The organism is Gilliamella sp. LMG 34360 (assembly GCF_984568995.1).
Genome location: NZ_OZ474900.1, coordinates 1,153,431 through 2,076,176 on the forward strand (window position 1 = coordinate 1,153,431; position 922,746 = coordinate 2,076,176).

At 33.6% G+C, this 922,746-nt stretch carries 784 protein-coding genes, 12 tRNA genes, 1 other RNA gene, 17 pseudogenes, 2 riboswitches and 1 other annotated feature (2 of these 817 running past the window's edge); of the genes and pseudogenes, 465 read left to right on the forward strand and 349 right to left on the reverse strand.

What is annotated here, in order from left to right; genetic code table 11:
• The 4 genes from AC5LW9_RS05250 to msbA (AC5LW9_RS05265) all read left to right on the forward strand — a co-directional run.
• Positions 1-547, forward strand: partial view of a glycosyltransferase gene (locus AC5LW9_RS05250; protein ID WP_493456441.1) — the 3' portion only. 1,622 nt of this gene lie to the left of the window's left edge; only the last 547 of its 2,169 coding nucleotides appear in the window; its start codon lies off the left edge, out of view; it ends in the stop codon at positions 545-547.
• Positions 548-839: 292 nt separating this feature from the next.
• On the forward strand, positions 840-1,910 hold the full coding sequence (locus AC5LW9_RS05255) for a glycosyltransferase (protein ID WP_493455218.1): 1,071 nt from the start codon (positions 840-842) through the stop codon (positions 1,908-1,910).
• A gap of 115 nt (positions 1,911-2,025) precedes the next feature.
• Positions 2,026-3,771 carry a lipid A export permease/ATP-binding protein MsbA gene (gene msbA / locus AC5LW9_RS05260; RefSeq protein ID WP_232352572.1) on the forward strand — a complete coding sequence of 582 codons (1,746 nt, stop codon included), beginning with the start codon at positions 2,026-2,028 and terminating at the stop codon, positions 3,769-3,771.
• Positions 3,772-3,788: 17 nt separating this feature from the next.
• The gene (msbA, locus tag AC5LW9_RS05265) at positions 3,789-5,561 is read left to right on the forward strand and encodes a lipid A ABC transporter ATP-binding protein/permease MsbA (RefSeq protein ID WP_493456442.1); all 1,773 of its coding nucleotides are present in this window, start codon (positions 3,789-3,791) and stop codon (positions 5,559-5,561) included.
• A 35-nt stretch (positions 5,562-5,596) separates the two neighbouring features.
• Here the strand turns inward: msbA (AC5LW9_RS05265) and AC5LW9_RS05270 are convergent, their stop codons facing one another.
• Both AC5LW9_RS05270 and AC5LW9_RS05275 read right to left on the reverse strand, forming a co-directional pair.
• Positions 5,597-6,664: a glycosyltransferase gene (locus AC5LW9_RS05270; protein WP_198228796.1), complete on the reverse strand. Its 1,068-nt coding sequence runs from the start codon at positions 6,662-6,664 to the stop codon at positions 5,597-5,599.
• Positions 6,665-6,682: 18 nt separating this feature from the next.
• Positions 6,683-7,660 (reverse strand): glycosyltransferase family 8 protein, encoded by a 978-nt coding sequence (locus tag AC5LW9_RS05275; protein ID WP_198228797.1) that lies wholly within the window; start codon positions 7,658-7,660, stop codon positions 6,683-6,685.
• A gap of 141 nt (positions 7,661-7,801) precedes the next feature.
• Between AC5LW9_RS05275 and AC5LW9_RS05280 the strand changes: the two genes are divergently transcribed.
• A complete protein-coding gene (locus AC5LW9_RS05280) occupies positions 7,802-8,770 on the forward strand; it encodes a glycosyltransferase family 8 protein (RefSeq protein WP_198228798.1) in 969 nt (322 codons plus the stop codon).
• On the opposite strand, the gene AC5LW9_RS05285 is transcribed toward AC5LW9_RS05280, so the two are convergent.
• Positions 8,771-9,727: a glycosyltransferase family 8 protein gene (locus AC5LW9_RS05285; protein ID WP_198228799.1), complete on the reverse strand. Its 957-nt coding sequence runs from the start codon at positions 9,725-9,727 to the stop codon at positions 8,771-8,773.
• A gap of 153 nt (positions 9,728-9,880) precedes the next feature.
• Here AC5LW9_RS05285 and AC5LW9_RS05290 point away from each other — a divergent pair, with 153 nt between their 5' ends.
• From AC5LW9_RS05290 to tsaB, 4 genes are all read left to right on the forward strand, one after another.
• Positions 9,881-10,858 carry a glycosyltransferase family 8 protein gene (locus AC5LW9_RS05290; protein WP_198228800.1) on the forward strand — a complete coding sequence of 326 codons (978 nt, stop codon included), beginning with the start codon at positions 9,881-9,883 and terminating at the stop codon, positions 10,856-10,858.
• A gap of 47 nt (positions 10,859-10,905) precedes the next feature.
• The gene (locus AC5LW9_RS05295; protein ID WP_198236167.1) at positions 10,906-11,883 is read left to right on the forward strand and encodes a glycosyltransferase family 8 protein; all 978 of its coding nucleotides are present in this window, start codon (positions 10,906-10,908) and stop codon (positions 11,881-11,883) included.
• Positions 11,884-12,171: 288 nt separating this feature from the next.
• Positions 12,172-14,076 carry a DNA repair helicase YoaA gene (gene yoaA, locus AC5LW9_RS05300; protein ID WP_198236166.1) on the forward strand — a complete coding sequence of 635 codons (1,905 nt, stop codon included), beginning with the start codon at positions 12,172-12,174 and terminating at the stop codon, positions 14,074-14,076.
• 29 nt (positions 14,077-14,105) lie between these two features.
• The gene (tsaB, locus tag AC5LW9_RS05305; protein ID WP_198228803.1) at positions 14,106-14,786 is read left to right on the forward strand and encodes a tRNA (adenosine(37)-N6)-threonylcarbamoyltransferase complex dimerization subunit type 1 TsaB; all 681 of its coding nucleotides are present in this window, start codon (positions 14,106-14,108) and stop codon (positions 14,784-14,786) included.
• 53 nt (positions 14,787-14,839) lie between these two features.
• On the opposite strand, the gene AC5LW9_RS05310 is transcribed toward tsaB, so the two are convergent.
• A complete protein-coding gene (locus AC5LW9_RS05310) occupies positions 14,840-15,106 on the reverse strand; it encodes a GrxA family glutaredoxin (protein ID WP_025314989.1) in 267 nt (88 codons plus the stop codon).
• Positions 15,107-15,817: 711 nt separating this feature from the next.
• On the opposite strand from AC5LW9_RS05310, the gene AC5LW9_RS05315 reads away from it, so the two are divergent.
• From AC5LW9_RS05315 to AC5LW9_RS05330, 4 genes are all read left to right on the forward strand, one after another.
• The gene (locus AC5LW9_RS05315) at positions 15,818-16,507 is read left to right on the forward strand and encodes a DUF2884 family protein (protein WP_198236165.1); all 690 of its coding nucleotides are present in this window, start codon (positions 15,818-15,820) and stop codon (positions 16,505-16,507) included.
• Positions 16,508-16,576: 69 nt separating this feature from the next.
• Positions 16,577-17,428 carry a bifunctional methylenetetrahydrofolate dehydrogenase/methenyltetrahydrofolate cyclohydrolase FolD gene (gene folD, locus AC5LW9_RS05320; protein ID WP_144091677.1) on the forward strand — a complete coding sequence of 284 codons (852 nt, stop codon included), beginning with the start codon at positions 16,577-16,579 and terminating at the stop codon, positions 17,426-17,428.
• Between the two features lie 71 nt (positions 17,429-17,499).
• A complete protein-coding gene (gene ppiB / locus AC5LW9_RS05325; RefSeq protein WP_198228805.1) occupies positions 17,500-17,991 on the forward strand; it encodes a peptidylprolyl isomerase B in 492 nt (163 codons plus the stop codon).
• Positions 17,984-18,736, forward strand: coding sequence for a UDP-2,3-diacylglucosamine diphosphatase (locus tag AC5LW9_RS05330; protein WP_493456443.1), 753 nt, complete (start codon positions 17,984-17,986; stop codon positions 18,734-18,736). Before ppiB ends, AC5LW9_RS05330 begins: the two co-directional genes overlap by 8 nt.
• Here AC5LW9_RS05330 and modC read toward each other — a convergent pair.
• Genes modC through modA form a run of 3 tightly spaced genes read right to left on the reverse strand, consistent with a single transcriptional unit; the run spans position 18,715 to position 20,868 of the window.
• Complete coding sequence (gene modC, locus AC5LW9_RS05335; RefSeq protein WP_493456444.1) at positions 18,715-19,398, reverse strand: molybdenum ABC transporter ATP-binding protein; 684 nt, start codon at positions 19,396-19,398, stop codon at positions 18,715-18,717. The two genes, AC5LW9_RS05330 and modC, sit on opposite strands and share 22 nt — an antisense overlap.
• On the reverse strand, positions 19,399-20,091 hold the full coding sequence (gene modB, locus AC5LW9_RS05340) for a molybdate ABC transporter permease subunit (protein WP_198228808.1): 693 nt from the start codon (positions 20,089-20,091) through the stop codon (positions 19,399-19,401).
• A gap of 12 nt (positions 20,092-20,103) precedes the next feature.
• Entirely contained in the window at positions 20,104-20,868 is a 765-nt protein-coding gene (gene modA / locus AC5LW9_RS05345) for a molybdate ABC transporter substrate-binding protein (protein WP_370528605.1), read from the reverse strand.
• A 370-nt stretch (positions 20,869-21,238) separates the two neighbouring features.
• On the opposite strand from modA, the gene AC5LW9_RS05350 reads away from it, so the two are divergent.
• The 9 genes from AC5LW9_RS05350 (at position 21,239) to amtB (ending at position 31,701) form a co-directional block, all read left to right on the forward strand.
• Positions 21,239-22,018: a TOBE domain-containing protein gene (locus AC5LW9_RS05350; protein ID WP_493456445.1), complete on the forward strand. Its 780-nt coding sequence runs from the start codon at positions 21,239-21,241 to the stop codon at positions 22,016-22,018.
• Positions 22,019-22,033: 15 nt separating this feature from the next.
• Positions 22,034-23,494 carry a molybdate ABC transporter ATP-binding protein ModF gene (modF, locus tag AC5LW9_RS05355; protein WP_144091682.1) on the forward strand — a complete coding sequence of 487 codons (1,461 nt, stop codon included), beginning with the start codon at positions 22,034-22,036 and terminating at the stop codon, positions 23,492-23,494.
• Between the two features lie 395 nt (positions 23,495-23,889).
• A complete protein-coding gene (uvrB, locus tag AC5LW9_RS05360; protein WP_198228811.1) occupies positions 23,890-25,893 on the forward strand; it encodes an excinuclease ABC subunit UvrB in 2,004 nt (667 codons plus the stop codon).
• A 25-nt stretch (positions 25,894-25,918) separates the two neighbouring features.
• Positions 25,919-26,269, forward strand: coding sequence for a RidA family protein (locus AC5LW9_RS05365; RefSeq protein ID WP_493456446.1), 351 nt, complete (start codon positions 25,919-25,921; stop codon positions 26,267-26,269).
• Positions 26,270-26,480: 211 nt separating this feature from the next.
• On the forward strand, positions 26,481-26,981 hold the full coding sequence (gene purE / locus AC5LW9_RS05370; RefSeq protein WP_086326574.1) for a 5-(carboxyamino)imidazole ribonucleotide mutase: 501 nt from the start codon (positions 26,481-26,483) through the stop codon (positions 26,979-26,981).
• A gap of 7 nt (positions 26,982-26,988) precedes the next feature.
• A complete protein-coding gene (purK, locus tag AC5LW9_RS05375) occupies positions 26,989-28,056 on the forward strand; it encodes a 5-(carboxyamino)imidazole ribonucleotide synthase (protein WP_493456596.1) in 1,068 nt (355 codons plus the stop codon).
• Between the two features lie 21 nt (positions 28,057-28,077).
• Positions 28,078-29,568 (forward strand): dGTPase, encoded by a 1,491-nt coding sequence (gene dgt, locus AC5LW9_RS05380; protein WP_493456447.1) that lies wholly within the window; start codon positions 28,078-28,080, stop codon positions 29,566-29,568.
• Between the two features lie 490 nt (positions 29,569-30,058).
• Positions 30,059-30,397: a P-II family nitrogen regulator gene (gene glnK / locus AC5LW9_RS05385; protein WP_025315005.1), complete on the forward strand. Its 339-nt coding sequence runs from the start codon at positions 30,059-30,061 to the stop codon at positions 30,395-30,397.
• Between the two features lie 20 nt (positions 30,398-30,417).
• Complete coding sequence (gene amtB, locus AC5LW9_RS05390; protein WP_198228813.1) at positions 30,418-31,701, forward strand: ammonium transporter AmtB; 1,284 nt, start codon at positions 30,418-30,420, stop codon at positions 31,699-31,701.
• Between the two features lie 293 nt (positions 31,702-31,994).
• Here amtB and AC5LW9_RS05395 read toward each other — a convergent pair whose 3' ends face one another.
• The 3 genes from AC5LW9_RS05395 to dsdX all read right to left on the reverse strand — a co-directional run bounded on the left by AC5LW9_RS05395 (position 31,995) and on the right by dsdX (position 35,385).
• Positions 31,995-32,474, reverse strand: a complete 480-nt coding sequence (locus AC5LW9_RS05395) for a hypothetical protein (RefSeq protein WP_039128532.1) — start codon at positions 32,472-32,474, stop codon at positions 31,995-31,997.
• Between the two features lie 220 nt (positions 32,475-32,694).
• Positions 32,695-34,026: a D-serine ammonia-lyase gene (gene dsdA / locus AC5LW9_RS05400; RefSeq protein WP_493456448.1), complete on the reverse strand. Its 1,332-nt coding sequence runs from the start codon at positions 34,024-34,026 to the stop codon at positions 32,695-32,697.
• A 21-nt stretch (positions 34,027-34,047) separates the two neighbouring features.
• Positions 34,048-35,385: a D-serine transporter DsdX gene (dsdX, locus tag AC5LW9_RS05405; RefSeq protein ID WP_198228815.1), complete on the reverse strand. Its 1,338-nt coding sequence runs from the start codon at positions 35,383-35,385 to the stop codon at positions 34,048-34,050.
• A gap of 233 nt (positions 35,386-35,618) precedes the next feature.
• On the opposite strand from dsdX, the pseudogene AC5LW9_RS05410 reads away from it, so the two are divergent.
• From AC5LW9_RS05410 to dsdC, 3 genes and pseudogenes are all read left to right on the forward strand, one after another.
• Positions 35,619-35,907, forward strand: a pseudogene (locus AC5LW9_RS05410) (LysR family transcriptional regulator); the annotation flags it as partial.
• A gap of 14 nt (positions 35,908-35,921) precedes the next feature.
• Positions 35,922-36,206 (forward strand): annotated as a pseudogene (locus AC5LW9_RS05415) (LysR family transcriptional regulator); the annotation flags it as partial.
• Positions 36,207-36,220: 14 nt separating this feature from the next.
• Positions 36,221-37,156: a DNA-binding transcriptional regulator DsdC gene (gene dsdC, locus AC5LW9_RS05420; protein ID WP_493456449.1), complete on the forward strand. Its 936-nt coding sequence runs from the start codon at positions 36,221-36,223 to the stop codon at positions 37,154-37,156.
• 87 nt (positions 37,157-37,243) lie between these two features.
• Here dsdC and AC5LW9_RS05425 read toward each other — a convergent pair whose 3' ends face one another.
• The 4 genes from AC5LW9_RS05425 to fdhD all read right to left on the reverse strand — a co-directional run bounded on the left by AC5LW9_RS05425 (position 37,244) and on the right by fdhD (position 41,680).
• Positions 37,244-38,143, reverse strand: a complete 900-nt coding sequence (locus tag AC5LW9_RS05425; RefSeq protein ID WP_493456450.1) for an EamA family transporter — start codon at positions 38,141-38,143, stop codon at positions 37,244-37,246.
• A 183-nt stretch (positions 38,144-38,326) separates the two neighbouring features.
• Positions 38,327-39,568 (reverse strand): nucleoside permease, encoded by a 1,242-nt coding sequence (locus AC5LW9_RS05430; RefSeq protein ID WP_493456451.1) that lies wholly within the window; start codon positions 39,566-39,568, stop codon positions 38,327-38,329.
• A 54-nt stretch (positions 39,569-39,622) separates the two neighbouring features.
• Entirely contained in the window at positions 39,623-40,441 is an 819-nt protein-coding gene (locus AC5LW9_RS05435) for a purine-nucleoside phosphorylase (RefSeq protein WP_065737463.1), read from the reverse strand.
• Between the two features lie 429 nt (positions 40,442-40,870).
• Complete coding sequence (fdhD, locus tag AC5LW9_RS05440; RefSeq protein WP_493456452.1) at positions 40,871-41,680, reverse strand: formate dehydrogenase accessory sulfurtransferase FdhD; 810 nt, start codon at positions 41,678-41,680, stop codon at positions 40,871-40,873.
• A 191-nt stretch (positions 41,681-41,871) separates the two neighbouring features.
• Here fdhD and AC5LW9_RS05445 point away from each other — a divergent pair, with 191 nt between their 5' ends.
• The gene (locus AC5LW9_RS05445; RefSeq protein WP_493456453.1) at positions 41,872-42,402 is read left to right on the forward strand and encodes a DedA family protein; all 531 of its coding nucleotides are present in this window, start codon (positions 41,872-41,874) and stop codon (positions 42,400-42,402) included.
• On the opposite strand, the pseudogene mscM reads toward AC5LW9_RS05445, so the two are convergent.
• Both mscM and asd read right to left on the reverse strand, forming a co-directional pair.
• Positions 42,399-44,897: pseudogene (mscM, locus tag AC5LW9_RS05450) on the reverse strand (miniconductance mechanosensitive channel MscM); the annotation flags it as partial. The gene AC5LW9_RS05445 and the pseudogene mscM sit on opposite strands and share 4 nt — an antisense overlap.
• 124 nt (positions 44,898-45,021) lie before the next feature.
• Complete coding sequence (gene asd / locus AC5LW9_RS05455) at positions 45,022-45,870, reverse strand: archaetidylserine decarboxylase (protein WP_086308947.1); 849 nt, start codon at positions 45,868-45,870, stop codon at positions 45,022-45,024.
• A 207-nt stretch (positions 45,871-46,077) separates the two neighbouring features.
• On the opposite strand from asd, the gene rhaB reads away from it, so the two are divergent.
• From rhaB to rhaM, 6 genes are all read left to right on the forward strand, one after another.
• The gene (rhaB, locus tag AC5LW9_RS05460; protein WP_493456454.1) at positions 46,078-47,484 is read left to right on the forward strand and encodes a rhamnulokinase; all 1,407 of its coding nucleotides are present in this window, start codon (positions 46,078-46,080) and stop codon (positions 47,482-47,484) included.
• 38 nt (positions 47,485-47,522) lie between these two features.
• The gene (locus tag AC5LW9_RS05465) at positions 47,523-48,773 is read left to right on the forward strand and encodes an L-rhamnose isomerase (protein WP_086326292.1); all 1,251 of its coding nucleotides are present in this window, start codon (positions 47,523-47,525) and stop codon (positions 48,771-48,773) included.
• A 14-nt stretch (positions 48,774-48,787) separates the two neighbouring features.
• A complete protein-coding gene (gene rhaD, locus AC5LW9_RS05470) occupies positions 48,788-49,612 on the forward strand; it encodes a rhamnulose-1-phosphate aldolase (protein WP_493456455.1) in 825 nt (274 codons plus the stop codon).
• Between the two features lie 54 nt (positions 49,613-49,666).
• Positions 49,667-50,701: an L-rhamnose/proton symporter RhaT gene (gene rhaT, locus AC5LW9_RS05475; protein ID WP_198236157.1), complete on the forward strand. Its 1,035-nt coding sequence runs from the start codon at positions 49,667-49,669 to the stop codon at positions 50,699-50,701.
• Between the two features lie 16 nt (positions 50,702-50,717).
• Complete coding sequence (gene fucO / locus AC5LW9_RS05480) at positions 50,718-51,872, forward strand: lactaldehyde reductase (protein WP_493456456.1); 1,155 nt, start codon at positions 50,718-50,720, stop codon at positions 51,870-51,872.
• Positions 51,873-51,962: 90 nt separating this feature from the next.
• The gene (rhaM, locus tag AC5LW9_RS05485; protein WP_086351446.1) at positions 51,963-52,277 is read left to right on the forward strand and encodes an L-rhamnose mutarotase; all 315 of its coding nucleotides are present in this window, start codon (positions 51,963-51,965) and stop codon (positions 52,275-52,277) included.
• Positions 52,278-52,329: 52 nt separating this feature from the next.
• On the opposite strand, the gene AC5LW9_RS05490 is transcribed toward rhaM, so the two are convergent.
• From AC5LW9_RS05490 to AC5LW9_RS05500, 3 genes are all read right to left on the reverse strand, one after another.
• Positions 52,330-53,199, reverse strand: coding sequence for a helix-turn-helix domain-containing protein (locus AC5LW9_RS05490; RefSeq protein WP_493456457.1), 870 nt, complete (start codon positions 53,197-53,199; stop codon positions 52,330-52,332).
• 29 nt (positions 53,200-53,228) lie between these two features.
• Entirely contained in the window at positions 53,229-54,053 is an 825-nt protein-coding gene (rhaS, locus tag AC5LW9_RS05495) for an HTH-type transcriptional activator RhaS (RefSeq protein ID WP_334321966.1), read from the reverse strand.
• Positions 54,054-54,249: 196 nt separating this feature from the next.
• Positions 54,250-55,074, reverse strand: coding sequence for a helix-turn-helix domain-containing protein (locus AC5LW9_RS05500; RefSeq protein ID WP_493456458.1), 825 nt, complete (start codon positions 55,072-55,074; stop codon positions 54,250-54,252).
• 285 nt (positions 55,075-55,359) lie between these two features.
• Here AC5LW9_RS05500 and AC5LW9_RS05505 point away from each other — a divergent pair, with 285 nt between their 5' ends.
• Positions 55,360-56,928 carry an alpha-L-rhamnosidase-related protein gene (locus AC5LW9_RS05505; RefSeq protein ID WP_493456459.1) on the forward strand — a complete coding sequence of 523 codons (1,569 nt, stop codon included), beginning with the start codon at positions 55,360-55,362 and terminating at the stop codon, positions 56,926-56,928.
• Positions 56,929-56,956: 28 nt separating this feature from the next.
• Positions 56,957-58,306 (forward strand): MFS transporter, encoded by a 1,350-nt coding sequence (locus tag AC5LW9_RS05510; protein ID WP_493456460.1) that lies wholly within the window; start codon positions 56,957-56,959, stop codon positions 58,304-58,306.
• Positions 58,307-58,721: 415 nt separating this feature from the next.
• On the opposite strand, the gene AC5LW9_RS05515 is transcribed toward AC5LW9_RS05510, so the two are convergent.
• Positions 58,722-60,152, reverse strand: a complete 1,431-nt coding sequence (locus AC5LW9_RS05515; protein ID WP_493456461.1) for a sodium:proton antiporter — start codon at positions 60,150-60,152, stop codon at positions 58,722-58,724.
• A gap of 932 nt (positions 60,153-61,084) precedes the next feature.
• Here AC5LW9_RS05515 and AC5LW9_RS05520 point away from each other — a divergent pair.
• The 14 genes from AC5LW9_RS05520 to dld all read left to right on the forward strand — a co-directional run bounded on the left by AC5LW9_RS05520 (position 61,085) and on the right by dld (position 81,779).
• Positions 61,085-61,312, forward strand: a complete 228-nt coding sequence (locus AC5LW9_RS05520; RefSeq protein WP_493456462.1) for a hypothetical protein — start codon at positions 61,085-61,087, stop codon at positions 61,310-61,312.
• Between the two features lie 175 nt (positions 61,313-61,487).
• A complete protein-coding gene (locus AC5LW9_RS05525; protein WP_493456463.1) occupies positions 61,488-64,766 on the forward strand; it encodes a hypothetical protein in 3,279 nt (1,092 codons plus the stop codon).
• A gap of 29 nt (positions 64,767-64,795) precedes the next feature.
• On the forward strand, positions 64,796-65,446 hold the full coding sequence (locus AC5LW9_RS05530) for a hypothetical protein (protein ID WP_198236690.1): 651 nt from the start codon (positions 64,796-64,798) through the stop codon (positions 65,444-65,446).
• Entirely contained in the window at positions 65,433-66,008 is a 576-nt protein-coding gene (locus AC5LW9_RS05535; protein ID WP_493456464.1) for a hypothetical protein, read from the forward strand. The genes AC5LW9_RS05530 and AC5LW9_RS05535 overlap by 14 nt, the downstream gene beginning before the upstream one ends.
• Before the next feature lie 48 nt (positions 66,009-66,056).
• Positions 66,057-67,025: a hypothetical protein gene (locus tag AC5LW9_RS05540; RefSeq protein WP_493456465.1), complete on the forward strand. Its 969-nt coding sequence runs from the start codon at positions 66,057-66,059 to the stop codon at positions 67,023-67,025.
• Positions 67,026-67,029: 4 nt separating this feature from the next.
• The gene (locus AC5LW9_RS05545) at positions 67,030-68,004 is read left to right on the forward strand and encodes a hypothetical protein (RefSeq protein WP_493456466.1); all 975 of its coding nucleotides are present in this window, start codon (positions 67,030-67,032) and stop codon (positions 68,002-68,004) included.
• Positions 68,005-68,239: 235 nt separating this feature from the next.
• The gene (locus AC5LW9_RS05550) at positions 68,240-69,112 is read left to right on the forward strand and encodes a hypothetical protein (RefSeq protein ID WP_493456467.1); all 873 of its coding nucleotides are present in this window, start codon (positions 68,240-68,242) and stop codon (positions 69,110-69,112) included.
• A 117-nt stretch (positions 69,113-69,229) separates the two neighbouring features.
• Positions 69,230-70,189, forward strand: a complete 960-nt coding sequence (locus AC5LW9_RS05555; RefSeq protein WP_493456468.1) for a hypothetical protein — start codon at positions 69,230-69,232, stop codon at positions 70,187-70,189.
• A 244-nt stretch (positions 70,190-70,433) separates the two neighbouring features.
• The gene (locus tag AC5LW9_RS05560) at positions 70,434-71,285 is read left to right on the forward strand and encodes a hypothetical protein (protein ID WP_493456469.1); all 852 of its coding nucleotides are present in this window, start codon (positions 70,434-70,436) and stop codon (positions 71,283-71,285) included.
• 548 nt (positions 71,286-71,833) lie between these two features.
• Entirely contained in the window at positions 71,834-74,575 is a 2,742-nt protein-coding gene (locus tag AC5LW9_RS05565; protein WP_493456470.1) for a type VI secretion system Vgr family protein, read from the forward strand.
• A gap of 19 nt (positions 74,576-74,594) precedes the next feature.
• Positions 74,595-76,853, forward strand: a complete 2,259-nt coding sequence (locus tag AC5LW9_RS05570) for a hypothetical protein (protein WP_493456471.1) — start codon at positions 74,595-74,597, stop codon at positions 76,851-76,853.
• Complete coding sequence (locus tag AC5LW9_RS05575; RefSeq protein ID WP_198226598.1) at positions 76,854-77,846, forward strand: hypothetical protein; 993 nt, start codon at positions 76,854-76,856, stop codon at positions 77,844-77,846.
• 48 nt (positions 77,847-77,894) lie between these two features.
• Complete coding sequence (locus AC5LW9_RS05580) at positions 77,895-78,887, forward strand: hypothetical protein (RefSeq protein ID WP_493456472.1); 993 nt, start codon at positions 77,895-77,897, stop codon at positions 78,885-78,887.
• Positions 78,888-80,063: 1,176 nt separating this feature from the next.
• Entirely contained in the window at positions 80,064-81,779 is a 1,716-nt protein-coding gene (dld, locus tag AC5LW9_RS05585; protein ID WP_065737446.1) for a D-lactate dehydrogenase, read from the forward strand.
• Between the two features lie 128 nt (positions 81,780-81,907).
• Here the strand turns inward: dld and mutS are convergent, their stop codons facing one another.
• Positions 81,908-84,466: a DNA mismatch repair protein MutS gene (gene mutS, locus AC5LW9_RS05590; protein ID WP_493456473.1), complete on the reverse strand. Its 2,559-nt coding sequence runs from the start codon at positions 84,464-84,466 to the stop codon at positions 81,908-81,910.
• A 918-nt stretch (positions 84,467-85,384) separates the two neighbouring features.
• Here mutS and gapA point away from each other — a divergent pair.
• Positions 85,385-86,380: a glyceraldehyde-3-phosphate dehydrogenase gene (gene gapA, locus AC5LW9_RS05595; protein ID WP_025315031.1), complete on the forward strand. Its 996-nt coding sequence runs from the start codon at positions 85,385-85,387 to the stop codon at positions 86,378-86,380.
• 156 nt (positions 86,381-86,536) lie between these two features.
• Here the strand turns inward: gapA and cspE (AC5LW9_RS05600) are convergent, their stop codons facing one another.
• From cspE (AC5LW9_RS05600) to yjgA, 3 genes are all read right to left on the reverse strand, one after another.
• Positions 86,537-86,746, reverse strand: a complete 210-nt coding sequence (cspE, locus tag AC5LW9_RS05600; RefSeq protein ID WP_065619463.1) for a transcription antiterminator/RNA stability regulator CspE — start codon at positions 86,744-86,746, stop codon at positions 86,537-86,539.
• Between the two features lie 406 nt (positions 86,747-87,152).
• On the reverse strand, positions 87,153-87,683 hold the full coding sequence (gene ppa / locus AC5LW9_RS05605; protein WP_025315033.1) for an inorganic diphosphatase: 531 nt from the start codon (positions 87,681-87,683) through the stop codon (positions 87,153-87,155).
• Positions 87,684-87,749: 66 nt separating this feature from the next.
• Positions 87,750-88,286, reverse strand: coding sequence for a ribosome biogenesis factor YjgA (yjgA, locus tag AC5LW9_RS05610; protein ID WP_198226608.1), 537 nt, complete (start codon positions 88,284-88,286; stop codon positions 87,750-87,752).
• 77 nt (positions 88,287-88,363) lie between these two features.
• Between yjgA and pmbA the strand changes: the two genes are divergently transcribed.
• The 13 genes from pmbA (at position 88,364) to uvrD (ending at position 105,802) form a co-directional block, all read left to right on the forward strand.
• Positions 88,364-89,716 (forward strand): metalloprotease PmbA, encoded by a 1,353-nt coding sequence (gene pmbA / locus AC5LW9_RS05615; protein WP_493456474.1) that lies wholly within the window; start codon positions 88,364-88,366, stop codon positions 89,714-89,716.
• A 6-nt stretch (positions 89,717-89,722) separates the two neighbouring features.
• On the forward strand, positions 89,723-91,513 hold the full coding sequence (locus AC5LW9_RS05620) for a SulP family inorganic anion transporter (protein WP_198226612.1): 1,791 nt from the start codon (positions 89,723-89,725) through the stop codon (positions 91,511-91,513).
• Positions 91,514-91,539: 26 nt separating this feature from the next.
• Positions 91,540-92,754 (forward strand): CinA family nicotinamide mononucleotide deamidase-related protein, encoded by a 1,215-nt coding sequence (locus tag AC5LW9_RS05625; RefSeq protein ID WP_493456475.1) that lies wholly within the window; start codon positions 91,540-91,542, stop codon positions 92,752-92,754.
• A 137-nt stretch (positions 92,755-92,891) separates the two neighbouring features.
• Positions 92,892-93,182, forward strand: a complete 291-nt coding sequence (gene rpoZ, locus AC5LW9_RS05630) for a DNA-directed RNA polymerase subunit omega (RefSeq protein ID WP_025315037.1) — start codon at positions 92,892-92,894, stop codon at positions 93,180-93,182.
• 19 nt (positions 93,183-93,201) lie between these two features.
• Positions 93,202-95,310 carry a bifunctional GTP diphosphokinase/guanosine-3',5'-bis pyrophosphate 3'-pyrophosphohydrolase gene (gene spoT / locus AC5LW9_RS05635; protein ID WP_493456476.1) on the forward strand — a complete coding sequence of 703 codons (2,109 nt, stop codon included), beginning with the start codon at positions 93,202-93,204 and terminating at the stop codon, positions 95,308-95,310.
• Positions 95,311-95,315: 5 nt separating this feature from the next.
• Positions 95,316-97,406 carry an ATP-dependent DNA helicase RecG gene (gene recG / locus AC5LW9_RS05640; protein WP_086326709.1) on the forward strand — a complete coding sequence of 697 codons (2,091 nt, stop codon included), beginning with the start codon at positions 95,316-95,318 and terminating at the stop codon, positions 97,404-97,406.
• Between the two features lie 1,099 nt (positions 97,407-98,505).
• A complete protein-coding gene (gene lptM, locus AC5LW9_RS05645; protein WP_198226620.1) occupies positions 98,506-98,646 on the forward strand; it encodes an LPS translocon maturation chaperone LptM in 141 nt (46 codons plus the stop codon).
• Between the two features lie 11 nt (positions 98,647-98,657).
• Positions 98,658-99,908 (forward strand): diaminopimelate decarboxylase, encoded by a 1,251-nt coding sequence (gene lysA / locus AC5LW9_RS05650; RefSeq protein WP_493456477.1) that lies wholly within the window; start codon positions 98,658-98,660, stop codon positions 99,906-99,908.
• Positions 99,909-100,034: 126 nt separating this feature from the next.
• Entirely contained in the window at positions 100,035-100,859 is an 825-nt protein-coding gene (gene dapF / locus AC5LW9_RS05655; protein ID WP_039126192.1) for a diaminopimelate epimerase, read from the forward strand.
• A gap of 192 nt (positions 100,860-101,051) precedes the next feature.
• The gene (locus AC5LW9_RS05660) at positions 101,052-101,726 is read left to right on the forward strand and encodes a DUF484 family protein (protein ID WP_039126236.1); all 675 of its coding nucleotides are present in this window, start codon (positions 101,052-101,054) and stop codon (positions 101,724-101,726) included.
• 8 nt (positions 101,727-101,734) lie between these two features.
• A complete protein-coding gene (gene xerC, locus AC5LW9_RS05665) occupies positions 101,735-102,658 on the forward strand; it encodes a tyrosine recombinase XerC (protein WP_144092308.1) in 924 nt (307 codons plus the stop codon).
• Complete coding sequence (yigB, locus tag AC5LW9_RS05670; protein WP_493456478.1) at positions 102,658-103,371, forward strand: 5-amino-6-(5-phospho-D-ribitylamino)uracil phosphatase YigB; 714 nt, start codon at positions 102,658-102,660, stop codon at positions 103,369-103,371. The genes xerC and yigB overlap by 1 nt, the downstream gene beginning before the upstream one ends.
• A gap of 187 nt (positions 103,372-103,558) precedes the next feature.
• The gene (gene uvrD / locus AC5LW9_RS05675; protein WP_493456479.1) at positions 103,559-105,802 is read left to right on the forward strand and encodes a DNA helicase II; all 2,244 of its coding nucleotides are present in this window, start codon (positions 103,559-103,561) and stop codon (positions 105,800-105,802) included.
• Positions 105,803-105,870: 68 nt separating this feature from the next.
• Here uvrD and cyaY read toward each other — a convergent pair whose 3' ends face one another.
• The 6 genes from cyaY to AC5LW9_RS05705 form a co-directional block, all read right to left on the reverse strand.
• Entirely contained in the window at positions 105,871-106,182 is a 312-nt protein-coding gene (gene cyaY / locus AC5LW9_RS05680) for an iron donor protein CyaY (protein WP_198226634.1), read from the reverse strand.
• 102 nt (positions 106,183-106,284) lie between these two features.
• Positions 106,285-106,809, reverse strand: coding sequence for a surface-adhesin E family protein (locus tag AC5LW9_RS05685; protein ID WP_198226636.1), 525 nt, complete (start codon positions 106,807-106,809; stop codon positions 106,285-106,287).
• Positions 106,810-107,607 carry a hypothetical protein gene (locus tag AC5LW9_RS05690; protein ID WP_198226638.1) on the reverse strand — a complete coding sequence of 266 codons (798 nt, stop codon included), beginning with the start codon at positions 107,605-107,607 and terminating at the stop codon, positions 106,810-106,812.
• A gap of 90 nt (positions 107,608-107,697) precedes the next feature.
• The gene (locus AC5LW9_RS05695) at positions 107,698-108,333 is read right to left on the reverse strand and encodes a thiamine diphosphokinase (protein WP_493456480.1); all 636 of its coding nucleotides are present in this window, start codon (positions 108,331-108,333) and stop codon (positions 107,698-107,700) included.
• Between the two features lie 19 nt (positions 108,334-108,352).
• Complete coding sequence (rimI, locus tag AC5LW9_RS05700) at positions 108,353-108,814, reverse strand: ribosomal protein S18-alanine N-acetyltransferase (protein ID WP_493456481.1); 462 nt, start codon at positions 108,812-108,814, stop codon at positions 108,353-108,355.
• Positions 108,783-109,190: a DNA polymerase III subunit psi gene (locus AC5LW9_RS05705; RefSeq protein WP_065737421.1), complete on the reverse strand. Its 408-nt coding sequence runs from the start codon at positions 109,188-109,190 to the stop codon at positions 108,783-108,785. The genes rimI and AC5LW9_RS05705 overlap by 32 nt, the downstream gene beginning before the upstream one ends.
• A gap of 89 nt (positions 109,191-109,279) precedes the next feature.
• Here AC5LW9_RS05705 and rsmC point away from each other — a divergent pair, with 89 nt between their 5' ends.
• Entirely contained in the window at positions 109,280-110,320 is a 1,041-nt protein-coding gene (rsmC, locus tag AC5LW9_RS05710; protein ID WP_493456482.1) for a 16S rRNA (guanine(1207)-N(2))-methyltransferase RsmC, read from the forward strand.
• Between the two features lie 76 nt (positions 110,321-110,396).
• Here the strand turns inward: rsmC and hemN are convergent, their stop codons facing one another.
• Entirely contained in the window at positions 110,397-111,767 is a 1,371-nt protein-coding gene (gene hemN, locus AC5LW9_RS05715; RefSeq protein WP_493456483.1) for an oxygen-independent coproporphyrinogen III oxidase, read from the reverse strand.
• A 329-nt stretch (positions 111,768-112,096) separates the two neighbouring features.
• Positions 112,097-112,588: a Der GTPase-activating protein YihI gene (gene yihI / locus AC5LW9_RS05720; RefSeq protein WP_198226646.1), complete on the reverse strand. Its 492-nt coding sequence runs from the start codon at positions 112,586-112,588 to the stop codon at positions 112,097-112,099.
• A 166-nt stretch (positions 112,589-112,754) separates the two neighbouring features.
• Between yihI and coaA the strand changes: the two genes are divergently transcribed.
• From coaA to pmrB, 19 genes are all read left to right on the forward strand, one after another.
• Positions 112,755-113,690 (forward strand): type I pantothenate kinase, encoded by a 936-nt coding sequence (gene coaA, locus AC5LW9_RS05725; protein WP_198226648.1) that lies wholly within the window; start codon positions 112,755-112,757, stop codon positions 113,688-113,690.
• 16 nt (positions 113,691-113,706) lie between these two features.
• Positions 113,707-114,162, forward strand: a complete 456-nt coding sequence (locus AC5LW9_RS05730; RefSeq protein ID WP_198226650.1) for a DUF1090 family protein — start codon at positions 113,707-113,709, stop codon at positions 114,160-114,162.
• Between the two features lie 244 nt (positions 114,163-114,406).
• Entirely contained in the window at positions 114,407-115,492 is a 1,086-nt protein-coding gene (locus AC5LW9_RS05735; protein WP_198226652.1) for an AAA family ATPase, read from the forward strand.
• A gap of 1 nt (position 115,493) precedes the next feature.
• The gene (locus tag AC5LW9_RS05740) at positions 115,494-115,919 is read left to right on the forward strand and encodes a bpX5 domain-containing protein (RefSeq protein ID WP_144092285.1); all 426 of its coding nucleotides are present in this window, start codon (positions 115,494-115,496) and stop codon (positions 115,917-115,919) included.
• Entirely contained in the window at positions 115,909-117,675 is a 1,767-nt protein-coding gene (locus AC5LW9_RS05745) for a hypothetical protein (protein ID WP_493456484.1), read from the forward strand. Before AC5LW9_RS05740 ends, AC5LW9_RS05745 begins: the two co-directional genes overlap by 11 nt.
• Before the next feature lie 4 nt (positions 117,676-117,679).
• A complete protein-coding gene (locus AC5LW9_RS05750) occupies positions 117,680-120,577 on the forward strand; it encodes a bpX6 domain-containing protein (protein WP_493456485.1) in 2,898 nt (965 codons plus the stop codon).
• 148 nt (positions 120,578-120,725) lie between these two features.
• Positions 120,726-120,770: riboswitch (PreQ1 riboswitch) on the forward strand.
• Between the two features lie 2 nt (positions 120,771-120,772).
• Positions 120,773-121,246 (forward strand): preQ(1) synthase, encoded by a 474-nt coding sequence (queF, locus tag AC5LW9_RS05755; RefSeq protein ID WP_039126153.1) that lies wholly within the window; start codon positions 120,773-120,775, stop codon positions 121,244-121,246.
• Between the two features lie 27 nt (positions 121,247-121,273).
• Complete coding sequence (gene queC, locus AC5LW9_RS05760; protein WP_039126151.1) at positions 121,274-121,927, forward strand: 7-cyano-7-deazaguanine synthase QueC; 654 nt, start codon at positions 121,274-121,276, stop codon at positions 121,925-121,927.
• A 47-nt stretch (positions 121,928-121,974) separates the two neighbouring features.
• A complete protein-coding gene (locus tag AC5LW9_RS05765; protein WP_198226658.1) occupies positions 121,975-122,646 on the forward strand; it encodes a 7-cyano-7-deazaguanine/7-aminomethyl-7-deazaguanine transporter in 672 nt (223 codons plus the stop codon).
• Positions 122,647-122,900: 254 nt separating this feature from the next.
• The gene (locus AC5LW9_RS05770; RefSeq protein WP_493456486.1) at positions 122,901-127,952 is read left to right on the forward strand and encodes an alpha-2-macroglobulin family protein; all 5,052 of its coding nucleotides are present in this window, start codon (positions 122,901-122,903) and stop codon (positions 127,950-127,952) included.
• A gap of 119 nt (positions 127,953-128,071) precedes the next feature.
• Complete coding sequence (pbpC, locus tag AC5LW9_RS05775; protein ID WP_493456487.1) at positions 128,072-130,369, forward strand: penicillin-binding protein 1C; 2,298 nt, start codon at positions 128,072-128,074, stop codon at positions 130,367-130,369.
• 15 nt (positions 130,370-130,384) lie between these two features.
• Positions 130,385-130,807: a nucleoside-diphosphate kinase gene (gene ndk, locus AC5LW9_RS05780; protein WP_198226664.1), complete on the forward strand. Its 423-nt coding sequence runs from the start codon at positions 130,385-130,387 to the stop codon at positions 130,805-130,807.
• Positions 130,808-130,840: 33 nt separating this feature from the next.
• Entirely contained in the window at positions 130,841-131,905 is a 1,065-nt protein-coding gene (locus AC5LW9_RS05785) for a hypothetical protein (RefSeq protein WP_198236115.1), read from the forward strand.
• 468 nt (positions 131,906-132,373) lie between these two features.
• Positions 132,374-133,201, forward strand: coding sequence for an ABC transporter substrate-binding protein (locus AC5LW9_RS05790; protein WP_198236114.1), 828 nt, complete (start codon positions 132,374-132,376; stop codon positions 133,199-133,201).
• A 3-nt stretch (positions 133,202-133,204) separates the two neighbouring features.
• The gene (locus tag AC5LW9_RS05795) at positions 133,205-133,930 is read left to right on the forward strand and encodes an amino acid ABC transporter permease (RefSeq protein WP_493456488.1); all 726 of its coding nucleotides are present in this window, start codon (positions 133,205-133,207) and stop codon (positions 133,928-133,930) included.
• A 9-nt stretch (positions 133,931-133,939) separates the two neighbouring features.
• Positions 133,940-134,623, forward strand: a complete 684-nt coding sequence (locus tag AC5LW9_RS05800; RefSeq protein ID WP_493456489.1) for an amino acid ABC transporter permease — start codon at positions 133,940-133,942, stop codon at positions 134,621-134,623.
• A 117-nt stretch (positions 134,624-134,740) separates the two neighbouring features.
• A complete protein-coding gene (locus tag AC5LW9_RS05805) occupies positions 134,741-135,280 on the forward strand; it encodes a phosphatase PAP2 family protein (RefSeq protein WP_198226674.1) in 540 nt (179 codons plus the stop codon).
• Between the two features lie 104 nt (positions 135,281-135,384).
• Positions 135,385-136,047 (forward strand): two-component system response regulator PmrA, encoded by a 663-nt coding sequence (pmrA, locus tag AC5LW9_RS05810; protein ID WP_039126139.1) that lies wholly within the window; start codon positions 135,385-135,387, stop codon positions 136,045-136,047.
• 28 nt (positions 136,048-136,075) lie between these two features.
• Complete coding sequence (gene pmrB, locus AC5LW9_RS05815; RefSeq protein WP_198236111.1) at positions 136,076-137,179, forward strand: two-component system sensor histidine kinase PmrB; 1,104 nt, start codon at positions 136,076-136,078, stop codon at positions 137,177-137,179.
• Here the strand turns inward: pmrB and AC5LW9_RS05820 are convergent.
• A complete protein-coding gene (locus AC5LW9_RS05820; protein WP_493456490.1) occupies positions 137,148-137,768 on the reverse strand; it encodes a YrbL family protein in 621 nt (206 codons plus the stop codon). The two genes, pmrB and AC5LW9_RS05820, sit on opposite strands and share 32 nt — an antisense overlap.
• Before the next feature lie 274 nt (positions 137,769-138,042).
• On the opposite strand from AC5LW9_RS05820, the gene rplM reads away from it, so the two are divergent.
• From rplM to glnE, 8 genes are all read left to right on the forward strand, one after another.
• The gene (gene rplM, locus AC5LW9_RS05825; protein WP_034901369.1) at positions 138,043-138,471 is read left to right on the forward strand and encodes a 50S ribosomal protein L13; all 429 of its coding nucleotides are present in this window, start codon (positions 138,043-138,045) and stop codon (positions 138,469-138,471) included.
• Positions 138,472-138,482: 11 nt separating this feature from the next.
• A complete protein-coding gene (gene rpsI / locus AC5LW9_RS05830; RefSeq protein WP_493456491.1) occupies positions 138,483-138,875 on the forward strand; it encodes a 30S ribosomal protein S9 in 393 nt (130 codons plus the stop codon).
• 333 nt (positions 138,876-139,208) lie between these two features.
• Positions 139,209-139,841, forward strand: a complete 633-nt coding sequence (locus AC5LW9_RS05835) for a glutathione S-transferase N-terminal domain-containing protein (protein WP_198226680.1) — start codon at positions 139,209-139,211, stop codon at positions 139,839-139,841.
• Positions 139,842-139,888: 47 nt separating this feature from the next.
• Complete coding sequence (locus AC5LW9_RS05840) at positions 139,889-140,299, forward strand: ClpXP protease specificity-enhancing factor (protein WP_065737400.1); 411 nt, start codon at positions 139,889-139,891, stop codon at positions 140,297-140,299.
• 211 nt (positions 140,300-140,510) lie between these two features.
• Positions 140,511-142,379: an ABC transporter ATP-binding protein gene (locus AC5LW9_RS05845; RefSeq protein WP_493456492.1), complete on the forward strand. Its 1,869-nt coding sequence runs from the start codon at positions 140,511-140,513 to the stop codon at positions 142,377-142,379.
• Positions 142,372-144,105: an ABC transporter ATP-binding protein gene (locus AC5LW9_RS05850; protein WP_493456493.1), complete on the forward strand. Its 1,734-nt coding sequence runs from the start codon at positions 142,372-142,374 to the stop codon at positions 144,103-144,105. The genes AC5LW9_RS05845 and AC5LW9_RS05850 overlap by 8 nt, the downstream gene beginning before the upstream one ends.
• A 64-nt stretch (positions 144,106-144,169) precedes the next feature.
• Positions 144,170-145,111: a CYTH domain-containing protein gene (locus AC5LW9_RS05855; protein ID WP_493456494.1), complete on the forward strand. Its 942-nt coding sequence runs from the start codon at positions 144,170-144,172 to the stop codon at positions 145,109-145,111.
• Between the two features lie 59 nt (positions 145,112-145,170).
• Positions 145,171-147,999: a bifunctional [glutamate--ammonia ligase]-adenylyl-L-tyrosine phosphorylase/[glutamate--ammonia-ligase] adenylyltransferase gene (gene glnE, locus AC5LW9_RS05860; RefSeq protein ID WP_493456495.1), complete on the forward strand. Its 2,829-nt coding sequence runs from the start codon at positions 145,171-145,173 to the stop codon at positions 147,997-147,999.
• 73 nt (positions 148,000-148,072) lie between these two features.
• On the opposite strand, the gene ttcA is transcribed toward glnE, so the two are convergent.
• Positions 148,073-148,969: a tRNA 2-thiocytidine(32) synthetase TtcA gene (gene ttcA / locus AC5LW9_RS05865; RefSeq protein ID WP_198226725.1), complete on the reverse strand. Its 897-nt coding sequence runs from the start codon at positions 148,967-148,969 to the stop codon at positions 148,073-148,075.
• A gap of 14 nt (positions 148,970-148,983) precedes the next feature.
• A complete protein-coding gene (gene yeiP, locus AC5LW9_RS05870) occupies positions 148,984-149,556 on the reverse strand; it encodes an elongation factor P-like protein YeiP (protein ID WP_039126116.1) in 573 nt (190 codons plus the stop codon).
• Between the two features lie 129 nt (positions 149,557-149,685).
• Here yeiP and AC5LW9_RS05875 point away from each other — a divergent pair, with 129 nt between their 5' ends.
• The gene (locus AC5LW9_RS05875) at positions 149,686-149,952 is read left to right on the forward strand and encodes a YkgJ family cysteine cluster protein (protein WP_039126113.1); all 267 of its coding nucleotides are present in this window, start codon (positions 149,686-149,688) and stop codon (positions 149,950-149,952) included.
• Between the two features lie 210 nt (positions 149,953-150,162).
• Positions 150,163-151,605, forward strand: a complete 1,443-nt coding sequence (locus AC5LW9_RS05880) for an amino acid permease (protein WP_144092164.1) — start codon at positions 150,163-150,165, stop codon at positions 151,603-151,605.
• 107 nt (positions 151,606-151,712) lie between these two features.
• Here the strand turns inward: AC5LW9_RS05880 and infA are convergent, their stop codons facing one another.
• The 6 genes and pseudogenes from infA to bamD form a co-directional block, all read right to left on the reverse strand.
• Positions 151,713-151,931 carry a translation initiation factor IF-1 gene (gene infA / locus AC5LW9_RS05885; RefSeq protein WP_025315083.1) on the reverse strand — a complete coding sequence of 73 codons (219 nt, stop codon included), beginning with the start codon at positions 151,929-151,931 and terminating at the stop codon, positions 151,713-151,715.
• Between the two features lie 225 nt (positions 151,932-152,156).
• Complete coding sequence (gene nadD / locus AC5LW9_RS05890) at positions 152,157-152,813, reverse strand: nicotinate-nucleotide adenylyltransferase (RefSeq protein WP_039126106.1); 657 nt, start codon at positions 152,811-152,813, stop codon at positions 152,157-152,159.
• Positions 152,807-153,811 carry a DNA polymerase III subunit delta gene (gene holA, locus AC5LW9_RS05895; RefSeq protein WP_493456496.1) on the reverse strand — a complete coding sequence of 335 codons (1,005 nt, stop codon included), beginning with the start codon at positions 153,809-153,811 and terminating at the stop codon, positions 152,807-152,809. The genes nadD and holA overlap by 7 nt, the downstream gene beginning before the upstream one ends.
• 8 nt (positions 153,812-153,819) lie before the next feature.
• Complete coding sequence (gene lptE / locus AC5LW9_RS05900) at positions 153,820-154,314, reverse strand: LPS assembly lipoprotein LptE (protein WP_198226694.1); 495 nt, start codon at positions 154,312-154,314, stop codon at positions 153,820-153,822.
• 34 nt (positions 154,315-154,348) lie between these two features.
• Entirely contained in the window at positions 154,349-156,931 is a 2,583-nt protein-coding gene (gene leuS, locus AC5LW9_RS05905; protein WP_198226696.1) for a leucine--tRNA ligase, read from the reverse strand.
• Between the two features lie 301 nt (positions 156,932-157,232).
• A pseudogene (gene bamD, locus AC5LW9_RS05910) lies at positions 157,233-157,955 on the reverse strand (outer membrane protein assembly factor BamD); the annotation flags it as partial.
• Positions 157,956-158,047: 92 nt separating this feature from the next.
• Here bamD and rluD point away from each other — a divergent pair.
• Together rluD and pgeF are read left to right on the forward strand one after the other, a co-directional pair.
• Positions 158,048-159,022, forward strand: coding sequence for a 23S rRNA pseudouridine(1911/1915/1917) synthase RluD (rluD, locus tag AC5LW9_RS05915; RefSeq protein WP_198226700.1), 975 nt, complete (start codon positions 158,048-158,050; stop codon positions 159,020-159,022).
• An 8-nt stretch (positions 159,023-159,030) separates the two neighbouring features.
• Positions 159,031-159,798: a peptidoglycan editing factor PgeF gene (pgeF, locus tag AC5LW9_RS05920; protein ID WP_144092330.1), complete on the forward strand. Its 768-nt coding sequence runs from the start codon at positions 159,031-159,033 to the stop codon at positions 159,796-159,798.
• Positions 159,799-160,231: 433 nt separating this feature from the next.
• Here pgeF and proP read toward each other — a convergent pair whose 3' ends face one another.
• Complete coding sequence (gene proP / locus AC5LW9_RS05925) at positions 160,232-161,737, reverse strand: glycine betaine/L-proline transporter ProP (protein ID WP_493456497.1); 1,506 nt, start codon at positions 161,735-161,737, stop codon at positions 160,232-160,234.
• A 490-nt stretch (positions 161,738-162,227) separates the two neighbouring features.
• On the opposite strand from proP, the gene AC5LW9_RS05930 reads away from it, so the two are divergent.
• From AC5LW9_RS05930 to AC5LW9_RS05955, 6 genes are all read left to right on the forward strand, one after another.
• On the forward strand, positions 162,228-165,149 hold the full coding sequence (locus AC5LW9_RS05930) for a type VI secretion system Vgr family protein (protein ID WP_493456498.1): 2,922 nt from the start codon (positions 162,228-162,230) through the stop codon (positions 165,147-165,149).
• Between the two features lie 15 nt (positions 165,150-165,164).
• Positions 165,165-166,157: a hypothetical protein gene (locus tag AC5LW9_RS05935; protein WP_493456499.1), complete on the forward strand. Its 993-nt coding sequence runs from the start codon at positions 165,165-165,167 to the stop codon at positions 166,155-166,157.
• A gap of 143 nt (positions 166,158-166,300) precedes the next feature.
• On the forward strand, positions 166,301-167,308 hold the full coding sequence (locus AC5LW9_RS05940) for a hypothetical protein (protein ID WP_493456500.1): 1,008 nt from the start codon (positions 166,301-166,303) through the stop codon (positions 167,306-167,308).
• Between the two features lie 86 nt (positions 167,309-167,394).
• Complete coding sequence (locus AC5LW9_RS05945) at positions 167,395-168,546, forward strand: hypothetical protein (protein WP_493456501.1); 1,152 nt, start codon at positions 167,395-167,397, stop codon at positions 168,544-168,546.
• An 87-nt stretch (positions 168,547-168,633) separates the two neighbouring features.
• On the forward strand, positions 168,634-169,785 hold the full coding sequence (locus tag AC5LW9_RS05950; protein ID WP_493456502.1) for a hypothetical protein: 1,152 nt from the start codon (positions 168,634-168,636) through the stop codon (positions 169,783-169,785).
• A gap of 413 nt (positions 169,786-170,198) precedes the next feature.
• Positions 170,199-171,731: a tannase/feruloyl esterase family alpha/beta hydrolase gene (locus tag AC5LW9_RS05955; RefSeq protein WP_493456503.1), complete on the forward strand. Its 1,533-nt coding sequence runs from the start codon at positions 170,199-170,201 to the stop codon at positions 171,729-171,731.
• 283 nt (positions 171,732-172,014) lie between these two features.
• Here the strand turns inward: AC5LW9_RS05955 and AC5LW9_RS05960 are convergent, their stop codons facing one another.
• Complete coding sequence (locus AC5LW9_RS05960; RefSeq protein ID WP_086327750.1) at positions 172,015-172,557, reverse strand: DUF4865 family protein; 543 nt, start codon at positions 172,555-172,557, stop codon at positions 172,015-172,017.
• A gap of 109 nt (positions 172,558-172,666) precedes the next feature.
• On the opposite strand from AC5LW9_RS05960, the gene AC5LW9_RS05965 reads away from it, so the two are divergent.
• Positions 172,667-173,404 (forward strand): LysR family transcriptional regulator, encoded by a 738-nt coding sequence (locus AC5LW9_RS05965; RefSeq protein ID WP_198228720.1) that lies wholly within the window; start codon positions 172,667-172,669, stop codon positions 173,402-173,404.
• A gap of 17 nt (positions 173,405-173,421) precedes the next feature.
• Here AC5LW9_RS05965 and AC5LW9_RS05970 read toward each other — a convergent pair whose 3' ends face one another.
• A complete protein-coding gene (locus AC5LW9_RS05970) occupies positions 173,422-174,288 on the reverse strand; it encodes a helix-turn-helix transcriptional regulator (protein WP_198228719.1) in 867 nt (288 codons plus the stop codon).
• Positions 174,289-174,804: 516 nt separating this feature from the next.
• On the opposite strand from AC5LW9_RS05970, the gene fsa reads away from it, so the two are divergent.
• The 3 genes from fsa (at position 174,805) to AC5LW9_RS05985 (ending at position 177,066) form a co-directional block, all read left to right on the forward strand.
• On the forward strand, positions 174,805-175,467 hold the full coding sequence (gene fsa / locus AC5LW9_RS05975) for a fructose-6-phosphate aldolase (protein ID WP_086327077.1): 663 nt from the start codon (positions 174,805-174,807) through the stop codon (positions 175,465-175,467).
• 195 nt (positions 175,468-175,662) lie between these two features.
• On the forward strand, positions 175,663-176,460 hold the full coding sequence (locus tag AC5LW9_RS05980; protein ID WP_493456504.1) for a siderophore-interacting protein: 798 nt from the start codon (positions 175,663-175,665) through the stop codon (positions 176,458-176,460).
• Positions 176,461-176,478: 18 nt separating this feature from the next.
• On the forward strand, positions 176,479-177,066 hold the full coding sequence (locus tag AC5LW9_RS05985; protein WP_198236859.1) for an acyl carrier protein phosphodiesterase: 588 nt from the start codon (positions 176,479-176,481) through the stop codon (positions 177,064-177,066).
• 69 nt (positions 177,067-177,135) lie between these two features.
• Here the strand turns inward: AC5LW9_RS05985 and AC5LW9_RS05990 are convergent, their stop codons facing one another.
• Both AC5LW9_RS05990 and ilvY read right to left on the reverse strand, forming a co-directional pair.
• Positions 177,136-179,223 carry a 3-hydroxybutyrate oligomer hydrolase family protein gene (locus AC5LW9_RS05990; protein ID WP_493456505.1) on the reverse strand — a complete coding sequence of 696 codons (2,088 nt, stop codon included), beginning with the start codon at positions 179,221-179,223 and terminating at the stop codon, positions 177,136-177,138.
• Positions 179,224-179,333: 110 nt separating this feature from the next.
• Complete coding sequence (gene ilvY / locus AC5LW9_RS05995; RefSeq protein WP_493455300.1) at positions 179,334-180,248, reverse strand: HTH-type transcriptional activator IlvY; 915 nt, start codon at positions 180,246-180,248, stop codon at positions 179,334-179,336.
• 206 nt (positions 180,249-180,454) lie between these two features.
• Here ilvY and prfC point away from each other — a divergent pair, with 206 nt between their 5' ends.
• Positions 180,455-182,047 carry a peptide chain release factor 3 gene (gene prfC, locus AC5LW9_RS06000; RefSeq protein ID WP_086308798.1) on the forward strand — a complete coding sequence of 531 codons (1,593 nt, stop codon included), beginning with the start codon at positions 180,455-180,457 and terminating at the stop codon, positions 182,045-182,047.
• A gap of 85 nt (positions 182,048-182,132) precedes the next feature.
• Here prfC and AC5LW9_RS06005 read toward each other — a convergent pair whose 3' ends face one another.
• From AC5LW9_RS06005 to AC5LW9_RS06020, 4 genes are read right to left on the reverse strand one after another with little or no spacing between them, the layout of a single operon-like run.
• Complete coding sequence (locus tag AC5LW9_RS06005; protein ID WP_493456506.1) at positions 182,133-183,434, reverse strand: hypothetical protein; 1,302 nt, start codon at positions 183,432-183,434, stop codon at positions 182,133-182,135.
• Positions 183,424-184,851, reverse strand: coding sequence for a glycosyltransferase family 2 protein (locus tag AC5LW9_RS06010; protein ID WP_493456507.1), 1,428 nt, complete (start codon positions 184,849-184,851; stop codon positions 183,424-183,426). Before AC5LW9_RS06010 ends, AC5LW9_RS06005 begins: the two co-directional genes overlap by 11 nt.
• Positions 184,848-185,789, reverse strand: coding sequence for a hypothetical protein (locus tag AC5LW9_RS06015; protein ID WP_198228712.1), 942 nt, complete (start codon positions 185,787-185,789; stop codon positions 184,848-184,850). Before AC5LW9_RS06015 ends, AC5LW9_RS06010 begins: the two co-directional genes overlap by 4 nt.
• Complete coding sequence (locus AC5LW9_RS06020; RefSeq protein ID WP_198228711.1) at positions 185,777-186,967, reverse strand: YaiO family outer membrane beta-barrel protein; 1,191 nt, start codon at positions 186,965-186,967, stop codon at positions 185,777-185,779. The genes AC5LW9_RS06015 and AC5LW9_RS06020 overlap by 13 nt, the downstream gene beginning before the upstream one ends.
• A 492-nt stretch (positions 186,968-187,459) precedes the next feature.
• Between AC5LW9_RS06020 and ptrA the strand changes: the two genes are divergently transcribed.
• The 11 genes from ptrA to AC5LW9_RS06075 all read left to right on the forward strand — a co-directional run bounded on the left by ptrA (position 187,460) and on the right by AC5LW9_RS06075 (position 200,910).
• The gene (gene ptrA / locus AC5LW9_RS06025; RefSeq protein ID WP_493456508.1) at positions 187,460-190,333 is read left to right on the forward strand and encodes a pitrilysin; all 2,874 of its coding nucleotides are present in this window, start codon (positions 187,460-187,462) and stop codon (positions 190,331-190,333) included.
• A 114-nt stretch (positions 190,334-190,447) separates the two neighbouring features.
• A complete protein-coding gene (locus AC5LW9_RS06030; protein WP_198236851.1) occupies positions 190,448-191,320 on the forward strand; it encodes a helix-turn-helix domain-containing protein in 873 nt (290 codons plus the stop codon).
• 29 nt (positions 191,321-191,349) lie between these two features.
• A complete protein-coding gene (gene aroA / locus AC5LW9_RS06035) occupies positions 191,350-192,630 on the forward strand; it encodes a 3-phosphoshikimate 1-carboxyvinyltransferase (RefSeq protein ID WP_493456509.1) in 1,281 nt (426 codons plus the stop codon).
• Position 192,631: 1 nt separating this feature from the next.
• Positions 192,632-193,312, forward strand: coding sequence for a (d)CMP kinase (gene cmk / locus AC5LW9_RS06040; RefSeq protein WP_493456510.1), 681 nt, complete (start codon positions 192,632-192,634; stop codon positions 193,310-193,312).
• A 112-nt stretch (positions 193,313-193,424) separates the two neighbouring features.
• On the forward strand, positions 193,425-195,107 hold the full coding sequence (rpsA, locus tag AC5LW9_RS06045; RefSeq protein WP_086326142.1) for a 30S ribosomal protein S1: 1,683 nt from the start codon (positions 193,425-193,427) through the stop codon (positions 195,105-195,107).
• A 100-nt stretch (positions 195,108-195,207) separates the two neighbouring features.
• The gene (gene ihfB, locus AC5LW9_RS06050; protein ID WP_025315113.1) at positions 195,208-195,498 is read left to right on the forward strand and encodes an integration host factor subunit beta; all 291 of its coding nucleotides are present in this window, start codon (positions 195,208-195,210) and stop codon (positions 195,496-195,498) included.
• 330 nt (positions 195,499-195,828) lie between these two features.
• On the forward strand, positions 195,829-198,135 hold the full coding sequence (locus AC5LW9_RS06055) for a DNA internalization-related competence protein ComEC/Rec2 (protein WP_493456511.1): 2,307 nt from the start codon (positions 195,829-195,831) through the stop codon (positions 198,133-198,135).
• 96 nt (positions 198,136-198,231) lie between these two features.
• Entirely contained in the window at positions 198,232-199,239 is a 1,008-nt protein-coding gene (lpxK, locus tag AC5LW9_RS06060) for a tetraacyldisaccharide 4'-kinase (RefSeq protein WP_493456512.1), read from the forward strand.
• 3 nt (positions 199,240-199,242) lie between these two features.
• Complete coding sequence (locus AC5LW9_RS06065; RefSeq protein ID WP_065737363.1) at positions 199,243-199,428, forward strand: Trm112 family protein; 186 nt, start codon at positions 199,243-199,245, stop codon at positions 199,426-199,428.
• Between the two features lie 21 nt (positions 199,429-199,449).
• The gene (gene kdsB / locus AC5LW9_RS06070) at positions 199,450-200,214 is read left to right on the forward strand and encodes a 3-deoxy-manno-octulosonate cytidylyltransferase (protein WP_198236845.1); all 765 of its coding nucleotides are present in this window, start codon (positions 199,450-199,452) and stop codon (positions 200,212-200,214) included.
• A gap of 3 nt (positions 200,215-200,217) precedes the next feature.
• Positions 200,218-200,910, forward strand: coding sequence for a DUF2461 domain-containing protein (locus tag AC5LW9_RS06075; RefSeq protein WP_198228704.1), 693 nt, complete (start codon positions 200,218-200,220; stop codon positions 200,908-200,910).
• Between the two features lie 18 nt (positions 200,911-200,928).
• Here AC5LW9_RS06075 and AC5LW9_RS06080 read toward each other — a convergent pair whose 3' ends face one another.
• Together AC5LW9_RS06080 and AC5LW9_RS06085 are read right to left on the reverse strand one after the other, a co-directional pair.
• On the reverse strand, positions 200,929-201,591 hold the full coding sequence (locus tag AC5LW9_RS06080) for a MarC family NAAT transporter (protein ID WP_039127685.1): 663 nt from the start codon (positions 201,589-201,591) through the stop codon (positions 200,929-200,931).
• A gap of 105 nt (positions 201,592-201,696) precedes the next feature.
• Positions 201,697-202,218 (reverse strand): single-stranded DNA-binding protein, encoded by a 522-nt coding sequence (locus AC5LW9_RS06085; protein WP_039127675.1) that lies wholly within the window; start codon positions 202,216-202,218, stop codon positions 201,697-201,699.
• 218 nt (positions 202,219-202,436) lie between these two features.
• Between AC5LW9_RS06085 and corA the strand changes: the two genes are divergently transcribed.
• The 4 genes from corA (at position 202,437) to AC5LW9_RS06105 (ending at position 205,220) form a co-directional block, all read left to right on the forward strand.
• Positions 202,437-203,378, forward strand: coding sequence for a magnesium/cobalt transporter CorA (corA, locus tag AC5LW9_RS06090; RefSeq protein ID WP_039127672.1), 942 nt, complete (start codon positions 202,437-202,439; stop codon positions 203,376-203,378).
• Between the two features lie 195 nt (positions 203,379-203,573).
• Entirely contained in the window at positions 203,574-204,533 is a 960-nt protein-coding gene (locus AC5LW9_RS06095) for a glucokinase (RefSeq protein WP_493456513.1), read from the forward strand.
• A gap of 73 nt (positions 204,534-204,606) precedes the next feature.
• The gene (locus tag AC5LW9_RS06100; protein WP_493456514.1) at positions 204,607-204,801 is read left to right on the forward strand and encodes a YcgL domain-containing protein; all 195 of its coding nucleotides are present in this window, start codon (positions 204,607-204,609) and stop codon (positions 204,799-204,801) included.
• Positions 204,798-205,220 (forward strand): YcgN family cysteine cluster protein, encoded by a 423-nt coding sequence (locus AC5LW9_RS06105; protein WP_065737359.1) that lies wholly within the window; start codon positions 204,798-204,800, stop codon positions 205,218-205,220. Before AC5LW9_RS06100 ends, AC5LW9_RS06105 begins: the two co-directional genes overlap by 4 nt.
• A 38-nt stretch (positions 205,221-205,258) precedes the next feature.
• On the opposite strand, the gene AC5LW9_RS06110 is transcribed toward AC5LW9_RS06105, so the two are convergent.
• Both AC5LW9_RS06110 and AC5LW9_RS06115 read right to left on the reverse strand, forming a co-directional pair.
• The gene (locus AC5LW9_RS06110) at positions 205,259-205,816 is read right to left on the reverse strand and encodes a YggT family protein (protein ID WP_065737358.1); all 558 of its coding nucleotides are present in this window, start codon (positions 205,814-205,816) and stop codon (positions 205,259-205,261) included.
• A gap of 37 nt (positions 205,817-205,853) precedes the next feature.
• Positions 205,854-206,555, reverse strand: a complete 702-nt coding sequence (locus AC5LW9_RS06115) for a YggS family pyridoxal phosphate-dependent enzyme (protein WP_493456515.1) — start codon at positions 206,553-206,555, stop codon at positions 205,854-205,856.
• A gap of 36 nt (positions 206,556-206,591) precedes the next feature.
• Between AC5LW9_RS06115 and AC5LW9_RS06120 the strand changes: the two genes are divergently transcribed.
• The 4 genes from AC5LW9_RS06120 (at position 206,592) to AC5LW9_RS06135 (ending at position 209,411) form a co-directional block, all read left to right on the forward strand.
• The gene (locus AC5LW9_RS06120) at positions 206,592-207,536 is read left to right on the forward strand and encodes a type IV pilus twitching motility protein PilT (protein ID WP_493456516.1); all 945 of its coding nucleotides are present in this window, start codon (positions 206,592-206,594) and stop codon (positions 207,534-207,536) included.
• Positions 207,537-207,662: 126 nt separating this feature from the next.
• Entirely contained in the window at positions 207,663-208,472 is an 810-nt protein-coding gene (gene proC / locus AC5LW9_RS06125; protein ID WP_039127658.1) for a pyrroline-5-carboxylate reductase, read from the forward strand.
• A 307-nt stretch (positions 208,473-208,779) separates the two neighbouring features.
• Positions 208,780-208,989: a transcription antiterminator/RNA stability regulator CspE gene (cspE, locus tag AC5LW9_RS06130; RefSeq protein WP_039127656.1), complete on the forward strand. Its 210-nt coding sequence runs from the start codon at positions 208,780-208,782 to the stop codon at positions 208,987-208,989.
• Positions 208,990-209,147: 158 nt separating this feature from the next.
• The gene (locus tag AC5LW9_RS06135; RefSeq protein WP_144093162.1) at positions 209,148-209,411 is read left to right on the forward strand and encodes a DUF5339 domain-containing protein; all 264 of its coding nucleotides are present in this window, start codon (positions 209,148-209,150) and stop codon (positions 209,409-209,411) included.
• A gap of 17 nt (positions 209,412-209,428) precedes the next feature.
• Here AC5LW9_RS06135 and AC5LW9_RS06140 read toward each other — a convergent pair whose 3' ends face one another.
• The 3 genes from AC5LW9_RS06140 to AC5LW9_RS06150 all read right to left on the reverse strand — a co-directional run bounded on the left by AC5LW9_RS06140 (position 209,429) and on the right by AC5LW9_RS06150 (position 212,446).
• Positions 209,429-209,827, reverse strand: a complete 399-nt coding sequence (locus AC5LW9_RS06140; RefSeq protein WP_198228699.1) for a thermonuclease family protein — start codon at positions 209,825-209,827, stop codon at positions 209,429-209,431.
• A gap of 363 nt (positions 209,828-210,190) precedes the next feature.
• The gene (fabA, locus tag AC5LW9_RS06145; protein WP_039127647.1) at positions 210,191-210,712 is read right to left on the reverse strand and encodes a bifunctional 3-hydroxydecanoyl-ACP dehydratase/trans-2-decenoyl-ACP isomerase; all 522 of its coding nucleotides are present in this window, start codon (positions 210,710-210,712) and stop codon (positions 210,191-210,193) included.
• Between the two features lie 153 nt (positions 210,713-210,865).
• Positions 210,866-212,446 carry an AAA family ATPase gene (locus AC5LW9_RS06150; protein ID WP_370528809.1) on the reverse strand — a complete coding sequence of 527 codons (1,581 nt, stop codon included), beginning with the start codon at positions 212,444-212,446 and terminating at the stop codon, positions 210,866-210,868.
• Positions 212,447-212,773: 327 nt separating this feature from the next.
• On the opposite strand from AC5LW9_RS06150, the gene AC5LW9_RS06155 reads away from it, so the two are divergent.
• From AC5LW9_RS06155 to AC5LW9_RS06220, 14 genes are all read left to right on the forward strand, one after another.
• A complete protein-coding gene (locus AC5LW9_RS06155; RefSeq protein ID WP_493456517.1) occupies positions 212,774-214,600 on the forward strand; it encodes a DUF3413 domain-containing protein in 1,827 nt (608 codons plus the stop codon).
• A gap of 623 nt (positions 214,601-215,223) precedes the next feature.
• Positions 215,224-217,590, forward strand: a complete 2,367-nt coding sequence (locus AC5LW9_RS06160) for a type VI secretion system Vgr family protein (RefSeq protein WP_493456518.1) — start codon at positions 215,224-215,226, stop codon at positions 217,588-217,590.
• On the forward strand, positions 217,590-218,489 hold the full coding sequence (locus tag AC5LW9_RS06165) for a hypothetical protein (RefSeq protein WP_334322059.1): 900 nt from the start codon (positions 217,590-217,592) through the stop codon (positions 218,487-218,489). Before AC5LW9_RS06160 ends, AC5LW9_RS06165 begins: the two co-directional genes overlap by 1 nt.
• A gap of 30 nt (positions 218,490-218,519) precedes the next feature.
• Positions 218,520-222,833: a toxin VasX gene (locus tag AC5LW9_RS06170; protein WP_493456519.1), complete on the forward strand. Its 4,314-nt coding sequence runs from the start codon at positions 218,520-218,522 to the stop codon at positions 222,831-222,833.
• A complete protein-coding gene (locus AC5LW9_RS06175) occupies positions 222,830-223,540 on the forward strand; it encodes a hypothetical protein (RefSeq protein ID WP_493456520.1) in 711 nt (236 codons plus the stop codon). Before AC5LW9_RS06170 ends, AC5LW9_RS06175 begins: the two co-directional genes overlap by 4 nt.
• A gap of 132 nt (positions 223,541-223,672) precedes the next feature.
• A complete protein-coding gene (locus AC5LW9_RS06180; RefSeq protein WP_493456521.1) occupies positions 223,673-224,335 on the forward strand; it encodes a hypothetical protein in 663 nt (220 codons plus the stop codon).
• A gap of 98 nt (positions 224,336-224,433) precedes the next feature.
• Positions 224,434-228,714, forward strand: coding sequence for a toxin VasX (locus tag AC5LW9_RS06185; protein ID WP_493456522.1), 4,281 nt, complete (start codon positions 224,434-224,436; stop codon positions 228,712-228,714).
• An 18-nt stretch (positions 228,715-228,732) separates the two neighbouring features.
• The gene (locus tag AC5LW9_RS06190; RefSeq protein WP_493456523.1) at positions 228,733-229,449 is read left to right on the forward strand and encodes a hypothetical protein; all 717 of its coding nucleotides are present in this window, start codon (positions 228,733-228,735) and stop codon (positions 229,447-229,449) included.
• Positions 229,450-229,531: 82 nt separating this feature from the next.
• Entirely contained in the window at positions 229,532-233,827 is a 4,296-nt protein-coding gene (locus AC5LW9_RS06195) for a toxin VasX (protein WP_493456524.1), read from the forward strand.
• A complete protein-coding gene (locus tag AC5LW9_RS06200; RefSeq protein ID WP_198236973.1) occupies positions 233,824-234,534 on the forward strand; it encodes a hypothetical protein in 711 nt (236 codons plus the stop codon). Before AC5LW9_RS06195 ends, AC5LW9_RS06200 begins: the two co-directional genes overlap by 4 nt.
• A 94-nt stretch (positions 234,535-234,628) precedes the next feature.
• Entirely contained in the window at positions 234,629-235,153 is a 525-nt protein-coding gene (locus AC5LW9_RS06205; protein ID WP_493456525.1) for a hypothetical protein, read from the forward strand.
• Positions 235,154-235,433: 280 nt separating this feature from the next.
• Complete coding sequence (locus AC5LW9_RS06210; RefSeq protein WP_493456526.1) at positions 235,434-236,138, forward strand: hypothetical protein; 705 nt, start codon at positions 235,434-235,436, stop codon at positions 236,136-236,138.
• A gap of 391 nt (positions 236,139-236,529) precedes the next feature.
• The gene (locus AC5LW9_RS06215) at positions 236,530-236,802 is read left to right on the forward strand and encodes a PAAR domain-containing protein (RefSeq protein WP_039128253.1); all 273 of its coding nucleotides are present in this window, start codon (positions 236,530-236,532) and stop codon (positions 236,800-236,802) included.
• Positions 236,802-238,004 (forward strand): hypothetical protein, encoded by a 1,203-nt coding sequence (locus AC5LW9_RS06220; RefSeq protein ID WP_493456527.1) that lies wholly within the window; start codon positions 236,802-236,804, stop codon positions 238,002-238,004. Before AC5LW9_RS06215 ends, AC5LW9_RS06220 begins: the two co-directional genes overlap by 1 nt.
• A gap of 92 nt (positions 238,005-238,096) precedes the next feature.
• Here AC5LW9_RS06220 and lipA read toward each other — a convergent pair whose 3' ends face one another.
• Both lipA and lipB read right to left on the reverse strand, forming a co-directional pair.
• Positions 238,097-239,056, reverse strand: a complete 960-nt coding sequence (gene lipA, locus AC5LW9_RS06225) for a lipoyl synthase (protein ID WP_039128257.1) — start codon at positions 239,054-239,056, stop codon at positions 238,097-238,099.
• A gap of 18 nt (positions 239,057-239,074) precedes the next feature.
• On the reverse strand, positions 239,075-239,692 hold the full coding sequence (gene lipB, locus AC5LW9_RS06230; RefSeq protein ID WP_039128260.1) for a lipoyl(octanoyl) transferase LipB: 618 nt from the start codon (positions 239,690-239,692) through the stop codon (positions 239,075-239,077).
• A 377-nt stretch (positions 239,693-240,069) separates the two neighbouring features.
• On the opposite strand from lipB, the gene aceE reads away from it, so the two are divergent.
• From aceE to AC5LW9_RS06280, 10 genes are all read left to right on the forward strand, one after another.
• Positions 240,070-242,736 carry a pyruvate dehydrogenase (acetyl-transferring), homodimeric type gene (gene aceE, locus AC5LW9_RS06235; protein ID WP_039128263.1) on the forward strand — a complete coding sequence of 889 codons (2,667 nt, stop codon included), beginning with the start codon at positions 240,070-240,072 and terminating at the stop codon, positions 242,734-242,736.
• 12 nt (positions 242,737-242,748) lie between these two features.
• The gene (gene aceF, locus AC5LW9_RS06240; RefSeq protein WP_493456528.1) at positions 242,749-244,365 is read left to right on the forward strand and encodes a pyruvate dehydrogenase complex dihydrolipoyllysine-residue acetyltransferase; all 1,617 of its coding nucleotides are present in this window, start codon (positions 242,749-242,751) and stop codon (positions 244,363-244,365) included.
• A gap of 16 nt (positions 244,366-244,381) precedes the next feature.
• Entirely contained in the window at positions 244,382-245,806 is a 1,425-nt protein-coding gene (lpdA, locus tag AC5LW9_RS06245; protein WP_493456529.1) for a dihydrolipoyl dehydrogenase, read from the forward strand.
• A gap of 1,777 nt (positions 245,807-247,583) precedes the next feature.
• Complete coding sequence (locus AC5LW9_RS06250) at positions 247,584-250,523, forward strand: DUF2345 domain-containing protein (RefSeq protein ID WP_493456530.1); 2,940 nt, start codon at positions 247,584-247,586, stop codon at positions 250,521-250,523.
• 11 nt (positions 250,524-250,534) lie between these two features.
• Positions 250,535-252,112 (forward strand): VRR-NUC domain-containing protein, encoded by a 1,578-nt coding sequence (locus AC5LW9_RS06255; protein WP_493456531.1) that lies wholly within the window; start codon positions 250,535-250,537, stop codon positions 252,110-252,112.
• Between the two features lie 34 nt (positions 252,113-252,146).
• A complete protein-coding gene (locus tag AC5LW9_RS06260; protein ID WP_493456532.1) occupies positions 252,147-253,400 on the forward strand; it encodes a type VI immunity family protein in 1,254 nt (417 codons plus the stop codon).
• A gap of 18 nt (positions 253,401-253,418) precedes the next feature.
• Complete coding sequence (locus AC5LW9_RS06265; protein WP_493456533.1) at positions 253,419-254,672, forward strand: type VI immunity family protein; 1,254 nt, start codon at positions 253,419-253,421, stop codon at positions 254,670-254,672.
• Between the two features lie 18 nt (positions 254,673-254,690).
• Positions 254,691-255,944 (forward strand): type VI immunity family protein, encoded by a 1,254-nt coding sequence (locus AC5LW9_RS06270; protein ID WP_493456534.1) that lies wholly within the window; start codon positions 254,691-254,693, stop codon positions 255,942-255,944.
• 49 nt (positions 255,945-255,993) lie between these two features.
• On the forward strand, positions 255,994-256,872 hold the full coding sequence (locus tag AC5LW9_RS06275; protein WP_334327922.1) for a putative type VI secretion system effector: 879 nt from the start codon (positions 255,994-255,996) through the stop codon (positions 256,870-256,872).
• A 26-nt stretch (positions 256,873-256,898) separates the two neighbouring features.
• Entirely contained in the window at positions 256,899-257,783 is an 885-nt protein-coding gene (locus AC5LW9_RS06280; protein WP_493456535.1) for a putative type VI secretion system effector, read from the forward strand.
• 358 nt (positions 257,784-258,141) lie between these two features.
• Here AC5LW9_RS06280 and AC5LW9_RS06285 read toward each other — a convergent pair whose 3' ends face one another.
• Genes AC5LW9_RS06285 through AC5LW9_RS06300 form a run of 4 tightly spaced genes read right to left on the reverse strand, consistent with a single transcriptional unit; the run spans position 258,142 to position 260,785 of the window.
• On the reverse strand, positions 258,142-258,969 hold the full coding sequence (locus AC5LW9_RS06285) for a PTS system mannose/fructose/sorbose family transporter subunit IID (protein WP_039126833.1): 828 nt from the start codon (positions 258,967-258,969) through the stop codon (positions 258,142-258,144).
• Positions 258,970-258,983: 14 nt separating this feature from the next.
• A complete protein-coding gene (locus AC5LW9_RS06290) occupies positions 258,984-259,817 on the reverse strand; it encodes a PTS mannose/fructose/sorbose/N-acetylgalactosamine transporter subunit IIC (protein WP_186279243.1) in 834 nt (277 codons plus the stop codon).
• A gap of 24 nt (positions 259,818-259,841) precedes the next feature.
• On the reverse strand, positions 259,842-260,333 hold the full coding sequence (locus AC5LW9_RS06295; RefSeq protein WP_025315142.1) for a PTS sugar transporter subunit IIB: 492 nt from the start codon (positions 260,331-260,333) through the stop codon (positions 259,842-259,844).
• Positions 260,334-260,359: 26 nt separating this feature from the next.
• Positions 260,360-260,785, reverse strand: a complete 426-nt coding sequence (locus tag AC5LW9_RS06300) for a PTS sugar transporter subunit IIA (RefSeq protein ID WP_493456536.1) — start codon at positions 260,783-260,785, stop codon at positions 260,360-260,362.
• A gap of 191 nt (positions 260,786-260,976) precedes the next feature.
• On the opposite strand from AC5LW9_RS06300, the gene deoC reads away from it, so the two are divergent.
• The gene (deoC, locus tag AC5LW9_RS06305) at positions 260,977-261,687 is read left to right on the forward strand and encodes a deoxyribose-phosphate aldolase (protein WP_493456537.1); all 711 of its coding nucleotides are present in this window, start codon (positions 260,977-260,979) and stop codon (positions 261,685-261,687) included.
• 100 nt (positions 261,688-261,787) lie between these two features.
• On the opposite strand, the gene AC5LW9_RS06310 is transcribed toward deoC, so the two are convergent.
• The 3 genes from AC5LW9_RS06310 to AC5LW9_RS06320 form a co-directional block, all read right to left on the reverse strand.
• Positions 261,788-262,498: a GntR family transcriptional regulator gene (locus tag AC5LW9_RS06310; RefSeq protein WP_493456538.1), complete on the reverse strand. Its 711-nt coding sequence runs from the start codon at positions 262,496-262,498 to the stop codon at positions 261,788-261,790.
• A 457-nt stretch (positions 262,499-262,955) separates the two neighbouring features.
• The gene (gene manA / locus AC5LW9_RS06315; protein WP_493456539.1) at positions 262,956-264,143 is read right to left on the reverse strand and encodes a mannose-6-phosphate isomerase, class I; all 1,188 of its coding nucleotides are present in this window, start codon (positions 264,141-264,143) and stop codon (positions 262,956-262,958) included.
• A 171-nt stretch (positions 264,144-264,314) separates the two neighbouring features.
• Positions 264,315-265,499 (reverse strand): carbohydrate porin, encoded by a 1,185-nt coding sequence (locus tag AC5LW9_RS06320; RefSeq protein WP_493456540.1) that lies wholly within the window; start codon positions 265,497-265,499, stop codon positions 264,315-264,317.
• 349 nt (positions 265,500-265,848) lie between these two features.
• Here AC5LW9_RS06320 and prfA point away from each other — a divergent pair, with 349 nt between their 5' ends.
• The 5 genes from prfA to AC5LW9_RS06345 all read left to right on the forward strand — a co-directional run bounded on the left by prfA (position 265,849) and on the right by AC5LW9_RS06345 (position 273,197).
• Positions 265,849-266,934 carry a peptide chain release factor 1 gene (prfA, locus tag AC5LW9_RS06325; protein ID WP_039126855.1) on the forward strand — a complete coding sequence of 362 codons (1,086 nt, stop codon included), beginning with the start codon at positions 265,849-265,851 and terminating at the stop codon, positions 266,932-266,934.
• The gene (gene prmC, locus AC5LW9_RS06330; RefSeq protein ID WP_039126859.1) at positions 266,931-267,767 is read left to right on the forward strand and encodes a peptide chain release factor N(5)-glutamine methyltransferase; all 837 of its coding nucleotides are present in this window, start codon (positions 266,931-266,933) and stop codon (positions 267,765-267,767) included. The genes prfA and prmC overlap by 4 nt, the downstream gene beginning before the upstream one ends.
• 16 nt (positions 267,768-267,783) lie before the next feature.
• Complete coding sequence (gene kdsA / locus AC5LW9_RS06335) at positions 267,784-268,638, forward strand: 3-deoxy-8-phosphooctulonate synthase (RefSeq protein WP_086308427.1); 855 nt, start codon at positions 267,784-267,786, stop codon at positions 268,636-268,638.
• Between the two features lie 455 nt (positions 268,639-269,093).
• Positions 269,094-270,509 (forward strand): ChiP family protein, encoded by a 1,416-nt coding sequence (locus AC5LW9_RS06340; RefSeq protein WP_493456541.1) that lies wholly within the window; start codon positions 269,094-269,096, stop codon positions 270,507-270,509.
• Between the two features lie 9 nt (positions 270,510-270,518).
• Positions 270,519-273,197 carry a beta-N-acetylhexosaminidase gene (locus AC5LW9_RS06345; RefSeq protein WP_493456542.1) on the forward strand — a complete coding sequence of 893 codons (2,679 nt, stop codon included), beginning with the start codon at positions 270,519-270,521 and terminating at the stop codon, positions 273,195-273,197.
• An 87-nt stretch (positions 273,198-273,284) separates the two neighbouring features.
• Here AC5LW9_RS06345 and rraB read toward each other — a convergent pair whose 3' ends face one another.
• Positions 273,285-273,680 carry a ribonuclease E inhibitor RraB gene (rraB, locus tag AC5LW9_RS06350; RefSeq protein WP_039126862.1) on the reverse strand — a complete coding sequence of 132 codons (396 nt, stop codon included), beginning with the start codon at positions 273,678-273,680 and terminating at the stop codon, positions 273,285-273,287.
• 71 nt (positions 273,681-273,751) lie between these two features.
• Between rraB and rnm the strand changes: the two genes are divergently transcribed.
• From rnm to rdrB, 7 genes are all read left to right on the forward strand, one after another.
• The gene (gene rnm, locus AC5LW9_RS06355; RefSeq protein WP_493456543.1) at positions 273,752-274,585 is read left to right on the forward strand and encodes an RNase RNM; all 834 of its coding nucleotides are present in this window, start codon (positions 273,752-273,754) and stop codon (positions 274,583-274,585) included.
• Between the two features lie 45 nt (positions 274,586-274,630).
• Positions 274,631-275,251: an L-threonylcarbamoyladenylate synthase gene (locus tag AC5LW9_RS06360; RefSeq protein WP_039126866.1), complete on the forward strand. Its 621-nt coding sequence runs from the start codon at positions 274,631-274,633 to the stop codon at positions 275,249-275,251.
• A 21-nt stretch (positions 275,252-275,272) separates the two neighbouring features.
• On the forward strand, positions 275,273-275,794 hold the full coding sequence (locus AC5LW9_RS06365; RefSeq protein WP_198236213.1) for a DUF3592 domain-containing protein: 522 nt from the start codon (positions 275,273-275,275) through the stop codon (positions 275,792-275,794).
• Positions 275,795-275,969: 175 nt separating this feature from the next.
• Complete coding sequence (gene rluB, locus AC5LW9_RS06370; RefSeq protein ID WP_039126869.1) at positions 275,970-276,860, forward strand: 23S rRNA pseudouridine(2605) synthase RluB; 891 nt, start codon at positions 275,970-275,972, stop codon at positions 276,858-276,860.
• 263 nt (positions 276,861-277,123) lie between these two features.
• Complete coding sequence (locus tag AC5LW9_RS06375; RefSeq protein WP_493456544.1) at positions 277,124-278,515, forward strand: hypothetical protein; 1,392 nt, start codon at positions 277,124-277,126, stop codon at positions 278,513-278,515.
• A gap of 670 nt (positions 278,516-279,185) precedes the next feature.
• Positions 279,186-281,675, forward strand: a complete 2,490-nt coding sequence (rdrA, locus tag AC5LW9_RS06380; protein WP_493456545.1) for an antiviral RADAR system adenosine triphosphatase RdrA — start codon at positions 279,186-279,188, stop codon at positions 281,673-281,675.
• Between the two features lie 3 nt (positions 281,676-281,678).
• Positions 281,679-284,270 carry an antiviral RADAR system adenosine deaminase RdrB gene (gene rdrB, locus AC5LW9_RS06385; RefSeq protein ID WP_493456546.1) on the forward strand — a complete coding sequence of 864 codons (2,592 nt, stop codon included), beginning with the start codon at positions 281,679-281,681 and terminating at the stop codon, positions 284,268-284,270.
• Positions 284,271-284,374: 104 nt separating this feature from the next.
• Here rdrB and AC5LW9_RS06390 read toward each other — a convergent pair whose 3' ends face one another.
• The gene (locus tag AC5LW9_RS06390; protein WP_493456547.1) at positions 284,375-285,289 is read right to left on the reverse strand and encodes a helix-turn-helix transcriptional regulator; all 915 of its coding nucleotides are present in this window, start codon (positions 285,287-285,289) and stop codon (positions 284,375-284,377) included.
• A 164-nt stretch (positions 285,290-285,453) separates the two neighbouring features.
• Between AC5LW9_RS06390 and AC5LW9_RS06395 the strand changes: the two genes are divergently transcribed.
• Positions 285,454-285,834, forward strand: a complete 381-nt coding sequence (locus AC5LW9_RS06395) for a VOC family protein (RefSeq protein ID WP_493456548.1) — start codon at positions 285,454-285,456, stop codon at positions 285,832-285,834.
• 130 nt (positions 285,835-285,964) lie between these two features.
• Here AC5LW9_RS06395 and AC5LW9_RS06400 read toward each other — a convergent pair whose 3' ends face one another.
• The 13 genes from AC5LW9_RS06400 to AC5LW9_RS06460 form a co-directional block, all read right to left on the reverse strand.
• Entirely contained in the window at positions 285,965-287,401 is a 1,437-nt protein-coding gene (locus tag AC5LW9_RS06400) for a hypothetical protein (RefSeq protein ID WP_493456549.1), read from the reverse strand.
• Entirely contained in the window at positions 287,401-287,661 is a 261-nt protein-coding gene (locus AC5LW9_RS06405; RefSeq protein WP_065737304.1) for a PAAR domain-containing protein, read from the reverse strand. Before AC5LW9_RS06405 ends, AC5LW9_RS06400 begins: the two co-directional genes overlap by 1 nt.
• A 26-nt stretch (positions 287,662-287,687) precedes the next feature.
• On the reverse strand, positions 287,688-287,867 hold the full coding sequence (locus AC5LW9_RS06410; RefSeq protein WP_493456550.1) for a hypothetical protein: 180 nt from the start codon (positions 287,865-287,867) through the stop codon (positions 287,688-287,690).
• Complete coding sequence (locus AC5LW9_RS06415; RefSeq protein WP_493456551.1) at positions 287,845-288,012, reverse strand: hypothetical protein; 168 nt, start codon at positions 288,010-288,012, stop codon at positions 287,845-287,847. Before AC5LW9_RS06415 ends, AC5LW9_RS06410 begins: the two co-directional genes overlap by 23 nt.
• On the reverse strand, positions 287,999-288,913 hold the full coding sequence (locus AC5LW9_RS06420) for a T6SS immunity protein Tli3 family protein (protein WP_493456552.1): 915 nt from the start codon (positions 288,911-288,913) through the stop codon (positions 287,999-288,001). Before AC5LW9_RS06420 ends, AC5LW9_RS06415 begins: the two co-directional genes overlap by 14 nt.
• 3 nt (positions 288,914-288,916) lie before the next feature.
• A complete protein-coding gene (locus AC5LW9_RS06425; RefSeq protein WP_493456553.1) occupies positions 288,917-289,696 on the reverse strand; it encodes a T6SS immunity protein Tli3 family protein in 780 nt (259 codons plus the stop codon).
• 124 nt (positions 289,697-289,820) lie between these two features.
• A complete protein-coding gene (locus AC5LW9_RS06430) occupies positions 289,821-290,732 on the reverse strand; it encodes a T6SS immunity protein Tli3 family protein (RefSeq protein ID WP_493456554.1) in 912 nt (303 codons plus the stop codon).
• Positions 290,713-291,516: a T6SS immunity protein Tli3 family protein gene (locus AC5LW9_RS06435; protein ID WP_493456555.1), complete on the reverse strand. Its 804-nt coding sequence runs from the start codon at positions 291,514-291,516 to the stop codon at positions 290,713-290,715. Before AC5LW9_RS06435 ends, AC5LW9_RS06430 begins: the two co-directional genes overlap by 20 nt.
• 127 nt (positions 291,517-291,643) lie before the next feature.
• Positions 291,644-292,555, reverse strand: a complete 912-nt coding sequence (locus tag AC5LW9_RS06440; RefSeq protein WP_493456556.1) for a T6SS immunity protein Tli3 family protein — start codon at positions 292,553-292,555, stop codon at positions 291,644-291,646.
• Positions 292,536-293,336, reverse strand: a complete 801-nt coding sequence (locus tag AC5LW9_RS06445; RefSeq protein ID WP_493456557.1) for a T6SS immunity protein Tli3 family protein — start codon at positions 293,334-293,336, stop codon at positions 292,536-292,538. Before AC5LW9_RS06445 ends, AC5LW9_RS06440 begins: the two co-directional genes overlap by 20 nt.
• Positions 293,326-295,971 (reverse strand): T6SS effector phospholipase Tle3 domain-containing protein, encoded by a 2,646-nt coding sequence (locus AC5LW9_RS06450; protein WP_493456558.1) that lies wholly within the window; start codon positions 295,969-295,971, stop codon positions 293,326-293,328. Before AC5LW9_RS06450 ends, AC5LW9_RS06445 begins: the two co-directional genes overlap by 11 nt.
• Before the next feature lie 3 nt (positions 295,972-295,974).
• Positions 295,975-298,497: a type VI secretion system Vgr family protein gene (locus AC5LW9_RS06455; protein WP_493456559.1), complete on the reverse strand. Its 2,523-nt coding sequence runs from the start codon at positions 298,495-298,497 to the stop codon at positions 295,975-295,977.
• A 571-nt stretch (positions 298,498-299,068) separates the two neighbouring features.
• Positions 299,069-300,088, reverse strand: a complete 1,020-nt coding sequence (locus AC5LW9_RS06460; protein ID WP_198236227.1) for an amidohydrolase family protein — start codon at positions 300,086-300,088, stop codon at positions 299,069-299,071.
• A gap of 580 nt (positions 300,089-300,668) precedes the next feature.
• Between AC5LW9_RS06460 and AC5LW9_RS06465 the strand changes: the two genes are divergently transcribed.
• On the forward strand, positions 300,669-300,962 hold the full coding sequence (locus AC5LW9_RS06465) for a putative quinol monooxygenase (protein WP_086327503.1): 294 nt from the start codon (positions 300,669-300,671) through the stop codon (positions 300,960-300,962).
• 126 nt (positions 300,963-301,088) lie between these two features.
• On the opposite strand, the gene argS is transcribed toward AC5LW9_RS06465, so the two are convergent.
• Positions 301,089-302,822: an arginine--tRNA ligase gene (gene argS, locus AC5LW9_RS06470; RefSeq protein ID WP_493456560.1), complete on the reverse strand. Its 1,734-nt coding sequence runs from the start codon at positions 302,820-302,822 to the stop codon at positions 301,089-301,091.
• Between the two features lie 1,941 nt (positions 302,823-304,763).
• Here argS and AC5LW9_RS06475 point away from each other — a divergent pair.
• The 3 genes from AC5LW9_RS06475 to AC5LW9_RS06485 are packed head-to-tail and all read left to right on the forward strand — an operon-like array spanning position 304,764 to position 306,957.
• The gene (locus tag AC5LW9_RS06475) at positions 304,764-305,549 is read left to right on the forward strand and encodes a lysine/arginine/ornithine ABC transporter substrate-binding protein (RefSeq protein WP_198236230.1); all 786 of its coding nucleotides are present in this window, start codon (positions 304,764-304,766) and stop codon (positions 305,547-305,549) included.
• Positions 305,550-305,552: 3 nt separating this feature from the next.
• On the forward strand, positions 305,553-306,236 hold the full coding sequence (locus AC5LW9_RS06480) for an ABC transporter permease (protein WP_493455365.1): 684 nt from the start codon (positions 305,553-305,555) through the stop codon (positions 306,234-306,236).
• Between the two features lie 16 nt (positions 306,237-306,252).
• Positions 306,253-306,957, forward strand: a complete 705-nt coding sequence (locus AC5LW9_RS06485; protein ID WP_493456561.1) for an ABC transporter permease — start codon at positions 306,253-306,255, stop codon at positions 306,955-306,957.
• Positions 306,958-307,078: 121 nt separating this feature from the next.
• On the opposite strand, the gene AC5LW9_RS06490 is transcribed toward AC5LW9_RS06485, so the two are convergent.
• On the reverse strand, positions 307,079-307,450 hold the full coding sequence (locus AC5LW9_RS06490) for a hypothetical protein (RefSeq protein ID WP_198236232.1): 372 nt from the start codon (positions 307,448-307,450) through the stop codon (positions 307,079-307,081).
• 51 nt (positions 307,451-307,501) lie between these two features.
• Positions 307,502-308,128 (reverse strand): transcriptional repressor LexA, encoded by a 627-nt coding sequence (gene lexA / locus AC5LW9_RS06495; RefSeq protein ID WP_065737288.1) that lies wholly within the window; start codon positions 308,126-308,128, stop codon positions 307,502-307,504.
• Positions 308,129-308,532: 404 nt separating this feature from the next.
• Between lexA and coaE the strand changes: the two genes are divergently transcribed.
• The 4 genes from coaE to tsaD are packed head-to-tail and all read left to right on the forward strand — an operon-like array spanning position 308,533 to position 311,153.
• Complete coding sequence (coaE, locus tag AC5LW9_RS06500) at positions 308,533-309,141, forward strand: dephospho-CoA kinase (RefSeq protein WP_198236233.1); 609 nt, start codon at positions 308,533-308,535, stop codon at positions 309,139-309,141.
• 2 nt (positions 309,142-309,143) lie between these two features.
• Positions 309,144-309,881 (forward strand): cell division protein ZapD, encoded by a 738-nt coding sequence (gene zapD / locus AC5LW9_RS06505; RefSeq protein ID WP_493456562.1) that lies wholly within the window; start codon positions 309,144-309,146, stop codon positions 309,879-309,881.
• A gap of 28 nt (positions 309,882-309,909) precedes the next feature.
• Positions 309,910-310,128 (forward strand): DNA gyrase inhibitor YacG, encoded by a 219-nt coding sequence (yacG, locus tag AC5LW9_RS06510; protein ID WP_198231920.1) that lies wholly within the window; start codon positions 309,910-309,912, stop codon positions 310,126-310,128.
• A complete protein-coding gene (gene tsaD, locus AC5LW9_RS06515; protein WP_198236235.1) occupies positions 310,128-311,153 on the forward strand; it encodes a tRNA (adenosine(37)-N6)-threonylcarbamoyltransferase complex transferase subunit TsaD in 1,026 nt (341 codons plus the stop codon). Before yacG ends, tsaD begins: the two co-directional genes overlap by 1 nt.
• A gap of 106 nt (positions 311,154-311,259) precedes the next feature.
• On the opposite strand, the gene AC5LW9_RS06520 is transcribed toward tsaD, so the two are convergent.
• The gene (locus AC5LW9_RS06520; protein ID WP_198236236.1) at positions 311,260-311,616 is read right to left on the reverse strand and encodes a DUF4282 domain-containing protein; all 357 of its coding nucleotides are present in this window, start codon (positions 311,614-311,616) and stop codon (positions 311,260-311,262) included.
• A 127-nt stretch (positions 311,617-311,743) separates the two neighbouring features.
• Between AC5LW9_RS06520 and ycaO the strand changes: the two genes are divergently transcribed.
• Positions 311,744-313,510, forward strand: coding sequence for a 30S ribosomal protein S12 methylthiotransferase accessory factor YcaO (gene ycaO, locus AC5LW9_RS06525; protein WP_198236237.1), 1,767 nt, complete (start codon positions 311,744-311,746; stop codon positions 313,508-313,510).
• A 76-nt stretch (positions 313,511-313,586) separates the two neighbouring features.
• Here the strand turns inward: ycaO and AC5LW9_RS06530 are convergent, their stop codons facing one another.
• On the reverse strand, positions 313,587-314,417 hold the full coding sequence (locus AC5LW9_RS06530; protein WP_198236238.1) for a shikimate 5-dehydrogenase: 831 nt from the start codon (positions 314,415-314,417) through the stop codon (positions 313,587-313,589).
• 72 nt (positions 314,418-314,489) lie between these two features.
• On the opposite strand from AC5LW9_RS06530, the gene AC5LW9_RS06535 reads away from it, so the two are divergent.
• Complete coding sequence (locus tag AC5LW9_RS06535; protein WP_144091910.1) at positions 314,490-314,819, forward strand: nitrous oxide-stimulated promoter family protein; 330 nt, start codon at positions 314,490-314,492, stop codon at positions 314,817-314,819.
• Positions 314,820-314,901: 82 nt separating this feature from the next.
• Here the strand turns inward: AC5LW9_RS06535 and AC5LW9_RS06540 are convergent, their stop codons facing one another.
• A complete protein-coding gene (locus AC5LW9_RS06540) occupies positions 314,902-317,049 on the reverse strand; it encodes a TonB-dependent receptor plug domain-containing protein (protein ID WP_493456563.1) in 2,148 nt (715 codons plus the stop codon).
• A 207-nt stretch (positions 317,050-317,256) separates the two neighbouring features.
• On the opposite strand from AC5LW9_RS06540, the gene alr reads away from it, so the two are divergent.
• Both alr and mltG read left to right on the forward strand, forming a co-directional pair.
• A complete protein-coding gene (alr, locus tag AC5LW9_RS06545; protein WP_493456564.1) occupies positions 317,257-318,345 on the forward strand; it encodes an alanine racemase in 1,089 nt (362 codons plus the stop codon).
• Positions 318,346-318,351: 6 nt separating this feature from the next.
• On the forward strand, positions 318,352-319,362 hold the full coding sequence (mltG, locus tag AC5LW9_RS06550; protein WP_172398402.1) for an endolytic transglycosylase MltG: 1,011 nt from the start codon (positions 318,352-318,354) through the stop codon (positions 319,360-319,362).
• Between the two features lie 119 nt (positions 319,363-319,481).
• Here mltG and AC5LW9_RS06555 read toward each other — a convergent pair whose 3' ends face one another.
• Complete coding sequence (locus tag AC5LW9_RS06555; RefSeq protein WP_493456597.1) at positions 319,482-319,817, reverse strand: YqcC family protein; 336 nt, start codon at positions 319,815-319,817, stop codon at positions 319,482-319,484.
• Positions 319,797-320,345 (reverse strand): annotated as a pseudogene (ampD, locus tag AC5LW9_RS06560) (1,6-anhydro-N-acetylmuramyl-L-alanine amidase AmpD); the annotation flags it as partial. The pseudogene ampD and the gene AC5LW9_RS06555, both read right to left, overlap by 21 nt.
• 203 nt (positions 320,346-320,548) lie before the next feature.
• Here ampD and ppdD point away from each other — a divergent pair.
• From ppdD to AC5LW9_RS06585, 5 genes are all read left to right on the forward strand, one after another.
• Positions 320,549-320,980 (forward strand): prepilin peptidase-dependent pilin, encoded by a 432-nt coding sequence (gene ppdD / locus AC5LW9_RS06565; RefSeq protein ID WP_086326789.1) that lies wholly within the window; start codon positions 320,549-320,551, stop codon positions 320,978-320,980.
• Between the two features lie 33 nt (positions 320,981-321,013).
• Positions 321,014-322,123, forward strand: coding sequence for an ATPase, T2SS/T4P/T4SS family (locus tag AC5LW9_RS06570; RefSeq protein ID WP_493456565.1), 1,110 nt, complete (start codon positions 321,014-321,016; stop codon positions 322,121-322,123).
• On the forward strand, positions 322,120-323,295 hold the full coding sequence (gene hofC, locus AC5LW9_RS06575; protein WP_493456566.1) for a protein transport protein HofC: 1,176 nt from the start codon (positions 322,120-322,122) through the stop codon (positions 323,293-323,295). Before AC5LW9_RS06570 ends, hofC begins: the two co-directional genes overlap by 4 nt.
• 35 nt (positions 323,296-323,330) lie before the next feature.
• Complete coding sequence (locus AC5LW9_RS06580; RefSeq protein ID WP_493456567.1) at positions 323,331-324,086, forward strand: prepilin peptidase; 756 nt, start codon at positions 323,331-323,333, stop codon at positions 324,084-324,086.
• Positions 324,087-324,230: 144 nt separating this feature from the next.
• Positions 324,231-325,382: a M20 aminoacylase family protein gene (locus AC5LW9_RS06585; protein ID WP_493456568.1), complete on the forward strand. Its 1,152-nt coding sequence runs from the start codon at positions 324,231-324,233 to the stop codon at positions 325,380-325,382.
• A 411-nt stretch (positions 325,383-325,793) separates the two neighbouring features.
• Here the strand turns inward: AC5LW9_RS06585 and ygfZ are convergent, their stop codons facing one another.
• The gene (ygfZ, locus tag AC5LW9_RS06590) at positions 325,794-326,672 is read right to left on the reverse strand and encodes a tRNA-modifying protein YgfZ (RefSeq protein WP_198227827.1); all 879 of its coding nucleotides are present in this window, start codon (positions 326,670-326,672) and stop codon (positions 325,794-325,796) included.
• 284 nt (positions 326,673-326,956) lie between these two features.
• Between ygfZ and ilvI the strand changes: the two genes are divergently transcribed.
• The 14 genes from ilvI to AC5LW9_RS06660 all read left to right on the forward strand — a co-directional run bounded on the left by ilvI (position 326,957) and on the right by AC5LW9_RS06660 (position 342,033).
• Complete coding sequence (gene ilvI / locus AC5LW9_RS06595; protein WP_198227825.1) at positions 326,957-328,675, forward strand: acetolactate synthase 3 large subunit; 1,719 nt, start codon at positions 326,957-326,959, stop codon at positions 328,673-328,675.
• The gene (ilvN, locus tag AC5LW9_RS06600) at positions 328,675-329,169 is read left to right on the forward strand and encodes an acetolactate synthase small subunit (protein ID WP_039128719.1); all 495 of its coding nucleotides are present in this window, start codon (positions 328,675-328,677) and stop codon (positions 329,167-329,169) included. The genes ilvI and ilvN overlap by 1 nt, the downstream gene beginning before the upstream one ends.
• Before the next feature lie 216 nt (positions 329,170-329,385).
• Positions 329,386-329,508: a hypothetical protein gene (locus AC5LW9_RS06605; RefSeq protein ID WP_198227920.1), complete on the forward strand. Its 123-nt coding sequence runs from the start codon at positions 329,386-329,388 to the stop codon at positions 329,506-329,508.
• Between the two features lie 190 nt (positions 329,509-329,698).
• Positions 329,699-330,400: a purine-nucleoside phosphorylase gene (gene deoD / locus AC5LW9_RS06610; protein WP_086327587.1), complete on the forward strand. Its 702-nt coding sequence runs from the start codon at positions 329,699-329,701 to the stop codon at positions 330,398-330,400.
• A gap of 39 nt (positions 330,401-330,439) precedes the next feature.
• Positions 330,440-331,618 carry an MFS transporter TsgA gene (tsgA, locus tag AC5LW9_RS06615; RefSeq protein WP_493456569.1) on the forward strand — a complete coding sequence of 393 codons (1,179 nt, stop codon included), beginning with the start codon at positions 330,440-330,442 and terminating at the stop codon, positions 331,616-331,618.
• Between the two features lie 174 nt (positions 331,619-331,792).
• On the forward strand, positions 331,793-332,485 hold the full coding sequence (locus AC5LW9_RS06620; protein ID WP_493456570.1) for a Crp/Fnr family transcriptional regulator: 693 nt from the start codon (positions 331,793-331,795) through the stop codon (positions 332,483-332,485).
• Between the two features lie 336 nt (positions 332,486-332,821).
• Positions 332,822-334,408 carry an IgaA/UmoB family intracellular growth attenuator gene (locus tag AC5LW9_RS06625; RefSeq protein ID WP_198227819.1) on the forward strand — a complete coding sequence of 529 codons (1,587 nt, stop codon included), beginning with the start codon at positions 332,822-332,824 and terminating at the stop codon, positions 334,406-334,408.
• Positions 334,409-334,625: 217 nt separating this feature from the next.
• The gene (pyrG, locus tag AC5LW9_RS06630; protein ID WP_025315202.1) at positions 334,626-336,263 is read left to right on the forward strand and encodes a glutamine hydrolyzing CTP synthase; all 1,638 of its coding nucleotides are present in this window, start codon (positions 334,626-334,628) and stop codon (positions 336,261-336,263) included.
• Positions 336,264-336,311: 48 nt separating this feature from the next.
• Positions 336,312-337,613, forward strand: a complete 1,302-nt coding sequence (gene eno / locus AC5LW9_RS06635; RefSeq protein WP_025315203.1) for a phosphopyruvate hydratase — start codon at positions 336,312-336,314, stop codon at positions 337,611-337,613.
• A gap of 229 nt (positions 337,614-337,842) precedes the next feature.
• Positions 337,843-338,787, forward strand: a complete 945-nt coding sequence (locus AC5LW9_RS06640; protein WP_198227817.1) for a VirK/YbjX family protein — start codon at positions 337,843-337,845, stop codon at positions 338,785-338,787.
• Between the two features lie 199 nt (positions 338,788-338,986).
• A complete protein-coding gene (locus AC5LW9_RS06645; protein ID WP_198227816.1) occupies positions 338,987-339,898 on the forward strand; it encodes a LysO family transporter in 912 nt (303 codons plus the stop codon).
• Positions 339,899-340,320: 422 nt separating this feature from the next.
• Positions 340,321-340,578: a PTS sugar transporter subunit IIA domain-containing protein gene (locus AC5LW9_RS06650; RefSeq protein WP_232352503.1), complete on the forward strand. Its 258-nt coding sequence runs from the start codon at positions 340,321-340,323 to the stop codon at positions 340,576-340,578.
• 7 nt (positions 340,579-340,585) lie between these two features.
• On the forward strand, positions 340,586-341,035 hold the full coding sequence (locus tag AC5LW9_RS06655) for a triose-phosphate isomerase (protein WP_493456598.1): 450 nt from the start codon (positions 340,586-340,588) through the stop codon (positions 341,033-341,035).
• Between the two features lie 23 nt (positions 341,036-341,058).
• A complete protein-coding gene (locus AC5LW9_RS06660; RefSeq protein WP_493456571.1) occupies positions 341,059-342,033 on the forward strand; it encodes a sugar-binding transcriptional regulator in 975 nt (324 codons plus the stop codon).
• Positions 342,034-342,394: 361 nt separating this feature from the next.
• Here AC5LW9_RS06660 and pssA read toward each other — a convergent pair whose 3' ends face one another.
• Positions 342,395-343,750 (reverse strand): CDP-diacylglycerol--serine O-phosphatidyltransferase, encoded by a 1,356-nt coding sequence (gene pssA, locus AC5LW9_RS06665; RefSeq protein ID WP_198236251.1) that lies wholly within the window; start codon positions 343,748-343,750, stop codon positions 342,395-342,397.
• Between the two features lie 141 nt (positions 343,751-343,891).
• Positions 343,892-344,944, reverse strand: coding sequence for an AI-2E family transporter YdiK (gene ydiK, locus AC5LW9_RS06670; RefSeq protein ID WP_198227813.1), 1,053 nt, complete (start codon positions 344,942-344,944; stop codon positions 343,892-343,894).
• 101 nt (positions 344,945-345,045) lie between these two features.
• Here ydiK and eco point away from each other — a divergent pair, with 101 nt between their 5' ends.
• The 10 genes and pseudogenes from eco to AC5LW9_RS06720 all read left to right on the forward strand — a co-directional run bounded on the left by eco (position 345,046) and on the right by AC5LW9_RS06720 (position 356,056).
• Positions 345,046-345,540, forward strand: coding sequence for a serine protease inhibitor ecotin (gene eco, locus AC5LW9_RS06675; protein WP_198227812.1), 495 nt, complete (start codon positions 345,046-345,048; stop codon positions 345,538-345,540).
• Positions 345,541-345,852: 312 nt separating this feature from the next.
• Positions 345,853-346,962 (forward strand): extracellular solute-binding protein, encoded by a 1,110-nt coding sequence (locus AC5LW9_RS06680; protein ID WP_086318578.1) that lies wholly within the window; start codon positions 345,853-345,855, stop codon positions 346,960-346,962.
• A gap of 144 nt (positions 346,963-347,106) precedes the next feature.
• Entirely contained in the window at positions 347,107-348,201 is a 1,095-nt protein-coding gene (potG, locus tag AC5LW9_RS06685; RefSeq protein ID WP_232352512.1) for a putrescine ABC transporter ATP-binding subunit PotG, read from the forward strand.
• Between the two features lie 327 nt (positions 348,202-348,528).
• Positions 348,529-349,398: pseudogene (gene potH / locus AC5LW9_RS06690) on the forward strand (putrescine ABC transporter permease PotH); the annotation flags it as partial.
• 243 nt (positions 349,399-349,641) lie between these two features.
• Positions 349,642-350,400, forward strand: coding sequence for an ABC transporter permease subunit (locus tag AC5LW9_RS06695; RefSeq protein WP_086318584.1), 759 nt, complete (start codon positions 349,642-349,644; stop codon positions 350,398-350,400).
• 113 nt (positions 350,401-350,513) lie between these two features.
• A riboswitch (FMN riboswitch) is annotated at positions 350,514-350,654 on the forward strand.
• Between the two features lie 223 nt (positions 350,655-350,877).
• Complete coding sequence (gene ribB / locus AC5LW9_RS06700) at positions 350,878-351,522, forward strand: 3,4-dihydroxy-2-butanone-4-phosphate synthase (RefSeq protein ID WP_086318580.1); 645 nt, start codon at positions 350,878-350,880, stop codon at positions 351,520-351,522.
• Between the two features lie 125 nt (positions 351,523-351,647).
• Positions 351,648-352,577, forward strand: a complete 930-nt coding sequence (locus AC5LW9_RS06705) for an alpha/beta hydrolase (protein WP_493456572.1) — start codon at positions 351,648-351,650, stop codon at positions 352,575-352,577.
• A 112-nt stretch (positions 352,578-352,689) separates the two neighbouring features.
• Positions 352,690-354,936: a TonB-dependent siderophore receptor gene (locus AC5LW9_RS06710; RefSeq protein WP_493456573.1), complete on the forward strand. Its 2,247-nt coding sequence runs from the start codon at positions 352,690-352,692 to the stop codon at positions 354,934-354,936.
• Positions 354,937-355,394: 458 nt separating this feature from the next.
• Positions 355,395-355,718 carry a DMT family transporter gene (locus tag AC5LW9_RS06715; protein WP_198227808.1) on the forward strand — a complete coding sequence of 108 codons (324 nt, stop codon included), beginning with the start codon at positions 355,395-355,397 and terminating at the stop codon, positions 355,716-355,718.
• 23 nt (positions 355,719-355,741) lie between these two features.
• Positions 355,742-356,056, forward strand: a complete 315-nt coding sequence (locus AC5LW9_RS06720; RefSeq protein ID WP_039127148.1) for a DMT family transporter — start codon at positions 355,742-355,744, stop codon at positions 356,054-356,056.
• A 157-nt stretch (positions 356,057-356,213) separates the two neighbouring features.
• Here the strand turns inward: AC5LW9_RS06720 and AC5LW9_RS06725 are convergent, their stop codons facing one another.
• Together AC5LW9_RS06725 and srmB are read right to left on the reverse strand one after the other, a co-directional pair.
• Positions 356,214-356,816, reverse strand: coding sequence for a peroxiredoxin C (locus tag AC5LW9_RS06725; RefSeq protein ID WP_039127151.1), 603 nt, complete (start codon positions 356,814-356,816; stop codon positions 356,214-356,216).
• 121 nt (positions 356,817-356,937) lie between these two features.
• The gene (srmB, locus tag AC5LW9_RS06730) at positions 356,938-358,245 is read right to left on the reverse strand and encodes an ATP-dependent RNA helicase SrmB (protein WP_493456574.1); all 1,308 of its coding nucleotides are present in this window, start codon (positions 358,243-358,245) and stop codon (positions 356,938-356,940) included.
• A 406-nt stretch (positions 358,246-358,651) separates the two neighbouring features.
• On the opposite strand from srmB, the gene trmA reads away from it, so the two are divergent.
• The 3 genes from trmA (at position 358,652) to AC5LW9_RS06745 (ending at position 362,199) form a co-directional block, all read left to right on the forward strand.
• On the forward strand, positions 358,652-359,749 hold the full coding sequence (trmA, locus tag AC5LW9_RS06735) for a tRNA (uridine(54)-C5)-methyltransferase TrmA (protein ID WP_493456575.1): 1,098 nt from the start codon (positions 358,652-358,654) through the stop codon (positions 359,747-359,749).
• A 364-nt stretch (positions 359,750-360,113) separates the two neighbouring features.
• Positions 360,114-360,800, forward strand: a complete 687-nt coding sequence (locus tag AC5LW9_RS06740) for a heavy metal response regulator transcription factor (RefSeq protein ID WP_198227802.1) — start codon at positions 360,114-360,116, stop codon at positions 360,798-360,800.
• The gene (locus tag AC5LW9_RS06745) at positions 360,787-362,199 is read left to right on the forward strand and encodes a heavy metal sensor histidine kinase (RefSeq protein WP_198236254.1); all 1,413 of its coding nucleotides are present in this window, start codon (positions 360,787-360,789) and stop codon (positions 362,197-362,199) included. Before AC5LW9_RS06740 ends, AC5LW9_RS06745 begins: the two co-directional genes overlap by 14 nt.
• On the opposite strand, the gene AC5LW9_RS06750 is transcribed toward AC5LW9_RS06745, so the two are convergent.
• From AC5LW9_RS06750 to AC5LW9_RS06775, 6 genes are all read right to left on the reverse strand, one after another.
• A complete protein-coding gene (locus AC5LW9_RS06750) occupies positions 362,177-362,377 on the reverse strand; it encodes a YaeP family protein (protein ID WP_198236255.1) in 201 nt (66 codons plus the stop codon). The genes AC5LW9_RS06745 and AC5LW9_RS06750 overlap by 23 nt on opposite strands.
• Positions 362,378-362,417: 40 nt before the next feature.
• Positions 362,418-363,380, reverse strand: coding sequence for a lipopolysaccharide heptosyltransferase RfaC (rfaC, locus tag AC5LW9_RS06755; RefSeq protein WP_198236256.1), 963 nt, complete (start codon positions 363,378-363,380; stop codon positions 362,418-362,420).
• Positions 363,380-364,429: an ADP-heptose--LPS heptosyltransferase RfaF gene (gene rfaF / locus AC5LW9_RS06760; RefSeq protein WP_493456576.1), complete on the reverse strand. Its 1,050-nt coding sequence runs from the start codon at positions 364,427-364,429 to the stop codon at positions 363,380-363,382. The genes rfaC and rfaF overlap by 1 nt, the downstream gene beginning before the upstream one ends.
• Positions 364,430-364,444: 15 nt before the next feature.
• Complete coding sequence (gene rfaD / locus AC5LW9_RS06765) at positions 364,445-365,371, reverse strand: ADP-glyceromanno-heptose 6-epimerase (protein WP_198227794.1); 927 nt, start codon at positions 365,369-365,371, stop codon at positions 364,445-364,447.
• Positions 365,372-365,694: 323 nt separating this feature from the next.
• A complete protein-coding gene (locus tag AC5LW9_RS06770) occupies positions 365,695-366,465 on the reverse strand; it encodes a methyltransferase domain-containing protein (RefSeq protein WP_198227793.1) in 771 nt (256 codons plus the stop codon).
• Between the two features lie 3 nt (positions 366,466-366,468).
• Positions 366,469-367,200 carry a 1-acylglycerol-3-phosphate O-acyltransferase gene (locus tag AC5LW9_RS06775; protein WP_198227792.1) on the reverse strand — a complete coding sequence of 244 codons (732 nt, stop codon included), beginning with the start codon at positions 367,198-367,200 and terminating at the stop codon, positions 366,469-366,471.
• A gap of 88 nt (positions 367,201-367,288) precedes the next feature.
• On the opposite strand from AC5LW9_RS06775, the gene mnmC2 reads away from it, so the two are divergent.
• Positions 367,289-368,008 carry a tRNA (5-methylaminomethyl-2-thiouridine)(34)-methyltransferase MnmC2 gene (mnmC2, locus tag AC5LW9_RS06780; protein ID WP_493456577.1) on the forward strand — a complete coding sequence of 240 codons (720 nt, stop codon included), beginning with the start codon at positions 367,289-367,291 and terminating at the stop codon, positions 368,006-368,008.
• 352 nt (positions 368,009-368,360) lie between these two features.
• Here mnmC2 and tamB read toward each other — a convergent pair whose 3' ends face one another.
• The 6 genes from tamB to dapB all read right to left on the reverse strand — a co-directional run bounded on the left by tamB (position 368,361) and on the right by dapB (position 376,513).
• On the reverse strand, positions 368,361-372,167 hold the full coding sequence (gene tamB, locus AC5LW9_RS06785; RefSeq protein ID WP_493456578.1) for an autotransporter assembly complex protein TamB: 3,807 nt from the start codon (positions 372,165-372,167) through the stop codon (positions 368,361-368,363).
• A 1-nt stretch (position 372,168) separates the two neighbouring features.
• Positions 372,169-373,851, reverse strand: coding sequence for an autotransporter assembly complex protein TamA (tamA, locus tag AC5LW9_RS06790; protein ID WP_493456599.1), 1,683 nt, complete (start codon positions 373,849-373,851; stop codon positions 372,169-372,171).
• A gap of 168 nt (positions 373,852-374,019) precedes the next feature.
• Positions 374,020-374,472 (reverse strand): WapI family immunity protein, encoded by a 453-nt coding sequence (locus tag AC5LW9_RS06795; RefSeq protein WP_198227788.1) that lies wholly within the window; start codon positions 374,470-374,472, stop codon positions 374,020-374,022.
• A 45-nt stretch (positions 374,473-374,517) separates the two neighbouring features.
• Positions 374,518-375,057, reverse strand: a complete 540-nt coding sequence (gene hpt, locus AC5LW9_RS06800) for a hypoxanthine phosphoribosyltransferase (protein ID WP_065737232.1) — start codon at positions 375,055-375,057, stop codon at positions 374,518-374,520.
• Positions 375,058-375,193: 136 nt separating this feature from the next.
• Complete coding sequence (tadA, locus tag AC5LW9_RS06805; protein ID WP_216355821.1) at positions 375,194-375,664, reverse strand: tRNA adenosine(34) deaminase TadA; 471 nt, start codon at positions 375,662-375,664, stop codon at positions 375,194-375,196.
• Positions 375,665-375,691: 27 nt separating this feature from the next.
• The gene (gene dapB, locus AC5LW9_RS06810; protein ID WP_493456579.1) at positions 375,692-376,513 is read right to left on the reverse strand and encodes a 4-hydroxy-tetrahydrodipicolinate reductase; all 822 of its coding nucleotides are present in this window, start codon (positions 376,511-376,513) and stop codon (positions 375,692-375,694) included.
• A gap of 136 nt (positions 376,514-376,649) precedes the next feature.
• Here dapB and AC5LW9_RS06815 point away from each other — a divergent pair, with 136 nt between their 5' ends.
• Positions 376,650-377,849, forward strand: coding sequence for an MFS transporter (locus tag AC5LW9_RS06815; protein WP_493456580.1), 1,200 nt, complete (start codon positions 376,650-376,652; stop codon positions 377,847-377,849).
• 33 nt (positions 377,850-377,882) lie between these two features.
• Here AC5LW9_RS06815 and bamJ read toward each other — a convergent pair whose 3' ends face one another.
• Positions 377,883-378,494 carry a BamJ family beta-barrel-assembly machinery protein gene (gene bamJ, locus AC5LW9_RS06820; protein WP_144091938.1) on the reverse strand — a complete coding sequence of 204 codons (612 nt, stop codon included), beginning with the start codon at positions 378,492-378,494 and terminating at the stop codon, positions 377,883-377,885.
• 211 nt (positions 378,495-378,705) lie between these two features.
• Between bamJ and bamE the strand changes: the two genes are divergently transcribed.
• Entirely contained in the window at positions 378,706-379,119 is a 414-nt protein-coding gene (gene bamE / locus AC5LW9_RS06825; protein WP_198236265.1) for an outer membrane protein assembly factor BamE, read from the forward strand.
• A 139-nt stretch (positions 379,120-379,258) separates the two neighbouring features.
• Here the strand turns inward: bamE and AC5LW9_RS06830 are convergent, their stop codons facing one another.
• The gene (locus tag AC5LW9_RS06830; protein ID WP_198236266.1) at positions 379,259-379,636 is read right to left on the reverse strand and encodes a DUF5362 family protein; all 378 of its coding nucleotides are present in this window, start codon (positions 379,634-379,636) and stop codon (positions 379,259-379,261) included.
• Positions 379,637-379,760: 124 nt separating this feature from the next.
• Here AC5LW9_RS06830 and dusA point away from each other — a divergent pair, with 124 nt between their 5' ends.
• On the forward strand, positions 379,761-380,687 hold the full coding sequence (dusA, locus tag AC5LW9_RS06835; RefSeq protein WP_493456600.1) for a tRNA dihydrouridine(20/20a) synthase DusA: 927 nt from the start codon (positions 379,761-379,763) through the stop codon (positions 380,685-380,687).
• An 84-nt stretch (positions 380,688-380,771) separates the two neighbouring features.
• Positions 380,772-382,787, forward strand: a complete 2,016-nt coding sequence (gene rep / locus AC5LW9_RS06840) for a DNA helicase Rep (RefSeq protein ID WP_198236267.1) — start codon at positions 380,772-380,774, stop codon at positions 382,785-382,787.
• Positions 382,788-383,216: 429 nt separating this feature from the next.
• Here the strand turns inward: rep and AC5LW9_RS06845 are convergent.
• The 11 genes and pseudogenes from AC5LW9_RS06845 to AC5LW9_RS06895 all read right to left on the reverse strand — a co-directional run.
• A pseudogene (locus AC5LW9_RS06845) lies at positions 383,217-383,531 on the reverse strand (terminase TerL endonuclease subunit); the annotation flags it as partial.
• Positions 383,532-383,725: 194 nt separating this feature from the next.
• Positions 383,726-383,802 (reverse strand) — tRNA-Arg (locus tag AC5LW9_RS06850).
• 159 nt (positions 383,803-383,961) lie between these two features.
• Positions 383,962-384,384 carry a GFA family protein gene (locus tag AC5LW9_RS06855; RefSeq protein ID WP_493455482.1) on the reverse strand — a complete coding sequence of 141 codons (423 nt, stop codon included), beginning with the start codon at positions 384,382-384,384 and terminating at the stop codon, positions 383,962-383,964.
• A 151-nt stretch (positions 384,385-384,535) separates the two neighbouring features.
• The gene (locus AC5LW9_RS06860) at positions 384,536-384,685 is read right to left on the reverse strand and encodes a hypothetical protein (protein WP_172398416.1); all 150 of its coding nucleotides are present in this window, start codon (positions 384,683-384,685) and stop codon (positions 384,536-384,538) included.
• A 421-nt stretch (positions 384,686-385,106) separates the two neighbouring features.
• Positions 385,107-390,050, reverse strand: coding sequence for a DNA repair ATPase (locus tag AC5LW9_RS06865; protein ID WP_493455483.1), 4,944 nt, complete (start codon positions 390,048-390,050; stop codon positions 385,107-385,109).
• Between the two features lie 147 nt (positions 390,051-390,197).
• Positions 390,198-392,306: a flotillin family protein gene (locus tag AC5LW9_RS06870; protein ID WP_493455484.1), complete on the reverse strand. Its 2,109-nt coding sequence runs from the start codon at positions 392,304-392,306 to the stop codon at positions 390,198-390,200.
• 33 nt (positions 392,307-392,339) lie between these two features.
• Positions 392,340-392,999 (reverse strand): ubiquinone biosynthesis protein UbiH, encoded by a 660-nt coding sequence (locus AC5LW9_RS06875; protein WP_493453878.1) that lies wholly within the window; start codon positions 392,997-392,999, stop codon positions 392,340-392,342.
• Between the two features lie 92 nt (positions 393,000-393,091).
• On the reverse strand, positions 393,092-393,793 hold the full coding sequence (locus AC5LW9_RS06880) for a PspA/IM30 family protein (RefSeq protein WP_493455485.1): 702 nt from the start codon (positions 393,791-393,793) through the stop codon (positions 393,092-393,094).
• Positions 393,794-393,825: 32 nt separating this feature from the next.
• Entirely contained in the window at positions 393,826-394,464 is a 639-nt protein-coding gene (locus AC5LW9_RS06885) for a YjfI family protein (protein ID WP_493455486.1), read from the reverse strand.
• A gap of 324 nt (positions 394,465-394,788) precedes the next feature.
• On the reverse strand, positions 394,789-397,089 hold the full coding sequence (locus AC5LW9_RS06890) for a TonB-dependent receptor domain-containing protein (RefSeq protein ID WP_493455487.1): 2,301 nt from the start codon (positions 397,087-397,089) through the stop codon (positions 394,789-394,791).
• Positions 397,090-397,213: 124 nt separating this feature from the next.
• Positions 397,214-398,062 carry a heme/hemin ABC transporter substrate-binding protein gene (locus AC5LW9_RS06895; RefSeq protein ID WP_493455488.1) on the reverse strand — a complete coding sequence of 283 codons (849 nt, stop codon included), beginning with the start codon at positions 398,060-398,062 and terminating at the stop codon, positions 397,214-397,216.
• A 349-nt stretch (positions 398,063-398,411) separates the two neighbouring features.
• Here AC5LW9_RS06895 and hutW point away from each other — a divergent pair.
• From hutW to AC5LW9_RS06940, 9 genes and pseudogenes are all read left to right on the forward strand, one after another.
• Positions 398,412-399,716, forward strand: a pseudogene (gene hutW, locus AC5LW9_RS06900) (heme anaerobic degradation radical SAM methyltransferase ChuW/HutW); the annotation flags it as partial.
• A gap of 126 nt (positions 399,717-399,842) precedes the next feature.
• Positions 399,843-400,343, forward strand: coding sequence for a heme utilization cystosolic carrier protein HutX (gene hutX, locus AC5LW9_RS06905; RefSeq protein WP_334322387.1), 501 nt, complete (start codon positions 399,843-399,845; stop codon positions 400,341-400,343).
• Positions 400,344-400,361: 18 nt separating this feature from the next.
• Positions 400,362-401,000 (forward strand): NAD(P)H-binding protein, encoded by a 639-nt coding sequence (locus AC5LW9_RS06910; RefSeq protein WP_144091391.1) that lies wholly within the window; start codon positions 400,362-400,364, stop codon positions 400,998-401,000.
• A 47-nt stretch (positions 401,001-401,047) separates the two neighbouring features.
• Positions 401,048-402,034: a FecCD family ABC transporter permease gene (locus AC5LW9_RS06915; RefSeq protein ID WP_144091392.1), complete on the forward strand. Its 987-nt coding sequence runs from the start codon at positions 401,048-401,050 to the stop codon at positions 402,032-402,034.
• A 13-nt stretch (positions 402,035-402,047) separates the two neighbouring features.
• Positions 402,048-402,824, forward strand: coding sequence for a heme ABC transporter ATP-binding protein (locus AC5LW9_RS06920; RefSeq protein ID WP_493455489.1), 777 nt, complete (start codon positions 402,048-402,050; stop codon positions 402,822-402,824).
• Positions 402,825-402,910: 86 nt separating this feature from the next.
• A complete protein-coding gene (zntB, locus tag AC5LW9_RS06925; RefSeq protein ID WP_493455490.1) occupies positions 402,911-403,912 on the forward strand; it encodes a zinc transporter ZntB in 1,002 nt (333 codons plus the stop codon).
• 447 nt (positions 403,913-404,359) lie between these two features.
• Positions 404,360-404,506: pseudogene (locus AC5LW9_RS06930) on the forward strand (GNAT family N-acetyltransferase); the annotation flags it as partial.
• A 49-nt stretch (positions 404,507-404,555) separates the two neighbouring features.
• Positions 404,556-404,675 carry a GNAT family N-acetyltransferase gene (locus AC5LW9_RS06935; RefSeq protein WP_493455491.1) on the forward strand — a complete coding sequence of 40 codons (120 nt, stop codon included), beginning with the start codon at positions 404,556-404,558 and terminating at the stop codon, positions 404,673-404,675.
• A 49-nt stretch (positions 404,676-404,724) separates the two neighbouring features.
• Positions 404,725-406,614 (forward strand): DNA topoisomerase III, encoded by a 1,890-nt coding sequence (locus AC5LW9_RS06940; protein ID WP_198227762.1) that lies wholly within the window; start codon positions 404,725-404,727, stop codon positions 406,612-406,614.
• A gap of 111 nt (positions 406,615-406,725) precedes the next feature.
• On the opposite strand, the gene AC5LW9_RS06945 is transcribed toward AC5LW9_RS06940, so the two are convergent.
• Positions 406,726-407,379, reverse strand: a complete 654-nt coding sequence (locus tag AC5LW9_RS06945) for a hypothetical protein (RefSeq protein ID WP_198227760.1) — start codon at positions 407,377-407,379, stop codon at positions 406,726-406,728.
• Between the two features lie 701 nt (positions 407,380-408,080).
• On the opposite strand from AC5LW9_RS06945, the gene mgtA reads away from it, so the two are divergent.
• Positions 408,081-410,789, forward strand: coding sequence for a magnesium-translocating P-type ATPase (mgtA, locus tag AC5LW9_RS06950; RefSeq protein ID WP_493455492.1), 2,709 nt, complete (start codon positions 408,081-408,083; stop codon positions 410,787-410,789).
• Between the two features lie 347 nt (positions 410,790-411,136).
• On the opposite strand, the gene AC5LW9_RS06955 is transcribed toward mgtA, so the two are convergent.
• Complete coding sequence (locus AC5LW9_RS06955) at positions 411,137-411,367, reverse strand: HP1242/YdcH family protein (RefSeq protein WP_039127841.1); 231 nt, start codon at positions 411,365-411,367, stop codon at positions 411,137-411,139.
• Positions 411,368-411,534: 167 nt separating this feature from the next.
• Here AC5LW9_RS06955 and AC5LW9_RS06960 point away from each other — a divergent pair, with 167 nt between their 5' ends.
• Together AC5LW9_RS06960 and AC5LW9_RS06965 are read left to right on the forward strand one after the other, a co-directional pair.
• Complete coding sequence (locus AC5LW9_RS06960; RefSeq protein ID WP_039127838.1) at positions 411,535-413,064, forward strand: helicase HerA-like C-terminal domain-containing protein; 1,530 nt, start codon at positions 411,535-411,537, stop codon at positions 413,062-413,064.
• Positions 413,065-413,116: 52 nt separating this feature from the next.
• Complete coding sequence (locus tag AC5LW9_RS06965) at positions 413,117-414,205, forward strand: AI-2E family transporter (protein ID WP_086327455.1); 1,089 nt, start codon at positions 413,117-413,119, stop codon at positions 414,203-414,205.
• Between the two features lie 31 nt (positions 414,206-414,236).
• On the opposite strand, the gene bcp is transcribed toward AC5LW9_RS06965, so the two are convergent.
• Both bcp and hemL read right to left on the reverse strand, forming a co-directional pair.
• Entirely contained in the window at positions 414,237-414,704 is a 468-nt protein-coding gene (gene bcp, locus AC5LW9_RS06970; RefSeq protein ID WP_039127832.1) for a thioredoxin-dependent thiol peroxidase, read from the reverse strand.
• A 96-nt stretch (positions 414,705-414,800) separates the two neighbouring features.
• Positions 414,801-416,099, reverse strand: coding sequence for a glutamate-1-semialdehyde 2,1-aminomutase (hemL, locus tag AC5LW9_RS06975; protein ID WP_493455493.1), 1,299 nt, complete (start codon positions 416,097-416,099; stop codon positions 414,801-414,803).
• A 154-nt stretch (positions 416,100-416,253) separates the two neighbouring features.
• Between hemL and erpA the strand changes: the two genes are divergently transcribed.
• The 4 genes from erpA (at position 416,254) to AC5LW9_RS06995 (ending at position 417,792) form a co-directional block, all read left to right on the forward strand.
• Positions 416,254-416,592, forward strand: coding sequence for an iron-sulfur cluster insertion protein ErpA (gene erpA / locus AC5LW9_RS06980; RefSeq protein ID WP_025315260.1), 339 nt, complete (start codon positions 416,254-416,256; stop codon positions 416,590-416,592).
• A gap of 384 nt (positions 416,593-416,976) precedes the next feature.
• A tRNA-Leu gene (locus AC5LW9_RS06985) sits at positions 416,977-417,064 on the forward strand.
• Between the two features lie 17 nt (positions 417,065-417,081).
• Positions 417,082-417,157: transfer RNA gene (locus AC5LW9_RS06990), tRNA-Gly, on the forward strand.
• Positions 417,158-417,450: 293 nt separating this feature from the next.
• Positions 417,451-417,792, forward strand: a complete 342-nt coding sequence (locus AC5LW9_RS06995) for an Arm DNA-binding domain-containing protein (protein ID WP_493455494.1) — start codon at positions 417,451-417,453, stop codon at positions 417,790-417,792.
• Positions 417,793-417,935: 143 nt separating this feature from the next.
• Here the strand turns inward: AC5LW9_RS06995 and AC5LW9_RS07000 are convergent.
• Positions 417,936-419,058, reverse strand: a protein-coding gene (locus AC5LW9_RS07000) for an IS3 family transposase (RefSeq protein ID WP_493455495.1) whose coding sequence is annotated in 2 segments (ribosomal slippage) — positions 417,936-418,803 and positions 418,802-419,058 — 1,125 coding nt in all. Because the reading frame shifts where the segments join, the coding sequence is not laid out codon by codon here.
• 83 nt (positions 419,059-419,141) lie between these two features.
• On the opposite strand from AC5LW9_RS07000, the gene AC5LW9_RS07005 reads away from it, so the two are divergent.
• On the forward strand, positions 419,142-419,393 hold the full coding sequence (locus AC5LW9_RS07005; protein WP_198236981.1) for a hypothetical protein: 252 nt from the start codon (positions 419,142-419,144) through the stop codon (positions 419,391-419,393).
• 23 nt (positions 419,394-419,416) lie between these two features.
• On the opposite strand, the pseudogene AC5LW9_RS07010 reads toward AC5LW9_RS07005, so the two are convergent.
• Positions 419,417-419,626 (reverse strand): annotated as a pseudogene (locus AC5LW9_RS07010) (HipA N-terminal domain-containing protein); the annotation flags it as partial.
• 809 nt (positions 419,627-420,435) lie between these two features.
• Here AC5LW9_RS07010 and AC5LW9_RS07015 point away from each other — a divergent pair.
• From AC5LW9_RS07015 to AC5LW9_RS07050, 8 genes are all read left to right on the forward strand, one after another.
• Complete coding sequence (locus AC5LW9_RS07015; RefSeq protein WP_493455496.1) at positions 420,436-421,353, forward strand: hypothetical protein; 918 nt, start codon at positions 420,436-420,438, stop codon at positions 421,351-421,353.
• A 35-nt stretch (positions 421,354-421,388) separates the two neighbouring features.
• Positions 421,389-425,018 carry a toxin VasX gene (locus AC5LW9_RS07020; RefSeq protein ID WP_493455497.1) on the forward strand — a complete coding sequence of 1,210 codons (3,630 nt, stop codon included), beginning with the start codon at positions 421,389-421,391 and terminating at the stop codon, positions 425,016-425,018.
• Positions 425,019-425,031: 13 nt separating this feature from the next.
• Positions 425,032-425,874, forward strand: a complete 843-nt coding sequence (locus tag AC5LW9_RS07025; protein ID WP_493455498.1) for a DUF6708 domain-containing protein — start codon at positions 425,032-425,034, stop codon at positions 425,872-425,874.
• A gap of 33 nt (positions 425,875-425,907) precedes the next feature.
• Positions 425,908-426,750, forward strand: coding sequence for a DUF6708 domain-containing protein (locus tag AC5LW9_RS07030; RefSeq protein ID WP_493455499.1), 843 nt, complete (start codon positions 425,908-425,910; stop codon positions 426,748-426,750).
• A 33-nt stretch (positions 426,751-426,783) separates the two neighbouring features.
• Positions 426,784-427,626: a DUF6708 domain-containing protein gene (locus AC5LW9_RS07035; RefSeq protein WP_493455500.1), complete on the forward strand. Its 843-nt coding sequence runs from the start codon at positions 426,784-426,786 to the stop codon at positions 427,624-427,626.
• Between the two features lie 33 nt (positions 427,627-427,659).
• Positions 427,660-428,091 carry a DUF6708 domain-containing protein gene (locus tag AC5LW9_RS07040; RefSeq protein ID WP_493455501.1) on the forward strand — a complete coding sequence of 144 codons (432 nt, stop codon included), beginning with the start codon at positions 427,660-427,662 and terminating at the stop codon, positions 428,089-428,091.
• A 271-nt stretch (positions 428,092-428,362) separates the two neighbouring features.
• Positions 428,363-428,491, forward strand: a complete 129-nt coding sequence (locus tag AC5LW9_RS07045; protein ID WP_255519203.1) for a hypothetical protein — start codon at positions 428,363-428,365, stop codon at positions 428,489-428,491.
• Positions 428,484-429,389: a DMT family transporter gene (locus AC5LW9_RS07050; protein ID WP_198228462.1), complete on the forward strand. Its 906-nt coding sequence runs from the start codon at positions 428,484-428,486 to the stop codon at positions 429,387-429,389. The genes AC5LW9_RS07045 and AC5LW9_RS07050 overlap by 8 nt, the downstream gene beginning before the upstream one ends.
• A 76-nt stretch (positions 429,390-429,465) precedes the next feature.
• On the opposite strand, the gene AC5LW9_RS07055 is transcribed toward AC5LW9_RS07050, so the two are convergent.
• The 10 genes from AC5LW9_RS07055 to AC5LW9_RS07100 all read right to left on the reverse strand — a co-directional run bounded on the left by AC5LW9_RS07055 (position 429,466) and on the right by AC5LW9_RS07100 (position 437,764).
• A complete protein-coding gene (locus tag AC5LW9_RS07055) occupies positions 429,466-430,470 on the reverse strand; it encodes an aldo/keto reductase (RefSeq protein ID WP_493453901.1) in 1,005 nt (334 codons plus the stop codon).
• A 313-nt stretch (positions 430,471-430,783) separates the two neighbouring features.
• Positions 430,784-431,236 (reverse strand): NHL repeat-containing protein, encoded by a 453-nt coding sequence (locus AC5LW9_RS07060; RefSeq protein ID WP_493455502.1) that lies wholly within the window; start codon positions 431,234-431,236, stop codon positions 430,784-430,786.
• 87 nt (positions 431,237-431,323) lie between these two features.
• Positions 431,324-432,097: an SDR family oxidoreductase gene (locus AC5LW9_RS07065; protein WP_198236598.1), complete on the reverse strand. Its 774-nt coding sequence runs from the start codon at positions 432,095-432,097 to the stop codon at positions 431,324-431,326.
• 12 nt (positions 432,098-432,109) lie between these two features.
• Complete coding sequence (locus AC5LW9_RS07070; RefSeq protein ID WP_198228455.1) at positions 432,110-433,312, reverse strand: MFS transporter; 1,203 nt, start codon at positions 433,310-433,312, stop codon at positions 432,110-432,112.
• Between the two features lie 15 nt (positions 433,313-433,327).
• On the reverse strand, positions 433,328-434,503 hold the full coding sequence (locus tag AC5LW9_RS07075; protein ID WP_198228472.1) for an acetyl-CoA C-acetyltransferase: 1,176 nt from the start codon (positions 434,501-434,503) through the stop codon (positions 433,328-433,330).
• Positions 434,504-434,561: 58 nt separating this feature from the next.
• Positions 434,562-435,239, reverse strand: coding sequence for an HAD family hydrolase (locus AC5LW9_RS07080; protein WP_198228454.1), 678 nt, complete (start codon positions 435,237-435,239; stop codon positions 434,562-434,564).
• On the reverse strand, positions 435,220-435,468 hold the full coding sequence (locus AC5LW9_RS07085) for a tautomerase family protein (protein WP_198228453.1): 249 nt from the start codon (positions 435,466-435,468) through the stop codon (positions 435,220-435,222). The genes AC5LW9_RS07080 and AC5LW9_RS07085 overlap by 20 nt, the downstream gene beginning before the upstream one ends.
• Positions 435,469-436,299 carry a hypothetical protein gene (locus AC5LW9_RS07090; protein WP_198228452.1) on the reverse strand — a complete coding sequence of 277 codons (831 nt, stop codon included), beginning with the start codon at positions 436,297-436,299 and terminating at the stop codon, positions 435,469-435,471.
• Positions 436,300-436,313: 14 nt separating this feature from the next.
• The gene (locus AC5LW9_RS07095) at positions 436,314-437,063 is read right to left on the reverse strand and encodes an AfsA-related hotdog domain-containing protein (protein ID WP_198228451.1); all 750 of its coding nucleotides are present in this window, start codon (positions 437,061-437,063) and stop codon (positions 436,314-436,316) included.
• Between the two features lie 80 nt (positions 437,064-437,143).
• A complete protein-coding gene (locus AC5LW9_RS07100) occupies positions 437,144-437,764 on the reverse strand; it encodes a hypothetical protein (protein ID WP_198228450.1) in 621 nt (206 codons plus the stop codon).
• Between the two features lie 1,105 nt (positions 437,765-438,869).
• On the opposite strand from AC5LW9_RS07100, the gene AC5LW9_RS07105 reads away from it, so the two are divergent.
• Positions 438,870-439,775, forward strand: a complete 906-nt coding sequence (locus tag AC5LW9_RS07105; protein ID WP_198228448.1) for a LysR family transcriptional regulator — start codon at positions 438,870-438,872, stop codon at positions 439,773-439,775.
• 393 nt (positions 439,776-440,168) lie between these two features.
• Here AC5LW9_RS07105 and AC5LW9_RS07110 read toward each other — a convergent pair whose 3' ends face one another.
• Positions 440,169-440,411, reverse strand: coding sequence for a CGNR zinc finger domain-containing protein (locus AC5LW9_RS07110; protein ID WP_198228446.1), 243 nt, complete (start codon positions 440,409-440,411; stop codon positions 440,169-440,171).
• A gap of 686 nt (positions 440,412-441,097) precedes the next feature.
• Here AC5LW9_RS07110 and AC5LW9_RS07115 point away from each other — a divergent pair.
• The 4 genes from AC5LW9_RS07115 (at position 441,098) to AC5LW9_RS07130 (ending at position 445,328) form a co-directional block, all read left to right on the forward strand.
• Complete coding sequence (locus AC5LW9_RS07115; protein WP_086327572.1) at positions 441,098-442,000, forward strand: LysR family transcriptional regulator; 903 nt, start codon at positions 441,098-441,100, stop codon at positions 441,998-442,000.
• 150 nt (positions 442,001-442,150) lie between these two features.
• Complete coding sequence (locus AC5LW9_RS07120) at positions 442,151-442,990, forward strand: aldo/keto reductase (protein ID WP_493455503.1); 840 nt, start codon at positions 442,151-442,153, stop codon at positions 442,988-442,990.
• A gap of 396 nt (positions 442,991-443,386) precedes the next feature.
• A complete protein-coding gene (aroL, locus tag AC5LW9_RS07125) occupies positions 443,387-443,902 on the forward strand; it encodes a shikimate kinase AroL (protein WP_086327678.1) in 516 nt (171 codons plus the stop codon).
• A gap of 226 nt (positions 443,903-444,128) precedes the next feature.
• Complete coding sequence (locus tag AC5LW9_RS07130; RefSeq protein ID WP_198236605.1) at positions 444,129-445,328, forward strand: MFS transporter; 1,200 nt, start codon at positions 444,129-444,131, stop codon at positions 445,326-445,328.
• 581 nt (positions 445,329-445,909) lie between these two features.
• Here AC5LW9_RS07130 and AC5LW9_RS07135 read toward each other — a convergent pair.
• Positions 445,910-447,136, reverse strand: coding sequence for an MFS transporter (locus tag AC5LW9_RS07135; protein WP_086327533.1), 1,227 nt, complete (start codon positions 447,134-447,136; stop codon positions 445,910-445,912).
• Positions 447,137-447,495: 359 nt separating this feature from the next.
• Between AC5LW9_RS07135 and AC5LW9_RS07140 the strand changes: the two genes are divergently transcribed.
• The 5 genes from AC5LW9_RS07140 (at position 447,496) to AC5LW9_RS07160 (ending at position 453,554) form a co-directional block, all read left to right on the forward strand.
• The gene (locus tag AC5LW9_RS07140; protein ID WP_334322685.1) at positions 447,496-448,323 is read left to right on the forward strand and encodes a sugar phosphate isomerase/epimerase family protein; all 828 of its coding nucleotides are present in this window, start codon (positions 447,496-447,498) and stop codon (positions 448,321-448,323) included.
• 15 nt (positions 448,324-448,338) lie between these two features.
• On the forward strand, positions 448,339-449,211 hold the full coding sequence (locus AC5LW9_RS07145; RefSeq protein WP_086327626.1) for a shikimate dehydrogenase: 873 nt from the start codon (positions 448,339-448,341) through the stop codon (positions 449,209-449,211).
• A gap of 104 nt (positions 449,212-449,315) precedes the next feature.
• Positions 449,316-450,080, forward strand: a complete 765-nt coding sequence (gene aroD, locus AC5LW9_RS07150; RefSeq protein ID WP_493455504.1) for a type I 3-dehydroquinate dehydratase — start codon at positions 449,316-449,318, stop codon at positions 450,078-450,080.
• 135 nt (positions 450,081-450,215) lie between these two features.
• The gene (locus AC5LW9_RS07155; protein ID WP_086327737.1) at positions 450,216-451,055 is read left to right on the forward strand and encodes an SDR family NAD(P)-dependent oxidoreductase; all 840 of its coding nucleotides are present in this window, start codon (positions 450,216-450,218) and stop codon (positions 451,053-451,055) included.
• Positions 451,056-451,514: 459 nt separating this feature from the next.
• Complete coding sequence (locus AC5LW9_RS07160) at positions 451,515-453,554, forward strand: oxidoreductase (protein ID WP_493455505.1); 2,040 nt, start codon at positions 451,515-451,517, stop codon at positions 453,552-453,554.
• Between the two features lie 344 nt (positions 453,555-453,898).
• Here AC5LW9_RS07160 and AC5LW9_RS07165 read toward each other — a convergent pair whose 3' ends face one another.
• From AC5LW9_RS07165 to AC5LW9_RS07180, 4 genes are all read right to left on the reverse strand, one after another.
• The gene (locus tag AC5LW9_RS07165; protein ID WP_418886699.1) at positions 453,899-454,162 is read right to left on the reverse strand and encodes a nuclear transport factor 2 family protein; all 264 of its coding nucleotides are present in this window, start codon (positions 454,160-454,162) and stop codon (positions 453,899-453,901) included.
• A 97-nt stretch (positions 454,163-454,259) separates the two neighbouring features.
• Positions 454,260-454,619 carry an MmcQ/YjbR family DNA-binding protein gene (locus tag AC5LW9_RS07170; RefSeq protein ID WP_086289960.1) on the reverse strand — a complete coding sequence of 120 codons (360 nt, stop codon included), beginning with the start codon at positions 454,617-454,619 and terminating at the stop codon, positions 454,260-454,262.
• Positions 454,620-454,761: 142 nt separating this feature from the next.
• On the reverse strand, positions 454,762-455,082 hold the full coding sequence (locus tag AC5LW9_RS07175; RefSeq protein ID WP_493455506.1) for a hypothetical protein: 321 nt from the start codon (positions 455,080-455,082) through the stop codon (positions 454,762-454,764).
• A 235-nt stretch (positions 455,083-455,317) separates the two neighbouring features.
• Positions 455,318-456,157 (reverse strand): AraC family transcriptional regulator, encoded by an 840-nt coding sequence (locus AC5LW9_RS07180; RefSeq protein WP_493455507.1) that lies wholly within the window; start codon positions 456,155-456,157, stop codon positions 455,318-455,320.
• A gap of 218 nt (positions 456,158-456,375) precedes the next feature.
• Between AC5LW9_RS07180 and AC5LW9_RS07185 the strand changes: the two genes are divergently transcribed.
• From AC5LW9_RS07185 to AC5LW9_RS07195, 3 genes are all read left to right on the forward strand, one after another.
• Positions 456,376-456,504, forward strand: a complete 129-nt coding sequence (locus AC5LW9_RS07185) for a tRNA-dependent cyclodipeptide synthase (RefSeq protein ID WP_141675364.1) — start codon at positions 456,376-456,378, stop codon at positions 456,502-456,504.
• Between the two features lie 117 nt (positions 456,505-456,621).
• Positions 456,622-457,986 (forward strand): MFS transporter, encoded by a 1,365-nt coding sequence (locus tag AC5LW9_RS07190; protein WP_493455508.1) that lies wholly within the window; start codon positions 456,622-456,624, stop codon positions 457,984-457,986.
• Between the two features lie 890 nt (positions 457,987-458,876).
• Positions 458,877-459,539, forward strand: coding sequence for a DUF421 domain-containing protein (locus tag AC5LW9_RS07195; RefSeq protein ID WP_493455509.1), 663 nt, complete (start codon positions 458,877-458,879; stop codon positions 459,537-459,539).
• Positions 459,540-459,594: 55 nt separating this feature from the next.
• Here AC5LW9_RS07195 and AC5LW9_RS07200 read toward each other — a convergent pair whose 3' ends face one another.
• Positions 459,595-459,867, reverse strand: a complete 273-nt coding sequence (locus tag AC5LW9_RS07200) for a DksA/TraR family C4-type zinc finger protein (protein WP_198236621.1) — start codon at positions 459,865-459,867, stop codon at positions 459,595-459,597.
• 166 nt (positions 459,868-460,033) lie between these two features.
• Between AC5LW9_RS07200 and msrA the strand changes: the two genes are divergently transcribed.
• From msrA to msrB, 3 genes are read left to right on the forward strand one after another with little or no spacing between them, the layout of a single operon-like run.
• Complete coding sequence (gene msrA, locus AC5LW9_RS07205; protein WP_198228413.1) at positions 460,034-460,567, forward strand: peptide-methionine (S)-S-oxide reductase MsrA; 534 nt, start codon at positions 460,034-460,036, stop codon at positions 460,565-460,567.
• 12 nt (positions 460,568-460,579) lie between these two features.
• Positions 460,580-461,107 (forward strand): cytochrome b, encoded by a 528-nt coding sequence (locus AC5LW9_RS07210; RefSeq protein ID WP_198236622.1) that lies wholly within the window; start codon positions 460,580-460,582, stop codon positions 461,105-461,107.
• Between the two features lie 40 nt (positions 461,108-461,147).
• Positions 461,148-461,591, forward strand: coding sequence for a peptide-methionine (R)-S-oxide reductase MsrB (gene msrB / locus AC5LW9_RS07215; protein ID WP_493455510.1), 444 nt, complete (start codon positions 461,148-461,150; stop codon positions 461,589-461,591).
• Between the two features lie 219 nt (positions 461,592-461,810).
• On the opposite strand, the gene lptG is transcribed toward msrB, so the two are convergent.
• Together lptG and lptF are read right to left on the reverse strand one after the other, a co-directional pair.
• Positions 461,811-462,875, reverse strand: coding sequence for an LPS export ABC transporter permease LptG (lptG, locus tag AC5LW9_RS07220; RefSeq protein ID WP_493455511.1), 1,065 nt, complete (start codon positions 462,873-462,875; stop codon positions 461,811-461,813).
• An 11-nt stretch (positions 462,876-462,886) separates the two neighbouring features.
• Entirely contained in the window at positions 462,887-463,987 is a 1,101-nt protein-coding gene (gene lptF, locus AC5LW9_RS07225; RefSeq protein ID WP_198228409.1) for an LPS export ABC transporter permease LptF, read from the reverse strand.
• Positions 463,988-464,125: 138 nt separating this feature from the next.
• Here lptF and AC5LW9_RS07230 point away from each other — a divergent pair, with 138 nt between their 5' ends.
• The 7 genes from AC5LW9_RS07230 (at position 464,126) to AC5LW9_RS07260 (ending at position 472,077) form a co-directional block, all read left to right on the forward strand.
• The gene (locus AC5LW9_RS07230) at positions 464,126-465,607 is read left to right on the forward strand and encodes a leucyl aminopeptidase (RefSeq protein WP_493455512.1); all 1,482 of its coding nucleotides are present in this window, start codon (positions 464,126-464,128) and stop codon (positions 465,605-465,607) included.
• A gap of 17 nt (positions 465,608-465,624) precedes the next feature.
• Complete coding sequence (locus tag AC5LW9_RS07235) at positions 465,625-466,080, forward strand: DNA polymerase III subunit chi (protein WP_493455513.1); 456 nt, start codon at positions 465,625-465,627, stop codon at positions 466,078-466,080.
• Between the two features lie 320 nt (positions 466,081-466,400).
• The gene (locus AC5LW9_RS07240) at positions 466,401-467,243 is read left to right on the forward strand and encodes a Rossmann-like and DUF2520 domain-containing protein (RefSeq protein WP_493455514.1); all 843 of its coding nucleotides are present in this window, start codon (positions 466,401-466,403) and stop codon (positions 467,241-467,243) included.
• Positions 467,240-468,094 carry a 3-methyl-2-oxobutanoate hydroxymethyltransferase gene (gene panB, locus AC5LW9_RS07245; protein ID WP_493455515.1) on the forward strand — a complete coding sequence of 285 codons (855 nt, stop codon included), beginning with the start codon at positions 467,240-467,242 and terminating at the stop codon, positions 468,092-468,094. Before AC5LW9_RS07240 ends, panB begins: the two co-directional genes overlap by 4 nt.
• A 4-nt stretch (positions 468,095-468,098) precedes the next feature.
• A complete protein-coding gene (gene panC / locus AC5LW9_RS07250) occupies positions 468,099-468,947 on the forward strand; it encodes a pantoate--beta-alanine ligase (RefSeq protein ID WP_493455516.1) in 849 nt (282 codons plus the stop codon).
• A gap of 21 nt (positions 468,948-468,968) precedes the next feature.
• Positions 468,969-469,034 (forward strand): hypothetical protein, encoded by a 66-nt coding sequence (locus AC5LW9_RS07255; RefSeq protein WP_493455441.1) that lies wholly within the window; start codon positions 468,969-468,971, stop codon positions 469,032-469,034.
• 184 nt (positions 469,035-469,218) lie between these two features.
• Positions 469,219-472,077: a valine--tRNA ligase gene (locus AC5LW9_RS07260; RefSeq protein WP_493455517.1), complete on the forward strand. Its 2,859-nt coding sequence runs from the start codon at positions 469,219-469,221 to the stop codon at positions 472,075-472,077.
• A 61-nt stretch (positions 472,078-472,138) separates the two neighbouring features.
• Here the strand turns inward: AC5LW9_RS07260 and AC5LW9_RS07265 are convergent, their stop codons facing one another.
• Positions 472,139-472,810: an OmpW/AlkL family protein gene (locus AC5LW9_RS07265; RefSeq protein WP_039127977.1), complete on the reverse strand. Its 672-nt coding sequence runs from the start codon at positions 472,808-472,810 to the stop codon at positions 472,139-472,141.
• Between the two features lie 269 nt (positions 472,811-473,079).
• Between AC5LW9_RS07265 and AC5LW9_RS07270 the strand changes: the two genes are divergently transcribed.
• Positions 473,080-473,155, forward strand: a tRNA-Lys gene (locus AC5LW9_RS07270).
• Positions 473,156-473,179: 24 nt separating this feature from the next.
• Here AC5LW9_RS07270 and AC5LW9_RS07275 read toward each other — a convergent pair.
• The 10 genes from AC5LW9_RS07275 to AC5LW9_RS07320 all read right to left on the reverse strand — a co-directional run bounded on the left by AC5LW9_RS07275 (position 473,180) and on the right by AC5LW9_RS07320 (position 478,056).
• Entirely contained in the window at positions 473,180-474,226 is a 1,047-nt protein-coding gene (locus AC5LW9_RS07275) for a tyrosine-type recombinase/integrase (protein WP_493455518.1), read from the reverse strand.
• Positions 474,121-474,423 carry a hypothetical protein gene (locus AC5LW9_RS07280; RefSeq protein ID WP_493455519.1) on the reverse strand — a complete coding sequence of 101 codons (303 nt, stop codon included), beginning with the start codon at positions 474,421-474,423 and terminating at the stop codon, positions 474,121-474,123. The genes AC5LW9_RS07275 and AC5LW9_RS07280 overlap by 106 nt, the downstream gene beginning before the upstream one ends.
• Positions 474,424-474,463: 40 nt before the next feature.
• Complete coding sequence (locus AC5LW9_RS07285) at positions 474,464-474,940, reverse strand: DNA N-6-adenine-methyltransferase (RefSeq protein ID WP_493455520.1); 477 nt, start codon at positions 474,938-474,940, stop codon at positions 474,464-474,466.
• On the reverse strand, positions 474,906-475,109 hold the full coding sequence (locus AC5LW9_RS07290; RefSeq protein ID WP_493455521.1) for a hypothetical protein: 204 nt from the start codon (positions 475,107-475,109) through the stop codon (positions 474,906-474,908). The genes AC5LW9_RS07285 and AC5LW9_RS07290 overlap by 35 nt, the downstream gene beginning before the upstream one ends.
• A gap of 141 nt (positions 475,110-475,250) precedes the next feature.
• Positions 475,251-475,478 (reverse strand): hypothetical protein, encoded by a 228-nt coding sequence (locus tag AC5LW9_RS07295; RefSeq protein WP_493455522.1) that lies wholly within the window; start codon positions 475,476-475,478, stop codon positions 475,251-475,253.
• Complete coding sequence (locus tag AC5LW9_RS07300; RefSeq protein ID WP_493455523.1) at positions 475,475-475,729, reverse strand: hypothetical protein; 255 nt, start codon at positions 475,727-475,729, stop codon at positions 475,475-475,477. Before AC5LW9_RS07300 ends, AC5LW9_RS07295 begins: the two co-directional genes overlap by 4 nt.
• A gap of 130 nt (positions 475,730-475,859) precedes the next feature.
• Positions 475,860-476,201, reverse strand: coding sequence for a hypothetical protein (locus AC5LW9_RS07305; protein ID WP_493455524.1), 342 nt, complete (start codon positions 476,199-476,201; stop codon positions 475,860-475,862).
• Positions 476,202-476,207: 6 nt separating this feature from the next.
• A complete protein-coding gene (locus AC5LW9_RS07310) occupies positions 476,208-476,414 on the reverse strand; it encodes a hypothetical protein (RefSeq protein WP_493455525.1) in 207 nt (68 codons plus the stop codon).
• Between the two features lie 225 nt (positions 476,415-476,639).
• Complete coding sequence (locus AC5LW9_RS07315; RefSeq protein WP_493455526.1) at positions 476,640-477,098, reverse strand: hypothetical protein; 459 nt, start codon at positions 477,096-477,098, stop codon at positions 476,640-476,642.
• A gap of 265 nt (positions 477,099-477,363) precedes the next feature.
• Positions 477,364-478,056, reverse strand: a complete 693-nt coding sequence (locus AC5LW9_RS07320) for a LexA family transcriptional regulator (protein WP_493455527.1) — start codon at positions 478,054-478,056, stop codon at positions 477,364-477,366.
• Positions 478,057-478,209: 153 nt separating this feature from the next.
• Here AC5LW9_RS07320 and AC5LW9_RS07325 point away from each other — a divergent pair, with 153 nt between their 5' ends.
• The 37 genes from AC5LW9_RS07325 to AC5LW9_RS07505 all read left to right on the forward strand — a co-directional run bounded on the left by AC5LW9_RS07325 (position 478,210) and on the right by AC5LW9_RS07505 (position 509,854).
• The gene (locus AC5LW9_RS07325; RefSeq protein ID WP_493455528.1) at positions 478,210-478,425 is read left to right on the forward strand and encodes a hypothetical protein; all 216 of its coding nucleotides are present in this window, start codon (positions 478,210-478,212) and stop codon (positions 478,423-478,425) included.
• 802 nt (positions 478,426-479,227) lie between these two features.
• The gene (locus AC5LW9_RS07330; RefSeq protein WP_493455529.1) at positions 479,228-480,853 is read left to right on the forward strand and encodes a DEAD/DEAH box helicase; all 1,626 of its coding nucleotides are present in this window, start codon (positions 479,228-479,230) and stop codon (positions 480,851-480,853) included.
• Entirely contained in the window at positions 480,850-481,809 is a 960-nt protein-coding gene (locus AC5LW9_RS07335; RefSeq protein ID WP_493455530.1) for a primase-helicase zinc-binding domain-containing protein, read from the forward strand. The genes AC5LW9_RS07330 and AC5LW9_RS07335 overlap by 4 nt, the downstream gene beginning before the upstream one ends.
• Positions 481,810-481,953: 144 nt before the next feature.
• Positions 481,954-482,169: a hypothetical protein gene (locus tag AC5LW9_RS07340; RefSeq protein ID WP_493455531.1), complete on the forward strand. Its 216-nt coding sequence runs from the start codon at positions 481,954-481,956 to the stop codon at positions 482,167-482,169.
• Positions 482,170-482,283: 114 nt separating this feature from the next.
• Entirely contained in the window at positions 482,284-483,402 is a 1,119-nt protein-coding gene (locus AC5LW9_RS07345; RefSeq protein ID WP_493455532.1) for a DUF1133 family protein, read from the forward strand.
• 174 nt (positions 483,403-483,576) lie between these two features.
• A tRNA-Ser gene (locus AC5LW9_RS07350) sits at positions 483,577-483,665 on the forward strand.
• Between the two features lie 211 nt (positions 483,666-483,876).
• On the forward strand, positions 483,877-484,050 hold the full coding sequence (locus tag AC5LW9_RS07355) for an HP1 family phage holin (RefSeq protein WP_493455533.1): 174 nt from the start codon (positions 483,877-483,879) through the stop codon (positions 484,048-484,050).
• A complete protein-coding gene (locus tag AC5LW9_RS07360) occupies positions 484,010-484,534 on the forward strand; it encodes a lysozyme (protein ID WP_493455534.1) in 525 nt (174 codons plus the stop codon). Before AC5LW9_RS07355 ends, AC5LW9_RS07360 begins: the two co-directional genes overlap by 41 nt.
• A gap of 2 nt (positions 484,535-484,536) precedes the next feature.
• Entirely contained in the window at positions 484,537-484,896 is a 360-nt protein-coding gene (locus AC5LW9_RS07365) for a DUF2570 family protein (RefSeq protein ID WP_493455535.1), read from the forward strand.
• Positions 484,793-485,035, forward strand: a complete 243-nt coding sequence (lysC, locus tag AC5LW9_RS07370; protein WP_493455536.1) for an Rz1-like lysis system protein LysC — start codon at positions 484,793-484,795, stop codon at positions 485,033-485,035. The genes AC5LW9_RS07365 and lysC (AC5LW9_RS07370) overlap by 104 nt, the downstream gene beginning before the upstream one ends.
• Positions 485,036-485,553: 518 nt before the next feature.
• Positions 485,554-485,760 (forward strand): crAss001_48 related protein, encoded by a 207-nt coding sequence (locus AC5LW9_RS07375; RefSeq protein WP_493455537.1) that lies wholly within the window; start codon positions 485,554-485,556, stop codon positions 485,758-485,760.
• Between the two features lie 46 nt (positions 485,761-485,806).
• Positions 485,807-486,046, forward strand: a complete 240-nt coding sequence (locus AC5LW9_RS07380) for an Acb2/Tad1 domain-containing protein (RefSeq protein ID WP_493455538.1) — start codon at positions 485,807-485,809, stop codon at positions 486,044-486,046.
• A gap of 1,455 nt (positions 486,047-487,501) precedes the next feature.
• Complete coding sequence (locus AC5LW9_RS07385) at positions 487,502-487,738, forward strand: hypothetical protein (protein ID WP_493455539.1); 237 nt, start codon at positions 487,502-487,504, stop codon at positions 487,736-487,738.
• 73 nt (positions 487,739-487,811) lie between these two features.
• The gene (locus AC5LW9_RS07390) at positions 487,812-488,276 is read left to right on the forward strand and encodes a phage terminase small subunit P27 family (RefSeq protein WP_493455540.1); all 465 of its coding nucleotides are present in this window, start codon (positions 487,812-487,814) and stop codon (positions 488,274-488,276) included.
• Positions 488,233-489,972, forward strand: a complete 1,740-nt coding sequence (locus AC5LW9_RS07395) for a terminase large subunit (RefSeq protein ID WP_493455541.1) — start codon at positions 488,233-488,235, stop codon at positions 489,970-489,972. The genes AC5LW9_RS07390 and AC5LW9_RS07395 overlap by 44 nt, the downstream gene beginning before the upstream one ends.
• Positions 489,969-491,165 (forward strand): phage portal protein, encoded by a 1,197-nt coding sequence (locus tag AC5LW9_RS07400; protein WP_493455542.1) that lies wholly within the window; start codon positions 489,969-489,971, stop codon positions 491,163-491,165. The genes AC5LW9_RS07395 and AC5LW9_RS07400 overlap by 4 nt, the downstream gene beginning before the upstream one ends.
• Entirely contained in the window at positions 491,155-491,808 is a 654-nt protein-coding gene (locus AC5LW9_RS07405) for an HK97 family phage prohead protease (RefSeq protein WP_493455543.1), read from the forward strand. The genes AC5LW9_RS07400 and AC5LW9_RS07405 overlap by 11 nt, the downstream gene beginning before the upstream one ends.
• Before the next feature lie 15 nt (positions 491,809-491,823).
• Positions 491,824-493,035 carry a phage major capsid protein gene (locus tag AC5LW9_RS07410; RefSeq protein WP_493455544.1) on the forward strand — a complete coding sequence of 404 codons (1,212 nt, stop codon included), beginning with the start codon at positions 491,824-491,826 and terminating at the stop codon, positions 493,033-493,035.
• A gap of 51 nt (positions 493,036-493,086) precedes the next feature.
• Positions 493,087-493,404: a head-tail connector protein gene (locus AC5LW9_RS07415; RefSeq protein WP_493455545.1), complete on the forward strand. Its 318-nt coding sequence runs from the start codon at positions 493,087-493,089 to the stop codon at positions 493,402-493,404.
• The gene (locus AC5LW9_RS07420) at positions 493,401-493,724 is read left to right on the forward strand and encodes a phage head closure protein (RefSeq protein WP_493455546.1); all 324 of its coding nucleotides are present in this window, start codon (positions 493,401-493,403) and stop codon (positions 493,722-493,724) included. The genes AC5LW9_RS07415 and AC5LW9_RS07420 overlap by 4 nt, the downstream gene beginning before the upstream one ends.
• The gene (locus AC5LW9_RS07425) at positions 493,717-494,142 is read left to right on the forward strand and encodes an HK97-gp10 family putative phage morphogenesis protein (protein WP_493455547.1); all 426 of its coding nucleotides are present in this window, start codon (positions 493,717-493,719) and stop codon (positions 494,140-494,142) included. Before AC5LW9_RS07420 ends, AC5LW9_RS07425 begins: the two co-directional genes overlap by 8 nt.
• The gene (gp17, locus tag AC5LW9_RS07430) at positions 494,139-494,468 is read left to right on the forward strand and encodes a tail completion protein gp17 (protein ID WP_493455548.1); all 330 of its coding nucleotides are present in this window, start codon (positions 494,139-494,141) and stop codon (positions 494,466-494,468) included. The genes AC5LW9_RS07425 and gp17 overlap by 4 nt, the downstream gene beginning before the upstream one ends.
• Positions 494,469-494,534: 66 nt before the next feature.
• The gene (locus AC5LW9_RS07435) at positions 494,535-494,990 is read left to right on the forward strand and encodes a phage tail tube protein (RefSeq protein WP_493455549.1); all 456 of its coding nucleotides are present in this window, start codon (positions 494,535-494,537) and stop codon (positions 494,988-494,990) included.
• 9 nt (positions 494,991-494,999) lie between these two features.
• Positions 495,000-495,389 carry a phage tail assembly chaperone gene (locus tag AC5LW9_RS07440; RefSeq protein ID WP_493455550.1) on the forward strand — a complete coding sequence of 130 codons (390 nt, stop codon included), beginning with the start codon at positions 495,000-495,002 and terminating at the stop codon, positions 495,387-495,389.
• Between the two features lie 71 nt (positions 495,390-495,460).
• The gene (locus tag AC5LW9_RS07445) at positions 495,461-495,685 is read left to right on the forward strand and encodes a phage tail assembly protein T (RefSeq protein WP_493456601.1); all 225 of its coding nucleotides are present in this window, start codon (positions 495,461-495,463) and stop codon (positions 495,683-495,685) included.
• Position 495,686: 1 nt separating this feature from the next.
• On the forward strand, positions 495,687-498,950 hold the full coding sequence (locus tag AC5LW9_RS07450) for a tape measure protein (RefSeq protein WP_493455551.1): 3,264 nt from the start codon (positions 495,687-495,689) through the stop codon (positions 498,948-498,950).
• Between the two features lie 56 nt (positions 498,951-499,006).
• A complete protein-coding gene (locus tag AC5LW9_RS07455) occupies positions 499,007-499,690 on the forward strand; it encodes a hypothetical protein (RefSeq protein WP_493455552.1) in 684 nt (227 codons plus the stop codon).
• A 71-nt stretch (positions 499,691-499,761) separates the two neighbouring features.
• Positions 499,762-500,091, forward strand: coding sequence for a phage tail protein (locus tag AC5LW9_RS07460; protein ID WP_493455553.1), 330 nt, complete (start codon positions 499,762-499,764; stop codon positions 500,089-500,091).
• Between the two features lie 16 nt (positions 500,092-500,107).
• Positions 500,108-500,452, forward strand: coding sequence for a hypothetical protein (locus tag AC5LW9_RS07465; protein WP_493455554.1), 345 nt, complete (start codon positions 500,108-500,110; stop codon positions 500,450-500,452).
• A 219-nt stretch (positions 500,453-500,671) separates the two neighbouring features.
• A complete protein-coding gene (locus tag AC5LW9_RS07470) occupies positions 500,672-500,872 on the forward strand; it encodes a hypothetical protein (RefSeq protein WP_493455555.1) in 201 nt (66 codons plus the stop codon).
• Positions 500,865-501,254: a hypothetical protein gene (locus AC5LW9_RS07475; RefSeq protein ID WP_493455556.1), complete on the forward strand. Its 390-nt coding sequence runs from the start codon at positions 500,865-500,867 to the stop codon at positions 501,252-501,254. The genes AC5LW9_RS07470 and AC5LW9_RS07475 overlap by 8 nt, the downstream gene beginning before the upstream one ends.
• 111 nt (positions 501,255-501,365) lie before the next feature.
• Entirely contained in the window at positions 501,366-502,082 is a 717-nt protein-coding gene (locus AC5LW9_RS07480; protein ID WP_493455557.1) for a phage minor tail protein L, read from the forward strand.
• Between the two features lie 38 nt (positions 502,083-502,120).
• Positions 502,121-502,840 carry a C40 family peptidase gene (locus AC5LW9_RS07485; protein ID WP_493455558.1) on the forward strand — a complete coding sequence of 240 codons (720 nt, stop codon included), beginning with the start codon at positions 502,121-502,123 and terminating at the stop codon, positions 502,838-502,840.
• A complete protein-coding gene (locus AC5LW9_RS07490; RefSeq protein WP_493455559.1) occupies positions 502,783-503,403 on the forward strand; it encodes a tail assembly protein in 621 nt (206 codons plus the stop codon). Before AC5LW9_RS07485 ends, AC5LW9_RS07490 begins: the two co-directional genes overlap by 58 nt.
• Entirely contained in the window at positions 503,396-506,629 is a 3,234-nt protein-coding gene (locus AC5LW9_RS07495; protein WP_493455560.1) for a TipJ family phage tail tip protein, read from the forward strand. Before AC5LW9_RS07490 ends, AC5LW9_RS07495 begins: the two co-directional genes overlap by 8 nt.
• Before the next feature lie 61 nt (positions 506,630-506,690).
• Positions 506,691-508,919 carry a prophage tail fiber N-terminal domain-containing protein gene (locus AC5LW9_RS07500; protein WP_493455561.1) on the forward strand — a complete coding sequence of 743 codons (2,229 nt, stop codon included), beginning with the start codon at positions 506,691-506,693 and terminating at the stop codon, positions 508,917-508,919.
• Positions 508,920-509,521: 602 nt separating this feature from the next.
• Complete coding sequence (locus AC5LW9_RS07505) at positions 509,522-509,854, forward strand: DMT family transporter (protein WP_198228393.1); 333 nt, start codon at positions 509,522-509,524, stop codon at positions 509,852-509,854.
• A gap of 338 nt (positions 509,855-510,192) precedes the next feature.
• Here AC5LW9_RS07505 and AC5LW9_RS07510 read toward each other — a convergent pair whose 3' ends face one another.
• Together AC5LW9_RS07510 and AC5LW9_RS07515 are read right to left on the reverse strand one after the other, a co-directional pair.
• Positions 510,193-510,444, reverse strand: a complete 252-nt coding sequence (locus AC5LW9_RS07510; RefSeq protein ID WP_198236641.1) for a hypothetical protein — start codon at positions 510,442-510,444, stop codon at positions 510,193-510,195.
• Positions 510,445-510,462: 18 nt separating this feature from the next.
• Positions 510,463-511,389 (reverse strand): hypothetical protein, encoded by a 927-nt coding sequence (locus tag AC5LW9_RS07515; RefSeq protein WP_493455562.1) that lies wholly within the window; start codon positions 511,387-511,389, stop codon positions 510,463-510,465.
• 471 nt (positions 511,390-511,860) lie between these two features.
• Between AC5LW9_RS07515 and AC5LW9_RS07520 the strand changes: the two genes are divergently transcribed.
• The 11 genes and pseudogenes from AC5LW9_RS07520 to AC5LW9_RS07570 form a co-directional block, all read left to right on the forward strand.
• A complete protein-coding gene (locus AC5LW9_RS07520; RefSeq protein ID WP_334324764.1) occupies positions 511,861-512,331 on the forward strand; it encodes a NanQ anomerase/TabA/YiaL family protein in 471 nt (156 codons plus the stop codon).
• A gap of 24 nt (positions 512,332-512,355) precedes the next feature.
• On the forward strand, positions 512,356-513,291 hold the full coding sequence (kdgK, locus tag AC5LW9_RS07525; RefSeq protein WP_198236643.1) for a 2-dehydro-3-deoxygluconokinase: 936 nt from the start codon (positions 512,356-512,358) through the stop codon (positions 513,289-513,291).
• Positions 513,292-513,502: 211 nt separating this feature from the next.
• Positions 513,503-516,334: an excinuclease ABC subunit UvrA gene (gene uvrA / locus AC5LW9_RS07530; RefSeq protein WP_198228470.1), complete on the forward strand. Its 2,832-nt coding sequence runs from the start codon at positions 513,503-513,505 to the stop codon at positions 516,332-516,334.
• A 50-nt stretch (positions 516,335-516,384) separates the two neighbouring features.
• Positions 516,385-516,990, forward strand: coding sequence for a glycerol-3-phosphate 1-O-acyltransferase PlsY (gene plsY / locus AC5LW9_RS07535; protein ID WP_216355782.1), 606 nt, complete (start codon positions 516,385-516,387; stop codon positions 516,988-516,990).
• 173 nt (positions 516,991-517,163) lie between these two features.
• Complete coding sequence (recR, locus tag AC5LW9_RS07540; protein ID WP_086326811.1) at positions 517,164-517,769, forward strand: recombination mediator RecR; 606 nt, start codon at positions 517,164-517,166, stop codon at positions 517,767-517,769.
• A 93-nt stretch (positions 517,770-517,862) separates the two neighbouring features.
• Positions 517,863-518,681, forward strand: coding sequence for a pyridoxal phosphatase (locus AC5LW9_RS07545; protein WP_086326812.1), 819 nt, complete (start codon positions 517,863-517,865; stop codon positions 518,679-518,681).
• A 10-nt stretch (positions 518,682-518,691) separates the two neighbouring features.
• Positions 518,692-519,399 carry a tRNA pseudouridine(65) synthase TruC gene (truC, locus tag AC5LW9_RS07550; RefSeq protein ID WP_086308554.1) on the forward strand — a complete coding sequence of 236 codons (708 nt, stop codon included), beginning with the start codon at positions 518,692-518,694 and terminating at the stop codon, positions 519,397-519,399.
• A gap of 137 nt (positions 519,400-519,536) precedes the next feature.
• The gene (locus AC5LW9_RS07555; RefSeq protein ID WP_144091445.1) at positions 519,537-519,965 is read left to right on the forward strand and encodes a DUF4878 domain-containing protein; all 429 of its coding nucleotides are present in this window, start codon (positions 519,537-519,539) and stop codon (positions 519,963-519,965) included.
• An 82-nt stretch (positions 519,966-520,047) separates the two neighbouring features.
• Positions 520,048-520,659: a hypothetical protein gene (locus AC5LW9_RS07560; RefSeq protein WP_493455563.1), complete on the forward strand. Its 612-nt coding sequence runs from the start codon at positions 520,048-520,050 to the stop codon at positions 520,657-520,659.
• A gap of 118 nt (positions 520,660-520,777) precedes the next feature.
• Complete coding sequence (ydiJ, locus tag AC5LW9_RS07565) at positions 520,778-523,840, forward strand: D-2-hydroxyglutarate dehydrogenase YdiJ (protein ID WP_493455564.1); 3,063 nt, start codon at positions 520,778-520,780, stop codon at positions 523,838-523,840.
• An 8-nt stretch (positions 523,841-523,848) separates the two neighbouring features.
• Positions 523,849-523,950 (forward strand): annotated as a pseudogene (locus AC5LW9_RS07570) (IS3 family transposase); the annotation flags it as partial.
• Between the two features lie 68 nt (positions 523,951-524,018).
• Here the strand turns inward: AC5LW9_RS07570 and AC5LW9_RS07575 are convergent.
• The 7 genes from AC5LW9_RS07575 to AC5LW9_RS07605 all read right to left on the reverse strand — a co-directional run bounded on the left by AC5LW9_RS07575 (position 524,019) and on the right by AC5LW9_RS07605 (position 529,162).
• Positions 524,019-525,083, reverse strand: coding sequence for a tyrosine-protein phosphatase (locus AC5LW9_RS07575; RefSeq protein ID WP_493455565.1), 1,065 nt, complete (start codon positions 525,081-525,083; stop codon positions 524,019-524,021).
• A 14-nt stretch (positions 525,084-525,097) separates the two neighbouring features.
• Entirely contained in the window at positions 525,098-525,913 is an 816-nt protein-coding gene (locus AC5LW9_RS07580; protein WP_493455566.1) for a PTS system mannose/fructose/sorbose family transporter subunit IID, read from the reverse strand.
• Entirely contained in the window at positions 525,910-526,713 is an 804-nt protein-coding gene (locus AC5LW9_RS07585) for a PTS mannose/fructose/sorbose/N-acetylgalactosamine transporter subunit IIC (protein ID WP_198228378.1), read from the reverse strand. Before AC5LW9_RS07585 ends, AC5LW9_RS07580 begins: the two co-directional genes overlap by 4 nt.
• Positions 526,714-526,754: 41 nt before the next feature.
• Positions 526,755-527,228, reverse strand: coding sequence for a PTS sugar transporter subunit IIB (locus tag AC5LW9_RS07590; protein WP_198228376.1), 474 nt, complete (start codon positions 527,226-527,228; stop codon positions 526,755-526,757).
• A gap of 10 nt (positions 527,229-527,238) precedes the next feature.
• Positions 527,239-527,670: a PTS sugar transporter subunit IIA gene (locus AC5LW9_RS07595; protein WP_493455567.1), complete on the reverse strand. Its 432-nt coding sequence runs from the start codon at positions 527,668-527,670 to the stop codon at positions 527,239-527,241.
• 304 nt (positions 527,671-527,974) lie between these two features.
• Positions 527,975-528,820, reverse strand: a complete 846-nt coding sequence (locus AC5LW9_RS07600) for a MurR/RpiR family transcriptional regulator (protein ID WP_086327565.1) — start codon at positions 528,818-528,820, stop codon at positions 527,975-527,977.
• Between the two features lie 268 nt (positions 528,821-529,088).
• Positions 529,089-529,162: transfer RNA gene (locus AC5LW9_RS07605), tRNA-Cys, on the reverse strand.
• Positions 529,163-529,638: 476 nt separating this feature from the next.
• Between AC5LW9_RS07605 and AC5LW9_RS07610 the strand changes: the two genes are divergently transcribed.
• On the forward strand, positions 529,639-530,583 hold the full coding sequence (locus AC5LW9_RS07610) for a hypothetical protein (RefSeq protein ID WP_493455568.1): 945 nt from the start codon (positions 529,639-529,641) through the stop codon (positions 530,581-530,583).
• 461 nt (positions 530,584-531,044) lie between these two features.
• Here the strand turns inward: AC5LW9_RS07610 and AC5LW9_RS07615 are convergent, their stop codons facing one another.
• Complete coding sequence (locus AC5LW9_RS07615; protein ID WP_086351344.1) at positions 531,045-531,926, reverse strand: LysR family transcriptional regulator; 882 nt, start codon at positions 531,924-531,926, stop codon at positions 531,045-531,047.
• A 159-nt stretch (positions 531,927-532,085) separates the two neighbouring features.
• On the opposite strand from AC5LW9_RS07615, the gene AC5LW9_RS07620 reads away from it, so the two are divergent.
• The 6 genes from AC5LW9_RS07620 (at position 532,086) to AC5LW9_RS07645 (ending at position 538,436) form a co-directional block, all read left to right on the forward strand.
• Complete coding sequence (locus AC5LW9_RS07620) at positions 532,086-533,048, forward strand: aldo/keto reductase (protein WP_198228368.1); 963 nt, start codon at positions 532,086-532,088, stop codon at positions 533,046-533,048.
• 463 nt (positions 533,049-533,511) lie between these two features.
• Complete coding sequence (locus AC5LW9_RS07625) at positions 533,512-534,342, forward strand: MetQ/NlpA family ABC transporter substrate-binding protein (protein WP_198236650.1); 831 nt, start codon at positions 533,512-533,514, stop codon at positions 534,340-534,342.
• Positions 534,343-534,553: 211 nt separating this feature from the next.
• Positions 534,554-535,489, forward strand: coding sequence for a hypothetical protein (locus AC5LW9_RS07630; protein ID WP_493455569.1), 936 nt, complete (start codon positions 534,554-534,556; stop codon positions 535,487-535,489).
• A gap of 322 nt (positions 535,490-535,811) precedes the next feature.
• On the forward strand, positions 535,812-536,723 hold the full coding sequence (locus AC5LW9_RS07635) for a hypothetical protein (RefSeq protein WP_086327663.1): 912 nt from the start codon (positions 535,812-535,814) through the stop codon (positions 536,721-536,723).
• 333 nt (positions 536,724-537,056) lie between these two features.
• Positions 537,057-537,956, forward strand: coding sequence for an endonuclease/exonuclease/phosphatase family protein (locus tag AC5LW9_RS07640; protein WP_493455570.1), 900 nt, complete (start codon positions 537,057-537,059; stop codon positions 537,954-537,956).
• 201 nt (positions 537,957-538,157) lie between these two features.
• A complete protein-coding gene (locus AC5LW9_RS07645) occupies positions 538,158-538,436 on the forward strand; it encodes a hypothetical protein (RefSeq protein WP_493455571.1) in 279 nt (92 codons plus the stop codon).
• 180 nt (positions 538,437-538,616) lie between these two features.
• Here the strand turns inward: AC5LW9_RS07645 and AC5LW9_RS07650 are convergent, their stop codons facing one another.
• Positions 538,617-539,237: an NADPH-dependent F420 reductase gene (locus AC5LW9_RS07650; RefSeq protein WP_493455572.1), complete on the reverse strand. Its 621-nt coding sequence runs from the start codon at positions 539,235-539,237 to the stop codon at positions 538,617-538,619.
• A 100-nt stretch (positions 539,238-539,337) separates the two neighbouring features.
• Here AC5LW9_RS07650 and AC5LW9_RS07655 point away from each other — a divergent pair, with 100 nt between their 5' ends.
• Positions 539,338-540,234, forward strand: a complete 897-nt coding sequence (locus tag AC5LW9_RS07655) for a LysR family transcriptional regulator (RefSeq protein WP_081298781.1) — start codon at positions 539,338-539,340, stop codon at positions 540,232-540,234.
• A gap of 727 nt (positions 540,235-540,961) precedes the next feature.
• Here the strand turns inward: AC5LW9_RS07655 and AC5LW9_RS07660 are convergent.
• The 5 genes from AC5LW9_RS07660 to AC5LW9_RS07680 all read right to left on the reverse strand — a co-directional run bounded on the left by AC5LW9_RS07660 (position 540,962) and on the right by AC5LW9_RS07680 (position 544,668).
• Positions 540,962-541,414: a LysR substrate-binding domain-containing protein gene (locus AC5LW9_RS07660; RefSeq protein WP_493455573.1), complete on the reverse strand. Its 453-nt coding sequence runs from the start codon at positions 541,412-541,414 to the stop codon at positions 540,962-540,964.
• Positions 541,415-541,482: 68 nt separating this feature from the next.
• Positions 541,483-541,941 (reverse strand): cyclophilin-like fold protein, encoded by a 459-nt coding sequence (locus tag AC5LW9_RS07665; protein WP_493455574.1) that lies wholly within the window; start codon positions 541,939-541,941, stop codon positions 541,483-541,485.
• Positions 541,931-542,317 carry a hypothetical protein gene (locus AC5LW9_RS07670; RefSeq protein ID WP_493455575.1) on the reverse strand — a complete coding sequence of 129 codons (387 nt, stop codon included), beginning with the start codon at positions 542,315-542,317 and terminating at the stop codon, positions 541,931-541,933. Before AC5LW9_RS07670 ends, AC5LW9_RS07665 begins: the two co-directional genes overlap by 11 nt.
• A gap of 30 nt (positions 542,318-542,347) precedes the next feature.
• Positions 542,348-543,556, reverse strand: coding sequence for an MFS transporter (locus AC5LW9_RS07675; RefSeq protein WP_493455576.1), 1,209 nt, complete (start codon positions 543,554-543,556; stop codon positions 542,348-542,350).
• Positions 543,557-543,786: 230 nt separating this feature from the next.
• Entirely contained in the window at positions 543,787-544,668 is an 882-nt protein-coding gene (locus AC5LW9_RS07680; protein ID WP_493455577.1) for a LysR family transcriptional regulator, read from the reverse strand.
• Between the two features lie 454 nt (positions 544,669-545,122).
• Between AC5LW9_RS07680 and AC5LW9_RS07685 the strand changes: the two genes are divergently transcribed.
• Positions 545,123-545,461 carry an endonuclease/exonuclease/phosphatase family protein gene (locus AC5LW9_RS07685; RefSeq protein WP_493456602.1) on the forward strand — a complete coding sequence of 113 codons (339 nt, stop codon included), beginning with the start codon at positions 545,123-545,125 and terminating at the stop codon, positions 545,459-545,461.
• A 451-nt stretch (positions 545,462-545,912) separates the two neighbouring features.
• On the opposite strand, the gene AC5LW9_RS07690 is transcribed toward AC5LW9_RS07685, so the two are convergent.
• Entirely contained in the window at positions 545,913-546,866 is a 954-nt protein-coding gene (locus tag AC5LW9_RS07690) for an arsenic resistance protein (RefSeq protein WP_493455578.1), read from the reverse strand.
• A 585-nt stretch (positions 546,867-547,451) separates the two neighbouring features.
• Between AC5LW9_RS07690 and AC5LW9_RS07695 the strand changes: the two genes are divergently transcribed.
• On the forward strand, positions 547,452-549,353 hold the full coding sequence (locus AC5LW9_RS07695) for an enterotoxin (RefSeq protein ID WP_493455579.1): 1,902 nt from the start codon (positions 547,452-547,454) through the stop codon (positions 549,351-549,353).
• A 303-nt stretch (positions 549,354-549,656) separates the two neighbouring features.
• On the opposite strand, the gene AC5LW9_RS07700 is transcribed toward AC5LW9_RS07695, so the two are convergent.
• Entirely contained in the window at positions 549,657-550,037 is a 381-nt protein-coding gene (locus AC5LW9_RS07700; RefSeq protein WP_198228354.1) for a winged helix-turn-helix transcriptional regulator, read from the reverse strand.
• Between the two features lie 176 nt (positions 550,038-550,213).
• Here AC5LW9_RS07700 and AC5LW9_RS07705 point away from each other — a divergent pair, with 176 nt between their 5' ends.
• The 3 genes from AC5LW9_RS07705 (at position 550,214) to AC5LW9_RS07715 (ending at position 554,299) form a co-directional block, all read left to right on the forward strand.
• Positions 550,214-550,681, forward strand: coding sequence for a nuclear transport factor 2 family protein (locus AC5LW9_RS07705; RefSeq protein WP_493455580.1), 468 nt, complete (start codon positions 550,214-550,216; stop codon positions 550,679-550,681).
• Between the two features lie 407 nt (positions 550,682-551,088).
• A complete protein-coding gene (locus tag AC5LW9_RS07710) occupies positions 551,089-553,449 on the forward strand; it encodes a TonB-dependent hemoglobin/transferrin/lactoferrin family receptor (protein ID WP_493455581.1) in 2,361 nt (786 codons plus the stop codon).
• Between the two features lie 469 nt (positions 553,450-553,918).
• On the forward strand, positions 553,919-554,299 hold the full coding sequence (locus AC5LW9_RS07715) for a carboxymuconolactone decarboxylase family protein (protein ID WP_198228350.1): 381 nt from the start codon (positions 553,919-553,921) through the stop codon (positions 554,297-554,299).
• A 138-nt stretch (positions 554,300-554,437) separates the two neighbouring features.
• On the opposite strand, the gene AC5LW9_RS07720 is transcribed toward AC5LW9_RS07715, so the two are convergent.
• From AC5LW9_RS07720 to nikA, 6 genes are read right to left on the reverse strand one after another with little or no spacing between them, the layout of a single operon-like run.
• Complete coding sequence (locus tag AC5LW9_RS07720) at positions 554,438-555,763, reverse strand: MATE family efflux transporter (protein WP_493455582.1); 1,326 nt, start codon at positions 555,761-555,763, stop codon at positions 554,438-554,440.
• Between the two features lie 2 nt (positions 555,764-555,765).
• Complete coding sequence (locus AC5LW9_RS07725) at positions 555,766-556,545, reverse strand: ABC transporter ATP-binding protein (protein WP_493455583.1); 780 nt, start codon at positions 556,543-556,545, stop codon at positions 555,766-555,768.
• The gene (locus AC5LW9_RS07730; protein WP_493455584.1) at positions 556,545-557,393 is read right to left on the reverse strand and encodes an ABC transporter ATP-binding protein; all 849 of its coding nucleotides are present in this window, start codon (positions 557,391-557,393) and stop codon (positions 556,545-556,547) included. Before AC5LW9_RS07730 ends, AC5LW9_RS07725 begins: the two co-directional genes overlap by 1 nt.
• A complete protein-coding gene (gene opp1C / locus AC5LW9_RS07735; protein WP_493455585.1) occupies positions 557,390-558,220 on the reverse strand; it encodes a nickel/cobalt ABC transporter permease in 831 nt (276 codons plus the stop codon). The genes AC5LW9_RS07730 and opp1C overlap by 4 nt, the downstream gene beginning before the upstream one ends.
• Positions 558,217-559,161, reverse strand: a complete 945-nt coding sequence (opp1B, locus tag AC5LW9_RS07740) for a nickel/cobalt ABC transporter permease (protein ID WP_493455586.1) — start codon at positions 559,159-559,161, stop codon at positions 558,217-558,219. The genes opp1C and opp1B overlap by 4 nt, the downstream gene beginning before the upstream one ends.
• 23 nt (positions 559,162-559,184) lie before the next feature.
• Positions 559,185-560,750 carry a nickel ABC transporter substrate-binding protein gene (gene nikA / locus AC5LW9_RS07745; protein WP_493455587.1) on the reverse strand — a complete coding sequence of 522 codons (1,566 nt, stop codon included), beginning with the start codon at positions 560,748-560,750 and terminating at the stop codon, positions 559,185-559,187.
• Positions 560,751-561,027: 277 nt separating this feature from the next.
• Here nikA and rhlE point away from each other — a divergent pair, with 277 nt between their 5' ends.
• Together rhlE and AC5LW9_RS07755 are read left to right on the forward strand one after the other, a co-directional pair.
• Positions 561,028-562,332, forward strand: a complete 1,305-nt coding sequence (gene rhlE, locus AC5LW9_RS07750; RefSeq protein WP_493455588.1) for an ATP-dependent RNA helicase RhlE — start codon at positions 561,028-561,030, stop codon at positions 562,330-562,332.
• A gap of 26 nt (positions 562,333-562,358) precedes the next feature.
• Positions 562,359-562,700: a YggL family protein gene (locus AC5LW9_RS07755; protein WP_493455589.1), complete on the forward strand. Its 342-nt coding sequence runs from the start codon at positions 562,359-562,361 to the stop codon at positions 562,698-562,700.
• 68 nt (positions 562,701-562,768) lie between these two features.
• Here the strand turns inward: AC5LW9_RS07755 and AC5LW9_RS07760 are convergent, their stop codons facing one another.
• On the reverse strand, positions 562,769-564,388 hold the full coding sequence (locus AC5LW9_RS07760; RefSeq protein ID WP_493455590.1) for an ABC-F family ATPase: 1,620 nt from the start codon (positions 564,386-564,388) through the stop codon (positions 562,769-562,771).
• A 318-nt stretch (positions 564,389-564,706) separates the two neighbouring features.
• Between AC5LW9_RS07760 and AC5LW9_RS07765 the strand changes: the two genes are divergently transcribed.
• Entirely contained in the window at positions 564,707-565,564 is an 858-nt protein-coding gene (locus tag AC5LW9_RS07765) for a carboxylate/amino acid/amine transporter (protein ID WP_493455591.1), read from the forward strand.
• Here the strand turns inward: AC5LW9_RS07765 and AC5LW9_RS07770 are convergent.
• Together AC5LW9_RS07770 and yaaA are read right to left on the reverse strand one after the other, a co-directional pair.
• A complete protein-coding gene (locus tag AC5LW9_RS07770; protein ID WP_493455592.1) occupies positions 565,561-566,508 on the reverse strand; it encodes an AEC family transporter in 948 nt (315 codons plus the stop codon). The two genes, AC5LW9_RS07765 and AC5LW9_RS07770, sit on opposite strands and share 4 nt — an antisense overlap.
• Before the next feature lie 19 nt (positions 566,509-566,527).
• Positions 566,528-567,301, reverse strand: a complete 774-nt coding sequence (gene yaaA, locus AC5LW9_RS07775) for a peroxide stress protein YaaA (protein WP_493455593.1) — start codon at positions 567,299-567,301, stop codon at positions 566,528-566,530.
• Between the two features lie 73 nt (positions 567,302-567,374).
• Between yaaA and AC5LW9_RS07780 the strand changes: the two genes are divergently transcribed.
• From AC5LW9_RS07780 to rnz, 3 genes are all read left to right on the forward strand, one after another.
• Positions 567,375-567,602, forward strand: coding sequence for a YccJ family protein (locus tag AC5LW9_RS07780; RefSeq protein ID WP_025315495.1), 228 nt, complete (start codon positions 567,375-567,377; stop codon positions 567,600-567,602).
• Between the two features lie 60 nt (positions 567,603-567,662).
• Positions 567,663-568,097, forward strand: a complete 435-nt coding sequence (locus tag AC5LW9_RS07785; protein ID WP_493455594.1) for a lysozyme inhibitor LprI family protein — start codon at positions 567,663-567,665, stop codon at positions 568,095-568,097.
• 103 nt (positions 568,098-568,200) lie between these two features.
• Positions 568,201-569,118, forward strand: a complete 918-nt coding sequence (gene rnz, locus AC5LW9_RS07790; protein ID WP_493455595.1) for a ribonuclease Z — start codon at positions 568,201-568,203, stop codon at positions 569,116-569,118.
• 262 nt (positions 569,119-569,380) lie between these two features.
• Here the strand turns inward: rnz and AC5LW9_RS07795 are convergent, their stop codons facing one another.
• Positions 569,381-569,941: an NAD(P)H-dependent oxidoreductase gene (locus AC5LW9_RS07795; RefSeq protein ID WP_493455596.1), complete on the reverse strand. Its 561-nt coding sequence runs from the start codon at positions 569,939-569,941 to the stop codon at positions 569,381-569,383.
• Positions 569,942-570,055: 114 nt separating this feature from the next.
• Here AC5LW9_RS07795 and AC5LW9_RS07800 point away from each other — a divergent pair, with 114 nt between their 5' ends.
• Positions 570,056-570,403, forward strand: coding sequence for a winged helix-turn-helix transcriptional regulator (locus tag AC5LW9_RS07800; protein ID WP_198228325.1), 348 nt, complete (start codon positions 570,056-570,058; stop codon positions 570,401-570,403).
• A gap of 45 nt (positions 570,404-570,448) precedes the next feature.
• On the opposite strand, the gene argE is transcribed toward AC5LW9_RS07800, so the two are convergent.
• On the reverse strand, positions 570,449-571,612 hold the full coding sequence (gene argE, locus AC5LW9_RS07805) for an acetylornithine deacetylase (protein WP_493456603.1): 1,164 nt from the start codon (positions 571,610-571,612) through the stop codon (positions 570,449-570,451).
• 253 nt (positions 571,613-571,865) lie between these two features.
• Here argE and AC5LW9_RS07810 point away from each other — a divergent pair, with 253 nt between their 5' ends.
• Genes AC5LW9_RS07810 through AC5LW9_RS07820 form a run of 3 tightly spaced genes read left to right on the forward strand, consistent with a single transcriptional unit; the run spans position 571,866 to position 576,890 of the window.
• Entirely contained in the window at positions 571,866-572,939 is a 1,074-nt protein-coding gene (locus AC5LW9_RS07810) for an HlyD family secretion protein (protein ID WP_493455597.1), read from the forward strand.
• A gap of 13 nt (positions 572,940-572,952) precedes the next feature.
• Positions 572,953-575,754, forward strand: a complete 2,802-nt coding sequence (gene rbbA, locus AC5LW9_RS07815; RefSeq protein ID WP_493455598.1) for a ribosome-associated ATPase/putative transporter RbbA — start codon at positions 572,953-572,955, stop codon at positions 575,752-575,754.
• Between the two features lie 5 nt (positions 575,755-575,759).
• Complete coding sequence (locus AC5LW9_RS07820; RefSeq protein WP_198228319.1) at positions 575,760-576,890, forward strand: ABC transporter permease; 1,131 nt, start codon at positions 575,760-575,762, stop codon at positions 576,888-576,890.
• 1,215 nt (positions 576,891-578,105) lie between these two features.
• Here the strand turns inward: AC5LW9_RS07820 and AC5LW9_RS07825 are convergent.
• The 3 genes from AC5LW9_RS07825 to AC5LW9_RS07835 all read right to left on the reverse strand — a co-directional run bounded on the left by AC5LW9_RS07825 (position 578,106) and on the right by AC5LW9_RS07835 (position 580,753).
• Entirely contained in the window at positions 578,106-578,927 is an 822-nt protein-coding gene (locus AC5LW9_RS07825) for a helix-turn-helix transcriptional regulator (RefSeq protein ID WP_198228317.1), read from the reverse strand.
• Between the two features lie 117 nt (positions 578,928-579,044).
• The gene (locus AC5LW9_RS07830; RefSeq protein WP_493455599.1) at positions 579,045-580,310 is read right to left on the reverse strand and encodes a Y-family DNA polymerase; all 1,266 of its coding nucleotides are present in this window, start codon (positions 580,308-580,310) and stop codon (positions 579,045-579,047) included.
• Positions 580,307-580,753, reverse strand: coding sequence for a LexA family protein (locus tag AC5LW9_RS07835; protein ID WP_493455600.1), 447 nt, complete (start codon positions 580,751-580,753; stop codon positions 580,307-580,309). Before AC5LW9_RS07835 ends, AC5LW9_RS07830 begins: the two co-directional genes overlap by 4 nt.
• 946 nt (positions 580,754-581,699) lie before the next feature.
• Between AC5LW9_RS07835 and AC5LW9_RS07840 the strand changes: the two genes are divergently transcribed.
• Positions 581,700-582,683: an AEC family transporter gene (locus AC5LW9_RS07840; RefSeq protein ID WP_025315506.1), complete on the forward strand. Its 984-nt coding sequence runs from the start codon at positions 581,700-581,702 to the stop codon at positions 582,681-582,683.
• Between the two features lie 254 nt (positions 582,684-582,937).
• Here AC5LW9_RS07840 and AC5LW9_RS07845 read toward each other — a convergent pair whose 3' ends face one another.
• On the reverse strand, positions 582,938-583,447 hold the full coding sequence (locus AC5LW9_RS07845; RefSeq protein WP_198228311.1) for a DUF2867 domain-containing protein: 510 nt from the start codon (positions 583,445-583,447) through the stop codon (positions 582,938-582,940).
• A 908-nt stretch (positions 583,448-584,355) separates the two neighbouring features.
• On the opposite strand from AC5LW9_RS07845, the gene AC5LW9_RS07850 reads away from it, so the two are divergent.
• The 10 genes from AC5LW9_RS07850 to AC5LW9_RS07895 all read left to right on the forward strand — a co-directional run bounded on the left by AC5LW9_RS07850 (position 584,356) and on the right by AC5LW9_RS07895 (position 599,978).
• Positions 584,356-587,541 carry a type VI secretion system Vgr family protein gene (locus tag AC5LW9_RS07850; RefSeq protein ID WP_493455601.1) on the forward strand — a complete coding sequence of 1,062 codons (3,186 nt, stop codon included), beginning with the start codon at positions 584,356-584,358 and terminating at the stop codon, positions 587,539-587,541.
• Between the two features lie 10 nt (positions 587,542-587,551).
• The gene (locus AC5LW9_RS07855; protein WP_198235956.1) at positions 587,552-590,053 is read left to right on the forward strand and encodes a hypothetical protein; all 2,502 of its coding nucleotides are present in this window, start codon (positions 587,552-587,554) and stop codon (positions 590,051-590,053) included.
• 10 nt (positions 590,054-590,063) lie between these two features.
• Positions 590,064-591,125 (forward strand): T6SS immunity protein Tli4 family protein, encoded by a 1,062-nt coding sequence (locus tag AC5LW9_RS07860; RefSeq protein ID WP_198235957.1) that lies wholly within the window; start codon positions 590,064-590,066, stop codon positions 591,123-591,125.
• A complete protein-coding gene (locus AC5LW9_RS07865) occupies positions 591,122-592,249 on the forward strand; it encodes a T6SS immunity protein Tli4 family protein (RefSeq protein ID WP_198235958.1) in 1,128 nt (375 codons plus the stop codon). The genes AC5LW9_RS07860 and AC5LW9_RS07865 overlap by 4 nt, the downstream gene beginning before the upstream one ends.
• A complete protein-coding gene (locus AC5LW9_RS07870) occupies positions 592,246-593,373 on the forward strand; it encodes a T6SS immunity protein Tli4 family protein (RefSeq protein WP_493455602.1) in 1,128 nt (375 codons plus the stop codon). The genes AC5LW9_RS07865 and AC5LW9_RS07870 overlap by 4 nt, the downstream gene beginning before the upstream one ends.
• Positions 593,370-594,491, forward strand: coding sequence for a T6SS immunity protein Tli4 family protein (locus tag AC5LW9_RS07875; RefSeq protein ID WP_493455603.1), 1,122 nt, complete (start codon positions 593,370-593,372; stop codon positions 594,489-594,491). The genes AC5LW9_RS07870 and AC5LW9_RS07875 overlap by 4 nt, the downstream gene beginning before the upstream one ends.
• Entirely contained in the window at positions 594,488-595,615 is a 1,128-nt protein-coding gene (locus AC5LW9_RS07880; protein ID WP_493455604.1) for a T6SS immunity protein Tli4 family protein, read from the forward strand. Before AC5LW9_RS07875 ends, AC5LW9_RS07880 begins: the two co-directional genes overlap by 4 nt.
• Positions 595,612-596,739, forward strand: coding sequence for a T6SS immunity protein Tli4 family protein (locus AC5LW9_RS07885; protein ID WP_493455605.1), 1,128 nt, complete (start codon positions 595,612-595,614; stop codon positions 596,737-596,739). Before AC5LW9_RS07880 ends, AC5LW9_RS07885 begins: the two co-directional genes overlap by 4 nt.
• Positions 596,736-597,857, forward strand: a complete 1,122-nt coding sequence (locus tag AC5LW9_RS07890; protein WP_493455606.1) for a T6SS immunity protein Tli4 family protein — start codon at positions 596,736-596,738, stop codon at positions 597,855-597,857. The genes AC5LW9_RS07885 and AC5LW9_RS07890 overlap by 4 nt, the downstream gene beginning before the upstream one ends.
• 1,203 nt (positions 597,858-599,060) lie before the next feature.
• Positions 599,061-599,978: a helix-turn-helix transcriptional regulator gene (locus tag AC5LW9_RS07895; RefSeq protein ID WP_493455607.1), complete on the forward strand. Its 918-nt coding sequence runs from the start codon at positions 599,061-599,063 to the stop codon at positions 599,976-599,978.
• Positions 599,979-600,495: 517 nt separating this feature from the next.
• On the opposite strand, the gene AC5LW9_RS07900 is transcribed toward AC5LW9_RS07895, so the two are convergent.
• The 3 genes from AC5LW9_RS07900 to AC5LW9_RS07910 form a co-directional block, all read right to left on the reverse strand.
• A complete protein-coding gene (locus AC5LW9_RS07900) occupies positions 600,496-600,687 on the reverse strand; it encodes a phosphopantetheine-binding protein (protein ID WP_198235962.1) in 192 nt (63 codons plus the stop codon).
• A gap of 29 nt (positions 600,688-600,716) precedes the next feature.
• Positions 600,717-602,072 (reverse strand): salicylate synthase, encoded by a 1,356-nt coding sequence (locus AC5LW9_RS07905; RefSeq protein WP_493455608.1) that lies wholly within the window; start codon positions 602,070-602,072, stop codon positions 600,717-600,719.
• A 69-nt stretch (positions 602,073-602,141) separates the two neighbouring features.
• A complete protein-coding gene (locus AC5LW9_RS07910) occupies positions 602,142-602,369 on the reverse strand; it encodes a hypothetical protein (RefSeq protein WP_493455609.1) in 228 nt (75 codons plus the stop codon).
• Between the two features lie 330 nt (positions 602,370-602,699).
• Here AC5LW9_RS07910 and AC5LW9_RS07915 point away from each other — a divergent pair, with 330 nt between their 5' ends.
• The 5 genes from AC5LW9_RS07915 to AC5LW9_RS07935 all read left to right on the forward strand — a co-directional run bounded on the left by AC5LW9_RS07915 (position 602,700) and on the right by AC5LW9_RS07935 (position 606,537).
• A complete protein-coding gene (locus tag AC5LW9_RS07915) occupies positions 602,700-602,969 on the forward strand; it encodes a hypothetical protein (protein ID WP_493455610.1) in 270 nt (89 codons plus the stop codon).
• Positions 602,970-603,554: 585 nt separating this feature from the next.
• On the forward strand, positions 603,555-604,076 hold the full coding sequence (locus tag AC5LW9_RS07920; RefSeq protein ID WP_198227983.1) for an Imm15 family immunity protein: 522 nt from the start codon (positions 603,555-603,557) through the stop codon (positions 604,074-604,076).
• A gap of 556 nt (positions 604,077-604,632) precedes the next feature.
• A complete protein-coding gene (locus tag AC5LW9_RS07925; protein ID WP_493455611.1) occupies positions 604,633-605,034 on the forward strand; it encodes a hypothetical protein in 402 nt (133 codons plus the stop codon).
• Between the two features lie 216 nt (positions 605,035-605,250).
• On the forward strand, positions 605,251-605,709 hold the full coding sequence (locus AC5LW9_RS07930; protein ID WP_493455612.1) for an SMI1/KNR4 family protein: 459 nt from the start codon (positions 605,251-605,253) through the stop codon (positions 605,707-605,709).
• A gap of 624 nt (positions 605,710-606,333) precedes the next feature.
• Positions 606,334-606,537 (forward strand): hypothetical protein, encoded by a 204-nt coding sequence (locus AC5LW9_RS07935; RefSeq protein ID WP_198227976.1) that lies wholly within the window; start codon positions 606,334-606,336, stop codon positions 606,535-606,537.
• 165 nt (positions 606,538-606,702) lie between these two features.
• Here the strand turns inward: AC5LW9_RS07935 and AC5LW9_RS07940 are convergent, their stop codons facing one another.
• The gene (locus tag AC5LW9_RS07940) at positions 606,703-606,837 is read right to left on the reverse strand and encodes a hypothetical protein (protein ID WP_255519211.1); all 135 of its coding nucleotides are present in this window, start codon (positions 606,835-606,837) and stop codon (positions 606,703-606,705) included.
• Positions 606,838-607,366: 529 nt separating this feature from the next.
• Here AC5LW9_RS07940 and AC5LW9_RS07945 point away from each other — a divergent pair.
• The 4 genes from AC5LW9_RS07945 to AC5LW9_RS07960 all read left to right on the forward strand — a co-directional run bounded on the left by AC5LW9_RS07945 (position 607,367) and on the right by AC5LW9_RS07960 (position 614,843).
• Positions 607,367-610,468 carry a type I restriction endonuclease subunit R gene (locus AC5LW9_RS07945; RefSeq protein ID WP_493455613.1) on the forward strand — a complete coding sequence of 1,034 codons (3,102 nt, stop codon included), beginning with the start codon at positions 607,367-607,369 and terminating at the stop codon, positions 610,466-610,468.
• A complete protein-coding gene (locus AC5LW9_RS07950; RefSeq protein WP_493455614.1) occupies positions 610,468-612,105 on the forward strand; it encodes an HsdM family class I SAM-dependent methyltransferase in 1,638 nt (545 codons plus the stop codon). The genes AC5LW9_RS07945 and AC5LW9_RS07950 overlap by 1 nt, the downstream gene beginning before the upstream one ends.
• Positions 612,098-613,279 carry a restriction endonuclease subunit S gene (locus tag AC5LW9_RS07955; RefSeq protein WP_493455615.1) on the forward strand — a complete coding sequence of 394 codons (1,182 nt, stop codon included), beginning with the start codon at positions 612,098-612,100 and terminating at the stop codon, positions 613,277-613,279. Before AC5LW9_RS07950 ends, AC5LW9_RS07955 begins: the two co-directional genes overlap by 8 nt.
• 440 nt (positions 613,280-613,719) lie before the next feature.
• Positions 613,720-614,843, forward strand: a protein-coding gene (locus AC5LW9_RS07960) for an IS3 family transposase (RefSeq protein WP_493455616.1) whose coding sequence is annotated in 2 segments (ribosomal slippage) — positions 613,720-614,014 and positions 614,014-614,843 — 1,125 coding nt in all. Because the reading frame shifts where the segments join, the coding sequence is not laid out codon by codon here.
• Between the two features lie 919 nt (positions 614,844-615,762).
• Here AC5LW9_RS07960 and AC5LW9_RS07965 read toward each other — a convergent pair.
• The 16 genes and pseudogenes from AC5LW9_RS07965 to AC5LW9_RS08040 form a co-directional block, all read right to left on the reverse strand.
• Positions 615,763-615,951 (reverse strand): Arm DNA-binding domain-containing protein, encoded by a 189-nt coding sequence (locus tag AC5LW9_RS07965; RefSeq protein ID WP_334324934.1) that lies wholly within the window; start codon positions 615,949-615,951, stop codon positions 615,763-615,765.
• Between the two features lie 226 nt (positions 615,952-616,177).
• Positions 616,178-616,253, reverse strand: a tRNA-Gly gene (locus AC5LW9_RS07970).
• Between the two features lie 17 nt (positions 616,254-616,270).
• Positions 616,271-616,358, reverse strand: a tRNA-Leu gene (locus AC5LW9_RS07975).
• A gap of 223 nt (positions 616,359-616,581) precedes the next feature.
• On the reverse strand, positions 616,582-617,136 hold the full coding sequence (gene pgsA / locus AC5LW9_RS07980; RefSeq protein WP_493455617.1) for a CDP-diacylglycerol--glycerol-3-phosphate 3-phosphatidyltransferase: 555 nt from the start codon (positions 617,134-617,136) through the stop codon (positions 616,582-616,584).
• 109 nt (positions 617,137-617,245) lie between these two features.
• Entirely contained in the window at positions 617,246-619,081 is a 1,836-nt protein-coding gene (gene uvrC / locus AC5LW9_RS07985; RefSeq protein ID WP_198227966.1) for an excinuclease ABC subunit UvrC, read from the reverse strand.
• A gap of 1 nt (position 619,082) precedes the next feature.
• Positions 619,083-619,760 carry an arginine ABC transporter permease ArtM gene (gene artM, locus AC5LW9_RS07990; RefSeq protein WP_493455618.1) on the reverse strand — a complete coding sequence of 226 codons (678 nt, stop codon included), beginning with the start codon at positions 619,758-619,760 and terminating at the stop codon, positions 619,083-619,085.
• 9 nt (positions 619,761-619,769) lie between these two features.
• Positions 619,770-620,501, reverse strand: coding sequence for an arginine ABC transporter permease ArtQ (artQ, locus tag AC5LW9_RS07995; RefSeq protein WP_493456604.1), 732 nt, complete (start codon positions 620,499-620,501; stop codon positions 619,770-619,772).
• 133 nt (positions 620,502-620,634) lie between these two features.
• Positions 620,635-621,369: a transporter substrate-binding domain-containing protein gene (locus tag AC5LW9_RS08000; protein ID WP_025315559.1), complete on the reverse strand. Its 735-nt coding sequence runs from the start codon at positions 621,367-621,369 to the stop codon at positions 620,635-620,637.
• A 21-nt stretch (positions 621,370-621,390) separates the two neighbouring features.
• Positions 621,391-622,119 carry an arginine ABC transporter ATP-binding protein ArtP gene (gene artP, locus AC5LW9_RS08005; protein ID WP_065737096.1) on the reverse strand — a complete coding sequence of 243 codons (729 nt, stop codon included), beginning with the start codon at positions 622,117-622,119 and terminating at the stop codon, positions 621,391-621,393.
• 155 nt (positions 622,120-622,274) lie between these two features.
• Positions 622,275-622,904: pseudogene (locus tag AC5LW9_RS08010) on the reverse strand (ElyC/SanA/YdcF family protein); the annotation flags it as partial.
• 1 nt (position 622,905) lies between these two features.
• Entirely contained in the window at positions 622,906-623,595 is a 690-nt protein-coding gene (locus AC5LW9_RS08015) for a CidB/LrgB family autolysis modulator (protein ID WP_039126739.1), read from the reverse strand.
• Entirely contained in the window at positions 623,592-624,047 is a 456-nt protein-coding gene (locus tag AC5LW9_RS08020) for a CidA/LrgA family protein (RefSeq protein WP_493455619.1), read from the reverse strand. The genes AC5LW9_RS08015 and AC5LW9_RS08020 overlap by 4 nt, the downstream gene beginning before the upstream one ends.
• 103 nt (positions 624,048-624,150) lie before the next feature.
• Complete coding sequence (gene sbcB, locus AC5LW9_RS08025) at positions 624,151-625,584, reverse strand: exodeoxyribonuclease I (RefSeq protein ID WP_493455620.1); 1,434 nt, start codon at positions 625,582-625,584, stop codon at positions 624,151-624,153.
• A gap of 828 nt (positions 625,585-626,412) precedes the next feature.
• Positions 626,413-627,486, reverse strand: coding sequence for an alpha/beta fold hydrolase (locus AC5LW9_RS08030; RefSeq protein ID WP_493456605.1), 1,074 nt, complete (start codon positions 627,484-627,486; stop codon positions 626,413-626,415).
• 330 nt (positions 627,487-627,816) lie between these two features.
• Positions 627,817-628,323 (reverse strand): ubiquinone anaerobic biosynthesis accessory factor UbiT, encoded by a 507-nt coding sequence (gene ubiT / locus AC5LW9_RS08035; protein WP_039126747.1) that lies wholly within the window; start codon positions 628,321-628,323, stop codon positions 627,817-627,819.
• A complete protein-coding gene (locus AC5LW9_RS08040; protein ID WP_198227952.1) occupies positions 628,324-629,952 on the reverse strand; it encodes a Na+/H+ antiporter in 1,629 nt (542 codons plus the stop codon).
• A 153-nt stretch (positions 629,953-630,105) separates the two neighbouring features.
• On the opposite strand from AC5LW9_RS08040, the gene recO reads away from it, so the two are divergent.
• The 19 genes from recO (at position 630,106) to AC5LW9_RS08135 (ending at position 653,118) form a co-directional block, all read left to right on the forward strand.
• Positions 630,106-630,798, forward strand: coding sequence for a DNA repair protein RecO (gene recO / locus AC5LW9_RS08045; RefSeq protein ID WP_198235971.1), 693 nt, complete (start codon positions 630,106-630,108; stop codon positions 630,796-630,798).
• Positions 630,799-631,504: 706 nt separating this feature from the next.
• Positions 631,505-631,645 carry a hypothetical protein gene (locus tag AC5LW9_RS08050; RefSeq protein WP_493455621.1) on the forward strand — a complete coding sequence of 47 codons (141 nt, stop codon included), beginning with the start codon at positions 631,505-631,507 and terminating at the stop codon, positions 631,643-631,645.
• A gap of 286 nt (positions 631,646-631,931) precedes the next feature.
• Complete coding sequence (gene thrS / locus AC5LW9_RS08055; protein WP_198235972.1) at positions 631,932-633,857, forward strand: threonine--tRNA ligase; 1,926 nt, start codon at positions 631,932-631,934, stop codon at positions 633,855-633,857.
• A gap of 27 nt (positions 633,858-633,884) precedes the next feature.
• Entirely contained in the window at positions 633,885-634,424 is a 540-nt protein-coding gene (infC, locus tag AC5LW9_RS08060) for a translation initiation factor IF-3 (protein WP_025315574.1), read from the forward strand.
• A gap of 84 nt (positions 634,425-634,508) precedes the next feature.
• Positions 634,509-634,706: a 50S ribosomal protein L35 gene (rpmI, locus tag AC5LW9_RS08065; protein WP_025315575.1), complete on the forward strand. Its 198-nt coding sequence runs from the start codon at positions 634,509-634,511 to the stop codon at positions 634,704-634,706.
• Positions 634,707-634,739: 33 nt separating this feature from the next.
• Positions 634,740-635,093 carry a 50S ribosomal protein L20 gene (gene rplT, locus AC5LW9_RS08070; protein ID WP_024496189.1) on the forward strand — a complete coding sequence of 118 codons (354 nt, stop codon included), beginning with the start codon at positions 634,740-634,742 and terminating at the stop codon, positions 635,091-635,093.
• 210 nt (positions 635,094-635,303) lie between these two features.
• A complete protein-coding gene (gene pheS / locus AC5LW9_RS08075) occupies positions 635,304-636,287 on the forward strand; it encodes a phenylalanine--tRNA ligase subunit alpha (protein WP_198235973.1) in 984 nt (327 codons plus the stop codon).
• Positions 636,288-636,303: 16 nt separating this feature from the next.
• The gene (gene pheT / locus AC5LW9_RS08080; RefSeq protein ID WP_493455622.1) at positions 636,304-638,691 is read left to right on the forward strand and encodes a phenylalanine--tRNA ligase subunit beta; all 2,388 of its coding nucleotides are present in this window, start codon (positions 636,304-636,306) and stop codon (positions 638,689-638,691) included.
• Positions 638,692-638,696: 5 nt separating this feature from the next.
• Positions 638,697-638,990, forward strand: coding sequence for an integration host factor subunit alpha (locus AC5LW9_RS08085; RefSeq protein WP_039126771.1), 294 nt, complete (start codon positions 638,697-638,699; stop codon positions 638,988-638,990).
• Between the two features lie 152 nt (positions 638,991-639,142).
• Positions 639,143-639,238, forward strand: an RNA gene (gene ffs / locus AC5LW9_RS08090) — signal recognition particle sRNA small type.
• Positions 639,239-639,326: 88 nt separating this feature from the next.
• Positions 639,327-640,466: a polysaccharide biosynthesis/export family protein gene (locus AC5LW9_RS08095; RefSeq protein WP_198235974.1), complete on the forward strand. Its 1,140-nt coding sequence runs from the start codon at positions 639,327-639,329 to the stop codon at positions 640,464-640,466.
• Between the two features lie 28 nt (positions 640,467-640,494).
• Positions 640,495-641,394 carry a KpsE/RkpR family capsule polysaccharide export protein gene (locus AC5LW9_RS08100; RefSeq protein ID WP_198227940.1) on the forward strand — a complete coding sequence of 300 codons (900 nt, stop codon included), beginning with the start codon at positions 640,495-640,497 and terminating at the stop codon, positions 641,392-641,394.
• Positions 641,394-642,197: an ABC transporter permease gene (locus AC5LW9_RS08105; RefSeq protein WP_198227938.1), complete on the forward strand. Its 804-nt coding sequence runs from the start codon at positions 641,394-641,396 to the stop codon at positions 642,195-642,197. The genes AC5LW9_RS08100 and AC5LW9_RS08105 overlap by 1 nt, the downstream gene beginning before the upstream one ends.
• The gene (locus tag AC5LW9_RS08110; RefSeq protein ID WP_198227936.1) at positions 642,197-642,844 is read left to right on the forward strand and encodes an ABC transporter ATP-binding protein; all 648 of its coding nucleotides are present in this window, start codon (positions 642,197-642,199) and stop codon (positions 642,842-642,844) included. The genes AC5LW9_RS08105 and AC5LW9_RS08110 overlap by 1 nt, the downstream gene beginning before the upstream one ends.
• Before the next feature lie 29 nt (positions 642,845-642,873).
• Positions 642,874-644,964, forward strand: a complete 2,091-nt coding sequence (locus AC5LW9_RS08115; RefSeq protein ID WP_493455623.1) for a capsule polysaccharide biogenesis protein — start codon at positions 642,874-642,876, stop codon at positions 644,962-644,964.
• A 404-nt stretch (positions 644,965-645,368) separates the two neighbouring features.
• Positions 645,369-646,562 (forward strand): capsule polysaccharide biogenesis protein, encoded by a 1,194-nt coding sequence (locus AC5LW9_RS08120; RefSeq protein WP_493455624.1) that lies wholly within the window; start codon positions 645,369-645,371, stop codon positions 646,560-646,562.
• Positions 646,563-646,594: 32 nt separating this feature from the next.
• A complete protein-coding gene (locus tag AC5LW9_RS08125; RefSeq protein ID WP_493455625.1) occupies positions 646,595-647,809 on the forward strand; it encodes an acyltransferase in 1,215 nt (404 codons plus the stop codon).
• A 34-nt stretch (positions 647,810-647,843) separates the two neighbouring features.
• A complete protein-coding gene (locus AC5LW9_RS08130; RefSeq protein WP_198227928.1) occupies positions 647,844-648,926 on the forward strand; it encodes a stealth family protein in 1,083 nt (360 codons plus the stop codon).
• A gap of 70 nt (positions 648,927-648,996) precedes the next feature.
• A complete protein-coding gene (locus AC5LW9_RS08135) occupies positions 648,997-653,118 on the forward strand; it encodes a CDP-glycerol glycerophosphotransferase family protein (RefSeq protein WP_493455626.1) in 4,122 nt (1,373 codons plus the stop codon).
• A gap of 69 nt (positions 653,119-653,187) precedes the next feature.
• Here AC5LW9_RS08135 and AC5LW9_RS08140 read toward each other — a convergent pair whose 3' ends face one another.
• Positions 653,188-654,174 carry a glycosyltransferase gene (locus AC5LW9_RS08140; protein ID WP_198227924.1) on the reverse strand — a complete coding sequence of 329 codons (987 nt, stop codon included), beginning with the start codon at positions 654,172-654,174 and terminating at the stop codon, positions 653,188-653,190.
• Positions 654,175-654,723: 549 nt separating this feature from the next.
• On the opposite strand from AC5LW9_RS08140, the gene AC5LW9_RS08145 reads away from it, so the two are divergent.
• Positions 654,724-656,667 carry a peptidase U32 family protein gene (locus AC5LW9_RS08145; RefSeq protein ID WP_493455627.1) on the forward strand — a complete coding sequence of 648 codons (1,944 nt, stop codon included), beginning with the start codon at positions 654,724-654,726 and terminating at the stop codon, positions 656,665-656,667.
• A 310-nt stretch (positions 656,668-656,977) separates the two neighbouring features.
• Here AC5LW9_RS08145 and AC5LW9_RS08150 read toward each other — a convergent pair whose 3' ends face one another.
• Positions 656,978-657,073, reverse strand: coding sequence for a phage/plasmid replication domain-containing protein (locus AC5LW9_RS08150; RefSeq protein ID WP_198231961.1), 96 nt, complete (start codon positions 657,071-657,073; stop codon positions 656,978-656,980).
• Positions 657,074-657,280: 207 nt separating this feature from the next.
• On the opposite strand from AC5LW9_RS08150, the gene AC5LW9_RS08155 reads away from it, so the two are divergent.
• The 4 genes and pseudogenes from AC5LW9_RS08155 to AC5LW9_RS08170 form a co-directional block, all read left to right on the forward strand.
• Positions 657,281-657,490, forward strand: coding sequence for a hypothetical protein (locus tag AC5LW9_RS08155; RefSeq protein ID WP_198229219.1), 210 nt, complete (start codon positions 657,281-657,283; stop codon positions 657,488-657,490).
• Positions 657,491-658,323: 833 nt separating this feature from the next.
• Positions 658,324-658,953: a cyclic nucleotide-binding domain-containing protein gene (locus AC5LW9_RS08160; RefSeq protein WP_172398353.1), complete on the forward strand. Its 630-nt coding sequence runs from the start codon at positions 658,324-658,326 to the stop codon at positions 658,951-658,953.
• Positions 658,954-659,162: 209 nt separating this feature from the next.
• Positions 659,163-659,468 (forward strand): annotated as a pseudogene (locus AC5LW9_RS08165) (hypothetical protein); the annotation flags it as partial.
• Between the two features lie 93 nt (positions 659,469-659,561).
• A pseudogene (locus tag AC5LW9_RS08170) lies at positions 659,562-660,050 on the forward strand (YdgH/BhsA/McbA-like domain containing protein); the annotation flags it as partial.
• 101 nt (positions 660,051-660,151) lie between these two features.
• On the opposite strand, the gene hrpA reads toward AC5LW9_RS08170, so the two are convergent.
• A complete protein-coding gene (hrpA, locus tag AC5LW9_RS08175) occupies positions 660,152-664,018 on the reverse strand; it encodes an ATP-dependent RNA helicase HrpA (protein WP_493455628.1) in 3,867 nt (1,288 codons plus the stop codon).
• 75 nt (positions 664,019-664,093) lie between these two features.
• On the opposite strand from hrpA, the gene AC5LW9_RS08180 reads away from it, so the two are divergent.
• The 4 genes from AC5LW9_RS08180 (at position 664,094) to AC5LW9_RS08195 (ending at position 669,950) form a co-directional block, all read left to right on the forward strand.
• Positions 664,094-664,513 (forward strand): META domain-containing protein, encoded by a 420-nt coding sequence (locus AC5LW9_RS08180; RefSeq protein WP_334323640.1) that lies wholly within the window; start codon positions 664,094-664,096, stop codon positions 664,511-664,513.
• 320 nt (positions 664,514-664,833) lie between these two features.
• Positions 664,834-666,246 (forward strand): pyruvate kinase PykF, encoded by a 1,413-nt coding sequence (gene pykF, locus AC5LW9_RS08185; protein WP_493454068.1) that lies wholly within the window; start codon positions 664,834-664,836, stop codon positions 666,244-666,246.
• Between the two features lie 110 nt (positions 666,247-666,356).
• Positions 666,357-668,414 (forward strand): polyphosphate kinase 1, encoded by a 2,058-nt coding sequence (ppk1, locus tag AC5LW9_RS08190; RefSeq protein WP_144092924.1) that lies wholly within the window; start codon positions 666,357-666,359, stop codon positions 668,412-668,414.
• A gap of 12 nt (positions 668,415-668,426) precedes the next feature.
• Positions 668,427-669,950, forward strand: a complete 1,524-nt coding sequence (locus AC5LW9_RS08195; protein ID WP_493455629.1) for a Ppx/GppA phosphatase family protein — start codon at positions 668,427-668,429, stop codon at positions 669,948-669,950.
• Between the two features lie 73 nt (positions 669,951-670,023).
• Here AC5LW9_RS08195 and AC5LW9_RS08200 read toward each other — a convergent pair whose 3' ends face one another.
• Both AC5LW9_RS08200 and AC5LW9_RS08205 read right to left on the reverse strand, forming a co-directional pair.
• Positions 670,024-671,487, reverse strand: a complete 1,464-nt coding sequence (locus AC5LW9_RS08200; protein WP_493455630.1) for a DASS family sodium-coupled anion symporter — start codon at positions 671,485-671,487, stop codon at positions 670,024-670,026.
• A 458-nt stretch (positions 671,488-671,945) separates the two neighbouring features.
• Complete coding sequence (locus AC5LW9_RS08205) at positions 671,946-674,720, reverse strand: flavocytochrome c (RefSeq protein WP_493455631.1); 2,775 nt, start codon at positions 674,718-674,720, stop codon at positions 671,946-671,948.
• Positions 674,721-675,239: 519 nt separating this feature from the next.
• Between AC5LW9_RS08205 and AC5LW9_RS08210 the strand changes: the two genes are divergently transcribed.
• Positions 675,240-676,295: a beta/alpha barrel domain-containing protein gene (locus AC5LW9_RS08210; protein WP_086327681.1), complete on the forward strand. Its 1,056-nt coding sequence runs from the start codon at positions 675,240-675,242 to the stop codon at positions 676,293-676,295.
• 98 nt (positions 676,296-676,393) lie between these two features.
• Here the strand turns inward: AC5LW9_RS08210 and AC5LW9_RS08215 are convergent, their stop codons facing one another.
• The 3 genes from AC5LW9_RS08215 to dnaQ all read right to left on the reverse strand — a co-directional run bounded on the left by AC5LW9_RS08215 (position 676,394) and on the right by dnaQ (position 678,190).
• The gene (locus AC5LW9_RS08215; protein ID WP_493455632.1) at positions 676,394-676,759 is read right to left on the reverse strand and encodes a YbaN family protein; all 366 of its coding nucleotides are present in this window, start codon (positions 676,757-676,759) and stop codon (positions 676,394-676,396) included.
• 505 nt (positions 676,760-677,264) lie between these two features.
• A tRNA-Asp gene (locus tag AC5LW9_RS08220) sits at positions 677,265-677,341 on the reverse strand.
• A 114-nt stretch (positions 677,342-677,455) separates the two neighbouring features.
• Entirely contained in the window at positions 677,456-678,190 is a 735-nt protein-coding gene (gene dnaQ, locus AC5LW9_RS08225; protein WP_493455633.1) for a DNA polymerase III subunit epsilon, read from the reverse strand.
• Between the two features lie 193 nt (positions 678,191-678,383).
• On the opposite strand from dnaQ, the gene rnhA reads away from it, so the two are divergent.
• The 3 genes from rnhA (at position 678,384) to AC5LW9_RS08240 (ending at position 680,996) form a co-directional block, all read left to right on the forward strand.
• The gene (gene rnhA, locus AC5LW9_RS08230; protein ID WP_198228915.1) at positions 678,384-678,893 is read left to right on the forward strand and encodes a ribonuclease HI; all 510 of its coding nucleotides are present in this window, start codon (positions 678,384-678,386) and stop codon (positions 678,891-678,893) included.
• A gap of 69 nt (positions 678,894-678,962) precedes the next feature.
• Entirely contained in the window at positions 678,963-679,691 is a 729-nt protein-coding gene (gloB, locus tag AC5LW9_RS08235; RefSeq protein ID WP_198235987.1) for a hydroxyacylglutathione hydrolase, read from the forward strand.
• A gap of 42 nt (positions 679,692-679,733) precedes the next feature.
• A complete protein-coding gene (locus tag AC5LW9_RS08240) occupies positions 679,734-680,996 on the forward strand; it encodes a transglycosylase SLT domain-containing protein (RefSeq protein WP_198235988.1) in 1,263 nt (420 codons plus the stop codon).
• On the opposite strand, the gene AC5LW9_RS08245 is transcribed toward AC5LW9_RS08240, so the two are convergent.
• From AC5LW9_RS08245 to rlmC, 6 genes are all read right to left on the reverse strand, one after another.
• Positions 680,968-681,756, reverse strand: coding sequence for an endonuclease/exonuclease/phosphatase family protein (locus AC5LW9_RS08245; RefSeq protein ID WP_334321934.1), 789 nt, complete (start codon positions 681,754-681,756; stop codon positions 680,968-680,970). The two genes, AC5LW9_RS08240 and AC5LW9_RS08245, sit on opposite strands and share 29 nt — an antisense overlap.
• A gap of 1 nt (position 681,757) precedes the next feature.
• Complete coding sequence (gene gshA, locus AC5LW9_RS08250) at positions 681,758-683,320, reverse strand: glutamate--cysteine ligase (RefSeq protein WP_493455634.1); 1,563 nt, start codon at positions 683,318-683,320, stop codon at positions 681,758-681,760.
• Between the two features lie 292 nt (positions 683,321-683,612).
• Positions 683,613-684,137 (reverse strand): HugZ family pyridoxamine 5'-phosphate oxidase, encoded by a 525-nt coding sequence (locus AC5LW9_RS08255; RefSeq protein WP_493455635.1) that lies wholly within the window; start codon positions 684,135-684,137, stop codon positions 683,613-683,615.
• A 56-nt stretch (positions 684,138-684,193) separates the two neighbouring features.
• Positions 684,194-685,906: an ABC transporter ATP-binding protein/permease gene (locus AC5LW9_RS08260; RefSeq protein WP_493455636.1), complete on the reverse strand. Its 1,713-nt coding sequence runs from the start codon at positions 685,904-685,906 to the stop codon at positions 684,194-684,196.
• Positions 685,907-685,959: 53 nt separating this feature from the next.
• The gene (locus AC5LW9_RS08265; RefSeq protein WP_493455637.1) at positions 685,960-688,155 is read right to left on the reverse strand and encodes a TonB-dependent hemoglobin/transferrin/lactoferrin family receptor; all 2,196 of its coding nucleotides are present in this window, start codon (positions 688,153-688,155) and stop codon (positions 685,960-685,962) included.
• A 319-nt stretch (positions 688,156-688,474) separates the two neighbouring features.
• The gene (rlmC, locus tag AC5LW9_RS08270) at positions 688,475-689,617 is read right to left on the reverse strand and encodes a 23S rRNA (uracil(747)-C(5))-methyltransferase RlmC (RefSeq protein ID WP_493455638.1); all 1,143 of its coding nucleotides are present in this window, start codon (positions 689,615-689,617) and stop codon (positions 688,475-688,477) included.
• Between the two features lie 216 nt (positions 689,618-689,833).
• Here rlmC and map point away from each other — a divergent pair, with 216 nt between their 5' ends.
• Positions 689,834-690,622, forward strand: coding sequence for a type I methionyl aminopeptidase (gene map / locus AC5LW9_RS08275; RefSeq protein ID WP_493455639.1), 789 nt, complete (start codon positions 689,834-689,836; stop codon positions 690,620-690,622).
• A gap of 253 nt (positions 690,623-690,875) precedes the next feature.
• Here the strand turns inward: map and AC5LW9_RS08280 are convergent, their stop codons facing one another.
• Complete coding sequence (locus AC5LW9_RS08280) at positions 690,876-691,745, reverse strand: co-chaperone YbbN (RefSeq protein WP_493455640.1); 870 nt, start codon at positions 691,743-691,745, stop codon at positions 690,876-690,878.
• Between the two features lie 27 nt (positions 691,746-691,772).
• The gene (locus AC5LW9_RS08285) at positions 691,773-692,543 is read right to left on the reverse strand and encodes an SDR family oxidoreductase (RefSeq protein WP_493455641.1); all 771 of its coding nucleotides are present in this window, start codon (positions 692,541-692,543) and stop codon (positions 691,773-691,775) included.
• 101 nt (positions 692,544-692,644) lie between these two features.
• On the opposite strand from AC5LW9_RS08285, the gene AC5LW9_RS08290 reads away from it, so the two are divergent.
• Complete coding sequence (locus tag AC5LW9_RS08290; protein WP_493455642.1) at positions 692,645-693,337, forward strand: 5'-methylthioadenosine/adenosylhomocysteine nucleosidase; 693 nt, start codon at positions 692,645-692,647, stop codon at positions 693,335-693,337.
• A gap of 27 nt (positions 693,338-693,364) precedes the next feature.
• Here the strand turns inward: AC5LW9_RS08290 and rnd are convergent, their stop codons facing one another.
• Together rnd and AC5LW9_RS08300 are read right to left on the reverse strand one after the other, a co-directional pair.
• On the reverse strand, positions 693,365-694,447 hold the full coding sequence (gene rnd, locus AC5LW9_RS08295) for a ribonuclease D (protein WP_493439678.1): 1,083 nt from the start codon (positions 694,445-694,447) through the stop codon (positions 693,365-693,367).
• Positions 694,448-694,458: 11 nt separating this feature from the next.
• The gene (locus AC5LW9_RS08300) at positions 694,459-695,628 is read right to left on the reverse strand and encodes a metallophosphoesterase (protein ID WP_493439677.1); all 1,170 of its coding nucleotides are present in this window, start codon (positions 695,626-695,628) and stop codon (positions 694,459-694,461) included.
• 71 nt (positions 695,629-695,699) lie between these two features.
• On the opposite strand from AC5LW9_RS08300, the gene cmoA reads away from it, so the two are divergent.
• Together cmoA and cmoB are read left to right on the forward strand one after the other, a co-directional pair.
• On the forward strand, positions 695,700-696,431 hold the full coding sequence (gene cmoA, locus AC5LW9_RS08305; protein WP_493439676.1) for a carboxy-S-adenosyl-L-methionine synthase CmoA: 732 nt from the start codon (positions 695,700-695,702) through the stop codon (positions 696,429-696,431).
• A 34-nt stretch (positions 696,432-696,465) separates the two neighbouring features.
• A complete protein-coding gene (gene cmoB, locus AC5LW9_RS08310) occupies positions 696,466-697,434 on the forward strand; it encodes a tRNA 5-methoxyuridine(34)/uridine 5-oxyacetic acid(34) synthase CmoB (RefSeq protein ID WP_493455643.1) in 969 nt (322 codons plus the stop codon).
• 390 nt (positions 697,435-697,824) lie between these two features.
• Here cmoB and AC5LW9_RS08315 read toward each other — a convergent pair whose 3' ends face one another.
• The 3 genes from AC5LW9_RS08315 to AC5LW9_RS08325 form a co-directional block, all read right to left on the reverse strand.
• Positions 697,825-698,250, reverse strand: coding sequence for a hypothetical protein (locus AC5LW9_RS08315; RefSeq protein WP_198228931.1), 426 nt, complete (start codon positions 698,248-698,250; stop codon positions 697,825-697,827).
• A gap of 513 nt (positions 698,251-698,763) precedes the next feature.
• Complete coding sequence (locus tag AC5LW9_RS08320; protein WP_025315619.1) at positions 698,764-698,970, reverse strand: hypothetical protein; 207 nt, start codon at positions 698,968-698,970, stop codon at positions 698,764-698,766.
• Between the two features lie 294 nt (positions 698,971-699,264).
• On the reverse strand, positions 699,265-699,843 hold the full coding sequence (locus AC5LW9_RS08325; protein ID WP_493455644.1) for an HAD family hydrolase: 579 nt from the start codon (positions 699,841-699,843) through the stop codon (positions 699,265-699,267).
• A gap of 158 nt (positions 699,844-700,001) precedes the next feature.
• Between AC5LW9_RS08325 and AC5LW9_RS08330 the strand changes: the two genes are divergently transcribed.
• Positions 700,002-700,838 (forward strand): LysR family transcriptional regulator, encoded by an 837-nt coding sequence (locus tag AC5LW9_RS08330; protein WP_493455645.1) that lies wholly within the window; start codon positions 700,002-700,004, stop codon positions 700,836-700,838.
• Between the two features lie 59 nt (positions 700,839-700,897).
• Here the strand turns inward: AC5LW9_RS08330 and AC5LW9_RS08335 are convergent, their stop codons facing one another.
• The 5 genes from AC5LW9_RS08335 to AC5LW9_RS08355 all read right to left on the reverse strand — a co-directional run bounded on the left by AC5LW9_RS08335 (position 700,898) and on the right by AC5LW9_RS08355 (position 705,913).
• The gene (locus AC5LW9_RS08335; protein WP_198228935.1) at positions 700,898-701,419 is read right to left on the reverse strand and encodes an SMI1/KNR4 family protein; all 522 of its coding nucleotides are present in this window, start codon (positions 701,417-701,419) and stop codon (positions 700,898-700,900) included.
• Between the two features lie 1,135 nt (positions 701,420-702,554).
• Positions 702,555-702,878, reverse strand: a complete 324-nt coding sequence (locus AC5LW9_RS08340) for a DUF7716 domain-containing protein (protein ID WP_493455646.1) — start codon at positions 702,876-702,878, stop codon at positions 702,555-702,557.
• 28 nt (positions 702,879-702,906) lie between these two features.
• Positions 702,907-703,425 carry a hypothetical protein gene (locus AC5LW9_RS08345; protein ID WP_198228937.1) on the reverse strand — a complete coding sequence of 173 codons (519 nt, stop codon included), beginning with the start codon at positions 703,423-703,425 and terminating at the stop codon, positions 702,907-702,909.
• Between the two features lie 1,105 nt (positions 703,426-704,530).
• Positions 704,531-705,532: a phage integrase gene (locus AC5LW9_RS08350; protein WP_198228938.1), complete on the reverse strand. Its 1,002-nt coding sequence runs from the start codon at positions 705,530-705,532 to the stop codon at positions 704,531-704,533.
• Between the two features lie 24 nt (positions 705,533-705,556).
• Positions 705,557-705,913, reverse strand: coding sequence for a helix-turn-helix domain-containing protein (locus AC5LW9_RS08355; RefSeq protein WP_198228939.1), 357 nt, complete (start codon positions 705,911-705,913; stop codon positions 705,557-705,559).
• Positions 705,914-706,055: 142 nt separating this feature from the next.
• Between AC5LW9_RS08355 and AC5LW9_RS08360 the strand changes: the two genes are divergently transcribed.
• The 30 genes from AC5LW9_RS08360 to AC5LW9_RS08505 all read left to right on the forward strand — a co-directional run bounded on the left by AC5LW9_RS08360 (position 706,056) and on the right by AC5LW9_RS08505 (position 727,415).
• Positions 706,056-706,295, forward strand: coding sequence for a MerR family transcriptional regulator (locus AC5LW9_RS08360; protein ID WP_025315541.1), 240 nt, complete (start codon positions 706,056-706,058; stop codon positions 706,293-706,295).
• Between the two features lies 1 nt (position 706,296).
• Positions 706,297-706,446 carry a hypothetical protein gene (locus tag AC5LW9_RS08365; protein ID WP_198228940.1) on the forward strand — a complete coding sequence of 50 codons (150 nt, stop codon included), beginning with the start codon at positions 706,297-706,299 and terminating at the stop codon, positions 706,444-706,446.
• Positions 706,447-706,533: 87 nt separating this feature from the next.
• A complete protein-coding gene (locus AC5LW9_RS08370; protein ID WP_198228941.1) occupies positions 706,534-706,836 on the forward strand; it encodes a hypothetical protein in 303 nt (100 codons plus the stop codon).
• A 26-nt stretch (positions 706,837-706,862) separates the two neighbouring features.
• Positions 706,863-707,078, forward strand: a complete 216-nt coding sequence (locus AC5LW9_RS08375; RefSeq protein WP_198228942.1) for a DUF2732 family protein — start codon at positions 706,863-706,865, stop codon at positions 707,076-707,078.
• Positions 707,078-707,284: a TraR/DksA family transcriptional regulator gene (locus AC5LW9_RS08380; protein WP_198228943.1), complete on the forward strand. Its 207-nt coding sequence runs from the start codon at positions 707,078-707,080 to the stop codon at positions 707,282-707,284. Before AC5LW9_RS08375 ends, AC5LW9_RS08380 begins: the two co-directional genes overlap by 1 nt.
• A gap of 16 nt (positions 707,285-707,300) precedes the next feature.
• On the forward strand, positions 707,301-709,454 hold the full coding sequence (locus AC5LW9_RS08385; protein WP_493455647.1) for a replication endonuclease: 2,154 nt from the start codon (positions 707,301-707,303) through the stop codon (positions 709,452-709,454).
• Between the two features lie 185 nt (positions 709,455-709,639).
• On the forward strand, positions 709,640-709,819 hold the full coding sequence (locus AC5LW9_RS08390; RefSeq protein WP_198228945.1) for a hypothetical protein: 180 nt from the start codon (positions 709,640-709,642) through the stop codon (positions 709,817-709,819).
• A 714-nt stretch (positions 709,820-710,533) separates the two neighbouring features.
• On the forward strand, positions 710,534-710,974 hold the full coding sequence (locus AC5LW9_RS08395) for a D-Ala-D-Ala carboxypeptidase family metallohydrolase (protein WP_198228946.1): 441 nt from the start codon (positions 710,534-710,536) through the stop codon (positions 710,972-710,974).
• Positions 710,971-711,318, forward strand: coding sequence for a hypothetical protein (locus tag AC5LW9_RS08400; RefSeq protein ID WP_198228947.1), 348 nt, complete (start codon positions 710,971-710,973; stop codon positions 711,316-711,318). The genes AC5LW9_RS08395 and AC5LW9_RS08400 overlap by 4 nt, the downstream gene beginning before the upstream one ends.
• Positions 711,221-711,457, forward strand: a complete 237-nt coding sequence (gene lysC, locus AC5LW9_RS08405; RefSeq protein WP_493456606.1) for an Rz1-like lysis system protein LysC — start codon at positions 711,221-711,223, stop codon at positions 711,455-711,457. The genes AC5LW9_RS08400 and lysC (AC5LW9_RS08405) overlap by 98 nt, the downstream gene beginning before the upstream one ends.
• A 252-nt stretch (positions 711,458-711,709) precedes the next feature.
• Positions 711,710-711,913 carry a tail protein X gene (locus AC5LW9_RS08410; RefSeq protein ID WP_198228948.1) on the forward strand — a complete coding sequence of 68 codons (204 nt, stop codon included), beginning with the start codon at positions 711,710-711,712 and terminating at the stop codon, positions 711,911-711,913.
• Positions 711,914-711,917: 4 nt separating this feature from the next.
• Entirely contained in the window at positions 711,918-712,295 is a 378-nt protein-coding gene (locus AC5LW9_RS08415; RefSeq protein WP_198228949.1) for a putative holin, read from the forward strand.
• Positions 712,292-712,573 (forward strand): phage holin family protein, encoded by a 282-nt coding sequence (locus AC5LW9_RS08420; protein WP_198228950.1) that lies wholly within the window; start codon positions 712,292-712,294, stop codon positions 712,571-712,573. The genes AC5LW9_RS08415 and AC5LW9_RS08420 overlap by 4 nt, the downstream gene beginning before the upstream one ends.
• A 184-nt stretch (positions 712,574-712,757) precedes the next feature.
• On the forward strand, positions 712,758-713,189 hold the full coding sequence (locus tag AC5LW9_RS08425; RefSeq protein WP_198228951.1) for a phage tail protein: 432 nt from the start codon (positions 712,758-712,760) through the stop codon (positions 713,187-713,189).
• A gap of 308 nt (positions 713,190-713,497) precedes the next feature.
• Positions 713,498-714,136 (forward strand): phage baseplate assembly protein V, encoded by a 639-nt coding sequence (locus AC5LW9_RS08430; protein ID WP_198229057.1) that lies wholly within the window; start codon positions 713,498-713,500, stop codon positions 714,134-714,136.
• Positions 714,133-714,486 (forward strand): GPW/gp25 family protein, encoded by a 354-nt coding sequence (locus tag AC5LW9_RS08435; RefSeq protein WP_086359666.1) that lies wholly within the window; start codon positions 714,133-714,135, stop codon positions 714,484-714,486. The genes AC5LW9_RS08430 and AC5LW9_RS08435 overlap by 4 nt, the downstream gene beginning before the upstream one ends.
• Positions 714,474-715,385, forward strand: coding sequence for a baseplate J/gp47 family protein (locus AC5LW9_RS08440; protein WP_198229058.1), 912 nt, complete (start codon positions 714,474-714,476; stop codon positions 715,383-715,385). The genes AC5LW9_RS08435 and AC5LW9_RS08440 overlap by 13 nt, the downstream gene beginning before the upstream one ends.
• Complete coding sequence (locus AC5LW9_RS08445; RefSeq protein ID WP_144092996.1) at positions 715,375-715,980, forward strand: phage tail protein I; 606 nt, start codon at positions 715,375-715,377, stop codon at positions 715,978-715,980. The genes AC5LW9_RS08440 and AC5LW9_RS08445 overlap by 11 nt, the downstream gene beginning before the upstream one ends.
• Positions 715,977-717,596, forward strand: coding sequence for a phage tail-collar fiber domain-containing protein (locus AC5LW9_RS08450; RefSeq protein WP_493455648.1), 1,620 nt, complete (start codon positions 715,977-715,979; stop codon positions 717,594-717,596). Before AC5LW9_RS08445 ends, AC5LW9_RS08450 begins: the two co-directional genes overlap by 4 nt.
• 14 nt (positions 717,597-717,610) lie before the next feature.
• Entirely contained in the window at positions 717,611-718,216 is a 606-nt protein-coding gene (locus AC5LW9_RS08455) for a tail fiber assembly protein (RefSeq protein ID WP_198229061.1), read from the forward strand.
• A gap of 320 nt (positions 718,217-718,536) precedes the next feature.
• Positions 718,537-719,871: a phage tail protein gene (locus tag AC5LW9_RS08460; protein ID WP_198229062.1), complete on the forward strand. Its 1,335-nt coding sequence runs from the start codon at positions 718,537-718,539 to the stop codon at positions 719,869-719,871.
• A 14-nt stretch (positions 719,872-719,885) separates the two neighbouring features.
• Complete coding sequence (locus tag AC5LW9_RS08465) at positions 719,886-720,494, forward strand: tail fiber assembly protein (RefSeq protein WP_198236001.1); 609 nt, start codon at positions 719,886-719,888, stop codon at positions 720,492-720,494.
• A 211-nt stretch (positions 720,495-720,705) separates the two neighbouring features.
• Positions 720,706-721,881 carry a phage tail sheath protein gene (locus AC5LW9_RS08470; protein ID WP_198229064.1) on the forward strand — a complete coding sequence of 392 codons (1,176 nt, stop codon included), beginning with the start codon at positions 720,706-720,708 and terminating at the stop codon, positions 721,879-721,881.
• A 13-nt stretch (positions 721,882-721,894) separates the two neighbouring features.
• Positions 721,895-722,407, forward strand: a complete 513-nt coding sequence (locus AC5LW9_RS08475; protein ID WP_086326490.1) for a phage major tail tube protein — start codon at positions 721,895-721,897, stop codon at positions 722,405-722,407.
• Between the two features lie 65 nt (positions 722,408-722,472).
• Positions 722,473-722,772, forward strand: coding sequence for a phage tail assembly protein (locus AC5LW9_RS08480; protein ID WP_144093005.1), 300 nt, complete (start codon positions 722,473-722,475; stop codon positions 722,770-722,772).
• An 8-nt stretch (positions 722,773-722,780) separates the two neighbouring features.
• A complete protein-coding gene (locus AC5LW9_RS08485) occupies positions 722,781-722,903 on the forward strand; it encodes a GpE family phage tail protein (RefSeq protein ID WP_086326492.1) in 123 nt (40 codons plus the stop codon).
• Between the two features lie 143 nt (positions 722,904-723,046).
• Positions 723,047-725,380: a phage tail tape measure protein gene (locus tag AC5LW9_RS08490; RefSeq protein ID WP_493455649.1), complete on the forward strand. Its 2,334-nt coding sequence runs from the start codon at positions 723,047-723,049 to the stop codon at positions 725,378-725,380.
• A 1-nt stretch (position 725,381) separates the two neighbouring features.
• Positions 725,382-725,810 carry a phage tail protein gene (locus tag AC5LW9_RS08495; protein WP_198236004.1) on the forward strand — a complete coding sequence of 143 codons (429 nt, stop codon included), beginning with the start codon at positions 725,382-725,384 and terminating at the stop codon, positions 725,808-725,810.
• 7 nt (positions 725,811-725,817) lie between these two features.
• Positions 725,818-726,954 (forward strand): contractile injection system protein, VgrG/Pvc8 family, encoded by a 1,137-nt coding sequence (locus AC5LW9_RS08500; RefSeq protein WP_493455650.1) that lies wholly within the window; start codon positions 725,818-725,820, stop codon positions 726,952-726,954.
• A gap of 242 nt (positions 726,955-727,196) precedes the next feature.
• Positions 727,197-727,415 (forward strand): Ogr/Delta-like zinc finger protein, encoded by a 219-nt coding sequence (locus tag AC5LW9_RS08505; RefSeq protein ID WP_080692454.1) that lies wholly within the window; start codon positions 727,197-727,199, stop codon positions 727,413-727,415.
• A 225-nt stretch (positions 727,416-727,640) separates the two neighbouring features.
• Here the strand turns inward: AC5LW9_RS08505 and AC5LW9_RS08510 are convergent.
• Positions 727,641-727,717: transfer RNA gene (locus AC5LW9_RS08510), tRNA-Ile, on the reverse strand.
• Positions 727,718-727,928: 211 nt separating this feature from the next.
• On the opposite strand from AC5LW9_RS08510, the gene AC5LW9_RS08515 reads away from it, so the two are divergent.
• Positions 727,929-728,288, forward strand: a complete 360-nt coding sequence (locus tag AC5LW9_RS08515) for a DUF4156 domain-containing protein (protein WP_493455651.1) — start codon at positions 727,929-727,931, stop codon at positions 728,286-728,288.
• A gap of 65 nt (positions 728,289-728,353) precedes the next feature.
• Here AC5LW9_RS08515 and serC read toward each other — a convergent pair whose 3' ends face one another.
• The 6 genes and pseudogenes from serC to AC5LW9_RS08545 form a co-directional block, all read right to left on the reverse strand.
• Positions 728,354-729,439 (reverse strand): 3-phosphoserine/phosphohydroxythreonine transaminase, encoded by a 1,086-nt coding sequence (serC, locus tag AC5LW9_RS08520; protein ID WP_493455652.1) that lies wholly within the window; start codon positions 729,437-729,439, stop codon positions 728,354-728,356.
• A 166-nt stretch (positions 729,440-729,605) separates the two neighbouring features.
• On the reverse strand, positions 729,606-730,979 hold the full coding sequence (gene argH, locus AC5LW9_RS08525; protein ID WP_493455653.1) for an argininosuccinate lyase: 1,374 nt from the start codon (positions 730,977-730,979) through the stop codon (positions 729,606-729,608).
• Positions 730,980-731,248: 269 nt separating this feature from the next.
• Positions 731,249-732,466 (reverse strand): annotated as a pseudogene (locus AC5LW9_RS08530) (argininosuccinate synthase); the annotation flags it as partial.
• Positions 732,467-732,573: 107 nt separating this feature from the next.
• Positions 732,574-733,353: an acetylglutamate kinase gene (gene argB / locus AC5LW9_RS08535; RefSeq protein ID WP_493455654.1), complete on the reverse strand. Its 780-nt coding sequence runs from the start codon at positions 733,351-733,353 to the stop codon at positions 732,574-732,576.
• Between the two features lie 94 nt (positions 733,354-733,447).
• Positions 733,448-734,458 (reverse strand): N-acetyl-gamma-glutamyl-phosphate reductase, encoded by a 1,011-nt coding sequence (gene argC, locus AC5LW9_RS08540; protein WP_493455655.1) that lies wholly within the window; start codon positions 734,456-734,458, stop codon positions 733,448-733,450.
• 215 nt (positions 734,459-734,673) lie between these two features.
• The gene (locus tag AC5LW9_RS08545; protein WP_334323834.1) at positions 734,674-736,137 is read right to left on the reverse strand and encodes an aminoacyl-histidine dipeptidase; all 1,464 of its coding nucleotides are present in this window, start codon (positions 736,135-736,137) and stop codon (positions 734,674-734,676) included.
• A 252-nt stretch (positions 736,138-736,389) separates the two neighbouring features.
• Between AC5LW9_RS08545 and gpt the strand changes: the two genes are divergently transcribed.
• The 7 genes from gpt to proA all read left to right on the forward strand — a co-directional run bounded on the left by gpt (position 736,390) and on the right by proA (position 742,143).
• Entirely contained in the window at positions 736,390-736,821 is a 432-nt protein-coding gene (gene gpt, locus AC5LW9_RS08550) for a xanthine phosphoribosyltransferase (protein WP_039127501.1), read from the forward strand.
• A 17-nt stretch (positions 736,822-736,838) separates the two neighbouring features.
• Positions 736,839-738,095 (forward strand): esterase FrsA, encoded by a 1,257-nt coding sequence (gene frsA, locus AC5LW9_RS08555; RefSeq protein ID WP_493455656.1) that lies wholly within the window; start codon positions 736,839-736,841, stop codon positions 738,093-738,095.
• Positions 738,096-738,121: 26 nt separating this feature from the next.
• The gene (gene proB / locus AC5LW9_RS08560) at positions 738,122-739,231 is read left to right on the forward strand and encodes a glutamate 5-kinase (RefSeq protein ID WP_334322265.1); all 1,110 of its coding nucleotides are present in this window, start codon (positions 738,122-738,124) and stop codon (positions 739,229-739,231) included.
• 21 nt (positions 739,232-739,252) lie between these two features.
• Positions 739,253-739,543, forward strand: coding sequence for a hypothetical protein (locus AC5LW9_RS08565; RefSeq protein ID WP_493455657.1), 291 nt, complete (start codon positions 739,253-739,255; stop codon positions 739,541-739,543).
• Positions 739,544-739,578: 35 nt separating this feature from the next.
• Positions 739,579-740,001, forward strand: coding sequence for a hypothetical protein (locus tag AC5LW9_RS08570; protein WP_039127450.1), 423 nt, complete (start codon positions 739,579-739,581; stop codon positions 739,999-740,001).
• 219 nt (positions 740,002-740,220) lie between these two features.
• A complete protein-coding gene (locus tag AC5LW9_RS08575; protein ID WP_198236084.1) occupies positions 740,221-740,649 on the forward strand; it encodes a hypothetical protein in 429 nt (142 codons plus the stop codon).
• A gap of 240 nt (positions 740,650-740,889) precedes the next feature.
• Entirely contained in the window at positions 740,890-742,143 is a 1,254-nt protein-coding gene (gene proA / locus AC5LW9_RS08580) for a glutamate-5-semialdehyde dehydrogenase (protein WP_493455658.1), read from the forward strand.
• 54 nt (positions 742,144-742,197) lie between these two features.
• On the opposite strand, the gene trhP is transcribed toward proA, so the two are convergent.
• The 12 genes from trhP to AC5LW9_RS08640 form a co-directional block, all read right to left on the reverse strand.
• Positions 742,198-743,541 (reverse strand): prephenate-dependent tRNA uridine(34) hydroxylase TrhP, encoded by a 1,344-nt coding sequence (gene trhP / locus AC5LW9_RS08585; RefSeq protein WP_086327448.1) that lies wholly within the window; start codon positions 743,539-743,541, stop codon positions 742,198-742,200.
• A 347-nt stretch (positions 743,542-743,888) separates the two neighbouring features.
• Positions 743,889-744,086 carry a hypothetical protein gene (locus AC5LW9_RS08590; RefSeq protein WP_198229078.1) on the reverse strand — a complete coding sequence of 66 codons (198 nt, stop codon included), beginning with the start codon at positions 744,084-744,086 and terminating at the stop codon, positions 743,889-743,891.
• Positions 744,087-745,233: 1,147 nt separating this feature from the next.
• On the reverse strand, positions 745,234-746,145 hold the full coding sequence (locus tag AC5LW9_RS08595) for a putative type VI secretion system effector (RefSeq protein WP_493455659.1): 912 nt from the start codon (positions 746,143-746,145) through the stop codon (positions 745,234-745,236).
• A 72-nt stretch (positions 746,146-746,217) separates the two neighbouring features.
• On the reverse strand, positions 746,218-747,312 hold the full coding sequence (locus tag AC5LW9_RS08600; RefSeq protein ID WP_493455660.1) for a DUF6708 domain-containing protein: 1,095 nt from the start codon (positions 747,310-747,312) through the stop codon (positions 746,218-746,220).
• Positions 747,313-747,332: 20 nt separating this feature from the next.
• A complete protein-coding gene (locus AC5LW9_RS08605; RefSeq protein WP_493455661.1) occupies positions 747,333-748,433 on the reverse strand; it encodes a DUF6708 domain-containing protein in 1,101 nt (366 codons plus the stop codon).
• Between the two features lie 207 nt (positions 748,434-748,640).
• Positions 748,641-749,552 carry a putative type VI secretion system effector gene (locus AC5LW9_RS08610; RefSeq protein ID WP_493455662.1) on the reverse strand — a complete coding sequence of 304 codons (912 nt, stop codon included), beginning with the start codon at positions 749,550-749,552 and terminating at the stop codon, positions 748,641-748,643.
• Positions 749,553-749,580: 28 nt separating this feature from the next.
• Positions 749,581-752,970: a T6SS effector BTH_I2691 family protein gene (locus tag AC5LW9_RS08615; RefSeq protein WP_493455663.1), complete on the reverse strand. Its 3,390-nt coding sequence runs from the start codon at positions 752,968-752,970 to the stop codon at positions 749,581-749,583.
• Positions 752,957-753,919, reverse strand: a complete 963-nt coding sequence (locus AC5LW9_RS08620) for a DUF4123 domain-containing protein (RefSeq protein ID WP_493455664.1) — start codon at positions 753,917-753,919, stop codon at positions 752,957-752,959. Before AC5LW9_RS08620 ends, AC5LW9_RS08615 begins: the two co-directional genes overlap by 14 nt.
• A gap of 3 nt (positions 753,920-753,922) precedes the next feature.
• On the reverse strand, positions 753,923-756,706 hold the full coding sequence (locus AC5LW9_RS08625) for a type VI secretion system Vgr family protein (RefSeq protein ID WP_493455665.1): 2,784 nt from the start codon (positions 756,704-756,706) through the stop codon (positions 753,923-753,925).
• A gap of 1,331 nt (positions 756,707-758,037) precedes the next feature.
• Positions 758,038-759,084, reverse strand: coding sequence for a type VI immunity family protein (locus AC5LW9_RS08630; RefSeq protein WP_198228989.1), 1,047 nt, complete (start codon positions 759,082-759,084; stop codon positions 758,038-758,040).
• Between the two features lie 861 nt (positions 759,085-759,945).
• Positions 759,946-760,737, reverse strand: a complete 792-nt coding sequence (locus tag AC5LW9_RS08635) for an acid phosphatase (RefSeq protein WP_493455666.1) — start codon at positions 760,735-760,737, stop codon at positions 759,946-759,948.
• 182 nt (positions 760,738-760,919) lie between these two features.
• Positions 760,920-761,636, reverse strand: a complete 717-nt coding sequence (locus AC5LW9_RS08640) for a GntR family transcriptional regulator (RefSeq protein WP_493455667.1) — start codon at positions 761,634-761,636, stop codon at positions 760,920-760,922.
• A gap of 179 nt (positions 761,637-761,815) precedes the next feature.
• On the opposite strand from AC5LW9_RS08640, the gene AC5LW9_RS08645 reads away from it, so the two are divergent.
• Positions 761,816-763,144, forward strand: a complete 1,329-nt coding sequence (locus tag AC5LW9_RS08645) for a 6-phospho-alpha-glucosidase (RefSeq protein ID WP_493455668.1) — start codon at positions 761,816-761,818, stop codon at positions 763,142-763,144.
• Between the two features lie 113 nt (positions 763,145-763,257).
• The gene (locus tag AC5LW9_RS08650) at positions 763,258-764,838 is read left to right on the forward strand and encodes an alpha-glucoside-specific PTS transporter subunit IIBC (protein WP_493455669.1); all 1,581 of its coding nucleotides are present in this window, start codon (positions 763,258-763,260) and stop codon (positions 764,836-764,838) included.
• Positions 764,839-765,011: 173 nt separating this feature from the next.
• On the opposite strand, the gene AC5LW9_RS08655 is transcribed toward AC5LW9_RS08650, so the two are convergent.
• The 22 genes and pseudogenes from AC5LW9_RS08655 to AC5LW9_RS08760 all read right to left on the reverse strand — a co-directional run bounded on the left by AC5LW9_RS08655 (position 765,012) and on the right by AC5LW9_RS08760 (position 785,762).
• A complete protein-coding gene (locus tag AC5LW9_RS08655; RefSeq protein WP_198236894.1) occupies positions 765,012-765,854 on the reverse strand; it encodes a hypothetical protein in 843 nt (280 codons plus the stop codon).
• Between the two features lie 351 nt (positions 765,855-766,205).
• Entirely contained in the window at positions 766,206-767,444 is a 1,239-nt protein-coding gene (locus AC5LW9_RS08660; RefSeq protein WP_493455670.1) for a M20 family metallo-hydrolase, read from the reverse strand.
• Positions 767,434-767,919 (reverse strand): L-2-amino-thiazoline-4-carboxylic acid hydrolase, encoded by a 486-nt coding sequence (locus tag AC5LW9_RS08665; RefSeq protein ID WP_065736976.1) that lies wholly within the window; start codon positions 767,917-767,919, stop codon positions 767,434-767,436. The genes AC5LW9_RS08660 and AC5LW9_RS08665 overlap by 11 nt, the downstream gene beginning before the upstream one ends.
• 38 nt (positions 767,920-767,957) lie before the next feature.
• On the reverse strand, positions 767,958-769,463 hold the full coding sequence (locus tag AC5LW9_RS08670; RefSeq protein WP_493456607.1) for an amino acid ABC transporter permease/ATP-binding protein: 1,506 nt from the start codon (positions 769,461-769,463) through the stop codon (positions 767,958-767,960).
• Between the two features lie 150 nt (positions 769,464-769,613).
• Positions 769,614-770,339 (reverse strand): annotated as a pseudogene (locus tag AC5LW9_RS08675) (ABC transporter substrate-binding protein); the annotation flags it as partial.
• Positions 770,340-771,339: 1,000 nt separating this feature from the next.
• Positions 771,340-771,777, reverse strand: coding sequence for a hypothetical protein (locus AC5LW9_RS08680; RefSeq protein WP_493455671.1), 438 nt, complete (start codon positions 771,775-771,777; stop codon positions 771,340-771,342).
• A 995-nt stretch (positions 771,778-772,772) separates the two neighbouring features.
• Positions 772,773-772,973, reverse strand: coding sequence for a hypothetical protein (locus tag AC5LW9_RS08685; RefSeq protein ID WP_086327689.1), 201 nt, complete (start codon positions 772,971-772,973; stop codon positions 772,773-772,775).
• Between the two features lie 1,407 nt (positions 772,974-774,380).
• Positions 774,381-774,647 (reverse strand): YkgJ family cysteine cluster protein, encoded by a 267-nt coding sequence (locus tag AC5LW9_RS08690; protein WP_198228982.1) that lies wholly within the window; start codon positions 774,645-774,647, stop codon positions 774,381-774,383.
• Positions 774,644-776,215: a cobalamin adenosyltransferase gene (locus tag AC5LW9_RS08695; RefSeq protein WP_493455672.1), complete on the reverse strand. Its 1,572-nt coding sequence runs from the start codon at positions 776,213-776,215 to the stop codon at positions 774,644-774,646. Before AC5LW9_RS08695 ends, AC5LW9_RS08690 begins: the two co-directional genes overlap by 4 nt.
• Before the next feature lie 45 nt (positions 776,216-776,260).
• Positions 776,261-777,349: a chemotaxis protein gene (locus AC5LW9_RS08700; RefSeq protein WP_493455673.1), complete on the reverse strand. Its 1,089-nt coding sequence runs from the start codon at positions 777,347-777,349 to the stop codon at positions 776,261-776,263.
• A 130-nt stretch (positions 777,350-777,479) separates the two neighbouring features.
• Positions 777,480-778,355: a WYL domain-containing protein gene (locus tag AC5LW9_RS08705; RefSeq protein ID WP_493455674.1), complete on the reverse strand. Its 876-nt coding sequence runs from the start codon at positions 778,353-778,355 to the stop codon at positions 777,480-777,482.
• A 775-nt stretch (positions 778,356-779,130) separates the two neighbouring features.
• Positions 779,131-779,475, reverse strand: a complete 345-nt coding sequence (locus AC5LW9_RS08710; protein WP_493455675.1) for a hypothetical protein — start codon at positions 779,473-779,475, stop codon at positions 779,131-779,133.
• Positions 779,475-779,681 (reverse strand): DNA/RNA non-specific endonuclease, encoded by a 207-nt coding sequence (locus tag AC5LW9_RS08715; RefSeq protein ID WP_493455676.1) that lies wholly within the window; start codon positions 779,679-779,681, stop codon positions 779,475-779,477. The genes AC5LW9_RS08710 and AC5LW9_RS08715 overlap by 1 nt, the downstream gene beginning before the upstream one ends.
• 274 nt (positions 779,682-779,955) lie before the next feature.
• The gene (locus AC5LW9_RS08720) at positions 779,956-780,303 is read right to left on the reverse strand and encodes a hypothetical protein (protein WP_198236884.1); all 348 of its coding nucleotides are present in this window, start codon (positions 780,301-780,303) and stop codon (positions 779,956-779,958) included.
• Positions 780,303-780,473, reverse strand: coding sequence for a DNA/RNA non-specific endonuclease (locus AC5LW9_RS08725; RefSeq protein WP_442900081.1), 171 nt, complete (start codon positions 780,471-780,473; stop codon positions 780,303-780,305). Before AC5LW9_RS08725 ends, AC5LW9_RS08720 begins: the two co-directional genes overlap by 1 nt.
• A 310-nt stretch (positions 780,474-780,783) precedes the next feature.
• Positions 780,784-781,161, reverse strand: coding sequence for a hypothetical protein (locus AC5LW9_RS08730; RefSeq protein WP_493455677.1), 378 nt, complete (start codon positions 781,159-781,161; stop codon positions 780,784-780,786).
• 1 nt (position 781,162) lies between these two features.
• Positions 781,163-781,381 (reverse strand): DNA/RNA non-specific endonuclease, encoded by a 219-nt coding sequence (locus AC5LW9_RS08735; protein ID WP_493456608.1) that lies wholly within the window; start codon positions 781,379-781,381, stop codon positions 781,163-781,165.
• Between the two features lie 229 nt (positions 781,382-781,610).
• Positions 781,611-781,964, reverse strand: coding sequence for a hypothetical protein (locus AC5LW9_RS08740; RefSeq protein ID WP_493455678.1), 354 nt, complete (start codon positions 781,962-781,964; stop codon positions 781,611-781,613).
• A gap of 468 nt (positions 781,965-782,432) precedes the next feature.
• Positions 782,433-782,804, reverse strand: coding sequence for a hypothetical protein (locus AC5LW9_RS08745; protein WP_493455679.1), 372 nt, complete (start codon positions 782,802-782,804; stop codon positions 782,433-782,435).
• A 1-nt stretch (position 782,805) separates the two neighbouring features.
• Positions 782,806-784,515, reverse strand: a complete 1,710-nt coding sequence (locus AC5LW9_RS08750; RefSeq protein ID WP_493455680.1) for a DNA/RNA non-specific endonuclease — start codon at positions 784,513-784,515, stop codon at positions 782,806-782,808.
• Between the two features lie 729 nt (positions 784,516-785,244).
• Positions 785,245-785,493 (reverse strand): integrase arm-type DNA-binding domain-containing protein, encoded by a 249-nt coding sequence (locus AC5LW9_RS08755; RefSeq protein WP_493455681.1) that lies wholly within the window; start codon positions 785,491-785,493, stop codon positions 785,245-785,247.
• Between the two features lie 182 nt (positions 785,494-785,675).
• Positions 785,676-785,762 (reverse strand) — tRNA-Leu (locus AC5LW9_RS08760).
• Between the two features lie 372 nt (positions 785,763-786,134).
• Between AC5LW9_RS08760 and AC5LW9_RS08765 the strand changes: the two genes are divergently transcribed.
• Entirely contained in the window at positions 786,135-787,070 is a 936-nt protein-coding gene (locus AC5LW9_RS08765) for an alpha/beta hydrolase (protein ID WP_411627942.1), read from the forward strand.
• A 118-nt stretch (positions 787,071-787,188) separates the two neighbouring features.
• On the opposite strand, the gene AC5LW9_RS08770 is transcribed toward AC5LW9_RS08765, so the two are convergent.
• From AC5LW9_RS08770 to hemA, 3 genes are all read right to left on the reverse strand, one after another.
• Positions 787,189-787,431 (reverse strand): zinc ribbon domain-containing protein, encoded by a 243-nt coding sequence (locus AC5LW9_RS08770; RefSeq protein WP_025315648.1) that lies wholly within the window; start codon positions 787,429-787,431, stop codon positions 787,189-787,191.
• Between the two features lie 129 nt (positions 787,432-787,560).
• On the reverse strand, positions 787,561-787,812 hold the full coding sequence (locus AC5LW9_RS08775) for a DUF1289 domain-containing protein (protein ID WP_065736973.1): 252 nt from the start codon (positions 787,810-787,812) through the stop codon (positions 787,561-787,563).
• A 35-nt stretch (positions 787,813-787,847) separates the two neighbouring features.
• The gene (gene hemA, locus AC5LW9_RS08780; RefSeq protein WP_493455682.1) at positions 787,848-789,119 is read right to left on the reverse strand and encodes a glutamyl-tRNA reductase; all 1,272 of its coding nucleotides are present in this window, start codon (positions 789,117-789,119) and stop codon (positions 787,848-787,850) included.
• Between the two features lie 172 nt (positions 789,120-789,291).
• Here hemA and lolB point away from each other — a divergent pair, with 172 nt between their 5' ends.
• Together lolB and ispE are read left to right on the forward strand one after the other, a co-directional pair.
• Positions 789,292-789,909: a lipoprotein insertase outer membrane protein LolB gene (lolB, locus tag AC5LW9_RS08785; protein WP_334323592.1), complete on the forward strand. Its 618-nt coding sequence runs from the start codon at positions 789,292-789,294 to the stop codon at positions 789,907-789,909.
• 12 nt (positions 789,910-789,921) lie between these two features.
• Complete coding sequence (gene ispE, locus AC5LW9_RS08790) at positions 789,922-790,761, forward strand: 4-(cytidine 5'-diphospho)-2-C-methyl-D-erythritol kinase (RefSeq protein WP_493455683.1); 840 nt, start codon at positions 789,922-789,924, stop codon at positions 790,759-790,761.
• 79 nt (positions 790,762-790,840) lie between these two features.
• Here the strand turns inward: ispE and AC5LW9_RS08795 are convergent, their stop codons facing one another.
• Together AC5LW9_RS08795 and AC5LW9_RS08800 are read right to left on the reverse strand one after the other, a co-directional pair.
• Positions 790,841-791,488, reverse strand: coding sequence for a DUF421 domain-containing protein (locus AC5LW9_RS08795; RefSeq protein ID WP_493455684.1), 648 nt, complete (start codon positions 791,486-791,488; stop codon positions 790,841-790,843).
• 157 nt (positions 791,489-791,645) lie between these two features.
• Entirely contained in the window at positions 791,646-792,413 is a 768-nt protein-coding gene (locus tag AC5LW9_RS08800) for a transporter substrate-binding domain-containing protein (protein ID WP_493455685.1), read from the reverse strand.
• Between the two features lie 295 nt (positions 792,414-792,708).
• Here AC5LW9_RS08800 and AC5LW9_RS08805 point away from each other — a divergent pair, with 295 nt between their 5' ends.
• A complete protein-coding gene (locus tag AC5LW9_RS08805) occupies positions 792,709-793,776 on the forward strand; it encodes a bifunctional transcriptional activator/DNA repair enzyme AdaA (RefSeq protein WP_144092772.1) in 1,068 nt (355 codons plus the stop codon).
• Between the two features lie 41 nt (positions 793,777-793,817).
• On the opposite strand, the pseudogene AC5LW9_RS08810 reads toward AC5LW9_RS08805, so the two are convergent.
• Positions 793,818-794,222, reverse strand: a pseudogene (locus AC5LW9_RS08810) (response regulator transcription factor); the annotation flags it as partial.
• A 256-nt stretch (positions 794,223-794,478) separates the two neighbouring features.
• Here AC5LW9_RS08810 and apt point away from each other — a divergent pair.
• The 3 genes from apt (at position 794,479) to AC5LW9_RS08825 (ending at position 797,503) form a co-directional block, all read left to right on the forward strand.
• A complete protein-coding gene (apt, locus tag AC5LW9_RS08815) occupies positions 794,479-795,030 on the forward strand; it encodes an adenine phosphoribosyltransferase (protein WP_493455686.1) in 552 nt (183 codons plus the stop codon).
• Positions 795,031-795,278: 248 nt separating this feature from the next.
• On the forward strand, positions 795,279-796,049 hold the full coding sequence (gene ddaH / locus AC5LW9_RS08820) for a dimethylargininase (protein ID WP_411638306.1): 771 nt from the start codon (positions 795,279-795,281) through the stop codon (positions 796,047-796,049).
• 44 nt (positions 796,050-796,093) lie between these two features.
• Positions 796,094-797,503 (forward strand): basic amino acid/polyamine antiporter, encoded by a 1,410-nt coding sequence (locus AC5LW9_RS08825; protein ID WP_493455687.1) that lies wholly within the window; start codon positions 796,094-796,096, stop codon positions 797,501-797,503.
• A gap of 14 nt (positions 797,504-797,517) precedes the next feature.
• On the opposite strand, the gene AC5LW9_RS08830 is transcribed toward AC5LW9_RS08825, so the two are convergent.
• Both AC5LW9_RS08830 and nfi read right to left on the reverse strand, forming a co-directional pair.
• Positions 797,518-798,267: a tRNA1(Val) (adenine(37)-N6)-methyltransferase gene (locus AC5LW9_RS08830; RefSeq protein ID WP_198228961.1), complete on the reverse strand. Its 750-nt coding sequence runs from the start codon at positions 798,265-798,267 to the stop codon at positions 797,518-797,520.
• Complete coding sequence (gene nfi, locus AC5LW9_RS08835) at positions 798,257-798,922, reverse strand: deoxyribonuclease V (RefSeq protein ID WP_198228991.1); 666 nt, start codon at positions 798,920-798,922, stop codon at positions 798,257-798,259. The genes AC5LW9_RS08830 and nfi overlap by 11 nt, the downstream gene beginning before the upstream one ends.
• Before the next feature lie 60 nt (positions 798,923-798,982).
• On the opposite strand from nfi, the gene AC5LW9_RS08840 reads away from it, so the two are divergent.
• A complete protein-coding gene (locus AC5LW9_RS08840) occupies positions 798,983-799,564 on the forward strand; it encodes an IMPACT family protein (RefSeq protein ID WP_198228960.1) in 582 nt (193 codons plus the stop codon).
• Positions 799,565-800,320: 756 nt separating this feature from the next.
• Here AC5LW9_RS08840 and AC5LW9_RS08845 read toward each other — a convergent pair.
• The 5 genes from AC5LW9_RS08845 to AC5LW9_RS08865 all read right to left on the reverse strand — a co-directional run bounded on the left by AC5LW9_RS08845 (position 800,321) and on the right by AC5LW9_RS08865 (position 804,492).
• On the reverse strand, positions 800,321-800,743 hold the full coding sequence (locus AC5LW9_RS08845) for a hypothetical protein (protein ID WP_493455688.1): 423 nt from the start codon (positions 800,741-800,743) through the stop codon (positions 800,321-800,323).
• A gap of 839 nt (positions 800,744-801,582) precedes the next feature.
• Entirely contained in the window at positions 801,583-801,753 is a 171-nt protein-coding gene (locus tag AC5LW9_RS08850) for a hypothetical protein (RefSeq protein ID WP_493455689.1), read from the reverse strand.
• A gap of 233 nt (positions 801,754-801,986) precedes the next feature.
• Positions 801,987-802,778 carry a Vgb family protein gene (locus tag AC5LW9_RS08855; protein WP_493455690.1) on the reverse strand — a complete coding sequence of 264 codons (792 nt, stop codon included), beginning with the start codon at positions 802,776-802,778 and terminating at the stop codon, positions 801,987-801,989.
• 65 nt (positions 802,779-802,843) lie between these two features.
• Complete coding sequence (locus AC5LW9_RS08860) at positions 802,844-803,635, reverse strand: Vgb family protein (protein ID WP_198228956.1); 792 nt, start codon at positions 803,633-803,635, stop codon at positions 802,844-802,846.
• Positions 803,636-803,700: 65 nt separating this feature from the next.
• Positions 803,701-804,492 carry a Vgb family protein gene (locus AC5LW9_RS08865; RefSeq protein ID WP_198228955.1) on the reverse strand — a complete coding sequence of 264 codons (792 nt, stop codon included), beginning with the start codon at positions 804,490-804,492 and terminating at the stop codon, positions 803,701-803,703.
• 1,043 nt (positions 804,493-805,535) lie between these two features.
• On the opposite strand from AC5LW9_RS08865, the gene AC5LW9_RS08870 reads away from it, so the two are divergent.
• Both AC5LW9_RS08870 and AC5LW9_RS08875 read left to right on the forward strand, forming a co-directional pair.
• On the forward strand, positions 805,536-806,030 hold the full coding sequence (locus AC5LW9_RS08870; protein ID WP_198228954.1) for a GNAT family N-acetyltransferase: 495 nt from the start codon (positions 805,536-805,538) through the stop codon (positions 806,028-806,030).
• A 51-nt stretch (positions 806,031-806,081) separates the two neighbouring features.
• Positions 806,082-806,816, forward strand: a complete 735-nt coding sequence (locus tag AC5LW9_RS08875; protein WP_493455691.1) for a rhomboid family intramembrane serine protease — start codon at positions 806,082-806,084, stop codon at positions 806,814-806,816.
• A 52-nt stretch (positions 806,817-806,868) separates the two neighbouring features.
• Here AC5LW9_RS08875 and AC5LW9_RS08880 read toward each other — a convergent pair whose 3' ends face one another.
• The 5 genes from AC5LW9_RS08880 to lolC form a co-directional block, all read right to left on the reverse strand.
• Positions 806,869-807,813 carry an IS3 family transposase gene (locus AC5LW9_RS08880; RefSeq protein WP_143422572.1) on the reverse strand — a complete coding sequence of 315 codons (945 nt, stop codon included), beginning with the start codon at positions 807,811-807,813 and terminating at the stop codon, positions 806,869-806,871.
• The gene (locus tag AC5LW9_RS08885; RefSeq protein ID WP_493455692.1) at positions 807,711-808,208 is read right to left on the reverse strand and encodes a transposase; all 498 of its coding nucleotides are present in this window, start codon (positions 808,206-808,208) and stop codon (positions 807,711-807,713) included. Before AC5LW9_RS08885 ends, AC5LW9_RS08880 begins: the two co-directional genes overlap by 103 nt.
• Positions 808,209-808,296: 88 nt before the next feature.
• Positions 808,297-809,541: a lipoprotein-releasing ABC transporter permease subunit LolE gene (lolE, locus tag AC5LW9_RS08890; RefSeq protein WP_493456609.1), complete on the reverse strand. Its 1,245-nt coding sequence runs from the start codon at positions 809,539-809,541 to the stop codon at positions 808,297-808,299.
• A 6-nt stretch (positions 809,542-809,547) separates the two neighbouring features.
• Positions 809,548-810,252: a lipoprotein-releasing ABC transporter ATP-binding protein LolD gene (gene lolD, locus AC5LW9_RS08895; protein ID WP_493455693.1), complete on the reverse strand. Its 705-nt coding sequence runs from the start codon at positions 810,250-810,252 to the stop codon at positions 809,548-809,550.
• Positions 810,245-811,447 carry a lipoprotein-releasing ABC transporter permease subunit LolC gene (gene lolC / locus AC5LW9_RS08900; RefSeq protein ID WP_493456610.1) on the reverse strand — a complete coding sequence of 401 codons (1,203 nt, stop codon included), beginning with the start codon at positions 811,445-811,447 and terminating at the stop codon, positions 810,245-810,247. Before lolC ends, lolD begins: the two co-directional genes overlap by 8 nt.
• Positions 811,448-811,606: 159 nt before the next feature.
• Here lolC and mfd point away from each other — a divergent pair, with 159 nt between their 5' ends.
• From mfd to mmuM, 4 genes are all read left to right on the forward strand, one after another.
• Positions 811,607-815,068, forward strand: a complete 3,462-nt coding sequence (gene mfd / locus AC5LW9_RS08905; RefSeq protein ID WP_493455694.1) for a transcription-repair coupling factor — start codon at positions 811,607-811,609, stop codon at positions 815,066-815,068.
• A 27-nt stretch (positions 815,069-815,095) separates the two neighbouring features.
• Complete coding sequence (locus tag AC5LW9_RS08910) at positions 815,096-816,643, forward strand: DUF945 family protein (RefSeq protein ID WP_493455695.1); 1,548 nt, start codon at positions 815,096-815,098, stop codon at positions 816,641-816,643.
• A gap of 86 nt (positions 816,644-816,729) precedes the next feature.
• Entirely contained in the window at positions 816,730-818,130 is a 1,401-nt protein-coding gene (gene mmuP, locus AC5LW9_RS08915) for an S-methylmethionine permease (RefSeq protein ID WP_493454157.1), read from the forward strand.
• Positions 818,120-819,061: a homocysteine S-methyltransferase gene (gene mmuM / locus AC5LW9_RS08920; RefSeq protein ID WP_493455696.1), complete on the forward strand. Its 942-nt coding sequence runs from the start codon at positions 818,120-818,122 to the stop codon at positions 819,059-819,061. Before mmuP ends, mmuM begins: the two co-directional genes overlap by 11 nt.
• Positions 819,062-819,170: 109 nt before the next feature.
• On the opposite strand, the gene AC5LW9_RS08925 is transcribed toward mmuM, so the two are convergent.
• The 16 genes from AC5LW9_RS08925 to AC5LW9_RS09000 all read right to left on the reverse strand — a co-directional run bounded on the left by AC5LW9_RS08925 (position 819,171) and on the right by AC5LW9_RS09000 (position 836,831).
• Entirely contained in the window at positions 819,171-819,719 is a 549-nt protein-coding gene (locus AC5LW9_RS08925) for a YbhB/YbcL family Raf kinase inhibitor-like protein (RefSeq protein ID WP_198231979.1), read from the reverse strand.
• Positions 819,720-820,488: 769 nt separating this feature from the next.
• Complete coding sequence (locus AC5LW9_RS08930; RefSeq protein WP_198229134.1) at positions 820,489-820,932, reverse strand: tetratricopeptide repeat protein; 444 nt, start codon at positions 820,930-820,932, stop codon at positions 820,489-820,491.
• Positions 820,933-820,989: 57 nt separating this feature from the next.
• Positions 820,990-821,403: a hypothetical protein gene (locus AC5LW9_RS08935; RefSeq protein ID WP_198236777.1), complete on the reverse strand. Its 414-nt coding sequence runs from the start codon at positions 821,401-821,403 to the stop codon at positions 820,990-820,992.
• Between the two features lie 107 nt (positions 821,404-821,510).
• Positions 821,511-822,254 (reverse strand): hypothetical protein, encoded by a 744-nt coding sequence (locus AC5LW9_RS08940; RefSeq protein WP_198236776.1) that lies wholly within the window; start codon positions 822,252-822,254, stop codon positions 821,511-821,513.
• Positions 822,255-823,028: 774 nt separating this feature from the next.
• Positions 823,029-823,571, reverse strand: coding sequence for a hypothetical protein (locus AC5LW9_RS08945; protein ID WP_493455697.1), 543 nt, complete (start codon positions 823,569-823,571; stop codon positions 823,029-823,031).
• 202 nt (positions 823,572-823,773) lie between these two features.
• Positions 823,774-824,487 (reverse strand): tetratricopeptide repeat protein, encoded by a 714-nt coding sequence (locus AC5LW9_RS08950; protein ID WP_493455698.1) that lies wholly within the window; start codon positions 824,485-824,487, stop codon positions 823,774-823,776.
• Positions 824,471-824,878 (reverse strand): hypothetical protein, encoded by a 408-nt coding sequence (locus AC5LW9_RS08955; protein ID WP_493455699.1) that lies wholly within the window; start codon positions 824,876-824,878, stop codon positions 824,471-824,473. The genes AC5LW9_RS08950 and AC5LW9_RS08955 overlap by 17 nt, the downstream gene beginning before the upstream one ends.
• A gap of 429 nt (positions 824,879-825,307) precedes the next feature.
• Complete coding sequence (locus AC5LW9_RS08960) at positions 825,308-826,339, reverse strand: hypothetical protein (protein WP_493455700.1); 1,032 nt, start codon at positions 826,337-826,339, stop codon at positions 825,308-825,310.
• 60 nt (positions 826,340-826,399) lie between these two features.
• Positions 826,400-827,428 carry a hypothetical protein gene (locus tag AC5LW9_RS08965; RefSeq protein WP_493455701.1) on the reverse strand — a complete coding sequence of 343 codons (1,029 nt, stop codon included), beginning with the start codon at positions 827,426-827,428 and terminating at the stop codon, positions 826,400-826,402.
• A 149-nt stretch (positions 827,429-827,577) separates the two neighbouring features.
• Positions 827,578-828,609: a hypothetical protein gene (locus AC5LW9_RS08970; RefSeq protein ID WP_493455702.1), complete on the reverse strand. Its 1,032-nt coding sequence runs from the start codon at positions 828,607-828,609 to the stop codon at positions 827,578-827,580.
• 212 nt (positions 828,610-828,821) lie between these two features.
• Positions 828,822-829,826, reverse strand: coding sequence for a hypothetical protein (locus tag AC5LW9_RS08975; RefSeq protein ID WP_493455703.1), 1,005 nt, complete (start codon positions 829,824-829,826; stop codon positions 828,822-828,824).
• A gap of 84 nt (positions 829,827-829,910) precedes the next feature.
• Entirely contained in the window at positions 829,911-830,933 is a 1,023-nt protein-coding gene (locus tag AC5LW9_RS08980; protein WP_493455704.1) for a hypothetical protein, read from the reverse strand.
• 10 nt (positions 830,934-830,943) lie between these two features.
• Positions 830,944-834,282, reverse strand: a complete 3,339-nt coding sequence (locus tag AC5LW9_RS08985) for a M23 family metallopeptidase (protein WP_493455705.1) — start codon at positions 834,280-834,282, stop codon at positions 830,944-830,946.
• 708 nt (positions 834,283-834,990) lie between these two features.
• Positions 834,991-835,599: a riboflavin synthase subunit alpha gene (locus AC5LW9_RS08990; RefSeq protein WP_198228293.1), complete on the reverse strand. Its 609-nt coding sequence runs from the start codon at positions 835,597-835,599 to the stop codon at positions 834,991-834,993.
• A 107-nt stretch (positions 835,600-835,706) separates the two neighbouring features.
• Positions 835,707-835,970 carry a hypothetical protein gene (locus tag AC5LW9_RS08995; RefSeq protein WP_493455706.1) on the reverse strand — a complete coding sequence of 88 codons (264 nt, stop codon included), beginning with the start codon at positions 835,968-835,970 and terminating at the stop codon, positions 835,707-835,709.
• Between the two features lie 30 nt (positions 835,971-836,000).
• Positions 836,001-836,831, reverse strand: a complete 831-nt coding sequence (locus AC5LW9_RS09000; RefSeq protein ID WP_493455707.1) for a hypothetical protein — start codon at positions 836,829-836,831, stop codon at positions 836,001-836,003.
• Between the two features lie 460 nt (positions 836,832-837,291).
• Here AC5LW9_RS09000 and crcB point away from each other — a divergent pair, with 460 nt between their 5' ends.
• Both crcB and AC5LW9_RS09010 read left to right on the forward strand, forming a co-directional pair.
• The gene (gene crcB, locus AC5LW9_RS09005) at positions 837,292-837,669 is read left to right on the forward strand and encodes a fluoride efflux transporter CrcB (RefSeq protein ID WP_493454176.1); all 378 of its coding nucleotides are present in this window, start codon (positions 837,292-837,294) and stop codon (positions 837,667-837,669) included.
• Between the two features lie 106 nt (positions 837,670-837,775).
• Positions 837,776-838,174, forward strand: a complete 399-nt coding sequence (locus AC5LW9_RS09010; protein WP_198228287.1) for a cell division inhibitor SulA — start codon at positions 837,776-837,778, stop codon at positions 838,172-838,174.
• A 569-nt stretch (positions 838,175-838,743) separates the two neighbouring features.
• On the opposite strand, the gene AC5LW9_RS09015 is transcribed toward AC5LW9_RS09010, so the two are convergent.
• Complete coding sequence (locus tag AC5LW9_RS09015) at positions 838,744-839,370, reverse strand: TetR/AcrR family transcriptional regulator (RefSeq protein WP_198228285.1); 627 nt, start codon at positions 839,368-839,370, stop codon at positions 838,744-838,746.
• 152 nt (positions 839,371-839,522) lie between these two features.
• Here AC5LW9_RS09015 and AC5LW9_RS09020 point away from each other — a divergent pair, with 152 nt between their 5' ends.
• Positions 839,523-839,777 (forward strand): hypothetical protein, encoded by a 255-nt coding sequence (locus AC5LW9_RS09020; RefSeq protein WP_493454178.1) that lies wholly within the window; start codon positions 839,523-839,525, stop codon positions 839,775-839,777.
• A 461-nt stretch (positions 839,778-840,238) separates the two neighbouring features.
• The gene (locus tag AC5LW9_RS09025; RefSeq protein ID WP_039126302.1) at positions 840,239-840,649 is read left to right on the forward strand and encodes a DoxX family protein; all 411 of its coding nucleotides are present in this window, start codon (positions 840,239-840,241) and stop codon (positions 840,647-840,649) included.
• A gap of 147 nt (positions 840,650-840,796) precedes the next feature.
• On the opposite strand, the gene AC5LW9_RS09030 is transcribed toward AC5LW9_RS09025, so the two are convergent.
• Together AC5LW9_RS09030 and AC5LW9_RS09035 are read right to left on the reverse strand one after the other, a co-directional pair.
• A complete protein-coding gene (locus tag AC5LW9_RS09030; RefSeq protein WP_493455708.1) occupies positions 840,797-841,741 on the reverse strand; it encodes a zinc-dependent alcohol dehydrogenase family protein in 945 nt (314 codons plus the stop codon).
• 171 nt (positions 841,742-841,912) lie between these two features.
• Entirely contained in the window at positions 841,913-842,461 is a 549-nt protein-coding gene (locus AC5LW9_RS09035; protein ID WP_198228275.1) for a cysteine hydrolase family protein, read from the reverse strand.
• Positions 842,462-842,567: 106 nt separating this feature from the next.
• Here AC5LW9_RS09035 and AC5LW9_RS09040 point away from each other — a divergent pair, with 106 nt between their 5' ends.
• From AC5LW9_RS09040 to hisIE, 9 genes are all read left to right on the forward strand, one after another.
• Positions 842,568-842,960 carry an Lrp/AsnC family transcriptional regulator gene (locus tag AC5LW9_RS09040; RefSeq protein ID WP_144091238.1) on the forward strand — a complete coding sequence of 131 codons (393 nt, stop codon included), beginning with the start codon at positions 842,568-842,570 and terminating at the stop codon, positions 842,958-842,960.
• A 209-nt stretch (positions 842,961-843,169) separates the two neighbouring features.
• Positions 843,170-843,295: a sequence feature (His leader region), on the forward strand.
• A gap of 39 nt (positions 843,296-843,334) precedes the next feature.
• Entirely contained in the window at positions 843,335-844,234 is a 900-nt protein-coding gene (gene hisG, locus AC5LW9_RS09045; protein WP_198228271.1) for an ATP phosphoribosyltransferase, read from the forward strand.
• Positions 844,235-844,238: 4 nt separating this feature from the next.
• Positions 844,239-845,534, forward strand: coding sequence for a histidinol dehydrogenase (gene hisD, locus AC5LW9_RS09050; RefSeq protein ID WP_493455709.1), 1,296 nt, complete (start codon positions 844,239-844,241; stop codon positions 845,532-845,534).
• Positions 845,535-845,543: 9 nt separating this feature from the next.
• The gene (gene hisC / locus AC5LW9_RS09055) at positions 845,544-846,602 is read left to right on the forward strand and encodes a histidinol-phosphate transaminase (protein WP_493455710.1); all 1,059 of its coding nucleotides are present in this window, start codon (positions 845,544-845,546) and stop codon (positions 846,600-846,602) included.
• An 8-nt stretch (positions 846,603-846,610) separates the two neighbouring features.
• Positions 846,611-847,678, forward strand: coding sequence for a bifunctional histidinol-phosphatase/imidazoleglycerol-phosphate dehydratase HisB (hisB, locus tag AC5LW9_RS09060; RefSeq protein WP_198228266.1), 1,068 nt, complete (start codon positions 846,611-846,613; stop codon positions 847,676-847,678).
• The gene (gene hisH, locus AC5LW9_RS09065; protein ID WP_493455711.1) at positions 847,679-848,266 is read left to right on the forward strand and encodes an imidazole glycerol phosphate synthase subunit HisH; all 588 of its coding nucleotides are present in this window, start codon (positions 847,679-847,681) and stop codon (positions 848,264-848,266) included.
• Positions 848,267-848,283: 17 nt separating this feature from the next.
• Positions 848,284-849,021 carry a 1-(5-phosphoribosyl)-5-[(5-phosphoribosylamino)methylideneamino]imidazole-4-carboxamide isomerase gene (hisA, locus tag AC5LW9_RS09070; RefSeq protein WP_493456611.1) on the forward strand — a complete coding sequence of 246 codons (738 nt, stop codon included), beginning with the start codon at positions 848,284-848,286 and terminating at the stop codon, positions 849,019-849,021.
• On the forward strand, positions 849,003-849,779 hold the full coding sequence (hisF, locus tag AC5LW9_RS09075; RefSeq protein WP_198228262.1) for an imidazole glycerol phosphate synthase subunit HisF: 777 nt from the start codon (positions 849,003-849,005) through the stop codon (positions 849,777-849,779). The genes hisA and hisF overlap by 19 nt, the downstream gene beginning before the upstream one ends.
• Positions 849,773-850,414: a bifunctional phosphoribosyl-AMP cyclohydrolase/phosphoribosyl-ATP diphosphatase HisIE gene (hisIE, locus tag AC5LW9_RS09080; protein ID WP_493455712.1), complete on the forward strand. Its 642-nt coding sequence runs from the start codon at positions 849,773-849,775 to the stop codon at positions 850,412-850,414. The genes hisF and hisIE overlap by 7 nt, the downstream gene beginning before the upstream one ends.
• Positions 850,415-850,481: 67 nt before the next feature.
• Here the strand turns inward: hisIE and cysB are convergent, their stop codons facing one another.
• The 3 genes from cysB to matP form a co-directional block, all read right to left on the reverse strand.
• A complete protein-coding gene (gene cysB / locus AC5LW9_RS09085) occupies positions 850,482-851,456 on the reverse strand; it encodes an HTH-type transcriptional regulator CysB (protein ID WP_198236761.1) in 975 nt (324 codons plus the stop codon).
• A 163-nt stretch (positions 851,457-851,619) separates the two neighbouring features.
• Complete coding sequence (topA, locus tag AC5LW9_RS09090; RefSeq protein ID WP_144091230.1) at positions 851,620-854,220, reverse strand: type I DNA topoisomerase; 2,601 nt, start codon at positions 854,218-854,220, stop codon at positions 851,620-851,622.
• Between the two features lie 28 nt (positions 854,221-854,248).
• The gene (gene matP / locus AC5LW9_RS09095; protein ID WP_039126398.1) at positions 854,249-854,713 is read right to left on the reverse strand and encodes a macrodomain Ter protein MatP; all 465 of its coding nucleotides are present in this window, start codon (positions 854,711-854,713) and stop codon (positions 854,249-854,251) included.
• Positions 854,714-854,862: 149 nt separating this feature from the next.
• Between matP and AC5LW9_RS09100 the strand changes: the two genes are divergently transcribed.
• Positions 854,863-856,554, forward strand: a complete 1,692-nt coding sequence (locus AC5LW9_RS09100; RefSeq protein WP_493455713.1) for an amidohydrolase — start codon at positions 854,863-854,865, stop codon at positions 856,552-856,554.
• Between the two features lie 48 nt (positions 856,555-856,602).
• Here AC5LW9_RS09100 and AC5LW9_RS09105 read toward each other — a convergent pair whose 3' ends face one another.
• Together AC5LW9_RS09105 and AC5LW9_RS09110 are read right to left on the reverse strand one after the other, a co-directional pair.
• Positions 856,603-857,994 (reverse strand): PTS fructose transporter subunit IIC, encoded by a 1,392-nt coding sequence (locus AC5LW9_RS09105; RefSeq protein ID WP_144091228.1) that lies wholly within the window; start codon positions 857,992-857,994, stop codon positions 856,603-856,605.
• On the reverse strand, positions 857,987-858,421 hold the full coding sequence (locus AC5LW9_RS09110) for a PTS sugar transporter subunit IIA (RefSeq protein ID WP_493455714.1): 435 nt from the start codon (positions 858,419-858,421) through the stop codon (positions 857,987-857,989). The genes AC5LW9_RS09105 and AC5LW9_RS09110 overlap by 8 nt, the downstream gene beginning before the upstream one ends.
• A gap of 361 nt (positions 858,422-858,782) precedes the next feature.
• On the opposite strand from AC5LW9_RS09110, the gene AC5LW9_RS09115 reads away from it, so the two are divergent.
• Positions 858,783-860,165 (forward strand): APC family permease, encoded by a 1,383-nt coding sequence (locus AC5LW9_RS09115; protein WP_198228254.1) that lies wholly within the window; start codon positions 858,783-858,785, stop codon positions 860,163-860,165.
• A gap of 123 nt (positions 860,166-860,288) precedes the next feature.
• On the opposite strand, the gene AC5LW9_RS09120 is transcribed toward AC5LW9_RS09115, so the two are convergent.
• From AC5LW9_RS09120 to AC5LW9_RS09155, 8 genes are all read right to left on the reverse strand, one after another.
• On the reverse strand, positions 860,289-860,552 hold the full coding sequence (locus AC5LW9_RS09120; RefSeq protein WP_039126254.1) for an HPr family phosphocarrier protein: 264 nt from the start codon (positions 860,550-860,552) through the stop codon (positions 860,289-860,291).
• Between the two features lie 136 nt (positions 860,553-860,688).
• Entirely contained in the window at positions 860,689-861,627 is a 939-nt protein-coding gene (locus tag AC5LW9_RS09125; RefSeq protein ID WP_198228253.1) for a phosphatidate cytidylyltransferase, read from the reverse strand.
• A gap of 58 nt (positions 861,628-861,685) precedes the next feature.
• Positions 861,686-862,162: a hypothetical protein gene (locus tag AC5LW9_RS09130; RefSeq protein ID WP_198228252.1), complete on the reverse strand. Its 477-nt coding sequence runs from the start codon at positions 862,160-862,162 to the stop codon at positions 861,686-861,688.
• Entirely contained in the window at positions 862,146-863,483 is a 1,338-nt protein-coding gene (locus tag AC5LW9_RS09135) for a phosphatase PAP2/dual specificity phosphatase family protein (protein ID WP_081301772.1), read from the reverse strand. Before AC5LW9_RS09135 ends, AC5LW9_RS09130 begins: the two co-directional genes overlap by 17 nt.
• Before the next feature lie 12 nt (positions 863,484-863,495).
• Positions 863,496-865,250, reverse strand: coding sequence for a bifunctional alpha/beta hydrolase/class I SAM-dependent methyltransferase (locus AC5LW9_RS09140; protein ID WP_198228251.1), 1,755 nt, complete (start codon positions 865,248-865,250; stop codon positions 863,496-863,498).
• A 14-nt stretch (positions 865,251-865,264) separates the two neighbouring features.
• On the reverse strand, positions 865,265-865,873 hold the full coding sequence (locus tag AC5LW9_RS09145) for a CDP-alcohol phosphatidyltransferase family protein (RefSeq protein ID WP_493455715.1): 609 nt from the start codon (positions 865,871-865,873) through the stop codon (positions 865,265-865,267).
• Positions 865,874-865,946: 73 nt separating this feature from the next.
• A complete protein-coding gene (locus tag AC5LW9_RS09150) occupies positions 865,947-870,224 on the reverse strand; it encodes an acyl-CoA dehydratase activase-related protein (RefSeq protein WP_493455716.1) in 4,278 nt (1,425 codons plus the stop codon).
• A gap of 194 nt (positions 870,225-870,418) precedes the next feature.
• Complete coding sequence (locus tag AC5LW9_RS09155; protein WP_065739022.1) at positions 870,419-871,138, reverse strand: epoxyqueuosine reductase QueH; 720 nt, start codon at positions 871,136-871,138, stop codon at positions 870,419-870,421.
• Positions 871,139-871,541: 403 nt separating this feature from the next.
• Between AC5LW9_RS09155 and AC5LW9_RS09160 the strand changes: the two genes are divergently transcribed.
• Positions 871,542-872,954, forward strand: coding sequence for an EmmdR/YeeO family multidrug/toxin efflux MATE transporter (locus AC5LW9_RS09160; RefSeq protein ID WP_144091217.1), 1,413 nt, complete (start codon positions 871,542-871,544; stop codon positions 872,952-872,954).
• Positions 872,955-873,521: 567 nt separating this feature from the next.
• On the forward strand, positions 873,522-873,794 hold the full coding sequence (locus AC5LW9_RS09165; protein ID WP_493455717.1) for a beta-xylosidase family glycoside hydrolase: 273 nt from the start codon (positions 873,522-873,524) through the stop codon (positions 873,792-873,794).
• A gap of 179 nt (positions 873,795-873,973) precedes the next feature.
• Here the strand turns inward: AC5LW9_RS09165 and AC5LW9_RS09170 are convergent, their stop codons facing one another.
• The 6 genes from AC5LW9_RS09170 to AC5LW9_RS09195 all read right to left on the reverse strand — a co-directional run bounded on the left by AC5LW9_RS09170 (position 873,974) and on the right by AC5LW9_RS09195 (position 893,986).
• Positions 873,974-874,993 carry an SPFH domain-containing protein gene (locus AC5LW9_RS09170; RefSeq protein WP_086327369.1) on the reverse strand — a complete coding sequence of 340 codons (1,020 nt, stop codon included), beginning with the start codon at positions 874,991-874,993 and terminating at the stop codon, positions 873,974-873,976.
• Positions 874,994-875,010: 17 nt separating this feature from the next.
• Positions 875,011-876,411 (reverse strand): hypothetical protein, encoded by a 1,401-nt coding sequence (locus AC5LW9_RS09175; protein ID WP_493455718.1) that lies wholly within the window; start codon positions 876,409-876,411, stop codon positions 875,011-875,013.
• 86 nt (positions 876,412-876,497) lie between these two features.
• Complete coding sequence (locus AC5LW9_RS09180; protein WP_198236748.1) at positions 876,498-877,163, reverse strand: 4'-phosphopantetheinyl transferase family protein; 666 nt, start codon at positions 877,161-877,163, stop codon at positions 876,498-876,500.
• Between the two features lie 65 nt (positions 877,164-877,228).
• Positions 877,229-892,111 carry a non-ribosomal peptide synthetase gene (locus tag AC5LW9_RS09185; RefSeq protein ID WP_493455719.1) on the reverse strand — a complete coding sequence of 4,961 codons (14,883 nt, stop codon included), beginning with the start codon at positions 892,109-892,111 and terminating at the stop codon, positions 877,229-877,231.
• Positions 892,112-892,785: 674 nt separating this feature from the next.
• A complete protein-coding gene (locus AC5LW9_RS09190; RefSeq protein ID WP_493455720.1) occupies positions 892,786-893,310 on the reverse strand; it encodes a low molecular weight protein arginine phosphatase in 525 nt (174 codons plus the stop codon).
• A 331-nt stretch (positions 893,311-893,641) separates the two neighbouring features.
• Entirely contained in the window at positions 893,642-893,986 is a 345-nt protein-coding gene (locus tag AC5LW9_RS09195) for a MerR family transcriptional regulator (RefSeq protein WP_493455721.1), read from the reverse strand.
• A 72-nt stretch (positions 893,987-894,058) separates the two neighbouring features.
• On the opposite strand from AC5LW9_RS09195, the gene AC5LW9_RS09200 reads away from it, so the two are divergent.
• A complete protein-coding gene (locus AC5LW9_RS09200; protein ID WP_198228235.1) occupies positions 894,059-894,430 on the forward strand; it encodes an EthD domain-containing protein in 372 nt (123 codons plus the stop codon).
• A 126-nt stretch (positions 894,431-894,556) separates the two neighbouring features.
• On the opposite strand, the gene guaA is transcribed toward AC5LW9_RS09200, so the two are convergent.
• The 4 genes from guaA to AC5LW9_RS09220 all read right to left on the reverse strand — a co-directional run bounded on the left by guaA (position 894,557) and on the right by AC5LW9_RS09220 (position 901,258).
• Complete coding sequence (guaA, locus tag AC5LW9_RS09205; RefSeq protein WP_198228233.1) at positions 894,557-896,140, reverse strand: glutamine-hydrolyzing GMP synthase; 1,584 nt, start codon at positions 896,138-896,140, stop codon at positions 894,557-894,559.
• Between the two features lie 847 nt (positions 896,141-896,987).
• Positions 896,988-897,464, reverse strand: a complete 477-nt coding sequence (locus tag AC5LW9_RS09210) for a toxin-activating lysine-acyltransferase (protein ID WP_198236587.1) — start codon at positions 897,462-897,464, stop codon at positions 896,988-896,990.
• Positions 897,465-897,836: 372 nt separating this feature from the next.
• Complete coding sequence (gene pta / locus AC5LW9_RS09215; RefSeq protein ID WP_198228230.1) at positions 897,837-899,987, reverse strand: phosphate acetyltransferase; 2,151 nt, start codon at positions 899,985-899,987, stop codon at positions 897,837-897,839.
• A 65-nt stretch (positions 899,988-900,052) separates the two neighbouring features.
• Positions 900,053-901,258 carry an acetate kinase gene (locus tag AC5LW9_RS09220; RefSeq protein ID WP_493455722.1) on the reverse strand — a complete coding sequence of 402 codons (1,206 nt, stop codon included), beginning with the start codon at positions 901,256-901,258 and terminating at the stop codon, positions 900,053-900,055.
• Between the two features lie 196 nt (positions 901,259-901,454).
• Here AC5LW9_RS09220 and yfbV point away from each other — a divergent pair, with 196 nt between their 5' ends.
• Both yfbV and priC read left to right on the forward strand, forming a co-directional pair.
• A complete protein-coding gene (yfbV, locus tag AC5LW9_RS09225; protein WP_039126954.1) occupies positions 901,455-901,907 on the forward strand; it encodes a terminus macrodomain insulation protein YfbV in 453 nt (150 codons plus the stop codon).
• Between the two features lie 13 nt (positions 901,908-901,920).
• Entirely contained in the window at positions 901,921-902,427 is a 507-nt protein-coding gene (gene priC / locus AC5LW9_RS09230; protein WP_493455723.1) for a primosomal replication protein PriC, read from the forward strand.
• A 274-nt stretch (positions 902,428-902,701) separates the two neighbouring features.
• On the opposite strand, the gene AC5LW9_RS09235 is transcribed toward priC, so the two are convergent.
• From AC5LW9_RS09235 to AC5LW9_RS09245, 3 genes are read right to left on the reverse strand one after another with little or no spacing between them, the layout of a single operon-like run.
• The gene (locus AC5LW9_RS09235; RefSeq protein WP_493455724.1) at positions 902,702-903,160 is read right to left on the reverse strand and encodes a hypothetical protein; all 459 of its coding nucleotides are present in this window, start codon (positions 903,158-903,160) and stop codon (positions 902,702-902,704) included.
• A 33-nt stretch (positions 903,161-903,193) separates the two neighbouring features.
• Complete coding sequence (locus AC5LW9_RS09240) at positions 903,194-903,655, reverse strand: SMI1/KNR4 family protein (RefSeq protein WP_493455725.1); 462 nt, start codon at positions 903,653-903,655, stop codon at positions 903,194-903,196.
• 24 nt (positions 903,656-903,679) lie between these two features.
• Positions 903,680-903,838, reverse strand: coding sequence for a hypothetical protein (locus AC5LW9_RS09245; RefSeq protein ID WP_493455726.1), 159 nt, complete (start codon positions 903,836-903,838; stop codon positions 903,680-903,682).
• Positions 903,839-904,172: 334 nt separating this feature from the next.
• Here AC5LW9_RS09245 and cysK point away from each other — a divergent pair, with 334 nt between their 5' ends.
• A complete protein-coding gene (gene cysK, locus AC5LW9_RS09250) occupies positions 904,173-905,138 on the forward strand; it encodes a cysteine synthase A (RefSeq protein WP_025315738.1) in 966 nt (321 codons plus the stop codon).
• 78 nt (positions 905,139-905,216) lie between these two features.
• Here the strand turns inward: cysK and ruvB are convergent, their stop codons facing one another.
• From ruvB to dnaX, 4 genes are all read right to left on the reverse strand, one after another.
• On the reverse strand, positions 905,217-906,221 hold the full coding sequence (gene ruvB / locus AC5LW9_RS09255) for a Holliday junction branch migration DNA helicase RuvB (protein WP_025315739.1): 1,005 nt from the start codon (positions 906,219-906,221) through the stop codon (positions 905,217-905,219).
• A 13-nt stretch (positions 906,222-906,234) separates the two neighbouring features.
• Positions 906,235-906,843: a Holliday junction branch migration protein RuvA gene (ruvA, locus tag AC5LW9_RS09260; RefSeq protein ID WP_065602511.1), complete on the reverse strand. Its 609-nt coding sequence runs from the start codon at positions 906,841-906,843 to the stop codon at positions 906,235-906,237.
• 260 nt (positions 906,844-907,103) lie between these two features.
• Positions 907,104-907,442, reverse strand: coding sequence for a YbaB/EbfC family nucleoid-associated protein (locus AC5LW9_RS09265; protein WP_025315741.1), 339 nt, complete (start codon positions 907,440-907,442; stop codon positions 907,104-907,106).
• Positions 907,443-907,474: 32 nt separating this feature from the next.
• Positions 907,475-909,529: a DNA polymerase III subunit gamma/tau gene (gene dnaX, locus AC5LW9_RS09270; RefSeq protein ID WP_493455727.1), complete on the reverse strand. Its 2,055-nt coding sequence runs from the start codon at positions 909,527-909,529 to the stop codon at positions 907,475-907,477.
• A 404-nt stretch (positions 909,530-909,933) separates the two neighbouring features.
• Here dnaX and AC5LW9_RS09275 point away from each other — a divergent pair, with 404 nt between their 5' ends.
• Complete coding sequence (locus AC5LW9_RS09275) at positions 909,934-910,872, forward strand: acyltransferase (protein WP_198228225.1); 939 nt, start codon at positions 909,934-909,936, stop codon at positions 910,870-910,872.
• Positions 910,873-911,153: 281 nt separating this feature from the next.
• On the opposite strand, the gene AC5LW9_RS09280 is transcribed toward AC5LW9_RS09275, so the two are convergent.
• From AC5LW9_RS09280 to recQ, 3 genes are all read right to left on the reverse strand, one after another.
• Positions 911,154-912,332: a M20 family metallopeptidase gene (locus AC5LW9_RS09280; RefSeq protein ID WP_039126970.1), complete on the reverse strand. Its 1,179-nt coding sequence runs from the start codon at positions 912,330-912,332 to the stop codon at positions 911,154-911,156.
• 149 nt (positions 912,333-912,481) lie between these two features.
• Positions 912,482-913,714 carry a hypothetical protein gene (locus tag AC5LW9_RS09285; RefSeq protein WP_493456612.1) on the reverse strand — a complete coding sequence of 411 codons (1,233 nt, stop codon included), beginning with the start codon at positions 913,712-913,714 and terminating at the stop codon, positions 912,482-912,484.
• 106 nt (positions 913,715-913,820) lie between these two features.
• Positions 913,821-915,659, reverse strand: coding sequence for a DNA helicase RecQ (gene recQ / locus AC5LW9_RS09290; RefSeq protein ID WP_493455728.1), 1,839 nt, complete (start codon positions 915,657-915,659; stop codon positions 913,821-913,823).
• A gap of 294 nt (positions 915,660-915,953) precedes the next feature.
• Between recQ and AC5LW9_RS09295 the strand changes: the two genes are divergently transcribed.
• Positions 915,954-916,030 (forward strand) — tRNA-Val (locus tag AC5LW9_RS09295).
• Positions 916,031-916,310: 280 nt separating this feature from the next.
• Here AC5LW9_RS09295 and AC5LW9_RS09300 read toward each other — a convergent pair.
• The 4 genes from AC5LW9_RS09300 to AC5LW9_RS09315 form a co-directional block, all read right to left on the reverse strand.
• Positions 916,311-918,539, reverse strand: coding sequence for a prophage tail fiber N-terminal domain-containing protein (locus tag AC5LW9_RS09300; protein WP_493455729.1), 2,229 nt, complete (start codon positions 918,537-918,539; stop codon positions 916,311-916,313).
• Between the two features lie 61 nt (positions 918,540-918,600).
• Entirely contained in the window at positions 918,601-921,834 is a 3,234-nt protein-coding gene (locus tag AC5LW9_RS09305; RefSeq protein WP_493455560.1) for a TipJ family phage tail tip protein, read from the reverse strand.
• A complete protein-coding gene (locus AC5LW9_RS09310; protein ID WP_493455559.1) occupies positions 921,827-922,447 on the reverse strand; it encodes a tail assembly protein in 621 nt (206 codons plus the stop codon). Before AC5LW9_RS09310 ends, AC5LW9_RS09305 begins: the two co-directional genes overlap by 8 nt.
• A protein-coding gene (locus AC5LW9_RS09315) for a C40 family peptidase (RefSeq protein ID WP_493455558.1) crosses the window boundary here: on the reverse strand, positions 922,390-922,746 show its end. It continues 363 nt past the right edge of the window; the window shows 357 of its 720 coding nt (coding positions 364-720); its start codon lies off the right edge, out of view; the stop codon is at positions 922,390-922,392. Before AC5LW9_RS09315 ends, AC5LW9_RS09310 begins: the two co-directional genes overlap by 58 nt.

Here is a 922,746-nt window from a genome sequence, read left to right on the forward strand (position 1 = left end):
TAATTATAGAGAAGATAATAAGAAAAATGTTCTTATTGTTCAATCAGATTGGGAAATTTATAAAAAACACTATGAAATAAATTATAATTTTGAAGATATGTTAATTGAAGCTGTTTGCAATAATCCAAACGGGAACATAGTCATTAAATTTTCCTATAAGTGTTGTGAAAAACAACTTAGACGTTATAAAAGTATTTTGGCAAACTTAGATGGTAATTTATCTATTAAATATGTAGAAGATAATATTAACCCATTTGATTTAATCAACCAGATGGATGAAATATATGTACATAATGATATAATAGGATTAGAAGCATTGATGTGTGGTAAACCTGTTTATGTTTACGGTATACCTTTTTATGCTGGATGGGGACTAACAATTGATAAAATACCATTTTCTCGTAGAAAAAGACAATTATCTTTAGAAGAATTATTTTATATTTCTTATATTGACTATTGTTTTTATGTTAACCCAGAAAATAAGACTATCTGTGAAATTGAAGAAGCTCTAGATTATTTACTTAAAATTAAAAGCCTCTGCAAATAGGTGTCTTAAAATATTATATTTATCGGTATTTTTTTATCTTTTTAAAATATTAGCAACTAAAAAGTAGAACTATTAAATGCAAGTATACTACTTTTTAGTTGTTAATTACACATAATACATTGTTATTATCATGATTATTACTTTAAGATAAATAGTATAATAAATTTGTTTTATAAGTATTTATCAATTCACTTTAAATAATTTACTATTCGTTTTCAATATTGATATAATTTATACTCATGATTCATAAAGTAAAAAATATTTCACATAAAAAATTTCAATAACAATTCACATGAATATTTCACCAATTTTATCAATAATAGTTCCAGTATATAATACAGAAAAATATCTAACAAAGTGTTTAGATAGTTTGATTAATCAAACGATTAAGAATATTGAAATTATTTGTATAAATGATGGTTCAACAGATGATTCTCAAAGTATATTAGAAATGTATCAAAAAATTGATAAACGAATCAGAATTATCAGTAAAATAAATGGTGGTTTATCTTCAGCTCGAAACATAGGAATTGAACATGCCAAAGGTCAATATATTGCATTTGTTGATTCAGATGATTTCATAGAATTAAATACTTATGAAAGATCATTATCACATTTTGACAGCCCTAAAATAGATCTTGTTTATTTTTCAACAGATCTTGTTTATGAGGTAAATGTTGATCGTATTCAAGATGAACAATATTTTGAACATAAATATCATGGTTTGGTAAGTTTATCTAATGATGTTATGACAAAAATGGATGTTTGTACTTGGAATAAAATATATAAACTTTCCATTATAAAAAAATATAAAATCAGATTTCCAGATGGGCTTTGGTATGAAGATAATCCTTTTTTTTGGTCTTATGCTTTAGTAAGTGATTCTGCATTTTTTATGAATGATAAGTTTTATCATTATTTAATAAGATCGAATTCTATAATGAGTCAGTATAAAAAGAAAGGTAAAATTTATCACAGAACTTCACATGAATTAGATCCATTATTATGCTTTGAGTATTTACTTGATTTTGTTTTTAAATGGGATTTGTTGGAAAAATTTAAGCCTGTATTAATTGACTTATTTCAGGAAAAAATGTTTAAATCATTGAAGTATTTACCTAGAAATGAACGAATATTCGCTATAAATAAATCGACAGAAATTGTTCTTAAATTTAATCTAAAATCTTATTTTTCAGATGATAGCTTTATAACCTCACTTTTTAATGAAAAATATCATAATATCAGTAAAGTTAATTTATATTTTTTGAACAAAAAACAACGTTTTTTTGGAATTTGGGATGCTGATAAATATTATATTATATGTTTTCTTGGTATTAAAATAAAAATAAGAAAACCAAAATAAGAATGCTTTGGATATCAGTATTTACTTATCCTAATAAATGCCCAATAAAATTAACGAGCAACTCTTTATTTATTGTATAATAGATCTTAATTTTACCATTAGAATACTTTAAATTATGTCTGAAAAATTAAACTCGATTTCAACGTTAAAGAAACTATGGCCGTTTATAAGACCTTTTAAAAAAGCCTTGATTTTTGCCATAATAGGTCTTTTGCTGAATGCTGCCACAGATGCAACATTAATATCTTTAACAAAACCATTGCTTGATCATGGTTTAATGGACAAAAATTATTCGCTTTTAATTGCAATTGCAATTGCAATTATTGGGTTAATTTTATTAAGGGGTCTATCTAATTATTTATCAACATATTGTCTTTCTTGGTTATCAGGAAAAGTAGTGACTAAATTTAGACAAATGATTTTTAATCATTTAATTCGATGTCCTACAAGTTATCATGATAAGCAATCTGTCGGAGATCTCGTTTCCATTTTAACTTATAATACCCAAATGTTATCAAAAGCGTCTTCTGATGCATTAATTATTATCATTCGAGAAATAACATATGCTGTTGGGTTATGTATAGTTATGTTATACGGAAGCTGGAAATTAGCTTCAGTTCTTATTGTTTTAGTTCCACTCATTATTTTTATAGCTCAATTCATAGCTAAAAAATTTAGACAAACCATTGCATTAATGCAACAAGGTATGGGGCAAATAACTATTGCAAGTGATGAAATGCTAAAAGGGCATAAAGAAGTTCTAATATTTAATGCTAAAAAGTATGAAAAACGCAATTTTGATAATGTCACCGATGCTTTCCGACGAGGAATGTTAAAAATAGAGATAGTTTCTAGATTATCAACACCAATTATTCAATTAATTGCGACTCTTGGTCTAGGTTTTATTCTTTATTTAGTCGCAAGCCAAAATTTAGATATTACACCAGGATCTTTTACTGTAGTTTTTTCTGCAATGGTTGCAGTAATGCGTCCTTTGCGCGAATTAACTAGTTTACATGTCGAATTACAAAAAGGTGCAATTGCATGTGAATCTTTATTCGGTATTATGAACTCACCTTTGGAAAAGGATCATGGTACAATTGTAGCGGATAAAGTCAAAGGCGATATTGAATTTAAAAATGTGACTTATACCTATCCAACAAGAAGTACGCCAGCTCTTAATGATATTTCTTTAAAAATAACAGCAGGTCAAACTATCGCTTTGGTCGGTCGTTCAGGTGCGGGAAAATCAACAATTGCAAGTTTACTTCCTCGTTTCTATGATGTAACTCAAGGTGAAATATTATTAGATTCAATAAATATTCAACAATATACATTAAGTTCCTTAAGGAAACAGATAGGCTATGTTTCTCAAAATGTTCATTTATTTAATGGCACAATTGCTGAGAATATAGCTTATGGAGAGAAAGAACTTCATAGCAAAGAAGATATAATTAATGCAGCCAAGTTTGCTAATGCTTTAGAATTTATTGATAAATTGGAGCAAGGTATCGATACTGAAATTGGAGATAATGGTATTTTATTATCTGGAGGGCAGAGACAACGTATCGCAATAGCTCGTGTTTTATTACGTAATAATCCAATTTTAATTTTTGACGAAGCGACTTCTGCATTAGATAATGAATCTGAAAAACTTGTTCAAAATGCCATTGAGATTTTACAAAAAAATAGAACGTCAATTATAATTGCTCATCGTTTATCTACTATTGAGAAAGCCGATCGGATTTTAGTTATAGATGATGGTAAGGTTTTAGAAGATGGTAATCATCAATCGCTAATCAACTTAAATGGAATTTATGCACAAATGCATAAAATGCAATTTAATTCATCACAAGATTAAAATAGAAACTAAAATATATGACTAAACAAAATAAGTCCAATTTCACAAATGATATCGATAAAGATTCATCAACATGGCGAACTTTTCTTAAATTGTGGCCATTTATTGCAGAACATAAATTTATTTTATTTATTTCTGTTATTTTACTGGTTGCTAGCGCATTTGCAGATACATCTTTAATTGCATTATTACGCCCATTACTAGACCGTGGTTTTTCTATGAATGACCAAGAGTTTTTATTAATGGCCCCTTTCTATATTTTTGGTCTAGTTTTATTGCGAGGATTTGCCAATTATGGTTATTCAGTTCTTCTTTCCTTAATTTCAGGAAAAATCGTGATGAAAATTAGACAAAAATTATTTAGTCATTTTGTTGATTCTCCAGTAAGTTATTATGATCAGAATTCAACAGGTAGATTACTCTCTCGGATAACTTATGATACTGATCAAGTTGCGTCATCTTCATCAGATGCCTTAATTACAATAATTCGTGAATCCGCATTTATTTGTGGCCTATTTTATACGATGTTTTACAATAGTTGGCAGTTATCCTTGTCCTTAATTATTATTACTCCAATAGTTATCGCCTTAATTACCTTTATTTCTGTTAGATTTAGGCGCTTAGCTAAAAACATGCAAAACTCAATGGGTAACCTTACCATGTCAATTGAGCAAATGTTAAAAGGACATCGTGAAATCATAGTATTTGGTGCTCAAGAGGAAGAGTCAAAGAATTTTGAAAAAGTTAGCAATAAATTTCGTCGCGATGGTATGCGATTAGTTTCAGTATCAGCATTATCCACACCAATAGTTCAGGTGGTTATTTCTTTTGCGATAGCATTTGTATTATTAACAGCAAGTAATCCTGAATTGAATATTACTCCTGGTGAGTTTACTGTTGTTTTTTCATCATTAGTTGCTTTGATGCAACCTATAAAAAGTTTAACAAGTGTTAATGCCGGATTTCAAAAAGGTATGGCTGCATGCCAAACATTATTTGCTATATTAGAGCAACCAGTTGAGAATGATAAAGGTTCTATTGAAGTTGATAAAGTAAAAGGTGATATTGTTTTTGAAAATGTATCATTTGGTTATGAAACAAAAAATGATTTAGCCTTACAGGATATTAGTTTCTCTGTTCCTGCTGGTAAAACAGTTGCTTTAGTTGGTCGCTCTGGCTCAGGTAAGACTACTATAGCTAGTTTACTAACTCGTTTTTATGATATTTCTCAAGGAAAAATTCTAATCGATGGAATTAATATACAGGATTTTACCTTATATTGTTTAAGAAACCAAATAGGATTAGTTTCTCAACGTGTTCATCTGTTTAATGACACAATCGCTAATAATATTGCGTACGGTAAAATTGGAGAGTTTTCACAACATCAAATTGAGGAAGCAGCAAAAAAAGCCAATGCTTATGCTTTCATAAAGGAGTTTGATAAAGGTTTTGACACTTTAGTTGGTGAAAATGGTGTTTTGCTATCTGGTGGTCAGCGTCAACGTATTGCAATAGCAAGGGCTTTATTAAGAGATAATCCAATTCTTATATTAGATGAGGCTACTTCTGCTTTAGATACTGAATCCGAACGAGCTATACAAAAAGCTTTAGATGAATTGCAAAAGGGAAAAACATCTTTAATCATTGCCCATCGATTATCGACTATTGAAAATGCAGATGAGATTTTAGTTATGAGTGAAGGAAAAATTATTGAAAAGGGCAATCATTCGGAATTATTAAATATGAATGGGGTTTACACCAAATTGTATAGAAGTAATTTTAATGATTAAATAACATATTATTAATATTAATTTTTTAATGATTGCTAAAATTTATTCAATGAGGAATATTGCTCATAATTACTTTTAATGTTTAAGTTAGGATATTGCTTGGTTATAGCACATCTTAGTAAAACTTTTTTTGTTAATAATGAGCAATTATGAAGTTTGATAAATTTTAAAATATAAAAAATATTTCTTATAACATTTGGTTTGTTGTTGGTATAAATTCGGATTAATAATTTCAGCAGACCTAATTCTTGAATTAAACTATCTTTATCTTTTTTTGATTTTGGTAGATTGGATTTTAATACTGTTTCTAAATACGTTACATTCATTAATAAAACATAATTAAGTTTAGCAGACTCTGATAATTGTAATGTATTAATTTGTTGTATACATTCTTTTAATACATTCTTTAAAGTATGTACATAAATAGAATCTATATTTATATTCGATAATGACGATGAGTGTACTCGATGAAAATAAGCTTCCTTATTATTGAAATAATAAGAAAGTTTAGCTCTAGATATAATAGAGAGTGAAACAAGATGATCTTCATGATTTTTGCCAATAAAGTTTTTTGTAAATAAATCTCGTTTAAATATATATCTCCATACAACACCTGAATAATTTTTTCTTTCAAGCAAATAAGTTAATAGATCTGTACCGGATTCAAATTTTTTTTGCACTAATGGTATCAATTTGCTTGTTTTTTGTGGGGCCTTACTAACTTCAAAGGATGTATAATTAAAATAAAAAAACTCTAAGTTAGGATTGGAAGTCAATGATGATTCAAATTGATAGAGTAAATTTGTATTGATAATATCATCAGAATCAATAAATAAAATAAAATCAGCGGTTGCTATTTCAATTCCTCTATTTCTAGCTGAGCTTACACCTTGGTTATCCTGTTGAATAATTTTTATATAATTATATTTTGATGAGTATTTCTGAAGGATTAATAATGTATCATCGGTAGAACCATCATCAATACAAATTATTTCTTTGGGTAAACACTGTTGTTTAATCAAAGAATCCAGGCAAGTAGCGATATAATCCCTTACATTATAACAAGGAATAATAACAGAAACGTGTGCGTCTTTATTCATCATATAATATTCTTCTGATAATTATTTTTTCTGAAATAGCTTATACTTTAAGTAAACACCATAATAATAAATAGATTTACATTGAGCGCCTTGTTTCATCAGATATTTAGCATAGTTTCTAATTGATGAACTGTTTCCACTCAAAGGTAACGTTTCATTTTTCCATGGAGATAGTTGAAAATAATGGTCAAATATTTTTGATTGATAAACTTTAAACCAAGGTTTATTTTGTGATATGTAATGTAAAATTACTGTATATGGTCTAATATCTTTTTCTTGATGAGCATCAATTGAAATTTTTATTTTAGTATTAAATTTTACGGGCAACAAAAGAGTTCTGTTTTCTAATAAAATGTTTAAAACGTCTTGATCTGCAAATTTATATACATTTCCATCATTAATGAGTTCTAATGCTTTCTTTGTAATATTTTCTTCACACCATTTTTTAGTATTTATTAAAAGAACACCTGCATTAAAATATTTAGTTGAATCGATTTGGTACATTTTACTAATTGTTTGTTGCATATCTTTGGTGTCAGTTATTACACCTGCAATATAATTTTCAATATTGTATTGAGATAATTTTGCTAATGATTGCAAACATATTACATCACTATCAAGATAAATTAATCTATTAGTTTTTGATTCAAGTATTTCAGGCATAATAAAACGAATACAAGTAGATATAGTAGTAATATGTAAAACTAAAGTTTTGGGATTTATTTTAAAGTTATTATTCAAATAATAAAGTGTAATTGAAATATTGTTTCTTCTTAACTCTTTAAATTTTTGAATATTTTCTTCAGAAACCTTATCAATAAATAAATGGAAATTTAAATTATAATTTGGCGTGTTTTCGATAACTGATAACATCGCGACACCAGCTGGCATTGCATAATTATTATCAAAACCTAAAGCAATATCAAGTGTCTGAAATTGAGGATTGTATTCATTAAAAAGAGGTTTTATTTGATCGATAAAGTTATGAGTATTAACCATGTAAAGTAATTAAATTTTAAAAATTTAACTAATTATATATTCAATTTTTATTAAAATATAGCTCAGAAATTTAATAAATTTACACATGGATATATTTTATTTAAAATGAAGAAAAGAAACTATAAAAAATAAATGAATGGAATGGGTATTACAAATAAATATATTAGTGAATTAGAAATTTTCACACAATCAGATAAACAAAATTCAGATATGATGCACATAGCATTAGCATTTGATGATGGCTATGCGCTGCCAGCAGGTGTCACGATTTCCTCTGTTATTTATAATAACCCCAATGCTCATATATGTTTTCATTTATTTGTTGACAAAATATCTTCCGTCAACCTAGAAAAGTTTAAACAATTAGTAAATTCAACCATCACTATAAAAATATATTATTTAAATAATAATTTTCAGATTAATTCAGAGACCTTAGTACAAGGTTATTTATCAGCAATGTCGTGTGCTAGATTTATTATTGCTGATATATTAAAAGATGAAACAGAAAAATTTCTATATATCGATAGTGATATTTTATGTTTAAAACCAATTAATGCTTTATATAATATTGAATTAAATGATTACGTCGCAGGTGTTATACCTGATGATAGTGTAATGAAAAATATTATTAAGGATTTATATAACATCAATTCTGAAAATTATTTTAATTCTGGTGTTTTGCTCATTAATACAACACAATGGTTTGTTAATAATATGACAGAACAATGTATGAAAACGATAAATGATGGTAATGTTTATCGCTTTGGAGATCAGGATGTTCTAAATATTTTATTAGAAAATAAAACTATCCTTTTACCTATTAAATATAATACTAAAATTCATATCACTATCCCTTGCAATGAAGAGAAAGAAATTGCGCCATATACTGTTTTGTTACATTATGTGACAGGATATAAGCCATGGTATCAAACGTTTAATTCCCAATTATTTAAAAAATATTATCAGCTATCACCTTGGAAAAATGTAGAACGCCCATTAGCCTTAAAAAAATCTTGGTTACGGAATTATGCAAAGTACTGCTTTAAACAAAAAAAATTTATTTCGGCTATGCAATTCTATTATTTCTACTTACTAAGAAAAATAAACTAATTACTTCTTAAATAGTTTTAGTTTTAAATAATGGAAATAATATTTAGCACTTTCTATAAATTTTTTATTTTTTAAGTAAGATTTAGAATAAATCCGATAATCATTTACTCGCATTTTCGATTTATAACTTTTTAAACTGCTGTTACTCCAAGGTGTAAAGTGCTTATAAAAGCAATAAAGATTTTGGGCAATACCGGTATGCTCTTGGTACCAAATTTTTCTTGCACCCGTAAAATGCACAAAATAAGGTAATGATTGTTTATTATGGAAAAAAGATTCTTTTTCTTGGTCATTCATCCAAGTAAATAAATAATTCCATTTTACATCAATATAAGTAACTTGATTTTGTAAGACAATGTTCAGAGCATCTTGATCAGGATATGATAAATTATAATTTTGAGGCGATAATAATATTTGATTAGCTTTATTTTCAGTATCAAACTTTTTCCAATTCTCGGTATTTATGTATAAAAAACCAGAATTAAAATATTTTTCAGATGCTAAATTTAAACGTTTTTTATTTTGTAACATATTATCTGCATCTAAAGAATCGGATGTAACAGCACACACTACGGAGCCTATATTAATATTCAAAATTGAAGAAATATCGCCAAAGCATAAAATATCCGCATCTAAATAAATGAATTTATCAACATAATCAGGCAATAATCGTGGTACAGATAAGCGAATATACATCGAACGATTGATATGTTTTATTTTGTTGTTCTGGATGTCCGAGTATTTATTCAACTCATCAATAGGAATTGAATAAAGAGTAATTGAACTGCTGATTTCCTGTAATTTGTTTTTCTCTTTTTCTGATACATCATATAGAAAAACATGAAAATGAATATTATGGTGTTTATTATTAAGTATAATTGAAGTTATAGATACACCTACATGTTCAAAATAATTTGAATCAGTACAATATACAATATTAATAATACTATTATTCATTTCAAATACTCACTAATACAATTTTTTTAATATATCATAGCTATTTATTCATTACAAAATAGTTATATAAATATGAAATTGATAGTTAATTTTTTTATCATAATTGGTTATGCTACAATAAATCAAACTTTAAATTCTCGGTATTACTAGAACATGTTAGCAGAAAATCTTTTTATCAGTAAAACTACAACATTATTTAATAATGCTCTAGCATCTTTAGAAACTTTACACATAGCATTCTGTTTTGATGATAATTATGCAATGCCTGCCGGTATTGCAATGTCATCTGTGATAGTAAATAATCCAGATAAAAATCTAGTTTTCCATTTGTTTGCCAATAATGTATCAAATGAAAAAATCGAGCGATTCAATCAGTTAAATAAAGAAAATACTTCAATAATTTGTTATGAAATTAGTAATGAATTTTCGATAAATCCTGATACTTTAGTTTTACATGTTTCTGCTTCAACGTGTCTAAGATTCGTTGTTCCGCAAATCTTAAATAAAGTGACTTCTCGTGTTTTATATCTTGATTGTGATGTACTATGTACCAATAATCTTGATGAACTTGTTTCCACTGATTTAACAAATAAGTTTTCAGCCGTTGTACCTGATATCGGTAAAACACAAGAAAAGCAATGTGCGGCTTGCGATATTCCTTATGGAGAATATTTTAATGCAGGTATGATTTATATCAATACGGATATGTGGGTTGAACATAACCTAACTGAAAAAGCATTTAACATGATTAACAGCGGTAAAGTCTATAAATTTGCTGATCAAGATGTATTGAATATTTTAATGCAAGGTAAAACGGTATTTTTACCAAAACGTTTTAACACTATTACTTCGCTTACCGTTGGCGGTAATGAAGATAATCTCATTGAAGCCAATACAGCTATCATCCATTATGTAACAGGTAATAAACCTTGGTATCAACTCTATATTACACCACTTTATCAACATTATATAGCTACTTCGCCATGGGCTAATCAAAAATTATCATTGGCTAATGAAAATGCACCTTCAACCACAAGACGTTATGCAAAATTGTTAGCGAGTAAACATCAATATTTTAAAGCTTTTAAATATTACATTTTATATTTAAAACATAAAGCATTTAAAAAATAATTTATTCTAATAAATAGAAAAATGGTTTTAGTTGTATGGAAAATGATATGAACTATAGTGATAAATTTATAAAAAATACATTAGTTTTGAATAAAAAAGCACAGATAAATGAAGGCTATCATATTGCTTATTGTTTCGATGATAATTATGCAATGCCAGCTGGTTTATCTTTAACGTCAGTTATTGAAAATAACCCAAATATTGAGATTAATTTTCATTTATTTACTAATAATCTTTCGAAAAAAAATTTATCTAATTTTGAAACAATAGCCAAACAACTTGATTGCTCCATAACTTGTTACGAAATAGATAATAATTTTTCAGTAAATTCTGACACATTAGTTTTAGGAATATCAATTGCAACATGTTTGAGATTTATTGTTCCTGAAGTTTTACAAAAAATAACAAACAGAGTTTTATATTTAGATTGTGATACCTTATGTGTTGGTAGCTTGGATGAGCTTTTCAATATTGATTTAAATAATAAAATAGCAGCGGTAGTACCTGATGCGGAGTATATGCAAAATGGCCAAGGTAAAAAGTATGGTATTCCTAATGGTGAATATTTTAATGCTGGCGTAATTTATTTTAATACATCATTGTGGAATGAAAATAAATTAACAGAAAAAACTTTTGAACTTATTAATGATGGAAATGTATATACATTTGCTGATCAAGATGTTTTAAACATTGTTATGAAAGAAAATACATTACTACTGCCTTCTGATTTTAATAATCTAACGGCTTTGACTGTAAATGGTAATGAGGATGCAAAAGTTGATAAAACGACTAAAATAATACACTATATAACTAAAAATAAACCTTGGCATCAACCTTATCGAACTGATTTTTTTGATCATTATTTTGCTAATTCACCTTGGAAAGGTATGTTATTACCTTTGTATAATGATAACAAAACCTCTTCAATTCGAGCTTATTCAAAGCTAATGTTTAAGCAGAAAAAATATTTATCAGGAATAAAGCACTATATGATTTATTTAAAAACTAAATTAAAAAAATTATAGTGGTTGAATAATCCTAATTTTTTGAGCTTATTTGGTTTATTGATTTGAAAAATTAATCTATTTCTAACTAAGCTTTTTCTTTACCATGAATATTCTAGTATATATTTTTGCTTTCGTTATTGTTATAGTATAGATAGTTATTATGATAGTTAATTGTTCAATCACATGACAATAATTTCATCTCAAATATATAATTATTTTATTTTTTCAAACATTAACTTATTTCTTAAATAAATTTTCCAGTGTTAAATACAAATTGGGCTTATCTATTAATTTGGTGCATTTTAAGTGATTGATGATTTTGCAGAAAATGGTTTGCTTGCGACGGCTATAGATGGTTTTATTGCAAGAGAGCCACAAAGACGTATGGCAAATAAAGTCACTGAAGCAATCAATGCGCAACATTCTCTGGTGGTGGAAGCGGGAACCGGAACAGGCAAAACATTTGCTTATTTAGTGCCAGCCTTGCGTAGTGATAAAAAAGTAATTCTTTCAACGGGGTCGAAAAATTTACAAGAGCAACTCTTTAGTAAAGATCTACCTATAATAAAAAAAGCCCTTAATTACACAGGTAAAATATCACTCCTTAAGGGGCGAGCTAATTATCTTTGTCTAGAGCGGTTGTATCATCAATATGCAGGCGCAGGCGATCTTGATAAAGATTTACGCATCGATCTTGTTCGAGTTAAAAATTGGTCAATTAAAACTAAAGATGGTGATATTAGTAAATGTACAACTGTAACTGAAGACAATCCTGTTTGGTCAATTTTAACCAGTACTAACGATAATTGTTTAGGGAGTGACTGCGAACATTATAATGATTGCTATGTTGTCAAAGCGCGTAAGCGAGCATTAAACGCAGATGTTGTCGTGGTGAATCATCATCTATTTTTAGCTGATGTAGTAGTAAAAGATACGGGGTTTGGGGAACTTATCCCTAAAGCGGATGTTATGATTTTTGATGAAGCACATCAGCTACCCGATCTAGCTTGTCACTACTTTGGGCAACAGTTAACTAGCCGGCAACTGTTCGATCTGGCTAAGGAAATAAATCTTACATATCGCACTGAAGTGAAAGATATGGCACAGTTACAGCAGTGTGCGGATAAACTTCAAAAATGCACACAAGATCTACGATTAGTCATCAACCAACATTCGCCAAAAGGAAACTTACGCTATTTATTCAATCAAGAAGCAGTAAAAAATGAGTTATCTTATTTGGTTGATGCTTTAAATTTTTGTCATGAAGTTTTATTACTAGCTGTGGGACGGTCGTCAACTTTAGATAATTGTTTTGAAAGAATAAAGCAATATCATGCTCTTTTGAGTCGATTACAGCAGACAAATATAACAGGCTTTAGTTATTGGTATGAATGCACTAATAACTATTTTATTTTTGCTTTGACTCCATTATCGGTGGCAGACAAATTCACTCAATTAATTGCTGAACGTGATGGAAGTTGGATTTTTACTTCTGCAACACTATCGGTTGATAATCGATTGGACTATTTTACTAAACGTTTAGGCTTAGATAATGCAGAGTCGCTCATTCTAGAAAGTCCATTTGATTATGCAAATCAAACTATTATGTGTGTTCCACGCTATATTCCTTCACCAAATGAACAAGGGAATGCACAGAAATTAATCGATATTCTTTTGCCTGTTATTGAAGCTAATCAAGGGCGTTGTTTCTTTTTATGCACTTCCTATGCAATGATGAATGCACTAGCCAAACAATTTCGAGAATTAACCACTTTGCCGGTATTGGTTCAGGGCGAAACCAGTAAAGTTAAATTGTTGGAGCAATTTATCCATAAAGGTAATGCACTACTGATTGCAACCAGTAGCTTTTGGGAGGGTATTGATGTTAGGGGAGACACCCTCTCATGTGTTATCATAGATAAATTACCTTTTACTTCGCCAGATGATCCTCTAATTAAAGCCCGTATGGAAGATTGTCAAATGCAAGGGGGCGATGCATTTAATGAAGTTCAATTACCTGAAGCTGTAATTACATTAAAACAAGGTGTTGGGCGATTAATACGCCACCATAACGATCGAGGTGCAATTATCATTTGTGATAATCGATTAGTGATGCGAGCTTATGGTGCAACATTTATTAATAGCTTGCCACCTTCGCCAAGAACACGTGATATAAATAAGGTGATAAATTTTTTATTAGCTAAAAGTTAATTACAAAAATAAATTATTTTGGGAAAAAAATGAGTACTATTTTAGCCATTGATACCGCTACAGAAGCTTGCTCTGTTGCATTACTCTATTGTAATGAAATCACATTCGATTTTAAAATTTCTGCCCGTGATCACACTAAGCAGATCTTACCTATGATTGACAATCTTTTAAAACAATCGGATTGTTCACTTTCTCAGGTAGATGCTGTAGCCTTTGGGGCAGGTCCTGGTAGTTTTACTGGTGTTAGAATTGGTATAGGTGTAGCGCAAGGATTAGCACTCGGTATTGATAAACCAATGATAGGGGTTTCAACCTTAATGACATTAGCTCAGGGGGTGTATCGTACAAGACAGATAACAAATGTTATTCCTGCGATAGATGCCAGAATGAATGAAGTCTATCTAGGTCAATATCAATACATTGATGACCATTGGCAAGCAATTATTCCAGAGTGTGTCATTGCGCCAGAAAAAGTAATAGATAAAGTTCAACATATTTATAATGATAGTTATAGTGCTGGTACTGGATGGCAAACTTATCCAGATATGCTGGAAAATATTCACACAAGCGATATTTTATTACCACATGCTCAGGATTTAATTGTCATAGCCGATAAGAAGTGGCAAAAAGATGAATGGGTTAGTGTTGAAAATGCTGAACCAACCTATTTGCGTAATGAAGTTACATGGCAAAAACTGCCTGGCCGTTAAAAACAAAAAGCCACCTAATGGTGGCTAAATGAATCTCAAAAAACTATGTTCGCTTACTCGCTAAATAGTCCCAAATGCTCTTTAGCATAAGCTTCAAAATCAGTGCAACCACCAATTGGCTTTTCATCAATAAAAATTTGAGGAACTGTTTCTACTGGTTTGCCAACACTTTTAGAAAGATCTTCTTTAGTAATGCCTTCAGCATTAATATCGATATAACGATAAGAAAAATCATCACGTTCTTTAGACAGTTTTTCAGCTAACTCTTTAGCTCGAACACAATATGGACAACCTTGACGACCAAAAATTACAGTATACATTTTTCACCTCTGATAAATTATTTTTTGAATATATAAATACTATACTTTACTTTTTGAGAAAAAAAAGCAGTTAAATATAGTTGTTTTAATAGATTATATCTATTGATACTATGAGTTCATTATAAAGATCGTCTGTAAAAGAGATAACTTTAATATGTTTCTTTTATTCGTAGTATTTATTGGGTTAATTTATTATAACATTCAGGAACCTGAAATTTTTCATATCCTGTTATTAGACTTTTATAAAAATGAAATAGTACATAACCTATTAGTTAAAAATAATTATTGAAACGGAACAACTAAAATAAAACTAATGAGTGGAGTTGAATCTTCAAAAAAATTTTTAATTGTTGTAAAAAAGTTTCAGGTTAACTATACGTTTCAGTATAAATTAGATATATATGCTTGGCAACTTCATTCATCAACTGTATTGGGTTGGTCTGGTAAGAGAGATTGCAACGCACACGCTATGACGATCTAAAAAATATCTTTAAAAATGGTTAAATAAAAAATGCTTTAGATAAGTAATTTAAGCAACCTTGATAAGAATAGATGAATAATATCTTTTATTAATAAGTTTATTGTTACTTATACTTAAAAAACGCTCTAATAAATTCCAGATAAACTGGAATGACATAATAAAGATTTTTTATTATATTAATTGAGAATCAACCGCTATAATTTATTCTAATAAAAAAACTGGATATATATATGTTAAAGAAATTATTATTGATGGTAATCATTTTTCCTGCCACATTATTTGCCGCTCAAAAAGAGTGTCCAGTTAAACCAAGCTATAACATCGTAATAAACAAAGAAAGTGTTCATATTTTCAATAAAAAAAATGATTTAATGATCAAATCTAACGGAAAAGTTGTATTTAATGAAAAAACTGTTTTACTGCAACCTCCACTCGAAAAACAAACCCAAAAATTCCAGAAAGATTTGCGACAGCAATTACCAAAATTAGAACAAGAAGCATTAAGCCTTTTATCAGAAGTTAAAATAACATTTGAAAATGCGATAAAAAATAAATTAGGTAACGATAATGAACTGCATCGTGAATTAAATAAATTATATAAAAGATTAGTGAAATTACTCCATAAATCTATAACATCAGAAAGTGGTAATACTCAATTTTATTACCAAAATTTTAATAATTTAAAAAAAGATGGTGAGGATATAGGTACGCATATTTTTTATAATGTAGTAGGGGGTAGCATTATAAATTTTGATTTTTTTAAAAATTATGGCGCAATAAAACAGATCTCGAAAAATGAATGGAAAGCTCAGAAGCCTAAACTAAAAGCTTTTGATGCTCATATTTGTTCCGTTATCACTGATATTGATGGTCAATATCAACAAATATTAACTCAACTTAACCAATCAACTTATAAGTGAATAGACATTAATAAAAACTTTTGCGAAAATATCCCACTATTATCAATCCAGTTGAAGATACACAAGTTTATGACAGCCAATATTATTGATGGAAAATTTTTAGCGAAGCAAATCAGAGATGATATTGCTAATAAGGTAAAACAACGAATTGAAAAAGGGTTATCTGTTCCAGGGCTTGCTGTAGTGCAGGTGGGATCAGACCCAGCTTCAAAAATTTATGTTAGAAATAAGCAAAAGGCCTGTGATGATGTCGGATTTGCTTCTTTTTCTTATGATTTTCCCACTTCCACAACAGAAGAGTTATTAACTCTTATTGATAAACTTAATCAACGTGATGATGTCCATGGTATTTTAGTTCAGCTTCCTTTACCAGATAATATTGATAAAACTAAAGTCCTTGAACGTATACATCCTAGTAAAGATGTTGATGGTTTTCATCCCTATAATATTGGTCATTTACTACAACGAGATCCGCTTTTACGTCCATGTACCCCTTATGGTGTGGTTAAAATGTTAGAATCAACGGGTATTAATTTAGCTGGATTAAATGCCACCGTTGTGGGAGCTTCAAGTATTGTTGGTCGCCCTATGGCACTTGAGCTTTTATTACTAGGTTGCACAACTACGATTACTCATAGTCGTACCGTGGATTTAGCTAAACATGTCAGCAATGCAGATATTGTTGTTGCAGGTGTTGGTATTGCCAATTATGTTAAAGGTGAATGGATCAAACCAGGGGCAATTGTGATTGATGTCGGTATCAATCGATTACCCGACGGTAAACTCGCTGGGGATGTTGAATTTGAAACCGCCGTTGAACGTGCGGGTTGGATAACTCCAGTTCCTGGTGGTGTTGGTCCAATGACTGTTGCAATGTTAATGAGTAACACGCTTGAAGCATGTGAAAAATTTGGCAAATAAATAGAGAATCATTCTTTTAGTTTTTGATTTGTAAATGTAAGTTAAAAAATGAAAATAATAAGGAACATTTTATGATTATATTTCACACTTCTTTAGGTGATATAAAAATTGATACTTTTGACGATAAAGCGCCAGAAACAGTTAAAAATTTTGTTGAATATTGCCAAGAAGGTTTCTACAACAATACTATCTTCCACCGAGTCATTAATAATTTTATGATTCAAGGCGGTGGTTTTGAACCTGGTATGAAGCAGAAAAAAACCAAGTCTCCGATCAAAAACGAAGCGGATAATGGCTTGAAAAATAATCGTGGCACTTTAGCTATGGCTCGCACATCCGATCCTCATTCTGCTACTGCGCAATTTTTTATTAATGTCGTTGATAATGATTATTTAAATTATCGTTCATCAGACATTAATGGTTATGGCTATTGTGTTTTTGCGCAAGTGGTTGATGGTATGGACGTGGTTGATAAAATTAAAGGAGTAAAAACAGGGCGCAGTGGTATGCATTCTGATGTGCCTGTTGAAGATGTAATCATTAAGAGTGTAACGGTTGAATAATCCAATTCGTTATTTTATTGCAGATATTCATCTAACGGATAATGAGCCTGCTTCGGGTTATTTTGATATAACCGCAGGCTTTTTATCTTTCTTAGAGAGCCTACCTGATTGCTGTGAACTCTATATTCTTGGTGATTTATTTGACTACTGGATAGGTGATGATGTTGATTCAAAGTTACATCAACAAATTTCACTTGCATTGCGATCACTAACAAAACGGCAAATTAAAACCTATTTTATTCATGGTAATCGTGATTTCCTATTAGGCGAAAGATATGCTAAATCATGTAATATGACGATTTTAGCGGATATTAACTGTTTACCTAATGCATATAGTAATATCCTCTTTTTACATGGTGACTTATTATGCACGGATGATCCACAGTATCAAAAATTTCGTAAGATCATGCATAAAAAATGGTTACAAAAACTTTTCTTGAAACTTCCGCTGTTTATTCGTTTAAAGATTGCAGGCAAATTGCGACAAAAGAGCAGTTTACACAATCAAATTAAATCAGAAAGTATTATGGATGTGAATCAACAAGCTATTGAAAAGATGATGAGTAAATATAATGCCAATATTATGGTACATGGTCATACACATAAGCCAGCGACACATGAATTTTTAATTGATGGTAAACCTGCTAGTCGATTGGTGTTAGGCGCTTGGCATGATGGCGTATCTTACATTAAACAAGACAGTAATTGTGATACATTGCAGCTTTATAACCACTCTTTTAAATAATCACTTTGTAAAATGTTTTGAGTTTTCCCATGAGACAGTAATTTTCCCTGTTCTAAAATAACTACATAGTTCGCTATACGTTTAACTTCATTAATGTTATGAGTGACATAAATGATCGGCACTTTTAACTCGTTAACTAATATATCAATATAGCTTAATAACTCTTTTTTTCTTGGCATATCTAATGCCGATAATGGCTCATCCATTAATAATAATTGGGGATTGGTTAATAACGCCCGACCAATTGCCACTCGTTGTTTTTCACCACCAGACAACATCGTCGGGTAGCGTTTTAATAAGTGGTTAATGTTGAGTACTTCAATAATTTCATCGAATTTTTGTTGATTAATCTTCTTTGCGCCATAAGTAAGATTCTTTAATACTTTCAAGTGAGGGAAAAGTAAAGCATCTTGAAAAACGGTACCAATATTCCTTTGTTCAGGGGGAACAAAAATATTTTGTTGAGTCGAAACCAACGTCACATCATTAAGTAAAATTTTACCCTTATCAGGTTTAATCAAACCATTTATTAAGTTTATTAATGTTGATTTGCCCGCACCTGAAACACCTAAAATAGCTGTCACACCTTGACAGGGAATGGTTTGCTTGAATTCAAAGGAAAAAGTGGTCAATTGTTTAATAACATCTATATTTATCATCATTTATTGTCCCAATAATTTCCTTTTATGCCAGCGGTTTAACATTTCTGATAAAAATAGCGCAACCAACGATAGCGCAATTGAAATAATGCATAGCCTTAAAGCGGCATTTTCTCCATTAGGCATTTGCAATAATGTATACATTGCTAGGGGAAGGGTTCTCGTTTCACCTTGAATATTCGATACAAATGTAATAGTAGCACCAAATTCGCCAAGACAACGTGCGAAACCTAGCACTGTGCCCATTAAAATACCAGGAAAAGCTAAAGGTAGTGTGATTGTCATAAATACTCGTAAACGATTTGCACCTAATGTGCGTGCGACATTTTCTAAACGTGAATCAATTGATTCTATCGCTAAACGAATTGAGCGAACCAATAATGGAAATGCCACCACAGCAGAAGCTAAAGCAGCACCTTGCCAGTTAAAACTAAAGCTAATATCTAAATAGTGATTTAACCAACTGCCGATGATACCGTTGCGTCCCATCGTTAATAGTAATAAATAACCAAGTACTACCGGCGGTAAAACTAAAGGCAAATGTATAATGCTATCAAAAAGCGATTTCCCATAAAATTGACATCTAGCTAAAATCCAAGCGGTCAAAATACCAATAGGCAAACTAAATAGAATTGCTACTCCAGCTATTTTTAGACTAAGTAGCAATGTTTGCCATTCAAATACGGTCAATATCATAATAATTCGTTACTATTTAGTTACAAATCCGTATTTTTCAAAAATCGTTTTAGCTTGTGGTGATTTTAAATATTGGTAAAAATCGTTTGCTTCAGGTTTTAATAAAGTAACGGGATATTCAATAGATGTAAAAGTTTCAGCAGGAAAGATACCAACAATTTTTACTTTATCACTTACTTTTGCATCAGTACTATAAACAATACCCAGTGCTGCTTCATTGCGTTCAACCAACATCAATGCATCACGAACATTACTCGCAGGGGCAAATTGTGGTGCAAGTTTGTCAAATACACCTAAATGAGTTAATGACTCTTTAGCATAAAGCCCTGCTGGAACATGATCGGGATCACCTATTGCTATCCTTTCTCCTTTAGGAAGGATCTCATTCCAATTGGTATTCATGTGAATGTCAACTTTATTTAATTTTGATTGTGCCGGTGCAATCAAAACTAATGCATTTTTAAGTAAATCTTCTTTATCTTTAATTAATTTATTTTCAATAAGGTAGGTCATCCATTTTTGGTCGGCTGACATAAAAATATCGGCAGGAGCACCTTGTTGAATTTGCTTGGCTAAAACCGAAGATGAGGCAAATGAAAAAACGACTTCAACATTTTTATGATCTGATTTATATTCTGAAGCGATATCTTGCATCGCATTCGTTAATGACGCAGCTGCAAATACCGTAACTTTTTCAAGTGCCTGTGCTGTAAAAGTGAATATTAAAGTCGTTAAAGCAAAAATTAATATAGAGATTTTTTTCATTCTATTCCTCACTACCAAAGATAATTGATCGTAATTAGTTAATAATGTACGTTATGATTATTTTACTAATGCTCAATGTTTTTTATTTAGAAAATATGAAAACTGAATCATAGTGCAAAACATAGTAACATTTCGTTATATAAAATAAAACATATCGATGTAATCGAGCGTATTGATAATAAACAAATACATTAGCAAAAATCTAATTTTGTATCACTTAGGTAATAAGGTTGTTAGGATAGAATTTATCTAATTGATTTATCAATTTTCTTTGCCAAAGAAAGAATTATTTCTCACAAATTTTGTAGGAAGCAATAAAAGGGTCTACAATACCTAAATTGTTTTTTAATAGAGCTATTTTAAAGTTTATCAAGGTATACAAATGATCCTCTCGCCCGATATTTTGTTAACACTCAATTTGAACCAACAACTCTTTATTGATCCAAGGCGTATTGCTTTACTCAAAGCCATTGAAAAAACAGGTTCATTAAGCCAAGCTGCCAAACAAATAGGGTTGAGTTATAAAACGGCTTGGGATGCAATAAGTGAAATTAATAGGCTGACAACCAAACCTTTTTTAATTACCACAACTGGTGGTAAAAATGGTGGTGGTACTAAATTAAGTTCCTACGCAGTAAGATTTATTCAACTTTACGATCTTTTAACCCACTTACAACATAATGCTTTTAATATATTAAATGATGATAATGTACCGCTAGATGATATTTTAAAAGCTACCGCAAGATTATCATTACAAACCAGTGCTCGAAATCAATTGTATGGTAGTGTTAAACACATTGAAACAAACCATGTTGCCGGATATGTTACGGTTAAATTAAGCGATAACCAAACAGAATTAAAAGGTTACATCACTCAACAAAGTATTGAAAGATTAAAGCTAAGTGTGGATAAAACGGTACTTCTGCTAATCAAAGCCCCCTTAATTGAGTTAAATGATGCCAATGAAAATAGTTTATCAGTTAAGGTTGAAACCATAAAAAACGATGGTGAATGGACTGAAATTGAATTTACATTGCCATCGGGTATGAAACTTTATGCAAGTAAATTAACCCAAGAAGTCAAGCAGTATGATTTATACAAAGATAAACCGCTAACAATATCAATTCATCCTCAGCATATTATTGTTGCCACATTAGTTTAGTAAAACGAGGTCATTATGTTAACCATTGAAAATGCTCACTACAAGATTAGTGACTATAAAGTTTTCACCATTGAATCACTCACTATCAGTCCAGGACAAAGTATTGCTTTTGTTGGCCGTAATGGCAGTGGAAAGTCTGTACTAGCTAAAGCACTTGCGGGCGAACAAAAATTATTATCGGGTCGAGTGATTAATCAATTTGAATCCGTAGCCTATATTTCGTTTGAACAGTTACAAAAGTTAATTGAAGAGGAATGGCAACGCAATAATACCGATATGCTTAGTGAAGGTGAAAATGATACAGGATTAACCACTCAACAAATTATTCAAGAAAATAATAAAGACGAAAAACTTTGTCTCAAACTTGCAGAACAATTTGGAATAAGTCATCTGTTAAATCGGCGATTTAAATATCTTTCCACAGGTGAAACGCGTAAAACACTCATCTGTCGAATGTTAATGTTAAATCCTCAATTATTAATATTAGACGAACCGTTTGATGGTTTAGATATCTTATCGCGGGAAAATTTAGCAGAAAAACTGGGTCAATTAGCCAAACAAGGCATTTCAATAGTATTGGTTTTGAATAGATTTAATGAAATTCCAACCTTTATTGAAAATATTGGTCTTCTTGTAGATTGTCAGCTATTGAAATTTGGAACTAAAGCAACCATATTAAACGATGAAATAGTTAAGCAACTAGCAGATTTAGAAAACCTGCCCAATATGCCGTTACCCGAAGCAGACGAACCACCAATTCAATTAGCCGATCAATTAGAACGTGTAAGCTTAAATAATGTTTATATTCAATACGATGATAAATTTATCATTAATGGATTAACATGGCAGGTAAAAGCCAATGAGAATTGGCAAATTGTCGGGCCGAATGGTGCAGGAAAATCCACGCTATTGAGCTTAATAACAGGGGATCATCCACAAGGTTATTGTAATGATCTTACTTTATTTGGTCGCAGACGTGGTTCCGGAGAAACCATTTGGGATATTAAACGGCACATTGGTTATGTAAGCAGCAGTTTGCATCTCGATTATCGTGTAAGTTCCAGCGTTAAAGCTGTGTTAATTTCTGGATATTTTGATTCGATTGGGGTCTATCAGGCCGCTAGTGATAGGCAAGCGAAATTAGCTGATGAATGGTTACATTTACTGGGTCTGAAAGATCATGCTGATAAGCCTTTTCAATCATTATCATGGGGACAGCAAAGATTAATATTAATAGCAAGAGCGTTGGTTAAACATCCAACACTACTTATTTTAGATGAACCTTTACAAGGGTTAGATCATCTTAATCGAGAGTTAGTAAAATGTTGGATAGATCGCTTAATAGAGGAAGGGCACACACAACTGTTATTTGTATCTCATCATGTGGAAGATGCTCCAAAATGCATCACTCATCGATTAATATTTGTGCCTAACTTCGATCATAGCTATCAATATAAATTTGAAGTACTGAATTAGTTATTAGTTTTTAACTATTAAAATCGATTTAAAAAATAGGAATAACCTTAAAAAAAAAGGTGTTTTTATTAAGGATTTTTTGCTTGATCTTTGAAAAAAGTTTATAGCAATTATACTTAGAGAGTTATCCCCGTTGCCTGTGGATAACTCTGTGAGTAGTTTATTGAAAACAGCTCAGAAGCCAATAGCTATCAGGTTTTAAGTTGGTTTGGTCACATGTTAGTCATGATTTATATTATTGTTATTTATCAATGCGTTATATTAAATCAAGCTGTTGTTTTCGAACTAATCTGATAAGCGTTTTTGTTAACTGAACAAAAAATATAAGATTTTAAAAGGTCAAGCCTTTTTGGGGATAATTTTTATTAATAGGTAAAATATTAGGTTACGATGTAATGAAAAAATTTAAATTGTGTTCCGAATTCAAACCTGCTGGGGATCAACCAGAAGCAATAAAAAGGATTAATCAAAATCTTGATGATGGAATTGCACATCAAACATTATTAGGTGTAACTGGATCGGGTAAAACGTTCACTATGGCAAACGTTATTGCCCATCATAATCGCCCAACAATTATTCTTGCGCCAAACAAAACATTGGCAGCTCAATTATACGGTGAAATGAAAGCTTTTTTCCCTGAGAACGCTGTTGAGTATTTTGTTTCTTATTATGACTATTATCAGCCAGAGTCTTATGTGCCTTCAACTGATACATTTATTGAAAAAGATGCATCGATTAATGAACACATTGAACAAATGCGTTTGTCAGCAACCAAATCATTACTTGAACGTCGTGATGTCGTGATCGTTGCCTCCGTGTCCGCTATCTATGGATTAGGTGCGCCTGAGACCTATATGTCAATGATATTGCATTTAACTAAAGGTACGATAACCGATCAACGAGCAATCCTAACACGTCTTGCTGAACTACAATATACGCGTAATGAAATTGGTTTTAGCCGAGGTACGTTTCGGGTTCGTGGCGATGTGATCGATATTTTTCCTGCTGACTCAGATGAACTTGCTGTGCGCGTTGAACTGTTTGATGATGAAGTTGATCGGATTGTGATGTTCGACCCTTTAACGGGGAGTGCTGTGAATGAAGTATCACGTATTACCATCTATCCAAAAACTCACTACGTGACACCTAGAAATATTATGGACAATGCGATAGCACAAATTAAGCAGGAACTAAAAGAGCGTCAAAAGGTACTTCTTGATAATAATCGCCTTTTAGAAGAGCAACGATTAACGCAACGTACACTCTTTGATATTGAGATGATGACAGAACTTGGTTATTGTTCGGGGATAGAAAATTATTCGCGTTTTCTATCACAGCGTAATCCAGGTGATCCACCTGCAACGTTATTTGATTATTTACCAGCAGATGGGTTACTGTTTATTGACGAATCGCATGTGGCCATTCCACAGCTTGGAGCCATGTACAATGGTGACCGATCACGTAAACTGAATCTGGTTGAGTATGGATTTCGTTTACCATCGGCGTTAGATAATAGACCTTTAAAGTTTTCTGAATTCGAAAATATTATGCCACAAACGATATACGTATCGGCAACACCCGCGACCTATGAAATTGAAAAATCTGGGGGCGAAATCATTGAACAAGTCGTGAGACCAACAGGTTTATTGGATCCAATTATCGAAGTTAGACCTGTTGCAACACAAGTGGATGATCTCTTATCAGAAATTAAACTCCGAATTAATAATGATGAGCGAGTGTTAGTTACTACATTGACCAAACGAATGTCAGAAAACTTAACGGATTATTTATCAGAGCATAATGTGAATGTTAAATATCTACATTCAGATATCAATACCGTTGAACGAATGGAAATAATTCGTGACTTACGTCTTGGTAAAGTCGATGTATTAGTGGGCATTAACTTATTGCGTGAAGGATTAGATATTCCTGAAGTCTCACTGGTTGCCATTTTAGATGCTGATCGGGAAGGCTTTTTGCGTTCTGAGAGTTCATTGATTCAAACCGTTGGTCGAGCAGCGCGTAATGTGAATGGGAAAGCAATTTTATATGCTGATAAGATTACCCCTGCAATGCAGAAAACGATTGACGAAACGGCTCGACGCCGTAAAAAGCAGCAGGATTTTAATACTAATCACGGTATAACACCAAAATCAGTACGCAAAGAAATTAAAGATATTTTGGACGCAGGATTGAGCACTAAAAAAGCAACAGCTAAAATACAGGCGTTTGAACCAAATAAACCGTATAATTATGTGTCGGTTAAAGATGTACAAGCAAGAGTTAAAGAGCTTGAAGCAATGATGTACGAAGCTGCGCAAAATCTGGAATTTGAAAAAGCGGGTGTATTACGTGACGAGATCAAAAAATTGCGTGCAGATTTTATTAAAGTATCTTAGTTAATCATCGAACAAGGAAATCATGATGACAATTATTCGAATTGACCCACAAGATCGTTGGTCAGAAGCAGTGATTCACAATAATGTTATATATTACACTAGTGTGCCAAGCAATTTAATCCATGACGCTTATGAGCAGACTAAAAGTGCCCTAGCGGAAATCGATAAAATTTTAGTCAGTGCAGGCAGTGACAAAAGTCATATTTTAGATGTGACGATATTTTTAGTAAATAAAAGTGATTTTGAAACGATGAATAAAGCTTGGGATGAGTGGGTTGCTAAAGGATCTGCGCCTGTGCGGTGTACCGTACAGGCTGGCTTAATGAACCCTGATTACTTAGTCGAAATAAAAATCATTGCTGCTATAAAAAAATAAAGTTCTACAATTCCGCCATTAAAGATGGCGGATCCCTTTTAAACGGTCTGTTTACCTACTTAAATCTTCAGAAATAAAATCTTTTTCTATGAGTAAAATGGTCGAATTTTTTAACGTTGATATTTCAAATCTTGGTTATTCTTATCCCCATAAGATAAAATTTGGTGTATACTTCAACAACATAATAATTTATATACACATATAATTTTATATGCATATTCAACCTAAAATTGCCATTGTAATGGGCTCCAAAAGTGATTGGGCAACCATGCAACATGCTGCTGATATTCTTGACGCTTTAGCTATCAATTATCATGTCGAAATTGTTTCCGCTCATCGAACTCCTGATAAATTATTTCAATTTGCACAAGAAGCCAAACAACGAGGTTTTGATGTCATCATTGCCGGAGCAGGCGGTGCGGCGCATTTGCCTGGTATGTTAGCGGCAAAAACCTTAGTACCAGTATTAGGTGTACCTGTTCAAAGTGCAGCCTTAAATGGTGTTGATAGCCTCTATTCTATTGTACAGATGCCAAAAGGTATACCTGTAGGAACACTGGCTATTGGTAAAGCAGGTGCAGCCAACGCGGCACTATTAGCAGCGCAAATTCTTGCTTTACATAACCAAGAGCTCTATCAACGTTTAACCACTTGGCGATTAAGCCAAACAGATGAAGTATTAAATAACCCCGATCCAAGAGTAGATGCTTAAAATGACGATTAAATCAGTTTGTGTTTTAGGGAATGGTCAATTAGGCCGAATGTTAAAACAAGCAGGTGAACCATTAGGCGTTCATGTATTCCCTGTCGGCTTAGATGTTGATCCAACAACTATCCCATACCAACAATCGGTCATTACTGCCGAGATTGAACGCTGGCCAGATACCCCTTTTACTCAAATTTTAGCTAATCATTCTCATTTTATTAATCGAGATATTTTTCCGATTATTGCTGATCGACTAACCCAAAAACAGCTATTTGATGAACTAGGTTTATCTACTGCTAAATGGTCATTATTAGAAGATCCGCAAAATTGGACAAAATTATTTGCAGAGTTTGGTGAATTGTTAATTGTCAAACGTCGAACTGGAGGATACGACGGTCGAGGACAATGGCGTATCACTAATCAAAGCGATATAACCGTACCTGATGATATATACCATAATGCGATTGTAGAACAGGCTATCGCTTTTGAAAAAGAGATCTCCTTAGTCGGAGCACGTAACGGAAAAGGTGAAACTGTTTTTTATCCGCTGACGAATAATTTGCATCAAGACGGTATTTTAAAAATGAGTGTCGCTATCCCTAACCAATATCCAATATTACAAGCTAAAGCAGAAAAAATGCTAAAAGCTATTATGGATAAACTTAATTATATTGGTGTAATGGCAATGGAATGTTTTGTCATGGGCGATAACTTATTGATTAATGAATTAGCGCCAAGGGTACATAACAGTGGACATTGGACACAAAATGGAGCTTCTATTAGTCAATTTGAGTTACATTTGCGGGCGATATTGGCATTACCACTCCCACAACCGAATGTATTTGCGCCATCGGTTATGATCAACTTAGTTGGGACTCAATTAAACCTAAATTGGTTGTCTGTTGATTTAGTTCATCTACATTGGTATGAAAAAGAAGTTAGAGCAGGTCGTAAAGTCGGGCATCTAAATTTAACTCACAATCAACCAGAGAAATTGAAACACTCTTTATCTCTTTTAACACCACTTTTACCGGATGAGTATCAATCATCGATTGAATGGGCAAAAAAACAATTGTTGTAGTTTAAATACAAAGGATTGAATATGGTAGACTTTTCAAAAAAAATCAATTATCAACGTGATGCAAGTAAAGCACGCGAGGTTTTAACTGATCCCTATTCAATCGTTCGCCAGTTTGAGAGTGATCGAGGAAGAATAATCAATTCCGCTGCGATAAGACGTTTGCAACAAAAAACACAAGTCTTTCCTCTAGAAAGAAACTCTGTTGTTAGAACTCGTCTTACTCACTCAATGGAAGTTCAACAAGTCGGTCGATATATTGTTAAAGAAATCATCCATCGACTAAGCAAATCAAAAAAACTTAAAACCTATGGGTTTGATAATATTATTACCTCGATTGAAAGTTTAGTTGAAATGGCTTGCTTAATGCATGATATTGGCAATCCGCCATTTGGCCATTTTGGTGAAAAAGCAATAAATCACTGGTTTGTTAAACAGTTAGGTGTGGATGTTCAACCAAAATATTCCGTACTTCAACCCCAAGAGTCGGATGATGAGACGATTAAAGAACTAAAAATTAAAATTCGTCGTGATTTATCCAACTTTGAAGGTAATGCTCAAGCCATAAGGTTAGTACATAGTATCCAAAGATTAAATCTCACTTATTCACAAGTCGCCTCAATATTAAAATACACTAAACCTGCTTATTTGCCTAAAGAAGATATACCTACAGAGTTTTCTTATTTAATGAAAAAACCTGGTTATTATTTGTCTGAAGAACCATTTATAAAAAAATTATCTAACCAACTGGAAATTCAGCCATTTCATCGTTATCCACTCACTTATATTATGGAAGCTGCGGACGATATCTCTTACTGTATAGCGGATCTTGAAGATGCAGTAGAAAAGAAACTCTTTACGGTTCAACAACTCTATCACTATTTAGAAAAAGCTTGGGGGAATATTAAAGAGGGTGATTTATTTGACAAAGTAGTAAAACGTCCATACGTTAATCTGGAGCAAAAAAAATTTAACTCAATTGCTATTGGGCAATTTTTTATGTATCTACGAGTGAATACCATTAGTAAACTTGTTTACCATGCTGCTGAACGCTTTGTTGAAAATATTGAAGACATCTATCATGGTTCGTTTAATCATGCATTATTGGAAGATCATGGCGCCGAATATCAATTATTAAAAATATTTAAAAGAGTGGGTGTCGAACATGTTTTTAATCATGAATCGGTAGAAAATATAGAATTGCAAGGTTATCGTATTATCAGTGGATTATTAGATATTTACAGTCCGTTGCTAAACATGCCGACTAATGAATTTTTTAAACTTGCTGAAGAAAACAATCATCATCAATACCCAATTGAAACCAGACTTTATCATAAACTCTCTGCTAAACATTGTGATGCTTATCTACAGGCAACGAACTTGATTGGAAAAAAAGATCCCAAATTTGCCTATTGGGAATTTTATTACCGTTGTCGATTGTTGCAAGATTACATTAGCGGTATGACTGATCACTTTGCTTATGATGAATACCGTAAATTGATGGTAACTTTTTAATCCTATTATCATTTTATCGGACAGAGCACCAAATAGAAGCATAAGCACTATCGTTGTGCATAATAAAATAATATATCTATTTCTGTTAATTAGAATTTTAAAAGAGAGTAAATTAACACATTAACATTGGTATATTAATAATAACTCCAGCTCAATTAATATCAATTCGGATAATTTTCAACACAATGCAACTGATAAATTGCTTACTACATTAAATATTTCGTAGGTTAATTAAGTTGTATTTTAATTACCCAGTATTTTACTTAAATAGCATTGAAATTAAAGCGTCCTTTATTGCATAAAACTTCGAATAAAAGAACATTTTTAACTTATTGTAATTCTATTCAATGACAGCAAAAACAAATCGACTTTGCAGTTTTAATAATTTTTATTTGTATTTTATAGGTACGATACATCTGTAGCGTAAGTATAGTTTTGTGGCACAGAGTTTGCATATTTCATCATATACCATATTCGTGAGGAAAAATTAATGAAATTAGTCACAGTAATTATTAAGCCTTTCAAGTTAGAAGAAGTCAGAGAGTCATTATCAAATATAGGGATCACTGGATTAACCGTTACTGAAGTTAAAGGTTTCGGGCGACAAAAAGGGCACGCAGAACTCTACCGCGGAGCAGAATACAACGTTAATTTTTTACCAAAAGTGAAAATAGATTTAGCCATCAATGATGAACAACTTGATGAAGTTATTAGTACTATTTCTAAAGCTGCTTATACTGGCAAAATTGGTGATGGTAAGATTTTTGTAACTTCACTTGAGCATGTCGTTCGTATTCGTACCGGTGAAACGGATGAATCAGCTTTGTAATCATAATTAAGGATATTATTATGTTGAAGAAATGTATTTTACCATTGTGTCTTATTTTTCCTTCGTACGCCTTTGCAGATGTTGTTCTAGAATACGCGGATAATGCGGATAATGGTTTTATGATGATTTGTACTGCATTAGTACTATTTATGTCTATTCCTGGTATTGCATTATTCTATGGTGGTTTATTACGATCTAAAAACGTATTATCTATGTTATCACAAGTATTAGTTACTTTTTCACTGATTTCTGTGTTATGGATCGTTTATGGTTACACGCTTACTTTTGGTGAGGGAAATTGGTTTTTTGGTGATTTCGAACATTTGCTTTTAGTTGGTATTGATATAACGGATGTTAATGGCTCCATTTATGAACTCATTTGGGTTGCGTTTCAAGGATCCTTTGCTTGTATTACATGTTGTTTAATACTTGGTGCTTTTGCTGAAAGAATACGCTTTTCTGCTGTACTCATCTTTATGGTGTTATGGTTTACGTTCTCATACATACCAATGGCCCATATGGTATGGGGTGGTGGTATTTTAGGTGATGAAGGTGCTTTAGATTTTGCGGGTGGCACGGTTGTTCATATTAACGCTGCGGTTGCTGGTTTGATGGGTGCTTATCTACTTAAAAATCGAATCGGTTATAATCGTGAGCCATTAAAACCATTTAATCTTCCTTATGTTTATCTTGGCGCGGCAATTCTTTACATTGGTTGGTTTGGATTTAATGCAGGCTCTTCAACCCATGCTGATGAAATTGCTGGATTAGCGTTTATTAACACTGTTGCAGCAACAGCAGCAGCGGTTTTATCTTGGTCATTTGCCGAATGGGTTTTACGAGGAAAACCGTCATGTTTAGGGGCCGCATCAGGTGTAATAGCTGGATTAGTTGGAATCACACCTGCAGCAGGATTTGTCGGGGTAGGGGGCGCAATGCTAATTGGTCTTATTTGTGGTTTTGCGGGTGTTTGGGGCGTCTCTTCACTAAAAAGAATCTTAAAAATTGATGATACTTGTGACGTATTTGGAGTACATGGGGTCTGTGGTATCGTTGGTTGCTTATTGACGGGTATCTTTGCTTCAAAATCATTAGGTGGAGTAGGCTATGCCGATGGAATAGGCATGACGACTCAAGTTGGAATCCAACTAATGAGTGTGATTACCTGTGTTATTTGGACATCTGTTATCGCTTTTGTGGCTTATAAAATTGCGGATATTTGTGTTGGTTTACGCGTTAGTGAAGAACATGAACGAGAAGGCCTTGATATTAACAGTCATGGTGAAAGTGCTTTCAACAGTTGAGTTAAACTATCGAAATAGTTTATAGAAATAAAATCTCTTTATTAAAAAGTTTACCGACAAAATGCGGTAAACTTTTGATTTATATTTGTTAGAATGCTTGTCTGCTTTATTTGTCTTCTTAGAACTGACCTTTTATCTTCATAAATAATACTTGTTTTGTTTACTTATCCTTAGGGTTAATGTGGATAAAAAAGTTGAACATATAAAATTATTGATTAGATTAACAAAACGATATAAATAAAATCTACAGCATAACCGCTGTAGATTTTTTTATATTATTTAAGATTAACTGATTAATCATCCCAAAGCATAATGGCATTATCATCCGTTAATATGAGTGGCGGAGCAAAAAGGTGTTCTTTGATTTTTGTCGGTATCACATTAATATTATTTAGATCGATCTCAACACAAGGGTAAATTTTTGCCATTTGTTTTAAACGACTACCAAGTAATTGTTTGACTTTATTTGATTCTTTAGCTAATGCTAATTCATCTTTTAAAATACCAATTTGTTTTTTATGATGTTCTGATTCAAAATTTTCACCAAATATAAAACGAAATTCTTTATTGCTATCATTATGGTGTTTACAGTTGAATTCCTTATCTTTATATTCACCATGATGTAATTTAAGCTCTTTAATGCGCAATGCAATAATTTCATTAATACTATCAGGATAATTTAATTTAGAGTCTAGAAAACTTAATGTATTTGTTTCAGGTATTGATTCACTGCTCTGTACTAGGGTAAATAATGGTTTTTTATGTGTCTTCATTCTATAACTTCCTTTTTATTCAGGACAATAATATAACAATGTATAGGACAATTAAAAAAACGATTGTTACTATGTTGTAAAGATGTCAATGTAATGTTTTAGTATAAAAATAAACTAAAACTGCCAAGTTCTAATTCCAATTCCTTATTAACTTTCATGATGTTCTAATTTTGAAAAAATAAATCACCATAAAATTGACCATTTATAATATTAATGCATTTTATATTTTTGATAGGCTAAGATATTTTCCCATTTCCTCCTTTGGAACCATGCCACCACCTGTTGCCCAGACTAAGTGTGTCGCATTTGTTAAAATTTCTGATGAAACATTAATTCTTTCTAAATATGTTGAATTTTTTTCAACATGTAATAAACCAAGCATTCCCGCTAAAGCTGAGGGTTCTAATTGAATTTGTTGTTGTTGATTTAATAAACCGAGTAAATCGTACATCTCTTGATCATTAATGGTGTAATAACCATCAATTAATCTTTCCATTGCTCGTCCTACAAATCCAGAAGGTCTGCCTACGGCTAAACCGTCAGCAGCGGTGATATTATCAAGACCAATATCTTGAACAGAAATATGGTCATGTAATCCAGTGTAAACACCTAAAAACATACAAGGTGAATGAGTTGGTTCTGCGAAAATACAGTGTACATCATCACCAAACGCAAGTTTTAATCCAAAAGCAACGCCTCCCGGTCCACCACCCACTCCGCAAGGAAGGTAAACAAACAATGGATGTTGTTTATCCACTTTTATGTTCATTTCAGTAAACTGTTTTTTAAGGCGTTCGCCGGCCACTGCATAACCTAAAAATAAGGTTTTTGAGTTTTCATCATCGATAAAAAAGCAATTAGGATCAGACTCTGCAGCTTTGCGGCCTTTTTCAACGGCAACACTATAGTCTTGTTGGTATTCGATAACATTTACACCGTGTGAACGTAATTTCTGTTTTTTCCATTCGCGAGCATCACTAGACATGTGAACATTAACTTTAAAACCTAATTTGGCACTCATAATACCAATAGATAGGCCTAAGTTACCTGTTGAACCTACTGCAATACTATATCGACTAAAAAATTGGGTGAATCTGTCAGAAAATATTTTGGTGTAGTCATCCTTTTCGGTTAATAAGCCATTTTCAATAGCTAGCTTTTCTGCGTGGGTCAGTACTTCATACACACCACCGCGAGCTTTTATGGAACCGGAAATTGGTAAATGGCTATCTTTCTTGAGGAACAGACTTCCTGTGAACTTGTGTTGATAACGGTTTTCAAGAACCGCTTTCATATTGGGAATCGCAACAACCTCGGACTCAATTATTCCTTTCGTTACTGCTGTTTCGGGAAATGCTTTACATAAGTAAGGCGCAAATCTTGCTAATCGATTACTTGCATCCTTAACATCTTGCTTAGTCAGTGTTACATAAGATAATCCATCTGTCAAGCTCGTTATATTTGGGTTAAACCAAGCTGTTTCTTTTAGTTGTATTAAATTAGCGACTAAAGGATATTTTTGTATTAACTTTTCAACATCTTTAGGGATCATAATTTATTCCTGTAATATATTTTAAATAATATAAGATAGTAAAAAAGTACCTGCTAATGCGACTAATGATGCAATAAAGGTGGCTGATGTATAGTAGTTAAATATTTCATTTAATGTTGCGCCACAATATTGCTTAACTAACCAAAATAAAGAATCGGTAACAATTGTGCATCCAATAGCTCCCGAACCGATGGCTAATGTGATGATTTCTGGACTTACGTCAGGGTAACGAGGTAACATTGGTGAAACGATAGCTGTTGCACCCATCATTGCGACTGTTGCCGATCCTACCGCTGCATGTAAAATGATTGCCACTAACCATGCCAATAAAATTGGATGCATATCTAAATGGGAAAAAATGCCAGCTAAACCATCACTTAATCCACTATTTTTTAAAATACCGTTAAATGCTCCACCTGCACCAATGATTAATAAAATATTTGCAATGGAGGAAAAGCACTCCTCTGTCTTAAATAACAGAATGGACATAACCATATTGCGTCGAATGCCCAACATATAGTAAGCAACAAACGCTCCAATAAACATTGCTGTAATAGGATTACCGAAAAATTCTAACATTGAGTAACTAAAACTATTTTTATCCATAGCAAAGACGGCTACTGTTTTTATTAGCATCAAAACAATCGGCAGTAATATTGTGAATAATGTGGTACCTAAAGAAGGAAGTTCTTCTTCCGTTCTCACTTTCATATCTGAAAACTCTTCAGGTACGGTCTTAAAAGGGATTTTATTGTTAATGCATTTTAAAAAGATAGGTCCACCAATTAATGATGCTAATAATCCGATACCTAACCCGTAAACGATTACAGTTCCAACATCAGCACCCAACGCATTTGTTACAAACAGTGCAGCAGGATGAGGTGGAACAATACAATGAACGGCCATTAGTGCCGTACAGAGCGGAATAGCTAGCATTAAAAGAGAAGTTTGAGTTTTTTTAGCAATTGAAAAAGCTAATGGAATTAATAAAACAACACCTACTTCGACAAATAGGGTAATACCACAAATCAGACCTACTAGCACCATAATAACTTGTGGTGATAACCATCGACATTTTTGTAATGTCAGCCCTATGCGTTCGGCAGCACCTGAAATTTCCATCATTTTGCCAAGAATAGTGCCTAAACCAATTACCGCAGCTAAAAAACCTAATGTACTACCAATACCGTCTTCGATAGCTGCAATCATTTTTAGTGGTGGCATTTTCATTAACGCACCCACATAAAAGCTGGCAAGTAATAACGCTAAAAAAGGATGAAGTTTAAATTTTATGATCGAGATTACTATAAGGATAATACTGGTGATTAACACACTAATAATCCACAACTGCGAATCCATATTACCCTCCATTCTTTTTCATTAATTGCTAGCTTTATTAGAAGTTTTTGGTGATAATTTGACAAATGATCAATAATGGTTTTAACTTGAATTAAATTCATCTATAAGTGTGATTAAAATCAAAAAATGCTAATATTTCAATAAATTTCGTGTAAATAATTATTTAGAAGCGTAAGCTTTGAAATGTTTGCACATGAAATAGTATAGTAATGAGTTAGTAAAGGAGAATTATTATGTATGATGAAAATAGATTTTTAAATAAAAATCATGTTATTAATTGTTATCAGCTCTCGAAGCTGCACACATTTGAGTCAGTCGCTCGCTTGTCATTTATCATTTGCATTAGCAGCTGAAGAACTTTGCATTAGTCCAAGTGCAGTAAGTCATCAAATTAATAAACTGGAAGATGAACTTTCATTTAAATTATTTCAGCGCTATCATCGACGAATAGCCTTGACTCATGAAGGTATGAACTTATTTAAAGTAGTCAAAAAGTCTCTAAATATTTTAAATCAAGAAATAAAAGGAGAATTATTATGTATGATGAAAATAGATTTTTAAAGAAAAATCATGTTATTAATCGTTATCAACTCTCTAAGCTGCACACGTTTGAGTCAGTCGCTCGTCATTTATCATTTGCATTAGCAGCTGAAGAACTTTGCATTAGTCCGAGTGCAGTAAGTCATCAAATTAATAAACTGGAAGATGAACTTTCATTTAAATTATTTCAGCGCTATCATCGACGAATAGCCTTGACTCATGAAGGTATGAACTTATTTAAAGTAGTCAAAAAGTCTCTAAATATTTTAAATCAAGAAATAAAAGGAGAATTATTATGTATGATGAAAATAGATTTTTAAAGAAAAATCATGTTATTAATCGTTATCAACTCTCTAAGCTGCACACGTTTGAGTCAGTCGCTCGTCATTTATCATTTGCATTAGCAGCTGAAGAACTTTGCATTAGTCCGAGTGCAGTAAGTCATCAAATTAATAAACTGGAAGATGAACTTTCATTTAAATTATTTCAGCGCTATCATCGACGAATAGCCTTGACTCATGAAGGTATGAACTTATTTAAAGTAGTCAAAAAGTCTCTAAATATTTTAAATCAAGAAATATTGGAAATTAAAAATCAAGAAGCTTTTGGCACTTTGACTATCTTTTCAAGACCTTCTTTTGCTCAAAATTGGTTAATTCCAAAATTATCACTATTTGCAAGGCACTATCCTTATATATCGTTAAACATTGTTTCGGGTAACGAAATTATCAATTTCAGTCGCCATCGGGTTGATCTAGCCATTTATTATGATGATCTGACTTATGATGATTTAACCTGTGAACATTTATTAAATGAAACCATTATTCCCGTTTGTAGTCCTTATTATGCACAACAAAATGATTTATGTAACAAAATTGAGAATTTATCGAAATGCTTCATACTGCATGACACTCAAGCATGGGGATATGATTCAAGTTTTGATGAATGGGAAAGTTGGGCAAAACATTTTTCCTTATCTTATGATTTTAACGAAATGCAAAATATATGTTTTGATCGTTCCGATTTGGCTGCAATAGCTGCAATAAATCATGCTGGTATTGCGATAGGAAGAAAGCAAGTCATTAAAAATTACCTCGAATCAGGCTTACTAATTACTCCATTTGAGGGAATGGAAGTAAAGTGCTCTCAACATTATTATATCTGTACACCAAAAGAGCGATATAATCCTAAAGCTGATTTATTTATTAAATGGTTAAAAAGTTATATGTAAGACTTTTTTATCAAAACATTAGATTAATTAATATACTCACCTTTACTAAAGGTGCGGAAGTTAACCGCACTCATTCATAAATTCCTATTATTTTTTTAAATGTTTTAAATTTGATAGCGCAATGGCCAATAGAATAATTATGACGCCCATCCATTGGTTAAAAAACACTAACTCTTTTAGATAAAGATAAGAACAGGTAACCGCCACGGGTAATTCTGCTGCTGATAGTATTGCACTTAATGAAATCCCTATTTTAGGCATGCCCACTGCAAATAAAAATGGTGGCAAAACGGTACCGAACAAAGCTAATAAAAAGCCTAACTGATAAAGTTTATCACTGATATCGAGTTTAAAGAAAAACATAGGCGGAAAAATTAAAAATGTCACAATGCAAGCGCCTGTTATCATCAGTGCACTTTTTTCTAATTTCGGTAAATCATTACCAATATTACTACTAGTTGTGATGAATAATGAGTACATCAATGCAGCTAAAAAACCAAATAGACAACCAGTTAAATTCAATTTAATGTCTTCATTAAAAATACCCGCAGCCAAACAGCTACCAAAAATAATTGCTACTACGGTTAAAATTTGAATGTTAGTTGGTTTATTTTTAAAGATAACAAAATCAATAATGATACTAATCCAAAGATATTGCATTAATAAGATAATAGCAATTGAAGCGGGAACTAATTGTACACATTGATAATAACAAATGCCAACTAACCCTGGAAAAATACCAACGGCACACGCTTTCCATTTTTTAGTTAATTGAGGTTTTGGGGTTAAATCAGTTTTAGATTTATTTAGTGTTTTAACCAGAAAATGAACCAACCACAACATTAGCATACCTAAAAAGCATTGAACACCCGTCACTTCACCAAGTGTGTAGCCATCTTTATAAGCGGTTTTTACAATAGATGAGAGCACTCCAAAGCTACATGCTCCTAAAAAAACTAATAAACCACCCAAAAATTTTTCTTTCATATTTAAATCTCATTACTCTAACAAAATATTTTATTTAACACACACAATTAGAGCTCACAGGGGATATCCCCTGTGACTCTTAAATTATTTAATAATTAGTATAAAGAATACTAAACGAATCAGAACTGAATGAACGTTATTAGGTTTAGCTCATTAGTTTGACCAGTAATTTTGACCAGTAAATTATTGCACAACAGGCTCTGACTTACTGTGGCGGTAGTTAAATGTAAAATAAAAAACTACTCCTAATACCAGTGCATAAGATGCAAAAATGATCCAAATTGTTTGCCAATCTTTAACACCGTCATGCGTGCACATGTCAACAACAAAACCACTCAATATTGACCCTAAATAAGCACCAATGCCATTCACCATGGTCATATATAATCCTTGTGCACTCGCTCGAATATTCGGGCTTACTTCTTTTTCGATAAAAATAGAACCCGAAATATTGAAGAAGTCAAAGGCACAGCCATACACAATCATCGACAGCATTAACAGTACAAAACCAAATGGTGTTGGATCACCAAAAGCAAACAGACCGAATCTGAGTGTCCAAGCAATTAAGCTTATCATAATGACTTTTTTGATGCCAAATTTCTTAAGAAAGAATGGAATGGTCAAAATAAATGCCACTTCTGCCATTTGTGAAACAGATAACAAAATTGCTGGATACTGTACAATTAAGCTATTTTTAAACTCTGGAATTTTACCAAAATCATGTAAAAATGCACCACCAAATGTATTAGTGATTTGCAAGATTGCGCCAAGTAACATCGCAAATAGAAAAAAAACAACCATAGTGGGATTTTTAAATAGCACAAATGCATCTAAGCCTAAACGGGAACTCCAAGACTGTTGCTGTGATTTATTCATGTTAATGTTAGGTAACGTCGCGCTATACACCGCTAGCAAAACTGATGCTGCGCTCGCTACATAAAGCTGAGCGTTGCTCAATTCGTATTTCAGTAAGCTAATCATCCATATTGCAACAATAAAACCAATAGTACCAAATACCCTAATTTTAGGAAAAACAGCAACGGTATCTAATTTTTCCTCATCCAGACAGTGGTAACTGATTGAATTTGATAATGCAATGGTTGGCATAAAAGCAAATGCATTACATAACATCACCCAAAATAGCATTATCGAATTATTGACTGATGCAGCATAAAACAGAGCAATAGCACAAATGCAATGGCAAAGCATATACAAATATTTAGGTTGTAAAAATTTGTCTGCAATAATGCCAATAATACATGGCATTATTAATGCGGCTAAACCTTTTGTACTAAAAATCATTCCTACTTCGGCGCCTGAAAAGTGCAACGTGTTGAACAGATAACCGCCGAAAGTCACTAACCAGCTTCCCCAAATAAAATATTGGAAAAACATCATTATTTTCAATCTATCTTTAATGTTCATTATTTATCCCTAAAATAATGTGAACTTTTTATATAAAATAATAAAAAGTATTGATTAAAAACGCGCTATTGTTTTAGTGATTAACTGTAAAAATGTTGATTTAACACGCTCTGCTGTTTCAATTACTTCTTCGTGACCTAAAGGTTGATCTAATATGCCGCATGCCATGTTAGTTAAACAAGAGATGCCAATGGTTTTAATACCTGAATGATGAGCAATGATTGCTTCAGGTACTGTTGACATACCCACTGCATCCGCCCCTAAAACTCGAATCATTCTCACTTCGGCCGGCGTTTCATAGGTCGGTCCTGTCCACCATGCATAAACACCTTGTTGTAGTGTAATATTTAGTTCGTTTGCTACATCAGACACGATTTTACGTAATTGTTTATTATAAACTTCGCTTACATCTAAAAAGCGAACGCCAAGTTCTGGATTATTTGGTCCAATTAATGGGTTATTAGCTGTTAGATTAATATGATCAGTGATGAGCATCAAATCGCCTGGTTTAAAACTCGTATTCACAGCACCACAAGCATTAGTAATAATCAGTTTTTCAACGCCGAGCATTTTCATTACACGAACAGGAAAAGTAACCTGATCTAATGTAAAACCTTCATAATAGTGAAAACGGCCTTTCATCGCGATTACAGTTTTATCTCCACTTTTACCAATGACTAATTCGTTAGCATGTCCAACTGCGGCAGATTTCGCAAAATGAGGAATTGTGTCATAAGGAATGTGAACCGCATCTTCAAGCGTATCGGCAAAAGGGCCTAAACCTGAACCAAGAATAATCCCAATCGTTGGTTTTTTATCGGTATGTTGTTGAATAAAATTAACTGCTTGCTGTATATCAGATGTTTGATGCATGACTGTACCCTTTCAAATTATCGAAAAAAACGAAAAAAATTGGTGATTAAACATAATCACAAAAAACTTAGATGTCTCAAAACTAACAATTATTGTTAGTTTTGAGAAACAGAGTTATAAATATCATACTATTCAATAATAGAGAATAATCGATATAAATAACCCTATTTTTCATTTACAGAAAAAGATCACCTAAAAATCTACAAGAAAAACAAAGTATTTGTTATTCATAGTTGTATATTATGCTGATCTTCATGGAATAAAGAAAGATGCTTATTAATTTATCTTTCATTTAATTATGGGATAAAAATAGTTTTATTATTTTTTAATGTGCTATTTTGGAATGCATCGCATTGATAATATGTAAAAAAATACTTTTTCAGTATCGTATGGTTATTTGATAACGCTTAGTTCTGATTAAATTTAATCTCATACCAAAATACGCCCGCAATCGGAATAAATAACCCCTTTATCACCTCGAAAAAAACCAATCAACGTTAAGTTATTTTGTTTGGCGTTATCAATGGCCATAGATGTTGCGGCAGAAACAGCCAAAAGAATTTCAATTCCACAGATAGCTGTTTTTTGAACCATTTCATAGCTGGCGCGGCTAGAAACTAGAATAACGCCTTTCTGTTCTCGATTACTCAATTGTTGCTGTTTTGCTCGATAACCGAGTAATTTATCTAATGCAACATGCCTACCGATATCTTCAAAGCCAGCTAAAAATTGCCCATTCAAATCAAGCCAAACAGCAGCATGGGTACAGCCAGTTTGTTTGCCAACCAATTGAACTTGAGTTAAGTATGAAAGAGAGTTTCTAAAATTGGATAATTCTATTGTATCGTTTATTTGAAGCGGTGAAATACTTTGACAAACTTGCTCAATTTGCTCAGTACCACAAATTCCGCATCCTGTTCTGCCAGTTAAATTACGACGTTTTTCTTTTAATTGAGCAAAACGTCTTGATGATAATTCAATATTAACTTCAATTCCTTGCGATCTTTCAACGATATCAATGCCATAAATATCATTAACTGATTCAATTATGTTTTCAGTTAATGAAAAACCAATAGCAAAATAGTCAAGATCTTTAGGTGTTGCCATCATAACAACATGGGAAATTCCGTTATAAACTAAGGCAACGGGTTTTTCGATAGCTACTTTGTCCGCTTGTGGGTTTTGTAATGTACTGTTACTGAATTTGGTTACTTCTAATGAAGTGGTTCCGATCGTCATAATTGAACTCTGGCTATTTTAGTTGTTAACAAATAGGTTTTTTATGATCAGCTTATCAATGTTAATAATGAGTAAATCAATATACTTATTATTTTAAAAGCAGCCAATAATTAATACGCTCAAATCCTATACGTTTAATATTATGGTAAAATAAAAAACTATTATCAATTGCTAATTTATCAAGTCAAACTATGTCATTACAAGAAATTACACACATAATAATGCAATTTATTCAGACACATCAAATGTGGGCATTGCCAATTATATTTTTACTGGCTTTTGGTGAATCAATGGCTGTTATTTCGTTACTTGTGCCAGCAACTGCCATATTATTGGGGGCTGGCGCCTTAGTTGGCGGTGGTGCGATATCGTTTTTTCCTGTGATGATTGCTGCTTCAGCCGGAGCAGTTTTAGGGGATTGGGTATCTTATTGGTTAGGTAAGCACTACCATCAACAAGTGATTGCCTCATGGCCATTAAACAAACACCCAAAACTTATTTTTCGAGCCGAACAATTCTTTCAACGTTATGGTACGTTAGGCGTCTTTATCGGTCGGTTTTTTGGTCCATTACGAGCATTTGTACCGCTCATTGCTGGCACGATGCATATGCCAGCAAGTAAATTTAATTTAGCTAATATCGCTTCAGCACCAATTTGGGCATTTGTGCTTTTGGCTCCTGGTGCATTTGGTGTACATTGGTTAGAAACCCTATTTGGTTAAATCGTACCAACATTATAACTACGACGCCCACTTTTGCGACCAAGCGCTTCCAAATTGGTTTGTAAAGGTGGGAATGGTAATTTTAAATTGTGTTCACGGTAAGCTTCTAATATCAATTTATGAATTGCACTGCGTAGCCGCATACGGTGTCCCATTTCTGCTGCAAATACGCGTATTTCAAACAACTGAATACCTTCTTGAATATCCACTAAAAACACTTGTGGTTCAGGATCTTTAAGTACATATTCACACTCTTCACAAGCCTGCTGTAGCAATTTGATCACCAGATCGCTATCCGCATCAATGGTTGCTGGAATGGTTAATACAATTCTGGTTATTGAATCGGATAATGACCAATTGACTAGTTGCTCGGTAATAAACGCTTTATTGGGCATAACAATTTCTTTACGGTCCCAATCGACAATAGTAATGGCACGCGTATTGATTTTGGTGATATTTCCCGTTAAATCCCGAATGGTAACGGTATCGCCAATCCGCACAGGTTTTTCAAACAAGATGATTAAACCTGAAATAAAGTTTGCAAATATCTCTTGTAAACCAAATCCTAAACCGACACCTAGTGCTGCAATAAGCCACTGAATTTTTGCCCAATCAATACCGATAAACGAAAACGCAATCATACTGCCTATCATCAAAACGATATATTTTGATACGGTTGAGATGGCATACCCCGTGCCTGGGGCTAAATCTAAATGTTGAAGAATACCTAATTCAAGTAGTGCTGGCAGATTTTTTACTATTTGAACGGTAATGGTCATAACTAAAATGGCAATACAAACAGCGCCTAAAGTAATGTACTGTTCAACTTCGGTTCCATTTATTATTACACTCGTGCCCCAGAGTTTAATATTGTTCATAAAGGCAAAAGCTGAGTGCAATTCTGACCAAAGTAATATCATACTGATTAATGCTATCAGCATAATAATCGATCTAACTAACTGTAACGATTGAGCACTAATTGCATCTAAATCTATGACAGGCTCATCCATATTGTCATTAATTGTTAGTTCTTCCTCATGACCTCTAGCGCGTTGCATACGTTCTAGTCGGCGCTGTTTTGCTCGTTCAAATTCGATGCGACGTTTTTGGATCCACATCCAACGACGAATCATAAAATAGATAACTAATAAACCGAACCAAATAAAAACAGAAGCTTCAAGGCGACCTAATAGAACTTGAGCCGTTGATAAATATCCTAAAAAGGCGGCAATAATGGCTAACCACGGAGCACTCAATAAGATAAACCATAAAATATGGCTTAAGAGATTATCACCAGAGCCTTTTTTATCTATATACAATGGAACACCCGCTCGGTGAATTGAGTTGCTCATAAATACTAATGCAAAACACAAAATAATAAAAGCACTGCGACCAATAGTAGCAGCAAATTGGCGGTTACTAAACTGATCAAAACTCATCACAATCATTACAAGGGGGATCACTAACCAAACTGAAAGTTTATAATATTTCATTGCTTCACGGACGTTAGCTTTTGACCAGCCAAAATGGGTAATAAAGAGTCCTGATTCTTCCGCAAAATGAGCCGTGATTATAAAGACCCATAAAATCGGTGCTGCAGCATTAACACCATAGCCTAGAGCTATAGCTACCGGATAATCCCAATTAATTTGTTGTAATGCATAACCAAACACAGCCCATAAAATGGGTACAGGTAACGCCATGATTAACGAGTAGACAACCACTTTTAACGTTAATGAATAACTGTCTTGCGTTACTTTACCCACACGCGCAGCGGATTTGTTTAAAAATGCATAATATTTAGCTCGCATTTTGAAATGTGCGAAAACAAATATCATAGATAATGTTAATAAGAATAGTAATTTAGGTGAAGATAATATTTCACAACTGGCATTATAGAGTTGAGTTAGCGTATCAATGGAAAAAAGAACATACACCACATCTTTAGCTAAATTTACTGGATATTCCAACGAAATTGGATTTACATCGGCAACCCAGAAAAAATAACGATGTGCCGCATCATTAACTTCATCGATGGCATTGGTTAATTGTGTATTGGATATTTTTAATTTTGTTAATTCCAAAATAGTGGTATCTGTACCTGAAATTAACGTTTTAAGCAATTCGCTTTGTTCTCGAATTGATCGGCGATACTGGCTGGCAAGTTTTGAACTATTAAGTGGGTTTGATAATGTAGGATAGTTCTCTAATGCCTTTAAATTAGTACTGTAATTTAATTGTTGAACTTTTGCTTCCGCTATTTCTGCATCAAGTGGTTGTGATTTTGGTTTTTCTGGTAGATTTAACAACTGTTGGCGAAGTGTTTCGCCTAGTGCTGTTGAAAAGCTTAACCATTCCCCTTGTTCAGCAAGGGTTGATAATGTATTTTGTACATGTGATATTTGCGTAGTAATATTATTTTGTTCATTAGTAATGCTGGTTAAATGTGTTTTTTGAAGTTCTAAATTTTGACGGAGTTCATCATTTTTATCACTTAATTGATTGACTGTTTGTGATAGTTCTTCTTCATTATCAATGGTAATGGCTGTTTGTTCAGCTAATGTTATTGATGTAAACAGCAATAAAGCACAACATAAAATACTACGCATCCACATAAAGCTATATCCTTTCAGCTAATTTTTGACCAACACGTGTTGTATTACCAACTTTTAAGTGGCTATCAAATTCAATTGTGTTAGATGCAAACAAGGTAATGACGGTTGAACCGAGTTTAAAACATCCCATATCTTGTCCTTTAACTAGTTTTACTTCACCTGAATAGACCCAACGTTTCATTATGCCTTCACGTGGTGGAGTAATACAGCCTTCCCATTGTACTTCAATACTGCCAACGATGGTTGCACCAACTAAAATCTGTGCCATTGGTCCGAAATCGGTTTCAAATAAACAGATTACCCGTTCATTGCGAGCAAAAATATTTGGTATGCATTCAGTAGTTGCTTGACTAACCGAAAAAAGTGAACCCGGTACATAAATCATTTCACGTAAAACCCCATCACAAGGCATGTGAAAACGGTGATAATTTTTCGGTGAAAGATAGGTGGTTGCATAAGAGCCATTTTTAAAGAATTTAATCATATCGGAATGGCAAGCAAGGAGTGATTCTAAAGAATAATAATGTCCTTTTGCTTGTAATAATAAATTATCTTGAATCGTACCAAATTGGCTAATAGTCCCATCAGCAGGCATAACTATAGAGTTAACCGCGCTATCAATTGGGCGTGCATCTTCTTTTAGTTTACGTGCAAAAAAATCATTGAAAGTTTTATAGTCTTCGGCATTTTCTAATTTTGCTTCACTCAGATCTATTTTATACAGTTTCATAAAGCCCTGAATTATCCAAGTAGTAACTTTACCTAATTGCTTTTTAGCCAGCCAACCAAATAACGAGGTTAATAACTGTTTAGGAAGAAGATACTGAATAATTGCTTTTAACTGATTTGACATGGATTACTCTCAAATTTTGTCTAAAAGAATTATTATACCAATAATTTATTGGAATGTATAAAACCCTTAAAATCGGCAATTTGTGTGATAGATCACACTTAGTTTAAAAATTTTGCCAATATCCATTAAACAATGGCAATCAATTAAAAGTCTCTATATTTACTTCTATCTAAACTATCACCATTAATAAAACTAAGGGCAGTGTTAATGGAAGATAGATATATTGTAGCAATAGATTTAGGGGCATCTAGTGGACGGGTAATGCTGTCATGCTATCAACAGAAAAATCAAAAAATAACCCTTGAAGAGATTCATCGATTTAGCAATGGATTTAAAGAGATAGGTAATAATTTTTGTTGGGATTTAGTTTATCTAGAACAGCAGATACTAATCGGTTTAAATAAAATTATTCAGCAAAATATCAAAATTGATAGTATTGGTATTGATACTTGGGGGGTTGATTATGTATTGCTTGATAAAAATGGACAAGTAGTTGGCCCCACTTACGCTTATCGTGATCACCGAACAGATAATATCATGTCACTTGTGCAATCAGATCTGGGCACAGAAACGATTTATCAAAAAACAGGTATCCAATTTCTTACTTTTAATACTCTTTATCAACTCAAAGCGATGATGATTGAACATCCCACTTGGTTATCACAAGTAACCGATTTAGTGATGATCCCGGATTATCTTATTTATAGGTTAACTGGCCAATTAAATCGCGAATACACTAACGCCTCTACCACTCAATTAGTTAATGTTGCTACTCATGACTGGGATGATGACTTGCTCAACTATTTAGGTGTTCCGCGTAAATGGTTTGGTGAAATTACTCAACCTGGTAATCAAGTTGGAATGTGGCGGACACCAACAGGCGATCAAATTCCAGTCATAGCCATTGCTAGCCATGATACGGCTAGTGCAGTTATTGCCACTCCCATTACCGATAAAAATAGTGCTTATTTATGTTCTGGTACGTGGTCATTAATGGGGATTGAATCAAAACAATCGTTTACTGGGCAACAAGCATTAAACGCCAATATTACCAACGAAGGTGGTGTTGATGGGCATTATCGGGTATTAAAAAACATAATGGGACTTTGGTTATTCCAACGAATCTGCGCTGAATACGAAGTTAAGGATATCACCTCATTAATTCAATTAGCACAACAAGAATCCCCATTTGCCTACATTATCAACCCAAATGATTCTCGTTTTTTAAATCCTCAATCAATGACAGAAACCATTAAACAGGTTTGTTTAGAGAATTACGGTCATGCGCCTGAACGTTTATCGGAGTTAGTACGATGTGTTTTTGACAGTTTGGCTCATTTATATCGTGATGTAATTAAAGAATTGGCAACGATCACAAATGAAGAAATCAATACGTTACATATCGTTGGAGGTGGCTGCCAAAACACTTTTTTAAATCAGTTATGTGCCAATCTTTGTCAAATCAATGTTACGGCTGGGCCAATTGAATCTTCAGCACTCGGGAACGTGGGTTATCAATTGATTTCGTTAGGCGCTATTAAAAATGTCAAAACTTTGCGTCAGATCATCGCTCAAAATTTTGATACCAAATACTACTATCCAAACAATAGTTAATTAATAAAAAAATTATATATTTTATAAAGGAGTATTCCATGAATGTAGTTGAAAATGCATATCAAATTGCCAAATCAAGATTTGCTGAAATAGGTGTAGACACTGATGCCGCCATTGCCGCTATGGCTCGCTTGCCAATTTCAGTACATTGCTGGCAAGGTGATGATGTGGCTGGTTTTGAAAAGCAAGAGGGCGAATTAACCGGAGGTATTCAAGCAACTGGAAATTATCCTGGCAAAGCTCGTAGTGCTGATGAACTCCGCTTAGATTTAGATAAAGCATTTAGTTTAATTCCTGGACCTAAACGTCTGAACTTACATGCCTGTTACCTAGAAGCCGATCACAAGGTTGATCGTGACGAGATCAAACCCGAACATTTTGCTAATTGGGTGAAATGGGCGAAAAAACAACAAATTGGTTTAGACTTCAATCCTACTTACTTTTCGCATCCATTGAGTAATGACGGGACTTTAACTCACACTAACGACCAAATCCGTCAATTTTGGATCGATCATGGCAAAGCGTGTCGTAAAGTATCAGAATACTTTGGTAAAGAGTTAGGTACGCCATCAATTATGAATATCTGGTTACCAGATGGCATGAAAGATATCACCGTTGACAAATTTGGACCAAGACAGCGTCTAGTCGAATCTATTGATGAGATTATTAGTGAAAAAATCGATCCAAAATATCATATTGATGCAGTCGAAAGTAAATTATTTGGTATTGGTTTAGAATCCTATACTGCTGGCTCTAACGAATTTTATTTAGCTTATGCTACCTCTCGTAAAACGGCATTGTGTTTAGATGCTGGTCATTTCCATCCAACAGAAGTTATTTCAGATAAGATTTCAGCTGTTATGCCATTTGTTGAACATCTTTTACTACACGTCAGCCGTCCGGTACGTTGGGACAGCGATCATGTCGTGTTATTTGATGATGAAACTCAAAATATTGCCAGTGAGATCATTCGTAATAAATTGTTCGATCGTGTTCATATCGGCTTAGACTTTTTTGATGCCTCCATCAACCGAATTGCTGCTTGGGTAATTGGTACTCGCAATATGAAAAAATGTCTATTAAAAGCTCTATTAGAACCGACAGATAAACTCAAACAATATGAACATAACCGTGATTTTACTTCCCGTTTAGCATTATTAGAAGAACAAAAATCACTGCCTTGGCAAGCGGTTTGGGACAAATATTGTCAACTTAATGATGTCCCAGTAGGGCAAGCATGGTTAGACGAAGTTCGTCAGTATGAACAACACGTATTAAGTCAACGATAATAAAGGTGATAACTATGCAACAAATACAATCTTCATGGTTTGTACAAGGCATGATTAAAGCGACCTATGACATGTGGTTAAAAGGTTGGGATGAACGTAATGGCGGTAATGTAAGTCTGCGATTATTGGAAAGCGATATCATATCTTTCAAAAACGATTTTTATCAAAACCCACGTCATGTAACGCTTACTCAAGATGTAAGCAAATTGGCCAATCAATACTTTATTGTTACAGGTTCGGGTAAATTCTTTCGTAATGTGATTTTAGATCCCGCTGATACTTTAACGGTTGTAAAAATTGACGAACAAGGCAAAGGCTATTACATCATGTGGGGGTTGATTAATGGTGGATTGCCAACTTCAGAATTGGCAGCACATTTGCAATCACATATTGTCCGAATTGAGAAAAGTCAGGGTAAAGATCGTGTCATTATGCACTGCCATGCGACCAATTTAATTGCGTTAACCTATGTGCTTGAACTTGATACTGCGGTCATTACCCGCTTGTTATGGGAAATGAGTACCGAATGCTTGGTAGTCTTTCCTGACGGTGTTGGAGTGGTGCCTTGGATGGTACCGGGCAAAGATGAAATTGGTTATGCAACCGCGCAAGAAATGGCAAAACACACTTTAGTACTTTGGGCTTTTCATGGCGTTTTTGGCACAGGGCAAACCTTAGATGAAGCCTTTGGCTTAATTGATACGGCTGAAAAATCAGCGGAAGTATTAGTTAAAGTATTATCAATGGGCGGCAAGAGACAAACCATTACGACTGAGCAATTTAGGCTACTTGCTCAACGGTTTGATGTCACTCCTTTAGAGGATGCTTTAAAACAATAAATAAGCTTAGTAAAAATAGCCTAATTAATATTGTTTAGATATAAGGATACAAATATGGGTAGTTCGATTTTTCTAGGCATTTTTTGGCACTTTGTGGGTGCCACTTCTGCTGCTTGTTTTTATGCACCATTAAAAAAAGTGAAAAACTGGTCATGGGAAACGATGTGGTCAATAGCAGGTCTGTTTTCTTGGATTATTTTACCATGGTCTATTAGCTACTTTTTATTACCCGATTTTTGGGCTTATTATGGTTCATTTGGTTCACAAATATTGATACCCGTTTTTCTATTTGGCGCAATGTGGGGAGTGGGTAATGTCGGCTATGGCCTTACCATGCGTTATTTGGGTATGTCGATGGGAATCGGTATCGCAATTGGTATTACCTTAATTGTTGGTACCTTGATGACGCCGATTTTACAAGGAAAATTTGGGGAACTGGTTGCTTCGACTGGCGGTAAAATGACATTACTAGGCGTTGCTGTCGCAGTTTTCGGGGTTGGTATTGTTACTTATGCTGGACTTTTAAAAGAGAAAACCCTTGGAGTACAAGTCGTCGATTTTAACCTTAAGAAAGGGTTATTGCTGGCTATTATGTGTGGTATTTTTTCAGCCGGTATGTCATTTGCCATGAGTGCAGCTGTACCTATGCACACAAAAGCGGCTGAATTAGGTGTTGATAACCTTTATGTTGCACTACCAAGTTATGTTGTCATTATGGGTGGCGGAGCGATTGTTAATCTTGGTTTCTGTATTACACGCCTCTGTATTAAAAAAGATCTGTCATTCAAACAAGATATTTCTGTTGCAAAATCGTTACTCATCAGTAATGTACTTTTTGCCATATTGGGTGGTGCAATGTGGTATTTCCAATTCTTCTTTTATGCATGGGGACATGCCAATATCCCAACCGAATATGGTTTTATGAGTTGGATGTTACATATGAGTTTTTATGTATTATGTGGTGGCATCGTCGGATTAGTATTAAAAGAGTGGCTTGGTACTGGTACAAAACCAGTAAGAGTTCTTTGCATTGGTTGTTTGGTGATTATTGTTGCTGCCAATATTGTTGGTTTAGGCATGGCAAATTAATTTGAAGGAAAAAATTATGTCTTATCGTATGATTCTAAATGAAACGTCATATTTTGGCGCAGGTTCAATTGTTCACATTGTGGATGAAGTAAAAAAACGAGGTTTTAAAAAAGCTTTGGTTGTAACGGACAAAGATCTTATTAAATTCAATGTTGCGACCAAAATTACAAAATTATTGGATGACAATGGTTTGAGTTATCAAATTTTTGATGATGTCATACCTAATCCTACGATTGGTGTAGTACAAAAAGGCGTTGAAATATTCAAACAATCAGGTGCAGATTATTTAATTGCGATTGGTGGCGGTTCACCACAAGATACTGCTAAAGCAATTGGCATCATTATTAATAATCCTGAATATTCCGATGTCCGCAGTTTAGAAGGCGTTGCACCAACTAAAAAACCGGCGGTTCCAACCATCGCCATACCAACTACAGCCGGAACTGCTGCTGAAGTAACGATCAATTACGTTATCACAGATGAAGAGAAAAAACGCAAATTTGTTTGTGTTGATCCGCATGACATTCCGGCAGTTGCCATTATTGATTCCGATATGATGGCGAGCATGCCTGCAAGTTTAAAAGCAGCAACGGGGGTTGATGCGTTAACTCATGCTATCGAAGGGTATATTACTAAAGGTGCATGGGAACTCTCTGACATGTTCCATCTAAAAGCGATTGAAATCATTTCACGTTCACTGCGTGATTCGGTTAAAGGCGTCGAAAAAGGGGGGGAAGAGATGGCACTTGGGCAATATATTGCTGGCATGGGCTTTTCAAACGTTGGTTTAGGCCTTGTCCATGGTATGGCTCATCCTCTAGGCGCATTTTATAGTACACCACATGGTGTGGCAAATGCAGTTTTGCTCCCTCATATCATGGCTTACAATGCTGAATTTACTGCTGATAAATTCCGTGATATTGCTAAGGCAATGGGGGTTGTTGGCACTGAAAGTATGAGCATTGAGAAAGCCAGACAAGCCGCTATTGATGCCGTAAAACAACTTAATCAAGATGTGGGTATTCCAGCTAATTTGAAAGCAATTGGAGTGAAACGTGAAGACATCCCTGCACTTGCAAAAGCTGCTTTTGATGATGTATGCACGGGCGGTAATCCTCGTGATACAAATGTTAGTGAAATTGAACAACTTTATCATGCTATATATGAATAAAACATTCATCCGTTAATAACGTCGAGATAGGTTAGATGATATTTATTTAATCTATCTTGTTATTTATAAATAAGATTAAAAGGAGTGATCATGTTAAGAAAAGCGACAATCATGCAAGTACATCCAGATAAACATGCGGAATATAAAAAAAGACACGATGAAATATTTCCGGAGTTGGTCACAGAACTCAAAGCTCACGGTGCGCACAACTATTCGATCTTTTTGGATACTAAACGCAGTTTACTTTTCGCATATGTAGAAATTGAATCCCAAGAGCGTTGGGATGCAGTTGCTAAAACTCAAGCTTGTCAAAAATGGTGGGCATTTATGCAAGATATTATGCCAAGTAATGCCGATAATAGCCCAATAAGTGAAGAGTTATTACCCGTATTTTACCTCAATTAATGTGTTGCTCTCTTTTACTGATTTAAAAGAGAGTTGACTTTAACAATCTATTTTAATTCAATAAATTTATATTTTTATTAATCTTATCTTTGAATTTTGCTCGATATTGAGATGGCGTTTGTTGCGTCTCTTTTTTAAAAACTACAGAAAAATAGTTACTATCATCATAACCACATTCTGATGAAATCATACTGATCGAGTATTGAGTATTTCGCAGTAATGACATCGCATTACATAAACGACGTTTTTGCAGATACTCATTAATGGTCATGCCAGTTTGGCTTTTAAATAAACGACTAATCGAACGTTTAGCAATATGATTTTGTTTGCAAAACATCTCTAAATTAAATGAACTGCCAATACTGTTATGCAGTGTTGTAAAGAGCAGATCCAACTGATGAGTTGCTGTAGGGGATTGTTCATTAGGAACTTGCTTGATTCTATCTAACAAAATCAATAACTGTAAAAATAACGCTTCGGACAAATGCACTGAAGCTAAATTATTTTTTTTTGATTCTAAGGTTAATTGATCAATTAACGGCGAGAGCTGCTTAATAAATGAAGGATTAATACGCCAAACGCGTTCCGTATGTTTAGCATTATGTTTAGGAAGATATTTTTCAATTATTGTTGATAAAAAAAGCGTTTCTCGCAAATATAATATATTAAACAATTTAAGATTATTTACTGATTCATAACCATGAAGATCTTTAGGATTAATATATAAAATATCGCCACTGGTAATAGGATAAATATAATCATTCCAATGATGCAAACCATTACCCGAACAGACAATGACAATTTCATGGAAATCATGATTATGCAAAGGAAAAGGCTGTTGATCATCTCTTTTTTCGACAGTAACAGTATTTATTTCTGAAATAAAATAGTCCTGTGTATATAAACGTAAATGTTTATTCATAACCTGTTCCTGACGTCCGTGTATAGCCATTAATGATAACGTTTTTCTGGATCATTACGTAATATTTGTGGACCAACTTTAAACTCTTGTTTAAAACATGTTGAAAAGTAGGCGCTATCATTAAATCCACATTCCTGAGCAATTTCGGTAATTGATTTACTAGTATATATTAATTGGCTATAGGCCTCTGCTAAACGTAATTTTATTAAATATTTTTGAGGAGTAATACCTAATTGGTTTTTCATGTGGCGATGAAAAGAGCGCAGTGACAATGAAAATTGTTGAGTGATCTTATCCCAATCAATGGTTTCTTTAAAATGAATTTGTAGCCAGTGTAATAGCTGTTTAACTCGAGTATCTGTCGAGCCTGATCCATGATTCACATACTGATTTTGTTTAAACAACAAAAGTAGCTGTAAAAAAAGGCTTTCCTGAATAGGATTTGACTGTTCATTAACTTGATTGAGTTGATTCAAAATGGTTTGCACATGTTGGTTACATTTTTTGTCCACAAAATAGTGCGATTGGCTAGAATTTTGAGTAGGTATTAATTCGCCAATGCCATTGATGAAATTGAATTTATCGGGCTGTCTATATAAGATATTTGTTAAATGTAGATTATTAACGTTTTCGTATAAATGGCAATCACTTGCATGAATATAAAACATCATGCCTGGATAAAGGTCAAAAAGCTGACCATTTAAAATATGTTTACCCGAACCCTTTGTAACAATAACAATTTCATTAAAATTATGAGTATGTTCAGGATATACGGGTTGTGGTGCTCGAGGTTCAAGGGTGATGTTTTGCTCACTAGAAACAAAAAAATCCTTATCAAGCAGCTTCTGAATCATAGATGACCTCATCGTTTTACTAATCATTATATCTATATTCTAAAAGTAAAATCTTATCTGACCTTTAATATCTGGACATGGAAAATCTTTTTTTGGCTGTAATTTATAGGAAGTTTGGACTTTTTATCAAATTTGTGCGAAGACTCACACTTTTGACAACCTATTAGACTTACAAGCTGAGCTATTAATTATTCGCTTAATCTAATGAATTTTGCTTACCGATTTTCCTTTCTTCACTTGGTGTAATACCAAATGTTTTTTTATATAGCGTTGTAAAATGAGTACTATTGATAAAACCGCAAAGTAAAGATATTTCAGTAATGGTCATATCACTTTCACGAATTTTTGAGCGTGCGGATAATAATCTTAGACGTTTGATGTAGTTTTCTGGTGTTAAACCTGTTGCTTGTTTAATATGCCTGAACATTGTTCTAAGCGTTAAATGAAAATGTTGAGCAATAGTATGCCAATCATATTCATCAAAGCAGTTTTCTTGTAAATGATTAAGCAGAAGGTGAAGCTTATAACGTGTGTTATTTTTTTGTGCTTGCCGTTTTGATTGATCAATAATGGTAATTAATTTAAAAAATAAAAATTCACGATACTCTAATGAGTTTTGCAAATCGAACATTTGATCGATAACAGCATTACACTCTTTTCTGAGGCTAGGTGCTAACCAAACATAAGAATTTAAATCACTTGCGGAAATTCGATTCAATAACATTTCTATCTTATTTAAAAACATAAATTTTCGACGAGGATTAATCAAGATATTTGTCAGTTTTAAAGTGCCTAGATCATCATAGAAATGATAATCATGGCAACGTACTAAAAACACATCACCTTGCTGAATAAATAAAGGTTTACCATTAATAACGTGTAGTCCATGGCCTTGCTCTACAATGACCAGCTCATCAAACTCATGGTTATGCTCAAAACTATTACTTTCTGGATCACTTTTATACAGTGCTAATTTATCTAATTCAGAATTAAAATAAGTAATGATTTTTAAATGGTTCATAATGCTTACCTAACTTCTTTTAATTAATTCTAATTATGCTGAGTGAAAATGCTGAGTTAAAAAAGGTGTAGCTGTAATGATTGTTAAAATTATTTTCACTTTCACTCCTCATACAATAATGTAATTAACTTTCCGTTTAAAAATAATAATTCTAAAAATGTGAACTGACTCTTAATGATCTTTTTACTACTGCCATTTATACCGCTAATCTGGCAGTGTCAAAGTAGCTGCCTTAAGCACCGCATAGCTATACTCCTAAAAATAGATATTTTAAAGGAGAAGACTATGTCACAAGCGATGCAAAAAAATGATGATCTTGTTATGATTCGAGACATAACGTTTATTTCTAAAGCCGAAAATTTATTACCCACAATTCATCAAACAATCATCAAAGCGCAAAATATCATCACATTAGTCAATGATCCTAAAGCGGTTCATGGATGGTCGGCTAAGGTCATTAGCCCTGCGACAGTTTATTTCAATCAAAGCTTTCAAGTTGGCGAAAGTTTTATTATTGATTTTGGACAACATGGTGTTGGGTATTTATCTTTTTTGTGTGATGCGGTAGGCAGTCCTCCCGATGCACCTGCACATATCAAGTTCACCTTTGCGGAAACTTTAGGTGAACTTGCAGAGCCATTTAGTCAATATCAAGGATGGTTAAGTAAAAGTTGGTTACAAGAACACGATGAATACATTGATGTGCTACCTGCACAAATAACCTTATCCAGACGTTACTGTTTTCGCTATTTGAAAATAGAGATTGTTTCACTATCGCCTAAATACAATTTGACGTTTAAAGATCTCGAGTTTAAAACGGTAAGTTCAGCACCTAAATACTGTATTGAGTGTCAAACACAAGATCCTCAACTGGCTAAAATAGATCAAGTATCAGTGCACACATTGCGAAACTGTATGCAAGAGGTGTTTGAAGATGGCCCTAAACGAGATAGACGATTGTGGTTAGGAGACTTACGACTTCAAGCTTTAGTCAACAATGTTACATTTAAACAACATGACCTTGTTCGCCGTTGCTTATATTTGTTTGCAAGCCATAGGCGAGAAGATGGAATGGTTTCGGCCAATATTTTTGTCAAACCACAAATTATTGCTGATGATACATTCTTATTTGATTATTCGCTGTTTTACATTGATGTCTTATATGACTATTTCATGGCAACAAGTGATCATAATACAGTCAAAGAGTTATGGCCTATAGCCTTACAACAGATCGACATCGCGCTAAAACGTTGTGATGAATATGGGCTAGTAGTTGATAGTGATGACTGGTGGTCATTTATTGATTGGCATGAAAAACTCAATAAACAAGGTGCTTCACAAGGTGTTTTAATCTATTGTTTAGACAAAGCGATAAAGCTATCCCAAACCTTTCAACCAGAAATATCCTCAAATTTACAACAAAAATTGGATTTTGTTAAACACGCTGCCGACCAACTATGGGATGACAAATCAGGATTTTACATAAGTGGAGCGCAACGTCAAGTTAGCTATGCAACGCAAATTTGGATGATTCTTGCTGATGTAGGAGATCGTAACCATCAGCAAAAATTGATGAATAAGTTGCTATTAACTCCTCCTGATATTGGTATGAATACACCTTACTTACGTCATCACTATATTTTAGCTTTATTAAAAGTTGGTATGAAAAAACAGGCGATAGACGAAATTAAAGCCTATTGGGGAAAAATGGTTGAATATGGCGCTGACACTTTTTGGGAACTTTTTGATCCCAACGATCTCAATTATTCACCTTACGGAAACAAAATAATTAACAGTTACTGCCATGCATGGAGCTGTACACCTGCTTGGTTTATTCGTCAACACTCTCTTTAACCAATCAATATTATTAAAGGATCTTAAAATGATGCATTCAATATTTAAACTTTGGCAACAACGAATTGGTTATGGGATTGCTGATTTATCCTGTAACTTAGTATGGCAATTAATTTCGTTGTATCTTATGTATTTTTATACCGATGTAATGGAACTTCCTGCTTACTATGTTGGTATTATGTTTTTAGTTACGCGATTGGTTGATGGTGTCGCTGATGTATTAATGGGACTTATCATTGATAATACATCAACCCGTTGGGGACGGTGTCGTCCATGGTTATTAATCGGCGCAATTCCTTTTGGTATACTATGTGTGTTGGTATTTTATGTGCCCGATTTTGGTACCACAGGTAAACTTATCTATGCATTTGTGACCTACTTGTGTCTGTCATTTATCTACACCATTGTTAATATCCCTTTTAGTGCAATGTTACCGTTTTTAACGGCCGATTCTTTAGAACGTACAACCTTATCCTCAGTAAGAATTTTATTAGGATCGTTAGGATCAACCATTGTTGCCGTGGCAACATTACCTTTAGTTGCAACGCTAGGTAATGGTAATCAAAATCATGGTTTTTTATATACTGCAATCATTTTTGGTGGCATTGCAACTTTCTTTTTAATCGTCAGTTTTAAAAATGTTGAAGAAAAAATCTCAATAACCCAAGATAAAATGACGCTAACACGAGCATGGCAAGGTCTAAGAAATAATACCCCTTGGAAAGTATTTGCTTTCAATATCTTTCTCATGTGGGGAGCATTCTTTTTACAAACGGGCACGTTAGTTTATTTTTTCAATTATTATGTCCAAAGCACTGAATTAACCGCCATTATTGCAGGTGTATCAACTTTTGTACCATTACTTGGAACGCTCACCGTTCCTTTCTTAGCTAATCGTCTTAAAAAACGCCATATTTACCTATTTGCTAGCACCATTAATTTAGTCGGAATGGGGATTATGATGCTATCTGGCATTAATCATCTTGGCTTAATAATTGGTGCGGTGATTTTATCGATTGGAGCAGGTCAACGTTTAGCGATCTATTTTTCAATGCAAGCCGATCCTGTTGATTATGGCGTCTGGAAAACAGGCATTAATACTGCCGGTATCTTAACCTCTATAAACGGTTTTTTAGGTAAGGTTGCGATGGCAGGTGCGGGTGCAATTACAGGCTTTTTGCTCTCTTCTGGTGGTTATATCGCTAATGCAGAACAAGTAACAAGTGCACTTTTTGCCATCAAGCTTTGCTATCTCTATCTACCTGCAATTTTAATCATAGCTTCTATGGTCTGGATTGGTAAATTTTACAAACTTGATGACATTTATGCGTCCATCTGCGCAGAACTTGATGCCAAACGATTAAATGAAAGTGAATAAGGAGATAAGTAAGCGTACTAAAGGGTATTTTGATAATTTAAAAGGAGAGCTCTATATAGTTAAAAATTGTCGTTGTAGACTGATGTTTATATTTGCTCCCAACACGTGCATCATTTGAATGGTAGACAGAACAAGGTGTTCTTAGGTTAACGGGTGAGAGTGAATTCAATATTGATACTACAAGTAAAAAACATCAACCATCCATTAAAACGACAGTAAAAACGATTTAGATGTCAAAGATGGCGATCGGTGGAGAGTGAATAGTCAAATCTCAATTAGTTTAGACGGTAAATGTAAGTTAGCCAATCACTCTTATGCCGCTTTGTCAATACAACCACTGGTCGAACTCAGTGGTTAAGTAAATTTAGATAATGCTAGCTTTTATTTGGTTAAAAAGATGATTGGCAAACTTAATTTAGAACAGCACAAAAAAGATTAAATTATCTATTATAAATACAGGAATCAAAATACCAATTGACCATTTCATATAACCAAAAAAGCTAGGCATAATGATTTTGCTTTGGGTTGCAATACTTTTAACCATAAAGTTAGGGGCATTACCGATATAGCTAAGTGCTCCCATAAACACAGACCCCATTGAAATTGCAAGTAAAGTTTTTTCAAGCGTAGTCATTAAGAGTGTAGCATCGCCAGAGGCTAAATTAAAAAAGACTAAATAAGTGGGCGCATTATCTAAAAATCCTGACAACAAACCTGAAAGCCAAAAATACATACTATTAATTGGGGTGTTTTGCGAATCACTTACCAAAGCAACAACGGGCGCCAAAGCACCGTCATGACCCTCTCTTAAAATAGCCAGAACAGGAACGATAGTGATAAAAATTCCTAAAAATAGCTTGGCAACCTCAATAATTGGATCCCAATTAAATTCATTTCCTGCTCTTACTTGCCTCGGGGTTATAAGCATCGATGTAATAGTAATTATCACAAAAATGATGTCGCGCACTAAATTTGGCAATGCAATATGAACCTCTAAAAACTCAAAACTAATCGGTGATTGCCAAATACCCGACATAAGTACACTAGCAATAATTGCTACCAATAAAAATATATTCTTAATCCCATAGATCTTAATTGATTTGCTATGTGAAAAGGTGGATGCCATTACGGGCAATTTACCATATTGCAGACTAAAATATTTGTGATCAATCACATAAAAAATAGCCAATAACAAGCTTGATGTCAGCAAAACAGGCAACAGCATATGATGAACTGTCCAACCAAAATCGACACCTTTTAAAAAACCAATAAACAAAGGAGGATCACCCAGTGGTGTAAGACCGCCTCCAATATTGGCAACTAAAAAGATGAAAAAGATAACAATGTGCACGGCATGTTGACGATCACGATTAGCTCTAATTAAAGGCCGAATCATTAGCATAGCTGCACCTGTTGTGCCCATTACTGATGCAAGCAGAGTTCCTATTGCCAGCAAACCAACATTTAATTTTGGGGTACTTACTACATCACTTTTAATTAAAATCCCCCCCGAAACTGTAAACAGTGCCAGCAGTAATAAAATAAAAGGGATAAATTCAGCAATAATGGCATGTGTTGTTAGATTTAACGTTGTTTGCCAGCCAAACGTTACTAATGCAGACAATAAAAACATCAGCGTCCAGCCTAATGTGACTTTACCATAATGATGATGCCAAAGCCGTGGTAAAAACAGCGGCATTAACGCAATTGAAAGCAAAATCCCGACAAAGGGGACTCCCCAATAAATTGACAGATCATGACCACTAAAATCCGCTGCATAGATATCAAACGGCATTAAGATTAATAAAATAGATGATAGTAATGATAAATTAAAATGGGTTTTCATATGCTATTACAGGCGCTAAAGCAAAGAATTATAGCCGAAATATTCAACGTTTACCAATCAAGCTATTAATAAAACGCTAGGTAACAAGTGATTAAACATTGAAATAAAAAGTTAGAAAGATTTGTATGCTAAATTGGATCTTAGGGTAATAATCCCTTAGTGAATGTTTTATCGACAAAATAATGAAAAATACTCTCTCAGCATTTGTAAAAAATATTCAGGAGTCTATACCGTTTCAATTTTTTATATGAATTTAATATTTAAAAACGGATCAAACTAATACAAGGCTTCTCCTTTTTACCAATACCCTTTGAGCTTATCTCTTATAAACTGTGTTTTTAATAACGAAATGGCATAGACTCCTGAATATTTTTTACAAAATTAATTATAACCTATTAACTTAATTGATTTTTTAAATTAATTTCAATTCAATAATTTAAACACATTAAAATCCTATTCACTACCCTATGACTGTTTAAAAAATTATTCTTATTAATGTGTAGCTAATTATTTTTTCAAAGTTTTCAGAAAATAGGTATGTTTGAGTAAAAATGATTTTGTATATATAACTTTTAATAAAAATTCTTTACAAAATACTCAATAAAAAATCTAAAAAAGCAAAATTTTGTTAATTCTTCTTTGATAATTGTTAGGCAAAAAATTTTAATTATTTTTTATTCATTAATTAATTATATCAGTAAGTTATACGTTTAATTTCAATTTAGATAATTTTAAAAAAAGATTGCAAAATACCCTAAATAGGGTACTTTATACCCTGCATTAGATTGTTTTTAGATCTGTATAACTTTTATACTCAACTACCTATTAGCAACATTTATATTAATTATAAATTGGTTAGGTAAGAATAATGCCAAATAATTATTAATAACAATAAAATAGTTAAGTAAAACATATTTGTATTTGCTATAAACATGAAATATATCGAGGATAACATGCATAAAGGATTAACAAAACTGATGAATCAGTTGAGTGATGGTTTAAATCATGAGTCAGTTAATGGTGTAAATCAAATAGCCCTTCATAAAGATGAAACTCGTTATCATTTTATAGTGTCACCAAAATCAAATCACAATAATAAAGAAGGTGCACGATTATCAAAAAAGCATACCTCATTTAGCTCTACAAATTTTTCAGGATAATCTATAAAGGAATAATAAAATGTCCATGAAAAAAACAACGAAATTCATTTTTCCGATTGGTGATAAAGAATTAAACCAAGATACCTATTATAGGGCATTATCCGAAGCTAATCATGGTTTTTATCCATTTGGATAAAATGGTTTATGGCATGGCGGAATTCATCTCGATAAAAAAGTGTTAAACAAACTTGGTAATGATGAACAATTACGTTGCATGGCTAACGGTGAAGTCATAGCTTATCGTATCAATGAAGTCTACCCTAAAATAACCTATCCAGACGAAAATGTACCTACTGCACTACGAGGCTCTCTAAAAAATGTTGCTTATTTTTCTACTGGTTTTACATTAGTAAGACACCTATTACAAATGCCAAAAACAACGGATGCAAAAGCTGAGCAACCGGCAATAACCTTATACAGTTTGTATATGCATCAGCTTGATTGGTATAGCTATCAGGAAAAAATAAAAGATGAACAAACAAAAGCACAGCATCCTCACTATTGGCAACTTGGTTCAGGAAAAGTTGACGAAAATAAGGCGGATACTGTTTTCGGCAGTGTAATTAGAGAAAATGGCAGCAAAACCAAAGCGGTTGGCTTATTGTTAAAAGGAAGCAAAATTCGTTTAGGTGAAAAACACGCAACTAAAGCCGGTTGGTATAAAATTGTTTCGATATCAGAAGGGACATTGGTCACCTCAACCGAATTTAAACAGCAATTAGATACTATTACCGGTTATGTTTGGCATAGCGATGTATCACCCGAACCAACAGGAAAAAAAGCCGATACCAATCAAGATTATGAAGTTGTAAAAGAAGACAATAACACTGTTGGTAAGTCAAATGTGAAGGTAAAGGGCATAACGGTATATGAAGCTGCAAATGACAAACAAAAATTGACTTATTTACCACCAAAGACAACATTTGAGTTAGATGGAGAAGAAAACGGATACGCTAAAATTCGTAAAATTAATGATTGTGACGTTCCAAACCTATTAGTAAAAGAAAATGGCAGTACAGACGCACCACATAAAGGTTATGTCAAGGTAACCTCACTGACTTCATTAACGTTTAAACCTGAAAAATTCAATGACATTGTGGTATTAAAATCGCCGATTGCGATTTCAAGTGGTGATTTTATTGGTTATATCGGACATAATCAACTCAAAAAAGATCGTTTTAACGAGCCTATACAAGCATCTATATCCACAATAAAACGACCATCAGATAAAAAATTACCGCAACTGTTACATGTTGAATTATTTACCTGTGAGGATTTATCAGCATTTATTACCCAAACCCGTGCTTTAGCCGATAATTTACCCGAAAGTGAAAAAAACTTAATTCTGGTTGAAAAAGGTGCAAGATTGATACAAGCATCAAAAACGGATGGAAAATTAAATTCAGGATTAGGAATAAAGTTTATAAGTGAAAAATATAATTATTACGTTAAAATTAACTTGGAATATACTTTAAATTCAAAGGAATACTATGCTGATAACAATCTGGCTGCACAATCTAAAGTTGATGAAAAAATTGAAGAAAATGATAACGACTTATCGAATAAGACTTTAGAAATCACTTTAACAGCCGACAATAAAGAACAGTTAGAAAATAGATATAATAAAACTTATCCGCAGTTAACCAAGTCTGATATTCCGGATAAGGTTGAACTCGTTGAAGTTGATCACAATAGTTCATCTGTCAAAATACGTTTTTGTGTGAATACTAAACATTATTGGATAGCGTCAAAAGATGTCTCTCACTTATTTGGACAAGATGGGACACTCAATACCGTAATTCCTTATTGGAATAATTTTCCGCTATCATTTGATAATTTACCTCCTGCAACTAAAGATAACACGGTACATTTTCCACGGACAGTATCATTAGATTCATTAAGTAATGAGAATTTAATCACTATAGAAGACGAAAGCACGGATTCAATTTGGGTAAAAGTCACCGCAGGAAATGAAGAGCGTTGGTCAATAACAGGTTGGGTAAACATCAAAAAAGATGCTCAAGAGCACGTTAAACGAATCAGTCCCTGGCATTGGCAAGGATTTGAGACAGTAATCGAAAAAGCTAGTGTGGGAGAATTTTATACTAAAATAAACGATAACCGAGCAGGAACATTGGACATTAAAGAATATACTGATTCAATGAAAGCTATGCATAAAATCTTAATTGAATCACTGTTATATTCTGTTCAGCGAAAAAAAGGACTGCCACCTTTTACTGTTGAATTTCTGAAAGATGGCTTACGCAATAGTTGGATAGCCGAAATGATAGGTCACTTAATAATAAAATATGAAAGTGAATGGTATGCAGACGAAGCGCTAACCAAATGGAACGAAATAGATAGTTTATTTGATAAAGAAACACATAAACAAAAAAAATTAATTGAAAAATGGTTAGATGACAATAACATAACCATGCCTTATAAGCGAAACTCAGCTTTAAACAGTGTTGATGAAGCACACGAGGAAACCAAAATATATTGGCAACTGGAAAAAGAGCAGCGTATTAAACCATCCCTTTGGTGGCGAGAAGTAGCACAATCTCAAGCAACCCAATCATCAAACAACCAAACACCACAAACACCCGCACTAAGCAATCTTTCTGCTGATGGCAAAGCATGGTTTATTCATCCAATCTCAGTGATGGGTAGATTTATAAGCCCAGGTATAGTGACATATCATATTTACCACGATGGAAAAATTGAAAAACACATACCACTGGAAATATCGAAAGGCTATGAGCAAAAATATAAGTATGTTTATCATGATGAAAAGGATAATGAACATGAAATATGTATTTGTGATTGGCATACTACTAAGGAAAAAGCAAATGGTGTAACAGTAAGCGCGCCGAATAGAAAAGATCCAAATATTATTGAATATAAAGAAAATTTAAATGAAGGAAATACCCAAAAAAGAGTAAAATTTAAAAATGGAGATATTGCAGAATATGGTAACCATCCAGAAAAAGGCTTGATTTGGCGACAATATACAGCATTGAATAAAAATGTCGAAATAGTTAGGATGCCAGATGAAATTAATTATGTTAAAGACAATGTGATAATTAAATATACCTTTAGTGATACGAAAAGACGCTATACAGGACCTGGTCCTCTAGCTGGTTTTATTGGTGCTTTAGCTGAAATAAGATTACAGTTAACCACTACTGGTAGTTGTTTTGCAGAGGCTACATGTTTCCCGAGTTCAGAACATGTAAACGGTATAAGTGTAGATACGTTATATAAATGGAAAGTCGAAGAAGATCAAAAAATAATAGATGCTATGGCAAAATTCCATTTCATTAAAAGGTTAGTTGGAATTAAATCATATTTTAATAAATTAACTAATGCTGAACAAAAGGATAAACTTCATAATACTCATTTACACTCAGGCGATTTTGATAATACTAAAGTAAAAGAGATTAAATTATTCTAATGATTAATTATGTGTAAGGATTATAAATTATGAAAGAAAAACTATTTATAATGTTGCTTTGTTTTTTCTTCTTTAATATTCATGCAGAGATAAAAGATACCAGTATAAAATCTAAGTTAATTCTCGATTCTAAGAACTACATAGGTGATGAACTTATAAGTAAAAAAGAGTTTGCTAAAACAATAGATTTATCTTGCAATGTGGCTCATCCATATGGAGGAATTGATAAAGAAATCAATGAAGAGAGAAAAAAATGTATCTTTTCTAAGGTGACTTTTGATTATGAAAATATAGTAGACAATATAAAATTAAATGAAAAAATATATTTAACACCTATAAACGGTGTCAATTTATTTTTAAAAAAAACGAAAGAACCAAATTATCCGAAAAATTTATTAGATGATGAAGTTAAAATATATACAGAAATGAATGATAAAGTAATTGATCAGCTAATCATTTACTCTAATGAGTATGATATGGAAAGTTATTATGCAAAATCACAATACTATTTCATTGATAATTATATCTATGTATTAAGTTCTAATATATTAGAAGAAGGGCAAACGCTAAACTTTTGGGGTAAATATTCAGTAGAAAATAATGGCAAATTTAAATTACAAGAATCCATTAAATGTCATTATCTTTTTAAAGAAAGAAAAGAGATGAATGTGTGTAAATAAGTTTAATTGTCAAAATGTTTACGCAGGAAATGAAGATCGTAGGTCAATAACAGGTTGGGTAAACATCAAAAAAGATGCTCAAGAGCACATTACACGAATCAGCCCATGGCATTGGACGGGATTTGAAACGATACTCGAAAATGCTTCAATTGGCGAATTGTATACTAAAATAAACGATAACCGAGCAGGAACGTTGGATATTAAAGAATATACTGATTCAATGAAAGCTTTGCATAAAATCTTAACTCAATCACTTTTATATTCTGTTCAGCGAAAAAAAGGACTGCCACCTTTTACTGTTGAATTTCTGAAAGACGGCTTACGCAACAGTTGGACAGCCGAAATGATAGGTCACTTAATAATAAAATATGAAAGTGAATGGCACGCAGACGAAGCGCTAACCAAATGGAACGAAATAGATAGTTTATTTGAGAAAGAAACACAGAAACAAAAAAAATTAATTGAAAAATGGTTAGATGACAATAATATAACCATGCCTTATAAGCGAAACTCAGCTTTAAACAGTGTTGATGAAGCGCACGAGGAAACCAAAATACATTAGCAACTGGAAAAAGAGCAACGCATTAAACCATCCCTTTGGTGGCAAGAAGTGGCACAAAACCAACAACAAGCCCAACCAACAAACAACCAAACACCCGCAATAAGCAATCTTTCCGTTGATGGTAAAGCATGGTTTATACACCCAATTACATTGATTAATTTATTTTTGTATCTAGAAAAAAACATTATCACCTTTTATATATATTTAGATGGTCGAATAAAAAAATATATCCCATCATTTATCTCTGAAGAGAATAAAAATAAATATCGTTATATTATTATTGATAATTATGGAATAAAACATAAAGTTTGTGATTTGCAATATTTCAAAATTAAAGAAAAGTACAGTAAAGCATTTAATCCAAATACAGCCAAAAATTTTTATACCGCAGGACGCGGAGATACCGCTTCGAATGTAAGTGATGGCGACACTTATTACCGTATTATTTACGCTAATGGAGAAGTGGCTGAGTGGGGTAAACATGATACATATTTTGATCCCGAAAAAGATAATCCATATAGCTGGCGATTATTTGGCGTAAAAAATAATGAGGTAGAGTTATTAAAAATGCCCGATGCTTTAGATAAACAATTTGATAATTTTAATATCAAATATAGCTTTAAAGGTTCCAAACGTCGTTATACTAATCCTGGGTTATTTGCCGCAATGTTAGGTAGTATTGCGGTTTGTAATAAAAGCATTATTACTACAGGAAGTGCATTTCAATGGGGCTCTTGTTTTCCAAGTATAGATCATATTAATGGTATGAGTATTGATTTTACTTATAGATCTTATATAGCTAAAAATCAGTACCACTCACATACTTCTCAACAATATAAAGATGACCTCGCTTTTTTAAATGCAATGCGATTATTTTTTGAAGAAATTCTAGTCGGTAGTCATGATCACTTTGTTAAATTTAGAGAATTATCAAAAGTAAAAAATGGTAAACGTTTGCATGATTCTCACTTCCATGCGGAATTTTCACTTTCTAAAATTGAAGAGATCAAGGAATAAAATTATGAAATACTCATATTATCTAGCATCATTATGTTTACTATTTAGCACCTACTGTTACAGTCAGCACTATCAAATAGAAGACAAATATCGTGGCGACCCATTTTTTAGAAAAATCAATATAAATAAACTAGAAAAAAATTGTATCTATCCTATAAACTATTGGAAATTAAGCGAATCAGAACGAGAAAAAATAGATAAGCATTGTCCTGTTGATAAAATTAATCTCAAATTTGATTTAGAAGGATTATATAAATTTATTTATAAAGAGCCAGTAATCATCTATAACGGGAAAGATTTTCAACTGACATTAAGTATGTTAGAAGATTATAAAGATATTGATATAGACTCAGGTGTTACTATTTTTGGTGGTGAGATATTCCTATCAATAGTTAAAAGTAATATTGTAAAAGATAAGATTTATTTAGCCAATAATTTTATTGATCTTTCTAATGATGCCGTTGCTTACCAACGTTATTATATATCTCCACAGGGCGATATATATACTTTATATTTAGTAGAAACTGATATTGGAATAAGACCTCAAATATGGAAGCATTATCAAATCGATGTACAAACTATGAAGTTTAAACTAATTCAAATTGATACTGGATATTTTAAAATTAGCTTACCTGATAGTTTTTTTAAACTAAGCCTGCCCAATGATACGAACAACTATAAAGATAAAGAGTTTAAAAAATGTTTAAAAGATGAAACAAGTGAGGGGTGTTTTGGCTCCCAAGTCTATCGTTATTATCTAGATCAATTAAAATCAAAAATGGATTTATTGACTAAAAAACAAAAAGATAAAAAAAATCATTTTTCACTATTCAAACAGAAATTAGATAAAAAATGTTTAGTTAATCCGCTCCCGTTTGATGATGATGAGCTGCATCACTATCTTAATAATCTATACTCATGCGAAATAAAAGGCTTTAAAGAAGAGTTATCACGTGTTGAAAAACAACTCGCTCACTAGCCAGAAAGTTGGATTTGGAAGAATAAAATAATAAAAAAAGTTAGATAATTACAGAGAAAAAGTTGTGATTTTTAAACGCAACTTTTTCAAAAATAAGGAAAGGATCAACGGTTAACAGATGAAATACTCACATTATCTAGTAGCACTTTGTTTACTATTCAGCACCTACTGTTACAGTCAGCAATATCAAATAGAGGATAAATATCGTGGCGATCCATTTTTTAGAAAAATCGATATGAATAAATTAGATAAAGATTGTACTTATCCTGAAAATTATAGACAATTGAGCGAATCAGAACAAGAAAAAATAGATAAACTTTGCCCTATTAGAAAATTTAATCTCAAATTTGATTTAAAAAAGTTATATAAATTGATTTATAAAGAACCGGTAATTATCTATAACGGACAAAATTTTCAACTGACATTAAGTATGTCAGAAAATTATAATATCGAATCTGATGGTACTATTTATGAAGGTGATATATTCCTATCAATAGTTAAAGATAATATTGTAAAAGATAGGATTTATTTGGCTAATAATTATATTAATCTTTCTGATTTTGCAGCTGCTTACCAGCATTATTTTATAACCTCAGAGGGAGAGATAAATACATTATATTTGATAGAGGTAGAAGAAGGTATTTCTCCAATGTTTTGGAAACACTATAAAATTGATAATCAAAAAATGAAATTTGTACTTCAAGATATGTTGGTCAATGTTAAAAATGGTGTACGATATCAAATCGTTTATCCAAATCAATTCAATGTTATTTCGAATAAATCAGTCACAAAAATTGATTCACAAGAACTTAAATCATGTGAAGATGAGTATGACAAAGAAGAATATTATAGTTGCTATATAGATGTTTATAACCATTACAACAATAGATTAAAACAAAAAATTAACTTATTGAATAAAAGTAACAATACAATAAAAGAATCTTATTTAAAATTACAGCAAAAAATGGCTTCAAGTTGTTTAGAATTACCATCTCCAGTTTCTGGTAATAGAGGAGAAACAGATCCTTATTTATCTAAAGTTATGTTTTGTTTAATTCAAAATTATAAACAAGAAATAACCAATATTGAAAAACAACTCGCTCATTAGCGAGGAAGTTGGATTTGGAAGAATAAAATAATAAAAAAGTTAAATGATTACAGAGAAAAAGTTGTGATTTTTAAACGCAACTTTTTCAAAAATAAGGAAAGGATTAACGGTTAACAGATGAAATATTCATATTATCTAGCATCATTATGTTTATTAATTAGCTCCCACTGTTACAGTCAGCACTATCAAATAGAAGACAAATATCGTGGCGACCCATTTTTTAGAAAAATCGATATGAATAAATTAGAAAAAGATTGCACCTATCCTTTAGATTATTGGCAATTGGATAACACAAAGCAAAAAGAAATAGATAAGCTTTGCCCTTTAAATTATCTTAAATTTGATTTTACAAGTTTGCATAAATTTATTTACCAAGGTCCTCGCGTTATCTATAACGGACAAGATTTCCAATTGACATTGAGTATGCCATTAAATGAATATGATATTGCGCCTGAAACTATCCTTGGGCGTGAAATATCTTTATCAATAATTAATGACAATATTGTAAAAGATAAGATTTATTTAGCTAATAATTTCATGAGTATTGGTGAATTATCGGTTGCTTACCAACGTTATTATATATCTCCACAGGGCGATATATATACTTTATATTTAGGAGAATCTGATGCTGGAATTTTACCTATATTATGGAAGCATTATCAAATAGATACACAAACCATGAAGTTTAAACTAATTCAAATTGATTGGGGAAGTGTTAAAATTACCTTGCCCGATAATTTTACTGCACTGCCCAATCCTGAACAGAAAGTTAATTATAAAGATAAAGAGTTTAAAAAATGTTTAAAAGATGAAACAAGTGAAGGTTGTTTCGACTTTAAAGTTTATTTTTATTATTTAGAACAATTAAAATCAAAAATAGAGTTATTGACTAAAAAGCAAAAAGATAAAAAAAATCGTTTTTCACTATTCAAACAGAAATTAGATAAAAAATGTTTAGCTACTCCGCTCCCGTTTGATGATGATGAGCTGCATCACTATCTTAATAATCTATATTCATGCGAAATAAAAGGCTTTAAAGAAGAGTTATCACGTGTTGAAAAACAACTCGCTCACTAGCCAGAAAGTTGGATTTGGTAGAATAAAATAATAAAAATAATTAAAATGTTAGATAATTACAGAGAAAAAGTTGTGATTTTTTAAACTCAACTTTTTCAAAAATAAGGAAAGGGTTAACGGTTAACAGATGAAATACACACACTATCTAGCATCATTATGTTTATTATTTAGCACATATTGTTACAGTCAGTACTATCAAATAGAAGACAAATATCGTGGCGAACCATTTTTTAGAAAAATCAATATGAAAAAATTAGAAAAAGATTGTACCTATCCTCTAGATTATTGGCAATTGGATTATTCAAAACGAGAAGAAATAGATAAGCTTTGTCCTTTAAATTATCTTAAATTTGATTTTGCAGGCCTATATAAATTCATTTATAAAGAGCCAGTAATCATTTATAACGGAAAAGATTTTCAACTGACACTAAGTATGTTAGAAGATTATAAAAATATTGATGTTGAATCAGGTTTTACTATTTTGGGTGGTGAGATATTCCTATCAATAGTTAAAAATAATATCGTAGAAGACAAGATTTATTTGGCTAATAGTTATATTTATCTTGCTGATTATGCCGTTGCTTACCAACGTTATTATATATCTCCGCAGGGCGATATATATACTTTATATTTAGTAGAAGCTGATGATGGAATAGGACCTCAAATATGGAAGCATTATCAAATCGATACACAAACTATGAAGTTTAAACTAATTCAAATTGATACTAGACACGTAAAAATTAACTTACCTGATAGTTTTTTTAAACTAAGCCAACCTAATAATACGGACAACTATAAAGATAAAGAGTTTAAAAAATGTTTAAAAGATGAAACAAGTGAGGGGTGTTTTGGCTCCCAAGTCTATCGTTATTATTTAGATCAATTAAAATCAAAAATGGATTTATTGACTAAAAAACAAAAAGATAAAAAAAATCATTTTTCACTATTCAAACAGAAATTAGATAAAAAATGTTTAGTTAATCCGCTCCCGTTTGATGATGATGAGCTGCATCACTATCTTAATAATCTATACTCATGCGAAATAAAAGGCTTTAAAGAAGAGTTATCACGTATTGAAAAACAACTCGCTCACTAGCCAGAAAGTTGGATTTGGAAGAATAACATAAAAAAGTTAGATGATTACAAAGTAATAGTTGTGATTTATTAAAACGCAATAAAATCCTATTTATTATTCTATTGATATTTTAAAATATTTTTAACCATTGTGGTGTCAGTTATTTTGTCAAAAAGTTTCAGGTTATGGGTATGTTTGAGTCAAATGAAATTTTTTATACAAAATCTTAAAAAATATCCTACAAAGAACTTAATAAAAAATCTGCAAAATCCAAATTCTATTAATCCTTTTTTGATCATGCTTAAGTAACAAATTTTTAATGATATTTTATTAATATAATTAATAATATCAGTAAGTTATGCATGTAATTTGATTTAAAAAAATACTAAAAAAAGATTGCAAAAAACGCAAAAAAAGGTATTTTATAGACTTCTTAGATTATTTTTTATCACAGCTTTATTCAAGCGTTTTATTTCTAACGAATTTTCAAATAATCAAATTGTTAGTGAAAAATAATCCTAAATACTTATTAATAATAAATAATTCAATAAAACACATTTGCAGTGCACATGAAATATATCGAGGATAACATGGATAAAGGACTAACCAATTTGGTGAATCAATTGGGTAATGGTTTAAGTCGGGGTTTAAAGCAAGGTTTAGTTAATGGAGCAGGTCACAATCGCTATACGTTAAATATTGATGGTTTGTCTGCTGAGGTTTCAATCTTACAGGTTGAAGGTAATGAACAACTTAACCAGCCTTGGCACTATACGATTACTTTCACCAGCTCGGATAAACAACTTTCTGTTGAGTCATTTCTTAACCAAAATGCCCGTTTGAGTTTTAATCCTGCTAATTCTAGTAGTTTAAGTGACTTTGCAACTCAAGGACTTAATGCACTTAATTCCTTAACTTCGGCTAATCCATTAGATGCATTAAAACAGTCTGAGCCATTAAAACAGTTAGATAAACTTAAACAATCCAATCCACTCGATTCACTTAACTCTTTAACCCAGTTTAATCCGCTTAATCCGTTAAACTCACTATTATCTCAAGGTGGCTCCCGTACTCTTTATGGTGTGGTTACTCAATTCAGTCAATTATCAGTCAGTAACGATGAAGCTCGTTATCAAGTTGTCTTGTCCTCTCAATTAGCCAAACTATCATTAAGTCATAACTGTGCTATTTTTCAGAATCAAAGCGTTATCAGTGTGGTTGAAGAGGTCTTGCGTGGTCATGGTTATACAGGGATTGATTATCGTTTAGCCCTTAAAGAGCAATACCCTGAACGTGAATTTATCACCCAGTGGCAGGAGAGTGACCTTGAATTTATTCAAAGACTGCTTGCTGATGTGGGGGTCTATTTTCGGTTTGAAACCCATGGTGAACACAACTGTGATGTGATGGTCATCAGTGATTATGAACAAGGTTATCAGCAGGTGGCTGATATTGTGTACAAACAACCGAGTGGCACACTGGATAATGGCGTTGAAAGTGTCTGGGATATGACCTTACACAGTCAGATGGTGGAATCATCGGTACAAGTACAAGATTATAACTACCGCGATGCACAGGCGAATTTATTGGGTGAAGTTAACAGCCAACAGAAAGATAATACCACTTACGGTACTGATTACCGTTATGATGAACACTACAAAGAGTTAAATAGCAATGGTGACGATGATAATGAAAACAGTGGTGATATCGATACCGACGACGGTCAAGGCAGTAACGGCAATAGTAATGACAACGACAATAGTAGCGATAACACTGGCAATAACAACAGCAGTGATATTGACCGTAATCAAGCTAACACGGGTAATAGTGTTGAAAGTGGAGAATGGTATGCCCGCATTCGCCATGAACACGCCATTAGCCGTCAAATTGTTATCCGGGGTAAAAGCAATCAGGCCAATTTAGCCCCGGGTCAACATATCCGCATCAAAGGCAGTGCGATTGCCGGAATAGATGAGGGGGTAATGATATTAACGGTGCAAGGACAGGGAAACCGCAGTGAGGCTTATGAGCTGATTTTTACTGCTATACCTTACCAGCCATTAAAACCTTACCGCCCGAAGCCGATTCCTTTTCCGACTATTGACGGTACTTTACCGGCACGGGTAACCAGTCCGAATAATGACACCTATGGTTATATTGATACACAAGGGCGCTATCGGGTTAAATTTAACTTTGATTTAAAAGAGTGGCGAAACGGTGAAGAGAGCTTATGGTTAAGACTGGCTAAACCGTATGCAGGCAGTACCTATGGTTTTCACTTTCCACTGATTGACGGCACAGAAGTTGCGGTAGCGTTTACTAACGGTAACCCGGACCGACCTTATATCGCACATGCGATGCATGACAGTCAACACCCTGACCATGTGACCGTCATAAACAAACACCGAAATGTAATTCGTACTCCTGCTAACAACAAATTGCGGATGGATGATAAGCGCGGACAAGAGCACATTAAGTTAGCGACCGAATACGGAAAAACCCAGCTTAACATTGGGCATTTAGTTGACCAAAACAAAGAGCAGCGAGGTGAGGGATTTGAACTGCGTACCGATGAGTGGGGGGCGATTGCTGCCAATAAAGGTTTATACCTGACCAGTCAGACCGAGCCTAAAGCACAGGGTAAACAACTTGATATGCAAGCTGCCATTACCCAGCTTGAAAATGCGTTATCAATTGCCAAAGCACTGCAAAATGCAGCAAACTCATCTGAAGCCCATGGTGCGGACACTGACAGTCAGGAGCAACTTAAAGCGACATTAACCCAATTAGCCCAAAGTGGCATTATTGCTTATGCACAAGAGGGCATCGCTTTAACCAGTCCGGAAAACATTCAACTGTCAACGTCAAACAGTGTATCGGTGACCAGTGAAAATCAAACTGACATCAATGCGTTAAAAAACATAACCGTCTCATCCGGTGAATCCATCGGTCTATTTGCCCATAAATCGGGAATGAAAGTCTTTGCTAACCAAGGTGATGTTAACGTGCAGGCACAAAATGCCAACCTGAATATGGCTGCCAAGCAAGATATTAAAATAGACAGTGTGGATGGTGAACTTAGAGTAAGCGCATGTGAAGATTTGACGTTAATGTGTGGAGGTTCATACATCAAACTTAGTAGTGCAGGGATTGAACTGGGCACGGCAGATAATGTTTATATAAAAAGTAATGCATTGCAAAAAATGGGGCCTAACACACTTGAATGCGAGAAACCTAACTTTACAAAAAATGAACTTGAACTGTCTCTAGTGCATGTAAAAAAACATCATTATTTTAGTTTTTCAGTATAATTTATAAAGGAATAGTAGAATGATTATAAGTCCTCCTTTTTTACCAGATGCGAGAGCAAATGAGTCAGATGAAACTTTTGTTAGTCGTGCAATGACACCGGCCTTAACCGGCAAATTTCCTGTAAGTTTTGAGATGCAATGGCATGGAGGAATACATTTACAAGCACCTGATTCGGATAGTCCAGTCAGAGCCATCGCGGATGGAAATATTGTCTATTTAAGACAACCCACCGCTAGGCCAACTAACCCAACCGAGCTGGGAGAGCATCCTCTTTATGACCCTAATAAAGGATGGACAGATAATGGTTGCATCGTTATAAAGCATCAAACGGAAATTGGCGAAAATATTACAGTGACCTATTACTCGATCTATATGCACCTAAATCGTATAGAAAACGATTTAAAACAAGGTAATAATATATATCGTAAAGCAAAGCTTGGTGGTGCCGGTCAAATTTATGGACAAGATAACCTTATTCATTTTGAAATCATCGCTGCTGATGATCAAATAGAAAATATTATTGGTTCAATAACCTTAAATAGAAATGGCGCTAACTACTATACCAACCGACAAGGACATATTACTCATTACATTAACCGACATGGTAGAACAAGCAGCTGTTTCGGAAATATGTATTTTTATTTACCAGCCGATACTCCAACTTACAATGGAGTTCATAATACAAACCATTATACACATACCGCTACAGGTGATACATTAGGACAAGCGCTCTATTTAGAGATGAAATACCATAGTGGTAATTGTACTTTTACCGCTTATGATGAAAATGGTACACAAATAGGCCAACCTGTTACTACAAATGGCGATAGTCCTAGAGGAAGTGTTCATGAGTACAATCTTTTTGACCAATCATCAAAAATTTGTTCCTCTATGCCAACGGCAGGTTATGAACTATTACGTTTTGGCAGAATATTAGGCACAGAAACAGCTCAAGATACCCCAACACATTATCGACAAATACCTACTGCCAGTGGCAATACTTGGGTCAATCTTAATACTGAGGCAATCAAAAAATACAGTGATGCGGATTTTCCTTTCTGGAAAGGTTGGGGTGTTGCAGATGATGATACTAATAACGACAGTCGTTGTGACTCTGAAATTGTCAGAACAATTTTAGATAATGGTACCGCTGGCTCTTTTGCTCGTTTAACAGATGCACAAAAGCAAACACGTTTAACTGAATCCTCTATTCAACAAAAATTACAAAAAATATTCTATAAATTTCCAACCGAATGGCAAAATGCTAATTTCGAAGAACGATTTGGATGGATTAAAAATCCTACAAATCAAGGCGGTAGAAACCAGACAGATGAACAATTCACATGGTTTAAAAACCATGTACAAGCGATGACATTTTGGGAACAAGCCAATATAGGTATAGATGCAAATCATTGGCACTGCCCGCCCATTGAGTTTATTAAGCATTTTAGGAAATGTGGGTGGCTAAGTGAAAGTGAGCTTAAACAGTTAGTTCCTACATATGCCATTAGAGGGAATAATTGGGAAAGAGTTCCTGTGCATAATAAGGCAAGAAAAGATCTTAGATTGAATATTAATAAGATGTTAAGAAAATATTGCATCAATACGCCATTAAGGATGGCTTGTTTTTTTGGTAATGCGCTTCAAGAGAGTGGTTGGTTTGGAGACCTACCAGAAAAGAACGGTAGTTCAAATTGGTATTGTCCTTGGTATGGTAGAGGTTTATTGCAACTCACTCAACCTTACAATTACAAGTATTATTGGCAATTTAGAGGTCGAGAGATTTCGCAAGAATTTGAAACCTTGATAGCTAGGCATCATGAGGTAGAAATCATGGACCGTAGTCAAAGAAAAGCGAATCGAGATAGATTTCAAGATGCAGAGTTTCCAAACTTAAATCAGTATTTTATATGGCGTGAGGAAGTGACTAACCAAGCCAATATTGACCCAACCGATTCGGCAGGTTTTTATTGGATTAAGAACAGTATGGCAAAATATGCCGATGAAACACACACTTTAGAACGAGTAACCATTAATGCAGTAAGAAATCAGGGAACAAAGGTCTATTATCGAAGTTCTGCATTTTGGCATGCCTCTGCTAAGGTTAACTTACCAGCTGTAATTAATAATTTTTATAGCTCTACTTTAAATGGTTTCGATCAACGATGCTCTGCTTATGGAAATTGTTTAGCGGTATTAACAGAGATGAAGTTTCCTGATGCAACAAATAATCTGACTTTAGAGTTTCCAGAAGATTATCCAAGGAGAGAAATGTAAATGATTAAAAAAACTTTTTATTTATTAAGTTTATTGATAACTGTTTTTCCTACTTACGCTCAACAAATTAAGCAAGAGAGAGCCATTCCTCGCATCGATCAACTTGTCCCTCCTTACTTATCAACAATTTTATTACTTAGTCCATGTGCGGATATTAGTTTATTAGGCTTTGATGATAAAGATGATGATACAATTAGGATAGTTGATGAGGCAAAAGCGGCATATCCAGCTAATACGTGCAATAACCCTGCATTAGCAAATAAGTTATTTAAGGCACGCTTTCTTCAATATTCGACGATTACCTTAGTCGATGATCCGTGGAATTTAGATGTAGAAATTGTTGAGCAAAATAAATTGATATCACAGTGTAAGGATACTGCTTGTTTAGATAAAGTATTGGATAGCATTATTAGTGAATTATATCCTCTGTATATCAGTATTCCCATTGATCGCCCACCAACCAGTGGCCAATTATGCAATAGTAAAGTTGATTTGGCTAGTGATAAAAAAATGGACTTAGTTATTAAAAAATTAGTGGCGAGTTTAAGTACTGATGATAACTGTGGTAGTAAAGATTTTTCAGATTATGGAGATAATCCTATCGATGAGGATAAATCTAAACCTTATACTAATGTGCTTTTTGATATATGCAAAGCGAACATTGGTGACCTGTTTATTGCGGAATGTAAAATGTTTGGTAATCAGGTTAATACACAAACATGGTTTTATTTGTTAAAACCTAATATTGAACCCAAACTACTATTTAATTCTTATAATGGTCCTTATTATCCATTAGACTCGACTTGTAATGGTATGCCAGATCTTATGACGAGTGGTAGGTATAGCTCGGCAGAGCATAAAATTGTTTATTACCGTTATAATGGTCAACAATATGAAGCCGCATATAGTTATATGCAAGTAGGCATTAGTAGTGATGATAATGATATGGCCATTGCTGATCTTATTGAAAAAAAAGAAATAATTTGTAAATAAAAAAAAGAGAGTACATTTGGTAGGAAATAATTAAGGAGAAATGTTTAAATGATAAAAAAAACTTTTTATTTATTAAGTTTATTGATAACTATTTTTCCTGCTTACGCTCAACAAATTAAACAAGAGAGAACTATTCCTAGTATTGATCAAATTGCCCCTCCTTACTTATCAACAACTTTGTTAATTAATCCATGTTTGGATATTAGCTTATCAGGCTTTGATGATAGTGATGATGATACAATTAAGATGGTCGATGAGGCAAAAGCGGCATATCCGGCTAATACGTGCAATAACCCTGCATTAGCAAATAAGTTATTTAAGGCGCGCTTTCTTCAATATTCGACGATTACCTTAGTTGATGATCCGTGGAATTTAGATGGAAAAATTGTTGAGCAAAATAAGTTGATATCACAGTGTAAGGATACTGCTTGTTTAGATAAAGCATTGGATGCCATTATTAGTCAATTATATCCTCTGTATATCAGTATTCCCATTGATCGCCCACCAACAAGTGGCCAATTATGCAATGGTAAAGTTGATTTGGCTAGTGATAAAAAAATGGATTTAATTATTAAAAAATTAGTAGCAAGTTTAAGTACTGATGATAACTGTGGTAGTGAAGATCTTTCAGCTTATGGAAGTTATTCTTACGATGAGGATAAATCTAAACCTTATACTAATGTGTTTTATGATATATGCAAAGCGAATGTAGGTGACCTGTTTATTGCGGAATGTAAAGTTTTTGGTAATCAGGCTAATACACAAGCATGGATTTATTTATTAAAACCCGATATTGAACCCAAACTACTATTTAATTCTTATGAAGCTCCTTTTTACCCATTAAACTCTATTTGTAATGGTATGCCAGATTTTTTTACAAGTGGTAGGTATAGTTCGGCAGAACATCAAATTGTTTATTACCGCTATAATGGTCAACAATATGAGGCTGCATATAGTTATATGGAAGTAAGCATTAGTAATGGTGATGATGATATGATGATTGCTGATCTTATTGAAAAGAAAGAAATAATTTGCAAATGAGTAAATAGAAAAGATTATACTGAATTGATCCTTGCCAAAATATTAGACTGTATTCACCTCTATAATATTGTTTAGGTAGTCGGTTTTTCATATTACTGCGACATATCCAGCCATTGGTTGAATGACGACAAATGTAATGATAATAGATTTGTCATTTTGATAAATTTTGATGGTAATAAAATGTTATGTGGTTTAGGCATTGTTCAAGAGTGAAAGTATAAGAGTGATATTAAGAGGGACTATGAGGATATGATAAAAAAATTTATTGAGTCTATTTATAAAATGTAGATTAAACTGTGTAAAACTTGAATGCAGGCACTATAGAAAGAAAGTAATTATTCATAAAAAGTACTTTTTTAATAATGTAATGGTATAGACTCCTGAATATTTTTTACAAAAATAATTTTAACTTATTAATATAATTATTTTTTTATATTAATCTAAATGTAATTATTAGATATTTCCTAAATTCTATTCAATATCTTAGTAATAGTTTTAAAAAGTATTTTTTGCCGTTGTGCTGTCAGTTATTTTGTCAAAAAGTTTCAGGTTATGGGTATGTTTCAGTAAGATGAAATTTTTTGATATAAAGTCTTAAATAATCCTCAATACAAAATCCATAAAATCCAAGATTTATTAATCCTTTTTTGATTATATTTAGACCACAAATTTTAACTATATTTTGTTGGCAAAATTGAATATCGGGAGTTAACTCAAAATCACAAAGTTACGCGATTTATTGCAGTGAAAGTTAGCAAATCTATCTAAAGATAACTTGGTAACAGCTATTTATGAAAAAAGATAATAGGGAATAAGCATGTTTTATAAATAATGGTTTATTTGCTAAGAGAATTGTTTTATAAATTTAGTCATCTTAAAAATTAGGGTAAAATTTTTGATATTTTTTGTTATGTGATTACAACGTATAAGCTTAAATACACTTTTTATTAGGCAAAATTTTTTGAGCTAACCTGATCATCATTACGATTGTCTTGTTTATCGATAACGATAATATTTTTTATCAACATTTTTGGATTTATTTGTTCATTTTGTTTTTTATTTTCTCCTTTTTCTTTAATAGCACAATATGTATCTATTTTATTTATTTTAGCGGTTATAAAATAATCAATTGCAATTTTGGGTGATCTTTTAATTTTTTATATAGGAAAAAAGACTATGAACAGCAACGAAACAACGGCGTTTATTGAAAAACTACAATCCATTGTGGGCAAGAAACATACATTAACCGATCCTGCACGTACCTTATTTTACCGTCAAGGTGCTCGTTTTGGTAAAGGCGATGCGTTGGCGGTGGTTTTGCCCGGTACGCTTGTTGAGCAGTGGCATGTATTAAAAGCGTGTGTGGAAGCTGATGTCATAGTGATCACTCAATCTGCAAATACCGGATTAACAGGGGGATCAACACCAGACGGTAATGATTATGATCGCCCAATTGTAATTGTTAGTACTCGTCGTTTGGATGGCATTAATGTTATCGAAAATGGCGAACAGGTGGTCTGTTTACCTGGTAGTACGTTGTTTCGTTTAGAAAAAGAGTTGAAAAAATATAAGCGTGGTCCGCATTCGGTCATTGGTTCTTCTTGTATTGGGGCGTCGGTGATGGGGGGAGTATGTAATAACTCAGGAGGCGCCCTGATTCAGCACGGTCCTGCTTATACACAAATGGCGGTATTTGCTCAGCTTGATGCACAAGGTAAGTTGCAATTGGTAAATCATTTAGGAATTGAATTAGGTAATGATCCCGATACCATTTTGCAAAATCTTCAAAATCATAATTATTCCGATAAAGATATTCAGCGAGATGCTGGTTTGGGGCATGATCATGATTATTGTGATCATGTGCGTCAAATCGATGCTGATACACCAGCAAGGTATAACGCAGATCCAGCTCGTCACTATGAAGCATCAGGTAGTGCTGGGCGGTTGATGGTATTTGCTGTTCGGTTAGATACGTTTCCTTTAGAAGAAAATACGGCGGTATTTTATATAGGAACGAATAATACCAATGAATTGGATGATATTCGCCGTCATATTTTAGGACAATTTAAAAATTTGCCCGTATCGGGAGAGTATATTCATCGAGATGCCTTTGATATAGCGGCAGTATATGGTAAACATCTGTTTTTGGCGATTCAAAAGCTGGGCACTGATACCATACCAAAGATGTATGCATTAAAGAATTTTGTCGATCGAATAATGAGTAAAATTCCTTGTTTTTCTGGTAGCTTTTCCGATAAATTCGCAGTAACGGTATGTAAATTATGGCCAAATCATTTGCCAAAATCTCTGCGTGATTATCGTGATCGTTATGCGCATCACTTGATTTTAAAAATGTCAGATGAAGGTATTGCCGAAGCTGAAGCATTTTTGAAATCTTACTTTGATAATAGTTCTACAGCTGAAAAACGTGATGGCAGTTATTTCCGTTGTAATAATAAAGAAGCAGAGGCTGCAATGTTGCACCGTTTTGCCGTTGCTGGTGCAGCTACAGTGTATCGTAATGTACATACCAAAACGGTTGAGGATTTAGTGGCGTTGGATATTGCTTTACGACGCAATGATAAAGATTGGTTCGAAACGTTACCTGAAAGTATTAGCCAGCATTTCATCTATAAATTGTATTATGGCCATTTTTTCTGTTCTGTATTTCATCAAGATTATATTGCTAAAAAAGGTACTGATTGTAGTAAAGTGGAAGAAGAGATGTTAGCAATACTCGATCAGCGTGGAGCTCAATATCCAGCAGAGCATAATGTTGGGCATTTGTATCATGCTAATGAGGATTTGAAAAAATTCTATCATGCGCTAGATCCAACTAATAGCTTTAATCCAGGAATAGGTAAAACATCTAAGAAGAAATATTGGCAGTGATAATCGGGCAGATTTTATCTGCCTTAAAATTGTCATTATTGGGAAATGCTATAGTAATAACGAGTCTAATAAAAATGTTACCCAATGTTTAGCATTGGGTATATATCATTTATTGATTCAATATGGTTTTAAAGCATTTTCTTTAATTGATATAACACTTCAAGCGCTTGTTTTGGTGATAAAGCATCAGGATCAATCTGTTTGAGAGCCTCTTCAACTTCTGAAGGTTCGCTTACTGCTTCAAAACTCAGTTGCGATTGGTCAACGTGACTATTTGCTGCTTGTTTTGAAATGATTTCAAGCTCTTTTAGCTTTTGTTTGGCGCGTTTTAATACCTGTTTGGGTACGCCTGCTAATCCTGCCACCGCAATACCAAAACTTTTACTGGCAGCACCTTCAGATACTTCGTGGATAAAGGCCACCGTGTTGTCATGTTCTATGGCATCAAAATGAATGTTATAAACACCTTGCATATGCTCAGGTAATTGCGTTAATTCAAAATAATGGGTAGCAAAGAGCGTCATCGCTTTGATTTGGTTTGCTAAGTTTTCAGCACATGCCCAAGCTAAGGATAGCCCGTCATAAGTTGAAGTACCGCGTCCAATTTCGTCCATTAGTACTAGACTTTGTTCAGTGGCATTATGCATAATATTAGCCGTTTCAGTCATTTCGACCATGAAAGTTGAACGGCCTGATGCTAAATCATCAGACGCACCAATTCGAGTAAATATGCGATCAACCGGTCCAATGATTGCTTGTGATGCAGGTACAAAACTACCAATATAGGTAAGTAAAACAATTAAGGCCGCTTGGCGCATATAAGTACTTTTCCCACCCATATTCGGCCCAGTAATAATTAACAACCGTCTGTCAGGCGATAATTGCAGGGAATTGGCGATGAATGGGGTTTGTAATACTTGTTCAATCACCACGTGTCGACCATCTTTTATATTAATTCCCGCTTTATTTGCAAGCGTTGGTTGCTGATAGTTTAATGTTAATGCCCGTTCAGCAAGGTTAGTGAGTACATCAAGTTCAGCGATAGCATCGGCACTCAGTTGCATATCGGCAAGCTGTGGCATAAGTAAATCAAATAATTCATCATACAACTGTTTTTCAAGTGCTAAAGCACGACCTTTTGAGGTGAGGACTTTATCTTCATACTCTTTAAGCTCTGGAATGATGTAGCGCTCAACATTTTTAAGCGTTTGGCGTCGTGTGTAGTGAATAGGTGCTAAATGGCTTTGTCCTCGACTAATTTGAATATAATAACCATGTACAGCATTAAACCCTACTTTGAGAGTGTCTATACCTAAGGTTTCACGTTCTCTTATTTCTAATTGTTCTAGATAATTCGTGGCGCCATCTGCAAGATTGCGCAGTTCGTCAAGTTCGGCATTGTAACCAGTGGCAATAACACCACCATCACGAATTATTACCGGAGGCGCTTCAACAATTGCTCGCGTTAAAATATCTGCAATGTGATCAAATTGGTTGATTTTAGCTCGCAAGCCAACTAAAGCTGGCGCATTGAGTTGGTTTAGTAATTGCTGCATTTGAGGCAATAAGTTATATGCATCACGCAAACGGGCAAAATCACGTGGGCGAGCGGTACGCAATGCAAGCCTAGCTAAAATTCGTTCAAGATCGCCAATCAGTTTTAATAACGGTTGAATATCATCAATATGGTTTTGTAACTCACTGATTGCCTGCTGACGGTTTTGTAATAAGGTTATGTTACGAATAGGAGCATGTAACCAGCGTTTCAGCATACGGCTACCCATTGGGGTTTGGGTTTTGTCTAAAATTTCAGCAACCGTATTTTGCGTACCTCCAGATAAATTTTCGGTGATTTCAAGGTTGCGCCGCGTTGCCGCATCAAGTACCACAAAGTCGAAAGCTGATTGTTTGATGATTGAACGAATATGCGGTAGGGCAGTGCGCTGTGTATCTTTGACATATTGCAGTAAACAGCCAGCTGCGCTAAGTGCATAACTGCAATCTTCCACCCCAAATCCGACTAAATCATTAGTACCAAATTGTAAATTAAGCTGCTGTTTGGCGGTTTCAAGGTCAAAATCCCAAATTGGGCGACGTCTTAACCCATTACGTTGTTCAATCAAAGCCATTGATTGAAAATCTTCTGGATAAAGTAGTTCGACCGGATTGGTGCGCTGCAATTCAGCCTGCATTGACTCGTAACTTTCCGTTTCAAAAATGAAAAATCGCCCAGAACTAATATCGAGTGTGGCATAACCATAATGGTTTTTTGATTGCCATATTGATGCTAATAAATTATCTTTCCGATCTTCTAATAATAATTCATCACTGACGGTACCCGGTGTGACAATACGGACAATTTTTCGCTCGACGGGGCCTTTAGTTGTCGCAGGATCGCCGATTTGTTCACAAATCGCGACCGATTCACCAAGGGAAATTAATTTAGCTAAATAGCTTTCAACCGCATGATATGGCACGCCAGCCATAGGAATCGGTTCACCATTAGAAGCACCACGTTTAGTTAACGAAATATCTAAAAGCTGTGAGGCACGCTTGGCATCATCATAAAACATCTCATAAAAATCCCCCATACGATAAAACAACAAGATATCGGGATTTTCAGCTTTTAACTTTAGATACTGTCGCATCATTGGAGTGTGGTTGTCAAAATTGTCTTCGTTTATCATGGCGGTATTTCTTTTTTATTTAAAGTTCAGGCGATTACTGTATTACACTATCTAACTTTCTACAAAATCTAAGATTTTGCTATTTTTATGGTCGGTAACGGCAATAACGTTCAATTTGTGATATACCAAAAGGTATAATCAATAAAGTTTATGCAATTTAATTGTGTATTAAATCATAGATAATAAGCGGTTATTATAACCTATTATTTAAATGGTTTGTATAAATTCAAAATAGGTGGTAATAAGTTGATATTCTTGGTTGAAATCTGTGCTTGCAATAGTCAGTTATATTACCAAAAGTTATAATCACTAGGTGATTTTTTATCAGTTTAAAACTTCTGTTTTAGCAATTGTACTCAACAATCTTAATTTGAACTTTTTAAGTTGCATAATCAAATTCACATAAGGGTTTATCTGCTGATATAAAAAGCTAAGCGTCAATGTAGGTCGCTATGTTGTATAAACGTCAATATGAATTGCGTATTGTGAGATCTAAGCTTTGAAAGTATTTTGAAAATCCTTACACATAATCTTACCTTATTTATTTCAAATTTATCTTTACCATTGAAAGTGAAAAATTGAGCATTTAAACATAATTTTAAGCAATAATAAGCATATAGACTAATAAAATACATAATTTATGCAGTATAAAGTGAACGATGGTCATGTAGTTAAGTCTGCCGTTACTATGGTTTTAATTTTAAGTACTATTTTTTACTTATTTATTTTGTTAGGTTGAATGTTTTGAATAAGTAAATGATTTTATTGCTAATCATCTTATTCCAGTAATTTTTAGTTAAAACTATTTAATGAATTCGTGTCTAATTTGATCGAATGATCTTGAATAAACCGTTAAAATTTGATAGCTTACAGCAAAGATTTTTTACATTTAAAAACACAAAAAAGAAGGTAATTGTTATGACAATCAAAGTAGGTATTAATGGTTTCGGCCGTATTGGTCGTATTGTTTTCCGTGCTGCTCAAAAACGTTCAGACATCGAAATCGTTGCTATCAATGATTTATTAGATGTTGAATATATGGCTTATATGCTTAAATATGACTCAACTCACGGTCGTTTCGACGGTACTGTTGAAGTTAAAGATGGCAAATTAGTCGTTAACGGTAAAACTATCCGCGTTACTGCTGAAAGAGATCCTGCAAACTTAAAATGGAATGAAGTCGGTGTTGATGTTGTTGCTGAAGCAACTGGTCTTTTCTTAGATGATGCAACTGCTCGTAAACACATTCAAGCTGGTGCTAAGAAAGTTGTTTTAACTGGTCCTTCTAAAGATAGCACTCCTATGTTTGTAATGGGTGTTAATGATAAAGACTACGCTGGTCAAGATATCGTTTCTAATGCTTCATGTACTACTAACTGTTTAGCGCCTTTAGCTAAAGTTATCAATGATAACTTTGGTATCGTTGAAGGTTTAATGACTACTGTTCACGCTACAACAGCTACTCAAAAAACTGTTGATGGTCCATCTCACAAAGATTGGCGTGGTGGTCGTGGTGCTGCTCAAAACATCATCCCATCTTCAACTGGTGCAGCTAAAGCTGTAGGTAAAGTTATCCCTGAATTAAACGGTAAATTAACTGGTATGGCTTTCCGTGTTCCTACTCCAGACGTTTCTGTAGTGGATTTAACTGCGCGTTTAGCTAAACCAGCTAAATACGAAGATATCTGTAAAGCTATCAAAGCAGCATCTGAAGGCCCAATGAAAGGCGTTCTTGGTTATACTGAAGATGCAGTTGTTTCAACTGACTTCTTAGGTGAAGTTTGTACTTCTGTATTTGATGCGAAAGCAGGTATCCAAATCAGCGATACTTTCGTGAAACTTGTTGCTTGGTATGACAACGAAGTAGGTTATTCTAACAAAGTATTAGATTTAATCGCTGTAGTTTCTAAATAATAGAAGCAATTCATAATTATTTCAATAAGCGGCCTTTGGGTCGCTTTTTTATTACAAGATTGTCATCAATTTATAAATGTACAATTTATAAATGCAATAAAAAGCCCATTTGGTTAAATGGGCTTTTGCATTCAAACTAATAAAGAAATTAGTTGGTTAGATAACAACAACTTCAGCTGCTGCTGGTCCACGAGGGCTATCTTGAATAGCAAATTCGACTTGTTGACCTTCAGCTAAAGTTTTAAATCCGTCGCCGGAAATAGCTGAGAAGTGAACAAATACGTCTTTACTACCATCGGTAGGGGTTATAAAACCGAAACCTTTACTCTCGTTAAACCATTTTACTTGGCCAGTTTTCTTATTCATTTACTAGACATCCTAACAATAATTAATAATTTGCCTTTAAGGCACGAATAGACCTTCACTTAGTATTATTAATTCAACTCAAAACTAAAAATATGATTAACATTACATAAAAAAAGTTAATCGTTTTCATAATAAAATACTGCGTTATAAGTCTGCTACTATTACCGCATAAATTATAATCGAAAGCAAGGTTTTAATGACAATTTTTTAATCTTAGAGTGCCGTTTTATATAAATTTTTGTTTAAAATCAACTTAATTTGATATAAAACAATTTAAACATGACAAAAAATTATATTTATTTCGAAAGTCAAAGTTTACACTAAAAAAAAGAGTCACTAACTATTTTTTAGCGACTCTTTTTTTAACGTTTACTTAATATAAATTTTGTAAATTTTTTGGTTAAGTCTATTTTTTGTTAGCTCTTTCGAAAGATTCGATAATTTCTTTACGAGCCGCATCTGCGTTTTCCCATCCATCAACTTTAACCCATTTACCTTTTTCGAGTGCTTTGTATTGTTCGAAAAAGTGTTTGATTTGAGATTTAAGTAATTCTGGTAAATCTTCAACATCTTTAATATGGTCATATTCTTTTGAAAGTTTAGTATGTGGTACCGCAACTAATTTAGCATCTTCGCCCGCTTCGTCGGTCATTTTTAATACGCCAACTGGGCGACAACGAATAACTGAACCTGGTTGTAATGGGTACGGAGTTGGGACTAATACATCAACAGGATCACCATCAAGAGATAATGTGTTATTGATATAGCCATAGTTACAAGGATAAAACATAGCTGTTGCCATAAAGCGGTCAACAAATACTGCGCCAGTATCTTTATCTACTTCATATTTGATTGGATCTGCATTGGCAGGAATTTCAATCACAACATAAATATCATCGGGTAATTCTTTACCAGCTGGTACATTTAAAAGTCCCATTTTTTGTATCCTCTATCTAGATTAATAATAGTTTAGTTCATCAGTAATGAGCGTACATTATAAAACTTATTCTGTATCGCTCAATTCTTTTAAATATTGAAAAATTTGTCTTGCTGTTTTAGGCGGCTTATTGGATTGTAACTCTTTTTTGGCTAAACGAGCTAAAGTACGCAGTTGTTGCCTGTCAGCATTTGGGTATAAACCAATAATAGTTTCTGCATCACCCGTTTCAATAAGTTCATCGCGCAATTTTTCTAATTTATGAAATATTGCTACTTGTTGATTATGGCGATTTTTAAGTTTGTTTAGAGCAAGGGTTATCGGTTCGATATCACGATTGCGAAGCAACTTGCCAATATATTGAATTTGTCTTCTATAACCTTCTTTTTTGATTTTTTGCGCTAATTCGATAGCGTAAAGTAAATCTTCATCAAGAGGAATTTTAACAATTTCATTTTTGCTTAGATTAACTAGCTCAATTCCGAGTTTTTTAAGTTCTTCTGCATCTCTTTTGATTTCGCTCTTACTGACGTAAATGATCTCATCTTCGATCTCGTCGACAGCTAAGTTTGGTTCTTTGATTGTCTCTTGATTTTGATTCATATGATTTCTTTTGTTAACTAAAATGCAATTCTGGCTTATTATAACGTATCACTAGCAGAATTGTAGAAAATAATAAAATGAGTATAGAACAAATCAAGAAAGACGCTTTAACCCAAAAAGAAAAATTATCCGCTATTGTTGCTCATGCTATTGAGCAAGCTAAACCAAGAGTTGATTCGGTTGAAGTTTCAATTAATCAATCCACGGGTATAAGTATCAGCACTCGTATGGGGGAAACTGAAAACGTAGAATTTAATAGCGATGGTGCATTAGGCATTACGGTTTATCAAAACCAACGTAAGGGGAGTGCATCAACAAATGATTTATCCCCGCAGGCGATTGCCCAAACCATTGATATGGCCATCAACATTATGCAATATACTTCACCCGATCCTTATTCTGGTTTAGGTGATGTAGATTTGATGGCATTTGATGCTCCAGATTTAGATCTGTTCTATCCAAGTGATTTGAATGTCGATAAAGCCATTGAGCAAGCCAAACAAGCAGAAGAAGCTGCTTTAGCTTATCCCGAGATTATTAATAGTGATGGCAGTTATTTTGGAAGCCGTTATGGTATTTATATGTATGGGAATAGCTTAGGTATGTTGAATGGTTACTGTGCAAGTTCTCATTCTCTATCTTGTTCAGTTATCGCAAAACAAGATGAGCAAATGGAGCGCAATTATGCTTTCACTTCATCACGGGACATTGGCGATCTAAAATCACCCCTATGGGTCGGCCAACAAGCTGCCGAAAAAACGATTGCCCATTTAGGGGCGAGACAAATTGAGACCATGCAAGTACCTGTTCTGTTTTGTGCGGATGTAGCGGTCGGATTAATTAGACACTTAGTGAGTGCGATAAGTGGTGGTGCAATTTATCGTAAATCTTCGTTTTTGTTAGATAGTGTGGGTAAAACAATATTCCCATCTTGGTTAACTATTTTGGAAGATCCTTTCATTTTAAAAGGAATTGGTTCTTCACCATTTGATAGTGAAGGAACAAAAACCGTTAAACGTAATATTATTGAGCAGGGTATTTTACAAACTTATTTATTGAGTAATTACTCAGCCAGAAAATTAGGTCTAAAATCAACAGGACATGCTGGCGGTATACATAATTGGTTAGTCTCATCAAGTCAAACAGATACAGACTTTAATGCAATGTTAGCCAAATTAGATAAAGGTGTGGTTGTGACCTCTTTAATGGGGGATGGTGTTAATAATGTCACGGGAGATTATTCACGTGGAGCAACTGGATTTTGGGTGGAAAATGGTCAAATCCAGTATCCAATCAATGAATTTACTGTTGCTGGTAATCTCAAAGATATGTATCAAAATATCGTGGCGATAGGGAATGATCTTGAAACAAGAAGTAATATTCAATGCGGATCAATTTTAATGGAAAACATAAGTATAGCTGGAAGATAATAAAACATGCAAAAAGTGGAAAACAAAGGGATATTACAAAAAATAGCATTGTGGATGCCAGGATTAATCAGTTTATTGCATTATAGACGGGAATATTTTAATTCTGATATAAAAGCAGGCTTATCGGTCGCGGCTGTTTCGTTACCTGTATCAATTGCATACGCTGAATTAACGGGCGTAGGTGCAATAGCTGGATTATATTCAACTATTTTACCCCTTATTGTTTATGCACTTTTTGGCTCTTCTAAACAACTTATTGTTGGCCCAGATACTGCTACCTGTGCGGTAGTTGCAGCCGTTGTTTTTCCTTTAGCTGAGGATGATCCTATTTTACGTTGGCAATTGGTTATATTGTTAACCATTATGATTGGAATATGGTGTATTATTGCCGGTAAGTTGCATTTAGGGGCGCTAGCTGATTTGCTCAGTCAACCGATTTTAATTGGTCTACTTAACGGGATTTCAATCACAATTATCATTGATCAGTTTGCTAGGACGTTAGGTTTTTCTTATGACTTTTCATATTTAATTGAACGAGTCGTATATTTACCTTTCAAAATATCTGAAATCCATATTTTAACCGCATTGGTCTCGTTTTTTACTTTACTCATATTAGTTGCTTTGAAAAGATTAAGACCTCGCTATCCAGCTCCGCTTTTTGCCGTAGTGATAATGACCTTTTTTTCATGGTTATTTAATTTTGAATCGTACAGTATACGTATCATCGGTCAAGTTAGTGGTGAATTTATATCTGCTGAATCATGGATTGGTTTTGATAAAGCAAAAATGCGAGAATTAGTGGTTCCATCATTGAATATAGCGGTTATCTGTTTCGTTAGTATGATGATAACGGTTCGTAGCTTTGCCTCTAAAAATAATTATGAAACAAACGCCGATGTAGAATTTAGAGCCTTAGGTATGGCTAATATTGTAGCAGGATTATCACAAGGATTTGTGGTCAGTGGCACTTCATCGCGTACAGCTGTCAATGATGCCAATGGTGGTAAAACTCAGCTCGTTTCAATTATTGCTGCGATATTAATTGGTTTAGTGGTTCTGCTTTTCCTATCGCCTTTACAATACATTCCCACTTGTGTATTGGGGGTGATTTTAATTTACTCTTCACTTTCTCTTATTAATTTCCAAACTATATTTCGTTTTTTCAAGTTTGATCGTGATGCGTTTTACTTAAGTTTAATCACGTTTATCTCGGTGTTATTGATTGGCATTATTCCGGGTATGGCGCTTGCGGTTTTGCTAGGACTCTTTCTGTTTTTACGCCGTGTTTTCCGACCGAAAGATCAACTTTTAGGGATGGATGATAGTGGTCGTATTCACTCTTTAGGTAAAGAGGTTAAACCACTAAAAAGTACAATTATTTATCGATTTAATTCTCCACTGACTTATTTCAATATTGCATATTTCAAGCGAAAAATTATAAGTTATATTGACGAATCAGAAGAGCCAATAAATTACGTTATTGTCGATGCGATTCCTTGTTTTACTTACAAAGATGTCAGCGTTTTACTCGGTGTTGAAGAATTAGTTAAATCTTTAAAAGTTCGAAATGTTATTTTGATCCTATCTGGTCGGCGAAAAACACTCAAAAATTGGTTTAAACAGATGAATATACAGCTTGATGAAGAGTATATTGAATTTGCTTATGATCTCTATTTTTCAGTCAGGTTAGTGCAAAGTAAAGAGCATATAAACAGTGACGATGACGATGTGAATAGCATAGAACATATAGACAATAATGATGAAGAAGATGTAAATAGCAAAGACATTGATAATTAATCATTGCGTGGTTTATGGGGTATTTTATGAATAAAAAAATAATTAAGATCGAAATGCTCAGTACTGGTGATGAGGTTTTATATGGGCAAATAATTGATACCAACGCGGCGTGGTTGTCTGAATTGCTTTTTCAGGAAGGCATCTTAATGACTTCCAGACACACGGTTGGCGATGATTTAACGCAACTTATTTACACACTTAAACAACATAGTTTAGATAATGATATTATTATTGTAAACGGTGGTTTAGGGCCAACAAGTGATGATTTAAGTGCACAGGCAGCAGCATTAGCCAATCACGAATCCCTTATATTGCATCAAGAGTGGGTGGATAAAATTGAGCAATATTTTTCAAGCCGTGGTAAAACGATGTCGCCAAGTAATATAAAGCAGGCGATGTTACCCCAAAGTGCTACTTTAATTGATAATCCTATGGGAACAGCATGTGGCTTTAAAATGCGGATCAATCAGTGCCTTTTATATTTTACTCCTGGTGTCCCGAGCGAATTTAAAGAAATGGTTAAAACCTCAATTTTGCCTGAAATTAAATTAAGCTTTCCAACATTAGAAAAGAAATTATGTTATCGACTGATGACCATGGGACAAACAGAAAGTGATTTAGCAACGAAAATTGATAATAAACTAAATATACCAACTGATATTGTAGTTGGATATCGAGCAGCAATGCCAATGATTGAACTGAAATTAACGGGGCCAGAACAACAAAGAAATAAGATGGATGAGTTATGGCAACAAATTAAATCAATTGTGGCTAACAACTTCTTGTATGAAGGTGTTTTAACTCAACATGGCGATCTAGGCTTAGCAATGCTTGTTTCCAGAATTTTACTCGAAAAAAATCAAACCATCGCTGTTATTGAACAACAATCAGCAGGCGTTATTGCTCAGCAATTATTTGAGTGTGAAGCGCCGCTGGTTAAGTCGGAAATCGTTCCATTGTTTCTTGAGGATTCTAAAGACTATTTTTTAGACATATTAACTAAAAATAGGGCTGATATCGTACTTGGGCTAGTTAATTTTAGAGAAAGGAATACGGAATTTACCTTGATCATAGCTACGTCACAGCAGTTTTTGAAATTTAATTTGAGATACACAGGTCGACAACAGAATCGTCACATCACTCAAAAAATTCTTTGTGCAATCGCTTTAGATGCTTTACGCCGCTATTTTGAAAACATGCCAATTATTGGTACGAATGTTTGGTTAGATTTGATTGAATAACGATTGATAGTTTTTTGTAAAAAATCCAGCTAGCTTGGGTTTAAAAATAATATTAATATGGACATTTTGCTACAAAATTAAGTACAATAATAGATCTTTCAAATAAAGCAATTTAGTAAAACAAATTAGAGGTAAAAATGGCTCGTGTAACTGTCCAAGATGCAGTAGAAAAAATTGGTAATCGCTTTGATCTCGTTTTAGTTGCAGCAAGACGTGCTCGTCAATTACAAATTGAAAATAAATCGCCATTAATTCCAGAAGAAAACGACAAGGAAACCGTTGTTGCGTTACGTGAAATTGAAGATGGCCTTGTCAACAAACAAATTCTTGATACTGCTGATTTCCAAGCTCGTCAAGATGAAGAAGCGGAAGTTCGTTCTGCACTTCATGAATCGATTCTTCTTGATAATACTCCCTCGTACGAATAAATTCTGATGAGAATTGCTTATGCAATATTTTGATGGTTTAAAAGAGGTTGTCACATCTTATCTTCCAGCTAAACAAGTTGAAATTATTCAAGATGCTTATCTCTTTGCTCAAAAGGCGCATGACGGGCAATTCCGATGTAGCGGTGAACCTTATATCACTCATCCAGTTGCGGTTGCGACAATTTTAGCCGATATGCGACTGGATTATGAAACAATCATCGCTGCACTCTTACATGATACTATTGAAGACACACCTGTCACCTTTCAAGATATAACGGAAAAATTTGGTAAACACGTTGCTATCTTAGTTGAAGGTGTTTCTAAATTAGATAAATTAAAATTTCGCAACAGACAAGAGGCACAAGCTGAAAATTTTCGCAAAATGGTTCTCGCCATGACCGAAGATGTGCGCGTTATTTTAATTAAACTTGCTGACCGTACCCATAATATGCGAACACTGGGCTCATTAAGACCCGATAAACGCCGTCGCATAGCAAAAGAGACATTAGAGATTTATGCTCCTTTAGCACATCGTTTAGGTATTCATCATATTAAAACTGAGCTTGAAATATTGGGCTTTACAGCGATGCATCCTAATCGCGCAAAAGTTTTAGAAAAAGTCGTTGATGTCGCTCGCGGCACCAGAAAGGAACTTATTGAGCAAATTTTGTCAGAAATTAGAGGGCGTTTAACCGATGCTCATATTGATGCAGTCGTAAAAGGTTTAGAAAAAAATATCTATGTGATTTATCAGAAAATGCAAATGCGTGAACAGCATTTTCACTCAATCATGGATATCTATATTTTTCGTGTTGTCGTTAAAGATGTTGATGCCTGCTACCGAGCTTTGGGTTTAGTACATAATCTATATAAACCACGTCTTAATCGATTTAAAGATTATATTGCCATTCCTAAAGCCAATGGTTACCAATCGTTACATTCATCGTTAATTGGTCCTCATGGTACTCCAGTAGAAGTGCAAATACGCACTGAAGATATGGATCAAATGGCTGAAATGGGTGTAGCTGCTCATTGGGTATATAATGAAAAAGATGAGATTACGCATACTACTGCCCAAATTAAGGCTCAACGCTGGATGCAAAGCTTATTAGAGCTGCAACAAAGTGTTGGTAATTCATATGAATTTATTGAAAATGTGAAATCGGATCTGTTTCCTAAAGAGATCTATGTCTTTACGCCTAAAGGCCGCATTGTTCAATTACCTGAAGGGGCAACGGCCGTTGATCTCGCTTACGCAGTCCATACAGATATTGGTCATCAATGTATTGGTGCAATTGTTGATCGCAAACCTTATCCACTATCCCAACCATTAAGTAATGGTCAAACGGTTGAAATTATTACTTCACCTGAGGCTCGACCTAATGCTCGCTGGCTCAGTTTCGTGGTAAGCGCCAAAGCAAGATCGCGTATTCGTCAAGCGTTGAAATCGTTAAAACGTGAAGATGCCATGGAGCTAGGACGTCGATTACTCAATTTGGCACTAGTTAACACAGGTGGAATTGAAGCTCTTACTGATCAACAGATCAAGAAAATTTTACAAATTACCAAATTACAATCCTTTGATGATGTGTTGGCTGAAATTGGCTTAGGTAATATTATGAGTCACTTTATTGCCAAAGGCTTAAAGCATAATGAATTATTGCAAGATCAATCTGATCCAAGTTCAACTTTAGTGATAACGGGAAGTGAAGGTGTTTTAGTTATTTTTTCAAAATGTTGTCATCCAATACCTAATGACCCTATCATTGGTCATGTGAGTGCAGAAAAAGGTTTAACCGTACATCATGAATCTTGTCGTAATATAACAGGTTATCAAAATAATCCTGATAAGTATATTCCTCTTAAATGGGCGACAAATATTGACCAGTTCTTTGTTGCTGAAATTTGGGTAGATATTTTAAATAATCAAGGATCATTAGGTCATGTTCTTTCCATCATAAACGATGAAAAAGCTCATCTACAATGGTTAAATACGGAAGAAAAAGATCGACAAATTTATACTATCATCTTACAAATTGAAGTGAAAAACTCTCAACAACTTAATGAGTTAATGCGTAAACTGTCTTTACAACAAGATGTTGTGAGTGTGACTCGTAATATCAATTAATTATTATGGTAAACCGTTTTTTCAATCACATTCCATTAATTAACTTAAGTGGAATTGGTAGTAGTTTAGAAAAAAAATTCCATACTCTTGGTATTGATACCATTCAAGACTTATTATTCCATTTTCCCTTACGTTATGAAGATCGCTCTTCATCATGTGCCATTGGTGATGTAGCTATTGGCGAACATACCACGATTGAAGGTTGTATTATAAAAACCGAAGTGATTTTAAAACGCAAACAAATGTTAGTTTGTCATATTCAGGATGAATCAGGCATAGCGATATTGAGATTTATGAATTTCAATGCTGGCATTAAAGCAAGTTTGGCTCAAGGAAAATGGGTAAGTGCTTACGGTGAAATAAAAAGTGGAAAAAATTATCCAGAAATTATTCATCCACAATATAAAGTTAAAGCGAGTCGTGAAGATAATGCCTTAGCTGATGCAAGTCAGGAAAGATATACCCCTATATATCCGACAACCTATGGGTTAACTCAAAATGTGATTCGTAAGTTGATTCAATCTGCTTTATTACTGTTAAAACGTAATCCTCCCGCTGAGATTTTACCTCCTCAATTAGCGAGCCATTTTTTACCCGCGTTAGATTCATTAAATATCATTCATAACCCACCAATTGATACCGATATTAATCAATTAGTCACTGGTGAGCATTGTGCGATTAAACGATTTATTTTTGAAGAGTTACTAGCTTATCATTTAAGTATGTTGCTATTGAAAGTCGATAATCAAAAGCAACAAGCTTATGCCATGCATACAAGTCAGAAGTTTATAAAACCTTTTTTAGCATCATTACCTTTTAGTCCTACGAATGCTCAGCAACGTGTCGTTGGGGATATTTATAAAGATATGGCTAAACCTATTCCAATGATGCGTTTAATTCAAGGGGATGTGGGTTCAGGTAAAACTTTAGTTGCTGCATTGGCGGCATTAAATGCCATAGAAAATAATCAACAAGTCGTCTTAATGGCACCGACCGAGATATTAGCGGAGCAGCACTATAACAATTTTAAACAATGGTTTGAACCCCTTGGCATCACTGTGGATTGGTTATCTGGGCGTTTAACGGCAAAAAATAAAAAGCAGCGTTATGAAGGCGTACAAAGTGGCAATATCACTATGTTAATTGGTACGCATGCTGTTTTTGTTGATAAAGTGGAATTTGCAGCTTTAGGCTTGGTGATTATTGATGAACAGCATCGCTTTGGTGTTAATCAGCGATTAACATTGTGGGAAAAAGGTATAAAAGAAAGTATGCATCCTCATCAATTAATTATGACGGCAACACCGATCCCAAGAACGTTGGCAATGACTGTCTATGCTGATTTAGATGTCTCGGTGATTGATGAGTTACCGCCTGGCCGCACGCCTGTTACAACGGTCGTTATTCCTAATTCTCGACGAGATGAGATTATTGAAAAAGTCAATCAAGCTTGTTTAAGTGCACGGCAAGTTTATTGGGTTTGTACCTTAGTTGAAGAGTCAGAAACACTTGATGCCCAAGCTGCCGAAATATTAGTTGAAGAATTGCGTGAGCGATTACCTAATTTATCCATAGCGTTAATACATGGCAAAATGAAATCAGATGAAAAGCAGTTGGTCATGCAAAACTTTAAAGCAGGTAACACTCAACTCTTAGTTGCAACAACGGTAATTGAAGTTGGTGTTGATGTACCCAATGCAAGTTTGATGATTATTGAAAATGCTGAACGACTCGGGTTAGCTCAATTACACCAATTACGTGGGCGAGTTGGCCGGGGTAGTGCCGTTTCTCATTGTGTTTTAATGTACCAAGCTCCACTTAGTAAGGTCGCTCAATCCCGAATGAGAGTCATGCGTGAAAGCAATGATGGTTTTGTTATTGCCCAAAAAGATCTTGAAATTCGTGGCAGTGGTGAAATTTTAGGGACTCGTCAAATGGGTGTGGCAAACTTTAAAATCGTTGATTTAATTCGTGATCAACATCTGATTAGTGAAGTACAAAAAACATCTAACTATCTACAACAAAACTACCCACAAGTCGCTCAGCAATTAATAGCTTGTTGGCTTCCAGATCGTCAAAAATACATTAATGCTTAGTGCTAAACGATTATTTATTTTTTAAGCCTAATCAATCAGATTAAATATAACTCTAATATGGCTGATCTTTTTTATAAATGATTTCTTTTTGGGAATTTCTTTGTAAAAAAGTTACAGGTTACACCTACGTTTCAGTAAAAAATGGCTGGAATAATGGTATGAGTTGTAATGATTTAACGTTAAATATCCGCATTTATCAGTAAAATCAGACATAGTAAAAGATCTTCTTTTTTGACTGAATAAAAGTGACTTTGTAAAAAAGTTTCAGGTAACACCTACGTTTCAGTAAAAAATGGCTGGAATAATGGTATGAGTTGTAATGATTTAACGTTAAATATCCGCATTTATCAGTAAAATCAGACATAGTAAAAGATCTTCTTTATTTGACTGAATAAAAGTGGCTTTGTAAAAAAGTTTCAGGTAACACCTACGTTTCAGTAAAAAATGGCTGGGATAATGGTATGAGTTGTAATGATCTAACGTTAAATGCTCGTATTTATCAGTAAAATCAGACATAGTAAAAGATCTTCTTTTTTGACTGAATAAAAGTAGGTTTGTAAAAAAGTTTCAGGTAATACCTACGTTTCAGTAAAAATGGCGGGGATAATAGTATAAGTTGTTATGATCGAACGTTAAATGCTCGTATTTATCAGTAAAATCAGACATATTAAAAGATCTTTTTTTTTGACTAAACAAAAGTAGGTTTGTAAAAAAGTTTCAGGTAATACCTACGTTTCAGTAAAAAATGGCTAGGATAATAGTATGAGTTGTTATGATCTAATACTATATGTCACATCTATCAGTAAAAAAGACCAGTGTATGGATTGTTAAATAGCGTTCAAAAAAGTGATCAATATAAAATAATTGAATACGCCCATTTTTTAATTGATGTCGTTGTAGATCGGTTCATAAAAACTCATTTGATCCAAAAAAATTAAAAATTAGATTGAATGTTGCAACCTAACTCAACATAAGTAAACAAATGAATATTTTTGATATCAAAGTAATATATAACGATTTGATTATTTATGCTTTGCACGGATATGGCTATCGTGTAATATAGTCGGCATCGTACAAATGAAATAATTGTGAATGTTCTATGAAATCATCTATAAAATTACTTTCTATACTTTTAATTACATTGACATTATTGGGATGTGGACTGAAAGGACCTCTTTATATGCCTGCTGAAAACTCAACAGCATCAATGGATTCGGATTCAATTAACCAAACATCATAATGGAATAGCTTATGGATTTTCTACATTATCAAAACGGTCAATTATTTGCTAATCAAGTTGCTATATCTGATTTAGCTGAGCAGTATGGTACACCATTATATGTCTATTCATCAGATTATATCACTAAACAGTTTTTAGCTTATCAACAAGCTTTAACCGATACGAACCACTTAATCTGTTATGCAGTTAAGGCTAACAGTAATTTATCCGTATTAAAACAATTGGCAAATTTAGGCGCAGGATTTGATATTGTATCTCAGGGTGAGTTGGAACGCGTGCTAAAAGCGGGGGCAGATGCTAACAAAGTTGTCTTTTCTGGTGTGGCAAAATCAATTGTTGAAATTGAACGTGCACTGACAGTGGGTATCAAATGTTTTAATGTTGAGTCCGAACCTGAGCTTTACCGAATCAATGATATTGCTAAAAGATTAAATAAGATTGCAGCAATTTCGTTAAGAATTAACCCCGATGTTGATGCCAAAACTCATCCTTATATTTCAACCGGATTACGTGAAAATAAATTTGGTATTAGCTATCAGTTAGCATTGGATGTGTATCGTAAAGCCCAATCATTATCGAATATCAAAATAGCAGGCATTGACTGTCATATCGGTTCTCAGTTAACTGAATTATCGCCATTTTTAGATGCGGCTGATCGTATTGTGGCATTAGTTGACGAATTAAACGCTAATAACATTAATATTGAACATATTGATTTAGGTGGTGGACTTGGTGTTTGTTATAATGATGAAAAAACCATATCCCCTTTACAACTTGTTACTGAGTTGAAAAAGAAATTTGCCAAATACGCTAATGTTGAGCTTCTCTTTGAGCCGGGTCGTTGTATTGTGGCCAATGCGGGACTATTAATTACAAAAGTAGAATATACTAAGCATCAAGATGGTAATCATTTTGCCATTGTCGATGCGGGTATGAACGATTTAATTAGACCAGCCCTATATGACGCTTGGATGCGAGTTTTACCAGCAAAAGAACCAAAATCATCAGATGAGACCTTGATATATAATGTCGTCGGCCCAATTTGTGAATCAAGTGATGTGTTGGCTTATCAACGTGAGCTTTCGGTTCAACAAGATGATTTGTTAGTGGTTTGTAGTGCTGGTGCTTATGGATTTAGTATGGCATCGAATTATAACAGTCACCCAAGACCTGCAGAGGTGATGCTAATTGGCGAGCAACAACATAAAATTATTCGCCAGCGAGAGTCATTTGACGATTTATGGCGAGGTGAATCTCTATAATAAATAAAATTTCTGATGATTTAGAAATTCAGTGATAGGGTTTCATTCATCAGTCATTGTGATGACCTTATTAGGTTATATAACTCAATAGATAATTATGTTTTTTTCAATAGAAGGTAGAAATAGATGAACTTTTCAAAAATGCATGGACTCGGAAATGATTTTATGGTCATTGATGCGGTAACCCAAAATGTTCATCTTTCGACTGAAATGATTAAACGTCTTGCCGATAGATATACTGGAGTTGGTTTTGATCAACTTTTGATTGTTGAGCCTCCTTATGCTCCAGATACCGATTTTCATTATCGAATTTTTAATGCTGATGGTAGTGAGGTTCAGCAGTGTGGAAATGGAGCTCGTTGTTTTGCGCGTTTTGTTCGCTTAAAAGGTTTGACTAAAAAACGTACTTTAAAAGTTAGCACGATGAAAGGTAATATTGTGTTAACTGTTAACGATGATGAAACGGTAAGAGTCAATATGGGGCAGCCTACTTTTGAGCCGAGCAAAGTACCATTTAAAGCAATCAAAGAAGAAAAAACATACATCATTCGTGCCCAAGAACGCACAATATTATGTGGCGTTGCTTCAATGGGTAATCCGCATTGTGTTCTTCAAGTGGATAATGTCATTACCGCAGAAGTAGAAAAATTAGGTCCATTATTGGAGTCGCACGAACGTTTTCCTGAACGAGCCAATATTGGTTTTATGCATATTATCGATCGTAATAATATCAATCTACGCGTATTTGAACGTGGTGTTGGTGAAACTCAAGCTTGTGGTACTGGAGCATGTGCTGCTGTCGCAGTTGGTATTAATCAAGGATTGCTTAACAGCAAAGTTAAAGTGAACCTGCCTGGGGGTAAGTTAGTCATAGAATGGCAAGGAGCAAATAAACCGCTTTATATGACAGGTCCCGCTACGCATGTTTACGATGGATTTATTGCGATTTAAATTTGGTTTGATAGTAAAGTCGATTAGTAAAATTTCATTCTTGGTTAATAAGTTATTTAAAAAAACTAACTATTATGAGTTTAAGTAATTTTTTAGCCTAGTGTGTCATATCGGTTATAACAGAGATTCAGCATGGTTGCTAAAACAACACAATCTTATAAAACAAAAAATACAAAACCAACAACTCGTAAAATGAAATTGAATGATGAGATGGTTAGTCAATATTTGAATGACAATCCAGATTTTTTTATTAGAAACGCAAGTCTTTTTGAAAATATGCGCATTCCTCACCCAATTAGAGGAGGCGTTTCACTCCCTGAATGGCAAATGGCAAGGCAGCGCAATAAAATTAGTCATCTTGAGGCTGAAATAACCTTGTTAATGGAATATGCGCGTTCTAATGAATTGTTGTTTAATCAATTTATGGATCTGCAAATTCAAATATTTAAAGCTGATGATCTTGATGAATTGGTACAAATATTAAAAAATTGGGCAAAATCGTTGGGTCTTAATGGTGCTTATTTATATCTTTTTGATGATAAATGGTTAATTAACGCCCCTTCAAAATATCAACACTATGCTTTAAATCGTTCAGGTTTTGATTTTATTCGAGTTAGGCATCTACAATACAGCAACCAATATCTAGGTCCATTAAATACTACTGAACTGGATTTTTTATTATCTGAACGTAATTATATCGGTTCTGTTGCTTTATCCTTATTAGGACAATTTGGTGATTTGGGGATCTTAATGTTTACCAGTTCTGATCCGCATCATTATCAAGAAAAACAAGGTACACTATTATTGGAAAAAGTGAGTCAACTATTACCTATATTAATTGAAAAATGGGTTATGCGAAAAAAATAAGGTAAGTTATGATTCAATCCTCTCAAAATAATCTTTGTTTACTAACCGAACCGGTTGAGCGTTTTTTAAATTATCTAAAATCGGAAAAACAGCTTAGCCTAAATACCCAAGTCAATTATCGACGTCAGCTTTATGCGCTTATCGCCATCGCAAAAGAAGTGGGCATCACTAAATGGCAGGATGTAGATTCATCGGCAGTAAGATTATTAATTAGTCATAGCAAACGAACCGGTTTACAGGCAAGAAGTTTATCTTTAAGGTTATCGGCGCTACGCAGTTTTTGTGATTGGATGATAAAAAATGAATCTATTAGTGCCAATCCCGCTCGTGGTGTTTTAAATCCTAAATTAGGGCAACATCTTCCTAAAAATATTGATATTGATGAAATTAATCAATTGCTCGATATTAATTATAATGATCCCCTTTCAGTACGCGATAGAGCAATGCTTGAACTTATGTATGGTTCAGGGCTACGATTGTCAGAATTAGTCAATCTTAATTGCCGTGAATTGAACTTGAATGAGGGCGAAGTCCGAGTGATGGGTAAGGGGAACAAAGAGCGAAAATTACCATTAGGTTATGAGTCTATTAAATGGATTAATAATTGGTTATCAATGCGTAATTTATTGGATCCTAAGGATGATGCCTTATTTATCTCCAAATTAGGTAAACGCATTTCACCTCGTAATGTCGAAAAAAGATTTGCACAATGGGGTGTTAAACGCGGATTATCAGTGCATGTTCATCCGCATAAATTACGGCACTCATTTGCCACTCATATGTTAGAATCGAGTGGTGATTTGCGAGCCGTACAAGAGTTGTTAGGTCATGCAGATTTATCGACCACACAAGTTTATACTCATTTAGATTTTTCACATCTGTCTGAAGTTTATGATTCTACCCATCCAAGAGCGAAAAGAGGAAACAAGTAATGCATATTTATCGTTCCATGAACACAATTAAGGCAATCACTTTCGATCTGGATGATACTTTGTATGATAATAGTGACATTGTTGAAAAATCCGAAGAGGAAATTGTCAAATATTTACAGCGTTATGAGGGTTTACAGCATTTGACCGTATCAGCACTGCATTTAGAGAAAAAATCGGTGCTTGCTGCGAATCCAGAAATTTATCATGATGTTGTAGTTTGGCGAATTGAAACCATCAAATCTCTTTTAAATAAGGCAAAAATTCCATCAGAAAAATGGTCAAACATTATTGACGAAACAATGGATACATTTAATTTTTGGCGTCATAAAATGCATGTTCCACCGTCGACTCACGCCTTATTAACTAAATTAGCATCCAAAGTTCCTTTAGCAGTGATCACTAATGGTAATGTTGAGGTTAATAAAATTGGATTAAGTGATTACTTTCAATTTTCTTTACGTGGAGGTGCTGATGGACGCTCAAAACCTTTTCCTGAAATTTTTAATTTAGCGATTTCCAAATTGGGTGTACCAGCAGGTAACATATTACATGTAGGTGATAACTTGTTAACCGATGTGAATGGTGCCATCAATAATGGTTTATTAGCCTGTTGGATAAATATCTTTAATCAAGATATTTTTCATCTTGCCGATGCTCGATGTTTACCCCATATTGAGATAAGCCAATTGCCTGAATTGGATAATCTGTTATAATTTTGTAAATATCTGTATAAATAGACAGTGAGACTAAGTAGGATTTACATTTAATTAAAAACCTTTCTTTGTATCCTATTTATTTACAGTCAATAAACAATATTTAGATACACAATGAATATATTTGTAATGCTTATGAAATTGAAACCAACTCGTATTTGTTATAACCAAAATAGGTTTAAATATAATGGAAATTAAAAAATCATTATTAGAAGACCTCAATACCGAACAACAAAATGCAGTGACTACCGATAACCAATATACTGTTGTACTTGCAGGTGCTGGAAGTGGTAAAACACGTGTTTTAGTTCACCGAATTGCATGGCTGTGCATGGAAAAACATTACTCTTCCCAATCCATCTTTGCCGTAACTTTTACGAATAAAGCGGCGGTTGAAATGCAAGAGCGTATCCAAGCATTAGTTGGCGAAGGGTATTTTAGTGGGATGTGGATTGGTACTTTTCACGGATTAACTCATCGTTTGTTACGGATGTTTTCACAGCAAGCCAACTTACCTTCCAACTTTCAGCTTATTGACTCGGAAGATCAGATTCGCCTTATTAAACGAATTTTTCGAGAGCTTAAAGTTGATGAAAAACAGTGGTCAGCGAAAGAGTGTGCCGCTTTTATCTCTAATCAAAAAGAGATGGGATTACGAGCTAATGACATCGCACCTGAAGATCCTAAGCAAGCAATGTGGCAAACCATCTATCGAGATTATCAAGCAATTTGTGACAGAGTTGGATATGTTGATTTTTCGGAATTAATTTTACGAGCTTATGAACTGCTTAACCAAAATCATGACGTACTAAATTATTGTCATCAGCGTTTTTCTAATATTTTAATTGATGAGTTCCAAGATACGAACTTAATTCAATATCGATTAGTAAAAAAATTGGCTGGTGATACCGCTAACGTCATGATTGTTGGTGATGATGATCAATCTATCTATAGCTGGCGTGGTGCTAATGCCGATAACTTACAATTGTTTATTAATGATTATCCAGATACCGAAATCATCCGTCTAGAACAAAATTATCGTTCAACCAGTAATATTTTAGATGCGGCTAACATTTTAATCGCCAAAAATCAAAATCGCTTAGGTAAAAACCTATGGACTGATAGTGGCGAAGGTGAAAAGATTTCACTCTATGTCGGTTTTAATGATATTGATGAAGCAAGATTTGTAATTGGTCAAATCAAAAAACGTCATGAAGAAGGTGATAAATATTCAAGCTGTGCCATTTTATACCGTAATAATGTTCAATCGCGTATTTTTGAAGATACTTTATTACAAGCAGGATTACCGTACCAAATTTATGGTTCAATACGCTTTTATGAACGGCAAGAGGTTAAACTAGCACTGGCATATTTGCGTTTACTGCATGATCACAGCAATGATATGGCTTTTGAAGCGACCGTCAATACTCCAACCCGCGGTATTGGTAATGTTACACTTGATAAAGTGAGGCTTACTGCTAAACAACATAATCTTTCATTATGGGATGCTTGTTTAATGTTAATCCAAACCAATGCGTTAACTGAAAGACAGCGTTCAGGTTTGAGTCGTTTTCTTGAATTGATGGCATCAATTCATGAAGAAGTGAGACAGTTGCCATTTTATCAGCAGCTTGATGTAATGATTAAATTATCTGGTGTACAGCAAATGTATGAGCAAGAGCCAGGAATTAAAGGACAATCACGATTAGAAAATCTTGAAGAACTGGTGTCGGCTGCGGAACAATTTTTCCATAACAATGAAAACACGGTTATTCAGGATAATGTAACGGGTAAAACACTCACAGTACTTGAGTCCTTTTTAGCTTTTACCTCACTAGAAAGCCGCGATGTTGTCAAAGCTCAAGATTCAGTGCAGTTAATGACGTTGCATTCGGCTAAAGGATTAGAATTTGATAATGTTTTCATTGTCGGATTAGAAGAAGGCCTCTTTCCTGCACAACGTTCAGTGAAAGATAATGACCGCATGGAAGAAGAGCGACGCTTAGCCTATGTTGGTATCACTCGCGCTCGAAAACATTTGACATTAACTTTATGTGAATTAAGACGACTTTACGGCCGCGAAGAACGTAATTTACCTTCTCGTTTTTTAGCGGAATTACCGGTTGATAGATTAAACGAAGTTAGTTACCGAGGTATGATCACCTCATCTGAGTTTAAATCGAATGATCTAAACAAAAAAGACCTCAGTAAAAATGAGCAGTTTATTCTTGATCGTAAAAAATCCTATCTTGAAAAACAACGCGAAAGTGATGGTTATATTTTAGGTCGAAAAGTTAAACACCATCGCTTTGGAGAAGGCACCATTATCAATCTTGATGGCGAAGGTGATCATAAACGCGTTCAAATTGCCTTTGTTGATGAAGGGGTTAAATGGTTGGTGATTAAATTAGCTAATCTTACTTTACTTTAATATTGAAATCTTGAGTAATAATAAAGGCAAAAATTTAATTTGCCTTACCTATTTTTAGAACTTTGTCGTTATATTGTCGCTTGATCCGTTACTGATTGTGAGAAGATTTTATCAAATGATTGCTTAGTGCGAGTGCATACCCACTCATTTTCCGAATAATCAAAGTGATAGCCTTGTTTTTCTGTCGCTAGCCAAACTTGGAAAAGAGGTTCTTGAGTATTGACGATAATTTTACTGTAATTGGGAAAAGTTATGGTAATCACATTACCATTTATTTCATAATCAATGTCAATGTCTTGTTCTTCGGCAAAGTGATCTAAAAATAATTCGATCTTATTAAATAGTTGATCGGTAATAGCATGAAATTCAGTGATGTTCATAGAAAATTAATCAATATTGATGTAGTGAAATGATATTAGCATAATCGATAACTATCTGCCACAAGAAGTGGCAGTCAGATATCAACAAAAAATCAGTAATATTTAATGAGCAATAGATAATGAACAAGCAACAATTAACAATCGACGTTGTTCATTATTGTCAATTGCATTTGCCCATCGGTTAGGAGTGTCATTGGTACTCACCAAACGACCATCGCCAAAGTAATTTTCGAATAATTGGATAATCCCTTTCGCGATTTCTTTCTTGTCACAGTTTGCGAAATGTTGAATCACAATTGATCGGTATGTGATTTTTTCACCTTCACTATTTTCTTGCGTGAGTGGAGGAATAAAATTCACTACCTCATTAAATACTCGAATTTTTTTATTATAGGGATGAAGAACAATGGAACTTCTATCAATAAATGAATAACCTATCGATTTATCTTCATTAAATTTAGTCATTGGGATAAATTGTTCCCCAATGCGCGAATCTTTTAAATTTTCATTTGTTTCATGAGAGTTACTTGTATTACTTTTATTATTACTGGTTGAAGCTGAAGTGTTAAAATCATTACCTAAAGCTGAAAAAGAAAAGAGAATAAATAACAAATATAATTTTTTCATTTAGATTTTATCCCCATTTTTTGAATTAGTTATAATTAACTTTTGATTAATATCTTTTTCTTGCTGGGATTTCAGTTTTTCTTGATTCTCTTTTTGTTTTAATCGGTTATAATCTTCAATTCGTTTTTTACGCTTTGCTTCATATTCCTTGTCGATGGGTTTCATATCTGGGCGTACTGAATAGAGAATTTTTTTATCAATGTCTCCTTGTATTGAGCAAATTATACGACTTTGATTATCTGTAATCGGTTCTAAATATAAGGACTTTTCAACAGTACCCGGTTTTGGTATCACCATGTCAATTGAATAAGGGTTATCTAACCAAGTTTGATTTTTACTTTTGCGATCATAAATTTTAGGATTAGCAAAATAAATTTTTTCGTTAAAATTTAACCAATTAATATTAGTAAGCGACTGTTTAACGTCTTGTGATTTATTGTCTAAAATAAATCCCCAATAATAAAATTGACCAGATAATGGGGTAGGGATAAAGATATTTTGATAGCCTACAATATTTAACCCTTTGTATTCAATTGTTTTTTTAAATATCACCTTATTTTTGTTATTATATTCAACCGAATCGACAACAATATAAGCAAAGTTATCAATAGTGGCTAAATCCGCATACTGACCGAAAGTGTCTTTACTTATTGCTAATTGCTTGAAAAATTGATTATCACACTGAAAAAAAGAATCAACTACTTTATTTGTTTCATTTAATATAGTTTGGTCTTGTGCATAAACCACAAAAGAAATTAGTGAAGAGCAAATAAGCACAAACAGTTTTTTAATGAACATGGAGGAGGCCCTTTTTAAGTAATTCTTCTGCTAATGTGTATGGTTATGTATAGTTGTGTATATTATTGTAAAGTAACGTAAATGTTATTGTCAATCTTGTGTACATTTATTTTCTATAAAAACAAGTAAATCACCGTTTTTAAAGGATATTTTGACAAAATCCATGATAGCTTTATTTCTTAAGCTTGTTAATCCTCTTAACGTTAATGTTGCATTACTTAATGGATATTTAACGCCTGTAACTGTGACATTTGTGACTTTAGACAATGGGATAAAAGAAATGATATGGTTTTTTACATCATAAATAGTTTGCTGTTTTTTGGAAAAAAAGAACTGACAATAGTTATCATAAAAAGTAAAATCCAATCGATGATAATAATGCATTGCAACCGATAAATTTCCTAAGAAATGGTCACTGGCATGACCAGAAGCACCATAAATATCAAATTTTTTCACCCCTTTATTTGCTAAAAATAAGATTGCTTTCTCAAAATCCGTTTTATTCTGATCAGGGGTATGAATAATTTCAGTTCCTCTTGGTAAAGAACAGCTCTTATCTAAACTATCTAAATCACCAATAATATAATTAGGGATTATTGATGAAGTATAAAGATAGTTATGATAAGCCCCATCTGTTGCGGCAATAAAAGCATATTTATCTATATTGTTGGGATAGCGCTTGGGCGGTTCCCCATTTACAAAAAGTAGGGCTCTATTGCTTTGCATTGTCATATACTTTGCTGTTTTATAAAGTTAAGGTATAAGCCATTATAATGGCATCTTCCTGTTTTCCATCAACAGTTGGATAATAATTTCTTCTGATTGTTATTTGGTTAAATCCAAGTGAATGATATAAGCGAATCGCTGCATCATTGGATTTTCTCACTTCTAACCATAAAGAGGCAATAGATTTATTAGAATTGAGTGACATCAATTCTTCAATTAATTTATTTAAAAGCTCTTTAGCTAATCCTTTCTGTCTAAATTCAGGATGAATAGCTATGTTAAATAAATTGGCTTCATCGGCAACCAGTTGGCAGATGCAAAAACCAATTATCTTATTATCTATGGTCAGCTTTAAATTAAAATAACGATCACCTTGATTTGAAAAAAACGTCGTTTTAGACCATGGGATCGTATGACAAAGCTGCTCTAAAGCAAAAGCCTCGGTTAAATCATTGTGGTTGAGGATGGAAATAGTTTTCATATTGGCATAATTGTCGCCAAAGTTGGCGTTTTTGTTGTGGTGCATTAGCTAAAACATCTAAACTTGCTGTTTGTATGGTTAATTGATTTTGCCAGTTTTCATCAGGCGTAATATCGATAAACCAAACTACCGTTTTTATATCGCTAGCTGGAATAATCAATTGTGATGGTGTAAGTATTAATACTTGATCTTCTTTAAGTCGAATAGCATTAAGAATATCTTTGTATATTTTTTGCATTGGTTTTTGGTCGGCAACAACAATTAAACGAATTTCATCACTAATATGGGTTGCCATTTCACCTTTAAATACTGCTGAATTACGCAAAATGTATTGAGTAATATTGCATTGTTGCAAATACCAATCTTGTTCAGTCATTATGGAATTACTATTTTTTATTAGTGAATAATAAGGGTTAATTGTATAATCAACGACTAAAATTATAAAGGTTTTTTCATTGAGGTACTATGGCAACATCTGTTTTTACTCCAGCAAGTCAGGTAATTGAACGTCATCAAACATTTTTTAATGATAAAAATGTGATTATTGCAGGTGATATACAAGATAGTTATCCTGCAATAATGGTCGCAAATCAAGTTAAAATTCACTGTACTCAATTTCATACTTATTTGCGTCTAAAAAATAGTGTGCGTGGTGCGCAAACTAATTTTTCGTTACTCCCGGATGCTGAATTTTATGCTGGAATGAATACGCTAATTTATTACTGGCCAAAAACGAAAAGTGAAGCACAATTTCAGCTCTCTTATTTACTTAATAATATGCCCAAAGGGAGCGATATCTTCATCGTCGGCGAAAATCGTACCGGTGTAAAAAGTGTTGAAGCGTTATTAAATGATTTTGGTACCATTCAAAAAATTGATAGCGCAAGACGCTGTGGATTGTATCATTTTCAGGCTGAAAATCGTTTAGCGTTTGATTTAAATGAATGGTGGTTGAGTTATCATCTAACCATTGAAAATCAAAATATTGAAATTAAAAGTTTGCCAGGTGTGTTTAGCCAAAAAGGGTTGGATTCTGGAACCGAATTATTACTCAATGCATTAGTTGACCATGCTGAAATCATCAAAGGCAATGTGTTAGATGTTGGCTGTGGTTCGGGCATATTATCTACGGTTGTCGGTAAACTATATCCAGATATTGAGCTCACCCTGTCAGATGTGAGTAGTGCAGCAATTGAGTCAAGTAAAGCTACGCTAAATTGTAACCATGTCAAAGGAAGTGTTGTTGCAAGTGATGTATTTTCTAATTTAAATGATAAATATCATCTTATCATCTCTAACCCGCCTTTTCATGATGGTAAAGAGACAAATTACACAGCCGTCAATACGCTAATTAAAGAAGCCAAAAAACATCTAAAATTAAATGGTTATTTGTGCATTGTGGCAAATTCATTTTTGCCTTATCAATCGATTTTAGACGAAACATTCAAAAGTGTGGAAGTCATTGCACAAACAACTAAATTTAAAGTTTATTTAGCGAGTCATTAAATAGCTAAAAGCATTTGTTTCAATTTATTTAAATAAGTTACGGTGTTAGCCGTAACTTTTTTGGGTTTTACTAAAATTAAATTACTCGCGAAAACTGCTGTTGTCTTGCCATTTTACGCATATAAGTATCAAAACACATGCAGATATTACGGATCAGTAAGTGACCTTTAAGGGGAACTTCAATTTTATCACCATGAATGATGACCAATCCATCTTTCTGCAATGGCTGTAAAAGTGCTAAATCTTCGGCAAAATAATCGTCGAAATTAATATTGTATTGCTGTTCAATCATTTTCTTATCAAGATAAAAATGACAAATTAATTGTTTTATCACATCACGACGGATAAGATCATCACGATCTAATGTGAAGCCTTTCCATAAACCATTACCGATCTGTTCGACTTGCTGTTGATAGGTTTTAAGATCTTTTTGATTTTGCGCATAACTATCGCCTAACATGCTAATTGAAGATACGCCTAATCCGAGCAAATCTGCATCGCCTTGTGTGGTATAACCCTGAAAGTTTCGATGTAATTTATTGTTCTGTTGAGCAAGAGCAAGTTCATCGGTTGGCTTAGCAAAATGATCCATACCAATATATTGATAGCCTGCTTGGGTTAGCTTTTCAATACTGGTTTGTAAAATCAATAATTTTTGCGCCGCATTGGGCAAATCGTTATCTTTGATTTTGCGTTGAGCTGCAAAGCGACTTGGTAAATGTGCATAATTGAACACACTTAAACGATCCGGCGAGATATCAATCACTTTATTGAGTGTTTCGGTAAAGCTGGCAACCGTTTGTTTGGGTAAACCATAAATTAGATCTAGGCTAATTGAATGAAAACGATTTTTGCGAGCTTGATCGATCAATGACCGAATTAAATTTTCGTCTTGTTCGCGATTAATCAGATTTTGGATCTCATGATTAAAATCCTGAATCCCCATACTTAAGCGATTAAACCCAACATTGGCTAAATGATCGATAGTTTGTGGCGTAATTTCACGAGGATCGATTTCAATTGACAGCTCGGCATTATCAGCAAAGCTAAAATGGGATTTTAGAGAGGTAATTAATCGGCTAATTTCTTGATCCGTTAAAAAGGTGGGGGTTCCTCCTCCCCAATGCATTTGTGTTACCACTCTGTTTTCAAAAAGTTTGGCGCGTTTTGCTATTTCAATATCTAAAATATCAAGGTATTTAGTGACTTTGTGTGTTTGACGTGTAATAAGTTTGTTACAACCACAAAAATAACAAAGTTTATGACAAAACGGAATGTGTACGTATAAGGATAATGGTTGAGTGGGGTAACGAGAAGTCGCGTTCAAAAAATCCTGTTCATTATAACTTTCATTAAATTCAAGTGCAGTGGGATACGAAGTATATCTTGGACCAGAATAGTTATATTTTTCAATTAAGGCCTGATCCCATAATTGTGTTTCAGTCATGCTTCTGTTTCCGTTTAAGTCTGTGTTTAGCGTTATTATATCCATGACTTATTAAAGTTGGTTTTCGCTTAGTTATACGTTTTGCTTTGGTTTTTGTTTTCAGTTTAATCTGGTTTGTTTTATGCAAATACAATAATGTGCAAATTAATAATCCAAAATATAAACTTAACATTATCAATATTGGCATTACTATTTGCTCGCTATTTGTTATAAATTATGATTTGAATAAGACATCCATTATTATCAACGTGTTTCAGGGATTTTTTATGACTCAATCCCTGACGTTACTGAAAAATTAATATTAGGCAAGCTAAAATCATTGCCTACTATTAATTACGTTTTAATAAACTCACAATATCTTCTTTCTGATCATCGAGATCTTCAAAATCATCGTCGGTATAACCCAATTCTTGCATCAGTTCATCAATTCGATTTAATTTGCTGTCCAAATAAGTTTGTTGCTCTTTAGTCAACTTGCCATTTTGTTCAACTAAATCGAGTAACATATCTAATTTAGGATCGTTTTCAAGTTGCTCTAATTCTTGTTGTGGTGAAAGAATCGTTTTTTTAGATTTAGGTTGTTTAACTACTTTAGTAGTATTGATATTTGTATCAACAACTAAAGCAATTGGTGTTTTACTGCCTATACGTGGATCTTTTACTGCTTTTTGAGTATTGTTATTTTTGTTATTATCTGTATTATTAAAGCGTGAACCACTAGGCAAACCTTTATGTTTGCGTTTACGTTTGAGTTCACGAGACTCTTCATTAATTTCTTGACGGCTTTTTTTGGGTTTTTGTTTCGATTTAGTTTTTAACATACTATCTCTGTTTTACACTTTGGTTAATCATTTATTCAACGTATTTTATCAGTAAGTCTAAAATATAGCTATGAGGAAGACACATTGTGAATTTGTGATTGTAAAATTACAGTTTTATGTATAATCTGAACCGAATATTCTAGAATCAAGTAATAGAGAAATAAACATGAATAATCCTTTGAGTCCTTATATGCAATTCAGCCGTAAAGAATGGGCAAGCTTGCGTAATTCGGAACCAATGACTTTAACACCAGAAGAACTCATTTCTTTACAGGGAATCAATGAAGATTTATCTATGGATGAAGTGAGTGAAATTTACTTACCTTTATCAAGATTGCTTAATTTCTACATTAGTAACAGTTTTAGTCGGCAGGTAGTATTATCCAAATTTTTAGGTAAAAGCCAAAAAATCCCTTATATAATTGGTATCGCTGGCAGTGTTGCAGTTGGTAAAAGTACTACAGCACGTGTATTACAGGCATTGTTAACTCGCTGGCCTGAACATAGAAAAGTAGCTTTAGTTACAACGGACGGTTTTTTATATCCGAATAAATGCCTTGAAGAGCGAGGCATTATGAATAAAAAAGGTTTTCCACAATCTTACAATCTTAAAAAGCTAATTAACTTTGTTGCCGATATTAAATCAGGACAAGCAGAAGTTAAAGCGCCGGTTTATTCACATTTAGTTTATGATATTGTAGAAAATGAAGAGATCGTGATTGACAGTCCAGACATTTTAATTTTGGAAGGATTAAACGTATTACAAGGTGCGGTCAATTATACTCAAGCACATAATCGAGTCTTTGTTTCGGATTATGTCGATTTTTCAATATACGTTGATGCTGATTTATCTTTATTACATCAGTGGTATGTGAACCGTTTTTTAAAATTTAGAGCTGGGGCTTTTAGTGATCCTAATTCATACTTCAATCACTATTCTAAATTGCCAGAACAAGAGGCTATCAGTATTGCCAATCGCTTATGGCGCGATATAAACGAATTAAATTTAGTTGAAAACATTTTGCCAACTCGAGAAAGAGCCAGTTTAATTTTGACAAAAGGGGAAGATCATAAAGTAGATTATGTTCAATTAAGAAAATAAACTTAGGGGGTTCAATATGAAATCAGCAATAGGGTTATTAAGTAAATTAAGCATTATCACTTTAGTTACAGCGTTTTCAGTAAATAGTTATGCATCAAGTAATGATACACGTGAAGAATTAACTTGCAATGCTAAAAAGCAAGCAATCGAAACAAAAATAGAACAAGCTAAAAAAGCCAATAATACTTTTGAAGTAACAGGGCTTGAAAAAGCACTTCAACAAGTTAATACCAATTGTTCCGATGAAACATTGGAGCAGAAATATAAAAGATTGGTGGATGAAAAAAGCAAAAATGTTTCTGACAAAACCAAAGAATTAGCCGAAAAAACGAAAGAGTATGAAAAAGATGGTGTTGATGCAAATCAAGATAAAATTGATGCATTAAAATCTAAATTACAAGATGCAGAAAAAGAACTTTCTGAAGCAAAAAATAACCTAGCGGATTATTATGAAAAAGCTAAAACTAAATAATTTGAATTTATTAATTTTGTCCTAATTAAAAAGATAGATTCACACGCTAAATAATATTGAAATTTATTTAATCAACATTGACCTCAAGTAGTTATTTAACTATTTGAGGTCATCTTTTTTATGCAATTTAACTAAAATTCTGGCAAATATATTTTCATTTCAGTTAGATTATTTTTGTAAAAATGATTTATAATCCTTAAATATTAATTAATATATTAAGTATAATCATTTAGAAAGAAATATAATGGAACATGTTTCTAAAATTCGTCAATGTATAAAAGTTGCTACTCAAGGTTTTATTGGACGTGAACAACTAGCGGAACTGATCATACTCGCAGCTATTGCCCAAGAACATTTATTAGTCATCGGACCGCCAGGTACAGCAAAAAGTGCTGTAGTAAGGAGAATGGCTAAAATCATGAATGGTAACTATTTTGAATATCTATTAGGCCGTTTTACAGAACCGTCCGAACTGTTTGGAACCGTAAATCTAAAAAAACTTCGTGAAGGGACGGTTGAAACCGATACTCAAGGAATGTTACCTGAAGCAGAAATTGCTTTTTTAGATGAAGTATTTTTAGGATCAACTGCCATTTTAAATACTTTACTTGGCATATTAAATGAACGTAAATTTAGACGTGGACATACTCAAATAAGTTGCCCATTAAAAATCTGCATAGGGGCATCAAATTCACTTCCTCAAGATGAAGATCTGGTTGCTTTTGCTGATCGTTTTTTAATTCACCTTTTTATTGATCCCGTAACGGATAATTTTATTGAAGATATGTTAGTGGGTGGATGGCAAGCTGAATTTACTGATGTTGATTCATTGAGTTCATTAACTGAACTTTCAGCAATAAGTGACAATCTTAAAAATGTTAATTTAGATAACATTATTTCTTTTTACGCAGATGCTATTCGGTTACTTAGACAAAATGGAATCATTTTATCCGACAGGCGAGTAGTAAAAACATTAAAACTTATTGCTGCTGCTGCGTTAATAAATGGTCGATTTGAAGCTCAAAAACAAGATATCTGGCCTTTATATTACGTATTACCTACTTTAGATATGCAACAACGCGGACAAGAAATCTTAAATGATTTTTTTACACTCTCAAATAATTCTCAATTGTTTTATGCAACTGAATTTGCCACACAACAACCGAATGCACGTCTGCAACGCCTAATTGAACAGGCTAATAACTGCCTAAATAATGGTGGTGTTCGAATTGAACATGTGTTACGTGAAATCGATGCTAATTACACCATCGATACTCTACCTGAGCCATTAAAGCAGTTAAGAACACAATTAATTAAATTGATTGTCTAATATGAACAATAAGATTGTTATTAACTGGCATTGGCAACCCAATGATGATGAAGCAATAACCCCTATCGCGGTTGTTGCTTGGCATGAAACGGTTAAACACTTACTTACTCATCTTTCAAAAAATTTAGATAAATTCGATTTAACTAAATTTCAATTTATCAAAGGTAACCATTTTATTATTATCATCGGTCCGTCCTCTCAATTACCTTGGGTTGATGGTGTGCAATATGCTATGGTTGACAACCAGACACCTTTACTTTGGCTACCATGTCATGCCAAACCCTCCGTTCCTTCTTTACTTCTAGCCGATGCTATAGCGAATAAATTTGAGCATAAGCATGTCCTGTTATGGGATCGTCCGCAGGCTATCATTCCATTAAGTTTTAGCTGGCCTTTAACTAAAGAGTTTATTCAATATGCCTTATAAACCACTACCCAAACCATTTCAAGCTTGGCAACATTGGTTATCAAGGTTTGATGAGAACTTACAACCGATTATTGCTGATTTACTTTTGCAATTTAATCTTTTTATAGGTTCAATCAGCGAAAGTCGATGCAGTAAACAACTATCATCAGATTCAAGCGATTTGCAAAAGCGAGGAAAATATGAACATTTGTTAACAACTGAATGGTTAATTGCTCAAGAAGAACCTGATGAATTTATTCGCCGAGCAGCCAATAATGAGCATCTTTTTTTAACGCCAGCATATGAAAAACCAAAAGCGAATGGAGTGATTATCGCTTTGTTTGATTGTGGATTACTACAATTGGGTATGCCTCGTGTGGCACATCTAATTTTGATGATATTATTTGATATCCGTGCTCATAACCTTAATAGCCAATTTTATTGGGGCATCTTACAATCTAACTCAGAATTGATTTTATTTTCAGGTATTGAAGACCTAAAGCTATTATTAAAAAATCGTACTATGAATTGCCTCGATACTAAACATCTTGATTATTGGAAAGATTATTTAAAACAGTCAGAATTACTTTATGATGAGTGCTGGATAATTGGGAATAATTTTTCAAAAGTTAATTTTGCTACGCATAAAATATCGATAAATAGATTAATAGGTAAATTTACAAACTTATCCGTTGATATGACTAATAACAAAATATCAAACCATTTTGAGTTAAAATTACCCAATGAAGTTATTTGCGCAAAGATGTTATCTGGACTATTTGAGTCTGGTAGTAATTACGCTGTTATTAATGAACAATCGTATCTTCCTTTAAATGCCAACTTACATCTTGATATTTCACCTAATAGTAACCACGTTTTAGTATTTAATAGTGAAAATAACAAAATTTGTTTTATTACGATTAATGATATCTTGTCTCAAAGACAGGTATGTCGTGTCAAAAATTATTCTTTAAAATCTCATGTACTGGGTTTAGATATTCAAGGAAAACATATCGTAGCCTTGTATCAAGAAAATCAAAAATATTATTTATGGGGATCAGATATCCCAAAAAGAGATCTATCGGAAGAGATCAACATTAACGCTATCAATCAATTATCTTATTTTCTATATCTATATGGCGATCATAATCCAAAACTGCTATACATAGACGATCATCAATCGCTTTATTCTGTGTATTGGATAAATTATTATGGGGATATCTTTAATTCTCAACATGAAATTGCCAAAAATGTAATAGCATTGTTCAAACTGAGTGAAAAACAGGCCTGTTATATTTACCAAGATGATCAAGAACAGTTTTGCATTACCAGTTATGCATTAAATCATTTGTCCTATTATTTAAGCATTAAAAAAATTAATGAAAATTTGCAATATTTTATTTCATCCGAAAATTTATGGTTGACAGGATTTGGTCATTTAGCTGTTGGTTTTGAGCATCAATGGCAAGTATTTGTTGATGAAAACAGCTATGTTGAAGTAACAACCCCCTTAGAATGGCAGGTTTTTGGTTTTTTCTATGATAATCATGAAGATAAAATTAATTTTTTAATAATTGATAAAGATAAAAAACAAGTAGCATTGTTTGATTATCTCAATCATAAAATTGATGTTTGTTTCAAATCATCATATAAAATTGTTCTCTATCATTATAACTCATTGGCTCAATCGTTTTCAGTTATTATGGATAACGGGGAATTGATTTTATATTCTTTGAAAACACAATCAATAAGATTGAAATTGCATAAAGCTGATTAATGATATGAAAGAAAAGGCTTTTTTTATCCCAGAACCAACCTTAAAAGGCGTTCAAAACGTAGAGGGAATATGGTTTCCAACGCAGTGGTATGATCGCGAGCAGCGTCAACGTCTTTTAATAAAATCATGGTTTTTAGGATGCTCAATTTATCAATTTGAACATGGTGATTTACTTAAGTTTCCATCGGCAAAAACGGTGAATTGTGATACTGTACTTGGTTGGCCATTAATTTTAGATAACGGGATCCTCAGTTCTATGCAACTCCCCAAAAAACTGAGTTGCAAAATAATTAACTATGATTTGGTCATTGTTATGGGTAATGATATTCAATGTTATCGTTGTGAAGATGCCATCAATATCGATCCCGCTAATTGGGTTGATCTTAGTGAATATCAATTGTATGAAACCAATCGTTATTTAATAAATATTGTCCATAATGAACTACCAGAATTCAGTTTAGAGAGTCGATCCTTTGAACAAATATTTGATGGCAAAATACCTGTGCCAAGTCCCCGAAAATTACAATTTATTGATAGTAATGAGATAACTAATCAAGATAAAGAAATTGATGAACAAAATAATCATTTGTCTCAAGAAAAACTCATTAAAAAAAGTCATATTATTTTAGCGGTAGTTATCCCTTCAATATTGCTGATAGCATTGTATGTTATTTATTCTCTAAAAATATCTTCATTTAATACTTCACTTGGTAAAAATCTCTATAAAATATTTATTTTTATAATCGTAAGCTTTTTTCATGTGAGTATTTTGATTATTTTTATTAAAACTATAAAAATGCTAAATCGTATATTCTCGGAAGAAAAAAAAGAAGATTTACTTGATGGCATGTTAAAAAAAACATTTTCTTACAGTATTAATGCTAATGAGTTACCACAAGTTAATCACTCATCTTTGTCATCTCCCTCTCATGATAAAAAAAAATCACGACTTAACAGCCATTCTTTTTTATCATTATTTTCAAAATTAAGTCATTTATTTTCTTTTCGACAGAGTAACTACATTGAAACAATGATTAAAAAGTTTGAGAAAGGTGATTTGTTAAATGCCTTGCGTTACGCTCTTCCGATCAATGATGAGAAAAATTCAATCGAAAAAACCTATGGTACACCCAAACCACGAAATAAACTGTCGATAAGTGATTGCGTTTATGGTGATTCATCCTCAATTTATCTTGATTCTGAAAAACTTAAATACTTGAAAAAACTATATCGACAAAGCTTTGATACGTTAGCCAAACAAAACAAAATAGAAGAAGCGGTTTTTGTTTTAGTAGAACTGCTCAATCATTTAGAAGAAGGAATAGAATTTTTAGAACAACACAACCGATATAAACAAGCCATGGAGTTAGCAATTGCAAGGAATGCTAAAACTCAATTATGTATAAAACTTTGTTGTTTGGCAAATGAATGGGATATAGCGGTTATGTTGGCCAGACGCGATAATGCCTTTGAAGCTGTAATTTTGATGCTTGAAAAACAACACTTTGAGATAGCCAATAAATTAAAACTTTATTGGGCTAAGACTTTAGCAGAAAAAGCAGATTGGTTAGCTGCAATTGATGTCATTTGGTCACTCTCGGAATATCGTTATCTTGCTGAACAGTGGTTTAATAACATGGATATATACGATGCTAAAGCGATCGTAAAGCGTCTTATTTTAATACCTAATTCGATAATAAAACTTGAAAGAACTTTGATCGAGATAAAAACTGAACAAGCTCATTATCGAGTAAGATTAGATCTGGCTAATGAAATTTTAAAAAATCAGCAAAATATTCAAAAATTGCAAGGTTTATTACGAATGATGATCAACGAGATAATTGTTGATGCCATTACTTATCCTAATAAGTTAACTAAAGCTAAAATTGCAAAATTAATTACTCTTACTGAAGATAGAACATTACAGATAGATCTGCCTATCTCCTCGTTAAAACTGGTTAGGCATAAATCTTTATTAATGCAATATCATTTGGATCATTATCAGAGTCCGCAAAAAGGCCATAGAGCGATTTATGACATGATCCCGCTAATCAATAATCAATATTTGCTCGCATTAGGTGAAGCAGGGATTATAAGAGTGGATAATAAAGGCAAGCAACTTGATCATTTTATGATTGTTGCCGATAAGTTTGTCGTATCTTCGAATAGATTGCAAATTTTAGCGTTGGCTAAACAAGATAATTACTACCGCATTCATAAACTAGATTTGAGTACCAAGAAAACAATCGATTTAGGCGTTGTTAACTTCCAATTATGCTGCTTTGAGTTTGATGGTATAAATTGGGCTATCATTAAAAATAATTGCCTTGAACTGATTGATATTAGTCATAAATTATCTGTGGTACGGCGAATCAATCTTTATCCTAATGTAATAAATAAGTTGGTGATTAAAAATCATGAAATAATGGTTTTAACCCACAACGCTGAGAAAAAAGATGAAATTTTGTATTATTGTTTACCTGACTATAGTTTAACAAAGCGATTGGAAATTGATGGGTATTATGACCGGTTAATAATGGGTCATAATCACAAGATCTTAAAAGTTGAATATATTGAATCGTCTAAACGCGTGCAATTTAAATATCACCATTACAATGATTTCGAATTTCAATTACAGATCGAGAAAAAACAATTTGATAATCTAATTATATTATGTACAGGTGAACTTATAGCTTTAGTCATTCAACGAATAGATGAAACAGGTTATGAAATTAATCTTTATCATCCCTATACTAATCGCAAACATATAACGATTGATTGGCAATCATCAACAATTGTGTCGTGTTCTTCTATCGGTAATGAATATTATTTTTTTGATAAACAAGGTAGAGTGATGCACATAAACATTACTGAAAATAAAGTAACTTCTTTTTCTTTATAAAATTTGATTAGACAGTTAATTTTTTAAAGAAATATTGGCTAGTTTTTACAGTTAACTATTACATTAGTTCACAAGTCATATGTTTAATCACAAGGGTTAAGAACGATATTCTAGACTTTTTTTGTAAAAAAGAGTAATGTGTGCGGTTTGTCTCGTGGTTCGTGAACCTCCCACGCTAAAAAACTAAGGAAAATTATGAGTAACGTTACATTATTAGGCGATCAGTCTGTTCGCTATCCAACAACCTATAGTCCAGAAATTCTGGAAACTTTTGATAATAAACATCCCGGTAATGATTATTTTGTTAAATTTAATTGTCCGGAATTTACCAGTCTTTGTCCTATTACTGGGCAACCTGATTTTGCCACAATTTATATTTCTTATGTGCCTAACATCAAAATGGTTGAAAGCAAATCTCTTAAGCTGTACTTGTTTAGCTTTCGTAATCATGGTGATTACCATGAAGATTGCATCAATATCATTATGAAAGATCTGATCAAATTAATGGATCCTAAATACATTGAAGTGTGGGGTAAATTCACACCACGTGGAGGTATTTCAATTGATCCTTATGCCAATTATGGTAAAGCTGATACTCGGTGGGAGCAAATTGCGCTCAATCGTTTAGCGAATCATGATCTTTATCCTGAAAAAGTCGATAATCGCTAATTTGTTCAATCTGACAGGAATTTTTTAATGAAAAATCGTAAAGCACTCGTGATATTTTCTGGCGGGCAAGATTCGACTACGTGTTTATTACAAGCCATTGCCGATTATGGACTTGAAAATGTTGAAACTATCAGCTTCCAATATGGTCAACGTCATAGTATTGAATTAGATAAAGCTAAATGGATTGCTGAAGATTTAGGTGTCAAGCAAACCGTAATTGATACATCGGTTATTAAACAGACGACCAATAACGCTTTGATTGACGATTCACAAGAAATTAAAGCTGCACAAGATGGCGATTATCCAAATACGTTTGTCGATGGTCGTAATATGCTGTTTTTATTGTTAGCCGGTTGTTATGCCAAACAGCAAGATATTCAAGATATTATTATCGGCGTATGTGAAACCGATTTTAGTGGTTATCCAGATTGTCGTGATATTTTTATTAAATCCATGAATGTATCTATGAATTTAGCGATGGATTATGCGTTTAATATTAAAACCCCGTTGATGTATCTTACTAAAGCTCAAACATGGGAAATGGCTGATAAATTGGGTTATCTTGATTATGTTCGTCAAAATACTCATACCTGTTATTACGGTGTAGAAGGGGGATGTGGTAAATGTCCAAGTTGTATGCTGCGTGATAAAGGTCTACAAGAATATCTGGCCAAAACTTAAAAAATATTTATCTGGGTTCTCTCACCCCATTAAAAAAGGAAACAAATATGTATTTGAACGTTCATTCACAATTGATTGAAAAACAATTTACTCGACAGCAAAAGCATAAAGCACTAGGCTGGTTAGCTTTTTTTCATATTATTGTTATTGCTTCCAGTAACTATTTGGTGCAAATTCCATTTGATATTTTTGGATTTCATACTACTTGGGGAGCCTTTACATTTCCATTTATTTTTTTAACCACTGATTTAACTATCCGTATTTTTGGTGCCAGTTTGGCAAGAAAAATTATCTTTGTGGTTATGATTCCCGCTTTACTGTTTTCATATCTGATTTCGGTTCTATTTTTCGAAACCCACTGGGTAGGTTGGTCAGCATTGACCCAATTTAATAGTTTTGTTTTTCGCATAGCATTAGCCAGTTTTGCAGCTTATTTAGTTGGGCAATTAATGGATATTACTGTTTTTAACTATTTAAGAAAAAATCAATTTTGGTGGGTGGCACCCTCAGCTTCAGCAATCTTTGGTAATGGTATTGATACTATTGTCTTTTTTGCTATTGCCTTTTACAAAAGTAGTGATGAATTTATGGCTAATCATTGGGGTGAAATTTCGTTAATGGATTATAGTTTTAAAATTTTAATTTGTGGTTTATTCTTTTTACCATTATATGGAATTATTTTGAATTTTATCTTAAAAAAATTAACTGTAAAAAAGTAATAAATCAGCCAGCTTTTGCTTAATAATTCTGAAATCATCTAACATTTAGAACTTATTGATAACACAATATGTTCTAAATGTCAGTAATACTACTTTCCAATAAACCCAGATCAACGATTCTTTCAAAAATTTGATTGCTTACCTAAAAATTCAATTTGTTTGTAAAGATATTTTGCTAAACGTTTGGTGACAGTGCATAATATTGACCATAATAGTCACAACATTTAGTGAAATAAAAGGAATTGGGTGAAATAATGAGATTAACTAAACACTTAGCTATGTTGGGTTTGTTTTTAACGCTATGTGCACAAGCAAAAAACAACGAGCTAACGACAAATATAACCGCTAATCAAAAAAATAGCACAACTCAAAACTCGAGTGTTAATTCGCAATTGCATAATGTATTTAATCCAACACCAGAATTAATCGAAAAATATAAAGATAAAAAACTTGAAATTCTTGATTGTTCGGAGATGATTATTGATGGATCAAGTACTTTAGTCGTGACTTTTTCTGTTCCACTTCTTCCTAAATTAAATTTTTCAAATTTACTGAGATTAGTTGACAAGGAAACGGGTGTTGTCGATGGTGACTGGGAGTTGTCTGATAATGGTTTGGAATTAAGACATCGTTATCTTGCACCAAATCGTAAATTAGATTTAACCATTGATAAAATGTTAACGGCGATTAATAACAAGAGTTTACAATCAGTTTATGAAAAAGAATTAACCACTCGGGATCGTCAGCCATTAGTAAATTTTGCAAGTACTGGATTATTATTACCGAGTAAGTCCATGAGTGGATTACCTGTGACGACATTGAACATTAATAAGGTCGACATAAACTTTTTTAAAATTAAGCCAGAAAAACTAAGTGATTTCTTTGATAAATTTGGCTTTATTAATATGCTATATGCTTGGCGCTCTGAAGAACTCAATAGTTATGCTGATTTAGTTTACTCGTCACGTTTTGATCTTAATCCTAAACCTAATGCCCAAGAAACTGTTTTAGTCAATCTTTCTAAAATTAGTGAACTTAAACAAGAAGGTGTTTATGTTGCGGTGATGAATGAAGCCGGAACTTACAATGAATCAAATCCAGCAACCCTATTTTCAATAAGTAATATTGGTGTTTCAGTTCATAACTACAACAACCATAGATTTTCGGTTATGGCTCATGGTTTAGATAATGGTAAACCTCTTGCAAATATCGAAATATCTTGTCGTTATGTAACAATAAAAGACGACGATTGTAGTGTTTCGGAAAAAACAGATAAAGATGGTTATGCTGAATTTTCTATGAATACCCATGATGACAATTGGATATTGCTAGCCAATGATGGAAAACAAACTTCATTTATATATGTAGATCGAAATGCCCTTAATTTGACTGAATTCGATTTATCAGGTACACCTTATTCTCATGCACAATTATTTGTTTTTGGTCCACGAGATCTTTATCGTCCAGATGAAACCGTCTATTTTAATGCATTATTGCGTGATGCGGATGGGCAACCATTGACTGATCAACCAATTATTGCCGATGCGATTTCAACTGATGGGCGTGTAGTTAAAAATTTTCAATTAAAAAGCAGTGCTAATACCAATGGTTTATATCAGGCAAATTTTGTCATTCCATCTGATGCGGCAACAGGTAAATGGTCAATTCGTTTTAATTTAGGTGATGATATTTATCGTTATTGGTATTTCAACGTGGAAGAATTTTTGCCAGAACGTATGGCGATGGAAATAACCAGTTCGTCAGACGGTCCAATATTAAACGATGAAGATGTTAACTTTGATATCAAAGGTTGGTATTTGTATGGTGCACCAGCATCAGATAATCGCCTAAACGCTAATGTTTATTTAAAGAAAGTTGACTCCATTACCGGATTAGCCGATTTCAAAATCGGTTCAGTGACAGATGGTAGTCTTTATAGTGAACTTGGTTCTTTTGAAGAAACATTAGATAATGATGGCTTAACCCAGCTTCATATTAAAAGGAGTAATTGGGCAAATTTACGTTCTCCAGTGAAAGTAGTTTTACAAGCGAGTTTACTCGATTCAGGAGGTAGACCGGTTACACGTTATGCAACTCAAACCATTTGGCCTGCTAATCAAGTACCAGCTATCCGAGCATTGATTGGCGATTCACCTTATTATGATTGGAATACTGATAATTATTATGAGCGTCCTACCGTTGATATAGGGACTAATGCGGAATTTGAAATTGCTTATGTTGATCTAGACGGTAACAAACTGGCGACAAACTCCTTAAAAACAAGATTGATTCGTGAACGTCGTGAATATTATTGGACTTGGTCAAGTGAAGATGGCTGGCAACTTAATCATAATTCCAGTGAGATTGTTATTTCGGAAGATCAGCTATCAATTGAAAAGGATAGTACGACTAAAATAAGCTATTTAACCAGTGATTATGGATCTTATCGTGTTGAAGTGATCGATGACGAGTCTAAAGTAGTGACAAGCTTTCGCTTTTGGTCAGGTTATGATTGGGAGGATAATACACGTGGTACGAAATCAGTACGTCCCGATCAAGTTAAGTTAAGTATTGATAAACCATTTTATAATGTCGGTGATGTGGCTAAAGTCAACGTTCAAGCCCCAGTAGCAGGCTCTGGTTATATCTCTCTTGAAACGAATGATGGTATCATTTGGAAAAAAGCAATTACTGTTGGCGAAAAAGGTTTAGATGTCGATATACCAATTAAAGATTGGGGAAGACATGATATTTATATTAATGCCATGATAATCCGTCCATCAACTAATGCGGCCGTACAAACAGTAAAACGAGCAATTGGTTTGCTTTATTTACCTACTGATACAACAAATCGCCATTTAAATATTTCAATAAATGCACCAAAACAAGTGAAACCAGAAAGTACTGTGCCAATTAAAATCAAAATGGATGAAAAATTTATCCAAAAAGATAAAAAAGTCACAGTGTTAGTTTCAGCTGTTGATTCTGGTGTATTAAATATTACTGATTATGTTACGCCAGATCCTTATGCTGGATTTTTAGGGCGTAAACGTTATGATGTCGATATTTTTGATGTTTATGGTAAGTTAATTGAGGCTTCAGGGCGTAATGTTAACATGAGTTTTGGTGGTGATGCGATGGGCGCTGGCGGAAAAAAAACGTCTAATGAAGTTCTTATTGTTGCTCAACAATTGAAAACCATTCAGTTAAATGACCAAGGTGAGGGTGTTATTGATTTACCATTACCTAATTTTAATGGTGAATTGCGCATCATGGCGCAAGCATGGGATGACAATCGTTTTGGTAAAGCAGAAAAAACGATGAAAGTTGCCGCTCCTGTTATTGCCGAATTAACAACTCCGCGCTTTTTATCTGGGGGAGATCAAGCAGTATTAGCATTAGATCTTCATAATTTGACTGATACGACTCAAAATATGCAAGTTGAAGTATCAACGACGGGGTTAATTCATCAAAATGATGTAAAATCTATCCCTGTCAGACTTGATAGCAAACAAAAAAATATTATTCAAATTCCTGTTGTCGCAGATTATGGTTATGGTAAAGGTACTGTAAATATAAATGTGAAAGGGATTGTTATTGATGATAATTCAGATTTTGATATTCACCGTTCATGGGCTATCGGCGTAAGACCAGCCTATGCTGCAACTACAAGATATTTTGAAGTAGTGTTAGATGAAAAGAAAAGTTGGAAATTACCTGACGAAGCGTTAATGGGACTGATTGAAAATACCATTGAAGGGCAATTGGTTATCTCTAATCAACCACCACTGAATATCGCTCAATATATTAAAAGTTTATTTGCCTATCCTTATGGCTGTTTAGAACAGACAACCAGTGGCTTATTCCCATCTTTATATGCTAACAGTGAACAGCTTGCACAGTTAGGTATTAAAACGGATTCTGATGATAAGCGCCGAGAAAAAATTCAAAAAGGCATTTCACGAATTTTATCAATGCAACGTAGTAATGGTAGTTTTGGTTTATGGAGTAATCATAGCGAAGAAGAACATTGGCTTACTGTTTATGCTACGGACTTTTCATTGCAAGCTAAAGAGCGAGGTTATCAGGTAAATGATAAAGCTCTTGATGCAGCAATGTCGCGTCTTGGTCAATATATTTATGATACTTCTGCATTTAATAATCTTTATTATGGGGATGAAAATTCACTTGAGTTTGAAAAACTCTCTATTAAAGCTTATGCGTTGATGATACTGTCTAAACAAAATAAGATTACCTCAGCGATGCGTAATGAGATTAATTATTTATCAGATAAGATCAGCAAAGATAAATCATTTATCTATAGTCCGTTACCTTTGGCTCAATTAGCCGTAAGCGCGAAGTTAAATGGTTTGACATCTGTTTATGATAAATTATTACCATTAATCTTCACTACTCCGTATAACTACACTACATGGCGGGGTAATTATGGTAGCGAGGTTCGTGATCAAGCATTAATTCTATCGTTATTGATAGAAAACGATATGGCCACAAAAAATCAAGCCAGTTATTTAGTTAATTTATCAGAATTATTAAAAAATAAACGTTATTACTCAACTCAGGAGTTAAATTCATTATTTATTGCTGGTTGGTCATTAGAGCAACATAAAAAAGATGATAAATTTAAACTGGCAATAAATGATAGTATTGTTGAGGTTAATTCTGTCTATTCTCATTCCTATAATTATGAAGCCTTAAGTCAAGGGTTATCTATCAATAATTCAGAACATGATAGACCACTTTATGCTAAATTCTCGCTTTCTGGGTATGGAACAACGCCACCGGCACCAACATCGAAAGATGGTTTTTTCAATATTACTCGAACCTATTACGATCTACATGGCAACGAAATAAATCCATCCCAATTAGAAGTGGGTTCCATGATGGTTGTGATTTTAGATGTAACATCAAAAGAACCTGTTCATGATGCATTGATTGTTGATTACTTACCAGCTGGGTTAGAACTTGAAAATCAGAATCTTTCAAATAGTAGCGTGAATTTATCATCAATTCCTGGTGTATCTGATTTATTGAAAGATGATGATGTAAGTCAACTTAAATATCAGGAATTTAGAGATGATAGATATGTTGCTGCTGTTAATATCCAAAATTATAAGGAACGCCAAAAATATCATAAACGTGTTGCTTATTTAGTTAGAGCGGTAACAACTGGTAATTACATGATTCCTTATCCTTATGTTGAATCTATGTACCGTCCTGATCGTTTTGCAATCGGACAATCACCAGATTTGATGACGATATCTGTTCCTAATAAAGAAAGTAATTAATCAAGGGATAGTAAAAATTTCAATACTATCACTAAGATTAACTTCATTGACTATTCCGCCAATAGCGTTGGCGGAATTTTTATTTTTTTAAAATTGTGTTGGATAATCGAATATCAATAATGAAAAAGTTCTTTTATAAATTATTTCTTTTTTTATTATTATTATCAGTTTTGTTAGTCGGCAGTTTTTTTGTCTTGGATTATTTTTTTCCATTATGTATTTCGCGAAATAAAACAACACAAACCGTTGTTGCTCAAGATGAAACTCCTTTATGGCGATTTGCTGATGAAAAGGGTATTTGGCGTTATTCGGTAAGCCTTGATGAAGTTCCTGATTATTATCTTGATGTGTTATTAAATTATGAGGATCGTTATTTTTATAATCATATTGGTATTAACCCGATGTCGTTATTTCGAGCTGCTTGGCAAAACTTATCCAATAATAAAATTATTTCAGGAGGTAGTACCATTTCAATGCAGGTGGCTAGGTTACTCTCTCCTCATGATCGAACAATTATCGGTAAATTAAAACAAATCTTTCGGACTTTTCAACTTGAACTACATTATAGTAAAGAAGAGATTTTAACTTTATATATTAATCATGCGCCTTACGGAGGCACAATTGAGGGTATCGGAGCCGCTAGCTGGTCTTATTTTGGTAAACAACCTAAAGCATTAACTCGAAGTGAAGCAGTATTATTGGCGGTATTGCCTCAAGCACCGAGTCGATTAAGACCCGATCGATTTCCTGAAAGAGCTAAGCAAGCTCGTGACAAAGTATTAGATAGACTTGCTCAATATGATGTTTGGCCAAAAGAGTTGATTGAACAAGTTCGACGTGATGAAGTTTGGGTTTATCCACGAAAAGCACCACAGTTAGCACCATTATTGGCTTATCGTTTAAAACAGCAATATCCTAATGATAATATTATTCATTCCACTATTGATGTTTCTATTCAATATATTTTAGAAGATCTTGCTATTAATCGAAAAAAACAGCTCCCGCCTAAAACATCATTGGCAATTTTAGTGGTAGATCATGACGATATGACGGTTAAAGGATATGTTGGTTCTGCTGACTTTAATGATAAAGAGCGTTTTGGTCAAGTCGATATGATTAGAGCGTTACGCTCTCCTGGTTCTACACTCAAACCTTTCATTTATGCCTTTGCTATTGATGAAGGTATGATTCATTCTGAATCGTTACTACAAGATATTCCGCGTATTACTACCGATTATCGACCAACTAATTTTGATGAGGGTTTTCATGGGCCTGTTAGTGCTTCTGATGCATTGAGTAAATCATTAAATTTACCGGCAGTTCAATTAATTGAGTTATATGGTCCAAAAAGGTTCGCAGGAAAACTCGCGGGTATTGGTTTACCTTTATCCTCTATCGCAAATGATCCGAATATTTCCTATATATTAGGTGGTGCTTCACTTAGAATGGATAACCTTGTTAGTGCATACAGTGCATTTGCAAAGCACGGGGATGTGAGCCCCTTGCGATATACTCAATCTGATCCTTTAATTAATAAACCCTTTATCTCTGATGGTAGTGCATGGATAACACGGCAAATGTTAATTAATAGCAATTTATTAGCATATAAAACAGGAACCAGTTATGGTTATCGCGATGCTTGGGCCGTTGGTATAAATCCTCGATATTTAATAGGCATTTGGGTAGGACGCCCTGATGGTACGCCTGTTGTTGGGCAGTATGGTTCAATGTCTGCAACTCCAATTTTACAACAAGTAAATTCGATTTTGTTAAATAGAGAAAATCGTTTAAATCACCCTCTCCTCACTTATGAGAAACCTGAATCAGTCTCAAGCGCCCAAATTTGTTGGCCATCAGGGCAGCCACTTCCTGAATCTGATCCTAATTGTCATCGTCAAAAAACAGCATGGGTATTAAATAATATGTTGCCACCAACATTAAGCACCTATAGTGAATTAAAAAACAATATTTATCGTTCAGGTTGGATAAATATTTGGGTAAATGATCGCGGTGAGCGTGTAGCCGCTGATTGTATAGGAGCACAAAAAAAACAGATAGCTTTGTGGCCAATTTCATTAGAAAATTGGTTGTTAACTAAAGAAAGACGACAATCTTTACTGCCCCCAATTGATAAAAAATGTCCTGTAATGGGTAAAGATATTTTTGCCTCACTTAATATTGTTGGTTTACGGGATAAACAACTCGTTAGAGCATTACCAGGCAATAATCAAGTCACGATTGATTTAATTCCTGAAGGTGGATTTGGTGAAAAATGGTGGTTTTTAGATGGTACTTTAGTGGCTAACTCAAAGGATAATGAAAAAGTCGCTTTAACTGTGACTAAAAATGGAAAACATCGTTTACTGGTATTAGATGAAAGTGGACAAATTGTCCGAATAAATTTTATGTCAGATTAATAAAGGAACATTAACATGGCGATTGAACAAACTCTCAGCATTATTAAACCTGATGCGGTAAAAAAACAGATTATTGGCGAAATTCAAACAAGAATTCACCAAGCTAAACTTGATATTATTGCTATGAAAATGGTGAGGTTAACAAAAGAACAAGCTGAAGGTTTTTATGCTGAGCATCAAGACAAGTCCTTTTTTGCTAATTTGGTAAAATTTATGATGTCTGGACCAATTGTTGTTCAAGTTTTACAAGGTGAAAATGCCATTGAACGCTACCGACAACTGATGGGACCCACTGATCTATCTAAAGCTGCTGCAGGGACTTTAAGAGCCGATTTTGCGAATAGTGTGAGAGAAAACGCCGTGCATGGTTCCGATTCTTTAGCATCAGCAGAACGTGAAATTGCTTATTTTTTTGTTGATAGTGAGATATTTCGTTAGGTGATTATTATTTAACAAAGAGTTATAAAACTTATGAAAATTACCTATAAACAATTAACGAGTGCAGTGGAACAAAAATTATTGACTCATCAGCAGGCAGAACAATTATGGCTGTTTTTCCAAGAACAGAATAAACATCTGCCTAGCTTTCAATTTACGCATATATTGTATTATCTAGGAGGTTTGATTGCGATAGGTGCGATGTCACTATTTATGACTTTAGGTTGGGAGCATTTAGGCGGTATTGGTTTATTGTGTATTAGTGCGATTTATGCCATCACTGCACTTTGCACTGCACAATTTTTATTAAAACGTTATCATCTGATCATTCCAGCGAATATATTAACAACGTTAGTGATTGTATTAACACCTTTAGGGGTTTATGGACTTGAAAATGCTATAGGCGTTTGGGATAACCATTATGATTACAGAGATTATCATCGATATATTGACTTTCGGTGGTTATTTATGGAGTTAGCGACCGTATTGGTTGCTGTTTGTCTAATTCTTCGATATCGATCTTCTTTTTTATTTATGCCACTAGCATTTACACTCTGGTATATGAGTATGGATCTTACACCTTATTTAGTTCATTTATTGGGTTATGCAAAAAACGATATTAATTATTCGGATTATTTCAATATGCGTCAACAAGTATCGCTATGGTTTGGATTATTGGTTGTTGTGGTGGCCTTTCTTATTGATATAAAGAATAAAAGTGATAAAGATTTGTCATTTTGGCTCTATTTATTTGGCGTTCTCACTTTTTGGGGCGCATTAAGTTCAATGGAATCAGACAGTGAGTTAAATAAATTTTTCTATTTCTGTGTTAATTTACTCATGATACTAATAGGGGTAATAATCGTTAGAAGAGTTTTTGTTATTTTTGGCGGTTTAGGAATAACGGGATATTTAAGTTATTTATCCTATCACGTGTTTGAAGACAGCCTACTGTTTCCTTTTGCCTTAACAATAATAGGTTTATCTATTATTGTGGCGGGTATTTTTTGGCAACGTCACGAAAAAGCAATAAACATTTACTTATTGCAATCTGTGCCGCCAGGATTAAGAAAATATCTTGAATTTAAACATCATTAATGTGTTTGTTCACTGAGCCTAACTCGCTATATTAATCCACATTTTATACTATATTATGGATACATGGTTAGTGTGAAATAATATAGTGTAGTCATGCGTAAATTCGTTCCTTTTGATCGCGTACAACCTTATCAATTTGAATCTCAATCTCTAACCATATTCCAGCAATATTATTGAAATGGGTGGGGATTCGCTCTTACCAATACATCTGTTGATTTCAACAATATATTTTTTTAATCGTTAATTTTTTAAAGACCAGATTTTTTTAATGCAAGGTCTGATTATTATCATTTTTAATGTGTTACTGAAAAGAGTGTATTCTCTAGGCCGTAACAATCTTATAAAGCAAGTTCAATTCTCTTAATATAACTTTTAGTTATAACCATGTGATGATTTGTTATTTATTTATTTCATTTTTTTGTTGATAGACTTTAGCGGTACCTAATATAATTTTTAATGAGGTTTTGAATGAAATTTCTTACTAAATCGCTAATAACGATTGCTTTTCTCGGCACATTATTAAGCACCAATTCTGCTTTTGCCGATCGTTTAGATGATATCGAAAAACGGGGCGAAATTAAAATAGCTGTATTTGATAGCAACCCACCTTTTGGTTTTATTGACGAAGCAACCAATAAAATTGTAGGTCTTGATGTAGATTATGCCAATGCAATTGCCAAAGAATTAAATGTCAGAGTTGAATTAGTACCAACTAATCCTGCGAATCGTATTCCATTATTAACCTCAAAAAAAGCGGATTTAATTGTGGCAAACTTTACGGTTACCGATGAAAGAGCAAAAACAGTCGATTTCAGTTTGCCGTATTTTGCTACCGGTCAAAAATTTATTGCTAAAAAGGGCGTACTTAAAACAGCCGATGATCTGAAAAATTTGCGGATCGGCGCTGATAAAGGCACCGTGATGGAAATTACGCTTCGTGAAAAGTATCCAACTGCAAAAGTGATCTCTTATGATGATACGCCATTTGCGTTTGCTGCATTACGTAATGGTGTGGTGCAAGCGATTACTCAAGATGATGCTAAATTAATTGGCTTACTCGCCAATGTACCAGAAGAACAGCGTGAAAACTTCGAAATTTCACCCTTTAGTATCACACAAGAATATCAAGCGGTTGGTATCCCTAAAGGAGAAACACGCTTAATAGACAAAGTGAACCAAATATTATTAAAACTCGAAACCAATGGTGAAGCATTGACGATTTATAATCGTTGGTTCGGTCCTAACACTAAATCTGCAATGCCCCGCGGTGTTTTTAAAATAGGGTCGGCTCAATAAATTATGTTAGAGCAATTACTTGAAGTCCGCTATTTATGGTGGTTATGGGATGGTTTTTTAGTAACCTTAGCTATCTCACTACTTACTATCATTTTTTCTACGATTTTAGGTTTTTTATTGGTTATTGCTCAGCAAAGTGGGATCAAATTGATTAAAAGTATGGTGGTAGGGTATAACGCAATTTTTCGTTATTCTCCATTATTGCCACAACTGTTTTTTTGGTATTTTGGTATTGGTAACTTATTACCCGATGAATTTAAAATTTGGCTATTTGACGAGCCACAAATTCAATTATGGTTTTTGACACTGAAAATGCCATCATTCGAATTTATCATTGGTTTTATTGGATTGACTTGTTATTCCAGTGCTTTTATTGCCGAAGAATTTAGAGCAGGGATTACTGGTGTGAGTGTAGGGCAACAACAAGCATCATTGGCATTAGGATTAACTTGGTGGCAAAGTATGCGTTTTATTATTTTACCTCAGAGCTTTTGTATTGCCTTTACGCCTCTTATTGGTCAATATATGAATATCGTTAAAAATTCATCGTTAACGATGGCCATAGGTGTGTTAGAGCTATCTTATGTTTCAAGGCAAGTTGAAACCGAATCATTAAAAACTTTTCAAGATTTTGCTGTTGCAACGTTTTTATATATTTTGGCTATTGTAATTATTGGTACGTTAGGCAATATTTATCAAACCAAACGATTCCCTACGGGTAGGATGTAATTACTTATTATGGAATTTAAAGGTCTAGAAGTTATCTATAATAACCTAAGTTATATGATGTGGGGTAACTTTCCGGGTGGGATATTTTTAACATTATTAATGAGTTTAGCAGCAATTGTATTTTCATCTTTTATGGGGATCTTAGCTGGTGTTGGCTTAACGGTTAGTAAAGGGCTTGTTCGTTCCTTATTTATTGGTGTGCTAGGCTTTTTAAGAGCTATTCCAGTGATCATGCTCATATTTTGGACTTACTTTTTATTGCCTGTGTTACTAAATGTAGACGTGCCTGCAATTACAACGGTAGTTTTTGCATTATCTGTTATTGGTGCTGCCTATATTGGGCACTCAGTACATGCAGGGATGATTGCTATATCGAAAGATCAATGGCAAGCTGCATTTTCACTAGGATTATCTAAAACTCAAGTCATTATCTACATTATTTTACCGCAAGCTCTAAAAATGATGATGCCATCGTTTGTTAATCAATGGGTATCGTTGATTAAAGATACCTCCTTGGCTTATGTTGTTGGTGTCGCTGAATTTACCTTTATTGCCACGCAAATTAATAATCGTAGTATGGTTTATCCGACCGAAATATTTTTATTTGTTATCGTTGTTTATTTTATCATTTGTTTATCTCTGGATATTGTTGTATCGTTTTTTGCAAAAAAATGTTGGTTTAGTACAAAATAATCGAGCATCTATGATTTTGTTTGATAAATTTGTTTATTAATTGATTATATTATTAAGGTTCTTTTAAGGTTTAAGCGTTAAATTGTTAATAATTTTAATTAATCTGGTAATTGTTCAATGTGGCATGATTTAAATACTCAAATTTTTCTATTAATTAATGCGTCAGAGCAAGCATCGAAATCATTTATTAGCTTTGCTATTTTTTGTGCAAAATATTTGGTTTATGTCCCAATTATTGTTATGAGTATTTGTTGGTTTATTTATCCTATTTATCGGCAACTCATGTTAAAAATGGTGATAGGTTTATGTATCGCATTATTGATTACTTTTATTATTCGTCATCTATTTTATTCTCCACGGCCATTTACAATAGATGTTGGAACAAATTATTTGTTTCATGATAAAACAAGCTCGTTACCAAGCCAACATGCGGTTTTTGTATGGACTTTATTTTTTACTGCCTTTTTTAATAAAGCACAGAGAACTAAAACAATCTTATACGTATTGTTGATAGTTGCATTATTAGTTAGTTGGAGCCGTATCTATCTGGGAGTTCATTGGCCATTAGATATTTTTATTGGATTTATCGTAAGCATTATATCCTCATTGATAGTTAAAAAATGTTGGATGAGTATAAGTAAATTGATTAATCGATAGTTATCTTATGGATTGTAATTAACTGCGCTGTGTAGCAAAGACAAACATATAATAAGTCATCACCTATCGACTTTATTATAAAATACCGATTAGAGTAAATGATAATGAAAATACTTATTGTTGAAGATGATAGCTTACTACAAAAAGGTCTGTATGATGGTATTACCTCCAATGGTTATGTGTGTGAGCTAGCATCAACAGGTAAGCAGGCCGAACAGTATATCCAATTTGGGCAATTTAGTCTGATTATTCTTGATTTAGGTTTGCCTGATTGTGATGGCTTAGAATTACTGACACGCTGGCGAAAAAAGCAAATTGATGCGCCTGTTCTTATTCTTACCGCACGTGATACCGTTGAGGATAGAGTAGAGGGTTTAGATTTAGGTGCTGATGACTATTTAATAAAACCTTTTGCTTTAACAGAATTGTTAGCCAGAGTGCGGGCATTAATTCGTCGTAATCAAGGTACCGCTGATAATCTGATTAGCTATGGACCTATTACTATTGATATCAAACAGCAAAAAGTAACTGTCAATAATCAAGAAATAGTATTAACGCCAAAAGAGTTTATCGTTTTATCCCGATTGATGTTAAAAGCAGGTGAAAAAGTGCATCGTGATTTACTGCAAAACGATCTCTACGATTGGCAAAGTGATCCAAGCTCAAACGTCCTAGAAGTTTACATTCATGGATTACGCAATAAACTCGGAAAAAATTGTATTCGAACTGTTCGTGGCTATGGCTATCAACTTAACATTGATTGTTAATTAATACTACTAACTATATAAATTTATTATGATCGCAAAATCTCTTAGTGATATTCGTCACAGTATTCGCTGGAATCTTTTTTTTACTTTAGGCGCAATTATGCTCATTTGCCAAACTATTACCGTTTTTTGGTTATGGCATGAAAGTAAAGAACAAATTGATGTATTGGTTAATTTAACACTGAGTCAAAATAAAATTGATGAAGTGGTTGAGCATGAAGAACTTGAAGCTATTTTTGCACTGTTTTGTTCTGCTTTTACCATGATGCTGGTGACATTATTTTTAGCCTATAAAGCCATCAAATGGATTACTAAACCGCTAGAAATTTTGGAAAAAGATCTTAATCAACGTACTGAAGAGAATTTAAAACCTATTGCACCGATTAGTAATATGCGCGAAATTAAATCCATTACTTCAGTATTGAATAATCTGTTTATTCGTCTTAGTACAACTTTGGCACAAGAACGGCTTTTTACTGCCGATGTTGCGCATGAAATGCGAACGCCGCTTGCTGGTATACGTTTACATTTAGAATTATTAGAAACTAAAAACAATATTGATTGTACTGAATTAATTGACAGAATTGATCGTTTAGTTAACACGGTTGAGCAATTATTGATGTTAGCGCGTGCAAGCCAAAAATTTACAGTTGGGCAATATCAAAAGATTAATTTCTATGATGATATTATGATCCCTTTATCTGATGAATTAACGGAATTAACTAAACAAAAATTTCAATCTATTGAATGGAATATACCTGATACAAAACTTTCGTTTAATGGTGATGTCACTTTAATAAGATTACTGTTGCGTAATTTAGTCGAAAATAGTCATCGCTATAGCCCAAAACAGACCAAAATAGTAGTAAGTTGTTATAAGGATAAAAAAGATATCTTTATAAGTGTGGAGGATGAGGGTGCAGGCATTGACGAATCAAAAAGCGAAAAACTCACTCAAGCCTTTTTCCGGATGGATCGCAAACATGACGGCATTGGGCTTGGTTTAAGTATTGTTAATCGTATTGCAAAGTTACATCAGGGTTTATTTATGTTAAAAAATCGATCTGGCGATGCGAAAGGTGCAATTGCACAATTGCAACTTACTGATTCAACACGTCAACTAAACGAGTAAGCAAAGGATTATGACTATTTTCTTTAACAATAGACTTTAAAAAGCGCTGCCAAGTTCGTTCAATTTTAGATTTTGCAAAACAAGGAATGTAATTCGCAATCGGAATAAAAGTTGAATTACCAATGTTGTCGATAATCACTAAACGACTGTTAGTATCGCTTAAATGTTGAAATAAGATATTTTTACTTTTGATAGTCATGGTAATGATACGATCTTTTAATAATGCTGATTTTAACTCTTTGAGCCCCGTGACTAATTGATCAAAATATTTTTCGGTTAACGATTTATTAGCAAGGTATTTTTCCAGTGGAATTGCGGTTTCACCATTATAATCTCGAATCAGTTCAAAGATATGACCATTACCATAATTAGTTGAAACTGATCCATAATATTTAGCTAATGCATCAAATGATACATTACGTTTAATAAGATGTTTATAATAGGCAATCTCGCGGTTGGTTTCTTCTTCTGCCCCATCATTATAGTTGACTTTAATGCATTTATTCGCATCCTCTGGGTGATGATAACATTTGCGGTGTAATCCGCGACTTATATAATCTTTTTCGGAAAGTGTGATGGTAGTATTCATGATATAAATTTTCTATTATGTGGGCTTGACTTTAAGTGTAACAGCAAGACTTTATTATCGCCATGATTTTTTATTTTTAAACTAGCGCTTTTATATTATTTCTGTATAATATCGGCACCCACGTTACAACAACGTTTTTCCCAACGTTGTTTTCGGTTGTCAAAGTTAATGTAACAACTCGAAGGGGTTAGTTAGTTAATAGCAACAATCAAAAAGTGTAAATAAATCAAATGATTTATTAACGTGAGATTAATTAAAAATTGGATAATTACGAATGAGTACTTTTTCAGCTAAACCAGAAACAGTTAAACGCGACTGGTATGTTGTTGATGCAGCAGGTAAAACGTTAGGTCGTTTAGCTACTGAAATCGCAAGCCGTTTGCGTGGTAAACACAAAGCAGAATACACACCACATGTTGATACAGGTGACTATATCATTGTTATCAATGCAGAAAAAGTTGCTGTAACAGGCAAAAAACGCACTGATAAGATTTATTATCGTCATACTGGCTACATCGGTGGACTTAAAGAAGCGACTTTTAAAGAAATGATTGAACGTCATCCTGAACAAGTCATCGAAATTGCTGTAAAAGGCATGTTACCGAAAGGTCCTCTTGGTCGTGCAATGTACCGTAAACTAAAAGTTTATGCTGGTAGTGAGCACAATCATGCGGCACAACAACCGCAAGTATTAGATATTTAAGGGGATAGAAGATGGCTGATAATCAATATTACGGCACAGGTCGCCGCAAAAGTTCTGCTGCTCGCGTGTTTATTAAACCAGGTAGTGGAAATATCGTTATTAATAAACGTTCATTAGAGCAATACTTTGGTCGTGATACTGCTCGTATGGTTGTTATGCAACCTTTAGAGTTAGTTGAAATGACTGACAAACTTGATCTATACATCACTGTTAAAGGTGGCGGTATTTCAGGTCAAGCTGGTGCAATTCGTCACGGTATTACTCGTGCATTAATGGGATATGATGAAACATTACGTTCTGCATTACGTCAAGCAGGCTTTGTTACTCGTGATGCTCGTCAAGTTGAACGTAAAAAAGTGGGTCTACGCAAAGCACGTCGTCGTCCACAATTCAGCAAACGTTAATTGCATACGTTACAAAATTGTTTTCAAAACCCAGCCAAAAGCTGGGTTTTTTTATGTCAAATTATTGTTTATCTAAAATAGTCATTAAGATGATTGACTAAGTGTAACTTAGCTTTTTTGTAATATAACATTCAGATTTTTAATTTAATTATTGCTACTCATAAGAACGATTATTTTTACTAAAACGTATAGCTAACCTTAAACTTCTTGTCAAAAAATTTTTCAATACAAGAAAGATAGTAATAAAATGCATTTTTTTAACAAATTTGTTATCCAATTTGTTAGAATAGTGACTTAACTAACTTATTTTAACTTTGCTTATTGGGAGTGAACATGGTTGTTGCTGTTAATAAACGTTCTGTTATGACACTATTTTGTGATACAACAGATATTTACGGCCATCAGATTCGTTTTGTATTGGCAGAAAAAGGTGTGACTGCTGAAATCGAGTTTGTAACCGCAGATGATTTACCTCAAGAATTATTGGATCTTAATCCATACGCTAATATCCCAACTTTAATTGATCGCGATCTTACTTTATACGAGCCTCATATCGCATTAGAATATCTAGATGAACGATTCCCACATCCTCCTTTAATGCCTGTTTATCCTATTCTTCGAGCAAATGCACGTTTAACGATGTATCGTATCAAAAAAGAGTGGTATGCCGCTTACGAAACAATTATTGCCGATCCTAATAGCAATGCAGCTAAAACAGCCCGAAAAAATTTATTGGATGATCTTGTTTCAATCTCAGTTATTTTTAAAGAAAAAGATTATTTTATGAGTGATGATTTCACTTTATGTGATTGTTATTTTGCTCCATTATTATGGCGTTTACCAATGCTTAATATTGAATTACCAAAAGTTGCTGAGAAAAATTATTTAAATTATATGGCACGCATTTTTGAACGTCCTGCTTTTATTCAGTCTCTTACTGACGATGAAAGAAAGATGAGAGCATAATAAATAATTTTATCTGATTTGCACTATTTTTTATACAAGGTATTTTTATGGAACTTGAGCAAATGACTCCACGTCGGCCTTATTTATTTAGGGCTTTTTATGATTGGATTCTGGATAATGATTTAACGCCCTATATTGTGGTGAATACTTCTGTCTATGGAGTATTGGTTCCACAAGAGTTTGTACAGAATAATCAGATAGTGCTAAATATTGCACCACAATCTGTAGGTCAATATGTATCAAATAATGAGCAAATTGAGTTTAATGCCCGTTTTTCTGGTGTGCCACAACATATTGTTGTTCCTATGGCTGCGGTTGAAGCTATCTATGCTCGTGAAAATGGAGTAGGGATGGGATTTGAGGATGAACCTCAATATCGAGCGTTACAAGAAAAACAAAATAATCAATCCGAAACACCTCCTGCAAAAAAGGCCAATCCATTTAGAGTGGTAAAATAATTTTTAATAACAAAATTATTTTCCAGATTTAAATCTCAATGTCTATTAACGCCCGCTTAACTAACGGGCAATAAGTAACATAATAAATCAATGCAATTTGAAATATTAATAGTTATCATTTATCAAATGAAGAGATAAAACTTATTATCATTTTAATTTCTTATAATTGATAATGATTATTATTAACATCAAAATGCGTGCGTGTTATGTCATGAATTCAACTGATATCAATCCAAGTTCTCGCTTGTGGAAATTAGCATTTACTTATAAAACTTTAATGATTTTTTCCTGTTTATTCTCTATTTTTAGTGTCATCACTTCATTTGTACCATTCATTGCCATCTATTTCATTGTTTGTGAAATTATAGTGAGCATCAGTCATCAAACAGAATTAAATAGCGAATTAATTATTAGTTATGGCTGGCTGGCATTTATGGCTGCTGCATTAGCGATTGTTTTTAATTTCCTAGCGTTATGCTTATCACATATTGTTGCATTTAAAACACTTTATAATCTTAAATACAACTTTATTCGTTATTTATCCTGTTTACCTTTAGGCTTTCATACAAACCATTCTAGTGGCGAGCTTAGAAAAATCGTGGATGACGATATCGAAAAAATTGAACAATTTATTGCTCATCAATTGCCCGATATGATTGGATCCTTTGCTTCTCCTGTGGTTATTTTGGTGATTCTAGCCGTTTTCGATTGGCGATTAGGTTTAGCAACGTTAGTACCAATTATCCTTGCCTATATCGTATTAATTAGTGGCTATCGACGTAAGGATATCAAAACCAATCAACAAGAGTTGCAAAAAAAATTGATTGAAATGAGTCATGCTTCAGTTGAATATATAAGAGGTATTACCGTTATAAAGGCTTTCAATCAGACATTTTTTTCATTTAAACGATTTAATGACGCGATTAAAGCTTATCAATTTTATTGTTTAAAATTTATATATTGTTTTAAATACCACATGGCATTTTTTATATTGTTATTAAATAGTATTTATCTCTTTATTGTTCCAGTTGTTATCTTTTTGATCAGTGATACGGATAATTACGCTAATTTCATTTTGTCAGCCATTTTTTATTTGATTTTTTCTTTAGGATTACCTGCACCATTTTTCAAATTGATATATGTAACTCAAGGATTTCAAAAAACAGTTAAAAGCGTACAAAATATGGATGAGGTATTAAATGTTCCTCCTCTTAGCGAACCCAAAGAGGAGCTGAAAGTTGCAAGCTACGATATTCAATTTGATAATGTGTGTTTTTCTTATCATGATGAACAGGTATCAAATCCAACCGAAAGTAATAACGCGCTTAACCATATTTCATTTACTGCTAAACAAGGTGAAATAACGGCTTTAGTCGGTTTATCAGGCAGTGGCAAAAGTACCATATCCTTACTCATTCCACGATTTTATGACCCAGATGAGGGCCTTATTACAATTGGTCATGTTGATTTAAAACAGATGAATAGTGATTATTTATTATCTTTAGTAAGTTTTGTTTTTCAAGATGTGTTTTTATTCAAGCAAAGTGTAATAAACAACATTCGGATCGGTAAACCTGACGCAACAATTAATGAAGTTATTGCGGTTGCTAAAACTGCTCAATGCCATGAATTCATTGAAAAATTACCAAATGGTTATGATTCAATTATTGGATCTGATGGTATACATCTTTCTGGGGGTGAAATGCAACGACTGGCTATCGCTCGAGCACTATTAAAAAATTCTCCAATTTTAATCCTTGATGAAGCCACTTCATTTGCCGATCCTGAAAATGAGAGCAAAATTCAATTAGCAATGAAAGCATTAATGAAAAATAAAACGGTCATTATGATAGCTCACCGTCTATCAACAATACGAGATGCTAATAAGATCATCGTATTAGACAAAGGAAATATTGCTGAGTCAGGAACACATGAACAACTATTTTCAAATAAGGGAACCTACTACAAGATGTGGCAATATTATCAGCAAACATTAGATTGGCAAATGCATCATTCTGATATGAGTAAGTCAAATAATGATGAGCAAATAAGTTATCAGCAGGGGTCAGAAAATGTTTAAGCGATTATTGATGTTATCCGATACAGGAAGTGAAAATTTAAGACAAGCTATCATTGCATGTACGATCTCAAATCTTACATTGATGTTACCGTTTATTATTCTATTGCAAGTCATTGTCTCGTTAATTACCCCGTTAACAAGTCATTTAGCAGTAAATAAGAGTTATTTATGGTTAATGATAGGGTTAGGCATATTATCTAGTTTACTTTTTTTATTTTGTTATCAAAGAGAATATAAAAAAACTTATGCAAATGCGTTTGGACAGGCAGCAAATACTCGCATAGAAGTGGCAGAGAAAATTAGAAAACTTCCACTTAGTTTTTTTAATCGTAAAGATTTATCTGAACTAACAACTAATATTATGGGTGATTGTGCAACAATTGAGAACATGTTGAGTCATGTCATTCCCCAATTAATTGGTTATTCATGCAGTAGTGTTATTACTTGTGCTTTATTAGCTTTTTACGATTGGAGAATGGCAAGTGCTATCTTTTGTACTTTACCTATTGCATTTTTAATTATGCTTATCGGTAAAGGTTTTGAAAAAAAATTAGGCGAAAAACAAGTACAAAGTAAATTAGCTGTCTCAAATGAGGTTCAAGAATATCTTGATGGAATTAAAATCATCAAAGGCTTTGGTATTAGTGGTGAAAAATTTAAAACACTGGATAGAGCGCTTAAAAATATGATGTGGGCATCGATCAAATTTGAAGGTGTAAGTGGAATTTTTGTCGCGTTATCTACTTTGATTTTGCAGGTAGGTTTGGGCATAGTTGTTTTAGTCGGTGTGAAGTTGATCGTTATTGGTAGTTTAGATCCGATAACATTTTTAGCCTTTATCGTTATTGGTTCACGCATATACAGCCCTTTAATTTCTGTATTAACGCTATTACCTGAGCTTTTTTATATGCTGACATCTATTGAACGGATGAAAAGTTTACAAACAGAACCAATAATGGAAGGTCGAGATGATGTTTTGTTGAAAAATTTTAGTGTTACCATAGATCACATTAATTTTTCATATAAGCAAAAAACTGTTATTAATGATCTGAGTTGTGTTATTCCGTCAAACAAAATGACTGCGTTAGTAGGGCCTTCAGGAAGCGGTAAAAGCACGTTATTACAATTAATTGCTCGTTTTTGGGATGTCAATAAAGGCGTGATTAGTATTGACGGTAATGATATTAAAACCATCGATCCGGAGACGTTGATGCGCAGTGTGTCGTTTGTATTTCAAAATGTTATTTTATTCGATGATACCATTTTAAATAATATTCGTATCGGTCGACATGATGCGAGCGATGAAGAGGTTAAACTTGCAGCCAAAAAAGCTCGATGTGATGAGTTGATTGCTCGTTTACCTCATGGCTGGGATACTTTAGTTGGTGAAAATGGCAGTAAGCTATCGGGTGGCGAAAGACAGCGAATATCAATAGCAAGAGCATTATTAAAGAATGCTCCAATTGTACTGCTGGATGAAGCAACTGCATCACTTGATCCTGAAAATGAAGTTTATATACAACAAGCCATTTCAGAATTAGTTAAAGATCGAACTGTGATTGTAATTGCCCATCGTTTAAAAACAATTATCACGGCCGATCAAATTATTGTATTAGATAAAGGCCGTATTGTTGAACAGGGTAGCTACCAACAATTAATCGATAACAATGGTTTATTTGCCAGACTTTATTCTCTGCAAAAACAAGAGTTTTCTGTCAGTAATTGATTAAGTGTATTTCTTGGGTAAATCGGTATATGATATAAAAAATTAACTGATTTACCTGAACATAATGAAAGAAATCGAATTAAAATTTGAAATTGCAACTAAAGATATTCATGATTTAAAAAATTTTTTAAATCAATGGGTAAGTTGTGATCAAGCTGAATTTGAATCCTCTTCAAAAATTCAAAACAATATTCACGAACTTAAACTTTTTAATACCTATTATGATACTCAAGATTACTATTTACGTTCTAATGGGTGTGGTTTACGGATTAGGGGAACACAAGACAAGCTCAGTAAACAATTTGAGATTACCGTAAAGCATGGTAACAAAGCCGTTGCAGGTTTACATGAACGATCTGAATATAATGCTAGCTTACCAGACAACTATCTTGATTTAACTTTGCTCCCAAGCGATGCTTTTCCTAAAGATTGTAATATCGAAAATTTACAAAAAATGCTGCGTCCACTATTTACAACACATTTTGATCGGCAAACATGGTTAATTTCATTTGCCAATAGCGAAATAGAAGTCGCTTTAGATCAAGGTGAAATCATTGCTAATGGAGAATCAAAATCGATACAAGAAGTTGAGTTAGAAATAAAACAAGGTAATAAACATGATTTAATCAATTTTGCTATTGAATTAAGTAGATTTAACCTACATCTCTTTTCTCAAAGTAAGGCCTCTCGCGGTTATCGATTATTAAAAAACGCGCCTGTTAATCGCGCTCCTTTTAGCCTGCAAATTAAACATGATTTATCAAGCTTATTAAATTTTTGGCAACAAAACGAAGAGTATGCACTCGAAAATAATGATCTAGCGTTTTATCAACAACTCTTAATTCAAATAAACGAAATACTAGCTAATCACGATATTGCACAAGAATCTGAATTTAAACAGTGGCAACAAGCAATCACTAATATTCACTCCGTTTATGATTTTGCTTATAGCCCAATAAATACAGTATTAAAACTACTGCTAGTTGCACGGTTAAATAAAGAGTAATGTTATGATTTTATGATAAATAGGACGAGTCGATAACGTCATCAATGCGAGAGAGGGATATGTCACAATCTGAAATTTTGAATCAACAAAAACAGAAAATAACATCACAGCTATCACAATGTAATTCTGTTTTCGTACAGGATAATCTTAATATTTTGGTACAAAGTGATTTTATAGTAGATGCTTTTTATCGATATCCACAGTGGCTTACAAATATTATTAATCATCCGCCACAAGCTGATGAAAGACGTTATTATCAACAATGGCTTAATGAACACTTAACATCGGTATTGGATGAAACGGCATTAATGAAAGCATTGAGATTATTTAGACGTTATATCTTAGTCAGACTTGAATGGTCACAATTAACTTATACTAGTAGCGATGAACAAATATTAAGTCAATTAAGTGAACTCGCTGAAGTCATTATTGTAACGGCACGTGATTGGTTGTATGAATTAAGTTGTAAAGAGTGGGGGACACCGTGTAGTCATCAAGGTGAACCTCAACCTTTGCTCGTATTGGGTATGGGAAAACTAGGGGGAGGAGAACTGAATTTTTCCTCTGACATTGATTTAATTTTTACTTATCCTGAACATGGGCAAACGCAAGGTGGCAGGCGAGAACTGGATAATGCTGTATTTTTTACCCGTTTAGGACAACGTTTAATAAAAGCGCTTGATAGTATTACCGAAGACGGTTTTGTCTATCGTGTTGATATGCGATTACGTCCACTTGGTGAGGGTGGGCCATTAGTCTTAAGTTTTTCATCTATGGAAGATTATTATCAAGAACAAGGGCGAGATTGGGAACGTTATGCTATGGTAAAAGCCAAAGTGTTAGGTGATCAGCAAGATCCTTACACCAAAGAACTTTACCAAATGCTTAAACCTTTTGTCTATCGTCGTTACATTGATTTTAGTGTTTTGCAATCTTTACGTAATATGAAAAGCATGATTGAACGTGAAGTACGCCGACGTGGTTTAAAAAATAATATTAAATTAGGTGCTGGAGGCATTCGTGAAATCGAGTTCATTGTACAGGTTTTTCAACTGATTCGCGGTGGCCGTGTCATTGGGCTACAGACACGTTCTCTGCTTACCGCCTTACAAGTAATTGAACAAGAATCATTGCTTGATACTAATGAAGTGGCTCAATTGCGTAATAACTACTTATTTTTACGTCGCTGCGAAAATTTACTGCAAGCCATTAATGATGAACAAACCCAAACATTACCAGAAGAAGAGCTCGATCAAATTCGTTTAGCTACCAATATGGGATTTACCAATTGGTCTGAGTTTATTGAACAATTAACTGTGCGTATGCAACAAAATCGCTTGATATTCAATGCTCTTATTGGTAATGATGATTCAGAGTCTGTTCCAAACACAAAACAATACAATGATCTGTTTGATGAATTATGGGTACCTGATTTGCAATTAAGCGATATAAAAACTGTATTGCCAAACTATTCTGATAGTGATGCAGAGCAACTTTATCAGATGCTCATCCAATTTCGTAATGATATTGGCAAACGGACAATAGGTGTGCGTGGGCGTGAAATACTCGATCAACTCATGCCTCGTTTATTAGATGCTATTTGTAATGGACAACAGGCAATTATGGTATTTTCACGCATATTGCCTTTGTTGGTTAATATTGTTAGTCGTACGACCTATTTAGAGCTATTGCTTGAATATCCGAGTGCATTAAAGCAGTTGATCCGTCTATGTAGTGCCTCTCCTATGATTAGTGATCAACTGGCTCACTATCCGATTTTATTAGATGAATTAATTGATATTAATTCACTTTATCAAACGATTGAACCTAATGAGTATAAAAGTCAACTTTATCAATACTTATTACGTATTCACGTTGACGATGAAGAACAGCAATTAGAAGCCTTACGCCAATTTAAGCAGATGCAATTACTGCACATTGCTGCGGCAGATGTGGAACATATATTAACCACTATGAAAGTAAGTGATCACCTTACTTATGTGGCGGAAGCATTACTTGATTTTGTTGTACAAATGGCTTGGAGTCAGATGGTCGAACGTTATGGTAAACCCGCTCACTTAGCTGATAATCATAAAGGATTAGTTGTGGTTGCTTATGGTAAATTGGGGGGCTGGGAGCTGGGTTACGGTTCGGATCTGGATTTAGTTTTTTTGCATGATTGCCCTGCAAATAGTGTTACCAATGGTGACAAACAGATTGATAGTCGTCAATTTTATTTACGCTTAGTGCAACGCATTATCCATTTATTTAATGTGCGCACTAGTTTCGGTATTCTTTATGAAGTAGATGTCAGATTACGTCCACAAGGTGATGCAGGTTTACTTGCGTGTAGTTTAGATTCCTTTGCGGATTATCAAATGAATGAAGCATGGACATGGGAACACCAAGCGCTGGTACGAGCTCGAGCGGTATATGGTGAAAATGATCTCATAAAACGTTTTAACCAAATCCGTCATGATGTGCTTTGCAAACCACGAGATGAAAATCAATTAAAAACCGAAGTTAGGCAAATGCGTGAAAAAATGCGAAATCACTTAGGAACGACGCAAGCTGAACTATTTAACCTGAAAATTGATGAGGGAGGTATTGGTGACATCGAATTTTTATCACAATATTTGGTACTCAATTATGCTAATTCACACCCTAAAATGACAAATTGGAGTGATAATGTACGAATTTTAGAGCTAGCCACTCATTACCAAATTATGGACAGTGATGAAGCAGAACAATTGACTCAAGCTTATATTGATATGCGTAATCAAATTCATCAACTTGCATTGCAACTATTACCAAGTACGGTCAACAGTTCACAATTTTATCGAGAAAAACAGATTGTTAAACAAAGTTGGCAAAAGTGGTTAATGTAATTGTTTAGGTGAACCATTATCGGTTAATAGTGTTTATTTAGCCGATAATGGATGTCAAAAATTCACTAACAGGTTATTTTGCTTCTTTCCACAAAATCATATCTTGCTCTTCAAGTTCTGATGCATCAAAACCTATTGCAGGAGCAATGTCTTCTCGGTCAAAAGCGATATCACCACCATTAATGGCATCATCCCCTTTTTTGATTCCTTTAAAATCAAAAAGGTTTGTGTCACACAGGTGAGACAGAGTGATATTTTGGGTAGCACGGAACATGGTTTCAATGCGCCCTGGGAATTTTTTATCCCACTCATTAAGCATCTCTTTAATGACTTGACGTTGTAAGTTAGGTTGTGAACCACAAAGATTACAAGGAATAATTGGAAATTGCTTAATTTCAGCATATTTGGCAATATCCTTTTCTTTGCAATAAGCAAGTGGACGGATGATAATATGTTCACCAGAATCATTCATCAATTTGGGTGGCATGGCTTTAAGCTTGCCACCATAGAACATATTTAAAAACAGAGTTTCTAAAATATCATCACGATGATGCCCTAATGCTATTTTGGTCGCACCCAGTTCGGTTGCTGTACGGTATAAAATTCCACGTCGTAAGCGTGAGCAAAGCGAACAAGTAGTTTTACCTTCTGGGATCTTTTCTTTCACAATGCCATAAGTATTCTCCTGTACAATCTTATACTCGATACCTAATGATTCTAAATATTGAGGTAGGATATGTTCAGGAAATCCTGGTTGCTTTTGATCTAAATTTACCGCCACTAATTCAAAATTGACTGGCGCGCTTATTTTCAAATTAATAAGGATATCAAGCAAGGTATAACTATCTTTACCACCTGATAAACAAACCATAATACGATCGCCATCTTCGATCATATTAAAATCGGCAATTGCCTCGCCGGTTAGGCGACGCAATCGTTTATGTAGTTTATTTTGATTATATGTATTCATCACAATTTTATAGATTACTCAGCACGGCTCATGTAACGACGTTCAGCGATATGAATTTTAATTTTTTCATTGTTGTCAATATATTCAGGTACTTGAATAACAAGACCTGTTGATAATGTTGCGGGTTTAGTGCGAGCACTTGCTGAAGCACCTTTAATACTTGGTGAAGTTTCGATAATTTCTAAATCTACCGTTTGCGGTAATTCTAAGGCAATCACGTCACCATCAGCCATCAATACCTGAATGCCACTCATACCGCCTTCTGGAATGAATAGTAACTCTTCTTCAATTTGTTCTTTTTTGAAGATAAATGGTGTGTAGTCTTCATTGTCCATAAACACATATTCATCACCATCGATATAAGAAAAACTAACTGGACGACGAGAAAGCTCAATGGTTTCGATAATATCGTCACCTTTGAAGCGTTCTTCCACTTTACCACCATTTTTTACATCGGTAAAACGCATTTTATACAGCGTACTGGCACCACGAGCACTCGGGCTTTGAACATCGATATCTTTTACAAGAAGAAGTTTTCCATTGTACGTGACCGCATCGCCACGTTTTATTTCATTTGCTTTAGCCATAATATTTATTCTTCACAATTAATGATAATAAAGGTTAGATAAGGTAAAAAATTAGCTCGCTATTTTACCGCTAACTTGCTATTGTCACCATCAAAATTTATCGCAGAACTTTAAAATAAAGGAAATACTATGGCAGATTCATATGAATGTCGAAAAAATTGTGGCGCTTGCTGTATTGCTCCCTCAATTTCATCTGCAATTCCCGGTATGCCTAATGGCAAACCTGCGGGCATTGCATGCATTCATTTGGATAATAATTATCAGTGTGGTCTTTTTCAAAAATCATCAAGACCGATAGTTTGTGGTCGATTAAAACCCTGTTTTGAAATGTGTGGCAATAATCGAGAACAAGCTATGCATTATTTAACTCAATTAGAACAGTTGACTAGCAATTGAGTATTGCATAAATTTAATAAACCAGATCGATTATTAGAATTATTTATCTCGCAAAGTTGTTTTTTTGATAAACTTCACCGCACTTCAATATCTAGTAATAAATATCAGTAATTATAGAATTAATTTTCGCTATCTTCAGATTAGGAAATATCTTAATTGATAGCCGTTTTTTCTATTAAATTTAATATCAATAAACAGAAGAACATTGTTATGAAAAATAAATTAAAACGAGATTTAAAAGCTCGTCATTTAACGATGATTGCTATCGGCGGTTCAATCGGAACAGGGCTATTTGTTGCATCGGGTGCAACCGTTGCCCAAGCAGGTCCAGGTGGTGCGCTACTGTCATATGCCATTATTGGTGTGATGGTATACTTTTTAATGACCAGTCTTGGCGAACTTGCCGCCTATTTACCTGTTTCAGGAACATTCGCAACTTATGGCGCACGTTATGTTGATGAAGCTTTTGGTTTCGCAATCGGTTGGAACTACTGGTATAACTGGGCCATTACCGTTGCGGTTGATTTAGTTGCCGCACAGCTCGTTATCTCATATTGGATTGATGCAGGGGCTTACAGTTGGTTATGGAGCTTACTATTTTTAAGCATTATATTTTGTTTAAATTATATTTCTGTTAAAGGTTTTGGTGAAGCTGAGTTTTGGTTTTCATTAATTAAAGTTGTCACTGTTATTGTCTTTATCGTAGTTGGTTTGTTGATGATAATTGGCATTTTACGCGGTGCAGAAAGTGCAGGTTGGCAAAACTGGCAAGTAGGTGATGCACCTTTTGTTGGTGGATTTTCTTCAATGATTGGAGTCGCAATGGTGGTTGGGTTTTCATTCCAAGGTACCGAATTAATCGGTATTGCTGCGGGTGAATCAAAGGATCCTGAAAAAAATATACCAAGAGCTATGCGACAAGTATTTTGGCGTATATTACTATTTTATATCTTTGCAATTTTAGTTATTAGTTTAATTATTCCTTATACCGATCCTAATTTACTACGCAATGATGAAACGGATATAAGTGTTAGTCCGTTTACGTTGGTATTTCAACATGCAGGACTACTGTCTGCGGCAGCACTAATGAATGCCGTTATTTTAACTTCGGTTTTATCAGCTGGTAATTCGGGTCTTTATGCATCAACGCGTATGCTTTATGCACTTGCTCGAGAAGGCAAAGCGCCGAAAATCTTTGCTAAATTATCCTCATCAGGTGTACCACGAGCAGCATTGTTAGCAACCACATTTGTCGCGATGCTCTGTTTTTTAACTTCAATGTATAAAGATCAGGCCGTTTATTTGTGGTTACTTAATATGTCAGGTATGACAGGATTTATTGCTTGGCTTGGTATTGCAATTAGCCATTATCGCTTTAGAAAGGGTTACACCATTCAAGGTAACGATGTCAGTAAATTACCTTATCGTTCAAGTTGTTTCCCATTTGGTCCTATTTTTGCATTTGTATTATGCTTAATTATTACGTTAGGACAAAATTATGAAGCGTTCTTACAAGATACTATAGATTGGAATGGTGTGATTGCAACTTACATTGGTATCCCATTATTCTTTGCAATTTATTTTACCTACAAAATAGTTAAAAAGACTAAATGGGTAAAATACGATGAGATGGATTTTTCTAAAGCTGATTAATATCCCAGATTTTCCAAAACTTCCTAATTTCCGTCGACATCTGTCGACGGCCTTTTTATTAAGAAAGAGATAAATAATCTGTTGTGTTATTTATTTTGATAACGATATTAGCGACTACGGAATATGATACGTGCTTTGGATAGATCGTAAGGCGTCATTTCAACAGTCACTTTATCACCAGTTAAAATACGAATATAATTTTTTCGCATCTTACCAGAAATATGTGCAGTAACAACATGACCATTTTCAAGTTCAACACGAAACATCGTGTTTGGGAGTGTATCAAGTATTGTACCTTGCATTTCAATGTTATCTTCTTTTGCCATTGGGGCCTCTTAAATAATAAATACAAATTAAATATACTTAAAGTGCTAGTCTTATTTCACACTGTTAACGTGTGCATGAAAAAGCTCTAAACTTTTTCGTAACCATATCGGTTGTTTATAATAGGATTTAGCAAATTAACGTATAAACATAAAAAAACTGAATTTAGAATATATAAACTTAGCGGCAAAATAATGCCGAAAAAACTGTCAGATGTAAAGTCCTTTCTACTTTTTCTTTGCGTTATAAAGTGCATTTTGATGAATATAATGCCAAACTTTGGCTGGTAACAAATTTTCATAGTTTTGTTTATTGTTGATATTTTGTCTGATTTCTGTCGCCGAAATATTTTCAAGTGGCGTATGAGCAAAAAAAATGTATCCACATGGATTATCGTGTAAATCTTTAATATTTTTTGTTTGATGTGTGGTTATCCAATTTTGTAACTCGATATTATCGGTTTTTTCTGCATAACCAGGCCTACGACAGATTAACAAATGGCAGTAATCAAGCAGTGTTTGCCATTTATGCCAAGTAGGCAAGCTTAATAATGAATCTTGCCCCATAATAAAGGCTAGTCCTTTTTGATAACCATTTTCCTGACGCCACTTTTCTAACGTTTCGATTGTATAGGAAGGTCTCATCAATTTTTCAGATGATATTTCTCGAGTATCAATCGAAAATAGAGGTAAATCTTCTACTGCCAAATTTAACATTGCCAAACGTTGTTCTGTTGTTGCTTCTGGCTGTGGTTTATGTGGAGGGATTTGGTTAGGCAACAAGCTGATTTGTGTTAAGCCAATTTCTTTGGCTAAGGCGATAGCAGGATGTATATGTCCATAATGTACGGGATCAAATGTACCACCAAACAACGCTGTTAACATCTATTTAACCCCATAAATTGCATGGTTAAAGCAGATAAAGCATCCCAAATTTGTAATTGATTATCATGTTTAAAACTTATTTCAATCTCGGTTAGTCGTTTAAGGGTATTAAATAAATCTTTAATATCAAAGCGATTCAAATAAGAGGTATACATGGATCTTTTATTTTGCCAAATTTTATATTCGTCAAAAATTTGTTTAAAAGATTTGTTTGATAATCCTTTTTTCAAATTGATGAGTAAGATAAGTTCTCGTTGTATAACACGCAATAGAATTAGTGGTTCAAACTCATTCATCTTTAGTTGTTGCATTATGTGTGTTGCGCGCTTAGTTTTGTGCGACACCATTGCATCAATCCAATGATAAGGCGTAAATATAGCTGAATCATTAATATTACTTTCGACTTGATCATATGTGATAGTCTGATTTGGAAAAAGTAATTTTAATTGTTCAACGATTTGGGTTAAAGCGAGTAAATTACCCTCATAATAGTAACAGAGTAACTCAATTGCCTCTGGTTCAATTTGCATCTGTTTTTGTTGCAAATGATTAGAAAGCCACTTAGGTAATTGAACTTCATCGGGAGTATTACAACTCACCACAACTAATTTATCAGATAATGTTTTATACCATTGTGCATTTTCATTGGTTTTAGTGATTTTATTTAAACTGATGATTAAGACAATCTCAGCAGTTAACATTTCACTTAACGTATTGAGTTTTGTGGTTACATTGGCATTTATCGAGTTTTCACCAAAATCCAAAAAAATGAGTGTATTATCAGAGAATAAATTCATTTCTTGGCAACTATCGAAGATAGTTGACCAATCGGTTTGATTATCTATATTAAACGGGAGCTGCTCATTAAAACCTAATTGTTTAAATGAAGTTTTTAATTGAGTTTTCGCATAATGTTGTAAATAAGGATCATTCCCTATTATCAGGTAATAAGGCGATCCTAATTTAGTGGTGATTTGATCGGCACTGATTTTAATCATATCAATTTTTAATTTACGACATCAACAGATTTTAATTTACGAATAATTTGTTTTGCTGCTTCCATATACATTTCATCTTCAATTAAATCTTGTTCAGTCGTTTTGGCAAGCGCGGCTGAAGGATTATCGAAAAATGTCCGGAAAACACGGACATTGATAGGATAGATTTTTTCATTTTTGATAATGACTTGTGTCTCAACAGTTAAAACTAATTGATATTCAGCTGCTTTACCATCTTTATAAATTGATATTGTGCTACGATCCATTGAATCTCTCACAACCTTTAATACAGGATAACTTTGTGAAACCTCATTGTTGGTTAACGTAACATGATTGTCGTGTAATAATTCTTTAATGTCTCGTGAAAGACGTCCATAAGGATCATAACTCATATAAGACATCGTTTTAAATCGCGTTGGTACTTCTGTCTCATGTTGTAAATGAAATCCGCATCCAGACAAGGATATCGTTAATAACATGAGAGAAGCTAAATATTTTTTCATATCTACTACCGCCTATATTTAGTTATAAACAATATTAACCAACAACAAGATTTAATAATTTACCAGGTACATAAATCACTTTTCGAATTGCAACATCGACTAAATATTTTTGAATATTTGGTTCTTGTTTAGCTTGAGCTATGACCGAATCTTGATCAACATTTGCTGGCACGGTAAATTTGCCACGTACTTTACCATTGATTTGTACCACAATAAGTTTTTCATCTTCAACCATTGCTGATTCATCAGCAACTGGCCATAAGCTATCATCAATCGATTCACTATGACCTAATGCCTGCCACATCACAAAACAAGCATGAGGCATCATAGGATAAAGTAAACGAACAATGGCATTTAACGCTTCGTCCATTAATGCTCGGTCTTGTTCAGATTCTTGCGGCGCTTTTTGTAAGCGATTCATTAATTCCATTACAGCCGCAATTGCTGTATTAAACGTTTGACGACGACCAATATCATCAGTTACTTTTGCAATCGTTTTATGTAATTCACGACGTAATGATTTTTGATCGTTGTCTAAAGCTGAAACATCAAGCTCCACTGTTTGACCTTTTTGTGCGTGCTCATACACTAAACGCCATACACGTTTAATAAAGCGATTGGCTCCTTCAACGCCAGATTCTTGCCATTCCAGTGTCATATCAGCCGGTGAGGCAAACATCATAAATAAGCGTACTGTATCTGCACCGTATTTTTCGACCATCTCTTGTGGGTCAATGCCATTATTTTTGGATTTTGACATCTTTGTCATACCAGCATGCACCAGTTCATTGCCTTTACTATCAACCGCTTTGGCAATGCGACCTTTTTCATCACGTTCAATGGTCACCTCAGTTGGTGAAACCCAAATACGTTCGTTAGTTGGGCTGGTGTAATAAAATGCATCAGCTAATACCATGCCTTGACAAAGCAAGCGTTTGGCTGGTTCGTCAGAGGTAACTAAACCAAAATCACGCATTAATTTATGGAAGAATCTGAAATAGAGAAGATGCATAATTGCATGCTCAATACCGCCCACATATTGGTCAACTGGCAACCAATAGTTAGCCGCATTTTCATCTAACATGCCTTTGTCATAATGAGGGCAAGTATAACGTGCGTAATACCAAGAAGATTCCATAAATGTATCGAAAGTGTCGGTTTCGCGTAATGCAGGTTGGCCATTAACCGTAGTTTTAGCCCAGTTAGGATCTGCTTTGATTGGGCTTGTGATACCATTCATTTCGACATCTTCGGGTAAGATCACCGGTAACTGATCTTCTGGTGTTGGAATTGTGGTACCATCTTCAAGCGTAACCATTGGAATTGGTGCACCCCAATAACGCTGGCGTGAAACGCCCCAATCACGTAAGCGATAATTGACTTTACGAGTACCAATACCAAGCGAAGTTAACTTATCAGCAATTGCATTGAATGCTTGTTCAAAATCAAGTCCATCGAATTCGCCCGAATTAAATAATTTGCCATGTTCGGTATAAGCTTGCTCGGAAAGATCGGGTGCATTACCGTCTTGGTTTAAGATAACCGGTTTAATTGGTAAGTTATATTTAGAGGCAAATTCATAATCACGCTCATCGTGACCAGGTACTGCCATAACAGCACCCGTACCATATTCAATTAGCACAAAATTAGCTATCCAAACAGGCACTTTATCGCCAGTCAATGGATGAATGGCATAATAGCCTGTTGGCACGCCTTTCTTTTCCATCGTCGCCATATCAGCTTCAGCCGTTTTAGTGTTTTTGCATTCGGCAATAAATTCGGCAATTTTAGGATCGTTTTGTGCGGCTAATTGGGCAAGAGGGTGTTCGGCTGCAACCGATACAAAACTTACACCCATTAAAGTATCAGGACGAGTTGTATAAACACGTAATTTATCAGCATAGTTTTCAACAGAAAAATCAAACTCAACCCCTTCTGAACGTCCAATCCAGTTACGTTGCATAGTTTTAACTTGTTCAGGCCAGCTTTCTAATGTATCTAAATCATTGAGTAACTCTTCTGCGTATTCCGTAATTTTAATAAACCATTGTGGGATCTCTTTACGTTCAACTGGGGTACTACAACGCCAGCAGCAACCTTCCACTACTTGTTCGTTGGCAAGTACAGTCTGGTCATTTGGACACCAGTTAACGGCAGAAGTTTTTTTATAGACTAAACCTTTTTCATAAAGCTTAGTAAAAAACCATTGTTCCCATTTGTAATATTCAGGACGGCAAGTAGTCACTTCGCGATCCCAATCATAACCAAAACCTAATAATTGTAACTGCTTTTTCATATAAGCAATATTTTCATAGGTCCATTTTGCTGGAGCCGTATTGTTTTTAACCGCAGCACCTTCAGCTGGTAAACCAAATGCATCCCAGCCAATAGGTTGCAACACATTTTTGCCATTTAAACGTTGATAACGAGAAATGGTATCGCCGATTGTGTAGTTACGAACATGACCAAGATGTAAACGCCCAGAAGGGTAAGGTAGCATCGATAAACAGTAATATTTTTCTTTTGATGGATCTTCTGTAACGTGGAAAGTTTTATTTTCTAGCCAATGTTTTTGTACTGTGGCTTCTATTTCATCGGGGCGATATTGTTCTTGCATGACGAATTAATGTCCTATCTATTATTGCTAATAAAAATATTTTGCTAATTGTATTGGTTATTGTAGTGTTTTACAAACGTTATATGCATGGTTAGCCTGAATTGTTAAGCAAAAAGAAAGGGAGGGGGGATTAAAAATATTAACTTATTGAAATAAACAATCCAAAGATAATCGTTAATTCTGGCTATGGCGAAAATAATAAGCGGAGTTGAACTCCGCTCGTTAAGTTTTAACCACCATTAAATATGCTGGTAAATCGCGATAAAAATGATTTTTCCTCTTCTTTAGGAATATTTTCGAGATTCGCTTGAATTAACTCATCAACTTTTTGGGTTTCGTTATCTAAACCTAATTCATTGTAAGCATTACGCATCAATAAAAGTGCTGTTTTTGTTGAATCTGTGTCAGGAAATAACGATATCATTCGGCTTACCCGATTAATCACTGCAATATAAGCTCCACGTTTGGTATAATATTCTGCAATTTTTAATTGGTATCGAGCTAATCTGTTTTTTAGGTAGATCAAACGTTTCTGTGCATCAGCTGCATAAGGACTGTCAGGAAAGCTTGAAACCAGATAGGTAAAGTCTCTGAATGCGGCCATGGCAAAATCAGGATCTCTATCGGAACGATCGACGTTAAACCAACCTTGAATGGTATTATCATCTTGTGCCATGTTAGTAATACCACGCATATAGATAATCCAATCTATATTAGGATGCGTTGGATTCAATTTTAAAAAACGGTCAATTGACGCAATAGTCAATGGATAATCACCTGATTTGTAGTAAGCATAAATCAAATCAAACTGTACTTGTTGTGAATAAGGACCAAATGGATAATTCTTATCGATTGTCTCTAATATGGTAATACTGGATTTTATGTTGCCACTTTCGAGTTCACTTCGAGCTTTGTTATGAAGATCTAATTCTGATACATTTTCAACATCTGGTTTGGAAGAAGTACAGCCAATTAGCATGCCAGCTAAAGTGATTGCTAATAAAGTGTGTAAACGTAGTTTCATTCGTTTTTCAGTCCAAATTTAATTAAACATTAAAGGCAATGATTGGTATATAATACTCTAAAACCTAACAGCTTAAAATAGATAAATTACACATGCACGAGTTAAAATTATCGACCGAAATTGAACAAACCCAGCTAGGAATGCGCTTAGATCAAGCATTATCAGAACTTTTCCCTGATTACTCAAGATCTAGAATTAAAGATTGGATCGTTAATAATAAAGTTACTGTTAACAATATTATTGTCAATAAACCGAAAGAACGTGTTCTTGGCGGTGAAAAAATAAGTATATGCGCTGAAATTGAGGAAGAAACTTATCATCAGCCAGAAGATATTAAACTTAATATTGTCTATGAAGATGATGATATTTTAGTGATTAATAAACCGCGCGATTTAGTTGTACATCCGGGCGCGGGTAATCCTAATGGCACGGTATTAAATGCTTTATTGCACTATTATCCAGAAATATCGCGTGTACCACGTGCGGGTATTGTGCATCGATTAGACAAAGATACTACAGGTTTAATGGTTGTGGCTAAAACAATCGTCGCCCAAACCCATTTAGTTGAATCATTACAATTGCGTGAAATCACCCGTGAATACGAAGCTGTCGCAATGGGAATTATTACCGCGGGGGGCACTATTGATCAACCTATCACACGTCATCCGACTAAACGAACGCATATGGCGGTATTCCCGACAGGTAAACCTGCAGTTACCCATTATCGCGTAATGGAAAAATATCGGTTACATACTCGATTACGCTTACGTTTAGAAACAGGACGAACTCACCAAATCCGTGTGCATATGTCGCATATAGCGCATCCATTGGTTGGTGATCCATTATATGGAGGACGTCCAAGACCACCAAAAGGTGCTAGTGAATCATTTATTCAAACCTTACGAGATTTTGACAGGCAAGCACTGCATGCTACTATGTTACGTCTATTCCATCCTGTTACGGGTGAACAGATGGAGTGGCATGCGCCGATTCCTGATGATATGCAAAAATTAATTCAAGCATTACAGGAAGATACCGAACTTCATAAAGATGAACTGGATTGGTAACAAATATGATTAAATCGATTTACCCTTATTGGACTGCACCTAAAAATATTCATGCGTTTACTACCACCAGAACGGGAGGGGTTAGTTCAACGCCATTTGCCAGTTTAAATTTGGGTAATCGAACTGATGATAATTTAGATCATGTTGCCGAAAATCGTAAACGTATCATTAACGCACAGCAGATACCCAGTGAACCTTATTGGCTCAATCAAACTCATAGCACTATCGCGCTCGATATTTCACAAATTGCTTTACAAGCACCAACAGGAAAGATAAATACTCATCAATCATTTGAAGCCGATGCTTCTTATACTAATCAACCCAAGCAAGTTAGTGTTGTGCTAACAGCAGACTGTCTGCCTGTGTTATTTTGTTCAATGAAAGGCGATGAAGTCGCCGCTGCCCATGCGGGTTGGCGAGGGTTATGTCATGGTATTTTAGAAGAAACAGTTAAAAAATTTGTCTGTCCAACGAGTGAAATCTTAGCTTGGATGGGTCCTGCCATCAGTGCAAAAAAATTTGAGGTAGGTATTGAAGTTAAACATCAATTTGAAAAAGTCGATTCTAACGCTAAATTGGCTTTTACTTTAATTAACCCATCCGAGCAAAAATATCTGGCTGACTTGTATTTAATTGCCAAACAACGTTTGCAAGCTATGGGTGTTGTTCATGTGTTTGGTGGCGACTATTGTACTTATACCGAACAAGATAAATTCTTCTCATATCGTCGTGAAAATAAGACTGGTCGGATGGCATCAATGATTTGGTTTGATTAAACCGCAACGTATTAAGTTGGAATAAAAATAGCTGTGTATTGTTTATTTTTTAACCATTTAATTTTGAATTAAATAAATAAAAATATTTACCTATTTAATACTGAGTATTCTATTTTTGTTATGTCTTGAGTATTTAATTATGTGAATTTTGATTTATTTTCGAGTATAGATAGTTTATCGAAGCTCCATAACGTTTATTCATCAAATTTAACACAATTCGAACGATTTGATTTATAAAGACAAAGCTTGTGTAATAACATAATTCTTGTTTCTAATATGAATTGTGACTAAAAATAAAATGAAACGGTATAGACTCCTGAATATTTTTTACAGATTGTTTGTTTTAGCTTATTAAGGCTTTTGTAATAAAAGCCTTAATTATGAGAAATATCTATATAATAAAAAAAGGATTAAAACAAAATTAAGCTAAAACTCAATCTAATTTCGGATGTTGATCAACTAAATCTTGACGTTGTTCTTGTAGATTTTCTATCTGTTCGTCGATATCTTCCACTTTTTGCTCGATGGAATCAAAGTGATCCGATAAGATCTCCTTTGCTTCTGAACGATCTGATGCAGCAGGTGTTGCACCTCTTAGTGGCTGATTGGCGGTTTCTCTCATTTTTATACCGGTAAATAATCCTACTAATGCAACAATCATCAAGTAGTAAGCTGGCATGTATAAGTTATTAGTTTCCTCTACTAACCAAGCGGCAACGGTTGGTGTTGCACCAGCAATTAACACTGAAATATTAAACGAGATAGCCAATGCGCTGTAACGGATGTGGGTTGGAAAAATAGCCGGTAATATTGATGCCATTACTCCTGTAAAACAGTTTAGCAAAACTGCTAATATCAATAATCCTAGAAAAATAAGACCAATCACATCACTATTAATCATTACAAAGGCAGGATAGGAAAGAATAAATAATCCTAAACTTCCTCCTATTATAAAGGGTCTACGTCCTATTTTATCACTAATCAACCCTATCATAGGTTGCACAAATAACATGCCAATCATGATAGCAATAATAATTAATACACCATGATCAGTATGATAATTTAAATTGTGTGATAAGTAACTCGGCATATAGGTCAGTAGCATGTAATAAGTGACATTAGTGACAATGACCAATCCAACACAAACAAATAAACTTTTCCAATACTTGGTTATAATTTCTTTGAAAGTCATTTTAGGTGGATTTGCGATATTGGCTTGTTCATTTTTATCCATTGAATCAGTATGTTGCATAAATGCAGGGGTCTCTTCTAATGCATGACGTAAATAAAGACCAACAAGTCCTAATGGTAAAGCAAATAAGAATGGAATTCGCCATCCCCACTGTTGGAATTTAGCATCACCAAGGATAGTTGATAATAGCACGACTAAGCCCGCACCTACTAGAAAACCCGCTATGGAGCCAAAGTCTAACCAACTGCCCATGAAACCTCGTTTACGGTCTGGCGAGTATTCGGCCACAAAAATTGCTGCGCCGGAATATTCACCGCCAATTGAAAAGCCTTGCGCTAATTTAGCCAATAATAATAGTACAGGGGCGGTAATGCCAATTGATGCATAGGAAGGAATCATACCAATACAAAATGTACTTAATGACATGATAATTATGGTAACAGAAAGTACTTTTTGCCGACCAAATTTATCGCCTAATATACCAAACACTAATCCACCTAATGGTCGAACTAAAAAAGGCACCGAGAAAGTTGCCAATGCAGCAACTACTTGTACATTGGGTGAAGCATTAGGGAAGAATACTTGCCCTAATACATAAGCTAAAAAGCCATATACGCCAAAATCAAACCATTCCATTGCGTTACCAAGTGCTGCTGCAATAATGGCTTTTTTTAATTTGCTATCATCAATAATTGTTATGTCATTTATATTTAATGGGTGATTTTTCGGTTTTATCGTTTTCTTCATAGAATACCGCCTGTTTTCATGTCATAAATGAAAATAAATAATGCAACAAGGTAAATCGGTTACTTAGTAATGCAAGATGAATACAATTCAAATGACACATTTACAATGTGTTATTCAGTTAATTTTATTGATGAAAATTTAAGCAAAGATAAAAGAGGACAATAAAAAAGCAAAAAATGATGTTTTGTTCATGCATTCTAATATAACTGAATATCGACAAAATCATTCTTTTCATGAAAATTAGGTATTAATTATAGCAAAATTCCCTAATTATGTAAAATTAGGTAAACAAAAAGTCTAGTTTTATCAAATAATCAGTCAGTGAGTCAGTCAGTCTTATTCATAAGTGTTAGGGTTATAATTTGTAACAGTTTGATTGATATCTGATCTAAAAGAAGGTATTTTATACACTTTTTTTATAATAATTATAATTTTTAGTTTATATTAATAATAAATAGTTAAATAAAGCACTGTAGAATTTGCAGTGCACATGAAATATATCGAGGATAACATGGATAAAGGATTAACCGATCTGGTAAATCAATTGGGTAATGGTTTAAATCGTGGCTTAAACCATGGTTTAGTTAATGGAGCAGGACATAACCGTTATACGTTAAATATTGATGGTTTACCTGCTGAGGTTTCAGTTTTACAGGTTGAGGGTAATGAGCAACTTAATCAGCCTTGGCACTATACGATTACTTTCACCAGCTCGGATAAACAACTTTCTGTTGAGTCATTTCTTAACCAAAATGCCCGTTTGAGTTTTAATCCTGCTAATTCTAGCCGTTTAAGCGACTTTGCAACTCAAGGAGTTAATGCACTTAATTCCTTAACTTCGGCTAATCCATTAAATGCATTAAAACAGTCTGAGCCATTAAAACAGTTAGATAAACTTAAACAATCCAATCCACTCGATTCACTTAACTCTTTAACCCAGTTTAATCCACTTAATCCGTTAAACTCACTATTATCTCAAAGTGGCTCACGCACTCTTTATGGTGTGATAACCCAGTTCAGTCAATTATCAGTCAGTAACGATGAAGCCCGTTATCAGGTTGTCTTATCCTCGCAATTAGCCAAACTGGCATTAAGTCATAACTGTGCTATTTTTCAGAATCAAAGCGTTATCAGTGTGGTTGAAGAGGTCTTGCGTGGTCATGGTTATACCGGGATTGATTATCGTTTAGCACTTAAAGAGCAATACCCTGAACGTGAATTTATTACCCAGTGGCAGGAGAGTGACCTTGAGTTTATTCAAAGACTGCTTGCGGATGTGGGGGTCTATTTTCGGTTTGAAACGCATGGTGAACACAACTGTGATGTGATGGTCATCAGTGATTATGAACAAGGTTATCAGCAGGTGGCTGATATTGTCTACAAACAACCAAGTGGTACACTGGATAACGGCGTTGAAAGTGTCTGGGATATGACCTTGCACAGTCAAATGGTGGAATCTTCGGTAACAGTACAAGATTATAACTACCGAGATGCGCAGGCGAATTTACTGGGTGAAGTTAACAGCCAACAAAAAGATAACACCACTTATGGCACCGATTACCGTTATGATGAGCACTATAAAGGCTTAAATAGCAATGGTGACAGCAATAATGGAATTGATAGTGACACCAACAATAATAATGATGACGATAATGATGAAAACAGTGGTGATATCGATACCGATGATAGTCAAGGCAGTAACGGCAATAGTGATGGTAGCGACAATAATAGCGATAACACAAACGGTAGTAATAGCAATAACAATAGCAGTGATATTAGTACTAACTCTGGTAATACGAGTAATGGTGTTGAAAGTGGAGAATGGTATGCCCGCATTCGCCATGAACACGCCATTAGCCGTCAAATTGTTATCCGGGGTAAAAGTAATCAGGCCAATTTAGCTCCGGGTCAACATATCCGCATCAAAGGCAGTACGATTGCCGGAATAGATGAGGGGGTAATGATATTAACGGTGCAAGGACAGGGAAACCGCAGTGAGGCTTATGAACTGAGTTTTACTGCTATACCTTACCAGCCATTAAAACCTTACCGCCCTGAGCCGATTCCTTTTCCGACTATTGACGGCACTTTACCGGCACGGGTAACCAGTCCGAATAATGACACCTATGGTTATATTGATACACAAGGGCGCTATCGGGTTAAATTTAACTTTGATTTAAAAGAGTGGCGAAACGGTGAAGAGAGCTTATGGTTAAGACTGGCTAAACCGTATGCGGGCAGTACCTATGGTTTTCACTTTCCACTGATTGACGGCACAGAAGTTGCGGTAGCGTTTACTAACGGTAATCCTGACCGACCTTATATCGCGCATGCAATGCATGACAGTCAACACCCTGACCATGTGACCGCCATAAACAAACACCGTAATGTAATTCGTACTCCTGCTAACAACAAACTGCGGATGGATGATAAGCGCGGACAAGAGCACATTAAGTTAGCGACCGAATACGGAAAAACCCAGCTTAACATCGGGCATTTAGTAGACCAAAACAAAGAGCAGCGTGGTGAGGGATTTGAACTGCGCACCGATGAGTGGGGAGCGATTGCTGCCAATAAAGGTTTATACCTGACCAGTCAGACCGAGCCTAAGGCACAGGGTAAACAACTTGATATGCAAGGTGCCATTACCCAGCTTGAAAATGCGTTATCAATTGCCAAAGCACTGCAAAATGCAGCAACCTCATCTGAAGCCCATGGTGCGGACACTGACAGTCAAGAGCAACTTAAAGCGACATTAACCCAGTTAGCCCAAAGTGGCATTATTGCTTATGCGCAAGAAGGTATTGCTTTAACCAGTCCGGAAAATATTCAACTGTCAACGTCAAACAGTGTTTCAGTGACCAGTGAAAACCAGACTGACATTAATGCGTTAAAAAACATTACCGTCTCATCCGGTGAATCCATCGGTCTGTTTGCTCATAAATCAGGAATGAAAGTCTTTGCCAATCAGGGTGATGTTGAGGTGCAGGCACAAAATGCCAACCTGAATATGGCTGCCAAGCAAGATATTAAAATAGACAGTGTGGATGGAAAATTAACGGTCACCGCAAGTGAAGAGCTGAAGTTAATGTGTGGTGGTTCATACATCAAACTCAGTAGCGCAGGGATTGAACTGGGCACCGCTGATAATGTTTATATAAAAAGTAATGCATTGCAGAAAATGGGACCGAAAGCGATGCAAGTTGCTACATTAGCATTACCTTATCTTATAGGCGATTATGCAATTAAGTTCATATGTAAAGATGAAACAGGAAAAATTTATGCTAATGGACTTTATATTGCAACATTGCCAGATGGCAGAAAGGTACAAGGTCAAACCGATAAAAATGGATATACAAAAGCATTTTATACACAAAATGAAAATGAAACAGTAACATTAGAGTTTATTTAAAGGTAAGATAAAATTATGCTGGATAAAACTAAAATAAGCACAACCTTTTCAGGACTAACAACTTTAATTGAAAAAGGTCAGGTTGCACTTCAAGAAGCCATAATAAAAATACCGCCCAAACCTTTATTTGTATTATTTGCATATGGTGGTAGTGGAGCTTTAGCATTTAAATTGGCTGCTTATTATAAAAAAAGACGATTACAAAAAAAATATCCAGAAGCCGAAATTCGAGTTATTGAAGGGTTTGAGTATTCACCTCAATTTAAGGCAGAATGGACTAGACTATATAATGAACTTACAAAACCAGAAACAGCTAATAAATATTCACTATGGCAAATTCACTATTTTGGTCATGGAGGACCTGAAAAACTTAATTTTAGGGGAGAGGAAGGAGAAAATAAAATAAATTTCAATGAAAATGATAATATGGAGCGTTTACCTTGGCATCCGCATGAGGGTATTTTTGTCTTGCACTCTTGTCGAGGTGGTGCTTATGAAGATACAGGTAATAAATATAAGATTGATAAACAAATTTGTTTAGCTCGAATTATCTCTAAGCAACAAAAAACCCGCTGCTTAGGGCAAACTATCTATGCCAATAACGCTATTGATGCGATAAAAATCGATAATTATTCACCAGATGCAAATCTTTATTCTTTTGCATTTGAGCCAGAAACAACCGCAGAAGAAGATGCGGAAAGATTTAAATACCGACCCAATCGTTTAATTAATAGTTTTTTTTCTTATTATCCAATTGACCGAGTTTTGTGGGGGTATGCTTTGTTGACAGGTGATACTAAGAAAAAATCTTTGGACATGAAAACTAAATATGAAGAGTTAATGTTAGAAGAAGGTATTAAAAATGCTACTTATCCTATTTATGAAGAAATAAAAAAATTAGGTCCTAAAAATCAGATTCTTCCCTGTCGAGTATTCAATAACGGGGTATTAGAAGAACGCATTGTAGAAGTTGACGTTTTTAATCAAAATGATTTGGAGTATATCTAATGAATAAGTCAACTAAAACAAAAAAGACAATACAAAAAAAATTAATAGTTTTTAGTATTTGTTTGATTATCTGCATTTTGATCTGTTATTTTTATAATTTAATAAATTCAGATAATGATTCAATTCAACAGGACAATATAATTATGGACTACACTATTTACCCTTCAACCATTCCTGAAAACCAATTATTACGTATAGAAGAAGCTGAGAGGCTATATAGTCGTGCATTTGACGATCAAGTATTTTATGCTGTCGTTAATCCAGAAGCATTAGTGAAGTTTATCAGACATGCTTGGCAATGGGATAAAAATGCGATGCCCTATTATTATGATCTTATTGTTTGGCAAAAGTATTATGATGATAACAAAAAAGAAAAAGGTATGATTTCATTTTCTGAGTTTATGAAAAAATATCGCGATCAGTTAGTTGATAATACTGGCAAACCGTTAGTTGAACCGGTGGTATTTAAAGATCGTAAAATGCTTAGTTATTTGTCGAATAAATTTGCTGATTTAAAATATCCAAAATTCGCTTACCAAAAGGGTTGGAAATTTAGTCCTTGTGGATACGATAACAATGGGAAACGTTTGCCATGTTCTGATGAGTATCTTGAAGAAAGTATTAAATATCTTAATTATGCTTTGGAAGGAGGTTATCACTGTTATGAGGATTTAACAGCACGAATGCTGTTTCAACAAGGTGCTCATTATAAAGATAAAGAATTTAAAAAAATTAATAAATTAACTGAATATCGTAAATCATCAAAGCCAGAAAGATTAAAACTGGCAATTGATTATGCCGAAATAATGGCTGAGCACAGCTCAATTATTGGTATATTGAGAGTGACTGAAGCCTATTTATATGGTTTAGGGCGTGAGCAAGATCCAGTAAAAGCCTATGCATGGTCACTATTAAGTGATTATGCAAAACAAAAAATTATTGAAATCGATAATAATTTAGCATGGGATTATTATCAGCTTTCTCCAGTTTGGGAATATAATAAGCAAATTCAAACTCGTTTAGAACAAATTCTTACCCCAGTACAAAAACAAGCCGCTCAAAATGAGTTAGCAGAGTTAAAAACTAAAATTATTGATTGGAATTATAATCGTTGGCAAGAGCAAATTGATGATTTTCATCCTAAACCTTAATTTTTTGAAATATGCTCGTTATAAACTTAAAGCTAGCTAATTATAGCCTATTAAGATATTGCAAATTTAAGTGAATGGAATTGAGAGTGAATAATAAAGTGAAACAATCAAAGTTCAAAATATTATTGGTAATCAGCATTATTATGGCTATTGATGGTTATTTTTTATATTTTCATCATTTATCTAAGCAAGACAGAGATTTTGGTTTTGTTGATACAGAAAATATAACTATGGACTATACTATTTATCCTTCAACCATTCCTGAAAACCAATTATTACGTATAGAAGAGGCTAAAGAGCTATATCGTCGAGCATTCGACAATCAACTATATTATGCTGTCAGAGATCCTGATGAGTTAGTAAAACTTATTAAACATGCTTGGCAGTGGGATAAAAATGCAATGCCCTATTATTATGATCTTCTTAATTGGCAAGACTTATATGATGAAAATGGCAAAAAAGAAGGTAAGATGTCATTTACTGAATTTATGAAAAAATATCGCGATCAATTAGTTGATAATACCGGCAAACCGTTAGTTGAACCGGTGGTATTCAAAAATCCGGATATGGATATTTATTTATGGAATGAGTTTGCTGATTTAAAATACCCAAAATTTGCTTTCCAAAAGGGGTGGGAATTTAGTCCGTGTAAAGGTGGTAATAATGAGGAATATATTTCATGCTCTGATGAACAATTAGAAGAGAGTATTAAATATTTCAATTATGCTTTAGAAGGAGGTTATCACTGTTATGAGCATTTGACTGCACGAATGCTGTTTCAACAAGGCGATCATTATAAAGATAAAGAATTCAAAAAAATTAATAAATTAACCGAATATCGTAAATCATTAACACCAGAAGATTTAAAACTGGCAATTGATTATGCCGAAATAATGGCTGAGCACAGCTCAATTATTGGTATATTAAGGGTGACTGAAGCCTATTTATATGGTTTAGGGCGTGAGCAAGATCCAGTAAAAGCCTATGCATGGTCACTATTAAGTGATTATGCAAAACAAAAAATTATTGAAATCGATAATAATTTAGCATGGGATTATTATCAGCTTTCTCCAGTTTGGGAATATAATAAGCAAATTCAAATTCGTTTAGAACAAATTCTTACCCCAGAACAAAAACAAGCCGCTCAAAATGAGTTAGCTGAGTTAAAAACCAAAATTATTGATTGGAATTATAATCGTTGGAAAAGGCAAATTGATGATTTTCATCCTAAACCTTAATTTTTTGAAATATGCTAGGTAATAAACTTAAAGCTAGCTAATTATAACCTATTAGGATATTGCAAATTTAAGTGAATGGAATTGAACGTGAATAATAAAGTGAAACAATCAAAGTTCAAAAGATTATTGGTAATCAGCATTATTATGGCTATTGGTGGTTATTTTTTATATTTTCATCATTTATCTAAGCAAGACAGAGATTTTGGTTTTGTTGATACAGAAAATATAACTATGGACTATACTATTTACCCTTCAACCATTCCTGAAAACCAATTATTACGCATAGAAGAAGCTGAAAAACTATATCGTGGTGCATTTAACGATCAAGTATTTTATGCTGTTGTAGATCCTGAAGACTTAGTTAAATTTATTAAACATGCTTGGCAGTGGGATAAAAATGCAATGCCTTATTATTATGACCTTCTTTATTGGCATGAATTTTATAATGAATATGCGAAAGAAGAAGGTATGATGTCTTTTAAAGAATTTATGAAAAAATATCGCGATCAGTTGGTTGATAATACCGGAAAACCGTTAATTGAACCGGTGGTATTTAAAAATCCGGATATGGATATTTATTTATGGAATGAGTTTGCTGATTTAAAATATCCAAAATTTGCTTACCGAAAGGGTAGGAATTTTAGTCCTTGTGAAAGTGATAATAATGAGAAATATCTTCCATGCTCTGATGAACAATTAGAAGAGAGTATTAAATATTACAATTATGCTTTGGAAGGTGGTTATCACTGTTATGAGGATTTAACAGCACGAATGCTGTTTCAACAAGGATCTCATTATAAAGATAAAAAATATCTAAAAATTAATAAATTAACCGAATATCGTAAATCATTAATACCAGAAAGATTAGAACTGGCAATTGATTATGCCGAAATAATGGCTGAGCACAGCTCAATTATTGGTATATTAAGGGTGACTGAAGCCTATTTATATGGTTTAGGACGTGAGCAAGATCCAGTAAAAGCCTATGCATGGTCACTATTAAGTGATTATGCAAAACAAAAAATTATTGAAATCGATAATAATTTAGCATGGGATTATTATCAGCTTCCCCCAGTTTGGGAATATAATAAGCAAATTCAAACTCGTTTAGAACAAATTCTTACTCCAGAACAAAAACAAGCCGCACAAAATGAGTTAGCAGAGTTAAAAACCAAAATTATTGATTGGAATTATAATCGTTGGCAAAAGCAAATTGATGATTTTCATCCTAAACCTTAATTTTTTGAAATTTTTTATGGAACATTATAATACGTACTAATGTAAGCCCGATCTGGCTGTCATCTATTTCTTTAAATGATGGTCAGATTAAATAGTTTACTTTTTCTTTCCAAGTCATCTTATCAAATAAATTTTTATTACAATTCTATTAAAGCACATTACAATTTACAACCATCGGAAATATTTATAAATTTTTACAATAATTTAGATATTCAATGTCATGTTTTGATGGTAATTATCGTTTATAGACATTGTCATTTTTTATTTCTTAAGATTTCGAAGCAAAAAATACGATAGTGTGACATTTGCTGGTAGAAATTAATTATTATTTATGTTGTTATTTATGTAAGTAATGCATAATATTAATCTAAATAGTTTTAGAAAAGATATTTTTTGATGATAGGAATAGAGATATGATGAAATATAGTTTATTGTTTTTATCGGTTTTAAGTTGTCTGAGCGCTTCTGCTTATGCAAAACCACCTTCAATGTGGGATTCAGCCGAAAGCTGCAAAAGATTAAGTGATTTGACGTTAGATAATGCAAAAGTAGTAAATACTGAGTTAATTGAAGGAAATTTTACGCCACTTTCCAATTTAGCTGATACTCTACGGGGCGCTAAAGCAAAAGAAATCATTGGTTTACCACAGATTTGTCGAGTTGAATTAACTATTGAACCTGCTATTAATGTTGAAGTATGGTTGCCAAGCCAATGGAATCATCGTTTACAATCAATTGGTGGTGGTGGATATGCAGGGTTTATACCATTTGATAAGTTAGCTGTAGCGGCTAAAAATGGTTATGTCACAGCGGCGACCGATACTGGACATGTAGGGAATCTGGTTGATGGTAAATTTGTCTTTAAAGATGGCAAATTACAAACTGATGCGGTAAGAGATTTTGCACATCGTAGTGTACATGAAATGACGATAAAAACTAAACAAGTTATTGAATCATATTACGGTCAAGCTGCAGATTATTCATATTGGAATGGTTGTTCTACAGGTGGGCGTCAAGGACTAATGGAAGCGCAATGGTACCCAACTGATTATGATGGTTTATATATTGCAGCACCAGCAATCTATTGGGATAAATTTGTACCTGCAGAAATATGGCCACAAGTTGTAATGCAAGAAGAGTTAGGTAGACCTATTGGAAGTGATAAGCTAGATAAAGTTAGAAAAGCGATCATTGAATTTGCGGATGAAAAAGATGGCATTAAAGATGGAATAATTAATGACCCAACAACATTAGAAATCAGTGATGATCTACTCAATCAAGCAGGTCTAAATAAAGATGAGATTCGAACATTAAGAAAAATCTGGCAAGGTCCAACAGATCAAAATGGAAAGTCTTTATGGTTTAGTATTGAACCATCCGCTCCACTTGATGTATTAGCTGGTAATGAAGGACCTTTTCCTATACCAGTTGATTATTTGAAGTATTGGATTAAACAAGATCCTGATTTTGATTGGAAAAGTTTAGGATATAAAGGTTATGAAAAGTATTTCAATCAATCAGTCAAAATGTTTGCTCCAATAATGGGAACTGATGATACAGATTTAAGTCAGTTCAAAAAATTAGGTGGAAAAATGATTATTTGGCATGGGTTGGATGATCGTCTTATAGCTCCAAAAGGATCAATTCAATACTATAACGATGTATTGAAAACTATGGGCGGCAAAGAGTATGTAGATAATTTTGCGAAACTTTATTTAGCACCTGGAGTTGATCATTGTAATGGTGGTGATGGCCCAGATAAAATTAATGGTTTTGAAACATTAGTTAATTGGGTTGAGAAAAAACAAACGCCAACAACTCTAATAGCTAAAAAAATAGAAAATGGTCAGGTCACCATGCAACGACCTTTATGTCAATATCCTCAACAAACAATATATACAGGTAACGGTGATACCAATAACCCTGAAAATTTTGTATGTAAATAATTCAGTCACTAGCTAACCTAAATATTGGGTTAGCTAGCTTTTTTATGCTTAAAGCGCTCAGAATTTTCTTTTTTGTTGAAGTTGGTCTTTTATGTGTGCGCAAGTAAGAACTTTTGTTTTTTCTCTCTTTCATTATAAACCTTGAGTTTATAATGAAATGGTATAGACTCCTGAATATTTTTTACATGATATAACTGTTATATATTTAAAAACGCATATAATCTATAAATTTTTGAAGTACTTTAAGGCAAAATCAATCTATAAAATTAGCTCTAAAAAATTATCAATAAATCGCTGGTACTGTCCCTTTTGCTAGATACAAAATTTGATAAATATTTTTTTGTTCGCTAACTGGTTTTTTCTTGAAAAAAGTATACGAAGTATATTGCCATTTGTCGGGATTATAGATGACGACATTGCCAATCTGATCTTGGTGTTTAGTTGTTTTGAAACTAAAATTTTTCAGTTTAGCTTGTACAGGTATAGCGTGATGTTCTTCTAATACATATTTACTGAGAAAAAAGTTATCTTCTAATTCAATTTTTGTCGTAATGCCAATATTAATATTTTGCCAGCCAAATGAGTCAATTATATTGTCAAAATAGCCATCAAAAATAAATTTAGTCATGCCGTTAGTGTGATGCCAAACATACAGCGGGCAATAACTATTGGTTAGATTGTCATTGCCTTGTTCTGAGATTAAATAAGCTTTAAAAAGTAAATCTTCAAAGCCATCCATTTTATAACCATTTTGGTTGACGCGATTTTTTATGATCTGCATATCATAATCGGCAGGTAAAAGAATTTTATATTGCATAGCTTGCATTGTTTTTCCTCCTTTTAATTTTATCGTTAGTTTAATAACTTAATTGAGGTTTGAATAATTCTAATTTATGATTGAGTTATCAAAAAAAATGATAGGTTACTGAGCAAAAATGGATTTTAAAGGATTACATATTTTTAAAACGATTTATGATCTTAAAAGTCTTAATAAAGCGGCTAAAGCGTTGAGCTATACACAATCAAATATAACAGCTCATTTAAAAAAGATTGAACATGAATTGCGAGCAACGTTATTTATTCGTGGTTTTGATGGCGTTAGACCTACCGAAAAGGGGGAACAATTTTATCAATTTACTTTGCAGACGTTAGCGCAGTTTTCACAACTCAAACAATCTTTTAAAGGTAAACATTCTACATTATTAATTTCGGAACTTTTATTTCAGTTTCTGGTTATTGAAACGAAAAAATATTGCCTTGAATCCACAGAAATTATTATTAAACGAACCAGTGATATATCTAATGCAATTCATCATCATTATTATGATGAAGTAATTACTTTTGAAAAATTTAAACATCCTGATTATCTTTTAACAAAAACCGAAAATTTACCGATTGCTTTTTTACAAAGTCAATCAGTTGTGGTGTCCGATCTTTTGCCAATATTTATCAATAATGATGAACATTGCCCATTAAGAGCCAAAACACTTGCTTTAAATTATCCATCCGAAAATCTTATTACGGTTGATTCTTTAAGCCAAATATTAAATCTTGTCGAGAAAGGACAAGGTATAGCATTGTTGCCAATTTTTTTAATGAAAGATAAATTCAAAACCATTAATAATCATTGCGACTTTGTTAAATATTATGGTTATCAACATAATGGCGTTTAATTTTTACTAAAATCGCATTATTTTTGAGATAACTTACTGTGATATTGTCGGCGGTATTCGCTAGGTGAACGTTCGGTTTTTTTTCTAAAAATTCGACAAAAATAGTTACTGTCTTTAAAGCCTGAAGCATGGGCGATCTCTTTTACATTTAAATCATAGTTTTTAAGTAATGATTTGGCATATTCTAAACGGATTTGATTCAAATATTCATTCAGTCCAATCTTTCCTTCACGTTGGAAAAGATGTGATAAGTAATTAGGAGAGATGTAGAACATTTTCGCTAAAAAGTCGCGGGTCACATCTTCCCGAAAATGCGTATCAATATACTGGCGAATCGCTTCAAATAAACTGGTGGTTTTTGAGGCGGTTTCGATATCGGCGTTGAGCAAATCAAGCGTACTACTCAGCAAGCTATGAATAAGAAAATAAGCGGTTTGATTTTGTTCTGACGGTTGATTATGCCAAGTAAGTTCTGCAATTGCTTGAATAATAAAGGCACCAATACGAGGCCCACGTCTTGCAATATTGAGTTGACCTTTAGGAATTATCTGCGTGCCATCCCAATGTAATAAACTTAGACCAATTTGTTGTTTGCCAAATAAAATACTCAAAATGGTAACAGGTTTATGCCACAAAGGTTTATTCCAACTATTAGAGGTCACATAGAGAATATCATTGGCATACAGAGTATTACTGATTTGTTCACCTCTATCATTTGCCCATAATATTTCTTGTTGACCATTGATAATGATCTCTATACGAGGAAAATTAACTTGGTAAGCAAGAACAGGGGCGAGTAGAGCATTATTGGCAAAATATATTTTATTGATACTGTTAATCTTGCTTGTAAATTGTCTCAGTATTTGTTCAATAGATAAATCCATAAAAACGCTCCAACTAAATTAATTTATACTTGCCAAAATTTTTTATATAACCAGTGATTAAACTGCATAATTTGGATTGAGCACATGATGCGCAATAAAAAGTAAGTGTATAGTAGGGGAAAGTAACAATTTATTAGATTAATAATGGAAAAATTATCCTGATTCAATCGCTGTTTTACCATTAGTTTTATAGATGAAATAAAACCACAATTTATCATGTTTTATTTCTATTTTATAGTGTTAATGTTTTCACTATTTAATCGAAAATATACACAACATTACAATTAATGACATTTAAAAATATAAACTTAGCATTGTTTTGATATCTATAGTAATTAACTCTCTTATTTTCTGATTATGTGATCAGACTCTCATTTTTATTTACAGCATACAAAAATCCAGTAAATGACAGATTCGTCTTCTAGGTTTTTGCTTAAATATTCTTTATTATCAAACTATTATTTATGTACTACTTTTTTTATATAAAAATTAATTATCCAAGTTAGGGGGTTCAATATGGAACTATATTTAGATACAGCCGATATTGCGGCAATTAAGCGTTTAGCGCCCGTGTTGCCAATTAATGGGGTAACAACCAACCCAAGTATTGTGGCAAAGTCAGGTAAAAACATTTTTGAGTTGTTAGATGAACTGCAAAATGTGTTAGGTCCCGATAAGTTGCTCTTTGCACAAGTGCTGGCAAGTGATGCAAAAGGGATGATTAAAGAAGCCGAACAACTTAGAGAGGTCGTACCGTCAATTGTGACTAAAATTCCCGTTAATGCACAAGGTTTAATGGCTATTAAAGAGTTAACTCAACAGGGAATTACAACGTTAGGAACAGCAGTCTATGGCGCTGGGCAGGGATTTTTGGCAGCACTTGCTGGAGCAAAATATATAGCTCCCTATGTGAATCGTATTGATGCACAAGGTGGCAACAGCAAAGAAACGGTTTTAGAATTACAAAAATTGCTTGATTTGCATTGCCCTGAATCAGTGGTGTTAGCAGCAAGTTTTAGAACGCCAAGACAAGCATTAGATTGTATGTTAGCGGGTTGTAAAGCCATTACCTTGCCAGTCGATGTGGCAGAATTATTTATCTCTGACCCCGCAGTCGATGCGGCAGTAGCTAAGTTTGATCAAGATTGGTGTAGCGCATTTGGTTCATTAAAATATTAATTTTATCTTCTAGGCTATTTTTTAGGTTAAGTAATATTTTTATTTACATCGGTGAAATCTGTTCCATTAAATTTAAATGGAACAAGTGAGTTTTATTTTTGGACTAAAAAATAGCGTTTTTTTTTGATGTTTTGCTGTATGATAATCCAACATCCAAAGGCAATAATATCCATAAAAAATTTAAGGAGTTAACTAATGATAGATAAACCCCAAAAATCAAAAAAACTTATTGTTAATGCGCTATTGACAGTATTAAAAGTTGAGAAGATTTCACCGAGCTTTATACGTGTGCAGTTTAGTAGTAATAAACCGTTTAATGTTGATTCTGCGTGGGTTTGTCCTCATGTTAAATTGCTTTTTCCTGAGCCTATTACTGGTGAAATTTTATTTCCTAAACTAGACGAAGATAATAAGATTGTGGTAAGTGATAAAGTTCGTCAATTGGCACGCAGTTATAGTGTACGTGAATTTGATAGTGTGACTAATCAGTTGTTTATTGATTTTGCGATTCATGAAAATGGGTTGGCTACAGTTTGGTCAAGACACGCTAAAGTTGGTGATCAGATTGGTTTAGTCGGTTCTGCCGGTAAACTGTCGTTCACCGATAATTGTTTGGTGTTGATGGGGGATATTTCAGCTGCACCAGCAATCTGTTATACGCTTGAACATTTACCTGAAAAACAAAAAGTTTATGCGTTTATTCTGGTTAATCATCCTAAAGATATTGTGCCACTACCAGATAATGAAAATGTGCAAGTTAGTTGGTTAATTCAAGATAATACAAAACCTAATCAATTGGTCGATGTAGTAATAAATACTGAATTTGCCGAACAAGATAAACTTATGTTTTGGGGCGGAATGGAAAGTTCATTAGCTCAACAATTACGACGAGCACTGAAAGATAAATATACTCAGCTCGCACCAGAAGCGATTCATATTACGAGCTATTGGCGTGAGGGGTTTGCTGAAGGTGAGTTTAAACATCGTGACTAATCAGTTATACTTGATTTTATGAATATTTTAGCGCATCTACATTTAGCTTCGCTAGTTAGTAGTTCATTAATTGGCAATACGGTAGCGGATTTTGTTAAAGGTGATCCTTATTTAACTTATCCTAACGATATTGCTGATGGAATTATGCTACATCGCAAAATCGATAGCATGACCGATAATCTGCCAGAAGTGAAACAAGCGAAATTATTGTTTCGCCAAACACATCGGCGTGTGGCGTCAATTGCATTGGATATCGTGTGGGATCACTTTTTATCAAAACAGTGGTTGACCTTTGGCGTTATGGGAACGGTTAGCGAATTTAATCAATATACCAAACAGCAAATTCAACCTTTTATTACTCAATATCCTATTGATTATCAAAATTTTATGCAAGCTATGTGGCAAGGTGAGTGGCTAGAAAACTATGCCTCAATTGATTTTGTTGAAAAGGTATTAAATGGTATGGCAAAAAGGAGACCCAAACTCTTTTTATTAAAAGAAAACATCATCGATATTCGGCAAAATTATTCTGAGTTAAAAGCATTATTTGCTGTTTTATATCCTAAGATACGCACAGCAGTGCTCTTGTCCAAATTTACTTTATAAAGATTTTAACTACCGGTATTAAGTCAGTTTAGAAACTTAACCCGATAGTTAAAGATGATTTCTTAATGATTAATTAGGAATAATCAGTTCGCCATTTTCTTTCTTGATGATATTGTTACTGTTAGGCGATTGTAATATAGGTACTAAATTTTGGGCAGTAGCATCGGGTGTAAATGCAATTTTTCCTGCACGGGGCTTAGCATCAATGACTTGGCTTTCTGGTAATGTTGCATTATTGGTCAAATTAGCCCATAACCATTCCATCGCATCTTCACCATAATAATCAATTGAGACGAGCGAATTATCAAATGGAGGTTTTCCTTCTAAATAACTACTATTTTTTACCTCAATGTAACGTAATTGTGAATTGTTACCTTCTACTTGACTGTTTAAGGCCACATAAGCGCGGGAAGTATAATCTGGTAGTTGTTTTACATTGTTGCGACCATGGATGATAAATGTCTTAATTCCATTTAAATTGGCTGAAGAGATAACTTGTTTCATACCTAACTCAACTCGAGGATCTTTTAATTTGTTATATAAACAAATTGCTCCTTTGCTGTTATAGTCAATTTGATCTTTATTATCGGAACTTGAATAGAAATCTCTTCTTGGCGAATAGATGTCTTTATCATTTACGAGAGCCAACATGGTTGATTCATCTCCTAGCCATATCGGTAGTTGTCCATTTGCCAATCCCCATAGTTTCTGGAAATCTGTCTCTGATAAAGGTTCAACTTTACCCATATAAAGTACAGGATTTTTTTGAGTGCTCGCGACCGAATAATTACACATTTTTTCCGTAACGTCATAATGGCCATAGGCACTAATATATTGATAAGGTAAACCTATTGTTTCTTTAAAATAAAAATAAGGGAGCTGCCTTTCCATTTCTTGAGTCCAGCCATATTGTCGTAATTTTTCAAGTGCTTCTTTTGGAGTTCCATAAATTAATAATTTTGCCTTTTTTAATGCATTACAACGATTTTGTGCATAAGTATAATTATCAGCAAAAGGTATATTGATATCTTTATTATTTCTAATAATCGCTGGAACGGCGCAAGGTATATATAGTGATGCATAAGTACTATATTCCGCTATTGAAAGATATTCAATTTTTGCTGGTGGTTTTTCACCGACTTTTACAGTTACAGGTATTGTTTCAGAGTAAGGTGCGATTTGTGGGTTAACTGCAACAATCCCTTTTATTATATTATTTTTATCTAACTCTCCAGCTTTTAGAGCGGCTCCTCCACCATCAGTTGCACCATAAACCAATACTAACGTATTATCTTTATCAAATATAACCTCTTTAGTAGGAGAAAATTGAGTGTTGATTTGGTAAAAAGCAAACTCAATGGATTTTAAAACAAATTCGCCCCAACGCTCTTCAGAATTCTGTTTTGAGTGCAGTTGTTTTATTGCATAGCGATTAGGGTAGTTATTTACATAGCGTTTTCTATTTTCTATTTTTGGTTTAAACAGTAAATTGTCTGTTTGTACCTTGCCATTGATCGCATAACCACGTTGATTGGTTATATCATAAATACCATTCCCTAAACCCTTATCATTATAAACGACTGCACAGTTATGACGAAGTCCCCATAGTCCTCGAATTTGTACATCATATGCATTAAATAACCCATCAGAATCAGTTGATGGCACTGCAACAATACATGGTTTATTTTTATCAAAATCCAATGGAATTTGTACTAATAACCCCACACTTTCATCGTTATTTTTAAAGGTTGCTAATATTTCAGTACCTGCTATTTTGCCATCAAACAGCGGTGTAAGATTTTTTCTTTGAAAACCAAAAAGTGATCCTTCTCCTGTCTTGATATCAATAAAACGATTCAATTTTAGTTGTCTAAGTTCTTGTGGGGTTGGTTTGGCAGGGTCAGCAATGGTTGGTTTAATCATGAGTGTTGATAAAGGTGAGAATCCCAAACCTGCTGTTACTAGGTCATCGGTATCACCGTTATAGTAAATCGAACTTTCTATTGTTATTCCGGCTGGATACTGGATGAGATTCATCTCTTCGCGAGATATACTTAATCTTGAATCACTTTTAGCTTGAACGGCAAAAGGAATGATAGCGGTGGTAAAACATATTAACGATACCAATGCTTTTATTTTTATATTTTTAATTCTCATTGTACGTATTTCCTTTCTTAACAACCAAATTATTTTAGATAGAACGATTAAGATATTATTTTGGTTATTTTAAACAAAATAATCTAAATTTTTAACTTGGTGAATAAATATTATATTTTATTTTTTTGATTATTGGGTAGATTAAGAACACAAAGTGTCCAAAATGCCGCAATGATCCTTTCGGACAATCGTCTTTTTTGCACGCAAATGCCTACATCAAAGGGTTCCATTAAATTGGTTGACCATTCGGTTATTCGCTCTCTGATTCTTTCAGGACTGTTTTCCATTACAACTTTAGGTAACAATGCTACGCCACATCCTAATGCGACCATAGATACGATTGCTTCGTGCCCAGCTACAGTGGCATAAATTTTTGGACTGGTTATTTTTTGTTGTTTAAACCAAAGATCAATTCGGTGTCGACTTGGTCCATGTTCAGGTAAAATAAAAGGGATATTATGCCAATCAGGCTGTTTTTGATGAAGTTTATCACTAAATGAACTGTTAAGTTTTGGTATTAATAGTACCATTTCAATTTCACCAAATTTTAAGAATTCAACGCCGGCTGGTAATTGTTTAGGTTTACCGGCAATGGCTAAATCAGCAAGGTTTGATTGTACTTTCTCAACGGCATCGGCCGCATCGCCTGTGGAGAGCTTAATTTCAATCTGAGGATAATTTATACGGAATCTATCAAGTATTTCAGGTAGATGGCTATAAGCAGCGGTAACCGAGCAAAAAAGGGTAAGTTCACCGACTAATTGCTGATCTGATTGATCTAAATCTTGTCTTACTTGTTGATGTAGATTCACAACTTGTTGAGCAAAGCGCTTTACTTTTTCACCTTCCGATGTAATTTGTACTTGGCGATTATCTCGAATAAATAGAGTGTGACCAAAATGCTCTTCCATTCGTTGGATCTGTCTGGATAACGTTGATGGACTTACGTGCATAGCATCGGCTGTCATTCCAAAATGACAAGTTTCACATAAATGTAAATACAACTTTAGATCACGGATATTCATAACAAGTTCCATTTTTATACTGAAACGTTAGTGTAATCTGAAACTTCTTGTCAAAAAGACAAATAACAGCTAACAATATTTAATGTAAACATTATGCATAGATACACAAATAAGGCAAATAGCATCGTTTATAACTTCAATGGCAAAACAGTTAGATACCTGTTAAAATACGCGATTATTTTGTATAGATTAAAACAGTTAATTTTATGACAGAACAAGCTTATTTAGATGAAGTGAATGCACGTCGCACTTTTGCTATCATCTCGCATCCCGATGCTGGTAAAACAACCATTACTGAAAAAGTACTATTATTTGGACAGGCGATTCAAACAGCGGGTACCGTTAAAGGTCGTGGCGCGAATGCCCAACATGCAAAATCTGACTGGATGGAGATGGAAAAACAGCGTGGTATTTCGATCACTACTTCGGTTATGCAGTTTCCTTATAACAATTGTTTAGTTAACTTACTCGATACTCCTGGGCATGAAGACTTCTCAGAAGATACTTACCGTACTTTAACCGCAGTAGATAGTTGCTTGATGGTTATTGACGCGGCAAAAGGGGTCGAAGATCGTACTCGCAAATTGATGGAAGTTACCCGTTTGCGTACCACGCCAATCTTAACTTTTATGAATAAACTTGACCGTGATATTCGTGATCCAATGGAGTTGCTCGATGAAGTTGAAAATGAGCTTAATATCATGTGTGCGCCTATCACATGGCCAATTGGTTGCGGTAAGCTGTTTAAAGGTGTTTATCATTTAGCTAAAGACGAAACGTACTTATACCAATCAGGCAAAGGTCATACCATTCAAGAAGTGCGAATAATTAAAGGTCTAACAAATCCTGATTTAGATGCTGCTGTGGGAGATGATTTAGCACAACAACTGCGTGAAGAATTAGAATTAGTGCAAGGTGCATCAAATGAATTTGATTTGGAAGCGTTCTTATCAGGTGATTTAACCCCAGTGTTTTTTGGTACTGCATTAGGCAATTTTGGTGTCGATCATATGCTGGATGGTTTAACTGCTTGGGCACCGACCCCGCAACCTCGTCAAACTGATAAACGTCAAGTTGAATCATCAGAAGAGAAATTCAGTGGCTTTGTATTTAAAATCCAAGCCAATATGGATCCAAAACATCGTGACCGTGTGGCATTTATGCGCATTGTTTCGGGTAAATACGAAAAAGGGATGAAGTTGCGTCATGTTCGTTTGGCAAAAGATGTAAATATTTCTGATGCATTAACCTTTATGGCTGGCGATCGGGAGCAAGTTGAAGAAGCTTACGCTGGCGATATTATTGGTTTACACAATCATGGCACAATTCAAATTGGTGATACTTTTACCCAAGGTGAAGATTTTAAATTTACAGGTATTCCTAACTTTGCACCAGAACTGTTCCGTCGCATTCGTTTAAAAGATCCTCTTAAGCAAAAACAGCTATTAAAAGGGTTAGTTCAGTTGTCAGAAGAGGGGGCTGTACAAGTATTTCGCCCAATCACCAACAACGATTTAATTGTCGGAGCGGTTGGGGTACTTCAGTTTGATGTGGTGGTGGCTCGATTGAAATCGGAATATAACGTCGAGGCAATTTATGAGCCAGTTAATGTCACTACAGCGCGTTGGGTTGAGTGCAATGATGTGAAAAAACTTGAAGAGTTCAAACGCAAATGCGAGCAAAATTTAGCATTAGATGGCGGTGATAACCTATCTTATATTGCGCCAAGTATGGTGAATTTGAATTTAACCCAAGAGCGATATCCTGACGTTGAATTTAGAAAGACACGTGAACATTAATCATTTTTTATGAGTACGTGTTTTGTGCTGATAATTAAAGAGCTGGTTTGCCAGCTCTTTTGCTTTGTTTGAAAGGGATTTATAGTTATAAAGTAAGACCATGTAGGGCAATACCATCAAAAAAACGCCATTGAGTTAAGTCATTTTCCAGCAAACTTACCGTTTCAAATAACTTTTCTTCATCCCCCATAAAACTAATTTCATTATTTCCTATTCTTGCTGATAAGTGTGAAGAGTTACTGTAAACATCATTATCGCCACGTGGGTTATTTTTATGGTGTAAAATAACATTGTTATCATTGGAGCCGAATTTTTCTACCTCGTCATTAGTCATAATCGGAATGTAAAAACTCTGAACTTCTTCATCAAGTAGACCATTTTCAAGCGCAATAATAATTTTTTTTTCGTTTTGATCACCCCAAGTTAACCAATCCTTGCTAATATTATAAATGTCTTCGTAATTAGTACGGTAAGCCATAATAATATATTTTGAGATATAGAAGGATTCAATGTTTTTTATAATTTGTTCGTCAATATCTTTATTGAGTAACCAAAAAGGGATAACGACATCAATTTTATCGCCCCATGACTGACTAAGCATTTCTATGGCATTATTCCAAAGTTGCCAAAAATGATTAGCATCTTGATTGTATTCTTTTAACACATAAGGTTCGATATCATATTGAATACCAGCAAGACAAGGTTTGTCTTCACGCATAGAACAGAACTGTTTAATTATTTTATTGCGCCTAATGGCATTTTTTAAACCTGAGCCTATGACCATATCGGGTGAACCTTCTACCGCAAAGATCTTTATCTGATTTTCATAGGCTATATCGAGTAGTTGACTTAACTGTTCTTTAAATTTTATTGTTTCATTTTCAATCGCTAATTGTAGATAGACTTGATTTATCCCTTTCGACTTTATTTTAGTTATAAATTGTTCTGGTGAAGTATTCCAAGTGCGAGTTTCCCAGTTCCACATTCCAAAATTAACTAATTTTTTGGTAACTTGTTGATTATTGGTGACAGTAGATGGGGTAGTTATTGTTTGATTATTAGATAGGGTATTATCATTTTGTATCGAATCAACCATTTCATTCGCAGTGGTGGATTTAACTTCATCGTTGTCATCGTAGCTAAATAAAACAATATTGTTATTTTGTTCTTTTTTGATGGAAATTGAGGTAAACATCCCGTTTTTTGTTTCACTTAAAACTGCTTTTTTTTTATATTGATATGAATCTTCATTCGATTGCTCCCCTAACACATTATGAGTAACGTTTGGAGTTTTACATAAAAAAAGATCAACCGCAAAAGAAGGAGTAATAGTAAAAGCTACTATAAACAATAGGATATATCGTATTTTAATCGTATTATTTGTCAAATTTGACCCTCTCCATTTTTCCCCAAGATATTTTACCTTTTTTTAATCGCAGAAACCCCCTGAGTTTCCAAAACAAGCAAATTTGCCGATAACCGAAATTTTCCAATAAAGATATAAAAAAAAGTGATAATAAAAATTTTACTTTATCAAGCCCTTTGAATAATAATCCATCTATGGCAATGGCTACCGAAGTAATAAATATATTGTAACAAATGACTAGCAAGAAGTAGGACAGAATTATATTGCCATTAACAATCTGAAGATACCAAAAGAGAGGTAGTAATACGTAACCTAAAAATTCAGACAATGGCCCTATAATATCGGTTAATATTGAAAAGGGCATGATTAAAAAACCAATTCTTCTGTATTTTATATCAAAAGTTAAATTTTGGAAATGAAAAAATGTTTGCAATGCACCGATATGCCAGCGGATACGTTGATTTTGTAAAACCTTCAATTTTTCAGGAACCTGTGTCCAGCAAATGGCTGTTGGGACATATTTAATTTTATAATCAACTTTTGAATCATAAATATACTTATGTAATTTTACTGTAAAATCATAATCTTCACCTACCGAACCGATAGAAAAGCCACCAATGCGAATAGCGAAATCACGACGAAACAAGCCAAAAGCCCCTGATATAATTGGTAATGCACTAATATGATTCCAAGCAACTTTTGCCATTAAAAAAGATCGCATATACTCAATAATTTGCAATTGAACAATGTATTTTTTGGATAACTTAATTTTTTTCACTATACCATTTTTGATCAAACAACTATTAGCAACGCGTACTGTTCCACCAACTGCAATCGTTTTCGGATCGTCAATGAAAGGAACCATCGCATTTGTAAGGGCATCGGGCGCTAAAATTGAATCTGCATCTAAAAGACAAATAATTGGTGAACGACTTAAATTAATCGCAGCGTTATGTGCATCAGCTTTGCCACCATTTACTTTATCGATAACACGTAACCGGCTATCTTTACGCGAAATATAAACTCCTTTTATTTTAGCGTGTGAAAGATAATTTGGATTATTAGAATTGAGATTGTGTAAAGTTTTTTCTAAATTAAAAAATTGATTAATTAACTCAAAAGTATCGTCGGTTGATCCATCATTAACAACTATCACATCTGCATTCGGATATTCTGTAGCAAGTATAGATTTAATACTTTCAATTATGGTTACACTTTCATTGTAAGCCGGCATAATAATCGTAATTGGATGTAGCATACCGTCATTTTTTTGTATGCTTTGTATTTTTCTTTCTTTATGCGGATTATCAAAAAATACGTATAGTGCTATGATAAGTTGTATAAAATAAATGAAAATTTGTAACAGTCCAATAAACATAATAAAAAAAACAGTTGCTTGCATTGAAGCAATTAAAGAGTTGTATACATAACTATTCATAGTGTTGCCCATACCTGATTTCTATAAAAACCGTTATTGATATCAGCCCAATAAACAAATAATTTAGTATCAAAATTAAAATTCTTTGTTATAAGATCCTGAATGCTACATACTTTTTCTTGATAACAAAGTTCATTAATGAAATTTAAAATATAACAACTATGAATGATTCCTGATGCTTTACATTGCAAGCCAAGTAAAGTTTCAAATAATTTTTGCATGTAATCTCGTTGATCTTCTCTGGCAAACATAACATAAGGGGTTATGTAGTTATTGGAAATTTCTCTTAACATGGCAAGTAATCTACTATCGAAATTACTTGATTCTTCATCCATTATTTGTGATTCAAATTGTAATAAGTTATACGATGGAATAAGACGTAAAAAACAAAATAAACCTTTTTGTGGTATTGAATTAAACAGCTTAGTTATGAGTTCAATTAATGATACATTTGGATCACTGACTACTAAGCTTAGTGCTGCAGCGATAGCGACTTCTTGCCGATGGTCTAAACAAGCTTTTTCTAAAGCATTAAATGATTTTTCACATGGGTAATAAGACAACATATTGGCCGCGTCAACACGTTGTTGAACGGTTCCTTTATGTAAGAGTAAACGTAATTTTTTTTGAAACGTTTCTTCTGCAAAAAAAGGTAGTAATTCTTGCACTTCATAGCGCTGTCTTTTGGCAAAAAAAGAGACAATCAGTACAAGTGAACCCGAAGATAATGTTTTATTAACGGTATTTTTAAAAATAATTTTATTATTTTGTTTAATACTTTTGTTGTAAGCGGTAATTAAGGTTAATTTTAATTTATTGAAGTGTCGCCGTTGATTCCTTCTTTTACAGTAAATGATCGATGTTATGATTATCACAATGAAACCGAACAGCACCAAACTACCATTATAGATATTGATATAACGTATTAGAATGTCCATTTTATTCCGCACCCTATAGTTTTTTTGTTATATAATTTACGGTTATGGGTTGTTTCTTTACGATCTTCGTTTGTATAGTTGATATTTATGGTAACGATTTCAGAAATATCATAAGAAAAGCCAATAAAACGAGCAGACGCTTTAATTAATGAACGAGTTAAATTGCTTGATCGATCCGATGTCTCTTGTGAATTGGAATAGCCTGCAAATAAGTGTAGTTTTTCGGTAGGTGAACCCGCTATTTTAACTAAAAAACCACTCATATGTTTGTTATCTTGATCAAAGGTGTTATTCCATTTTCCCGATAATGAAAGTCGTTCACCAAAAAGATATTGGAGTATACCTAGATCGATACTTTTAATATTTCCATCATTGTAATGATCGAACTTCATATCCAAAGTGACATGAAAGGAGTTAACATCATTATTTATTGAATTAAATAAAGTGTAATCGATTCCATTAATTAGTGTGTATTTGGCAAATAATTTATTTGAGGAAGAGACAAATACTGTTAAGTAACCATACGCCTTGTCGTTGAAAGTATGCCAAAGTGTCCCGCCATATTTTTGATCGTTCATATGAAAACGATGTGACTGTGCAAAATAACCCGTAACCGTATCTGTTTTCGATAATTTATAAGATAGAGCCATTTCTATTTCGTTCCAATCAGCATAAGATTTTGATAAATGGCTATGGGTACCTCCTAAATTAAAATCCCAATTATGAATAGAATTTTTTATGGCTTCGATGGTTTTGCTAATTGTTAATAATTGAACATCATTTGGTGATTGTTCTATATATTGATTTAACAATTTTTCCGCTTTATCGGGGGCATCAGGATTTTGCGCTAAAATAACGCTCACCAAACCATATTGTGCATCAACATAGTTAGGAGAAATGGATAAGGCGTTTTGAAATGAGTGTTTGGCTTGGTCTAATTTGCCTAACGCATAATAATTGAAACCTAACTGAACCAAAACATCAGAATTAGTTGGTGATAAATGATTTGCAATTTGCAGTTTTGATAATGCGAGTTCAAAATTCTGAAACTTTTTAGCCTCTATACTTTCTTTCAGTAGTTGATCGGCTTTAATAGCGTTATCAAAATCGTTGTTGTCGGCTATAGCTGTGGAGCTATAAGTTAAAATACTAATAATTAAGACGATTCTATAGAACATATAAATCCTTAATCCATTATATTTTTGTTTGGTATTTTTTATGTATTTAATTTACCAATCACAAAGCTGCTATTCCGATCATAAAGCTGGCGGAATCAATATAGGGAGTGCTGAAAATAGAGTCGAACGATGTACTCCCTTCCTTTTTGAATCAATGCATTTTCGATTAAAATCCAAACTACTTTAAATCAATTGGAGCTACTACATTATTGTGTTCATTTGTACTGGTATTGATTGTGAAACTGATAAGAAAATATCATTTTTATGACAATTAAATTGTAAACAATTTATAAAACTACTGAACTGACCGTATAATTGTTAAGATTACTTATCCAACGGTAGTGATTGAATTATAGTATGATTTTTCAACAAAAGATATTTATCACTGGTTATTTTTTGTAAAGAAGTTTTAGCATTCAAACAATGTTTGTTTTTCTCCCTAATTTATTAAAAAAAGACTATAATGTTATTTTTTTATTAGGCGAAGATTATATGGATAAGATAAAAATTATTTTTTTTATAGTATCAGTGTTTTTAATTTTTAATTCATCTTTTGCAATTGAAAACAAAATTTCTTTCCCTGTTCTTTTAGAAAAAATACAACAAAGTGATCGCGATAAACGCCAATACGAGGTAATTGAATTAGCAAATCAGATGCGCGTACTGTTGGTTTCCGATCCTAAAGCAGCAAAATCGTTAGGATCTTTAGCATTACCAGTAGGTTCACTGCAAGATCCCAAAGATCAGCAAGGATTAGCTCACTATACAGAACATATGGTACTGATGGGATCGAAAAAGTATCCTGAACCCTCCAGTTTCTCCGAATTTTTAAACCGCCATGCAGGTAGCTATAATGCCAGTACAGCTGCTCATCGGACCGCTTTTTATTTTGAAGTTGAAAACAGCGCGTTAGATAGTGCGATAGATTATTTAGCCGATGCTATAGCGGAGCCTAAATTAGATTCTAATTTTGCAGATAAAGAACGCAATGCGGTTAATGCTGAAATGACTATGGCCAGATCAAATGATGGTTTTAGAATCCGGCAAGTTAATGCGGAAACCATTAATCCTGATCATCCAGCAGCGCAATTTGCAGGTGGTAACTTAGAAACATTAAGTGATAAACCAACTAGTAAACTTCAAGATGCTTTAGTGGCTTTTCATAAAGATTATTATTCATCCAATATTATGGTAGGGGTGATTTATAGTAATCAATCTATCAATAAATTGACTAAATTAGCAGAAACAACCTTTGGCAGAATCCCGAACAAAAATATTATTGCTCCTAAAGTGGATAAACCCGCATTAACTCCAAATGTGCTAAGCAAACAAATATCTATGGTACCGGCTCAACCGAAAAAATTACTGTTTTTACAATTTCCAATGGAAAGTAATTTGGCTAAATTTGCCGATAAAACGGATGAATATATCAATTATTTGATCAGCAATAGCAGTCAAAATACCTTATCAGACCAATTGAAAAAACAAGGTTTAATTGAAGGCATAAGTTCAACTTATGATTCTATTCGTTACGGTAATAGTGGAACGTTTAGTATAAATGTGAGTTTAACTGATGAAGGACTTGCTCAGAAAGACAAAGTGATTGGTGCTATTTTCAATTATTTACAATTAATTCAAGAGCAAGGTGTTTCAGATGCCTATTATGATGAGCTTAGAAAAGTTTTAGCATTACAATTTAAGTATGAAGATGTAGAACGAGATATGTCTTATGTAGAATGGCTATCTGATCAAATGTTGTTATATCCAGTGCAAAACGTTTTAAATTCCGATTATGTTGCCACTAATTTTGATAAAGCGGCAATAATTGCTCGTTTAAAAAGTTTAACGCCGGATAATATTCGAGTTTGGGTGATTTCACCAGATCAAACTACTGATAAAACTGCTTATTTTGTCGAGGCTCCTTACAAAATTGAAAATATCACCAGCGAACAAAAAGCCAGCTGGTCAACATTGGGTAAAAGTTTTACTTTTACTTTACCTGAATTGAATCCTTATATCCCCGATGATTTTTCGATAGCAAAACAAAATTATGATCAAGCTCAACCCACCGAGCTTAGCAAACGTGGTAATCATATCCATTTTGTTAGTCAATATTTTAAAAATGAGCCTAAAGCTGCAATTGTGGTTTCATTGCGTAACAATCAAGCTTTCGACTCAGCTAAAGCAGATGTCGAATTTGAGTTACTTGACTATATTGCAAACCGAAATTTAAGTAATTTGCAATTTCAAGCTGCGGTAGCCGGAATTTCATTATCCACTCAAAGCGATAATGGTCTGATGATCTCAGCAAGTGGTTTTAGCCAACATTTACCAAAAATGGTTACATCCGTTCTTAATAGTTATCGCAATGTAACTATTGATGAACAAACTTTAGCTTTAGCAAAATCTTGGTATCTGCAAAGACTTGATAATGCCGATCATGCTAGAAGTTATTGGCTAGCTGTACAACCGATTAATGCGTTATCGGTGTTACCACGTTATTATGAACGAGATGAACGACGTCAAATTACTGCCAATATTACTATTGCAGATATTGTCGATTATCGTGATAATTTACTCTCTCGCTCTGTGCCATACATGATTAGTTTGGGTAATTTATCTAACGAGAACTCTTTAGATCTTTATAACTCCATCCAAAAAACGTTAGTAAAGGATGTTGAATATACACCGAATGAAAATATTAATATCAAAAATTCACTGGATGCCAAAATTACTCAACAAGCTAAGAGTACTGATAATGCTTTAATAATGGGTTATATTCCAACAGGCTATGATAGGATTAGTAGTGGGATGTTGAGTTATACCTTGACTAAAATCATATCCCCATGGTTTTATGATCAAATACGTACTAATGAACAATTAGGTTATGCGGTATTTGCGGCTCCTATGACAATAGGTGATTCCATAGGAATGAGCTTTATTGTGCAAAGTAACCAGTATGATCCAGCTTATTTATTTAAACGTTATAAAGAATTTTATCCTGTAATATCAAGTAAATTGCATGCATTATCTAAAGATGATATTGATCAATATAAAAAAGCGGTACTTGATGAATTAACTATGCCACCGCAAACTTTAGATGAAGAATTAAACCGGTATTTACCTGATTATCGCAATAACCGTTTAACGTTTGATTCATTAAGAAAAAAAATTGAGCAAGTGAAGAAAATCACCAAGCAAGATCTTATTGATTTTTATCATCGTTCAGTTATGGAACCAAAAGGCTTGGTGTTAGCGTCACAAGTTTTAGGTAAACGCGAAGCTGATGCAACACAACCCGAAGCCATTTCAGAATTTACTGAATATAAAAATGTAACATCTTTACAAAAAGTTCTTTTAAACTAATTTATGTTTTAAAAATAAACATAAAAACGGGTTAAGCCTGAAAGATATTCACAAAAATTGGCATTGTTATCACCATGTGATACACTGCCAAAATCCCAATGTTTTGAGTGTATTATGATTACTGGAACGATTGATTATTGTGCTATAGGTCAGCGATTGCGCGCATATCGAATTGCGGCTTCGCTAAAAGCGGAAGATGTTGCAAAAAATCTTAAAATTTCACGAGCAGCTGTCTATCGATTAGAGAAAGGTGAAATTGTTAAAATAGAAACTTTAGAGCGGTTGGCCTCTTTACTCAATACTTCTTTTGCGAGTTTACTTGGAATCGATACTGAATATTATTCAAGTGGTGAAGGATTTTTTGAAAGAATGCGACAACTTGAAGAGCAATCAACTCATATTTATTCTCATTTCGATCCTTTCTCATTTTTATTAACTTCACCAAACTATCTTAACCATTTAGCTATGATGCTAGCAGAGTCTAGCGAGTCAATCGATCCGCAAAAATATGCAATGATTTTGTCAATTTTAAGACACCGTAAAACACAGTTTCACCAATCAATTCCTAAGGTTATTAATTTAATTAGCTTACGTAATGTTGAGCGTTTTTTACATATCGGTTTAGTAGGCAACTTAACTATTTCGCCAGGTAAAAAGTCTGAAAGAATGCTGCTTGCTCGTAAAGAAGTTTATCATTTGATTGAACTCATTGAGCAACAATCTTATGCGCCAACCATTGCTATCACACAAGAAGCTATTCCATCAATTGCTTTTCAAATTTTTTATCAAAATGGTGAGCCAATTTCACTTGCAATGAGTCCTTTTCGTTTGGGTGAATTGCCAAATGTAACGACGGGTATTGCTTCAATTACTTCTTCGCATGATGCCATTAAACATCATCGTTCCTTATTTGATAAATTATGGCAAAATAGTGCCAAAGATGAGCATGCAATTGATTTGCTAAAAACAACATTAGATAAATTCTAAAGAATAAAAAAATATTTAAGAGAGCCATTATGTTATCCCTAACATTACAACCAATAAAAAAATTTAACGGCACCATTAATTTACCCGGTTCTAAAAGTGTGTCTAATCGTGCATTACTATTATCCGCTCTAAGTAAGGGGAATACACGTTTAACCAACTTACTTGATAGTGACGATGTTCGCTACATGCTTGATGCTTTGGCGGCTTTGGGGGTGAAATATCAGTTATCGCATGATCGAACCATTTGTGATGTTGAAGGTGTAGGCGGTATGTTACATTCGACGCATGCCTTAGAACTTTTTCTTGGAAATGCAGGTACAGCAATGCGACCACTCGCTGCGGCTCTATCTTTAGGCAATAATAATATTGTACTAACGGGTGAGCCACGCATGAAAGAGCGTCCAATTGGTCATTTAGTTGATTCGCTCCGTCAAGGTGGTGCTAAAATTGATTATCTTGAAAATGAAGGTTATCCACCACTTCATATTCAAGGCGGTTTTACTGGTGGTAATATTCAGGTTGATGGTTCGGTTTCTAGCCAATTTTTAACCGCTTTATTAATGGCTTCACCATTGGCGCCAAATGATACTGAAATCACGATAGTCGGGGATTTAGTTTCTAAGCCTTATATTGATATTACCATTAAGATGATGGCAATTTTTGGTGTCACAGTGACCAATCATCATTATCAAAAATTTACAATTAAAGCTAACCAAAGTTATCAATCTCCGGTTAGCTATTTAGTCGAAGGCGATGCTTCGTCAGCCTCTTATTTTTTAGCCGCTGCTGCAATTAAAGGCGGTACGGTGCGTGTTACAGGTATTGGTAAAAAGAGTTTACAAGGCGATACTCAATTTGCCCATGTACTTGAAAAAATGGGCGCTAAAATTACTTGGGCTGATGACTATATTGAATGCACTCGTTGTGAGTTAAATGGCATTGATATGGATATGAATCATATTCCTGATGCAGCAATGACTATTGCAACAACGGCACTGTTTGCGAAAGGACCAACAACAATTCGCAATATTTATAATTGGCGAGTTAAAGAAACCGATCGTTTATATGCGATGGCAACTGAATTAAGAAAAGTTGGTGCTACGGTTGAAGAGGGTAAAGACTATATTACTATCGAACCACCTGCTAAATTAACTCATGCTGAGATAAAAACTTATAACGATCACCGCATTGCAATGTGTTTTTCATTAGTTGCATTATCTGATACGCCAGTAACCATATTAGATCCTAAATGTACAATGAAAACTTTTCCTGATTATTTTGAACAATTTAAACGATTAAGTGTAGAATAAAATGAATAAATCTGTTCCTGTTATTGCAGTTGATGGGCCAAGTGGTGTTGGTAAGGGCACATTATGTCAAGCATTGGCAAATCATTTTAAATGGCATCTTTTGGATTCTGGAGCAATTTATCGTGTGCTTGCACTTTCGGCGCTTAACCAAAATATTGCTCTTGATGACGAACAAAAGCTTGCCCAATTAGCGCTTAATTTACCATTGACATTTGATACGACAGGCATTGAAGTAAAAATTTTGTTAAATAATGTTGATGTGTCAAAAGATATTCGCACAGAACTTACAGGGGGCGCTGCCTCAAAAGTTGCTGCAATAAATAGTGTTCGAACTGCTTTATTACAACGCCAACGAGACTTTAGACAAGCACCGGGACTGATTGCTGACGGTCGAGATATGGGTACTGTAGTGTTTAAAGATGCGCCAGTTAAGATATTTCTGGATGCCAGTGCAGAGTCCCGCGCAGAAAGAAGAATGAAACAGTTGCAAGATAGGCAAAATCATGTTAAATTCGCCGAAATTTTGCAGGAGATAACTGCGCGTGATGAGCGCGATCGAAATCGAACTGTTGCGCCACTTAAGCCTGCGGATGATGCTTTAATAATTGATACCACATCCCTATCTATTCAAGATGTTTTCAATCAATCTATTAAGTATATAAATAAAGAACTTGCGTTGTAAGTTTGCTTACAGCGTGGAACTCGCTCCAATATAAGGATGTATGGAGTATCACCAACAACCCCACAAGACATGATGTAATGTGGACGTTAATTTTAACTTAAAGTATATAAATATGACTGAATCTTTTGCTCAACTCTTTGAAGAGTCTTTAAATCAACTAGACACTCGTTCTGGTAATATGATCCGTGGTACTGTCGTTGCAATCGACAAAGATGTTGTTTTAGTTGATGCTGGTTTAAAATCTGAATCAGCCATTCCAGTAGAGCAGTTTAAAAATGCCCAAGGCGAATTAGAAGTTCAAGTTGGCGACGTAGTTGATGTCGTTCTTGACTCAATTGAAGATGGCTTTGGCGAAACAATTTTATCTCGTGAAAAAGCTAAACGTCACGAAGCGTGGCTAACACTAGAAAAAGCAGTTGAAGATGCTGCAACAGTTTTAGGTGTTATCAATGGTAAAGTTAAAGGTGGCTTTACGGTTGATCTTAATGGCGTTCGCGCGTTCCTACCAGGTTCGCTTGTTGATGTTCGTCCATTACGCGATACTTCTCATATTGAAAACAGAGAAATCGAATTAAAAGTTATCAAATTAGACCAAAAACGTAACAACGTAGTTGTTTCACGTCGTGCTGTTATTGAATCTGAAAACAGTGCAGAAAGAGAACAACTTCTTGAAAATCTACAAGAAGGTTCAGAAGTTAAAGGTATTATCAAAAACCTTACTGACTATGGTGCATTCGTTGATCTTGGCGGTGTTGATGGTTTACTTCATATCACTGATATGGCTTGGAAACGTGTTAAACATCCAAGCGAAGTGGTTGAAGTGGGTCAAGAATTACTTGTTAAAGTACTTAAATTTGACAAAGATCGTTCACGTGTATCTCTAGGTTTAAAACAATTAGGCGAAGATCCATGGGTATCAATTGCTAAACGTTATCCAGAAGGTACTAAAGTAACTGGTAAAGTAACTAACTTAACTGATTACGGTTGTTTTGTTGAAATCGAAACGGGTGTTGAAGGTTTAGTACACGTTTCTGAAATGGATTGGACAAACAAAAACATTCACCCATCTAAAGTTGTTAGCTTAGGTGACGTGGTTGAAGTTGTTGTTCTTGAAATTGATGAAGAACGTCGTCGTATCTCTCTAGGTCTTAAACAATGTAAACCAAATCCATGGTTACAATTTGCTGAGTCACACAATAAAGGTGATAAAGTTAGCGGTAAGATCAAATCAATCACTGATTTCGGTATCTTCATCGGTTTAGATGGTGGTATTGATGGTTTAGTTCATCTTTCAGATATTTCTTGGAATATGCCTGGCGAAGAAGCAGTTAAATCTTACAAGAAAGGTGATGATATCGAAGCGGTTGTGTTACAAGTTGACGCAGAACGTGAACGTATCTCTTTAGGTATTAAACAACTTGAAGACGATCCATTCAGTAGCTTTGCAGCTAACTACAAAAAAGGCACAATCGTTAAAGGTACTGTGACTGCAGTTGATGCTAAAGGTGCAACTATCGAAATCGCAGAAGGTATTGAAGGCTACTTAAAAGCACAAGATATCTCTCGTGAACGTATCGAAGATGCAACGACTGCATTAAAAGCTGGTGATGAAGTTGAAGCTAAGATTGTTAATATCGATCGTAAAACTCGTGCTATTTCTTTATCAATTCGTGCTAAAGATGAAGCTGACGAAAAAGAAGCACTTGCAGCGGTAAATAACACAACTACTCAAGAAGATGCATCATTTACTAACGCAATGGCGGAAGCATTTAAAGCAGCATCAAAAACTGAGTAAAAAATGTTTATGTAAAGAGTAAAGAGGGCTTGCCCTCTTTTTCTTTTGTAGTATAAAATGAATTGATTTTATGCCGCGCAAAAATTAATTAGGAGTGACCATGAACAGATCAGATTTAGCAGAAAAAATAGCCAACTGGCGGGCGCACCTTCCTGTGCAGCTAGTTGATGATGCTGTGAGAGATATTATCGAACAGATCGCGTTGGCTATGGAAAGTAATGATCGTGTTGAAATTCGAGGTTTTGGTAGTTTCAGTTTGAATTACCGAGCCCCACGTAAAGCAAGAAATCCTAGAACTGGTGGTAATGTTGAAGTTAAACACAAATATATTCCACACTTTAAACCAGGTAAAGAGTTACGTGAAAGAGTAAATAATGCTGCTAAAGCATAATATTTAAATATTATCATTCATAAAGCCTTTGATTTCGATCAAAGGCTTTTTATTTCACTGCGATTTAATCTTGGCATCAATAATTTACTTACCTTACTACTAAAAATCTTTTCTTAAGATTGCAATTCGCTGGTTTATCAAGTCAACGTCACTGTTGCTCTGATAAATAACAATATTCCACAATAAACTATCAAATAAACTTATTATCCTAAAATTATTCTCACCTCATTAATAAATTGGAAGCTAACTTCAAAATTTCAAGATAGATTATTCTGATCAATTAATCATATGATAAGTTGACTGCTCTATAAAATGAATCTTGTTAGGTTTATGCGACGATTATCACTTGATTTATTGGCAATCATATTTTCGTTAGGCTGTTTGCCATTGATGTTTTTACCTTCACTGCTCTGTGACGATCAATGGTATATGATAACGTTGATATTGATTATTGTGATTTTAATTGCTCCATCTAAATTTCAAAAATATATTACTGTTATTACAGTATTTTCTATTAGTTTTTTATGGTCCGTAGCGTATTCTAAACAATATTTAATAAAAATTGAGCCATATATTGATAAAACGATTGTGGTAAAAGCAAGAGTTGAAAGTATAAATACTCGTGTTTCCACTTCACCAACCGATCCTTATTATGTAAAAATTGCAATCAATGATGATTCTCAATCTTTTTTATATCCTAAGGTAACAATATCGGTATATTGGGATCAACAAATTAAACCAAAAGCAGGACAAATTTGGCAATTAACCTTAAAAACAAAAGTAGTACATAGTTATTTAAATGAAGGAGGATTTGATAGCCAACGTTATGCAATAGCTAATCGTAGCCTTCTATCAGCAAAATTAATTCAGGCTGAGTTACTTGAAGATAATTTAAGTATTCGGCAGCTAATCGCTGATCATTCGTTACCTTACATTGATCGATTTACTTATCGAGGTATTTTACTCGCATTAGCTTTTGGTGATCGTAGTCAAATGGTTGATGAGCATCGAATTATTATGATGCAAACAGGTGTTGCCCATCTAATGGCTATATCAGGTATGCACATTTTATTGGTTTTTGGACTTTGTTGTACTTTATTAAAAATTTTGATGTTTTTTATTCCTCAGCGTTTTATCTACTTTTTTATCCCAATAATAATAGCATGGCTAGCTGCACTATTTTATGCATGGTTAACAGGACTTAATCCTCCTGCATTACGAGCCATGTTAGCATTATCTATTTGGATATATTTACGTTTTAAAAACAGTCAAATCAGTGCTTGGCAAAAATTAAACCGTATCGTTGCGTTATTATTACTTTTTGATCCGCTAATGATTTTATCAGAAAGTTTTTGGCTATCTTGTTATGCAGTAACGAGCTTAATTTTTTTATCTGACTGGCTACCTCTACCTAAAGTTATAAATAATAAGAAACGCTGGTATTGGATAAGATTGTTACATTTACAATTTGGTTTAATCTTATTAATGTTACCGATTCAATTGATTATCTTTCAAGGTATCAGTTTGGTATCTTTGTTAACAAACTTAATTGCTATTCCTGTTATTACATTATTGACTTTGCCCTTGATTATTTTTGCCCTGTTCTTTAGTGTTAGTCATTGTATTCATCTTGCTTCATGGTGTTGGTTTATCGCTAATAAATCGCTTGAATGGTTATTTGTTTGTTTAGATAAATTAAATCTGGTATGGCTTGATATTTCCGCAGATTTTTATCTTTTAAGTATTTCCGGTTGGCTAGCATTTGTTATTGTACGTACCGAATTATGGCGACGTTTTGGGTTAACCTTATTAATCATTTTAATGATACTTTGCACACCCCTTTTTAAACAGCAGGAGGATTATTGGCGTTTAGATATGCTTGATGTTGGGCATGGGTTAGCAATTGTGATTCATAATGGTAAATCAGCAATTTTGTTTGATACAGGGGCTAAATGGGAAAAAAACTCCGCAGCAGAGCGGATTATTCTCCCTTTTTTACGATGGCATAATTTGAATTTGGAAGGAATTATCATCAGCCACCAGCATAATGACCATATAGGTGGTTTAGATTTACTGCAAAGTCGTTATCCTAATGCTTGGCTAATGAGTTCATCTTTAGCATTAGATAACCATTATCAATGTTTAGCGGGTAACACTATTCTATGGAATAGTTTGTCTGTTAATGTGCTATGGCCAACTCAATTAGTTAAATATGCTCAAAATGCAGATTCGTGTGTGGTTCAGGTGACCGATGGACATTTTTCTGTACTTTTGACAGGTGATTTAGAGCGCAATCAAGAATATCAATTAGTCACTAAATATCGAAATCAGTTAGCATCAACCATATTGCAAATTCCTCATCATGGTAGTAGTACTTCATCTAGTTATGCTTTTTTAAATCATGTTAAACCAGTAAAAGCATTAATTTCAACTTCTCGATATAATCCTTGGAAGTTACCATCACATAAAGTCATAGCACGATATCAAGATTTACACATAGATTACTATATTACCGCGAAAACCGGGCAAATTAGTCTGATTTTTGATAATCAAAAGTGGAGATTAAAAACTATGCGCAGTGAAATTAAACCAAGATGGTATCATGATTGGTTTGGTAGTTTACCGATTTATGAGTAAAATAGCTTATCTTTTGCTGTAAGCAATTAATCTTGTAAATGCTATATCTAACAGGTATAAAAACAAAACTAAACATAATTGAGTGATATTAACGTGATGATTGAAAAACTTTGGTATGGTAAAAATCGGTTATTTTGGTTACTAATACCATTTTCTCTATTATATGGTTTAATTGCGTTTGTTCGTCGTTTTTTATATAAAATTGGTATTTTCAAATCTTGGCAGTCACCGGTACCAATCATTATTATTGGTAATTTATCTGTAGGCGGTAATGGTAAAACACCATTGGCTATTAGTTTGATTAAAGCTTTACAGGCAAAAGGATTGAAAGTTGGTCTTGTCTCACGTGGATATGGAGGTAAGGCTGAAAACTATCCGCTTATTTTAGATGACACAACAACAACCGACCAAGCAGGCGATGAACCCGTACTTATTTACCAACGAACCCATGCCCCTGTAGCAGTCTCGCCTAATCGATGCCAAGCTGTTAAATCATTATTGGAACAAAATCAATTAGATGTAATTTTAACGGATGATGGTTTGCAACATTACGCATTAGCAAGAGATATTGAAGTTGTTGTCGTGGATGGTAAACGATTATTTGGTAATGGTTGGTGGATGCCAGCCGGCCCAATGAGAGAGAGACAAAATCGGTTAAAATCAGTCGATTTAATCATTGTAAATGGTGATAGTATCAATAATTTGACCCAGCAATATCCTGATAAAACTTACACTATGCAATTAGTACCGAAATATGTGATAAATTTACTCACCAAAGAAAAAAAAGAGTTATCTTCGTTATCAAATATTTGTGCCGTTGCGGGTATTAGTAATCCGAAAAGATTTTTTGATATGCTGATTAATATGAAGGCTGATTTAAACAAAACCGTCGCATTTGCTGATCATCAAAAATTTACCTTACCATTATTAAATAATGTTGTTAGTGGTGAGCAGACACTTTTAATGACTGAAAAAGATGCTGTTAAATGTCAGCAGTTTGCTCAACCCAATTGGTGGTATTTGCCTATAGATGCTGTGATACCCAAACCAGCCATTGATCAGATCTGTGTATTATTAGATAAAACCAAATCTCAAAGAGAATAAAAAATGAAACAAATTCTATTAAGTGCGCTTGCTTGCCCTAAATGTCATGGACAATTGCAGTATGATGCAGAACATCAACAATTAATCTGCCAAGCCGATAATCTTGTTTTTGCAATTAAAGATAAGATTCCTGTGTTGCTTGAATCAGAAGCTCAACCAATCAAACAAACACAATCTATTGAAGAATAAAAAAGATATAAGGCTTTAGTTATGAAATTTTCAGTTATTATTCCTGCTAGGTATGCTTCAAGTCGTTTACCCGCTAAGCCGCTGGCAGATATCCATGGTAAACCAATGATTGTGCGCGTAATGGAGCAAGCACAAAAATCCTCAGCCCATCGTGTAATTATTGCGACTGATCATCAGCAAGTATTTGATGCTGTCAAAGCCTATAAGGGTGAAGTGATTCTTACTAGTGATAAACATAATTCTGGCACTGAACGTTTAGCGGAGGTGATTAATCGTTATCAATTCGCAGACGATGAAATAATTGTTAATGTGCAGGGCGATGAACCATTAATTCCACCCGTTATTATCGATCAGGTGGCTAAAAACCTAGTGCAATATAAAACAGGCATGGCAACATTAGCTGTACCTATTGATTCAGCTGAAGAGGCCTTTAATCCTGGAGCAGTAAAAGTTGTGACTGATAAAGATGGTTATGCGTTGTATTTTTCTCGTGCAACGATACCTTGGGAGCGAGATCGATTTGCTAAATCAACCGATTTACTGAAACAATCAAGCATTGGTGATTTTTATCTTCGACATATCGGTATTTATGCTTATCGTGCTGGTTTTATCCGCCAATATATCAACTGGGCGCCATCATCACTTGAGCAGATTGAAATGTTAGAACAATTGCGGGTACTTTGGTATGGTGAAAAAATTCATGTGGCAGTTGCAAAACAATCTCCAGCAATTGGTGTAGATACACAAGAAGATTTAGAAAAAGTAAGAGCATTATTTAAGGAGTAAGCTATGGCAAACTTTACTGGTTTTACGCAAGCAGGGCTTAATTTTCTACAAGATGCTTGGATCAATAATAGCAAACCTTGGTTTGAAGAGCACCGAGCAATTTATGATAACGATTTAGTTAACCCTTTTCGCTTATTGGTCGAACAACTAACGCCAGATATGCTTAAAATTGATGAATGGTTTGAAACGCGCCCAGCGATTGGTAAAACAATATCACGTATTCATCGTGATACGCGGTTTTCCAATGACAAATCGCTTTATCGAAGCCGTTTGTGGCTAACCTTTAAACGCCCCAATCGTGATTGGAAAGAAGCACCTGCTTACTTTTTTGAAATAAGTCCAAGTAGTTATCAATATGGACTTGGTTATTACTGTCCTTCCAAACAGACAATGGATATCTTCCGAGAAGAAATTCTTAATGATACGAATAAATTTCTCGAAATGACATGCTGCGTTAAAAAGCCATTTGAATTGGTTGGTGAAAGCTATAAACGCCCTTTAATTAAAGAGCAAGACGAAAAGATAGCGACATGGTATAACCGAAGAAATTTAGCTGTGATGGTAACAAGCAACCATATTGAAGATGTGCTGAATGGTGAACTACCTAAAAAATTGGCAAAAGGATTTAAACAGCTAGTTCCACTTTATGATTTTCTAATGCGTGTAGAAATGATTAAAAATATCCCAAAACTATAAATTCTAATTGTCGATAAACTATATATTTGGGAAATTTATCACTAATTCTTTAATACCATTAATAATAAATTGTGTACCTACACAAACCAACAAAAATCCCATTATTCTTGAGGTGGCTTCGATGCCACTTTTTCCCATAAATCGCATGATGCTGCCAGCACTACGCATACAAAACCAAAGAATAATGCATAATGATAAAGGAACCAAAATCGACGCGGTATAAACAACCCACGTTGAAATATCATAGCCACCACTTTTAACTGTTGAAGACATACTGATGATCATCGCTATGGTACCTGGACCTGCAGTACTTGGCATAGCCAGTGGCACAAAGGCAATATTATTGGAAACTTCTTTCTTTTTAGCATCTGCTTCAACGGTTTTATGCGATGGTTGTTGAGGAAATAGCATTCTAAAACCTATTACACCAACAATCATTCCTCCGGCAATACGTAATCCGGGAATAGATATTCCAAAAGTGTTCATCACTAGTTGCCCACAATAAAATGAAACAACCATAATCAAAAACACATAAATACAAGTTAACTTTGATTGGTAATTACGTTCTTCATTGGTCATATCGCCAGATAGACCCAATAAAAGAACAACGGTGGTTAATGGGTTCGTTAATGGGAGAAAGAGAATTAAGCCAAAGCCAACAGTCTGTATGAGTTCCAACATAGTTATATCTTGAATCCATTAAAATTATAACTAAGTATAATAGAAATAAACAAAAAAAGATATAAGGGCGCAGATTAACGCCCAAATATAACAGAGGTGATAGTTTTAGAATGGAATGTCGTCATCAAAATCCATTGGTGGTTCTGGTGCTTTAGGTTGTGGTGCAGGCGCATTTTTATTTGGTTGACGAGATGGTGCAGCCGGTGCCGATGAAATATTATTGGCACTTTGCCCCCAATTTTGAGAGCCATCATCATAACTATCATTATTGTTTGCACGTGAGCCTAGAATTTGTAAAGTTCCACCGATAGGATTAATGACTACTTCTGTCGTGTAACGATCTTGCCCTGATTGGTCTTGCCATTTTCGAGTTTGTAGCTGCCCTTCAAGATAAACTTGAGTCCCTTTTTTGATGTATTCACCAGCAATTTCGGCTAATTTACCAAAAACGACAACTCGATGCCATTCAGTGCGATCACGGGTTTCACCAGTTTGTTTATCTTTCCATGATTCTGAGGTTGCTACACTAAAATTAGCTACAGCATTTCCATTTGGCATGTAACGGACTTCAGGATCTTGTCCTAAATTACCAACTAAAATGACTTTATTTATTCCTCGGTTTGCCATTATAAACTCCTAAAAATTGCATAAGTATTTAAGTGGCGTATTGTAGCATGAGACAGTAGTAATATCAGCGAATTTAATTTAATAATGGAATTTTTATCCCATTTTGTAAATGTGTAGAAAGATTAGCTTAGACATAGGAATTTGTAGCTATAACGAGTATAATGCCTACCATTTGTTAACGTATTGTAATAAAACGTTCCCCCACTACAGGAGTCCTTATGATTAATGCGTTTGGATTAAAAAACAAACAATTAGTAAAAATTAATGAAAACGATATAAATAATGCGACATGGATTGATTTAATTGAACCAGAAGAAGCCGATCGCGATTTTGTTTTAACACATTTAGGACAAAACTTAGCAACGAGTATTGAATTGGATGATATCGAAGCGTCAGCCCGTTTTTTTGAAGACAACGAAGGCTTACATGTGCACTCATTCTTCTTTTATGAAGATGCAGAAGATCGTGCAGGTAACTCGACGGTTGCATTTACTGTACATAATGGTCGACTGTTTACCTTACGTGAGCGTGATTTACCTGCATTCCGTTTGTATCGAATGCGCTCACGTTATCAGGGGATGAACGATGGAAACCCGTATGAAGTATTACTTGACCTATTTGAAGTTAAAGTTGAACAATTAGCTGACCAAATCGAGAATATTTATAGTGAACTGGAAGAATTAAGCTTAATTATCATGGATCGTTCATCTCAAGAACATTATGATGAAGCAATTACATCATTAGCCGAACTTGAAGACACTGCATGGAAAGTAAGACTCTGTTTAATGGATAGTCAACGTGCTGTTAATTATGTAGTACGCCGTGCTAAGATGCCAGCCGATCAATTAGAACAAGCTCGAGAGGTTATTCGCGATATTGAGTCACTTGTTCCACATAATGAATCATTATTTCAGAAAGTAAATTTTTTAATGCAAGCAGCAACTAGCTTCATCAATATTGAGCAAAGCCGAATTATTAAAATATTTTCGGTTGTGTCTGTTGTATTTTTACCTCCGACAGTGGTGGCATCAGCTTATGGTATGAACTTTGAAAATATGCCAGAATTGAAATGGGAATATGGTTATCCATTTTCGTTGTTATTGATGTTACTTGCAGGGGTTGCACCTTATATTTATTTTAAACTTAAGAAGTGGCTATAATTGTTATTTACTTACAATATTTAAAATATTTATCTGCTGACTGAGTTAGCACAAGTGTTTATTGGAGTAATAATCAGTTAAGGGAATTAACTTAATGTAACTAGTTAATCACATTGACCGTTTTACTTTCTTTAACAAATAAATGTAATGCTTGCTATTTAAAGAAAAGAATTAATTTTTACAGAAGGGAATAACATGAATCAACATGCACTAGTTACGGATATTGGTGGAACCAATGCCAGATTTGCACTTTATAATTTAGCAACTAACGAACTGTCAGGGGTTACTAAGGTTGTTCTTTCCAAAAATGATATTTTATTAAATTTAATCAAGGATTACTTGCAAACACAAGCAGTCAAAATTAGTATGGCTTGCATCGCAATTGCTTGTCCAATTGATAATGAAGATATCATCAATATGACAAATAATCATTTGTCATTTTCACGTTCAGAACTTATTAAAGAATTAAATCTGACTAAACTTGAAGTAATTAATGATTTTACGGCTGTATCGACTTCAATTCCTAAATTAACGAAACAAGATTTAGTAAAAATTGGTGGTGATGAACCTGATTTAAATTATCCAATTGCGATTTATGGAGCGGGCACTGGACTTGGTGTATCGCATTTAATCAAAGTTAATGAGCGGTGGATTAGTCTGCCAGGAGAGGGGGGGCATACTGAATTACCGATGACCAGCGAAGATGAAGATCGGATTTTAGCCCAATTACGTAAAAAATTTGGTCGTGTTTCAACAGAACGCTTTTTATCCGGTAATGGCATTGTCAATATTTATCAAGCTTTATTACAAATTAATAATCAACCACAACAAGATATTACACCTGATGTTGTTGTTAAAAAAGCATTAGATAATAGTTGCCCAATTTGTTTACAGACGCTTACCTATTTTTGTACTTTTATGGGGCGTTTTGGTGGTAATTTAGCTTTAACGCTTAATACGCAAGGTGGTGTTTATATTGCTGGTGGTATCGTACCGCGATTTATTGAATTTTTTAAAGCATCCCCATTTAGAACGGCTTTTGAACATAAAGGCCGTATGTCATTTTTAGTCAAAAAAGTTCCTGTTTATGTGATAACACATGAAGATCCAGGTCTATTTGGCGCAGGTGTTTATTTACAAAATAGTCTTAAATAATTGAGTAAGGTTCTATTCTATGATGTGGTGTTATATTTACCGAAGTACTAAAAAAGAAAATTGTTATTTGTACATGGAAAATGAAAATGATTTTTCTGTGATTCCGGAAAAAATAATGTCTATTTTTGGTGCTCCAGTGTTTGTAATGAAAGTACTTCTTGATGGTAAACGTCAATTTGTGGTGGGTACTGCACAAGAAATAGAAGAAAGAATTAAAACGGATGGTTTTTTCTTACAAATGTTAAAAGAAGACGATTTCAAAGTATGATTGAGCCATTTTGGGAACACAAAACCTTAGAACAAATGAGTGATGATGAGTGGGAGCAACTTTGTGACGGTTGTGGTCAGTGTTGCTTAAACAAATTACAGGACGAAGATACTGGCGAAATATTATATACCAATGTTGCATGCAATTTGCTTGATTCTAAAACTTGCCAATGCAGGCATTATCATAATCGTTTTGCCTATGAGCCTGATTGCATTAAATTGACGCGAGAAAATCTTTTAACCATTGAATGGTTACCGTTAACCTGTACTTATCGTTATTTTTCAGAAACAGGGCAGTTACCTGAATGGCATCCTCTTATAATGGGAAATAAAAAGCTTATGCACAAGCTAAAAATTTCAGTTAAAAATCGCATTGTGTATGAAAAAGATGTGATTTGTTGGGAAGATCATATTCTTTAAAAAAGGGAGCATTTACTCCCTTTCTTAGTTTTAAAAACTTAAAGTAAAATCCATAGATAGCCCACAATATCAAAAGCGAGCATATTTAAAAACATTAAAATAAACACAAAAATCATGAACGAGATATCAATTATACCAAGAGGCGGTACAATACGACGGATAGGAGCTATAAACGGTTCAGTTAATTGAGCTAGTAATTCATCGGCTCCAGATTGCCCTCTACTTACCCAACTTAAAATCGCGCGAAATAGCAATAACCAAAATAAAAGATTCCCGGCATCATGAACTATTGCGGCGACAGCATATAACAGATATTCAATAGAAAATATTGGAGTGTTAGTTAAGTTAAAGTACAAAACAAAAATAATTTTAATAACTGCAAATAGATATAAAAGGATCCATGTAGCAGTATCAATTCGGCCAATTGACGGAATAACTTTACGTAATGGACCTATGATAGGTTGCGTTATTTTGACGATAAATTGGGTAAAAGGATTATAAAAATTTACCCGCACACGTTGCATCCATAACCTTAAAATCAAAACATACAAACAAAAGGTTAATACAGTTTTCCCTAAAAAGAGAATCGATGTCATTTAAAATTCCTCAAAATAAAGATATTTAACCAATATATCACAAATACTGCCGTGCACCAAAGATAGCCGTACCAATGCGAACCATAGTACTACCTGCACTAATGGCAGCCGACATATCACCACTCATGCCCATAGATAATGTATCCATAAATGGATAATCTTTTTGTAATGAATGCAAGAGTTGTTGCATCTTAGTAAATACATTAAGTTGTTTATCATAATCATTTTCAATTTCAGGGATTGCCATTAATCCTCGTAGATTCAGATTAGGTAAGGCAACAATCTGCTTGACCAAATCCGTAACCTCTTCAGGTTTTACTCCAGATTTACTGGCTTCTTGACTAATATTAACTTGAATCAATACATTCAATTTAGCCATATGGTTTGGACGTTGATCACTTAATCTTTGTGCTATTTTGAATCGATCAATGGTGTGCATCCAATCAAAGTGTTCAGCAACTAATTTACTTTTATTTGATTGTAATGGACCTATGAAATGCCATATTAAGTCATTATTTGGCATGTGCTTTTCGAAATATTGAATCTTTTCAATTCCTTCTTGCACATAATTTTCACCAAAAGCTAATTGACCAGCATTAATTGCTTCCATAATTTGCTCAACAGGTTTGGTTTTACTAACTGCAATAAGTTGTATTGTATTGGGATCTCTTCCGCATTCTTTAGCAATTTTTTTAATTTCATTTTTAATATTAAGTAAATTGTCTTGTACTGTATTCATGTTAATTCCCAAAGGATAATTAATAGGTAGAATTTAATGTTAAACTCATTGTTGACTCTTAGTGTAACGCAAAATGCTTCGGATTTGCACCTTTCAAGTGGTGAAGCGCCTTATGTTCGTATTAATGGGCAATTACAGTTTTTAAATGCTGATAAACTAATACCAAACACCCTTGAAATAGCGTTATTTGGTTTATTGAATGAATCCCAAAAAAAAATTCTACAGCAACATAGGCAAATAGATTTTGCTTATGATTTGGCTAAAATAGGGCGATTTAGAGTTAATATTTTTTATCAACACCGTGGTATTTCAGCCGTGTTTCGAGTGATTAATCATCGTATTCCTACATTGTCTGATATTGGTGCTCCCGCTATTTTTAACGAACTTGTAAAAAATGAATCAGGCATCATCCTTGTGACAGGAGCAACCGGTAGTGGTAAATCCACTACTTTAGCCGCATTGATTCAATACATTAATACGACAATTGCCAAACATATTATTACGCTTGAAGATCCTATAGAATATATTTATAAAAATGATAAATCGTTAATCCAACAACGTGAAATAGCCGATTTTGGTCAAGCTATTGATAGTTTATTAAGGCAAGATCCAGATATAATTTTATTGGGTGAGTTACGCAATAAATCATCAATTCAAGCTGCATTGACTGCCGCAGAAACAGGTCATTTGGTTTTTGCAACTTTGCATACTAACTCTGCTGTGCAAAGTATCAATCGCATTATCGATGTCTTTGAAGATAATTGTCGTGATTTTATTCGTAGTCAACTCTCTAACTGCTTGAAAGCTATCATAAGTCAAAAGCTAATACGTCATAATAATGAACGTAAAGCGCTATTTGAAATATTGATTAATACACCAGCAATCAGTAATTTAATTAATGAAGGTAAGGTCAAACAAATTTTATCGCTTATGCAAACTGGGCAACAATATGGTATGCAAGTAATGCCAAAAAGTTTTTAATAAAGTTTAAAAGTTATATTGTGAAAGATTTTATTTAAGAGTCAGAATTAATAGAAAGATAAATTTTGGGTTTTATTAAAAAAATAATCTATAATCAATTTAACTTACATTCATAGGAGTATACAAATGGAACAGCGTATCGGTTTGATTGGTTTAGGTAATATGGGTAATGCTATATTACAAGGTATTTTAGGGAGTAATATTGTACCAGGCACACAAATTTATGTTTATGATACTCATCCAGAAAAAGGTGAAGATTTAAATAAATCTCACGGAGTGAATAATTTAACATCAGCAAAAGATGTAGCTCGAGAGTCAGATATCGTTTTTGTTGCTGTAAAACCTAATGTTATTGTTGATGTTCTTAGTGATATTCAAAAAGAATTAAAAAAGAATACGATAGTTGTCTCAATCGCTGCAGGAGTGACAATTAAAACAATTGCGAAAAGCATTGGTTATGAGCAAAAAATTATCCGAGTAATGCCAAATACACCAGCATTAGTTAACGCCGCTATGTGCTCTATCACACCCAATACCGAAGTTACCGATGAGGAGTTAACAACAGTACAAGAACTTTTAAATTGTATTGGTGAAACTGAAGTTGTGCCAGAATATTTAATTGATGCGGTTATTGGTGCAAGTGGTTCTTCACCTGCATTTGTTTTTATGTTCATTGAAGCTTTAGCTGATGGCGCAGTTAAAGGCGGATTATCAAGAAAACAAGCTTATAAATTTGCTGCTCAAGCGGTTATGGGATCTGCAAAATTGTTGCTTGAAACAGGTAAACATCCTGGCGAGCTTAAGGACATGGTTTGTTCTCCTGCTGGTACAACTATTGAAGGTGTCCATGCACTAGAAGAAAAAGGTTTTAGAGCGGCAGTTATTGATGCAGTAGAAGCAACAATAAAAAAATCTCAGTCAATGGCTGAAAACTAATTTATCACAATAAATTATATTGTTATGTTATTAATGTAATATTATGATTTAGTTTGTTTTACTATTATTAACAATTATTATAAAAAGATTGCTTGCATTAGTTTACTAATTATGAGTAAATAGTTGCCAGCATATGACATGCGGATTTATTTTGTAACATTTAGATATATGTAGTTGTAGTTTACTTTAACTCAGGTATTGGTTTTCTTCAGTCTCTTCTTATCAGTGTTAATAAGTAGTCTAAGTTTTATGTTTTATGAGTATAGCCTTAAGTGGCTGAGATTAATTTATTTATAGGAAGATTATTATGTCTAAGATTACTGGTCAAGTAAAATGGTTCAACGAAAGTAAAGGTTTTGGTTTTATTTCCCCTGCTGACGGTAGCAAAGATGTGTTTGTACATTTCTCTGCAATCTCTGGTGACGGATTTAAAACACTAGGTGAAGGTCAACAAGTAGAATTCACTATTCAAGATAGCCCACGCGGTCCTGCTGCTGCAGACGTTACTGTGATCTAATCTTCATCTGCTTATCTTATCAGTAAATTATTACTGGTAAGATAGATATCACCCATCAACGTTATATTCCAAATCTTACCTTGTTTTCCGCTAGAAATCATAAAGTATCATTTTCAACAAAAATTTTAATAACTATTAGAAGATCACAAAGGTAAACAATGAAAAAGTTAATATTAACTGTGGTAATGTTGGGTTTCTGTTCTGTTGCAACAGCAGATATACCAGAATCATGTAAAGTATATTTTGATAAAGTAGAAAATATTTATAAAAATATGCCTGAAAATACCTTTAATCAAGAAATACTCGACATAATAAAACAAAACCTTGAACAAGCAAAACAAGAAATTATTGCTTTGCCGGAAGATAAACAAGTTGCTGCTTGTGCTCAAGGTTTAGAGTTACTTAAACAAATCGATAAATAGAATACCGATAGAAAAAGTTAACGTTTATTATTACGTCGAAAATCCCAAGGGGCTATAGGTTTTTTATCTTTCCATAGTCCTTTTTTGCTTTGCTTAGCCTTTGCTTCAATTTTAACCATCAATTTATTATTAGCCACGCCCTTATAACGATAAGCCCAAGCATAGCCACTTTCAACCATTTTGGCATTTATATTTACCTTATTTAAGAAAATAGTGCCTAATGTTCTTTTATAAATATCTTTTTTGCTCGACTTTACAAAAACTTTTTTACCTGCGATAAGTGAGGCTAAATATTGCTTCGACTTATTGCCATAAGCTTGATTGCTTTCTGGTGCATCGATATCAAGTAGACGAACACGAATTTTTTGCTTCTTGATGGTTAATATATCAACTGTATCGCCATCGATAACTTTCACTACTTTGCCACTGAAATCAGCGTAAACGAAACTATTTAAAAAAAAAGATAAAAGAATAAAAATAAAAAAACGTTTTAAGAAAATCATAAATTATACTAAATTAAAAATGTTAATTATTAAGAATAGACGGGTAGAGTGATGAGTTAGCGATATGATTTATTGAAAACTGCAAGGCGTTTTGCATTATTGTGAATCTATCTTTAAATTTTTTTTTATAAAAAAACACTAACATAATAAAAAATATTATTAAATTACATAAGTAAAGCATAACCAGTATGACAATCGCTTATAAAGCTAACTGAATAAATTCGGTATTCTATTCTTATATTTTAAGCAAATATAAGAATAGAAAGTCAAAAAAATTTAAAATTCACTTGTATCTTTAAAAAGACCCACTTTTAAATCAGTTGCTTCGTAAATTAATTTACCATCGACAAAAACTTCACCATCACCAATACCCATAATTAATTTACGGTTAATAACACGTTTGAAATGAATTTTGTAAGTAACTTTTTTATTGATTGGAAGTATTTGACCTTTAAATTTAACTTCGCCTACACCTAAAGCGCGACCTTTACCTTTACCGCCAATCCAGCCTAAATAAAACCCAACTAATTGCCACATAGCGTCAAGTCCAAGACAACCAGGCATTACCGGATCATTTTTGAAATGACATTTAAAAAACCATAAATCGGGATTAATATCAAGTTCTGCCTCAACATAACCTTTACCAAAATTACCACCATCCTCATTCATTTCGATAACGCGATCCATCATCAACATTAAATCAGACGGTAATGGAGGACCATCATGACCAAATAGTTCACTATTGCCTGATTTAATCAGATCTGCTTTATCATACGAAGATTTACGTTCAAATGTCATAGGAAAACCTTTTATCTAATGTAATTACATGCATGGCAAATATAATTAAATTATTAAGAGCCATGCTTTAAAACCCTAAAAGCGAGTAACGCACTTCATTTTAATTTATTAATCAATCAATCAATCAAATGCTAAGATAAAGTTTATTGGGTATTACTGTTTTTTGCAATATTTTTGCCATTTACTAAGCCAGCTATCATGCTTTTTGTCTTGTATTAATACTGATTGCATACGAGCATGTATCAGTTTGTACAAGTTGATGCTACTATTATCTTTATAAGGTACTCCTGTAAGCAGATAAAGTGCATCAGCGATATGCTCGACAGTCCAAATTGAAAACTGCTCTTTTTCAATGGCCTCAATAACTTCATCATTTAAACTTAAATGACGTTGATTGGTCGCAGGGATAATCACACCTTGTTTTCCAGTTAAGCCTTGATGTTTGCAAACAGCAAAAAAACCTTCAATTTTTTCATTTACACCGCCAATAGATTGCACATGGCCAAACTGATCAACTGAACCAGTGACTGCAAGTTGCTGATCGATGGCTTGCTCTGATAATGCGCTTATTATTGCGCAAAGTCCAGCAAGAGATGCACTATCTCCATCAATTTCATTATAAGACTGCTCAAACACTAATGATGTGGAAAAAGGGAGCTGGTGATTAATAGCAAATTCAGACATTATAAAAGCCTGCATAATCATCATGCCTTTAGAATGGATACTGCCCGCTAAATCAGTTTTCCGCTCAATATCAATAAATTCTCCATCCCCAAAATGAATAAGGCAGCTTAAGCGTGTTGGCTCGCCAATTGCTTTTGGGTATCCAGGATATTCAATCACCGATAATCCATTAACTTGACCCACAACTTGATCTTTTGTGTTAATCATAATTTGATTAGTAAAGATTTCATCATGTAGTCTTTCTTGCAAATAAGCTTCATGCCAAGATTTTTGTTTTATTGCTTGGGTAACAGCAAATTCATTTATAGCATTATTTTGTGAAAAATGTGTCGCATTCACCAAAACAGAATTAATCCAATCTACTGAAAGGGGTAAATAATATTGATCGCCTGTATAGCGGGTCGCTTCTTTATAAAGTTTACCAATCGCTGAATTATCAATATTAGGCAACTGTTGCTTATCAGTAATAAATTTTAAGTAATCAACCCATTGTTCAATATCTTCTATTGATTTTACTGGTAATTCATTTTCAAACTCAGTATAGATTGAGGTTGCATAAAACTCTGGTTCAAAATCTTGCAACTCAGCTAAACTTAATCTATCACCAACAAAAATAACACGTAAATCTAGAGGCATTTTAGGAATTGACAAGGGTAACGGGTGTGATTCATCAGACGAAAACCATTCAAATTCTTGTTTAATGACCATCTGTTTTAACTTTATCCAAAGCTCTGGTTGGCTTAGTAATGAGCGTAGCCCTAAAATTAAAATGCCACCATTAATTTGATGAACTAAACCTGCTTGTAGCTTAATCTGACCATTTTCAGGTTGTCTGACGCATCCAAAAAGCTTTTCAGAATCGACAGCGGAAACAGCTAAACAACTATTTTGAGTGGCAAAATTATCTTGTTTACTTTTTGCTTTATTCAGTGTGATTTTATTTTCATTGAAAAAATAGCTGTAGCCTAATTCTGATGATGAGAAATCGGATTTAACCGCTTGCTCAAGTAAAGAGAATAAAAGCTCACTTTCAGGCGCTTTTAGTAGCATAAATCGCGGACTATAATTTGCTCTTGTATGCGGGCATAACAAAGATAAAGCCGAAGCAATGCGTGGTTGCCATTTAAGTAAATGGGCTGATTTATCTGACACCAATCTGGCTGTATCTACTTGAGTATTAAATGCAGAAATTTTTGTTAAATCAGGTTGGATGTGTTGTGATTTGAGTTGTGTAATTGCCAAAGTTATAGTCTTTATTGTTAGCTAAATAGATCCGAGAATTATAACAAGTATCGATTATAACGCCAACAAATTACCTAAATCTTTATGCTAACGAATAAAAAAATTACAGAAAGATTTTTTAAAATCAGGTAAACTATGCCACAAATTAATTTGTACTTACCATCTCATCATTACCAACGATTAAATATGCTCAAACTTAAAAGTAACCACTTCAAAGATGAACAGACCACACAAATTGTCAGTTGGGGTCATTGGTTTACATTGTTTAATGTATTTGTCGTGATTGCTTTGGGAAGTCAATATTTATTTATTGCTGATTGGCCTCGTACTTTTATGGGACGATTTTATGCAATTATTAGCGCAATTGGTCACTTCAGTTTTTTAACATTTATTGTTTATCTGATCTTACTTTTTCCGTTAAGCTTTTTTATTCGTTCGGCTTGTTGGCAACGAATGATTGCCATAATCATTGCAACATTGGGTATTGCACTACTTCTAATTGATATTGAAGTGTTTACGCAATTTAGGATGCATCTTAATTTATCGATTTGGCAACTGTTAACAACGCAAAAAGCCTCATTTTTAAGTACTAACCTGATTATTATTCCATTCATTCTACTTTTAGAAATATTGTTTGCAACATGGAGTTGGAAAAAATTACGCAGTTTAAGTAAGCGAAAATGTTTTGCTAGACCTATAGTCATTCTTTTTATGCTAAGTTTTGTCTCTTCCCACTTAATTCATATTTGGGCTGATGCCAACTTTTATAGGCCAATAACCATGCAACGGTCAAGTTTGCCTCTTTCTTACCCGTTGACGGCTCGGCATTTTCTTGAACGTTACGGTTTTATAGAAGAAAATGACTATCGCAATCGTATTACTCAAGAAGGCAATCCGTTTGCACTTGCAATTGAATATCCATTAGATCGCATTACTTTTGACGATACACAAGTATCGAAAAAAAATGTGCTTATGATAGTTATTGATGGTTGGAACTATAGTTTACTGACGGAAAATATGCCGTGGTTAAATGACTTTGCAAAAAGTAATATTTACTTTGGTAATAATTATGCTTCAAGCAATCAAGCTTATTTAAACGATTTTTCACTATTTTATGGTTTAGATCCAAATTATTACAACAGTATTTTAACCAGTCATAAAACATCTACTTTATTTGAAGTAGTCAACCAGCAGCACTATAACTTAGGCTTATTTTCAACAGAAGGATTTTCGGAACCTCTTTATCGTTATGCATTATTGTCTAATTTTACCTTGCCTGATCCTATAAAAAAGAATAACAAACAGACAACAGATAATTGGATCACATGGTATGCTAAACAAAATGAGTTAAATAACCATGCGCCATTGTTTTCTGTTATCCAATACTCTCTGGGTAACAAAAATAAAAAAATGCCAATAGCTGAATTAGAATCCAATGCGATGAAGCTCGATCAATATTTAAAATCGATAATTGATCATTTAAAACAGTCAAACCTATTTGATAATACTATTATTATTATTGCAGGAACTAACGACATAAAAGTTGATAAAGTTAAAAAAACAGCTTTACGTAATGATGTTAATAACTTTAATCGAGAATATCTAAAAGTACCATTAATTATTTCTTGGCCAGGTAAAGAAAGTCTTAAAGTTAATCATATTACCTCACAAATAGATATATTGCCGACATTGATGCAAGATGCATTTAATGTAACAACATCTCCACAAAAATATAGTCAGGGTAATAATTTATTTAATCAAATCTCGAAACAATGGATTATTGCAGGTAATGAAAATAAAATTGCCGCACTTTATAAAGATAAAACTATTGTCATCGATGAATATGGTCGTTCTAAAGTTTATGATTTAACGGGTAAACAATTGAAAAATGAAAAAATCAGCTTACCTATCTTTTTACAAATTGTTACCGAGAATCGACGTTTTATGGTAGTGGACAATTAACAGTTTAGATTAAAGAGAACGGATTTATTTAAGTAAAAAAATAATTAATCACTTCTTTATTAAAAAAATTGTTCCTCAAATTTCAGATTTAATTTTGTCAAAAACGAGATCACAAATAAAATATTTAATATCCATCCATATAAATCATTAACAAAGAACCGTTTAATTATGGTTCTTTTTCACAAATAAACAATAAGCCAATCAAAAATTCTGAATAAGAATTTCATTCAAAAACCGATAAAATTGACAATTAAAGCCTCAATAATGCGCATTGATAGATAGAAAAATTATTTATTAAAGCAAATTGTTGAATTTTTAATTGATAAAATTAATGAATCAGATATAAGTGGCTGAAATTAGAGCTTTTGATGTTCATGAGAACTTTAACTTTATTAATTTTATAAATTAAAAGCTCAATTCATTTACTCAAATAACGTCATGATCACAAGAATTATTTTTAATATTAGCTATCAACTTATTAACAAAATGTAAAAAAAATTTACAAAATTATTGACCGTCCAATTTGAGGTTGTGTATTATTTATATCATCTGTTTGTTTTTTGATTAAATAATATTTAATTGGACTATATCAACCGTTTTTTGAATTAACCAAGGATCCCAACATGGATATAAAGGAGATAAAAGGAGTAGTTGCCGATAGCTTTTCTTCTTTAGTTAGTAATTTTTCACATAATAACTATTCTCTATCAATTGAAAATATTGAAACTTCTCAAATTTCAATATTATCGATAGAAGGTCATGAACATCTAAATCAACCTTGGCAGTATACCATACATTTTACTAGCCAAAATAAACAAATCGCTATTGCATCTGTGCTTAGTCAATTTGCCTCATTGACTTTTCACCCTGCCAACTTACCTAGTGAATTGATTAACATCGGTTCATCAATAGCAAGTGACAAACCCAAAACCATCTATGGTGTTATCACTGAGTTTAGTTTAATTTCAATTAGCAATGATGAAGCACATTATCAAGTCATACTTGAACCACGAATAGCATTACTGGCTAACAACCATCAAAGCGCAATATTCCAAAATAAAAGTGTGATCGATGTTGTGGAAGAGGTTTTGCGTAATCATAATTTTACAGGTGTTGATTTTCGCTTCGAATTAAACCAAACCTATCCTATTCGAGAATTTATTACTCAGTGGCAAGAAAGTGATTTAGCTTTCATTCAACGACTACTGGCAGACATAGGTGCTTATTTTTATATTAGTACTCATTTAGAACATAATTGCGATACTATCGTCATCAGTGATTATGAACAAGGATACCAAGATGCTGGAAGTACTATTATTAAGCAACCAAATGGTTTAAATGACAGTCAGCGTTATAGTGTATGGGATTTACAATTCAGTAGTAAAACAAAACCTAACCAAGTTAGTGTTAATGATTACAATTATCGTATGGCTGACAGTTCACTTTATGGCAGTGATAACAGTCAACCAAATGATACTACTACCCGTGGTGAAGATTATCGTTACGAAGAGCATCATAAATCGCTCGGTGATGCACAGACAGTTGAAAGTGGTAGTTGGTATGCACACATAAGACATCAACATTACATGAGCGAACAACTCATTATTTCGGGCAAATGTAATGACTATAAACTCATTCCTGGTCAACATATCACTATTGAAGATTGTCCAATTGCAGATATAAAAGACGGTATTATTATTGTTTCGACCAATTGTACGGGTAATCGAACTGATTCTTATCAAACACAATTCACGGCTATACCTTATGATGGCCTTAAACCGTATCGTCCTGCACCATTGCCATGGCCACAAGTAAGTGGCACCTTACCTGCAAGGGTAACAAGTCCTAATGATGATACTTATGGTTATATTGATACCCAAGGCCGCTATCGTATTAAATTCAATTTTGATTTAAAAAATTGGAAAAAAGGTGAGGAAAGTTTATGGGTTAGACTGGCAAAACCTTATGCTGGTGATACATATGGCTTTCATTTTCCCCTTATCGATTCTACTGAAGTCGCTGTAGCGTTCACTAATGGTAATCCAGATCGTCCTTATATTGCTCATGCTATGCATGACAGTAGCCATCCAGACCATGTTACCACTATCAACAAACACCGCAATGTGATACGCACTCCAGCTAACAATAAACTGCGAATGGATGACAAACGCGGACAAGAGCATATAAAGCTGGCAACAGAATTCGGCAAAACTCAACTTAACCTTGGTCATCTGGTTAATGACAAAAAAGAACAGCGAGGTAGTGGGTTAGAGCTACGTACCGATGAATGGGGGGCGATAAGAGCAGGTAAAGGGTTATACATAACCAGTGAAGAACAAGTAAAAGCGGGTAATAAACAGTTACAAATGGATAGTGCCATTAGTGAGCTTGCACAAGCCAGTGAAATGGTGAAAAGGCTCAATGAATTGGCACAAGCGGCTCAAGCCGAACTTTCTGATTTACAAACACAAAAACAGCTATTTGAACAAAGCTTACAAGAATTAAAACAACCAGGAATATTAACTTACTCACCTTCTGGGATAGCTGATGTGACTCCAAGTTCTATCCAGCAAACTGCGGGGGAAAACATTATTCAAACAGCGCAAAGCAGTATTGATGTTAACGCCTTTAAACGTTTTATGGTAACCGCTGGCAATATGATTAGCCTTTTTGCCAATGCTATGGGTATAAAAATATTTGCATCAAAAGGTAATGTAGATATCCAAGCACAAAATGAAGAAATGCTATTAACTTCTAAACAAAATATGAAAATTACAAGTACTGACAGTGAAGTCATTATCTCAGCAAACAAAAAACTTACTCTTGCGTGTGACGGTGTTGGTATTGTATTGGAAAACGGCACTATAAAATTTATGGCTCCTGGTGATATTGAAGCGCATGTTGCTAGCTTTGGTGTGATAAGTCCATTAAGTTACAATGGCAGTTTACCTGAATTACCAGCAGGTAGTACATGTAAGGAGAAAGGGTAATGAAGCAACAATTAATTGCTCTGCTAGATAATGAAAATAACCAAAAATATTATCGTTACTTATTGCTTGATCCACTCACATCGGTAAGTGAACTTGATTTTGTTGGGTTAAATAATATAAAAGATTTATATGGGGAACAAGCCGTTACACCAGTTGTCAGAAAAGATTTAGCTTATGACTTAGACGCTTGCCCGCAATTAGTAACGCTTGGTAAACCAAACCAAGAGCTTGAAAACCGATTACTACATTTTAGTTTGATTGAGGCAAAAGGTGAGATATTGCAAAGCAAACGTTATGTATGTTGCTGGCTAGTGAGTCAATATGAGCCTAAAATTGTGGCTAAAATTTTATCTGAAATTGGTATGCATTTAACCCAGTTTTTAGGATCAATATTTGTCCCTTTTTATGAGCCGTTTCGGATGCAATTGTTGCATCAAGGTAATCTAATCTGCCCGGAATTTTTGGCTGATTTATTGAGCAGTTTTGTGAGTTACAGTTATTTAACCGTTAATAAAACTATCGAAACTATCAAAAATTTAGGTTACAAACCGAATCCATCAACTATCTTTTTGAGTGAAGATGCAAAATTTTATAATCAACATATCAAAAAGATTTTTGATATCTATTTATCACAAGCAAATATTTATATAAAGCTTGATAAAGAAACTACCCAAATTAATTTACTCGATTTGGCCAGAGCTTATCACAGAGCTTGCTCTTACGGTTTAACCAATTTAAATGATCAACGAACTTTCACAATAATGACACTTCGTTATGGTAATCTACTGAGTAATAGCACAATAAAAATGGCTATAGATCAAGCTAAGTTAAATGAAGGAAGCTTATCAGAAAGATTTCAAGCGATAGATAGACAAGAGTTTTTATCGATAAAAAACTAAAATAAATAAGAATGAATAATGGAAGAAACAATGACCGGTAATTTAGAAAATACAGAACAAACAGAAACAATAAGTAAAGAAAAACAAAAAAAAGCAGAAGATTTAGAAGATAGAATAATTTATGGTGAACTGGATAAAGGAAAGGATTCTCATTCACCTTTAGCCAATGGCAACTGTGGTGTATGTGAACGTAAAGGTTTTCCGATTTTTTTAGTCCGAAAAGCACCGGTTAGTGCAACTTTTATATCAAAACATAATATTGGTATCGCTGAGAAAAAACTCTCTGACGACAATCGTGAACCGGAAGTAGATTTAATTACTCATAAATATGTGTATCGAACCTTACGGGTAGGTTATGTTTATATTCTAGTCAAACATAAACAAAAAGGTTGGGAATTTATGGGATATGAAGTCACTCCATCAGGAGTATTTCGTCATAAAACCATTACCGATGTTAAAGAACGCAATGTTAAAGAAATTCCTACAGGCTGTACTGAAGGCAGCAATAATCACCATATACCCGGTTCTTTTATTAATATAGATACCAGTGTGTATGAGGGAGAGGCCTATATAGCCTATACTCGCAGAGCTTGGTCACAAGGGAAAAACAGCACAATTGAAAAATACCTTAAATTGATGAACGAATCTTCAATTACCATCGATTTACCCTCAAAGAAAGAGCAAGATTCATCTGAATCGCAAGATGAAGCAGCTCAAGTGGTTGAACGCAACACAAAAACGATTGAGTTAGATACTGCATTAAAACGCTTTACCAAAATAAATTTGAATGAAGAGTCTTACAAAGATCCTGATAAGCTTACTGAAGGGGGGAAACGCAGTTTTAGATTAAAATCGTTAGAATCTGAAAAATCATTATTAAATTCAAATTCATTATTAGAATTAGCCGTTGATCCAAAAATGATAGTGCATAATGATAATGAAAATAATGATGAGGACAAACAAAAAGAGTTAATCCAAGACGAAAACACCTTTATAACCGCCCATAAATTCAATTCACTACGCGACCGTAAAGGAAAAGGCGCAGAAAAAGGAAACGGCGTAGAATATGAATATGAGGCTGAATCTACTAAATTGAGAGACCAGATTGAAAAATTCCAACAATCAGGCAAATATGTTGTACCGGTAGTTATTGTTGAAGATCCATTTGGTATTGCTGAAGAATTAAGTCTACAGCGTCAGTTAAAAATTGAACCGATAACACAAATTATTATTAAATCGGAAGAGATTTATTCAAAAAAAATAAATGAACACTATAATCAAATAATTAAATCCAATAAGCGATTGGATAAACAAATAAATGCACATATAAATCAACAAGAGCCAAAGCCAGAAAGTTCGTCTTCTAGTCAAGTTGACAAATACCAATATCAGGAAATTTTCAATAGATTGGGCTTGGAAAAAAATAATTATTTTAGTGAAGAAAGACTGCATAAACGTAAAACATTATCTTTAATAAATGAATATCGCAACCAAATCGTATCATCTGAAACAGCAAAAGCAGAAGATAAAATATATTATGATTTTGCTTTGATTAATAACGTTTCTGAATCCCCAGGCGAGATTAGTGATTTTCCTTTAATGAAGAGATATCTAGAAAAAGGTTATGAGGAAGTCGAGATGACTTCAGAAGAAAAACAAAAGAAGTTGAAAGAAATGAATGATCAATTTCGTCCGTTCTGTGACTATATAGATGTCAAAAAGTTTAGAGAAAACAACACTGCTGAGCAGAATGCTAAGAACAATATTGCCAAGGAGTTAGCGAAATATAATGAATTGTTAAATCAAAAAGAAGAATTAGATTTTATACATCAAGAAAAAAACGATTATGATAAATTTCTTAAGACAATAGCTACACATTCGCAAGATTATTTTTATTACCTTAGTTGGTTATTTGGATTCAAAGGCTATTCGAAATATGCACCAACAGCGATCACCAAGTTTAATGATTGTGAATTTTGGTTGTTAGAATGTGATACAAATTGCTCGAACAATCATGTTGGTTATTTAACAGATTTTTTAAAACTGATCGATTTTACTTGTTTAGGTGGGATAAAAACAGAAGTACAATCCGCAGTATGGGATGCATTGCTTACTAATTTAAATAGTCTATTTTTTCATCTAATTGATGGTCAAAAGGGTAGTTTTTGGGAATTACTTTTAAATAAACGTCTTGGAATTTTGCAGCAAGAGTTAGCCACATACCCAAGCTTTCAACCGCAATTGGCTAATAAAAATAAAGAAGAATTAAAAAAATATATTGCAGAGTGTGCAGAAAAAGAAAAAACTGCTAAAGAAAAGCGCCAGCAACAAACAAAACAAATTTTACAAGAATTTGAAGAAAGCCAAGGTGATGGAAAACTTGCTGATGACTTTTTCTGTGAAAAAGGCGAATTAATGTTAACTCTTTATACAATGCTAATATCGCGGGTTATGTCGGGATTAGCCAACAGACCACTTGAATGTCCACAAAATGATCAACTATCGCCAGAACAAGAAAAGTCATTAGTAACTAAACAAGCCGAAGAAATTAAACATCAAATTATGCCGTTACTTTTCCAAAGTGCGATGGTGATGCAAGGTAATTTAATGTTCAATTTTCAGTTACAAAATATACCAGGAGTTGAATTAAGCTCTATACTGAATTATATGGAATCATTAGCAACTACTGGTAAAGAGTTATCTTATGATAAACATCCAATAACAAACTCAAATCAAAACGATACCATTAATTGGAGTTTTTTTTCAGAGGGAGCTGATTATGTAAGCCAGATTATCAAAATTGCCGAAATTGTCAAAAATGAGAACATGGTACTCAGTGGTCAGAATTTATTTCGGGCAATTAGAGCATGTTTAACCATGCCAATGATGCGAAACTGGAGTGACTTTACGATAAGACTAAATTTTGTAAAGAATAATTTGTTGGATGTATTCAATGAAGTAAAAGTACAGTTTTGTGAAAGTCTATCTGGTTCGATAACAAATACTAGATTAAATACTAATACCCATTCTAAAAAAGAAGTTATGTTTAGTGTCGTTAAAATTGTCTTAGCGGGTATACAAGCCGAGGCATCTCGACATCTTTATTACCAAAATATGGAAGCATTACAAGACCTTTCCATCAGTCAAACTTTACGTTTTCAACTTGAACGTGACGCTAAGTTTGGATATTGTAAAATGCTGGCAAATTATTCCTCCTTAATTAATGAAGTTATGGTCTTTCTCAATAACACTCTGGCACCGATATTTAGAGGGATTTTAGATGCCAGTAGAACTCTAAGAATGTTTAGTAATGGCGTACTTAAAACATCAGTAGCCGTTTCAGGCGTTTTTGGCATAGTAACCTCAGTGATCACAGTTATCGAAGGTGGTATGCTAATGATGAAAGGGTGGTCAAAAGGCGGTAAAGTAGGGACAGCATATATGATAGCTGGCGGTTTACAAATGTTTTCCGGTTTTATTACCTTGATGCAATCTGTGGGATTGTTAAGTTTATTAGGTGGACCAATTGCTGGTGTATTATTTGTTTTAGGAGTAGTTGCCACTTTTGTATCAATGATTATCTTAAGCATATTTAAAGATGAATCCGATGATTGGAACAGCATGCAAATCTGGTTTAATTACTGTTTATTTGGATTAAAAAAGCCAACCGATAAAGGTAAGGCCTATTTATCAAGTTTTGATAGTATGGCAATGGCAATTAATGACTACATGGTGGCAAGAAGTGGAGTTTATGCCGTTATACACTTAGGTAATTCAACCTTTTATTCACATAAAACACGAGCAAATAAAGATGTAATGGAGGCCACTTCTGGAATAGTGACGACATTCCCAATTTTTACGGCAGTTGACTCAGCGAGTAAAGAGGTTTATATGTCGCTTGGTTTACCGAATTACAATAAAAAGGAAAGCGATTATGAAGGTATGCTTCGTTTTTATAATGCTGAAAGTAATGAAGTGGCAACGGTTAAAATCAGTAAAGGATTACAATACCCTCAATTAAATTTTGTTGATAATTCGCCAACAGATATTTTGGTTAAACGCCCCGAGCCTTTAAAACCAGTGACCCGAGAAAAAGATTTGAGAAAAAGTAAAGTTGGCAGAGTTGAATTCTATAAAGATGCGACCGATAAAGACGGTAAAAATTTAGGATATTTTAAAATTTATTATAAAACGGGTGAATGTTATTTCCCTGTTGATAGTGAAATCTATATGCAAATCCTATATTGGCCTAAAGGAAAAATGACTAAAAATGACCAAAATAAAAGTGTTGAAACTTATCCAATCGTGATACACGATACTGTAAAAAGCGAGATATTCTCATGAAATTAAATTTAATTAAAATAAACCAATTAATAATTCTGATTTTAACTATTAGTACTTTATTGGGTTGCTATAACAAAGAAGAGTTTAAGCAAAGAATTAAAAATGGTTGGGACGAAGTGCATGCTAGCACTAAACTAAAAGGCGACTTTTGCTACTTTTTAGGTGACGTAAAATTTCCTTATACCGACGAGCCAGTATTAGAAGATGATAGTAAATGGCAAAAATGGAATAAAGAAAAATTAATAAAAACGTTACCATTGTTCGCAGAGATTGGTTTATTAACTCGTGAGCCGGTAGAAGGACACCCCGAGCTTTATCATTATGAGGTGACCGAATTAGGGGAAAAATACCGTTATCAAAATATTGATAGAAGCGGAAGTGACCCGATATATGAAAATTCTTTTTGTTATGGTCAGATAGTGGTAGAAGACGTAACAGATGTCGAAAAAAATGAATATACGCGTGCAAAGGGTTATAGTTACAATCAAACCAATTTTTATGTTACTTATAATTATCATGTAATTAATGTACCGAATTGGGTATTAAATTCGGAAAATAAACTCAATGCTATATATGAACCAATAACAGTAAGTTTACCAGAAGAAACTTACCGAGATGTCGTAACATTTTATGTAGGTAAGGGAGATAAATTATATGAAGATAGTATACATTATAAATTAATTAATCCTGTTACTGATATCAATTAAATTATGGAAAATTAATCTCAATTATCAGCCATTGGTCAAGTATGAATGCAAAAACTATATGGCTGAGTTTTTTTAGGAATGTAACAAGAATCAATGAAATTAAATTTAATTAAAATAAGCCAATTAATAATTATGGTTTTAACTATTAGTACCTTATTAGGTTGCTATAACAAAGAAGAGTTTAAGCAAAGAATTAGAGATGGTTGGGACGAAGTGCATGCTAGCACTAAACTAAAAGGCGACTTTTGCTACTATGTAGGGGACGTAAAATTCCCTTATACCGACGAGCCAGTATTAGAAGATGATATTCAGTGGGATATTTGGAATAAGGGAAGATTAATAAAAACGTTGCCTTTATTTGCTGAGATTGGTTTATTGACTCGTGAGCCGGTAGAAGGACACCCCGAGCTTTATCATTATGAGGTGACCGAATTAGGGGAAAAGTATCGTTATCAAAATATTGATAGAAGCGGAAGAGACCCGATATATGAAAATTCTTTTTGCTATGGTCAGATAGTGGTAGGGGACGTAACAGATGTCGAAAAAAATGAATATACACGTGCAAAGGGTTATAGTTACAATCAAACCAATTTTGATGTTTCTTATAATTATCATGTAATTAATGTACCGGATTGGGTATTAAATTCAGAAAATAAACTCAATGCTCTCTATAAACAAATAAAAGTAAGGCTACCGAAAAAAACTTATGAAGATGTCGTAACATTTTATGTAGGCAAGGGAGATAAATTATATGAAGATAGTATACATTATAAATTGATTAAGTCTGCTCACTAATAGCGATTAAATTATGGAAAATTAATCTCAATTATCAGTCATTGGTCAAGCATGAATGCAAAAACTAAAATAAATAAGAATGAATAATGGAAGAAACAATGACCGGTAATTTAGAAAATACAGAACAAACAGAAACAATAAGTAAAGAAAAACAAAAAAAAGCAGAAGATTTAGAAGATAGAATAATTTATGGTGAACTGGATAAAGGAAAGGATTCTCATTCACCTTTAGCCAATGGCAACTGTGGTGTATGTGAACGTAAAGGTTTTCCGATTTTTTTAGTCCGAAAAGCACCGATTAGTGCAACTTTTATATCAGCTCATAATATTGGTCTCGCTGAGAAAAAACTCTCTGACGACAATCGTGAACCGGAAGTGGATTTAATTACTCATAAATATGTGTATCGAACCTTACGGGTAGGTTATGTTTATATTCTAGTCAAACATAAGCAAAAAGGTTGGGAATTTATGGGATATGAAGTCACTCCATCAGGTGTATTTCGTCATAAAACCATTACCGATGTTAAAGAACGCAATGTTAAAGAAATTCCTACAGATTGTACTAAAGACGGCAATAATCACCATATACCCGGTTCTTTTATTAATATAGATACCAGTGTGTATGAGGGAGAGGCCTATATAGCCTATACTCGCCGAGCTTGGTCACAAGGGAAAAACAGCACAATTGAAAAATACCTTAAATTGATGAACGAATCTTCAATTACCATCGATTTACCCTCTAAGAAAGAGCAAGATTCATCTGAATCGCAAGATGAAGCAGCTCAAGTCGTTGAACGCAACACAAAAACGATTGAGTTAGATACTGCATTAAAACGCTTTACCAAAATAAATTTGAATGAAGAGTCTTACAAAGATCCTGATAAGCTTACTGAAGGGGGTAAACGCAGTTTTAGATTTAGTTCATTAGAATCTGCAAATTCATTATTAGAATTAGCCGTTGATCCAAAAATGATAGTGCATAATGATAATGAAAATAATGATGAGGACAATAAAAAAGAGTTAATCCAAGACGAAAACACCTTTATAACCGCCCATAAATTCAATTCACTACGCGACCGTAAAGGAAAAGGCGCAGAAAAAGGAAACGGCGTAGAATATGAATATGAGGCTGAATCTAGTAAATTGAGAGACCAGATTGAAAAATTTCAACAATCAGGCAAATATGTTGTACCGGTAGTTATTGTTGAAGATCCATTTGGTATTGCTGAAGAATTAAGTCTACAGCGTCAGTTAAAAATTGAACCGATAGCACAATCGGTTGTAAGAGCGGAAGAAATATATAATAAAAAAATAGATGAGCACTTTAGAAAATTATTTGAATCCAATAAACGGTTAGATGAAAAACTCAAGGAAAGTCTTGATGAAAATATAGAAAAATCAGAGGAAAAGACTTCTGACATAGAAGACTATAAGCCAGCTTACCATGCGATAGAGAAAACTTCAGTTGCTAAAAGCAAGTATTTTAGTGAAGAGCGTCTTCACCTACGTAAAACATTATCACTTATTAATGATTATCGAAACCAAATTGAATCGATAGAGATATCCCAAGCCAAAGATATTATTCATTACGAATATCTTACAGAGGTGATTTTTCGTGGCGAACCTGAACGAACAAGTTGGAAAGGAGTCAACGCTTATTTAGCTCAAGGTTATATTGAAATTCCTATGAGTGCGGAAGAAAAGCAAAAGCATCTGGAAGATGTAAAAGCTAAGCGACCACCAGGATCTCAAGTTCGTTATTTAGATGTTCGAAAATTTCGATTAGATAATACAGTTGGACAAGCTACTAAAGAAAAAATTGCGAAAGAACGAGCTAAATATGATAATTTACTTGATTTGGAAAAAGAGAGACAGTTTCTTGAGGAAGATAAAGAGGATTACAATGCTATTTTGGAGTCAATATCAAATTTTTCACAAGATTATTTTTATTATTTAACATGGCTATTTGGGTATGAGGGTTGTTCAGAATATGCACCAAAATCAATCAATAAGTTTAATGATTGTGAATTTTGGCTGATTGAGTGTGATACCAATGCATCCAATAACCATGTTGGGTATCTAACCGATTTTTTAGCCTTAATTGATTTTGCTTATTTAGGCGGCATTAAGACCGAAGAACAAACAGCCGTATGGGATACATTACTAAATAACAAAAATAGTCTGCTTTATCATATTATTGACGGTAAAAAAGGCAGTTTTTGGGAACTTGTTTTACATAAACGTCTTAAAATTATGGAAGATGAACTGTCGACAATTTCTGAATTCCAACCACAATTAATGCATAAAACCAATAATGAAGAAATTAAAAAACATCTGCAACAGCAGGAAGAAAACCAACTGAAAGCAGGGCAGGAGCGACAACAACAAACTAAAATCATTTTACAAGAACTTGAAGCTGAACAGCCCCAAAACCAATTGGATGAGAGTTTTTTCAGTGAAAAAGGTCAATTAATGCTAACGCTTTACTCCATGTTATTAACACGGGTATCTTCAGGAATAACTAATCGCCCTACTGAGAAAGCTGAAACACAAAAAGACAGTTTGATTAAACAAAATGTCAAAAAACTCATGATTGAAAGTGGCCTAATTGTTAATGGGGAATTAATATTATATTTACAGTTACAAAACATCCCGGCTCTTAAATTAAATTCAATACAGACTTATTTTGAGCCGTTATCTCACAGTGCCACTCCATTACCAACGTTTGATTATACGGTATCGGACAGTAGTCAACAAGCCGAAATTGACTGGGATGTTGTTGATAGTACATTGAATTATATAGATATGGCCAATAAAATAGTTGAAGTGGCGAATTCACCAAGAATCCTGGCCAGTGGTAGGACATTTTTCCGTGCAGTGTACCACTATATTTTACGCGATTCATCGGTAATGAGGTTCCCATTTAAAGATTTAAAAAAGATATTTATTCAAAGCTATAATAATATTAAAAAAATGAATGGAGAATCTATTTTAAATTCAGTTAAAAACGCAGGATTAAATCCTACCACCAGAGTGAATGCCATAAGTGTTAGTCTTGCTAGCAGTCAGTTGTTAACAGCTGGATTACAAGCAGGTGTTACTTATATCCAATATCAGGAAAATTTAAAAAAATTAGAGGATAATTCGATTGGCGAAACAATACGCTATGAAATTAAGCGTGATGTACAGTTTGGTTTTTATAAAGTTGTGGCGGGATTCACAAATACCATAAATGAATTGCTTAAATTTGCTGATTTAACGCTGAGTCAAGCTGTCAGAACATTTATTACCAACCGGGCAAGTTTAAGCACGTTAGTTAATGGTGTATTTAAAATCTCAGCTGGTGCTGTAGGTGTTATGGGCATAATTAGCAGTGTGATTTCCATTGCTGAAGGATGCTTCCTTTTTGCAAAAGGGATGCAAAAAAGTGGTGCGGTTGGTACAGCTTTATGTATCGCAGGTGGTTTACAGGTTATATCGGGGATTGCTAGCTTAGCACAATCGATAGGCTTAATGTTATCCATATCTATATTCAGCGGACCTATTGGCGTAGCGATTTTTGTTTTTGCATTGGTGGCACAACTTGCCATAGCGATTATCCAATCAATATATAAAGATGAATCAGACGATTGGAATAAAATGCAAATCTGGTTTAATAACTGCTTGTTTGGCACAAAATCATCAGATAAAGGCATCGCTTATGCTGAGACATTTGATAGTATGGCACTGGAAATTAATGACTTTATGGCTGCTTTAATTAATCTACATGCAGTAATACAATTACAAGAAAAACCGATTTATTACCAAGAACAGATGCGTTTGTACAAGCAAACTAAACTTCATAATGACAAGCAAACTAAATCGGGTCGACCCACAGGACCTACAAGTATTGCACACTTGTGTCGGGAAATTTATATTTCATTTATTTTACCAAATTATGATGAAAAACAAAGTGAATATAAAGGTATGTTAAGGTTTTTTGATAGAAATAATCAAGAAACCGTTGCTTTAAAAATTACAAAAGGTAAGGAATTTCCAATTTTGGAGTTTGCCAACGGTTCACCAGAAGATTTATTGATAAAACGTCAAGAACCTTTGAAACCGGCTGATTTGCCTACAACGTTAGTTCCAAGCAAAGTAGGAAGAATTGAATTATATAAAAAAGCAACTGATTCAGAAAATAATGAATTGAATTATTTTCAAGTTTTTTATAAGGTGGGCGAATTTTGTTATCTAAGTATTGAAGAGATTTATTTACAATTAAATTATTGGCCGAAAGGTCAAACGTCGCAAAATAGTCAAAATAAAATTATTGACAACCCGCCATTGATGATTTATTACACTTATAAAAATCATCACTCCCTTGTGATGGGTTTTTAAAATATAGGAAAATATATAATGAAAAATAATGTCCAATTAACAATCCTAATACTTGTGTCCAGTCTTCTTTTTGGTTGCGATACTTATAATAAAGAGGAGTTCAAAAAATTAACTCAAAACGTTTATGATAGAGTACAAGCCAAAACTAAAATCAAAGGAAATTTCTGTTATTATTTGGGATCTGTGAAATTTCCTTATACAGATATTCCCCCTTTAAAGGAAGATACTCAATGGGATGGTTGGAATAAAGAGGATTTAGCAAATACCTTACCCTTATTTGCAGAAATAGGCTTATTAACTCGGCAGCCCGTTGAAAGTGAGGAAAAACTCTACCATTATGATTTGACCGAGTTGGGGCAAGAATATTTATATTCTTTTTTTAACAAAACACCAAGTGGAGACACAATTTATAATAATGCTTTTTGCTATGGTCCAATAAAAGTGATTAAAGTCAGAGATGTGAGCGAAAAAACGTATGAACATGGTAGGTATAGTAATAATGAAACATTAGTGTCTGTTAATATTGATTATCAAGTAGTTAATACGCCTGAATGGGTAATTAACAATCAAGATAAACTCAAAGCATTATATGGTTCACATTACGTATTCTTGCCAAATGTTACTTACCCTGAAACGCAACTGTATATTAAAGGTAAAGATGGCAAATTATATTTAGAATCATGGTCTTATCTTCTTATGCAACCTTCTGGAAAGTTATTAACAGATAAAGAATAAATGATGAAAAAAATTATCCAATTAATAACCGCAATATTTGTAACGAGTCTTCTATAAATAAGAATGAATAATGGAAGAAACAATGACCGGTAATTTAGAAAATACAGAACAAACAGAAACAATAAGTAAAGAAAAACAAAAAAAAGCAGAAGATTTAGAAGATAGAATAATTTATGGTGAACTGGATAAAGGAAAGGATTCTCATTCACCTTTAGCCAATGGCAACTGTGGTGTATGTGAACGTAAAGGTTTTCCGATTTTTTTAGTCCGAAAAGCACCGATTAGTGCAACTTTTATATCAGCTCATAATATTGGTCTCGCTGAGAAAAAACTCTCTGACGACAATCGTGAACCGGAAGTGGATTTAATTACTCATAAATATGTGTATCGAACCTTACGGGTAGGTTATGTTTATATTCTAGTCAAACATAAGCAAAAAGGTTGGGAATTTATGGGATATGAAGTCACTCCATCAGGTGTATTTCGTCATAAAACCATTACCGATGTTAAAGAACGCAATGTTAAAGAAATTCCTACAGATTGTACTAAAGACGGCAATAATCACCATATACCCGGTTCTTTTATTAATATAGATACCAGTGTGTATGAGGGAGAGGCCTATATAGCCTATACTCGCCGAGCTTGGTCACAAGGGAAAAACAGCACAATTGAAAAATACCTTAAATTGATGAACGAATCTTCAATTACCATCGATTTACCCTCTAAGAAAGAGCAAGATTCATCTGAATCGCAAGATGAAGCAGCTCAAGTCGTTGAACGCAACACAAAAACGATTGAGTTAGATACTGCATTAAAACGCTTTACCAAAATAAATTTGAATGAAGAGTCTTACAAAGATCCTGATAAGCTTACTGAAGGGGGTAAACGCAGTTTTAGATTTAGTTCATTAGAATCTGCAAATTCATTATTAGAATTAGCCGTTGATCCAAAAATGATAGTGCATAATGATAATGAAAATAATGATGAGGACAATAAAAAAGAGTTAATCCAAGACGAAAACACCTTTATAACCGCCCATAAATTCAATTCACTACGCGACCGTAAAGGAAAAGGCGCAGAAAAAGGAAACGGCGTAGAATATGAATATGAGGCTGAATCTAGTAAATTGAGAGACCAGATTGAAAAATTTCAACAATCAGGCAAATATGTTGTACCGGTAGTTATTGTTGAAGATCCATTTGGTATTGCTGAAGAATTAAGTCTACAGCGTCAGTTAAAAATTGAACCGATAACACAAATTATTATTAAATCGGAAGAGATTTATTCAAAAAAAATAAATGAACACTATAATCAAATAATTAAATCCAATAAGCGATTGGATAAACAAATAAATGCACATATAAATCAACAAGAGCCAAAGCCAGAAAGTTTGTCTTCTAGCCAAGTTGACAAATACCAATATCAGGAAATTTTCAATAGATTGGGCTTGGAAAAAAATAATTATTTTAGTGAAGAAAGACTGCATAAACGTAAAACATTATCTTTAATAAATGAATATCGCAACCAAATCGTATCATCTGAAACAGCAAAAGCAGAAGATAAAATATATTATGATTTTGCTTTGATTAATAACGTTTCTGAACCCCCAGGCGAGATTAGTGATTTTCCTTTAACGAAGAGATATCTAGAAAAAGGTTATGAAGAAGTCGAGATGACTTTAGAAGAAAAACAAAAGAAGTTGAAAGAACTGAATGATCAATTTCGTCCGTTATATGAATATATAGATGTCAAAAAGTTTAGAGAAAATAACACTGCTGAGCAGAATGCTAAGAACAATATTGCCAAGGAGTTAGCGAAATATAATGAATTGTTAAATCAAAAAGAAGAATTAGATTTTATACATCAAGAAAAAAACGATTATGATAAATTCCTTAAGACAATAGCTACACATTCGCAAGATTATTTTTATTACCTTAGTTGGTTATTTGGATTCAAAGACTATTCGAAATATGCACCAACAGCGATCACCAAGTTTAATGATTGTGAATTTTGGTTGTTAGAATGTGATACAAATTGCTCGAACAATCATGTTGGTTATTTAACAGATTTTTTAAAACTGATCGATTTTACTTGTTTAGGTGGGATAAAAACAGAAGTACAATCCGCAGTATGGGATGCATTGCTTACTAATTTAAATAGTCTATTTTTTCATCTGATTGATGGTCAAAAGGGTAGTTTTTGGGAATTACTTTTAAATAAACGTCTTGGAATTTTGCAGCAAGAGTTAGCCACATACCCAAGCTTTCAACCGCAATTGGCTAATAAAAATAAAGAGGAATTAAAAAAATATATTGCAGAGTGTGCAGAAAAAGAAAAAACTGCTAAAGAAAAGCGCCAACAACAAACAAAACAAATTTTACAAGAATTTGAAGAAAGCCAAGGTGATGGAAAACTTGCTGATGACTTTTTCTGTGAAAAAGGCGAATTAATGTTAACTCTTTATACAATGCTAATATCGCGGGTTATGTCGGGATTAGCCAACAGACCACTTGAATGTCCACAAAATGAACAACTATCGCCAGAACAAGAAAAGTCATTAGTAACTAAACAAGCCGAAGAAATTAAACATCAAATTATGCCGTTAATGTTCCAAAGTGCGATGGTGATGCAAGGTAATTTAATGTTCAATTTTCAGTTACAAAATATACCAGGCGTTGAATTAAGCTCTATACTGAATTATATGGAATCATTAGCAACTACTGGTAAAGAGTTATCTTATGATAAACATCCAATAACAAACTCAAATCAAAACGATACCATTAATTGGAGTTTTTTTTCAGAGGGAGCTGATTATGTAAGCCAGATTATCAAAATTGCCGAAATTGTCAGTAATGGTGACATGGTACTCAGAGGTCAGAATTTATTTCGGGCAATTAGAGCATGTTTAACCATGCCAATGATGCGAAACTGGAGTGACTTTACGATAAGACTAAATTTTGTAAAGAATAATTTGTTGGATGTATTCAATGAAGTAAAAGTACAGTTTTGTGGAAGTCTATCTGGTTCGATAACAAATACTAGATTAAATACTAATACCCCTTCTAAAAAAGAAGTTATGTTTAGTGTCGGTAAAATTGTCTTAGCGGGTATACAAGCCGAGGCTTCTCGACATCTTTATTACCAAAATATGGAAGCATTACAAGACCTTTCCATCAGTCAAACTTTACGTTTTCAACTTGAACGTGACGCTAAGTTTGGATATTGTAAAATGCTATCAAATTATTCATCCTTAATTAATGAAGTTATGCTCTTTCTCAATAACACTCTAGCACCGATATTTAGAGGGATTTTAGATGCTAGTAGAACTCTAAGAATGTTTAGTAATGGCGTACTTAAAACATCAGTAGCCGTTTCAGGTGTTTTTGGCATAGTAACCTCAGTGATCACAGTTATCGAAGGTGGTATGCTAATGATGAAAGGGTGGTCAAAAGGTGGTAAAGTAGGGACAGCATATATGATAGCTGGCGGTTTACAAATGTTTTCCGGTTTTATTACCTTGATGCAATCTGTGGGATTGTTAAGTTTATTAGGTGGACCAATTGCTGGTGGATTATTTGTTTTAGGGCTAGTTGCCGCTTTTGTATCAATGGTTATCTTAAGCATATTTAAAGATGAATCCGATGATTGGAACAGCATGCAAATCTGGTTTAATTACTGTTTATTCGGATTAAAAAAGCCAACCGATAAAGGTAAGGCCTATTCATCAAGTTTTGATAGTATGGCAATGGCAATTAATGACTACATGGTGGCAAGAAGTGGAGTTTATGCCGTAATACAATTAGAAAATTCAACCTTTTATTCAAATAAAACACGAGCAAGAAAAGATGCAATGGAGGCCACTTCCGGAATTGTGACCACATTCCCAATTTCTACGGCAGTTGACTTATCGAGTAAAGAGGTTTATATGTCGCTTGGTTTACCGAATTATGATTCAGATATAAGTGATTATGAAGGTATGCTTCGTTTTTATGATGCTAAAAGCAACGAAGTCGCTACAGTTAAAATTAGTAATGGTAAAAAATACCCAATACTGGAATTTGTTGATAATTCGCCAACGGATATTTTGGTCAAACGACCCGAGCCTCTAGAACCAGTGATGGCAGAAGAAAATTTGAAAATAAATAAAGTTGGAAAAGTTGAATCCTATCAATTTGCGAAAGATGAGAAAAGTAATAAACTAAATTTTTTCCAAATTTATTATAAAACAGGTGAATGTTATTTCTCTTTTGATAGTGAAATCTATATGCAAGTCCTATATTGGCCTAAAGGAAAAACGATCAAAAATAACCAAAATAAAAGTGTTGAAACTCATCCAATAGTGATACACGATACTGTAAAAAGCGAGATATTCTCATGAAATTAAATTTAATTAAAATAAGCCAATTAATAATTATGGTTTTAACTATTAGTACTTTATTAGGTTGTTATAACAAAGAAGAGTTTAAGCAAAGAATTCAAGATGTTTATGAAAATGTACACGCTAATACTAAACTAAGAGGTGATTTTTGCTACTTTTTAGGTGATGTTAAATTCCCTTATACTGACGAACCCATATTAGAAGATGATAGTAAACAGCGTAAGTGGAATAAAGAAGATCTTGCTAAAACATTACCTTTATTTGCCGAGATTGGTTTATTAACTCGTGAGCCGGTAGAAGGACACCCCGAACTTTATCATTATGAAGTGACCGAATTAGGGGAAAAATACCGATATCAAGATATTGATAGAAGTGGAAGCCGAACGAGATATGAAAATTCTTTTTGTTATGGTCAGATAGTGGTAGAAAGTGTAACAGATGTTAATAAAAACGAATATACACGCGCGCAAGGTTATAGTTACAATGAAACCAATTTTGAGGTTTATTATAATTATCATGTAATTAATATACCGGATTGGGTATTAAATTCAGAAAATAAACTCAATGCTCTCTATAAACAAATAAAAGTAAGATTACCTGAAAAAACTTACCGAGATGTCGTAAAATTCTATGTAGGTAAGGGAGATAAATTATATCAAAATACTTTAGGTTATAAATTGATTAATCCTGTTACTGATAGCGATTAAATTATGGAAAATTAATCTCAATTATCAGCAATTGGTCATGTATGAATGCAAAAACTATATGGCTGAGTTTTTTTTAGGAAGGCAACAAAAATTAATGAAATTAAATTTAATTAAAATAAGCCAATTAATAATTATGGTTTTAACTATTAGTACTTTATTGGGTTGCTATAACAAAGAAGAGTTTAAGCAAAGAATTAAAGATGGTTGGGACGAAGTGCATGCTAGCACTAAACTAAAAGGCGACTTTTGCTACTATGTAGGGGACGTAAAATTCCCTTATACCGACGAGCCAGTATTAGAAGATGATATTCAGTGGGATATTTGGAATAAGGGAAGATTAATAAAAACGTTACCATTATTCGCAGAGACTGGTTTATTAACTCGTGAGCCGGTAGAAGGACTCCCCGAGCTTTATCATTATGAAGTGACCGAATTAGGGGAAAAGTACCGTTATCAAAATATTGATAGAAGCGGAAGTGACCCGATATATGAAAATTCTTTTTGTTATGGTCAGATAGTAGTAGAGAGTGTAACAGATGTCGAAAAAAATGAATATACGCGTGCAAAGGGTTATAGTTACAATAAACCAATTTTTATGTTACTTATAATTATCATGTAATTAATGTACCGGATTGGGTATTAAATTCGGAAAATAAACTCAATGCTATATATGAACCAATAACAGTAAGTTTACCAGAAGAAACTTACCGAGATGTCGTAACATTTTATGTAGGTAAAGGAGATAAATTATATGAAGATAGTATACATTATAAATTGATTAAGTCTGATCACTAATAGCGATTAAATTATGAAAAATTAATCTCAATTATCAGCCACTAGTCATGTATGAATGCAAAAATTATATAAATACCTTTTTCTTGAAGGAGTAATGAGTACTAATGAAAGTTAACTTAATTAATGTTCACCAATTAATAATCCTAACTCTAGTTATTAACACTTTGTCAGGTTGTTACAATAAAAAGGAATTTAAACGCGTTATACAAGATGGTTTTGACAGTGCTCGCAAAAAAGCCAATGTTAAAGGGGATTTTTGCTTTTATTTGGGATCTGTAAAATTCCCTTATACAGACATTTCTCCCTCAAAGGAAGATACTAAATGGATGGGTTGGAATAAAGAAGATTTAGCAAATACTTTACCTTTATTTGCAGAAATAGGCTTATTAACTCGACAACCCGTTAAAACTAAACAAAGCCTTTTTCACTATGATTTAACCGAGTTGGGACAAAAATATCTATATTCTTTTTTTAACAAAACACTAAATGGAGACACAATTTACAATAATGCCTTTTGTTATGGACCGATAAAAGTCATTGAAGTCACAGATGTGAACGAAAAAATGAATAAACTCGGAAAGAATAGTAATAACGAGACACAATTTGAAGTAACAATCAATTATCAAGTAATTAACACTCCGGAATGGGTAATTAACAATCAAGATAAACTTAAAGCGTTATATGGTTCTACTTCCGTACGCTTACCAGATATTATATACACTCAAAAGCTACCTTATATAAAAGGAAAAAATGGTGATATATATCAAGAATCGTCATCTTATCGAGTTTTGCAACCCTCTGGAAAATAATTAACGGATAAACAATAAAAAATTATCCAATTAATAACCGTAATATTTAGCTAAATCTCCTTTTTAGTTGCAATAACTATAACCAAAAAGCACCAAATTAACATTTCTTTATATTGATAAGTTAGTATTAAAATATAATAATTAAAATCAGTGAGTTGATAGAACCAAAATGGTGATAAATAAATAGTAGAAGTTAAATGGATTTTATATACAAATATAAGTAAAATTACCTGAAATATTTATCTAACTTCAATGATGTTCATAAAATTAAATGTAACGAAACATATTATAGTGGTGATTTGTTAGGTTATAATTGAAGATAAATAATACGATGTTAAATAATGTACTATTATAAAATTTTGATGAAAGAAAGTATAAACAAGGATTTGAAATGAGTAAGTATCGAGGCGTCATTCGATTAGGGGATGATACAGATCATGGTGGTAAAGTCATTACTGGATCAACAACGATAAAAGTATGTGGAAAACCAATTGCACGTGTTGGCGATCTTGTCAGTTGTCCAATACATAAACATGGAGTAAACCCAATTGTTGAAGGTGAAGCAACAATGAAAGATCAGGGCAAAAAAATCGCCTTAGATGGACATCATGCTGCCTGTGGTTGTGCCTTAATCTCTTCACTGCCAGAAGTAGGAAAAAGCTGATGGCTATTGATTTTGAATCCTTACCCAAACCATTGCCCAAAAAAGGAAAAATCAAACTATGGCGTTGGCTTGCACTGCTTATAATATTTTTCCTTATCGGGTTTATCGCTACACTCAGTTATGGTTACTTTTTTGGTATATCTGATTTTTGGTTTATCTGTTGCTCAGGTATAACACCATTTTTATTATGGTCTTTTTGTTTTGTATATAAAATATATATACGATTTTATAATAATATTTATATTGAAGAATGGAATTATAATTGTGAAAGGGAGCATCAACACCTGATTGAGTTTGCAAAAAGAGGATTATATGTTATTAGCCATTCTCTTGAAACCAGTCATGGTAAATATGGAAATGGTGTAGGCGTTGCCGAAAGTAAACTCTCCTTAAGTACAAAACCAGTTGGTAATAATGGTCTATTTTTTAAATATGGTTCCTTAACCGTTCCTGAAAATATCTATCCAAGTGATATGCCCAAAAGGATTGAATTGTTATTTAATAACTGGTTACCTGATTACCAACCGATTCTTAATCAATTATCATCACAACTTAAATTACATGTGCGTATATTTATTGATACGCAAATAACAACTGACGAGTTAGAAAGGATATGGCTTAAAACATTTGGTAAATTTGTTAAACCAACCAGTTTTGAAATTAACGATTCGGCAACAAGCACCACATTTATCGAATCATGGTTAGATAATAGCGATTATGATAGTGATTTATTGTTGGTGATAAATGCCCACCTTTTTCAATCACCAACCGAAAATGAAGGTGAATTTGCTTCAGTTATTCTTTTTGCAGGAGAAGAAGCAATAGAAGATCCATTATTATCCGATTTTAAAGCTCGAACCGTAAAAGTTCATCGCAGTGAACAAACTTCAACATTAACTGAAACTCTTGATAAAGCACTATTGTGGGGAGAAGATAATCAAAGTGATTATGATGGTATTTGGACAAGCCAAGTATCAGAAGAACAGAATAAATCGATTATGACGCATCTGACTGATATTCAATTTAAATTAAATAATTTTTTTGATGTCGATTTTTCTATAGGTTCAGTTAGAAACTGTGCCTATTGGTTATCTTTAGCATTAGCGGTTGAATATAGTCAAGAAAACAAAAAAAAGCAGCTTGTTTTAATCGGTAAACCCAATGTGACTGCTTTTGTTGTTGCTTTTCCAAATCAGATATAATTTTAAAGGATAAGTGATGATATTTATGAAATGGTATCAACGCTTATCTTATCATTGTTCATTAGCAACCTTTATAAGGTAACTGTTTTTATTTACTTCACCTCTTTTCCCATCGCTTGTAAATCAGCATGATAAGAGGATCGAACAAATGGTCCGCAGGCCGCATGAGTAAATCCCATACCTAAGGCAATTTGCTTGAGTTCGTCAAATTCTTCGGGTGAAACATAACGTTCGACGGGTAAGTGATACTTACTTGGTTGTAAATATTGACCCAGTGTTAACATGGTTACGCCGTGAGTTCGTAAATCTTTTAGAACCTGTATTAACTCTTCATTGGTTTCACCAAGTCCAACCATTAAACCTGATTTTGTCGGAATATCTGGGTGTTTTTCTTTAAATGCCGATAATAATTTAAGTGAACCTACATAATTGGCTCCAGGGCGTATCTTTTTATATAACCGCGGAATATTCTCTAAATTGTGGTTAAATACATCAGGTGGATTATCACTTAATACTTCGACAGCCTTATCGATACAACCACGAAAATCAGGTGTAAGCGTTTCAACTTTAATATTTGGACTTAATGCGCGAATTTCGCGAGTACAGTCTGCAAAATGGCTAGCTCCACCATCTTTTAAATCATCACGATCGACCGAAGTTATTACCACATAACGTAATTTCATCTCTTGAATGGTTTGAGCGAGTTTAACCGGTTCTTCGCGGTCTGGAGGTAATGGTCGTCCGTGCGCAACATCACAAAATGGACATCGTCGTGTACAGATATCTCCTAAGATCATAAAAGTGGCGGTACCATGATTAAAACATTCGGCTAAGTTAGGGCAAGACGCTTCTTCACATACGGAATGCAATCCATGTTTACGCATCGTACTTTTAATATGCGCAATATTGGTGGAATGAACTGGTATTTTGATTTTCATCCAATCGGGTTTTTTTAAAGGCGCAGCATCTTCTAACGTAACGGTTGGTATGAGTCGTGTTTTATCCGCATCTCGATATTTTGAACTTCTGACTATGGTTTCATTATTTTGCATAATAGATATCTTATTAGATTAGTTTGTTAACAGATTAATAAAATTGTTGGTCAACAATTGTTTTAATTCAGAACGGTTAATTTGTGGGACAAATTCTTTTAATTGAGTCATCTGCAATCCAGCGTAACCACAAGGATTAATGTTTTTAAATGGTGCCAGATCCATATCGATATTTAATGCAAGCCCATGCAGTGTACATCCTCGTTTGATATGTAATCCTAAAGAGCAAATCTTTTTGTGATCAATATACACACCAGGAGCTTCTGCTTTAGCATAAGACATAATATCATAATGTGCCAAAGTTTGAATGACGCATTTTTCTAAACAGCTAACAATATCACGAATACCTATTTTACGACGTTTTAAATCAAATAAGATATACATAATTTGCTGGCCGGGTGCATGATAGGTAATTTGTCCACCACGATCGGTTGCGACAATTGGAATGTCTGTTTGATGTAATAAATGTTCTGGTTTGCCAACTCTGCCTTGCGTAAAAACAGGATAGTGCTCAACTAGCCATATTTCATCAGGCGTTTGTTCATTGCGATTGAGCGTAAAATCATGCATAGCTTGATAGGTTTGCATGTAAGGTTGAGTATGTAACTCTCTAATTATAATATTGTTTGTGATCATATTATTTTTTGCTCTATGCAAATTTAATTTTTAGTAAATTTACTTCTATATATCAGATTTTACTATAGCTTGACAACACATAGGTAAACAAGGTATAACCGATGTTAGTAGTTCTAGCAATTCAATGTATCTTAAATTTGATTTATATCAAATAATTATCTTTTTCTTTACATAACAATTGAAATAGTTGATTAATTTAATAGGAATTAACATTCTTTTCTAACCAGTTGTCTGCTTTACTTTTTTTTGGAAAATGGCAGACTTATATCCATAAAGCTCCATAATGCAGAGTTGAAGCTTACAAAGTTAGTTATAGTTTTAGCTGTAGCTAAGGATGGCAAATACTGCATTTTTATAAACAAAAAAGAGGTTTTTATATGTCGGACATGCAAATGAATGATATCGATCCTGTTGAAACGCAAGATTGGCTCAAAAGTCTTGATTCAATCATTCGTGAAGAAGGAATTGAACGTGCGCAGTATATTATTGAACAATTAGTCAATAAGGCAAAAGAAGGAGGAGTTCCTTTACTTTTTGGTTCTTCAACCAGTAATTATATTAATACCATTCCGGTAGAAGAACAGCCAGCGTATCCAGGTGATTGGGAAATAGAAAGACGGATTCGTTCAATTGTGCGTTGGAATGCAATTATGATGGTGTTAAGAGCATCTAAAAAGGATTTAGAGCTTGGTGGACATATGGCATCATTCCAATCAGCAGCAACTTTTTACGAAGTCTGTTTTAACCACTTTTTCAGAGCTAGAAATGACAAAGACGGTGGTGATTTAGTTTATTTCCAAGGTCATATTTCCCCAGGTATCTATTCAAGAGCATTTATTGAAGGCCGACTCACTGAAGAACAACTCGATAATTTCCGCCAAGAAGTTCACGGTAAAGGACTTCCATCATATCCGCACCCTAAATTACTCCCTGAATTTTGGCAATTCCCAACCGTTTCAATGGGATTGGGACCGGTAAGTGCTATTTATCAAGCTCGATTCTTAAAATATTTAAATCATCGTGGTCTAAAAGACACCACAGAACAAACTGTTTATGCTTTCTTAGGTGATGGTGAAATGGATGAGCCAGAATCTAAAGGTGCAATTACGGTAGCTACTCGTGAAAAACTGGATAACTTAGTATTCGTCATCAATTGTAACTTACAACGTTTAGATGGTCCAGTTACCGGTAATGGTAAAATCATCAATGAACTAGAAGGTGTTTTTGCTGGTGCAGGTTGGAATGTTATCAAAGTTATTTGGGGTGACCGTTGGGATAAACTCCTACAAAAAGATAAATCTGGCAAATTAGTAAGATTAATGAATGAAACGCTTGATGGTGATTATCAAACCTTTAAATCAAAAGATGGTGCTTATGTACGTGAGCATTTCTTTGGTAAATATCCTGAAACAGCAGAATTAGTAAAAGATATGTCTGATGAAGAAATTTTCAGACTTAATCGTGGTGGTCAAGACCCATCTAAAATGTTTGCTGCCTTTATGCGTGCTAAAGAGACCAAAGATCGACCAACGGTTATTTTAGCGCATACTATCAAAGGTTATGGTATGGGTGAAGCAGCGGAAGCGAAAAATATTGCTCACCAAGTGAAAAAAATGAATATGGATGGTGTCCGTCATGTGCGTGACTTCTTCAATATTCCTGTTACAGATGATGCTTTAGAAAAATTACCATATATTAAATTTGAAGAGCACACACCTGAATATAAATACATTCATGAACGCCGTAACGCTTTAAATGGTTATGTACCATCAAGATTAACTCATTTTTCAGGAACGGTCTCAATTCCTCCTTTAAGTGAATTTGCTCCACTACTTGAAGCACAAACTAAAGAAATTTCAACAACTATTGCTTTTGTACGAGCGCTTAATATCATGTTGAAAGACAAAGATCTTGCGCCACGTCTAGTACCAATTCTAGCTGATGAAGCTCGTACTTTTGGTATGGAAGGTCTATTCCGTCAAATCGGTATTTATAATCCGCATGGTCAACAATATACGCCGCAAGATAGAGAACAAGTCGCTTATTATCGTGAAGATGAAAAAGGGCAAATCCTACAAGAGGGGATCAATGAATGTGGTGCAACAGCATCATGGATTGCTGCGGCAACATCGTACAGCACTAATGATTACCCAATGATTCCATTTTACATCTATTACTCAATGTTTGGTTTCCAACGTATTGGTGATTTGATGTGGGCAGCTGGTGATCAACAAGCGCGAGGCTTTATGATTGGTGGTACTTCAGGCCGAACAACCTTAAATGGTGAAGGGTTACAACATCAAGATGGTCACAGTCATATTCAAGCTTTAACGATTCCAAACTGCGTATCTTACGATCCTGCTTATGCTTATGAAGTTGCTGTTATTATGCAAGATGGTTTACGTCGTATGTATGGCGATCAAGAAAACGTCTACTACTATATTACGACACTAAATGAAAACTATGCTCAACCTGCAATGCCTGAAGGTGTGGAAGAGGGGATCCGTCGTGGTATCTATAAACTTGACACTGTTCAAGGTCAAAACGGTAAACCAACCGTTCAGCTATTAGGTTCTGGTTCGATTTTACGTCATGTGCGTGATGCGGCGGATATTTTAGCCAAAGAGTATGGTGTTGGTTCTGATATCTATAGTGTCACTTCATTTACTGAACTTGCTCGTGATGGTCAAGATTGTGAACGTTACAACATGTTACATCCAAGCGAAACACCGAAAGTGCCTTACGTGGCGCAAGTAATGAATAATAATCCAGCTGTTGTTTCAACTGACTATATGAAACTATTTGCCGAACAAATACGTGGCTTTGTACCAGCGGAAAATTATCGTGTATTAGGAACCGATGGTTTCGGACGCAGTGATAGCCGTGAAAATTTACGTCATCACTTTGAAGTCGATGCTTCTTATGTTGTCATTGCAGCATTAGGTGAGCTTGCTAAACGCGGTGACATTGAAGCAAGTGTCGTTGAAGAAGCGATCAAAAAGTTCGAGATCAATGCTGATAAACTCAACCCACGTATTGCATAAGAGGTAAAAAGAATGAGTATTGAAATTAAATTGCCTGATATTGGTAATGATGAAGTTGAAGTTACCGAAATTTTAGTAAAAGTGGGTGATAAGGTTGCTGTTGATGATAACATCATGACGGTAGAAGGTGATAAAGCTTCAATGGAAATTCCTGCTCCACAAGCAGGGATTGTAAAATCAATCATTGTTAAAGTTGGTGATAAAGTTAAAACCGGTGTAGACATTATGGTATTTGATGAAGAGGGCAGCGCTGCTGCTCCAGCGCCACAATCAGCATCACAACCCGCTACACCAAAAGTTGAAGTCACACCGACTACTTCATCTGTGAGTCAAACCGTTGATGTCAATGTTCCTGATATTGGTGGCGACGAGGTTGAAGTTACTGAAATTTCAGTCAAGGTAGGTGATACTGTTGCGATTGATGACAACATTATAACGGTTGAGGGTGATAAAGCCTCAATGGAAATTCCTGCACCAGTTGCCGGTGTAGTTAAAAATATTATCATTAAAGTTGGTGATAAAGTTAAAACCGGTTCCAAAATTATGGAATTTGAAACGACTACAGCAGCGGCACCTACGGCTAATAGTGCTGCGACAGATCCTGCTCCAGCTTCAACACCAACTGCATCCGCACCAGTCTCTGCGGTTGCTGCAACGCCTACTGCATCTGCAACGGTACCAGCCACTTCAGGTAATGATTTTGTTGAAAACGATGCTTATGCACATGCTACACCGTCAGTACGTCGCTTAGCGCGTGAATTTGGTGTTAATTTGGCTAAAGTCACACCAACAGGACCAAAACATCGTATTTTACGTGAAGATATTCAAGCGTATGTTAAAAATGCGGTTAAACAAGTTGAGAGTGGCGCTGCGGGTGGTGCTCTACCTGGCTTATTACCTTGGCCAAAAGTTGATTTTAGTAAGTTTGGTGAAATAGAAAGCTTACCATTAACTAAAATTCAAAAAGTATCAGGCGCTAATTTACATCGTAACTGGGTAATGATCCCTCATGTTACTGAGTTTGATGAATCAGATATTACTGATCTTGAAGCATTCCGCAAACAACAAAATGCCGAAGCTGAGAAGAAAAAACTCGACCTTAAGATCACACCACTGGTCTTTATTATGAAAGCAGTAGCCAGCGCATTAAAAGCTTATCCACGTTTTAACAGCTCACTGTCTGAAGATACGCAAACGCTAATTATCAAAAAATACATTAATATTGGTGTAGCGGTTGATACACCAAACGGACTTGTAGTACCTGTATTTAAAGATGTTGATAAAAAGGGTATTGTTGATCTTTCTCGTGAACTGGCAGAAATCTCTAAAAAAGCACGGGATGGTAAATTAACGGGTAGCGATATGCAAGGTGGTTGCTTCACTATTTCCAGCTTAGGGGGAATTGGTACAACTTCATTCACGCCAATTGTGAACGCTCCGGAAGTGGGTATTTTAGGTGTTTCTCGTTCTAGCATGAAACCTATTTGGAACGGTAAAGAATTTACACCTCGCTTAATGTTGCCATTATCTTTATCTTTCGATCACCGAGTGATCGACGGAGCAGATGGTGCACGCTTCCTAAGTCATATTGTTAACGTTTTATCCGACTTACGTCGTTTAGTGATGTAGTGGGGGAATATAGATTATGAGTCAAGAAGTTAAAACACAACTTGTCGTCTTGGGTGCAGGTCCAGCGGGTTACTCCGCTGCCTTTCGCGCTGCCGATCTTGGGTTAGAGGTTACCTTAGTTGAACGCTATTCAACTTTAGGTGGTGTGTGTCTAAATGTGGGTTGTATTCCATCTAAAGCATTACTACATGTTGCTAAAGTTATGGATGAAGCCAAATCATTGACCGCGCACGGTATACATTTTGGTACACCAAAGCTAGAACTGGATAAAGTGCGAGCTTGGAAAGAAAAGGTCATTAATCAATTGACTAACGGTCTTGCAGGCATGGCTAAAATGCGTAAAGTGAATGTCATTCAAGGTGACGCTCAGTTTACTGGTAGCCATACTATGGATGTGACTTCTGCCAAAGGTATTACTAAAATTACTTTTGATAATGCCATTATTGCCGCAGGCTCACGCCCAATTCAATTACCTTTTATTCCTCATGATGATCCACGAATTTGGGATTCAACGGATGCGTTAGCATTAACCACCATTCCTAAAAAATTATTATTAATGGGCGGTGGAATTATCGGTCTTGAGATGGGAACCGTATACCATGCCTTAGGTTCAGAAGTTGATGTGGTTGAAATGCTCGATCAAGTGATCCCTGCTGCGGATAAAGATGTGATCAAAGTCTTTACTAAGCAGATTCAAAATAAATTCACGTTAAGACTTGAAACTAAAGTGGCGACAGTTGAAGCAAAACACGATGCAATTTATGTCACTATGGAGAAGAAAGACGGCACCACTGAAACTCACACTTATGATGCAGTATTAGTGGCAATTGGTCGCTCTCCTAACGGTAAACTCATCGGCGCTGAAAAAGCTGGCGTAAATGTTACCGATCGGGGTTTCATCGAAGTGGATAAGCAAATGCGTACCAATGTTCCTCATATCTATGCTATAGGTGATATTGTAGGTCAACCAATGTTGGCTCACAAAGGTGTACATGAAGGACATATTGCAGCCGAAGTCATTGCGGGTAAAAAACACTTCTTCGATCCTAAAACGATTCCTTCCATTGCCTATACTGAACCTGAAGTTGCTTGGGTTGGTTTAACCGAAAAAGAGGCAAAACAAAAGGGCATTGATTACGAAGTTGCGATTTTCCCTTGGTCAGCGTCAGGACGAGCTATTGCATCTGATTGTTCAGAAGGTATGACTAAGTTGATTTTTAATAAAGCGGATAATCGTTTACTCGGTGGTGCCGTAGTAGGTGCGAATGGTGGTGAATTACTTGGTGAAATCACCTTAGCCGTTGAAATGGGCTGTGATGCAGAAGATATTGCTTTAACCATCCATGCTCACCCAACACTGCATGAATCAATCGGTTTAGCTTCTGAAATTTATGAAGGTTCTATTACCGATTTACCTAATGCAAAAGCAGTAAAAAAATAAAATTTTAATTTTAAGTTTCCTTCAATAATTTGCCGTCAGTTTACTCTGACGGTTTTTTTTATTTTGTTCGTTATTTTAATTAAATTTCATTCTTATAAAAAAGCCCAAAGTTAATTATTAAGTTACTTTCAAATTAACGACACATTTACTTAATAGAATCTATTTCGTGAAAAGAAAATGAAACGGTATAGACTCCTGAATATTTTTTACAAAATAAATTATAAACTATTAATATAATTAATTATTTTAGATAAATCTCAACCCAATTATTTATTCAAACTAAAATCCTATTCACAATCCTATCGATAGTTTAAAAACTATTTTTTATCGCTGTGCAATCAGTTATTTTGTCAAAAAGTTTCAGGTTATGGCTATATTTGTGTAAAAATCAATTTTTACGCCTAATGATTAAAAAAACACTCTACAAAATACTTATGCAGAATACATAAAATCCAAATTCTATCTACAATTCACAATGATCATTCTTTGCTTAGAATTTAAAATTGGCGTGATTTTATAATGAAATGGTATAGATTCCTGAATAATTTTTACATAACTGATTATAAACAAATGATATAATTAAATTTTTGAATGTCTTTAACTCTATTATTTAACTACTCTAGAATTTTATCCATAATTTTATTGGTATTTTTAAAGAGAAAATTTTTTCGGTAATTGTTGGTTAGTTATTTATGTCAAAAGCTTCAGGTTATGGCTATTTTTGAGTAAAAATCAATTTTTAGGCCTAATGATTTAAAAAACACTCTACAAAATACTTATGCAGAATACATAAAATCCAAATTCTATCTACAATTCACAATGATCATTTTTTCTTTGAATTTAAAATTGGCGTGATTTTATAATGAAATGGTATAGACTCCTGAATAATTTTTACATAACTGATTATAACTAAATGATATAATTAAATTTTTGAATGTCTTTAACTCTATTATTTAACTACTCTAGAATTTTATCCATAATTTTATTGGTATTTTTAAAGAGAAAATTTTTTCGATAATTGTTGATTAGTTATTTATGCCAAAAGCTTCAGGTTATGGCTATATTTGAGTAAAAGTCAATTTTTAGGCCTAATGATTTAAAAACACTCTACAAAATACTTATGCAGAATACATAAAATCCAAATTATACCTACAATTCACAATGATCATTCTTTCTTTGAATTTAAAATTGGCGTGATTTTATAATGAAATGGTATAGACTCCTGAATAATTTTTACATAACTGATTATAACCAAATGATATAATTAAGTTTTTGAATGTCTTTAACTCTATTATTTAACTACTCTAAAATTTTATTCATAATTTTATTGGTATTTTTAAAGAGAAAATTTTTTTGGTAATTGTTGGTTAGTTATTTATGCCAAAAGCTTTCAGGTTATGTTTGAATAGAAGTGATTTTTTAGATATAACTTTTAATAAAAATTCGATGCAAAATACTCAATAAAAAATCTGCAAAATCCAAATTTTGTTAATCCTTGTTTGATCATGTTTAAGTAACAAATTTTTAATGATATTTTATTAATATAATTAATAATATCAGTAAGTTATTCATGCAATTCAATTTAAAAAAATACTAAAAAAAGATTGCAAAAATCGCAAAAAAAGGTATTTTATAGACCTCTTAGATTATTTTTTATCATAGCTTTATTCAAGTGTTTTACTTCTAACGAATTTTCAAATAATCAAATTGTTAGTGAAAAATAATACTAAATACTTATTAATAATAAATAATTCAATAAAACACATTTGCAGTGTACATGAAATATATTGAGGATAGCATGGATAAAGGATCACCCAATCTAGTGGATCAGTTGGGCAATGGTTTAAGTCGGGGTTTAAAGCAAGGTTTAGTTAATGGAGTTGGTCATAATCGTTATACGTTAAATATTGATGGTTTACCTACTGAGGTTTCAATCTTACAGGTTGAGGGTAATGAGCAACTTAACCAGCCTTGGCACTATACGATTACTTTCACCTGCTCGGATAAACAACTATCTGTTGAGTCATTTCTTAATCAAAATGCCCGTTTGAGTTTTAATCCTGCTAATTCTAGCCGTTTAAGCGACTTTGCAACTCAAGGACTTAATGCACTTAATTCCTTAACTTCGGCGAATCCATTAGATGCATTAAAACACTCTGAGCCATTAAAACAGTTAGATAAACTTAAACAATCCAATCCACTTGATTCACTTAATTCTTTAACCCAATTTAATCCACTTAATCCGTTAAACTCACTATTATCTCAAGGCGGCTCACGCACCCTTTATGGTGTGATAACCCAGTTCAGTCAATTATCAGTCAGTAACGATGAAGCCCGTTATCAGGTTGTCTTATCCTCGCAATTAGCCAAACTGGCATTAAGTCATAACTGTGCTATTTTTCAGAATCAAAGCGTTATCAGTGTGGTTGAAGAGGTCTTGCGTGGTCATGGTTATACAGGGATTGATTATCGTTTAGCACTTAAAGAGCAATATCCTGAACGTGAATTTATCACCCAGTGGCAGGAGAGTGACCTTGAGTTTATTCAAAGACTGCTTGCTGATGTGGGGGTCTATTTCCGGTTTGAAACGCATGGTGAACACAATTGTGATGTGATGGTCATCAGTGATTATGAGCAAGGTTATCAGCAGGTGGCTGATATTGTGTACAAACAACCGAGCGGCACACTGGATAACGGCGTTGAAAGTGTCTGGGATATAACCTTACACAGTCAGATGGTGGAATCTTCGGTACAAGTACAAGATTATAACTACCGAGATGCGCAGGCGAATTTACTCGGTGAAGTTAACAGCCAACAGAAAGATAACACCACTTACGGCACCGATTACCGTTATGATGAACACTATAAAGGGTTAAATAGCAATGGTGACAGCAATAATGGAATTGATAGTGACACCAACAATAATAATGATGGCAATGATGATGAAAACAGTGGTGATATTGATACCGACGACAGTAATGGCAATAATAACGATAATAGCAGTGATATTAGCACTCATTCTGGTAATGCGAGTAATGGTGTTGAAAGTGGAGAATGGTATGCCCGCATTCGCCATGAACACGCTATTAGCCGTCAAATTGTTATCCGGGGTAAAAGTAATCAGGCCAATTTAGCCCCGGGTCAACATATCCGCATCAAAGGCAGTACGATTGCCGGAATAGATGAGGGGGTAATGATATTAACGGTGCAAGGACAGGGAAACCGCAGTGAGGCTTATGAACTGAGTTTTACTGCTATACCTTACCAGCCATTAAAACCTTACCGCCCGGAGCCGATTCCTTTTCCGACTATTGACGGTACTTTACCGGCACGGGTAACCAGTCCGAATAATGACACCTATGGTTATATTGATACACAAGGTCGCTATCGGGTTAAATTTAACTTTGATTTAAAAGAGTGGCGAAACGGTGAAGAGAGCTTATGGTTAAGACTGGCTAAACCGTATGCGGGCAGTACCTATGGTTTTCACTTTCCACTGATTGACGGCACAGAAGTTGCGGTAGCGTTTACTAACGGTAATCCGGACCGACCTTATATCGCACATGCGATGCATGACAGTCAACATCCTGACCATGTGACCGCCATAAACAAACACCGTAATGTAATTCGTACTCCTGCTAACAACAAACTGCGGATGGATGATAAGCGCGGACAAGAGCACATTAAGTTAGCGACCGAATACGGAAAAACCCAGCTTAACATCGGGCATTTAGTAGACCAAAACAAAGAGCAGCGTGGTGAGGGATTTGAACTGCGCACCGATGAGTGGGGAGCGATTGCTGCCAATAAAGGTTTATACCTGACCAGTCAGACCGAGCCTAAGGCACAGGGTAAACAACTTGATATGCAAGGTGCCATTACCCAGCTTGAAAATGCGTTATCAATTGCTAAAGCACTGCAAAATGCAGCAACCTCATCTGAAGCACATGGTGCGGATACCGACAGTCAGGAGCAACTTAAAACAACATTAACCCAGTTAGCCCAAAGTGGCATTATTGCTTATGCACAAGAGGGCATCGCTTTAACCAGTCCGGAAAATATTCAACTGTCAACGTCAAACAGTGTATCGGTGACCAGTGAAAATCAAACTGACATCAATGCGTTAAAAAATATTACCGTCTCATCCGGTGAATCAATCGGTCTGTTTGCTCATAAATCAGGAATGAAAGTCTTTGCCAACCAAGGTGATGTTGAGGTGCAAGCACAAAATGCCAACCTGAATATGGCTGCTAAGCAAGATATTAAAATAGACAGTGTCGATGGAAAGCTGACGATTACCGCAAGTAAAGAACTGACGTTAATGTGTGGTGGTTCATACATCAAACTCAGTAGCGCAGGAATTGAACTGGGTACGGCGGATAATGTTTATATAAAAAGTAATGCCATGCAAAAAATGGGACCGGCTTCAATACCGACTCCATATCTTAGCTTACCTTATGTCAATGGATGTAGCGAATTTTTTATTCTAACGGATCATGAAACCGGCAAGCCTTTACCTTTTCATCCTTATCAAATTGAAATTAATGGACAAATTGTTAGTGGTATCACAGATGCAAAAGGACATACCCGACGAATATTTACTGAGAATCCAGAAACAATTGTCGGTAAGGCTCTTGAGAAAAAATCACAAAATACGTTTGAAGCAAGACATATAGCAACAGGTAAACGAGTAAAGCTCAATTTTAATGATAGTTAGGATAAAAAACAATGAATGGAATGAGTGATAAAAAAACCGCAAAACCAACAACTGCAGGGCGTAGTACTGCCACAACTCGTGATGATGCATCCGAATTGGGTACAGTTTTATTAGTAGATAATGCTGTCGATATTTTTTATTTATGTAATAAAATGCAAGCAGCAAAAAATTCCCCCTATATTTGTAAAACAAATAATACACCTCGATATCAACGACAAGTAACCATGTGGATTAGGCAAGATGCTGCAAGTTTTGGGTATCAATTCCCATATTGTGGTGAGGTAGGATACAACATGACCACTAACCCTCCAACGCCATTAATGAGTAAAAATGAACCGTCTCGACCAAGTTATTGGCCCGTATCTAAATATCAAATGATCTATCGTGAATACCGCGAAGCAAATATATATGGTGACCCAACAGGAGGTTATCAATTTGATTTTGGTGGCGTTAACGTGGTTGATTCTATGGTTAATAAAACAACACTTGAAAACGAGTTATCGCTAAAAAGAAGTAGTGATAATGACATTGAAAATGGATATCGAACACTCGATCCTGAGAAAGCAAATGAGCGGTTTCCAAATGGACGAGGTATGATTCGTATTCCTGACGTAATTAGAAAAAAGGATCATACTTTAACCGGTGAAAAAGGTTATCATCCTGATAATATTAATACTGTTATTGAAATAAAATTTCCTGGGGATACATTGTCACCATATCAAAAAAAAGATTATTTTAGAATTGTTGGAAACAATCGTAAGAAATTGCGTTTAATGACTTTAAAACAATGTGAATTTCGTAATCGCAAAGATAAAGAAGAAAAGATGCTTGCCAAGGCTAAAGACGATCCACTTTATCAAACTATTGGCGAAACTGCTATGACTAATCCCAAGTCAACACTTAGCATTGAACAGCGCATGCAGCATGAATATGATGCTATATACAAACATATTATTAAATGGGTTAAACAACAAGAGATTGAGTACAGCCGCCCACAATTAGTGGCAATTGATGATTCCAACCAAAAAAGATATGCCGAAGCTTGGCAACGTTATGAACAAAGGCATGAGATGATTGCTAACTATCCATTAGCTGCAGTCGGCATTGCAAGTATGTCCGCAATGGCTGGTGCTTTCGTTACTGGAACCTCGGTTACCGAAATAGCAACTACAACAACAGTAGTTCGTAGTGGCGTTAAAGTCATAGAATTTACCCCAATAACAAAAGCCACAGTAGCAACTGTCGGAGCTGCATCTTTGCCATTAGCAGCCGAGCAGGGAATGACTAATAATTATGTATTAGAACGCAATGGGCAGCTTACCTATTATCCAGAATTTAATGAGCAAGAAAAACTTAAATATGAAGATGATCGCCTTATTGAAATTGATTATCGTTATCAGCAGAATTTAGACTTTGATAAAATAGACACAACGATAGGATATATTGATGATTCTGCCGAAGCTAAGCAAAATAAGGACAGATTTCGATTGGATAAAAACAATTATAAAATTCATTACTATCCATATCGACAACAGTTTTATTACTATTTTACTCCCGGCGATGAACCGACAGATTTTGAAAGCAATTGATAACCACTAGGCACACTTAATTATAGGATATACCATGCAAGATAAATTACAAAAGTTATTAGATGAATATCAGGAAAACTATAACAGATTTACATATGGTCATTATTTAGATCCCAATAATATTGAAGATGCAATAAAAACAGGCTTGGTAGGGTGTTATTATTTAGATCAAGGTTATCTACCCGAAAAGCGCCAAGCAATCGGTCAGGTTTTGGCACTATATGATAAATATTGGGGCGATAAGCTAAAGTTTGGTTTTTTTGATGGAAACCCCAACCAACTGCATCCTTATCAAAAATTCAGTATAGATAAAAAGCAAGATCTTATTAATAACTATGCTTTTGAAACATTAAATTTTTATTGGAGTAACGTTAATAATTTAGAGTTTGTTCCAGAATATCTAATTAAAACTTTCTCAAAACCAGAATGGTATGTGAAATTACATCAGAACATAACTTATGTTCAACTCTATTTACCCATATCGGAACTTAAAGAGTTTGGCGTAGAGCAATTAATAGCGTTAAATCAACAGATCAGCAAAATATTACAGCCAATGCATGGATTTTTTGGTTTAGGCATCCAGCATAGTCATGAGTATTACGATTATCAATATTTAGAGTATGAACTGGCTCATCAGTTTTTGGGTCTAGATATTTCTAACGATGAAGACGATGAACACCTTAGAGAAGGTTTTAAATGTATCAACTGGTTAACCATACTCAGTGACCGACTTATAACCGATAAATTAGGCAGTCTTGAGACGTTAAAAGAGCATAATAATGATAACGAGATCCGTTTTTATCCTTACGCAGGAGGCGTAGTTGTTCGGGCAGGTGAAGTGCCTGAGCTGGGTGATGTAGCAAGCAACCCCTATCCTAAGCACTATGTTAATGTTAATGCTTTATTAAAACCCGCACGAGCACCAGAAATTGCCTCATTAGGTTTTGGTTCAATAAACGGTGAAATTCGTTTTAATAATCGAACCTCAAAAGAGTGGCAAAGTCGGTTTGATGATGTCGAAGCAACGGATATTGCAGTAAGTCATGAGCCACAATCAGCGGAAGTTATTAATATGGATTCAAAGGTTCGAATTAGCATACAAACCGGTCAATTATGCCCACATACGGGCGTTTATTCTGCCAAAATCAATGGCAAGATTGAGTATCGGGAGTTAATCCAAGGTCATAAAGTTGAGCCATTTATTGATAGTGAAACGCAACAAGTCTATAACGATGTAACTTGGCAACTGTTACGTCGGGAAGATGGTGGAAATGTCTATCATAATTAACCCAATACATAGCAGTGAATGAAAAATAAATTACAAAAATTATTAGATGAATATCAGGAAAACTATAACAGATTTACCTATGGTCATTATTTGGATCCCAATAATATTGAAGATGCAATAAAAACCGGCTTGGTAGGGTGTTATTATTTAGACCAAGGTTATCTGCCTGAAAAGCGCCAAGCAATCGGTCAGGTTTTGGCACTATATGATAAATATTGGGGCGATAAGCTAAAGTTTGGATATATTGACGGTGAACCAAATAATCTGATTTCTTATACACAAACAACATTAAATGAAAAAATTAATCAAATTAATCTAGCAGGAACAGATAATATTTGTTTTTATTGGAGTAATGTTGATAATTTAGAATTTGTTCCAGGATATTTATGCAATGCCTATTCAAGAGCAGAATGGTATGAGAAATTACATCAGGACATAAGTTTTGTTCAATTCTATTTACCCATATCGGAACTTAAAGAGTTTGGCGTAGAGCAGTTAATAGCGTTAAATCAACAAATCAGTAAAATATTACAGCCAATGCATGGATTTTTTGGATTGGGTATCCAGCATAGTCATGAGTATTACGATTATCAATATTTAGAGTATGAACTGGCACATCAGTTTTTGGGTTTAGACATTTCTAACGATGAAGCCGATGAACACTTTAGAGAGGGTTTTAAATGTATCAACTGGTTAACCATACTCAGTGACCAACTTATAACCGATAAATTAGGCAGTCTTGAGGCGCTAAAAGAGCGTAATAGTGATAACGAGATCCGTTTTTATCCTTACTCAGGAGGGGTGGTTGTTCGGGCAGGTGAAGTGCCTGAGTTGGGTGATGTAGCAAGAAATCCCTATCCTAAGCACTATGTCAATGTTAATGCTCTATTAAAACCCGCCCGAGCACCAGAAATTGCCTCATTAGGTTTTGGCTCAATAAACGGTGAAATTCGTTTTAATAATCGAACCTCAAAAGAGTGGCAATGTCGGTTTGATGATGTAGAAGCAACGGATACTACAGTAAGTCATGAACCACAATCAGCGCAGATTATTAATATGGATTCAAAGGTTCGAATTAGCATTCAAACCGGTCAATTATGCCCACATACGGGCGTTTATTCTGCCAAAATCAATGGCAAGATTGAGTATCGGGAGTTAATCCAAGGTCATAAAGTTGAGCCATTTATTGATAGTGAAACGCAACAAGTCTATAACGATGTAACTTGGCAACTGTTACGTCGGGAAGATGGTGGCAATGTCTATCGTGATTAACCCAAGGCTGAGCAGTGAATGAACAATAAATTACAAAAGTTATTAGATGAATATAAGGAAAACTATAACAGATTTACCTATGGTCATTATTTAGATCCCAGTAATATTGAAGATGCGATAAAAACCGGCTTGGTAGGATGTTATTATTTAGACCAAGGTTATCTACCTGAAAAGCGTCAAGCAATCGGTCAGGTTTTGGCGCTATATGACAAATATTGGGGCGATAAGCTAAAGTTTGGATATATTGACGGTGAACCAAATAATCTAATTTCTTATACACAAACAACATTACATGAAAAAATTAATCAAATTAATCTAGCAGGAACAGATAATATTTGTTTTTATTGGAGTAATGTTGATGATTTAGAGTTCGTTCCAGGATATTTATGCAATGCCTATTCAAGAGCAGAATGGTATGAGAAGGTACATCAAGAAATAAGTTATGTTCAATTCTATTTACCCATATCTGAACTTAAAGAGTTTGGTGTCGAGCAATTAATAGCGTTAAATCAACAGATCAGCGAAATATTACAGCCAATGCATGGATTTTTTGGATTAGGCATCCAGCATAGTCATCAGTATTACGATTATCAATATTTAGAGTATGAACTGGCACATCAGTTTTTGGGATTAGATATTTCTAATGTTGAAAGTGATTTGCGTTTTCGTAGTGGTTTTAAATGTATTAACTGGTTAACCATACTCAGTGACCAACTTATAGCCGATAAATTAGGCAGCCTTGAGGCGCTAAAAGAGCGTAATAGTGATAACGAGATCCGTTTTTATCCTTACGCCGGAGGCGTGGTTGTTCGAGCAGGTGAAGTACCTGAATTGGGTGATGTAGCAAGAAATCCCTATCCTAAGCACTATGTTAATGTTAATGCTTTATTAAAACCCGCACGAGCACCAGAAATTCTTTCACTAGGTTTGGGTTCAATAAACGGTGAAGTTCGTTTTAACAAACGAACCTCAAAAGAGTGGCAATGTCGGTTTGATGATGTCGAAGCAACGGATATAACCATAAGTCATGAGCCACAATCAGCGCAGATTATTAATATGGATTCAAAGGTTCGAATTAGCATACAAACCGGTCAATTATGCCCACATACGGGCGTTTATTCTGCCCAGATCAATGGCAAGGTTGAATATCGGGAGTTAACTCAAGGTCATAAAGTTGAGCCATTTATTGATAGTGAAACGCAACAAATCTATAACGATGTAACTTGGCAACTATTACGTCGGGAAGATGGTGGCAATGTCTATCGTGATTAACCCAAAACAGAGCTGTTAAGGAGATACTAAATTAAAAGAGATACAACCCATGAGCATAAAAGACTTTTATAAAATCCAGAAAGAAGTTGAAAATAGATCTTGGCGTCATCAGCCAACGAAACCTGTCTTACCTTGTTTGGGAAATGAATTTATTGCAATTCGAGGCAAGATAGAGCGAATTGATAAAGAAGTAGAAAAAGCAGGATTTGAAATTGAGTCTTATGAGCATGTAAAAAAGAGTATTCAAAAAATGCACGAAGGGGCAAAAATAGGCGCAATTCTTGGTACATTACGTGGTCAATATGGTTTGACGGGCGGTGCATATGTTGAACCAGCTCGTATTAAAGCTAATTTTGTCAATATACAGATTAATAATGAGATTTATCGAGGTTGGGTGGGTGATTGCCCGTTTGAAGCTGGTGATGAAGTTGAAGTAGTAGTTGAATGGCAAAACGACCACTACGAATTGTATGCCATTGCAAAACCAGACGAACGAATAATCAGTGTCTGTCCAAACTGTTTTAGAGGGCGATGGGCCTATTTCTTTTACACTTTTCCTCGTACAATAATTATATGGTTTATATCTCTTCTTGTGATAACCTTTTTCATGTCTAATAGTATTGATGAATTATTATCATTGAACAAATCTTTTCTGAATAGGGTATTGGTTATAGCATATAATATGGGTTTCATTGCTATTTTAGGTTTATATATGGCAATAAAAGACAGTTTAACAACAAAAGTCAAAATTGCTGAACAGATATTTAAAGCACTAAACCTAGAAAAACTAACAAGGATTGATTTAAGGAAAAAAACTAACAGAAAAGTACGAAGATTAAAACGACAAGGAACATATCAATCGAATTCTCTCAAACCTAAAATTATTTTATTAACATGGATGAATGACAATTATCTATTTTATTACTAAAAATAATAATTATTGTGAATGGAATTATGAGCATAAAAACCTTTTATAAAATTCAAAAAGAAATAGAAGATAGATCTTGGCGTCATCAGCCAACGAAACCTGTCTTACCTTGTTTGGGAAATGAATTTATTGCAATTCGAGGCAAGATAGAGCGAATTGATAAAGAAGTAGAAGAGCATGGATTTGAAATTGAGTCTTATGAGCATGTAAAAAAGAGTATACAAAAAATGCGCGAAGGAGCAAAAGTAGGCGCAATTCTTGGTACATTACGTGGTCAATATGGTTTGACGGGCGGTGCATATGTTGAACCAGCCCGTATTAAAGCTAATTTTGTCAATGTACAGATTAATAATGAGATTTATCGAGGTTGGGTAGGTGATTGTCCGTTTCAAGTAGGTGATGAAGTTGAAGTTGTAGTTGAATGGCAAAACGACCACTACGAATTGTATGCCATTGCAAAGCCAGACGAACGAATAATCAGTGTCTGTCCAAACTGTTTTAGAGGGCGCTGGGCCTATTTCTTTTATACTTTTCCCCGAGCTATTATTACTTTATTGATAATATTATTAGTAATGACTGGTTTCTATATACATTATAATGACTTGGATAGCGTATTGACATTAGATGAAGAATATACAGAATATATTTCAGTACTCACATTTTTTTTCGGTAGTCTTACAACTTTAGCTTTATATATGGCAATAAAAGACAGTTTGACAACTAAAGTCAAAATTGCTGAACAGATATTTAAAGCACTGAACCTAGAAAAACTAACAAGGATTGATTTAAGAAAAAAAACTAACAGAAAAGTACGAAGATTAAAACGACAAGGAACATATCAATCGAATTCTCTCAAACCTAAAATTATTTTATTAACATGGACGAATGATAATTATCTATTTTATTACTAAAAATAATAATTATTGTGAATGGAATTATGAGCATAAAGACTTTTATAAAATCCAGAAAGAAATTGAAGATAGATCTTGGTGTCATTAACTAACCCTTGTTGTTTAAAGCGTTAATTTCTTTCCTTAGTATATCCCTAAGGTTGGTAAACAGTTATCTAATAGTTCATTCTTTCTTAAATATTCCTATAATACTTTGAGCGATTCAATTATGAACGCTCAAAATAATTATTTAGGACGTTTTTCACACATTTTTTATATAATCAGAAGTAGCTAAGGGAATCAGTCGTAATTCCCTTAATTTATATGAGATGATTGTAATGAAAGCGATTATTCATCACTCAATTTAGAATTAATTGAACTAAAATATACCAATCACGACACCCACTGAAGTAATGGCCGTTAGGATCAAAATGACTTTGGTCGCGCTCATCTGTTTGGCTGACACGAGCCACCAAGCCAGTAATACCATAGTTAATGGTAGAATTTTAGGGAATATACCATCCAGTACACTTTGTAATGAACGCATGCTTTCACCCATCGGAATTTCAAGCTCTGAATTAAGCACAATATTCCCTGCGGCAAGTCCTCCCACCACCATAATACCAAGAACATTAAAGGCATCTGTAATGCGTTTTACATTATCACCAATAATATTATCAATGGCATTTACACCAAGTTTATAACCGTAATGGAAGCTGATGTAAGAAATCAATGGTCCTAAAATACCATACGATAAAATATAGAAGATTGGACCTATAGCATTTCCTCCTGCTGCCATACCCATTGCGATGGATAACAAAATAGGAACAATGATGCCTTGAATTAATGAATCACCAATTCCCGCTAATGGTCCCATCAATGTTGCTTTGATATTAACCGGTAACTCTTCAGGAACGTTGTGACCTAAAGCTATCTCTTCTTCCATTGAGGCGACAATACCATTGATGATTTGTCCCGTTTGCGGTTCGGTATTGTAAAACATTGAATGCCGGGTTAATAAACGGCGTTTTGCTTCGGGATCATGTTTGTAATATTTTTCGGCAAACGGAATATAAGAAAACGCCCAAGCGTGAGCTTGTAATTTTTCATAGCTCATTGAAGATAGATGTGTAAAACCCCATCGATACCAAATTTGACGTAACTCTTTTTTAGTCAATTTTGATTGGTTACTAATTGCTTTATCCATTGTTAATTCTCCTATCAAAATAGATCATCATCTTCAAATACATCAGAATTTGAGGTCGAATTATTTGATTCTTTGATTGCTAATGTAGCGGGTTTATTGATTGCCATATAGTATAAATAAGCAACTAAAGCGGAAATAAACACTAACGCAACCATACTTAATCCAGCGAACGCTAACAGAACAAAACCTGCAAAGAAAAAGATAAGCTGAATTTTTGATTTAATGACAATATTCATTAGCATTGCAATACCTAATGCAGGTAATACACCGCCTAATACTGAGATGATTTTTGTTATTACTTCTGGTACATGATTTAATAACCAATCCACTAAACCTGAACCGTAAAAGATCGCCAAAAATATTGGCACTGCTCTTAATAAAAATGTAGTAATTTGTGGAAAGAATAGATGATTAAGAACGATACCCCGTGTATCATTGTGTTCAGCAGCTTGCTGTGCTCTATTATTCCAAAACGAATAGACTGCCATTCGCGTATTATAGAAGATTAAACCAAATGTTTGCCCTAAAAATACTGACAAGGTCACAGCTACCGCAGGCTCTTTAGTCGTTGCTAATGCTAGACCAATACCGCCATAAGCCGCATAAGTAATTTCACTGTTGGTTGCGCCACCTGTTGATAAGTTGGCAATAAAAACAGCTTGAACGGCTAAACCACAAGCAACTCCCGCTTGAACGTCGTTAAAGGCTAAACCAACTAAAAGACCTGCGACTAAAGGACGTCCAACAACATAAAATCCTCCTGACATACCAAATAACCAAGGTGATTCAATCGCTCCTAAGTAACAGAATATACCTGTAAGCAAAGCTGGGATAAATAGTGTTTCCATGATGTTTTCCTCAATTATTGAAAACTATAAGGTGTCATATTTTTTCTTCATAACTGACCAGCTTTTTGGTTCATCATCGGGTAGCAACTGAAATTCAATGGTGATACCTTGACTTTCGATATAATCAAAAGCTTGATAGTCTTTATCATCTATGGCAACCGTTCGTCCTAACACTTTGGTATCTGGTCTGGTATTCATACAACCGATATTAAGTACTGGATTGAGTTTTGCTCCAGCTTTAAGGAGTTTTTCAAATGTTTGAGGTGAATCACTTATTAAAAAAAAATTCTTAGCCGATTCCATGCCTTGCTGGATTTTTTCTACTCCTTGAGCAACGGTATAAATGCCTATTTTTAAGTTGCCAGCCGCCGCTTTTAGTACACGTTTTCGTAAGTCATCTGCGGCAATATTATCGCCAACAACTAAGATGCCATCGACAGGTCTTACTTTTGTCCAACGGGTCATTATTTGACCATGAATCACCCTATCATCCACTCTGGTTAATGTGATTGCCATAACTATTTACTCCTATCATTTAACTTTTAAAAATCCAAATCGTTATTGTTCGTTATTGCTGTTGGTGCAAGTGAAATAGCGTCTTGACCTGCTTGCAAAATTGAATCAAGTAATGCGTGAATATCTGATACATCTTCAGATGCGGTACCTGCTTGAATCAACATTGGTAAATTTAATCCTGAGATTAAAAATACTTTTTTATCAGGGTTAGCGAGCAGATAACGAAATGTTTCGTTATAGGGCGTTCCCCCCATAATGTCACTTAACACAATGACAAATTCATTTGATGTTAGTAAACTATCTAGAACGTTATTTAGTCTTACTGAAAAGTCACTAATCCCTTTCTCATCAAGTTTCACTACCGTAAAATGTGATGTATCCCCAGCAATCATTGCATAGCTTATTAAAATGCCTTCACATAAATCTCCATGTGAAGTGATCACTATTTTCATTATTTTTCACCCTCCCTTAAAACCACTTTTATTAAATATATATTTACATATTGATTTTTTTATAACAAATAAATTATGTTTTATTTTTTGAAATGTGAGATATCTATCACATTTTCAAGGCTATTATTATTGACAATACTATTAATGTTTTTAATATATGTTTTTACATATATAAATTAAAAGGTGGAATTATGAATAAATATTCTTTGATACAATTAAGCCAACTTATTGATCACACTAACTTAAAACCTGATGCGACCAAAGTCATGATGGAAAAATTATGTCAGGAAGCAAAAAACTATCATTTTAAAATGGTGGCAATCAATCAGGTTCAGTCACAGCTTTGTGCGCAGCTATTGAAAGGAACGGGGGTTGATATCGGTGCAGCCATCGCTTTTCCTTTAGGACAAACGACTATTGCTTCGAAATGTTTTGAAACTCAAAATGCTATTGAAAATGGTGCAACCGAAATTGATTATGTAATTAATATCTCCGAGTTAAAAGCTGGAAATTTACAATATATTGAAGATGAAATGACGCAAATAGTTAAAATTTGTCGACAACATAATGTGGTATCGAAAGTTATTTTTGAAAACTGTTATTTAACCGATGAAGAAAAGATCGCACTTTGTAAAATTGCGGTTAAAGTTAAACCTGATTTTATAAAAACTTCTACTGGATTTGGCACTTCAGGCGCTACTGTCGAGGATGTTAAATTAATGAAAAATCAGGTAGGTGATGCAGTTAAAGTTAAAGCGGCTGGTGGAATACGCAGTGCCGATACTTTCAAAAAAATGATTGCAGCAGGTGCACAACGAATTGGTACCAGTTCAGGCATAGCTATTATTGATGAGCTAAAACAGGAGTTAGTAGCAAGTAATAAAGAAACGATGGAGCTTTAATCATCAATTTATTTAAATACTATCTGTCTTGATGATGATTATCCTCGCAAATAACTAAATTGCGAGGATAATTTTTTTGCATTAATTTGTTAAATGTGAGTTAACTTGCATGATTTAGTTCAAATACAAAAGAGTTAATATCACCACGGTATTTGGAAATTGAGTACTCAATGGGGATCCGATCGTGAGTGAAAGCAATGGAATGGAAATAAAAAATCGGATCGCCTGCTTCTATATCCAATAGATCACCTGTGGTTTCGTCGGCTTTTAATACTTCAAGTTTACGGCGAATCTGTAAAATAGGAAAGTCCATCTTTTGTAATACTGAATACAGTTTTTCCTGAGTAAAATCATTATTGATGAAATTAGGTAAAAGTTTGGCGGGCAAATAAGTGGTAACTAATACCACAGGTTTACTTTCTGCATAGCGCAGGCGAACGAGCTTGTAGACATCTTCATACTCATTTATCTGCAAATTATTGGCAATATCAGCATTAGCTTTATCCAGCTTAAATGTAAGTACTTTAGTTTTAGGATGAAGTCCTTTCCGATTCATCTCGGAATCATAACTTTCAATAATGTGGGTGAATTCTTGACTGATCTTCTGTTGTTTAACAATCGTGCCTCGGCGTTTTCGACGTTCAAGGTAACCATCATTAACTAACTGCTGAATTGCTTGACGCACTGTTGGTCTACTGACTTGATAGATTTCAGTCAGTTCACATTCTTTCGGTATTAACTGCCCTTGTGGATAGACGCCTGACTGTATTTTTTTTAATAGATCTTGTTGAATAGTCAAATGACGTGGCATTTTATTAATATGATTCATAATGATAGTAGTTTATTTGTTATGTTGCTACATATTAGTCGAAAGATTTTATTATGTAAAATTATTATCATAATTATCTTCGGTTTATTGTTGAAAAAGAGTAATAAAAGATTGTTTGATGATGCTAATGGTTCATTATTCTTGGCTAACACGAAAAGTCCGTGACACGATTTAACGATAATAAATTCGCTAAATCTGTCAAAAAGTTTCAGGTTAACCATACGTTTGAGTATAAAAAAGAGAAGCGATTTATTGATTCGAAACGTTAGTTAACACACTTAAGATTTGATGGCTAATGCATTAAATGTCATAAGCGACAAAATCTGAAACCTTTCGAATCATGATAATTTATGACACGATTTAATGATAATTAAGTCGCCAAATTTGTCAAAAAGTTTCAGGTTAACTATACGTTTGAGTATAAAAAGAGACATATCTTTTAATTTGAAACTTTTGCTAATACGCCTTGACCTTGATAACGATAAATTCTTGTATTATAGGCGACAAAAGCTGATTCACCTTTAATCAGTGTTAGTGTTACCGATTTTGATGTTAAAGTGATATTGCCCTCAATGCAAAATAGTATCTGCGGACTGGTTACCTTTTCATCTCTTGGTTGATTATCACTTTCAATAATTTCAAATTTAAAATCATCAACGGGAACAGGAAAATCAATTTTATTTTGATGAATAACAGGCGGAGTTAATAACTTATCTAAACTAAGACTATTAAACTGAGTATTTTTCAATAATTCATCGACATCTAAATGCTTATTGGTCAAACCTGCCCGTAATACATTATCCGAGCTTGCCATCACTTCAAGTCCAGTACCACTTAAATAAGCATGTGGTGTTTGGGCGGATAAAAACATGGCTTGCGTTGGTTGCAGTTCAATAACATTTAAGATTAATGGCATAAATACCCCAATATCATTTGGATAATCCTTAGCAAGTGTTTTAATGGTCAAATAAGGCTCGTTTGAAAACGGTTCAATATTAGTTAACAATTGGTTAATTGCTTGCTCTTTTCTTTCTGGAGATAGTGTTAGCAATGCCTGAAAAAATAGTTTTAATTGTTGTTCATTTGCATCATTTTGCAATTGTTCAAATTCTTTGCTTAATGCCGTAACATTAATTTCCTTAAACAACTGCAAAATTTCCGCTATAGGGCGAAAAGAGCGCAGGGCTTTAAAAGGTGTTAGAGCATAAATCAGCTCTGGTTTGTGGTTAGGATCTTTATAATTGCGCTTAGGATCATCTAAAGCGATACCTAATTGATTCTCTTTTGCAAAACCTTGTTCGGCATTTAACTTAGTTGGGTGTACTTGTATCGATAATGCTTTATTTGCTGATAGTACTTTAAATAAGTAGGGAAGAGCAGAATATTGTTGATGAGTTTTAGCACCTAACGTTTCTAAAGGATGTTTTTTAATAAGATCATCAAGTCTGATTTTTTTATGATGATTATCGATAGCCAATGAACATCCCATTGGGTGAGCGCCCATCCAGATTTCAGCAATAGGTTTTTTCGTTGGATTTTTGATAGCAAACAATCTTGGAATATCATCAATACTTCCCCAATCGTAATTTTTAACACTATTTTCAAGTTTCCATATGGTTTGGTGCATAAATTTGATCCTCTAGTTTTTCAGTTATATCCATACTATTTAATACTTGTTATAGGCTACTATACTCTTAGTAATCATCAATGCATAACCTAAAAACAAACCAATATATTGCAATAAATTGGTTTGTTTTAGAAGTCATATTACTGTTCGCTTTGTATTACTGGCGATTAATTAATAAAAATATTTAAATCTTATACGAGCACCGTATCGATCATCAGTATTATCACCATGTGATTTATTTCTATCTAATAATGACCAATAAGCACCTAAATAAATATTAAAATTATCCATATCCAATACATTATCAATCAAATAAGAGGCATTAACGGTGTGAATTTTATATTTGCCTTTGCTATTAATATGCCCATCTTTGATTTTATTTTCTGGATTAAATTTTTTAATATTATTGTTGGCATAGTAGTAACCTAGCCCGACTTTTTCCCAGATGATATCGGCACCGATGGTCATGTCATTTTCATCTTTGGCACTCATATAAGCAAAACTGGTATTGATTTTGAGTCCTTTGTTTACCGCACCCCAATCACCTTCACTGTTCCAAGAAAAAGTTGCGCCATAACCAGTACGCTGTGATTGATCGCGGAATTTACCATTTTTGTCGTAATACCCATACGCGTTTTTTACCACATTGGTTTCAGCTGCGATGGCGGTTGAAAAACTATTATTTTTCCATGATAAAACGGGGCGAACATAAACTACATTTTTCTTTTTCTCAATGTCATAACCGTGATAGGTCGATTTATTAAACATTTTTTCGCCATTATTGACTAATGCATTGACTTCAAAATTGAAATTATTCAAAAAAGGCTTATTTAATTGGATGCTACCACCGTTTTTACTGCGTCCGCGACCTTCTTTCATCATATAAATATAGCCAAAACCATCTTCATAGATATCATTAGCCGTATTGCCTGAATATTCAATAAAAGTATCTTGACCAAGAGGAAACATATCATAGGCTTCGTAACGTCCTACTTTGATGCTCCATTCTTGTTTTTGTCCAAAATAAAAAGCCGCATCATCCAAATTCATATCTCCACCCAGATCAGCCAGTGGTTGTACCACAAAACCCGCAAAATTTTGACCATTTATTTCGCGATACCCATCTAAACCTATCAAAATTCGACCATTAATATCCCAGCGATCTTTATCAGCAGGTTTATTTTTTTTCTCGGCGCTTTCTTTTAGTGAACTAAGTTGTTGCTTGCTACTTGCAGCATCAACATTTATTTCAACATCGCCATAGAGTTTAAGTTTGCCTTGTGGGGTATCCCACTCAATTGCAGCATTAGCCATTGAACTCAACCCTATTAAACTGAATATAACTATTTTTTTCATAAAACTAATCCTCAACCGTTTTATATTATTTCATTATTTTGTTGAATGTATGCGATAACATTATATTTTGAAAAATAGTGTCAATTATTTTTTATGTAACTACTTAAAAAATAATAAATGATATCTTTTACATTTAAGATGTTATAGGTTGACGGGTATTTTTTAAACTTCAAAAATCTATTTATGTGACAGGTGTAACATTTTTAATTTTAATTTATCGCAGATTCTTAATGTTGAGGTTAACAAAAATGTTCAAGCAATATGAAGATGAGCCTAAGCTATATTTTACGAGTGATTAAGTATATAATGATAAGCATATCCTATTAATTTAAGTTAAAGTTATATATCTATGAAATCTTCAATTATCAGTAAGTTAGAAACTTTGCAAGAACGCTATGAAGAAGTTCAAGCATTATTATCTGACCCTTCGGTAATCGCCGATCAAAATCGCTTTCGTACACTTTCTAAAGAATATGCACAATTAGGTGGTGTAGTGAAGTGTTTTGCTAGCTGGAAGCAAACTCAAGAAAATATTGAAACCGCTAAAATGATGCTTTCTGATCCAGAAATGAGTGAAATGGCTCAAGAAGAGCTGAATGAAGCATTAGGACAAGTGGAAGAACAAGAAAGACAGTTACAGGTATTATTATTACCAAAAGATCCGAATGATGATTATAACTGTTTTGTCGAAGTTCGCGCAGGAACCGGCGGGGATGAAGCGGCGATTTTTGCGGGTGATTTAGCTAGAATGTATACCCGTTATGCTGAATCACGTCGTTGGCGAGTTGAAATAATGAGCTCGAATGAGGGTGAGCATGGTGGCTATAAAGAAGTGATTATGCTAATTAGTGGCGATGGCGTCTACGGTAACTTAAAATTTGAATCGGGTGGTCATCGCGTTCAACGTGTGCCCGAAACAGAGTCTCAAGGACGTATTCATACTTCTGCGTGTACTGTTGCTGTTTTACCAGAAATCCCTGAAGCGGAAATGCCTGAAATCAATCCAGCCGATTTAAAAATCGATACTTATCGTTCATCGGGTGCGGGTGGTCAACACGTTAATACTACCGATTCAGCTATTCGTATTACCCACTTGCCAACGGGAATTGTTGTTGAGTGTCAAGATGAACGTTCACAACATAAAAATAAAGCCAAAGCCATGTCTGTATTGGCTGCTCGTATTCAGGATGCTGAAATACGTAAACGTCAGCAAGAAGAAGCGTCAACTCGGCGTAATCTTTTAGGTTCTGGCGATCGCTCAGATAGAATTAGAACCTATAACTATCCACAAGGGCGAGTGACCGATCATCGAATCAACCTGACTATCTATCGCTTAGACGAAGTAATGGAAGGTAAACTAGAAATGTTAATCGATCCAATTGTACAAGAATATCAAGCAGACCAACTTGCAGCTTTATCGGAACAGGATGAATGACATATTTAGAATGGCTTAAGGGCGCTTCACAAACATTAATTGATAGTGAAAGTCCTAAGCGTGATGCCGAAATTTTATTAAGTTTTGTCACACATAAAACACGCACATTTTTAATGGCATTTAGCGAAACCAAATTAACCGATGATGAGCTAATTGCCTTAGATAGAAATTTGAAACGTCGCCAAGCCGGTGAGCCTATCGCTTATATTACGGGTGAAAAAGAATTTTGGTCTTTGAAGTTTAATGTGTCAAACGCGACGTTAATTCCAAGACCCGATACTGAAAAATTGGTTGAGCTTAGTTTAGAATATTTACCTAAAGTACCGTGTGAAGTGTTAGATCTTGGTACTGGTACTGGTGCCATAGCTATTGCTATGGCAACTGAACGTCCAGATTGTTTATTTACTGGCGTTGAAAAAAATAATGACGCTTTAAATTTAGCTCAGAAAAATGCCAATCAGATTGGGGTTAATAACGTCTATTTTTTAAAAGGTGATTGGTATAAACCAATAAAAAACCGTAAATTCTCAATGATAACCAGTAATCCGCCTTATATCGAACCCACAGATATTCATTTATCGCAAGGCGATGTTCGATTCGAACCGAAAAGCGCCTTAGTATCTGAAGATGAGGGTTTAGCTGATATTAAATTGATTGTTCAAGGTGCAACGAAACATCTAAATCAATATGGCTGGCTACTCATCGAACATGGCTGGAAACAAGGCGAAGCCGTACAGACCATTTTTAAACAACACGGATTTCAATTAGTTGAAACTTTCACCGACTATAGTGGCAATGATAGGGTTACGCTCGGTCGCTGGTTTAAACCTTAACAAGGATAATTTTATGATGAAACAAAAAAGAGTAAACGTCGGTGATATTACCGTAGCCAATGATCTACCATTTGTGTTATTTGGTGGTATGAACGTACTTGAATCACGTGATTTGGCTATGAAAATTTGTGAACATTATGTCACTGTAACGGATAAATTAAATATCCCTTATATTTTCAAAGCATCTTTTGACAAAGCCAATCGATCATCAATTCACTCGTATCGTGGACCCGGTTTAGAAGAAGGGTTAAAAATCTTCCAAGAACTTAAACAGCAGTTTGGCATAAAAATCATTACTGATGTTCACACTGAAGAGCAATGTCAACCCGTCGCTGATGTGGTTGATGTCATTCAATTACCAGCCTTTTTAGCCAGACAAACGGATCTAGTGGTTGCAATGGCAAAAACAGGTGCAGTGATTAATGTTAAAAAACCACAATTTGTCAGCCCGGGTCAAATGGGGAATATTGTGGAAAAATTCGAAGAAGCGGGTAACAACAAAGTGATTCTTTGTGATCGCGGTAGCTGTTTTGGTTATGACAATTTAGTCGTTGATATGCTTGGTTTTAATATCATGAAAAAAGCCAGCAAAGGCTCACCGGTGATTTTTGATGTTACTCATGCTCTCCAATGTCGTGACCCTATGGGTGCAGCCTCTGGCGGACGACGAGGTCAAGTGACTGAACTTGCCCGTTCAGGTATGGCGGTAGGTATAGCTGGACTATTTTTAGAATCACATCCTGATCCAAATCACGCAAAATGTGATGGCCCGTCAGCATTACCATTAGCGAAACTGGAACCTTTCTTAAAACAGATGAAAGCGATTGATGAACTCGTAAAAAGTTTCGAAGAAATTGATACTGAAAGTTAATCTAATTCTATATTAAATTTCAATTTTAAAGATAAGGGAAATGCTGAGCATTTCTCTTTTTTTTTGCCTTACATTCCAAACCCGCCTTAACAAAAATCATGTTGATAATTTAATCTATCATAATAGTATAAATTATTTATTTAACCTGTTTTATCTCAATACATCATTATTTTTTAAAATAAAAAAAGTGAACTTTTTTTCAACTAAAATCATTCAAAATTAGATCTTTTTAGTGATTAGGATCACGAATTTAAATTATTTAATTTGCTAACTAAAATATGTTTATGCATTATAAAAATAGACATTTAGCTTCTTTTTTGGTTTAGCAAAGCTTTTTAAAAGTGTTAATGAAAACGTATAAAATAAAAATGGATTCAATTTTGAGTTAAATAACGAGATCTTCTAACGAAGAATTGCTATTTAAATTAAACGGAATCGTTTTAAGGAAATAAATTATGAACCACTATAATAAATTAAACATTCCTCGTTCTTTGAGTTGTTTGACTAAACTCATCCTATCTTTGACCGTGTTAACCAGTGTTACACCCGTTTATGCTGCTTATGAAAGTAATTTTGTTGATGATTCATCACTCACTGGCAATGTATTTTTCTGGAACCGTGATCGTGAAAGAAAAAATATCGATGAACATAAATATGAAAAAAACCTTAGGCACTCATCATTTAACACAAATTTAGATTTCAAGTCTGGTTATATTGCTGATCGATTTGCGATTGAATTAGGCGGTTATGGCGCTTGGGAAGTGAGTAACGGTGGTAATGGACATCCTAATGAAATCGGTTTTAGTGGCGCCAATACTCGATGGGGTGAAGATTGGAAAAAAGATGTCAGTGGACTAAGTTTTTATAAAGCATTAGTTAATTTTAAACTCGACGATAAATTTTGGCTCAGAGCAGGGTATATCCAACCATCAGGTCAAACTTTACTTGCTCCACATTGGAGTTTATTACCGGGCACTTATCGAGGCGTAGAGTTTGGTACTTTGCTTGATTTCGATGATGCGGGCGCGTTATCCATGTCTTATATGTGGACAGATAAATATAAAGCACCTTGGTATAAGCGACTTTATGAATTTAAACAATGGGGCAAAGGGAAAAAAATTGATTACCTCCATTCTGCTGGTTTGAAATATGACTTTAAAAACGATTTTGTGATAGAAAGTGCTTTCGGTCAGGCACAAAATTATATGAACCAATTTTTTGGTAAAGCCTCATATAAAACAGATGTATTTAATAACCCACTGACTATGAGCTACCAATTTTATGGCGCTAAAGATCAGTCTCACAAAGGTAAAAATGTTTATGATGGCTTAGCATGGTTGCAGGCCGCTACCTTAGGTTATCAAATGGGGCCTGTTGGTTTACGCCTCGAAGGTGTTGTTGTTAAAGCAGAAGGGGAGCAAGGATTCTTTTTGCAACGTATGACGCCTGATTATGCTTCTTCAAATGGTCGATTAGATATCTGGTGGAATTCTCGCTCTGACTTCAATGCCAATGGTGAAAAAGCGCTATTTGCAGAAATCACTTATGATTTAGGGGATTTATCAAATTACTTAACAGGGTGGAGAACAGGTGCTTCTTATGCTTATGGTTGGGATGCAAAACCAAGCACAAACAAACAATTTAATCAGAAAAAACGTTTAATTGAATCAGCATATAACTTTGATTTAGGTTATACCGTACAAAATGGTTGGATAAAAGATACCTCTTTGCAACTTCATTTTACCAAATATAACAATCACACCAATATCCCAAGTTGGGGAGGTGGATATGGCAATATCTTCCAAGATGAACGCGATATCAAATTTATTGTTACTGTACCTTTCACCGTTTTCAATGCTAAACAAAAATAGGTAATCGTCATGAAAAAGTTTAAATCAGCTATTATTGCTACATCCATAGCAACATTATTAAGTATGGGAGCAACACAATCTGCTAGTGCTTCACAAAAAATTGTAGATACCATGAGTTCACAATTACGCCTAAATTATCAAATCGTGGATAATGATGCTGTAAATCATGGAATAGATTGTGCGGCATTGGGTGCAGATTGGGCATCATGTAACAAAGTGACCTTAACCCTTAAAAATACAGGGTCTGCGATTACTGACAAAGATTGGGCAATCTATTTTCATAATATTCGAATGATCTTAGCGGTAAACAATGATCAATTTAAAATTACCCATGTCACCGGTGACCTACACAAGCTTGAACCAACGGAGAAATTCGAAAATATTCCCGCAAATGCTGTTGTGACTATTCCGATCATTGGTGAATATTGGCAAATCAGTGAAAGTGATGTTATGCCTAGATGGTATGTGACCTCATCAAAAGCTGAACCAAAAGTGATTGCCAATACCGATACCGATTCTGATAATCTCTCTGCATTTGTAAAACCATTAGGCGAACAATGGAAAATCTCGCCAAATGATCATAATGTTTTAATGACGCCTGAAAATCGTTATCAACGCAACAAAGATATACAAGAAATTAACGAAGAGTTGTTAAAAGGGCAAATTTTACCGACTCCATCCAAACTTACTGTTGGTAAAGAGACGATTACCCTAAATGAAAATGGCGTTAATTTAGTGCTTAATCACTTATCAAAAGAGAGTAAATCAGTATTAGAGGAACATTTTAGAAAATTAGAGATTGCTGTTAGCAGTAAAGGTTTTAACATTAATGCTTCAATTGATAAAAATGCATTTAAAAAAGGTGTAAAAGGGAGTTATAAATTAGAGATAACGCCTCAAGGAGCAACCATTTTAGCCTTTGATGAAAGCGGAATTTTTTATGGTGTAGAATCGATATTATCAGTAATACATGCTAAAAACCCTCAAGTTATACCTACACTTTCAGCCGAGGACGCTCCTCGATTTGAATATCGAGGAATGATGTTAGATACTGGTCGAAACTTTAAAAGTAAAGAAGCGGTATTACAGTTACTTGATACGATGTCAAAATATAAAATGAATAAATTTCATTTCCATTTAAGTGATGATGAAGGTTGGCGAATTGAAATTCCGGGTTTACCTGAATTGACCGAATTTGGGAGCAAACGCTGTCATGATCTGAGTGAGACAAAATGCTTATTACCACAACTCGGATCGGGTCCAAATAGCAACAATAGTGGCAGTGGATACTTTACACGAAATGATTATATTGAAATAGTGAAGTATGCAAATGCTCGATTTATTGAAGTCATCCCAGAAATAGATATGCCTGCACATGCTAGAGCGGCGATTATGTCGATGGAAGTGAGATATCAACGCCTAATGAATAAAGGTAAAGAACAACAAGCTAATGAATATCGATTAGTCGATCCAACCGATACATCAAATACGACCACAGTACAATTTTACAATCGACAAAGTTATCTTAATCCGTGTTTAGATTCTTCGAAAAAATTTGTAAATAAAGTCATTAGTGAAATAGCCAAAATGCATGCTGAAGCTAAACAACCAATTTCAACTTGGCATTTTGGTGGTGATGAGGCGAAAAATATTCATTTTGGTAATGGCTACCAAGATATTAATGCCGCTCAAAAAGAGGCGGGTAAAGGTTTAATTGATCAAAGTATTGAAGATCATCCATGGGCAAAATCACAAGCTTGCCAAACCTTTGTTAACAAAGGGGTTGTTAAAAACATTGAACATCTACCAAGTCATTTTGCTGTCGAAGTGAGTAAAATCATTAAAAACAACGGAATTAATCGCATGCAAGTATGGCAAGATGGCGTAAAATTCGCAACCGATGCCAAATCTTTTGCCACCGATGAAGTGATTGTCAATTTCTGGGATAGTTTGTATTGGGGGGGATATGATTCAGTAAATGAATTCGCCAATAAAGGCTATAAAGTTATTGTATCTAACCCTGATTATGTCTATTTAGATATGCCTTACGAAGTTAATCCAAAAGAAAGTGGTTACTATTGGGCTTCTCGTTTCAATGATGAACGCAAAATATTCAGTTTTGCGCCCGATAACTTACCACAGAATGCAGAAACATCGTTTGATCGTAATGGTGATGCATTTGCTGCAAAAGGCACCATGAATTGGCCGGGCGCATACGGATTATCCGCTCAAATTTGGACTGAAAATATTCGCACAGATGATAAAATGGCTTACATGGCTTATCCTCGATTGCTCAGTGTTGCAGAGCGTGCATGGCATAAAGCCGATTGGGAGACAAATTATCAAAAAGATCGCCAATTCCAACAAGGCGAAACCCATTATGTTGATCAGCAAAAGCTTTTCAATGATTGGAATCAATTTGCCAATTTAATCGGTCAACGAGAATTAGCTAAATTAGATGCAGCTTCAATTAATTATCGTCTACCTGTCCCGGGTGCGAAGATTGAAAATGGTAAATTGATCGCGAACATCGTCTTCCCTGGTTTAAGTATTGAATATTCAATTGATAAAGGTAATCAGTGGCAACGCTATCAAGGTCCTACTGCCATTAAGAAAGGTGAAAGTGTCATTATTCGTAGCGTCTCGCCAAATAAACAAAGGACCAGTCGCATTGAAATTGTGAAATAAATTAATATTAATCATTATTCTTATCCGTTATTTAACGGATAAGAATAAATAATCGATAAAACAAATAGATTAAAAATATCACCCCTATTAATGAAGCGTTTCCATATTATCATCAACTTCATTAAAATCATCACTGCCATCTTCAAAATAGGTTCCCCAACCATCATAATTGACACCAAATTGGTTAGTTAATGTGATGATTTCCGCTATTTGGGCATTAATTAATTCTGCATTAAGTGGACTTTCAGCCACAATATCAAACCCGATAACAACATTGCCAGTATCATCTACATCTTCATCAGGGTCGGTAGCTTCATAACCTAATTTATAAGCTTCTACGGCGACTTTTTCAAGTAGATCAAAATTTTGTGATGAGATATGATGTTCAATAATATAAAGCGCATGAGGATCGCTGCCATCTTCTAATAGTTCTTCAATAATAGCGTTAGTATCTTGTTGAGCAAGCATAATTTGATCTTTCATAATTTACCTTTTAGTGGTCATGCAATTTGTGTGGTATATTACACGTTTAAAAATAATTTTCGAGAAAAAAAGTGATCGTTGATTTACATTCGCATACAACTGCGTCAGATGGCATATTGACACCTAGTGAACTGGTCAAAAGAGCAGCTGATAATCAAATCAGTATGTTAGCAATTACCGATCATGATACTATCAAAGGTCTGTTAGAGGCAAAAAACACGATAGAACGTGACAATTTACCCGTTAAATTAATTTATGGCGTTGAAGTGTCAACAATTTGGAAGAATAATGAAATTCATATTGTTGGATTAAATATCGATGTTGAAAATTCACCGTTGCTTGAATTGTTATCAGCCCAAGAACAAGGTCGAATTGATAGAGCAATAAGCATTGATCAAAAATTGGCGAAAGTCAGCATTGATAATGCATATCAACAAGCACAACAATTTTCGAAAGGTGATATTGTATCACGTGCCCATTTTGCCCGTTTTTTAGTGGCCAATGGTCATGTTAAAGATGTTAAACAAGCATTTAAAAAATATTTAGGCAAAAGTGGTTATGCTTATGTGCCTGCAAAATGTTGCTCTATTGGTGATGCGGTTAATGCTATTCATGCAGCAGGTGGGCAAGCAGTACTTGCTCATCCTAGTCGTTATGATTTAACGTTAACTAAATTAAAAACCTTAATTGGTGAATTTAAAGAATATGGTGGTGATGCAATGGAAGTATCACAAAGCCGGCAAACACAAGATGATTTACAACGATTGGCAAAATTAGCTAATGAATTCGGATTATTGGCATCTCAAGGTTCCGATTTTCATGATTTGGTTAATTATCTTGATTTAGGTAAAACCACGCCTTTACCAGCCAGTGTGACACCAATCTGGCATAATTGGAATGACTAAATAAAAAAACGAAACTTAACCATAACACTAATATAGAAGAAAACTATGAGCCAAACTTTTTATATTCATCCTGATAATCCACAAACAAGATTATTAGATCAAGTTGTCAAAATTTTAAATGATGGTGGCGTTATCGCTTTTCCGACAGATTCAGGTTATTCACTAGGCTGCTTGCTCGATAATAAGTATGGTGTTGATCGCATTTGCCAAATTCGCCAGCTTGATAAATATCACAACTTTACTTTAATGTGTCGCGATCTTTCGGAACTATCATCTTACGCTTTTGTTGATAACACGACTTTCCGGCTCTTGAAGAATAATACCCCCGGTAAATATGTCTTTATTTTGCAAGCCAGCAAAGAAGTACCTCGTCGATTAATGAATGAAAAACGTAAAACCATTGGTTTACGTATTCCTGATAATAAAATTGATTTAGCATTACTTGAATTGTTAGGGCAACCATTAATGACAACCACATTAATTTTACCTAATGAAGATGAAGCCCAATCCGATCCTGAAGAGATTGAAGATAAAATTGGTCATCAACTTGATGCTATTGTGCATGGCGGATACATTGGTCCGCAACCTACAACAGTAATCGACTTAACTAATGACTATCCAGATATTATTCGTCAAGGCAGTGGTGATATAAGTCCGTTTATTTAATGTAACTTTCTGTATAGATTAATGAAATATAAAATAATTAAACCTTTTGCTTTGGGAGGTATATTTTTCTATTTGTTAAGTGCTTTGTGGGCTTACCTACAAATTGGTTTTATTAATGAATCAGACTCAACAATAGGTTATGTTACAAATTTTAAATATAAATATAGTCGTTCTATAAACCAAGGTTATTATCATTATCATCGTCATCGTTTAATGTATTATCCTATTGTTACTTTTACTGATAAAAAGGATCAAAAGAGAATCTTCACTTCATCACTTGGGTCTAGTCCCAGTCCTTATGATATAGGTCAACAGGTGAAAGTTCTTTATAATGATAGCACAGCTAAAATATCGGATTTTAGGACACTTTGGTCTGGTATAATTTTTATCGCTTTTATGGGAACGATATTTAGTGCAATTGGATTTTATCTGCCTTATTTTTTGGCAAAACATTCTGAAAATTATAGAATGAATCTCTTAAACAACAAACGACATAAACGCAAACACAAATATAAAATACTTCGAAAGAATAAACGTAAATAAAATAACTATTTAGTAACATTAAAAATTTATACCTATTTTTTGTTGCAAATTGAGTAACTCAATATTCAACAAATAAAATTTACTAACTGTATCAAAATAGTAAAATCGATTTTGATATAAGTTTTCACTTAAAGTTAAACAAATATGATACCTGTGAAGGTAGCGAGAACTGCTTATGAAAAACATAAAAGATAATACTGAAAAATTACAAAAGGTACTAGCCAATTTAGGCAATGGTTCACGGCGTGAGATTGAAGCCATGATAGCGGCAGGGAAGATCAGCGTTAACGGTAAAATTGCCAATTTAGGCGATCGTGTCGATGTCAGTGCTAACCCTAAAATTCGCATCAATGGGCATTTAATTCAACTAAGAAGTAAAGAAAAAGAGATCTGCCGAGTTCTGGCTTATTATAAACCAGAGGGTGAAATTTGTTCACGTAATGATCCTCAAGGTCGAGCGACGGTATTTGAACGATTACCACGTTTAAAAAATGCACGTTGGATCAATATTGGTCGTTTAGACATCAATACGTCAGGACTTTTGTTATTTACTACTGATGGTGAATTGGCTAACCGTTTAATGCATCCAAGACATGAAATCGAACGTGAATATGCTGTGCGAGTGTTTGGTAATATTACCGATCAGCAAATTAATCAATTGCGCAAAGGTGTACAATTGGAAGACGGTCCTGCTTCATTTAATTCAATTAAAGCACAAGGTGGTGATGGCCTTAACCAATGGTTTAATGTCGTTATAACCGAAGGTCGTAATCGCGAAGTGCGTAGAATGTGGGAAGCCATCGATGTACAAGTAAGCCGCTTATTGCGTATTCGTTATGGCAACATCAACTTACCAAAAGGCTTATCACGCGGTACATGGATGGAACTAGGTATTGATTCTGTCAACTATTTACGTGAACTTGTTGGTTTACCAGCAGAAGTTAAAAGTTTTACTAAAACAACTTCATCATCGGACAAAAAAACGGTTAGACCAAAACGTATCAAATTGAATAATCCGTCTAAATCACCTCGCCGTGCTACGGCTAAAAAACCTACTCGAAAATAGAGTTATTCATCACCTCAATACATAATTTGTATTGAGGTGTGCGCCCATCAAAAAATTGATTAATGTTAAAAATATTATTTTTTACGCTTTGTTATCATCGTTGTGGTATAGAAATATAGCATTAAATGAAAAATGCTAAGTATTTTTTTTTCATAAAATCTGCAAAAATAATTAAAGGCTATTTTAATTAACGTGTAACCCATCAAACTTGTTATATTCTAAATAGTTTGATAAAGGATGAATAATTATTGAAAGGAAATATTATGCGAATAGTAATAACCATTTTTGTCATTTTTTTTCTTACCGCTTGCCATACACGTACAAGTGAGGAAGCATATAAAGAGGGAAAATATCTAGAAAGTATCAGTTTATTAACTAACAATATTGAAGAAAAAGGCCTTAAAAAGTATGACAAAGATAAAGCCGAAAAGTTACGCACTTTAGTCACTAATGTTATGGAACATTATGAAACCAATCTAGCCAATACTTCAGACACCGATTACAAAAAACGTATTGATATCTACCAAAACTTACTTAAGATGAAAATGATGCTTAGGGATCGTTTTTATAGTTCAACTGTCGATTTTTTTAATAATAAATACGATTCGGAACAATTGGAGCAAACCATTGCTAAACAATATTACGATTATGCAAATTCAATAACGGGCACAGACAGTATAAGCTATAAGAACAAAGCCAATTTATACCAACGTGGTTTAGAACGATATAATTATAAAGATATTGAAAAACGGTATCAAAACGCCAATACGAAATATATGCAGGTTGCTGCCAAAGAATACTATGATTTAGGTAAAAAATTTGCACAAGAAAAAAACTACAAAGAGGCTGCAACGGCTTTTAGTAATGCTTCACAAGTTTATCAACCACTCGGTAAATATAGAGATAGTGATAAACGAGCAATTGAAAATGACAAAAAATATTGTACGCAACAAGCCGAGGCTGCTTATCAACAAGCCCAACAACTCTCTCAAAATGCCAGAAAGCGTCACGAGTTTCGAGAGGTGGCAGATTACTTTAACAAAGCAGTAAAAGTTTACCAGCCATATGGAAAATATCGCGATGCAAAAGCATTAGCTGACACCTACCAAAAAAAGGGAATTGTTAAAGTTTACTATAATTCATCCCCATCTCAATTTACGAATGAAATTAGAGAATATATAGGCTCATATTATATTGAGTTTACCAATTACTTGAGTGAAGCAGATATTGATATACGAATTGACTACGATATTGATTTTAATGATCTTGGCAAATCAGTTAATTATGAAACAAAAACTGAACAGGTATTTGATAAATATGTCGAAGTGCCAGATAAAAAAGGGAGAATTACCAAACTCAAAAGCTATAAAGATCAGCGCTACACTATAGAAACAGAAACTCATAGCAATCAACTAACATTAACGACAAACATCATGGTTAACGGTATGTATAGCTATATTAAATCATTTAAAGTTAAAGAAACTTCCGCTAAATACAAATATGTTTATAGTGGTGATGTACCATCAAAATATCGTAACTATAGTGAAGGAAGTTTAAAATCTCAAGATGAACTTTATAAACAAGCCCAACAAGAACAACTAACCGAATTAAGGTCTAGATTAAAGGATATTGCTAATGATCTTTCTTACCTTTAATAGAAAGATTTAAAAATAGATGAAAAGTATCTTGAGGTATGTAATAGACAATTTATACCTACTTTTATTAATAAATTATACTACTACACGAAACCTCAAGATATTAACCCAACAAGTAACTATCCTAAAATAAATATGATCCAGCAATGAAAATAAAGATTTAATTTAATTTGTCCATAAGTGAATTGTTATTTGGTTGCAGATGTGATGAGTTGTGAAAATGGATTAGCCAATACTCTTAAAATCGATTATAAAACCATATCAAAATATAGAATAAATGATTAAAGATAAAGCTCGTTTAATTTACTGATTTAACGCTTTTGATTTAATAATATTTATTATAAATAATCTACTGACAGTTTAAAGCAAAAATGCCAAATGAATTTCTGACCAGCAAAGATTATCGTAAATAATTATAAACGACCTCATTAAAAAAATATCCAGATTTTAATGCAAATCATGACGTTATTTGAAATAGAATGGAATTAGGTTATATTTTATCCATATTTTATCTAAAAATGGTTTTTTAGATTCAAAATGTCATTAGTGAAAGCAAAAATATCATATTTTTATAGATTAACTAAATAGTTGATTAAAAAATTACCTAATTAAGGTAAAATAATCTACTTACAGTACGTTAAGTGAAATAAAAATATGGATAGAGCGACTTATGGCAAATAATATAATTTTAAATCTAACAATCAATGAATATCTAGATTCTTTTTCAAACGAAGAACTTTGGCAACAAGCAGCCAAAGAAAAACTGGTAGAAATGTTAAAAAATACCTGTGATGAAGCTGAAGCTTATAAACGAAATCGTAAAGAAAATAAAAATAAAAACGCAATTTATGCTGCACATAATGCAATTTGCATCAGCGGTGAACGAGGGGCAGGTAAAACCGTATTTTTACGTAATATAGAAAATTTTTGGCAAAAAAGTTATGATAAAAGGCAGATAGACGATATTTTCTTTCTAGAAATTATCGATCCCACTTTACTTTGCAATCATGATGAGTTTGCCAATGTTATTGTTGCTCAATTATATAATGCAGTTGAAAAAAGATTACAATCATCTTCTACTAATCAATGTCAACGTAATGATTTTTATTCTTCTCTACAAGAACTTGCCAATGCTCTAGGAAAAACAAAAGAATTTAATGATTACACAGGTATAGATAAAATACTCAAATATAGTTCTGGTGTACAAATTCAACATCGCTTTCATGATTTTGTAGAAAAATGTATTGAAATTTTACATTGTAAAGCGATTGCTATTCCAATTGATGATGTCGATATGGCTTTGGACAAAGCCTTTGAAGTGTTGGATGATGTACGTCGATTACTTAGCTGCCCTTATATTATCACCATTATCAGTGGTTCTCTTCACTTATATTCCCATATGATAAATGTCCATTTTCAAAAACTAGCAGCACCCAAAGAATTTATTGCTAATGATACATCAAAAGATGGACGTGAAACAGCTCAATCATTAGCTGAAGCTTATCTCACCAAAGTATTTCCGAATCACCAACGGTTACCTTTATTACCTATTGATGATCTTTTACCTAAATTAAAAATTATTGAAAAAGAAAAGGATGATGGCATAACATTTTTTAAATACGAGAAAGATCTTCAAAACTATTTCTACTATTTATGTAATGGGGAAGCTAGTAGTACTAAATGGCCCAAGCCGAAAAATGCTCGAGAAGTCACTCAACTTATAAGATCATTACCACCATCCATATTTTGTCAAGAGAAATTAGAAGAGTACTTATGGTCTACTTTTCAATCTTGGGCAGAACAAAAACAAGATGGTGTTGCTTATAGTAATGCTATTAGTTATCAACGGGTAATAAATTATAATAAAGAAGATCTATTTAAAATTGAACAACTATTGGCATTTAGCCCTAAACAACAAATATACATAAAATTTTCTGGCAGTAAAAAGAATTTTTTCGATGAGCAATTAGAAGCGATTAAAGAGCTATCTAGCAAAGGAGAAGACAATAAGAAAGTTTTAACCAGTGTATTTAACAATTATAGTTTAGTTATGCGAAGTATGCCACCTTTAGAGTTTTTGGTTGAAAATCTTTTTTTGAGCAAAAGAACTATAGAAACTGACGAAAATAATATTTTAAAATTAATTTATACGCATTGTGATTATTATGGAAAATTGAGTCAGCAAATTCATAATATCTTTTTTAGTCGTGCTTATGAAATATTGATTTTATCTATATTGGATGCTATTTCTTCCAAAGATAATAACATCGATTGGGAAAAGCAACTGCAATTTACCCTAAATTCTCCACCATTTTATTCAATTCATGCTATGAATCCAACTAAATTTGTTGATGATGAGGATATGTCAGATGGAGAAGACTTTAGAACCAATGATGAGAATAGTAACGACAGTAACGACAGTAACGACAGCATTAAGGATTTCGCAAAGCAAATAGATGACTGGCGTGAAATGCATGAAGAAAGTTTGAAAGGGTTACAAACAAAGAATTTGATTCCCTTATTGCATGCAGTATTTAATAAGGTTTTTACTCAGTTACATATCATGCGTAAAAAAAGCTTTAAATTGAATGAAGATGAACATCTTTCTGATATTGCAAAACGTTTCGAATACTTAGTAATTAACGCTTTCGCTAGTTTTATGAAAGATGGAATAATCATTCATGCTAACCCTGCATTAAACGCTGCAGTAAATACGATTAGAGAGAAATCAAAATTTAAAAGTTCTGATCGAATATTAACAAAAAATATAGAAGGAATAGTTGATTTCGATACTAAAAAACCTGAAGTAAACGGCGGTATTGAATCACTACTATTATCAGCTATATGGAATCATCCCCTTTTTAAGAACAATGATGCTTCTTCTCCAATGTTTAAAATAGGTTCTCGCCACGAATTTTATACATTTAACAGCATTAAATTAAATGTCATGAAAAAATATAAAAATTTTAATGCTGACACTTTAAGTGATTGGGTTAAAGGACAAAAACGTCCAACATTAACAAAAATGCTTGATGGGTTAAGAGAGGATGACCTGTTTTCAAATTATGAAAATGAAGAAGAGTTGTTAAATATGAATAAACGAGAAGAATTTCCTCGACTATTCATTACAATTTATAATCAATTAGCCAGCAGGAAATAAACAATGTTCACATTTGATTTAAAATGGATTGTTCCTGCTGTAATTTTAACGTCGGATCGGTTATTAAATTCAGAAATGAATTTACAGCAAGGTAAAAAATTAAACGAAAAACTGCATACGATATTAAAGCAGGCAATACATGATTATCAACCTTATTATCGTCATCGCTTACGTTCTGATGATATTGACTATGCTATTGAAGAGTGGCTTAACCATGATAAAGATGTCGATCCGATTAGTTGTTTGGATAAATTGGCAGACTATTTTTTAGAGTGGACTGGTGTGAGTTTTGAAGTAAAAAAACCGCTATTGGATTTGTGGTTAGCATTAGTATCATTAATTGATCCTAATTGGATAATTGCTTCAGCTTATAAAAATCGTATCGAAAATAGGATATTGCAACCAAACAATGCCATTGCTAATATTTTAACAGATCAATGTCCGATTGCATTGGTCAAACCACTTGGCAATAAAGTTTATGCAGATAATCATGTCCATTTAAATGGGCATGGATCCTCATCACTTTCAATGCAAAGTTTTGCTCTTTATTTAGAAAAAGAGCCTGAAAATATTGAGTGGCCTAATCGCCCTGAGTTTACTCTATATGAAAGTAATACATTAGATAAACAATATTTACCATTGTTAGTGAGAGCATGCAGTATATTATTGTTACAACAGATATTTTTTGATCCTGAGAGAAAAAATTCCGAGAGTGAAAATGAATTCGTCAATTTTAATATAATAAATTTAAAGACTATTATATTTAAAAAAGTTTCAATGATAAAATTTTACAATAATACGCGTACCTCTGCGCAAAAAATTATAAGGATAGCAAATGATCCAAAACAATGTCAGAAAAATGGCTGGTTATTATTATGTCTGGGCTTTTTAATTCATGCTGATAACAACCAAAATAGTGGTTATAGAAAAAACTTATCAATATTTATTAAAAGTAGTCATATTTTAAGAAATTATATGACTGTATCAGGAATTGGACTTAGTCAGTTTGTAAGTTTTTTTGGATTTTCATTAAGAAAACCTGAAAAAATTTATAAAAATGGACATAAATTTTATGATTTCGTGGCAAATCATGACGCTGCAAGTAATATTAAAAGAGAGTTTAGAATATCGCCTAATGTTTTAATAAAAGAAAGCGATGGTAATCTCAGTTTATCACTTGGAAAATTAAAAAAATTTTCAAATTATTTCTTCCGATGGGGTAAACCTGAAAACCATCATTTTGTGATTCATTTTACTCGAGGTTTTCCTAACAAAAAAAATATTAACGATAGGTTATTAAAAGATTTTCGTGATAAATTGAATTTACAGGTAAATAAACTACATGACCTAATGAATTCAGTTGAATATCAAAAAGCAGAAATTAATATTGGAACTGGATTTCCTCCCAAAAAAGCCAAAGTTGATCTTAGAAAGTTAATACGTGGATATGATATTGCAGGAAATGAAAATCAATTACCAATTGAGATATTCGCGCCAACCCTTCGAGTTCTTCGGTCAGCATGTTATCAAGTAAATAGTCCTTTATATTTACCTTTCAAAAAGCCATTTTTAACGGTTCATGCCGGCGAAGACTTTAGTCATGTTCTTTCGGGTTTAAGAGCTATTGATGAGGCGGTTAATTTTTGTCAGTTTGATGAAGGGGATCGCCTTGGACATGCTTTAGCCTTAGGAATAGATATTGAGCAATGGGCAAAACAACAAAAACGAGCCTATCTGACGGTTGGTGAGCATCTAGACAATTTAGTATGGTGTTACTATCAAGCGCTAAAACTTTGTGGAATCTTACCTGAAATTCAATCTACTTTACCGATTTTAGAATACAAAATTAAGCATTGGTCTAATTACTTATATAGTGATGAACACTATTCAATTAATGATTTATATCAAGCTTGGCTACTTCGGCGAAATTGCCCACGTCGATTAAATAACAATCAAGGCATAAGTGAAGTTAAGCGAAAAGTACGTTTACCTGATTATGAATTTTTAATGAATCATCCTGAAAGTAAAGCAAAAAAATTATGGTTAAATTACCTTTATTCAAACTATCCATCCGATAATAAAAGACGGTTTAAAACTATTTCAGTTGATTTACAAATAGACAGCAATATAATTCCTCAATTTATTAATGAACCACTAATAGATTCAATATCAAAAGAAGAGCTAAAACTCTATACAGCAATTCAAGATTTATTGATTGAACAGTATAGTAAGCAAGGAATTATCCTCGAAGCCTGTCCGACATCCAATCTTTATATTGGTAGAATCAGTCACTATCATGAACATCCTTTATTTCGTTGGCACCCACCAAATGGTAAATGGCTGCAAAATGGTGAAAGGTTTAACCTTTTCGGTATCAGAACGGGCCCTATTTCGGTATGTATCAATACTGATGATTGTGCATTAATGCCTACAACCATTGCTAATGAACACGATGTGATGATGAAAACGGCAATCAAACATTTCGATATAGGTCAATGCCAAGCAGAAGAGTGGATTGAACGAATTCGTCAAAAGGGTGTAGATATTTTTGATTCAAATCATATTGATTGGACTAATATATCTGACCAATATTAAGTAATGTTAATATGGCGAATAACATTAATTTTAATAAAGTTGATATGTCAACACAAAAGGCTCTAAATTAATTGTCAGATCGGTTAAACGAAGTTGGAATTAATTCAAATTTCCTCTTCGTTATATAATTGCCTAAGTTTTTCGGTTCGTTGGATTAGTTTGTGACGGACGTGTTCAGGCTCTAAGCAGAGGCATTGATGCCCAAAACTCATTAATATACCGTAACTATAATCATCTTCGATAAAATCAAAATCGACTAGATATTTATTATCATCGAATGGATTTATATCTTTCTTATCACAATAATCTAATATGCGTTCTAAGATAGAGCTATCAATTAATAATTTTATTTTAAAGACCTTTTTTTTCATGTCTCGTTTAAATAAAGAAACCATGTCGGGATTCGATCTTTTAGTAAAATTTATGTCTGTTTTATGGATGTTAGACATTTTCGATAATTTAAATATGCGAAAATCATTTCTATTTAAACAATAACCTTGTAAGTACCACTCTTTTTCTTTAAATAGCAGTTGATAAGGCTCAATTAATCGAGAAATCGCGTCATTTTTAATTTTGCGATAATCAAATGATAACAGTAACTGCTGACTCAATGCCCCTTTAATAATCGCTATTTTATTATTAATGTTTTGTTTTAAAAACCAAGGGGATAAATCTACAGTAAGTCGGTTTAGGTCATTACTTAAATCATTAAGTTCTTCCTGAGACAAAAAGCTTTTAATTTTTTCGTGAGTATGGAATTTTTCATTGTCACTTAAAATTGGAGAAGATAATAAATTCAGACCTTTTAAAAGAACAGTCACATCGTCTTTAGTAAATAGACCTTTACTGATTTTATAATCTTTTAAAATACTGAACCCGCCCTGACTTCCTGCATATGTGATGATCGGAATTCCAGCACGTTCAATAACTTGTATATCTCGATAAATGGTGCGCAATGATACATCTAATTTTTCCGATAATACTTTAGCGCTTATTCTATCTTTCTGAAGTAGTATCATAATGATAGTAATTATACGGTTAATTTTCATATTTTAAGTGTTGAAATAATTGATCTTAAATTTTTAATATGACATACAGTTGTCAGGGTTACCTCATCATAATATAGATAACATAATTTAAATATATTAATTTTTTTAATATCTATTACAAAAAGGTAACCAAAATGTTTAAACCAAATAGCGTTATTATTTATGTTAAAAACATCGATATCAGTACCGACTTTTACACAAAAATACTTGAACAAAATCCTATTGAAACCTATCCAGGATTTGCAGTTTTTTTATTGAAAGGCGATTTTATTTTAGGATTACAACAAGCCGATCAAATCACACCTAAAGCACCGAATCATTTTGGTGGTTTTGAACTCTCTTTTAGTGATATAACAAAAGATAAGGTAGACGAAATCTATTTAATATGGAAAAAGCTAAACGTAAAAATAGAACTTGAACCTCAAATGCTTGATTTTGGCTATACTTGTGTTGGCAATGATCCAGACGGGCATCGCCTTAGAATTTGCGCCACTGACACCTCAAAGTTTGAATAAAAGTGATGAAATAAAATTATAAAAACAATGATTATCTTTTTTTCATGAAAGATTTACATTTAAACTAATTTAGGTGATAGGAAGAATAGGAGCGGTGGAACGCGCTCCTATATAAATAGGATATTCTAAATTAAATACTATTTGATATTTTATCTTGTTCTTCAAACCACATTTCAATGAAATCATCTTCTTTTGAAGACCTTTGATAAAGGGTACCTACAATAATTGCCCCGATAATAAAAAGTCCCGCAATAAAAGAAAAAACGCCTATTTGCATCAAAAATTCAGAATCTGTTTCTTCAAGTGAAAATATTATTGTTAAACAGATGCAGAACAAGAGTAATAAGCAACTTAAACAAGTTATGGTTGGATAGTAACCTTTTATATTATCTTCTTTTGTCGGTGTATATGCCGTTTTATCGGATAATTGCATAATATTAATTGAATCTTTATTTTGCGTAGCAATGATTTGCCCTTTTTGCTCTTTAACTATACCATCTGCAGCGAGTGACAATGCAAGCCATGCATGACTATAATCTAACTTACCTAAATTTATCTCCAATTGATAAAATTTATTTGGTTCAAGTTTTATTCCGCTGTTTGGATCAAATAATGTAGCTTTAAAACTGTGTAAAGCAGGAGATGGTAAATAGAGTGTCCATGCTTGGTTAATCTTTTCTCTTTGTACTTGTTCTGAATCCAAAAAGTACTCTAGATCTTTATTGAAATTAGTTAAATTTGTATTAAGGGAGCGGAATAAATTTAATTTCAAAGTAGATTGATTTAATACCTCTTCATCATTTGAAAACAATAGTGCACAACAATATTCTGTTACCTGTAATTGAGTTTCGGTATCAAACAATAGATTAATTAATAGTATATTTTGTATTGAATTATCATCAATCCAATCATTAATCTTATCTATGGAGGGTATTATGTTGGAAAAGGTAATATTAGATTGATGAATGTTTAGTTCATTGAGTTGGCTGTAACTCATTAACGCATTGTTTATAACTTCTTGGTCTTGATTAGTGTTTAAAAGAATTATTACACTAGGAAGCATGTTTAATTTAGATTTCATTGGTAATAAAATCTTATCAAACAAATAGAATAATGGAGAACTGTCATTTTCTCTTATAATTGAAATGGGTATTACTTTATCGGGATTTGTTGGAGAATGCCCCTCAATTTTCATTATTTTTAAAGAGACATTATCAATACCTGTAATATAATGGTAATCGATCAGATTTATTGAACTTTGGCACCAACTTTGCCAATTTAAACGCATGTTTTTTAGATAATGATTAAATATTAACGTATCAACTTTTTCATAAAAAAAGAAGCTGTATAAAAATCCCATCACAGACAAACCAAATAATATTGGCGCAATAATAAAAAAAATGAAGATAAGATTAAATTGTGAGAACACCGCATCGTTATCATTCTGAACAATAAAAATAAAAATGATATAAAATAAAAAACTAATCACAAAAATCAATAAATAAACCCATTTTGAAAAATTCTTAGGTATTGTTTTTTCTTCAATATTTGGTAATTGCCATTTCATTAGTTGCATCCCACTTGTGTTAATGTTGATATTAATACACAGCCACATGCGGCATGACATCCTTCAACAGCAACTTGGCGTTCATGCATTAACCAAGTAGGATGTCCTTCAATAATCGGATTTATACCATGTCCTTTTTTCGGGCAAGATACACTGTCTCCCACTAAAGCAACAGGTTTACCATCAAAATCAGCCCCAGAAGCACTAATAACATTTCCACCATGCGAATGTGGATCACCTAACCGTATTACACCTTTCATAAATAAATTCCTTACTTATATTTTATTTACCTTTTTTCAGATCTAACTTCATGACGAATTTTGTCCCAACCTTGATAGGGTTCAAGTTTAATATTACGTGCGCCAGTTAATCGCTCTATTTTTGCCAATACATCAACAATGGTTAACCTGACGCTTTTATCGGCTTGTGTGTCAATATTAGAATTATTTTTCTGCCCCGATTTCACAACGAATTTTGTCCCAACCTTGATAGGGTTCAAGTTTAATATTACGCGCGTCAGTTATCCGCTCCATTCTTGCCAATACATCAACAATGGTTAACCTGACGCTTTTATCGGCTTGTGTGTCAATATTAAAATTATTTTTCTGCACCAATTTCACAACGAATTTTGTCCCAACCTTGATAGGGTTCAAGTTTAATAGTACGTGCGTCGGTTATGCGTTCTATATAAGCGGGTTTATAATAAATTTCCCAATATTGCCCAAATCTTTGGACTTCTATCATGTTTTCACCATTAAGGTATAAATCAATATTTTTTTTAGTGTTTATAACACCACTTAATGAATGAAAAGTCTGTTGAGGGTATTTGAACATTTGCCAAAAGACAGTATCGCCAAACAGTACATCATTTTTTAGAATAAAATACCCCGTATTGCCAGAAACGGTAATGGTATTAATAAAGCCTTCCATTGTCGATTTTTTAACATCATTAAATTGCAGGGTTAATGGGCTATCATCTACACCCATAAAACGCTCCACTTGCTCACTGGGTTTAGCTGCAAAGCTGGTCACCTTGCCAACATAAAAAGTTTTACCGCCATCAATTGAAAATGGCACTGCAGACATATCATCGGTTGGAATGCCGATATAGTCTTTGCCAGGATTGTAATAGTCAAATTTTGGTAACCTATCGTAAGTAAAAAAGACTTTATCAATACGTGTGTGAATATTTTTGGCCTGATCGTGATACCAAATTAATCCTTCACAGTTTTCGCCTTGCAGCTCTAAATAACGATCTGCATCATAACGATAGATAACCTGACGTTTTTCACTTAGATAATAAAACGAAGCTGTATCGTGGCGGTCATTAGTCCGAATCGCATCAGGATAAATAATTTCGTAACCTTCTCTTGGCTCAGGCATTGGAATATCCAGTCCCGTTGTTTCTTCATATCTTTCCGGTAAATTTGAACCAAAGTTAATGATGACCCCCCATAAACCGCCAGGAATGATAATGCAACAGATTAACAGTTTAATCAGTCTCTTTTTCATGCGTTACCTCGTCTGCACGCCTAATAGGTGGCGTAATTGGGTTTGTAATTTAATAAGCGGCGTATAACGGTTATAGACGGTTATCGGTTGTTTTAAGCTAGGATCACACTGCCATCGCTGCCAACCAGGATACTCGGCAGGCATGATTGGCATAGTTTGAGGTTGATCCGTCCAACGGTACCCCTTATATTGTCTGTGACCAGCTAAATATTTCTCGTTAGTAGCCGACAATACCGTAAATGCCGAACCGATAGGCTTGGGAGAACGGTAAATACCTCGATTTTTATCTTTTAAGAAAAATTGATTATTCATAACCACAATGTTTTCTACGGTATGATAAGTAGGTTGATAACTTCCCATACCCTCATACGTTTCAATATCAATGGTACTGAAAGAACGCCCGCCATCCTGGGAGAAATCTATAGCAGAATAATCACTTGAAGGTATAAAAATATAATCTTCTGGCATATGGGCAAAGGGCTCGGTTAAAACTTTTGCAGAGTGCCGAGCTAATTCGTAATAGATCTGCTTTTGATCATCAACATAGTACATTCGCCCTTGGCAACCATAGCCAGTTAATTGGATAAATCGATGTTTATCAAAACGGAACACAACTTGGGTAGGGGCTGTATATTTAACTTTATCTTCACCCGGTAAAGGGATGATCGCCAAAAAACAGACCAAAAAAACGCTGTAACTTAACCAACAAAAAAGATGCCAACGTTTAAAAAAACAAAATAGAAATAATGCTAAACTCAGTAGTAAATAACTTATAATCAACAATCAATATTCCTTCTATAGTAAATGACGTAATATTGTCATTTTGTTGCATTCCAATACGGTTTATCTTGCCAATACATCGACAATAGTCAACTGGACACTTTTATTGGATTTGTTGATATTAGAATTATTTTTCTGCCCCAATTTCACAGCGAATTTTGTCCCAACCTTGATAGGGTTCAAGTTTAATATTACGTGCGCCAGTTATGCGCTCTATATAAGCGGGTTTATAATAAATTTCCCAATATGAACCAAATTGCTGGACTTCTTTCATGTTTTTACCTTTAAGATATAAATTAATATCTGCTTTAGTGTCGATACCATTTAATGAATGATAAAATTGTCTAGGGTTTAACCCCATCCGTTCATAAAATACTGTTTCCCCAAACAGTACATCATTTTTTAGAATAAAATAGCCTGTATTACCAGAAACGGTAATAGTATTAATAAACCCTCTCATATATTCATCAACATCCCTAAATTGCAGGGTTAATGGGCTATCATCTACCCCAATAAAACGCTCGACTTGCTCACTAGGTTTAGCAGCAAAACTGGTCACGTTGCCAACATAAAAAGTTTTACCGCTATCAATTGAAAACGGTATTGCTGACATATCGTCGGTTGGAATGCCAATATAGTCCTTACCCGGGTTGTAATAGTTAAATTTTGGTAACCTATCGCGAGTAAAAAAGACTTTGTCAATACGTGTATGAATATTTTTGGCCTGATCGTGGTACCAAATTAATCCTTCACAGTTTTCACCTTGCAGCTCTAAATAACGATCTGCATCATAACGGTAAATAACCTGACGTTTTTTACTTATATAATAAAATGAAGCTGTATAGTTGGGATTACTTGTTTTAATAACTTCTGGATAAATAATTTCATAACCTTCTCTTGGCTCAGGCATTGGAATATCCAGTCCCGTTGTTTCTTCATATCTTTCCGGTAAATTTGAACCAAAGTTAATGATAAAAGCCCATAAACCGCCAGGAATGACAATGCAACAGATCAACAGTTTAATTAGTTTCTTTTTCATGCGTTACCTCATCTGCAGCGCCTAATAGATGGCGTAATTGGGCTTGTAATTTAATAAGTGGCGCATAACGGTTATAGACGGTTATCGATTGTTTTAAGCTAGGATCACACTGCCATCGCTGCCAACCAGGATAATTGGCAGGCATGATTGGCATAGTTTGAGGTTGATCTGTCCAACGATACCCCTTATATTGTCTGTGACCTTCTAAATATTTCTCGTTAGTCGCCGACAATACCGTAAATGCCGAACCGATAGGTTTGGGTGAACGGTAAATACCTCGATTTTTATCTTTTAAGAAAAATTGATTATTCATAACCACAATGTTTTCTACGGTATGATAAGTAGGTTGATAACTTCCCATACCCTCATACGTTTCAATATGAATGGTTTCGAAAGAGTGTCCACCATCCTGGGAAAAATCTATAGCAGAATAATCACTTAAAGGTACAAAGATATAATCTTCAGGCATATGGGCAAAAGGCTCGGTTAAAACCTTTGCCGAGTGCCGAGCTAATTCGTAATAGATCTGCTTTTGATCATCAACATAGTACATTCGCCCTTGGCAACCATAGCCAGTTAATTGGATAAATCGATGTTCATCAAAGCGGAACACAACTTGGGTAGGGGCTGTATATTTAACTTTATCTTCACCCGGTAAAGGAATAATTGCCAAAAAACAGACCAAAAAAACACTGTAACTTAGCCAACAAAAAAGATGCCAACGTTTAAAAAAACAAAATAGAAATAATGCTAAACTCAGTAGTAAATAACTTATAATCAACAACTAATATTCCTTCTATAGCAAATGACGCAATATTGTCATTTTGTTGCATTTCAATACAGCTAATCTAGCTATTACATCAATAATAGTTAGCTTGACACTTTTATCGGCTTGTGTGTCAATATTAAAATTATTTTTCTGCACCAATTTCACACCGAATTTTGTCCCAACCTCGATAGGGTTCAAGTTTAATATTACGCGCGTCAGTTATCCGCTCTATATAAGCGGGTTTATAATAAATTTCCCAATATCGTCCAAATCTTTGAATCTCTTCTCTGTTTTTACCTTTATGATATAAATTAATATCTGCTTTGGTGTTTATACCATTTAATGAATGAAAAGTTTGTTGAGGGTATTTAAACATTTGCAAAAACACAGTATCCCCAAACAGTACATCATTTTCTAGAATAAAATAGCCTGTATTACCAGAAACGGTAATGGTATTAATAAAGCCTTCCATTGTCGATTTTTTAACATCCTTAAATTGCAGGGTTAATGGGCTATCATCTACCCCAATAAAATGCTCCACTTGCTCACTAGGTTTAGCAGCAAAGCTAGTCACGTTGCCAACATAAAAAGTTTTACCGCCATCAATTGAAAACGGTATTGCTGACATATCATCAGTTGGAATGCCAATATAGTCCTTACCCGGGTTGTAATAGTTAAATTTTGGTAACCTATCGCGAGTAAAAAAGACTTTGTCAATACGTGTATGAATATTTTTGGTCTGATCGTGGTACCAAATTAATCCTTCACAGTTTTCACCTTGCAACTCTAAATAACGATCTGCATCATAACGGTAAATAACCTGACGTTTTTCACTTATATAATAAAACGAAGCTGTATAGTTGGGATTACTTGTTTTAATAACTTCTGGATAAATAATTTCATAACCTTCTCTTGGCTCAGGCATTGGAATATCCAGTCCCGTCGTTTCTTCATATCTTTCCGGTAAATTTGAACCAAAGTTAATGATAAAAGCCCATAAACTGCCAGGAATGACAATGCAACAGATCAACAATTTAATTAGTTTCTTTTTCATGCGTTACCTCCTCTGCGACGCCTAATAGATGGCGTAATTGGGCTTGTAATTTAATAAGTGGCGCATAACGGTTATAGACGGTTATCGATTGTTTTAAGCTAGGATCACACTGCCATCGCTGCCAACCAGGATAATTAGCAGGCATGATTGGCATAGTTTGAGGTTGATCTGTCCAACGATACCCCTTATATTGTCTGTGACCAGCTAAATATTTTTCGTTAGTCGCCGACAATACCGTAAATGCCGAACCGATAGGTTTGGGTGAACGGTAAATACCTCTATTTTTATCTTTTAAGAAAAATTGATTATTCATAACCACAATGTTTTCTACGGTATGATAAGTAGGTTGATAACTTCCCATACCCTCATACGTTTCAATATCAATGGTACCGAAAGAACGCCCACCATCCTGGGAAAAATCTATAGCAGAATAATCACTTAAAGGTACAAAGATATAATCTTCAGGCATATGGGCAAAAGGCTCGGTTAAAACCTTTGCCGAGTGCCGAGCTAATTCGTAATAGATCTGCTTTTGATCATCAACATAGTACATTCGCCCTTGGCAACCATAGCCAGTTAATTGGATAAATCGATGTTCATCAAAGCGGAACACAACTTGGGTAGGGGCTGTATATTTAACTTTATCTTCACCCGGTAAAGGAATAATTGCCAAAAAACAGACCAAAAGAACGCTGTAACTTAACCAACAAAAAAGATGCCAACGTTTAAAAAAACAAAATAGAAATAATGCTAAACTCAGTAGTAAATAACTAATCAACATCAGAAACTCCTTTTAAGTCAGGATCGGGGAACACCCATTGTGGTGGTTCGGTTAATTTTTGGTATTTTGGTTTTTTCAATTCTTCTTTTATTGGTTTAAGTATCCTATTTGGCATGCTGTGGTAAAAATGGTTGACAACTAATTTTTCATCTTCTGGCATATGTCGATTTGGATAGTTCATGGCTTTTTTTAACTCATCAGGCAGTATACCTTTGTGAACATATTGAAAGGTTTCGGGATCGGTATTTTCAGGGTGGCGCCAATCAGCCAGTACCCGCCAATTGTTTAGTAATGTTTGATGTGATTCACTGATATTTTCAACAACCCCAATTGCTAAATCATAAGCCATGATTTTAGCTGGCGCTTCCAAACTGTTGGTTATGCCCGAATGGTGAGAACTGGTATCTTTTTTGTCGTCTACTTCTTTACCTATTTCGGACTCAATATGTTTTTGTGAGTTACGGTAAATCACTAATATTTTATTTTCCTGCTTGACCATATAACTTGCGGACTCTATTCCTCTATCCCATTCAGAATGATCGTCGAGCAATTTTTTTAATTGGAGTTCATCAGTGATAAAAGGCGATGAAATATCTTTTTCATCTATTTTTTTTTCAGGTATATAATCAGGTCGGTCAATGATTTCATAATTTAATTTTTTTTCTAAATCTTCAACAAATTGGTTATTACTATTATAAATATCATTATAGTGGATGGCTCGGCTTAACTTTGTTTTGCCACTTGGTTTGTCTACTGTGTAGATCATGGTTTCTGGAACGGGTTCACCATTAATCAATCGGGTGGTTAATATATAAGGTGCAGTTGTTAAGCCACCTGTTGTTACTGTATTACATTCATACACTGATTTACCATAAAGATCAGATGCTGATAGCTTTGGATTTTCCTTTGAATTTTTATCTGTTTCATAATCTATACAATCTGAATCTAATTGACCAGAACTAGTCTTTTGATAAACAAGTTCCGGATAATCTCGTTTTATTTCTTCGTTAGAAGGTATATAATGCACATGAATTGATTGACCTTCATTTGCATAACAGCCATGACTAAAAAATCCATCATGCCCTTTGAATAAGGGTTCCTGAATTAATTTAGTTAACTGTTCTGGAAGTAACACAACCGGTATGTTTATTCCGTAATAGGTTTTAGCCCCACGACGTTGTTGATAATCCTTCACACTAATATAACTTGGGTAATCTTTTTCTTGTACCTCAATAAGAATAAGAGGAATGTTTACTTCTTTATTTTTAGGATCATTACCAACGATATGACCATGACTAAAAATTCGTTGTTTAAGGTTTTGATGTTTACACTGTTTAAAAATATTATCGGGAATACCTTGCCAACCCATGCCTTGAACATTCCATAACGATACCACATGATCATTGGGACTAAAGTATTGATACACTTTACCAAAGTTATCCCGATAAAACAGTTCTTTATCATTACCAAGTCTATCATACTGTTTTTTAGTTCCATCCGCTTGGGTATAAACTTCATTATCATCAATTGCAGTATTAATTACCCCTGTTTCAATTAAATCGTTAAATTCAAAAAATTTATCTCTCCGATCTCCCTGAAATTTATAAATTTGATCAACAAAATTAATAAATGTCTGCTCTCGTCCGTATTGTGATTGAACCCCCATACATAGATCTTTGGAAACTATTTCAGCTAAAGTTGGCTCAAAAGCATAGGGTGAATGCGCTAAAATCACGCAATCAGCAGGTAGTGGCTCGCTTTTATCATTGGCTAAAATCAGGTTAGCTAACATGGTAATAATGGTGCCTTGACTGTGGGCAACTATATTAATTGGAATATCTTGCTCTTCGGTATCCTTTCTAATCTTTTTGATTAAATTGGCTAAACGATGGGCTGCAAAGGCATAATAGATACGATGTGGGTTTAGATAGCTTCTTGCACCCTTTGGTGTAGCTAGCTCGCCAGCAGATCCTAAAAAGCCAGCCATTCCCGGACCATACATATCGGGTATGCAGGTGGTGGCATTGGCAAAAGGTCCACCATTACGTCGATAAAGGTAATCGATCCAGTTACCAAATTTGTCGCAATTAAGTTTATTGACCTCTATATTTTCGGTTTTGAGATGGTAGTTGCGATCAATCCAATAGCTATCGTAGGGTAATTCAGGATCTTTAACATTGCTATCCTGTAATCTTTTGTAATAGGCGATCTGTTCTTGTTTATAGGTCTCTTCATCTACTGGTCTGTATCCCCAGGTAAAGGGAATAATAGGTGAATAACTTTTATGTTTTACCGTTTTCGGTTTTAACGGTGGTTTTATTTGATCAACATTTTCTTGCCATTCTGGCAACATCTGGATTCGTGGCGAAAAATCATCAGCACTTGTTTGCGCCCATCGCCATTTGTTAGGTTTTAAATCTTTACGACCTAAGCGACGATTTAAACCTTCGCAAATCATTTTATCTTGATTTTCAAACGCTTCTCCAACATCATTTACACCATGAATTAATATTACAACACAGGGTAAAGGGCGTGATGCTTCTATATTACTTGTTAACATGGCTCCCGATTCAGGGGGAAGTCCTGTAGTACTATCCGAGATATTGTTTCCTTTTAAGTTATCAAAATCAGGCATAACCTATTCCTTTTTTAATATTTCTATTTTTATTTGTTCTAATTCTGTCATTGGAATGATTTCTGTTTCTCCATTTTCATCGGTTATACCATCTTGTGTACTTCCGTCATTGAAGTGGATACGGTACGGTTGATTTTTTAGCACCTGTGAGGGTGAATCATTAAAGTGCAATTTGAATTTTCGAGCCAGACTGCCTTTTTCAAATGAAGGTACCGCTTCTTTTATACTTTCAGGACCACTGTAAGATAATACTGCTGTTTTTTGTAATATGCTGGTTGGGGCTATCATTTCGATAGTGCCATTTTTGATACGAATTCCGCCACCACCACTAAGCAGTAGCAGTTCATTTTGGGCATTAATGGTAATTTTACCTGCACAGCTAGTGATAAACATATTTTTTTGGGCAGTTAACTCCATTTCATCGGATTGGGCTTGAATTTGAACTCGTCCTGAAGCAGCAATAAGTTTTATTCCTAACTTATGGGCAAAAATAGATATCATTTCACCTGCTGCCATAGAGAGCTTTTTAAAAATATTGATGCTGGCATTGTTACCTGCAGTAGCAATAATATTTTCATTGGCAGCATGTTGAATGCTTCTGGGCGAAATTTGTGTGATCCCTTGTTCACCATGAATAACAACAGTTGATTCCTGTAATTGATTACTGGCATCGAATAATGCTTGCTGTTCGGTTATTTCGGCTAGTTCAGCGCCACTCACTTTGCCGCAACCGATCAACGCCTGAGATATATCAAGAGATTTTTCAATCTGTTTAATGGTACCTTTCATATCAAGCTGTTCACCAGTCGCTTTTTCTTGGCTTATGGTTGTAAGATAAACACCTTTACTGGCTCTTATTGCTCCAAATTCATCGGTCCTAAGTTCAAACCCTTCGCCACGCTGTTGCTTTTTATTATTTACTAAATGCCCAAGGTTAAGCTGAGTTTTACCGTATTCGGTGGCTAATTTGATATGTTCTTGCTCACGCTTATCATCCATGCGCAGTTTATTATTGGCAGGTGTTCGAATTACATTACGGTGTTTGTTACTGGTCGAAACGTGATCCGGATTGCTACTGTCATGCATTGCATGAGCAATATAAGGCCTATCTGGATTGCCCGAAGTAAAACCGATCGCCACTTCTGTGCCGTCTATAAGCGGGAAGTGGAACCCATAAGTATCACCTGCATAAGGTTTAGCGAGTCTAACCCATAAGCTTTCTTCACCTTTCTTCCATTCGGTTAAATCAAAATCGAATTTAACACGATAACGACCTTGAGTATCAATGTAACCGTAGATATCATTATCTGGGCTGGTGACTCTGGCTGGTAAGGTTCCACTCACCTTTGGCCAAGCAATTGGAGCAGGGCGATAAGGTTTTAATTCTTCGAATGGAATAGCTGTAAAATGGGTTTTGTAAGATGTGCTTCGGTCTGCATAACATTGCGTTGATAGGATTATAATCCCTTTTTGAATATGGTTAATTGGACTTTCATCAACGGTAATTATTTGCCCTGGCATTAATTGATAATCATTACACTCACCACGGATAATGATTTTATCACTGATGTAATATTCATGACGGATTTGCGCATACCAATGGCCACTTTCTACTGTGTTTGGGCTACCTTTTTGCTTATAGTGTTCACCATAGCGGTAATCATTGCCATAAGTAGTGGTGTCCTTAATTTGGGTATTAACGTTAGATTTTAGATTACTCTCGGCGGCGCGATAATTATAATCATTAACCGATACTTGTTGTTGTTTGGTTTTACTTCTAAATTGTAAATTCCAAATACTGTTTTGTTGAACATCATTCATACCGCTAGGCGGTTTAAAAGGCAAGTGTCCTGTATTATCAAATCCTTGTTCGTAATCACTGATAACCATGACATCACAAGGGTGCTGTACATGTGTTTCAAAACGAAACCAAATCCCAATATCGGCTAAAATACGCTGAATAAAAACAAGGTCACTTTCTTGCCATTGAGTAATAAATTCACGAGCAGGATAGGCGTTTTTCAGTTCTAGGCGATATTCAATACCAGTAAATCCATGGGAGCGTAAAACATCTTCTACAACATCAACCGCGCTTTTATTTTGATAGATAGCACATCGATGTTCATTGGCTAGTAGGGCTAAGCGTGAATTTAATATGACTTGATAACGAGCTTCATCTTTACTTACTGATATCAAGCTAAATTCAGTAATAACACCATATATTGTCCTATTTTGTGCTTGAGAGGTTAGCGAACTGAGTTGAACAAGTTGTTTTATAGAATTTGGTGCATGAAAGGTAAGCGAGGCAGGTTGATTAAGTATTGAGTTAATGTCGATTTGTTTATTGGTACTGGTAAATGTTATTTCGTAATGCCAAGGTTCATTCAATGACTCTTGCCCGTTAATGGAGTAAATTGAGAGAATTGTGAGTTCATCAAGTTGATCAATTGACAGGCTATAGTGATTGAGTTGACTATCAGTTGCTAATGAAGCAATTCCATTTATTAAGGAGTTTATCCCATCCATTTTTGCCTTTTATACTTATCTTTACTTTTTTACATCAAACTATGTGAATTTTTGTAAATAAGATACGTTAAAATAGATTGTTGTCAATGAGTTAGTTTAATAGATTTGATTATTTTTTACAATTAATACGATTAATAAGTGATACGACTTAGTTTTTTTATTATCCAAGTTCTAAACCATAACTTTAAAGGAAAAAGCAACAGATCGCTTTAATGAAAAAATTCAAATAGTTTAGTATATCTCTTTATAATTTATTGAAATATTAAACTAATTTTAAATGAGATTAATTATTGTGGTAATGCCCAATATTTAACCAAAACAAAAAATCGGTCAAATTAACATGGATTTTATAAAGTATGCTGAGATTTATACTCATTAATCTATCAAAAAAATGGACATAATCACGTATGTTTTACCAAACGATTAATTGTAAAAAATAAAATCGTTTGATAATAAACATAATATGTTGATGCAAAGTTGAAAAATAAGCTTTCTGAAATAAGATAATATCCAAAAAAAACTCACCATAATTTTATTATTTTTGGTGAGATTTTTATTTATAAAAGACGATTTATTTTTCCAGTCCTAATACCATTCGTCCATTTTTGGTTGCTACATTTACCACATTATCCAAATCGGTATAGCGGCAGCCGGTAACAAGTAGTTTAAGTTCTTCCCACATATTGCCGGTTGAAAATGGCAGCATATAATCACTAATATTATCGGTACCAATAGCAACGGGAATCCCGGCTGAGGCAAGTTCGTCAACGGGGGTGAGTGAGTTACGAGTAGGGCCTTGTTCTTCACGGCGTGGGCTGTCAATCCAAGCAAATGGGCAAGCAATGACCATCATTTTTGCTTCTTTCATTTTTTGATAAAGTTTTTGACGATATTCCAAGCTGTGTGCTGTGATTGAAATACTGTGAATAGCAACGACACGACCATGCATACCATGCTCTAAAGTTTTATCGGTGAGTTGTTCGGTTTCGATTTCGTCTGATGAGTTAAATTGGTCAACATGAACATGAACCATTTTACCCAATGATTTACCCGTTTGCATTAACACATCAAGATGTTTTAATCCCATTCCTTTACCATGATCACGTTCATCTCGGCGAGGTAAGCCACCAATGATATCAACCAAATCAGCACCTTTATCAAACCAGTAGCGAGCTTCTTTATCGATGACACCTTTAAGTGTTTGGTTGACTAATTTAATAATAATATCATTTTTATAGGTCTCACGAGCTCGAAGTGCACCTCTAATAGCGCGTTCTTCAGCAATTGGATCAATATCCACAAATGAACCCATTGCCGTTACCCCTTGTTCAATCATACGCTCAACCGCCATACTAAAATGGCGATAGTAATCATCTTCACTCATTGATGCCTTAACTTTATCTAAAGTATCCCATTTTTCAATTAAGGTCTGTTTTTGGTACACATCAAAACTATCTACCGTTATGGTAAAAGCACGATCGGCATGCATATGTGAGTTAACCCAACCGCCATTTTGCTTTATTTTATTCATCAAATATGCTTTTAAACTTTGATCTCGACTGGTTAATAACATTTTTTTATTATCGGTCATAATACGCCTCTATAAATCAATTACTTTTGGTATTTAATAAAAATGGTGGATAAAAAAAATCCTCCACGAAGGAGGACTAAAGACATCAACAATGTTGGACGAAAATATTGTTGATTAAAATTTAACATATCAAGCTAACCTATATTGGTTTATAAAACTATTGAAATTCTAACTAACTCGGAGTTAATAGCAAGCTTAAAATTTTAGAAAATATCTAAATAAATGAAATGGTTAAAGTATTATTTTTTAGATTTTTTCAAGCCTAAACTCAGGATTTTTATAGAATGGTTTTGGGTCTATGGCAATTTTTAACATATAACTCTATATTTTATATAAAGATTTACTAGTCCAAAAAACGAGATATTTTTATACTGAGTCTATATTTCAACTTTCAGATAAATATAGAAAAATTTATTGAATGTCTGCCATCATTTACTCGTGTATATCCAATCTCTATGTGTAATCAATGATGAGTAGAATAATTAAAAATAGACATCATGTTCGTAATCTCTTTTTATAAATCGGTAATTTTAGCTATACTCTTAACTTGATTATTTAGATTAAACATCAAGAGGTTTATATGAGCCATTTAAGTATTATCGCGACAATTACAGTTAAACCAGAATACTATGAAGCCTTTCAACCTATTTTAAAAAAACTTGTTGAAGAGAGCCAAAAAGAAGCTGGTTGCCTCCATTATGAACTTAATCAGAGTATTAGTAATCCTAATGTTTATGTAGTAATTGAAACATGGGCTTCTCAAGCGGCTATAGACAGTCATAACGCAATGCCACATTTTGTTGAGTTTGCTACGTTTGCCAAAGATCACGTAGACGGGTTAGATATTTGTGTAGCAAAACCTGTTAATTTCTAAAATCTTTTCAGGTTAACAATATATTTAAAGATAAAAAAGCCACCGATACAATTTTATCGGTGGCTTTTAAATGGATTTTTTGCAAGATAATTTTATTTACTTAATTACTACTAACTACCTTTTTAATTACATCTTATCGACGGTTTTAATACCTAACATATCAAGACCAACTTTAAGTGTTTTAGCCGTTAACGAAGCCAATTTTAAGCGGCTTTGTTTTAAGTTTTCATTTTCAGCCGTCAAGATAGGGCAGTTTTCATAGAAACTTGAAAACAGTGTTGCAATTTCATAAAGGTAAGCACAAAGCACATGTGGTGTACCTTCGTTTGCTACAGAAATGATCGTTTCATCAAATTGGATTAAACGAGTTGCTAAGGCGCGCTCTTTATCGCTGTCCAAACTTATATCGCCTGTTAAGCTATCTTCAGAAATATCAGACTTTCTAAACACGGACAGCACTCGAGTATAAGCATACTGTAAATAAGGCGCAGTATTCCCTTCAAACGACAACATATTATCCCAATCAAATACATAATCGGTAGTACGGTTTTTGGAAAGATCCGCATATTTAACGGCACCGATAGCAACGGCATCAACGATTTGGGCAAGTTCAGCTTCTGACAGATCAGGATTTTTGCTACGAATGAGCGAGCTTGCGCGTTCACAAGCTTCATCAAGCAAGTCATTTAATTTTACGGTATCACCCGAACGTGTTTTAAATGGTTTGCCATCTTTACCAAGCATCATACCAAACATATGATGTTCTAATTTCAATGATTCTGGAACATATTTAGCCTTATGTACAATCGCCCATACTTGCTCTAAATGTTGATGTTGACGAGAATCAGTATAATAAAGAATACGATCAGCGTGTAACGTTTCATAACGGTATTTTGCACAAGCAATATCGGTTGTTGCATATAGATAGCCACCATCACGTTTTTGGATAATAACGCCCATTGGTTCGCCTTCTTTATTTTTATACTCATCTAAAAATACAACAATAGCACCTTCACTCTCAACCGCTAATTTTTTCTGTTTAAGATCGGCAACAATACCCGGTAGCATACTGTTATAAATGCTTTCGCCCATGGTATCTTCAACTGTTAATGTCACATTTAATCGTTTATAAGTTGCGATGTTTTGTGTCATGGTAATATCAACAAGCTTACGCCACATATCACGACAATACTCATCACCGCCTTGTAATTTAACCACATAATTACGAGCTTTTTCAGCAAAGGCTTCATCTTCATCATAATGTTTTTTTGCTGCACGATAGAAAGATTCTAAATCCGAAAGTTCCATATCATTAGCATGTTCGTTTTGCATCTTTTCAAGATAAGCAATCAACATACCAAACTGTGTGCCCCAGTCGCCGACATGGTTAGCGCGAATGACATTATGACCTAAGAAAGATAATACCCGCACACTGGCGTCGCCAATGATGGTTGAACGCAAATGGCCAACATGCATCTCTTTGGCGACGTTTGGCGCTGAATAGTCAACCACAATCGTTTGTGGCTTAGCAGGTAAAGTAATATTGAGTTTATCACTGTTTAATGCGATTTCGTTCTGCTCGGCAATCCAACTATTTTTTAGAAAAATATTAATAAAACCCGGACCAGCAATTTCAACTTTATCGGCAATATCATCAATATCTAAATGCTGTAAAACTTTTTCTGCCAATGCTCTTGGTGGCATACCTAGTTTTTTGGCGGTTGCCATAATACCATTAGCTTGATAATCACCAAATTGCACTTTAGCCGACTGCTTAATCAAAGCATCACAGTTGTTATCGGCGCCAGCCAGAATCATTGCTTGCGAAACGCGTTGCGTTAATAATTGTTGAATATTCACACTAAACCTAATCGATTATAATAAAATGTCCAATATGATACCGACAAAGTGATAAATTGTCACTGTAGGATTAGTTTTAGAGGGCTTTTTTTTCGAATAGTGGGATTAATTTAAATGACTTGATGGCTATTTTTATAACAAAACTTATGTATGATTTCAAAAAGTTATTCAAACTACTAATCCATTAATTACGTCATCTGTTTTTTACTAATCAAATAAATTATCACTTCAAATAAAAGAAAACGAAACGGTATAGACTCCTGAATAATTTTTACAAAGTTATAACTGTCGTTTTGATGTGATTCGGTTTTTAATATTTTTATTATATTAGATTGATTATTTATTTTGGATTTAAACCTATAGAAGATTGGTTTAGTGAAGTGAGTTAATCATGTTCTTTAAAACATTTATGTAAACTGTTTTTATGCAATCAAGTTTATTATCCACACATTGGCAGTTTATTGAGGTAAAGATATTCCAGTAAAATTTATTCATATTCGATGATTAGTGCATGTAGGTTAAAAGAATCTGTAGCCAATTATCTCATTACATTTAATAACAATGATAAGTAGTCTTTTAAACAATTATTTCAACCTAAGAAAGCGAAACGGTATAGACTCCTGAATAATTTTTACAAAGTTATAATTGTCGTTTTTAATGTGATTGGGTTTTTAATATTTTTATTATATTAGATTGATTATTTATTTTGGATTTAAACCTATAGAAGATTGGTTTAGTGAAGTGAGTTAATCATGTTCTTTAAAACATTTATGTAAACTGTTTTTATGCAATCAAGTTTATTATCCACACATTGGCAGTTTATTGAGGTAAAGATATTCCAGAAAAATTTATTGGTATTCGATGATTAGTGCATGTAGGTTAAAAGAATCTGTGATCCATTATCTCATTACATTTAATAACGATGTTAGTAAGTAGTCTTTTAAACACTTATTTCAAACTAAGAAAACGAAACGGTATAGACTCCTGAATAATTTTTACAAAGTTATAATTGTCGTTTTTAATGTGATTGGTTTTTTAATATTTTTATTATATTAAATTGATTATTTATTTTGGAGTTAAACCTATAGAAGATCGGTTTAGTGAAGTGAGTTAATCATGTTTTTTAGAACATTTATGTAAACCATTTTTATGTAATCAAGTTTATTATCCACACATTGGCAGTTTATTGAGGTAAAGATATTCCTGAAAATTTATTAGTATTCGATGATTAATGCATGTAGGTTAAAAGAATCTGTAATCCATTATCTCATTATATTTAATAACAATGATAAGTAGTCTTTTAAACACTTATTTCAAATTAAGAAAATGAAACGGTATAGACTCCTGAATAATTTTTACAAAGTTATAATTGTCGTTTTTAATGTGATTCGATTTTTAATATTTTTATTATATTAGATTGATCATTTGTTTTTTGTTTAAACCTAAAGAAGATCGGTTTAGTGAAGTAAGTTAATCATGTTTTTTAGAACGTTTATGTAAACTGTTTTTATGCAATCAAGTTTATTATTCACATATTGGCAGTTTATTGAGGTAAAGATATTCCAGAAAAATTTATTGGTATTCGATGATTAGTGCATGTAAGTTAAAAGAATCTGTAGCCAATTATCTGATTACATTTAATAACAATGATAAGTCGTCTTTTAAACAATTATTTCAAGCTAAGAAGATGAAACGGTATAGACTCCTGAATAATTTTTACAAAGTTATCACTGTCGTTTTTAATGTGATTGGGTTTTTAATATTTTTATTGTATTAGACTTTTTATTTGTTTTTGGTTTAGAACTACAAAAGATAAGCTTATTGAATACTTTTTTATAAGAAAATCCTTATATTTTGCAGTAGGTTAATAATATTTTTTTATTATTAAAAATTTCGATAACCAGTTATATTACTTATTTAATAAATTATATGAGTACTAGGATGAAAAAATTTATAAAAGTATTATCTAGCATTGTCTTTTTAAGCATATCCCTAAACAGTCAGGCGGCATTACCTGAATCAATTAAAATAGGTTCTGATACTTCTTATGCTCCATTTGATTACATTGATGAAAATGGTGAAATTACGGGGTTTAACATTGAAATAACCAAAGCACTTTGTGAAAAAGCAAATGTAAAGTGTGTTTTTCAAACCACTGACTTTGATGCGTTAATTCCATCCCTTTTATCAAGAAAGATTGATATGATTTCATCATCATTGATGATGACTGAAAAACGTAAAAAGCAGATAGCGTTTTCAGATGAAATTTTTGCTACTAAATCACGTCTGATAACAAAAGAGGGCGCCAATATCCTGCCGACAATTGAGTCACTAAAAGGGAAACGAGTCGGCATTGAACAAGGCACTTCACAAGAACATTTTGCTAATGAAGTATGGCGTCCAAATGGTGTGACCATTGTTCCTTATCAAAATCAGTTACAAGTTTTTTCTGATTTAGTAGCAGGGCGTTTAGATGCAGCGCTGCAAGATGAAGTAACAGGAAGCTATGCATTTTTAAAACAACCTCAAGGAAAAGGTTTTATTTTTGCAGGTGAGGCACTTACGGATAAAAAATATTTTGATGTTGGGGTAGGTTTAGGATTCCGTAAAAAAGATAATGAACTTAAGGAAGCTTTTAACAAAGCACTTGTCGAGATTTTAGCCGATGGCACCTATAAAAAAATCAACGATAAATACTTTGATTTTGATGTTTATAATAAGAAATAAGTAATGCAGGGCTATAGTTTACTCATCTTTCAAGGTGCATTAATTACCATAGGACTGGCAATTGCTTCTTTAGTGGTTGCCGTTTTACTGGGCGTGGTTTGTGCACTTGGTAAATTGTCACATTTAAAATCATTGCGATTAATATGTCAGATTTATACTTCGGTCATTCGAGGTGTGCCTGATTTAGTGTTAATGATGTTAATCTTTTTTGGTTTGCAATTTGCAATCAATAATATAACTGATTTTTTTAATGCCGATATTATAGAAATAAATCCCTTTGTTGCGGGTATTTTAACGCTTGGATTTATTTATGGTGCGTACTTTACGGAAACCTTTCGTGGCGCTTATCAAGCCGTATCAAAAAATACCCTAAATGCAGCGGTAGCACTTGGATTTAGTCAGATGCAGGTATTTCGTTATGTGATGTTTCCTTTAATGATGCGTTTTGCCCTTCCTGGTATGGCTAATAATTGGCTCATTATATTGAAAGCAACGGCATTGGTTTCACTATTAGGACTATTTGATTTAGTTAAAGCGACTAAGACAGTAGGGGAAGCAACTTATCAACCGTTATTTTTTGCATTAATCGCAGCGGCTTTTTATCTGCTTTTTACCACTATTTCGATTCTTGTATTAAATTGGCTAGATAGGCGTTATTCAGTCGGCCTAACAAAAGCAAAATCATAAAAAAGAGCATCATAGAATGATAGAAATTCTTCAAGATTATTGGCAAGCTTTGTTATGGACTGATGGCTATAATATTACTGGCCTAGCTATGACGCTTTGGATCTTAATTTTATCTGTTTTGTTTGGCGGTATTTTGTCTATTTTTTTAGCCATTGGGCGTAATTGCTCAAATAAATTTATCAAACTGCCAATTTGGTTATTCACCTATGTTTTTAGAGGCACACCGCTGTATATACAATTACTTGTGATTTATACAGGAATTTATACGTTAAGCATTGTTAAAGATCACCAGTGGCTAGACGATTTTTTTCAAAGCGGTTTGAATTGTACTATTTTGGCTTTCACGCTTAACACTTGTGCTTATACAACTGAGGTTTTTGCGGGGGCTATACGCAATGTGCCAAGCGGTGAAATTGAAGCTGCAACGGCATTAGGCTTTAATCGTTGGCAATTATATCAATACATTATCTTTCCAAGAGCCTTTCATATTGCTTTACCCGCTTACAGTAATGAAGTGATTTTTATGTTACATTCGACGGCACTGGCATTTACGGTAACGGTTCAAGATGTAATGAAAATTGCTCGGGATATTTATGCTGAAACCTATCAACCTTTTCATGCGTTTGGTATCGCGGCAGTTATCTATCTTTGTGTGAGTTTTGTATTAATCTTTGGTTTTAAAAAGTTAGAGAAGTATTGTTTAGCATATCAGCATTATTAGTATCATTATTTTAAACATAAATATACAAAACAGTGTTTTGAATCAGTGGATTAAGATTTTATCGTAATAAAAAAATCAGGTTATCATAGTTGTGATAGCCTGATTTTTAAGATTTAATTATTTAATTAGTTGGATAGAAATCATTTACGTCATCATGATTACCATGGTCACTTGAGCCAGGTAATGCTCGAGTTCGATCGATCGGTACATAACTGCCACTTGGCGTTTCTATCTGACATTCGCCCAAATAGATGGAATATTTTGTTTGGGCATGCATACTTACTCCGCGAAAATAACAATGAGTGGCATTGTAGAGATCATTTCGACAAAGTACGGCTATTACCAACCAAACGCCAACAATTGACAATAATATCCACTTTAAATATTTCCAAGTAAACGACCAAAATCTTTGATTACGAATACGACAGTAAGCAACGATAAGTAAAATAACTGCAACAAATCCTAAAAATTCATATAACCAAAATAGCCACATATTGTTATCTCCTAATTAACAATTATTCGCCATTTTATACTAACTTTGTTCTTACATCCATGATCCATTACGAATTATACCAACAGCAATTCCCTCAATTGCAAAACTTTGCTGTTCAAGATCAACTTCGATAGGTGAGAACTCTTCGTTTTCGGCAATTAATTGTACATGTTTACCTTTACGTGAAAGTCTTTTAACTGTTACTTCATCATCAATGCGAGCAACGACGACTTGCCCATTTTTTACGTCTTGCGTTTTGTGTACGGCAAGCAGATCACCATCAATAATCCCGATGTCTTTCATTGACATACCATGAACTCTAAGTAGAAAATCGGCATGAGGTTTAAAAAGGGATGGATCGACTTGGTAGTGACTTTCAATATGTTCTTGTGCCAAAATTGGCGAGCCTGCTGCAACTTGTCCAATTAAAGGAATTCCCTGAAAATCATTTTGCTCTTCTTGCCTTTCCAGTAATAAACGAATTCCTCGAGATGATCCGGCAATCATTTCAATTGCCCCTTTTTTGGCGAGTGCTTTTAGGTGTTCTTCTGCTGCATTTGCTGAGCGAAATCCTAATTTTTGGGCAATTTCAGCTCGAGTAGGTGGCATACCGGTTGTTTGAATATTATCTTTGATTAAGTCATAAATCTGTCTTTGGCGTTCCGTTAATGGTCTCATTATTAATTCCTGTTTTTTTATACAGATGTATGTAATTATATACAGCTAAAAATATAAAACCAACAATTTTATTAAATTTATTTTCGGTATGATGATAAATCTAAGTAATAGTGGGATTTTTCTGAAAAATAAACACTATTTTTTCGACTATTTGAAAGACTATTCGTTTAAAACAGCTATTTATTTTAATCAATTGCGTAATAAAAAATAACCTAGTTTTATTATTTTTTAAAAATCAATTTGTTGATCAACTCTGATACTTTTTTGAAAAAATGTTGCTTATGATATCTAAACAAAATTCGCTGTTTTCTTTACGTTTTAGATAATTCGGCGTATGTAATGAAAATCACTTGTATGTTATACTATTAGAAGAATTTTATTTGATTGGATTTGGAATCTATTTCATGCCTTATATTGTAGCTCTGAGTGGTGGAATCGCTAGTGGTAAAAGTACCATCGCTAACCTTTTTGCTCAGTTAGGTGTGCCTATTATCGATGCTGATGTCATTGCTCGGCAAGTTGTTGAAATAGGAACCGATGCCTATAAATTGATTGTTAAACATTTTAGCCAAGAAATTTTATTACCCAATAATGAGATAGACCGTAGTCAATTAAGAGACATTATCTTCAATAATGATCATGAAAGACTTTGGCTAAATAATTTGTTACATCCAATCATTCAAGAACAAACACAAATCCAAATTGCCCAGCAAACTGCTGCTTATGTCATTTGGGTTGTCCCCCTGTTAGTTGAGAATAATTTATATAATTTGGCGGATAGAGTCTTAATGGTTGATACGCCAGAACAATTACAATTAGAGCGACTTATCCAAAGGGATAATATCGATGAATCGCTAGCAAAGAAAATGATATCGTCACAAATTTCTTCCCAAAAACGATTAACGTATGCTGATGATATCATTGTTAATAATGGTGATTTGACTTCATTAACCGCACAAGTAAATAAATTGCATCAACAATATCTGAATAACTTTAATATTAAGAATGGTTAAGTATGGATAAAATTATTTTTGAACATCCACTAAATGAAAAGATGCGAACATGGTTACGTATTGAATTTTTATTAAAGCAATTAAATTTGCACTGTCATTTTGATCAAAATAATGCACTTTTATTTTTTCATGCTCTATCTGAACTATTAGAAATCATTGAACGCAATGATGTAAAAAGTGAATTAATCAAGGAAATTGAGACCCAAAAAAATAGACTTTTATCATGGGTAAATATCGACGGTGTCGATCAAGAGTTATTGAATAATTTAATTAATCAATTTGATGCCTACTTGGTTAAATTCAACTCGGTTATGCGATTAGGGCAGGCCTTAAAAGATGACCGTTTGATTACTGCGATTCGTCAACGTTTAATGATCCCAGGAGGATGCTGTAGTTTTGATCTGCCATCCTTTTATTTATGGTTAGAGCAGTTACAAGAAAAACGTGATAGGCAAGTGCAAAACTGGTTACAACATTTGGCAATTCTTGATGAGGCCTTGTCATGTTGTATGCAAATGATTCGGCAAATGGGTGAATTTAAACCATTTGTTTGTAACAATAATTTTTTTCAAGAAACCAATGGCGAGTTTAATTTAATTCGAATACGTGTTTCATTGGATAAAAATGTTTATCCGCAAGTTTCTGGGCATATGTCTCGTTATAGTATTCGATTTATACCACTTGAAGCGAGTGAAAACGCCCATACCGAAGCAATCGAATTTGAATTAGCTTGTTGTTAACATTATTAAATATTTTAAAAGAGTTTAAATGAATAAAGAAACTATCCAATTTGTCAAATGTCCAACTTGTCAAAAGGATGTTGAGTGGTCAGACAAAAGTATATATCGACCGTTTTGCAGTAAACGCTGTCAACTTATCGATCTCGGTGAGTGGGCTAATGAAGAACACCGCATTGCAGATAAAGAGATATCTGAACAAGATCGTTGGAGTGAAGATGACCTTTCCGATTATGTAGGTAAACATTAATGAAAGTACTTGGAATTGAAACTTCATGTGATGAAACCGGTATTGCTATTTACGATGATGAGCAAGGCTTGATCGCAAACCAACTTTATTCACAAATTAAATTACATGCTGATTATGGTGGCGTTGTCCCTGAACTGGCCTCGCGTGATCATATTCGCAAAACAGTCCCTTTAATTCAAGCTGCATTAAAAGAGGCTAACTTAACCTCAGCGGATATTGATGGTGTTGCTTATACAGCTGGGCCTGGTTTAGTGGGAGCTTTAATGGTTGGAGCGTCAATAGGTCGTTCTCTTGCCTATGCTTGGAATGTCCCGGCTGTTGCAGTGCATCATATGGAAGGGCATTTACTTGCGCCAATGTTGGAAGATAATCCTCCGCAGTATCCGTTTGTGGCGTTACTTGTTTCTGGTGGGCATACACAGCTTATTAGTGTGACCGGTATTGGTCAATATCGCTTAATGGGCGAATCTATTGATGATGCCGCTGGTGAAGCATTTGATAAAACAGCTAAATTACTTGGTTTAGACTACCCAGGTGGTGCTAAACTTTCGAAATTAGCTGAGCAAGGTGATTCTTCTCGATTCCATTTTCCAAGACCCATGACGGATCGTCCCGGACTGGATTTTAGTTTTTCGGGATTAAAAACTGCTGCGGCCAATACTATCCATCAGTATAATCAAAGTGTTGATCTTGATGAACAAACGAAAGCCGATATTGCACGGGCGTTTGAAGATGCGTTAGTTGATACATTATTAATAAAATCTCGCCGATCACTTGAGCAAACGGGTTTTAACCGCTTGGTGATTGCTGGTGGGGTAAGTGCCAACAAAACATTACGTAATAAATTAGCTGAGCTGATGGCACAACGTAAAGGTCAGGTTTACTACCCTCGCATAGAATTTTGTACAGATAATGGCGCTATGATTGCCTATGCAGGTATGATCCATCTAAAACAACAACAGTATAGCGATTTAGCAATTAATGTCCGACCAAGATGGCCGTTAAGCGAGCTAAATGTGTCATAATGTTATTTATTAATGGTTGGTCTGTTATTCGATTTAAATTTTTTTAGGGAATGATTTTATTAAAGTGGGAATTTTTCCCACTTTTTATGTGACTAGAAAACTAAAATTAATTTTGGCTAATTGTCGTTTGATCATCTGAACGATTATTAAGATCATCTTTATTTAATGCTAACTTTTCGATGTTTCGGTTAATATTAAATAAAACACATATTAATTCAAAACCAATTCTGGCTGAAATAATTCCAACTACAAGAGTAACAATACCGCTAATAAGCGTAAACATTCCACCAAAAAAGCTGTATTGAAAACTTGCAAAACTAGCAAAAATCACACCCAGTCCGCCCAATGCGATAAAAACTAATGTTATCCAATAAATAACAGTAATGAATACTGGAGTGATCATTTTTTTGAAAAAGAAAAAGTCAGCTAGTGAAAAATTCTCAGAATTTACTATTTTTTTCATTTTATTTCCTTAATTAAAAATTATTGATGATTAATACTTTTAATTTAGATCAATAGCGTATACATTTAAGAATAAATCTACCAATAAAGCAATATTTTTATCATATAAAAAACTTTTGAGAAACTACATGAAAACTTTTATCCCCGGCAAAGACGCTGCCCTTGAAGATTCTATTAACTATTTTCATCAACAATTAGCTAACTATAATTTAGAAGTGAAAGAAGCTTCTTGGCTTAACCCTGTGCCAAATGTTTGGTCTGTTCATATTCAAAACACCGAATGCCCGCTTTGTTTTGCCAATGGTAAAGGAGCAAGTAAAAAAGCTGCGTTAGCGTCAGCGCTTGGCGAGTATTTTGAACGATTATCGACTAACTATTTCTTTTCAGATTTTTATTTGGGTGAAAGTGCAGCCAATGCAGATTTTGTACACTATCCAACAGAAAAATGGTTCCCAATCCCTGAAGATGGGTTTTTACCTGAAGGATTATTATCTGAAAAATTGCTTGAGTTTTACAATCCCAATGACGAATTGACGGCTATGGATTTAATTGATTTGCAATCAAGTCATCCGCAACGAGGCATATGTGCTTTACCTTTTGTTCAACAGTCAGATCAAAAAACAGTTTATGTGCCTGTCAATTTGATTGCTAATTTATACGCTTCTAATGGTATGTCTGCTGGTAACACCCGTAATGAAGCTCGAGTACAGGGGCTATCCGAAATTTTTGAACGTTTTGCCAAAAATAAAATTATTGCTGAGGCGATTAGTTTACCGCTTATACCAACTGATGTGATTAATCGCTATCCTGAGGTGTTAGCAGCAATTGAGGCGCTAGAAAAAGAAGGATTTCCGCTTTACTGCTTTGATGCGTCTCTTGGTGGGGAATTTCCAGTAATTTGTGTCGTGTTATTTAATCCTCAAAATGGTACGAGTTATGCGTCGTTTGGAGCGCATCCTAATTTTGGCGTTGCCCTTGAAAGAACCGTTACTGAACTATTACAAGGTCGTAGCTTGAAAGATCTTGATGTATTTTCGCCACCAAGCTTTGATAACGATGATGTCGCAGATTTGAGTAATTTAGAAACACATTTTATCGATTCAAGTGGTTTAATTTCTTGGGATCTATTTAATCAACAATCTGATTATGAATTTGTGGATTGGGATTTTTCTGGAACCACCGAACAGGAATTTGCAAACTTAATGGCGATTTTTAACCGCTATGAAACCGAAGTATTAATTATGGATTATGAGCATTTAGGCGTCTATGCTTGTCGAATTTTAGCGGTTGGAATGTCAGAAATCTATCCACCAGAAGATTTGTTGTTTGCCAATAATAATATGGCGATTCATCTGCGAGATCTGATTTTATCGTTGCCTTATGAAAAGCTGACTGCTAAACAGTATCTTAATATTATTGAACAATTGGATGAAGAAGGCTTAGATGATTTTGCCCGAGTTCGAGAATTGCTCGGTATTGCAACTGGACCGGATAATGCTTGGCTAACGTTACGTATTGGTGAACTCAAAGCGATGCTGGCATTGGCTGCAAAGGATTTAGAGCAAGCCCAAGCTTGGATTGATTGGACGGTTGAAATGAACGAGTCAATTTTTACCCCTCAACGCAATCATGCTTATCGTTGCTTACAAACATTGGTTAATTTTATTCTTGAGCGAGATAAAAAACAGTTCAACCATTATCAAGATGCATTTTATAAAATGTATGGTAAAGAGTGTGTTGATGAGATGTGGCAATATGCCAATGGCGAAAAAACGTTTTTCGGATTAGCTGATTTAATCTCGGCGGATAAATCATCCAACAACAATTTGCAACAATTTGCAATGCATCAAAAGTTATTGTCCGTGTACCAGAAATTACACCAAGCTATGTTATAAACGCTCTGTTATTAAAGAGTAGATCATCCACTTTTGATACTATTCCACCCATAGAGTGGGTGGAATAGCCTGTTATTTAGCCTTGTCTAGCAAAATCCCCAGCTTGCTTCACTAACTCTTTACTTGGCGTAACGCCTGTGTATAACACAAATTGTTCGAGAGCTTGTATTACAGCGACATCTGCACCCGAAATAATGGTTTTATTAAGTGATTTGGCCAATTTGATCATAGGTGTTTCTACGGGCAGAGCAACTACATCAAATACAATATCGGCATTTTCAATCATTGATTGTGGAAAGGCCAAATCGTTGGCTTCAGCACCGCCCAGCATTCCAATCGGCGTTACATTAATAATGAGTTTTGCCTGTTTGGGTGCGATGTCTTGCTCATTTTTAACCCAAGCATAACCATAACGCTTGGCTAAAGCTTCACCTTTAGTTTGGTTGCGTGCCGCAATTATGCCATTTTTAAAACCTGCATCATAAAAGGCTCCAATCACCGCATTGGCCATTCCGCCACTTCCTTTTAATACAAAAGGAGTATTATTATCAATGTGATTTTCTTCAATCAGTTTAGCAACAGCAATATAATCGGTATTATAAGCCTTTAAATGGTGATCAGTATTAACAATTGTGTTGACCGATTGGATCGATTTTACAGAATCATCCAATTCATCAATAAACTCAATACACGCTTCTTTATAAGGCATTGAAATAGCGCAGCCACGAATGGCTAATGCTTTGATACCATAAATCGCATCTTTTAAGTTATTAGTGGTAAAGGCTTTATAGAGATAATTTAAATTAAGTTGTTCATATAAATAGTTATGAAAACGGGTGCCAAAATTGCTAGGTCTTGCTGAAAGGGACATGCAAACGGTGGTATCTTTGTTAATAATTCTTGCCATTACAACGAATCCTTGTGATCATAATTAAATTCATATTTATTTTAACACTTTATTCATCTGACATGTAAGATTATGGTTGCTAATAATACCGGACCCAAAATACAAGAAGAAAAGAAAACCGTTAGTGCAATGATTTATCTATATTGCAACAAACATCATCACTCTAAAGCTAATCAGTTATGTGAAGAATGTAACGACTTATTGCAATATGCCATGCAACGCTTAACCATGTGCCGTTTTGGAGAGCAGAAAACGACCTGCGAGCGTTGCCCAAAGCATTGTTATCGTAAGGATTATAAACAGAAAATTAAACAAGTTATGCGCTTTTCAGGCCCTCGAATGATTATCCATCATCCTATTATGGCGTTTAAGCATTTGTATAAAAATTTGACCCGAAAATAGCGTGACTAATCTATTTTACTCACTCAAAACGATTCGATGTTGATCATAATCACTCATGAGTGAGCAAGGTTAATCTTTCAATCTAAAATTTCATACTTGCACTAATTATAGCGTGGAATTTAGCCGCAGGAATCGATTCATAAGCAGTCCTATAGTTCTTATTTAATATATTATTGAGATCTATCCCAATATGGTACTGACGATCTAAACCGAACGAGGTGGTTGCCGATAAGTTGAGCGTTGACCAACCACTGTAATGATACACCGATGAATCACTACGTTGTGTGGCTTTAGTCGCAAATCGCATAAACAGATCGGAATCGATATCAAATTTATCAAAGTAAGCAGTATGTTTTATGCCTGCATTCCCTGTAAAGCGTGGGTTGCCAGTATCATAAGTTGTATAGGTTTCTGTTTCAATTTTACGACGTAAATAATTGCCTTTTAGATAAGGGGTAACGGGTAGTTCTAAATATTCAATACTCAATTCAAGACCATGAGTTTTGGCTTTATTGGCATTACCGTAATAAGTGTAATTTCGCCCAGATGTGCCATCACAAATCGCCGAACCATTACAATTCATTTGCGTAATATAATCTTTTGCATCTGAAAAATAAATCGCCCCATCAATTAACCATTGGTTATTATTATAACGTAACCCAATTTCGTAGTTATTGGATTTTTCAGCTTTTAAATTAGCGTTACCATAGATTGTTTGCGAAGCCGCTGAAGTGACTGCATAAAGATGTGAAAGTGTTGGATAAACATATCCTTGGGCAAAAGAGGCTCTTAATTGCGTATGTTCAATTCCAGAATAGGTTAAACCTGACGATACAACAAAGTTATTGTCATGATCTTTCTTTTTGCCATCAATTTTATGATTGGAAGACGTCGCACCTATAACTGGAACTTTATTGATTGTCGTGTGACCTTTTTTTAGTTTTGATTGAACCCAATATTGGCGAGCGCCAATATTCCAAGAAATATCATCGGTAATTGCCCAATCATTTTGGCCAAAGAGTGAGATACTTGATTGTTGCCATTTATTGGTTAGATATTTGTGTTGTGTATAACTTGCTTTTGGTGAAGGCATTTTTGATACGACGACATTATGTGAATCTTGATCGACATTATCTTGTTGATATTGCATACCCGTAATAAGATTCATATCCTTGCGTAGCTCAAAATCTGATTGCAATGTCATACCATACGTTTTTTGTTCATCATCAGTTGCGGTATTAGTTGTAACATTCATAATAGGTGCAGGTGATACCACAACATGATTTCTAAATTGACGATTTAGTTTTTGTGCATAAGCATCATAATGAAGTTTTTTTAAGAAATCACCATTAGCTTCATAATCATAAAACAATCCAACTTTTTCTCGTTGTAATTTGGGTAGTTTTACCCAGAATTCTTTAACCTGTGGAGAGTTGTCATCTTTATCAGTATAGGTTTTCGTATCAAGTTTATAACGATCTAGTGAGATACCCAATTTATGTTTATCCAGATTAAGCCCAAACCATGAACTTAAACTGTTATTACCAAAATCGGTATTGTGTAGTTTGCCTTGATAGGCTTTGCGATCATTATTTTCAGCATAAGTTCCACTAATACGGTAATCAAAAATACCGTCAATTGAACCGTTTACGGTACCCATCTCAGTAAAACCATCTGTCGATTGATTATAAATAAATTTCATATCACCATTGATGGAAGAACCATTTTTGCTACCTTTACGTGTAATAAAATTAACCACACCACCAATAGCTTGTGAACCGTATAATACAGAGTGAGGTCCTTTAATCACCTCAATGCGTTCAACCGATTCCATATCAATTAACACACCGGCACTCGATCCGTGTCCGGAACGATGATAAGTTACTTCTTGCCCATCAATTAACATTAAAATGCGTGAAGGCGCTTCACCACGGAGCATGATCTGTTTGCGTCCAGCAAGAGCATTATCGGTAATTTCAACTCCAGGGATGTCACGTAATGCTTCAACAACAGAATCACCATTTTGCTTATCAATATCATCTCGATTGACTGCATTGACTGATACTGAGCTGTCCCAAACAGTTTTTTCATTACGATCGGCTGTCACAATAATGGTATCTTGTGGATTGTTTTTTCGCTCTTCTGCAAAAGTATCCATACAAAAGCAGATATTCAATATTGCTATATAACAGCTTGGTTTAATGAAATTTTTGGTACTAATTGTTCTCATTATCTATTTTATCCTGTACAGCTTTAAACTATTTATGTAAATTTAATGCAAATGATAATCATTATTATTATATGTGTAAATAATTAAATTAATTAGAATTGTGAAAATTTTAATGGTAAAAATAGTTTTTTTTATGAAAAGAAAAATTTGTCATTATTGATAACAATATTTACAATGATGACTTAAGAAAAATTTAGGTTGATAAAAATGTCTATCGCAGTAATAGAAGTTAATCGTCAAGCAATTGTTCATAATGTCGAGTATATTCGAAAAATTGCACCAAATAGTCAATTGGTGGCAACCATTAAAGCAAACGCGTATTCGCATGGAATTGTAGGTGTGGCTGAACTGTTACAAAACATGGTGGATTGTTTTGGTGTAGCACGGATTTGTGAAGCAATGCTGTTGCGTCAAAAAGGGATCAATACTCCTATCATATGTTTAGAAGGTTTTTTTCCACATGATGATATAGTTGATTTAGTCGATTTTAATATCCAATCAGCTGTTCACAGTCAGTGGCAAATTGATGCATTACAATCATCTCCTCTAGAAAACGAAATTACTGCATGGTTTAAACTTGATACAGGGATGCATCGTTTAGGATTTAATCTTGAGGAAGCAAAGGCAGAATTTTATCGCTTAGCCAGTTGTTCGGTGGTACGTAAACCAATTAATATTATAAGTCATTTCAGTTCTGCAGATGAATTAACCTCAGAACAAACCGCAAAACAGATCAAATTGTTCGATCAATTCATTGCCTCAATCGAAGATAAATCATTAATTGGAAAATGTTCAATAGCAGCATCAAGTGGTACGCTTGCTTGGACGCAATCACAACGTGAAATAGTGCGCCCTGGTATTAGTTTATACGGCATTTCACCCTTTAATGATCCCATTGCTGAATTGAGACCAGCCATGACATTCAAATCGGAACTTATTGCGGTACGCAGCCATAAAAAAGGCGAATCCGTCGGTTATGGTCAGATCTGGTGTAGCCCGCGCGATACAAAACTTGGCGTCGTAGCCATGGGATATGGAGATGGTTATCCAAGAAATATTCCCGAAAATACGCCCGTTTTAGTGAATGGTCGTAGAGTGCCGATTGTTGGTCATGTATCAATGGACATGATTGTAGTCGATTTAGGTATCGATAGTCAGGAAAAACCAGGTGATGAAGTGATCTTTTGGGGACAAGATTTACCCGTTGAAGAGATCGCTAAATACATGGGCATTAGCCCTTATGAATTAGTTACACGCTTAACTGCACGAGCAAAAATCCATTATGTAGATAGATAAGTTATGATTAAGAAAATATTTTTATATACGTTATTTACCTTTGTTGCAATTGTCGTTGGTTCTTTCAGTATCTGTTACTATTCTTTACAGCAATTTTCCAAGCAGCAAATTAATGTGACACCTGATAATCAAATGTTTGTTTTGAAAAAAGGCACATCAATGCATCAATTAATTACTCAACTCAAAGAGACGAAATTGATGGATAGAGCTTTCCTGCTGCCTTATTTATCTAAGTTAGATCCCTCCTTAAGCTCCATCAAAGCTGGAACGTATCAACTACACCCTCATATGACCGTCGAAGAATTTTTGCGCTTATTAGTATCAGGTAAAGAGAGTAATTTCTCTATTCAATTTGTTGAGGGTAAACGTGCTAAAGATTGGCTAAAAGTGATTCAAAACACGCCTTATATACAGCAAACTTTGGCTGGCAAAACAGACGAAGAGATCGCAAAATTATTAGGGATTGAAGGTTCAATTGAAGGTTGGTTAACCCCTGATACCTATCTTTATACGGCAGATACGTTAGATATTAATATATTAAAACGTGCGCATATGACTATGAAAAGCAATTTACAAAAAATATGGGGTAACCGCGATAATGATTTACCTTATCAATCACCTTATGAAATGTTGATTATTGCTTCAATCATTGAGAAAGAAACGGCTCTTAGTTCTGAGCGCGCCAATGTTGCTTCAGTGTTTGTTAATCGCTTAAAAGCCAAAATGAAGTTGCAAACCGATCCTACTATTATTTATGGTTTAGGCGATAATTATACTGGAGTGATTAGGCGTATAGACTTAACAGATACCCAAAATCCATATAATACCTATGTTATTGATGGATTACCGCCAACCCCCATTGCTATGCCAAGCTTAGCCTCATTAGAAGCTGCGGCGCACCCAGCTAAAACAAATTATCTATTCTTCGTAGCCAATGGCACAGGTGGACACACGTTTTCTGATAATTATGGAAATCATCTACAGGCAGTCAATGAGTATCGTAAATTGTCAAAATAGGGTGATTAATTTTAAAGTCACCTAAATGAGATTAGAGGTATTCTCAACTGTTTTGATTGACTCCATATTGATGTTAACTTGAAAATTACCGCAAATTGAATGCGGTAATTTTTTTATCTTTATTTTTGTGAGGAGGATAATTCATCAAGCTGTTTAATCAGATTTAATAAATTATGAAAGTTTGCTTCTTCATCTTTTAGTGCTTCTTCAAAGTACGGATGTAAAGCAAATTGAGGTAAATTGGCATTAGCTTCAATAAGTGCTCGCATGCGTGGAATAAAAATCCATTGTAACCATTCATGGGCTTGCATAGTATCAAGCGCAAAGGGTTGCTCACTTAAAAAGGCATCAGGGTTCGGTGGCGATGTTTGCCACAATGCAATTTTTTGTAGCTCTGCGATAATTAACTCAAGTTGTTTTTCAAATCGTTTGACTTGTGATTTTTGAGTAAGCAATCCTCGATAAAATTGCCAATCAAAACATGGACCAGGATCCGTTTTACGGTCGGGCGCAATATCACTATGACCGATAATATTTTTTATAGCATAAGTTTGTTGTAGTAATAAGGTTACCGCTGCAAGTTGTTGATACTGTATATCTGTAAAATTATCAGTATCACATCCCTCCATTTCAATACCAATTGAAAAGTCATTACAGTTTTCTTGCCCCTCAAAGATTGACTTACCTGCATGCCAAGCTCGTTTATCGAACGGTACAAATTGAATGATTTCTCCGTCTCGACGAATGAACAGATGAGTTGATACTTTTAATTGATAAATTGTTGCAAAGTAGGGATGTTCATTCGGATCAAGTTTACCGGTAAATAACTGTTCTACATAAGGTCCACCGTATTGATTAGGTGGTAAGCTGATATTATGGATCACCAGTAAAGATATGGATTTATCGGTTGGGCGTTCATCATAAAAAGGCGAAATGATCTGTTTGACCCCTTGTAACCAACCATTAACAATTTTTAGTGACATAGTAAACTCCAACTCATTTTAAAAGATCTTTCATTCATCAGCTTATCTTTGCGACATATTTCACAAACAAGGCTTACTAAATTCGGATCGTTGCAAACATAATGCATTCTTTTTTCCAGAATATCGATTTTCGTATTATTTCATTTTTTTGTTTTGCTATAAAGGCAGAACTTAAATCATTTGCTTTGTTTCCCGAGGAATTTATGTCCAATCAATCAGGATTTACTTTATTCGAACTAATGATTGCAATTGTTGTAATCGCTATTTTAACTGCCATTGGTTTGCCTGCTTATCAAGGATATGTAAAAAAAGCGGCTTTAACTGATATGTTGCAAACGATGACGGCTTATAAGACAGCCGTTGAAATTTGTGCAATTGAACAAGGAAATTTAACTCATTGTAAAAGTGGTAGCAATGGCGTGCCACTGACTAAAAGTACGAATTATGTTACATCCGTTACCGTTACAAATGGCGCGATTACATTAGTGGGTGCCAGTGCTTTGACCGGGTTAACGACAACTTTAACACCCACTGAAAATAGTGCTCATGGCGGATTAGATTGGACACGAACTTGCTTAACTTCACCACTAGATGACAGTTTGACAGCTGCATGTGAAGATATTTTCAAATTCTAATCTCGTAAAAATTCAGAATAAGGAAAATTTATAATGCAAGAAGAACAGTTAGTTGCCAGCCTTGATAAATTACTCCTATCGGCGTTGGATAAACGCGCTTCGGATATTCATTTTGAACCTTATCAAAATTACTATCGTATTCGAATGCGTATTGATGGTGTGCTGCAAGATATGCTTACACCACCATTATCATTAGCCAAACAAATAACGGCTAGATTGAAAATTATGGCCAATCTTAATATTGCTGAGCAGCGGTTACCCCAAGATGGACAATTGGTGATTGATCGTTATGCCATGCGAATAGCAACTTTACCCGTCATAAACGGTGAAAAGATTGTATTACGTGTTATGGATAATCATGACTCTGAGTTGACTATTAATGATTTAGGTCTGAGTATTGATGATTTAAACCATTTTCAGCAAATACTTGATTATCCGCAAGGGTTAATTTTAGTAACGGGGCCAACTGGAAGTGGTAAAACCGTGACACTGTATAGTGGACTGAAAAAGTTAAATCGCAGTGATCGAAATATTTGCAGTGTTGAAGATCCGATTGAAGTGCCAATTGAAGGTATCAATCAAACTTCTGTGAATGTTAAAGCCGGTTTGACTTTTTCTATCATACTACGTGCACTATTAAGGCAAGATCCCGATGTGATGATGATCGGTGAAATTCGCGATCAAGAAACCGCAGAAATTGCTATTCAAGCAGCACAAACAGGACATTTGGTTTTATCAACATTACATACTAATTCAAGTATTGAAGCGTTGACACGTTTAAATCAAATGGGCATTGAAAATTATCTGCTCTCATCCAGTTTGAAGTTGATTATTGCACAGCGATTAGTGCGTAAGCTTTGCAATAGCTGTAAAGTTGTGGCCAACCAATTAATTTTTTTAGCTGATGAAACTATCCCGCATTATGTTGCATCGGGATGTTCACATTGTGTTGGCGGTTATAAAGGACGAATTGGATTATACGAATTTCTGGTAATCACTCCAGAAATTCAACATCAAATATTGACTCATCAGCTTCGTGCGCCATCCAATATGATCACCTTAAAAAAAGCAGGTCAGAAAATGGTCAAAGAGGGTATTACCTCCGTTGCCGAATTGTATCGTGTTTTAGGTGATTTTGTATGAAGAGGCTCTATTTTTGGTATGACTTGGATTTTCATCAATATCAAATAATCGCAACTTCACAAAGTGATGCCAAAAAACAGCTATTATTACAAGGTAAATTAGCCATAAAAGTAAAAGCGGGCAATTTTATAACGGCGCGTAGCTTTAACCGATCGGAATTACTGAATATAACGACACAATTGGCAACGATGTTAAAGGCTGGATTATCGATAATTGAAAGTCTAAATTTATTGGCGGAAGAAGAATCTAAACCTCATTGGCAATATTTAATAAATGAAATTGAGGCGCAAATTGTAAAAGGTGAGCCCTTATCCAGTGCATTAGCCAAATATAATTATGTGTTTTCTTCACTGTATTGTGAAATTATTGCCACAGGTGAACTGACGGGTAAACTTGATGAGAGTTTTGAGCAATTAGCATCATTGCTCGAAAAATCCATTAAATTACAAAAAAACCTTAAAAAAGCAATGCGGTACCCTGTGTTTTTATTATCGGTAGCCATAATTGTAAGCTTAGTCATGTTATTATTTGTTTTACCAAAATTTGCTGATATCTATCATGATTTTGATGCAGAGCTTCCTTTTTTTACTCAGTGCATTATTGATATTGCTGACTATCTGCAACAAAGCTGGCAAATAGGGTGTATGATTTTAGTAGGGAGTTTTTTTGTTTTTCAACGTTACGTTAACAAGCAATACCGTAACAAAATTGAAATCGCCTTAATGAAAATCCCTTTTGTTAATAAGATCATTCAAACAAGCTGTTTAACTCAAATTTTCCAAACAATTGCGATCACTCAAAAAGCCGGAATTCCGTTATTGGCGGGTTTAACCGCTGCGGCTAATGCTTCTTACCATTGTATTTATCGTAATAGTATTTTACAAATCATTTCAGGCATTGAGCAAGGGCACTCATTCAGTCATGTTTTACATCTACAACCCTGTTTTCCTAACTTGTGCCGTCAGTTAATTCATGTCGGTGAGCAATCTGGTACTTTAGATCTGATGTTAAGTCGTTTAGCCCTTTATTATGAAGTACAGAATCAAACATTGATAGAAAATCTATCCCAAGCTTTTGAACCTTTATTGATGTTAGTCTTGGCTGTGATCATTGGTGGTTTAATAATTGCTATGTATTTACCGATATTTCAACTCGGAGAAGTAATTCACTAATGATAATGCTTATAGTCATATGTCTAGGTCTTTGTGTGGGTAGTTTTATTAATGTTGCATATTGTCGTTTTGCTCCATCACAAACATTATCAGTTTATCTGAAAGAAATAAGCTTGCAACGTTCAAAATGTCCTTGTTGTCAAACGAGATTAAACGTTTGGCAATTAATTCCAATTGTTTCTTGGCTCATTTTAAAAAGGCGTTGTTATTACTGTCAAAGCATCATTTTATTCAAATATGTTGCTTGGGAATTGCTGGTCGCTACTTTATTTTTAGTGATTTATTTGCATAAAGGCCTCAGTTATCAGAGTTTTATTTTAATGTTTCTAAGTTGTTATTTTTTATTGTTGGCATCCATTGATTTTAAATACTTTTTACTGCCTGATTTTTTTACTCAACCTTTGATGTGGGCAGGATTAATTGCAGCCTATTTCAATGTAACAAACATTAGGTTAGATGACGCATTAATTGGTATTTTATGTGGATATCTTTTACTTAAATTACCTGCTATTTTGTTTTATCTGATTTCTAACAAGCAGGGATTAGGCGGAGGTGATATAAAACTACTTGCAGCTCTAGGTACTTGGATTCCATATCAATTACTTGCGCTATTATTGATAATTGCCTCGCTATTAGGTATGTTCTATTATTTTTTTCAGAAGAATCTTTTGAAAAAACAGTCTTTGACAATTATTCCATTTGGTCCCTTTTTATTAATTTCGGGTTATTGTCTATGTTATTTTAGTCAAGAAGTTTCAGGTCAACTATACGTTTTAGTCAACAATTTGTAGGCTTATAACTGTTTCCGTTTCACGATATAACTAAAACCAATAATCTTAGTAAAAATAGTTATTTTCATAAAAGATGAAATAGCAGTATAGTAATGCACATTTATACTGACTCAGTTAAAAACGAGAATCAATAAGGAATTTATAATGAGTACTATCAATGAATTGAAATCAGACATGATCACTTGGCGTCATCATATCCACGCCCATCCAGAAACCGCTTTTGAAGAGTTAAACACGACAAAATTTATAATCGAAAAACTGAAATCTTTTGGTATTAACGAACTCTATACAGAGTTTGCACCAACGGGTGTAGTTGGTATTATTAAAGGTAATAAAGAGGGTCGATGGATTGCTTTACGAGCTGATATTGATGCATTAGATATTATTGAAGAAAATAAAATTGCTTATTGCTCAACAATACCGGGTAAAATGCATGCTTGTGGTCATGATGGTCATACTGCTACATTATTAGGAACAGCCAAATATTTAAGTGAACATCGAGATTTTGCTGGAACAGTAGTTGTCATTTTCCAACCTGCAGAAGAAAACGAAGGTGGCGCGCGCGTTATGGTGGAAAATGGATTATTTGAACGTTTTCCAATTGAAGCTGTGTATGGTATCCATAATCAACCTAATATGCAACTTAACCATTTCTATATAACCCATGGACCAATGATGGCATCCTATGATGTTTTTGAAATTAAAATTACGGGTGTCGGTGCCCATGCAGCAGCACCTCATTTAAGTAAAGATACTATTTTAACCGCAACTCAAATTGTTAATGGTTTACAGAGTATTGTAAGTCGTAATGCAGATCCACTCAGTTCATTAGTGGTCAGTGTAACTCAAATACACAGTGGCGATACTTGGAATGTAATACCGCAACAAGCCGTTATTCGAGGAACAGTCAGGACATTCGATGCAAAAATTCAAGATATGGCTGAAAGTCGTATTAAACAAATTGCTACAGGTATTGCATCTACATTTGAAGCTAAAGCCGAGGTAGACTATCAAAGACGTTATCCTGCTACTATCAATTATGCAAAGCAAGCAGACATTGCCATTAAAGCAGCTAAAAATGTGGTCGGGGAAGCCAGTGTTATTATTGATCCAAATCCATCAATGGGTGCTGAGGATTTCGCTTTTATGCTAAAAAAAATACCCGGTGCTTATGTGTGGTTAGGTGCGGGGCAAGGAGCGAATTTACATAATCCAGCTTATAACTTCAATGATGAAGTTTTAACAACCGGTGTTGAGTATTTTATTGAAATAGTCAATCAAGAATTGGGCAAATAAAAGTTAATATTAATTAATTAATCTATAATTTGTAAAAATACTTAAATGATTAAACAGTTAATCAATTAACAATATTTTTTGGTTAACTGTTTGACGAATATCAATGAAAGAATGTTTGGCTAATTGAGACAACAAGAATTGGTCAAACAAAAATCGATATTAATTAATCTATAATTTGTAAAAATACTTAAATGATTAAACAGTTAACCAATTAATAATATTTTTTGGTTAAATGTTTGACGAATATCATTGAAAGAATGTTTGGCTAATTGAGACAACAAGAATTGGTCAAACAAAAGTCGATATTAATTAATCTATAATTTGTAAAAATACTTAAATGACTAAACAGTTAACCAATTAATAATATTTTTTGGTTAACTGTTTGACAAATATCTTTAAAATAATATTTAACTAATTGAAACTAAGTACACTATCAATTTCCCCTTTTACTCTAAATGGGGTATTAAAATCAATGCCATTAGCTAGCACAACTTGCACATAAATATTATTATCTTGATTAAGTTTCAAAGCTGCTAAAACTTGACCGCTTTCTCGCCAATTACCATCAATTTGGTATTCTATGGTGCCTCCAATAACTGGTAAAACAGCACTTTTGCCGGCTAATAAATAAAGTCCGCGTTTATTGGCTCCCCGATATTGTGCGCGAGCGACCATTTCTTGCCCACAATAACATCCTTTATCAAAACTGATAGCATCAAGATATTGCAAATTACAGGCTTGAGGTAACAAGCTTTCGGTATTTTCGGCATCAATAATGGCATAACCTGCTTCTAACTCAAGTTGTAACCAACGACTACAAGGCTCTAAATCATCATCGATTGCCTCTGGTGTTATCTTAATTACTCGAACATGAGGAGAGGTTAATTTTATATAGGTAACATTATTTTCAGTAAAACAATTATTATCCGTAAATTTTGCAAGTATTTCGCTCGGTATTGCTTGAGAATCTAATCCAACAATATTTAAGTCGGTAACAGGTTCAATACTGACTTTTGAAAAGACTGCATATTTTTTTAAGGCAGCCATTTGTTTTTCTACTACACTTTTTCGAACAATATAGTAAATATCTTGACCTCGTTGGAATAATAATAAATTGCTCCACATTTTTCCCTGAGAATCACAATGAGCAGCAAATAATGCTGTTTGTTCTGTGAGATTGTCAATATCTATTGTTACTTGTCCTTGCAAGTATTTATGATTATCAGTACCAGAAACTTTGACTAATTGCCAATCGGCAAGTGAGATGGGTTTAATTGAGAGAATGCTCATAATAACGCCTATATTATAGTAATGGAATCTAGAATCAGTATTGCCAGAGATTAACTTATTAAGAGTTTATATAAATACGATAAAAATAACAATAAAATCAATAAATAATATTTTAAAGAAAATTATTAAACATTGTTTTAATTAGTTTTATTTCTCATAATTTAATATATTTTTTAATTAACAAAATTTGTATCACTTATATCATTGAGTTTATTGATTTTATGTATAAGTTAATGCAAAATGAAGTATTAAATGACAAATAAGTTATATTGGAGGCAATAAGCATGGCAAAATTGTCAGGTGCGGAGATGGTCATTCAATCTTTGATTGATCAAGGAGTAAAACAGATATTTGGTTATCCTGGTGGTAGTGTTCTTGATATCTATGATGCAATTCACACACTCGGTGGTATTGAGCACATTTTAGTTCGTCATGAACAAGCCGCTGTCCATATGGCGGATGGTTATGCCAGAGCAACGGGTGATGTCGGCGTGGTTTTGGTCACATCAGGGCCAGGTGCAACCAATACGATAACAGGTATTGCCACTGCCTACATGGACTCAGTGCCACTGGTTATTTTGTCTGGTCAAGTTGCCAGTAATCTTATCGGCAATGATGCTTTCCAAGAATGTGATATGGTTGGTATTTCGCGTCCAATTGTTAAACATAGCTTCCTAATTAAAAATAGTAAAGATATTCCTGAAACGATAAAAAAAGCGTTTTACATCGCCTCAACAGGTAGACCCGGGCCGGTCGTAATTGATTTACCGAAAGATATTGTTAATCCAGCTAATAAATACACTTATCATTATCCAGAAACAGTATTAATGCGCTCTTATAATCCAACTATTCAAGGTCATAAAAAACAGATCAAAAAAGCGTTAACTACTTTATTGTCTGCTAAAAAGCCAGTGTTATTTGTTGGTGGTGGTGTAATTAGTGCTGATGCAAGTAGTGAAGTTAAAACGCTTACGGAAACGTTGAATTTACCTGTTGCTTCAACACTAATGGGTATCAGTGCTTTTCCTGGATCGGACAAACATTCTTTAGGGATGATTGGTATGCACGGTGTTTATGAAGCCAATATGGCGATGCATAATGCCGATGTGATTCTTGCTATCGGTGCACGTTTTGATGATCGAACGACCAATAACGTTGAAAAATATTGTCCAAAAGCCAAAATTATCCATATTGATATCGATCCTACCTCAATATCCAAAACAATTCATGCAACAATTCCTGTTGTTGGTGATGCCAAAGTCGTTCTTGAAATCATGTTATCCATGTTGGATGAGTTAAACATCGAACGTGATTTTGATGCATTAGTTGATTGGTGGAAACAAATTGAACATTGGCGTGCACGACACTGCTTGGCCTATAGTCATGAAGGTCAAAGTATCAAACCTCAAGAAGCCATTGAAGTGTTATACAAATTAACTAAAGGTAATGCATATGTGGCAACGGATGTGGGACAACATCAAATGTTCACAGCACTTTATTACCCATTTGATAAACCGCGTCATTTTATTACATCGGGTGGGTTAGGAACCATGGGATTTGGTTTGCCTGCTTCACTTGGCGTTAAATTAGCGTTTCCTGATAAAACGGTTGTTTGCGTTACAGGTGATGGCAGTATTCAAATGAATATACAAGAACTTTCAACGGCATTGCAATATGGCTTGCCTGTTATTGTCTTAAATCTTAATAACCGCTTTTTAGGAATGGTTAAACAGTGGCAAGATATGATTTATGCTGGTCGTCACTCTTCATCTTATATGGAGTCGTTACCTGATTTTGCAAAAATTGCTGAGGCTTATGGTCATGTGGGTATGATGATTAACAAACGGGAAGATCTTGAACCTATGCTTAAAAAAGCGCTTTCGATAAAAGATCGTTTGGTTTTTATTGATGTTATGACAGACGCCACAGAACATGTTTATCCAATGCAAGTTCGCGGTGGGGCAATGAATGAAATGTGGTTAAGTAAAACGGAGAGAACCTAATGCGTTATATTTTATCAATTTTAACAGAAAACGAGCCGGGCGCATTGTCGCGTATCATTGGTTTGTTTTCACAACGTGGGTTTAATATTGAATCCATTACGACCGCACAAACTGAAGATCCGACAATGAGTCGAATGACGATTCAAACCTCAGGTGATGAACATGTGCTTGAACAAGTCCAAAAACAACTTCATAAACTAGTTAATGTGTATCGTGTTAATGATTTAACCGAAGGCCCACATGTAGAACGTGAAATTATGTTAGTAAAAATAGCCGCTAAAACATCAGATGCGCGTGATGAAGTTAAACGTTGTGCCGATATCTTTAGAGGTTCGATTGTCGATGTGACAGCAACTCACTATATTGTGCAATTATCAGGTACGAGTGACAAACTTGAGTCATTTCTCTCTTCAATTCGTGAGACCTGCAATATAGTTGAAATGGTTCGATCTGGTATTATCGGCTTATCCCGCAGTGAAAAAACGGTTAAATAAGTTATCTTCAAAATAAAACGAAAGGCGCATCATTGAAGCGCCTTTTTTATAACAGGAACAAGTGACAAACTTGAGTTATGTCTCTCTTCAATTCGAGAGACTTGCAATATAGTTGAACTAGTTAGATCTGGTATTCATTGGATTATCCCTCAGTGAAAAAACAGTGAAATAAATTATATTCTAGATCAAATTAAAGACGCTTTAATCGTCTTTTTTATAACAGGAACGAGTGACAAACTTGAGTTATGTCTATCTTCAATTCGTAACACCTGCAATATAGTTGAAATGGTTCGATCTGGTATTATCGGCTTATCCCGCAGCGAAAAAACGGTTAAATAAGTTATCTTCAAAATAAAACGAAAGGCGCATCAAGCGACTTTCTAAAAATCAATGATAATTTAATTATCAAATTACCCAAAAAATTCCAAAAATGTGGCATAGAACAACGATTTCGGACTTATGTCCTAGTTGAATGAAATATATCCTGATTATAATTTGGAAATAAATTACTAATTAATCAGGAAATATTATGACCGCACATATCAATGCTAATCCTAACGATTTTGCACAAACCGTTATCATGCCTGGCGATCCTTTACGAGCCAAATTTATTGCAGAAAATTATTTAACTGACGCAAAACAAGTTTGTAATGTACGTAATATGCTTGGATATACAGGCCTTTATGATGGTGTTGCTGTTTCTGTGATGGGACATGGAATGGGTATCCCATCCATGACACTTTATGCACATGAATTAATTAATGACTATAACGTTAAACGCATTATTCGAGTTGGTAGTATAGGTGCTACCCAACTAGGCATTAAAATGCGAGATGTTATTTTAGCGATGGCTGCTGGAACAGATTCTATGACGAATCAAAAAAGAGCGGATGGTTATAACATTGCAACATCCGCGACGTTTTCATTATTACATCGTGCATATGAAATAGCTAATGAGATGGGTTTACCTGTAAAAGTTGGTAATGTTTTTAGTGGTGATCTTTATTATGACCCAGATGAAAAGTTAATTGGTACGCTCGAAAGATCGGGTGTTTTAGGTATAGATATGGAGGTCGCAGGTCTATATGGTATCGCACAGCAGTTTAATATTGAGTCATTAGCCATTTTAACAGTTTCAGATCATTGTTTAACTGGCGAAGAAACGACTGCAGAGGAGAGGCAATTAACATTCAATAATATGATAAAGCTGGCTTTAAATGTTGCCACATAATCCTAATTAGTTATGTAATGTATATCTTTGGATAATAATATGAGAAATAAATTATCTCTTACTCTTATCAGTTTTTTAGCTAATTTCATTATGGCTGGTTTTGCCAGTCAATTTGGTATGCTAATTGAACCAATTGCACAAAGTTTCAGTGCTGATGTCGATAATGTTGCATTCATTTTTTCTTTATTAAATGGAGGGGCATTATTGGGAACAATTTTAGCATTTTTTTTAATTGATATTATTGGTATTAAACGAATTACCTTACTAAATTATAGTATTATCATAATATGTTCATTTATTTTATACCTCACTAAATCTCTAATAATACTTAAATTTTGTATGATTTTGGTTGGTTTATGTGGCGGAATAGGTTTGTGTATTGCTGGTACAATTGTGGTATCTATTTGGCAAGATAAAATACAAAGTACAATATTAGTTGTACAAGATGCTACTTTCAATATTGCTGGCGTGATCTTTCCACTTATTACAACCCACGCTTTAACTCATGACCTGTCTTGGGCTACTAGCTATTTAACGGTTGGCATTGTCACTGTATTGATGTTAGTTATCATTCTATTTACCAATTTTAATTTAATTAGTAAGCCTCATGCTGATCAAAAACAGCAAAGTCATCAAAAATCTGAATGGAACTTTGGCATTTTATCTGCTGGTTTTGGATTATTTTTGGCAATGCTTGCCTTATACACTTTTTTAACTTGGGCGCCATTATTTGTAAGTCATAAATTTTCTATTTCATTTGAAAATGCAGGCAATATTATTACTCAATATTGGGGTGCAGCCTTGATAGGTGCTCTCGTTTCGACAGCAATTGTTACACGCATTAAAATTGAGTATTTTTTCGTAACTATTATTATATTAGCCTTTATTATGACGTTGTTGATTGTTAATATTCAACATATTGATTATATTGGTTACTTTACCTATGGATATGGTTTTGTTTGTGCTGCATTATATAATGCCTTTGTCGCTTACGGCGTGACATTTGTAAAAAATGCCTCAAGTAAAAATGTGTCATATATTTTAATCAGTGGCAGTGCTGGAGCCATGTTTAGTCCGGCAATTAGTTCTGTATTGAGTAAGTATTTCAGTATTCAAATTATTATGAATGCAATCCCAGTTTTTTATGTAATTATTATTATAATGTTAGCTATTTCAATGATCGAGAAGAAGAGGATAAGTAGTATCGATAAAATTTAACAAAAAATAATGAATTACAAAAAGTTAAAATAAAATAGTATATCGCTATTATTATCACAGTTGATTATAATTATGCCATATTAAAATAAGATAATGATATGGATAATTGAATATCTAGATTTTACAAATATAAAGTAATATTGTGATTAAAAGTTCGTTAGTAGTGATAATTTTATGCAGTTGAGATCATTAAATAAAGGTCGTTTTAGCCAATATTGGCAAGATAATAATCAATTATTTGAAACAATTATAGAGCAGTGTATTGTTGATAAAAAAATTGTTGATGAAAAGACGATTCTTTTCCGGCAGGGATGTAAAGTCGATAAGTTAATTGTTGTTTATAATGGTACGATTTCGATACGTTATCAGGCAAATAATGGGCGCTGTTTTCATCTTGGTACCATAGATTGTGATGCGCATATTTTTGGTGAAATGGAGTTTTTTACCGATTATTTATGTCAGTTTGATATTATCGCCGAAGATGTGTTAACCATTGCTGTAGTTAGTATTGATAAATTATATCTATCATTACTTGAACACCCTAAATTAGCACTGTTTTTTGCCAGTGCTATCGCTTTTGATTATCAAGAAACATTAGATATTTTATTAAAAAGAACGTTATATTCAATTTGTTTTAATATCGCTTTTGATATTTATCAGCATCATCTAAATGTGCATCCCGTCAATAATTTTCAAAAAAGCTATTTAGAAGCTGAACGTTTTGGCACAACAGATCGTGTTTATCGCCGTGCTGTTAATGAATTAATAAATTTAGATATTGTACATAAAGTTGCTGGAAAATTGGTAATTAAAGATATCGATAAGCTTAAAGCTTTTATTGAATGTCAGGAGAAACTCGCTAAATAGTTAAAAGACAGTTAACACATTACAGCAATCAGTTAAATAATTTTTTATTATTTTATAAATGATCCGTATTTAAATAAAAAAATAAATAATTTTTAAAATAAGGAATTTTAATATTAGATGAACAGTCAAAAGAATTTATCAATCATTATGCTATTTTAGCTGGCATGGTTTTTGTCTGACAATCTATATTGTCTGATAGGTGAGTGATAGTTGTTATTACTATAGCCATAGTATTTCTGGTTTCAGAGTTAATTAATCTAATGCAGACGAAATCATTTAATATTATGAAGTTAAGTTAGGCAATATCGTTATTTATTTTTATAAGAAATCAATAGTATGTTATATATTTTAGCGATTATAGTTTTTGTTGTTCTCTCGTCAGCGTTGGTGAGAGGTTTTATTTTGTCTCAACGAATTATGGATAGTTTAGATAAGCCTAAAAAAAAGCGAATCCAAAATGTCACCTTTACCCGCCTAGAATCAATACGACAGTTAACTGAAGAAGAGGATATTTTGCTTCAGCCTTATCTTGATAATAAAGACCTTATTACTTGTCCTTATCAATGGGAAAGTTCATTAATCAGTTCTGATGTCACGACAATTAAAGGTTATATTAAAAGAGAGCATGCAAATAATGCGAAGATTAAAGACGCTTTCTATTACAAGATGGATGATATATCACTATTTTTTCCTTATAGTATGGATCACCATATTGCTGGGTTTGATGGTCTAGTCCGAAAAAATACTCACACAAATATTGAACCTATCAATACTGCTGAAGTAGTTTTTACTAAAAGCTATGCAATTGTTGTTAAAATAAACAATTATGATTTATTGCAAGCTGGTTTAAATCTATCTTGTCGTAAAGAGAATCAAATTAAAGAATATTGGCAGACAGGAAAATTAAAACCTATTCCTTTGAGTAGAGCTGAAAGCGCAAATGAAACCTTTACTCAACTAATAACAGAAGAATCAGAAAAAGTACCTACTTTTGAGATTCTTAACAAAAGAGAAAAAAATCAATTTGAAACCGCAATCGAAGATCGGAGCAACTCTGGCAAATTAATGATTGGATTGTTTGTATTTGGCGTGATGGGATTATTGGCTTTAGAGCATTTTCAATCGCTCGTACTGGTTGCCTTTTCAATCATCTGTTTCATATTATCTATGATAGCATCGTATATAAAGCGAGAAATACCTAGCGAGTATGTTAATCATATTAAAGCACAAATTAGGGATAACTGTCCTGTTAATCATCAATTAAGTATTGAATCAAATTTTAATGTTTTTTATCCCGAACACTGGAAAATGTTTCTTCCTAATAACAGTGATGTATCGATTGATATGCAGGCAGAGCTTGAAACTGCACAATTACTCAGTTACGGTGACTATTTATCAATAAGTGAAGAAGTGAAAAGTTATGGCGCACCAAAATTTATCTACCATAATGTTTTATTAGCTATTACGGGGTTGATACTTGCCGTGTTAATGTTCTTTCTTACCAATGCCGGTGAAAAATTAGATTTTACCTATCAGATATTAAATGATTTGATCAACATTAGAAACATTGATGATAAAAACAGCATAAATAAATCGTCAATCAAACCACAAACTGATTATAATGCAATTTTTTCAGGTAATAGTAGCAACCTTAAAAAAGCAGATATAGTAAAAAGTGTAAATTATCACAATGAGAAGAATTCGAAATTATTAGTAACTACGCAAATAATCTATAATTTTGATAAAAACCAGTTATTCTCTTTTTCATCGCCTATTTTGATCAACAATTGCGTATTTCTATTGGTTATCTTAATCAGCTTAATCAATAGTATTTTGATTATCTGGAAAAAAGGTTCGAATCATTTGAGACTAGAAAAAATAATCAGTAACTATAAGGATAAATTTATTCAAGATACAAATTAATGGGTTGGATTAATGTTTAGACGGATTAGCTGAATAATTGATGTTATTTAATTGAGCAAAGTGAGCAAGTTATTTGCTGTGCTTAATTATTCAATTGTGAGCTAAGGCAGATTCTGTTATACTAATTTCCCGTCTGATTCATCGTATATTGCAGTGATTTTTATAGTTTAAAATCGATGCAATATTATTCAATTAAATAAATAATGGTCTGGTATTAATGGTCACGAATTATATTTTTGTTACAGGCGGTGTCGTTTCTTCTTTAGGTAAAGGCATTGCCGCAGCGTCTCTTGCTGCAATTTTAGAAGCCCGCAATTTAAAAGTCACCATGCTAAAACTTGATCCCTACATTAATGTTGATCCGGGTACAATGAGCCCTATTCAACATGGTGAAGTTTTTGTGACTGAGGACGGTGCTGAAACAGATCTGGACTTAGGTCATTATGAGCGTTTTATACGTACCAAAATGACACGTAAAAATAACTTCACAACTGGACGTATCTACTCTGACGTATTGCGTAAAGAGCGTCGTGGAGACTATTTAGGGGCAACTATTCAAGTTATTCCTCATATTACTAACGAGATTAAATCACGTGTAATTGAAGGTGCAAAAGGTTTTGATGTCGCGATTGTTGAAATTGGCGGCACGGTAGGGGATATTGAATCGTTACCATTTTTAGAAGCGATCCGTCAATTAGCCGTTGATGTTGGTCGTGAGCACACTTTATTTATGCATCTAACATTGGTGCCTTATTTAGCATCATCTGGTGAAGTTAAAACCAAACCAACGCAACATTCAGTGAAAGAACTTCTTTCAATTGGTATTCAACCAGATGTTCTTATTTGTCGTTCAGATCGCATTATTCCTGCAAATGAAAGATCTAAAATTGCACTATTTTGTAATGTGCCTGAGCGTGCAGTTATTTCACTTAAAGATGTCGATTCTATTTATAAAATTCCTGCATTATTAAAATCACAAAATTTAGATACCTTTGTTTGCAATCGTTTCCATCTTGAATGCAAAGAAGCGGATCTTTCTGAGTGGGAACAAGTAATTTATGAAGAAGCCAATCCAGTTGGTGAAGTTACAATTGGTATGGTGGGTAAATATATTGCTTTACCTGATGCTTATAAATCAGTGAATGAAGCATTAAAACATGGTGGATTAAAAAATCGTTTAACGGTGCATATCCGTTATATTGATTCAGAAGATCTTGAATCACGCGGTACGGATCTGTTAAAAGGTTTAGATGCGATTCTCATTCCTGGTGGATTTGGTTATCGTGGTGTTGAAGGTAAAATCATGGCAGCTCGTTATGCCCGTGAAAATAAAATCCCTTATTTAGGTATTTGTCTTGGTTTACAAGTTGCAATGATTGAATATGCACGTAATGTAGCTGGGATTAAAGATGCCAATTCTACTGAGTTCGTTAAAGACTGTGCTAACCCTATTATCGCTTTAATTACTGAGTGGAGCGATGAATCAGGTAATGTAGTACAACGTAATGAAAACAGTGATTTAGGTGGTACTATGCGTTTAGGATCTCAAATTTGCCATTTAGAACCGAATTCATTAGTATATAGCATGTATAAAAATGAGTCGATCACGGAGCGTCATCGTCATCGTTACGAAGTAAATAATAATTTATTACCAAAAGTAGTTGAGGCTGGGTTAAAAGTAACAGGTCTTTCAACAGATAGAAAACTTGTTGAGATCATTGAAATCCCAGATCATCCTTGGTTTGTTGCTTGTCAATTCCACCCGGAATTTACCTCGACACCACGAGATGGACACCCACTATTTGGGAGTTTTGTGAAAGCTGCCAAAACTTATCAAGAGCAGCAACAAAAATAGTTTTTGGATTAACATTAGTAATATATCTGTCATATAGAGGAAAATAACATGGCAAAAATCGTTAAAGTACATGGTCGTGAAGTAATCGACTCTCGTGGTAACCCAACTGTTGAAGCAGAAGTTCATTTGGAAGGTGGATTTGTTGGTTTAGCAATCGTTCCATCAGGAGCATCAACAGGCTCACGTGAGGCATTAGAACTTCGTGATGGTGATAAATCTCGCTTTTTAGGTAAAGGCGTATTAAAAGCTGTTGAAAATGTAAATGGCCCAATCGCTAAAGCTGTTGTTGGTAAGGATGCGCTAGATCAAGCAGCTATCGACCAAATTATGCTTGACTTAGATGGAACTGACTTCAAATCTAACTTAGGTGCTAACTCAATTCTTGCTGTTTCTTTAGCAACTGCTAAAGCTGCTGCGGCAGCTAAAGGTGTTCCACTTTTTCAACACATCGCAGATCTTAACGGCACACCAGGTCAATACTCAATGCCATTACCAATGATGAATATCATCAATGGTGGTGAACACGCTGATAACAACATCGACTTACAAGAATTCATGATTCAACCAGTTGGTGCTAAAACAGTTCGTGAAGCAATCCGTATGGGTTCTGAAGTTTTCCATAACTTAGCAAAAGTTTTACATGCTAAAGGTATGAATACTGCTGTTGGTGATGAAGGTGGTTTTGCGCCTAACTTAGGTTCAAATGCAGAAGCATTAGCATGCATTAAAGAAGCTGTAGAAAAAGCAGGTTATGTACTAGGTAAAGACATTACTTTAGCGATGGACTGTGCCGCTTCTGAATTCTATAACAAAGAAACAGGTAAATATGTATTAAAAGGTGAAGGTAACAAAGAATTCACTGCAGAAGAATTTACTCACTATTTAGAAGGTTTAACTAATGAGTATCCAATCGTATCTATCGAAGACGGTTTAGATGAAAGTGATTGGGAAGGTTGGGCATACCAAACAAAAGCTCTTGGTAACAAAATCCAATTAGTTGGTGATGATCTATTTGTTACTAATACTAAAATCTTCAAACAAGGTATTGAAAAAGGCATCGCAAACTCTATATTAGTTAAAGTTAACCAAATTGGTACATTAACTGAATCTATCGCTGCAGTTAAAATGGCGAAAGATGCTGGTTATACAGCTGTTATTTCTCATCGTTCTGGTGAAACTGAAGATTCAACTATTGCTGATTTAGCTGTTGGTTTAGCTGCTGGTCAAATCAAAACTGGTTCTATGAGCCGTTCTGACCGTGTTGCTAAATATAATCAATTAATTCGTATTGAAGAAGCATTAGGTTCTAAAGCACCTTTCAACGGTTTGAAAGAAGTTAAAGGACAATAATTATTGTTATTAAACTGATTATTTACTTTAATAGAAAAACGGTGACCAGTTCACCGTTTTTTATTTTCATATAATTTAGCCTTTTATTTAGCAACAGTTGCACCAACTAGTTTTGTGTTGTAACCTTATCGTTCAAATTTTATGGCTTTTTATTAATATTTCATTATTATTTATTAATTTAGTCGCTATATAAATATTTAATAGAATAACTAATTTGATTTTTCTGCTTATGAATAATATTACGAATATGTCCCAGCCTAAAAGTAAGTGGCAACTGTTTAACTGGCTTTGTACCGGTAAACTTCCGCTTAATGAACTGTGGATAAAATCGACTTATCGTTTCAAATTTTTTTTTCGAACCTTATTTTTAAGTCCGATCACATTTAAATTATTGGATAAATTGAGACTATATCCATTACTGGGATATTATTTATCATGCCAAACCAATTTACCATGTAAATTACAACGACCTTATTTAGCCTCTTGTTTAAGTCAACAAGAACGTTTTGAGGCACTAGCCTACCATTATGACTTTTTAGCTAAACATCCTGACAGCATGAGTAAAGCTTTTTATAATCCGAATATCGCTTTTGTACTGGCTGATGTTAAAGTAAAAAACGATGCTAATATCAAAATCGCCATTCAAGCACGCAATAAGTTTGCTCGTGAAGGTGAAATTAGTCTATATTTTTATGATAATGATAGCATTGATTTGGCTACGATAACTTTTACAATAATGCAATATCAACAAAAAACAACACTTTTTATTGCTGGATTACAAGGCACAGGTCATCATGATGCTCGCATTCGAGTACAACAAGCAACAAAACAGTGTTATGGACTGTTTCCTAAACGTGTTGCGTTAGAGGCGGCCTTAGTCATTGCGCGCTATTTTAATTTAGAACAAATAGTGGCGGTGGGTAATAAAACGCATATTTACAATAATTGGCGTTACAATAGCCGACAAGAACGTATTTTATCGGATTACGATGATTTCTGGTTAACCATTGATGGCAAACAAGACAGCAATGGTTTATTTATATTACCTAATCAAATCTATCGAAAATCACTGGATGAAATCGCTAGTAAAAAACGATCAGAATATCGTAATCGTTATGCTTTATTGGATCAACTCGAAAATAGTATTACAGAGAATTTGGCTTCATTAAAATAATAAGCTAGCTTTATTGTTAATCACAATATCGCCATATTAAAATAGACAAAATTGTCGCTTGTTTAAGGTGTTTACAAGCGACATGCAAATCGACTTATTCTAAATAATTATGCTAGTCTACTTAACCCGATTGTCGATTTTATCGATAGTTTCATATTAGTAAGATAATAACTAAAATTAAATAGTCAGGAAATAGAAAATGTATTTTGGTCTTCTTATTGCATTTGTACCATTGTGTTTGGGATATTTAATTACCTTTAAAAACCAACAATGGATAACCAAAATTAACAAAATCCTTAGCTGGATGGTTTATTTTATTCTATTTCTAATGGGATCCGAATTAGCGCACCTTGATAATCTCAAAGATAATTTACAAACTATCCTATTTTATGCGGGCGTCTTATTTATATGTACTTTTGGTGGTAATTTTATCTTTTTAATGTTATTTGATATCTTCCTGCCTTGGCAAACCACTCATACTAAACATGATATTGGCTCACGCTTTAAAATGATTTTAGAATCATTACGGGTTTGTATTGCTTTGATTCTAGGTTTTCTTGCTGGCTTAATTCCTCTCTTTATCTGGCAATACAATGAAGATATTACTAAAATTGTTTTGGTTTTTTTACTTTTATTGGTTGGGATTCAGTTACGGAGTAATAATATCTCATTAAAGCAAATCTTACTTAGTAAAGTCGGTATTGCTACAACAATAATTGTAATAATAAGTACTTTTTTAGGCGGTATCATAGCGGCATTGATATTCAATCAACCAATTCGTGTTGGATTAGCCATGTCATCTGGATTTGGTTGGTATTCACTTTCTGGACTCTTAATGACAGAAGCGCATGGTGCAATTATTGGTAGTGCCACATTTTTAAACGACATTTTGCGCGAATTATGCGCCATCATTTTAATTCCGAGTTTAATTAAACGTTATAAACTTACTGCACTGGGTTTATGTGGTGCTACCTCTATGGATTTTACCTTACCGATGCTACAAAAAGGTGCAGGTATAATGATTGTTCCTTCTGCAATTGTGCAAGGATTTTTATTAACCTTAATTATGCCAATATTTATGACATTATTTAATTATGGCTTCTTTTTTTAATAATGAGTAACAACTCATTATTAAAATTTAAATTTTGTTTTAATCTTAAATTTATGATCATGCATTTAAAAATTCATGGTTATGCTCTTAGTATCAATTATTAAGAGATTTAAGTCATTTATCTTATCTTTAATTCAATAATTACTAATCATAGTCATTCATTTAGCTATAAATTCTCATCATTTTAATATTTAGATCTTAGTCACAAATTTTTTAAAAAGTAATTTTCTCTATCGTTTTACTCTATAAAATCGAACAAAAGATTAATTATTAATCATTTATTCGAAGGTTTCATAATTAGTATCGTATTAGTGTCACACAGTAAAAAAATCACTGATGGGCTTAAAGAAATTATAGAAGATATGGTGGATTCTACGGGTGACGTAAAAATTTTTTCAGCGTGAGTAACGGGAGATGGCCGAATGGGAACAGATCCCCTCACAATTTATAACATCATCAAACAATCTTCTGATTATCGTAATATTCTAATCTTAGCTGATATTAGTAGTGCCATTTTAAGTGCTGAAACAGCCATTGGACTTATAGAAGACGAATCATTAAAAAATAAAGTGACTTTAGTTAATGCATCTTTATTCGAAGGTGCTTTTGTTGCTTCTTTAACCACTATACTGTTAGTTATGTGGTACAACTTTAGGAGGTATCACAGCGGTTTACATTGAAAATTATATAACGGTCAATAAAAAAGTGAAAACTGCTTTGAAACATGGATTAACACCTTTAGTTTGTATTGGTAATAGTCATGAGGAGAAGTCTTTAGGTGTATCAGCTGAAACAGTGATCAAACAAATGAAAATAAACTTATTTGAGATTGATAAGCAGCACCCAGCACAAGTGGTTATAGCTTATGGGCCAATATGGGCTATTAATAAAAATGGTATCGCAGCAACTCCAGAAGAGGCACAATATATTCATCATCAGCTGCGATCAGCTTTAGTTGAACTCTATGGTCAACAGATCGCCGATCAAATGATACTTTTATATGGAGGCAGCGTAAATCTTGAAAATTCAACTCCACTAATTGATCAACTAGATATTGATGGTTTATTTATTGGTCGTAGTGCATGGCAAGCGACAGGTTTTTGTAATATATTATCAGCAATTAATCAGCAAAATTAATGTTATGACAAAAGGCTAAAATAATGGATATATTTGAAGATAAGCAAGAAACAGAGCTACTTACTGAAATTGCTGTTGCTTACTATGAGTATGAGCAGACTCAAGAAGAAATTGCTAAGCGATTTGGTATCTCTCGCATTAAAGTCGGTCGCTTACTCAAAAAAGCGAGATTGGAAGGAGTTGTAGAAATTAATGTTAAATATCATCCAATATTTAGTTCAAGAATCGAACAGCAATTTATTAGTAGTTTTGGTATAAAACGAGCGCTAATCGCTTTAGATCATCAAGATGAGGGTGAACAACGCAGACAAGTAGCCGCACTTGTAACTAACTATTTATCAAGTGTTTTAAAAAAAGGTGTGACAGTGGCGGTTGGACAAGGTCGTAATGTTGCCGCGATTGCAAGTCATGTGGGTGTTTTTCCTGAAAAACAGTGTAAATTTATTTGCGGAATTGGTGGTACCCAAAGGGTTGGAGAAATTATTGATGCTGACCATATCAGCCGAAGTTTAGCTAGAAAATTTAATGCTAGCAGCGAAACGCTTTATGCGCCAGCCTATGTTGAAAATCGAGAGCTTAAAGAAGCTTTTATTCAAAATAGAGTCATCAAAGATACATTAGAACGAGCGGCCAAAGCAGATATTGCGTTAGTCGGTATTGGTGATATGAACGAAAATAGTTACATGGTGCAATTGGGGTGGTTTACTCCCCAAGAGATAACTCATGCAACTTTGAAGCAAGGCGTGGTAGGCGATATTGCGGGTTATGGTTTTTTTGATATCAATGGGGATCCCGTTGATACGGCTATGAATGATCGGGTAATTGGTCTTAGTATTGATGAACTCCGTAATATCCCGTGTGTTATTGCTATAGCTTCTGAAAATACTAAAGCAACAGCGATTTTAGGTGCGCTTCGTTCTGGGGTTATAGACATAATTGCAACCAGTGCATCAAATGCTCGAACGGTACTCAATTTACAACAAAATCAGATTAAATAATAGGTTGTAAAAAAATTTGAGGTTAACTATACGTTTTAGTATAAAAAAGCGAAACATCCTAGTCATTCAATAATAAATAGGTTACTAAAACGATTTACGTTTGTTAAATTAACAAAGAAAAATAAGTTAATAAAAATTCATGTAGTCATTAACAACTGGTTATTAGCAAATAAAAATTTTATAAATCTGATGTCTAAGTTAAGAGAGTTTGATTGGTGTATTTATTTTAATGGATGGTTGATTAAAACATTGCTCTAATACACAGATAAAGGTATTAGAGCATTTTATTTTAACATTAATATAATGATTTCAAGTTTAACTTATATAAATCTATTATATCTAATTTACTCATTTTAAAGGGTTATAACAAACGCTTAATTACTTTATCAACGCGGATTCTGCTCAATCTCTTTATTAATTTATGAACACGTTTCGGATAAAATTGACTCGCTTGAATCTGTTGAAAGTGTGTAATTAATGTCGTTTTTTGGCGTATTGTATCAAGCTCATGGGTGATTTGTGTCTGTAATTCTTGTTTAGGATCATGAATCAAAATACCATTTTCAAGGTCTAAACGCCATGCTCTTGGATTAAGATTGTTTCCAGTAACTAGCATCCATTCATTGTCAACCCAAACTCCTTTTAAATGATAGGTTTGGTCATTATCTTTCCATAATCTAATAATTAATTGTTCTTTATCAACATATGACTGCAATCGTTCAATAAAGTTTCTTAAATAAATTTCATACAAATAAGGTAAGCCACCGGAAATATTAAACGGCTTATCTTCAGGAATATAAAAGTCATTCGCTTCTTTATCACCAATAATAATTTCAACTTGTTTGCCTTTTCTAAGCAAACGAATGATGTCACGAACTAAGATATTTGGCAGATTAAAGTAGGGCGTGCATAAAGTCACTTTTTGTTGCGCTGAATTAATTAAATGGTGAATGGTTTTATTTAATGAATTATTTCGACCTAAGCCTGCAATCGGTGATACGGATAACTCATTATTATTTGCATTATTGGTATATTGATAATTGGTTTCAGAAAGATGTTGACGTAAAACTTTAATTTCATTTTTAATTTGCTTGCGTGATTTATGTTCAGCAACATCTAAACGTTGCAAAGCGTCAAAAGGTAAAAAGTTGTTATCGATATAATCAATCATGCTTTGTGCAAGTAATCTATTGGTAATAAGATGATATCTGTCATAACGATAATGATCGAGTTTATGCAGGTATACATTATTCAGGCTAGCACCACTGTATATAACTGTATCATCAATAATAAATCCTTTAAGATGTAAAACCCCAAGCACTTCACGACGATTAATTGGAACACCATATACTGGAACATCAACACCAGGATGCTGTAATTTCATTTGGTGATAAAAACGTGCATTGGTGTGCGTTTTGTCTTCTCCGATTCGACCGCGTTGTGCCCGATGCCAATCTACAAAGATTTTAATATCTAAATTAGGATTGATTTTTTTTGCTTGGTAAAGAGCATTTAGTATTTCTTGCCCAGCTTCGTCTTGTTCTAAATAGAGTGCTACAATATAAATTCGAAATTGGGCATTTTTGATTTTTTCAAGTAAAGCTTGTCTATATGCTTTAGGATCGTACAAAATACTATATTGATCTGCATTTTGCTGGATTTTTGCTAATTCATTAAGATGCTTTTGATGATTATATTTAATAAAAGGTATTCTCATGATTCATATATTATTGTAACTGGTTCAAAATGTAGAATAACACACTTTAAGCCAGAAAATAACACTCCTTATTTCATAGTCCTGAGTCAATGTTGTTTATATAATTTTTGTTATTCAATTTAGTTCGTCAATATTATCTTTTTAAGATTGTTCATCAATCCAGGTTTGAATGATTTTATATGTCAATGCCAATACCACTGGACCAATAAATAATCCCATCAAACCAAAACTGAGTAGGCCACCGATTACCCCAAATAAAATCAGTAAAAATGGTAAATCAGCCCCTTTCTTTATTAAATATGCACGCATTACACTATCAAGCGTTGTTAAAATAATTGCGACAACAATTAATATAATGCCAGAGAGAGTATGACCATTCCAAAATTGCCAAATGATACAACCGAGCATGACAATGACAGGGCCGATTTGTGCAACACAGCAGATAAATAACACCAGTGTTAAAACGCCCGCTAATGGCATTTTCGTGATAATAAAACTGATCCCACCAATTAGAGCTAGAGTGATTGCCGTTACTACCACGCCAAGAGCTACTGCACGAATGGATTGTCCTGCTAGTGTCACGGTAATGGCGCCATATTGTTTAGATAAGCGATTAGCAAATAAATAAACGTATTTGGTAATCATTTCACCTTTAAGAAAAAGTAATAAACTGAAAATGATCATGACACCAGCATGAAAGATGAATATACTGATGTTGGTTACCTGTGATAACAACCAACCTATTAGCGTTCCAATGTAAGGTTGAATACTGGAGACCAGATCAGAACCATCCGTTTTAATGATATTTAGCCAACTTTGATGAAGTTCTGGTCCGAAAGTCGGGATACTCTCCAGCCAATCAAATGTAGGTAATTCATGATGTGATAAAGATTTAGCCCATTCAATGAGATGGTGACCATTTTGTGCGACACTACTGATGATCAAAAGAAATGGAATAATACAGACAAGCGCTAAAATTAATGCCATGATAGTTAACGATAACCAGCGTTTATTAAACATTTTTTTCTGGATTTTTATCATTAATGGCCATGTAGCAATAACTACCATGACAGCCCAAAAAAAACCAAATAAGAAAGCTTCAACAACACGATAAGTAATAATGATTAGTAACCCAATCAGTAATAAGTTTAAAATTAACTTCAATAAATCATAGGTATTTTTTTCTGCTGGCATTTTTGTACCATTTTTATTAATCTAAATAATGTTATTATACGCACTATCATTAAAAAAACATATGTTAGTGTAAATGATAAATCTTTGATGGAGATATTAAAATGAGAAAATTACTGTTATTGCTGTTAGTTAGTATATTGTTACCTGCATGTTCAACAACACCTAAAATTAACAATCCAGTTCAAAATGCGAACAATATAGCACCTTATCCAGATGCTATGGATGGCTACACTCGCTATGCAATCCACCTTCCTTCTTTAGCCAATGAAAATAAAGCGCGAGTTGAAGTTTTAATAGGTAAAGAGATAAATACTGATTGTAATACGCGCAGTTTAGGTGGCATCGTTAAGCAAGAAGAATTGAAAGGTTGGGGTTACAACTACTATGTTGTTGATAAAGCGAATAACGATATTTCAACGCTTATGGCTTGTCCTGAAGGCACTAATAAAAATCAATTTGTTACTATGAATCATAATTTAGGATTATTAGATTATAATAGTCGCTTACCAATTGTGTTTTACGTACCAAATGATTTAACAGTTAAATATCGTATTTGGCAAACAGGCTCTAAAGTCCTCCAAGCGAGTGCTGAATAGAAAAAGAAAATTAACTGTTAATTATCGGTGAAATAAGGGTTGTTTGATTAAAATATAGTCACTCAATCCTGAAACTTAAGATATTTGATTTTTTAAGTAGACATCTCAAAAAAAAAATGTATTTTATCCCTCGTAATGCAAGGTTAGCTCTACATGTTCATTAGCCTTATTAATGACTTGTGATTGCCTGATTATCTCGGTTTCGCCATATCATTCAATAACGAATAATGGCAAAATTTGGGGGTCCGTTGTTTTTCACAATGGGCTTGTGTCTAACATGTAATATCCCTAACTAGAGGAGAAGTGGTGAGCATGTTTACTCAACGTAAAACAATTCTTTCAATCATAGCTGGTGTTTCACTAGCATTATCTCAATCTGCTATAGCTAAAGATCGCGTTGTGCATTTTTATAATTGGGCAGGTCAGATTGGTAATAGTACTATCAGTGATTTTGAAAAATCGACAGGAATCAAACTTGTTTATGATGTGTATGACTCTAACGAGGCTCTTGAAGGTAAGCTAATGGCTGGCCATTCTGGTTTCGATGTCGTTTCACCATCGGACAGTTTTTTAGAAAGACAGATTAAAGCTGATATTTATCTGCCATTAGATAAAAATAAATTGCCAAATTGGAAAAATCTTGATCCAAATTTAATGAAATTAATGGCTAACCATGATCCAGATAACAAGTATGCGATCCCTTATGTATGGATGACTACAGGTATCGGTTATAACATTGATAAAGTTAAAGAACGCCTAGGAGATAATGCTCCTGTTGATAGTTGGGATTTAGTTTTTAACCCTGAAAATATGGAAAAACTTAAAGATTGTGGTGTGGCATTTTTAGATGCTCCAACTGAAATCTTTTCAAGTGCTCTTCAATATTTAGGCAAAAATCCAAACAGTACAGATGCAAAAGATTACACGGGTGCAACTTACGAGTTGTTGTCGAAAGTCAGACCATATATCCGTTATTTCCATTCATCTCAATATATTACTGATTTAGCGAATGGTGATATTTGTGTGATTTTAGGTTGGTCTGGAGACATTTTACAAGCTCGTGATAGAGCTAATGAAGCAAAAAATGGTGTGCACATTGGTTATCAAATTCCGAAAGAAGGCGCGTTAGTTTTCTTTGATACATTTGCTATTCCAAAAGATTCAGCAAATCCTGATGAAGCTCATGAGTTTTTAAACTTCATTTTAAAACCAGAAATCGCTGCACAAGTGACTAATGATGTTAACTTTGCAAGTGCGAATAAAGTTGCTAACGATCAGTTTGTTAAACCAGAAGTGAAGAACGATCCTGCGGTTTATCCAAGACCGGAAGTAATGGAAAAACTATTCACTTTAACAGTGAAAGAACCAAAACTTGAACGTGTGATCACTCGCACATGGACAAAACTTAAAACGGGCAAATAGCCGTTTGAAAATGTCAAATAATTGACTTATTTATTCTAGACGGGGAGATTCAATAATCTTTCCGTCTCGTTTTTTATGGCTTGTTGTTATGAGGAAAAAAGCGTGAACGATAAAACAACAAATCAGGTACAGCCTAAAAAAAAGATGATAACTCCACTATTGGAGATCAAAAATTTAACGAAAGTTTTCAATGATGATTATTATGCTGTCGATGATGTAAATTTAACCATTTATACCGGAGAAATTTTTGCTTTATTAGGTGCTTCGGGTAGTGGTAAATCAACATTATTGCGGATGCTTGCTGGTTTTGAACAACCAACGTCTGGACAAATTATTCTCGATGGTAAGGATTTATCACAAGTCCCTCCTTATAATCGTCCTATTAACATGATGTTTCAATCGTATGCTCTTTTTCCTCACATGACGGTTGAGCAAAATATAGCTTTTGGTCTAAAACAAGACAGATTAGACAAGAGTGAAATTAAGCATCGTGTTGAAGAAATGTTAGCACTTGTGCATATGGAACAATTTGGTAAGCGCAAGCCACACCAATTATCAGGTGGTCAAAGACAACGTGTTGCTTTGGCAAGAAGTTTAGCAAAAAGACCTAAATTACTATTGTTGGACGAACCAATGGGGGCATTAGATAAACAACTGCGTGATCGAATGCAGCTTGAAGTCGTGAGTATTTTAGAGCAAGTTGGCGCTACATGTGTAATGGTTACTCATGATCAAGAAGAAGCCATGACAATGGCAGGGCGTATTGCAATTATGAATAAAGGACAATTTGTTCAAATTGGTGAGCCTGAAGAAATCTATGAACATCCAAATAGTCGTTATAGTGCTGAATTTATTGGCTCAGTCAATGTCTTTGACGGTATTTTGCAAGAAACATTAGAAGATGGCTTAATCATCAGTTGTCCTATGATTAAACATCCTTTAAAAGTGGATTATGATTCACCTGCTGTTGAAGGTGTTCCAATTCAGGTTGCCTTACGACCAGAAAAAATTAAACTTTGTGATGAAATACCAAAAGAAGGCTACAATTTTGCAACCGGTGAAGTGGTTGAAATAGCCTATTTAGGTGATCTCTCTATTTATCACGTTAAATTGGAAAGTGGACAAATTATTATTGCTCAACTACAAAACGAACATCGCTATCGTAAAGGTATGCCAACTTGGGGCGATGTCATTAACCTCAGTTGGGAAATTGATAGTTGCGTTGTACTTACTGAATAAACACAAGAGGATATATTGATGCGATCCATTTATTGTGGTTTGTTTCTAAATGCATTGGTGTTACTCAATGTTTATTTACGTTTTGTAACAACAAATGCATTTGACAATTTGTTTTTAGATGCGTTATTTACCTCTATGGTATTAAGTCTACTATTATCTTGTTTAGGTGCATATTTGGTGCATTATAAACCCTCTAAATTCGCTTACCGTTTAATTATAGCAGGCAGTATTTTATATATACCTGCTGGGTTGGGTTTAGTTGCGATTTATTTTGCATTCAAAAAAATGCGTCAACAACGAGATGATTCTGACTTAATGACATTGTATGGGCGTCTATTAGTGATAGCGATTCCTTATTTATGGATGCTATTGTTATTTTTATTGCCGTTTTTGATTGTTTTTCGTATCAGTTTTTCGGAAGCTGCTATCGCGGTACCTCCTTATACTGATCTGTTGAGTTATGAAGATGGTTTACTTAATATTGTTTTAAATTTTGGTAATTATTTCAATTTATTTGAAGATACTATCTACATCGATTCTTATTTACAATCATTAAAAGTCGCAGCTATCTCAACACTGTTATGCATTTTAATTGGTTATCCGTTAGCTTGGGCTATATCACAGTGTAAACCATCGAGTCGAAATATTTTATTATTGTTGATTATTTTGCCTTCTTGGACTTCATTTTTAATTCGTGTTTATGCTTGGATTGGTATTTTAAATCCTAATGGACTTTTAAATAATTTCTTAATGTGGTTGGGGGTTATTGATCAACCTTTAATAATTATGAAAACCTATTTAGCGGTTTATATTGGTATTGTCTATTCTTATCTACCATTTGTTGTATTGCCAATTTATACCTCGTTAAGCAAAGTCGATAACACGCTTATTGAAGCAGCTTTAGATTTAGGTTGTAAGCCAATTAAAACTTTCTTTAACATTATTGTGCCTTTAACCAAAAACGGGGTTATTGCTGGGGGAATGTTGGTCTTTATTCCTGCGGTAGGGGAATATGTAATACCTGAACTGTTAGGCCCATCAGATAGTTTAATGATTGGTACACAACTGTGGGCTGAATTCTTTAATAATCATGATTGGCCAGCTGCTTCTGCTGTTGCAACCGTGATGTTATTGATATTAATCGTGCCTATTTACTACTTTAATAAATTTCAGAACCGACAAATGGGAGGTAAATAAATGAACAATTTACCATTAATTATGCGATCTGCATTGATTGTTTTTATCTCCTCATTTTTAGGTTCATTAGTGCTGTCGATTTTAATTTCGGCATCAGGCTTTGCTTTATTGGGCAGTATTAACTTATATGTGGGATGTTTGGTATTTAGCCTTATTTTGACTGGTCTTGTAACAATATCGCTATTAGTTCGATGTTTAAAAGGATTAATTATTTTATTGTGTTTATCCTTTTTATATATCCCTATGATTATTTTAATCATTTATTCGTTCAATAGTTCAAGACTTGTTACAGTTTGGGCTGAATTTTCGACCAAATGGTATTTTGAATTGGTTCATAATCAAGCTTTACTTAAAGCGGTAGGATTAAGCTTGAGTATTGCTGCTGGGGCTGCTTCGTTGGCAATCGTACTTGGTACTTTAGCTGCTTTTGCCATTATTCGATTTAAACGATTCCGTGGCTCTAATTTATTCTCTTTTATGACAACCGCACCGCTTGTTATGCCTGATGTGATAACGGGTCTAGCATTATTATTACTGTTTGTTGGAATGGGACAAGTGCTTGGTTGGCCTAAGGAACGAGGAGCAATGACCATTTGGATGGCTCATGCAACGTTTTGTACTGCATATGTGACCGTTGTTATTAGTGCTAGATTACGAGAGTTGGATAAGTCAATTGAAGAAGCCGCATTAGATTTGGGTGCAAATCCATTAAAGGTATTTTTCATTATCACTTTGCCTATGATTGCTCCAGCTCTTGTTTCTGGTTGGTTGTTGGCATTTACCTTATCGCTTGATGATGTGGTTATCGCGAATTTTGTGACTGGACCAGGTGCAATGACGTTACCGAAACTTATATTCTCGAAAGTACGTTTAGGTGTCGATCCACAAGTTAATGCGTTAGCAACGATTATATTGTTAATTGTGGGTATTATTGGTTTCATTTCATGGCTTTGGATGCGACGTGCTGAAAAACGACATTTACGTGAAATTCGTATGAGCTAATTACCTTATTTATATCAAAGATTGCCGCATGATGCGGCAATTTTTTTAACTTTATAAAATATCCGTGTGTTTTTTCCTATTTTATATTATAGTGTTGGCGGTCAGTTCGCTGACAAAATTCTCAGGGCGGGGCGTAATTCCCCACCGGTGGTTATAGCCCACGAGCGCTTAATAAATTTCAATTTTATTGAGGACAAGCAGATTTGGTGAGATTCCAAAGCCGACAGTTAAAGTCTGGATGAAAGAGAGTGGCTTATCTTTTCTATATTTGCTTTATAGCAAAATCACTATGGTCAAGCACTTGCCCTGATTCTGGTATTTAATATATTTATAACTTAACTAATTTAACTTTGCTTTTGGCAATTATTTTATATGTAAACTTATCTCAATTAGTTACATGAAATATTAGTTTGGATTAGGTTTATTTTAATTAAGAATAAATATAATTAACTTAATAAAACAGGATAGGTATCTACCATGAATCAGTTTAATTTAAATGAATTTGGAACACCAATTGAGCGAGTAAAAAAAGCTATTGCTTCAATTAAGGCAGGATCTGGGGTATTAGTTTTAGATGATGAAGATCGCGAAAATGAAGGCGATATCATTTGGGCAGCAGAAACAATTACAACTCAACAAATGGCTCTAACTATTCGATATGGAAGTGGTATCGTTTGTTTATGTATGCCACAATCTTTTTGTGACAAATTAGAATTGCCTATGATGGTCACCAATAACACCAGTAAAAATCATACTGCTTTTACCATTACAATTGAAGCCGCAAAAGGCGTTACTACTGGAGTATCTGCCGCAGACAGAGTGACGACTGTAAAAGCCGCCGTTGCTGATAATGCGAAACCCAGTGATTTAAACCATCCTGGACATGTATTTCCATTAGTGGCTAAAGAGGGAGGTGTTTTGAATCGCCGAGGGCATACTGAAGCATCAGTTGATTTGGTTTCATTAGCAGGTTTTAAACCAGCCGCTGTAATTTGTGAGTTAACTAATGATGATGGATCGATGGCAAGGGCACCACAAGTTGTCGAATTTGCCAAACAACATCATTTACCCGTTGTCACAATTGAAGATATCGTTGCTTATCGTAACACTTTTTCAGTCTAAACATATGGATGTAAACTGTCGAATTAACCATTCGGCAGTGGCATCATTTTATTAAGTTTATTATTGAATAAGTTAGATGTATTCATTAATTTGTTCCAGCAAGCTCTGATTGTTTAGGATAAGCTATGCCACGTTTCACTCTGTTATATATAATAATGCTCTTGATCATAACAGGTTGCCAATCAAAATCCATTTCTACAAACAACGTGGTTATTCCTAATGCTCAGACTGAAAAATTTCATTCAACGGCAAATGGTGATTATAAAGTTACTATTTATACTCCTAATAAACCTACACCGAAAGGTGGTTGGCCAATTATTTATCTTCTTGATGGTGACAGTTATTTTTTAACAGCAAGTGACATTATTAAAAGCCAAGCTTGTGAGCGTTGCATTCTTCAAGAAGGTATAATTGTCGCAATTGACTATCTCAATCAAACACGTCGTGATTTTGATTTTTTACCTAAACCAGATCATTTTGTTTATGAGACCTTACCGAATAATCAAATTAATTTATCTGGTAAATATGGTGGAGCAGATGCGTTTTATGATTTTTTAACAAAAGAACTTAAACCTGAAATGGAAAAACGCTATAAGATTAATTTAAAACAGCAAGCTATTTTTGGACATTCATACGGTGGATTATTTAATTTATATATTTTTTTAACAAAACCAGTGATTTTTAATACCTATGTGGTATCGAGTCCATCTATGTGGTTTAGCGATGGATATATGTTTAAAGTATTATCGAAATACTTATTAGATAATCAGCCACCACTCATCAATCCCGTCAATTTACTTATCTCTGTAGGGGGATCTGAACAATCTTTACTTCCTTTTGATCGCAAGTTACCCAAGGAAAAGCAGAATCTCTTATTAAAGCATCGGCAAAATCGTAAAATGGTGGATAATTCGAAACATCTATTTGATCAATTAAAACAAGCTAAGATTCATAACTTAAATTTAAGTTACAAAGTTTACCCACAACAATCCCATAAAACAGCTGCGATTATAGCTTTACAAGATGGCATTCAAATAAATTTTAACATTCATTAACCAGTATTTGAGCAAATAGTTATTAATCAACTTGAATATATGATAGTTTGATTTATATTACTGCCACTTGATAATGATAATCATTATTGAAGAATAATATTAGGGATAATATATGTGTTCAAAATATAAATCGACTTGTTTTATTGCCACACTTGTTAGTCTTGCATGTCATAATGCTAATGCTGATATCAAAAATTCATTAACTCATAAGGCAAGTGATTCAGATGATGTGATGGTTGTGACAGCAGCAGAGCAAGCTAAACAAGCATTGGGTGTTTCGGTTATCAGCCAAAAAGATCTGAGCAAAATGCCGCCCAAAAACGATATTTCCGAAATTATTCGTACTATGCCAGGTGTCAGTTTGACGGGTAATTCAACAAGTGGTCAACGTGGTAATAATCGACAAATTGATATTCGAGGAATGGGACCTGAAAATACGCTTATTTTAGTTGATGGAAGACCAGTAAAAAGCCGTATGTCTGTTCGATATGGTTGGCGCGGTGAGCGAGACACAAGAGGCGATACGAATTGGATCCCCGTAGATATTATTGAAAGAATTGACGTGCTTCGTGGTCCAGCAGCAGCTCGTTATGGTGATGGTGCAGCAGGAGGCGTAGTAAATATTATAACGAAACAACCCGCTAAAGAGTGGCATGGATCTTTAAATAGTTATATTAATGTACCATCTCACAGTGAGGAAGGTTCAACAAAAAGGACTAACTTTTTATTAACAGGTGGATTAACCGATAATCTAAGTGTGCGTCTATACGGCAATATCAATAAAACCGATGCTGATGAGTGGGATATCAACAAAAAACATCAAATTAATCCGAATTCGGTCAGTGCAGGACAGGAAGGGGTGCGCAATAAAGATCTCAATGGTCTATTGCGGTGGGATATCACTGATAAACAATCAATTGAATTTGAAACGAGCATTAGCCGACAAGGAAATATTTATGCCGGAGATACACAGAATAATAATCCTAATCAATTGGTGAGTCGTTTTTATAATGATGAAACTAACAAAATGATTCGTCAAAATTATTCAATAACTCATCGAGCATATTGGGACAACGGCTTAAATACAATATCTTATATTCAATTTGAAAAAACACATAATACCCGTTTAAATGAAGGTTTAGCTGGTGGAACTGAAGGTCGATTTGATAAGGATAGTTTTTCTACCATTAAATATAATAATGTTACTTTACATAATGAGACCAGCTTCCCATTAACTATGGCGGCACCCCAAACTATGACTGTTGGTGGTGAATATAATCATCAAAAAATGAAAGATCCAACCTCAAATAATCAATCCGTTGAAGAAGGAGGAAGCATATCTTGGATCAAAGATAAAATGCGCAGTGAAAACTCATCAGCTAATCTTTGGGGGGTGTTTATCGAAGATAACATTGAACTGACACAAACTACCATGCTTACACCTACATTACGATATAATCATCAAAGTAAATCAGGTGGTAACTGGAGTCCAAGTTTGAACTTATCCCAAGAATTAGGCGACTATTTCAGTCTAAAACTTGGTATTGCTAGAGCTTATAAAGCACCTAACTTATATCAAACTAACCCAAACTATCTTCTTTATAGTCGTGGGCAAGGTTGTCATAGTGCGGGTGGCAGTTGTTATTTAATTGGTAACAAAAATTTAAAAGCGGAAACAAGCGTCAATAAAGAAATTGGGCTTGAGTTTCATAATAATGAAGGATTAATTGCTGGCATAACTTATTTCCGTAATGATTATCATGATAAAATTGATTCTGGCACAAAAGTGGTGGGTCATGCGCAAGGTGGAAAAAATAAATTTGGCAATTCAAATATTTTTCAATGGCAAAATGTGCCCAAATCTGTTGTAGAGGGATTGGAAGGCAGCTTAACGATTCCCGTTACTTCAACAATCAAGTTTCGAAATAACCTAACTTGGATGTTGCAGTCAAAAAATAAAAAGACTGGCGATTATTTATCAATAATATCAAAATATACGTTGAATTCATCAATAGACTGGCAAACAACCGATAAATTGTCGTTGTTAACTACGGTCACTTGGTTTGGTAAACAAAAGCCGAAAAAATATGATTATCTTGGGAATAAAGCTACGGATAGTGCAACTCACCAACTTAGTCCTTATGCTATTTTAAATTTTAGTGGGCAATATCAATTTAATAAAAACGTTACGTTAACGGCTGGAATAGATAATGTGTTTAATAAGCGCTTATTCCGAGAGGGTAATTCCACAACCTTAAAAAATCCAGTAAATGGTATCGTAACCGTTAAGGGTGCAGGAGCTGCAACGTATAATGAATCAGGGCGGACATTTTTTGTAAGTACTAAACTTTCATTCTAGCTCAATCAATTAAATAAAATCGCCAAACTAACGATTAAATTGATTAAACTTGGCGATTATTTAGCTGCTTTAAGTTATTTATTGTTCTCATTATTCACTATAATTTTATCTGTAAAAGTGTCAAACATTGAATAATAACAGTTTTATTCTTGCTTTTTGTCTTTCTTCATTATAAAATATCTTATACATTTGATAAATAAGGATAAAATTTTTTAAGTTTTTAGAAACGATAGATATTTTAATATCATACTAATTTTAAAAATCTAATTAGCATTCAATTAAGTTGTTTCTTTGTAAATAATATTTAAGTTCTTTTGGTGGCAAATACTTTGTTTGCGAACCATCTATAGTTTTGTCGATGCTTATTGGCAAAATAGCAGAATCAGCATATTTAACATATAGATTGCATTAAAAAAATAGATTGTAACAAAATAGATAGTAATAAAAACGGGGTAACTATGTTTAGCGCGAATAAAGAGTGGGCATTTGTGATACTGACCTGCTTTTTTGAATTGTGTTGGGTATTTGGTTTTACTACTGCCAGTCAGTGGTGGCATTGGGTTATTGTTATACTCATAATTATTGTTGATTTTACGTTTTTAACAAATGCATGCAAGACAATTCCTACAGGTACTGTGTATGCAATATTTTCTGGTGTCGGAGCGATAGGCTCACTTGCTATTGATATGGTCGTGTTTGGTAAAGAAATCAAACTTATTGAAATATTGTTTGTTGCATTAATAATTATTGGCGTTGTGCAACTTAAACGAGCAGATAGTTGATTAACTGAAATTTGGATTACAATATGGGATGGTTATTTATTTTAACGGCTGCAATTTTTGAAGTTATTGGCGCTATTGGCCTTAAGCTCTATTCGCAACAAAAAAGTGTGTTTCGATTAACACTGTATTGGGGTGGTTTTTTTGTTTCGTTTACATTATTTTATTTTTCACTTCAATATCTGGATTTAAGTATAGTCTATCCTGTATGGGTTGGGCTTGGTACGTCAGGTGCGGTATTGGCTAATATGTTTATTTTTAATGAGCCGAAAAATCTTCCTCGCTTATTTGGACTTACTTTTATTATTATTGGTATTGTAGGATTACACGCTACAATGTAGTCAAAGATATACTCAAAAAAATTATTAGATATAGAGTTAAAAAATAGTTATTCGTTTTACTTATTCAATTCTTTAAATAAAAAAAGACCGGAGATGAACTCCGGTTAAGCAAAGTGTAAGCTAAAAGGATGTATGAATAAAAGGGAAAAACAGTTTACTAAATTTCGTTACCATGTTGTTTTAGGTAGCTAGCAACACCATTTGGGTTAGCCTGCATACCTTGTTTACCTTTGGTCCATTGAGCAGGGCAAACTTCACCGTGTTCTTCATGGAATTGGAAAGCATCAACAATACGAATCATCTCGTCAATATTACGACCGATTGGTAAATCATTGATCGTTTCATGACGTACAACACCTGACTTATCAATAAAGAATGATGCGCGAAGAGCAACACCAGCTTCAGGATGTTCAACGCCGTAGGCTTGCATAATAGAGTGTTTTATATCTGCAACAATTGGGAATTTTACTTCACCAATACCGCCTTTATCTTGTGGAGTATTACGCCATGCATTATGTACATATTGTGAATCCATAGAAACCCCAATAATCTCAACGCCACGTTTTTTGAATTCTTCTAAACGATGATCGAAAGCGATGATTTCTGATGGACATACAAATGTAAAATCCATTGGCCAAAAGAATACAACAGCATATTTGCCATTAATGTGTTTAGCTAAATTGAAATCTTCAACGATTTCACCTGAGCCTAACACTGCTGCTGATGTAAAATCTGGGGCTTTACGAGTGACTAAAGTCATTATGGTTCTCCTAACTATTTAATGCTTTTTAATATGTGGGACATTATAACAATTTAAACTTACACTCCAAGTTGTTATAAACAATTGATAACATAAGTTTAAACTATTAACTGATAAATTATCATTCGGTAGTATTTATTAATTTCTTCGGTTTACCTTTATTTTTAGTATCGCGATGGCGTATTTTGACTTTTTTCTTTTTGTTATCTTCTTTTTTGGAAGCATTTTTCAATTTCGCTTTTTGTGAAGGTTTTTTCTTAGTTGCCGGTTTTGGAGCTTTCGTTTTTGGGCGTAACTCATCAATGGTTCGTAACTTTATTGGTTCTTTGATGTAACGCTCAATTTTTTGTAACAATTCGTTGTCATGAGCTTCGACCAACATAATCGCGGTCCCTTTTTTCCCCGCACGCGCAGTACGACCGATACGATGCAAATAGACGTCGGCTGTTTTAGGTGCATCAAAATTAATAACATGGGTAATATCATCAATATCAATGCCACGAGCCGCAACATCGGTTGCAACCAGTACATTAACAGTATGGTTGTTCATTCTTTTAATTGCTTCGTTACGTTTAGCTTGAACCATTTCACCTTCTAAATAACAGCTATGGATTCCGGCCTGATGTAACAAGCTAACCAATTCATGTACCCGTTCACGCTTACGTACAAAAACGATCGTCTTTTTCAATTCTTCTTGCTTTAATAAATGAATGAGTAAGGCTACTTTATGCTCTAAATTGTCGGCACGATAATAGAATTGTAAAATCTTTTTACGTTCTTTTCGTGAAGGATCGGCATTAATTTCAATGGGTTCATTTAATATGCGATTAGCAAAATTATGTAATCCTTCACCCTCTAGCGTTGCAGAAAAGAGTAGTGTTTGTTTGCGCCAGCGAGTTTCTGCTGATATGGTTTCAACATCTTGAGAGAATCCCATATCTAACATACGGTCTGCTTCATCTAAAATAAGCATTTCAACAGCTCGACAGTCAAAATTTTCTTCTTTAATGTATTGCAATAACCGTCCAGTTGTCGCAATCACAATATCTTGATTTTTACTGAATACTTCAGCATGGTTCATATAAGCAACGCCTCCGGTTATTGTGGCTATGCTTAAATGAGTGGATTGCGTTAATCGTTTAGCTTGCTCAGCTATTTGCATCGCTAACTCTCGAGTAGGTGTTAAAACCAAAATACGAGGTGGTCCCGGTTTGCGACGTGGAAAATCCAATAAATGTTGCACAGCAGGAATTAAGAAAGCAAGTGTCTTACCCGTACCCGTTGGCGCCGACCCTAAAATATCTTTGCCATCTAATGCGACAGGTATCGTTTGAGTTTGGATTACTGTTGGAGTGTGGATGTTTTGTGTTTGTAGATTTTGAATTAAAATCTCATCTAATTCTAAATCTGAAAAAGTTTTTGCAGTCATATTGATCATTCTATCTTAAATTTTGAGACACATTATAACGGCAATCGTTATAACTACAATCAATAAAACGTAGTGAGTAACTAACATCAATATTCATTTTGTTCATTTTATAGTATATCAATTACGCTAATTAAATACTTTGTAAAAAAGTTTGAGGTTAAGCATACGTTTAAGTATAAAAATTAAAGAATAATTGATTCATCAACTCTTATCAATGCTTGTAACGGAATCTTTATTTATAATACACTTTGCCTTTGTGTTAAGATATCAAAATAAATTTTATGACATTAGTTAAAATAAGGGATTAAAACTCAATATTTACTTAATAACTTAATATAATCTTGTTGTTATTTTTATAATAGACAATATTTCTTTTAACAATTAACAAAATCACCCATTACAGAATATGACTGAAATTTTTTCGAACGATAAATATGATCTTCAACTTGAAAATAAAATAACCCATTTAAAAACGATTTTTAGTGATTTCTCACTTCCAGAATTGCAAGTTTATAGTTCTCCTATCAGTCATTACCGTATGCGAGCTGAGTTTAGAATATGGCATGATGGTGAAGATATCTACCATATTATGTATGATAAAAAAACGAAAAAGCGCACACGAATTGATGATTTTCCGATTGCAACGAAATTGATTAATCAAGCAATGAAAGCTATTTTACCATTGCTTAAGCATAATCAATTATTACGTCATTTATTGTTTCAGATAGATTATTTTTCCACACTGAGTGGTCAATTACTTATCACCCTTTTGTATCATAAAAAGTTAAGTGATGATTGGATTGCTGAGGCAAATAGACTTAAGCTACAACTTGCCGAGCAGGGGATCGATGCTAATATCGTTGGTCGGGCGAGTAATCAAAAAATTGCTATTGATGTCGATTATGTTGATGAGGCCTTACCAATATTGGATAAAACCTTTATTTATCGTCAAGTTGAAAATAGCTTTACTCAACCCAATGCCTCAGTCAATATCAAAATGCTTGAGTGGGCTATTGAAGTTACCAAAGGTTTGCCAGGTGATCTACTTGAATTTTATTGTGGCAACGGTAATTTTTCTATCGCTTTGGCTCAAAACTTTCGTAAGGTGTTAGCGACAGAAATAGCGAAAGCGTCTGTATATTCAGCGCAATATAATATTGCAGTAAATGAGATTGATAATTTAATTATTGCCCGTCTATCCGCAGCTGAGTTTACCAGTGCTATTAAAAAAGAACGTGAATTTAATCGATTAAAGGATATTAATCTTGATGATTATCAGTGCCAAACTGTACTGGTTGATCCTCCTCGTGCTGGAATAGATAGTGATACAATTAATATTCTTAAAAGTTACAATACTATTATTTATATATCCTGCAATCCTCTTTCTTTATGGGATAATTTACAGCAATTGATAGAAACTCATAATATCAAGCATTTTGCTATGTTTGACCAGTTTCCTTATACCGATCATATTGAAAGTGGTGTTGTGTTGCATAAAAAATAGATATATTCATATCCAAGGATGGTTAATTTTGTTAGAATAATTAGGCTAAATACTAAAATAATTAGTACTTGTTTGGCTAATGACTACTGTCAACATTGCTTTTGATAAAAAAAAACCCTAGGTAAACTAGGGCTGCATTAAATTGCAAGGAATGGATGAAAGGAAATAAAACAATGAAACAATAATGTCTAGCCTCATGAATCATTGTGTGAGTACTATAACAAAGCTAAACAAACGAATTAATGACCAAATTATTACAATATAGTCATTAAAATGTCATGATACCATTTGGTTTTTTCATATATCCTACTACGGCAGTAAACATTTTCGATAATCATATAAAATAACAAAGGAAATACTCAAAATGAAATTGTTAGTTGTTGAAGATGAACATAAAACAGGTGAGTATCTTCGTCAGGGTTTAGTTGAATCAGGTTTTATTGTTGATTTAACCGATAATGGTTTAGATGGCTATCATAGAGCCATGACAGAAGATTATGATTTAATTATTCTGGATGTAATGTTGCCAGATATCGTTGGCTGGAAAATAGTCCAATCTTTGCGTGAAGCAGGAAAAGACACGCAAATTATGTTACTCACTGCGATGGGCAGTGTCGAAGATAAAGTTAAAGGACTGAATTTAGGTGCGGATGATTATTTAGTTAAGCCGTTTTCTTTTGCTGAATTACTGGCAAGAGTCAAATCCTTACTCAGACGCAATGTTCCACAAGTCAATAATTATCAATTAAGTATTGCTGATCTGGTAATGGATTTACCTAAAAGAACAGTAACGCGAGCAGATAAAAGAATTGATTTAACCAATAAAGAATTTCTGTTATTAGAATATTTTTTACGTTATCCAGGTGAAGTTCTACCAAGATCACTGATTGCATCCCAAGTTTGGGATATGAATTTTGATAGTGATACTAATGTTATTGATGTGGCGATTAGACGATTGCGAAATAAAATTGATGCAGGTTTTGAACCTAAATTAATTCATACCGTACGTGGAATGGGATATAAATTGGATGTAATGGATGAAGCGGAATAACATTATTTCTTTTCGTTTACCACTAATTGTTTGCCTACTAACTTGTGGGCTTCTTTATTGTTTTAGTTATCTTATTGAAAGTTCTTTTGAAAAATTTTCCATCCAGCAAAATGTATCCGAATTAAATTCAGTTATCTCATCAATAGAACGTGAACTTATTTATTTTTCACCTAATGACAATCGTGATGAGCTTTTTCAAAATCTATTATTGATATTAACTGGCCATCATCACTTGTTTGTTTATATCATTGATGAATCAGGTAAGGTACTTTATCGGACACGTGGACCTAATCTGGCTGTTGCATTAAAACCCTCAAATTTAGAAAAAATTATAACTGAACACGGTACGACCATATCCAATCTGAATAAATCATCTTATCGAATTGCTGCATCAAGAGTTATAGTTGAAAATAACAAACAATACACCACTATTGTGGCAGTTGGTCGCGATTTACAGCTTGAATTTATCAGTCGATTAAGAAACGGTTTAGGATTGCTGATTGCCATTTCTTGTGTTTTAGCATTGATTGGTTCATTTATTTCAATTTATTATACTCAAAAACCGATTAATCGGCTTATTAAGAAGATAGAAAAAATCAATCTTAAAAGTTTAAATTATCGAATACCAACATCCTCAGTACCAACCAAATATATTAGTTTAGTGAGAGCGTTCAATAAAATGCTTAATCGTATGGAAGATGTTTTTCAGCGGCAACGTAACTTTACGGCTGATATTGCTCATGAAATGAGAACCCCCATTACTAATCTAACAACCCAAACGCAAATTGTTTTGAATAATGCTCGTTCCACCGAAGAGTATCGAGAGATTTTATACTCCAATTTAGAAGAGTATGAAAAAATGTCACAAATGATCTCAGATATGCTTTTTTTAGCTCAAGCCGATAATCATCAATTAGTACCAAATCTTATTGATATTGATTTGGTTAGTATGCTTACCATGATGTGTGACTATTTTGAACCGCTCACCGATGAGAAAAATATCACATTTAATTTAGAGGGTAACTGTTCACACATTCAAGGCGATAAATTGATGTTAGGCCGAGCGATAAGTAATATTTTATCCAATGCCATTCGTTATACTCCTCAAAATGAAGTAATTACCATTACTTTAAGTCAAACTTCAGTAAAAAGAGTCAAAATTATTATTGCCAATCCAGGTGAAAAAATTGATAGCCGGCATTTACCTCACCTTTTTGACCGTTTCTATCGAGTAGATGAATCACGTCATCGTAATGGTACTTCGGGTGCAGGAATAGGGTTGGCAATCGTAAAATCAATTATCCAAACCCATAAAGGAACGATTTTTGTTGAGTCTGATGATAGATCTACCCGTTTTATTATCAATCTACCAACCGCTATTTCACCTCATAATCACTAATCAACAAATTAGCTGCTGCATAGGCAGCTTTATCTTTTAGTTTTTGAGGAACTTGCTCGCAATCGACTACTTCATTTAGAACCAGCATTACGGCTCCTAGGGCATCTTCAATGTAACCTAGTTCATTACTTCCAATTTGGGCATACTTTTCACGAATGAGTTCACAATATTTATTCATTAAACGGCTTCCTGTTATTTTTCGTAATTATGATTTGTTGTTATAAAAATTGAGCCAATTGTTGGTATACTTGCTCGGCTTGAATAGTGCGCATGCTTTTTTCAGGCGAAATTATACTAAATTGATTTTTGCCATAACCACCAATTAATTTTGGGTCGGTTTCACCAAATAGAGTAATATTTGGGCGATCTAATGCAGCGGTTAAATGGCTTAATCCTGTATCAACTGAAACTACTGCTTTTGCTCCAGCAATAATGGTTGCAACATCAGACAGTGATAGTTTAGGTAATACTTCGACATGCTTAAAACCTTGTGCAAGACGAATCGCTCTTTGATGTTCGTGTTCGGCTCCCCAAGGTAATTTTATTTTTAATCCAGTTGCTTGGGTTAATTTAATTAATTTTCTCCATGCTTCTTCCGTCCAGTGTTTTTCATCTCGAGTTGTAGCATGTAAAAAAACAAGATACTGTTGATTATCACTAGGTAGAGACGATAGAAAATGGCGGGCAATAGCATAATCCCCCATTGAATCTGGTAGTGGGTATTGTAAGCTTTGAGCAAACAACATTCTAACTCGTTCAATGGCATGCATTTGCTTGGGAATAGCATGTTTTACATCATAAAACCAACTGGCAATGGGCTCTTTAATACTTTGACGATCCAAACCATGCTTTATACCTCGCGCTTTACGAGTTATAAGAAATGCGCTTTTAATAAGTCCTTGCGCGTCAATAATACAATCATATTCTTGTTGCCTAAGGGTTTGGATAAACGCATGACGTTCTTGGCGAGAATTTTTTGAAAACCAACTTTTGCGCCAACGTCTTATAGCAACAGGTATTACATTATTTACAGAATAGTGCCAACTAGGTATTTGAGCAAAATTTTCTTCAACTACCCAATCAAAAGTAATATCAGATATGTTATTTGCTGCATCGGTTAATGCTGGTAGGGTATGCAGCACATCACCCATTGATGAAGTTTTAACGACTAAGACACGCATTATCCATTACTCTTTTTACTACGCATGATAAGATTCATCAAAGTTTCAAATACATTATCTGGTTTAATATCAATCAAGCTTTGATGATAACCTTGTTCAGCATCCCCTTTACGAACACGATGATAACCAGTGATTAAACGGATAACTTCTGCTTTATCCGATAATGGAGGGGTAAACTCTGGGCTACTTGGACCATATAATGCAACTAATGGTCTATCTAATGCAGCAGCAACATGCATTAATCCTGAATCATTGGTCACAATGGCTTTACAAGCTGCGATTAAGGCAATAGCTTGTTCTAGCTTGGTTTGACCTGCTAAATTGATACATTTATCACTTTGCACCATTTTAGCAATAATCTGATCGCCAACTTCTCGATCTTTGGCTGAACCAAAGATTATAATTCTGGCATTTTGTTTAACCAGCATATCGGCAAGTGTAGCATAATGATAATCTGGCCAACGTTTAGCGGGTCCAAATTCTGCACCAGGACAAAAGCCAATTAATGGTTCATCTTGTGGAATCGCAAAAGTGACTAATGCCTCATCAATTTCTTTCTGCTCAACACTCAGTTTTGGCCACAATAGTGGTTGTGGTAAATCTTTTGCTGAATGAATTTGATCTTTGGGATAAGCCAGCGCAACATAGCGCTCAACCATTAAAGGAAACGCAGCTTTATCAAGTGTGCGAATATCATTTAATAATCCGTAACGCAGTTCTCCTTTCCAGCCTGTTCGTTTAGGAATTTTGGCAAAAAATGGAATGAGTGCAGACTTAAATGAATTCGGTAAAACAATAGCTTGATCGTAATGATTAGCTCGTAATGATTTACCTATTTGACGACGTTTAGCGAAAGCAAACTCACCATGACCGATTGGCATTTCAAGCGCCTGATTGACTTCTGGCATTTTATTTAATAAAGCCCGACTCCAAGCCGGGGCCATAACATCAATTTCATTATGAGGATCAAGCTGCTTTAAAGTACGATATAGGCTTTGTGACATCATCATATCACCAACCCATGAAGGACCAATAATGAGTGTTTTCATCTTATCAATTCCTTTCTATTGTTCGTTAAGCCATTTCATATATTCAGTTGTACCTTCAGTTACAGTTTTAAATTCAATTGGGCATCCAGTTTCTCTAAATTTAGTGAGATCAGCTTGAGTAAAGCTTTGGTATCGTCCTTTAAGGTTATCAGGGAACGGAATATAATCTATTTCCCCTTTTCTATGATAATTGACCACAGCATCAGCTACGGTTTGGAATGATTCTGCTCGACCTGTGCCACAATTGAAAATACCTGAAATTTTATTTTTCCAAAACCATAAATTTACATCAACAACGTCACTTACATAAATAAAATCGCGTTTGAAGTTATCACTACCAGTAAATAGTTTCGGTTTTTCACCTTTGTTAATTTGTTCATTTAAATGAAATGCAACGCTTGCCATACTACCTTTATGTGATTCACGTGGTCCATAGACGTTAAAATAACGGAATCCACAAACCTGTGACTTAGCTTTAGGTAATACTTGTCTTACATATTGGTCAAACAGAAATTTAGAATAACCATAAACATTCAGCGGTTTTTCATAAGCGCGATCTTCGATGAAATTATCACTGCGGCCACCATAAGTAGCAGCCGAAGATGCATATAAAAATGGAATATCAAGATCTAAACAGCAATCTAACAAGTCTTTTGAATATTGATAGTTGTTTTCCATCATAAATTTGCCATCCCATTCGGTGGTCGATGAGCAAGCTCCTTGATGAAAAATAACATCAATATCCATATCTTCACCTGCTACAACTAATGAGATAAATTCGTCTTTATCCATATAGTCAGCGATATCTAAATCAACTAAATTACTAAATTTAGTACCGTCGGTTAAATCATCCACCACTAAAATATTTTTGTGTCCTTGGTCATTTAACCCCTTAACAATATTACTACCAATAAATCCAGCACCGCCAGTTACTACGATCATATCAAATTCCTTAACCAATAAAATGAATCCACTTATAATACCGATTTATGACAAATTTTTCGAGTGATGATTTATTTTCAAGGCTGGTGCGCATTGAAAATTCATAATATCATATCATCATTACTTGCATATCCATTGGGTTGATAGTTGACAAAATACGAATAAGATCAGTTAATTAATTGTTATTTGATCTGACAATGATTCTGTCATGTCAGGTATATTACTTAAATTAACATCGTTAGATAGATACAATATTTAGAATAAACAAGTTATAACCTATGAAATAGATTATAACTCTTTTGATATTGTTAATCGTTTATCAATTAATTCTTTTTCGCTGTGACTAAAATATATCTTGCTAAATTAAGATAAGGTTCAGTACGACAGTATTGTTTTTCAAGCTCTAACAGCTGTTCAAATTGAGTTTCAGCCTTGGATTTATTCGCTAGATAGTCGTGGAAAATACGAATTCCTATTTTTTGTAAAATATTAAAATCTAACTGGGTCAGCCAATAATAGACATCTTTAGGCTCTCTTGGAAAATCAGGGGAGAGTGTCTTTTTTTTACGTTTTGCAAGGCCTGCTTGTGTATAACCAAAATTACCCAAGGTGACTGTTTTAAATAGCAGTCCATGGTAGTTATAAAACATCAAAGATAAATAGCCATTTACCTTTAAATGTTTTTTTAATGATTGAATTAATTCAATCGGCTCTGCAACCCATTCTAAAACGGCATGACAAATAACGATATCAAACTGTTCATCAAGTAAAGTATGAAGTTGCTGTATTGAGCAGCAAAGACAATTGATTTCGATATTTCCCTCGCTCGCTTTTTGTTTTGCTAGTTCAAGCATTTGTTGCGAAATATCACAAATGGTAACATGGTGGCCGAGTTTAGCTAGTCTACAGGCGATTTGACCTTGTCCACCACCAGCATCAAGGATATTTAGGGGTTTATTTGCAGGATAGTTAGCTAAAATATTCTCAAGTTCTTGCCAAACTACCGCTTCACGAATTCGACCTTTAGTTGTACCATAAATATTTTGTGCAAATTTGCCACTGATATCATCAAAATTGCGATCTTGTTTACTCATAAATTACTTTTGATTGTTAAGTTGTTGTACTTCAGCATTGATTTCCGCTATTTTGTTAGACATTTGTGCATAGCACTGTTCCATTAATGCTTTGGCATCTTCTTTGCGAAGGTTTTTAGTTTCAATTGGATCGAGCATTTCAACAATCATATGCCCATTATTGATACGATTTAACTTAATTTTAGTCGTCTCTGATACACAAATTGGTACAATGGGTACACCGGCTGCTATTGCTGCTTTAAATGCACCCATTTTAAAAGGTAACAGTCCTCGACCGCGGCTACGTGTACCTTCAGGAAACATCCAAATAGAAATACCACGATTTTGAATTTCTCTAACCACTTGTTCAATGGTATCGCGTGCTTTTGATTTATTGTTGCGGTCAATGAGTATATTACCTGTAAGGTAATAAAGTTGCCCAAAAAATGGGATCCAAGCCAAACTTTTTTTACCAACGGTGACAGTTTTCGGTTGTACAATATCAGCAGCAACCACCAAATCGAAATTATTCTGGTGATTAGCAATATAAACACAGCTTCCCATATTACTAATTTTAGAATAGGGGCGTGTAGTGACTTTAACGCCAAATACCGGTTGGAACAACAAACTAAATAAATGGGCGAATCTTGCTACATTTTTGGGGTTTCTTGGATTAAATAAACAAAAAATCACGCCAAAAACACAAAGAATAATTCCTGTGATGACGACAAAAATTAAGCGAAAAATAAAAACCATAATTTACCTCATAAGTTAACTTGGCGTATTATATACGTAATCAACGTTAATATACAGTTTGTAAAAATCACGCGTCTATAGGATGTTTATGCTTAAATCAACGATTATTTGGGACGAAAATCAAACCCCAATTTCAACTTATTTTAATGATGTGTATTTTAATACGGAAGGAGCAATTGACGAAACCCGTTACGTGTTTATTGAAGGTAATGATTTATATCAACGTTTTTTACAGCATGAGCAAGAGACATTTATAGTTGGCGAAACCGGTTTTGGTTCAGGTCTCAGTTTTTTAATTTTATGGCAAACATTTTTACATTTTAGAGATCAACATCCAAATCATGTTCTTAAAAAAATTAAATTCTTTAGTGTTGAAAAATTTCCATTATCATCAGATGAATTAAAGCAAATTCATCATAATGTATTAACCAAAGATAAAAATTTACAAAACTTAGCATCGCAACTGCAGACCAATTTCAGTGAAATTCAAAGCATTTACCATTTTGATAATGTCTCGTTGTCCATTTTTTATGATGATGTTAGTTATTTCCCCGATTTTCTAAGAAAACAAAATATATTGATTAATGCTTGGTTTTTTGACGGATTTTCGCCAGCTAAAAACCCTGATATGTGGTCAGAATCATTATTTAAAAAATGTTATACATTAACGGCAAATAAGGGCACTTTTGCGACTTTTACATCTGCAGGATTTGTACGTCGTAACCTACTTAATGCTGGGTTTAATGTATTTAAACATAAAGGCTTTGGTATAAAGCGTGAAATGTTAATCGGCAATAAGACTGAATAATATTGTTTCTTCCACAAAACATAAAATGAAGTGAAAAATCTCAATTAGAAAGTACGATTCTTGAATCGGATCCTTGTAGTCAAGCTAGAGATGCTCTTCGTAATAGGAGAATGGAATATATTTGTTTTAAGAAAAAATTTATGAATAATTATAAAGTTAAATCCCATTCTAAAATGGGGTTTAACTAATTATGAATGTTAAAATTAGCTTTTCAACGCTATTTTAATTAAGATAAAAAACTAATCAATCTAACCTTTGTCTTATTTTTTAACACTTAGATGCATTATTTTCAAACCCACCTATAACCTATATCCATAAATTTTATCATTTACATTAACTTTGATTAGTAAATTTAAAACTCAATTTGATAAATTACATCTAGTGCTTGAGCTAAACCAGAAGTCGCTTCTAAATAGAGACTTGGCATAAGTCTATAGCGTAATGTAAAAGTTGCCAAAGAATCAAAAATACCGACTCCATATTTAAGTTGTAGATGCGGTAAAATATAGCCACTCACGACCACTTTTGAACTATCACCTGCGCCTTGAGTATCTAAAGTAAGATTTTTAATCCCAAACATATTACCGATATCACCAATGTATTTCCCTGTTCTAGATGTACCAATTCCGACTAATAATGCTGTCATCATGTCGTTTTCACTTTGATCAGAGTTATCAAGACCTTGTCCACGGATTAGGTAAGATAATGCTTCTTGTTGCGACATTGCAGGGTCGGAGAAGATGTCAATTTTTGGATCTTCTGATGAGCCCGTTACCCGAATTCCTGCTGTAATATTACTTTTATCTATTGAGTCTGGATTACGTATTGCTTCAACATCAAGTATAGCGCGATCACTTGGTCCTGAAAACGTAATAACCCCTTTGCGAATAATTAAGTCTTGACCATACGCATGAAACCGTCCGCTAGGAATTAATACTTCACCATGTAGATCTAAACCTTTATTAGTCTGTGTGGCAACTAAATGTCCCTTTAGTTTAGCGTTTAAACCAAATGCATCAACAGAAACATCATTCCCAATATTAATTTCAAGATGACTATTGATTTTCATACCAAACTTCTGTGGTTCTATTTGATTTCCATTTCTATCAAGCATCACTTCATCTGGTGAAACATCGATACTTGAGGCTGGCAGTGAATCAACGGTAATCTTACCTTTAGGTATGTTAATTTTTCCTAATAGAGTTAATTCATCTTGAGTTGCGTTAATTTTGATATCAGGAACAATACTCATTACAATCATTGGTGGAACCGATACCTGCATTGCTGCACCATTGACTGTTAAATTAGCCTGCCATTTATCTAAATTTTGCCAGCTTGCATTACCGTTAATATCAACATTACCTGATTGAGTTGTCAGAATTCCCTGTAAGGTTGAAGATTTACCATTCAATTTTATATCAAGCGTTGCTGATTTAATGTCGATAGGTAATTGATTAGATTTTATTTCACTTTGTTTAAGATTGATATTGCCCGTTAGATAAGGATCCATTAATGAACCAGAAAATTTAACCGCTCCATTAATGGCACCTTTAGTGTATTCATTTTTATCTAACAGTGGGTTAAGGATTGCCAAAGCCAAATTATCAATTATTAATTGACCACTTAATTTTTTCTGATTGTTTGGATCAGTAATAAGTAGATCTCCATTAATTTTTCCTAATTCTTTTAGACTAAAATGCCAATCTAATTTAGCCTGTTGTTCATTAAATTCTACATTAATATTAAATAAATCAAATGGAATAGGTAAGGCTTGATTTACTATCATTTGCTGAACAAAAACTTTATTACTGGTTATATTGGCTTTAATAGCAGGCGTTTTGCTGTTATTGCCAAATTTAATTTCTACTTTACTGTTTATGCTACCTGCAAGTTTTGTCTCGCCATCATTTGGTATAGGTAGTCTGGCTAAATCAATATCTTTCAGGGTTATTGTTGATTGAGTATTAGGTATAGGTGATAATGGCTTATCTAAGCAGATGCTTGAAAAGCTATTGTGCCAACAATGGGCTCCAATAGTGGGGATTTGTTGATTTAAATCATAAGTTAAAGTTAAAGGTTGAGTTAATGACCAATGGTTATTATTACCTAAATTTAATAGTGCATTAGATATATTGCCGCTCCATTTAGTATGGTCTTTATCAATTTTCCCCGTTAATGATGTTTTTAATGATGCAGGATTACCATCAAGATCAATACTTAAAGTATGCTTACTTTCATTACCAACAAGATCAATGTCTGCTTTTTTAATTACTTGGTTGGAAATCTCAATATTCTGTCCAATGAGTCTAAGTTGTAAGTTTAATTGGTCTTGATAGTGCACTTTACCGGATAAATTTGCTTTAGATATTGAGATATTTGGTATTTTTAAAGCGTCTACGGTTAAATTTGTATCAATGATAGGATTTGATTTCGTTCCTACCATTTTGATGTTACCAAAAATAGATCCTTGCATTTCATCGACCAATAATGCTAAAGATGCTAGATTAAGTTTTGCATTCAAATTTCCTTTTTCCGTTGAGCCATCTACATTTATTCGGTTTTTATCCCAGATTATTGCTAGATCATTAGCGGATAAATTACGTTTAGAATCAACTTGTAAATTACCGTTAGCCGAAAAATCAGCATGTTTAATTTTACCTATTAAATCTAAATCGGTAACATTGAATTGCCAAGTTTCACCTGCTAATTTACCCGTTGTATTAAATTGACCATTTAATTTTACAGGGTAATCAGGTATCTCTTTTGTTAGATCAACTTGATTAAGTTTCACATTGGTATTCCATTGCAGAGAATTTTGCCAATTCACATTTCCTGATGCAGCAATCTCACCTTGGGTTAACTTGATGATTCCACGCTTAAAGATAGCTCCTTGGTTGGTACCGTTGCCAGCAATGTCAAATATTGTTGCTGGTAAATTTTCACCTGCTACAGACCCTTTGGTTGATAAATTATATTGTTCTACATTGCCATCAATAGAGAGATCAAAATCATCAAGTTGATATTGAGCCACTCCCTCAAGAGGCCATTGAATATGTTTACCATTCAATTTGGCCATAACAGGTAAATATTTCTCGATAAAATTAATATGACCATCGATATTAAGTTGATTTAATCCTTTAAGTGAGGTATGAGTCTCTAATTTACCTAATAATTTTCCAGAAAATTGTCCATCCAAATGATTTTCTTTTGTGTCCACTTTAATAAACGTAACGAGTGGCCAATCATCACCAAGTGTGATCTCACCATTAACCGATGCATGTCCATTTATATAAGGAGTCTGTACATTGGTATCAACTTGTTTTACCATAATATGATTGTTTACCATATCTGTTTCAATGTTCACTTGATTAAATCGAAAGTCTTCCCCTCCGATATGTAATAACCAATTATCTCCGCTTAGATTACTCACATTGATATCTAATGGAATACTTACTTGAGGTAAAGAATTAATCAGTGGTTCATTAAATAATTGATTAATCTGTTCATTAATAGGTAAATTATTTTCTGTTTTTTTTCTTTGAGGTGATGTGTTATCAGGAAAAATTGCACTCAAATCCATAGCAACCGCAGGATATACGTAAATTTTTTCATTAACCCATATCGCTTTACCAGTAAAACTTGACATACCGAATTGCATATCATCAACGTTCACTTTGACCTTGTTAAGCTGTGTAGCATTTAATTCAATCGGTAATGGTGTTTTGATAATAAATCGTTCTTCGTCTACTGTTGTATCTGTTGTATCTTTTTCTGAAGGTTCGAATTGTTTGGTATCAATCTGAACGTTTACTCCATCTGCATCAAAGTTTTTCAGGCAGATCTTGGTCTGTATTAAACATGAACCTGATAATTCAAGAGAAGCATCTTGAACGCTTACATGGACTCCAGTTAAATCTAATGAAAGTCCTTGTATATGTAAATTATGAAACGATCCTTCAACTTGTTGAATTTTCAGTTCTGGCAGATATTTATTTAATGCAAACATGGTAAGTTTTACACCTAAACTTGTGTAAATCACCATAATGATAAATGTAATTAGAAAGATGAAAATAGACAGTATGATAATACTGCGTTTTTTCCATTTTCCTTTGGATTTTGAGTTTTCAGCAACAGCATCATGATTAGCATTTTCAGACATATTATAATTCGCTTCCTAAACCAATATATAGGTGAACAGAGCCTTTATCTTTTCTGTTTAATGGGGTTGCCAGATCCAATTTTATAGGGCCAACAGGTGATGACCATCTAATACCAAATCCGCTACCGGTATAAAATTTAGCTTTATCAACTTTATCTATTGCTTCACCACTATCAATAAATACTGCTCCCCACCATGGACCAGATAAATTATATTGATATTCTGCCGAACCAGTGATGAGTTTAGATGCACCTTTAAGTTTCCCTTTTTTATCCTCTGGCGAAATAGATTGGTAGCTGTAACCACGAATACTTCGATCACCACCAGCAAAAAATCGAAAAGAAGGCGGTACTCTGTTAAAATTACTCGCTTGAATTATCCCAAAATTCCCTCTAACAATAAATCGATGAGATTCTTTTAATGAACGGATCCAAGTTTGTTGTGCTTGGAAACGAACTAAATTGATATCAGAACCTAATGTTTCTGCTGCGGCTTCAACTGAATAACGTTGGGAATCACCCCACATAGGTAATATATTATCGTCACTACGGATGCGTGAAAGACTAAGCGAGGGATAGTATAAGAATGTTTTATAACTTGAATCCCCTTGGGTAAAATCATCCCTTAGCATACTTAGACCTAATGCTGTTTGCCATCCTTCAAAGCGATCCCAATTGCGCAACACTCCAAAAGTATAGGAACGCGAATAAGTATCATTATTGTCAATTTTTTTATAACCACCTTGGATAGTGTAATACTGCTCTAAAGGTGATTGTTTAAGGGGTATTTTATAACTCATGGTTATCATTTGTTCAGGTGATGATAGAGATAAATTACTTTGAAAACTTTGTCCTCGACTATTAATCCAAGGTTTACTCCAGCCAATTCTACCATGTACGCCATTATCCGTAGAGTATCCTAACCCTAAGTCCATACTATTTTTTTTACGCGGCGAAGTTGTCACTTCAATAGGGAGAGTTTTATCCTCACTTAGATGAGGAAAGTCTGGTGTAACAAGAACAGAATTAAACCAATTGGTTGAATTAAGACGTCTATTTAATACAGATAGCTGTTCAGCCGTATATTTTTCACCTTCTTTAAATGGTACTAGATTAGCTAAATAGTCTTTACGGATTTTCACATTTGGAAAACTAACTTTACCAAATTTGTAACGTTGACCCGTATTCAAATCAATATTCCAATAAGCTTGGTGTTCATAATTTGATACAGCTAACTGATGCTTAGACAGATTAGCATCGAAATATCCTTTTTCTAACGATAGATTAAGTAATGATTTTTTAAATGATTCGTAACTACCATGATTCAAAATATCACCTTTTTTAGGCAAGTCATGTTCAAGTAACTCATTAAAATCTTTATCTTGTTTACCTTCACCCGTAATATTTATGTTAAGTTGTTCAATTAGTATTGGTATGCCAGGTGAAATTTTAACAGTTAATACTTTAGGATCTTGTTCAAAATATTCAAAACTAGGGGAGTAATATCCTAACGCTCGAAGGGCTTTTTGTGCTTCGCTTTCAAAATAACGCTTAAAATTAGGTGAATTATTGATTTTATTTGGTTCAATTAATGAAACGCGGGCATCCACATTATCAGCAAGTTCCCCAGATAAACCTTTAATTGATAACTTCATATCAGCATGACAATATGCTGTAGTTATCATTAAAACTAAACATAATGAACGGGAAAATCGTGACACAAACACCTCGATGATTTTTTAGAAATTGTTTTGGAAGCTATTATGGGTTTGTTATTGTCTGTAAATTTAACATATTTGTTGTTTCATCGTCTATGATACGCTTTGTAAAATAAAGTTAATTCTCATGGAATATTATGTTCGATAAGGGAATTTTACAATCCATTGTTTTAGATGTTTTAGTATCGTTGCTAAGTTATCTTTAGATAATTCAAAAACGATTGTCCAATTATCTTGTAACTCATAGTGAGCATCAAGACAAAAATCTGGTTCAAGTTCACAACTAAGTGTAATTGAAATTGTTACTATTTGATTTTTATAAGAAATAAATGCAAGTGAAAAGCAAGGCTCAGTAAACCATAACTTAGCATCACTTGGTAATTTGCTTTTTGATAGATCATTAAACCAATTGTATAGTGTGTGTAGATCAGCGATTTCTAAAGCAGGATCGGTTTTTTCAAACCGATTACCACTTTGTTGGACGATGACTTTTAGCAAACACCAATCATCTTTGCTGTCAGGGAACTCATAACCGATGATATCAAATTGTAAATTTACCGTCTTTGTAATATCTGTTAACTCGATCATTTATTCGTCCTTGCTTGTTTTTTAAATTTTAAAACTAATCCTTAATTAAGAGTCAAGTAATGTTACATGACCAATATAAGGTAAATGACGATAGTGCTGAGCATAGTCAATACCATAACCAACCACAAACTCATCTGGAATAGAAAAGCCGATATATTTTACTGGTACGTTTACTTCTCGACGTGACGGTTTGTCAAGTAAAGTACAAATTTCAATGCTACGTGGGTGACGTAATTTTAAGATTGCCATCACTTTACTTAGTGTATTACCTGTATCAATAATATCTTCAACAATTAATACATCTTTATCGCGGATATCTTCATCCAAATCCTTTAGAATTTTGACATCACGATTACTAACAACCGCATTGCCATAACTTGATGCCGTCATAAAATCGACTTCATGACCAACAGTGATTGCTCGACTTAAATCAGCCATAAATATAAATGAACCTCGTAAAAGTCCAACTAAAACTAGTTCGTTTTGACTATCTTTATAATCTTGACTAATTTGTAGACCTAAATCAATTACGCGTTTTTTGATATCTTCTTCGGATATCATCATTTCTAATGTGTGTTTTTTCATTAATTGTGCTCAAAATAACTTTTTAAATAAATCGAACTAGATTTTAGCAATTTTCCTGACTAAAAAAAATAAGCAGGCAATTTTTTATTAAACTATAAAAAAATACTTGCTTTTTTACTTAAACGTATAGTTAACCTCAAACTTCTTGGCAGCACTTTTTAAGTGCTTTTTTTTGTAAGCGCCTTTTTTTGAAAAATTCACTTAAAATATTACCACATTCATTTGCTAACACGCCTCCAGTTACTTCTGCATAGTGATTGATTCCCTGATGTGCAAGAATATCAATTAACGAACCTGCAGCTCCTGTTTTATAATCACTTGCACCATAGACAACACGTTTAACACGACTGTGAATAATGGCGCCAGCACACATGATGCAAGGCTCCAATGTGACATAAAGGGTAGTATTAATTAATCGATAATTTTTTAAATATTCACCTGCGTTTGCTAATGCTATCATTTCAGCATGAGCAGTGGGGTTATGTGTCAAAATTGATTGATTAAAACCTTCACCAATAATGTTATTATTTTCGTCAACAATAACCGCGCCAACAGGAATTTCCCCAATTTCTTCAGCTTTTTTAGCTAACATGAGTGCATGCTGCATCCAAACTTCATCTAACATCTTAGGAATTTATAAGCTATTTAAATTAAGGACATCGCGCATGTCATACAAACCAATAGGTTGTTTTGCAAGCCACAATGCAGCACGCACTGCACCATTAGCAAAGGTCATCCTGCTAGAAGCTTTATGACTAATTTCAACTCGTTCACCAATATCTGCAAAGATGGCCGTGTGTTCGCCAACAATATCTCCAGCGCGAACGGTAGCAAAGCCGATAGCTCCTTTAGGACGTTCACCAGTATGTCCTTCACGACAATAAACCGCCCGATCTTTCAAATCACAATTCAGTGCATCAGCGATTGCTTCACCCATAGCTAAAGCGGTGCCTGATGGGGCATCGACTTTGTGTCGATGATGTGCTTCGATGATTTCGATATCACTATAATCGCCCATAATTTTAGTCGCTTTTTCAAGCAACTTAAGCACTAAGTTTACACCAACGCTAAAATTAGCCGCAAAAACAATGCTGATTTTTTTTGCAGCATCAGCAATTGCTTGTTTGCCTGCATCATCAAAACCAGTGGTGCCAATTATCATCATTTTTTTATTTTCGACACAAAAAGCTAAGTGATTCAATGTGCCTTCGGGTCGAGTAAAATCAATGAGTATGTCAAATTTATCTTTAGCTTGGTCGAGTTTGTCCGATACTTTAATGCCACAAACACCAATACCAGCAAGTTCGCCTGCATCAGAGCCAATAAGAGAGGAACCTTCACGTTCAAATGCTGCTCCTAATGTTACGCCATCGATTTGCGCAACAGACTGAATAAGTTGTCGTCCCATTTTGCCACCGGCACCAGCGATAGCGATACGAATAATGTTTGTAGACATATAACTTTCCTTACACTTTTGTCTATTGTCGTTAATTGGTGGCATTATAACGGAAATTAAATGACTTATACATATTGTTAAACTAAAATGAGATTACAGTTGGTAAATTATCTATAAAAAATCTTTGGGAATGGGTATGCGTTTTTCATGGTATTTTGGTTGGAATATTGTCGTTGCTGCATCAATTTTAACATTGCTTTCGAGCGGACTTAGAATGAGCATGGGCGTATTTTTCCTTCCTATAGCTAACGATCTTGGTTTTAGCCGCAGTGTTCTTTCTAGTGTTATCGCTATTGGTATGCTATTTTCTGGTATTGCTATGCCAATAGCTGGTTATTTGGTTGGTAAATATGGTACTCGCTTTGTGCTATTGCTTGGTACCCTGATAATTATACTTTCAACGATTTGGTCGGCGATGTCTCGTGATTATTGGAATTTTCTTTTTTCATTTGGCATTGCATTGTCATTTGGTACATCGTTTGTTGGCTCAGTCAGTTTTACACCTATTGTGACAAAGTGGTTTTACAAACATAGAGGATTAGCCTTATTTATCTTATCATCAGGAAGTATGGCTGGAATAGCGGTAATGCTACCAGTGTTTGCTTTTTTCATTCCTATATATGGTTGGCAAACTACTTTAGTTGGTTTTTCTATTCTTTTTATGATTATAGCCGTGCCAGTTGCACTTATGATAATGAAAGATCATCACAAAGATATCATTGAGTTTAATCAAGATACTGCACGAGAACCTCAATCAAGTATAAAACTTAGCGAAGTATTAAAAACTATACCATTTTGGCAACTTAGTTTTGGTCTTTTTACTTGTGGTTTTAGTATGAATTTATTAGGAACACATGGTGTTCCAATGCTCATTGACCATGGATTTAATGAAATGGTGAGTTCTAATGCAATTGGAATGATTGGTTTTGTCGCCATTTTTAGTACATTAGCACTTGGGTATCTTTCTGATATTGTCCAAAGAAAAAATATTTTAGTGATGGTTTATTTAGTTAGAGGCATCGGTTTTATTGCTTTGGTTTTAGCATCAAATGAATGGCAACTATTTACTATTGCAGTGTTAGGAGGATTAGTTTGGGCTGGTGCTTTGTCCACTTCAGGGGCGATTACCGCAGATATTTATGGTGTAAAAATTGTAGGATTACTTTCTGGATTAACTTATTTAGGTCATCAAATCGGAGCTATGATTGGTTCATGGTTAGGCGGTTGGGCTTATGATAACCTACATACCCATCTTGTTGCTTTTGGTATAGCAAGTATTTTATTGTTTATCGCTGCATTTAGCTCTTATTTTTTACCAAAAACAAATCATAATTAAAATGTAAATGGACGCTTTCGCGTCCATTTTTACTTATAAAACTTTCAATAATTCAACATCAAAAATTAATGCACTATAAGGTGGGATTGATGCGCCAGCACCTTGTGCTCCATAAGCCAATTCTTGAGGAATATATAAACGCCATTTAGAACCTTCAGGCATAAGTTGTAAAGCTTCAACCCAACCAGGTATCACACCATTAACAGGAAACTCAGCTGGTTGACCACGTTCAACAGAACTGTCAAATACAGTACCATCAATTAATTGACCGGTATAGTGAACTTGTACGCGATCAGTTGCTTTTGGTAGTGCTCCTTCACCAACAGTAATGATCTCATACTGTAAACCAGATTCGGTCGATTTAATGCCATCTTTTTTAAGATTTTCTGCAAGAAAATCTTTTCCTTCTTGCGCAATTTTTTCGGCCTGTTTAGCCTTTTCTTTGGTTGCTTGTTCATGTACGTGGCGTAATGCATCATGTAATTCTTGCAAAGGGAGTGCAGGTTGATTACCTGATAATACATCTTCCATTGCAAATTTTAATGCATTTAGATCTAAATTATTTAGACCTGAGTCTTTTAGTTGTTGCCCAATTTGTAATCCTATAGCATAACTTGCTTTTTGATCAATTGTATCTAATTTCATTTTTTACCTTTAATGGTTAATGGATAGAATTTATAAAGAAGTTAATTAGTTTGTAGATAAGCAAATAAATGTCAAGCAGTAATTTACATTATCAATGCGTTATTACTGTTTTATTACACAATTGGGAAAGAATTTATTAATTTGGCTAGCACTCAGCTAAAATATCAGCGATAATAGGCGCCATTATATTCTCAAAATAGGTTAAGTGTAGATGCCGTTTCGTAAATTTACCTCGCTTGTAATTTTAACTAGTATTTTATTAACTGGTTGTTCAGTCGTTGATAGTTGGGTGTATCGACCTGACATCAATCAAGGTAATTATGTGACACCAGAAGCAATTGATTTATTAAAAGTTGGTCAAACAAAAGATCAAGTTGTCTTTATCATGGGTGCACCGATGTTAACTTCTATTTTTGGTGATAACGTTTGGTATTATGTTTTTCGTCAACAACCACAACATGAAAGCATTAGTCAAAGAACGTATTCCATTTATTTTGATAAAATGGGTAGAGTGACAGATATTAAAGTTTCAGCATTGGAAAATTCAAAATCTTTAGAAGAAATGAATAAACAAGAAATATCAGATCCTATTAACGTACAATCGGATGATGAGACTAATCAATAATCATCTAACACTTTATTTTAGTCGCAATTTCGTCCATCTTTTCAGTAAAATAAAAAACCTCGTAATGTTGCGAGGTTTTTCTTTTTTATTGAGTTCAGTAAAACATAGAAAGATAAACTATAGTGCAGACAAGCTGAACTTAACGATAGCCTTGAGCGAAAGAAGCTACAAATACAACTATAAGTATTAAATATAGAATAAAAAATATAATTGAACAAATGAAAGTGATTAATTGAAATTTCCAATAACCATGTAAATTGCTTATGGCTTCAACAAAGTCATCCGCTTTTTGCAGATTCGCAGCCAGACTAAATGAATTTCCTGATTTAAACAGTTTTATCCCCCCCAAAATAACGGGAACACCGATAATTGCGGTGATAATACCTAAACAACTAATCGCACCACCTATAATAGCTATGACTCCAAAAATTTGTTGCATAATCGCAATAAATCGCATTTGTTTTCTTAATAATTCCGTAGAGTTAATTGAAATAATGTTTGTTTCATTGATATCCATGTTAATTCCCTTATACTATGAATCTTTGTTTTAAAAAAAAGACGGATAGAATAACACTTTTTCTTATAATGTCGAGGTAAGTTTGCAAAAAAAAATTGATTTAAATCATTTCTCTGTTGCGCCAATGCTGGATCTAACTGATAAACATTGTCGTTATTTCCATCGAATTCTAACCAAAAAAACGCTTTTGTATACCGAAATGGTAACAACTGGTGCAATACTATTTGGCAAAGGTGATTATTTAGCTTTCAACCAAGAAGAACAGCCAATTAGTTTACAATTAGGAGGTAGTGATCCTAAAGCACTTGCACAATGTGCAAAGTTGGCTCAACAACGTGGATATAACGAAATTAATTTAAATGTAGGCTGTCCATCCGATCGTGTACAAAATGGCATGTTTGGTGCTTGTTTAATGGGGAAAGCTGATTTAGTCGCAGATTGCATTGAGCAGATGCAAGATCAGGTTGATATACCTGTCACAGTCAAAACACGAATTGGAATTGATGATTTCGATAGTTATGATTTTTTACGTGGATTTATCGATAAAGTGATGCCTTATACTAATACTTTCATTGTTCATGCGCGCAAAGCTTGGTTATCTGGTTTGAGTCCTAAAGAAAATCGTGAAGTACCTCCACTTAATTATGAGCGTGTTTATCAGCTTAAACAAGATTACCCAGATTTAACTATTGCCATTAATGGTGGCATAAAAACAATAGACGAAATCAAACAACATCTGTGTCATGTAGATGGTGTAATGGTTGGTCGAGAAGCATATCAAAATCCATTATTGCTAACCCATATTGATTCACAGATTTTTGGATCAGATTCACCAATCATCAAACCTAAAGCAGCTATCCGCGCACTCTATCCTTATATTGAACAACAATTAACCCAAGGTGCACAGCTAAACCATATCATGCGCCATACACTGGGAATTTTTAACGGTTGTAAAGGAGCAAGGCAGTGGCGTCGATATCTTAGCGAAAATGCTCATAAAAAAGGTGCAGGCATTGAGGTTGTAGAACAAGCTTTAGCCTTTATTCAATAAAATTTATTTCAAATTTGTTACAATTGCACGTGGCTAGCATATCGTTATATACTAGCCGCCAATTTTCTTAATGGTTTATACTCTGTGCGTTTAAATTCAAGTCAACAACAAGCCGTCGAATATGTCTCAGGTCCATGCCTTGTTTTAGCGGGGGCTGGCTCTGGCAAAACTCGGGTTATTATTAATAAAATTGCCTATTTAATTCGGGTTAAAGAATATTTGCCAAGACATATTGTTGCAGTTACTTTTACCAATAAAGCTGCACGTGAAATGAAAGAACGTATAGCTCATTCAATTACTAAACAAGAGGCTAGGGGACTTAAAATTTCAACGTTCCATACTTTGGGACTTGATATTGTTAGGAAAGAATATAAACATTTGGGGATCAAATCCAATTTTTCATTATTTGATGACCATGATCAAACAGCATTATTGAAAGAATTAACCCAGCAATGGCTGGAAGGGGATAAAGATCTAATTAATCAACTTCGCGCTATGATATCAAACTGGAAAAATGATATTGTTGATTCAACCTTAGCTATGGCGCGCGCGCAAACCAATAAAGAAAAGCTTTTTGCGCATTGCTACCAACTATACGAAAAACAGTTGAAAGCGTGTAGCATTTTAGATTTTGATGATCTTATTTTATTGCCAACATTGTTGTTAAAAAATAATGAAGAAGTCCGCGAAAAATGGCAAAATCGAATCCGTTATTTGTTGGTAGATGAATACCAAGATACTAACACAAGCCAATATGAATTTATTAAATTACTGGTTGGCGATAGAGCTAAATTTACGGTAGTTGGAGATGACGATCAATCTATCTACTCTTGGCGTGGAGCCCGCCCACAAAATTTAGTATTACTTAATCAAGATTTTCCTAATTTAGAAGTCATCAAACTTGAACAAAATTACCGATCATCTGGTCGTATATTAAAAGTAGCTAATATTTTAATCGAAAATAATCCACACATTTTTGAAAAGAAACTCTTTTCAGAACTGGGTTATGGTGAAACATTAAGAATAATATCCGCAGATAACGAAGATTCTGAAGCTGAAAAGGTGGTAAACGACTTAATTGGCCATCGTTTTGCTAACAACAGCCAATATGGTCAATATGCCATATTATATCGAGGTAATCATCAATCACGCTTAATTGAGAAAATGCTCATGCAATACCGCATCCCATATCGAATATCAGGGGGGACTTCATTTTTTGCGCGTATTGAAATTAAAGATCTTATGGCATATTTGCGTTTATTGACTAATCCTGATGACGATAATGCCTTTATCCGTATTATCAATACTCCAAAGCGGGAAATTGGTCCAGTAACCATTCAAAAACTGGGTGAGTGGGCAAATCATCGTGGCGTGAGTTTATATCAAGCAAGCCATGATATGGGCCTAACGGAACTACTTTCAAGCAAACGTATGGAAACGTTGCATACTTTCATTCATTGGTTTGATTCATTAATTGAAAAATCACACACTGAGCCAATGGACGCTATTCATGAACTATTACATGGTATTCATTACGAAAGTTGGATCTATGAAACGTCAGCATCACCAACAGCTGGTCAGATGCGAATGCGTAACGTTGAACAGCTAATTAGTTGGTTAAATGACATGTTACAAGGCGATGATATTGATGAAAGTATGACCTTAGAACAAGCTGTAGCAAGATTTACTCTTCGTGATATGTTAGAGCGTAATGAAAACGAAGAAGATCTCGATCAAGTTCAGCTTATGACATTACATGCTTCAAAAGGGTTGGAATTTCCTTATGTTTATCTGATAGGCATGTCAGAAGGGCTATTACCTCATCAGACCAGTATCGATGAAGATAATATTGAAGAAGAGCGTCGTCTTGCATATGTAGGTATCACAAGAGCACAGCATGAACTTACTTTCTCATTCAGTCGTCAACGTAAACAGTTTGGTGAAACAGTATATGTCGAACCAAGTCGATTTTTATTAGAATTACCTCAAGATGATTTAGATTGGCAAGATGTACCAAACCAACTATCACCAGAAAAGAAAATGCAACAAGGTCAAAGTCGGCTAGCCATGCTAAAGGCTCAAATAGCTAATGCCAAATAATTTATGTTATTGCTAAATATTATATTGGTAGAATTATTGAATCAATAACTAGTTGATTTAATATCTGATATTCTTAAAGTTGATTAAAAAAGGAAAATAATTATGGTAAAAAAACAACGTGAGAGTTTGAAGGATGCTATTATTAAAAGTGAAGGTTCTTGTAAGGTAATACAAAAGATTCTAAATAATGCGATGCCATCTATATTAATTAGTTGTACTTGGATTTTTTTTGCTAAAGATCTGCATAATAGAAATATAATTGGTATTATTTCTTTTATTATTTATTTTACTTTATGGTTATTTGTTACATGGTATATTTGGGCTGTACCTAGTTTCCTATTATTAAAAAGACATAAAGTTCATTTCGTTTATTATTTACTTGTTGTGATGATGGTAATCTTAATGTTTGTTTTCTCACTTCAATCTATCTTACAACTCAATCCCTTTAAACTCGTCTAATACTTGTTTTTGTTCATCTGATAGGTTGATATCTATCTCGCCATATTCAAGTAAGTAGGTACCGAATGACATGAGGAAAGCAACTGCAGGGTCTATCTTGTTGGCTGCTTTCTTTTTATTGGGCTTGATGTTGGCATTTGCATCTGTTTCCATTACTACATTACCTATAGCCCAAGCCAAAACAGGATCGCCATTATGTTTAATCCGTTTACGACTAATAAATACCTCAGCAGTTTTCGACGTTGGGCTATAGCGTGCATAGGACTGTAGGGATGGCTCGACATCAAAGCAGATATTTTTAATTAAGTGGTATTGTAAACATTAAAGTATGATTAATGTGCTTTAAATCTTTCTATAGTGTAGTCCTAAATGTAGTCACAACCTTTTGAATTTATAGGATTTTATAAAATATAAATGCATGTTAATTTAAGTGGAAAGCTTGGAATTAAGGGTTTTTAGAATGTATTTGAACCTAGTAATGGCGTCCCCTACAGGATTCGAACCTGTGACCTACGGCTTAGAAGGCCGTTGCTCTATCCAGCTGAGCTAAGGAGACTTTGATGCGTTTTTTTGAGTAAACGCAGTGTATTATATAAATCTATTTTGATCCGTCAATGATTTTTAACTGTTTTTCGACTGGATTGACAAAATATCATCAATTTAACCAATTAACTTTTTAATTTCACCAAAATGCTAAGTTAAAATTGAACCATACCTAATTGTTATTAGGGATAAAATCAGACGAGTTTATAGCGTCAGGGTATTGAGTATATCCATCACATATATTATCCCAGTTTGCTTTTGAATCGGTATAAACGTGTATACGATCTTCAGTCATAATTGGTTCATTAATAAGTCCGATACGTAAACGGTAAGTATTACTATCATTTTCTCGAACTGAAAAAATATGCGATCCACAATTTGAACAAAAATGGCGATTAACGCCATTACTGGCATAAATTTTTATATTTGATTCACCTCTAATGAATGTTAAATCTGTTTTTTTTATTATTGCAGATGCATTAAATGCTGTTCCAGTTTGCTTACGACATCTTGAGCAATGACAAAACACAATAGTTTTAATATCACTACTTAACTGGTAAACAACTTCTCCACATAAACAATTGCCTGTTATCATGATTGAATTCCTTTTGTTAATTTAAAAATTTAGACTTATTTTTACATGTTAATATATAAAAACAAATAAATAAGTGAATTAGGCAATTAAATTTTGTAAATGATTATTATTGAAAAGCCGCTATAAGCGGCTTTGAATGCAAGGAAGTTAATTATTTTCGTTTAAAATTTTCATCATTTTTAGTGTATTCATATGCATCATTAATTAATCCTGCAATTCTTAAAACATTTTCAGGCTTATCAATGATAATTTGTTCTCCTGCACCTATTTCAAGTCCTGCTCTCTCAATCTCTTCTTTCATTTTTTCTGTTAATTCAATCGGTAATAGAATGGATGGATGTTACTCGTGATGCATTGTTCTAATAACAAATAATCTACTTATTAGATTTTTTTGATAAAGTTTTCTGAAATAGGATTTGATATCTTAGTTTTTTAGCAAATTAGACAATACAAATAAATCATTGGAAATTTATATCAAAGTGTGCCAATTTTTCTATTATAAAATCATAATGTTTAATACGTTTTTTACAAATTTAATATAAGTTAATTTAGAGTTATTAAGTGATGCACTAAAATGCTTGAATAACGATAGTATTTATCTGTTTTATGGAGTGGTTTTTTTATAAAGCGGGAAGAGTGGTCCCGCTTTTATTTTTATTAGTATAGATGTGATTTATGAGCAGACTAAACTTTGTGATTAGCGATAGTTTAGTCTGCATATTTTATAACTTTAACGCTTGTACGCTTTGTACAAGATCAGCGAGTTGAGTGACAATTTGATTTCCGGTATTGGATTCGTCACCACCCAGCGTTTTATTTCGCATAAAGTCATTTTTGATTTGTTGCCATCGCTCTGTTTGTTCTTTTGTTAATACTCCTCGAATTTCGGCTAATTTGAGTAGATTTTCTTCTGCGCCGTTGGTTAGCAATTGTGCTTCACCCAAGTAATGATCTTCAATAACTTGATTAAGTTCTTCATCATTCATTACTGATGAAATTTTTTCGGCGAGTTTATTCATATTTCGATAACTACCTTGTAATTTGAACGGAGGTTCAGTACGGTATTTATCCGATTGTGCTGCACTAATGATATATTGTTGATTAACTTTAAATACTACTTCACGAATTTTTAATAAGTGGCGTAGAACTGCAACAATTTCACTTATTTCAGCTTGGCTATAGTCATAACTCAATTCATTGGTATTAAGTGGTTTGCCTTGGGCATGATCAATTAGATGATACAGATCATTAAGTTCACGTAATGCCAAAGGAGACAAAATTGAATTAGAGGTGAGACAGTTTTCAATATAACTTGATGCAAAAACTTCATCCATTCCACCAAGAACTTCCCCCAAGTTATATATGTCAGCACGGTTAGCTAACATATCGGGTATTTTGAATACTTCACCTGACTCGGTATATGGATTACCGGCCATTATCACACAGAATTTTTTACCTCTTAAATCATAAGTTTTTGTTTTACCTTTCCAAACACCTTCGATACGACGTGAACCATCACATAGTGAGATAAATTTCTGTAAAAATTCAGGATTGGTATGTTGAATATCATCCACATAAAGCATGACATTATTACCCATTTCCAAGGCTAAATTTAACTTTTCAAGTTCTTGGCGTGCTGTTGCATTTGGGGCTTGTTCGGGATCGAAAGATAAAACACTATGTCCTAATGCTGGCCCATTAATTTTCATAAATATCAGGCCTAAACGATTTGCGATATATTCCATTAATGTTGTTTTACCATAACCAGGAGGTGAGATAAGTAATAATAATCCCATTAAATCGGTTCGTCGGCTTTCCCCAACGGTACCCATTTGTTTGGCTAGGTTATCACCAATGATAGGAAGATAAACTTGATTGATAAGTTTATTGCGAACAAATGAACTTAACGGTTTAGCTTTGAATTCATCAATGTGCAAAAAGTATCGCTGTTCATCAAGAACTTCTTGACGTAAAGTCTGATAATGACGAAATTCTGGAATGATGACTCGTGCATGTTTGCGCATACGACTGAAGAAATCATCAAGGTTGATATTTAAAACCCCTTGTTTGATTGTTGGATGTTCGCCTAACAAGTCGCTAACCGTTATATCCAGTTCAAGTTCACTAATTTGCATGCTTATACTATTTTCTTTGTCTAGCATGCATAGCAAAATTGCTTCAGGTATGTAGTCGACTAATTTCTGATATTGAGGAAGTGTGCAAAGTCCCTTATACCAACTTTCAATAAGATTCCAACGATCAGCTAAGCGAGTTTTCAAATTAAGTTGCGATTGATTAAAATCGCCCCACATATGAAGCTCTTCCAACTTGGCTTTTAGTCCTTCATACATGTAAATGCTGTATTTGCTTAAGTTAAACTCTTGCGGTATTTCAGACAGCGCATAACTTAAATATTCAGTCGCTTGTTTGATATGAAAATAATCATGTTTTATTGGATACGTTTGCAAGAATTGATTTAGCTCTGTAGCCATTTCTGTTTGTAGATTAATTAATCCTTCATCATGACCAAATAGAGCTTGAATATCTTTGCAAGTCTTGGCTCGTTCCGGCCATAATTTTGCGACATCATTTTTTTGATTATGTTGCCAAAATAATATAGCTAAACTACGAGCTAATGGATTGTAACGCAATAAGCCGGCTGCTTCACCTAGTGGAATAAGTTTTGATAAGATTTTTACCGCGTCGTGATCGTGAATACCTTTTTCATAACCTTCACGATATCGCATGGCTGCATAATCACGAACGGTTTTAACCAAACTTTCAGGTTGACTTAATTGAGTAACTAATTCTTCATAACTGATATCAAGATCTTTTTTTAATATGGCGTTGATAATAGAGTAGGCTAGATATTCACCACGATAGACTGTTGGTGACTCTGATTCAAGTGATATAGTCCAGAACGGTTTATAACTTTCTAATTTACTATTCTCTATTTTTTCTTGATAATCCGTACCTGTTAATTGCAAACATAAATGAGTTTCTTTCGGAACAATCGTTAAGTCAAGCTCTTGTGTGTTTACGCTGAATTTGTGTTTTGGACCTAATTTTATAACGTTGCCACCAGATTCGAATATTTCTGATTTATCTCGTAATGCGCGTATGGCCTGATCACGTGCACCTTTAAAACGTGATTCAATATCATCGGCTTTGACGTTATCAAACAGATCTCTCAATTTTTCAACAATTTCTCGAATTTTTAATGCTAGAGGATCTGCCACAAAGAAAGCATTAAGTTCATTTTGATCCGAAAATTTAGCCGTACGTCTCGGAATGCTATCTAAAATGCGAACAGCTGCGGTAAGTAGGGCTTCGGTGCGCCTTGTACGATCTTCAAGTAATGCTTGTTTGTGTGTTTCGAAAGATTCTAATATTTCTTCGCGTTTCGTCAGAATGTCATTAAGGAACTCTTCACTTTCGCTAAATTGGTTTTCAAGTTCTTCAAGTTGAACAAGTAGCCTTGAGAGTTCATCGTCACATTTTTCTGGTGTGGTTGCGATGCTTAAAGCACTTGCGATGCTTTGACTAAATAGTTTGAATTGGGCGCCAAATTGCGCAATCATTTCGACACTAGATAGATTTTTTCGTTTTTGATTGATCCTTGCTTTGGTTTGATTTAGTTTGGCATAAACTTCAGCAATTGATTCAATAATTCTAGTTTGTAGTGTAACGTCTTCAAATTTTAATGATGCCATTAATTGCGAAAGCATATCCAAATCATTGGACATTTCGTCAGTGTTTTTTATTGGCTCAATAAGCTTGGCGACAGTGTCAGCTTGCTCAAGATATTTTTCAATATTATCTATTTTTGAAATAAATGGTTCAAGTGCTTTGTCACTACCTAAAAATTCGGCGGTTGCCAATGAAACTAAAGATTGACGTTCTTTCAGCTCATTTTCCATTTTATCAATTTGTTCTAAATTGATATAACGATAGGTTCTTAATGTTACAAGGCGGCCTAATTGCATTTTTATTGCATTAAGCGCATCGACAAATTCTTGAGTTTCCTGCCAGCTATCAGGATATAATTTAGTTAACAAATCTTGTTGATTGGTAATGGCTTCACGCATCGCACTTTCGGATTGACGGCGTATGCTTTCTACTTTTTCATATTCATCAAGTACTAATTCACTGGTTTGGGTAATATTACGAAGTATTGGTGAAAATGATAAGTTTTTTTCATCAGCAAGCCAAAAATAACTATCAAATAATCTTTTAGTATCTTCACTTAGTTTGCCGTATAGTTGCGAAGAGACGGACTGATTATCAATTTCGCGAGAAATAAAATAGAGATCAGAAATACCACGTACTAATTCTGCGTTGCCGATTTTGCCTAAAAAGGTATTGTGGGTTGGCTGTGTTGCCGCAAATTCATCACTATAAAAAGGGGTTTGCCAGATTTGCATAGGATGAACACGAGTTGGTTCATCGTTTTCGCCTTCAAATACAACCATTCGGCCATCTTCAAATACAGCATAACCATGACCTAGAATTGGGTTATCCAATTTTCGCTCTATCATGTTGTAATTGAATAAAGCTAAGCGACCAGAATTTGGATCGTAAAAAATATATAAAACATCTTCCCCATTTGGTGAACGACGAATTCGTCTAAAACGCATTCCCCCCATAGATTGATCGAATGTTTTATATTCCCCATTTTGTAGATAGTAACCACCTGGGAATATCACCCCATGATCTTCTGGAAGTTGAATACAAGCTTGACCAATAAAGTCAATTCGTTGTACTTTTTGAGTAAGTGTGTTATAGATTAGATATCGCCAATTGTCTTCTCGGTAGGGTAGGACTTTTAAAAGAATTAGTGCACCTACTTTTGCATATTCGATTTTTGCGTCGTTTATTGATTGATTTTTATCTAATACTTCTTCACGATAAATACCTAATCCATCGTTAGTATTGTTTTCACATTTTATGGTAAGGTCACCACCAATGGTTTCAACAAAAACGGTATCAAGAATATTTACATGAGAGAATCGACCATTAACGATGTTTTCACGGGTGGTTTCAGTCCATTCAAAATCATAAGCAGGAGGTAAAGCAATATCACGTTCACCTCGATTATCAATATAATCAATCGTTTTTTTATCACTGGATATTGACCAGCGAAATACCCGAATATCACTTACTCTTTCACCAATCTGGAAACTGGCAAGGAGCTTGCCATCTCGTTCAACAAGTTGCAATAGTTGAGCATTTTTGTAGTAAGTATAAAGTTCATTGAAGTCTTGAACAAAACGGTCAATATTTAAAAAGGTATTTGATAGATCAACGGGATCTGCTTCATAATTTTCATCACGTTCAACAAGTTGATAAAGTGAAAATACATCTTCAATTTTGGTTTCTTTTTTTAACCCTAAAAAGACGTTATAACCAAATAATAACCAATCACCAAATCTAACGATATCTCGAGCGATACAATTGTTTTCGGTTCTTATGCGAATGCGACCGATGATCGACATATCGCTTTTACCAAATTCAGAAAGTCGTTGTTGATTTAACGCTTCAGTTTTTTGATTGAGTTCTTGGCCCAATGATGTCAAACGTTTACGAAGAATTTCGTAGGCTCCGCCTTCTGCGACTGCTTTATCGAGTGTATTTTGTTGCTCGTTTTCTTGTTCTATTTCTGCCATTTTTTACTCTTGATTTTGTTACAGAAAATCTATTACCTTCGGTAAAATTTAATATTTCACCGAAGGAAGATAATAGTGATAATGTTAATTTAATAACGATTTAACGATAATTGAATTATTTGATGCTATAAATCATCATTCCTTTCATTATTCGCTTTTTTCATCACTATTTGATGGTAAAAATTGTTTAGCCAGTGCTTTTAAATCAGTGTTTTTTAGTGTTTCGTTTAAATCGATATTTTTATTACCAGATAAACGTGATAGTACTGATTGTAAAGCAGATTGTAATACTGGGCTTTGGCTTACAGTTCCTTCAATTGCTTTACCGACACTGATAGCTTTAGAGAAGCTGTTAAAGAAGTTATCATTACCTCCAACAATTTCAATGTTCGCTTTGCTAAATGCTGCAGCAAGAACATCTGCTTGTTCTCTAGCAATCTCTTTATTAGCAGCAATAGCAGCCATAGCTTGTTCGAAGCCTTTTTCAAGCGCCAAGCGGAACTCTTCATGATTTTTAGATTGTTCATTCATCGTACCCATAGCTTGGAATTTCTCAACTAGACCATTAGCTTCAGCTGTTAAGCGTTCACGAATAACCAGTGCTTCAGCTAAACCTTGTTCTTTAGTTGCCGCAGCTTTAGCAAATCCAATGCGTTCATCACCGCGAGCTTGAGCTGAAAGTTTTTCTTCAAGAACTTTAGCTTCGGTTAGACCTTGTTTTTCTGTTGCTAATGCTTTTGCTTCAATAACTTTTGCTTCTGATAAGCCTTTTTCTTGATTACCTTTTGCTTCAGCAAGTAAAAGTTCAGCAGTAATATTTGCTTTTACTAAACCTTCTTTTTCTTCTGCTTCAGCACGAGCTTTGCGAACTTTGGCTTCTGCTAAACCGATAGCGGCTTCTTCTGCTTCAATACCTTGAGCAAGTTGTTTCTTCGCTTCAGCTTGTTTAGCCGCAACCTCAAGTTCAGCTTGTGCTATTGTACTAATTTCAATTGCACGGTGTTTAGATGATTGTTCGTCTGCTTCAGCTTGCTTAACTTGTTTAACTAACTCTTGTTCAGCTCTAGCTTCTGCTTCAATGATGGTTGTTTGTTTTTCTCGATCAGCTTTAGAAATTTCTCGTACTTCTTTGATATTTTCTTCTTCAACCGCTACCGTTTTTTCAACTGCAACTCGCTCACGAATTACATTGGCAATATGTTTCTTTTCTTCTTCAAGAACTTTATCTTTTTCAATGCGTTGCAATTCTACTTCACGTTCACGAGCAACAATTTCCAATGAACGGGCACGTTCGACGCGTTCTTCTTCGATAGCAATTGCTCTAAGACGATTTTGCTGAGCAACTTCAACTTCACGCAAACGGTTTTCTTCACGCACTTCAATTTCTTGTTGTGCTTGGATTCTTGCTTGTTCCGATTTTAGACGTTCTTCTTCTTGAACTTTTAACGTTTCAGCTTGTTCGCGAGCTCGAATGGTTTCAATTTCGCGTTTTTGACGAGCTTCGGCATCCGCTTGTTGACGTTCAAGTTCTAATTTGGCTTCAATTGTTTCGGTATCTTTTTTCTTTAACGCTAATTCAAGATCTCTTTCGCGTTTATTCGTTTCATCCTTATGAACAGCTGTGATCGAGGTAATTTTGTTAATACCTTCGGCATCAAAAATATTATCAGGATCGAGTGATTTGATTGGGGTTTGTTCTAAATAGTCGATAGCCACATCTTCAAGTGCATAACCATTAAGATCTTTACCAATTACATCAATAATACGTTCACGGAAATTCATACGATCTTCAAATAGTTTAGATAATTCAAATTGCTTACCTACTGTTTTTAACGCTTCTGAAAATTTCGCGCTAAATAATGAGCTTACCGCTTTTTGATCAGACGCTCTATCTACACCAATCGACTTAGCAACCTTTAAAACATCTTCAGTTGTTTCATTAACACGAAGATAAAAAGCGACACATATATCAGCACGTAAGTTATCTTTACAAATTAAACCATCTTTACCACGACGTTCTACATCAAAAGTAATTAATGATATTTTCATGAATTCTTTTTTGTAGATGACAGGGTAAACTAACGCACCTGTAAAATGCACTTTAGGTTTTGACGTCATGTCATTAACGATAAGTGCTGTACCTTGCGGAACTTTGATATAGAACGCTTTAAACAATAAGAAAAATCCAACGATTACTAGAAAGACTATTCCAACAATCACTAGAAAAAACATGATGGTATCAGTATTGATTGACATAATTTATTATTCTCCAAAAAAATATTTACTTTTCTATCCATTAAATTCTTTAACGCTAATAATTTCATAGCTGTTATTGGTTGTGTCATAACGTAGTAGAACAGCTTTATCCCCACGTTTGAATTGATATGAGCTCGTGCATCTAACTTGTAAAATTAAACCAGCGCCACCATCTTCGTAAATAGCTTCTCCTTTTGTTTCATTCACATAGCTTGAACGAATCTCAACAGTTTGCCCTAATAATGATTTATGATTATTGGTGCTTTCTAATTTACTGAACAGTGGTCGAAGAGGTTTTATAATAAATGCGGTAAGATATACTGCAGCAATAAAGGCAGTTACGAAAATAAAAAAACCAGCTATGTAATAAATTAGCAATAATTCACACAGAGGTAACATAAAGAAACGAAAGGCGAAATAAGAGATTGACCAACCTATTAATGAAATCAAAGTGACAATAAGTGTCATTGGGACTTTATTAAAACCTAATTTCATCAATAGGCCTGTAAATCCTGATGGAGTATTTGGAATGTCTAATGGTATATCATCAACATCGACATTTAGTTCTATATCTAAACAATCAATGCTTAAAATACCAAAAGCAGCAACCAACCAATATAATACACAAAGTGTTAACAACCCACTAAATATGATTACTGGAAAAGAAAAAAATATACCCCAGAAAAGCTCCATTATTTTCCCTTATATTAATTTTCCAAATTAACTAGTCTAAATTAATTAAATAATTTATTACGTTAACTATATTAACCTAAAATTTTATTTTATTAAATAGTTTGATTTTCTTGCTTTTCTTTTAATCTGGCTAATATTGCAGCAGCATTTTGGTTGCCTGATTTGATTCCTGCTGCTTCAAGCTTACTATCAAGCGTACTTTGATTTTCAAGCTTAGCTAATTCATTTTTAGCTTCAATGACTGCACTGTTTTTCTCTTGACGTTTTTTTATTCTATCTAAAGAATCTAGAGCTGTTTGTAATTTTGCAGTTGAACCGCCATATCGTTGTGCAACTGCTGATTGTGCTTTTTGAACGCTTTCAGTTGCTTTCACAATATCAACTTGCTGTTTTAAATTTCGAATATTGATTTCTGTTTGTGAAATTGATTGACGTAAGCTTTTTACAGTTTCAGCAAAGTAAGTGGCTTGTTGCTTATTGTTTTCAAGTTCATTTTCAAGAAATCCAATTTTTTCAGACACTTCAAGTGCTAATTCTTCATTGTCACTTTCAAGAGCTTTGATTGCATAACTTTCATATTCATCAATTTTAGATTGTGTTTCTTTAACAACTTTGTCTGCTAGTTTTTGTTGTGCAAGTATATTTGCTAATGATTCTTTAGCTTGTTTTAATTCACTGTCAGCATCGCGGATTTCTTGATCGAGAATTCTTAGAGCTTGAGTGTCAACGATCGCTTCTCCTGCTTCATTGATGCCACCACGAAGAGCTGTAACAAGTTTTTTGAAGATAGCCATGTTTAATCTCCTTATTATTTATATAAATTTAATTAGTTAAGATTGATGTGATGTTCATAAGCTTCTGTAGCTTTAATAACATTGTCCGATAAAGTTTCTAATTCATAGACAATATTACTTAAAAGTGAAGATGAACTTAACGCACCATACATAATGTAGTTGACCGAGCCGTCTCCAGCTTTTTCAATTGCTATTGTCGATAATGGAAATAGTTTACGAGTGCATAAAATTTCTTCATTAAATTGAGTTTTATTTTTAACAATATCAACAGGCCAAAGTAAACATTCAACAACAATTTGTTGATTTGATATACTTAAAAATAAAGGCAAATCACCATATTCATGCATAATGATATGTAAGCAAGCATCCACACCATCAATAATTTCAATACTTGCATGGTTTTGCTTAACTAATTCTGATTGCATTAATTTATTATAAAGAGTTTCTATTGACCAAATTTCATTTCTTTCCATTTCATTAAATTCCTGTTTACGATTAATATTATTGTTTTTAACTAAAGACTGGCGAAATTGTTTTTCGATTTCCAATAATTTAGTTGTATTTTCAGGTAAAATCCAAACTTCTTTTTTGACCAAACCTTGTTCACGCAACCGTTGTCGGTATTGTTGCTGGTAAAAAGCTGAATTTTTGGTCTCTTTGGTTTTTTTCATAACGCCCGTTTGGTGTTTTGTTAAATTTATGTAAACAATATTACCACAAAAATATTACATGTAAATATCACATGTAATATTTTTTTATGAAAATTAATCCGTAATAGCGCATTAGAAGATGATGAGTATATTTTAAAATGTTTTTTAGAAATAGATAGTTAAATCTGAACTAAATGTTTTAATTGGTGTGGTAAACCTATCTGTTAGATAATTTGTTAGATTTATGTAAACCATATTACCACAAAAATATTACATGTAATACTTTTTGGAAAAAAATAACCCGCATTAGCGGGTTAGAAAATGATAAATATATTTTAGATATTTCTAGAAATCAATATTTAAACCTAACTGGAATGTTCTACCTGGTGCGGTAAACATCTCTAGATATTTATGATCTGATGTACTGTATAATTTATTATTACTGAGGTAATCCCAATATTTTTGATCAGTAAGGTTGTAGATTCCTCCGCTTAGTCTAATATTATTGGTAATATTTATATAACCTGTTAAATCAACAATACCGTGACCAGCGATTCTAAAATAATCATCAGATGAGTCTTCGATTGGTTTGCCTTCGTTGCGATATGTTTCGCGGGAGGTGGCATCAGTTTTCTTGCCTTTTTGGAATGTTGTTGTTAAGGAAACACCGTAGAATTTATTCGGATCATCCCATGATAAACCAATAGTACTTTTTAATGGTGCAATAGTATCCATCTCAATGTATTTATCACCTAAATAACTTGATTTTGATTTACCTTTGTTATAGCCAATTGCGAAACGTGCGCTTAAACCATTGAGTGATTCTACCCAAGTACCAATATTAAATTCACTATTTAATTCTGCACCATAGGTATAAGCTTTGTCACGGTTCTCAGATTGATAAACTAAACGATTGCCTATACCAACAAAATTTTTCCTATAACGCGTAAAGGCAATAAAGTTTTTGTACTTGTTATAAAAAGCAGATGACGATAACGTAATGCCTGATATTGGTTGACCTTTTACACCGAGTTCAAAATTGTCGCCCGTTTCAGTTTTTAAATTAGAGTTGCCAACAAGTACATACATAGTGCTGTGCGCTAAATAAGAGCCATATAATTGGTTCTGATTTGGCATTTGAGCGCTACGTTTATATTGTAGATAAGCAGTGAAATTAGGATTAATATCATACATTAATGCCATTGATGGTAAAATTTTGAAATCACTGTTACTACTATATTGTGTACCTAATTGATGTGAATTAACATTTGATACTGACATGTTTTCAAGATTGCGTGGCTTGGTATTTTGATAGATTGCTCTGACACCAGGAACAAAATAAAAGTTATTACTATTGTTAGTATTAAAGCTAATGCGATCTTCAAAAAATCCACCTAACTGATAACTTTTACTGTCGGCTTGTGGTTTGGAATAATCACCGTCCGGGAAAGTATCGACGTATTGTGATTTAGCTGATGTAAAGAATGGCGATTCATCTTCACTCCATTTACCATTTAAACCAGCGCTGATTTTTTGGTTATCAATTTGTTTTATTAAAGTAGTAATAAAATTATATGTTTTAGTATTATAGTTGGTTTGAGTATAAAAATTACCTTTGGATTTGTGCTGCAATTTTGTGTCATCAAAGACATTAGTCCGTTGGTAATTTAACTGTGTCGTTAATGTGTCAATCCAACTAATATTGGTAGGTTGCCATGTATCTTTAATTGCTAAGTTAAAGCGGTTATTTTTACTGCGTTGATGGTCGAGTGATTCAATGTATTTACCTTTTTGGTTCCAAGTATCATAATGGGAATTTTTCGTTTTATTATTGTAATCGACAGTCGTATTGAGTAAATGTTCTTCTGTCATTTGCCAACCAAAGCCAGCTAAAATTGAGTTAGAGTGCCAATTTTCTGGATAACTGCTTATTGAATCACCATGATTTCTTGTTTGTTGTCCATCTCGACGACTTAGTACAATAATGCCATTGAGGTGATCATCACCACCAGCCATAGTAATACCTTGATGATAGCTTCTATCAGAACTGTCATAATTGTTTTCAAATCCAAAATAACTGGTTTTACCTGGATAGAGATAATAGCTAGCCGTTTTAGTTTGGAAAGATACCGAACCGCCTAGAGCATTGTTCGCATTACTTACAGATGTGGCGCCTGATTGAATATCAACTTTATTGTACATGTAAGTATCGATGTAATCACGACCAATACCATAAGAACCAAAACCTGCTCGACCCACTGAATTAACTCGACCCTGTGCTATAGGTAATGGCATACCATCAACATCAATTGATACGCGGTTAGCATCTAGACCACGAATATTATAGCCACTGAAACCTCCTCGATCCCAACTACTTTTACCGGTACCTGAGCCGGAAATATTACCTGAAGCTGAAATGAGTGGTTGATAACGCATGAGCGTACCAAAATTAGTACCACCGTCACGGCGGATATCATGTTCGGATATTTCAGTATTTGTACCTGGTTTTTTAGTCGCTTCGTGAGCGGTCACAGTGATGACGTCATAGTTTTCATCATCGAGTTTGACCGTAGCCATTGCTGGCATGACAACTGTCAAGCCCAAAGCTAACGTGCTGGTTTTTTTTAATGTAGTGAAATTAATCATTTTAATCCTTTCAAATATAATAAACTAAATAAAATTATTCAGATTAATTAACAATTAAGTTGATCATCTTTTTAATTTAATCAATCTGCTAAACAATTTTTTATTTCAGTTTTATCCTCAACAGTTATTGAGGATAAAAGCTGTCACAAAGAATCTTTGCAACTTCATCCACTCGGGGGCCAATACCAAATAGGTATCCGTCATCAATGGTAATAATTCGGTGATTTTTGAACGCTGCTGTTTCTGTGATACCTGGTATAGTGTCGATTTTATCTACTCCACCAAGTTGCTGAATTGAGTGGCTATTTAAAATAATAACATCAGGATTCATTGCAATGATTGATTCGGCTGTGTAGCTTTTATAACTTTTATGTTTAGCTAGATTTTCACCTCCAGCAATAGTAATTAAAGCATCCGCTGTGGTGTTTTTACCTGCTACTGAATTGGTTCCACCCATGCTCATTAAAAATAGAACTTTGGCTTTAGTGGGTTGCATATCTATTTTTTGTTGGATCTGTGAAAGATTATTCTTGATATGCTTTATTAGCTGTTGTCCTTGATCTGGTTTTTGTAGTTTGTTAGCTATTTTTTCAATATTTTCATAAAGTAATTCAACAGTTCCAGGCACACGTTGTAAAGATAAAACATCAACTTTAGCTTGAGTAACTTGACTAATAATATTATCGGGCTCTGCATCACTTAAAGTAATAAATAACGTTGGGTTTAAAGATAAAATTCCTTCTATATTTAATAATTTCCAATAACCAATTTGGGGTAGAGTGGTGACAGATTGTGGATAAGTGCTTGTTTTATCAACGCCGACTACTTTATCTCCTTCACCCAGAGCAAAAACAATTTCGGTTAATGAACCACCCGCAATAACAATTCTATCTTGAGCTGAGCTGATATTTATAAGCGCGTTGAAAGTGAAAATTAACAAAAACATATTTAATTTTGTTATGAAATTTTTCATTATTTACTTCCTGTTTGTAAATTTTAATATCCGCGATAATATAGTGAAAATGAGAACTATTATCAACATAATTGTCCTTTATTCCTCATTTTTTCAAGCAAAAAAAATTTTTGTTTAACGAGATTTTTAACAATTTCAATATAAATAATCAGTTAAAACAAGTTGTAAAGATTTGAGGAATGGATTAAAAAATAGACAAATTATAAAGAAAATGAATTCAAAAACATTTTTTTGTAAAAAAATAATAATAAATATATCAATACATTATAAAAATGGTTAATAAAAGATATTGATAAATGAAAATAATTATTATTTAATTTTGCAGTTTATTTAATTAAGATCGGTTGTTATGAAATCATTAGATGTCAGCGCTTTTTTTGCTCAAAATGCGACTTTACCTTTTAAAGATCGTTGGGCTGTTATGCCTTTGCAGGCGAGTATTCCACTACCACCTCATGAAGTTACCTCTCAATGGGACACAATTCAATCAACTTCTCTAATGAGTAAAAAAAGGTTGATTTATATTCATATTCCTTTTTGTGATATACATTGCCAATTTTGTGGTTTTTATCAAAATCCATTAAGAAAATTTGATACTGAAACTTATATCAATTATTTATTAAAAGAGATATCGCTAGAAATTAATAATACAGCAATCCAATCAGCACCTATTCATGCTGTTTATTTTGGAGGAGGGACGCCTTCCGCTTTGGCGGCAGGTCAAATAGCACGCGTCATTCGCTATCTTAAAGATCATGCACCATTAGCGCCAGATTGCGAAATTACAGTTGAAGGGCGTATTTCTGATTTTGATGATGATCGTGTTGATAGTTATATTGAAGCGGGAGCAAATCGGTTTTCAATCGGTGTCCAAACCTTTAATACTGAAATTCGCCAACGATTAGGTCGTGAATCAAGTGAGCAACAAATTATTAGTAGCTTTGAACGTATTGCCGCTCGTGATAGTGTTGCGTTAGTTTGTGATTTAATGTTCGGTTTACCAAATCAAACCAGAGAAACTTGGCAACGTGATTTAGATATTGTCAATGAATTGCCGTTAGATGGTGTAGATTTGTATTCACTTAATCTTTTACCAACCACACCTTTGGCCAAAGGGGTCGAAAATAAGCGTATTGAAATACCCTCCATTACAGATAAAAGTAATTTTTATCATCAAGGTGCAGAATTTTTAGCTAAACAAGGTTGGGTTCATTTGACCAATGCACACTGGGCCAAAAATAGTCGTGAACGAAATTTATATAATTTTCTGATCAAACAAGGTTCTCATTTTTTTGCATTTGGATCTTGTGCCGGGGGCCGATTAGGTGGTCAGTCATTTATGATTCATCGTGATTTAAATCAATATTATACCCAGCTTGATGAGGGTAAAAAACCAATTATGATGTTGACTGGTAAACCAGTGATAGGAGAATGGCTTTATCGATTACAAGCAGGGATAGAAAAAGGGCGTGTTGATTTAACTAAACTGACTGAACAATATCATCTCTTCGCACCTCTAATTAAACAATGGCATCAAGTTGGGCTTTTAGAAAACGAAGATTATTGTATACGACTAACTTTATCGGGACGTTTTTGGTCAAGCAATATAGTTCAAGCACTCCAGCAGTTATTGTTACAACTTAATAATCCCGAATATATTGAAATACAGAAAAAAATGGCTCAAGCTAGACAAGCTATGAATAGTCATCCTAGAGTGGCTAAATCAAATACAGAAAAATCTAAACATCCACATCAAATTTCATAATTAAAGGATACTATTATGACAGAAAAACCAACACTTTTAGATAATTTAAATGCTTATATGAAAACAGAACCAGAAGAGTTATTAGAAAAAATTGCTCAAGATCATCATGTTACATTAACACAAGTTATTCAAGCTTTACCTGATGCGAAAATTGTTGATGGCAGTAATTTTGATGCGATCTGGGAAGAAGTTACAACATGGGGAGATGTACTATTTTTAGTTCATACCGGTGATGTAATCGCTGAAATTTCTGGCGAATTACCAACAGGATCTCACAGCCAAAGATACTTTAATCTTCGTCATCAAAAAGGGTTAAGTGGACATATTAAAGCTGAACATTGTCAATATATTGCATTTATTGAACGTAAATTTATGAAAATGGCAACTGCTTCAATAATATTCCTAAATCACACAGGACAAGCAATGTTCAAAATTTTTGTAGGTCGTGACGAAAAGCATCAATTAAAAGCCGATCAATTAGAAAAATTCCGTACATTAGCAAAAAAAATTAATTAATTATAAGTTATTAACAAAATGCAGACATTATTAATTTTTGGTGTAAGCCCTAAACAAGGTACAGGTTATCAAATTGCACATCTAGCCAAGCAATATCACCCCCAATGGCGTTGTATTGTATTAGTTCGTGATGCTAATTTTGCTAAACAATTAGTTAATCAAGGTATTGAGGCTCACGTTGGTGATGCAACTGATTGTGAATTAGTTAAAAAACTATGCGAATTAGCCGGTTGTGAAGCAACTATTATATCAACCTTAGGCGGTGAAACAGGTAATTATTCAGCTCAACGCGTGATTATCGACTGTGCTGAACAAACTGGAATTAAACAAATGATTCTGGTGACCTCTTTAGGTTGTGGTGATTCATGGGCTACGTTGTCTGAACGTGCTAAACAGGCGTTTGGTCGTGCTGTTCGTGAAAAATCATTAGCTGAGGTTTGGTTGCAAACAAGCAAATTAAATTTCTTGATTTTAAGACCGGGTGGATTACGTGATGGTGAAATGACACAAAAAGCTGAATGTTATTATCAACAAGAGGTGCATGGTTTTATTTATCGTACTGATTTGGCAAAAATAGTTATTGATAAAATTGTCAATCAACAAATTGACGATCATGCTTACAGTGTCGTCGATCCTAGCTTGAAAATAACCTATTAATTGGCTCAAGTTGAATGAATAAATTAATACAGATAAGAGGATAATGGGTGGGCAAATATAGTCATCGCTCTTTGTTATGGGGATTATTTGCCATTCTATTGGTGCTAATTCTATTTTCTGCAAATTCAGGCGCATTAAAACTAACTTTTGATAAACTAGTGGATATGTCGATGGATGATCCTTTATGGAACATTTGGTTAAATATACGAATACCACGAATAATATTAGCAATTATAGTAGGAATGGCATTAGCCACTTCAGGCGCGGTGATGCAAGGGTTATTTCGTAATCCTTTAGCTGATCCGGGTTTACTTGGTATTAGTAGTGGTGCTGCTTTAATGGTTGGGTTATCTATTTTGTTTCCTGCCATTTTTCCACCTATTATGGTCATGTATGGCAAAATGGTCGCAGCATTTGCAGGAAGCTTTTTTATCTGTTTATTAATTTATCTTTATAGCATAAATTCGCAATGTAATTTGGCCAAAATGGTATTACTAGGTGTTGCTATTAATGCTGTTATTGGGGCGGTTATGGGTTGCTTAAGTTATATTAGTGATGAAGCGCAACTGCGACAACTTTCTTTATGGTCTATGGGACATTTAGGTAAGGGCTCTTGGGATTTAGTTCTGGTTGCGTTATCACTTATTGTCCCTGCTTTAGTGTGTTTATTTAAGCTTTCTCATCAACTTAATATTCTTCAGTTAGGTGATGAAGACGCTCATTATTTAGGTATTAAAGTCAGACGAATTAAGCAGTATTTATTATTACTATCTGCTGTGCTTATTGGTACATCTGTCGCGGTGAGTGGCATGATTGCTTTTGTCGGTCTGGTTGTCCCCCATATGATTCGATTGAGAGTCGGTGCTAACCATAGCTGGTTATTGCCGGGTTCAGCACTAGGTGGTGCTTGTTTATTGCTACTAGCCGATACCTTTGCACGCACTTTAATTGCACCTACTGAAATTCCTGTCGGGCTTTTCACAAGTTTGATTGGTGGTCCTTATTTTATTTGGCTGATTTTAAAACATAAGTAATAGATGGTATTTAATGATGTTAACTGCTGAACATTTAACTTTTGGTTATGCTAATCGCACTTTAATTAACGATGTGTCTTTGAACATACAGGCCAGTGAAATTGTAATTATCATTGGTCCCAATGGTGCAGGTAAATCGACACTTTTACGTTTATTGACAGGTTATCAAAAACCAGCTTCAGGCGAATGTTATTTACTTAATAAACCATTATCACAATGGTCCGAAACGCAATTATCTAAAATTAGAACCGTTATGTTGCAACAAAGTCAATTAACGTTTCCATTCAAAGTGAAAGAAGTGGTGGCAATGGGGCGCGCTCCTTATGGTAAGCCCCATTTTGAGCAAGCGGTGCAAGAAAGTATGCAACAAACTGATTGTTTAAAATTGGCAGACCGCGATTATCGTAGCTTGTCAGGAGGTGAACAGCAACGAGTACAGCTGGCGCGAGTATTAGCGCAATTATGGCAGCCTGAACCTACAGAAAAATTGTTATTTTTAGATGAGCCGACTTCTGCCCTTGATCTATATCATCAACAACATACGTTAAGATTGTTGAAACAATTAGTTACCACACAAAAATTAGCAGTTTGTTGTATTTTGCATGATCTTAATTTGGCTGCTTTGTATGCTGATAAAATTTTATTAATTCATCAAGGCCGAATTGTTGAGCAAGGTGCGCCAGCGGATGTGCTAACGGTTGAAAAAATTCATCGATGGTATGGTGTTGAAGCAGGGATTTTTAATCATCCCAATCATTCGTCAATACCACAAATTTATTTAAACCCTTAACGGGTAAATCTCGATAATCAATCATTCGCTGCATTTTTAATCAAAATCAGTATATAATTAAGCAAACTTAATAAATGGGGCTGATGATGATTAACGAAAATAGTAATAGTTCTATTCTGGTTTCAGATCTACTTGCAGCACAACCTGTTTTTAGTTGCCAATTGGATGGAAAGGGCAAAGCCAATTCTTTGAATGACAAAACAGAAGCTTCAAAGCCCCAACCTTATTGGATACATCTTGATTTTGCTAAAAGTGAAACAATCAATTGGATTAATCAAACAAATTTGATTCCTGATCTTGTCAAAAATGAGTTGATAAAACCTAATCAATTTCCAAAAGAAATACGTTGTGATGCAGGGATTTTAGTCGTACTAAAGGGTGTTAATTTTACCCCAAATGAACTGCCCGATCCTATCGTCACTTTTCGTTTTTATATTACCGATAATTTAATAATCTCAACCAGACATCAAAAAATAGATGCTATTATTAAATTAAAACAAAATTTAGAAAAAGGAATTGGTCCTGTTGATGTTGCTGACTGGTTAATTCAGCTTTCTGAATTAATCTGTGATCAAGTTAATTTATCATTTGATGGTGTCCACAATAAAATTATTAAATTAGAAGATTTACTCTTAAATCAGCGAATTTTTTCGCATAAAGAAATAGGAAGAGTTCGTAAACAACTTTTCATATTACGTCGTCTACTTTCACCACAACGTGATATCTTTGTAAAAATTTCAACAGAACGAATATCTTGGATTGATGATAATGATCGCCAACGATTGCATGATATTTCAAATCAACAAAATCACTATGTTTCTGAAATTGATAGTTGTTTAATAAGAATTGGTTCAGTTATGGAGCAAATTAATAGCATTCTGGCTGAATCGACGAATAAACGTATTTATTTAATGTCACTGTTCACCATTATATTTACGCCAATTACTTTCATAACCAGCTTACTGGGTGTTAATTTGGCAGGTATCCCTTTTAATGAAAATGAATGGTCATTTGTGGGTTTAATTTTAGTGCTTATTGCTATTAGTATTGTTTCAGTAATATGGCTTAAGCTCAAAAAATGGTGGTAGCTGAAGTGATTTTTTAAATCTCTGAAGTTTTAATCAATTTTTATAAATTTTTTAATAACAATGGTGTTAAGTCGTTATTTGAAAGTGCGACTCAAACATTCATTCATGGTTATTGTAAAAAATATATTGGATCTGCTTATACAGATAATCTATTGTAACCAAGTTCAGTTATGATTAATATTATTTGTTTCTTTTTCTAGTAGACCAACTTAATCAGAATTTCCTTTGCAATATTTCAAAAATATAGTAATGATTGTGCCATTCTGTTCTTATTTATAAAGAATGGCAAATTTTAATAGAGAATCCATACTAAAAAATTATGATAAAATAATGCATTATAGTTTCGATTCAAATCCATTATTTGGACATTACAAGCTGACATTAATTGTTTCAAAATTACCCAAAGATTATCAATTACAATCTATTGATTAAAATGGTTATCAGGAAATTTTCAAACTTGAATGGGCTAAAAACTTATGTAACAATTTTAATTCATATTTTGAATTTGTAGAAATAGGTTTAGGATTTATTGTTTTAAAATATAATGTTATTTTTTCTAAAGCATTATCTTATTTAGTATATAATGATAGTATTGAAGTAGATACTTTATACTTTAGCAAAAGAAAGAGAAAAGGGACTTACATTGACTTGTTCTGCAAATTTACTTTTAGCCTGTTTGGAATGTCAAGTATCACCAAATTGGGATAGACATAATCGGGAATCTTTAAAGAAATTCACTAATTTAGGTTATATCTTAAAATAAACTCAATAATGCTTATGTCGTTTGGAATTTATGATTAATACTTATTATTATGCAAACTAATCAGTCTTTTCGTTTATTTATTGCCGAAAAGCCCAGCTTAGCTAGGGCTATCGCGGATGTATTGCCCAAACCTCACCAAAAAGGGAATGGTTTTATCCGAGCCAGTAATGGTGATGTGGTTAGCTGGTGTATTGGGCATTTATTAGAACAAGCGACCCCTGAAGTCTATGATGAACGATTTAAAAAATGGTCTTTAGATGATTTGCCTATCGTGCCTGAAAAGTGGATATTAATCCCTAAAGGAAATACCGAAAAGCAATTAAATATTTTGGTCGATTTGATTAAATCTGCCGATCTGATTGTGCATGCGGGTGACCCCGATAGAGAAGGACAATTATTAGTAGATGAAGTGTTAAATTATTGCCAGCTTACACCCGAAAAACGCAAAACCATCCAACGTTGCTTAATTAGTGATTTAAATGCTAGTGCAGTTCAAAAATCTCTTGAACAGTTGCGAAGTAATCAAGATTATGTCCCTTTATCGACTTCTGCATTAGCTAGAGCTCGGGCTGACTGGCTTTACGGCATGAATATGAGCCGAGTTTGTACATTGGTAGGGCAAAGAAACGGTTATCGTGGCGTGCTGTCTATTGGTCGAGTGCAAACGCCTATTTTAGGATTAGTGGTAAGACGCGATTTAGAGATAGCTCAATTTGTACCTAAACCGTTCTATGAAGTGTTTGCTATTTTGCAAACCAAAAATAATGAAACATTTAAAGCTAAATGGCAACCGAGTGAAGCTTGCGAACCTTATCAAGATGAAGAAGGTCGAGTACTCGTTAAAGCATTAGCTGAAAATGTTTGCCAACGGATTAAAGATAAATCCGGTATAATTGATAAAGTAAGCAATAAAAAGAAAGAGCTTGCTCCACCAATGCCATTTAACCTGTCTTCTTTACAAATTGAAATGGCGAAAAAAAATGGGTTAAGTGCGCAAGAAGTGCTTGATATTTGTCAGTCATTATACGAAAAACATAAGTTAATTACTTACCCCCGTTCAGATTGTCGTTTTCTGCCTGAAGAGCATTTAAAGCAAATTAATGGCATAAAATCAGCCATTGAAAACAATTGTTCAGCTTTGCAAACAGCAATTGATAATGCTGATTTTTCATTGCGTTCCAAAGCATGGAATGATAAAAAGGTGGAAGCGCATCATGCCATTATTCCTACCTTACGTAAAGCCAAAATGGACAGTTTGTCCAATAATGAGCGGGCTGTTTATCAAGTTGTAGCAACCCAATATCTAGCCCAATTTTATCCCGCCTATAAATATTCTGAATTACAAATTGATGTTGAAATTCAAGGAGGGAAATTTATATCAAAAACCAATCAAATGCTTGATGAAGGTTGGAAAGTTTTATTCAGAAATAAAAACACTCAAATCGATAGCGATGCTGATGATAACAACAATGGTTTATTGACTAAGCTCATTAAAAAAGGGGAATCTGTCCAATGCATTGATACTGAATTGCTTAGTAAAGAAACTCAGCCGCCAAGACCATTTACTGACGCTACGTTATTAGCAGCTTTGACGGGGATAGCTCGCTTTGTAAAAGATCCTGAAATTAAAAAAATCCTACGTGAAACAGATGGCTTAGGTACGGAAGCAACGCGTGCAGGTATTATTGAGTTGTTATTTAAAAGGCAATTTTTAATTCGACAAGGAAAATCAATACGCTCTACACAAATCGGACAAAATCTAATTTTATCATTGCCAGATATTATGTCTATGCCAGATATGACAGCACATTGGGAATTACAGTTAGATGAAATTAGTAAGAAATCCTTTTCATACCAACAATTCATGTATCAACTTAATTCATCATTATCAAATTTAATTGATCAAATGAAAAATGCACGGTTGAATATTCATTCTTAACCCTCATATTAAAAAAACAGGATGAATCGCATCATTGAAAATAGCGTTTATCCTGTTTATTTATATCACTTGGTTATCAATCGATTTATTGATCAATTTTTATTTTATCGATTATTCCAACGTACGGCTGTTTGCGTCTCTTTCTTCAATAATTTTAGCCAGTTCATTGTTTGCTCTTTGTAAAAAAGTTTCATTTTTTAAAATGACCAAATAGGTTTTCAATCGTTTGATTGGATCGAGTGCAAAACGATATGTAATAAACAAAATGATAAAAATAGTCAAAATCGAAATGATAATATTGACAATCCAAGGTGAACTAAAGATTCTATTAATATTAAATAGTAATAAGATAAGTGCAAAAATTAATATGATACCGCTAAGTACAACTTCTTTAATTGAGTAAAATGCTAGTGGTATTAAGCGATTTTTTTGAATAGTAAAATATTGGGTTAATAAATTTAATTGTGTCAGATCAATAATATTATTTACGTCGGCATTAACAAGTGACATAGCAATATTCTCTTTTTCAATATCACCTGATTTATAAAAACAGATTTTATCCCAAAGTAATTTTTTTTTGATATTACTTAAGTAGTCACGTTGATACTTTGGTTGAGATGTTTTTTCTAAAATATCGGCATATTTGATGAGGTTGTCGAAGTATTTACTGGATCTTGGCCTTTTGCATATAAAAGCAACACAAGAAAGTGTGAATATAATAACCAAATTGAACCAATTGTCATGGAGTAATTCTGAGATTTCCATTTCAATAATCCGCATTAATTAATCATTGTACAATTATATCTGATATCGGGTAAAACGTGTATTAATTCTATGCTAATTTTAATTTTCAAGCCGTTTTACGTGCTGTTTTTAAGCGAACTCGAAATATTTTTTTGATAACGGGTTGACTTACTTTTGTGAAAAGCGTATAACTTGCCCACCTTGGAGCTTTTCTTTCTTTTTTAACTATCAAAGCGGTTTAAAAATGAGGGTGAAGAAAAGTTGAAATCCAAAGGGTAGAGTTCAATTTACAGGAGAAATATGGACACTCAATCGGGTCACCCCAAACAGTGGGGAGATAAATTCAAACACATCATTGTCGGTTAATGAACCTGTCTAAATAGTTATTTTTTCAGTTCACGAGCCGAAATTGATAAAAACGGTAACGGTGAACGATATGCAGTTTTCTACATGCTATCACTCAAATTCAAAACATCATTGCGCTCTTAAAGTGCTTCTAAGGGTATTATATCTTACAGACAAGCATTTAGAGCCACCAAGTTGTATCTAACTCTTAACTAATTTTAATTCTCTAAAATTTTATTTTATGCCAAGCATTAGCTTGAATGGCTAGTTATTGCTTTGCGTTTAGATTTTAGCCAATAAGAACTGATATATGCCTAGTTATGATTTAACTTAGGAATAGGTTCCTTTTGTCTAAAAAGTATGGATAGGTACAGACTATGACTAAAAAAACATCTAAAGTAAAGACAGAAAATACTTCAAACATAAAAGCCCTTAAAGAGGCTCAAAACAGTCTTGATAACATTTTATCTAATTTCCAATCAAGTCTTTCTGGATTAACTCAAGAAAGCGCAAAATCAAGATTGGAACAATATGGAAAAAATGAAGTCGCTCGTGAAAAAGTACCTTCTGCTTTTGTCCAATTACTATTAGCTTTTAAAAATCCATTTATATTTGTATTGTTGACATTAGCGATAGTTAGTTTTGTTACTGATTACTGGTTACCACTACAAGATGGTGACGAGACCGATTTGACTGGTGTTATCATTATCCTCACTATGGTGACACTGAGTGGGATATTACGTTTTTGGCAGGAATTTAGATCAAACAAGGCTGCCGAAGCCTTAAAATCTATGATCCGAACCACTGCAACGGTATTGCGTCGAGCACATAAAGATATGAGCCCAGAACGCATTGAAATACCATTAAGTGAAATTGTACCAGGCGATATTGTTTATTTGTCAGCAGGCGATATGATCCCGGCCGATATTCGTTTGATTGAATCACGAGACTTATTTGTTAGCCAAGCAGTATTAACAGGGGAATCAATTCCGGTTGAAAAATATGACACATTAGGTGCTGTAACTCAAAAAAACAGTGATAATGTTGATGCTGCCGATATCGATAAAGATAATGTGCTGGATGTGAATAATGTCTGTTTTATGGGTACCAATGTAGTGAGTGGAACTGCAACTGCTATTGTGGTTGCGACAGGTGCAGATACCCATTTTGGTTCGTTAGCAAAATCGATAGTAGGATCAAGAGCCGAAACTTCATTCGATCGTGGCGTAAACAGCGTAAGTTGGTTATTGATTCGCTTTATGTTAGTCATGGTTCCTATTGTTTTATTAATAAATGGATTCACTAAAGGCGATTGGGGAGAAGCAGCATTATTTGCTTTAGCGGTTGCGGTTGGTTTAACACCTGAAATGTTACCAATGATCGTGAGTGCAAATCTTGCCAAAGGTGCTGTAGGAATGGCAAAGCGCAAAGTTGTTGTGAAACGTTTGAACGCTATTCAAAACTTTGGTGCAATGGATATTTTATGTACTGATAAAACGGGTACATTGACTCAAGATAAAATCATTTTAGAACATCATTTAGATATTAATGGGCAAATTGATGCATCTGTATTACAACTAGCATGGCTTAACAGTTACTATCAAAGTGGAATGAAAAACTTGATGGATAAAGCCATCATCCGTTTTGCAGAAGAAAAGACCAGTGTTAAAAAAGTAGGTATTGGTTTTTATAAAAAAATTGATGAATTACCTTTTGATTTTGTTCGTCGTCGCTTATCAGTTGTTGTTCAAGGCAATGATGATAATCATTTAATGATCTGTAAAGGTGCCGTTGAAGAAATGCTATCAATTTCGGATTTTGTCTATGAAAACGGAGAATATTTGCCATTAGACGAAAACCGTAAGAAAGCATTGATTGAATTGGCGCATAACTATAACAAAGATGGTTTTAGAGTATTAGCCGTTGGTATAAAAGACATTCCTGTTGCCCAGACTAAAACTCAATACAATGTTCAAGACGAAAAAGCTTTAGCGATTCGTGGATTTTTAACTTTCTTAGATCCGCCCAAAGAGAGCGCTTATGAGGCTATTTCAGCATTAAACGAACATGGGGTTGGCGTTAAAGTGTTAACAGGTGATAATGAAATAATCACCATTAAAGTCTGCCGTGAAGTAGGTTTAGAACCCGGTATTCCTTTACTTGGAACTGAAATTGAAACAATGGATGATGCAGCGCTAAAAGTACAGATTGAACAACGTACTATTTTTGCTAAATTAACACCATTGCAAAAATCACGAATAATTCGTTTATTGCAAGAAAATGGTCATACCGTTGGTTTTCTAGGTGATGGTATTAATGATGCACCTGCATTACGTGATGCTGATGTGGGGATCTCAGTTGATACCGCGACAGATATTGCTAAAGAATCGGCAGATATTATCCTTTTGGAAAAAAGCCTAATGGTATTAGAAGAAGGTGTTATTTGTGGCCGTGAAACTTTCGGTAATATCATGAAATATCTCAATATGACGGCAAGTTCTAACTTTGGTAATATATTCTCAGTATTAGTTGCTAGTGCTTTTTTACCGTTTTTACCTATGCTAGCAATACATTTACTTATTCAAAACTTGCTGTATGATATTTCACAACTCTCCTTACCGTGGGATAAGATGGATGAAGAGTTTTTACAAAAACCACGTAAATGGGATGCACGAAATATTGGACGTTTTATGATTTGGATCGGGCCAACATCGTCCATTTTTGATATCACAACGTATGCACTAATGTGGTTTATATTTGGTGCTAATAGTATTGAAGCGCAATCACTGTTCCATTCTGGTTGGTTCATTGAAGGATTGTTATCACAAACGCTGGTTGTGCACATGCTTAGAACACAAAAAATTCCATTTGTGCAAAGTACAGCTGCATTCCCAGTTATTGTAATGACCATGCTAATTATGGCAGTGGGTATTTATATTCCGTTTTCACCATTAGGTGGATTAATTGGATTGCAACCATTACCTTGGTCATATTTCCCATGGCTATTAGTAACTCTATTTAGCTATTGCTGTGTTGCTCAATTAATGAAACGCATCTATATCAAACGTTTTGGGCAATGGTTCTAGCTTCATTGATGACTATATAGGTGATGTCAATTTCACTTATATAGTAAAACTGTATCTTGAAATTATATTTATTAAAAATATCTTGTGAATCATACAATTACAACAAAAAGGAAATAACACATGAAGACACCACATAAAAACTTAATTGTACTAATTAAAAGCCGTAAACAAAAAAAGGCTCAACAACAATTAGCTAAAAAATAAAAAGCTTAATCACCAACATTGTAATAAAATCGTTGGTGTAACTATTTAAGTTGATATAAAATAAAAAACCCCATTAATTGGGGTTTTTTATTACACACTAATTTTCACATCTATTTATCAATTTATAATCACTATCTAATTAATTATAATTTTAAATGGTTATCATTGGTTTTTCTTAAAATATCATAAATTTCATCTTTCAGCTTTAATTTTTGCTTTTTCAATGCATCTATCGTTTCGCTAGTATCAACAGTAATTCCAGACTCAATATTTTTAATTTTTTGATCAAGTTCATTGTGTAAATCGAACAGTTTTTGAAAACGTAAATCGTTATTTTTTAATTTAGAGATTAATTCTCGATATTCTGGAAACATAACGGCTCCTTATATTGGCTAGATGGATAATAAAAATAGCGGTTACTGCTAATTCAGAATACAATATTATTTAAAACTTTAACAGTAAAAAGCATTTAATTGACAAAATTGGCCAATTGTTTTTATAACATCAAATATTAAATAACAATTTTACAAGAGGTTAATCCATGAGTGAATCGATCATCATCGCCAAAAGCCATGGCAAAGATTTATCCATCGTTGCAGCATTAGCTAATCGTCATGGTTTAATTACTGGCGCAACAGGTACTGGTAAAACAGTCACATTACAAAAAATGGCTGAAGGATTTTCGCAAATAGGCGTGCCGGTTTTTCTTGCTGATGTTAAAGGCGATCTAACAGGTCTTGGCGAAAAGGCTGTTTTAACAGAAAAATTAAAAACACGTTTAGACAATATAGAAGTTTTTAATTGGCAGCCTGATGCATCACCCATTGAATTATGGGATGTATTTGCTGAAAAAGGGGTCCCTGTTCGTAGTACTGTATCAGATATAGGGCCAATTTTACTTGCTCGGTTACTCAATCTAAATGATATACAGTCTGGTGTATTACAATTAGTTTTTAAAATTGCTGATGATAATGGTTTATTATTACTCGATTTCAAAGATCTGCGATCATTAATTCAATTTGTAGGCGATAACGCCAAACAGTTTACCACTCAATACGGTAATATTTCTTTATCGTCAATAGGGGCGATTCAACGTGGATTGTTAACACTTGAACAACAAGGTGCGGAGTTTTTTCTTGGCGAACCAATGCTTGATATTCAAGATTTAATGCAGGTAAATGCAGAAGGACGTGGAATTATCAATATTTTATCTGCACAGAGATTATACAATTCACCTAAATTATATTCTGTCTTCCTTTTATGGTTGTTATCCGAACTTTTTGAGCATTTACCAGAAATAGGCGATCCAGATAAACCAAAATTGGTGTTCTTTTTTGATGAGGCTCATTTATTGTTTAATGATATTTCGCCAGCATTATTAGAAAAAATTGAACAAGTAGTACGCTTAATTCGTTCCAAAGGCGTGGGTATTTATTTTGCTTCGCAAAATCCGACAGATATACCGGATACTGTTCTCGGGCAATTAGGTAATCGTGTTCAGCATGCCTTGCGAGCTTTTACACCGAAAGATCAAAAAGCGGTTAAAACGGCTGCGCAAACAATGCGTGCTAATCCAAGTTTTGATACTGAAAAAGCGATAATGGAATTAGGTGTTGGTGAAGCTTTAATTTCATTTTTAGATGAAAAAGGCCGACCAAATATGGTCGAACGTGGTTTTGTGATTGCGCCAGAATCGAAAATGGGTGCGATGTCTCCAGAAAATCAATCGGCAATTATTCAACATTCCCAGTATTATAATAAATATCGATCAACCATAGATCGTCAATCTGCTTATGAGATATTAAAAAATGGATTTTCATTAGATAACTTATCTAACTCTCAAACCGATAAAAATAATCAAAACCTCAATAATGACGCTGAAAACCAACAAAATAAAAATAGTGGTGGATTGCTTGATTTTTTCAGTTCAATATTTTTTGGTTCGAAAGGCCCAAAAGGGGGACAGCATGATGGTATTGCCCAACAACTAGCTAAAAGTGCTACCAGACAAGTAGTTAATCAAATTAGTAGAAAAATCACCCGTGGCATATTAGGTGGTTTTAAAAAATAATCAATCAAAGTGTGTATAATTTAAAAAAAACCAGCATGATAGGAGAATTTTGATGTTAAAAATGTTTATGGAATGGTATAAAAAGCGTTTTAGCGATCCGCATGTAGTGTCATTGATGGCGGTTATTTTAGGCTTATTTATTATCATCTATTTTTTCAATAAAATTCTGCTACCTATCTTAATTGCCATCGTACTGTCCTATTTACTCGATAGTCCGGTTAATTTTTTACATAAACGAGGTTTACCAAGAACACTCGCCGTTGTGATTGTTTTATTACTGTTTATTATGGTGGTTTTTGTTGGGTTTATGATTTTACTACCGCTAATTTGGCAACAAAGTATTAGCTTGATAACCAATATCCCTAACATGCTCAATTTTGCTAATAATTTCTTAACTACATTACCTCAACATTATCCTGAATTAATTGATGTTGGGTTATTTGATTCCATAATTCAGGGTATCACCAGTAGAGTTGTGCAAACAGGAAACTCATTATTGCAATTTTCGATTGTTTCTTTATTAGGATTTGTATCTGTGGCAATTAACGCTGTCTTGGTACCAATAATGATGTTCTTTTTATTAAAAGATAAAACTAAGATCTGGGCCTATTGTTCTAAAATATTACCTAAGAATCGTACAATTTTAGATAAAGTTGCCGTTGAAATGGATATGCAAATCTCAAACTATATCGTTGGTAATGTGTTACACATTATCATATTAGCTGTATGCGTATATATTCCGTTCTGGTATTTTGGATTAGATTATGGTTTATTACTTGCTGTTTTGGTGGGCTTATCGGTATTGATTCCATATATTGGTATTATTATTTCAAGCATCCCTGTGGTTTTAATCGCTATCTTTCAGTGGGGAATAAGTCCTGAATTTAGTTATTTAATTTTCTGTTATGTTTTAATCCAAGCTTTGGATGGGAATTTATTAGTACCTTGTTTATTCTCAGAGAAATTGAATCTTCATCCTTTAGTTATTATTGTCGCTGTGATCGTATTTGGTGGATTATGGGGATTTTGGGGAATATTTTTTGCTATACCATTGGCAACATTAGTAAAAGCTATTATTAACGCTTGGCCAACACCTGAAGATATAAATAATAATAGTTTAAAAGAAATTAAAGCAGATTAAGCAATTTAATCTGCTTTAAAAATTATTTAGATTAATTTTTGAGATAGTCTAAAACAACTTCATGATGATCACTTGTTTTAAAATTATCAAAGACTTTTTCAATAATACCGTCTTTGTTAATTAAAAAACTTATTCGATGAATACCTTCATAGGTTTTACCCATGAATTCCTTTTCGCCCCAAGTTCCAAATGCTTGGGCAACTTCATGATTTTCATCAGAAAGCAAAGTAAAATTTAACAGTTCTTTTTCAACAAATCGGGATAACTTTTCAGGCTTATCGGTACTAATACCAAGGATCACCACGTCATATTTTTCAAAATCGTCAGAGCTATCTCGTAAATTACAAGCTTGCACTGTACAACCGGGTGTCATGGCTTTGGGATAAAAATAAATTAAAACACGTTGACCTTTGAAATCTTTTAAGCTGATGTACTCTCCATCTTGGTCAGGTAATGAAAACTCAGGTGCTTTTTCACCTTCTTTTAGTGGATTAACCATATAATATTTACCTATTTTAATAGTTTAATTTTTTATCTCTGTAATGTATTAAAAAATAGTGTCATTTTTTCAGTTATAAAATAAAGAATTTAAAAACTAAAAATTTAAGTTACTAAAAAAACGATTTGCTGCATCAATTGTGTGATTGATCTCCCTGTCGGTGTGTTTAATCGACATGAAACCTGCTTCAAATGCAGATGGTGCAAGATAAACACCTTCAGCGAGCATATGATGATAGAATTTTTTGAATAATTCAATATTACACTGCATAACGTCCTGATAACTGCTTACTTCACCAGCAGTTGTAAAAAATAGTCCAAACATGGCACCAGCATAATTGACTACTAATGGTACATTATGTGTTTTGGCCGCTATTTTTAGACCATCAGCTAGCGCTGCTGTTTTATCTGTTAATTCTTGATAGACTCCGACATCCATCAGCTTATTCAAAGTGGTGTATCCAGCAGCCATCGCAACCGGGTTGCCAGATAATGTACCGGCTTGATAGATTGGTCCAGTTGGGGCCAATTGTTGCATAATGTCAGCACGTCCACCAAAAGCACCTACAGGCATGCCACCACCAATAATTTTTCCTAAGCAGGTTAAATCAGGCACTATGTCATAATAATCTTGAGCTCCGCCCAGCGCGACTCTAAATCCTGTCATTACTTCATCTATAATTAGTAGCGCCTCATATTCATCGCATAATGCTCGTAATCCATGTAAAAACTCTTTTTTCGCTGGTACACAATTCATATTACCCGCTACTGGCTCAATAATGATAGCTGCAATATCGTTAGGATATTGCTCAAATTGTTGTTTGACTGATGCCAAATTATTATAATCACACACTAACGTATGCTTAACAAAATCATTAGGCACTCCCGGTGAAGTGGGATGGCCAAAGGTAAGAGCGCCAGACCCTGCTTTAACCAATAAATAATCTGCATGCCCATGATAACAACCTTCAAACTTAATAATCTTATCGCGTCCGGTAAATCCACGAGCAACTCGAATTGCACTCATGGTTGCTTCAGTACCCGAATTTACCATGCGTAGCATTTCAATTGAAGGCATTAACTGTGTAACAAGATTAGCAACTTTGGTTTCTATCTCTGTTGGAGCACCATAACTTAAGCCATTATGAACCGCATGAATAACTGCATTGGCTACATCTGGATCGTTATGCCCTAAAATCATGGGTCCCCAAGAACCTACATAATCAATATAAGCTTTTCCATCAACATCATAAATATAAGCGCCATTGGCGCGCTCAATAAATAATGGCGTACCACCAACACCATTAAAAGCTCGCACAGGAGAATTAACACCGCCAGGCATTACAGATAATGCTTGATGATACAACTTTTCTGATTTAAATTTATCTAGCTTCATTAAGGTGACCTCTATGAAAAATTTTGTTGTATTTATTCATAAAATCAAAATAAATTCAAGTTAGCTATTAAAAATTTATTTAATAGAAGTTTTCATTTTGTATTTTCAATCTGCAAAGGTATATAATATCTCAATCAAATATTGGGAGAAAAAAATGAGTAATGCTTTTCCGATTAACTTTACAGATGCTGCCGCTAATAAAGTTAAATTATTAGTAACAGAAGAAGAAAATCCAAACCTCAAATTACGAGTTTACATCACTGGCGGTGGTTGTAGTGGTTTTCAATATGGTTTCACTTTTGATGAAAAAGTAAATGAAGATGATCTTGCTATCGAAAAAAATGGCGTTTCACTTGTTGTTGATCCAATGAGTTTGCAATATCTAGTCGGTGGTACTATTGATTATGTTGAAGGCTTACAAGGATCACGTTTTGTGGTAGATAATCCGAATGCGACAACAACATGTGGTTGTGGCTCATCTTTTAGTGTCTAATTAAACTACTGTTCTTCATTTATATCATCCATTTTTCATAGCAAAATTGCCTTATTATTAAATGGCATTTTGCTAATGTAACCATTTAGAGCATAATTTTATATAGCAATCCTAAATAATTTTATGTTCTGATCTCCAAGCATAATCGAATTTGACGTAAATAATCTCATTACAATTTAACTTAAAAAAATATATGCCCATTTAATTTTTACTTTATTTTGGATATAAAAAACGTCATTAAAACCTGAAAAGATTAATAATTTGGCAAAATATGACAAACATTGAGCAATCGAACAATTATTTTTAATTTTTAGTTGACGATATTTTTTAGATGAGTAAAATGCACAGCATCAAAACGCAATTACATTTTGTAATAAGTTTTAAGCCCGGGTGGTGAAATCGGTAGACACAAGGGATTTAAAATCCCTCGGCCTTTTTGGCCGTGCGAGTTCAAGTCTCGCCCCGGGCACCATTTAAAACACTTCTCTTGCGGGAATAGCTCAGTTGGTAGAGCGCAACCTTGCCAAGGTTGAGGTCGCGAGTTCGAACCTCGTTTCCCGCTCCAAATCTTCTTATAAAGACTTCCATTAAAGTTCATAACTTCTTGAAATTGCAGTGTTTACTGTAAACTTATCTTCGTTAAAGATTATTATTGTGCGCTTAAAGTAAGTATATTTAAGTCCACCGCTATATTTATCTTAGATAGCAGTATAACTGGATATTTTACCTTTTTTCCTATTTCGTCGTTGTTTTAGGTCGAGTAAGTATTTGGTGATTACACCGTGCAGTCTCTTTGTTCCTAGACAGTTTTTGACATGAAAAAAAAACTTTGAACAACGAACAAGAGGATATAGCACCATGACACTGCTAACCGATTTATCAATTCGACGAGCCAAGCCTGCCGCTAAAGCCTATAACCTAGAAGACTGCGCAGGTTTGTACCTTAACATTAAGTTTAACGGCACTAAACAATGGGTGTTTCGCTTTTACTGGGAAGGCACACAAAAACGAATCTCTTTTGGGGTGTACCCTGATGTAGATTTTAAGAAAGCGCGTTCTTTACGTCAACAGGTGCAGGATTTAATTGCTTCTAGCATTGACTTGCGTACTGGCAGAAAGAGTGTATTAAAATCTGCCAGCAAAGTCTTGCAAAACAGATTAACCTTTGCTGAGTATGCTCAGATTAAGAAGCGGTTATGATTATGACAGTATTTGATGTTCAAGCTGTGATGGCTGATTTAAAACAGTAGAGGATGTTAGGCGAACGCCTCGACCTTCAAGATTAATACGCTTTAAGACTGAACTATGGTATGTCCACACTTTTTAGTACCAAAAAGATAAGGTCATCGATTTCTTTTGTATTCAATCGGTGACTGATAATTTAATGTTGAATGAAGTCGATTGCAGTTAAACCAATCGACATGATGATTAAATTCCAACCTAAGCTGCTCCAGTGAATCAAAAATAGTATTCGATACAAACTCTGTTTTCACCGCTTTAAATGTTGCTTCCGCAACTGCATTATCATACGGGCAGCCTTTACGGCTTAATGAACGTTTAATGCTAAACTCGGTTAAACACTCATCAATCAGATGATTATCGAACTCTTTTCCTCTATCTGAGTGAAAAAACTCAATAGACTGTAAATTCATTGGAATTTGACTGATTGCTTGCATAACTAACCCTGCTGTTTTATGCCTGCCAGCACTTCGTCCAACTATCTCTCGATTACTGACATCAACAATCACACAAAGGTAGTGCCACCGCTCTTTAACCCTCACATAGGTTAAATCAGTCACCAATATTTTTCGTGGTTGACCTATCTCAAACTCTCGATTAAGTTCATTCCCCACACTCGATTCATTACTTTTTCCAACGTGAATACGATATTTTTTACAAGTGTATTTTGAGACCCAGCCATTTTTTGCCATAATTCGACCAATTCGTCGTCGAGATAAAATCATGCCTTGCTTTCTCAGTTCTGCCTGCAGGCGCCTTGTACCATAAGCGCGGTAATTATCATTAAAGACTCTACCGACTCTTTCACTGAGCACAACATCTTGCGGTTGTTGGGGCAATTGCCGTTGATAATAAAAACGATTTCTTGTTACTTTTAAGCAACGACATAATCCTCGCAAAGTGTATCGGTGCTTATTGTGTAAAATTAGCTCGATTTTCGCCCCATTATCAACGCAGCTTGCTTTAGGATATGTTCTCCATTAACAAGCGTTTGTTCTCTTTGCGTAGTGCGATAAGCTCGTTCTCCTCCGCACTGCGATTATCTTTAGCGGTAAATGACCCCGTGGTTTGATACTGAGTTATCCAATTATCTAATGCTGATTTGGTGAGGTCATACTGAGCGACGATATCAGCACGTTTTTTACCATTTTGATACAGCATTACCATCTGTTTTTTGAACTCGTTAGTAAAGCTGCGTTTTTCTCTTCGGGTTAAATTGATTGTCATTATTGTTACCTTTTTTTATTGTTGGTTTATCATAACAATGACCTTATAAAATTGGTACTAATTAGTGTAGCCTATCCATTAGCATGAAAAAAAATAATAAGATTTTAGTCGCTGTTATTCAAAATTTATCAATAATAAGCTTGAAACATAATTTTATTCCTGATTACCTGTTAAATAGATTATCTGATTTAAAAATTAATACAGAGCTAAACAATAATGAGATATTAGAATATACAAAAGATAAAGAAGAATTAAATGTATTATTAAAAAATAAATATACGTTTGATGAAGACGAAAACTATAGCAAAAGAGTCGATATTTTATTAGGAACATAAGCAAAGCGGGTTTTACTGTTAGATTCCATACCAATACTTGATAGTAGATCAAATGGTTGATTGGTTACAGTTTGAAATTGTTGCTGAATGCTATCTCGGATACTTTGATTATCAGGTAATAAATTATCGAAAAAATTGTAAACGATATCACCTTCATAAGTTTGTTCTCGCAATGGTAGAGATAACGAGATAGCTCGGCTACCAGCCAAAGATAACCACTTGTGAGCGTATTTGGAATAGTCAGTTTTAGGAAAATAATAAGGAAGTATTTGCACATTATGAAATCCTTTTTCAAATATAGGTAAGTGTATTAACTGTTAACTTAAGTTAATCACTATTGTAAAATAGTAATAAAATAAACTTATCAATAAATTCTCCCCTACAAAGCTTATATTAAAACTTTGTAGGGTTATTAACAATTATTCAAGGTTTATAAAGTACTTAACATACTGTATTGATTAAGTATAGATCTTCCAACATAATTTTCAAAAAACTCTTACCAGTATCATAAATATAACCACAAGAACTAAGGCATCACCCTGTTCTAATGCAATATTTAGTGGCACAGAATGTCTGAGTTGATAAATAGTGGTTTTGACTATAACAGTATATGTTATATGATGTTACCTAAAAATCTAAAGCTAACTAAAATTGAAAGATCTTTTCGATTCGGCATCCACACCAATTCCAAAAAATACACCAGCCCAAAGCTGGTTTTTTATGTCCAAAGCAATTATTAGAATTACTTTTCCTATTTTTTATCAACTGGCTTCAACTGAAATCAATCCATATTAGGATAAAAGTGTCTAAGCTATGACGCAATGATTTATAATGTGATTTTGGTTATATATGAGTTTATTATTTATTCATTTACAATGCGTATGTCAGGTGTTTCATGCTTAAATTAGAAAGACAACAACACGTTTTTGAAGACATCTTTATTATCAGAAAAGTTGATAATGTTCTTTGCATTATAATAGTCAAACAGATAAACTAAACCACATAAATAATTGTTATTGATTTGTTTGTTGAGGTTTTAGTTTTGTTAGTACATCAATTATCAAATGCTTTAAACGAAGATCAAGCTAACTGTTACCGTTATTTACTTGTAGATCCATTAAAACCAGTTAAAATTGTTGAGCCACTCGCGCTGGAAAATATTAAAGATGTCTTTTCTAGCGATGAGCTTAAAGTTATCTTACGCCCTGATTTATCCTATGAACCTACTATTTGTCCCCATCTTATATTGCTGGCGAAACCGGGAGAAGTATTAGAGCCTGAATTATTGGATTTAACGATAACTCGAATCGAAAAAGAGCGCTCCCATTACAAACATTACATTTGTGCGTGGATAAGTAGTGAACTTGATATACAGAATTTAGCCGAAAAGATGATTGATTTAGGTCTACAGCTAGGTCGTTTACTCTCGCCTAAACAGCCTACTTTCTTACCTTTCTATGAACATATTCGATTGCAATTATTAAAAGAAAGCCTCTCGGTTGAACGTTTATTATCAGGATTATTCAATTTTATTCATCGCTATACTTATATGAATTATTATGGCCAATTAATTCAAATTAAAGCAGCCGATAATTTACTGACGAAAGACTTTCTCTTATCCAGTCAGATATTTTTACAAAATGCATTACAGTATCAAAATGAACCTAAAGCCACTTTTGGGTTGGTCAAAATGTGGCAAGATAATATTCAAACATTACCACCTAATGCGCTATTTTTATCCGCTAAAAAATTGCTTGATGCAAAAAATATTGGGTTTACTAACCTTGAAGATAGATTAGTTTACGCACTGTATTGCCTGATTTATCAGGTTGATTTAATTACTATCGAAACGATTTCACCGCATATTTTATCAGCGATTTTAGCACCAGGTTCACTAAAGAAACGCTTAGAACAATTGGAAAATGATATTAAAGCAAGTATAAATCAAAATAATAATTAATATTACTCGATAGATAGATTTGGATAGGAAAAACTATGGTTAGTGAAAATACACAAAACGTTGATACTTCTAGCTTATCGGCAATTGTATCATTAACAGACAATGGGCATGCATGTGTAAGGGAAGGATATCCGATTTTACTCTTAAGAAAGTCTGCGGTAAATAAGGTTTGGTCTTCACCATATTCGCAGCTCTTTTCATTCTTCGATTCATCACAATACTCTCTTGATGACCGAGAGCCACAAGAACCGTTACAAGATCATAATGAAGTATTAAGAGTGTTACGAGAAGGCTATGTTTATGTCCTTGCAGGAACCGATAATAAAAAAGACTATATTCGGTATTATGAAGTTTTAGAGGGCGGTATATTAAGGGAAAAAGCCCCAGAAGATCTTGAAATCGATAACAAGGATACCTTTCCAACACGATGTCTAGCTGACAATCATTATGTCCCAGCTTCATTTATCTCGGTTGATATTAGCAATGACGAATTAAGCGACAAACCTTTTTTATGGATTGCCTATAGCCGTTACCCTTGGAATAAACAAACTCGTGATTATTACAAAAATAGCCAAGATTTAGCTCGGTTTACTAAAATTGATTTAACTTCATTTATTCAAGCGCCAGATAACCACCCAAGAGGCATAGATTTAGCAAGCCAACATATTTTTGGTAAAATTTTAGAATTTATACCCTATATAACTGATAAATTGAGTTATTTACCGAATTATCAAGATAAAAGTGAACAACGTGATCCGTTTATTAATTTTATCAATGCCCGAAAGTCTCAATATAAAAAACCAGTTGGGGCGGTTATTTTAGAAGATCCCCTAGGTATGGTTGAGGACTTAAATTTTCAACGCTTAGCCGAAGTCAATTATACAGGGGATGCTAAATTACATAATAAAATTGATAATAAAAGCGATATTCCTTATGAATATCATGAGCTTCACACCCCAGAGGGACAATATAAAAAATTAAATTATGATTTAATTGAGCAATATAAAATTGCTATGAGAAAATATTTTGATGAAAATAGTACTGCTGGTACCGTTTTTGTCTCTAGTTTAGAAAATCTTTTTAGTAGTGATAAATGGCAATATGGTGGCTCGCTGGAAATTGTCGATGAAACAGGTAATCTGCGCTACGACTTATCCCAAGCAGAAAAAGCACATTATGATTTCGACCAATATTGGGCAAAGTTTAATAATCAATTAAAACTTGAAGAGTACAATCGCTTTGCTGATAAAGTAAAACAGTATGAGAAAATTAAAAAGAATAATGGTCGAGATTACGCCCTTTATTGTCGCTGGTTATTTTGTGATAAGTTGTCTGCCTCTGATTTTTTTTCGGGTAGAAAACATCAATTTGAAAATAAGGAAGAGATTACTTTTCCTGAGCAAAAAATATCCAGTTTTAATACTGTTAAATTTTGGGAGCAGGAGTTCAATTATGATAACCAAGATATCCATAATGATATATTAAATGATTCAATTCAGATATTTATATCACAAGGTAACAGTTATTATGATATGGGATTATGGGACGAACTCTTATCCAGTGATGAGACTTATTTTCATAAAGTCATTGCAGGAAAAAATCCTTCTTTTTGGAAAGAGGGTGATATCAAATCACTAGTGGATAAAGGCAACGAGCTCAACAATTTTTTAATTGAACATTGTCTTATTAATCCGATTATGGCTTTAGCACAATCACAGGCAATTCAACCTGAGAGTTCTGGTAAACAATTGGAAAAAATCACTAATGCACAAGGTGTAAAAAAAGCGTTATCAGAAGCAGGGCACACGAATGCTAAAAGTAGAACTATTACATTTAATATCAACACTGGCAAAATAAGTGCTTTGGAGAGTAATAAAAATGTTTCAATTACTTCGCAAACCACCATTGAAGACACCAAAAAAACCACTATCACCTTAACAATATTTTGTGATGATGATGGTTTTAAAAATATTGAAGATTATGTGAAACGGACTAATAGAGGCAATCGTGCTGTCAATGATGTGAATAAGCTGGCAACGGTAATTGATAATAATGTTGTCATAAATAATACTGACTCAAAAACAGTGAATCCTGATTTAATTACCGATGAGTTTCGTCTAACCTTACCGGAAGAGCGATATAAGCAACTTGAGGCTCAGCTCAAAACCAAACATGGTTCCAATTTTAGTGGTTTTGAGATTATTGACAGTAAAGATGGACTGATAACCGCAACATTTAAAGGTCGAGGAACACAAGAGAGTATTAATGAATTGAAAGCCTACCTGCAAAGATATGCCTCAGATACCACAAAAAATCAATTTGCATCCGTAAAAACACTAATAAATAAAATCACCAATAACCATATTGATATTACAATTCATGCTAATACTATGACCGAAGGCGCCCAAGAGATGGGAAATGTGATTAAAGAAAGCGTACCCTCTATTACCGCTAACGAACCTTCACCCCATCTAAGTAATGCACCGGTTAATCATCCTTCCAATCCTAAATTACGAGTGGCCTATGCAGCAAGTAGCACCTCAATTCTATTTGAATTCCTTTTATTAGCATGGCAAGCAAAATTATTGCTAGATAATAATAAAACTCTGCAAAAAACTAATTTAACACAAGAACAGCGGAGTGAAGCAATGGCAGGACTTATATTTGCTAGCGTATCTATCTCGATTAATACTATAACTTTTATTACTAACTCGGTCGATAAGCTTGCAAAGATGGCGGGTAACTTTAAAAGTAAAATAATGATAAGCGTTACTAATAAAGCTGTGGCACTATCCGAAAAAACCGTAATGAAAGTATTAATTAACCATGTCGAAAAACTGGCAAACACGGCAAGAGTTTTGGGAGTATTTGAAGGAGTAAAAGAAATGTGGTTTGGTTACAATAAAACTCAAGCAGGATTTTATTCTTCTGGGGGATGGCAAATTGCATCTGGTGTTCTTTTAGCTATATCAATGGGTTTCGGTAGCTCTGGTATCGGTATCGCATTATCGGTTGTCTGTATTGTATTATCGGTATTTTGTGCATTTATGAGCGAACTGACCTCATTAACGTCTATGGAGCGTTGGTTTGACCGTTGCTACTTTGGTTTAAATGAGCTAACCGGTAATTTATCTCCTTATCCTTTAACCGAAGACGGCGTTAAAAAGCTCATTCATGGCTTTTATGGTGCTTCTCGTGGTTACGAACTTTTTCTAACCAAAAAATCGCAAAAAAAATTAATTATTGATTATGGCGATAAGCATGATATTTATCTGAATGTAATTTTACCTAATTATAAACCGGACTGCATCCGCTATTATGGATCATTGATTGTTGAGAAAAAAGAGAGCAATCAAAATGAGCTAATTGGTCATAACTTGACAGGAACGACTTTTAAATCAACGACCTCTCGTGATAGCTCTGCTGGCTCGCTCTCAACGTTAGAGATGAAAGTTGATTTTACAAACCAAGCAAGTCAATTATCAGCAAAAAATCAGCTGGAAACCTATAAGCTTGATGAACAAGGTTCATTAATCATTTGTCCGGTGGTCTATGTGGCTGATGACAATATTGATACAAAAATAAGTGTGCTAGGTTTTATTGAAGAGCAAAATGGTAGCGAAGAACCATTTACCATTGAATTAGAAGATTATATTGATATTTGAGTAGGAACAGATAATGGCAGAATTTAAATTGGGGTATAAACATTATCCTAAAGACTTAGCAAAATTTAAACCAGTAGATAAAGACGATGACTTAACCAATCTTCGTTTTGGCAATAATACTTTTATTGAAATAGGACGCACTGATGACCAATTTGGTCGTACTTTAGAGATGATTGCAAAACTAACTGGATGTGGGGCATTTCTTTTCGCCCTTTATATTGGAATACAGCTTTTTCTCAATATTAGACCTTATCATATATATAGTGATGGAGCCTTTTCTTTAGGATTAATTATTGTTTCGTTGTTTGCATTATTTTTATTTCTAATGCAATTAGCAAAAGTCATTATTTGGCCTACCGACTACCCGGTACGTTTTAACCGTAAAACCGGCAAAGTCTATGTGTATGAACCAATGTTAAGTAAACGACTTTATTATTTTCCCTTAAGGGAAATAAAAAAGCTTTATAAACCCGTTATAAAAGTCTATGACTGGCAATCAATTGACGGAATGGTTTCACGTCACGGCTTCTTTCAGCAGGAGATTTTTGCGGCAGTGATCGACCGACAAACCGATACCCTGATAGATTACTTTAGTTTATGGTTTAATGCCAATTACGTCCATAAAAGCGAATGGCGCTGGTTATTGTGTTATATGAATGGTATGGAGGGGATGAATTATAAAGGTAAAATCAGGGGGCGCTTTTGGCTGGGTCGATTATTTAACTGCTTTGCACCTGAATTTAACTGGCCAGAGGGTATTGATAAAGCCTCACGGGCAGAATCACTTGAAGAGCTTGCCAAAATAGAGCAGGAGTATGATTTAGTCGGCAAATCTTTCCCTTACGAACAACCCTAGGAAAAATGATATTGATATCAAAGTGGACAGATAATGGCAGAATTTAAATTAGGGTATAAACATTATCCGAAAGACTTAGCAAAATTTAAACCAGTAGATAAAGACGATGACTTAACCAATCTTCGTTTTGGCAATAATACTTTTATTGAAATAGGGCGCACTGATGACCAATTTGGTCGTACTTTAGAGATGATTGTAAAACTAAGTGGATGTGGGGTGTTTATTTTCGCCCTTTATGCTGGAATACAGCTTTTTCTCGATATTAATCCTTATTATATATATAGTGATGGAGCCTTTTCCTTGGGTGTAATTATTGTTTCTTTACTTGCATTATTTTTATGTCTAATGCAATTAGCAAAAGTTATTATTTGGCCAGCCGACTACCCGGTACGTTTTAACCGTAAAACCGGCAAAGTCTATGTGTACGAGCCAATGTTAAGTAAACGACTTTATTATTTTCCTTTAAGGGAAATAAGAAAGCTTTATAAACCTGTTATAAAAGTCTATGACTGGCAATCAATTGACGGAATGGTTTCACGTCACGGCTTCTTTCAGCAGGAGATTTTTGCGGCAGTGATCGACCGACAAACCGATACCCTAATAGATTACTTTAGTTTATGGGATAACGCCAACTATGTCCATAAAAGCGAATGGCGCTGGTTATTGTGTTATATGAATGGTATGGAAGGGATGAATTACAAAGGCAAAATTAGGGGGCGCTTTTGGCTGGGTCGATTATTTAACTGCTTTGCGCCTGAATTTAACTGGCCAGAGGGTATTGATAAAGCCTCACGGGCTGAATCCCTTGAAGAGCTTGCCAAAATAGAGCAGGAGTATGATTTAGTCGGCAAATCTTTCCCTTACGAACAACCCTAGGAAAAATAATATTGATATCAAAGTGGGCAGATAATGGCAGAATTTAAATTGGGGTATAAACATTATCCTAAAGACTTAGCAAAATTTAAACCAGTAGATAAAGACGATGACTTAACCAATCTTCGTTTTGGTAATGATACCCTTATCGAAATAGGACGCACTGATGACCAATTTGGTCGTACTTTAGAGATGATTGTAAAACTAAGTGGATGTGGAGTGTTTATATTTTTCATTTATCTTGGAATACTGTTTTTTCTCGATATTAATCCTTATCATATATATAGTGGATTAGCATTTTCATTAGGATTTATTCTATTTTCTTTGCTTGCATTATTTTTATGTTTAATGCAATTAGCAAAAGTCATTATTTGGCCTACCGACTACCCGGTACGTTTTAACCGTAAAACCGGCAAAGTTTATGTATATGAACCAATGTTAAGTAAACGACTTTATTATTTTCCCTTAAGGGAAATAAAAAAGCTTTATAAACCGGTTATAAAAGTCTATGACTGGCAATCAATTGACGGAATGGTTTCACGTCACGGCTTCTTTCAGCAGGAGATTTTTGCGGCAGTGATCGACCGACAAACCGATACCCTGATAGATTACTTTAGTTTATGGTTTAATGCCAATTACGTTCATAAAAGCGAATGGCGCTGGTTACTGTGTTATATGAATGGTATGGAAAGTATGAATTATAAAGGCAAAATCAGGGGGCGCTTTTGGCTGGGTCGATTATTTAATTGCTTTACGCCTGAGTTTAACTGGCCAGAGGGTATTGATAAAGCCTCACGGGCAGAATCCCTTGAAGAGCTTGCCAAAATAGAGCAGGAGTATGATTTAGTCGGCAAATCTTTCCCTTACGAACAACCCTAGGAAAAATAATATTGATATCAAAGTGGACAGATAATGGCAGAATTTAAATTGGGGTATAAATATTATCCGAAAGACTTAGCAAAATTTAAACCAGTAGATAAAGACGATGACTTAACCAATCTTCGTTTTGGTAATGATACCCTTATCGAAATAGGGCGTACTGATGACCAATTTGGTCGTACCTTAGAGATGATTGTAAAACTAAGTGGATGTGGAGTGTTTATTTTAGCCCTTTATGTTGGAATACAGTTTTTTCTCGATATTAATCCTTATTATATATATAGTGGATTAGCATTTTCATTAGGATTTATTCTATTTTCTTTGCTTGCATTATTTCTATGTTTAATGCAATTGGCAAAAGTCATTATTTGGCCTACCGAATATCCGGTACGTTTTAACCGTAAAACCGGCAAAGTCTATGTATATGTGGACATACCATTTCACGGCGTAAAATACGTTGCATGATGTCATAGACATCATCCGTGTTATGTATGTAGAGTTTATTGTTTTTACTGAGCTTAATGTCCATAGGTCATTGTTAGTTAGAGTTATTGGTCAATCTGAAGCTTTAGTAAGGCTACCTGCCTGAACAACATTTATAAAAAGATTTAGGTCATTTAAAGAAATTGATTTTTTCATTTTTGGAATTCTATATTCAAAATACGTTTATTGTACTATAAATGAGATAATAATATTATTTTACCCCAATCATACTATCAACATAAGGATATTAATTATGAATGTATTTATAGCAGGTACTGAAAGTGAGATTGGTAATAAAATGGCTTTTAGATTATTACAAGAAAGAGATCATCTATTTTCGACAATCCTTAATGCATTTTATGGAGATAGAGTTCATGCCTAACAATAGATATTTAGTGTTACTAGCAGTTACTCTTTCTACTTTTTTTTGGGGATCTAATTTTAATGCTGGCGCATCAGTCGTTGCGGATGCATCTCCTTTTGCTGTTGCAACCGAAAGATTTTTTATTGCAACGATAATTATAATGATTTTCATGTTATTAAAAGATCGAAGCAATCTTATGGCACTACAAAAGAACTGGATTGCATTTATAGCCCTAGGTTTATTAGGTATAACCGGCTTTAATTTAGCGTTTTTTATTGGTTTAAAAACTACGTCAGCTATCAATGGGGCATTGATAATGGCTACATCTCCGATAACAACAGCATTGTTGGCGGCAATGATTGATAAACATAAAATTACTCTAATCCAAACTGTCGGTATGCTGATTAGCTTATTTGGCGTGGTTATTGTCGTAAGTAATGGTTCAATAATGAATTTAATTTCGCTTAATTTCAGTTCAGGCGATCTAATTATTATGTTGGGTAATCTCGCATGGGCGACGTACACTGTTGGTTCAAGAAAATATATATCTAACTCGACACCTTTACAAACTACAACTTATACTATGTTATTTGGTACCATAGGGATCTTATTATTTACAGTTTATAACAACAATTTACTTATATCACTCAGTAATATAACAATAAAAAATCATTTAATATTAGTATATATGGCCGTTTGTGGTACGGTACTGGCGTATTTATTTTGGAATTTTGGCATTAAAGAAATCGGGGCAGCCAATACAGCTGTATTTTTCAACTTAGTACCTGTATTTACTATGATGTTAGCATTATTTACTGAATCAGTGCCTAATCTGTTACAAATCTGTGGAGCATTAATTGTCATTTGTGGTGTAATCCTTGTTACAGGTTCATATAAAACCGTTACGAACCACTGATGTATATTGATTTTTTGGGGGGAGCATTTTAGTAATGGGGCGGTTTTTACGCCCTCATTTTTTAAATAACCGTTGATTAAAATATACCTTTCATGCCTTCAGGTGTATAACGATCTCCATGTATGCTTATATAATTTTTCAAATCATTAAGTAGCGAGATATCTTCTTCTTCAAGTTTAATAAAGCAAGCATTTACATTTTCTATCAAATATTTTTCTTGCTTTGTTCCTGGAATTGGAACAATGCTATCCCATTGAGCCATCAACCAAGCTAAAGCAATCTGTCCACTAGTACAATTATATTTAATAGTCATTGGTTGTATTGCTTCTAATAGTCTTTTGTTTTGTTCAATATTATCACCCACAAATCTTGGATTAGTTTTTCGAAAATCGCCATCTGAAAAATCTTTTTCAGATTGATATTTTCCTGTCAAAAATCCTCGACCAAGTGGAGAGTAAGGTACCAAACCGATATTTAACTCTTTTAATAATGGTAAAATATTATCTTCAATATCTCTCGTCCAAAGTGAATATTCAGTTTGGACAACATCGACTGGAAATGTTGAATGTGCGCGAATTAACTGGTCAGTAGTAACTTCACAAAGTCCTGTATGTTTAATTTTCCCTTCTTTGACCAAGTTTGCCAATGTTTCCATCGTTTCCTCAATTGGATTTTCAGCGCTAATTCTATGAATATAAAATAGATCTATTTGATCAACGTCTAGGCGTTTTAGTGATGCCTCACAGCAAGATTTTATGTATTCAGGTGAGTTATTTATATTTCGTCCATATCCGACTGTATTGCTTCTATCGATACCACATTTAGTCGCAATGACTAACTTTTCTCGTTGGGCAGAAGTTAATTGTTTTAGAAATGAAGCAATGAGTGATTCATTGTGACCACGACCATACATATCAGCGGTATCAATCAAGGTCACGCCATTATCTATAATTGAGTGCAGCAGTTTTAATGACTGTTGATCATTTGTAGGCCCATAAAATTCACTTAACCCCATAGCGCCATACCCCATGGCGCCGACTTTAATATTTGAACCTAATGTTCGTTCAGGTAATTTATTCATTTAGTTAATTCCAATTTATTATGATATATTAAGAAATTAATTGTCATTAAACATATATACAATTCCGTTATTCCATATTCCTATGTAATAACGATTATTATGATATGTTAATGCAATTGCCCCAAGTAAAGATGAAACAAGAGTTCTTACTTCTTTTGTTTTCACATTAATTTTACGCACATACCCCCGAACCGTTATCGATAACGGTAACTATGTCAGGTGAAATAACCGCAACACCAACACCTAATCAATTAAATCTTTCATCTAATTCAATTTTATCTCCATTAGGTTGAATTAATGTAAGGCGACCACTCTATTGTGAAACAATTAAACTATTATCAGGAAGTTGACTAATACCAACTGGTGTAGATAATCCGCGTTCAATTACCGTTTTCTTATCGTTTTTTAAATCAAGAGAAACGATTTCTCCTGTTGAACGATTGGTTATCAGTAGTTGCCCTAAATTGGAAAATGTGATTCCAGTTGGAGTACGATAGCCATCAGATATTTTTTGAGATTTTCCATTGGCAACTATTTTCAGAATATAATTGTCACTGTATGAAGACACATAGATGTTATCCTCCCCAGCTATCATAATCTCTACTGGTGATGAAATACCCGAATAAACAGCCTCTCTATCACCATTCGCTTTTATCATAGTGATAGGATTTCCTGATAAATTATTAATATACATAGTTCCAGTGCTATCAAAAGCAATTCCTGTAGGTGCTTTAAATAATGTTGAAACCGCCGTTGATTCAGCCATACTCATCCTGCATATAACGTTAAAAATATAAACGCAATTGTGCTTAAAAGAATTTTTTTCTTAATAAGTATTTTCCTCATAAATGTATCAAAATCCAATTGATGCTCCTCCATCGAGATTGATCGACGCACCATTAATATAATTAGCTTTTTTATTTAATAAAAAAGAGACTGCGTGACCAATATCGTTAACATCAGTAAATCTTTTTAATGGATTCATTTTTTTGAAATTTTCATTTAAGGATTCTGGTGTTGTATCAAAGAATTTAGCCAAGTTAGTAGCTGTTTTTTGCCAAGATTCAGATTCTGTAATCCATGGATTTAAAACATTTAGGCAAATGCCACGTGTACCCAAATATTTTGAAGCAGCTTTTGCAAAACCAGAAAGTGCGGCGTTTACAGTACTATTGATGATGAAATCTGGATTTGGATCATAACAGAATGTACCGTTTATAATGATGATCTTGCCATTAATCTCATGCTCCATCATTAATTTAGCTACATTTTTTGTCATATTAATTGTGCCCCAAAGTTTGCTTTGAAATGACTCATCCCAATCATTTTTCAAAGATGAAAAATAATCAATAGGCTCACCAAAACCTGCAGCATTAACTAGACCATCAATAGGAGTACTTTCCCAAATTGAAAGTAATTTTGAGGCTACTTGGACTTCATTTCTGATATCTATTGTGTAAGTAATAATGTTTTTATTATTTGTTTCCAACTCTAATTCCTGCTGGGTAGCAAATAATTTATGAGGATTCCTTCCAATTAGAATAACTCTATAATTATCATTTAAAAGAACCTTCGCAATACCTTTTCCTATTGAACCTGAACCACCTGTGATCATAATTGTTTGCATTTTAACTTCCTTTTATTTTTTTATTAATTGAATACCCAACAAAGCGAAAACTGCATTAATTAAGCTTAAAATTATGCAGGTTAAAATTACTCCATTCCAATTAAAGTTTTCATAAAGAATACCTAACATATATGTACCAACACTACCTCCAGCTAGACAAGATAATAAGTACAAAGAAGATATAGCTCCTTTAGAATTAATTGGTACAATCTGATTAAGCATAGAAATTACAATTGGCTGAATACCAAAAACAAAAAGAAACAAACAAAAAATACCGAATGCTATGCAGAATAGTTCTGAACTGTATCCAATCATGACAACTGAAATGGTTACACATAATAAGCATATGATTAACAGTTTTTCTTTACTCATGAATTGAGATAATTTACCAGTAATCATTGCTCCAATCACTGCGCTCATTCCTGCAAAATTTAACCATCCCAAAACAGTAGATGAAAGATTAAATGGTTCACCTTTTAAATAAAATGTTAAAAAAGAGGATAATCCTAGATAAACAAAAAAGAGTAAAAAACCGACTAATAAAAAAATAATAACCGTTTTATTGAGTAGTAATTTAGCTGCAGAGAGATAAGTGTTAATAATATTAATACTAGATGTAATATTGTTTGCTTTTTTTATTCCGGATGGAATAAAAAAGCAAGCACAAATAATTAAACACGCATAAATAATGAAGGCAAATTGCCAAGACTGGTGATCTGTCATCATGGCTACAACGCTTCTACTAAAGATAATACCTATAATAGAAGCAGAAATCATAATTCCCATTGCTTGAGGCAATTTTTCATTAGGTGTGTTTTTAGCCGTATAAGCAAATAATGCTGCGGGGACTGATGCAGCAAAAAAACCAATCAATGACATAATGAACAAATATATATTGAATGATTGGATTATCCCAGATATACACAGACAAAAAACGGTTCCGATACAACCAAAAAGAACTAATAATCTTGTTGAGACTCTATCTGATAATGGACCATAAATAAAAAATGAAATTGCATAGAAAAAACAAGATAGGCTAAAAACATTTCGTGCTTCAAGAATATCTATATTGAAGCTTTTTGAAATTTCCTGAAAAATGAGCTGGCTGATATAAACCGAACCAACTAAAAGAACAATTAGTACAGCAGAAACCATAACACTTGTTTTTGATTTTGTCTGTTTTTGCTCTTTTGTTGGCATTATCGCTGATTCCATAATGTAAATTCCTCTTTACTCTCGAGTAATACTCATCGCAACACCTTCACCACCACCGACACATAGTGCTGCAATACCAGTATTAAGTTTACGAGATATTAATTGATGGATAAGAGAAACCAATATGCGACAACCAGAGGCACCAATTGGATGACCTAATGCAATCGCTCCGCCATTAACATTTACTTTGCCTTCTGGCAAATTTAATATTTTTTGTACAGCTATGGTTTGTGATGCAAATGCTTCATTACATTCGAATAGATCAATTTCATCAATTGACAGAGATGCTTTTTTTAAACAAGCTTGAATCGCACTAATAGGACCTAATCCCATAAAGGCTGGGTTGATACCTGTATTGGCAAATGCAGAAATAGAAACCAATGGAATTAATCCTAAAGATAAAGCTTTTTCTCTACTGCATACAATCACTGCAGCAGCTCCATCGTTTATGGATGATGCGTTTCCAGCAGTAACTACTCCATTTTTTTTAAAAACAGGTTGTAGTGTCGATAACTTATTTAAAGAAGTTTCTCTTGGGCCTTCATCTTTATCAATAATTAATTCGCCTTTCTTGGTGGTTAATTTTATTGGTATTATTTCGTTTAAAAAAGAATTATTTTGTATGGCCTTAAGCGCCTTATTTTGAGAAGATAGTGCATAATTATCTTGCTCTTCACGAGAAATATTATATTCTTCAGCAACATTTTCGGCTGTTATACCCATATGATATTGATTGAAAGCATCAGTTAATCCATCATGTATAAGTGTGTCAACTAATTCTAAATTACCTAAACGTTTACCTTGTCGCCCTCCCTTAAGAATATGTCCAGCCATTGACATGCTTTCTTGCCCGCCAGCAATAATCATGTGGGCATCTCCATTTTTAATCGCTTGCACAGCTAAGTTGATAGCTACAAGTCCTGAACCACAAACCTTATTAACAGTTAATCCAGTTACTTTTTCTGGTAAACCAGCTTTAATAGCAGTCTGTCTAGCTGGATTTTGTCCGCATCCAGCAGTTAAAACCTGTCCCATAATAACTTGATCTACTTCATTGACTGGGATATTTGACTCTTCTAACATATTTTTAATTAACATAGCACCCAATTCGGTAGCTGGTATATTAGCAAATCCACCGAGAAACGCTCCAATAGCAGTTCTTTTTGCTGCAACAATAACAACATCTTTCATATTCATTCTTTCTCCAACATAGTCATAAGTATTTTTATTTATTATTTCATTAAAAAGATTATAAAATTATCCAGTTATGGCGTTTAGCGTGATCCAGCATGATAGGATTATTACCAACATATACAGGATTACCTACACAAGACAACATATCTAGATCTGAAATATCGTCGCCATAACTGTAACTGGTGTTTAAATTAATTTTTTCCTTGGAAGCAAATTCTTTCATTGCCTCAGCCTTTCCAGCTCCAATAGTCTGTATTCCACTAATTTCACCGGTCAAGACACCTTTTTCGTCAACAACAGGATGAACACAAAGAATGTCTTTAATTTTGAAATGTTCAGCAATAGGCTGCAAAAGGGGTAGCATCGAACCTGAGACAAAAATTATTCTTTCTCCTTTTTCTTGATGTTGACATAAACATCTGTTTGTCTTCTCTATAAATACATCTTTTGCAAGAACATTGTTACTAAACCAATTTTTACCGATTGCGACTAGTTCATCCATGTATATACCTGATAAGAATTGGTAATACATCGAATTTAGCTTTTCTCTAGGTACATTACTGGCCCTAGCTTGTTTAAAAGCTTCATCAAATTTAATTTTCAAACTGTTTAACTTTTTCTTTTCACAGAAATATTCAAAAAAATCAAACATACTCTTGATTGTTATTAGTGTGTCATCAACATCAAAAAAGGCTGCGGGTAATTTTATTGAATCACTTTTTATTTGCTTCATGATGATTATCCTTAATTTCCTTCAGTCTACTTTTATTTGCGAAATCAGGATCAGTGCCTACGACACCTGCATCAGACCATCGTGACGGTGAAATTTCCTGAATGCTAATAGAAATTTTATCGAGTGGGCAACCTAATGTGTTATGTACGACACTAGTTATTCCTTCTAATAGTTTTTTGGCTTTTTCATCACTATTTATTGGCCAAGTTAAAATGTGTAAATGTGGCATTTATTTCTCCTGTAGTGGTTTCGTTAGTAAAGAATTTAATAAATCATTTTGACTTAATTTGAGTTGTGCGTGTACATCTCCCCCTAAACCAAAATACCCAATTGCACCACCATATGACTGTTGAGAACTCATGAATAAAACAATAATGTTAATGATTCGATTGCTGTTTTCATCATGTTTCGGAAATGGATTATCTAAAATAGCAAAATAGTTACCATTTCCTTTTTCATCTGTTATAAAAACGTTGGGTATCCCTAATGGACCAGGTCGAGTTAACTCATTTGGATCAAGATCTTTTTCTCTTAAACTCATCACGGTGTAAAGACTATTTGGAACTAAATTTTTAAAACTAAAATCAAATCTGGCCGAGAAACCATCAGTATTAATTTCAACACTGCCTTCTGCTTTAAGCCAATCGCTTAGTACAATCTTTGGTAATTTTCTACGCCCATCACTTTCTCGATAGTCATAAATGTAACCCTTATTTAATGGGAGGCTTGGACGATGTATCTGTGCAGCATTGGCACATTGCTCAGGTGCAAATACCATCGGGTAATTATTTAAAGGAAGTGGTAATGGTAATGTAAATAATTCTATTTCTGACAGTTTTTCTTCACTAATGTCATTCAACTCTTCCTTAACTGAATAAGCGGATATTTCTCCAAATTTAGGGACAGTGCTATTCTTTGAGACAATAGCCATTCCCCATGAAATGGCTTTGTCCTCCCTAATAATGTTTCCAACAACAACAAAGTCACCATTTTTATCCACGATCTCTGATGGTGGATATAAAGGTCCTTGCGTTGTTGGTGTTAATTGAAACTTAGACATTGATATTTCCTTCCCTATGCAACATTGTTGAGAGAATCTGTCAAGTATGAGTTCAGTGCTTCATTTGCTAACACTGCTTCTTTTTTTGAAAGATCATTAACAGGATATACTGCGAAATCAGTATTCATAGTGGCACAAACTTTGTTAGCCTGATTTATAGTTATTTTCGCTTTTACTTTGGTTCGATAATTATTCTTATCAATGTTGATAAGCTCAAAATAAATTTGTGCAGGTAAAGGAAATAAAAAGTTTTCAAACTGAATATTCATTCCGTTAATGACAAAATATTTATCTTGGTTATTGTCATCATTAAGGTAAAATTCTTCTGTTATTGCAATAAAAGTTTGTCTAAAAGCTTCTGTTATAATCATGCCTTGAACGTGTCTACCTGTCTGATGATCCCCCATCAGCATATTTCTTTCGTCAAGAATGAATGGTAATTCAAATAGAGTATCATTTAGTTGTTTAGCTTGACCAATCAAAACATTATGAATATTGATTTGATGAGTATACTTATTTGGTAAAACTTCACATCCATAAAATGAAATGAGTGAAGACATATCTAAATGTTCAGAATTCTCGATATCTTTAACAAAACGACTGACCTCATCTCTTTTACATCCCTGTCCTGGAACTAAATAATTTTTCTTAGTGAATATTTTTGCTGGTATTTGAGTCAACATGGAAAGCTGGGTTTGAGTGATTGTCCCATTTAATTTTGCAAACTCACCGAATTTATCACCAACAACTACTAATTTTTTCACAACATTTCTCCTTATAACATCTTTATAATAATTTATTTTAACTTCTTATAACTTCTTATAATTTATAATTAAAATATATATTACATCCCTAATTTTTTGTAGATTTTAGTGTAAAGACCTTCATTACCTCCAGTGATATAACTATCTCCAGCTTGAGTAACAATGTTTTTATAATTATCATCGGTAAATGGTTTAAGATAAGTTTCAACTGAGCCGTTAAAACATGAAATAAACATTACACCTGGAATCTGGCTAATAAGTGAATGGTAGGCGTCAAATGATTCAATTGTGGTTGAATTATTACGAACTACCTCAAAAATTGTTTCATTTCGCCATTTCAGATAACGCTGATATGCAGTAGGTAAGACTTCAACATGGCGAAGTTGAACATATTTAGTTTGTGGAACTGCCGTACTTGAACTAATAGGGCTTTCGACATAAGTAAGTAGTTCTCGTTTAATATCTCCACAGAGATAATTAGCGTAATCGGTGAAGGCTGAAGCTAAATTGTTTTCATATTTAGCCAGTTCATTTAGTGAACTTAAACTAATGAATTCAATTAACTCGCCTTCATCTTGAGAAATATAGAAACTACTTACTTCAGGAAGAGCCTTTGAATTTTTCTCGGCTAGATCCTGAATCTCCTTCTCTTTTCCTTCCATTACTGGATAATGATTTACTAATAAGTATTGTGATGTCATAACTTTCTCCTTTAATTGTTAGTTATTTATGTAATAGTTGAAAACTGTAAACAAAAAAATAGGAATACAGAAATACTTATTTTGCGATATGAAATTAATATCAAAGGTAAAACAGTTTTTAATAAATTTAATAATTATCAAAAAAATAAATAAATTTTGTTAAGTTTGTTTATAATGTATTTATGGTATGATGATAAAAAAAATGAAATTTCAAAAATGACACAATAAATTGATGACTAAAAAATTTTTATTATCATAATTAAAGACGATAATTTTGTTAAAGCATCCAACAGACTATTAATACGATCCTCAGCAATAAGCAGAAATTTAACTCAATTTAAAAAAATAATTGGTGGATGCTTAAGGGATAGAATTATCAAACAGATCTTCCTAATAATGTTAAGAAAAAATGATAGGTTAACTAATTTAGTTGAAGAGTTTTCTAACTAATTAAGATTTAGAGGATTATCATCATAAATTATCACTAATCATAAAAGTAACTTTATAAATAAGTTAAAATCATCAGAGTGTTGGTAAATATATTTTTTCGTTTATTAAAGAATACCTAGAATAAAAATAGATTTAATGGGAACAAATCGAATAGTTGACTTATCTATTAGAATATTGATATAGCTATTTGTGTTGGAAATCTAATTGAAAGTGATTGGGTAGCAAAAAAATTGCTGGTGTCAAAAAATATATTATGTCCATCTGAAGAATTCTTCAAAAAATCGGATGCAATTCTAACTTTATCGATATTGAATAAAAATTTAATCAATGCAAATGATAATATAAATTGAATATCAACGAATATAAGTACGTTACAACCTAATGAAGTTTATGTAAATCCATATTTGATTATCGATGATACAGATCTTATTATTGAAATTGCTGACAATAGGAGGCGATGTGCTTCGTTCCATCAAAGTTTATTGAAGAAAGCATATCTAGTAATGAATTGAAGCAAGTTTTATCAGACAGGGTAGGTAGTTTCAGCCCCATATTTACAATTTTAAGGTAAAAATTATATACCGAATTGGGTTATAGTATTTAAAGAGTATATTGAAGGTTATATTGAAGCAAATTTTTAGGAGTTTTATATATCGTGAACATTTATAGCAAAGGATTGCCTACAATTAAACAGTTACAGTATTTTGTGGCTGTTTGTGAGGCGAAAAGTTTTAGAGGAGCGGCTGAAAAGTTGGGAGTAAGCCAGCCACCACTTTCAATTCAAATTAGAGATTTAGAAGAAAAATTGGAACAAACATTATTTTTACGAAATTCACATAAAGTTGTTTTAACAAAAGAAGGAGAAGATTTTAAAATAAAAGCTACATTTTTATTAAATGAACTTTGCTCAACCGTTAGATCAATTAAATCAAGCAATATTGAGAAGGTTATTTTCGGTACAACTAAAACCCTTTGTTTTGACTTCATTCCATATTTTGATATGTTTTTCTCTAATTTTTGTGATGAAATAGAAATTTATAAACATAATTATACATCCAAAGAACTTCTATTTGAACTAAAAAAAGAAAACATCGATTTTGCCTTAGTTTCTGATTACCAAACGGGAGAGCAAATTGAAAACAATTTATTAGTATACAAAGAACCGATGATATTAGTTTTACCTAACAGCCATAAATGTAGTGAACAAGAAAAAGTCGATCTTAATGATGTAACTGATTTACCTCTCTTCTGGTTTAAACCATATTTAAATCCTATATTTCATAAGCAATGTGAGCTAGTGTTTAAAACACTAAATTTACCTCTTATTCGTCGTCCGGAGCTTCCGGATAATCTATCAATGCTACTTGAGGTATCGTTAGGTAAAGCTATGATGCTTTTGCCTCAATCAATGACTCAAGCAAAAGTTGATGGCGTGGTATATAAAAAATTAATTAATAGTCAAAGTATGAAATTAAGCATTAATATATATCTTGTTTGGCAGAAGAATTTGAAGAAAAATGCTATAAATCAAGCTATTATTGATTATTTTGAAAATGAGTGATTAAAAGAATTATCTGAAAATTATTCGATATTCTTTTTAAGTACTATTAAAAGCATTTATCTTACAACCATCTTATTATTTACTATTTGGGTGGAGGAATTCGATTTATCTAAATTGTATTTAAAAACTTGATTTTTTTACTTAAAATACTAATAAACAACTTACCAACAAATAGTTTATGTCTCATAAAATAACTGATTGAGGATTATTAAAAAGATTGTCAGAATGCCACTCGTGGCATAGTTGTCTACAAGATTCTTTAAGAACTACTAAAAACTAGTCCAATTGGTTAGCAACGCCATAAATCAAAAATAATTAATATGATACATTCAAATTTTTATAAAATTCAAGTGCGTTTATCACGCCGATAACACTTTCTATAATCTTCTAAAATCAATTTTTCATGCTACACCAACGTCTTTTATGGGCTTTTGTCTTATCGTAGAACCACAGCACACAGTCTTTGTGCTCGCAGTGTTTTACTAAACTAAAATCTTCTTGCGCAATTAGCTTTGCTGTAGCCTCAGCCAAAGGAGCTAAAACCTGTTCTGGATTATGTTTGGCATAATGATGAGTGACGATAAGCGATTGGTTAGCATCATATTCTAAATTTAACCATCGGCTAGCTTTGTGCAAAAATACATTTAATGGTTCAATATCTAAACTATGCCTTTCTTTTTTTTGTTGTATAAGTACTCTCTATCGATATAGTTTTGTCACGTTGTTTAAGGGGGGATACCGAAAGAAAATCAACGAGAGTACATAAATGATTAAAAAGAAAAAATATAATTTAGAGATTAAAGCATTATATGTTTTTTTGTAAAAATTATTCAGGAGTCTATACCGTTTCAATGTTAATTCTAAATCCATTTTATTATTAAAACTGAAATGTTTTATATATGAAGACAGTTTATTTAGATTATAAAGAATTGTTTTTACTTTTAAGAAGATTAATCGAAACAAAGTTCGTTGATGATTCTAATTTTAAGAGATTTTTTATCTAACTTAACTAACTTTTTTACATTTAAATAAAAAGCCGCGTGATAGTTAGGTATCAGTTGGTTTGATTCATTTTTATAAAGTTAAATACTTTCTTAGAATAAAGCGGGTTATCAAAAAAATCTGTTATTATTGAGGGGTTGGATTTTTTCTACGCCTCTTTCTATTATATTACAATGTTTTACTGTTTATAATTTAAATTGTGGGTAAAACTATTAATAATCATAGAGTAAGTAGTTTAATTTTAGAAATCCTATTTTTTCCATTTTAGTAATAAATATTTTATAATACAAATAAATCATTGATTAGAGAGTAATTCACTCATGAATATCAAACAACTTAAATACTTTCAGATACTCGCTAAAAATCAACACTACACTTATACTTCAGAATATTTTTCCATTAGTCAACCAAGTCTTAGTCATGCGATTGCAGAATTAGAGAAAGAGGTTGGTATCAAGTTATTTCAAAAGAAAGGACGTAATGTAGAACTAACTAAAGAAGGCGAACAGTATCTCATCTACGTTAATCAAGCATTACAATCACTAAATGAAGGTGAACAATTTATTAAAGAATTAACTAGCATATCGCATGGGCATATTCGATTAGCTTTTGTTTATTCATTAAGTATGGGATATATACCAAAAATTATAAAAGCATTTACTAGCTTACCTGAATATAAAAATATTTCATTTTCTTTTTATGAAGATTTGAGTGCAAATATTGTTCAAGAACTTAAAAGCAAACGTTATGATATCGGGTTATGTTCCTATTTGCATGATGACCCAGAAATAGAATTCACTCGTTTAGCTAAGCAAGAAATTGTATTTATTATTTCTAATGAGCACCCATTATCTAAGCGAAAAAAACTGGACTTAAAAGATATAGCTAATGAACCGGTAATTTTATATACCGAACGTAGTGGAATGAAAGGTTATTTGGATAATATCATTAGTGAATCAGGTGTCAAATTAACTAATGTTGTTAGTCGGGTTGAAAGTGAAAATGCAATGATTGGTTTAGTATCTATTAATTATGGTATTGGTATGATGATTAATGTATCTGTTCCTGAAGATGCTAATGTTTCATTAATACCGATGAATAAAAATCGCCAAAAACGAGACATCTATGTGGCGACGGTTAAAAATAGACCCCTAATGCCTGTCGCTCAAAAATTTTATCGATTTTTAACCCAATACTGTGGAGATAGTTTTTTTAATAATTAATTTTGTGCTACTATTCATTTAATTATTTAATAAATGTTGTTCTTTACATAGATAATTTAAATATATTTGTTAAATAAAAAACTTAAAACAACATATTTTGTTTTAAAAATTGATTAATTTTTATAGCTAGAATAATTTGATGAGAAAAAAATGACATCTTTAATTAAAAAAATTAGCTTAAGCAATAGTGTATCAATCGAACAGTTAGGTTTCGGTACTTTTAAAATTGTTGAACAACAGGAAGCTAATAACGCTATCATGACAGCCTTAAATAATGGTTATCGTTCATTTGATACTGCCCAGCTTTATAATAACGAAAAAATACTTGGTGAAGCTTTTGTTAATTCAGGTGTTGCAAGGCAAGAATTATTTCTAACGACTAAAGTAAGTAATCTTAATCAAGGTTATGAGCAGACGTTAAAATCTTTCGAACAATCCTTAAAAGATTTACAAACGGATTATTTAGATCTTTTCCTAGTCCATTGGCCATTGAAAAATCATTTCTTTGATACTTGGAAAGCCATTGAACAACTATATGAAACTAAAATGGTTCGCGCAATTGGCGTTTGTAACTTTCATCAATCCCATTTTGAATTGTTGAAAACTCGTGCAAATATTAAACCTATGATTAATCAAATTGAGATTCACCCTTATTTAGTACAAAAAGAATTAATAGAATATTTAAACAAAGAACAAATTGCGATTGAAGCATGGAGTCCTTTGGCTCGTGGTCGTGTTGTTGAAGAACCATTATTGATAAATATCGGTCAAAAATATCAAAAATCATCTTCACAAGTAACGTTACGTTGGCATGTTCAAAAAGATCTTATTGTCATTCCTAAATCGGTTAACCCTCTGCGTATAGCTGAAAATATGCAAATTTTTGATTTTGAATTAACTGACACCGAAATGCAGCAAATTGATAGTTTAAATGAAGACTTTAGAACAGGTCCAAATCCTGATGATGTTTATCAGAAAAATGGTTTTTAAAATTTTAGATGTGTAATCTATAACACATTATTTTTTAGAATAACATTAATAGTGATATTCTATTTAATAATAATAGATTACATATTGTTTTCTCTCTTATTGCTAAAAAATCCTATTCTATAAATCAATTCTCATAACTAAATTACCCCCTTAATTTAATTAATTTCTTTTTTTGGATATTGAAAGCTAAGATTATTTCTTATTTCAAATGTATCGCAAACAATTCTTCATAAAATAATTTTATCTGTAAAAAAATATTTACATATATCTTTTATTTAATGTTTTGATATATTTGCAATTTATAAAATAATTTAACTTTGTGTAAATATTTGTTGCATTTATGTATATTAAGAATAACATATAAGTGTATTATGTTATTGATGTGAGATTATAAAAATGAATAAAACAATCTTTCTCGTTGGAGCTCGAGCGTCAGGAAAAACAACAATGGGGCGCTTACTTGCTGAAAAGTTAAATTACTCATTTGTTGATACAGATGTTTACCTATATGAAAGTACCCAAAGGACCGTTGCTGAAATAGTTGAAAAAGAGGGTTGGGAAGGTTTTAGAAAGCAAGAAAGCCAAGTTTTAAAAGACGTCACACAGCCGTGTCGAGTTATTGCAACAGGTGGTGGAATGATTTTAGCTGACCAAAATCGTCTACATATGCAAAAAATGGGTATTGTATTCTTCTTATCTGCTCCTGCAAAGATTCTTGCGGAAAGATTAATGAAAGATCCTAATATGGCACAACGTCCTTCATTAACAGGATTATCAATTGTTGATGAGATGGAAAAAATACTTGAAGAACGTCATCATCTCTATATGGATTCTGCAAGTCATGTTATAAATGTAGATTGTCAGGAGATGCAAATATTAGGACAGTTTCTAGAAGTACTCAATATTGATTAATGAATTTGTACTTTTTTACATTATGAAGTTTTTATCATCATTCAAAATGATGATCCTCCATTTATTCTAATCTAACATAATTATATAAATAACTTATTCTTTATTAACTACAATTAATTAATAATACTATTTGTTAGGTTATTTTTCTTTTATTCCGGCACGTTTACCGCTAATATTAAATCAGTTAGTTTTGTAGTGTTTTAAATTTATAATGGAATATTAACTGATGAACAATAATATTAACAGCCCTTATTCGATAGCAGGATCTATTTATGCTAATTACATAATTGAAAGTATTGCTTTAATAGTAATTATGCAATTTTCTGAAGAAATATCGGCTCAACTTAACACTGACCTAGTTGGTGTCGGTTTTGTGGCTTCTGGAATAGGATTTGGCAAAATATTGTTGATGTTTGTCGGTGGCATATTATCCGATAAGTTTGGTCGTAAACCATTTATTTTAATGGGAATGTTTTGTTATATTATCTTTTTTAGTGGGATTCTTTTTTGTCACAATATAACCTTTGCCTTTTATTTAGCAATGTTTATTGGTGCAGGAAACTCTTTTTTAGATACTGGCTCAATGCCAGCATTGACCGAATGCTTTCCTAGATCAGCCGGTACAGCAAGCGTTTTAATTAAAGCATTTATCTCAATGGGAACCTTAGTTTTACCATTTATTGTTACTATATTTCATACTTATCATTTGTGGTACGGTTATGCTTTCCTATTCTTTATTGCTTGTATCATTCTTAATTTGATACTACTTGCGCCAAGAAAATTTCCTTCTAAAAATACGGTTATTTGTGGTAATGAAGGTCATAATGACTATTTTATTGGTAAACCTAATATTTTCTTTGAAGGTATTTTATTAATCATTATGGGCTTTACCACTACAGCAACTTTCGTGATCATTTTACAATGGTTACCGGCAATTGCAGAAAAGGGGATAGGGATGGATCAAATGGCAGCCAAACAGTTAATCAGTTATTACAGCACGGCTTCAATAATTTCCGTTTTTACAACAGCCTATATTGTTAAAAAATTCATAAAACCTATTTTTTGTATAATTATATTGCCTTTACTTTCAGTGTTAACTTTATTAATTTTTCTTTTTAATCTGAATCCAACTATGAGTTTAATTGCGGCAATTGGTATGGGATTAACTGCCGCAGGTGGTGTATTACAACTTACCTTAGTTGTTATGCAACAGCTATTTCCTGATCGTAAAGGCTTTGCAGTCGGAACAATGTATACTTTAAGTGGCTTATCATTTATTGTCATCCCATTAATAGTACCGAAATTAGCTATGACAAATGTTAGCTATGCAATTCTAGTCGATCTTGTCGTTGCACTATCAAGTGTAATATTAGGCACAATTGTTTATTCACGTTTCAAGAAAGTCATTGATATGAAGAAAATTTGATAACTATCCACATGGGAATTAAAAAAAGCGTCTTATTGTAATAAGATGCTTTAACATTCATAATCAATTCATTGCGAAATAATTAATATAATCGTTACTCACTTTTTAATTATTATAAATAATGCTTTTTTAGGTAGCTATCTAGTATCGACAATAATGCTAAGGATACTTTCTAATCGTATCCATCCCGATTTCAGGGCTATTGATAGCTCACATGCCAAAATAGGTTCCTATTTTTTATGTCAATCTTATTAGATAATTTATGGAATATTCATACTTTTCTTGAATTAACACTCGATTTAAAAAAAAGCTTATGGCTCTTGGTATAATTTCTTAGAGCAACAATTACATCACAGTTAAAGACATAAAAGATACTTTCTTCTCAATTGTACATCAATACATTGCATTATTATTTTAACATTTGGTTTTGTTATGTTATCGATATGAATCCTCTATTAAATTGTATATTTATATAATGTTATTTAATAGATTATGTTTGGACAGTTCAAAATGATTAGCCACAAAAGAAATTTATCACTCTTGTGGCTTATTATTTGTGAATTATTTTTGATAATAATTACTTAATTTAGTTTATGATTCGGTAGTTCAAAAATCTTATGATATCTAGCAATAATTACCGATGCTAAAACTGTTCCTAATACAGCAATAAATGCATCTAATAAAATGATATTAGCGATACTGGATTTTGAAATAATCCCAGTAATAACCGGTATAGAGAACGTTGCTAAACTAGACGAGGTGAAGAAAATACCAAGAACTTTACCTTTACCTTCCGGATAAAATTCTGACATTGTTGTTAAAGCTAATTGAAGAACGCCACCTGCGGCTGTAAATCCTAAGATAAAACCACCCGCCATACATAACATTGGTGAAGGGAATAAGAATAAAACAAACAGCATAATTGCTGATAAACAAGGATAAACAAACACAATATATACAGGGCGAATCAAGCTTTTAACTAATATTGAAGTTAGAATCACACTTGTTAATGTACCCATTGCATAATAACTTATAGTTTGAGCCGATGCAGAAGGACTCATCATTGCAACTGATTCAGAAAATTTAGGTAACCAAATTGACACTAAATAAAATGTTGCGGTTGATGTATAACCAATAATAATAAAGCAAATACCTTCGATCCAAAAGTTTGCTTTTTGTTTTAATTTTGGTAATGGTTTTGTCTCTTTCTCAATTGATTCATCTGCAATTTCTTCTGCTGCTGGTTGTTTATGATTTGGAAATGGCATTTTTAATACAGCTAAAGCATTAAGGGCTAATATAGCAACACAGAATAAGAATGACCAACCATAATAAGCTTTAAAAGCGATAATCATGGTCATCACAATCGGTAATACAAATTGCCCACCAGCAATGGCTGCTTTAGTTAAAATTGATGCTGTACCTGTTGCCTTAGGAAATGATTCCATCAATGCAGGATAAGTACCCGCATCCAGTGTTGAGTTAGCAATACCACCTAAAATAGCAAATAAAAATGCAACTTCTAGATTAGGACTAATCAGAATGCCAAGCAAAAATCCTATATAAAATAAACCGCCTAAAAAAACGAAAGGTTTACGACCAAATTTATCTGATAATGCGCCCATAACAAACAAAACAATTAATCGTCCAATCCCCAAACCAGAGATCACATAAGCAATTCCCGCACTGTCGGTATTTAATTGATTAGCCAAATAATCCATATTTTGGGCGAGAATGATTGCTCCCATACCATGAACAAAATAGTTTATATATAAGCATATCGAGGTAGGAATATATTTATTTTTCATAATGCATCCTTTGTTAAATAATTTAATTTTGTATTTCATTCCAATTATTAAAATCGGCTAAATTTTTTTGATCATATTTTTTTATTTACAGGTCATTTAATTTATATCAAATCTATTAGCATCAAATTCATATTCATTATTTTTATTTATAAATCATAACAATATGTTCATTTTTGCTATTTAAATTAATAATTATTCTTAAATAATTTTTATGATTATTTGGCTTATTATGAATAAATTTATTAAAAAAATAAATTAAAATAACAAAATCTATAGATAAAATTATTTTATTGTTTTACATTATTAGCAACTTATTTTTTTAATTTCAGATAAATTTTTTAAAATTTCAGGAGGATTGTATGGCAATTGAACGTCCTATTGGGCTTGCTGCCTTGACAGTATTAGATGTATCTCCAGCAAATCAAGTCATTGTGGCAGCTGAAGCTGGATATACCCATGTTGGTTTAAGACTTATTCCAGCCACACCTACTGAGCCTGTTTATGCGACAGTCGGCGATACACCACTAATCAGAGAAGTAGAGAGGCGTTTAAAAGAGACTGGTATCAAAGTGTTAGATATTGAAATTTTCCGACTTAAACCAGATACACGTGTCATCAATTTTTTACCTGTATTAGAAACCGGGGCTCGTTTAGGTGCTAGTCAAGTATTATTAGCAGGTAATGATCCCGATAGAAATCGTTTAGCTGATAATTTTGCACAATTATGTGAAATTGCCGCACCATTAGGTATCGCAATCAATATTGAACCAATGCCTTGGACTGATATTCCAACGGTCAATTCAGGTGTAGAACTACTTAAAGCAGCAAACCAAAATAACCAAGGTATGATTATTGATCCATTACATTTTGATCGAGGCGCTAATACTCTGGATGACTTGAAAAATGTACCTAAGGATTGCTGGCGTTATATGCAATTATGCGATGGAACTAAAGAAAAACCTAAAGATACTGAAGGATTACTTTACCAAGCGAGAAATTATCGCTTATCACCGGGACGTGGTGGAATTGATTTAGTTTCATTATTAAAAGCTTTACCAGAAATGCCAATTTCAATTGAATGTTGTAATGATGAGTTTGCATTGAGTCATTCTCCAATTGAACGTGCAAAAATGTATTTAGAAGATACAAAAAAATTACTTAAACAAGTAGCTGAACTTAATGATTAAAAATTGGAGAGACGTATGAGAGCAAATATTGATGGTCATTTTTTATTAATTGGACTAATGGCATATCCAATTCGACACAGCTTATCACCGAAAATGCAAAATATTATCTATTCTAAACTAGACGTTCCTTACGTCTATTTAGCTTTTGAAGTGACACAAGAAAAATTACCTGATGCTATAAAAGGTTTACGAGCATTAGGTTTACGCGGTAGTGCAGTATCAATGCCGAATAAACAACTTGTATGCCAATATTTAGATAAATTAACTCCAGCAGTTGAGCTTATTGGAGCATGTAATACCATCTCTAATGATGATGGTGTACTAACAGGCTATAACACTGATGGTATGGGATACATGCGCTCATTAAAAGAGGCCAACGTTGATATTATTGGAAAAAAAATGACATTACTTGGAGGTGGTGGCGCTGCAAGTGCTATTGCCGTACAAGCCGCTCTAGATGGTGTTAAAGAGATTTCTATTTTCAATCAACAAGACGAATGCTTTGAGAAAATTGTAGAAATAGCTAAAAGAATCAATGATAAAACAAATTGTAAAGCAACCGTCTATGATCTAGCAGATAAAGCCAAATTGCGTCAAGAAATCGCTGAAAGTGCAGTATTATGTAATGCAACAGGTGTGGGTATGAAGCCTTTAGAAGGGCAAAGTTTAATAACCGATCCTAGTATGCTAAGAAAAGATCTTGTGGTAACCGATTGTATTTATAGTCCGCGTAAAACTAAATTACTAGAAATAGCCGAAGCACAAGGCTGTAAAATATTAAACGGTATCGGAATGATGTTATGGCAAGGTCATGCACAAATTAAAATTTGGACTGGACAAGATGCCCCTATTGATTATGTTAAAGAAAAAATGGGTTTTAATGACTAATATTTATTTAACCTATTGTAATTAATATAAATATTTATATCTGTATCAATTATCCTTTTCACAATTTTGATCGAGAGGATAAAAATAAATTAATTGGTGACCAGATGACAAAAATTACCGTGAAAAATTTAGATATTGGTGTTGGAGCGCCTAAAATTATCGTTCCAATTGTGGGTAAAACAGAACAAGAATTAGTAAATGAAGCTGAATTTTTGACTCAAATCGACTTTGATATGGTCGAATGGCGAGTTGATCATTTTCAACATGTTTATGATATTGAAAAAGTAAAACAAACAGCAAACAAATTAAACTCAATCATTGGTCACAAACCAATTTTATTCACATTTCGTACCGCTAATGAAGGAGGCGTTTATCCTGCTTCAGTGGAATTTTATATTAATTTAAATAAACAAATGATTAAAAGTGGATTGATCAATCTTGTTGATATTGAAGTTTTCACTGGCGACAAATATGTAGAAGAAATTGTCGAGCTAGCTCATCAAAATAAGGTTTTAGTTATTGCCTCAAACCATGATTTTGATAAAACACCACCAAAAGAGGAAATTATAGCAAGATTACGCAAAATGCAGGATCTTGGCGTAGATATTCCAAAAATCGCTGTAATGCCGCGTTCACGTGAAGATGTAATTAACTTACTTGCTGCAACAGCGGTAATGAAAGACAAATATGCGCATACACCACTAATTACTATGTCAATGGCAGGAAAAGGTGCGATTAGTCGTGTTGCAGGCGAAACTTTTGGTTCTGACCTCACATTTGGCGCAGCAAAAAATGCATCTGCACCTGGTCAACTTGATGTAAAAGACCTGAGATACATTTTAAATATATTACATAAAAGTTTAGCTTGAAAATTATAATTTTCTTATAAAAACTCAAATTGAGTACAAGTTAAATTATTGAAAGTCAAAAATATAAACTATTAAGTTGCAAAGATTAATCGTAAATAATTAGCGATTAATATAAAAATAATATTAGGAGTCTGTATGAATAACAATTGGTTAGGTTTAGAAGGTGATGTCTGTGTTATCACAGGTGCTGTTGGTGGCATGGGTGCAGAAATTTGCCGAGAATTTGCCAAACAAAAAGCAAATTTAGTACTCATCGATCTTGATGAAACCAAATGCCAAGATTATGCCACTGAATTAGCCAAAGAGTATGGTATTAAAGCGATAGGTTTGGCTTGTAACACAACTGATGAAAAAAGTGTTGACGATGCCGTTGCTTTAGTCAAAAAACAATTTGGTCGCTGTGATGTTTTAGTCAATACTGCGGCAATTTTAAAATTCTGTCCATTAGAAGATTTACCACTTGATGAATGGCAACTAACCATTAATGTCAACATGACAGGTTATTTCCTAATGTCTCAACGTTTTGGTCGTATGATGATCGAACAGAAATCAGGTCGCATGGTACATATCTCAACGGTTGCTTCGCATACACCTGAAACCTATAGTGGCGCATATAGCCCTACAAAAGCTGCTATTTCAATGCTATCAAAGCAAATTGCCGCTGAATGGGGACAATTTGGTATACGTAGTAATGCTGTTTGCCCTTGTTTTGTTAAAACACCATTATCGAAAAAATTCTATGAAGATAAAGAAGTAGAAGAAGGTCGTACGCGAATGATTGCAAGCCATCGTATTGGTGAAACAATTGATATCGCTAATGCTGTTTTATATTTGGCCAGTAAACGTTCAGATTATTCTAATGGTACTGAATTAGTTGTCGACGGTGGTTATGAGATTATGTTGGGTGACTTAGTACCAAGACCAGGTGGACGCCGTCAGTTTGCAATTAATTCACGCACAGCAAATAAAAGCTAAAATCGATCAAAAAGCATGTTTATAGATTGAAATTAGATCGCCTTTCAACCAAAATACCACTAGCAAGTGGTATTTTTTTATTTAAAAAATGAATTAAAAATATAATAAACATTTATAATTTAAATGAAAGCTAATTAATAATTTAATTAAAAATCAATAAAATATCTAATTTATTAATAATTAATATTTTTTTATTCTAAAATTTAATTATTTATAATTTATTAATAAATAAAGTTAATTTAATAATGTGATTCTATTATTAAATATATTTAATATGTTAATTTATAACATTAAATATTCAATTTGAAACAATAATTATTTATAGAAAAAATTAATAAATAAATGCAAAAATAAAGAATATATTTATTGATAAATTGTGTATAATAGAGTTAATCGAATATCAATTTAAAATTAAAAGTAGCACAACTTCAGAGTTGTGTGATGGTATGAGGGAGTGACATGAGCGATTTCTCTTCAATATTTCAACCTATCACGATTAAACGCACCACAATTAAAAATCGAATTGTAATGCCACCGATTGGCACTAACTTTGCAACCTTAAGTGGTGAATTTGTTGATGACCACATACAGTATTATGAACAACGAGCTAAAGGTGGAACTGGATTAATTATTCTTGAAAACGTCTGTATTGATTACCCATATGGAACTAATGGGACAACACAACTACGGATTGATAATGACCAGTATATACCAGGATTATTTAGATTTACGGAACGTATGCATAAACATGGCGCCACTGTCGCTGTACAAATTAATCATGCAGGTGCCTCTGCCTATTTTGGACGACTGAATGGCTTACAGCCTATTTCTGCATCAAATATTCCATCAAAAACGGGTGGCAATGCTCCAAGACCTATGTCAGTTGATGAAATATATTATGTTGTGAAACAATATGGATTAGCAGCATCAAGAGTACACCGAGCAGGATTTGATGCTGTCGAAATTCATGCTGGGCACTCCTACTTACTTAGTCAATTCTTATCCCCAATATTTAACAAACGTACTGATGAATTTGGTGGGAGCGTTGAAAACCGTGCGCGAATAGTTCGCATGGTCATTGACGAAATTCGCAAACATGTTGGCCCAAATTTTCTAATAATGTTGCGTTTTAGTGCTGATGACTTTATTGAAGGAGGAAATAGTTTAGAAGATACGCTAGAAATTCTAGAATACTTAAACGAAGGCGTTGATATTTTTGATGTATCAGCGGCACAAAATGACACTTTATTTATGCAAATTGATCAAATGAACTTACCCGATGGGTGGCGATCATATATGGCGAAAGCAGTAAAAGACAAATTCAACAAACCAACCATTGCCTCAGGAAATTTCCGTGATCCAAAAATTATTGCTGATACGATAGCAAACGGTGTTTCCGATTTTGTTGTAATGGGTCGAGGATTAATTGCAGAACCTTATTGGGTTGAAAAAGTTAAAAATAACGAAATTGATACATTAAGACGTTGTATATCATGTAATATCGGGTGTGCAGATCATCGAATTGCCAAATCTAAACCAATACGCTGTACAGTAAATCCTGATATCATCAGTTATGAAGATTATAAACGCTATCAAATAACCGAACCACTTAATGTTGTTGTAATAGGGGGAGGGACTGCTGGGCTTGAAGCTGCAGCTACCGCAGCCGAAGTCGGTTGTAACGTAACCCTATATGAAGAAAAACCATTTCTTGGTGGATTATCATCCATTATTTCACGTTTTCCTTATAAACGACGTATAGCGGATCTACCAAAATTTTTGATCAACCGTATCAACAAATTAGACAATGTCACAATCCATTTAAATACAAAAGCAACGCCAGAAATGGTAGCAAGTCATCACCCTGATTTGGTTGTTGCAGCCACAGGAGCTAAGGCTCTATTACCTCCTATTAAAGGATTACATGAACAGTTAGCAAAAGAGAATCGCAACGTCTTCTCAATTTTTGATCTAATGGATAATTTCGAATACTTTACTGATATTCCTGATAAGAAAATTGTTGTAATCGGTGGGGGAGCGGTCGGTTTAGATGTGGTTGAATATTTCTCTGAAAACAAAGCTAAAAGTACCACACTTGTTGAAATGCAGTCAGCATTAGCAAAAGACTTAGATATGATAGGTCGTTTATCAATGATGAAAATGATTGATGATAATCACGTCAATGTAATGTTAGAAACCACATTACAAGAAGTTAAAGAAGATCGCTTTATTGTTTCTCGAAATGGTCAACTTGAAGAACTCGATTTCGACTATGGTTTTGTCTGCTTAGGTTTAACTCCCGTATCAGAATTTACTGAACAATTCCGACTACATGCAGATAAAAACCACTATCAGTTTCAACAAATTGGTGATTGCAAACAAGCAAGAAAATTAATTGATGGAATGCGAGAAGGCCGTGATGTCATTGCTGCTATTCAATCAATTGAAAGAAGCCGAGCTCATAATATTCGTGGTGTAGATGTTAACTATGCTATTTAGTTTTTCAACTTGTTTATTTCACAATAAATAATTAAAAGAGAACTCAAAACGAGTTCTCTTTTATATTTAATCTAAATGTAATCACATCACTCAAAATTTATCTTGTTAGTTACATAAATTTTTAAATGATAGTTTTCAACCTCATCTTTAATGAAATAACTAGAAGAAAATTCAAAATCTATAAAAAATATGCTAAAAATAATTTTTTATAAATTTATATGATTGATGTTAATAACTGTAAATTACTATCTTTATAAAACCTAATTAAAATTACTAAAAAATCCCATTATTATTGAACGATTGTATCTTTTCTACACCTCTTTCAATTACATCCCAATGTTCTACTATTTTATGATTTTAACGCGAAAAATATCACATACTTTATTAATACTACCATTAGCGAGAGTACATTTATGGAATATGTAAACCATATCACCTTCACTGCACAGATTAATAATTTCAAATTTAGGTTTTAATTGAAGAAAATTTTTAAAAAAGTTAATAACAGCTTCACGACCTGTTTCAACTTTAGGGTTGTGTTGGATATAATCTTCGATAACATATTCAGGGATTTTATCAATTTCACCGTTTAATAAATACGTGCTGATAAAATTGTTTAATTAGCTCTTTATTCGTCATAAAAACATACTATTTTATTAATAAAAATTAGTATTATATCTCTATATTAGGTTAATGATGCAGTGGTTAACGAGAAGTTAAATTATAACTTTCAGTAAGAAAATCAAATATTTCTTTATCGGTTAGTGGTCCAGAAAGAACAATACTAATCCAATGTTCTTTATTCATATGATAAGCTGGCAAAATACCTTCTTTTTTTCTTAACGATCCAATATATTCTGGTCTGAGTTTGACATTTAATATATCCACTTCTTTATCATCTTTGAGACCTAATTTTGTACCAGGCACATTCATCACAATAGCAAACCACTTATCACCATCATCGTGATGCCGTAATACAGCATACCTAGGAAAATTGTTCCAAAGATAATTAGGTTCTGCATGAAATTGCTTTTTGGCATAGTTTAATAACGTTTCTCTTTTCATAATGACTCCTTGGAGTATTAAATAGATGATTAGAATAATTACTTTATATGATGGAACTAAGCAGTTTAACTAATGGCTTATATTTTAGCATTAAATATGCATTAACAAACTAAATGTAATAGTGATTATTTATCAATAAAATTCAGTCCTGCTGTGATAATATTTTTAAAACTAAATCAAGATTATTATTAATCAGTTCATTATAAAGTGATTTATTTTCTTTATAAACAACGCTGATATTGATTAATCCCTCTAATATCACCATTAATTGGTTGGTTAAAATTGTCTGTTGTGGGCTTTGAGGCAGCTGGTTATAAATCAGTTTTCGGATAAATTCTTTATGTTCAATCACCATTTGTTGTACGGCCTGATCGTCATGAATTTCTTCTTTTGCTCTTACAAATAAGCAGCCATTAAAATCGACTTGATTAAACCAATCAACGTGCCATTTGAATATTTGCATAATTGACTCATAGTGATCAAGAGCAGCAATTGCTTCAGTGAGTTTAACAGACTGACCAGTTATCAATTTTAGTGATAAATTGTTTCACATAACGTGAACGCTCAGTCCATGGCAATTTAATTTCACCTATAATCATACCTTGTAATTTTTGCTACCCAATTACTATCATCTAAATTTCCGACTCGAATTGTAATATCGATGTTCATATACTGAGGTTATGAGACCTAGAAAAGGTTTACTTTATTAATTTATCATTTTGGATAGCAGTTTTAGTAAAGTTTCGCCATGCGAGACGGTTTATCATGGATTTTTGGTAGTTTCCCGGCGTTACTCCGAAATTTTGTCGAAATATAGAAATAAACCCACTAATATTGTCATAACCTAAATATAAAGATATTTCTGTGATTGGTTTTCCAGCGGCAAGCAATTCTAACGCTTTTAACATGCGTAGTTTCTGACGCCATTGTGTGAAATTAAACCCAGTTTCATTTGTAAATCGACGTGTTAATGAGCGTCGGGAAATGCCCGCCCAAACGCCCCAGTCATTGATTTTTTTATTATCACCAGGATTATCAGATAAAGCTAAAGCGATTTTTAACAAACGTATATCTTTTGGCATTGGAAGTGCTAACTCAACTTTAGGCATTGTTCTAATCTCGTCAAGGATCACGGCAATTAAACGCTTCTGTTCCGGCTCCAATTCTGAATTATGCCATGACATGGTTCGTGTAATTGCTTCGCGCAATAAGTCAGATAATTCTAAAATGTATGGTTTGACAGGTAGTTTAGTACATGCATTTTTTTGTATATAGATGCTCCATCCCTCGAATGGCCCATGCGATCTAAGAAGACTATGTTGTACATTTGGAGGTACCCAGACACAGTGAGTTGCAGGCACTACCCATTGACAACTTTCTGCTTCAATTGAAATTAAACCCTGTAAAGTACCGAGTAATTGTCCTCTCGAATGACCATGACGTTGTGTCACTCTTTGTGAAGAGTGACTGACTGTCGATACGATCATCGGTTCGCTATCAGAAGAAGCTAGTTGTGGAGAAATAAGTGGCGTATTCATTTATATGGCCCCGATGGGATATTTTGTGGCTTAAATTGGCTAGTAAAACGCTATTCTACTGGCTATCCTAAAGTCCTCTGAATTAAATTGAAGATAACAAGTTAGCAATAAATAGATAAGTTGTAAATGAGCAAAATAATAGTTTTTTATACAAATCAATTGGTAATTTTCAAATTTATTAATTGATTAATAATCCGGTTTTGATAAGGAACAGATATATGAAAGGAAAGCATGTTTTATTTGGCATTAGCCCTTTTAATTCTAAATTTGATGAGAATTATATTAAAAATATGTTGGAGTGGGGATTCATGCTTGTATTGGCGCTCAATTTGCAAATATGCAATTAAATATCGCTCTGCAAAAATTAGTATTAATACTTAAAAAATATAAAGAAATTACGCCACCAACATTCGATGGAATATATACACGGGGCGCAACTAAATATAATCTGGAAAGGGTTTAATATGAAACAATCGATTGACCTGACAACCGCCGAAAGGAAGTTAGTGTTTGCTATGACGCTATCTAGTATATTACCATTACTAGATAGCAGTATTGTTAATGTTATTTTATCCTCAATTTCGAATGACATTAATACCTCTTATGCCTATATACAATGGGCTGTTACAGTATATATGCTTGCTTGCGCAGCCGGCATATTACTATCACCTTATATACATGAAAACTTTGGGCTCAAGAAAGCATGGATATGCTCAATTTTTGTTTTTCTTGTTGGTTCTATATTAGTTGGATTTTCCTATAATCTGGTTACTTTAATCTTATTTAGATGTCTACAAGGTTTTGGTGCAGGAATATTAATTCCCATTACTCAATCCACAATAGCGATTTATTTTGGTAAGGAAAGACTAAAGCCGATTATGGCATTGATTGCTATTCCGTCAGTCTTTGCCCCTGCGTTAGGACCAATTTTTGGAGCAGTCATATCAGAACAGTTAAATTGGAGAATAGCTTTTTTTATCAACATGCCTTTGGTGCTTGTGGCTTTTTTCTGTGGTAGGACGACAATACCTGATAATAAAACGTTTAAATACAATATGAATATTTATGTATTTATGACATTTTTAATTGCTTTAATACTCTTTTTTATCTCTATTAAAAATATCACTTCTGGGGGCTTTTTTGATATTTTTAATATTATTATGCTAGTTTTAGGTATTGGTTTAATGTTGGTTTCGCTTATTACTAATAATAAGTCAGACAGTAAATTGATTGATTTAAGTGCGTTTAGTTGTATTCAATATTCGTTTGCAATAATTATGGGATTTCTGACGTCACTTATCTTTTTTGGTTTTATGATTTTTTTCCCTTTAATACAAGCAATAAATGATAATATATCTATTACCTATATTGGTATGCTGCTTGCTCTACAAGGTGTAGGTGCTTGGTTGGCTAGAAAATTTATTTATAAATCTCTAAGTGAGATAAATTCGTTTCTAATTATTGGTGTAGGATTAATAATATCAGCAATAAGTATATTAATAATTCAAGTTGGTGGGATCCCCTCTGAAATCATCGGTTTTATTGTTCGAGGTTCCGGACTAGGCGTCGCCACGATTGCTGTTCTCTCTTCACCATTCGAGTTTTGTGATAAAAATCAAATTAAGGACACGAGTGCAATCACACGAGTTATACAGCAAATTGGTGGTGCATTTGGAGGTATATTATCAGGAATATTAATCCACTTCACTCAAGATCAGATAATATCAGTAAACTGCGCTTATCAGACAATGTTTTTTGTGTCTCTTACTTTTGGTCTTCTAGCGGTTATTGTATATATTTTCTTTGGTCGAGTGAATATAAAGATTTAGTATACAAAAAAACAGAGCATGTGAATGAATTGTCTCTCTAATAGTTAGGCGACCAATTACTAATTGACTTTTTATGTCAAAATATAGTAGAGCTTTAAAAATTATCATTGCTAATGAATTGTTATCTGAATAAACATCAGAAATTCTTGCACAAAAATATTTGATATCTTCCCGTCAAATTCGATATTGTCTCAAATAATTGCAATTCATGGTGATAATGCCTTTCAACCAACACTTTATTTGCATCATATTATTGAAATATTGCAAGTTTTAACATTAATGTTTACAAATAATTGGTCTATTGATCACACGAGTACTATGCTTAAAAGAGGTTAATTTTTGCGATTTGCTATTTTAATAACATTTTGTTTATCTAAGTAAACAGCTTTAGAATGTACAATAATAAGTTTTAATGTGGGATATCAAGATTGTCGTAAACAATCATTATCATCAACCATTTCATCAATAGACGGCAAAATAACTTTGATATTAAAACCATTTGATATTAAATCCAACGTAAAAAAAGGGTTTTGATAAATATTTTCTTGAACCGATAGGGTATCATTTTCAAGTAATAATCATAAGAAATAGATATTATTATATTGATTATTAATATTAAAATTATTAAATATGGTCTTAAAATTTTTCTTTATCGTTTAAGAAATCGATAGCTTTTACTATTCACATTTTTTTCGAATCGGATTTAGAGTAAACTAATACTGCTTTCATTAAAGTTCAAGTCACTATCCAAAAATTAATGATCATTGATTTCATATAGATAAAAATTTAGTTTGCTCCTGATACTTATTTTTTAACTGTCATTTATCTGCTTATACCTTGTTGCAAAACTTTTAATAGATTTTAAACGGATATATTCTTGGAGGTTAGAAATGTATTTAATTGAAATGGCACCAAAATTTTTAGTTGCTCTTATTATTTTACTTATTTACGTCAAATTATCGGGCAAAAGCCAAATAGCACCTATGTCACAATTGGATCAAGTTGGTAGTATGGTTATTGGTGCATTAGTTGGGGGAGCACTTCTTAATTCTAATGTTTCAGCATGGCAATCCGCGGGTTTAGTCGCTATTTGGGCAGGGCTGCTTATATTAGTTCGATTCATTAAATCAAAAAATTCACGATTAAGAGATGCCATTGATGGAGAACCGATTCAACTTGTTAAAAATGGGCACTTAATTAGTGACAATTTTATTAAAGCCAATTTACCCGTCAGGGATTTTGAGACGCTCATCAATATTCAAGGTATTTGTGCTTTTAATGAATTGAAACAGGTTTGGTATGAATTAAATGGTTCATTAACAATTATCAAAAAAGGGGATAAAGATATTGCTGTGCTGGTGATTGAAAATGGTGCCATTAGTGAAGATAATCTTGAACAGTTACATAAAAGTGAGACGTGGCTTAAGCATGAAATCAAAAAACAAGGATATGATGATATCAAGGATATTTTTTGTGCTGAATGGTTTGATAATAAATTACTGGTTTATCCTTATGACGATGTTCAGAAAAAAAGTAAGGCTCACAAATCATAAAAAATTATTTTATAAAAGAGAAAAAGAGGGAACAGACATTTCCCTCTGATTAAGATTATCGAAGTTGACTATCTTTGCTACCACGACGGTTATATAGACTCGTTGATTTGGCTAATTGTTTATCAATTTCTTGTTGGCAAGACAGACAATATTTTACGCCTGGTAGCGCCTCTCGTCTTGCTTGCGCAATAGCATCGCCACACTCAACACAAAAATGAGCACTTATAGTGCCATGTTTTAATTGCCGTCTTGCCATTTCGATGGCATCTGCAATAGTGCCTTCGATTTGTTGATTAACAGCATCATCAGATGCCCATCCACTTGCCATAAAATAGACCTCCTAAAAACTGTAACGCTATAGTGAAAATATGGTGTTTTTTTAATCTATTTCAAGTAATATGATTAATGTATAATTAAAAATGCATGACTAAAACGTGTTGATACAGGGTAAGAGTGAATGAATTTGTCAAAAATCATTTAATCAGGAGATTATTATGCAACAATATGAACAAGCAACATTTGCCGGTGGTTGTTTTTGGTGTATGGTAAAACCCTTTGATCAGTATGAAGGAGTGATAAACGTGGTATCAGGTTATACAGGCGGACATGTTGAAAATCCAACTTATCGAGAAGTTTGTTCGGGCACGACAGGGCATACCGAAGCCGTACAAATAACGTTTGACCCTAAAGTCATCAGCTATAAAAAATTACTCGACATCTTTTGGCAGCAAATCGATCCTACTGATGCCCAAGGTCAGTTTGCTGATAGGGGGGATTCTTATCGACCAGCTATATTTTATCATAACGAATTTCAATATAAGCAAGCTTTAGCATCAAAGCAAGCTTTGCAAGAAAGTAGGCGTTTTAGCAAACCAATAAAAGTGGCAATTGAACCTGCGGTAACATTTTATCCAGCAGAAGATTATCACCAAAATTATTACACAAAACAACCTTTACATTATAATGAGTATTATCAACGATCAGGGCGAAGCCAGTTTATTGCTCAGCATTGGCCCAAAAATAGATAGGATACATAGTTTATGGAAAACTACCCAGAGTATAATAGCAAACAAAAATGGCTCCACTGGTTAATTTTTATACTAGTGTTTTTGGAATTTATCTTGCTGACATTTAAAGTGACTCTGTCACAATACTTGGGCGGGATGTTTATGGTTTATTTATTTCATAAATCATTTGGGGTAGTTATCGTTATGTTAACAATTTTGCGCTTCATTGTTATCACGGAAGAAGGTCTGCCCGATGTTTTACCGAAAGATCGGAGATTCCAGCGCATTTTTTCAAAATCAACACAAGGATTGATCTATATTTTATTGATAATTGTACCTTTATCTGGCTACTTAATGAGTAGCCGTTCACTCTGTGTATTTGGCATCATTTCGCTTCCAGCGATTGATATGTCAAATAAAGTGTATCAATTGTTTCATGTTATACACAAAGTAGGCTCATACTTATTAGCTGTTTTATTTATTTTACATATAGTAGGTGTTTCATATCATTATTTTTGGATTAAAGATAAAGTTCTACAATCGATGTTAAAAGGAAATTAGTTGTTATTGATAACTCTTAATTAAATAGGTTAGGTGATTTATGAATAATACATTAAAAGAAAAAGCGATATCACGATTAACACCCATGCAATACTATGTCACGCAACAAAATGGAACCGAACCACCATATGAAAATGAATTCAATGATAATCATCAAGAAGGGTTGTATGTAGATATTGTATCAGGCGAACCCTTATTTTCTTCATTTGATAAATTTGATTCAGGATGTGGTTGGCCAAGTTTTTCTAAATCGATAAACAACGACAACATAATTGAAAAAGCTGACCATAGTCATGGTATGAATCGTGTCGAAGTACGTTCAGCAAAAGCTGATTCTCATCTTGGTCATGTATTTAATGATGGACCGAAAGCGTTGGGTGGTTTACGTTATTGTATTAACTCAGCAGCTTTACGTTTTATACCTAAAGATGATCTAGAGTCTGCCGGTTATGGACAATATTTGAATCTTTTTAAAAATACTTAATGCGTCCATTCAATACTAAAATTGTTTAGGATGCATTAAGTATCTATTATTTAAATTTTGACTGTTTACATAAACTGATTATAAGCTATTTTTAGTAAATTCTAATGCTATTGTTATCATCAATTAACCATTCTTAATTATTTAATAAGGAATGCCTTTATATGATTTTAACTTTTTAATTTCTGTTTATTTAAAACACATCAGTATGCATAAGTATGCTTAATTTTTTCTTTTAAACAAAATATAGCTGATCAAAAGAAATACTATGCTAGTTAGCATAGAGCCGATTATAGGATATATTCCTATTACAATGCTGGCTTGAGCAAATAGGTTATCAGCGATATAGAAGATAAATCCAAAGCTAATACCAATAATCACTCTCACTCCCATAGATACGCTACGCAGTGGTCCAAAAATAAAGGATAACGCAAGTAGCATCATAACAGCCACCGAAAGCGGTTTGATTAATTTCTTCCAAAAAAGTAAATCATAATTTCTAGTATCTTGACCAGAGCTTTTTAAATATTGTGAATATTTGTATAGTCCTGAAGCTGAAAGAGAGTCGGGATCAAATGCCACAACGCTTAACTTATCAGGAGTAATATTGGTTTTCCACTCCATCGTAAGAATATTGCTAGTCTGAATCTTATCAAATTGAGTTAAATCGCTTTTTTCAATTTGCGATAATGTCCAAACATTATCATTGAATATACCCTTATCAGCATGGGTTATTGACAATAATTTATTGTTATCTACTGAATAGATATCAATGTTAGATATTGAGCTATCACCATTAACATGACCGATATAGATATAATCATTGCCATCTTTCGCCCATAGACTACCTTGTTGTGCCATTAATGAACTGCCGTAGAGCTTTTCTGAGCGCATATTTCGTGCAGTTTGCTCACTAACAGGTGCAACCCATTCGCCAATAGCCATAGTGATAAGCACGAGCGGTAATGCTGTTTTCATTACCGCTAAGGCAATTTTGAAACGGCTGAATCCTGCTGTTTCCATTACTATTAGCTCACTACGAGATGCTAACAAACCTAATCCAATTAAAGCACCAAGCAATGCTGCCATAGGAAAAAATACTTCTAAATCTTTTGGTGCCATTAATAAAGAATAGATACCCACAGCAAAAGCATCGTAGTCAACTTTTATCCTTCTAAGTTGATCAATGAAACGGATTATGCCTGATAAGCTGATTAATAAAAACAGACTAATCCCAATAGTGCTTATAATAGTTTTACCAATATAGCGATCTAAAATCGAAAACATCCCTTTCTCCTTTATGATGCAATATATTTCAAACGAAGTTTACGCATAAATAAGTTATCCCAACAATTTAAAATTATGGCAAGAACAAAATATCCTAGATTGATAATATAAAACCACAAGACTGGATCTAAACGGCCCTTACCTGCATTAGCTTTAATTGAACTCGCTAATAAAAAATAGACCAAATAGAGCAATAATGCTGGAAGAATTTGGGCTAATCGACCTTGTCTAGGATTCGATACGCTGAGAGGAATAACTAAAAATGCCATGAGAGGAACAGAAATAATAAGAGTTAACCGCCAATAAAACTCAGCTTCTGCTTTTTGTGTTTTTGTTTTGTATAAATCCGTTAGGCCGAGTTGTTGAACATCGTTTGTTTCATCACTATTTGAGTCGAGTTCTTTAGGTTTAATAATACCCATATAATTATGAAAGTTTGATATACGAAAGTCTTTCAGTTGCGCAGTCCCTTCGTAGCGATTAGCATCATCAAGTGTGATGATTTGATTACCTTCTGCATCATTTCCAGTCTTTCCCTTATTAGCGATAATGATTGAAGGTCGTTGATTGTTCCTAGGATTAATTTTTGCAATAAATACACTTTCTAAATTATTTTTATCGACATTACCAATATAGATCACTGAGTTTCCATCTGAAGTTTGCTGAAATTGACCCGCTAACAGACCCGCTAAACTCGGATTGATTTTGGCATTTTCAATTAACTGGTCTTGTTTTAGGTTTGACCAAGGTCCAAACCAAAGACAATTGATAGTGGTTAATGCGCAAGTGAGAATACAAAGAAAACAGACTACTTGATAGTTTAGATTCTTTTTTACGCCACAGGCATGCATGGCTACCATCTCACTATCAGAATATAAACGACCAAAAGTCACTAAAACACCCAAAAACAAGCTTAATGGTAAAATTAAATCCGCCATATTTGATACGCCTAACACTAGCAAAGGCATGATTAAATCACGTGGAATATTTCCCTCTATGGCACTAGATAAAATTCTAATTAACTTTTGAGAAAAGAAAATTAGCAATAATATAAATAATATTGCACCTTGTGTTTTTAATGTTTCTTTCACTAAATATCGACGAATTATCACATTTTACCTATCTTCAAGTTTCATGAATTAGACTATTATAATAGGATTTGCTTTGTTTAGTTATCTTTTTGTTGCTATCGCTAAATGAACGGATAGAATGTTACACATCATCATAAATTTCATAAAAAGAGAATATCTATGGAAATTTTAATCAAAAACAGTACTTCAATTACAAAACCAAAATCAGAATGTTTAGTTGTTGTTGTAAATTCAGATAAAAATCAATCAGATACATTAAAAGAAATTGATCGAGCGACGAGTGGGTTAGTCAGTCAACTGATCAAATCTGGTGATATTAGTGGCGAACTTGGTAAAACCACTTTTTTATATTCCTGTTCATCAGAATTAAAGCAAGAACTTTTATTTGTTGGTTGTGGAAAAGTGAAAGAATTTGACATCAACCAATCGAAACAAGTTATTCAAGCAGTAGTCAAAGAATTATTGGCAAAAAAAGTCAAAAGTGTGAATTGGGATTTGTTAACGGTTAAATCATCTGTCAATAGTGAAATTGTTAAGCAACTTCCACAAATTATCAATAATATGACCTATTGTTTTGATCAATTCAAATCCAAAAAGTCTCCAATTCCCGATTTGAATAAAGTTACCTTAATTCTCAATGATAAAAAGCAAAGTGAATCTTTAACAAACGGTTTATTACAAGGTCAAATTATTGCTGATGCAATTAGTACCACAAAGACAATTGCTAATATGCCTTCAAATGTTTGCAACGCGCAATATTTAGCTGATCAGGCTAAGCAATTAGGTAAAAAGCATTCATCTTTAAAAGTTTCATGCTTAGGTGAAAAAGAGTTAGCTAAACTAAATATGAATGCCTATTTAGCGGTGGGTCGTGGTTCTGCAAATGAATCAATAATGACGATTATTGAATATTATGGAGCAAAAGATAAAAAAGCCCAGCCTTATGTGTTTGTGGGTAAAGGATTAACATTCGATTCTGGTGGTATTTCAATTAAACCTTCTGCGGGTATGGATGAAATGAAATATGATATGTGCGGAGCCGCAACCGTTTATGGTGTTATGCAGGCAGTCGCTGAGCTTAAACTACCTATTAATGTCGTTGGGGTAATGGCAGGTTGTGAAAACATGCCTGATGGCAATAGCTATCGACCAGGTGATATCTTAACGACTATGTCGGGAACTACGGTCGAAGTTATTAATACCGATGCGGAAGGGCGCTTAGTATTATGTGATGCTTTAACCTATGTTGAACGTTATAAACCAAAAACTGTTATCGATATTGCAACCTTAACCGGTGCATGCATTGTTGCATTAGGTCACCACTATACAGGGGTGATGGGTAACAACAAAAATTTAGTCAATGAATTAGTGTTAGCATCTAATAAAGCGGGTGATAAAGCATGGGAATTACCGATTGATAATGATTTCCAAGAGCAGATTAAGTCAACTTGTGCAGACATTGTCAATGCTGGCGGTCGTGATGGTGGAACAATTACCGCAGCGTGTTTCTTATCACAGTTTACCGAAAAATATCACTGGGCACATTTAGACATTGCGGGTACAGCTTGGCAATCAGGTGCCAAAAAAGGTGCGACAGGTCGACCTGTTGCGATGTTGATTGAATACTTATTAACACAATAGGTTGATCATTCATTTATATGAAAAAAGTGATTTTTTATCTTTTAGAAAACCAAAAACCGGCGAGTGAATTAGGTGTTTTATACCATGAAAAGCTCGCTTGTGAAAAAATTGCTGAAATCTGGCAAGCGAATAAAAGAATCTTAGTTGCTTGTCAAGATCAACAACAAGCTGAACGTATAGATGAATACCTTTGGCAGCTCGATACCGACCATTTTGTACCACATAATTTAGCTGGTGAAGGTATGAAAGGTGGTTCGCCTGTCGAAATTTGTTGGCCACAAAAACGCAGTAATGGCAATCGGCATATATTAGTTAATCTGCAAGAGCAGTTTCCTGAATTTGCCGCAGTCTATTCTGACATTGTCGATTTTGTGCCAGTAGACGAAAGATTAAAAGAGTTGGCAAGAACAAGGTATAAATTATATAAAGAGGCTGGATTCAATTTAAAAACCATACCCGTGACTTGCGAGTGATTTTATACCATTGCGAAATAATATAAAGGCAATGGTATAAACTTTTTAGATTTGGTGATGGATCGATATTACGCAGGGTTAATGCGGTGATGGCAAGCTAAAAAAATATTTTATTGGTTATAAGCAAAGCAAGTTTATTCGCTATTGGAGTCTATGGAAAAGCTCTAACATTATTTAATAGAGATAAATTTTATTTTTGCTCAACAGAGTAATAATCGCCGATAAATTATAAATATTATTAATTTTATTAGAATAAATCTGATTGAATATCAGGCGAATTAAGCTATAATGCGATCTTTTTTAAAAAAGATATAATTGTAATGATTATCGGTTTTATAGGTGCAGGTAAAGTTGGTTGTACGTTAGCAAAGTACTTTTCATTGTGTGGCTTTAGTATTGCTGGTTTTTTTAGTCGAACTTATGAACATGCACAAGAAGCGAGTGATTTTACGCAAAGCAAAGCTTATTCATCACTTGGGGATTTAGTTAACGATTGTGATTGCATCTTTGTTACTGTATCTGATAGTCAAATATTAGTTGTTTGGCAAGAACTTTGTCAATTACCTATTGCAAACAAATGGATAGGTCACTGTAGTGGTTTATTAACATCCCATATCTTTAGCCAAAATAAGATTGTTCATCCTTTCGCTTTTTCATTACATCCTTTATATGCCATTTATGATCGGTTTGGTTGTTATTCCGCCATGCCTGCTGTCTCTTTTACGCTTGAAGCCAATCCTAATGTTATTTGCCAATTGCAAGCTTTGTTTACACCTTTAAAAAATCCTTTGGCAATTCTTTCTGCCAGTAAAAAGCCTCTTTATCATGCAGCCTGTGTCATGCTCAGTAACCAAGTCATTGCCTTAGTACAAATAGGAATAGAATTGCTGAATCAATGTGATTTAAACAGTGAATTTAGTGAGCAAGCATGGCATCCGTTATTTTTAGGTAATGCCAATAATACCTGTAAACTAGGGGTGATTAATGCTTTAACCGGGCCGATTGAGCGTGGTGATATTGATACTATCAAACAACATATAATGGCTATGCCAGACGAATTAAGACCGATATATAAACAATTATCAACTATTTTACTTAATATTAGTCGACAAAAACATCCGAATAACGATTATCGACAACTGGAATTGGAGCTGTTTTCGTGAAAAAAACTATTTTAAACTTACAACAACGCAAAGAAAATCAACAAAAAATCACTATGCTAACGGCGTATGATTATACAACTGCCAAACTTATGGATGAAAGTGGGGTCGATTGTTTACTTGTTGGTGACTCTTTAGGAATGGTCATGCTGGGCTACGAAAGTACAGTATCGGTCACTATGGAAGATATGATTCATCATTCGAAAGCTGTGGCAAAAGCGGCTAAAACAGCTTTTGTGATTACGGATTTACCCTTTATGTCTTATCATACCTCCGTCTATGATGCTGTCTATAATGCAGGTCGATTAATTCAAGAGGGTCAGGCGCAAGCTGTAAAACTTGAAGGAGGGCAAGCGTTTTGCGAACACATTAAAATGATTGCCCAAGCTTCGATTCCCGTTATTGCTCATATCGGTTTAATGCCACAATCTGTTTTAGCTTTAGGTGGTTATAAAGTTCAAGGTAAAGATTATCAAAACGCTAAAAATATTGTGCTCGACGCTTTAGCCGTTGAACAAGCTGGCGCGGCAGCCATTTTATTAGAATGCGTACCTGCCAAACTGGCTAAATTTATTACTGAGCTTGTCAATATTCCAACTATAGGTATTGGAGCGGGTGCTGGATGTGATGGACAAGTGTTGGTTTATCAAGACATGCTGTCAATGTATGATGGCGTATCTTCAAAATTTGTTAAATCCTTTGCACCAATCGGGGAACAAATGAAAAAGGCGTTTGGTGATTATTGCCAAGAAGTCAAACAACAACAATACCCTGCATCGATTCATGAATTTGCAATGGATGATGAAATTATACAAAATCTGAAAAGTGAATTTTTGAATAGCAAAAAAGGATAAAATAATGAAAGTAATAACAACGATTAAAGAGGTGCGTGAGCATGTTAACGCTTGGCGACAGGCGGGTAATAGTATAGGTTTAGTGCCGACGATGGGGTTTTTACATGAAGGTCATCAAAGCTTGATGCAAGCTGCTAAACAAGATAATCAAAAAGTTATTGTGACTATTTTTGTCAATCCTATTCAATTTGGCCCTTCAGAAGATCTTGCCAGTTATCCACGAGATTTAGAACGAGATAAAATTGCTTGTGAACAGATGGGCGTCGATCTGATTTTCTGCCCAGACGCCAGTGAAATGTATTCCCCTAATTTTAATAGTTATGTTGATGTAAATGGATTGACAGAAGCTTTATGTGGCAAAAGACGCCCAGGCCATTTTAAAGGCGTTTGTACGGTTGTGACCAAATTATTCAATATTGCTCAACCGGATCGAGCCTACTTTGGACAAAAAGATGCCCAACAATTAGCGGTAATTAAACGTATGGTAACGGATCTGAATTTTAATATTGAAATCATCGGTTGTCCTATTGTACGTGAATCAGATGGACTGGCTAAAAGTTCCCGTAATAGTTATTTGTCTGAAAGTGAACGAGCCGCTGCGGTCTGTCTTTACCAAGCAATTGAATGTGCAAAAGCTATGATCAATAAAGGTGAAAAATCAGTTAGTGTGATTACCCAAACCATGCAAGAGTTGATCGGTAAACAACCTTTAGCAAAGGTTGATTATATTGAGTTTGTCGATTTAGCTACATTAAAATCGATTGATTTACTTGCACAAGACAGTTTATGTGCTTTAGCGGTTTATATTGGTAAAACACGGTTAATTGATAATTTTATTTATCAACAGGATTAATATAACTGTAAATTCAAACGGATTAAAGCCAAATTAAAAGGCCTGACTCCAGTTGAATATCGAAATCAGGTCTTACAAGCCGCTTAATAAAAGTGTCCAACTTTATGGGCTCACTTCAAATAAGCGGTTTTTTGTATCAATTATCAATCTGATAAAGTTTTAATCATATATTAAATCAACGAGTTTATTACTCTGCTAATTTATTGTTTGGCTATTTTCCTGTAGAATATAAGGCATTTTTATGCCTTGAATTAGGATTTATTCATCAATTATGAAAAATACGACTTATAATCCACAAGAAATTGAACAACCTATCTATAAACATTGGGAAGAAAGCGGTTATTTCAAACCCAATGGCGACAAATCTCAACCAAGTTACTGCATTGCCATTCCACCTCCGAATGTAACAGGTAGTTTACATATGGGGCATGCATTTCAACAAACCATCATGGATGCATTGATTCGTTATCATCGTATGCAGGGTAACAATACCCTTTGGCAATCAGGTACGGATCATGCTGGTATTGCTACTCAAATGGTTGTTGAACGTAAAATTGCCGCTGAGGAAAACAAAACTCGTCATGATTACGGTCGTGAAGCATTTATTGATAAAATTTGGCAATGGAAAGCAGAGTCAGGCGGTAGTATTACTAAACAAATGCGTCGACTAGGTGATTCTGTTGATTGGGATCGTGAACGATTTACTATGGACGAAGGCCTATCCAATGCCGTAAAGGAAGTGTTTGTAAGATTATATCAAGAAGATTTGATTTATCGTGGTAAACGTCTAGTAAACTGGGATCCTAAACTTCGTACCGCCATATCAGATCTTGAGGTCGAAAACCGAGAAGTCAAAGGCTCAATGTGGTATTTACGCTATCCACTTGCTGATGGAGCTAAAACAGCAGAAGGCAAAGATTATTTAGTTGTTGCCACAACTCGACCAGAAACACTATTAGGCGATACAGGTGTTGCAGTTAATCCAGAGGATCCACGTTATAAAGATTTAGTTGGTAAATATGTCATATTACCATTTGTAAATCGTCGTATTCCGATTGTTGGTGATGAACATGCCGATATGACTAAAGGGACTGGTTGCGTAAAAATCACTCCTGCCCATGATTTTAATGACTACGAAGTAGGGCGTCGTCATCAATTACCGATGATCAATATTTTCACTTTTGATGGTGATATTCGTACACAAGCTGAAGTATTTGATACCAATGGCGAAGCATGCACTCTTTATGCAACAGAAATTCCAGCAGAATTCCAAAATTTAGAACGCTTTGCTGCCCGTAAAGCCATTGTTGCTCAATGTGAAGCATTAGATATACTCGAAAAAATTGAGCCACATGATCTTACTATTCCTTATGGCGATCGTGGCGGAGTGGTTATTGAACCTATGTTGACTGACCAATGGTATGTTCGTGCAAAAGTACTTGCTGAACCCGCTATTGATGCAGTAAAAAATGGTGACATTCAATTTGTACCAAAACAGTACGAAAATATGTATTTTTCTTGGATGAATGATATTCAAGATTGGTGTATTTCTCGTCAATTATGGTGGGGGCATCGAATTCCTGCTTGGTATGACAACCAAGGTAATGTTTATGTAGGTCGTAATGAAGCAGAAGTACGGCGCGAAAATAACCTATCTGACGACATTGAATTATCACAAGATGAAGATGTACTTGATACTTGGTTCTCATCTGCGCTATGGACATTTTCAACCTTAGGATGGCCAGAAAATACCGATGATTTAGCGACCTTTCATCCAACTAATGTATTAGTAACTGGGTTTGATATTATTTTCTTCTGGGTAGCCAGAATGATTATGATGACGATGCACTTCATCAAAGATGAGCATGGTAAACCACAAGTCCCATTTAAAACTGTATATGTTACAGGGTTAATTCGTGATGAAGAAGGGCAAAAAATGTCTAAATCTAAAGGTAACGTAATTGATCCTTTGGATATGATTGATGGTATATCATTAGCTGATTTGTTAAAAAAACGTACTGGCAATATGATGCAACCACAGTTGGCTGAAAAAATTGCTAAACGGACTGAAAAGCAATTTCCTAATGGTATTGAAGCCCACGGTACGGATGCACTACGCTTTACTTTAGCAGCACTGGCTTCAACTGGGCGTGATATTAACTGGGATTTAAAACGCTTAGAAGGTTATCGTAACTTCTGTAACAAATTATGGAATGCAAGCCGTTACGTATTAATGAATACTGAAGAACATGATTGTGGCTTTAAAGGCGGAGATTTAGATTATTCACTATCAGACAAATGGATCTTAGCGGAATTTAACCAAACCGTTAAAGCCTATCGTGAAGCATTTGACACTTATCGCTTCGATTTAGCTGCTAATATTTTATATGAGTTTACTTGGAATCAATTCTGTGACTGGTACTTAGAACTTACTAAGTCAGTATTAGCTAATGGCGAACAATCTGCACAACGTGCTGCTCGTCATACGTTGGTGACCGTTCTGGAAGCGTTATTGCGCCTTGCACACCCAATTATTCCGTTTATCACTGAAGCAATTTGGCAAAATGTGAAAGGGCTAATGCATATTAAAGCTGACACAATTATGCTACAGCCAATGCCAGCATTTGATGAGAAATATATTAATGAAGAAGCGGTTGCTGATATTAATTGGATTAAAGATGCTGTTATTGCTGTACGTAACATCCGTGCAGAAATGAACATTGCACCGAGTAAACCATTACAATTATTGATTCGCCAAGCTTCACCGACAGTTCATCGTGTTGTAAGTGATAATATTACTTTTATTAAAACGTTGGCTAGACTTTCTGAAATTGTCTTGCTTGATGAAGGTGAAAATGGTCCGTTGTCTGTAACTAAATTGGTTGATGGGGCAGAGCTACTTATACCAATGGCGGGATTAATTAATAAAGAAGATGAATTAGCTCGTCTTGAAAAAGAGATTGCTCGCATTGAGGGAGAAATAGCCCGCATTGCAAATAAATTATCAAATGCTAGTTTTGTTGACAAAGCACCTGCTGCGGTGGTTGCTAAAGAAAAAGAAAAACAGCAAGGTTACATTGATGATAAAGCCAAACTGCAAGAGCAGTATGTAGCAATCAAGAATCTATAATCTCGATATATAAAATCTCTCGTTAATATTATTAACGAGAGATTTTTTATGCAGCAAAAGCCTAAAATTTATAACCTACACCAATCATTGCAACCCATGGGTCCAATTTATATTTAGCCGTTACTTTAGTATTTCCTAAATGCGTTGTTGCTTTCGTTTCAATATCAATATAACGTACTTGTGCATTAATGAGCCAATTTTCATTAATAGAATAGTCTGCCCCAATTTGTGCCGCTAAGCCCCAAGAACTATCAAGGTCTAAACCATGGAATCCTGCTTTTTTAGCTTCTCCGCTGAGTTTTTCATCAAAGAAGAAAGTATAGTTTACCCCAACACCCACATACGGTTGAAATTCAAATTGCGAATCAAGAGGGTACCAAACAGCACTTAATGTAGGTGGTAAATGTTTAATTTTACCAAGGTGAGCGCCAGCCAATCCCGTTGAATTACCACCGCCAAGTTTAACTTGATGGCTAAATGGTGTTGCTCCTAACAGTTCAATACCGATATTATCCGTAATCATATATTGAAAATTTAAACCAAGTTGAGTGTCATTATCGGCTTTAGCTTTTAAATCACTTTTTGCCCCACCCACTTTCACATGATCACTTTTATCTTTTGGATGAACATAAACAGGTCCACCACGGACTATGATTTCATTCGCTTGATGTGCATAAGCCATTGAACTTGCTAATCCCATTGAAATGAGCATTGCAACAGATGATATTTTCATTTCTTGTCTCCTAATACTATCTTATAAGCTATAATTTAAGGATTATTGAATTAGGCGTTTAATTAATTTTATTAACTAATTGTCAATTCATACTGTTATTTATGTCATATTAAGTTAATTAAAGAATCGGTTGGATAATAATAAATTCTTTAATTTTATGATAATATCACATTTAATTTGATAAATCTGAGATTTAGCTCAAAATTTATGTAAAATCTATGGCTTGCATTAATCTTAAAGGTTAGATATAATAGAAAGAATAATTTAGTGGGTTGTTAGCTCAGTCGGTAGAGCAGTTGACTCTTAATCAATTGGTCGCGGGTTCGAACCCCTCACAACCCACCATTAACATATTGTTTTAAAATGTTTTTATGAGTTTTGCGCAACCTTGTTTAACGTGTCGAATGTGTTGTGTGCCGTAAATGTGACATTGTTGGCAAACTCCAGCATATGATTGGCATTCAGGTGAGCATATTTTTTTACCATTTCTAACGTTTCCCAGCCGCCCAGCTCTTTTAACGTAAATAATGGTGTGCCTGCCTGTACGTGCCAACTTGCCCACGTGTGCCTTAAATCATGAAACGTAAAATTCTCAATTCCCGATAATTTACATGCATCACTAAAATCACGGCGATCAATATCATAAACTCGTTTTAATGTATTTCGAGTAAAAACATATTCGCAATTATTCCTGAACCGTCGTTTCCTGATTAATTCGATTGCGTCATGATTTAACAATAATGGTCTAGCTCGTTTAGATTTAGCATTATCATTAGTCACAGACGCAATACGATTAACCAAATTTACATTGTGCCATGTGAGTGTAAATATCTCACTCATTCTGGCTCCTGTTGATAGGGCAAATAAACAAACATCCTTCATCCATTCCAATCGCAAATTTGAAATGAGTAATGTGGCCTGTTCCTTTGTGATCCATCTAACCCGAACAACAGGTTCTTTTGCTCTCGGCACAAATGGCACAGAATCGATCCAATCTAATTTATACGCTAATGAAAACATACGTATAATATCAGCACGATATCTGTTTAACGTAGCATTACTAACTGGTTGACCAGTTCGTTTAACATATTCAGGCAATGAATTCAGTATTTCCTCACCTGTAATTGATGCTAACTCACGACCAGAAAATTTGCTTAAAAAATATTTTGCGCGTTCCTGTTTTACTCGGAAATTCTTCTGTTCCTTTCCATCTTTTAAAAATAAAATAACCGCCTCTTCAAATAGACGTTGCGGTTTTTTATTCAATTTTGTTATTTCCCACAATTCAGCTTTTAATTTATCGTGATACTCTAACGCCTTTCTTTTGTCTGTCGTGCCAGTAGAGCGCCTAACTCTTGATCCATCTGGTGCTTGGATATCAATATGCCAGATGTCGCCACGCTTTTTAATCGACATTTTTTACCTCCTTGATCAGAGGTTAGCCGATCGTTATTATTATTTGAATTGAATTTTTCTTCAAATATTTTTTTATCGACCAACCATCGGCCTTTACCGCCTTGACGAGCAAAACCGTATTTACTTTTATTTTCAAACATATATGTATATGATAATTTGGTTATTCTTGCGGCGTCTTTTAATGTGATGATTTCCATATATTTAACCTATAACTGAATATCATTGTTACACGCATAATTACCCTCGCTGATAATTAACTATCACATTCCCACATTTGAACGGAACAATTAGAATTAAACATGTTTCAAAACTGCAACTATTCGGCGAACGTTTGCCGTTAGGTAACAGAAATTGATACCTACCGTCAGGGACATAGATAATGCAGTCCTGATTGAGGACATTTTCATGCCACGCGCGAGTAGCAGGAGTGTAGGGCAGAACCATTAAAATCTCGTGTCCTGATGATTTAGATTGCTCGATAGCTTTTTGGAAAAACTCCCATTTTTTCGAAAATGGCGGGTTGCAAAACATTGGTAAATGTTTACAGTGGCAACGCTCATTTTTAACAAAGTTATGTTCATCCCATTCAACTGATGGGCTCAATGCGTCAATATTTTCATCAATATACGCGGTTGCTATACTTATCGCTGTGTCAGCATCTTTCGCGCAAACGTCAACACTAAACCGCCACGTATTTAATAGCAATATTTTCATCAATATACGCGGTTGCTATACTTATCGCTGTGTCAGCATCTTTCGCGCAAACGTCAACACTAAACCGCCACGTATTTAATAGCAATTGAGCATCTCTAATTAGGTTTCCTGGTGTTCGCCAATAATCCTTTTCTGATTTTGGCGTGTTAGATTGATTTAGATTGACCATTAATATTTACTCCTCAACTGACCCTGATCCAAAATGACAAAAAATCGCTTCAAACCCTTATCGTACAAGGGTTTGTCATAGTGATCGTAAATTATTTTTTTAGAGAGCTAGCATACGCTAGTAAAGTTTTGTTTTTCATAGTTACTCCTTATTCACTAATTGAAATTCAACAGCAGCCCTAAAACCCCGTAAGAACACGTCAAATATTTGCGCTGTGTCGTTTTCTTTATAATCATTTATTGCGGTTTTAAGCTCAGGGTTTCTGACTAATGAAAAATTCAGCTTATTGTCGATAATAAAATCTTCAAATTGCGAGTGAACAAAAGCATTAGCTTCGGTTAATAGATTTTGTTTAAGGTCACTTTTCATTTTTTTACCCCTAATTTATGGTTTTCATCCTGTTGCTCACATAGTTTACTGATAGTTGAATTAACAATACCGTTTAGTAGAAGCAGGGCGGAACCCAGATCATTTATTGTAGATTCGTCAGTAGCAGTTAGGTCACCGCTATACAAAACATCGGCTATTCCACCAATTCCGTGTACAGTTTCGCTTAAAACAGAAAAAACATCTTCCGTTGTTGCATTTTCTTTTATCAAAAGATTGATTGGGTCATACATGATTACACCTCGCTAGTGCTATCAAATCCAGATTTTGATGATGTGCAAAAATGCACATCAGTTTTTATTACTAGACAATTTAGAGTAATTGTGTTACTGTTCATTTAAATGTTTTCCTATGTTGGTTAGTTTAAGCAACCCTTATGATGGCAGTCTTTAGGGCTTGTGATTCGTTTCTAAAACCATCAATTGTAACTTCATTTTTTAAGGCAAATTCCTTTAATTCCATTAGTAATTGAAGCAGTTCTCCTATTGATGCGATCGAGTCTGTAGCTTCATTCGATGCGATTTTATCGTCCCCATTTTCTGAGCCTGATGCTGCCCAAAACATCAATACCCCTAATGTATCCAACGCGTGGTCAATAGAGCTACCGATATCTTCAAATGCACTAGACGCTTTCATCAATTCGGTTGGATCATAACTTTTTGGTGACCTATTTAAATAATCGAATGCTGCTGTGTATCGTTTCATTTTTTGTTACTCCTGTTCCCATGATGCATCTAGTGGAGACTCCAGCTGGTTGAGGATATCTGCGACAACGGACGCAACCATCCAAGTCGCATTATTAATTTGTTTGTTTTCATAATTTGACCCTTGTGCAGTCACATTAATAATTAATCCTAAAACCCCAGTAATTTGTGTTAATGATGCGTTTATTGACTCAATTTGATCGCTTGTTAACATCTGTCCCTCCTAGCGTTTTTTTATCAGTTGGTAAATTTTCTAGATGCTCCAATATGATGTTTAATTCATCCGCTATCATCCAAGAACAGGTGTTAACATTATCATTCCTGTTATCAGAATCAGGACTAGTCACCTCATTGATTAGTAGTGCGCATGCTCTCAATTGAATCAATTTTTCCCAAATTTTTTCTTGTAATTCGCAATCCAAAAGAAAATATTCCATTTTTAGCCTCTGATATTTACATGTGTGTTAGATACAAACTGATTTTTACAAAAAAGGTTAATCACTGAACTCATAATGGATTGTTGATCCTCTAGTTCAGTTGTGAGATCATAAGACTTGGATAGTTTTTGTGTGGATACAATAGGGTTAGGGGTAGTAGTCATAATGACAGCCTCTACTTGAAGTTTATTAAACCTCATCGAGCAGCTACCAAACTGGGCGATGAGACGTAGCGAAGTTGGTAGACTGGTCAAGTAGAATCCAGCGAGCCTTTCGGCTCCATCACTACGCCCCATCATAGAAAGAATAGGCATAATACGGACATAAAAAAACCGCAAAGAACAGCGGTAACTATCCGCTACTTGATTCAGGCTACCACACCCGACACTAGATTTTGCTAGTGCAACATTAATATAGCCTGAATTATTAAATTTACGCAAGCGATTTTTTATAAATAACATCCTAACCCCCCAAAACTAATTGCAAATCAATTAATGTTTAAATTTTGTTTAATTGTGTAACCAATATTAAACTTTTTTAAACAAATTAGTCAATAGCTAATGTTTAATTTCTGTTTATTAAATTGTTTAAAAAAAAGGTGTTTTTGTTTAATATTATGAAAAATATAAATTTAATATTTGTTTGATTGGCTGTTTTTTGAACTGTGTTTTAATGGGGAGTATAAAAAAGCCCTGAATGGGCTTTAGCTGTTTTAATTGTTTAATCTTAATCATCTAGTGATGAGTGCCACCACATACGACCAAGCACTTGAAAATCACCGCTTTCAATTTGTTCCTTACTAATTATTTCATCTGCATATGTTGGATTGTACGATCTTAGCGTTATGGTTCCGTCGGTATTTCGAATTAGAATCTTAACTTTTTGCAGATCATAAACACGTACAGCATATATTTTACCGTCTCTAATTCGAGTATCTGCTGTATTTATAGAAATAATGTCCCTATCAAATAATCTGGGTTCCATGCTATCCCCCGCAACTTTAACCACTTTAGCCATATCTATTGGAATATTTCGTTGTTTAAGAGTAATGCTTCTAAACGGTAGTGTATACATTTCCTGCTCCATTGTGGGACATGCTCCAAAACCTGCTGATAATTCAACATCTAAAACAGGTATTGTTACAAATCTCCCATTATTCTGCTCTTCTTCTGATAATGATTCCCATTCAATAGGACTCAACTTACTATCACTAATATTTTCGCCGCCTCCGTATAGCAGCCACGTGAGATCGTACCCCAATTTTTCAGAAATCAATTTAGCTTTTTTGCGACTAATTGCATTCCTGTTTATCCAATTGGTTACATTTTGTGGTGATGTACATAAAAGGTCAGCTAATTCAGTTTTATTAATTGATTGGTCTCTCATTATTTTATTTATGCGTTGCTCGACTGTACTCATATATGGTCTCCTAATTTGTTATGTTTAATTTTACACATTTTGTGTAAATCATCAATAAACAAAAATAAATTTAAATGTTGCAAAATTAAATATTTTTGTGTATTTTATATTTAGTGTATGTTTATTTTGTGTTTAAAATTAGCTGGAGAGCTTATGAGCAAACAAAAATTAACGCCGCTTGATCGAGCAATACGTGCTGTAGGTGATACGCAGACCACGCTAGCAAGATTAGTTGGTTGTTCTCCTCAAAACATTACTAATATTAAGGCGAGAGGAGGAAAAATACCCAGTAAAAAACAGGAAACGCGGGAAAAATGGCTAAAAGCCACAGGATTAAGCGAAAGGGATTTATTCCCTGATAGGTTCTAAATGAACCCATACGGCTTAACCCTGCCAGATCATCACTGCAGGGATGATGAGAAATGGCTCATTGAGCAGATGTCGAAACTACCAAAGAGGGTGAGATCAAAAATATCTGCGTTGTATTCGGATGTTTATGTCACTGCGTATAACAACGAGCCCATTAATCACAAAAAAGAAAACAGAGCGCGGAGAGAAGCCAATACGCGACTTCGCGAATATGTAAAACGATATACCAGTGTAATGAATCAGGCGGTTTCTGAACCTCCAAAATGTACACTGTAAAAAATCCTCAAGGTTGTGTTTTGAGGTACTCATCAAGGGAAAGAAGCAGCTTTTGATGGGTAAGGGCGGGGTGTGCTTGGTACGTTATATCTATATCTGTATTTATATTATTTACTATTCCAAATAGAGAATTATTTATATAGATCTTAATCATTAATATATATATAGGGCACTGTATGAAATTTGAGCTAATGACATTACTATCAAAACAGTTCGATAAACCTACAACTAGCAATAGGGTTTGTTTTATTCGGTCATTGATAGCTAAATTAAATCTGAATGGCTACACCGTTGAGAACGAGGTCAGGCATCCGCATTTGGCAAGTGCAAAAATTAATCTCCGCGTCACTAAACACGGTCAAACATGTTGGATCGAGTTGGATAACAAAACACCTAGAATTCGATCGCTGGAGAGCATCCAATCAATCAACGAACACGGCGGTAACGGGTTCATTTTGCTACGAAATAGTTTTTTATCTCAGTATAAAACACTAGGAATAGACATAGTATCAGCGAGACGATAATCATGTTAAATATCACGCCAAACCATGCACAAAGTATTGGGCTAGCTGAATTACGTAATAATTGGCTAACAACCAGAACGTTTTTGGTTAGCGCTCCGACAGGAAGCGGTAAAACTGGATTAGCCGCGTTCATTACTGACGGGTTTATCAAACACAACAAGCGCGTTCTGTTCATAGCTCCCTACACCGTACTGATTGAGCAAACTATGGATCGATTTGTGCAATATGGGATTGATGAAAATTTAATATCAATCATTTGGCAGAAACATAGATTATACAACCCTAACAAACCAATTCAAATCGCATCTGCTGACACATTGATCCGCCGTGAACTACCGACAGATGTTGACTTGATTATCGTTGATGAGGCGCATTTAAAACGTAAAAAAATCCTAGTGTACATCAAGGAGACTGAAGCAAAAGTGATCGGATTGTCAGGCACTCCATTCGCAACATTTTTAGGTCATTACTATGAGAAATTGATCAAGCCAACCAGTATGAAAGAATTAATTAGATTGGGAGAACTCAGCCCTTATGAATTCTACGCGCCTACAAAACCAAACCTTGATAAGGTCAAGTCCAGCAACACGATTATGGGACGAGATTATAACGAGGATGAACTTGGCGAGATTATGGGCAATGCAGATCTTGTCGGAAATTTAGTGCAAAACTGGCTTGAAAATGGTCAAAATTTGCCGACCATTTGCTTTTGCGTTAATGTTAAACATGCAAATTTTGTAACACTAGAATTTCAGAAACACGGTATTAACGCGGAGGTTATGACCGCAAATACACCTACTGATGACCGCAAATTGATCATTGGACGATTTGAGCTAGGTATTACTAAAATTATTGTAAATGTAGGTGTTCTGGTTGCAGGTTTCGATAGCGATGTGCGCTGTATTATTTATGCGCGCCCAACTAAATCTGAAATCAGATGGGTTCAGTGCATTGGTAGAGGTTTACGAACGGCTCAGGGTAAGAACAAATGCATTATATTCGATCATAGTGGTACTGTGCATAGACTAGGTTTTCCTGATCAAATCGAATATGACACGCTACCCTCAAAAACAGACGGAATGAATACCGTTCAAATCCACGAGCGCAAACAGGTAGAGAAAAAACCAAAAGAGTGCCCCTCATGTAAATTCATGAAACCAATCGGCGTTTATACATGTCCTAAATGTGGTTATGAACCGTTAGCAAACGAGGATGTCGAAACCGACGAAACGCGGTGCATCCAAAAAATCAGTAAGGGCGGCAAACGTGTTTATTCACAAATGGAAAAACAATCTTGGTGGTCTCAGATTTTGTACTACCAACATCAAGTTGCGCAGACAAAAGGTAAATTCCTAAGTGACGGATGGTGTGCTCATGTGTATAAGAGCAAATTTGGAGTGTGGCCAAGAAACTTAAACCGTTGTCTACAAGAAATCAGTCCAGAAGTTCGAAATTTCATTTTAAGCAAACAGATCGCCTATGCTAAAAGTCAATCTTCCACTACATCGGCACAGCAAAAACTATCATTAGCTACTGATGAATTGCTAGGTCAAAACACCAACAAGATATCCAGTTTAACCGCAAGGATACTTGAAGCTAAACGTGCAGCAGAAAGGGCTACTGCATGAAAACTGTAGACGCAATTAAATATCATATCCCGAAAGTGCTGGAACATTACAAACTCCCACCAATAACAGGAGGGCATCATTATCGTGGTGAGTGTCCATTATGTGGTAAAAAAAATAAATTCAGAATAGATAATAGGGAAAATCGAGGTACATGGATTTGTAGTTGTGGGTCGGGCGATATCTGGAAATTACTACAAGAAACGCAACACAAAGACTTCAAGACATTAGCGCGTGAAATTGATGATTTGATAGGTAATTCATACACAAATAATGATCAACCAAAACCAGTGAACAGTAATGTTGACGAATTACGGGAACGAGTTATTAATAAATTTAACTCTATCGACACATTAACAGGCTCCAATGCTGAAAAATACCTAAACAGTAGGCACATTACGTTACCGCCAAAAATTGAAAATATAAAATATTCGGCGTCCGAAAAAATAGGCGGACATATTTATGGCGCGATTTATTCACTCGCAACAGATTGCAACGGTAACGTGTGTTATCTGCATAGAACATTATTGGATGGAGAAAGAAAAGCCAGCGTATCAGCTCCCAAAAAATTAAATGGTTTGCAAGCTGAAAATTATCTTAATTACGCTAAATCGGTAGCTATCCGTTTATTTCCCGTATCGTCAACGCTCGGTATCGCGGAGGGCATCGAAACCGCGCTATCGTGTTATCAAATATACGGGTGTAATACATGGCCTACTATCAGCGCTGCATTTTTTAAAAAATTTATAGCACCTGCAGGAGTAGATCATCTGATTATATTTGCAGATACAGACAGTAATTTAACTGGTCATGCAGCAGCTTTTGAGTGTGCTAATAAAAATCTATTGTCTATTCACAATGATGTAAAACGGGTAACGATTAGATGGACAGAACGCGGTGATTTCAATGATGCGTTAATACACGGACTAACAGTTTATGAATGGTCAGGAACGAGGTAATTAGAGGTGGATGATATGTATCAATATAGAGCATTAATAAAACAGAAAAAATACGCACAGGAATTCTATATAGTCATTAAATTCTTGCTGTTAGTGACATTAGTAGCGGCGTTGTTAGGTGTTTTTAAGTAAAGGTGGTTAGCAATGAATCCTGTTGATTTTATTTTTTCCAATATTCAAAAAACGTTGATTACAGAGGGTTACACGACAGCTATTGCTAGTTTATCAGCTAGGCATGGAGTTGATGAATATAAACGCCGTTCTCAACCTACAAGACGTGGTCATATCTACGATGATTGTTTACATGAGGCGAGACGAAAAGCGAAAGCCTACAAAAGAAGAGAATCATTATTAGGATAGGTATGCCCAAAATTGGACACACCCCCATTGGGGGAATACAGAGGTATAAAAATGGCAAAATCAGCAGTAATATCAATAGCTGAATGGGTAGAGCAGCACAAATAAGGGCAAGAGATGATTAAAACCGAGCAAACCTATCGTCCATTAAAAACAATAAAGCAATATACACTAAATTCCGCTAATTCATTTCGTCATTTAGGTAGACAGGCGAATAAACGGGTAGGCGCGAATAAACGGCATGAGCAATTAAAAGAAGCGGTGAACTACGATCCAAAAACGGGCATATTTACGTCTGCCTATAAAGACGGCATACGCATCAAAGGCGTACACGATGATCGCGGATATCTATTCATTACTGTAAATAGTCGCAAATATGCTGCAGAACGTTTGGCGTGGTTTCTGGTAACTGGTGAATGGACTAAACGTAAAATACAACACAAAAATGGAAATATTGCCGATAATCGATTTGCCAATTTAGAGGAAATCAGGGCGGTTGAACGCAGCATTCCAAAACCTCAATTATCAGAGGGTGTTCACTATTCGGCATCAGATCGTAAATGGGTAGCTATAGTTTATCGCGACAGACAACATTATCATTTAGGACGTTACACTAGTGAGAAATTAGCATTGAAAGCGGTCGCGCGGTTTACGCGAAAAATGAATGATGAGGTCAAAAACCAAAATAGTTATAGACCATTAGTACAATTGAAAAACAAACGACAATTAGGCATTACAGCTCAGTTAACTAATTACCAGCAATTGGTTGTTGAAAATATTTTGACTGGTTGGGGCGCGTGGTCATATGAAGATATTCGCGAGCGTGACGAAAATGTTATAGCTAAAATGATGTTCACCTCCCATCAAATCAGTGATACAGCATTAGTTGATATTATTGAGAATTTGTACAATCAGGGATATAGAGGAGAAAGCCTCTTTCAACGAGCTAGCGACATTATCGCGTCAATGAAACATCGACAGGCGGAGAATCTGACCGATGATGAGGCCATGCGGGTCGATCGTTTACTCATTGAAACATTTGGGAAAAACAGCCCTATAATTAAAATAGCAGTAAATTATTATGTTTATGGGCATCATTCACGAGAGATCGCTCATTATATTGAAAAATTGACAAATTATAGGTTAACCCATTATCAGGCGTTAAACCGCGTAAAATGGTGTTTAGATTATTTAAAATCACATTTTTACATGGTTTATTCTGCCAATGAAAATTAATTTTTAAAAAAAACTTGATTTACTATATGGCGCATGATATAAATATGATATATTCGACGCGAATATTTAAATTAAGCCTTGTTAGAGATAACAGGGCTTTTTTATTACCAATTTTTCATTTTATTTCCCTGTAAATCAAAGCCGCCCTTGTGGCGGTTTTTTATTGCCTATTTTGGATGGTTGGCAGAGTTGGTTTAATGCACTGGTCTTGAAAACCAGCGAGGGGCGACCCTCCGTGAGTTCGAATCTCACACCATCCGCCACTTTTAAATAACAGTCCTCCTATGCCACTTTCTAACATCTCAAATGAGTATAGATACGTTTGGAGGTTTCACAGTATCGACAGCAATGCTAGACACACACACTACACAGACCCAGAGCTAGTACGCTGTCATTTCTATTAACTAACAATCGTAAATTCATATGGACAAATACACGTCACCAGTATCCTATTTTTGGGGAGTCACCTGCTCTATGTTTGGATTTCTGAGCCTAAACGATATCGCTATTATTATCGGTATTATTATATCAATAGCTACATTTATCATTAATTGGATTTACAAACGCAGAGATTTTAATCATAAAAAAAATTTGAGAGAGCAATACTATGCGAAATATGAAAAAAATCACCGCGACTGCGATTTGTAGTGTTTCGGCTATTATCGGTATTGTTCTAACAAATTACTCAGATGAAATTAGAACCAGTAGAGCAGGACTGGAGCTAATCGGCAATGCTGAATCCTGTATTAGAGAGCCATATAATTGTCCAGCGGGTGTGTTAACTGTTGGTATTGGCTCAACTGGTAATGTAGAGCAAAAACGCTATACAGACGAGGAAATCGCTAGGCGCTGGGTAGATGATATCAAAACAGCAGAGCAATGTGTTAATCGACACGCTAATGGATTTCATTTACCACAGCCAGTGTTTGATGCCGCCGTATCTATTACATTCAATTGTGGTTGCGCCAATATGAGGACGTCAACAATGTTCAAATGTCTAAATAACGGAGATTATCGAGCCGCATGTTATGAATTCCCTCGTTGGAATAAATCCAACGGAGTAGTTTTAAATGGGTTAGTTAAACGTCGAGAGCAGGAAAAATTGCTATGTCTCTCATTTCAGGGTATTTAATTATGCGTAAATCGGAATTTACTATTATCGCGTTAGTCATTGTTAGTTTTATTCTGACAGCCTATTTTGGTTACTATAATTATCATGATAAACAGCGTTTGGAACGCGATAAATTAGAATTAACCAATAAAATCGAACAACTACAGCAAACAATCGCTAGAAATAATCAGATTATCGCAGATAACGAGCAATCAAAACGCGAATTAGAAAATCAATCTATAGAACGGCAGGAGCAAATCAATGAGCAACTCAAAAATAATGATTGCGCTGGTCAGCTCGTGCCTGTTTCTGTGTCTAACAGCCTGTACAACCGAGCGAAAGGTATACGTCAATCAACCAATACCAGCGAATCTATTAAATGATTGCGTGCCTCGTTTACCACCTAAATCAATGACATTCGGTGACAGTCTCAAATACAACGAACACCTATTAAATGTTATTGAAATGTGTAATAGGGACAAACAGGCTCTACGGGAGATTTATAGTGATGTCACAGAGTGAATCTAAAAAAATTAGCAGGTTTATATCATTCAAGTGGCTCCGTGCTTTTATTGTAATCGCATTGATTTCGATATTAACTACATTAGGTGATTATAAAATTTTTATAAATGGTATTGTTCCATCAATTCTATATGTAATATGTTTTGTTTTGTTTTTTAGAGGTCAATTTCTCCTCCAGTCTGTCGATTATAGTAAAATAAAACATCCATTTTATTTGAGAAAATTGACGGAAAACAACTGGTACATGAAAAGATCGTTCTCGAGGCTGTTTGTGTGTACTACTATTTTTTTTGCTACTGACAAAATTTTAGATAATTTAGGATTATCAATCCAGTTCTTTGATTTTAGATTATTTACCGTTCTGACGTTATTAGAGGCAATTTTTTACTATGATTTAAATAGTCGTAATATTATAAAACTAATGGATCAAATTTCAGAATTAACCACAGAATAACATTACATCAGGTAGATTATTAATAATGGAAAAAATACAGCAAACAATAAATGGAGGTTTATATATGCAATTACAACCATATCAACAACAGGTTATTGATGAGCGCGACGAATTGGCGGGTAAATTAGCAAAATTGACTGATTTTATCAATTCAGAACGTTTAACGGAAATAGTACCAGATGAGCTCGAATGCGAAAGATTATTTTTACAAAAATCTATAATGACAGCATATTTAGATGTTTTAAATTACCGTATCGATGCATTTAAATAATTATTCAATTTTAATACATAAACTATAAAAATTCACGGGTGAATAAATGAAACAGTTAACCTATGGTCAAAAATTAGTAAACACAAATTTCAATCCCTCTGAGTTAGAGTCGGTTGGTATTTGTAAAAAATATATTGCTACCGCCATCGACCAGCTGAATGATTTGCGAAAAAAAACAGAATCGCCTGAGACAAAGCGGCTATGCTCTATTGCTATTACAGAATTGCAAGGAGCGCAAATGTGGGCGACTCAGGCATTAACCAGTCAGATGCCAACCAATAGCTAAATATTGATTTACACTATTTAACACAAAAAATCAGACTAACACAGCCATATTGTTTAAACTATAGACATATTCACAATGGATATAAAGACAATTCGTGATGGTAACGATGGACTTAGAGAGTATTACCTCTGTACGACTCCTGATGGTGAACAATATACAATTGATAGCGAAGCAGAATAATGCTACTTATTTTTATTTATTATTTTTTATCTATAGCTACTTTGTGCGCCTGCTATTATTTCCGCCGTTCTCGTTTCACGGAAAAGGATTATAAATATAACAAACCATTAAAATGGACTCGCCGTATTCTGATAATTTGGGCGTATTTGTTTTTAGGAATACAAATTAGTATTTGTTTTAGGGAAAATTATTTTCGTGACGTGGATAATGATTTTATTATTGCGTCTGCTATATTTTTTGTATTGGCGTATCTATTTGCTATACGCTGGGTAGAAAGAGTTTCACATCCTTTCGATAAAAAGAAAAAATAGCAATCGAATTAACAAACAATAACCGCCTAAATGGCGGTTTTTTTGTGCCTAAAATTCATAAACATTCAATTTTAGAAAATCTCAATTAGAAATGAGTTTTAGAGGGTATCAGATGGTTATCATGGTGTTCTCCCGACTGGTTCCCTGTGTGACTAGAACTCATTTCTAAGGGAGAAAACAATGGAAAATGTTTTACCGAGCTAATGAACGATGAATTCGACGGTAATGTTTTATATTTGCTAGACCCTCCGTACATTAACACTAATCAGGGATACCATAGAGATAAAGGCCACTATTTTGGATTATTGTCTCAGTTGACATTATTTGAATTAATGAAACCACCATTTTTCTATTTTACCAGCAATAAAAGTGAAGTCATGGATTTTGCGGAAACCAAAAATAAATATTCCCATTTATTTAATAATTGCGAAACATTCACAACAAAAAATACAGTGAGCGGACGATCAGCCTATTTCGATATTCTAATCACAAAAACTATATAGGTAACACACGTAATACCGTAACTTTAAGTTACGGAAATAGAGGAAATCCAAATTATGCCATTTAGGCAACTTTGACTATAACTTAAAGTTAGGGTCATTTCACTGCCTTTTCAAAAGGCACCGAGCACACATATGAATGTATACAACAACACCCGCTGGCGTAAAGCAAGGTTAACCTACCTACAGCGTAACCCATTCTGTGTTATGTGTAGAGAACAGGGCAGATACGAACCAGCCACAGCAGTAGACCACATAATCCCGCATAAACTCGAACAGGCATTAATAGCTAAAGACCCAGTAAAGATTAAGATAGCACAACAGTTATTCTGGGATTCATCTAATTGGCAGGGATTATGTAACACACATCACTCTAGTACCAAACAGAAGATAGAGAACAAAGGAACAGAGATAGGATGCGATATCAACGGTATGCCATATGGCGGACACTGGAGTAAAGAGAAATGAAAGATGAAAAGAAATTACAAATAGCACGAATTTATAAGAACGGCTCATTTAGAGGACTTGGACTTTTATATAACGGTGAATTATTACCATGTCAAACAGGTGAATTGGACCTAAAGACGCGCTCTAATAGTCATGCTGATATTACTGTCAGATTTAATATTGGAAGTAGCGAAATAGGTATCGCTAAATACGAAATAACAGAAAAGGGGGAGGGGGAGGTAAAAAGTTCATGATAAAACACGTAAAAACCACCCGCCCTCATTTTTACGCAAAACCGCGAAATGAAATATTTTTTTTGGAGAACTTATGGCAGGTCGCAGACCAACACCAACAGCCACTAAATTGGTTGCAGGAAATCCTGGTAAGCGGGCGCTAAATAAAAATGAGCCTAAACCAAAAGAGGGCTATCCCGATGTACCGACGCACTTTAATACACAAGCTAAGAACATCTATCTTTGGCTGTGTAACATGCTCAATGACATGGGGCTATTGACCGTAGTTGATGGAATTGCAATTGAACGTTTAACAAAATGTTACATAGAAATACTGGAATGTGACAAACTCATCGATGAACACGGACAGGTGCAACAGGTCGTCAATACTCAAGGTGAGTTAGTCCTTAAATCCAATCCCGCAGTAACTCAACGTGCTGATGCTGATCGCAGATTACGCGCGTGGATGATTGAGTATGGACTAACCCAAGCATCTAGATCAAAGGTGAACGCACATGGCAAAGAGGGAGAAAACGAAACCGACAGATTCTTTGATTGATAACGCGACTCAATATGCGATTGATGTGACATCGGGGAAAACATTAGCAGGACCTGATATCCGAAACGCGTGTCAGCGCCATTTAGATGATTTGAAAAGAACAAAAGAAAAAGGGTTAATTTGGGATACTGAATCCGCTGATCGTGCTGTGGCGTTCTTCGAGGAAGTGCTTAAGCTGAATGGTGGAGAGCATGAGGGGAAGCCTTTTATATTATTGCCGTGGCAATGTTTTATAGTCGGATCAATATTTGGCTGGAAAACATTAGACGGATATCGTCGCTTTCGTATGGTCTATATTGAATCAGGGAAAGGCTCTGGTAAATCGCCTTTAGCTGCAGGAATAGGTCTGTATTGTCTAATGGCTGATAATGAACCTCGCGCAGAAGTTTATGCGGCAGCTACAAAGAAAGATCAGGCGATGATATTGTTTCGTGATGCCGTTGCTATGGTTGATCAATCTCCTGCATTATCTGAACGAATAAAAAAATCAGGTACAGGTCAAAACGTGTGGAATTTAGCGTACCTAAGAAAAGGCGCGTTCTTCCGACCAATATCATCTGACGATGGACAATCAGGACCTCGCCCTCACTGCGTATTGATTGATGAAATACACGAACACAAATCTAATAACGTCGTTGAAATGATGCGAGCTGGAACAAAAGGGCGAACTCAGGCGATCATCTTCATGATAACCAACTCTGGACACAACAAAACCAGTGTTTGCTATGAGTACCACGAATACGGGCGAAAGGTTGCAGAACAATCATTAATTGATGATACATTTTTTTCTTTTATTTGCTCACTGGATGAGGAAGACGACCCGTTTAATGATGAATCATGTTGGGCTAAGGCTAACCCCTCATTAGGTCACACGTTTACCGATAAATATTTGCGTGAACAAGTAACACAAGCTAAAGGGATGCCATCTAAAGAATCAATCGTTAGGCGTCTTAATTTTTGCCAATGGGTTGAGGCTGATAATCCATGGTTGGCATCTGATATCTGGATGGCTAACGAGCAAAATTTTGATATAGACGAATTGATCGGCGAGGATTGTTATGCTGGGTTGGATCTATCTGGTACGCGCGATCTTACAGCGCTATCCCTTTATTTTCCAAAACATAAAAAGGCATTTACTGAATTTTGGACACCAAAAGAAACACTTTTAGATAGGACCAAGTCAGATCATGTGCCCTACGATGCATGGGTTAAACAAGGGTATTTATTCGCTACGGAGGGTCGGGTTGTTGACTATAATTTTGTCGCTCAACGACTAGGCGAATTAACAGCTAAATTTAATATTATTCGAATGGCATTTGACCCGTATAGAATTAAATATTTTCAGCGTTCATTGGATGATGAATCAGTGAGCATTGAAATGACACCGCACGGGCAGGGTTTTTTTAAATCAAAAGATTCTGGTTTATGGATGCCTCATTCAATCGAGCTATTAGAAAAAGACATAACAGAGAACAATATCATCATCAAATATAACCCTTGCCTACGTTGGAATGCTGCTAGTGCTGTACTCGAATCTGATAACAAAGAAAATAAGGTCTTTGCAAAAAGGAAAAGTACAGGGCGCATTGATGGCGTGGTTTCACTTGCAATGGCACGTGGTTGCGCTGATGAAATGCAAGAACAAATCGGCAACCTATCAGATCATATCTTAAACGTCGGAATACGGACACTATGAATCTATTTAAATTTTTTAAACGTAAACAAAATTCTATCAGTCATCAAGAACCTGCTGATTATACAGGTTTTTCATTTGACACATATACTGGTCGCCGAGTGAGTCCAGCAATGGCTATGAAGTTAACTGCAGTATTTGGTTGTGTTCGTGTATTATCTGAATCGGTAGGAATGTTACCCTGTTTTCTATATCAATCAACTGATAGCGGACGAGTAAAAGCTCCAAAGGAAAAATTATATTCACTTTTATATACTGCACCCAATGACTATATGACACCTCAGGAATTTTGGGAGTATTTAATTGCTAGCCTTTGTTTACGTGGTAATTTTTATGCGTATAAAGTTAAAGCATTAGGTGAAATTGTCGAGTTGTTGCCCCTTTTACCTGATAATGTGCAACCGAAACTTGATGAAAATTGGAATCCAGTTTATCAGGTTACATTCCCTGACGGCTCCTGTGATGTCCTATCTCAGGATGAAATTTGGCACGTTCGCACATTTACAATGGATTCGTTAGTTGGATTAAGTCCAATTAGTTATGCTCGCCAAACAATAGGGCTTGGATTAGCAACAGAGGAGCACGGAGCACGTTTATTTAGCAATGGTGCTGTATCAAGTGGAGTGTTACAAACGGACCAAGCTTTAACGGATGAAGCCTATAAGCGGCTTAAAGAAAATTTTCAAGAGCAACATCAGGGTTTATCAAATGCACATAAGCCGATGATTCTAGAAATGGGATTAAAGTGGAATCAAATCAGCATGTCAGCGGAAGACGCGCAATTTCTCGAAACTCGGAAATTTCAACTTGAAGAGATATGCCGAATATTCCGCGTACCACTCCATATGTTGCAAAACACCGACCGCGCAACGTTCAGCAATATTGAAAATCTGGGTATGGGATTCGTTAATTATTCCCTAGTACCATATTTAACCCGCATTGAGCAGCGAATAAATACAGGGCTGGTAAGCAAGGAGAAACGAGGGCAATTTTATGCCAAATTCAATGTAGGCGCTTTATTACGTGGCGATATGAAATCACGCTACGAATCATATGCAACTGGTATCAACTGGGGAATTTTGTCACCGAACGAATGCCGAGATTTAGAGGAACGTAACCCACGTGAGGGTGGTGACGTTTATCTAACGCCAATGAATATGACTACTAAACCACAGGATAACAATAATGCTAAATAAAAAGAGAATGGATATACCATTCGAAATTAAATCAATCAGTGATTCTGGTGCATTTACAGGCTACGGATCGGTTTTTGGTGTGAAAGATAGTGATTCAGACATAGTGATTAAAGGTGCTTTCACAAATTCACTTAATCAATGGAAAGAAAAAGGACGACTACCGGCACTGCTTTGGCAACACAAAATGGATGAACCTATCGGCTATTACACCAAAATGGTTGAGGATGATAATGGTTTATACCTTGAGGGGCAATTATTAATTGATGATGACCCATTAGCTAAACGAGCACACGCTCATATGAGGGCTAAATCCTTGTCGGGTCTGTCAATAGGGTATGTATTAAATGACTATGATTATGATAAAGAAAAATCAGCGTTCATTTTAAAGGACATTGACCTTTGGGAGGTATCCGTTGTCACATTCCCAGCAAATGACGAGGCTAGGATCGATAATGTAAAAAGTATTTTTGAAAGTGGTGATATACCGCCACCAAGAGAAATTGAGCGAGTACTGCGCGACGTTGGACTCTCTAGAACTCAGGCAAAAGCGTTTATGTCTGAGGGGTATGCTGCGCTAAAACAGCGAGATGTTAGTAATAGCGAAGAAAACGCGATAAAAATTTTACAATCAATTTTTAATTAGGAGATTAAATATATTATGGCAGTAGATCAAAAAGATGTAACACAGGTCGCGGAAGAACTCAAACAACAATTTGAACAATTTAAATCTGCAAACGACAAACGTTTAGAGGGTATCACCCAAGAAAAAGCCGCATTGGCTAGTCAGGTAGACACATTAAACGGTAAATTATCAGAATTAGATAATTTAAAAACATCGTTAGAAAATGAACTAAAAGAAATTAAGCGACCTCCCGGCGGTAATAAAAATACTTCAGAACATAAAACCGCATTTGCTAAATTTATTCGTAAGGGCGATGAAACGGGATTAGCAGAACTGGAACAAAAGGCAATGCAAATTGGTATTGATGCTGACGGTGGTTTTGCATTACCACAGGAATTGAACACTGACATTCTATCATCATTGCGTAATGAGGTTGTGATGCGTCAAGAATGTACCGTTATAACTGTGGGTACACCAGAGTGGAAAACGCTAACCAACAAAGGAGGTACTGCTAGTGGCTGGGTCGGTGAAACCGATGAACGAAAAGAAACAGGTACACCACAATTTGGTATTATTACTCCTGTGTGGGGTGAAATTTACGGCAACCCATACGCAACACAAACCATGTTAGATGATGCATTTTTTAATGTTGAATCATTTATTACCAGGGAATTAACTACCGAATTCGCAGAGCGAGAGGAGGAGGCATTCACTATTGGTGATGGTATTAAGAAGCCAAAAGGATTTTTATCCTACGATACTGATGACAAAAAAGATAAAGACCGCGACTGGGGTAAATTACAGAAAATTGTAGGAAAAGATGCAACTATTTCAGCGGATGATATTCTGACTCTTTCTCACAGCTTGCGTAAACCTTACCGTTCTGGCGCTAAATTCATGCTCAATAATGAATCTTTATTAGCTGTGCGTTTATTGAAAGACGAAAGAGGCAATTACATTTGGCAACCGGGATTGCAATTAGGTCAACCATCGTTATTATCTGGATACGCTGTTTCTGAAAATGAACAAATGCCAAGTATTGGCGATGCATCAGGTAAAGCACCGATTGCATTTGGTAATTTTAAACGTGGTTTCTATATATTTGATCGTATAGGTATTCGTATGTTACGTGACCCGTACACAAAAAAACCTCATATTGGTTTTTATACAACTAAACGTGTAGGATCAATGTTACATGATAGTAATGCTATTAAGTTATTAACCGTAAACACTACGAAAAAAGCTTAATATGTTAATGATGCCCTTTATTAATTAAAGGGCCTTTTATAAGGTGATGGCATGAATTTACCCACAATTGACGAACTAAAGCAGCAGGTAAACGTGGATCATGATGATGACAACAATCTATTACTAACATATTCGTCAGCAGCTAAAACGGCAATTGAAAATTACATTAATCGTAAATTGTTCGAGGATTCAGTACCTGATGATTGCTCAAACGGAATGGTTATTAATGATGCAATAAAAGTTGCAATGTTGTTGCTTGTTGGTCATTGGTACGATAACCGAGAGGCGGTCGCTGTTAATAGTTCAGCGGTTGTTTTGCCGTTAGCATATCAAATGCTGATCAATCCATACAGGATCATTCCATTATGAAAGCAGGACTACTGAGAAACCGCATTACAATTCAGCAGAAAGTTAACGGTAAAGACGCATTAGGTCAAACTGTTGATCAATGGGTCGATGTGTGCACTGTACGGGCTGAAATCCGCGACATGTCAGGTAGAGAATATCAATCATCACAAGCCGAACAATCACAAACAGACTGCAAAATTCTAATTAGACATCGTAACGATATTACACCAGATATGCGGGTGTTGTGCAACGGTATCTATTACGATATTACAGCAGTTCTGGAGGACGTGAAAAAAACTAGGCTTGAACTACCGTGTAAAAAGGGCGTGCGTTATGATTAGACCCACTATCACCCTTGCTGGATTTAAAGAACTTGATGCTGATTTTAAATTACTCTCTAATGCTGAGCAAAGGAAAGTATCGCGTAAGGCTGTACGTGCTGGTGCGGTAGTTTTTCGTGATGCAGTGCGTGCAAATGCGCCTGTTCATTCTGGGTTGTTAAAACGCAGTGTATCCGTTGACACGGTCAGAGGCTCACTGACTGCTGGTGTTAAATTTAAAAAAGTGCCAGCAAAGAAAAAAGGTAAGAAAGGCAAACACAAAACAATGCCTTATTACTGGTATTTTCTGGAGCACGGAACCTCAAAAATGCCCGCTCAACCGTTCGTCAGACCCGCATTTGATGCAAACATCAAACAGGCAGAGGAGGCTGCATTTAATCAGTATCTAAACGACATTGATAGGATATTTTCAAAATGATTGAAGTGCAAATCACTAATGCATTAAAAATGCTGTGTGACGGGCGAATTAGCCCGTTAGTTGCCGATCAGGGGACACAGACACCCTATATTTGCTATACGAAAATATCGGGAGTTTATGGCGATGTTATGTGCGGGCAATCCTACGTTACATATTGTTTTCAAGTAGATGTCTATGCAAAAACATTGTTTGAAGCTGAAACCATCCGAGAACAAGCGTATCTCTGCTTGCAACCATTAAAACCATTTAATGTCAGCGATCGTCACGGTTACGAATCCGACACGGGACTCTACAGGGCAACGTTAGAGTTTTACCTACTAAATTAACCATTAACCAACCTAACCAATTTTAAACCGCCTATCTGGCGGTTTTTTTATGTCTGGAGAAAAAACATGACAGAAACACAGAGCGAATATACTAGAACACGAGGTGCAGGAATTTACGTTGGTAAGGACTCTAGCACCAAATTTATTACCTCGGATACCCCTACATTACCGCTGGAGTGCACAGTAACGGATTATTCGTTTACCGCACCAGAGGGTGAAGAAATTGACGTTTCAACACTGGGTTCACTAACTAAAGAGACTATTAGCGGGCTACCCTCTGAGGCAACCGTTACATTAAATGTTAATTTTGTAACTGGTAATGCTGGGCAAAAAATACTCAGGAAATCATATTACAATGATGAAAATTATCCATTCAAACTCCAGAGAGAGGATGGCAGTTCAATTGATTGGATCGCGCGTGTAACGAGTTATGAATTTAAGGGTACAAAAAATAACATCGAAACAGGCTCATTTTCATTCAAAGTAAAAGGTCGTTTTGAGTTTAATGATGCGATTATTTAGAGGTAAATAATGAATTTAAAAAAAATTATAACTGCAAAAAATGCAGGATTTCGTACTCAATCGTTTGAGGTAACAGAATGGGGCGTTACCGTTACTGTTCGAGAGCCTCTACATGCTGATTTTTACCGTTATCTCAAAACAATTGAGCAACTCAATAAACAGAAAAAATTATCGGAGCACGATAAAGATGTGGGTAGAATTAAAGCCGAAGCCCAGTTTTTCGCTACAATTTTGATAGATGAAAATGGTGATCGCATTTTTAATGCGAGTGATGATACCGATATGGCTGATTTGATAAAAAATTATGGTCCGATTCATACTCGAATCGTTAATAACTCTATTGAGTTGATTGGTTTAAAAAACGACCCGATAAAAGAAGCTGAAAAAAAGTCGAATTAGAGCCTGAACTTTTCTTCAAGCTAAAACTTGCATTACGACTTGGTAAAACATTGGCCGAGCTTGATCAATCAATGTCGGCTAGTGAGTTCTATTACTGGGTCGCATTCGACAAATTAAATCCAATCGGTGATGAGCGCCACGATTGGCACGCCGCGCAAATCGCATCCAGTATTTATCGTTCTCAGGGTGGCGACGCGTCTTTTGACGACTGTCTAATCAAATTTAGAGAGGAGAAAAACGAGCCTAAAAAACCAGTTTCGTTATTCGACGCACTATCAAATTTACTAGGGAAATAACATGGCAACATTGCGAGAATTGGCAATCCGAGTGACTGCCGACTCATCATCATATCAACGTGAAATGAGCCGAGCTACACGGCTCGGTACCGATTATTACAAAACAATAGAGGAGCGATCGCGCCGTTTTGACGCATATATTGCGAGTAATAACAGGTCAATTCAGGCAATGAACGCTCAGTTACATAGTTTAAAATCGTCAGCATTGGGCCTAGCAACGGCATTTGTTGGCGGTTTTGCTATCACTAGTATTATAAATACTGCCGATGATTGGGGGCAAATGGCGGCGCGTGTCAAAATGGCAGTAACTTCAGTCGGGGGATCGGTTGATGATTATCAGGATGTGCAAAATCGGCTATTAGAAATCAGTAACAGGAACGCCAAATCAATTACTGATTCACAGGAGCTATATATTGCCACAGCCTCATCAATGCGAGATTTAGGCTATAGCACTAATGATACTATTGATTTTATCGAGGCGATGTCCAATAGCTATACGATTAATGCAACATCAGCAGAGAAAGTGCAGTCTAGCATTAACGCCATTAACAAAGCCATGATTACAGGGAAAGTTACGTCAAACGACTGGAAAAGCATAATGGCGTCTACTCCCAATGTTGTTGAAGCTCTTTCGAATTCACTCAAAAAAGATGAGGCGATCATTAAGCAATTAGGCATGTCTGGACAAATATCTATGCGTCAATTGGCTGATGCAATGATTAAAGTCAGGGACGAGACGGGTAAAATGGCTGACAACATGGGCAATACCGTTAAAGACGGGTTTACCCAGATATCAAATAGTTTTGGTGCACTAATTGGTGAGCTAAATGACAGCGCAGGAATAACACGCGGTCTAGCAAGCGGTTTAAGAATTATTGCTGATAATATTGGGCTGGTAACTGGTGCAGCGGGTGTATTTGTTTCAATTGGACTAGGTCGTTATTTTGGTAGGCTGTCAGATTCTGTTATCAATGCTACGAAAACAACATTAAATAACCGCACTGCGCAAATATCATTAGCACAGACACAATTAGCAGCAGTAAAAACACTACAAGCAAAAGCGGTTGCAGAAGCTAATGCGGCTAGGTTTGAGGCTCAGCGAGCGGTTGGACTCAAGGCGAATTTGATTGCCCAAAATAATCTAACTGCTGCAATCAATCGTCAAACTCAGGCAAATAACCAGTTAGCATTAGCACAATCACGAGTTGATGCATTAACCAGTAAAATGGGTTTATTATCTCGCGCGAGTAGCGGTTTGCTCGGATTATTGGGTGGTCCAGTTGGATTGGCAGTAACGGCTCTAACCGTCGGCTCTGCATTTTTTTCAATGAGAGACGGAGCGGCAGAGGCTAAAAAACCCATTGAAGAATTGCAATTGCCAGTAGATCAGTTACTGGCAAAATTTAAGGAGCTAAATAAAGGTAGGCAAGATAGCATCGTGGCAGGGCTAACAGTTCAGGTTAAAACTGATTCCGCTTCAGTTGATACTGAAATTGATAATCTAAAAGAAAATTTAGAGAAAAATTTACGAACGGAATGGGTTACTGGTAACTGGTCTGCTAGGTTAGTTGTGTCAAAAAAAGACCAAGCCGCGATTAATGAATACATCGAACAGGTAAAAATCTTAAAATCAGAACTGGATAAATCAGCTATTAGCGAGTTTGAGTTTGGAACTAAACTCAGTCAATTAAATGATAAATTGATTACTGCTGTTGGTGGTGGTCAGGAGTTTAAAACAGCGCTAGGGAACATGACGGGCGCACTATTAACCGCATCAGGTGCACTGGGTGAAACTCAGGTAAAACTGGGAGCTATTCAGGGCGTGGCTGTGGCTGTGGCTAATGGCGTGAAAAAATTGGATTTGGTAGATTTCCCAAATCTCGATAATCAGCTAGGCACACTGAGTCAACAACTGGATGTTAGTAGAGTTAAAGCTAATTATGGCGCTGAAGCCGCGTATGTATTAGCTGGTTTGCAACGAGCTGCAGGTGATGCTGCGCTAGAACATGCAGCGGATTTAATTAAATTAGCAACTACGCAACAACTATCAGGCAACATGTCCGACCAGTTGGGTGAAAAACTAACTGAATTAGCTGATAAACTGCGTCAAAACCATAAATTAGAGGAGAATTTAAAGCAAAGTAGTAAGGGCAAAAGTCCTGCTGAACTCTACAAATCCCAGCTTGATAAATTAAATAATCAAATCAATGCATACACTGATATTACAGAACTGCAAAAATTACGGCGTCAGTTAGCGGAGGGCGAATTAAGTAAACTGTCAGAAATTCAGAAAAAGACACTTGAAACCAAAGCTATTGAGTTGGACCGGCTTAACGCTCAAAAAGAATACAAGTCAATCATGGATTCGTTGCGCACTCCAGCAGAGCAGCAACTTGACACGTATAAGAAACATTTGGAATTTATCGAAAAAGGCAATTTCTCACTGAGGGAACGCGAGGAATTGCTTGCTAAAATGAATAAAAAATCGCTGGAATCAGCGCCGACATTCAGCTATCAAAATTCATATAGTGGACTAGGTAGCGATTTGTTAAATGTTGCTGAGGACGATAAAAAGCTGCATGACTGGCAAGAACAGCAAATCGCGATGCAAACCGAGTTATTAGACCAAAAATTAATTAGTCAACAGGAATATGCAGACGCTGTTGTCAATATCGAGGACACGATGCACAAAAAACAGCAAGACATTCAGGACGCATACACACTTGCAACTCTTGGTACATTCTCATCACTAACTGGCTCAATTGCTGATATGTTTAAACAAACGGCGGGTGAATCGTCGGCTGCATATAAAGTGATGTTCTTGGCTAGTCGCGCGGCAGCTATAGCGCAGGCAACTATAAGCACTCTTGTTGCTGCAAATAAAGCGCGGGAGCTAGGGTACCCAATGGGCGAAATTGCAGCGTCAACCGTGATGGGGTTGGGCATGGCTAACGTTGGTATGATCGCAGCACAAACCATATCGGGCATGGCTCATAGTGGTATTGATAACATACCTCGCGAGGGGACATGGTTGTTAGATCGGGGTGAACGGGTTGTTGATGCACGCACTAATGCTGATTTAAAAGATTTTCTTGGGACATCTAAACGATCATCATCAGGTGGTTTAACGCTAAATATGCCACTAACTGCTGGCGGTGGTGTTACTCATGAAGATTTAGCCGTTTTTGGTGAAACGATTAAGGCGGACGTTCTCAGGGCCTATACAAACGCAATACGACCTGGAGGAGTTTTAAATCGTCGTTGATTTTATTATCAAAATTTCATACTATTTATTAAATTTATTAAATAGGGATGGATGGAATGAAAAAAATAATTTTTTTAAGTTTATGTGGTATGGTTTTAACCGCTTGTAACACCGTTAAATATAATTATGTAGCGGAAACAAAACAAATAAGTTATCCCGATTTGAATGTTGTTACAAAAACATTTATTGGTGATGATATGGTTAGACAGGGTACAGTAGCGTCAAGGGATGTTATTTCTTTTCCTCAAACTACAGTTGTTGGCAGGGTGACGGATTTTACTATTCATGCTGGAGAATACCCTAAAGTAGGTGAAGATCAAAATTATCTGTTTTTTGGGTTAAATGAGTTAAATTCTGGAGTGACAGTGGGAAAATCAACCTTTGCTGATATACCTGCAGGGATTAGAACTAATAAAAAAAATAATGATCTATGTGTTATTAGTATTGTTGGTGGTTCTTTATGTAAAGGTGATGCTTCATTTTCTTATCAAAAGAAAAATGTAACTTATCAAAATGCGTTTCAGCAGATACTAATCTATAACGGTAAAGTAGGGAATAAGATTAACATAGGGTATAAAGAATTTAATAATGATTTTGCTCGCCCTGCATTTTCAAATAATGTTGAATATGATCTATCGGATTCAAAAGTTATAAGATATAAAGGTGCAGAATTAGAAATAATAAAAGCAACTAATCAATTCATTGAGTATAAAGTATATAGTAATTTCAATATGAGATAAAAAAGCATGTTCTAAAATACAAAACTATTACAAACCGCCTCTCTGGCGGTTTTTTTACATCTGGAGAAAATATGGAGACATTTAATTGGGTCGTCGCACCCAGCATGGGAATAAAATCTGAACCGAGGGTCAAGACAATCAAATTTGGTGACGGTTACGAACAGCGAGCGCCTGACGGAATCAATAATAAATTACGTAGTTTCAATGTTACGTTAAACGTAGCCCGTAGCACGTCCCGTAATATCGATGAGTTCCTAGATAGACACGGTGGTGTAAACGCGTTTCAATGGCGCGATCCTCATTCCAATAAAATATTAACCGTCAAATGCCCTAGTTGGTCAATAAACCTACTACATACTACAGCGTCAATTACAGCCACATTCGAAGAAGTCGTGGCATAAATCAGGAGTAAATAAAATGCACGAAACAACAAAAATTAAAGACGAATCTAATACTACTAGTGACAGATTGATAGCTGATACCAGTAATCTAGTAAACACAATTCAGTACAGGGGGGTGACAATAACATTAGGAAATTTTAATAATGACGATCGGGTTAAATTCAATTCATCATATGAATCTGAGATTACGCCAATCATTAAAATTAATATTGCTATTACTGGTGTTATAACGTTGATGCCAGACGCCGAATTTTACCTCCAATATTCCGAAGATTTGAAAGTCAACACTGTAATAGGTGATGTTTACAAAAACGCTCTTGATTACGCCAAATCAATTATTGATGGTGGATATGCGGGATAAACCAAGCTAAGGCAGAATTCTGCCTTAGGTAAAAATTATGTTCCTTGTAGGTTACATAAAATAATGAATGGTAATATTGGAAAATCTAGATATTGTCAAATATATACAATCTATTAATTTTTGTAATTTGTGTAAATTTTCTTTACTATCTACCTTATGGTAATTATAATTACCTCCAAAGATTGATAATCTAAGTTATCAAGTTTAAAGGGGACAGCAATGAAAATAAAATTGATAAGCATGAAGAATGTTTTTTATTCGATAGCAAATAATAACATTTTTAATGAAAAACGCCCTTACATTAAATCAAATAGTTCTAATTTTAAAAGTGACTATAAACGCTTATCAGGCGATTATAGAGTTGTTTCAAACGATTTAAAAAAAACAATAGAAAAGAATAAAAAATATTTGTATGTCTAGATCAACAAGGATTGCAGCTCAAAAAACAAAAGATGGGGATCTCGGTATTGCTATGTCAGAGCACTCTACAGATTCTCCAGTTATTCAAATTGAGGTTCTGGAAAGACTCCATGCGTTTAAACCAGATAAAGTAGATTGGTTTTTTGAGCAAACAGAAAAAGAAGCCGAATACAGAAGAAAGAATGATAGGTGTGTTAACATTTTTATTTTTATCGAAAGGCTTTTAGGTCAAATATTTGGGTTAGTTATTGGTCTATCGGGGATTACTGGTAGTGTATACTTAGGGATTAATGGTCATGAGGTTTTAGCTGGAACTATTGCAACAGCAACCATTGCAACGTTAGCCGTGTCTTTCATAAAAGGGCGCAATTCTAAAAGATAGATAATTCACTTAAAACACCAACCCGATTTGGCGGTTTTTTTTGCCCAAACCTTTTAAATAACATACCATTGCAAAACAAAATAAATCAAACCCTCTAACGAGGGTTTTTTTATGTCTGGAGAAAATATGGCCCCAAAAAAAATGCTGCTAGATATTACAAAAATCGAGCAGGGCGCAATCATTAATTTATATGACCTCGATTTAAGTAAAATCGTTGGCAACAAAACAGTAGTACGCTTTCACAATGGCGTCAATGAACTACGCCGACCTATCACATGGCAGGGTAACGTGTATGAGCCATACCCAATTAAAGCGCAGGGATTTGAGCGCAGCGGGCAGGGCGCGAGTAATCGACCGACACTGACAGCCAGTAATACGGGAGGCATTTTAAACGGACTAATCGCAAATTATGAGGGCATGATTGGCGCGATTGTAACTCGGCATGAGGTGCTCGTTAAATATCTGGATGCGGTAAATTTTGAGAACGGCAACAAATATGCCGACCCGTACTGTGAATTTGTGTCTAATTATGTAATTGAACAGGTTAGTCTGCATTCACCATTGGCAACATTTACTCTCGCGCTACCCTGTGAAACTGACGGCGCACGAATACCAGCACGAATAATTATAGCTGATACCTGCAGTTGGATTTATCGCAGCGCTGATTGTGGTTATACAGGCGGTGCGGTTGCTGATGAGTTCGATCAGCCTACTAACGATATTACGCGCGACAAATGTAGCGGATGTGTCACTGGTTGCAAACTCCGACACGGTGAACACGGAATACTACCATTCGGCGGGTTTCCTACCGCTGCGAGAATTAAATAACACGTCTACATAACTACCCTAAAAAATCAGGTTATACAATGAAAACTAAAATACTCAATCACGCTAAAAAATGCGGTGAGGCTGAATGCTGCGGTTTTGTTATTGATAATAAAATGTACATGCCCTGCAAAAACATATCACCCACACCAACAGAGACATTTGAAATCTCGCCTGATGATTGGATTCAGGCTGAAAAAATCGGTGAAATTACAGCTATTGTGCACTCTCACCCTAACGGAACGCCTATCCTCAGCGAGTCAGACCAAATTCACCAACAACAAACTGCCGTCGATTGGTGGCTCGTCTGTGATAACCAAATTCATAAATTCAGATACATAAAACCGCTATTAGGTCGTGAATTTGAACACGGTAAAACCGATTGTCTATCAATAGTTAGAGATGCCTACATGCTGGCTGGCATTAATTTACCAGACTATGAGCGTGAGGACGACTGGTGGCATAACGGGCAAAACCTCTATCTAGATTTGCTGCCTAAAAACGGGTTTGAGCGAGTGGACGCAGAGGACCTGCAGGAGGGAGACGTTATTCTTGTTTGTCTCGGTTCGGAAACACCCAACCATGCCGCAGTCTATATTGGCCATCAATACATTTTACATCACTGTCCAGAACGACTATCTAAACGCGATACGTATGGTGGTTTTTGGCGAAATTACACACATTCAATTTGGAGGCATAACCAATGGCGAAAATCAGACTATACGGCCATCTCAAACAATTTGGCGATAAATTCGATATGAATGTCGAAACCGCATCAGAGGGATTGAACGGTCTATATTGTCAAATAGCTGGATTACGTCAACGGATTATAGACGGTTGGTTTCACGTTCGTATCAATGGCGTTGATATTACTGATGAAAATTTAGCGGTCGGATTGCATAGTAGATTACCCGAAAATGCTGTTATTCATATTGTCCCTCATGTGGCTGGCGCAAAAAGCGGTGGAATATTCGGATTTATTGCTGGTGCAGCACTCGTTGTTGGCGGGCTGATAGTCGGAGTTTCAACAGGGATAGGGTTTGGACTGGTTGCGGCTGGCGTAGGGTTAATGCTCGGCGGTGTCGCTCAAATGCTCACCCAGCTACCGAAAACCGAAAAAAAATCAACCGATAGCAATAGAAATACCTATTTTTCAAATCTGGACAACACAATGGCTCAGGGTGCGCCTGTTCCGCTGATTTTTGGACGAATGAAAGTGGGTTCAAAAGTTCTCTCGCAGGAATTAGAAACGTTGGATGAGGTGGAGTCGAATGTTGGCGACAAGCCAATTCTCTATCCAGTAAAAGGGAGGTCGCATGGGTAAAGGCTCAAAAAAGGCAAAGGCTCCGTATGAGGCTCCTGACAATCTCAAGTCAAATCAATGTCTTAGAATTGTTGATATGTTGGGTGAGGGACAAATTAAAGGACTTGTTGGAGATTTGCGGGGCGTATTTTTAAATGATACTCCCGTTCAAGCGCCTGATGGTTCGTTTAATTTCAAGGGAGTTTATGCCGAATGGGTCACGGGCACACAAACACAATTACCTCTGGAGGGATTCTCATACACTGGCAACGAAATCCCTGTAAATCTACAGGTAAAAACAACCACGCCCATTACTCGAACAATCACTGACCCAAACGTCGATCGGGTTCGAGTTACAGTTGGTGTGCCAGCATTGAAATATATAGATAGCAAGGGTAACACTAAACGAACTAACGTTTCAATGTCTGTGCAGATCGGCAGGGGTGATGCGTGGCAAACAGTTAAACATATCAATTTAATTGATAAAAAAACCAATTCCCAATATCTGACCTCTGTTATTTTAGATGATTTACCAGAAACTCCGTTTAATATCCGTGTTGTCAGAAATACACCTGATAGTAAATCTCAAACACTACTAAACGACACGTTGTGGAGTTCATACACTGAAATCTATGACGCCAAATTCTCACACCCGAATACCGCATTAATTGGTTTAAAATTCGACTCAGAACAATTCAGTGGTGTACCTAGACGCAACTATTTGATAGATGGTTTTATTATTGATGTGCCTGACAATTACAATCCAGAAACTAGGGAGTACAGCGGTTTTTGGTCGGGTAATTTTAAACAGGCTTGGACCGATAATCCTGCGTGGATATTGTACAACCTGATAACAAACGAACGTTATGGATTGGGTGAGCGACTCGGCAAATTCGGTGTTGATAAATTTACATTGTACGCGGTTGCCCAATACTGCGACCAGCTCGTCGATGATGGATTTGGCGGACGTGAGCCTCGTTTTGTCTGTGGTTGTCATATAACAGAGCAGCGACCAGCACGAGACGTTATCGATGATTTGTGTTCAGTATTTCGAGGCATGGGCATTTGGACTGGTACACAATATTCAGTGGTAATTGATCGACCTAGTGATATGGTTGCGGTTTACTCAAATGCGAATGTTGTTGACGGACAATTTGCGTATACCTCAGCGCCGCTAAAACAGCGCCATACAGCTGCATACGTGCGATATATTGACCCCAATAACAATTGGGAAACGGCGACTGAATATGTTGCGGACGATGATTTAATCAAACGGTTTGGTCTAAATGTCGCAAATATTGACGCATTCGGATGTACATCCAGAGGTCAGGCTCATAGGGTCGGGAAATGGCTAATTCAAACTGAAAAACTCGAAACTCAAACGGTCACATTTTCGGTTGGTCGTGAGGGTATCAGGCATTTGCCCGGCGATATTATTGGTATTGCTGATAATGATTATACGGGCACAACTATTGGTGGTCGAGTGATTTCCGTAGACGGTAGCACAATTACGTTAGATAGAGATATTGAAATAAAAAATATCAAAAACGCGTATTTGAGTATTACCGATACCAATAGCGATTTGCGTAAAATCCAGATACAGGCACAACCTAAACCTAATCAAATCGTATTAACTGAATCTGTTGATGCTGATGAGTATTCGGTTTGGAGTCTGTACGACAACAAAATCAAACCACGACTATTTAAAGCTCTTTCTATTCGGGAGAACGACAACGGAACGTACGCAATAACAGCATTACAACATGACCCGAATAAAGAGGCTATTGTTGACAGAGGCGCTAAATTTGATACAGACAGCCCGACAATATTTAATTGGGCAATTCCTCCCGTTGAGCAATTACAGGTGGAGGTAACGCCAGAATCTGACGTGTATCAGGCGCGGTTATCGTGGTCAACTCCTCGTACAATTCAAAATCTCCAATTCGAGGTTAAAATCTATCGCGATGACAAATTGGTTAGTCGTGATGTTGTTACTGAAACGGAGTTTTACATATCGGACCTACAGCAGGGTAAATTTAACGCAACAGTTCGTGGTATTGGCGAGGACGGACGACTAGGCGATGAGACGACTATCTCATTTTCAATATTGCCGCCAGCCATGCCATCGGGATTGGTACTCACGCCGAGCGCGGTTAATATCTCAATTCGCCCTGTAATGACTGCTGTATCCAGTTTGGGTACTCAATTCGAGTTTTACAAAGGTGCGACGAGGGCTGAGGTCGAGGCGCAAACTAATTATCTAGGTCGCGCCATGTCAATGATTGACGTGGACTGTACGCCAGATACCGAATATTGGTACGGTGTTAATGCGGTTAATGTTGTCGGACGTTCTGAGATGTATATCGCTAATACGAGGACATTAGCTGCAGAAAATGGCGCAGGCTGTATATTTAGAATTCAAACGGCTGACGGTAAATTCCCAGACAATGACACAGCCACACAGATGTTTTATCGTGAATTTGGATTTTTTCCAGCTCGCGATACAACACTGATCATCTATTCGTTAGGTGCTGACGGTAGGGTTTCGCATTCTGAGGCTCGGCTATATAACGGGTCATACTGGATAGAGCCTGCAATGTTTCTGGATGGCGATTTAATCGCAACAGGAACAATGCGAGGCGATAGGCTGATTGCCGGCACTGAGATTTGGTCACCACTAGTACGGGGAGGAACAGTCGAGGCGGGGCATATTATTAGCTCAGGCAACCCGCCAGCATTTGAATTGCAACAGGACGGCACACTATACGCTAGACGAGCTAATATATCGGGTAGTATTTATGCTGATTCTGGACGATTAAATAACGTAATTATCGATGAAAATTGTCATATAAACGGGACGCTGAGCGCCACGCAGATAGAGGGCGACATTGTAAAAATGTACCCGTGCTCAAAAAACGGGTTAATCACAATTCATCCAGCGTCATTCGATAGGGAATTCCACATTCAGCCAGTCACATTATCAGCGGTTGCATATTATGGCATAGGTAATTCCTCGGAGATTATCCGCTGGGATTTGGGATTGTTAGAAATTTTTATTCGAAATGAGCGCGGGAATTTTAGTCGTCGGTATACGATTGAAACGTCTAGACAAAATTTAACCGTCACACAGAGTTATTACGGAGATATTCCAGCAGGAGAGAGATTTTATATCAGTACCAGCACCCCTAGAAACAACCTTACACACGGTATACCAGATTTTATAACAATCATGGTAGTAAAAAAATAACAACCAAAAACTAACAACCGCCCTCGTGGCGGTTTTTTTATGTCTAAATTTGGAGAAAAACATGGCTATTATTTCAGGCGTTTTACAGGACGCTCTAGGCAATCCTATTAACGGTACACTAACACTGCGCGCTAAACGCACTACCGCTAATGTGATCGGAGACACGTATATTAAAATTGGTGTCATAGACGGAAATTATTCACTAGATTTACAACCGTGCGAATACGATGTTGTGTTGACAGTAGAGGGTTATCCTAAAAACCATCTAAACAGTATCACTGTATACAATGATTCGCCCGACGGAACGTTAAACGATTATTTAATTAATCCGTCAGGCAGTGATTCAATGCCTGAATTTTTGAAACAGGTTTTTGAGGCTAGGGATGTTGCGCTGAAATCTGCGGCGGAGGCTCGCGAATCTGCAGCAACAGTGGACACATCTAAACTAGACGAGCTATCTAACACTAACGGCAGTGCGCTCATTGGGCATCACGGGAGTAATTTACGGGTCGAACTGGACAACGACGGCAGGCTAAACGATTTAGTGGCAAAAATGGCAGCTGGGGTTGAAGTTCATATTGTTGGTTACGGTGATTCAACCACAGACGGAAACACGACCTCAAGTTGGCAACGTAACGTTGCAGGCACAAATCATAATCTAAACGCCCCTAACGCATGGCCAGCTCAGGCTCAGCGAATATTGCGTGAAATGTTTAACAATGACAAAATCCATGTTCATAATGCTGGATTTTCTGGTCAGCGGATCGATAACGGCTGGGCGGCCAACAACTATAAAACGTGTGTTATAGATAACAAATTCTACGGCGTTCCAGATATTGTATTGATTGGGTTTGGTATTAATGATTCGACCTATAACAAAAACGATATTTTAGGGGACACGTTGCGGGAAACAAATCGATTAATCGATACAATAATCGAGTTTGGTGCGTTGCCTATTCTGCTATCCTGTAACGTGGTTCGAGCAAACGGCACAGAATCAGGTAGGGACAAACTGCAACTTTTGCATCAAATTAATGGAGTCAAACAATATATTGCAAAAACCCGAAACATACAATATCTGGATTTAAATACAGCGGTTAAACAGTGGGTGGCGCAAAATACAAACGGGTATAATTACACTAAATTACAACCAGATTTGACTCACTGGGGCGATTTAGGGCACGCGTTTCAGGCGTGTTGGATAGCCAGCGTATTCTATAACCGTATAGTGAAAATTAACAAAAATAACCCGTATGAAATGGCATTTTTCCAAGACCCGCGAGCTAACTCCATAGTCACAAATAAAGACGTTTCTGTCAGCAGCAATACTCGACCAGGCATTAATATTTATGTTGCGTCCAAAGATCGGGTTGACTGTCGGAATAAACCTATTCTCGATATTTGGGTTTGGTGTGAGCATCTAGACGCGTCAATTGTCTATCGTAGATTATTGAGTGACGCAGGTAACGCGACTATTAAAATCACGGATATGTTGACTGGTGATAACTATACCAAAACAGCAGGGTTTAAAGGCAAAAAATTCAATGATTACAGTGTGTGCGACGCTCCGTTCTATGTTGGACAATTGCAATACGGTCTAAATCGAATTCAATTAATTGGAGATAGTGATCAATCGTCGGCGTTTTTGTGTGGTCATTTTGATTTTGTAGCAAATTATCAGGGCAAAACTGTTTGTAAAAATTTACTACAAAAAACGGGGACATTCCGAGACCACCAAACGGTGACAGCCTCTGCGAAAGACTCTGCCAAATCGGTATCATTAACGTTCTCGCCAGACGTATATGACCCGTACGGTCAAAATGTAGTGCAGTTATTTAATACGGATAAAACCACAAACATTTGTTTGGAGGGTAAATTTTCTGCGGGCACAGGTATTTTTTTGGTTCAGGGAAACGGACGGAAAAAGGACGAGCTGGCGGGGATCATGTTGTACGGTTTTTCAGGTTCATTATCAATCTACAAACACCGTTATAATACAGTAACAGGTGAGGTTAATTTTGAGCAACAGGGAGAGAGCGCAGCAGTTAAATCCGATGATGATGGCGTTTATCGAGTAACGATCAAATCCTATTTTAACAAAAACGGGTCTCCAGTTATCGATATTTACCACGCTGACAAATTGGCAAAATCAATCTCGTGGGACGGTGTGGACCATATTCCACCTCTAGCAGGTGTGGTAGGTAATATACACCGATTCCAGCCAGCGAATAAATCTGCAGATATGCTAGTGGAAATTAGTAAATTTGAGGTTTTTTATACTGATAACTAAACCTAGTGGTAATAACGTATAGTTAATACACAAATAATTCGCCCGATATTTTCGGGCGTTATTTTGATAATTCGTGATATATTAATGTAATTAAATTAAATTTCAGAAAATGGATTGTAAAAAATTGGTAGGCGGTACTGTTTTAAATTGATGAGTGTTATAATAACTTAATTGGATGTGGAAGCGATGTGTTGAAACTGTTGTGTCGTATTTGTGCCGTAAAATCTGTAAAAATCTGTAAAAAATAGTGAACAAATATACATCAATAGGAGCGGCTAACCTCTTTAATTTGTTGATTTTTAATAAATTAATTTTGTGTGATTTTTGAGTGTGTGTCACTCTTAATCAATTGGTCGCGGGTTCGAACCCCTCACAACCCACCACTAAAAATCATCCTATTCAGTGATATTCAAGAGTTAGTAGCTATCTAGTTTACTTATCATTTAAAAATAATACAGATATAAAAAATATAGATATAAAACTCTAGCAGGTTTTAATAATATACCTTATAAGCTTACCAAATTGAACAATTCAAGCTTTTAAACCTGATTTATTGAAAGTTAGGAATAAGACTATCGTTTTAAACAATTATGGGTATTAGCATGAATTCATATCTTCTTCTTTTTCTAGCTATTATTTGTGAAGTGATTGCAACTTCTTCATTAAAGTTATCCAATGGCTTTACTCATTTGGTTTTTTCAATCATTACTATCATTGGATACAGCGCTTCTTTTTATGTACTTTCATTAGCATTAAAAACTATTCCTGTCGGAATTGCTTATGCGATCTGGTCTGGCATCGGAATTGTGCTTATTAGTTTAATTGCTTGGATTTTTATGAAACAGACTTTAGATCTTGCTGCTTTAATAGGTATGGGATTTATTATGTTTGGTGTGGTCATCATTAATCTCTTTTCGAAAGTAGCAGGACATTAAATTATAAAACCATTCATTAAATGGTGCATTACTCAGTTTGGATCTCTTTATTTCATAAAATTACCGAGCCAATTATTTCATATTGGTAATATGACTGTTTCGACTCATCTATGATAAATAACTATAGAACATTTGCTTTAATCGTTTTTGGAAAAACGGTTTATATCTTGAAAAGTCACTTTAGTTTCATAATAAGCCTATTCTTCAAATCGGACAGCATCATAAACAGAAATTATCAGTATGTTATTTATTATTACATCGATTAAATTTAAACCAGGACTTTTGATGATTATTCAAATTGAATTAATTTTCTAGCTGTCTGAATGCAAAATTGTTACTTATCTATCGTACTTAACGTTTAGCGTTACAGCATTTCTAAAATCTTTTTTTGTTTGTGGCAATTTATTTTTACTAATATCTGTTTTTAATCGTCTTATTTCATTAAGCAACTTAGAAATATCTTGGTGTGCATGTGTAATAAAATCATGCCCGGCATCTGTTGCATCAATCAGTTTGATATCTTTGTTTCGTTGTTGTTCTGTTCCAATCCTAATAAAATTGTTACTACTACAATGGATATAACCCGCCAAATCCGCTTGCCCTGTAGGTTAGGTTACATTGTCACTTCTTTTTTGGATTTGGTTTAATTCATCTTCTGACAAAGTGCTATTTTGTGGTATTAACTGCTCAGCAAACACAGGATAATTTTGAGCAACTTCTGGATCATCAATGTTTTTACATCGATTTATAAACTGTTCGATCAAAAAAGAATTATTTAAATCATACAACAATTCAGTCATTCTACGATAGATAATCTCATCGTAATAATTGAGATCATCAATATAATTAATTAGTATTAAATTGGCGATTTTTTGATTAATAGATTGATTATTTTTGTTTTTCACTAATATTTTATGTGCAATAACACTCGGTTCCTCATTGCCTTCTAAAACAATATTGATAAGGGGGGATAGTAACTGGCTTAATTGATCATCATTCAATCCATCATCATGGATTAATGTTAATGCGCTTGTTTGTTGTGATGAAGAATTGAGAGCAATTTGTAGTTGTACAAAAAAATCAGGACATTGTCGAAAATTCTGTTTCGCAATCAATAAATTTTGTTGAGCCTGATTTAAAGCAAGCCATTCATGGGCATTTGCAAGATATTTTTGCCTCAGTTTCCTTATTTCTGACGTTATCTCAAAGCAATCCTCTAATGGTTCATCGGGTAATGCCCAATAATCAATAAGTTGCCAATGCTTGGCATAATCGTTATAAAGGACATTTAATACTTGGTGAATAATAGGTTGATTTTGATTAGGATCAGCGGTGAATAAATCATTACAAATATCGATACATAAATTCATTAATATGTGTTTTTGAAATGTTGAGTAATTATTATCAAGATATACAGACAAATATTTAGCTAACCATTGCGGTGTTCGATATTCGTTCGCTAATTCATATTCCCAATCTTGTCCATTACCGAGGGGGACTTTTAAATCTTGGCAAAGTTTTTCTAATTCATTCATAATTATGACTCAACCTAAAGGTTTATCTGAATTTTTTCACATAAATGGATACTAAATTTAGGTAAAAATGGATTGTTTTAATATCCGAATTTCATACTGTTAATTCATCTCTTTTATTATAAAAAAACAATTTTAGCTCTATCTACCTAAATCATAAAAAGTTTTTTTATTTTAATTCTTATAACAGGTTCATTATCATCTATCATAGGGTTAATCTTATCGTAGACTAACCACATCGAGCCTAAAATAAGATGTGCATTTTATCGTTTTTCGGTGATTTTTTTATTTTATTGAAAGAGAACTGATAACGTTAGCAGATTATAAACTGTTTTTATGTTTTAAGATCTACAAAAAAGCCCGACTTAAGTATATACTCTTTATCAATTTAATTAGTTTAACATGGCAAGTTTTTGTTATGCGTAATTCAATTAGCCTTATTTGTTTTCATCAATTTGTAAAGGATCATTGAGTATGATTTTAGGTAATATTAATCATTTGGATTTAATCCCATATTTACCCACCAAAATTAAGCAATCAATCGAATATGTTAAAGATAATGTTAACAGCAATACGCCAGTAGGACGTTATGATATTGATGGCGATAATATGTTTTTTATGGTGTCTGATAGCACTTTGCGACATATTCATGAGGCTAATCCTGAGTTTCATAAAAAATACCTTGATGTACAAATTGTATTGGAAGGACAAGAGGGAATGGCAGTAAGCACCTTACCACCCCACACTAAGGTATTAGACGACAAATTAGCAGATAATGATATCGCTTTTATCGAAACACCCCCAGAAGAAACCATGTTAATATTACAGTCGAACGATTTCATCGTATTTTTACCCAACGAAGTTCATAAACCGCTCTGTACTATCAATAATAAGATTACAACGGTTCGTAAAGTTGTGGTTAAAATCGCATTGGATTATTTATAATTAGGTCAAGGATATAGGTACAATATGACTTTAAATATCGCTGTTATTGGCGAATGTATGATTGAATTGTCGATGAAACAAGATTCGACAACACGCAGTTTTGGTGGAGATACACTTAATACTTCTGTCTATTTATCACGTTTATTACAAGGTAAAGACTTTGCAATTCACTATGTAACTGGATTAGGCACCGATCCTTTTAGCCAAGAGATGGTTGATAGTTGGCAAAAAGAGCATATTAAAACTGATTTAGTACAAAGAATGTCAGATAAGATGCCAGGACTTTACTCAATTGTCACAGATGATCAGGGTGAGCGTTCTTTTTATTACTGGCGTAATGATGCAGCAGCTAAGTTTTGGTTAAAAACTGCCGAAACAGACAAGATAGCCGAACAGATTACTCGATGTGATTATGTTTATTTGAGTGGTATCAGTATTGCAATTTTAGATGCGGAAAGTATTCTTAAATTATTAGATCTTTTAAAAAGAGTTAAAGCTAATGGTGGTAAGGTTATTTTTGATAATAATTTCCGACCACGTTTATGGAGCAGCCTTGATTTAGCACGAAGTGTTTACAACGATATTCTGAGTTTTACCGATATTGCATTTTTAACGCTTGATGATGAAGATTTGCTATGGGGTAAATTGCCTTATGAGCAAGTAATTGAGCGCACTAAAAACTTTGGTGTAACTGAAATCATCATCAAACGAGGTAGTGATAGCTGCATTGTTGATTGTGCTGAAGGCCGCTTTGAGGTGCCAGCTAATAAAATCGCTAAAGATAAAGTTATCGATACAACCGCAGCAGGGGATTCATTTAGTGCAGGTTATCTTGGTGCACGCTTAAGTGGGCGAGATCCTTCCCAATCAGCATTACAAGGCCATTTAGTTGCGGGTACGGTCATTCAATATCGTGGTGCGATTATTCCTTTAGATGCAACTCCAAAACTAATTGATTAATATAAATGACTAAAAACGGTCGCTAAAGACCGTTTTTATTTTAGCAAATAATCTTGTCAAAAAGTTTCAGGTTAACTATACGTTTGAGTATATAATAGCCAATAACGTGTTCTATTATATATGTGGTATATTTAATCGATTATTACTGGTATAATATACAGTTTATTTCTAATTCATTTCGTTTAAAACACACAAGAAGAGATCTATGTCAATCAAAGATATCGATATTCGTGGTGCGCGAACGCACAATCTAAAAAATATTAATGTTACTATTCCAAGAGATAAACTGGTTGTAATAACGGGTCTTTCGGGATCAGGTAAATCTTCGTTAGCATTTGATACTCTCTATGCTGAAGGGCAACGACGTTATGTTGAGTCATTATCGGCTTATGCACGTCAATTTTTATCATTGATGGAAAAACCCGATGTTGATCATATTGAAGGTTTATCACCAGCGATTTCGATCGAGCAAAAATCAACTTCGCACAATCCTCGTTCAACAGTGGGAACAATTACCGAAATTTATGATTATTTGCGCCTGCTTTTCGCTCGAATTGGCGAACCACGCTGTCCGAAACATGATTTACCGTTAGCCGCTCAAACGGTATCACAAATGGTTGATAGCATCATGGCATTACCGGCTGAAAACCGTTATATGCTACTAGCCCCCGTTGTGACTGAGCGTAAAGGTGAATTTGTTAAGTTATTTGAACAATTATCAGCGAGTGGTTATATTCGAGTTAGGGTTGATGGTGATGTCTATGATCTGTCTGATCCGCCGACACTTGAACTGCAAAAAAAGCATACTATTGAAGTGGTCGTTGACCGTTTTCGTATTCGTGATGATTTAAAACTGCGCCTAGCGGAATCAATAGAAACCGTACTTTCTATTACTAATGGGATTGTAAAAGTTGCCAATTTGGATGATCCACAAGCTGAAGAACATCTGTTTTCGGCTAATTTTGCTTGTCCAATTTGTGGTTACAGTATTTCAGAACTCGAGCCGCGATTATTCTCATTTAATAATCCAGCGGGAGCTTGCCCAGAATGTGATGGTCTTGGTGTACAACAATATTTTGACGCCAAACGCATCGTTCAAATGCCTGAAGTTTCGTTAGCCGCAGGTGCGATTAAAGGTTGGGATCGTCGTAATTTTTACTATTTTCAGATGTTAAAATCCTTGGCTGAACACTATAAATTCGATATAGATCAACCATACGAAAAATTACCTGAAAAAGTGAAAGATATTCTATTAAATGGATCAGGTAAAACCGAAATTCAATTTACCTATTCAAATGATCGTGGTGATGTTGTTAAACGCGTTCATCCATTTGAAGGCATTATTAATAATTTAGCGCGACGTTATAAAGAAACTGAATCACAAACCATTCGTGAAGAGTTAGCTAAATATATCAGTAATCGTCCTTGTCCTTGTTGTCATGGCTCAAGGTTATGTATAACAGCAAGACATGTATTTATTAATGATACTAATCTGCCAACTATTAGTGATTTAAGTACTCAACAAGCAAAAGACTTTTTTGACAAGTTATCATTAACAGGACAGCGAGCACAAATAGCTGAAAAGATCTTAAAAGAGATCAACGACCGTTTGCAGTTTTTAATCAATGTTGGGCTCAATTATTTAACGCTTTCACGTTCTGCTGAAACATTATCAGGTGGTGAAGCACAACGTATCCGACTAGCTAGCCAAATCGGTGCGGGATTAGTTGGAGTGATGTATGTACTTGATGAACCTTCTATCGGTTTACATCAACGAGATAATACCCGACTTATTGATACATTAACGCATTTACGTGATTTAGGTAATACCGTTATTGTCGTTGAACACGATGAAGAAGCCATTTTAGCGGCAGATTATGTTATTGATATCGGGCCAGGTGCAGGTGTACATGGTGGTGAGGTCGTTGCACAAGGTACCCCTAAACAAATTATGGCCAGTAAAACATCATTAACGGGTCAATATTTGTCAGGGAAACAAAAAATTGAAATCCCTGCAAATCGTACAAAAGTCGATAAGACAAAAATGTTATCGCTCATTGGTGCAACTGGTAACAATCTTAAAGATGTGACATTAAATATTCCTGTTGGACTCTTTACTTGTATTACTGGGGTATCAGGATCAGGTAAATCGACATTAATTAATGACACTTTATACCCATTGGCACAAAATGAACTCAATGGTGCAGAAAAAAGTGACATAGCACCTTATAAAGCTATTGAAGGGTTGGACTATTTTGATAAAGTCATTGCAATTGATCAAAGTCCTATTGGGCGCACACCTCGTTCAAACCCAGCTACTTATACGGGATTTTTTACTTCTATTCGTGAGCTTTATGCTGGTGTACCCGAAGCCCGAGCTCGAGGTTACAATCCTGGAAGATTTAGTTTTAATGTAAAAGGTGGTCGCTGCGAAGCTTGTCAAGGTGATGGTTTAATAAAAGTTGAAATGCACTTTTTACCAGATATTTATGTACCTTGTGATCAGTGTCATGGTGCACGCTATAATCGTGAAACGCTTGAAATTAAATATAAAGGCAAATCAATTAATGAAATTTTAAATATGACGGTTGAAGAAGGTCGTGAATTCTTCGATGCTGTACCAATGATTGCCCGTAAATTGCAGACATTGATTGATGTAGGATTAGCTTATATTACCATTGGTCAATCTGCCACAACATTATCGGGCGGTGAAGCTCAGCGAGTAAAACTTGCCAAAGAGCTATCTAAGCGCGATACTGGTAGCACTTTGTATATCTTAGATGAGCCGACCACAGGTTTACATTTCGCTGATGTTAAACAATTACTTGCACAACTTCATTCACTCCGCGATAAAGGTAATACTATCGTAGTGATTGAACATAATTTAGATGTGGTTAAAACGGCAGACTGGATTGTCGATTTAGGCCCTGAAGGGGGCAATGGTGGTGGTGAAATCATTGCTGAAGGTACGCCAGAAGAGGTCGCAAAATCGAAAAAATCGTATACAGGTCAATATTTAAAACCATTGCTTGATAAGCAATAATGTAAACCAACGTTATTGTTATTACAAAAAAGTGAACCAAGGAGAGCATTTTGATATTACAAACATTATTGATGATCATCATCGCTTATTTCTGTGGTTCACTTTCTGGCGCTTTGATCGTCAGTCGAATGATGCATTTGCGCAATCCATTGGAGTATGGTTCACATAATCCTGGAGCGACCAATATGTTACGAATCAATGGTAAGCTTCCAGCAATGCTTGTACTAGTGTTTGATATGTTAAAAGGTACAATACCTGTTTATATTGCTTATCGGATCGGTATTTCACCTTTTTTCCTTGGTATGGTGGGCATTGCAGCATGCCTTGGGCACATTTTCCCTTGTTTTTTTGGCTTTCATGGTGGTAAAGGGGTCGCAACAGCATTAGGCATGATGATGCCAATAGGTCTCGATTTTACTGGCTGCTTTATTTTGACTTGGTTATTGGCATTATTCGTAACAGGTTATTCATCCGTTGCATCAATTGTTGGATTTCTTTTTGCCCCGTTGTATGTTTGGATTTTTAAAGCAGAATTAACGTTACCCGTTACAATGCTCTCTTGTGTTATTATAATTCGCCACAGTAGTAATATTATGCGACTTTTTAAAGGGGAGGAACCGAAAAGTTGGCTTTTCAAAAGCAAAAATAAACATTGAAATTATTGTTAATCAGCATTGGTAACGGTTTTTTATTTTCGTCATTTTTATCTCAATGGTTTTTCATAACAAAATATAATTAAATTGAAATAATAACGTATTTCTTGTTTTATAGATTTTTGAAACAAGGTATCATTAATACTAAATAAAATAGATGGTAACAAAATAGATTCATGCAAATTAGCCCATTATTAGACTCTCTCATGGAAGCATTTCGCTGTTTACCTGGGGTTGGTCCCAAATCCGCACAAAGAATGGCTTTTCATTTATTACAACGCAATCGACAAGGTGGTATTAAATTAGCTCATGAACTTCATGAAGCGATGATTAATATTGGTCACTGTAATGAGTGTCGAACCTTTACTGAACAAGAAACTTGTACAATTTGTGCCAATGTTCGACGCCAAAGCAGTGGACAACTTTGCGTAGTTGAAACACCCGCTGATATTGTTGCTATTGAGCAAACAGGTCAGTATAGTGGACGTTATTTTGTCTTGTTAGGTCACCTATCACCATTAGATGGCATTGGTCCAAGCGATATCGGTCTGGATTTATTGAAAAAAAAATTAGCATCAGAAGCGATTAATGAAGTGATTTTAGCGACTAATCCAACGGTTGAGGGGGATGCTACTGCTAATTATATCGCGCAAATGTGTGGTGAATTTAACGTTGTGGCAACAAGAATTGCCCACGGCGTACCTGTTGGTGGTGAGCTTGAAATGGTTGATGGTACAACTTTATCGCACTCATTTGTTGGCCGCCAAAAAATTGAATTTTAAATTGGTGATCCATAAGATTACCTTATGGATTACCTAAATAATTATCAATAAAATGTTTAGCTGGTTCGATAGAAAAGATAGAAGAGGAAATATATGAAGTATAAAGCTGTTGCGTTCGATATGGATGGTACCTTATTAACAACTGACCGACTTGTGTTACCTGAAACGGCCGAAATGATCAAAAAAATCAGTTCGAAAGGGGTAAAAGTCATATTAGTATCTGGTCGTCACCATAGTGTTATTTATCCTTATTATTATCAACTTCAATTATCAACACCAGCGATCTGTTGTAACGGCACCTATTTATATGATTTTGAAAAACAACAATCATTAGCAGCCAAACCAATGACCAAAGAGCAGGCTAAAACGCTACTTAACCTAGTTCATCAATATGGTATCCATACTTTAATTTATACCGATAGAGTAATGACATATGAAGTGCTTGATGATCATCTTGAAGGATTTTTTAAATGGGTTCACTCATTACCCGATTACTTACAGCCTGAAATCGACAAAGTAGAGAGCTTTGAAAAGGTTATTGAAGAAGCGAAAGCCGTATACAAATTTGCAACCAGTAGTCACAACATTCCAGTGTTACAAGAGTTTTCAAAGGCAGTTGACGCGCTTGGATGTTTTTCATGTGAATGGTCTTGGTCTAATCGTGCCGATGTTGCCATAAAAGGCAATACAAAAGGTAATGGTTTAAGCCATTGGGCCGCGCTTGAAAACATCGATCTAAGCGAAATTGTTGCTTTTGGTGATAGCTATAACGATATTAGTATGTTATCTCTTGCGGGATTAGGAATTGCGATGGGTAATGCCGATGAAGAAGTCAAAGCCAAAGCCAGCTATGCCATAGGTGATAATAATAGTCCAAGTATAGCAGCAGAACTAGAAAAACTGTTTTTATAATTAATACGCCGTGTTTGAAATTCTATATCAAGATAATGACTTAATTGCGATAAACAAGCCAAGTGGTTGGCTTGTGCATCGCAGTTGGTTAGATAAGCATGAAACAGTAGTGGTTATGCAAACATTGCGTGACCAAATTGGTCAACATGTGTTTCCTGTACATAGGCTTGATAGGCCTACTTCTGGTGTATTACTCTTTGCACTATCAAGTGAAATTGCTCGTTTAATGTCTGAACAATTTGCAACAAAGCAAATTGAAAAAACATATCATGCCATTGTGCGAGGTTATGTTGAAGGTGAAGCTATTATTGATTATCCATTAGTGGAAGAACTCGACAAAATTGCGGATAAATTTGCAGACACCAATAAACCCGCTCAAGAAGCAGTAACGGCTTATCGAGGAATTAGTAAAATTGAAGTTCCAATAAAAGTGGGCAAATTTGATACTGCTCGATACAGTTTTGTTGAATTAAAACCTAAAACGGGCCGTAAACATCAATTACGCCGTCATATGAAACACATTTTCCATCCTATTTTGGGCGACAGTAAACATGGCGATTTACATCAAAACCGTGCTTTTGCCGAATTTTTCTCGATAAAGCGACTGATGTTGCATGCCAGTAAGTTACAAATCACCCATCCAATCAGTCATAAACCCATTGTCATAGAAGCCAATTTAGAACAGCAATGGCAAGATATCCTATTGAAATTTATTTAATAAAATTGAATTTGTATAAAAGTTAGCTTGCAAATATTTTTATACATAGTATTATTCTAACGCTTTCTTTTTGATATCTCTATTGAAGAGAAAGTAAGCTATTACATGAATTTATAACAACACGATTGGAAATAAAAATGAAATTATTTGTGAAATTTTTTAGTGTTTTTTTATTAGCACTTATGATAACAGCATGCTCTTCGCAAGAAGATGGACCGGAAGGCGCTGCCAAAGAATTTATGTCTGCTATGTATAAAGGCGATCTTGATAAAGTTACTAGTTTGCTTTACTTTCCTGAAGAGAAGAATTCTTCTGATATGATGTTAATGGAAGGTATGGTAAAAAGCAAAATGAAAATGGCTGTCGATGAAGCTGCTGAGCTTGGCAAAAAGCATGGTGGGGTTGATAAAATTGAATGTACTCTTGTTAACTATACCAATGAAGAAAAAACAGAAGCAAAAGTTCTAGCTACTACTTATTTCAAAGATGGTACTAAAGATGAAGTACATGGTGCAACAACTGTTATAAAAGTTAATGGTAAATGGCTAGTAGCATTTAAAATTTAAATAGATAGTATATATTGATTGATATAATTGATAATAAAAGGGCAAAATAGTTTTGCCCTTTTATATTTTGGAAATTACTTTAATGAAAGTTTATCGTTTTATTCCTATTATTTTTATTCTATTACTCAATTTAGTTTGGGCTGATGAAAGGGAGCAATTTACGCATCAACATGATAATTTATCTTATAACATCAAAGTCGGAGATTGGATTTTTAGAAAAGGCGTACAAGTAGATAGTCTAATTGCTCATCAATTTAGTGGAGGTAAATTTTCCCATATTGGGATGGTGGTATCAATCAACCCAGATATCAAAATTATTCATGCCACTACTAGTGATGATGAGAATTACCCTAATCAGGTCATTATTTCAAGTTTTGATGAATTTATCACACCAGAACTCGCTGAAAAATATGCGATAGCAAGACCCAATTTTTTATCTGAAATTCAAAACCAGCAAATCGCTAATGAGCTTTTGACTAAACAAGGACAAGCTTTTGTTTTAGCTTCTCGCGAGGAACCTCATTTATATTGTACAACATTGCTGTATGACGCGATTATAAAGTACCAGCCAGACTTTACAGTTCAATGGCAGCATACCCAATTTCCTTTCTTTAGCGGTGATTATCTATTCCCGAGTGCTTTTGCCAATCATCCTGATATCACTTGGATCTATCATTATCCAATCTTAAATTGAGGCATTTTTTAAAAGCGAAATAACATGACAACTCATTGAATATTAATTGAATAAACTTTGACCGCGCTTGATACTTGGATTACACTAAGTATAAGATTTATTATTAACTAGATTCATTATGATCCCTAGACTATCAAACTCGCCTCAACTTGATGAGGTTACAAAAACATATTTAATTGCTCTCAAAGAATCTGGCTTTACCGGTGATATAGCAAGCGATTATGCTTCGTGTTTGACTATGGCAACGGATAACAGTATTTATCAATTAATGCCACAAGCGATATTATTTCCTCGTTCAACTGAGGATGTTCAATTAATAACGCATTTAGCCAATCAAGACCCCTTTCAAACTTTAAAGTTTACACCACGAGGGGGTGGTACCGGAACAAATGGACAATCTTTAAATAGGGGTATCGTAGTTGATCTTTCTCGTTATATGAATCGAATTTTAGAGGTCAATATTGAAGAGGGTTGGGTAAAAGTCCAAGCAGGGGTGATTAAAGATCAACTTAATGAATATTTAAAACAGTACGATTACTTTTTTGCACCCGAATTATCTACCAGTAATCGAGCTACGATTGGTGGAATGATAAATACCGATGCCTCAGGACAAGGCTCGATGGTTTATGGAAAAACATCCAATCATGTTTTAAGCGTTAAAGCCGTATTAATTAATGGTGAGATCCTTGAAACAAACAAAAAAAGTATTACAGAAGTTGAGAATCTGGCTAATGATTCAATGATTTACCGCACGGTATATGAATATTGTAAAAATCATCGCCAACTCATTTTAAATAAATTCCCAAAATTAAATCGCTTTTTAACTGGTTATGATCTGAAAAATGTCTTCAATGATAATTTAACCGAATTTGACTTAACACGCATTCTTACTGGTAGTGAGGGTTCATTAGCCTTTATTACCGAAGCTAAATTAAATATCATCCCCAAACCAAAATATCGTTTTTTAATGAATATTAAATACGACTCTTTTCAATCCGCATTAAGTAATGCCCCCTTTTTAGTAAATGCTGAAGCATTGTCTGTTGAAACAGTGGATTCAAAAGTTTTAGGACTGGCTAAAGAAGATATTATCTGGCAATCAATTAAAGAATTAATTACCGATGTTATCGGGCATGATATGCAAGGTATCAATATTGTTGAGTTTGCAGGTAATGATTATGAGTTGACTAAAGGTAAACTCGATAACTTAAGTAAGCAAATTGACAAACTCATGATAAATCATTCCTTAGGTATCATAGGTTATCAAACATGTGAAAACTTAGATGAAATTGAGAAGATCTATGCAATGCGAAAAAAAGCGGTGGGATTACTTGGTAATGCTAAAGGAATGCGTAAACCAATTCCTTTTGTTGAAGATACATGCGTGCCTCCGCAGCATTTAGCGGAATATATCGCTGAATTTCGTGCTTTGCTTGATAGTCATCATTTGTCTTATGGTATGTTTGGCCATGTTGATTCAGGAGTATTGCATGTTCGCCCAGCTCTGGATATGTGCGTTCCTGAACAAGAAAAACTGATGAAAACTATTTCTGATCAAGTTGTCGCTTTAACTGCTAAATATGGCGGATTACTATGGGGTGAACATGGTAAAGGGTTTCGTAGTGAATACAGTCCTGCTTTTTTTGGTGAAGAGTTATATCAAGGTTTAAGAACAATTAAAACTGCTTTTGATCCCCATAATCGTTTAAATCCAGGAAAAATTTGCCCACCTTTAGGTGTTGATGAGGGCATGTTAACCGTCGATTCTACCACACGGGGCTTTTATGATCGCCAAATTCCATTAAGTGTTAAAGAAGTTTTTCACGGAGCAACAGAATGTAATGGTAATGGTCTCTGTTTCAATTTTGATGTGAATAGTCCCATGTGTCCATCGATGAAGTTATCAGGTAATCGAGTTTATTCGCCAAAAGGCCGAGCAACCTTAGTGCGCGAATGGCTACGTTTAATGGTTAAATTAGGTATGACAGAACAAGAACTTAATTCGTTATTAACAACAAAACACAGTTCGTTAGTTGCATTTGCTAAAAAAATAGCCAACACCGTTAAAGCAAAATTTGGAGAATATGACTTTTCACATGATGTAAAAGATTCAATGAATCATTGTTTGTCATGTAAAGCGTGTTCAATACAATGTCCGATTAAGATCGATGTACCTGATTTCAAAGCGCGTTTTTTACAGTTATATCACACCCGTTATTTAAGACCTGTGCGCGATTACTTGGTGGGAAATATTGAGTCATACCTGCCTTTAATGGCAAAAGCACCACGCTTTTTTAATTTTTTTATGAAGATGCCCGTTACAGAATATGTGACTAATAAAACCGTGGGTATGGCCAGTTTACCTATGTTGTCTGTGCCAACATTAAAAAAACAATTGATTGGTCATAACACTGCAAATATCAAACTTGAACAACTACAGAAATTTTCACAAGAGGAGCGCGCTAAGTATGTACTTGTCGTTCAAGATCCATTTACGAGCTATTATGATGCAAAAGTGGTCTATGATTTTGTCTGCCTGATCGAAACGTTAGGATATAAACCCGTCGTTTTACCATTTGTCCCCAACGGTAAAGCTCAACATATAAAAGGTTTTTTAAAACAATTCGCCAAGACGGCGCAAACAGCTGCACAACTATTATCACAAATTGCTCAATTGGGTATCCCCATGGTTGGTGTAGATCCTGCTTTGGTACTTTGCTATCGAGATGAATATAGACTTATACTTCAAGATAAAGTCAGTGATTTTAAAGTATTGCTTTCACATGAATGGTTAACTAATATTGCTGACCACTTGCCAAACAGCACACAATTAAAAACAACCGATAGAGAAAAATGGTATTTGCTAGGGCATTGTAGCGAAACGACACAATTACCCGCCAGTAATCAACAGTGGCAACAGATTTTTAAACAGTTTGGTACTGATTTACGACCAATCCGAGTAGGGTGTTGTGGTATGGCGGGCACTTATGGACATGAAGTTAATAATCTTACAGCATCAAAACAGTTATATGAATTATCTTGGCAACAAGCATTGACCAGCTATCCTAAAGAACGTTGTTTGACAACAGGGTACTCGTGCCGTAGTCAGGTTAAACGATTTGATAAGTTTATTATGAAGCATCCGATCCAAGCATTACTCACCATGATGCAGATGAATTGATTGAAAAAATAGAAGAATATATAGAATACTACAACACCAAACGGATTAAAGCCAAATTAAAAGGCCTGACTCCGGTTGAATATCGAAATCAGGCCTTACAAGCCGCTTAATAAAAGTGTCCAACTTTATGGGGTCACTTCATTATTTGTGCTTTTAAAAGAATGATGGCAATAACCTATTATTCTAAATAAAGATTTTGCATGGTTTTAAAATCTTGATCTGTAAAACCTAACTCTTGCTTAATGTAATTTGCTGGTGAGCCGGCCACTTTTTTCATTGTATCAAGAATTTCCATCATAAAACTGACGCGGGTATCGATTAAACTCAATAAATAACCGAGTACATCTTCATCATCGGTAATCTTACGATAGGCAGCCATTTTGATTTTATTTCGCTCTAAACGATTATCATGAGTCAGCATATAATCATAAATAATATCGGATTCAGATACGCCTAACATAATTTGAATCAATAATACACCATATCCTGTTCTATCTTTACCTCCACGACAATGTTGAAGACTTGGGCTGTTGTCGGCATCTAAAACGGCTTTTAACATTTGTCGATAGGCATTTTTAGATTTTTCACTTAACACAAAGTTACGATATTGTTCAAGCACTTGTATGCCATCGCCATTAACTAATTCTCGAGGGATATCTCTTAGTACACTTTCAATCAATGCTTGATCTTCATTGCTTGGGTCGGCTGCAAATTGAGCTGCAAGTTCCGCCGTTTGAGCTGATGCATCTAAATGAAATGTCTGTTTTTCCCCAATGGATGAATTAGGACTAGTTTTAATTTCGTTAGCACTGCGATAATCAATAATTGTTTTAATATTTAATGCAGTAATATATTGTTGTGCATCGGGTTTTAAACCATGAAGGTGATTGGAACGGTATAATTGTCCCCATTTTACACGTTTACCGTTAGCAGCAACATAACCACCAAAATCTCGGAAATTATTCAAACCTGTTATTGGTAACGTTCTTTCACCAAATATTAAGGGTGATTTGCCTTCCTTTTCTAAAATGAAATAAATACGTTTTTTAGCTTGTAACGGATCATCAAAAATCACCGGACTTTGTACATTTTTGCCAATCAATGTTTTAGTTTGGGTATGAGCATTAGCCTCTTGAGTCCAATAAAGATCAACGGATTGTTGATCTAATGAATCAAATGATATGACAATCTGTCCTTGATTATTACGCACCGCTGATACAGCTTCTTTATTTTGTTTTTCCATCGTTATTTACCTAATTAATTTAGTATACCCAACATTGAAAGAATTACTCCAATCACCATTACCGCTATAATTAGTGAAACAGTGTATTTTCCTTGGAATTTTTTGACTAAATAAAACACACCTAAAGCAAAAAGAATAGTTAATAAATTCGGCATGACTTTATCAAACATATCTTGTACTTTGATTGACTGTTCACCAACTTCTATTAACAGGGGCGTTGAAACTTTAACGGTCGTGGCTATGAGGGAGCCGAGCACCATAACCCCCACCACATTGGCTAAATTGCTAATTCTCTGAATAATATTTGAATTTTTAGATTGTTCAATAAGATCAACCCCTTTATTGTAGCCATAATGAACAAAGAAATATTTGCTCAGTATATTGACTAAATTATAAACAAAGAACATCAATATCGGTCCAATCACATTACCTTGTAAAGCAAAAGCCGCGCCGATACTGCCACAAATTGGCATCCAAGTGAATTTTAATAAGCTATCGCCCAATCCGGCAAAAGGTCCCATCAACCCCGCTTTTAACGAAATTACCGCATCTTTTTCTTCTTCTGTGGTTTTTTCTTCCATTGCAGCTGTAACACCTAATATCAATGCACCAGCGTTAACTTGGGTATTAAAAAATTCAAAGTGACGTTTCATTGCACGGATGCGCGTCTCTTCATCCGCATCTTTATAAAGTCGATCTAAAATGGGGATCATGCAATGTGCAAAACCGATGGTTTGTAATTTTTCATAATTAAAAGAAAAAGGTATGGTTTGTATACGCCAAAAGACACTATTGAGATCCTTTTTGGTAATTTTCTTTTCGTTATTCATAGATCATACTCCTCTTCAACTACACTATTATTTACTGTAGATTTATTCTCTGTGTTACTACTTGAATTTTCATTCTTTTTACCAGCCATAAACGCCATGTCATATAAAACCGCAAACGCTAGTGCAATGAAAGTAATTGGGATAATTGGCAAATCAAGATAACTGGTTAGTACAAAACCAAGTAGAAAGAAAAACCACATGGTGCCTTTTAAGAGCATGAGTAATAAAATACAGATACCCACAGCAGGAATTAATTTTGACGCAACGCCCATACCTGTAATGATATCTTTCGGAATCGCATCTAAAATGGTTTTGATTAAATCACTACCAAAATAGATTGCTAAGAAACAAGGTACAGCACGAATCAGGAACCAAACCGGTGTAGAAAAGTAATGAACTTTGACCAGTCCCTTATAACTACCATTTTGAATACTTTTTTCTGCCAATGGATTTAGAAAACAAGCAAAAGATCGCCAAACAATTAATAACTGCTGGCAAAGTATTGAAACAGGAAGTGCTAATGCGACACCCGCAGCAATTCCACCTTGAGTAGCAATGCCGAGCGAAACACCAATTATTGAACCTGCAACAATATCAGGTGCGGAATAGGCTCCCACATTACCAATACCCATCCACATAAGTTCAAGAGTGGCACTGATTGCAAGTCCTTGAACCAGATCGCCCATAATAATGCCAGCTATCGTTCCTGTTAATAATGGTCGTCGTAGCATTTGTGGACCAACATCATCTAATGAACAGATTCCCGCCCAAATGGCGACAAGAATAGCCTGTGTTAACATAGGTTAACCTCCAAATATAATTAATAAATAGTTAATTAAGACTAATTAATCAGTGTTTTGAGTAAAACAACGGGATCTTTGGGAACCATTTGAACCTCAACAATCACATTTTTTTCAATCAGATTTTTGAATGCTTGTTCTTCTTCAGGCGTGACAGAAACAGCCCGTGATAATTGATGACGTCCTTCTTGCATGCGCATTCCTCCAACGTTGAGTTTTTCAATCTCTAGTCCTCCTGATACCAGCGCATCGACATCAATACTGTTGGTAAATAACAACATTGTGCGTTTTTTGATAGGTGTTTTTTTGAGGATTTCAATAAATTGTTGAACGCCAAATACTAAGACTTTTAATTCTGGTGGGGCAGACATGGTTAATACTGATTGTTGAACTTTATCGTTGGCAACTTTATCGTTAATTACTAGGACTTGCTCAATATTATAATTTTTTACCCAAGTGGTGATAACTTGTCCATGAATAAGACGATCGTCAATTCTAGCTACATTAATTGGCATATTGTTCTCCTTACAAATCAGTAGATTGTTCACGTTGAGAATTTAGTACTTGTGCAACGTCAACACAGCTTTGCGGAAAAACTTCTTCAATGGCAGCTTTAACGTCGTTAAGTGATCCTTCTCTATTATTTAAAACTTCAAGCAATACAGGAATATTAAACCCACTAAATAGCAATACATCACCATATTGTATTAATAATTCACCGGCAAGATTACACGGTGTACCGCCCATAATATCAACGAGAATAATGACACCGTCACCTTTATTCAGACTCTGATAACTTTCAGACATCTGTTGGCGTAGATTATCGATATTACTATCAACTAAAACGGATATTACTTTGATATCTTGTTGTTGTCCTATAAGCATTTGGGCACACTCAAGCGCACCTTGAGCAAAAGGCCCATGACTGGCTAAAATAATGGGTAATTGTCGTTCCATTTTCAATTTCCTTTATCAAACTAGATTATCACTAAATGTAATAATGTTACTTTAAATTAAAAATTATTTAGTAATAAAATTACATCTAAGTGCAAATTAAGTCATCTTTTTTTTTAAGATTTTTAGGAATTTGTGAACTGGATCATGTTTAATTTAAAAAGTCATTAAATAACATAATATTGTATTCATAATATGAATGGTTTAAACAATTTAGTGACAAGAAAAATACGATAACATTAAAGACTAATGAGTAAAAATCATTAATATATCTTTAATAAAAATTATGAAAATATCCTTTGAGACATTATTTATGATGGGGATATTTACGTTTTTCGCGACTTTGAGTCTGCTCAAGCAAATGTTCATCATATTTTCGGATGAATAAATTGGTCAGTAACATATTCATAACCGATATTTGCGAAATTTTAGAACGAATTGGAATCAGTCGTGAAGCATGCTCCATCGAGGTAGTATGTAACACAATGTTTGCTAATAAAGATATCTGACTTTGCCCCATTTTTGTGATTGCAATAGAGGGCACTTTTAAACTTTCGGCAAGTTTTAATAGCTCCACACATTCTGGTGTTTCACCTGAATGTGAAATAATAATGATCAAATCATTTTTACCGAGCGTACTAACAATACTTCGACTGATATGCGAATCAAAATGGCAGTTAACATCTTTTTTAATTTTAATGAGCTGATACTCCAACTCTTTTCCAACTAAACCGCTACTGCCCACTCCAAAAATAACGATCTTGTTACTCGCTATAATCAAATCAATGGCATTATCCAATGCGTTAAGGTTGACAATTGAATGGGTATCATCGATAGAGGATTTTTCCATAGCCTGAACTTTTCTATTCACATCTTGCAAGGTATCATTAAGATTAATGTCATCTTGTAAGATGTCCGTACTTAATTTTTGTGGTGATGATGAAATAAGATCAACTTTAAAGTCGCTAAATCCACTGTAACCGAGTTTATTGCATAACCTTAAAATAGTACTGGTACTGACACAATTGAGCTTAGCTAATGTTTGAATACTCATATTTTTTACTGCTTGAGAATGGCTTATAATGTACTGCGCAACCTCTAATTCTTTTACCGACAGGTCATTTTTTACTTCCCTGAGTTTCAAATTAATCATAGCTCACCTCGAAATTGAAATACCTGAACGTCAGTATAGTAAATAAGTTCAAAAATTGAAAAATATTTTAAATTGCACACAAAGAAAGCAATCATTAATCTTAATTCAATTATTTAAACAATTATTTAAACTAATGATAGTTAAAATAACAGAATTAATTAAGTACTTATCTAAGATTTATTCGATTTATTATTAATTTTGAATAGGTAAACTAAACGATAACTTAAAGGGAAGTGGATATTAACGATGTGTTATTTTGAAAAGTTTATGGAGGCGCGTCCCGGAGTCGAACCGAGGTAGACGGATTTGCAATCCGCAGCATGGCCACTCTGCCAACGCGCCGTAGTGCTCTGTCTCAACAGGTGGCAAATAGTAGCATTGGCTTTATAAATCGTCAAGGCTTAATAGACTATAATTACAGCAGTCATAATAAATTGATTTAAAATGATGCATTTTTCTTGTAAAAAAGTTTCAGGTCATGCATGTGTTTCAGTAAAAAATCGATTTTAGGTCACAATTAATTGATATAAATTGAGTACAAAATAATTAATAAAAGTCGTAAAATCTAAAATTTGATTTAAGTGATGTAAACCAACAATCAATCCTTAGTACCATTGAGAGGAAAACGATCGCTTATTAAACGTGCTAATTATCAAAAATTTGACTTTAGTCAGATCTAATTTTTAATCCGACTTGTTCTTATAAGTTTTTACTTGAGTAGGAGAGAGTTTGGAAAATAGGACGATAGCTTATTAACTATAACGTTAAACGATAAGAGATGCATCACATTCATCAATAATTTCTTACAGGAAGTAAAAATGCTAAAAATCATTAATAGATCCATTTTTCTATTTTTATGCTGTTTTTTTGCATTGCAAGTCAATGCAAACCAAGTAAAGAATAATGCTAATATCCTACTAAGCCAAGAGACTATAAAATGGCAATTAGTTGCAATTGATCATCTCTCTAATGAATCGATTGAACCTGAAATATTTCATAATCAATTGAAGAAAATAAAAAACATAGTAATTAAAAGTGCAAAAGATAAATTGATTATTGATGAAACTCATAGCGTAAATTTAAATCAAACGTCCGATGACTTATCGCCAGCTAACCAGCAATTATTAAACAACATGTTGGAAAAATTAAATTTAACTTATCAGCTGCAAGATTATCAACATTATACAATTAACACATTACCAACGCTGTATGATCTAAATCAGTCAGTAATTATTATTTCAAATTACCTATTTTTGTTCACTAATAATGAAATTGTTTTGGCATTCAAAATCAAACAAGAAATGCAACATGAATTGGCAAATATTGATAGCAAACTGAATATAACTAATTTACCATTAAATAATCGTTATTGGTCTAGCGAAGATGAACTTGTTGTTTTTACTCCAATAAATAATCAATTTAATTACTTTTTTAAAGGCAATATTGAAGAAAGTGATCTAATGCTTTTAAAGATAAAATCTAACAAAAAAATAAAATTGTTATTACTTTTTTCATATAATGAAAATTCATCGAGTAATCTATCCCTAATAAGCCTGACAAATGATTTTGATCTAATTGACCGATTAGAAATTGGTGAAATCTATGAATTAGAGGATGGGGGAATAGTTACAGACTATTCTATTGATGCCAATTATCTTATTACACTCAATCAAGTCGAACACCGAAATAATCAATCACCCAAATTATTAAGTAAAACTTACTATAAAATTAATGAGGAAGGGCGGTTTATTCAAGTGCAATGATCATCAAGTTTTCTTATATCAGGGTGTTAGCAATAGATTTTATCTAAAACTAAAATCAAGACAAGAAAATGAAACGGTATAGACTCCTGAATAATTTTTACAGGTTTAATGTTAATTATTTAATATAATTGGATTTATCATTTCACATTCGTTTATCTATTTATGAATAATTAAACTTTATTGACTGTCTATCGAAATTTTATAAAAAATGAAATGGTATAGACTCCTGAATAATTTTTACAAGTTTGATGTTAATTATTAAATTTAATTGAGTTTATTATTTAATATTTGTTTATCTATTTATGATTAATTAAACTTTATTGACTGTTTATTGGATTGAATAAAATGAACTATTCGGAATCGATAAAAGGGTATTTGTCAAAAAGTGTCAGTTTTTGCTTAGAGTTCAGAAAAAAATAGAGTTAAGTAAAACAGTATATTCTTTGTTCAACTTGAATGAATTAGTATTTCAACGCTTCTAAAATCAATTTAAATACATTTGAATGACCTTTTCGGCTTGGGTAATAGATATAAAATGGTTCATAGGTCATGGCAAAATCGGCTAATAATTCAACTAATGTTCCTTTTGCTAATTCTTCTTCTACTTCTAACCGACCCACCCAAGTAATACCTAAACCGTCTAATGCTGCCTGTTTACGGAGATGATTATTAAAAATTAATTGTGATGAAGGATGATAAATTAGAGTATTACCATTATCGTTAAATTCCCATGATAATTCTGCACCATGATGAGAAGAGATTCTTAATCCTATTAATTTATGATGATCTAAATCATTAATATGCTTGGGTTTTGTGGTATTTTTTAAATAATCTGGGCTGGCAACCAATGCCATTTTTAACGGCTCTGATATTTTTACTGCAACCATATCTTTAGCGAGATCGTCACCGATACGGCAGCCCATATCAAAACCTTGTTCAACAATATCGACCCAATTATTGTCGGCTTGAATTTCAACTTTTATTTGAGGATATTGAGTTAAAAAATCGCGCAATTTAGGATAAAGAATCATTTCTACTGCAAGACTTGTCGAATTAATTCTGATTGTTCCCGACGGCGTTTCAAGAAAATTTGCTAAGGCATGAACTTCGTCATTAATCGATTTGAATAAGGGGGCAACTTGCTTAAATAACTGTTCGCCTGCTTCGGTTAATGACATACTGCGGGTGGTACGATTAAATAATCGTAAATCAAGACGGCTCTCTAAATTACGCATACTATGGCTCAGTGCCGAGGGTGAAATTTGTAAAGACTTGGCCGCTTTTACAAAACTGCCAGCTTGGGCTATCGTTATAAAGTAATTTAGTTCATTAAAGTTATACATATCGGGTTGGATTAATGAATTTTATTCATCATACTATAAATCAATACCCTGTTTATCTCAATAAAATTACTGTTTAAAATCAGTATATAAAAACACTGTGATCTGTTTTTAAAGCAATCGTTTACCTAAGTCAATTTAGCAGCAAGAAAGGAGGAAGTTATGGATTACATTAAACTTGGCACGTCGAACATTGAAGTGTCGCGATTTTGTTTAGGATGTATGAGTTTTGGCGATCCAGCTAGTCAAATGCATGCGTGGACACTTGATCCTGATCAAAGTGAAGCGATTATTAAACACGCTCTTGATTTAGGCATTAATTTTATTGATACCGCTAACACTTATTCGGCTGGTACCAGTGAAGAATATGTAGGACGAGCAATTAAAAGAAACATTGCCCGCGATAAAGTTGTGATTGCAACCAAAGTTTATTTTAATGAAGGTCATCTTTCCAAAAAAGCGATCGAGACAGAGATCAATGGATCACTTAAACGCCTTGGCACTGATTATGTGGATTTATATATTATTCACCGTTTTGACTATAGCACGCCGATAGACGAAACAATGGAAGCGTTGCATAATCTGGTGAAAGCAGGAAAAGTCCGTGCATTAGGTGCGTCAGCGATGTATGGTTATCAATTTCATAATATGCAATTAGCTGCTCAGCAAAACCACTGGACACAGTTTGTATCGATGCAAAATCATTATAATTTATTGTATCGGGAAGATGAACGTGAGCTCATTCCTGTTTGCAAGCAATTTAATGTTTCATTAACGCCATATAGCCCTTTAGCGGCAGGCAGATTGTCTCGTTTAGAGTGGAAAGCTGACACATTACGCAGTAAAACTGATAAGGTCGCTATCTCTAAATACGACGGTACCCAAAATACCGATGCCAATATTGTAAAAAGAGTTCATGAAATTGCCGAAAAATATAATGTAACTATGACACAAGTGGCTTTAGCATGGCAGTTTGCTAAAGGGGTTGCTTCACCTATCATTGGTGCAACTAAAACGCAATATCTTGACGATGCAGTAGGGGCATTGAAGGTTAAATTAACGCAAGAAGATGTTACTTATCTTGAGGAACTTTACATACCACATCGTATTATGGGCGCTTTATAACTCGAATTGAGTGATTGAAATTATTACCCTTAAAAAGGTTTGATATCATTTTAGGGGTAATTATCAAAAAGCTTGAGAATAGCCTTAAGGTTTAACTCTATCTTACTTTTAATTAAATCAATATCGGTTAAATTTTAACTTGATATCAAGCCATCAAATTCAATTTAGAAAAATTTACCAGCAATTCTATAACAAAATGAAATAACTAATTTTTAATTTTGTTACGAAAATTACTCATCTTATGTCCTACTGAGTTGGAAAAGTGATCATTTATCTCAGTACTATTTCGAGTTTCTTCAAACTTAACTATTTTCTATTAAATTTTGTACGCATATAGCCAATTTGCATAATGATATAATTTTTTTGTATTAAACGATTGCTGCGCTAGTCACTATAATGTTAGTGGTAAGAATAATAAATATTATTTAGATATATTTAATATACTCAAATTTAAGGATTAATGATGCGAAGGATTTTTAATTTAGCCATTTTAATGTTGAGCTGTTTATTTTTGTTTGGTTGTGAACAAAAATCAAATCCAGAACAAGCCAATAAAACTGACAAAAAAGAGATCGTTGTTGGTTTACCGCCGAGTATGCACAATATTTTGATGGAGCGAGTGGTAAAACCAGAATTAGAACAAAAAGGTTATACGGTAAAACTGGTTAATTTTAGTTCTTTAAGAGATTCGAATACTGCGTTAGTTGAAGGTAGTATTGATATGAATGCAGCTCAGCATCAAGCGTATTTAGATGTTTATAATAAAGAAACGAATAACGACTTAGTATCATTAGTCCATATTCCATCCATTTCGGCTGCGCTGTTTTCACAGTCGCATCGGTCTGTTAATGAGATTGCCCCAAATCAAATAATTGCTATTCCAAATGATCCCTCTAATACCGCTAGAGCGCTGTTATTGTTGCAAAAATTAAATTGGATCACACTTAAACCAGACACAAAATCGGGTACAGCAAATATCAATGACATTGCTGAAAATAAGTATGACTTAAAATTTAGATTATTATTATCAGAAATCATACCCAGAACGTTAGGTGAAGTGGATTATGCCATTATGCCAGGAGGTGTAGCATGGTTAAGTAAGATACCCGCTGATAATGTTTTATTTCAAGAACAATTATCCCCTAATTTGGAGTTAATGGTCGTGGTAAAAAAAGAGAATTTAAATACGGCATGGGCTAAAGAGGTTAAAGCGCTTTATCAGTCTGATGTTTTAAAAAGATTTATTAACGAACATCCTGATGCTAAAGGTCGATTCATCTGGCCTCAACAGTAGATTAAATTATTGAAATTTTTTGCAGGGATAACGTTATTATTAATAGCAAAATATTTACTTAATCAGTTATTGTATATATTTATAGCATAATGATTATATCCAGTTAGTTATCTCTGTAACGAATTAGATAAACAGTGATTTGAAGTAGGTCTTTATTAATATTAATGATAAAATTTATCCACATTAATAATAATTTCAAAATTTTAATACGATGAAAAAAATAAAATATACTTTACTTGTTACTTGCAGTTTGAGCTTGGTGGGCTGCTTTGAAAGTAGTTCACTCGATCGTTGGATAGATAATCCGACGGCTAATGAAATTAAATTGACTATTAATGGTAATGAATTAACGATTCCTGCACAATCAGGCATACAATATAAATTTGATTATGGCAAACATACTTTAACGTATAACGATGATTCACTAAACTTCATTGTTAAACCCGCTAAATTTGGAATGGCAAGCTTTATTAATCCTACCCAAAGTAACTATTTTATTTATACTGTCGTATATTCAACTTCAAATATAAGTCAGGAAGAGTATGACAAACTTTCACAAAGAGCGATAAAAAAAATACCTATAATAGTCAATGGAGAAGAAGCAGAAATAGAACTTCCAACTGTCGAGATTAATGATGTATTCATCGATAGAATGGATACTAAGTGGGATTATTCGTTTGATGAACCTTTTCCTGAAGAGTTATCTCAAGAGCTAAATTTACCTAAAGGCTCGTATTATTACGATAACAAAAGAAAACTGTTTCGAGAAGGGGATTTTCTTGATTATTTGAAAAATGATGGGGTGGAAGAAGCGATCAGTTTCTCTTATCAACCCAAAAAGTTCAACGAAATTACCAAACATGTATTTCCAAATATTGATTTAACAGCCATAAAATGTGAAGCCGGTCAAACGTACATGAAAGAATTATTAAATGACTGGCATCATTTATTCACGCTGAAAGGTGGAGATTTTGCAAGTTCTTATAATAAATTGACGTCTAATGACACAAGTAATAAAAATTATGAATCAAGAAAATTGTGTAATCCTGAAACTGATCCAGACGGTACCTATGATAAAGCATTGACTGAAATTACTAATGCTATTCGTGATATTCGTGATGTGCACTTTTTTGTAATTAAATCATAATGCACTGATAATTTAGAAATTGTCTAAACGATATTCTTAATCCACTCGTCATAAATAGGCATAATATTATTTGTAATAGTATTATGCCTGAATATTTTTCTTACCTTTCTTCTTTTATAATATGTAATGATTACTCATTAAATTTTTAAAAATGTGTTATATAAAAAGATGAAAAATTTAAGACAAGTAATCAATCAACAATCAAATAAAAGTGTGATGAATATCTGATCTTTATTTAAAAACCATTAAGAAATATTATAATTTTGCAAGTGATTATGTTATTATTTACACCATCTTTTAACAAAATTAACAAATGAATGTGATGAAAAAAATTAAATCTACTTTAACTCTTATTTGTAGTTTAACTTTAGTTGGCTGTTTCGACTCTACTTTTAGCAATAGTTCTGTTGACCGATGGATTGATAATCCTACTGCAAACGAAATAAAAGTCACTATCGACGACAAAGAACTCACCATTCCTGCAAAATCAGGCATTAAATATGCCTTTGAGTATGGCAAACACACTCTAACATATAATGGTGATTCACTTACTTTCATGGCAAAACCTGCAATATCAAACAATACTGGATTTATTAATCCAACACAAAGTAACTATATTTTGTTAACAACCTACTATACCAACAGTGATGAAGTCTATGATCAATTGATCAAGCCTTACCTTAAACTTATTCCAGTTTCCGTAAACGGCGTACCTGCAGAGATGGAATTACCAGTACAAATTTTTAATGATGTATTTATCGAAAAAAATAGTAATTCTTGGGATTATTCAGTCGATGAAGAACTGCCTGATTCCGTGACGGTTCGAGGTGAAAACCAATATCAAGCACAAAAGCGTAAAATGTACCGCGAAGATGATTTTCTTGATACCATAAATTCAGAAGATATCGATGAAAAAGTGAGTCTTCCTTACACGCCTAAAAAATTTTCTGAAATCAAGAAACATGTATTACCAACCCTTGATTTAGACAAAATTGAATGTAAAGAAGGACGCGAGTTTCTGGAATCACAGCTTAAAGATTGGAATAAATTTTTTACCACTAAGGGCAGTGAATCAGGTAATACTTATAAACAGTTGACTTCACACGAAACGTTCAAGAAAAAACATTCACTATGTTCTGGTCAAGACCCGCAAAATACTTACCAATTCACGACCAGAGAAATTGAAGACGCAATGGATGATTTGAGACAAATAAATTTCTTTGTTACCGAATAGGTGAATCTTTACCTAACAAACCAAAGCGATTATTAAATACCTAATAACGCTTCATAAGAACTTACTAAGTGGGCATAAAATCAGTTTACTTTTATGCCCGTATTTTTTACTCCTATTTAATCTCATACAACGATAAAATTGTTTATTCATTTTTTTACTTCACAAGATATTCTGTAATTTAATGCCTTAAGTGAAGGTCCGGTAAGACAACCAATCATGCGTAATTCAAATAAAATTATTGAGCTATATCACACAAATTATAAAAAAAGATTTATTTATAAATCATTCAAGATAATATCTATCAAATGTGTAAATAAATGAAAGGAATTTTGTATGAGTAAAACTAAATTAAAATTAGCTGCTATTATCGGCGCTATAATTCTTAGTTCTTCGACGGCTTTTGCTTCACTTGAGGAGGCAAAAGATTTAAAAATCATTAGCTATAATGTCTATAATGGCATGAAATTGGATGAGTCAGAAGGAAAACAAAAATTTATTGATTGGGCGAAAATGCAAGATGCTGATATTATTGCGTGGCAGGAAATGAATTTTTTTACTCGTGAAAAACTTGAAAACTTTGCGGCAAGCTATGGACATAATTATGCGGTATTATTAAAAGAGTCACCAGATGATCCTGCTTTTTTCCCTGTTGCGATCACTTCAAAATACCCAATTGTGAATGTAAATAAAGTCGTTGATAATTTATGGCATGGCGCCTTATATGCGGATGTGGGTAAATATCATTTTGTAATAACCCATATGAATCCATTTTGGACGTCAAAAAGAATAGATGAGATCAACTTGATTATTGATTCAATCAAATACAGTTCGGATCCAAAAGGTAAATGGATCATTGCTGGCGATTTAAATTCATTCTCTCCAGCAGACAAAACTGAATATGACAACAGCAATTTATTGGAAGATATCAAAGATAAACAAAAGAAACGACCAATCTTAGATAATCTTGTTAATGGTCAATTAAGTTATACGGTACAACAAAATTTACTGGATGCCGGTTATATTGATGCTTTAAAACTGAAAAACAAACAATTTATTTCAACTGCACCAACTAAAGTATTTTATGATCAGGCATCAACGCCATTGCGATATGATTATATTTATGTTTCTCCAAAACTTAAAAATGATGTCATTGATGTTAAAGTTTTGAAAGATGAATTTACTGATACTTATTCCGATCACTATCCAGTACAAATGACCATTCGTAATAAATAATTACAATACTACTTAACTAATTAACTACTTAACTACTTAATAAGTAAGCCATACTGCAATAGTCTGGCTTTTTTATATCTATCAATTTTAATGCTAAAAGTGATAGGTTGTGATAAAACTCTCAAAAACAAAATGTAATTTAAAGTAATATTACTGTTTAGCATTTTTAACTTGCTAAATCTTTTTAATGGATAAATAACGATGAAAAAAAATTTTTGGGTAGTTAGTTTGATTGGTCTGTTTTCACTCTGTTTTAATGTTTATGCTGATGACGATCTGGTAAAAACACAATATCAAAGTTCGCCTAATAAAGTCTATGCCGAAGGGAGACAACCGCAAATAACGGTGGCTAATTACAATATTGCTGGTGGACTTAGGAAGCATAAAATGGATCTAGATTTAGTCGCTAATGCCATTAAAGCCAAATTAAAAGGCCTGGCTTCGGTTGAATATCGAAATCAGGCCTTACAAACCGCTTAATAAAAGTGTCCAACTTTATGTGGTCACTTCAGATTGGCGGTTTTTTGTTTTTATGTACAGTACGAATGTAGAGTTAAAGTATAGACCGTACATGGCGATTATTTAGCAATATAAATTTTAATTTTAATATCATTTTGTTCATTATAAATTAAATAACAAAATTGACTGTTATTTTCGTATTTATGCTTTGACCCAAATCGGGGCTACAGTTGGTCCTTGCCCAAGGAAAAAGGCAAAATGAATATTCATTGCGCCAATAGGTTCAATAAAACGACTATTACACAAAGGACCAGCGTCAATCGGTTCAAATCCAATTGAATTAGCAATGTTTGATACAACGGTTTTAGCGTTATCATCATCAGAAGCAATAAAAACTTGCAAAGTTTGTCTTGTTCGTGCTGATGTAGGTAATAATTGAGCAAAGATAGTATTAAATGCTTTTACGATTTTCGCCTTTGGTGCCAATGCTTGAATTTCTTCTGCGCCTGATGTGACATGACCAATCAGTAACTCTTTAAAGTCTTCCGTAACTGGGTTAGTTATATCAATTAATATTTTATCGGTTAAATCACCACAAGAGAGTAATACCTCTTTTACGGCTTGATAAGGTAGTGCTAAAATCACCATTTCGGCTGATTTTACCGCAGTTTCAATACAACCGCTTTCAGCGCCTATATTTTTTGCGAGAGCCTGAGCTTTTGCTGAGTTTCTGCTTGCAATTACAATATCATGATTTGTTGTGGCAAGTACATTTGCAAGTCCTGTCCCCATATTTCCTGTTCCAATAATAGCAATTTTCATTTTTATCTCCTGTTTATGAATGAATTGATAAAACTATACAATAGAAATAAAAAGTGATAAATTTCAGTTATATTTCATATTTAAAAACAAATTGTTTCTAATGGATAGATTAACTTCTATGTCTGTTTTTGTGAAAGCCGTTGAATTAGGCTCATTTTCGGCTACAGCAAACGTATTTAATATGTCACCACAATTAGTTGGTAAACATGTCCGCATGCTTGAAGAACACCTAAATGTTCGTTTGTTAAATAGAACAACTCGTCACCAGAGCTTAACCGAAGTAGGACGTGCATTTTATGAACGAGCCAAAAATATTCTTGCCGAAGTTGAAGAGTCAGAAGCGATTGCAGCACAAATTAATGCCATACCTCGAGGGCGAATTAAGATTAGTGCACCAACAACATTTGGCACTCATGCATTAGCACCTCAGTTACCCGAGTTTTTAAGCACTTATCCAGAAATTTCCATTGATTTATCACTTACTAATCGTATTGTTGATTTAATTGATGAAGGATTTGATTTAGTTTTCAGAGTTGGTGAATTACCTGATAGTGGATTAATTGCAAGAAAATTAAAACCTTACCAGTTGATTTTGTGTGCAGCTCCTTTATATCTAAAATCCTCGCCACCGATTAATTCACCAAAAGATCTTAAATATCACGAATGTTTGGGTTTTTCTCACACAACATTACAAACTCATTGGCAATTTGAGGGAGCTGAAGGTCATTTTTCTGTACCTGTATCAGGGCGATTCATGACCGACAGTGGTGATGCACTATTACCAGCAGCCATTGCTGGATTAGGTATTATGTTACAATCAGCCGAAATGGTGACACCAGCAATAGAAAAAGGACTGTTAGTTCATCTTTTACCTGACTATCACGTACCAACCCGACCCATGCATATTCTGTATGCATCTAATCGCCATGTTTTACCTAAACTAAGATGTTTTATTGATTTTTGTATTAAAAAATTTGGTGAATGTGAACAAAGTTAGAAATCATAATAGGCTGTATAAATTGGTTATCTAAAGCAGATGAACCTACTTAATTTTTTGTTTATGAGTATTCTAACCGCCTTGATTGGCGGTTTTTTGTATTATACAAAATAGATACTTAAGGAAATAAACAAATATATAAAAGCTAAGGCTAAAATTACTTTGAAATTAAGTGATAACTTTCGGTAAGTAAATCGAATATTTCTTTATCTGATAAATGTCCAGAAAGAATAATGCTGATCCAATGAAATTATTCCAAATCTAGCATTAAATCGGATACCAAACAGGATACAGAAAAAGACATTAACTAAATTTTTTATTTTTTATTCAACATATTAGTTAAGTTATCCGAGTCCTATAACAGGGCTGGAAAATATATTTCATAACTTTGCCTTAATAACGATTATAATTTTATTTCTTAAAAATTGAACAATCCTCTAAATCTTCGCATTTAAATTTAAACCCTCAACGTATTCACCACAACCCGTAATGCGGATGATATATTGCGATGTGGATAGTGGATGTATAAAGGTGGAAAAGTATAGCTATATTCATTAAAAATGCAGATGAGTTGACCATTAGCCAGTTCCTTTACAATCAGTTCTTAGGGTAAATAAGCAATCCCTAATCCCATTTTTGCGGCAACGAGCGTTGGATAATCATCATTTAAAATCCATTGTCCTTGTGGGGTGATTTTAATAATTTGACCTGAGTACTCAAATTGCCACTAAAAAAAAAGATGTCCGTTGGATAAATGATAACCAATACATTGATGTTGTGTTAACTCTTGTATCGTGCTAGGAAATCCCTTTTTTTGAAAATAATCAGCCGTTGCTACCACCGTCATTTTCATAAGTTGACTAATGCAAACAGCGACCATATCTTCCGCAACATCACTACCAAAACGAATACCCGCATCAAATCCTTTTGCAACAATATCAACAAAACGATTATCACTAATAAACTCAAACTGAATATTAGGATATTTGTCCTTAAAATGGGCTAATTTAGGGAGTAGTGGCGTTTCAATCACTTGTAGTCCACAGTTAATACGCACTAAGCCAGATGGTGAATTTCGATAGTGTTCAATCAGTTGAAGTTCGTTATCTATTTTAGCAAAACTTGTTTCAACAGTGCGAAATAGCTGCTCGCCAACTTGGGTAAGCGATTGCCAGTGCAACGGATAAAAGTAATAATATTACTACCATTTTATCAATCCACTTTTCATATTTTAATGCCTTATTTAATTTACTCCACACGACTTAGTGTTGCCACAAAATCCTGTTTTAAATTTGCTAATACCGTTCGGCCAGACTCAATATGACCCAATGTATACAATTGTGAATTTGTTCCTACACCTTGATAAAACAGAACCAAATTCCCCCAAGGCGCATAATAAGTAAAATCCCCAGAAATATGAGCGGCACTTGCCATACCTTGAGTAATTAAGGGTTGTGTCAGATAAGCGATCTTCTCGGCACCAACATAATCACTAAAAGTCAGTGTTATCGGTAGTTGTGCCAGTAGCTGATGACTAGCAGGAGTATCGAGCAAATTGACAATCACTTGCTGATCGTCAATAGTCAGTTTTATTTTTGCTAATGTTGTACTTTCAGTTTTTTGACTAAACGCCGAGAAACTCATCAAAAGTGTAATAAATGCGGTTATAAACAAGTTTAATTGTCGTAATGGATGTCTATTTATCATGATGATATCGCCTAGAGTGAGAATTATAATGTAATAAGATACGATTTTGATTATTTGGTGCAATCGTTTTAGGTGTGACCATAAAGGCATTAACATTACCAAGCTGCGTAGCTGTAACACTGACTGGCATTCGTTCTTTTAACGTAGGAAGTGTTTTTAATGTTTGGGCAGCAATCGTATCGACCCATTGATGCCATTCGGCATTAATTTTAGGATGATCATTCCAAAAAGTGGTGGCGCCAGAGACTAAAGGTTGTAATGCCTGACTCACTGTTGATGAATTTGGAAAATGTTGCACAGCCACTTCTGCCGTGTTTGCAAGTGTTGTTTGTACAAAAGTTAGCATAAACACTAAAGCCGTAAACTTGACTTTCATTTGTGATCCTTTTTATCTATATAAGATTGATTAAGCAAGGTTGCCTGTTGCTTTTCTATATAAACTAAAACACAAAGCGGTAATGATGGCACCCATAATACAAATAATCGTGGCCGTGAGAAAAATGCCACTAACCCCTAATTGGTCAAAGGTCATTCCACCAACACCAGCCGCTAAACCAATGGAAAATTGAATCGCGGCAACCGATAATCCACCAACCAGTTCAGCTTTATCCGCAAGCGTTCGAGTGATCCACGTTGACCAACCAACAGGGATAAATCCAAACACAAATCCCCAAGCAATCACTAATGTAGTATCCATAGTCACATTATCAGAACTTAAAAACCTATATTTAATAAATAAGAGCATGGCTATGGCGGCTAAGACTAAATGAATGGCGATCATCACAGGTCTAAAAAATCGGCCAAGTAGTAAACCTGCAACAAAGGTTCCGATGCAATTAGCGATACCAAACACCAATAAAATAAGGGTTAATGGACCGGCTTGTAGTGCTAAATTGTGCTCTAAAAACGGTCGAAGATAAGTAAAAAAGAGGTGATAACCTCCATAACTAAAAATTGTACCGATAATGCCAAGAAAACACCAATTTTGCTTAAATAGGGCAAACATATTTTTAAAATTACTGCTTTCACACGGCGGTAAAGATGGTAGGGTAAGCCGTTGCCAAACTAGCGCGATAAAACTTAACGCCGCAGCAATAAAAAACACATTACGCCAACCGACTAAATGACCTAAATAACTGGCAAGAGGCAGTGAAATAATCGTTGCAACCGACACTCCGGCATAGACAATACTTAATGCTCGAGGAATATCTTTACTCGGCGCTAATTGTAATACTACAGCAGATGCCATTGACCAAAATCCGCCAACACAAATCCCTAATAGCGCTCGACCAATCAGCATAATGAAATAATTAGGCGCAACAGCAATGAACAAATTGGATAATACTAATAAAATAGAAAAAGTGAATAATACTACTCGACGATTAATATTTTGGGTCATGGGTGCGAGAACCAAACTGGTGACTACCGCAAAAATCCCCACCATTGTGACGCTTTGGCCTGCTTGACCTTCAGTAATATTTAAATCTTGTGCGATAGGTGTTAATAAGCTAATGGGAATAAATTCCGCGGCAATCAAACTCGTTACCCCAATAAATAGCGAGAATATTGCTCCCCAATATGCCGTACTTGGGGTATTTAATGTGTTATCTGACATGGTTAATCCCATTATTATACTAAAGACGATGAATTGAATGGTTGTGGAATGGGTTATAGTCTAAATAGCAGCTAAAGATATGTAAATTACTTATATTTTATGGTTATTTATGCCTTAAAAGCATGGGTATAAGCTGTATTTAATATCATTAATATCAATAAAAAGAAGCCATAAGAATAAGCTCAGCAAAATAGGAGGATCATTTTGCTCACTTCTATATTCAGAGGGATTTATTGAGAAAAAGCCTGTTTCATTCGCTGTAAACAGATTTCAGCTGCTTTTGAAAAAATTTGATAACGTTTCCAAACTAAGTGAATATCTACCTTTAATTGTGGCTCTAAAGGTTTAAAGCAAAGATGACTATTACCAGTTGTGTTAATCAGCTTATCAATACTTAATGCATAACCCATGTTTTTTTCAACCATCAGTGAGGCATTGTAAAGTAGGTTATATGAGCCAATCACATTGAGTTTATCTAAATCATGTTTTAACCAGCGCGTAATTCGGTTATCGACTTCTTTCTGTTTAGAGATAATAAGTGGCAAGTTCCATAAATCGCTAGGTCTAATCACATCTTGATGCGCAAGTGGACTATCTTTACGCATTAACACTCCCCAAGTATCTTTTTCGGGCAATAGTAACGACTCATATTTGCTGATATTTTCCGCACCAATTAATAATCCAAAATCGAGTAAGCCTTTATCGATACGTTCTGTTACTTCATCAGCATCACCACTATAAATATGCACATGAATTTGCGGATAGTCGTGTTGTAATGCCTTAACAACCTCAGCAATTAATCCCATGGCATGGGTTTCGCCACAGCCAATATAGATATCGCCACTGACTTCCTCAGCTGAGGTTTGAAACTCTAATTCAGTTTTTTGCACTAATTCTAAAATTTCTTCAGCACGTTTGCGTAAATGCATACCTTCATCGGTTAAGGTAATTTTACGACTGCCTCGATTAAATAAGGTTTTACCCAATTCTTGCTCTAATTCAGCCAGTTGACGAGATAAGGTTGGCTGAGTCAGATGTAAATACTCAGCAGCTGCAGTGATACTTTCCTCTCTAGCAAGAGCTAAAAAATAACGTAATACTTTAATATCCAAAATAACCTCATATACAACTATTTTTTATGCTCAAAAAGTATAACAATAATTAAGTTATAGGAAAGAGGTATGTTGTTTTTATGTATAGTTCGAATGTAGAGTTATGTATAGTTAAAATGTAGACCATACATAGCGCAAACCATTATACAATAATGGTTTATAATAAATCATGTATAGTATGTACAGTTTTTTATAAAATTTTATTTTAATGGGGGAATTTCTTTACCACTCAAATTTGGGTACTGCCTAATTGACCAGATTTTTACACCCGCTAAAAATTAACTTTAAATCAAAAATAAGCGAGTACTAAAAACACCCAATTTTAGCGGTCACTTTTCTTTTTAGGTATATGTTTGGTATACGAAAATAGTTTTTAAAATCAAAAAACCTGTATTGATAAGCATTTTCATGGTGCTGTTAACATTCTCAATAGCAAGCTCGATTTATTAATAGTATCGTTTATGATGATCTTGATTTAGCTGATGAGTTTCCTAATTTAGCAACGGGAATTATGATTTTGCTAGGTAACTTTAATTCTGTTGAAAGTGACAGGGTGATTAAAGAACTTGATAAATATTGGAATCGAGTTAAAAAAGATGGCGTTGATACACGTACTTGGCCAGCAGGCAATCCTGGATTAGATCTTGATCACATTTTTACCAGTCGTAACCAAGTCTGGAGTGTAGAGCAATTAACCATACCTAATGATGGTAATGAGTGGAACGGTATTAAATGGCCATTAGTCAGTGATCATATACCTGTTATTGCTAAGCTAAAATTATTAGAACAATAAAAAATGGGCGATATGCCCATTTTTTATAAACAAAAGAATAACGGGTTTAATCACCCAGTGTAGCAAAGAGAAGATTGTCGGATAATTTATCCATAATTTGAAATAAATTCAATTTCAAAACGATTAGAACAATAATGAATGGGCGGTATGCCTATTTTTTATAAATAAAAGAATAATGAATTTAATTGCCCAATTTAGCAAAGAGAGGATTGTCGGATAATTTATCCATAGTTTGAAATAAATTCAGTTTCGAAACGATTAGACCAATAAAAAACGGGCGATATGCCCATTTTTTATAAATAAAAGAATAACGGGTTTAATCACCCAGTTTAGCAAAGAGAGGATAGTGGGATAATTTATCCATAGTTTGAAATAAATTCAGTTTCGAAATGATTAAACCAATAAAAAACGGGCGATATGCCCATTTTTTATAAATAAAAGAATAACGGATTTAATCACCCAATTTAGCAATAAAATGAATGTAAAATAATTCACTCACCAATTCAATAAGCGTTTGGGTCACAATTACCGCTGGTAATAAAGGGATTGCGTTAGGTATAGCAAGAGCTAAAGGAAGTATTACCAGTGCATTTCGTGTGCCTGCACTAAACGCTATAGAGCGACTTGCACAACTGGGCAGATGAAATAGCTTGGCTATCCTCCAACCGAGTAATGGTGCAATGATGGCAAAAATCACATAATAGGGTATCACAATCAAAGCGGTTGCTGCGGCGTTTTCAAGTTGCGGTACAATGGCGATGATCACCACAAATAATGTGAGTGCCGTTGCAGGAACTGGCATTAAATTTAGATATTGGGCAACGGTCGAGCCAATTTGATTACGCTTAGCGTAATATTGAACTATAGTAGCCAAAATAAATGGCACTAGTATTAACTCAATAAAAGTATGAACAAATGGAGCAAGTTGAATTAGGCTTTTAACTTCATCCCCAATAAATAAGCCGAGATAAATTGGTAATAGTAACATTTGCATGACTAAAAGAATTGGCGTTGACATCATCAACGATTTTGCATCGGCTTTCCCAAGATGCGAAAAAGTGACAACGTAATCAATGCATGGTGCAAGCAAAACAAATAATACGCCCAGTTTTATCAAAGGATCATGAGGTAAAAATAAAGCTAATATGCCAACAAACAGCGGAATTATCACAAAATTAGTGATTAATAAGGCTGCAATAAATCGCCCATAGAATAGAAATCTTTTGAATTCAGTAATGGGAACTTGTAGAAAAGTGACAAATAACATAAACGCAAGCACTGGATTTATCACTATGACTAATACACTCGTGCCTTGTATACAAAAAGCTAAAATAATGGCAACGACAATCGTCACAAAGTAAAGGGTAATTTGCTGTTTTTCTAATAATTCTTTGATAATTGGCATATCAATGATAGATTTTTATTTAAAGAAGATTGTTTTATAGCATATCAGAAAAGTAGATGTTTATCTTCGTACTCATTGGCAAAGTATAGTTTGTTTATTTTCAGCTTTGTTGACAGATATTTTTTTACTTTTTTACTTTTTTACTGGTGATTATTTGTTAGTGAAAAAGTTTCAACTCAAAATGATTATTATGAAAATCAATGATGTTAAGCAAATTAACTTAATTAAAATTTTAAACAAAAAGCACTAACTTATTAAAAAAGACTCAATATTGTGAGTCTCATCACATTGTACAATAAAAGTAAGCATATCCCTGAAATTATTAAATGCTTCCGTTTTTAATTACTCTTTCCTTTCCTAACTGTAAGTTAATTAAATTAAATTTACTCAATCAGGGATTTATCGTGCCACATTTACTATTTCATTTTGTTAAAACCAAAAGTATTTATTGAGGAATATGAACAAAGTAGAAACTGCTATCACGATCACAATTTATTTTTTCTGACCCGTTTATACTACTTATTGAATTTGTTAATCTTTTCCATAAGTTTTGTTATCGAAAGTGAGGTAGTAATGAAAAAATGTATGAAAAATTGGATAACAGTGGGGATATTGTCCACTCTGTGTTTACCTATCCATTCTGTTTGGGCTAAGGACTATCAATTGTCTGGGAAGAATACGACTATTAAAATTTCGGATAGTGACAATCAAAAAAGTATTACTTCCTTAGATTTTATTAATGCTAAAAATAGTGATCAAATCAAGGTGAACACCTTGTTTGAAATTACACTGAGCTCGGGCAAAAAATTGACGGATAAAGATTTTCAATTAAAAACATTAAAACAAAATGATAATAATTTAACGTTAACCTATACTGGTCATGATCTTAATGTTGAAACGTTATTAAATTTGAATGATGATAATCATTTTGCGAGTTTTGAACTGCAAATCACCCCTAAAACTAAATCACTTTCAATGACGGCTATTTCTTTGATGCCATTTCATTCACAAGCACCTTTTGTTTATGGCTCTGTGGTGAGTTCACCCATTATTAGTGATACCTTTTTTATTATTCCCGAAAATCCGCTAACAAACACCGTTGCTTATGAAGGGGGCGTTTCGCAAAAAATTCCTCAGGAAATTCCTTTACAAGCAAATCATACTTTAAGTTATAAAACCTATATCGGTACTTTTGAAACAGGTCAGTTAAGGCGTCATGTTAACCAATTTATTAATTATGTGCGTGAACGCCCTTATGCACCTTATTTACACTATAATTCTTGGCTTGATATTGGTTTTTTTAATCCTTATACCGAAAAAGAAGCATTACTACGCATCGATCAGTATGGAAAAGAATTGGTAGAAAAACGTCATGTTAAGCTTGATGGTTATCTATTTGATGATGGTTGGGATAACTTAAAAGGTAACTGGGGATTTGGCAGCAATTTTCCTGACGAATTTAATAAACTAAAAAGTGCTTCAGAAAAATATCATGCTGCATTGGGTATATGGTTGTCACCATGGGGTGGCTATAACAAACCACGAGATACTCGTGTTAAAAATGCATCTGAATTTGGTTATGAAACAATGGATGGCAAATTGGCACTATCAGGGCCTAAATATTATGCTAATTTTCATAAACGTATTATTGAGTTAATTAATCAGCAAAATATCAGTATGTTTAAACTTGATGGCACAGGTAATGCTGATAAGGTTATTGCAGGTAGTGAATTCACCAGTGATTTTGATGCTGCTATACATCTCATTAAAGATATGCGCAGTGCTAATCCTAATTTGTATGTCAATCTAACAACAGGTACACAAGCCACACCATCTTGGTTGTTTTATGCTGATTCCATCTGGCGGGGAGGAGATGATGTTAACTACTATGGCCCAGGTACAAAAGTTCAGCAATGGTTGACTTATCGTGATGCGGAAACTTATCGTTCAATTATTATGAAAGGTCCTTTATTTCCATTAAATTCGTTAATGTTACATGGCATTGTCTATGCTAAACAGGCCAAACATCTACAAAAAGAGAGCGACACTGATTTTGCTGATCAAGTTTGGAGTTATTTTGCAACGGGTACTCAACTGCAAGAAATGTATATAACTCCTGAATTACTTTCAACTACAAATTGGGATACTTTGGCTAAAGCCGCTATCTGGTCGCGTGATAATCAACATGTATTATTTGATACACATTGGATTGGGCAAGATCCTACCAAATTAGCTGTTTATGGTTGGGCAGGTTGGTCAAGTGATAAATCAATTATTACGTTACGTAATCCGTCTGATAAACAGCAAGTTTACTATCTTGATTTACAAAATGATTTAGAACTACCTACCAATGCCGTTCAAAATTTTCAAATCAATATTGATTATATAAGTAAATCTCATGCAGATAAACCAGCCAAAATTGACAAAACTGCAATGATAACATTAGCGCCATTTGAGACAGTGATCATGTCTTTAACGCCTCAGTAATCATAAAACACCTTACCTTACTTTGTTAAGGTAAGGTGTTATCTTTAAGCGAGTAAATAGAGTATTAATTAAGCTTGAAAAATTAGTAATTAAATAATAATAGATACATTAGATTATCAACAATCGTAAATAACAAATTTATATATATCGACAACCTAGAAAAATCCTACAACAATTTGATGACACTCAATAAAGAGTGAACAGCCATTTATATTCTATAAAAAAAGATTGGCTTGAAAATAAAGTGAATAAAATAAAAAACTCACAATTTGCCTATTAAATTGGCAGATTATTCAGTTATCTTTAATCAGACAAGTTAACGTCGGCTTTTCTTCTGGCAAGGTAGATAGCTTTATGATTCTCATTTGCCCACTTGATAAGCGTATTCATTGGTTTTAAAAACGATTGTCCTAAATCTGACAAAGCATATTCAACACGGGGAGGGGCTTCGGCATAAATGGTTCGAATAATATAACCATCTTTTTCGAGTTTTTTTAATGTTCGCGAAAGCATTTGCCGAGAAATATCATTAATTTCTTTATGCAAGACACTAAAACGTATTGTTCGGTTTTCAAGGGTTTTTAAAATTAATAAGCTCCATTGGTCACCGATTCTATCAAGCACATCACGAATCGGACAGGGATGATCAAATTGGATCGACGTATCATCAAATAGTTTGGTCATTTTAACTCTATTTTCTAGTAATAATTAGATAAGTCACACCGATGTGACCTAGTTACATTCAGGTTACTTATTGTTTTAGTTCAATTTTATTGTTAACATTTAATAAGTCTACATTATAGACTAATAAAAATTGATTGCACGGATTTTTGAGTTTAATTGACTATTTAGGAGTGGCTATGAGTATATTAAAAAACAGTATGGTAGCAATATCATTATTATTTATAACAACTGGTGCAATTGCCAATGAAAAACCAACTTCTGATATTGCCCAAGAAGAAAATAATAAAACATTGGTCGTTAATTTTTATAATGATTTCTTTAATAAACATCAAATCAACGAAGCGTTAAACATTCTCACTGAAGATTATAAACAGCATAATCCATATGTACCAGATGGTCGAGCACCATTTATTACCTACTTTTCCGCATTTTTTAAAGAACATCCTCAATCCAGTGCGCAAATTGTTCGTACTGCTGTAGATGGAGATCTTGTTTGGCTTCATGTTCACTCTAAAGAAAATGAAAAAGATCTGGGTAAAGCGGTACTGGATATATTTCGAGTCAAAGACGGTAAAATTGTTGAACACTGGGATATCATTCAAAATGTGCCAACAACTGCTGCATATTCTAATACCATGTTTTAACGAGTATTCGCTTTTAACCAATATTATTTTAAAAGATACGATGTGTTAATTAATACGGCGTCTTAGCAAATGTCCAATTTAAATAAAAGCACTTAATGAGTGCTTTTACTTATTATTCTTTCAATCTTTAATTGTTTCAACTACCTCAATTTTCACTATTTAACATTTTTAGCGTATACAGAAAATAAAATTTATTGGCTGGATTTATAAAAACATTATCCCTTCATATGTATCAGACTGAAACAACAATAGTGAAAGCTTCTATATTTTTCTTTTCATTTTTTACTAAACCCAATATACTTGCCAGCCTATTAATTGATAATAATTATCATTATTAATTGCGTGGTTAATATTCAATAATTATCTATCACTTAACATATTGATTAATATTATGGAAGGAATCAGATATGAAACATAAAAAGGCAGGCCTATTATTACTCTTTATGAGTTGCTCTCTCCACGCTGAATCATTGATAGGTGAGAACCTCACGTCTGATAAGGATGATAAGCAACAAAAAGTCACCGATAAATCTAACTCACCGAATTTAGTGAAAAATAACGCTCAAAATGATGATATTGATGATGTTATAACCGTTATTGCTCGGTCGGATTCTCAAGATGAACTGAAAAAGATTAACAGTGTTATTGCTGGTCGTTCTACATTATCTTCAAGACTAATTGAACAAAAACAAGCCGACAATGTGGCAGAATTACTCAATACATTACCCGGGGTCAGTTTTGCGGGATCAGTAAGACCAGGCGGACAAACTTTAAATATATGGGGATTTGGTAAAGTTGAAGATGTCAAAATTATTGTTGATGGTGCGCAAAAAGGCTTTCAAAAGTATCAACAAGGTTCAGTGTTTGTTGAACCTGAATTACTTAAACAAGTGGAAGTTAATAAGGGTCCACACGATGTAAAGTTTGGTAATGGTGGCTTTGGTGGTGTGGTCAAAATGGAAACGAAAGATGCAATAGATTTGCTTGATCCTGACCAATATGTAGGTGCTTTGGTGAAATACAGTTTCCATTCTAATAATCATCAAAATATGGTGACGAGTGCCGTTTATGGACGAACGCAAGATGATATGTTTGATGGGCTGGTTTATTACACCAATCGCAATAGTGGTAATTTTAAGCGACCAGACGGCTCCAGATTTGTCTTTTCAGAAGATGATATGGATACTTATATGGCTAAGTTAAATTTTAGACCCAATGAAGAACATACGTTTACCGTTTCGGGTATTCGTTCTAAGCGTGATTCATGGCAACCATGGGCAGCTAAATATGTCGAAAAAATGACGCCCCCAACAGCTGCTCAAATTAAAAAATATGGTTATAAAGCTGCGTGGTTAAGAAAGTTAGTCAAACGCGATCAAACCGATGAATCAGCCCAATTTAAATGGAATTATCAACCAACTTATAACCCATTTATTAATTTTACTTTGCATACCACTTATTCTAAAACCAAACAGCATGATACCCGTCCGAGTAAATATAATCCCGTTTCATCTTTGGGTACTATGGGTAATGAAAGTTGGGTTAGCTATACGGATAAAACCGTTGAACTTGAAAATATCAGTATTTTTTCTACCGGACCGATTGATAATGCTTTAAAAATCGGTGCGCAAGTACATTTACACGACCGTGATACCCTGATGTATTATAAGGGTTATGAAAAGAAACCTAACTATAATAATGGTTATTTTCAACCTGCTTATATGCCATCAGGTAAACAACAGAATTATAGTTTTTATATCCAAGATGAGCTTTCTATTGATACTTTTGTTCTAACACCATCACTTCGTTATGATTATGTTCGTAATCATGGTAAGCAAAATTATGCTTCAGCCTACAATGACCCAGATCCTCGTTTTGGTCATGACTATTCACCCGTGAATTATTCTGGTTGGACACCAAGATTTGGAGCCTATTGGCAAACAACACAAAATATCGGATTTTTTAGCGATATTAGTTATGCTTGGCAAGCTCCGACAATTGATGAAACATATGAAGTGCAATTTACCCCTAAAAATGGTGGTTCAGGTAAAATCAGTGCCACAAGTCGTAATTTAAAAAAAGAGCGTAACTTGTCAATTCGGGCAGGTAATATTCTCGATTTCAGTAATATATTATTAGAAAATGATAAATTACAAATCAGAAATACGTTATTCAGACAGCAAGTTAAAAACGAAATTTTTATTACGCGTGGCTTTGATGGTTCAATTTGTGGACCCGGTAACTCATGTCCGCTTGGTCAATCCAATTATCATAATGTTCCGGGTAAACTTGTGATACAAGGTTTTGAATTAGAAGCTTTCTATGATAGCCGATATTGGTTTGCCAGTGCCACTTACTCTATCCAAAAAGGGGAACGTGATTCAACACCGCAGGCAATATGGATGCATAACAAAACTTATGTGGCAACGATTGCTCCGCGCACAGCAACCTTAACCTCTGGTTTTAAAATACCTGAATGGAATGTTCAAGCAGGTTGGAATGCTCAATTTGTGAGAAAACAAGATCGCACAGGTCTTGAAGATAGAAATCATGATGGTATAAAAGATCTGGGCGCTTACGGTTTAGGGCGTTCATCAGGCTATTCAATCCATAATTTATTTGCAACATGGCAACCAACCTTTTTACCGAAAGCGGAAGTTAAGTTAGCTGTTGATAATTTATTTAATAAAGATTATAGACTCTATTTAGGTGAGAATACCTATGGATTAGCGCGTAACTTTAAAGCCAGTTTTTCATATCGATTCTAGTTTGTACATTCAAATTCTGCTAAATAATGAGCAGAATTTGAAAATTGCAATTCATTTTATTGATATCACATTATGCTTTTAAAAATTTTGTTCTCCTTTCAAAAAGGAATGTTTAATTATGGATACGATTTATTTTAATCTTTGAGATAGCCGAAGTTTGACTTTTTTTGCACTTAAAAAAAGCTGGGATCTGATGACTCATTTTTTTAGTTATCTTGATGTGATCAAAGAAGTATCGAATTAAAACGAAGTTAAGCAATAAAATTGGGTAATTTATTTTTTTATGTCACAATGGGATGAATTGATGCAGTTTATCTTCAAAAATCTTTTTTATAAAATGCATGAAATAAGCCATATAAAAGTGTTTATTCATTAACTATTTTATAAAAACAGGATTTTTATATCGTAAAATCGATTTAACTCAAGTCAAATTATCTGCCAACTAAAAAATATCAAGAGGAAAAAGTAAATGACTCAATCAAGACACACAAAAGGTCTGGAAAATATCGAATCATTATATGGTGAAATGGGAGCCAATGGTTTAAAAAATAACGCAAAATTAGCGCCGAAATTCGAAGAATATATTTGTGATTTTGCTTATGGTGATATTTATAGTCGTCAAAGTTTATCCTTGTTACAAAAACAGATCGTCACCATATCTTCGCTTATTACTCAAGGTTGTGTGCCAAAAGAGTTAAAAATGCATATTCATGGTGGCTTAAATGCTGGATTAACGGAAGAACAAATTTTAGATATTTGTGTTCATTGCTTACCTTATGTAGGCTTTCCTCGTGTTACTAGTGCATTAAAAATTGCCCACCAAGCATTTGAAGAAAGAAAACCGAAATAAACCATTCAAAACAGCACACATTAATTTTAATATCACACGTCAATGTGAATGAAATGCCATAAAAATTCCATAAAAATATTTTTTATGGTATCCACAAGGATAATGATTAATAAATAATCTTAATGATTTCCTGATGAGTTAAAGTAAAACATAGCGTTTGGATTGTTTAATCCATATAACCAAAAACAGGGTTCGGCCTAAACTAAATAAAATATAAGAAAACCATAATCCATTATTTCCAAAGACGGGCACAGCAAAGTATTGTGCTATAAACCAAACTAATAACGCCAATAACATTGAGTCGCGTATAGATGAGGTGTAACTGATGCCTGAAAACACGCCATAATAGATTAATCCTCCAGCTGCAACAATAGGGAATACCATTAACCAAGATTGATACTGAAGCGATAGGGTGATAATCTCAGTTTGATTCGTTAATAGTTTTATAATTGCAGTATCAAAGGTTAACCAAATTGCAATCAAAATTATTGGGCAAATAATGCAGGCTTGTAGTGACCATCGTAGAGTTTGATTATAAAGTTGAATATTTTTATTACCTTTAGCTCGACCACTAAAGACGCTTGAAGCATTAGCAAAACCGTCAAATAGATAAGCCATCATGTAATGAATCTGAAATAGAACAGCATTGGCGGCTAATACTTCAGTATTGAATGTTGAACCAATCGAAATAAAGTGGTTAGTTACCGTTAATAAACAGATGGTGCGGATCATTAAATTAGTATTAACTAAAATGACCCCTTTTAACGATTGCCATGACAAAATAGATTTTATATCGATTTTTTGTTTAGTTCTGGGTAAGTACCGGTAGATAAACCAAATACCGACCAAGGTACAACATATTTGAGCAATCAATGTTGCAAAAGCTACTCCTTGAATGTCCCAATGCATCCACCAAACAAAAAGCATCGCCATTATAATATTCAGTAGATTGATAAAGACTTGTAAAAACAGCACGGCTTTTACTTTGGATATCCCCATTAACCAGCCAACTAGGACATAATTAATCAGAACAAAAGGAGCCCCCCAAATTAAAATCGAAAAATAGAGATCCGCATAATGCTGTACATCTTGATTAGGTTGGATGATGTGCATTGAGGCGCAAAAAATCAACTTTTGAAAAATAATAAATATCAAACCTAAAAAAAGAGCAATAAATAAAGGTCTGATAAGAGACGATCTTAATAATAAACAATCATCCAAAGCTTGTGCAGCAAAACCAGTAGTACTGACTCTTAAAAATCCAAATAACCAATAAATGGTATTAAATATTACTGTCCCTATTGCAATACCAGCAATAAAGGCAGGATTAGGCAAATGACCAACTAAAGCCGTATCGACCACACCCAGTAGTGGGGTGGTGATGGTTGACAGAATAAACGGAATAACTAATTTAAGATAATCTTTAAACTGATATTGATGATTCGATGTTGATGAATGGGTCATTTTTAAAAACCTAAAATTGATTCAAGTAACTGTTTAGAATAAGGATTTTTAACTTGACTTAATTGTTCTATTTTATCAATGTATTCAACGATTTCACCTTTATAAAAAAAGGCAATTTTATCACAAAGGTAAGTAATTGTGGTTAGATCATGCGTAATAAAAATACTGGTTAAATTTAGCTGTTTTCGCAAATCGGCAAGTAGTTCTAAAATTTGGGTTTGGACCGAAATATCTAATGAGCTTACTGCTTCATCAAATAAAATAAATTGAGGAGAGCAGGCTATAGCTCTTGCAATGCAGACGCGCTGTAATTGACCACCACTCATTTCATGTGAAAACCGCTCATAAAAAGAGCTGTCTAATCCTACTTGTTCTAACAAAGCATTGATACGCTGCTTTCGATCATTTTTAGCTAACCTTTCATAAATATCAAGCGGTTCAGCAATAATCTGTGCAGCAGTAAAATAGGGGTTAACAGACGCATTATAATCTTGAAATACTGCACTGATATTTTTACGCATGGCGGATTTTTTCCATGCACGAGTACTAATATCTTGCCCATTAAAATAGATTTTGCCACTGTCAGGTTTTTCTAAGCCTAAAATTAGCTTTCCTAATGTACTTTTACCACTACCACTCTCACCAATAATGCCGAGACACTCACCTTGTTTTAAATCGAATGATACTCCTTTAATAACCGCCGTTTTTTTATGGCGAAACAAACCTTGGTTGGGTTGTAGAAAAGACTTTTTAACATTAGTAATTTGTAATAACGGTGGCATTAAACTGTCTCCGAGATGGAATTTAAATGCTTTGCATAAGCAACTGCATTAAATTTATTTAATAATTGCTTGCGAGTATCGATTAGATAACGAGTATATTCATGTTTAGGATGATAAAAAATCTGATCACGACTGCCCGATTCAACAATCTTTCCTTTATTCATCACAATAATCTCATCGGCAATATGATGAATGACACCTAGATCGTGAGAAATAAAGATCATGGTCGTTTTGGTTTTGATCTTTTCAAGCATTTTTAAAATATAAAACTGACTAATTGAATCTAATGCCGTTGTGGGTTCATCGGCAATAATAAGTTCAGGCTCCAGCATTAACGCCATACCGATCATTATGCGCTGTAACATGCCACCACTTAACTGATGCGGGTACTTTTTATAAATCTCTTTGGGTTTTTCGAGCCCTATATTTTCAATCATCGCTATCGTTTTAGCAATAGCATCGTTTTTGTTAATAATGAGATGCGCTTGCAGGGTTTCGACCACTTGCTTACCAATGCAATAAAGTGGATCAAAAGCACTCATTGGGTGTTGTAAAATTATCGAAATGACACTACCACGCATTTGATTCAACGTCTTTTTATTCTGTTTTAATAGATCGAATGCTAAATTAGCATTTTGGGGTTTAAACAGGATTTGCCCAGTCACGCTAAAGTAGGATTCTAATAAGCCGATGATCGCTTTACATGTCAAACTTTTGCCACTGCCACTTTCCCCAACAATGCCTAAGCATTGATGATGATTGACCGTAAACGATATATCATCGAGTAGCTTATCCCCCTTATTAAGGGAAACGGTCAGTTGTTTTACGGATAGCAATGGGCTACTCATACAGTTTTTTCCTTTGGATCTAAAATATCTCGTAAACAATCACCCAACATATTAAATGCTGCCACAACGATTAAAATGGTTATACCCGGAAAGACCATTTGCATCGGGTGCTGTGTCATTACATTTTTTGCTTCACTTAACATTAATCCCCATTCAGCGGTAGGCGCTTGGACGCCTAATCCAATAAAAGACAAAGCCGAGATATTTAAGATTACCCAACCCGTATCTAACGTTGCTAATACAACCAGTTCTGACAGTATATTAGGCAATAAATGACGACAAATGATAAAAGAATGTGGTGCGCCAATGGCTCGTGAAAAAAGAATATAATTTTTTCGACTGTACTTGATCACTGAACTGCGAATCATACGACTGTACCAAGCCCATTTAACGACAATATTAGCAATAATGACGTTTTCAATACCTACGCCTAATACCCCTACAATCGCCAAAATCATCACTTGGCTCGGAAATGAGAGCATAATGTCACAAAGGCGCATTATACATTCGTCAAGTTTTCCTCGCTGATAACCAGAAATAAGACCGATGACACTCCCAACGATTATGGTAATGATCATAGTTAACAGTGATAAGAATAGGGTTGAGCGAATACCGTACAGGAGTCGTGAAAAAATATCTCGACCAAGATGATCACATCCAAGCCAATGGTCACTCGATATTGCAGCATATTTACGGACGATGCGAACTTTATTGGGATCAAACGGTGCAATATAAGGGGCTAATATGCCTAAAATAATCATTGTGGTGATGATGATCAGGCAAATTAACGCCGTTTTATTGTTAATCAGTTTCTTAGTTAGATTCATATGGCACCACCATTATCACGTAATCGAGGATCTAGCCATTGATGAATAACATCTACAATAAAGTTACATACCACAAATAAAATAGCCATAATTAATATATAAGCTTGAATGACCGGATAATCGCGATTCATAATCGCTGCGATACATAAACGACCCAATCCCGGCCAAGAAAATATATATTCAACAACAAAAGAGCCAGCGATTAATTGCGGAATGGTCATGCCTAAGGCGGTGATAGTCGTATGCAGTGAATTAACTAAAACATGTTTAACTATAATCGTTTTTTCTTTCAAACCTCGACAGCGAGCATAAAAGACCGAATAATTATGCATGTTTTCTAACATATTATTACGAATAAAACGGATATATGTTGAGATATAAACAAACGATAAAGTTAAGGTTGGTAGAATCAGATTTTGCCATGTTCCATAACCATTGGTAGGCAGTAAATCTAAATAATTGGCAAACAGCCAAATAAAGAGTAAACCTAACCAATAACTCGGCATTGCCGTGCCAAGAAAAATAATAATACGAACGATATGATCGAAAGCTGAATTAGCAAAAATTGCACATAACACGCCTAAAATTAAACTGATAATCAGGGTAAATGCAAATGACGACATTGCTAAAACTAATGTGGGAATTAAGCTGCGAATTATCTCATCCCAAACGAGCCTGTCTCGATGAATAAACGAACGACCAAAATCAAGATGTAAAACGTCATAGAGCCAAATAAAATATCGTTCCAAAAAAGGCTTATTTAATCCGAGTTCTTGGCGCATACTTTCAATAGCATCAGGGGTTGGCATGATTTCGTTTAAGCGTAATGCAACTTCAGCAGGATCAGAAGGAGCGAGATTGATAAGCAAAAAAGCGATAAAAGAGATACCGAATAATATCGGTATCATCATCGTTAAACGTTTAATAATATAATTTAACATTATTGGTCAATAATATTAGTCTTTTAAAAATACATTTTCTCAAATGGAATATCAAATTGAGAAGGGGCGAACTCAATTCCTTTTAAAGATTTAACCGCAATCGCACGATTACGCTCATAAGTCAGCGGAATATAAACCGCTTCATTATGTAAAGTTTCTAACACATAACGGAATAGATCTTGTCGCTCTTTTTCATCCGTTGAAATTAATGCTTTACTGATACTTGCATCAATTTGTGATTTTTCTTTTAAACCTTGTTGTGCCATGTAATCACCATATACAGGTAGTTTCATCCCTGATAAAAATGATTGTGGATCATATGGCGTACCCCATGAGATATCAAACACCATATCAAAATCACCGGCTTTTTGGCGATCACGATAACCTTGTTCTTCTTCACCATGAATATTAAGCTTTAATCCGACTTGCTCAAATTCATCTTGCATATATTGGGCAATCGTTTTTTGGGAGGCGGTATTACTGTCGTAATATAAGGTAATTTCAAAAGGCTTACCGTCTTTTTGACGATAATCTTGACCTTTAACTTTTACCCAGCCGGCTTTATCAAGTAGGGTTTCGGCTAGTTTAGTGTCATATACATAAGGTTTTAAACCAAGGTTAGCATAAGGAATATTGGTTGCCATTAATGTATCAGCAGGCGCTTCACTGTTATTGAAAATACCCTCTGAGATATCTTTTTTACTGATGATATGTTCAATTGCTTGGCGCACATTCACATCGCTAAGTTGGCTTCGGGTCGTATTCATTAGAACAATTCGGCTTGAAACTGGTTTAGACATTAAGGTTTGAAACTTATCCATGGTAGAAAAACGTTCAAACGAATCAGCATCAACCATATTTTTACCATAAATCAGATCGATTTCGCCTTTTTCCAATGCCATTAGTCGACTTTGATTATCCGCGATAACTTTCATCGTCACTCTTTTTAGGATTGGTTTTGTTCCCCAATAAGTTGGATTTGCGTTAAATACTGCATATTGATCTTTCTTATGATCACCTAAAACATACGGGCCAGTACCAATGTAAGACTTAACCCCATTTTTAGTTTCGCCGTCGATCATAGAGTTAGGTGAAATAAAACGCATTGGACGAGTTACGGCAATCTCAATCATGAAAGGGTAGTAAGGTTCAGAAAGGTTAACTTGTAGCGTATAATCATCTACCGCTTTCACTTCAGTAATTAAGCGCACCATTTCTAACCAAGTGTGACGGACTTTATTTGATAACACGGCATCCCAATTCAGTTTTGCACTGTGCGCATCAAATTTTACGCCGTCACTAAATGTAACATCTTTTCTAAGTTTAAACGTGTAAGTTTTGCCGTCGTTACTGATAGTCCAGCTTTCCGCGAGCCAAGGCGAAAAAGTACCGTCTTCGTTATAGTGAACTAATGATTCATACAACATATTTTGCGCCCACATTTCACCAGAGTATAAATGCGGATTCAAATCACGAATATCACGAAAATTGGCGAAAGTAATATCATCTTTAGCAAAACAGTTAAGACTAAAGCTGCTTAAAATTAGAATGATGAGTATTTTTTTTAAATGAGGGAAATTAAAAGACATACCTATTCCATGAAATAATTATTGTCAGGGGAGGCGGATGATACAACAAATGAGAATGATAATCAATATCATTTAAGTAGGGTGATTTAAAAACAGACAGAATGCGTATATTTATATTCAATTAACAAATAATACCACATTTTATGGGGTTAATCTTACTAAATATTAACATTCATTAAGACTCGCGTTGAAAAGGGAAAATAATAAAACAATTATTATCAAATTACTTTATAATGCCTATGATTATTCATTTTTCGTTTATTTTAGGAATCAATACATGTCATTTGACTCTCTTGGCTTAGATGCCGAGATTTTAAAAGCAATCCACGAACAAAACTACACCCAACCCACACCCATTCAACAACAAGCTATCCCAGTTATTTTATCAGGTAAAGATTTGATGGCCAGTGCTCAAACAGGTACAGGCAAGACAGCTGGCTTTGGCTTACCCATTTTGCAGAAATTAGTTGAACAGCAAGCAAAGGCAAGCAATCAGTCTCAACCTAAAAAAGGTAAACGTCGATTATATGCTTTGATCTTAGCCCCAACACGTGAATTGGCTGCTCAAATTGGCGAAAATATTCGTGACTATAGCCGATATTTACCAATTCGGTCTTTAGTGGTGTTTGGTGGCGTAAGCATTAATCCTCAAATGATGAAACTACGCGGAGGGGTCGATATTTTAATTGCAACTCCCGGTCGTTTACTCGATTTGGTGCATCAAAACGCAGTGGATCTGTCGTCGGTTAAAGTGTTAGTATTGGATGAAGCCGATCGTATGTTAGATATGGGTTTTATTCATGATATTCGGCGTGTGATTGCTAAATTACCAAAAAAACGTCAAAATTTAATGTTTTCGGCGACTTTTTCAGATGAGATAAAAGCGTTAGCACAAACCATTTTAAAATCACCTGAATCTGTTGCTGTGGCAAAAACGAATACTGCATCAGAACAAATTACCCAGTATGTGCATCGGGTAGATAAGCGTCGTAAACGTGAATTGCTCTCTTATTTAATTGGTAAAAATCAATGGCAGCAGGTATTGATTTTTACCAGAACCAAATACGGAGCTAACCATCTTGCTGAACAGCTAACCAAAGATGGCATTAGAGCTTCAGCGATTCATGGCAATAAAAGCCAAGGCGCTAGAACTAAAGCTTTAGCGGATTTTAAAAATGGTCAAATTAGAGCGTTGGTGGCAACCGATATTGCGGCTAGAGGTTTAGATATTGAACTATTGCCTTACGTTGTCAATTATGAACTACCACAAGTGGCAGAAGATTATGTGCATCGTATTGGTAGAACAGGGCGAGCACAAAATCAAGGGCAGGCGATATCTTTAGTTTGTATTGATGAACTTGCTCAATTAAAATCAATTGAAAAATTGATTAAAAAATCGATTCCAGAAATTTTTACTCCGGGATTCGAAGTTGATCCTAGAATTAAAGCGGAGCCTGTAAAAAAAGCGACAGCAAAGCGTGCTCCAGCAAAAAGAAGACGTGTTGATAAAACGCGAACTTCTAAAAATAACCAGAATAGTATGAAGCAATCTAGTCATCATACATATTCTAAAACGAACTAAATTATCTACAGTAGAAGGATATTATTATGGCTAAGGTTAATCGCAGTCGTCGTTTAAGAAAAAAATTACATATTGAAGAATTTAAAGAGTTAGGTTTCACGGTAAGTTGGTCATTTGACGAAGGGATCAGTGAAAAAACCATTGATAATGTCGTTGATCAATTTATTGTTGAAGCAATACAAGCAAATGGTTTGGCCTATGAAGGAAGTGGTTATTTAAGCTGGAAAGGCATCATCTGCACTCAAAAATTGGGCAATTGCAGCGAAGAAAATCGTGATGTTGTCACTAAATGGCTTGAAAGTCACGGCTTAAAAAATGTCAAAACCAGCGAATTAATTGATATTTGGTGGGATGAATTAGATTTCTAATTTCTAAATATTTAATAAAAATAGCCACCAATGTGGCTATTTTTATTGAAAGATAAGATACCTTTGCTTTACTCAATTCCTTGGCTACGCAGGTAATCCTCATAATTACCGGTATAATCAATCACTTTTTCTGGGGTGATTTCGACAATCCGAGTAGCAAGTGAGCTAACAAATTCACGGTCATGTGATACAAAAAATAGCGTTCCTTGATAAAGCTCTAATGCCATATTCAATGATTCAATCGACTCCATATCCAAATGGTTAGTCGGTTCATCCATCACAATAATATTTGGACGTTGCATCATTAATTTACCAAATAGCATACGTCCTTTTTCACCACCAGAGAGGACTTTAACTTGTTTTTTAATGTCATCTTGTGAAAATAATAAGCGACCTAAAATACTGCGTACGGCTTGCTCATCATCGGTTGGCTGTTTCCATTGACTCATCCAATCAAACACAGTTAGATTTTGTTCAAATTCATATTCGTGATCTTGGGCATAATAACCAATATTGGCATTTTCAGACCATTTAATATCACCTTGTTCTGGTGTTAGTTCGCCCATTAAGGTTTTTAATAAAGTTGTTTTACCAATACCATTCGTCCCTAAAATAGCCACTTTTTCGCCGACTTCGACCATTAAATTTAGATTTTTAAATAGTGGTCCGTTATCAAATCCTTTAGTTAAGTTTTCAACAACTAGAGCATTACGGAATAATTTTTTGTCCTGCTCAAAACGAATAAATGGATTTTGTCGGCTTGATGCTTTAACTTCTTCAAGTTTAATTTTTTCAATTTGTCTTGCCCGAGAAGTCGCTTGTTTGGATTTTGATGCATTCGCACTAAAACGACTGACAAAAGATTGCAACTCACTAATTTGAGCTTTTTTCTTGGCATTGTCGGCTAATAAACGTTCTCTAGCTTGCGTAGATGCAGTCATATAGTCATCGTAGTTACCTGGATAGATTCGAAGCTCGCCATAATCCATATCCGCCATATGAGTACAGACCATATTTAAAAAGTGTCTGTCATGCGAAATGATGATCATGGTGCTTTCGCGTTCATTTAAGGTATCTTCCAACCAACGAATGGTATCAATATCCAAGTTATTGGTCGGTTCATCTAATAATAAGATATCCGGATTAGAAAACAGAGCTTGGGCTAAAAGTACTCGTAATTTCCAACCGGGCGCGATTTCACTCATTAATCCATAATGTTGCTCAATTGGAATACCGACTCCTAGCAATAATTCACCCGCACGCGCTTCAGCACTGTAACCATCCATTTCGGCGTATTGAGTTTCTAAATCGGCGACTTTAAACCCATCCTCTTCGCTCATTTCTGGAAGTCCATAAATGCGATCACGTTCTTGCTTGATTTGCCATAATTCAGTATGTCCCATAATTACAGTATCAAGAACAGTATATTCTTCAAAAGCAAATTGGTCTTGGCGTAATTTACCTAATCTCTCATGTGGATCTAATGCAACATTTCCTGATGTTGGTACTAAATCACCACCAAGAATCTTCATAAAAGTTGATTTGCCACTTCCATTGGCGCCAATTAATCCATAACGATTACCATTGCCAAATTTAACAGATATGTTTTCAAATAAAGGTTTACTGCCAAATTGCATCGTGATGTTATTTGTACTTAACACTAAACTTTTCTCTCGCTTTAAATACATTTTGCTTTAAAGATATCTATCTCTTTAAGCAAAATAGTTGAAATGTAATTTGGCGCACATTATGCCATAAAATGCCTTTTTTGAGGATCTTTCATTTTTTAACTGTATCAGTTATCCGTTAGGCGATTATGTTTTAAGGTAGGATTTATTGATATTACAAATTATTAATATCTATATTAAAAAAATAATGAATAAATAGATGGATAGAGTAATTAACCCTTTTAACCATTGTAATCAATTTATATTTCAAAAGGTTTACAACTGATAGATGAATTGTTACGATGCGTGCCTATTTATTACTATTTAACTCATTTTATTATGTTTTATCTTATCTTTGTGACTTTGGTCTGGTCATTCTCGTTTAGTTTTATAGCGGTCTATTTAAGTGGACAGGTTGATACTTGGTTTGCGGTTGTAATGCGTGTTTTACTTGCCTTTATTACTTTTCTGCCTTTTTTACGTTTTAGAAACATTCAACTAAACACGATGTTACTTTTAATGGGCGTTGGGGCTTGTCAATTAGGTATCATGTACTTTTTTTATTATAACTCTTTCCAATATATTTCAGTGCCTGAAGTGTTGCTGTTTACTATTTTTACACCGATTTACGTCACGGTTATTTATGATTTATTGCAACATCATCCGTTACGGTTGAGTTATCTTTTTACTGCCATTATAGCCGTAATCGGAGCGGCTATTATTCGTTATGACCATATTAGTACAAATTTTATCATTGGATTTTTATTAATTCAGGGAGCCAATATCGTTTTTGCTTTAGGGCAGGTTGGTTATAAAAGAATTATGGAAGTTTATCCATTACCACAACATCAAGCTTTTGCATGGGTCTATTTAGGTGCAGTCATTGTTGCAACAATAGGTTGGCTATTATTTGGTGATGCATCCAAATTGCCAACTACTAATGTACAATGGGGCATTATTATTTGGCTTGGCGTAATTGCTTCTGGATTATGTTATTTTTTATGGAATTATGGTGCGACTAAAGTCGATTCAGGAACATTAGCAATTATGAATAATGTGGTCATTCCAACTGGCATTATTGTTAATGTAGTGATTTGGCATCAGTCGCTTGATTGGGGGCGTTTTATATTAGGTAGTGTAGTCATTATTTTAGCATTAATCCTACACTACAAAATTAAAAATCGTTCTTCTAACTAATAAGGTAAATGGGTCATGATGGATAATATCAATGGTGTTGTTACAGATGATAATGCCGTTGATATTAGTAAACTTGATGCAATAGGGCCTTGCAATACCTCAAATTGTCTTGCCATCATATAACAATTGATGGCAATAGATACCGAACTTAATAATACGACAACTTGTAACTCTAAAGTCGGTAATCCTAAAAGTTTGCCAACTATATAGGTTACAATCGGTAAAATCGCTAATTTTAAAATACAGATCGAACCAGTAATTAAAAACTGGTCGCGGATTTTATATTCCGCAAGTCCCATACCTAATACAATAAGAGATAAAGGTGCGGTCATATCACTGACCATTTTTGTTGACTGATTAATAAAATTGGGTATTGGTAAACCGATATAATTGACGGCAATTCCTGTGAAAATACCAATAATAATCGGGTTTTTTGATACATTTTTTAGTGCCTTTATAAAGCTACGCCCCGAGAGTTTACCCATTTGTACAAACTCAATTGATACGGTTGCTAACGTCCACAATATTAATGCATTAAATATAACAATGATGGCAACAATGGGAATAGCTTGATCGCCGAGCAACATTTTTATAATTGGGATACCAACAAAGACAGTATTCGTGTAGATGCCTCCCATTGCAAATAAAGTGCTTTGAGAACCATTTAATTTGAATATTTTCGATGCAATTAAGCAACCAATAGCAAATACGATAAATGAACCACCAAAAAATACCAATAACAGTTTGATATCAATTTCTGACTGCTCAGAAAAGTGACTCATTATCTGAAATAGCATTATTGGAAATGCAATATAAAAGGTAAATTTAGTTAAACTATCCGTTACCGTTTTTTGCCATCGACCTAACTTTACAGCTAAAAATCCAAGCAATATTAAAATAAATAAGGGTAGAGTAGATAAAAACTGTGCCCATAATGTTATCAAAAAATTCATAGAGATTATTTTATTGGTGATTACGAATAAAGTACCAATCTAATTCAGTTGACCGTTTCGAGTCAAATTGATAACCAGAAAGATTAAAATCTTTAATATCATTACTCTTATCAATGCCATTTTTTATAATATAGCGGCTCATAAGCCCACGCGCTTTTTTGGCGTAAAAGCTAATAACTTTATATTCGCCTTTGCTTTGATCTAAAAAAATGGGCTGAATAATTGTCGCTTTCAACTGTTTAGCTTTAATGGCTTTAAAATATTCATTTGACGCTAAATTGATTAAAGTCGGATGAGTGGATTTGCTGAGTTCTTTATTGAGATGATCGGTTAGATGATCGCCCCAAAATTGATAAAGATTACTGTTATTGCCATTTTTTAAACGTATGCCCATTTCTAAACGGTAAGGTTGTATTAGGTCAAGCGGTCTTAATACACCATACAGTCCAGATAGAATTCGTAAATGTGATTGAGCAAATTGAAGATCATTATCATTAAAATCTTCTACATTAAGCCCCTCATAAACATCCCCTTTAAAAGCTAATATCGCTTGTCTTGCATTATTTAAATTAAAATCAGAATGCCAATTTTGGAAACGTTCATGATTTATCTCAGCTAATTTAGGACTGATGGACATCAGTTTAGCCAAATCATCAACCGTTAATTTTTTACAATCTGTGATGAGTTTTTCTGAATACGAAATAAATTGTGGCAAAGTATATTTTTTAGTTATTAATGGGCTTTGATAATCAAGCGTTTTAGAAGGAGAAATAATCGTTAGCATAAGCGATTGCCTATTGTAATTTGCATAGTTTGGGGTTATTTTACACCTAATCAACCAAAAGAGGAGTGATAAAATGAATCCAACCAAAAAAGATATACATGATATTCGTTCTTGGGCCAGTGTTCGTGAAACTTCTATTGAGATTGCCGAAGCTATTTTTGAATTAGCTAATGATGATGAAAAACTAGCAGAACAGATTTGGGAAGAAGGAAGCGATGAAGTATTAAAACTCGCTTTTGCTAAAACCAAAGCAGATAAGCTCTTTTGGGGTGAGCAAACTATCGAACGTAAAAACGTTTGATTTATGACATAAATCACGATTTTAAATAAATTTTTGTTATCTACAGGATGTTTAATTTTTATGAAAATAATAAAATTAATGATTATATTTATTATTATTACACCATTATCTGTTTTTGCTGATTCAAAATACGCTAATTTAAATCAATATGAATTACGGCTTTATTGTAGTAATAATACTCTTTCAGAAGCAGAACTGACTGAATGTTTAGAAGAAATTTTTCATACCAGTCAAGCTGAGTTAGATAAATCGCAGCAGAATTTTTTTAATGCACTTTCAAATTGGGATGAAGACAAAGAGTATATCGTAATTGCAAAAAATAAACTTAAAAAAGCTAATAAAGAATTTATTAAATATCGTGATTTACAGTGTGACTTTGCTTATTCGTTAGGGGGCGGAGCAATTGGTAATGCTCTAAATATGTATAAATTCTCTTGTCTAGCCGAACTAAATTTTCAACGAGCAAAACAACTTGATCTATATCGGTCTAATTGATGGTAACTGTTATAGAATTTTTTTTACTTATTGTATCTAAATAAAGTTAGGTATTGTTATTCTCAGTATGTAATAAGACATCCAACAACAGATTGATATAGTTATGAAATTAACTTTTTTAGGAACAAGCGCAGGTTTACCAACCGCTGAGCGGAATGTAAGTAGTATTATGCTCGATCTCCGACAAGAGAGAGGGCGATTATGGCTTTTTGATTGTGGTGAGGCAACTCAAATGCAAATGCAGAAAGCAAAATTTAGCTTAGCCAAATTAGAGATAATTTTTATAACACATTTACATGGTGATCATCTGTTTGGTTTACCGGGTGTTTTAACTACACGTTCATTAATCCAAAATCAATCAGAACTAACTTTGGTTGGCCCCAAAGGTATCAAACAATTTATTCAAACTGTGATTGATATTAGTTATTCTTGGCTAACTTATCCTTTAAACATTATTGAACTTGAGCAAGATAGTTTAGTATTTGAAGATACTAAATTTCGGGTTGAAGCCAAATTATTAGCGCATCGAGTACCTTGTTTTGGTTATCGTGTTGTGAAAAGGGATTTGCCACCTATCTTAGATATCAACAAATTACAGCAAGATAATATTAATGCGGGTTCACATTATGCCTATTTAAAAGAAGGTAAAACAGTAACACTAGCTGATGGTCGTGTCATTGATGGTCGTAATTATCTTGGTGATTTTAAGCAAGGGAAAAAATTGGCTATTTTAGGTGATACAATACCTTGTGATGCTTCAATTGAATTAGCTAAAGATGTTGATGTACTTGTCCATGAAGCAACGCAAGAAGATGCATTAGAACAAAAAGCAATTGAGCGAGGTCATTCTACTACTGTTCATGCGGCGATGATTGCTAAACAAGCCAATGTTAAAAGATTGATTATGACGCATATAAGCCCTCGATATTCCCTTAATGACAATGCCAAATTAGTTAATGAGGCTAAGAACATTTTTAACCATACTGAAATCGCAACTGATTTTGCCACGTTCCAAATATAAAAAATATGCCGACATTATCGGCTAGTTTGCTGATATTTCAGTCAGCAATAAAATTTTGCAAGAAAAGCTAATTGAGCCTAAAAATTATAGATTTTTGTGAAAAATATTCAGGAGTCTATACCGTTTTATTTTTTATTCAGAATAAAATCATTAAATACCAATTACATTAGAAAAAATTAATAAATATGCCGTATATTTATTAACTTTTTAGCCATAGTAGATTTATTTAGTAATAAGCATGAATGAACTTTAATGATCTATTTTAAATTAGCATTCCTAATTTTTTCATCCAATTCACATAATCATCTGCACTTTTATCGATATCTTTTTGTGTAATTTTATCTGGATAGTCTGGCTCATTATTTGCGCCATAAATTGCAAAAATGGGCTGATAATCAGCCTGAACGTAATTTATTGTTAATTCAAAAGGGCTGAGAATTTGCTCAAGTGTATATTTATAATGTCCGGTTTTAGAATAGTCCGCTTTCTTTATACCTGCCGAAACCGCTAAACCTACTTTTTTACTTCTTAATTTATCGCCCAAGGCACCAAATGCCCATCCATAGGTGAAAACTTCATCCAACCATTGTTTTAATAATGGTGGACAATTAAACCAATATATCGGAAATTGAATTACTAAATTTTGATGATTTTCAATTAAGTTTTGTTCGAAACTAGAGTCTATTTTAAAAGAGGGATAGTAAGAATATAAATCATGTATGGTTACTTGTTCATGATACTGATTTAATCTATTAATCCAACATCGGTTAACACTTGAAGAGGCTAAGTCAGGATGAGCAACAATCACTAAAGTGCGTTTCATTGTAAAATATTCCTTCTATATTATTATCAATAATTAAGTCATACTAATATTAATACGATTAATTTTAAAGTACGGTAATTACCGTTATGTACTATCTTTATGGAAAGTGTCAACATGGAAAATCATCATTGTGCCGAAGAGCATTTTGAGAATAGTGGATTTAATTACACACTCTCAATGATTCGAGGTAAGTATAAGATTGTGATTCTTTATTGGTTAAACGAGAATCAGCCAACAATGCGATTTAATCAACTTAAACGAAGCATTAATAATATTTCTTTTAAAACACTGAGTAATACCCTAAAAGAGATGGAAAAAGATAAATTAATTTTTAGAAAAGAATATCCGCAAATTCCGCCTAAAGTGGAATATGGGTTATTAGAAAGAGGTAAATCTTTAGTTCCTATTTTAGATATGCTTTGCCAATGGGGAAATAATCATAAAGATGACCCATTATCATAATCTGAAAAAACTTTATTCGCCGACATGGTCGGCGTATTTATATGACTAAAGACAGAAATCTTTAATTAAATTTTCAATAGTTAATTTTGCTGGTTTTATAAAATCCATCGAAATAAATTCGTCAGGTTGATGAGCTTGTTCAATCGATCCTGGTCCTAAAACAATGGTTGGAGCAATTTGATTTAAATAGGGGGCTTCAGTACTGTAATTAACGGTTTGTGCTTGATGACCGACTAGTTTTTCTATGTGTTGTAATGCTGGATGATCTTTTTTACACTCATAGCCTGGAATTGGTGAGACTTCATATTCTACTGCTATACGATTAGGGTATTTCTCCATCACAGGTTGCAATGCTTCACATAATGCATTATAGAGCGAATCAACATCATTATCTGGTAATACCCGTATATCAATAATTAATTCACAACAGCCGCATATACGGTTTGCTGCATCGCCTCCATGAATTACACCTAAATTTAGAGTCGGGTAGGGCACACTAAAGCCTTCATTATGATGTTGTTCTTTAAATTTTTGTTTAAGGAGTAATAAACGTTCAATGACTAAATGCATAATTTCGATAGCGTTAATACCTTTGTCTGGATCGCTTGAGTGACCAGATTTACCAATAACTTTAATTGAGTTAGATAAAAATCCTTTGTGAGCACGGATAGGGATTAATGAGGTGGGTTCTCCAATGATGGTACAATCGGGTTGTAATTGTGTTTGTCGGGCAAAAAACGATGCGCCCGCCATTGAAGTTTCTTCATCGGCAGTGGCAAGTACATAGATTGGTTTAGTCAGTTTTTTTAGGTCTATATCTCGTAATGCATCTAAAATAAAAGCAAAAAATCCTTTCATATCAGCAGTACCAAGTCCATATAAATTGTTATTTTCTTCGGTTAATTTGAAAGGATCTTTTGTCCATTGTCCTTCATCAAAAGGGACAGTGTCACTATGGCCACTAAGTAATAATCCACCTTGTGTGCTATTTTCATCATTGGTATACGTTGCTAGCATATTGTATTTATCGCGAGTATTCGGAACGGGTTGTATATCGATAGTAAAACCCAAATCCGAAAACCACGATGCTAATTTTTCGATGAGAATTTTATTGGAGTAATCTAATTTTTCATTAGTAACATTGCTAATTGTTGGGGTTGAGATAAGTTCATTATATAGTGTTAAAAAAGAAGGAAGAGCCATAGAAATCACCTTAAAAAAATAGTCAATATGTCCTTTTACAAGGTGATAAGAATAGCACTTAGATGATTATTTGCATATCAGGGTATTTAAAATAATAATTTAAATTCAAATTTTTAACATTTCTTGCTGTTAACTATTGTGTTTATTTTATTTATAAAGAACTTTTGTTATTATTTAAACCATATGGATAAAGTTTACAAAAATTTATTATTCATTTAGTCTTTATAAAAATTAATTATACTCAAACAAGGCATTATTCATGAAAAATATTAGCAAGAAATGGATCATTATCGCGTTTATCGTTGTTGTGCTTGGTTTTGTTTTGTGGCAACAATTCAAAACCGATGGCTATGGAGCCGATTTCATCAGTGGTAATGGGCGTATAGAAGCAACTGAAATCAACATATCTACCAAACTCGCAGGTAGAATTGAAAAAATTAATGTTGATGAAGGTGAATTTGTCACAGCAGGTCAGCCTCTGGTTATCATGCAAACTGATACTTTGCAAGCTAAATTAAATGAAGCCCAAGCACAACATCGACAAGCAATGAGTAATGAAGCTACATCTAAAGCTCAAGTTGCCTTAAAAATGAGTGATAAAGTAGCTGCGTTAGCAGGTGTTACTCAAAAAGAAAGTGATTTAGATATTGCGAATAAACATTTACAAAGAACGGCTACACTTTATCAAAAAGGTGCCATTTCAGTTCAACAATTTGATGATGATACCGCTAAAGTCAATAGCGCAAAAGCCGCTTTAGATTCCGCTAAATCCCAAGTAGCGGCTGCCGATGCAGCAATTGAAGCTGCGCAAGCGGGAGTTGAAAGTGCTCAATCAGAAATAAACGTTGCTCTAGCAAATATTAGACAAATTCAAGCTGATATCGATGACAGTACTTTGACTGCACCTGTTGATGGACGTATTCAATATCGTATCGCTCAACTTGGTGAAGTCTTACCTTCTGGCGGTAAAGTTTTGAACTTGGTCAATTTATCAGATGTGTATTTAACATTCTTTTTACCTGAAACCATTGTAGGTAAAGTCGCTATTGGTGATGAAGTTCGATTAGTTCTTGATGCTTTACCTGAAAAAGCCATTTCTGCCAAAATTTCATTTGTTTCAAGTGTTGCACAATTTACGCCTAAAACTGTAGAAACAAAAGATGAACGTCAAAAATTGATGTTTAGAGTAAGAGCGCAATTAAGCCCAGAACTTTTAAGATGTTATATTACCTACGTTAAAACAGGTCTTCCCGGTGTTGCTTGGGTAAGACTTGATCCTAATACGGAGTGGCCTTCAGAGTTATCTGATGTTGCAAAATGCCAAACAAAATAATTGGAGATAGCAAATGTCAGAATCGGATAAAAAGGATTTAGCTTTACTTGCTGAAGGTAAAACCCTTGATGATGCTGTAGTAAATGTTAGTAATGTAACCTTAAAATATAAAAAGACTTGTGCACTCAATGATATCAGTATTGCAATCCCACCAAGATGTATGGTGGGATTGATTGGACCTGATGGGGTAGGTAAATCCAGTCTATTATCATTGATTTCAGGGGCACATGTTATTCAAGAAGGATTAGTGTACGTTCTCGATGGTGATATGAAAGATAAATCACATCGAAAAAACGTTTGTACACGCATTGCTTATATGCCACAAGGATTAGGTAAAAATCTCTATCCTACACTTTCAGTTGAAGAAAATTTACAATTTTTTGCTCGCCTATTTGGTAATGACGCAGCGGAAAGACGACGCCGTATTGATGAATTAACTAAAAGCACGGGTTTATATCCCTTTTTATCCAGACCAGCGGGTCGCCTTTCAGGTGGTATGAAACAAAAGGTCAGCTTATGTTCTGCTCTGATTCATGACCCTGATTTACTTATTCTTGATGAACCGACTACGGGAGTTGATCCTCTTTCTCGCGCGCAATTTTGGCAATTAATCAATAAAATTCGTGAACAACGACCGCAAATGAGTGTGATTGTCGCAACGGCTTATATGGATGAAGCGCAAAACTTTGATTGGTTGGTTGCAATGTATGGCGGTAAAATTCTTGAAACAGGCACTCCACAAGCATTATTAGCCAAAACGGGTAAAAATAATTTAGATGATGCCTTTATTCAGTTAATGCCAGAAGATGCTAGGGAAGGTTATGAAGCCGTCGAAATCCCCCCATTAGCCATAAATCAAGATTTACAAGTTGCAATCGAAGCTAAAGACTTAACCAAACAATTTGGCGATTTTATTGCAGTTGATCATGTTAATTTTTCAATTAAACAAGGTGAGATATTTGGCTTTTTAGGATCAAATGGTTGTGGTAAATCAACAACCATGAAGATGTTAACTGGATTATTACCGATATCATCAGGCGAAGCGTGGTTATTTGGTAAACCTGTCGATGCCAGTGATATCAATGTTAGACGCCATTTAGGTTATATGTCTCAGGCATTTTCGCTTTATAGTGAATTAACTGTTGAACAAAATCTCATTTTACATGCACGCCTATTTGGTATTGAAGAAAGCAAAATACCAGCAAGAGTTAATGAATTACTTAAACGTTTTGGTTTAGAAAATGACGTAAAAAGTTTGCCGGAAAGTCTACCTTTAGGTGTTAAGCAAAGGCTTTCTTTATCGGTTGCGGTGGTTCATAATCCTGAAATTCTTATTCTGGATGAACCTACCTCTGGGGTCGATCCTATTGCTCGTGATGACTTTTGGCGTTTGATTATTGAACTATCCCGAAAGGATAAAGTAACCGTATTTATTACCACTCACTTTATGAATGAAGCTGCTCGCTGCGATAGAATTTCATTAATGCATGCAGGTAAAGTATTAGCCAGTGATACACCTGATAATATTATTCATTCTAAAAATGCGAACACTCTGGAAGAAGCGTTTATCCGTTATTTAGTTGATGCAGGGGCAGATGATACAAATATGGATGAAAAGGAGAGTGAAACATCCAAAACTGTAACGAATGAACCCATTAAGGTAACCCAAGATACCCATCATCTACAAGGATTTAGCTTGACTCGTATGATTGGTTGTTTGTGGCGTGAAACATTAGAGTTATCACGTGATCCTTTGCGTGCTTTATTAGCCTTTTTAGGTTCAGCAATCTTAATGTTGGTTATGGGATACGGTATCACCATGGATGTACAGGATTTAAGATTTGCGGTGTTAGATCGTGACCAAAGTATTACCAGTCAAAATTACATTCTTAATCTTTCAGGATCTAAGCGCTATTTTATCGAAAAATCGCCAATTCTTGATTATGATGACATGGATCAAAGGATGAAAAGTAATGAAATCTCTTTAGCTATCGAGATACCGCCTAATTTTGGACGAGATATACAACGTGGAGATCCAGTTAATATCGGAATTTGGATTGATGGTGCTATGCCGTCTAGAGCAGATACGGTTAAAGGATATGTGCAAGGTATGCATCTTGCTTGGTTAAGTGAAAAAATAAAAACAACAACTGGAACAGAATCTAGCGCATTAGCAAACATTGAAACTCGATATCGGTATAATCCTGATGTTAAAAGTTTACAGGCAATGGTTCCGGCTGTAATTCCAATTCTATTATTAATGATTCCATCTATGTTAGCAGCGTTATCCGTTGTTCGTGAAAAAGAGATGGGATCAATCATCAATTTATATGTTACTCCTGTTACAAGAACAGAGTTTTTATTAGGTAAGCAAGTTCCTTATATTGTTATTTCGATGCTTAGCTTCTTATTACTCCTGATTATGGCTATCACCATATTTGATGTGCCGATAAAAGGAAGCTTCCTGACTTTATGTTTAGCTGGATTAGCTTATTGTGTTATTGCAACAGGGTTTGGATTGCTTGCCTCGACAGTGACACGCAGTCAAGTTGCAGTTATATTTTTAACCACGGTTGGTACGATGTTACCCGCAATACAATTCTCAGGATTACTTAATCCAGTAGCATCTTTAGAGGGTATTGGGCGATATATTGGTGAGGTGTATCCAACAAGTCATATGCTTGTTATTGCGCGAGGTGTTTTCAATAAAGCATTAGGACTTTTTGACTTACATAACTCAATATTTGTATTACTTATTACCATTCCGATTATACTTGGTGCAAGTATATTTCTCCTCAAGAAACAAGAAGGATAGATATTATGCAAGGTTTTATTAATATTTATCGCTTAGGTATTAAAGAATTATGGGGATTAATTCGTGATCCAATCATGTTATGTTTAATCGCCTACTGTTTTACAATTGATATTTATTCTGCTGCAACAGCAACTTCTGATTCGCTTCATCATGCTTCGATAGCAGTGGTTGATGAAGATGACTCGCCTTTATCAAGGCAAATTATTGCGGCATTTTATCCACCAATGTTTAATAAACCCGTTAAATTACATTCAATGGATGTTGTCGACCGTGGAATGGATACAGACACTTATACCTTTGCATTAAATATACCGCCTAATTTTCAACGCGATGTCTTAAATAATCAAAGCCCTGAAATTCAACTTAATGTTGATGCGACGCGAATGGGGCAGGCGTTTGTTGGAAATGGCTATATTACTCAAATCGTGAATAACGAAATAACAAAATATTTCAATCAAATAGATAAACCAACCAGTTTACCGGTTAACATTGAAGTTCATACAGCATTTAATCCAAATTTAACCCGCTCTTGGTTTGGTTCGGTTGTTGAAATTATTAACATTGTTACTACTTTGTCGATTATTTTGACAGGTGCTGCTTTAATGAAAGAACGTGAACACGGCACTATCGATCACTTACTTTCAATGCCAGTTACACCATTTCAAATTATGATCTCAAAAGTTTGGTCTATGGGTCTTGTCGTTCTGGTTTCAACATGGGGAGCTCTTTTAGTGGTTGTTCAAGGTTGGCTTAATGTACCAATTGAGGGATCGATTACTCTATTTTTGATTGGTGCCGCTTTACACTTGTTCGTGACAACGTCACTTGGTATCTTTATGGCTACCGTCGCTAAATCAACAGCACAGTTTGCGATGTTATTCATTTTAATTCTTCTGCCGTTACAGATGCTTTCTGGTGGCAGTACGCCACGTGAAAGTATGCCTGAAGTGGTTCAAAATATTATGTTGTTTGCACCTACCACTCACTTTGTTGAATTAGGGCAAGCCATTTTATATCGTGGTGCCGGTTTAAGTGTAGTTTGGACTTCCTATGCTTGGCTTCTAGCCATTGGTTGTGTGTTCTTTCTCATTGCCCTTAAACGTTTCCGTAGTTCAATTGTCAATATGGGATCATAAGATCCCATATCTTCATAATATGACAAAATGATTTATTTTGTCTCTTTTTGACTTGTTATTCTTTTTCATCACTATTATTGCAATAGACACATTTTTTATGCATACAAAAGGTATCTATACAGAATAAGATATTCGGTAATATTAAATCAGTACATCTAATTTATAACCATAATAAGATCTGTCATTGATTTCATAATTAGAAAAAAATTATAATAAATTAATAAGTTATTTCAAAATGACTCAAGTGGTTTACATAACAAAACGTACAATATCTTTAATAAAAAATCTAAATATAATTTTTTAGAACTAGGCAATAGTATTCAATATAAATAGATCATTTGAGTCTATTTCAAAAAACAATGAATCATGATTTTGAATAAAAATGTTACTTATCTGTATAAATTTGAAATAAAAAGGTACAATATTTGTATCCTCTCAAATAGATAGATATGTATATTTTCTTATTAATTATCAATTAGTAAGCATTAAGAAATCGTGCAAATCTCATCATGTCATGCGACTTGTAAATCTCAATCTTAAGGTTATGTAAACAAATTGAAAGATTTTGTTAATAAAATGAATTTAATTGTTATTTTTTTTACAAAATTACTTGTTATAATTTAGCACATATCGCAAATGAGGTTGGGTATTAAATCATACCAACATTGTAGTTTGGGATAGGCTATTTATAGAAATACTGTCATTTTATGGATATTTTGATAGTGTAAAAAAATCAGTATTAATCCTTTTAATTCTAAAAGGAATTAGAACTAAAAGGAATTAGTTATAAAGGGAAATAGTTCTAAGGAAAAAATATCTGATTTAATTGGTATCAAAGTAAAGGTCATTTTGGCTTATTACCCATGGAAGACTGGTATCACTAAAAACCTTTGCAATTTTGCCATGGAAGGCATTATTGCAAACTCCAACCTAGTTTTTTAACGTTTATTAATTCTTTTTGTGCAAATCCGAACTCCACTGATACTATCTAACTTTGATACTAATTGTTTTTAAGATAAATAATTATAATTCTACATAAATAGGGTAATTTGTTGATAACTGATTTGCAGTAATCTATTTGTGTTTAAAAATTTATCTTAAAAAAATACTGATATTTTAAAATGATAAAAACTTTTACTTGGACTAACTTTATCCAACAAATATTGGATATTAAAAAAAATCCCAATTAAATGAGATTTTTATATTAAAAAACGATTAATTTCGTTTGGTATTTTTTAACTCTTTTGGTGATAATCCAAAATAAGCTCTAAATCGTTGAGAAAATCGAGCGGTAGATGAATAACCAACCATTGTGGCAATGTGTTCTGTTGAAAGACTCGATGTTTGTAATAAGTGAAGCGCACGTCCCATTAACACTTTTTCTTTTATTTTTTGGATATTTTCCCCTTCAAACTTTAATTTGCGATATAACGTCGCTTTACTCATGCAAATTTCTTTACTTACGTCATCTATTGTAATTTTTTTATTGTCGTTTCTTTTAAATATTTCGATAACTTTTAGGGTTGTTTCTTTTTGGCTAGGGAGGTAAGCTAAATTTGGATATCCCGAACTAACTAATAAATTGATGATCTCTTTTCTTCGGTTTTCTATTATATCTTCTGTTGCCCAATCTAAACATTCAATAAGCTGAGATATGCATTTGTATAAAGCGTTATTAGCTTTACCAAATGTGTATGTTTCAGATTTATTAGTATTATTATTTATTATATTATTATCAAAATCAGAAAATTCAAATTCAACGAGTACCGCAAAATAATTGGTATTGGCAGGAATATTTCGCATATTCATTGTTTGTACATCAGTAAAAAAAACAAAATTACCTACATTACATGCGACTTTGGTTTCATTACCAACGATTTTACATCCATTTAATACAACAACCAGCAGTGGTTTTAATATAGGTATATTAGAGAGATCTTGTTGTAGCTTTGATTTATAAGTTGAAACACACTTTTTATGATTCAATGTAGTACTTAACGTTTTGAGTCTTTCTATTTCTAATTCTGTATCTTTCATCCTAATCAATCCGTTTTTATGTTATGGTCAATTATTGAGGATATTCAATATCCATCGCTAGAATCAATGTTACTCTTGAGCTTATTATATATAATAATGATTACTATTTTTAGTTATTTATTTCACTAATGGTAATTCATTCCAATGAGTTGTATAACGTTTGCTTAATAATTGACGTTTTATTTGCCAAGGTGCAGACTTTTGTATTCCTCCTAATTGGATCGTATTTTTACCCATTTTTTGATTAATGCTATCAATTGTTTTCATAAGTTTGTCGTTTTTATGCAGCGATGGATTTGTTAAAGGTGTAGTGAAAAAGTCTGGTTGTGAATGGCTGTTTTTAATTTTTAGATCCAATAACATTACCCCTGATTTCATAAATAAAAGATCTTGCTTATATATTTCCAGCAAACCTTTTTGTGCTGCGTGAATAATTAATCGTGAGTCATCTGTTGGAAAAGAGAGTGGTACTACGATTGATGGGTGATATTGATTTGAATTGTCACAAAAGCGATTCGTTTTTAAAAAGACTAGAATAGCGCTAGCGACAGATTGTTGTTGTCTAAGCTTTTCAGTGGCACGGCTTGCATGCAGACGAATCGCTTCTTGTAAATCAAATAGTTTACTCGTTAAACGACCAAAACTGCGTGATATCATGATGTTTTTCTTCGGAGTGCATAGGTCATCTAACTCAATACAGTTAATACCTTGTAATTCTAATACGGTTCGTTCTAGTGTTACCGAAAAGTTCTTTCTAATATATTTTAGATTAGCTTGACGCAGATCCCATGCAGTATGAATATTGATTCTATTTAATTTGTTTGCGATATGTCGACCTACGCCCCAAATGTTATTAATTGAAAATGTTTCTAATATATTTTTTAGTAATTTTTCATCTGTGGGTAAACAATAAACATTTTGATAAATGGCTTGTTTTTTGGCTATATGATTAGCTAACTTTGCCAATGTTCGCGTTGGAGCAATACCGATACTAACAGGAATACCTGTATCTCGTTTTACAACATTTTTTATTTTTAAACAATGTGCTGTTATATCTGTAAATCCATCTAGTTGAATAAAAGCTTCATCAATAGAATAAAGCTCAATACTCGGAGTATGGTTTTGTACAGTATCAAAGACCCGCTGGCTCATATCACCATAAAGTTCATAATTTGAACTTAGCAAAATTATTTGTTTACGAATTTTAGATGGGATCTGATAAGCCGGCATCCCCATAGGTACTAATGGTTTTAATTCATTTGAACGCGCAATAACACAGCCATCATTATTGGACAAGATCCCAATTGGTTTTCCTTCTAATTTAGGATTAAAAACACGTTCACACGAAGCATAGAAATTATTGCAATCAATTAGACCGATCATACATGTGCTCTTTTTCGTAATGAATGGATGGTATGTATAACAATTCCCCAAATATGAACATCTTTCCCCATTAAGGGAATTGGTGGATAAAGAGAATTACCTGACAATAAATGATGTTGGTTATCGAATATTCCAAGACATTTGCATGTTAACTCACCATCAACTGCGGCAACTACAATATCACCGATTTTAGGCTCTAAAGAACGATCAACAACTAACAAATCACCACTAAAAATACCATAATCGATCATAGAATCGCCTACGGCTTTAATATAATAGGTTGCGCTAGGATGCTTTACTAAATGTTCAGTCAAATCAAGTTTCGTTTCCAAATAATCATCTGCAGGGGATGGAAATCCAGCTCTTACTGGCGTATCAATTAAAGTTAAGTAATTTTTATCGGCAGTATTAACCATGCCAAGTACAATACAATTATTACGCAAGTACGTTCTCCTTAAAATTAATATATAAATCTATTTCGTTATGTTATGGACATAAAGTTATAGACATATTAAAAAACGAATATATGTATAAATATACAGTATAAAATAGCTGATACAAAAATTTTTGACTGTAAAAAAATAGAAATTGAGCAAAAAAACGCAATTGATATTAAGCCACAGCTAACATTTTTGGGATTTCCAATTTTTATGGGATTAAAAATAATAGGGCAAAAATAAGCAGTTTTTAACTTAAAAATAGTCCAAATGACATTATTGATTTTGTCATGCCACATAGAAAGCTTACATTGTATTAATTATTCATTAATAGTTTAAAAACATAATTCACTATCTGTTATGTTAATTATTTATCTTGATAATATAAAGATAAGTAATTACATGTTGTTGTCATTCTTTTATATAAACAAATTAAATCAGTTTTTTAACTATAAAATTAGTAGCTTTTTATTGTTAATAAAGTGTTATAAAAAGCAGCAAAACAAAAGAGTTAATGGTCAAATTAACTTTTACCATAATTTAACACGCGTTTTCTATGTGATCTTATTTGTTGATTTTTATGAAATAAAACTTCGCTATTTAGTGGTGTCAAAGCAAAATTGAATGATTTTTTATTCTTTTTAAGATAGGTTGCAGACCTTGCTTAACACAAGTTAAAAAAGAATAAGTATAATACCGCGCAATTTACAGAATTTTCCATTTGATATAACAAAGGTTGACATATTAACAATGTATTCAGTTAAGCTTACATCATGTAAAACAACATTAAGCAATATAGAATTTCAAAAAACAAACATGCACTTTTACATGTAATAAATACATTCAACTTTGTTATCCGCTTTAGCTCGGTCTAAAAAAAATCTAATCAAAAGTTACCGAACAATTACCGAATTTGTATTTCAAGTAATATTATTTTAGGAGTTTTAAAAAAATGAATCTAATCTGGTCTGCAGTTGGACAAGTTGTAAGTTCTTGTCTTCCGGTTTTTTTACTTATTTTTCTTGGTTGGTTGTGTGTACAGCAAGGAATATTTACGAAAGATTCTAAAAAATTATTATCTGGACTTGTATCTAACTTTGTATTCCCAGCATTACTATTTGTGCATACATCACACGCTAAACCATCGCAAATATTCAATGGTATTTGGATGATTGCCTTTTTCTGCACGATGTCATTTTTATGGATCGTTTGTTTCTTAGTGAATAAATACGTTCTACATAAAGATCTCAAATCAACAGCCATGAGTTCAATGTTATGCTGCTTCCCAAATATGGGGGGAATGGGGGTTCCGTTCTTAACGTTAATGTTAGGTGCTTCATCTACCATTTCTGTTGCAGTCGCTAATTTTGTTGTGGCATTGTCATTAATTCCTATGACTATTTTTCTATTAGAATTATGTGACACCAAAATATCAGGTGGTAAAGTAACGGGTGCAATGGTTTTTAGTGCAGTAAAAAGTTCACTGATGAAACCAATGTTCTTAGGTGTTATTCTTGGTTTAGTGGTGAGTGTGACTGATGGTACGACTTGGATGCCACACTTTATATTTAACACTTTCGATATCATGTCTAATGCTTGTAACTTCATTTCGTTAATTGCAGTAGGTGTGGGTATCTATGGTGTTAAATTAAAAATGTCAAAACCACTTATGATCAACGTAGTTTTGAAAAGCTTCTTTACACCAGTTGTTGCGTTAATTGCTGTACATCTATTTGGTATCACAGGAATGGAAGCAGAAGAGTTAGTTTTCTTACTTGCAATGCCAACGGCATCAACAGCGGTTATTTTGGCTTATAACTGGAATGTTGAACAAGAGCATGCATCAAGCATTTTCTTTGCTTCAACCGTTTTATCAATTTTTATTTTACCAACATTATTACTCATCATGGAATATACCATTCCAGGTGTGCAATAAGCATTTATAATCGATCCGAACCGCCTCATTTAGTTTGTCTAAATGGGGCTTTTTTATTGGTTTTATTTTTTATTATCATGTTTTCAATATTAATAAAAATTGCCATTCCTTAGTTTTCTTTGTGTTTTTATTTATGTTTTAACTTCTTTTTTAAAAATAAAATCCACACTGAAAGTGATCAGAATTTTTTATCCTTTTATAATTAAAACTAAAAGAACAACACTAAATAACAAAACATCAATATAATCATTTTATTATTTAAAATTACGAAATAACTGTCTAACTATAAATGGATGAAGTATAGAAACTGGCATCATATATAATTTTCCCCAAAAGTTATGATTATTAACTGAAGCAATAAGATACAACATATTAATCTTCTCCATATTATTAACAATCCGTAAGCATAGGCAAACATCAAGATGCGAGTCTTTTACCTGTAATGTGAGTTTATCTGGGGTCTGTTCAATAATTGTAAAAAAATGGAGGGTATTTGAAGTTTCAAGATTGTGATGGTGTGGCTCAGACTTATTAAATCCATGAACAGGTTTAATTCCAACTAATCTAACTAAAAAATCTCTTATTTTAAATAGAAACTCTAGCCATTTAGGCTGATAAGATGTCATTATTTTATAAGCATCAAGCGCCGTAATATTTTTTGCTATGGCTATTGTTTGATAATCTAAATAATCTATTTTTTCGCCAACTAAGGTAGTATCGTTAGGCAAAACAGCTAATATTTGTTGAATATGCTTTTTTTTCATTTTTCTATATTGGATACGTTAATTTAAATTTATAGCAAAATAACTCAAGTTAAACAGTAAGTTAATTTAAGAAAAATGCCTAATATGGATTATGTAATATTGTTATTATGGCACTATACCGTTACTTTTACTAGCAATGATAAATATCTTTCATTGAATTACTTCTATCCAAAAAATGCGTTTTTTTCTTAATTTTGCTAATAATAGTTAAACCCTAAATGAACAAAAAAGACTCGTTTCCACAATGTTCTTAAACTCAGTAGCTATTTATTAACATGATTTATGAGTATAAATTAAATTTTAGGCATTTTATCTAATTAAATGGTATAGACTCCTGAATATTTTTTACAAAATTAATTTTAACTTATTAATATAATTAAATTATTTTGAATAATTTCAACTCGATTATTTAATCACACTAAAATCTTATTTATAGCCTTATCGGTAATTCTAAAAAGCATATTTTTTGGGTAATTGTGCAGTCCATTATTTTGTTTAAAAAGTTTCAGGTCATGGTTATGTTTCAGTAAAAATGATTTTTTAGATATAGATCTTAATAAAATTCAGTGAAAAATTATCCAATAAAAAATGAGCAAAATCCAAATGCTTTTAATCCTCTGTTGATCATGTTTAAGTGACAAATTTTTAATGATATTTTATTTTATTTATTAATAATATCAGTAAGTTATCTATCTAAATTAAATTTATAAAATTTTTTAAAAAATGTTGCAAATTACACAAAACAGTGTATTTTATATCAGTTTTGGATTGTTTTTAACGTAACTTCATAAAAATATTTAACTAATAATGGTAAATCATTAAAATAATCAATTTTTTAGTAAAAAATAATATTAAATAAATATTAATAATAAATAGTTTAATAAAACAAAGTTTTATTTGCAGCGCACATGAAATATATCGAGGATAGCATGGATAGAGGATTAACCAATCTGGTAAATCAATTGGATAATGGTTTAAGTCGTGGTTTAAAGCATGGTTTGGTTAATGGAGTTGGTCATAATCGTTATACATTAAATATTGATGGTTTACCTGCTGAGGTTTCAATCTTACAGGTTGAGGGTAATGAGCAACTTAATCAGCCTTGGCACTATACGATTACTTTTACCAGCTCGGATAAACAACTTTCTGTTAAGTCATTTCTTAATCAAAATGCCCGTTTGAGTTTTAATCCTGCTAATTCTAGCAGTTTAAGTGACTTTGCAACTCAAGGACTTAATGCACTTAATTCCTTAACTTCGGCTAATCCATTAGATGCATTAAAACAGTCTGGGCCATTAAAACAGTTAGATAAGCTTAAACAATCTAATCCACTTGATTCACTTAATTCTTTAACCCAGTTTAATCCGCTTAATCCGTTAAATTCACTATTATCTCAGGGCGGTTCACGCACTCTTTATGGTGTGATTACCCAGTTCAGTCAATTATCAGTCAGTAATGATGAAGCCCGTTATCTGGTTGTCTTATCCTCGCAATTAGCCAAACTGGCATTAAGTCATAACTGTGCTATTTTTCAGAATCAAAGCGTTATCAGTGTGGTTGAAGAGGTCTTGCGCGGTCATGGTTATACCGGGATTGATTATCGTTTAGCGCTTAAAGAGCAATATCCAGAGCGTGAATTTATCACCCAGTGGCAGGAGAGTGACCTTGAGTTTATTCAAAGACTACTTGCTGATGTGGGGGTCTATTTCCGGTTTGAAACCCATGGTGAACACAACTGTGATGTGATGGTCATCAGTGATTATGAGCAAGGTTATCAGCAGGTGGCTGATATTGTCTACAAACAACCGAGCGGCACACTGGATAACGGCGTTGAAAGTGTCTGGGATATAACCTTACACAGTCAGATGGTGGAATCTTCGGTACAAGTACAAGATTATAACTATCGCGATGCGCAGGCGAATTTACTCGGTGAGGTTAACAGCCAACAAAAAGATAACACCACTTACGGTACCGATTATCGTTATGATGAGCACTATAAAGGATTAAATAGTAATGGTAGTAATGCCAATAACAATGATATAAATAATTACAACAGTAATAATGATGACGATATTGATAGTGACACAAATAATCATGATGACGATGATGAAAACAGTGGTGATATCGATACCGATGATAGTCAAGGCAATAAGGGCAATAATAACGATAATGGTCGCGATAACAACAGTGATATTAGCACTCATTCTGGTAATACGAGTAATGGTGTTGAAAGTGGTGAATGGTATGCCCGCATTCGCCATGAACACGCCATTAGCCGTCAAATTGTTATCCGGGGTAAAAGTAATCAGGCCAATTTAGCTCCGGGTCAACATATCCGCATCAAAGGCAGTACGATTGCCAGAATAGATGAGGGGGTAATGATATTAACGGTGCAAGGACAGGGAAAACGCAGTGAGGCTTATGAACTGAGTTTTACCGCCATACCTTACCAGCCATTAAAACCTTACCGCCCTGAGCCGATTCCTTTTCCGACTATTGACGGTACTTTACCGGCACGGGTAACCAGTCCGAATAATGACACCTATGGTTATATTGATACACAAGGTCGCTATCGGGTTAAATTTAACTTTGATTTAAAAGAGTGGCGAAACGGTGAAGAGAGCTTATGGTTAAGACTGGCTAAACCATATGCAGGCAGTACCTATGGTTTTCACTTTCCACTGATTGACGGCACAGAAGTTGCGGTAGCGTTTACTAACGGTAATCCGGACCGACCTTATATCGCGCATGCGATGCATGACAGTCAACACCCTGACCATGTGACCACCATAAACAAACACCGAAATGTAATTCGTACCCCTGCTAACAACAAACTGCGGATGGATGATAAGCGGGGACAAGAGCACATCAAGTTAGCGACCGAATACGGTAAAACCCAGCTTAACATCGGGCATTTAGTTGACCAAAACAAAGAGCAGCGTGGTGAGGGATTTGAACTGCGCACCGATGAGTGGGGAGCGATTGCTGCCAATAAAGGCTTATACCTGACCAGTCAGACCGAGCCTAAGGCACAGGGTAAACAGCTTGATATGCAAGGTGCCATTACTCAGCTTGAAAATGCGTTATCAATTGCTAAAGCACTACAAAATGCAGCAACTGCCTCTGAAGCCCATGGTGCGGATACCGACAGTCAAGAACAACTTAAAGCGACATTAACCCAATTAGCCCAAAGTGGTATTCTTGCTTATGCACAAGAGGGCATCGCTTTAACCAGTCCTGAAAACATCCAATTGTCAACTTCAAATAGCGTTTCAATGACCAGTGAAAACCAAACTGACATTAATGCGTTAAAAAACATAACCGTCTCATCCGGTGAATCCATCGGTCTATTTGCCCATAAATCAGGAATGAAAGTCTTTGCTAACCAAGGTGATGTTAACGTTCAGGCGCAAAATGCCAACCTGAATATGGCCGCCAAGCAAGATATTAAAATAGACAGTGTCGATGGAAAATTAACGGTCACCGCAAGTGAAGATCTGAAGTTAATGTGTGGTGGTTCATACATCAAAATCAGTAGTGCTGGGATTGAATTGGGTACCGCTGATAATGTTTATATAAAAAGTAATGCATTACAGAAAATGGGACCAGCATCACTGTTTTTACCAAATACAGATCTTCCATTAAGCGTTGTTGAAATTGCAAAAGACTTGCCATATCAATTAAATCTTAAAATAGCCGATATTCCTGGTAGTATGGGAATAAATTATCCTAATACCTCATGGAGAATTGTTTCAGCCAACAGTTCAGATGATGCCCTAATGACAGATGATATTCTTTGTGAAGGAAAAACCTCTCAAGCAGGTGAATTATTGTTAACGGCTGAAGAGTCAAAATTATTATTAGTCCAATATAATAAACGCCCGGGATATTTATGGATCGTCAATAACAATATAGCTTATCAATTGCAATTTTCGAATCTAGAGGAAAGTAATAGTTTAAAAGCCAAGATTCAGGCTGCTCGAGCGATGGGTTATCATTTAAACACAATAAAAGAACAAAATCGTTTTTTGAAAGCTGTAGAAAATGATTCATTCATTAAGAAAAATCAGTTGGTTGATTCAATAAAAAAATAGTGGTACATAAATGAAGGAACACAATAAAACACAAGTAATACTTGATAAAAATAAAGAGCAAGAATACACATCAACTGTAACAGATGATATTTGGCTTTATGATATTAATGAGCAAAATAATAGAAACAATTTTGCAGAACCTATACATAACAACAGTGTAAAAAGTTATGTACAATCTTATGACTATTTTCAAGATTTACTCACTGCCATGAGAAGTGCTGAAAAAGAGATCTATATTACTGGTTGGCAAGTGAATTGGGATGCAATGTTAACTCCAGATTTACGACTTGTTGATATATTACTTGAAGTGACGCAAGGTAACGAAAATTTAAAAATTTTTATTTTACCTTGGGACGATTGTTCACCAGTAGAAACATATGATAATGAAGCTAAAATAGTATTGAGAAATTATATTAATGAATATATAGGGCGTGAAGCTATAGCTGTCAGATTACATAGTTCGAGCAATGATGAGCCTGGCTATAGTCTGGCAACTAAAAAATTTTTTTCTCATCATCAAAAATGTGTCATTATCGATAGAAAAATAGCATTTGTTGGAGGTATAGATTTGGCTTATGGTCGTTACAGTCATGGTTATAAATTAGATCCTAATGCTGATGAACGAAAAGTGGCAAATCGTTATAATCCTTGCATAGAGCCGATGGATAAACCCAAAAAAGAAATAACTTTATCTTTTAAAGTTAAAAATAGAAAATCATTAAAAAATAATAAAAAATATCAGAATGAAGTTTTTGTTGAAAAACGTTTGCAACGCCAAGAAAGCTCATTAGCTGATAATCAACCGATTATGCCATGGCAAGATATTCAAGTTAAAATTGAAGGAAAAGCGGTATTTGATCTGGTGACAAATTTTGTTTTACGATGGAATCAAGCTGATTATTCAAATGGTGAAACACGACCAAGATATAAGGACAATTATATAAATGACAGTAATAATGTAGTTAGCTTTGAATGCATTAGTCGTCGTTTATTTTTACCAACACAAGAAGAGTATGATGCTTTAGTAGATAAGGGAAATATAAGTGTTCAAATATTGAGAAGTGCATCTAGTAAAATGCGTGGAAAAGAAAAGAGTAACGTTTTTGCGTCTGATAGAAAAAAACTACAAAAAAATATTAAGGAAAATTTAGAAACTGTATCCGAACCTCAAAGTGATATCTACCGAATTATGCTTAAATTAATCAAGAAAGCAAAACGATTTATTTATATTGAAAACCAATTTTTCGTATCAGATTATGGGAATCCTGAACGAGTTCCCAGTGGTAAACTTTCTAAACCAGCAAATACTGAAAGTGGAATAATACCAAATGTGACAAGAAGTTTTTCAAATACAGGTAAAGATTTACCTGAAAATAAAATAGTAAAAGAATTGAGTGATAAAATAGCAAATGTTATTTTTGCATTAAAACAAGAACCATTTCATATTTATATTACATTACCAGTCCATCCTGAAGGGGTATTAAATGACGGATCTACGATGGCGATGATTCATCAAACAATGCAAACTATTTCATTTGGAAGTGACAGTTTGCTTAATCGAATTCGAAAACATTTATGGGTTTATCAGCAGCTAATTAAAGATGAAGTACCACGTAAAGAGTGGGGTAAAATGCGTTCGGCTTATTACGATAAAATTGGTAATAATTATCAAACTATTCCATTAGAAGAGTGCGATAAATATGTAACCTTGCTTAACTTGCGAAGTTGGACTCAACTAGGCGATCGTACCGTGACCGAGCAAATCTATGTGCATAGTAAACTTACTATAGTTGATGACCTTTATGTTTTAGTAGGGAGTGCCAATATTAATGACCGTAGTTTATTGGGCGGACGAGATTCAGAACTGGCCGCATTAATTGTTGATAATGATACAAAAATTGTAACTTGTTCTGAGCGAGGCATAAAGATACCCGTTAGAGCCTTTGCCTATCAATTACGCAAACAAATTTGGCAGGGTTTATATGGTGAAGGTTTAGAACAAGCTATTGAAGTACCTGAACTGGCTAGTAGCGTAAAAGCCATTCAATCAAGAGCCAAATCAAATACAGCAATTTATGAGTCAGTTTTTCCATTTATCCCAAGAAATTATTTACAAAAGTTTTATAAAGCTGAGGAAGATTTAGATACCTATGCATCGATTTGGCCTGCATTAGATTATGATAAATTGGAAGAGTATAAAAATATAAAATTGAAAGAAGAAAAAAGTGGTAAAGGAAAGCACAATTTATATAGAACGAACAAAGAACGTCATGAAAGTAATAAATATTTTTTAAACGATCAGGCAGAAGATAGAGATATCAAAAAATTATTAGAAAAAGATTATTTTAACGAAGAATTATTAATGCCTTTTAATGAAATTTTTTGGCAAAATTATAATATTAATGAAGAACAAAAATTAAAAGACATTAAAGGGTATATTACATTGGTACCTATACATTGGACTAAAGGAGAAAATAATGCTATTCCTTTTCATATTAGGCTGTTAACTTAGGGGGGGAACTATGAAAAAAATAATTTCTACTTTTATTTTTCTGAATTTTAGTTTTTGTACGCACGCAGTAAGTTTAAATTATAAAACCGAATGCATTGGTTCATATTCTATTGATCTACCCGATAATATCGAGGTTGCATTGTATCCTACCAATGAATATTTTAAACCTAAAACTAGATATCCAATATATTTTTCAGATGGTAAGTGGGCTATTTTATCAACTTTCAATTATAATCATAATAACTTGTCAATTACTGCGAATTGGACTGATACTGAATTTATTAACGTTAAAAAAAAGATGCAGAATTCTATTCAAAAAGTTAAGAAAGAAAACCCTGAAATTTTAGCAGAATTATGGAATAAAAAAGATAATTTTGGCTTTTATGCTACAGTCGCTTCTCGTGTAATTTTTGCTGAAAATAATAAAATTTATTCTTTCTATTCTGATGAACATTATCAAGGTAAAAAAAGAGATTTTGATTTTTATGAACAAAACGCTAAAGCAATTATAAATGGTTTTTCAACACGCAACTTATTTGAAGTACCGCAAATGGCGGGAAAATGCTTTCCTTACAGTTTTGTGGCAGGTGATGATTCAAGTACCCCTATTAATCTTACAGTCTCATTTCGTTTAAATGAACATCCCGATATTGTAATTTCTTTTACAGAAAATACTCGTTCATTTACCAATTCATTGAATAATCATGCCAAAGATGAATTTAATGACTTTTGGAACAATAATTATGATATTAATAATTACAATATAGAAAATATAAAATTATTAGGTTTTCCAAAATATAAAAAAATTAGAATGGATGGTCGGCAAGGCGTAGCAGGATTGGTTGAGATAAAATATCAAGATAAGTCACCATCTGATTATGGATATTATAGTGTGGTTGATGACGATTCAAGAAATACAGAAAGTAGTAAGAAAAATCACCCATGGTTAATATTATCAGTAATCGGTAATCAGAGCGAATCCAAAGGCAAAACTCCGCTGACGAAAGATGAGATATATGAACTAGCAAAAAAAATTGAAGCCTCAATTAAACGAAGAGCAACAGAGCAATGATTGATCATTTAAAAGGATTAGGAAATTTGTCTTCTTCGAAATTGATTAGAAGTGATATAACAAGATTTATACTATTCACAACCTGTATGGTTATCAGCAGTATTACGCAGGCAGCTGATTTAACATTTAAAACAGAATGCATGGGATCTTATACGATTGATCTACCCGATAATATTGAGGTTGCTCTTTATCCGGTTGAGCGTTATTTACAGCCAGGTTCAAAGTTTCCAAATTATTTTTTAGATGGCAAATGGGCTATTCTTTCTATTTTTGAATATAACAACAATAGAATATATATTACCGATGGTCATATTAACAAAAAAGGAATGAAAAAAGCTGTTGACAAATTAATCAATGATGCTGATGGTAGATTGAAAACTAATTTTCAATATAAAATTAATAATATTAACGATAATGATAAATTAATTGGTTATTATAGTGATTATGTTAGCAATCTATCTTTTATAGCCCATGAGCGAATTTATACATTCTATTCAAATGAAAATCATCAAGGAGAGGAAAAAGATTTTGCATTTTACAAACAAAATGCCGAATCGATTATCAATAATTTTAGAACTCGAGAACTGTTTGAAGTGCCTAAAGAAGCCGGGAAATGTATACCCTATGGTTTTGTTGCTGGTAATGATAAAACGATGCCAATTAATATGACGGTCTCTTTCCGTTTAAATGAACATCCCGATATTGTAATTTCATTTTCAGAGAGTACTTGGTCATTTACTAATTCATTGAGTTTTACCAGCAAAGATGAAATCAATCTGTTTTGGAATACGAATTATGATATTAATAATGATAACATTAAAAATATCAAATTATTAGGGTTTCCGTTTAAGTATCGAGATATTAAGATGGATGGACGAAAAGGATTAGCAAGCTTCGTGGAAATACGTTATAAAGATAAAGCTCCGTCTGATTACGGTTACTATAGTATTGTCGAATATGATCCAGTAATTAAACAAAGTTCAAAAAATTACCCATGGTTAATTATGTCAGTAATCGGCAAACAGAGCGAATCCAAAGGTAAAACTCCGCTAACGAAAGATGAGATATATGAACTAGCAAAAAAAATTGAAGCCTCAATTAAACGAAGAGCAACAGAGCAATGATTGATCATTTAAAAGGATTAGGAAATTTGGCTTCTTTGAAATTAATTAGAAGTGATATAACAAAATTTATACTATTCACAACCTGTATGGCTATCAGCAGTATTACGCAGGCTGCTGATTTAACATTTAAAACCGAATGTATTGGATCTTATTCTATTGATCTTCCAGATAATATAGAAATCGCTCTTTTTCCCATTGAGCGTTATTTACAACCTAGATCAGATTATCCAAACTATTTTTTAGATGGTAAATGGGCTATTCTTTCTACGTTTAATTATAATAATAATAATATAGATATTGCTGATGGTAAATTTAACAAAAAAATTCTACAAAACATTGTTAATCAATTAAATAGCGATTATGATGAACGATTGAAATCTAAACGTCAGTATGAAATTAAAAATATAAATAATAACAATAAATTAATTGGTTATTATAGTGATTATGCTAGTAATCTAGCTTTAATAGCCAATGAACGAATTTATACATTCTATTCGAATGAACGTTACCAAGGTGAGGAAAAAGATTTTACATTTTACAAACAAAATGCCGAATCCATTATCAATAATTTTAGAACTCGAGAACTGTTTGAAGTGCCTAAAGGAGCAGGAAAATGTATACCCTATGGTTTTGTTGCTGGTAATGATAAAACGGTGCCAATTAATATGACGGTCTCTTTTCGCTTAAATGAACATCCCGATATTGTAATCTCATTTTCAGAGAGTACTTGGTCATTTACTAATTCATTAAGCTTTAGCAGCAAAGATGAAATCAATCTGTTTTGGAATACAAATTATGATATTAATAATGATAACATTAAAAATATCAAATTATTAGGTTTTCTCTTTAAGTATCGAGATATTAAGATGGATGGACGAAAAGGATTAGCAAGCTTCGTGGAAATACGTTATAAAGATAACGCTCCGTCTGATTACGGTTACTATAGTATTGTCGAATATGATCCAGTAGTTAAACAAAGTTCAAAAAATTACCCATGGTTAATTATGTCAGTCATCGGCAAACAGAGCGAATCCAAAGGCAAAACTCCGCTGACGAAAGATGAGATATATGAACTAGCAAAAAAAATTGAAGCCTCAATTAAACGAAGAGCAACAGAACAATGATTGATCATTTAAAAGGATTAGGAAATTTGGCTTCTTTGAAATTAATTAGAAGTGATATAACAAGATTTATACTATTCACAACCTGTATGGCTATCAGTAGTATTACGCAGGCAGATGATTTGTCGTTTAAAACCGAATGCATTGGTTCATATTCTATTGATCTACCCGATAATATCGAGGTTGCATTATTCCCTACCAATAAGTTTCTGGAACCTAAAACAAGATTTCCAGTCTACTTTTCTGATGGTAAGTGGGCTATTTTATCAACTTTTAATTATAATCATAATAACTTGTCAATTACTGCGAATTGGACTGATACTGAATTAGTTAAAGTAAAAAAAATGATGCAGACTACTAATCAAAAAATAAAAAAAGATAACCCTGAAGATTTAGTAGAATTGTGGAATAAAAAAAATAATTTTGGCTTTTATGCAAAAGCTGCTTCGCGTGTAACTTTTACTGAAAATAATAAAATTTATTCTTTCTATTCTGATGAACATTATCAAGGTAAAAAAAGAGATTTTGATTTTTATGAACAAAACGCTAAAGCAATTATAAATGGTTTTTCAACACGCAACTTATTTGAAGTACCGCAAATGGCGGGAAAATGCTTTCCTTACAGTTTTGTGGCAGGTGATGATTCAAGTACCCCTATTAATCTTACAGTCTCATTTCGTTTAAATGAACATCCCGATATTGTAATTTCTTTTACAGAAAATACTCGTTCATTTACCAATTCATTGAATAATCATGCCAAAGATGAATTTAATGACTTTTGGAACAATAATTATGATATTAATAATTACAATATAGAAAATATAAAATTATTAGGTTTTCCAAAATATAAAAAAATTAGAATGGATGGTCGGCAAGGCGTAGCAGGATTGGTTGAGATAAAATATCAAGATAAGTCACCATCTGATTATGGATATTATAGTGTGGTTGATGACGATTCAAGAAATACAGAAAGTAGTAAGAAAAATCACCCATGGTTAATATTATCAGTAATCGGTAATCAGAGTGAATCCAAAGGCAAAACTCCGTTGACGAAAGATGAGATATATGAACTAGCAAAAAAAATTGAAGCCTCAATTAAACGAAGAGCAACAGAGCAATGATTGATCATTTAAAAGGATTAGGAAATTTGGCTTCTTTGAAATTGATTAGAAGTGATATAACAAGATTTATACTATTCACAACCTGTATGGCTATCAGTAGTATTACGCAGGCAGATGATTTAACATTTAAAACCGAATGCATTGGATCTTATTCTATTGATCTACCCGATAATATTGAGGTTGCTCTTTATCCAGTTGAGCGTTATTTACAGCCAGGTTCAAAGTTTCCAAATTATTTTTTAGATGGCAAATGGGCTATTCTTTCTATTTTTGAATATAACAACAATAGAATATATATTACCGATGGTCATATTAACAAAAAAGGAATGAAAAAAGCTGTTGACAAATTAATCAATGATGCTGATGGTAGATTGAAAACTAATTTTCAATATAAAATTAATAATATTAACGATAATGATAAATTAATTGGTTATTATAGTGATTATGCTAGCAATCTATCTTTTATAGCCCATGAGCGAATTTATACATTCTATTCAAATGAAAATCATCAAGGAGAGGAAAAAGATTTTGCATTTTACAAACAAAATGCCGAATCGATTATCAATAATTTTAGAACTCGAGAACTGTTTGAAGTGCCTAAAGAAGCCGGGAAATGTATACCCTATGGTTTTGTTGCTGGTAATGATAAAAAGGTGCCAATTAATATGACGGTCTCTTTCCGTTTAAATGAACATCCCGATATTGTAATTTCATTTTCAGAGAGTACTTGGTCATTTACTAATTCATTGAGTTTTACCAGCAAAGATGAAATCAATCTGTTTTGGAATACAAATTATGATATTAATAATGATAACATTAAAAATATCAAATTATTAGGCTTTCCCTTTAAGTATCGAGATATTAAGATGGATGGACGAAAAGGATTAGCAAGCTTCGTGGAAATACGTTATAAAGATAAAGCTCCGTCTGATTACGGTTACTATAGTATTGTCGAATATGATCCAGTAGTTAAACAAAGTTCAAAAAATTACCCATGGTTAATTATGTCAGTAATTGGCAAACAGAGCGAATCCAAAGGCAAAACTCCATTGACGAAAGATGAGATATATGAACTAGCAAAAAAAATTGAAGCCTCAATTAAACGAAGAGCAACAGAGCAATGATTGATCATTTAAAAGGATTAGGAAATTTGGCTTCTTTGAAATTAATTAGAAGTGATATAACAAAATTTATACTATTCACAACCTGTATGGCTATCAGCAGTATTACGCAGGCAGCTGATTTAACATTTAAAACCGAATGCATTGGATCTTATTCTATTGATCTACCTGATAATATTGAAATAGCTCTTTTTCCCATTGAGCGTTATTTACAACCTAGATCAAATTATCCAAACTATTTTTTAGACGGTAAATGGGCTATTCTTTCTACGTTTAATTATAATAGTAATAATATAGATATTGCTGATGGTAAATTTAACAAAAAAATTCTACAAAACATTGTGAATCAATTAAATAGCGATTATGATGAACGATTGAAATCTAAACGTCAATATAAAATTAAAAATATAAATAATAACAATAAATTAATTGGTTATTATAGTGATTATGCTAGTAATCTAGCTTTAATAGCCAATGAACGAATTTATACATTCTATTCGAATGAACGTTACCAAGGTGAGGAAAAAGATTTTGCATTTTACAAACAAAATGCCGAATCCATTATCAATAATTTTAGAACTCGAGAACTGTTTGAAGTGCCTAAAGAAGCAGGGAAATGTATACCCTATGGTTTTGTTGCTGGTAATGATAAAACGATGCCAATTAATATGACGGTCTCTTTTCGCTTAAATGAACATCCCGATATTGTAATCTCATTTTCAGAGAGTACTTGGTCATTTACTAATTCATTAAGCTTTAGCAACAAAGATGAAATCAATCTGTTTTGGAATACGAATTATGATATTAATAATGATAACATTAAAAATATCAAATTATTAGGTTTTCCGTTTAAGTATCGAGATATTAAGATGGATGGACGAAAAGGATTAGCAAGCTTCGTGGAAATACGTTATAAAGATAACGCTCCGTCTGATTACGGTTACTATAGTATTGTCGAACATGTTCCAGTAGTTAAACAAAGTTCAAAAAATTACCCATGGTTAATTATGTCAGTAATTGGCAAACAGAGCGAATCCAAAGGCAAAACTCCGCTGACGAAAGATGAGATATATGAACTAGCAAAAAAAATTGAAGCCTCAATTAAACGAAGAGCAACAGAGCAATGATTGATCATTTAAAAGGATTAGGAAATTTGTCTTCTTTGAAATTGATTAGAAGTGATATAACAAAATTTATACTCTTCACAACCTGTATGACTATTAGCAGTATTACGCAGGCAGATGATTTGTCGTTTAAAACCGAATGCATTGGATCTTATTCTATTGATCTACCTGATAATATTGAAGTAGCATTATATCCTACCAATAAATTTTTTGAACCTAAAACAAGATTTCCAGTCTACTTTTCTGATGGTAAATGGGCAATTTTATCAGCTTTCAACTATAATGATAATAATTTAGTTATAACTGAAAAGTGGACTGATCAACAGTTATTAGATGCTCAAAAAAGATTGGAAGTTTCTATCGAAAATATTAAAAGGAAGAATCCAGATCATTTAGTTAAATCATGGAAAGGCAAAAAAAATTTTGGATTTTATTCTACAGTAGCTTCTCGCGTAATTTTTATTTTAGAAAATCGGATTTACTCTTTTCGGACTTCAAATAATTACCAAGGTGAGGAAAAAGATTTCGCATTTTACAAACAAAATGCCGAATCGATTATCAATAATTTTAGAACTCGAGAACTGTTTGAAGTGCCTAAAGAAGCCGGGAAATGTATACCCTATGGTTTTGTTGCTGGTAATGATAAAACGATGCCAATTAATATGACGGTCTCTTTCCGTTTAAATGAACATCCCGATATTGTAATTTCATTTTCAGAGAGTACTTGGTCATTTACTAATTCATTGAGTTTTACCAGCAAAGATGAAATCAATCTGTTTTGGAATACGAATTATGATATTAATAATGATAACATTAAAAATATCAAATTATTAGGCTTCCCGTTTAAGTATCGAGATATTAAGATGGATGGACGAAAAGGATTAGCAAGCTTCGTGGAAATACGTTATAAAGATAAAGCTCCGTCTGATTATGGTTACTATAGTATTGTCGAATATGATCCAGTAATTAAACAAAGTTCAAAAAATTACCCATGGTTAATTATGTCAGTAATCGGCAAACAGAGCGAATCCAAAGGTAAAACTCCGCTGACGAAAGATGAAATATATGAACTAGCAAAAAAAATTGAAGCTTCAATTAAACGAAGAGCAACAGAGCAATGATGATTTAGTTAATGTTTAGGTTTATTGGAATTTATAAATAGAGGTTTTTAAAGATTAAGTATTCTTAATAAATAGTATTTCAATTTACAAAAGCTGAATACTTAAAACTATAAATTAGTTTATGCATTATGATTAAAAATAGCTTATAAAGTAGAAGCTAAAATGTAACTACCAATATTAATTAGAATTTTAAATGAAATTTATAAGAAGTTTATATCAAGATTTTAAGTGAAAATTATATATCTAGTAAACTAGTAAAACGATAAATTGAAAGTGTTATAACTTAAAGAATATAAAACGTTTTGAATTATTCAATTAAAAGTGTTCTGACAAAGGAATTTTTCAAAACAGGGATTATTATAATAAAAAAGATAGCACTAATTGTCTTAATGTGAGTAACAATGTTTATAAAAATACCCATTTAACAGTAAATTAAAAAGCTTTATTGATATAAAAGATTTTTTAACCACCTATAGTTTATACAGATTTTTAAAAGAGTAACATAATAATACTTATAAATAGATTAATAATTATCAATGATATTATGTAAAGAGTTTCAAATATTTCTTATTAATAACAAAAATAGCAATGATAGCCATTAAAGCGCTAAAGAATGCGGCAAGATAGTTAAAATATTCTGCTAGTGTCATAGAGAGAAGAACCAATAATTTCAGAAAGTAGCAAAGTACTTTGAAATACGGCGTAATCAGTAGCTGTTTGTTTGCTTTGTTTAGCATAAATCATGGTAAAGGTATAGATACTAACCACGGTAATTAATATCGATAATAAAAACTGCATAGGTAGTAGCTAACTTTAACGATAACCTATTTTATCCAGCCAATAATTTTCCACTAAAGGTGCTCATAGAAACTTAACCATCAATGTATTCTTGCTAGGGGAATTATTGCAATTACAGCCAGTGATATGCCTGCATCAAGCAATAAAATAGGATGAGCATCAAACGCTAAAACAACAGGAATGTCTTGAATAATATAGAGTTTGTAAATTATAAATAGAAAATAAGGTCGGCGATTATTGCTAGTATTTTGGTTATTAATAAAGCATTTCTATAAATCTTTTATTTTTTAATAAATCTATAAAAAAGGGCATTTACTGCTAAAAAAATTATATGAAATAGTAGCTTTATTTTATTGTAAATGCAAATGACATTTGTTATCGTTTATGGATTATGAAGGAGCATATATGCATTCAGATGAAATATTAAGAAATTATAGATCTGAAAATCATATCAATGGTTCTAGCTATATAGAGCTTCAGCCTGGCTTATCTGTGAGTGTGGTAACAGCAGAACATTTAAATGCAGTAGATGTTTGTAAAAAATTTTCTAGCTGTAATAATTATTTATGTTTTAATTGCCAATTACAGGGTAAATTACATATGCAAATTAAAGATCGACACTTTCGCACTCATAAAGGTGACTTGATCTTTGGTTTTACTGGTGGTGAAAGCTTTTGCTTACAGCATTCTGATGATTTTTGTAATGTGGAAGTCATGGTAATGCCAAAATTATTAGAAGTATTGCTAGGCGATATTGATTTTCAATTTTCATGTTTAGATCATAATATGAATTTTTTTTTACACCATCATAAATTAAAAGCTAATAACAATGTGCTATCTTCAGCAAGGCAACTGTACCATTTAATACAAAACACCGATTGTAAAGTTACTAATAGATTATTGTTGTATGCTTATGTTTTAGAATATTTAAATTGGTATTTTCACTCTTTTAATAGTTGTCTTGGAAAACAAGAATTTACCCAAAGAGAATATAAACAAATCAATGTTGCACATGATTATTTGTTAAAAGATTTAAGTAGTCCTCCAACAATTGATTGGTTGGCAAAAAAAGTAGGAATGAATCAAAATAAGTTAAAAAAAGGCTTTAAAAAGGTATTTGGTAAAAGTATTTATGCCTATTTTTTAGCCGAGCGTATGAATAAAGCTAAGCAGTTATTAGTGACTAATAGCGTAACTGAAACAGCGATTATAATGGGTTATAGCAATATTAGCCATTTTAGCTCCGCTTTTCGTAAGCAGTTTGGGGTATTACCAAAAGAAGTACGCCGACAAAATGCTTATAAAATTAATAAATGTGAATAGTTCAGCTACTATTGACTTTATTTGATGTTTGTTTATCGATTATTGACTAAATAAACATTGCATTTCAATAGTGCCTGTTAGTAATTTATTTTTTTGTGATGATCGTTATCAAATGCTCTGCACGAGTTAAACCGACAATTGTTTGTTCAGCCATAGTGACAAAATAGATACTTTCTAACCATCTATTTTTTGATTTATTACTGTTTTCAAACACGGTTACAGTTTTTACTAAAATACTTTTATTAAAAATTAACTCTAAGGTGACAGGGTAACCTTTAGCCAGTAAAATACTTAGTCAATTAATCGCTGATAGTCTAGAACCGCCTACGTAAAAAAAACATCATTTTAAAGTTCTCTATTACCGTCACGACCAATCCAATAAACATATTGAACATCGGTTAAAGAAAATGGTCATTTGTAACTCTATCCATCACAGTGAGTGAACTTGTAATAAAGATAATCTTACTAAAAGTCTTTAATAATAATGTTTACCATTGCTGTAAGGTTGAATATTCTATCAGTTCAGCAAAGGTGATATTATAGCCACAGATTTACGCCATTGACTAACCAAATGCATAATATGTAATGAATCGAGTCCACTTTCAATGAGGTTATCCGTGTCTTTAATTTCACCTGTTACATGTGGTAATAATTTCTTTATTTGATCATAAATTTCGTCATAACTAATATCCGTTACTGATAGAGACATAATTATGGCACCATCCCTGCCACTGATTATTATCCTCTAACCACTAAATAGCGTGATATACAACTAAGCTTTTCGATGGTTTCTTCTAGTTCTCGTTCAGGTGATGATTGATCAATAATGCCAGCACCTGCTTGCAACCAAACTTGTCCGTTTTGTTGATAAAGACTTCGTAATACAAGAGCTGCATCTAAACTACCATTGCTATCAACAATCATTACGCTACCACTATAAGCCCCGCGTTTGTTTGCCTCATGATGTCGAATGGCGGCTAAAGCTTCACGTTTGGGTATACCAGATGCAGTTACAGCAGGAAAGAGTGATTTAAAAGCATGCCAAGCAGTTAAATTAGGTTTTAATTTACCTGTAACACGTGACGCTAGATGTTGTACTGTGCCACGTTTGGAAACTGTCATAAATTGTGGAATAACAACGGTGTGTTTTTCGCAAACACGTTCTAATTCTTCAAAAGCAAGTTTTACAGATACGGCATGTTCGGCAATTTCTTTAGTATCATTAATTAACTCGTCATAAAGTTTTGCTGACTGTTCTGGATCATCTTGTTTTAAGGCTCTAGTGCCAGCTAAAGGTTGGGTGCTTACTATGCGTTCTTTATTAACTTCTAATACTGTTTCTGGGCTAAAACCAATTAGTTTTAGATCATTAAAATTAAGTACAAAAGAGCGAGCAGGGGTATTATGTTTGCGACCAAGTTGATAGCTGGCCACAAGATCAATATCAGCCGGAATCGGAACTTTTCGGGATAAAATAATCTTTTGGTATTGACCTGCTTTAATTTCATTAACTGCGATTGCTACTTTTTCTTTATAAAGTTCAGCATTAGTTGAACGAATGATCGCTTCGTTTTCTTTGAACGTATTATTAATTTTTGGAACGGTATGATTAAGTTGATCTAACTTTGTTACAACAGTATGCAGTTGTTGTAAGCCTTCCTCAGTTATACTTCTAAGTAATGCTTGGTTATGAGTAAATCTAACTTCTTGGCTAGGAATAAATAGCTGTAATAATGTTTCATCATTATTACTTATATAATCTGGATCGTGGAAGATATGAGCTAATTCAAATTTACTAGCACCATAAGCACGCCAATCGGCAATGGATAAAGAAGCTAATGCCGCATTAATATTGTCTATAATCTCAGCTTGGTCCCAATACTGTTGTTGTTGGTTATAACAAATGATCGCTTTGTCCGCAGACACAGTAAGTTGTGCAATATTACCTAAACCAACTGACCATTCACCATTATGCTCATAGACCGCATATTGTTCATTTAGTTTATTGTTAATCAAAGCAACAGCAAGATCTAATGGCTGATTATTAATGCTAATTAATTGTTCAAAATAAGTTTGTTGTTGGTTATTTTTCATTTATTGTTCACCTATAATAGATAAGCAGCGTTTGTCAATTTTTCCTACAGAGGTTAATGGCCATTTAGTCTAGTGTTCTAATTGATCAGGCAATTTGTAAAAAGCTATACCTTGTTGTTCAAGAAAATTTCTAACATCGCTTAAAGTTATTTGTTTATTAGAGGAAATAATGAAAGCACAATTAATCTCTTCTAACCGACTATCTTTAACGGGTACTACAGCATAGTTTTCGATAGAAAGGGGCTCAATAAGCTTTTGTTCTTCTATACTCCAAGTTGCTGTTTCAGAATTTGTCATTGCATTAACCTTTTTTAGTAAGTCATAATTTAATTAAACTTCCATTTGATTATGCTAATTAATATATTTATAAATAAGAATGATTATCATTCATAAGTTAAACGTTTAATTTAAAAACTTCTCCCCTTATCGGTTAAAAATAACCCTATCAGATTTATTTTTTTAGAATTTTTCTAATTTTTACAGTTAACTATTTATTTTTTAACAAATAAAAAATCATGAGATGATTTAATAAATAAGAAATTTTTTTCAACAGGATAATGTTGAAAAGTTATTGCGCTAAACTTTAATTGAGAATAAAAAAAAATTTATAAAATTTAGGGTGTTTAAATGTCAAAAATAAGTGAATTATGGAATAAAGGACAATTACCAACTAAAGACGGTGTTTATCTTGCAAATGGAGAATCGTTTTCTTTTTTTGCAAACTTCTACCCTAATATTTTTATAAAAAAAGGAGAGTCATTTAATCTTGTTGATTTTTTATATCAAAATCCTGACGATATAACAAATATAGATATTTTTAAGAAAGTTGAAATACAGATGGGAGGAACATGCTTGTTGGGTGAGGGAAGTTTTGGTTCAGAAGTATATAGCAGCTGATGAAAAGCTAAATTGGGTGATATATTTTGAAAAATCCAATCCTTTTATAAATGCGATCGAATTATCAGGTCAATTGCTTGAGGTAGAATCTAGCGCTAATTATAAAGTAATCTTAGATTTAGAAAATCCTGTTAATATTAAATCGTCATATAATAATGAGTAAATTACTTATTAAAATATATAAATTTCAATGTATTATTTGAGGCTTAACACTTAACAGTATTATTAACCTTTTCGGGTGAAATATCTAAATAAAGACGGCTTACCCTACCATAATAATTTCTATTACGACCTCTTAATGGTATGCTGAAAAAATTGACGGATGAAGCTTGTAGACTTGTCTAAGTGTACTCATATCTGCTATCGAGTAAACCGATACAGGAAATTGAAACTATCTCGATCCAATAAAATCTGAGGTATAAAAAAAACAATAGTTAGACGGAGAAATAGGGCAGCAATACAATACTTTTAAGTATCATGAACCTGATATAGATCGCTTTACTCAGCCAAATACAACAGGTTTGAATTCTCTAAAAAACATTAAAATGTCTTAAATAAAAAAGCTGGTATACGGAATAATTAAACATGAATAAATTTGATAAAGAAATGCAATTCCTTATAAAAAAAGAAGGTCTAGACGATTTTTCAGTCTTTTTTTCTGATTACGAAACTTTTGAGGAAATTCCATTATTTTCAAGGTTCAAACATATTTCATTTTTATCATCTCTTTCATTTAATGAAAAAAATAAGATTTTGATAAAAAAATGTCTTGAATTAATCAATACATGTAAATTGAAAGTTAAAGATTATATTGACGATAAAAATATAAATAACTATTTTATCTGTGTGAGTTTAACTGATTGGGAAGATTATGAGGAGATAAATTGTTTAACTCCAAATATATACATATCTAGAAAGAAAAATTGGTTATTGTCGCTCTTAAAACTGAAACATTCTCAAACTATAGAAGAAAACCTCATAAGAGAATATCTATTTTCAATTAAGGAATTTGATTATACAGTACTCATTTCAAAAGATTTTGAAGCATATAAAAGAGTGTATATTGTACATAAATCTATTATTAATGAAGATATAGAATTAAATTAGAAATCCAATAAATAAAATCAAATTTGTAATCCAATAATAAAAAGAAATTTTGCATTTGAAGAGTTAGAACAAAATAGAGATATGATTGAAAGCGAAATTGATTATTTAGTTAATTAAAAATAATTTTATGATTTCAATTAAAAAAACAGTAACAACTATAATCATATATTTTAATGGAGATGTTAAAACAAGCTGACCTATATTGAACAACTGAGATTAACTGATTGTAATATTAAACCAGTAAAAAATTTGAAGATGACTTTATTCGATACAAAGGTCTCTTTGAAAATTACTTAGGCGAAAATGACCAAAATAGTAAATAATGCGGAAACTGAACTTTTAAAGGATATTGTCATGTTGCAAAGCGGTCGGAAGTGAGTCCATGTTCGTCTGTGTACAATAAAAAAGGCAGTAATTAATGAAAATATACAAAGAGGAAAAAATGATTTATAAACCCAAAAATTTATCTGATTGCCTAAAGCAATTTGTAACGGTATTGAATCCAGTAACGAGATGAATATTTTGGGTTATCTTTTTGCATAGAGAATAGTGGAATATGAAACAATTATTTAACTGCATGTTACAAGGAAATATAAGTGACGTTATGGTTACAGGTTATATAGATACTGAAACTCCGCCAGTTTTCCACCCAATGTATGATAGGATCTATTTCATCATAAATGAAGATATCTTCGAATTATACATTGATGATGGAATTATTTGTTATAATTATTTGAAAAATATAAATGAATGGTTTGATGTTGATGAAGATGATCAATTTTCTTTAATGTCTATATATTCACAATTATTTAAAACTGAACAGGAAATAAAAGTAACTCAAATTGACTACAAAGCGATCCGTTTTTCGACCCTAGAAATTAATTACAAAGATGGGGAAAATGAAAGGCAATTGTTTTTAGTCCCAAATAATTTTTTTGGTTTTACTTATTATAACTAATAAAAACAGTGTAAGAAAAATGAAACTTTCCTGCTTTTTCAATTTAACTCTTGTTCAATAATAATGAGCTGAATATGGTCTAGGAAATCTACGACCAGCACGATATATACTTTGCATTATCAGCGTTCTGGATATATGCAACCCGTGCTTTGTCATATTCAAGATGCTGTGAGACACATATTTAGAATTTAAACAAGTAAAGGAAAAAAATAATTTATGGATACTATTATTTATTCTAAAACTCCCGCAACTTTAGAAGATATTTCCAATTTTGAGAAAATTATTAAAGATAATTTACCAACTGATTATAAAGATTTCTTAATGAAATATAATGGAGGACAACCTCAGCCAAGTTCATTTAGATTTTTTTCTGATAGAAATGATGGTTCTTCGGTTGATCAATTTCTTAGCTTAGGCAGAGAAAAACATAGTAATTTATTAAATTATTATGAGAATTATAAGGATAGAATTCCATCAGGCTTCATTCCCATAGCTCATGATGCTGGCGGTAATCTTATTATTATGGAATTAAAATCTAATAGTAATAGAATTTATTTTTGGGATCATGAGTTTGAAGTAGATGACGGGGAAACACCTAATATGGATAATGTTTATTATATCAATCAGTCTTTTACTAAATTCATAAATGATCTCTATAAAGAAGAAATAATTTAATTTTAACCGTATTGAGCGATGAATTTAATTTATCTTTACAAGATTGAACATAATAAAGAACAAATAAATACAGGAAAAAGGAATATATACCGATCCAGTAAAATAAGCGATATCAAGAACAATGTTTAGATGAAGAAATTGGGCTTAAATACAATAACCCACAAACAGGCGTTTTTACTTAGACGGACAGGATTGGATTGGTTGGTGTATTTAATCTCCTAGTGCTCAGATATTGATTGATAATTGGGGACTGCGTTGTATGGTTAAATGTACTAAATATGTACCTAATATTACACAGTATAACAAAATCAGTAAAATCAAATATAGTTTAAGAAAAAATTATTTCCAATCTTAAAGTAAATATAATCAATATTCTAAGCTAGAAAATTGAACTATGAAAAAACCAGATAGAGTTATTCAACAGAATTGGTTGTGAAAAGGAATATAATTATGTAATAGGTGTAAAAGGAAAAAAGGCATATTGTTGTTGATAATCCCAAAAAGATAAACAGATTACATCTTATCCAACCCATAAAAAGAGTTAATATAATGCTAAATTTTTCATATTTATCTGATACTGATGGAAGTAAACCATAAGTAGTTTTAAACGACAAAAATGTTGAATTGTTAACTGATGCTTTTTTTCATTTAGAGAAAAAAACTGGAATTTATATTGATCCCTATGGTACAACAAAAGTTTATCCTGACCATCAAAAAATCTTAATTAATTATTTATCGAATAATAACGACAATGAAATAAAAGAATTATTAGTTTATTTTAGAGAAGCAGTTTCTCAAGATGAAATAATACTAGCTGAAGGGGATTAAGAAATGAGTAATTATTCAAAAAATATTAAAATAGGATAGGTATTGTGTTATAAAAAATAAAATTAATGATTTTATCTAATCATTTAAATATCAAATAAGTCATTCTACTGGATGATTTATTTATAATATTTTACTAAATTAAATATATTGGTGAGTAAATATTCTTTAGATTGAAAAAATATATTTTATTACAATACCTGTGGACATTGCAGCAGCAAATAGGCTGCCGATGTTTCTCATTATTACCATTACGATGGCGACATTAACTGCGCGAATTGTGCATTGCCATGAACTACACATCTATTACTTCCCTACGAGCTGAATTATATGCTGGAGGATTTATTCACTGATCGAAATACGCATCAAAATGTTGAATTTTAGCGAACGCTATGGTCACACAAACTATATGCTATATTGTTCAATTAAAAACATCAAGTGGACTTACATAGCATGCTTTAAGGTATTATCGATTTCGACGCTACAGAAGCAGCTTCAAATACATATAAAGTGTTTATTATTAAAATACTGAGTGCATTAGATATGTGTTAGGAGCTACGTCTTTGTGTTAAATATTTATGTTACTAAGTCTGCTTACCAACATATGCAGTGATTATTTGTGAATTTAAGTATTTTCTAACATCAATATAGTAATATGGCAATCAGATTGATATAGAATAAAAGCATATATAGGTGTTTTATTTGACTATTTTTAAGAAAATGCGAGACATTAGCTTAGCAGAATTACAAAAAAGATCTGGACGAATGGTAAGATTATTACAATAATAATCTTACCATTAAGGAGAAAAACATCGAATAATAGGGATTAGCTATGGCATTCAATGAAGACACGCGCGTTAAAATTCCAACCATTCTGCATTTGGTTCGTTTAGGGTATCAGTATTTATCACTCAAAACACAGCAGTGGGACATTAAGACCAATATTTTTCCTGAGTTATTCCTTCAAGCGATTGCAAAAATTAACCCTAATCTAGAGCAAGATGATGTCAGGCGATTACTGGAAGAAGTAAAATTAACGTTAGATAATGAGGATTTAGGTAAAGCCTTTTATGAAAAATTAACAGCGAGTTCAGGCACAAAACTTATCGATTTCGAGTGTTTTAATAACAACAGCTTTCATGTGGTGACTGAGCTAACCTACAAAAATGGTGATGAAGAATTTAGACCCGATATAACGTTACTAATTAATGGTATGCCGTTAGTCTTTATTGAAGTTAAAAAACCAAATAATCCTGAAGGAATATTAGCTGAACGTGATCGAATTAATAAACGCTTTCAAAATAAAAAGTTTAAGCGCTTTATAAATATAACTCAGTTTATGATCTTTTCTAATAACATGGAATATGAAGATGGCGCAGTCCAACCACTACAAGGCGCTTTCTATGCTAGTGCCTCTTATGGCGAGCCTATTTTTAACTACTTTAGAGAAGAACAAACATTGATTTTATCTGAGCTTTCTAAGCCGTTGGATGAGCAAAAAGAGTTAGAAATTCTCAAAGATAATAACAAAGAGACGCTTCGAAGCAGTAATGAGTTTCAGATTAATAAATATGAGTTTAGGCCAACAAATCGTATTTGTACTTCATTATTAAGCAAAGACAGATTAGCTTTTATTTTACGCTATGCGCTTACTTATGTGGCAGAAACACAAGGGCTTGAAAAGCACATAATGCGTTACCCCCAAATTTTTGCAACGAAAGCGATTGAGGAAAAACTTAATGAGGGTATTAAAAAAGGCATTATTTGGCACACCCAAGGTAGCGGTAAAACAGCCTTGGCCTATTATAATGTGAGGTTCTTAACCGATCATTTTCAGCAAAAGCAGACTATTCCTAAGTTTTATTTTATTGTGGATCGGATCGATCTACTTACTCAAGCACAGCGAGAATTTACCTGTCGTGGCTTAACTGTTTATACCATTGATTCGCGTGAGGCATTTAGTCAAGATATTAAAGCCACTAAAGCGATTCATAATAATACCGGTAAGCCCGAAATTACCGTGGTCAACATTCAAAAATTTAAGGATGACCCCGATGTTGTTTCAACGAACGATTATGATGTCACTATTCAACGGGTATATTTTTTAGATGAGGTACACCGTAGCTATAACCCCAAAGGTAGCTTTTTAGCCAATCTTGAGCAATCAGACCGTAACGCGATTAAAATTGGTTTAACTGGTACGCCATTATTGGGAACAGACTATAACTCGCGCCAATTATTTGGTGATTACATTCATAAATACTTCTATAACGCCTCAATTGCCGATGGCTACACCCTAAGGCTAATACGTGAAGAAATCGCCACTCACTACAAAATGGCTTTACAAAAAGCCTTGGAGGAAGCAGAGATTCAACAAGGCGATGTAGATAAAAAATTTATTTATGCCCACCCTAGCTTTGTTGAACCTATGCTGGATTATATTGTTAATGATTTTGAAAAAAGCAGAGTCGCCCTTGCTGACCCCACCATTGGTGCAATGGTCATCTGTGACAGCGCGGAACAAGCCAAGCAACTCTTTAAGCTATTTAATGACCATCACCCTCAAAATAACCAGCTACTTAACCAAGCAGCGGCTAACGATAGCGAACTGACTTTATTAAAAGTAGCAGAACCAATTACAACCTACACTGTTAAGCGTAAGCAAGAGAACAAAGTTAAAACAGCTGCGTTAATTTTACACGATGTAGGCACAAAACAACAGCGTAAAGACTGGGTTGAAGACTTTAAAGCAGGCAAAATAGATGTGCTCTTTGTATTTAACATGCTATTAACCGGCTTTGATGCCAGACGATTAAAAAAGCTCTATTTAGGGCGTGTAATCCGTTCTCATAATCTATTGCAAGCTCTAACGCGGGTAAATCGGCCTTATAAAGATTTTCGTTATGGTTACGTGGTCGATTTTGCTGATATTCGCAAAGAGTTTGATGCTACCAATAAAGCTTATTTCGAAGAACTACAAGACGAGCTGGGTGACGAAATAGAGAGCTACTCACAGCTATTTAAATCGCAACAAGAAATTCAGCAAGAAATCGAACAGATTAAAGATGCACTATTTAAATACGATATCACCAATGCTGAAATTTTTTCACAGCAAATTAATGAAATCCACAATCGTGAAACTATTTTAGAGCTTAAAAAAGCCTTAGCTAATGCCAAGAGTCTATACAACCTTATTCGCCTAAAAGGTGAGTCTAATTTTTTAGAACAACTCGATTTTAATAAGCTTAATCTACTTTATCGTGAAGCGACTAATCGGCTTAATCTACTCAACTTAAAAGAAAACCTGGAAAAAGGCACAGAAAACACTAACCTATTAAATATTGCCTTAGAAGATATTATCTTTGAGTTTATTAAAGTGGGGGAGGAAGAACTACAACTGGCAGATGATTTTCAGCAAACACTCAGACGTACCCGTGAGGCGCTGAACACTAATTTTGACCAAGATGACCCTGAATTTATCACCTTAAAAGAAGAACTGGAACGGCTATTTAAGAAAAAGAACTTGAGTGCAACCACCCAAGAAGAAATGAAAGCCAATACCAAGGTACTCAATAAAATTTATGGGCGTGTTAAAATATTAAATAGAGAGAATAATTTGCTTCGCCAAAAATACTCAGGTGATGTAAAATACGCCCGCATTCATAAACGCTTAACAGAAAAAAACGAAATGAGCGCGAATGAACGTAAAATTTTCGAAGCATTAAATGGTGTAAAACACGATATCGACGAGCAAGTATTACAAAACTTACAACTTCTAAAAAATGAAGGGTATTTTAAACAAATTACTATGCCAACGGTCATTAACCATTTTATGACAAAACAACAGATTAAATTAAATCCTGCTATCTCTCATTGTATTAATGAGCTGGTGGTTAAAGAATACCTTAAAGAATTTACTAACGGAGCTCCTTAGTGGTAGTTGAACTTTCCTTTCAAGAACAAACTAGAACCTTAATTGACGATCTAAAAGCTATTTGTGCTAACTATGGCCTAGGTAACGATGGCAACGAATTTAAAATCATCACCCAAGCTTTTCTCTATAAGTTTTTAAACGACCAATTTGCTTCAGCAGTTAAAAAAACGCAACCTCACATAGCTAAAGCCGATAAGTGGGAAGAAGTATTGACCTCAATGGAGTGTGAACAATACGAAATGCTCCTGTTGAGTTTACCCGCGGGGGTTGCGCATTTAAAACCTGTGCACTTTATTGGCTATTTGTTTAATAGCCAAAATCAAAAAGATTTTGCTCAAACCTTTGATGATACGCTAATCGACATCGCCAGTAGCAATACCGACGTATTCTCCATAAAAACTGAAGGCGGAGCTAAGGTGGTTTTGTTTGATCGCGTAAGCAACTTTATTGCCGACGAGAGCAAAAAAGATGACTTTTGTCGTGCTATCATTAACAAGTTGGTAGGCTTTAGCTTTGAACATGTTTTCTCAAAAGGCTTTGATTTTTACGCTACTATTTTTGAATACCTTATCAAAGACTATAACAGCAACAGTGGTGGTAAATATGCCGAATATTACACCCCTCATGCTGTAGCCCGTATTATGGCGGCGGTACTAGTACCTGTTGAACAACGAGGTAAAGTGAATAACGTTAGCTGTTATGACCCTTCGGCGGGTTCTGGCACTTTATTAATGAACGTAGCCCATGCTATTGGTGAAGCCAGATGTAGCATCTATACCCAAGATATCTCACAAAAGTCGTCTAATTTATTACGTTTAAACTTGATTTTGAATAATCTTGTACATTCTATTCCTAATGTGATACAGGGTAATACTATATTGCACCCATATCATAAAGAAGGCAATCAACTAAAACATTTTGATTACATTGTGTCTAATCCACCCTTTAAGCTGGATTTCAGCGACTACCGCGATGACTTAGATACCAAAGCTAATAAAGACCGTTTTTTTGCAGGTATTCCAAAAATCAAAGCTAAAGATAAGGACAAGATGGAGATTTACCAATTGTTCTTACAGCATATTATCACTTCCTTAAAACCAACAGGTAAAGCAGCAGTAGTCGTGCCCACCGGCTTTATTACTGCTCAATCAGGCATTGATAAAAAAATTCGTGAATATTTGGTGAATAATAAAATACTGGCCGGCGTAGTCTCTATGCCTAGTAATATTTTTGCCACCACTGGCACCAATGTCTCGATTATCTTTATTGATGCTACCAATAAAGATAAGGTGGTTTTAATTGATGCCTCCAACCTTGGTAAAAAAGTGAAAGACGGCAAAAACCAAAAAACTGTACTCACCCCAGCAGAAGAACAACAAATTATCGAAGCTTTCAACCAAAAACAAGCACACGAAGATTTTTCTGTCGTGGTGAGTTATGAGGATATTATCAACAAAAACTATTCCCTAAGCGCAGGGCAATATTTTGATGTAAAAATTGAATACGTGGATATTACTCCCGAAGAGTTTTCTGCCAAAATGCAAAGCTATACTCAAAATTTAGAAAAGCTGTTTAAAGAGTCGCATACTTTAGAAGAGGAAATTAAAAAGCAGTTGGCGGGGTTGAAGTATGAGTAAAATAGCTATTGGAAAAAGAGTATCTTTTGAGTATGGCTTTGCTGTACGAGTTGATAAAAAGTTATCAGGCAATTATCCAGTTTTTGGCTCTAATGGAATAACTGGTTATATAGACTCCTATAAAGTTGAAGAGCCTAGTGTCATTATTGGGCGAAAAGGTAGCGTTGGAAAAATTGCTTTCTCTAGTAAGCCATTTACGCCAACAGATACTGCATACTATCTTTCTATTAAAGATAAAAGTAAAGATGATATGCAATTTTGGTTTTATTTTTTGCAGTTACTTGGGCTCGAAAAATTAAATTCACATAGTGCTGTTCCTGGCTTATCACGTGAATTAGCCTATCTTTTAGAAGTTAAAATCCCAGAAAAAAATGATCAAATAAAGATAGCTAATTTATTATCTAAATTCGATAAAAAAATCGAACTAAACAACCGCATCAATGCTGAATTAGAAGATATGGCAAAAACCTTGTATGATTATTGGTTTGTGCAGTTTGATTTTCCTAATGAGGAAGGAAAACCCTATAAAAGCTCAGGCGGTAAGATGGTTTATAACACAACCCTAAAACGTGAAATACCCGTAATGTTTAGTGAGGGGGTTTTGGACAATTTGGGTCAAATAGTAGGAGGAAGTACGCCTGATACTAAGGATTGTGATAATTTTTGTATTAAAGGAGTCCCATGGATTACTCCTAATGATCTTTCTAACAATCAAGGGAATAAATATATTTCAAAAGGTGAGAAAAATGTTTCTGATAAAGGAATAAAATCTGCATCTTTAAAGAAATATCCTTTAGGAACAGTTTTATTAACCTCAAGAGCTCCCATTGGTTATATGGCTATTGCTAGAAAAGAGTTTACGACAAATCAGGGGTTTAAATCTTTTATTCCAAATAAAGGATATCCAACTGATTTTGTATACTATACTATCAAAAATTCTCTTAGTATTATTATACAATTTGCGTCAGGCTCAACCTTTAAAGAGATATCCACAACAGTATTAAAAACAGTTCCAATAGTTTTACCTCCTTTACATATAGTAAAAGATTTTACTAATAAAATTGATTCATTAACAAAGCAACAAAATATTTTAGAGCAAGAATGTTCTGAGTTAAAAAAATTAAGAGACTGGCTCCTCCCCATGCTAATGAATGGTCAAGTCACCGTGAAATAACAGCACTCGCTTTAGTTTGTCTAAAGCGAGTATTTTTAAAGCTAATATGTGAGTGTTATAACGTAGCTTTGTCTTAATAATCCAACCTAGTCGTCCGAAACATCCCTAGCTGTTGTGCTTTCCAAATCATTGCAAACAAATACCTCGCAGGATTAAGGATATTTTGCGACAAACAGCATGCTTGTTTCTCATTGAAAAATAACTATTGAACCGATAAAGGTTGCGTTGACAACTTCGCCTCAATCTACTTTTTAGGATAATCCAACTCATCAAGGGCTGTAGATAACGTCGTCCGAATCCCATGCTTCGTTAAACGCCATCAAACCTAATCGTTTCGCCCCATAATTCAGTGTATTTTCACTTGGATAGGCTACACTAATTAGTACCAATTTTATAAGGTCATTGTTATGATAAACCAACAATAAAAAAAGGTAACAATAATGACAATCAATTTAACCCGAAGAGAAAAACGCAGCTTTACTAACGAGTTCAAAAAACAGATGGTAATGCTGTATCAAAATGGTAAAAAACGTGCTGATATCGTCGCTCAGTATGACCTCACCAAATCAGCATTAGATAATTGGATAACTCAGTATCAAACCACGGGGTCATTTACCGCTAAAGATAATCGCAGTGCGGAGGAGAACGAGCTTATCGCACTACGCAAAGAGAACAAACGCTTGTTAATGGAGAACGATATCCTAAAGCAAGCTGCGTTGATAATGGGGCGAAAATCGAGCTAATTTTACACAATAAGCACCGATACACTTTGCGAGGATTATGTCGTTGCTTAAAAGTAACAAGAAATCGTTTTTATTATCAACGGCAATTGCCCCAACAACCGCAGGATGTTGTGCTCAGTGAAAGAGTCGGTAGAGTCTTTAATGATAATTACCGCGCTTATGGTACAAGGCGCCTGCAGGCAGAACTGAGAAAGCAAGGCATGATTTTATCTCGACGACGAATTGGTCGAATTATGGCAAAAAATGGCTGGGTCTCAAAATACACTTGTAAAAAATATCGTATTCACGTTGGAAAAAGTAATGAATCGAGTGTGGGGAATGAACTTAATCGAGAGTTTGAGATAGGTCAACCACGAAAAATATTGGTGACTGATTTAACCTATGTGAGGGTTAAAGAGCGGTGGCACTACCTTTGTGTGATTGTTGATGTCAGTAATCGAGAGATAGTTGGACGAAGTGCTGGCAGGCATAAAACAGCAGGGTTAGTTATGCAAGCAATCAGTCAAATTCCAATGAATTTACAGTCTATTGAGTTTTTTCACTCAGATAGAGGAAAAGAGTTCGATAATCATCTGATTGATGAGTGTTTAACCGAGTTTAGCATTAAACGTTCATTAAGCCGTAAAGGCTGCCCGTATGATAATGCAGTTGCGGAAGCAACATTTAAAGCGGTGAAAACAGAGTTTGTATCGAATACTATTTTTGATTCACTGGAACAGCTTAGGTTGGAATTTAATCATTATGTCGATTGGTTTAACTGCAATCGACTTCATTCAACATTAAATTATCAGTCACCGATTGAATACAAAAGAAATCGATGACCTTATCTTTTTGGTACTAAAAAGTGTGGACATACCACACTGGTGGATAATTTCGGGTGAGAGCGATGGCAGAGCAAAAAAGGCTACCATGGATACATCTATGATAACAACTCTTTAACAACAATAATTGTCTACCTAGACAACGACACTAAATAAGGCGGAATTCCTCATGATGCCTGCATAGTTGCAACTGCTTGGCCTGCTCCTCAGGAATGTAACGAAGAGTATTTTCCAAATCAAACCGATCAGGATTTGTGTAACTCCCCGCTGAGCATCCTCGTTAACACCAATAGCAGAATTTCCAACCGTGTCTGAGGCGAATCTTGAGAACCTGACAACTTCACCAAAAAAGCTGGTTCCTCTTGGCGTAAAAACGAATTATGCTGTGTTGGTTTTTTTGGCAGAGCCAATAGTACCATCTCCATGGACGGATTACTCTCAATCAAATCCTTAGACGATGCATATTGAAACAGCTCAAACAATCAACTGCGACACTTCTCCGCAATCGATAATGCACCTCAAACCTCAATAGCCCTAAATATCCGAAGCACATCCGCTTTACCAGTACCGAACCTAGGCTCATCATATCCTTACACAAATACCGCTCAATCTGTACCGCCGTTCTTTTCCGTTTATCCTTTTTATCTAATCCTAGCTTACGAAACTTACACAACTCTCAACGCATATTAAAATCAGCAAACGATTCCATCGAAGACGAAACAACACAAGAGGCCGTCATATCATCCGAATTATCCCTAACGAATGCGAATACCACCGCGATAACAAAGGCATGAATTTCTTGTTGAACACGCCCCAAGTTAGACGCATTAGACATACCGGCAATAGTATGAGTAAAAGGAACACCAGCAGTTACAGAAACATGTGAAATCTAACGATTAGACTCACACTGCACTTTTGCCTATGCAAGGCCAACTTCTGAATAAACTTCCAACGATATACGCTGCCATTTACCTTGCAACGTAAAACGAAAATGACACGTTTTAGCGCCCGAAGGCGACACAAACAACGCCAAACCCTCATTATCATTCAGAGTATAAGCTTTCGATTTAGGTTTATCATGTTTAACTAAGGCATCAGATAAAGCCATAAACAATCTCCTCAAACAACAAAACAGAAAAAAGGAGATTCTAATTATAAGGAGATAGAATTAAAAAACAGTAAAAAATGCAATGTATCGTTGGATGTACCATTTACGAGTGAATTATAATACAACTCAGTACTCTTTAATGGAGTACAAAGCAAAGCTTACTGACTGATTTTAAAATAGAAAAAGTCGATAAATATTTGATTATAAAAGACTATGAATCCTGAATTGGAGCGGGAAACGAGGTTCGAACTCGCGACCTCAACCTTGGCAAGGTTGCGCTCTACCAACTGAGCTATTCCCGCAAAAGAAGTGTTTTAAATGGTGCCCGGGGCGAGACTTGAACTCGCACGGCCAAAAAGGCCGAGGGATTTTAAATCCCTTGTGTCTACCGATTTCACCACCCGGGCTCAAAACTAATTATCAAAAAGTAATTCGCTTTGGATGCTGTGCATTTTACCTATCTCAGTTTTTCAGTCAATAGAAATTTTAAATAAATCGATTGATTGCTTAATGTTTAACTTGATAATGGCTTAAAGATATTCTTTTGCTGACTTAAAGTAGATTTGTGTAATTTTATTGAGTCAAAGTTAAACAATAAAATTACACTTTTAAAATTTAGAAGAAGAGGTATTATTCTTCCTCTAAAAGATCCGTATGTGCTATCCATAAATATTGGATCATGGATAATATGGTTAAAATTGTAGCAAGTAATAAGGTGACTAAGCCTGCATAAATAACAATGTCACAAGGACGCCAAAGTAACCAAGTTAATGCTGTCATTTGGGCAATGGTTTTAATTTTGCCAATGGACGACACGGCAACATTACTACGTTTGCCAATTTCAGCCATCCATTCACGTAAAGCGGAGATTATAATTTCACGTGAGACAATTATTATTGCTGGAACAGAGATCCACCATGCTTGGTAATATTGAGTAATTAATACTAGTGCAATTGTTACCATAATTTTATCAGCAACTGGATCCAAAAAAGCACCAAACTTGGTAGTTTGTCCTAAACGACGAGCAAGATAGCCATCAAAAATATCCGTTATTGCTGCGATTAAAAAAATTAACGCTGAAAAAAAACCAGACCATTCGTGGGGTAGAAGATAAAATGCTAACACCAAAAAAGGAATTAGAATAACTCGAAATAGGGTTAAAAATGTTGGTAGGTTGATTTTCATGTGAAATAAGCTCTTTTTTTTATCTTATTAATCAAAGTATTAGTGATAATAAAAAAATAGTGTTCTTTTAACACTTATGTTGCCTGAAATGTGTTATTTTTTCAATGCGTTATTGTTGTAAATTTAGATAAATTTTTTCAGCTAACGGTTTAGAAATACCTTGTACTTGGGCTATTTCATCAATACTGGCATTTTTTAACTCTCTTAATCCACCAAAATGATTTAAAAGTGCTTTTCGTCTTTTTGCGCCCACGCCATCAATATGTTCTAATGCACTATCCGTAAGTTGTTTTGTCCCTTTTTTACGTTGTCCTACAATAGCATGATCATGAGACGCATTACGTATTTGTTGAATAAGCAATAGAGCAGGGGAGCGATCATCAAGATAATGACCTGTCCCATGTGCTTCAAAAAATAGTGTTTCTAGACCTTCTTTTCTTTCTGCACCTTTTGCCACACCGATTAAAATTGGATGATTTTTATTCCAATTTACATCTAATTGTTCAAATACTTGTAATGCTTGGTTAAGTTGCCCTTTACCACCATCAATGAAGATAATATCAGGAACTTTTTCATCAGGTAGATCTTTTTTATTGTAACGACGTGTCAATACTTGATCCATCGCAGCATAATCATCACCTGGAGTTATGCCCGTTATATTATAGCGACGAAATTCAGATTTGACTGGACCATTTTCATCAAATACCACACAAGACGCTATTGTATTTTTACCCATAAAGTGACTGATATCAAAGCATTCCATACGATTAATTTTATCAATCCCTAAAAATGCCTTAAGTGCATCATAGCGTTGTTTTATGGTTGAATTTTCTAATAACTTATTTTTGACTGCTGTTTGTGCATTAACAGTAGCAATATTAAGTAATTTTAGATTATCGCCTTTAGGTTCATCAACTAATTTAACTTGATGCTCTGCAATGATAGATAAAGTTTCTTCCATTGCTTGTTTATCTGATAATGAAAAATTTAATAAAATCTTTTGAGGAATATTTCTATTTTGATTACCTTGCAGATAAAATTGACCTAAAAAGGTTTCAATAACTTCTTCGAGCTCAGTATTTGATGGCACTTTAGGAAAGTAGGAGCGGTGACCAAAAGTTTGCCCATTGCGGATAAACAAAACATAAATACAAGCTAAGCCCGACTCATAATGGAATCCAATGACATCAAGATTATCATTATTATTATATATAGCTTGTTTTTCATTAATATGTTTTATGGCTTGTAACTGATCACGTAATGCTGCGGCTTTTTCAAAGTTAAGCTCGCTACTTGCTTTATGCATATCTTCAGTTATTTTTTGGATAATCTGTTCTGATCGTCCAGACAAAAATAATCTAACATAATTAACTTGTTCATTATAATCTTCATCGCTAACTAATCCTGGTACGCATGGACCTAAACAACGTTTAATTTGGTATTGCAAACATGGACGAGTACGATTGCGATAAGTACTATCCAAACATTGTCTAATCGGAAAGGTTTTTTGTAGTAGGGCTAAAATCTGTTTAACTGCATATCCACTCGGATAAGGACCAAAAAACTCATCTTTTTTTCGATTAATTGCGCCACGATAAAGTGATAATTGTGGATGACGTTCTTTACTAAGCTTTATAAATGGATAGCTTTTATCATCTTTTAATAATACATTATAACGAGGCTGATATTTTTTGATGTAAGTCTGTTCTAGTAGTAAAGCTTCAGTTTCGGTGTTGGTAATTGTAAATTCAACATGATGAATATGGCTGACTAGCCTGTCTGTTTTAAGTGTTTTTTTACTACTGTTAAAATAGCTTTTTAATCGGTTATTGAGATCTTTGGCTTTTCCCACATAAATAATGGTCTGTTTATCATTGAACATTTGATAAATACCAGGTTTATGTGGGACTGTTTTTAAAAATGATGCTGAATCGAATTGGCTCATATTAGTTTTCAAAAGTGAGGGCTTTTTTCTCTATTACCCTCATAATGGTGCTTAAAAGCCCATTTATCAAGAGGTAGACTAGCCCAGCAACCACAAAAATTGAAAAATCATAATAATCTCCATTTAATTGATTACTATATCCCATAATATCCATAACAGGAATCATTGAAGCTAAAGCCGTACCTTTTACTACAAAAACCACTTCATTAGAATAAGTCGAAAGTGCTCGTTTTAGTGCATATGGCATGACAATTTTTAATGTTTGTCTTTTATTCATACCTAAAGCCTCACACGCTTGCCATTGACCTTGTGGTACGGATTTTAAAGCGCCATAAAATATTTGCGTAGTATAGGCTGCACTATTAAGTGTTAATGCAAGATAAGCACAGAACCAAGGAGAAGAGATAATCTCATAAAATGTCGGTACTTTGTTTAAAACATCGCCAAATTGTGATGGTCCATAGTAGATTAAAAATAGCTGAACTAATAGCGGTGAACCGGTAAATATAATAATATAAGTGCGTATAATTTTAGTTATCACACTAGAATTTAGCGATAATAAGCAAGATAAAACAACAGCCAATAGACCTGCTGAAATAATGCCTAAAATACCTAAACTTAAGGTATCAGGAAGTCCTTGTAAAATGACTTTAAGATAGTAAATAAAATTATCAAACATAACGTGACCTTACAAACTATTGGCTGATTTTGGTTGTTCAAAATAGGTTGAACGCTTTTCGATTCGTGTAATAACCTTTTGACTTAAAATAGAGATAATTAAATAAATAATCATCGCAATGAAATACCATAGAAAAGGTTGATTAGTTCGAGCAATTATGGTTTTTGTTTGCATCATCAAATCATCAATAGCGATTGCCGAAACTAACGCGGTATCTTTTAATAGTATTAGCCATTGATTACTCAATCCAGGTAAGGCATGACGCCACATTTGTGGCATGATAATTCGAAAGAACGTTCGCGATTTGCTTAATCCCAGTACTTGTGCAGCTTGCTTTTGACCGTTTGAAATTGCTTTAAAAGCACCACGTAATGTTTGAGATGCATAAACCGCATAAAGTAATGAAAGGGCAGTTACACCACATAAAAATGGATCGGGTTTTGTGTTTGCTATGTCGATTTGCAATGTAAATGAAGTAAATCCAAGCGAAATTGCTATTCCATCATCTAATGACATTAATAACAAAGGTAGTCCAGTATAAATTGCTACCACAATTAATAATTCGGGTAGGGCGCGGATAGTTAAATTAAATAAGGACATTAACCATGCAACGGGTTTGAAAGGCGCAGATTCTAACAGTGTAAAAATAAAAGCAAATATCATGCCTACAATTAATGATACAAAAGCTAATGATAATGTGATTGACGTTGCTTGCGCTAATGGCAAGATATATCCGTCCATCGAAGATAGAATCCAGTTTGTTCCGTTGGATAGAAAGTCTGACATAAAAAAACCGTATTTAAATTAAAAAAATAAACTCGCCGCAATGTATGCGGCGAGATCATAAATCAAGTTAAGAATTAAATTTTAACGACTAGTTATTAAACCATTTTTTATAAATAGCGTCTAATTCTCCATTTGCTTTTAGCTTATCGATTGCTTGGTTAAATTTTTCACGAAGCTCATCATTACCTTTACGTAAAGCAATACCTAAACCTTCACCAAAAAATTCATGATCAGTGATTTTATCACCTAATGGTACGATTTCGGCATCTTTACCTAACCAGTCACCGGCTACGAATGAGCTTGAAACAATAGCATCAATACGTTTAGCTTTTAAATCAAGAAATGCAAATTGATAACTATCGTAACTAACCGGTTTCACATCCGGAAATTTTTCATTCAAATATTTTAAATAAGTCGTACCTTTTTGAATACCGACGCGTTTACCTTTAAGTTGATCTAAACTTGTTAGGGAGTCTTTTAATGTGATGAATTGAATTGAACTATCATCATAATAAATTTTTGTAAAATCAACTTGTTTTTGTCTTTCAGCTGTTACATCTATACCTGCAATTGCAGCATCGATTCTACGAGTTTTTAAACTGGGAATTAAACCATCAAATGATTGATTAACAATTTTGCAAGAAACTTTCATTTCTTCACAAATTTTGTTAATCATATCAATATCAAAACCGACAATTTCATTTTTATCATTAGTAAATTCAAAAGGCGCGTAAGTTGCTTCGGTACCGATGATAAGGTTTTCTGCTGCTTGTGCAACAAATGCTGTCCCCGCTAATAAAACAGCTAATAATGTTTTCTTCATATTTTCACCCAATTATATTATTTAATGTGATAAATAAGCTTTAAATTCTTTAGTTTTAGGATGAGCAAAGCATTCTAATTGCCCTTGCTCAATAATTTTACCGTGTTCCATATAAATCACTTGCGAAGCAACTTTACGAGCAAAATCAACTTCATGTGTGACAATAATTTGTGTAATCCCTGTTTGTGATAATTCATTAATGATTTCTGCTATTTGCGATGTTATAGCTGGATCTAAAGCCGCTGTTGGCTCATCAAATAATAAAATTTGAGGTTCCATCATTAATGCTCTTGCTATAGCCACACGTTGTTGTTGTCCACCTGAAAGGTGAAGAGGGTAACGGTGTGCCATATCATCTATCCGTAAACGTTTTAAAATTGACATTGCTTTGTCACTGGCTTCTTTTTTAGACATTTTTAATACTTGACAAGGAGCTTCAATTAGATTTTCAAGTACAGTTAAATGTGGCCATAAATTATAATTTTGAAAAACCATACCAACATTTTTTCGAAGCAGTCGAATTGTTGATTCACTGATTTTTTTTGAAAAATCAAAATGTGAGTCAGCAATAGTCATTTCGCCAGACGTTGGAATTTCAAGTAAATTAAATACTTTTAATAAAGAGCTCTTTCCTGCACCACTTTGACCAAGTAAAACAATCGTTTCACCAAGTGGATAGCATAATGAAACATCATTTAATGCCTGATGAGAACCATAAAAGCAATTAATATGGTTTAGTTCAATATTCATTCTTCGTTTTCTTAAATTTAAATTGACTAAATATTACTTTTTTTTGCATAAAAATGCAATCTAATTTATTAGACAATAGCTTTCTGCCTATTTTTTTACTGAAACGTACCCATAAACTGAAACTTTTTTACAAAAAATCACTCATTATTAGATATGATTGGAATGACAGGACCAAGATATTTTGGTTCTTTAGTAAGGATATAAAGGTCAATAAAGGCACTAACACGCGCGAACATTTCACGGATACGCACTAATTTCATACTTTTAGGCGATGGCACAGCAAAGCATTGTGCTTGGATTCCTTGTGCAATAGCTATAAAAATCGCACGTTCGCAATGAAACTCTTGAGTGATAATTGTGAAATCATTCGCATCAAAAACTTTATTAGCGCGAACAATTGAATCTAACGTTCTGAAACCTGCGTAGTCAAGAACTATCGCTTTTCTAGGAATGCCAGCCTTGATTAAATCTTTTTGCATAGTGATTGGTTCATTATAGCTTAATAGAGCATTATCTCCGCTCAGTAAAAGATAATCGACTTTACCTCGCCAATAAAGATCGATTGCTCCATCAATACGGTTTCGATAAAAACCATTTAATCCGCCACCTCGAACATATTTGGATGTGCCAAGTACTACACCAACTGCACGATATGGAAGATTGTTCTCATCGTGATAGATATAAGGTGCTGTTTTATAGCTGATCCAATAGTCAAGAATAAGAATCGCCGATATTGTAATCAAGCACAAACCAATGAAACAAGCTATAAGCTTTTTTAAATTCATGCTAAAACCAATCAAAAATAAATACCATTATTGGAAATAAAAAAGGTGCTGTCAATGATGTCATAATACCACATAAAACAAGCGACAAGGAACTGTAAGCTCCTTCGTTATAATCAACCTCAATGCAACGGGCAGTTCCAACCGCATGTGAAACAGCTCCAATAGAAAGTCCTCTAGCCGAAGCCGATTTTATTTTAACAAGATTTAATATTTGATGCCCAAAAATTCCGCCTAATGTACCGACTAATATTACACATAATGCAGCTATAGAAGGCACACCACCTTGATCGGCAGCAATGGTTACCGCAATAGCGGTAGTAACTGATTTAGGTAAAACAGATGCTGCAATGGCATTATTGCCACCCAACCAAAAAGCTATGCAAACGCCAGTTATCATTGATGCAATCGAAGCAGTAAAGGTAATAAATATGATTGATTTCCAACGAGCTTTAATTTGAGGAATAAGTTCGTATAAAGGATAGGCAAGGGCTACAACCGAATAAGGCAATAAATCATTAATAATTTGTACATTTGCTACATATTGTGCATAACTGGTTTTAGTTATTAATAAAATTGGAATTAAAACAATAACCGATATGACTAATGGATTAAATAAAGGACTATTTAATTTAAATGAAATTTTACGAATAATGAGAAACACACAAAGTGTGAGTGGTAGCATCCATATCATGGCTGCTTCTCCTGATTTTTTGATAAAATTGTTCTTTTTTGGGGCATTGTTTTTTGGAAATTTTCGGTTAGAAAAGCTGTAAAAATTAACACAATGAGCGATCCACCTACACTACTAAAGATAATAGGGATCCAATTTTCTAATAAAAGTGAATAGTTATCCATTATGCCCATAGCAGCAGGAATAAAAAGAACCGTCATATAACGCATAAATAGATTACAGCTATTTTTGATCCAACAAGTTGGGATAAACTGGAAAGCAAGTAAGAAAAATAGAAGTAACAAACCAATAATACTGCCAGGAATCATTATCGGTATTATTTTTGAGATTATATTTCCCACCCATAAACAGAGAGTTAAAATAATCAATCCTCGACCATAGCTGAACAGCGTATAGTATAAAGAATAGAGTCGATGTTTTATCGTTGCATGTTTGGCTAAAAAATGTTTCATAATATTATATTGTTAAATATATTAAACTTTATGATGATTATTTATATCTGCGGCTTCAATGATATAAATAGAATTGATCTTATCATACGCCCGTCAAATTCAATTATCCAACTAAATAATGACAATAGTTATAAAGTTGTTTAATTATTGTTAATTTTTCAGGTTGTTGAATATACGTTTCAGCTAATAGTTCTAGATTCAATAAATAATCTTGTATTTTGGATGTATTAAGTTTGTCTCGACAATAGTTGTACCAAATGGTTTGTTCTCGTTCAGTTAATGCTTGAGGATAGTTTCGGGCTTTATATCTAAAAAAAAGAGTAGTTAAACGAGGATCATCAAATGTTAAAGATAGGCTATCTAACAGTTGAGTGGGTGTTGTTCGAATCGTTTCACACCGCAATTTATCTTGATTATTCAAAAAACCTTGGTAAATTTGAGCATCAACATCTGAATTAATTGGATAATTATTATCAATATTAAACAATTCTTGCATCTTATTTTGCAGCAAATTTTGATTTTCTTGTAGTTTTTGTAGTTTAATTAAACATTGTTCTACATCAAGCCCAAATCGTTTTGCATTTTCAGGTAACAAGGTTTTTAATGGAGCAACTATAGGGCATTTATTGGTATGAATTAATTTTAAAGGAATTCGCGATTCTCCTAACTCTAGATCTTCTGTTTTTGTATACAGTTTCTCTTTGATTTGTTCAACCGACAAATCAATAAGGAGGTCAATATCACCCGCTAAATCACATATAACAGCTGCATTATTTTGTATTGGATGCCAAATTATTGGAGCAACCACTGATAGATTACCTCGATGACTACCTAACATGCCCGATACATGAACGATAGGTGTCATATTGACAACATCTATAAGTTCAGCAACTTTGTTTTTATTACGTAATAAGAAAAAATAATTAAATAATTTGGGTTGTTTTTCTTTTATTAGTTTAGCCATAGCAATAGTTGCATAAACATCGGACATAGCATCGTGAGCATGTTCATGCTTAATATTATTTGCTTGAGTTAGATGCTCCAAACGAAAGCTAGGAAGACCGTTATCATTGATGGGCCAATTGATACCATCAGGTCTTAATGCATAACAAGCTCTAACAACATCAAGAAGATCCCACCTAGAATTACCGTACTGCCAACTATAGGAATAGGGATCATAAAAATTACGATATAAAATATTACGAGTGACCTCATCATCAAATCGGATATTGTTATATCCTAAAATACATGTATTAGGTTCACTAAAAGCTTGATAGATTTGTTTAGTAAATTCAGCTTCACAAATGCCGTTTTGATTGGCTTTCTGAGGAGTAATTCCAGTAATAAGTACAGCCTCAGGATTTGGCAAATAATCTTGAGCAATTTGACAATAAATAACTAAAGGATCTTCAATGATGTTAAAATCACCGTCAGTTCGAACTCCTGCAAACTGTGCTGGGCGATCTAAAGCAGGGTTTATACCAAAAGTTTCATAATCATGAAAGTAAAAAGTTGGCTGATTTAAGTCGTTTTTCATTATTCTTTTGGGCTCTTAATTATTATTTTATTTCTTGATTTTTAACTGTTTTATTGTTCATTTATTTATTTGCAATTGTGAACATACAAAATATATAGTTATGCTTTTAATTGTGTACAAAATGTAGAAAATTAAAATGATGTCTAATGATTCAAAGCAAATAGCACTATCAAATAAATCTTATCCTAGTTTTCCAGAAATTACTACTTGATGGTTCAAGTGTAAGGATATCATAAAAAGGGAGTATTGCCTTTTAATTTCGGTATAGAGCAATACTTGAGATTTAATTTTAATCCATGAATGATATTTATCATTAATTGTAATAGCTAACGATGCAATATATTTAAAAATCCTACAAATATCTGCGTTTAATAAAGTTCTCAAAAATGGTAACATCTAATTTTTAAACTTACTTTTTATATTGCGATAGACCTAGTTATGGTTGGGCTATTTCCATTTTTGTGATAGCAAAAAGCAATTATGGTCTTTATGTCGGATTTAAAGTCCAATACGTTATGATATCAAAAGGTAAATTTTATGATATTAGATATAATTAATAAACAGGATATATCATATTGTTATAGCAAATTTTATAATGTTAACATGAGATTTATTTTAACTTTTAAATGCACTACTAATTAACTAAATCTTTAAATCATGGTTTTTCTAGTTCATATACATTAAATGTTATAACTTTTTTTTAAATTAGTAACTTGGCATTAATCAAATAAAGTTTTTTGTGACGTTGTAACTTTAAATTAAAAGTACAATACTATTATAAATAATATTATCTATAATAGTAGTTAATTATAAATCATTAATTTTTATTTAAAAATTAAGATATTTGTTGTCCTCTACCTCTTTTAAAAATGAAGTTAAATGATCTTTCCATAAATTGGCGGTCATTGTGGTACTATGCCCACTGGTTTTGATACTAGCTGGTATTAATACATATTTAACATGAGGAATGTTTTTTATCGCTTTTTCCATTAAACCTGTAGTAGGAGGGTTTCTTTCATCATCTTCTGAATTTATTGCTAATATATGAGCTTTTATTTTAATCAAGTCTTTAGTTGGATCGAAGTTTCTTGCTGCATCCCATTGAAATAAAAAATCATTAGTATCCATTGTAATGCGCTCTTTTAATGTACTAGCTAATAATTCTTCTGTTTTTGCAGTATTATAGGCTTTGTTTTGCCAAGCAATATCGCCTCCATTGGTTGCTATATTATAATAATTATAAACGGTTTGGAATTTTTCTGGTTGTTTGTCATAGAATCCATTTTTCCAATCAGGATCGTCTTTAATAGCATTAATAACCATTTTTCTCATTATCCAATTTCGGCTTGACATAGGGGCAGGAGTTGCAGCCATTGGTACTGCAGCAGTCATAAAATCTGGATACATTGTAACCCAATTCCAAGTATTCATCCCTCCCATGGAATTACCTATAATTAACTCTAAATGATCGATGCCTAATCCATTTTTCACTAATTGGTATTGAGCATTAACCATATCGGTATAATCATAATGTGGAAAGTCACCTTTCATACCATCTGACGGTTTCGAAGATTGACCTGTACCAATAGCATCAGGAAGGATAATAAAGTATTTTTCTGCATCTAGTGGCATTCCTTTGTCAAATAAAGCATGACCAAAACTATCATTTAACATTGATGCTCCATTACCAGTAGTACCGTGTAATACTAATACGGGCTTATTTTTCGGATTGCCAAGAGTAATATAGTGTATTGATAGATTTGACATTGTACTCCCATCATTAAATTTGAAGTTATTAACAATGAAATTGGCTTCATTTTTATTATTAAAATCGAGACAATACCCTAAAGAAGGAATTATTAATAAGATAACAATGCATAGTTTTTTCTTAAAGTTGACCATAATTTTTTTACCTATATTCACTATTTATCCCTTTAATTTAACTTTACTAGGTTAAAATCGAAAATAAATACTTTGTTTATTGTGATTTATATCTCAATATTTCATTAAAATTAACATTAAGAATTAATTATCAAATTTTCTAAAAAAAATCATTATTCAAAAGATCATTCTAATAATGAAACAGATAAAAATATGTAAGTGATTATCAGGATGTGAATAAACAAATAGAAATATCTAATTTAAAAACGAATATTTAATTTAAGTAAAAATAAAAAAGGGAATGAATTAATATCATTCCCTTTTTATTTAATTATGAATAATAGACAATTTTTACTCTTTTGGGGCACTCTCAATTAAATCAGCCAACTTTTCAAGAGTGATTCTGAGAGGTTTGGGCATAGTTTCTAATTCAATTGAATCCATTAAGTTTTTAACATATAGACCGAGCTCAGTATCTCCTTCAACTATTAATCGACGTTGAAAAAAGAGTGTATCAGGGTCTTGTCTTCTAGTTGCAATCATTATCAAATCATTAGCATTGCCAATGAAGCTTACATCAGCAATTTCTTCACGACTGACAACTAATTTATTTTCTATTAGGCTAACAAACCATATTAATTGTAGATCTGTAACTTCAATTTTAAGCCAGCGATTTTCTAAGAAATCAAGATCACCATCTTCAAGTGAATGTTTAAATTGTAATTGTAACAATTGTTCAATAACTTGTTTTTTTAAATTAAAAGGAATACAGCGTAAAGTAATCCCCAATACTTGAGGCGCTTTATCAACAAATGTTGAATGTATTTTTCCTAATAAATTATGCTGGCTTTCTATCATTTAAACATCTCCAGAGATCATTTTCTCATAAATATCTAAATCAGTGTTTAGATGCTCAAAAGTTTCTTCACTTACTTCATTACGAATTTTCATTTGTAATAGTGCGGTACGTTCTGCACCAATTGCAACTAAACGCATACGTCTTTCTAGGTTCTCAGCTTCAAGTGCTTTTTGTTCTAAATCTTTGAGACCTGTCCTACGTCTTAATGAACCGATAACTCGCGAGCCAACTTCGTGAATTATTTCTTGATCCAAACCTGCTTCAGAAGTTTCTTGTAGTAGGTTGTTTTGCATTTTTTCTAGGCTAATAATAGCTTCTTCTGCCATTTGTCCTTTCACTGTTAAAATTTCATTGTCTTGTTTTGAATTATCTAAAATTACACTACCTCGTAATAAAATAGGTAATATAACTACTGCAACAATCAATGAAATTAAGATAATTCCTGTAGCAATAAAGACAAGTTGATATCGGCCTGCAATGGTCATTGGGATAGATAATACACCAGCTAATGTTATTGCTCCTCGGACACCAGCAAAAGTTGAAATTAGTAAATCACGATTTGTATATGCTCTAAATGCTAGAGGTCGTTTTGTTCCAAAAGGCATGGTTGGCATGTGTTTCATAGCCCATAGCCAAGCAAATCTTGTTCCCATTAATACGATAAAAACAAATAAAACAATCAAGCATAATTGCCATAGCTCAATTGATGCATCTGTTTGATTTTCAGCGAAAGTATTATTTAAAATACTAGGTAACTGAATACCCAAAAGAACAAAAACAAATCCGTTGAATACAAAAGTTAACATTGACCATGCACTATCTGATTGTAAACGTGTTGTCAAAGGTGCATTACGCATCATACCTGAATGATTAACGGTCATACCTGCACTTACAGCAGCTAAAATACCTGAACAATGGCATTCTTCAGCAATAATATAAGCGGCAAATGGTAGTAAGAATAATAATACGATTTGAATTGCTGGGTCATTATTAGTAAGTTGATTTATTTTACGTAAAACCCTAGCATATAACCAAGTAAATAAAACGCCAACCGCTAAACCACCGACAGCAACAACAAAGAAAGATATACTGATTTGTAATAAATCAAATTCAAGTAGTCCTGTCGCAATTGCAATTGCAAACTTTAACGAAACAAGACCCGAAGCATCATTCATCAATGCTTCACCTTCAATGATTTCCATCTTTTCCTTTTCTATACGGCCTTTACCAACAATTCCACTCAAGGCAACAGCATCGGTAGGAGATAAGACTGCTGCAAGAGCTAAAGCTGCTGCCAATTGGACATTTGGTAACATCCAGTGAAGAATGTAACCTAAAGCGATAATTGAGATAACCACCAATACAAGCGCCAATCCAACAATTTCTCTGAAATTATATACGAAATCTTTTACAGAGGTTTTTCGTCCATCAGCAAATAGTAAAGGTGGAATAAATAAAACAAGAAATAGTTCTGGATCGAATCTTACATAAACACCAAAAGCGGCCAGTACGCAGCCTAATAATATTTGCATTAGCGGTAATGGTATTTGAATTGGCAGCATTTTAACAACGACACCAGAAAGTGATACAATTAATACGAGAAGTAAAATTATTGAAAAAAGTTCCATAGCTTGTCTTTTATTTATCCTATAATCCTATTGTTATCGTTTGATTATATCGGATTTTTATCTTAATTTCAGGTTAAATTTCATAAAATTACTTAATTTTTATTCACACACTATTATTAAACAAAAAAACAACAATCTAATTAAAGGTTTTGCATGGAAAATTGGCAAAGAGCATTTGTTTTGCACACACGTACTCAAACTGAAAGCAGCTTATTAGTTGATCTATTCATTGAAAGTGGTGGTAAAATAACCGTTTTAGCTAAGGGAGCTCGACGAAAAAATTCTTCTTTGAAAGGGTTATTACAACCTTTTACCCCTTTAATAGTACAATATTCTGGTAAAGGTAATATAAAAATATTACGTCAAGTTGAAGCTATGTCACTCACTTTACCATTAGTTTCAGTTTCATTATATAGCGCTTTTTATTTAAATGAATTATTACATCGGGTATTAATTGCAGATACTGAGATGCCAACACTTTTTGATGATTATTTAAAAAGTTTACAACAATTGGCACAACAAGCTCCTGCTGAGAATGTACTACGTACTTTTGAACTATCATTATTAGAAAATATGGGTTATTACGTTGATTTTTTTCATTGTAGCGCGACAGGAGATAATATTGTTGAATCAATGTATTATCAATATCAATCCGAAAAGGGATTTATCGGTAGTTTATTAAGAAATAGTACCAGTTTCACTGGTGAACAAGTATTGGCTTTAGGAAATCGTGATTTTAGCACTGTTGATACACTAAAAGCAGCTAAACGCTTTACTCGAATGGCTTTAAAACCTTATGTTGGTTCAAAACCTTTTAAAAGTAGGGAGTTATTTTTGAAAATTTAGACATTTTAATCAAATTTTTTGTTAAATAAAGATTATTATTTCGCTCAATATAGTGACAACGTCACATTTAAATAAATGTAATTATTTTATTTGCATTTCTGTTTAACATAATCAAAAGCCAAATCAAGTTCCACTTGAAGCTCGAATGACTAACTCTACAGTACGAATTGGTAATGTTGGGTTATAAACTCATTGAATCAAAGTTTTAACTGCAATTAGGGCGATACTAGCCAAAGATTGCTTATATCTCAAAAGAAATGTTAAAGGATAATAGGCATAATCCGCGTCATCAAAACTGATTGTAAATAATTTTGTTTTGGATTGATTCTTTGATTTAACGAAATTAATTGCATTGCCGTAAAGTGTGTTACCACAAACAACGTGTTTGATATTTAATTTTGACAAATAATTTATAACTTTTTCATCATTTTGTGGAATTTGAATTATCTAATTTTTAGTAATTCCCACATCAAATTAGAGCTACTGACTCGAATAATTGATATTGGCGCTAATGCTGAAATCTATTAAATTATCGATGAGTTTTGTGCAAATGGTATAGCCATTATTATGATAGGATCAACTATTAGAATTATTAATTTAAACTTGTAGTAACAATGGTAGTCATTTAATTACCAAAAGTGAGCAAGATTATCGTCCAGCAGAAAAAATCACAGGGATTGATACTGTTAGTGCTGGCGATTCATTTATGGCAATTAGTAGTGTGTTAGATTTGAAAGGTAAAGCATTACAGGAAATTAATATTAAAGCAAATCGTATCGCTTTTTACGTCTGTACCCCAAATGGTTCAATACCAGTTATACCTGAAACATATTTAGCAGAATTATAATTTTTTATAAGCCTAGCTGATTAGTAAAAAATTAAAGCTAGGTAATTTAACTTACAATATTATAGTGTTACATAATTCTTGTTTAATATTCATAAATACCATTAATAAATTGATTTTGAGCTTTTTAAGTTCATGAAATCATCATAGATGATTAAATCGATAAAAATCTAATTTTAAATCAAGCTTAATCCTATTTAAAAACCTTGTAATAAGTGATAGTATATTCCGCTTATTTATGTACGCATGTGCGCTTTCGTGTGGCGCACCACTGTTATAAGGATTTATTATGCCAATTATTACTCTTCCTGACGGAAGTCAACGTCAATTTGATAAACCAGTTACTGTTCTAGAAGTTGCTCAAAGTATTGGAGCAGGGCTTGCTAAGGCTTGTATTGCTGGGCGTGTAAATGGTCAACGTAAAGATGCTTGCGATGTAATTGAAGAGGATGCAACATTAGCTATCATTACTGCCAAAGATGAAGATGGTTTAGAAATTATTCGCCATTCTTGTGCTCATTTATTAGGTCATGCTATTAAACAATTATGGCCTGACACGCAAATGGCAATTGGTCCAACTATTGACAATGGTTTCTACTATGATATCGATTTAGAACATTCTTTAACTCAGGAAGATCTTGATGCTTTAGAAAAACGCATGCACGAATTAGCAAAAAAAGATTATGAAGTAAAAAAAGAAGTTGTGAGTTGGGAACGTGCAAGAGAAGTATTTTGGGATCGTCGTGAACCGTATAAAATTGCTATTTTAGACGAAAATATTCCTAAAGATTCAACACCGGCACTCTATCATCATGAAGAATATATTGATATGTGCCGAGGACCACATGTTCCTAATATGCGTTTTTGTCATCATTTCAAATTACAAAAAATTGCAGGTGCTTATTGGCGTGGTAATAGTGATAATAAAATGTTACAACGTATTTATGGCACGGCTTGGGCGGATAAAAAACAACTTGATAGTTATTTACAATTTTTAGAAGAAGCTGCTAAACGTGATCACCGTAAAATTGGTAAACAACTAGATCTTTATCATATGCAAGAAGAAGCACCCGGTATGGTATTTTGGCATAATGATGGTTGGATTATATTTCGTGAACTAGAAGTTTTTGTTCGTACTAAACTAAAAGAATACAATTATCAAGAAGTAAAAGGTCCATTTATGATGGATCGCGTATTGTGGGAAAAAACAGGTCATTGGGGTAACTATAAAGAGTTAATGTTTGTTACTTCGTCTGAAAATCGTGAATATTGTATTAAACCAATGAACTGCCCAGGTCATGTACAAATTTTTAATCAAGGTCTAAAATCTTATCGTGATTTACCTTTACGTATGGCTGAGTTTGGTAGTTGTCATCGTAACGAACCGTCAGGTTCATTACATGGTTTAATGCGTGTTAGAGGCTTTACCCAAGATGATGCGCATATATTCTGCACTGAAGAGCAAATTCGAGGTGAAGTAAACAGCTGTATTAAAATGGTTTATGACACTTACAGCACATTTGGTTTTAAAGATATTACCGTTAAATTATCAACTCGCCCAGAAAAACGTATTGGTAAAGATGAAACATGGGATTTAGCTGAAAAAGATTTGGCTGAATGTTTAACTGAAAATGGTATTGAATTCGAATATTTACCAGGCGAAGGCGCATTTTATGGACCAAAAATTGAATTTACTTTACATGATTGCTTAGGTCGAGCATGGCAATGTGGTACAGTACAACTTGATTTCATGTTGCCAGAACGTTTAGATGCGACTTATGTAGGTGAAGATAACGAACGCCATACACCAGTTATGATTCATAGAGCAATTTTAGGTTCAATGGAACGCTTTATGGGAATTTTAACCGAAGATTGTGCTGGATTCTTCCCTACGTGGCTTGCTCCTTTGCAAGTTGCAGTAATAAATATTACCGATAATCAAGCTGAATATGCCAAACAATTAACCGAGCAATTGCAAAAAGTTGGAATTAGAGCAAAAGCAGACTTGAGAAATGAGAAAATTGGGTTTAAAATTCGAGAGCATACTCTAAAACGTGTTCCGTATATGTTTGTTTGTGGAGACAAAGAAATGCAATCAGGAACAATTTCAGTTCGAACTCGTCAAGGTAAAGATCTTGGTAGCTTTGAAGTGAAACATGTTATAGAATTGTTGCTTAACGAAATTCATAGTCGTTCATTAGAACAAATGAATTAACGATAAATTAATTTGGAGGAATGAGATATTAAAGTCAGTAAACGTATTCAGTCAACACGCGCGCATAAGATCAATGATGAGATTACTGCTCGTGAGGTGAGGTTAACCGGCGTCGATGGTGAACAGCTCGGTATAGTAAGCTTAGAAGAAGCTTTAAAACAAGCGGAAGAAGCAACTTTAGATTTAGTCGAAATAAGCCCTAATGCAGAGCCACCTGTTTGTCGAATTATGGATTATGGCAAGTTCCTCTATGAAAAGAGTAAAGCAACAAAAGAACAGAAGAAGAAGCAAAAGGTTGTTCAGGTTAAGGAAATTAAATTCCGACCTGGTACAGATGAAGGCGACTATCAGGTAAAACTCCGCAGCCTGATTCGCTTTCTAGAAGATGGCGATAAAGCTAAAGTCACGTTGCGTTTTCGTGGACGTGAAATGGCTCACCAACAGTTAGGTACTGAGATGCTTGATCGCATTAAAGAAGACTTAGCTGATTTGGCGGTTATTGAATCTTATCCAACTAAGATTGAAGGTCGTCAAATGATAATGGTGCTCGCGCCGAAGAAGAAGTAATGGTTTTGCAAGTTAATCTTTAGTTTTCTAAAAATTACACCATTATTTTATTTTTATTAACAATGCGAAGTGGAAATTAATAAAATGCCTAAAATTAAAACTGTAAGAGGCGCAGCAAAGCGCTTTAAAAAAACAGCTTCTGGTGGCTTTAAGCATAAACAAGCTAACAAGAGTCATATCCTAACCAAAAAATCAACTAAGCGTAAACGTCATTTACGTGGTTTGACTACTGTGTCAAAAGGCGATTTAGGTTTAGTTACTGCGTGTGTTCCATACGCTTAAATTTATTGGTTAATTAATTAGAGGATATAGTTTATGGCTCGTGTTAAACGTGGTGTTATTGCTCGTGCACGTCACAAGAAAATTTTAAAACAAGCAAAAGGTTATTATGGAGCTCGATCACGTGTTTATCGTGTTGCTTTCCAAGCAGTAATCAAAGCTGGACAATATGCTTACCGTGACCGTCGTCAGCGTAAACGTCAATTCCGTCAATTATGGATTGTTCGTATTAATGCTGCTGCTCGTCAATGCGGTCTTTCTTATAGCCGTTTTATCAATGGATTAAAGAAAGCTTCAATTGAAATCGATCGTAAGATCCTTGCTGATATTGCTGTATTTGACAAAAATGCATTTGCTGCATTAGTTGAAAAAGCAAAAGCTGCATTATAATAGCTTTATAAAAGCCGAGTTATCTCGGCTTTTATCATTTTATTGACAATTTTATTTAAGAGTAAAGTAATTATGAAATTAGTTGTTTTTCGTTTCTTTTTTAGCTTCATTAAAAATTTTCATTCGTGAGGCAATGGAAAAACGAAAAATAATTATAAAAGCCTCAGGAGAGGCTTTTTTTATGTAATGAACAATAAGCAGGAGAATTTTATGTCTCAATTAGTTGAACTGGTAAGTAATGCCAAATCCGCTATTGAAAATGCTAACGACATTAATGCGATCGAACAGATCAGAGTGGAATATTTTGGTAAGAAAGGCTACTTTACATTGCAGATGGCTTCTTTACGTGATGTTCCTGCCGAAGAACGCCCAGCAGTCGGCCAAAAAATCAATGATGCAAAACAAGAAGTTGTTGAAATATTAAATCAAAAACGCAATCTTTTAGAGCGTCAAGCCCTAGATGCAAAACTTGCAAATGAGATGATTGATATTACCTTACCAGGTAAATCTCTTGAGTTAGGGGGATTACATCCAGTAACAAAAACAATTAATCGCTTAGTTGATTTTTTTGGGGAACTAGGCTTTGTGGTTGAAACTGGACCAGAAATAGAAGATGATTATCATAACTTTGATGCACTAAATATTCCTGCTCATCATCCTGCTCGAGCTGATCATGATACATTCTGGTTTGATGCGAAACGTTTATTGCGTACCCAAACTTCAACAGTTCAAATTCGAACTATGGAAAATCAAAAACCGCCAATCAGAATCATCGCTCCAGGAAGAACTTACCGTAATGACTATGATCAGACTCATACTCCGATGTTCCATCAAATGGAAGGATTATTAGTTGATAAAGACATCAGCTTCAGCCATTTGAAAGGTTTATTACATGATTTTCTTCATTGCTTTTTTGAAGATAATATGGAAATAAGATTTAGACCTGGCTACTTTCCATTTACAGAACCTTCAGCAGAAGTTGACATTAAAGCTAAAAATGGTAAATGGCTAGAAGTATTGGGATGTGGAATGGTTCACCCTAATGTATTACGTAATGTTGGTATTGATCCTGAAATTTATAGCGGTTTTGCCTTTGGTATGGGAATAGAAAGATTGACAATGTTACGTTACGGTGTCACTGATTTACGTTCTTTCTTTGAAAACGACTTACGTTTTTTAAAGCAATTTAATTAATTCTGGAGATGAAAACATGAAATTTAGTGAAAGTTGGCTACGTGAATGGATCAATCCAGAAATTAGTAGCGAAATGCTAGCCGATCAATTAACAATGGCTGGTTTAGAAGTTGATAATGTGGAAAAGGTTGCAGGGGATTTTACTGGTGTTGTGATAGGAAAAGTTGTTGAGTGTAAACAACATCCTAATGCAGACAAACTTCGTGTAACTAAAGTGGACATAGGTAAAGATGAATTACTTGATATTGTGTGTGGTGCACCAAATTGCCGACAAGGTTTAATGGTTGCTTGCGCTACTGTTGGGGCAGTTTTACCTGGTGATTTTAAAATTAAATCAGCAAAACTACGCGGTGAGCCTTCAGAAGGGATGCTATGCTCTTATTCAGAATTAGGTATTACTGATGATCATAATGGTATTATTGAATTACCTGATAATGCGCCTTTGGGAAAAGATATTCGAGAATATTTAAATCTTAACGATGTTATGATTGATATAAGTGTTACACCTAATCGTGCTGATTGTTTTGGTATTGTTGGTGTGGCTAGAGATATATCAGCCGTTAATAATATTCCAATGAAAGAAATTAAAATAGCAAATGTACCAGCAACAATTTCTGATACCTTATCAATCCAAATAGATGCTCCAAAAGCAGCTCCTCGTTACTTAGGAAGAGTGATTAAAAATATCAATATCAATGCGATGACACCATTATGGATGAGAGAAAAGTTGCGCCGAGGAGGCATTCGTTCTGTTGATGCTGTCGTTGATATTACTAACTATGTATTACTTGAACTTGGTCATCCAATGCATGCGTTCGATTTAAACCAAATTGAAAAAGGCATTATTGTTCGTTATGCTCACCAAGACGAAGAAATGACATTACTTAATGGTAATGAAGTTAAATTGAATGATAAAACATTAGTTATTGCTGATCATAATAAAGTTTTAGCAATTGCCGGTATTATGGGCGGTGAAAAATCAAGTGTAACACAATCAACTACAGATATTTTTCTTGAGTCAGCTTTTTTTGCTCCATTAGCAATTACAGGTAAAGCTCGAGAATATGGTCTACATACAGAGGCTTCTCACCGCTATGAGCGTGGTGTCGATCCTGAATTACAGTTTGTTGCAATGGAAAGAGCGACACAATTATTAGTTGATATTTGTGGCGGGGAGGTTGGGCCTGTTATTGAAGTTATAAATCAAAGTGAATTACCCTCACAAGCAACAATAAAGTTACACCGTAACAAAATTGATCGAATTATAGGTTATTTCATTGAAGCACAAAAAATTACGGATATATTGGTTCGACTTGGTTGTGAAGTAGAATATAAAGGCGACATTTGGATCGTTAAATCACCTAGCTGGCGTTTTGACTTACAAATTGAAGAAGATTTGGTTGAAGAAGTTGCCCGCATTTACGGATATAACAATATTCCGAATGCAAATATGAAAATTGAATCGATAATGCAGCCAAAACCAGAAAGTATTATATCATTACGCCGAATAAAAGACTTATTGGTTGATCGTGGTTATCAAGAAGCCGTGACATATAGTTTTGTTGATCCTAAAATTCAGCATATTCTTCATCCGAATGAACCTGCAATCACTTTACCAAATCCAATTTCCAGTGAAATGTCTGTAATGCGCTTATCATTGTGGTCAGGATTATTAGATGCGGTGCTCTATAATCAAAATCGACAACAATCCCGTTTACGATTATTTGAAACGGGTTTACGTTTTATACCAGATGAAAAATGTGAGTTTGGTGTTCGTCAAGAATTCATGCTTTCTGGAGTTATTACGGGTAATTTATACGAAGATCATTGGCAATTACCTAAAAAGAGCATTGATTTTTATGATCTAAAAGGGGATCTTGAAGCCATTTTCTCACTGTTAGGTTGTGATGGAAAAGTCCAGTTTAATAGAGCAGAATTATCAGCTTTACATCCAGGACAAAGTGCAGTAATCAATTTAAATGATGAGGTTATCGGTTATTTTGGTGTTTTACATCCAGAAATCGAAAAAAAATTATCTTTAAATAGTAAAACGCTTGTTTTTGAAATAAATTTAGCTAAAATTAACTTTAAAAAGGTGCCTGTTGCTCAAGACCTTTCAAAATATCCGTCAAACAAACGAGATATAGCGATTATTGTTTCAAATACAATTCCAGCAGCAGAAATTATTTCAGTGTGTAAGCAAGCTGGAGGAGAGCAACTTGTTAAAGTTAATCTTTTTGATGTCTATCAAGGAGATAACATTAAAGAAGATCAAAAAAGCCTTGCTATCAGTTTGATTTTACAAGACAAATCACGTACACTTGAAGAAGAAGATATAGCAAACATTGTAAGCAAGTGTGTCACTGCTTTACAAAATCATTTTAAAGCCCTATTAAGAGAATAATAACTATGACATTAACTAAAGCTGATATTGCAGATCGTCTTGCCGAAAAATTTAATATTGATCGTCAAGAAGCTAAAGTCCTTGTTGAACTTTTTTTTGAAGAGATTCGAGTGGCTTTAGAAAAAGGGGAACCGGTAAAATTATCTGGATTTGGTAATTTTGCTATACGTGATAAAAATTCACGCCCAGGTCGTAATCCAAAAACTGGTGAAAGTGTGGATATCTCCGCTCGTCGAGTTGTTACATTCAGACCAGGTATTAAATTCAGAGAACGAGTAGAAAAGAATTTAGCACTATAATTTATAATGTAGGATTAAATTCTATACTCTTATTACAATCGCCTTTCTTTAAAATTAAGATTAAAGAAAGGTCGATTGGGTAGTATTGGATAAAATAATAATTGAAATAATTTTATAATTAAAGCATAATATAACCTTTCCTATGGAGGCACTATGGGTCCTCTTGCAACATTTTTTTGCTCATCAGGTCAGGTCCGGAAGGAAGCAGCCAAAGTAAAAAATATGTGTGTGAGATGTGGCTGATAGAGTCTCCACCACAAAATACTTTTAGTCTAAGATTATCTGTTTTATAATAAAAATAAGAAAAATAAGAAATGATGTATAAGGAAATTTATTTTGAAACTACCATCCCTTCTTCCCATAACGCTAGTCATGATTTTAAGCGGTTGTTCGGTTTTACCTCATTCTGGACCAAGTTTTTCTTCAATAAAAGATATAAATAAAAATAATCTCAGCCAAGATGCAATCTATAGTAAAGTTAATTTAGTCGATCTCAATAATTCAATTAATTTTACTAAAGATGCTAACTCATCTAAGAGTCCTATAAAATTTATCAATGAAACAACAAATCAAATTCAAAAAGTCGATAAAATTGGGAAAGGGGATAGTCTAAAAATCTCAATTATTGAAACTCCACCAGCAATATTATTTACAGGATCAAGTGATACAGGAGCTCCTAGAACTGGATTAACTGATTTGCCAATAGTGACAGTTAATTCAAAAGGCCTTATTTCTTTACCATTTGTTGGAATTTTAGAAGTTGATAACAAAACCCCTTCGCAAGTACAAAATGAGATAATGGAAAAACTATCTGGTATTGCCAATAGACCACAAATTATAATTACGGTTTTAGAGAAAAGATCGTCAACAGTAACTGTTATTGGGGACAAGTTTAGTGGAAAATTGACCCTTACCGCTAAGGGTGAGCAATTATTAGATGCTGTTGCCATGTTAGGTGGTAATATGTATGATATTAAAGATACATTAATACAACTCACTCGAAATAAAAAAAATAGCCAAATTCCACTAAGTTTAGTTTTATCAAATCCTCAATTTAATGTTCACCTTCAACAAAATGATGTTATTACTTTAATTAATAAACCAAGTTCTTTTATTTCAATGGGAGCTACAGGGGCAACCAGAGAAGTACGATTTGAAGCTATAGGAATTGATTTATCTCAAGCACTAGGTCGTATTGGAGGTCTAAATGACAATAAAGCAAATGCAAAAGGCGTGTTTGTATTTAGATATCAAGATAACCAATTATCCAATAACAATAAAGAAACTATTCCAACAGTTTATCAAATTGACTTGACTAATCCTAACTCATTTTTCATTATGAAAAATTTCCAAATTCAAAATAATGATATTGTTTATGTTGCATCTGCACCTATTATTGAACTACAGAAATTCTTATATGCGGTGTTTTCACCAGGTGTAGGGATGATTAATCAAGTTAGCCAAATAACAGAATAATTTATTAATCGATAGGCTTGATACTATTATGTCTTTATTCATAAAGTTTAAAAAAAAATGGTTACTGCATTTACTTGTAACATTACCGACTTTATTGTCAATAATATATTTTGGATTGATAGCAGAAAATATTTATACATCCGAAGCAACCTATATTATACGGTCATCTGATACCCAATCATCATTGGGAGGGTTGGGGAGTATTTTTTCAAAAGTTGGTCTTTCTCGTTCTAATGATGATTCATATGTTGTTCTCTCATATATAAAGTCTAGAGATGCATTGTCTTCTATTGAACAATTGCTACCCATTAAACAATGGTATACTCAAAAAGGTGATGTCATAGCTCGTTTTAATGGATTCAACTTTGAATTTATGGATAAAAATGAATATTTTTATCGTTACATGAGTAACATGATAAATGTCAACTTTGATATTTCTACCGGTATTGCTACGATTAAAGTCAATGCATTTGATATGCAAGATGCTTTTGATATTAATGAAAATTTATTAAAAAAAGCTGAAGGATTTGTTAATCAAATAAATTTGCGTGCTAAACAAGATCTTATAACTGCATCTTTAGCTGAGCTAAAAGATGCTGAACTACAAATGAAAAAAGAAGCTCAAGCACTCGCTGACTTCCAAAAAAATAAAAATAAAGATGCTAATCTGGCTGAATATCAACAAATTCTCATAAATAATACTGTTGCAAAACAGCAATTTGAAGCAGCTACATTATCTTTACGTAATGCTCAAGTGGAGATAACGAAGAAACAGCTTTATTTAGAACGTATAGAGCAGCCTAGTGTTTCTGATGTCTCATTTAAACCTTCACGTATCTATAATATTATCGCAACTTTTGTCATATGCCTGATTATATATGGAATATTTAATTTGATGTTAGCGGGGATAAGGGAGCATAAAGATTGATGAATGAATTAATTTCTAGAACTCAATTTTTACGCTCACTTATTATACAAATTAATGTGATAAAAGCTTTAATATTACGTGAGATCATTACTCGCTATGGTCGTAATAATATTGGTTTTTTATGGTTGTTTGTTGAGCCCATGTCATTAACATTATTAATAAGCCTGATATGGTACTTTTTTAAAGTTGACGTTGTTTCTAATCTTAACATCATTGCGTTTGTGCTGACAGGTTATCCAATAGTTATGATGTGGCGTAATAGCTCTTCTCGAGCTAAGGGTGCTGTTAAAGCCAATCAAGCTTTACTATATCACCATAATATACGTATTTTGGACGTTGTGTATGCGCGTATTTTTCTTGAAATGATTGGTGCAAGTGCAGCTCAAATCTTTGTGATGATAATTTTCATTTTTTTGGGATTAATATCCATACCGAACGATCCATTTTATATGCTATGTGCTTGGGGGCTAATGTGTTGGTTTTCTCTAGGACTTGGATTGATCATTTTTGTTTTATCAGCCAAATTTGAATCTTTTGATAAAATATGGGGAACACTAAGTTTTATCATGATCCCTTTTTCTGGTGCATTTTTTTGGGTTGACACTTTTCCTAACGAAATTCAAGGGTTATTACTTTTTCTACCTCCTGTACATGGAACTGAAATGTTCCGTTTTGGATATTTTGGTTCATCTGTCATCACTCATGAAAGTATAAGCTATCTAATTTTATGTAATGTGGTTCTACTTTTCATTGGATTGGCTATGGTTAAAATATACGAAAACAATATAATTGAGGAAGGATAATGATTATAGTCGACAATGTATCCAAAAAATACGCTACACGAAAAGGGTATAAAACTGTTTTAAATAATATTAGTTTTACTTTACATCGAGGTGAAAAACTCGGAATTCTGGGTCGCAATGGGGCAGGTAAATCAACATTAATAAGACTTATAAGTGAAATAGAAAAACCAACATCAGGTACTATCAAACGCAGTATGTCCATTTCTTGGCCATTAGCTTTTACTGGTGCTTTTCAGGGTAGTTTGACTGGTATGGATAATTTACGGTTTATATGTAGAATTTACCAGACTGAAATAAAAAAAACGAAGGAATATGTAGAAGATTTTGCCGAATTAGGAGATTATTTATATGAACCTATTAAAAAATATTCTTCAGGCATGAGGGCTCGTTTAGCTTTTGCATTATCTTTGTCAATAGAATTTGATTGTTATCTAATTGATGAGGTTATCGCTGTAGGTGATTCAAGATTTACTCAAAAATGCAAAAACGAATTATTTGAAAATAAAAAAGATCGTTCTTTAATATTGGTGTCACATAATATGAATGCTATCAAAAGTTATTGTGATAAAGCAATGGTTTTAGAGGAAGGGCTATTACATCAATTTGAAACTATAGACGAAGCTTATCAATATCACAATAAGCAATAACGTTTAACTTAAAAGTCATTCGCTTTCTTATGCAAAAAGTTGCTGTTTTTTCGAAAAAAATCATCAAAATTAAAAACATTAATCATTTTTTTCCTGATTTAATTTTTACAGATAAGAAAAATAAAAAACAAGCTAATGCAATTGCTGGATGGGGACTTCGCCCAACTACAAAAAAAGCAAGAAAATATGCAACAGAAAATAAACTGCCGTTTATTTCGCTTGAAGATGGTTTTTTACGTTCTGTGGGTTTGGGATTAGAGGGGTATTCTCCATTATCACTTATAGCTGATAGTACAGGTATTTATTATGATGCTCGTTTTCCCTCAGAATTAGAAAAATTGATAAAAGATAAAAGCCGTCTAGTTCTCCATTTAGATTATGCAATACAAGCGATAAAATTAATAACTGACAATGAATTAACAAAATACAATCACGCGCCAAACTTTACAGGTTTCAGTAATGAACATCATCTTCAAAATGAGAAAGTTTTAGTAATTGATCAAACTGTTGGTGATATGTCTGTCAAATATGGTGATGCAGATCAACAAACTTTTCTTGAAATGTTAGATAAAGCATTACAGGAAAATCCTACCGCAACCATATATGTTAAAACACATACAGATGTTATTAATGGTTATAAAGAAGGTTTTTTAACAAGTAATTTAAATAAAAATTCAATAGTTTTACTCAGCGAGGATATTAATCCTATTTCATTGTTAAAACAAATTGATAAAGTTTATGTAGTCACATCTCATATGGGATTTGAAGCTCTTTTATTAGGTAAAGAAGTTATTACCTTCGGATTACCATGGTATGCTGGATGGGGAGTGACAGACGATCGACATAAAAATATAAAAAGTTTAAAAAATAATGAAAGAAGAACAGAGGCGACTATTACCGAATTATTTGTAGCAAGTTATATCCTATATTGCCAATATATAAATCCATATACAGGTAAAAAAGGAACAATATTCGACGTTATTAATTATCTCACTAAAATTAAAAAATTAAATAATAAACTTCGTGGTTCAGTTAAATTAGTTGGATTTTCATTCTGGAAAAAACACGTATTACTGCCATATTTAAATCTTCCTTCAGTCAAAATTCATTTTTATTCTATTAATAAGTTTAGAAAGATTGAAAATGACAACAAATTAAATCATGATGTCAAATCCCAAAAAATATTAATCTGGGGACAAGGTAAAAAAAGTATTATTCCAATTATTCAGAACGAAAAATTTTGTATTATGCGTATAGAGGATGGCTTTATTCGATCAATAGGATTAGGCTCTAATTTAGTAATGCCATATTCCTTAGTGATAGATGGGTTAGGTATATATTTTAATTCTCAAAAAATTAGCGAATTAGAGTCATTATTAGCGACTAGAGTGGTGACAAAACAAGAGCAAGAAAAAGCTAAATCATTACAAAAATTGATAATTGAAACAAAAATAAGCAAATATAATGTTGGTAATGAAAAGAATATTAAACCTAATCATGAAAAAAGAAAAATAATATTAATACCTGGTCAAGTTGAAGACGATGCGTCGATAATATTTGGATCACCTATAATCAAAACCAATTTGGAACTGGTTCAAATGGTTAGAAAAAAAAATCAAGACGCTTATATTATTTATAAACCTCATCCTGATGTTTTAAGTGGTAATAGAATAGGGGAGATAAATAAAACGGAATTAAAAAAATATGTGAATGATATTATTGAATTTGCTGATATTATTCATTGCATTGAGCAGGTTGATGAAATTCATACAATTACATCATTAGCAGGTTTCGAAGCATTAATCCGTCATAAAAAAGTTGTTTGCTATGGTCAACCATTTTATTCAGGTTGGGGATTAACTACAGATTTATATCCTAATTCTCTTAGGCGTCGAATTTTATCATTAGATGAGTTAATTTATATTGTGATGTATGAATATTCGATATATATTCATCCTAAATCTCTAGATTTCACAGATCCAGAAACATTGGTTAAATATTTAAATAATGAAAAATTAGAAAAGACACGACTAATTAACCAATTTTGGTTAAAAAAGCAACTTCAAAAAATAAAGCACATCCTCCATCTTATTGTTAAAATAAAGTTTAGTAAAAATTGATTAAATAAGTCTGAAAACGTTATGAATGTTATAATATAATTTACTATGTGAAATTTTATCTAATTATTTTAAAAAATAGAGAAATTATTACCATTTACTAACATCTTTTACTCAAACATGCAATTTGCTCAAAAATAATTCTAATAAATTTTACAAAAATTTAATATTAGCTTATCATAATAGTAAATTAATAATAAATATTATTGTGTTTTATTACATTAATTATTATTGAAACTAAACCTTAGAATAAAGTTATATTTATAATCATAAATTAATAAATTATATGCAAGTTTTTGGTTTCATAAATGGATTTATAAAGGAACTAGATTAATAAATTATATACTTGTATTTATAACAAATAATATGTTTTTTTATGCGAAATAATTTATTATGTGAATTATGGAATGAGTCATTATTTATATGAGTTAGTTCAAACGAAAGAAAATATTCTTTTGTTACAAGGACCTGTTGGTCCATTTTTTAAAAATGTTGCAAAATGGTTACAAAATCAAGGATGTAAAGTTTATAAGATTAATTTAAATGGAGGCGATGAGTTTTTCTTTCCGCGGAATAGTATGTCTTTTTATGAACCGATTGCCAAATTTCATCAATTTTTAGTCGATTATATTGAAAAATATAATATTAATGCAATTGTTGTTTTTGGTGATTGTCGAGCTTACCACAAAATAGCTAAATTAGTAGTTAATTCCAACCCAAGTTTATCATTTTGGGTTTTTGAAGAAGGCTATTTAAGACCACATTATATTACGTTTGAAAAAAATGGTGTGAATGGCTTTTCTCTAATTCCTAAAAATTACGATTTTTATCAAAATATTCAAATTACCTCTTTTAAGAAAAACAAAGAAAAATCACATTTTTATACGATGGTTTACTATACTTGTGTTTATTATATTTTAATGTTTTTAAAAAGACGGCAATACCCAAATTATATACATCACAGAAAAAACTCACTAACTTTTTATGCTTTTCATTGGAGCTTAGCATTAATAAGAAAATTTAAGTCAAGACTAATATTGCCAAGATTAACAAAAAAAGTGGTTAATGACGAATATAATCCATTTTATATTTTTCCATTGCAATGTGATCAAGATTTTCAAATACAAGTTCACAGTTACTACCATTCAATGAGATCATATATTTTTAGGGTTATTCGATCCTTCTCTATGTTTGCTGATGATAAAAGTTATCTACTTATTAAGCATCACCCAATGGATGAAGGTTTTAATAACTATAGAAAATTGATTAAAAAATTAGCTGAACGATATGGTGTTAGTAAAAGAATAATATATATGCATGGTATTCCTATGCCTGTTTTGTTAAGGAAAGCCAAAGGATTAGTTACAGTTAACAGTACTTGTGGACTTTCAGCGCTTATCCATGGATTACCAGTTAAGGTATTAGGTAATGCTCATTATGATATAAAAGGACTAACTTTTCAAAAAGGGCTCCATTATTTCTGGAAAGAAGGGCAAAAACCTGATGCTGAATTGTTTGAACGTTATCGAACTTATTTATGTAGTAAATCCCAGATAAAGGGATCAGTTTATTATACTGATTTTGAGTTGGACATTAATTAATTTCTTTCGAAAATATTAGCGAGAAAACTAGAATGGAAAATATAAATATAATTGGTAATTATTCGGACCATAATGGAAATTTGGTTTTCGCGCCTAAAAATTTACATAATGTTACAGTGAATTTTGTTGGCGGAAACAATAAATTAATCATTGCTGATACAAGTAAAATTCGTAATATTAATTTTGATTTTCCATCACATAATGCAGTTATTATGATTGGTGAAAATGGAAACTTATCAGGGCAAATAAGAGCTGGTTATTGTTGTAATATTAACATTGGCGATAATGTAACTTGTACTAATAAAATATATATAACATCAGCAGAAAAAACGAAAATTGTAGTTGGAGATGACTGCATGTTCGCAACAGGTAATCAAATTCGTTCGGATGATGCTCATGCAATTTATGATGTTAATACAGGAGATCGAGTAAATAAATCAAAAGATATCATTATAGGTGAGCATGTATGGTTTGCTTTTAATTCTGTCGTTTTATCTGGTAGTCAAATAGGTGAAGGTTCTGTAATTGGTTTTGCCAGCGTTGTAAAAGGAAAATATCCAAACAATTGTGTAATTGTTGGATCTCCTGCTAGGACCACTAAAAAAGATATTGCTTGGGAACGGCAAAATATCATGTTAACTGAGCCCTGGATTAGAACACATGCTAGTCAAATAAAAGCGCAAAAGCATTATTGGAATAAGACAATTAAAAATAAGCCAATATATGTAGGCCAAGGAGTATTTCATAATATCTATAAACTCTCACCTATAAAAGACTCTATTGATGAAAAAAAATGTCATCATTATGTTGAATTGTATAACATTTTATTAAAAAACAATAAACTCTATTTAACAGGTATCGCTGCTATTATTGGCATCCCTTGCCCTGATTATACTCCTTGTATAAAAAACTTCTTATTATTTAGTAAAGAGAATTCATGTTATCAAAAACAGTTAGCAAAATTTTCAGATCCAAATATTAGTCGGAAATTATTTAATGGAGATTATATTAGTTATGATAAAGCTGGAATGTTTACATTTAAAAATGAAGGTTTATTAATTGATGATATTCCTGATGGTATTTATAAATTAGGGGTGAAGTCAACCTTTAAAGAATTGGAATATTACAGTGATCTAAAAATTGAAAATTTGAAAGAGTCAGTTTTTCAAGATTCAGAAATTATTTTAAAGTTATATTGTGTTAAACACTCTGTTTATTTTGAGAAAGTAAGTAAAAAATTAAAATAAGTTTTGTATTATGAGTAAATGTTAATTTGATAGTATGAGTAAATTCAATAAATTTGTAAGAAATCCAGGTATTTTTCTTAGGGACTATTTTATAAATAAATATCCTTTATCATTTGATGAACAAGGTCACAATGTTATTAATGAAAATATATTAATCACGGATGATTTTAGGTTATATAACATTTATGAAAATCAATGTTCAGAAACTATTGATGTGGTTATTACATGGGTTAATAATAATGATCCCAATTGGATTAAAAAGCTAAATTATTATAAAGCTCATAGTAAAAGTGATATTAATCATTTATCGATTGATAATTCAAGATTTGAAAATCATGGTGAACTATACTATGTAATAAAAAGTATTGAATCTCACATACCTTGGGTAAACTCAATATATTTAGTTACAGATGAACAAATTCCAGAATTTCCTTTGTCCAATAAAGTTAAAATAATTGATCACAAGCAAATAATAAATCATAAATATCTTCCCACATTTAACTCTCATGTTATTGAAGCACATTTACATAATATTCCTAGATTGTCTGAAAATTTTATTTACTTTAATGATGATGTGTTTATTGCCAGAAAACTACCTAAAACACATTTTTTAAGTGGCAATAATTTGTCATCTTTGTTTTTAAATAAAAAAAATTTGGATCAAATGATTCAGAAAGGTATTAATACTCCAACTTTATCTGCTAGTTTAAATTGTCGTAATTTACTATTAAAAAAATATAATAAAAAAATAAATAATCCATTAGCTCATACTTATGTTCCATTAAAGAAATCATATTTCGAGTTAGCTTGGACATTGTTTACAAATGAAATTAATGGATTTCTTCCCAATCGATTTAGATATGAAAATGATCTCAATTTAGCGACATTCCTAGTTCCTTGGATGATGTATTTAGAAGGTAAATCCAAATTGTCACGTGATATTTGTTACTATTTCAATGTACGTTCATCAACAGCTAAAACTAATTATACTTTCCTTAGTAATAGATATGAGTCATTGCCTCATTCTTTTTGTGCAAATGATTTTTCAGCAAAAAATATTAATGAAAAAAACTACAAAGATAATTTAATAAAGTTTTTGAGTAGATTTTATATTTAAATAAATAATAACAGATTAAAATTATTTCTTTAATCGGCTAACTTCATGAATTATAGGGTCTTAAAAGATTATGTCAATAATAAAAAAATGGAATAAATTAAAAAAGAATCCTAAGCTTTTTTTCTCAGATATGTATGTAAAAAGGCAAAATTATATTTTAAAGCATGCCCCATCAATAAAATACAAAACAGGACAAGAATTCTCTGTAGTATCAGCAGTTTATGGCGTAGAGAGATATTTAAATGATTATTTTGAAAGTTTAGTCAATCAAACTATTGGATTTGAGGATCATATTCATTTAATTTTAGTCGATGATGATTCTAAAGATAATTCTGCACAGCTCATTAAAAAATGGATAAAAAAATATCCAAATAATATTACTTATATTCATAAAGAAAATGGTGGACAAGCATCTGCACGTAATTTCGGTATGGATTATGTAAAAACTAAATGGGTAAGTTTCATGGATCCTGATGACTTTGTCAGTTTAGATTATTTTGAAGAAATTGCAAAAGTGTTGGATAAAAATCCTGAAGATATAGGAATGGTTAGTTGCAATTTCATTTTTTATAATGAAAATGTTGATCAATACAGTGATACACATCCACTAAAATATCGTTTTGCAAATGGAGTAAAATATAACTCTAATTTTGAGTTTGGAAAAAATATCGTGATGTCCGTTAATTCAGGAGTATTTCTTACACAAGTAATTCTTGAAAACGATTTATTTTTTGACACTAGATTGAAACCTTCATTTGAAGATGCACGTTTTGCTTCAGAATACATATACTATGTTAAAGCACTAAAAGTAGCTTTTTTACCTTCCGCTAAATATTATTATAGAAAAAGAGATGACAATTCTTCAACCTTAGATACATCTTGGAATGATAAACGTAAATTTTTAGATGCTTTAGAACGCGGTCCAATATTTGTTTTGGAATTTTATAAGGAAAGATTAGAACAAATACCAGAATTTATTCAACGACAAGCTTTATATGATTTCGCTTGGATTTGTAAACGTTTAATCAATAATCCAAATCCTTTAAATATCCTCAGTGAAGATGAAAAAATTAGGTTTTATGAAAATGCCAAAAAGGTTTTATCTTATATAGATAAAGAAGTAATTTTGAGTTTTGATTTAGCAGGTATTTGGTTCTTATTCAAAGTAGGAATACTAGGATTTTTTAAAGGTATAACGGATATAAGTCAGATCGCCTATATAGAAAGATATGATCAAGCTAAAAAAGAAATACTAATCTCGTATCATAGTTATAATGATAGTAATATTGCAATACTGTTTGATAATAATGATACAATTCCAAAGTATCAAAAAAAGAAAAAACATACATTTGGTGATAGATATTTTGTAACAACATATAAACTATGGGTTCAGTTACCAGAAAACTTCAATAAATTTGAAATTAAATTTAATGGTGTTCATTCAAAAATTTTCATCAAAGGAACTTTTTTTTATACTGGGGTTTCTTATGAAAAAATGATAGAAAATTTAGCAAAGTTCGTTCAAACAAACAGAAGAGATCATTGGATTTTAATGGACAGAGATTCTGCAGCTGACGATAATGCAGAGCACTTATATCGGTATATAAGATCTGCACATCCAGAGCGAGATATTTACTATGTATTATCTAACAAATCTCATGATTGGAATCGTTTGAAAAAAGATAATTTTAATTTATTAAACTTTGGCTCCTTTGAACATAAAAAATTATTAAGAACGGCATCAAAAGTAGTGAGTAGTCATATTGATAAATATGTTAATGATTATTTTCCTGACGGATCAATGTTAAATCAACAATTTGTATTTTTACAACACGGTGTGATTAAAGACGATTTATCAAATTGGATTAATACCAAGAAAAATGTAAGTATAATGCTTACGAGTACAGAACCGGAGTTCAATTCAATTGCATTTGACGATAAATACTTTTTAACAAATAAAGAAGTAAAATTAACAGGTTTACCAAGGCATGATGCATTATTTTTTCAAAAAGACAAATTTGCATCAGATAAAAAAACGATCTTAATAATGCCTACATGGCGTGATTCTATTTTACCTAAAGCAAAAACAGATCGTTCAGAGCGCGATAAAAATCCTGATTTTATGTTAACTGATTATGCTGTACATTGGAAAAGTTTCATACATAGCGAAGAGTTAAAAAAAATAACGAATGATGGAATAAAAGTTATTTTTGCACTACATAAAAATATAGAACCATACTTGGACGAATTTAATATACCCTCATATATAGAACAATGGCGTTCTGAAAACTGTAGCATTCAAGAATTATTTTTGAAATCAACACTTCTTATCACAGACTATTCATCTATTGCCTTCGAAATGGCATATATTGAAAAACAGATTATATACTATCAATTTGATGAACATGAATTTTTTTCAGGGAAACATACTTTTTCTAAAGGTTATTTTGATTATAGAAAACATGCTTTTGGTCCTGTTGTTACGACAGAAGAAGATTTGACTAATGCTTTAAAAGAAATTGTTAAAAATGATTTTGCTATTCAAGAACCGTATTTTTCAAGAATTAAAAATGTTTACCCTTACAGAGATGGTAAATGCTGTGAAAGGACTTTTCAAGCTATTGAAGATTTAGATAAACCTAATGAAGCGCTTGAGGAAGTAAATTTTACAATACTAGCTGATTTTCTGTTAAGGGCGTATGAAGAACTTAATTGGCCAATAGCTATAGAGCGCGCTAAACGATTATTATCCTTTGATAAAACTCAAGAAGATATAGCACAACTTATTTTAGCAGAAGCATGTTACTATCAGAGAAAACCTTCAATATTTCCTGTTGATATTAATAATATTAAAAATGATAAAGTGAAGGCATTTCTTTTTATGGGATTAGAACAATGGGAGAATGCTTATGTTAGTTGGAGTAAAGTAAAGGAAAATTCAAGCTCTAAATTCTTTTATCAGTTAATTTGTTGTCAGTATTTAACTAATAATGATTATGTTGTTAAAGTTCAAAATGAATTTTTGCAACACTCAAAATATGATAAAGAAACGTCATTATTAATTAATGCATTAATATCAGCATCTAATGAAAATTGGAATGATGCTATAGAACAATTAAATATTCTACTTAAAAGTAATGTAAAAGATAATTTTTTGAAAAGATTTTTTCCTGAATTAATTCTGGCAGATGTATATAGGAAAAATAATGAACCTGATAAATGTCAAACACAGTTAGTTAATTTTGAAAAACACAAAACGGACAATTTTGAATTCGAATTACAGAAAATTAAATTATCTCTAATGAAAGAAGATTATTCTAATGTGCTCTCTCATTTAAAGAAAACATTTAATAATAACTATATGATAATTCCTGTTTCAGCTTTGAATCTTTACATTAAAGCACTAGATATGTCTGCAAATTGGGATGAAATCATAGCTTGCTCTAAAGTTTTATTGAAGAAAGAAGGATATTGGAAAATTCTTGCACAACAAATGTTAGCAGAGGCTGGTTATCGAAAATATCAAATATCTCTGTTTTTTAATAATGTAAAAGTCCGGATTGAAGATATTAAAGATAATAAAACCAAAGCATTTATTTTAATGACTCAAGAAAAATGGGAAGAAGCGTTTCAATATTGGGAAAAAATCAATGATAAAAAAGTGATAGATCTTTTTTATCAATTAACGTGTTGCTACTATATCCCCAATTCGCTCCATACAGCTAAAATTAATTTTGATTTTTTAGAAAAAGGATTATTTGAACAAAATGAATTAGATATATTAAATGGGCTCATGAAAATGACACAACAAAATTGGGGTGGGGCTATTATGCAGCTTAATCCTTTAATAAATTCTAGTACATCTGTATATTTTTTGAAAAAATATATACCACAATTAATTTTAGCTGATATTTTTCGTAACATAGGGCAATTTGAAAAATCAAATGAGTTATTAGACGATTTCGAAAAACACACTCCTAATAATGTAGAATGCCATATACAAATGGCAAAAGTGTCCCTTGCTCAGAAAAATTATCAAAAAGTAGTTAATTTATTAAATAAGATATTTGATAATAAGTACCAGTTGATGCCGCCGTCAGTTTTATCTTGTTACATTAAAGGATTAACAATGTTTGTAAGTAATGAAATGGCAAATTTAGATAAAATTATTAAATTTTCTGAGAAAAAATGATATTTTATTCAATTGACAACCTTTTTATCAATATAGAGGTTGTCAATAAATAACAAGATAACTTATCCGTTAATTAAAGTTTTTTAATGAGTTAACTTTTTCATTAAAGCATCGAACAACATGCATTTCCATTCCTACAAGTTGTTTGACTGTTAATGGTTTTTCCATGCAGAAAATCTCAAATCCCTCTATTTTGGATGCATAATCAAGCCATAAATTTCTATATAAATATATATGACTTCCGTTATTAAAAATAGACCATTTGATTATATTTTTTTCAAGTTTTTTCCAAGGTTTAAATTTTGTAATAAAATGGATATTTTTAGTATCAAACTCAAAATTATCATCACTTTCTCGTGTGGATAGAACTCGATGATTATAAGTTTCTGGAATTTTCTTGAATTTTCCTTTTGTACTTTCAATGACTAATGCAAAAGCAATTTGTTCTAATAATTTTGCATTAGGAGACTCTCTTTTAAGTAATTGGTAAACTTCAGATAGTTTTTCGAAAAAATTTTGTTCAGTATAAATTTTATTATTAAAACCAAGAAATCCTACATTCATGTAATCAATACTTTGTCCTGAAATTATATTTTCATCTATGAGTTTTTTAATGGTTTCTTTTTCAATATTTTCTTTTTCTAAATCTACTTTATTAGACCACCCGGAAAAAAAAACATCACAAGGTTCTATTTCATCTAATATATATTTACCAACACAAAGAATATCATAATCAACTTTATAGGAATAAGTATAACCTAATTCACCAAGATAAATAGGTAATGCATAATTATAAAAAATATCAATAGGCCAATGATTTTCAATCATAGTCGAAAATTTTTCTTCAATACCAAATTTGCTTAATTCCTTAGTATCAACAAAATTTATCGAATATTTATTTAATGTTTGTTGCATAGATGGTGTCAATTTACTACCATCAAAACACATAAACAGATCAAATATACCTTCATTGTGTTCATTAATACTTTCCAAAGCAACGAGCGCGGGAAAATAAATATTCTCATCGCCCGCAATAAATACCGCCTGTTTTTTCATGTTTTTCCCTAAATAATTATTTAAAAATCCCTTAACAAGGAAAAGTCTAAAAATAGAACTACATATTATAGTATAAATTTAATTATATAAAATATTTTCACTATTAAAGTACCATAGGTTAGTATTTTAATTATTGCAATAATTAGGTCAAATTAATCTACATAACTTATATGTTTTAGATTAAATTCTCGTTTCATTTTATATACAAGTATTATCTTTTAATAAATATATTAATATTTAAACGCTTTATTAATGATGTTAGTTAACAGAGTAATGTGGAGTATCGCGAGTAAAAAAGAATTATATTTATCCTGCTGCTAATAATGTTTTCATTATAATTGCCGTTAATAAAGTGCTAGGTAACATAAATATATATAAACAGGATGTTATCTAGATAGTTATACTAAAACAAATGAATAGTATGGGTATAATTTTACTCAAACTATGCTTTCCTGAAAATTCTTGACAAGAATTACTAAATTAATTATAACATTCGATTCTTACTCGTGAGCTAATCATTTTAAGTTGTATTTTTAAAAAGAGTCATTAATGCTACATCAACAAAGCACCAATAATAAATTAGAACTTCTTAGCCCAGCCAAAAATATCGAAATTGCTAAACAAGCCATTTTACATGGTGCAGATGCTGTATATATTGGCGGACCAAATTTTGGCGCTAGACATAATGCCGGTAATTCGGTTGGCGATATTGCACAATTAGTTGAATTTGCTCATCAATATTATGCAAAAATTTTTGTTACATTAAATACTATACTTCATGATAATGAATTGGAATCAGCAAGGAATCTGATTTGGCAATTGTATGATGCTGGAATCGATGCTTTAATTGTCCAAGACATGGGCATATTGAATATGGATATTCCACCAATTGATTTACACGCTAGTACTCAAATGGATATTCGGACACCTGAAAAAGCAAAATTCCTTTCTGATGTTGGTTTTTCTCAAATTGTGTTAGCTCGAGAACTTAATTTAACTGAAATTGCTAATATTAATCAGAATACTGATGCAAACATTGAGTTTTTTATACATGGTGCACTGTGCGTAGCTTTTTCTGGCCAATGTTATATATCTCATGCTCAAACTGGACGAAGTGCTAATCGAGGAGATTGCTCACAAGCGTGTAGATTACCTTATACTTTAAAAGATGATAAAGGTCGAATTGTTGCTTATGAAAAACATTTATTATCTATGAAAGATAATAATCAATCGGACAATCTAATTGGGTTAGTTCAAGCAGGGGTAAGATCATTTAAAATAGAAGGGCGATATAAAGATCTGAGTTATGTCAAAAATATAACAGCATTTTATCGGCAAAAATTGGATAAAATTTTAGATGAATCATCTGATTTAGTTCCTGCTTCTAGCGGTCGAGTTGAACACTTTTTTACACCTGACCCTAATCGAACATTTCATAGAGGAAGTACAGATTATTTTATTCATGGTAGAAAGCCAAATATTGGTGCTTTTGATTCCCCAAAATTTATTGGTTTACAAATTGGCGAAATAACTAAAGTTACATCTAAAACTTTAGATATTAAATCCAAAAGCACATTAAATAATGGTGATGGAATTAATGTATTAATTAAACGTGATATTTTTGGATTTAGAGCGGACAAAGTCGAAAAAATATCACGAGATCATTACCGCATTTACCCTAATGAAATACCTAAACAGCTTTATTCTATTAAATTGCCACATGTTGTTAATCGAAATTTAGATCATGTATGGCAACAAAATTTACTAAAAGATTCGAGTAAACGATGCATTGGTGTTTCATTCGAACTCCGAAATAGTACTGATGGTATTAGCTTAATAGCAATAAGTGAAGAGGGTATTAGTGTTGAATTAGCACTCAAAGGAAATTTTGAACCTGCTACTCAGCCAGATAAGATTCTTAAAAAAATTCAAGAAAATATATCTAAACTAGGAAATACAATCTATTATCTTTTAGATCTCAAAATAAATTTATCAGAAGTTTATTTTATTCGTAATAGCCAACTCAATCAGTTAAGACGAGAAGTTATTGATAAACTCACTATAGAAAGATTAACAAATTATAAGCGCAATATACGAAAACCAGAAATAAGCCCAACGCCAATGTATCCAGAAACACAATTGAGTTTTTTAGCTAATGTTTATAACCAAAAAGCTCGAGAATTCTATAGTCTACACGGTGTTGAATTAATTGAAAGTGCTTATGAAGCCCACGAAGTCAAAGATGACGCTCCATTAATGATAACTAAACATTGCTTAAGATTTGCTTTTAATTTATGTCCAAAGCAAGCTAAAGGTATACAAGGTGTTAAAACTAAAGTAACACCCATGAAATTAGTGCAAAATAATAATGAAGAATTATTACTGAAGTTTAATTGCAAAGCTTGTGAAATGCAAATTTGGGGAAAAATAAAAAAACATATATTAAAAATGCCATTACCTGGTAGTGATATTATTTTAATGGTCAAAAGTTAAAATTCTATTATAAAAAGAGAATTTTTAATATAAGGCTCATTATTTAATGAGCCTTATATTATACAGATTATAATTAATAGTGACTTATAAAAGTCAAGAATAACAATTAAGTTCAAAATAAAAGAAGAGAAGAAAAGAGGGCTAAAAAATATTAAACAGTACCTGAATACATTTCAATAAATTATATTTAACATAATATACATTATGCGAACCGATATAAATTTACAAGCAGAGCGCTAAATCACAATGCTAACTGAAAAATTTGTGACATCTTGTACCTGCTCGGGATTGGACAATCAGACACTTTGACTTATCGAATTTCACGAACAGTCATAGGACTGAATTTAGATAAATTAAAACGCTGTGCTATATCAATTCCTATTTTGCGTAATCTAGCTTTATGCATCAGATGCTGACAGCATTAATGACAGTAACGCAATTGTAAATAAAATAGGCGTTGAAGAATATAAATCTTATCTAATTGATTCAATCAACAAAATAAAATTAATTAATGATCCTTCAGAATTTGAAGATTCAGTCTTTATTTTATTAAAAGCCATTGGAGCTAATAAAACATTTCAATTTGATCGAATTAATCAAGCAGGCAAGGCTGATGGTTTTTTTTACAATAGAAAATTTAGCTGTAATGCATGACTGCACTTTACAAGGAAATTTTGAATCATTTAAAGAAGAGCAAATTGAAAACTATATTAATAAATTATGCCAAAAAGCTCAATTAACCTTTTTAACCTTTAATACAAAAAAAATTGATGGTGGAATTACACCTAAAACTATTCAATTAGCAGGTATGGATAATAACTAAAGGTGAAAGCAAAGAATTAAGTGATTTTGATAATGTAAAAGTTAAAGAAATTTTTATTTATGATCTTTGTGAAATATACAAAAAAAGGCTTCATGATATAACTTACAATAATGAAAAATTAGTAAATGATCTTATTTTTATCGGTAAATAATTTTTGTAGTGGCTAAATGTATGATAACGTAACTTCTATTTTATTAAATTAAATTACTGGTTACGAAGCCAAAACAAAAAGCGAAAGTAGATGCTTTATTTATTTTTGAGATATATTTTTATAACTAATTATCAATAACATTAACTTTTAATTTTTTTCTTCATAGACTGTTCGTGAAATTCGATAAGTCAAAGTGTCTGATTGTCCAATCCCGAGCAGGTACAAGATGTCACAAATTTTTCAGTTAGCATTGTGATTTAGCGCTCTGCTTGTAAATTTATATCGGTTCGCATAATGTATATTATGTTAAATATAACTTATTGCAATGTATTTAAGTACCGGCCAATATCATTTAGTCCTCTTTTCTTCTCTTCTTTTATTTTGAACTTAATTGTTATTCTTGACTTTTATCAATTATTATATAAGATATAAATTATATCGGTTTAGTGTAGTTTTATATGAAATATAAAGTTTTTTTGTATTTCTATAAAGATATTAGATTATTTTTGTAAATAAAAAAATAATGTCTAACTACTCTCTGTTTTTTATTATAGAATACATTGTTCTTGTCAACTAATGGATTAACATTTTCGGAAAGATGCAAACTAAATATAAGTCATTACGATCAAAAAGCTATTCTGTTCCATGTGAATTGTGCAGTACTGGATCACTATGTATCCCAATGTTACTCAATAATACCCTACATACAGTGTTAGATCGTAAAAAGTCTTATATAAAAGATGAGATCTTAATTCACGAAAACACTTCTTTCACAAAATTATTCATCATCCATTCAGGCGCATTAAAAACCTATGTTACTACTTCAAATGGTAATGAACAAATCAATGGTTTTTATCTACCAGGTGATATTGTTGGGTTAGACTCCATTTCAACAAGGGTTTATAACTATACTGTTAAAGCGTTAAATAATGTTTCTATATGCGAACTCCGCTATGATGAATTAATGGAATTAGTTGATACAAATAAAACTACAAGAGATATGATTTTAAAATTATTAAGTAATGATATCTATAATTTTCAAAAGTTAGTTTTATGTTATTCACAAAAAAAGGCTGATGAACGTCTAGCCTATTTTATTTATTCTCTTTATAAACGTTATGAAAAACGTGGTCATACTTCATTGAATATAAAGTTATCTATGAGTAGAACCGATATCGCTAATTATCTAGGATTAACCATTGAAACTGTTAGTAGAATTTTAACTAAATTTCAAGAACTTGATATTTTATCCGTGAAAGGTAAATATATTTTCATCAAAAATTTAAACGCTTTAATTGTTTTGGGAAAGTAATTTATTTCATGATAAAATGTTAAATAAGTTAATTCTAAGGTTAATCAAATATGATAAGTTTAAAGAAAACTCTTATTGTAGCGACTATCGCTGCGAGTCCAATTAGCTCATTTGCAGCTCAACAATTAAATGAAGAACAAGCTAAAGACCTTCAATCTTTTAAACAAATTACTGTTCGTGGTGCTTTTTATACCGATAATGATTATGTCATGGCTATGTCAAAAGCAGCTGATAAAGAAGGTGCTTCAGCATTCTATATAACTACTACGAATATCAGTCCATCGAATGATACATTGCGTATCGTTTACGCTAAATTATATAAGTCAGATGCACCAAAGGCTGTTGAAACAGCTGAGAACTTTCGTAAATTTGAAGGTGTATTTGAATATCCAAAATCTAAGGCGATTCGTTTAGAACCTTTTAATATTGTGCGCATACGTGGATACTTTCCTAGTGAAATTGATTTAAATCAAGCTGTTGCAAAAGAAGCTTTAGCAAAAGGTGCCTACGCTTTTTATATTGATTCTCGTTCTGAATTAGGCAGCAATATCCAAGTCGCAGCTTACTTGTTTAAAAAAGATGCTCCAGAGCGTAAACTTCAACCTGAAAACGCCATTCCTTATGATTCTGAAGCTGGCCAACTTGCACTTGCACAAGGTGGTGAAGCAGCGATGCAAGTTGAAAAACCTGGTTATTATTCACCATCTGCATTTAATGAGAAATTTTATGCAGACAAATTTAATAATAAAGTAAAAGTAATAGATCAATCTACCACAAAGACAATACAAACGAAAATAACTGGAACTGCTTCAACCGATGTTGCTCCTGCAGTTGCAACCGAACCACAACGCTTAACACGTTACACTGTAACGCTTCCTGACGGAAGAAAAATTCAAGAATTGAATGATGCTACAGCCGCAAAAATGGTTGCTTTTGATACTATTAAATTCCGAGGATATTATGTAACTGATCATGAAATTTCTTATCAAGCAGGTAAAAGAGCGATTGAAAATGGAGCTAAATATTATCATATTGCTCGAGTAGCTCATGATACTAAAGGACCTAATATCACTGTATTTGTAGATCTTTATAAGTAGCATTTTTGAAGATGGGCGTATTCCACGCCCTACTTTCTCTTTTATTTTCTTCTTATTATTTCATGTTCTAATTTTCAAACCTGAAATGATCATCCTAATATTTATAATTCAGATTTTACAAGTTCGATCTGCTGTTTAACTCGTTTAGGTGAAATTGGATAAGGGGTTCCTAATTGCTGAGCAAATAGATTCACTCTTAACTCTTCAATCATCCAACGTATATTAATGACACTATCTTTAGATCTAACAATTTGTGGCAAGCTATTAACCCATTTTTCATATTGATTTTCAACTTCCTCAATAATATTCATCGATTGTCTATCTTTTGTTACATTACCCATAAGTTTTTCAATTCTTTTTTCAATTGCTAGTAAATAACGATAAACATCAGCAAGTCGTTTATAACCCGAATCAGCAACAAAACCTTTATAAACTAGATTACTAAGTTGCCTTTTTATGTCTGACAGAGCAAAAGCTAATGATAGATCAACTCGACCTTTTAATTTTTTGTTAATGTTATAGTGTAAAGTCAAAATACTTTCTACCTGTTTAGCAATATCTATAACCGTTTCATTGATATTTGTTTTGGTATAATCAAGCAATTTTTGATATTGATCTTGATTTTGAATATTTTGATTATATTTATCTATTAATTCATCAACAGCACAAGCAATACAATCATCAATCAACATTAATACGGTACCAAAAGAATTAAAATAAAGTCCTAATTTGGATTTATTCGGTAATTTTTCATGTAAATATTTGATTGGTGAAGGAATATTCAGCATTAACAAACGTCTAAGACCCAATTTATTTAATTTTTGTTGTTCCTCTTGATTATCAACTAATTCGATACTAACTGAATCTTGATGATCGATAAGTGCAGGATAAGCTTTAACTGTATAATTTTTCTGTTTTTCTTCATAAGTTGTAGGTAATGTACCAAAATTCCAATCAGTTATATTACTTTGCTCAATGGATACTATTTTTTTGGTAGTTAAAGTGGATAAAGCTTTTTGAACTTCATTTTTTAACTGTTCTTTCAATAAGACTAAATCTTTGCCTGATGCAATTTCTTCATTATTGCTATTAATAATGCTAAATGTCATTTTTAAATAATCGGGAACCTGATCTAGTTGCCAATCTTCAGATGTGATTTTTACTCCAGTCATTTTGCGAAATTCATTTTCTAAACTTTCAAGAATTGGTTGGTCTGTTGTTTTTATTCTCTCTAAAAATGCTTCTGCATAATTCGGTGCAGGAACAAGATTACGACGTAATGACTTTGGTAATGATTTAATTAAGGCAATAATTAAATCTTTCCTGAATCCAGGAACTTGCCAATCAAATCCTCTATTTTTTATTTGATTTAACAAATCAATAGGGATTTTAATTGTGACGCCGTCACGATTATGTCCAATATCAAATTGATATTCTAATGCTAATTTAAAATTATCTTGATACCAGAAATCAGGGAAGTCACTTAGATTAACCAGCTGTGCTGATTGTTTGATCAGCATCTCCTTTTCAATATTAAGATAATCAGGTTGAGATTTTTGCTTTTGTTTCCACCAACTATCAAAATGTTTTGTAGAAATAACTGAATCGTCAATACGTTTATCATAGAATTCGTAAAGCTCATCGTCGTCAATTAAAATATCTTGGCGACGCGATTTATGTTCAAGATCTTCAACTTCCTTGATTAATCTTTGATTTTGTTTATAAAATTTGTGATTAGTTAACCAATCACCTTCAACTAATGCGTGCCTGATAAATAAAGAACGACTTAAAACTGGATCAATTTTACTATAATTAACTATACGATTAGCAACAATTGGTAAACCAAATAATGTTACTTTTTCGTTGGCTATTGTGGTGCCCTGCTTTTTAGACCATCTTGGCTCACTATAACTGTATTTAATCAAATGTTGGGCTATAGGCTCGATCCATTCTGATTCAATTTTAGCTGCAGTTCTCCCCCATAATCGACTTGTTTCGACCAGTTCGCTAACAATACACCATTTCGGCTGAGTTTTAAAAAGTGCTGAATTTGGAAAAATTGCAAACTTAATATTTCGAGCTCCGATATATTCACGTTTTTCAATTTCTTTCATGCCAATATGAGATAATAACCCACTCAACAAAGAAGTATGTAATGAAATATAATCAGCAGCTTTACTGTTTATTGGAAAAGCTAATTGTTTGATGGTCTGTCTGATTTGCGTATAGACATCTTGCCATTCCCTGATACGAAGATAATTTAAAAATTCTTTTTGACATAATCGTCTAAATTGATTTCCTGATAAAAGATCTTGCTGTTCTTGGATGTAATTCCACAAATTAATTAAAGATAAAAAGTCTGATTCTTTATCAGCAAAACGGCGATGTTTTTCATCAGAAGCTTGTTGTTTATCAAATGGCCTTTCTCTTGGGTCTTGGATAGACAAGGCTGCTGTAATTATCATTATTTCTTTTGTACAACCTGATCGCCTTGCTTCTACTAACATTCTGGCCAATCTTGGATCAATAGGCAATTGAGCTAAAATTTTACCTGTTGCAGTTAAATGATACTGATGATGCTTAATGTATATTGCACCAAGCTCTTCTAATAATCGAATACCATCACGAATATATCGGGAATCAGGAGCTTCGACAAAAGGAAAAGCAGCGATATTACCTAATCCTAATGAAGTCATTTGTAAAATTACCGAAGCTAAATTAGTTCGTAATATTTCGGGATCAGTAAATTCTGGTCGTGATAAAAAATCATTTTCATCATATAAACGAATACATATACCATCCGAGGTACGCCCACAACGACCTTTTCGTTGATTAGCCGAAGCTTGAGAGATCGGTTCAATTGGTAATCGCTGGACTTTTGTTCGATAGCTATAACGACTAATTCTGGCTAAACCAGGATCGATTACATATTTAATTCCTGGTACAGTTAATGATGTTTCTGCGACATTAGTTGCAAGAATAATTCGACGTTTGGAATGGGATTGGAATATGCGATTTTGTTCTGTTACAGATAATCTAGCATATAATGGTAAAATATCGGTATGGCGTAATTCTAATTTATTAAGTATATCGGCTACATCACGAATTTCCCGTTCACCAGTTAAAAATATTAATATGTCACCAAAGCTTTCTGCTGATAGTTCCTCAATAGCATCAAGAATAGGTTGAAAATCGTTATTTGTATCATCTTCTTCATTGAAAATGGGTGGACGGTATCTCACTTCAACAGGATAAGTTCGTCCAGAAACTTCAATTATTGGCGCTTGATTAAAGTGATTAGAAAATCGTTCCACATCAATGGTTGCTGATGTAATTATTACTTTCAAATCTGGACGTTTAGGTAATAATTGCTTTAGATAACCTAAAATAAAGTCAATATTTAAACTACGTTCATGAGCTTCATCAATAATAATAGTATCATATTGTAGCAACAATTTATCTTTTTGGATTTCAGCAAGTAATATACCATCAGTCATTAATTTTATTAATGTTGTTTCACTCACATGATCTGAGAATCTAACTTTATAACCAACTAACTGCCCTATTTCTGTTTTTAATTCTTCCGCAATACGATTTGCAACAGAACGAGCAGCTAATCGTCTTGGTTGGGTATGACCAATATATCCTTTAATCCCTAAACCTAGCTCTAAACAAATCTTCGGAATTTGTGTCGTTTTACCTGAACCCGTTTCACCTGCAATAATGACAACTTGATTGTTTTTTATAGCATCATAAATCGCCTGTTTTTTTTCAGCTACAGGTAAATTGTCAGGATAATGAATTTTATTTGGTAACGACAATACTCGAGCTTGGTAATGCTGGTTAGCTGCTTGTATAGCCAAATTAATATCATTCTCTAAATGATCTTTTTTAGCCAGTTTTATTATTTTATGTTTATCTAAGAAAGTCGTTGATTTTAAATCTTTTAGTTGCTGTTGAGATAACATAGAGTGTAAAATGCTCTGTTAATAATCCAAATTGTGCTCAATTATAGCAAATTAAACTTTTTATTAGGAGTTTAAATGAAAAAAACGATTTTTATTTTACCTTTAATTGCTACAGCTTTCACCATTTCTGGTTGTAATAAATCAAACAATGTCAAAGATACCGATCTTATGCATCACCACTTTGTGCTTGTAAAGGCTAATGGACAAGAAATCGCATCTGATAAGTATGCTGAATTAGAATTCGGTGAAAATATGACAATAACAGGAAAAATGTGCAATTTATTTTCTGGTAAAGTTGCATTAAATGATAATGTTATTAAAGGTGCAGGTTTAGCTATGACCAAAATGGCTTGTCCTGATAGAGAACTGGGTGAATTAGATGCAGTTATTGAAGACTTAATTGTTAAAGGTGCAAAGATTGAATTAACAAAGGATCAATTAATTCTAAAGAATGAAGATAACGAACTTACTTATAAACTTAAAGAGTTAATGTGATTAAAACGTATGCATTTCCTCAAACATTTTGACAAATATTTATATTATTAAAATGTTTTTTAGTGGCTAAGTGAGACAATTTCATTACAAAAAGCTTTATTTTAAATGTAGTTAAGAATATAATGGCTCCAGTTTTGTAGATGTCCAAGCTTTAATGAAAATGACTAATTCTTCAAATATTTTATTTAAGTTATGTAACTATTTTGTAGTTACTCATCTCTCTATATACCAATCTAATCAATCATCAGACATTGATTTTTTTTGCGAAAAAAGATTATTTGAATTTTAAACATTAACTTTAACAACTAGTAGAAAATATTATGAAAAAGACAAAAATAGTTTGTACCATAGGTCCTAAATCTGAATCAAAAGAGATGCTAGCCAAATTATTAAACGCAGGAATGAACGTTATGCGTTTAAATTTTTCTCATGGTGATTATGAAGAGCATGGTAATCGAATAAAGAATTTACGAGAAGTAATGCAAGAAACTGGCTTAAAAGCTGCAATCATGCTAGATACCAAAGGTCCTGAAATTCGTACTATTAAGTTAGAAGGCGGAAATGACGTTTCATTAGTAGCTGGTCAAACTTTCACTTTCACCACTGATAAGAATGTCGTTGGTAATTCTGAGCGTGTTGCTGTTACCTATGATGGTTTTGCGCATGATCTAAAACCAGGTAATCGCGTGCTAGTTGATGATGGCTTAATTGCTATGGATGTTAAAGAAATTAAAGGTAATGAAGTTATCTGTACAGTTTTAAATAATGGTGATTTGGGGGAAAATAAAGGTATTAACTTACCGGGTGTTTCAATTAAATTACCTGCTTTAGCTGAAAAAGATAAAAATGATCTTATCTTTGGTTGTGAACAAGGCGTTGACTTTATTGCGGCTTCATTTATTCGTAAACGTTCAGATGTTGAAGATATCCGCGCTCACTTAAAAGCTCATGGTGGTGAAGATATCAAAATTATTTCTAAAATTGAAAACCAAGAAGGTTTAGATAATTTTGACGAAATATTAGAAGCATCAGATGGTATTATGGTTGCTCGTGGTGATTTAGGTGTTGAAATTGCGGTTGAAGAAGTCATCTTTGCTCAAAAAATGATGATTAAAAAATGTAATCGAGCATCAAAACCAGTTATTACTGCAACACAAATGCTTGACTCAATGATAAAAAATCCTCGCCCTACTCGTGCTGAAGCGGGTGATGTAGCTAACGCAATCATTGATGGAACTGATGCAGTGATGTTATCAGGCGAAAGTGCTAAAGGTAAATATCCACTTGAAACGGTGAATGTCATGGCAACTATTTGTAAACGTACAGATAGTACTATTCCTGCTTCATTGGAACTTACCGCTAAAGAAGAAAAATTACGAATTACAGCAGCAGTTTGTTGTGGTGCAGTTGAAATTGCAGAACGACTTAATGTTCCATTGATTGTTGTTGCAACTCGCAGTGGCAAATCTGCACGTGAAGTACGTCATTATTTCCCTAAAGCGCGTATTTTAGCACTATCATCATGTCAAAAAACTGTTAACCAATTAGCTTTATCTAAAGGTGTTGAGCCTATTTTAATTGATGCAATTAACTCTACTGATGATTTTTACCGTTTAGGTAAAGAAATGGCAGTTAAACATTGCGGTTTAAATCAAGGTGATACAATTGTGATGGTATCTGGAGCATTAGTTCCAAGTGGAACCACCAACACAACTTCAGTTCATAGAATTTAATTAATTCTAATATCGTTAATTAAATATAAAAAGCTAGCTATGTGCTAGCTTTTTTTTTTACTTAAGTTATCCTGTAAATATACAGTATTAATAAATTGTAAGAGATAAAAATGCTATCAGAAAAAGTATACTTTCCAAAAGAACTAAGTTGGTTGTCTTTTAATCAGCGCGTTCTACAAGAAGCCGCTGATAAAAGTAATCCGCTTATTGAGCGTATTCGATTTTTAGGAATATACTCCAGTAATCTTGATGAATTTTATAAAGTACAATTTGCTAATTTAAAAAAATATGTTTTGATTGAACAAGAACAATCTCAAGGTTCATCAAATTCAAAACAACTTTTACGCCAAGTTAATCAAAAAGTTATTCAATTAGAACTTCAGTTTGATCAGCTTTATAATGAATTATTACTTGAAATGGCCAGAAATCAGATTTTTTTGATTAATGAAAGGCAGTTATCTTCTTATCAAGAAAATTGGATAAAAAATTATTACAAAAATAATCTAAGACAGTATATTACCCCTATCCTACTTGATAGTCATACGGAATTGATTCAATTTTTAAAAGACGATCATGCCTACTTGGCTGTTGAAATAATTTGTGAAACTAGCATAAGTTATGCCCTGCTTGAACTACCTACTGATAATGTTTCACGATTCGTTTTACTTCCTTCTGAAGTGTCGACAAAAAATAAATCAATTATATTTCTAGATAATATTTTACGTTATTGTCTCCCTGAGATATTCAAAGTTTTTTTTGATGCATTAGAGCTAAATGCTTATTCAATCAATATAAATCGCGATGCTGAATATGAATTAAATACCGAATTAGATAGTTTGCTTGAACTGATGTCTCAAGGATTGAAACAACGATTAACAGCTCAACCAGTTCGATTTACCTATCAAAAGGATATGCCAAGAGCATTATTTGAATTGCTTATTAATAAGTTAAGATTAACTGAACAAGATGCCATGCCTGGAGGAAGATATCCTAATTTTAAAGATTTGGTGAAATTTCCAGATCTAGGTATTAAAAATTTGATGAATAAACATGTGCCTAATCTTGTTTATAATAGATTCAAACAATTCAGAAATTCTTTTGCAGCAATCAAAGATCGTGATGTCCTACTATATTATCCTTATTATTCATTTGGGCATGTATTAGAAATTATGCGACAGGCCTCTTTCGATCCTGCCGTGACCCACATAAGAATGAATATTTATCGTGTCGCAAAAGATTCTCGCTTTATTCATGCCGCTATAAATGCCGCCAATAATGGAAAAAAAGTAACGGTTGTAGTTGAATTACAAGCTCGTTTTGATGAAGAAGCAAATATAAAATGGGCCAAAAGATTGATCAGTAGTGGTATTAAAGTTATCTATTCACAACCAAAATTAAAAATCCATGCCAAGTTATTTTTAATTGACCGTAAGGAAAATGATGAAATTGTCCGTTATGCTCATATTGGTTCAGGTAATTTTAATGAAAGAACTGCCCGAATTTATACCGATTTTTCATTATTAACAGCAGATCCCGCTATAACTGATGAAGTAAAAAAAGTTTTCAATTTTATTGAAAATCCATTTAAACCAGTATCTTTCAATTATTTGCTGGTTTCTCCTCAAAACACACGATTACGATTTCATGAGTTTATTGAACGAGAAATAACAAATGCTAAAGCAGGAAAATCTGCAGGTATTTATCTAAAACTCAATGCGATAACCGATAAAGAAATGATTGATGCACTTTATCGGGCATCATGTGCGGGAGTGAAAATTAGAATGATTGTTCGAGGGACTTGCGTATTAGTTCCTCAAATACCTCATTTAAGTGAAAATATCTTTGTGACCAGCATTGTTGATCAATATTTAGAACATGCTCGTGTTTATATTTTTGAAAACGATGGAAAGAAAGATACCTATATTTCTTCAGCAGATTGGATGCCTAGAAATCTAGATAATCGTATTGAAGTTGGCGTTAAAATTTTTGACCCTATTTTAAGATCGACAATTCATGATATTTTTAATATCCAATGTAATGATAATGTTAAAGCCAGAATTATTGATAAAGATAATACTAATAATTATGTATTAAGAGGTAATAAGAAGAAAATTAGAGCACAACATGCTATCTATGATTATTTAAAACAATTAGAAACAATTGTATGAGGAATTAGGAAAATGACTAAATTAAATGAATATGCTGTGATTGATCTTGGGTCAAATAGTTTTCATATGGTCATTGCTCGTTGTATAAATGGTATTTCACAAATTATTTATAAAAATAAAAAATATATTCATTTAGCTACTGGATTAAATGAAAATAATGAGTTAAGTGAATCAAGTATCAAACGTGGCGTAGAATGCCTTGCTTTGTTTGCTGAGCGATTAAAAGATTTTCCCATTGAAAATGTAAGGATTGTCGCAACACACACATTACGCATTGCCAAAAACAAACAGATATTTTTGACTCAAGCGGCTAAAGTAATGCCTTATCCTATTGAAATTATTTCCGGGCAAGAGGAAGCTCGATTAATTTATCTGGGCACGATGACTACCGAATCGACCAATATAACTAATACAAATTTTGTTATAGATATAGGTGGAGGATCGACTGAGATAGCAATAGGTAAAGGGAATAATCTTAAACCGTACATCGTTGCGAGTAGACCAATGGGATGTGTCACTTATACAAAGCAGTTTTTTTCCCAAAAAAAGATCGATAAAATATCTTTCCAACGAGCCAAACTTGCCGCGGCACAACAGATAGAAAGCATTATTAATACTATAAAAAAACAGAATATTAGTATTGCTTTTGGTACATCGGGTACGATCAAATCCATTTACAAAATACTGTTGGATTTGGGCGTCAGTGATGGAATCATAACTCAAAAACGGTTAGATGATCTAATCAATTATATTTTAGAATTTGACTCTTTCTATGATATTCAATACCCATCCCTTTCCGATGAAAGAAAAGATGTTTTTGTCAGTGGTCTTGCTATATTTAGCGGTGTTTTTGATGCATTAGATTTACAAGCTCTACGATATTGCCCTGGTGCCCTACGTGAAGGCATATTATATGAGCTCATTGATGGTCCCAATTATCGAGATATTAGAGAAACGACAGCTGAGTCCCTCTCTCAACATTATAATATAGACGAACGACATGCAAAACAGGTTGTTAAAACAACCAAATATTTATATTCACAGTGGAAGAGACAGTCTCCTATTACTATTCCGATGCATTTGGAGTCAATATTATACTGGGCAGCACAATTACACGAAGTAGGATTAAAAATCAATTTTTCTTCTGTACATAAACATTCAAGTTATATTTTACAAAACAGTAATCTTCCAGGATTTAATGAAGAACAACAACTCCTTTTGTCTTCTCTTGTTCGTTATCATAGAAAATCAATAAATATTGATAATTTGCCATATTTTAGTCTTTTTGAATATAAGCATATCATATCATTATTACAGATATTAAGATTATCAATATTAATCAATAATCAGCGTAATAATGATCTGAATTTAAATGCTTTTCGTTTGAAATTAATTGATGACAAATTAACCAATGTTACTTTAGAGATAGATGAGACATTCATTGAAAATAATAAACTTATTCTGCTTGATTTAGAACAAGAGCAAAAATATTGGAAAACAGTCGATGATTGGAAGTTATCAATTGTAATAAGTTGAATAAATTTTATTAATATGTTTTTACCGCTAGTTAAACTAGCAGTAAAAACATTTCTTGAGTAAAAAAATTACTTTATTGACCTAACCCTATCATTTTCCACCATAATAAACCAATGGTGAAAACAATAATTAAATTCACAACACTACATACAAAACCAACTTTCCACCATGTTTTTACTGGTACAAATCCTTCAGCGAATAATAGTGGATTCCTAGCGTTGGCAAATTGTGTAATTGAACCAAAATAATTTGTACAAATGACTAGTGCAAAGATAGCTATCATTTGTGGTACACCGAGTGCAATTGCTACAGATAAAAATACAGGAAACAAAGCTGCAATATGAGCATTACCGCTGGCAAAAAAGTAGTGTAAATAAACGTAAACGGTACACAATATAATAATAACAAGCACCCAACTACTTTCACCTAAATGCCCCTCTATTGCATTACCTATAGTATTACCTAACCACTTAGTTACACCAAGTTTGTTTACTTGTCCTGCCATCATAAGTAAGGCTGCAAACCAAATTAAAGTATCCCAAGCAGCTTTTTCTCCTTTAATATCATCCCAACTCAATACGCCTGTTAAAATTAATAGGGTTAAGCCAATAAAAGCTGTAGTAGTTGAGTCAATATCCAATTTATTACCAAAAATCCAAAATACCAAAAGTAGTATCACTGTACTTCCCATTATAATTTCTTTACCAGTAACGGGACCCATTTTTTTAAGCTCTTCCGTCGCTAATTTTGGTGCTTCAGGTGTTTTTTTAAGTTCTGGATTGGTCAAAAAATAGATAACTAACGGAATGATAATGAAAGAAGCTAAACAAGGAGCAATAGCAGCAATAAACCATTGACCCCAACCTAATGTTATGCCAAGCGAAGATGTTACTAATTTAGCCGCCAGTAGATTTCCAGTGAATGCCGTTAAAAACATTGCCGATGTAATATCATTGATATGACTGATCGTTAGCATCAAAAAAGTTCCAATGCGGTTTCGTGAATCATCTTTAGGATTTGAATTAAAATTAATGGCTAAAGCTTCAGCAATTGGGTAAATTACGCCTCCCGCTCGAGCTGTGGTACTTGGAATTGCAGGTGCTAAAGCAATATCAGTTACTGATAATCCATAGGCTAAACCTAATGTATTTCGTCCGAGAATTTTCACTAGGTAATAAGCGATACGTTTACTTAACCCTGTTTTAATAAAACCACGAGCGATCATAAAAGCGATAACAATAAGCCATATTAATGTACTATTTAATTCGCTTAGCGCGATTTTAATTGATTCCGTTGCAGAAGCAGCTCCAGATGGTTTTAACACCGCAAAAATGGTAATCGCCAGTAAACCAATTGCGCCAATAGGCATAATTTCTGCAACAATACAAGCAATAGTAGCCACAAAAATAATACTTGTCCGCCATCCTTCTATACTGATTCCATCAGGAGGTAATACAAATAGCCATAAAATGGCTGAAATAGCAGCGATAATAATAAATGGTAGCCATTTAACCGGTGGCTTTTTTATTGTATCCATTGCATTTTCCTTCTTGTTTTAAAAAGATTTAATTTAGTTTAAAAAAAATTTCTTTTTAGATAATTATTTAATTTTGTTAATCGTTAATTATTTGGCTAGTGAAACTATAAGTGTTTATTAATTTTATTATTTTATTTTTCAATGAATCTATCGAAAAACATTTCCTTTATATATTTGCTACTTTATAGATTATGGTATTCACTTATTCATTGTGCAATACATACTCCTTTAAGAAAATTTGGGAATAATTTAATAATAACATTAGATTAATTTTGACTAGATGTTTATCATTGCCTAAATTCACGGAGATCACCTCTAGTAGGTGAAACTTAATAACAAATTGGTTATCAAGTTTCTGATATTATAAATATTTCACCTAAACAACGACTTTTCTAGTCTAATCAAACTTCAATAGAACAGTTGCTTCTAATAAAATGGCATATATTCAAACTACTAATTTAATATTGATGAATATAATCTGTAGCTTTTTTGCCTGCCTGTAAACCAAAGATAATGATATCTGCAACAGCATTTCCACCAATACGATTGGCACCATGTACGCCTCCAACCACCTCCCCTGCGGCAAAGACGCCTTCAATAACATGATGTTGAGTATCTAATACTTGTGTTTCCGGATTGATAGTTACTCCTCCCATAGTATGATGTATTCCTGGTGCAATTTTTATCGCATAAAATGGATCTTTATTAATAGGATGACGCATCCCTGTTGTTCGACCAAAATCTTCATCATGTTTATTCAAAATAAAATTATCATAACGTTTTATTGTTTCAGTCAATGTATTTGCATCAATGGATAACTGTTTAGCTAATTCATCAATAGTATTGGCTTGAGTCACTAAATGACGTGAAACATACTCCTCTACCGATTTATTTTCATCACGAACTTGTTGATCAAATAAGATATAAGCATAATGTTCTGGTAAATTTTTGATACTATTAGAAACTTTATCACGCGTATCTAATTCATTAACAAAGCGTTTTCCATCTTGTGATATTAATATTGCACCTCCACCACGAATTGATTCAGAAATGAGATAAGCGGTTGTTTGTTCTACAGTAGGATGAATTTGAATTTCGTTCATATCCACCGTACCTGCACCAAGCTTTTCTAGAATGGTAATTCCCGATCCTGTTGCTCCTTTATGATTAGTTGTCACAAAACCTTTGAGATCAGGGCGGTATTTTTCAACCATTTCTCTATTTGCGCCAAATCCACCGGTGGCAATGATTACTGCTTTTGTTTTAATGGTATGAATTGAACCATCTTCTTGGGTAACTTCCACCCCTGTTACTTTATGATTTTCAGTTACAATTTTAGTGACGTTGGTATCAAGCATAACTTCAATACCACGATTATTGATATTTTTTACCAATCCACTTATTAAAAAACCACCCACCGCAGCCCCACTTTCTGGTCGATGAGTTCGATCGATACTCATGCCTCCAGTTGTGGTAATACCACTTAACGTAATGCCATTTTTATCTAACCAATCAATAGCATCTGGAGCATTGTCAACAAAATAACGTAACAAATCAGGATTATTTTTGTTTTTTCCTCCAATCATTGTTTCTTTATAGAAAAGATCTTTACTATCGATGATTCCTCTCAGTTTTTGAAATTTAGTTTCTGCAGCATTCATACCAGCCGATGCTTTATTGGTATTTCCCCCAATCACTGACATTTTTTCAATAATGACTACATTGGCACCTAAATCATGTGCACGAATTGCCGCTGCTAATCCCGCTCCTCCGCTTCCAACAATAACAATATCAAAAGATTTATCATCGGGATCACCACCTTCGGCCAAAATGGCATCTTTATTGGATTTAACCATGGCTTTAGTTACCGCTTTCTTAAATGCTTCACATTGAGTTGTAGCACCAGAAATAGTGTCAACATGAGGACTATTGGAACTAATAATTCTATCTTTTATTTCATTAAAATTACTTAATACATTATCATCAAAATTATTTGCATTAACTAATTGCATATCTTTAATATAGTCTTTTGCTAATTCAACATTGATCGTAAATTCATAGGATTCATCATTGACTTTTTCTTGATAATTACCTGGTTTAAATTTTTTGTTATTTAAATTTACATCTCGAATTAAACTTTCAACTAATGGAAAATGCCATAATGGCACTGGGATTTTGAGTTCTTCTCGCTTATCGCTATTGATAAACAATTCAAGCTTTTCACCATTTTTGATTCGACTTGTCCAATCTGGATAGGCAATGCAGGCACGACCAACAGCAACTAAATCATAACCATTTTCTAAGGCAGTTTCTAAATCGGTTTGATTAATTACATTACCAACACCGACAACTGGAATTTTAGCTAATGTGTCAGAACGCATTGCAACATATTTTTTAATCAATGGTATTGGATCTTCAATATTGACAATTGAGGATCTTAATATCGTTCCCATTGAAAAATGAACATAATCTAAACCTTTTTCAGCTAATTTCTCAAGTAAATACATAGTATCATCAAAACGAATACCTGGTATTTCTAACTCTTCTGGTGAAAAACGATAGCCAATAATAAAATCAGATTTCCCAAACTTCTTAACAATATTGTGAGTTATATCCAAAATGGCTAAGGGGAATCTTGTTCGATTATCCCGACTCCCTCCCCATTTGTCATTGCGTTGATTTGAATTTGGTGAATAAAATTGCTGAATTAAATAGGTATTAGCACCGTGGATTTCTACACCATCAAAACCTGCTTGGATAGCTCGTCTAACTGCTTCTCCAAATTTTTCGATCATTTGATCTACTTCATTCGCCGTTAGTTCTATTGGAGTAGCTGCTTCAGGTCTAGGGGCAGCAATCGCACTAGGGCCTACAGGGGAGAGTCCACCAATAAGCTTGGGCTCCACCATTCTACCGCCATGATAAACCTGAATGATTGCTTTTGAACCTTTTTCTTTAATTGCATGAGCTATTTTTGCTAAACCCTCAATTTTGTCATCACTATCTAGTCCAATAGCTCCAGGAAAAGCTAACCCTTTTTGATCGACAAAACCACATTCGACAATAATAGTTCCAATTTCTCCAGATCTGGCATTGTAATATTCAATTAGATCGGATGTTACAGAACCTTCATAAAATCCAGAACAAGTAGTCATTGGTGCCATAATTATGCGATTCTTTAATTCAACACCATTGGGTAATGTTAATGGTTCAAAAGCATTTTTCTTTGTCATTTTAGGTACCTGATAATTACTTAAATTAATTTATAATTGGTAATAATAACATTACTAATAATCATCCTCTACCGACAATAGCTTCATTAGCAAGGTTAGTATCATTTTTTCGACAGAAATTTTTTTAAATTTATTAAAAAATTATAAAATAATTTACTTTTTCAATATTTAAATATTGCTTATTTTGTATCATTTTTTCCATTTCTGATTAATAAAAATGGATTTTTAGTCTAAAAAAAAACACTATAACTATTTCATTTACTTGCAAATTTTTTAATACTTTATTCTTGAACTTTAATTCTAATCAGTTAGAATGCTTAATAATTTATATAAAAAGGAATGGTAGATGATTGTGGCACATACACACAAACTGAAAGAAACATTAAAACATCATTCTTTTTCTATTTTAATTAATGATCCTCCATTATGGAGGATTTTTTATTTTAAGCCTATCTTTTTTTATTTTCATCTCAGATTACCAATCAAATTCAATATAAGTACACCAAAACAGGAGCAAGCATGAAACCTTTGATCCCTTTTTATAATCCAAGTATTAGTTATGAAGATAATTATGCTCAAGGGCCTTTTGGACTTTTCAGTCAATTAGATAAGGCAGAACAAGTAACAACTCTGCCTACTAAATTTTTAAATGTTGATGTGAATTTACCGTTTGGAATGCCTGCAGGTCCATTATTAAATGCAAATTATATCAAAGCAGCTTTTGTATATGGATTTGATTTATGTGTGTACAAAACAGTTAGAACAAAAATGCATAAATGTCACCCTTTACCAAATGTTTTGTCCGTACATCCTAAAGGTAAACTAAGCAGTAACCTTGATACAGTTTTAGCCGACACCAATTATAATCAACCATTATCAATTACTAACTCCTTTGGCGTTCCTTCTTTTGCACCTGACGTTTGGCAACCAGATATGGCTGAGGCAGTTAAAGCAGCGGGTCATGGTCAATGTGTAATTGGTAGCTTTCAAGGAACTCAAGGCAATGGCGCAATTGAAAAAGACTATGCTTTAGCAGCAAAATTAGTTAGAGAAACTGATGCCCCCATTCTAGAAGCCAATCTGAGTTGTCCTAACGAAGGTGCAAGTAAACTACTTTGTTTTGATACCGATAAAGTGGAGCGTATTGTTAATGAAATAAAAACAGCCGTGCCTGATCGCCCTCTTATTTTAAAATTAGCTTATTTTCCTGATGATGAAAGAATTGTGTCGTTATTAAAACGAGTTGGCTCAATTATTGATGGTTTAAGTACTATTAATACCCTTTCGGCTAAACCTGTAGATGCAAATGGCCATCCAGCATTAGGAGAAAATAGAAAAGAAGGTGGAGTCTGTGGTGATGCTATTCGTTGGGCAGGTTTGGATATGGTGACTCGTCTAGCTAAATATCGTCAACAAATGGAATTAAACTTTGCAATTATTGGCGTTGGCGGCGTAAGCTCAAGTGAACATTATCAGGAATTTATAAAAGCTGGCGCTAACGCAGTAATGAGTGCTACGGGCGCTATGTGGAATCCTTTGCTTGCAATAGAAATCAAAAAGAGTTTAAAACAATAATAAATGGATACTCTAAAAAGTTACAGGGTAACTTGTATGCCCTTTAACTTTTTAACTTAACTTAACTTAATTTAATCTTATTCATAACAATATTATTTTTATTTATTTTTATTGAAATAAATATAACCGAATATAAGATGTGCTAGAAAAACAGTAACAAGAATAATTCTAACATGTAATGAATTAAAGATAATAAAAGGTATGAGTAATACAATAAATACCATCAAAAGCATTTTCAATAAACTTGCTTTTGAAGCTTTTTTCTCAATCAACATTTTTTGAATGTAAATTTGATAATATTTACTTTTAGTAAAATAAGAATAAAGGCGATCAGAACTATTCAGCCAAAGATAAGCTGTTAATAAATAGAAAGGTATAGTAGGTAAAACTGGCACAAAAATACCAACGGTTCCTAATATAAAAGAAACACTTCCCAATAATATAAATAAACTTTTTTTTAACATTAAAAAATTTAGCTCTAAGAAAATTTACTGTTTAATTAACATCAATTTAATATAACACAGCTGATGTTTTTTTTGAAAAATGCTTTTGTTAGCTACATCATCCCTATTCTGCTGACTATAAGCTTCAGTAATATAATTATGTATGTCCAGTAGATAATAAAAACATAATTAAAATACGTTATAGTTCATTAATTTTAATATGATCTATGGATAGTTCGAATATACTCATATCTTATTAATATATAGAGAAGTCAATTTTATTATCGTTTTCTCCTATTTTAGAACTAAGATATTACCGCAATATTAAGTAATATGCTTATTAATGAATTTTAAGACATAGACCAAATTTATTCACGCTATAAAACATAACCATTTGTCATCATGGCTTTGATTTGGGATGGTCTAAATGGATTATCTGAAAATGTCACCAATTTGACACAAAGAATTTTACAATAAAAAAAGCGCTTTCGTGGAGCGCTCTAATTGAATGAATTTCTATAATAATTGGCGGAACGGACGGGGCTCGAACCCGCGACCCCCTGCGTGACAGGCAGGTATTCTAACCAACTGAACTACCGCTCCGCTTTTTAGATTCCTTTAACGAACAACATTAAAGTAGGCGTGATATTAAAGATTATTTTCTTGTTCGTCAATCATATTTTTAAAATCATTGTTCAATTGAATATAAAAACATCATTAATGTAATTTCCACATGGCTTCACCACTTTTCTTTTCAATTTTTTTTAGGATTGATTCATGTTCGGAAAGCTCGTGTTCCGTTGCCTTTATAATCTTTAACGGATTACCTGTACGTTCTATTCTTTTTATAACACTTCCCTCTGTTGAAGTTGAAAGATGTTCATCTGAACTGAAAACTAGAGTTGTTTGCCCACCAGTCATAGCTAAATAAACTTCAGCTAAAATCTCGGCATCAAGTAAAGCTCCATGAAGAGTTCGATGAGAATTATCTATCTGATAGCGTTCACAAAGAACATCTAAATTATTACGTTTACCGGGAAACATTCGTCTGGCCATAGCTAAAGTATCGGTTACGATACAATGCTCAGATGTTTTAAAATCTAGACCACAAAGCCGGAATTCATAATCCATAAATCCGACGTCAAATGAAGCGTTATGAATTACTAGCTCTGCGCCATCAATGAATTTAATAAAATCATGAGCAATATTTTTGAAAATCGGTTTATCTTTAACGAATTCATCACTTATGCCATGAACTCTAAAAGCCTCTTCATCAATTAGGCGTTCAGGATTAATATAGACATGAAAATGGTTACCAGTTAATCGACGGTTAACCACTTCAACAGCACCAATTTCAATAATCTTATGACCTTCATAATGATTATTGCCCTCCTGATTCATACCAGTGGTTTCTGTATCTAATACGATTTGGCGAGTACAATTAGTTATCACAGTATTCTCTTTTTATGTATTAATAAATGTTGGGAAAAACAAAATAATGGTATAGTCTAGCACTAAAACTCTTTGATGTTGATATCTGCGAAAATTGAAGTAAATAATTTAATCAAATCAGTACAAATATTTTACTATTTTATATCAAACTCACATTCAAAATGTTATTTGATTTTTAAAAAAGATTAATAAAATGTTAAAACAAATTGAAATATACACAGATGGTTCTTGCCTTGGTAATCCTGGCCCTGGAGGATATGCCGCAATATTAAAATATAAGCAAAACGAAAAAATCTTATCTCAAGGTTATTTTAAAACAACAAACAATCGCATGGAATTATTAGCCGCTATTGTTGCCTTAGAGCAATTAAAACAAACTTGCAAGATAAAACTCTATTCAGATAGTCAATATGTACGCAATGGGATTACCAATTGGATACATGGATGGAAAAGAAATGGCTGGAAAACATCCAATAAAAAACCTGTTAAAAATGTAGATTTATGGATGCGTTTAGACAAATTAGTTCAAACGCATGAAATTGAATGGATTTGGGTAAAAGGTCATGCTGGACATATTGAAAATGAACGTTGTGATGTAATTGCAAAATCCATGGCTCAAGCACCAAGCTTATCCGATGTTGTATTTGAACAATCATTATCTGAAAATGCAAATAATGACGATAGTGAACTGAATTTATTTTGATAGAGTATCGATAATAAGTGTAAATTTTTAATAAATTGCAATAAGTAACATTAACGGAGTCAATAATAAATGTTTCACTTACATGTTATTCCCGCATTAAAAGATAACTATATATGGTTATTAGAAAATTCACATAATCAGGTCATCATAGTCGATCCTGGTGATGCACAAGTGGTCATTAATTATCTTAATCAACATAAACTATTACCACTTGCAATTTTACTTACACATCACCATATAGACCACGTTGGAGGTGTTAGCGGGCTAAAAACCAAATATCCTGATGTAATCATTTATGGTCCAAGTGAGATTAATTTACCAATTACCTATCTAACTAATCAACATGAAGTGAGTATTGGTGATTTCAATTTTGAGGTGTTCCATTTACCTGGGCATACTTTGGGACATTTAGCTTATTATTGTCATCCTTATCTGTTTTCTGGTGATACATTGTTTTCTGCTGGATGTGGAAGAATTTTTGAAGGAACTTATCAACAAATGTTAAGTTCGCTTAACAAATTAAAACAGTTGCCTGATGATACTCTTGTTTGTGCTGGACACGAATACACTTTAGCAAATTTAAATTTTGCTAAAAATATGGTTCCAGATGACAAAGAAATAAACAAATATTTTGATAGTATCCATAATAAATCAGTGACTTTACCTTCTATTTTAAATGAAGAAAAACAAATTAATTTATTTTTACGATGCGAAGAAAAATCTTTACAAGATAAATTCAATTTTAGCGATGAATTAGAGCTGTTTGCTTTTTTTAGGAGCCTAAAAGATAATTTTTAGGTATAATAGTAATCTTAAACAATATAGAACTTAGTCTGTCTAATGAAAAAATTATTAATATTTACAGTGTTATGCTCTTTTTTAGGTGCATGTCAGCAGTATAGTGGGCCGCGCCATAATGCAGTTGTTAGAATAAAGTACTCAAAAAATACCGTAGTTAGTAATAGACAAACTGTCAGTAATAGTAATTATGTATCTATCACGCAAAATCCATGGCAGTATATAAACAATCAGATTAATGCTAATGTTCCCGATAATAGTCGCATTAAAGCTGAAAGAGAAATATTATTACGTGATCCCCAAGGTTTTGAAACAATCGCATTACGTTCGGAGCCTTATGTTTATTATATAGTTAATCAATTACGTAAAAATAATTTACCTGTTGAGTTAGCTTTAGTTCCTTTAATTGAAAGTGCTTATGATCCATTAGCAACATCATCTGCTCAAGCGGCAGGTTTATGGCAATTTGTACCTATAACAGCAAAAGAGTATGGATTAAAACAGAGTAATTATTTTGATGCTCGCCGTGATTTAATTGCATCAACAAATTCAGCCATCACATTATTACAAAATTTAAACGAACGCTTTAATGGTGATTGGTTATTAACGCTTGCTGCTTATAATGCTGGTGAAGGGCGCGTTAGAAGAGCAATGGAGAAAAACCATGCTAAAGGTTTATCCACTGACTATTGGTCTTTAGAATTACCTAATGAAACAATGCATTATGTTCCTAAAATTTTGGCAATAGTGGATATTGTAAAAAATAATACTCGATATGGTATTAAATTGCCTGATTGTAATTATGAAAATTCATTGGTCAGAATTGATATAACTAAAAACATTTCATTGGCTAAAATTGCTCAATATACAGGATTGTCACTCAATGAGTTAACGACCTATAATGCGGGGTATGTACAGCAAACCGTAAATGGTCCTTTCCATTTGCTTATTCCACATGCTCATGCCAAAAGTTTATTCCAAAAATTACAAGCAGAAAATCTTGTAGCAAATGAAATAACTGAGCTTTTGCAGGATGTACCACATGCTCCGATGCCATTTGAAGTTAAATCATCAGCAGTACAACATAATGATCTAAATCATCAAAAGATCAGTTCAATTGTGGAGAATAATAGTAACAATACCCAAATCACTTATCAAGTGAAAGCGGGTGATAATCTCTATAGTATTGCACAAAATTATCGAGTAAAAATTACCGATCTGTTGTTATGGAATAACTTAAAAAATCAGAGAATTAAAGAGGGTGATGTTCTAACAATTAACCTTGTGAATGCAAATCCAATTTAAAACTTACATAAAGAGGATTATGATCTGATGCAGTTGTACTAATTATTTGCGCTGCATCAAGCTGTAATCCTCGATAAAAAACAAAGTCTAAAGGTCTTCCCATAAATGTTTTCCTAATATCAACGCTGAAATTTACGGGTTTAAGTCCAATTGAACTCACTAAATAAAATAATAAATCTAAGCGCTGTTTACTCCATGCATTAAAATCCCCCGCTAATATTACCGGACCATGATGTTCTTTAATACGTTTTAATAATATATGGATTTGTTGGCGATAAACCTTAATTCCAATACTAAAATTAACAGCATGAATGTTTGCTACCAATAATTGTTGTAATGAATTTTTAATAGGATAGATAGTTATTAACGCTGATTTGGGAACCCGAATTAGTGGCTCTATTTCTCTAAAAGACAAAAGATCTGTTGGTAAACTATCGGTTATAGTCATAACACCGGCATAAATATCTTTCAAACAATATGCTGGAACATGATCTGCAATTTTATTGTGTCGTGAAATAAAATTTAATAATTGAGGTGTAGTTTGGGCTTCTTGTAATAAAATTAGTTTAGCTTTATCTGCATAAAGCTCTAAAATATTGATACATTCCGCCCTCTTTTGCTTAAAAATATTCCAAACTAAAATTGAAAAATATTCTTGATCAATGAGTGGTTGCTTTACCACTATATGATGGTTAGGTAATATCAATTCTACATCGCTATTTCTCTTATATCTTAATGTATAATTGCGTTTTCTGAACATTTTAAATATTGTTTTTTTGTTTTACATACTCATCAAAGGATAAGGTATCACTTTGCTCTTTTTTCTTTTGTTTTTCAATAGACAAAATACGCTGTTGAACAAAATCGCTATCAGTCAATATTGCTAAAGGTTCTGCTGAGAGTTGTTTTTTATATTGAGATGCAAGGACTAAACCAAATTTAGAAGTGCCTAAATCACTAATAGCTTCAAGTGTTCTAGCAGATAAAGTTAATTCAGGTTGGTCAAACATCACATCTAACTTTTCACAAACCTTTCGATATTGTCGATGCTCATCATTATGATCCAAAACATCAGCGACTCTAAGCAAATCTTTAAACAAATTATGCCCAACTTTAGATAATGGTTCCCGATAACTATCACAGCCCATGCCTATTTCCAAACCAGGCTTACGCCCTTCCATGATTACTCGATTCCAATTTATTTTAGAACACTCAAGTTCCTCACTACTCATTTCTGGTGCAGGCGCTAATGCACACCAAATTAAGAAAAGATCGATAAAACGAATTTGTTCTTCGGTAATACCAATAGGTGAAAAAGGATTTATATCCAACGCTCGAACTTCAATATACTCAATACCGCCACGCATAAGTGCATCAGATGGCGATTCCCCAGATCTTGGTACCCGTTTAGGGCGAATTGGTGCATAAAACTCATTTTCAATTTGTAATACATTATCATTCAATTGACGATAATGGCCATTTACTTTGACACCCAATTTACTAAATTGTGGTGACTTGGTATGTGTGGCTCGTTTAAGGCCTTCAACATAAGTATCTAAGTGATTAAATGTTATACCTAACTGCTTTTGTGCATCATTTGTGTAACCAATATCACTTAGTCTTAATGAAGTTGCATAAGGTAAATAACAATTTCCGTTTGTTTGTTCAATAAAAGCTTTCGCTTTTTCTGGGTTTTGAATAAATGAAGAACATATAGATGGAGAGGCGCCGAATAAATAAGGAATAACCCACCCAAAGCGATAATAGTTACGGATTAAAGTAAAATAGCCTTCAGAAATAACGGCTTTACCTTCTTCAGTATTTTTTACACCATCTCTAGCTTGCCAAAATGCCATTGGCAATGAAAAATTATAATGAACTCCTGAAATAGTTTGCATCATTGCGCCATAACGGTTTTTTAAACCTTCACGATACACCGTTTTGAAACGCCCTTCATTTGATGATCCATATTGTGCCAAAATAATGTCATCTTCGTTTGCGACAAAACATGGCATACTTAAAGGCCACATCAATTCATCACCAATATTAACACTAGCATAACGATGCAAATCACGTAAAAATGTTAACATATAATCAATATTAGTATTAACTGGCGTAATGAATTCAAGTAGTGATTCAGCAAAATCAGTTGTGACCCAAGGGTGAGTGAGCGCGGAGCCTATATTGGCTGGGAAAGGTGTTTTTGATAAGGAACCATCAGGTAAAATACGCAAAGTTTCTCGCTCAACACCGCGTTGAATGCCTTGTAAAATTGTATAATGTTTTTCTAACCAGCTAAGTGCTTTAGAAACATCAGGTATCATAATTTTGCGTTTCCTTAATTAAGATTGATTTTTGCCATATTAACATAAATTACAGCCTATCATGGGCTATTTTTATAATATGCAATTAATAAATTAATATTTATTCATCTTTAAAGATAAACTTCACTATTATATTCATAATAGAGCTGTTAATTAAAAATTATCAGATAAACATATATTTTATATTTAAATAGAAACATAATAATCTGTAGAGGGCAATTTTTTCGAAAATAATAAGAGTCAATAGAGTTGATAATTCACCTACTCTATTGATTTAAAATTTCATTATAGTTTAACTATCACTTTGCTTTTTTTGGTTAGCAACATAATCTTCATCGACAGGTGTGACGATTTTATTCTTGTGATCAATAAGATAGGTTTTACCAAAACCAATAACAATGCGTCCTGATGTTGGTGTAATTTTAAATAAGTTAAAATCATTCATCTCACAAAGCATATAAACCATCTTACTCACCCGTTTAGCAAGCTGATCGATTACTTTCTCAAAAATTGAAGAATTTTTATCAACAATTTCAGCTGTTGCTTGAGAACTCAGACGTCTACGAGCATAAATATTTTTTGTCTTAGATTCATCATCAATAATAATAAAAGAAATTTGAGGATTGATTTTCATATTTTGACTATGTGGTGCTAAATCAGAAATAAGAACATAATAATCACTTCCATCAAAGAAATAAGGTGAATAACTGGTTTCAACCCCTCCATCTTTATTTATAGTCGATAGTATGACTGTTAACACGGATTCATGTAAGCTATCTAATGTATCTTCAACATTATTAGTTTTGGATTCTGCCATAAAAACTCCTTATTTAATTTAACTTTTATTTTTTTACTTAATCTGTTATTTCTTTTTTATAATATTAATTGATTGCATTGTTTGAAATAAGACGATATATCCGAATGAGAAATTATAATAAAACTACTATTTGTTAAGTTAGTTTGTAACAATTTTAGTAATTGATGTTCTGAATGTTTATCTAATGCATTTGTCGTCTCATCCATAAATATCCAATCAGGTTTATGCAATAAAATCCGCGCTATCACTAAACGCTGTTTTTCACCTCCAGATAGTCTATTTAAATCGTAATCTAGTAACTTTTTTTCAATATCTTGAGCTAAGAAACCTACCTCTGCTAAAATTTGTTTAATACTGTCTAGATCCTTTTCTAATAAAGGGTTAGGATAAGCCACTGCATGAGCTAATCCTCCCATAGGAAAATAAGGATTTTGTGATAAAAAGAGTTTATTAGCTTTTGGTAACTTAATATAACCTTCATAGTAGGGATAAATTCCTGATAATAATTTAAACAAGGTCGATTTACCTATTCCTGACACTCCTGACAAGATGATAGATTTCCCTTTATTTAATCGCAGTTCGGGTACTTTAAGCAAAACCTTACCACTTGGATTTTTTATAATTAGATTATTTATTAATAAAGTATCCGTATCTTTTTCAAATTGCCTTTGTTGGTTATGCATATCAGCTATCAATCTAGCACGATTAATAAACTGACATAAACGGTGGCTACAGGCAGTCAGCTCAGCTAAATTATTATAATTGAAAATAAACCACGATAAATTAACCACCACATTACTAAATGTCTTACTAATTTGCATTAATGATCCAAGGCTAACTTTGCCAATTAGGTAAATAGGTAAAGCAAAAAAAGTGGGTATTTGTAAAACAGTAAGATTATAAGGTCGAGTAAAACAACCTAGAAATAACTGTCGTTTAATTAACTGATACCAATTTGTCATGATGTCACTAAAATGCTGATCGAGTATCTCTCTTTCAACTTTTTCTCCGTTTAATAAGGCTATCGGTTCTTTTGATTCTCTAAATCGAGTTAAAGCAAAACGGTAATCCGCTTCTTTATGCTGTTGTTGAATTAATAAAGCTTTCAAAGGATTACCAAGCCAATGAGTCAGGTAAGAACAGATAATGACATATATTGGCGCTAACCAAACCATATAGTGTGAAAGACTAATATCAAAACCCAATAGATTAAACGATAAAACGAAGTTATCTGTAATTTGCCATAGCAATATAAAATACGTAACTAGACCTATCAGTTGAGTGATAAAAGAAAACCCCTCATTGGTTAATTTATCAACAAACAACTGGCAATCTTCAGCAATGCGTTGTTCAGGATTATCTATTTCACCTTGTTTATTATTCAAAAACCAATAGGTTTTATTATTTATCCAATGATCTAATATCGTATCATTAAGTACTTTACGCCATATAATAACGGTAATTTTTCTTAAATAATCTGACATTAAAAAAGTAATGGCACCTAGGATTGTTAATAAAATAAAAACGCCAATTTGATTTACTACTTCTTGTAAATTATATTTTTCTAGTGCATTGTAGAAATTTTTATTCCAACCAATCATCTCCAAACTAATTTTAATTAAAACAATTTTTAAACTTATCACAATGAAAGCGTAACAAAATCCCAATTTACCTTGCTTAGTTTTGGTGCAGAGTTTTATAAGCAAAAAAATATTTTTTAATGTTTGCAAAACTTTTACTCTCAATAAATAACTATTGTTAAAAGCCACCTACTCTGCTTTTTAATCAGAAACGGTGTCCTTGTTTATATTCAGACGATCTTTTAAAAATTTACCACCACATCAACAGTGAAAGTTCTTCCTGGTGCTGTTTGTAGCTCAATCGGATTGGTTACTTTTACATTATCTTGTGGATTTTTATAATATGTACTAAACATTGGCCACTTAAAGTAACGTCGATCGAAAATATTTAAGACTGATGCCCTAAAAGTAATATTTTTACTAGGATGCCAATTAAGATACGCATCATAAATAGCATATCCTTTAGGTTTGAATACTTCATCGTTAGATGAACTATCTTTTGACACACGTGTCACAGCTTTAGAGAACGTTCCAACTAACTCAGTATCAAAATTGTATTCTGGATGATGCCATTTAAGGCCAATAATACCTTGTAAAGGCATTGCTTCATTAAAATATGACTTTTTTTCACCAGGTGTTTCTTGTTTTTTACCATGTTGATAAGATGCGGAAGTATTTAAAGTCCAGTTATTTGAAAACCGCCACTCAGCCGATGATTCCAATCCCCAAAGATTTACTCTTGATAAATTTTTATATGTATAATCTTTAGGGCCAACACGAATAAAGTTTTTAATATAATTACTATAGTCAGCTTTAAAGGCACCAAAGCTAAACCAACCATTGGTATAATCGCCCCTTAATCCTGCTTCGTAGGATTTAACTTTTTCTGGTTTTAAATTAGGATTAGGTATCAAATTCATCGATACCGATGGCAAAGAAGTATATAACTGCTGAGCTGTTGGCATTTTAAAGCCTTCAGCATAACGGGCATAAATTGAATATTGATCTGTAAGGTTGAATAAAGTTCCTAATTGAGGAATCAAGCGATGAGAAGTTAATTTACGAGGCTCTTTTCCTTGAATAACAGCATAATAACTATCAATATCAGGTTTAATTTTATAAGTAGCATAACGTAAACCAGGTTTAACTTTTAAACGTTCCGTAAATATATGAAACTCATCTTGCAAATAAATATCTGCTCGTTGAGTTTTAGAATTAGCAAAATTGAATCCACCTCCAATGGTAGTTATACCATTTTTTGTACTTTTATTACGGTAATCGCTGTGGGTAATATCACCTTGAAATCCATACACTAAATCATGATCAACATTCAAAAAATCCAAGTTTGAATTGAATTGTAAATCAACTTGCCAAAATTTCTCTTTATAATCATTTGTGGTATAGGTATAGATTGGATTACGCTTTCTATCGATTTGTTCACGACGAGATTTTAGATAACGTTCTTGAGGAGAATAAGAGATCATTGTTTTGATTTGATCGATAAAAGGCAAAGCGGGTGACCATGAGTCTTCTATAGCATAACGCTTTCTTGTCTGTATTTGAGTTCTTCTATAATCACCATTAAAAGTACCAGAAGATTGTAAACCATAATCGTATAACTGTTTAACAAAAGAATTAGAGCGGAAATTTTCAAAAGTTAATTTTGTCTCACGATTATCATTATGATAAACCAGTTTTGACAACATATTTTCAGCTTTTGCATCTAACGGATTGAGTTTATTACATCTAATTGCGTTTTCGCCTCGAGGACATCCCCATATCCCCCCATTCGCTTTAGCTTTTTTTAGCTTTGTTTCTTGATAGTCACGTCGACTAAAACTGATAAGTGCTTCTAAATTTGGCATTAATTCTAATGCCAGCATACCTGTTTTTGTATTCTGCTTATTCAAGCTATCATAAGCATCTTTAATTTGTACTGCATAAGCTTTACCTTTCAGTAAATCATTAGGATCTAATGTTTTGAATGCAACAACTCCACCTAATGCATCCGCTCCCCATAAAACTGAACCCGGTCCCCGCACGATTTCAACATTTTTAATTGTCGATAAATCGATAAAATTACGATTACCGTCTTGCAAACCTTCGATTACTCTTGCACCATCAACCTGTAATTGCACCCGATTTCCAGCCATCCCTCTAATTCTGATTCCACCCAAATTACCATAAGGATCGGTCCCTGATGTTTGTCTATTTACCGAAATACCGGGAAGATAACGGACTAAATCTTCCATTGTTGTCATTTGATGATCATCAATGGTCTTTCTACTTATGATATCGACAGTTTCTGGAATGGTTAATTTAGCTTTTTTTTGCCGACTTGCTGTCACAGTTATTGTTTCTAATTCATCATTACCCGCCAATACCGGCAAAGAGATTGAAGCAATTATAAAAGTTAAAAAGATATTATTTACTCTCATCCATACACCATAAAACATATTAAAACTTATAAAGTATTGCTCCAATATTTGATGTTTATCATATTTATTGCGCTAATCTAACAAATTTACTTAAAGCGATCAATGATAATAATTATTACTAACATTTAATAATGATTATCATTAGTATTTATATTGAACGTTTTTAATATTAAATGAGATAACGAGATTTAGATTTATTATCGAGGGACAGCTAAGTAAAATTGAGTTATCAAAATGAGATTGTTATTACTAAAAAATTTATAACAAATCACAAATAGAAAATTGATTAGCCATTATCGACTAATCAAAATAGAATTAATTATTTTTTCGCTAATAAAACTAAAATTTCCATATGTGATGTATGAGGGAACATATCAAATAGTTGAACCTTTACTATTTGATAATTGGATAAAAAGGTTAGATCCTCGGTTAACGAAGTCAAATTACAACTGGAATATAAAACATAGTTTGGTTTAACATTTTCTAAATATTGCATCAAATCTTTACCTGCTCCACGACGAGGAGGATTAAGTAAAACTAAATCAGGTATATCTTGCGTAGCAATGGCGTACTGTGTTGCATCGAGTGATTTGAATGTCAAATGTTTAAAACCTAAAGTATTTGCTGTTTTTGATGCGCACTCAATAGCATCAGAATTAATTTCGATACCTGTTAATTTAATATCATTTGATGCGGCATTATTGACACAACTCAAACCAAACCCGCCTACCCCACAAAAGAGATCCCAAATAGAGTTAATTGGCAGAGTTGCAACCCACTCGCTTGTAGTTTTATAAAGGTTTTCCGCGATATAAGTATTCGTTTGAAAAAAACTTTTGGACTTAATATACAGTGGAATATGATTTAATGTCATAGGTAAAAAAGCATTATGAGTTAGAACAATTTCTTGATCACCTTCTAAAATTGCTGCATGCTTAGGTTGAATATTAATTGAAACAACAAGTAAATTTTGAATCTTCTCTTGCAACTGTTTATAGGTATCTCTTATTTTTTGAACGAATTTATCTGATTTTACTACGAACCTTAACATATATTTGTGTTCGCCAGCACTGACGCTCTCGTTGATAATTACAAATTTCAATTCACCTTTTCGCTTATTGATATTATATGGAACTAAACCCTGTTTCCGAATGTAACTACGAACTATTTTAAGGATGCTTTGCATACTGTGGGTATAAAGAGGACAATCACATAAATCAACAGTTTCATCACCATTTTGAATACCTAATACTGGTTTTTCAACGGTCCCAAGCACAGCCATTTTAGCTTTATTACGAAAAGCTGCCTCGCGACTCGCAAAAGGAGATTTAACGTCTAATGGTTTAAAAGGAATTAATTGTTCTAAAATTTTATTTTGTTTAATTTCAAGTTGAGTTGGATAAGAATAGTCAATCCACTGACAAGATGAACATTTATTTTGTTGATAATAACTACATTGCATCACTATATAACCTTTTTTTATAATCAATAATTATATACTTAAACTATGCTAATAAATATTAGTTTTCAATTTTATACTAAAACGTACCCTTAACATGAAACTTCTTTACAAAAAAATTATGTATTTAATTCACACAACTAATTTATTAATCGCGATGATTTGACGAAATAATGGTATATGATAGGATATTGCCATGAAAATTACAGGAACACTCTAATGTCTATTAAATTAAAAACCCCCGCTGAAATTGAAAAAATGCGTATAGCAGGAAAACTTGCTGCTGAAGTATTAGAAATGATTGAACCCTATGTAAAACCAGGTATTAGTACTGGTGAGCTTGATAAAATCTGTTACGATTATATTGTTAACGTTCAAAAAGCTATTCCGGCCAATATTGGTTATAGTGGTTATCAACATACTACTTGTATTTCAATCAATGATGTCGTTTGTCATGGTATCCCAAGTTTTGATAAAAAATTAAAAGATGGTGATATTTTAAATATTGATGTAACTGTTATTAAAGATGGTTATCATGGTGATACGTCCCGAATGTACATAGCGGGTAAACCCACTGTTGCTGGTGAAAAACTTTGCCAAGTTACCCAACAAAGCTTATATGAAGCAATAAAAATTATCAAACCTGGTATTCGTTTAAAAGAAATTGGTAAGACAATTCAAAAATATGTTGATAAATTTGGTTTTTCATCAGTCCGTGAATATTGTGGTCATGGTATCGGCGAAGTGTATCACGACGAACCGCAAGTACTGCATTACGATGCTGATGATGGTGGTGTGATTTTGAAATCAGGAATGACATTTACCATTGAACCAATGGTGAATACTGGTGATTGGCGAACACGCACAATGAAAGACGGCTGGACAGTGAAAACTAAAGATCATGGTCTTTCTGCTCAATATGAACACACCCTTTTAGTGACGGATAATGGTGTTGAAATTTTAACATTGCGTAGCAATGAAGACTTTCCACGAATTATTGAACATTAAATAGAGAAAGATTCAACAATTTTATTATTGTTGAATCTCCTCATTTCTCAAAATTTATCCAATACTCTTAGATTCGAGTTTTTTTCCTCTAATTTCTTGTTTAATTCATCAACTTTACTTTTATATATTTTTTCTTTCAAAATTTTAATATAAGGTTGCCATAGTTGATGAGAATAACAATCAAGGCTCAATATAGAAAGTAACCACATTAACATGCGTAGCCAAAATCGTTTATACTTTGGTTTCATAAAAATTAATATAAAAGTGTATAAAGTTTACGGCGATAAGCACTTGCTAAAGGATTACTTGTTCCAAGAGCAGCAAGCAGATCCAGTAATGTTTTTTTCACCTGTCCATCCCCAGCATTTAGATCATGGGTTAATGGTTTAAATAACAATTCTAGTGCTTCTTCATGTCGCCCTACTTGCATTAATTGTGATGATAATTGAATCATAAGTTCTACATTATCAGGTTGTTTGGCAAGTTCAGCTTGTAATTGTTGAAGTTCAGGCGAATTGGCTGCTTGCTCAAGCAATTCAATTTCAGCTTGCAATCCATGAAAATCAGAGTCTTGATCTTGCAGAGGAATTGTTGCTAATACCTCTTTAGCTTCACTAAGCTGTTTTTGTTCTATTTGAGCTTTAACTAACATTAAGGCGATATCTGTTCTTGGTTTACCTAAATGATCGGTTAATGTTTTCCATGCTTGTCTTAATAATGGTAAAGCTTGTTCATATTTGGCTTCATTAAACAAATTTTGTGCTTCAATCCATTTAAGTTCATCTTCATTTGGTAGAACTTTCTCTAAAAACGCTCTAATCGTTTCTTCTGGTTGGGGACCTTGAAAACCATCAACAGGTTGTCCATTTTGAAATAAATAAACAGTTGGGATAGCGCGTAAACCAAATTGTGCAGCTAACATCTGCTGCTCATCACAATTTACACTGGCTAATACAAACTGCCCAGGATATTCATTTGCTAAATTAGTTAATGTTTGTGTCATTGCTTCATAATTTGGGCTTCTAGGAGACCAAAAATAAAACAACACTGGATATTTAGAAGAGATTTCTATAACCTCTTGAATATTTTGCTCATTAACATCAAAAATGAATTGGTTTTGCATAATATGTCCTAGTAATATGATGAGTTATTATTTGTTCTTTAAAATTTTATCCATTAATCTATCTGGAAGCAAACGTTTAGCAATGGCTGCAATTTTAGTTACTTTTGTTACCCTGTAACGTATTTTGGGTTTCGGATGTTCTAACGCATGAAACAAATAGGGCAAAACAGCTTCAGGAGGCAGAGTAAAACGTTTTGCAATTGGCGGATTTTTCACAATATTTTCTTTTTCTGTTTGATTAACATTATTAGAGAAATAAGTTTTTAATGGACCCGGCTCAATTAAACAAACTTTAATACCTGTGTTACTCAATTCTAATCGTAATACATCAGACCAAGCTTCTAATGCATATTTACTTGCACTGTATGCGCCTCGACCTGGTGTAGCTATAATACCAACAATTGAACTTGTTTGAATAATTCGACCTGCATTTTGTGATAACATGGCTGGCAATAGTAGCTGAGTCAACTGATGCACACCAAAAAAATTGGTAGAAAATTGTGATTCTAACTGCTCACGATTTATGCTATTTAATCGTCCATAAACACCAAATCCAGCGTTATTGAATAATGCGTATAACTTACCCTCTGTTAATGCCAATACTTCTTGTGCTGCATGAGTAACTGACTCAGGATTATCTAAATCAAGCAGAACACATTCAAATCCTTGCTCCATGAGTTTTTTTTGATCGGCTTCTTTACGGCATGAGGTAATGACACGATATCCACTTTTTTTAAGGGCAATCGCTGAAATTAAGCCAATCCCACTAGAACAACCCGTAATAAAAATCGTTTGCAACTTTGTTTGCTCCGTTATATTCAAATATTGTCAAGTTTGTTTATAGCAATTATGATAGCACAACTAAATTCAAGTTACTTATTGTAAACCAAGAGGATCAAATGAAAATTGCCATTATTGCCGCAATGGAAGAAGAAGTTGCTATACTTAAAAGCAAAATAACCCATTACCATGTAGAACGCCATCTAGAATACGACTTTCATCTTGGCCAAATCGCAAATTGTGAAATTGTTTTACTGCAATCTGGTATTGGTAAAGTAGCTGCGGCATCTGGTACTACTTTATTATTAAATAATTATAAAGTTGATGCTGTAATCAATACGGGGTCGGCAGGAGGACTCTCTTCAGAACTCAATATTGGCGATATTATTGTGTCAAAAGAGGTATTTTACCATGATGTTGATTTAACCGCTTTTGGTTATAAGCCTGGACAAATGTCCGGTTGCCCAGTTGCTTTTGAAGCCGATTTAAAGTATCAATTATTAGCCAAAACTTGCATTAAAAAACATGGTGTTAATGCTATCGAAGGGTCAATTGGCAGTGGTGATGCTTTTATAAATGGTAAATCTAATTTAGAAAGAATAAAGCAAACTTTCCCTGACGCAATTGCGGTTGAAATGGAGGCTGCCGCAATCGGTCATGTTTGTTGGTTATATAAGACGCCATTTGTCGTAGTTCGTGCAATTTCAGATAATGGGGATAGTGAATCTGCTGTTGATTTCCAGTCGTTTTTGAAAGTAGCTGCAGCTCAATCATCATTGATTGTTGAATCAATGTTAAGTGAGCTTGCTTAAAACGCCCATTACCAATATTTATAAAAGTTATAAGCCATATGGTCTAAATAAAGGCTCTCTCCAACCAGATAACAGTTCTGGTTGGCTTCCGTTTTTATCTGCTTGCCATTTTACATATTGATTAATTAATCGCCGTGAAAGTAATAAATCTTGATTCAATCCAGTATGAGAACAAATATCTTGGGCGATAAGTTTTAATTCATCACTAATTTTTTTGTAATTAGGGTAACTCGTTACCCTACAAATCGGCGATAATTCCGGAACAGGTTCTGACAAAATATTTAATATTTTCTGTCCATATAAACGAATTTCTTTCCCTTTCAAGCCTAAATTACCCAATTGTGCTAATGAAGTTGGCGAGTATCGGGCAATGTTCCATAATGTCTTTTCATGTACAACGAAATTCAATGCTAAATCTTGCTCTTTCGCCAAGTTATAACGCCAACTGGCTAATTTATACAATTGTCCTAAACTTCGCCCTTTTAATTGCCAACTGTTTTTGATATTCAGATAAGCATCATTCGGGTTTATTGTTTCACATTTACGAGCAACAACCATTTGGCTCTCTTGATAGGCTGCTTCTAGATAACCTTTTGAGGTTAATTGTGCTTTTAAAATATTGACTAAAGGATACAAATACAACACATCATTAATCGCATATTCACATTGCTTATCCGTCAATGGTCTCTTTAGCCAGTCAGTTCTCGTTTCACTTTTATCGAGTTCCACTTGTAAATATTTATTAACTAAGTTTGCATAACCACTACTTAGTGGGTTATCCAAAAATGAAGCTAAGATTTGGCTATCAATAATAGGGGTTGGAATAGAGCCAAATTGATGAAGAAAAACTTCAAGATCTTCGCTACAGGAATGAAAATACTTTTCGATGTTAGGAGCATTTAAAATGCTCAAAAAAGCATGCCAATTAGTAATATTAATCGGATCAATGAGCGCTGCGTGCTCACCATTAAAAACTTGTAAAAGCCCTAAATGAGGATAGAACGTTCGTGTACGAACAAATTCAGTATCCAAGGCCAAAGCAGTGCTGTTGCCGATTTTTGAACAATAATCAATTAACTGCTTATTATTAACTATATATTGATAAGACAAAGTTTAAATTCCTACGAAGAAAAATTAATGAACTCAGGGAGTTTTTTATCAAATGTTACATCAATGACTACTATTTCTGAACGTGTCATTAAGCGAATTGGAGGTCCCCAAAAACCAAATCCACTACTTACAATACTGGTAAAATGCTGTTTTGTATTTTTATATATTCCATAATTATTTTTATAGATTAATTTTTCAATAAGATTAATGGGAAACACTTGCCCAGCATGGGTATGTCCAGAAATCATTAAATCGACACCTAAATTTGCAGGTTCATCAAGATCATGTGGCTGATGATCTAACAATATAATCGGTTTGTTGGTATTAGAAAACACCATAAGATCTGGCAATGATGCTCGTTTAATATCATAACGCGATGAAGAAAAATCATCCCGACCGATAAAAGTAATACCTACGTTATCAAGGTGAACTACATCATCTTTTAAAACTCTCATATTTGCGTGTTTAAAAGCATTGATAATATCTTCTTCATGATTATTTTCTTCTTTAATATTCAAATATTCATGATTACCAAAAATAATATAGGTTCCATATTCTGACTTAAGTTGCTGAAATTGTTTATCAAAGCCTTTTTCAGTAAAAGGTTGTAACCGTCTATCCAACGTGTCGCCAGTAATTACAATAAAATCTGCATTGAGTTGATTTACTTTATCAACCATGTGTTGAATTCTATCAGAAGAAGTCATGTCATTAATATGAATATCACTCAATTGCACAATACGCAGTTTATTAACTTTTGTCCTTTTATCAATTTTAACTTGATAGTTCACTACGCTAGGTTCCATTGCCATTTCATGGCCGTAATAAAATAATGAACAAATGCCAAGAATATATACAACTTTAGTTGATAATTGAGGTTTTAACCTTTTTTTACTGATCCAACGGCCAATATCAAATATTAATGTAACAAAAACACTGCAAATCATTATTGCACAAACAGTATTTAAGATTAGTGGTAGCCAATAAGTTGAAAGACTTTCCGATAACCTTGATAATACAATTGATACCCCAGTCATAATAACAACTGTCCAATAAACAATTTGATAATAACCAGTTAAAGAAAAGTTAAACCAAAACTGCCATCGTTTTCCCAAATAGACAGCCATTGAGCAACTAATGATAATAGCTATAGAAACGGCTATAAGATCTGCAATAGTCATAATAATCCAAACAATAGAAGTCAAAAAATGTTATAATAACAGAATTTATTTCAATAGCACCAATATGTTTTATGAGTATTAAAAAAGATCAATTATTTTCTACACCAATTGATAAATTGGGCGATTGGACATTCGATGAAAAAGTTGCTGAAGTATTTCCTGATATGGTTCAACGTTCCGTACCAGGTTATTCAAATATTATTTCTATAATTGGTATGCTCGCAGAAAGATTTGTTCAACCCAATTCAACAATTTATGATTTAGGTTGTTCATTAGGAGCAGCTACTCTATCCATTCGTCGAAATGTCAGTAATAAAAACTGCCGTATTATTGCTGTTGATAATTCACAGCCAATGGTCGAACGTTGTAAAAGGCATATTGAATCTTATAAAGCCAATACTCCAGTCGATGTGATTTGTGACGATATTTGCAATATTGATATGCAAAACGCCTCAATGGTGGTACTGAATTTTACTTTACAATTTTTAACACCAGAAAACCGACAACAAGTTTTAAATAAAATTTATCAGGCATTAAACCCCAATGGGATCTTAATACTATCCGAAAAATTTAGTTTTAATGATTCAACCGTTGATGAACTGCTATTTAATATGCATCATGACTTTAAACGTGCAAATGGTTATAGCGAACTTGAAATTAGTCAAAAGCGAAACATGCTCGAGAATGTCATGCTTACTGATACCATAGAAACCCATAAAAAACGGCTATCGGATGCGGGTTTTAAACATATTGATACTTGGTTTCAATGTTTTAATTTTGGCTCAATCATTGCCATTAAATAACACATTAATTTACTCTATTAAATAGGAAAAAAGAATGATTGATTTTGGCAATTTTTACCAAATTATCGCTAAAAATAAACTAAGCAAATGGCTTGAGGTATTACCTGCACAACTTGCCAATTGGCAAAAAAGCAATATTGATAATCGTTTTAATCAATGGCTCAACAGTATTAAACATCTACCTACAATTAAACCTTATCAAATTGATCTATTAAATAGTGTAACAGTCGAAAGTGAACAACCGATTTCAATCGGTGACCAACAACGTATTACTCAATTGCTTAAAAATATGATGCCTTGGCGTAAAGGCCCTTTTCATCTTTATGGTATTAATATCGATACTGAGTGGCGTTCAGATTGGAAATGGGAACGATTGATTCCTCATATTAATAATCTTGCAGGAAAAACAGTTTTGGATGTGGGGTGTAATAGTGGTTATCATTTATGGCGAATGGTTGGAGCAGGCGCTAAGCTAGCGGTTGGTATTGATCCTATGGCGCTTTACCTTTGTCAATTCGAAGCGATTCGCAAATTGTTGGGTAACGATCAACGTGCTCATTTATTACCACTTGGCATAGAAGAACTGCCTAAACTCAATGCGTTTGATACCGTATTTTCTATGGGCGTGTTATATCACAGACGTTCTCCTTTGGATCATCTATTTCAATTAAAAGATCAATTGGTTGATGGTGGGCAACTAGTACTTGAAACTTTAGTTATTGATGGTGATCTACATCAAGCTCTAATGCCAGGCGAACGCTATGCGCAAATGCGAAATGTCTATTTTATTCCATCGGTTCCAACGATGATTAATTGGTTACATAAATGCGGATTTTCTGATGTTAAGATGGTTGATAAATCAGTAACGAGTTTGGACGAACAACGTAAAACCGAATGGATGACATCAGATTCATTAGCTGATTTCTTAGATCCAAATGATTCAAGTAAAACCATTGAAGGCTACCCTGCACCAATGCGGGCAGTATTTATAGCTAAGAAATAAGATTAAGCAACCAACCTCTCATTCTGTTGAAAAGCCCATTTTCAAAGGATGAGCGGTTAACTGATTAAATCAAATATCATTAACTTTTAGCCCTGATAAAAAACTAAAATTAATTGTAAAAGTACTCTTTAAAACTTTCTGATTTTTATTTTTTTAATCACTTTTATAGAATGATTTAAAATGCAAAAATTAGGGTTAACAATCAATAATATTTACCATTTTTATCTAGAGTACTTCAAAAAATAATGAAAATTGTAAAAAAGTTTGAGGAAAACTATACGTTTCAGTATAAAACCTATTTATTGATCATTAACCAATACTTTTCGCTATCATCTATATAAGTTAATCTGCACACAATATTTACAGTTAATTATTTGAAACTAGCTCATTTTATGAACAAATCTCATTCATTGAAAGTATTGCGGGTACAATTCGATGATCAGTATATTCAAAACGAAATAGAAAACGAATATCATAATGATTTAGTACATTAATCAAATTTTCGTTATGACAAAATTCATGATTAAATCTTATCCGCAGATCTTCCGCAAGGTATTGCGCAAGTATGGTTTGGCTATCGGATGGGATTTTAAATTCAAATAAAATATTGTTGCTATTATAGCTAATATTAGTAATTTCGGTGCCATCTGCTGTTTTGAAAGGAAATTTGCCCTTTTTACCTAATAGGGAACTTTTTGCACTCTCAACAATCGCTGAACTTACTTTATCAACCGAAAGTATATCATCATCGCTATAAACGGGAGAAAACACCATAATTCCAGAAAGCAATACCATTAATTTAACCAAATTTCTCATTATTTTATCCTTTAATCCTGCTTTATCACTCTTTTTAGTAAAATGAAGTTTATTCTGGTATACCTCTATATCAATAGATGATAAGAGTAATATTTTATCTTTTTTAATTATTATTTAAATAAATGAAATTTGTTAATTATCATACACAAAATTTTAGAAAAAAAGAGTATCTAATAAATTTATATTTGTCGTTTTAGTCAATATTGCTAGTCAATTATTTTTGCGTTGAACATCATAAATAGAATGAAATCAGATAAAAGATAAACTTTTATTTATACCATCACGTGACATTGTCACATTTATAAATACTTGGTCATCTCTGTTTTGATCCGTTTAACTATACTTGTTAATCATTTTATCTATTAAAGTAGGCATAGATAATGATCAAGCAACAAAGCGTTAAATACCAAAGAGATCATTGGTGTAATAATAAATATTAAAGTGTGATTATATTGATTGAATAAAGGACATAAAAAGGTAACACAATGGTTACCTTAAGATATAACAAAAAGATTATTTCTTATTTGGATGAGGATCTTTAACTGAATCACCTTGACCAGACATAATATACCAGCCATTTTTACTATGAGGTTTTTTATTATGATCTGGGCAAGGAGGTAACGATTTTTTACTCTGGTTTGAATATACATAGCCACAATCAGCACATTTAAAAGTGCCAGCTGAAGCGTCACTACCGTATGCAGCAAATTTTTGTACCATTATAAGCTCCTCCAGTAAATTAATATGAATGATAAGTACAATTCTTATCACTCTTATATATAAACGCTGATCTAGCAATAAATCAAGCTAAGAAATGGTTTAATTTTGACCATTTTCATTATTTAAGCATTATTAAAATAGTTAATTTACAAAAAAATTAATTTGAGCAGCTTATCATGGATTTATATAAGTTAATTGATGCTGGTCATCAAAGCTAATCATAATTTGACCATTAGGATGAGTAACAATTTTTACAGCCGAAAAATCAGTAATTGTGAATTGTGCACCAACACTTTATAAGTTCTCTCCCCCAATGCCAACACAATATGTACCTGCTGCTACAGCAGATTTTACGCCACTTGAGGAATCTTCAAATACAATTGTATGATTGGCTGGAATATTTAATCGCTTGATTGCTAAAAGATAAGGATCAGGATAAGGTTTACCTTTAGTGACATCGTCACGTTCTACAATTACTGAAATACAGCCATCGACTTTCAATAATTTTATGACGGAATCAATTTTTTGACGCCACCCACTTGTAACAATTCCGATACGAATACCTACTTTATGCAATGCTAAAATAAGTTCAGCTACACCATCGATAGGTTTATAGATAGCTGTATTTTCGATATATATTATATAATCTTGAACTTTTTGCTGATCGGCTGCTGACAAATCGCCAAATAGTGCTGAAATGGTATGGGGTCCAGGTTGACCATGAATATGCTTAATCATTTCATCATTTGAAATTTCCCTGTCATACATCTGTGCCACTTCACACCAAACCCTTTCAATTACTGAGTTAGAATCAATTAATACACCATCCATATCAAATAAAACAGCATTAAAATTTTTTATAATATTATTCATAACCTTTATCCTTAATTTATACGAGATTTAAATCATCATTTCTGTTATCTTTAACAAAAAACATCATAAATAGGATTTTAGGTTATGTATAATTCCAATTTTTTAGGATTCTATAGATGCAATGAATAGATCTAAAGTTATTACGAGCCTTTGTAAAATTGGTCGAAAAAGGCAATTATAGTGTAGCGGCTAAATCGTTGTTTGTTACTCAACCAATCTTAACAAAACAGATTCAAGCTTTAGAAACGTTAACAGGTGGACAACTATTTTTGCGAGGGCGACACGGTGCAACTTTAACCTCTTTTGGTAGTCAATTGTTTGTCAAAGCAAAATCCATTTTACAATCGCATGATAATTTTTTAAATTATATCAAGCAACTTAACCAAAGTGAACAACAGATTTTATCTATTGGATTTAACCTATCATCATTTGTAAAAGTACCCTTATGGATTGACCAATTCTCTAAGTGCGAGCCCAATTGTGAAGTACGACTGAATCATCTACCATCAAGTATTCAAATTGACATGCTACTTGAAGGATCCTTACAAATCGGCTTTGTACGCTTGCCAGTAGACAACAAGCTGGCTACTCAAGTTATTTGTCATGAAATGCTGGCACTCGCCATACCTGAAAATTATCCGAAAGATCTGAGCAATAGCTTGCAAGAGATATTAAACCATTACTCATTATATCAACTTGATAACATTACCTACCCTTGTCTAGCAGCGCAAACCGAACAATTTTTACAAAGTAATCTATTAAGAGCCAACAAAATTTTTGTAAAAGGTGATCTGACAACACTGCTAGCATTAGTTGCTAGTGGTAACGCTGTCACCTTAATTCCTCAAAGTATGCAACAATTCCTACCGGCAAATGTTAAACTCCTCATTCCTGAACAAAATACTGTTCAATGGGAAATTGCAATGGTTTGGAATCCCAAAATTAACAATGATTATCGTGATAACTTTATAAAAATCGTCAATACTCAAAATTAATCAGCAAAACTTTAATAAGTTATAAAAAATCTTATGCAATTTAAATAAGTTTTAATTGTTTATCTTCTCGAAAAAAAATACCAAACAATACAAATTGCTCCGACCATAATAAAAGTTTTAACTAAACGATTTTTTATATTATTACTTACCTTTTTTATCTCAACTGCATCGATGAATTGATCGAATGATTGAATAAAATCATCAAATGAATTGGAAATATGAGATATCCCCTGTTCTTCATTCGACCATAGATAAATAGTTCCATAGTCGTCCTCTTTTAATGAAATTAAATAACTATTAAGGTTATGATCGTAAGCAAAAGGTAACATGAATTGCAATTCTGGATTTTCAATCAATAGTTCATTATATATTCGTGTTATGGTCGAATGGCCATATTTGATGCTATAAAAACCACTCAAATATTCACAATTAAGATCATTTACTTTAGGAAAATCCCCACCATTAAATTCATGGAAAAAATCAAGAAAAGAAGAAGGAATTTTCGCATCAAATAATCGGTTGAAATCAATAATATCTTCGTAGGTTAATTTTTGTTGACTATTCTCAAGTATCAATGCCATTTTGTATTTCCTTTTTAATATTAACTATTTTTTCCTATAGTAATCACCCCATGACATATACAATTCTGATATTAATAGTTCAATGATGTATCGTTTATATACCTAGAAAATCATTATAAATCATGCAAATAACCATATCCATTTTTAGAATTAAAGATGATAATTAAAAAATAAAAATAGCATTGCGAGCGTCTATTAGATCTTATTTCATAATAATAATCAGATGGAGAATGTTTTTGCCGTTCTATGTGATTAACTGAACTGATTGTAACAGAAAACTTGAACAAATTTTTGTCGATTTTGTCCTTTTTGATTTTATTAAGAAGATAAATACAAAGTAGTCTTATAACTTTGAGAATTTACATAAAAATTGGGATGTTGTTCACAATTGAACATTTAAATAAAAAGTATTATTTTGCTTATAACAATTAATTACTGATTTTCCAGTATTTGTTTTGGCGTTTCCATAATCAAGAAAGCTATCACAATCCAAATTAAAAATTGGATCTATGCCTATCTTCCTTGTTCTGATTTACAATAAAATGGCATTGTATCTACCAATTAAATGATTTTATATTATTTAATATGTTAACAATTTCAAAAAATTTATTATTTTAAATGTTAGTCGTTTTTTAAGTCATCTCAATTCCAACATTCGATGATTCTTAAAATAATATTGTTTTGATTTTCCATTATTATTTACATAATAACGTAAAACCAACAACTAACTTCGCTAAAAAGTTTGAGGTCACGCCTGTATTTTAGTATAAAATATCAAAATAACTTTATATCTAATGTTAGATATAACTATCATTATTGGATAATTGATTGGTTTAAGTCTTATCATATTTAGATATATATTCTCACAGTGATATATCCTTAAAATTATTCTAGTTATATTAATACACCTCTCGCTTGTGTACTTGCTCACCAAATCATACATTATGATTTAACATTAAACTGAAATAATTGGAGATTTTATTTAAAGTTAAAAACCTTAGGCTAATATGTTCTGATTGTTGATATTATTAGCCAAATGACTATAAAATCATTAAATGTTAGCCATCTATTTTTATTTGGTAATGGATTTAAGTGCGATTTGCAATAGGAATAATTTATTGAAAATTCGATGAATTTAATCATCATATTGTAAAAAAGCATCATTTTCAAAAAAGAAAACAAAAGAATTAAATAAATCATCTAATGTTGGATTATCTAATTGATCGTTAGCTACATCAATAATACTTTCAATATCGGCTTTTTCTAATGTTGGTATCCAATTTGCTTCAATAGCTTGCTTAGGTAAATTAATCTGGTAATCATTGTCAATATCCTCATCTTCACAAAAGAATCCTATTGTATCAAGTGTCCAAGATTTTGAATCAGGAGGCAGATAAAACCAATTATTTGACATGTTTTCAATATTAATTAAGGCATCTTGTATAGATATTAAAGGCATTTTTACTCCTTAATATTTATGAATAATCCTATTTGTCTTGTTTTCTATTTTCTTTTACTAATGTATTGGGATAGATTTGAAAATAGCGCTTAAACGAAACAGGACATGTCACCAAAGGGGAATATTTTAAAACCCATGGTAAACTTTTAATCGGCTTGCTAAACAGCTTAATTATCCAACCATCGCTACCGTTTGGGAACATAAATTTAAAACTTATGGAATTGTCATTTAGAATTTTAATATCGCCAACTTTGAAAATACTGGGTGTTAACCAACCATGCTGACCACCAATAATAACATGATCAACAATTTTTTTACTCTGAGAATCAAGTAAATATATGTACAACTCTTCGTCATAAAGTCCCATATCAATATCGATGACAAACAATAAGAGATAACGATTGTTATAAAGATAAGCTGCTTTTAAATCACAAACTTCCAGTTTGTCATGAAAACAAACACCATCGACTTCAACCTGCGCACCTATTACGCCCTTTTTATTGCGAGGTAACGCTTTTAAAATAATATTGGATAGTGGTTCTATCATGATCATTTCCTAATAAAAATGCTTAACTCTTATACAATAATATTAACAAAGAACTTTATCAATATAAAAGTAGAGATATTCATTATTAGAATAATCAAAATAGTAAATTAGATCTTCTTATAAATAACATAGGTTACAAAAATAAATTTACTTAATACTATATGAACATTTTGCGATTAATAGTAACAATACTTCTTTTTTTAAATGTAGTGTACTGAAAAATAAAATTATTATTCAATATATGTTAACAGAATATTCTCATCTCTAATGCTTTTGTCAGTACTGACAATATTTTTTTAAAAATAAGTTAGAAAGGATGTTAATGATTATAATCTATGTTATCAACAAGACAATAATATTCAAGCAAGATTACTTTTTCAAAAACTATATGGCAAATCACATCATAATTTAGGTTTAAAAATTATTTTAATATTTCAATTGGCAATACTGTAATTGAGATATCAGAACTAAAATTTTGATATTAAAAAAAATATGCCTTTTTAAAGTAGTAATAATATGACAATTTCATTGGATCGACCGACCACTCAAATTACTACTCCTCTAAAAAATAAGCCAAAATAAAATAAAAGAAATCCTTCCTTTTAAAATAATTACCTGAAGTTAACGAACCAATCATACTAACAATTAATTCAAAAGTTACAACAATCATCTTTCAATTAAATCTAATATCTCAATATCACAATATCATCCGAACGTAACTCTATAGGATCATTAGTTTCTTTAACATAAATGGCAAATTATGTCAGTTAATAAATTTCATATTTATTGCACCTATTTTTTTAAAATACTTTTCTTATTTTTTGTGATATTGGACATTCCAATTTTTAATTGCTGACAATATAGATAAAAATCGTATTAAAAAAGCAAAATAAAAACTAATAGGACTTGAACCAGTGACCAATCGATTATGAGTTTTTTGGATAGAGGTTTTAAATCAAAAACTTAGTTATTAATCAATTAGTTAATTATGCATATAAAAACATATTAAGCACTATAAAATCATTTTCGATCGCCAATTTACCGCCATTTTTTATTTAATTTAGTTTATTATTATTGAAATAATAATGACTCAATCTCTCTTTAATTAATCATGGTCTAACGGATTTAATTTCACGGCATCTTCGAAGTGATCTGGGGCAAAATGAGCGTAGCGCATGGTCATTTTTATATCGGTATGGCCTAAGATTTTTTGCAGGACTAATATATTGCCACCATTCATCATAAAGTGGCTCGCAAAAGTGTGGCGTAATACATGTGTTAATTGTCGATCAGGTAGCTCAATACCAGTTCTATCTAATGCCGAGCGAAAGGCCGAATAACAAGCAGTGAAAAGCTGGCCATTTTTATTGGGAATTTGTTGAAATAACTCATCACTAATCGGAATTGTGCGGTTACGTTTACCTTTAGTATTAATGTAGGTAATCTTTCTGTTCTTAACTTGAGCGCTTTTTAAGCTTTCAGCTTCACTCCATCTGGCCCCTGTTGCCAAACAAATTTTAACTATAATGGTTAAATCGGTTGCACTACTTTGCTGACAAGAATTGAGTAATGATTGAATTTGTTCTTTGGATAAATAAGCCATCTCTTGTTCATCGGTTTTAAATGAACGAACGAGTTCCAAAGGATTTTTATGCTGCCACTCCCCTAGCCGAATTAACTCATTAAACATGGCTTTAAAATAAGTTAATTCAAGGTTCATCGTTCTAGGAGCAACCGTTTTAATGCGATCAGTTCGATATATCTCACCGTCAATCCGCTTTTGGCGATAAGTAGTAAATTGTTTTGCAGTGAAATTTGTTGCTAATGGATTGTCCATACAATCACTGGCAAAAAGCATTGCTTTTAATCGAGTTTGACCGTCTTTTAAGGTTTGACCATGCAACGAATACCAACTTTGAATTAATTCAGATAAACGACGCTTATCAATTTTTTCATTAATCCATGGTTTTTGATTTGCTTGTTCTTCAAGATAATTTTCATATGCTAATGCTTCTCCTTTGGTGGCGAAGTTTTTACGGATCCGACGACCACCAGGAAGATATTTTTCAAATAACCATTTACCATTAGGTTGTTTTCTTACTGACATAAGTACAATTAGTCCTTTGCTAATCTAAATCAATTGTCCTTTTAATTCGCTAAACTCTTGTTCAGTAATGGCTCCCTTATCTTTTAAGCTTGCCAACCGCTCAAGTTTAACTAAAGTTTCATCGGAAATAACCGCTTCTTTAGATTGCTCAGCTGGTTTAAATTGTCCTTCACCAGTCGCTAACCATTGTAATGATGCACCAGTTTCATCCATACATTTGACAACAAGATCAGAAGGAAAGAGATCTCGTCGATAACGAATTGATAAACTTGCTGCTGATGTCCCTAAATAATTGCTATATTCGGCTTTGGATTTAAACCCATAAGCCTCAATAATTCTATCTAATACTTTAGCACCACCAGAATTAAAATTAATACTCATCTTGAATTAAGCCTAAGTTAATTTAAAAATAAAAATATGATTGACATTAAGCTTTGCTTAATGATAAATTATATTTAGTTTAATTTTACATATAAATACACATAATTACACATAAGCATATTTATGTTAGGAATAATGCACTATGATGACAACAATTTCAATCACTATTTCTGCTCCGTACGTCACTGTTGATGAATTTGCACGAGTTTCAGGCATGAACCCGCGTACTGTTAAAAAATATGTACATGAAGGATTGCTACCAACGCGAAAAAAAAGAATCACAGGCAAACATGACCGCTCAACAACATTAATTAATATGACCGCCCTTACGCTTGAAGGGGCGAAAGCATTTAATCCTGAACTAAATTTGATGGAGCAATAATATGAGTCAGGCCATCTATTTAAGTGAAAAATCGACTACCCAACCGTTAGTCATTTTTATTCAAACCAATAAGCATAATCCAAATGGTTGGATTGAAAAAAGTAATGGTAAAACGATTAAATTAAAGCAAATAAAGCATCTCCAAAACTAATTCAAACCATTTGATAAAGCCTTTGCCTTTTTCGAAAGACATAACTCTTTTTTGATGATTCAAACTACATTTATATAAGGAAGAGCGATGAATAATATTGAACAATCTCGTCAACTTGAACATATAAGACATCTATATCAATTAATTCATGGACATCGCAGTTTAGTACGCAGCAATTTTAATCGGTTAAAGCCTGGACAAAAAAGACTGTTATTAGCAGCCTCAGGTATAACATCATTAAACACAAGATTGTCGTATTCAGAACATAATCTAAACTTTGATCTGCTCAACGATAATGAAGTAGATAATTTAGAGATAGGACTTCGCCGTTTACAAGCCATTGTGGATGTTTTTACCCACTGTGAAGCACAAGATTTTACCAAACAATAATGAATATTAAGATAAGGAAAAAACATATGAACTCAAGCAATATCACTCAATCTAAATTACAGCATATATCGTTAAAAATTAAACAAGAAACCGAACAACGACTTTGTGATCTTTATATAAATCGCTTAATGCAAATAAGTGGTCATATTTTAGATCAGAATTTAACCGCTAGCGAAGTAAATGAATTGCTTTATCAAGAAGCAGAAAAACTTCGCCATCAAAGCTATGAGACTAATGCCTAATGAAAGATATTATAGACCAAGCAAATGATTTGGCTCAACTTGAACTCGATAATCTAATTGCTAATCGCCAAACCTTTACCGGCGAATCAGCAATAGATTGTATTGAATGTGACGAGCCAATCCCTGAAAAACGTAGACAATTGATAAAAGGTTGTCAACTTTGTATTGATTGTCAAAGTCTAAAAGAACTGCGTACCAAACGATAACAGCTACCGAGAATTTATGACCAGTCAATCTTTCTCTTTACCTTTTATTACAGCTAAAAATAAGCATTCTCTATTATTAGCTATGCGTGATTATTATGAAAATACAGGGCAATATTTACCTAATAAAAAATTAGCAAGAACGCCAATAGCCCAGCTTGATTATAGAAAAAAAATGCCACAATCTATCAGCTTTAATGAAATTAAATTGTGGCAAGTTGATCAAGAAGACCACCCATTCCGAGCTCAATTCTTTAGTGATTTACCTGATTTTTTAGCTGGTTATTTTGCTGATAAATATATCAATCTTTTTCAAGCTGAAGGAAGAAAACAAGCCAACCGTTTTTTACGACAAACTTTAGGTGGCAATATTCAGGCAAGATTATCGCAAGTCAAAGCTCGTTACCAAGTAGACAAACCCAGTGCCTTATCAATAAATTTTACTGAGGAATTTGCCCAATTAGCCACATTATGTACAAAAAAGCTAGCAAAATTAAGTGTTGACGTAGCCAATTATCTGAATAAACACATCCAGACCCGTCTTGCAGATCAGACCTTTTGTTTGAAAGCGAATTATATTGAAAGCAATAGTTTGGAGCAAAATCTCTATCGTAGTGTTTTAAAAGAACTAATTGGTATTAACATTATTCCACCCTATTTTAATGATTTTAAAAATCACAAATTAACCAATGATAATTGTATTAAAGCATTAGCTAAAATAACCAATCATGAGTGGTGGCAGCGTAAATTAAAAACTCGCCGAGATTTTGAACATGAACATTTAGCAATTGCCGTAGGTCAAGTGCAAAAAAAGGCATCACCTTATGCTAGTCGTAGCTGTCAAATGAAATGGCAAGAGCAAAAACGTCGCAATCAAAAATATCTGGAAAAGATGGCGATAGAAAATCCAGAAACGGGTGAACAAATATCATTAGATTTACAAGTTTATAAATCAATTGCTAACCCAGCAATAAGGCGTGTGGAGCTTATGACACGCATGCGGGGCTTTGAAGATTTAGCAGATCAACTTGGTTATCAAGGTGCTTTTATAACCTTGACTGCACCAGCTAAATATCACAGTGCGCATGCTAAAGGTGGCTTTGTTGAAAACTGGCAAGGCAACACTCCACGAGAAACACAAGCCTACTTATGCAAAATTTGGTCACGAATTCGGGCTAAATTAAATCGTGAAAATATTCAATTTTTTGGTTTTCGGGTTGCCGAACCTCATCATGACGGTACACCTCACTGGCATATTTTAATCTTTATGCGTCCAAAAGATATTCAAAAAGCTTTTTATAGTATGTGGATATATGCTATGGATGAAGATGGGGATGAAAAAGGTGCTGCCATCAATCGTTTTGAATTTAAAGATATTGATAAACAAAAAGGATCTGCAACTGGCTACATCGCCAAATATATTGCCAAAAATATTGATGGATATGCACTAGAAAACGAAATTGATACTCAAACAGGCGAAAACTTAAAGCTATCATCTAAAGCGATTACCGCTTGGGCCAGCCGCTGGAAGATTCGCCAATTTCAACAATTAGGGGGAGCACCAGTCAGTGTATGGCGAGAACTGCGTCGTTTAAAAAATAAAAAAGTAGACAATAATATTATCGATCCAGTATTAGCATCGGCCGATATTGGTGATTGGGCCGCTTATACTACTCATCAAGGTGGACCATTAGTCAAACGCAAGGATATTAAAGTCCGGCTTGCTTATGAGGATAAAGTTAATCAATATGAAGAAATTATCAAAAAAATTAAAGGGGTCTATGCACCGATTCATGGTTTTTCATCTTTTATTTGCACCCGATTAATTAAATGGAAGCTAGTTCCCAAAAATAACAGTAATGGCGTAAAAACTAATGATACATTTTTATTGCGGGCGGAACGCACGCCTTGGAGTTCTGTCAATAACTGTACTCACACAGTTAATTTTGAACAACAACGACAGGCCATTAAACAACAACTGAAAATTATTGGTTTGCCAGATAATGATTTAAATGTGAATCATCTCTATTTAAGGCGAAGTATCAGGCTAAATGCACATCAGAGTCTAATATTAACTGACTACCTAAAAGGACTTCATTTAATAGTAAACAATCATTATATTGAGCTAAAAAAAAGGCCACCTAAAAACCATATCAATGACATTTTTAACTAAAGCAAAAAATACATTATTAATATTTCTTATTTAGTGAATCGTGTAACATTTAGACAATAAAATAGATAATTATCAATATACTAAATATTATTGACTACTTTGTTCTAAGTTTTTAAAAAATGACTTGATCGAAAAGATAATTATTATATACTGTATGTAGATACAGTATTTAAGGGTAACTAGAAATGAATGAGTTGGAAAAAATAAAAACAATAGAGCGCGTCGAATTACTTTCACGAATCATTACTGAACATATTCATTTACAGGAAAATGATAAAGACATAATAATGTTTTGGTTTCGTGATTTACTTGAGCCATTAAAAAAACAAATGACGACTAAACATCTTGATAACCCAAATAATTAATAATCACTTTAGGATAGTTGAAAATAGTGTAGACCACTTAACAACAATCATCAACTATCCTCCTATACCATACAAACCAATAATAAAAAACTACAATTTGAGAAAGCTTTATTTTGTATACTCAGATACCGCAATTTTATTAAATATTTGCCGATTGTTATTAATAAAATTCATATTAGCAATGACTATTTATATGAATTAAACCTTAATACTTAGATTTTTAATTAACATCGGCAACCGCCAAATACTAATTTATTTTAGTCAAAATAAATGATTTTAATTGTTTAAACAGTTACTACAAAACCCAGTCCGCAAAAACTCTCAATTATTTGATTAATAACAATTTTAAAAAGCTTATTTTTAATTAAATACTCATTATAAATTAGGAGAAAAGAGTGAAAAACTGTATAATTAAACAGTGTAAGAAATTACTTAAATTATCCTTTGATTCTTGATAACTGATATCAGGATTGGAATATACTTATTAAAAAAGGATAGTAAAAAATGATAACAAATTTCGCATTACAACATTAATTGCTTAAATGTATATTTTCGGCTTTTGCTAGAGCATTAGTCATTTTAGCGTTTAGCTGTTTTAATTGGCAATTTGAACTTACCTCCGGCATAACTATGACCAAGGTTATTGGTTCGGAGTCAACTTAATTTAAATTCGAAATAAAAATTAGTTAAATATATCAAAGGAGATGAAGAGTCATGAAATTAACCGAGCACTTCACATTAGAAGAATTTACTCGCTCAACAACAGCAACTCGACTAAAAATAGATAATCGTGTGCCAGATAACTTAATGGCAAATATTTATCTGACAGCTAACAAATTAGAATTAGTTAGAAAAGCTTTAGCTTATCCAATCATTATCTCATCTGGATACCGCAGCCTTGCTTTGAATTACCAAGTGGGTGGGTCGCAAACCAGTGCTCATACCAAAGGTTTAGCCGTTGATTTCAATTGTGCCTATGGCAATCCAAAACAAATTTGCCAACATTTAATCACTTCGGGGGTCGAATTTGACAAAATCATCCAAGAATATAATCAATGGGTTCATATTGAATTTAGTCACGTCAACCAACGCAGGTGTGTTCTTACAGCAGTAAAACAAAACGGCAAAACTATTTATTTACCAGGATTAGTATGAACAAAACCAACGTCACTATTGCTTTTGCCTTTATATTATTGTTTTTTATTATTAGCGATTTACTGCATGCTAAACGATTAGCAAACAATGAAGCCAGCCAATTGGCTCAAAAAGTAGTCCAATTGCAACAAACAATTATAAAAAATAATCAGATTATCTTTGACTATGAAAAAAACAAGCAGTATTTAGAACAACAATCGTTACAAAATCAGGAACAAATAAATGGTCAACTCAAAGAGAATTTTTGTGCTAACCAGCTGGTGCCTATGCCTATTTCTGGTAGCTTGTACAACCGAGCGAAAAATCTTCGTCAATCAACCAATACCCGCGAATTTACTCATTAGTTGTCAACCAAATTTGCCTCCTAATCCAATGACTTTTGGTGATAGCCTTACATACAACGAACATTTATTGCATATTATTGAAAAATGTAATGCTGATAAACAGGCTATTCGTGAGATTAATGAAACTGACAGCAACTAATTTTTTATTAACTGATCAACAATACTTTATCGTATTGTATGTCAATTTATTACAATTTTGATTAATTGCTTAAAAATGATTTAGCAACGACCATATTATTAAATAATCATTTATAACGAGTGACCCTCACACCTCGGCGGAGCAATGGTTTTAATAGAGCAATCCCCCTTGTTTTCCGCCGAGCCCTATTTATTGAAACACCATCAATGTCGCTGTTAAAAAAATCTAAATTAACTATGGAGTAATTGAAGAATGATAGTTTATACCATGCAAAATGAAACTATTGATGCATTAGCTTATCGTGTTTTTGGTAAAACAACGGGGATTGTGGAAATAATTTATCAAAACAACCCTAAGCTATGTGAATTACCAGCGATATTGCCTATGGGTATAGAAGTAAACGTACCGGAATCAGTACCTGAAAAAAACTCTAATTCTATTAATTTATGGGACTAATTTAATGACAGAGCCCACCAGTCTAACTTTTACTGCAATTATCAGTGCTTTTTCATTATCGATGATTTATCCTAACATTGAAAATGGTATTATTTTAGGTGCTCTTTGTGGTTCGATTTTATTAGTAATTAGTGAACAATGCATTTCCCGTTTGCGTCGTATCATCTTATTTTTTATTTCATTTGCTATGGGTTTGCTCTTAGCTGAAATGACACTGTATTTACTCATTCCGTTTTTTCCAATCAATATTCAAACTAAAATACCACCAGGCTTAGGTGCATTAGTTGCATCAGCTATTAGCGTTAAATTATTACTATGGTTAATTAAAAAATTTGATGATCCAACTGACATTATCAATAACTTTAGGGGCAAAAAATCATGATAACGACACTTAATGCTATTTTTTGTTTAATGATTGCTGTGCGATTATTTACTTTTGATCGCAACAATTGTCGCTACAAAGTTAGATACAGTTGGTTAGCTTGGTTGATGATAATATCAAGTGCTACTATCAGCTTATTTTCATTTTTCAATCTACCCCATCGTGCTTACCTAGCCCAAGTAGTGATGAACATAACATTATTACTCTGTTTATTAAAAAGCAAAGGCAATATAAGCACCTTTTGTCGTTCATCAAAATCGGTTAAGAACACCAATTAACAATGATAATAATAATTTAAAATAACCGATTAAGAAAATGAATAGCTATATTAGATATTTGGACTAATGCTATTAAATTGAGAATGGAGAATTGACAATTATTTTATTCCTCCTCATCTATCTTTCACTAAATTAGTGGGTTTTACAGTAACCAAAATTATTTATAAATATTAAAAGGATCTGTATGAAAAAAATTAATCATTTAAAAAAATATCTGTTTGAGAAAAATCTGCTGAACGATAATTCAACAACTAAAAATCAATTTACCATCAAAGATGGTATTGTTGAGCCTTTCTCTGTGGATAATTCAGGATTTAAATACCATTTTACATTAACTATATATTTAACTGGCTATTGCTACCCTTTTGAAGATTTAATCGCCAGTATAGTCAGCTGGATGCAAGCTAATCAGCCAGATGCCTTGATTAGCACACAATCACGTCAACGAGCAATTAAGTTTAATGTTACAAATATCTCTGGCAATCAGTGTGATTTAACAATTGAATTAGCATTGTCAGAACGGATTAAACCAATACAAAAGCAAGATAAATTGGAATTTAACTCATTAACTGATCGAATAATTTTGCAAGAATCATTAGAAAAGTATGGCTATTAATAACTGTTGCAAATAAAATGCTGACATTAGTATAGACATTTCAAATTTGATGACAAATAGATGCTTTTAGGGGCTTTAAAAAAGCCCCTATCTCCGACTTTTTTGATGTTAAAGGCTCTTTTTTAATATTCATTTAACATTGTGTTTTATTATTTTATTTAAAACAAAAAATGATTAGTCAAGAAGTTACTGATTAAATCATTTCAAATAAACCATAAGTCTTAGTTAACTCACTGAAAATTTGTAACCCCTATCACTACAACCAAGCTTGCTTTATTTTTACTTGATAAAATTTCATCATAGTCGTTATGAAAAATTATCATCCCGCCGACTTAGTCGACATTCTACGAAAAATTGAAAACCTGATTCGCCCTGGTGTTATTTATCAAACCAATGGCGATCGGGTTAAAGTCCGTACTGGTGAATTAATTACAACATGGTTACCTTGGTTTAGTCATCGTGCGGGAAAAAGTCGCACATGGTGGCGCCCATCGGTAGGTGAACAAGTATTTATTTTAAGCCCCAATGGTAATCTTTCGTTAGGTTGTGTATTACCTAGCATTTATTGTGATACAAATCCTGCTCCAGCTAAATCTGATGATGGTTATATTGTGACATTCCCTGATGGTGCATCATTTGAATATGAACCTGAAACTAGTCAACTAACTATCAAAGGTATCAAAACCGCTGTGATTGAGGCCAGTGAACAAATAACCGCTAAAGCAGGTAGCAAAATTCAACTTGATACTCCATTAGTGGAGTGCAGTGATCATGTAACATTCAAATCATTTAGTGCTAGTGGTGGTGGAGCTAAAGGAAATACAGGCACATTAACTGGAAACGTCATTCATCAACAAGGTCAATTATCATCAAACGGTATTGTATTAGATTCTCACATCCACATTGGCGTTAAAGCTGGTGGTGATTCAACAGGAAAACCGCAATGAGTTACATAGGTATGAACAGCAAAACAGGGCGAACGATTAACGATATGGATCATATCAACCAATCGATTAAAGACATTCTTACGACACCGATTGGTTCCAGAATTGAGCGTCGTAGTTATGGTTCTTTACTGTTTTTACTTTTAGATAATCCAAATACAGAAGCAACAAAATTACGAGTGATTTCGGCAACGGTATTGGCACTTGCTCAATGGGAACCGAGAATAAAACTTGATGCTGTCGACGTATTTCCTGATAAAGAAAAATTAACCTTACAAATAACTGGTTCCCGAATAGACAAACCAAACCAAACATTTACTAGCGAAATCGAGGTAGCAACATGGCCACATTAACTGATCTTTCAAAATTACCCTCCCCAAATGTGATTGAATCATTAGATTTTGAGGAGATTTTTAATCGTCGCAAAGCTAAATTTCTTTCACTTTATAGCGCTCAAGATCAGGAAGAAGTTGCTAAAACATTACAATTTGAAAGTGAGCCGATTGTAAAGTTATTACAAGAAAGCAGCTATTACGAACTGCTTTTACGGCAACGAATAAACGAAGCATCACAAGCTCTTATGATTGCTCACGCTAAAGATCAGGATTTAGATAATTTAGGAGCAAATTTTAATGTTCATCGTTTAACCATTCAAGCTGAAGATAATAGTGTCGTTCCAGCTATTAAAGAGATCAAAGAAGCTGATAGTGATTTTAGAGTGCGAATTCAATCTGCATTTGAAGGATTATCAGTCGCTGGTCCTCGAGCTGCTTATGAATTTTTTGCTCGAAGTGCTGATGGACGAGTATTAGATGCCGCAGCTGAAAGTCCATCACCAGCTTGTGTTACATTAGCAATATTATCACGCGATAATAATGGTGTTGCCTCAGATGAACTGATTGAAATCGTTAAAAAAGCAGTTAATCAAGACGATCGCCGTCCTATTGCTGATAGGGTAACCGTTAAATCGGTAGAATTAATTAACTATCAAATCAAAGCTAAACTTTACTTATATCCAGGACCAGAATCAGAGCCGATTAAAAAAACGGCCATGAATAATTTACAAGCTTATATTAGCGAAAAACATCGAATTGGACGAAGAATCAGTCGCAGTGCAATTATTTCAGCATTACATGTTGTTGGTGTACAGCGTGTTGAACTTCAAGAGCCTGCACAAGATATTATCATCAGCCGTGAGCAAGCTAGCTATTGTTCAAACTATCAGATTGAGGTAGCAGGTTATGGCGAATAAAACGCTACTCCCCCCTACTGCTACCAAACTTGAAAAAAATCTTTCACAAGCGATTGCTTGTGAGCCACCAATTCCACTACGTTCACTTTGGGATCCACAAACTTGTCCATATGAATTACTGCCTTATTTAGCATGGCAATATAGCGTAGACCGTTGGGATGAAGAATGGTCTGAGCAGATCAAACGAAAAGTCATTGCTGAAGCATTTGAAATTCATAAACTCAAAGGTACTAAAGAAGCAATTCGCCGTGCTGTCGAGCCATTTGGTTTTTTAATCAAAATTAGTGAATGGTGGCAAAACAATCAAACTCCAGGTTCTTTTACACTGGAAATTGGCGTATCAGATACTGGCATAACCGAAGAATATTATAACGAACTTAGTCGTATAATTGATGATGTGAAACCCGTATCTCGTCAATTATCAAATTTGGCGATTCAATTAGTCTCTAAAGGCTCCCTAACCATCGGTGTCAGTGGTTATGATGGTAATACATTAGCTATCTATCCTTATATCGCTGAAAAAGTAATAACGCAATCTGAAAGCCATTTTGGTGCAACTATTCATTTAATCGATACAATGAGCATAATACCATGAATCAAATCTACTATACAATCTTAACTAAACGAGGGGCGGCATTGTTAGCCAATGCTACCGCACTGGGCGTACCACTTAAAATAACTCAAATGGCAGTTGGAGATGGCAACGGTAAAATACCAAAACCGAATGAAAGCCAAACCAAATTAGTGCACGAAGTTAGACGTGCAGCTATCAACACACTATTTGTCGATAAAGAAAACCCCAATCAAATTATTGCAGAGCAAGTTATACCCGAGTCTGATGGCGGCTGGTTTATTCATGAAATTGGTTTGTTTGATGATAAAGGTAATCTAATCGCCGTAGGTAACTGTCCTGCTACCTATAAACCTAAATTAGCTGAAGGCAGTGGCCGAACACAAGTGATTAGAATGGTTATTATTGTAGACAATACCCAATCTATTCAATTAAAAATCGATCCGGCAGTGGTATTAGCTACCCGAGAATACGTTGATGATTTAATTACCGCAAAGATGACGATTCATGAAAAATCAATCAATCACCCAAATGCCACCACTAAATCTAAAGGTTTTGTACAATTAAATTCGGCAATTAATTCTAATATTGAAAACCAAGCCGCAACACCATTAGCTGTTAAAAAAGCCTATGATTTAGCAAACGGGGCGTTAAAAAAATCCGGCGACACAATGAGCGGTCAATTAATTTTGTCAGAACTCGGAATAAAACATAGATATAGTGACAGTGAAAATGTGATGGTATCGAGAACGAGCGGCGATGATTACGCGCATGTATTCTATGATGCAAATAAAAAACAATGGAAGAGCAAATTAGTATATAACTCGACAAAAAACTCGTGGAGTTTTCAATCTATTGATGATGTCGTAATTAATGGTAAGTCAGTGCTAAAAACTGGAGATTACGGAATCGGCTCATTAACTGGCGCTCCAACTAGTAATCCAAATGATCGGTTACCAAGCGGTTGGTATGCAACTCAAACGTCTGATTTTCCAGATTTGTCCAGAAATGATTCAGCCACATTAGCTGTTTACGGTAGTTCACATAAAAACTTTTACGTTGAACAATTATTCGTTGTTGCATCAAAAACACCTAAAATATTTAACCGCTGCGCAACAATAGATGGTAAACAACAATGGTATGAAACTATCACAACATCCAACATTAACAACTATATCCCCGTTGGAATTCCTCAACCGTGGCCTAGTAACAATCTACCTTCTGGCTGGCTGGAGTGCAATGGTTCGGCTTTCGATAAAAATCAATTTCCAAAACTAGCAGTTGCATATCCTAATGGCTTCCTACCAGATTTACGCGGTTTATTTATTCGCGGTAAAGATAACGGACGTGGATTAGATCCCGATAGAGATATTTTAAGTTATCAGGACGATGCAATTCGGAACATTTGGGGTTCAGTGTATGGTTCGAATAATCCCGATCATGGTTTTCTAGGTGATTTAGTTAATGCTAATGGGACATTTAGATTAAATGGAGTAGGTAAAAAGAAAGGATTACCAAATGAGGGCGTCACTGCTTGGGGTTGTGAAGAGCTGATATTTGATCCGTCGATATCCTCCCCTGTAGCTCATGAAAACCGACCGCGTAATATCGCATTTACATATATAGTAAAAGCTGAATAATTAGGAGAAAAATAATGAAATATCAATTAAAACCAGAATCAGCAGTATTGGACAATAATGGTTTAACTCAATCAGCAGGCTGGGCAATTATTTATAATGTTGACGCTAAAGGTGAATTTTTACAAGCAACCTATCAATATTTACCAATTGGTGTTGGCTTACCGGCTAATGCTTATTTAGAATCGCCAAAAAGTGTTAAAGACAATCAAGCAATCATTCACGATGGACAACAATGGACCTATCCTACAGATTTACGTGGCACTAAGATTTATTCAATTGAAACAGGTGCAGAAACCACCCTTCAAGAGTTAGGTGAAATTCCTGATGGTTATACTGATTTAAAACCAGCAAGTGAATTTGATAGCTGGGATGGGGAAAAATGGCAATTTGATAAAAATAAACAGCATCAATGTGAAGTCAATCAAGCTTCAACCAAGAAAAATCAACTTCTCGCTGAAGCAACTACGCAAATCAGTTATTTACAAGATGCCGTTGATTCACAAATTGCCAGTGAACAAGAAGCGCAATTACTCGTTGAATGGAAAAAATATCGAGTGTTAGTAAATCGCATTGATATCGAACAAGCACCTAATATCGAATGGCCAAAACAACCTAAATAACTTTGATAGATAAACAAAAAACCTTAGTAATTTTGAAGTGACCCCATAAAGTTGGACACTTCAATTTTGACTAAGGTTTTTTATTCACATCTTATATTTCTAGCGATTGGTTGTTTTAGCTGTTTGTAATGATTTTTTTTACAAATCCTTCCATTAACTAATTTTTTTAGACTGTGTCACTATCTTTAGCAAGCCATTTTATAAAATGCAAATCCAATGCACTTTATAAAGTATTCATAAACTAGATATTTAAAACAAACACAATCAGCTCATTCGATCGTCTTATTAGCGATTCGAATTTTTATTTATAGGATAAAAATATGGGTCAAAAATTTTATACGTTACTTACTCAACAAGGGGCAGCATTACTAGCAAATGCTACTGCTTTAGGTATTCCACTCAAATTAAGTAAGATGGCTGTTGGTGATGCAAATGGTAATCCGACAACACCAGATGCTAGTCAAACCAAATTAGTTCACGAAGTGTATCAAGCACCACTTAATTCATTAAACACTGATGAAAAAAATCCTAATCAAATTATCGCTGAATTAGTTATTCCTGAAAATCAAGGCGGTTGGTTTATTAATGAAATCGGCTTATATGATAAAGATGATAATTTAGTTGCTGTCGGTAATTGCCCTGCCACCTATAAACCAAAATTATCTGAAGGCAGTGGTCGCACACAAGTCATACGAATGATTATTGTGGTTGATAATGTTAATGCTGTTGCTCTTAAAATTGATCCATCGGTGGTATTAGCCACCCGTCAATATGTGGACGATTTAATTACCAGCAAAATAGTAAATCATGAAAAAACAACTAATCACCCAAATGCGACTACTACATCAAAAGGTTTTGTGCAATTAAATTCAGCTACTGATTCAACAATTGAAAATCAAGCTGCAACTCCCAAAGCAGTTCGAGATACTTATGAATATGCACGATTTTCCGACATAAAAGCTCAGTCTGCATATGATCATGCAAGCGCAGCCCATAAACGAATTGATCCAATTGCAGATAAATTTCATTGCGACCTATATGAATCTCGCATCTATTCAGAAGATAAACGATTTTGCTTACTTATACGTAATGATGGTTTAGCTGCTGGATATAATGTCAATGAAAATAAAGTAATGTGGTACTTTCAAAAAGATGGGGCTTTAAATGCAAAAATATCAGTGAGTAATATTTTTGATTTAGAAAACTTTATTGGTGATAAAACAATCCCTGTTGGAATCCCTCAACCATGGCCTAGTAACAACCTACCTTCTGGCTGGCTAGAGTGCAATGGTTCGGCTTTCGATAAAAATCAATTTCCAAAACTGGCTGCCGCATACTCTCAAGGTTTTTTGCCTGACTTACGAGGTGAATTTATTAGAGGATGGGATAACTTTAGAGGTGTCGATCCAGAACGTGAATTGCTGAGTTGGGAAACCGATGCCATCAGGAATATATATGGAGAGTTTAAAACAGCTGCTAATCCTGAATATGCTAGTGGGGTTTTTAATACAATTCCAGCAAATACTCGTCATATAAGAAGTAGTTTAGATCCTAACAATGCAACAATTGTTTTTAATGCTTCAAGTGTTGTACCTGTTGCACATGAAAACCGACCACGCAATATCGCATTTATGTATATAGTTAAAGCAGAATAAATAGGAGAAAAATAATGAAATATCAATTAAAACCAGAATCAGCAGTATTAGATAATAATGGTTTAACTCAATCAGCAGGCTGGGCAATTATTTATAATGTTGACGCTAAAGGTGAATTTTTACAAGCAACCTATCAATATTTACCAATTGGTGTTGGCTTACCGGCTAATGCTTATTTAGAATCGCCAAAAAGTGTTAAAGACAATCAAGCAATCATTCACGATGGTCAGCAATGGACCTATCCTACAGATTTACGTGGCACTAAGATTTATTCAATTGAAACAGGTGCAGAAACCACCCTTCAAGAGTTAGGTGAAATTCCTGATGGTTATACTGATTTAAAACCAGCAAGTGAATTTGATAGCTGGGATGGGGAAAAATGGCAATTTGATAAAAATAAACAGCTTCAATATGAAATCAATCAAGCTTCAACCAAGAAAAATCAACTTCTCGCTGAAGCAACTACGCAAATCAGTTATTTACAAGATGCTGTTGATTCACAAATTGCCAGTGAACAAGAAGCGCAATTACTCGTTGAATGGAAAAAATATCGAGTGTTAGTAAATCGCATTGATATCAAACAAGCACCTAATATCGAATGGCCAGAAAATCCAAATAACTAATTTTGATATCAATCACTGTCATTTACTAATACGATTTAGCATAGTAAATGGCAGTTTTTATGTCTGATATATACATCTTATAAAGTAAATATTTTCACTATAAATTGTAGTAATTTCCACTACAAATCCAATCACTAACTCCTTTGTATTAAATATGTAAATATTGATAAGTACATTAACTTTATGATATGTAAACCACAACGGAGAACTTATGGCTAACGACTATCATCACGGCGTCCGAGTCATCGAAATCAATGAAGGTTCACGCTCTATCAGAACAGTATCAACTGCTGTTATTGGTATTGTTTGTACTGGCGATGATGCCGATGCGACGCATTTTCCACTTAACACTCCTGTCTTAATTACAAATGTCAATACCGCAATCGGTAAAGCTGGCTCGACGGGAACACTTAAATCAACACTAGAAGCAATTGCAGATCAATGTTCGCCTGTTATTGTTGCAGTTCGTGTTGAAAAAGGTGCAACTATTGAAGAAACTGAAGCAAATATCATTGGTACCACGACTGAAGATGGCAAATATACCGGTATGAAAGCACTGCTTTCAGCACAAACTCAGTTAAAAGTAAAACCACGTATATTAGGTGTGCCTGGTTATGACTCATTACCTGTTGCTACCGCACTAATCTCATTAGCACAAAAATTACGTGCCTTTTGTTATGTTTCAGCTTATGGTGCTAAAACTAAAGAGCAAGCCGTACTTTATCGCGATAAATTAGGTGCTCGTGAAGCTATGGTAATTTGGCCAGATTTTGTCGGCTTTGACACCACACAAAAACAAAATGTCACTTTAGCTGCAACGGCTAGAGCTTTAGGACTACGTGCCCAAATTGACCAAAAAGTTGGTTGGCATAAAACATTATCAAATGTTCCTGTCAATGGTGTCACAGGTATTTCTAACGATGTCTTTTGGGATTTGCAAGAAGAAAGCTCTGACTCAAATTACTTAAACGAACACGATGTAACTACCCTAATTTGCAATCAAGGCTATCGCTTCTGGGGATCTCGTACTTGTTCTGCTGATACATTATTTGCGTTTGAAAACTACACTCGTACAGCACAAGTATTAGCTGACACTATTGCTGAAGCACAATTCCAATTAGTTGACGCACCAATGCATGCCTCTTTAATTAAAGACTTAGTTGAATCAATTAATAATAAATTCCGTGAACTAAAATCTAACGGCTACATTATTGATGGTAAAGCATGGTTTGATCCTGAAGCTAATACAGCAGACATTCTAAAAGCTGGCAAATTATATATTGATTATGATTATACACCAGTCCCACCACTTGAAAATCTTATGTTACGCCAACGCATTACCGATAAATATTTGGTTGAGCTGGCTAATTCTGTCGCCACTAACTAAGGAGAACAATTAAATGGCTCTACCTAAAAAACTCAAATACTTCAATGTCTATGTCAACGGGACATCTTTTGCTGGTGAAGTCGAATCATTCACACCACCCAAATTAACCAGAAAATTTGAAAACTATCGTGGTGCAGGTATGCCTGGTAGCGTGCCAATCGACATGGGATATGAAGATGACGCATTAAATGTTGAATGGACAATCGGTGGGTTAGCTCACGAAGTGCTTAAACAGCATGGAGGCTTACTCAATGGTGTTACATTACGTTTTGCTGGTGCTTACCAAAAAGATGATAGTGAAGATTTTGTTAAAGTCGAAATCATCGTTAATGGGCGCCACAAAGAACAAGATCGTGGTGAACTAAAACAAGGTGAAAGCAACTCGACTAAAATCACTACACAATGTACATACTATAAAGAGATCATCAACAACGAAGAAATTACTGAAATCGACCTTATCAACATGATCGACAAAGTAAACGGTGAAGATCGTCTATCCAAAGCACGCAGTGCCATTGGACTATAACCATTAATTTAAAACTAATCATTTAAATTAAAAAGCCCGCGAGGGCTTCTTACGAGAGAAAACAAATGACTAACAGCAAAAAAATTACGTTAAAAACTGGACTAAAATCAGGTAAAACAACTATAAATGAAATTACTGTCCGCAAACCTTTAACCGGTGATTTACGTGGCGTTAAATTAATCGAATTTATTGATTTAGATATCGACTCTTTAGCAAAAGTACTACCACGCATTACCACTCCATCAATTGCTGAACATGAAGTATTTAATTTAGATTTAATTGACTTATCAGAGATCACTAAAGAGGTAATTAATTTTTTGTCCCAGAACTCGAACGATGCCAACAAGGAATCCCCAACCGAGTAGAGGAGGCAATGGCAGATATTGCGCTAATCTTTCACTGGCAACCATCTGCCATGGATGAATTAAACTTATCTGAACTTATGGAATGGCGAGAGCATGCCCGCGTCAGAAACGGTACCAATAATTCTGAATAATCATTAAGAAAATTATCAAAAATAAAAGGTACCGTTTGACAGCATTGATTTTTTGAATAATTTAAAAAAACGAATCAATACACAATTAATGCACTCAACATAAACATCATTAATCAAAATCAGAGAAACAGAGTTAATTAATTATGTCCAAAAAATCCAAGAAAAAACCAAATCAAAAAAATAAAATATCTGGAGCTAACAATACGAATAAGCCTAGATCAAATACAAAGTCTTCTGAAACTAGTCAGTCAAAAAAAGTTAATACACAGGCTAATACGGAAACTACTGACAAAAATTCAGATGACAAAGAAAAAAAAAGCTCGCCAAGTAAAAAGCTAAAAGAAATTGGCACAAATCTTGGCAAACCAATATTGTATCAAGTTGAGTCCTTTATTGAACTTGATCAAGCCATGAATAAAATTGCAAGGCAATTTAAAGGGCTTTATGACCTAGAAGGCAAACCGACTGAATTATTTGGCAGTATGAAAGAGCAAATTCAATCACTAAGTCAACAAATACCGACAGCTAGAGGAGCATTAGATATTGCTGAACAAGTAGAATCTAATGCCAAATTAGGTATAACCAAACAAAGCGATCCAATAAGTGAACAACAAAAAAAACTGCTAAACTTTACCAAAATCACGGCAATGTCAGCCAACGCGTTTGGTTTACCAGCTAAAGAATTAGCAACAGATATGAGTGAAATTGCCAAACTATTTAATATTCCGATAGAAAATATTGAAAACTTAGCCGACACAATTAATTATCTAAGTGACAACACCGATGTTAATGCAGCTAATATCATTAGTTCGTTAAAAGGTATGGATGATATTGCTGATAAACTCGATTTCAAACAAGTTATGGCATTAAATTCAACGTTCTTAAACCTGAATATAAAACCAGATGGTGCGATTGCTGCCACCAATGCTATCGTCAATAGTTTATCAAAAGCCACAACGCAATCAGAGCAATTCCAACAAACATTACAGTCAATTGGATTCGATGCCAGTAAAATAGAACAAGACATGTCAATTGATGCCATTGACACAATACAAAAAGTACTGACAACTATTAAACAACAGAATACTACCCAACAAACAGAAATTCTTAGTAAGTTATTTGGTAGTGAACAAGCCCAAAATACGGGCAAACTTACCAATAATTTGCCTTTACTTACTCAACAACAATCAGTAATTAATGATCCAAATGCAATGGGTTCTTTACAAATAAAAGCAGATATTGACAGTAAAAGTTTTGCGTCACAATTTCAATTATTAAAAGCCACATTTAATAACCTCTTAAGTTCGATGGGCGGTTCCATGCAAGGAGTAATAGTTGGAGCAATGCCATGGTTAACAGATCTCATGGCAAATACTCAGCAATGGGTAAATAACCACCCTACTTTTGTCGCGACCTTTATGGAAATAATTTCAATCACCTCTATGGCAAGTACAGCATTAGGCGCATTAGGAGAAATTCCGATTAAAACTTTAACGAGTGCATTTAAAGGTTTAGGCACTGTTATCTCGACAGTTGGTCGAGCATTTTTACTCAATCCTATTGGGATTGTCGTTATGGCAATTGCCGCTGCTGCTCTTGTAATAAGAAAATATTGGGAACCAATTAGTGCCTTTTTCAGTGGTTTTTGGGAAGGATTGACTAATGAAATAAAGCCAATCATTGATACTTTTTCATTCTTAGGTCCGGTATTTAGCGCTATAGGTGATGCAATAGGCGGAGTGATTAATTGGTTTAGTCAATTATTAACGCCAATCAAATTAACTAATGAAGAGTTTGAAAGTTGTAAATCGGCAGGAGTATCTTTTGGTTCAATTGTTGGTAGCATCATTATGGCACCAATCAAACTATTTGAAACACTCTTTGAAGTAGTGAGTAATGTTTGGGATCTTATTATGTCATTACCTGACAAAATAAAAGAACTACCTGACAAAATAGGACAAATTTTTACTGGTGAAAATGGATTATTCAATAAGTTTTTAAAAATTGGCGGCGATATTATAGACGGCCTAACAAATGGTATCAAAAATGCATGGAACGGGTTAAAAGATAGCATATCAGATGTCGCTAGTAATATATGTAGTTGGTTCAAATCAAAACTAGGAATTAATTCACCATCAAAAGTCTTTAAAGAGTTTGGTATTAACACTATTGAAGGCTATCAACTTGGGATCGATGGAACACAAGACGTTGCGCTAGACTCAATGAGTAAGTTTGCTAACAAAGTCACAACAAATGCGCCACACATGCCATTAAATACCATGAATAATAGAACAGATCCTATTGCCAATTCGGGGATTAGTAATATTCAAGGAGGAACATCACAATACTATATCACCATCAATGCAGCTCCTGGCATGAATGAACAAGAGTTAGTTAGAGCTATCACTCAAGAACTGGATCGTCGAGAGCAACAACAACTATTTCAAATTAAAAGCAGCTTAAGGGATATCTACTAAAATGATGATGTGTTACGGATTTTTTGTTTTCAGCTTAAAAACATTACCCTACAAAAGTATGAAAGTAAACAAAAGTTGGAGCTGGGCTAGTAATAATAGAGTTAATAAACGCTCAGCATTACAGTTTACAGGACCTAATAACGAAACAATAAACCTATCTGGTTCAGTATATAGTGAAATAACTCATGGTAGAGTCAGCCTTGAAGTTCTAGAACGTATGGCTTATTTATCAGTACCAATGCCACTAATTGAAGGGGATGGTGTACCACTTGGTTTCTTTGTTTTAAATAGTGTAGAAAAAACTTACACCGAACTAGATCGCCACGGTTCTCCAAGAAAAATCGATTTCACAATAAACCTAACTAAAGTTGATATTCCAGACTTCTTTGGTGAAGGCGCCATCAAAGATATTATTGATATTATTATATAGGTACAACATGGTAAGCCCTTTCTTTAAAATTTTATTATTAGATGATAATAATAAACAAGACATTACTAAAAAGTTTGATAATCGTCTAATATCAATGACATTTGTCGATAATAATGGATTTCAAGCAGATACAATAACTTTAGTTATTGATGATTCCGATCAAAAAGTTAATTTACCCAAAAAAGGGGTTAAATTAGAAATTACGCTTGGATGGAGTGCTGATAACAAAAGAACTACGATGGACAACCAAGAAGAGGTAATCTTTGAAGCAAATATAAAAAATGTTTTTACCATTACTCAAGTCACGCATTCTGGAACACCTGATATCATCACTATTCAAGGTACTAGTGCCAATCTATCGGGAGAAATAATAAGTGTTAATCGTGAAGAATCTTATGATAGTATTACTTTAGGTAATTTAATCGCTACCATTGCTAAACGCAATAATTTAACTTATCGCTATGATAAAGAAATAGGTTCAAAATATATTCCACATATTGACCAGACCCGAGAATCAGACAGTTCTTTTCTTACACGGTTAATTGATGAGTATGGTGGTGGGATCACCGTTAAAAATGATATCTTGATCGTCTTCAATAAAGGGCTAGGAATAACCGTAAATGGCAAGACTATTCCTCCTGCGAAAATTAAAAGAGAGTCAGGAAACTCACACTCTTATACAATTAGTAATCGTAATCAATATGCTGGTGTGCAAACATTCTGGTATAATTACAAAAACCCAACTAAAGAACCACAAAAAATTATCTATAAAGAACAATTAGATAAGAGTTCTGTTTATTATGAAGGTTCTAAAGATAAAATCAAAGTTTTAAGAAATATCTTTGCAAATAAAGAAAGCGCTATAGAAGCTGCTAAAAGTGAAATGAAAAAAATTCAACGTGGTACAGCATTTTTTAAACTTAAACTTGCCTTAGGTCGTCCGGATTTATTTACTGAAATGCCTGTTGAAGTTACTGGTTTCAAACCAGAAATAAACTCAACCCAATGGACCATTGCTAAATGTACACATTCATTAAGTAAACAATCAGGATTTACAACTGAAGTTGAATTGGAAATAAAACCCCAAGAACAAAGTTACGAAAATATACTCCCAACCAAAAAGCCTAAAGGCACAGTAAAATAACCTTAACAAGATTGGGTGAATAATTTTAAACCTATGTAAATGATGGCTCATCACAAAGAGTCATCAACTTAATCAAAAAACTTATTAAAATTGATAGCTAATCAAGCTATAGTTCATCTAAACTTTACGGCCATTTAATCAAAAGCAATGTAAAATTAAATAAAAAGTAAAATAAAAAAACACTAGACTTAAGTTTAAATTAATGTAAAATTAAATTAAACTTAATAAAAGAGGTTTGTCACATGAAATGTCCACATTGTCGAAATAAAACATTTATAAGATCGAGTGAAGAAATTAGTAACTTAACCCGCAAACAGTATTACCAATGCTCCAACATATTTTGCGGACATACTTTCACTGCAATGCAATCAATATCTGAAACTATTGTACCAAGCGCAATCCCAGATCCAAAAGTTAACATACCAATATCGCCATACAGCCGACACGCCAAAAAAGCCTAAAACATTACCAGGTTGAATCACAACCGACCTGGTTCCCTATTCCTAGCTCAACTATTAACGGTTTACTTTTATTATCTACTATCTACTATCTACTATCTCTATTTTGCAAGATAAAAAGATTAAATTCGAAAAATATCAACCGCCATTTTATCGCCACAGCCAAAAATTACACTATTAACTAAATATTATAAAAGGAAATAACTTATTGAAATTAAATGTTTTTGATGGTGGCCCCTACTGGACTTGAACCAGTGACCAATCGATTATGAGTCGACTGCTCTGACCAACTGAGCTAAGGGGCCATTTAGATGCGCTACTGACTTAGTAGGGTTGCGATTATAATAGAGTTAAATGGAATTTGCTATAGTTAAATTAATAAAAAAGGTTGATTTGCTTATTTATTAAGCTTTATTTTATTGGATTTTGTCCAATTATAAGATCTAATATTATTTGTTGAATTATCCTGATACAATAATTTGGTTTATTTTGTGCTTTATTGGTTGAGGGAATATTATGTCTATAAAAAAATTATTACTTATTAGTACAGCCATTTCAACAGCATTGTTTCTAAATGCCTGTAGTGGTTCTAACTATCAACCTACGGCTGGTGGTAGTCAAGTTCAGTTTATTGATACTAAGCCTGCTGCTAACTGTCAATATTTAGGTAAAGCAGAAGGACGTCGTAGTACTTTCTTTTCAGGTCTGAAAACTCACAGTGAGCTTATTCGTGATGCAGCATCGGAACTTAGGAATAATGCCGCAGCGATGGGTGGAAATATGATTTACAATGCGCAAGATGCCTCACAACAATATATTTCTGATATTGCACCAACGGATGCTGTCATGATCGGTGAAGTTTATAGTTGTAAATAAGATTATTATTTAATAAAAAGGGAGATCTTATTCTCTCCCTTTTTTAATTTAAATTTAAACTTAGTTTAACCATTTTGTTTTTCAAATTGCTTCATAAAATCAATTAAGTAATTTACTCCTTCAATATCCATTGCATTGTAGATCGATGCTCGCATACCACCAGCAATTCGGTGACCTTTAATACCAATGATGTTTACCTTAGTTGCTTCGCTAACAAATTTTTTATCGAGTTCTTCATTTGGCGATAAGAAAGTAACATTCATTATCGATCTATTAGCTGTAGCAACAGTATTGCGGTAAAAATCAGATTGATCAATAAATTGATAAAGTAATTGCGCTTTAGCTTGATTACGCTTTTGCATTGCATTCAATCCCCCAAGACTTTTAATCCATTTAAAAACTAATCCAGACATATACCAAGCAAATGTTGGAGGGGTGTTAAACATTGAATCATGATCTTGCAAAGTTTTATAATCTAATACCGACGGTAGGATTTTATGAGCATAACCAATAAGATCATCACGTACAATAACAATGGTAATACCTGATGGACCTATATTTTTTTGTGCTCCCGCATAGATTATGCCATATTTACTTACATCAATGGGTTGCGATAATATACAAGATGAAAAATCGGCAACAACTGTTTTATCACCAAAACTAGGCTCTTCAAAAATTTCAATACCGTCAATAGTTTCATTTGGACAATAGTGAACATAAGCCGAATCATCGCTTAATTTCCATTCAGACATAGGTTTAATCGAGGTTAGACCGTTTTCTTTTACAACAACATTTTGTTCCTTTATTTGACAATATTTGCTGGCTTCTTTAGCAGCACATTGGCTCCAATATCCGCTATTTATATAATCGGCAGTAGTTTTATTACCTAAAATATTTAATGGTACAGCGGCAAATTGTGCTCGAGCCCCACCTTGGCAAAACAAAATTTTATAATTTTTCGGTACGTTTAATATCTCACGCAGATCGTCTGTTGCTTCAATAGCACATGCGTCAAAATCTTTGCCTCTATGGCTTAATTCCATAACAGAAGCATCAGTATTATGCCAATTTAACAGTTCATTTTGTACTTGTTTTAATACATCAACAGGTAATTTGGCTGGGCCAGCACTAAAGTTATAACTTCTACTCATTACAGTTCACTTCAATCCATTTAAAAAAGAGCTCTATTTTTACACTCTCTTAAAAGATATACAATCACATTATTAGTAAAAATATTTGTTAAATCGCTAGATTTGCATAAAAATGCCGACTGGTTGTCGGCAAGGTATCAGATAATTAAAAAAATAATTCGGATAATTAGGATAACTGCTTTTTAGCGTTTTCAATAGCAATTTTAACTTGTAGTGGCGATACACCACCTTTAGCTGAACGTTTGGCTAAACAAGATTCTAACGATAGTACTTCGTAAACATCTTCATCTATAACTGTGCTAAACAACTTTAATTCTTCCAATGAGAGTTCTTCTAATGCTTTTTGTTTTGCGATTGCTCCAACGACAGCTTCACCAACAATATGATGAGCTTCTCGGAAAGGGATACCTTTTGAGACTAAATAATCAGCAAGTTCAGTTGCATTTGAGTAACCTTGTTTTGCTGCTTCTTGGCAATTTTTATAATTGATTTTGATATCTTCTAAAACTAAAGCTGACATATCTAAACATTCTTGCCATGTGTCGATAGCATCAAATAAATGTTCTTTATCTTCTTGAAGATCTTTGTTGTAAGCCAAAGGCAGACCTTTAAGTGTCATCATAGCGCCAGCTAATGCTCCAGCCACTCGCCCTACTTTACCGCGAATGAGTTCTAATGCATCAGGATTTTTCTTTTGAGGCATAAGTGATGAACCAGAAGTTACTCTATCGGATAATTCAACAAAATTTGCTTCGCCACTATTGAAAATAATAAGGTCTTCAGCAAAACGCGACAAATGAACCATACCAATGGAAGCATTGTTAAGTAATTCTAGAATATGATCACGATCGGATACGGAATCTAAACTATTATTAGTTGCTTTTGCAAAACCGAGCCAGTAAGCCAATTCATCGCGATCCATTGGATAAGCTGTGCCTGCTAATGCTCCAGAGCCTAAAGGGCTGACATCTAAGCGTTTTAATGTATCTTGTAATCGGCTAATATCTCGGGTTAACATTTCAAAATAGGCTAAGCACCAGTGTGCAAAAGTAATCGGTTGAGCGCGTTGTAAATGAGTGTAACCAGGCATCACAGCATCTTGATGTAGTTCTGCCGTTGTAACTAGCGCTTGGCGTAAACGATTTATCGCATTAATTAATTGTGATATTTCAACCTTGCACCATAATTTAAGATCGGTGGTTGACTGATCATTTCGGCTTCGACCTGTATGTAGTTTTTTACCTAAATCACCAATTTTTTCAATTAATTTTTGCTCCACCCAACTATGAATATCTTCCGCATCACTTTGTAAAATTTGCTGCGGGTCTTGTTGAACCGAATTAAGTAATTCATTTAAAGCTTTTTCTAATTTTTTCTGTTCATCATAAGATAAGACATTAACAGTAACCAATGCCTTAGACCAAGCAATTGATCCAATGATGTCTTGCTCTGCAAGACGATAATCAAAACGCAATGAATCATTAAATTGTTTAAATCGTTGATCTGCCGCTTGGCTAAAACGCCCACCCCATAATGCCATAATTACCTCAATACTATCTTTCTTTAATTATTTGTACTACGATTTTTATTTATCGTTGTTAACTGGTTATATTTTTATAATAAATTTAAATTTAATCAACAGTAAAAGCAATATATACAGGACATTGCCTGTATATATTGGTTACTTTATTTAATTTAACTGCAAATCAGAAATTACTTTTTCGCTTTGGATTTAGTTTTGGCTTTAGCTGTCGCTTTTTCCTTATCTTCTGCTTTGGTTGCAGTTTTTTTAGCCTTTTTGGCTGGTTGTTTTTGCTTTTCTTCATTTAAAGCACGAATGCGTGACGATAATGAGAATAGACGAATAAATCCACCGGCATGGCTATGATCATAAACTTCATCTTCACCAAATGTAGCAAACTCTTCATTGTATAAGCTATTTGGAGATTTCTTTTGTACAGCAGTTGCACTGCCTTTATAAAGTTTTACCACAACTTCACCCGTCATATCTTCGGCTAGAACATCTGCAGCCGCTTGGATTGAACGACGATATGGAGCAAACCAGCGACCATCATAAACAACATAAGCCATTTCTAAACCTAATTGTTCACGCCATTTGAAACTGTCACGATCTAAAATTAATTGCTCTAAACCTCTTAAAGCGGTCATCATGATGGTTCCACCCGGAGTTTCATAACAACCTCGAGACTTGATACCTACTAAACGATTTTCAATGATATCGACACGACCTACACCATGTTTTGCACCAATTTTATTTAATGTTGCTACGCAATTATATGGAGATAATTTTTTTCCATTAACTGAAACAACTTCACCTTTTTCAATACCAATGGTGACAAGTTCTGGTTTATTTGGTGCATCTTCTGGTGAGACAGTCCAAGCCCAGCAATCAGCATTAGATTGATTCCATGTGCTTTCAAGAACGCCACCTTCTGTAGAAATATGCCATGCATTTTCATCACGGCTGTAAATTTTTTCAACGGTTGCTGTGGTAGGAATTTTACGAACTTTTAAATAATCAATTAGAGCTTCGCGCGAACGTAAATCCCATTCACGCCAAGGAGCGATTACTTTAAGTTGTGGAGCAAGCGCCGTATAGGTTGTTTCAAAACGAACTTGGTCATTACCTTTACCTGTTGCTCCATGACAAAGTGTATCTGCTCCAACTTCTAAAGCATATTCCACTTGAGCTTTAGCAATAATTGGTCGAGCCATTGAGGTCCCTAAATAATAAGTACCTTCATATAAAGCACCTGTTTTTAATACTGGATAAACATAATCTTTAACAAATTCTTCTCGTAAATCGACAACTTTACAAGCTACCGCACCCGATGCTTTAGCCTTTTTTTCGACATCTTTTAATTCTTTCGGATCTTGACCAACATTAGCCACAAAAGCATAAACTTCACATCCGCCATAATTCTCTTTTAACCAAGGAATAATCGCTGACGTATCCAAACCACCTGAATAAGCCAATACAACCTTTTTTGTTTTACTCTTTTTCATGCTATACCCTTTCTAAATTAACTTACGATAAGTAAATGAGCTAATATTTATATGTTTTCAATATTTTAAATATTGGTAACTTGTCTAATATACTGTTTGTATTTTATTTAAGCAATAATTCTTGTGCCTGTTATATCTGATTTTCCATTGAATAATTCAATTAATTTATCTGCTTGTTTCCAGCTTGCAATATCAATAGACCGCCCTAATGCTTTTGCGGCTTCAAACGCTGAATTAACTTTGACAACCATACCATCGGTAATTACGCCATTTGCAATAAGCTGATCGGCTTGCGCTCGCGTTAAAGATTGAATGAGCTGTTTGTTTTCATCCAGAACGCCCACCACATCAGAAAGCAAAACCAAATCCGCATTTATAGTTTTGGCTAAAGCTACTGCAGCATGATCCGCATTAACATTCATCATTTGTCCATCTTCAGTGATACCAATTGAACTGACAATAGGCAAATAACCTGAATTTATCAATAAATTGATTAGAGTTGGATCGCCGGCTCTAGCTTCACCTACATAACCTAAGTCTTCGGAAATCTGTTTCACTTCAACACTATTACCATCAGCTAAACAGAGTCCAACAACCGATATTTGTAGTTTCTTGGCTTCTGACAATAATTGGGTATTCGCACTACCAGCAAGACTACCAACAATTACATCAATCTGATCTGCTGGTGTAACACGTAAACCATTACGACGAACTACTGGCATGGATAAACGATCCATTAATGAATCAACAAGGCTACCGCCTCCATGAACAATAATTAATGGTCGACGGAAATTCTTTTTATATTCATGAATAATAACAAATAGATTACTTAAAGCATCTTTGTTATCAAGTAATACACCGCCAAGTTTAATAATTAATGGTTTCATTTCTGCTTCCTATGTAGTTTTAATTTTGGTTAATTATCCAAAATCAGATTTATTTACTTAGACTTCAAAATAATAATTAAAAATCATTTGTCTATTATAATAGTGAAGTGGTTTGCTCATAACCAAAACGAATATTCATACATTGCACAGCCTGAGCGGCAGCACCTTTTAATAAATTATCCTCAACCGAAATCAGAATCAGATGACGATCTTTTAAGGCAAAACCAATATCACAATAAGGCAGACCTACCACTGCTTTTAAAGCAGGCCAATCTTTTTCATAAACTCGAACTAGTGGTTTATCTTTGTAGTATTTATTTAATGCATTAAGGATATCTTGAGAAGTTACCCCTTCTTTAACGCGACAAGTAATGGTTGCATGAATACCCTGTTTAAAACAACCTAAATGTGGTGTAAAGATAACCTGCTGCCCTAAATGTTTTGCAATTTCGGGTTGATGGCGATGAGTAAACAGCCCATATGCATGCAAACTTACCTCACAAAAACTATTATTATGCGTTGATTTTCGACCCGCACCACTTACACCACTGACCGCATTAATGACTGGCCATTGAGTATTATCTAATAAATCTTCTTCAATTAGAGGTTTAAGTGGTAATTGTGCAGCTGTAGGGTAACAACCGGGAACAGCAATCAATTGCGCTTGTTTTATCTTATCATCATTCCATTCAGCTAAACCATAAACAGCTTTATTTAGCCATTTTTGATGCCGATGGGTAAAACCGTAATAATCGGTATAAAAATCTGGAGAATTAACACGATAAGCACCAGATAAATCAAAAACTGTGCAACTTTTTTCTAAAAAGTAAGGGGCAATTTCATGACTAACAGAATGCTCTGTAGCTAAAAAGACAATATCAACATCATTGATATAACAAGAATAATCAGATGTGGCAATGAGTGGTAGGTCAATTACTCCTTTTAATTGCGGATGTAGATTATTATCAGAAATAAGTTTACCGCCGTCTTGACTGTTTTCCGATACCGTTAAAGCGATTAATTCAATATGTGGATGCTTACTTAAATAATAAGCTAATTTTGCACCTGCATAACCACTCGCTCCAATAATAATTGCCTTTAACATGTCTATCCTAATTTATTTAAGTGCAACAATGTTATATATAGTAGGTTATTTATAAAGTTAACACAAGCAAAAAATGAATTTTTATTCACTTTTTATGAATTTATTTTCAATAAACGCTGTTTATACTAATGCAAATACAAAGTAAAAAATTAAAATAAAAAACTAAGTTAACTATGCCTGCTCTTAAATATTAGCAGGCATATAAAATGAATAGTTTATTTCAATTGAGTCGCGGATTTTAATATCGCTATAAGTAATTCCCAATATCGAATAACACTTTGAATATTCACTCTTTCATCTGGAGAATGAGGTGATACAATTGTTGGACCGATTGATATCATATCCATATTTGGATAAGCTTGCTTAAACAATCCACATTCAAGTCCTGCATGAATCACCATAATCTTAGCTTTTTGTGAGAATATTTCGTAATATTTATCTTTAGCTAATTGTAAAAGACTTGAATTCAAGTTTGGCTCCCAACCTGAATATCCTCCACTGATTTCGTAATTGGCGTTGGTTAATTGACTAAGCGATATCAGAGTTGAAACAACTGCATCTTTTGCGCTATCAACTTGTGAACGAATTAGATAATGCGTATTTAATTGATTCTCTATAATATTAACAATACCTAAGTTAAGAGACGTTTCGACAACACCATGCAACTGATCGCTCATACGAACAACCCCATTAGGCGCAGCATGCAAATAGTTAATTATTTTATTTTGATGTTCAATAGTTAATACACGTTTAACTTTATCAGAAGTTACTTCAGCTAAACTTATCTGTATAGAAGGTTCAACATGCCCTAATTCATCATTTAAAATTGTTTGATATTGCTTAATAATAGATTCCAGTTGAGGTAAATCTTGTTTACTTAATGTCATTTCAACAAAAGCTTCTCTAGGGATGGCATTACGCAACGAACCACCTTTTATATCAGCTAATCTAAACGAAACATCTTGCGCATATTCAGCTAAAAAACGGGCCATTAATTTAATTGCATTACCACGACCTAAATGAATATCGCAACCAGAATGTCCCCCTTTTAGGCCTTTAAGCGAAATACTTATATAACAATCATGCTTTTCTGGAATGACTGCGTATGCAACTGCAAAAGTGGAAGTAAAATCAACACCACCCGCACAACCTGTAAATATTTCCCCTTCATCCTCTGAATCGGTATTGATTAGATAATGACTTTTTAACCAATTAGGTTGAAGACCAAAGGCGCCATGCATACCTGTTTCTTCTGACGTAGTAACTAAAACTTCAATAGGGCCATGTTCAATGGTGGGATCAATTAAAACCGCTAGTGCTGAAGCTAATCCTATACCATTATCCGCACCTAAAGTTGTACCTTTAGCTTTTACCCATTCACCATCAACATAAGGTTGAATTGGATCGGTAGTAAAATCGTGAACGGTTCCTTCATTTTTTTGTGGCACCATATCCATATGTGCTTGTAGGGCAATAGATGGACAATTCTCCATGCCTTTACTGGCTGGTTTCGTTAATAAGATATTACCAACTTTATCAAGTTCACAATGAATGTGATGGGTATTTGCAAAATCGACGATGTATTTAGTAATCATTTGTTCATGATGAGATGGATGTGGAATTTTACAAATATCGTTAAAAATCTGCCAAATAGATTTTGGCTTTAAAGTAGAAAGCATAATTTAACCTCAATATTGTGTCAGTAATAAATTAATGAGTAGTTTTTTTCGTGTAATCGCTTTATAATAAGGTGCAATTTTACATCTATTTTTAGTCCATTAATATTAATTTATTATATTTGTATATTCGATTAAAATTGCAGGTTACTCATGTCAATAGAACAAACTTTAACAGAAGAAGAAATCAAAGCCCAAAAACAGCATAAAGCAGAACTTATCGCTGAAAAAGAAAAATTTAATGTCACTTGGGAAATGTTACAATCTTACGGGCGCCAACTATCCAAACGTTTGTTACCTGCAAACCAATGGAAAGGTATCATTGCTGTCAGCCGTGGCGGTCTAGTTCCTGCTGCTATCCTAGCTCGTGAATTAAGTATTCGTTACGTAGATACAGTCTGTATTTCAAGTTATGATCATGATCATCAACGTGAAAAGTTAATCTTAAAACAAGCAAATGGTGATGGTGAAGGCTTTATTGTTGTTGATGATTTAGTCGACACAGGCAACACTGCCCATACTATTCGTGAAATGTATCCAAAAGCTCGATTTGTTACCATTTTTGCTAAACCAGCAGGTAAACCACTTGTTGATGATTATATTGTTGACATTGCGCAAGACACTTGGATTGAGCAACCTTGGGATACAGGGGTAATGTTTGTTAAACCTATTAGCGATAATCAATAAGGATATTAAACACAATTATGACTACTACCGAAAATTTATCTGCTCAGATATTTAAACCACAATACGAATATCCTGAAACATCAGCGCTTATTAATCGTATAGACAGTAGCGACGGTAGTAGCATAAGTCCTTTGGATGGTGAAATTGATTCAAGATGGTATCGGATCATTAACCCTTTTTTATGGATTTGGCGAGGATTACCTAAATTAGAGGTTGAAGAACTTTTATCCAAAATTGCTGCTTCAACAAAACGTCATACAAATGAAAAATGGTTAGATACTGTTATTGGTTATCAATCAGGTAATTGGGTTTATGAATTTTTAAATCAAGCTGCATTGTGGCAATCTAAAGCTGATTCAATCGATCAAGAAAACCCGAGTGAAGAAGATAAAATTAATTTACACAATTATTTTCTTATCGCGAGTGAATATTCAAGCATTGCTAGTTATCCACATTTCAAAAATGATGAACTCGCTATGTATGCACAAACTTGTGCTTATCAAGCTTATATGAAAGCACTCAATTATTCCCCCTTTACAGTCAAAGAGCTGGAATTTAAAGTCGAGAGTCGTAGTGTTAAAACGTTTTTGCACTTACCAAAAACGGACAACACTTGCCCTGTTGTATTAATATGTAATGCATTGGGCAATTTACAAATTGATTATTATCGTTATTTTAAAGAATATTTAGCTCCTCGCGGATTCGCTATGTTAACAGTTGATCTACCAACGGTGGGATACAGCCGTAATTTTGCTTTAACTCAAAATAGTAGCCAGATTCATCAAGCAATATTAGAACAACTTTCGTCCGTTCCATGGGTTGATGATAGTCGCGTTATTTTAGCAGGATTTCGATTCGGATCTCATCTTGCAACACGGTTAGCTTATTTGATGCCTAATAAGGTTAAAGGTTTATTCAATTTTACGCCCTTTGTTCATCAAATATTTGTAGATAAAGATTTGCAAAAAAACCTACCAAATAGCTACAAAGACATGTTGGCTAGTCGCCTTGGATTACCTTCTATATCTAATTTGCAATTAGCAGCAGAATTAAATTATTTTTCACTTAAGAATCAAGGATTATTAACTCATGCATGCCCTGTACCAGTCATGAATATTATTTTTGAAGAAGATGTATTAAGTAATTTAAATGAAGCAAAATTGATTCGTTCAATTAAACAAAGTAAATTAGTAACCATACCTAAAACACCATTACAAAAAAGCTTGCATGATGCATTAACTCAGTCCGTAAAATGGATGGAGTCGGTTTTGTAAGATCTGATTTAAAATAAGAGTATGTTATGACCATTAAAAAACAACAAACTGTCGTTGTTAAATTAGGAACCAGTGTATTGACCGGTGGCACAAAACAGTTAGATCGTGCACAAATGGTCGAACTAATTAGGCAATGTGCTAGTTTACATCAAGATGGACATAAAATTATTATTGTTACATCTGGAGCGATTGCCGCTGGTCGAGAATATCTTAACTACCCTACTCTTCCCAATACTGTTGCATCAAAACAACTACTTGCATCGGTTGGTCAAAGTAAACTAATACAACTTTGGGAACAACTCTTTTCAATCTACAAAATTTATATTGGCCAAATGTTGTTAACACGTGCCGATCTTGAAGATCGCGAAAGGTTTTTAAATGCGCAAGATGCTTTAAAAGCCATGTTGGACAATCACATTATTCCTATTATTAACGAAAACGACGCAGTAGCAACCGCTGAAATTAAAGTTGGTGATAATGATAATTTATCCGCCCTAGCAGCTATTTTAGCTGAAGCCGACAAATTAATTTTATTAACAGATATTGCGGGTTTATATACCGCCGATCCAAGATCAAATAAAAATGCTAAATTAATTCATGAAATCGACAATATTGACGATAATTTACGTAGTATAGCTGGAGACAGTGTTTCTGGGCTTGGTACTGGTGGAATGGGTACTAAAGTACAAGCGGCCGAAGTAGCAGGAAGTGCCGGAATTGAAGTTATTATTGCGGCAGGTAATAAACCAAATGTTATTATTGATACTGTAAATAACCTATCAGTTGGCACACGCTTTATCCCGCCTAAGACCCCCTTAGAGCATCGTAAACATTGGTTATTCGGTGCGCCCAAAGCGGGCAAAGTTTTATTAGATGATGGCGCAGTAAATGCCATTTTAAATAATGGTAGTTCACTTTTACCCAAAGGTATTTTACAGGTTGAACAAAACTTTTCTCGTGGCGAAGTCATAGATATCTGTGATAAAACAGGTAAAAGTATAGCTCGTGGGGTAAGCCGTTATAATAGTGATGCATTAAAACAAATTGCCGGACATCACTCACAAGAAATTAGCCAAATTATTGGCTATGAGTACGGCTCTGTCGCCGTACATCGAAATGATATGATTATTAAATAACAAACAATAAGGAAATAAAAAATGGGACTAGCTATAGGTGGTGTAATAGCCAACTGGTTTGGTGTATTAATCATTTACATGAATTCACTTCAAGATAAACTTTATGGAATCATGTTACCAATTGCATTCATATTTGCTTTAACAAGTACGGTAGGAATATTATTTGCAGGAAAAAATAAAAAATTAGCAGGTACTTTAATTATTATTGGCAGCATATTATTTGTTCCTTTGGGGTTAATTGGGGTTTTTGGTGCTAAAAAAATAATTAGTCTTGCTAATGAAGCAACATTAGAAGAAAGACGCAATTCATAGAAATATCATGGATATTACTTTGTTAAGGATAATAAATGGAATCTCAAAATCAAAATATAGAACAATTTCAAGCCCGACGTAACGTAATTTTTTTGATGATAGTATGTATCATAGTATTTTTCATGCTGTTAATACTTCCTATAGGTAAAAATGTAAGTCTAGCAGTACCTTTAATCTTACTTTTTCGTGCTATTTGGCAATTTAATATGATTTATATCTCAATTGGAGATGATTATATTACTTATAGACCTACTGCACCTTTAAAAGGTTCAGTGAGTATGCTTTTTGAAGAAATCTCATCAATTGATTATCAAAAAAATAAAGTAATTATTAATTACAAAAACAAAATTAGTAATAAAGAGGAAACTGTAAAAATACCTTTATCAGTCATGGAAGATGAGGCAAAAGAAAAACTTCTAACTACTTTACATACTGTATTAAAAGATAAGGAACAATAAGATAAAAAATGATGATTTAGAGCAAAGATTAAGGCATCTTTGCTCTTAACTTTTTAATAAATTGATAACTCCACATTAGAAGAGTGATGCTTTTCTAGTACAAATTGCGAGACATCATTCACAAGAAAGAAGCAAAATTATCGGCTATGAATACAGATCTCGCCGTAAATTTAGAAAATATTATTATAAAATAATGAATTATTAACATAAGGATAAATAATGGAATCACAAAATCAAACAGTAAAAGAATATTATGCTCGCCGTTTTTTATTACCAACAATAGTGATAGGAGTCATTGGAATCATTCTCCTGTTAGCATTACCCGTTAAAAGTGTGTCATCTATTATCATGATTACATGCTCTCTATTAATGTTTGTTTTTCAATATATGTCGGTTTATATTACTATTGGTGAAGATTTTATAACTTTGCGACCAACTCCAATGAAAGAGGAGAACAAAGTATTTTTTAAAAATATAAAATCCATACAATATGAAAAAAAATATATATCTATTGCTTATTACAACGAAACGAGTAAGACTGAAGAAAATTTGAAAATTCCTTTTAATCGTTTGGATGATAATACTAAAACTGAACTTTTAAATAATTTACATACTTGTCTAAAAGATAAAGAAACATTAACCAATTAATACTAAAGCAAAAGCAAAATCATAAGCATTCATCTTTTAGTTTTGTCTGATAATTAAAAAGTATTTTCACAGATATATTTTTTTAATATGAAGTCATCACTATAGCTAAAAATAGGATATCGTTGTATTAAAGTAATGATATTTACTTTAATACATGTTGTAATATTCAATTAAGAAATCTTTTTAGGAAAGTCCAATTTATTCTAAGATATTCGTGAATCAAATTAATAAAGGTCTAAAATGATAGTTCAAATGGGAAAAGAGGCAAAATTTGCTTCTTATCAATTAGCGCAATGCCCTACTACAACTAAAAATAAAGTTTTAGCGGTTATCGCTGATTTATTGGAAAAACACAGCACAACAATTCTTGCTGCTAATGAAAAAGATATCCAAGCAGCCAAAGAACAAGGATTAAATGAAGCGATTTTAGATCGTTTATTATTAACACCTGAACGATTATTATCAATTGCCAATGATGTGCGAAAAGTAATTTCACTAATCGATCCTGTTGGTCAAATTATGGATGGAGCCACTTTAGAAAACACTTTAAAGTTACAGCGTCACAGAGTACCATTAGGTGTGATAGGCGTAATATATGAAGCTCGTCCTAATGTGACGATTGATATTGCTACACTTTGCCTTAAAACGGGTAATGCAGCTATATTAAGAGGAGGTAAAGAAACCATCCATACCAATCGTGCAACCGTAGCCATTATTCAACAAGCACTGGAGCAAGTGGGTATGCCTAAAACAGCAATACAATTTATTGATAATCCCGATCGAAAATACATCAATGAACTACTTAAACTTGATAAATATGTTGATATGATTATTCCTCGCGGGGGTGCCTCGTTGCACAAACTTTGTCGTGAACATTCAACCATACCAGTTATTACAGGTGGAATTGGTGTTTGCCATACTTTTGTCGATGAAAGTGCCGATTTTGATAAAGTGTACCCTATAATTTTAAATGCTAAAACTCAAAGACCAAGTACATGTAATACTCTAGAAACATTGCTTGTACATACAAAAATCGCTAGAACATTTTTACCTAAACTGAGTCAAATTATGGCGGATCATCAGGTTATATTACATGCCGATGCAGAGGCATTCAAAATTTTAGAAACAGGTGTTGCCAACGTGTTTCCTGTTGAAGATGAAGAATTACGTCAAGAGTGGCTATCCAAAGATTTAAATATAGTTATTGTTGATTCACTTGAATTGGCGGTTGAACATATTCGCGAATACGGCAGTGGTCATTCAGAAGCAATATTAACACGTGATTTAACCAATGCTGAAAAGTTTGTCAATTTAGTCGATGCAGCGGCTGTCTATGTCAATGCATCTACTCGCTTTACCGATGGTGGACAATTTGGTTTAGGTGCTGAAGTCGCTGTTAGCACACAAAAGCTACATGCACGTGGACCGATGGGACTTGAAGCATTAACAACGTATAAATGGATTGGTTATGGTGATGATTTGATTCGTCAATAATAACAATTAAAGTAACTGTTCGGTGAAGCCGAACAGTTTTAATTAATTTCTAGACTAATCGAAGTTCCTCATCAATAAGGCATAATTCAAATCAATCTCTTCAGGAATTGGAATATAAACAATATGCCCATCCCCGAGTCCAGCTGGCACAGGTTGTCCTTTCTTATTTTCCATACGTTCAATAATAAAAGTCGTATTACCTTTAGGTGTCATCATCTCTACACTGTCACCTACTGAAAACTTGTTTTTAACAATAATTTCAGCCAAACCATTTAAACGTTTTCCACTAAACTCACCAACAAACTGCTGTCTGTCTGATACTGAATGGCTATGCACATAATTTTGCATATCTTCATGTTTGTGACGACGTAAAAATCCTTCGGTATAACCACGGTGAGCTAAAGATTCAAGCTCAGTTAACAAACGAGGATCAAAAGGCTTACCCTCACTTGCTGCATCGATTGCTTGACGATAAACTTGAGCAGTTCGAGCACAATAATAAAAAGATTTAGTGCGACCTTCTATTTTTAATGAATGTACACCAATTTTAGTTAAATCGCCGACCAATTCAACTGCTCTTAAATCTTTGGAGTTCATTATATATGTGCCATGCTCATCTTCAAAAGCCTGCATATATTCGCCAGGACGTCCTGATTCTTCTAACATGAACACTTTATCCGTAGTGGAACCTATACCTAAAGTTGGCTCCACTTGCTGAACGGGAATCGGTTCACACTTGTGTACAATTTGCCCTACTTCGTCTTCTTTGCCTTCCGCAATTTTATATTCCCAACGGCAAGCATTAGTACATGTACCTTGGTTTGAATCACGTTTATTGATATAACCTGAAAGTAAACAACGTCCAGAATATGCCATGCAAAGCGCACCGTGAATAAAGACTTCTAGCTCCATTTCTGGTACTTTTTCTCGAATTTCAGCAATTTCATCCAATGACAATTCACGCGACAAGACCACTCGAGTTAATCCGATTTTGTGCCAAAATTTTACAGTAGCCCAGTTAACGGCATTCGATTGCACAGATAAGTGAATTTCCATTTCTGGAAAATGTTCACGGACTAACATAATTAAACCAGGATCGGACATGATAAAGGCGTCTGGTTTCATGTTGACAATAGGCTCTAAATCTCGAATAAAGGTCTTTAATTTAGAATTATGTGGCGCAATATTAACAACAACATAAAACTTTTTACCTTGCGCATGGGCTTCGTTAATGCCAATAGCTAAATTTTCATGATTAAATTCGTTATTACGAACACGTAAGCTATATCGAGGTTGTCCAGCATAAACTGCATCCGCACCATAAGCAAACGCATAGCGCATATTTTTAAGGGAACCAGCAGGAGAAAGTAACTCTGGTTTTGCATATAAAAGTGTCATTAAAAAATGCCTCTGATTTCAAGTCAGTATTACAGTATTGTAATAGGTTAAGCAAAAATAGGCTGGCATTTTACGCTTAAGCCTAGCAATTGGCAAATTTATTGTATCAACGGTGAGTCACACAAAGCTTAATCGCATTAATTAGAAGTTAATGTCACATAATATATTTAAATTATTATCGGTTTGAAGTAACGCGTGATTATAAAATTTTTTTAATTGCCAATTTATATAATCTAATTACTCAAAAATCATTTAGAAACGAATTTAATTGTTATGATAAAAACAAGATAAATTGAAATTCTTGACTGTATTGTTTACTTAATTAACATTGCACAATTTTAAAAACATCACTCTTCTTTACCCCTATTAAGTAATGGCAAATATTCTTGCCAACGATATTCTCGGATCGGCATAGGCTTTGCCTCATCAAAATAAAGGACTAATGCTGGTTTTATACCATTCCAATTATCTACAAACTCATACCCAACCAAATGACCCTCTTTAATTAACCTTTTTGCTTTCGCATGATAATTAAAATAACTCATAATAGGCCTTAATAGAAAAGTTTAACAATTAAATAAAACGTATTTATAAATAGCTCAATACTTGCAATTTTTTGTTCTCACTTATAAAAACTCAGCAATTATTATCCCCAAAACCCTTGAATAAACTTGTGGATAAAAATGGTAACATATTAAAAAAAATAACTTTATTACACAGATCAATCTCTAGCCAGCTTTCATTGATAGTAGATTTTTTCATCATGGTGTTTGTAGACTTTTAAATACCTATAATAAAGTCCATTCTAAAACTCAAATCGATTATTAAAAAAATTGTATAATTTATAATATATAACTTATAAGTTCGCACTCATAGAGAGTTTATATTGATTAGATCATGTTTATTATGAATTAAATAATAAATCTGATTTTAAAATCTGTTTTATCGTTGTTTACATAAGGCTGTATTGAAATATTTATAATAATCAAACGATTATCAACATAATGGTTAATTGATAATAGAACTTTCCATTTTCTTCTTATGTTAGATTAGCATGAAATAATCAAAGAATTTTATTTATTATAAAATCTTTGAACTCACCACAAATGACCTATTATCGCAGCCACACAATTTAATTAAATAGTAATCAGCAAAATTTGCATTTTTGTTCGTAAATTAAGTGCGATAAGAGTCATCAAACTGTTAACAAGAAACAATCTATATAGATCTTATATTTTATAAAATCTATACTCGTTGAATTAAAATACTCAATAAATTCTGTTTGTAGAATTTTGCTAACATTTTGACAAAATTTAGCATATTAACAACCCCACTAAACTAAAATTTCAAGTATTTTTGTAAAAAATATTCAGGAGTCTATACCGTTTCATAATAATCAAAACGCTATAAAGAAAAGCTATCATTAATCAACAAAATCAGAAAGTTTATCTATGAAGATTTTTAAAATATCCATATTTTTTTGGATTAAATAATCAGTATTTATTTAGGATCAGTTACCATAATCGACATATTTTCCGGTTTTTTCATCCCAAATGCACCACTCTAATCGGATCTATAAAATGTCTTTTTGCACGGAAAATGGATAGTTATTCTTTGCCTTTATCATCAAGATTATCACCCAGTTCGGTATCAATTTCTGTAATACTATCTGGTTTAGCTAATAAATTCTTATTATTTTTTTTTACAAAACATTTCTGGATCATAATAGAAAAACCCAAAGCCATCTCCTCCTTTATAAGGTCTTATAAAACGATCAACATTATCATTCCACTCTAATGAATATTTACCTTGCGCAATTAATTTTTTCACTTGCTCCTTACTTATATCAACTAAATCAATGTTAGTAACATCTCGCCAACCCAATACGGAAAAAATTCGTTCCGCCAATTTAACATGGGTATTTATCTCTTTTTTATATAAAATTAAAATTGTTGGTATATAAAATACACCAATTCCAATATAAGCTGGAATTAGATTATCCAAAGTAAAATCACTAGATAGATACACTAATGCTGCTGTAAATAATAAATAAAATGAAAGTACTGGGATATGATAACGTTTTAAAGCGTGTTTACGTCCAGCAAAACAAGGGGTAATAAGAGAAATAATTTGCTCGCTCGGTTTAAGCATAGCATACACTTCATAATGGTCAGTATGCTTTTCGGCTACAACTTCAACCAAATCTCCTTCATTAAATTTATAATAACCCAGCCAACCTTTTAACTTAATTGAATTATTTAGTTTAGCTGTAAAATATTGTGATGGGAAATAATTACTTACATGTATATCGTCATTATGCCCTAATGCCGCTAAACCAGCACTGTTATTCCCAGCTAATGTTGCTAGCGCTGCTCTACTTCGTATTTTAGCATTCAGTTTTTTCCTCTCTTCTTTACTCATATAAGCATCATCACCCACGGGTGCATAACAGAATATTCCTTTAAACTCTGAAAGTGTACCTGTTATTTTTACTAAATGTTTAGGTGGTAAAATGGGATCAGTAATACTGACCCCCGTTTTTTTTAATAACTCTTCTTTATTATTATAAAGAATATCTTTTCCATCATATTTTGCGTAGGGCATAATTGGCCTTCTTCATTTTTATTATTAATTATTTTTTCGCTTTCATATTCAATAATCAGTATTCATCTAGGATCAGTTTCTGTAATCAACGTATTTTCTGGTTTTTTCATCCAAAACGCACCACTCTAATCGGCTTTCTAAAATGTCTTTTTGCACGTCAGGTGGATAGTCTGATAAGGTTGTTTCTTTGGGTATGGGTTTGCCTTTTTTGCCTGCTTGCCTAATCACCTTTGGCCAACGTGGCTGCCAGCATAAACATTCCGATATAAAATAACCTGCTGTGTAAACAGGTAATAGTATTAAAAATACCGGGATTAATAACAGATACATCACTATACTTTTTGAATTTTTTGCAGCGTGGATCATCGGGCTGATATGACCACCTAATCCATGAAATGGCATTGGTAAATGGGTGCTAAGCCTTGGTTTGGGTAAATTTTCTGGGCCATCTTCCATATAACGGCGAATAAATTCCCATTCATCTTTATAGTCTTGACCTTTATAGGTATTTTTCCCTATCCCGACTGAGTGAGCAATAGGAAAACCCGTTTTATAAGGATGAAAAACAATTAAATTCACCATATTGGTGCCATTCATATCCGAACCACTGTCACCAAAGTTACCCGGCATAATATGATCCCATTTAAATACGACAGTACCGCCGCAATATTTAGGGCGCTGAATATAAACTTGCCTTGTTACCCGATTAAACCGTACCCGTATATGGCGTACCGTAAACAGTTCCAATCGATAGACATAACGGAAATAGCGGATGCATAAATATATTAAAACTAAAGAAGTAATTAAAAAACAAATCATTGCAAATATATCAGAAGCAATGTTTTCATTCTCACTATTATATAATTGTGAAGCAATTATAAATGCAAAATAAAAGCCTGTTAAAGGAAACATAAATATTAGTATAGAGAGCCATGTAACAATCCCTCGAAAATTTTCAAACACTCCACCACGAATCTCGAGATAGCGATCGTTATAGGCATAGTACGGACCAATGGCTCTTGGGTTATTACTGACTGACTCTTTAGTCCAATCTTTTTCAACTTCGCTGAGTTTCATATCACTACTGCTATAACTCATTTCTAATTTTTTTCGTGTCTCTTTTTTTATGGAGTTGCCAAACCATAATAAATATTCACCGATATACATTAACCTTTACATCCCTTTTTTTAATCACTATTACCGTAATCAACGTATTTTCCGGTTTTTTCATCCAAAACGCACCACTCTAATCGGCTCTCTAAAATGCCTTTTTGCACATCAGGTGGATAGTCTGATAAGGTTGTTTCTTTGGGTATGGGTTTGCCTTTTTTGCCTGCTTGCCTAATCACTTTTGGCCAACGTGGCTGCCAGCATAAGCATTCCGATATAAAATAACCTGTCGTGTAAACGGGTAATAGTATTAAAAATACCGGGATTAATAACAGATACATCACTATGCTTTTTGAATTTTGTGCTGCGTGGATCATCGGGCTGATATGGCCACCTAATCCATGAAATGGCATTGGTAAATGGGTGCTAAGCCTTGGTTTGGGTAAATTTTCTGGGCCATCTTCCATATAACGGCGAATAAATTCCCATTCATCTTTATAGTCTTGACCTTTATAGGTATTTTTCCCTATCCCGACTGAGTGAGCAATAGGAAAACCCGTTTTATAAGGATGAAAAACAATTAAATTCACCATATTGGTGCCATTCATATCCGAACCACTGTCACCAAAGTTACCCGGCATAATATGATCCCATTTAAATACGACAGTACCACCGCAATATTTAGGGCGCTGAATATAAACTTGCCTTGTTACCCGATTAAACCGTACCCGTATATGGCGTATGGTAAACAGTTCCAATCGATAAACATAACGAAAATAGCGGATGCATAAATAAAGTGAAGGGAAAAAAACAATAGAATAGAATATGATAGCTATTATATGACCAGCTATCTTATCTGTTTCACCACAATATAACATTATAATATGATTAATACAGTAATAACCTGAACTAAAAGGAATAAAAAAAATTAATAGACTAATCCAAGTGAGAATCCCTCGAAAATTTTCAAACATTCCACCACGAATCTCAAGATAGAGATCGTTATAGGCATAGTATGGGCCAATGGCTCTTGGGTTATTACTGACTGACTCCTTAGTCCAATCCTTTTCAACTTCGCTGAGTTTCATATCACTACTGCTATAACTCATTTCTAATTTTTTTCGTGTCTCTTTTTTTATGGAGTTGCCAAACCATAATAAATATTCACCGATATACATTAACCTTTACATCCTTTTTTTAATCACTATTACCGTAATCAACGTATTTTCTGGTTTTTTCATCCAAAACGCACCACTCTAATCGGCTTTCTAAAATGTCTTTTTGCACGGAAAATGGATAGTTATTCTTTGCGTTTATCTTCAAGATTATCATCAATTTCGGTATCAATCTCTGTAATATTATCTGGTTCAGCTAATAAATTCTTATTATTTTTTTTTACAAAACATTTCTGGATCATAATAGAAAAAACTCCAGCCATCCCCTGCTTTATAAGGTCTTATAAAACGATCAACATTATTATTCCACTCTAATGAATATTTACCTTGGGCAATTAATTTTTTCACTTGCTCCTTACTTATATCACCTAAATCAATGTTAGTAACATCCTTCCAACCCAATATGGAAAAAATTCGTTCCGCCAATTTAACATGGGTTTTTATCATTTTATGATATAAAATTAAAATTGTTGGTATATAAAGTATACCAATTCCAACATAAGCTGGAATTAGATTATCCAAAGTAAAATCACTAGATAGATAGACTAAACCTGCTGTAAATAATAAATAAAATAAAAGTACTGGGATATGATAGCGTTTTAAAGCGTGTTTACGTCCAGCAAAACAAGGGGGTATAAGAGAAATAATTTGCTCACTCGGTTTAAGCATAGCATACACTTCATAATGGTCAGTATGCTTTTCGGCTACAACTTCAACCAAATCACCTTCATTAAATTTATAATAACCCAGCCAACCTTTTAACTTAATTGTATTATTTAGTTTAGCTGTAAAATATTGTGCTTCAAAATAATTACTTACATGTATATCTTCATTATGCCCTAATGCCGCTAAACCAGCACTGTTATTTCCAGCTAATGTTGCAAGCGCCGCTCTACTTCGTATTTTAGCATTCAGTTTTTTCCGCTCTTCTTTACTCATATAAGCATCATCAGCCAAAGGTGCAGAACAGAATATTCCTTTAAACTCCGAAAGTTTACCTGTTAATTTTACTAAATTTTTAGGAGGTAAAATGGGATCAGTAATACTGACCCCCGTTTTTTTTAATAACTCTTCTTTATTATTATAAATAATATCTGTTCCATCATATTTTGCGTAGGGCATAATAGGCCTCTTATCTAATTTGATTAATTCAAAAAGTATGATTGACAATGGTTCCCCAATCATCAGAAGTGAATACTGGTTTATTTTTTTCAATCTCTATTTGCTGTCGCTCTTGTTGAATTTTGTCCCACTCTTTTTCATATTTCATGAAAATTGCTTTTAATGCTTCGACTTCTTGTTGCTGAGATTCATAACGAGAAGATCTTTTTTCATGTAAACCGCCTTGAAATTCGCCAAAACGGCAACGCTCTAACCATTCTTCTATTTCATCAGGTTTATTAAATTCATATATCACTTGGCAGATATATAGTCCTAAACTTATCCATGGATTTAATGCTAATACAAATAATAGCATTACACTTCTAGCAGCAAGAAGTACTACTCCTCTTAAAAAAATTTTTTGAAGAACAGTTCTAGTTATTAATTTAAGACTGGTATTAGTAATTTGAAGTAAACTTTTCTTTCCTAATTGCAAAAATAAATCAACGGCACTGACAATAGCTGTAATAAGTCCCAACCAATGGAAAGCTTTTTCTACTTTTGTTTTATTTGTCGTATCCTCATTCCAACTTATCGCAATTTGGGTGATACCTGAAATCAAGCCAAAAATGTTACCAAAAAAGCCAAAATTCTTAAGTGTTTTTTCATTTAGCCGATTATTTTCACCATGAACAATAACAAATTTAAAACTTAACGAGATTATCCCTGTCGCCGCCATTACGAGTTTATAATTCGCTTCAGATTGTTGCGCTTGAGTTTTATAACGATCATCTGAAATTATTTCATATAAAGTTTTTAGTTGATAGAACGCCATAAAACCAATTAATCCCTTGCCGGCTGTTGTGGTACTTAATATACTGTTTATTTTTTGATTGATGTTTTGATAAGCAATACTCAATTTTGTGCCTACTGTATTAAAATTATTAGCTACTGATTTTTTAATGCGTTTTGACCAATCATAATAAGCTTCCATTTTTCTTTCTAAAGCCGATTTAGATAACTGAGGGGATGGATTAATAGCAACAAAAAAAGCTTCAGCAAAAGCAGATGAAATTTTACCGCCTTTGAGTTGCAAATATTTTAGTAAAATTACAGATGTAGCAAGTATATTTTCTTTAATAGGTTTTATATTTGCAACCGTAATTTGGGCATCGGTTGAATTGTCATCTAATAAAAAATTACGTTGACTTTCAAATAAAGTCGCAAATTCTTTACTAAAATCAAGTGGATAAGATTTATTTTCTTCGTCTAAAATACTAACATCGAAGTCAGTCATAGCATTCGCACAAGCTTCAAAGATTTTAGTTTCTTCAGATTCTTCTTGAGAAAAGTTTAAAACTGTTGCCAATTTATCTAATAATTGCCCATAATCTTCTCGCTGCATTGGTGTTGTTTTATCTAAACTATGCATTAAATTAATGTATTTTTGTTGTTGCTCTTTAGTTAATTTTCGTTTGGCAAATACTGCCGACCAGACTATATTATGTGCATCTAAGGTTTCATCAGTAATAAATTGTGTAAATAGATCAACAACTCTATCATTATTAACATGCGATCCTAAAGTCATTAGGATATCGTTTGCAAATGCAAGATAATCATCACTATCTTGTGCAAAATCATCAGCAGCTAATGATATTGGATGATTTTCTTTCTGTTTAAAGCAATCGATCCATTTTATTAAATCTTCAATTAGTCTTTCAACATAACTTCCACTTTCTTGTAAAAATTGATTATATTTTTTTCTGTAATTATCATAAGCAATAGAGCTCGATTTATTTTGTAATAACCTATTTTTATACTTACGCCAACGCTTTTCACCTGATTCCTCAGTCTTGTTTTTTGCATGCCAACTTGCTTCATAACCTTTAGCTTTTACTTCAAGCTCATTTCGAATTATGCTACATTGAGTCCTTAATTTTTCAATTTCATTTCTATGTGAAGTATTATTTAATTTAAATATATCTTCAATAATACTTGCATACCTATCCTCGCCCAACTCTTTTAATAAGTAGTTTTTCTCTGTAAAATTTACCAATGCTTTTGCATTCCATTTACATAAATTTACATGTTTCTCTAAATCAGATAAATAGGGGTTTTGGTAAGGACTGTCGGGGTCATAAGCAGTAAAATTTTTTGCCTGATTGACAATTCTAATTACTCTTTCCCCTTTTACTTTATCTGTACTAGACCATCCAGGTATTCGTCTTGTAGAAGACGGTAAACCAAGTACGCTTGGAGAATTTATTGGCTGTCTATAATATTCAACATCCGAAAGATAATCTCTATTTTTTTGTTGAATGTGTTTTTTAAAATTTTGCTGATTATTAGCTAAATCATTATTTTTAATAAATTGTTCAAAAAGTTCAATACTACTGCATGTGGAGTTTTCCCATTGCCTTTCCGTGATAACTTTTTTAAATGCTGCAAGAGCGCTATTACCCCAATTACTTAATTCAGCAGCAATTCCAATACTATCCATTAAGGCTACCATCATTGCTGGACATTTGGTACTATTACGTTGGCTTGATTCCATTTTACGAAATATATAAGACGAGTAATTTTCTCTAAATTGATATGATTCTTTAGGATAGTTTGATAAATTTAGCCAAGGCGTTAATGTTGTTCTTATTTTGAACAAAGATTTATTATATTCAAATACTCTATTCTCATCGATTGAACCAATTGGACTTGTTGAAATCGGCGAATCTTTAACAGGTTGACTATATAGATAAGGAAATATTACAGGATATTTACCATGAAATATACCAGTTATATTTTGTTCTAATAAATAATCATTATATTGACCTTCCATTGTACTGGCTATCGCTTCTTTAGTTGCGCATGTGATACCATTTGCACTTTCTTGTTTTTGTATCCACTCTTTAGGTTTTATAACTTGCATACGAATATCACGTTTATCTTCTTCATAAAGATACTTTCTTAAAGTATTTAGACTCCATTTATGTTCACTATAAGCTAACCATGCTTTATCACATTTATCAGGTTTGGCAAGCACAATAAATGCAATATTACTTGATTGATGAGCGCCGTTACTGCAACTGGTTTCAATTTCATTTAATGGAATGGTCTGTTGCTCATTGTTTGCATTTTTTACATTATCTCCAAATCTTAATAAATCTAGCTCTTTGCTAATATCTTGCTGCCAAAATCCACCTTTTTCATCTACTTTATATACTGAAACGTCTAAATCTAATCCATTATCTTCATATTGACAAAAAAGATATAAATAACCTTTTCTAGTTGTTCTTAGTACATATTTACTATCTTTATTTAAGGATAGAAGTTCTTCTTTTTCTGCCCATTGTGGTAAATTAGCACCCATCTGTTCAGGAGATACAGCATAACGAACAGGATAAATAGGTAACCCACAGGAACGACATTTTTCACACAGACTCATTTTTTCTTCCCTTTTTATTCATATTTAAATCATCTTTAACTTTATTCCATTGTGACGGGGTAACATTTTTTAGTTGTGCAACCAATGACCGATTATCATTTTGTTTAATAACTTGAGAAATAATATCATGGTCTATAAATTGAGGATGGATGATTAAACTGTAATAAGCGTATTCTGATAGATCATTTTTATTTCTATATCCTTTTCTTTCGGCATTTTCAAAAGCTTTCAATATAATTGTATCTGCTTGATTCTCTAATATCGTATATTGAGGATGAAAAAAATGGTAACGAGCAAGTGTTTGATTACGACTTTCAATCCAACCTATTTGCTTCCATTGCTGTTCACTAATAATACAATTAAAAATTGTATGTCGACTAATATTTCTAGGATTTTTTTCGATAATTAATTGTCTATCACTATTTATATATAACCAAAAATAGAGGAATTTAACTAGCATGTTTTTTTGATTATCAGAAAAAATATTCAATAATACAGGTAGTACTGCCGGATCGTAATAACGTAACAGCTCAGTGCTTTCATTATTCTGCTGAATAGCCACACTACCCATATCTCTGACTAACATCTCAATCTTTAATGGTGAAAAAATCCAACCATATACACAGCGAGGTTTCGCAAATAACGTATTTTGAGGAGCTACTTCTAAATAAAATTGCTCAATGCTTTGTCGTAATATAATTCGATCTTCTTCTTTAGCTAAATTAAGTTTAATTAATCCAGGTGTAGGTTTAATGTTGTAATTTATATATTGAAATAAAACTATCTCTTTTTTTGCGATTTTATCTTCAAAGTCTGTTTTTTTATTATTAGATTGATAGATAAGATAAAAATATCCATCAGTTTGTGATGATAAATCTATAATATTCTGAAAAATTTCATTAATTCTTTCAGAGTCATCTGTTTTTATTACTTGATTATTACTATTCATTATTTATCCCAATTTTACGTTACCTTTTTGTAAATTACTTGCTTCTTGAATAGATATTTCACATCCACTAGGTAACTTAGGATTTATTTGTTCACTTGCCGGTCCCATTTTCTGCATAGCATTACTTTTTATATAAACATTATCCGCCGTGCCCAGTTCAATCCCGGCACTGCTGATTTTAACGTATGAACCACCACACATTAAGGTGATTTCTTTTGCAGCTGACAAATCAACACTGCCATCGACACTGTCTATTTTAATATCTTGTTTGGCAGCCATATTCAGATTGGCATTTTGCGCTTGTACCTCAACATCACCTTGGTTGGCAAAGACTTTCATTCCTGATTTATGAGCAAATAGACCGATGGATTCACCGGATGAGACGGTAATGTTTTTTAACGCATTAATGTCAGTTTGATTTTCACTGGTCACCGATACACTGTTTGACGTTGACAGTTGGATATTTTCCGGACTGGTTAAAGCGATGCCCTCTTGTGCATAAGCAATAATGCCACTTTGGGCTAATTGGGTTAATGTCGCTTTAAGTTGCTCCTGACTGTCGGTATCTGCGCCATGGGCTTCAGAGGCAGTTGCTGCATTTTGCAGTGCTTTGGCAATTGATAACGCATTTTCAAGCTGGGTAATGGCACCTTGCATATCCAGTTGTTTACCCTGTGCTTTAGGCTCGGTCTGACTGGTCAGGTATAAGCCTTTATTGGCCGCAATCGCTCCCCACTCATCGGTGCGCAGTTCAAATCCCTCACCTCGCTGCTCTTTGTTTTGGTCTACTAAATGCCCGATGTTAAGCTGGGTTTTTCCGTATTCGGTCGCTAACTTAATGTGCTCTTGTCCGCGCTTATCATCCATCCGCAGTTTGTTGTTAGCAGGGGTACGAATTACATTTCGGTGTTTGTTTATGGTGGTCACATGGTCAGGGTGTTGACTGTCATGCATCGCATGTGCGATATAAGGTCGGTCCGGATTACCGTTAGTAAACGCTACCGCAACTTCTGTGCCGTCAATCAGTGGAAAGTGAAAACCATAGGTACTACCTGCATACGGTTTAGCCAGTCTTAACCATAAACTCTCTTCACCGTTTCGCCACTCTTTTAAATCAAAGTTAAATTTAACCCGATAGCGCCCTTGTGTATCAATATAACCATACGTGTCATTATTCGGACTGGTTACCCGTGCCGGTAAAGTGCCGTCAATAGTCGGAAAAGGAATCGGCTCCGGGCGGTAAGGTTTTAATGGCTGGTAAGGTATAGCAGTAAAACTCAGTTCATAAGCATCACTGCGGTTTCCCTGACCTTGCACCGTTAATATCATTACCCCCTCATCAATTCCGGCAATCGCACTGCCTTTGATGCGGATATGTTGACCCGGAGCTAAATTGGCCTGATTGCTTTTACCCCGGATAACAATTTGACGGCTAATGGCGTGTTCATGGCGAATGCGGGCACACCATTCTCCACTTTCAACACCATTACCTGTGTTAGCTTGATTACTGTTAATATCACTGCTGTTGTTATTGCTATTACTATTGTTAGTGTTATCGCTATTATTGCCGTTGTCATTACTGTTACTGCCTTGACTGTCATCGGTATCAATATCACCACTGTTTTCATCATCATTACTGTTGTGATTATTTATATCATTGTTATTGGCATTACTACCATTACCATTGCTATTACTATTTAACCCTTTATAGTGCTCATCATAACGGTAATCAGTGCCATAAGTGGTGTTATCTTTCTGTTGGCTGTTAACCTCACCCAGTAAATTCGCCTGCGCATCTCGGTAGTTATAATCTTGTACTTGTACCGAAGCTTCCACCATCTGACTGTGTAAGGTTATATCCCAGACACTTTCAACGCCGTTATCCAGAGTGCCGCTCGGTTGTTTGTACACAATATCAGCTACCTGCTGATAACCTTGCTCATAATCACTGATGACCATCACATCACAATTGTGTTCACCATGCGTTTCAAACCGGAAATAGACCCCCACATCAGCAAGCAGTCTTTGAATAAACTCAAGGTCACTCTCTTGCCACTGGGTGATAAATTCACGTTCAGGGTACTGCTCTTTAAGTGCTAAACGATAATCAATCCCGGTATAACCATGACCACGCAAGACCTCTTCAACCACACTGATAACGCTTTGATTCTGAAAAATAGCACAGTTATGACTTAATGCCAGTTTGGCTAATTGCGAGGATAAGACAACCTGATAACGAGCTTCATCATTACTGACTGATAATTGACTGAACTGGGTTATCACGCCATGAAGAGTGCGTGAGCCGCCTTGAGATAATAGTGAATTTAACGGATTAAGCGGATTAAATTGGGTTAAAGAATTAAGTGGATTAGATTGTTTAAGTTTATCTAACTGTTTTAATGGCTCAGACTGTTTTAATGCATCTAATGGATTAGCCGAAGTTAAGGAATTAAGTGCATTAACTCCTTGAGTAGCAAAGTCGCTTAAACTGCTAGAATTAGCAGGATTAAAACTCAAACAGGCATTTTGGTTAAGAAATGACTCAACAGAAAGTTGTTTATCCGAACTGGTGAAAGTAACCGTATAGTGCCAAGGCTGGTTAAGTTGCTCATTACCCTCAACCTCTAAGATTGAAACCTCAGCAGACAAACCATCAATATTTAACGTATAACGGTTATGTCCTGCTCCATTAACTAAACCTTGCTTTAAGCCATGACTTAAACCATTGCCTAATTGATTCACCAAATTGGTTAATCCTTTATCCATGCTATCCTCGATATATTTCATGTGCGCTGCAAATAAAACTTTGTTTTATTGAACTATTTATTATTAATATTTATTTAATATTATTTTTTACTAAAAAATTGATTATTTTAATGATTTACCATTATTAGTTAAATATTTTTATGAAGTTACGTTAAAAAATAATCTAAAGAGCATATAAAATACGCTTTTTTACGTTTTTTGCAATCTTTTTTTAATATTTCTTTAAGTTTAATTACACATATAACTTACTGATATTATTAATTATATTTATAACAAATCATTAAAGATTTGTTACTTAAACATGATCAAACAAGGATTAACAGAACTTGGATTTTGCTGATTTTTTATTAAATATTTTGCACCGAATTTTTATTGAGATTTGTAACTAGAAAATCATTTTTACTCAAACATAGCTATAACCTGAAACCTTTTGGCATAAATAACTAACCACCAATTACAAAAAAATTTCTCTTTAAAAATAACAATAAAATTTTTAAGTAATTAAATAATTGAGTTAAAGATATTTAAAAATTTAATTATATAAATAAGTTATGATTAATTTTGTAAAAAATATTCAGGAGTCTATACCATTTCATCATAAAATCACGCCAATTTTAAATTCAAAGAAAGAATGATCATTGTGAATTGTAGATAGAATTTGGATTTTATGTATTCTGCATAAGTATTTTGTAGAGTGTTTTTTAAATCATTAGGCCTAAAAATTGATTTTTACTCAAACATAGCCATAACCTGAAACTTTTTGACAAAATAACTGATTTTTCAAATATCAAAAATAGTGGCTTTATAAAGCGATCAATTAGGCTATAAACAGGATTTTAGTGTGATTAAATAATTGGGTTAAAGTTAATTTAAATAATCTAATTATATTATTGGGTTATAATTTACTATGTAAAAAATATTCAGGAGTCTATACCATTTCGCCTTTTTAATTGAGTTAAATTTTCTGGTATTAATGAAAAGTCATGTATGATTGGAAACATTCAGATTTTTTAAACTTTTTAAGTGTTGTGTTGTGTTGTGTTGTGTTGTGTTGTGTTGTGTTGTGTTGTGTTGTGTTGTGTTGTGTTGTGCAACAATCTATCTCAAATATTTAGGTCTAAACGATTTATTAATGAATTCTATTGTTAGTCTAGAACTTTTTCATAAAATAACGTTGCAGTTTAAAATAAATATTTTTATATAAAATAGACTTAAATCAAAATACATACCCGATCTAAAACTTTTCAACAATAGTCGAAAAAACTAATGTTAATGGTAAAAGATCAGGTAGTTTATAATTTAGTTTAAAAAAGCCTAATTATTGGGATAAAACATACTTTAATAGACACATCTCAAGTTTCATTTATCCCAACACTTTCCTCTTCTTCAGATTCCTCTGGAGGAAGATCAGTTGGGGTTACATCGTCAAAACGAGACTGCCATTCTTTAGAAGTTTGGCTATCTTGAATTTTACCGTTATTGGATGTAAAACCAAATGAAGCAATCATTGGAGCTCGTGCTTGTTTTAATAAAGCATTAGCATTAACATAATGTTCAGGATAAGGGTTACGACCAATATCACAAAATTCTGGTACTTCACCAGCCTGAACAACGACTCCCCCATCGTAGGGATGAAAAATAACGCTTTCATCACTATTTTTTTGTTTAACGTCATCGAGACTACCTAATTTTTCAGTAAAAAGCTCTTCACTAAGAATAGTTAGCCAGTTAATACTTTTAAATCCGTCTCTAAAATGTATATCTTCTTCATCAGTGGAAATATCTAAACCTAAATATTTGCGCGCTAACTCACCTTCTAAATATTGATAATCATAATATTTATAACGTTGTCTTATACCTAAACCAAAAAAACCATGCATAGGTTTTAAAATTTGGCTGACTTGTCGGATGAATTCTACCATTTTATCAACACCAAAATATTTTAATTCATAAATTGGCAAGTAAAATTGTAAATAACTCACTGTGTTATATTCTTTTTCAACAGATTCTGCTCTTGATAAAACTTTAATTAAATAATCAGGGATTAGATATAGTTTATCTACATTACTCCAATAAAAACTTAAAGTATCTAAACAAAATCCGTTATTAAGTATTATTTTTTGAGCTAAACTGATATTTTGATAACGATATAGAGTATTGGGATCACCATCCCCAAAGCCATGAGTGAGGTGGTCACCCCAATTTTTATCATATAATGCGAGGACTTGGTTAATTGCTTGACGCTTTTCAGATTTATAAGATTTATCTAAATAAAAGCATCCTACTAAACCGACTTTTAAAGCACTTTCGGTGTGATCAAAGTCCAAATAATGACCGAAACCAAATTTATCATAGTTTAGTTTATATTCATCTAAGAGTTTCTGCAATTTATCGTTCATTAGTTTATCCTATCTTTTTATGTGACATTGCATTAGTCAATATCTTATTATATTACATATAAAACGTTTTATTTGTATAAAGGAATTGAGAATTATTAGATAACATATTAAATATACTGAAAAAAATGGTGGCATTATACCTGTAATGGTTTGATTGTTCATTATGAACAACAATTAATAAAGAAATAATTAAATATATCTCATCAACTGTTAAAGTATAATGATTGTAAATAAAATTTTCATGCAACTGTTTAATGAATTCGAATGATTCATTTTTCATACCTTTCTCCTTTTATAATCCCTACATTATTTTGTAATGATTAATATTTCTATATTTTTTTAATATTGACTTTTTTAGAATTTTGATTTGACATCATGATTATCATTATAACTGGAGTAATTCTACTGATATTGATTCAATTAGTAACTTACAAAAGTTTACAAAAAATAACCAAATGTAATGTATAAACTACCTGTTTTATAATAATTTGCAACCATTTTTATCTGATTATTTTACTTTTTTAAATTAGCCTCAATATTTTGAGTGAAATTTATACAATGATGGTGCGGATACGCTTCTATAAATTGTATTATCACCTCATAGATAGCACTTTTATTTTTTGGGAATGGATAACTCAACCTTATTTTTAAATAAATAATATAGAATTATATAAAAAGAGTTATACAAAAATGGGATATTAATAGTCTTATTAAAAATAACCATAAATCATATAGTTAATACATATTAGTTAATTTTTAATTCTTTGTTCGGTAATTATTTTTTAACCTATTAGGGAAAATAATTTTTCATTATTTTCCCTAATCATTATATAGAATGATAAAAATTCATATCATTCATCTTTATTTATTAACTAAATTAAGTTGATTTTGAACTTCTTCTGTTGCTTGTTTAAGATCTTCTTGAAATTTGGGAATAGTAAGTAAGCGAGAATATTCAACCGCACCCACAAGTCGTCCTGCATCCACATCACTTTGCCAATGAGCACCACAGATCATACGACTCTGACCAAATTCATATCCACGTTTTATAATTGCTTCAGCGTGTGATGGAGCTATTTGAGCAAGAACTAATGCTAAAGTCCACCCGTAAGAAGTATGGCCTGACGGAAACGATCCATTCTGACGTAAACGTTCTTCTTCATCTTCAGGTTGACAGGTATGATTACCGAAGTAGACAAATGGACGCTCTCTATTATATGCTTCTTTCGCTGTTTTAGTCGCATTATCCGCTGAATCCACCAGAAGATCGCCTAGCATTTTATATAGAGTCGGAGTTGTTTCAGGTGAAATTGTGATACCTAAAGGAGCAGAAAAAATTTTAGCAACGTTTGGGGTATGTAAGTCAGCATCTGTGGTTGCCTGTTTCCAACGTTCTGTTTCTTTAAGGTTATACCCATGAAGATAAGCAATTTTGTCTGCTTCAAATTCAGGAGTACCTTCTTTTGGATAGATTGGCAAATAGGCTTTACTACTTACAGCTTGCTCAGCAGTATGATAAGTAATCCCTATTTCATGACCTAAAAAATCTTCAGTTGAGCCTTTTTGAAAAGCGAATGATGATGAAAAAAATAGAGAACAATAGAGTGCAGAAATCAATATTGTCAGTTTTTTAACGCTTACATTTTTTTTCATTATTTACTCCTATTACCTAATTTATGATTAAACAACAACGAATTAACTATGGAGAACTTGAAATTATAAAAAAGCGATTAACTAATGGAGCACCAACGCTCTAAATTTTTTTAGACTATAAAATATACGATATTTTTACAGTTTACAATAATATTAGGATTTTTATCTTTCATAATTAAAAGCTAACCTAATCCCCTATGGGCAATGTATTCGAATCGATACTGAAATCCTCTTAAATATTGAATACTGTATTCAAACCTTTCTCCAGTCTTTAATTCACTTACTGAGCGAAGCCGTAATATTGGATGGTTTGTATCAATATTTAAATGTTTAGCAACGATATTTGTCGCCAAAACGGGTTTTACATCTTGCTTACTATGGGATATTTGATAGCCTTTCTGGTGCTCAACATAATAGTACTTTGATGATTGCATGACTTTAACGCTTAAATCAGGAAATAATGAGAGTGGCATATAGCTTTGTTCTAAAATTTCTGGCTCATCATCAATTGTTCTTATACGTATTATTGAAAATATTGACGCTCCAACTTCTATTTTTAAATGTTTAGCAATAGCCGGTAAAGCTTGTTCTAATTGAAAATGTATTACTTTTGTACCCGCTATTCGACCTAACGAAGTAATATTTTCATCAAATCCTTTCAATTGAATAGCATCATGCTTGGCTGAATTGTATTTTACATAAGTCCCACTTCCTTTGATTCTCTCTACTAATCCAAGATTTTCTAATTGCTCAAGCGCTTTGCGAACAGTCACACGACTGACTTTATAAAGATCTTGTAAAGCCTGCTCTGTAGGTAATACATCTTCTAAGTCCAATTCACCAGAATAAATTTTTTGTTCAAAAGTTTCAGCTATTTGTCGGTATAGTGGTTTTGCCATTTAAAGTCTCAACAGATTAAATTTATGTCATTTTATCATTTAATTAGCAAATAGAGGTTAAAAATATTTTGTGATCATTTTCACATTTGTATTAAATAAGTATTATTTTAAATAATACTTATTGATAACATATTTGTACTTTATTTGTTTTTTAATCAACAATACAATTAGGAAAAACTATGAAAAAGATAAATTTAACTGTTGTTGGGGCGGGAAGCACTTATACGTTAGGTATTATGAGAAGTCTGATTACTGAGAAGGATAACTTCCCTTTAAAACGAGTTGTTTTCTATGATATTGATGCACCACGTCAAGAATTAAATGCTAAAGCAACAAAAATAATGTTTCAGGAACTTTATCCAGAAATTGAAGAATTTATCTATACCACAGACAGAAAAGTGGCTTTTGAACAATCCGATTTCTTTTTTATGCAAATCCGAACGGGTGGATTGAAAATGCGGGAACGTGATGAGCAAATTCCTCTTTCGCATCAGTGCGTAGGTCAAGAAACCTGTGGCGCAGGCGGAATGGCTTATGGCCTACGATCTATTAGTGACATGATAGATCTTATTCGTGAAATCCGATGTTATCAAAAAGAGGCTTGGATCTTAAACTATACTAACCCTGCCGCTATTGTTGCCGAAGCTTTAAATAGAGAATTTCCTGATGACAAACGAATTTTAAATATCTGTGATATGCCTGCGGCTATAATGGTGAGTTATGCCAAATTACTTGGCTGTCAAATTTGGGATTTTGTACCTGAATATTTTGGTCTTAATCATTATGGTTGGTTCACAAAAATAAAAAATAAACAGGGAGAAGATCTTACTCAAAAGATTAAAGACATTATCTTAAAAGAGGGTATTAGTGCCGTTGATTCGATTATTGCTAATGACCCTTCTTGGCAAGCAACTTTCAAGAATATGGAAATAATGTTAAGGGATAATCCAGAATTCCTACCAAACACTTATTTACAATATTATTTGTATCCGGAAAAAATGGTTAGTAAAGAGGATATCAATAATACCCGAGCTCGTCAGGTTATTAATGGACGGGAAAAACAAGTATTTGAAATGTGCCGTCGCATCATTGAAAAAAATTCAATTCAAGGGGAAGATCTTCATGATGATATACATGGTCGGTATATGATCCGCGTAGCGTCATCTTTAGCGTACAACAAAGGCGATATCTACCTTGTCATTGTTCCTAACAATGGCGCTATTAATAACATTCAAGATGATGCAATGGTTGAAATCCCATGCATGCTCACCTCTGATGGACCTAAATCGTTTACTATCGGTAATATTCCAACATTCCAAAAAGCAATGATTGAAATTCAATTAGGTTATGAAAAACTTGTCGTTGATGCTTGGTATGAGGGTTCGAAGCAAAAGCTTATTAATGCATTAACATTAAATAGAACAGTGGTTAATGTACCTAAAGCGAAGACAATCGTCGAAGAAATATTAAACGAAAACAGAAAATATCTACCTCAATTTTTTAAATAATTAATTTAATTGAAACAAATAACACTAGGTTTGCTATCAAACCTTAGTGTTAGCATAAGTTATCAATAAATTAAAATAAATATTAATCAATTTGTTAAAGGATTAATGTCTATATGAGAAATACAATTCAACGCTTTGGTGCAGCAATGTTTGTTCCGGTTTTATTATTTCCTGCTGCCGGTATTTTGTTAGGTTTAACCGTTGTTTTACTTAATCCCCATTTGTTTCCATTCGCTACAGAGGGTTCTACATATGTAAAAATTCTTGGCATACTACAAAAGGCATCGATGGTTTTATTTCAAAATATGCCAATGCTTTTCGCTCTAGGTTTACCTATTGCTTTAGCCAAAAAAGCATCAGGGCGTGCAGTACTTGCAGCTTTTATTTCATATCTAACATTCAACTATTTTATTGGCGGGATTATTGATGTATGGAGTGAACAATTAGGGATAAATTATCAAATAGGACAAGCTGGATTAATTCAAATTTGTGGTGTCTTAACTTTAGATACGTCAATCGTTGGCTCAATTTTAACTGCAAGTTTCACCGTTTGGCTCCATAATCGCTTTTATGATTTACGTTTACCAGAGTGGGCAAATGTATTTACTGGAACCCCAATTATTGTCATTCTTAGTTTTCCTTTAATGCTAATACTAGCTATATTAACCGTTATTGTTTGGCCACCGATCCAAAGTGGAATACAAAGCCTTCAAGTTTTTATTTTAAATTCTGGAGCTATTGGTGTTTGGCTATTTACTTTTTTAGAGCGAATTTTAATACCAACGGGTTTACATCATTTTGTCTATGGTCCAATTTACTTCGGTCCAATTGTTACTGATGGCGGGACTGTAAATTATTGGATTTCACACATTTCAGAATTTGCAGATAGCACTAAATCATTAACAGAACTTTTCCCTCAAGGCGGATTTATGCTCATTGGTATGGGAAAAGTATTTGGTTGCACTGGCATCTCGATGGCGATTTATTCAACCGCCAAACCTGAAAATAAAAAAATGGTCTTTGGATTATTAATTGGCGCAACAATCACTGCAGTTTTGACCGGTATTACTGAACCCATTGAGTTTACGTTTTTATTTATTGCACCAATGCTATTTTTAGCTCATGCTCTTTTAGCAGCAACAATGGCAACAATCATGTTTATGTTTGGTGTATCCGGAAATTTCTATTTAGGTGTGATCGATTTCATCTTCCAAAATTGGTTACCATTAGGTGCAAATCATTGGGTTACTTATGTTATTCAAATTGTGATTGGATTGACATTTACCGTAATTTACTATTTTGTATTCAAATTTCTAATCATCAAATTTAATTTAATGACTCCGGGACGCGCAGATACCAATATAAAATTGTTTACTAAAGCTGATTATAAAAATAGTAAACAGAACACAACAACGAATACCCAAACAGATGAGGAAGAAAAACAAAATGATGAAATTAGACAGAAAGCGATAGCTTTTCTTGAAGGTTTAGGAGGAAAAGATAATATTTCACATTTAACTAATTGTGCAACTCGGCTTCGTGTTCAAATTAACAATCCAGAATTAGTGTATGACGTCGAATATTTTCAAAGTAATGGTGCAATAAATATCGTAAATAAAGGCAAATCGATACAAATTATTGTAGGATTAACAGTTCCTCTTGTCAGAGAAGAGATAAATGCATTAATGAAATAAAACCAATTTAGTAAAAAAGGCAATATAGATACCTTGCTATTTATATTGCCTTTTTGTACTAGATTATTTAACAAAAAAATTTAAGTAGCAGTTTATTGAATAATAAACCTGATTCCTTACCTCTTAATGACTAACCTATATTTAATGATTACTTCAATAACTGCAAAGTATTTTTAATTAATATCAGTTGTATCACACAAATACTCTAACCATTTTTTAATATCAATTTTTTCGCCGTTTTCAAACTCTATTTTACATTTAATATTCTCAATTGGTGCTAAAGTTCTTTTCTGTTTTGATACATTTTTCATCAAGATTGCTTTATCATTATTATGAAAAATATAGTATTTTTCGATTTCAAATAGTTCGTTGTTGTTATTTATGGGTAAGAAGACTTTTGTCGGAGGATCAAATGTAAAAATATATTTTTCATTGAGAGATACTTGTTTTCGAACATGATCAGCAAATTTAAATATTTTATCTAATTCTAACTTTAACACATCCTTACATAAGGATTTGAAACTATAATGTGTTGCATTAATCGTAATTTGAATCGTCGATGTGAGTTCATTAAATGCAATTTGTTCAATTTTATGACCATTTGCAACAGACAGATAAAAGTTACCATCCTCTTTTAGAATTAATTGTTTTATATAACCACTAAAATTTTTGCTATTACCTGGTAAATTAAAATTTGCAAATATTGCATCACTTTCCCAAATAAGAGCAACACCTTGATTCATCCTATAATCCAAAAATTCATAACTTTTCTCATTATGTTGAACCGTTTTTATTACTTTCGGTTTGACCATTTTTTTAAGTAACCATTTATCATGAAACAGCCGTATGTTAATGAAACCAACCAAACAAACCAAAATAATGATCAATGAGATGAGTTTCAAATAAGAAACAGATTCGGGTATAAAAGCGTTGTTAAAATACCCCATCAAACTCGTGATAATGAAAACCAATGTAGAAACTACTAAAAACAACTTTATCGTTATAATCTTTTTCATCAATTTCTTTCCTAGACAAATCCAATTTATACTAATCCATATATTAATTACATATTATATAAATACCCAATTACTCAGCATTAGTTAATTTTTTACTGGATAAATAGTTAATTTAAATTAGTAAGTTAAATCCATTTTAATACAAACCAGCATTAAGTTGCTAGAATATAACAGGCAGATTTTCCATAATTTGCTTGGCAATAGGCTTTTCTGTTTGTTGTATAACCATTATTGATAAACAACCTATTGATTAAGAGTAATGAAACAATTTTTTTCATATTTTATTATGGCAACTGATAAATTAGTATTGTCTAAAAATTCCCATTGCTATATTTAAAATAATTAAATAAATTATTGCGTTAAGTATAGTAATGTATCAAGTAAAACATCCGCTCCAGCTTTACACCATAATGTTGTTATTGATTCCGCTTCATTATGACTTATCCCTTTAATACAAGGAATAAATATCATTGAAGTCGGAGCGACTGTACTTAAATGACATGCATCATGACCTGCGCCAGAAATCATCTCAATGGCAGAATAATTATTTTTTACCGTTGCATTTTTTACAGCGTTTATACAGGCGGGATCGAAATGTATGGCAGGCATACTCAGTATTTTTTTGATTTCAAGTTTTAAATTTAATTTTTTTGTTATTTCAGATAATAAAGCGTACATTTGTGTTTCAAAACTTTCCAACAAATCTGAATCATAATGTCGTAAATCAATAGTAAAAAAGCAATGTCCAGCAACAACATTACGAGAATTAGGACTAACCGTTATCATACCAACTGTTAAGCGAATATCTTTACTGTCTGGATTCAAAGCTAATTGATGCAAAGCGGTTACACATTCAGACAAGCCGACAACTGCATCTTGGCGCATATTTACTGGTGTAGTTCCTGCATGAGTAGCCAAACCAGTCAAATTTACTTCGTACCAACGTTGGGCAAATGCACCTTTAACAATACCAATAGTTTTATTTTCGAGTTCCAATATAGGCCCCTGCTCAATATGAGCCTCGATAATAGCTTTAATTGAATAATTTTCTGTATTATCACTTCCCAAATAGCCTATTTTTTCTAAAGCTTGTTTTACTGTAATTCCTTGTTGATCTTTAATTGCATAAGCATCTTCAAGTTTTAGTTTTCCCGTAAAAACAGCAGAACCCATCATGGCAGGTGCAAAACGTGAACCCTCTTCATTCGTCCACATGACTAATTCAATGGGATGATTGGTCTTAATATTAAAATCATTCAATGTTAATAGCACTTCCAAACCAGCTAATACACCATAAATGCCGTCATAACGCCCCCCTTTTGGTTGACTATCACCATGAGAGCCTGTCATAACAATGGGTAAGTCCTTTAGACCATCTCTGCGAATGAAGATGTTTCCGATTGCGTCAATGCGTACTTTGAAGCCAGCAGATTGACTAATTTGAATTAATAAATCACGTGCTTGTTTATCTAACATTGTTAATGTTAAACGACTCACTCCACCATTATCCGTTCTACCGATTTTTGCAAAATCATCTAATAACTTTTCAAGACGTTTTATATTAATTTGGGGCTGTATATTATTCATCATTTTTAACTCGCAGACAGTAACGAAAATCACAAATACCATCACCCATCATAATTGTATGAGGACGGTCTAAATTAACTTGTGGTGCATAACCTTCTATGAATTTACTATCACGGTTACACGATAATAGAAAACCGATTTCAGCTAAGCCCATTTCTTTATACATTTCGGCATATTTACAGCGATGTACATTATAATCATACTTTTCATGGCTACTCTCAACAACAGTGATTGTTAATGCATCATCTTGTTCCCAAAGATGTTGTAATGCTACAAAACTTTCAACACTAGTGCCATTGGGTTCTTTTGCAGCAAACTCCTTTCCTGCGTCAATAGCTGCTTTTGCAACAGCTTCTTCAATAACAGCTTTAGCTGCCTCTTTACCGTAATTTCTTATTAATATTTCATAGATCGGCTTGATTATTTCGGCTTCAATTTTACGACGATGTAAAATACCAATTTCGGGAAATTCCTGCATCACTTATACCTCATTTGATCCTATTCATGTTTATCAAATTAATGTTCATTCTGATTTAAAAATTGTTGTAAACGTTTATCATCACTATTTTTTAAAACATCAGGATTATCATCATGGATTATCTGACCTTTTTCCATAAAGATAATACGATTAGACACTTTGAATGCAAAAGACATTTCATGGGTGACAATTAACATAGTCATGCCTTCCGTTGCTAATTGTGCAATTACTAGCAAGACTTCATTAACCAGTTCAGGATCCAGAGCTGAAGTAGGCTCATCAAATAACATAATACTTGGCTCCATAACAAGTGCTCGAGCAATTGCAACTCTTTGCTGCTGTCCTCCCGATAATTGATGCGGGTATTTATTGGCATGTTCTAGCATTCCAACTTTATCTAATAAAGCCAATGCCAATTGTTTGCTGTTTTCGAGATCCTTATCATGATATTGAGGTGCTAAAAGTAAATTTTCTAAGACCGTTTTATGGGGAAATAAGTTATAATTTTGAAAGACCATACCCAAGTGGACAATACGATTGTAAAATTGTTTATCATGTAATTTTCGTCCCTCAATAAAAGGAATGCCTTCAAATAGAATGGTTCCTTCATCCAAATTCGATAACCCGTTTATGGTTCTTATAAGGGTTGTTTTGCCTGAGCCTGATGGTCCAATTATTGAAATAACATCTCCCCAATTCACATTTAAATTTATATTGCTTAATACTTTAGTATGTTCATAACTTTTATTTAAATGCTGCAACTCCAATACATACTTACTCGTTTTATTTGTTGATAAAGAATCACTCTCTTTTTTGGAAACGGAATCAAGGGTAATAAATTGGATTTTTTCGTTGTTAGCCCTTTTAGTGACATCTAAATAAACCTCAAAGCGTTTAATTAACCAAGTCACGATTGTCACGATTGCAACGTAGTAAATAGCTACGATCGTTAATGTTTCAATTACCAGAAAATTACGAGTATAAAGCTGTTGGCCAACTAATAGAATTTCTGTTAATGAAATGACTGACACTAATGATGTTAATTTTATAATGGTGACTAATTGATTAGTCAGCGGTGGGAGTGCTACTCTCAATGCTTGGGGAAATACAATTTTAATTTGAATCGCCCAGTATCTTAATCCTAAAGCTCTTCCAGCATCTATCTGGTCGTTTGAGACAGCTTGTAACGCACCTCGATGAATTTCAGCCATATAAGCACTTTCACTCAGAACTAAAGCGATAAGCCCTGCCCAAAAAGGATTAGATAAAATGATACTACTTGCTTCCCAAAATCTTGGTAAACTATAAATATAAATTAGTAAAACGAGTAATGGCAAACTTCTAAATAACCAGATATACAATGATGTAACTTTGATTAAAATAAACTGTTTTGAACGATTACCTAATGCCAATAGTAAACCAAAAAGTAGCGCACTTATCCACGCCAAACCACTTAAAGAGATGACTGTACAACTCGCTTTTATAAAATTTGGACTAATTAATTCGTTAAAGAAGTAATTCCAATTAAAGCCTTTTTGTTCGATCTTATTGTTGTTTTTTAGATTGCCATCTCGATCCGTTGCGATATAGTCTAAATTGTCATTCAATAAAGTATGACTAGGGTAACCAAGATTATATTTTGTAAGCAAAGCATCATACTGTCCAGATTGTTTTACCGTTTTAATCAGATCGAGCAGATATTGTTTAAACACCAGATCATTTTTACGAACGGCTAAACCGATTAAAACTGGATTAAGCATGTTCTTACTGGTAATTTTCAATGTATTGTTTAGATGATTTATAACCATATTGGCTACAGCTGCATCTTCATATTGAACATCGACACCATGTGAAAGCAGAGCTTGTGAGGCCTCGGGAGCGCTTGGATACTCTTTCACAACAATTGGGTTCAACTTGTTAGGTTTGCAATATGTCTGACTAACCTGATTTATGGTTTCAATCCACGCAGCCCCTTTCATTGAAGATACCCTTTTACCACATAAATCTTTTAAAGTTTGCGGGTTAAAATTATCATCTTGTCGAACAAGCAAAACGCCACCAGTTTGTAAATAGGGAATAAAATCAACCTGTTTAGCACGCGTCGCATTTACATATAATGCACTTGCAACAACATCATAATGACCTGACTCAAGCCCAATAATGATATTTTCTATTCGAGTATCGTTAAAATTAGCTATTGTATGGGATTTTTCTGCCAACAATCGCATAAAATCAGGATCAAAACCTTCAGCTTGATTGTTTTCTAAATACGCAAAAGGAGCATAAGTCAAATCAATACCAACGTTTAATACATCAGATTTTTCTTCGATGGCCGCTATAGCTAAAGGACTTAGTAAGATAAAAATATAGCCAACAATAATTCTTAGAATTTTTTTATTAGATGATAGGAAAGAGAACATAACTTTTCCATCCTTGTCTGATTTCAATACAAAAATAGATTACATTGATGTTATTTGGATGAGTTTGATTATAATTAGATAGAAATATTTAAATAATAATAAATAGTTATATTGTTATATCATTTAAGTATATAGACTAAATAAGTAATCAGATTTCGGTAATTTGAGTAATGACAGAGAGGATCATGTAAATATTTATTATTAATCAAATTGATTAAATTCTTAATAATTTTGGTTAGAATATAAAAAAACAAAAAGACTTTTATCCTTGCATGTGGTTTTCAATTCTTTTAATAGTTTATTTAGTCAATGGGATCATTTTGATAGTCATTTTCATATTTGCGTATATCAAATCAAAAAGATTCTTTAAGTTATTTCAATAATATATCCCATTTTTTGCTTAAAAAGATAGTATTAATGGATGAAAAAACAAGCTTTAAGCGTTGTGTTAACTAGTTTTGAAAATGCTTCAAGAATTTAAAAAAATGTTACTGTTGATTGATTTTGTGCAGCAGTTAGACTTGAACTGACACGCATTTAAGAGAGATTTTTGAATTCTAATGTCATGCATTTAGAACCAAAAAATTAATGATAATCAGGATATAATTGACCATTACCGAGTATAGCCGGACACAACCGCCGATATACCGCTCATTCTATTTTATGGCAATCAGTAAATAATTTAGCCATACTATTTTTGGCGACTGGGTAGTTGATTGATTTTCACATAAACTCAATAAGTTTTTACTCTATCTTTAATCTTTAAGCGTTAAACTGTACACTTGATACCAAGTGTTAACAAAATCAGATATTCTTCACCGATCTTGTTTTTTAGTCATCCATTGGTTAGTTGCGGTTTACACTTTTATAGAGTTTTATAGGCTATGCCCTCACCCTCATCTTTTGTAATAAACGATTTACGGATAAGTCCACCACCTTAAAAAGCTTTCTGAAACAGCCATTTGCCGTTTTTTTCTTAATGACATTAGAGTGTATTGATTTAAAAATCATTAGTAGAGATTTTGTCGCAAATATCTTTAATATGGTACAACGATGACATTGTCTTTTTATCTTTAAATGTGAATCGGTTAACCCACTCAATATCCTTTTCTTTAAAAAATGAAACCAACTCCTCATTTTGACAAAGTTCTTCATCAAACAATAATTCCGAAAATGAATCTACATCTTTTTGACTAAATTTAACGCTTTTAGCTTTATAACGATAATCGTAAATTATTGTTCGACCTTTTGAACTTATATTTGTCAATGATATTTCATCATCAACTTTTATTGGGAAATTGCCATAGGTTTCGTTAAACTCCTTTTTCATCATTGAAGCTAATGCTCTTGCTACTTTGCTTTCATAATCTGCAAAACTAGAAGATGTAAATAAAAGACATGCTACTAGTGATAAAGTCAATGTAATAATTTTTTTCATCATTCTATCCTTGAATAAATCTATATTTTATTTTTTAAATACACAATTTTTTAATAGTACGAATTCATTTTCTGTTATCGCATTTTCTTTCTTTAATTTTAAAATACGCTCTATTTCCGCAAACATATCACAAGATAAAATAACTTTTTTATTGATTATTGTCCATTTATACTTAGTTCACCCTCGCCTTTTAATAACTAAGAAGCGTTTACTTCAGTTTCAATAGTACATCTCAAAACAATATCTGCAGGTAAAGTATTGTATTTTAATTACAATAACACTTGTAGTTATATCTCATTTCTTACATAACCTTTTGAAGGTAGTTAAATTGAAAACCTTTAAATTCTAGAAATAACAGATTCGAAATCATCAAAATTGAGCATATTTTCCCTTATTGTAAAAAGGTCTACTCAACCTATTAAAATATTGAAACTGTATTATATATCATTAAAAACATATCTAATTGCTTTAAATAAAACCAAATAAACACTATTTAAGGAAATAATTTATCCTAAACAAAATTTATCAATAAGTTTTGATAACGCTAATATGATTGTTGACAAATACACAAAACATTCAGTTATGAAAGTTAAAATAATCAAAGATCATGTTTTAAAGGGTTATGAGCCGATTTGTAAAAGAACATCGAATTAGGAATAAAACTTCAAGACGACAAAATACATCAGGAGAAATAACCGTAATAACATTCTGAATTAATTTAGAATTATATTAAAATTCTGGTTAATTTAATTAGTAGTTAAAGGGTATAATAATCAATGAAATGTCCACACTAAAATCAAAAACCACAATTCGCATTAGTAAAAGAATCAGTAGGATAACAGCCAAACAATATTTGTAATGTACTAATATTGACTGTAGTTACTCATTTGTTACATTGTAATCAGTTGTGACAACGTTAGAGCCGAGCGATATACCAAACTATACAATTATTAATATTCCCCTATCACAAAAAATTATGCAGCATCATAACAAGACTATGCTCCACCATCGTTGGTATTGGTGTTGGTATTGGTATTGGTATTGGTATTGGTATTCATTATCATTTTATACAAAAGCTCATGCAATAAACACAAACCAATTTTGACATCTTTTTCTGACAAATCAGAGTCAATCATCAATCTGCTAACAAACTCTGCGCGCTCTAATTTAATATAGTTTTTGGTTATTTCATCCATGCTTACACTCTAATACTGTTTTTTTATACAGCTCATTAGGTGCGGTAAGTATTTTCAAGAAAATTTTCTAATTTATCTATTACAAATATATGTTTCAATTAAATATATATGTAACCATGTTATTTCTTTTAATAAAAAATAGATAAAAACGAATAATAAATATCGATAAATGGAAATCAATCGCCACTTTATCGCCTATGGTGAAATATTATACAGCAAAAGCCAGGCAATACTCAAAGTAACTCTTTGATTTTATTGAAATAAATTAACTTAAAAAAAATATTATAAACACTTTTAATTAAAGGAAGTTAATAATTTAAAATTCATTTCGTATACCTAAAAAAAATGGCCCTTAAATTAGGTATTTTTAGTACTTATTTTTTAGATTAAAAGTCGATTTTTCGCAGATATAAAAACTGTGCATACTATACATTATTTCTTGTAAGCATTGTTATATAAGGCTTAATCCATGTATGGTTTATATTTTTACTGTCCATAAAAACCAAAAAACCGCCAATCAAGGTGGTTTAAACAATAACAGACAATTTTTTGGATGTTATCAGTGCTGTTTTCAAGTTTTCTAATCCTAAAATAAAAAGGTTTCTAAGACTAAAAACTTACCTATAAATTTAACTGATTTAATAGAGACCGAACAAAAAGTGAAATTAATGGGACATTAGATAATATTACTAGAAATTTGTTAGAATACATTAATAACCTAAAAGGTACTTGTTCTATTTCATAAGCGGGAATATTGACTTTAAAAAATTATGAGAAATTGTTAGATACACAATATGAAATAGCAGAAATCATAATTTCATCAATCCAGAGTCAATTTTAATATAAAAATATTGATTCAAAATACTTAACCACACTATTAATACAGGAACTTATTGCCCTCTTTAACTGTATTTCTTCATAATACAGGAAAAAACTACCATTATTTACACATGTAACACATTTATCAGATATAGCTACATTAATATACTTAAATCATAAAGTATAACCGTTACCCATTATAAAAATATTTGCGTAGTAAAGTTAAAAAACTAATCAAAATGAAGAATAAAGAACGTTTAGTATTTTTAAAGAAATAAAGAAACTAAAATATAGCTCAATTACAAATATTGATTTAATTCTTACTTATGTTATAACTTTATAATAACACTCAAGTTCCGAAAATCAATCTACCTGTAATCAAGAAGTTTAATATACTCGTAGCTCAACTAACGCTACGTCACAATTTATATATTACCGATTTAAATAACCTTTTGTTTAAAACAATATCGGGACTGTCTAAAATAAATACAAAATAAATTCAATAAAATAGATATACAATAAATCATTTCAATTTAGAAAATATTTAGAATGTCATAACTAAGATTGAAGAGTTTTTCTTTAAAATTTTTATTTAGATAATAAAATACGGCAGGCAATTTGATTTAATTCAATAAATTCCTGCCAAGTATATTTATTTTTATAATTTTTTTTATATTGTTCATCTACTCGACAAATATCTGGGCGTACATCATAAATACGACATAATTTTAAATGCTGATTATAAGCAATACAAATACCATCTCCTCGATCCAAAAATTGGGTTTCTAGTGATAAATTTACATGACAACAACACATGCCACATTTATCACAAGGAAAAGGTGTTAAAAAACTCATAATGAATTTAACCACGATTTTACGGAATCAGGATTTCCCATTTCATATGGTAATTCAATATTCCGCTTATCAATTTCCTCTTTTAGTATAAAACTTCGTTCAAGTTCATTATTGACTGAAGATAAACGTAATGAAAAGAGCTCAAGTTGTTCGGTATCAATGTTAAATTCTAATTGGTAAAGTTCTAATAGGTAACAGTCTAATTTTTTATTAACTTCACGATAAAAATCAAGTCTTTTAGTGCTGTTATCAGAGAATTTATCTAAAAATGACCAAATCTTCTGACAAATTTCGCCAGTTTCAAGATAATAAGTTACCCCTAGTGTAATAATACCCGTAACTAAGGTGCTACAAAAAGTGGCTATTTCTGCGCCAAAAGGGAATGTAATAACTTGAGATAACATTGAGTTAATCATTACACCACATGAGACAGCTATTCCTGCACCAACAATTTTACCGACTTCTTTTATTAATTGACCTAAAGGTAATGATTGAGGATTAAAGAATATTAATTTAATTGCTTGTACTAAGTTTCCCCAAATCTCTCGAAGTATCTTCACGATCTGTTTTTGTGTTGTAAAAAAAATATTAATCACGGTGGTACTAACGCTTGATAACACTCCACCTATTGCCGAATCTTTAAAAGCCATAAAAAATGTATGGAACTTCTTTTTAATTCTATGCCATATATTGTTAAATGTACTCATTAAATCAATTATAAAACCATTGATGGTAAAATATTGACGATTTCGCTCATATATATCAGGAATTGATTCTTTTAGTTCAAACCACACTTCAGCCAAAATCAGCCCCAGCATTTGCCTTGTGCCCATTTTAAAACCTGAAATAGCAGCCTGTTTAGTGATATTTTTTAAAAATTTACTACTGGTATAATATTTACGATTTATCTTTTTATTATAATCTGCTCTCGCTTTTTCATCGATTTTTTTCATCTTTGCTAAATCAGCATTATCTATATTTTCTAATTTTTTTAACTCTTTTTGCTCTTGTTCGGTTAAATGAGGTTTATTTTTGAGTTCAGCTTTTTTTTGTTGTCTTTCAATATGCTCATTTTGTAGTTTCAGAATAAACTGCTCCATCGACTTATCTTGCTTCTTTTTATTAATATTTTCATTAGTAAAACAAAGATTTGATTCAGCATTTGCTAAATCTTCCCCTCTCATATCTGCTAAATTTCTACCTGCATCATCATGAATCTCATTTCTAGATATAACGTGATCTAGATTTTTTTTCTCATTAATACTAAAAACTTTACCTGTATATTCATCACATAACTTCCCTTGTTGATGAGCTATTTTACCTTGTTTATTTTTTGCAATATAATTACGGTGTGAATGATATTTATGAGAATCATATTTCCCACGATTATCATATCGCTCTTTTTCCTTTTCAGTCGCGTAAATCCCCTTTCTCACATTATAGATAGTATCGACATCACCGCCATTTTTATCTTTAAATAATAAAAAATCTAATCCAAAAGAAGTCGCTAGTGATTTAACAACAGTTTGATGAAGCTCGTGACTCCAGTCTATTTCAGCTTTATACATAGACGTTCCTTAGAAAAGGGCCGGAAAATATCCGGCGATATATAATTATTTTAATAAAATTCCATTATATTTTTTAGGCTGTTCAGTTAAAACTGAATCTAAAATTGTTTCATTAATTACACTTCCACCATCTTCATCAGTTTCGAATTGAATTTGTCCATCTTTAATAACCGCTTTTCCATCTTCATCAACTTGGGGTTTAAAAATCGGAGTGGTAATAATTTCAGTCATAATGGCCGCCAATGCATACCCGTTATCAATTTTCTGAAGACATTCTTTAGATTCATCAATTGAGATATCTTCCCCTTGATGACGCTTCATAATAGTTTGATGCATTGTTTTTAAGGCATCGAAATATTCAATAAAAGTATTATTAATGATAGTCAGTGATAGATTAATTCGCTGTATATAATTAGTTATTTTGTTGAGTCGTGCTTCGGCCAAGTCCATTTTTTCTAAGGCTTTATTAACTTCTTTGCTTTGTTCTTCTGCATTCGCTAATGCTTTTTCTGCATGTAATGCATAAGCCAAACCAGCAACAGCTAAAATAGGGGCTGCTGCGGCGGCACCTAATACCATCGCACCACCAGCCATTCCCCAACCTCCAGCAGCAAGCGATCCGCCGCCAATTGCAGCCATTGTTGCATTGTAGGCAGCGGCACCTGACAATGCTGCAATAGGGGTACCTGTTGATGCTGCAGCAAATGCCATCACTCCACCATAAACAGCAAAACTTGCAGCAACACCGGTGGCGCCTGCAGCAGCTACTGTTGCTAAAAATTCAGTCGTAGAAATAGAAAGATCACTAATTTTCTTTAATTGGTTTGATGGGATAGTCAATTTTTGGTTTTTATAACCACTTTTTTCTAATTTTACTAATAATTCCTTAGCTAATTTTTCAAATTCACCAATTGATTTACCGATGCTCAGTTCCAGATCACCAAGGTTATTTAATGCTTCATCAGTATTCTGTTGTATTTTATCAAGTTGTTCTTTTCTGTTATTATATTTGTGAATTGCAGATTCCTGAATTTTATCGGCTTCTTGCTTAGTTTTATACCCATCATATGCTTTTTTTCCACCAAACGCTGTTGCCGCAGCTGCTGCTCCAATAATTATTAACGGTAATGCCATGTTTGTTTCCTCACTTAAATTACTAATGCTAGATTCTTTCACTATTATTTTTATCAACTGTTATTACTCTACTAAACTGAAGAATAAAACCTTTTCACCAAAACTTCTGACCAATGCCATAAGTTCTGGTTCACTTACATGTGGTAATCGTTAATGTAATATCACCATTATCTAACTCATCTATTTTTTGTTGTTCGGCACATACTCGTTCTTTTATATAGTTTGAAACATCTTTTCTAAACTGTATGGCAAAGGTACGAGGTTCATGCCATGGTAAGCCAAAAGTATTTGGATTAGGATCAGGAATAGCTATACAAATTTGATGTTTAATTAAGTCTAATTTTTTTATACGGTGAATAGCTAAACACATTGTATTGATTAGTTCTTTGCCTGCATTGTTAGTGCAAGCACCATAAACATATAAAGCGTTATTCATTGCAATAAGTTTTTTGGGTATAAAATAATGATTTTTTCCATTTGGATTATTATCGGATAAATAATGAAGATGACAAAAATATTGAGATCTGATGCAGGTTAATAAATTCTCAATGATCAAATCATGTGTAGAATAATCAATCTTTCCTTTGCTAAAAAAAGCGATGGGTTTATTTGTATACGGAAGTTTTTCAGAATCCAGTTCTAACAAAAGTGTTGATAATTTCAAAATGGTTTGATCTAAACGCTTAAAAATATTTTGCGGAACAAAAGCTCTGGAAAGTTCCTGGCATAAACTTAGATAGTGCAGTTCCTGATAATCAAGTCCTAACTTATTATGGTGTTTAGCTTGCAAGCGGTACCATCTGCGCCCTTTATCAAGCCCCGTTTGAAAACAACTAGGACTTGATTGCTCTATTTCATTAGCTAATCGCATAATTGTTTGTGCAAAACAATTTAGTAGTTTACCTAATTCAGATTGATAATGGCACTTATCTTCCGAAAATAATATTTGGTACATACGTAATAACTTTTGCCCTGAACTACTATCTTGGTCATGTTTTATTGCCATATTAAAAGTCCATTTGTAAATCTATAACTATTTCAATAGTACATAACGAATAACAAACACTATATCAATGTTAGTTTCCACAATATGGAAACTGAAGAGTTTTTATATGAAAAATTTATTTCAACATTGTCAATAAAACAATTATCATCATGTAATTTCTCGTCAATAACCATTTATTTTTTTCATGGGCTAACAATTCATAATCTTCCGTGCTTTTTACTACCTGTGGTTTTGAATAAACTTTTTGTAGTCTATTATATTATCCATCTAAAGCTGATGGCGTTAACTCATACTCTAAAACTAAATCATTGCGTGTTTTACTTTGTCGATAAAATGTTATCATCTTTAGTTTAAAATAATTAAAATAGGTTCGACTTTCTCATCATTTTATTTTTCTTTTTTTTAAATAGTTTACCTTATCTCTTAAAAAAATTATACGAATTAGTGTACGTCATATAAATATATCAATTTTTCTTAAAAGTTCATCTTCCTGATATGAAAAAGAAAAGCTTGACTGAATTCACTATTAAAACTTGTCGTTACAAAAAATACTTCTGTGTCACTATCTAAAAAGTCGAATTCTAAATATACTCCAAAACAAGAAAATTCTATACTAAAAGCAAAAGTAGTTAGTGCTGATATATCCGCTTATCCAGCGAATATATATTTTGAATCTGAAAATCCGATACTATTTTTGGTGGATATATTTTAGAAAGATTATGAATTTCATTACAAATAGATAAAAAGGTTTTATCATCATCTTTAATGAATAAGATTACCTTTCAATAAATGGCTCATATTTAAATTCAATATCAATTTTAGTATTTTCAATATCGACAGTAACAATACAGCCTACCCACGCTGGTAAACCATTAGTTAAGTTATTATCAATACTATATTGTCTTAATTTCACTAAATAATTTAACATATCGCGATTAGCTCTAGCGCCTCCAATAAATCGTTTAATATCATTTGATTTATTTATATAATCAAATTGACACTTACAATGATCCTCGTCAGGAGACAGCTCAGCTTTCATTATGACTGTTTTTGCTCCATCAGGAGCTATATTGAATAACAGTTGGCCAATTTCATTATAAATACTATTATTTTTTAACATTATTTTCCTCTAGGTGCATTTTTAAATGTGTGTTCAGATAGAGTCTCACCATCAGTTGAAGAGGTTATATAAAAGCTTTCAGACCTTAAACTCGTTCCTTCATATAAAGGCTCTATCTTAACATAGACTATTTTAGCTTCTGGCAAGTTTTTAACCCATCTATTTTCTAGCTGTTTCCATTCACCACGATTAAGATTAGCATTCATTGGCAGGAGGTTAATTTTTTCGTATGATCCATTTAGTTAAGAGGCAATTAAGCCAAATTCTTGTAAAACTTGCCATGCATCCTCCTACTTGTTCAATAATGAATATTTGCGCCAGATCTCTACAATCGTGAATGTTCGGCTATTAGCCTAGACGCAAATAATAAGACTCTAATATACAGTAAGATAAATTATAGTAATGTGTTTATATACATAAAATGTGCTTATATTTGGATTTGCTATTATCTAATTCAGCCTAACTATTTAATGATTAATATTATTCATCAAAAATAAATGGCTCATACTTAAATTCAATATTGATTTTACTTTTTTCAACATCCACCTCAACGATACAGCCAACCCAGATAGGTTCACCATTTGAAAGGTTGTTATCAAGATAATATTTCCTTAATTCAACCAATGTATCCAAAATATCAATTTCGGCAATGCCATCTGGATCATAGTCATGCTGTTCATTACATTTATTTACATAATAAAATTTATATTTACATACATCTCCTTCTGCATTAGGTTCTGCATGCATAATAAGTTTTTTTGCTTTATCAGGCCCAGAATTAATTAGGATACTTCCCAATTGATTCAAAATTTGATCTTCTTTAGTCATTAAATTCCTCCTGGTGAATTTTTAAAAGTAATCTTATTAAATTTGCCATTATCAAAAGAATACAGAACTCTAAAGCCTGTAGGTCTGGTATCTGTTCCTCTATATAAAGGCTCAATTTTAACCTTAACAGTTTTTCCTTCTTGTAGTGCCTTAAACCAATTATTTTCCATTTGCTTCCATGCGCCACGATTAAGGTTGGAATTCATTGGCAGGAGGTTAATTTTTTATTATTATCCATTTAGTTAAGATGCAATTAAGCCAAATTCTTGTAAAACTTGCCATGCATCTTTCTACTTGTTCAATAATAAATATTTGCGCCAGTTCGCTACAATCGTGAATGTTCGGCTATCAGCCTAGACGCAAATAATAAGACTCTAATATACAGTAAGATAAATAATAGCACTGTGTTTACATACATAAAATATGCTTATATTTGGATTTGCTATTATCTGATTAAGCCTAACTATTTAATGAGTTAGATTACTTGTGATCATCACCGTCATACTCACTATAAAGATCAATAAATCGTTCATACTTAAATTCAAAATCAATTTTAGCATTTTCAATATCAACAGTTATAATACAACCTATCCACGCAGGTAAACCATTAGTTAGGTTATTATCAATATAATATTGTCTAAGCTCTGTTACCGTATCAATTAAAGGAATTGTTATATCGTCATCCAGTAGATACCAATTTAATTCATCATTTTGATTATAATAATCAAATAAATAGGTGCAAGCATCCATCTCTGGGGTAAATTCTAATCGAGCAATTACTCTTTTTGCTCCATTAGGTGCTGATTTAAAAAGTAATTGCCCAATTTCATTATTTAATTGATCGTCTGTTTTTGTCATTTTATCCACCTGCTTGGTTTAATAAATTTATCTGCATAAATCGCTCATTATCTATAGAATACGATACTTTAAACCTAGTTGGTCTTATATCTGTACCCTGAAATATAGGCTCTATCTTAACTTCAACTGTTTTACCTTCTGGCAAGTTTTTAGTCCATCTATTTTCTAAAGCTTTCCACTCGCCACGATTGAGATTTGAATTCGTTGGCAGGAGGTTAATTTTTTCCTATGATCCATTTAGTTAAGATGTAATTAAGCCAAATTCTTGTAAAACTTGGCATGCATCCCCTACTTGTTCAATAATGAATATTTGCTTCAGTTCGCTAGCGTTGTGAATGTTCGGGGATCAACCTAGACACAATTAATACTTTAATATACAGTTAGATAGATTATAAAACTGTATTTATATATATGGAATGTGGTTGGGTTAGCTATTTTAATGATTAAGACTAATCATCATCTTCAAAAAGACCAATAAATCGTTCATACTTAAATTCAAAATCAATTTTTGAATTTTTTATATCTATCTCAACGATACAACCCGCCCAGATTGGCTCGCCGTTAGTAAGATTGTTATCAATAAAATATTTTTTAATTTCTAGCATGGTGTGAAATATATCATTTGTAACTTTAGGGTCAGGCACAAATTGTTTTCTATTGTTTTTATTATCAAAATAAATAAAAACATAAGTAGCAACATCATTTTCTTCTACAATTTCGATTTTTGTTATTATTTTTACCGCATCATCTGGGTAACTACTAACTAATATTTGCCCTATTTTATTATAAAGATCATCTATCATATTTATTTACTCACTTTGTTATAAAATTCTATATATAAAGTGCCTTTATTACTAATAAGAATACTCTATTTCACATTTATATGGTCTTATATCTACACCATCATATAAAGGTTCAATGTAAACTTTGACTGTCTTACCTTTTCTCAAAGCTTTAACTCTTTAATTTTCTAGATTTTTCAACTCGCCACGATTAAGATTTGAATTCATTGGCAGGAGGTTAATTTTTTCGTATGATCCATTTAGTTAAGATGCAATTAATCCAAATTCTTGTAAAACTTGCCATGCATCCTCCTACTTGTTCAATAATGAATATTTGCGCCAGCTCGCTATGGTCACGAATGTTCGACGTTAAGCCTAGACGCAAATACTAAAACTCTAATATACAGTAAGATAAATAATAGCACTGTGTTTACATACATAAAATGTGCTTATATTTGGATTTGCTATTATCTAATTCAGCCTAACTATTTAATCTGTAAGATCGTCATCTTCAAAAAGAGGGATAAATCGTTCATACTTAAATTCAAAATCAATTTTAGCATTTTCAATATCAACAGTTATAATACAACCTCTCCACACAGGTAAGCCATTAGTTAGGTTATTATCAATATAGTATTGCCTAAGCTCTCTTACCGCTTTGATTAAAGGGCTCGTTATATCACTATTCAATGTATACCAATTTAATTCATCATTTTGATTATAATAATCAAATATACAGGTACAAGCATCCATCTCTGGTGTAAATTCTAATTGAGCAATTACTTTTTTTGCTCCATTAGGTGATGATTTAAAAAGTAATTGCCCAATTTCATTATTTAATTGATCGTCTGTTTTTGTCATTTTATCCACCTGCTTGGTTTAATAATACTGTCTTTACCCAACGCCTATTATCAATAGAATATAATACGTCAAAACTCTCTGGTCTTATATCTGTACCCTGATATACAGGCTCTATCTTAACTTTAACTGTTTTACCTTCTTGCAATGATTTAGCCCATCCATTTTCTAGCTTTTTCCATAAGCTACGATTAAGGTTGGAATTCATTGGCAACATATTAATCTTTTCGCCAGGTCCATTCAATATCGAAGCAATTAAATGACCACCTTCATCATCGGCATTACCTAGTTTACCTGCTTTCAATTGTTGGTAAGTATTTCTGTCTAATTTATCAAGTTTAAGCGTCGCCTCAACCCTTACCACTCTCCCTAAATGGTCAGTATGATATTTTTTATTACCATCTACAATATATATTTTATTAGGTTGAGGATTATTAAGTTCTTTATTCCAATTGCCTTTGCTACCTGATTCAGTTTTAATAGTTACCGTTTCATTAGTTACACTTTCAAGTTTATAGTGAGCTTTTGTTTTAACGTCCGACACCATCCATTTAATTCTTGAGTATTTTAATGTTCGCAATGAATGGGAAAAAGGTTCAACTAGCGAACCAAGCAATAACCCTTCTAAAACATTTTTTAAACGTCCTTCGGCAGCGCTGTCATCAGGATTAGCTTGCAAATACTCTGTAACCGGATTTTGTAGTTCTTTGAACGATTGGACTAAATTTGATAGCCGTTCTTCGTGAGGTGCAAAAACCGTAAAATCAGCGACCCCGCCAGCAATCGTGCTTTGACCTAGCTTACCCATTTTCGATATAGGTTTAATAAATTTGAGCGCTTTAGATGCTGGAATAAAACCGACTAGAAACTGGGTTATGCCATGAGTAAGTGCACCTGATATAGTTTCAGCTTCAGGAACTTTACCAAATTGAAGAGGATTCTCCGTTTCGATGTTAAAACCATATTTCATCGTTAGGTTAATCGTCGAGGAATCCCATGCTAAATCAGATACAGATTGCGCAGCATCACGAATCCCTCCTAATAACTGTAATGGTACATCGTAATACCATGGGCGATTGTCTTGCTGCTTATCAAAAACGATATCGACATATTGGGCGTTTACGGGTAAGCTAACATAAGCGTAACCACTGCTGTCTAACGTCCCTTGCTTCAGCATCTTCTGACTAGCATTATCGAATATAGTAAAAGGTTGGTTCGCTAAATTATAAACTGTAAATTCAATATAATTATCTTGATTATCATATCTTGTTTTAAGTTCATAAGCTTTTACTTCATCTGGGGTTAATTTACGAGGCACTTTATTAACATTTGATTTTATAGGATTATTTTCTGGTTGTAACATCCCTGAATGATACTCAATCGGTATTTCAAATAAAATAGCCCGCTGTGACTCGATTGCTTCTTTTAGGGCTGCTGAGAACTTTTTATCATCTTTATTATAGGTATTCGTACCATAATATAAACCAAGCTCTTCAAGGGTTGGGTATAGGTTTTTACACTCATCTTGATGTTTAACGCAATATTTAATAATGTCATCCATCTTACTACTATAATCATAGCGGACGGGTTTTAGCTTACTATCTTGAATAATAGTGTTAAATACAAAAGATCTGGGGCGAACAATTGAATTATCTTCTTTTTGTTTTTGTAATTCTTGCCACTGCCGTGTGGTCATTAATAAATAATATTTCATGATAACTATAATTTTTTATTTTATACACTGTAACGATAATCTAAATAATATAATGAAATTTAATTTACTATTTATTCCATGAGTTATCAATTGTTATCTTATTTTAAATTTCAAACTTTGAATGATATTTATTTTAGTTGTCTTTATTATGAAAATAACTGCTTTTAGAAATTTAACATCTATTATCATTTATTGAACTGCTCTTTTATGAACTTAAGAAACTATAATCTTGCCAAGTAAAAGTTAGTTGTTTATCGGTGTGTGTTTTTAAAAATAAATTTCATTAAAATGATTTTTAATACTTTTTGTCTATAGTTGTTGTAGAAAGATTTTAAATTCCTATAAATATTGGTTTTCTCTTGTGTAGTGACCAATAGGAATCTTCATGTTTAGGAGAGGAAAAGCAAAAGTTCATATCGAAACATTCCAAAAATCACTCGTCCTCATTCATTTCAGCACTAACCTAATTGTCTGGTTTTTTGGTTACCCTTTTAGTAACAATCAAACCTGCATGGAGGGAATCATCATTCAGTTGAATTTAACATTTACTTATAAATAAAATAAATAATGACAAATTAACCTAAAAGATTTTTGATTTTCAGATATGAAATAGGTCGGTAATGTTAGCCAGTAAGTCATTATCAATAATTTCCATATTGACAGCATAATACATTATTTCATTAATTAGTCGGCAAACTTGCTTAACTGTTTCGTATTTATTGTTGTTATTTAATGGATGTAGTGATTAATTGCTATAATATCTGTAATTTGCTGTAGTGAAATCTCAAAGTAACGACCAAAGCTAAGTAATGCCTCTTTTTTGGTATACGAGCGCGTACACTTAAAACGCCAAATCTCAAAGTTATTTGCTCTGATTAAAAGGTATATACCGCCACCATCAAATGAAGAATTATCCTTATCTGTTGGCTTGGCTGCTTTTATTTGTGTGTTAGTTAATGGTAGAGTTTTTCTTGCCATAATAATTTTAGGTATATGTTTGTTGGGTATATTGCATTCATATACCTAAAAATATAACTAAAATTTGGGTTATAAATTTATCTTACTGATATTTAATGAATAATAAGATAGGGTTAATGCTTTATGTTTATTAGGTTCAATGTATTTTAAGGAATTTAAAAGAGTGTTAGTGCTGATTGATTTGGTGCCAGTGGTCGGACTCGAACCGACACGCTTTTAAGGGCGGCGGATTTTGAATCCGCTGCGTCTACCAATTTCGCCACACTGGCATTAGAAGTGTAAATAAGTAAACGTGGGCATTATACTAAGCTTTGTGATATCTGCAACAATTATTATCATAAAGCGCTTTGTTTGCCTAAAAATCCAGCTATTGCCAGCATTTATATCCTTTTGGTTTAATATTATAAATATGTAGCTATAACTGATAGCTATATAGCAATATTAATATTTTGAATAACAGATTTTGTATATTTAATTATGCCATATAAATTATCTTCAATCGGATTCTATAATTCCATCAGAAATTGCTCTAGGTTGATAATAATGTGACAGAGTTCAAAAAATCCAATCTTAATTGCCTAACAATGATTATCAGCGGTATATGATTGCTCAATCTGTTAATCAAAAAGGAGAATTATCCTATGAAATACAACCTTTGTAGTTTTTTAAAAAATATCTTTTTAGTAAGCGTCTTATCCGTTTTATATGTTACAAATTGTTTTTCATCACAGGGTATTGTTGATTCTAGTAAAACGATAAAAAGTCAAATATTAGGTAACGATGTCCATTATACGGTATATTTGCCTCCAGATTATCATAGTTCTAATAGAACATACCCTATTTTTTATTTTTTGCATGGTGGCGCGGATGGTATTCATACCGATCCTTATACTCAAGGTAACTTACAAGCTCATTTGGATAATTTAATCAATTCTGGAAAGATAACACCCATGATTGTTGTTACGCCTGATGCAACTAGAAATGGGTCTTTTGAAAATAATACCTATTATATGAATGATGCGGATGGCCAGTATCTTTATGAGGATATGTTTATCAAAGAATTCATGCCTCAAATTGAAAAAAGCTACAGGGTAAATAATTTACCCAAATTTAGAGCCATTGGTGGACTTTCAATGGGCGGATTTGGCGCTGTTTATTATAGTTTACAATATCCCGGCCTTTTTAAGGCGACGGTAGCCTTAAGTGGGGCGTTTAGAACCAAAGAAGATATAATTTCAATGGATATGAATGTATACAATCGACGCTATGGCAAAGCATTCGGTTTAAACCTTGTAGGCGAAAGCAGAGTAAATAATAAGTTTTATGATAAATATGATATTTTAAATACTACATCGAATAAATTGGAGTCTGAGGGCTATTTTTATCTTGATTGCGGTTCTAAGGATGATTTTCTTATTGGCAATACACTATTAAGTATGAATTTCAAGAAAAACAATATTAACTATACCTTTATTGCTCGCAATGGTGGTCATGATTGGTCATATTGGACTTCTGGATTTGATGATATGCTGATCTTTGTTAGTCAAAGGCTGCAAGATTTTAGATTTATTGATTAAGATTTGTTTAAGTTTTATTTTATATGAGATTACTAAATAAGCGGACAACTCTGCTTATTTAGCTAATATTCTTAGATTTAATCTAATAAACATTTTCTAGAGTAAAAATAAATACTTTTTACCACTTTCGTTTCCAAGCAGGTAATTTTTTTAGTATTACATATGCAGTATGTTTAGCTATTGAATAATCGATATGATGATTATTAGCATAACGCAGAGCAACTTCTTGCCATTTCTCATCAAACGTTTTCATTGTGCCATCATTATGAGCGCAATGCTTACAGTAATTTTTAGACATGTCATGCAAAGGATAATCACCAAGTGAAGTCATTGGCATGCCACATGCAATACACATTTTCATAGCTGAGATCTCGATTTAATTAACAATGATGACTCATTATTTGCAATAATTGCTTGTTTGAAAAATGCTACTCCGAGTTGTTATAGATTACAAGTTATCCAGTTGTAAAATAAACAACAAGCTCAGGATTTAAAAATTGAGTTCATTTTGCAAGGTTGTATCTTGGATCTTTTGTTGTTGCTGTTGCAATAATAGATAACGACGTCTTAACGCCCTTTGTTTACATAAGCGAAGCACTTCTTGCTTTTGAGTATCGGAAAAACTTAACCAATTAAATCGTTCTGTCCTAGAACGAAAGCATTTAATACAATAACCTTGTTTATCGGTTTCACAAACGCGTTTACAAGGAGAGGGTATTTCAAAAAATTCCAGTTGATCCAAGCAGTTCTATTTCCTTTTTACATATCAAAAACTTACTAATGACTTTTCAAACCTAATCCTTTGCTTAACACTTTAAAACAGTCATCACAATCATGAGTTGCTGCATTAAGTAAAGTTTGGGTTGGCGCATGGATTAATTTATTGGTTAATCGATGAGAAAACTCAGCAAAGACTTCATCAACATTCGCTCCTTGCTTGATAGCATTTAACGCTTTGATCTCTAATTCGCGTTTAATACTTTGTGCATTACTGCGATACTGTTTAACATAGTCAATTGCGTAACGGGTTTTAAGCCAGTCGATAAATTGCTCAGCTTGTTCCTGAATAATATATTGTGCTTTTTGAGCTGCCATGGCGCGTTGTTCTAAATTATTTTCAACCGTTTTTTGAAGATCATCAATCGTATATAAATGTACATTATCAAGTTCGTTAATTTCTTGTTCTACATCACGGGGAACCGCTAAATCAATAAATAACATCTGTTGATGATTTCTTGCCTGCAAGGTGCGTTCGACCATCCCTTTTCCAATAATAGGTAATGGGCTTGCAGTAGAACTGATAACGATATCGACCTCTTTAAGGCGATGAGCTATATCAGGTAGTGAAATAATTTCTGCATCAATAAGGGACGCTAATTTTAATGCTTTATCACGTGTACGATTGGCAACAAGAACATGATTAAACCCATGAGGTTTTAAATAACGAGAAATCAGTTCTATTGTCTCCCCTGCTCCTACTAACATGACATTTAATTTGGATGTGTCAGTAAACAACTTACGCGCAACAAGACAAGCAGCATAAGCAACTGAAGCCGTATTAGAGCCAATATCAGTTTGACTGCGCACAAGTTTTGCTACATGGAAAATATTTTGAAAGAGTTTTTCTAATGTCACTGACAAACACTGATTTTTTTGTGCAATTGTATAGGCAACTTTCACTTGCCCCAAAATCTGTGGTTCACCAATAATCATCGAATCCAAACCACTTGCTACAGCCATTAAATGTTCAACAGCTTGTTGACCTTCATACCAGTAAAGGGAGTTTTTGTATTGCTCAAGATCAACATTGTGAAACTGACCTAACCAATTTTCAACAAATCCTCTTAATCTAATATAATCTGTTTGATGTTCATAATTTAGATATATTTCTGTTCGATTACAGGTTGATAGTATTACACATCCCTCAATTAGAGGATGTTGGTAAAGGCTATACAGTGCTTTATCTACTGTTTCGTTAGGGAAAGCAATTTTTTCTCTTAATGCTAATGGAGCCGTCTTATGATTAACACCTAATATTGTAATTGACATTGCATTGTTTCTTCTTGAGTTTTATTTTAATCAATAGCTGTATTATGAAGCGTCCTAGGCATAACATTATACATAAAAAAATATCAAACGTTAATTTACAGTTACTTTTTCTTATTGTTGTATTATCAGTTATAATAAAATAATTCAAACGTTCAACTACAAGAGATAATTCATGTCTAAAATCAAATATGCTTTTATCCTAGTTTTACCTTTTATTATCACGGCTTGCCAGATCACTAAACCTAAAGATATTGCATCAATTGAACAACAATGGAAGACTCATCAACAAACTCTTGAACAGATAAATACCTTTCGTGTTAATGGCAGTATTGCTCAAATAAGTGAAAAGACTCGTAACTACGGGCGATTTTTAATTACCCAACAATCCGCTAACCATTTTGAAGTTAAGTTAACTACTCCGGTCGGAACAAATATATTAACGTTAAAATCGGAGCCTGATTTTGCCGAACTCATTAATAAAAATGGTAACCGTTATAGTGACACTAATATTGAGAACTTAATGAAGAAAGTATCAAATGTTAATATTCCTTTTAACTCTCTCCATAATTGGTTAAAAGGTTATTCTAACAATATTAATGATAAATTAGACAATTCTGGCAGATTAGTATCAACTGAATTTATGCAAAACAATAACAAATGGAACTTAAAAATTCCTAGTTATTCAACTTATACCTATAAAAACCAAAAAATAGATTTACCTGCAATCATAGAATTAAATCATGATGGTGAAAATATTCGTTTAAAGATCAGTAACTGGATTTTGCAATAACAGGAAGTCATAATGAAACAGTGGTATTCACCAGCAAAATTAAATTTATTTCTCTATATAACTGGGCGTCGTGCTGACAATTATCACAATTTACAAACCTTATTTCAGTTCATTGATTATTGTGACATTGTAACATTTAAAGTACGTCAGGATAACCAGATCCATTTACTGACCGAGTTTGTTAATGTACCTGAAGATAAAAACTTGATGGTTATTGCTGCCAATCGGTTAAAATCTTATACAAATCGTCAGGATTTGGGGGTAGATATCACTATTGATAAAAAAATCCCTATGGGCGGTGGACTGGGTGGCGCGTCATCAAATGCTGCAACGGTATTAGTCGCACTTAATCAATTATGGCAACTCAATCTAACAACGGAAACATTAATTGAAATAGGACGGCAAATTGGGGCTGATGTGCCTATCTTTATTTATGGTCATGCAGCTTTTGCCCAAGGCATTGGTGATCAGTTATTAACGGTTGATATTCCACAATATTGGTATTTAGTCACCTACCCTAACATTGAAATCTCCACAGTTAAAGTGTTTAATGATCCTGAACTTACCCGTAATACACCAAGCCGAGATCTTGATGATTTATTAGCTTTACCTTTTGAGCAGTTTAAAAATGATTGTGAAAATGTCGTTCGAAAACGATATCCAATTGTTGATAAGGTTATTACTTATCTGTCTCAATTTGCCCCAACCAGATTAACTGGAACTGGTGCTTGTATCTTTACTCAATGTAAAACGGAACAAGAAGCGCAACAAATTCAGCAAAAACTCAATAATAATTTTCAAGTATCAAGCTTTATTGTTAAATCATTAAACCGATCGCCTTTATATAACTAAAATAGTAAAACTGTTTATAAAACCTTAGCCAAAATAATGGTTAAGGTTTATTAATTAAAAATTTACCATAACAAAAAACTCAATTAACAAGTTCGCTTGGTATGACAAAAAGACGATCATCATAGTATTCAACACAATATAATCCATCATAATTAGCGTAACCCTGCTCAGCTAATTTAGATTTTAGCCAATCTTCATCTTTGCCAATCGATTTTAACCCATCTTCATTAGGACTTTCATTTTCTAATACAAGGACGGATATGTCTTTATCACCTTTTTTAACCACAGTTAATTGACCATTCGGCTCCAAAATGGCTTTATCAACAGTATGAATAGTAAAAATATTCTTCATTCTAAGTAGTACAGCAAAACTGGAAAAATCCAAGTTAACACTGGTAAAGGCATCTAGTTTAATTTTACCCTTTTCCATTAAAATAATCGGATTACCAACAATGAATGCTTTGGCATTTTGACTTCTTTTCTTTAAATAGTTGGAAGTATACATAATGGCTGTCCACATTATTAACACAACCAAAAAATCAAAAACGGTTAACTTTGGATTATAGATAATACCTCCCGCAATTCCACCTAAAATCATATTACCAATAAAATCAATACTCGACATTTGGGATAGTGAGGTCTTACCAGTAATTTTTAAAAATAAGATAATACAGATGAATACAACCAACAACTTTAATGCAACGACTAAAAAATCATAGTAATTCATTTTAGTATTACTCCAAAAAAGATTAATATACATTATTTAGAAGAGAGATAATGACCTAATGGATCTATTGGTAACCAACAAAAATAGGACTAAAACAGATATTATTTAGGATAATAATGGCAGTGTTAACCGCCATATTTAATAGGTAACTAGCGAACTAATTTAATTGAGTTTTTACGCCCCATTTTAACGCTAATTGCTGCTTATTTGAATTAGGAAGCCAACTATTAATTGCATCCAAAAGTTTTTGGTTGCCTGATTGAACCATATAAGCTTTATAGCTTTCTGTACCTTTAAATGGGGTGTCAGTTGCTAAACATAAAACATTTGGCTCTTTATATTGATAATACTGACCTTCAATAAGATCCGTTACCATAGTGTCGGCTGTTTTATCACGTAAAGCTTGAATATTATCAAAATTATTTTCTACGCGAATCACTTGGGCCTTATGAATATTACCATTGACAAAGCTTTCATTTGTGCCACCAGGATTAACGACCACCTTAACATCAGGTTGATCAATTTTGTCTAGACTTGATAAATTGGATGCGACATGGCATGCAGCTAACGCAACTTTACCATTCGGTACTATTTCATCAGAAAGTAAGAATTTTTCTGCACGATCCTTTGTATAAGTTACACCACCCATAGCAATATCGTAATTATCATCCGCTAAATCTTGTGATAAGGTTGGCCAACTAGTGATATAAAATACCGGCATCACATTTAATTGTTTTGCGAAATCTTTTGCCATATCAATATCAAAACCGACCAATTTTTCTTGGGTATTATAAAAAGCCAATGGTGCATAATCAGCGGGGACACCAACTTTTAAAAATCCTGAATTGACAATTTCATCATAGGTTCTTGCTTGTGCAAGTCCTGAAAATAATAGTAATGCCATAATAGCAGACGCTTTTTTCATTTTTTTATTCCTTTTCATTTCTGAAATTTTGCAATTATTATTAATAAATTATAATAAAAAAATCAGATAAATCATTTATCTGAACTGATCATTATTCATAAAATTTTACTTTTATTAAGCGTGAGTATTAGATTGGATATTCATTCGTTTGGCAATTATTTTTGATCAAATATCTGAAATTTTTATCAAATAATTATGTTTGAAAATAGTTGTCAATTTTTCGGTTGCCAAGAAAATAGCTTTTTTAATAAGCTTACAACCTAATGAAAATCAATTAATCTAAAAGAAACATTCGATGCTAATTACCGATACTAAACAAACAGAAGTTTATTACCGAGCCTTACTTGACCGAAATCAAAGTTACGTAGGAATTTTCTATGTAGGTGTTAAAACGACATCTATTTTTTGTATTGCTACATGCCGAGCAAGAAAACCAAAATATGAAAATGTCGAATTTTTCTCAACTTTTAAGTCAGCCCTTGATGAGGGATATCGACCTTGCAAAATATGTAAACCCACTGAAAATTCAAATCAAGCACCGGAAGAGGTAATCAAAGCCATTGAATTAATGAATAAAGAGCCTAAAACAAAAATAACGGATTATGAATTGAGATTGAATAACTTAAGCCCAGAAATTATTCGTCGATGGTTCAAAAAACATTATGGAATAACGTTTCATGCCTATCAGCGAATGTTTCGAATTAACAATGCTTTTCAGGAAATTAAATCGGGAAAAAATATCATCAATACCGCATTTGATACAGGCTATAATTCTTTAAGCGGTTTTGGTTATACCTATAAAAAAATCATGAAAAAATCACCCTCAACCAATCGACAATATGACGTTATTTTAATTGATCGCTTAACTACTCCGTTAGGCCCAATGTTTATTTGTGCAACCAAGCAAGGTATTTGTTTATTAGAATTTGTTGATAGACGAATGCTTGAAACCGAATTCAAACAATTACAAACCCAACTTAACATGAAGATTATTTTTGGAGAAAACGAACACATAAAACAAGCCAAAATTGAGATTTCCGAATATTTTCAAGGGATCAGAACTCATTTCACTGTGGCATTACATACACCTGGAACGCCTTTCCAACAAACCGTTTGGGAATGTTTAAAAGAAATTCCCTATGGTGAACTGACAACTTACAAACGGCAAGCACAAAGAATAAATAATCCATTGGCAATTCGAGCAGTAGCCAACGCCAATGGTAATAATCGTGTAGCAATCATCATTCCATGCCATCGAGTAATCGGATCTAGTGGTGAACTTATTGGCTATGGAGGAGGATTAGAAAGAAAAAAATGGTTAATAGAACATGAAAAATCACACTCACAAAATCAAACTGAGTAAAACAAAAAATTGAAAATATTTAACCCAATCACTTGAACGATCTAATGCCTATAACCAATGCCATGAATAGTTTTGATTAAAATAGGTATTGTTGGCTTAAGTTCTATTTGTTTTCTCAGTTTTGAAATATGTTGGTCAAGCGTCCGACTGCTCGGTAAAAAATCATATCCCCATGCATAATCGAAAAGCATATCACGAGTAACAACCTGATTTTTATGTTGATATAAACATTCCAATATTTTAATTTCTCTTAATGTTAACTCGATAATTTGGTCATTTCGTTTTGCATATAATTCAGTAGGATAAATTTTTAAATCACCAAATTCAAAATAATCACCTTGAGTGAGATTTGGATTTTTTGCTTTCAAATAACGTCTTGCAATGGCTTTAATTCTTACTCTTAATTCATGAATTCCAAAAGGTTTATTCATATAATCATCAGCACCTGATTACATTGAATTCTCCTTCCATATAAAGTTTATTCAATTATTAATCATTTGCAAAATTTATTGTCTAAATAATGTATTTAGTTGTAAAAATCCAATTAAACGATGCACAAATGGATATCAGTAATCGCATTCAAACTCGCCTATCTCACTATTTTACGGTGTGTTAACTGTTTGTTTATTGCCACTGTAAAGAGCATGGGTATATAATAAAAAATTAGTCGCTCTTAAAGAAAATAGTTAGAGAATATTTGATATGACTCAATTGCAAGAAAAACTTGAACTTATTAAAAATAGCATTATTACTATCCCCGATTATCCAAAACAAGGGATATTGTTTCGAGATATCACCAGTTTACTTGAAGACCCTATCGCTTTTAGAACTTCTGTCGATCTTTTAATTGATCATTATAAAGATAAAAATATTGATAAAGTTGTTGGAACAGAAGCCCGTGGTTTTATTTTTGCAGCACCTTTAGCCTTAGCATTAGGTGTGGGTTTTGTACCGGTAAGAAAACCCAATAAGTTACCCCGTAATGTGTTTAAAGAAGAATATCAACTTGAATATGGTACCGATACATTAGAAATGCATTGCGATGCAATAAAACCTAATGAACGAGTGCTAATCATTGATGATCTACTTGCGACAGGTGGGACCGTTGCCGCAACCGCTAAATTAATTCAAAAAGCGGGAGGAATAGCTGAAGATGCAGCATTTGTTATTAACTTACCAGATTTACATGGTAAAACTAAGTTAACCAACATGGGGATTAACTGTTATACATTGGTCGATTTTAACGGAGAATAACCTATAAAGCCTTTATAACAGCTAAAAAAACAAATTTTAAGGGTAATGTTTATTACCCTTTTTTATAAAAAATAATCAGCTTCTATTTTTCTTTCATTTAAGTTTTATCCACCAATCAGATTTCCCACTTGAATAAAAAAACACAGAAATTGCATAAAAAGTCAAATTAACTCTTGATAAAGTTATTATTGTGAATTATTATTCAAAAATAAAGCATAATTATTTAATTAAAAAAGGATTTAAAACGAATGAAAAAATTTAATCATATTATTGCAAGAACACCAGCCAAATCACTTATCGATGGTTTAACATCGGCTAACTTGGGTAAACCCGATTATCAAAAAGCGTTAGATCAACACAATAACTATATTCGAGCTTTGCAACAATGTGATGTTGATATCACTATTTTACCGGCTGATGAACGTTTTCCAGATTCTGTATTTGTTGAAGATCCAGTTTTGTGTACCCCTCATTGCGCTATCATTACTAGACCTGGTGCCGAGAGCCGTCGTGGCGAAACCGAAATTATCAGCGAAACTATTGAAAGATTTTACCCCAATAAAGTTGAAAGAATTACCGCACCTGGTACAGTTGAAGCGGGAGATATAATGATGGTTGGTAATCATTATTATATTGGTTTATCAGCGCGAACCAATCAATCGGGTGCAGATCAAATGATTGCTATATTAGAAAAATATGGATTATCAGGATCTGTGGTTACTTTAGAAAAAGTACTACATTTAAAAACGGGTCTTGCCTATTTAGAACATGACAATTTGTTAGCAGCAGGTGAATTTATTACGAAACCTGAGTTTCAACACCTTAATATTATTGAAATTCCTGAGCATGAAAGCTATGCCGCTAACTGCATTTGGGTGAATGAACGAGTCATTATGCCTGCAGGCTATCCAATTACCAAAGCAAAAATCGAAGCGCTGGGTTATCAAGTGATTGAAGTTGATACATCGGAATACCGTAAAATCGACGGCGGTGTAAGTTGTATGTCATTGAGATTTTAATTAAAAAAAAATTTATTATATAAATAATTAAATAAGAAATTACTATGAATACACCAGTAAGAAAAAAGCTTGGTATACTTCCTCTCACTTTAATGGTGGTGGGAAGTATTGTAGGGAGTGGTATTTTTAGCCTACCACAAAATATGGCTGAAGGAGCCGGTGCAGGAACAATATTAATTGCATGGGTTATCACCTTATTTGGCATGCTAATGCTAACAAGAATCTTTCAGTATTTATCGATCCGTTTTTATAAAATCAATGATGGATTATATGGATATGTACGAGCAGGATTTGGTGATTATATTGGCTTTAATGCAGCATGGGGGTATTGGATCTCTGCATGGATGTCATGCACAAGTTATTTGGTTATCTTGTTTAGTGCTCTTGGCTCGTTTGATTGTTTCAGCTATTTTGGCAATGGTACCACGTTGCCAGCAGTTATCGGTGCTCTTATTTTCTTATGGATTGTCAATTCGTTTGTATTAAAAGGTATCTATCATGCATTTTTATTAAATTGCTTAGTTACGTTAGCTAAAATTGTACCGATTGGATTATTTATTGTCTGCATCATTTTAGCGTTCAAAGTGGATACCTTTAAAACAGACTTTTGGGGAACCCCACAATTAGGCTCAATTGTGGATCAAATAAAGCACACTATGCTTTATACGGTTTGGGTCTATTTAGGCATTGAAAGTGCGACAGTTTATGCATCACGCGCCAAGAGTATCTTAAGCATTAGTCGAGCGACCTTTTTTGGCTTTGCTATCACCAGTTTATTACTCATTTGCGTATCGGTATTATCTTTAGGCATTGTTCCTCAACAGGAATTAGCAGAAATGAAAAATCCTTCAATGGCTCTGGTCATTGAGCATGTTGTAGGTAGTTGGGGAGCCACTTTCATTAACATCGGACTTATTGTATCCGTGAGTGGCGGACTATTATCATGGCTACTACTTGCTGCAGAAATGCTGTTTCTAAGTGGACAAGGTGACGATCACACCGTACCGAGCTGTTTTGGCAAACTGAACAAGAAAGGAACCCCTGCCAATGCATTATATTTAACTTCTACTTTGATCAGTATACTCATCATCCTTGCTCACTTTTATCAATCTGGCTATAACACGCTGATTCAATTATCCACGTCCATGGTGCTTATTCCCTATCTGCTATCAGCCCTTTTTGTACTTAAATTGGCGATAAATCGTGGTAAAGCTTACTTAATCTTTTTAGGCTCAACGGGTTCAATTTATGGGGTATGGCTGATTTATGCAGGTGGAGTGTCTTATCTATTACTATCCATGATTTTATATGGCATTGGATTGGTATTTTATTTATACGCTAGAAAGCAAAGAGCACTACCTGCTTTCAGCTTTCTACACGATAAAATCTATGCTATCACCATAATTATTTTAGCAATTACTGCCATAATCTATTTTTATGTGCTACCTAATTAACTCATAATAGAGAATTATTTTCGAAATAGATAAAAATCATTCAATAATTGTCTGAATGCTGATGAATAACGTCCATCATCATCACGCATACAAAGTTGCTCACTGAGCACTTGACCACTATTAATTAAAGAAAAAGCCAATAAGGACAATGAAAAGTTTTTATTGGCATTATATTTGACATACAACTCTTGCTGTAAAAAAAGCTGATTTGCCTTACACAGACAAATAAACTGATCAGCCATATGAAAAGGGAGAACCAAACAAAACAGACCACCTGGTTTTAACAAGCGTTTAACTGAGTTTATAAGCTGTTCAAAATTCAAACTTTCAGTATAACGAGCAAGTTGTCGTTGGCTATTGCGACAGTCAACTGCTGGTTCAAAATAAGGCGGATTTGTTACAATTAGGTCATAACATGCTGCCAGATTAAGACCAAATTTATTAATATCTGCTTGTTGAGCCCTGACCGATGACAAACCTGCGTGCATACTATTTTCTTGACACTGCTTTATAGCATCCGCATTAATATCAATAGCATCAATTTGGCAAGGGTCATGAGCCAAACGTTGAGCCAACATTAATGCTATCACTCCACATCCTGTACCAATATCAAGGATTTTTTGCGGATGATGGTCAATTGGAGCCCAAGCTCCAAGTAAACAACTATCCGTTGTTACCTGCATAGGACTTTTATCATGCGCAACAAAAAAACGTTTAAACGTAAAACCGCCTTTTTTTAAAGGCTCTTGATGACTATTTTTCATTTAATAACTTCTTAAATAGAGGTTTATTCGACGCAATCGCATCTGCCCAACGAGTTGGCTCAGGTAAACGATAACCTCTTAAACACAGGTTCACCCACTTTAATGCACTCTCTTGACTGACACGATGTCCTGCTGAAATAAATAAAGGATTACAATTATTTTTACTTTGCAATACCCAACCTATCTGCTGTTGTTTATCTAACAAAGCAGTTACATTGCCTGCTTGTTTTGGTAATGTTTCATATTGCCCACATAATCGTTTTTTAGCCACTCCAATGGTTGGCATGTCCAACAATAAACCAAGATGACTGGCAATTCCTAAACGTCTAGGATGGGCAAAACCTTGACCATCGACCAATAGCAAATCTGGTTTTTGCTTTATTGGTTGCCATGCTGCCAATAAAGCAGGATATTCCCGAAAGGATAAATAGCCAGGAATATAAGGAAACTCTGTTTTTAAACGAGCTATATGATATTCAACAACAGAAAATTCAGGATAACTTAGCACGACTATCGCTGCTCGAGTAATATTACCATCATCTTCAAATCCCACATCAGTACCACCAATAAAATTGATTGGTTCGTTAAAGTCATCGGACAATCTCACTTGATTAGCCAACGATAACTGGGTTTGTTTTAATTGTTGTAAATTAATAGACATTTTAATTATGATCAGTATCATTATCAGTTATGAAACAATTTTACCAGAATACGAATGCCATATACATTAGCAATTCCCACCCAACTCACCGAAGAAATCAAAAAAAGTCGTTTTATTGTCAATGCGGCGCCAGTAACCTCGGCCGAACAAGCTGCTCAATTCATTGACTCAATCAATGATCCTAATGCCACTCATAATTGCTGGGCATGGAAGATTGGACAGCAATACCGTTTTAATGATGATGGCGAACCGACCAGTACAGCGGGACGCCCTATTTTGTCAGCGATTGAAGGGCAAGATTGCGATCAAGTTGTAGTTGTCGTTACTCGTTACTTTGGTGGTATAAAATTAGGCACTGGGGGGTTAATTCGTGCATATGGTGGTTCTGCAAGTCACTGCCTTCAACAAGCGACATTGATTGAACTTATAGCACGCATTACTTTGCAATTTCATTGTTACTATAACGAATGGCCTATTATCGAAAATCGCCTTAAAGAACTTGATGCGATTATTGAAAATCAAGAATTTGATGCTGAAGGAGTAAAAGTAAGCGTAGCTATTACTAAAGATAATTCAGTGATATTACAAAAAAATATCAGTGATATTACCCGTGGCAGAGTCAATATAACCTTATAAATTTTATGCCCGATTATACTGTGAAAAAGTTTCAGGTTAACTATACGTTTTAGTAAAAAATGGGATATTGAACAAATGTATTATTTAATTGATGCCCAAAGAGATTAGACCGTTACCCCTGCTATAATCAACTTTGATTTCACAGCGGTTGCAAGCATATTACAGTTTTTTATTATTTTAGATAATTTGGTTGATGATTGCTCTGTTTGGAATTGATTTTACGATACTAATTTCGAACAATAATGTGGTTACATGGATATTTAAATTGTGTAACAATAAATTTTGGTCATTGAAATGAGATTCATTATTGAATTTAAAATAACTATTCAGCCAAATATAAAATGATTACTGTTGCAAGATGCATAATTGATTTTGTTGGTATCCAACTATCACTGCTATTATCCTACTTAAAATTAGACTTCATCATAAAACAAATTATTGAAATACAATATGTTATCTAGACAAGGCAGGTATTTCTTTCAAACCATAAAATTTTATATTAGTATTAACTAATCCATTATTGAATGGCCATATGGTAAGCTCCACTAATATAAAAAAACACTAGTATTAAGTAGATCATATTAGGTTTTGAATTGACAGTAAGATAGACCTATCATTGATTTAAATAATATTTAAAATGTATTTCAATCTTCATCATGGTTTCCTTATACGCCTTTCAATGGTATCATTTTCCTTTTTACTTAAGTATCAACTAACATACTGAACTTAGCACCAGCATATTAATACAATAACTGTTTAGTGTATGGATTTAATTAAGTGGTTTTTACCTGATATAGGCGTTGCCTCAATCATTTGCTCATCTGATTCAGATTCATCTTCAAGTTCACCAACTGTATTTGACTCATCATTATTCTCTGCATTTACGCCTTCATCAGATAGAATTGAACCTGATTGCGTTTCAACTTCTTCAGTATTAATTAAGTACGTCGGATTAGCTTGAATTACATTTGCTGTCCTGACATTTAATGCAGTTACATCATTAATACTTAGCACTACAAAAATACTTGCACTGATCAACAAAATCTTGCAATAGAAAGATTTATCTAACATTAATTCAGATAAGCCCGATGCAAGATTAGAGACGGACTGAAAACACTTTTGGGGATTTAAAGAAGAATCTAAATTATGATCTCCTACAAACCAACTGCACTTTAACATCTTATTACTTCCTCCCGACAAATGATTGCTTTTTTATAAATGCAATCTTATGTTGCGAAGTATAATATTTTAAAAAAAATTAGCAAACTTATCTTAGAAAGATTTGTTAACTAATGTAAAATCAATTAATTGCAGGGACCTTTTTTTTATTTCCAAACTCTATAATTTTTTGAACTTTTCTTATATAATATCATCGTTATTGATTAAATTTCACACAGCTCATTAGCTTATAATAATTGCTGTTCCTACTAAAATTAAGTGATATATTAATAGTGCAAATTATCATCCCTTTTGTACCAAAACAATATAATTAAACAAATAAGTTTAAATAATAAAATTAGAACCTAGAAATAAAAATTTACCTTTTTTAGATCATTATATACAAGCAACTAGATCGCCAACTTGTTCATCGACTAATTTTATGAGTTCTAGTATTTTCTCATCACTATCAATAAAAATGTAAACATTGTCTAAACGAGGATAGTATTGTTTGAAAAATTTTCCACTTTTTTGTACTTGCAGGACAAAAATAGAAAACTAAAGCATCTTTACTGCATCCTATAGCCATAAAATCATCCTAATAAAATACACCGTCCATGTCTATTGATTTTATACAAATACCTTATTCAAAAAAACACAATAACATTCAACTGCCCATGTAACTTCTTTGTAAAGTTTTTTAATTGATTATATTTCGAAATAGATTTGTACGTAATGCCTAATAAGATAGATTATAACAACTATACCTACTAATGGGATTAAATTAATAAGCTGTGTTAACTGGTTATTTAAAGTGAAAAACGGTGCAAAAGAAAACATACCAATATAAAAGCAACGACCTAACCAACTAATACCATAAAAGCATATTTAAGGAAATGCAGGCGATGAATTGTACCTAGAATTTTTACAAATATCGCCTGTTGTGAATCAAATATAAAGCTGCGTTTAAATAGAAAATGAGCTTCATTAGGAGCAAGAACATAATAAGGTTTATTAATTCTTTTTTTCATTGATATTCCTATATATTGTTTTGTATATGGCTTGCATCAATATTATAAAACACAATGATTAATTGAAAATTAACCTAACCTTATTATTTTATTTAAAATTTAATAGAAATGAACTAATTATATCTACAATTTTAAACCTGAACATCCTATACTCATAAGTTTTATCTTCGTATCTTTATATAAAACTTTACTTCTACCAACTAGCTAAAGTAATTATGATTACTTATCAGATCTTAATTACTATCTACCATGTATACTGAACCATCCCCCCAAGTTCCAACATAGTAATTGTTTTTATAATATGCTAATGCAACTGCTCCCGATAAAGATGAAGCTAAATTTGTTACCTTTTTCGTTTTTACATCAATTTGTCGCAACATTCCAGCACCATTATCAATGACCGCCACAACATTTGACGAAATTGTTGCAATACCAACTCCTGGACGAGTGAATTGATCACCTAATTCAGTTTTATTACCGTTAGGTTCGATCATGGTTAAACGACCGCTATATTGAGATACAACTAAGCTATTATCAGCAAGTTGAGTAACACCAACTGGAGTAGTCAATCCTCGTGCTACGATAGTCTTTTGTTTCGTGTCTAAATCAAGTGATACAATTTCACCAGTTGAACGATTAGTGACTAATAGTCGACCATCATTAGAAAAAGCGATACCGGTAGGCGTATGATAGCCGTCTGATATTTTTTGTGATTGACCGTTCGGCGTAATTTTTAAAATATAATCACCACTATAAGATGAAACATATACATTATCTTGTTTATCAATGACTATTCCTGAAGGAGAAGAGATACCTCTATAAAAGGTCTCATGTTCACCATTCTCTTTAACTTTTACAATTGAACTACCAGACCAATTGGTCACATACATCACGCCTGAGCTATCAAAAGCGATTCCTGTTGGGGCATTAAAGCCCGAAGCTAATTTTGTTGAAGTTGCCATACTAAATCCTGCAAAAAAGAAGCAAAACATAAATAGAAAGAAATGTGATAATCTTTTTTTCATAACGAGTTTCCTTAATAATTAGCTGCTACACTTTGGTTAAAATAATTGTGATTGTTTATAAAATCTTACTTACCATCTACCATGTATACTGAACCATCACCCCAAGTTCCAACATAGTAATTGTTTTTATAATATGCTAATGCAACTGCTCCCGATAAAGATGAAGCTAAATTTGTTACCTTTTTCGTTTTTACATCAATTTGTCGCAACATTCCAGCACCATTATCAATAACCGCCACAACATTTGATGAAATTGTTGCAATACCAACTCCTGGACGAGTGAATTGATCGCCTAATTCAGTTTTATTACCGTTAGGTTCGATCATGGTTAAACGACCGCTATATTGAGATACAACTAAGCTATTATCAGCAAGTTGAGTAACACCAACAGGCGTATTCAATCCTCGTGCTACGATAGTCTTTTGTTTCGTGTCTAAATCAAGTGATACAATTTCACCCGTTGAACGATTAGTGACTAATAGTCTACCATCATTAGAAAAAGCGATACCGGTAGGGGTTTGATAGCCGTCTGATATTTTTTGTGATTGACCGTTCGGCGTAATTTTTAAAATATAATCACCACTATAAGATGAAACATATACATTATCTTGTTTATCAATGACTATTCCTGAAGGAGAAGAGATACCTCTATAAAAGGTCTCATGTTCACCATTCTCTTTAACTTTTACAATTGAACTACCAGACCAATTGGTCACATACATCACGCCTGAACTATCAAAAGCGATTCCTGTTGGGGCATTAAAGCCCGAAGCTAACTTTGTTGAAGTTGCCATACTAAATCCTGCAAAAAAGAAGCAAAACATAAATAGAAAGAAATGTGATAATCTTTTTTTCATAACGAGTTTCCTTAATAATTAGCTGCTACACTTTGGTTAAAATGATTGTGATTGCTTATAAAATCTTACTTACCATCTACCATGTATACTGAACCATCCCCCCAAGTTCCAACATAGTAATTGTTTTTATAATATGCTAATGCAACTGCTCCCGATAAAGACGAAGCTAAATTTGTTACTTTTTTCGTTTTTACATCAATTTGTCGCAGCATTCCAGCACCATTATCAATGACCGCCACAACATTTGATGAAATTGTTGCAATACCAACTCCTGGAACTTCGAATTGATCACCTAATTCAGTTTTATTACCGTTAGGTTCGATCATGGTCAAACGACCGCTATATTGAGATACAACTAAGCTATTATCAGCAAGTTGAGTAACACCAACAGGCGTATTCAATCCTCGTGCTACGATAGTCTTTTGTTTCGTGTCTAAATCAAGTGATACAATTTCACCAGTTGAACGATTAGTGACTAATAGTCTACCATCATTAGAAAAAGAGATACCGGTAGGGGTTTGATAGCCCTCTGATATTTTTTGTGATTGGCCGTTCGGCGTAATTTTTAAAATATAGTCATCACTATAAGATGAAACATAGATATTATCTTGTTTGTCAATGACTATTCCTGCTGGAGAAGAGATACCTGTATAAACGGTCTCATGTTCACCATTTTCTTTAACTTTTACAATTGAATCACCAGACCAATTGGTCACATACATCACACCAGAGCTATCAAAAGCGATTCCTGTTGGGGCATTAAAACCCGAAGCTAACTTTGTTGAATTTGCCATACTAAATCCTGCATAAAAGAAGCAAAACATAAATAGAAAGAAATGTGATAATCTTTTTTTCATAACGAGTTTCCTTAATAATTAACTGCTACATTTTTAATGTATTGAATACCAACAATAGCTAAGATTAGAATAATGATCCCACTCCAAACCATGCTTTGATAAACTATACCCAATAGATAAGTGCCAATAATGCCTCACGTCAAACAAGAGATTAGACATTGATTCAATGAACAAAATAACATTTAGAGATTGATTAAGCTTAAGAAAGGGTAACTAACAAAACAAGAATTGAAAAATACATATTTTGTTATACGAAATTCGTATTGTAGAAAAAACAATATAAACTAATGTAAAAAGGAAAGATCTTATTCATAATAATGATTCGATTGAGCTAAGATAAATAGCAAAGTCATTTGAACATCTGTTAAGTAACTTATGAGGAATAGTAAATTTATAGATATTGATAGCAAAAAATTATCAAATATTTAACAATAATTTTTTGCTGTCTGCGAAAAACTTCATTTTTCTGGTGCAGCTGAAAAACTAGGTATAAGCCCCTACTTTCAACTCAAATAAAAATTTGGAAGAAACCTTACAAAGTACACTTTTTTTAAAAAACTCACACAACATCGTATTATCCAAAGATGAGGAAATACTAAAATCAAAAGCAAAATTATTAAGTGATCTCCTAGCTAAAGTAAAATAAACAAAACTAACTATTTTGAAAAGTTATTATAGGAATAACTAAAACATTAGTTTTTAAATATATTAATTTTTTATTTACCTTTATTTGGCACCATAAACCTAAAAATCACGTCGATTAATAAAGGCATTATTGATTTTTTAATTTAAGTTTAAACCATAGAATATGGTTAATTTAAAGAAATTATTTTCTACCCTTTCCTTAAAATTTATACTACTTCATTGACAATAATAATGACCTGAATAAAAAATTTATCTGGTAATATTTTTTAGGAGATATTGTGAGCATCATTCTGAATGACTTTATGATTTTTTAAGAGTTAGATCGTTTTTAACAAATATTGCTTGCCAGCATTAAAACCATTACAATGAGGCACAATTAACCACTATTTTTTATTTTTATGATTACCTATACTGATGCCACTTTAGACGATTTGCCCTTTATTGTTGATGTTTATAACTCTACCATTGCTAGCCGTCAAATTACGGCCGATTTGGAGCCGGTGTCAGTTGAAAGTCGTGTAGTTTGGTTTAATCAGCATAATCCTAAAAATCGACCTATTTGGTTAATCAAATATTCAAATCAACCATGTGGTTGGGTAAGTTTATCCTCTTTTTATGGTCGTGCAGCTTTTGAAAAAACAGTTGAGATCAGTTTGTACCTACATGAGGATTTTAGAGGAAAAAAAATCGGTCAAACAACCATCGAACGCATTGAATTATTTGCCAAACAAGCTGGTATTGAATCCATATTCAGCTATGTTTTTGGGCATAATCTTCCTAGTATGAATCTATTTAAAAAAATGAATTATCAACAATGGGCATTATTACCTAAAATTGCCGAACTTGATGGCGTTAAACGTGATTTAGTTATTTTAGGAAAGCATCTGGATTAAATCACCTATCTGTTTTTATCTATTTTGTTTTTTTATAGGAAAACTCAAAACATGAGCTTTTTAAAATATTTCCAATTTTTATATCATCAAGCCAAAATTACCAGCATTTTAGTAGTAATTAATGTTGCATGGTTTATTATTTCTCGCATTTTTGATATGCGAGGATTATCAGATTTTAGTCAAAGTAAGTTTTTAATTGACTGGGGAGCTGATGTTGCCCAACTTACATTTTCTGGTGAATATTGGCGACTTTTTACTAATATTTTCATGCATGTAGGATTAGCACATCTTGCTATGAATATGTTAGCACTATGGAGTATTGGCGTTATTTTAGAAAAATTAATACCTCCTTTAGCCTTTATTGGAATCTATTTGCTATCGGGTTTATTTGGAAGTTTAGCAAGTGATGTTGCCACAATACATATTAATGTCATTAGCTGCGGCGCTTCAGGGGCAATTTTAGGTATCATCACCGCCCTACTTGCTTACTCATTGATTAATCGTACTGATTTACAAGAGATGCCTATCAAATCCATTGTGGTGAGTTTATTACTCACTGCTGGATTGGGTTTATTACCTTCTATTGATAATATGGCACATATTGGTGGTGCAATAACCGGGTTTATCTTAGGAGGATTAATCACGCTTTGTTTGAAAAAATTTCGATATCAAAGCCAAATCTGTACAATATTAACAGTCCTAATCTTTGCCAGTGCAATTCTAATTTTATATTGGGGTTATCAGCATTATCAATATGATTTTTTGATAAATGGTTATAGGTATTAATAAAAAAAGGCGCATCAAAGGTGAAGTGACCCCATAAAGTTGGACACTTTTATTAAGCGGCTTGTAAGGCCTGATTTCGATATTCAACTGGAGTCAGGCCTTTTAATTTGGCTTTAATCCGTTTGGTGTTGTAGTATTCTATATATTCTTCTATTTTTTCAATCAATTCATCTGCATCTTGAAAGCATTGTCCATGATACATTTCTGATTTTAATAGACCAAAAAAGTTTTCAGCTACCGCATTATCTAAACAATTTCCTTTTCTGGACATACTTTGTTTGATGCCATTATTAGCTAGTAGCTTCTGATAATGATGATTTCTATATTGCCAGCCTTGGTCACTATGTAGTAACGGTTTTTCATACTGTTTTAATCGTGATATCCCTTTTTGAAGCATATCTGTCACCAAGGTCAAACGTGCATTTTTAGCCACTTTATAAGCTATTACTTCTTGATTATATAAATCGATAATGGGCGATAGGTAAATTTTCTGTTCATTTACCTTAAATTCTGTGACATCTGTCACCCATTTTTCATTCGGTCTCGATGATTCAAAATCTCTTTTAAGATAATTATCGGCTGTTTTACCTGTCTCTCCACGATAAGAACGATATTTTTTAGGTCTTACTGTCGATTTGAGATTAAGCTGACCCATTAATCGTTGTACCGTTTTATGATTGAGCTTAATTCCTTCATTTATCAACGCTAAATGAATTCGACGATAACCATAACGCCCTTTATGTTCATGGTAAATCGATTCAATACGTTTTAACTCATTTTCATAAGCAGACGGGGTTTTCAACCTATTAACATGATAATAAAAAACACTTTTTGCCAGTTTTGTTGCTGATAACAAATGTCTTAAGGAATACTGATATTTAAGCGCTAAAACAACTAACGTTTTTTCTTTGTTTGTTGACGTTTTGCTTGCTTCAGCTCTTCTAACTTTTTTAGAACAGCATTTTCTGCTCGTAGATAAGCTATTTCCTCTTTTAATGCTTCAATTGTTTTTTCATCATCACTGTGAGTACGGGGTTGCTTCATACAGGGTTTTCCTCTGGAACGATATTCAAGCCCTCGGAAACCTTTTTTATGATATCTATCAAGCCAAACAAATAGAAGACCGGGGGAGCTTAAATTAAGCATAGCACTAGTGTGCCCGAGAGACCAATTATTTGTCCACATTAATTTTAGTGCTTGTAATCTTGCTTCGGCATGACGTAAATGAGGGGTTGGTTGAAAGGAGTTATCGCCATGAATCGCAACCACTTGCGACCAATACCGAATCTGACTAGAAGATATCGCATATTTTTTTGAAAGAATTTCCGATGATTCTCCTGATAAGAATTCATTAGCTATGATAATTTTTAAATCTCGACTATATTTTGACATAAAAAGACCCCCAGTTAGTGGTTGTCCAACTATTGGGGGTCACTTCATCAAAGGTGCGCCTTTTTCATGTTCTATGTATTGTTTTTCATTAATAGCTACTTAAGACTCGTGCAGGATCGATTTTACAAGCTCTTTGAGCTGGATAATAGCTAGCAACCAAACTTAACAACATTGCTGTAATAAACACAATCACAACATCAACAAGATGAATTTCAGACGGTAAAAAGTCAACAAAATAGATGTTACTGTTAAGGATTTTATGCCCCATCAAAGATTCCACGAGTTCCATGAGATTTGATAGTTGCCATGATAAAATCACCCCTAAAATCACCCCGATTAAACTTCCAATTAATCCTGAAATGACTCCATACCAAATAAAGATATGTTTAATTAAACGATTAGTTGCACCGAGTGTTTTTAAAATGGCAATGTCACGTTGTTTATCTTTAACAGCAATTACTAATGTCGAAACAATGTTGAAACAAGCGACACCAATAACAACAATCATAGCCAAATACATAATCTCTCTGATCATTTGAATGTCACGATACATAAAGCCGTAAGTTTGTTCCCAACTATTAAACGATAAGTTTTCATCCAGAGCTAACGCTGCCTGGCTAATAATATATCTAGCCTGATAAACATTATCTACATTGACCATAATGCCTGTGACGCTGTCGCCCATATTCAGTAACTTTTGTGCATCGGCTAATGGGAGCAAAGCAACACTATTACTAAGGCTTCCGCTTAAATCCAAAATTCCGATAACTTGCAAACGCACTCGTTTCGGAGGTTTAAGTTGATTAGAGTCGCTAGATACTGGTATTAATAAAGTCACCCAATCTTTTTCTTTTACAGCTAGCGTTTTGGCTAAACCAGAACCAATAATAATTTGTTGATTATCAGCTTTAAATTTTTGCCATTGATTATTTAATACATAATTGGGTAGTGTACTTATTGATTTTTCTTGATCGGGATCGATCGCTTCTACTTCAACTGCGCCAAGTTTACTCGCATTCTCAATTAAACCCGTAAAATTAACAAAAGGTGTAGCTGAGACAATGTGACTATTTCGTTTTAATTCATCTCGAACATCTCGCCAATTATCCAGATAACCATATTCGGGATAAAACTGCCCATGTGGAACAACGGACAATACTCGATTATGCAGTTCACGCTCAAAACCATTCATTGCACTTAACCCAATAATTAAAGCCGCAATACCAATGGCAATACTGAATGTGGAAATAATTGATATCAACGACACCATCCCACTTTTACGGCGTCCTTTGCGGAACTTAATGGCGGTGATTAATGATAAATTCATTGTAATTATCCATTAAATTTTTTCGGTTAATGAACGATTAGACAATTGTCCATCGCGCATAATTAATTGGTTATCAAGTTTATTGGCGAGTTCCAGATCATGTGTGACCACTAAAAATGCCGTGCCATGATCACGATTCAAACTTATCAATAAATCAAAAATGGAATCAGCCGTGGTTTTATCCAGATTACCTGTAGGTTCATCAGCCATGACCAGTGCTGGATTGTTGATAAGAGCTCGTCCTATTGCCACACGCTGGCGCTCCCCACCAGACAGTTCAGATGGTCTATGATTTGCACGTTTAACTAAATTAACCGATTCCAGCATTGCCATTGCTCGCTTTTTTGCATCATTAGGCTTTGCACCACTAATTAAGAGTGGCATAGCAACATTTTCTAATGCAGAAAAATCGGGTAATAAGTGGTGAAATTGATAGACAAACCCTATTTCTTGATTGCGAAGGTGAGCTTTTTCTCTTTCAGAAAGCTGATTTAATTGCTGAGACTTAAAAATGATTTCACCCGAAGTTGGTTTATCCAGTCCACCAAGAAGATGTAACAATGTACTCTTACCCGATCCAGAACTCCCAATAATCGCTAATAGAGATTTCGAATGGATATCAAACGATACGTTTTTTAAAACTTCGGTGACCATTTTGCCTTCATTATAAGTTTTACAAAGATTTTTTGCTGAAAGCAAGATTTGTGAATTATTCATAACGTAACGCCTCGGCTGGTTGAATATTGGCTGCACGATAGGCAGGGTAAATAGTTGAAATTAGCGATAACATAAGTAATCCAATAAAAATAACGATAATTTGTGTGGGTTCAACCAGCGACGGCAATTGAATACCAGCAAACGATAATCCAAACAATTGCATGATTTCATTTAAGTAACAAGCCAGTAACAACCCTATAGCACTACCTAATAGTGTTCCAATGATTCCTGAACTTGCGCCTTGAATAATAAAAATTAACATGATTTTAAATCGAGATAGACCTTGCGTTTTTAAAATCGCCACTTCACCTTGTTTTTCCATCACTAATAAACTTAACGAGGTTATAATATTAAAAGCTGCCACAATAACAATCAAACTGATTAATAGTCCCATGACATTTTTTTCCATTTTGATAGCTTGGAATAGTTCTCCTCGTTTTGCTCGCCAATCATTAAAGATTAGTCCTTCTGGTAATGGAGTATTTGTTACTGAGGTAATCTCTAACGGCTTATCTAAAAACAAACGCCAGCTTGTTATTATTCCTTCTTGATAGCGAAGCAGACGACGTGCATCAGTCTGGTTAACATAAATTAAGGCTTGATTGATGTCATGATTGATTGAAAACAGTCCGACGATATTAAATAACCTTTGTGAGGGAATACGACCAACTGGGGTGATCTGACTGGCATCAGTTACCATCAAGCGAATTTTATCGCCAACGGTTACACCCAGTTGATTGGCTAAAGTTAATCCAATAATGACATTATATTGCCCAGGCACAAGATCCGATACTGAACCACTATAGACATAATCGTTAATTGGATCACCATCATCTGGGTTGATTCCCATTAACGTGCTGACCATAATACCTTGTTCACTTTGCAAAACGACATCGCCTGTAACTAAAGGTGCCACATGATTAACACCGTTAATTTTCTTAAATTGCTCGCCCGCAATCTTATTAGGATCAATGCGACCTAGCGATGTGGTTATCTGAGCCTGAGGCAAGAATTTTAGTATGCTCCCCTGCATTTGATCTTCTAGTCCATTCATGACCGACAACACAACAATCAAGCCAATGGAGCCAAGCATAATACCGAGCATTGATAACCATGATACAAAGCGACCAAAACCATCAGTCTTTTGCCCATAGACATAACGCAAACCGATAAAAAATACTAATGGACGAAATATTTTTGACATAAACGTATATATTACCTGAAACTTTTTGACAAAGTTTAACGAGTTAATTGCAAAGTGCCTATCATACAGGATTAAACAGTTATAGAAAACAACCTCATACTTACGTTATAATCTAACATTAATTATTCAGCGAAACCATGCAAAATCAACATGTCAAAAACTCTTAATATTTCAACATTAATTCCTAAAAAATCAGGTGAAGTCAAACAAATTGGGCAGTTAATCGGATCATCTCTATCCCAATTTTGTGCTCAAGCCATTGATGCACACGATGGTTTAGTGGTGATTATTACAGATGATATGCAACAAACAACACGTATTCATGAAGAACTGAGACAGTTTTCACCACATCCTGCTATCTTTTTTCCTGATTGGGAAACACTGCCTTATGATAGTTTTTCACCGCATCAAGACATTGTCTCTGAGCGTCTCTCTTGCCTTTATCATTTAGGACATTTGACTAAGGGTGCTTTGATATTACCGATAAATACCTTAATGCAAAAGGTCTGCCCACAAAGCTATTTGGGCGGGCATGTGTTTATCATGAAAAAAGGTCTGCAAATTAGCCGTGAAAACTTACGTTTGCAACTTGAAAATGCAGGTTATCGCTCTGTCAGTCAAGTGATGGAACATGGTGAATATGCAACTCGTGGTGCTCTATTTGATATTTACCCTATGGGCAGTGATAAGCCTTATCGTATCGATTTTTTTGATGACGAAATAGATAGTATTCGCACATTTAATGTTGAATCTCAACGCACACTTGATGAAATAACTGAAATACAATTGTTGCCAGCCCATGAGTTTCCATTTGATAAAACCGCTATCGAACTTTTTAGAAGCCAATGGCGTGAAAGATTTCCGGTCAGATTAGAGCCAGAAAGTATTTATCAACAAGTCAGCAAAAATATTTTACCAACAGGCATTGAGTATTGGCAGGCCCTCTTTTTTAATGAGCCATTAACGCCCCTGTTTTCATATTTCTCAACTAACACACTCATTATTAACACCGTCAATATTGAGGCTCATGCCAATAAATTTTGGCAAGATGTTAACCAGCGTTATGATAGTCGTAAAGTCGATCCTATGCGACCATTATTAGAGCCTGTAATCATTTGGTCAAAAACCGACGAAATATTTGCCGATTTTAAAAAATACCCAAGACTGGTTTTATCGCACGAAGTTATCAGTGAATCTAATAAAAATGTTAATTTGGCTTATTCAAATTTGCCTGACCTTGCGATTGCTATTCAACAAAAAGATCCCTATTTGCAATTCCATCAATTCATCGAAAATTTCACAGGTAAGATTGTCTTTTCGGTTGAATCAGAAGGTCGTAAAGAAGCGTTACAAGAAATTTTAGGACGAATTCGTATTCATCCAACAACGATTAACCAACTAGATGAAATACATCATGTCGATGATCGCTTCTGTATAATTCTAGGTGCAAGTGAGCAAGGTTTTATTGATCAATCCGATAATTTTGCCTTTATCACTGAAAATGAATTATTAGGTCGCCGAATTATTCGACGTAAAAAAGAAAATAAACAAGCAATTAATACCGATACACTCATTCGAAGTTTGGCAGAATTAACACCCGGTAAACCTGTTGTCCATTTAGAGCATGGTGTGGGACGTTATGCGGGTCTAACCACGCTTGAAACAGGTGGCATTAATGCAGAATATTTGATCTTACTTTATGCCAATGAGACTAAGCTATATGTGCCCGTATCATCTTTAAATTTAATCAGCCGCTACTCAGGTGGGGATGAAGAAAATGCTCCACTGAATAAACTTGGCTCGGATGCATGGAGTAAAGCTAGACAAAAAGCGGCCGAAAAAGTACGAGATGTCGCAGCCGAATTACTCGATATTTATGCTGAGCGAGAAAGCAAACCGGGGTTTCAATTTAAGCAAGATCGAGAGCAATATGAACTGTTTTGTGAAGCTTTTCCTTATCAAGAAACGGAGGATCAACAAAACGCAATCGGTGCAGTAATTGGCGATATGTGTTCGCCTTATGCTATGGATCGATTGGTTTGTGGTGATGTTGGTTTCGGTAAAACTGAAGTTGCTATTCGAGCAGCATTTTTAGCGGTAATAAATCATAAACAAACCGCAGTTTTAGTCCCTACCACTCTACTTGCTGAACAACATTACGAAAACTTTTGTGATCGCTTCGCTAACTGGCCAATCCGAATTGAAAGCTTGTCCCGTTTTAAAACAGCTAAACAACAACAAGCGATTATTCAAGCTCTAGGTGAAGGTAAAGTAGATATCGTAATTGGTACTCATAAACTACTACAAGAAGATGTTAAATGGAAAGATCTTGGTTTATTGATCGTCGATGAAGAACATCGCTTTGGTGTTCGCCAAAAAGAACGAATTAAAGCGATGCGTGCCAATATTGATATATTAACCCTCACTGCTACGCCAATTCCACGTACGCTTAATATGGCAATGAGCGGTATGCGCGATCTTTCGATTATTGCTACCCCACCCGCTCGTCGTTTAGCGGTTAAAACCTTTGTACGCGAATACGATGATCTGGTGATTCGAGAAGCAATTTTACGTGAAATTTTACGTGGCGGTCAGATCTACTACTTACATAATGATGTTTCAGACATTGAAAAAGTAAGTGAAAAACTTGCTGAATTAGTTCCAGAAGCGCGTATTGCCATTGGTCATGGTCAAATGCACGAACGTGACTTGGAACGAGTCATGAATGACTTTCATCATCAACGCTTTAATTTACTGGTTTGTACCACAATTGTCGAAACGGGGATTGATATTCCGAATGCAAATACGATCATCATTGAACGAGCTGATAAATTTGGTTTGGCGCAATTACATCAGTTGCGAGGTCGTGTTGGTCGTTCCTATCATCAGGCTTATGCTTACTTATTAACGCCACATCCAAAACTACTTAGTAAAGATGCTAAAAAACGTCTGGAAGCTATTGCATCACTTGAAGATTTAGGTGCAGGTTTTGCTTTAGCAACACATGATCTTGAAATTCGGGGGGCGGGAGAATTATTGGGCAGTGACCAGAGTGGTCAAATAGAAACGATTGGCTTTAATCTATATATTGAATTACTTAATGATGCGGTTAAATCACTTAAGGAAGGTAAAGAGCCAACCCTTGAATCGCTTCTTAATAACCAGCAAACCGAAGTTGAATTACGTTTGCCAACTTTGATTCCTGACGATTTTATTCCTGATGTTAATACCCGACTGTCATTATATAAACGGATTGCTAGTGTTGAAACAATTGACGAATTAACAGATATACAAATCGAAATGCGTGATCGGTTTGGCAAGCTACCCGATGCCGTACTATTTTTATTAGAAACAACTAAAATTCGTTATCAGGCAAACAAATTAGGAATCACTAAAATTGAATTTGGTGAAAAAGGTGGTTTTATTGAATTTGGTAAGAACAATAAAATTTCTGTGGATTATTTAATTGAAATGATTCAAAAATCACCAAAAAATTATCGCCTTGAGGCCGCAAATCGATTAAAATTGCTGAGTTCACATTTAGAACGAAGTGATCGTATTGGATATATTAAAAATTTGTTGGCTGATTTTTCTAACCATCAAGAGTTATAATGGATAAAATATAAAAAGAGAATTAAGATGAAAAAAAGTATAATAGCGACAGGAGTTATTGCAATATTAGCATTCGGATATATTGGGACTTCAATGTATACCGGAAATTTAATCGAAGAAAACCTCGACACTAACTTAGCTGAGTTTGCCCAGCAAGTTAACAGCAGTCAACAAATTTTTAATCTACAAATTTCACATAATAATGATGAAAAAGGGATATTTTCGACCAAAACACATCTTAAAGTCACCTTGACACAAAAAAACCAAATAATTAATGACGATGATCCTGTTATTGTATTATATGATGATGATGCAACCATTCATCATGGTCCATTCCCTTTAGCCTCCCTTGCTAATGGTTCATTTTCCCCTCAGTTAGCTTGGTTAGAATTTGCTATAACCGAAAAAACCAATCCAACACTATGGAAATTAGCTGGCAATAAACCTTTTATTTCTGGTCATGCAGGTTTAAGTTACAGCGATTATCTTACCGTCAAATTAACAACTGAAGGCATCAAACTAACCCATTCCGACTTTGATCTTATTGAGGATGACGGTGTATTTGAACTAGGTAAATGGAATATTGTATTTGAAAAGCAGAATAATGGCTCTGACCTATCGATGGAAGCATCCCTTGATAAACTTAATCTTGTAATAGACCCAAATAACGTAATTTCTTTCAATGGGTTAAATATGTCACTTAAACCAGAACAAGATAAATCTACTGTTGAATATGATATAAATATTAGTAGTTTAAAAATGAAAAGTATTGAATATGGTTCATATACCGATATCGATTTTAATGATTTAACCTCCAAAGGAAATATTAATTATAAAGACTATAAGATCAGTGACCAAAGTGAAATTAATCGATTAATTATATCAACTAATAGAAGTACATCTAGTGCAGCTAATAACATTGAATTGAATAAATTCGTTTTAAACCAGCAAATGGAATTGAACAAAAAAAACCACGCGGTTGATGGATCATTATTCACAAGTGTTGATTCAATTATCTATGGCAAACAAAACTTAGGTAATGGTTCATTGGATTTAAACTTTAAAGGTCTCGACAAGAAAGATATTTTTAATCGATTTTATATGGACTATTTAGATGATTTACAAGACTTTATTGAGGAAATGCCATTTAACACAACCATCACACTTAATAAGCTTAACTGGCATAATGATGCAGGTGATATTAATGTAAGTTTTCTTTTTGATATTAACGATTTAAATTATTTTACTGACGATGAGGATGATACTTCAAGCGAAATTGATGACAAAATAGATGCATTACAATTAAAAATTGAAGCTCCATTTAATGTTATGGCTCGATTTTATGCACAATTCGAAAATTCTCAAAACAGTCAAGTTACTGAACAACAAGTTAATAGCGTCAAATCAAACATTAAGTTAAGTACTGAAATGTTTTTGGGTAACATACCAATTTTTGTTTTCAATAATGGTCAAACCGACGGTATTTTTTCAGATGTCAGTCTCACCAAAGATAGTGATGAAGTTCAAGTCAATGGTGAAATCATGTCAAAGAAAGATTTCTTTTATAATTTTTAATAAATAAAAGTGAACAATTCAATTAGCCTTTTCCGTCAGTTACACTGACGGAATATTAACCTTTAAATGCTAAAAATAATATACTTATGAATACTCATTCTACACCCTTAAATGAAAATCAATTTAAACGCACCATGAAAACCCGACATTTAATTATGCTTTCTTTAGGTGGCGTAATTGGTACTGGGTTATTTTTTAATACTGGATACATTATTGCCACAGCTGGCGCAGTTGGTGCAATAATCTCCTATTTAATTGGTGCGTTAGTGGTGTATTTGGTCATGTTATGTCTGGGTGAGTTGGCTGTTGCCATGCCTGAAACAGGGGCCTTTCACACTTATGCTTCGCGCTTTATCAGTCCCGCTACTGGCTATACAGTTGCTTGGTTATATTGGTTAACTTGGACTGTTGCCTTGGGTTCAAGCTTAACTGCTGCGGGCATGTGTATGCAATACTGGTTCCCAAATATTCCAGTATGGGTTTGGTGTTTAATTTTTTGTTTAGTGATTTTTGCACTAAACATTATTACAGCACAATTTTTTGCTGAAAGTGAATTTTGGTTCTCAATAATTAAAGTCATCACCATTGTCGTATTTATTATTGCTGGTACGGCGGCTATATTTGGTTTTATTCCAATGAAAAATGATATGCCTGCGCCATTCTTACACAACATTACTGATCATGGTTGGTTTCCTAATGGCATAATTCCAATAGTCATGACAATGGTATCGGTAAACTTTGCATTTTCAGGAACAGAGCTTATTGGTATTGCTGCGGGTGAAACCCATAATCCTGAAAAATCAATTCCGTTAGCCATAAAAACCACTATTTTCCGATTAATCATCTTTTTTGTTGGCACCATTTTTGTGTTAGCTGCACTTTTACCAATGGAACAAGCTAGCGTTGTGACTAGTCCGTTTGTGATGGTATTTGAAAATATTGGCATTCCTTATGCTGCTGATATCTTTAACTTTGTAATTTTAACTGCGATTTTATCCGCAGCAAATTCTGGACTTTATGCTTCAGGTCGCATGTTGTGGTCACTATCAAATCAAGGTACATTACCAAAATGCTTTGCTCAATTAACCGATAAAGGAATCCCAACAACAGCTATTGCCGTCAGCATGTTAGGAGGATTATTAGCTCTGTTTTCAAGTATCATTGCTCCTAATACCGTATTTGTTGCTTTAACGGCAATTTCTGGATTTGCAGTTGTAGCCGTATGGTTAAGTATTTGTGCTTCTCACTATTTTTATAGAAAACAATTATCACCATCCGAGCAAAAAAACCTTAAATTTAAAGCTCCATTATATCCATTTGTGCCAATTTTAGGTTTTATTCTTTGTCTTGTTGCTTGTATCGGTTTAGCGTTTGATCCTGAACAACGTATTGCGCTATATTGTGGCATTCCGTTTGTGATTGTTTGCTTTATTGTTCATCATTTAACCCAAGCATTGAAAAAACAAGTTAGAAATCATGAAAGATAATAATCCTATAAAACCGCTTTTAGAACAGAAAAAACACATGATCATTGATGGTGCGTTAGCAAGTGAACTGCAACGTCGTGGTTGCGATCTTAATGACAGTCTATGGTCAGCCAAAGTATTAATTGAACAGCCTGAATTAATTCAACAAGTACATTATGATTATTTTAAAGCTGGTGCCGATTGCGCCATTACTGCGAGCTATCAAGCAACGCCAATGGGATTTGCCCAAAAAGAAATTGAGCTGGAAGAATCCATCAAGTTAATTAAAACCAGCGTAAAATTAGCCCAACAAGCAAAAATGCAATATCTAAACGATATAAAAGAGGATAAAGCTCTCTTAATTGCGGGTTCCGTTGGGCCATATGGTGCTTATCTTGCCAATGGTTCGGAATATACGGGCGATTACCAGCTTAGCGAGAGTGAATTTATTGCATTTCATAAAGATCGGGTTACAGCGCTTATAGATGCAGGTGTAGATATTTTAGCCTGTGAAACGATGCCATCATTTTTGGAAATTAAAGCTTTGGCTAAATTAATACAACAATTTCCAATGGTTAATTGCTGGTTTTCATTAACATTAAAAGATCAACAACACATTAGCGACGGTACACCATTAACAGAGGTTATTGAATATTTAAATAGCATTGAGCAAATTGTCAGTGTTGGCATTAATTGCATTGCCCTAGAAAAAGTCACACCTGCTTTAGAAGTACTAAGTAAACTAACCAGTAAACCGCTGATTGTTTATCCTAATTCAGGCGAGGAGTATGACCCTACCACTAAACAATGGCATAAAAATCATCATCACAACTGTACTTTTGCCAATCAGTTAGATACATGGATAAAATTAGGTGCCAAATTAATCGGCGGTTGTTGCCAAACAACCCCAGAAGATATTGTTGAAATTCATCAATTATTAAATAAAAATTAGCCTTATTCTGTCCACAACTATCCATATATAATTACCTATGTAAAACAACATAACAACTGCCGAATTTATATTAATTCGGTAGTTGTTATTTAATAGCTAATTAAATTTTTTATCGTGAGTAATTATAAGTTACCGTTGCTTTAGAAATGAGATGAGCATTAACCATAAAACCAATTAGCGCAGGTGTGGTTTGTTCATTTACGTCTATATGATCAATATCAAGTGCATATAATGTAAATTGATAACGATGGTCAGATTTTTCAGGAGGACATGGGCCGCCGTAACTAGCTACCCCAAAGTCATTACGCACCACTTGGCTACCTTTAGGTAATAGATCAGGGTTATTACCAGCAGAACGCTTAAGTGCAGTTACATCAACAGGAATATTAACTACTGTCCAATGCCACCAGCCAGAGCCCGTCGGCGCATCAGGATCATACATAGTTATTACTAAGCTTTTTGCATCTTTAGGTACATTATGCCACGAAATATTGGGTGATATATTTTCTCCTCGGCAACCGAATTGATTATAAATAAATTTATTAGTAAAACCATCTTTGACAAGATCTGGAACAGCTAACTGCATTTCCGATGCTAAACAGCTAGCAGACCCTAACATTAAGACACAACACATTATCGGTTTTAGTTTATTAATCATATTCATATGAATCCTTATATATATTTTATTTAATTAGATTAATACATTAATACTTAATGGATACTATAAACATTGTATACAGAAAGATAAATATCATATTTTTGATTTATTTATATTTATATAATTATTCGCGTTTAGATAAGCATATTACTTACAACTGTATACTTGTAAAAAATATTCAGATATCTATACCGTTTCATTTTTTATCAACACTCATTTTATTCTTTAATATTTTCCATTTTGGCATCATATCTTTTACATCAATCTATTTTTTTCAAAGATATAATCTTAGTTGTTTAGATTTTATCATTTACAATTTTACAAATGTTAATACGTGATTTTTAACTAACCATATAACCAATATAATGAAGTTTGTTATATAATTTTTTTATTATGATAGATTTAAAAGACATCATCGCGATTGAAAGACAAATAAGCATTATTTTGAAACTCGTATCGCATTAATAAATAGGATAAAATAAAGATAAATTGTTTTGCTTTTCAATAATATAGTCGTATTATTTTTCTTAAATTTGCATCTTAGTGAAATATGTTAAAAATAGTAAAAGTGTCACCATAATTATTCTTATAATTCAGTATAAACTTCATTGAAATGAATTTAAATACTATTACTAATATTTAATCTATTATTAGTAGAATTATAATATTTTTTCCTAAAAATATCATCATTCTGATTGTTATCATGATTTACTAAAATTCCAAAACTAAGAATTAAATTAAGATTGAAATGATGTTTGATTAAAATTGATTAAGTCATTTGAATAATACCTAAGTTAAGTTGAGCAAACGCATTATTCTTTTGTGCAGATTTTTTATACCAATAAAGCTCTTTTTTGTAGTTATCTAAATCTGAACCCAATCCACTAGTTGTTAAATATAAATTACCTAATTCAACTTGCGCAGGTATATAATCTTGTTGAGCCGATTTTTCTAAAAAATATAATGCTTTTGAACTGTCTGATTTAACATCAAATCCAAATCGATAATTTATGCCTAATTCATATTGAGCTTTTGCATAATTTTGTTTTGCGGCTTTTTCTAACCAAATAAACGATTTTTCAGAGTCACCGCGCTCTGAATAAATAACAGATAAAGCAAATTCAGCTTCTGCATATCCTTGTTCTGCTGATTGCTGATACCAATAAAAAATTTTATTATTATTTTTTTCATCAACGTTTTTCGATAACAGCAAATTTGCTAAATGATGGTGAATATCTTACCAACGATTTACTCTAAAACTTTTCTAATATTAGTTTTTTTCTGGAAGTAATAATGCTTTTTTAACAAGATAATGTTCACCTTCAGGAGCATTAATTAAATCCCAGCTTAAATTATTACCTTGAATTGTTATAACCGCTAAACCATTTATACCGCCAAAAGTACTATCAAAATGAACCTTAATTTTATTGTCAATTAAGGTAGAAGAAAAAAGAATAGGACAATCAATTTTATTACCATATTGGATAATTGAACATAATTCTCCATTAACTTTGTCATTATCCTCAAATTTTAACTCTATTGAGAAAATACTATAGGGTATTTCATTACTGTCTGTATAGATTTCTTCAGTCCAACTTCCTTCTTTAGGTAATGCATGTAAATAATTAAAGTTAAACAGAAACAATAAAATAACAAATATTTTGAATATACAATTAATTTTCATTCAATCTTTACCTTTAAACAATCATCAACTCTATTTAATCAACTCAGGATTGGCAACAAGGTCAATTTTAGTTTCAAATGTTTTTTCGTGCCGTGTATGTTGTTTTATTAATCTTTGATACAAGCATCAATAGCAGAACAGTGAAGCCATTTTTTAATCATCTTATTTTTTTTTGTTGTATAATTAATCTCATAAAAATTATTTTGTGATCGTACTAAATCAACGATATCTCCCTTAATCAAATACATATTTGTCATATTATTTATATCGGGTTTGTCAAATAGATGGGATTTCATAGTGATATTGTAAGAATTTTCGTAACCAACTACTTTTTTGCTTACAATACAATTCCCTTTTACTGTACCATCTTCCCATCCATAATAGGTAGGCCGTATTTTATGAAACCAATCATCATTATTCATTAACTCATTTAGCTCTTGATTGATTAGATTGTAACAATAAATAGTGGTAACATCTGTATCCGATGACCACACTTGTGATTCGAAACTTACTTTATTTAGCGTAAATAAATTTCTATTTTTATTAAATCCTATATCATAATATATTTTAAAATGACCTCGATCAGGGAAACGAGTAATTACCCTAAGGATATTATTCTCATCATAGCGGGTTAATATATTCTTGACACGATTTCCACCATCCTCATCAAAACTTGGAATTTTTGTGATTAATTTATTATTTTGATAAAGTTCAATACTATCTCTTTCGTTTTCAGTATCAAATTTTGCGCGGTTAACCACATTATGATCGATATTAAATGTGACTTTTTCAGCATATGAATTTCCAAAAAAAATCATCAAAAAAATAGTTAATATTAATTTAAATTTCATTATTGTATTTTGCCTTGATTAAGGTATTTACTAATCCTTTTTTAGTTAAATAGTTGCCCAGCTTATTTATTTTAAAAAAATACTTTATACGAATTATTTTTAATTTCTACCATTCAAACAATTCCATATAAGATTATTTTTATCAACAGAACAAAGTTTATTAACTGATTTCAGTTTAGAATTTTTTTCATTACTCCACTGCTATGCAGTTCATCCATACCTTTCTTTTATTTTTTAGATATTTACTTAGTTAATAATGTGATCAATCACAATTTTAATTAAGTTCTTAATAAGTTAATTACCTTAAACAAGTTAAATATTTTATTTAAGGCTCATCTCCAACCTCTACTATTGAGTAAGTCATCAAAATTAATCTTAAATTTATTAACCTTGTAATTTAAGCAATTTTCAATATTACTGTCTGAAAAAACATTAGTTTTTATACTATTCTCATCTAATTCAAATATTCTATAAAGATACATTGGATCATCTGAAGTTACTTTTTTGTATGGATTGTATCGCTAATGTATACTTTCGATACAATCCAAGTTTTAGTATGATCTGCTTTTGTTAAAAACGAAATAAATGATAAAAATAGAAAAATTAATAAATAAAAATAACGAAACATATGCTTTCCTAATAAATCCTTGCTGAACAAATTCTTACTTGTCTTTATTTATTGTTTTTTATGATTAACGATATGATCGTTATTACAAAAAATTTTTTATCTCAATATGTTATCTATTACCATTAGGATAATATTTAAAATATTTCTCATAATTTATCTAAATAAGCACAGCCTTCAAAAATTTCACCTTTATAGTTAATAAAAATTTCATATATTGAATCAGGTTCATCAATTTTGATTTCACATTTAGATTCCTTATTAAGACCTCGAATTAATCCAATAACACCATTTTTTGAATGAAAAAAAGCGACAAAATTATTTGTTATAGCAGAGTTTTTTATATCGATTTTTATTGCTATATTGTCTTCTTTCAAATGAAGAAACTGTAATCTATTTTTAGTTATTTTTGCATTCCAAAATGGTTCATTGCCACTTGCATAAAACCCGATTGAATTATTTGTAACTTTATTCCAAAATTTTGTTGGTGATAGCATATCTATCTGTTGCATTTGTTCTGCTTTGGCTTTATTTATCCAATCTATCGTTCCTGTGTTTAAATCCATAAAACTCTGTTCATTATTTTGTGTACTTCCTAAATATAAATATTCTTTATTTGAAGAGTCAATAAATACCTCTTGAGCCAATAGTAATTTAGGAAAAATCAATAAAATTAAAACTAGAAATTTCATAGAATTGCCTTATTTTTTATGAGGATTACCATCTAAAACAAGGGAATATAGATAATTATCCTTTGTATAGAATATGTTAGATTTAACCTTGTCACCAACAACGTTCATGATTAAATTGCTAATGATTATTTATAAGTATTTTTTTCTCAAGTTGGATAAATCTCTAGAAATATTCACCTTTATCCGAAAATCAAATAGACAATTATCTATTTTTAGAGCGTATTTTTTTTGTCTTAATCTTAGAAGCCAGTTGACAAGCATCGGTTAAATCATTTTTGCAAGCTTGATTAAGCCACAATAATGCTTGCTGGTAATTTGATTGAGCCATTTGAATAATACCTAAGTTAAGTTGAGCAAACGCATTATTTTTTTGCGCTGCTTTTTCATACCAATAAACCCCTTTTTTGTAGTTATCTAAATCTGAACCCAATCCACCAGTTGTTAAATATAAATTACCTAATTCAACTTGTGCAGGTATATAATCTTGTTGAGCCGATTTTTCTAAAAAATATAATGCTTTTGAATTGTCTACTTTAACACCAAATCCAAATAGATAATCTATGCCTAATTCATATTGAGATTTTGTATGATTTTGTTTTGCGGCTTTTTCTAACCAAATAAGCGATTGTTTAGAATCACCGCGCTCTGAATAAATAACCGATAAAGCAAATTCAGCTTCAGCATATCCTTGTTCTGCTGATTGCTGATACCAATAAAAAATTTTATCATTATATTTTCCATCAACGTTTTTCGATAACAACAAATTTGCTAAATGATACTGAGCAACCTTATCTCCATTTTCTGCTTTAATGATTAAATTATTTTCGTTATCGATATCAGCCTTTGCAAGATTTATTACCAACAAAATGCAAGTTAATCCGACTGCTGTAATAAATTTTTTATTGAGGTATTTCATTAAGTTCTTCTTCCTCTGTTTCATATAAATCATCATAATTATATATTTTTTTAGTTAATACCTTACCATTCTTATCATGAGTAGTAATAATCTTATAATCTTTGCCAAACTCATCAGGATGATAATAATTCGAGCGAACAGGCATACCTAATAAATCATATTCATACCAATTACCTACAGAAATACCTGTCGCATTATAATGACCTTGGCAACCTTGTTGTTTTATTTGCCCATTTGGATAATAAATAATGCGTAAAGAGTAACAAAAAGGACCACCGTAATTAGCGGCTGACCATACTGCATTAATATCAATGTGTTCTTTTTGATTATTGGCAAAAACATTGTTAAACAAGAATAGTGGAATGAGTGATAAAAAAATTATTCTTTTCATTATGTAATATCCTTATAATCTTACTTATAAAATATTTTAATATTTTGGGATATAACTATCATCTGGTAGTGTTAAATTACTAGTTTTAAATAGCTAATTTTATTTGATACCCGTTCATGTCCATTTTTTTAGCATATGAATTTCCGAAAAAAATCATCAAAAAGGTAGTTAATATTAATTTAAAATACTTTATACAAATAATTTTCAATTTCTACCATTCAAACAATTCCATATAAAATTATTTTTATCGACGGAACAAAGTTTATTAACTGATTCAAGTTTGGAATATTTTCATTACTCCAATGCTATGCAGTTCGTTCATATCTTTCTTTTATCTCTTAAGTATTTACTTAGCTAATGATCTGAACAATCATAATTTTAATGGAGTTCTTAATAACTTAATTATCTTAAACAAGTTAAATATTTTGTTTAAGGCTCCTCTCCAACCTCTACCACAGCTTTTTCGCAATCCAGTCTTTCTTTTTTAGTACATTTTTTATGAATAGATTTTTCCTCAGAATTTTCATAAGAAATGCAGTATTGATCTTGGTAATCATATTTTTTTTTGTTTTTATTAAAAAGATATTGTTTATTTAATTTGATAAACATTGGATCAACATAAACATCACCACATGTTTTTGTACTGGTTGCTGTTTTCTTTTCTGGATCAAACTGAATCGAATATCCTTCTAAATTCGCTTCAATATATTTATTTTGTGACTCATCATAGATGTAATATATTTGTTGGACATTGTCGGCATGAGATTCAGCATTTTGAAGAAAAAAATCATTTTCATTACCATCAAAATCAAAATCACCGATTTGTAGGGCATTAAAAGATTGAAAAGGATACCCCTTTAAACTTTTTATACTTTGCAATAATTCGCCATTCTTTTTACTGTAAATATTGATACCAATAATTTTAATATAATCTTCTTTTTCTTTAGATGATAATACTTTGAAATAAAAATCTTTAGTTGAACTTCTTTGTAAAAATTCGACATTTTTGAATTCAGTATTTTTAATAAGCTGTTTTGCCTCATTAAGCTTTTTTTTATCCGAATTATCAATTAATGGCCAAGATAAATTATATTCAAATTTCTTTTCCAACTTAAAATCACCAAATGTTTGCGATGAACCGACTAAATAATTATTTTTAGAGTTTATTTTGTTTTCACCAAAATCAAAATATTTAATAAATATTTCATCTTTTGTTTCCAAATTATCATTTATGTTGTATCTAAAATGATAACCATCATCTCCTTTTCTAGCTAAACCTAAATAACTAATTGTTTTTGTTTTATAATCAAGATAAATTATATCAAAGTCATTTTCGGATATAGCACTAATATAAAACTCAACTTTTCTATCCCCCATATTTCCAGCGTAGACCCGATCGATTGCTTCAGCTACCTGCGGAATAAGAAAAACTATCATCAGTATATATTTTATTGTATTCATTATGATATTTGTCTTAGTTTTTTAATAAGTTATCTACCTTAAACAAGTTAAATATTTTGTTTAAGGCTCATCTCCAACCTCTACTACAGCTTTTTCACAATCCAGTCTTTCTTTTTTGGTACATTGTCTTAAATAATAATTATCACCATCAGGAATAGCTTCACAATACTTATCTATATAAGTAGATTTTTTTTCTTTATTATTAAAATAATATAATTTTTTTAATAAAACATTAGATGAATAAATAACTACATCGCCACATGTTTTTGTACTGGTTGCTATTTTATTTTCTGAATCAAACTGAATCGAATATCCTTCTAAATTCGCTTCAATATATTTATTTTGTGACTCATCATAGACGTAATATATTTGCGGGACATTGGCGGCGTGGGACTCAGCACCCTGAAGAAAAAAATCATTTTCATTACCATCAAAATCAAAATCAAAATCACCAATTTGTATAGCATGAAATGTATAAAAAATATACCTTTTTGAATTCTTTATGGTTTGTAATAGCTCCCCACTTTTTTTACTGTAAACATTGATGCCAGTAATTTTAATATCTTCTTTTTTCTTTTTGGATAATATAACTTTAAAATAAAAATCTTTGGTTGAGCTTCTTTGTAAAAATTCGATATTTTCAAACTCAGTATTATCAAATAACTGTTTAGAATTTCTCCAATTTCTATCATCACCATTTTCCAATTCTACATTATATTCGAATTTTTTTTCTAATTTGAAATCACCAAATATCTGTGAATAGCCAAACAACTCATTGCTATCTGAGTTCACCTTGTTAAAGCTAAAATCAAAGTTTTTAATAATTAAGGTATCATTATTATTAACTGTATCAATCGTTGTATAATTGTTAAAATGGTAGTCGTTTTGTATTTTTTTGGGAGCCCCCATATACTCAATTTTCTTTGTTTTATCATCAATATAAATAATATGAAAGTTACTATCAGATGTGGCAAACAAATAAAATTCAACTTTATTATCTCCCATATTTCCGCTGTAGACACGATAGATGGCCTCTGTTACTTGCGGAATAAGAAAAACCATCATCATTATATATTTTATTGTTTTCATTATTTAATTCATCTTAACTTATTAAATTACTTAAACAGCACAAAAGATAACCAATTGTTATTATTCATCTTTTATAATTAACACCTTTAAACAATTTGATTGATTTTTAATATGCCTATTTTAAAATAGGCATTTCTATAATATGGTGTTTAATCCGCATATTCATCTATCAGTAATTCGCTAGCTTTTTGGCAAAAAAGTTTCTCTTTTTTATTGCAGGCGCGTGAAAGTAGAATTTTTTCTCCGTTTTCCGAGTATTTAATTAATTCACATTTTGAATTAGTAAGAGTGTATTTTTTATCATCTGAATATTCATACAAATCTGTAATAGTAGCCCTTGTCATTGCCGTTTTTATAGGACATATTTTCTCTTTTTTTGCGGTTTCTTTATCTGAATCAAAGGTAATAAATCGTCCAGTCAAATTTAGATAAACAAATTTATTTTGTTTTTCATCATAGGAAAAATACGCATCAATTACATTACTATCGTTGATACTCTCTTTCGATTTAGAAATATAGAAATCGTTATCTCTTCCATCAAAATTGGCATCGCGATTTGTATTTATACTAATAAACGAAAGAAAACCAAAATCTTTCAAATCATTGATTGTTTGAAGTAAGCTACCGTCTTTTTTACGATAAACATTTATTCCAACAACTTTTAGAAACTCTCCTTTCTTCTTTGAAACAAGCGTTTTAAAATAATAATCTTTGGTTGATTCTCTTTGTATAATTTCTTCATTTTCAAATTCAATATTATTCTTTAATTTTAAATTGTTATCATCATTATATGTAAATTCATAATCAAATTTTCTAACTAATTTAAAATCACCATATTTTTTAGAATAACCTTCTAAATTTTGATTCAAGATTATTGAGCGATCCTTATTAAAATCAATGTTTTTTATTACTATTGTATCTATAATATCTTCACCAAAATTAGTTTTAGGAACGTTGAAAACTAATCCATCTTCAATTTGAGCATTATGAATATTATCAAGTTGCTTTGGCTCAAAAGAATCATTATTAAGATAAATAATATTTATATCATTGTCATAAAAAGCATCAAAATAAAGCTCCACTTTATTTTTTCCAATTGTACCCTCATAAATAGTGTAATTAGCTAATGCAAAATTAGAAAAAAACACCATAATAAATAAGACTTTTTTTAAATTTATCATTTAAACAATTCCATATAAGATTATTTTTATCGACGGAACAAAGTTTATTAACTGATTCAAGTTTGGAATATTTTTCATTACTCCACTGCTATGTAGTTCGTTCATATCTTTCTTTTATCTCTTAAGTATTTACTTAGCTAATGATCTGAACAATCATAATTTTAATGGAGTTCTTAATAACTTAATTATCTTAAACAAGTTAAATATTTTGTTTAAGGCTCCTCTCCAACCTCTACCACAGCTTTTTCGCAATCCAGTCTTTCTTTTTTAGTACATTTTTTATGAATAGATTTTTCCTCAGAATTTTCATAAGAAATGCAGTATTGATCTTGGTAATCATATTTTTTTTTGTTTTTATTAAAAAGATATTGTTTATTTAATTTGGTAAAAAACATTGGGTCAACAAAAACATCACCACATGTTTTTGTACTGGTTGCTATTTTATTTTCTGAATCAAACTGAATCGAATATCCTTCTAAATTTGCTTCAATATATTTATTTTGTGACTCATCATAGACGTAATATATTTGCGGGACATTAGCGGCGTGGGACTCGGCACCCTGAAGAAAAAAATCATTTTCATTACCATCAAAATCAAAATCACCAATTTGTATAGCATGAAATGTATAAAAAACATACCCTTTTGAATTCTTTATGGTTTGTAATAGCTCCCCATTTTTTTTACTGTAAACATTGATGCCAGTAATTTTAATATCTTCTTTTTTCTTTTTGGATAATATAACTTTAAAATAAAAATCTTTGGTTGAGCTTCTTTGTAAAAATTCGATATTTTCAAACTCAGTATTATCAAATAACTGTTTAGATTCTACTCGAGTTAGCTCATAACCGTTTTCAGCAAAAACATTATATTCAAATTCTTTTTTTAATTTAAAATCACCAAATTTCTGTGAATAGCCAAACAATTCATTGCTTTCTGAATTCACCTGATTTAAGCCAAAATCGAAGTTTTTAATAATTAAGGTATCATTATTATTAACTGTATCAATCGTTGTATAATTTTCAAAATAATAGTCGTTTTTTATTTTTTTTGGCCCACCCATATACTCAATTTTCTTTGTTTTATCTTCAATAAAAATAACATGAAAGTCACTATCAGGTGTGGCCAACAAATAAAATTCAACTTTATCATCCCCCATATTTCCGCTGTAGACACGATAGACTGCTTCTGTTACTTGCGGAATAAGAAAAACTATCATCAGTATATATTTCATTGTATTCATTATGATATTTGTCTTAATTTTTTAATAAGTTATCTACCTTAAACAAGTTAAATATTTTGTTTAAGGCTCATCTCCAACCTCTACTACAGCTTTTTCACAATCCAGTCTTTCTTTTTTGGTACATTGTCTTAAATAATAATTATCACCATCTGGAATTGCTTCACAATACTTGTCTATATAAGTATATTTTTTTTCTTTATTATTAAAATAATATAATTTTTTTAATAAAACATTAGATGAATAAGTAATTACATCACCACATGTTTTTGTACTGGTTGCTATTTTATTTTCTGAATCAAACTGAATATAATATCCTTCTAAATTCGCTTCAATATATTTATTTTGTGACTCATCATAGATGTAATATATTTGTTGGACATTCGCAGCACTGGCATCACTGTTATTAAGAGAAAAATCATTTTCATTACCATCAAAATCAAAATCACCGATTCGTATAGATTGAAATGTATGAAAAATATACCCTTTTGAACTTTTAATAGTTTGTAATAGCTCGCCATTTTTTTTACTGTAAACATTGATGCCAGTAATTTTAATATCTTCTTTTTTCTTTTTGGATAATACGACTTTAAAATAAAAATCTTTAGTTGAGCTTCTTTGTAAAAATTCGATATTTTCAAACTCAGTATTATCAAATAACTGTTTGGATTCCACTCGATTTAGCTCATAACCGTTTTCAGTAAAAACATTATATTCAAATTCTTTTTTTAATTTAAAATCACCAAATGTCTCTGAATATCCTAATAAATAATTACTCTCTGATTGTATCTTGTTTAAGCTAAAATCAAAATTTTTAATAATTAAAGTATCCTTACCACTAACTGTATCCATCGTTGTATAGTTTTTAAAATAATAATCGCTTTCTTTTTTTTGAGGTCCTCCTATATATCCAACTTCATATGTGTTGTCTTTAATATAAATAATATCAAAGTCACTATCAGGTGTGGCCAACAAATAAAATTCAACTTTATTATCTCCCATAGTTCCGCTGTAGACACGATAGACCGCTTCTGTTACTTGCGGAATAAGAAAAACAATTATTAATAAAAATTTTACAATATTCATATCTTTGCCTTTAGTTTTGTTTATAATGTTTATTACCTTTTATTACAGCGTCATCTTGATCTGCTTTATCTATTGGATTTAGGTTGACAAAGAAAGCAGGGTTTATTTTATAACCTAAACTTCTTTTTCGTGTATCTTTCTCATTTTTCTCTAAAGATCGATTATTACGAGGCTTCATAGCAATTTCTAAATGCAAATGTGTATTTGGAAGGTTTTTTGCATTACCTGTGTCAGATGTATATCCAATATGATCACCTGCTTTAACCTTGCAACCAACTTTTATTCCTGATACTTTTTTAGTTTCATGTAAATGACAATATCTAATATAAAAATAATCACTATTTATATCAAAATCAACTGCTTGAATTATTTCATTTTTTTCTTTACCTGAAAACTCTAATGTATAATTATTTCTTGATGCACGTAAATCATCACCTTTTACTTTTAACACAATGACATTGCCATAAGTACCTTCGGCCATATCTTGAATAATTTCACCATCCAAACAAGCATAACAAGGGGTTCCAATACGGGCAAATATATCTAACCCAGCATGAGCTTTTTCACCTCCATTTCTAACAAGCCCAAATGCGCCATTAGATGATTTATCGACTCTTCCCGAATTATAACGAGTCCGTTGCGGATTTTTTAAAGGTTCATGCCAAGGGCTGGTTTTAATTTTAAAATAGTTAATTAACATCATCGGGTGTATAAAACTTGCCTGACCATCAAGATTTAAAGTAGCTGGTAGCGTGATATCTGAAGAATTACTTTCATTGTTCGTTTTGGATTGTTCTGATTTGTTCTGTTGGTTTTGTTTCGCTAAACCTTTTGCAACATCATCCCACCATAACATTTTTTTTATCTTTTCTTTTTCATTATCCCAACGTGCTACTTGTAGTTTTAATTCTGTATAAAATGAGTCTCCAATTGTTTTATTATTATTGATTCCCTTTTTTTCCAATTCTTGACGTTTTAATAGTAATCCTCTTTTTACCGATTCTCGTTCATTTTCTGCTAATGTACTTATATAAGCATCACATTTTGCGGAATCACCCTCTTCTAAATAGCTCAAGACTTTTTTTGCTTTCTCGTTAAATTCACTATCTAAGGCGTCCCACTTTGGTATTTTGCCTTGTGCATCCATTTCACTATACCATTCACTTTCGCTCTTAATCAGTAAACGTGAAAGTGCCGATGATAATTGTGGTTTATCCGTGATTCCGTTGAAACTTTTTGCATCTATCTTGGCATATTTTTTTTGGTCTAAATGATATTGCCTATCTAAAATTGTTAATGTCTCTTTTAACGTCGGTTTATAGGCTTCAAGAGATGCATTATCTCTAGATGAAGACTTTTTCACATCTAAATAAAATTCTTTTGTGGTCGCCTTTTCTTCTATCAGCTTAAAATCAAACCAATCCCAACAACTCACTTTTTTTACGCCATCACTATTTATGGCTAACCAACCACGGATAGGAGCATTATTTTTATCAAGAGCATGCTCTATAAAAATCCATAATGTTCCATCTTTATCAACAGCCCGATGACTCAACTTTTTAAAGACTCCATTATTAATATCAAGTAATAATGGAGTATCAATAATCGAACTGTTATTCGCTAATTCGCTTGCCTGTAATGGATATTCACTCCAGGCTTTTTTATCAGTCGCTAAAGAGATATTACCCTTTGAGTTTATGTTTTTTGATATCTCTTCACTATTTTCTATCCATGCCGTTTTTTTCTTAGTTTTGGATTCAGTGATTTCGATTTGTAACCATTTGACATTGATATCTTTACTGATTACTTTAATCTCAGTATGTTGCCCCACGTCTGTGTCTGCATCTTTCGGTGATTTAAGTAGTTTTGCTTGTTTAGAAATACCTAATAAGGTCTTCTCTTCCTCAGGAAGTTTACTGGCTTCTGCTTGAGTTAGTGCAATAAAATTAGGCAGGTCATCACAAGTAAAACATTCAACATGCAAGTTGGTTTCGCATTTAATTTCAGTACTGTTCTGGGAAAGTGATATCTTAGGGGTATGGTCATGCCCAATATGCCCAATCAAATCACCTGCTTTTATTGGAAATGGTGTATCTAATACAACCACTTCATTGTATTTTTTTCCTCGGGAAATTCTTTCAAGGCAATCAAACCAAATTTTTTTCTTTTCATTTGGTAAAGGAATGGTGGGTTTACCATCCCGAATCACTTCAGTTAACTCAACATAACGTTTTGCATTTTTATTTCCCGATATTTTAACTTGGGTTCCTCCAGGTAGCATTGATAAGATTTTTTTATCATTTCGAACTCTTAACCCTTTAGATTTAGCCCAATTAGTCTTAAACTCTTTTGTTAGTATGCTAAGCTCTGTAGATTTACCTGAAAGAAGTTTTTTGTGCTCATTTAATTCTAAAATCTCAAATTCTTGCGAGGTCATCTCTTTACCAATAAAAATCCAACCTAAAATGTCTGTTTGACTTTCACCTTGAGTGTGTTTGATTGATTTTAATTCGGGAATAGAGGAATAACCTTCCGCTAAGCTTGTAACAGCATACCAGTTATGATTTTCGTCATGTAAATTGAGATTTAAATTCACTTTAGTGCCGACTTGTAAAACCGCTAATATACTGTCATTTTTTGAATTATCTGCCTTATCGCGAATACATAAACCTTCGACGTTATCTAATTCTTTATGATCAGGTAGAACACGATAAATATCTTGTTCCCAAAATGAAGGTGTTGGCATTTTAGAATTTTTATCATAAAAAGCAGTATCGGCCAGATGCATATATAGGCTATAAAAATAGAGTTGATGCGGCGGCAGTTTTTCTTTTTCAGCTTCGGCTGGTTTGTTTTCTGATTCAGTATCAGCTTTATCTGCCGTTGAATTAGTAGAAGTTGCAGTATCATTTGTCTTAGAAGCAGAAGATGCGGGAGAATTATCTTCAGCAGGTTTTTCTTTTGTTGAACTATTTTCGGTATCAGGCTCTGTTGATTCTGTTTTTTCTTCAACTCGCTCCATTTCGAGTAGATGACGTACCAAAACAAAACCTGTTGAGTAGAAAGTAACTGTATCTCCGTAGCTAATATTTTGATAGTTATCATTAATTCGATAAGCAACTACTTCACCATCGGCAATACAATGAACCTGTCGTTCGTTTTCATCACCTAATTCTTTAAGTACTGTTTCATCAAAGTGAATGCCCACATGTATAAGCTGATTAATACTAATTGGATAAAATCCTTTTGACGCTTTCAATAAGGCACTGTAATAATTATTGACTGTAAGATCCTTTTTACTATTAATAATAACTGGAAATTTCCATTCTTTTACTGCTGATAATGACATTGCTCATTCCTTAACCTACAAAATATTATAATAATTGTTTTTAAACACAATATATGACACTAAAGAGATTTTTAAATCTAGGATTATTATTTTTTGATACCTTAAATGCCATTTTTAGTATTATTTTTTTTGACTAAACATAAATATAATTAAAATAGTCAATAAATTATGTCTCTTTTAAATTAATTTGTGATAAAAGTAATCTAAAATGGTTTATAAAAATACCTTATCTCGTATAATTTGCAATCATTTTTTGAAAAAATTTTTTGATTTAAATTAGATAGATAACTTAGTAATGACAGTAATAAATTAACGCAATACCAGTTAAAAATTGATTTCTGAGTAGTAGCAAAAAAGGTTGAGTAAGATTTACACTTTAGGAATTTTGTATAAATTGATATTCAATCATTATCTTTAAAAATTAGTTTTTTACTGAAACGTATGTATAACCTGAAACTTTTTGACAGAAATAATCAACTATTCTTAATGAAGAAAATGATTTATATAAAAATTAACAATAGAAAAATAGGAAGTAACCGGCTGTTAGACATTAGGTAATACCTGGATAGCTGTTAAGGCTTTAATAATAAAGCCTTAACCTAAATATCAGATAAGTAATAGTCAATTAATACGTTTAAAATATTCGAAAGTCAGCAAAGCAAAATTTTTAGACTAACAATAATAATTATTTAATCTAAAAAATAAACATTACTTTCTTTCCGCCAGAACTCTTTCAACAGTATCAACAATTGCCTGAGTCTGTGAATCAATTTCTATGTTAACTCTATCTCCTACTTTTTTACTATCTAAAGTGGTAATCGCAAGGGTCTCAGGAATTAAATTAATTTTAAAACGATTATCCATTACATCACCCACTGTTAAGCTAGCACCGTCAATACCAATAAAACCTTTATAGAGAACATACTTGATAAATTTATATGGTAATTCTAAAGTCATTTGGCAATTCGTTGCAGTTTTTTGAATATCAACAATTGTGGCCGTACAAGATATATGCCCAGACATAACATGACCACCAATTTCATCGCCGTATTTAGCACTGCGTTCAATATTGACCAGATCATTAATATTTTTATCACCTAATGTAGTAAGCGCTAACGTTTCTTGCATTATGTCAAAGGTGACCCAATCATCTTTAAAATCAGTCACGGTTAAACAACATCCGTCGTTAGCAATGGATGCACCGATTTCGATATGTTGTGTTAATTTTGCTGGTAATTTTACCTTATAAGTACGTAATTTATCTTGATCGATGATATCAATAATTTCACCAACCCCCTGCACAATACCTGTATACATACTTTATCCTTGAATTAAACGAATATTAGCCTCTATTGTACTTAATCAGCAGGTAATTATCTATCATTAAGCAAATTCGCTTAATCCTGACATCAACAAACACAGATTTAATTAAGCGTTCTGTTTAAAACAAACAATGTTGTATTCCGTTTAGTTTTATCTTTTTGATAATCATAAAACACCAATGTATAACTATCATTTTGGCAGGAGATCAAATCCGAAATAATTAAGTTTTCTTTAGCTAATATAATAATTTCATTAGTAAGTAAATTATTAAATTTGCCAGCTTGCTGTTGTAAAAATGCCTCGATCACTTTATTGTTTCGCAAGGTTATCCAGCCGTTTCCTGTTTCTATACTAAAACGAATCACAAATGTTTCAGTGGCAATTTTTACTGGTTCTCAGACCCAAAATAGAGGAGAACCTACATCAAATAACTTATCTCGTGTCGCCTCACCTTGTGGGGTAAGAGTGATTAGATAAAAAATTCCACCCTCGCCATGAGTTACTACATATGATGATTCGCAAAAACTCAAATTTAAAACACAAGTCGGATAATCATTACAGGCTATATCAATTCTTCTTGATTGTAATACTGCACCTTTTTCGTCAATTTGACGATGTAGCCAACAATTTTCTTCACTTTTGGCAATAATATGAATTTGTTTATTGTCATTATTTATAAAAAATTGATTATATTTTGGGAAAGGAATCTTTGCGGTATAACTTTTTTTAAGCTCACCATGTTTAAATTCAACCGCAATCAGTTTATCTAATTGTTTGTCTGAAAAAATATCGACATTCTTAAATATAGCAAAATCATGGTAAATACCAATATAATCACCAAGTGTCATTTTTTTAGGTTTAGGATAGGTAATATTATCGCGGTCAAAGCAAGGAACCATAATAATTAAACCATCTTTATCTGGATGATAAACCTCGATAGCAGTGTAAAGCTTGCCCTCAGGATTGATGAAGAATTCTGGCAAGGTACCATCAGATTCTAGGTAGTATGTAGGATTTTGTAAATCAGGTTCAAGCACAACATAAATAACTTGATAACTATGCCGATCACTTTCAGAATAGTAACAATTGCAGGCAATGATTGGTTTATTTTGATAATTGATGGCTTCCTTGATACTAATACCTGCAGGTGATTTTAAAATAGTCATTGGTCCTAACGCCGTTTGCAGATATTGCGCCTCAAAAGATATATCAGCTTTTTGTAACATAATTATGATTCATCCTGTTATTGTTTTCTTATTCAATTTATTGAGTTATATAATCAAACTAACTTTAATTAAGTGATCTTATTTTAGTTTTAACGTCATGTTTTAATTGTGGTTCAAAACTTGTCAATTATTTCATCAACTGTATAAGTTACCTTATTAATCGTAATAAATCATGTAATAAAAAGTAGTAAATAAACAAAATACCCATACTTACAAAATATCTTTGCATAAAAGTTATGCTATAATTTTTTATTTAACGTGTTCCTAATATCTTTAATTTATTTATCCGTTTGAAAGTTAACAATAAAATCAAATATAAGCTATCGCTTTTTTAAACCTAAAAATGATGCTACAACGAAAGATATGCATTTTATTATTATCTCGGTTATAGTTATCATCCTTGCCATTAACCATAAAAAATAAATTTAATAAGAATGCGCCCAATTATTAAGGATTTAACATGTTTAAACTTATTTTAGCTATATCAGTTGGTTCAGTTGCTGGTGGGTTATTGCGGTGGTTTTTGTCACTTAAATTAAATATTATCGCGTTTGCGATTCCATTAGGAACGTTACTATCAAATCTAGTTGCTGGTTATATTATTGGCTTTGCAATTGCTTTTTTTAATCATTCAAACTTATCTACTGAGTGGCGTTTATTAGTGATCACCGGATTTTGTGGTGGATTATCGACTTTTTCAACTTTTTCAGCAGAAATCGTGAACTTTTTACAAGAAGGTCGTATTTTATGGGGATTAACTACTATTGCTATTCATGTTATTGGCTCTGTTTTAATGACTTTTTTAGGAATTTTATCCTATCAATTATTGCGTTCCTGATTCTATTACAGGAAAAAATAATACAAAAAATGATCATTTAAGGAGTTTACAAACGCAAAATACTGTATTAATATTCACTGTATATTAATACAGTATTGGGGATATTATGCTTATTGAACACTCTTCATCACAACTTATGGTGATTAATTTTGAATCTCCTTTTCAGCAGGTTTTACAACAACAACGCTCTTTGCTGAAGTCTCTTAATAAAGCTAAAAAATGGCAACTCTGGTTATCTGCTCGACCAATGTTAAAACGTTCATGGGTAAATATTGCAGGACTTGATAAACAAAAAATTGTGCATTTGAGTAATCTTAAAAATGAAAATTTAGTATCAACTATTGAAAAAGCGTTAAAAAGCAAAACCTGTAGCTATATCGTCGCTTGTATTAATGATCTTAATGAGCATGATAAACTACGTATTAAGCAAGCAGTATCAAACAGTGATACATGTTTATTATTAGTTCATGATGAGCCGAATCAACAGACAGTTCAATATCATTAATTTTTAATCGATAATATTGTTTTACATAAAATCTAATTATTCAATTAATTTTAATTTCAGTTTATGAATAGACACTGCCAGGCCTGATAGTGTCTTTTTTTATATCACTGAGTCCAATTATTTATAATAAAAAGAATAGTGATATAAATTTTTGTCTCTTTAAATTATATACAATTATATGAAATTTTTATGTTTTAACCTCAGTGTTAAACGGTGCATGTTAAGTTTAAATACATAAAATTTTTAAAAAGTTAAACTGTTTAATTAAAGTATCAGATTTCAATTGTGAATCATGAGGACGACAGAATCAAATTAACAATTGATAAATCATTATGTTAAGGATTTTGCGTCAGGCCATCATCTTAATTTAATACATTAAATAATTAGTCTAGTAAAAATTTGTCCTTAACTTGAACCAATAAAGCTGGCTATCATCATAACAGGAATAAAGATCAGGAATATTAATAATCCCAAAATATCATAATTAATCTTTTTCTTTTAGAAGGTAAGAATCTATAAACACTACTTATCAATCTAAAAATTAGATTAATCTAAAGATGACAAAATAATTAAAGCTCAGATATATCTTGTTTTGCTTGGTTAATTACAGCTTTAATAATCCATTGAGAAAGAGAAACGATATAAGAATCATCTAAATTCCATACATCTTTTAATACTGTGATTTGAGAACCAAAAATAATCGACAAAGTATAAATTAACTTATTATTTAGTTCTTCATTTAACTGTGATTGTAATGGTTGTAGTAAATTAGAGAGTACTTCTTTGTGATTCCCACGTACAAATTTTTCTGAATTAGATGATGAAGCTGAACGATCAGTCACCCATTGTTGCAAGGATAATCGCATAGCTGCTCTTATTGCTCCTTCATGTTTTATCATTTGAGCAAAAGCAAATGATAAGAAGTCATTCATTTTTTGGCCTACATCCTGTTCATCCGATTGCCAATGTAAAATTGGTTGAAGTGAATGATCAACAACTGCCGATATCAAATCACTTTGCGTTGGAAAATAGCGATAAGCAGTGGCTCTTGAAATTCCAGATTTATCAGCTAACTCGGTAATGGTTAATTCGTGACCTTCATCTAAAATACTCACTGCTGTATGTAATAAATGTTCGAACGTACGTTTTCTAACGCCTGTATATGTTTGTGGTGTTACGATACTTTGCTTATCCATATTATTTTTTATAATTTATTGCTTATTATAATTAAAATTGATATAGTTAATTACATGAGACATTAGTCTCATTTCTGTTATATACTGTATGATTATATGAGTTATTTAGTAAAAGTATGGAGTTCTATTTTTTATCCCTTAAGGAGCTTTAAATGGCATCACCAAACATGATTTACTTAGTCACGACGCTAAAAATTAAGTTGGAAGAAAGAGTAGATTATATAAAAAAGCTACTTAACTCCAAAAGACTTACAGTTAACGTCGTTGATAATTCAACTCAACCTCATCATCAGAATCATTTTGTCGATTTAACTGCTGAACTTATAGCAAATTACCATATAAATGGAAAAGAAGCTATTTTTTGTTCTAATAGAAAAATAGCTATGTTCGCCGTGGCGAATTATTAAAGTTGGTTCAAAAAGATATAGAGTGATTTTTGGTTTAGGTAAATATTTTGATAAAGCAATGGAAAAACTAAATTTATAACAAAAAAGGATGAATATATTTTACACAATTATCCAGACTTTAACGGATTTGAGTGTAAGTACAATGCAAGGGAAACCAATAAAATTACGTAAAAAACAACAGAACAAGTTAATCTATTTGACACCAACAATAAGTAAGACATAACGGTGTAACTTTTAAGTTATGCCGTTATTTTTATCTACAAATAAATAATTAAACTTCCAAATAGCGTAAACATAATCTCATTAACATCGTTCAATTTTAGTAAGTAACTTTACTAATGATTGTTATCTGTGAGACAATCTTAAGTGTAGTATCCTATTTTGTAAATAAGTAATAGCTTTTGTAATAGATCACAATGATTTTAATTATTATTTTGCTAACTTAATATAGGAACCCCAAAATGAAAGAATATCAAACTGATGTAGCAGCATTTGTATTACGAATTGCTTTAGGTATGATGTTTTTAGCCCATGGTTTTACTAAATTACTTGTTCTCACTCCAGAAGGTACAGCTGAGTATTTCCATACCCTTGGATTTCCAGGATTTTTTTCTTATATTGTTATCGCTTTTGAAATAGGTGGTGGTGCTTTGTTATTATTAGGTATTTTAACCCGCGCTGTCGCATTAATTGCATTTTTTCAACTTGCGATAATTACCATTGTACATTGGACTAATGGTTGGTCTTTTACTAATCCGGGAGGAGGTTGGGAGTATCCAGCATTTATGTCTTTAGCGGCTTTTAGTCTTGCTTTATTAGGTACTGGTCGGTTTAGTGTTTTATCAGGTAAAAAATATACACAAACCATTTAGTCATAATATGCCTGAGCTTTTAGGAAAGGTAAAAACAGTTAATAATTACCTTTCCTAGACCTCTATATTTTAAATATGATTTCATTAAATATCTTTATTATTGGTGATAAGCCTACATTTCATTAATTAAACAATTAAATTTTCAAATCATTCCGCCATTACTAATAATGGTTTACCATTCATACTTACTTGCTGGTAAGCTTTAATAGCACTTAGCCAATCATTGAATTTAAATAAATAAGGTTCATTTAAATCTATTTGGTTTAACTTTGTCCAGATTTCATTAAACATATTCAACCATTCTATTTGATCCATATTGTTTATATATTGACGGATATGAAACCAATGAACTTTAGGTAATCGCTTTTTAGGTTGAAAAAAAGTACCAGAAAGCAAACCATACGAGACAAATTCACTTGAATCAGACATATGATTCAAAATTGTTTCAGCAAGCTCGCCACCAACCGCATCAAAAACAATATCAGCATGTGCAGCAAAATATTCTATAGCTTCAGTATCGTTTTGATTTATTTTTTTAACACCATATTTATTATAAAATTGAACATGATTATCTGAGCGACAAATGACAGTTACAAATAATGCTTGCAAATTTACTGCCCATTTGCATAACAATTTTGCACAATCAGTTCCCCCCGCAGTAACTAAAATATGCTTTCCTTGTGGAGAATAATGTTTAAGCATTAACCAAGCTGCGACAGGATTAATATAAGCTCGAGCAGCGATAGTATCATCAATTGAATCTGGAACTTCAATAGCATATTTTGCAGGTGAATCTACGAAATGCTGCCAAGTTCCATCTCCTCTTAAAGGTAATACACGTTTTCCAATCAGATGACGATAAGTTAAAGGTGCCTCAATTACCTCACCTACTCCCTCATAACCAGCAATTTGTGGCAGAATGATACGATGCTGATAAGCACCTGTAATTGGAATAAGGTCTGAGGCATTAATTGGCGCATATAACATTTGTACTCTAATATAATCTTCTTTTAATAAGTCTTTATTTGAAAGTTCAAGCTTCAATACATCTTCAGGGATACCAAACTGTCTATAACATAATGCTGAGTTCAAGTATTGTTCCTATTTATTATATTAATCGAATTAAAATAACATGATTATAATTTATTTAACGGTAAATTATTCTATAAACTTTCAACAATTAGATGGCTTTTTTTTACCATCTAAATGCCTATCAATGAAATGCTAATTATAAATATAAAAACCTCTTTCACTGTTATTATGTTATGTTGTTTGAATAAATGCTTCACAGCTCATTATCTTAGAAAATCGCATTAATGCAGACATAAAACTATTGTGAACGTCTTGTGAGGAAATGATGTTGCCATTGAAGTCAAGATCACGAGTAGTACAAGCATCATGAATTAAAATCGGTTGATAATTAAGCTCAAATGCACAGCGAGTAGTTGAATCTACGCACATGTGGCTCATCATGCCACAGATCACTAACTGTGTTATTCCTAATCGCTCTAACTTCTCTTGCAATTGTGTTTGGTAAAAGCTATTTGGATAGGCTTTTTGAATGATCATTTCATTCGGTTTGATAGGAAGTAATTTTGCATGTAATTGACTACCAAAACTATTATTCACAAAAAAAACAGCATTAGGATCTGGGTTAATATGTTGTATATAAATAATAGGCAGTAGTTTTTGCCGAAAATAATTTTGCAGTTTTAAAGTATTTTGTAATGCTTGTTCAGTATTATTTAACGGATATTTTCCGTCAGGAAAATAATCATTTTGCACATCAATAATCATTAATGCTTGAGTCATTTTGCTCTCCTTTATAAGGTTTCGTGTTATTATTTTCTAATAATCAATTTTTAAAGAACATAGCGAATTGAAATGATAAATATCAGTTAGCTTTCAAATTGAAACAATGGATAAAAAAGATAGAGCGATTTTAAGTGAATTAAGAAATAATAGCCGTCAATCTTGGCGCGAAATTGGCGATAAGGTTTTCTTATCTAGCCAAGCCGTTGGTCAACGCGTTCAAGATTTGCTAAATAATCATATTATAGAAAAATTCACCATTAAAGAACAAAAACAAAACTTACAGTTCATTACTATTTATATGAACACGAATCAATTTACTTCTTTTGAAAACTTAGTAAAGTCTTTTAATGAAGTAATAGAATTTTATAAGATTACAGGCGACGGATGTTATATGATTATCAGCCATTTCGACAGCGACGCATTGAATCTCTTTTTAACTAAAATTACCGATTTTGGTCGTTATAAAGTCAGTCATCGATTAAAACAAATTTTATAATTAAGTTAGTTTAACTTGACTCATTAGCAATTAATATCCGTAACTTTTGAAAAGCAAAAAGTCTGATATTTGCAATATTTCTTTATCAATCATAAAAAATGAGTTGATAGTTATTCATTTCTATTATATTTTATATATCAATTTTGATAATTAATTAAATTATTGGTTTTTATTTTTATGAATTGTTTTTGCGTTTTTGTTACTAAACATCATCATCACCATCATACCTGATTAGTCTTCGGGCGATTGGTGCTGGAAGACAGTTGGTCTTCCGGTGATATCGCGAAAGCAAATAGAAAACCCTCGGAAGATCAAACTTTCGAGGGTTTTTTGTTTGTGGTTAAAAAATTTTTTAGGATAATTTGGAGAATAATATGTTGGATAATTCGCGTTTACGTATAGCAATGCAGAAATCAGGTCGCTTGAGTGATGAGTCAAAAAAGCTACTTGCACAATGTGGCATTAAAATTAATCTTCAAGAACAACGTTTAATTGCCTTCGCTGAAAATATGCCGATTGATATTTTACGCGTTCGTGATGACGATATCCCAGGATTAGTCATTGATGGCGTAGTCGATTTGGGAATTGTTGGCGAAAATGTTTTAGAAGAAGAAGTGTTAGATCGACAAGCTGAGGGTTTCAATCCTCAATATAAAACATTGCGCCGTTTGGATTTTGGCGGTTGTCGGTTATCCATTGCAGCGCCTCGTGATTTTGATTATACCGGCCCTGAATGTTTAAATGATTTACGTATTGCTACCACCTATCCTCACCTACTCCGTCGTTATCTTTCTCAGTACAATGTAACTTTTAAAACCTGTTTGCTTAATGGTTCAGTTGAAGTAGCACCGCGAGCAGGTCTTGCTGATGTTATTTGTGACCTAGTTTCAAGTGGTGCAACACTTGAAGCGAATGGACTTAAAGAGATCGAAGTTATTTATAAATCTAAAGCTTGTTTAATTCAACGCCAAGGCGAAATGTCAGCTGACAAACAAGCGTTGATTGATAAGTTGATGACGCGAATTCAAGGTGTTATCCAAGCTCGTGAATCCAAATATATTATGTTACATGCACCAACTGCAGTGTTAGATCAGATCGTAGCTTTATTACCCGGAGCTGAAAATCCAACCATACTACCACTTACTGGTGAACAAAATCGAGTGGCGTTACATATGGTTAGTTCCGAATCGCTATTTTGGGAAACCATGGAAAAACTTAAAGCCTTAGGCGCTAGTTCAATTCTTGTCTTACCAATTGAAAAAATGATGGAGTAATGCTATGAAACTCTCTTATTGGCAACAATGTTCAGATGCACAGCGTGCAGCACTTTTAACTCGCCCTGCTATTACTGCTTCAGATTCAATTAGCCAAGCGGTAGCAGATATTTTAAGTCAAGTGAAACAAAATGGTGATCAAGCTTTAATCGCATTAAGTAATAAGTTTGATAAAGTACAAATCCAACAAATAAAATTAACGCAAGATGCCATCAAAGCAGCAACGGCAAGGGTTAAACCTGAATTAAAACAGGCAATGCAATTAGCCGTCAGTAATATTGAAAAATTTCACCAAGCCCAAGTTAAATCAGCGATTACGGTTGAAACAATGCCGGGTGTGAAATGTCAGCTTGTTACTCGTACGATTGATTCAGTAGGTCTCTATATTCCAGGTGGTTCTGCACCTTTATTATCAACGGTTTTAATGCTTGCAACCCCAGCAAAAATTGCCGGTTGTCGTAAAGTCATTTTATGTTCTCCTCCACCTATTGCTGATGAAATCTTATATGCAGCTGAACTGTGCGGTGTGACCGAAATATACCAACTAGGCGGCGCACAAGCCATTGCTGCAATGGCATTTGGTAGTGAATCGGTACCTAAGGTCGATAAAATTTTTGGTCCGGGTAATGCTTTTGTTACTGAAGCTAAACGCCAAGTTAGCCAACGCCTTGACGGCGCAGCTATTGATATGCCAGCAGGTCCTTCTGAAGTGTTAGTTATCGCCGACAGTTCAGCTAATCCCGCTTTTATTGCTGCCGATTTATTATCACAAGCGGAGCATGGTCCCGATTCACAAGTAGTTTTAGTTACTCCAGATGAGGATATTGCGAAAGCGGTTTCAATTGAAGTTGATAAACAGTTAACCCAATTATCTCGACAAGGTATTGCCGAAAAAGCTTTACAAGAAAGTCGTCTAATTGTGACTAAAGATTTAGATCAATGTATTACTATCAGTAATCGTTATGGTCCTGAACATTTAATTATTCAAACACAAAATGCCGATGATCTTGTAGAACAAATCACCAGTGCCGGCTCAGTATTTTTAGGAGACTGGTCACCCGAATCGGCTGGTGACTATGCTTCAGGAACTAATCACGTTTTACCAACTTATGGTTATACCGCGACTTATTCAAGTCTTGGATTGGCCGATTTTCAAAAACGTATGACAGTTCAAAAATTATCACCAGAGGGCTTACAAGCCATTGGTAATGCGGTTGAATTAATGGCACAAGCAGAACAACTTACTGCCCATAAACAAGCCGTAACGCTTCGTCTAGCTGCATTAAACGCTAAAAAATAGGTGAACAATATGGATATCAATCAATTAGTCAGAAAGAACGTGCAGAAATTAACCCCTTACCAATCTGCTCGTCGTATTGGTGGAAATGGCGATGTATGGTTAAATGCCAATGAATACCCTGTTGCCCCACAATTTGAGTTAACGCAACAGACATTAAACCGTTATCCAGAACCGCAACCAGAACAAGTTATCAATAGTTATGCTCATTATACAGGTGTCAAACCAGAACAATTAATTGTTAGTCGTGGCGCTGATGAAGCGATTGAGCTGTTAATGCGAGCATTTTGTGAGCCACAGCAAGATAGCATTTTATATTGTCCCCCTACCTATGGTATGTATCAGGTTAGTGCTGAAACATTAGGTATCGATATAAAAACCGTACTAACGAAATCGGATTGGCAATTGGATTTAACAGCCATTGAGCAACATCTTGATAATGTTAAATTAATTTATGTTTGCTCGCCAAACAATCCAACTGGCAATTTAATTAATCCTGATGATATTAAAACACTGTTGGATATCGCTAAAAACCGTGCCCTTGTGGTAATAGATGAGGCTTATATTGAATTTTCACCTGAATCTTCCGTAGTTAGTTGGTTAGCCAATTATCCGCATTTAGTTATTTTAAGAACTTTATCGAAAGCTTTTGCTTTAGCTGGTTTACGTTGTGGATTTACTATCGCCAATAAACCAGTGATTGATGCATTACAAAAAGTAATTGCTCCTTATCCGTTGGCAACCCCGGTTGCTGATATTGCGACGCAAGCACTAAGTAAAACGGGTATTGAAAAAATGCGACAACAAGTGCAACAGATCAACAGACAAAAAGAGAGATTTGCAAGCGATTTGTCTGCTTTACCCATTGTCGAAAAAGTTTATCCTAGCTCATCTAACTATTTATGCGTTAAATTTCAAGCGGGTAAAGATGTGTTTAAAACATTATGGAATAAAGGCATTATTTTGCGCGATCAAAGCAAATCAATCGGGCAAGATAGTATAATTCGCATTAGCATTGGCACAGCAGCCGAATGTGATGCAGTGATTTTGGCACTCAAAGCGATAATATAGGAGCAATGATGTTACAGAAATACTTATTTATTGACCGAGATGGAACATTAATTACTGAACCGCCAATTGATTTTCAGGTCGATAGCTTTGAGAAGTTGGCGTTTGAACCTAATGTCATCCCTGCTCTACTTAAGTTGCAATCTGCTGGTTTTAAACTGGTGATGGTAACAAATCAAGATGGTCTCGGTACTAGCAGTTATCCACAATCTGATTTTGATGGTCCTCACAACTTGATGATGCAAATCTTTCAATCACAGGGTGTTAACTTCGAAGAGGTGCTAATTTGCCCTCATTTTCCAGAAGATAATTGTCAATGTCGTAAACCAAAAATTCAATTAGTTCTACCTTATCTTAGCAATGGTAACTTAGATAAAGAAAACAGTTATGTTATTGGTGACAGGGTTACTGATGTTCAACTCGCCGAAAATATGCAAATCAAAGGATTACGTTATCATCCAGAAACTTTAAATTGGGCTGAAATAGCACAACGGTTAACCACAGCAGACCGCTACGCAAAAGTTGAACGTAATACTAAAGAGACAAAGATCTTAGTTGAAGTTTGGCTTGATCGTCAAGGTGGTAGTCAAATCAGTACCGGTATTGGTTTTTTTGATCATATGTTGGATCAAATTGCAACCCATGGTGGCATTAAACTTAATATTAAGGTTGACGGAGATTTGCATGTTGATGATCATCACACCATTGAAGATACTGGATTAGCATTAGGCGAAGCGTTAAAAATCGCTTTAGGAGATAAACGAGGAATTACTCGTTATGCATCAGTCATTCCTATGGATGAGTGTTTAGCAAAATGTGCAATGGATATTTCGGGTCGGCCTTATTTAATATTTAATGCTCAATTTACTCATCAAAAAGTAGGCGATATGAGCACGCAAATGGTTGAACATTTCTTCTATTCTCTCAGCTATGCAATGGCAATTACCTTGCATATTGAGACACAAGGCGATAATGATCACCATAAAATTGAAAGTTTATTTAAAGCCTTTGCTCGAACGTTGAAGCAAGCAATTAAGATAGACGGTAACAGCTTACCGAGCTCAAAAGGAGTACTGTAGATGAATGTTGTCATTCTAGATACGGGTTGTGCAAACCTTTCTTCGGTAAAATATGCCATAGAAAGATTGGGTTATAAACCGATAATTAGTCTTGAGCCCGAAGTCGTACTTGAGTGTGATAAGCTGTTTCTACCCGGTGTGGGATCAGCTTCGGCGGCAATGAAAAAGTTAAAGGAACATAATCTAATTGAACTTATAAAAGCTTGTACTCAACCTGTTTTAGGCATTTGCCTAGGTATGCAACTACTAGCCGAATACAGTAGTGAGGGGCATGTACATACATTAGGAATCATTGATGAAAAAGTCGATAAAATTCCAGATGTTGGTTTACCTTTACCTCATATGGGTTGGAATCAAGTTTACCCCAAAGCAGGTCATCATCTATTCAGAGATATTGCAGATGGTGCTTATTTTTATTTTGTTCATGGATACGCGATGCCACTATGCTCAGCAACTATTGCAGAAACCAATTACGGCGAAAGCTTTACCGCTGCCGTGCAAAAAGACAACTTTTACGGTGTACAGTTTCATCCCGAACGTTCTGGGTCAGCCGGTGCACAATTGCTAAAAAACTTTTTGGAGATGTAACTATGGCAGTTTATCAAATTATTATTCCAGCCCTTGATTTAATTGATGGTAGTGTCGTTCGATTACATCAGGGCGATTATGACCAAAAACGTGACTATGGAAGTGACCCTCTATTACGCTTACAAGAGTATCAACGACAAGGCGCAAAACTTCTACATCTTGTGGATTTAACCGGTGCAAAAGATCCTAAAGCTCGGCAAATTACTTTAATTCAAACGTTAATTAAAGGTGTCCAAGTACCAGTACAAATTGGTGGTGGTATCCGCACCCAAGACGATGTAGAAGCGCTTCTTGCAGCTGGCGCAGCACGAGTTGTGATAGGTTCAACAGCAATAAAACAGCCAGAATTAGTTAAACAGTGGTTTAGCAAATATGGGCCTGAAGCGTTAGTTTTAGCTCTGGATGTCCGCATCGCTACTGATGGTAATAAATATGTTGCAATTCATGGTTGGCAAGAAGATTCTAACCAAACACTTGAACAAGTCATCGATGATTATTTACCTCATGGCTTAAAACATGTGCTTTGTACAGATATTTCTAAAGATGGAACGCTGAGCGGCTCAAATGTGAGATTATATCGTGAAATTAGCCAAAAATACCCGCAAATCGCCTTTCAGGCATCGGGCGGAATTGGTCAACTCGATGATGTTAAAGCCCTCAAGGATAGTGGCGTAGCGGGAGTGATCGTGGGACGAGCACTACTTGAAGGCAAATTTACGGTTGAGGAGGCAATTTCATGTTGGCAAAAAGGATAATTCCTTGTTTGGATGTACGCAATGGACAAGTAGTGAAAGGTGTACAATTTCGTAATCACGAAATTATTGGCGATATTGTACCTTTGGCTAAACGTTACGCCCAAGAAGGAGCTGATGAGCTGGTTTTTTATGATATCACCGCTTCATCCGATGGTCGTGTAGTTGATAAAAGTTGGGTTGCAAAAGTTGCTGAAGTGATTGATATTCCCTTTTGTGTAGCTGGTGGTATTAAAACAGTCGAAGACGCAGGACAGATTTTAACTTTTGGAGCCGATAAAATTTCAATTAACTCACCCGCATTGGCTAATCCTGATTTGATTACTCAATTGGCTGATCGTTATGGTGTGCAGTGTGTTGTAGTTGGAATTGATACTTGGTATGACCAAGAATCAAATAACTATCATGTCTATCAATTTACCGGAGATGAAAAGCGTACAGTGGCAACCAAGTGGAATACCCTTGATTGGGTAAAAGAAGTACAAAAACGGGGTGCGGGTGAAATTGTTTTAAATATGATGAATCAAGACGGTGTGCGTAATGGTTACGATTTAGCTCAACTAAAAGCCGTGCGTGAGGTTTGCCATGTACCATTAATTGCATCAGGTGGCGCGGGTACAATGGAACACTTTTTACAAGCCTTTAATGAACCAGATGTCGACGGTGCATTAGCCGCGTCAGTATTTCATAAACAAATCATTAACATTGGTGAACTTAAACAATATTTAGTGCAACATGGAGTAAATATTCGATTATGCTAACAGAAAATTCCAACACAAAATTCGATCCATTGCAATTCGATACAAAGCAACTTGATTGGCAAAAAGTCGATAATTTGATGCCTGTCATTATTCAACATTATGTCTCAGGTGATGTATTAATGCTGGGTTATATGAATCAAGAAGCCCTATCTCAGACTCAAACCAGTGGTAAAGTTACATTTTATTCACGCACTAAACAACGTCTATGGACCAAAGGCGAAAGTTCTGGCAATTTTCTAAATGTAGTAAGTATTACTCCGGATTGCGATAATGATACTTTATTAATTTTAGTTGATCCAATTGGACCAACCTGTCACACAGGTACTAACAGTTGTTTTGCTTCTGCGAAAACTCAATGGGGTTTCTTATTTGAGTTAGAGCAGTTAATTGCTGACCGCAAAAATGCCGATCCAAAATCTTCTTACACCGCTAAACTCTATCATGATGGAACTAAACGTATTGCTCAAAAAGTGGGTGAGGAAGGCGTTGAAACGGCTTTAGCAGCAACGGTACGTGATACTGAAGAGTTGAAAAATGAATCGGCTGATTTAATTTACCATTTACTTGTTTTACTGCATGACCAAAATCTGTCATTGCAAGATGTCATTGGTATTTTGAAAACCAGACATAAATAGTGCTAATAAAAAAGTGCGATAATTTCGCACTTTATTCAGCTTTATTATTCAAAAATAAAATTTCAAGCTAGCGAACTGGCAATTTTACCCCATTGAACATTGCTAACACTTCAGTATTATTATCACATAACATCAGTTTGTCGATAGTTTGACGATTTAAATGTGGTGAAAATTGACTGATAAAATCATACATATAACTACGTAAAAATAAAGAACGTGCAAAAGTAATATAAGTAGTACTGTAAGGAAAAATATGCCCAGCATTAAGCACAACAAAATCATCATCAGCAATTGCATCACTTACTGCCATTTTAGCAACAATTCCGACGCCAACACCTAATTTAACATAAGTTTTAATTAACTCTGCATCGGTTGTGCTAAACACAATATTTGGCGATTGCCCAGCGCGAATAAAAGCTTGATTGAGGTCAGAACCATCATTAGAAAAGTCATAACTGACTAAGGGATATTGGGATAACTCTGCAATAGAAATTAAACTACTTTTAGCCAACGGATGATCTTTTTTAACTATCACGGCTTGGTTCCAGTGATAACATGGCAATGCAATCATTTCATCATTAAGTTGTGAAAGGTCAGTAACAATGGCAAAGTCCGCTTGCCCTGCTTGTGCCTGTATAATACATTGCGGTGATGAGCCCTGTTCCATATGCAAAATAATATTTGGGTATTGCTTCATAAATTGTTGGATGACTATTGGCAAACTATAACGTGCTTGAGTATAAGTTGTCGTAATCGTTAATGAGCCTTGATTTGGCTGACTAAACTCTTTAGCTATAATTTTTATATCATTTGATTTGTTGAGGATTTCACGCGCTAGGGATATCACTTTTTCCCCTACAGGCGTAACTTCAGAAAGATGTTTACCGACTCTTGTAAAAATTTGAATGCCAAGTTCATCTTCTAACAATTTTATTTGTTTACTGATACCAGGTTGCGAAGTATAGAGTTTTTCGGAGGTTAACGACACATTAAGGTCATTGTTGACCACTTCAACAATGTAGCGTAATTGTTGCAATTTCATGACAAGGCTCCTTTAACTATATACTTTTCTCGCTTTTAGCTTTACTCAAAAGCGAGAAAACGTAAGGTAATTCCTTTCACACTCTAGCACAAACAAAAACAAATTTTATACTAAAACGTATACATAACCTGAAACTTTTTGACAAAGTTTCAGGTGTTCTTACCTACTTTTTACTATTTACCCATTTGCCGTCTATGTATTGCATTACCCAGCCAGTCGATTTTCCATTAACTTCGGAAGTGACATACTGTTGTTTGCTTTTACGACTAAAACGTACAATGGATGGATTTCCATCTGGATCTTTATTCGGTGCTTGAGTTAAATAAATAAATTTCTCTGGCAAGCGATCTTTAAAACGTTGTAGCTCTTCAATCAATGGTGCACGTGTTTCTCTTGATTTTGGGAAGTTATGCGCAGCCAAGAAGATACCTGATGCACCATCACGTAAAACAAAATGAGCATCAGATTTACTACACGGTAATTCTGGTAAATCAACAGGATCTTCTTTTGGTGGTGCAACATCACCATTTTTTAAGATTTTACGTGTATTTTTACAATCTTGATTAGTACATCCCATATATAAACCAAAACGCCCTGATTTTAAGTGCATTTCTGATCCACATTTTTCACATTCAATAATTGGGCCTTCGTAGCTTTTAACCTTAAAGTTACCTTTTTCAACGATAGAACCATCACAAATTGGATTGTTACCGCAAATATGTAATTTGCGTTCGTTATCGAGTAAATAACTGTCCATTGCGGTATGACATTTTGGACAACGTTTAAGCGCTCTTAAAGCATCCGTCTCTGCTGTTTCGGCCTCTTCCAAAATATTTAATGTTTCGTGTTCTGGAATGAGATTAATGGTTTGCTTACAGCGTTCTTTAGGTGGTAATGCATAACCCGAACAAGCTAAAAACACCCCTGTTCCAGCGGTTTTAATGCCCATTTCACGTCCACAATTTGGACATTTAATTTCAGGTGTTAATACGAGTGGATTAAGTTGCATACCGCCTTTATCTGGTGCTTGTTCCGCCACTTCAAGATGAGCACTAAAATCGCTAAAGAATTGGTCAAGAACTTCTCGCCACTCTTGTTTTTTATGGGCGATTTCATCTAAAGCATGTTCCATACGTGCAGTAAAATCGTAACTCATTAAATCATTGAAGTTTTCGTTTAATCTATCTGTTACAATTTCACCAATTTTTTCAGCATAAAAGCGGCGATTATCCAAACGCACATAACCGCGATCTTGAATAGTTGAAATGATAGTTGCATAGGTTGATGGACGACCAATTTCTCGTTTTTCAAGCTCTTTAACCAATGACGCTTCGTTATACCGTGCAGGTGGTTTGGTAAAGTGTTGATTTGGATTTAAGCTGATTAACGATAATTCGTCGTTAACAGCAACTTTAGGTAATATTTTATCCTCATTGTTTTTCGAGAGTTGAGGTTGCACTTTAGTCCAACCATCAAAACGCAACGTACGTCCTTTAGCTTTTAAGGTAAAATCGCCTGATTTTACAGTGAGCGTTGTGGAGTTGTATTCAGCCGACGTCATTTGGCAGGCAACAAATTGTCGCCAAATTAATTGATATAATTTACATGCATCCGCTTCAACATCACTAATATTATCGGCAATAACGTTCACATCAGACGGACGAATGGCTTCGTGTGCCTCTTGGGAATTCTTTTTACTGCTGTAAACATTTGCTGATTTAGGTAAATACTTGTCACCAAAATTCTGACCAATGTAATCACGCACCATTGTTAATGCATCTTGACTTAAATTGGTTGAGTCAGTACGCATATAAGTAATGTAACCTGCTTCATACAGACGCTGGGCAAGCATCATGGTTTTTTTAACCCCAAAGCCTAAACGCGTGCTAGCAGCTTGTTGCAAAGTTGAAGTAATAAACGGTGCAGTTGGATTACTTTTCGTTGGTTTTTCTTCAATATTGATAACTTGATATTGATTTTTGTTTAACTCAGCTAAGGCAATATCAATAGCGACTTTATCTTTTGGCTCAAAGGCTTCATTTTTATACTGCACAACTTGCATCGTTAACAGCTCACTATTGGCTGTATGCAAATCAGCAAACAGATCCCAGTACTCTTCTGGAATAAAGGCATGAATTTCACGTTCACGCTCAACCACTAATCGAACAGCAACGGATTGTACACGCCCCGCTGATAATCCTCTCGCCACTTTTTTCCAAAGTAAAGGTGATAGCATAAAGCCCACAACCCGATCCATAAATCGACGGGCTTGCTGAGCATTGACGCGATCCATATCTAACATAGCGGGTTCATTGAATGCGTTTTTAATCGCGGTCTTGGTGATTTCGTTAAATACCACACGACGATATTTACTATCTTCACCGCCTATTACATCTTTTAGATGCCACGCAATTGCTTCCCCCTCTCTATCCAAGTCGGTTGCCAGATAGATCATGTCAGCATCTTTAGCAAGTTTTTTTAGTTCAGCAACAACCCGTTCTTTACCGGGTAAAATTTCATAATGCGCTTTCCAGCCATTATAAGGATCGACACTCATTCGGTCGACTAAAACCTGTTTCTCTGAACGTTTAACTTTTTTCTCAGCTTTGTCTTTTGTGGTTTTTTCAGCACGTTGACTACTACCACTTACTGGAAGGTCACGAATATGTCCCACACTTGATTTAACCACGAAATCTTTGCCAAGATATTTATTAATCGTTTTTGCTTTGGCTGGTGATTCCACAATAACAAGGGATTTTCCCATAATTAAGCCTATTTATCCTGTAGTTGAGTTAGTTATTATCAAGCTTCGCATCAAGAAGTGACTGTAAATCATCCTTAATAGTCGATACTTTTGTTGCATATTGCTCTTTTTGCTCAGCGTCTTCAATAAGTTGTGTAATGGTTTGCGACAAAGTACAGCCTCGACGTTTTGCTAAATTAGCTAGCCGTTGCCAAACTAAAAATTCCAAATCTATGGATTTTTTTCGTGTATTTTGTTGTTCAGCATTAAAGTGACGTTTTCGTCTAGCCCGAATAGTTTGCTTCATTCGATTATCTAAATCGGGATTCAAATGCTCATTGATCCAATTCACAACTCCTTTTGGATTATGTTCTAATAGTAATAATTCATTTACGGCATGTTGTGCAGCACTTTTTTCGATGTAACGAGTAATTAACTCACCCTCTAAATGCCTTTTTACAAGATAGTGCCATTTCCAACCACATTCAAGGTTTTCTAATTGTTGATATTTCATCGGCTCACCTTGTGACGCTGTAACTAAATGGCTTAGTTTTAGCATAATCTGCTCACACAATAAAGAAAATTATTGCATTTGACAAATTTTTTATAAATCTGTTATCGTTCAGCTTTAATTTCGATCTTTATTTTGAGGAATCACTTATAATGGCTAAAGCTGATGTTATTTATGTTAATGGCTATATTTACACCGCTGACAAACAAGACACTGTTTGTGAAGCTATTGCCATTAAAAATGGCTATATTATTGCAACCGGTAGTACACAAGAAATAAATAACCAGAACTATGTTGATAACCAAACAACCATTTATGATCTAAAAGGCAAAACCATGATGCCTGGGATCATCGATTCACATTTACATACTTTTTGGGGAGGAATGCAACTATCCTCATGTAATTTAAATTATCAAAGTTTAACCATTGATGATACTTTAGCAATTATTCAACAATACTTAGATAAAGATTCTACAAATCACAATAACCATTGGCTGCAAGTACGAGGTTGGCTAAGACAAGAAGTTCTTCCCGTAGGGACTGATATCACTCGTTTCGATCTTGATCGTCTTAACACTTCACGCCCAGTAATTCTTTTTTCAAATGATTGCCATACCTTGGTTGCCAATAGCACTGCATTAGAAAAATTTGGCTTAGATAGGAATACGCCAGAACCTACCGATGGCAAAATCGGCCGTACTGCTGATGGCGAATTAAATGGTATCTTAGAAGATGCCCCTGCCATGCGTGCCTTTGATAGTATATCTAAATTAACGGACGAGCAAGCGGTTAATGTTGCTAAATTATCACAAACCGAATTAAACAAACAAGGCGTTACTGCGGTTATGGATGCCCGAATCACTCATACGCAAGCCGATGCTTTTTTACAATTACAAAAACAAGGCCAATTAACCATTCGTTTATTTGGTGCTCATGAGCTTCCACCTGATGATGTTTCATCTATTGAAGATATCCCTAGTGTAATCAATAAAGTAAAACAATTTGCTGCTCGTTATGATGATAAAAACTGGCAACCAAAACCAGGTATCAAGGTGTCACATGTTAAGTTATTCGTTGATGGGGTAATGCAACAACCTTTGATGACCGCTCGTTTACTTAAACCTTATAATTTAACCGATGAAAAAGATCGTTACGGCGATCTCTATTATTCCATCGAAATGTTAGATGCTTTGATTTTAGAATCGTCCAAAGCGGGGTTCCACCCTCATATGCATACTGTTGGGGAAGGCGCAATTGAAGTCGTGCTTAATGCAATTGAGAAGATGCGAAAAGTATTACCCGATGCCGATATTCGTCCAAGTACAGCGCACAATGAGTTAAGCGCTGCACATCAATTTGCTAGATACAAACAGTTAAATACTGGTGTGGTCTTTTCATTCCAATGGGCAGGATGCAGCTCAGCCATGGTTGAACAATATCAAACTCTTTTTGGTGAAGATCGCTATCATGGTTTAGAAGCTCATGGACAGTATATCGATGCAGGCGTTCATTGTGCTTTTGGTAGTGATTGGCCGATTGATCCATTAAATGAATGGTATGATTTTCAAATTGCTATGACCAGACAAATCGATGCCGATCATCCACGATTAAATAGCGACCGTAATTTAACCGCTAAAGAGGTATTACGTTGTGCCACCATTGGTGCGGCTTATATATTGAAACAAGATGAATATATTGGTTCGATTGAAAAAGGTAAATTTGCAGATCTTATCATTTTAGATCGCAATCCGTTTATCATTGCCGCGACGGATATGCAAAATGTAAAAGTTTTGACAACGATTGTCGGTGGTAAAGTAGTCTATCAACAAGATAAATCATTATAAATGGATTGATAAACTGTTACACCGCCATAATTGACGGTGTAACTTATTTTATGATTCACTCTCAATGACTTGCTCCGTTTCTACTGGAGCTTTCTTAGTGAAGTGCAAGATCGCAGCGATAATCAATGCGCCAATAAACATATCAATAACATACCACATTGCGCCTTTTGTTACCCCACCTAAAGCAACAAGTCCTCCAAAAGCAACTAATGAGTCTATACCACTGATCATCCCCAACATCCCTGCAATAGCAGTACCCACAACTATAGCAATGATTACCCGTTTTGGATCTTTGGCTGCAAATGGAATGGCACCTTCAGTAATACCGGCTAATGATAAGAAAAATGCCGTAATACCAAACTCTTTTTCTTCTTTACTGTATTTGGATCGTGAAACAATTAATGAAGAAATAGCCAGTCCTAAAGGTGGGATCGCACAGCACATACGGAAAACCCCATTAGGCCCATAAACACCCTCAGCCATTGCGGCTAAAGTAAACGCTGTTGCAGCTTTACTGCATGGCCCCCCCATATCTAAAGCAGCCAATATCCCAATACCAATCCCTAAAAATGCCGCATTGACTTGTGACATCCCTTTTAAGGTTGCAACCATGGCTTTTACAAACCAATCCAGTGGGTAAGATAAGCCATAAATATAGATTGGCGCCATTACCAATAGTGTTACCGTTGGAATGATCATAACAGGCATTACTGACGCAATAACGGGATGCACTTTGATTGTTTTAAACCATTTAACGAAATAACCAATTAAAATCCCAAAAATCATGGCTCCGATAAATCCAGTACTAACATTATTGACACCAATTGGATTATTAACGACATACCCCATAATGAAAGCTGGAGCAAGGGCCGCGTTACCACCAATTGAATAGGCCATATATGCAGCTAAAACCGGTACCATCATTGCAAATCCATAGAAAGCAACTTGTTGAAGGTCAGCAAAGAATTGATTGCTCGGTAAAATGGTATTGTTAGTAACATCACCCGTCATTAACACAATTGAAAAGAGAATCCCTGATGCAATAATGACTGGTAAAAATTTGCTAATTCCCGTATTTAAAGCTCTAAAAATTTCTGTACCAATATTATCTTTGACAATTTTTGTCGACATTTGCTCTGCATTATTGAAAATATTGGCAGTATTTTTAACGGCTTCACCCGTACTGACTTTGATAATATTTTTAAAAGGCTCAAGTCGCTCAGCATTTTCGATTGATATATCCGTTGCCAATATAATGACATCAGCACTTTTAAGATCATGTTCAGTTAAAACATTTTCAACACCTGCTGCACCTTGTGTTTCAACCTTGCAATCCCAACCGCGTTTTTTAGCTTCATTTGTTATTTTTTGTCTTGCAATATAGGTATGCGCCATACCTGCGGTACAGGCGCAAATGGCTACAATTTTCTTATTATTCATAAATACCTCTCACCCTATAAGCAATGGTTTGAATATCACTATTTAACAATTCAGCAATAAAATCATCATCAGCAAGACTAGCTGCTAATTTAGCGATAATAGCTAAATGTTCTTTATTGGCATGTTCTTGAGCACCAATCATTACAATTAATTTAACTTTATTATTATTGTTCCAAACAATACCATCACTATATTTGCCAACTGCAATAAATGGGGTACTTACGCCACCACTTTTAGCATGAGGTAATGCAATATCGGGTAACACATCCGTTTCCATTTCTTGTTCATGTGCCATAACATCCTCAACAAATTTTTCAACATCAGTTAAATAATTTTGACTTTTTTGAGCCATTAATTGAATGATTGATGATTTTTGTTTTATTACATCATTAGTTAATTCAACAGGTACAACGGGAATTGAGGTCATAAATATATCCTTCTATTGATAAGTATTTACAGATTAAATTATCTGCAATTTATAATAAATATAACGTGTTTTCCTTATACTGACATCTCCTGAAACAAAGAAATAATTAGATATAGATCACAAAATCTGTATCTCTTAAATTGACTTTATCAAAGTGTGATTTTTGTTGATATGACGAAAAATAATTCCCTATAAAATAGCAAGCTCAAAAATTACACACTTGTATGTTAATAAGCTAAAAATTAGCTTGCATAATTATAATAATGTGGGAGAATTCCCTGCCGCTTTCAGCGGGTAAAAAAGGCAAAACTATACTTAGTAGTTTTTTATTGTTTTTTGGGACAGAGGAGCAAAATTAGTCATGTCCGCAATAAAAATGAAACGAGTTTTAACCACACCTGCATTAATTGCATTTGGTTTAGCTTATATGGTTCCTTTAGGGATCTTTACCACTTATGGGGAAGTTACCGTTGCCAGTAATGGACACTTACCTATAGCCTATGTTATCACTCTAGCAATGATCTTTTTTACAGCATTAAGTTATTGTCGTATGGCAAATAAACTACCTATTGCTGGTTCTGCCTATTCGTATGTACAACATACATTTGGTGGAAGAATTGGTTTTTTAGTGGGATGGGCGCAAATTCTTGATTATCTATTTTTACCAATATTAAATTATTTGGTTTTGGGCATCTATCTTAATGAAGCTTTCCCAAGCATACCTGCTTATGTATTTGTGCTTGGTTCATTATGTAGTGTCAGCTTGTTAAATTACTTAGGGATTAAATTAATTAATTCAGTGAACTTTACTTTGATTATTATTCAAATGTTTTTTATTGGATTATTTATTTTCTTAACTTTAACCAATGTAAGTTTAACACCAGAAGCAATGATAAAACCTTTGGCTGTTAATGCAGGTGATTTTAGCGGATTAATGTCTGGCGCAGCAATATTATGTCTTGCCTTTTTGGGTTTTGATGCTATCGCGACACTGGCGGAAGAATCAAATGATGCACAAAAATCATTACCAAGAGCCATTATATGGACGGTTCTTATTGCGGGAAGTATATTTTTAGTTGTTTCGTATAGTGCTCATTTAGCCTATCCTAACTGGACAGATTTTGCTTCTAATAAAGATATCGCTAGCTTGGATGTAATGCGTAAAGTAGATTCTATAAGTAATTTAAAAGAGATACTTGGTAAGTATGGAAATGATTTTATGTATAACTTTTTCCAATCTGCTTACCTAACCGGTGTTTTTGCATCAGCAATGACAGCACAAACCAGTGTATCAAGAATATTTTATGCGATGGGTCGCGAGGGTGTATTGCCTAAACAGATTTTCTTTAAAATCCACCCTCGTTTTAGAACACCTTATTTATCAATATTATTTGTGGCTTGTTTTTCATTGTTATCATTGGTATTAGATCTTAGTTTGGTTGTTTCAATGATTAGCTTTGGTGCTTTAGTTGCTTTCACATTTGTTAATTTATGTGTAATTAAAAGTTATCTATGGGATATCAAAACGAAAACAGCAAAAGTGTTATTTAAATATGGTGTATTACCAGCAATTGGTGTATTACTTTCGTTATGGCTATGGACCAGCCTTGATGAGACTGCGATGATTGTTGGCTTAGTTTGGTTAGCGATTGGATTTTGTTATTTAGTCTATTTGACCAAAGGTTTTACTAAGTTATTGCCATCGATTGATCATCATGAATTGAATTCAATCATTAAAGATTAAAGTAATCTTTTAAAATAGGTCTACTTGAAAGTATTTAGTTAATGCCCTTTTAAAACAATTCCGTCGACTTAAGTCGACGGAATAATAATTTTTTGATGTTAATTTAATTAATTTATCAATTAATTACTCACCAAAACCTGTAGCAAATAATTCACGGATTTCATCCATTGCAGCTTGTTCGTCTTCACCATCACAAATGATTTCAACAGTAGAGCCACCTTTAACGCCAGCGCCTAATAAACCCATCATACTTTTCATTTTAATCGCTTTGTCATTGTAAACAAGTTCGATTGTTGATTTATAACGACCTGCTAGTTTTACAAGTGTTGTTACTGGGCGGGCGTGTAATCCAGTCGAATTTTTTACTACCATTTGTTCTTTTAACATATTATTGTCCTTCTATATATCTTAAGTTAATACATTTCAGTATTTATATCATAAATTGAATTTTTTTGCTCTTTTTTATATGCAAATTTTTTTGCAATTTATATTATCTTTCTGCTTTTCTTAATCGGATTTATAATCATACCCAATAATATCGCACAACATGAAAAAATATAGGTGCCGCAAAACAGATAGAATCTAAACGATCCAGCACACCACCATGACCGCTAATAAGCTTCCCCCAATCCTTTACACCTCTATCGCGTTTAATTGCCGACATAACCAATCCACCTAAAAATCCAAGCAAGGTAATCATGAGTGAAATTAAACCAGCTTGAATAAAGCTAAAAGGCGTTACCCACCATAAACATGCACCTATCAAACTAGCCGAAAAAATACCGCCAATAAAGCCCTCAACAGTCTTGGATGGTGATAAATTAGGGCTAATCGAATGTTTACCAAATAGCTTACCAAATACATACTGTAAGACATCTGATAGTTCAACAACAAATACAAGAAAAGCAATCAACAATAAATTGCGGTCTTGATAGTGATCGATGGGTAAAATAATCAATGCAGGTATGAAAGATATGCTGTAGACGGTAATCATCAATCCCCATTGCACTTCAGCTATTCTTGCTAAGAAATTATGAGCCGATCCAGTAATTGCCGCCAAAATAGCTAAAAATAGAAACCCATAAATAGGAATAAAGATACAAAATAACTCATACCACGACACGGCAACTAAGATATATTGCAATGGTAACACAATGAAATAAGCAAAAAGTAAAGGCCAATAATCATAACGGGTTATGGGCGTTAATGTTAGAAACTCACGCAGAGCTATACCTGATGCAATAAAAAAGAGAATAATTACGGTAAATTTTCCCAAAAAAATTGCGATGGCAAAAATAGCAACCATCACCCACCAAGCATTAATGCGTTTGTTTAAATTATCAATAACACTATTTGGGCTTTTCATACGTCGTTTCAACAACCAACCAATCGTAGACGCTACAATCAACAATACACCTATACCAACAAACAATAATAAACCATCGCGTTGATAACTAGACATGTTTTCCTCCATATTGTTTGTTATTATATGTGTGATAATTTTTAATTTAATCAGAAAGTTAATTCGAAATACCCAAAATAACTGTCACTATTGCTAAAATTAGCTGCATACTAATTAGGAAAATCTGTTTTTTGAATAATTTCAATGTCCCTTTTTGACGATCTTCGATTGAGCGCAATGGTTGTTGTTTCGATTTTTTTAAATTCAATTGCAATAAGGCATTATCTAATTCATCTAAAACATCAGGAAACTGATCGTATTTGGTGGCTAGATAATCAAATAGTTTTTTATCAAAGGCTATACGTAGTGCATAATATTGACTGATTAATCCAACCAAAAAGCTGACTAAACTGTAACTTGTCAATAAAACAGAATTTAAGACCCAACTAGCCATTAACCCAAAAAACAAGGCTATCAATGTCAGTAATCGCGAAAAAACCTCTAATTGATGACTTATAATAAGAAAATGATTAAATGTTACTAAAACTGTTTGATTGATATTTTCAGTTATTTTAGCTTTATTCGAATTTACCACTGCGGCTTCCTTTTTGAATCCTATTAAACCAATTGATTAACACGGCTTGTTGCTTGGAGGAAATAACGACCGAACTACGACCCGTTTTCACTTTGGTTATTGCTTCTTCGACATTAGTCGCTCTTTTGGTCAATAATAACCATGCGATTACGGCTGTTGCACTACGCGAATAACCTAATGCACAACAGACCAAGACAGAACCTTGCTTTTGAAATTGATCGATTTTTTCGGCTACTCGTTGACACTGCTCAATGGACAAAGGTGTCATATCAAGTACTGGAATCAAACTGTAATAACCATTAAATTGTCCAATTGGTAATTCTGCACAGAGATCAACAACTGAATTAATAGGTTTAATTTGCAAAGTGTTTTGCGAAGCAATCCGCCCTAAATAGACATTGTCCATAATAAAATCTGCTGGTTTGTTTTTTAAAGTCCATAAACGGGAATTAAGCCACATAATTGCAAAATAAGGTAAATATAAAATTGCTACCGCGAGCGTAAAATGTCCATTAGCTTGTTTTTGAAAACCTGTTGCTCCAAATACCAAGTAATTGGCTGATACTAATCCAAAAGCCCCCGCGACCCACAATAGCCAAAGTCCAACCCCACCAATATATATAGCTAAACTTAATGATAATAAAAATAGTAGGAAGTAAATGCCGCTCCAAGTATATTGCTTAGGGTATGATTTACTTTTTAAAGGAGCTATTCCATTTTCTGGCCATAACCAAATACAAAAACAACCTGCCCATAATCCTGTTGGAACATCAAAAAAATGATGTTGCCACGTTGTTAAAACAGATAAGGCAATTAATAAACACCAACCATGTAGAAGCAATTGAGTAAATTTTGATTTTAAATAACTCTTATAAAACTGCCACAAGATCACCAGTAAAGTAATGTGTAAGGAAGGAGCCTGATTGAAGGGTTTGTCAAAACCCATTAAAACATCAAACCATAAACCTAAAAAACCATCAAGATGGGGGCGTTCGAAACTAAATTTTAGAGGGAAAATCAAAAAACAAGTAATACAAATAATTTGCGCCGAAAAAAGCCTTAAACATAAAATTTTAAGTGATTGCTTAGAACTGGCCAATAAAATGGCTAAACCATACATGAAATCAATGGACCAATAAGGCACAATTGTCCAAGCCCATAATGGAGTTGAGGATTCCCAACTGAATACCAAACTCCCCACATCAGAGCGATTTGCAGTAAACCAGTTAGTTAAGTTATAACTGGTAAAAAAGAATATTGATAATCCAGCTAATAAAGCAAATTTATAATAGATTAACGCTCCAAATTTTAGTTTTTGCATATGGACCAACGACTATTTAATTCTTTGCGCCAGTGATACTGTAAAAATACCCCATTGATCGATACACATATCTATTTTTTTGAATCCAGCAGCAGCAACCAATTGATCCATTTCCAATTGAGTGCGTCTGCGCATAACCCACGGTTGCCCATCACGATGCGAGGTCAAAGCACGGGCTATAAACTCTAATTGAGGATGCCAAGGTTGATTGGTATAGATTAAATACCCCCCTTCAGGTATAACATCCGCTAAACCAGATAGAGATTCACGTAATAAAGCATTATCATCGAATAATTCATATAACCCTGAAACTACTGCTAATGTTGGTTGAGGTGTTAATTCAGCTAATTGTTGCCGATTAAATGCATCTCCTTTTTCAAAACGAACAAAGTTTGTTAAACCAAGTTCATCAATTAATTTTTGCCCATCACGAATATTAATATCACTATAATCTCGCAATAGTACCGAATCAGGTTTATGAGCTATTTGATTAACGGTTTCAAGAATATAACGACCATGTCCCGCCGCAATATCAACGATGTTAACAGCTTTATTTTGTTGTTGTAGTTGGTTAACCGCTTGTTTTAAGATCGCTTCAAGATGGATTTTGCGTTGACGAATGCCCCGCCAACCAATGGATTGTAAATAAATATAATCCAAAAACTGCCCGAGCTTAGAATTTCCTGTCGGTTCATTACGATAGATATAATCTAAGGTACTCCCTGAATCAAAACCAGTATCGAAACCGAGTTTAATACCATTTGAAACTCTACTTGCATATTTTAAAATGGCTTTAACAAACCGCCAATATAAAGGTTTAATCAAGCCTGTTGGCGGCATTACTAAAGTGTCTTTCTCTTGCCTTGTATAACCAACAAGATCAGCATTAACGAGTGATGGCACACTAGGAGTGTTTTCAAAACAGCCAATAATAAATCGTCTTGCCCTGTCGATAGCGATTTGGCGATCTTTTTCACCAAAAGTATCATGATAAAATTTTGGTAAAATATGAAATTCTTTTTGCTGGGTACCCAAATTTTCATAGAATCTTTTTTGTGGTTTACGTTTTACCACATAATCTGATCCCGAAACAAGTAATTGGGTCGGAACGGTAATGGCATTAGCATCTTTAACAATTCGGTCAGATACGGTATAAAGATCTAAAAGTAATCTAACTGATATTGGTCTAGTAATTAACGGATCTTGGGTAAATGAATTCGCTCGCTCAGCATCATGAGTTAATAAATTAGATTTAACGTAACTATTAACAAAAAAATTACCTTTTAAGTTGTATAGTAATTTCAATCCAGGTACAGCGAATGGTACATAAAGCTTGACATTAAATGCAGGAGACCCCAACACCAACGCACGAATATTAGGCACATAGTCGTGTACCCATGCAGAAGCAATCACTGCCCCAACACTTTGGGCAATAACGGCAATATCTTGATGTTTTAAATGGTATTCTTGCAAAATATGTTCAATAAAGCAGTTAGCATCTTTAATTAACGTTGCAAAATTAGGCGCATCACCTCGCTCACCTTCTGATTGACCATTACCTCTCGCATCCCAAGCAAAGATCTGATAATCGGGTAGATTCAATTCATCAGCAAGATGAGCAACACGACCTGAATGTTCATGACCGCGATGAAAAAGCACAATCGCTTTTGAAGAAAGTCCATCACTGCTATCAACTGCTGGCCAATAACGATAAAATAATTGACAGCCATCGTGACTTATAAAAGTTTTTTGTTGTTGATCACGCATATTATTTCCTTTTTTCATTTTTGTGTTTCTTGCAGACCTTTTCGAATCCGATTAATCACAGTGTATATTAGTAAAAAATTAACGATCCATAACAATGGATCAATCCAATCTAACGGTAATTGATAAATTCCAATGCCTAAACTAATTATCCCAAAGACAAAAGCACGATCACTTTTGCCCATAGGGCCATCATAGCGCCTTGACGCGCCAATCATCACACCTAAAACACCCGTATATTCCGTTAAAAAAGAGAGCAAAATAACCAATATAACTAAATAGTTACTAACATTATCGAGTTGTGTAAAAACCAATACTAACGCACTATCGGAAATAACATCTCCAATTTCATTTAAATAAGCTCCTAAATGCGTTTTTTGATTAAATTCACGTGCCAACATACCATCAATGGCATTAAGAGCCATACGAATCAACATCCAAATGGGAATGACGCAAAAAATCCATTGATAAGATGAAAGCAAACCGACAATAAAAGATACAAAAATTGATCCCAAGCAAGCTGAAACTGTCACTTGATTAGCCGTTATATTGGCATTGTAGAGCCTATTCACATACGGGCGCAGTAGTGATTGGAATTTGGGTTTTAATTGGTAAATTGATATCACAATCGATCCTAAAAAATTAACCTACAGTTTAGTTAATTTAATAAAGTAAAATAAACTAACCCTATAGTTTTTATTACACAATTCGTTGTAGCTGTGAATACTTTAATGAACTTACCATAAAGTGCAAACGGTTAAGCACATTTACTTCACCTGCGCCATCGTCAAAATCTAAATACAATAAATTAAGTTTAGGATTAAGATCACGCATACGCTTTTCAACACCTTTTGATACCACATGATTGGCAATACAACCAAATGGTTGCAAGCTAATAACATTGTTAATTCCATATTCAGCAAAAGTCATGATGCCAGCTGGTATCAACCATCCCTCACCAAATTGATTGGATAAATTAAGGATCTGCTTAGCTTTCTTAGAAATATCGCGAATATTATGGAACGGTTGATAATATTTGAAAGTCGATAAAATTTTATTAGTTTTATCGATATAACGTTGTGCTATTTTTTCAAAAAAATACATTAAATAAGAATGATAGGTTTTTGATACTAAATGATTATCCACATTACTATCATGGTTGACAAAACATTGTGCAAAAAATTCAATCATAGGTGGAATAACTGGCTCGATACCCTGATCTATTAACCATTCAACACTATGTTGATTACCAAAGTTGTTATACTTGACGTAGATTTCTCCAACAATACCGATTTGAGGACAATCTTTATTATTTACAACTTCAATTTGATTAAAATGTTTAACTGCATCGGCTAATAGCGCAAATATTGAGCGTGACCCTTTCTTTTGATTAATCAGTTGTTGTAATTTTCGAGTATAGAGTTCTTTAAGTTGATTCGCTTGTTGTTTTACTTTTGCCCTTGGCGCTATGGCATAGTACATTTTGGATAGTGAATCAGCAAACAATATAGAAAAAAAGCTAATAGGTAATGTTTTGAGCCAATTAATTTTAAATCCAGGTTGTTCATCTTGACTCATATTACCCGTACTAAGTGAAATAATTGGAATATCATCAAAACCATTACTGATCATCGCTTTTTTAATTAATGATAAATAGCTACTTGCCCTGCACTGCCCACCTGTTTGCGTAATGCCTACTGCGACCTCTTCACGATTGTATTTTCCAGAACGTAATGCCTTAACAATATCACCCACAATAATGGTCGCAGGATAACAAATTTCGTTATTACAATATTTTAGTCCCCACTCAACTGAACTTTTATCTGGTTTAGGCAAAGTTTCGAGTTTATAACCGGATAAAGCAAAAATAGGCGGTAATAAAGGTGAATAAAAATCAGAAATGAACGGCGCTAAAATTGTTCGACGTTTCTTATCTTGTTTACTAAAAATAGCCGTTTTTTTACGCTCCACTTTTATTAATGGTTGCTGTTGATTCATGCGCATCGATTCAATAATAGAGCGTAATCGTAATCTGACCGATCCTGTCGCAGTGATTTCATCAACACGAATTACCGTGCAAGTTTTGCCTTTAGATTCTAATATTGCTTTACATTCGTCAGTAACAATTGCATCAGGACCACACCCGAATGAGTTAAGTTGAACAAATTGCACATTATTAGGTTGCTCAGCAACAAAAGAAGCTGCAGCATATAAACGATTTGGATAACTCCACTGTGAACAAATTTGCAATTCTGGAGATAATTGATTAATGGCACCTAATACCGAATCTTCAGTAATTACATCACAACCTAGTGCGTTTAAAATTTCAGGAGTTTTATGGTTAATTAAACTGTCACTATGATAAGGTCGTCCCCCTAAAATAAACACATAACGACCTGTTTGCTTAGCATTGTTGACTATTTCAACCGCTTTATTATAGAGCGATTTTTTATATTCTGACTGAGCGATCAACGCATGGGAAAAGGCATGTTCCGCCACTTTTTTCGTGATTCCTAGGGATGTTAAATAATTAATACAACCTTTTTTCAGTAATTGGATATCAGTAAAGTTGATAACAGGATAATCAAGGGGCACATTATATTTATTTTCGGGATTAATCGCACTGTGAACAACTTCAGCATAACTACTTACAATTGGGCAATTATAATTATTAACCGAATTATCAAATTGAGCAGACTCAAACATAACCATTGGCATAAAGATACGATCTACTTTCTGCTCAATAAGTTCCATAATATGCCCATGCACTAATTTGGCAGGGAAGCAGATACTATCAGACATTACCGTACCCGCACCCTTTTCGTAAATAGCCTGAGTGGAATAAGGCGAAAGTATGACATTAATGCCACTTTGCGTTAATAATGTGTGCCAAAAAGGAAAATTCTCATACTGACCTAATACTCGTGGAATACCAATATTGATTTCAGCATTCGGATTAGGGGTGTTAGCACGTTCAAATAACAGTTCGTTTTTGTAATCGAGCATATTAAATGAACTGTTGTCTTTGTATTGATTATTACTTAAGAATCTTTCACATTTATTTCCTGAATAATAACGTTGCCCATTTGCAAAACGATAAATCATAATATCGCATTTATTTTCACACCCTTTACAACGTGAAGGTTTGGCTTTGTTATCTTCAGCTTTATGAAGCTGGTCTAACCCTATGAACTGGGATAAAACGGGCTTTTGTTGGTAATGATTTTTTGCAACTAATGCACTTCCATAGGCGCCCATTAATTCAGGAATATTAGAACTGGTAATTTGTGCTCCTGTTAATTGTTCTAATGCTCTAAATACCGCTGGGTTTTTAAAAGTCCCACCTTGTACCACGATATTATTACCTAACTTACGCATATCATGGAGTTTAAGCACTTTATGAATGGCATTTTTAATGACCGAAAAGGCCAGTCCGGCTGAAATGTCCCCCATGGTCGCATTTTCACGCAAAGCTTGTTTTACTTTAGAGTTCATAAAAACGGTGCAACGTGTCCCTAAATCACAGGGATTGGACGAATTGCAAGCCGCGTCAGCAAAATCGATCGTATTGGAATTAAGTGATTTAGCAAAAGTTTCAATAAAAGATCCACAACCTGATGAACATGCTTCATTAAGCTCAATATGATTGACAACTCCATTAGCGATAAAGATCGCTTTCATATCCTGTCCGCCAATATCCATAACAAAACTTACGTTTGGATCAATATGTTTAGCGGCAGCGAAATGCGCCATGGTTTCAACCAATCCATCATCAAATGCAAAAGCAGCTTTTAAAAGTTCTTCGCCATATCCTGTTACGCCAGTGCGAGCAATGACAATTTGTTTACCTGATGCAACAATTTCATCTTTTAATAGGGTTAACCCTTTAATTAAAGCACTAATAGAGTGACCATTATTAGGAGCATAATGAGTAAAAAGAAGCTCGTTATCTTCACTGATGAGTGTAATTTTAGTCGTTGTTGAACCACTATCAATGCCTAAAAAAGCGTATTCTTTTTGGTAATCGGCTAAATTTAAACGTGGAATTTGAATATATTTACGCTGTTTTTTCCAATCATTAAAAGATAATGATTCATTAAATAATGGTTTTAATCGAAAAGATTGATTAGCTATGATTTTAGTTGAGGAATTTAATCGATTAATAAAATCATCAAGTGAAAGTTCGGTTCGCTCAATAAGATGAATTGCAGCTCCCCACGCGGATAATAATGTCGGATGGTCAGTTTTAACGATTTGATCTTCTGCTAATTTTAATGTCTCTAAAGTCGCCTTGCCTAAGGTTGGAATAAAGGAAAATGGCCCACCAATTAACATAACTTTCGGCACAATATCATAGCCACGAGCTAAAGTATTAACGAGCTGAATACAAACAGCATGTAAAACAGAATAGGCAATATTTTCTTTGGAAACGTTGCGACTGATTAGATTTTGAACATCGGTTTTGGCAAATACGCCACAGCGGGAAGCAATAGGAAAAATTTGGGTATGATTTTGAGCAAGTTGATCAAATTGTTGAATTGGAATATTAAGCAAAGTTGCCATCTGATCAATAAATGCCCCTGTTCCCCCTGCACAACTGCCATTCATGCGAATATCAGGTGAACGATCAGGGAAGAAGAAAATCATTTTGCTATCTTCACCGCCAATATCGATTAAAGTTCGTACTTCCGGATATTTGCGCTGCACCACTTCAGAAGCGGCTACAACCTCTTGTATAAAAGCAATATCGGCTTTCTCTGAAATACCCATTCCAGCAGAACCCGTTACTTTTACCGATAAATGAATATCATTACCCAACTTTTGTTTGATTTCATTCAGTAATTCAAGCACTGTTGTTACAATATGGGTATTATGACGTACATAATTGGTGTAAACAAAATTATCATGCTCATCAAGCACAACACATTTTGCAGTTGTAGAACCAACATCCAATCCTAATCTATACTTTTTTGTCATAATAAACTCACACATTGTAAAATCAAACAGCCGCGCTTCACTATAAATTTTATTTATAGTAACAATATTATAGCTAAATACTTTAACTATTTACTATGCTAGTTTAGTATTTTTATTCTGTAAAAATGTCAGTTTTGTCAAAAAGTTTCAGGTTAAGGCTACGTTTCAGTATAGTTATATCAATTATTGAAAAATTAAGCTTGTTTTTCTAATCCTTGTTTAGCAATAGCTATCACATTTTTTAAATCGACACCTTGGGCTTTAGCTGCAAAAATACAACCACAATAGCACTGCCGGTATACATCATATTCTTTGCAAAGTTCTATTGAACGCTTATAACCATTATTTTTTTTAAAATCGGAAGGTAGATAATTAACTGAAAAAATTTCTTGAATTTCAAAACCAAGTTGATTAATTTTTTGACTGTTCTTTTTAGGACTGAGTGTTAAAGCACTGGCAAAATAATCGAATCCCAATTCTTGAGCTTTGATTGCAGCTAAATCCAAACGCATTTTATAACAGAGATGGCAACGTTCACCGCCTTCCGGAGCATCACGCAGATGTTCAACTTGTTTAATAAATTCAGCGGGTTGATAAGGTGCTTCTAAAAACTGAACATTGTTGCCTGTCTTTTCATTAAAATCAGCAATAAATTTTTGCTGTACTACACTCCGGTATTCATACTCAACACGAGGATGAATATTTGAATTAGCAAAATAGATAGTAATATCTGCATACTGTGCCAAATACTCCAAAACATATGTGCTACAAGGGGCACAGCAGCTATGAATTAATAATTTAGGACGAATGGATCCAGATTGCCAATCGGCAATAACTTCTTTAAGTACCGAGTCATAATTGATTTTATTATGTGGGTTTAATTTTTCGAGAATATCTTTAGCATTAATTAACATAAGGACTCATTTATTATTTTGGTGATCAAAGTCTTTAAAGCTCGCTATAATATAGTTATATAAATCACCATTCAAGAAAAGTATGTGAATTTTTATACTGAAACATATGCTTCTCCTCAAACTTTTTGACAAATTTTTTTATATGGTTTAATTAATACTAAAATTTAACCACGATAAGATAATAATGACTATTGTTTCAGAGCTGAATCAATTTATTTTATCAATAGCCTTTTTACTGTCCATTTTTTAATAATACATCAAATTTCGCAATGACTTTAAATGATTAATTTTTTAGTTAACAGTATTATATTAATAAAGTTTATTTTTAAAACATAAGTTCATTTTTATTAAATAAAAGAGTTATAATATCTGCAAAATTTTATGGACAAATTTAGGCTTTAAATTGAATGTTCAATTAGTTGATCGCTTAAAAAAATCACAATTATACCAAAAAAGACATTCAAACAATGTTTTGCTTTGGCGTGAGATTTTCCCCTTAGCCATGCCAATTTTTATTGAAAACCTATCGGTCATATTGATGGGAATTTTCAGTACTTTTCTTGTAAGTTGGATTGGTAATGCTGAAATGGCTGCCGTCGGTATGGCGGAAAGCTTTAATATGATTATTATGTCCTTTTTTATGGCTGTCGCACTAGGAACGTCCGTTGTAGTTGCTTTCAGTTTAGGGCGTCACAATCGAAAAAAAGCAGTTTCAGCGGCACGACAATCCATCACTTTACTGATAATAATCTCACTTTTACTTTTTGTTTTTGTAGAATTTTCAGGCTATTGGATTGTTGAAATCATCGCTGGAAAAGCTGAACCAAAAGTCAAAGAACTTACTTTAACCTTTCTTAAATTAACTGTATTAGGTTATCCTGCATTAGCTTTTATCTTAGTGGGTTGTGGTGCATTAAGAGGTGCAGGTAATACTAAACTACCAATGTATTTAAACATCATTATGAATATATTGAATTTATCAATAAGTTACGTATTGATTTATGGTGTATTTAATTGGGAGGGTTTAGGTTTTATTGGTGCAGGCATTGGTTTAACGGCATCACGTTACTGCGGTATGATATTTATATTAATCGTATTAACGATCAAACCGAGTCGAGCACTATTTATACCATTTAGAAGCTATTTTCACTCGTTCAATGCGAAAATTCTTATTGATATTCTGAGCATTGGTATCCCAGCAAGTGTTGAATCCGTGATGTTTAATATTGGCAAATTATTGACTCAAACTTTTGTAGCCGGTATGGGAACCTCAACCATAGCAGCTAATTTCATTGCCTTTTCGATTGCTGGATTACTGAATTTACCAGGAGGAACACTGGGATCGACATCGACCATTATAGTGGGTAAACGACTTGGAATGGGACAAACCTATCAACCGACCAGACAACTGAAATTTATCTTCCATTTGACCAATATATTATTGTGTTTTTTGGCGTTTCTATCCGTCCCATTTGCGGGTCTATTAAGCTCAATGTATACCGATAATCAAGAGGTTATTCAAATATCTAAACATTTACTTTGGTTAAATGCTTTATTCACCCCATTTTGGGCATCTTCTTTTGTCTTGCCTTATGGTTTTAAAGGTGCAAAAGATGCCAGCTACACCATGTGGGTAGCCATTGGCAGTATGTGGATGTGCCGAATTGTAGTGGGCTATATTTTTGGTGTATACCTCGGCTTTGGTGTTTTTGGTGTTTGGTTTGGTATGTTTTTAGATTGGATTATTAGAAGTATATTCTTCTATCAACGATTAATCAGTGGCAAATGGCTATGGCGTCACAAGCAAAGAATCTAGTTGAATAATTTAAACAAAGCAAATCATTGTATAAAGATGAATTAAATGCAATTAAGCTCAACACATAACATATTGATAAAAATAACTTATTGAATAATTCAAATATTTCAGAAACGACGATCTCTATTTTGTCGGCATATCAGATTTATTGAATCCAATAGTTATAATCTTACTATAATTATTTAAAATTATTCTTTTAACCATCACATAAATATTTGATTAGCAAAGAACAATAACAATTAGTATCAAATGATAGTAATCTAATTAGCTCATAGATCAACTTTACCCACCTCTCTTGTTCCACAAACTGATTATTTCCTATTTATTACTATTTTTAATGATAATTTTTCTTACTTGTTACTTCGGTGGTTAATTTTTATAAATGAAATGACAAAATGATGGAAAAAATCCCAAAAGATTTACTAGTTAGACAAAAAAGTGTTGAAAATCATAATTAGGATAGAAACTTTCGTAAATAATGCGGTTTAAATTGGTGAGTATTTAATTATCTATGGTGAACGTTATGCGGCAGCACTGACCATTATCTTCAACCATGACAAATATATTTTGTGCTATCGTTACAGATGGATAAAAGATTCAGGTATCGTTGATGAATATCAAGAAGAAATTACTCAACTCAGTATATCTGTTTGCCAATTTAAAGTTGATGTTGGACTCAAGGGGATTTGCCAATTTTATTATGCCAAACAAGATAATCAATGGATAAAAATAACGCGTAATTTTGCCGCAGGTAGAGGGAAATGGGTAGGTGCCAAAGTTGGTATTTTTGCCTCAACTCTAGCAAGACAACCAACGGTAAGTATGAATTCGAATATTTGATAAAATAGATAACTAATTGGTTAGAAAAATTGCTCAATAACATATTGATGAATTGAGCAATTTCTTGATATTGATTAAGTTTAAATGAATAATCACATCTATTCTTAATTTTAACTTATATCTGTTTTGGTAAAATAAACAATTATCAACAAACTAATAAATTTCTGTTACATCATTTTTTAAATCTTTTCAAGCAATTGCGCTTTTTTCGCAGTAAACTCCTCTTGGGTTAAAATCCCAGCATCCGCTAGCTCTTTCAGTTGTTTTAATTGCTTGATGATTTCTTCATTACTATTTGCTGTATTATTCGCTGTTGAAGCCGTATTGGTATTGTTTAGATCAAACGATTTAGCTAACTCCACACCCGCACCGATTTGTAAACCAGCTCCAGCAAGTCCACCTTCATTTTGTGCAGCATCACGTAGAGCTTTAAGTTTTTCGTGTTCAACATAATTCAAGCCAACTTCTTTAGCTGCTAATGCGTCAGTTCTTGAATCGGCAATTCTATTGATTCGATCCAATGTTTCTTGATTAAACGATGTTGCTTCAACTTGAAAATCATCCAAAACAAGACCTAATTTAGTAAAAGGAACTTGGAGATTATCTTTAATTTGTTGAGATAACATAATTAACTGAGAATCTATATTTTGATATGAATAACTTTCAGTCGCTAGCTGTGATGAGATGGTAGGTATAATACGTGACATCATCAACTTATTAAGATCTTTTGCTGTATAAATTGAGTTGGTTCCAACAATTTCTTTGAAAAACAGCCCAGCATGCTCAATTTTGATCGAATAGGTACCATAAGCACCAAGCTCAATTGGAAATTGATATACACTATCAACATACTTAATTGGTGTTGCCGTTCCCCATTTCTGATCAACTAAGCTAGCTAATCGGAAAAAGTAAACATGCAGTTTATTTTCACTTTCAAAACTCTGTAATATTTTCACCAAGTTCGTAATAAATGGATGGTTTGATGTTGAAAGTTCGTAAATCCCCGATTTGATAATTACATCAATTACTTCGCCTTTGTAAACTAAAATACAACCTTGCCCAGGATTAATAATGAGTTTACTGGCATTTTTTATTTCGCTTGTTGGGGTTGGAAACTCATAGAATAAGACATCCGGCTCTTGGTTTGTCCATTCTATGACTGTTTTTAATTGTCTTTTAAAAAAATTGCCTAAAGCCATTTAGATTACCTTATATTTTATTTTTCTTGAGTTAATGTTATTTCTTTTGAAATCGTTCCATCGGAACTAATAATTGCATATTTATCACAGTTTTGTTTAGCAATAAAATTATCATTTAAATGAGTGACCTCTTTAATCCTAATCTTATCTTCCGATAGTGTCCACAATACTTTGCCTGTGTTTGTATCAAGTCTTTGGTAATTGTAATGTGAATCAGGGCTCGCACTCGCTTTAGTTTTTATGATTAATGAAGTATCGTCAAAATAAACAATTTCAGGGCTAAAATATAATCTGTTAGGCGTTAAATTTTGATGAGAAACTAATCGATATTTAGAATTTCGATAAAAAGTATTATCAATGTTATAAGCACTTGCCTCATCAGTGAATTTACCAGAACCATCTGTTCTTTCATCGCCTACATCAGCTGAAGTAAAGGTATAATAACTTTTGCCATCAGGGCTGACATAGGTGAATTTAATTAATTTAAAATCTTTATCATATCGTTGAGCAAAGCTAAAAGCCGTATGTTCACTGCTATCATTTACTTGATCAAAGTTCTTAAGTGCCATGTAAAAATCGTTATTATCGACATAAGCTTTGTCCTGAATTGGAAAATAATAAATTTTTTGCCCATCATCAGTAAGTATATGGAAAACACGAGCACCTCTTGTACTTTGAGCAGTGGTAATATTAATCGATGCGATACCCGTATTGTATTGAGGGTAATTTTCTAATAATGATGAGGTTACTTCCGTCAAAGTAAGTTTCTTTTTATCAAGTAGGAAAGCGGATCGTTTTCCTGCTGTTAGATAAGTTTTATCTTGAGTAAAATCATAGGAATCCCATTTTACGTTCCCAAAATTATCCAATTTTAAATCTGCAATTTCACTTTCTTGAATAATTTTATTAGCAAGCAAATCATGAACAACAAAAAAGTATTTACTTTGGCTTGATTGGCTGTATTTTCGTTGAGCAATACTAATAATGAAAGGTTTGTTCTCAACTGCCGTTAATGAACAATAATGATAATTAACTTCTTTGACACTATTTTTTGTCTCAGCAGGTAAGGTTGTATCACTCTTTGTTGATTTTGTTGTATGAGTTACAGGAGGATTTGAATATGAATTATTCGAATAGGATTTTGATTTAAAGAATATTGAAATCAAACTACCGAAAACGATAGCAACAACGATACATGCAACAATAATAATAATTGATTTAATGTTAGCTTCATCAAGATAATTTGTTTGTGTACTATTCTGATTCTGATTATGATATTTAACATTTACATTTATATCATCACTATCTAAAAAATATTCGGTATTACAATTTTCACAACGATAATGTTCAGGTTTTATTTCCGTTTTTTCTATACTGCCGCAATTTGGACATTTTATTACTTTAATTTGCTTTGCCATTCCGATTTACTCTAATTGTTATTTTATAAATGTATAATTTTTGCTATTTTATCTATTTTATAATTAAGTGTCACTTTAATAATTAATTACTGCCAAAATTGATCGAGTTGCAATGGAATGACTTGTACATTTTCAACGATTGGATATAAAGAAGCCAACGACAACTTATATTCATTGGCAAAGCTTTGACTATAAACAAACCAACGTGTGTGGTTAATTTCTACAATCTCATCATTATAAAAAGGGAACGGTAACTCAAACGAAGATGGTGAGAGATAGAATCCCTGCCCTTGAGCTTTCATAATTGCTTCTTTTAATGTCCATAATTGAAAGAAGTCAAAATTTGGATTATTAAGTGCTCTTTGGTACTCATTTTCTGTCATAACATCCTTATAATCAATAATATTGATGGGTTTAACATGTTCAATATCAATGCCAACTTCACCATTACTACTGTATACACAAGCAACCCAATCATGAGAATGTGAAATATTAAAATGTCCTTTTATTGAATGAATAAATGGCTTTCGATAAAGACCATAATCAATGATGGGTAAGTGGGATTGTTGAAATTGTTCATGACATTGTAAAGAATAGAGCAACAACATTTTACCAACTAAACTGCGGCATTTATCTTGCTCAAATCTGAATTTCTCGATATCTAACTGCGCGGAGTGGCTAAGTATTTTTTTTTGATCTTGTAGAACAGACCATGATAGGTTATTGATATTCGCTAAATAAATGAAGTTCATTATCTTTACCTAAAAAGTATCCCCTTAAAATAAAGTTTATTTTAAGGGGATAGTTTATATTAAGGTTATAAAATTTGAGCTAAGATCTCTTGTTCATGAGATAAAATTGTGTAGTGATCACAATCTAACTTAACTAATTTTAATTGAGAATTATCCTGCAAATAAGTATCAATATTATTTAATACATATTTTTCAGCTAAATCTCCACCTTGTTCAATCTGTTCAGCTTTAAACAACACAACTTGAGTCTGTTTCAATTGAGCAGATATTGGCTGTATAACGAGCTTGTTATCAATTTTTGCATAAACCTCAATCTGATCGCGTACATGTGCAGGTAGATTTAATCGATCCATAGCATGAGTAATGTTTACTGGATGATTATATTGTTCTAAATCCTGCTCTTTTAATAGCCAAGTGTCCAATAGATAAATTTCAATCTTTTCGATTCCTTGCTGCTCAAGTAGTACTGCGATTTGTAACGCAATGTTGCCACCTAAAGACCAACCAAGTAATTTGATTGGCTGATCTTTGGTTGCAACTTTACTGATATGATCCAGATAATATTGCGCTAATACATTGAGATCCTCAATAGGTTTGTCATGATATAAATTGTAAGAATCTACACCAAAACAGCTGTATTTTGAGGATAACTTATTCGCTAATGATTGATAAACATCACATCCGCCTAATCCAGGGTGAATCATAAAAATTTGTGGTTTTTCATGATCAACTCTTAATTCCACAATAGGATTAAACTGCTGTTTAGCCGTTGAGATTTTCTTCGCTAATTCCCGAATTGTGTTGACACCTAAAATATCAACTAAACGCATTTTAACTTTAAACGCATCATTAATTCGGTTATTAAGCATCATAGCCAAGATACTATTACCACCTAATCGGAAGAAACTATCTTGCATACTAATTTCTTCAGCAGGAATTTTAAGGATATTAGCAAGGACTTCACATAATGTTCTTTCAGCATCATTTTCTGGCGCGACATATTCAACCTTATCGGTAAGCTCTGGTTTTGGTAGAGCTCGACGATTTAATTTACCATTTGAAGTAATTGGTAATTCAGTTAAATATATAAATGCTGACGGAATCATATATCCCGGTAAAGTTTCATTTAAATGAGCTTGTAATAATTGGCTATCAATCTCCTCATTAGCAAGATAATAAGCAACCAAATACTTACTGCCCGAAGCCTGTTCATAAGCGATAACAATGCTATGTTTGATTCCATTATACTGGGTTAATCGAGCTTCAATTTCACCAAGTTCAATTCTGAATCCGCGAATTTTAACTTGGAAGTCATTACGACCTAAATACTCAATATTACCATCAGCTAAAGAACGAACAAGATCGCCAGTTTTATAAATTCGACCGTTGTAATCTTGTGCTTTTTCTGCTTCCGTTTGGAACGGATTAGCAATAAAACGTTCATTTGATAATGGAATGTTATTTAGATAACCTCTAGCGACATTATCACCACCGACATACAACTCACCTATTCCGCCAATAGGCACTGGCTGTAATAATTCATTAAGAACATAAGCCGAAGTATTAGCAATCGGTTTACCAATTAATACTTGTGAAATATTCGGATTATTACAATCATAATAAAGTACGTCAATGGTTGCTTCTGTTGGTCCATAAAGATTATGTACCTCACAGTTTGGCATCAACACTTGACATTTTTTCACTTCATAAAGATTAAGTGCTTCACCACTACAGAACAGATATTTTAATCCCTGAACTTTTGGAACCAAATTAGGTTGCGCTTCTAATGTTTCCACAAATGCAACTAACATAGATGGTACAAAATGTAATACAGTGATTTGTTCAGCTTCAATCAACTCTGCAAGATAGACATTATCTTTATAAAGTTCTGAATGAGCAAACACAATACAAGCACCATACCAATTCGCCCAAAATAGCTCCCACACCGACACATCAAAGGTATAGTTTGTTTTTTGTAAAATATGATCCTTTTCAGTAATCGGATATTCGTTATTCATCCAAATAATACGGTTTACCGCACCTTGGTGCTCTAACATTACACCTTTTGGCTTACCGGTCGTACCACTGGTATAAATCACGTAAGCTAAGTTTTTAGGTTGTGCCAATGGCGTTGGATTAGTTGTTGGATATTTACTTAAGCAATCAATCGTTTGTGAGGATTGCAAGTTCAATGCAACTTGATCCTTAGAAACTAAAGAATTGATCTTTTCGTAACTTAAGTTAGTCGTTAATACAACCTTAGCTTTGGTATCTTCTATCATATAACTGAGACGATCTTCAGGCATATTAGGATCCATTGGTACATAAGCCCCTCCTGCCTTCAAGATAGCTAAGATACTTACCAACATATATTTACAACGTTCAAGACAGATCGCCACCAAATCATCAGGCTGAATATTAAAGTTTTCACGCAAATAATGTGCTAGCTGATTAGCTTGTTCATTAAGCTCTTGATAGGTCAAGCGATCATTTTCATAAACTAAAGCTAGATTATTTGGTGTTTTTAATACTTGTCTTTCAAACAATTGATGCATTGTCACATCGGTTGGATAATCGCAACGCGTCTTATTCCAATCAAAGATCACTTTTTGATAAGTTAAGTTATCAATCAAACGTAAGTCTGTTAGAGTTTGTTGCTGTTGATACATCTTAGTAAATTGCTGCAAGATTGATTCATAAATAGTGATATAGTGTTCAATCGTCTGTGACTTATAGAGTTTAGTAGCATAATTGAACAAGCCCGTTATCGCTGGTTTAGAATCATCAAGCATCACGGTCATATCAAACTTAGCCGCTTGATAACTTGCATTGTCATTATAATAACGTTGCAATAAATTATCCTCTTTCCCATCTTCACCAAATGACTGTACGCCAAACATTACTTGGAAAATAGGATGCCTTGAGGTATCTTTTTCAATCGATAACGCATCAACTAAGCGCTCAAATGGTAGATCTTGATATTGTTGAGCTTGCGTAATTAATTCACTGGTCTGCAAAATGAACATTTTTAGGCTGTCACTTGGTTCAATACATTTTCTTAATGCTAATGTATTAACAAAGAAGCCAATGGTATTTTCTGTACCCTGATAATGTCTTCCAGCAATTGGTGAACCAATGACAATATCTTTTTGATTGCTAAATGAACTAAGTAGTAAATAGAAACCACTGAGTAGCACAGAATAAACACTAACATTAAGCTCTTTTGCTAATGACCGTATTTGTTGGCTGACATCATAATCAAGTTCAAACATGACATTTTGACCCGTATAATCAATTTGCTGCGGACGAACATAGTCAGTCGGCAAATTAAGCGGTTCAAAATCAGCTAGTTGATCTTGCCAGAACCGCAATTGCTGATTCAAAATATCACCTTGCAAATACTGCCGTTGCCATAAAGCAAAGTCTTTATATTGCACTTCAACAGGTGGTAAGTTAAGTGCAACCGCTTGATTACTATCACCTAAAGATAAAGCTTCATAGTATTGATATAACTGTCTGAACTCATTAATGAACAGATCAATTGACCAACCATCAAATGCAATATGGTGGATCACAATACTCATATAATTCTCTTGAGCTAATTGATAGCGACAAATCGAGATCGGTAACTCATGAGATAACATGAATACTTTGTATACATGATTATGAATCGCTTTATCTAATTCAGCTTGACTATCACAATAATGATTTTCGATTGCTAACGGTTGTTGTTGCAAACTTATCACTTGTTGGTAGGCAACACCATCTGTGGTATTTTTAATTAATGAACGCAATACTTCATGGCGCTGAACAATTTCTTGTAACGCTTGCTCAACAAACGAGATATTAGTCTCTGGCAGAAGTTTAAATACTAATGGTATATTGTAGGCGTTGCTACCTCCTTCATAACAATCAATAAACCATAAACGTTCCTGCGCAAAGGATAATCTCTGTTCTTGTTCATTAGCCACCTGTTGTTTGGTAATTGATTGACGTTTTTGGTAATTACTGTCAATAAATTTCGCAATATCCTGAATGGTACGATAGGTAAAAATATCACCCACACGCACATCACGTTCGAAAGTTTTAGCTATTTTACTTGACAATTTAATAGCTAAAATACTGTTACCACCTAATCTAAAGAAGTCATCGGCCACACTAATTGAGTCGATATCCATCCCTAATAGTTCAGCAATATCTGCAACTAACTGTTGTTCAGTCTCTGTACTAGGAGCAACATAACTTTCTTGCATAACAAAATTAGGCATTGGCAATGCTTTACGATCAATTTTGCCATTCACATTAACAGGCATAACCATTAGATGAACAAAGGCTGCTGGAACCATATACTCAGGTAATGTTTGTTCTAAATAGCCAGTTAATTCATTCTGATCAATGGCTGTATCAGATATATAATAAGCAGCAAGATATTTATTACCTTGATTATTAGTCAGCGCCACAACAAGTACCTGCTTAATTTGAGGATGACTGATTAATCTTGTTTCAATCTCACCTAATTCAATTCTGAAACCGCGTATTTTAACCTGAAAATCATTACGACCAATATATTCAATATGACCGTTCGGTAAATAACGAACCAGATCGCCCGTTTTATAAATTCGAGCATTATAATTTTGCGCTTTTTCCTCACTGGTTTGGAATGGATTTGCGATAAATGACTGATTTGTCAATTCAGGGTTATTTAGATAACCACGACCGACACCCGCACCACCGATATATAATTCTCCAATAACACCAGGAGGCACAGGACGCAAATATTCATCAAGAACATACAAAGTAACGTTTTTAATGGCTTGTCCCAAATCTGTATTTAGGTCATCTTTACTATAACGATGAGCCATAGCCCAGACAGTCGTTTCACTTGGTCCATAAACATTAATTAACTTGATACCCTGCTGACAATAACGATTCACTAATTTAGCATTAACAGCTTCTCCACCCACTGTTAAAACAGGGACTGAAAGCAAATCATCTTGATCAAGTAAAGCTGGTGGGATAAAGGCAAAATCAATGTGTTGATCTTGGGTATATTTTGATAATGCTATAAAGTCTAAACGTTTATCTTCTGACAGAATGTGCAACTGATGACCATTAAGTAAGGCGTTATATATTTCAAAAGCATGCGCATCAAAAATATAATTTGAATACCATAGAACGTTTTTCTGATCTTGTTCATGATGACATGGTTGTAGATCTAGAACGTCTTGCTGAACTGTTGCTAAATTAGCTATTCCATGGTGTTCAATCATCACACCTTTTGGTAGTCCAGTGGTACCACTCGTATAAATAACATACGCCAAATGATGGGCTTGTGTTGAAGTAATCACATTGTGTTTATCAAACTGTGAAAGTTTGTTACCCATTGATGGATCATCAACAGCAATAACTTCTGGTTGCAATTGAGTTTTTAATTGAGTTAATTCTTTAGCATAATGAGCATGAGTTATCACACCTTTCGCTTTAGTATCATTAAGAATTAACTCTACTCGTTCTGCTGGTGTGCTTGGACTAATTGGCACATAAGCAGCCCCAGCTTTGAGCACAGCTAAAATACTTACTATCATATATTGCGATTTATCTAAATATAATGCAATTAAATCATCAGGTTGAATTGATAATTGTGATCGTAAATAATTTGCCAGTTGATTCGCTTGTTCATTCAAACTTTGATAAGTTAAAGTTATTCCCTCATAAACAACTGCAATAGAGTCAGGTGTTTTCTGAACTTGCTCTTCAAACAATTGGCTCGCGAGTTTATGATGTTCAAATGAAACAATGTTCTTTTGTTGGTTAACAATTAATTGGTCATACTCTTGCTCAGTTAATAAGTTAAGCTTAGATGCCTCTATAGCTGGATTTTTAGCTAAATGTGTTAAGGTTAATTCTATTCCTTTCAATACACGTTTAATAGCTAAGTCATTAAAGAGTTCTCCAGCATATTTGATTTTAATCGATAGCTTACCAGCAGCCTCGAAGACCACAATTCCGAGAGGATAGTCAAGTTTTTCATGACCGCCTTGGAACACAATTTTTAATTCATCTTCTTCGCTTTCTGATAATGGGTAATTTTCAAATACAAATAATGAATTAAATAGACGTGTACCCGATTTTTGTAATTCAATCAGATTAATATTACTGTTATTATTCACATTATTAATGTGTGATTGTAACATTTTGATGGTTTCAATGACGCTACCATCACTATGCTCTAAAATTACAGGTAATGTGTTAATATAAAGCCCGATAGAATTTTCTATACCGTCAATTGGTAAATTACGACCCGATACCGTCATACCAACAACGGTAGTTTTGCTATTACCAAAAATGCTTAATTGTTGATGCCAACAATATTGAACCAAAGCATTCAATGTAAACTCATTGTTTTTACATAATGATTTTAATTGTTCACATTGTTGGGAACCAATCTCTATCGAAATTTCTTGTGGATCTTCAACGTATTTTTGGTCAGCTAAGTTAATATGTCTTAAATCCGCTTTAAGTAAGCTCTCTAGATTTTCAGGTTCAAGTTCAACATTAAGGTATTGTTTCCAGAATGATGCTGTCTCATTGGTTTTACTTTGTAAGTAAGATTGTGCAGCTAAATAACTGCTATCTTCTTGGATAGTAATCTCTTTTTGATGTAATAGAGCTAAATAATTTTGATGCACATCATTTAGTAAGACAGGTAAACTCCAACCATCTAAAATAGCATGATGATTATTAAATAAACATCGGTAATTCTCATCAGAACATTTAATTAAGGTCACTCTAAATAGTTGGCCTTTCATTAAATCATAACCGATTTGTTCATCTTGTTTAATCAATTTATTCATACTGACTTGTTGTTGATCTTGAGTTTGATTGCTAAGATCAACAAATTGCCAAGCAAAATCAGATTGTTTATCAATAATCTGTACCAGTTCTTCTACCCATGAAAAACGTAATCGTAATGATGGGAATTTTTGTTGCGTAAGATGCCATGCTTGTTCAAGCAAATCAATATTCAGTGAATTGTGATAATCCCAAATCATCTGAATTCGATAAGCATTATCTGAATCTCCCTGTGAAACAGCATGATATATAAACCCTTGCTGTAAACTATTTGCAGGATAAATTGCTTCTATTTCTTTATCACTCTGTAATGAATTAAGCAGTATTGGAGAGATCACGTTATTAATATCAGATTGTGTCAAATAACTACGTTCAATCAGTACTAATTGATCAATGAGCTCATTAAGCTGTTGAGTAAAGGACGTAACTAAAGCTTCACCGTGTACATTATTGACGTATCCTGTAATAGCAAATTGTAATTGATCATCCAAAATACCACCATTAACGGATAAAAAGTCAGTCATGCGATTATTAGAAGACATTGCTAAACCGCTATCTTCATCACTAAATCGCCATTTATTAGCTTTTTCAGTACTATCAAATTGACCTAAATAGTTGAAGCTAATCGCTGGTAAAGCTTGTGTAATATAACCTACCAAATAGCCATAACCTACACCATGGTTAGGTATTTGTCTTAAGGTATCTTTAATCATGGCAACATTATTAATAACATTATGGTTATTCACCATTAGTTTAACTGGATACATACTGGTAAACCAACCAACCGTGTTATTAATATCCATTTCAGTGTAAAGATCTTCTCGTCCATGACCTTCTAATAAAATATAATGATCATTACCACTGAATACCAATTTTAACGCTTGTGCGAGTGCTGTTAATAAAATATCGTTAATTTCAGTTCCATATACCTTATTAACCTGACTAAGTAAACGAGATGTTTGCGTCTTAGACAGCTGCATTTTGGCTTGATATAGCGTATCAACACGATGTTGATCAAGATGATTATGATACTGATTAATATCAGCCAATATAGTTTGCCAATAAGCAGGTTCTTGCTCATTAGCAATGAGCGTTGGATATTGCTGTTGTTTATTGACCCATTGACGATAACTACTACCTTTTTCACCTAGAATATCTTTCACATTGATATTGGCATCAACAGATGATTGTTGGCTTAAATAGTGATAAATAGCTTCTAGATCATCTTTAATGATACGCCAACTTACTGCATCAATATTTAAATGATGCGCAGCAACATGGATACGAGCAGAATTATCATCAAAACCAATTAAATAACCAAAATGACATAATGCCCCTTGATTAAAGGTAAAATGACTTTGCCAATTAGTCAATAATTGGTGAATCTTATCTTGTGACCAACCAGAGATATTTTGAGTAGAAAATGGCAATCTCTCAGGCAGTGATTGATAAGTTGCCACTGAATCATGATAATTAACTCGTAACATATCATGATATTCAAGCAATTTTTGTACACTTAGTTTGAGTAAATCAACGTCAAGCATTGGAACTTTAAGCAAGAATGCTTGATTCCAATGGTGATAGTCTGGGAATCGGTCAACTGCAACTTCTTTAAAGAACCACTGTTGAATAGGAGAAAGTTCAAGAGTTCCTGTTAAAATACCTTGTTCGGTTTCCACACTGATTTTTGCTTCATGACGATTATTAATCACATGATTGCTTAAAGCTTCTACCGTTCTTAAATTAAAAATATCTTTAATTGATAGATAATAATTAAGAGCCTGTTTAATTCGGTTGGTAAGTTGAATACTGCTAATACTGTCCCCACCGAGTTTGAAGAAATCATCATGAATACTGATTTCATTGGCTTGTAAACCAAGTATATTTGCAAAGGTTTGACAGAAAATAGCCTCTGTTTCATTTGTTGGACCGACATAGTTTTGCTCATCAAGAAGTTGTGGTGTTGGCAACGCTTTACGATCCAATTTACCATTCATGTTCATTGGCATAGCGTCAAGATGAACAAAGGCAGCCGGAATCATATATTCAGGAAGAGATTGTTGTAAATAACCAACGAGTTGTTCTTGGCTCAATGATTGTTTAGCCACATAATAAGCAGCAATATATTTAGCACCAGCACTATTTTTCAAAGCTAGTACTGCAGCTTGCTGAATATCAGGATGGTTGACTAAACAAGTTTCAATTTCTGCAAGTTCAATTCTAAATCCTCGAATTTTAACTTGGAAATCATTACGACCAATATAATCAATATTGCCATCCGCTAAATAACGCACTAAATCGCCAGTTTTATAGATTCGCGCATTATAATTTTGCGCCTTTTCGACAACAGTTTGGAATGGATTTTGGATAAATACTTTATCTGTCAGTTCAGGTTTATGTAAATAACCACGGCCAACACCATCACCACCTACATAAAGTTCACCAATTGCCCCCTCAGGTACAGGACGACGTTGTTCATCTAAAATATACAGCGATACATTTGTCAATGCTTTACCGATTGGTACACTGTAAGTAAATGGTTCTTGTGCTAAGTTAGTTAAATAAGAAACAGTAAATACAGTGGTTTCAGTTGGGCCATAAGCATTAACCACATTGACATGCGGATAAAGTTGATGGCACTTATTAACATGATATGCGGATAAAGCTTCACCACCAACGAATATGTAATTTAATAATTTTAAATTAGCAACTTCATTATCGACTAATGCATTGAAGAAGGTGGTTGTACAACAGAAATTAGTGATTTTTTTATCACCAATTAACTTGTTAAACTGCTCTAAATCTAAAAATGTCTCTTTTTCAACAATAACCAGTGTCACACCATTAAGTAAAGGGGTGTAGAGATCGTAAACAGAACCGTCAAATTGATAACCAGAGATGCTTAGTAAACGATCGTTAGAGTTGATTTTGACATAATTAGCATTAACAATAAAGTTATTAAGATTTTGATGTTCAATCAGCGTTCCTTTTGGATTGCCCGTTGTTCCACTCGTATAGATAACATAAACTAAATCATGCGGTTTCACTTTAATTAAAAGATTATCTTTCGCATAATGTTTTAGATTATCGACAAAATCAGCTTGATCAACAGCGAGTATGGATACATTAGGGGCTAAATTAGTTACCTTCTCACAATGATTTTCGGTTGTAAGAACGGCTTTAACTTGAGCATCTTGCATTATGAATTCGTTACGTGTATCTGGAGCATTAGGATCCATTGGAACATAAGCTCCACCAGCTTTCAAAATAGCTAAGTAGCAGATCAAGATATATTGTGAACGATCAAGATAAAGACCAATCAAATCGTTAGGTTTTATATCAAAGTGTTCTTTCAAGTAACGCGCTAACTGATTGGCCTGCTCATTAATTTGTTGATAAGTTAGTTCAGTATTTTGGAAAATGACTGCAATATGATCAGGTACTTGCTGGACTTTTTCTTCAAACAGTTCTGCAATAGACTTGTCTCTTGCATAAGATTGAAACGGTTTATTTTTATCAAAGATCAGTTTATTGAAAGTAGCCGCATCGACTAAACGCATTTCAGTTAACGATTGTTCTGACTCACACATTTGAGCAAACTGTTCTAAAATAGTTTGATAAATAGTGATGTAGTGCTCAATGGTTTCTTGTCGGTACAGTTTGCAAGCATAATTAAATAAACCAGTAATAGCTGATTTAGAGTCATCAAGCATTACCGTCATATCAAACTTAGCAGATTGATAATTGACAGTTTCACTTTGATATAAAGATAATAGCTCTTCAGTTTTACCATTATGTATTGCTGACCCAAATGATTGTACGCCAAACATTACTTGGAATATTGGGTGCCGTGAAGAATCTTTCTCAATCGCTAATGCATCAACTAATCGCTCAAATGGCAAATCTTGATATTGTTGAGCTTGAGTAACTAATTCACTGGTTTGTAAAATGAATGATTTTAAACTATCTTTCGGATCAATACATTTACGTAATGCGATAGTATTAACAAAAAATCCTATAGTATTTTCAATACCTGAATAATTTCTACCCGCAATTGGAGAACCAACAACCACATCTTTTTGATTGCTAAAAATACCTAATAATAAATAGAAACCACTCAATAATACTGAATAGACACTCACATTGAGTTCATTAGCTAATGAACGGATTTGTTGACTTATTTGTTCATTAATTTCAAAAGGAATATCATGACCTGTATAATCAATTTCCCTTGGACGCGGATAATCTGTAGGCAAATTAAGTTGTTCAAAATCTTCTAACTGCCCTTTCCAGAAATTTAATTGATTATTTAAAAAATCACCTTTTAAAAGATTACGTTGCCATAAAGCAAAATCTTTATATTGAACTTCGACTGCTGGTAAACGTAATGTTTCAGCATATTGGTTATCTCCTTGAGATAGAGCTGTAACATAATGATAAAGATTGACTAACTCGTCCAAAAAGATATCTGTTGACCAACCATCAAATGCAATATGATGAATGACAATGCTTAAGTAACTGTCACCAGCAAATTCATAACAGCAAACATAAATCGGTAATTCTTCGGATAAAATAAATGTTCTATGCAGATCCTCATAAATTGCAGCTTCAAGTTCTGCTTTGCTTGAACATTTTTGTTTATTAACCTTCCATGGGAATTGTTGTAAATCAATAATTTGTTGATAACCAATTCCTTGTGCATTGGTTTTAATTAATGAACGTAAAACTTCATGTCGTTCAATAATTGCGTATATTGCTTTTTCAAGTAGATTAATATCTGTAGTGCTTGTTAGTTTAAATACCAATGGAACATTATAAGCATTACTACCACCTTCATAAGAATCGATAAACCATAGACGCTCTTGTGCAAAGGACAATAATTGTTGTTCAATATGATCAACAGGCATTACACTAATTGACTGTCTTTTTTCCTGATTCTTATCAATAAATTGAGCTATTTTTTGTGCAGTACGGAAAGTGAAAATATCAGCCACTCGAATAGAACGGTCAAATTCTCGAGTCAGCTTACTTGATAATTTGATAGCTAAAATACTATTACCACCTAAACGGAAGAAATCATCAGTAACACTGATAGCATTCGCTTCAAATCCTAATAAAGTGGCTATTGCCTCTACGATTTTATGCTCAGAAGTTGAGCTAGGTGCTACATAGCTAGTTTGGGTCAGTAAGACTGGTTTTGGTAGTGCTCTTTGATCAATTTTACCATTAATCGTCACAGGCATAACGAATAAATGAACAAATGTTGAAGGAACCATATAATCTGGTAACAGATTGATTAAATACGCAGCCAATTCTGCTGAATCAAGTTCATTATCCGCAACATAATATGCAGCTAAATATTTATAACCACTTTGATTATTGAGTGCTAATACTGTGGCTTGTTTAATCTGTGGGTGCATCATTAATTGCGATTCGATCTCACCAAGCTCTATACGGAACCCACGGATTTTTACTTGGAAATCATTACGACCAATATATTCAATATTACCATCAGGCAACAAACGGACTAAATCACCTGTTTTATAGATACGATCATTGTAATTTTGCTTTCGTTCATCTTCTGTTTGGAATGGATTTTTAATGAACACTTTATTGGTCATCTCAACATTGTTCAGATAACCACGAGCTACCCCAGCACCACCGATATAAAGCTCACCAATACAGCCAATAGGCAATGGGCTTCGTTGTGGATTCAATACATATACCGATGTATTAGGTAATGGTACACCAATAGGAACATTGTTACCAAAAGAGGTTTGACTTTGATTTGTTAAATAAGTCGTAGCAAGCGTTGTTGTTTCTGTCGGACCATAAGCATTTACGAGGTTAACATTCGGGTATAATTTAAGGAATTTATTTACGTGAACGGCTGATAAGGCTTCCCCTCCAGCTAGAATATAGCGCAATTTTGCTAAATTAGGCAACTGAGCATCAACTAACGTATTGAAAAATGTTGATATAGCAAGGAAGTTGGTAATATGATATTGCTCAATCAACTGATTAAATTTATCCAAATCTAAAAGATTTTCTTTAGCAGTAATAACAACTCCAGCACCATTGAGTAAAGCACTGAATATTTCATAAATCGATGCATCAAAATGATACCCTGCAATACATACTATGCGATCTGACTCATCAACCTCGACATAATTAGCATCAATAATTAAGCGATTAACACTGTGTTGTTCAATTAATGTTCCTTTCGGATTGCCTGTTGTTCCACTAGTATAAATAACATAAGCTAAATCATTAGGTTTAGTTTCGATAATCGTATTATCGGTTGAATAATTTTGTAAGGTTGCAGTAAAAGATGGATCATCAACCGGAATACTTTCAACGGCTGGCATTAGCACATTCAATTTATCGACATAATGAGAATGTGTAATAACTGCACGAATATTGGCATCCTCTAAAATATATTTATTGCGCTCGTCAGGTGCTGTAGGATCGATCGGAACATAAGCGGCTCCAGATTTAAGTACAGCTAAAATAGCAACAATAATTTGCTCGGTACGATCTAAATAAAGACCAACTAAATCATTTGGCTTGATAGAAAAATGATCTTGAAGATAATGAGCAAATTGGTTAGCTTTGTTGTTCAATTCAGAGTAAGACATCTCAATTTGTTCAAAAAGCACAGCGGTATTGTTTGGTGTTTTTTGACATTGTTCTTCAAATAACTGAGCAATTATTTTATTACTCTTATAAGGTTGTTGAGTCTGATTTATATCATGAATTAAAAATTTTAAATCATCTTGATTCAGTAACTCAATATCATTTACTAAAATATCGGCTTGATCATTGCTTAAATAGTTAAGTAATTTTATAAACAGTCTTTGATAGAACATCACAAGTTGTTCAACTAGTTGTTTATCTAATTGCTGTTCACTAAATTTAACACGATAGTTAATACGGTTATTATGTTCTTCTTGTTCAAACACCAATTTATTAGATAAATCTATTTGAAATTCATGATTAACTGCTTCATCAATCATCCCATTGAGATTCATTTTATGGTCTCGAACAAAGGTTTGCACAAACGCTACATCCAGAATATTAGGATTTTCAGCAAATTGCATAATATCGTAAACTGGTAAGTATTTAGCACCTGTTTGTTTAACCTTTTTATAATGAGCCAGAATATTTTGAATAACAGATTCTAAGGTTGAATTTTCTTCAAAATGGTAAACAACAGGTAATGTATTAATATGAGCGCCGTAGATTAATTCTTTACCTTCATTAAAAGCAATGGGATAAACAAGAGGAATGGCGCTTTGAGATGTCATTTTGTTTAATAACAAAGCCATTACCAATTGACCGAATAAATAAGGTGTTATCTTATGTTTACGTCGTATTACTTTAACTTGATTATAAATATTTTCGTCATAGCTAAAAGTAAATTCACTAATATAAGGCTTAAATTGGTTTAATTGCTTTGGTTTTTCGGTTGATAACTTTAAGAAAGTAAAATCGATATTTTTAACATCTTGTAACTCTTCTTTCCAGAAATCTTCCATCTGCTGTTTTTGCGTTGTTAGAATTTCATGATACGAATCATTAAGTTTTTCATGCATTTGAGCTTGTACTTCATAAGATGGTAGCTCATAAGGTATATCATTATAGTATTGACTTAGTTTATCCCAAAACTCCTGAGTACTTACTCCATCAACTAAAATATGATGGAATACTAAAATACTTCGATATTGTTTATGACCGACTTTTATAATATGGAATCGTGCAGGAATATCTTTCTCTAAATCAAAAGGCTCCGAAACTATTTTACTGATATCTTCGTTACTTAAGGGTTGATCATGATAGACTAAGAGCGTTTTTAAATTCTCTTCGGTAATTGATTCTCTTTTTTTCCAAAAAATACCATCATCCTGATTTACAATGAAACTGCGAAAAACAAAATGCTCATTAATAATATTCTTGAAACTGTCAAAAAGTTTTTCTTTATTAAGCTCTCCAGAGATCATATTATCAGATACAATGTTGTAATCGCTTCTTGATGGGTTGGCTAGCCATTCATAATAAAATATTGATTGATAAGGAGTGAGTTTTATTTCTTTCATTTTTTTGCCTGTAAAATTGTATTAACTTTATTAATTTATAATCATTATGTATTTCTACTTTTTTTATTCTATAAAACAAGCTTTCATGTTTTTTATAAAAGCTTAGTAAATAATGCTTTTAATTTATTCATTCTTTACAATTGACAATATTATATAGATTATTTGTTCATGTAAACTGTTTAAGTAAAATTTAAATTAACTTTATGATATTAATCACATTTTATTCATTTAGTTATATGTAGAGGGATTTTTTTAGTAGGCCCCAAAAATGGAGTATTTTTGACAAAATAAAATATTTTAAAAAAAATCAAAAATTTACAAAACATTATTAAAATTTACATATCTTAAAATTTCTTTACAATAATTTTTTGATAGACAAATATTGGTGACTTTGATGAAACTTTAATCTATCCTAAAAGGTCATGTATAATAATTACCATGTTAGTTATTTTAATTAGCCATATTTTTTACTTTTTTTTGATAAATAGCAAAAATTAGATTAAAACAAATTTTTTGTATTATTGATCTATAATTTTTTAAATTAACAAAGTCACGTAAACTAATTTTCCTTAATTCTATTAAGTTGTTTTAATAACACCCAAAGATTTAATTTCCATAATTATTAAGTAAAAAATCTCTGGGTATTTATAAACTGACTAAACTAAATTTATGAATTATTCCTCTTTTGCAATTTTATCAAGTGCTAATGGTAAAAATTTATCTAATTGATTTTCTACTTTGATATAAGCAGCTATTGGCATTTTATAAGGATCGGAAAGGTCTTCATTTTTACCGGTTGCAAATTCAGCTAACGTATATACTTTACCTTCAGCTTCTGGGTATTTGCTTAAAATTCGATCTTTATGATTTTGGGTCATTGTCAATAAATAGTCTGATGAATCAACATCTTCTTTGACTAATTGAGTCGCTTTATGTGAAGAGATATCAATGTTTCTATCTTTTAATACCTTAACGGTGCCTTCTTCCGGATTGATTTCATTAGGATCAACATTTACACCACGTGATTGGACTGAGATATTTAAATTATGTTTTTCCACATAATCCTTAGCTAAAGCTTCTGCCATTGGGCTACGCCCAGTATTACCTGTACAAACAAACACAACAACACGATCAAGTGAAAAACAAGAAGCACTAAACAGCACCAATAAACCGATTAAATTTTTTTTGAGATTAAACATTAAATTGCCTTCATAATTAACTAATTATTAAAATTCATGATATCAAAGATAGATCTAAAAGCTAATTAATTTTACTTTTAAGTCTTCAAATGTATGAAGCTATTACATCCAAAAACCTTATTGAATAAGACTTTTCAAAAAATACTACTTATCTTTTAAAATTAACGTTGAGAATGATCATTGATCCATATAATCTTATTTGAAAGTAAAAAATTAGTTAGATTTTTTGTAAATGTAATATTTTCTTTTGTTATAAGTATCAATAATGTAATTACCTACTTTATTTTAGCATTTTGCTATTAAAAACCTATTCAGGTGGTGAAAATAAATCTTAATTTTCATCTAACAAGGTTAATAAACGATTACGGCTTTGCTGTAAAAGTTGAATTTGCTCATCTATTTTTAATAAAGTGTCACTCAACCCCATTTTGAATTCTTCACAGGGAGAAAATTTTTTTTTCTGATTTTGCCAACAAGGGAGGATCCTACGAATCACTTTTAATGTTAATCCAGCCTTATTTAACTTATGAATTAGTTTTACTCGGTCAATGTCCTCTATTTCAAACTGACGATAACCTGAAACTGTGCGTTTTGATGAAAGAAGTCCTTCTTCTTCATAATATCTAAGCATTCTAACACTGATCTGACTTAATTTTGATAATTCACCAATTTTCATATCACTTCCTATTGACTCTAACAGAGCTGTCATACTTTATCATATGTTCGCATTTATTAAAGGAGGTATTAAATGATTAAATTAATAACGCTAGTTAAACGCAAAAAGACATTAAGTTATCAAGAATTTGATGATTATTGGCATGAACATCATGCAACTTTAGTTAATTCACAAAAAGAAGCTTTAGGAATTTATCGCTATGTACAAAGCGTACCATTACAAGATAAAAAACCAGGAAATGCTATGCGTAACAGCAGAGGTGCTCCTTTCTTTGATTATGATGGAATGGCAGAAATTTGGTGGCAAAGTAAAGAAAAGATGCTAAATATCAGAACTTCGCCTGAAGCAAAAAAAGCTATACAACTATTATTGGATGATGAAAACCAGTTTGTCGATCATTCACAATCGTTAATCTGGTACGCAACGGAACGAACGATTATTTAAATGCACATGCTTTGCTATAATTCGTTGTTATCATTTTAAATTCTAATAATTTTATTCTAAGTAAAAAGCCATTCTGAAATGAATGGCTTTTATATAGATTAACAGAAATTAATAACTGTAAAATCTTTACTCCCACTCTATAGTAGCAGGTGGTTTTCCGCTTATGTCGTATACAACTCGTGATATGCCATTTACTTCATTGATAATGCGGTTCGATACTCTTCCTAAAAAGTCGTATGGAAGATGAGCCCAGTGGGCGGTCATGAAGTCGATGGTTTCAACGGCACGCAGTGAGACAACCCAATCATATCTGCGTCCATCGCCCATGACGCCAACCGAGCGTACTGGTAAAAATACGGTAAATGCTTGGCTAACTTTGTGATATAAATCGGCTTTGTAGAGTTCTTCGATAAAAATCGCATCGGCTTGTCTTAATAAATCACAATATTCTTTTTTCACCTCACCCAGTACCCGAACACCTAAACCCGGTCCCGGGAATGGGTGGCGATAAAGCATATCGTAAGGTAAACCAAGTTCCAGACCGACTTTACGTACCTCGTCTTTGAATAATTCACGTAATGGTTCAACTAAGCCCATTTTCATATCTTCAGGTAATCCACCCACATTATGGTGAGATTTGATGACATGAGCTTTACCTGTGTCAGCAGCAGCGGATTCAATAACATCAGGATAGATGGTTCCTTGAGCAAGCCATTTGACATCTTTTAATTTTGCTGCTTCTTCATCAAAAACGGCAATAAATTCACGACCAATAATTTTACGTTTAGCTTCTGGATCGGTTTCGCCTTTTAATGCAGCCATAAAACGGTCTTCTGCATTAACAGCAATAATATTTAAACCAAATTTATCACCAAACATCTCCATTACTTGCTTTGCTTCATTTAAACGCAGCAAACCATGATCAACAAAGACACAAGTTAACTGATCCCCAATAGCTTGATGTAATAATAATGCGGTAACTGATGAATCAACGCCACCAGAAAGACCTAATAATACTTTATCTTTGCCAACTTTTTCTTTAATACGAGCAACTGCATCCGTGATAATAGAGGACGGTGTCCATAATTTTTCACATTGGCAGATATCAATAACAAAACGTTGCAGTAACTCTAATCCCTTAACAGTATGCGTTACCTCCGGATGGAACTGCACGCCATAAAACTGTTTTTCATCGTTAGCCATAATGGCAAATGGGCATGTTTCTGTTTGCCCGATTAAAGTAAACGTGTCGGGTAATGAAGTGACTTTATCGCCATGACTCATCCAAACATCGAGTTGCTCAAGTCCCGCATCACTTGTGCTATCTAAAATACCTTCGGTTAATTTGGATTTTGCAACAATATCAACTTTAGCATAACCAAACTCACGTTGATTAGATGCTGTAACTTGTCCGCCCTGACCGACTTGGATTGCCATAGTTTGCATACCGTAGCAGATACCTAACACAGGCACACCAGCGTTAAATACATATTCAGGCGCTCTTGGGCTATTTTGTTCGGTCGTACTTTCAGGGCCACCTGATAAAATGATGCCTTTAGGATTAAATTGTTTAATTTTTTCTTCCGAAACATCCCATGGCCAAAGTTCACAATACACACCGATTTCACGAACTCTTCGAGCAATTAATTGCGTTACTTGTGAACCAAAATCCAAAATCAATATACGCTGTTGGTGGATGTCTTTATTCATCAATTTTAATTCCTAAAATATAAGCCAATATAAAAATTGCTTGGTATTGTATCATCTAATCATTATGCTTAAATAGCGTATCAGCATTTTTTATGTAATAAATATTCATAAAAAAGATATTTAGCATATTAGGGAAATAAAACTTGCAATTAAGGTGAAGCATAGCTGAGGTATTTGCAGGCTTACTCACTGATCAATATTTAAAGGAAAATATCTGAAAAACAGAAAAATATACACAGTAAATATAATTTCACTAGGTATATATTAATTAGGAAGTTAGTTTATTGTTTGCTTTTTATTTGAACAACAATTACCATTTTTCAACAACAATATTATTTCGAAATTTTAGGTATAGTATTGCCAAGATCATGTTCAAAACGTGCATTAATCTATAAATAAGTATCTTTAACTATGAGTAGTTTAGCACCTACCAATTCTACCCCCAGTATTATTATATTTTTCAAATTGGTATTTATATCTACGTGACTAGATTTTGTAAAATCGTGCCAAACATTGACGATGGTATAAATCATAGCCATTTGTCGTGATTTATCCTAATTACGATAAGTTACTCATGTAATTTACTTTAAGTACAAATATAAAAACTTGCATAAGATTTAGAGTTACTGTTGCAGTATTGATATTGTTATCACCGTACTAGTTTGTCACATTTAACAGAATCCATAAGCACTTTTGTGCAATATAAGTAAAATGTTAAATCGATAAAATTAAAACTGTTATGATTTATTGAGTAATACCTCTTACTAATTCAGAACAAACAAAGCCCGCACCAATAATAATATTAATTTTTATAGATATTTGATTCAAAATTCTTGGCTTATATACCCTAACATTGAACTGTTTTAATAACAGGTTTTGCTTTTGACTTGTGATAACCAAAAAAGCAAAGATTATTTTTTAATACTTTTTTACATATTGATTTCATGAGTAAAATTTCATTCAATCCAAATGGGCAAAAAAAAGATAAAAGCCATAGCCGTTTCGTTTCATCCTTTTCGTTGCATTGGACAAAATTGAGATAACTTTTCATTTTATTTAAATATTGCCATTCTTCTTCCTTATTCAAATAAGCCCAATTGAGGTACCCTAATGGTCTATTATTTTTAATCAATAAAATAAAGTTTTTAGACTTGATGATAGGAAGTAATGCTTCTAATGCTGAACTTATCGCCGCATTTCGATAATTAGGGTTTCTATTCCATAACCACATGGTATAGCCTAATACTTCGGATTCATTCCACGCAGTATCTTGATAAATATTTGGTGCAATGATTTGGATTAAGTTTTGATTAGAACTGTTCATTTCGTTTTACCTCTAATAACATTAATTTAAAACCAATTTATTAAAAGATAGAAGTTATTTTTATGTAGTAAATTAGAATTACTGACATAAACATTACTTGTTTAGTCATTTAAAAATGAATGAAATGAGCAAATACAAAAAATAACTATTTAATTAGATCACTAAAAATAGAATTAGCTTAAAACTAAAAATAAATTAAACTAAATAAATTATTCTTAAATGTAATGAATTTGAACGCAATAACAGCTATAAACAATATATAACAAACATTATTTTTAACTATTTTTGTTTTTATAAAGGACAAAACGTTATAGTTTGGTTGAAATGAGAGGTTATTGAATAACCTCTCACAAATTGAAACATCAATATAAACTATTTACCAGCATTTTGCTCTTGCGCTGATTGAATAGCTGTTAATGCAATAGTATAAACGATATCGTCAACTAATGCACCACGAGACAAGTCATTAACAGGTTTACGCATACCTTGTAACATTGGACCAATTGATACAAGATCAGCAGAACGTTGTACTGCTTTATATGTGGTATTACCAGTATTTAAATCAGGGAAGATAAACACTGTTGCTTTACCCGCTACTTGTGAATTTGGTGCTTTAGATTTAGCCACATCAGGCATAACTGCTGCATCATATTGTAATGGACCATCAATCATTAGATCTGGGCGTTTTTCTTGAGCAATACGAGTCGCTTCTTTCACTTTTTCAACATCAGCACCTTGACCAGAACTACCTGTTGAATATGAGATCATCGCAACACGTGGTTCAATACCAAAGGCAATTGCAGTATCTGCTGATTGAATAGCAATTTCAGCAAGTTCTTGTGCGTTCGGATCTGGATTGATTGCACAGTCACCATAGATATAAACTTGGTCTGGCATTAACATAAAGAAGACAGATGATACAAGTGAACTACCTGGGGCAGTTTTAATTAATTGTAATGGTGGGCGAATGGTATTGGCAGTGGTATGAACCGCACCTGATACTAGACCATCAACCTCGTTAGCTTCAAGCATCATTGTACCAAGCACAACATTGTCAGCTAATTGCTCACGCGCAATAACTTCAGTCATACCTTTATTTTTACGTAATTCAACTAAGCGCGGTACATATTTTTCACGGATATTTTCTGGATCAACAATTTCAACGCCAGCACCTAATGTAACGCCTTGAGACGCTGCTACTTTACGAACTTCATCAGGATTACCAATAAGTACACATTTTGCAATATTACGCTCTGCACAGATAGCTGCAGCTTTGATTGTTCTTGGTTCATCACCTTCTGGTAAAACTACCACTTTTTTCGCATTACGTGCAAGCTCAGTTAGCTGATAACGGAAAGCTGGAGGAGATAAACGACGAGTTGAACTTACCACTTCATTTAATGATTTGATCCAATTTGCATCAATATGGTCAGCAACAAAGTTTTGTGTATTATCCATACGTTCTTTGTCATCAACCGGAATTTCTAAATTGAATTGTTGTAAATTAATTGAAGTTTGAAATGTATTTGTTTTAACAGTAAATACAGGTAAGCCTGTATCAAAAGCTGGTTGGCATAATTTATAGATTTTTTCATCAATTTCATAACCACCAGTTAACAATACACCGCCAATTGCCACACCATTCATAGCAGCTAGACTGATTGTTACTAATACATCAGAACGGTCAGCCGAAGTCACAAGTAATGCATTTGGTTGCAAATGGCTGATGATGTTTTGCACACTGCGCGAGCAGAATGAGATATGTTTAATACGACGGCTTTGAATTGAACCTTCATTAATGATTTTGGCATCAAAATGTTTAGCGATATCAATTGCACGGCAAGCACTCAAATCAATATTCCAAGGAATACAACCAAGCACAGGAATTGGGCTATGACGATTTAAATCTTCAATTGTGATTTTTTCACCATCAAATTTATGAGTATGGTAAATTTCTGCAACATCTGGACGAGCAAGAGATTGCTCTTCTACAGGTGCATTTACTTTATTAACAATAACACCCACGATTTTTTCATTTTTAACGCCACCAAAATTAGAACGGGCAATCTCAATACGATCTTTTAATTGTTCCGGTGTATCTTTACCCATATTAACAACAAAGATTATTTCAGCACCAAGCGTTTTAGCTATGTTATTATTTAATTCATTGGCAAAAGGATAATCAGCAGTTGGAACAATACCTTCAACTAATACGACATCAGCACCTTTAGTATTTTCAGCATAAAGGGCAACGATTTCTTCCATTAACACATCTTGTTGATTTAAACCTAATAGGTTTTCAACATGACTCATTTTAAGTGGTTTTAAAGCAGGAATTGATGTGTTATTACTAATTAATGTAGTGGTGTTGTCAGGGGCATCACCACCTGCTCTTGGCTGCGCAACTGGTTTAAAAACGTTTAAGTTAATACCTTGACGCTCCATAGCTCGAATAACACCAAGACTCACACCTGTTAACCCTACATTGGTTCCGGTTGGAATTAGCATAATAGTACGAGACATAATTATTTTCCTCTTAATTCTTTTATGTAAAAACAAACCGCCATTTCGGCGGTTTTAATCGTTTATTAAGCAGTTAGACGCGCAGCATCCTGAGCAATAACAAGTTCCTCATTAGTTGGAATCACCATTGCAACCGCAGAGCCGTCTTTAGTGATTGTACCACCTTTACCAAAACGTGCAGCAAGGTTACGTTCTTGATCAAGTTCAAAACCAAGAATACTTAATTTTTGTAATGCCATACGACGAACTTCTTCAGAATTTTCACCAATACCACCAGTAAATACGATTGCATCTAAACGACCGTCTAAAAGCATTGCATAACCACCAATGTATTTAACTAAACGGTGAACAAAGACATCTAAAGCATTTGTTGCATTTTCATCTTTGCCATAGTTGTCAGTTACATAACGGCAATCGCTACTTACACCTGTTAAACCTAATAGACCAGATTTTTTATTTAAAAGACTGTTAATATCAGCAACTGACATATTTAAGTTATCGTGTAAGAAGAACATGATAGCAGGATCGATATCACCACTACGTGTACCCATTACTAAACCTTCAAGTGGAGTTAAGCCCATTGAAGTCTCAACGCATTTACCGTTTTTAACAGCAGTAATTGATGCACCATTACCTAAATGACAAGTGATTACATTTGTTTCTTCAACTGGTTTATTCAATAATCTTGCAGCTTCACGGCTAACATAATAGTGGCTAGTGCCGTGTGCGCCATAACGACGAATACCGTGTTTAGTATAAAGTTCGTTAGGAATAGCATACAAATAAGCTTCTTTTGGCATAGTTGTATGGAATGCAGTATCAAATACAGCAACATTTTTAGTTTTTAGATGAGGGAACTCTGCAAAAGCTTCACGAATACCGATTAAGTGCGCAGGATTATGTAAAGGTGCAAATGCTGCAGCTTCTTCAATACCTTTTAATACTGAATCATCGATTACGACAGATTGAGTATATTTTTCACCACCGTGAACGATACGGTGTCCAATAGATTTAATACTATCTAATAATTCTGGTTTTTGAGGGAAGATGCTATTAACAATAAATCTGATTGCTTCACTATGAGCAGCGCCAGCACCTAAAGAAGCTTCGTTCTTAACACCATCAAGTTTCCACTTAATACGTGCATCAGGAAGATTAAAACATTCAGCTAACCCCGATAAAAACTCATCACCATTTTCAGGGTTAATAATGGCAAATTTTAATGAAGAACTTCCGCAATTAAGAACAAGAGCGTTATTACTTGATGACATAGTAATTCCTATAAATTGAATAAAAAGATATATACCAATCAAAATTGGTAACTCAACACATGATTTAAAAAATCGATGTGACTACGTTAAGGTGACTTCTGATATCTTGCTTTTTGAGATAAAATAGAGAGAGTCTCCAATTTGAATGACATTATTTTAAGACAATAAGAAGTGAATGTCGAGGAATCCCAACAAGATGAATTTAGTTAATACATTTAAGGCTGGACAAAGGTATATGAAGCTTTGTCCGACTGATCAGCAATTGATGCATTCATTTCCTGAATTAAAAATCATTAACCACATAAAAACCATAACAAAATATTTGCCACCCTGCATTGTAGGGCTAATTGTCTGGCAATATTATATGCCAGCGCAGCTTGCAGTAACAATCTTAACTATTTTGTTTGCTTTAAGCTTACCATTACAAGGTATATTTTGGTTGGGTCGACGTTCACAATCACCTTTACCCCTTAATTTAGTGGATTGCTATAACCGAATCAAATTACAACTCATCGAGAAAAAAGTATTAAATGTTAACGCAAACCCAAATGAAAAATTAACGTTTGAATCATTAATGCAACTTATAAACTTATCTAAAATTCATTTAGGTAATTATTTTGGACAAGATGATGATGCATCTAACCAATAATGAAGATTAACTCATGCAAAATTTTTTGGAAAAATTAAAAAATCAAATAAATGTACTTGAACAAGAGATCAATTTAACAGATCAACAATCTTTTCAAGAACATTATTTTGATGAACATTTGTTTAACACAAGCAAAATCGAGTCTAATAACAAGTTCTATCTTGATAAAATAAAACAGACTTATCAAGCATTTTATGATGCGGTACTCTCTCAAAAATTGACACAAATTGAATTTTTTTCGGAAAAGCTTATTGATCAAATCACCGCCCTTACCCGTGAGCTTGCTACAGGACATTTACGTAAGCAGCCAACAGACTATGTTATTCTGGAAACACTTGCAGAAAAACACTCAAGACATTTGGATTATCTTAGGCGATTACAAGATATGAAATATGAATTTGAACTTTCATCTGATTCAATTGATCATATTAAAGTTGCGACATTAGATAATCGAATCTATCGCTGTGAACAAGCAATAAAAAAAATTGAATTAGAAATGGAAAACGATAGCCTAGATTGAATTAAGTTATTTGCTTATATCTGCTCTTTATAATACAGCTTTCAACATCTGTCTTGATGGAAATCTGGGTACTTAACGAGTTTATTTGATTACAATAATATTTATATAAATTTAATAAAACTTAAATTTATATAAAACATAAATATTTCATATAAATTTAGGGCTTATTATATCGGCTTTATTATCTACCTCGTCTTGCTTTCCACATTTTTGATTTTTTTCTTCTCTTTTTTTTATATACTGTCCGATAACAATCACGATTACCAAAATAAATCTAATTTAGCGTTAAATCTGATGGAATATCTTTAAAATAGTCATCTAGTTCATCCCATGGAGAGGGAAGCGTAATAGACATTCCATAGTCGTCATCAAGAATAAGTTCACCCCAAAAAATAAGCTGTTTTTTTGTTAAATTAAGCAGTTCTCCCATTGTAATGCCAGCATATAATTCATTTTTATATTTATTTCTATATTTTCCTTTATAATTTTGATTACACCATAGCTCTTCAATTCGACCATTACTATTTGTAGAAATAGTTATCGTTCCATTATTCAAGGAGTACAAATATTTTAGTTCGTATCCAACTTTATTTGAAGAACTTGGTTTTTCCCACGTTCTTTCTTCAACATCAAAATTTTCATATAATTCGTCTGCATAAAATTCCACATCACGACCAATCTCAATATTACCCAAAGATTTGTAGCTTATTATATCTGCATTAATATCTATCATTTGGATGATCCTTCTTAATGAAATTATCCTTTTTTATCTTATAAGCCCTTCTCTTTTAAATTTCGCTATCAACTCACGTCCTTTTTCAGAAAGTTCTAATTTTTTTAAACACACCTGAATTATTTTTTTCGAAGACATAAAAAAATATTTAGAATCTTTTATCAAAAAATCTATATAATCATCAGAATAAGGAACATTAGGATCATAATCTTCGATTTCGGTTTTAATAATTTTTGTTAGAAATTCATCAAAGGAATTAGCGACAAGCTTTAAATCTAAATTCTGCTCTAAATAACCATTTCTGACTGTCATATCAAAATATAGATCATTAACTTCATGATCCCAATGATAAACTTTGCCATTTGGATACAAACAAAGTAAATCTCCGAAATTTAAAGATGCTATAGCAATGGGCCGTTTAGGGATTCTATTTAAATACATCCAGTTATTAGCAATTATATCTTCCCGATCTCTTTTCTTAGAGAATCCGAGCATTACTTCAAGCGGAAGTGATTCACCTTAACAGTCAATGGAATAATCAAACACATCCTCATCAAAAGCAATGACATTATATTTCTTTAAAAATTTAATATAAGAATTATGAGAATCTGTTGTAATTTTTAATTTAGAAATAAGCTTATCAATATTTCTTGGCACAGCATATTTTGATTCAAACATTCGATTTCCTTAAATAACATCCATAAATAAAAACTTATTTACTACCAACCTAACAGTACTTGTTTTATCGTTTTGCTTCATTAAAAGTCATTAATTTATCAAATAATTCTGAATTTTTATACTGGGATGATATCAAATTATATTAACTTCAATTGTGTACTATTTTATGAACACATTTTTAGTTATCAATAAAATTACATCTTTCTTATATCAAAAACGAATATTGTTATAATTATTATTTAGTATCATCTTTTTAAGTTACCTTTATAATATTGTTATCGTCAGCGATTATTAAAACGCTATTCCCTTTAAAGTTATTTATAAGGATTATTTAATGAGTAAAATATTTGATGATAATTCACAAACCATCGGTCACACGCCTCTAGTTCGTTTAAAACATTTTGGTAACGGTAATATTTTAGCCAAAGTGGAATCTCGCAATCCTAGTTTTAGTGTTAAATGTCGTATTGCATCAAATATGATTTGGGATGCAGAAAAACGCGGGTTATTAACATCGGATGTTGAATTAATCGAACCTACTAGTGGTAATACGGGTATTGCTCTTGCAGCAGTCGCTGCAGCACGAGGTTATAAACTAACCTTAACCATGCCAGAAAGCATGAGTATAGAACGTCGAAAATTACTTAAAGCTTTAGGTGCTAATCTAATTTTGACTGAAGCGGCAAAAGGCATGAAAGGCGCAATTGAAAAAGCCGAAGAAATTGTTGCTAGTAATCCTCAAAAAAACATCATGCTGCAACAATTTAGTAATCCAGCCAACCCAGAAATTCACGAAAAAACCACTGGACCAGAAATTTGGAACGATACGGATGGCCAAGTAGATATTTTTATTGCTGGTGTAGGTACTGGAGGTACTTTTACAGGTACAGTTCGGTATATTAAAAAGACTCAAGGCAAAAACATAACAGCCGTAGCTGTCGAACCGGCTACATCTCCAGTTATTAGCCAAGCCCTAGCGGGTGAGCCAATTAAACCAGGACCACACAAAATTCAAGGTATTGGCGCTGGGTTTATTCCAGAAAATTTAGACTTAAGCTTGATTGATATAGTTGAAAAGGTCACAAATGAACAATCCATTGAAACTGCGCGAGAATTAATGGAAAAAGAAGGTATCTTAGCAGGTATATCATCCGGTGCAGCCGTTTATGCAGCTGATCGTTTAGCAAAATTACCTGAAAATGCCAATAAAACCATTGTGGTAATTTTACCGTCATCTGGTGAGCGTTATCTTAGTACGGATTTATTTAGTGGTATTTTTACTGAAAAAGAACTTGGTTAAACCAAACCTCGAAACGAAAAGCGCGACCAAGTTTGAGTCGCGCTTTTGTATATCTTTTTTACTTTTTTAAAAAAGTAATCACTCATCTTGAATAATACCAAAATGCCGATAAGCATGTGGTGTCGCAATTCGACCCCTTGGCGTTCTTTGAATATAACCTTGTTGAATCAAAAACGGTTCAAGCACATCTTCAATTGTTTCACGCTCTTCACCTATGGCAGCTGCAATGTTATCAAGTCCTACAGGTCCACCCATAAACTTTTCAATAATGGTGAGCAATAATTTACGGTCCATATAATCAAAACCTTCGTTATCCACATCTAACATATCAAGTGCTTGGGACGCAATTTTTTGATCAATCACACCTTTTGATTTTACATCAGCATAATCACGCACGCGACGCAATAAACGATTAGCAATTCGAGGCGTTCCGCGTGAACGTTTGGCAATTAAATGTGCACCTTCATCAGATAAGTCCATACCTAAAAATTTAGCACTACGACTAACAATATATTCCAAATCCTCAACCCGATAAAACTCAAGACGTTGCACAATACCAAAACGATCACGTAATGGCGAGGTTAACGAACCCGCTCGCGTTGTTGCACCAATAAGTGTAAATGGAGGTAAATCGATTTTAATTGAACGTGCTGCGGGACCTTCCCCTATCATAATATCAAGCTGATAGTCTTCCATAGCTGGATATAAAATCTCTTCTACTACAGGTGAAAGGCGATGGATTTCATCAATAAATAACACATCGTTGGGCTCTAAATTGGTTAACATTGCAGCTAAATCACCTGCTTTTTCTAATACAGGGCCAGAAGTAGTACGTAAATTAACGTTCATTTCGTTAGCAACAATATTAGCTAAAGTTGTTTTACCTAGTCCTGGCGGACCAAAAATTAACACGTGATCAAGTGCATCGCTACGTTGCTTGGCAGCTTGAATAAAAATTTTCATCTGTTCACGTACTTGTGCTTGCCCAATATATTCGTCCAAGCTTTTAGGACGAATAGCACGATCCAGTGATTCTTCTTCCTTTTTGGCTTGAGGTGCAATCAAGCGATCCGCTTCAATCATAGTAAATCCCTATTTATAATGCTGATTTTAATGCTTCGCGAATAAGCGTTTCACAATCCATATCAGGTAATATAACTTTATTGATAATTCGACTGGCTTCTTGTGGTTTATAACCTAATGCGATGAGTGCTGATACAGCTTCACTTTCTATTTGGTTAGATGATTTTTTAACGCTGCTGGCTTCTATAACTGTACTTATCGGTGAAAGCTGCTCAGCAAAACGTTTAAGGCGATCTTTCATTTCCACAATCAAACGTTCTGCTGTTTTAGTGCCAACACCTGGTAATTTAACTAAAGTTTTAATTTCACCCTGCTCAACGGCACTAATAAATTGTTGTGCAGACATTCCAGACAAAATTGCCAACGCTAATTTAGGGCCTACACCATTGACCTTAATCAATTCACGAAACAATTCTCGTTCTTGCTCTTGATTAAAGCCATATAATATTTGCGCATCTTCCCGCACCACAAAATGGGTTAATACAATGACTTCTTGCCCATTGTCAGGAAGTTCATAAAAACAGGTCATCGGCATAAAAACCTCATAGCCGACGCCACCCACTTCAATCAGAACTTTAGGTGGTTGCTTTTCAATAATGGTTCCACGTAGACGACCTATCACAATTTATCCTTAGTAATTTACTGTTGGTTGAAATAATTGACGGCTCTTGAAAATAAAATATTCATTATTTAATCATTAATTTTTATTTGACGAACAAGAGTAGCAATTAATTTGAAAGTAATTGGTCGTTAGTTTACCTGATAGAAAAAAATTAATAAAGAAAAACTGTATAAATAGACAGGCAATAGCTGAAAGAAATTCGCCGATTACTGTTTAATAATCGGCAAAAAAGTAAGATTAAATTAATATAATAAAATCAATTAAAACGGCATTTTAAAGCCTGGTGGTAACTGCATACCGCCAGTTACTTGTGCCATTCGCTCTTTTTGTGCGTCATCTAAACGACGAGTCGCATCATTGTAGGCAGCAGCAATCAGATCTTCCAACATCTCTTTATCATCTTCCGTAACTAAAGAGGGATCAATTTCAACACGTTTACAGTTATGTGAACCATTTATTGTTACTTTAACTAAACCAGCACCTGATTCACCTGTCACCTCTAATTTGGCAATCTCTTCTTGTGCTTGTTGCATTTTTGCTTGCATTTGTTGAGCTTGCTTCATTAAATTGCCCAAACCACCTTTTCCACCTGAAAACATATTTATTCCTCATTAAAAAATTTAGCCCATAATTATACAGGACGAATGCTCGCCTCATCAATCTTCGCTTCAAAATATTGACAGATCATCGATACTTTTGGATCTTCATTTATGGTCACCTTAGCTTGTGCAAGCTTTTGTTGATAAAGATCTTCACGCATTTCTAAAGGCGTTTTATTATCCTTATTATCATCAAGAATGATCTTAACATTTAATGCTCGTTGGCGATAATTAGCTATCGCTTTTTCAACTTTAGTCACATTACTTGATGAGTTGATCAGATGTTTTACCGCAGATCTCATATGTAAAATGATATTATTTTCATCTGTCTGTTCAATAAACGAATTACTGACAATCTGTTTGATAAGTGGCGATAAATCCAACTGTTCTATTTCAAAACACCACGCATCTTTCTCTGCCATTTCCTCAATTAATTTTTTTGTCATTTCAGGTGTTTTATCACCGTTGAGCGATTCCCGAAAAGTTTTAGTGTCAATAATTAAATCATCTTTAGTCTCAACATAACCACAAGCTTGCCACTGATAATTTTCAGCCGTAATGACTTCTTCTGTCTCATTGTCATGCTCATCTTCATCATTATCTTTAATATCGACTTGTTTATTATCAGCGAGTTGAGTGATATTTTTAGCATGAGTTAATGATGAATGAATTACCTCTGATTTTGGCTGCAAAGGCTCGACTTTGGGTTCAGACTTTTTTGCTTTTTGTTCTCCTTTGATTAACTGCATCCTCATTTCTAATATGTTTTTTGTAACAGAGGATGCATCATCAGGAATAGATAGATCTTGAACATTTGATTGAGCAATCGGTACAGGTTGAGAGTCAACAGGTATGTTGCTATTTTGATTTGAAGTTAAGTTAGATTCCGATTCTGGATTGCTCTTTTTTTTTGATAAAAACTGAGTTGATTGTATGTGTGACTTAGGTTCAGCAACAATTGATGGCTCAACCTGTGGTTTAGGTGCTATAGTTGTATCATTATTTTTAGGCATGAAAGCTAAAGCACGTAAAAAACTCATTTCAGTACCTATTTTTTTATCTGGAGCATACGCCAAATCTTTTCTACCCATCAATAGGATTTGATAATATAACTGCACGTCATTTGGCGCCATATATTTTGCTAGAAAACGAATTCGTTCTTCTTGATCGGTATAATCGCCTAATGCGGTTGGTACAACTTGCAACAAAGCAATTTGATGTAAAAGTGCAATACTTTCTGCTAATAAATTATCCCAATCTGCACCTTGTGCTGCTGCCATATCAATTTGCTGCATTAAGGCATTACCCTCATTATGGTACAGTGCTTCGATCAGTGAAAAAGGGATGGATTTATCAAGAGTACCTAACATCAACGTCACTGATGCTGTATCAACTTCGCCATTACCAAGTGCGATGGCTTGGTCAGTTAAACTTAATGCATCACGCATACTGCCATTAGCCGCTTTAGCCAATAACGATATCGCTTTTGGATCGTTTTTAATCTGCTCCAATTTTAAAATATGAGTAAGTTGCTCACCAATGAGCGACGTATCAAGAACATTTAAGTGTAAATGCAAGCAGCGCGACAATATAGTAATAGGTAATTTTTGAGGATCAGTCGTAGCTAACAAAAATTTGACGTGTTCTGGTGGCTCTTCTAATGTTTTAAGTAGTGCGTTAAAACTACTGCGTGATAGCATATGCACTTCGTCAATTAGATAGACTTTAAAACGCCCCTTAGTAGGAAGATATTGAATGTTATCCAAGATCTCCCTAGTATCCTCTACTTTAGTTCGAGAAGCAGCATCAATTTCAAGCAGATCAACAAAGCGTCCTAACTCAATATCACGGCAATTATCACATTCACCGCAAGGTGTGGCGGTTATACCTGTTTCGCAGTTTAAACCTTTTGCTAATAGACGAGCAATAGATGTTTTTCCAACGCCTCGAGTACCCGAAAACAGATAAGCATGATGAACACGTCCTAGAGATAGCGCGTTAGATAAAATTTTTAAAACATGCTGTTGACCAACCACTTCAGAAAATGATTTAGGTCGCCATTTACGTGCTAGAACTTGATAACTCATAATCACCATTGTTTATTACTAATGAAATTGGTTTTTATCATAGCATAAAGTCCTAAGTTAGTCTGCAACAAGACAATAACCGGCCTAATATTAGACAGCATCTTTTTACATAAATGTATACTTAACCTGAAACTTTTTTTCAAAGTAGTGATAAACTAATTAATTTAATATTAGACTTAATAGAATTGAAAAAGTAAATTCCTTTCGTTAAAAAATCCTTATTTAATAAAAAATAAGCAATCAATATTAACTAATAATTAAGAGCGAGTATCCAATCATGTACAGTCTCTTTATGATATGATATTTTTAAAACATTTTCTTATTAATGGAGAAAAATTTTGAATATATTAAAAACTCTAAATAATAAAACAGATATACCGTTTGAAATTTCAAAAGGAATTGAGATGAATTCATCATATATTGAATTTTTAGATACCAACCCAAAAATAAAAATAGGTTATGGAACTAAACTCAATTCCGCATCGATAACCGTTCGAAAAGGTGGAGAGTTAGAAATCGGCGATCTATGCGAATTAAGAGGTCGAATTATCATTGAACCAAATTGCAAATTATTTATAGGCAATGGATTAATTTGTAATGATATGATTTTTATACATGTGGCTGAAAATGGAGCAATTCATATCGGTGATGATTGTTTATTTGCCAACTGTAGGATTTATAACTCAGACATGCATGGTGTTTATGATATGCAAACACGCAAAAGAATAAATCCTCCTAAAGATGTTATCATTGAAGATAAAGTCTGGTTAGCCCGCGATACGATTGTATTAAAAGGTGCAAAAATCAATAAAGGCTGCGTTGTTGGTGCACGAACTATTGTTAATAGATCATTTTCAGATTTTTCAATGATTGCTGGCTCTCCAGCCAAAACAATAAAAACAGGAATAATGTGGACACGCAACGCTTACGAAACACCTCCTGAACTTATTCATCCTGATTTTCCCCTCAGTAAGTTTTGTTCACTTGCTATGCAATTTAAACATGATGAAGTGATATCAATTGGCATGCTACTTTGGAGCAAGAGAAAAGAGATTACTGGATCAGATTATTATATTATTTACTACTTAGCCAGAGCTATTTTACTTGAGTATTTTAAGCAACAAAATGTTGATGTGGTAAAAATTGGTGATATAGACATAACACTTATTGAAATATATGATACGTTATACGATTGCTTTGAAAAAAGTAAAAGAAAAAACTGGCCATGTGGTTGTTACGCTCGACTTGCAGCTAAATGTGCAGGAAATACAGAACAAGCTGATCACTTATATAACACAATTAAACCTTTTTTTCCAAGTATTGATGAACCTTTATTTAATTAATAAATACTTTATTATTAATTAAATTTAATTAGGAAGTTAAGTAACAACAATGACTAATCTGTAGGTTCTAGGCAACGTATTTAAACAAAAAAGATGACCCAAAAATATGTGTTGTTGATAATAGAAGTCGTAGGTACAGAATGATGATATATTGAATTTTCAAATTTAGCTATAATCTAAAAAAAGCAATAACTCACAACACCAAATAGCCCAAGGAAAGCTATACTAAAAACAGAATTTTTACATAAATGTATAGCTACCCTGAAACTTTTTTACAAAATTTAATTTTGATTTAAATAAGCCCAAGCATATTGCGCATAGAATTCAGCGCCTAATGCCATACCATCTTCATCCACATTAAAACAACCATGATGATGTGGCCATTGGGTATCTTTATCAGGATTACCCGAACCAACTAAAGCAAAAGCACCCGGTATATTTTCTGTATAGTAACTAAAATCCTCACCACCTGTTGTCGGTGCTTCAAAGTATAGTGCTTCTTCACCAAATGATTCGACAATTACTTTTTGGGCCAGTAATGCGCTTTCTTTATCATTGATTACTGGCAAAGTGCCATAGATGTACTCAACTTCAGCTGTTGCGCGGTACATTGCAGCAACTTGATTAGCATAACGCCGGATTGCCGATTCAATTTTGTCACGCACGGCAACGTTAAAACAACGCACTGTTCCATCTAATACCGCATTTTCGGCAATAACATTAAAGCGTGTACCAACATCCATACGGCCAATTGTCACAACAGCGGGATCAAGTGGCGACACTTCGCGCGACACAATGGATTGGACATTCATAACAAATGCGGAAGCAACCATTACTGCATCAACGGTATCATGTGGCATAGAACCATGACCACCTCTTCCTTTAAAACGCACAGTTAACAAATCAGCAGAAGCAAAACTCGAACCGACTACACAAGATATTTTACCAACTGGCATTTGTGACCAAATATGCATACCAAATGCACTATCTACACCATCAAGCACACCTTGTTTAATCATGCCTTTGGCACCTTGAGCAACCTCTTCAGCGGGTTGAAAAACAAGTCTTACATTACCTTTTAGTTGATCGCGAATCTCATAAAGCGCTTTTGCCGCTGTCAGTAACATAGAAGCATGGGTATCGTGACCGCAAGCGTGCATTTTACCATCAATCGTTGATTTATAATCAATGTTTTCACTCAGTTCTTGTACTGGTAACGCATCAATATCTGCTCTTAATAAAATTCTTTTACCTGGTTTACCTCCTTGAATTTCAGCTATAATCCCTGTAGGTTCCGTACGTCGATAGGCAATTCCTATTTTATCAAGCTCCTGAGCAATTCTATCTGTGGTTCTAAACTCTTCCCACGGTAATTCAGGATGACGATGAAGATCGCGACGAAAAGCGACCATCTCATCAATATTTTGTTGTATTAATTTTTTTATGTTTGGATTCGTCATTTTACTACCTTTAATATTTCAATTTGTTCTACTTTTATAACACTAGCCATTGTTGAGCTATCATAAAATAAATACTGTTAATTTCCATTAATTGCTATTGATAATGCTAATAAATGTGATTATCACATTTTTTGGGATTTTATAATTAATTATTGCACTGCTGATGCAGGGCCTACTATCATATTCACCATTATTCCTGCTAATACAACTGAAACGATAGTCACAGATATAAAGCCTCCAATCAACATTGGTGGTAACATATGACTGGTTAATACTTCTTTCTCTTTTGGATCTTTAGTTAAATTATTAATGACTTCATTAGTAATTATGTAATCGGCAGGAAAACCATACAAGGCTGTAAGCGCAATTGAAAAAGCCAGTTCTTTACTCACTTTTAATATTTTGCCTACAATAACTGAAAAAATAAACATACCGACAACTGCAGATAAAATAAAGATGACTAGAGGCGTTAGCAAACGCATAAGCATTTCGGGTGTTGCTCGACTCAATGTATCAAAAATAAATAACATTAACCCCATCACAGTTATTCCAAATCCACCTGCTTTTTTTAATGGATGGCGTTCTAAAAAACCAAATGACGCAGCTATTACACCAAATAACAAACATAATACAAATGGACTTACACTAACTATCGGTTTTAAAACTTCTGAAACAAAGTAAGCTAAAAAACCGATGACCGCAATACGTAAAAAAATGAAATACGATGAATTATAGCTTGAGGGAATTTTTGCAAACAAACTTGGCATTGGATTTTCATCAGACGATATTGCTTGTTGTTTATCAATGGAGGATTTAGAGTTATCATTTACATGCCAAGTGCCTGCATGATATTGCTTTAAAACTTTTCGTCCTTCGCGCTTTAGCATAATAGAAGTAAGTGGATAACCAACAAATCCTTGCATCACATAAATAATGATGGCAAAAACAGCCAAATCAGGCAATCCTGCATCTTTTGCCCCATTAGCCATAATAATTGCCGAAACAATACCACCCACTAAAGGAGGTATAGCAACCACTACCGTATTAAAATCGAAGAACAGATACCCAACTATGATAGCAATAATAATAATACCAACAATTCCTGCAAGAGAAATTAAGATGGTTTTCCATTGCAATAATAATTCTTTAACTGATAAAAGAGTACCCATGTTAACAATGAGTAAATACATAAACATAACAGCAACGACGGTTGGTACTCCAGCACGTGCCACAATATCGGCCGGAAAGAATGTCCAATATCCTAATAAAAAAAGAACAGCGCAGATAAATACAGACGGAACCCATGCTTTGGTGCGGATCGAAACAATATCGCCAAGATAAAGAATAACCAGTAACAGCACTAATGCCAACATTTGTGGCATGTCATTCATTGGTGACATAAAAACTCCATTTTTACTATTTTTATTTACTATTTTGAAATACTATATTTTTTCGATAATCGTTATTATGGCGGAATTATTCATCAGATTATATATTTTTTACTATAAAATCTTTAATTTCCTCTAAAAATAGATTGCCATATTTTTCCAATTTGATTTTTCCAACTCCCGTAACATTAATTAGCTCTTTTTTACTTGCTGGCGTTGTTTGCACCATTTCTAATAATGTTGCATCGCTAAAAATAATATAAGGTGGTACATCTTCACTATCAGCAATATCTTTACGTAATCGTTTCAGATTATTGAATAACATACGCTCTTCAAAGGATAACATCGCTGTCATATTTATTGATCGAGCATAACGATTTAGGCGGCTTTTCTTAACAATTTCAAGGCGAGGTTTGGCTAGCGATAATGGAATTTCACCTCTAAGTATTTTTCTAGCTTCTTGAGTTAATTGTAAGGTTGGCAAACTTGAAGAAGTTGAAATATTTTGAATCAAATAACCTAAGTGAACTAGCTGTCGAATCACACTTAGCCAATAATTACTAGATTGATTTTTACCAATACCATAAACGGACAATTTATCATGACCATTGTCTTTAATTTGAGAACGAGCAGAACCTCGTAAAACATTAACAATGTATTGTGCACCATAACGTTGTTCTACTCGATAAATGCAAGATAAAACTTTTTGTGCATCAACTAAGCCATCGTATTGTTCAGGTGGATAAAGACAGATATCACAATTATTACAAGGCTCCGTTCGTTTTTCGCCAAAATAGTTAAGCAATACAATTCGTCGACAAGTTAAACTTTGTGCAAATGACTCCATAGCCTCAATTTTATGTTGTTCAATCTCTTTATGTACCCCATCTGCTTTTTCAGCGATTTGTTGATAATACCAGTTCAAATCATTTTTATTAAACAATAAGATTGCTTCTGCTGGGACGCCATCTCGCCCCGCTCTGCCGGTTTCTTGATAATAGGCTTCGATAGTTCTAGGGCAATCAGCGTGCACGACAAATCTTACATTAGGTTTATTAATCCCCATTCCAAATGCAACGGTAGCAACAATGATTTGCACGTTATCTTTTAAAAATGCTTCCTGCGCTATTTGACGCTCACTGTAAGTAAGCCCTGCATGATAAGCCATAACGGAAAATCCCCGACTGGCAAGTCGAGTCGTCATATCTTCAACTTTGGAACGGCTAGAACAATAAATTATCCCACTATTTCCTTTTTGCGTTTCAATAAAAGAAACCACTTGTTCTGTTAAGTTAAATTTTTCAACAACGGTATATCGGATGTTGGGGCGATCAAAACTACGAACAACAACCAAAGGATCGACCAATTGAAGTTGATGAATGATATCCGTTTGTGTCATTTTATCGGCGGTGGCGGTTAACGCAACAATCGGAACGTTCGGAAATCGAGAGGACAACTGACCTAATTGTCGATAATCAGGTCTGAAATCATGCCCCCATTGTGATATGCAGTGAGCTTCATCAATCGCAATGAGTGAAGGGGGATGGCTTTGAATCATTGATATAAATGAACCTACGGCAAGCCTTTCAGGAGAGATATATAATAATTTTATCGAATGATTTAAATATTTTTCAACTACCTCTTGCTGTTCTGCCAAGGACTGGGTAGCATTGAGAAGCGCAGCCGGAATACCGTTAGCAAGCAATTGATCAACCTGATCTTTCATTAATGAAATTAATGGGGAAATGATTAACGCAGTGCTTGGCAATAGTACCGCTGGAATTTGATAGCATAACGATTTTCCCCCACCAGTTGGAATAATTGTTAATGTATCTCGTCCATCGATAATTGATTCAATAATTTCTTTTTGTTGATTTCTAAATGATTTATAACCGAATACATTGTGTAAAACATCTTCAATCTGATCTTTTATCGACATATTAACCAAAACAAATAACCCCCTTTATCAATTCAGGGAGTATAGCTAAAATAATTTCAACAAACCACTACCGACTGACATTTATTTGCTGTTTATATAAAGCATAAAATTTTTCGGTTAACAGAAACAAAGAGAAAACATTCATCTATCAATCATCTTTGACTTAACAATTAAATGCCTTTTATTGATTATTTTATCAACGTTATGTTTCGACAGATTAAAAAAACGGCTATTTTTAAATTTTTTACTTGATACAAATCGAATTGCCCGTTAATATTTGCGTGTTTCCAATATACGCCCGTAGCTCAGTTGGTTAGAGCATCACCTTGACATGGTGGGGGTCAGTGGTTCGAGTCCACCCGGGCGTACCAACTCAAAGCCTTATTCTATAAGCTTTCCGAAGAATTGACATTCATCTTAAAATTTTACTTGGGGTAAAACTGGGGTAAAACTGGGGTAAAACCTCTACCTTAAATTTGTTTTTTTAATATTGAAATAACCAATTTTTTTACTTCCCAAAACTCACTCTAACAATTCACTCATTTATTACCTCAAATATAATCAAATAAAAATAGCACAAATTATCAAAATAACGCCCGAAAATATCGGGCGAATTATTTGTGTATTAACTATACGTTATTACCACTAGGTTTAGTTATCAGTATAAAAAACCTCAAATTTGTTAATTTCCACAATCATATCCGCAGATTTATTCGCTGGCTGGAATCGGTGTATATTGCCTACCACTCCCGCTAGAGGTGGAATATGGTCCACACCGTCCCACGAGATTGATTTTGCCAATTTGTCAGCGTGGTAAATATCGATAACTGGAGACCCGTTTTTGTTAAAATAGGATTTGATCGTTACTCGATAAACGCCATCATCATCGGATTTAACTGCTGCGCTCTCTCCCTGTTGCTCAAAATTAACCTCACCTGTTACTGTATTATAACGGTGTTTGTAGATTGATAATGAACCTGAAAAACCGTACAACATGATCCCCGCCAGCTCGTCCTTTTTCCGTCCGTTTCCCTGAACCAAAAAAATACCTGTGCCCGCAGAAAATTTACCCTCCAAACAAATGTTTGTGGTTTTATCCGTATTAAATAACTGCACTACATTTTGACCGTACGGGTCATATACGTCTGGCGAGAACGTTAATGATACCGATTTGGCAGAGTCTTTCGCAGAGGCTGTCACCGTTTGGTGGTCTCGGAATGTCCCCGTTTTTTGTAGTAAATTTTTACAAACAGTTTTGCCCTGATAATTTGCTACAAAATCAAAATGACCACACAAAAACGCCGACGATTGATCACTATCTCCAATTAATTGAATTCGATTTAGACCGTATTGCAATTGTCCAACATAGAACGGAGCGTCGCACACACTGTAATCATTGAATTTTTTGCCTTTAAACCCTGCTGTTTTGGTATAGTTATCACCAGTCAACATATCCGTGATTTTAATAGTCGCGTTACCTGCGTCACTCAATAATCTACGATAGACAATTGACGCGTCTAGATGCTCACACCAAACCCAAATATCGAGAATAGGTTTATTCCGACAGTCAACCCGATCTTTGGACGCAACATAAATATTAATGCCTGGTCGAGTATTGCTGCTGACAGAAACGTCTTTATTTGTGACTATGGAGTTAGCTCGCGGGTCTTGGAAAAATGCCATTTCATACGGGTTATTTTTGTTAATTTTCACTATACGGTTATAGAATACGCTGGCTATCCAACACGCCTGAAACGCGTGCCCTAAATCGCCCCAGTGAGTCAAATCTGGTTGTAATTTAGTGTAATTATACCCGTTTGTATTTTGCGCCACCCACTGTTTAACCGCTGTATTTAAATCCAGATATTGTATGTTTCGGGTTTTTGCAATATATTGTTTGACTCCATTAATTTGATGCAAAAGTTGCAGTTTGTCCCTACCTGATTCTGTGCCGTTTGCTCGAACCACGTTACAGGATAGCAGAATAGGCAACGCACCAAACTCGATTATTGTATCGATTAATCGATTTGTTTCCCGCAACGTGTCCCCTAAAATATCGTTTTTGTTATAGGTCGAATCATTAATACCAAACCCAATCAATACAATATCTGGAACGCCGTAGAATTTGTTATCTATAACACACGTTTTATAGTTGTTGGCCGCCCAGCCGTTATCGATCCGCTGACCAGAAAATCCAGCATTATGAACATGGATTTTGTCATTGTTAAACATTTCACGCAATATTCGCTGAGCCTGAGCTGGCCATGCGTTAGGGGCGTTTAGATTATGATTTGTGCCTGCAACGTTACGTTGCCAACTTGAGGTCGTGTTTCCGTCTGTGGTTGAATCACCGTAACCAACAATATGAACTTCAACCCCAGCTGCCATTTTTGCCACTAAATCGTTTAGCCTGCCGTCGTTGTCCAGTTCGACCCGTAAATTACTCCCGTGATGCCCAATGAGCGCACTGCCGTTAGTGTTAGATAGCTCGTCTAGTTTAGATGTGTCCACTGTTGCTGCAGATTCGCGAGCCTCCGCCGCAGATTTCAGCGCAACATCCCTAGCCTCAAAAACCTGTTTCAAAAATTCAGGCATTGAATCACTGCCTGACGGATTAATTAAATAATCGTTTAACGTTCCGTCGGGCGAATCATTGTATACAGTGATACTGTTTAGATGGTTTTTAGGATAACCCTCTACTGTCAACACAACATCGTATTCGCACGGTTGTAAATCTAGTGAATAATTTCCGTCTATGACACCAATTTTAATATACGTGTCTCCGATCACATTAGCGGTAGTGCGTTTAGCGCGCAGTGTTAGTGTACCGTTAATAGGATTGCCTAGAGCGTCCTGTAAAACGCCTGAAATAATAGCCATGTTTTTCTCCAAATTTAGACATAAAAAAACCGCCACGAGGGCGGTTGTTAGTTTTTGGTTGTTATTTTTTTACTACCATGATTGTTATAAAATCTGGTATACCGTGTGTAAGGTTGTTTCTAGGGGTGCTGGTACTGATATAAAATCTCTCTCCTGCTGGAATATCTCCGTAATAACTCTGTGTGACGGTTAAATTTTGTCTAGACGTTTCAATCGTATACCGACGACTAAAATTCCCGCGCTCATTTCGAATAAAAATTTCTAACAATCCCAAATCCCAGCGGATAATCTCCGAGGAATTACCTATGCCATAATATGCAACCGCTGATAATGTGACTGGCTGAATGTGGAATTCCCTATCGAATGACGCTGGATGAATTGTGATTAACCCGTTTTTTGAGCACGGGTACATTTTTACAATGTCGCCCTCTATCTGCGTGGCGCTCAGCGTCCCGTTTATATGACAATTTTCATCGATAATTACGTTATTTAATCGTCCAGAATCAGCATAAATACTACCCGATATATTAGCTCGTCTAGCGTATAGTGTGCCGTCCTGTTGCAATTCAAATGCTGGCGGGTTGCCTGAGCTAATAATATGCCCCGCCTCGACTGTTCCTCCCCGTACTAGTGGTGACCAAATCTCAGTGCCGGCAATCAGCCTATCGCCTCGCATTGTTCCTGTTGCGATTAAATCGCCATCCAGAAACATTGCAGGCTCTATCCAGTATGACCCGTTATATAGCCGAGCCTCAGAATGCGAAACCCTACCGTCAGCACCTAACGAATAGATGATCAGTGTTGTATCGCGAGCTGGAAAAAATCCAAATTCACGATAAAACATCTGTGTGGCTGTGTCATTGTCTGGGAATTTACCGTCAGCCGTTTGAATTCTAAATATACAGCCTGCGCCATTTTCTGCAGCTAATGTCCTCGTATTAGCGATATACATCTCAGAACGTCCGACAACATTAACCGCATTAACACCGTACCAATATTCGGTATCTGGCGTACAGTCCACGTCAATCATTGACATGGCGCGACCTAGATAATTAGTTTGCGCCTCGACCTCAGCCCTCGTCGCACCTTTGTAAAACTCGAATTGAGTACCCAAACTGGATACAGCAGTCATTACAGGGCGAATTGAGATATTAACCGCGCTCGGCGTGAGTACCAATCCCGATGGCATGGCTGGCGGCAATATTGAAAATGAGATAGTCGTCTCATCGCCTAGTCGTCCGTCCTCGCCAATACCACGAACTGTTGCGTTAAATTTACCCTGCTGTAGGTCCGATATGTAAAACTCCGTTTCAGTAACAACATCACGACTAACCAATTTGTCATCGCGATAGATTTTAACCTCGAATTGGAGATTTTGAATTGTACGAGGAGTTGACCACGATAACCGCGCCTGATACACGTCAGATTCTGGCGTTACCTCCACCTGTAATTGCTCAACGGGAGGAATTGCCCAATTAAATATTGTCGGGCTGTCTGTATCAAATTTAGCGCCTCTGTCAACAATAGCCTCTTTATTCGGGTCATGTTGTAATGCTGTTATTGCGTACGTTCCGTTGTCGTTCTCCCGAATAGAAAGAGCTTTAAATAGTCGTGGTTTGATTTTGTTGTCGTACAGACTCCAAACCGAATACTCATCAGCATCAACAGATTCAGTTAATACGATTTGATTAGGTTTAGGTTGTGCCTGTATCTGGATTTTACGCAAATCGCTATTGGTATCGGTAATACTCAAATACGCGTTTTTGATATTTTTTATTTCAATATCTCTATCTAACGTAATTGTGCTACCGTCTACGGAAATCACTCGACCACCAATAGTTGTGCCCGTATAATCATTATCAGCAATACCAATAATATCGCCGGGCAAATGCCTGATACCCTCACGACCAACCGAAAATGTGACCGTTTGAGTTTCGAGTTTTTCAGTTTGAATTAGCCATTTCCCGACCCTATGAGCCTGACCTCTGGATGTACATCCGAATGCGTCAATATTTGCGACATTTAGACCAAACCGTTTGATTAAATCATCGTCCGCAACATATTCAGTCGCCGTTTCCCAATTGTTATTGGGGTCAATATATCGCACGTATGCAGCTGTATGGCGCTGTTTTAGCGGCGCTGAGGTATACGCAAATTGTCCGTCAACAACATTCGCATTTGAGTAAACCGCAACCATATCACTAGGTCGATCAATTACCACTGAATATTGTGTACCAGTCCAAATGCCCATGCCTCGAAATACTGAACACAAATCATCGATAACGTCTCGTGCTGGTCGCTGCTCTGTTATATGACAACCACAGACAAAACGAGGCTCACGTCCGCCAAATCCATCATCGACGAGCTGGTCGCAGTATTGGGCAACCGCGTACAATGTAAATTTATCAACACCGAATTTGCCGAGTCGCTCACCCAATCCATAACGTTCGTTTGTTATCAGGTTGTACAATATCCACGCAGGATTATCGGTCCAAGCCTGTTTAAAATTACCCGACCAAAAACCGCTGTACTCCCTAGTTTCTGGATTGTAATTGTCAGGCACATCAATAATAAAACCATCTATCAAATAGTTGCGTCTAGGTACACCACTGAATTGTTCTGAGTCGAATTTTAAACCAATTAATGCGGTATTCGGGTGTGAGAATTTGGCGTCATAGATTTCAGTGTATGAACTCCACAACGTGTCGTTTAGTAGTGTTTGAGATTTACTATCAGGTGTATTTCTGACAACACGGATATTAAACGGAGTTTCTGGTAAATCATCTAAAATAACAGAGGTCAGATATTGGGAATTGGTTTTTTTATCAATTAAATTGATATGTTTAACTGTTTGCCACGCATCACCCCTGCCGATCTGCACAGACATTGAAACGTTAGTTCGTTTAGTGTTACCCTTGCTATCTATATATTTCAATGCTGGCACACCAACTGTAACTCGAACCCGATCGACGTTTGGGTCAGTGATTGTTCGAGTAATGGGCGTGGTTGTTTTTACCTGTAGATTTACAGGGATTTCGTTGCCAGTGTATGAGAATCCCTCCAGAGGTAATTGTGTTTGTGTGCCCGTGACCCATTCGGCATAAACTCCCTTGAAATTAAACGAACCATCAGGCGCTTGAACGGGAGTATCATTTAAAAATACGCCCCGCAAATCTCCAACAAGTCCTTTAATTTGTCCCTCACCCAACATATCAACAATTCTAAGACATTGATTTGACTTGAGATTGTCAGGAGCCTCATACGGAGCCTTTGCCTTTTTTGAGCCTTTACCCATGCGACCTCCCTTTTACTGGATAGAGAATTGGCTTGTCGCCAACATTCGACTCCACCTCATCCAACGTTTCTAATTCCTGCGAGAGAACTTTTGAACCCACTTTCATTCGTCCAAAAATCAGCGGAACAGGCGCACCCTGAGCCATTGTGTTGTCCAGATTTGAAAAATAGGTATTTCTATTGCTATCGGTTGATTTTTTTTCGGTTTTCGGTAGCTGGGTGAGCATTTGAGCGACACCGCCGAGCATTAACCCTACGCCAGCCGCAACCAGTCCAAACCCTATCCCTGTTGAAACTCCGACTATCAGCCCGCCAACAACGAGTGCTGCACCAGCAATAAATCCGAATATTCCACCGCTTTTTGCGCCAGCCACATGAGGGACAATATGAATAACAGCATTTTCGGGTAATCTACTATGCAATCCGACCGCTAAATTTTCATCAGTAATATCAACGCCATTGATACGAACGTGAAACCAACCGTCTATAATCCGTTGACGTAATCCAGCTATTTGACAATATAGACCGTTCAATCCCTCTGATGCGGTTTCGACATTCATATCGAATTTATCGCCAAATTGTTTGAGATGGCCGTATAGTCTGATTTTCGCCATTGGTTATGCCTCCAAATTGAATGTGTGTAATTTCGCCAAAAACCACCATACGTATCGCGTTTAGATAGTCGTTCTGGACAGTGATGTAAAATGTATTGATGGCCAATATAGACTGCGGCATGGTTGGGTGTTTCCGAACCGAGACAAACAAGAATAACGTCTCCCTCCTGCAGGTCCTCTGCGTCCACTCGCTCAAACCCGTTTTTAGGCAGCAAATCTAGATAGAGGTTTTGCCCGTTATGCCACCAGTCGTCCTCACGCTCATAGTCTGGTAAATTAATGCCAGCCAGCATGTAGGC

Excerpts from the sequence above, each read along its gene's own strand:
- AC5LW9_RS06830 (WP_198236266.1), bottom strand. The coding sequence starts at position 379,636 with ATGGATATCAATGAAACAAACATTATTTCAATTAACTCTACGGAATTA.
- AC5LW9_RS05965 (WP_198228720.1), top strand. The coding sequence starts at position 172,667 with ATGGATTTTAAAGGATTACATATTTTTAAAACGATTTATGATCTTAAA.
- AC5LW9_RS08115 (WP_493455623.1), top strand. The coding sequence starts at position 642,874 with ATGCAAAAAGTTGCTGTTTTTTCGAAAAAAATCATCAAAATTAAAAAC.
- AC5LW9_RS06445 (WP_493456557.1), bottom strand. The coding sequence starts at position 293,336 with ATGTTGATTAGTTATTTACTACTGAGTTTAGCATTATTTCTATTTTGT.
- AC5LW9_RS06440 (WP_493456556.1), bottom strand. The coding sequence starts at position 292,555 with ATGAAAAAGAAACTAATTAAATTGTTGATCTGTTGCATTGTCATTCCT.
- AC5LW9_RS07810 (WP_493455597.1), top strand. The coding sequence starts at position 571,866 with ATGAAAAATATTAGCAAGAAATGGATCATTATCGCGTTTATCGTTGTT.
- AC5LW9_RS08200 (WP_493455630.1), bottom strand. The coding sequence starts at position 671,487 with ATGGATACAATAAAAAAGCCACCGGTTAAATGGCTACCATTTATTATT.
- AC5LW9_RS07405 (WP_493455543.1), top strand. The coding sequence starts at position 491,155 with ATGCTAAATAAAAAGAGAATGGATATACCATTCGAAATTAAATCAATC.
- AC5LW9_RS05285 (WP_198228799.1), bottom strand. The coding sequence starts at position 9,727 with ATGAATAATAGTATTATTAATATTGTATATTGTACTGATTCAAATTAT.
- map (WP_493455639.1), top strand. The coding sequence starts at position 689,834 with ATGTCTATTAAATTAAAAACCCCCGCTGAAATTGAAAAAATGCGTATA.
- hemA (WP_493455682.1), bottom strand. The coding sequence starts at position 789,119 with ATGTCAATTACAATATTAGGTGTTAATCATAAGACGGCTCCATTAGCA.
- rplT (WP_024496189.1), top strand. The coding sequence starts at position 634,740 with ATGGCTCGTGTTAAACGTGGTGTTATTGCTCGTGCACGTCACAAGAAA.
- AC5LW9_RS08500 (WP_493455650.1), top strand. The coding sequence starts at position 725,818 with ATGGTAAGCCCTTTCTTTAAAATTTTATTATTAGATGATAATAATAAA.
- AC5LW9_RS09035 (WP_198228275.1), bottom strand. The coding sequence starts at position 842,461 with ATGACTCAAGCATTAATGATTATTGATGTGCAAAATGATTATTTTCCT.
- rpmI (WP_025315575.1), top strand. The coding sequence starts at position 634,509 with ATGCCTAAAATTAAAACTGTAAGAGGCGCAGCAAAGCGCTTTAAAAAA.
- rraB (WP_039126862.1), bottom strand. The coding sequence starts at position 273,680 with ATGAAAGATCAAATTATGCTTGCTCAACAAGATACTAACGCTATTATT.
- AC5LW9_RS07915 (WP_493455610.1), top strand. The coding sequence starts at position 602,700 with ATGTCAAAAATAAGTGAATTATGGAATAAAGGACAATTACCAACTAAA.
- AC5LW9_RS06795 (WP_198227788.1), bottom strand. The coding sequence starts at position 374,472 with ATGATCGAGTTAACAGATATTACAAAGACGGTAAATTTACAATTTGAT.
- AC5LW9_RS05690 (WP_198226638.1), bottom strand. The coding sequence starts at position 107,607 with ATGTTCATTAAAAAACTGTTTGTGCTTATTTGCTCTTCACTAATTTCT.
- AC5LW9_RS07080 (WP_198228454.1), bottom strand. The coding sequence starts at position 435,239 with ATGAAGCAAATAAAAAGTGATTCAATAAAATTACCCGCAGCCTTTTTT.
- lpxK (WP_493456512.1), top strand. The coding sequence starts at position 198,232 with ATGATTGAAAAACTTTGGTATGGTAAAAATCGGTTATTTTGGTTACTA.
- AC5LW9_RS08400 (WP_198228947.1), top strand. The coding sequence starts at position 710,971 with ATGAACAAAACCAACGTCACTATTGCTTTTGCCTTTATATTATTGTTT.
- AC5LW9_RS08505 (WP_080692454.1), top strand. The coding sequence starts at position 727,197 with ATGAAATGTCCACATTGTCGAAATAAAACATTTATAAGATCGAGTGAA.
- fsa (WP_086327077.1), top strand. The coding sequence starts at position 174,805 with ATGGAACTATATTTAGATACAGCCGATATTGCGGCAATTAAGCGTTTA.
- AC5LW9_RS05425 (WP_493456450.1), bottom strand. The coding sequence starts at position 38,143 with ATGAAAGAAAAATTTTTGGGTGGTTTATTAGTTTTTTTAGGAGCATGT.
- AC5LW9_RS07115 (WP_086327572.1), top strand. The coding sequence starts at position 441,098 with ATGAATATCAAACAACTTAAATACTTTCAGATACTCGCTAAAAATCAA.
- AC5LW9_RS08655 (WP_198236894.1), bottom strand. The coding sequence starts at position 765,854 with ATGAAAAAGATTATAACGATAAAGTTGTTTTTAGTAGTTTCTACATTG.
- AC5LW9_RS05770 (WP_493456486.1), top strand. The coding sequence starts at position 122,901 with ATGAGATTAACTAAACACTTAGCTATGTTGGGTTTGTTTTTAACGCTA.
- AC5LW9_RS09305 (WP_493455560.1), bottom strand. The coding sequence starts at position 921,834 with ATGGGTAAAGGCTCAAAAAAGGCAAAGGCTCCGTATGAGGCTCCTGAC.
- AC5LW9_RS06965 (WP_086327455.1), top strand. The coding sequence starts at position 413,117 with ATGTTAAAAATGTTTATGGAATGGTATAAAAAGCGTTTTAGCGATCCG.
- AC5LW9_RS08710 (WP_493455675.1), bottom strand. The coding sequence starts at position 779,475 with ATGTTAAAAAATAATAGTATTTATAATGAAATTGGCCAACTGTTATTC.
- cmoB (WP_493455643.1), top strand. The coding sequence starts at position 696,466 with ATGATTGATTTTGGCAATTTTTACCAAATTATCGCTAAAAATAAACTA.
- AC5LW9_RS07315 (WP_493455526.1), bottom strand. The coding sequence starts at position 477,098 with ATGTTATTTATAAAAAATCGCTTGCGTAAATTTAATAATTCAGGCTAT.
- cmoA (WP_493439676.1), top strand. The coding sequence starts at position 695,700 with ATGAGTATTAAAAAAGATCAATTATTTTCTACACCAATTGATAAATTG.
- AC5LW9_RS06995 (WP_493455494.1), top strand. The coding sequence starts at position 417,451 with ATGACACTGCTAACCGATTTATCAATTCGACGAGCCAAGCCTGCCGCT.
- hisB (WP_198228266.1), top strand. The coding sequence starts at position 846,611 with ATGTTACAGAAATACTTATTTATTGACCGAGATGGAACATTAATTACT.
- rplM (WP_034901369.1), top strand. The coding sequence starts at position 138,043 with ATGAGTACTTTTTCAGCTAAACCAGAAACAGTTAAACGCGACTGGTAT.
- AC5LW9_RS07175 (WP_493455506.1), bottom strand. The coding sequence starts at position 455,082 with ATGCAAATATTCAAATGGCACGTTGATTGGTTTAATCAAGTCGATTTT.
- hpt (WP_065737232.1), bottom strand. The coding sequence starts at position 375,057 with ATGAAAAAACACACATTAGAAATGATGATATCCGAAGAAGATATCAAA.
- ihfB (WP_025315113.1), top strand. The coding sequence starts at position 195,208 with ATGAACAGATCAGATTTAGCAGAAAAAATAGCCAACTGGCGGGCGCAC.
- AC5LW9_RS09245 (WP_493455726.1), bottom strand. The coding sequence starts at position 903,838 with ATGTTTGAATCAAAATATGCTGTGCCAAGAAATATTGATAAGCTTATT.
- AC5LW9_RS07920 (WP_198227983.1), top strand. The coding sequence starts at position 603,555 with ATGAATAAATTTGATAAAGAAATGCAATTCCTTATAAAAAAAGAAGGT.
- AC5LW9_RS06120 (WP_493456516.1), top strand. The coding sequence starts at position 206,592 with ATGTTAAACTCATTGTTGACTCTTAGTGTAACGCAAAATGCTTCGGAT.
- AC5LW9_RS06255 (WP_493456531.1), top strand. The coding sequence starts at position 250,535 with ATGAATGGAATGAGTGATAAAAAAACCGCAAAACCAACAACTGCAGGG.
- AC5LW9_RS07785 (WP_493455594.1), top strand. The coding sequence starts at position 567,663 with ATGAAAATAATAAAATTAATGATTATATTTATTATTATTACACCATTA.
- tsaD (WP_198236235.1), top strand. The coding sequence starts at position 310,128 with ATGAAAGTACTTGGAATTGAAACTTCATGTGATGAAACCGGTATTGCT.
- hisD (WP_493455709.1), top strand. The coding sequence starts at position 844,239 with ATGAAACTCTCTTATTGGCAACAATGTTCAGATGCACAGCGTGCAGCA.
- AC5LW9_RS06775 (WP_198227792.1), bottom strand. The coding sequence starts at position 367,200 with ATGGTTTTTATTTTTCGCTTAATTTTTGTCGTCATCACAGGAATTATT.
- AC5LW9_RS08390 (WP_198228945.1), top strand. The coding sequence starts at position 709,640 with ATGAATGAGTTGGAAAAAATAAAAACAATAGAGCGCGTCGAATTACTT.
- AC5LW9_RS06460 (WP_198236227.1), bottom strand. The coding sequence starts at position 300,088 with ATGACCGATAATAAAAAAATGTTATTAACCAGTCGAGATCAAAGTTTA.
- AC5LW9_RS07340 (WP_493455531.1), top strand. The coding sequence starts at position 481,954 with ATGAATCCTGTTGATTTTATTTTTTCCAATATTCAAAAAACGTTGATT.
- AC5LW9_RS05785 (WP_198236115.1), top strand. The coding sequence starts at position 130,841 with ATGAAAATTACCTATAAACAATTAACGAGTGCAGTGGAACAAAAATTA.
- leuS (WP_198226696.1), bottom strand. The coding sequence starts at position 156,931 with ATGCAAGAACAATATCGCCCCGATGAAATAGAAGCCACAGTACAAAAA.
- hemN (WP_493456483.1), bottom strand. The coding sequence starts at position 111,767 with ATGACTGAAACACAATTATGGGATCAGGCCTTAATTGAAAAATATAAC.
- AC5LW9_RS06660 (WP_493456571.1), top strand. The coding sequence starts at position 341,059 with ATGGATATATTTGAAGATAAGCAAGAAACAGAGCTACTTACTGAAATT.
- trhP (WP_086327448.1), bottom strand. The coding sequence starts at position 743,541 with ATGACACTTTTATATGCAAAACCAGAGTTACTTTCTCCTGCTGGTTCC.
- AC5LW9_RS06540 (WP_493456563.1), bottom strand. The coding sequence starts at position 317,049 with ATGAGAACAATTAGTACCAAAAATTTCATTAAACCAAGCTGTTATATA.
- AC5LW9_RS05580 (WP_493456472.1), top strand. The coding sequence starts at position 77,895 with ATGATAAAAAAAACTTTTTATTTATTAAGTTTATTGATAACTATTTTT.
- ydiJ (WP_493455564.1), top strand. The coding sequence starts at position 520,778 with ATGATCCCTAGACTATCAAACTCGCCTCAACTTGATGAGGTTACAAAA.
- AC5LW9_RS07200 (WP_198236621.1), bottom strand. The coding sequence starts at position 459,867 with ATGGCAAGTGGATGGGCATCTGATGATGCTGTTAATCAACAAATCGAA.
- AC5LW9_RS06285 (WP_039126833.1), bottom strand. The coding sequence starts at position 258,969 with ATGGATAAAGCAATTAGTAACCAATCAAAATTGACTAAAAAAGAGTTA.
- AC5LW9_RS05435 (WP_065737463.1), bottom strand. The coding sequence starts at position 40,441 with ATGCATCAAACATCTGATATACAGCAAGCAGTTAATTTTATTCAACAA.
- AC5LW9_RS06310 (WP_493456538.1), bottom strand. The coding sequence starts at position 262,498 with ATGCCACGTCATTTGACTATTCAACAAGATCTATTAAAAAAAATACAG.
- AC5LW9_RS06955 (WP_039127841.1), bottom strand. The coding sequence starts at position 411,367 with ATGTTTCCAGAATATCGAGAATTAATCTCTAAATTAAAAAATAACGAT.
- AC5LW9_RS07180 (WP_493455507.1), bottom strand. The coding sequence starts at position 456,157 with ATGAATACGCCACTTATTTCTCCACAACTAGCTTCTTCTGATAGCGAA.
- AC5LW9_RS06075 (WP_198228704.1), top strand. The coding sequence starts at position 200,218 with ATGGCAAACTTTACTGGTTTTACGCAAGCAGGGCTTAATTTTCTACAA.
- AC5LW9_RS07780 (WP_025315495.1), top strand. The coding sequence starts at position 567,375 with ATGAATCCAACCAAAAAAGATATACATGATATTCGTTCTTGGGCCAGT.
- tsaB (WP_198228803.1), top strand. The coding sequence starts at position 14,106 with ATGAGTACTATTTTAGCCATTGATACCGCTACAGAAGCTTGCTCTGTT.
- AC5LW9_RS06450 (WP_493456558.1), bottom strand. The coding sequence starts at position 295,971 with ATGCCTGATTTTGATAACTTAAAAGGAAACAATATCTCGGATAGTACT.
- AC5LW9_RS09310 (WP_493455559.1), bottom strand. The coding sequence starts at position 922,447 with ATGGCGAAAATCAGACTATACGGCCATCTCAAACAATTTGGCGATAAA.
- AC5LW9_RS08945 (WP_493455697.1), bottom strand. The coding sequence starts at position 823,571 with ATGAAATTTCTAGTTTTAATTTTATTGATTTTTCCTAAATTACTATTG.
- rnz (WP_493455595.1), top strand. The coding sequence starts at position 568,201 with ATGAAATTAACTTTTTTAGGAACAAGCGCAGGTTTACCAACCGCTGAG.
- AC5LW9_RS07120 (WP_493455503.1), top strand. The coding sequence starts at position 442,151 with ATGACATCTTTAATTAAAAAAATTAGCTTAAGCAATAGTGTATCAATC.
- AC5LW9_RS05395 (WP_039128532.1), bottom strand. The coding sequence starts at position 32,474 with ATGAAGACACATAAAAAACCATTATTTACCCTAGTACAGAGCAGTGAA.
- argH (WP_493455653.1), bottom strand. The coding sequence starts at position 730,979 with ATGGCATTATGGGGTGGGCGTTTTAGCCAAGCGGCAGATCAACGATTT.
- AC5LW9_RS08590 (WP_198229078.1), bottom strand. The coding sequence starts at position 744,086 with ATGAGTTATTTTAATTATCATGCGAAAGCAAAAAGGTTAATTAAAGAG.
- AC5LW9_RS06180 (WP_493456521.1), top strand. The coding sequence starts at position 223,673 with ATGGTTTTAACTATTAGTACCTTATTAGGTTGCTATAACAAAGAAGAG.
- AC5LW9_RS09125 (WP_198228253.1), bottom strand. The coding sequence starts at position 861,627 with ATGTCTAGTTATCAACGCGATGGTTTATTATTGTTTGTTGGTATAGGT.
- AC5LW9_RS07135 (WP_086327533.1), bottom strand. The coding sequence starts at position 447,136 with ATGAAAAATAAATATATTCCTACCTCGATATGCTTATATATAAACTAT.
- AC5LW9_RS06570 (WP_493456565.1), top strand. The coding sequence starts at position 321,014 with ATGCAAGAAGAACAGTTAGTTGCCAGCCTTGATAAATTACTCCTATCG.
- rlmC (WP_493455638.1), bottom strand. The coding sequence starts at position 689,617 with ATGCAATGTAGTTATTATCAACAAAATAAATGTTCATCTTGTCAGTGG.
- AC5LW9_RS06200 (WP_198236973.1), top strand. The coding sequence starts at position 233,824 with ATGAAATTAAATTTAATTAAAATAAGCCAATTAATAATTATGGTTTTA.
- AC5LW9_RS08460 (WP_198229062.1), top strand. The coding sequence starts at position 718,537 with ATGGGTCAAAAATTTTATACGTTACTTACTCAACAAGGGGCAGCATTA.
- AC5LW9_RS06150 (WP_370528809.1), bottom strand. The coding sequence starts at position 212,446 with ATGCTACTAAAAGCGCCTGAAAGTGAGCTTTTATTCTCTTTACTTGAG.
- AC5LW9_RS07210 (WP_198236622.1), top strand. The coding sequence starts at position 460,580 with ATGGAAAACTACCCAGAGTATAATAGCAAACAAAAATGGCTCCACTGG.
- AC5LW9_RS06420 (WP_493456552.1), bottom strand. The coding sequence starts at position 288,913 with ATGAAAAAGAGACTGATTAAACTGTTAATCTGTTGCATTATCATTCCT.
- AC5LW9_RS07470 (WP_493455555.1), top strand. The coding sequence starts at position 500,672 with ATGAAAATAAAATTGATAAGCATGAAGAATGTTTTTTATTCGATAGCA.
- AC5LW9_RS08575 (WP_198236084.1), top strand. The coding sequence starts at position 740,221 with ATGGAATCACAAAATCAAACAGTAAAAGAATATTATGCTCGCCGTTTT.
- AC5LW9_RS05535 (WP_493456464.1), top strand. The coding sequence starts at position 65,433 with ATGTGTGTAAATAAGTTTAATTGTCAAAATGTTTACGCAGGAAATGAA.
- msrB (WP_493455510.1), top strand. The coding sequence starts at position 461,148 with ATGAATAATACATTAAAAGAAAAAGCGATATCACGATTAACACCCATG.
- AC5LW9_RS07575 (WP_493455565.1), bottom strand. The coding sequence starts at position 525,083 with ATGGAAAAACAAAATAAAGAAGCTGTATCAGCGGTGCGTAATAATCAA.
- AC5LW9_RS07145 (WP_086327626.1), top strand. The coding sequence starts at position 448,339 with ATGAGAGCAAATATTGATGGTCATTTTTTATTAATTGGACTAATGGCA.
- AC5LW9_RS07615 (WP_086351344.1), bottom strand. The coding sequence starts at position 531,926 with ATGTATAACTTTAATGAACTAAATTACTTTATAACGATAGCCCAAGCT.
- AC5LW9_RS07480 (WP_493455557.1), top strand. The coding sequence starts at position 501,366 with ATGTCTGGAGAAAATATGGCCCCAAAAAAAATGCTGCTAGATATTACA.
- fdhD (WP_493456452.1), bottom strand. The coding sequence starts at position 41,680 with ATGACGATCGGAACCACTTCATTAGAAGTAACCAAATTCAGTAACAGT.
- AC5LW9_RS07940 (WP_255519211.1), bottom strand. The coding sequence starts at position 606,837 with ATGTGTAGTTCATGGCAATGCACAATTCGCGCAGTTAATGTCGCCATC.
- xerC (WP_144092308.1), top strand. The coding sequence starts at position 101,735 with ATGATTCAATCCTCTCAAAATAATCTTTGTTTACTAACCGAACCGGTT.
- pheS (WP_198235973.1), top strand. The coding sequence starts at position 635,304 with ATGTCTCAATTAGTTGAACTGGTAAGTAATGCCAAATCCGCTATTGAA.
- ppdD (WP_086326789.1), top strand. The coding sequence starts at position 320,549 with ATGTCCAATCAATCAGGATTTACTTTATTCGAACTAATGATTGCAATT.
- queC (WP_039126151.1), top strand. The coding sequence starts at position 121,274 with ATGAAAAATCGTAAAGCACTCGTGATATTTTCTGGCGGGCAAGATTCG.
- AC5LW9_RS08800 (WP_493455685.1), bottom strand. The coding sequence starts at position 792,413 with ATGAAAAAAGCGTCTGCTATTATGGCATTACTATTATTTTCAGGACTT.
- AC5LW9_RS08875 (WP_493455691.1), top strand. The coding sequence starts at position 806,082 with ATGAGCTTTTTAAAATATTTCCAATTTTTATATCATCAAGCCAAAATT.
- ilvI (WP_198227825.1), top strand. The coding sequence starts at position 326,957 with ATGGCAAAATTGTCAGGTGCGGAGATGGTCATTCAATCTTTGATTGAT.
- AC5LW9_RS07590 (WP_198228376.1), bottom strand. The coding sequence starts at position 527,228 with ATGCCAATTAATGTAGCTAGAATTGACGATCGTCTTATTCATGGACAA.
- ribB (WP_086318580.1), top strand. The coding sequence starts at position 350,878 with ATGAATCAGTTTAATTTAAATGAATTTGGAACACCAATTGAGCGAGTA.
- AC5LW9_RS08990 (WP_198228293.1), bottom strand. The coding sequence starts at position 835,599 with ATGTATACAGGTATTGTGCAGGGGGTTGGTGAAATTATTGATATCATC.
- AC5LW9_RS08625 (WP_493455665.1), bottom strand. The coding sequence starts at position 756,706 with ATGAAATATATCGAGGATAGCATGGATAAAGGATTAACCAATTTGGTG.
- AC5LW9_RS07760 (WP_493455590.1), bottom strand. The coding sequence starts at position 564,388 with ATGTATTTAAAGCGAGAGAAAAGTTTAGTGTTAAGTACAAATAACATC.
- AC5LW9_RS05800 (WP_493456489.1), top strand. The coding sequence starts at position 133,940 with ATGGAATTTAAAGGTCTAGAAGTTATCTATAATAACCTAAGTTATATG.
- AC5LW9_RS08205 (WP_493455631.1), bottom strand. The coding sequence starts at position 674,720 with ATGACAAAGAAAAATGCTTTTGAACCATTAACATTACCCAATGGTGTT.
- AC5LW9_RS07720 (WP_493455582.1), bottom strand. The coding sequence starts at position 555,763 with ATGACCCATTCATCAACATCGAATCATCAATATCAGTTTAAAGATTAT.
- AC5LW9_RS09280 (WP_039126970.1), bottom strand. The coding sequence starts at position 912,332 with ATGACGAATCCAAACATAAAAAAATTAATACAACAAAATATTGATGAG.
- holA (WP_493456496.1), bottom strand. The coding sequence starts at position 153,811 with ATGATTAAAATCAGTGCCGATCAAATCACCACTAAATTAGGATCGCCT.
- AC5LW9_RS07875 (WP_493455603.1), top strand. The coding sequence starts at position 593,370 with ATGATTGATCATTTAAAAGGATTAGGAAATTTGGCTTCTTTGAAATTA.
- AC5LW9_RS09210 (WP_198236587.1), bottom strand. The coding sequence starts at position 897,464 with ATGAACAGTTCTAATCAAAACTTAATCCAAATCATTGCACCAAATATT.
- apt (WP_493455686.1), top strand. The coding sequence starts at position 794,479 with ATGACTCAATTGCAAGAAAAACTTGAACTTATTAAAAATAGCATTATT.
- rdrB (WP_493456546.1), top strand. The coding sequence starts at position 281,679 with ATGTTCACATTTGATTTAAAATGGATTGTTCCTGCTGTAATTTTAACG.
- yfbV (WP_039126954.1), top strand. The coding sequence starts at position 901,455 with ATGAATTTAGTTAATACATTTAAGGCTGGACAAAGGTATATGAAGCTT.
- AC5LW9_RS08370 (WP_198228941.1), top strand. The coding sequence starts at position 706,534 with ATGAATAATATTGAACAATCTCGTCAACTTGAACATATAAGACATCTA.
- tsgA (WP_493456569.1), top strand. The coding sequence starts at position 330,440 with ATGAGAAATAAATTATCTCTTACTCTTATCAGTTTTTTAGCTAATTTC.
- artP (WP_065737096.1), bottom strand. The coding sequence starts at position 622,119 with ATGAATATTGAACTAAACCATATTAATTGCTTTTATGGTTCTCATCAG.
- mmuM (WP_493455696.1), top strand. The coding sequence starts at position 818,120 with ATGAAAGATAATAATCCTATAAAACCGCTTTTAGAACAGAAAAAACAC.
- AC5LW9_RS07310 (WP_493455525.1), bottom strand. The coding sequence starts at position 476,414 with ATGTTAACAAGCGATCAAATTGAGTCAATAAACGCATCATTAACACAA.
- rhaM (WP_086351446.1), top strand. The coding sequence starts at position 51,963 with ATGTTAAGAAAAGCGACAATCATGCAAGTACATCCAGATAAACATGCG.
- AC5LW9_RS06865 (WP_493455483.1), bottom strand. The coding sequence starts at position 390,050 with ATGGCAGAAATAGAACAAGAAAACGAGCAACAAAATACACTCGATAAA.
- AC5LW9_RS05430 (WP_493456451.1), bottom strand. The coding sequence starts at position 39,568 with ATGAACATTAAAGATAGATTGAAAATAATGATGTTTTTCCAATATTTT.
- dsdX (WP_198228815.1), bottom strand. The coding sequence starts at position 35,385 with ATGGATTCGCAGTTGTGGATTATTAGTGTGTTAATCACCAGTATTATC.
- artM (WP_493455618.1), bottom strand. The coding sequence starts at position 619,760 with ATGTTTGATAATTTTATTTACTATCTTAAAGTCATTTTACAAGGACTT.
- AC5LW9_RS05520 (WP_493456462.1), top strand. The coding sequence starts at position 61,085 with ATGAAATATATCGAGGATAACATGCATAAAGGATTAACAAAACTGATG.
- AC5LW9_RS06030 (WP_198236851.1), top strand. The coding sequence starts at position 190,448 with ATGATTACTGGAACGATTGATTATTGTGCTATAGGTCAGCGATTGCGC.
- AC5LW9_RS07285 (WP_493455520.1), bottom strand. The coding sequence starts at position 474,940 with ATGAAAATATTGCTATTAAATACGTGGCGGTTTAGTGTTGACGTTTGC.
- AC5LW9_RS06300 (WP_493456536.1), bottom strand. The coding sequence starts at position 260,785 with ATGAAAATAGTGATCACTTCACATGGAGATTTATGTGAAGGCATTTTA.
- infA (WP_025315083.1), bottom strand. The coding sequence starts at position 151,931 with ATGGCAAAAGAAGATAACATTGAAATGCAAGGTACAATACTTGATACA.
- AC5LW9_RS08850 (WP_493455689.1), bottom strand. The coding sequence starts at position 801,753 with ATGAAAAAAAGAATTAATAAACCTTATTATGTTCTTGCTCCTAATGAA.
- AC5LW9_RS06160 (WP_493456518.1), top strand. The coding sequence starts at position 215,224 with ATGGATATAAAGGAGATAAAAGGAGTAGTTGCCGATAGCTTTTCTTCT.
- rhaT (WP_198236157.1), top strand. The coding sequence starts at position 49,667 with ATGGGTAGTTCGATTTTTCTAGGCATTTTTTGGCACTTTGTGGGTGCC.
- AC5LW9_RS08830 (WP_198228961.1), bottom strand. The coding sequence starts at position 798,267 with ATGAAAAATAGTCATCAAGAGCCTTTAAAAAAAGGCGGTTTTACGTTT.
- recQ (WP_493455728.1), bottom strand. The coding sequence starts at position 915,659 with ATGTCGATAAAAGATCAGATTGAAGATGTTTTACACAATGTATTCGGT.
- AC5LW9_RS06945 (WP_198227760.1), bottom strand. The coding sequence starts at position 407,379 with ATGGAAATCTCAGAATTACTCCATGACAATTGGTTCAATTTGGTTATT.
- matP (WP_039126398.1), bottom strand. The coding sequence starts at position 854,713 with ATGAAATATCAACAATTAGAAAACCTTGAATGTGGTTGGAAATGGCAC.
- lysA (WP_493456477.1), top strand. The coding sequence starts at position 98,658 with ATGGATTTTCTACATTATCAAAACGGTCAATTATTTGCTAATCAAGTT.
- dapB (WP_493456579.1), bottom strand. The coding sequence starts at position 376,513 with ATGTCTACAAACATTATTCGTATCGCTATCGCTGGTGCCGGTGGCAAA.
- pykF (WP_493454068.1), top strand. The coding sequence starts at position 664,834 with ATGAAAAAGACAAAAATAGTTTGTACCATAGGTCCTAAATCTGAATCA.
- AC5LW9_RS08485 (WP_086326492.1), top strand. The coding sequence starts at position 722,781 with ATGGCAGATATTGCGCTAATCTTTCACTGGCAACCATCTGCCATGGAT.
- AC5LW9_RS06920 (WP_493455489.1), top strand. The coding sequence starts at position 402,048 with ATGATGTTAACTGCTGAACATTTAACTTTTGGTTATGCTAATCGCACT.
- AC5LW9_RS08395 (WP_198228946.1), top strand. The coding sequence starts at position 710,534 with ATGAAATTAACCGAGCACTTCACATTAGAAGAATTTACTCGCTCAACA.
- AC5LW9_RS08515 (WP_493455651.1), top strand. The coding sequence starts at position 727,929 with ATGTCTATAAAAAAATTATTACTTATTAGTACAGCCATTTCAACAGCA.
- recO (WP_198235971.1), top strand. The coding sequence starts at position 630,106 with ATGGAAAATTGGCAAAGAGCATTTGTTTTGCACACACGTACTCAAACT.
- AC5LW9_RS08870 (WP_198228954.1), top strand. The coding sequence starts at position 805,536 with ATGATTACCTATACTGATGCCACTTTAGACGATTTGCCCTTTATTGTT.
- AC5LW9_RS05530 (WP_198236690.1), top strand. The coding sequence starts at position 64,796 with ATGAAAGAAAAACTATTTATAATGTTGCTTTGTTTTTTCTTCTTTAAT.
- proA (WP_493455658.1), top strand. The coding sequence starts at position 740,890 with ATGATAGTTCAAATGGGAAAAGAGGCAAAATTTGCTTCTTATCAATTA.
- AC5LW9_RS09115 (WP_198228254.1), top strand. The coding sequence starts at position 858,783 with ATGTCCGCAATAAAAATGAAACGAGTTTTAACCACACCTGCATTAATT.
- AC5LW9_RS08645 (WP_493455668.1), top strand. The coding sequence starts at position 761,816 with ATGAAAAAGATAAATTTAACTGTTGTTGGGGCGGGAAGCACTTATACG.
- AC5LW9_RS06195 (WP_493456524.1), top strand. The coding sequence starts at position 229,532 with ATGACCGGTAATTTAGAAAATACAGAACAAACAGAAACAATAAGTAAA.
- AC5LW9_RS05500 (WP_493456458.1), bottom strand. The coding sequence starts at position 55,074 with ATGAACCATTTAAAAATCATTACTTATTTTAATTCTGAATTAGATAAA.
- rfaD (WP_198227794.1), bottom strand. The coding sequence starts at position 365,371 with ATGATCGTAGTAACTGGCGGTGCTGGATTTATTGGTAGTAATATTGTT.
- AC5LW9_RS06910 (WP_144091391.1), top strand. The coding sequence starts at position 400,362 with ATGCAGACATTATTAATTTTTGGTGTAAGCCCTAAACAAGGTACAGGT.
- AC5LW9_RS07880 (WP_493455604.1), top strand. The coding sequence starts at position 594,488 with ATGATTGATCATTTAAAAGGATTAGGAAATTTGGCTTCTTTGAAATTG.
- AC5LW9_RS08980 (WP_493455704.1), bottom strand. The coding sequence starts at position 830,933 with ATGAATATTGTAAAATTTTTATTAATAATTGTTTTTCTTATTCCGCAA.
- AC5LW9_RS05280 (WP_198228798.1), top strand. The coding sequence starts at position 7,802 with ATGGGTATTACAAATAAATATATTAGTGAATTAGAAATTTTCACACAA.
- AC5LW9_RS06875 (WP_493453878.1), bottom strand. The coding sequence starts at position 392,999 with ATGGAGCTTTTCTGGGGTATATTTTTTTCTTTTCCAGTAATCATATTT.
- lptM (WP_198226620.1), top strand. The coding sequence starts at position 98,506 with ATGAAATCATCTATAAAATTACTTTCTATACTTTTAATTACATTGACA.
- hisG (WP_198228271.1), top strand. The coding sequence starts at position 843,335 with ATGTTGGATAATTCGCGTTTACGTATAGCAATGCAGAAATCAGGTCGC.
- AC5LW9_RS07900 (WP_198235962.1), bottom strand. The coding sequence starts at position 600,687 with ATGTCTCTATCAGTAACGGATATTAGTTATGACGAAATTTATGATCAA.
- AC5LW9_RS08725 (WP_442900081.1), bottom strand. The coding sequence starts at position 780,473 with ATGGAAAATAATTGGTTTAAGGCACTACAAGAAGGAAAAACTGTTAAG.
- AC5LW9_RS07060 (WP_493455502.1), bottom strand. The coding sequence starts at position 431,236 with ATGGCTGAATCAACGGCGGTTTCAACATTATTTAAAGCACCTACAGGA.
- AC5LW9_RS06745 (WP_198236254.1), top strand. The coding sequence starts at position 360,787 with ATGAAGCGGAATAACATTATTTCTTTTCGTTTACCACTAATTGTTTGC.
- deoC (WP_493456537.1), top strand. The coding sequence starts at position 260,977 with ATGAATAAATATTCTTTGATACAATTAAGCCAACTTATTGATCACACT.
- AC5LW9_RS07385 (WP_493455539.1), top strand. The coding sequence starts at position 487,502 with ATGAAAGATGAAAAGAAATTACAAATAGCACGAATTTATAAGAACGGC.
- AC5LW9_RS08570 (WP_039127450.1), top strand. The coding sequence starts at position 739,579 with ATGGAATCTCAAAATCAAAATATAGAACAATTTCAAGCCCGACGTAAC.
- lolD (WP_493455693.1), bottom strand. The coding sequence starts at position 810,252 with ATGAATAATTCACAAATCTTGCTTTCAGCAAAAAATCTTTGTAAAACT.
- AC5LW9_RS07360 (WP_493455534.1), top strand. The coding sequence starts at position 484,010 with ATGCGAAATATGAAAAAAATCACCGCGACTGCGATTTGTAGTGTTTCG.
- AC5LW9_RS06530 (WP_198236238.1), bottom strand. The coding sequence starts at position 314,417 with ATGGCAAGAATTATTAACAAAGATACCACCGTTTGCATGTCCCTTTCA.
- AC5LW9_RS05735 (WP_198226652.1), top strand. The coding sequence starts at position 114,407 with ATGGAACATGTTTCTAAAATTCGTCAATGTATAAAAGTTGCTACTCAA.
- AC5LW9_RS06695 (WP_086318584.1), top strand. The coding sequence starts at position 349,642 with ATGATTATTTTAATCATTTATTCGTTCAATAGTTCAAGACTTGTTACA.
- uvrC (WP_198227966.1), bottom strand. The coding sequence starts at position 619,081 with ATGAGCCAATTCGATTCAGCATCATTTTTAAAAACAGTCCCACATAAA.
- ddaH (WP_411638306.1), top strand. The coding sequence starts at position 795,279 with ATGAAAAAATTTAATCATATTATTGCAAGAACACCAGCCAAATCACTT.
- AC5LW9_RS07490 (WP_493455559.1), top strand. The coding sequence starts at position 502,783 with ATGGCGAAAATCAGACTATACGGCCATCTCAAACAATTTGGCGATAAA.
- AC5LW9_RS06020 (WP_198228711.1), bottom strand. The coding sequence starts at position 186,967 with ATGTTCTATAGAATCGTCTTAATTATTAGTATTTTAACTTATAGCTCC.
- AC5LW9_RS05880 (WP_144092164.1), top strand. The coding sequence starts at position 150,163 with ATGAAAAATAAATTAAAACGAGATTTAAAAGCTCGTCATTTAACGATG.
- cysB (WP_198236761.1), bottom strand. The coding sequence starts at position 851,456 with ATGAAATTGCAACAATTACGCTACATTGTTGAAGTGGTCAACAATGAC.
- AC5LW9_RS07630 (WP_493455569.1), top strand. The coding sequence starts at position 534,554 with ATGAAAAAAATAAAATATACTTTACTTGTTACTTGCAGTTTGAGCTTG.
- cysK (WP_025315738.1), top strand. The coding sequence starts at position 904,173 with ATGAGTAAAATATTTGATGATAATTCACAAACCATCGGTCACACGCCT.
- AC5LW9_RS06085 (WP_039127675.1), bottom strand. The coding sequence starts at position 202,218 with ATGGCAAACCGAGGAATAAATAAAGTCATTTTAGTTGGTAATTTAGGA.
- AC5LW9_RS06650 (WP_232352503.1), top strand. The coding sequence starts at position 340,321 with ATGGGAACAGATCCCCTCACAATTTATAACATCATCAAACAATCTTCT.
- AC5LW9_RS08280 (WP_493455640.1), bottom strand. The coding sequence starts at position 691,745 with ATGCAAAACCAATTCATTTTTGATGTTAATGAGCAAAATATTCAAGAG.
- AC5LW9_RS06220 (WP_493456527.1), top strand. The coding sequence starts at position 236,802 with ATGGCTATTGATTTTGAATCCTTACCCAAACCATTGCCCAAAAAAGGA.
- tamA (WP_493456599.1), bottom strand. The coding sequence starts at position 373,851 with ATGATAACTACAGCATATTGTCATGCTGATATGAAGTTATCAATTAAA.
- zntB (WP_493455490.1), top strand. The coding sequence starts at position 402,911 with ATGATTAACGAAAATAGTAATAGTTCTATTCTGGTTTCAGATCTACTT.
- AC5LW9_RS06710 (WP_493456573.1), top strand. The coding sequence starts at position 352,690 with ATGTGTTCAAAATATAAATCGACTTGTTTTATTGCCACACTTGTTAGT.
- AC5LW9_RS06260 (WP_493456532.1), top strand. The coding sequence starts at position 252,147 with ATGCAAGATAAATTACAAAAGTTATTAGATGAATATCAGGAAAACTAT.
- AC5LW9_RS08650 (WP_493455669.1), top strand. The coding sequence starts at position 763,258 with ATGAGAAATACAATTCAACGCTTTGGTGCAGCAATGTTTGTTCCGGTT.
- AC5LW9_RS08255 (WP_493455635.1), bottom strand. The coding sequence starts at position 684,137 with ATGGCAGAATCCAAAACTAATAATGTTGAAGATACATTAGATAGCTTA.
- AC5LW9_RS07560 (WP_493455563.1), top strand. The coding sequence starts at position 520,048 with ATGAAAGTTTATCGTTTTATTCCTATTATTTTTATTCTATTACTCAAT.
- AC5LW9_RS06010 (WP_493456507.1), bottom strand. The coding sequence starts at position 184,851 with ATGAATAGTTATGTATACAACTCTTTAATTGCTTCAATGCAAGCAACT.
- AC5LW9_RS08935 (WP_198236777.1), bottom strand. The coding sequence starts at position 821,403 with ATGAAAATTAATTGTATATTCAAAATATTTGTTATTTTATTGTTTCTG.
- AC5LW9_RS06210 (WP_493456526.1), top strand. The coding sequence starts at position 235,434 with ATGAAAGTTAACTTAATTAATGTTCACCAATTAATAATCCTAACTCTA.
- AC5LW9_RS06270 (WP_493456534.1), top strand. The coding sequence starts at position 254,691 with ATGAACAATAAATTACAAAAGTTATTAGATGAATATAAGGAAAACTAT.
- AC5LW9_RS06815 (WP_493456580.1), top strand. The coding sequence starts at position 376,650 with ATGCGTTTTTCATGGTATTTTGGTTGGAATATTGTCGTTGCTGCATCA.
- AC5LW9_RS07075 (WP_198228472.1), bottom strand. The coding sequence starts at position 434,503 with ATGAAAGATGTTGTTATTGTTGCAGCAAAAAGAACTGCTATTGGAGCG.
- pbpC (WP_493456487.1), top strand. The coding sequence starts at position 128,072 with ATGAAAAAGTTCTTTTATAAATTATTTCTTTTTTTATTATTATTATCA.
- AC5LW9_RS08355 (WP_198228939.1), bottom strand. The coding sequence starts at position 705,913 with ATGAGTATTAATTTTAATTCTGGTGGTGCTAAAGTATTAGATAGAATT.
- AC5LW9_RS08565 (WP_493455657.1), top strand. The coding sequence starts at position 739,253 with ATGGGACTAGCTATAGGTGGTGTAATAGCCAACTGGTTTGGTGTATTA.
- AC5LW9_RS05570 (WP_493456471.1), top strand. The coding sequence starts at position 74,595 with ATGATTATAAGTCCTCCTTTTTTACCAGATGCGAGAGCAAATGAGTCA.
- hisH (WP_493455711.1), top strand. The coding sequence starts at position 847,679 with ATGAATGTTGTCATTCTAGATACGGGTTGTGCAAACCTTTCTTCGGTA.
- rfaC (WP_198236256.1), bottom strand. The coding sequence starts at position 363,380 with ATGCGTGTCTTAGTCGTTAAAACTTCATCAATGGGTGATGTGCTGCAT.
- AC5LW9_RS09220 (WP_493455722.1), bottom strand. The coding sequence starts at position 901,258 with ATGTCATCAAGTAATAACGCTCTTGTTCTTAATTGCGGAAGTTCTTCA.
- AC5LW9_RS08455 (WP_198229061.1), top strand. The coding sequence starts at position 717,611 with ATGAAATATCAATTAAAACCAGAATCAGCAGTATTGGACAATAATGGT.
- AC5LW9_RS08345 (WP_198228937.1), bottom strand. The coding sequence starts at position 703,425 with ATGATAGAACCACTATCCAATATTATTTTAAAAGCGTTACCTCGCAAT.
- AC5LW9_RS06395 (WP_493456548.1), top strand. The coding sequence starts at position 285,454 with ATGTTTAAACCAAATAGCGTTATTATTTATGTTAAAAACATCGATATC.
- dnaX (WP_493455727.1), bottom strand. The coding sequence starts at position 909,529 with ATGAGTTATCAAGTTCTAGCACGTAAATGGCGACCTAAATCATTTTCT.
- mmuP (WP_493454157.1), top strand. The coding sequence starts at position 816,730 with ATGAATACTCATTCTACACCCTTAAATGAAAATCAATTTAAACGCACC.
- AC5LW9_RS08495 (WP_198236004.1), top strand. The coding sequence starts at position 725,382 with ATGATGATGTGTTACGGATTTTTTGTTTTCAGCTTAAAAACATTACCC.
- nadD (WP_039126106.1), bottom strand. The coding sequence starts at position 152,813 with ATGTTAACAGCGTTGTTTGGTGGTACATTTGATCCCGTACATTATGGA.
- AC5LW9_RS08340 (WP_493455646.1), bottom strand. The coding sequence starts at position 702,878 with ATGCCTTTAATATCTATACAAGATGCCTTAATTAATATTGAAAACATG.
- AC5LW9_RS08690 (WP_198228982.1), bottom strand. The coding sequence starts at position 774,647 with ATGAGTTTTTTAACACCTTTTCCTTGTGATAAATGTGGCATGTGTTGT.
- manA (WP_493456539.1), bottom strand. The coding sequence starts at position 264,143 with ATGCACCAAACCATATGGAAACTTGAAAATAGTGTTAAAAATTACGAT.
- gp17 (WP_493455548.1), top strand. The coding sequence starts at position 494,139 with ATGATTGAAGTGCAAATCACTAATGCATTAAAAATGCTGTGTGACGGG.
- AC5LW9_RS06490 (WP_198236232.1), bottom strand. The coding sequence starts at position 307,450 with ATGTGGCTATTTTGGTTATATGAATTTTTAGGATTTGTTGCAGTTATT.
- AC5LW9_RS07130 (WP_198236605.1), top strand. The coding sequence starts at position 444,129 with ATGAACAATAATATTAACAGCCCTTATTCGATAGCAGGATCTATTTAT.
- AC5LW9_RS07435 (WP_493455549.1), top strand. The coding sequence starts at position 494,535 with ATGACAGAAACACAGAGCGAATATACTAGAACACGAGGTGCAGGAATT.
- AC5LW9_RS09025 (WP_039126302.1), top strand. The coding sequence starts at position 840,239 with ATGAAAGAATATCAAACTGATGTAGCAGCATTTGTATTACGAATTGCT.
- AC5LW9_RS06360 (WP_039126866.1), top strand. The coding sequence starts at position 274,631 with ATGAGCCAAACTTTTTATATTCATCCTGATAATCCACAAACAAGATTA.
- AC5LW9_RS08450 (WP_493455648.1), top strand. The coding sequence starts at position 715,977 with ATGAATCAAATCTACTATACAATCTTAACTAAACGAGGGGCGGCATTG.
- AC5LW9_RS06480 (WP_493455365.1), top strand. The coding sequence starts at position 305,553 with ATGCAGGGCTATAGTTTACTCATCTTTCAAGGTGCATTAATTACCATA.
- AC5LW9_RS08925 (WP_198231979.1), bottom strand. The coding sequence starts at position 819,719 with ATGATTAATAAACTAAAACCGATAATGTGTTGTGTCTTAATGTTAGGG.
- AC5LW9_RS07425 (WP_493455547.1), top strand. The coding sequence starts at position 493,717 with ATGATTAGACCCACTATCACCCTTGCTGGATTTAAAGAACTTGATGCT.
- AC5LW9_RS07265 (WP_039127977.1), bottom strand. The coding sequence starts at position 472,810 with ATGAAAATATCATCTGTTGCAATGCTCATTTCAATGGGATTAGCAAGT.
- AC5LW9_RS05805 (WP_198226674.1), top strand. The coding sequence starts at position 134,741 with ATGTGGCATGATTTAAATACTCAAATTTTTCTATTAATTAATGCGTCA.
- lipB (WP_039128260.1), bottom strand. The coding sequence starts at position 239,692 with ATGATCACAAACAATATTATAATTAGAGAGTTACATACTCAACCTTAC.
- AC5LW9_RS06015 (WP_198228712.1), bottom strand. The coding sequence starts at position 185,789 with ATGGACATTCTAATACGTTATATCAATATCTATAATGGTAGTTTGGTG.
- AC5LW9_RS08695 (WP_493455672.1), bottom strand. The coding sequence starts at position 776,215 with ATGTATAAAGCTGAAATAGACTGGAGTCACGAGCTTCATCAAACTGTT.
- AC5LW9_RS07455 (WP_493455552.1), top strand. The coding sequence starts at position 499,007 with ATGAAAAAAATAATTTTTTTAAGTTTATGTGGTATGGTTTTAACCGCT.
- AC5LW9_RS06770 (WP_198227793.1), bottom strand. The coding sequence starts at position 366,465 with ATGAGTAAACAAGATCGCAATTTTGATGATATCAGTGGCAAATTTGCA.
- AC5LW9_RS08100 (WP_198227940.1), top strand. The coding sequence starts at position 640,495 with ATGTCTTTATTCATAAAGTTTAAAAAAAAATGGTTACTGCATTTACTT.
- bamE (WP_198236265.1), top strand. The coding sequence starts at position 378,706 with ATGCCGTTTCGTAAATTTACCTCGCTTGTAATTTTAACTAGTATTTTA.
- AC5LW9_RS07235 (WP_493455513.1), top strand. The coding sequence starts at position 465,625 with ATGAAAAAAGTGATTTTTTATCTTTTAGAAAACCAAAAACCGGCGAGT.
- AC5LW9_RS05275 (WP_198228797.1), bottom strand. The coding sequence starts at position 7,660 with ATGGTTAATACTCATAACTTTATCGATCAAATAAAACCTCTTTTTAAT.
- bamJ (WP_144091938.1), bottom strand. The coding sequence starts at position 378,494 with ATGAAATTAGATACAATTGATCAAAAAGCAAGTTATGCTATAGGATTA.
- AC5LW9_RS08825 (WP_493455687.1), top strand. The coding sequence starts at position 796,094 with ATGAATACACCAGTAAGAAAAAAGCTTGGTATACTTCCTCTCACTTTA.
- AC5LW9_RS08435 (WP_086359666.1), top strand. The coding sequence starts at position 714,133 with ATGAGTTACATAGGTATGAACAGCAAAACAGGGCGAACGATTAACGAT.
- AC5LW9_RS07275 (WP_493455518.1), bottom strand. The coding sequence starts at position 474,226 with ATGTCGATTAAAAAGCGTGGCGACATCTGGCATATTGATATCCAAGCA.
- tamB (WP_493456578.1), bottom strand. The coding sequence starts at position 372,167 with ATGTCTGAAAATGCTAATCATGATGCTGTTGCTGAAAACTCAAAATCC.
- yjgA (WP_198226608.1), bottom strand. The coding sequence starts at position 88,286 with ATGAATCAAAATCAAGAGACAATCAAAGAACCAAACTTAGCTGTCGAC.
- AC5LW9_RS06465 (WP_086327503.1), top strand. The coding sequence starts at position 300,669 with ATGAGCCATTTAAGTATTATCGCGACAATTACAGTTAAACCAGAATAC.
- lexA (WP_065737288.1), bottom strand. The coding sequence starts at position 308,128 with ATGAGACCATTAACGGAACGCCAAAGACAGATTTATGACTTAATCAAA.
- AC5LW9_RS09120 (WP_039126254.1), bottom strand. The coding sequence starts at position 860,552 with ATGTTAAAAGAACAAATGGTAGTAAAAAATTCGACTGGATTACACGCC.
- AC5LW9_RS06095 (WP_493456513.1), top strand. The coding sequence starts at position 203,574 with ATGAATCAACATGCACTAGTTACGGATATTGGTGGAACCAATGCCAGA.
- AC5LW9_RS08430 (WP_198229057.1), top strand. The coding sequence starts at position 713,498 with ATGAAAAATTATCATCCCGCCGACTTAGTCGACATTCTACGAAAAATT.
- AC5LW9_RS05745 (WP_493456484.1), top strand. The coding sequence starts at position 115,909 with ATGCCTTATAAACCACTACCCAAACCATTTCAAGCTTGGCAACATTGG.
- rhaS (WP_334321966.1), bottom strand. The coding sequence starts at position 54,053 with ATGATTCAGAAGCTGCTTGATAAGGATTTTTTTGTTTCTAGTGAGCAA.
- AC5LW9_RS07335 (WP_493455530.1), top strand. The coding sequence starts at position 480,850 with ATGAAAACTGTAGACGCAATTAAATATCATATCCCGAAAGTGCTGGAA.
- rdrA (WP_493456545.1), top strand. The coding sequence starts at position 279,186 with ATGGCAAATAATATAATTTTAAATCTAACAATCAATGAATATCTAGAT.
- AC5LW9_RS08475 (WP_086326490.1), top strand. The coding sequence starts at position 721,895 with ATGGCTCTACCTAAAAAACTCAAATACTTCAATGTCTATGTCAACGGG.
- AC5LW9_RS06885 (WP_493455486.1), bottom strand. The coding sequence starts at position 394,464 with ATGAAAAAAACCAAAGAGACCAAAAATTCAGCTTTTTACCAGCAACAA.
- AC5LW9_RS08180 (WP_334323640.1), top strand. The coding sequence starts at position 664,094 with ATGAAAAAAACGATTTTTATTTTACCTTTAATTGCTACAGCTTTCACC.
- AC5LW9_RS08150 (WP_198231961.1), bottom strand. The coding sequence starts at position 657,073 with ATGCATAAAGCTAGATTACGCAAAATAGGAATTGATATAGCACAGCGT.
- folD (WP_144091677.1), top strand. The coding sequence starts at position 16,577 with ATGACAGCCAATATTATTGATGGAAAATTTTTAGCGAAGCAAATCAGA.
- AC5LW9_RS07520 (WP_334324764.1), top strand. The coding sequence starts at position 511,861 with ATGATTTTAGGTAATATTAATCATTTGGATTTAATCCCATATTTACCC.
- hisC (WP_493455710.1), top strand. The coding sequence starts at position 845,544 with ATGGATATCAATCAATTAGTCAGAAAGAACGTGCAGAAATTAACCCCT.
- AC5LW9_RS08350 (WP_198228938.1), bottom strand. The coding sequence starts at position 705,532 with ATGTCAGTAAGAAAACAACCTAATGGTAAATGGTTATTTGAAAAATAT.
- AC5LW9_RS07795 (WP_493455596.1), bottom strand. The coding sequence starts at position 569,941 with ATGAAACGCACTTTAGTGATTGTTGCTCATCCTGACTTAGCCTCTTCA.
- AC5LW9_RS08685 (WP_086327689.1), bottom strand. The coding sequence starts at position 772,973 with ATGGATGAAATAACCAAAAACTATATTAAATTAGAGCGCGCAGAGTTT.
- AC5LW9_RS08885 (WP_493455692.1), bottom strand. The coding sequence starts at position 808,208 with ATGTCAAAATATAGTCGAGATTTAAAAATTATCATAGCTAATGAATTC.
- AC5LW9_RS07195 (WP_493455509.1), top strand. The coding sequence starts at position 458,877 with ATGTATTTAATTGAAATGGCACCAAAATTTTTAGTTGCTCTTATTATT.
- AC5LW9_RS08145 (WP_493455627.1), top strand. The coding sequence starts at position 654,724 with ATGCTACATCAACAAAGCACCAATAATAAATTAGAACTTCTTAGCCCA.
- AC5LW9_RS05955 (WP_493456503.1), top strand. The coding sequence starts at position 170,199 with ATGATGAAATATAGTTTATTGTTTTTATCGGTTTTAAGTTGTCTGAGC.
- AC5LW9_RS05980 (WP_493456504.1), top strand. The coding sequence starts at position 175,663 with ATGATAGATAAACCCCAAAAATCAAAAAAACTTATTGTTAATGCGCTA.
- argC (WP_493455655.1), bottom strand. The coding sequence starts at position 734,458 with ATGTTAAAGGCAATTATTATTGGAGCGAGTGGTTATGCAGGTGCAAAA.
- AC5LW9_RS08380 (WP_198228943.1), top strand. The coding sequence starts at position 707,078 with ATGAAAGATATTATAGACCAAGCAAATGATTTGGCTCAACTTGAACTC.
- AC5LW9_RS08365 (WP_198228940.1), top strand. The coding sequence starts at position 706,297 with ATGAGTCAGGCCATCTATTTAAGTGAAAAATCGACTACCCAACCGTTA.
- AC5LW9_RS06870 (WP_493455484.1), bottom strand. The coding sequence starts at position 392,306 with ATGTCAATCAATACTGATACCATCATGTTTTTTCTAGTGATTGTTGGA.
- AC5LW9_RS08770 (WP_025315648.1), bottom strand. The coding sequence starts at position 787,431 with ATGAAAATGTGTATTGCATGTGGCATGCCAATGACTTCACTTGGTGAT.
- ppa (WP_025315033.1), bottom strand. The coding sequence starts at position 87,683 with ATGGGACTTTTAAATGTACCAGCTGGTAAAGAATTACCCGATGATATT.
- AC5LW9_RS06185 (WP_493456522.1), top strand. The coding sequence starts at position 224,434 with ATGACCGGTAATTTAGAAAATACAGAACAAACAGAAACAATAAGTAAA.
- asd (WP_086308947.1), bottom strand. The coding sequence starts at position 45,870 with ATGTCAAATCAGTTAAAAGCAATTATTCAGTATCTTCTTCCTAAACAG.
- AC5LW9_RS07640 (WP_493455570.1), top strand. The coding sequence starts at position 537,057 with ATGAGTAAAACTAAATTAAAATTAGCTGCTATTATCGGCGCTATAATT.
- AC5LW9_RS08140 (WP_198227924.1), bottom strand. The coding sequence starts at position 654,174 with ATGAAAAAACAGGCGGTATTTATTGCGGGCGATGAGAATATTTATTTT.
- rpoZ (WP_025315037.1), top strand. The coding sequence starts at position 92,892 with ATGGCTCGTGTAACTGTCCAAGATGCAGTAGAAAAAATTGGTAATCGC.
- AC5LW9_RS07910 (WP_493455609.1), bottom strand. The coding sequence starts at position 602,369 with ATGACAAATTCTGAAACAGCAACTTGGAGTATAGAAGAACAAAAGCTT.
- ppk1 (WP_144092924.1), top strand. The coding sequence starts at position 666,357 with ATGCTATCAGAAAAAGTATACTTTCCAAAAGAACTAAGTTGGTTGTCT.
- alr (WP_493456564.1), top strand. The coding sequence starts at position 317,257 with ATGTCTATCGCAGTAATAGAAGTTAATCGTCAAGCAATTGTTCATAAT.
- AC5LW9_RS06750 (WP_198236255.1), bottom strand. The coding sequence starts at position 362,377 with ATGAATAAATATTGTGAACTCATTCGTGAAAAGTATGCCCAAATTGGA.
- AC5LW9_RS07475 (WP_493455556.1), top strand. The coding sequence starts at position 500,865 with ATGTCTAGATCAACAAGGATTGCAGCTCAAAAAACAAAAGATGGGGAT.
- purE (WP_086326574.1), top strand. The coding sequence starts at position 26,481 with ATGCATATTCAACCTAAAATTGCCATTGTAATGGGCTCCAAAAGTGAT.
- AC5LW9_RS07320 (WP_493455527.1), bottom strand. The coding sequence starts at position 478,056 with ATGAGTACAGTCGAGCAACGCATAAATAAAATAATGAGAGACCAATCA.
- nikA (WP_493455587.1), bottom strand. The coding sequence starts at position 560,750 with ATGTCTTTTAATTTCCCTCATTTAAAAAAAATACTCATCATTCTAATT.
- AC5LW9_RS08040 (WP_198227952.1), bottom strand. The coding sequence starts at position 629,952 with ATGGAACTTTTTTCAATAATTTTACTTCTCGTATTAATTGTATCACTT.
- ruvB (WP_025315739.1), bottom strand. The coding sequence starts at position 906,221 with ATGATTGAAGCGGATCGCTTGATTGCACCTCAAGCCAAAAAGGAAGAA.
- AC5LW9_RS08605 (WP_493455661.1), bottom strand. The coding sequence starts at position 748,433 with ATGTATATCGGTGAATATTTATTATGGTTTGGCAACTCCATAAAAAAA.
- AC5LW9_RS07645 (WP_493455571.1), top strand. The coding sequence starts at position 538,158 with ATGAAAAAAAATTTTTGGGTAGTTAGTTTGATTGGTCTGTTTTCACTC.
- AC5LW9_RS08630 (WP_198228989.1), bottom strand. The coding sequence starts at position 759,084 with ATGAACGATAAATTGCAGAAACTCTTAGATGAATATAAACTAAACTAT.
- AC5LW9_RS08950 (WP_493455698.1), bottom strand. The coding sequence starts at position 824,487 with ATGAAATACCTCAATAAAAAATTTATTACAGCAGTCGGATTAACTTGC.
- AC5LW9_RS06115 (WP_493456515.1), bottom strand. The coding sequence starts at position 206,555 with ATGAATACAGTACAAGACAATTTACTTAATATTAAAAATGAAATTAAA.
- pyrG (WP_025315202.1), top strand. The coding sequence starts at position 334,626 with ATGGTCACGAATTATATTTTTGTTACAGGCGGTGTCGTTTCTTCTTTA.
- AC5LW9_RS07515 (WP_493455562.1), bottom strand. The coding sequence starts at position 511,389 with ATGAATGAATTAGAAAAACTTTGCCAAGATTTAAAAGTCCCCCTCGGT.
- AC5LW9_RS07725 (WP_493455583.1), bottom strand. The coding sequence starts at position 556,545 with ATGCCACCGTTATTACAAATTACTAATGTTAAAAAGTCTTTTCTACAA.
- AC5LW9_RS08840 (WP_198228960.1), top strand. The coding sequence starts at position 798,983 with ATGCCATATACATTAGCAATTCCCACCCAACTCACCGAAGAAATCAAA.
- ptrA (WP_493456508.1), top strand. The coding sequence starts at position 187,460 with ATGGATAAGATAAAAATTATTTTTTTTATAGTATCAGTGTTTTTAATT.
- AC5LW9_RS05625 (WP_493456475.1), top strand. The coding sequence starts at position 91,540 with ATGAATAAAAAAATAATTAAGATCGAAATGCTCAGTACTGGTGATGAG.
- dsdA (WP_493456448.1), bottom strand. The coding sequence starts at position 34,026 with ATGATCCCTAAAGATGTTGAAAAGTTAATACAAAAATATCCTTTAGTC.
- AC5LW9_RS08480 (WP_144093005.1), top strand. The coding sequence starts at position 722,473 with ATGACTAACAGCAAAAAAATTACGTTAAAAACTGGACTAAAATCAGGT.
- AC5LW9_RS07545 (WP_086326812.1), top strand. The coding sequence starts at position 517,863 with ATGAAGTATAAAGCTGTTGCGTTCGATATGGATGGTACCTTATTAACA.
- msbA (WP_493456442.1), top strand. The coding sequence starts at position 3,789 with ATGACTAAACAAAATAAGTCCAATTTCACAAATGATATCGATAAAGAT.
- AC5LW9_RS07035 (WP_493455500.1), top strand. The coding sequence starts at position 426,784 with ATGGCAGAATTTAAATTGGGGTATAAACATTATCCTAAAGACTTAGCA.
- lysC (WP_493455536.1), top strand. The coding sequence starts at position 484,793 with ATGATTGCGCTGGTCAGCTCGTGCCTGTTTCTGTGTCTAACAGCCTGT.
- AC5LW9_RS05545 (WP_493456466.1), top strand. The coding sequence starts at position 67,030 with ATGAAATACTCATATTATCTAGCATCATTATGTTTACTATTTAGCACC.
- AC5LW9_RS07690 (WP_493455578.1), bottom strand. The coding sequence starts at position 546,866 with ATGCCAATTATCAAAGAATTATTAGAAAAACAGCAAATTACCCTTTAC.
- AC5LW9_RS06055 (WP_493456511.1), top strand. The coding sequence starts at position 195,829 with ATGCGACGATTATCACTTGATTTATTGGCAATCATATTTTCGTTAGGC.
- kdgK (WP_198236643.1), top strand. The coding sequence starts at position 512,356 with ATGACTTTAAATATCGCTGTTATTGGCGAATGTATGATTGAATTGTCG.
- rfaF (WP_493456576.1), bottom strand. The coding sequence starts at position 364,429 with ATGAAAACACTCATTATTGGTCCTTCATGGGTTGGTGATATGATGATG.
- AC5LW9_RS08985 (WP_493455705.1), bottom strand. The coding sequence starts at position 834,282 with ATGTCATTATCAGCAGTAAAAGAATGGAAATTTCCAGTTATTATTAAT.
- AC5LW9_RS08315 (WP_198228931.1), bottom strand. The coding sequence starts at position 698,250 with ATGAGAAATTTGGTTAAATTAATGGTATTGCTTTCTGGAATTATGGTG.
- AC5LW9_RS08955 (WP_493455699.1), bottom strand. The coding sequence starts at position 824,878 with ATGAAAAGAATAATTTTTTTATCACTCATTCCACTATTCTTGTTTAAC.
- AC5LW9_RS08385 (WP_493455647.1), top strand. The coding sequence starts at position 707,301 with ATGACCAGTCAATCTTTCTCTTTACCTTTTATTACAGCTAAAAATAAG.
- opp1B (WP_493455586.1), bottom strand. The coding sequence starts at position 559,161 with ATGTTAAATTATATTATTAAACGTTTAACGATGATGATACCGATATTA.
- lolB (WP_334323592.1), top strand. The coding sequence starts at position 789,292 with ATGTCTAAAATCAAATATGCTTTTATCCTAGTTTTACCTTTTATTATC.
- AC5LW9_RS08910 (WP_493455695.1), top strand. The coding sequence starts at position 815,096 with ATGAAAAAAAGTATAATAGCGACAGGAGTTATTGCAATATTAGCATTC.
- AC5LW9_RS09110 (WP_493455714.1), bottom strand. The coding sequence starts at position 858,421 with ATGACCTCAATTCCCGTTGTACCTGTTGAATTAACTAATGATGTAATA.
- AC5LW9_RS07065 (WP_198236598.1), bottom strand. The coding sequence starts at position 432,097 with ATGCAAACAATTATGATCACAGGTGGTTCAGGTTCAATAGGAAAAGGT.
- prfA (WP_039126855.1), top strand. The coding sequence starts at position 265,849 with ATGAAATCTTCAATTATCAGTAAGTTAGAAACTTTGCAAGAACGCTAT.
- AC5LW9_RS07885 (WP_493455605.1), top strand. The coding sequence starts at position 595,612 with ATGATTGATCATTTAAAAGGATTAGGAAATTTGGCTTCTTTGAAATTA.
- aceF (WP_493456528.1), top strand. The coding sequence starts at position 242,749 with ATGAGTATTGAAATTAAATTGCCTGATATTGGTAATGATGAAGTTGAA.
- AC5LW9_RS07505 (WP_198228393.1), top strand. The coding sequence starts at position 509,522 with ATGAATTCATATCTTCTTCTTTTTCTAGCTATTATTTGTGAAGTGATT.
- AC5LW9_RS05365 (WP_493456446.1), top strand. The coding sequence starts at position 25,919 with ATGACAATTATTCGAATTGACCCACAAGATCGTTGGTCAGAAGCAGTG.
- ilvY (WP_493455300.1), bottom strand. The coding sequence starts at position 180,248 with ATGAATATCCGTGATCTAAAGTTGTATTTACATTTATGTGAAACTTGT.
- AC5LW9_RS05840 (WP_065737400.1), top strand. The coding sequence starts at position 139,889 with ATGGAACTTGAGCAAATGACTCCACGTCGGCCTTATTTATTTAGGGCT.
- proP (WP_493456497.1), bottom strand. The coding sequence starts at position 161,737 with ATGAAGAAAACGATAAAACCGAAAAATCACCCATTAAATATAAATGAC.
- AC5LW9_RS05575 (WP_198226598.1), top strand. The coding sequence starts at position 76,854 with ATGATTAAAAAAACTTTTTATTTATTAAGTTTATTGATAACTGTTTTT.
- AC5LW9_RS09135 (WP_081301772.1), bottom strand. The coding sequence starts at position 863,483 with ATGCAAAAACTAAAATTTGGAGCGTTAATCTATTATAAATTTGCTTTA.
- msbA (WP_232352572.1), top strand. The coding sequence starts at position 2,026 with ATGTCTGAAAAATTAAACTCGATTTCAACGTTAAAGAAACTATGGCCG.
- AC5LW9_RS05935 (WP_493456499.1), top strand. The coding sequence starts at position 165,165 with ATGCTGGATAAAACTAAAATAAGCACAACCTTTTCAGGACTAACAACT.
- AC5LW9_RS07100 (WP_198228450.1), bottom strand. The coding sequence starts at position 437,764 with ATGACATCACAATACTTATTAGTAAATCATTATCCAGTAATGGAAGGA.
- AC5LW9_RS06205 (WP_493456525.1), top strand. The coding sequence starts at position 234,629 with ATGAAATTAAATTTAATTAAAATAAGCCAATTAATAATTATGGTTTTA.
- AC5LW9_RS07400 (WP_493455542.1), top strand. The coding sequence starts at position 489,969 with ATGAATCTATTTAAATTTTTTAAACGTAAACAAAATTCTATCAGTCAT.
- gapA (WP_025315031.1), top strand. The coding sequence starts at position 85,385 with ATGACAATCAAAGTAGGTATTAATGGTTTCGGCCGTATTGGTCGTATT.
- potG (WP_232352512.1), top strand. The coding sequence starts at position 347,107 with ATGATAACTCCACTATTGGAGATCAAAAATTTAACGAAAGTTTTCAAT.
- AC5LW9_RS08700 (WP_493455673.1), bottom strand. The coding sequence starts at position 777,349 with ATGGCATTACCGTTAATAATTATTGGAGCAGCAGCTGCGGCAACAGCG.
- AC5LW9_RS06940 (WP_198227762.1), top strand. The coding sequence starts at position 404,725 with ATGCAAACTAATCAGTCTTTTCGTTTATTTATTGCCGAAAAGCCCAGC.
- glnK (WP_025315005.1), top strand. The coding sequence starts at position 30,059 with ATGAAATTAGTCACAGTAATTATTAAGCCTTTCAAGTTAGAAGAAGTC.
- AC5LW9_RS06680 (WP_086318578.1), top strand. The coding sequence starts at position 345,853 with ATGTTTACTCAACGTAAAACAATTCTTTCAATCATAGCTGGTGTTTCA.
- yigB (WP_493456478.1), top strand. The coding sequence starts at position 102,658 with ATGCATATTTATCGTTCCATGAACACAATTAAGGCAATCACTTTCGAT.
- ydiK (WP_198227813.1), bottom strand. The coding sequence starts at position 344,944 with ATGCCAGCAGAAAAAAATACCTATGATTTATTGAAGTTAATTTTAAAC.
- AC5LW9_RS05960 (WP_086327750.1), bottom strand. The coding sequence starts at position 172,557 with ATGCAAGCTATGCAATATAAAATTCTTTTACCTGCCGATTATGATATG.
- AC5LW9_RS07700 (WP_198228354.1), bottom strand. The coding sequence starts at position 550,037 with ATGACCAAACTATTTGATGATACGTCGATCCAATTTGATCATCCCTGT.
- AC5LW9_RS07955 (WP_493455615.1), top strand. The coding sequence starts at position 612,098 with ATGAGTAAAATAGCTATTGGAAAAAGAGTATCTTTTGAGTATGGCTTT.
- proB (WP_334322265.1), top strand. The coding sequence starts at position 738,122 with ATGACCATTAAAAAACAACAAACTGTCGTTGTTAAATTAGGAACCAGT.
- AC5LW9_RS06585 (WP_493456568.1), top strand. The coding sequence starts at position 324,231 with ATGAGTACTATCAATGAATTGAAATCAGACATGATCACTTGGCGTCAT.
- AC5LW9_RS09200 (WP_198228235.1), top strand. The coding sequence starts at position 894,059 with ATGATTAAATTAATAACGCTAGTTAAACGCAAAAAGACATTAAGTTAT.
- AC5LW9_RS07045 (WP_255519203.1), top strand. The coding sequence starts at position 428,363 with ATGAATGTATTTATAGCAGGTACTGAAAGTGAGATTGGTAATAAAATG.
- AC5LW9_RS08610 (WP_493455662.1), bottom strand. The coding sequence starts at position 749,552 with ATGCCCTACGCAAAATATGATGGAACAGATATTATTTATAATAATAAA.
- AC5LW9_RS08215 (WP_493455632.1), bottom strand. The coding sequence starts at position 676,759 with ATGTTAAAAAAAAGTTTATTTATATTATTGGGAAGTGTTTCTTTTATA.
- AC5LW9_RS07715 (WP_198228350.1), top strand. The coding sequence starts at position 553,919 with ATGACTCAATCAAGACACACAAAAGGTCTGGAAAATATCGAATCATTA.
- AC5LW9_RS07495 (WP_493455560.1), top strand. The coding sequence starts at position 503,396 with ATGGGTAAAGGCTCAAAAAAGGCAAAGGCTCCGTATGAGGCTCCTGAC.
- AC5LW9_RS07865 (WP_198235958.1), top strand. The coding sequence starts at position 591,122 with ATGATTGATCATTTAAAAGGATTAGGAAATTTGTCTTCTTCGAAATTG.
- aroL (WP_086327678.1), top strand. The coding sequence starts at position 443,387 with ATGAATAAAACAATCTTTCTCGTTGGAGCTCGAGCGTCAGGAAAAACA.
- argB (WP_493455654.1), bottom strand. The coding sequence starts at position 733,353 with ATGAAACCATTAATTATTAAACTTGGCGGTGTATTACTTGATAACAAA.
- AC5LW9_RS07185 (WP_141675364.1), top strand. The coding sequence starts at position 456,376 with ATGAAAGGAAAGCATGTTTTATTTGGCATTAGCCCTTTTAATTCTAAA.
- AC5LW9_RS08600 (WP_493455660.1), bottom strand. The coding sequence starts at position 747,312 with ATGTATATCGGTGAATATTTATTATGGTTTGGCAACTCCATAAAAAAA.
- AC5LW9_RS06645 (WP_198227816.1), top strand. The coding sequence starts at position 338,987 with ATGTATTTTGGTCTTCTTATTGCATTTGTACCATTGTGTTTGGGATAT.
- AC5LW9_RS07055 (WP_493453901.1), bottom strand. The coding sequence starts at position 430,470 with ATGAATAAATTACCTGAACGAACATTAGGTTCAAATATTAAAGTCGGC.
- cyaY (WP_198226634.1), bottom strand. The coding sequence starts at position 106,182 with ATGAACATCACTGAATTTCATGCTATTACCGATCAACTATTTAATAAG.
- prmC (WP_039126859.1), top strand. The coding sequence starts at position 266,931 with ATGACATATTTAGAATGGCTTAAGGGCGCTTCACAAACATTAATTGAT.
- AC5LW9_RS06290 (WP_186279243.1), bottom strand. The coding sequence starts at position 259,817 with ATGGAAACACTATTTATCCCAGCTTTGCTTACAGGTATATTCTGTTAC.
- mgtA (WP_493455492.1), top strand. The coding sequence starts at position 408,081 with ATGACTAAAAAAACATCTAAAGTAAAGACAGAAAATACTTCAAACATA.
- AC5LW9_RS05790 (WP_198236114.1), top strand. The coding sequence starts at position 132,374 with ATGAAATTTCTTACTAAATCGCTAATAACGATTGCTTTTCTCGGCACA.
- AC5LW9_RS08765 (WP_411627942.1), top strand. The coding sequence starts at position 786,135 with ATGAAATACAACCTTTGTAGTTTTTTAAAAAATATCTTTTTAGTAAGC.
- AC5LW9_RS07330 (WP_493455529.1), top strand. The coding sequence starts at position 479,228 with ATGTTAAATATCACGCCAAACCATGCACAAAGTATTGGGCTAGCTGAA.
- AC5LW9_RS07830 (WP_493455599.1), bottom strand. The coding sequence starts at position 580,310 with ATGATCGGTCTAATTGATTGCAATAATTTCTATGCTTCGTGTGAACGT.
- AC5LW9_RS09140 (WP_198228251.1), bottom strand. The coding sequence starts at position 865,250 with ATGCGTGATCAACAACAAAAAACTTTTATAAGTCACGATGGCTGTCAA.
- pmrA (WP_039126139.1), top strand. The coding sequence starts at position 135,385 with ATGAAAATACTTATTGTTGAAGATGATAGCTTACTACAAAAAGGTCTG.
- AC5LW9_RS08240 (WP_198235988.1), top strand. The coding sequence starts at position 679,734 with ATGAAAAAATTATTAATATTTACAGTGTTATGCTCTTTTTTAGGTGCA.
- glnE (WP_493456495.1), top strand. The coding sequence starts at position 145,171 with ATGTCACAATCTGAAATTTTGAATCAACAAAAACAGAAAATAACATCA.
- AC5LW9_RS08130 (WP_198227928.1), top strand. The coding sequence starts at position 647,844 with ATGAGTAAATTCAATAAATTTGTAAGAAATCCAGGTATTTTTCTTAGG.
- AC5LW9_RS05565 (WP_493456470.1), top strand. The coding sequence starts at position 71,834 with ATGAAATATATCGAGGATAACATGGATAAAGGACTAACCAATTTGGTG.
- AC5LW9_RS05550 (WP_493456467.1), top strand. The coding sequence starts at position 68,240 with ATGAATAAATTAGATAAAGATTGTACTTATCCTGAAAATTATAGACAA.
- kdsB (WP_198236845.1), top strand. The coding sequence starts at position 199,450 with ATGAAATTTTCAGTTATTATTCCTGCTAGGTATGCTTCAAGTCGTTTA.
- AC5LW9_RS09040 (WP_144091238.1), top strand. The coding sequence starts at position 842,568 with ATGGATAAAAAAGATAGAGCGATTTTAAGTGAATTAAGAAATAATAGC.
- AC5LW9_RS07005 (WP_198236981.1), top strand. The coding sequence starts at position 419,142 with ATGAAAAAAAATAATAAGATTTTAGTCGCTGTTATTCAAAATTTATCA.
- AC5LW9_RS07635 (WP_086327663.1), top strand. The coding sequence starts at position 535,812 with ATGAAAAAAATTAAATCTACTTTAACTCTTATTTGTAGTTTAACTTTA.
- AC5LW9_RS05695 (WP_493456480.1), bottom strand. The coding sequence starts at position 108,333 with ATGCAAAGCAATAGAGCCCTACTTTTTGTAAATGGGGAACCGCCCAAG.
- AC5LW9_RS08860 (WP_198228956.1), bottom strand. The coding sequence starts at position 803,635 with ATGAAAAAAAGATTATCACATTTCTTTCTATTTATGTTTTGCTTCTTT.
- AC5LW9_RS05990 (WP_493456505.1), bottom strand. The coding sequence starts at position 179,223 with ATGAGAATTAAAAATATAAAAATAAAAGCATTGGTATCGTTAATATGT.
- AC5LW9_RS07445 (WP_493456601.1), top strand. The coding sequence starts at position 495,461 with ATGTCGGCTAGTGAGTTCTATTACTGGGTCGCATTCGACAAATTAAAT.
- AC5LW9_RS09275 (WP_198228225.1), top strand. The coding sequence starts at position 909,934 with ATGAATTCATCATATATTGAATTTTTAGATACCAACCCAAAAATAAAA.
- rluB (WP_039126869.1), top strand. The coding sequence starts at position 275,970 with ATGAAAAACATAAAAGATAATACTGAAAAATTACAAAAGGTACTAGCC.
- AC5LW9_RS07890 (WP_493455606.1), top strand. The coding sequence starts at position 596,736 with ATGATTGATCATTTAAAAGGATTAGGAAATTTGTCTTCTTTGAAATTG.
- AC5LW9_RS07870 (WP_493455602.1), top strand. The coding sequence starts at position 592,246 with ATGATTGATCATTTAAAAGGATTAGGAAATTTGGCTTCTTTGAAATTA.
- AC5LW9_RS08420 (WP_198228950.1), top strand. The coding sequence starts at position 712,292 with ATGATAACGACACTTAATGCTATTTTTTGTTTAATGATTGCTGTGCGA.
- AC5LW9_RS07450 (WP_493455551.1), top strand. The coding sequence starts at position 495,687 with ATGGCAACATTGCGAGAATTGGCAATCCGAGTGACTGCCGACTCATCA.
- AC5LW9_RS06250 (WP_493456530.1), top strand. The coding sequence starts at position 247,584 with ATGAAATATATTGAGGATAGCATGGATAAAGGATCACCCAATCTAGTG.
- gshA (WP_493455634.1), bottom strand. The coding sequence starts at position 683,320 with ATGATACCTGATGTTTCTAAAGCACTTAGCTGGTTAGAAAAACATTAT.
- AC5LW9_RS06215 (WP_039128253.1), top strand. The coding sequence starts at position 236,530 with ATGAGTAAGTATCGAGGCGTCATTCGATTAGGGGATGATACAGATCAT.
- AC5LW9_RS07040 (WP_493455501.1), top strand. The coding sequence starts at position 427,660 with ATGGCAGAATTTAAATTGGGGTATAAATATTATCCGAAAGACTTAGCA.
- modC (WP_493456444.1), bottom strand. The coding sequence starts at position 19,398 with ATGATGATAAATATAGATGTTATTAAACAATTGACCACTTTTTCCTTT.
- AC5LW9_RS06890 (WP_493455487.1), bottom strand. The coding sequence starts at position 397,089 with ATGATTAATTTCACTACATTAAAAAAAACCAGCACGTTAGCTTTGGGC.
- serC (WP_493455652.1), bottom strand. The coding sequence starts at position 729,439 with ATGAGTAGAAGTTATAACTTTAGTGCTGGCCCAGCCAAATTACCTGTT.
- AC5LW9_RS06365 (WP_198236213.1), top strand. The coding sequence starts at position 275,273 with ATGAAATATAAAATAATTAAACCTTTTGCTTTGGGAGGTATATTTTTC.
- AC5LW9_RS05515 (WP_493456461.1), bottom strand. The coding sequence starts at position 60,152 with ATGAAAACCCATTTTAATTTATCATTACTATCATCTATTTTATTAATC.
- AC5LW9_RS08360 (WP_025315541.1), top strand. The coding sequence starts at position 706,056 with ATGATGACAACAATTTCAATCACTATTTCTGCTCCGTACGTCACTGTT.
- AC5LW9_RS06895 (WP_493455488.1), bottom strand. The coding sequence starts at position 398,062 with ATGAAAAATTTCATAACAAAATTAAATATGTTTTTGTTAATTTTCACT.
- rimI (WP_493456481.1), bottom strand. The coding sequence starts at position 108,814 with ATGAAAACTATTTCCATCCTCAACCACAATGATTTAACCGAGGCTTTT.
- AC5LW9_RS06345 (WP_493456542.1), top strand. The coding sequence starts at position 270,519 with ATGAAAAAGTTTAAATCAGCTATTATTGCTACATCCATAGCAACATTA.
- AC5LW9_RS07090 (WP_198228452.1), bottom strand. The coding sequence starts at position 436,299 with ATGTCTAAGTTTCAATTAACACCAACAACGCAAGGACCTTTATATCCA.
- AC5LW9_RS07365 (WP_493455535.1), top strand. The coding sequence starts at position 484,537 with ATGCGTAAATCGGAATTTACTATTATCGCGTTAGTCATTGTTAGTTTT.
- AC5LW9_RS07625 (WP_198236650.1), top strand. The coding sequence starts at position 533,512 with ATGCGAAGGATTTTTAATTTAGCCATTTTAATGTTGAGCTGTTTATTT.
- AC5LW9_RS08845 (WP_493455688.1), bottom strand. The coding sequence starts at position 800,743 with ATGTTAAAGTGCAGTTGGTTTGTAGGAGATCATAATTTAGATTCTTCT.
- AC5LW9_RS05795 (WP_493456488.1), top strand. The coding sequence starts at position 133,205 with ATGTTAGAGCAATTACTTGAAGTCCGCTATTTATGGTGGTTATGGGAT.
- AC5LW9_RS05555 (WP_493456468.1), top strand. The coding sequence starts at position 69,230 with ATGAAATATTCATATTATCTAGCATCATTATGTTTATTAATTAGCTCC.
- pmrB (WP_198236111.1), top strand. The coding sequence starts at position 136,076 with ATGATCGCAAAATCTCTTAGTGATATTCGTCACAGTATTCGCTGGAAT.
- AC5LW9_RS07705 (WP_493455580.1), top strand. The coding sequence starts at position 550,214 with ATGAGTATATTAAAAAACAGTATGGTAGCAATATCATTATTATTTATA.
- modF (WP_144091682.1), top strand. The coding sequence starts at position 22,034 with ATGTTAACCATTGAAAATGCTCACTACAAGATTAGTGACTATAAAGTT.
- AC5LW9_RS08265 (WP_493455637.1), bottom strand. The coding sequence starts at position 688,155 with ATGAGAGTAAATAATATCTTTTTAACTTTTATAATTGCTTCAATCTCT.
- AC5LW9_RS07580 (WP_493455566.1), bottom strand. The coding sequence starts at position 525,913 with ATGAATAACGAAAAGAAAATTACCAAAAAGGATCTCAATAGTGTCTTT.
- mfd (WP_493455694.1), top strand. The coding sequence starts at position 811,607 with ATGTCAAAAACTCTTAATATTTCAACATTAATTCCTAAAAAATCAGGT.
- AC5LW9_RS06860 (WP_172398416.1), bottom strand. The coding sequence starts at position 384,685 with ATGAAAGAAGAGATTGAGAGAGCAGGACTTGAAATAGGTGCAGGAGAA.
- AC5LW9_RS05560 (WP_493456469.1), top strand. The coding sequence starts at position 70,434 with ATGAAAAAATTAGAAAAAGATTGTACCTATCCTCTAGATTATTGGCAA.
- AC5LW9_RS08135 (WP_493455626.1), top strand. The coding sequence starts at position 648,997 with ATGTCAATAATAAAAAAATGGAATAAATTAAAAAAGAATCCTAAGCTT.
- dusA (WP_493456600.1), top strand. The coding sequence starts at position 379,761 with ATGCTGGATCTAACTGATAAACATTGTCGTTATTTCCATCGAATTCTA.
- AC5LW9_RS06105 (WP_065737359.1), top strand. The coding sequence starts at position 204,798 with ATGATTGAGCCATTTTGGGAACACAAAACCTTAGAACAAATGAGTGAT.
- AC5LW9_RS07440 (WP_493455550.1), top strand. The coding sequence starts at position 495,000 with ATGAATTTAAAAAAAATTATAACTGCAAAAAATGCAGGATTTCGTACT.
- AC5LW9_RS06100 (WP_493456514.1), top strand. The coding sequence starts at position 204,607 with ATGGAAAATGAAAATGATTTTTCTGTGATTCCGGAAAAAATAATGTCT.
- AC5LW9_RS08745 (WP_493455679.1), bottom strand. The coding sequence starts at position 782,804 with ATGACAAAAACAGACGATCAATTAAATAATGAAATTGGGCAATTACTT.
- AC5LW9_RS08940 (WP_198236776.1), bottom strand. The coding sequence starts at position 822,254 with ATGAAATTTAAATTAATATTAACTATTTTTTTGATGATTTTTTTTGGA.
- AC5LW9_RS07710 (WP_493455581.1), top strand. The coding sequence starts at position 551,089 with ATGAAACATAAAAAGGCAGGCCTATTATTACTCTTTATGAGTTGCTCT.
- AC5LW9_RS08410 (WP_198228948.1), top strand. The coding sequence starts at position 711,710 with ATGATAGTTTATACCATGCAAAATGAAACTATTGATGCATTAGCTTAT.
- AC5LW9_RS08795 (WP_493455684.1), bottom strand. The coding sequence starts at position 791,488 with ATGAATTACTATGATTTTTTAGTCGTTGCATTAAAGTTGTTGGTTGTA.
- pheT (WP_493455622.1), top strand. The coding sequence starts at position 636,304 with ATGAAATTTAGTGAAAGTTGGCTACGTGAATGGATCAATCCAGAAATT.
- AC5LW9_RS09155 (WP_065739022.1), bottom strand. The coding sequence starts at position 871,138 with ATGTTAATTAATGCTAAAGATATTCTCGAAAAATTAAACCCACATAAT.
- deoD (WP_086327587.1), top strand. The coding sequence starts at position 329,699 with ATGACCGCACATATCAATGCTAATCCTAACGATTTTGCACAAACCGTT.
- AC5LW9_RS05620 (WP_198226612.1), top strand. The coding sequence starts at position 89,723 with ATGCAAAAAGTGGAAAACAAAGGGATATTACAAAAAATAGCATTGTGG.
- AC5LW9_RS08020 (WP_493455619.1), bottom strand. The coding sequence starts at position 624,047 with ATGAAACATTTTTTAGCCAAACATGCAACGATAAAACATCGACTCTAT.
- mutS (WP_493456473.1), bottom strand. The coding sequence starts at position 84,466 with ATGATAAACGAAGACAATTTTGACAACCACACTCCAATGATGCGACAG.
- AC5LW9_RS07825 (WP_198228317.1), bottom strand. The coding sequence starts at position 578,927 with ATGAAAGATACAGAATTAGAAATAGAAAGACTCAAAACGTTAAGTACT.
- rsmC (WP_493456482.1), top strand. The coding sequence starts at position 109,280 with ATGGCAACATCTGTTTTTACTCCAGCAAGTCAGGTAATTGAACGTCAT.
- AC5LW9_RS06520 (WP_198236236.1), bottom strand. The coding sequence starts at position 311,616 with ATGAAAAAAATAGTAAATTCTGAGAATTTTTCACTAGCTGACTTTTTC.
- AC5LW9_RS07050 (WP_198228462.1), top strand. The coding sequence starts at position 428,484 with ATGCCTAACAATAGATATTTAGTGTTACTAGCAGTTACTCTTTCTACT.
- proC (WP_039127658.1), top strand. The coding sequence starts at position 207,663 with ATGGAACAGCGTATCGGTTTGATTGGTTTAGGTAATATGGGTAATGCT.
- coaA (WP_198226648.1), top strand. The coding sequence starts at position 112,755 with ATGAATAATCCTTTGAGTCCTTATATGCAATTCAGCCGTAAAGAATGG.
- AC5LW9_RS08970 (WP_493455702.1), bottom strand. The coding sequence starts at position 828,609 with ATGATAAATTTAAAAAAAGTCTTATTTATTATGGTGTTTTTTTCTAAT.
- AC5LW9_RS07650 (WP_493455572.1), bottom strand. The coding sequence starts at position 539,237 with ATGAAAATTGCTATTATTGGAACAGGAAATATGGGGACAGGACTTGCA.
- aceE (WP_039128263.1), top strand. The coding sequence starts at position 240,070 with ATGTCGGACATGCAAATGAATGATATCGATCCTGTTGAAACGCAAGAT.
- lptG (WP_493455511.1), bottom strand. The coding sequence starts at position 462,875 with ATGTTTTCGATTTTAGATCGCTATATTGGTAAAACTATTATAAGCACT.
- AC5LW9_RS07845 (WP_198228311.1), bottom strand. The coding sequence starts at position 583,447 with ATGAAAAAAAAGCATATTCAACAAATATTAGCTGTTTTGCCTAACGAT.
- AC5LW9_RS07190 (WP_493455508.1), top strand. The coding sequence starts at position 456,622 with ATGAAACAATCGATTGACCTGACAACCGCCGAAAGGAAGTTAGTGTTT.
- AC5LW9_RS08805 (WP_144092772.1), top strand. The coding sequence starts at position 792,709 with ATGCTAATTACCGATACTAAACAAACAGAAGTTTATTACCGAGCCTTA.
- sbcB (WP_493455620.1), bottom strand. The coding sequence starts at position 625,584 with ATGAAAAACGACTTAAATCAGCCAACTTTTTACTTTCATGATTATGAA.
- ppiB (WP_198228805.1), top strand. The coding sequence starts at position 17,500 with ATGATTATATTTCACACTTCTTTAGGTGATATAAAAATTGATACTTTT.
- AC5LW9_RS09190 (WP_493455720.1), bottom strand. The coding sequence starts at position 893,310 with ATGTTTAATCTCAAAAAAAATTTAATCGGTTTATTGGTGCTGTTTAGT.
- AC5LW9_RS07840 (WP_025315506.1), top strand. The coding sequence starts at position 581,700 with ATGAATCTAATCTGGTCTGCAGTTGGACAAGTTGTAAGTTCTTGTCTT.
- AC5LW9_RS08975 (WP_493455703.1), bottom strand. The coding sequence starts at position 829,826 with ATGATAGTTTTTCTTATTCCGCAAGTAACAGAAGCAGTCTATCGTGTC.
- AC5LW9_RS06855 (WP_493455482.1), bottom strand. The coding sequence starts at position 384,384 with ATGATAACAGGCAATTGTTTATGTGGAGAAGTTGTTTACCAGTTAAGT.
- AC5LW9_RS07280 (WP_493455519.1), bottom strand. The coding sequence starts at position 474,423 with ATGGAAATCATCACATTAAAAGACGCCGCAAGAATAACCAAATTATCA.
- AC5LW9_RS06625 (WP_198227819.1), top strand. The coding sequence starts at position 332,822 with ATGTTATATATTTTAGCGATTATAGTTTTTGTTGTTCTCTCGTCAGCG.
- AC5LW9_RS09100 (WP_493455713.1), top strand. The coding sequence starts at position 854,863 with ATGGCTAAAGCTGATGTTATTTATGTTAATGGCTATATTTACACCGCT.
- uvrD (WP_493456479.1), top strand. The coding sequence starts at position 103,559 with ATGGAAATTAAAAAATCATTATTAGAAGACCTCAATACCGAACAACAA.
- AC5LW9_RS06275 (WP_334327922.1), top strand. The coding sequence starts at position 255,994 with ATGAGCATAAAAGACTTTTATAAAATCCAGAAAGAAGTTGAAAATAGA.
- AC5LW9_RS07850 (WP_493455601.1), top strand. The coding sequence starts at position 584,356 with ATGAAATATATCGAGGATAGCATGGATAGAGGATTAACCAATCTGGTA.
- AC5LW9_RS07020 (WP_493455497.1), top strand. The coding sequence starts at position 421,389 with ATGGTTAGTGAAAATACACAAAACGTTGATACTTCTAGCTTATCGGCA.
- AC5LW9_RS08755 (WP_493455681.1), bottom strand. The coding sequence starts at position 785,493 with ATGGCAAGAAAAACTCTACCATTAACTAACACACAAATAAAAGCAGCC.
- AC5LW9_RS07675 (WP_493455576.1), bottom strand. The coding sequence starts at position 543,556 with ATGTCAGATAACACATTAAATACCCCAAGTACGGCATATTGGGGAGCA.
- rnhA (WP_198228915.1), top strand. The coding sequence starts at position 678,384 with ATGTTAAAACAAATTGAAATATACACAGATGGTTCTTGCCTTGGTAAT.
- modB (WP_198228808.1), bottom strand. The coding sequence starts at position 20,091 with ATGATATTGACCGTATTTGAATGGCAAACATTGCTACTTAGTCTAAAA.
- AC5LW9_RS06080 (WP_039127685.1), bottom strand. The coding sequence starts at position 201,591 with ATGTTGGAACTCATACAGACTGTTGGCTTTGGCTTAATTCTCTTTCTC.
- AC5LW9_RS09235 (WP_493455724.1), bottom strand. The coding sequence starts at position 903,160 with ATGATAGATATTAATGCAGATATAATAAGCTACAAATCTTTGGGTAAT.
- AC5LW9_RS07555 (WP_144091445.1), top strand. The coding sequence starts at position 519,537 with ATGAAATTATTTGTGAAATTTTTTAGTGTTTTTTTATTAGCACTTATG.
- AC5LW9_RS08465 (WP_198236001.1), top strand. The coding sequence starts at position 719,886 with ATGAAATATCAATTAAAACCAGAATCAGCAGTATTAGATAATAATGGT.
- AC5LW9_RS07895 (WP_493455607.1), top strand. The coding sequence starts at position 599,061 with ATGCATTCAGATGAAATATTAAGAAATTATAGATCTGAAAATCATATC.
- AC5LW9_RS09180 (WP_198236748.1), bottom strand. The coding sequence starts at position 877,163 with ATGAACTTCATTTATTTAGCGAATATCAATAACCTATCATGGTCTGTT.
- AC5LW9_RS07390 (WP_493455540.1), top strand. The coding sequence starts at position 487,812 with ATGGCAGGTCGCAGACCAACACCAACAGCCACTAAATTGGTTGCAGGA.
- AC5LW9_RS07415 (WP_493455545.1), top strand. The coding sequence starts at position 493,087 with ATGAATTTACCCACAATTGACGAACTAAAGCAGCAGGTAAACGTGGAT.
- AC5LW9_RS08375 (WP_198228942.1), top strand. The coding sequence starts at position 706,863 with ATGAACTCAAGCAATATCACTCAATCTAAATTACAGCATATATCGTTA.
- AC5LW9_RS07620 (WP_198228368.1), top strand. The coding sequence starts at position 532,086 with ATGGATTACATTAAACTTGGCACGTCGAACATTGAAGTGTCGCGATTT.
- AC5LW9_RS08960 (WP_493455700.1), bottom strand. The coding sequence starts at position 826,339 with ATGAATACAATAAAATATATACTGATGATAGTTTTTCTTATTCCGCAG.
- AC5LW9_RS07765 (WP_493455591.1), top strand. The coding sequence starts at position 564,707 with ATGTTTTATCTTATCTTTGTGACTTTGGTCTGGTCATTCTCGTTTAGT.
- AC5LW9_RS08085 (WP_039126771.1), top strand. The coding sequence starts at position 638,697 with ATGACATTAACTAAAGCTGATATTGCAGATCGTCTTGCCGAAAAATTT.
- rhaD (WP_493456455.1), top strand. The coding sequence starts at position 48,788 with ATGCAACAAATACAATCTTCATGGTTTGTACAAGGCATGATTAAAGCG.
- AC5LW9_RS08470 (WP_198229064.1), top strand. The coding sequence starts at position 720,706 with ATGGCTAACGACTATCATCACGGCGTCCGAGTCATCGAAATCAATGAA.
- AC5LW9_RS08490 (WP_493455649.1), top strand. The coding sequence starts at position 723,047 with ATGTCCAAAAAATCCAAGAAAAAACCAAATCAAAAAAATAAAATATCT.
- AC5LW9_RS07140 (WP_334322685.1), top strand. The coding sequence starts at position 447,496 with ATGGCAATTGAACGTCCTATTGGGCTTGCTGCCTTGACAGTATTAGAT.
- AC5LW9_RS06640 (WP_198227817.1), top strand. The coding sequence starts at position 337,843 with ATGAATAATATTACGAATATGTCCCAGCCTAAAAGTAAGTGGCAACTG.
- topA (WP_144091230.1), bottom strand. The coding sequence starts at position 854,220 with ATGGGAAAATCCCTTGTTATTGTGGAATCACCAGCCAAAGCAAAAACG.
- AC5LW9_RS07355 (WP_493455533.1), top strand. The coding sequence starts at position 483,877 with ATGTTTGGATTTCTGAGCCTAAACGATATCGCTATTATTATCGGTATT.
- yaaA (WP_493455593.1), bottom strand. The coding sequence starts at position 567,301 with ATGCTAACGATTATTTCTCCTTCTAAAACGCTTGATTATCAAAGCCCA.
- AC5LW9_RS07695 (WP_493455579.1), top strand. The coding sequence starts at position 547,452 with ATGAAAAATTGGATAACAGTGGGGATATTGTCCACTCTGTGTTTACCT.
- AC5LW9_RS07085 (WP_198228453.1), bottom strand. The coding sequence starts at position 435,468 with ATGCCACATTTACACATTTTAACTTGGCCAATAAATAGTGATGAAAAA.
- AC5LW9_RS05930 (WP_493456498.1), top strand. The coding sequence starts at position 162,228 with ATGAAATATATCGAGGATAACATGGATAAAGGATTAACCGATCTGGTA.
- AC5LW9_RS07860 (WP_198235957.1), top strand. The coding sequence starts at position 590,064 with ATGAAAAAAATAATTTCTACTTTTATTTTTCTGAATTTTAGTTTTTGT.
- AC5LW9_RS08245 (WP_334321934.1), bottom strand. The coding sequence starts at position 681,756 with ATGTTCAGAAAACGCAATTATACATTAAGATATAAGAGAAATAGCGAT.
- AC5LW9_RS05295 (WP_198236167.1), top strand. The coding sequence starts at position 10,906 with ATGAACTATAGTGATAAATTTATAAAAAATACATTAGTTTTGAATAAA.
- AC5LW9_RS09195 (WP_493455721.1), bottom strand. The coding sequence starts at position 893,986 with ATGAAAATTGGTGAATTATCAAAATTAAGTCAGATCAGTGTTAGAATG.
- AC5LW9_RS07170 (WP_086289960.1), bottom strand. The coding sequence starts at position 454,619 with ATGAAAAGAGAAACGTTATTAAACTATGCCAAAAAGCAATTTCATGCA.
- AC5LW9_RS07500 (WP_493455561.1), top strand. The coding sequence starts at position 506,691 with ATGGCTATTATTTCAGGCGTTTTACAGGACGCTCTAGGCAATCCTATT.
- AC5LW9_RS05875 (WP_039126113.1), top strand. The coding sequence starts at position 149,686 with ATGGCAGATTCATATGAATGTCGAAAAAATTGTGGCGCTTGCTGTATT.
- AC5LW9_RS07930 (WP_493455612.1), top strand. The coding sequence starts at position 605,251 with ATGGATACTATTATTTATTCTAAAACTCCCGCAACTTTAGAAGATATT.
- hrpA (WP_493455628.1), bottom strand. The coding sequence starts at position 664,018 with ATGTTATCTCAACAGCAACTAAAAGATTTAAAATCAACGACTTTCTTA.
- AC5LW9_RS07820 (WP_198228319.1), top strand. The coding sequence starts at position 575,760 with ATGCAAGGTTTTATTAATATTTATCGCTTAGGTATTAAAGAATTATGG.
- yeiP (WP_039126116.1), bottom strand. The coding sequence starts at position 149,556 with ATGGCTAAAGCAAATGAAATAAAACGTGGCGATGCGGTCACGTACAAT.
- AC5LW9_RS08445 (WP_144092996.1), top strand. The coding sequence starts at position 715,375 with ATGGCGAATAAAACGCTACTCCCCCCTACTGCTACCAAACTTGAAAAA.
- corA (WP_039127672.1), top strand. The coding sequence starts at position 202,437 with ATGATTAATGCGTTTGGATTAAAAAACAAACAATTAGTAAAAATTAAT.
- AC5LW9_RS06155 (WP_493456517.1), top strand. The coding sequence starts at position 212,774 with ATGCCACAAATTAATTTGTACTTACCATCTCATCATTACCAACGATTA.
- yihI (WP_198226646.1), bottom strand. The coding sequence starts at position 112,588 with ATGTTAAAAACTAAATCGAAACAAAAACCCAAAAAAAGCCGTCAAGAA.
- AC5LW9_RS06485 (WP_493456561.1), top strand. The coding sequence starts at position 306,253 with ATGATAGAAATTCTTCAAGATTATTGGCAAGCTTTGTTATGGACTGAT.
- AC5LW9_RS05765 (WP_198226658.1), top strand. The coding sequence starts at position 121,975 with ATGTATTTGAACGTTCATTCACAATTGATTGAAAAACAATTTACTCGA.
- AC5LW9_RS06430 (WP_493456554.1), bottom strand. The coding sequence starts at position 290,732 with ATGAAAAAGAAACTAATTAAACTGTTGATCTGTTGCATTGTCATTCCT.
- AC5LW9_RS07260 (WP_493455517.1), top strand. The coding sequence starts at position 469,219 with ATGAAAAATACGACTTATAATCCACAAGAAATTGAACAACCTATCTAT.
- AC5LW9_RS08635 (WP_493455666.1), bottom strand. The coding sequence starts at position 760,737 with ATGAAAAAAAATGTAAGCGTTAAAAAACTGACAATATTGATTTCTGCA.
- erpA (WP_025315260.1), top strand. The coding sequence starts at position 416,254 with ATGAGTAATGCTTTTCCGATTAACTTTACAGATGCTGCCGCTAATAAA.
- AC5LW9_RS09185 (WP_493455719.1), bottom strand. The coding sequence starts at position 892,111 with ATGAAAGAAATAAAACTCACTCCTTATCAATCAATATTTTATTATGAA.
- AC5LW9_RS08660 (WP_493455670.1), bottom strand. The coding sequence starts at position 767,444 with ATGATGAATAATATACAGCCCCAAATTAATATAAAACGTCTTGAAAAG.
- AC5LW9_RS07670 (WP_493455575.1), bottom strand. The coding sequence starts at position 542,317 with ATGAAAGTCAAGTTTACGGCTTTAGTGTTTATGCTAACTTTTGTACAA.
- AC5LW9_RS06880 (WP_493455485.1), bottom strand. The coding sequence starts at position 393,793 with ATGGCTATCTTCAAAAAACTTGTTACAGCTCTTCGTGGTGGCATCAAT.
- AC5LW9_RS08680 (WP_493455671.1), bottom strand. The coding sequence starts at position 771,777 with ATGAAAAAAATTATTACATTGACTTTATCACTAGTAGCATGTCTTTTA.
- lpdA (WP_493456529.1), top strand. The coding sequence starts at position 244,382 with ATGAGTCAAGAAGTTAAAACACAACTTGTCGTCTTGGGTGCAGGTCCA.
- AC5LW9_RS07290 (WP_493455521.1), bottom strand. The coding sequence starts at position 475,109 with ATGGTCAATCTAAATCAATCTAACACGCCAAAATCAGAAAAGGATTAT.
- AC5LW9_RS08595 (WP_493455659.1), bottom strand. The coding sequence starts at position 746,145 with ATGCCCTACGCAAAATATGATGGAAAAGATATTCTTTATAATAATAAA.
- AC5LW9_RS06265 (WP_493456533.1), top strand. The coding sequence starts at position 253,419 with ATGAAAAATAAATTACAAAAATTATTAGATGAATATCAGGAAAACTAT.
- uvrB (WP_198228811.1), top strand. The coding sequence starts at position 23,890 with ATGAAAAAATTTAAATTGTGTTCCGAATTCAAACCTGCTGGGGATCAA.
- AC5LW9_RS06390 (WP_493456547.1), bottom strand. The coding sequence starts at position 285,289 with ATGATACTACTTCAGAAAGATAGAATAAGCGCTAAAGTATTATCGGAA.
- AC5LW9_RS07300 (WP_493455523.1), bottom strand. The coding sequence starts at position 475,729 with ATGTATGACCCAATCAATCTTTTGATAAAAGAAAATGCAACAACGGAA.
- AC5LW9_RS08155 (WP_198229219.1), top strand. The coding sequence starts at position 657,281 with ATGGTTTTTTTTACAATAGAAAATTTAGCTGTAATGCATGACTGCACT.
- AC5LW9_RS07485 (WP_493455558.1), top strand. The coding sequence starts at position 502,121 with ATGAAAACTAAAATACTCAATCACGCTAAAAAATGCGGTGAGGCTGAA.
- AC5LW9_RS07375 (WP_493455537.1), top strand. The coding sequence starts at position 485,554 with ATGCAATTACAACCATATCAACAACAGGTTATTGATGAGCGCGACGAA.
- AC5LW9_RS09105 (WP_144091228.1), bottom strand. The coding sequence starts at position 857,994 with ATGAATAATAAGAAAATTGTAGCCATTTGCGCCTGTACCGCAGGTATG.
- ttcA (WP_198226725.1), bottom strand. The coding sequence starts at position 148,969 with ATGAATACATATAATCAAAATAAACTACATAAACGATTGCGTCGCCTA.
- thrS (WP_198235972.1), top strand. The coding sequence starts at position 631,932 with ATGCCAATTATTACTCTTCCTGACGGAAGTCAACGTCAATTTGATAAA.
- AC5LW9_RS08705 (WP_493455674.1), bottom strand. The coding sequence starts at position 778,355 with ATGGCAATAAAACATGACCAAGATAGTAGTTCAGGGCAAAAGTTATTA.
- AC5LW9_RS07155 (WP_086327737.1), top strand. The coding sequence starts at position 450,216 with ATGAATAACAATTGGTTAGGTTTAGAAGGTGATGTCTGTGTTATCACA.
- pta (WP_198228230.1), bottom strand. The coding sequence starts at position 899,987 with ATGTCTCGTACTATTATGCTAATTCCAACCGGAACCAATGTAGGGTTA.
- AC5LW9_RS08620 (WP_493455664.1), bottom strand. The coding sequence starts at position 753,919 with ATGAATAGTAATAATCAAGTAATAAAAACAGATGACTCTGAAAGAATT.
- AC5LW9_RS08160 (WP_172398353.1), top strand. The coding sequence starts at position 658,324 with ATGTTACTCAATAATACCCTACATACAGTGTTAGATCGTAAAAAGTCT.
- hisIE (WP_493455712.1), top strand. The coding sequence starts at position 849,773 with ATGCTAACAGAAAATTCCAACACAAAATTCGATCCATTGCAATTCGAT.
- kdsA (WP_086308427.1), top strand. The coding sequence starts at position 267,784 with ATGAAACAAAAAAGAGTAAACGTCGGTGATATTACCGTAGCCAATGAT.
- priC (WP_493455723.1), top strand. The coding sequence starts at position 901,921 with ATGCAAAATTTTTTGGAAAAATTAAAAAATCAAATAAATGTACTTGAA.
- AC5LW9_RS06720 (WP_039127148.1), top strand. The coding sequence starts at position 355,742 with ATGGGATGGTTATTTATTTTAACGGCTGCAATTTTTGAAGTTATTGGC.
- AC5LW9_RS09175 (WP_493455718.1), bottom strand. The coding sequence starts at position 876,411 with ATGGCAAAGCAAATTAAAGTAATAAAATGTCCAAATTGCGGCAGTATA.
- tadA (WP_216355821.1), bottom strand. The coding sequence starts at position 375,664 with ATGCAGCATGCACTCATGTTAGCTAAAAAAGCTGAAGAAATTGGGGAA.
- AC5LW9_RS05290 (WP_198228800.1), top strand. The coding sequence starts at position 9,881 with ATGTTAGCAGAAAATCTTTTTATCAGTAAAACTACAACATTATTTAAT.
- AC5LW9_RS09300 (WP_493455729.1), bottom strand. The coding sequence starts at position 918,539 with ATGGCTATTATTTCAGGCGTTTTACAGGACGCTCTAGGCAATCCTATT.
- AC5LW9_RS05985 (WP_198236859.1), top strand. The coding sequence starts at position 176,479 with ATGAATATTTTAGCGCATCTACATTTAGCTTCGCTAGTTAGTAGTTCA.
- AC5LW9_RS06705 (WP_493456572.1), top strand. The coding sequence starts at position 351,648 with ATGCCACGTTTCACTCTGTTATATATAATAATGCTCTTGATCATAACA.
- AC5LW9_RS07305 (WP_493455524.1), bottom strand. The coding sequence starts at position 476,201 with ATGAAACGATACACAGCAGCATTCGATTATTTAAATAGGTCACCAAAA.
- dsdC (WP_493456449.1), top strand. The coding sequence starts at position 36,221 with ATGTATGATGAAAATAGATTTTTAAAGAAAAATCATGTTATTAATCGT.
- AC5LW9_RS05255 (WP_493455218.1), top strand. The coding sequence starts at position 840 with ATGAATATTTCACCAATTTTATCAATAATAGTTCCAGTATATAATACA.
- AC5LW9_RS07730 (WP_493455584.1), bottom strand. The coding sequence starts at position 557,393 with ATGAGTAGCCCATTGCTATCCGTAAAACAACTGACCGTTTCCCTTAAT.
- AC5LW9_RS05445 (WP_493456453.1), top strand. The coding sequence starts at position 41,872 with ATGTCATTACAAGAAATTACACACATAATAATGCAATTTATTCAGACA.
- AC5LW9_RS08000 (WP_025315559.1), bottom strand. The coding sequence starts at position 621,369 with ATGAAGAAAACATTATTAGCTGTTTTATTAGCGGGGACAGCATTTGTT.
- AC5LW9_RS05505 (WP_493456459.1), top strand. The coding sequence starts at position 55,360 with ATGTCACAAGCGATGCAAAAAAATGATGATCTTGTTATGATTCGAGAC.
- AC5LW9_RS05490 (WP_493456457.1), bottom strand. The coding sequence starts at position 53,199 with ATGAATAAACATTTACGTTTATATACACAGGACTATTTTATTTCAGAA.
- AC5LW9_RS08720 (WP_198236884.1), bottom strand. The coding sequence starts at position 780,303 with ATGACTAAAGAAGATCAAATTTTGAATCAATTGGGAAGTATCCTAATT.
- AC5LW9_RS07240 (WP_493455514.1), top strand. The coding sequence starts at position 466,401 with ATGATTATCGGTTTTATAGGTGCAGGTAAAGTTGGTTGTACGTTAGCA.
- AC5LW9_RS05660 (WP_039126236.1), top strand. The coding sequence starts at position 101,052 with ATGAAATTGAATGATGAGATGGTTAGTCAATATTTGAATGACAATCCA.
- cspE (WP_065619463.1), bottom strand. The coding sequence starts at position 86,746 with ATGAATAAGAAAACTGGCCAAGTAAAATGGTTTAACGAGAGTAAAGGT.
- AC5LW9_RS05270 (WP_198228796.1), bottom strand. The coding sequence starts at position 6,664 with ATGATGAATAAAGACGCACACGTTTCTGTTATTATTCCTTGTTATAAT.
- AC5LW9_RS09265 (WP_025315741.1), bottom strand. The coding sequence starts at position 907,442 with ATGTTTTCAGGTGGAAAAGGTGGTTTGGGCAATTTAATGAAGCAAGCT.
- AC5LW9_RS06405 (WP_065737304.1), bottom strand. The coding sequence starts at position 287,661 with ATGAAAGGTGTAATACGGTTAGGTGATCCACATTCGCATGGTGGAAAT.
- pssA (WP_198236251.1), bottom strand. The coding sequence starts at position 343,750 with ATGAGAATACCTTTTATTAAATATAATCATCAAAAGCATCTTAATGAA.
- aroA (WP_493456509.1), top strand. The coding sequence starts at position 191,350 with ATGTTATCCCTAACATTACAACCAATAAAAAAATTTAACGGCACCATT.
- AC5LW9_RS08300 (WP_493439677.1), bottom strand. The coding sequence starts at position 695,628 with ATGACTATTGCAGATCTTATAGCCGTTTCTATAGCTATTATCATTAGT.
- AC5LW9_RS06065 (WP_065737363.1), top strand. The coding sequence starts at position 199,243 with ATGAAACAAATTCTATTAAGTGCGCTTGCTTGCCCTAAATGTCATGGA.
- AC5LW9_RS05310 (WP_025314989.1), bottom strand. The coding sequence starts at position 15,106 with ATGTATACTGTAATTTTTGGTCGTCAAGGTTGTCCATATTGTGTTCGA.
- AC5LW9_RS08440 (WP_198229058.1), top strand. The coding sequence starts at position 714,474 with ATGGCCACATTAACTGATCTTTCAAAATTACCCTCCCCAAATGTGATT.
- AC5LW9_RS06110 (WP_065737358.1), bottom strand. The coding sequence starts at position 205,816 with ATGACATCGATTCTCTTTTTAGGGAAAACTGTATTAACCTTTTGTTTG.
- AC5LW9_RS06375 (WP_493456544.1), top strand. The coding sequence starts at position 277,124 with ATGCGAATAGTAATAACCATTTTTGTCATTTTTTTTCTTACCGCTTGC.
- panC (WP_493455516.1), top strand. The coding sequence starts at position 468,099 with ATGAAAGTAATAACAACGATTAAAGAGGTGCGTGAGCATGTTAACGCT.
- AC5LW9_RS07595 (WP_493455567.1), bottom strand. The coding sequence starts at position 527,670 with ATGGAACGACAATTACCCATTATTTTAGCCAGTCATGGGCCTTTTGCT.
- frsA (WP_493455656.1), top strand. The coding sequence starts at position 736,839 with ATGACTACTACCGAAAATTTATCTGCTCAGATATTTAAACCACAATAC.
- AC5LW9_RS07325 (WP_493455528.1), top strand. The coding sequence starts at position 478,210 with ATGAGCAAACAAAAATTAACGCCGCTTGATCGAGCAATACGTGCTGTA.
- AC5LW9_RS09170 (WP_086327369.1), bottom strand. The coding sequence starts at position 874,993 with ATGGCTTTAGGCAATTTTTTTAAAAGACAATTAAAAACAGTCATAGAA.
- AC5LW9_RS06475 (WP_198236230.1), top strand. The coding sequence starts at position 304,764 with ATGAAAAAATTTATAAAAGTATTATCTAGCATTGTCTTTTTAAGCATA.
- AC5LW9_RS08855 (WP_493455690.1), bottom strand. The coding sequence starts at position 802,778 with ATGAAAAAAAGATTATCACATTTCTTTCTATTTATGTTTTGCTTCTTT.
- AC5LW9_RS06340 (WP_493456541.1), top strand. The coding sequence starts at position 269,094 with ATGAACCACTATAATAAATTAAACATTCCTCGTTCTTTGAGTTGTTTG.
- AC5LW9_RS09285 (WP_493456612.1), bottom strand. The coding sequence starts at position 913,714 with ATGCCACAAATGTTGGCATTAGTGCTGTTACTGGTTATTCTTTATCTT.
- AC5LW9_RS06295 (WP_025315142.1), bottom strand. The coding sequence starts at position 260,333 with ATGGCAATCACATTAACCAGAGTGGATGATAGGGTGATTCATGGTCAA.
- AC5LW9_RS08415 (WP_198228949.1), top strand. The coding sequence starts at position 711,918 with ATGACAGAGCCCACCAGTCTAACTTTTACTGCAATTATCAGTGCTTTT.
- AC5LW9_RS08030 (WP_493456605.1), bottom strand. The coding sequence starts at position 627,486 with ATGGTCAACTTTAAGAAAAAACTATGCATTGTTATCTTATTAATAATT.
- dapF (WP_039126192.1), top strand. The coding sequence starts at position 100,035 with ATGAACTTTTCAAAAATGCATGGACTCGGAAATGATTTTATGGTCATT.
- AC5LW9_RS09010 (WP_198228287.1), top strand. The coding sequence starts at position 837,776 with ATGCTTATTGAACACTCTTCATCACAACTTATGGTGATTAATTTTGAA.
- AC5LW9_RS07755 (WP_493455589.1), top strand. The coding sequence starts at position 562,359 with ATGGCTAAGGTTAATCGCAGTCGTCGTTTAAGAAAAAAATTACATATT.
- artQ (WP_493456604.1), bottom strand. The coding sequence starts at position 620,501 with ATGGACGGATATATCTTGCCATTAGCGCAAGCAACGTCAATCACATTA.
- rluD (WP_198226700.1), top strand. The coding sequence starts at position 158,048 with ATGCACGAGTTAAAATTATCGACCGAAATTGAACAAACCCAGCTAGGA.
- pgsA (WP_493455617.1), bottom strand. The coding sequence starts at position 617,136 with ATGAAAATCAACCTACCAACATTTTTAACCCTATTTCGAGTTATTCTA.
- ndk (WP_198226664.1), top strand. The coding sequence starts at position 130,385 with ATGGCGATTGAACAAACTCTCAGCATTATTAAACCTGATGCGGTAAAA.
- prfC (WP_086308798.1), top strand. The coding sequence starts at position 180,455 with ATGACAGAACAAGCTTATTTAGATGAAGTGAATGCACGTCGCACTTTT.
- lipA (WP_039128257.1), bottom strand. The coding sequence starts at position 239,056 with ATGCAAAATAATGAAACCATAGTCAGAAGTTCAAAATATCGAGATGCG.
- AC5LW9_RS05685 (WP_198226636.1), bottom strand. The coding sequence starts at position 106,809 with ATGAAAAAATTATATTTGTTATTTATTCTCTTTTCTTTTTCAGCTTTA.
- spoT (WP_493456476.1), top strand. The coding sequence starts at position 93,202 with ATGCAATATTTTGATGGTTTAAAAGAGGTTGTCACATCTTATCTTCCA.
- AC5LW9_RS08740 (WP_493455678.1), bottom strand. The coding sequence starts at position 781,964 with ATGATAGATGATCTTTATAATAAAATAGGGCAAATATTAGTTAGTAGT.
- crcB (WP_493454176.1), top strand. The coding sequence starts at position 837,292 with ATGTTTAAACTTATTTTAGCTATATCAGTTGGTTCAGTTGCTGGTGGG.
- AC5LW9_RS09015 (WP_198228285.1), bottom strand. The coding sequence starts at position 839,370 with ATGGATAAGCAAAGTATCGTAACACCACAAACATATACAGGCGTTAGA.
- AC5LW9_RS05850 (WP_493456493.1), top strand. The coding sequence starts at position 142,372 with ATGTTTAAGCGATTATTGATGTTATCCGATACAGGAAGTGAAAATTTA.
- fucO (WP_493456456.1), top strand. The coding sequence starts at position 50,718 with ATGTCTTATCGTATGATTCTAAATGAAACGTCATATTTTGGCGCAGGT.
- mnmC2 (WP_493456577.1), top strand. The coding sequence starts at position 367,289 with ATGCTTAAATCAACGATTATTTGGGACGAAAATCAAACCCCAATTTCA.
- AC5LW9_RS08965 (WP_493455701.1), bottom strand. The coding sequence starts at position 827,428 with ATGAAAACAATAAAATATATAATGATGATGGTTTTTCTTATTCCGCAA.
- rbbA (WP_493455598.1), top strand. The coding sequence starts at position 572,953 with ATGTCAGAATCGGATAAAAAGGATTTAGCTTTACTTGCTGAAGGTAAA.
- ycaO (WP_198236237.1), top strand. The coding sequence starts at position 311,744 with ATGAAAACTTTTATCCCCGGCAAAGACGCTGCCCTTGAAGATTCTATT.
- AC5LW9_RS08105 (WP_198227938.1), top strand. The coding sequence starts at position 641,394 with ATGAATGAATTAATTTCTAGAACTCAATTTTTACGCTCACTTATTATA.
- AC5LW9_RS08325 (WP_493455644.1), bottom strand. The coding sequence starts at position 699,843 with ATGAATAATATTATAAAAAATTTTAATGCTGTTTTATTTGATATGGAT.
- rpsA (WP_086326142.1), top strand. The coding sequence starts at position 193,425 with ATGACTGAATCTTTTGCTCAACTCTTTGAAGAGTCTTTAAATCAACTA.
- cmk (WP_493456510.1), top strand. The coding sequence starts at position 192,632 with ATGAATAAATCTGTTCCTGTTATTGCAGTTGATGGGCCAAGTGGTGTT.
- msrA (WP_198228413.1), top strand. The coding sequence starts at position 460,034 with ATGCAACAATATGAACAAGCAACATTTGCCGGTGGTTGTTTTTGGTGT.
- eno (WP_025315203.1), top strand. The coding sequence starts at position 336,312 with ATGGCAAAAATCGTTAAAGTACATGGTCGTGAAGTAATCGACTCTCGT.
- AC5LW9_RS05730 (WP_198226650.1), top strand. The coding sequence starts at position 113,707 with ATGAAATCAGCAATAGGGTTATTAAGTAAATTAAGCATTATCACTTTA.
- ilvN (WP_039128719.1), top strand. The coding sequence starts at position 328,675 with ATGCGTTATATTTTATCAATTTTAACAGAAAACGAGCCGGGCGCATTG.
- AC5LW9_RS06725 (WP_039127151.1), bottom strand. The coding sequence starts at position 356,816 with ATGACTTTAGTCACTCGTAAAGCCCCAGATTTTACATCAGCAGCAGTG.
- AC5LW9_RS08110 (WP_198227936.1), top strand. The coding sequence starts at position 642,197 with ATGATTATAGTCGACAATGTATCCAAAAAATACGCTACACGAAAAGGG.
- AC5LW9_RS07945 (WP_493455613.1), top strand. The coding sequence starts at position 607,367 with ATGGCATTCAATGAAGACACGCGCGTTAAAATTCCAACCATTCTGCAT.
- AC5LW9_RS08195 (WP_493455629.1), top strand. The coding sequence starts at position 668,427 with ATGACTAAATTAAATGAATATGCTGTGATTGATCTTGGGTCAAATAGT.
- AC5LW9_RS07600 (WP_086327565.1), bottom strand. The coding sequence starts at position 528,820 with ATGATTAATTTGAAACTCAGGGAAGTAAAAAATGACCTGTCGGTAAAA.
- bcp (WP_039127832.1), bottom strand. The coding sequence starts at position 414,704 with ATGGTTAATCCACTAAAAGAAGGTGAAAAAGCACCTGAGTTTTCATTA.
- aroD (WP_493455504.1), top strand. The coding sequence starts at position 449,316 with ATGACAAAAATTACCGTGAAAAATTTAGATATTGGTGTTGGAGCGCCT.
- pmbA (WP_493456474.1), top strand. The coding sequence starts at position 88,364 with ATGAGTATAGAACAAATCAAGAAAGACGCTTTAACCCAAAAAGAAAAA.
- AC5LW9_RS06740 (WP_198227802.1), top strand. The coding sequence starts at position 360,114 with ATGAAATTGTTAGTTGTTGAAGATGAACATAAAACAGGTGAGTATCTT.
- hutX (WP_334322387.1), top strand. The coding sequence starts at position 399,843 with ATGACAGAAAAACCAACACTTTTAGATAATTTAAATGCTTATATGAAA.
- AC5LW9_RS07160 (WP_493455505.1), top strand. The coding sequence starts at position 451,515 with ATGAGCGATTTCTCTTCAATATTTCAACCTATCACGATTAAACGCACC.
- coaE (WP_198236233.1), top strand. The coding sequence starts at position 308,533 with ATGCCTTATATTGTAGCTCTGAGTGGTGGAATCGCTAGTGGTAAAAGT.
- gloB (WP_198235987.1), top strand. The coding sequence starts at position 678,963 with ATGTTTCACTTACATGTTATTCCCGCATTAAAAGATAACTATATATGG.
- AC5LW9_RS07610 (WP_493455568.1), top strand. The coding sequence starts at position 529,639 with ATGCTAAAAATCATTAATAGATCCATTTTTCTATTTTTATGCTGTTTT.
- zapD (WP_493456562.1), top strand. The coding sequence starts at position 309,144 with ATGGATAAAATTATTTTTGAACATCCACTAAATGAAAAGATGCGAACA.
- gpt (WP_039127501.1), top strand. The coding sequence starts at position 736,390 with ATGTTACAATCTTACGGGCGCCAACTATCCAAACGTTTGTTACCTGCA.
- AC5LW9_RS07800 (WP_198228325.1), top strand. The coding sequence starts at position 570,056 with ATGGAAAATCATCATTGTGCCGAAGAGCATTTTGAGAATAGTGGATTT.
- srmB (WP_493456574.1), bottom strand. The coding sequence starts at position 358,245 with ATGACTGCAAAAACTTTTTCAGATTTAGAATTAGATGAGATTTTAATT.
- recR (WP_086326811.1), top strand. The coding sequence starts at position 517,164 with ATGCAAATTAGCCCATTATTAGACTCTCTCATGGAAGCATTTCGCTGT.
- eco (WP_198227812.1), top strand. The coding sequence starts at position 345,046 with ATGAGAAAATTACTGTTATTGCTGTTAGTTAGTATATTGTTACCTGCA.
- AC5LW9_RS05350 (WP_493456445.1), top strand. The coding sequence starts at position 21,239 with ATGATCCTCTCGCCCGATATTTTGTTAACACTCAATTTGAACCAACAA.
- AC5LW9_RS05970 (WP_198228719.1), bottom strand. The coding sequence starts at position 174,288 with ATGGATTTATCTATTGAACAAATACTGAGACAATTTACAAGCAAGATT.
- AC5LW9_RS07410 (WP_493455544.1), top strand. The coding sequence starts at position 491,824 with ATGGCAGTAGATCAAAAAGATGTAACACAGGTCGCGGAAGAACTCAAA.
- yacG (WP_198231920.1), top strand. The coding sequence starts at position 309,910 with ATGAATAAAGAAACTATCCAATTTGTCAAATGTCCAACTTGTCAAAAG.
- dgt (WP_493456447.1), top strand. The coding sequence starts at position 28,078 with ATGGTAGACTTTTCAAAAAAAATCAATTATCAACGTGATGCAAGTAAA.
- AC5LW9_RS07855 (WP_198235956.1), top strand. The coding sequence starts at position 587,552 with ATGAAGGAACACAATAAAACACAAGTAATACTTGATAAAAATAAAGAG.
- cspE (WP_039127656.1), top strand. The coding sequence starts at position 208,780 with ATGTCTAAGATTACTGGTCAAGTAAAATGGTTCAACGAAAGTAAAGGT.
- AC5LW9_RS08290 (WP_493455642.1), top strand. The coding sequence starts at position 692,645 with ATGAAAATTGCCATTATTGCCGCAATGGAAGAAGAAGTTGCTATACTT.
- rhlE (WP_493455588.1), top strand. The coding sequence starts at position 561,028 with ATGTCATTTGACTCTCTTGGCTTAGATGCCGAGATTTTAAAAGCAATC.
- AC5LW9_RS07380 (WP_493455538.1), top strand. The coding sequence starts at position 485,807 with ATGAAACAGTTAACCTATGGTCAAAAATTAGTAAACACAAATTTCAAT.
- AC5LW9_RS06135 (WP_144093162.1), top strand. The coding sequence starts at position 209,148 with ATGAAAAAGTTAATATTAACTGTGGTAATGTTGGGTTTCTGTTCTGTT.
- AC5LW9_RS06400 (WP_493456549.1), bottom strand. The coding sequence starts at position 287,401 with ATGAAATGGCAATTACCAAATATTGAAGAAAAAACAATACCTAAGAAT.
- AC5LW9_RS05740 (WP_144092285.1), top strand. The coding sequence starts at position 115,494 with ATGAACAATAAGATTGTTATTAACTGGCATTGGCAACCCAATGATGAT.
- AC5LW9_RS07345 (WP_493455532.1), top strand. The coding sequence starts at position 482,284 with ATGATTAAAACCGAGCAAACCTATCGTCCATTAAAAACAATAAAGCAA.
- amtB (WP_198228813.1), top strand. The coding sequence starts at position 30,418 with ATGTTGAAGAAATGTATTTTACCATTGTGTCTTATTTTTCCTTCGTAC.
- AC5LW9_RS07905 (WP_493455608.1), bottom strand. The coding sequence starts at position 602,072 with ATGAAAAATAACCAACAACAAACTTATTTTGAACAATTAATTAGCATT.
- AC5LW9_RS06175 (WP_493456520.1), top strand. The coding sequence starts at position 222,830 with ATGAAATTAAATTTAATTAAAATAAACCAATTAATAATTCTGATTTTA.
- AC5LW9_RS08640 (WP_493455667.1), bottom strand. The coding sequence starts at position 761,636 with ATGGCAAAACCACTATACCGACAAATAGCTGAAACTTTTGAACAAAAA.
- AC5LW9_RS06165 (WP_334322059.1), top strand. The coding sequence starts at position 217,590 with ATGAAGCAACAATTAATTGCTCTGCTAGATAATGAAAATAACCAAAAA.
- ygfZ (WP_198227827.1), bottom strand. The coding sequence starts at position 326,672 with ATGAGCATTCTCTCAATTAAACCCATCTCACTTGCCGATTGGCAATTA.
- AC5LW9_RS07465 (WP_493455554.1), top strand. The coding sequence starts at position 500,108 with ATGCACGAAACAACAAAAATTAAAGACGAATCTAATACTACTAGTGAC.
- AC5LW9_RS08210 (WP_086327681.1), top strand. The coding sequence starts at position 675,240 with ATGAAACCTTTGATCCCTTTTTATAATCCAAGTATTAGTTATGAAGAT.
- AC5LW9_RS07665 (WP_493455574.1), bottom strand. The coding sequence starts at position 541,941 with ATGATAAATAGACATCCATTACGACAATTAAACTTGTTTATAACCGCA.
- recG (WP_086326709.1), top strand. The coding sequence starts at position 95,316 with ATGGTAAACCGTTTTTTCAATCACATTCCATTAATTAACTTAAGTGGA.
- AC5LW9_RS05940 (WP_493456500.1), top strand. The coding sequence starts at position 166,301 with ATGGACTACACTATTTACCCTTCAACCATTCCTGAAAACCAATTATTA.
- ispE (WP_493455683.1), top strand. The coding sequence starts at position 789,922 with ATGAAACAGTGGTATTCACCAGCAAAATTAAATTTATTTCTCTATATA.
- AC5LW9_RS05855 (WP_493456494.1), top strand. The coding sequence starts at position 144,170 with ATGAAAGAAATCGAATTAAAATTTGAAATTGCAACTAAAGATATTCAT.
- rhaB (WP_493456454.1), top strand. The coding sequence starts at position 46,078 with ATGGAAGATAGATATATTGTAGCAATAGATTTAGGGGCATCTAGTGGA.
- AC5LW9_RS08715 (WP_493455676.1), bottom strand. The coding sequence starts at position 779,681 with ATGAATGCTAATCTTAATCGTGGTGAATGGAAACAGCTAGAAAATAGA.
- AC5LW9_RS07965 (WP_334324934.1), bottom strand. The coding sequence starts at position 615,951 with ATGGCTTTATCTGATGCCTTAGTTAAACATGATAAACCTAAATCGAAA.
- AC5LW9_RS09150 (WP_493455716.1), bottom strand. The coding sequence starts at position 870,224 with ATGACAAAAAAGTATAGATTAGGATTGGATGTTGGTTCTACAACTGCA.
- AC5LW9_RS07070 (WP_198228455.1), bottom strand. The coding sequence starts at position 433,312 with ATGGAATCAGCGATAATGCCAACAAAAGAGCAAAAACAGACAAAATCA.
- AC5LW9_RS08425 (WP_198228951.1), top strand. The coding sequence starts at position 712,758 with ATGAAAAAAATTAATCATTTAAAAAAATATCTGTTTGAGAAAAATCTG.
- ubiT (WP_039126747.1), bottom strand. The coding sequence starts at position 628,323 with ATGATAGAAAGCCAGCATAATTTATTAGGAAAAATACATTCAACATTT.
- AC5LW9_RS05750 (WP_493456485.1), top strand. The coding sequence starts at position 117,680 with ATGAAAGAAAAGGCTTTTTTTATCCCAGAACCAACCTTAAAAGGCGTT.
- AC5LW9_RS08015 (WP_039126739.1), bottom strand. The coding sequence starts at position 623,595 with ATGATATGGATGCTACCACTCACACTTTGTGTGTTTCTCATTATTCGT.
- AC5LW9_RS06715 (WP_198227808.1), top strand. The coding sequence starts at position 355,395 with ATGTTTAGCGCGAATAAAGAGTGGGCATTTGTGATACTGACCTGCTTT.
- dld (WP_065737446.1), top strand. The coding sequence starts at position 80,064 with ATGAACAGCAACGAAACAACGGCGTTTATTGAAAAACTACAATCCATT.
- AC5LW9_RS05465 (WP_086326292.1), top strand. The coding sequence starts at position 47,523 with ATGAATGTAGTTGAAAATGCATATCAAATTGCCAAATCAAGATTTGCT.
- guaA (WP_198228233.1), bottom strand. The coding sequence starts at position 896,140 with ATGAATAAAGACATCCACCAACAGCGTATATTGATTTTGGATTTTGGT.
- fabA (WP_039127647.1), bottom strand. The coding sequence starts at position 210,712 with ATGACATTTGAACGTAAATCTTCGTATGATAAAGCAGATCTGATTAAA.
- AC5LW9_RS08730 (WP_493455677.1), bottom strand. The coding sequence starts at position 781,161 with ATGACAAAAACAGACGATCAATTAAATAATGAAATTGGGCAATTACTT.
- AC5LW9_RS06170 (WP_493456519.1), top strand. The coding sequence starts at position 218,520 with ATGACCGGTAATTTAGAAAATACAGAACAAACAGAAACAATAAGTAAA.
- AC5LW9_RS08320 (WP_025315619.1), bottom strand. The coding sequence starts at position 698,970 with ATGGTACAAAAATTTGCTGCATACGGTAGTGACGCTTCAGCTGGCACT.
- hemL (WP_493455493.1), bottom strand. The coding sequence starts at position 416,099 with ATGAAGCTAGATAAATTTAAATCAGAAAAGTTGTATCATCAAGCATTA.
- opp1C (WP_493455585.1), bottom strand. The coding sequence starts at position 558,220 with ATGAATCTAACTAAGAAACTGATTAACAATAAAACGGCGTTAATTTGC.
- AC5LW9_RS08335 (WP_198228935.1), bottom strand. The coding sequence starts at position 701,419 with ATGGCATTGATACTTGAGAATAGTCAACAAAAATTAACCTACGAAGAT.
- trmA (WP_493456575.1), top strand. The coding sequence starts at position 358,652 with ATGACTGAAATTTTTTCGAACGATAAATATGATCTTCAACTTGAAAAT.
- AC5LW9_RS05835 (WP_198226680.1), top strand. The coding sequence starts at position 139,209 with ATGGTTGTTGCTGTTAATAAACGTTCTGTTATGACACTATTTTGTGAT.
- AC5LW9_RS09000 (WP_493455707.1), bottom strand. The coding sequence starts at position 836,831 with ATGTTACAAAAAGCTGATATATCTTTTGAGGCGCAATATCTGCAAACG.
- AC5LW9_RS07030 (WP_493455499.1), top strand. The coding sequence starts at position 425,908 with ATGGCAGAATTTAAATTAGGGTATAAACATTATCCGAAAGACTTAGCA.
- AC5LW9_RS08050 (WP_493455621.1), top strand. The coding sequence starts at position 631,505 with ATGGCAATTAGTAGTGTGTTAGATTTGAAAGGTAAAGCATTACAGGAA.
- AC5LW9_RS09240 (WP_493455725.1), bottom strand. The coding sequence starts at position 903,655 with ATGCTCGGATTCTCTAAGAAAAGAGATCGGGAAGATATAATTGCTAAT.
- AC5LW9_RS06535 (WP_144091910.1), top strand. The coding sequence starts at position 314,490 with ATGGTTGCTAATAATACCGGACCCAAAATACAAGAAGAAAAGAAAACC.
- AC5LW9_RS05705 (WP_065737421.1), bottom strand. The coding sequence starts at position 109,190 with ATGACTGAACAAGATTGGTATTTGCAACAATGCAATATTACTCAATAC.
- AC5LW9_RS07460 (WP_493455553.1), top strand. The coding sequence starts at position 499,762 with ATGGAGACATTTAATTGGGTCGTCGCACCCAGCATGGGAATAAAATCT.
- lptE (WP_198226694.1), bottom strand. The coding sequence starts at position 154,314 with ATGAAAAAATATTTAGCTTCTCTCATGTTATTAACGATATCCTTGTCT.
- AC5LW9_RS05820 (WP_493456490.1), bottom strand. The coding sequence starts at position 137,768 with ATGAATACTACCATCACACTTTCCGAAAAAGATTATATAAGTCGCGGA.
- AC5LW9_RS06280 (WP_493456535.1), top strand. The coding sequence starts at position 256,899 with ATGAGCATAAAAACCTTTTATAAAATTCAAAAAGAAATAGAAGATAGA.
- AC5LW9_RS09020 (WP_493454178.1), top strand. The coding sequence starts at position 839,523 with ATGGCATCACCAAACATGATTTACTTAGTCACGACGCTAAAAATTAAG.
- AC5LW9_RS08665 (WP_065736976.1), bottom strand. The coding sequence starts at position 767,919 with ATGCAGGAATTTCCCGAAATTGGTATTTTACATCGTCGTAAAATTGAA.
- AC5LW9_RS07395 (WP_493455541.1), top strand. The coding sequence starts at position 488,233 with ATGGCAAAGAGGGAGAAAACGAAACCGACAGATTCTTTGATTGATAAC.
- AC5LW9_RS07925 (WP_493455611.1), top strand. The coding sequence starts at position 604,633 with ATGAAACAATTATTTAACTGCATGTTACAAGGAAATATAAGTGACGTT.
- AC5LW9_RS08545 (WP_334323834.1), bottom strand. The coding sequence starts at position 736,137 with ATGCTTTCTACTTTAAAGCCAAAATCTATTTGGCAGATTTTTAACGAT.
- AC5LW9_RS07295 (WP_493455522.1), bottom strand. The coding sequence starts at position 475,478 with ATGAAAAGTGACCTTAAACAAAATCTATTAACCGAAGCTAATGCTTTT.
- AC5LW9_RS07025 (WP_493455498.1), top strand. The coding sequence starts at position 425,032 with ATGGCAGAATTTAAATTGGGGTATAAACATTATCCTAAAGACTTAGCA.
- AC5LW9_RS06455 (WP_493456559.1), bottom strand. The coding sequence starts at position 298,497 with ATGGATGGGATAAACTCCTTAATAAATGGAATTGCTTCATTAGCAACT.
- AC5LW9_RS08125 (WP_493455625.1), top strand. The coding sequence starts at position 646,595 with ATGGAAAATATAAATATAATTGGTAATTATTCGGACCATAATGGAAAT.
- AC5LW9_RS05845 (WP_493456492.1), top strand. The coding sequence starts at position 140,511 with ATGAATTCAACTGATATCAATCCAAGTTCTCGCTTGTGGAAATTAGCA.
- hofC (WP_493456566.1), top strand. The coding sequence starts at position 322,120 with ATGAAGAGGCTCTATTTTTGGTATGACTTGGATTTTCATCAATATCAA.
- AC5LW9_RS07230 (WP_493455512.1), top strand. The coding sequence starts at position 464,126 with ATGGAAATTTTAATCAAAAACAGTACTTCAATTACAAAACCAAAATCA.
- AC5LW9_RS07420 (WP_493455546.1), top strand. The coding sequence starts at position 493,401 with ATGAAAGCAGGACTACTGAGAAACCGCATTACAATTCAGCAGAAAGTT.
- AC5LW9_RS05315 (WP_198236165.1), top strand. The coding sequence starts at position 15,818 with ATGTTAAAGAAATTATTATTGATGGTAATCATTTTTCCTGCCACATTA.
- queF (WP_039126153.1), top strand. The coding sequence starts at position 120,773 with ATGAGTAACGTTACATTATTAGGCGATCAGTCTGTTCGCTATCCAACA.
- AC5LW9_RS08120 (WP_493455624.1), top strand. The coding sequence starts at position 645,369 with ATGAGTCATTATTTATATGAGTTAGTTCAAACGAAAGAAAATATTCTT.
- rpsI (WP_493456491.1), top strand. The coding sequence starts at position 138,483 with ATGGCTGATAATCAATATTACGGCACAGGTCGCCGCAAAAGTTCTGCT.
- AC5LW9_RS05510 (WP_493456460.1), top strand. The coding sequence starts at position 56,957 with ATGATGCATTCAATATTTAAACTTTGGCAACAACGAATTGGTTATGGG.
- AC5LW9_RS08750 (WP_493455680.1), bottom strand. The coding sequence starts at position 784,515 with ATGAAATATTATTTATTAATGACCACACGGCAGTGGCAAGAATTACAA.
- AC5LW9_RS06320 (WP_493456540.1), bottom strand. The coding sequence starts at position 265,499 with ATGAAAAAAATAGTTATATTCAGTTTAATAGGGTTGAGTTCAATGGCT.
- AC5LW9_RS06960 (WP_039127838.1), top strand. The coding sequence starts at position 411,535 with ATGAGTGAATCGATCATCATCGCCAAAAGCCATGGCAAAGATTTATCC.
- AC5LW9_RS07655 (WP_081298781.1), top strand. The coding sequence starts at position 539,338 with ATGGATAGATTAACTTCTATGTCTGTTTTTGTGAAAGCCGTTGAATTA.
- AC5LW9_RS08615 (WP_493455663.1), bottom strand. The coding sequence starts at position 752,970 with ATGAGTCTGTGTGAAAAATGTCGTTCCTGTGGGTTACCTATTTATCCT.
- hisF (WP_198228262.1), top strand. The coding sequence starts at position 849,003 with ATGTTGGCAAAAAGGATAATTCCTTGTTTGGATGTACGCAATGGACAA.
- AC5LW9_RS06190 (WP_493456523.1), top strand. The coding sequence starts at position 228,733 with ATGAAAAATAATGTCCAATTAACAATCCTAATACTTGTGTCCAGTCTT.
- AC5LW9_RS08865 (WP_198228955.1), bottom strand. The coding sequence starts at position 804,492 with ATGAAAAAAAGATTATCACATTTCTTTCTATTTATGTTTTGCTTCTTT.
- AC5LW9_RS06620 (WP_493456570.1), top strand. The coding sequence starts at position 331,793 with ATGCAGTTGAGATCATTAAATAAAGGTCGTTTTAGCCAATATTGGCAA.
- AC5LW9_RS07585 (WP_198228378.1), bottom strand. The coding sequence starts at position 526,713 with ATGTTAACACAGGCTATTCTTGTCGCCATTTGGGCGGGAATCTGTTCA.